The sequence below is a fragment of the Pseudomonas viridiflava genome, from assembly GCF_900184295.1.
Taxonomy (GTDB): domain Bacteria; phylum Pseudomonadota; class Gammaproteobacteria; order Pseudomonadales; family Pseudomonadaceae; genus Aquipseudomonas; species Aquipseudomonas viridiflava.
The window spans coordinates 850,107-1,772,852 of sequence record NZ_LT855380.1 but is presented as its reverse complement, the minus strand read 5'-3'; the positions used below and the strand labels follow the sequence as shown (position 1 = coordinate 1,772,852).

Here is a 922,746-nt window from a genome sequence, read left to right as displayed (position 1 = left end):
CCCCGGCCAGCAAGGCGGTCAGGCACTGGCTGAAATCCTGTTCGGCAAGGTCAACCCGTCCGGCAAGCTGCCGATCACCCTGGACAAGAAGGCCGAGGACAACCCGAGCTACGCCTCGTACAAGGATCCTGTGCCGTACTATTTCAGCAGTGCCAACCCGCCCACTGAAATGACCTACAGCGAGGGCTTGTATCTGGGCTATCGCGGTTACGACAAGAAGCACACCAAACCGCTGTATCCGTTTGGTTTCGGTCTGTCTTACACGACGTATGAGTACAGCGACCTGAAACTGTCGAGCAACGTGCTGGCGCCCGGTTCGACCATCAACGCGACGTTCACGATCACCAACACCGGTGACAAGGCCGGGTTCGAAGTCGCTCAGTTGTACGTGCAACCATCGAAGCCACAGGTTGATCGTCCGGAGAAGGAACTCAAAGGTTTCTCCAAGATTTACCTGAAGCCGGGCGAAAGCAAGACCGTCACCATTGCGCTGGACTCGCGTTCGTTCGCTTACTACTCGCCGGATTCGGTGAGCTGGAATGTGGACCCTGGCAAGTTCAAGGTGCTGGTCGGCAAGGACTCGGAAAACCTGGCTCTGAATCGCACCGTCGTCGCGCTCTACCCGGAGCAACTGACCACGCGTGATTCCAACCCTCTCCCCGTTCCGCTGCGCAAGGCCGTACAGGTCAAGCCGGAACAGGCTTACTGACAGGCAGCAATCGGTGGTCTTCGCGACCACCGATTGCCAACCTGCTGCACAGCATCTTCTCTACTGGCGTACCCGCAGGTCCGACACCATTCGGTCGAGGAACCGGTTGAATGCGCCTTCGATGTCCACGTCGGCACGTGAACGAAGCCATTGGATCTGCATCCCGTCCATCATCGACGCCAGCTCGATGCTGACCTGTTTCACGTCGATATCCTCACGCACTTCGCCCGCCTGCACCAGCAGCTTCAACTGCGCCTGCAGATGGCTGTGGACGATATGAGAACGCTCGCAGAACCATCGATGCGCCGGATGAGTAACTGACAGGCTTTCGGTGTTGATGATCATCAGCGCCTGACTGACAGACGCATCTTCAATGCTGAATCGCATGATGAACCGCAGAAACGCGACAAAGCCTTCCAGCGTTGCCACCTGTTCGGCGTCCTGCAACCGTGTCGAGATGTACTGATCCCGATGGTCGAGCACCGCTTGCAGCAACGCCAGTTTGTTGGGGAAATGGTGAAGCAATCCGACCTGGGAAATACCCGCCACCTTGGCGATGTTCGACAGCGACGCACCGGCAAAGCCATCGCGGGCAAAGATCACCAGCGCTGCCTTGATGATATCGACCTTACGCAAATCCCCTTTCGGGATGCGACGACGTTTGGCGGCTGGCGCTGCGGCGGGATCGGGCACGTTTTCGGACATGATGAATTCGTTTACTTCACGTTTGAGTCGGCAGAAGCATACAGGCACAGCAACCCGTGCGCATGTGCACGAGAGTGTGCGGCTTAAGGCTCGCCATCCCAATAGTCCACATTCAGATCGACCCGCTGTCTGGCCACGAAAGCAGCGCCTTCACCGGACGCCATGGCCTGGTACTTGCCGGAGTCGGGGTACTCGCAGATCTCGGGTTTTTCACGGGTGCTGATCGACAGGTATTTCAGAGGTGCTGACGAGGTATTGATGATCTGGTGAGGGTACTGCGGCCCTGGCGGGATGAAGATCACATCGCCAGTCCTGATGGGCAGCATCTGGTCTGCAACCCGCAGGCTGCCTTCACCTTCAATGACGACGAACATTTCCTCCTGCGCATGATGAAAATGATAAGGGCAGGAGCGCTTGCCCGGCGCAACGATATCGATGGAGGCGCCCAACTTGCTGGCGGCCGTTCCCGTTGCCAACTGCCCTGCCAGACTTTCATACAACGGGTCGCGAACCTGCTTTTCAAGCGAGACCTCATTGATGTTGCGGATCAGGCGGGAAGCCAGTTCAAGCGAGGTGTCATGTGTCATTGCTGCACAGCCCGAGACAGTCGAGAAGTAGTCATCTTAGACCATCAAGTTACCGAGCATCTGTCAACTTTATGCCGTCAAAATATCAACTTTCGTCTTTTAAAGCGTTATAAATTACGACCAAAATCCAAATAAAAAATATTTAAAAACAGAGAGTTAATAAAATTATTTCACAATATTTCGAATAGTTAACGCTCGCCCCTCAAGTTCACCAAGGCACAGTCGAAACCATGATATCTAAATGGCATCACTTAAAAATTTTGAACACTGCCGCTCTTCTCACAAAAAAATCATCGGACTGCCAGGGAGGCAAGTTTCAGGACTGACACCATGCTCAACAAGCTCAGCATTTCGCAGAAGCTTTACTTCAGCTTTATCGCTATCGTCGTGCTTATCGCCGTTCTGGTGGCCAGTGCCTACAGGGGATTCGAGGAGGTTGAGGACGCTACCAACAGTAACGTGCACACCTACAAAGTCCTCAGCGAAGCGCAACTGGCTCTGGAACAACTGATCAATATCGAGACCGGCATGCGCGGCTTTGTCATTGCCTCGAAAGATGCGTTTCTCGAGCCGCTTGTCATGGGTGAAAAACGCTTCACCGAAGAGCTGGATATGCTCAAACAGCTGACGGCCGATAATCCTGAACAACAGCGACGCCTCGCTTCTCTGGGAGACACCTACAAGCGCTGGCTTGAAGATGACGTCAACGCCATCGTTGCCATGCGCAGGGATCTGACCGCGCGCAATCTGCCTGATGATGAACTGGACAAGCGCATCACCTCCGGTGCCGACAAAGCCAAGATGGACAGCATGCGTGCAACCCTGGCCGAAATCAGCGCCGCGGAAAACGTGCTGCTGGTCGTCAGAACCCAGAACATGGTCGACGCCAAGCACTTCGCACTGCTGGTTCTGATATGCGGCGGCATTGCGGCCGCGCTCCTTTCCGCGATTTTGGCAACGGTACTGGGCCGCAGCACCACAGCACGCCTGCAATTGGCCATCGACGCCGCCACAGCGATTGCCGATGGCAGGCTGGACACGGTCATCGACACCAGCAGCCATGACGAATTGCCCAAAGCCTTCGACCGGATGCAGAAGCGCCTGCGCGAGATGATTCAACAGATCAGCCAGGCATCGAATCAATTGGTGGTGTCCGTACAGCAGATTTCCGGTGCTTCCGAACAACTGTCCGGCGCCATCCAGGAGCAGTCCACCTCGGCTTCGATGATGGCCGCCACCATCGAAGAGCTGACCGTCAGCATTCACCATGTTTCCGAAAACGCCGACGAAGCCCATCAGATCGCCAGCCGTTCGGGTGAGCAATCCAAAGAGGGTGCGCAGGTCATCGAAAATACGCTGTCGAGCATGAACGGCATTGCCAGGACCGTGCAGCATTCATCGACGCAGGTTTCAGGCCTGGGCCAGCACTCCGAGCATATTTCATCGATCATCAGCGTGATTCAGGGCATCGCCGATCAGACCAACCTGCTGGCGCTCAATGCCGCCATCGAAGCTGCACGGGCTGGCGAACAGGGACGCGGGTTTGCCGTCGTGGCCGACGAGGTGCGCCTGCTGGCACAGAACACAGGCAAATCGACCAAAGAGATTGCCGGCATGATCGAGAAAATCCAGGCCGGCGTCAGAGAGACCGTCGAGAGCATGCGCAGCGGCGTGCTGGAAGTTAACAACGGCGTGGAAATGGCAGGCAATGCAGGTCAGGCGATCATCGAAATCCGCGACAGCTCCAGCAAGGTTTTGCATGTGGTGGACCAGATATCCTTTGCCTTGCGCGAGCAAACCGTCGCCAGCCAGGATGTCGCTCGCAGCGTGGAGCGTTCCGCACAAATGGCAGAACAGAACAACATGTCCGTTCAGGAATTGCTCAAGACCAGCGGTGGATTGAAAAATCTCGCGACCAGTCTGCAGCAGGAAGTGGGCAGGTTCAGGCTGTAAGACTGATTGCCGAAAAAGTGCTGAACTCTGCTTCTGCCCGGAGGGGGTAGGAGCTCTCGCAGGTTACGACGACAGCGATGGGCTGCGCAGCGGGCCCAGGTTACATCTGACATACCGTGTGTGCAGGTCTTGCTGCCGGTTCCCGGCAGATCGCCGGCAAGCCGCCTCCCATAGTCCGGGGTTTGCTGCGCGACAGCGCTGAGTCGGAAATGGGCGAGGTCTCTTCCCAAAACTTCGCCGAGCCAGTCAGCGGTTTTTGCCCGATCAGGACATCACGTGTCTTCAGCTGGATTTCGTGCCTGACTCCCGCGCAACACGACCACGCCCAGCGGACCTGACCGGCACGCTGGCACCATGTTCCTGCCACCAGATCGTCAGCGCTTCCATGGTCGGTCCCAGCCCGCGGGCCTTTTCGGTGATTTCATATTCCACGCGCGGCGGCACTTCGGCGAACACGGTGCGCGTCAACAGCCCGTCTGCCTCAAGCTCGCGCAGTTGCGCGGTCAGCATGTGTTGGGTGATGCCGGGAATGGCCTTGCGCAGTTCGCCAAAACGATAGACGCGCTGATTGATCAGCCACATGATTTCCAGCTTCCATTTGCCTGACAGCAATGAGAATGCGCGGCGCATTTCTTCATGCATGTTCAAATGGGCGCTGGTATTAGTCAGGTTTTCCATACTAATCCACCTTATTTCATCCTACTTGTCAGTTTTCATACGAGTCTACATTCTCGCCGTCTGTCGAATACAAACAATAGCGAGAACCTTATGACTCTCTACGTTTACTGGACCAGCACCGCCCTGCTGTCGCTGCTGTATTTCGCGTCGGCGCTCATGTACGTCACAAAACAAACCTATGTACGTGAAGCCCAGGCTGAACTGGGCTATTCAGCCACGGGACTTATCCCCTTCATGATCGCGGTAAAAGTGCTCGGCCCTGCGGTAATTCTGTCGCGCTTCAACGTGGCACTCAGTGACCTTGCCTACGCAGGCATCCTTTATCACTTGATCCTGTCCGCCATGGCTCACTTGAACGTGCGCAAACCCAAGGGCGCCATTCCGGCGGCGATGGGCCTGGTGTTTCTGGCGATATCGTTCATGACACAAAATGACGCTCGCCAACTTGCATCGCCTTACGCATCCGCTTCAACCTTCTTTCAAACAACATTCAGCCATTGAGCTGAACACTCGGCAAGGCCCACAACTGCGACGATTCGCCACACGCGACCGATGCTTGCAAAGCAGCGGCGGTGATAGAGTTGCGCCCCATGAAAATAACCCGTGATGAAAGGTCGCTTATTGCATGGACGCTCTACGCCAGCGTCCTGCTGAGCCTTTTCTTCTGCGGTTTGCATCACGGACAAATGAGCGGTCTGGCACTCAGCGGCCTGAACGGGGGTTACTGTTCGCTGGATGGCTCAGACAGCGCGGGCCTGGACGCCAGCGAGTCTGATCAGAAGCAGCACGCACTCCCCCAACTGTCCTGCCCGGTGTGTTCCTCCTTCACTGTGCTGACGGCCAGCCACGCCTGCGACTGGATGCTGAATCTGGCTCCGGCAAAAAGCATTTCACCGATCACCGTCCGCTCCTGGGCGCAGCCGCCTCCGCGCTACCTGTGGCCCGCCGTCAGCCCCCGCTCGCCTCCTCTTCCGTTCCTCGCTGTGTGACTTGACCCAACCTGAACCCTCGGGCGCGCTTATGCGTGCACGTCGGGACAGCGTCACTTTTTTGCGTGGAATACGCCGCTCATGAAAACACCCCGTGCCTCATACCCTGCATCGCCCGTCATGCTGTCCTGCCTTTTTGCCTTCACGCCACTCAGCGAGGCGATCGCCGAAACCCGTGGCAGCGCAGATTCGGTCGTTACGCTCGGTGCCGTAGACGTTTCAGCAGGCCAGAACGGCCCGCTGGCCAGCCGCAATATCCTCAGCTCAGTCGATGTACTGGGTGCCGACATCCTGGAAAAACAGCCCGTGCATTACAGCTGGGAACTGTTCGGTCGGGTTCCGGGAGTGATGCTGACGCAGTTCAACCAGGGCACCACCTCGGGCAAGCTCTCGTTTCGCGGCTTCAATGGCGAAGGCGAAGTCAACGCGGTCAAGTTGTTGATCGATGGCATTCCGAGTAACACCAATGACGGCAACATGCCGTTCATTGACATGATCTTTCCGCTGGAAATCGACAGCATCGAAGTGGTGCGCGGCACCAATGACCCGCGATACGGCCTGCACAACATCGCCGGTAACGCGAGCATCAACACCCGCCAGGGCGGTAACGACGGCAAACTTCGATTGCGCTACGGCAGTTTCGATACTCGCGAACTGCAACTGGTCAAAGGCGTCGAGCAAGGCAACTGGAGCCAGAACTATTCGTTCAGCTATCAGGGCAGCGAGGGTTATCGCCATCACGCCGACGCCGAACGCATGAGCTTTTCCGGTAAGTGGTTTTACACCGCCGACGATGAAAGCTGGCGCGCAGGACTCACTGCCCGCCACTACACGGTGGATGCCGACGAGGCCGGTTACTTGAGCCGGCTCGACGCGCGCGACCATGCTCGCCAGTCCTACGCCAACAACGCCACTGACACCGGCGAGCGTGAAATGAACCAGCTCAGCCTGCATCTGGACGCGACGCTGTCAGAGACGTTGAGCTGGTCCAGCAAAGCCTATGTGAACACCTTCGAAGACCGACGCTGGACGCAATACTGGCGCACCTCGTCGCAACAGGAACGCTACAGCGACGAGACGCAATATGGCGCGCTGAGCAGCCTGACCTGGCGTCCCGAGGTCGAGCATCTGTACGCCTTCGCGCTGGAAGGTGGCGCAGAAGTGCAGCGTCAGCAGAACCAGAGCCTCAGGTATCGAACCCTGCAACGTTCGCGGCTGGCGCAGACGCGCGACCAGCAATTCGACCTGGACGTTTACGGCGCATACGTACAGGCGGTGATCGAGCCGTTCAAATCGCTGAAGATCATTCCGGCGTACCGCGTCGACAAAGTCTATGGCGACTACACCAACGAGCTGACCGGCGAGCGAGCCGACGTCAACGACTACGGCCAGATTCGGCAGCCCAAACTCAGCGTGGTCTATTCCCCCTGGGAACAGACGAGCGTGTACGCCAACTGGGGGCGCAGTTATCAGATTGGCGTCGGCTCGGCGGCGTATCGCCTGGCGACGCAGGCTGATGACTTGAAGCCCTCGATCAACGACGGCTGGGAAACCGGGATCAAATTCCAGCCTGTCGATTGGGTCAACGGACGCATCGCGTACTGGGAGCAGAAAGCTTCGGATGAAGTGCAGCGCAAGCTCAACGACGCCGTGGGTGATGCCGAAAACGTCGGGCAAACCCTGCGCAAGGGTTGGGATGTGCAACTCAATGTCTACCCCACCGACGCCAGCAGCCTGTGGCTGTCCTATTCCAGGCAGTTCTCCGAAATCCTCAAACCCAACCCCAATCTTCCGGCCAGCAAAGGCAAGGAGATGGATCACGTCCCCCACCATCTCTACAGCGCAGGCTCGGCGTATAGGCTGACGCCCAAACTCGAAGTCTCGACCTGGATCAACGGACAGAGCGACTACTATTTGGAACGAACCAACAGCACCGGCAAATACGGCAGTTATGTATTGATCAACCTCGGGGCAACGTACCAGCTTTCACCTGAGCTGAGCCTGGATGTTCAGGCGAAGAACATCGCGAACAAATACTACGAATACGTGTGGTACGACTCCAGCAGCGGTGTGGAGCAGTCGCTGCATGCGCCTGGCGATGGTCGCGCGATCTATGCGGGTTTGACGCTGGACTTCTAAAGGACCTGTCAGACGTTCAATAAAAAGCGCTCGTTGCAGCCGTGTGCAACGAGCGCTTCAAGAAACGGCTGTTCTGTCTGGAGACCCGACAGTGATTGACGCTTCGCAATCTGTTCAGCAAGGGATATCGAATACGATCCTGCTCGATCGGGACACCAACAGCTGGATCAGCGCCTGCAATTGCGGCGATGAAAAATGGTCGTGCATGGAGCCTGAATCACGCCAGACACATTCGACGATCCATCCGTGCGGACCTCGGGTTTTTCTCAGTTCACAACCTGCGCACTGTTCCGACTGTTGCGCGATAGCCGACAACATGGCCGATATCTCGTGGTTGAGATCAGCGTCCATTCTTGCCTCGAATTCCATGATGCTACTGACCAGACGTGACATGGCGTCAGTTCTCCGAACCTTGCAAAAAGATCAACGTGTACGGGGCAGTGCCCGAAGCTGCCGAAGAAAGCAGAATCAGGATAAATCGACCTTTGATTCAATAAATGACAAAGCGTTGATCATTCCCGCCAAACTGATGAAGACCCCGCCGCCGCTGGCACTGGAGCACGTATAAATGCCTGCCAAGTCGATACAGTTCGTTGCCTACCCTCACGTCAGTCTTCTGGATCTCGCCGGGCCACTGGACGTGTTCGTCGCTGCAAACCATCTCGCCAAAAGTGCCGACCTGCCTTACGCGCTCTCTGTTCTCGTCCTCGACTCCCCGACCGACATCTTCTGCAACTTCTCGTTAAGCGCCGAACACCTGTGCGCCGACACCGCACCAGCGCACACGCTGATCGTTCCCGGCGGGCCAGGCATCCATGACTTCTGCAAGGACGCCAGATTCTTCAGCCACTTCGTCACGCATGCCGATAAGGCCCAGCGCCTGGTGTCAGTCTGTACGGGCGTGTTTGCTCTGGCGACTGCGGGCAAACTGGACGCACGGGAAGCCACCACTCACTGGTCCGCGTACGACGAACTGGAACATCGCTTCCCTGCCATCAAGGTCAGGCGCGGGCCGATCTTCATCAACGATGGAGATATCTGGACCTCTGCCGGGGTGACGTCAGGCATCGACCTGGCACTGGCCATCGTCGAGCAGGACCTCGGGCACTCCGCAGCCCTTGAAGTGGCCCGGCATCTGATCATGTTTCTCAAGCGTCCCGGCGATCAGGACCAGTTCAGTTCCTCGCTGGCCCTGCAATCGAAGAGCAGCCAGTTTTCCGACCTTCATGCCTGGATGAATGTGCATCTGTGTGATGATTTATCCGTCACCGCGCTCGCCGACTTCATGAACATGAGCGAGCGGACCTTCATCCGCAAATACCGTGAAAGCACCGGCCGCACGCCGAGCAGGATGGTCGAGTCGATTCGCCTGGAAGCGGCGCGTCATCTGCTGGATACGTCGAGCAAACCACTCAAGGAAATCGCACAACGCTGCGGCATGGGCAGCGAGGCAACGCTGATCCGCCGGTTCATCAAAGCCTTCGGCATCACGCCCAGTGAACACCGCGCGCGCTTCAAGGCGCAGCTGTAATCGAGCTGAATCATACGTTTACCCTCGGGCTGTCATGAGTACAATGCGCGCCCCTGAACCTGAAATATGCTGACTCATGAAATTTCTGTTTTACGTATTGACGCTGTCGTTCCTCGCTATCAACCCCGCTTTCGCAGAGCCGCCTTCGACCTTCTCCGAGGCCAAGGTAGTTGCCAAACAAAAGATCTATCTCGATCAGGCCAGCAGTGCTCAGGGCGACCTTTATTGCGGCTGCAAATGGACCTGGGTCGGAAAGTCAGGTGGCCGCATCGATGCCGGCTCCTGTGGCCTGCAGGCCCGCAAACAGGAGAACCGCGCAGAGCGTACCGAGTGGGAGCACATCGTACCGGCCTGGACCTTCGGCCATCAGCGTCAGTGCTGGCAGAAAGGCGGGCGCGAATTTTGCGAAAACGATGACCCGGTGTTCAAGGCCATGGAAGCCGACCTGTTCAACCTTTACCCGGCAGTGGGCGAAGTGAACGGCGACCGCAACAATTACAACTACGGCATGGCCTCAGGCGTGGCGCCGCAGTATGGACAGTGCAAGACCAAGGTCGATTTCCAGCAGAACGTTGCCGAACCGCGTGACGAAGTGAAAGGCATGGTTGCCCGCACCACTTTTTACATGTTCGATCGGTACAACCTGAACATGTCGCGTCAGCAGCAACAGTTGTTGATGGCCTGGGACAAGCAATACCCGGTGACGGCGTGGGAAAAGGAACGTGATCGTCGCATCGCAACGGTCATGGGCCATGCCAATCCGTTCGTCAGCCGTGCCCGTACCTGGACGCAAGGCTACAAGCCGGTCGGCGACGGCGTAGTCAGCGCCATCCCGCAGAAAACCGCCCAGGCCACAACGCAGCCTGACGCGAAGAAACCTGCACCTCGCGCATCCTCGGCAGGCGTGATTATCGGCAACCTCAACAGCCACATCTATCACCTGCCGCAGGGCTGCCCGAGCTACGATAAAGTCTCGTCGAAAAATCGGATATCCTTCGACTCTGAATCCAAAGCCAGGGCGGCGGGCTATCGCAAAGCAGGCAACTGCACCTGAGTGCACACGATGCTAGCGCCTGTGCCGTTCCCTATCAGCCGTCGGTGAGAATCCCATGATCGAAGTCACAGAAGTCTCCATTGCCGAGCTGCGCGCGGCGCTTGAATCCGGCAAGACCACTGCCGTCGAGCTGGTTCAGGCGTACCTTGCACGCATCGACGCCTATGACGGACCGAACACTGCCACGGCACTGAACGCTCTGGTGGTGCCTAACCCTGAGGCGCTTGCCGAGGCGCAAGCGTCTGACGCCCGTCGGGCGAAAGGCGAAACGCTGAGCCCCCTCGACGGTATCCCCTACACCGCCAAGGACAGTTATCTGGTCAAGGGCCTGACGGCTGCATCGGGCAGCCCGGCGTTTGTCGATCTGGTCGCCCAGAAAGATGCCTTCACCATCGGCCGTCTGCGTGCTGCCGGCGCCATCTGTCTGGGCAAAACCAACATGCCGCCGATGGCCAATGGCGGCATGCAGCGCGGCGTGTATGGACGCGCCGAAAGCCCCTACAACGCGAACTACCTGACCGCGCCCTTCGCTTCCGGCTCGTCCAACGGCGCAGGCACGGCCACCGCCGCCAGCTTCGCGGCGTTCGGCATGGCCGAGGAAACCTGGTCGAGCGGACGCGGCCCGGCCTCCAACAACGGCCTGTGCGCCTACACCCCTTCACGCGGGGTGATATCGGTGCGCGGCAACTGGCCGCTGACGCCGACCATGGACGTGGTCGTGCCCTACGCCAGAACCATGGCCGACCTGCTGGAAGTGCTGGATGTCATCGTCGCCGAAGACCCGGAAACACGCGGCGATCTGTGGCGCCTGCAGCCCTGGGTGCCGATTCCGTCCGTCGCCTCGGTACGCCCTGCCGCCTACACGCAGTTGAGTGCTGGCGCAGAAAGCCTGGCTGGCAAGCGCTTCGGTGTGCCGCGCATGTACATCAATGCCGACCCTGATGCAGGCACCGCTGAAAAACCCGGTATCGGTGGTCCGACCGGCCAGCGCATCATCACCCGGCCTTCTGTGATCGACCTCTGGGAAGACGCACGCCAGGCCTTGGTTGCAGCAGGCGCCGAAGTGATCGACGTCGACTTCCCGCTGGTTTCCAACTGCGAAGGTGATCGTCCCGGCGCGCCAACGGTGTTCACCCGCGGGCTGGTCTCGAAAGAGTTTCTGCACCACGAGTTGTGGGATCTTTCCGGCTGGGCATTCGATGACTTCCTGCGCGCCAACGGTGACCCGGCGTTGAATCGCCTCGTCGATGTCGACGGGTCGAAAATCTTCCCGCACGATCCGGGCACCCTGCCCAATCGTGAAGACGATCTGGCGGCAGGCATGGATGAATACGTGCGCATGGCCGAGCGCGGCATCACGCCCTGGAACGAAATCCCGACGCTGCCGGACGGCCTGCGCGGGCTGGAACAGACCCGCCGCGTCGACCTTGAAGACTGGATGGAAAAACTCGGGCTCGATGCCGTGGTGTTCCCAACGGTGGCCGACGTTGGACCTGCCGATGCGGACATCAACATCCAATCCGCCGACATCGCCTGGAGCAACGGCGTCTGGGTCGCCAACGGCAACCTCGCCATCCGTCATCTGGGCGTACCGACCGTTACCGTGCCGATGGGTCTGATGGCCGATATCGGCATGCCTGTCGGGCTGACCTTCGCCGGTCGTGCGTATGACGACTCCAACCTGCTGCGTTTTGCCTCGGCCTTTGAATCGATGGGCAGCAAGCGCGTGATCCCGCCCCGCACGCCACCGCTGGGTAACTGACGCAGTCGTAAGGGAGTGTTCGCCCGCCGCAGGTGCGGGCGAGCAAAAGTGTCTGACTGAACACTGTCGCGCAGTAAACACCGAACTGTGGGAGGCGGCTTGCCGGCGATCTACCGGAAACCGGCAGCAATACCTGCCTACGCGGTGTGTCAGATGCAACCTGGGGCCGCTGCGCAGCCCATCGCTGCCGTCGTAGCCTCCGAGAGCTCCCACGCCCTTCGGGCAGAAGCAGGCGTGCGTGCATTTCAGTAAATGACAGAGTTTTGAGAAGAGGCAGCTTGCCCTCCTCCACAATCCGGTGCTTGCAAGTGCAACCCCTGCTCCTGCAGCAGGTCTGCTACTGACTGACTTTACACAGCTTCACTTTTACTCTTGAGCGCGGCACCTTGTCCCGGAAGCTCAACGTACAGCGCAACGACAGGATCGCTTTAACTGATTCCCATGGAGACTGCTGATGCTTCAGGCATTTGAAAAACGGCTTGACCCTTTCCCGCCCGACGAAACACCACCACCGCCTGAAGGCTTGGTGAAATTTCTATGGGCCTGCACACGGGGTGCCCGCGGTTACATCCTCGCTCTGGCATTACTGGGCGCCAGTGTGTCGATTTACGAAGCCTGGCTGTTTTCCTTCCTGGGGCAGGTCGTGGATCTGCTCTCGACGTGGAAGGCGGGCGGTGAGGTCAGCGGGCAGGAAAGCCAAGTGCTGTGGGGCATCGGTATCATTCTGGTGGTCAGCATCGGGCTGGTGGCGTTGAGAACCATGGTCCAGCATCAGGTATTGGCGATCAACCTGCCGCTGCGGCTGCGCTGGGATTTCCACCGGCTGATGCTGCGGCAAAGCCTTTCGTTCTTTTCCGACGAGTTCTCCGGCCGTGTCACGACCAAGGTGATGCAGACAGCGCTCTCCGTTCGCGAAGTGCTGTTCACCCTTATCGAGATCGCGCCCGGCATCGGCGTGTATTTCATTGCGATCATCGCGCTGGCGGGCGGCTTCGACCTGAAACTGATGCTGCCTTTCCTCGCGTGGATTGCGCTGTTCGGGCTGGCTATGATGTATTTCGTGCCCCGCCTAGGAAAGGTTGGCCAGGAACAGGCCAATGCACGTTCATCGATGACCGGACGTGTCTCGGACGCCTACACCAACATTACGACGGTCAAGCTGTTCTCTCACTCCAAACGTGAAGCGCACTTCGCACGCGCCGCGATGGAAGATTTCAAGCAGACCGGCTTTCGCCAGATGCGTCTGGTCAGCCAGTTCGAGATCGTCAATCAGGCCCTGGTCGTCGCATTGATCATGGCCGCTGGCGGCTATGCCCTGTATCTGTGGCACCAAGGTGAAGTCGGCACTGGCGCAGTGGCGGCCATTACTGCGATGGCGCTGCGCGTCAACGGCATGTCGCACTGGATCATGTGGCAAATGACCTCGCTGTTCGAAAACATCGGCACGGTGCAGGACGGCATGGAAACACTGACCCGCGGTCCAAAGGTTCAGGATGCGCCTGACGCAGGCGTGCTGGTCACCTCTGGCGGCGCGGTGACGTTCGACAACGTGAGCTTCAACTACAACGGCGAGCGTCAGGTGCTCGATGGCCTGAATCTGAGCATTCGTCCGGGCGAGAAAATCGGTCTGGTAGGCCGTTCCGGTGCGGGCAAATCCACCCTCATCAACCTGCTGCTGCGCTTCTACGACGTGGACAGTGGCGAGATCCGCATCGACGGGCAGAACATCGCGCACGTCACCCAGGACAGCCTGCGCAGCGCGATCGGTATGGTCACGCAGGACACGTCGCTGCTGCACCGCTCGATTCGCGACAACATCGCTTATGGCCGACCGGATGCGACCGACGAGGATATCCGCAGGGCGGCGATCAACGCTCAGGCTGACGGTTTCATCAATCAGTTGACCGACAAGCAAGGCCACAGCGGCTATGACACGCTGGTGGGTGAGCGCGGCATCAAGCTGTCGGGCGGCCAGCGCCAGCGCATCGCGATTGCCCGGGTGATGCTCAAGAATGCTCCGATTCTGCTGCTTGACGAAGCGACCAGCGCACTGGATTCGGAAGTCGAAGTGGCGATTCAGGAAAGCCTTGATGAGATGATGCAAGGCAAGACCGTCATCGCCATCGCCCATCGGCTGTCCACCATTGCAGCCATGGACCGACTCATCGTGATGGACAACGGACGCATCATCGAGCAGGGCACCCACAGCGAACTGCTCGAAAGGAATGGCACCTACGCGCGGTTGTGGCAGCACCAGAGCGGTGGTTTTCTGGGAGAAGATCAGGGTGTGGCAGAGGTGATGGACTAGGTTGAAAGCCAATCGCCCGCCGCAACGGCGGGCGAATGCTGTCCGATGGGCCTCAGCCCAGTTTCACGTTCATCGTGATGCGTGCGGTAAACACCTTCACGCCGCCCTCGTCGAATATATCGACCGGCACCACCTTGTCACCCGACGACGTCCAGTCGATCTCGCTGCCATCTGCAACCGCATGAATCGACGTCTTGGCCTTGGCCAGATACTCGACGGTCATGCCTTTCGGAATCCAGCGAGCGCCTGCCGGTATCGAGACCTCGGTCATCATTCCACCCGCCAACTCGGCCGCGTTGCACAGCGCAATGGCATGAACCGATGCCAGATGGTTGGTGATCTCCTTGCGAAACGGCACATTGACCTCTGCACGGCCCGGCGCCAGAACCGAGATTTCAGGCGTGATGGTGCTGAAATACGGGGCCATCTGACAGGCCATATTGCTGAACGCTGACGCGCCAACGCTTTGGTACATGCTGAGAGTCTGACTCATGGGATGCCTCTGGTTTTTATCGTAATGGGGCTTACAGAATATTATTCTGTTACGGAACACTATTCTGTATTCTGACTTCCTGTCAATCGCTCGTGTCAGACCGCCACATCCATTACCATCCCCTCTTTTGCCTGGACCGAAGAATGGAACCTGCCGACCTCCTTGATCGCTGCTACCCCGGCCGTCGCTCCGAGTCCAAGAAACACATCCTTCGCTGCGCCCTCGCCCTGTTCAACGAGCACGGCGTGGAAGCCACCACCATCGACACCATTCGCGCCGAAAGCGAAATGAGCGTCGGCGCCATTTATCACCATTTCGAAAACAAGGAAGGCCTCGTCGCCGCCCTTTACATGGCCGCCCTCGAAGACCAGGCCAGACTTCGCGACCACTACCTGAGCGACATCAGCACCACCAGGGAATGGGTTTACGCCATGGTCAACAGCTACGTGGACTGGGTCGTCAGCCAACCGGACTGGGCGCGCTTTCAGTACCAGGCACGCTTTGCCGTGGCCAAAAGCGGGTTCAGTGAGCAGCTTGAAGAAGCGAACCGCGCGAGGAATGCGAAGTTGAGAGAGTGGTTTGCCGAACCGGGGCGTCGGGAGGCATTGCTGGATCTGCCGTTTGAGCTGATGCCGTCACTGGTGATTGGGGCGGCGGAGAGTTACTGCAGGGCCTGGCTTTCCGGGCGGGTGAAGCGCGGGCCGGAGTTTTACAAGGGGGAGCTGGCGGAGGCGGCCTGGCGGGGGGTGGGGCGGAATGGTTGCGATTAACTTTAGGACTCGCTTTAATATTAGAAACACTATATCCGCAACAGCTTGAGTACATCAACAACATCATCCGCTGTTAACAGGGGTACATGTATCCGGCTCACCATCACTAATGAAAGAGACGACGTCATGAAAAATATCGCGAACGTTTTTCGATCACGGGTTGAGTTTTTTCTATTCCGTCATTAGGCTTGATCTGTAAAGAATGAAAGCTGTCACTCTCAACAAAAAAATGGGTAACGCAACCACACTGCAGCCTCCCATTCACATTATTCAAGACTCTGACATGACAGAAAAACCCAAACGTTTGAATCCTCTTCCGGAAATATTAAGAGCCTTGCAGTTCCGATCAGGTAATCAGTGCGCATTTCCCGGCTGCGACGAGTCCATGCTTTCCGCCGAAGGCGTTTACATAGGGCAACTCTGTCATATTGAAGCAGCTGAGCCTGGAGGAGAAAGATTCAACATACATCAGAACAACGAAGACCGTAGGGCATACGATAATCTTTTATATATGTGCTACCCACACCACAATCTCACCAACGATACAGCAACGTATAAAGTCAGTGACCTGCGGAACATCAAGGAAAACCACGAGAAGAAATTTTCTGGCAGACCTCTTATAATGTCGGCCGAGCCTCAGCAGGGCTTCAAACCGGGTACGCCTATACTCTTGTTGAAGAACCTCGATACCGGGACGCAAAAATGGACGAGAGACTACAGCATTGAGATAAGGCAAGCCCATCCAGCTTTAGCCACCTTTACATTTGAATGCACCTACGGCGGCAGTGTCCGCTCACGCCTGCTCAACTATCAGGGCATTTTCACATCCATAAAGCCAAGCCATTTCCAAAAAGGCGACACAGTCACAATAACCGCAGAACTGTCTCCATACGACAGAACGTTTCTCAATGACAACATTAATGAACCGCTATCAGTTGAATGCATCACTCAAGAAGGAACAAACGTAATCATTGAGCTACTTTTCAAGCACTACACGTGCGAGCAAAGAATACAGTAGAGTCTCGACTCGTTCAAAACTGACAATTTCGTTTTCAGCGCAGCATAACATTGAAAGGTAGCGTACTGCTTTGAGCGAGAGTGATTTAATTCCAGTAACATTATCGGGTGGCCGCGCTATATTTGCATGGAAGCTGCCGCGCATCGAACTCCTAATCAGGTAAACCTACTGTATCAATCCCGCCCTTCTTCCCAAGGAGCACAAGGCGACCACGCCTCCACCAGCCGGTCGATAAACAACCGTATCTTGGGCGAAAGGTGCCGCTTGCTGGGGTAAATGATCCGGATAGGCTCTGCGGCCTCAGCGTAATCTGCGAGCACTCGAACCAGCTTGCCGCTGCGCAGGTCATGACTCACGACATAAGACGGAAGCGTCGTGATGCCCAAACCAGCCAACGCAGACTGATGCAGCGCTTCAGCGCTGTCCATCTGTAGCCGTCCGCCTTGCGTGAAACCGACCGTCCGGCCGTTCACCCGGAAATGCCACGGCAGCAATCTTCCCCCGCTGACGAAATGCAGGCATTCGTGCGCAGACAGCTCCTCGGGCGTCTGGGGTTGTGGATGGTCGGCGAGGTAGTGCGGTGAAACGCAGGTGATCATCTGCTGGTACGCAACGGTGCGCGTCAGCAGCCGGGAATCCTCTTTGGGCGGGCCGATCCGCATCGCCAGATCAAACCCCTCGTCAATCAGATCTACCAATCGATCAGAAAACGTCGCGTCCACGCTTAGCGAAGGCCAGTCCTTCAGACAGCGTTCAATGTGAGGGAGAACGTGGAGCCTGCCCAAGGCGACCGGCAGACTCATGCGCAATCGGCCGCTGGGGGTCGAACGACGAAATGCCAGTGCGTCCTCGACATCGTCCAGATCCTGAAGGATGCCAACACAGCGTTCGTAGAGGACCTGACCGTCGTCCGTCAGGCTCAGGCTGCGGGTTGTCCGGTTGAGCAGACGCACCTGCAATCGAGCTTCCAGCCTCACAATCGATTTGCCGACTGCCGAACGCGTGAGCCCCAGTTGCCTGGCCGCAGCGGTGAAGCTACCCGCGTTCACCGAACTCACAAAAGCGGCGATGTCGTTCAGGTTGTGAATTTCCATACGTGTCCAATGCTCCAGGCTCGGGCTCTGCTGCACCCTTTATGATGATCGTTCCCACGCTCTGCGTGGGAATGCCTCCCAGGACGCTCCGCGTCCGCTCTCGAATGAGGCGCAGAGCGTCGTAGGCTTAACGCCCAAGCATCGCTATGCAAGCCATGCGCTCGGCTCACTGAGTTCGCAATCTGTGCCATTTGTGACGCGGAGCGTCACGGGCGGCATACCCACGCAGAGCGTGGGCAGGATCAGTGTCGAGACAGACTTGTGCCTAACGACGAGCGCTCAGGCTCGGGCTCTGCTGCACTCTTTATGGGGAACCCTATTCCCGAATCATAAGAATAATATCTCAATTAGCTAATTCACTACCCATTGAGATCGTTATGAACACGAAAGTCGAATCCGCCGTACACACTTGGGCCAACAGCCTGAGCGATCTGGTCCCCGTCCTGAAGGGACTGGATACCACCACGAAAATGAGCGACATCCGCGACGCCTACGCAAAAATGCTCGCGCAGAATCCAGCGCCTGCCGGCGTCAGGTTCGAGGCGGTCGACATGGGCGGCGTGCCAGGCACACTGGTCACCCCGGACGAGATCAAAACCGACGCAGTCGTGATGTACATCCACGGCGGCGCTTATATTGTGGGGCGTCCGGACGGCTACCACGGCATCGGCGGCAACTACGCGAAAATGCTCGGCGCCCGCGTGTACATGCCGGACTACCGCCTTGCACCGGAACACAAATTTCCGGCATCCATCGACGACACGCTGCGCGCCTACGAGTGGCTGCTTGAGCAGAAAATACCGGCCAACCGAATCGCCTTTTCAGGCGAGTCGGCAGGCGGAGCGATGGTGGTCAGCGTGATGGTGGCGGCCAAGTCCAAAGGGCTGCCGTTACCGGCAGTGGGTTCTTCCATCTCGCCTTGGGCTAACCTAGAACACACTGGCGCCTCCATGAGCAATCGGGAAGGTCTGGACCCGCTGAATTCCAAGTCGGTGCTGGACATACTGGCCAGAACGTTTTTAGGCGACACGCTCGCCAACCACCCTCTGGCCTCGCCGGTTTTCGCCGACGTCACCGGACTTCCACCCATCCTGGTGCAGATCGGCGAGAACGAGCTGATGCTGAGCGACGCAATGCGCCTTGCCACTCACCTGGCTGACAACCGCGTTCGTATGAACCTGGAAGTGTGGCCTGCGATGTTCCACGCCTGGCATTTCTACGCGGCCATGCTGCCGGAAGGTCAGCAGGCGATGGAAAGTTCTGTGCGCTTTATCGAGACAGGTTTGGCTGACGCCAGTCGCTGAGTCGTTTCAACCTGCGGCGGCTTATTGGTTACCGCAGCGCTGACACTGTCCGCTCGGCTATTCACTCAACCCGGCCTTTGATGATTTTTCCGGCTTGATGAAGTTCATCACCTCATTGATAACGGAAGGATGGTCGAGCAAGCGATTGTGCCCCAGCCCTTCAGTCGAGAAGAGACGCGCGCCCGGCCATAGCTTTGCAAACCGGGCGCCCTTCTCCCATGGCGTCTCGCGGTCCTGCCGGTCGTGGATGATCAGCGCAGGGCCTTTCATCAAGGGCAAACGCAATGCGCCTTCATACTCAGCGAACCGGCGGCCTGTCACCGAGTACAGGTACGCTTCAAATGAAGGGAACGCTTTGGGCGAGATCCCTGCGGTCTCGAACTGCCGACTGGCATTCTCTGAAATCGCCACGAATGGCGCGATGAGTACGAAGCGCTCCGGAGACCACTCCTCATCCTGAGCAAAAATCACCGAAGAGGCGCCCATGGAATGTCCGATAAAGACTGCCGGTTTTCCGAAGTGGCGTCCCACCTGCCGAATCATCTCGACGAACAGCGGCAAATGGTTGATCTTCCCGCTGCTTGCTCCATGAGCAGGTTGATCGAAGCTGACCACGGCATAGCCCATCGAACGCAGCATCGGAATCCATTCGACGAAACGCAACGCGTAACTTGACCAGCCGTGCGCGAGCAGCACATAAGGCTCACGCAAAGGATCACCCCATTGGTAGGTCGTTATATCGGTGCCGCCCAACGTCAGAGTCTCGGTATGTACGCCTGATGATGCACTTACCGCTGATGCGGCCTTCGAGCGCTCACCAGGCTGCGGCGTAATGAATCGCCGGGCGAGGTATCTTCCAGTAGGGCCTGGCAAAACCCGACTGGCTATCCTCAGGAGAAACAGCTGGGTCAACATACGGATTTTTCTGTTGAGCTTTTTCACGGCAACTCCTCGTGCAGATCGGGTGATCTGACGGCATTAAAACAGCGCATCTTGTCAGTGACAAGATAGGTGGAGGAGAATGCCGGGTAACTTTTATTTTAATAATTGGCGGAAATGCTCTATGCCGAAATCAGAAACGACCCGCTCCTACCATCACGGAAATCTGGCTGCCGTCATACGTCAGGCGGCGTGGGACATCGTCGGAGAATCCGGAGTGCGGGGGCTTTCGCTGCGTGAGTGCGCACGACGAGCCAATGTTTCCCACTCGGCACCCGCCCACCATTTTGGCTCGATGGATAACCTGCTTTCCGAAGTGGCGGCCGACGGCTATGAACGCCTGATAGACATCATCAGCGCCGTTCAGACCGAGGTAAAAGACCCCATGATGGGCGCCGGACTCGGGTACGTGAAGTTTGCGACCACCTATCCGCACCACTTCCGTCTGATGTTGGGCGGCGATGGTGTCACCCGCTCGCTGCCCCGACTTCTGAAAGCCGGAGAAGCTGCTCTTCAACAGCTTCGACAGTCGATTCGTACGGCATGGATTGCGCAAAACGGTGCGGAGCCTGACCCGGCGCTGCTTGAACAACGCACCCTGCTCGCCTGGAGCACGGCTCATGGCTACGCCTCGTTGGCGATAGACAGAAAGCCGGACGAGATGTCCAGCATCCCGCCTGAAGTCGTATTCAAACCGATGACCTCGATTTTGCTTGCACCGTGATTCATGGATGCCTAAAAACGAACGGCTATGGATTGCAACACAGCGCCAGCGCGCGACTTGGCGCTTACGGGTCCTAACGGAACCGAGTTGCCTGAATCTGTTCTGAAGCTGAGAACGCCACCTAAGCCGCTATGGGACACTTATCGATGTACGAGAACACAAAGTGGCCTCTGACGCTCTACTTTGACGGTGAATGCCCGCTCTGCGCCCGAGAAATCAAACTCCTGCGCGCACACGCTGCCCCCGATCGCCTCCACTTCGTCGATATCAGTGATGAAGCCTTTGATCCCGTTGCTGTGGGATACACGCTCGAACAAATGGAATCGGCACTCCACGCGAAGTTTGACGACGGGACGTGGGTCACAGGTCTGGACGCAACACTCTGGAGCTGGCGAGCAGCGGGCCTCGGCGCTTGGGCTGCACCGTTGTCATGGCCTGCATTCAGACCGCTGCTTAATGTCGCCTATCGCCTCTTCTGCCGCTGGCGCCCGCAGTTGGCATGGCTGCCTCATCCTGATGGCAGCGCTCGATGCCGGACCAACAACTGTGCCCTTCCCGAAACAGACAGTGTTTCGCACGATCAGCAACCGCCTGATAAAAACTAACGTATCGGTTCTGAATTAGTCCTTCGCCCGCTTCAATTGTCTCCCTCAGGTTGACAGAAAAACCTTTTTCAAGCGCTTTTTCAACGTTCAGATGGACATTAATCTAGCCATACGTTGAAACGACAGCCACTCACCACTTCGAAAAAGGATTCCGCCATGACCAACGCCACTTACAACCGCCTGAACAAAGACGACGCCATCGTTCTGCTGGTTGATCACCAGACAGGTTTGATTTCGCTGGTACAGGACTTCACGCCGAACGAGTTCAAGAACAACGTCCTGGCGCTGGCCGACGTGGCGAAGTTTTTCGAACTGCCGACCATCCTGACCACCAGCTTCGAACAAGGCCCGAACGGCCCATTGGTACCGGAACTCAAAGAGATGTTCCCGGACGCGCCCTACATCGCCCGCCCCGGCCAGATCAACGCCTGGGATAACGAAGACTTTGTCAAAGCGATCAAGGCCACCGGTCGTAAGCAACTGATCATTGCCGGTGTGGTGACGGATGTCTGCGTAGCGTTCCCGACCTTGTCGGCACTGGCTGAAGGCTTCGATGTGTTCGTGGTGACTGACTCGTCCGGCACCTTCAATACAGCTGTGCAGCAGGCCGCCTGGAACCGCATGACTCAGGCTGGTGCCCAGATGATGAACTGGTTCTCGGTGGCATGTGAGCTGCAGCGCGACTGGCGCAACGATATCGAAGGTTTGGGCAATCTGCTGTCGCAGCGGATTCCGAACTATCGGAATTTGATGAACAGTTACTCGGCGTTGACTGCTCGCTGAGCGGTCAGAAAATGATGTTCAAAGGCCCGTTTTGCGGGCCTTTTTTTGTGGAGCCGGATCTTCTGACTGGCCGCTTTTTTCTGGGATACTAAAGGCATTCTTACAAAGTTCGGATAAGGCCAGAAACTCTTATATCTTTTTCGAAACGTCATGCTGGAGTGGATTCATTCTGAGCCCAACCTATTGCAAATCTTGATAGGGGAGGATGTGCTCAGGACTGAGCACATCTCTGCTTGGCGGACGGTGAATTAGAGCGCTCCGGCTAGCTTGGTCTCCAACACACCCTCTTTACCCTCAGCCTCAGGCACGAGGTGAAGCTGGCTGCGAGCGTAGCCAAACCCCATCTTCACCTCTTGCCACACGTAGACGTTTTTCCCTGCCTGGGTGTTGATCTTGAGCATCGTCAGGTTCTCAGCGTCGGAGCCGATAGTGTGGCTGCCTGCTGGCACCTCTGTGACAAGGTAGGTGTTGGCTGCGGTAGCTCCAATCACACGCCCGTCGATCGTCACAGTCATTTTGATAGCCGCGCCCATGGTCTCGTTCCGGTAAATATAGACGCGGGACATATTCGGTACGGTGCCGAAACGCTTCATTTCAATGTCGGCCGCTGGATCGCCCATGGGAACGGACGCGCAGCCGTGGAGTGCGCCAGCGAGAGCGATTGCGCCTAAAACCTTTTTCATCTGATTTCCTTATCTCTCGAGTCATTGGCTAATTGCCACAATACGAAGTTTTATACCTTCGTTGTTCGTTGTTCGCTGATTGCCATCCTTACCAATAAAGCGACGTAGCTGCGGCGATTTATGCCGAACTTGAGCGCGGTATCTGCAATGGATAGGGCTTACCACAGACCTGCGGGAATACTGGATGATTTGGTGCTGGAATACGAGAATCGCATCATCGGTTACCAATCAGTAAGCGTCCGGCGAACTCACCTTCCGAACTTCAGCATTAAGGGCGATGGTGTCCACCGACCACCCATAAGAGTAAGGAACTGCTGGAGAGCTTGATTTATATGGTGTCCCAGGCGGGGTTCGAACCTGCAACCTTCCCCTTAGGAGGGGGATGCTCTATCCAATTGAGCTACTGAGACACTGATGCCAGCACACCGATTGGTGCCAGCGAGGACGGCGAGCATCTTAACGATCTGAAGCGGTTTTGTCATGTCGTCATTGCCTGCCAGCGACGTAGTCCCTATCCGCAGGACACGCCCTACTCAGGGCAATCATGCATTTTGCACTACTCCAAAAAGCCATCATTGCAAAACGCAAGAGAAGGGTATTTTCTTTCGCATTCAAGCCATTGTTTTTAAAGGATTTTTTTCTTAATTTCAGTTGGCATGCAGACTGCATTATCAGTAGCAGCGAACCACCCCTCCCTTATGATGTCCGGGCACAGGTACTGAACAATGAACATGACTCTCTCAGCGTTGAATGCAGCAGCTCTGGTAGCCCTCATTGCTTTTCATTTTCAGGACACGGGCATCAAGAACGATCAGATGAGTGTGCAGCACACCCCGATTCATCATCAACTGAGCCAGGCGCCTCAGCTGGCTGTCATGACTGACAGAAGCGCCAGTGCAGCTATGCTGACCAATGACGCTCAGGAAAACCTGCAGGCTCCACGCGCCGACCAGCGCTGGGTTTTCTGAAACCGTCACACATAGCCCACCTTCACGAGAGAGTAGCCATGTCGAAATCCGCTTTGTCCTTCATGATCCTGGCACTTATGGCGGTTGCCGTTGATCTTCTGCTTCCCCTTCAGGCTCAGGCCTTGAGTACCGCGGCAAAAATAGGTGCTGGCGTGTTCGCGAGCCTTTTTGTTGTTGCACTGGTCGTCGGCCGTCGCTTCAAGTTCGATCCGGTCTTGCGCTAAGCGCTGGCCTGTCATCTGCAACCTGCTGATGGTTGTGCTGGTCGGTAAGGCTCACAGAGCTCTCTGACCGGATCATCGGCTCTGCCGGACGCCGCTTCCGGTATCGGGCACCTCCGCTCTCTCCTCTTGCTCTCTCTGTCTGCCAGACATCACGTCTGTCGGCATGCGCTCGTATTCCCGGCCTTTACCTTCTACGCTGAAGACAGATAGCCATCATGGCAAAAAGTAGTCAGGCGGGGATTCTGCTATCGGTTGAGCGGTTTTGATTGTTTTTACAAATCCGTCCGCAATTCTGATAATTGGTGCTGGCTAATCGCCTTTATCTGAGTCAATATTTGTCACAGAATTGACGCCAAGGATTCGACGGAATGGGGGATGATGCAGCCCCTTTCGATAATGCGGTGGAACATTTGGCCAAAATGACTGTCAGAAGCTCACAATCTTGCGGCCACTTGCTAGAACCGCTTCCCCTGAACTAACCGGTTAAATATATGAGCCCTATGAAACAGGCTACTTATTCCAGCCGCACGGCTGACAAGTTCGTTGTTCGCCTACCAGACGGCATGCGTAATCGCGTGCAAGAGGTAGCCAAGAATCATCACCGCAGCATGAACTCGGAAATCATTGCTCGCCTCGAACAAAGCCTGATTCAGGAAGGCGCCCTTGGTGATGAGCCAAGCATGCGTCTGGACAGTCCTGAGCTGTCTTTGCACGAACGTGAGCTGCTGCAACGCTTCCGCCAGCTTTCGCACCGGCAGCAGAATGCTCTGGTGTCGCTGATTGCCCACGACACGGAACTTGCTTCAGAAGAGTCGTGACAGTTAGCACAAAAAAGGCCAGCGTAAGCTGGCCTTTTTTTGTTTTGGGATACAACCTTAGTTGCTGTAGGAAACTTCACTACATCATGTAAGCCATACCCCAAAAAAGAAACCGCCATTCAGGCGGTTTTTTTATTGGGTGCTGTTTAAAGCAGGAAGATGGTCGCAAGCCCGAGAAAGATGAAGAACCCTCCACTGTCGGTCATCGCCGTAATCATGACGCTGGCACCCATGGCCGGATCCCGGCCCAGCTTTGCGAGCGCCATCGGAATGGAAACACCCATCAGCGCAGCCAGCAGCAGGTTGAGCGTCATCGCCGCCGTCATCACCACGCCAAGCGACCAACTGCCGTACAGCATGTAGGCCACCACACCGATCACCCCACCCCACAACAGACCGTTGATAAGGCCGACGGCGAGTTCCTTGCGCAACAGCCGCGAGGTGTTACCGACGTTGACCTGGTCCAGCGCCATGGCGCGAACGATCATGGTGATGGTCTGGTTACCGGAGTTACCACCAATACCAGCAACGATAGGCATCAAGGCGGCCAGGGCCACCAGCTTCTCGATGGAGCCCTCGAACAGCCCGATCACGCGGGATGCCAGAAAAGCGGTAATCAGGTTGACCGCCAGCCAGGCCCAGCGGTTACGCAGCGAACGCCACACGGAGGCGAAGATATCTTCCTCTTCGCGCAGACCCGCCATGTTGAGGACTTCGTTTTCGCTCTCCTCACGAATCAGGTCGACCATTTCATCGATGGTCAGACGGCCGATCAGCTTGCCGTTCTTGTCGACGACAGGCGTGGAGATCAGGTCATAACGCTCGAACGCCTGCGCGGCCTCGTAAGCGTCGTCTTCCGGATGAAAGCTGACCGGATCGTTGGCCATCACTTCACCGACCTGCTTTTCCGGGTCATTGACCAGCAGACGCTTGATCGGCAGAACACCCTTGAGCACGCCGTCGATGTCCACAACGAACAGCTTGTCGGTATGACCGGGCAGCTCCTTGAGCCTGCGCAGATAGCGCAGTACGACTTCCAGGCTGACATCCTCACGGATGGTCACCATTTCAAAGTCCATCAGTGCGCCAACTTGATCCTCGTCGTAGGACAACGCAGAGCGGACGCGTTCACGCTGCTGCGAATCCAGGGCTTCCATGAGCTCATGAACGACGTCACGCGGCAGCTCGGGGGCAAGGTCGGCGAGTTCGTCGGCGTCCATGTCCCGCGCGGCTGCGAGCAGCTCGTGATCGTCCATGTCGGCGATCAGGGTTTCACGAACGGAATCCGACACTTCCAGAAGGATGTCGCCGTCGCGCTCGGCCTTGACCAATTGCCAGACGGAGAGACGGTCTTCCAGAGGAAGTGCTTCGAGAATGTAGGCGACGTCGGCAGAGTGAAGGTCGTCGAGCTTGCGCTGCAGCTCGACAAGGTTCTGCCGGTGAACCAGGTTTTCTACCCGGTCCTGATGTTGACCTTCCTGACGGTGAGTCAGGTCTTCAACGATACGCTGGCGCTGCAGTAGCTCGATGACTTGAGCAAGACGATCCTGCAAGCTTTCCTGCGTTTTTTTGACTTCTCTTTCGGTCATAGGCGAACTCCACTCCCAGCAGCGGAGCACGCCGGGGAGATCAATCAGTTAATTCATGATTGGTGAAACAAACTATTGAGTAACTACTGGGTAAGTCCATGGAGGTATTCCACAAGCCCCGGCGGGGCTGACGGGCGCAATGATACACCGCTTTGAGCGAAGCGCACGCGGGAAATTCAGCCTGAAACAGGTGCTTGCGACGCAAACCTCAAACGTTATGCAGATCGACAGGGGTTCGACGTCACATTCAGCCAACAAAACACGTTCGCTCAACCGCAAGAGCGCCATTAGGCTGTCACGACCGCTGTCATCCAGGATAGAAACATGCGTATCACCCGCCATCTTTCATTGTGGAGCACCCTGCTCTGCCTGCCACTGATCACCCAGGCCAACACCGTGCAGCGTTGTGAAGACGCTTCCGGCAATGTGATGTTCACGACACTGGGCTGCCCTGAGGGGCATGCCAGCCGCTCACAGCGCGCCTTCAACGCACCGCCTGGAAGCGTGCAGGACATGATGCTGCCATTCGCAGATGACAAAGAGACTCGGCGGGATCGATCCATAAACAGGGAAATCGTGGTGGTCGGTCAGCGGGATGATGGTTGCGGCAATCGATTGAGTGCTGATCAGCGTCGACAAGCCATCATCAACCAGCGCACGCCACCGGGCATGACGCAGCGCGACGTCGAGAGCCTGCTCGGGCGACCGGATAAAGTGACCCATAACAATGGCGAGCTGCGTTACGTGTACAACCAGAAGAAAGGTCGCAGTAACACCGTGACGTTCGATGAGAATGGATGCGTGAAAGGAAAACGCTAAAAAGCAAAAAGCCCGTATCTTTCGATACGGGCTTTTTGGTGTTTGGTGCACTCGACAGGATTCGAACCTGTGACCGCTCGGTTCGTAGCCGAGTACTCTATCCAGCTGAGCTACGAGTGCATTGGTGTTTTTAGACCAGATCACCTCTGGTTGAAGCCAGTCAACTTCAATGCTGTAATAACTTACAACTTTGAAGCCAACCTTAAATGGTGCACTCGACAGGATTCGAACCTGTGACCGCTCGGTTCGTAGCCGAGTACTCTATCCAGCTGAGCTACGAGTGCATGTGTTGGTGCCGCGCATTATAGGTCGTCAGATTGTTTAGTCAAGCACTTTTTCTAGTAAATTCAACAACTTACAGATCAAGCCAAATCCAACGCACTACATAAATAATGGCGGAGAACGGGGGATTCGAACCCCCGACACCCTTTTGAGGTGTACTCCCTTAGCAGGGGAGCGCCTTCGGCCACTCGGCCAGCTCTCCGCAACACGGGGCGTATAATAACCACCCTTTTCCCCGTTTGCAAACCAAAAATTCAATAAAAATTAATGGCTTGGTTCTTCGTCCTTCTCTTTCTTGATCCGCAGGTAAATCTCTTCACGATGAACCGCGACTTCCTTGGGCGCATTGACACCAATACGCACCTGGTTACCCTTGACGCCCAGCACGGTCACAGTGATTTCACCATCACCAATGATCAGGCTTTCTGCGCACCGACGAGTCAGAATCAGCATAACTTTCTCCTTACGCATTCATTCAGGAACAACAGTCTGCACAACCGGTAGGCACAGCCCGCAACCGTAACGGCCACAGGCGTGACCTGAGTATCAACTAACGCAAAGAAAAGAACAGCCTTTCTGCGTAGCCCGCAAACGACGCAGCCAGGCCGCGCCACTTGCAGACCGATCACTCACCCTGTCGAGCAGCATCCAGTTCAAAAGCCGTGTGCAGTGCACGTACCGCCAGCTCCAGATACTTTTCTTCAATCACCACGGACACCTTGATTTCCGAGGTCGAGATCATCTGGATATTGATGCTCTCCTTGGCCAGCGCTTCGAACATGCGGCTGGCGACGCCTGCGTGGGAACGCATGCCCACGCCGACGATGGAGACCTTGGCGATCTTGGTGTCACCGGACACTTCACGTGCGCCGATTTCACGCGCCGTCGTCTCAAGCACCTGAAGCGCTGCCTGATAGTCGTTGCGATGAATCGTGAAGGTGAAATCGGTGGTGTTATCGTGCGCAACATTCTGCACGATCATGTCCACTTCAATGTTTGCCGCGCTGATCGGGCCGAGAATCTTGAACGCCACACCCGGGGTGTCTGGCACGCCACGGATCGTCAGCTTGGCTTCATCGCGATTGAACGCGATGCCGGAAATGATCGGCTGTTCCATGGATTCCTCTTCATCAATGGTAATGAGGGTGCCCGGACCCTCCTTGAAGCTGTGCAGAACGCGCAGCGGGACATTGTATTTGCCGGCAAACTCGACTGCCCGGATCTGCAGCACCTTGGAGCCGAGGCTGGCCATTTCCAGCATCTCTTCGAAGGTGATCTTGTCCAGACGCTGAGCTTGCGACACAACCCGCGGATCGGTGGTGTAAACGCCATCGACATCGGTGTAGATCTGGCACTCATCAGCTTTCAGGGCTGCCGCCAGCGCGACACCCGTGGTATCCGAACCGCCTCGGCCCAACGTAGTGATGTTGCCGTCCTCGTCGACACCCTGGAAACCGGCGACCACCACCACACGACCTTCTTTCAGGTCATTGCGGATCTTCTGGTCGTCGATTTGCAGGATGCGCGCCTTGTTGTGCGCGCTGTCGGTGAGAATGCGCACCTGATTGCCGGTATAGGACACCGCAGGCACACCGCGCTTGATCAACGCCATGGCCAGCAGTGCAATCGTGACCTGCTCGCCCGTGGACACGATCACGTCCAGCTCACGTGGAACCGGCTGATCGCTGATCTGCCTGGCCAGTTCGATAAGGCGATTGGTTTCGCCGCTCATGGCCGACAGCACCACGACCAGATCAACGCCCGCTTCACGGAATTTCTTGACCTTGTCGGCCACCTGCTCGATGCGCTCGACAGAGCCCACGGAGGTGCCGCCAAATTTCTGTACGATTAAAGCCATCTCAAAGCCGCCTCAGAACCCGTTAAGAGCACCCATTGATCGTCGAATTCGCGTTACAGGCCCGCCTTGCGCGGGCGGGCCTGCGGATTCGATTCAGATACCCTGCTCTACAAAAGGAACGGTCAGTGCCAGCGCAGCATCCAGCGCACCTGCATCGACACCGCCACCTTGAGCCATGTCAGGACGACCGCCGCCCTTGCCGCCTACCGCTGCGGCCGCTTGTTTCATCAAATCACCGGCTTTGAGTTGGCCAGTCAGGTCCTTGGTCACGCCTGCAACCAAGACGACCTTGTCTTCATGAACACTGCCGAGCAGGATCACTGCGCGGCCGAGCTTGTTCTTCAACTGGTCGACAAGCGCCAGCAGCGCCTTGCCGTCCTGACCATCCAGGCGTGTGGCCAGAACCTTGACGCCTTTGACATCCAGCGCAGCCGACGACAGATCGTCGCCCGCAGCACTGGCGGCCTTGGCCTGCAGTTGCTCCAGTTGTTTTTCCAGCAGACGGTTGCGCTCGAGCACAGCCGTCAGCTTGTCCAGCAGGTTGTCGCGATTGCCTTTGACCAGCGTCGCGGCTTCCTTCAACTGGTCTTCGGCCGAGTTCAGCCAGTCCAGTGCCGCAGCACCGGTGACTGCTTCGATACGACGCACACCGGCAGCGACACCGCCCTCGCTGACAATCTTCAGCAGGGAAATGTCGCCGGTACGGTTGGCGTGGATGCCGCCGCAAAGCTCGACGGAGAAATCACCGCCCATGCTCAGCACGCGAACGCTGTCGCCGTACTTCTCGCCGAACAATGCCATCGCGCCGCGCTTTTTGGCGGTTTCGACGTCGGTTTCTTCGGTAACGACCGGGGTGTTCTTGCGAATCTCGGCGTTGACGATGTCTTCCAGCTCACGCAACTGCTCAGGCTTGATGGCTTCGAAGTGGCTGAAGTCGAAGCGCAGGCGCTGACTGTCGACCAAAGAGCCTTTCTGCTGAACGTGATCGCCCAACACTTTACGCAATGCCGCGTGCAGCAAGTGGGTAGCGGAGTGGTTCAGCGCCGTAGCCTGACGAACCTCGGCCGACACTTCTGTTTCAACCTGGGTGCCTACGGTCAGGCTGCCGCTGGCCACGACGCCGTGGTGCAGGAACGCACCGCCGGTCTTGGTGGTGTCGCGCACGTCGAAACGTACCTCACCCGCCTGCAGGAAACCGCTGTCACCGATCTGACCGCCGGATTCGGCGTAGAACGGCGTGGTGTCGAGGATCACGACGCCCTCTTCGCCTTCACTCAGTTGCGCAACGGACTGGCCGTCCTTGTACAGCGCTACAACATTGGCGCTGCCCGTGGTCGCCGAGTAGCCGGTGAACAGGGTTGCCGCGTCGACCTTGACCAGACTGTTGTAGTCCATCCCGAACGAACTGGCCGAGCGGGCGCGCACGCGCTGGGCGTCCATCTCGCGCTCGAAGCCTGCTTCGTCCAGCGTCAGGTTGCGCTCGCGGGCGATGTCGCCGGTCAGGTCCATCGGGAAGCCGTAGGTGTCGTAAAGCTTGAACACGACTTCGCCCGGCACGACCGAACCCTGGAGTTCGGCCAGGTCCTGTTCGAGAATTTTCAGGCCCTGCTCGAGGGTCTTGGCGAACTGCTCTTCTTCAGCTTTCAGTACGCGCTCGATGTGCGCCTGCTGCTGAACCAGTTCCGGGAACGCAGCGCCCATTTCCGCGACCAGTGCAGCAACGATCTGGTAGAAGAAACTGCCCTTGGCGCCCAGTTTGTTGCCATGACGGCAGGCGCGACGAATGATGCGGCGCAGCACGTAGCCACGGCCTTCATTGGATGGCAGCACGCCGTCGGCAATCAGGAAGCCGCACGAACGGATGTGGTCGGCCACGACTTTCAGGGACGCCTGATTGTCATTGGTGCAACCGATGGCTTTGGCGGAAGCCGCCAGCAGGCTCTGGAACAGGTCGATTTCATAGTTGGAGTGAACGTGCTGCAGCACCGCACTCACGCGCTCAAGGCCCATGCCGGTGTCGACCGAAGGGGCTGGCAGCGGATGCAGCACGCCGTCAGCGGTACGGTTGAACTGCATGAAAACGTTGTTCCAGATCTCGATGTAGCGATCGCCGTCTTCTTCCGGCGAACCTGGAGGGCCGCCCCAGATTTCAGGACCGTGATCGAAGAAGATCTCGCTGCAAGGACCGCACGGGCCGGTATCGCCCATGGTCCAGAAGTTGTCGGACGCGTAAGGCGCACCCTTGTTGTCGCCGATGCGAACCATACGCTCGGCAGGTACGCCGATGTCCTTGGTCCAGATGTCGTACGCCTCATCGTCAGTGGCGTAAACCGTGACCCAGAGTTTTTCCTTGGGCAGGTTCAGCCATTTTTCGGAGGTCAGGAACGTCCAGGCATAGGTGATGGCGTCACGCTTGAAGTAATCGCCAAAACTGAAGTTGCCCAGCATCTCGAAGAATGTGTGGTGACGAGCGGTGTAACCCACGTTCTCCAGGTCGTTGTGCTTGCCACCGGCACGCACGCACTTCTGGCTGGTAACGGCGCGGGTGTAGGCACGCTTCTCCTGGCCGAGGAAGCAATCCTTGAATTGGTTCATGCCTGCGTTGGTGAACAACAGGGTCGGGTCGTTGCCCGGAATCAGGGAGCTGGAGGCGACACGGGTGTGGCCCTGCTCTTCGAAGAAGCCAAGGAAGGCTTCACGGATTTCTGCGCTTTTCATAGGTTCTTCCACGGAGACTGCGGCCAGAGGCAATTGCAAAACGTCAAAGACGTAGCGACGGCAAAGGGCCGCATTATATAGGCGTTGCGCCCTCGGTACAGTCTGTTTGTACGATAGACACAAGTAACTGGACTATTGGCGTGTCATTGGCGTGCAAACCCGGCGAACTCTGCAATGACTCGCTCGGTATCTGCACGTGAAACATTCATATGCGTGACCATTCGCAGACGTGGCGCGGCCACGAGCCGGATGCCACGTTCGGCACTGTATGCCTTGAGCGCGGCGGCCCGGTCACCGATGTCCACATACACCATATTGGTCTGCACAGGTTCAACGCTATAGCCAAGCCCGGCAAGGCCGTCGGCAAGAAACTGCGCATTGGCGTGATCGTCGGCCAGACGCTCGATCTGGTGATCCAGCGCATACAAGCCGGCAGCCGCCAGTGAACCGGCCTGACGCATACCACCGCCGACCATCTTGCGCAGCCTGCGCGCCTTGGCAATCAGTTCATGGGAGCCGCAAAGCACGGAGCCGACCGGAGCGCCTAGCCCTTTGGACAGGCAGATCGAAACGGAGTCGAAATGACGGGTGATCTCGCGCGCATCGACTCCCAGCCTGACCGCTGCGTTATATAGCCGAGCGCCATCCAGATGCAGGCCCAAGCCTTTCTCAATGGTCATGGCGCGTGCATCGGCCAGATAGGACAGCGGCAGCACCCTGCCTTGCATGGTGTTTTCCAGCGCCAGCAGACGGGTGCGGGCGAAGTGGAAGTCATCGGCCTTGATGGCATCGCGGACCTGCTGCAGGTCCAGCGAGCCGTCGGCCTGCACATCCAGCGGCTGCGGCTGAATCGAGCCCAACACCGCAGCGCCGCCGCCCTCGTATTTATAGGTGTGCGCCTGCTGACCGACGATGTATTCGTCGCCGCGTTCGCAGTGGGCCATCAACGCCAGCAGGTTGCTCATGGTGCCCGACGGCACGAACAGCGCAGCGGCAAAGCCCAGGCGTTCGGCCAGTGTGGCTTCCAGACGATTGACCGTCGGGTCTTCCCCGTAGACGTCATCGCCAACAGGCGCCTTGTTCATGGCATCGAGCATGCCAGCCGTCGGTAAAGTCACGGTATCACTGCGCAGATCAATGACTGTCACGAAAAAGCTCCCTGAAATTCGAAGGTCGATAATGCAGCGACCCTGCAGTTGCAACAAGGCATTACTGAGGCCTCGCTACATGATAATCAAGCCTGAACGGGTCGGCACTGCGCTGCTTATATAAGGAAAAGGCAGGTTCACTGTACGAAAGTGTCGATGCATGATCCAAGGATCTGTGATAAAAATCCCGCGCCGGCCACGAAATGTGTCGGCAACGTTCTCAGGGCGGGGCGTAATTCCCCACCGGCGGTAATGACGCGCAATGCGTCTAGCCCGCGAGCGCTTGAGGGTCGACAGCCACGGCTGATGACTCGCAAGGTCAGCAGACCCGGTGTGATTCCGGGGCCGACGGTCATAGTCCGGATGAAGAGAGAGCGGGAGTGGCGTCTAAAAGAACGTCTGCAAAACCCCATCTTGAACGACAACGCTCAAGCGGTTTTCCTACGCGACTAGAATCCCTTTCGATCCAAATGCCCTGTTTTTTCTATAAACAGGAGTCAGAACACGTGCAACCCACTGCAATCGACAGCAAAAGCAAAAGTCACCCGAACGAGCGCGTCGCGTTCATCCAGGCCTGCTGGCACAAGGAAATCGTCGACCAGAGCCGTAAAGGTTTTGTCGCCGAAATGGCCAACCACGGCTACGCCGAAAGCGATATCGACTTCTTTGAAGTAGGCGGCGCTTTCGAGATCCCGCTGCACGCCAAACTGCTCGCCAATTCGGGCCGCTACGCCGGCATCGTCGGCGCCGCTCTGGTCGTGGACGGTGGCATCTATCGCCACGAGTTCGTCGCACAGACCGTGGTCAGCGCATTGATGCAGGTCCAGCTGGAAACCGAGGTCCCGGTCTTCTCCGTGGTACTGACGCCGCATCACTTCCATGCGGGCGAAGAGCATCAGAAGTTCTTCTTCGATCACTTCGTGCACAAGGGCGAAGAAGCTGCCAAGACCTGTGCCGACACCCTGAACAAGGTGCGTGCCCTGCGTCGTCACGAGCTTCAGCAGAAAGCCGCTCGCTAAATCGGTGAGGATGAGGCTGCACTGACTGCCCTGCGCATCAGATGCAGCCTCGTCTGATCAGAAGTCTACCTTCCCCCGCCCTGCCTTGATCGAACCCCGTTTGCTCTTGGACTCCAGCCTGCGAGTCTTGGAACCCAGAGTCGGCCTCGTCGGCCTGCGCTTTTTCTCGACCTTCGCTGCATTGACGATCAACTCGCTCAGCCTCAACAGCGCATCGGCACGGTTCTGCTCTTGCGTGCGGTATTGCTGCGCCTTGATCACGATCACGCCATCGCTGGTAATCCGACTGTCGCTCAGCGCCAGCAGCCTCTCCTTGTAGAAAGGGGGCAGCGAGGACGCGTGAATGTCGAAACGCAAATGCATGGCACTGGACACCTTGTTGACGTTCTGCCCACCCGCGCCCTGGGCACGAATGGCGGTCAACTCGATTTCAGTGTCCGGCAGATGGACGTTGTTGGAAATCACCAGCATGAAAGCATCTACGTTGAATCAAAATGAACGCCAAGGATACGTCGCTCGCAGCCGACGTGCATGGCTGACATAAAAAACCCGGCCTCATGAGCCGGGTTCTTCAAAACGAATCACGCTATTTGGTAGCTGTAGAGGCCACGACCAGGTTGCGCCGATTCTTGATCCGGTAGCAAAGCCACATTGCCGCCAGCCAGACCGGTATCGCGTAGACCGATATCTGAATGCCGGGAATCATCAACATGATGCCCAGAATGAACACCACGAACGCCAGACAGAAGTAGTTGCCGTAGGGGTACCACAGGGCCTTGAACAGCGGGACCTGTTGCGTACGGTCCAAGTGCTGGCGGAATTTTAGGTGCGAGTAGCTGATCATCGCCCAGTTGATGACCAGCGTGGCCACTACCAGCGACATCAGCAGTTCCAGCGCATGCTGCGGAACGAAGTAGTTGAGCAGCACCGCTACAAGCGTCACGGCGGCCGAGGCAAAGATCGCCTTGACCGGTACGCCACGCTTGTCCACCTGCGCCAGTGCCTTGGGCGCATCGCCCTGCTCGGCCATGCCGACCAGCATGCGGCTGTTGCAGTAGGTGCCGCTGTTGTAGACCGACAGCGCTGCGGTCAGGACCACGAAGTTGAGGATGTGCGCAGCGGTGTCACTGCCCAGCATCGAGAACACCTGCACGAACGGGCTGCCGCTGTAGGAATCGCCCGAGGCATTGAGGCTGGTCAGCAGGCTGTCCCATGGCGTGAGCGAGAGCAGCACCACCAATGCGCCGATGTAGAAAATCAGGATGCGGTAGATGACCTGATTGATGGCTTTGGGAATGACCGTTTTCGGCTGTTCTGCCTCGGCAGCGGTAAAGCCGAGCATTTCCAGGCCACCGAACGAGAACATGATGATTGCCAGCGCCATCACCAGACCGCTGACGCCATTGGGGAAGAATCCGCCATGCTCCCAGAGGTTGCTGACCGACGCCTGCGGTCCGCCGCTGCCACTGACCAGCATGTAGCTGCCCAGCGCGATCATGCCGATGATCGCGACGACCTTGATGATCGCGAACCAGAATTCGGTTTCGCCGAACACCTTTACGTTCGCCAGGTTGATGACGTTGATGAGCACGAAGAAGGCTGCCGCCGAGACCCAGCTGGGGATATCGGGCAACCAGTAATGAATGTATTTGCCGACTGCCGTCAGCTCCGACATGCCGACCAGGATGTACAGCAGCCAGCAGTTCCAGCCAGACAGGAAACCGGCAAAGCCGCCCCAGTAGTTGTGCGCGAAATGGCTGAACGATCCGGCCACCGGCTCTTCGACGATCATTTCACCGAGCTGGCGCATGATCATGAAGGCGATGAAGCCGCAAATCGCGTAACCGAGAATCATCGAAGGACCGGCCGACTTCAGCACGCCTGCCGAACCGAGAAACAGACCAGTACCGATGGCGCCGCCGAGGGCGATCAACTGGATGTGTCGATTCTTCAGACCACGCTTCAACTCGCCAGACGCTGAGTTTTGTTCACTCATCAAAAGCCACCTGATTGTTCTTGTTCTGTGACGGAATAGGACCTGTTGCGCTCGTGACGTAACAGAATGCAGCACGCGGGACGGGTAGCCCCGAGCGTTTCAAAACAGCAGTGATTCACAGAAAAAAGCGCGGCATTGTACACCGGCCTCCACATCGAGGTTTAAAAGAGGGCGGGCAGACGTGCCGGGTTGTTTATTCAAATCATTTCGCAGAATGAAAACATCCGGAAACGGAAACGCCAGCCGCTGAGGGCTGGCGTTTCCGTTTATTCACGCACGTTGCTCACAGCGCCACGTTTACTGTGGCTTGCGGCGACCGAAGCCCGGGCGCTGACCCGAACCTGCCGGTGGACCACGACGCTTGCCCGACGGCGCATCATCGTCGACCAGTTTGATACCGGCACGCTTGGGTGCTGGCTTGGCCGGGCGCTTGTTCATTTCGCTCGGACGCTCAGCCACCGGAGTACCGCGGCTGTTATCGGCCGGACGCGGCGAACGCGAACCTGGCTTGCCGGAGTCCTTGCGCGGCGATGGGCGCTGGGTCGAATCGCCACGCGGACGATCACGATCACTGCCGGTGATTTGCGGCTGACGCTGCGCACGCTCGCCGGACGCCGGAGCGCCAGCGGCAGGACGCAGCGTACGAACGCGCTCGCCCTTGCCCAACGGACGGGACGACTGGCGCTGCAGACGCTCGAGCTTTTCCTTGGTCTTGGCGTTCATCTGCGGCTGAGCCACAGGTGTCAGGCCGACTTCGGCAGCCAGAATGTCGACTTCGTACTGACTCATTTCGCGCCAGCGGCCCATCGGCAGGTCGGAGTTCAGGAACACCGGCCCGTAACGCACGCGCTTCAGACGGCTGACCACCAGACCCTGGGATTCCCAGAGACGACGGACTTCGCGGTTACGACCTTCCATCACCACGCAGTGGTACCAGTGGTTGAAGCCTTCGCCGCCCGGAGCCTGCTGGATATCGGTGAAACGCGCAGGCCCGTCTTCGAGAACGACGCCCGTCTTGAGGCGCTCCAGCATCTCGTCATCGACTTCGCCACGTACGCGCACTGCGTATTCACGGTCCATTTCAAACGAGGGGTGCATCAAACGGTTGGCCAGTTCACCATCGGTGGTGAACATCAGCAGACCGGTGGTGTTGATGTCCAGACGACCGATATTGATCCAGCGGCCTTCTTTCGGGCGCGGCAGACGATCAAATACGGTCGGACGGCCTTCTGGGTCGTCACGGGTGCAGATTTCGCCGTCCGGTTTGTTGTACATGATGACGCGGCGAACCGTTTCGGCTGCCTCTTCGCGTTTGATCACGCGGCCGTCGACGCTGATGGCGTCGTGCAGGTCAACACGCTGACCGAGGGTCGCGTCCTTGCCGTTGACCTTGATGCGGCCCTGGGTGATCCAGGCTTCCACGTCGCGGCGCGAACCGACGCCAATGCGTGCCAGAACCTTCTGCAGCTTTTCGCCTGCGGGTCCGATTTCCTGGCTGTCCTGCTTGTCTTTTTCACTCATCTGGGCACCTCCCGGTGTGTCGAATCAGGGCTGACCGAGAACCGGCGAGACCTGTGCCCGGCGCGCGGTGGAGAGCGGCAAGGCGGAATACTTTGAAGCCCTGGCGAAAGGGTTATCGCCGAGGGTCGGCCATCATACGCTCATGCGGTCTTTTACGCATCCAGCCTGCCGTGCAATTCCTCGTATCACTTCTTCTTTTTGCGACCACCGGTCTTGAGCTTCGCCAGACGCTTGGCCGATTCGCTGAGCACCTCGCGTTTTTCATCCTTCTCCAGCTTCTTCCAGGCCTTGATTTCCCGCTTGCTGCGACCGCATCCCAGGCAAATGTCGTCATCGAATTTGCACAGGCTGATGCAGGGGTTCTTGGTTGAACTCATGGACAGCAACTCTCATGGGGAAGATGACTGAACGTGTGACCGCAGGCGGGGGGATGAATTCGAACGGATGAAGATCATCGTCTGTGCCATTTGTGACGCAGAGCGTCACGGGCTGCATGCCCACGCAGAGCGCTCATCGTTATACACAAGTCGTAACGCGCATCTGGAGCGGGCACTATTTCGGCCGTGGGAGCGGACCGGGCGGCGTTCCGTTTGTCCGCGAAAGCTGGTACATCCGACAAAGATCCAGCGTCTGAAATGCAGTATTCGCGGACAAGTCCGCTCCCACTTTCGGGTACCGCGTTCCTCCAAGTCGATTTGTGTATAACGATGAGCGCAGAGCGTTGGCACGATCAGTGTGCTTGAGACCGATGATCGTTCCAACGCTCTGCGTGGGAATGCAGTTCAGGACGCTCCGCGTCCGCTTTCCGGGTCGGGCTCGTCTTCATCAGCCGACTCAGGCTCGGCCCGCAACAGATCATCGAAGTCCGTCTTCAACCCCTGCTCCATCGAGTCCAGTTCGACCAACAGGCTGCGGAAGCTGGTCTCGTCACGCGGCGGCTCGGGCTCTTCATTGACGTCCAGACTGGCGTCGGCCAGCGCCTGAAGGTGCGCGGGCACGGGCGCATCCTCAAAGTCCAGCTCAGGCTCGGTTTCCATCTCGCGCAGGTCAGCCAGCGGCGGCAGTTCGTCCAGGCTCTTGAGGTTGAAGTGATCGAGAAAACCCTTGGTGGTGGCGAACATCGCCGGTTTGCCGGGCACATCGCGGTAACCCACCACCCGAATCCACTCTCGCTCCATCAGCGTCTTGACGATGTGGCTGTTGACCGCCACACCTCGCACATCTTCAATTTCGCCTCGGGTGATCGGCTGGCGGTAGGCGATCAGCGCCAGGGTTTCCAGCATGGCGCGGGAATAGCGTTGCGGCCGCTCTTCCCACAAACGTCCGACCCAAGGCGAGAACTTGTCACGAATCTGCAGACGATAGCCGGACGCGACTTCCTTGAGTTCAAAGGCGCGGCCGTCGCAAGACTTGCGCAGTATGTCCAGAGCCTTCTTGAAGATCGGCGGCTCCGGGCGCTCGCCTTCTTCGAACAGCTCATAAAGCCGGTCGAGCGTTTGCGGCTTTCCGGATGCCAGCAGAAACGCTTCAAGCAAGGGCGCAAGTTCGCGGGGTTCGTTGAGGTTCATGGGTGTGCTCTAGGTCTACTCGGCTCGCGCCCGGACATGGATCGCCGCAAAGGGCTCGTTTTGGACCAGCTCGACCAGTGATTCCTTGACCAATTCCAGCACGGCCATGAATGTCACGACCACACCCAGTCGCCCTTCCTCGGCGGTGAACAGCTCGGCGAACGGCACGAAACCGCCGCCCTTGAGGCGTTCCAGCACATCACTCATGCGCTCGCGAGTGGACAGCGCTTCGCGGCTCACCTGGTGGCTTTCGAACATGTCGCCGCGATGCAGCACTTCGGCCATCGACATCAGCACTTCTTCAAGGCTGACATCCGGCAGCAGCTTGCGCGCTCGGGCTTCGGGGGCGTCCAGTTTCGGCACTATGACATCGCGCCCTACCCGCTTCAGGCCATCGATGCCTTCGGCTGCGGCCTTGAAACGTTCGTACTCCTGCAGCCGACGAATCAGTTCGGCACGCGGATCGCCTTCCTCTTCCTCGATTTCCGCCGAACGCGGCAGCAACATGCGCGACTTGATCTCGGCGAGCATGGCAGCCATCACCAGGTACTCGGCCGCGAGCTCCAGGCGCACGGTTTTCATCAGCTCGACATAACCCATGTACTGCTTGGTGATTTCCGCCACCGGGATGTCGAGGATGTCGATGTTCTGTTTGCGGATCAGGTACAGCAGCAGGTCGAGCGGGCCTTCGAACGCCTCAAGAAAGACTTCCAGCGCGTCCGGCGGAATATAGAGATCCAGCGGCATCTGCGTGAGCGCCTGTCCGTAGACCAGCGCAAACGGCAGCTCCTGCTGGGCGTCGGCCTGACTGTCGACCGTCTCGACCACTGTCATTACGCGTCGTCAGCGAACGGCGTCGGGTCGCCACAGCCGACACGGATCACCTGCGGCTCGCCTTCGGACAGATTGATAACCGTGGAGGCAGAGATACCGCCGATGCCGCCGTCGATGATCAGGTCCACCTGATGCTCGAGAATCTGGCGCATTTCATAGGGGTCGCTCAACGGCACCGTGTCACCGGGCATGATCAGGCTGACGCTCATCAGCGGCTCGCCCAGTTGCTCCAGCAGCGCCTGAGCGATCGGATGGCTGGGCACGCGCAGACCAATGGTACGACGCTTCGGGTGCAGGACCAGACGCGGCACTTCACGGGTGGCGTTGAGAATGAAGGTGTAAGGACCCGGCGTGTGGGCCTTGAGCGCTCGGAAAGCACCGGTGTCGACCTTGGCAAACAGTCCCAGTTGCGAGAGATCGCAGCACATGAGCGTGAAGTTGTGTTTGTCGTCCAGCTGACGCAGACGACGGATACGCTCGATGGCGCTCTTGTCGCCAATCTGGCAACCCAGCGCATAGGACGAATCTGTCGGGTACACCACCAGCCCGCCGGCCTTGATGATTTCCGCAGCCTGTTTGATCAGGCGCGGTTGCGGGTTCTCCGGGTGGACCTGGAAAAATTGACTCACGGTAACTTCCTGTTCAGACGGCGGCAGTAGGTTGATCATGTTTGAATCTGCACCACAGAGGTGGCAAATCCTCGGGCACGGGGCGGTAAATTCCAATCTCGCCCCAGGCACCGGGGCCATGGAAGTCGCTGCCGGCAGTGACCAGCAGACCGAACTCCCGCGCCAGGATCGCCAGGGTTCCGACCTGATCGGCAGGCTGCATGCCATTGACCACTTCGATGGCGTGACCACCTGCCTGGATGAAATCGCCGACCAGTTTACGCCGTTTACTGCGGGTAAAGTCATAATGCGAAGGATGCGCGAGGCTGACCCAGGCGCCGGAGGCCCTCAGGGTTGCCACGGTGTCCTCGAGTGTCGGCCAGTGTTGCTTGACGTCGCCCAGTTTGCCCGCACCCAGCCATTTTCGGAATGCCTCGGCACGATCCTTGACGAAACCTTCACGCACCAGAAAGTCGGCGAAGTGCGGACGAGCCGGCGCATTGCCGCTGTCGCCCAGCTCTTTCTGGATCGCCCGGGCGCCTTCCAGCGCTCCGGGCATACCTTTGATCGCCAATTTGCGACTGATTTCTTCAGCCCGCAACCAGCGCCCTTCGTGCAAACGCGCGATTGCTTCGGTCAGTGCAGGGGCCTTGGTGTCGAACGCGTAACCCAATATATGGATGGTCGCCCCGCCCCAGGTGCAGGACAACTCGACGCCGTTGACCAGCTGCATACCCAGTGAATGCGCCGTCTCGCGGGCTTCTTCGAGGCCTTCGAGGGTGTCATGGTCGGTGAGCGAAAGGACACGCACGCCATTTTCATAAGCACGCGTCACCAGTGCGGTGGGCGACAAGGCCCCGTCCGAAGCGGTGCTGTGGCAATGCAGATCAACATTCATAGTGGTGCTTTCGCAGTCATTGATGTTTGTTATTATGCCGCTACATCCTGCTTCTGGCTGCCATTGTGAAACAATTCATCGACTTCATCCCGCTGCTCCTGTTTTTCATTGTCTACAAAACCGAACCGCGCGCTGTCGAGATCCTCGGCAACAGCTACACGGTAGGCGGCATTTTCAGCGCTACGGCCATGCTGATCATCAGTTCGGTGGTGGTCTATGGCATCCTCTATATAAAGCAGCGCAAACTGGAGAAGAGCCAGTGGCTGACTCTGATTGCCTGCCTAGTGTTCGGCAGCCTGACGCTGGCCTTCCACAGCGAAACCTTCCTCAAGTGGAAAGCACCGGTGGTCAACTGGCTGTTCGCCCTGGCGTTTGCCGGCAGCCATTTCATTGGTGACCGCCCGCTCATCCAGCGCATCATGGGCCACGCTCTCACGCTGCCTGCGGCCATCTGGACCAAACTGAACATCGCCTGGATCTTCTTTTTCCTGTTCTGCGGCGCGGCCAACCTTTACGTGGCCTTCACGTATCAGGAGTTCTGGGTCGACTTCAAAGTCTTCGGCAGTCTGGCCATGACCCTGATTTTCCTGGTCGCACAGGGTATCTACCTGTCCCGCCACATGAACGACACTGCCACCACCACGACCAAATCCGAGGACTGACATGCTCTACGCAATCATCGCCACTGACGTCGAAAACTCGCTGGAAAAACGTTTGAGCGTACGCCCTGCGCACCTTGAGCGCCTTAATGCCCTCAAGGATGCAGGCCGTCTGGAACTGGCCGGTCCGAACCCAGCAGTCGACAGCAATGACCCTGGCGCAGCCGGTTTCAGCGGCAGCCTGATCGTCGCTGAGTTCGACTCCCTGGCAGCAGCAGAAGCCTGGGCCAAGGCTGATCCGTTCGTCGAGGCAGGCGTCTACGCCAACGTTGTGGTCAAGCCGTTCAAAAAGGTTCTGCCCTGATACGCCGTTGACGCCCTCTGGCGGTAGCGGTCCTGTTTGAAACATGACAGGGCCCTGCCGCCTCGACTCCCTGCGCAATATTCATCATTCCTGACGCGCTGCCGATAGCCTGCCGAGATTCAAATAAAAACGGTTCGGGTCAACGGGAGTTCAGATGCGTTCAGGTACATTGTGTCTGCTGATAGCGATATCGAGTACAAGCCTGCAGGTTCAGGCGGAAGGGACGGACGTCGTCGGGGCGTCACCGCCGACGCATTATACAAATTCAGCCAGCCAGATCGCAGACCTTCAGTCGCGGCTCGTCAACAGCGAGCGCCAGCGCGAAGACCTGATGAAGCAGGTGCAGAACACCGAACGCGACAGCGCACTGCTGGGCCGTTTGCGTCAAGAGAACCAAAAGCTCAAGTTGCAGCTCAAAGAGGCACTGTCAGCCACGCCGCCGCGTCTGCTGACCGAGCAACAACAATGGTTCGTCGCAGGGGGTGGCGTTGCGATGATCGCCCTTCTGTGCGGTATATTTGTCAGCGGTTGGCGTAGGCAACGTCGGCAGTGGCTAAATTGAGTGAGTCATGAGCGAGCTGTTACTAATTGATGATGATCAGGAGCTCTGTGAGCTGCTGAGCAGTTGGTTGAGTCAGGAAGGGTTTCAGGTGCGCGCCTGCCACGATGGCAACAGTGCGCGTCAGGCCCTCGCTGACCAGGCCCCTTCCGCCGTGGTACTGGACGTCATGCTGCCCGACGGCAGCGGTCTTGAGCTGCTCAAGCAGCTGCGGTCCGAACACCCCGACCTGCCGGTGGTGATGCTGTCGGCACGCGGCGAGCCACTGGACCGTATTCTGGGCCTGGAGCTTGGCGCTGACGATTACCTGGCCAAGCCCTGCGATCCCCGCGAACTGACCGCCCGCCTGCGCGCCGTCCTGCGTCGCAGTCACCCGGTCGCTTCGTCGACCCAGCTTGAACTTGGCGACCTGACTTTCAGCCCGATGCGCGGCGTGGTCAGTATCGATGAGAAAGAACTGACACTCACGGTCTCGGAAAGCCGCCTGCTGGAAGCCTTGCTGCGTCAGCCCGGCGAGCCGCTGGACAAGCAGGAACTGGCGCAACTGGCGCTGGGCCGCAAGCTCACCCTCTACGACCGCAGCCTGGACATGCACGTCAGCAACCTGCGCAAGAAAATCGGCCCACACCCGGATGGTCGTCCGCGCATCGTGGCGCTGCGCAGCCGTGGCTACTATTACAGCCTCTGAGCGCTTCCCGGCCCTGACGGTCCTTACACAAGCTTTACCAAGCCCTGACCGCGCTTGACCTTGATCTCCCTAAACTGGGCTCAACGGCATAGAGCCGCACTAGAGACAAGGAGATACACCATGCGCAAGACCCTGATCGCTTTGATGTTTGCTGCCGCCCTGCCTACCGTTGCCATGGCTGTTCCACCACCGCCTGCAGGTCCTGAAGCCGGCGCACCTGCCATGCACATGGAGCGCGACGACCGTGGCCCAGGCATGCATCGCGGCCCAGGTCCTGGCCCTTTCCGTGATCTGGACCTGTCACGTGAACAGCGTCAGCAGATCGACCGCCTGATGCGCGACCAGATGCATGAGCGTCGTGACATCACTCAGCGCTACCTGGACAAGATGCCTGCCCCCGAGCAGAAAGCCATGCAGGACGAGATCAACGCCAAGCGTAATGAAACCGACACTCAGATTCGCGCCCTGCTCAAGCCTGATCAGCAGAAGCAGTTCGACGAAATCAAGAAGAAGCAGGACGAGCGTCGTGCCGAGTGGGCCGAGTTCAAGGCCTGGAAAGCAGCCAAGGCTGCGAAGACGCAATAACATCAGTCAAGCCTGACGGCAGACTGATTGCAACCAACCCGGCATGCTCAAGCATGCCGGGCTTGTTCATTTCTTGACCGAGGAAAACCTGTGCGCTCATTGTTCTGGCGAATCCTGGCCAGTTTCTGGCTGGCCATTGCTCTGGTTGCAGGCCTGTCGATTCTGCTCGGGCACATGCTCAATCAGGACGCCTGGATCCTCAGCCGCCATCCGGTACTCAACGAGCTGCCGGAAAACTGGACACAGCGGTTCGAAGAGCAAGGCGCCGACGCGTCTCAGGATTACCTGCAAACCCTCAAACGCCGGAGCCGTATCGACGTTCAAGTGCTGAACGACAGCGGAGAACCGGTCGTGCGCGGCACATTTCCGCCCCGTGCAGCCGCCCTCGAAGCGCGTCAGCAGCAAGGCGATGACGACGATGAAGGCAGAAAACTGCCATGGCGTCGTCTGGCCACCGAATACACCAGCCCCAAGACCGGCGAAACGTACCTGTTCATCTACCGGATTCCGCACCCTGAACTTGATCAATGGCATCGTCAGAGCCTGATGTGGCCGCTGAGTGCGCTGGGCATCGCGCTGGTCGTGCTGACCCTGTTCAGTCTGTTCGTAACGCTGTCGATCACCCGACCGCTGAGCCGTTTGCGCGGCGCCGTGCACGATCTGGGGCAGACCAGTTATCAACAGCACAGCCTGGCGCAACTGGCCAATCGGCGTGACGAGTTCGGCGTGCTGGCCACCGATTTCAACCGGATGGGCGCACGCCTGCAAAGCCTGATCGGCAGTCAGCGTCAGTTGTTGCGTGATGTATCCCATGAATTGCGCTCGCCGCTGGCGCGCCTGCGCATCGCACTGGCGTTGGCCGAGCGCGCCGAACCTGCCGAGCGTGAAAAGCTGTGGCCGCGTCTGGGCCGCGAATGTGATCGGCTGGAAGCACTGATCAGCGAGATTCTGGCCCTGGCGCGTCTGGACGCCGACTTCGGCAGCGCCGAGCCGGTCGATCTTGACGGGTTGTTGCACCGGTTGAAGAACGACACGCAACTCGACGGTGCCGAGCAGACTATTCAGATCCAGGTGCAAAGCGACCTGCAGTTGCAAGGCTGGCCCGACATGATCGAGCGTGCGTTGGACAACCTGCTGCGCAATGCCCTGCGCTTCAACCCGCCGGGCCAGAGCATCGACTTGCAGGCGACTCGGGTGGACAACCGCATACGTCTGAGCGTGCGCGACCATGGTCCGGGCGTTGCCGAGGAACATCTGGCGCAACTGGGTGAGCCCTTCTTTCGCGCGCCCGGCCAGACTGCGCCGGGTCACGGCCTGGGACTGGCCATCGCCCGACGCGCTGCCGAGCGTCATGGCGGCAGCCTGACCCTGGGCAATCATCCCGAGGGCGGTTTTATCGCTACACTGGATTTGCCGCCAGAGCCGGTCAATCCCTCATCGGTCTGACGCCGATCAGCCCTGCCATTCGCTGACAAACCCGCCCACGTCCACTTTCGGTGCTTCGCGGGGCGGGTTCAGCGGCGTGCCCAGGTACAGAAAACCGACCACTTCCTCGTCGGCTTCAAGCCCCAGCCCTTTGGCCACATGCGGCGAATACGACAGCTCGCCTGTGCGCCAGACTGCGCCAACGCCCAGTGCGTAAGCCGCCAGCAATACGCCATGCGCCGCACAACCGGCGGTAATCAGCTGTTCCTTGCGCGGCACTTTGAAGTGATCCTGCAACCGCGCAATCACCACGACCACCAATGGCGCACGCAACGGTCCCAGGCGGGCCTTGTCCAGCGCCTGCGGGGTGATTTCGCCACCGCCCTGCTCCAGCGCCTCGGCCAGCAAGGTGCCCATGCGCTCGCGTGCCGTACCTTCGACGGTCAGGAAACGGTACGGCCGCAACTGGCCGTGATCAGGCGAGCGCAAGGCTGCGCTGAACATGATTTCGCGCTGTGCGGCATCCGGGGCCGGATCGACCAGACGTGGAACCGATACGCGGTTGAGCAAAGCGTCGAGCGCCTGCATGGGCTGTCTCCTTTCAAAGTTGATCAGGCATTCTAGAGCCTGTACAGGTTCAATAACGAGCACGACGGGCAATTACTTACAGGCAATGTCGAACGCAAGGCCCGGCCATGCTGGTTTACATGACCACGCGCGCGGGTAGAATGGCGCCTTTCTTCATTGCAGTCAGAGCCCTTCATGTCGTTGCCGACCCTTCGCATCATCGGTTTCATCATCGGCATCTTCCTGATCACGCTGGCTGTCGCCATGATTGTGCCCATGGCCACGCTGGTCATCTACGACCGCTTCGAAGACCTGCGCTCGTTTCTGTGGGCCAGCGCCATCACCTTCATCGCCGGGCTTGCGATGGTGGTGCCGGGTCGGCCGGAGCACGTTCAGTTGCGTCCACGGGACATGTACATGCTCACGGTCTCCAGCTGGATCGTGGTGTGCATCTTCGCGGCGCTGCCGTTTCTGCTGACCCAGCACATCAGTTACACCGACTCCTTCTTCGAAAGCATGTCCGGAATCACCGCGACCGGCTCTACCGTGCTCAGCAACCTGGACAGCATGTCTCCGGGCATTCTGATCTGGCGCTCGATGTTGCACTGGCTGGGTGGCATCGGCTTCATCGGTATGGCCGTGGCGATTCTTCCGCTGCTGCGGATCGGTGGCATGCGGCTGTTCCAGACCGAGTCGTCCGACCGCTCCGAAAAGGTCATGCCCCGTTCGCACATGGTGGCCAAGTTCATCGTGCTGGCTTATGTGAGCTTCACCGCACTGGGCAGCCTGGCGTTCTGGATGGCGGGCATGAGCCTGTTCGACGCGATCAATCATGCGATGTCGGCGATTTCCACCGGGGGGTTCTCGACGTCTGACATGTCTCTGGCGAAATGGCCACAGCCTGCGGTGCACTGGGTCGCCATCGTGGTGATGATCCTCGGCAGCCTGCCCTTCACCTTGTACGTCGCCACGCTGCGCGGCAACCGGGGTGCGTTGTTCCGGGACGAGCAGGTGCAAGGGCTGATCGGTCTGTTGCTGATCACCTGGCTGGTGATGACCGTGTGGTACGCGAACACCACTGACTTGCCATGGACCGAGGCGTTGCGTCACGTAGCGCTGAACGTCACGTCGGTGGTCACGACCACAGGCTTTGCACTGGGCGACTACAGCCTGTGGGGCAATTTCTCGTTGATGCTGTTCTTTTATCTGGGCTTCATCGGCGGCTGTTCCGGCTCGACGGCGGGCGGCGTGAAGATTTTCCGCTTCCAGGTCGCCTATATCCTGCTCAAGACCAACCTCAACCAGTTGATCCATCCACGTGCTGTGATGAAACAGAAATACAACGGCCACCGGCTGGACGACGAGATTGTGCGTTCGATTCTGACGTTCTCGTTTTTCTTCACCATCACCATCTGCCTGATCGCGCTGATGCTGTCGCTGCTGGGTCTGGACTGGATGACCGCACTCACCGGGGCAGCCAGCACGGTGTCAGGCGTCGGACCTGGGCTGGGCGAAGTCATCGGGCCAGCGGGCAACTTCTCCACCCTGCCGGACGCGGCAAAATGGATTCTGTCCGGCGGGATGCTGCTGGGCCGTCTGGAGATAATCACCGTGCTGGTGCTGTGCGTGCCTGCATTCTGGCGGCATTGATGCGCGCAAAGCCGCCTCTTATCAAACAACACGTAATCTGCTGAATGAACACGCTTTTGTGGGAGGCGGCTTGCCGGCGATGCACTCGACGCGGTACTTCAGGAAGATCGCGTCATCGTTCATCGCCGGCAAGCCGCCTCTTATCAAACTACCTGTAACTTACTGAAGAAACGCGATTTTGTGGGAGCGGACCGGGCGGCGTTCCGTTTGTCCGCGAATACTGTATTTCAGGCGATGAATATTCGTCAGATGTACTGGCCTTTTCGCGGACAAGTCCGCTCCCACTGAGTTTGCTGCGCGACAGCGCTACGTCGAAGACATGGTGGCGCCTGCAACAGTCCGGTATTTGCCACGACACAGCGTACTGCCAAATCGCACCGTGTCAGGCTAGACTCACCCCAAGCCAACCCGAGGGTCTGTCCATGGATACCGCCAAGCCGTTCACCCGCTTTGCCGATTTCTACCCTTACTACCTCGACGAACACCGCAGCAGCACCAGCCGGCGCCTGCATTTCATTGGCACCACGCTGGTGATCTTTCTGCTGGCTTTCGGCATAGGCAGTGGACGCTGGTGGCTGTTGGCGCTGTTACCGGTTGCCGGTTATGGCTTTGCCTGGGCCGGTCATTTCTTCTTCGAGAAGAACCGCCCCGCCACCTTCAAGCACCCTTTCTATAGCCTGCTCGGGGATTTCGTCATGTACCGCGACATGCTGTTGGGCCGGGTGCCTTTCTAGAGAAAATCAGGCAACCGGCTCGCTGACCGGCACGCCCTGCTGCTCGACCTCAGGGCTGGCTTTCAAATGTGCATCGGCCAGCCGGAACAGTTCAATGTGGCCATCCAGGTGCTCGATCAGCGCCGTACAGGATTCGACCCAGTCGCCGCAGTTCATGTATTCCACGCCGCCTACCTGACGGATTTCCGCGTGGTGAATGTGCCCGCACACCACGCCGTCCAGATCGCGCTTCACGCATTCATGGGCGATGGCTTCTTCGAAATCACTGATGAAATTCACCGCGCTTTTGACCTTGTGCTTCAGGTACGCCGACAGCGACCAGTAGCCATAGCCGTATTTCGCCCGCCAGTGGTTCAGCCAGCGATTGAGGGTCAGGGTGAATTCGTAGGCCGAGTCGCCGAGAAAGGCCAGCCAGCGGTGATAACGGGTGATCACATCGAATTGATCGCCATGAATCACCAACAGACGGCGACCATCAGCCGTCACGTGTTCGGCCTCGTCTACCAACTGAATATTGCCCAGAATCAGCTTCGAGTAACGGCGCAGAAACTCGTCATGATTGCCCGTGACGTAGATGACTTCGGTGCCGCGCTTGCTCATGGTCAGCAGACGCCGGATGACGTTGGTATGCGCCTGCGGCCAGTACATGCCGCCACGCAGCTTCCAGCCGTCGATGATATCGCCCACCAGATAGATCCGGTCAGCCTGATAGCGCTTGAGAAACGCCGACAGGTGTTCGGCCTGGCAATCGCGCGTGCCCAGATGCACATCGGAAATCCACAAGGTCCGCACGCGTTGCTTGCGGCTGGGTTTGGCGAGCTGAGCACTGCTCATGGGACGACCTCCGGCGGGTTTTCCAAAAGAGTGCCGCATGCCGGTTAATTGAATGTGACACGCACATGGCGATGTCATGACAATGGCTTGTACGAGGTAGACTTGCCTGTCGCCGCGCCCACAAAGGATTGTCATGACTCCGCGTTCCGCCCTGCTCGCTCTGCACATCGGCGCCCTGCTGTTCGGCCTGTCCGGCGTGCTGGGTAAACTTGCACATGCTTCGCCATCCGTGATCGTTTTCGGCCGCGCGGCCTTCGCAGCCGCAGCACTCGCCGTGTTCGCACGCTTTGTCGGCAGCACGCGCTGGAAACCATTGAGCCGAGCCAGCGGTGCACGTTTGGTCCTCAGTGGCGTACTGCTTAGCCTGCACTGGGTGTCGTTTTTCATCGCGGTGAAAGTAGCAGGCGTGGCTGTGGCGACGCTGGGCTTCGCGAGCTTCCCGGCGTTCACCGTGATACTTGAGGGTCTGGTCTTTCGCGAGCGGATCCGGCGCATCGAGATGCTGCTGGTCGTGCTGGTTACCGTGGGGCTGATACTGGTGACACCAGGGTTCGATCTGGCCAGCGAAGCGACGGGCGGCTTGTTGTGGGCGATTGTTTCGGGCTTCACCTTCGCCCTGCTGTCGCTGGTCAACCGTGCCAGTGCGCTGCATGTGCCAGCGGTGCAGGCCGCCCTGTGTCAGAACCTGATCGTCGCCGTCTGCCTGCTGCCGTGGGCAGCCTATTCATTGCCTGACGTTTCGACCCGTGACTGGCTGTGGATTGCCTTGCTCGGCGTGCTCTGTACCGGACTGGCGCACAGTCTGTTCGTCGCCAGTCTGGCCGTGATCAAGGCGCGGATAGCCGCAGTGGTATTTGCCATGGAGCCGTTGTACGGCATCGCCTTCGCCTGGCTGATCTTCGCCGAAACGCCCACCCTGCGGATGCTGCTGGGCGGGGCGCTGATCATTGTCGCCATTCTGATCTCAGGCCTGATGGGCAACCGAGGTGCAGAGACCGGATCTCATTGAGGGTCCGCTGCGCGATGCCGATCGTTGTGGCCCAGGTCACGCGCCGGATCGATCTGATCCCGCACCCGCTGCTTGAGCACCTTGGCCTCCGGAAATCCACCGTCGGCCTTGCGCTCCCAGATCTGCACGCCGTCACAGGTAATGCGAAAGGTACCACCCGTGGCCGGCTCAAGCGAGACCTTGCCCAGATCGTCGCAGAACGTACTCAGCAGTTCCTGCGCCAGCCAGGCGGCACGCAGCAACCATTGGCACTGGGTGCAGTAGGTGATGATGACTTCGGGTTTTCCGGCAGACATGAACGCGTGCTCCGCATCAAAGAGCGCTCATGATACGCACCGTTTGCCCGCTCAACGAGCGTTGGCGACGCGTCGAAGGTCGCTGAGCGTCGGGTTGTGCGCAACATCGTCCGGTTCGGCGTCCTGCTCATGCCCTTTGACGCCCAGCAGCCCGAGCAGACGACCGCGTATCGCCTGAAACCCGGCCTGTCCGCTGTCGCGCTGGCGCGGCAGTTCGATACGGATCTCGTCGGCAATCCTGCCATCGGCCAGCACGATGACCCGGTCGGCGAGCAAAATCGCTTCGTCCACATCGTGGGTCACCAGCAGCACTGCGGGGGTGTGCTTGCGCCACAGGTCGATGATCAGTTGATGCATGCGAATGCGCGTCAGGGCGTCGAGCGCGGCGAAGGGTTCATCCAGCAGTAACAGCTTGGGTTCACGCACCAGACCACGGGCCAAGGCAACGCGCTGCGCTTCACCGCCCGACAAGGTGGCCGGAAATGCATTGACCCGATGTGACAGGCCGACCTCGCCCAGCGCGGCTTCGGCTCGCGCCTTGGCATTGTCGATGTGCAGACCGAGCACCACGTTTTTCCAGGCGCTTTTCCACGGCATCAGGCGGGGTTCCTGAAACACCGCCGCCCGCGCCACCGGCACGCGCAGCTCGCCGCTGTCGATGCTGTCCAGCCCGGCGAGGGTACGCAGCAAGGTGGTCTTGCCGGAGCCGCTGGCCCCGAGCAGCGCGACGAATTCACCCGGCGCGATGTCCAGATCCAGCCCGTCGATCACCCGCTGCTGGCCGAACTGCCGGACTACATTGCGCAGTTGGACCGGGGCCTGCACGGCTTTTTCCGGAGCACGATGCAGGGTCGTCTGTGGGTTACGCGCGTCGAAAGCGGTCATGTTCAGTTCCTCACAAAAGTCGGGCGCCAGGCCAGGGCGTAGCGTTCCAGCGTGCGAATAATGCCGTCGATCACCAGGCCGAGAACGCTGTAGATCAGCAGGCAGATGACAATCACATCGGTGCGCATGAAGTCGCGGGCGTCACTGGCCAGATAGCCGATGCCTGCCGTGGTGTTGATCTGCTCGACGAACACCAGCGCCAGCCAGGAGATGCCCAGCGAATAGCGCAGGCCCACGAAGAACGAGGGCAGCGAGCCCGGCAGGATCACGTGCCAGATCAGTTCGCGACGGCTCAGACCGAGCGTGTTGGCGGCCTCGATCAGTTTGGGGTCGATGTTGCGGATCCCGGAAAACAGGTTCAGGTACACCGGAAAGGTGGTGCCCATGACGATCAGCGCCACTTTGGTGAACTCACCGATGCCAAACCAGAGGATGAACAGCGGCACCAGCGCCAGTGACGGAATGGTGCGCAGCATTTGCATCGGCGAATCGAGGGCAATTTCACCTCGTTTGGACAGGCCGGTGATCAGCGCAGCCACGACACCGATGCTGACGCCGATACTCAGGCCCAGCAGCGCGCGCTGCAGCGACACCCACAGGTGCCGTCCCAGCTCGCCCGACAGAATCATCGACCAGAGCGTGCCGCCAATCTGCGACGGCGCAGCAATGACCCGCACCGGCAGCAGGCCGGTCTGTGAGGCCAGTTCCCAGAGCAGTAACAACGCGAGCGGGCTGAGCAGACGCAGCACGAACCCCGGCACGCGCCACTGGCGGCCGGACTGCGCAGCGGTCTGTCGCTCGGGCTTGTTGACGACCAGAAATCCGGCATCGATGGAGTTGAGGGTTGTTTCAGACATGAAGGCATCCTTGCTGAACGGATCGGGCAAACGCACCCGACTCACTGGATAGGCATCATGCTAGGTGCATAAGAACCCTGAGTGAAATTCTATTTGGATCTAAGCTAATCGTTAAAATATTTGATTATCGTCAATTAACATAATGCATATTTTTTATAATTAACTTAGACCAAAATCGAATTTCACAGCCTCTGCCTTCGCCCATTAAGGTGCCCGTCGACAAGGTCGAACGGACCTCAACCATTGGCAGGAGTCATTCATGAGCATCGAATTCATTGGCTACATCGCTACGCAGCCCGGTTCGGAAATCCATCCACGCAGTGGCGCGACCATCCAGCCCGACTATGTGCAGAAAGTCGCCAAGGCCCATGAAGACTCGGGTTTCGACCGTGCGCTCATCGCCTATCACTCCAACAGTCCGGACAGCACACTGGTGGCTGCGCACGCTGCCAGCGTGACCCACACCCTGAAATTCCTGATTGCCCATCGTCCCGGTTTTATCTCGCCGACCGTCGCGGCCCGTCAGTTCGCGACGCTGGACGTGTTCAACGGCGGGCGGACAGCGGTGCACATCATCACCGGAGGCGATGACAAGGAATTGCGTGCCGACGGCAGCCATATCGGCAAGGACGAGCGTTACGCGCGCAGCGACGAATACTTGAGCGTGGTGCGCCAGGAATGGACCAGCGACAAACCATTCGATCACCAGGGCACGTATTACCAGTTCGAGGGCGCGCACTCGCTGGTCAAGTCCCCGCAACAGCCGCACATTCCCCTGTATTTCGGCGGCTCGTCAGCTGCTGCGATTGCCGTGGCAGGCAAACACGCCGACGTTTATGCGTTGTGGGGCGAGACGTACGAGCAGGTACGCGACGTGGTCAAACAGGTACGCGCCGAGGCTGCCAAACATGGCCGCACCATTCGTTTCAGTCTGTCGTTGCGACCGATTCTGGCCGACACCGAAGAACAGGCCTGGGCACGCGCCGACAGCATTCTGGAAAAAGCCAGGGCACTGGCCGAACGCAACGGGTTTATCCGTCGAGAGCCGCCGAACGAAGGTTCACGTCGCCTGCTGGCCGCCGCCGCGCAAGGTTCGCGTCTGGACAAGCGCCTGTGGACAGGTATCGCCGAACTGCTGGGTGCGCAAGGCAACTCGACCTCGCTGGTGGGCACGCCAGAACAGGTCGCCGAAGCGCTGCTCGATTACTACGACCTGGGGATTACCACCTTTCTGATTCGCGGTTTCGACCCGCTGGATGACGCCATCGACTACGGCAAAAAGCTTATTCCACTGACCCGCGAACTGGTCGCCCGGCGCGAGCGCGAAGCCCGTGAGCAGGTTGCCTGAACTGCGGGTAGACACTACGGGCATCACCGGCCGGCAGTCATGCCTGCCGGTGATGCCCGTCAGGCAGCAGCCGAAACCTGTTCCAGCGACTGCGCCACCAGCGCGCCGAACGCATCCACCGGCCCTTGCAGGTTACCGAGGAAACGTGGGTAGAACAGCCACAGGTCCATCACCGGTTTGAAGTCTTTCAACGGCACGACGGCCAGTTGATCGCGATGAATGCTGCGCGCAAGCAAAGGACGCGGCACCAGACCCAGCCCCATGCCGTCGGCGACCAGGCCCAGTTGCAACTCGGTGCCGAAGGTTTCCAGATTGACCTTCATGCTCAGGCCCTGATCGGACAGCGTGCGTTGCAGGCCTGCCCTAAATCCGCAGCCGTCGGGATTCAGCACCCAGCCCTGCTGGTAACAGTCAGCCAGCTTGCCGGGCTTTTTCGGCACCGTGTCCCTGGCGGCGACTACGACCAGCTCCATTCGGCCAATGGACTGCGCCACGATGTTTTCCGGGAAAATCTTGCCGGCCGGGAACAGCGCGGCGGCCGCATCCAGTTCGCCGTTCTCGATCTTGCCAATCAGATAGCTGCCCCAGCCGGTGCTCACCTGTGCGCGCAAATCGGGAAACTCGCCCCGCAGTTGCTTCAGCGCATCCAGCAGCACCACGTCACCGATGGTCTGTGGCACACCCAGTCTCAGCAGACCGCTGGGCGGCGTATCGCTGGCCACCAGCTCACGCAGCGCATCCATTTCACGCAGAATCGCCAGGCATTTCTGATAGACCTGAACGCCCATGGCCGTGGGCTTGAGCGGTTTGGTATTGCGATCAAACAACTCAACACCCAGGGCCTGCTCGAAATTCTGCACCCGGCGCGTAATGGCCGGTTGGGTCAGGTCCAGCGATTCAGCTGCATGGCTGATCGACTGGCAGCGAATCACCGCAACGAACGCATCGATATCATCAATTTTCATTCGGACCGCACATAAAAATATAAGAGGAAAATAGGCAAAAAGCATAGTGCCAATGGGCGTTCATGGATAGTCCGCGCTTCCAACATAAGCCTGAACCCTGGCCAGTGAAAGACGTTTTCGTTATATCCTAATCATAAAAAAATAGCATATTAAACAATCGCATTATGCTTATATCGATCCATACCTGACGCTGATCTGGAATGGACATGACTCAGAACCGACACCCCGAACGACTCGGGGCCTTCATCGACGCGCTGACCGAGCTGATTGGCAGCGACACCCACGAAACCGATCTGCTGCATCGCGGCAGCCGATTGCTTGCGCAACTGGTCAGCCATGACGACTGGCTGCCTGACGAGTTCGCTGTTCCCGACCCGACTCGCTACCAGCAATTTCTGCTGCACGCCGATGCACAGCAGCGCTTCTCGGTAGTGAGTTTTGTCTGGGGCCCGGGCCAGCGCACGCCAATTCATGACCATCGTGTGTGGGGGCTGATCGGCATGCTGCGCGGCGCGGAAGACGCTCAGGGTTACGTGCGCGGCCATGACGGGCGCCTTGAGCGGCAGGGTCCGAGCGTGCGTCTGGTGCCGGGCCAGGTTGAAGCGTTGTTGCCGCAGCGCAACGATGTCCATCAGGTCAGCAACGCCTTCAGCGATCAGGTTTCGATCAGCATCCATGTGTACGGCGCCGACATCGGTCAGGTGAAGCGCGCAGTCTACGAGCTGGACGGCACCGAAAAACTTTTCATTTCCGGCTATTCCAATCCCGCCCCACCCCCATCTCAAGCACAACCGACAGGGAGTCACGCCTGATGAGCACACACCCAACCCGATCCTTTGCCGAAATTCGCCAGGCCCTGCTGGACCGTCAGGAACTGGCGCTGGTGGATGTGCGCGAAGAAGCGCCCTTCGCGCAGGCGCATCCGTTGTTCGCAGCCAACATTCCATTGTCGAAGCTGGAGCTGGAGGTGTTCTCACGCATCCCGCGTCGCGACACCGCCGTGACGCTGTATGACGATGGCGAAGGCCTGGCCGATATCGCTCTGCAACGCTTGCAGGCTCTGGGCTACAGCGACGTGAAGCAGCTGGAAGGCGGTTTGCAGGGCTGGCGCCAAGCCGGCGGTGAACTGTTCATCGATGTCAATGTACCGAGCAAGGCGTTTGGCGAACTGGTGGAACATCAGCGTGCCACGCCGTCGCTGGCCGCTGAAGAGGTCAAGGCGCTGCTCGACAGCCAGGCCGATGTGGTGGTGCTCGATGCGCGGCGCTATGACGAATACCAGACCATGAGCATCCCGAGCGGCATCAGCGTGCCGGGCGCGGAACTGGTGCTGCGCGCCCGTGAACTGGCGCCGGACCCGAACACCCGGATCGTCGTCAACTGCGCAGGCCGTACCCGCAGCATCATCGGCACCCAGTCGCTGATCAATGCAGGGTTGCCCAATCAGGTCCATGCGCTGCGCAACGGCACCATCGGCTGGCTGCTCGCCGATCAGACGCTGGATCATGGTCAGAACCGGCGCTTCGCCGACGTGAGCGACAAGACCCGTAACACGGCCAGCGCCGACGCCCGCAACGTGGCCGACCGCGCAGGCGTAAAGCGCGCCAGTCTGTTTGATCTGCAAGGCTGGCAAAGGGAGACGTCGCGCACCACCTACCTGTTCGACGTGCGTACGTCAGAGGAATTTGCCAAGGGGCATCTGCCCGGAGCGCGCTCGACGCCCGGCGGGCAACTGGTGCAGGAAACCGATCATTACGCCAGCGTGCGTGGTGCACGAATCGTATTGGTGGACGACGACGGCGTGCGCGCCAACATGTCGGCTTCCTGGCTGGCACAACTGGGCTGGGAGGTGTCGGTGATCGACGGCCTGCAGGCGCAGGACTTTTCCGAGCTGGGCGACTGGGACGCGCCCTTCCCGGCGCCTGCACAGGTGGAGTTCATCAGTGCCGAAACCCTCGCCGACTGGCAGGCCCACGGCGGTGTGGCGGTGCTGGACTTCACCACCAGCGCCAACTACGTGAAGCAGCACATCCCCGGCGCCTGGTGGTGCCTGCGAGCTGATCTCGAACAGGCACTGGCAAAGGTGCCCGCCGCCGAGCGCTATGTGCTGACCTGTGGCAGCAGCCGTCTGGCGCGCTTCGCGGCCGCCGACGTCGAGGCCCTGACGAACAGGCCAGTGTTCGTGCTGGAAGGCGGCACGGCCAGTTGGGTCAAGGCCGGGTTTGCGCTGGAACACGGCGAAACCCGCCTGGCCTCAGCGCGCATCGACCGTTACCGCCGCCCGTATGAAGGCACCGACGCACCCAAGGCCGCGATGCAGGCGTATCTGGACTGGGAGTTCGGTCTGGTCGAACAACTGGGGCGCGATGGGACGCATGGGTTTCACGTGATCTGAGACGTTAAACACCTGATCGCGCCTGCGCTCATACAAGCCTGCCTCGACACTGATCGTAGATATCCCGTGGGTACGCCTGGACGCAGAGCGTCCCGAGAGGCATTCCCACGCAGAGCGTAGGGAACGATCAGTGTGAAGTCGATTGATGCATCCATCTTACTGATGACGGAGTTCCTTCTTCCATGCTGCCTTTCTTCAAATCAGCCTCTTCCCTTAAAAGCCTGGTGCTTGTCACATTGCTGAGCCTGCTCGCCAGTCAGCAGGCACTGGCGGCAGACCTTGCGCCATTGCGGGTCGCCAACCAGAAGTCATTGCTCAAAATCCTGCTGCAGGTGTCCGGCGAACTCAAGGACGTGCCCTATGACATCCAGTTTTCCGAGTTCCCGTCCGCTGCGCCGCTAGGCGAGGCGCTGAATGCCGGTGCGGTGGACATTGGCGCCTTGGGCGATGCGCCTTACGTGTTTGCACTGGGCGCGGGCGCGCCACTGAAAGTGGTCAGCATCACCCATGCACAGGGCCGCTTCACCACCGCCCTGCTGGTGTCAAAGAATTCGCCGATCAAGACCGTCGCCGACCTCAAGGGCAAGCGCATCGTGACCGGGCGCGGTTCCATCGGCCACTATCTGGCGATCCGCGCCTTGCATGAGGCGGGGCTGAAAACCAGCGACGTCACCTTCATCAACCTGTTGCCCAGCGAGTCGCGGCTGCTGCTTGACAGCGGCGAGGCCGACGCCTGGGCGACCTGGGATCCTTACACCACTATTTCCATCAGCCAGAGCGATGCACGGGTGCTGGTGAGCGGCAGCGAGTTGCTGAGCAATCACCTGTACCTGGCTGCGACCAGCAAGGCCATCGAGGGTAAGCGTCCGCAGCTGGAAGACTTTGTCGCACGGGTCGAACGTGCTTTCAACTGGACCAATGCGCACCCCGAGGAATATGCCGCCGCACAGGCCAGGGTCACCGGTCTGCCGCTTGAGGTGCACCTGTCGGTGGCCAAGGCGACACAAATGCAGCGCACGCTGATTGACGACAGGATCATTCAAGGCCTGCAAGCCACGGCTGACACGTATCTGGCCGAAGGCATTCTCGGCAAGCCGATCGACGTTTCGACAGGCTTCGACAAGAGCTTCAACGCGGCGCGGCCCCAGGTCGCACAGGCGGCCAGCCAATGATCAGCACCTTCAATCCCGTCCCATCGCGAAAGGATCCCGCATGAGCCCTTCTCCCCTCCGTCGGCTACTGCCCGAATCGGTCGCAACGTTTGAAGCTCGACTGAACAGCCTGACCGCGACACTCGCCGAAACGGCTGAGCACTACGACGTAACCGCGCACTTTCCGCACGCCAATTTCAGTCTGCTGCACGAGCATGGCCTGTTGGGTCTCGTCGTACCGACCGAACTGGGCGGTGGCGGCGCGGATCTGGTAAAGGCACAGCAGGTGATCAGTGCGGTCGCAAGAGGCGAGCCTTCCACGGCGCTGATTCTGGTGATGCAGTACCTGCAACACGCCCGCCTGCAGGACAACGTCAATTGGCCCCGGGACCTGCGCGTGCGGGTCGGCGAGGAAGCGGTCCGTGAAGGTGCGCTAATCAATGCCCTGCGGGTGGAGCCGGATCTGGGCACGCCCGCACGTGGCGGTTTGCCGGGCACCATCGCCCGTCGTACCGCCGAAGGCTGGCGCATCAGCGGCACCAAGATCTATTCCACCGGCAGCCATGGCCTGACCTGGTTTGCCGTGTGGGGGCGCAGCGATGACGAAGACCCGTTGGTGGGCACCTGGCTGGTGCACAAGGACACGCCCGGCATTCAGATCATCGAAGACTGGGATCATCTGGGCATGCGCGCCACCAACAGCCACGAGATACGTTTCGACAATGTGCTGGTGCCGCTGGAGCATGCGGTAAGTGTCAGCCCGTGGAGCGCACCGAAGTCGGATCTGGACCCAGCGAGCATGCTGTGGATGTCGGTGCTGCTTTCATCGGTCTACGACGGCATCGCGCAGTCCGCCCGCGACTGGCTGGTGGACTGGCTGGAGCAACGCAAGCCCTCCAACCTTGGCGCAGCGCTTTCGACGCTGCCGCGCTTTCAGGAGACCGTTGGCCACATCGACACCCTGCTGTTCGCCAACCGCAGCCTGCTGGACGCAGCGGCCCAGGGCCTGACGCCGACTCAGCACGCGGGTCAGCTCAAATACCTGGTGACCGGCAATGCGATACGCGCCGTGGAGCTGGCCATCGAAGCATCCGGCAATCCCGGCCTGTCGCGCAGCAACCCGTTGCAGCGCCACTACCGCAACGTACTGTGCGGCCGGGTTCACACGCCGCAGAACGATGCCGTGCTGATCGGCGTCGGCAAGGCCGCTTTCGCAGCACGCAACGCCGGCGTCTGATCACACCATCGGTGGCGGCTCGAACGCCGTGACCGATGGCAGCGGCTGATCCCATTTGACGATTTCAACCGACGCCGTCTGTGCCGAGCAGCCTTGGGACAGGCTCGACGCACCGACGTCTCGCGTGATGACGTTGGGGTTGCCGTGCTTTTCAAGACTGCCCCGCTCGCCCCGCACCAGCGGATCGAACCACGCACCGGTCGCGATCTGTACCACGCCGGGTCGAATACCGTCGGACACGATCACCCCGGCCAGAAACGCGCCGCGTTCATTGAAGACCTTGATCACATCGCCCCCGACGATCCCGCGTGCCTGCGCGTCTTTCGGGTTCATGGTCAGCGGCTCGCGCTCACGGATCTTCGAAGAACGGCTGTAGCTGCCGTGGTCATATTGGCTATGCAGCCGGGTCCTGGGCTGGTTGGAGAGGAGGTGCAAGGGGAAGGCAGGCGCAGGTTTATCCAGCCACACCGGGTGGCCGGGACAGTCTGCATAACCAAACCCGGCTATGCGCTCGGAAAAGATTTCGATGCGTCCGGAAGGCGTCGGCAAAGGATGGGCATCGGGGTCATCGCGAAAGGCCTTGAGCAGCACGTTATCGGCCTCGGGAAAATCGATTTCCAGCAGACCATCACGCCAGAACTGGTCGAACGCAGGCAGCGCAATGCCAAACGATTCGGCACGCTGGCGCGAGTCGTCATAGATGAATCGCAGCCAGGTCTGGGCATCACGGCCTTCGGTGAAGGTTTCGGCGAGGCCCATGCGCTCGGCCACGCCGGAGAAGATTGCATAGTCGTCACGGGATTCGCCGACTGGCTCTATGGCCTGCTGCATGGCAATCATGAACCGGTCGGACGCCGAGCTGCCAATGTCGTTTCGCTCCAGTGCGGTGGTCGCGGGCAGCACGATATCGGCGTACTTGGCCTGCGCAGTCCAGAACTGCTCATGAACGATAATGGTCTGCGGACGCTGCCAGGCTTCCAACAGTCGGTTGAGGTCCTGATGGTGGTGAAAGATGTTTCCGCCAGCCCAGTACACCAGCTTGATGTCGGGATAGGTAGGGCGCTGGCCGTTGTAATCGAACGGGGTGCCGGGGTTGAGCAGCATGTCGGTCACGCGCGCCACCGGGATGAACGCCTTGACCGGGTTGCTGCCCTGGGAAAAGCGCGGCCCGGAGAACGCCTTGCGGCCGCTGCCGGTGTTGTTCATACAGCCATAGCCCAGGCCGAAGCCCGCACCGGGCAGGCCGATCTGCCCCAGTAAGGCGGCGAGCGTTACGGTCATCCAGAATGGCTGCTCGCCATGAACCGAACGCTGCAACGAATAGGCGACGTTGATCATGGTGCGCTTGCTGGCCATCCGGCGCGCCAGTTCGACAATCTGTTGTGCGGGAATATCGGTCAGCGCTGCGGCCCAGTCCGGGCTTTTCGGTTGAGCGTCGGTGTGGCCGAGCAGGTAATCGCGAAAGCGTTCATAGCCGACGGTGTAGCGTTGAACGAACGATTCGTTGTGCAGGTTCTCGGTGATCAGTACGTAAGACAGCGCCATCATCAGGGCCGTGTCACTGCCGGGCCTGACAGGCAACCACTGGATCTGCGCAGGGCCTGCAAGGTCCTCACGCAGCGGGCTGACGTTGACGAATTGCACACCCGCGTCGGACATTTTTTGCAGCGCGTCGGTCAGCAGGTGATCCGTTGCACCGCCGGGGCTGGTCTGGGCATTCTTGGCAGGCAGCCCGCCGAACGCGACGAACAGCTCGCAGTGTTCGGCAAGGTTTTTCCATGAGGTGTGAGCCGCCAGGAGCCAGTCCATGCTGCCGACGATATGCGGCATTAGCACCCGTCCGGCACCCAGGCTGTAACTGTCGGTGCTGGACACATAGCCGCCGATGCAGTTTAGAAAACGGTGCAGCTGGCTTTGCGCATGGTGAAAGCGACCGGCACTGCCCCACCCATAACTGCCGCCGAAAATCGCCTGATTGCCGTGCGCCTGCCTGACCCGTTTCAGCTCACGGGCGACCAGATCCAGTGCAACTTCCCACGACACCTCAACGAAGGGCTCCTGCCCGCGCAGCTCAGCTCGCAACTCGTATTGCCCGCCCGCCTGCTCCAGAAAACTTCGACGCACGGCGGGCCGCATGACTCGCGTCGGCGAGGTAATGGCTGCCGCCACTGAGTCACCTATGGGCGAAGGATCCTTATCCCACTCGGCAGGCTGCAAGGCTTGCAGCTTGCCGTTCACGACCTGCGGACGATAAACGCCCCAGTGCAGCGAGGTCAGACTCATGTCAGGCGGACTCCTTGGGTTTGAGTGATGTTTATCGTGTTCCAGACTCGGATGCAAAATCCGTGGCAGACAGCCGCCTACCACAGTCCGTGGTCGCAGCAAGACTCGGGTATAACGCTGAGCACAAGCATGGGCATGATCGGCGTGCTTGAGATCACACTGATCGTTCCTACGCGATGGGCACGATCAGTGTCGAGGCGGACTTGTGTATAAAGATGAGCGCTGAGCGTGCGGAACGATCAGTATGCTGACTACCCCTGACGGTCATCCAGGTCGATGCCAGAGTCCAGCCGCTCGCGCAGGAACTCGATGAAGGCCTGTACCGGCCGGGAAGCCTGGCGATGCTGTGGATACACCGCTGACAGGGTCAGCGGCTCGGGGCGCAGCTCGTCCAGTACACGCACCAGGCTGCCGTCACGCAGCGCCGCGCCGACAATGAAGGTCGGCAGGTAGGTAACGCCCAGCCCTGCCACCGCCGCATCGCGCAACAACTCGCCATTGTTGACCCGCATCCGCCCGCTGACGCTCAGGCTAAAAGGTTTGCCTGCGCCCTGAAAACGCCATTGCACCTGACGACCATGGCCATACGGCAGGCAGTCGTGAGCATGTAGATCCTCGGGTTTTTCCGGCGTGCCGCGCTCGGCCAGATAAGCAGGACTGGCGCAGTAGACCCGGTCGATGGTCGCGATTCGCCGGGCAATCAGGCTGGAGTCTTCCAGCACGCCGATGCGCAGCACCAGATCGTAGCCTTCGCTGAGCAGGTCCACCGGGCGGTCGCTCAGGTCCACTTCCACCGAAACGTCGCGGTAGCGCTGCAGGAACAGCGGCAGCAGACAGCCCAGATGCGCCACGGCAAACGACAGCGGCGCGCTAAGGCGCAAGGTGCCGCGCGGCTCGCTGTTCTGACCTGTGATGCCCTGCTCCACCTGCTCGACTTCGGCCAGCAGACGCAAGGCCGATTCGTAGTAGCTCTGGCCCAGCGGGGTGACGTCCAGCCGCCGCGTCGAGCGGTTCAGCAGGCGCACGCCCAGCCGTTCTTCCAGTTGCATCAGCCGCCTGCTGACGAACTGCTTGGACAGCCCCAGCTTGTCGGAGGCCGCCGTGAAGCTGCCCGACTCCATCACCTGGCAAAAGATACGCATGTCTTCAAAAGGGTTCATTGTCACGACCTGGTTGACAGTTAAACGCTTTATAACCGCTTTTTCGCATTTCAGCACCTGATTAGTCTGTGTCCACAGGGCCAACAGCCCATTCCCAACGTTCTGTGGAGTCATCCCATGCATCAGTCATTGAGCCATCCCCTGCTCTGGAGCGCCCTGCTGCTGTTGGCCGATGTCCTGATCTGGCACCTGGCCCCGGTGCGTCAGAGGGTGGCGCAGGTGAGCATCCGGCTGGCGCTGTTTCTGGCGTTCAGCACGATCATTATCAATGCCGGGATCAGCCCGTTGCAGGCCCCGTCCTGGCCGGATGACAGCGTGATCCAGTTGGGCGCGACGGCACTGGCGATTCTCTGGTGGGTCTACACCGCGCGGGTGCTGACCGTGTTGATCGGTCTGGCGCTGATGCACCGCATCGGACACAGCGGACGCCTGTTGCAGGACGTGATCGGCGCGCTGGTGTTCCTGATTGCCGTGGTGGCGGCCGCAGGCTATGTGCTGGAACTGCCGGTCAAGGGCCTACTGGCAACGTCCGGCGCGATGGCGATCATCGTCGGTCTGGCGTTGCAAAGCACACTCAGCGACGTGTTTTCCGGGATTGTGCTCAACACCACCAAGCCCTACCAAGTGGACGATCTGGTGTCGATCGACGGCGTCGAAGGCAAGGTGCTCGACATCGACTGGCGCGCCACGCACCTGTTGACCCACGCAGGCAGCACCGCCGTGGTGCCCAACTCGGTGGCGGCCAAGGCCAAGATCGTCAACCTCAGTCGCCCGACCAACATGCACGGCGTTTCGATCAGCATTCAGGTGCCGACCCACATTCGACCACGCCGCGTGCTCGACGCACTGGAGCGCACCCTGCAGGGCAGCAGCAGCCTGTTGCTGAGCCCTGCGCCAAAGGCCGTGCTGCATGCGTCGGGAGACAGCATGTCGGAATACGTGGCCACTGGCTTCATCGCCGACCTGAGCAAAAAAGGCGAAGTGCGCAACCAGTTGTTCGACCTCGCCCACCGCCACTTGGAAGCGGCCGGAATCGTTCGTCAGCCCGACGCGGTCGTCGAGCCAGCCTCGCGGGCCCGTGCGTTGCTGGAAGAAGTGAAAGTGTTCCGTTCGCTCAGCGAGGAAGAGCGGGATCAACTGGCCCAGCACATGACTGCCCAGCAGTACGCCGCAGGTCAGGTGGTGCTGGACCTGAACGAGGTGCCCGACGGCCTGTTCGTGATCGCCACCGGCGTGATCAGTGCGGCCGTGGTCAATGGCGAGCAACGCGTCGAGGCCGGTCGCATGGGACCGAGCGAAGTGTTGGGCGAACAGGGTCTGCTGGACGACACGCCGTCCGAAGCCTGCTTCACCGCGCTGACTTCCAGCATCGTCTATCGCATCGACAAGGACATCGCCCGCGCCTGCATGACGCAATCCAGCCAGGTGAATACTGCTCTGCACAAGCTGCAGGCGGTACGTCAGAAGAACAGCCATTCGATCCTGCTGGCCCGTCCGCCGCAGGTCAGAAAAGGCGGCTTCCTCGGCTGGCTGCAAAGCCGTTGAGATGACCGTGGCAGAGCTGTCGCGCAATCAGTTAGCCACCACTCGGACAGCCCGGAATTAACAACGATTAACTCGTCAGTACGGCTCGCGGAAATCAAGAATAGCGGCCTCTGCGCAAATTCTTGCCCATGGAAAGCTCACCCCACCACGGACATTTGCCATGACCCACTATTCAAGTTATGCCTGCAAGCTTTGCCCTGACGCGCTGAACAGCGAGAAACCGGTCCGCAACAGCGGTGGACTGTCGCCCTGGCGAGAACGTCTGGCCAAGCAGCTGATTCGCGACAACCTGAGTGAGAACATCGAGGTGGCCGAGCTGGCACGGGCCTGCGCCCTGTCGCGCAGTTACTTCTCCCGCGCCTTCAAGTGCAGCACCGGGCTTTCGCCGCAGGAGTGGATCCGCGAGCAGCGTCTGGCGCGTGCCAAATGTCTGATTCAGCACACCGCCATGAGCCTGACCCAGATCAGTCAGGAGTGCGGCTTCTGTGATCAATCGCATTTTTCGCATATCTTCTCCCGCGCCGAGGGCATCAACCCCTTCACGTGGCGCGGACATGCGAGAAATGCAGGCCAGGGTGAAGGGATGTCCGCGTCGTGACCGTCAGCCGTTAAGCTACGCTGCACGCAGACTTCCTCATCCCTCCGAACTGGAAAAGACCGTTGACCGTCCTCACCGAGCAGGCCATGCGTTTCGGCCCTTATCGCATCTATCCGCAACAGCGTCTGGTGCTTGAAGCCGACAGACCGTTGCGGCTGGGTCGGCGCGCCGTGGACATCCTGCTGGTGCTGCTGGAAAACGCCGGAAACGTGGTCAGCAAGCAGCACCTGATAAACCGGGTCTGGCCCAGAACCGTGGTCGAAGACGGCAACCTGCGTGTGCACATGGCTGCCTTGCGCAAAGCGCTGGGCGATGGTCAGGCCGGACAACGCTACATCGTGACAGTCGCGCAACGCGGATACAGCTTTGTCGCACCGTTTACCCTGGAACATAGCGAAAACGCGCCGGATGCCTGGATGAATACCCCGCCCCATCACAATCTGCCCATGCGGCGCGCACGCATGCTGGGCCGGGAAGCACTGGTCGAACGCCTGATCAGTCAGTTGCAGCAGCACCGATTCATTTCCCTGGTCGGCCCCGGCGGCATCGGCAAGACCACCACCGCCCTGCGGGTTGCCGAACAGTTGATCGACCGTTACCGCGATGGCATCCGCCTGCTCGATCTGGCACCGCTGACCGACCCTGCGGTGATCGTCCCGCACCTGGCGTCATTGCTGGAGCTGTCGTTGCCTGACGAGCAGCCCGTCAATCACATGGCCGCGTATTTGCGCGGGCGACACATGCTGCTGGTGATCGACAACTGCGAGCACATGATCGATGCCATCGCGCAGCTCAGTGAGCGCATCCTGCGCAGCGCGCCGCACGTGCATATCCTGACCACCAGCCGCGAGTCTCTAAGGGCTGAAGGCGAGTTCGTGCAACGGGTGGATGCGCTGGATTGCCCGCCCTCGGACAGCGACCGCACGTCCGCCATGGGCTTTGCGGCCCTGCAACTGTTCGTCGAACGGGCCATGGCCAGTCATGAGCAGTTCGAGCTGACCGATGAAAACCTGCCGCTGGCCATCGAGCTGTGTCAGCGGCTGGATGGCATCCCATTGGCCATCGAGCTTGCCGCCGCGCAAGTCGGCAACCTGCGCCTGAGCGGCGTGCTGGAGCATCTGCAGCAGAGTTGTCGGGAACACAGCGACGACCCGTCCGATGCGATGACCCGTCATCAGACGCTGCGCACTACGCTGGACTGGAGCTACCAGATGCTCAGCGCGTGCGAGCAGAACTGTCTGCAACGACTGGGGATCTTCAAGGGCCGCTTCTCGCTGGAGTCGGCCGCTGCGGTGATTACCGATCAGCCGGTGGCGACCTACGAGGTGTTCAACGCCATCACGCAACTGGTGGCCAAATCCCTGCTGAACGTGGAAGTCGGCGATGACGAGGTGTTCTATCACCTGCTCGACACCACGCGTCGTTACGCGCTGGAAAAACTGCGCGTTCACCATGAACTGCCTGCCACCCAGGAACGACATGCGCGACGTTGTCTGGCCATTATGGAACAGGCGCGGCAAGACTGGGAAAAGGTCTCCACCGCGCAGTGGATCGACCGCTACAGCCGTATCCTCGAAGACATCCGCTCGGCGCTGGCCTGGGGGCTGGGCGCCGACGTCCCGCAGATTGTCGCCATTCGCCTCGTGGCGCAGTCGGCGCCGCTCTGGCAGGAGCTGTCGCTGCTCAAGGAGCACGGCCATTACGTGCGCAGGGCGCTGATGCTCCTGGACGCCAATCCCCTGCCCTGCCTGGACCTGAAAATGATCCTGAAGCTGGCGCAGGGCAATTTCTGTTACCACACCGTTGGCAGCACGCCGGAAACCGTGGAAGCGTTCAGCACCGCGCAGGTGCTAGCGGAACAGGCCGGCGATCTGGCGGGGCAGTTGCAGGCGATTTCCGGTCTGGTGGCTGTCAACCTGTGCAGCGGTCATTACCCGCAAACGATCGAGCAGAGCCGCCAGTTCAACCGTCTGGGATTGGACACCAACGAAGCGCTGCGTTTGAGCGCCCAACGTCTGCGCGCACTGGCGCTGCATTACAACGGTGACCAGCGGCAGGCCAGGCGAGACGCCGAGCAGGTCATCCAGCACATGGCACACAACGGTCATTTGAATCGCTTTACGCAAGGCTTCGGCATTCAGTACGACCTGAGCGTTGCGTCCCTGACCTTGCTGGCGCGCATTCTGTGGATGCAGGGTCAGCCTGAGCAGGCCGCACGCACGGCCACTCAAGCATTGGAGATTGCGTTACAGATCAACCACGGCGCGTCCATCTGCTACACCCTGGCGTTGGCCGGTTGCGCCATTGCGCTCTACAACGGTGATATCCAGGTGGCAGGCGAACGAGTGAAACTGCTGCAGGAACAGGCCCAAAAGCACTCGGTGCTGCTGTTTTATCGCTGGGCAGGCTTGTATGAGCAGTTGTTGAGCGAGCCAGCCATGTCAGACGATCAGCCTCAGGGCTCAGGTCTGATTCGGGACATCATGGTCACGCTGCGCCCCGGCCTAGTGGACCTGGCGTTGACGGAGCGGGCTCAGGCAGGTCTGGCAGGCTGGTGCACGTCAGAGATGCTGCGGTGCCGGGCCGAAACGTTGCAGGCGCATGATGAGGACGGTGCGGAGGCGCTGCTGCTCCAAGCCCTGGAGGTGGCGCGCTCCCAGCACGCGCTGGCGTGGGAATTGCGCAGTGCGACATCACTGGCGCGCCTGTGGCAGGGCCAGGGCAAGGAGCAGCAGGCCCGGATCCTGCTGGCACCGGTTCATGCCCGCTTCAGCGAAGGATTTGCCACGCCGGACCTGCTGGCGGCACGCGCGCTACTCGACCAGTTGTACTGACTTTGCCAGCAAACGCTGCAAGTTGACGTGACGGGCGTGGCGCGCCGTGAATGTCTGGAGTTCGCCAGCGTCTTCAAGCTTTTCCAGCGCATACAGCCGCGTGGTGTGCGCAAGCCGGTAACGCAAAACCCCGGCGCCGGGCACATTCCATAGCACCGAATGACGCTCCAGTTGCACGAGCGCCTCCCGAACCGACTGCGCCTCCAGCCCGTCACACCCGATGACATCCACTGCGGATTCGCTCGTGAAAGCCTTATCGAAGGTTGCCAGACGACGCAGTGCCGCCTGTTCGCGCGGACTAAGGCGCTGATGACTCCAGTCAAGCGAAGCCCTGAGCGACTGGTGACGGGCGACAGCCGTGCGTCGTCCCTGCGTCAGCCACTGAATGCATTGATCCAGACGAGCCTGCAGACCCGCCAATGCAAAGGTATTGACCTGCGCTGCCGCCAGCTCCAGTGCCAGAGGGATGCCATCGAGCTTGCGACAAAGGTCACCGATGACGTTCATGTCACGGTCCCGCAGGACCAGACCCTGCTGGCCGGCCTGGGCACGACTGACGAACAACTGCACCGCCGGATAAGCCAGGCCCTGCTCGACACTGATCTGCGCGGACGCAGGCGGAACGGTCAAATGCTCCAGTGGAAACAGCGATTCGTTGCGCAGGTCCAGCGGTCGTCGACTGGTGGCAAGAATGGCCAGTTCATCGGACTGCGCCAACAGCGCGCCTAGCCACTGCCGACAGCCTTCGTCGAGGGCTTCGCAGTTGTCGGCGATCAACAGACGACGCCCCTGTGCCAGTTCGCTGGACAGGCTCGACAGGCAAGGTTCGCCGTCCCGCTTCAAGAGTTCGGCCAGACAACCGGCCAGCATCTGCTCACTGTTCACCGCCGAGAAATCGATGACACACACGCCATCCTGATAGCGCGACACCAGACGTTCGGCTACGCGGCAGGCCACGGTCGATTTGCCGATGCCTCCCGCGCCGGTCAGCGTGATGAAGCGTTTTGCAGGCAGCTGTCGAACCAGCTTGCCCACCACATCATCGCGCCCCATGACATGGGTGAGGCGTACCGGCAGGTTGTTGGGGACATGGACGGGCTCGGTTTTTTCAGACGTCGAAGTCTTATGAACCTGTGCCACGAAACGATACCCGCGCTGTGGCAACGTTTCGATATAACGCTGCCCATCGTCGAGCGCGCGCCGCAAGGCTGCAATCTGCACCCTCAGGTTGATCTCTTCGACGAAGGAATCAGGCCAGACCTGTGCGATCAACGCTTCCTTGTCGATCACTTCACCGGCGTGTCCGATCAGGACCAGCAGGATATCCAGTGCACGCCCACCCAGACGCAACGGTTCACCGTCGCGCAGGATCTGGCGCTGACGCACGTGAAATACGTAGGGGCCGAACCGCAGCACGTCGTTTGCGTGGGCCGTTTGGGCTTGATTAGATGTGTCTGGCTGGCTGAAACGCCTGGGCTGGCAGTCCATTGCATCACCTTCTGAATAGATCCTATTCATCTTGGCAGGCAATGAAGACGGAACAAGTTTTCCGGGGGGAGTCACACGGTCAATGCGATGCTGGATACGGACACCCCGGCGTTTGGGCCGAAACTAACTGAACTGCTCGCGGTATTGGCTGGGTGTCAGCCCCAGCTTTTCACCGAACAGAAAGCGCATGTGCCGCACGCTGCCAAAGCCGCTTCGGTAAGCCACCGTCTTGAGCGGCAGGTCACTGACTTCCAGCAGGCTTCTGGCGCGATCGATACGGGCGTTCTGCAGAAACTCCATGGGCGTCATCTGCACTTCGCGGGAGAACAGCCGGGCGAAATGCCGGGCGCTCATGTTGGCCATATTGGCCATGCGCTCGACGCTGAATGACTCGTCCAAGTGCTCCAGCACGTAATTCTGCACCCGAGTAACGGCCGTCTCGTTGGTCGCGACAGCGCCCATCAACGGACTGAATTGCGCCTGACCACCCTGGCGCTTCATCAGTACCAGCAATACCTTGGCGACGTCCTGCGCGACTTTCTTGCCGTGATCCTTGGCTACGACTGCCAGCGCCAGGTCGATACCTGCGGTGACCCCGCCGGAGGTCAGCAGGTTGCGGTCATTGATATAGATCTGATCGGTCTCGACGATGGCCTTGGGAAAACGCTTGATAAGACGTTCGGTGTAATGCCAGTGAGTCGTCACCCGGTGGCCATCCAGCAGACCTGCCTCGCCGAGAATGAACGCGCCCGTGCAGATCGAGCCGATACAACCTGCCTGCTCCCTGGCACTCAATAACCAGTCCACCAGCGGCTGATGTTTGTCGTCATAGGCTCCCGGCCCGCCGGGTACCAGCAGCAGATCATGACTGCCAGCAACCTGCTCCAGGTGAGCATCGGCCATCACCCGAACACCATTGGATGCCCGGATGGCTCCGTGTTGCGTGCCGACGGTGCTTATCTGGTAGTGCTTTTCCAGCGCCAGATAGCGGTTGGCGATGGAAAACACCTCCATGGGGCCTGCCATGTCGAGCAGAAGAAATTCCGGGAACAGGACCATTGCTACGGTTTTCATGAATGAGACGTCACTTGAAAAGAGTAAAGGTCAGGGGCGCATTATGGCGAAGATCGCAGGCGATGGGGACTATGCGTCGGGATCAGACCCAGGTTATGCAGGCAGGAACGGTCGATTGAGCGACTGTCAACCACAGCGAGACAGTCATTCGTCTTTCAGCTACTTATTGCACCGACAGATAACCAGTAACCTTCATCTCACTTGGTCGATACCTGAATCTGCAGCGTCGACATCTGGATGGAGAAACTATCATGCTGACTCTTCGCAAAGCTTCCAACCGTGGCGCAGCTGATCACGGCTGGCTCAAATCCTTTCATACCTTCTCGTTTGCCAGTTATCGCAACCCGAACGAACAGGGTTTCTCCGACCTGCTGGTGATCAACGACGACCGTGTGACCGCTGGCAAAGGCTTCGGACAGCACCCGCACCGCGACATGGAGATTTTCTCCTATGTGCTTGAAGGCGCGCTGGAACACAAGGATACCCTCGGTACCGGCTCGGTGATTCGTCCCGGTGACGTGCAACTGATGAGTGCCGGCAGCGGCGTGGCGCACAGTGAGTTCAACCACTCGCAAACCGAAGGCGTGCACTTTCTGCAGATCTGGATCGTACCGAATGTCAGCGGTGCCACTCCCAAGTATCAGCAAGAGCATTTCAGCCCCGAGCAGAAACGCGGTCGCCTGCAACTGATCATTTCGCCCGATGGCGAAAACGGCGCGCTGAATGTCCGCCAGGATGCCCGTGTATATGCTGGTCTGTTCGATGGCAGCGAAACCGCCACGCTTGAACTGGCCGCCAATCGCTATGCCTATGTGCACGTTGCACGCGGCAGCGTGGTCCTCAACGGCCAGGCGCTTGGCGAAGGTGACGGTGTGCGTCTGCGTGATGAACAGGTCATTACCCTGACTCAAGGGGTGGATGCCGAGGTGCTGGTGTTCGACCTGCGGCCCAACGAACTGCCGCAGATGCCTTGATGCCTGAACGCCTTGCCGGGCAGAGCGCTACGAAACCTGCAGAACGCCGTCTCATTGGACGGCGTTTCTGTGTACGCCACACTTCAGGCATACAAGTGTCGGACATACTTGTTACTTTGTTTCACTTGATGCCCTTACACGCCTGATTCACGCTCCGAACAATGCGTATAACTGTAAGCGTTCAGCCACCATCAAACTTTCACTCTCACCCAGAGGGACTGACCATGCCCCACGACCGTCAACAGGATTGCGTGCTGTTGAAACCCGCTGCGACCTACCAGGGCAAGCAGGGCCTCGATTATCAGGTCGGGATATCAGCCGAAAGCGCTGGTGCACGACATATTCACATGCAATTGCTGACCATCCCGCCTGGCGGCAAAGGCAAGGCGCACAAACATCAGGAGCATGAGACCGCCATCTATGCCTTGAAAGGCGGAACGGGGTGCTGGTACGGCGAAGCGCTCGAGAAACACGCAACAGTGGAGGAAGGCGACTTTTTCTACATTCCCGCAGGCATGCCGCATGTGCCGTACAACCTGAGCAAGGAACATGAAGCCACCGCCCTCATCGCCCGCACCGATCCCAACGAACAGGAAAGCGTGACCCTGATGCCAGAGCTGGATGCATTGCTGGCTGAACGACAGGCTTGAGACCGGGCTTAAAACGCGCATACAAAAACGCCGCTCTGTTGAGCGGCGTTTTTGTGAATTTGGAGCGGGAAACGAGACTCGAACTCGCGACCCCGACCTTGGCAAGGTCGTGCTCTACCAACTGAGCTATTCCCGCAAATGGCGTCCCCTAGGGGACTCGAACCCCTGTTACCGCCGTGAAAGGGCGGTGTCCTAGGCCACTAGACGAAGGGGACACTGCCTGAAACATCATGGTGTATGTTCCAGTTCCAGAACTCATCCGAAGAAGGTTCTGGTTTCACTCAACCCTGCCGTGAAGCAAGGCTGCTTAAAAATGGAGCGGGAAACGAGACTCGAACTCGCGACCCCGACCTTGGCAAGGTCGTGCTCTACCAACTGAGCTATTCCCGCAATGGCGTCCCCTAGGGGACTCGAACCCCTGTTACCGCCGTGAAAGGGCGGTGTCCTAGGCCACTAGACGAAGGGGACACACGTACAACATTCACTACTTATTGCGCTTCGCTGTGTGCTTTACGCTGTAAGTGGCGCGCATTCTATGGATGGTTTGAGGGGTCGTCAACCCCATTCTGAAAATTTATTGAAATCAACGACTTCGACCCGGTTCAGGGCACCGACCGGCGGTTTGCGATTATGTACCTATAATAGAAGCGATATGACAAAGTCCGACAGGCACATCTATGCGCAGTAGTGCTTAGCCACTACACTCCCTGCAAAATTACTTGAACAATTGAGGTTTGCGCAGTGACTCCACTCATGATCACGCTGATGGTAATAGCCGGTATCGCTGTGCTGATCGCGATCGGTTATCTGAACCACGTCGCTGAAAACAGCAAACTGGACAAGGCACGCACCAAGGTCGAGCTGAATGATCGTCTGCGCCGCTGCGGCGAGATCACCGAAGTGTTTCCGGGCCAACTGATGTCTCCGGCACTCAAGCTGCTGCTGACCCGCCTGGAGCTGAACGTCGTGCAGCGCATGCTGGCGCTGGAAAAGGGCAACGCCCAGCTCAAGAGCCGCATTGCCGAACTTGAAGAGCAGGTTGCCAAGGGCGACCGCATCGAAGTGACCAACCCTGTCACGCCGATCCAGACCGAAGCCAAGGCCAAGGACGTGCGCTTCCTGCTTGAAGCGCTGCATGGTCAGGTGACCCGCGCTGCCCACGACGGTTTCCTGCAGACCAGCGAAGCCAAGCACTGGATCCGTGAAATCCGCACGATTCTGGTGAACCTGCATATCGAGTTCTTCAATAACCTCGGTCAGATGGCCCTGTCCCAGGACCAGCCAGGCCAGGCGCGTCTGGCATTCGAACGCGGCGTGCAGTACCTGCGCAACCAGCCGGACCCGGTCACTTATCAGCAGCAGTTGCTGGCGATGGAAAAGCAACTGGCCCGCGCCAACTCCATGGTCCTGACCAATACTGCCCCGTCTGCCGACGATGACAACGCACTGACCGAAGGCCTGAAGGCTGACGAAACCGAATCGGAATGGAAGAAGAAAGTCATCTACGATTGATGACTTGGCACCTCTGCCCCTGACAAAGCCAGGTGAGACTGCATGCAACTGACTTGCTGAAAATGCACGCACGCCTGCTTCTGCCCGGAGGGCGTGGGAGCTCTCGGAGGTTACGACGGCAGCGATGGGCTGCGCAGCAGCCCCTGATTACATCTGATACACCGTATGCTGCCGGTTCCCGGCATATCGCCGGCAAGCTGCATCTTATCAAACAACCTTTAACTTACTGAAGGAACGCTTTTTTTGTAGGAGCGCGCTTGCCCGCGATGAACGATGACGCGATGGTCCTGACAAACCGCGTCGACCGCATCGCCGGCAAGCCGCCTCCCACGGTCAGTTGTTTGCTGCGCGACAGCGCTACGTCGAAGACGTGGTGGGGCCTCCCACCAGATTATGAGCGTCTACCCCAACACACTCAGCAGTCGGTCGCCGCCAGAAAGATCGCCGCCAGACGCTCGATACCCGCCTGATCCACCTCGCTGAAACGCCCCACGCTCGGGCTGTCCAGGTCCAGCACGCCCACCAGTTTTCCCTCCTTGATCAACGGCACGACCAGTTCGCTGTTCGAGGCGCTGTCGCAGGCGATATGACCCGCGAAACTGTGCACGTCCTCGACCCTCTGAGTCTGCCGGGTCTGCGCCGCTGCGCCGCACACACCACGTCCAAAGGGAATTCGCACGCAGGCGACCTGCCCCTGAAACGGCCCGAGAACCAGCTCTTCATTGCGATTGAGGTAAAAGCCCGCCCAATTCAGGTCATCGATCTGGGTGTACAGAAAAGCGGAAAACTGCGCGGCGTTGGCGATGAAGTCGCGCTCGTCCGCCAGTAAGGCTTCCAGTTGCGCGGTCAGCAGGTTGTAACCGTCCAGGCCTGCGCCCGTGTCTTGCAGATTGATCATGTGTGTTGCTCCAGCAATTGAAGGCCCACCCAGTAACGTGCGAACTGGTAGGCACAGCGACCATTTCGATTACCGCGTCCGGTCGCCCAGCGGACCGCGGCCTTGTCCAGATCCTCATCGCGCTGCCAGCTCAGACCGGATTTCAGCGCCAGTTGAGTGATCCAGTGTTCGACGACATTCAGGTAATGATCCTGCGTGAAGGGGTAGAACGACAACCACAGCCCGAAACGGTCGGACAGGGCAATCTTGTCCTCCACCGCCTCGCTCGGATGAAGCTCTCCGTCCACCTGCTGCCAGTTGGCATTGTCGCTCTCCTTTTCAGGCACGAGGTGGCGACGGTTCGAGGTGGCGTAGAGCAGTACATTATCCGGTGCCTGCTCCAGCGAACCATCGAGCACACTCTTGAGCACCCGATAATCACCCTCGCCCGACTCGAACGACAGATCATCACAGAACAACACGAAGCGTTGTGGCAACTTCTGCAGCTGCTCCACGACACGAGGCAAGTCACCCAGGTGATCGCGCTCGATCTCGATCAGACGCAGGCCCGACGCTGCATATTCGGCCAGCAGCGCGCGAATCAGCGAAGACTTGCCGGTGCCGCGCGAGCCCCACAACAGCGCATGATTGGCCGGCAGCCCGTCGATGAACTGGCGGGTATTGCGGCCCAGTTGGTCACGCTGCAAATCCACGCCGATCAAGTCGGACAGGCGCATGTCGAGGCTGACTTCAAGCGGCATCAGGTAGCCGCTACGCCCTTCACGCACCCAGCGTGCGGCCAGCGCCTGCGTCCAGTCGACCGGCTCGCGCAGCGCTGGCAACAAAGGCTCCAGACGTGCAAGCACCGCGTCTGCGCGCTCAAGAAATGCATTCATCCGCGAATCCACGGTTTCTCCTCATATTTAACTGACTGATCACCTGCCCCGATCAGCTATGCTTGCCCGGCACCGGGCACCCGAAGTGGCAGTTAGTATTCATGGATATAAGGCTCAACAACAGGCTTTCATTCAAGCAGGCGCGTCTTGCCGTACTGATCGGCTTTGCGCTTGGAACCTTGCTCAGCCTGTTTCAGATCGCCATCGATTATGCCAGCGAAGACGCATCCATCGATCGCGAAATCAATTCCTTGCTGGAAATCATCCAGAACCCTGCCTCGCGCATCGCTTACAACATCGATGCCGAACTGGCCCAGGAACTGACCCTGGGCCTGCTGCGTTCGCCCGCCGTGGTCAGCGCCAGACTGACCGACAACAATAATATGGTGCTGTCCAGCGTCGAACGCCCGATGGCGACCGGTCGCTACCGCGTCCTCAGTGACTGGATGTTCGGCGAGAGCCGTCAGTTCGAAGAAAAGCTGAAACTGGATCATCTGCCGAATGAAACCATCGGCACGCTGTACCTGACCGTCGACACCTTCGCCTTCGGCAGCCACTTTATGCAGCGCGCCGAAATCACCCTGCTCAACGGCTTTGTACGCAGCCTGGCGCTGGCCGCCATTCTGACGATTCTGTTCTACGCCACACTCACCAAACCCCTGGTCGGCTTGATCCGCGAGCTGAGCAGTCACGATCCGCGCAGTCCGCAGCGCTCAAGGATCACCTGCCCGCCGAATCATGAGCAGGATGAGATCGGCGTACTGGTCGAAACCTTCAACCGCCAGATCGAGACCGTGACCAGCGAGTTCGCCCGACGCCGCGAAGCCGAGGATCGCCTCACCGATCACCTGAACCAGTTGGAAAGCATCGTCTCGGCCCGCACCAACGAATTGCGCACCAGCAACATCCGACTGCGCCAGTCCAACGAGGAACTGCAGATTGCACGCAGCACCGCGCTCGATATGGCGCATGCGCGCTCGGCGTTTCTGGCGCACATGAGCCATGAAATCCGCACGCCACTCAACGGCCTGCTCGGCATGCTCGCACTGTCGCTGGACGGACCGCTGACGGCCGAGCAGCGTCAGCAGCTGTTGATTGCCCATGACTCGGGCAAGGTGCTGGTGGAACTGCTCAACGATATTCTCGACATGTCCAAATTCAACGCCGGGCATCTGGAGATCGAACGCATCCCGTTCGACCTGGGCCTGCTGGTCGAGGACACCGCCAACCTATTGTCTCAGAACGCAGCGCCCAGCGTCGAACTGACGTGCCTGATTGCGCCGGATTTCCCGGCCATGGTTTCCGGCGACCCGACCAGAGTCAGGCAGATCGTCAGCAACCTGCTGTCCAACGCGCTCAAGTTCACCCGCTTCGGGCGAGTCGATGTGCGACTCAGCCATTCCATCGATCCTCAGACCCGGGAGAACCGGGTAAAGATCGAGGTAAGCGACACCGGGATCGGCATCGCGCAGGAAGCCCAGACTCGAATCTTTCAGCCGTTCACCCAGGCAGAGGCCGCCATCACCCGGCAATATGGCGGCACCGGGCTCGGACTGTCGCTCACCCACAGCCTGTGTCAGGCCATGAATGGCACCCTGACCTTTCAGTCCAGGTCGGGCTTTGGCAGCCAGTTCTGCGCGGAGCTGCCGCTGCCCGTGCACATCGAGGCCATACCCCCCGCCCGGCTCAAGGGCCGGGTGATGGTGATCAGTTCCGCAGGTAGCGGTCTGGTGGAGCTGCTAGGCAATCTGCTGCCGAGCTGGGGGGTGGACGTGGAGCGACGCAGCATTGATGATCGCGCCCAGCCACTGCAACTTGATACCCGCCCCGATCTGGTGATCACCGACTGCCCTGAATGCCTGTTCGCCATTCGACCTGCGACGCCCGCGCCCATTCTGCTGGTGACCGCTTACGGCAATTTCATGCCCGGCGAACAGGTGAGCGCCTTGGCGCCCCTTCAGCAACAGGCCCGGCCACTGGCCAGAAATGCGCTCTATCACACGCTACGCCGTGTGCTGGCTCATGAAGAAAACGGTGCGAAGGCCCAGGCATTACCGGATCCGACCATACGACGTCCGGCGCGGATCCTGCTCGTGGAAGACAATCCGGTGAATCAACTGGTGGCCAAGGGGATACTCGCCAAACTGGGCTGCCACGTGGTGGTCAGCAGTCACGGCGGTGAAGCGCTGGAGGAACTGGAGCGCAACGATTTCGATCTGGTGCTGATGGATTGCAACATGCCGGTCATGAATGGCTATGAGGCCAGTCGGCAGATCCGCAGCAGCGGCCGCTGGCCCAACCTGCCCATCGTCGCGTTGACCGCCAACGCCATGCCGGACGAACGTGAGCGCTGCAAGGCCGCAGGCATGAGCGACTACCTTGCCAAGCCCTTCAGACGAGCCGAGCTGGTGAGCATTCTGGACCAGTGGATTCCGATCACCGAACGGGCTGATCAGAACGTCTAACGCAGCAGCGCTTCGATTTCCCCGGTCAGCTCTTCAGGCTTGGTCAGCGGCGCAAAACGTTTGACCAGCTTGCCGTCCTTGCCAATCAGAAACTTGGTGAAGTTCCACTTGATGCGCTCCGATCCCAGCAGTCCCGGCGCCTGCTTCTTGAGCTGCACGAACAGCGGATGCGCCTGATCGCCATTGACGTCGATCTTCTTGAACAGCGGGAAGCTGACGCCGTAGTTGAGCTCGCAGAACCCGGAAATGGCGCCCTCGTCTCCCGGCTCCTGCTTGCCGAACTGATTGCAGGGAAAACCAAGCACGACCAGGCCCTGATCCTTGTAATCCTGCCAGAGCTTTTCCAGTCCTTTGTACTGCGGCGTGAAACCGCATTTGCTGGCGGTATTGACCACCAGCACGGCCTTGCCGGCAAAATCAGCGAGGGTTTTCTGCTCACCCTTGATGGTGGTGCACGGGATGCTCAGCAGGTTTTCGCTCATGACAGTGCCTCAGGCTAATGGGGATCGCGATATGACCCATGACGTTAGCGTGCAATCGAGCGGCGTGCACTTCAATTTCCGACGCTGATCAAACCCGATAAGCGCAGCGACCGCCCGTCACACCGTCGTTATGCGCGCGGTTTCAGGTTCAGACACACCGAATTGATGCAATAACGCAGACCGGTCGGCGGTGGGCCATCCGGAAACACATGCCCCAGATGCGCGTCACACTTGGCGCAGACCACTTCGGTACGGATCATGCCGTGACTGACGTCACGCACATCCACCACGGCGCTGTCTTCGATAGGCGCGTAGAAGCTCGGCCAGCCGCAGCCTGAATCGAACTTGGTTGCAGAGTCGAACAGCGCTTCGTTGCAGCACACACAACGGTAGACGCCATCGGTCTTGGTATCGTTGTACTTGCCGCTGAAAGGACGTTCGGTCGCTTTCAGGCGACAGACGTTGTACTGCTCGGGGTCAAGCATCGCCCTCCACTCTTCGAGCGTCTTCTCAAACTTTTCCACGGGTACACCTCCAATACTGAAAAAGCCTGATCTGTATCTTTTCCGCAGATCAGGTGGCACGTATGATTGCGCCAGGTCAGGCGTCAGTCTGGCACCCGCGTTTGTCGCGCACAAATCCATTTCATCGTGTTTCGTGCAGCGACCTTCAATTGCAAGTCAGCAACAGCTCGTCCATTTTCGGGATCATCACCATGCAGTTCAGCAAATCGAACAAGCTCGCTAACGTCTGCTACGACATTCGCGGGCCGGTGCTCAAGCACGCCAAACGCCTGGAAGAGGAAGGCCATCGCATCCTCAAGCTGAATATCGGCAACCCGGCACCGTTTGGTTTCGAGGCGCCGGACGAAATTCTGCAGGACGTGATCCGCAACCTGCCGACCGCCCAGGGCTACAGCGACTCCAAAGGCCTGTTCAGCGCCCGCAAGGCCGTGATGCAGTACTACCAGCAGAAGCAGGTCGAAGGTGTCGGCATCGAGGACATCTACCTGGGCAACGGCGTGTCCGAACTGATCGTGATGTCGATGCAGGCGTTGCTCAACAATGGCGATGAAGTGCTGGTCCCGGCGCCTGATTATCCATTGTGGACCGCTGCGGTCGCATTGTCCGGCGGCAACCCGGTGCACTACCTGTGCGACGAGCAGGCCAACTGGTGGCCGGACCTGGCCGACATCAAGGCCAAGATCACGCCAAACACCAAGGCCATGGTGATCATCAACCCGAATAACCCGACGGGTGCGGTGTACTCGAAAGAAGTGCTGCTGGGCATGCTGGAGCTGGCTCGCCAGCACAATCTGGTGGTGTTCTCCGACGAGATCTACGACAAGATTCTCTACGATGATGCCGTTCATGTATGCACCGCATCACTGGCACCGGACCTGCTGTGCCTGACCTTCAACGGCCTGTCCAAGTCGTACCGCGTCGCAGGCTTCCGCTCCGGTTGGATCGCGATTTCCGGTCCCAAGCACAACGCACAGAGCTACATTGAAGGCATCGACATTCTGGCCAACATGCGTCTGTGCGCCAACGTGCCGAGCCAGCACGCCATCCAGACCGCACTGGGCGGCTACCAGAGCATCAACGACCTTATCCTCCCGCCGGGCCGCCTGCTGGAGCAGCGTAACCGTACCTGGGAATTGCTCAATGACATTCCAGGCGTCAGCTGCGTGAAGCCTATGGGAGCGCTGTACGCCTTCCCGCGCATCGACCCGAAGATCTGCCCGATCCACAACGACGAGAAATTCGTGCTGGACCTGCTGCTGTCGGAAAAACTGCTGGTTGTGCAGGGCACCGCCTTCAACTGGCCGTGGCCGGATCACTTCCGCGTGGTAACCCTGCCTCGGGTGGACGAGCTGGAGCAGGCCATTGGCCGCATCGGCAACTTCCTGAAGAGTTATCGCCAATAGGCCATCACTGTATGTGATGCCTTTGCACCGTGCCCCGACCTGTTCGGGGCATTTTATTTATGCATTGAATTGACCCGGTCGTTTTTCAGCGTTCATCCGCTGCGAGGTCGGGGGCTATGGCTCAGGCGCCGTTCAGGTTCCCGGGATTACCATCGAATCAGACCAGAGGACACAGTTTGAAATAGTCCCTCTGTTGAATAGCGGCAGGCATCACCTTATATACCCGGCATCCAGTTACATTTTGTCCTGAGGAGAACGTTTCGACCATGATGCGCATTTTGCTGTTTTTGGCCACTAACCTTGCGGTCGTGCTGATAGCCAGCATTACCCTGAGCCTTTTTGGCTTCAATGGGTTCATGGCGGCCAACGGGGTTGATCTGAACCTCAATCAGCTGCTGGTTTTCTGCGCCGTGTTCGGTTTTGCGGGCTCGCTGTTCTCGCTGTTCATTTCCAAATGGATGGCAAAGATGAGCACCGGCACTCAGATCATCACCCAGCCGCGCACCCGCCATGAGCAATGGTTGCTGCAGACCGTGGAAGAACTGTCCCGCGATGCAGGCATCAAGATGCCGGAAGTCGGTATCTTCCCGGCCTATGAAGCCAACGCATTTGCGACGGGCTGGAACAAGAACGATGCCCTGGTTGCCGTCAGCCAGGGCCTGCTGGAGCGTTTTTCACCCGACGAGGTGAAAGCGGTGCTGGCCCACGAAATCGGTCACGTATCGAACGGCGACATGGTGACGCTGGCGCTGGTGCAGGGCGTGGTGAACACCTTTGTGATGTTCTTCGCCCGCATCATCGGCAACTTCGTCGACAAGGTGATTTTCAAGACCGAAAACGGTCAGGGTATCGCCTACTACATCACGACGATTTTCGCTGAACTGGTCCTGGGTTTCCTGGCCAGCGCGATCGTAATGTGGTTCTCGCGCAAGCGTGAGTTCCGCGCTGACGATGCCGGTGCACGTCTGGCCGGTACTCAGTCGATGATCAGTGCCTTGCAGCGCTTGCGCTCCGAACAGGGCGTGCCGGTGAACATGCCTGACAGCCTGACGGCGTTCGGCATCAACGCCAGCCTGAAACATGGCATCGCTGGCCTGTTCATGAGCCACCCGCCGCTGGAAGTCCGCATCGAGGCACTGCGCCGTCGCGGTTGATTGATCGGGCAGTAACGAAAAGGGCGACGTGAGTCGCCCTTTTTTATCTCTACTCACTGCACAGAGACGCCTCTTATCAAACAACCTGTAACCACTGTGACCACTGAAGGAACGCGATTTTGTGGGAGCGGACCGGGCGGCGTTCCGTTTGTCCGCGAATACTGTATTACAGACGACGAATATTCGTCGGATGTACTGGCCTTTTCGCGGACAAGTCCGCTCCCACGAGTTTGCCGCGCGACAGCGCTACGTCGAAGACGTAGTGGGGCCTCCCACAGTCAGATGAGATACCCATGATGTTCGGGTGTCCGCATGATCATGCGTCGGCCAATACCAGACGCTCCATCCAGTAAACACACTCATCCATACGCCTTACACCTGCGCCAAGCGCTCTGGAACTGCTCTGGAGCGCATCGCGCTCACTGACCCGCGTCACATTCCAGTGTGCAGACATATGAGCCTGCAGCCACTCGTGAGGCACGGAGAACGGCGGGCCGTCCAGCTCGGCCTGATCGTAATCCAGCGTGATCAGCAATCCCCTGCACGCTGGCGGCATCAACTGCTCAAGCTGTCGGACGTAACGCTCCCTAATGTCGGACGGCAGCGCAATCATCGCGGCCCGGTCATAAAATGCTGCGCACACACCGATGTCTTCAGCCGTCAGCGCAAAGAAATCACCACACCAGATGTCGATACCAGGTGCCGAGTACAGAGTGAAGCCTCCACGCTGTGTCACCCGCGGTTCAAGCTGGTGCTCCGCGAAATAGCCCTCCACCGCCGTCTGCGACAGCTCGACGCCGACTACCTGAAAGCCCTGCTCGACCAGCCAGCTCATGTCATGGCTCTTGCCGCACAAGGGCACCAGCACGCGGGCACCCTTCTCCAGTTCCAATTCGGGCCAGAGCTTGCGCAGGTCCTGATTCACTTCGGCCTGATGAAAGCCGATCTGCCCCGCCGTCCAGCGCTGCCGCCAAAATTCTGCGTCCACAAACCCTCCCGATAATCCGATCAAACCGCATCAAAACTTATATTAGATTTGGATCCCAGCCCTGGCGGAAGATGTGTCATCACTATTTTCATGGAGTCCACATGTTCCCCAGCCTGTTTATCTCGCACGGCTCGCCCATGCTGGCGCTGCAGCCCGGCGAGAGCGGTCCTGCGCTGGCACGTCTTGCAGCCGAAATGCCAAGACCACGCGCCATCGTGATGGTATCGGCCCATTGGGAAAGCCACGAACTGCTGGTCAACGGCAATCCACAACCGGAAACCTGGCACGACTTCGGCGGCTTCGCTGCAGAATTGTTCGCTGTGCAGTACCCCGCCCCCGGCCTGCCTGATTTGACCCGCGAAGTGGTCGAGCTACTGGCCGCCAGCGACCTGCCCGCACGTATCGACAGCAGACGTCCGTTCGATCATGGCGTCTGGGTGCCGCTGTCGCTGATGTATCCACAGGCCGATATCCCCGTGGTGCAGATTTCCCTGCCCAGCCGACAAGGCCCCGAGTTGCAGACCCGTGTCGGCAAGGCGCTTGCCGGTTTGCGCGCTGACGGCGTACTGATCATCGGCTCCGGCAGCATCACCCATAATCTGGGCGAATTGAACTGGAACGGTGACTCGGCACGCGTAGAGCCGTGGGCACAGGCATTCAGGGACTGGATGATCGACAAGCTGGCCAGCGATGACGAAAGCGCGCTGCATCAGTACCGCAGCCTCGCGCCGCACGCCGTGCGCGCTCACCCGAGCGACGAGCACCTGCTGCCGCTGTACTTCGCCAGAGGCGCAGGCGATGAATTCAGCATCGCGCATCAGGGTTTCACCATGGGCGCGCTGGGCATGGACATCTATCGGTTTGGCTGACGCCTTGAAAATCCGAGGCAAAAAAATCCCCGAACCAGTCGGGGATTTTTTATTGGACGATCAGCTCAGGAGCGGATCAATCCTCGCGATAGCGACGCAGCTTCAACTGCTTGCCGGCAACGCGGGTGTCCTTGAGCTTGGTCAGCAGACGCTCAAGACCATCTTCCGGCAGCTCGACCAGGCTGAAGCTGTCACGGACCTGGATACGGCCGATGGCTTCGCGGGCCAGGCCGCCTTCGTTGAGGATGGCACCCAGCAGGTTTTTGGCAGCGATACCGTCACGGGCACCCAGCGCGGTACGGCAACGGGCACGACCTTCGGCCAATGGAACCGGCGCACGACGCTCGCGCTCTGGACGATCGCCACGATCACCACGGTCCGGACGATCGCCACGCGGGGCGTTGTTCGGAACCAGTGGGCGCTCGCGCTCGATGGCAGCCAGGGTCAGGGCCTGACCGTTGGTAGCCTTGCGCAGCAGAGCGGCAGCCAGTGCACGTGGCGAGCAACCGATGTCGGCAGTCAGACGATCCAGCAGATCACCGTGGGTCGACTCGGCGTCGGCAACCAGCGGCGACAGGCTGTTGGTCAGCTTCTTGATGCGGGCATCCAGCACAGCCTGGGCATCCGGCAGGCGGACTTCCGCAACCTTCTGGCCAGTCACACGCTCGATAACCTGCAGCATGCGGCGCTCACGCGGCGTCACCAGCAGCAGTGCGCGACCTTCGCGACCGGCACGGCCGGTACGGCCGATACGGTGAACGTAGGACTCAGGATCGTAAGGCATGTCCACGTTGAACACGTGGGTGATACGCGGAACGTCGAGACCACGGGCAGCAACGTCGGTCGCTACAACGATGTCCAGACGGCCATCCTTGAGGGAGTCGATGACGCGCTCACGCTGGTTCTGGGCGATGTCGCCGTTCAGTGCTGCAGCCTTGTAGCCTTTGGCTTCCAGCGCGCTGGCCAGATCCAGGGTCGCCTGCTTGGTGCGGACGAACATGATCAGGGCGTCGAAGTCTTCGACTTCCAGCAGGCTCAGAACAGCCGAGGTCTTCTGGTCAGCGTGAACCAGCAGGTGAGCCTGCTCGATCGCGGTAACGGTCTGGGTCTTGGTCTGGATCTTGACGTGCTTCGGATCGCGCAGATGGCGCTCTGCAATGGCACGGATCGACTGTGGCAGCGTGGCCGAGAACAGAACGGTCTGGCGGGTCTCAGGCATGGCCTTGAAGATCACTTCCAGGTCGTCCATGAAACCCAGCTTCAGCATTTCGTCCGCTTCGTCGAGAACCAGGTGGTTCACGGTCGCCAGGACTTTTTCGTCACGGCGAAGGTGATCGCACAGACGGCCTGGAGTGGCGACGACGATTTGGGCGCCGTTGCGGATGGCCTTGAGCTGAGGGCCCATAGGCGCGCCGCCGTAGACCGCTACAACGGTCACGCCCGGCATTTGTTTTGCGTAGGTCTCGAACGCGGTGGCAACTTGAAGTGCCAGCTCGCGGGTCGGGGCCAGGATCAGTGCTTGCGGCTCGCGCTTGCTCGGGTCGATGCGATGCAGGATAGGCAGTGCGAACGCGGCGGTTTTACCCGTACCGGTTTGCGCCTGACCAATCATGTCGTGACCGGCGAGAATAATCGGGATCGATTGCTGCTGAATGGCCGAAGGCTCTTCGTAGCCAGTGGCGACGACAGCTGCAACGATATTGGGATGAAGTTCGAGAGCGGCGAAGCCGCCGATTTCCTGGGTCATGGGTCTGCCTCTAGTGCATCCGCAAAGACCCATGCTTCAAAGCTGCGCGTGCCGTGTACGACCTTGAGGTCACCCTGGCTGCTTTGTCGGCGGGGATTTGCGAAAACGTTTGATGAATGGATCGTCAATGATAGTTCGCAGTGCGAACGCGCGACCGAAGCGGGCTTCGGAGAACTGCTATATCACGACGAGGGCCTCGTTAAGGCCGGCGCGCACTATACCGGAATTGCGCACGAAAGTGAGTCTTTTTTTTGCGAAACGTTGCCGGCCAGGCGAGAAAAATCAGGTGTTTCAAACCCTGAGCTTCCTGCCCGGCACCGTACGGCCCCGCGATTGCGGGGACGGCAGCTTAAACGTTTCACCGATTTCTGCAAATGATCAGGGTCAGGTCTTTCGACGTGCGGCGAATTGTCCCACATTCAATTCAGGTTTTCTCTGGCTCAGGTTGCAGGCCGCACTGACCTGATCAACGAGTCCAGCGAATAACCCAACCGGGACGTCAGCGCTTCGGCGCGCTGGGCGAGTGATTCGAGGTCCAGCGCCTGATCCAGATCCGACGGCACGATAAGGATGACGTTGCCCTCCTTCACCGGCAGCTCCCAGTAGTGGCGATGATAAAGGCCGCGCAACAGGGCGGCACCCAGAGGTTTGCCATCATCGGTCGCCCACTGGTTGATGATAAGCCAGCCACCGGGATTCAGACGCTGCTGACAGCCGTGCAGAAAATTCCAGGCCAGATGCCCGACACCGGGACCGACATCGGTATACAGGTCGACGAAGATCAGATCGGCAGGTTCGGTAGTGTCGAGCAGATCCAGCGCGTCGCCAATGCGTATATAAAGGCGCGGATCATCGTCAAGGCCCATGTACTCCATCGCCAGCCGCGGAACGTCGGGGCGCAGTTCGATGACTTCCACATCTTCCAGCGGCAGGAACTTCATGCACGCCTGAGTCAGCGTCCCGGCACCCAGCCCCAGGAACAGCGCGCTTTCCGGTGCCTCATGGCACAGCGCACCAATCAGCATGGCGCGGGTGTAGTCGTACTCCAACCAGCTGGGATCGGCCGTGAAGGTGCAGCTCTGCTCGATGGCGTCGCCAAATTCCAGAAAGCGATAATCGTCGACTTCCAGCACGCGGATCATGCCGTAATCGTCGTGGACTTCCGCCAGAATCCGTTCTACGCGTTCACGCTCTTCCGTCATTACCGTTCCCGATTGGCCCGCAAAACGCGAATTGTCGGCCATGCCACGTACTTTGTCACATGTTCAGGAGGACAACGGAAGCCCGGTTATCCGCGCCGCGCTGGCAGCAGCACGGCGAACTGCTAACATGCCGATCCGATTGCACAACCCTAGAGCCAATAATGAGCCAAACCTGGAGCCCCGACAGCTGGCGGGCACTGCCAATTCAACAGCAACCTCACTACCCGGACGCCGAGCATCTATCCAGGGTCGAACAAAGCCTGGCCAGTTACCCGCCGCTGGTGTTTGCCGGCGAGGCCCGAGAGTTGTGTCGCCAGTTTGCCGAAGTGACCCAGGGCCGTGCGTTTCTGCTGCAAGGCGGCGACTGCGCCGAAAGCTTCATGGAGTTTTCCGCAGGCAAGATTCGCGACACCTTCAAGGTGCTGCTGCAGATGGCCGTGGTCATGACCTTTGCCGCAGGCTGTCCGGTGGTCAAGGTCGGACGCATGGCTGGCCAGTTCGCCAAGCCGCGCTCGGCCAACGATGAAACCATCGACGGCGTCACGCTTCCGGCTTACCGGGGCGACATCGTCAACGGCATCGGCTTCGACGAGAAAAGCCGCGTTCCCGACCCTGATCGTCTGGTGCAGGCGTACAACCAGTCCACCGCCACGCTCAACCTGCTGCGCGCCTTTGCCCAGGGCGGCTTCGCCGACCTGCATCAGGTGCATCAGTGGAACCTGGACTTCATCGCCAATTCGGCGCTGGGCGAAAAGTACAGCCAGCTCGCTGACCGCATCGACGAAACGCTCGCCTTCATGCGCGCCTGCGGCATGGACACTTCGCCGCAATTGCGCGAAACCAGCTTCTTCACGGCCCACGAGGCCCTGCTGCTCAACTACGAAGAAGCCTTTGTTCGCCGTGACAGCCTGACCAACGATTACTACGACTGCTCCGCGCACATGCTGTGGATCGGCGACCGTACCCGGCAACTGGACGGCGCGCATGTCGAGTTTCTGCGCGGCGTGAACAACCCCATCGGCGTCAAGGTCGGTCCGAGCATGAACACTGATGACCTGATCCGGCTGATCGATACTCTCAACCCGGACAATGACCCGGGCCGCTTGAACCTGATTGCGCGCATGGGTGCGAACAAGGTCGGCGATCATCTGCCGCAGCTGATTCGCGCCGTCGAGCGTGAAGGCCGCAAGGTGCTGTGGAGTTCGGACCCGATGCATGGCAACACCATCAAGGCCAGCAGCGGTTACAAGACTCGCGATTTCGCGCAGATTTTGGGCGAGGTCAAGCAGTTCTTCCAGGTGCATCAGGCCGAAGGCACCTACGCAGGCGGCATCCACATCGAGATGACCGGGCAGAACGTCACCGAATGCATCGGCGGCGCCCGGCCTATCACCGAGGATGGCTTGTCGGATCGTTACCACACCCATTGCGACCCACGGATGAACGCCGACCAGTCGCTGGAGCTGGCGTTCCTGATTGCCGAGACACTGAAGCAGGTGCGCCGCTAAGTAATCGTCAGATCTCCAACGCTTTTGCCAGACGCACCCCGCTGTCGCGCTGGCAATTGACCTGAATCTGCGCCAACCCCAGCCAACCGGCGAGCTGGCGCAGATTGTCCGCCAGGGCCTGCATGCCCTCCTCGTCCAGACCGTTCGGTTCCTCATGCACGGCGTGCACCGCCAGACGATCGGCTGCACGCTCGGAACGCAGATCGATCCGCGCGGCGATACGTTCGTTGTGCAGAAACGGCAGCACGTAATAGCCGTACACACGCTTGTGCTGCGGCGTATAAATCTCCAGCCGATAGCGAAAATCGAACAGCCGCTCGGTGCGCGCACGCTCCCAGACCAGTGAGTCGAACGGCGACAGCAGCGCGCTGGCGTTGACCTTGCGCGGCACCTTGCTGTCCGGCAGACAGAACGCCCTGTGTGTCCAGCCTTGAACCTGAGCAAACTCGAGCGCCCCGTCTTCAACCAGCTCAGCCAGCAGGGTCCGGCTGGGCTGTGGATCCTGACGAAAATAATCACGCAGGTCTTTCTCGGTGCCGACCCCCAGAGCGCTGACCGCATGCACCAACAGCGCACGCTGGGCATTGGCTTCGGCGATTTCGGGCTGATCGAGAATATCCATCGGCAGGACACGTTCGGGCAGGTCGTACAACCGCTCGAAGCCACGACGCCCGGCCACCGTCACCTCGCCCGCTGCGAATAGCCATTCCAGCGCCTGCTTTTCCACGCTCCAGTCCCACCAGGGTCCGGCTTTTTCCTGACGTGTACTCAAACTGCCCGCACCCAACGCACCCCGCTCGCGGACGGCTTGCAGCACGCGCTCGATAGCAGGTTGCTGTTCGCGACCGAACCTGGCCAGTCCCTGATAAATGCCTTCGCCCTGAGCTGCACGGCGCATCCGCCAGCGCATCAACGGGTAGAGTTCGACAGGCAGCAGCGACGCCTCATGCCCCCAGTATTCGAACAGGCGCCGACGCCGGCCCTGGCTCCACGCGGCCTGATCCAGCAATGTCGGCGAGTACCGGCCCAACCGCGAAAACAGCGGCAGGTAGTGAGAACGCACCAGCGCATTGACCGAGTCGATCTGTAACACGCCGAGTCGGCTTATCAACTGCGTGACGTGGCTGGCCTTGATCGTCGCTGGCGGCTGGCGCCCGTTGAAACCCTGAGCAGCCAGTGCCAGACGACGTGCTTGTTTGAGGGACAACTCCATAGGCTTAAGCGCTCCCGGTTGGAACCTTCACGCTAGCCGATTCGAGCCTGTCTTGTCAGCGACTCATGGGATCATCCCAGAACGGACGTTCGGTCTCCTGTTGAATATCGGCCCGGCTAAGACCCAGATCTTTCAACGCGCCATCACTCAGTTGTGCCAGAAGACGGCGCTGGCGATGCAGTTCCTGCCAACGTAAGACGTGATTTTTCATCGACTGCAGCACCTTGCCAAGCGGCGACAGCAGCGACGATCTGGCGACCAGTACATAACCCTTTTGACCTTTCATCATCTTGCCCTCCATGTGGGGATGACTGAAGTCTCGCGCCGGGCCTGAGATCAATCCAACGAATGTTTCTTATGTGAGGCATTCGCAGGGTTGATGCATCGTTACTGACAAGCTCTCTATTGTGAACACTCGCCCCTTACCGCACTTTTATAACTGCCAGACCTGTCCTTTAAACTCATTAAACCCTTCGCCATAGCAACAAACATCCTTTAAACCTCATCCCGGCCCGATCATCGCAAAACCGAATAAAGCCTCCGTTGACAGTCACTTCTCGACTTCTACTATTAAAGAGGCTTATTCATGAAAACTTAACGCCCCTGCGCACGTCGAAAGGATCGTTTAATTCCACACACACCGACCTGTCGAAATCACGTTAAACCACCTCTATCACGCGGACCTGTTCAATGGAGGATTCTATAAGCACCCCGTAACACGGAGCCTTTCAGGAGAAACACATGGGCATTGACGCCACTAGAATTCTGTTCAACGCAGAACCGTTCGGGTTCGGTCCTTCCGCAGCAATCGCAGCGATAGCACCGTACTTCCTGGGAAGCGGCAGCCACGCCTACGCAGGTGAACAGCACTCGCTGGATTTGCAGAAGCACCTTCCCTATCGGACCATTTTCAATATGACCGGTCACGGCCTCGAAGACTGGGACGACACGATATCCGGTTTCGATATTGTTATAACCGCCATGGACCTTGATATCGCAAACCGATCTTTATCGATGGGCAAGCGAGTCGTCTTTTACGACGCACTGACCTGGCATTGGCATGCCGAAACACAATGGCCCGGCATTGAAGCGCTGATCCACCATCCCCGCGCACTCTATATTGCCCAAGACTTCATAGGTGTACGCGAACGCCTGGAAGACATAGAGCCGAGCCACTATTCAATCGTCCCTCCCATTACCCACCCGGTGAATGACTGCCCGAGAAAAAGCAGCTCAAATTTTATTCTGCTCAATCTCGGCGGACTGAAGAACCCTTATACAGATGACGCGCTGCTTATCGACTTTGCGCGCGCGATCACCTTCGCCCTGCGTCAGGCTATTGGGCGTGGGATGAAACTTCACATTGCCACCAGCGAAACGATTGCAAACGCACTCGAATCAAAGGACGCCGCCCCTTGCTCTCCCGAAGACGCGTCCCGGATGTTGCGAGACTGCACGTTCGCAGTCTGCACACCGGGGCTGGGCAATATCTATGAATCGGCAGCCGCGCAGACACCGGTCATATGGCTCCCACCGGTCAACGACACACAAGGCCGGCAGTTGGCCCACCTGCGCAACGCGGGCCTGGTTGACGCGGAGCTGAGCTGGGAAATGCTGGGCATCCCCATCGACTACACAGCCCCTCTGCAAACCTGCCTGGATAGCATTGGTGATGCGATTTCAACGCTGGGAAGCCCGGAGCGGCGTGCCGCACTGGATAAAGAAATGGCAGACGCAGTGACCTATATCGGCAAGTGCAAAAAGGGCAGGACTTTTCCACTGATCGAGCGCTTCGGCAGCGGCGGTGACGCAGTCGCCGCCCAAAAAATCAAGGAATGGATAGAGACCTCCGGCCAAGGAGATTGCCAGTGAAAATCGCCCAGATCGCCCCCTTGTTCGAGGCCGTCCCTCCCCAATATTACGGGGGTACGGAGCGTGTAGTGTCCTACCTCAGTGAGGCACTTGTTGCATCAGGTCATGAGGTGACGCTGTTTGCCAGCGGTGACTCGATAACATCTGCCGAGCTGGACGCGGTCTGGCCCTCCGCGCTACGGCTCGACTATGGAAACCATGACGCTCTTGGCCCGCATCTGGTCATGCTGGAGCGGGTAAGACGTCGTGCCCATCAGTTCGATATCCTTCACTTCCATCTGGATTTTTACCCTTTCTCCCTGTTCAGCCGCCAACCCACGCCTTACGTGACCACCCTGCATGGCCGCGTGGATACACCGGAACTGCAACCTGTCTTCGGCGCATTTGCTGCCATGCCCTTCATTGCGATCTCTGACGCTCAACGTAATGATCTGCCATCCGCCAACTGGGTGGGCACGGTCCACCACGGCCTGCCTGAACAACTCCATGTCCCCCTGCAAATGGAAAGGAAGTACCTGGCTTTTCTGGGGCGCATTACGCCCGTGAAGAGAGTGGACGCAGCGATTCGTATTGCTCAACAGTGCAACATTCCCATCAAAATCGCCGCCAAGATTGATGCCATCGACAGGGCCTACTTTGAACACCACATACGTCCCTTGTTTGATTCACCTCTTGTGGACTACGTCGGTGAAATCGACGAACACGAAAAGACTGCCTTCCTCTCAGGCGCCCTGGCACTGCTGTTTCCCATTGACTGGCCGGAACCTTTCGGGCTCGTGATGATAGAAGCCATGGCGTGCGGCACACCGGTGATCGCCTTCCCCTTCGGTTCAGTCCGTGAAGTGGTAGAAGACGGAGTAACCGGTTTCATTGTGGAGAATGAAGCGCAGGCTGTAGCAGCCGTGCATAAGGTTGACCAGTTGTCTGCCCTGCGGATCAGAGAGCAGTTCGACAAGCGCTTCACTGCACGGCGCATGGCCGAAAAATATGTGCTTGCTTACCAGTCGCTGATTGAGCGGTCTCGGTGAGATGAGGGGTAATGGCGGAATACAGCGTTCAGGCTTAAGATCAGCCTGAAGAATGTTTCCTCATCGACCCATCCGGGAGATTGATGCATTGGCCAATTACCCAAGCATCGACACAGAGCTGCTGCGCACCTTTGTCGCCATCGCCGATCACGGCGGTTTCACCAAGGCAGGCGACGCAGTCAACCGCACCCAGTCAGCGGTCAGCATGCAGATGAAGCGACTCGAGGAGGACATCGTCCAGCGCTCGCTGTTTCGCAAGGACGGCCGCACCTTGAGCCTGACAGCCGAGGGCCAGGTGCTACTCGGCTACGCGCGCCGCATCCTCAAGCTGCACAGCGAAGTGTTCAACACGTTGCGCGAGCCGCACATGGTGGGCGTGGTGAAGATCGGCTCGCCCGATGATTACGTGATGCGCTTTCTGCCCGGCATCCTGTCGCAGTTCGCGCAGGCTTATCCACTGGTCCAGGTCGAAGTGCACTGCGAGCCATCGGACATGCTGCTGCAACGCCATGACCTGGACCTGACCATCGTGACGCGTCAGCCCGGAAACGAGATCGGCCAGTTGCTGCGTCGCGAGCATCTGGTGTGGGTAGAGGCCGAAGGGCATGCACCCCACGACCAGACGCCCATGCCGTTGGCGATGTTCAACACGCATTGCTTTTGCCGGGAATGGGCCTGCAATGCACTGGACACCCTCGAGCGTGAATACCGGATCGCCTACAGCAGTGCCAGCATGTCGGCGATCATGGCGGTGGTCGGTGCCGGTCTGGCCGTCACGGCACAGTTGCAGAGCCTGATCACGCCGGATCTGCGGGTCCTTGGCGAAGCGGAAAACCTGCCGCAACTGCCGGTCGCCAGCGTGGTGCTGTTGCGCAACACAAAAAACCCCTCGCCCATCACCGAATGCATGGCCGATTACATTGCCGAGGGCTTCAGACTTTGAGCGCGAGGATCACCGCGCACAGCACCAGAAACACGCAGAACATCAGGCGCAGGGTCCGCTCCGGCAGCGAATGCGCCAGCTTCACGCCCCAACTGATACTGGCCAGTCCGCCGATAGCCAGCGGCAGGCCTATCGACCAGTTAACATGGTCATGCAACGCGTAGGTCACCAGCGTGATGCCCGTGCTGGGCGCCGCCAAAGAGAGCGCCAGACCTTGCGCCACGACCTGAGTGGCACCGAAGGCGCTGGTCAGGATCGGCGTCGCGATGACCCCGCCCCCCACACCGAACAGGCCGCCGGTGACGCCGGAACCGACGCCCAGCATCCACAGTCTGTTCTCGTGACGCAGCTGCGTGCTCGCCTGCTCCTTGCGCCAGAACATCTGTGCAACGTTGAATCCGGTCAGGACGACCAGAAAGCCGATGAACCCCAGCCGCATGCCTTGAGGATCAAGGCGAACCGCCAACAGCGAGGTCAGCCAGGCAAAAATGAAACTGGGAATGATCAGCATCAGGGCGTTGCGCAGCAGAATCCGGTTGCGCTGGTTGTAGCGCCACAATGCGAGCAACACATTGGGCAAGACCATCAACAACGCGGTGCCCTGCGCCAGTTGCTGATCCAGTCCGAACAGCACGCCCAGCGCAGGAATCGCCACCAGACCACCGCCGATTCCAAAGAGCCCGCCCAGCGTGCCCATTGCCGCGCCCAACAACACAAACATTACAACGTCGATCACGCCACATCCCCAACCAGTCAATGGCCAAATGCTACGCAGTCTTGAACGTGACGCAAACAACGAATACGGGTAACGCTACTTTTTTCCGGTTCCTGCCAGCCATTGCGTGCGCAGGTCTCAAGACCACATCAGTGAAATTATCTGGCGCATTAAAGATCGCAACACTAAATTAAGCGCTCCTTCACAACGCATGAGGAATTCCCATGGACGCCGATGCCAGTACTACTCCCGACGCCTCCGCCGATTGCGACTCGCTGCTGCTCGATAACCAGTTGTGTTTCGCCCTGTATTCCACCTCGCTGATGATGACCAAGGTGTACAAGCCCTTGCTTCAGGCGCTGGGGCTGACCTATCCGCAATACCTGGCGATGATGGTGCTGTGGGAGCAGGACGGCCTGACTGTCGGCGATGTGAGCACGCGTCTGCTGACAGATCCGGGGTCGCTGACGCCACTGCTCAAGCGTCTCGAAGGTGAAGGCTTTATCAGCCGCACGCGCAGCAAGGAAGATGAGCGCGTAGTGCTGCTGCACCTCACCGAGCAGGGCCGTGCCTTGCAGCAAAAAGCGACGACCGTGCCGGGATGCATTCTGTCTGCCAGTGGCCTGAACATGGATCAGCTGCGCGAGTTGCAAGGCAAGCTGCTGGGCTTGCGCGGGCATTTGCACGACAGCCTGTGAAGGGCATCCGCCCGAAACATGACAACATTTGAACCCGCCGAATCATCGACCCGATGAACCCGACCGTCATCCTGCGGGAGCGTCGGCATTTCATCCCGGTCGAACCCGTCGCACCGCGCTCAGCGTTATACACAAGCCTGCCTCGACACTGATCGTGCCCATCGCTTCACGTGGGCATGCCGCCCGTGACGCTCCGCGTCACAAATGGTACAGACTGCGGATTAAGTGAGCCGAGCGCATGAGGTGGATAACGCTGGAGCTTGGGCGCGCATCTGCGCCACATTCAAGAGCGGACGCAGAGCGTCCTGAGCGGCATTCCCACGCGGAGCGCTCATCGTTATACACAAATCCGCCTCGACACTGATCGTGCCCATCGCTCCGCGTGGGCATGCCTCCCGTGACGCTCCGCGTCACAAATGGCACAGACTGCGGATTCAGTGAGCCGAGCGCATGGCTCAGGTCACCTTTTCGCCCCTCGGCGACTCACTTTGACGGAGCAAAGTGAGCAAACTCCTTCGCTCCGGTTCCGGCCCCGGCTTCGCCGCGGTTCCTTCGTCCTGACACTGATTCGGGGGTCGCTGCAAGTGGGCCATCCATGGCCCAGTGCAGCTCAATCGGCATCCATGCCGATTGCCCCCCGAATCAGCGCCAGGACTCAGCCTTCACCCACGTCGCAATCGGCGGTGTCCGCACTATCGCGCAAAAAAGCACGGCAGTGCCGCTGTCTCACTGGATGGCCAGATGACTTGTGTATAACGATGAGTGCGGAGCGTAGGAACGATCAGCATGATCTCAAGCACGCCGATCATGCCCATGCTTGCGCTCAGCGTTATACCCAAATCCTGCTGCAACCACGGTCCCTGTGGGAGACGATCGTTCATCCATAAAAAGTGCTTCAAGCCCCATCTGTACGCATACCTCCTCTCGCCCTTTCTGCTCACATCCTCATTCTTTTCAAAAATTAACTTGCGCGCAAAGTATCGGCGGGATACATTCAATTCGCGATTAGTTAGCGCGCAAGTATTTAGCGCGTAATTTCAACCTTTTGAGGACCAACACCCATGAACACTCTCTACACCGCAGTTGCAACCGCCACCGGTGGCCGTGATGGCCGTGCTGTTTCCAGTGACAAAATTCTCGACGTCAAGCTCGCGACCCCGAAAGAACTCGGCGGCGCGGGCGGCGAAGCGACCAATCCTGAGCAGCTGTTTGCCGCCGGTTACTCGGCCTGCTTCATCGGCGCACTGAAGTTCGTCGCCGGTCAGAGCAAGCGCAGCATCCCGACCGATGCCTCGATCACAGCCCATGTCGGCATCGGCCAGATCCCCGGCGGTTTCGGTCTGGACATCGACCTGCACATCAGCCTGCCAGGCTTGGAACAGGCCGACGCTCAGCAACTGGTCGATGCCGCACACCAGGTCTGCCCTTACTCCAACGCCACCCGTGGCAACGTCGATGTGCGTCTGCACGTAACCGTCTAAACCCTTACTGCCACAGGAATCGAACATGAAAACCTTCAGCAAAGTCTTGACCGGTACCCTGCTCGCCCTGTCTGTCAGCAGTGCATTTGCCGCAGGCGATTCGGGTGTGGAACACAACACCCAGGCCTTCCTGGATGCCCTGAACTCGGGCACTGGCAAGCCTATCGAGCAGCTGTCGCCCAAGGACGCCCGTGCGGTACTGGTCGGTGCTCAGTCCGGCGTGAAACTGACCCTGCCAAAGGCCGACGTCAGCGAGAAGACCATCAAGGTCGACGGGCAGTCCATCAGCCTGAATATCGTGCGCCCTGCAGGTGTCAAAGGGACCTTGCCGGTCTTCATGTTCTTCCACGGTGGCGGCTGGGTGCTGGGCGACTTCCAGACTCACGAACGACTGGTTCGGGATCTGGTAGCAGGCTCCGGTGCGGTGGCGGTGTTCGTCAATTACACGCCTTCGCCTGAAGCGCACTACCCGACCGCAATCAATCAGGCCTACGCCGCCACTCGCTGGGTGGCCGAGCACGGCAAGGAAATCAATGTCGACGGCAAGCGTCTGGCGGTGGCCGGTAACAGTGTCGGCGGCAACATGGCGGCAGTCGTGGCGTTGATGGCCAAAGAGAAAGGTACGCCTGCTCTGCGTTACCAGGTGCTGCTGTGGCCGGTCACCGACGCCAACTTCAACACTGCGTCCTACGACCAGTATGCTGAAGGCCACTTCCTGACCCGCAACATGATGAAGTGGTTCTGGGACAACTACACGACCGACGCTGCGCAGCGTAACGAGATCTACGCATCGCCGTTGCGTGCCACGACTGAACAGCTGAAAGGCCTGCCACCTGCGCTGGTTCAGACAGCCAGTGCCGATGTACTGCGCGACGAAGGCGAAGCCTATGCCCGCAAACTGGATCAGGCTGGTGTGCCGGTGACTGCAGTTCGCTACAACGGCATGATCCACGACTACGGTCTGCTCAACGTTGTCAGTCAGGTTCCGGCTGTTCGCTCTGCGATGCTGCAGGCGTCCGAAGAACTGAAAACACACTTGAAGTAACCGCCGCGGTCAAATCGCAGGCAAAAAGAAACCCGCATCGCTGCGGGTTTCTTGCGTAACGGGGTTACAAAACCATGCTTACTTTGCACGGCCTTTGTAGGAACCACCTTCACGGGTATCGATCTCGATCATGTCGCCGATTTCGATGAAGTCAGCAACGCTCAGCTCGGTGCCGTTCTTCAGTTTGGCAGGCTTCATGACCTTGCCGGAAGTGTCGCCACGCGCCGAACCTTCGGTGTAGTCAACCTGACGCACGATGGTGGTCGGCAGCTCTACGGAAACCAGGCGCTCGTCGAAGAACACGGCTTCGCAAACGTCGGTCATGCCTTCTTCAACGAAAGGCAGAACGCTTTCGATGTCTTCGGCGTTCAGTTCGTACATGGTGTAGTCAGTGGTGTCCATGAACGTGTAAGTGTCGCCGCTGATGAAGGACAGGGTCGCTTCCTTGCGGTCGAGGATCACGTCGTCCAGTTTGTCGTCAGCGCTGTAAACGATCTCGGTCTTGTAACCGGTCAGCAGGTTTTTCAGCTTGGTCTTCATGATCGCGCTGTTACGACCGGACTTGGTGAATTCAGCTTTCTGAACCAGCCAAGGATCGTTTTCCAGACGGATCACAGTACCGGGTTTCAGCTCTTTACCAGTTTTCATTGCATATATCCGAATTTGGATTGAATTAACCAAAGGCTCTGTACGAGAAATGGCCTGCGCAGGCACTTTTCGTACAGAGCCTTACATCAAGGCCGCGTATCATAGCGAATTTACATAAAACTGCACCAGCGCTGCCGCAAGATCAGTCCGGGATGCCTGTTCGTCACACCATTGCTCGGCATGCCCTTGGACTTCAGGCCAGTGTTTTGAGAGCAACTTCCAGCTTTCGCTCAGTGCCTGATTGGCATTCCAGGCCTGCCAGAATGCATCGAGCGCCTGACCGGCCGCAGGCGAAAGGCCCGCCAGATAAAGCTCGAGGAAGGCGTCAAGCTTGGGCAGATGAGCATCGCCTTCCTGCTGATAGATGTGCCACAGCATCGGCCGGCCTGCCCACTGCGCTCGCACGAATGAATCTTCGCCGCGCACCACATTGAAATCGCAGCACCACAGCACTCGGTCGTAATCTTCCTGCCTGACGAACGGCAGCACCTGGACAGTGAGCGAGCCTCGCTGCAGCACCTCACCGATCTGAAAATGATCAACGCCCAGCCACTGGCGCAGGTCGCCCAGAATGCGTCCTTCAGGCACCAGCAGGTGCGTGGCATGCGAATCGCTGGAAAGTGCATCCAGCCAACTGCCCAGCGCCGGGTTCTCGTAGGCAAACACCGAGATCAGGCGCGCATCGGTCCGCGGCTCAACGCCCAAACGGGAGAGAAAGTCCAGTCGCGCTTTGCGGTCGTGCTGAAAGACTCGACGCTGTTCGATCAGACCGCGCTCACGCAGCAAGCCACCCGTGGCGTCGCGAAAACCGGGGAAGAAAAAGAATTTCTTCAAACCGCTGGACTGCAGGGATGGCAGGCCATGGCAACCGGTGACCCACTCTTCGGCGCTGAGGTAGTCGAGATTCAGCCATACCGGACGTGACGAGCGTTGCAGCATCGCGTCGGTATAAGCCGCTGGGAGACGACACGCAAAAGCCTCGATCACGCCTTCCGGAATCTCGGTACTCACCCACTCTTTCGGCCAGAGGCAGACCTCCACACCTTCATGCCATTGTTGCGCGACCTGAGCATCTGCCTGCGGACACAGGCGAGCGAATGCCGACAAATCATCGATCCACAAACGTATCTTCAGCCCATGCTCGGCGACCAGTTGGCGAGCCAGTCGCCATGTCACGCCGACGTCGCCGTAGTTGTCGACGACGCTGCAAAAAATGTCCCAAGAGGCTTTCATCCTGGCTCCCTGAGGCAGAGTAAGAAAAAGTGCGATTGTCCTTCAGAACACCCCGCCTGCACCAGACTGAAGCCTTCGCGACGGCTCGCCGGATGTACGATTGTCATCCACACTCTTCAGGCATGGCACAATCACACTGTGCCCTCTCGCCAGGAATTCAGCCATGCCGTCCCACATCCGCCGTCGCGAACTGTCTGTCTCCGTGAAGTTGATCATCTGTATCGCTCTGGGCATCTGGCTCGGCGCGATGGCGGTGGGCCTGACCGGCTGGCTGGTCTATAAAAGCCTGCCCCCGGCGCAGACAATGGTTCTGGAAAAGGCTGCTGCGCAACTGACCGCCCCGCCCGCACCACAGGTAGAACCGGAAACGGCCATGTTCCGCAAGTACGAGCAGAGCCTGCGTGAAAGCGAAGCACGCCAGGCGCGCGAGCAGGTTCAGGAACAGCAGCAACGCAACTTCAGCCGCTCCAAATGCGATTTCTGGATGCAGCAGGACCGTACCGCGCCGAGCGAAAAAAGCCGCGCCAGCATCAATGAATACTGCGGATAACCCATGGACAAGCAGGACGTTTTGCAACGCATCACCGAAAAACTGAAAGTCGATCTGGACATTGCACAACGGGCGGCCCAGACCGCCTATGAAGCTGCGACACACGAAGAAAACATCGCCGAAAACAAGTACGACACGCTGGGGCTGGAAGCGTCTTACCTGGCTGCCGGACAGGCCAGGCGAGTGGAGGAAATCCGTCAATCCCTCAAGCGCTACGAGGACTGGTCGCTTAAACGCTTTGATGAATCATGTGGTATTCAGGTTGGTGATCTGATGACGATCGAGAATGGTGCAGGTCAGGTGCAACACCTGTTTCTGGGGCCTGATGCTGCGGGTCTGAAGGTTCAGGTGGATGACCAACCGATCACCGTCATCACCCCCCACGCGCCGCTTGGCCAGCAGTTATTGGGCAAGTTCGAGGATGACACCGTGCAGATTGTCATCAACGGCAGCCAGCATTGCTTCGAGATTACTCGAACCTTGTAACCCGGCCGGTTTGATCAGGGTTGATCACGCCAAGTTTTTATGGGTAAGGTGGCACTGTCGCAGTACTCGGGGCTACATCAAAGCAAGCAAGGACTCACACCCAAGGAGATTTTTCATGACGAACGTCATTGCATTCCCTGACGCCCATGAACGTGATCGCCTGAAGTCCAGTCAAGATCCGGCGTTGAGGTACCTGAACAAAAAAGAGCGACTGCTGATCGACCAGTTGCGTTCGACCAGCCACGCGGGACGTCAGTATGTGTACGACTACGCGAGCATCATGCACCTGTCCAGACCGTTACATCCGGAGCCTGTCGACTGAGCGCATGACCTGCGACTGAAGAAAAAAGCATTTATTTGAAGCGCTCGGGGCATCCGCAATGGAGCTCCGAGTATCTCTGCGAGCCCCGAAAACCGGGCACTACGCATATTGCACGTCCGGCCTGAGCGCACACCGGACCGTTCCTTATCGAATTATTTAATTGCGACCGTCATCAATACGTTATTACGCTCATCATCAGACGAAGGGCGCAGATGACTGCGCCCACCCTGTCCGGGCCGATGACTATTGAACCAGCGAATAGACCAATGCGGTGATGGCGACTACGCCTGCAGCTACAACGAAAACGTTGGACAGCTTGCCCGCGTATTGACGCATGGCGGGAACCTTGTGGATGGCATACATCGGCATCAGGAACAGCAGCGCCGAGATGATCGGACCGCCAAGCGTCTCGATCATGCCCAGAATGCTTGGGTTCAGCGTGGCCACAATCCAGCACACCACCAGCATGAACGCTGCGGTGACGCGATCCAGCACCTTGGGCGCAGGACGACGACCCGTTTTGACTATCAGACCTTTCAAGCCCTCACTCGCACCAATGTAGTGGCCCAGGAACGACTTCGAGATGGCCACGAAGGCAATCAGTGGCGCGACGAATGCGATAGTCGGGTTGCTGAAGTGATTGGCCAGGTAAGACAGAATCGAAATGTTCTGGGCCTTGGCTTCGGCCAGCTGAATCGGCGACAGGGTCAGGACGCAGCTGAACACGAAGAACAGCACCATCACCACCATCAAACCGTGAGCACGCGCCAGAATCTGCGAACTGCGGACTTCCGCGTTCTCGCCGTACTGGCGTTTCTGGTCAACGGCGAAGGCCGAAATGATCGGGGTGTGGTTGAAGGAGAACACCATCACCGGAATGGCCAGCCACAGCGTGGGCCAGAATGCCGAAGCTTCGGGCAATGTGGTGGCGGTGCTCAGAATGCCGCCGGTCCAATGCGGAATCAGGAACACGGCGAGGAACAGCAGCGCAACGATGAAGGGGTAGACCATCAGGCTCATGGCCTTGACGATGAATCGCTCCCCGCAACGCACTACAGCCAGCAGGCCGACGATCAGCAGCAACGCCAGAATGGCACGCGGTGGCGGTTCCAGATGAAGCTGATGCTCAAGAAAGCTGCCTACCGTGTTGGTGAGCGCCACGCTGTAGATCAGCAGGATCGGAAAGATCGCAAAGAAATACAGCAGAGTGATCAGCGCACCGGCAGCCTTGCCGAAATGCTGCTCGACCACTTCAGTGATGTCGGCGCCTTCACGTCCAGACAGTACAAACCGCGTCAGGCCTCTGTGCGCGTAGAACGTCATCGGGAACGCCAGCACCGCCAGAACCATCAAGGGCCAGAACCCGCCAATGCCCGCGTTGATCGGCAGGAACAGCGTACCTGCGCCAATGGCAGTCCCGAACAGGCCAAGCATCCAGGTGGTGTCGTTGCGATTCCACGCAGTGACGCTCGCAGGTTTTACATCCAGACGTTCTACGACGCCATTTGCCTGATCATTCATCCGGTGGACTCTCCGTGGCCGGTTAATCAAAAAGGGAAACGCATCGAAAAAACCTGGCAGTCAGCGCTTCCCTCGAAAACAGGGGCCGGATTGTCCGGGATTACAGCGAGAAATCAACGTTTTTTGTCCGACAGTTTTGTAAGCACGACGCTGCAGCAGGTACGCCAACATGACTCGAGACTCTGCCAAAACTTCTTTGGAAGCCATGGCGATGCCCCTGAAATGCTGGCCAAAGCGACTCAAAACCTTTGCTGCATCGTTTCATCTATGTATAAAGGCTCTGTAACATTCCGGCCACTTCCTGGAGACTCGGCGCATGCGTTACGCGCTTGATCGTAAAGCTCAAACCCACCAGCGGATTGTCAAGGAAGCATCCGTACGTTTTCGCCGGGATGGCATAGGCGCGACTGGCCTTCAACCTTTGATGAAATCGCTAGGGCTGACACACGGTGGCTTCTACGCGCATTTCAAATCCAAGGATGACCTCGTCGAGCAGGCCTTGAGGCTGGCTGTCGATGAAGCGAAGGCGTTCACTCGCGAGACATTCACCGGACCGGACTCGCTGAGCGAGTTCATTGATGTCTATCTGTCCAGCCCCCACCGCGACGAATCCGGCACCGGCTGCCCGTTGCCGAACATGTGCGCCGAACTGGGTCAGCTGAATCAGCCCAGTCCGCTGACTGACGAAATCATCATTCATTTGCTGGATGCGTTCGACGAAGCTCAGCAAATCGAAAATCCCGAACCCAAAAGCATGCTGGTTCTGTCGAGTCTGGTGGGCGCCCTGATGCTGTCTCGCAGCGTGCATGACAAACAGCTGTCGGAACATATTTTGAAAGTTACCCGAGAGCATGTGAAACTTCATATCAGCAAACAGGACACCGCTGAAGTTCCTCTTCAGTCTACAGTGACTGACGAAATACCACTGAATACGTGATATAAAACAGGCCGATGCAATATCGGCCTGTTTTCAGTTAGCGAAACGCGGTTTACTCAACCGTCAGTTTATCCCTGTTCTTTTCGAGAATAGACTTTCCGATACCTTTGACTTCGATCAATTCGTCGACGGATGTGAACTCGCCATTACTTTCACGATAGGCCACGATCGCATCTGCCTTGTTCTTGCCAATACCAGCCAGTTCCTTTTGGAAGGTTTCCGCATCGGCCTTGTTGAGGTTGACGAGGTCAGTGCGTTGCTCCTGCACCGCTACTGAAACCGGGGCTTCGGCAATGACCGGAGTGGGTGAAGGTGCTGCGCTGACAGCGACCGAGGCGCTGGTGAGCAAGGCAAACATCAGGGAAGAGAAAAAGGCGGTTCGCATAGTTAACGCTCCATAACAGTTTAAGGCAGCTTTCCGAAGCTGCGCTCGAAACTTAGGGCGAGCGTTATTCCCTGTCAACGAGGCCTGGCATTGCCAGTTATTTCAAACAACCGATGCCCAGCAAATACAGTGACTGCCCTGACTGTTCATCAAGTAACATCACGTTTCGCTGCGACGCTCCTGATGCATCCAGTCGACAATCTCACCTTCCGGCGTATAACCACTGACTGTTTCACGAAGTAACTGACGCACAGTGGCATAGTCGTCACTATCAACCGCATCCAGCAACCGGGTCAGGCGGCCTTTCAAGGCATCCCAGGGCAGGTAGTCTTCCGTGGCACTCATGATCATCGGGTGCTCGGTGGCGACCACGTTATCGCCGATCAACAGCTCTTCATAAAGCTTTTCGCCAGGACGCAGCCCCGTGAACTCAATGGAAATATCTCCCTGAGGATTTTTCTCGGAACGGATACTGAGGCCTGATAGATGAATCATCTTTTCGGCCAGCTCGATGATCTTCACGGGCTCACCCATGTCGAGGACGAACACGTCACCGCCGTGCCCCATGGAACCTGCCTGGATCACCAGTTGCGCCGCTTCCGGAATGGTCATGAAGTAACGCGTGATCTTGGGGTGGGTGACGGTCAGGGGGCCGCCTGTCTGTATCTGCTTGTGGAACAGCGGTATCACCGACCCGGACGACCCCAGCACGTTGCCGAAACGCACCATGGTGAAACGCGTCTTGTTGACCTGATAAACGTTGGCCTTGTCGCCGAAGATGACCGGGGCGGTTTCACGACTGAGCGCCTGCAGTATCAGTTCGGCCAGACGCTTGGTACTGCCCATGACGTTGGTCGGCCTGACAGCCTTGTCGGTCGAGATCAGTACAAAGTTGGAGACACCCGCCTGCAACGCCGCCTGTGCGGTATTGAGAGTGCCTACGACGTTGTTGATCACCCCTTCGGCAATGTTGTGCTCGACCATGGGCACATGCTTGTAGGCGGCCGCGTGGTAGACCGTGTCGACCTTCCAGGCTTTCATGATCGCCAGCAGTTTGGGATGGTTTCGTACCGACCCCAGAATGGGCAACAACTTGACGCTCAACGACTCGCGGGAGGAACGCTGCTCCAGCTCCGACACGATGCTGTAGAGGTTGAACTCACTGTGGTCGAGCAATAGCAGTTTGGTGGGGCCGAGCAGCAGGATCTGCCTGCACAGCTCCGAGCCGATGGAGCCGCCGGCCCCGGTGACCAGAACGGTCTGGCCCTTGATGCAATGCTCAAGCAGGTTCTCTCGGGCCGGCACAGCGTCGCGTCCCAGCAGGTCGGCGATGTCGACTTCCTGAAGGTCGTCCACTTTGACACGCCCTGCCGCCAGATCCATGAAACCCGGAACGCTTCGTACGTGCAGAGGAAAGCCCTCGAGATAGCCCAATATCTCGCGGCGACGGCCTCGTGATGAAGAGGGAATGGCCAGCAGGATTTCCTGAGCACCTGTAGCGTCTATCATTCGTTGAATATGCTTGGGCTTGTAGACCTGAAGCCCGGAAATGACCCGGTTCGAGATGGATTCGTCATCGTCGATGAACGCGACCGGGTGCATCACCCTTCCCATCCGCAAGGCCGCAACCAACTGGTTGCCTGCGGCTCCGGCGCCATAAATGGCGACTTTCTGAAGACCGTTGTCGCTTCTGGCAAAGGGTACATGCTGTGCGGCCGTAAACCAGTCGCCCAGAAAATACTGCCTCATCGCCAGACGCAGTCCGCCGATCATCACCAGGCTTAACCACCAATAATTGAAGATGACCGAACGCGGTACCAGCTGCTGATGGTTGCTGTAGACATAGACCATGCAGCCCAGGATCAGAGAGGAAAGCGTGACCGCCTTGATGATCGCGATCAGGGCATCGTTTCCGAAATAACGCATCACGGCCCGATACATGCCAAACCGGATGAACAGGGGAATGGCAGCCACCGGCGCACTGATGAAAAGCCAGGTGTGTTTTTCAAGCGGATTGATCAGCTCATCAATCCCGAGACGGACGACGAACGACGAACGACATCCACAGGGCGATCCAGACCAGAATAATGTCAGCAGCAACCTGAATTATCCGCTTTTTCCGGCGTGGCAGTGCCAGCAGAATAGATCGCAACTTGCTCATCAATTCGTCAGTACTCCTTCGCTTTGGTCTCGGTTCACTGCGCAAAACCCTTTTCGATGCAACGCTGCACGTGATAGGACACTCAATATCACGTTTAGTTAACTCGTCTCTGCCTGACCGGCGTCGAACCGCAATGCAAGTATCACCAGAGGGACGTAGGCGACAATGACCCCCACGATCCCTTCTGCATTCGTCAACACGACCCACAGGGCCACAGGAAGCAGCCAGCAGACGTTGATCAGGCCCACGGCCAGCGTGACGGGAAGATGCCCGCCAAGCCGACGTGACGCAAACTGGTAGGCGTGGCTGCGATGTGCTTCATACACCTTTTCCCGGCGTATCAGGCGGCGCAGAAGCGTAACCGTCGCATCCACGACAAACACTCCCAACAGAATCAGCCATGCCCAGAATAGCTGAGGTGAGGACCAGGCTGCCTGAACAGAAAGTATTCCCAGAGCAATGCCCAGAAAACCGCTGCCGGCATCGCCCATGAATATGCGCGCTGGCGGGAAATTCCAATAGAGAAATCCGACAACCGAGGCCGCGAGAAACAGCGGCCCCCAGAGCAGTTCATCAAAACCGCTCAGCGCATATACAAGGCTGATGCCACCGCACACCGTCACTGCTTCGACGCTGGCAATCCCGTCGATACCGTCCATGAAGTTATAGAGGTTCAGCATCCACACCAGATAGAACGCTGCACAAATCTGACCCACCACACCCAGATCGACCGTCGTGCCCATGACACTGAGCGGAGCCAACCCTCCGGACCAGACCAGTGCCCACACAGCTGCCGCGAAATGGCCCAACAGACGCCAGCGGGCAGCGATGTGCCCATGATCATCCATGAAGCCGATCATCGCGACCAGACCGCCTGCACCGACGACGGCCATCGAAGTTTCCACAGAAATCTGTCCGACGCCCGCCAATACGATAGTCGCGAGCAGGAAGGCGATAACGATGGCCACGCCTCCACCCCTGGGAGTTGGAATGGAATGCGAACTGCGGGCGTTGGGAACGTCCAGCAGGCTTCTGGACAGCGCATATCTGCGAAGTAGCGCCGTCAACAGGAGGGAAAGCAGCGCAATGGTCGTGATCGCAAGCCACTCAAGCATGTTTATTGTCCAGAAAATGTCGAGCGGTCTCTTTCATCGCGTTTTCAAATCGTATGGGCGGCACCCAATCGAGCACTTCGCACGTTCTGGCAATATCGACCTGCAGTGAGCCGCAAAGTCGCTGGGAAAACTCCTTCTTTCCAAGCAGCGCTGCAGCACGGTGCAGCATCCAGCCCGGAACAGGGATCAGCCGGGCAGGCTTGCCCAGCGCCCTGCCCATCTCATTCAACAAGTCAGTTGTGGACAGGTCGTGACCGTCACTGACCAGCAATGTCTGTCCTGCAGCTGCCGGATGCGCAACGCAGGTCGCCACAAGGTCCACAAGATTACCCAGAGCCACCAGACTGCGACGATTATCGATCGCACCCAGCGGCAAGGGTACACGCCTGTCCAGCCAGCGCATCATATTGAGGAAGTTGGCCTTGACCCCCGGCCCGTAGACCAGCACCGGACGAATGATCACCACTTCCATCCCCGTGCGAGAGGACACCTCACGAAGCCCTTGCTCGGCCTTGTACTTGGACACGCCGTAAGGGTCGGCAGGGTCGCATTTATCTGTAGCTTTGAATGGCTGACCCGGCGGCGTGCTTTCGCCATTGACCTTGATCGAACTGAGAAAGATGAACCGCCGCACGCCCGCAGCAGCGGCCTGCTCTGCCAGGTTGAGTGTCGCCTCGACATTGGCGCGAAAATATTCCGCCTCAGGGTGCGCGACCGAATCATTCAACACATGAACACGCGCCGCGCAATGAATCACTGTACTTGCGCCTTCAACGAAGGAAGCCCATTGATTGTCCGGCGAAAGGGAGCCAACGGTAACCGGATGGATACGCTCGCAGGAATGAACATAAGGCGCTCGTACCGCAACACGCAGTCGGTAACGGGTCTTTTCGATCAACTGACGAACGAGGGCACTGCCAACGAAGCCTGTTGCACCTGTTATCGCAACCCATGCAGCCTCATCGCTCATAGCGCAACGCCTTTTCAAAGCGTGGAAATATTACTGACGTGAGATATTTTAGCAACCTTAATCACTTGTAAATGCCATTTTCCAAGAACCTGCCGATGGCCTTGTCGCCAATCAGGAATCATTGCTTTCAACAACCCGAGATTCGAACAATTGACATCGGCCGGACTTCCGAACTTCAACTGACACACTAAGAGCGCGATGAATTTTTCTTTAATCAGGGAATAATCAATTCAACGACCCGCTTTTGCAGCGAATACTTGCGTTCCAGTACCTGCCCCAGGGACTTCTTCGCAGTCGGCTCGCCGTGAACCAGTCGTATTTGCGCCGGCCATTCATCCATACCCGTCACGAACGCGACCAGCCCTGCCTGATCGGCGTGTGCCGAATACCCGTTGACCGTCGAAACACCCGCAAGAATATCGAAGCGCTCCCGATCAAGCTCGACATACCCGCCACGTGGACCATGCATCTGGATGGCAGCACCCGGCGTGCCCCGGGCCTGATAACCGACAAAGAGTACGTTGTGGCGGCTGTCGCCCAGCATGGCCTTGAGGTAATTGACGATGCGTCCGCCCGCACACATTCCGTTGCCCGCGATGACGATGGCCGGGCGAGCGGTGCTGGTCAGGTAGTTGACGACCTGCAAGTGGCTGGCGTGGCTGTCCACGGTGATCAACTGGGAGAAGCCCAGAGGCGCCCTGCCCTGTTGCAGACGCTCGCGGGCGTCTTCGCTCCAGTAGTCGGAGAAGGATTGATAGACCCTGGTAAAGCGGCTGGCCAGCGGCGAATCAAGGATGATGGGCAACTGCGGCCAGTCGACCATGGACGCCCCAACACCTGCAGTATCAACCGCCTGCGCACCAGAGAGCCCTTTCCTGTGGAGTATGTCCTCCAGCTCGTACAGAAGCTCCTGAGTGCGTCCCAGACTGAAGGCCGGGATCAGCACGGTGCCCTTATCCTCCAGCGCCTTGTCGATCAGTTGCTCGAGGCGTTCCTGACGAGTGTTTCGATCTTCGTGAAGACGGTCGCCATAGGTTGCTTCCAGCACCAGCACATCGGCGCGCTCGGGCGGCCGGGGCGCAGGCAGGAAAGGTGTATTCGATGCTCCCAGGTCACCGGAGAACACCACACGCTGCGAACGGTTTTCCAGCGGATAGGTGAGATCGCATTCGATGCAGGCCGATCCCAGGATATGACCCGCACGCTGCAGTCTGACCCTGCAATGCAGCGATTCGGTGGCAATCAGCTCGAACCAGCTGTCGAAAGGTAGCGCAATGATTCGCTTGTCGATGGCGTCGAGATGGCGGTTCACCTGCGCAGAATCCCGGCCAAAGTGGATGCCGAGAATATCTTCCATGACCAGCGGCAACAGGCTAGCACTGGGCTCACTGCAGATAATCGGCCCCTTGTAACCGCTCGCCAGCAACTCTGGAATACGCCCTACATGGTCGTTGTGCACGTGGGTCAAAAGAAGTGCCCTGATACTTGCAGGGGGAAAACCGAACCCTGTCACGTCAGAGTTCTCGGCAGCCTGCACCGAACCACAATCAATCAACAGATTGTTTACAGCATCCATGCACAACTGATGGCACGAGCCCGTCACGGTCTCTATTGCACCGTGATGCACAAGTTTGGGATAAGACATTCAACTACCTTTGTGTAAAGGCCAGAACGGATAGCGGGTAAATTCTGGCAAGCGACTCGTGTTGTAAGCCCGCTCTATTCTGCACCCGAAAATCCGGCATTCAAGCCTTGACACAAGATGGCCCATCGACAACAAACAGACGTCTAATTGAACAGGCAACCGGCAGGCCCAGTAAAATAGACCTGCAGTAGAACAATCGGAAAACGTCTTACGAAAATGATGAGTATTCCATTACAAAACAGGAAAACTCTTACAAGACCAAAAGCACAATTACCAACTGAAGGCACTCAACTCCGACAACCGATAATGCTTAAGGTCAGAATAAGTAGCTGCCGAAAAAAAAATTTGAAGGTAGCGAAAAATCCAGACTGCCGGACATGGGTCCGGCGATGCCTGATTTATTCGGCCTTGATTGATCGAGGATAGGACGAGCGCTTGCTGCGCAGACTCGCGATCCAGGCGAAAAGCGGACCTATCAGCATGCCGATCAACAGGGCACATACGACCGGCACAGCAAAAGGGAGCTGCGGTGCCGACCAACCGAAAAGAACCAGACCGACAGGCTGCCGATTTTCCAGCACAAAAACCGTCGTGGCCAACACGATGAACAGCACAACGGCGATCAGAATGACTCGTTTGAAAAGACGCATCGGGTGATCCTTCGATTTACGATTCAGAGGCCTTCTTCTTCGTCCTCGTTGACCCGGTCACGCAGCTCCTTGCCCGGCTTGAAATGGGGGACGAACTTGCCGTCAAGGCTGACCGACTGGCCCGTTTTGGGATTGCGCCCTACGCGGGGTGCACGGTAATGCAGGGAAAAGCTGCCAAACCCACGGATCTCGATACGGTCGCCCGTTGCGAGGCACTGGGACATTTGTTCAAGCATGGTCTTGATGGCCAACTCGACATCCTTGGATGAGAGCAGCCCTTGATGGGTGACAATTCGTTCGATCAACTCCGACTTCGTCATATTTTTCCCTTCTTTTTCAAGCAGCTAGGTCAGCGCTCCGAAGGTTTTAGCATGGTCGGATGAATTTGAACAGCCCGTCTCTTGACTTATGTGAAGCGTTGTCAATGACTTACTGCAGCAAGACGGATATGTGGCCGTATGATGACCACAACGAAGGCTTGGCGGGAACGTAGGAAAGACGTGGCCTGGAAGGCCGAAGGTATCATCTGCGAAGCGTAATCGAGGGGCGAAACGACTCAAAAGACGGGCATGAAAAAGGGCGACCGAAGTCGCCCTTTTTAATGGTCAAACAGAACTCAGTTCTGTTTTTCCATCTGCGCACGCAGCAGGTCACCAATAGTGGTAGGACCAGTGCTTTCAGCTGTTTCAGGCTTGCTACGCAGGCTCTGAATGGCTTCTTTCTCGTCTTCAACGTCTTTCGACTTGATGGACAAGCTGATTACGCGGCTCTTGCGGTCAACGCTGATGATCTTGGCTTCGATCTCTTCGCCTTCTTTCAGAACGTTACGTGCGTCTTCAACGCGGTCACGGCTGATTTCGGAGGCTTTGAGGGTCGCTTCGATGTCGTCGGCCAAAGTGATGATGGCGCCTTTGGCGTCAACTTCTTTAACGATACCGCGAACGATAGCGCCTTTGTCATTGACAGTGACGTACTCGGAGAACGGATCGCTTTCCAGCTGCTTGATACCCAGCGAGATGCGCTCACGCTCTGGATCAACAGACAGGATCACGGTGTCGAGCTCGTCGCCCTTCTTGAAGCGACGTACGGCTTCTTCGCCCACTTCGTTCCAGGAGATGTCGGACAGGTGAACCAGACCGTCGATGCCGCCGTCCAGACCAATGAAGATACCGAAATCGGTGATCGACTTGATGGTGCCGGAGATCTTGTCGCCCTTGTTGAACTGGCCAGAGAAATCTTCCCACGGGTTAGATTTGCACTGCTTGATGCCCAGGGAGATACGACGACGCTCTTCGTCGATGTCCAGAACCATGACTTCCACTTCGTCGCCAACCTGAACGACTTTGGATGGGTGGATGTTCTTGTTGGTCCAGTCCATTTCGGAAACGTGTACCAGGCCTTCCACGCCTTCTTCCAGCTCTGCGAAGCAGCCGTAGTCGGTCAGGTTGGTTACACGCGCGGTAACGCGGGTGCTTTCCGGGTAACGAGCCTTGATAGCAACCCATGGGTCTTCGCCCAGTTGCTTCAGACCCAGGGAAACACGATTGCGCTCGCGATCGTACTTCAGGACCTTCACATCGATCTCGTCGCCAACGTTGACGATTTCGGATGGATGCTTGATACGCTTCCAGGCCATGTCGGTAATGTGCAGCAAGCCATCGACGCCACCCAGATCGACGAATGCGCCGTAATCGGTGAGGTTCTTGACGATACCTTTGACTTGTTGACCTTCCTGCAGGGACTCGAGCAGAGCTTCGCGCTCGGCACTGTTCTCGGCTTCCAGGACGCTGCGACGGGAAACGACAACGTTGTTGCGCTTCTGGTCCAGCTTGATGACCTTGAACTCGAGCTCTTTGCCTTCCAGGTGGGTCGTGTCGCGCACAGGGCGAACGTCAACCAGAGAACCAGGCAGGAACGCACGGATGCCGTTAACGTCGACAGTGAAGCCGCCTTTAACCTTACCGTTGATAACGCCCTTGACCACTTCTTCAGCTGCGAAAGCTGCTTCCAGAACAATCCAGCACTCGGCGCGCTTGGCTTTTTCGCGGGACAGCTTGGTTTCGCCAAAGCCGTCTTCGACCGCGTCCAGCGCAACGTGCACTTCGTCACCGACCTTGATGGTCAGCTCGCCAGCGTCGTTGTAGAACTGCTCGAGCGGGATGACGCCCTCGGACTTCAGGCCAGCGTGTACAGTTACCCAATCGCCGTCGATGTCGACAACGATACCGGTAATGATTGCGCCCGGCTGAAGGTTCAGGGTCTTTAGGCTTTCTTCAAAAAGTTCTGCAAAGCTTTCGCTCATTTTAATTCCTGTTGATCAAGGGCGAAGAATACGCCCATCTGCCACGCTCCAGACAACGTGGGTTTCGTTCATATGAAAGGAAGCCTGCAGGACGGGGTCTGGTCTCCTGCATGGCTCCTTGATCATCCGGCGATATCGCGCAGGGCGACTTCACTCAGGATGCGTTCCAGCACCTGCTCGATGGACAATTCGGTTGAATCCAGCTGTATGGCGTCATGCGCCGGCTTGAGCGGGGCTACCGCTCGCTGGGTGTCACGCTCGTCGCGTGCACTTATCTCATCTAGCAGACTCGACAGACTAACATCATCGCCCTTGGCCTTCAACTGCAAGTAACGACGGCGCGCACGCTCCTCGGCACTGGCCGTGAGGAATATCTTCAACGGTGCATCCGGAAACACCACCGTGCCCATGTCGCGGCCGTCTGCCACGAGACCCGGCTCTTCCTGAAAGGCACGCTGACGCTGCAGCAGCGCATCACGCACCGCAGGCAGCGAAGCCACCTGCGAGGCACCACTGCCGATCTGCTCATTGCGAATGGCGTGCGTGACGTCCTCGCCTTCGAGAACGATGCGCTGCCCCTGGCCATTGGCCGAGGTTTCGAACTGCACATCCAGGTGGGCAGCCAGCAGCTTGAGGGCTTCTTCGTTGGTCAGATCGACGCCGTGATTGCGCGCCGCGAAGGCCAGCAGACGATACAGGGCGCCCGAATCGAGCAGGCACCAGCCAAGCTTTCTGGCCAGTAACCCGGCCACCGTACCTTTGCCGGAGCCGCTGGGTCCGTCGATGGTTATAACAGGTGCTTTGATTTTCACTTTGTGTCCTCTTGCGCTACATGCATGCCGACTTGAGCGCACAGCGCCAGAAAATTGGGAAACGATGGAGCGACATTTGCGCAGTCATGAATATGTACAGGCCCCGAGGCCCGCAGTGCAGCCACACTGAAAGCCATGGCGATACGCTGATCGTCGCGCACGTCGATCTCGCCACCGCCGATGGCGCCGCCTTCGATAATCAGGCCGTCAGGTGCAGGCTCAACCTCGATACCCAGCACGCTCAACCCTTCTGAAATCAGCCGTACCGTCTCTAGCTCGTCGCCCTGCAGCTCTTGCGCGCTGCGCAGAATGGTACGCCCTTCTGCGCAGGCTGCGGCAATGCACAGCACAGGAAAGTCGTCGAGCGCCAGTGGAACGAGTGTTTCAGGGATGTCCGCACCCCGGAGCCGCGCAGAGCGCACATGCACATCCGCAATGGTTTCACCGGTCTGTTCACGGACATCGTGCAGCACAATATCGGCACCCAGCAGGCGCAGGATATCGATCACTCCGATGCATGCATCGTTCATGCTGACACCCACGAGCAACAGATCAGCGGATTCATATATGGAGGCTGCCACCATGAACAGCGCGGCCGACGCGGTATCCACAGGCCCGTCGACACGATGACTGGCTTTGCCCAGCGCCGCGCCATGTACCCCGGCCACTCCAGACGAACGGGCCTCCCCGCGGGCGCGAAGCGTCAGAATCCGGCCGAAATGTTCACGGGCCGCACGGGCGCGCGTGAACACGTTCAGCAATTGATGACCATCGCCGGCGTCCACGGCATCGCGCAGAACGTCCAGGTCAGCGCGAAAGGTGTCCAGCGTGCGCAAGACTGCGTCACGGTTGGCCAGAAAAATGTCGTGCCACATGACCGGATCGCTACCCGCGATGCGCGTGAAATCCCGGAAACCACCGGCGGCATACCTGAATATTTCGAGATTTTCATTACGCTTGGCCAGCGAATCCACCAGCCCGAACGCCAGCAGGTGTGGCAAATGACTGGTCGCCGCCAGCACTTCGTCGTGGCGCTCCACCTGCATGTGTTCGACATCGGCGCCCAATGCCGACCACAGGCGATCCACCAGCGTCACAGCGTCAGGATCAGTCTCGGCCAACGGCGTCAGAATGACCTTGTGCCTGCGAAACAACCCGGCATTGGACGCTTCCACTCCGCTCTGCTCGGAACCGGCAATCGGGTGTCCCGGCACGAAGCGCGACGGCATGCGACCAAACGCCTGACGCGCCGCTCGCACGACATTGCCCTTGGCGCTGCCGACATCGGTCAACACAGCGTTGCCCAGATCCAGAGGCGCCAGCAACGCCAGCAGTTTTTCCATCGCCAGAATAGGGACTGCGAGCTGAATGACATCGGCACCGCAGCAAGCGGCCGCAAGATCCTCTTCACAGCGGTCTACAACACCCAACTCTACAGCCAGCTTGCGCGACTGCGGGTCCAGATCGACGCCGACCACTTCCCGGCAAAGACCGCTTTCACGAACACCCTTGGCGAACGAACCACCGATCAGCCCCAGACCGACGACGACCAGACGACCGATAACCGGACCGGTCGCTTGTTCTGACATGACTTCAACCACGTGCAACTGCCTGAAAGCCCGGACGGCTTTCATGACGCTCGAGGGCGATAAACAGATGACTCATGTAACGCCCCCTCAAAGAACCGCTTTCGGGTAGGAACCCAGCACCTTCAAGGCAACGGCTTCATGACTGATCTGCTCCAGCACCGCCTTGACCAGCGGATCCTGGTGATGCCCTACGAAATCAATGAAAAACACGTAGGTCCACTTGCCGCTGCGTGATGGACGAGTCTCGATACGCGTGAGGTCCAGGCCGTTCTCATGGAACGGCACCAGCAGTTCATGCAACGCACCCGGCTTGTTGCTCATCGACACGATGATCGAGGTCTTGTCGTCGCCGGTCGGCGGCACTTCCTGATTGCCGATGATCAGAAAACGCGTTGAGTTGTCCGGCCGGTCTTCGATTTTCTCGGCCAGTCGCGTCAAACCATAAAGGCCTGCCGCCATGTCACCGGCAATGGCTGCGGAATTCCACTCGCCCTTCACCCGCTTGGCCGCTTCGGCGTTGCTGGCCACAGCGACGCGCTCCACGTTCGGGTAGTGGGCATCCAGCCATTTGCGGCACTGGGCCAGCGACTGGGCGTGAGAGTAGATGCGCGAGATACTTTCGGTTTTGGTGCTTTCGCCGACCAGCAAGTGGTGGTGAATGCGCAACTCGACTTCGCCACAAATGACCATGTCATGTTCGAGGAAGCTGTCGAGGGTGTGGTTGACCGCACCTTCGGTGGAGTTTTCCACCGGAACGACGCCGAAGTTCACGGCACCGGCAACCACTTCACGGAACACTTCATCAATGGCCGCCATCGGCAGACTGATGACAGCATGACCGAAGTGTTTCATGGCTGCGGCCTGGGTGAACGTGCCTTCCGGGCCGAGGTAGGCAACCTTCAACGGCTGCTCGAGCGCCAGGCACGAAGACATGATTTCGCGGAACAGACGCGCCATCTCTTCGTTGCTCAACGGGCCGCGGTTTCGCTCCATGACACGTTTGAGCACTGCCGCTTCACGCTCAGGACGATAGAACACAGGCGCTTCGCCTTCCGCCAGGGAAGACATCTTGACCCGCGCAACTTCCTGCGCACAGCGGGCACGCTCGCTGATCAGTTCCAGAACCTTTTCGTCGAGGCTGTCGATACGGACGCGCAGCGCCTTGAGTTCCTGTTCGGACATCAGCCGTGCTCCTTCTCGAAGTCTTTCATGTAGGTCACCAGTGCGTTGATCGCATTGATGTCCACTGCGTTATAGATGGACGCGCGCATGCCACCGACCGAACGGTGGCCCTTGAGGTTAAGCAGACCCGCAGCGTCGGCACCGGCCAGGAACGGCTTGTCCAGACGATCGTCCGCCAGACGGAACGGCACGTTCATCCACGAGCGGTCCGGCTTGTTGATCGGGTTGCTGTACAACTCACTGGCATCAATGAAGTCGTACAGCGTGCGCTGCTTGATGTCGTTGAGCTTGCCGATGGCCTCGACGCCACCCTGCTCCTTGAGCCACTCGAAGACCAGACCCGAGAGGTACCAGGCCAGCGTCGGCGGGGTGTTGTACATCGAGCCGTTATCGGCCGCGACCTTGTAGTTGAGCATGGTCGGGCACAGCGAGCGCGCGCGCCCCAGCAGGTCTTCGCGGATGATCACCACCACGATGCCGCTCGGACCGATGTTCTTCTGCGCACCGGCGTAGATCATGCCGAAACGGGAGATATCCACAGGGCGAGACAGAATGTCCGAAGACATGTCCGCGACCAGCGGCACGTCACCGGTTTCCGGAATCCAGTTGAATTCCAGACCGCCGATGGTCTCGTTCGGCGCGTAGTGAACGTAGGCAGCGTCCCTGGACAGCTTCCACTCGTTCTGGCCTGGAATGGCAAAATAGTCATAGGGCTTGGCGCTGGCGGCGACATTGACCGTGCCGTACCGCGAGGCTTCCTCGATCGCCTTTTGCGACCAGATACCGGTGTCGATGTAGTCGGCCTTGCCATTCTCGGGTAGCAGGTTCAACGCGATCTGCGCAAATTGCTGACTGGCGCCGCCCTGCAGGAACAGCACTTTGTAATTGGAGGGAATGGACAGCAGGTCACGCAGATCCTGCTCGGCCTTGGTGGCGATTGAGACGAACTCATCGCTGCGATGGCTCATTTCCATGACCGACAGGCCTTTGCCGTGCCAGTCCAGGAGCTCGGCCTGGGCACGCAGCAGAACAGCTTCAGGGAGCGCAGCAGGACCTGCGCAGAAGTTAAAGGCTCGCTTGCTCATATCCACTCTCGTCAAATACGTTTGGGTCTGTACGCACTTTCCCTGCACACGCCTGACGGAGACGAAACCGCAGCTTCGGTCTCCGCCCGCTTCGGCAGGCATTCCGATTCGCCCGTAGAGCAGGCCGAATGGCGCAAGGGCTGGACTTGCCTGAAATGCACATGCATTTACAGACGAGCCAGCCCTCGACGGTATTACTTACTTCACTGCTCAGCCTTGCGAGTCATCGTCATCCGATGCGGCGTCCACCTGCAGGTCTTCACCGGCATCGTCCGACTCAGAAACGTCAGCGACCAGCGCATCAACGCCCTCTTCGCCCTCAAGCAGCTCTTCGCCTTCGACTTCCGATGGCTCCTGAACACGCTCCAGACCGACCAGTTTCTCGTCGCTGGCCAGCTTGATCAGGGTGACGCCCTGAGTGTTACGGCCCAGGCTCGACACTTCGCCGACGCGGGTACGAACCAGTGTGCCCTGGTCGGAAATCAGCATGATTTCCTCACCGTCGAGCACCTGAACCGCACCGACCAGACGGCCGTTACGCTCGTTGCTGACCATGGCGATAACACCCTGACCGCCACGCTTGTACTCAGGGAACTCGGAGATCGCCGTGCGCTTGCCGTAACCGCGCTCGGAGGCCGTCAGGATCTGGCTGCCTTCTTCCGGGATCAGCATGGAGATCAGTTTCTGACCTTCCGGCAGACGCATGCCGCGCACACCGCGAGCCGTACGGCCCATGGCACGAACGTCGGATTCCTTGAAGCGCGTGACCTTGCCGCCATCGGAGAACAGCATGATTTCCTGCTCGCCGTCGGTGATGGCGGCGGATATCAGGATGTCGCCTTCGTCCAGCTCGAGTGCGATCAGGCCGGAGCTGCGCTGACGGCTGAAGGCCACCAGCGGAGTTTTCTTGACCGTACCGTTGGCGGTAGACATGAAGATGAACGGGGCCTTCTTCTTGTCAGCAGCCTTGACGCGCGCCTTGCGCTCTTCTTCGGTCTCGTTGCTGTTTTCCGCGTCATCAACCAGCTCGCCTTCGAGGGCTTCGCCTTCTTCGTCAGCCCGCTTGCGCATGGCTTCCAGATCGACCGGCAGCATGGTGGTGATGTATTCGCCATCGCTCAACGGCAGCAGGTTGACCAGCGGACGACCACGGGCGGCGCGGGACGCTTCCGGAATCTCGTAGGTCTTGAGCCAGTACACCTTGCCCTTGCTGGAGAACATCAGCAGCGTGGTGTGGCTGTTGGCAACCAGCAGGTGAGCGATGTAATCCTCATCCTTGATGCCGGTGGCCGACTTGCCCTTGCCGCCACGGCGCTGCGCCTGGTAGACCGCCAGAGGCTGGGTCTTGGCATAGCCGCCATGGGAGATGGTCACGACACGCTCTTCTTCGGTGATCAGATCACCCAGAGTCAGGTCCAGACGCGCATCGAGAATCTCGGTGCGACGGGCATCGCCGTATTCGGAGCGAATCAGTTCCAGCTCTTCGCGGATCACTTCCATCAGGCGCGTGGCGCTGTTGAGGATGCGGATCAGCTCGCCGATCTGGTTCAGGATTTCCTGATACTCACTCAGCAGCTTTTCATGTTCCAGACCGGTCAGACGGTGCAGACGCAGTTCCAGAATGGCCTGTGCCTGCTCCGGCGACAGGAAATACTTGCCTTCGCGCAGACCGTATTGAGGATCGAGGTTTTCCGGACGGCACGAATCGGCACCGGCACGCTCGACCATCTCGACCACGGCGCTCGATTCCCAAGGCGTATTGATCAGCGCTTCCTTGGCTTCGGCAGGAGTCGGCGAGGCCTTGATCAGGGCGATGACCGGATCGATGTTGGACAGCGCAACCGCCTGACCTTCAAGGATGTGGCCTCGCTCACGGGCTTTACGCAGTTCGAATACGGTACGGCGGGTGACGACTTCGCGGCGGTGGCGAACGAAAGCTTCCAGCAGGTCCTTGAGGTTCAGGATCCGCGGACGGCCGTCGATCAGCGCAACGATGTTGATGCCGAATACGCTTTGCAGCTGGGTCTGGGCGTAGAGGTTGTTGAGGATGACCTCAGGCACTTCGCCACGACGCAGCTCGATGACCACGCGCATGCCGTCCTTGTCGGACTCGTCGCGCAGCTCGGTGATGCCTTCAAGCTTCTTCTCTTTGACCAGCTCGGCGATCTTCTCGATCAGACGCGCCTTGTTCAGCTGGTACGGCAGCTCGGTGATGACGATCTGCTGACGTCCGCCGACCTTGTCGATGTCTTCGACGATCGAGCGGGCACGCATATAAATGCGGCCACGGCCGGTGCGATAGGCTTCGATGATGCCGGCGCGACCATTGATGATCGCGGCCGTCGGAAAGTCGGGGCCCGGGATGTACTGCATCAATTCGTCGACCGTCAACTCGGGGTTGTCGATCAGCGCCAGGCAACCGTCGATGACTTCACCGAGGTTGTGCGGCGGAATGTTGGTCGCCATGCCCACGGCGATACCGCTGGAGCCGTTGACCAGCAGGTTGGGAATACGGGTCGGCATGACCGCGGGGATCATTTCGGTGCCGTCGTAGTTCGGCACCCAGTCCACGGTTTCCTTGTGCAGGTCGGCCAGCAGCTCGTGAGCCAGCTTGGTCATGCGCACTTCGGTGTATCGCATCGCTGCAGCGTTGTCGCCGTCGACCGAACCGAAGTTGCCCTGACCGTCGACCAGGAGGTAACGCAGCGAGAACGGCTGAGCCATACGGACGATGGTGTCGTAGACAGCCGTGTCGCCGTGCGGGTGGTACTTACCGATCACGTCACCAACCACACGGGCGGATTTCTTGTACGGCTTGTTCCAGTCGTTGCCCAGTTCGCTCATTGCGAACAGCACGCGCCGGTGCACGGGCTTCAAGCCATCGCGCGCATCCGGCAGAGCTCGACCGACGATAACGCTCATTGCGTAGTCGAGGTAGGACTGCTTCAGCTCGTCTTCGATATTGACCGGGAGGATTTCTTTGGCCAGTTCGCCCATGAGAAGCCTGATTCCTTTTTCTGGTGAAACCTCGCAAACCCATTCGGGGTAAACGAAGCTCGCCGCTGCCAGCATGTGCCGGGCAACGACTTACGACAAATCAATGAGTTAAGACTTGGTTCTGCACAGTGCGGGAGGCTACGAATAGCGTCCCCGGAAACCGCCGGATGTTACCACAATCGCCGAGGTGCTCACATCCTTTGCAAGCGCTGAAAACGAGCCACATCCACTCGGGACGGCTGAGAGACGCTTACAGGCCCGTTCAGCCGCCCTGCTCCCGAAGCGGTCATGGAGAGATGAAACTTCAATGAAGATGTTTGCGGCTCATCAACTGGGCCATTCTGGCGGTATCGGGACGCTCGACAATGCCCTTTTCGGTCACTATCGCATCGATCAGGTCCGCAGGCGTCACGTCGAAGACCGGGTTGAAGGCATCGACGTCGGCACCCACCCGCTGACCGCCCACTTCAAGCAGCTCGCGCCCGTCGCGCTCTTCGATGACGATGTCTTCGCCGCTGGCCATGTCCATGTCGATGGTCGAGCTAGGCGCGACCACCATGAAGCGCACGCCATGGTGCATGGCAGCGACCGCCAGTTGATAGGTGCCGATCTTGTTCGCCACGTCGCCGTTGGCCGTGATGCGATCGGCACCGACGATGACCCAGGTGATGCCTTTGGTGCGCATCAGGTGCGCGGCGGCGGAGTCGGCGTTCAGGGTCACCGGAATGCCTTCGTTGGCCAGTTCCCACGCGGTCAACCGGGATCCCTGCAGCCAGGGACGGGTTTCATCGGCGTAGACGCGCTCGATCATGCCTTCCAGATGCGCAGCACGGATCACACCCAGTGCCGTACCGAACCCGCCGGTGGCCAGCGCCCCGGTGTTGCAGTGGGTCAGCACGGTCTGCAGATTGCCCTGATGCTTGCGAATCAGGTCGGCGCCGAGCTGGGCCATGGTCAGGTTGGCTTCGCGGTCGCTCAGGTGAATGGCCACGGCTTCAGCTTCCAGAAACACCAACGGATCATCCGTCGCCTTCAGACGCTGCAAGCGATCACGCATGCGATTCAGTGCCCAGAACAGGTTGACCGCCGTAGGACGTGAGTCTGCAAGCAGCGCGAAATCATCCTCCAGCGCTGATCGCCAGTCGCCACCGGCCGCGATCCTGGCCCGCGCACCGAGCACCACGCCGTAGGCAGCACTGATGCCGATGGCAGGCGCACCGCGCACGACCATCGAGCGAATGGCCTCCGCCACACCCGCAGCACTGGTGTAGGCGTGCCAGGTTTCCTCGAACGGCAGTACCCGCTGATCCAGCAGGTACAGAGCGTCGTCCCGCCAATCGATGGCCTTTACTTTCTCCGCAGCCAACAGTCGATCGCGCATCGCCCACTCCATCTTGAAATCCAAAGCCAGAATCAAAAGCGGCTGATTATAGCGAGCCGCCCGCCAAGACGCTCGGGTATACTTCGCCATCACCGTAATAAGCTCTGGAAGCCCTGTCATGCCGAACGCCACAGCACCGCTCGACCTTCTGCTCCTGCCCACCTGGCTGGTACCGGTCGAGCCCGCAGGCGTGGTCCTCAAGGAACACGGCATCGGCATCCGTGACGGCCTCATCGTTTACATAGGCCCGAAAGCCGAGGCGCTGAAGCAGAACGCTGCGCAGGTTAGGGAGCTGCCCGGCATGCTCCTGAGCCCCGGCCTGATCAACGCCCACGGTCACGCGGCGATGACCCTGTTCCGGGGGCTGGCCGACGATCTGCCGCTGATGACCTGGTTGCAGGACCATATCTGGCCGGCCGAGGGCAAATGGGTCGATGAGGATTTCGTGCGTGACGGCACGGACCTGGCCATTGCCGAACAGCTCAAGGGCGGCATTACCTGCTTCTCGGACATGTATTTCTACCCCAAGGTGGCCGCCGACCGTGTTCATGTCAGCGGCATGCGCGCCCAGATCACGGTGCCGGTGCTGGACTTTCCTATTCCGGGTGCCCGCAACACCGACGAAGCCCTGCACGCCGGGATCGAGCTGTTCAACGATCTGGCGCATCACCCGCGCATCCGCATCGCCTTCGGTCCGCATGCACCCTACACCGTGGGTGATGAAAATCTGGAGAAGGTCCGGGTCATTGCCGACGAGCTCGACGCCACTATCCAGATGCATGTCCACGAGACGGCGTTCGAAGTCGAGCAGGCCGTTAGCCAGAATCAGGAGCGGCCGCTGGCACGCCTCAACCGTCTGGGCCTGCTCGGCCCGCGCTTCCAGGCCGTGCACATGACCCAGATCAGCGATGACGACCTGGCCCTGCTGGTCGAGAGCAATACCCATATCATTCACTGCCCCGAGTCCAACCTGAAACTGGCCAGCGGCTTCTGCCCGGTCGAGCGTCTGTGGCAGGCGGGTGTCAACGTGGCCGTGGGTACTGACGGCGCTGCCAGCAATAACGATCTGGACCTGCTCGGAGAAACCCGCACCGCCGCCCTGCTCGCCAAGGCCGTTGCCGGTTCGGCGACGGCGCTCGATGCGCACAGGGCACTGCGCATGGCCACGCTCAACGGCGCACGGGCGCTCGGCATCCAGGCCGACACCGGCTCGCTGGAATTGGGCAAGGCTGCCGACATGGTCGCCTTCGATCTATCCGGCCTTGCCCAGCAACCGATCTACGATCCGGTCTCCCAGCTTATATATGCCACCGGCCGCGACTGCGTGAGCCATGTATGGGTGGCCGGCAAGCAGCTGCTCGACGACCGCCGCCTGACCCGGATGGACGAACAGGCGCTGCGCGATACCGCCATGGCCTGGGGTCGACGCATTTCCGGGCAGACATCCGGGCAAGGCGAAGAGACGCGCTGACCGATCAAACCGAACAGAAGACTGTCTGGTTATCTATAGCCAGACAGATGAAACCGAATTTTGAGTTCAAGAGGTATATCCGATGAGCAACGTCGACCGCGCAGAAATCGCCAAATTCGAGGCACTCGCCCATCGCTGGTGGGACCGCGAAAGCGAATTCAAGCCACTGCACGATATCAACCCCCTGCGGGTGAACTGGATCGACGAGCGCGTCAATCTGGCTGGCAAGAAAGTTCTCGACGTCGGCTGCGGCGGCGGCATTCTCAGTGAAGCCATGGCCTTGCGCGGCGCAACCGTGACCGGCATCGACATGGGCGAGGCGCCGTTGGCCGTTGCCCAGTTGCACCAACTGGAATCGGGCGTCAGCGTCGAGTATCGGCAGATCACCGCCGAAGACATGGCCGAGGAAATGCCCGAGCAGTTCGACGTGGTGACCTGCCTGGAAATGCTGGAGCACGTGCCGGATCCTTCGTCGGTGATCCGCGCCTGCTATCGCATGGTCAAGCCGGGCGGCCAGGTATTCTTCTCGACCATCAACCGCAACCCGAAGGCCTACCTGTTCGCTGTGGTCGGTGCCGAGTACATTCTGGGCCTGCTGCCGCGCGGCACCCACGACTTCAAGAAATTCATCCGCCCGTCCGAGCTGGGCGCCTGGAGCCGTGAAGCAGGCCTGCAGGTCAAGGACATCACCGGCCTGACCTATAACCCGCTGACCAAGCATTACAAGCTGGCCTCGGATGTCGACGTCAACTACATGATCCAGACCCTGCGGGAGGCTTGAAGGATGCGTCTGAGAGCGGTTTTATTCGACATGGACGGCACCCTCCTCGATACCGCACCGGACTTCATCGCCATTGCCCAGGCGATGCTGGCTGATCGTGGTTTCCCGGCGGTATCGGACAAGCTGATTCGCGACGAAATATCAGGCGGCGCCAAAGCCATGGTCGCAGCGACCTTCGCAATGTCGCCGAACGAGCCGGAATTCGAAGCCCTGCGCCTGGAGTTTCTCGAGCGCTACCAACGCGACTGCGCCGTGCACAGCAAGCTGTTCGATGGGATGGCTGAACTGTTGACCGACATCGAGAAGGCCGGACTGATCTGGGGCGTTGTCACCAACAAGCCCGTGCGCTTCGCCGAGCCGATCATGCAACAGCTTGGCCTTGCCGAACGCTCGGCACTGCTGATCTGCCCGGATCATGTGACCCACAGCAAGCCTCACCCGGAACCGCTGATCCTGGCGTGCAAGATGCTCGACCTGGACCCGGCCAGCGTCCTGTTCGTCGGCGACGACCTGCGCGACATCGAATCCGGTCGCGATGCAGGCACGCGCACGGCAGCGGTGCGCTACGGTTATATCCACCCCAACGACAATCCTGATCATTGGGGTGCTGACGTTGTGGTCGATCACCCACTGGAACTGCGCAAGGTGCTGGACAACGCCCTGTGCAGTTGCTGAGTCACAGACAATCGTTCGAGGTCTTTCATGTTTGATTATTCCGCTCGCCCGGACCTGCTCAAGAACCGGGTGATTCTGGTGACCGGCGCGGGTCGGGGTATCGGCGCCGCCGCTGCAAAAACCTATGCCGCCCACGGCGCAACCGTCCTGCTGCTGGGCAGGACCGAAGCCAGCCTCACCGCGATCTATGACGAAATCGAAGCCGCTGAACAGCCTCAGCCGGTGGTGATTCCATTTGACCTGGAAACCGCCCTGCCCCAGCAATACGACGAACTGGCCACAATGATCGAAACCGAGTTCGGCCGCCTGGATGGCCTGCTGCACAACGCGTCGATCATCGGGCCACGCACCCCGCTCGAGCAGCTTTCCAGCGAGGAATTTGCCCGGGTCATGCACGTCAACGTCAACTCGACGTTCATGCTGACTCAGGCTCTGCTGCCGCTGCTCAAACGCTCGGAGGATGCGTCGGTGGCATTCACCTCCAGCAGCGTCGGCCGCAAGGGGCGCGCGCACTGGGGCGCCTATGGCGTCTCCAAATTCGCCACCGAGGGCCTGATGCAGACCCTGGCCGACGAACTTGAAGGGGTCACGGCGGTACGCGCCAACAGCATCAACCCTGGCGCAACCCGGACCGGCATGCGCGCCCAGGCCTACCCGGCCGAAAACCCACTGAACAACCCGGCACCGGAAGACATCATGCCGGTGTATCTGTACCTGATGGGGCCAGACAGCCAGGGCATCAACGGTCAGGCTTTAAACGCCCAATAACATTTGGAACGTCATTGATCAACCGAATAAAAATAGTTGGGGATGCGACTTGCCGGCCGCGGTGCCGGCTCAGTCCTCCGATGTAGCGCCTGAAAAATGACATGTCCAAAAAGTTACTTCCCAAGATCAATCACTTGCCGAAAAACAAAGTACCGTCAATAAATCGCCGCACTCATCGACTTGCACCTATGACGCAATCACTTAAGTCATTGATTATTTTAATCTCTTGCTGTTAATGAACCGAATGGCACGACTTTCGCTCTAACCCTGCCAAGCCAGCAACGTGCTGAGGAGCGAACCGATGAGTTCTCCTACCCGGACCCATGCAATCGATTTCGATACCGCCAGGCTTCAGTGCCTCGGTTTTCGCAATCGTCCCAATGCCGAACTGCCGCCTGTAACGCTGGATGAACTGGTCAAACAGTTGGGGCTGCAATTACAGACCAGCCTGGAAGCCGAAAGAATACTCACGCTGTTCTTTCAGGGTGTTCAACGGCTCATTCCATTGGAAGGCCTGATATATCGCCATTCAAAGAGTGATCTGCAACTGCGCCTGGGTGAAAACGCGCTTCACGTTACCGATTTCCATCTGCGTCATGACGGCGAAGACATCGGCCAGCTGGAGCTGCAGACCGCTCAAGTGATCGATGATGCCCGGTTGCATGATCTGGAAACCCTGCTGGCGTGCCTTCTGTACCCGCTGCTCAACGCACTGCTTTATCGCATTGCCACGCAGAGTGCACTGCGTGATGCCCTGACCAATACCGGCAACCGCGTGGCAATGGACCAGAGCCTGGCCCGGGAAGTGGACATCTCACGTCGCCACAAGCAGCCGTTGTCGGTGCTGATGCTGGACATCGATCACTTCAAGAAAGTGAACGATGGCTACGGCCATTACACGGGCGACCTGGTGCTCAAAAGCATTGCGCTGACCCTCAAGGGGCAATTGCGCAACATCGACCGGATATTTCGCTACGGCGGGGAAGAGTTTGTGGTGATTCTGTCCAACACCGAAGGCGCCAGCGCCGGACTGGTGGGCGAGCGCCTGCGACAGGCCGTGCGAGAATTGCGTTTCAAGGAGTTTGCCCCGGCCCTGACAATGACGGTGAGCCTGGGCTGTTCGACGCTGCTGTCAGCGGAAACCGCTGACAGCCTGCTGCGCAGAGCCGACGACGCGCTCTATGCCGCAAAGCGCGAGGGCCGTAACCGGCTGGCCATGGCCTGCTGAAACATCAGGCGCCCCGCCTGCCAGTGCCCTTCAGGCCTGCTCGGCCATGGCACGCTCGCGTGCCGGCTTGACCTTTTCTAGCTGCATGCAGTGTTCCAGAAAGAGATACATGTAGTCGTAGCTCTTGGTGATCGCCTGACGCAATTCGTTCTGCAACGGCACACCGGGATTATTGCCCACCAGCGTGCAGATGATTTCCAGTGCCTCCCAAGGGTGCGCGTCATCGTATTGCGCATGCATCTTGAGCCATTTCATGGCTTTCTTGCGGGTGTCATCAGGGAATGCCTCGGCATAGGCACCGGTGGAACAGACCACGGCCGACCACTCCCCCGTTGCCCCTTCGATAGCGTAATTGGTCGCGGCCATTGCGACTGCCAGTGAATCCGAAGAGCTGGTCTGCCAGCACCAGTGACTCAACGCATGCAACTCGGGCGAGACCTGCTGGTCATGCAGATCATCCAGCGATACGTCATGCGCGGCACACCAGTTCACCCAGTAATCGGCGTGATTGAGTTCCACACGGATGTTGCGCATCAGCCAGCGACGCGCCATGTCCTCACCGGGATGACGGCCAAAGCGGGTCTTGGTCAGGTTCTTGGCCATGTAGACGGCAAACTGCTCGACAACGGGCCAGCCGCCAATCAGGTAGTGGCGCATGATTCGCGGGCTGAGCGTCGCGTCCCGCATCTTTTGATAAAGCTCGTGCTCGACCACGCGGGCCTTGGCAGCGCTGCAATCGTTGATCAACTTCTGCGCCCATGCCGGATAACTGCTGGCTTCCATGAGCGGACCGGTTCTATTGAAAGTGTCGATCACTGTGTAGCTCCTTGTAGTGGCTTATACGGTTTAACTGAACGTTCCCGGCGAGTGGAACATTACAGGGTCGGGTCGTACGGGATGGATATAAAGACTTTCACAGGTCAACAACTCAGGACGCCCGATCAGATATCCCTGAGCAAAATCCACGCCTATTTCCTCAAGTGCGGCTTCGATCTGCGGTGTTTCCACAAACTCTGCAATCGTGCGCTTGCCCATGACATGACCGATATTATTGATGACCTCGACCATGGCTCGATTGATCGGGTTATCCAGCATGTCCTTGACGAAACTTCCGTCGATTTTCAGAAAGTCGACCGGCAAGTGCTTGAGGTAGGCAAAAGACGACATGCCTGAACAGAAATCATCTAATGAAAACAGGCAACCGAGAGACTTCAGCTCATTGATGAAACGAATGGCGCTTTCAAGATCGGCAATGGCGCTGGTTTCGGTGATTTCAAAACAGATCATTTCGGGAGCAACACCAAACATTTTGAATTGCGATTTCAAATAGTCGAGAAATGCATCGTCACCAATACTCGATCCGGACAGATTGATCGCACACATGGCCTGCGGCGCCTGATGCCGTTGCTCGTTCTGGCACCTGGCTATGACCTGAAAAACGTTATGGACCACCCACCGGTCAAGTGTAGTCATCAATCCGTAGCGCTCGGCAGCGGGTATGAAGCTGTCGGGCGCAACCATCCGCCCCGATTCATCACGCAGGCGCAACAGAATCTCGATATGCCTGACGCCATCGCCAGGTTGTCTGATCGATGCGATCTCCTGCGCAAACAGACAGAAGCGATCCTCGTCCATCGCAATGTGCAATCTCTGGATCCAGGCCATCTCACCGGACCTTATCGACAGCGCGGCGTCATCGGAGCGGTACACCTGAACGCGGTTGCGCCCCTTCTCCTTGGCCATGTAGCACGCCATGTCCGCGGCACAGAGTGAAGCTTCGAGCGTCGTGGGGGCGTCACCCAGGTGCACCAGGCCGATACTGACCGTGGTCACGAACGGGCGGCCCTTCCACATGAAATGCAGGTTCTGCACGATCTGGCGTAAGTTTTCAGCAATCTCGTGGGCCCTGTTCGCGGAACAATCGGCCAGCAGTACCCCGAACTCGTCTCCGCCCAGCCGCGCCAGCGTGTCGCCATCGCGCAGGCCCTGCGGCAGCGCCTTGCAGATATGACGCAGCAACTCGTCACCCGCTGCATGCCCGCTGGTGTCGTTGACCAGCTTGAACTGATCGAGGTCCAGGAACATCAGGCAATGACTGCCGGGCTCCGACTGGACGACGTTGAGGACCTGCTGCAGGCGGTATTCGAATTCACTGCGGTTGACCAGCCCGGTCAGCGCGTCATGGGCGGCCTGCCACGACAGGTTGGCGATGTACTGGCGCTCCTGCGTCATGTCGTGCAGGACCAACACGGCGCCACTGACCACGCCATCGGTGTAGATCGGCGAGCCGACCAGCGCCACCGAGACTGTGCTGCCATCGAGCCGTTGAATGAGCTTGGTGTTGGCGCTGCCGCCTTTGAGCTTGCCGCCCAGAATATGGTCGATCAGTGTCGAGCTGTCACGCTGATCGTTCTCGTCCAACAGATTGAACAACGCCGCCAGCGGCAAACCGTTGGCCTGCGCGTTTTTCCAGTGGGTCAAGCCTTCGGCCGCCGGGTTCATGTAGACAATAGCGCCCTTGACGTCGGTGGTGATCACGCCGTCGCCAATCGATTCCAGGGTGATTTGTGCCCGCTCGCGCTCCAGCTGCCAGGCATCGGCAAACAGACGGCGCTGGGCGATGAGTTTGCGCACGCGCCAGAACGCCAGCAGGATCAGGACAAACGCCGTCACCAGGTTGATTCCCACCAACAGCTTGAGGATGAAGCGCGAGCCTTCGCCCAGCGCATCACTGAAGGCCTTGGCAGCCGGTGCCACGCCCTCGTTGATGGCCTTGATACGGGTGCGCCATTGCTCGACCTCGGCAGGCGTGACGTTGCCTGCGCGGACTCGGTCGTGAATCTCGCCGGCCAGCGTATCGAGCTGCATCAGATAGCTGTCGCCCACCGTCCAATGCTCGATGGCGGTTTTCATGAAGCTGAAGTCGCGGAAATTGAGGTACATCCAGATGATGCCGGCCGCATCGTCCGGGTGATTGCCGCCTTGGAGAATCCCGGCCCTGGCGTCGGAAAGTGAAGGAACGGGCCTGTTCAACGCTTCGCGCAGGGCATGTCCGCCTTGCGGAATCGCAAAGGCTTCCTGGTACTTCAGATAGTCACTTTCCTCGTGCCAGTTGGCGTAAAGACCGAGGTAATGAATGGCGTCCTTCTGGCCCTTGGACCAGAGGCTCTCGCCTACCACATAGCTGCGCACCGCAGACATCGTATAAAGGCTGACACACCCCAACAGCGCTTGAAACAAAGCTACCGCAATGAAGGGCCAGACAATGGCTGTCAGGCGAGGCTTGGGAAAGGTCCATGTCTGCTTCATGGGTTCGCGTCACCACATGCCTGAAGATCGTTCTGAGCAGAGCCTAGGCTAAAACCGCATATGATGGCAGGTGATTTTATCGAATTTGACACAACGTTCGCGTAAATACGGGACGTAATGACTCAGATTTGTTGCAGGTGACCGTACAGTTTGGCGTAAAGGCCACCATCGGCGATCAATTGTTGATGGTCTCCGTCTTCGGCGATGCGTCCGCCGTCGAAAACCAGAACGCGGTCGGCCTGCTTCACGGCCGAAAGACGATGCGCGATGATCAGTGTGGTGCGGCTGCGCAGAAAACGCGCAAGGGCAAGATGCAGGTTGTATTCGGTCGCGGCATCCAGCGCCGAGGTGGCTTCATCGAGGATGACCACCTTGGGGTCAGACAGGACCATGCGGGCAATGGCCATACGCTGCCGCTGGCCGCCGGAAAGCCGCACCCCGGACCGCCCCACGATGCTGTCCAGGCCATCGGGGAGTTCACGGATGGCAGGTTCCAGCTGCGCGACTTCCAGCGCCCGCCAGCAGGCCTCGTCGCTGCAGTCGCGGCCCATGGTGAGGTTGGCCCGGACGGTATCGTTGAACAGCGCCGGGTGCTGCAGAACCACCGCCACGTTCTCGCGCACCCGCTCCAGACCGATCTCCTGCTGAGTGGCGCCGCCGAAGCGGATCGAGCCGGTCTGCGCGGTGTAGAGGCCGAGCAACAGCTGCACCAGTGTGCTTTTACCGCCGCCACTGGCCCCCACGATTGCCACTTTCTCGCCCGGCGCAATGGTCAGGTTCAGCTGGTCCAGCACCAGATCCTCGCCATAACCGAAACTGACGCCACGCACCTCGATACCGACGGTCTCCTTACCTTCGAACGGATCGACGCTGCCCACGTATTGCGGCTCGTCACCGCGGGCAAGCAGTTCGTTGATACGTGTCAGCGCCCCGCCCGCCGCGTAATAGGCATATTGCAGGTTCAGCAACTGCTCGACAGGCGTCATCATGAACCACAGGTAACTGAACACCGCGAGCATCTGGCCAATGGACAGGTCCGAGAACAGCACCGTGAGCATGGCGGCTGCGCGGAAGATATCGATACCAAACTGAAACAGCAGACCGCTGGCACGCCCGGAAGCATCGCTTTTCCACTGGGAGTTGATGGCGTAATCGCGTACTTCCTGAGCTTTCAGGCCCAGCCGACCGAGGAAAAAGCCCTGGCGATTGCCCGCCCGCACTTCCTGAATGGCGTCCAGGGTTTCGGTCAGGGCCTGGGTGAAACGCGAGGTGCTGTCGTTTTCCAGCTTCTTCAGATGCTTGACCCGCTTGCCCAGCTTTACCGTGACAAAGATCACCAGCGGGTTGAACAGCATGATCAGCAGCGCCAGCTTCCAGTGCATCCACATCAGGATGCCCGCCGTGCCCGCCAGCGTCAGGGTCGCCACCAGAAGGCGACTCAGGGTCTCGCCAACGAACTTGTCCAGCGTGTCGAGATCGGTGACCAGGTGGGTGGTGACCATGCCGCTGCCCAGGCTTTCGTATTCGCGCAGGGAGATGCGTTTGAGCCGTTCGATGAGGCGCAACCGGATGCGGTAGACGATGTCCTTGGCCAGTCGGGCGAACAGCCTTGCCTGCAGGACGTTGAACAACAAGGCCCCGGCGCGCAGGACCAGCGTCAGCAACAGCATAAGACCGATGTAACCGACAGCCTTCTGCAGACTGTCGGGCAACAGATGGTCCATGACCTTGAGCGCCGCATCACCACGCCCCAGCAATACTTCATCCACCAGCAAAGGCAGAAGTAACGGGATCGGCACGCTGCACAACGTCGCCAGTATCGCCACGCCGTTGGCGATCCACAGGGCTTTCTTGTGGCGCAAGGCAAGCCGTCGAATCTCGGCCCAACTCAATACATGGTGGCGCACGCCTTCGGGTTTCAGCGAATTACCCGTGGAGTCATCAAGCACTGGCCGCACGCTCCAGCCATCGGCCGAGCAACGGCGACAGTTCGCTCAAAGGTTGATAACCATTGGTCAGCAGGGCCAGCTGGCCATTGCGCTCGGCCAGCAAGGTCGGGAAACCCGCGATGCCCAGATCCTGCGACCACGTAAAGTCGGCCGCCGTGGCCGCCTGCTGTTCGGGGCTGTCGAACGCGTCAGCAAACTGCTGGCGGGAAAAGCCGGCCTGTTCGGCAAGCTCGGCCAGCACTGAAGGGCGCGTTACATCACGACCCTGGCCGTAAAACGCCTGTTGAATCAGCTTGACCAGTTCCCAGGCGCGTTCCGGCTCCAGGGACCGCGCCGCCGTGACCGCGAGGCAGGCCGGCGTGGTGTCGTAGACAAAGCCTTCCGGCAAGGCACCTTCACGCAGGAATGGCTGACCGGTGGCCTCCTCGACCGCCTGCCAGTGTTCAAGAATGTAGCGTCGTTTGGAGGCTTCCAGTGGCGAAGCCTCGGAACGCAGCCCGCCCATGACCAGATGCAGCGGTACATCCGCCGCCCGAGCCTGCTGCACCAGCGCATCGGCGACTGGAGCAAAGCCCCAGCACCACGAACACATGGGGTCCATGACATAAATCAGGCGGGCGGACATGGCTCAGGCCTCGGGCAGACGGTAATTACGACCGATCGGGTGGGGCTGGTTACGCGCCTTGGCCAGCTCGATCTGCTTCTGTCGATCGATGGCGCTGCGACGGGTTTTCTCGCTCAGCGAGTCCCAGCAATGCGGACAGCTTACACCTGGCGAGTAGTGCTCGCTCGCACGGTCTTCTGCACTGATCGGGGTACGACAGGCATGGCACTGGTCGTAGTCACCTTCAGTCAGGTCGTGTCGGACGGTGACACGGTTGTCGAAGACAAAACAGTCGCCGCGCCACTGGCTTTCGTCCTGCGGTACTTCTTCAAGATACTTCAGGATGCCGCCCTTGAGGTGATAGACCTCTTCGAAGCCCTCTCCCAGCATGTAGCTGGAGGCCTTTTCGCAACGAATCCCACCGGTGCAGAACATCGCGACTTTCTTGTGCACCGCCGGGTCGAAGTGCGCCTTGATGTAGTCAGGAAACTCGCGGAAAGAAGTGGTCCTGGGGTCTATCGCGCCTTCGAAAGTGCCAATGGACACCTCATAGTCGTTGCGCGTGTCGATCAGCAGGACTTCAGGATCGGCGATCAGGTCGTTCCAGTCCTTTGGCTCGACGTAGGTGCCCACGGCCTTGTTGGGATCGACGCCTTCAACGCCCAGGGTCACGATCTCTTTCTTGAGCTTGACCTTGGTGCGATAGAACGGCTGCTCTTCGCAGTACGATTCCTTGTGATCGATGTCGACCAGACGCGGGTCGCTGCGCAACCAGGCCATCAGGCCGTCAATGCCCTCGCGGGTGCCGGACACGGTGCCGTTGATGCCTTCATCGGCGATCAACAACGTGCCCTTGATGCCGTTGTCGACCATGGCCTGCAACAGCGGCTCGCGGAACGCGACGTAATCGCTGAGGGTGACGAATTTGTATAGCGCAGCCACGACGATCGGCTGACTGATCGACTGTTGAGTCATGTATCACTCCAGGTGGCGACCCTCGCAAAGGGCCTACCGGACAAAAATCTGAACGAAAAAAAACGCACCGGCCTTGCGGCGCGGTGCGGATTCTAGCAAAAACCGTAGGTAGACAGGCACATCGGGTCGTTGATTTGAATCAACGACCCGACGGCACGGATCTCTGAGTGCTCAGTGACCGCCGGCGCAGGTCGGCGATGCCGGGGCTGCGCCAGTCTTCGCCCATTCTTCAGGCGTGTAGGTGTGCAAGGCCAGGGCATGAAACTCGCCCATCAGGGCACCCAGAGTGGCATACACCTTCTGGTGGCGCTTGACCGAGTTCAGACCTTCGAACTGATCACTGACCAGAATGGCCTTGTAGTGCGTCTGTTCACCACGACTGTGCATGTGGCTCTCGTCGAGCACTTGCAGATGATGCGGCTGCAGCAGCGCCAGCGCCGACTCGATACGTGTTTGCATGGTCATGACGGGATTCGCTTAAGGCTTCTTGGCTGGCGCTGGAGCGGCTGCCTTGGCAGGTTCCAGTTCGGCGGTCATGTCGGCGAGCAGCTTGTTGACGACCGGCACGGCGCTTTCCAGCTTGCCCTGGGTCAACTGAGCCGATTGCTGAGCCAGCTCAGGCATTTTGGTCATCACTTTCTTGCCCAGTGGGGACTGGTAGAACGCAACCAGGTCCTTGAGCTCGCTTTCAGTGAAGTTGGCGGTGTAGAGCTTGACCATTTCAGGCTTCAGCTTGTTCCAGCCAATGGCCTGGTCCAGCGCGGTGTTGGCTTTTGCCTGATAGGTTTCCAGCAGCGCCTTTTTCGAGGCAGGTGCCTTGGTTTCGGCGAAGCGCTGGGCAAACATCTGCTGTACTTGTGCGTACACCGGAGCGCCCAGGCGATCGGCATTGGCAAGTTTCAGGAACGTTTCGGCGCTCGCGTTGTGACTGGCGGTATCGGCGAGGACCTGGCCACTGGCGCAGACCAGAACTACCGCGGTACAAATGGCACGAAGACGGGTCATCGAGTTTCCTTATCTAGCAAGCGAGGCAATACCTCAGGGCCGACCATTCTGCGCTTATACAGGCTTTTGGCTCAACCCCCGGTTCGCCGAGCGGTTAAAAAGCAATGATCGGGAACCCTGTTCGCATATGGACACCTAACGCTGCAATGCACTTAAAGGAGTAAGCACAGTGAGCCGCACAGAAACCGACAGCATCGGCCCGATCGAAGTCCCTGAAGACGCTTATTGGGGAGCCCAGACCCAACGCTCACTGATCAATTTCGCCATCGGCGATCAGCGTATGCCGCTGCCGGTATTGCATGCGCTCACGCTGATCAAGAAGGCCGCCGCGCGCGTGAACAACCGCAACGGCGACCTGCCTGCCGACATCGCCCGCCTGATCGAACAGGCCGCCGACGAAGTGCTGGACGGCCAGCATGACGCCCAGTTTCCGCTGGTGGTCTGGCAGACCGGCAGCGGCACGCAGAGCAACATGAACGTCAACGAAGTGATCGCCGGACGCGCGAACGAACTGGCGGGCCAGGGTCGTGGCGGCAAGTCGCCGGTCCACCCGAATGACCACGTCAATCGCTCGCAAAGCTCCAACGACTGTTTCCCCACGGCCATGCACATCGCTGCGGCACAGGCGGTGAAAGAGAAACTGCTGCCTGCCATTGCCGAGCTGTCTGCAGGCCTTGCCGAGCAATCCGCGCGGCACATGAAGCTGGTCAAGACCGGCCGCACCCACATGATGGACGCGACACCGATCACTTTCGGCCAGGAGCTGTCCGGCTTCGTGGCGCAGCTGGATTACTCGGAAAAAGCCATTCGCGCAGCGCTGCCAGCGGTGTACGAGCTGGCGCAGGGCGGCACTGCTGTCGGCACGGGTCTCAATTCGCCGAAAGGCTTTGCCGAAGCCGTGGCCGCTGAACTGGCTGCGTTGTCGGGCCTGCCATTTGTCACCGCACCCAATAAATTTGCAGCGCTGGCGGGTCACGAAGCGCTTACGTCACTTTCGGGCGCCCTGAAGACCCTGGCCGGCACCTTGATGAAAATCGCCAATGACCTGCGCCTGCTGGGTTCAGGGCCACGTGCAGGTCTGGCTGAAGTCAGATTGCCAGCCAACGAACCCGGCAGCTCGATCATGCCCGGCAAGGTCAACCCGACTCAGTGCGAAGCGCTATCGATGCTGGCTTGCCAGGTGATGGGCAACGACGTCACGGTGGGCTTTGCCGCCAGCCAGGGTCACTTGCAACTGAACGTGTACAAGCCAGTCATCATTCACAACATTCTGCAATCGATCCGCTTGCTGGCCGATGGCTGCAGCAACTTCAACGAGCATTGCATTGTCGGCATGGAGCCGGATGCAGAGAAGATTGCCGAACACCTGGAGCGCGGCCTGATGCTGGTCACCGCCTTGAACCCGCACATCGGCTACGACAAGGCCGCGCAGATCGCCAAAAAGGCCTACACCGAGGGGTTGACCCTGCGTGAAGCCGCACTGGCGCTGGGTTACCTGACGGATGAAGAGTTCGACGCCTGGGTACGTCCTGAAAAAATGCTCGAGGCAGGCAGCAATGGCTGACGCCAAAAGTGGCGCCACGCCGCTGGAAGGCAGCGGCAAACGCATTCTGATGGTCTATGGCACGCCCAAGACCATCAGCCTGTGCCATGCCCTCGCCGAAGCCTACACACAGGGCGCTCGCAGCGAAGGGCATGTGGTCCGGGTGTTAAAACTTGGAGAGCTGGATTTCGATCCGGTGCTGCACAGCGGCTACGAACAGAGCCAGACACTGGAACACGACCTGCTCGAAGCCCAGCGACAGATTCACTGGGCCGAGCATCTGGTGTTCGTCTATCCGGTCTGGTGGGGCGGCCTGCCTGCGCTGCTGACCGGTTTTTTCGACAGGGTGCTCACGCCGGGTTTCGCCTTCAAGGCGCATGGACGCAGACACCCTTCCAACGAACTGCTCAAGGGCCGGACGGCGGAACTGCTGGTGACCATGGATACTCCGCCCCGCTACTTCCGCTGGATCTACGGCGCTCCGGCGCACCGGCAGATGATTCGCACCATTCTCGGTTTCTGTGGCATCAAAACCAGACGCCTGACCGAGTTCGCCCCAGTGCGCACCTCAACCGAAGAGCAGCGGCAACAATGGCTTCATCAGGCACTGGCGCTGGGCAAGCGCTGAACCTCATCAGGCCTGGGCCAATCTCGCCCTTCTCGCTTTCAACCCTGCAATCAAAGATGGCCCGAGCGCGGTGAGAGCCGACCCCAGCACCACCAGCAGCGCGCCGCCGTAACCCAGCGCGTTGATCTCTTCGGCCTGAACATAGGTCGGCCACAGCCAGGCGGCAATCGCCACCGAAGCCAGTGTGATCAAAGGCGTCAGGGCCAACGTCGCACTGACCCGCGAGGCCTCCCAGTGCGCCAGCGCTTCGGCAAAAGCACCATAGGCCACCAGCGTATTCAGACAGCAGGCCAGCAGCAGCCAGCCCTGCAGCGGGCTCAGTTGCAACGCCTGGGCGGGATGAGCCCATGGCGTAATCAGCAACGCGCAGAACAGATAGATCACCATCATGACCTGCAGCGAGTTCCACACCGTCAGCAGTTGCTTCTGGCTCAGTCCATAGAAGGTCCAGACCACTGACGCCATGATCACGATCAGCACACCCAGAGTGTAGTCGCCCAGCGAGGTGAGCAGCTCGACGAGACGCTGATTGAAGAACAACCCGAAGCCGATCAGCAGGATCGCCAGACCGATACCCTGCCCCAGACTGAAACGCTCCCTGAACAGAAAGATGCTGCTGATCAGCAACAGGATCGGTCCGATCTGAATCAGCAACTGCGTCGTACCGGGGCTGAGCATGCGCAGCCCGACCAGATACAACATGTAGTTGCCCACCAGCCCCAATACCGCCAGCACAACCAGTGCCTTGCCCTTGCGACCCAGCAGCTTGAAGCTGGGCAGACGCTTGACCGAAGCCAGCCAGACAAACAGCAGCGAGCCAGACACCAGCAACCGGAACCAGGTGACGGTCACCGGGTCCATCGCCTGCAACACCTGTTTGAGTTTGACGGGCAGGATGCCCCAGAGCAGCGCGGTCAACAGGGCAAGACAGAGGCCATACACCCAGCGGCCAGAAGAAATATGCATCACAGATTCCGAAACAAGGCAGGACAAGGCCTTCATTCTAGGCGCTGATCCGCAAAGCAACAGTTACAGCTAGGCAGCGTTATCGGCGCAAAGTGTTTTGCTCACGATTGGCGCTCACGATGAGCGCTCGCCATGGTTGCGCTGGTAGGTATCGCTGCCCATGGCCTGAATCTGGCCTTCTATCAAGGCGTCGAACGGCTTGAGCAGCGCCTCGAAGGAAACCGGTGCTTCGAGTGTCTGCAGGGCATGAACAATCGCCTCAAGCGTCGACAGTGCATCCGGTCCAGGCGCCTTGCGCAAACGATAACGTGAGGCCGGTACATTGCCGAGCGTGACACGCGGAAGCGCAGCCAGCAGCGGATTGAGGTGCAATAATTTGCGCGCCTTGCGCCAAGTGCCGTCAGGGACCACCAGCAGGGTCGGCAGCGCTTCGGCCTGCCCGACAGTCAACGGCTGCGCGGCGTCACCAGGAAAAAGCAGCCGTGGCTGATAGCCGGGCGGATTGAGCAGTTCTGCAAGGTCTTCGAACACTTCGCCGACCCTGAGCTGGGCATTGCTCAGCCCGAGTGCTGCAAAGCGTGCAGTGTTCAACGCGTGCTTCGCTTCGTCCGGGTGCTGCAGGATCAGCACCCGGGTTCGACTGTCCAGTTGTGGAATCAAGGCGCAGAGGCAGTGAGCATCGGGACGCAGGCAACGTTCGCATCGGCTTCGGGACATCGTTTTTACAACTCGCTGGTCACACTGGCAGACAGCAAGACAGGACCGGCATGCCGTCTGTCGCTCAACGTGGCAGTTTAAACAACTCGTCACCATTGCGCCGGGCTATCAACGGCTGCGCTTTGGATTTGAGCTAGCCTCAATGCACAGGGCTGGTGACATGAAGTCCCCCTGCTTGGATCATAACGATCAATAACAGGGGTTCTCATGAGTCGCGAGGAGATCAAACAGAGGGTGCTGGATGCGTTGGGCGTGATCCTCGTGGACAAGGCCGAGATTCGCGACGACGCCACATTCAAGGACCTGAGGCTGGATGACGAGGACGTAGACGAACTGTTCGCTCAGCTGGGAGGCGAATTCAATTTCGAGTTTCCCGACTTCATTCGCAAGCGCGCACTCAACAAGCCCGAGCACCTGTCATTGCCAATGGTCGTGGACCTGATTCTGTTGATGCAGCAGGAGTCGTCGCCAGAGGGTGACAGTCAGAAGAAAAAGCGCCGCCGTGCTCCCTCGCGACATTGATTAACAGCATCGATCAGTAACGTGGATTCATGTCGGGACGCGGGCGCGCCCCGATGCGATGGCGTATTTGCACTGTCCTTGCGACAGCACGTGCCGGTACAACCTATCGGCGCGGGCGGCGACGTGTATCGTCGGTGCGAACCGGAATGGGCTGCAGCTTTGGTCGTTCGATCAGACCCAGCGCAACACCCACATCATGGAGCCATTCTTGCAGTTTGCTGTTCATAAAGCCCCCTTCAGGGAAAACACGGCAACCAACCTGTGCTGATCACTCAATAGAGATCATAGAAGCATCCGTTCGGTTCGCCGAGCGTTACGGAAAACAATTTTCCCGATATGGGCAATGTGACACCTGCGGGGAATTCCTTCTAGTCTTTGCGACGGACGGACACCGGCATTTCTTACTCAGGCAAACGAGCCAGACCCTCTTCATCGGTCATGGCCCGTTCAAGCAGATCAGGCGGCAGGCTTTTACTGGCACGCGCGCCGAGCAGCTTCAACTGCTCACTGCGACTGACCAGATTGCCGCGCCCTTCTGTCAGCTTGTTACGTGCGGCCGAATAGGCCTTGTCCAGTTGCTGAAGACGACTGCCCACCTCGTCCAGATCCTGAATGAACAGCACAAACTTGTCGTACAGCCAGCCGGCACGCTCGGCGATCTCGCGGGCATTCTGGCTCTGGCGCTCCTGCTTCCACAGGCTGTCGATCACCCGCAGCGTGGCCAGCAGCGTCGTGGGGCTGACGATCACGATGTTCCGGTCGAAGGCTTCCTGAAACAGATTCGGCTCGGCCTGCAGCGCGGCGGAAAAGGCCGCTTCGATCGGCACGAAGAGCAAGACGAAATCCAGGCTGTGCAGCCCTTCAAGGCGTTTGTAATCCTTGCCCGACAGCCCTTTGACGTGATTGCGCAGCGACAGGACATGCTGTTTGAGTGCGGCCTGCCCGATGACCTCGTCATCCGCCGACACGTACTGCTGATACGCCGTCAGACTGACCTTGGCATCCACCACAACCTGCTTGTCACCCGGCAGCATGATCAGCACGTCAGGCTGAAAGCGCTCGCCATCCGGCCCCTTGAGGCTGACCTGGGTCTGATACTCGCGCCCCTTCTCGAGCCCTGCGTGTTCCAGCACGCGCTCAAGGATCAGCTCACCCCAGTTGCCCTGAGTCTTCTGCCCCTTGAGAGCGCGCGTCAGGTTGGTGGCTTCATCGCTCAGACGCAGATTGAGCTGTTGCAGGCGCTCCAGCTCCTTGGCCAGCGAGAATCGCTCACGGGCTTCATTCTGATAGCTTTCCTCGACGCGCTTTTCGAACGACTGAATACGCTCTTTCAACGGCGTCAGCAGTTGCCCCAACTGCTGCTGGCTGGTTTCGGCGAAGCGCTGCTCGCGCTCATCGAAAATCTTGCCCGCCAGTTCCGCGAACTGTGCACGCAGTTCGTCGCGGGAACCCTGAAGGTCATTCAGCCGCTGCTGGTGACTGTCCTGCTGTTCACGCAGTTCGGCACCGAGCGCCGCGCATTGCGCATCGAGGCGACGCAACTCGGCCTCCTTGATGGCGCGCTCCTGATTCAGCCCCTGCGCGACATCACGGGCGTTATCGGACTCCTGCCGCAACAACTCGACCTCCCTGCGCAAGGCTGCAAGGTCAGCCTGCTTGGCGGCGTTGGCCTGGCTCAGGTCGCTGATCTCGTCACGGCTGGCGTCCAGCTGTGCATTGAGACCGTCCTGAGCCATTTGCGCCATGCTCAGGCGCTCGTCCAGCAACGCAGTCTCGGCATCGCGACGTGTCAGACGGCGCTGCAACTGCCAGACCCACGCCAGCAACGGCAACGCTGCAGCGCCCAGGCCGAACAACAGGCTGTTCAAGTCAAATGCCATAACGACTCCGTGCGTGGCGAATGAGTGCCAGCCGCATTATGCGTAAAGCGTTCAGAAAAATAGAGAGTGCATCAATGACAACGAAAAGTGCAGCCAGGACAGCCATCGAGAAGCAGCGCGCGGGCAAATCGGGGGGCGAGATTCTACTCGCTTTTGATGTCAACGACACCCCCAATTCTGTGTCGTTTCGGATCGGGACAATCCACAGAAGCTGTGGATAACTCAGTGGACAACACCCCTTTAACTCTCTCAAACGCAGGCAGAATGGGGCCTGCGCTCAAACTGACGATTTTTTCACCAGTTTAAAAAAACGATGTTTTTCATTGACTTAATAATTCACCATCAGAAATCAAACCCTTAGCGACGCATGTGACAGTGATGTGGCAGCTTGTGACGCTAATGTGCACAACTCTGAAACGTCCATTTTTTCAGGCGTTTCAAATCCTTTGCAGAAGCCGCCTGATTGCGACGCTTTCTCAATGAATCTGTGGCTCGCAGGGCATATTCCGAACACGCTGGACACCCATTGAATCGGCTCTTGAACGGCCAGGCCGTACCTGTGAATCCTTGCGTGCGACAAAAGGCGTGCGCTGCGGTCCAAACGAGCGCCGAGAAAACCGCATCACGGTTCATGCTTGCGATTATTGAAGGGACACGATGAAAGAAGTAGTGAAGTTCTTCGTGCTGTTGATGGCTGTCTGCATCACGGCAGTCGGCGCCAGCATCGTCCTGCCGCCGCCGGATGGTGGCGTCTTCGCCTACACCATCCTGCTATCGGGCATCGCCGTGGCCCTGATCATCTGCAGTGATCTGAGCAAGGGGCGCATTAACAATGTCGGCGACATCATGCGTGCCATCGAAAGCCGAACGTCCAGGCCCTTGACCCTGGCAGCCTATGCGCTGGGCTGTTCGATGGTGGCCTGCGCCACGGTGCTGATCTATCGAATCTCCGACCACTGGTAGCTGTTGATTTATATACACACTTGCAATTCACTTCAGGCTTGATTAGCATAGCCGCCGTTAGTACCAAGCTGAAAATCAATTCCGGTCGACAAGTCCCCCAGTATCAGCTCTTTCCAAAGGAAGAGAATGCTGGCTACAAGGGATCGACCACCTCGATGGTTTCCAGGCATGACCCTTTCGCATATGTGAGCCACACCTTGGCGGCAATGCAGTTACGGCTATCATGCTCTGCTTCAACCAGCCTGCAATTGATCAGGATCTTCACCCGGAGCGTCGAACCTTTGCTCCTGTTGTGTTGCCTGCCCTCCTAAGTACCTACCAGCCAGCCAGAGCGCCATACGATAAAGCGCGCTTCAATTGACTGTCTTGTTCCAGTCAGGTTCTCCGCCCAGCCAGGCTTTACCAATTACTGCCGGCCCGCGTTTACTGGAATCTTTATTTATGCACGGTATTGTTCCGTGTTGATTCAGGAAACACCTAATATGACTCACCATAACCAGACCCAACATGCCATTCATACGTTGACCAACGCATTCGCGCCAATGAATTGCCTGATCATGGCGGCCCGCAAAGGCTGCTTCAGCTTCACCATCGTCAACGAGCACGGCATCGCCCGCCACAGCGAGCGCCTGTACCCCGATCAATACGCCAGCGCCGAACCGCTGCAGGCCGTGATCGAGCGTACCCGTCAGGCACTCATTGCCTGATAGACGAACGCAGCACCGCAAGCCCGAAACCCCGCCCTCACCTGGCGGGGTTTTTTATTGCCTGCATTTTCTGTTCGGATGAATCCAGCTAATTGCCAACGGATATAGCCGCTTATCGGCAAAGCCGCAAACAATTTAAAAACAGGCCGTTACACCGCAAATCTGACACTACACTTCAACTCGGGCGACCTGAGGCCGCCTCCGGAAGCCCCCGCACCCTCCGCTTCGCCAGGCACCAGAGGGGCACGCAGTCACACATCCGAGCGCCGACAGTATTATGGGTATCGCAGCCATAGAATTATGCCGTCACGTCATCCGCCCGACCCTGATGTATCTGGATCGCCGAAGCCATCGTGCCGAATCCCTGTTGCTGGGCATAGCCGCCAGCCAGTCAGCGTTCGGTGCCGCCCTGGACAGCCGCCGCGGGCATGGCCTCTATCGCATACCAGAGCTCAGGCACAAGCAGCTCTGGGACAACTATCTGGCGCTGGATCCTGACCTTGCCAGCCGGGTCAGAGGCCTTGCCAGCCAGCACGCCTTCCTCAGCGGTCCGCATCTGGAATTGACCGTCAATCTGCGCTACTCGACGGCCATCGCCTTGATGATGATCGAAGCCACGAACACGCTTCTTCCAGCCGAAGACGACCCACTGGCCATGGCCAGAATCTGGAGAACCGTTTTTCAGCCACAGGGACGATTGAGAGACTTTGTCGCATGCTGGAATGCCAGTGTCGCACCCTTGTATCTACCGGCATGAGCCAGACACCGGAATTCGAAGATCGGCAGTGTTCGCTGCAAGATAGATGGATTGTCCTACAAGAATAGCTCTAACTCGGGCTCTTCAGGCTATAGCGCGCCGTCGAAAATGTTGGTAATTTCCGCCCGGTGATCACAAGGAGTTCTAATAATGAAAACAATGACAAAAGTAATGAACAGGACAACACTGGGTCTGGCTATCGGTCTGGCCTCCTCTCAGCTATTCGCTGCAGGTTTTGCACTCAACGAACAAAGCGTCAGCGGCATGGGCACCGGTTTTGCCGGTCGTTCCTCGTCTGCCGATGATGCAAGCACCGTCTTTGGCAACCCTGCCGGCATGTCCCGTCTCAAGCGCGAAGAAATCAGCGTGGGCGCGGCAGCCGTGATCGCCAAGACCAACATCGACAACGGCCGTGGCACCTTCGGTGGCAGCAACGACGGCGACATGGTTCCTGTCGTGGGCGTGCCCATGGGCTACTACGTCAAGCCGATCGATGATCACTGGGCATTCGGCCTGGGCATGTATGCCCCGTTCGGTCTGGTGACCGACTACGAAAGCGGCTTCGCGGGCCGCTACTGGGGCGACAAGAGCCACGTACAGGTTGTCACCCTCCAGCCGACCGTCAGCTATGCCTTCAATGACAAGGTGTCCATCGGTTTCGGTCCCACTATCAACCGTATCGACGGCGAGCTGACCTCCTCCACGCTCAACGCTGCGACGCCAGGCCGTAACGACGGCAAGGTGAAGATCAAAGGTGACGACACCGCGCTGGGCTTCAACGTTGGTGTACTCGTGCAAGCGACTGACACCACACGCCTGGGCCTGACTTACCACTCCAAGGTCGACTACAAGCTCAAGGGCAAGACCAAGATCGAAGGCTCCGGCTTCGGTCCGTTCGGCGGCCAGAAATACGACGCCTCGCTGGACATCTCCACGCCTGAGTCGGTGGACTTCTCCATCACCCAGCAGATCGATGAAAACTGGACTGTCTACGCAGGCAGCACCTGGACCCGCTGGAGCCGCCTGACCGACATCACCGTCAACAACGACGGCGTTCCTCCGCAACTGGGCGGCTCGGCAGGCCCGATCGGCACCATCTCCGAAGAACAGGACTGGCACGACACCTGGGCTCACGCCATCGGCGCTTCGTACAAGGTCAACAAGGAGTGGACACTGCGCACCGGCTTCTCCGTGGACCAGGCGCCGACCAACAACGTCAATCGCTCTCCACGCATCCCGACCGGCGACCGCAAGATCGTCAGCTTCGGTGCCGGCTGGAGCCCGACCGACGACCTGACCATCGACGTAGCGTACTCGTACCTGCGTGAAGATGAAGCCAAGATCCGCAACAGCAGCGCCACCAAAGGCTCGTACAGCGCGGACTTCCGCAACACCGCGCACGGCGTCGGCACTTCGGTCACCTATCGCTTCTGATGGACGACTGAAAACCGGCTGAAAAAAAGCCCGCACATCCTCAGGGAGTGCGGGCTTTTTGTTGCGCTCGGTAAATGCTCAGCGTCCGCTCGGATGTGACGCGCAGCGTCACGGGATGCATGCCCACGCGGAGCACTCATCGTTATACGCAACTCCCCTTGGAGGAATACGACGATGATCGTTCCCACGCTCTGCGTGGTAACGCCGCCCAGGACGCTCCGCGTCCGCTCTCGAATGCAACGCAAAGCGTCACCTCAACCAGCCCGTCTCAAGGCTTCGACGCAATCGCCTTCTCGATCGCCGCAATCAGATCAGGATCATCCGGCTTGGTCATGCTGGAGAAGTTGGCGACCACGTTGCCCTGGCGATCCACCACGTACTTGTAGAAGTTCCAGCGCGGGGCGCTACTCTGTTCCGCCAGCACCTTGAACAGGTGGGTGGCGTCGTCGCCTCGCACGGCCTGCGGCTCGGTCATGGTGAAGGTCACGCCGTAATTGACGTAGCAGACCTTGGCGGTCTCTTCGCCGTCCTTGGCTTCCTGTTTGAAATCATTGGACGGCACACCCAGCACTTCAAGACCCTGCGCCTTGTAGCGCTGGCTCAATTCCTCAAGGCCTTTGAACTGCGGGGCGAAGCCGCAGAAGCTGGCGGTATTGACGACCACCATCGGCTTGCCTGCATAGCGCTGGCACAGGTCGATGTTTTCCTTGGAACGCAGCTTGGGCAGCTCGCCTTGCAGCAGGGCCGGGCATTCGGCGGCCATGGCGGTGCCGCTCATGGCCAGCAGCAGGAAGGGAATCGATATAAAGCGAGTGTTCATCAAGGCGTCCCTGGAGTTGGTGGCTGTCTGCCGACACGCTACCCCAACCGACGCTTTCTGCCTAGCAAGCGCCCATGCCCAGTTGCAATGCGGCCAGCCCGACCTGCTGCCAGGCCCACCAGACCAGCGCCAGCACGGCGCCGCCACCGGTAAGCGCCGCCAGCAACGGCCAGTGGCGGCTCACGCGACACCCGCCTGCGCCTGCAACCGCGCCACAGGACGCTCACGCACGGGCCAGTTGAGGGCCGCCGCCAACAGGCTGAGCAGGATCGACACTTGCCAGATCAAGTCGTAACTCCCGGTATGGTCATACACCAGCCCTCCCAGCCAGCCCCCAAGGAACGCGCCCAACTGGTGGAACAGGAAGACGATACCACCGAGCATCGACAGGTTGCGCACCCCAAACAGAGTTGCGACCGTACCGTTGGTCAGCGGGACCGTGGACAGCCACAACAGCCCCATCGCGACACCGAACAGGTAAGCGGTGGTCTGGCTGAGCGGAATCCACAGGAACAAGACGATCACAACAGCGCGCAGCAGGTACAGCGCCGTCAGCAGACGCGGCTTGGACATGCGTCCGCCCAGCCAGCCCGCCGTGTAGGTGCCGAAGATATTGAACAGGCCAATCAGCGCCAGCACCGTGGTGCCGACCTTGGCGGGCAAGTGCTGGTCGACGAGGTAAGCAGGCAGATGCACACCGATGAACACCACCTGAAAGCCACAGACGAAAAAGCCCAGCGCCAGCAGCCAGAAACCGGAGTGCGAGCAGGCCTCACGCAATGCTTCACCCAGCGTCTGCTGAATGCCCACGGATTCGGTCGGCTTGTCCTTGAGCATGCCCACCAGCGGCAGGATCAGCGCCACCATCACGCCCAGTACCACCAAGGCGCCAGACCAGCCCAGCCAGCCGATCAGCCCCAGCGTACCGGGCAGCATGGCAAACTGGCCGAACGAACCGGCGGCGCTGGCGATACCCATGCCCATACTGCGTTTCTCGGCAGGCAAGGCCCGCCCGACGACGCCGAGGATCACGGAAAACGAAGTGCCGGACAGACCAATGCCGATCAGCAGGCCCGCGCTCAGGGACAGACTCAGCGGTGAATCCGCCATGCTCATGCACAGCAGGCCCACGGCATAGAGCACGCCGCCGACAAACACGACCTTGGCCGCGCCAAACCGATCAGCCAGGGCTCCGGCAAATGGCTGGGCCAACCCCCACATCAGGTTCTGCAGGGCGATGGAGAATGCGAAGACCTCACGGCCCCAGCCAAAATCCGCACTCATGGGCGCGAGAAACAGACCGAAGCCGTGCCGTGTTCCCAGGGAAAGCGCGAGGATCAATGCACTCCCGAGCAGTATCCAGCCACTGGTACGCCACACTGATGTCATTGTTTTGAAGCTCCCTGACCGGAAATGCGTGGATATGCCCGTAAATTAATAACGGCGAAATTACGCCTCAGTGCAAGAGCCTGTCAATCGGATATCAGCGGATGCTCAGAACAGCACCATCGCCAGCAGTACCACCACCTCGAGCAGCTCCAGCAAAGCGCCAGCGGTGTCGCCGGTGGTGCCACCCAGACGACGAATCATTACCTGACGCAACCACAGAAAGCAGGCCATCGAAGCCACCACAGCAGCCAGTCCCGACCAACCTGCGAACAACACACAGGCTACACCACTGACCAGCAGCACTCGACGCGCCGCGCCACGTGGCAAATGGTCCGCCAGCGCCTGCCCCAGACCACCGGCACGCACATAGGGCGTATTCAGAAACAGCCCCAGCATGGCGCTGCGTCCAATCAGCGGTGCCAGCAGCAGCGCGATGCTGTGATGACTTTCAATCAGCGCCAGAATGGCGGTGAATTTGAGCAGCAGCACCAGCACCAGCGTGACCACGGCAATCGGCCCGCTGCGCGGGTCTTTCATGATGGTCAGGGTTCGCTCGCGATCACCGAAACCGCCCAGCCAGGCATCGGCGCTGTCCGCCAGGCCGTCCAGATGCAGCCCCCCACTCAACAGCACCCAGGCGCAGAGCAGCAAGGCAGCGTGCAGCATCAAGGGCGCACCGGCCAGCAATGCATTCAGGCTCATTAATACGATGCCGAACAGCACGCCCACCAGAGGATAGAACAACAGCGAGCGTCCGGTTTCCTCAGGCTTCGGCATGCCGGGCAGGCGGATCGGAAAGCTGCCGAGAAATTGCAGGGCGATCCAGAAGGGCAGCATGTCAGGACTCCGTGAGAACGCCTTCAGCGGCAACATTGATCGATAACAGCGCGCCATGCCCAACGACCACCTGCAGCAGTTGCTCACGCGGCAGGCCACGCGCCTGGGCCAGCAACAGCCGCATCACGCCACCATGACTGACCAGCAGCACCCGCTCACCGGCGTACCTGTCATGCAGACGCTGCACCGCACTCAGAACGCGTGCCGAAAACTCGATCACCGGCTCGCCATTGGGCGGCGTGAAGGCATACGGATCGTTCCAGAACAGCCCCAGGCCTTCGGCATCCGTCTCCATCAGTTGCGCAGGGCTGTGGCCTTCCCAGTCACCGAAATGCAGTTCCTGCAGTCCAGATTCGAGCTCCATGGGCAGGGACAGTCGTGCGGCCAGCTCTTCGGAGAAGCGCGAGCAGCGCTGCAAGGGCGAACTGACGACTCGGTCCCAAGGCCCGGCTTCAGTGACGGCCGAGCGCATCTGCTGCCAACCCAGATCCGTCAGCGCATCGTCGATGCTGCCCCGCAGACCGCCGCCCTGCTCGGTCTCACCGTGACGCAGCAAATCCAGTCGCAGGGTCATGCCGGGCGATCCGATACGCTGGCTTCGGCAAAGGTCGACATGCCGTTGTGCAGCGCACAGGCCATGCGCACCAGTGGGACGGCCAGTGCGGCACCACTGCCCTCGCCCAGCCGCAGGCCGAGATCAAGCAACGGTTCGGCCTGAAGAATCTCCAGCACATGACGATGACCCGTTTCAGCGCCACGATGGCCGAACACCAGCCAGTTGCGACATGACGGGTTCAGGCGCACGGCCACCAGTGCCGCCACGCTGCAGATGAAACCGTCCACCAGCGCGACGATGCCTTCCTGCGCGCAGGCCAGATAAGCGCCCGTCAATGCGGCAATCTCGAAACCGCCGAGGCTGAACAGGCTGTGCAGTGGATCACCTGCGTGTTCAGCGTGCAGCTTCAAGGCACGCTCGATGACCCGAGTCTTGTGTTCGATACCTTCGGCGTTCAGCCCGGTGCCAGGGCCGACCAGCAGTTGCGCCGCGCACTCCAGCATGGAGCAGGCAACCGCACTGGCGGCGGTGGTATTACCGATGCCCATTTCGCCACCGATGAACAACTCGGTCCGTGATGCCTTGGCGCGCAGCACACTGTCACGTCCGGCCTGCAAAGCCGCCAACCCCTGGTCAGCCGTCATGGCCGGCCCCTGGGCGAAGTTGGCGGTGCCTGCGCCGAGGCGCAAATGCCGCACACCCGGCAGGTCCACCGGCAGAACAGTGCCCAGATCCACCACATCCAGCTGCGCCGAAAGCTGCTGCGCCAGCACACTGATTGCCGCGCCGCCATTGACGAAATTGTGCAGCATCTGGCCGGTAACGGCCTGCGGATAGGCCGAAACCCCCTCAGCGACCACGCCATGATCACCGGCAAAAATCGCGATCCACACTTGATCAGCTGCCGGACGCTCACGCCCCTGCAGACCGGCAAGCTGCACCGCCAGACGCTCCAGTTGCGCCAGCGAGCCGGCCGGTTTGGTCAGTTGTTGCTGACGGGCCAGCGCCGCTTCACGCATCGGCGCGTTGATGGCCTGTGCGGGTTCGAGCCACCAGGAGTTACTCATAGCGCAGTTCCTTTCAAAGTCAGGGGCAAGCCCGCCACGGTCAGCACTACGCGCTGGCAACGTTCGGCAAGGGCTTGATGCAGAAGGCCGGCTTCGTCGACATAGCGACGGGTCAGCTCGCCGAGCGGCACTACGCCAAGCCCGGTTTCGTTACTGACGAAAATGATTTCGCCTGGAAGCGCCGCCACGCAGTCGAGCAACGCATCACGCTCCTGCGCCAGACGTTCGGGACTGTCGAGCATCAGCAGGTTGGTCAGCCACAGGGTCAGGCAATCGACCAGCAGACAATGATCGGGCGCGGCGTTTTCTCGCAGCACGCGTGCCAGTTCGACCGGTTCCTCCACCAGTCCCCACTGCTCAGGGCGACGAGCACGATGGCTGGCGACGCGCTGGTTCATCTCGCCGTCCAGTGGCTGGCTGGTGGCGATGTAGGTCACGTTCAGACCGCACTCGGCCGCCAGTTTTTCGGCCAGTCGGCTCTTGCCGGAGCGCGCGCCCCCCAGGATCAGTTGCAGCATTTCAGTTCGTCTCCAGTCCGCACAGCTGACGCAGCAATGTGCCGTCCAGGTGCTTTTCCACCAGATCCGCCAGACGCTCGATGTCCCGCTCGCGCAGGGCGTGATAATCGACCTCCTGCACATCGCGAAGCCCGGCCCAGCGCAACAGAGCGCTGCACGCGGCAGGCGACTCGAACAGGCCGTGCAGGTACGTCCCGAGAATCTGCCCGTCGGCGCTCTGCGCACCATCGCAACGACCGTCGTCCAGCCGGACGGCAGCCTGTTCCAGCGCCGCACCCGTGGTGACACCGGCATGAATCTCGTAACCGCTGACCTCGGCATCTTCCAGCGTCAGACGGCCACGTACGTTACGCAGCTGTTTCTCGGATTCCAGCACCGTGCTCATCGCCAGCAGGCCAAGACCCGGGCTTGAACCCGCCGCGCCTTCCAGCCCCAGTGGGTCGTGCATCTGCTCGCCGAGCATCTGCAGCCCGCCGCAGATCCCCATCACCTTGCCGCCATAGCGCAGGTGTTTCCGGATGGCGTCTTCCCAACCATTGGCACGCAGGTACGCCAAGTCACTGCGCACGCTTTTCGAGCCGGGCAGGATAATCAGGTCGGCAGGCGGTATTGCCTGACCGGGGCCGACGAATTGCAGATTGACCTGCGGATGCAGGCGCAGCGGGTCGAAGTCAGTGTGGTTGCTGATGCGCGGCAAGACCGGCACCACCACATTCAGTACCTGCTCGACCTTGTCGGTCTGGCGCTGATCCAGACCGTCTTCGGCCTCAAGATGCAGGTCCATCACGTAAGGCAGCACGCCGACCACCGGCTTGCCGGTGCGCGCTTCCAGCCAGTCCAGGCCCGGTTGCAGCAAGGCGATGTCGCCGCGAAAACGGTTGATGATGAAGCCTTTGACCCGCGCCTGCTCGCTGGGCGATAGCAGTTCCAGGGTTCCGACCAGATGGGCGAAGACACCACCACGGTTGATGTCGGCGATCAACAGCACCGGGCAATCGACGGCTTCGGCGAAGCCCATGTTGGCAATGTCATTGGCTCGCAGGTTGATCTCCGCAGGCGAACCGGCGCCTTCGACCATGATCACTGGATAGTGGTGTCCCAGCCGCTCGTGAGACTCCAGCACCGCGCGCATGGCGATCTCTTTATAGCCGTGATACGCCACCGCATTCATGGTGGTGACAGCCCGGCCATGGATGATCACCTGCGCGCCGGTGTCGCTGTTGGGCTTGAGCAGCACCGGGTTCATGTCGGTGTGCGGCTGCAGATAACACGCCTGAGCCTGCACCGCCTGGGCGCGACCAATCTCGCCGCCGTCGGCGGTCACGGCACTGTTGAGCGCCATGTTCTGCGGTTTGAACGGGACCACCTTCACACCCTGTCGCGTCAACCAGCGGCACAGCGCGGTTACCAGCGTGCTTTTGCCGGCGTCGGATGTGGTGCCTTGTACCATCAGCGTGGCCATCAGGATTCCTTGCGGTATTCAAACAGAACAGTGTGCAGACGCCGCCAGTCGGCTTCGTCGCAGGGCAGCCCGAAACGCAGGCTGGAGACTTCAGGCGTCGGGCCTTCGAACAGGCGCAGCAACACCCCGCGTCGGGCGCAGAATTCATGGATGGCCCGCGCTTCAGGCGTGACCAGCCATTGAAACAGTGCACAGCCGCCTTGTGGGGCAAGTCCGTACAGCTCGAGCAGAGCCACCAGACGGTCGCGCGCCTGATCGGTGCGCACGCGCTGCTGTGCCTGCCATTCGCGGTCATTCAGACACGCCTGCCCCAGAATCCGCGTCGGACCGCTGACCGACCACGGGCCGATTTCCTGCGCCAGTAACCTGAGCAGCGCGGGTTCGGCCAGCACGAAGCCAAGCCTGACCCCGGCCAATCCGAAAAACTTGCCGAACGAGCGCAGCACGACCAGTCCGATACGCCAGGTTTCAGCTGCCAGGCTCAGCTGAGGCGTGTTATCCATGAAGGCCTCGTCCACCACCAGCCAGCCGCCCCGCTCTGCCAGCCGCGCATGCCATTCCAGCAGGCGCTCGGCGCTCAGATGCAAACCGGTCGGGTTGTTGGGGTTGACCACCACCAGTACATCAAGGCTGTCGAGGAAGTAATCCACTTCGTGCTCGCCGACCTCACGCACCACATAACCCTGCTTGCGCCAGGCATGCGCATGTTCGGCGTAGCACGGCGACAGCACGCCCACCCGACCCGCACTGCGCACTCGCGGCAGCGCCTGGATCGCCGCCTGCGAACCCGCAACAGGCAACACCTGTGACACGCCGTAATAGGCACAGGCGGCAGTCTCCAGACCATCATCGTTCTCGGGCAGGCGCGCCCAGGCACGCAAAGGAATGTCCGGTACCGGCGCGGACCACGGCGCGATGCCGGTGGACAGGTCCAGCCAGTCGGCCTGATTGATGCCATAGTGCTGCGCCGCAGCGCGCAGTCGTCCGCCGTGCTCAAGCATAGAATGCTGTCCCGACGCACAGCACCAGCAACCAGAGCCACACGCCGCGCTGCACCAGTTCCCAGCCACGGTCGATGGAGTCGGCATCAGCGGGTGCGCCTTCGCCCAATTGCGGACGCTGATGCAGCTCGCCGTGATAGATCGCCGCGCCACCCAATTCGACGCCCAGCGCGCCAGCACCGGCCGCCATCACCGGACCTGCATTGGGACTGTCCCAGGTCGGTCCCTGAGTGCGCCAGCATCGAAGTGCCAAACGGGTTTTGCCCAGCAGCGCGTAGGTCAGCGCCACCAGGCGTGCAGGAATATAGTTAAGCAGGTCATCGATCTTCGCCGCCGCCCAGCCGAAACGCTCGAAACGTTCGTTACGATAGCCCCACATGGCATCCAGCGTATTGCTCAGGCGATAGAGCACCACGCCTGGAACACCGGCCACGACAAACCAGAACAGCGCAGCAAATATTGCATCGCTGCCGTTTTCCAGCACCGACTCGGTGGCCGCGCGGGCGACTTCGGTCGCATCCAGTTCGCTGGTCTGGCGGCTGACCAGATAGCCGACGCGACGACGCGCCTCTTCCAGATCATCGCTGCGCAATGCCTGGGCCACCGGCTGCACATGCTCACCGAGGCTGCGCATGCCCAGCGCGCAATACAGCGCCAGAATCTCCACCAGCCAGCCCACGAACGGTGCCCAGCTCAGCAGCGTGGCCAGCAGTGTCAGCGGGATCACCGCCACGAACCAGGCCGTGACGCCATGGCTGCGCCAGCCCCGGCCGCCGCTGTTGAAGCGCTGCTCCAGACGATTGGCAAAGCGCCCGAACGCCACCAGCGGATGAGAGCGTTTCGGCTCGCCGAGCAGCGCATCCAGCGCAACTCCGGCCACGCTCAACAGCGCCACACTCATTGACTCACTCCCCATTGATTCTCATACAGCAGTTCACTCAGCGGACGCGCCTGCGCCCAGCCTTCCAGCACCAGCATGGGTGCGGGATAGAATTCCTTTACCGGGCCCAGGCAGAGAATCGCCAGCGGCTTTGCGCCTTCCGGCATCGCCAACAGATCGGCCAGTGCGTCAGGGTCGAACAGCGACACCCAGCCCATGCCCAGCCCTTCGGCGCGTGCAGCCAGCCACAGGTTCTGAATCGCGCAGGACAACGACGCCATGTCCATTTCCGGCAGGGTGCGACGACCAAAGATGTGCTGCTCGCGACCTTCCATCAGCGCGGCAACCAGCACCTCGGCGCAGTCGTTGATGCCTTCGACCTTAAGCTTCATGAACTCGTCGGTCCGCTCGCCCAGTGCCTCGGCCGTGCGGACCCGCTCTTCTTCGACCTGCGCCTGCATCCTGACGCGCAGCGCCGGGTCGCTGATCCGAATGAACCGCCAGGGCTGCATCAGGCCAACGCTGGGTGCCTGGTGTGCAGCCTCCAGCAAACGGGCGAGCAGTTCGGGCGCCACGCTGCCACCGACGAAGTGCCGCATGTCGCGGCGCTCGGCAATGGCGCGGTACACCGCTGCCCGCTCTTCATCATTGAACGCATGTTCGGTCATGGCTTGAACAGGGCCGCAATCGCCTGGGGACAGGACGGAAAATAGAAATGGATGTAGGAAGCAGTCAGGCGACCCTCGCGATAAACCGCTTCCGCCCCGCGCCCGCCGTTGGGGCTGACGCCTCGGCCAATCGGCTGCAGTTCGGTGGTGGTCAGCGAATGGTGATAGGTGTGACCGCGCAACTCGCCTTCCGGCATCTCGACCGCCTGCAACGCCAGCGCCGCCAGCCGTTTCTGCATGGCCGCTTCGCCCGCCAGCAGGCCAACCAGTTCAGCGCGCACGCCTTCAACATCGGTCAGGGCTTCCAGCAGATACAGCATGCCGCCGCATTCGGCCAGCGTGGGTTTGCCGGCCGCATGGTGCGCGCGGATGTCGGCCAGCATCGTGGTGTTGGCAGACAGTTCGACGTGATGCAACTCGGGATAGCCGCCGGGCAAGTACAGGCTGTCTGCTTCAGGCAGATGGCTGTCGCGGATCGGTGAGAAGAAGCTCAGTTCCGCGCCCATGTTGCGCAGCAGATCGAGACTCGCGCCGTAGGTGAACGCAAACGCTCCATCGCGAGCCACGGCAATCCGCACCCCGTCCAGCCAGCGCTCGACATGAACCGGTTCTGGCGCAGTGAACGTGACCGCAGGCGGCAAGGCCACCTCGCAGGTGGTGGCCAGGGCCGCAGCGGCCATGTCCAGACGCAGGTCCAGGTCGTTGAGTTCGTCGGCCTGCACCAGCCCCAAATGGCGACTGGGCAGTTCGAAGCCGGTTTCACGAGACAGCGCGCCATACCAGCGCAGGCCTTCGGTCAGGCTGTTTTCCAGCAACTGCGCATGACGCACGGTGCCCACGCGGTTGGCCAGCACGCCGGCAAACGGCAGGTCAGGCTGATAGCGCGCCAGCCCCAGCGCCAGAGCACCGAAGGTCTGGGCCATCGCCGTGCCGTCAATCACGCCGAGGACCGGTACGCCGAAGTGGCGCGCCAGATCAGCACTGGACGGCGTGCCGTCGAACAAGCCCATCACGCCTTCGATCAGGATCAGGTCCGCGTCTTCGGCGGCTTCCCACAGAAGGCGACGGCTCTCGTCGGCGCCGACCATCCACAGGTCCAGCTGAAACACCGGCGCCCCGCTCGCCCGCTCGAGAATCATCGGATCGAGAAAGTCCGGGCCACACTTGAAGACCCGTACCTTGCGCCCCTGATTACGGTGCAGGCGTGCCAGTGCTGCGGTGACGGTGGTCTTGCCCTGACCGGAGGCCGGTGCAGCGATCAGTACTGCCGGGCAATCCCTGGGGCTTCTCATGACCGGATGCTCATAACGGAATGGCTCACAGTTCGATACCTTTCTGCGCCCGGATGCCGGACTGGAATGCATGTTTGACCACGCCGATATCCGAGACGGTATCCGCGAGGTCGATCAATTCGGGTTTTGCGCCACGGCCGGTCACCACCACATGCTGCATGGGCGGACGGGCCTGCAGATCGGTCAAAACCTGCTCAAGGTCCAGATAGCCGTGCTTGAGAGCGATGTTCAGTTCGTCGAGCACCACCAGACCGATAGCCGGGTCGCGCAGCATTTCCAGACTCACGGCCCAGGCAGCCTCGGCGGCCGCGATATCGCGCTGACGATCCTGGGTTTCCCAAGTGAAGCCCTCGCCCATCACGTGATAGCGCACCTGCTCGGGGAAGCGGCGGAAAAACATTTCCTCGCCTGTGCTGTTGCGCCCCTTGATGAACTGCACCACGCCGCACTGCATGCCATGGCCCATGGCCCGCGCAAGCATGCCGAACGCCGAGCTGCTCTTGCCCTTGCCATTGCCGGACAACACCAGCAACAGGCCGCATTCATTGGGCGAGCTGGCGATACGTTCGTCCATCACGGCTTTCTTGCGCTGCATGCGCGCCAGATGGCGTTCGTCGCGTTCGGGGGATTCGTTCATCTCGGCTCTCCGCTCGGGGGGTCGCGAAAGCAGACGGAAGGACAGCACTGAACAGCACGGCAACGCCCTGCACAGAGCATCACCCTCCGTGATGCAATTGAGTATTTCAGGCCGGTCTCCGGGCTCATGAGCGGGTCATCCGGGCTGCACGCCTTCCCGCGTCGAAACGCAGTGGCACGATGCACAGCCTTGACTCATTTACCGTTGCGGGGGCAGCGCCGGAATCGGATCGTCAGACCCTCACCGGCTTCCCTGTTTCACCCTGCCAATCGGGAGGATTGCAGAGCACCTGAAACAAACCGCGAAGGGTAGAGGGTTGGGGGTGGAGCGTCAATCGACACCGCAGTACACAGGGCATAAAGGCCATTCACTTGCATGACGCCGCCGGATGGTGGCTCGCAATTGAACCTCGGCGGTCAGGGTGTCTCTATCCCTTACTGGACCAAGCCTTTGTCGATGGAGATTCACGATGTTCAAAATCAGACCACAGTACGCTGTACTGCTTCTGCTCGCAGGCGGCCTCGCGGCGTGCGGCGAGTCTTCGACCTTGCAGGTCTCGGATGGAACAGGGCCTTCTCCAAAACTGCCGGAGCCGAACAAGACGCTGATTCCGACGGTCAACATCGCCCCGGCCATCGGCTGGGAAAAGGACGCAAAACCGGTGGCCGCGCCAGGCATCCAGGTTGGCGCCTTCGCTGAACATCTGGATCACCCGCGCTGGCTGTACGTGCTGCCCAACGGCGACGTACTGGTCGCGGAAACCAACTCACCGGCCAAGCCGGATGACGGCAAAGGCATCCGTGGCTGGGTCATGGAGAAGGTCATGGGCCGCGCCGGTGCGGGCGTACCGAGCGCCAACCGCATTACCCTGCTGCGCGACACGAACAACGACGGCGTGGCCGAAACCCGCAGCGTCTTTCTGCAGAACCTCAATTCGCCGTTCGGCATGACGCTGGTGGGCAACAAGCTGTACGTGGCCGACACCGACCGCCTGATCAGTTTCCCGTATGAAAACGGCCAGACCTCGATCAGCGCCCAGCCGACCAAAGTGGTCGACCTGCCGGGCGGCACGCTGAATCACCACTGGACCAAGAACGTCATCGCCAGCAAGGACGGCAGCAAGCTGTACGTGACGGTCGGCTCCAACAGTAACGTGGCCGAGAACGGCATGGACAAGGAGGAAGGCCGTGCGGCGATCTGGGAAGTGGACGCTGCCACCGGCAATCACCGCATCTTCGCCTCGGGGCTGCGCAACCCCAACGGGATGGATTGGGAGCCAACCACTGGAAAACTGTGGACAGCCGTCAACGAGCGTGACGAGATCGGCAGCGATCTGGTGCCCGATTACGTGACCTCGGTGCAGGACGGCGGCTTCTATGGCTGGCCTTACAGTTACTACGGCCAGCACGTGGACGAGCGCGTCAAACCGCAGAACCCGGCACTGGTCGCCAAGGCCATCGCCCCCGATTATGCGGTCGGCCCGCACACAGCATCACTGGGGCTGGTCTTCGCCGACGGCAAGACGCTGGCAGCGCCGTTCAACGAAGGCCTGTTCATCGGCCAGCATGGTTCGTGGAACCGCAAACCGCACAGTGGTTATAAGGTGGTGTTCGTGCCCTTCAGCGGCGGCAAACCCAACGGCGCGCCTGTCGACGTGCTGACCGGCTTCCTCAACAGCGACGAAAAGGCCATGGGCCGTCCGGTAGGCGTGGTCAATGACCATCGCGGCGGATTGCTGGTGGCGGATGATGTGGGCAACAAGATCTGGCGCGTGACGTCGGCGAAGGCGGCTCAATAATGCAGTGACGCTCAGAGCCGGACGCGGAGCGTCCTGAGAGGCATTCCCACGCAGAGCATGGGAACGATCATGGTCTCAAGCACACTGATCGTGCCCATCGCTCCGCGTGGGCATGCCGCCCGTGACGCTCTGCGTCACAAATGGCACAGACTGCGGACTCAGTGAGCCGAGCGCATGACGTCGAAAACGCTGGAGCTTGGGCACACATCTGCGCCACATTCGAGAGCGGACGCGGAGCGTCCTGGGAGGCATTCCCACGCAGAGCGTAGGAACGATCATGGTCTCAAGCACACTGATCGTGCCCATCGCTCCGCGTGGGCATGCCGCCCGTGACGCTCTGCGTCACAAATGGCACAGACTGCGGACTCAGTGAGTCGAGCGCATGACGTCGAAAACGCTGGAGCTTGGGCACACATCTGCGCCACATTCGAGAGCGGACGCGGAGCGTCCTGGGAGGCATTCCCACGCAGAGCGTAGGAACGATCACCACTTACTGAATGAACGTGGCTTTTCCCACAATCCGCTGTTATCTGCACAACAGCGGCAGAAGCTTGCGGCATCAGCGATCAAGGACGATTCTGTGCCAGGTCCGACGGCTGAATCACGCGCTTGGCGTTGAGGTAGGCTTTCTGCCAATACGGCTTGTCGAGGCTGTCGAGTTTGACCGTGCCGCCGGTCGCTGGGGCATGTACGAAGCGGCCTTCGCCGACGTAGATCCCTGCATGGGAAACCTGCGAGCCGCCCGAGGTGGCGAAGAACACCAGATCCCCTGACTGCAGCTGTTCACGGCGCACATTCGGCGCGCCCATCACCACCATGTCACGCGTGGAGCGCGGCAGGGAAATCCCCGCAGCGTCGCGGTACACATAGCCGATCAGGCCACTGCAATCGAAACCCGAATCCGGCGTGTTGCCACCCCAACGATAGGGCGTGCCGACCAGCCCCAATGCGCGAAACAGCACATCTTCGGCGGCCTGGGAAAGAATCTGGGGGGGAGCAGTTACCACCGGACGCTGAACGATCCGGGGCTGGGGAGGCGGCGGTGCGCTGGCGCAGGCGCCAAGCAACGCGGCAATAGAGATAACCATCAGGCGCAAAGCAATCGACATAACCACAACAACCTGATCCGGATGCGGCTTACGCTGCCGAGAAGCTCAAAAACGAAAACAGGCCATCGGCCTGTCTGCGTTTTCCATATTTCATTTACTTACGGCGTTTTACTGCGGTCTTGACTGTAGTCGATGTCATCGCCGTTGTCTGCGTGGCAACTGCTGGCGTCTTCACGGCTACGGCACCGGGTGCCATTGCCAGAGGACGCTTGGCTTCGATAAAGGTCTTGCTCCAGTAAGCGTCATCGAGGCTGTCGATGCGTACACCACCGCTGCGGCGGCTGCTGGAGTGGATGAACTGATCGTTACCGGCGTAGATCGCTGCGTGGCTGACGCGACCACGGCCGCGTGTGCTGAAGAACAGCAGATCACCCGGCTTGAGGTTGTTGCGCGAGACCAGAGGCGCATCGACGTTGATCATTTCACGCGTCGAGCGCGGCAGGTTCATGCCAGCCTCTTCGCGGAACAGGAAACCGATGAAGCCGCTGCAATCGAAACCCGAACGGGTCGAAGTGCCGCCGAACTGGTAACGCGTACCGATCAGGGCCTTGCCACGTTCAAGGATGCTGTCGGCCAGAACCGGCAGTTTGTAGGATTGGTTGTCAGCAAACTGGGCCAGTTCGTCTTCAGTGGCCATCTCGTCCTGCAGGGCGGCGGCATCGGCGCGGCGGGCAGCGGACTGGGCGGTGACGGTGTTCTGATAACGAGGCGCTTGCTGAGCCTGTTCTTGCTGAGAAACCGGCATATTGGCCGAGCAACCGAACAGGAATGTGACGAGTGCGAGGGGCACGAGGGGTGCGAAGCGAACAACTAGCATGGGCACGACCGTGGCTGAACTGTTAAGAAGGCGAGACTATGCCTTCTATCCAAGTCATTTGCAAATTCAATCGAACTAAATGTGACTTATGAGTTTTTCCATGACATGTGCCGCCCGGCACTTCAAAAACACGTCCATTTGCGCGCTGTGATCGGTCGCCTCAGGATTGATTTCTGCCGTAAAACCCCCGGAAACTCTGGTCCTGATCACCGGCTCATGAATATAGGGGAAGCTTGCGGTGGTGCCGATGGTCAGCACCGCGTCATAGCCTATAGCCAGTTGTTCATACAGTGTTTCCAGGGCCTGTTCCGGGAGCATTTCCTGAAAAAGAACGACGGACGGTCGCAGAACGCCACTACAGATTGAGCACAAAGGTGGCATCGGTCGCTGCAGATGCTCACTCAGCTGGGGATCTTCTGCGCCACAGGACTGACAGAACAGCGGCGCCATCTGACCGTGAATCTCGATCAGGCGCTCAGGCGGACTGCCTGCAGCGCTATGATAACCATCGACATTCTGGGTCAGCACCCAGCACTCGGGCTTGATGCGCTGCAACTGAGCGATCGCGTAATGCGCAGAATTGGGCTGCCCGCCCAGACAGGCCTTGCCCAGTTGAGCGATGTATTTCCAGCACAGTTCGGGATCACGTCGCAGCATCGGACCGGACAACGCGACCTCAATCGGCAGGCCGTCATCGGTTCGGCCGTTATAGAGTCCGCCTATACCTCGGTAAGTCGGCAATCCCGAATCCGCAGACAGTCCGGCACCGGTAATGATCAGAATTCGTCTGGCGTGGCGCAGTGCAGCCGCCGTTTGCAAGATCAGCGCGTCGTCTACCACCCCAGCGTCTCTTTAAGGAAGGGAATGGTCAGCTTGCGCTTCTCCTGCAGGGACGCCTGATCGAGGCGCTCCAGCAATTCGAACAACGCACTCATGCTGCGGGTGCCGCGAGTGAGGATGAAATGCCCGACTTCGTCGGTGAGGTGCAGACCGCGTCGCGAAGCACGCAGTTGCAGGGCGCGCAGTTTGTCCTCATCAGACAGGCCGCGCATCTGGAACACCAGCGCCATGGTCAGACGGGATTTGAGGTCCGGCAGCTTGACCGGCAGTTCGCGGGGCGACTTGGACGCCGCAATCAGCAGCCGCCGTCCGCTGTCACGCAGACGGTTGAACAGATGAAACAGGGCTTCTTCCCACTCCGGCTTGCCAACCACGGCCTGCAGGTCGTCCAGACACACCAGCTCGTACTGTTCGAGATGGTCGAACAGTTCGATACCTTCATCAATGACTTCGGCCAAGGGCAGATAGACCGCAGGTTCACCCATCTGCTCGAAGCGCAGGCAGGCCGCCTGCAACAGATGCGTACGCCCTACCCCGTCCTTGCCCCACAGATAGATGAGGCTTTCCGTCCAACCGGCGTCGGCTTCGCACAGCCGCTCGACATAGCCGAGTGCAGCGGCATTGGCGCCTGGATAGTAATTGACGAAAGTGGCGTCATCACGCAGACGCACACTCAGGGGCAGCTGAATCGGTTTCATGCTGACGAACGGTTCATGCGAACCGCCAAGGGCCTCTGTGTAAAGTGCGCAAAGTTTATACCCGTGACGCTGGTCGCACAATGCGACAGACCCCAAGCAAAATCAAAGGGTTGCGACAGGCTGTGTAAAGCAATGAGGCGTTTGAGGTATCTGCGACCCTTTCACGGACCTGGCCTGCGTCCGTGAAAGGGTCGCTTGATCAGCGGCTGGGAGGGCCTACAGATCAGGGTCTTCGGCCCCGGCGTAGATCTGCGAGTCCTTGTAGACATCATGAACGTGGCGCACCAGCACCATGATCACCGCCGCCACCGGCAAGGCCAGCAGAATGCCGGTGAAACCGAACAACTCGCCGCCGGCAAGGATCGCAAAGATCACCGCCACCGGGTGCAGGCCGATGCGGTCACCCACCAGCAAAGGCGTGAGCACCATGCCTTCCAGCGCCTGACCGATCATGAACACCGCAACGATGCCCATCATCGGGTACAGATCGCCGCCGAACTGGAACAGGCCCGCCACCAGCGCCGAGCCGATGCCGATCACGAAGCCCATATAGGGCACGATGGCAGCCAGACCCGCGATCACGCCGATCAACAGCCCCAGCTCCAGACCGACCAGCATCAGACCGCTCGCATAGATAACGCCGAGGCCGACCATGACCAGCAACTGGCCGCGAATGAACGCACCCAGCACTTCATGACACTCACCCGCCAGCTTAACGATCTGCCCCTCGCGGTGGCGAGGCAGCAGGCCGCGAATCTTGCCCATCATCACGTCCCAGTCACGCAGCAGGTAGAAGCACACCACCGGGATCAGCACCAGATTGGTCAGCCAGCCGATCAGCGCCAGGCTTGATGCCGTGGCCTGCGACAGCACGATGGACACGATGTCGCCCGCCTGCCCCATGTGCTCGGACAACGCAGCCTTGATCTTGTCGAACTTCCAGAAGCCGTCGGACAGTCCGAACTTGGCCTGCACCCACGGCAACGCCGAGTGCTGCAGCCAGTCGAGCATCTGTGGCGCCAGCTCGTACAGGCGGTACAGCTGCTTGGCGAGCATCGGGACCAGCACCAGCAGCAAGGCCATCAGCACCAGCGTGAACAGGCCGAACACCGCCACGACACTCAACGTGCGTGACAGGCCCGCCCGCTCCAGACGATCCACCAGTGGATCGCCCATGTAGGCCAGCAGCAGTGCCACCAGAAACGGGGTGAGGATCGTGTGCAGCAACACCACGAATGCGACCAGCAGGGCCAACCCGCCAATCCAGAACCAACGTCGCGTATCAGTCATCAATGTCTCTCAACCCAGGGGAAAAGTACGCTTGCCGCATTACCAGCGGAAATACAATTGTGGCGCGGACGCCGGAACAATCATTGGAGCTGGCGCAGCGACAGGCGCTGACGCATCGACCGGAGCCGCAGGTGCAGGCGGTACAGCCGCTGCCGCCTCGCTCGCCGGTACTTCCTGAAGTTTAGTCAGTGACATCTGCGAACGAAGCTGATCGGCGCTGCCGTTGACTTCGAAGGTCACGCGATCTCCTTCGACCAGCGTCACACGCACGCCGAAAGGATCGAGCAACTGCAACAGTTGCGCATAACGTTCAAGGTTCATGCCCTGAACCTGCATGAGCAGGCCGGTGGACGCGCCCGGCTTGGCGACGAAGCGCGGTGCCAGGCGCTGGCTCACCGACAGCAATACGGCGTCAGCCAGAGCGTCGGACGTGGCGCCGGTAGCGGTGCCCTGCTCACGCTGCTCGCCCAGCCACAGATTCCATTTGCCTTGCCATTGCCCGGCGTCCTCTTTGGCATGAACCGCCAGGATCGCATCAGCGCCATAACGCTCGGAGGCTTCCTTGAGCGGCGCGGCATCAGTGCCTTCAAGGGTCTTGGCGGTGCCGATGCCCTGCTCGCTCAGGTCAGCCAACGGCAGACGCAACGGCAGGCCACGGTGCTGCGCGGCGCGGCGCAAAGGCTCGGCAGCTGCCTGACCGTCGCCGACCAGATTGGAACCTTCGACCGAGTCATTCAGCCACCAGCCCAGAATCGACGGGCGATTGCTGCCCCAGATGGGCAAGCCGGCCTGACGCAAGGCGCGGTCTGTGGTCGCCGGATCGAAATCAACAAGCAGGGTCTCGGGCGGACCCGCTTCGTAACCGTACTGGCTGATGATCTGCTGTGGATCCTTGCGCAAGGCGGCAAGCGCCGAACCCTGAGCGGCCTTGGTGTCGCCGGTCAGGCGCAGCACCAGGGTTTCGACGGCCGCCTGAGTGGCGCGTGTACGCTCATCGGGCGACTGGCCGTTGACCGGCTCGCGGACCTGATAAAGGTTGTTCACTGTTTCAGCAAGGGTCGGCAGGCTGAACAGGGACAGACAGCCGATGAGAAGAATTCTGGAAAAACGCATGGACAGTTCCCGAACGGAAAAAAGGTAAAGAAAGAGCAGTTTCAGGAGGTGGATTCATTGGACGGACAGGCTTGAGACAGCGCTTTGCCACCAATCATTCACTACCCGCCTAAAGTACACCCTAAACATCTGGAGTCGAAGTCGACCCAGGCAAGGCTGTGAGGTTTATTTAGTAGAACCTCCTCCTACCGTCGGCGCAAGGATGGCCCCACGAGGGCAAGCCTGATAAAATCGCGCGCCTTCGCAGACCGGCAATCGCGATGGCCCAACATAGCACTGCGCGACAGCACTTTGCTGAACGGGTCCCACCGCAGCGGTCGATACCTCCGAATCCCCCCTAAAGGCCTGGATTTTTTATGAGCAAGCAACCCTCCCTGAGCTACAAAGACGCCGGTGTAGACATCGACGCCGGTGAAGCATTGGTCGAACGCATCAAGAGCGTCGCCAAGCGCACCAAGCGTCCGGAAGTCATGGGCGGCCTGGGAGGTTTCGGCGCCCTCTGCGAAATCCCGGCTGGTTACAAGCAACCGGTTCTGGTCTCCGGCACCGATGGCGTGGGCACCAAGCTGCGTCTGGCACTGAACCTGAACAAGCACGACAGCATCGGCATCGATCTGGTGGCCATGTGCGTCAACGATCTGGTGGTCTGTGGCGCAGAGCCGCTGTTCTTCCTGGACTACTACGCCACCGGCAAGCTGAACGTCGAGACCGCAACCCAGGTCGTGACCGGCATCGGCGCAGGCTGCGAACTGGCCGGTTGCTCGCTGGTCGGCGGCGAAACCGCTGAAATGCCAGGCATGTACGAAGGCGAAGATTACGACCTGGCTGGCTTCTGCGTCGGCGTGGTCGAGAAAGCTGAAATCATTGACGGTTCCAAGGTTGCCGCGGGCGATGCCCTGCTGGCACTGCCGTCCTCCGGCCCACACTCCAACGGTTACTCGCTGATCCGCAAGATCATCGAAGTGGCCGGTGCCGACATCGAAAACATCCAGCTGGACGGCAAGCCGCTGACCGAGCTGCTGATGGCGCCGACCCGCATCTACGTCAAGCCGCTGCTCAAGCTCATCAAGGAAACCGGTGCCGTCAAGGCCATGGCCCACATCACCGGTGGCGGTCTGCTGGACAACATCCCGCGCGTTCTGCCACAGGGCGCCCAGGCCGTGGTAGACGTCGCCAGCTGGCAGCGTCCGGCCGTGTTCGACTGGCTGCAGCAGCAAGGCAACGTCGAAGAAAACGAAATGCACCGCGTACTGAACTGCGGTGTGGGCATGGTGATCTGCGTGGCTCAGGAGCACGTCGAGACCGCGCTGAACGTACTGCGTGAAGCGGGCGAACAGCCTTGGGTGATCGGCCAGATCGCCACCGCCGCCGAAGGTGCTGCACAAGTCGAGCTGAAAAACCTCAAGGCGCATTGATGTCAGCCATCTGCAATGTCGTGGTGCTGCTGTCCGGCACCGGCGGCAACCTGCAAGCGATGATCGACAGTTTCAAGGACGGGGCCAGCCCCGTCCGCATCCGCGCTGTCATCTCCAACCGTGACGATGCCTTCGGTCTGCAACGTGCCAGAGACGCAGGCATCGAAGCCTGCGTGCTGGACCACAAGGGGTACGAAGGTCGCGAAGCCTTCGACGCCGCGCTGGTCGAGCTGATCGATACCTTTCAGCCCGATCTGGTGGTACTGGCCGGATTCATGCGCATACTGAGCGCTGACTTCGTCAGGCACTATCAGGGCCGTCTGCTCAACATCCACCCTTCCCTGCTGCCGCGCTACAAAGGTTTGCACACCCATAAACGGGCGCTGGAGGCCGGCGACACCGAGCATGGGTGCAGCGTGCACTTCGTCACCGAGGAACTCGATGGCGGACCGCTGGTCGTACAGGCAGTTATTTCGGTACAGTTACAGGACACACCCGCCACGCTCGCGCAGCGGGTGCATGTTGAAGAACACTGTATCTACCCGCTGGCAATACGCTGGTTCGCCGAGGGCCGATTGAGCCTGGGCGAAGAAGGCGCGTTACTGGATGGCCAGCCACTCCCGGCCACCGGCCATTTGATTCGACACTAGGAGATATTATGCGTCGCGCTCTGCTCTTCGCTTTCGCTCTGCTTGCCATCCCTGCTGTACAGGCCGCAGACCTTCAACCCTTCTCCGCCAGCTACACCGCCGACTGGAAACAGCTGCCCATGAGCGGCACGGCTGAACGCAGCCTGGAAGCCGGGCCGAACGGCACCTGGACCCTGAATTTCAAAGCGTCGATGATGATCGCCAGCCTGTCCGAAGTCAGCACGCTGAAAGTCGACAAGGACACCCTGCTGCCACAGACCTACAGCTTCGAGCGTAGCGGTCTGGGCAAATCCAAGAAGGTCGATCTGGCTTTCGACTGGAACACCAAGTTCGTCACCGGCACCGACCGCGGCGACGCGATCAAGCTGCCGCTCAACCGTGGCATCCTCGACAAGTCCACCTACCAGCTCGCCCTGCAGCATGACGTGGCCGAGGGCAAGAAAAGCATGAGCTATCAGGTGGTCGATGGCGACGAAGTCGATACCTACGACTTCCGCGTGCTGGGTTCGGAGAAGGTCGACACCAAGGCCGGTCAGGTCGACGCCATCAAGGTCGAGCGCGTGCGCGACCCGACTCAAAGCAAACGCATCACCGTACTGTGGTTCGCCAAGGACTGGGACTACCTGCTGGTCCGCCTGCAACAGGTCGAAACCGACGGCAAGGAATACAACATCATGCTGCAGGACGGTACAGTCAACGGCAAGGCTGTCAAAGGCAGCTGATTCACCTGACTGTTAGCAGTACAAAGCCCCGATTGATGCGGGGCTTTTTATTGCCTGTCGTTCAGCACCGATCAGTACTGTCTCACGCTGATCGTTCCTCACGCTCTGCGCTCATCGTTATACACAAGTCCGCAAGACGCGCAAAACGGAGCTAAAACGTAAGTATCCGGCAGAATGCATTCCCTGTGGGAGGCGCCACCACGTCTTCGACGTAGCGCTGTCGCGCAGCAAACTTGGTGGGAGCGGACTTGTCCGCGAATGCAGGGTTTCAGTTACCGCATATGCGTGGGATGTACCGGCCTTTTCGCGGACAAACGGAACGCCGCCCGGTCCGCTCCCACAAATCGCGTTTCTTCAGTGACTTACAGGTTGTTTGATAAGAGGCGGCTTGCCGGCGATGGCGTCACTTCAGTCGCTGATAGATCGCTTCAGAAAAAGCATCGCCGGCAAGCCGCCTCCCACAGTCCGTGGTCGCAGCAAGACTCGGGTATAACGCTGAGCGCAAGCATGGGCATGATCGGCGTGCTTGAGATCACGCTGATCGTTCCTACTCCGCGCTCATCGTTATACATAAGTCCGCCTTAACACTGATCGTGCCCATCGCTCCGCGTGGGCATGCCTCCCGTGACGCTCTGCGTCACAAATGGCACAGATTGCGGACTCAGTGAGCCGAGCGCCCGGCTCAGGTCACCTTTGCGCCCTTACGGCGCGCTACTTTGAGGGACCAAAGTAGCCAAAGTCCTTCGCTCCGGTTCCGGCCCCGGCTACGCCGGGGTTCCTTCGTCCTGACACTGATTCGGGGGTCGCTGCAAATGGGCCATCCATGGCCCAGTGCAGCTCAATCGGCATCCATGCCGATTGCCCCCCGAATCAGCGCCAGGACTCAGCCTTCACCCACGTCGCAATCGGCGGTGTCCGCACTATCGCGCAAAAAAGCACGGCAGTGCTGCTGTCTCACTGGAGAGCCAGGTGACTTGTGTATAACGATGAGCGCTCTGCGTGGGAATGCCTCTCGGGACGCTCCGCGTCCGCACCAGCAGACAACACCGTTTGTGGCAGTTGTACCCGCCACCGGGACACATGAAAAATCCTTCATTTAATCAATACTTGGCCGCAGCCCGCGTGTTTCTAGGGCTGCAGCGCAGCGGTTAATTTCTGACCGACCCGGAACCTGAACGGGCTATTTACTTAGCCTGCTAACGGATCCTATAAAAGAGTCCTGCGACACATCGCCGCAGTATCCAGAGGCCTAACCATCAAGGCTGCCAAAGTCAGGAGCTAACACTATGACTGTCAGAGTTACTGAACGCGACGACGCCCACCTCTCTCACGAAGCCGTTGCCGACGGCATTCAGATCTGGGACGTGCATCAACAGGATCAACTGGTCGGCATGTTTCACATAGAATCCGAAGCCTATCAGTATAAAGAAGAGCTGGAAGCGCTGGAAAGCCAGGGCAACCATTGACCGCAATTTCAGAATCGTAAAATGACAAAACCCGCTCAAGGCGGGTTTTGTCATGCTGGCGAAGAGGCTTACCACATCAGGTCGTCAGGCACCTGATAGGCCGCGTACGGGTCGTCCACATCCGGCGCTTCGGTCGGGGTGTTGAGCAACACAATGCGGCGTGGATCGCGCTCCTGGATCTTCAGCGCTGCTTCACGCGGAATGATCTCGTAACCGCCACCGTGGTGGACGATGGCCAGCGAGCCGCTGCTGAGTTTGTTTCGCACCAGCGCGTTGACCGAGATGCGCTTGACCTTCTTGTCATCGACGAAGTTGTAGTAATCCTCGGTAGTCAGCTTGGGCAGACGCGAGGCCTCGATCAGTTGCTTGACCTGAGCGGCACGGGCCTTCTGCTCGACCTTCTCCTGCTGCTGACGATTGAGTTCCTGATCGCGCTTGACCTTCTCGGCCAGCGCTTCCTGAGCCGCGCGCTTCTGCAAGTCATCGACCTGAGCCTGGCCCTTGTGCACCAGACGCTGCTCTTTCTGCTTTTCCTTGCCGACCTGCTTGGCCTGCTTCTGGTTGACCAGACCTGCCTTGAGCAACTGGTCGCGAAGTGAAATACCCGCCATCTCTTTTCTCTCTCTTAAACAACCACTCAGCCGCAGCGGGGTGCGTTTTTTTCCTGACGTTTGGCTTCGCCCCACAACGCGTCCATGTCTTCGAGGCTGCATTCCTCGATGGGTCGCTGGGCGTGGCGCAACGCCTGTTCAATAAATCGGAAGCGTCTGTCGAACTTGCTGTTGGCCGAGCGTAACGCAGTTTCCGGGTCGACTTTAAGGTGCCGGGCCAGATTCACCACAACAAACAGCAGATCGCCGATTTCTTCGGCAATGCCGTCAGCGTCATTATCGACCATTGCCTCAAGCACTTCATCGAGTTCTTCGCGCACCTTGTCGACCACCGGCAAGGCGGCAGGCCAGTCGAAGCCGACCTGAGCGGCGCGTTTCTGCAGCTTGGTGGCGCGGCTCAGCGCAGGCAGCGCAACAGGCACGTCGTCGAGCAGGGACAACTGCTCGGGCGCGGACGACTTTTCTGCACGCTCCTGGGCCTTGATTTCATCCCAGCGCCGATTAACCTCTTGGTCCGTCAGGCGTGGCGTTTCCATGGGCGCATACAGCTCGCCGGTCGGAAACACATGCGGATGACGGCGCAGCAGTTTGCGGACAATGCCATCGACGACACCCTCGAATTCGAAGCGCCCTTCTTCGCGGGCCAGATGGGCGTAGAACACCACCTGAAACAGCAGATCGCCCAGCTCGCCCTGAAGCTGATCGAAGTCACCCTGCTCGATGGCATCGGCCACTTCGTAGGCTTCTTCCAGCGTGTGCGGGACGATGGTGGCGTAGGTCTGCTTCAGATCCCAGGGGCAGCCGTACTGCGGATCGCGCAGCCGGGCCATGAGGTGCAGGAGGTCTTCAAGTGTGTGCATTGCAAAATCTCTTTTACCGCGATGTCGCCACTGTCCGGAATACCGTCGGACAGTGGCGACTATGGAAGCCTTGAGTCAGGGCGTCCGGTTACGGCGCGTCTCGATGATGTTCGGCAGCTGGGAGATACGCCCCAGCAACCGCCCCAGCGCGTCCAGACCCGGAATCTCGATGGTCAGCGACATTAGCGCGGTGTTGTCTTCCTTGTTCGAGCGGGTATTGACCGCCAGCACGTTGATCCGCTCGTTGAGCAGCACCTGAGTCACGTCACGCAACAGACCGGAGCGGTCGTAGGCGCGGATGATGATGTCCACCGGATAGGTGAGCACCGGCACCGGCCCCCAACTGACCTGGATGATCCGCTCGGGTTCGCGCCCGCCCAGTTGCAGCACCGAGGCGCAATCCTGCCGGTGAATGCTCACCCCGCGCCCCTGCGTGATGTAACCGACGATGGCATCGCCCGGCAGCGGCTGGCAGCAGCCGGCCATCTGGGTCATCAGGTTGCCCACGCCCTGAATCTGAATATCGCCACGCTTGCCCGGCTTGTAGCCCGTGGCCTTGCGCGGAATCAGCTCCAGCTGTTCGTTCATGCGATCCGGTTCGACCTGCTGCTGAGCCAGGTTGACCAGTTGCGCCAGACGCAGATCACCGGCACCGAGCGCGGCGAACATGTCGTCGGCGGTCTTATGATTGGCCTTGTCGGCGAGCTTGTCGAAATCGACCTGCGGCAGTGCCAGACGCGCCAGTTCGCGCTCGAGCAGGGTTCTGCCGGCTGCGACGTTCTGGTCGCGCGCCTGCAGCTTGAACCAGTGAACGATCTTGGCCCGCGCCCGCGATGTGGTGATGTAACCCAGGTTCGAGTTCAGCCAGTCGCGGCTCGGCGTGCCGTGCTTGCTGGTGATGATCTCGACCTGCTCACCGGTCTGCAGGCTGTAGTTGAGCGGCACGATCCGGCCATTGATCTTCGCACCACGGCAGTTGTGGCCGATCTCGGTATGGACCCGATAGGCGAAGTCCAGCGGCGTCGCGCCCTTGGGCAGGTCAATGGCGTGACCGTCAGGCGTGAAGACGTAGACCCGGTCCGGTTCGATATCGACCCGCAACTGATCGGCCAGCCCGCCGATGTCGCCCAGTTCTTCGTGCCATTCCAGCACCTGACGCAGCCAGGAGATTTTCTCTTCGTAATGGTTGGAGCCGGATTTGACGTCCGTGCCCTTGTAGCGCCAGTGCGCGCAGACGCCCAGTTCGGCCTCTTCGTGCATCGAATGCGTACGGATCTGGACTTCCAGCACCTTGCCTTCCGGCCCGATGACCGCAGTGTGTAGCGAGCGGTAGCCGTTTTCCTTGGGGTTGGCGATGTAGTCGTCGAACTCCTTGGGAATGTGCCGCCACAGGGTGTGCACGATGCCCAGCGCGGTGTAGCAGTCGCGCATTTCCGGGACCAGCACGCGAACCGCACGCACGTCGTAGATCTGGCTGAACGCCAGACCCTTGCGCTGCATTTTGCGCCAGATGGAATAGATGTGTTTGGCACGGCCGCTGATATCGGCAGTGACGCCGGTGGCCAGCAGTTCGTTTTCCAATTGGGACATGACGTCGCTGATGAATCGCTCGCGGTCCAGACGACGCTCATGCAACAGCTTGGCGATCTGCTTGTACTGGTCAGGCTCAAGGTAGCGGAAAGACAGGTCTTCCAGCTCCCACTTGATGTGCCCGATACCCAGGCGGTGAGCCAGCGGCGCATAGATGTCGAAGACTTCCCGCGCCACGCGGTTGCGCTTTTCGTCGTCGGCGTTCTTCACCGCCCGAATCGCGCAGGTACGCTCGGCGAGCTTGATCAGCGCGACGCGCACGTCATCGACCATCGCCACCAGCATCTTGCGCAGGTTCTCGACCTGAGCCTGACTGCCCAGCACCAGCGACTGGCGCGGACTGAGACTGGCACTGATCGCCGCCATGCGCAGCACGCCGTCGATCAGTTTGGCCACTGTGGCACCAAACTGCTGCTCGACATCCGGCAGCGGAATCACGCCTTCGCGCACGCCCCGGTAAATGACCGCTGCGACCAGCGAGTCCTGATCCAGCTTGAGGTCAGCCAGGATCTCCGCGATTTCCAGACCGGTCTGGAAACTGGAGGTGCCGTCTGCCCAGTGATTCTTCAGTGCCTTGTCGTTCTGCTCGGCTTGCCGGGCGAACTCACAGGCCTTTTTCATGACTTCCCGGTCCAGGACCAGGTCGACGCTGACAATATGATCAAGCCATGCGTCGAGGTTGATGCTGCCGTCTGTGTTTATCGGCTGGTGCGCTCTCACCTGTACCATGCTGCTTACCTTCCCTACGGCGCGATGAATAGCGCCATCAGTCGCCAGCCTTCTGAGCGAATGCCACTTGCCGGGCAAGCAAGGACCGGCATTCGCGGGCCAGTCGGATTAAATGAGATTCCCTGTCAGCCGCTGATTCGATCCAATGAACCGCTGCTCACTTACTCATTTCAAATAAAGCCATCGCCTCGACATGCGCCGTCTGAGGAAACATATCGAGTATTCCGGCACGTTTTAAACGGTAGCCCTGATTGACCAATTCGACCGTATCACGAGCCAAAGTTGCCGGGTTGCATGACACATAGAGCAACCGCCGGGCGCCTGTTTTTCCGATCTGGCGCACCACTTCGAATGCACCGTCACGCGGTGGGTCCAAGAGTACCGCAGAAAACCCCTCGGCTGCCCAACTCGCGTTCGTCAGCGGCTGCGAAAGATCCGCCTGAAAAAACGCCACATTGTGCAGATCATTACTCACCGCGTTTGCCGCCGCACGTTCGACCATAGTCGCAACGCCCTCGACGGCGACCACTTCCTTCGCCAGCCCTGCCAGCGGCAAGGCAAAATTGCCGAGGCCGCAGAACAGGTCCATTACCCTTTCATCGGCCGCAGGTGCCAACCACTCCAGCGCCTGTTCGATCATCGCGGTATTGACCTGCGCGTTGACCTGAATGAAATCCCCCGGACGCCAGTCCAGTTGCAGGTTCCAGGGCGCCAGGCGATAGCCCAGTTGATCGTCCGGGTTCGCCGGTTGCGGATCGCCCTCACCGTGCAGCCACAACTGCGCGCCGTGCTCTGCGCAGAATGCCTCGAGAATCGCCAGGTCCGCCTCGGCCAGCGGCGCGGTATGGCGCAGCAGGACCGCCGTGGCAGAACCACTGAACAGCTCGACATGCCCCAACGCCTGAGGTTTGCTCAGGCTGCGCAGCATCGTCGGCAGTTGCGTCATGATCGGTTGCAAGGCCTGTACCAGCACCGGACATTCCTCGATACCGACGATGTCCTGACTGGCCGTTGCCCGGAAGCCGACGTCCAGCCGTTTGGCCTTAACGTCCCAGCGCACGGCGACTCGCGCACGTCTGCGGTAGGCCAGTTCGGAACCGGTCAGCGGCGCCGCCCACTCCTGAGGAGCCACGTTGGCTACACGCAGAAGCTGCTCGGCAAGCATGCGCTGTTTCAGGGCAAGCTGTTCGTCATGAGGCACATGTTGCACGCTGCAGCCCCCGCAACGCCCGAAGTGCTTGCACAGGGGCGCACGGCGCATTTCGCTGGCAGTGAACACACGCTCGGTGCGCGCTTCGACGACCTTGCCGCGTGCATTGAGCACCCGCGCTTCAACCTCTTCGCCCGCCAGACTGCCCGCGACGAACCAGGTTCTACCTTCCAGAAATGCGATACCACGCCCGTCATCCGACAGGCGTTCGATGGTCAGGCGCTGCTTTTTACCGACAGGCACCTGCACGGACTTGACGCCTCCAGTCGGCTGGAAGCGCAACCCTCTCTCATGCTTGGCCATCAGTTGGGCGCGTCGTAGATGCCAGTCGACAGGTAACGGTCGCCTCGGTCACAGATGATTGCCACGATCACTGCGTTTTCGACTTCGCGGGAAATACGCAGCATGCCCGCCACCGAGCCACCGGACGACACACCGCAGAAGATGCCTTCTTCGCGGGCCAGTCGGCGCATGGTGTCTTCGGCTTCGGTCTGGCCCATGTCGATGATGCGGTCGACGCGATCAGCCTGATAAATCTTCGGCAGGTACTCGTAGGGCCAGCGACGGATACCAGGAATGGATGCGCCTTCCATCGGCTGCAGACCGACGATCTGCACCTCGGGATTCTGCTCCTTGAGGTAGCGCGACGTGCCCATGATGGTGCCGGTGGTGCCCATGGAACTGACGAAGTGCGTGACCGTACCGCCCGTCTGACGCCAGATTTCCGGACCGGTGGAGGTGTAATGCGCCTCCGGATTGTCACCGTTGGCGAACTGATCCAGCACCTTGCCGCGACCTTCGGCCTGCATGCGCTCGGCTAGATCACGGGCGCCTTCCATGCCTTCTTCCTTGCTGACCAGAATCAGCTCGGCACCGTAGGCTGTCATCGCGGCCTTGCGCTCGGCGCTGGAGTTGTCCGGCATGATCAGAATCATGCGGTAACCCTTGATCGCGGCAGCCATGGCCAGCGCGATACCAGTATTGCCGGAAGTGGCTTCGATCAGGGTGTCACCGGCGTGGATCTGGCCGCGAAGTTCCGCGCGGGTGATCATCGACAGCGCAGGACGGTCTTTCACCGAGCCGGCCGGATTGTTACCTTCAAGCTTCAACAAGAGGGTATTGCTGGTGTGACCCGCCATGCGTTGCAGACGCACGAGCGGGGTGTTGCCGACGCAATCGGCAACGGTTTGATACTGCAGGGTCATGGCGTATTCGCAATCCAGACTGCGGGGGCGCCTATCATAACGGCAAACGCTCAAACCCCATATCACGCAAAGTGCGCGACCTATAACTGAAACGCATAACGAGACCTATAAGATTGCGTGCATCTGGCCCGCAATACTAATGTGCCCACGCTGCCGTTAAATGGCTAAACTCATCCCCTCGTGCCGATAGGGCCAGGCGACTGCTGCCTGAAATCGACGGACTGATACCGGTTGCTGGAGAAAGAGCGTGCTGAACAAGCTGGGCATAAAAGGCCGCGTACTGCTATTGACCATTCTGCCCGCCAGCCTGATGGCGGCGGTGCTGGGTGGCTATTTCACCTGGATGCAGCTGTACGAGTTACAAAGCCAGCTGTTGCAGCGCGGCGAGATGATCGCGCAGGATCTGGCACCGCTGTCGGCCAATGCGCTGGGTCGCAAGGACAGGATCCTGCTGACCCGGATCGCGACCCAGACCCTTGAACAAGCCGACGTGCGCGCTGTGTCGTTCCTGGACACCGACCGCAGCGTACTTGCCCACGCCGGGCCGACCATGATCAGCCCCTCGCCCATCGGCAGCAGCACCCAATTGCTCAACTCGTCCGGCAATGACGCCACGCGCTATCTGCTGCCGGTGTTCGGTCATCAGCGTCACCTGACCAGCCCGATCATTCCCGCCGAAGCCGACACACTGCTGGGCTGGGTCGAACTGGAAATATCCCACAACGGCACGCTGCTGCGAGGCTATCGCAGCCTGTTCGCCAGTCTGCTGCTGATTTTCACCGGACTGGCCTTCACGGCCATTCTGGCGGTGCGCATGAGCCGCACCATCAACGGTCCGCTGAGCCAGATCAAGCAGGCCGTGTCGCAGTTGAAGGATGGCAACCTGGAGACGCGTCTGCCACCGCTGGGCAGCCGCGAACTGGACGAACTCGCTTCCGGTATCAACCGCATGGCGGCGACCCTGCAGAATGCGCAGGAAGAACTGCAGATGAGCATCGATCAGGCGACCGAGGACGTCAGGCAGAATCTTGAAACCATCGAAATCCAGAACATCGAACTGGATCTGGCCCGCAAGGAAGCCCTTGAAGCCAGCCGGATCAAATCCGAGTTCCTGGCCAACATGAGCCACGAAATCCGCACGCCGCTCAACGGTATTCTGGGCTTCACCCACTTGCTGCAGAAAAGCGAACTCACCCCGCGCCAGTACGATTACCTGGGCACCATCGAAAAATCCGCCGACAACCTGCTGAGCATCATCAACGAGATTCTCGACTTCTCGAAGATCGAGGCCGGCAAGCTGGTGCTGGACAACATTCCGTTCAACCTGCGGGACCTGCTGCAGGACACCCTGACCATTCTTGCCCCGGCCGCCCACGCCAAACAGCTGGAGCTGGTCAGTCTGGTCTACCGCGATACGCCTCTGGCGCTGTCGGGCGACCCGCTGCGACTGCGGCAGATCCTGACCAATCTGGTCAGCAACGCGATCAAGTTCACCCGTCAGGGCACGATTGTCGCCCGCGCCATGCTTGAAGATGAAACCGAAGAGCACGCGCAACTGCGCATCAGCGTGCAGGACACTGGCATCGGTCTGTCGAGCCAGGATGTGCGGGCGCTGTTTCAGGCATTCAGCCAGGCCGACAATTCTATTTCCCGGCAGCCGGGTGGCACGGGTCTGGGGCTGGTGATTTCCAAACGCCTGATCGAGCAGATGGGCGGCGAGATCGGCGTCGACAGCACGCCGGGCGAGGGTTCGGAATTCTGGATCAGCCTCAACCTGCCCAAGGCGCGCGAGGACAGGGAAGAAACCGCCAATCAGGCTCTGGAAGGCCTGCGTGCGGCGGTGCTGGAACATCACGATCTGGCGCGGCAGGCGCTGGAACATCAACTGGAAGACTGCGGACTGCAGACCGTGGTCTTCAATAATCTGGAGAACCTGCTCAACGGCGTGACCGCAGCGCATGAAACGCCGCAGGCCATCGACCTGGTGGTGCTGGGCGTGACAGCGCTGGAGATTTCGCCAGAACGGCTGCGCCAACACATCTGGGACCTGGAAAACCTCAACTGCAAGGTGATGGTTTTGTGCCCGACCACCGAGCATGCGTTGTTCCAGATGTCGGTGCACGATGTGTATACCCAGTTGCAGGCCAAACCGGCGTGCAACCGCAAATTGCAGAAGGCGCTATCCGAACTGATCGCACCACGGGCCGTTCGCACCGATGTCGCCCTGCCCCTGTCGAGCCGCGCACCGCGTGTACTGTGCGTCGACGACAACCCGGCCAACCTGTTGCTGGTGCAGACCCTGCTCGAAGACATGGGCGCCGAGGTCGTGGCGGTGGACGGGGGTTACGCGGCGGTCAGCGCGGTGCAGCAGGAAGCGTTCGATCTGGTGTTGATGGACGTCCAGATGCCGGGCATGGACGGCTGTCAGGCCACCGAAGCAATTCGAGCGTGGGAGACCGAGCGCAATCAGACCTCGCTGCCGATTGTCGCCCTCACCGCCCACGCCATGGCCAATGAAAAACGCTCGCTGCTGCAAAGTGGCATGGACGACTACCTGACCAAGCCGATCAGCGAACGGCAACTGGCGCAGGTGGTGCTCAAGTGGACTGGGCTTGCGCTGCGTAATCCGATACCGGAACGCCAGACCGAAAGCTCCAACGCCCACGTCGGCCCCTTGGTGCTCGATCACGAAGAAGGGCTGCGTCTGGCGGCTGGCAAGCCTGATCTGGCGGCGGACATGCTGGCCATGTTGCTGGCCTCGCTGGACGCCGACCGCGAAGCGATTCGGGCGGCGCGTGCCAACGACGACATTCAAGGCCTCATCGAACGCGTCCACCGCCTGCACGGCGCGACGCGCTACTGCGGTGTCCCGCAACTGCGCACCGCCTGCCAGCGCGCCGAAACCCTGCTCAAACAGAACGCACCGCACACCGAAGACGCACTGGACGACCTGGACAAGGCCATCACCCGCCTTGAGGCTGAAGCGCGGGTAACGGCTTGATTATTAAGAAACTTTTATCTTCCCCACGCTCCGCGCTCATTGTTATAAGGATTCAGTGAGCCGAGCGCATGACGCGGATAACGCTGGAGCGTGGGCAGACATCTGCGCCACATTCGAGAGCGGACGAGGAGCGTCCTGGGAGGCATTCCCACGCAGAGCGTGGGAACGATCAGCGTGATCTCAAGCACGCCGATCATGCCCATGCTTGTGCTCAGCGTTACACTCGAGTCTCGCTGCGACCAAGGGGTATGCATTCAGTCAGTTTCGTTTTGGCCCCGTTTTGCGCGTCTTGCGGACTTGTGTATAACGATGAGCGCTCCGCGCGGGAACGCAGCTCAGGACGCTCCGCGTCCCAGGCAAGCACCGCAATATCTGCGTGAACAATCAAGTTTTGATTCCGCAAAAAGGACCTTCCAATGCGTGTACTCATCTACAGCAGCCAGGAATACGACCGCGCCAGCTTCCTCGCCGAGCGCCTGCCGGACGGACTGGAACTGAGCTTCCAGCCCGCTCGCCTGACCATCGAGACCGCCGCACTGGCCGAAGGTCATGAGGTGGTCTGTGCATTCATCAATGATGACCTGAGCGCCCCGATACTGGAACGACTGGCGGCGGGCGGCACACGGCTGATCGCGCTGCGCTCGGCCGGTTTCAATCATGTGGACCTGCCAACTGCCTTGCGCCTGGGCTTGAGCGTGGTGCGGGTTCCGGCGTATTCACCGCATGCCGTGGCCGAACATGCAGTGGCGCTGATTCTGTCGCTCAACCGTCACTTGCACCGTGCCTGCAATCGCACCCGCGACGGCGACTTCAGCCTGCACGGCCTGACCGGCTTCGATCTGGTCGGCAAGACCGTCGGGGTCGTCGGCACCGGACAGATCGGCGCGACCTTCGCGAAAATCATGGCCGGGTTCGGCTGCAAACTGCTCGCCCATGACCCCTTCCCCAATCCCGAGGTTGAAGCCTTGGGCGCGCAATACTTGAGCCTGCCTGACCTGCTGGCCCAGGCGCAGATCATCAGCCTGCATTGCCCGCTGACCGAGCAGACTCGCTACTTGATCAACGAACAGTCGCTGGCGACCCTGCAGCCCGGTGCGATGCTGATCAATACCGGACGTGGCGCACTGGTGGAAACGCCAGCACTGATCAATGCCCTCAAGACCGGTCAACTGGGTTATCTGGGGCTGGATGTGTACGAAGAGGAGGCCCAGCTGTTTTTCGCCGACCGTTCCGACCTGCCGCTGCAGGACGACGTGCTGGCGCGGCTGCTGACCTTCCCCAATGTGATCGTCACCGCGCATCAGGCATTCCTGACCAAGGAAGCGCTGGGTGCCATCGCCCGCACCACGCTGGACAACATAGTCGCCTGGTCGGCAGGCACGCCGCAGAATCGGGTAGAGGGTTAACCTCGCGTCGCTGCGTGTTAGGATGCGCGCAATTTTGGAGGACCCATGGTCGAACACGATTTCCGCTACAGCATGCTCAACCCGCAACACACCCTGACCGAGTGCCGCACACTGGGGCCTGGTCGTTATCAGGTTACCGGCAACGGTGGCTCGATCCACAACAATGACCAGTTGCTGGTGACCATCAAGGGTAGCAAAAGCCTTTATATGCGCCTGACAGTCGAAAAAGTCCGGCACCTGATCAACCCGACCGGCCAATGGGTCGCCGTTGCACACGGCCCGGTATTCGACGAACTGGCGATCCACGAGTGGCAGGTCCATTGCGACAGCTGCAACGCCGAATTGAAGTTCGAATTCATGGTCGAGAGCAAGCTGGGCGTCAAGGCGCAGAAACCTGCTGCCACTGCACGCATTGCAGAGCTGGGCTGGAAAACCGAAGGCGAGAAGCACCTCTGCAGGAAGTGCCAGGGGCAGGCGGCATGAAACAGTTTTTGCTGGCAAGCCTGATCGGTAGCGCAGTGTTGGCGGGTTGCTCGACGCAAGCGCCTGCCATTCGGCAGGATCAGAGTTACGTGATGGAATGGATCGGCGAACGTCCGTTGATCGACAACAGCCGCCTGACCATGACCCTGGGTGCCGACGGCCGCGCCTACGGCAATGCCGGGTGCAACCACTGGTTTGCGCCCTACAGCCTGCGCGACGGCACCATCAGCTTCGGCGCCTTGGGCAGAACCCGCAAGATGTGCGCACCGGCGCTGATGGAACAGGAAGAACGCTTCCTGAAATCCATGTCCAGCGTCCAGCGCTGGGACATCTCGCCGATCCAGCAACTGCGCCTGTGGCCCGCCGAAGGCAAGCCGTTGCGGTTCTGGCTGGAAGAGAGCTGATAAGACTGCGGCGACCCCACCACCGCTGGACGCAGAGCGTCCCAAGAGGCATTCCCACGCAGAGCGTGAGGAACGATCACCGTCAGTACGCTGATCGTGCCCATGCTCTGAGGAACGATCAGTGATATCCCACGCGCTGATCGTGCCCATGCTCCGCGTGGGTATGCAGCCCGGGACGCTCCGCGTCCCATTGGGTCAGGCGCCAGAAGTTTTACTGACTCACCACTGCTGGACGCGGAGCGTCCCAATAGGCATTCCCACGCAGAGCGTGCGGAACGATCAACCGCGGAGAATCACCCTTCCCCGCGCAATGTCTTGAGCTTCTGCATCACGGTGGCGGCGGATTGCTCGCCCAGCAACTGCTCACGCATCTTGCCCTTGTCGTCGATGATGTAGGTCACCGGCAGCGCTTCGGAAGGTGGCAGGTCGTAGTGCTCGGCCGGGTCCTGTGCCAGTACGGTGAATTTGATGCCCAGAGCGTTCGCGGCCTTTTTCAGCTCGTCGCCCTGCAGGTTGTCGAAGTTGACGCCCAGCACCGTGACCTTCTTGTCCTTCAATTGCTCGGACAACTGATTGAATTCCGGGATTTCCACGCGGCACGGACCACACCACTCGGCCCAGTAGTTCACCACCAGCCAATGACCGTCAATCCGGTCGCTGGCGACCTTCTGGCCGTTCTGGTCCGCGCCCAGATCCGCGCCACATCCGCTGAGCAGCATACTGCCGACAAGTGCCACCGCTGCTGCCAATCGCCTAACCATCTGTGCTTCCTTCCTCGACTCTGAAGACCGGTTACTTATGACCCGAATACGACTATTGACCGCCCGATATGTCGAACAGTGCCGTCGCGTGGGTAGAATACGCGTCACTCCCTGCAAGATGCGACCTGCAAATGACCGATCTGACGCTGTATCACAACCCGCGCTGCACCAAATCCCGCGGCGCGCTGGAACTGCTTCAGGCCCGCGGCCTGAGTCCCGACGTCGTCCTTTACCTGGAAACCCCACCGGATGCCGCCCAACTGCGCGAACTTCTCGGCAAGCTGGGCATCAGCGCGCGACAACTGCTGCGCACCGGTGAGGATGACTACAAGCAGTTGAACCTGGCCGACGCGAGCCTGAGCGACGAACAACTGATCGCCGCCATGGCCGCCCATCCGAAACTGATCGAACGGCCGATTCTGGTCGTTGGCGACAAGGCCGTCATTGGCCGCCCACCCGAGAACGTTCTGGAGCTATTGCCGTGAGCACACCCTACATTCTGGTTCTGTATTACAGCCGAAACGGTTCTACCAGCGAGATGGCCCGCCAGATCGCCCGCGGCATCGAGATGGGCGGCATGGAAGCGCGACTGCGCACCGTGCCCGCCATCTCCGCCGACTGCGAAGCGACCGCGCCGAGCATTCCGGAAAACGGCGCGCTGTATGCGACCCTCGATGACCTCAAGCACTGCTCGGGCCTGGCACTCGGCAGCCCGACCCGCTTCGGCAACATGGCCGCGCCGCTCAAGTATTTCCTCGACGGCACCAGCAACCTGTGGCTGACCGGTGCGCTGGTCGGCAAGCCTGCCGGCGTGTTCACGTCCACCGCCAGCCTGCACGGCGGTCAGGAAACCACGCTGATGTCGATGCTCCTGCCACTGCTGCACCACGGCATGCTGGTGATGGGCCTGCCATACAGCGAATCGGCACTGCTGGAAACCACGGGCGGTGGCACGCCTTACGGCGCAAGCCATCACGCCGGTGCTGACGGCAAACGTCCGCTGGACCGCCACGAAACCGATCTGTGTCGCGCACAGGGCCAGCGCCTGGCGAAAATCGCCCTGCAACTGGACACCCCGCGTGGCTAAAACGCCCAAGGCGCTACCGGCCAGGGAATGGCTGGAGCCGCGGGTGCGTTTCAGTCGGGCAGCGAGCCTGATCGGCTTTCTGGGCATGATCGCGCTGCTGTCGGTGTATTACCTGATATTCGCCGATCTGCACGGTGCACGACCGGGCGTGATTCTGGCCATCGAATTGTTGCCCTTGCTGATCCTTGTGCCGGGCATGCTCAGCGGCAGTCCACGCGGCCATTCGTGGACCTGCTTTGTGATCAACCTGTACTTCATCAAGGGCGCACTCGCCGCTTTTGACCCGAATCGCTGGCTGTTCGGTCTGCTGGAAATGGCGCTTAGCATCGCGGTGTTCATCAGCACGCTGCTCTACGTACGCTGGCGCTTTCAGCTAAAACGCAAACTTGCAGCGCCGCCGCAGGTCTGAAGCCTCGACCTGCCTTTTGACTGTCCTTTGGAGAACCGATGCACGATTACAAATGGCTGAACGAGTACTGCCTGAACCGTTTCGGCTCCGCCAAAGCACTGGAAGCCCACCTGCCAACCCCCAAGACACCGAAACAACTCCAAGCCATCGGCGCCGACCGCTACCTGTCGACCCTGGCCCTGCGCGTGTTTCGTGCAGGCCTCAAGCACAGTCTGGTGGACTCAAAGTGGCCCGCGTTCGAAGAGGTGTTCTTTCGCTTCGATCCGGAAAAAGTCGTGCTGATGGGAGCCGATCATCTGGAACGTCTGATGCAGGACGCGCGCATCATTCGCCATCTGGGCAAGCTCAAGAGCGTGCCGCGCAACGCGCAGCTGATTCTGGACATCGAGCAGGAACACGGTAGTTTCGGCCAGTTCATCGCCCAGTGGCCGGTCGATAACATCACCGGCCTCTGGCAATACCTGGCCAAGCACGGCAACCAGATGGGCGGACTGTCCGCGCCACGCTTCCTGCGCATGGTCGGCAAGGACACCTTCATTCCCAGCTACGACGTCGTCGCGGCGCTGAACGCACAGAACCTCGTCGACCGAGTGCCGACCAGCAAGCGTGATCAGGCCATCGTGCAGGACGCGTTCAATCAGTGGCACGCCGAAAGCGGCAGACCGATGTGCCAGCTGTCAGCCATGCTGGCGTTCACGGTCAACCACTGATCACACTCAGATATTGACCACATTGACGAACCGCGAGGCGGCGGTTTCGTCGATGCGCAGGTTGGTGAAGTCGAACAGATTGCGGTCCGCCAGCTGCGAAGGCTGCACGTTCTGCAGGGCGCGGAAGATGCTTTCGGTACGGCCGGGCGTCTTGCGCTCCCAGTCCTGAAGCATCTCCTTGACCACCTGACGCTGCAGGTTTTCCTGGGAGCCGCACAGGTTGCACGGAATGATCGGGAACGCCTTGAGTTCCGAATACGCCTGAATGTCCTTCTCATGGCAGTACGCCAGTGGGCGGATCACCACGTTGCGGCCGTCGTCGGCGCGCAGCTTGGGCGGCATGGCCTTGAGCGAGCCGTTGAAGAACATATTCAGGAAGAACGTCTCGACAATGTCGTCACGATGATGCCCCAGCGCCATCTTGGTCGCGCCGATCTCGTCGGCGAAGGTGTACAGCGTGCCGCGACGCAGACGTGAGCACAGGGAACAGGTGGTCTTGCCTTCCGGCACCAGTTCCTTGACCACCGAGTAGGTGTCCTTCTCGACGATGTGGTATTCGACGCCCAGCTCTTTCAGGTAGGCCGGCAACACATGCTCGGGAAAGCCCGGCTGCTTCTGGTCCATGTTCACGGCGACGATGTCGAACTGCACCGGCGCGACTTTCTGCAGATGCATCAGCACATCTAGCATGGTGTAGCTGTCCTTGCCACCGGACAGGCAGACCATGACCTTGTCACCCTCTTCAATCATGTTGAAGTCGGCAACCGCTTCGCCGGCCAGCCGACGCAGGCGTTTCTGCAGTTTGTTCTGATTGACTGAAAGGGTGCCCATGTACTGGTGGTATCCGCTGACGATGACAGTGAGAAAAGGCGGCCATTTTACGCAAAACTTTGAGCAGGTTAAACAATGGACGCGTGCAGGTGTTCAGCACCTCACGCTATTAACAGAGCCTAGGCAATCGCCAAACGCTCTAAGCCTTGGGTTCTATCGACAGCTCAGGTTTCTATACTGGTTCATGAAGCCGAATCCGAACATCAAGGAGTACGCTCATGATCCATCACGTCTGGGGCCTGTTCACGCACCCCGACCAGGAATGGAAGCAGATCCGCAGCGAGGATGAGTCCATCGGCCACCTGTACCTTTCGCACACGCTGATTCTGGCGGCGATCCCGGTGGTTTCCGCCTACATAGGCACCACGCAGGTAGGCTGGGTGATCGGCGAGCGCCCACCGGTCATGCTCACGCATGGCAGCGCCATCTGGATGGCGATCATGTCTTACGTTTCCATGCTGGCAGGTGTGGCGGTCATGGGCAGTTTCATTCACTGGATGGCACGCACCTACGACGCCACGCCCACCCTCGCGCAGTGCATCGCATTCGCCACCTACACCGCCACGCCGCTGTTCTTCGGCGGACTGGCAGCACTTTACCCGCATCTGTGGCTCGGCATGGTGGCCGGGACTGCAGCGGTCTGTTATACGGTCTATCTGCTTTACGTCGGCCTGCCGACCTTCATGAACATAGCCTCGGAAGAGGGGTTCATGTTCTCCAGTTCCGTGCTGTCGGTCGGTCTGGTGGTGCTGGTCGCAATCATGGCTTTTACCGTCGTGCTGTGGGGCATCGGAATAGGTCCGGAATACACCAATTGAGCAGGAGCTGAGCGGGTCTGTCGCTGTGCAGGCCCGTCTATGTAAATGACCACCGGGCGGCTGGCGTTTTCAGCCGGCCTCCACATTACGGCATACTTGGCGCATTGGAGAGCCACACAGCATGCCCGAGCAACTCAATTCCCGCGTCGAAACCTGTTACCAACAAGCCGAAGCCTTCTTCAAACGTACGTTCAAACGCCCGGTCGTCAGCTTCAAGCTGCGCGGTCAGAAGGCAGGCGTCGCCCATCTGCATGAAAACCTGCTGCGCTTCAATCCGCAGCTGTATCAGGAAAACGCCGAAGACTTTCTGCGCCAGACCGTGCCGCACGAAGTCGCGCACCTGATCGCCCACCAACTGTTCGGCGGCAGCATCCAGCCGCACGGTGAGGAGTGGCAGTTGATCATGCGCGGCGTGTACGAGCTGCCGCCCAACCGTTGCCATACCTACGCCGTCAAACGTCGCAGCGTGACGCGCTATATCTATCGCTGCCCGTGCGCCGACAGCGACTTCCCCTTCACCGCCCAGCGCCACAGCATGGTCAGCAAAGGCAGACGCTACCTGTGCAGACGCTGCCGTCAGACGCTGGTGTTCAGCGGCGAGACCCGAACCGAGTAACTGCTGCTTAAATGCAGGCATAAAAAAACCCATCCGAAGATGGGTTTTTTCATGGCCTGATGATCAGACGGTTTTGCCGGTGTTCACAGCGTTGGCTGGAGTCGGGCCTTCAGCGACGCCCAAGTCGTCTTCAGGACGGGTTTCCAGGATCGCGGAACCACCGGAGGTCAGCTCGGACTGCAGCTTGTCGGTGTCCAGCTCGCCCACCCACTTGGCAACCACAACGGTGGCAACAGCGTTACCGACCAGGTTGGTCAGGGCGCGGGCTTCGGACATGAAGCGGTCGATACCCAGGATCAGCGCCAGACCGGCAACCGGCAGGTGGCCGACAGCCGACAGGGTGGCAGCCAGAACGATGAAGCCGCTACCGGTCACGCCAGCAGCACCCTTGGAGGACAGCAGCAGGACCAGCAGCAGGGTGATCTGGTGCGTGATGTCCATATGGGTGTTGGTCGCCTGAGCGATGAACACGGCCGCCATGGTCAGGTAGATCGAAGTACCGTCCAGGTTGAACGAGTAGCCCGTCGGGATAACCAGACCTACGACCGACTTCTTGGCACCCAGACGCTCCATCTTGATCAGCATGCGTGGCAGAGCCGATTCAGACGAAGACGTACCCAGTACGATCAGCAGTTCTTCACGGATGTAGCGAATCAGTTTGAAGACGCTGAAGCCGTGAGCGCGGCAGATGGCGCCCAGTACCAGCACCACGAACAGCACGCAGGTGATGTAGAAGCAGATCATCAACTGACCCAACTGCACCAGCGAGCTCACGCCGTAGGCACCGATGGTGAAGGCCATGGCACCGAATGCACCGATTGGCGCCAGCTTCATGATCATGTTGATGATGTTGAACATCACGTGAGCGAAGCGATCGATGAAGTCCAGCACGGGCTTGCCGTAGGCACCCAGGCGATGCAGGGCGAAACCGAAGATCACCGAGAACATCAGCACTTGCAGGATATCGCCGTTGGCGAATGCGCCGACGATGGTGTTCGGAATGACGTTGAGGATAAAGCCGACGATGCTCTGGTCCTGACCAGCCGTCACGTAAGCAGCAATCTTGGAGGCGTCGAGGGTGCTGACGTCGATGTTCATGCCGGCGCCCGGCTGAACCACGTTTACAACGATCAGGCCGATCAACAGGGCGATGGTCGAAACGATTTCGAAGTACAGCAGGGCGTAGCCACCGGTCTTGCCGACCGACTTCATGTTCTGCATGCCGGCGATACCGCTGACGACTGTACAGAAGATGATGGGGGCGATGACCATCTTGATCAGCTTGATGAACCCGTCACCCAGCGGCTTGAGGGCCTTGCCGGTGTCAGGGTAGAAGTGGCCGATCAGGATACCGATGACAATCGCTACGATTACCTGGAAATAGAGAGATTTGTAGATGGGCTGACGAGTCGTCATTGCAGTTATCCTCAAGGGCGTCGTCGGCATCTTCACCGGATGCACGCGAGCCTATAAAGCGCTAACCCTCCTGCATTGGAGGGATTTGTTTTGTCGAGCTGCGCGGGGCAGACCTCTACAGGTTAGATAGCAATAGGCGTGCCATGCAGGCAAAAGGACATCAACACCACGTATTACAAGGGCGCTGGGGTAACGATAGCCGGAAACCGGAAAAAGAGATGGCGGTTTTCCGCCGTATTGAGCTGAAAACCGGGCTTCAGTGGCGGGTATCCGCCTGCCGTAGCAGGTACGGGAGCGTCCTGAGCGGCGTTACCACGCAGGAGCGCTCATCGTTATGCACAAATCCGCCTCACCACTGATCGTGCCCTTCACTCCGCGTGGGCATGCATCCCGTGACGCTCTGCGTCACAAATGGCACAGATTGCGGATTCAGTGAGCCGAGCGCATGACATGGATAACGCTGGAGCTTGGTCACGCATCTGCGCCACATTCAAGAGCGGACGCGGAGCGTTCTGGGCGGCATTCCCACGCGGAGCGTAGGAACGATCAGCGTGATCTCAAGCGCCGGCGATGCAGGCGACCCGGTGTTTCAGGAAAATCGCGTCATCGTCATCGCCGGCAAGCCGCCTCCCACAGGTTGGTATTGCGCACCCGCCCGTGACGCTCCGCGTCACATTCAGCCCCACACCTACTCGGCCATGAAGTGAATCCTGAACGCCGCGCCGCCCAGAGGCGAATCGTCCAGCGTGAGTTGTGCGCTGTAGCTTTCGATGATGTCCTTGACCACGGCCAGGCCGATGCCCTGCCCCGGGTTCTGGCGATCGAGACGTTCGCCGCGTTCGAGGATGCGAGCCCGCTGGTACTGAGGGACGCCGGGGCCGTCGTCTTCGATGCACAGCTCGTCGCCTGACGCCGATGCGCTGAAGCTGACGCGCACTTCACTCAGGCACAGTCGGTAGGCGTTTTCCAACAGGTTGCCGAGCATTTCCAGCAGTGCGCCCTCTTCCATGTGCACCTGACAATCCTCGGGCAGGTCCAGCGTGACCTTGACCCGCTTGTCGCGGTACACCTTGTCCAGCGTGTTGCACAGGCTTTCGATCACCGGCCGCAGCATCACGTGATGACGCACCAGCCCGCTCTTGCGCAGGCTGGCGCGCTGCAGTTGATAGCCGATCTGCTGGCTCATGCGCTCGATCTGCGATTGCAGCACGCGGGCCTGCTCGACATCTTCGGGACGTTTGGCAATGTTTTCACTAACCCCCTGCAAGACCGCCAACGGGGTTTTCAGGCTGTGGGCCAGATCGCCCAGGGAATCGCGATAGCGTGCCCGTTGCTCGCGTTCGCTGCGCAACAGGCGGTTGAGGGAATCGGTCAGACGCAGCAGTTCACTGGGGTGTTTTTCGCTCAGGCTGTCGCGCTCGCCGGCTTCCACCTGATCAAGCTCGTGACTCAGTCCCCTCAGGGCACGCAAGCCCCAGGTCAGGCCGCCCCACAACAACCCCAGCAATACCAGCAAGGCAGCGCCGAACCCCAGATAGAGTTTCTGACGCAAATTGTTGACGGTTTCCTGATACCCGCGCAGTGGCTGCACGGCGACGATACTGAACGCGGCATTGCGGCCACCCAGCAGGCGAATCTCGACGTCGTAGACGAAATACTCGTCGCCGTTGATTTCCTTGATCTTGGTGAACTGACTGCCCTGCCCGTCATAGTTGGGGTGGTAATCGATGTCCAGATCTTCGGTGGACAGCGAACGCCAGACCATCTGCCCCTGACGGTTATAGATGTAGCCCATCAGGCGGCTGCCCGGCAGGTTGAACTGCTCGCCCGGCAGCACCGACGGCATCAACAGATGATCATCCTCGACACGCGCCGCAGAAATCATCGTGGTCACGTCCGACGCCAGCCGCTGCTCGATCGCACCGCGCAACGCCAAACTGAAGCCGCTCTGCAACGCAGGCAGCATCAGCAGCATGAAGATGATCGCCAGCGTCACAGCGCCCAGCATCAGGCGCAGACGAAGCGAACGAATCACGTACAGCGCTCAGTGAACAGGTAGCCCATGCCGCGTACGGTTTCGATGGGTTTGAAGGCCATGTTGCTGTCCAGCTTGCGACGCAGACGACCCACCAGCACTTCGATCACATTCGGATCGCGCTCGTCATCGTCGGGGTACAGCTGTTCCATCAATCGCTCCTTGGGCACCACCTGCTGATGATGAAGCATCAGGTACTCAAGAATCCGGTACTCGTAGGCCGTCAGCGCGAGCGGCTGCTCGGACAGCGCCGCCTGCTTGCGGTTGAGGTCCAGCAGTAGCGGCCCGGCAGTGATGGTGGACTGAATGAAACCGCTTGAACGCCGCAGCAAGGCGTTGAGCCGCGCATCCAGCTCTTCGAACTGAAACGGTTTGACCACGTAGTCGTCGGCGCCGGCAGCCAGACCTTCGACCTTGTCCTGCCAATTGCCGCGCGCGGTCAGGATCAGGATCGGAAAAGACTTGCCCAGGGTGCGCAACTGACGAATCAGGTCCAGACCGCCGATGCCGGGCAGACCCAGGTCGATGACGGCCAGATCATGATTGAACTGACCGACCTGATACAGCGCCTCTTCGGCATTGGCCACCGCTTCGACCACATGCCCCGCTTCGGTCAGACGGGTCCGCAGGTGATGCCGCAATAACGCTTCATCCTCAACCACCAACAACTTCATGCAGCCCTCCCAGGCACAGCCCCAGCCTTAATATCAGGAATGAATCGACAGCGTCGCATCGGTACTCAGCAGTTGAGCGCTTACAGGCATATGCCGGGTTACATCATAGCTGCCCAGCAATATGTCGCGGCTGACGGGCATGCCATTGTGGGTGCCCGACACCACGCCGTAAACCGGCGGCGAATAAAGCGTCCCCGCTGCAACATTCCTGCGGTCCTGCTGGCCCAGTTCGTGGCTCCAGCCGTTGGCATCATCAAGGCGTTCGCTGGTCTTGCCGAACTCGATACGCGTCGGCTCGACTCTGCCATCACCGGCTTGCGCCGCCGCACTACCACCCAGAAAAGCCAGGGCCAGGAAAAACTTGTTGATGTTCAACATGCGGACTCCTTTTGCGCTCGGGGACGCTGTCAAGGTATGGCTCAACAGTAAGCGTGCCGCCCTGAACCCCGACTGAACGCTGCATGAACCTGCGCTGAATGGCACCGAATCGGCTATTGTTGCCGTTCAATGCGACACCCCACTCAAGAAGGAGCTGAACATGCGCGTGTGGATGGCAGTGATCATGATGGGCCTTGCGGGACTTGCCCAGGCCGCGATCAAGACCGAACAGGTCGATTATAAAAGTGCCGACGGCACCAAGCTGGTGGGCTACTACGCCTACGACGACGCGATAAAAGGCCCGCGCCCCGGCGTGCTGGTGGTTCATGAATGGTGGGGCTTGAATGAATACGCCAAGCGTCGCGCCCGTGATCTTGCTGCGCTGGGTTACAGCGCCATGGCCATCGACATGTACGGCGACGGCAAGAACACCGAGCACCCGAAAGACGCCATGGCCTTCATGCAGGCCGCCCTCAAGGACAGCGACGCCGCCGACAAGCGTTTCGATGCGGGCCTTGAGCAATTGAAAAAACAGCCGCAGACCGACCCTGCAAAGATAGCCGCGATTGGCTACTGCTTCGGCGGCAAAATCGTGCTCGATGCAGCCCGTCGCGGTGAGCCGCTTGTAGGCGTGGTGAGTTTCCACGGCGCACTGGTCACCAACACGCCCGCCAAACCGGGCATCAAGGTGCCGATGCTGGTCGAACATGGCGCCAAGGACAGCATGGTGACGCCTGAAAACGTGGCAGCTTTCAAGAAGGAAATGGACGACGCCAAGGCTGACTACAAATTCGTCAGCATCGACGGCGCCAAACACGGTTTCACCAACCCCGACGCCGACCGCCTGAGCCATGGCGAACACGGCGGCCCGGACATCGGTTACGACAAGGCGGCTGACCAGAGTTCGTGGTCGGACATGCAGGTGTTCTTCAAGAAAATCTTTGGTTGATCTCTCGCAGGCTGATCGTGCCCATCGCGTGGGCATCCAGCCCGGACGCGGAGCGTCCTGAGAGGCATTCCCACGCGGAGCGTGAGGAACGATCACCGTCAGTGTGCTGATCGTGCCCATGCTCCGCGCTCATCGTTATACACAAATCGGCCTCGACACTGATCGTGCCCATCGCTCCGCGTGGGCATGCCGCCCGTGACGCTCCGCGTCACAAATGGCACAGACTGAGGATTCAGTGAGCCGAGCGCATGACGTGGATAACGCTGGAGCTTGGGCACATATCTGCGCCACATTCGAGAGCGGACGCGGCGGGAAGGATCATCGCAAGCCTTCCCTCAAGCCTGATCCCCCGGCAAAATGCCGTTCATGACTCAATCACCTGCCCTTCCCGCCTGCTGTCCCGAACTTGTCCAGCACTGGCCGTTGCCTTACGCGGTACCCGGTGCGGTGCTGGTCAGTGGCCGTTTCGATCCGCTCAAGCTGGTCGATGGCGACTTTCAGCACACCGCTGTCGACAAACCTGCCAGCATCCAGCGCTCGGTTGCCAAGCGTCAGACCGAGTTTCTCGCCGGTCGTCTGTGTGCCCGCGACGCACTGCGCAGGCTTGACGGACGTCAGTACATCCCCGGCATCGGCGAAGACCGTGCGCCCATCTGGCCAGGCGAAATCTGTGGCTCGATCACCCACAGCACCGGCTGGGCCGCAGCCATCGTGGCGCACCAACAGCAATGGCGCGGACTGGGGCTGGACACCGAACATCTGCTGAGCCACGACCGTGCCTCGCGTCTGGCCGGGGAAATCCTGACGGCCAACGAGCTGGCCGACATGGCCAACGGGCCTGACGATCAGGTCGCCCAGCGCGTGACGCTGACCTTCTCGATCAAGGAAGCGCTGTTCAAGGCCCTCTATCCCATCGTGCAGCAGCGCTTCTACTTCGAGCACGCCGAGCTACTGGAGTGGTCGCAGGATGGCAGCGCCCGCCTGCGCCTGCTGATCGACCTGTCCAGCGAATGGCACCACGGCAAGGAACTGGAAGGCCAGTTCAGTGTGCAGGACGATCATCTGCTGAGCCTGATCGCGATCCCTGCTTGATCAGTGCCATCGGGATCGCTGTATTCGGGGATCAGTCGTGCAGCGGACAATGCTCGCACCGGCCGACCCACTCCACCTGATAACTCAGGCAACAGGCTTTTCGCTGCTTGCGCGATTCGGCATCTTCGGCCTGCTTTATAAAGGTCACCGTCTGATACAGCGGATTGAGGCGGCCATCGGGACGTTTGCGCTCAGCCAGCAAGGCGAACCCTGCCGCCAATGATGCATGGCTGCCTGCCGCGAGTTCGGTCAGACAGGTTTCCAGCGCATCTCCCGCGCTGCTCCACAACACACTGCTCGCCAGCCCGCCGTAACGGCTTAGCGTGGTGATGAAAGGCTGCAGGTTATCGTCGAGCAGACCGGCAAAGCGCTGGAACGGATCAAGCTCCGCCTGCGCCAACGCACTGCCCTCTTCCACGAACCGGATGCCCACCGGAAGTTTTCGTTTATCCAGCACCAGCGAGACCTGATCCAGATGCAGCGCGTAATGACGTCCTTCCAGAAGACTGGCCGACAGGACCGCCGGGATGATCTGCATGAAGTAATACTTGGCCCACTGCGACACCAGCACCGGCAAATGGCTAAGCATCAACTCTGTGCCATAGAGGTCCAATAGCAACGCGTCCAGCCGCTCGGGGTGCAACAGGTCGGGCAGTGCCACGACTTCGCTGGCGGGTGTACGAAGTTCAAGCTGGCTTTCATCAAACATGATTGACTGACTACTTTTGGTGGGAAGCTGAACTGACGCCATCGTCGGCAAACCGCCTCTTATCAAACAACCTGTAACTTACTGAAAAAACGCGATTTTGTGGGAGCGGACTTGTCCGCGAATGCTGTATTTCAGGCGATGAATATTCGTCGGATGTACTGGCCTTGTCGCGGACAAGTCCGCTCCCACTGAGTTTGCCGCGCGACAGCGCTACGTCGAAGACGTGGTGGCGCCCCCACAAAAGCGATCTTTCGATGGATGACCCTTCACCTCGGCGCCTGCGTACGTGGCCAGGACAGACTGAAGCAAGCGCCGCCCAGACTTTCACTTCGCCCGATCAGCGCTCGCCCTTCGTGCCAATTGATGATGCGCCGCACGATCGACAGTCCCAGCCCGTGCCCGCCCGAGGCGCGTGTACGGCTGTCGTCGATGCGCATGAAGGGGGTGAATATCTGCTCCCAGGCGTCTTCCGGAACACCGGGGCCGTCGTCGTCCACGTCGATGCGGCAACGCTGCGCACCCAGGCGATAGCTGATGGACACCTGCGTTTCGGCATGGCGCATGGCGTTGCTGACCAGATTCTGCAAAGCCCGGTGCATATAGCGCGGTTCCGCCTCGACCCACGCCGTTTCACCTTCAGCCGCCGTGATGCACTCACCCCGTGAAACCCGCACATCAGCGCGCAACGGCGCCAGCTCGGCAATTACCTGATCGATCAACGCCTCCAGATCGATACGCTGGAAATTCAACGTCGGCGCGCCCTGTTCAAGCCGGGCGTACGTCAGCATTTCATCCACCAGTTTATCGAGGTCCTGAATATCGCTGTCCATGCCGCGCATGTACTTCAGGCGTGCTTCGGCCGTGGTCGCGTCGCTGACCATTTCCAGCCCGAAGCGCAAACGCGCCACCGGTGTACGCAGCTCATGGGACACCGCACGCACCAGCTCACGCTGGATCATCAGAGAGCGCTGCAAGTGCTCAGCCATGCTGTTGAAGGCCGCCGCCAGGCGCCCGACCGAATCCGAGCCCTCGGTGGGCACGCGCGTCTGCAGACTGCCCTGAGCAATCAAGGTCGCCGCCGCTTCAAGCGCCAGCACCCGACGCTCCAGACGCCGCACCAGCAGATACACCACCAGCCCGATGAAACACAGCCCCAGTAAGGCAATCAGCACCAGCCATTGCAGCGGATAGGGATTCATCTGGTACAGCGGACCGATTTCCAGCACCCAATTGGTATCAACGATCCCGGCCAACACACGGATCGAGTCACCGCCCTTGCCCAGCGCCATGACCGTGTCGCCTTCATAAATGCGGCGGCGCTGGTCGTCATCCAGATCAGCCTGATCCAGCGCGAGCAGGTGCATGTCGAAACCGAACCCTTTGTCGACCCGCAACGCCTGCAGGCGCGCCGGTTGCTCATCGACCGGAGAGCGCACCAATTCATCGATCAACAGGTAAATAGTCGCCCGCGCCAGTTGCTCGGTGATCTGCTGCACCTCGCCCGTCAACAGCAGCGGCTCCTTGTCGCTCAACTGGCGATAGACCTTCGCCGCATGCGGGCCGATCTGCTCGACCACCACCTGCCCACGCGCCAGCCGACTGCGGGCGCTGCTGTCCAGTTGTGCCTGCTCAAAGCTTTGCAGACTCAGCGGAATACCCAGCAAACGCTCCCAGACCGCCAGCGCACGACGACGCTCCACATCGTTGAGGGCGATCAGGTTATCGGCCATGACCGTGAACGTGCCGTGGGCCAGACGCTCGCGGTACTGCTCGCCACGCGCCTGATTGAGGCCATGCAGCGCGAGCATGCCGAGCAGCGCCACCAGCACCAGAACGCCCAGCATGCCGCCATAGATACGCAGAAAGATCGAGTTCATGACAGGTCAGCCGCTGAACACATGGCCGCTCATGTCCTGCGCGGCTTCAGGCACGAACAGATAGCCCTTGCTGCGCACGGTCTTGATCAGACGCGGGTGGATAGGATCGTCGCCAATCTTGGGACGGATGCGCGAGATGCGCACATCAATGGAGCGATCCTGCCCGTCATACCCCACGCCGCGCAGGGCCGTGAAGATTTCTTCACGGGACAGCGTGCGCCCGGCGTTGGCTACCAGCAGCCACAACAGATCGAATTCGGCACCGGTCAGTTCGATGCTTTCTTCGCGCAACCAGGCCTCGCGCAGTGCGTTGTCCACCACCAGCGGCCCGAAAACCAGCCTGCGCAGCTCGGCGGCGGGCACCTGTGGCGCCTCACTACGGCGCAACAAGGCATGAATGCGCGCCAATAGCACGCGCGGGTGAACCGGCTTGCAGACGAAATCGTCAGCGCCGGTGTCCAGCCCCTGAATGTGATCGGTGTCGTCGGTGCGGGCGGTGAGCATCAGGATCGGCCCGTCGTAGCGGTCGCGCACCTTGCGGCAAATACTGAAGCCGTCTTCGCCGGGCAGCATCAGGTCGAGGATGACCAGATCCGGCTGTTCCTGAATGATGCGCGCTGCCGCCAGCGCGCCATTGCCTTCAATCCTTACGCTCAGGCCGTTGTTCTGCAGGTAGTCGCAGGTCAGTTGCGCCAATCGCTGATCGTCCTCGACGATGAGCACCTGCCAGGTATGTGGCTCCACGAAGGGCTTCCTTTTGTTGTTATCGAATAGCGGATTCAGGCACCGCCGCATCGCGCGGATGTCCGGCGATTGTAGCAATCGCGCGGCAAACCACACGACATGCCAGATGCCCCTTGCAGGCTGCTTTTTCTGTGATAGGGTTCGCGCCCGCAAAAATCCGTTGCAGCCCAATGACATCTGTAAAAATCAGTGACAAACGGTCCGACGCAGCAGCCATGCGGCCTACACGCGATGTAGGTGATTCATACACAAAGTACTCACAAGTTTATCCACAGGTCGTACGTTGCAATTGATGTCCGAAACGCATTATCTTGTAGCCCGACCTGCAGTCACACCCTACATGTAGGGTTTTCTGCGAAAACTCCAGCACAACTCAATTGAAAAATTCAAGCATTTTTCTTGCGTTTGAGGGGTTGAACTTTAAGACGTAATCAGTAACCAAACCGCGCGCGCTTACACCCAGGCGACCCGGTACACGTCTTGCAACATAGAACACGCAAGCTTCATCAGATCTGCAAGGGATTGGGCACATGACCCAGTCCCTTTTTGACTTCAAAACCCGGAAGCGGCCAAACCCGCCTCCACCTCCGTTTTGGAGTCATTGAGTCGTCCGGTTGGCGACTCACTGTCACAAAACGGAAAGGTGGGCAGCGATGCCCGAACAAACTTAAAGAACGTGGAGACACCCATGCAAACAGACACAACTCGCGAGAACTCGCCGACCACTGCGCCGTTGTCAGGCCAGGCCCAGCAGGACCTGTCCGCAACCGCTCCTGGTCAACTGCGCGTGATCAAGCGTAACGGCACTGTCGTCGCTTACACCGATGACAAGATCACCGTCGCCATCACCAAGGCGTTTCTTGCAGTTGAGGGCGGCGCTGCTGCCGCCTCGTCGCGCATCCACGACACCGTTGCCCGCCTGACCGAACAGGTCACCGCCACCTTCAAGCGTCGCATGCCTTCGGGCGGCACCATCCACATCGAAGAAATCCAGGACCAGGTCGAACTGGCCCTGATGCGTGCCGGCGAGCAGAAAGTGGCCCGCGACTACGTCATCTACCGTGACTCGCGCGCCAAGGAGCGTGCCGTTCGTGCACCGGAAGACGAAGTCCAGGCTCACCCTTCTATCCGCATCACCCGCGCTGACGGCAGCTTCGCGCCGCTCGACATGGGCCGCCTGAACACCATCGTTACCGAAGCGTGCGAAGGTCTGGCTGAAGTCGACGCCGACCTGATCCAGAACGAAACCCTGAAGAACCTGTACGACGGCGTTGCGCTGAAAGACGTCAACACCGCACTGGTGATGACTGCCCGTACGCTGGTCGAGCGTGAGCCGAACTACTCGTTCGTGACTGCCCGCCTGCTGATGGACACCCTGCGTGCCGAAGGCCTGAGCTTCCTGCAAGTGGCCGAGAGCGCCACGCACCACGAGATGGCCGACCTGTACGCCAAGGCACTGCCTGCCTACGTCGCTGCCGGTATCAAGTACGAGCTGCTCAACCCTGTGCTGGCCGAGTTCGACCTCGAGAAGCTGGGCAAGGCGATCAACCACGAGCGCGATCAGCAGTTCACTTACCTGGGCCTGCAGACCCTGTACGACCGTTACTTCATCCACAAGGATGGCGTGCGTTTCGAACTGCCGCAGATCTTCTTCATGCGTGTGGCCATGGGCCTTGCCATCGAAGAGAAGGCTCGTGAAGACCGCGCCATCGAGTTCTACAACCTGCTGTCGTCCTTCGACTACATGTCGTCGACCCCGACGCTGTTCAACGCCGGTACCCTGCGTCCACAGCTGTCCAGCTGCTACCTGACCACCGTGCCGGATGACCTGTCGGGCATCTACCACGCGATCCACGACAACGCCATGCTGTCCAAATTCGCAGGCGGTCTGGGCAACGACTGGACGCCGGTTCGTGCACTGGGCTCCTACATCAAGGGCACCAACGGCAAATCGCAGGGCGTCGTGCCGTTCCTGAAAGTGGTCAACGACACCGCTGTAGCAGTCAACCAGGGCGGCAAGCGCAAGGGCGCTGTCTGTGCCTACCTGGAAACCTGGCACATGGACATCGAAGAGTTCATCGAGCTGCGCAAGAACACCGGTGATGACCGTCGTCGTACCCACGACATGAACACCGCCAACTGGATCCCTGACCTGTTCATGAAGCGCGTCTTCGATGACGGCCCGTGGACCCTGTTCTCACCATCCGAAGTACCTGACCTGCACGACCTGACCGGTAAGGCCTTCCAGGAACGTTACGAGTACTACGAAGCGCTGACCGAATACCCAGGCAAGATCAAACTGTTCAAGACCATCCAGGCCAAGGATCTGTGGCGCAAGATGCTCTCGATGCTGTTCGAAACCGGCCATCCATGGCTGACCTTCAAGGACCCGTGCAACCTGCGCAGCCCGCAGCAGCACGTGGGCGTGGTTCACAGCTCGAACCTGTGCACCGAGATCACCCTCAACACCAACAAGGACGAGATCGCTGTCTGCAACCTGGGCTCGATCAACCTGCCGAACCACATCGTCAACGGCAAACTGGACACCGACAAGCTCAAGCGCACTGTCGACGTAGCCGTTCGCATGCTCGATAACGTCATCGACATCAACTACTACTCCGTACCGCAGGCCAAGAACTCCAACCTGCGCCACCGTCCGGTCGGCCTGGGCATCATGGGCTTCCAGGATGCGCTGTATCTGCAGCACATCCCGTACGGTTCCGATGCTGCCGTGCAGTTCGCCGACTCCTCGATGGAAGCGGTCAGCTACTACGCCATCCAGGCGTCATGCGACCTGGCCGACGAGCGTGGCGCCTACGAGACGTTCCAGGGTTCGCTGTGGTCCAAAGGCATCCTGCCGCTGGATTCTCAACAGATCCTGATCGAGCAGCGTGGCGAGAAGTACATCGACGTCGACCTGAAGGAATCCCTGGACTGGGCGCCGGTACGTGCCCGTGTGCAGAAAGGTATCCGTAACTCGAACATCATGGCCATCGCACCGACCGCCACCATCGCCAACATCACTGGCGTGTCGCAGTCGATCGAACCGACCTACCAGAACCTGTACGTGAAATCGAACCTGTCGGGCGAATTCACCGTGATCAACCCGTACCTGGTTCGCGACCTCAAGGCTCGCGATCTGTGGGACTCGGTCATGATCAACGACCTGAAGTACTACGACGGTTCGGTGCAGCAGATCGAGCGCATCCCGCAGGAGCTCAAAGAGCTGTACGCGACGGCCTTCGAAGTGGACACCAAGTGGATCGTCGACGCGGCAAGCCGTCGTCAGAAGTGGATCGATCAGGCTCAGTCGCTGAACCTGTACATCGCTGGCGCATCGGGCAAGAAGCTGGACGTGACCTACCGCATGGCCTGGTACCGTGGTCTGAAAACCACTTACTACCTCCGTGCCCTGGCTGCGACCAGCACCGAGAAGTCGACCGTCAACACCGGCAAGCTCAACGCAGTATCGAGCGGCGGCCACGGCCCGGACGACTCGGCCATCACCGCCCCGCGCCCGACCGAAGCCGCACCGGCAGGTCCTGCACCGGTTCCAAAGGCATGCGCCATTGACGAGCCGGATTGCGAGGCTTGCCAATAAGGCTGAGCGTCTGAGCCCCGTACGGCAGTAAACAAAAAGCCCCTTTTCAGGGGCTTTTTGTTGTGCTGGATAAACTCGATTATGTGATCGTGCCAATGCTCCGCGTTGGCATGCCGCCCGGGACGCTCTGCGTCCCATTGGGCCTGAAAAAACAAGGTCTAAAGCTGCGCGCAAATACAGTCTGTGTTGAAGAAACACTGAAAGGCGCCAATACACCGCTCGTCGAATCAAGCATGAAATCGCATTTAAAATCAGCACCAAACCAGACCGCAGATCATCCCCTCAAACATCTCATCACGCCAAGAAGCCCGGCAGCCGCGATGCGCAGGAAATCTATCGATTACGCATCGGTGAAAACCGGGCTTATCTGCGACAAACCACCGCTGTTGCCCAAAACCGACAGGCACTATATGCTGCGTTTCGAAATGTAAAAAACACTAGATAAGGGATTCAGCTGAATTTCCTGCTGCTTTCAGCAATGCATAAACCGATGCTGAAGCCTGCGAGAAAAAAGCGTGAATCACCCACCGAAATCTACTTTCGGTTCAACAAGCGCCGGGCAAAATCTGTATAATCCCGCGCTCGCTTCAGGGTACTCGAATGACAATTTGCATCAGCAAAATTGCATCACCTCAAAGCAATCCAGATCACTCGCTTTGCTCGCCTGTAGGGCGTTGCCACGGCAGCAAACCGAACGGACGACCGACACGCTCATAACCGGTCAATCGCAGCATCAAAGACAGCCTCAATTTCAGTACCTGCGTTTTCGACCCGACGACGTGGGCACTTCACACCTTAAAATCTAACCAAGGTCGCTACGGCGATCCTCAAGCGGGAGCCTCATCACCATGCTGAGCTGGGACGAATTCGATAAAGAAGACGGCGAAGTAGTTGCCAAAGCGGCCAACGCCGGTCACGCCAACGAAGCCAACATGGACCGCCTCGATAGCGCCGGTGGCGCAGCGGCCCAGGAAGCACGTGCCGTCACCGCCAACGACTCCGCAGCCCTGGTCCGCGCCAAGAAAGCGCTGGATGCACTGGACGTCGCTGAAGGTCTGGCCGAACTCGAAGGCGCCAGCGCTCGCGTTGCCGTTGACGAAAAGATGATGATCAACTGCCGCGCCGACCTGAACCAGCTCGTGCCCTTCAAGTACGACTGGGCCTGGCAGAAGTACCTGGACGGTTGCGCAAACCACTGGATGCCGCAAGAAGTCAACATGACCGCCGACATCGCCCTCTGGAAAAACCCGGAAGGCCTGACCGACGACGAACGCCGCATCGTCATGCGCAACCTGGGCTTCTTCTCCACCGCCGACTCGCTGGTTGCCAACAACCTCGTACTGGCCGTGTACCGCCTGATCACCAACCCGGAGTGCCGCCAGTACATCCTGCGCCAGGCCTTCGAGGAAGCGATCCACACCCACGCTTACCAGTACTGCATCGAATCGCTGGCCATGGATGAAGGCGAGATCTTCAACATGTACCACGAGATTCCATCGGTCGCGAAGAAAGCCGCGTGGGGCCTGAAGTACACCCGTTCGATCTCCGATCCGAAGTTCGAAACCGGCACCGTCGAAACCGATAAGGAACTGCTGCGCAACCTGATCGCCTACTACTGCGTTCTGGAAGGCATCTTCTTCTACTGCGGCTTCACCCAGATCCTGTCCATGGGCCGTCGCAATAAAATGACCGGCGTCGCCGAGCAGTTCCAGTACATCCTGCGCGACGAATCCATGCACCTGAACTTCGGCATCGACGTGATCAACCAGATCAAGATCGAAAACCCGCACCTGTGGGATGCCGAGATGAAAGAAGAAGCCACGCAGATGATCCTGCAGGGCACTCAGCTGGAAATCGAATACGCACGTGACACCATGCCACGCGGCGTACTGGGCATGAACGCAGCGATGATGGAGGACTACCTCAAGTTCATCGCCAACCGTCGCCTGAGCCAGATCGGTCTGAAGGAAGAGTACCCAGGTACCACCAACCCGTTCCCATGGATGAGCGAGATCATGGACTTGAAGAAAGAGAAGAACTTCTTCGAGACTCGGGTTATTGAGTATCAGACGGGCGGGGCGCTGAGCTGGGATTGATCAATGCAATTTGGATAACGCAAATAAAAGGTCAAAAAGCAATAGCTTTTTGACCTTTTTAATTTAAACCTCCACTCTATTTTGATAAAAAACTAAGTTTTCGAAAGGTCTTCACCAGACGCTTAGATAAATAGCATTATACTCGCGAGTCTTAAAACGCTAAAACTTCAACGCTCGCCTTTCGAGTCCGCAAGCCCGTGGCAAGCAGAAAGTTATTATCGCTAAGCCTACAAACCACCCTAAAAACCACATCTAACTTAGCCAAATAAATCTGATGACTTTCTGACTACTTAAATGATAATATCAAATAGCCACCCTGAAAATCCGCTTATGTGAAGTAAACAATGAAAATTACAAAATTCCGGATAAAGAATTTTAGGTCAATTATTGATACCGACTGGCGCAATTTTTCGGCTGACGGCGTGACTGTACTTGTTGGTCAAAATGAATCAGGAAAAAGTGCAATCTTAGAGGCATTGAGCCTAACCTTTAGCCGAAGTCACATAACAAATGACGATCTACGTTACGACTGTGAGCTTCCGGAAATTTGGCTTGCTCTAGAGTTTAGTGAATCGCAGTTTGATAAAGCACTCGTCGGAAACGCTACAGAAGAAGATATAAAAACAATCCAAAATCATTTTAAAAGAGTAGGCCATCGTACGCAATGCTTTTTCAAATGGTATGAAGATCCTGAAGCTCAGGACAGAAACTTTAGTTGTGAGATAGACCTGAACGAGCCTGAGCTCTCTAGAGCCGCTATGGAATATATATCCAAAGAAGGTGAAAATCTACAGCCGACTCAAATCTTTCGCACATCGCCGCAATTGCGATATTCAGGATGGCCCCAACCTTCACACTATTCCAATCAAGCTCTGGCTTATTACCAAATACAATAGAAATTGACTCTAGCTTTAATCTTGTAGGCGAAGGAAAATCTGCTGCCGACAACCTCTTAACGATAGCAAACATAAACCTGAAAGACTTAATAAAACAGGACAGTCGAACCCAGGAGTCCAAAATAGCTCGAGCGATAAACGAAATAAACTTAGAACTTAAAGATCTATGGAATCAAAAGATAGGATCCAACAACAAGATAAAGTTAGAATTCAGCTTAAAACATCATGCTAACAACTCATCCAAAAAAGCCGGCGACCCATACCTCACCTTTTGGGTATCTGACGGAATGCATAAGTTGCATCCTAAGCAAAGAAGCACTGGAGTTCGGTGGTTTATTTCCTTCTATCTTCAGCTAAAAGCGTCTCAAAAACACAGTGAAAAGCTGCACTTCTTATTAGACGAACCAGGCGCAAATCTTCACGCCAATGCTCAAAAAGATGTTTTAAAACTAATAAATAGACTCAGCAAAGATATCCCTATAACATACAGCACTCATAGCCCAACACTTATTGAATATGAAAAACTCTACCGAGTTTACGCTGTTCAAAGAGGCAATGATGAGATGGAAACACCCACAGAACTAATCGAAGCTCATCATCTAGGCGCGGCCTCTAGCGATACACTATCACCGATACTTACCGCAATAGGCACAGACTTCTCACAACAAAACGTAATCCAAAAAACTAACAATATAATTTTAGAAGAACCGAGCGCCTTTTATTACCTTTCAGCTTTTTGGCTACTTTTAAGAATACCTAAACGAATAAACTTTATTTCCGCCACGGGCGCGAATAAAATTCCACCACTAGCTTATATGTTTACAGGATGGGGACTGAAGTTTTCTGTAATCGTGGATGATGACAATCAGGGTAGACAAGTTTTCAACCAGTTAAAAAAAGACTTGTGGGGCGATGAAGACAATATTGCAAAAAACAATGCTTATAAATTAAAGGGTTGCAATGGCATCGAGGATATATTTTCTAAGCAGGACTTTGCAACTCACGTCTTGAAAAATGAGCTCCACATTCTTGATTGCGCCCCTTCCGAAATAGTGAAGCTCCCAAAGTATTCAAAGCCGATTTTAGCTTATAGCTTTTATCTATCTGTCAAAAGTAAAGAGATCGAACTAGATCGACTAGAAGAAACAACAACAAAAAAAATCAATGAAGTATTCAACAATATTCTTAACTTGATAGAAATCCAGAACTCCGGAAATTGATATATATGACGGAGCGTGATGCGCTCCGCCTATAACACGCCAATCACCAACGGTCCATATTTTCACCATTACTAGCGCTCACAACTCTGCAAATCAACCTTTCTAAGGTAAGATCGAACAAAGCCACTGTTAACTCCAACTCATCTGAAAACTTGAAGCAAGATGTTTCTATTTGAGAGCAATCAACTTTCGGATAAATCAATACCAAATCACCCTTTCCTAATAAATACTTATGCCCGTACGCAAACATCTGGTAGAAATCCGCATGATCCAACCTATAGTTTTTTTCATCTATTTTGCCATTTATGCGCTTCCATTTGGTATCTAATACCCATCTCTTTGCACCCTGAGCAATCATCAAGTCCGGTTTTAATTGAAATACATTTCTGCCTTGATGCGTACAAAGAAACTTATTACTGAATTGCGTATGCAGCGTCGCGCCAACAGGCAACGAACTCTTCAAACACGCAGCCACATACCGCTCAAACAACTTCTCCATCGGAAACAGCAAGCTCATCCCCCGCCACTCCCCAGATACCGCCAAAGGCGTTTGCTGCTGAATGATTAGCTCACACCAAGGCTTCACAGGCTGGTAGTGAGCCATCAGCCGATCACGACGCCATTGCTTGAAGTCCTGCGCCGTGTCCTTGCTGCTAGGAACTTCCAATAGCATCGAACGCAGTTCATGAGAGAGACGCCAGTTCCCTGGATCTCGTGCGGTCTTGCAGACAATCTCCAATGCTGTTTTGAGCAGGCGATTTTCTGGTCTGTCCGGAAGGAACACGTCATGACGTATCTGAAAATGATGCCGCCTACCGGAAGGCTGACGCATTTGGCGGGCCGTATTCAATTGTCCGCGTAGGTAGCGCTGCTCTTCTTCAACTTGCTGATAATCAAAGCGCATACCGCGCTTGATGAGGTGGTCGAGCGCATCGAGAAAGCTGCTCATTACCCACTCGGTCAGCGGAGCATCAAAGCGTTGAAGTGCCGCCGCTCCGACTTTGCGAGTCGGTAAATCTAAAGACTTCTGAATCATGCGCTTCAGCAAGGCACGGCTTTGCTGGATGCAGTCGCCATCCTCAAAGTGCTTAGGCAGAATTTCGATACGCATGCCGCAGGGTGTTTCTAAGACGCCGACGTAGTTATCGAGTTTCAGCCAACGACGGTCCTCAATCTGTACCAACGCAGCGCCGGCCTTGCTAAAACGCGCGTTGAGTTCGCAGAGCCAATCGAAGGCCGAGGGCGACACCTGAGCGATGTCGAGGGTCGGGCTGTGAATATGGCTTGTGGTAAGCCGGGCATATTCACGAACCGTTATGCTTTTCACCTTTGGGCCTCGTTCAGGGCTTTGATAACCCTGGCTCCGAGATGACGCGTGTTAAGGGCTCGTCCGGTTTCGAACTCGAGTGCAATACCGTATTTCTTAGCCAGCTCCTTCAGCACGGGCATAGCGGTCTTTACCCGTACCCCATCCCGAAAAACCTCAATGGTTCCCGATACCAATCGTCGAATCTTGATGCCATCCTCTTCAACTTCTTTAAAAGCCTCCGTGGGCTTAGCGTGAGCGAGATGGTCAATAATGCCAAGGTACGCTTCTACTCGCTCAAAGGCGTCAGGATTCAGACTCCAAGCACCGTTATGAGAGGTAGGCACAGAATCACCGAATAAACCAATAAGGTCCTGCTCTGGCTGAATGAGAAACTGATTCTCTGCAGATTTACGCTGATCATTCAGTACCCATTGGATACGTTGCCAGTCCTCAAAGAAATATTCTTGAAGCAGCGGCAGGATTTGCCCTCGGAAAATGCTTTCTAGCAAATCTAAATTCGGGGCAGATTTAAGCGGTAAAAAATACGCATGGCCTAGTCGGTGGTCCCGATCAAGCAACGCCTCAATACGCAGGTTCAGCACGCGGAGCAAATCGTCTATCGCGATGCCTTCAACCTGTACGCCTTCAAGCAATTCAGGACTCGGCGGCACTTCGACAAAGGTAAAACGACGTCTAAGAGCAATATCCATCGCTGCCAGTGACCGATCAGCGGTGTTCATAGTACCGATCAAGTAGACGTTATCTGGAATGCGGAAGCGCTCCTTGGAGTAAGGCAGTGTCACCTCTAGCGCTTCATCTGCCCCCGCTCGCTTGGATGGCTCGATCAACGTGATGAGCTCGCCAAAGATGCGTGAGACGTTGCCGCGGTTGATCTCGTCGATGATCAGAACTTTGGCAGTGCATTGCTGAGCATGGCCAGACTCAAACAGACCGTCTACGTTTTTACCGAGCATGTGCTCGACCATCGAGGGTAAAAAATTCTTGTAGCCGTTCACTAGAAACGGGTCGAGGATTGAGCCGGGCACCTTCTTGTCCCACCGACCGTTTCCCAGTTCTTCGATGGTGAACGTTCCTGCGTCTACGTAGGATGCGAGCGTATTGAGCAGGCTCATACCGATCGGCAGATGCTTACCTTGGGGTTTCTCAATCTCAACGACATCACGGGTGGCTCGGGTCACCTTGTAGCCTGTGCCATACCGATCACCTACTTTGAAGCTCCGGTACTTACCGTCCGACTCACCCGCCGCTGCTTCGCAAAGGCTTTTAAAAACCCCCGGCACAACGTCATAGCGCAACTGCCCCTGCTCATCGGTAGTCGCACGCAGCCCTTCGACGAAATCCTCATAGCTAAAGCTTTGGTGAAAGGTGACAAAGCGCACATCGCCCGCGGCCAGAAGCTCATCAAAACGCTTTTTCCAAGCCGTTCGATCGTCCGGATTTCTGGCGAGAAAAGGCTGATCAAGGATCTGCAACGTCGCTTCGACTGTGGCGTAGGTTTTCCCCGTACCGGGCGGACCGAAGAAAATCTGATTAAGCGAAGGCATTGCGGAACGTCCTTGTAGGAAAATTCCGTCAACAGTATCTAGATTGCCAGCATGGGTAAAGCAAAGGGTTGGTCGTTCTGGAGATTGTGCGAGGGCGCGAGAATGTGACGCGGAGCGTCACGGGCTGCATTCCCACGCTGGAGCGTTGGAACGATCAGATTGAGTCGTCTGAACGCTACTCAAACGAACGGAAAAGTCTGACATTAGCGCCGTCCTCTATCCGATAGCAGGGCGTTACGTACGCGTTTATCTTAATCGCCGGTGCCTAAGAAACACCCAACGTAGACACAGTGACTTCAGCATTAGCTCTGAATTTTTCGTTCTATTCGAACGCGAACTCAGAAATGCCGAGCCGCTCCGTTGGGATTTCTTACGCCCGCTCTACGTTGGTCTTAGCGCCATTCCAAGTCCTTTGTAGAGGTTCAGCATGTTCAGCGACAGATTCAAAGCACAGGCTCATCAACTTCAAGCGGAAACATCCGCCTACGTACCCACCCTCTTCCACCGCCACAACCGCCCTCTCCAAGCCCTGCTCTACGAACACCAACCCTGGTTCAGCGCCCGCAATCTCGGTCGTCTCATCGGCTGGCCGTTGAACGAGCGTACGATGCGCAAGCTCGATACGGACCAGTACCGGATGATGACGCTTGAGCAGCACAGCGGCCCTGAGCCGGAGTTGATGGTGAGTGAGTCGGGGGCTTACGCGATGTTGGTGCATCACTATCACGCGGAGAATCGCGGATTGCGGCAGTGGTTGACCCACGAGGTGGTGCCGATGCTGCGGGACGCCGAGGTGCCGTCTGATGATCACGCGCCGCACCTGAGCATGCTGCAATGGCCGGGGTTGTCGGTGAGTGTGTTGCACTGGCAGAGCGAGCCGTGGATCAGGCTGCGGGACATGCCGTTGATGCTGGCTCATCCGCAGATGCAGATTGAGCCGACGCCGCGACACGTGAGCAAGCGGTGGTGGCGTTCGGCATTGCCGGTGTTTCGGCTGGGGTGAGTGTGATGAGGTGGCCGTCCAGATTGGCGGCCACTGGTTTGGATGTTCAGCCGTTGCGCTGAGCCGCGCTGTGGGGAAGTCGATGTTGCGCGTTTGCAGCCCGCATCGAGCTAACCCTTCTTGCGCTCCATCGCCAGTTCCGTCAGGGCGATCATGCGGTCGTCGCGGGTCAGTACGTTCTGGGCGTAGCCACACAGCAGGTACAGGAAGAGATTGACTGCCGCCAGGGCGAACACCCAGTCCAGGTAGAGTGCGAACGAGCCCATGCCGAACAGGGTTTTGTACAAGCTGATCAGCCCGGCCGACAGGGCAAGCAAGCCCGGGGCTATGCCGATGCTCTGCAGTACGCCGGTGACCAGACGCAGGCGTCTCTCAAAGCCGCTGCGCTCGTTTTTCAGTTCAAGCACGCCAAGTGCCAGTGTGTGACTGGAAAGCGATGTCAGGAGCGGTAGGAATTGTTCGTCGATGAGCAGGCGGGTTCTGATGTTGATGCCTGCCAGACCCGCGAAGGGTGCAGCCAGTACATTTCTCACCGAATCTCGGTAACGCCCGATGCACAGGACCGGGTAGACAAAGAGCGTCCCATACGAAACCGCGATCAGTCCCCAACTGGTGTAGTAGATCCAGCGCATGGGTTCGATCAGGCCTGCGAGTGCAACCAGTACGGCGAGGAACAGCGGAGCAGTCACGCAGAACCAGAAGCGTTTGGTGCTCATCTGCAGTCGCCTGCTGGTGCTGTGCTCCTGTCGTAGCGTATCAACGACATGCCTGTCGGCTTGTTCGATCTGGGCTTTGATGTGCAGGTACTGTTCGATTTCGTTGCTCATGGCTTTCCTTGAACGACTGTGAACGCAGTGGGTTGGCGTTCGGGCGTTCATCAAAGCGCAAAGCAATCCGGGCGCTAATGACTGGAGCCTTATGATGATGTCAGGCAAGTCTGATTAGGTTATGGGGTGCTTCTTACAGCGCTGAAGAAGCGTCCTGACCAAAGCATTTCAGGTCTGTTTGGATCACGGCGGTGGCATTGTTCGCCAAAGGTATTTTCAGACGCGTCCTACATTCATTCCGGGATCCCGAAAATACACTGCCCGTTCTCTTTTTCAGGACGATCGCAGCATGGCGAACCACGGCTACATGACCATCAAAGGCAAGGATCAAGGCCTCATTTCTGCAGGATGCTCTAGCCCCGAGTCGATGGGTGCGAAATGTCAGGCGGGTCACCTGGACGAGATCATGGTGCTGTCGCTGACCCATAACATGAGCAACATCGACAACATCAAGCACGCCACTCACCGACCGGTTGTCATCACCAAACACGTCGATAAATCCTCCCCAATGCTCGGTCAGGCGCTCGCCAATCGGGAGCCGGTTGATTGCACAATCGACTTCTATCGCACCTCGTCCACAGGCGTTCAGGAGAAGTTCTACACCGTTGAAATCCGGGAAGGCATCATCGCCGACCTGACACTCGACATGCCCCACGCCATTCTGCAGAACGACGCAGAACCCCAGGAGCACGTCGCCATCCGCTACCGCGACATCATCTGGACCCATCACCAGGGAAACACCAACGGCTACGCCTCGTGGATCGCAGAGGAATGAGCCTGCCGGAGAGGCAACGGTCGTCCGGGCACCACGACCTGTGGCGGGTCAGCGAGGCGGCAGGCCGTCTCGCAGGACAGGCCTGTACGGTGTCTGCCCGGCACATCCGCGACGGGACGCTCAGGCTGCAGTTCAATCGGGACGTGGCCTATTACGCGCAAGGGATCGTTCGGGATGTGGAGGCCGGCAGGAAGAGTGTTGATGAGGGGCTGGAGGCGATTGAGGCGGCGCAGCGTAGCTTCGTAGACCAGTCACTTGAGATCGGTAAAAAAAGCGTCGGCATCCTCGCAGGGACTCTGCAGGTCACTAACGGTGTAGCTGTGTGCTACGGCTCCGCAGGGACGCTCTGCCTAGTGTTTGGAGTCCCTCTGATGGCGCATGGGGCTAACAACATCTATGAGAACGGACGCAATCTTATCGAAGACCGCTCGGATACACAGGGGCCGACACGAAAGGCGTATCACGCGCTTTCGAAACTGGCGGGAGGGACGGAGTTTCACGGCAACATGGCTTATGGGACGGTAGACTTGGGATTATCTTTATATGGCATGGGGAGGCTGGTCGTGAAGCCGGAAGCTTGGAAATTATTCGAATATGTCAGAGCAGATAAGATTAGAGGGTATCAGGACATTTCTGGAAAGGTTTTCACCGCCGAGCGAGGTGGCGACACACTAACACTCGAAAGCTTATATAAAGAATGGGACAAACACCATGATGATTGAAGCGCCCATTTTTTTAATATTTATTGTATCAAGTATCGTTTTCTACCTCCCGGCCCTGTGGACGCGTTACGCGTGGTCAGGCCCTCGATTTACACTAACCAAGTACTGGACCAACATCACATACAATATATTCTTTGTCTATCAGCACATGCGCTTCATAAACAAGAACAGCATACCCTTCTACGGAGAGCAAGACAGCTCAATACTGGGCATATTTTCTTTGATCATGATTATTGCACATGCGTGCGCTCATACTGTCACGTGGGACATCAAATCTTGGCGTTCAAGAAAGGCAAAATATTAGCAATCGCCTTGGGCACGTATGATCTCGGGATGTCGCTGTATGGCGCGATCAGACTAGTTTTAACACCACGACCTGATCACAACTGGGGCAGCTTTGGTTCATGTGAGGTATGCTTTTGAACGCTTTATCGAGTCATATTGCATTTATAGCCGTAACACTATTGCTGCTCACCCCTTCAGTTTGGGCAAGATATGCTTTCTCAGCTAAAAACTTCTCGACACCCAAATTGTTGCTTACATTGGCCTACAACGTATTCTGCGGCCATCTGTATTTGAAATACGCGAAATATGGAACGTTGCCTTTCGATATCCCCCTGAGAAGTATAGCGCTGAGATGGCTCGCGCTATTCATTCCGCTGGCGTTCGCACTTCTATTGCCTAAGCCACGGATAAAAACAAGCACCTGACAGGCTTAACGAAAACTCACAACACACTCTCTTTTAACCGGATATCCATCGATGAATGAAACAGCCATATACGTTATATTTTTGGCTTCCAGCATAGTATTTTATCTGCCTGCACTATGGATGCGTTACGCGTGGTCAGGGCAAAAATTTACGACAACCAAGTTCTGGACCTCCAACCTATACAACATATTTTTTGGCTACGTACACATGCGCTTTATAGAAAAAAACGACATCTTTTTTTACGGTCATCAAGACAGTTCGATTCTTGGATGGTTTTCACTAGTAATGATTTTGGCTCATACCTGCGCCCACACTGTCACGTGGGATATCAAACCTTGGTACTCAAGAAAAAATCGAAACCATTAGACTTTCAAAATGAAATCGCCCACACCGGAGCTTCCTGAATGACGCAACTCATCGAGTATACGGCCTTCATCATATTTTCAACGACGCTTTTCATGATCACGCTCTGGATTCAGCGTGCTTTTTCGGACACTAACTATTCCGACTTAAAGTTCGCCCTGTCTATTTACTACAAGATCATACCTATCTTCATACACACCTATATTCAGGCAACGCAATCAGTGTATTTTTACGGTCAGCTGAAAATTTACGTTCCCGGCTGGCTGACGGTAGTCATTATCAGCGCTCACCTGTTCTGTATACCGGTACCCCACGTACCCTTCCGGTGGTTCCTGAAACGAAAAGTCGACCCCCGAATTCGCGTTTACAAATAGCGATCACCACCTGAAAGGTGGTGAGACACGTCCTTGCCATCAAGCTACCGACTAAACCGCTCCGCCAGACTGTGCAGGTACTCTGCCATGCCTTCAAGCTCGCTGCTGATCTGCGAACCCTGTTGAGCCTGGCCTGCGCTCTGATCGCAGAGTTGGGCGATGCGGGTGATTTGCTGGCTGATGTTTTCTGCTACGTGGCTTTGTTCTTCGGAGGCGGATGCCATTTGTTGACTCATGCCGGTGATGCGGGTGACAGACTGGCTGATGCCGTCGAGCGCTTTTTGCACGGCTTCGACGCTGGCGACGCTTTCCTGTGAGATCTGCTCGCCCTTGCTGGCGGTCTGCACGGCGCGGGAGGCGCCGTCGCGCAGGGTGGTGATGATCTGCTGGATCTGTTCGGTCGAGGACTGGGTGCGTGAGGCCAGCGAACGAACTTCGTCGGCGACCACGGCAAAGCCACGGCCCTGCTCGCCTGCACGCGCTGCCTCGATGGCGGCGTTGAGCGCCAGCAGGTTGGTCTGCTGGGCGATGGAAGTGATGACGTCCACCACACTGCCGATGGACTGTGTCGCATCGGCAAGGTCACCGACAGCCTGACCGATCTCGGTCACAGAGTTGGCCATGTGACGGATCGCCAGCAGGCTTTCGTCCGCCAGTCCACGCCCCTGCTGGGCGAGTTTGTCGGCTTCTTCGGCGGCGTGGGCGGTGTTCTGTACGTTGTGCGTGACTTCCTGAATGGTCGCTGCCATCTGGTTGATGGCCGTGGCGGACTGGTCTGCTTCGCTGCGTTGCTGGTCGAGCGATTCAGCCTGCCGAACCGACAACTGCGCCGATTGCCCGGCGTGCTGCTTGACGCTCTCGCCGGTGTCGACAAGGCGAGTCAAGGCGGCCTGCAATCGAGCCTCTGCGCTGAGCATTGCCAGATCGAGCTGGCCTTGCGGGCCTCGGTTGTCGCTGTAGGTCAGCGCAACCAGCGCACTGGTGAATGCCTTGGGGTGCTCTTCCAGCGTTTTGCGCAGGCTGTTGCGATGGCGGATTTCGAGAAAGCTGCCCAGTGCGAGCAGCACGACGAGAATCATGACGAACGAGGCCTGATCGTCCAGCAGGTACACGCCAGCCATCAACGCCAGCGCACAGAGGATCATCGGCAGTTGGCGGACGAGGTGATAAGCAGCGGCGCTGACTTTGGAGACTGCCGACTTGCCAGCCCGCAGGCGCGCATACAGTGCTTCTGCGCGGCGCACCTGGTCGCGGGTCGGCAGGGAGCGGACAGATTCGTAACCCACGATGCGGCCGTTTTCGTACACCGCAGTGACGTAGGCGCTGACCCAGTAATAGTCGCCCTGCTTGGAGCGGTTCTTGACCACGCCCATCCAGGGTTTGCCCTGTTTGATGGTTTCCCACATGTGGGCAAATACCGACGCAGGCATGTCGGGGTGGCGCACAAGGTTGTGCGGCTGCCCGATCAGTTCTTCACGCGTGAAACCACTGAGCGACACGAACGCATCGTTGCAGTAGGTGATGTGACTGTTGAGGTCTGTAGTGGAAATGAGACGCTCAGACGCTGGAAAGGTCCGTTCTGTCTGGGTAACGGGCAAGTTGACACGCATTGAACATCCACTCCCTGGTAAATGCGAAATATCCTGGGGCACGCCTTGAAGGTGTAGCACACACCCACCAAGTCACAACCGATCGTGCAGCGTCCCTATATCGTCCGGCAGGGCGAGGTCTTGAGTCGATGGGCGGTTTGGCGCGCTTTACTTGGTGGCCTCGTTCTCTGCACCATGCCGCCTTTGAATCGATTACTCGTGTACTGAAGGCTCCCATGGCGCGCAAGACTCAACCTCCCCTGCAGGCTTTCATTGGCGCGATACGCAGGCTGGGCAAGGCCGTAGCGACGATTGTCAGTCGTCGTAAGCCGGACGCTGGCAATGAAAAACGGGACGAGCCTGTTGTGGAGGCTGCGCCACTCGACGTCAGCGAACAGGCTGTCGACACGAAGGCAAGGCCTCGCAAGCGGAAGTCCAAACCGACAACGCCAAAACCCGAAACAAAACCCGCCACGCCCAACTGCCCACACTGCAAAAAGCCCATGGTCATCAAAGTGGCGCGCACCGGAAAGAACGCGGGAGAGTTCTGGGGATGCGTGGCGTACCCGAAATGCCGCGGGATTCGGCCGATTTTTCGGAAGGAATGAGGATTCGCGCGCCTACGATCCTGAATCCGCATCGCGGTCTTGATATGACGCAGAGCTTCACGGGGCTGCATGCCTACGCAGAACACTTATCGTTATGCACAAATCGACCTGAAGGAATGCGGTATCTGAAAGTGGGAGCGGACTTGTCCGCGAATACTGCGTTTCAGACGCGACATCTTCATCGGATGTACCAGCTTTCGCGGACGAGTCCGCTCCCACGGCCGAAATTGTGCTCGCCCCAGATACTCATCGCGACTTTTGTACCGCTCGTTCCCACACTCTGCGTGGTAACGCCTCTCAGGCCGCTCCGCGTCCGGTCTTGAACTCACTTGGGCCCTCCCAGTTTCAGCAACAGCTATTCCCACCTCAGGGCACTTTTTCCTGTCGGCCTGCTCGTATCCCTCAGGCACAATGCTGTCCATCCAATATCAGGCAATCAGGGAGTTCCTATGCCGTCGTTCAGTTTTAAGGCAATTGTGGTGTGCATGGCGTTGGTCGGCACGCTGGGGATGGTCAACGCTCAGGCGGCGTCCAAGACTCAGGCTGCTGCGCCAGCAGCGGCGACGACCCAGAAGGCTTCGCTGCTCGGCGGCAAGCTGGCGTTCACGCTGCCAGCAGGTTTCGTGCAGGGCGACATGCCCGAGATCGACGAAAAAGCCAAGGCTCAAGGCGTGACAGGCTCGCTGTACACCAACGCGGCTGAGAAGCGTGTGGTCATCGCGACAGAGACACCGCTGCCGTCTGGCGTTGAGGTCGGTGACAACGACAGCGTAGTGCTCGACGGTCTGGTCGCTGGCACCATGGCTCAGCAGGGCGCGGGCTACAAAGACTTCAAGAAACTGGGCGAGAAGAAGATCGTCAAGAAGAACGGTCTCGGCATTCGTCAGGTGGACACCTCGGCCACCATGAGCGACACCAAGGTGTTGAGCACAACGATCATGGCGGCCTCGGGCAAACGTGCAGCGGTTCTGAATGTGGTCTCCAACGCCAAAGACCCCAAGCAGCACGCCGCACTGGTGAAAGCCGTCATCGGCCAATAACCCGTAGCCCCGTCAGTCCACCCGCAAGGCGCCTGACAGCAACGCCACCAGACCCTGCACCTTGGGCAGCGATTCACGGCTGCGCGGCCAGGCCAGGTGCAGGGCCAAGCCGTCAGTGGCCAGATGAGGAAGGATTTCCACCAGTTCGCCGCGCTGCAACTGGTCCTTGATCAGCCAGGTCGCCAGTTGCGCGATGCCGCAGGCCGACGTCACGGCAGCGACCTGAGCTTCCCCGTTGCCTACCACGATACGGGCTTCCACCGCCCGTGTTTCAGGCTCACCCTGCGCATCAACGAACAGCCAAGGACTGACAGTGCCATCGCCTCGACCAAACAGGATGCACGCATGGTCGACCAGATCCTCGAAAGTACGCGGCATGCCGTGGCGTTGCAGATAAGCCGGCGCGGCGCAGAAAATCACCCGTTCGGTCCCCAGGCAGCGATGCGCGAGACCTGCTGGCCAGATCGCCGGACCACCGATACGCACCGCAAGGTCGATGCCCTCCTCCAGAATGTCGACGAAGCGGTCGGTGAACGTGACATGCGGGCGCAGTTTGGGATGACTTTCGGCAAACGCCAGAATCTGCGGCAGTACGTGCAGTCGGCCAAAGGTGGCGGGCAGGTCGATACGCAACTGACCGGCCGGTTCAGAGCACTGCGCGGCCAGGGCAGTTTCCGCTTCTTCCAGTTCGGCCAGCATGCGCGTGCAGACAGCATGGTAGGTCGCGCCCTCCTCGGTCAGCGCCAGGCTTCGGGTCGTACGCTCGAACAGACGCATGCCCAGGCGGCTTTCCAGACGCGCCACACTCTTACTGACGGCCGAGTTGGTCAGGCTCAGGCGCTCGGCGGCGGCCGTGAAGCTGCCTGCGTTGGCGACCGCGACAAACGTTTCAATGCCTTTGAGACGATCCGTAGAAAGCATGGATGCTGACCATTAGTGAATTTAATTCGGCAATGTACGGAAAATTCGCCACAGATAGGAAATGGTTTCTGAAATATGCTGGCACGCTATTTTCTATCGGGTTTGTGTCATGTCGTCTCAAGAAACCACATCCGCCGCCGCGAGCGAACGCTCGACCGGGGCCGGTCTGTCCATCGCCATTCTGGCCTTGGCCGGATTTGTGATCGTCACCACTGAATTTCTCATCATCGGTCTGCTGCCCGCACTGGCTCGGGATCTGGGCATTTCGATCTCCAACGCCGGGCTGTTGGTCACCCTGTTCGCCTTCACGGTTATGCTGTTCGGCCCACCGCTGACGGCGATGCTCTCGCACCTGGATCGCAAGCGGACGTTCATCGTGATCCTGCTGATCTTCGCCGCCTCCAATGCACTGGCGGCAGTGTCGAGCAACATCTGGGTGCTGGCGCTGGCGCGCTTCATTCCGGCGTTGGCGTTACCGGTTTTCTGGGGTACGGCCAGTGAGACCGCTGGGCTGATGGCAGGCCCCAAACAGGCGGGCAAGGCCGTTGCTCAGGTGTATCTGGGCATCTCGGCGGCCATGCTGTTCGGCATTCCGCTGGGCACGGTGTTTGCCGACGCAGTGGGCTGGCGTGGCGCGTTCTGGGCACTGACGGCACTGTCTGTCTTGATGGCCGTGCTGCTCGCCTTCTCGATGCCAAAAATGGCACCCACCGAGAAAGTCGGGCTGGCTCAACAGGCCAGAATCCTGCGCGACCCGCATTTCATTGCCAACCTGCTGCTGTCGATTCTGTTGTTCACCGCGATGTTCGGCGCTTACACCTACCTGGCTGACACGCTGGAGCGGATCGCAGGGATCGAGTCGGCGCAGGTGGGCTGGTGGCTGATGGGCTTTGGTGCAGTCGGCCTGATCGGCAACGCACTGGGCGGCCGCTTCGTGGATCGCAGCCCGCTGGGTGCGACCATCGCTTTTGCGCTGTTGCTGGCGCTGGGCATGACGGCAAGTGTGCCGGCCGCAGGATCACTGCCATTGCTGGCCGTGGTGTTGGCGGTATGGGGCATTGCGCACACCGCGCTGTTCCCCATCTGCCAGATCCGGGTCATGAAAGCCGCACCGCAGGCTCAGGCGCTCGCTGGCACATTGAACGTGTCGGCCGCCAATGCAGGCATCGGGCTGGGGTCGATCATCGGTGGCGTCACCATCGAATACCTGGGCCTTGAAGCCGTCGGCTATGTCGCTGCCGTTGTCGCCGTGCTGGCCATCGCGCTTGCCTGGCTGACAATGACGCGCAAAGCCAGAACGTCCGGGTCAGCTGTTCCAGCGTAACCCATGTGCCTTGGGGCCGCTTGTCGAGCACGTCGGCAAGCGGCCCCACTGGCTTGGCCATTCTTTTGAAGACCTGCGCTGCGCCTCTCCATCCAAATCGTCTTCGATGCGACCGCTAATGGCAGCAGCATGAGTTGATGTGCATGAATAATGGCAAAATGCTCTTCCCATGGCATTTGTGACACGCCAAACTCTACCCTTTCGGTCAAGGATGAAGGTTTCTGACCGGTTCAATCAGATTCCGGTAAGCGTTATGAACCGATTTCAAGGCAAAGGACTGGCATTCGCCAAGCGAATCTATGCGCCACGAACGGTCGGCGTCAGCGTGGGCTTTCTCACCGTCGCAGCCTCCCTGTTTCACCTGAATGCCGCGCCATGGCTTTGGGCGTTGGCATTTTTCAACGCGCTGATATGGCCCCACGTTGCCTACTACCTGGCCAGAACATCCAGGCAGCCCTACCAGGCGGAATGGCGCAACCTGCTGACCGACTCGTTCTGCGGCGGCTTCTGGATCGGTGCAATGGGGTTCAGTGTGCTGCCCGCGATCACTGTGGTCGCGATGATGGCCATGCACAACATCGCAGCGGCCGGCCCACGCCTCATGTTAAGGGGCTTCGTCGCCCAAGCGGCAGGCATCATGGTTTCACTGCTGGTGCTGGATCCGGTGATCAATCTCGAAAGCACCCCGATGCAGATGTACGCCTGCCTTCCGGTACTGGTGATCTACCCGATCTTCATCGGCTGGATGAGCCATCAGGTCACGCTCAAGCTGCGTGAACACAGGAACATTCTGCACAGGCTCAGCCGCACCGACAGCCTGACCGGCCTGCTCAACCATGGCGCCTGGAAGGAACTGCTTGATCTCGAGTTCGCAAAAAGCCGAAGCCTGAGTCAGGACTGCGTGGTCGCACTGTTCGATATCGATTTCTTCAAGACGATCAACGACACCTACGGCCATCTGGTGGGCGACACCGTGCTGCAGAGCATCAGCCAGGCGATGGTGGACAACCTGCGCAAGAACGACGTGACGGGACGCTGCGGCGGCGATGAGTTCTGCGTGATCCTGCCGGGTGCCAACACGGCGCAAGCCCGCAAAGTGCTTGAAAAGCTGCGGCTGGCCATCGATGAACTCACCTACTCCCTGCACGAAGATTTGAAGGTCAGCCTCAGCATCGGCGTTGCGGCTTATAACCACGGCCTGAATGACACATCGGCCTGGCTTCACGAAGCCGATAAAGCCCTCTACCTCGCCAAGAGCACAGGCCGCAATCGTGTGGTCATTGCGGATGACATTCGCGCCGACTGTCAGGACATGAGCGTTCAGACGTAACGAGTCAGCGCTTGTCTCCGAACAAAAGCGCAAACAGCGACTTGAAGCTTGTGACGTTCATCGCTTTGAACAATGCCGCCCGCATGTCGTCACGCAGGGATTCGACGGTGACAGGCTTGGGTTTGGTGGTTTTCGTTGCAGTAAATCCGGGCTCATTCTCCCGACCGCTGTTGTGACCGACGGCATACTTCTCTTTTGAACGAGTCACCACAAAATTGTTTTTCAAGTACTCACGCTTTGCAAATCTGGGCATCAGCGCCTGAGGCTCGTCGTTCTTGCTGGAAAAGCGATTGATGACCTGCTCCATGAATTCAAAATCGTTGTGATACATGGAGCTGTAATCCTTATCTGTGATGTAGCGAATAAATCCTTGATCGAGCCTTGTCGTTCGCAAAGCCTCACTCTCTACAATGCGTTTGGCTGTTGCCGTATCCTTTTCGGTAAAACTGAAATAAACCTTATGGCCTTCGCCGTCGTACCTCATGCCTTGATTATCCCGACCACTGATACGACCGTTGTCCTTCTCTCGGTAATGAGCCAACTTGAAACCCAGTTCGTCGACGTATGCAAGGTCAGCACCCTCGCTTGATGCCCAGGCATACGCATCTCCCAGAAGCGCCCTGTCGTTCAGCGTCAAAAAAGAAATATCCGGGTAGGATCTTCCACACTCCGCCTTTCCCAGCACAGGTAAATCACGATTTGGATCGGTTACATGAAACAGCCGTTGGCGCAGAATTGCTTCTCCACTGATGGAGACATCTGAGCTATTGTCCGGCGACTTAACAGAAATAGCTGAATAATCCTTGGACATTGAAGCTTGAAAGGCTTTAACCGTACCCAGCTGGATTAACGAATTCTCTATGCGTTTCAGTTGCATAACTTTTCCTTGAAAAACCCCTGACACTAATTCATCAGGGGTCATTACTCAGTAGGTCAGGTGAAAAGTAACCGTGTCTCGTCCCAGTGGCCTGATAACCGTTGCACCTCCTTCCACGCTATGACGAATTTTTATACTTGTATTGTATTCAAACCCTAGATTATTAAAACGCTCAGTGTAGCCATTGACGCCAGGGGTTATTTTGTCACATTCAATGTCATTAACTCCGGTTGTCTGATAACAGATTTCAGCAGTGTGATTTATAGCATCAGGGAAAGACGTGACATTCCATGACACCCCCTTCAACCGTGACCTCATAACGGCTTTTAAAGGATAATCCGAGAAACGTAATCTATGCATAGAAATAGCAGGCGTATACGGCGCGATTATAATTCTAGGTGCTTTAGTGCTAGTCACCGAAAAATCTGCAGCAATACCATCCATAGAAACCAACAACAAAGTCAAAGACAATACAGCCTTCATGGGACCTTCCTTAATTAAGATTATGACTGTACGAACTCAAGCTATCGCACAATCTTTTCCATTTCAGTCATCAGGGGCCTTGAACCAAAACCCCAAACAAAAGTAACTGGGGAATCCTCATGAAAACCCATAAATAATTACTGCAATCTCAATTTATCGGCCCACAAGCTCTGCACCCATGACTCAAGATGCAAAGTATTACGACCCAAAAAAGCAGCAAACACCGTCGCCTAAAAATAGAAAATATTGAATAATTTTCGGCACCTGAAAACCGATATAAATAATTACCACAGACTCTTATTATCGGAATGTAAAATTAGCCATGCCTAATCCAAATGATTCGCGGCGCAGTTTAAGTGGAGCGCTATCACGCCGGAGTCCAAGCGGTAATCGAGCCATTTTTGCTGATGAAAAACTCATACCCGATGTAAGGATGCGAACGTTCGAACGTAGTGAGTCAGCGCTTGCCCCCAAACAAAAGCGCGAACAGCGACTTGAAGCTTGTGACGTTCATCGCTTTGAACAATGCCGCCCGCATGTCGTCACGCAGGGATTCGACGGTGACTGGCTTGGGTTTGTTGGTTTTCTTCGCGGCCGACTGAGTGCCCTGATCATTTTGGACGTTGTCTTTATCATCGCCGTATTTTTCTTTGGAAAGCGTTTTGACATAGTTGTCTTTAAGGCGCTCGTACTTGGCAAACCTGGGCGTCAAGGGCTGCGGCTCATCTTTTCCATTGGAAAATCGACTGATGACCTGTTCCATGAAATCAAAATCGTTGTGGGACATAGCGCCGTAATCCTTGTCGGTGATAAAGCGAACGAAGCCGTGATCCAGACGCGTCGTTTTCAATGCATCACTTTCCAGGATCCGTTTAGCGGAGGCCGCATCCTTATCGGTAAAGCGGAGATAGAGCTTATGCCCTTCGCCGTCATAGCTGTGCCCCGTATTTTCGCGCATCATTATTCTGCCGTTGTCTGATTCGCGGTAGGACGCGAGTCTAAACCCCAAGTCATCAACATACTTCAGATCAGCGCCCTGTTGCTGCGCCCACTCGTACACGTCCCCCAGCAATTGCCTGTCGTTATCCGTTAGGAAATCGACTCTACAACCCAATGCCCCACGTTCCATCTGTACAAATACAGGCAAAGCACGATTCGGGTCGGTTATATGAAATAATCTTTGCCGTAAAAGCGCTTCGCCGCTGATAGAAACGGTTGGACGTTGGACGGGCGGTTTTTCGTGAGTGCCTGCTGAAATGACTGCGCCTGCCGACTGGCTGTTTTGAGCGTTCCGTTTATCAAGTTGCATGACGCCGATTCGCGATTCGATACTCTGATTGACGACTCTCATAGACGGCTTCCTTGGTCACGTTTCAGTGCGTGCAGACAAATCAAAAAACCCACAACATATTGGATCGACATCAGCTGACAGCGCGCTGAAGTTCAGGCAAATGATCCAGCAGCCACTGCGGTTCACGGGTTTCTAAAATCACGCTGATCGGTTGTTCCAGTTCCAGTTTGCCGTAGAGCGATTCCTCATGATCCAGATGCGCTTGTTGAGCACTGCGGTAGTCCAGCGGGTAAATGCTTTTCTCGATAGGCAGCAGGCGGTCGAAATGCTCCAGCAGGCCGTGAAAGACAATGCGTCGCTCGACCGTGTTTCGCGTGGTGGCGATGAGTTTGGCGAAGTACTCGCTGTCACCCTGCTTGAGTGCTTCGGCTGCGGCGTAGCGTTCAACCAGCGTGTAAAGCCCGGTGTCGTCGAACACGACACAACACAGATATTCCCGAGGCTTGCGGTAGAACGGATTATCGGACGGTGGACGACGGCAGAACTCGCCCAGCGCGAACATCACTGCCTGCTCGGCGAGCGACTTGCGCTTTCTGTCATGCAGGCGCCCCAGGTCCTGGAACACCGGAGCTTGCCGTGCCTGCTCCCGAACCTGCCGGGAGAGTCCGGCAAACTGGCCCGCAGGCCCGAGCAGCGCGGCCTGTTGTTGGGCAAGGGCGGCTCGTGAAAGGAGCGACTGGCGCGCGGCCAGTTGCTGGAAGTCCGTCATCGGGTTGATATAAGTACGGTGCGTATCCGGCCGCAATGACTGATCGCAAAGGGAATCCTGCCGAACAAGACAAACAGTCATGTGTTGCTCCTTTTATTGTTTATTGTGCAGTGACGCCAAGCAGTGATGTTCAGCGTATTGATCGGCCCTTGATAAAACTCGACCCCGGCGTATTCTCTGACGCGGCAGCCAAGACCACAGTGCCAGCAGTAAGACCACAAGCCTGCTCCTGCTACCCCGCAAGAACAGACACGCGTTAAAACACTTATCTCGATAACGCCTATTCTGGCGAAGTCATCTCGATAAACAATCCGACAGATGTAGGGGGCTGCAGGGTTTGCCGGGAGTCAGCAGAAAAGACATACAGCGCGCCATGAGTTCAGCACGCGTTCTAACCTGATTCTTTCGAAGCAGTGAAGACACGTGGTCACGCACGGTATAGCCGCTGATGCAGAGCTGCTGTGCAATTTCCTTGTTGGTACATCCTTGAAGCAAAAGCTCCAGGACTTCCTGTTCTCGAAGAGTCGCCCACATGGTATTCCCTCTTGTTGTCACTATGCCCACGGATGAACGTGTAAGATGTTTCCTACAACTGCCATCCACGACCTCAAGAGCAAATCGGCTTTGATGCCGTTTTGTTTAGCGTTATTTTTTATATTGGAAATTCCAGGAAAGTTCCTACAGAAAACTCGGAAACGCTTTAACAATTAAGCAAATAAATACTACAAGCACTATTGACCACGCACCTGCGAACCTAATATCAGGTTAAAAACAGGTGCCAGATAAACTTGCAAATTAATAATCACGATCAATTCTTACAACTGAGTCAGCCACGTCAGACAATACATTCTTGAAACCCTGTATTGCCTGAAATCATCCGTTCCAGCGGGGGGAGGCAGGTTGTCGATGAACTCGAACCGACCGATGGATACCAGCCGGGCTGCTAACTGGCCCGGCCCATGGCCACGTCATCGACCTGCACGCCCCTGCGCAAGCCAAACACCACGGCTGTAAGCAGACCGGTCATGCCCATCACGACGGCGTAAAGAACGCAGACCCAGACGTTCCAGGGCATCAGCGCGATCAGCAGCAGCGGCGTGGTACTGGCCCAGAAGGCATAGGCGATGTTGTACGTGAAGGAGATACCCGACACGCGGATGTTGGCCGGGAACAGCCCCACCATGACCGAAGGCACCACACCCACGATTCCGCAGGCCAGACCCGCAACGGCGTAGGCCACGCTGAGCGGCAGCCACTGCTCGATCAGGCTGGCGTACAGCACGCCGATGCCCAGCGGCAACAACAGACTGTAAAGCATGACGCCGCGCCAGGCGCCGATCCGGTCGACCAGCATGCCGGCCAGCACGCAGCCGATGTTCAAAAACACGATACCGGCGGCGCTCAGGGCAAACGTCTGGCTGGCCGAGATGCCGAAGCGCTGCTGCATGACTGTTGGTGTGATGACCACCAGTACGACCACGGCCGAGGTGAGCACGAAGGTCAGCAAGGCGGCGGGCAGCAGCGAGGCACGGTGGTCTTTCAGGACCTGTTTCAGCGGCAGGCCTTGCAGCCCCTCGCGCTGGGCATGCAGGGCCATGAACACCGGCGTTTCGCTCAACCAGCGACGCAGCCAGACGCCCACCACGCCGAACACACCGCCGAGCAGAAACGGAATGCGCCAGGCCCAGTCGAGAATCTCTGCCGGGCTGTAGACGCGGGCCAGCCAGGTCGCGGTCAGTGCGCCCAGCAGGTAGCCGAAGGTCAGACCGGCCTGCAGCACGCCCAGGGCGTAACCGCGATGGCCATTCGGGGCGTGCTCTGCGACGAATACCCAGGCGCTCGGTACTTCGCCGCCGACCGCAGCGCCCTGGAGAATGCGCAGGGCCAACAGCACCAACGGCGCCCAATAGCCGATCTGGGCGTAGGTGGGCATGATGCCGATCAACAGACAGGGCAAGGCCATCATCAGGATGCTGAGGCTGAACACGCGTTTGCGCCCCAGACGGTCGGCAAAATGCGCCATCAGAATTCCGCCCAGCGGACGTGCCAGATAGCCGGTCACGAAGATGCCGAAGCTCTGCAACAGACGTAGCCACTCGGGCATTTCAGGCGGGAAGAACAGTTGGCTGAGGGTCAGCGCGAAGAATACGAAGATGATGAAATCGTAGATTTCCAGCGCCCCGCCCAGCGCTGCAAGACCCAGAGTCTTGTAGTCACCACGGCTGAAAGGCGCTTGAGGTGGTCGAACGATGGCCGTCATGAAGCCCCCGATACATGGCTGAAAAGCGCGTCCCGCGCTCGCTGGGCGCGAAGAATAGCAAAGCTTGGATCCGGGTGTGGGGTTTGGAGACGGTGTACTTATCGCGGGCAGACTGGTCCCTGCCTGCTGCGCTGCCCTTCGAATGTGACGCAGAGCGTCACAAATGGCACAGATTGCGGATTCAGTGAGCCGAGCGCATGACGTGGATAACGCTGGAGCTTGTCCACGCATCTGCGCCACATTCGAGAGCGGACGCGGAGCGTCCTGAGCGGTATTCCCACGCGGAGCGTAGGAACGATCAGCATGATCTCAAGCACGCCGATCATGCCCATGCTTGCGCTCAGCGTTATACCCGAGTCTTGCTGCGGCCACGGACGGTGGGAGGCGGCTTGCCGGCGATGCATTCCCTAACGCGACATATCAGCGACTGAACTGACGCCATCGCCGGCAAGCCGCCTCCCACAGGTTTTTCAGATCACTGATCGTTCCCATGCTCCAGCGTGGGAATGCCGCTCAGGACGCTCTGCGTCCGCTTCGGCAGTCAACTCAGAAATTGACTGAAGCCGAGAGTCTGGCGGTTCTGGGGGCGCCCATGAACAGGTAGTCGTCGCCCAGGTATTCGCCAGCGTCGCGCCAGTAGCGTTTGTCGAACAGGTTGTCGACGGTCAGGCGCAGGACCGTGTCGTATCCGCCGATTTTCGTGCTGTAGCGGCTGCCGACGTTGAACAGCGCGTAATCATTGACCTGCACCGAGCCTTCGCGGTCGGCCATTTTGCTGGCGCTGTACTGCACGCCACCGAGCAACGCCAGGCCGCGAATCGGCAGGCTGTAGTCGGCCTGCAGGCTGCCACGGTATTTGGGCACGTTGAGTGCCTGATGGCTTTCATAAGCTTCGGTGCCGCTGCCCTCGACCCGTGCCCGAATCGCTGCGGCGCTGGCGGAAATCTGCAGACGCTCAGTCACCCAGCCGCTGGCACCCAGCTCAAGACCCGTGTTCTTCTGCTCGCCCTGCTGCACGTAGGTAAAGGTGCCGTCATCATTGGGCCTTGAATACTGATAAGCCTGACGCGCCTGGAACAGCGCGGCCGTGAAGCTCATGCGCTGCCAGTCGTACTTGATCCCGGCTTCCAGTTGTCGCGACACGGTCGGGGCGAGAATTTCGCTGGCGTTGGTGGTGAACCACGCCGCCGTCCCACCCAACGAAAGCCCTTTGCTGTAGCTGGTGTAGAGCGACAGGTTGTCCACCGGCTTGTAGATCAGCGCGGCCTGGGGCAGAAACACCCAGCGTTCAGTGTGGCGCGCATCGCTACCGTCCTCGGCGTACGCCTGCTCGTCGAGACGCACCTGACGCCCGCCCAGCACTGTCTGCCACTGCTCGTTGAAGCTGATGCGGTCGGTGGCGAACAACCCGTACTGGCGGCTGTCGAGACGACGCTCGGTGTGCGGCAATGGCAAATCGGAGGGCGAAACCGCTTCGGGCGCCTCATTGATGTTGCCGGAGCCGACAAACTCGTTGAAGGTGCCTCGCGTGTCGACCGTACGACGGTAGGCGCTGGTGCCGAAGGTCAACTCGTGACCGAGCGAGCCGGTAGTGAAAACGCCGGACATGGCCGCTTCGACTTCATCGTTGCGCCGTGTGTCGTCAGGGCTGCGGAAGTCATAGATGTCATACCCACCTTCGGCACTGAAATGATTGGGCACCGCTTCTGCCGCGCAACTGGCCGAACCGTAGCAGCCCCAGGCGAACGCGCTGTAGTCGTCGATCACCACACGACTGCGAGAGGCACTGAGGCTGCCCTTCCAACTGTCATTGAAGCGATACTCGAAGCGGCCGTTCATGTTCAGGGAGTCGATCCCGACGGGATTGGACCAGCTCTGATAACCCAGCAGTTTGCGCGGAGAAGCATCGTGCGGCAGGGTCGTGCCGCCGAGCAATTGGTAGCCGGGCACGGAGCGCTGCTCTTTGGTCTGGTACTCGACGTCCAGTTGCAGCAAGGCGCGATCACTGATGTTCCAGTCGAACGCCAGGGACGCGAAATCCCGCTGGCCGTCGGCATGCTCGACGTAGGAGCGAATGTCTTCATGCGCCAGATTGGCACGCAGGCCGAACTGTTGCTCGCTGCCAAACCAGCCGCCCACATCAGTGGCAATGTAGCGCTCGCCATGCTCGCTGGTGGACACCGTGACCGAACGCACATCCTCGGCGCGCTTGGTCTGGTAATTGATGACACCACCCGGCTCCGACACGCCACTCTGCAGGCCCGACAAGCCCTTGAGCAATTCAACCTGCTGCTTGTTTTCCAGCGCCACATTCTGCTCGCCAGTGATGCTGCGGCCATTGATGCGATAGCTGTTGGCCGCGTTGAGCGAAAAACCGCGCACCACGAAGTTTTCGTAGTAGCCGACCGGGGCATAGCTTTCGCCCACCGAAGCATCGTTGCGCAGCACCTCGCTGAGCAGTCTGGCCTGGCGATCCTCGATCAGCGCAGCAGTGAATACCGATACCGATGCGGGCGTGTCGAGCAACGTCGCCTGGTCGTAACCTGAACTCGAAGCCCGCGCCGCTTTATAGTCGCCGACACTTTCTTCGCGGGTGCCCGAGACATTAACGGCTTCCAGATTGACCGGCTCGACCGCCAGCACCGGCGAAGCGACGGCCATGCCCAAAGGCAACAAGCGAGACGCAAGACGCGCGGCAGGTCGATAGGGCGTACTCATTGTCGGACTCCAGAAGATCAGGCGCCTGGACAGACGCGAAGCACCTTCCGGCAGGGGGCAACCTTTTACGTTCACCGCCGGTTTTTTTCAACCTTTGCGTGCACGTCATTCTGTAGACGAATCGAGTGAGCACACTTTACTCACCTCGCTGATTCGAAATAACCGGACACAACGGTTTATTAAGCGTGAATTAAGTCAGCGTGGATAATCTGAATTCAACAAAGCCGCTGAACGATTCAGCGAGCCAGCAATCCATTACAACAGATCAATCAGAAGGACTATCTTTATGAAACTTATCTCTGCCCTCTTCGCTGCTGCTGCCCTGACTGTTGCTGCCGGTGCCGCCCAAGCTGATGTTCGTCCCGATCAAATTGCCGGCCTGCAGAAATCCGGCGCAATCGGTGATCTGGAACAGTTCAACAAGCAAGCGCAAGCCAAGCACCCAGGCTTTGAGATTCACGACACCGAACTCGATAAGGATGTTGGCGGCAACTACATCTACCAGATCGAACTCAAGGACGCCAAGGGCGTTGAGTGGAACTACGACGTGAACGCCAAGACCGGCGCCGTTGTACGTGACGAACAGGATCGTTAATCCTGCTGTCGGGCGCTGAGCCATTCACCGCCTGATAACCGATCAAAAAAATTCCCACCTTGCGTGGGAATTTTTTTGTGCGTTATATAAGGGACGGCTTATTCGGCCAACCCGACTTTCAACAACTGCCCCTTGCTGTCATCCGTCAGCAGATACAAGTAGCCATCCGGCCCCTGACGCACATCGCGAATGCGTTGTTTCATGTCTTTCAACAGACGTTCTTCCTGAACGATCTTGTCGCCTTCAAACTTCAAGCGAATCAACTCTTCAGTGGCCAGCGCGCCGATGAACAGGTTGTGGTCCCACTTCTTGAAGCGACCATCGTCGTAAAAAGCCATGCCGCTGAGGCCCGGTGAAACTTCCCAGACCTGAAACGGCACTTTGGTGCCTTCGACAAACTTGCCCTGGGCTTCCGGAATCGGCTCACCCGAGTAGTTGATGCCGTGCGTCGCGATCGGCCAGCCGTAGTTCTGGCCACGCTCGATGATGTTCACTTCGTCGCCACCCTTGGGACCGTGTTCGTTGGTCCACAAGGTGCCAGACCATGGGTTCAGCGCAGCACCCTGCTGATTGCGATGGCCGTAGGACCAGATTTCCGGACGCACGTTTTTCTGGCCAACGAACGGGTTGTCCTTGGGCACGTTACCGTCAGGGAAGATACGCACGATCTTGCCCTGCAGCTTGTCCAGGTCCTGCGCCGTTGCGCGTTCGTTGTTCTCGCCCAGCGCGATGAACAGGTAACCGTCGCGGTCAAACACCATGCGCGAACCAAAGTGATTGCCGACCGACAGCTTGGGCTCCTGACGGAAAATCACTTCAAAATCTTCAAGTTTGGTCATGTCCGCCGACAACCGCCCGCGCCCTGCGGCAGTGCCTGCGGTGTCGCCTTCGGCGGCTGTCTTGCCGCTGCCTTCGGAGTACGTCAGGTAGACCATGCGGTCCTTGGCGAAGTCAGGCGAAAGCACCACGTCCAGCAGACCGCCCTGCTTTCTGGCCCAGACTTGCGGCACGCCTGAGATCGGCGCGGACAGCTTGCCGTCCGCAGAAACCAGGCGCAGATTGCCCGAGCGTTCGGTCACCAGAATGCCTTTCCTGTCCGGCAGAAACGCCAGTGCCCACGGGTAGTTCAAGCCCTCGGCGACCGGCGTTACGGTCACGGTGCCGAGGTCACTTTTATAATTCTCGGTGGGAGCAGCACCCGCAGACAGCGGCAGGCTCAACAAGGCAGTGGCACACAGTGTCGCAAACAGGGTTTTTCTGAACATGGGCGATTCCTTATGCATTGATTGGATGTCCTGCCTCAAGGCCTGGACGTGACGTCACTGATTACGCCGTGAATCAGGGTTCTGCGTGGATGGCCGCTGGGGTGTCTGACGGTTTGGATAGCCATTGCCGATGCCGCCGTTTTCCAGCGTGGGCTTGCGCACCGGCGGCGCGATGTTGGGCGCACGTGAAGGTGGGACACTCGATTCGGTGCCCTGGCGGCTGTTCGGATTGGCGCGATGGATCGGGCTGTTGTAAGGGTTGCTGCTGGCGCCGTTGTTCAGCGTGCTGTTGGGCAGGTTCTGTGCCTGTACAGCGCCTACTGTGGATAACACGCACAGCGCGCCCCACATCAGTTTGCGCACGAAACTGTTCATCACTTACCTCTTATGGGTGTGCGTCGAGAACGGTGAAGACTCAGGCCTTTGATGGCAATCGAGGCTTCAGGTTCGGCCCGGCAGTGGCGATGAGCAAGTAAAGCGGCGGATGAGTTTGTAACAAGGATGGTCAGTGCGGCACGAAAACGTATCCGCACATGACCTGGCGGCGCTTATCGGGCGCTCGCGATGGACGACGATGAAGCCGAGACCAGCGGCATGCTGAACGTGAATGTCGTGCCGCGCTCGCGTGTCGAACACACCTCGAGCGTGCCGCCATGCGCGAGGGCAATCTGGCTGGCGATGTACAGCCCCAGACCGAGCCCGGCCTGAGGTTCGTCCGTCACGGGCCGTGAGTAAGGCTGGAACAGCTGATTCAGAACCGCCTCGGGAATGGGCGCGCCCTGATTGGTCACACTGAGCAGGAACGAGCCGCCATCGACCAGCGCCACGACATCGACCGGGCTTTGCGCATCGCCATGGCTGATGGCGTTGGACACCAGATTGGACAGCAGCTGCGCAATCCGCTCGTGGTCGCAGCGGATGTGTTCCAGCAGGCCGATGCGGGAACGAATCAGTCTTTTGGGGTGCACACGTTGAATCTCGGAAACCACATGTTCAAGTGTGGCATCCAGGCCCTGCGCATCATGAATACTCAGCGGAATGCCGTGCCCCAGACGCCCCCTTGCAAAGTCGAGCACATCGTCCACCAGTTGCGAGGCTCGCTTGCCGGAGGTCAGGATGTGATGGACGATCTGCTGCGCCTTGTCGTCCAGCGGACGGCGCAACAGCAATTCGGCACTGGCGTTGATGGCGAACAGCGGATTGCGCAGGTCATGCCCGAGCACGGCGATAAACTGTTCGCGCAACTCCGAGACTTCACGCTCGGCCAGCAGATCGGCCTGCACCTGCTGCATGTTGTCCTCGGCTTCAATCTGCAACGCCAGCAGCCGGGCGAATGACTCCATCATGGCCAGTATTGGTGTGCCGGTCAGAGTGGCGGGCTTGGGGTCCAGCGCGCAGATGGTGCCGAAGAACGAGCCGTCGGCAAGAAAGATCGGGACAGAGATGTAGCTTTCGAAGTTGTACAGGCGCGGTGTGTGGTGGGCGCAGAACTTCGCGTCTTCTGCCACGTGATCAATCACTACAGGCTGGTGTGAAGAACTGATTTCATGGCAGATGGTGCTCGTCAATTCAAGCTCGCCGCCCGCCTCCAGACCGAAGTCAAGGTTGTCCAGAACGGCGCAGGCGGTCCAGGACGTTTGTGTGACGCGCGCAACGGCTGCAAACCCGAGACCGGTCGATTCGGTCACGACTTGCAGAATGGCGGGAACAGCGCTGATCCGACCGATTGTGGCTACATCATTTGCAATGGATTGCCGCATGTCAGACCTGTAACGAAGCTTTGATGTGCTGTGCATGACGAAACATTTTAGACGCGCAGACCGTTTTGTATATCAATGTCTGCGCAACCTTAACGTTTAGTTCCGCGCCTGTACCGTTCTTCCAGACGGGACGCGCTGCACATGAAAATATTCAACTCATATGAATATTGCTATCTATCCATTTGAATGGATTTTGGCGAGGTAGGCAATATTCTCCACACAACAAAAATTCAAGCTGCGGGACGTGGAAGTGTCGCCGTGAAGGTGGTGCCCTCTTCAACCGATGACCGAACACTGATATCACCCAGATGCGCCCGCACAATCTCGCGGACGATGAACAGGCCCAGTCCGACGGTTCGGGTTTCATCGCTGTCGCTGACCAGGCGCACGGCCGGTTCATACAGGCTATCGACCTTCTCCATCGGAATCGGCTCGCCACGGTTGTGCACCGATACCTTGATCACGTTCGCCTCGAATACCGAAGTGATGACGATCTCGCTGTCCGGTGTGCCATAGGTGACCGCGTTGCTGACCAGGTTACCGACCAGTTGCAGCAGGCGGTCCGGGTCAGCGATGCAAGCGCCCTCTCCTTCCATGCGATGAATCAGCGTATTTGCGGTGAAGGTGAGTCGCAATTCCTCGACGCCCCTGGCCACCGTGGCGTGCAGATCGATCGGCTGCATCGAGAGATTGATGCCCTGGCCTACGCGGGCCTGCGTGAAGTCCAGCAGATCGACAATCATGCGCTCGGCGCGGTCGGTGGAATGATGGATCTGGCCGAGGAAACGCTGCTGGCGAGGCTCCAGCAGACTGCGCTCCAGCAAGCCGGCCGCCATCTTGATCGCGGCCAATGGGTTGCGCAGGTCATGGCTGACGATGCCCACCATCTGTTCGGCAAAAATCGCACGGATTTCCGCCTCGGCATGTGCCAGGCGCAGGCGGTTGCGGGCCGAGGTCAACTCACTCTGAACTGACATCTGATGCTGCAGCAGTTCCTCGGCCATCTTGCGCGCCGCCAGCAGTTCGCGTTCGTACTTGTTGCGTTCCTCAGCGAGAAACACCGCCAGTTCATGCAACACACCGGCCGGATACTCGCGGCGTACCGCGTTGAGCATCATGGGAATGGAACGACCGTCGGCGTGAGTGATCTCGACTTTGACTTCGGCAATCGAGCCCTGCGTTTGCAGCAGAGGCGCCCAGTGGGTCTGCAGAAAGACCCTGCCGGCCATATTCAGCAGGTCCTGAAAACGACGCCCCAGCACTGCCTCGCGCTCAAGGCCCAGCCACAGACAGAACGTCTGGTTGACCCGCTCGATCGTGCCGTCGGGCTGCGTGATCAGCAGTCCGCAGGGCGCATGCTCGTAAAGCGCCTCGGTTGAGGGCAGGCCTGCGTCTTCAATGGCCATGCGTGGCACGTCCAAAGGAATCGAGGAACAGGTTCATGGCATCAATACACGCCTGCGGCGCGCTCATATGCGGGTAATGCCCCACGTTGTGGATCATGTGCAAGGTGCTGTCCGCGATCACGCGATGCAGGTATTCGCCGACCTGAACCGGCACGACCAGATCGTCGCTGCTTTGCAGGATGAGCGTTTTGGCGTTGAACAGAGCGACATCGGCGCGATGGTCGGAAAGGAATGTCACGCGGGCAAACTGCTTGGCGATGTCGGCGTTGGTTCGACAGAAACTGTTGGCCAGTTCTTCGCCCAGCTCCGGTCGGTCGGACGCCCCCATCAGCGTGGGTGCCATGGTGCTGGACCAGCCCAGGTAATTGCTCTCAAGCGTTTCCAGCAGCGAATCCACATCCGCCCGTGTGAAGCCGCCGACATAATCCCCATCGTTCAGGTAATGCGGAGACGGCCCTACCATCACGTGCCCCGCAAAGCGCCCCGGCGACTGAAGTTCGGCCAGTACGGCGATCATGCAACTGACTGAATGGCCGACATGAATGATCGGACCCGAACCGCCGAATTCATCGACCAGTTCCAGCAGATCCGTGGCATAACCCTTGAGCGTTGCGTATTTGTGCGCGTAGTAGGAGGAGGTGTCCGACTGTCCGCTGCCGACCAGATCGAAGAGCACAACCCTGTAATGCTCTGCAAAATGAGGCGACATGAAGCGCCACATGTTCTGATCACAACCAAAACCGTGGGCAAAAATCAATGTGGTCGGTCCTTCGCCCATGACTTTGACATTGTTACGCTGTTGGACCGACATAACGGGCTCCAGAAAACGGCCGCGCATCCTTCACGGCGCGCGTACAGCCAATACGATATGGCGAGATTATCATCGTTACAGGCAAACTAGTGGCACAAACCGAATTTATGATGAGCCACTGTATATAACGATGGAAAAGGCAGCACTGAAGAAGTCGGGGCCAGAGCGGAGCAGTTTGCTCACTTTGCTTCATCTGCATGATTCGTCGAGGGGCGAAAAGGTGACGTGAGCCGTGCGCTTGGCTCACAGAGTCCGCAGTCTGTGCCATTTGTGACGCGGAGCGTCACGGGCTGCATGCCCACGCGGAGCATGGGCACGATCGGTGTCGGGTCATGATGAAGATGATCGTTCCCACGCTCTGCGCTCATCGTTATACACAAGTCATCTTGGAGGAATACGATGATGATCGTTCCTACGCTCCGCGTGGGAATGCCTTCCAGGACGCTCCGCGTCCGCTCTCGAATGCGGCGCAGATGTGTGCTCAAGCTCCAGCTTTATCCACGTCATGCGCTCGGCTCACTGAATCCGCAGTCTGTGCCATTTGTGACGCGGAGCGTCACGGGAGGCATGCCCACGCGGAGCGATGGGCACGATCAGTGTTGAGGCGGACATGTGTATAACAATGAGCGCTCCGCGTGGGAATGCCTCCCAGAACGATCCGCGTCCGCTTTCGAATCTGACGCAGAGCTTTGCAGGGACTTCCAGGTTTGGATTACGCGGGCATCAGCTTCTTACTCGCCGATATCCTCGTTCCACAGTTCAGGTCTGTGGCCGATGAAGCGGTGCATCATGTGTTCGCAGGTCTCGTCGTTGAGCACTTCGATTTCCACGCCGCGCGAGCGCAGCAGTTCTTCTTCGCCCATGAACGTGCGGTTTTCGCCGACGATCACCTTGCGAATGCCGTACAGCAGAATCGCGCCGCTGCACATGGCGCAGGGTGAAAGTGTGGTGTACAGCACAGCCTCGCGGTAGACGCTGGCGGGCTGGCGTCCGGCATTTTCCAGAGCATCCATTTCGCCATGCTTGATGGCGCTGCTTTCCTGCACCCTGCGGTTATGGCCGCGACCGATGATCTTGCCGTCGTGAACAATCACCGAGCCGATAGGAATACCGCCCTCTTCGAGACTTTGCATGGCCTCGTCTATTGCAGCCTGCATGAACGGATCCATATCCATGATGTTGCCTCGCTTTCGTTGAGTGTCACTGTTTCAAAATATTCTGGGCATTGCCCAGTGCCCTGCTGACGTAACGCTCCAACAATGCCGATGAGCTGGCTTTCATTTCGGCGCTGACCTGCGTGTTTCTGGCCCTGAATTTGTTCACCACCGAAGACGAGCCGTCGCCCTGACTGAGCGAACGCAATTCTTCGGCCGAAAAAGAATGCGCATACGCCGTCGCCAGATGGCGGTCCCATTCAGCCTGGTAGTCCGGTTGCAGACGTTGCAGCTCGCGCTGCACCAGTTCCTGCGCCTCCGTCTTGCCGACCGTTTCAACGATGCTGGCAAAGGTCGTCGTCCGCGATGCGACCTGATAACCCAGCCACGCCAGACCGTCCCCCAGCTTTCGCTCCTGCACGAAGGTCAGGGCCGTGTCGTCCACTTCATCGGCAGCCACCTGCCTTGAAACGTCAAGCAACAGACAGGCCAGTAATGCCAGACCGGTCCTGAGCGCAACCTGCAATCCCTGCCGGCTCTCAGTCATTCGTCCCTCCCACGCTTGAATCGGTGCAGTGTGGGACGTTAACAGCTCATATCGCCCTTGCCACAACCGACGTCGCATACCGCTCACCTGTGCCGCTCTCAGCAATGTCCGTCACGCCATTGCGCCAGTGTGAGGCGGTAAATGCGCACGCCCAGTCGGTGGTACTGGCTGTGGATGTAGTCGCTGAAACCGGTTTTCTGCAAAACCCTGACCGACGCAGTGTTCTGCGGCTGAACAATGGCAATGACCGAGGGAAGCTGCAGGGTTTCGAATCCGTGTCGCAAGGTCGCAAGCGCTGCCTCGCTGGCCAGCCCGCGCCCCCAATATGACGGCGCGAGTCGATAGCCGATCTCCACCTCCATCACGTCATCGATCTGCTCGGCGTTCAAACCGCAGAACCCGATCAACCGGTTCGTCTCGACCTCGATGACAGCCTGCGGAGCAAAGCCATCGGCACTGTACGCGTGCATACAGTTACGCACGAATTCGCCCGTGGCCCGCTCACTGAGCACACCGCGTACGGAATAGCGCATGACCTGCGGGTCGCCGAGTATCCCTGCCAGCGCAGGCACGTCGGCGACCTCGAAGTCGCGCAACACCAGTCGGTCGGTCTGCGTCGTGTTCATCGCTCAGTTACAGCGCACTGCTGACCTTGGCAGCCACATCATCGGGCAGCCAGGCCTTCCAGACTTCAGGGTGCTGCTTGAGAAATGCCTGAGCGGCGACCTTCGGATCGGTGCGTTTTTCGCTCATGTCTGCCAGGGTCTTGTTGAGCAGATCAATGGGCAGATCCACCTTCTTGAAGAACGTCACCAGCTCCGGGTGTTTCTCGTTGAATGGTGCTGACACGCCGATGGACAGCTTGGCCGCCAGCGATGCGGAGCCCTGGGGATTGGCGTTACTGGCATCGGTCAGGGTTTTCCAGGCGTCGGCGTTGAACGTCGGCTCTTCCAGCTTGATCAGCTTGTACTTGCCCAGCAATGGCGTGGGTGACCAGTAGTAGAACAGCACGGGTTTGCCACGGCGAATGGACGAGCCGATCTCGGCGTCCAGTGCGGCCCCGGAGCCGGTACGGAAGTTGACGAAGCTGTCATCCAGCTTGTACGCCTTGAGCTTCTGAGTGTTGACGATTTCCGAGGTCCAGCCGCTTGGGCTGTTGAGGAAGCGTCCCTTGTCCGGCGACTCAGGGTCCTTGAACACCTCCTTGTAGCGGGCCAGGTCCTGAACGGTTTTCAGCTCGGGAGCCAGCGGTTTGATGCCCTTGGCAGGGTCGCCCTTGATGACGTACTCAGGCACCCACCAGCCTTCGGTCGCGCCTTTGACGATGTCGCCCAGCCCGAACACCTTGCCGTCCGCTTCGGCCTTGACCCACACCGGGCTGCGGCCGGTCCACTCTTCGGCGATGACCTGAATGTCGTTTTTGGCCAGTGCGGTTTCCAGGCTGACGGTACTGCCGGGCAGCGTGTCGGTCGAGTAGCCGTAACCCTTCTCGACCACGGTGCGCAGCACCTCGGTGATCAGGCTGCCACTTTCCCAGGTCAGCGCGCCGAATTTGATCGGCTCTGCCTTGTTGGCCGCCAGCACAGGCTGTCCGAGCAGCCCCAATGCCAGCAGCGAGCCGCCCAGAAGTTTTGTTATGGATTTCATGATCACCTCAAGGTGCGGGTGTGAACTGGATGTCTGAAAGCTATCGACACCGACTGGATACGATTAGTTGTAGCCGTCTGCGCAAGCATGCGGGAAGGTTACCCGCCGAGCTGTATGATTCGCCCCTTTGATTGCGCACCTGTGAGCGGTTACTCATGCCTGAAACCCATTTCATGCCCTTGCCCGATGAGTGTCGGCCGTTGCTGGGCAAGTTCTATCGCCAGCATCAGTCCTCGATGCGCGCCGCCAGCAAGGGTCAGGCCTGGGTGGCGAAACGGCAGGAGATCATCGGCGCACTGTGCCTCACCCCGGTCGAGAACGGACATTGGCTGACAAGCCTGTTCGTGGCACCGGAAGAACGCGGACAAAGCGTGGCGAGGCGATTGATCGAGGCCGCAGTACAACCGCTGACCGGACCGGTCTGGCTGTTCTGTTATCCGGATTTGCAAGGGTTTTATCAGCCAATGGGATTCGAAGAGGCGCAGCGCTTGCCGCAGTCGCTGGGCGAGCGTTTCATGCGTTACAGCCGCAGCAAGGCGCTGATCGCCTTGTGCCGCAACGCATGACGGCAACGGTCAATCGTCGGTGTTGGGGTCCATGTCGGGGAACATCACATCCATGAAGCCGAACTTGCTGAAATCTGTGATGCGCGAAGGGTAAAGACGGCCGATCAGGTGGTCGCATTCATGCTGCACGACGCGTGCATGAAAACCGAAAGCGTCGCGCTGGATCGGTTGTCCGTCCGGGTCGAAGCCTTCGTAGCGGATGCTCTGAAAGCGATTGACCATGCCACGCAGGCCCGGCACCGACAGGCAGCCTTCCCAGCCCTCTTCCACGGCCGGGTACAGCGGCGTGATGACCGGGTTGATCAGGATCGTCTGCGGAACCGCCTCGGCCTGTGGGTAACGCTCGCTGCGCTCGAAGCCGAAGATCACCAGCTGCAGGTCAACGCCGATCTGCGGGGCAGCAAGGCCCACGCCGCCGACGCTTTCCATGGTTTCGAACATGTCGGCGATGAGGGTCTTGAGTTCATCACTGCCGAACATCGTCTGCGGTACGGGCGGAGCGATGCGAAGCAGGCGCTCGTCGCCCATTTTCAGGATCTTGTGAATCACGAAGTCAGTCCTTTCAAGGATTCAGCCCTATCGCTGCGTGGACATGCGATTGTCCGAATCAGGTTCATCAGCCTTGGGCAGCGGCACGGAATGATCGCGACCCAGGCCGGAAACGTGCTGTTTGCCAACACCCTCGCCACCACCGTCGCCCGCTTCCTTCTCGCCCTCTTCCTTGCCTTCGGCAGACATGTGCTCGATGACCGCATTCATTTCCGCACCCAGTAGCAACACTGCAGCGGAGATGTAGAAATACAGCAACAGCACGATGATCGCACCAATGCTGCCGTACATGGCGTTGTAGTCAGCAAAGGTCTTGACGTAGAAACCGAACGCCAGCGACGCGACGATCCATACCACCACCGCCAGCACCGAGCCTGGGGTAATGAAGCGGAATTCCTGTTTGACGTCAGGCATGACGTAATAAATCAGCGCCACGGCGACCATCAGCAGCAGAATGATGGCGGGCCAGCGCAGGATGGTCCACAGCGTCACGATGAACTCTTCCATGCCGATCTGTGCGGCAATCCAGTTCATCACCTGCGGACCCAGCACCATGAACGCAGCCGCGGCGAGCAGCATCCCGGCGATGCCGACGGTGTAGAAGATCGACAGCGGGAAGCGCTTCCAGATCGGGCGTCCCTCGACCACATCGTAGGCAGCGTTCATGGCGCTCATCATCAGACGCACGCCCGCCGAAGCGGTCCAGAGCGCGATAAAGATACCGATGGACAGCAGGCCGCCCTTGGATTGTTGAAGTTGGTCGATCACCGGGTTGACCTGCTCCAGTGCCTGCGGCGGCAAGACCAGCTCCGACTGCAGGCGCAGCCATGAAAAGAAGTCCGGCAAATGCAGGAAGCCGATCAGCGCGATCAGGAAAAGCAGGAACGGGAACAGAGAAAACAGCATCTGGTAGGCCAGTGCCGACGCGTAGGTGGACATCTCGTCGTCGAGAAACTCGTTGACGGTGCGTACCAGCACTTTGCCAACCGACAGTTGGCGCAAATGGGGGAAAATCATGGCGTTTCCTCTCGCTCCCTTACTGGAACACCTTACATCGTCAAGACCGGACATCGCTGCAATTATCTGCCAATTCAATGACAAGCATGCGCAGCGACCGATGTCACATTGACTTGACGGGCCGTAAAAGGTTTCAGTTGCGCAGAGCAGAATGCATAACGGTCATCCTGGGATGACCGTTATCTGCATCGTATTCCTCCCGGACTGCACGCCGGAAGAGATCAGCTTACGCCTTGTCGACGCCCTTCTTGATGGCATCCTTGGCTTCGCCCTTGGCCTGCTGGCCTTCGCCCTTGATTTCCTGCGCCTTGCCTTCAGCCCTCAGCTTGGTGTTGTCAGTCGCCTTGCCAACAGCCTGCTTGACGTTACCAGCTGCTTCATTGGCCATGCCTTTGATTTTATCGCCAGTGCTGCTCATGGGTGTATCTCCTGGGTCTGAAGACCGCATTGGAATCGGATGTCGTACTCGACATAAGGATTGACCGGCGGTTTTCGCCAAGAGTTTCAAGTATTTTTCGTGCTCCGGTGGCCGTTCGTCCGCCGCCCCGTTTACCTTCATTTCTGCTGTTCGCCGCGAGCGCGAGGCAGAGTTTGTGCGAGAATGCGCCGCACAGTTGCCAGGCACGGTCCGGCGCGCTGAACAAACCGATTCACAGGAACGTTATGAAACTCGATAAAAAGCTGGCCATCGCACGCAGGAACCAGGATCTGGGCGGCGCTGTGCTCGGCGTCAACAACACCCATTTCGCCGTGCTCGACCACAAGCGCAATATCTGGTGGTTCGACCTGCCCGTCCCGCGTCTGCAGGTTGGTCAATACGAGTGGCTGCACTTGCTGATGTACACGCCTGAAACGGATCAGCTGCTGCACTTGAAAGTGACCACCGTGTTCATGCGTGACCACATCGAAGGCCTTGAAGTGCGCAATGCCGATAAGCGCAAGCCCACCGTCAGCCTTGAGCTGAGTGCCGACAAGGACTCCTGGCTCAAGGACATGCGCCCCAAGGGCAGCAACCTGAGCTTTGCGGGCTTTTTGCAGGACTGATCACGCCGCGAACGCTGGACTGTGGGAGGCGCAACCACGTCTTCGACGTAGCGCTGTCTCGCAGCAAACATCGGACTGTGGGAGGGGGCTTGCCCGCGATGAACGATTACGCGGTATATCAGGAAAATCGCGTCATCGTTCATCGCCGGCAAGCCGCCTCCCACAAAAAAATTGTTTCTTCAGCGGGTTACAGGTTGTTTGATAAGAGGCAGCTTGCCGGCAATGCAGTCGGCTCGGTCTGTCAGCCAAACCGACGCGCCGCCAGATACCCCGCAGTCCCCGCCAGTGCCGACACCACGGTGCCCCACGCCAGATCCACCAATGCCAGTTGCGCAGGCCAGCCCTGCAGCGTGGCCCAGTTGGTCAGGTCGTAGGTGCCGTAGGCAATCAGCCCCAGCAGACCGCTGTACAGCGTCGCCCGCCCCAAACGTTGTTCCCTGAGCGCAGGCATCACCCCGAATATCACCACACCCGCGCCATACAGCAAATAGAACGCCACCGCAGGCCCGATAACCGGGGTTTGCAGCATCAAGGGTCCCAGCCACTCGCGGTACGTAGGGCCCATCAGCACCCCCAGCCAGATTCCATCCAGCACCAGAAACGCCAACAGCGTGCCGACGTAAGCCGTGACGATCGTTTTCAAAGGCATGTTCATGGGGCGTCCTTGAGGATTTCGACGGCAGAAAGCCCTCGTATGAGGGTATGACCTTTGATAATCGCAAAATGATCCTCCAGACGGCAGGACTTTTAAGGAGTTACGGGAGTCAGTGTTAATTAGCGTTATGGAGTTTGGCGAATGAACACTGCGGGTCCTTTTAAAATCGATGTATGGAGCGACTACGTCTGTCCCTTCTGTTATCTGCAACTGTCGGTGCTTGAACAGCTTCAGCACAGCTTTGGCGAGCGGCTTGAATTCAACTGGCACGCTTTCGAACTGCGCCCCGACCCTATCGCCATGCTTGACCCCGATGCCGATTACTTGCGTGCCACCTGGTCACGCTCCGTGCTGCCCATGGCCGACAAACGTCAGGTCGTGATGAAGATGCCCAAGGTTCAACCCCGCAGCCGCAAAGTGCTTCAGGCAGCCGCTTTCGCCAGAACGGCGGGACGGTTTGCCGACTTTCATAAAGGTGCGTTCAAGGCGTTTTTCGAGGACGGCCTGGACATCGGCGAGACGCCGACGCTGCTGGAGCTGGGCAACAACCTCGGCCTGGACAGGCAGGCACTGGAACAGGCGCTGATCGCCAGCGAATACGAAAAAATCGTGCTCGATGATCAGGCGCTGGCGCAGAAGCTGGGGTTGAGGGCGGTACCGGTCGTGCTGCTGCGGCGCAGTGACGAAACCCTTGACCAAGCCAGAATTTTCAACGGCACGCTGCCGTTCAACCGTTTGAAGCAGGAAATCGACAGGCTGTCCGTCCGGGCCTGATCTGCGCTGTCACTCAGGCAGCGCAGTCAGACTCTGATCACTGTCAGACCAGGTCGATTCGATCGGCATGGATCACGATCTGACCCTGCTTGTACAAGGCACCGATGGCTTTCTTGAAGTTGCCTTTGCTGACGCCGAACAGACCGCTGATGACCTGAGGATCGCTCTTGTCGCTGACCGGCAACGTGCCGTTGTTGTCACGCAGCTTGGCCAGGATCTTCGAGTTCAGACTGCTCGCCGCTTCGGCACCCACCGGTTGCAGACTCAGGCTGATGTTGCCGTCTGCACGGATTTCCTTGATGAAACCCTTTTCCTGCTTGCCGGCGCGCATGAACTTGAACACTTCGTTCTTGTGGATCAGGCCCCAGTGCTTGTTGTTGATGATCGCCTTGAAGCCCATGTCGGTGGCTTCGGCCACCAGCAGGTCGACTTCCTGACCGACGCTGTAGTTGGCAGGCGTCTTGTCCAGATAGCGATCCAGACGTGCCGTGGCGGTGATGCGGCGGGAGTGCTTGTCGAGGTAGACGTGCACCACGCAATAGTCACCGGCCTGCAGCGTGCGCTTCTCTTCCGAATACGGCAGCAGCAGGTCCTTGGGCAGACCCCAGTCCAGGAACACACCGATGCTGTTGACTTCGACCACTTTGAGGCTGGCGAACTCGCCCACTTGCACCTTGGGTTTTTCGGTGGTGGCGATCAGCTTGTCTTCGCTGTCCAGATAAATGAAAACATTGAGCCAGTCTTCATCCTCACTGGGCACATCCTTGGGGATGTAACGATTGGGCAGAAGGATTTCACCATCCTGCGCACCGTCCAGGTACAGACCGAAGTTAGTGTGCTTGACCACTTGCAAGCTGTTGTAGCGCCCGATTAAAGCCATGTGCAGATACCCTCATTACGTGGGGCGCATTCTACCCGACTTTACGCCGACGTTCGCGCCACGAGGCAGGGCGCCGACACTGTGGGCAGACAAATGAGATTCCGGACGGGAACGTGGCTCTCCACTCGTCAGTTGGATGCACCGATCTGGCGCACGTAATATCGGTTGGCCAGCAAGCAACATTATGAACTTCGTCATGCAAAACAATCGCTTGGACGCTCTGAAGACCGAAAAAAGCCGTTTTGACGCAGATATCCCTTCTCGTTGGCTGCCAGATTCGCCAAGCAATAACCAAGGGTTTCCTGTACGATGGCTGGCCGTATTACGTTTATGAAGGTAAATGGCAGCCATGCGTATCAAAGCATCCCACTCGAAAGCCAAGCCCGCACCAGCCGTTGAAACGAGCGACTCGATCAACGCACAGATTGCGGCTTTCCTGAAGTCCGGCGGCGAAATCCAGCAAATCGCCAAAGGCGTGAGTGGCCAGACTTTCACACCGTCCAAGCAGATCAACCTCGGCAAGAAGTAACACCCCCGCCTTGCTCGTCGATCTCTATGCGCCTTGACCTTCAGGGCGCTAGATTGACCATCCTTCGCTGGATATTCCTCCTGTCACGCTGCTACTCTCTTGTCTGATATCACTATGACCACGAGCTGGATCCTGCTCGGGTAGTTGTCTCATTTGCGGAATGCTCGAATGAAGAACTGGATGCTTTTCGGCGCTCTTTTGTACCTGGGTGGCTGCGCATCGCATCACTGCGAGAACGGTCCCAATGACAGTCAGCTCACCGACAGCCCCTGCCGGGCCGGTCACCTGCTGTATCAGAACGACATGCTGCAGGCCAAGCTGCTGATCAGCGAAGACAACCGCGAAAACTACGAACTGGCCGAAGCCATGCTGCGCCGTGCCGCGCTGGATGACGCGTCGGGCGAAGCGGAGTTCTATCAGGCCGTTCTGTTGATACGCCAGCAGGCCGACCACAAACAGATCATCGATCTGCTGCAGACTGCCGCCGCACACAAGCACCCGCTGGCCATCGCCCTGCTCTCCCAGCAACTGAGCATCAGCGATCCGAAACGCTCCGAGCACTACCGCAACGAGTACGCCGAACTGGATGTGGCCAAGAGCGGCTACCCGTCTTTCGAACAGGCACTGGTGGTGATTCGCGGGCTGGTCATTCCCTCTGCACAGGCGACTGCGTCCAACTGACACACGACGAATCGACGAACGGCGCACTGCGCCACGATTTCGACGGTATCCTTGCGAGGCTCTAGCACGCGGCTTGTGTCGGGCTTCCGGGCCATTTCTCGATACGCCATTCCTGACCACACTCCTCGACACACTAAGGAGTGAGCCATGCTCAGCCATCGCTTACATGCGTTGACCTTCAGCGCCCTGTTCATCAGTCAGTCCATATCTGCCCAGGTTCTGGAGCGGGATCTGGGTGATTTCGACCTGAAACTGGCTACGACCCCCACGCGCAGCATGGCGCAGGGCCTGGTCACACCCAGTGGCGGCTCAGGCTCGTTTCATGGCGGCATGGACCTGACTCACGACAGCGGTTTCTATTTCGGTCAGTGGGCACCCAACATGGGCTTCACGCCCGACAGCGCGCTGGAAGTCGATTCCTACATGGGCTTCAAGAAACCTTTCGACAATACGCTGGGCTACGAGCTGGGCATGATTCGCTACAGCTATCCGGACACCAGCCAGATCGACAGCCACGAGTTCTATGCCGGATTGCGGATGCTCGACAGTCGGGTGGGCGCCGCCTTCAGCAACGACGTGGGCTCGCGTGACAGCACAGTGTTCATCGATCTGGGTGCCATCGAGCGGCTCGGCATCGGCGTGCGCATGCAGTACGCCAACCATCAGTTCGACACGCCGCAGACCTCTGACGACGGCGGACAGATCAGCGGCTTCAATGACTGGTCCCTGAATCTCTCGCGTCCCTGGCTGGGCATCGACATGAACCTGATCTACAGCGGGTCGAGCCTCAGCGGCGGCGATTGCAGCGTGTACAGCGGCCACAATGCGCGTTGCGACGGCACCTTCACCCTCAAGGCCGTGCGTTCGTTTTTCTGATACCGCATCCCGGTTGAACCCCTTGGCGCTACACGCCTCTACTGCACAGCATCCATGCAGGTCAGTGCCCCCGAGGAGCGTTCATGCAGTCTCTGTTCAAAGCCTTCATTACGATGTTGATGGCCGTGTCGCTGCTTGCCGGGTGCAATCAGGTAGGTCTGGCGTATCGCAATCTCGATGTGATCATTCCGTGGACGCTCAGCGACTATCTGGACATGAACTCCGCTCAGAAAGACTGGCTCAACGTGCGCCTCAAGCAGCACCTGAGCTGGCATTGCAGCACCCAGCTGCCGGAGTACCTGACCTGGCTGGACAAGCTGGAAGAGATGGTGAAAAAAGATCAGGTCACGTACGAGGGTCTGGAAGCACGTACTCGTGAGGCCAAGGACGCCATCGCCAAGATTTCTCGCGAGATCACACCGTCGGCCGTCGAGCTGCTGAGCCGCTTCGATGACAAGCAGGTCGAGGAAATGCAGAACGCCTTCGCCAAGGACCAGCGCAAGCGCGAGAACAAGTACCTGGATCAGCCTCTGGAACGCCAGATCGCCGAACGTGCCGACCGTATGGAAAAGCGTCTGACACCGTGGATCGGCAAACTCAACCAGCCTCAGAAAGACCGCATTCAGATGTGGTCCGCTTCATTGGGTGAACAGAACAAGGCGTGGATCGAAAACCGCACGCACTGGCAGAACCTGTTTCTGACCACTGTGCAGCAGCGCCAGTCCAGCGACTTCCCGCAGCGCATTGCCGCGTTGTTGCAGGATCGTGAGACGTTCTGGACCCCGGAATACCGCAAGGCATACGACCAGACCGAGAAGGCGGCGATCTCCCTGATTGTCGACATCACCGCACAAAGCACCCAGGAGCAGCGGGACCGCCTGCTGAGCCGGATCGCTGACATGCGCAAGGATTTCACCGATCTGAACTGCCTGAAAGCGGCGGGTGCAGCCCAATAGTCTTCGCGGGCGAGGCACAAAAACGCGCTGCACGCTGGCAGCGCGTACAGTCAACGGGGATCAGGCAACCTGAGCCTTGGACGCCACTTCATCGAACGTGGCCGGATCCAGCCCATCCTCTTGTTTATCCAAGACCTCACGCGGGTGGTCGTTGCCGGGGATACTGCTGTCGATCAGTGCCAGCAGGCTTGAACCACGCGGGGTGAGGATGAGCTTCGAACGCCCACTGTCTTCTTCTGGCGGGCGCGACTGAATAAAGCCACGGTTGGTCAGCAGCTCCTTGAGCTGTGCAGCTTCGGCCTGAAGGCTTCCAGAGTCGGCGACCGCCTCGCCTTCCGAGGCTTTAGCCGTGGTGTATTCCTGCGAGTCAAACGAACCGCCGCTGTTCTGCACGTCATGAAGCAGACGTTCGATAAGGTCCCAGTTGAAATTCATTGTAAAACCCTCCGTCCTGCATGGATGAACGGCTCGTGACATCCGGTCACAAGCGCCTGTCTCAACGTTGTGACCTGCGGGGTGTGCAGCCGTTCAGCCGAGGGTGCCGGGTGGCAGGAGGGAACGCGAAAGAACTGATCAGCTCACGCAGGTCTTACGGGGGTGTACGCCGGGACGCGGAGCGTCCTGAGAGGCATTCCCACGCAGAGCGTGAGGAACGATCAGTGTGAGGCTGTAACCGATAGCTCACGCAGGTCTTACGGAGTGTACGCCGGGACGCGGAGCGTCCTGAGAGGCATTCCCACGCGGAGCGTGAGGAATGATCAGAGTGAGGGCTGAAGCCTTTGGCTGATCGTGCCCACGCTCCGCGTGGACATGCATCCCGGGACGCTCCGCGTCCCATTGGGTCAGCTCACGCAGCTCTTACGGGTGTGCAAGCCGGGACCCGCTTAGGCTTATTCCGCCGCAGGCGCCGGGGTGGTGCGTTTTTTCAGGGGTGCCATGCCGTCCTGGCTGACCAGATCGGACTTGGGACGGTTGGCGGTCTTGCGCTTGGTCGGGCCTTTGGCGGCGACTTTCTTCTTGTCGCCCTTGGCGTCGGTCTTTTTCTTCTTCACGCCAACAGCCTTGCCCGACGCCTTGACCTTCTTCGGTCCGCCGTAGGTGCCTTTGACTTCCTTGATGACGCGGCGCTCGAAGCTCTGCTTGAGGTAGCGCTCAATGCTCGACATCAGGTTCCAGTCACCATGGCAGATCAGCGAGATCGCCAGGCCTTCGCTGCCGGCACGACCGGTGCGGCCCACGCGGTGCACATAGTCGTCGCCGCTGCGTGGCATGTCGAAGTTGATGACCATGTCCAGACCTTCAACGTCCAGACCACGGGCTGCAACGTCGGTTGCGACCATGACCTTGGCACCGCCCTGCTTCAGACGGTCGATCGCCGCCTTGCGGTCCTTCTGATCCTTGTCGCCGTGCAGCACGAACGCCTTGTACTCCAGCGCCACCAGACGGCCGTAAAGACGGTCAGCCATGGCCTTGGTGTTGGTGAAGATGATCGCCTTCTGATAGGTCTCGTTGGTCAGCAACCAGTTCAGGACCTGCTCTTTGTGCACGTTATGGTCAGCCATGACGATCTGGTGACGTGTGCCGGAAGCCAGTTCGCTGACGTTGTTCAGCTGCAGGTGCTGCGGATCCTTCAGAACCTTGCCAATCATCTCGCGCAGGCCCGCACCACCGGTGGTGGCGGAGAACAGCATGGTCTGCTCGCGACCGGCACATTCACCGGCCAGACGCTCGACATCTTCGGAGAAGCCCATGTCCAGCATGCGGTCGGCTTCGTCCAGCACCAGCACTTCGACGTGCTTGAGGTCCAGGTTGCCCGCGTTGAGTTGTTCCAGCAGACGGCCCGGCGTGCCGATCAGAATGTCCGGCACCTTGCGCAGCATCGCGGCCTGAGCCTTGAAGTCTTCACCACCCGTGACCAGACCCGCCTTTACGAAGGTGAACTGCGAAAAGCGTTCAACTTCCTTCAAGGTCTGCTGGGCCAGCTCGCGGGTCGGCAACAGGATCACGGCGCGGATGTCCACGCGAACCTTGGCCGGGCCGATCAGGCGATTGAGGATCGGCAGGACGAAAGCTGCAGTCTTGCCGCTACCGGTTTGCGCAGTCACCCGCAGGTCGCGCCCTTGCAATGCCAGCGGAATGGCCGCTGCCTGCACAGGCGTAGGCTCGACAAATTTAAGCTCGGCCACAGCTTTAAGCAGGCGTTCGTGCAGGGCGAATTCGGAAAACACGGGTGTTACCTCGACGAAAAACAAAAATACAGCTGCATAGCGTAACGGTTTCGAGCGCCGGGGCCGAGTTTCTTTACCACCAACGGCTGATTTTGTTTGGCGACGAGGGCATCAAACGTTGGCGTCGAACCTGAACAAACGCTGGCGGCACAAGGCATTCCGGCGATTTCCGGACGCGGGTCACAGTTTCCCCCGCGACCTTCAGATTCCGTTAAGAAACCGCTCGGATACTCCCCTTCACTCGCTGACTGGGACCTCATCAATGCCTGATATCGATTGGAACATCTGCCTGCCACTGAGCTTCGGCAGTCCTGACGCTGCACCACTGACCCTTTGCCACGCGCCGGTCGACGCCCCTCGGCGCAACGGGTTCGAAGCCTTCATTCAGGCCCGGTTCCAGAAAGCCCACGACGCGAACATCAAGCAGTTCATGCCTGAGCTGTTCGGGCTGAGCGATGGCAGTGGAACGCTCTGTGCGGTCGCAGGTGCCAGACTGGCGACAACCGGGACACTGTTTCTGGAGCGGTATCTGGACGAGCCGATCGAGCATCAGGTGCACAGGGCCGCAGGCCGTCCGGTGGAGCGACAGGCCATTGTCGAAGTCGGCAATCTGGCAGCCAGCAACCTGGGCAGTGCACGGTTGAGCATCATCACCGTTACCTGGTTGCTGGCCATGTGCGGGCTGGAATGGGTGACGTTCACCGGCAACAGCGCGCTGGTCAACAGCTTCAACCGGCTGGGCCTGTGCCCGGTCACACTCGGCCCGGCCGATCCGTTGCGGCTGGGTGAAGAACGGCACGCGTGGGGCAACTACTACCAGACCCAGCCCAGCGTCCACGTCGGCGACATCGGCGCAGGCTTCCGCCATTTGAGCAACACGGGGGTGTTCGAACGATTTGGCTTGCCATTGGCGCTGGAGGAACATTGCCATGTCGCATGAACGTGAACTGTTTTGGCAGCGCCTGGAAAGTTTTGCCCACGAGCAGCCTCACCGGATTGCGCTCAAAGGCGACGCTGTGGAGGTGAGTTACGCGTTACTGATCGTCGAGATCGACCAGCGTCGACAACAGTTGCGACAGGCAGGCACCCGAGTGGTGGCGCTGATGCTGGACAACAGCCCCGACGCATTGCTGTGGGATCTGGCGATTCTGTTCGAAGGTTTGGGCTGCGTAACCCTGCCGCCGTTCTTCAGTGTCAGCCAGCAATTGCACTGTCTGGAGCAAAGCCGGGCGGATCTGGTCGTCGCCGAGCCTGCGTATCACGCACATCTTCAGGCTGCGCACTACGAAGTCAGCGCGGAAAACGGTCCGCTGTTCTGGCGTCGCACATTCACCACGCATTCCCTCATGCCGTCGGGCACCGCCAAGCTCACGTTCACCTCAGGCACCACAGGGACGCCCAAGGGCGTGTGCCTGAGTGCCGACAGCGTGCTGACCGTTGCCCGCGAGCTGTACGAAGCCAGTCGCCCGCTGCAACCGGAGAACTACCTGACCCTGCTGCCGCTGGCGATTCTGCTGGAAAACATTGGCTGCTATGCGGCGCTGTACGCAGGGGGCAGCCTCAGTCTGCCGAGCCAGCAGACCCTAGGCATCCAAGGCGCCAGCGGCGTCGACACCCGGCGTCTGCTGACCTGCCTGAATCAGCAACGCGCCGACAGCATGATTCTGGTCCCGCAACTGCTGCTGTTGCTGGTCACCGCCTGCGAAATGGCTGCGTTCGACGCCTCAATGCTGCGCTTCGTGGCAGTGGGCGGCGCACGCGTCAGTCAGGAACTGCTGGTTCGCGCCCAGGCGGCAGGCATTCCGGTCTACGAAGGTTACGGCTTGTCGGAGTGCGCATCGGTGGTGGCGCTGAATCGGCGCGATGCGCAGCGTGTCGGCAGCGTGGGCAAACCGCTGCCTCATGTTCATGTTCGCCTGGCTGAAGATGGCGAGGTGCTGATCGGCAACGTTCCAATGCTGGGTTATCTGGGTGAAACGCCGCCCTCCGACATCTGGTGGCCGACGGGCGATCTGGGCGAGTTCGATGCCGACGGCTATCTATACCTGAAAGGCCGAAAGAAGCACCAGTTCGTCACCAGCTTCGGGCGCAACGTCAACCCGGAATGGGTCGAAGCCGAACTCACCCAGAGCGGGCACATTGCCCAGGCGTTCGTTTACGGCGAGGCCATGGCGCACAACCATGCACTGCTCTGGCCGCAACGCCCCGAGATGAGCGACCTTCAACTTGCCGAGGCCGTCGCCCTGGCCAATCAACGCTTGCCCGATTACGCCCAAGTGAGCGACTGGACCCGCCTGCCACAACCATTCAGCCCGGCCAACGGGCTGGCTACCGCCAATGGCCGACCACGCCGCGACGCCATTCTCGATCACTACCGCTCCCTGTTCATTTCGTCGAACCCAGCCGAAGGTATTTCATCATGAGTTTCTTCCAGACCCTGCAGGACGCCACGCAGCAGGAGCGCGAAACGCTGTTCAACCTGCCGGTCATCCGCCAGGCATTGAAGGGCCAGGTCAGCCTGGAGAGCTACCGGGCCTTTCTGTCCCAGGCCTACTACCACGTGCGCCACACCGTGCCGCTGATGATGGCCTGCGGCGCCCGGCTGCCCTCCCGATTGGAATGGCTAAGGGCAGCGGTGTGCGAGTACATCGAGGATGAATACGGCCACGAACGCTGGATCCTCGACGACCTGCGCGCCTGCGGTGGCAATGCGGACGCCGTGCGTGACGGATCGCCCGCCACGCCCATCGAGCTGATGGTCGCCTACCTCTACGACCTGATCGCACGCGGCAATCCGGTCGGCCTGTTCGGCATGGTCAACGTACTGGAAGGCACCAGCATCGCGCTGGCCACCCATGCTGCCGACAGCATTCGGGAACATCTGGAACTGCCCGCCGCTGCGTTCAGCTACCTGAGCTCGCATGGCAGTCTGGACGTCGGCCACATGGAGACCTTTCGCACGCTGATGGACCGCCTCGACGATTCACAGGATCAGGCGGCCGTGATTCACACCTCGAAGATCGTCTATCGCCTTTACACCGACATGTTCCGCGAGTTGCCGGGCGTGCTGGCGCACGACCACAAGGAAAGCGCTCATGCGACTGTCTGATACCCGCGTCGTGCTGACCGGTGCCAGTGGCGGAATCGGCCTGGCGATTGCCGAGGCGCTGTGCAGCCATGGCGCGCAGGTGCTGGCGGTATCGCGCAACGGGCAGCCGTTGCGCTCGCTCCTTGCCGCGTACCCCGACAACCTGCACTGGGTCGAAGCCGATCTGTGCAGCGAAGAAGGCCGCAAACAGGTGGTGGCAAGGGCGCAGGCGACGACGGGCGTCAACCTGCTGATCAACGCAGCAGGCGCCAATCACTTTGCGATGCTGGAGCAGCTTTCGACCGACGACATCAACGCTATGCTGATGATCAACCTGCACGCACCGATTCTGCTGACCCGCGCGATGTTGCCGCTTCTAAGGAACACCGAACAGGCCATGGTGGTGAATGTCGGCTCGACCTACGGTTCCATCGGCCACGCGGGTTATGCGACCTATTGCGCGAGCAAGTTCGCCCTGCGCGGGTTCTCAGAAGCGCTGCGCCGCGAGCTCGCAGACACACATGTCGGCGTCCTGTACGTTGCGCCAAGGGCCACCCGCACCACGATGAACAGCCCGGCGGCGCAGGCATTGAACGAGGCGCTGAAATCCGGTGTCGATGATCCGGCGTACGTGGCGCAAGCGGTGGTGCATGCCATTGCCGGTGACCGACGAGACTTGTACCTGGGCTGGCCGGAGCGCTTTTTTGTGCGCCTCAACAGCCTTTTGCCCATGTTGGTCGACCGCGGCCTGCGTAAACACCTACCCTTGATTCGTCGTCTGAGCAGTACTCATCCGGAAGAGAAACAGACCTTATGAAAAGAATCGTGTTGGCCTTCGTCGGCCTGATCAGTCTGCCTGTCTGGGCAGCACTGGATGCACCTGACCAGAAACGCCTGGATACCATTCAGCAGGACTGGCGGCGCATTCAATACGACCTGCCCAAGGATCAACGTGTCGCGGCGTTCGAGAAGCTGGCGACCCAGTCCACAGCCTTCGTCAAGGACCGCCCGACCGCAGCCGAAGCCTGGATCTGGTCCGGGATCGTCAACAGCAGTTGGGCCAGCGCGCAGGGTCCGGGGCTGGGTGCACTGGAAAAAGCCAAGCTGGCCAAGGCCGATCTGGAAAAAGCCCTGAGCATCGACCCCACGGCCCTGCAGGGCTCGGCCTACACCAGCCTCGCCGTGCTTTATGACCGTGTGCCAGGCTGGCCGCTGGCTTTCGGTGATTCGGACAAGGCCGGCGAATTGTTGCAGAAGGCATTGAAAATCAACCCGGACGGCATCGACCCGCTCTACTTCTGGGGCGATCACCAATACCGCCAGGGTAAATACGCCGAAGCCCGCGATGCCTTGAACAAAGCCTTGAAAGCGCCACCCCGTCCTGGCCGCGAGCTGGCAGACGCTTCACGCAAAAAAGACATCCAGACCCTGTTGGTCGATGTAAACAAGAAGCTCGACTGACGGAGCGACCATGCGCCTGCTGCTTATCGAAGACGACGCCGCCCTGGGCGAAGGTATCCATCAGGCATTGAGCCGTGAAGGCTATACCGTCGACTGGATTCGTGACGGCAGCAGCGCGCTGCATGCACTGCTCAGTGAAACGTTCGATCTGGCGATTCTCGACCTCGGCCTGCCGAGGCTGGACGGTTTCGAGGTGTTGCGGCGGCTGCGTCACAGCGGCTCTGCGGTGCCGGTTATGATTCTGACCGCACGCGATTCCACCGAAGACCGCATCACCGGGCTGGACACCGGCGCTGACGATTACCTGGTCAAGCCTTTCGACGTCTCGGAACTCAAGGCCCGTCTACGCGCCCTGCTGCGTCGCAGTGCCGGACGCGCCAAGGTGCTGATCGAGCATGCAGGCATCAGTCTGGACCCCGGTACCCAGCAGGTCAGCTATCACCACGAACCGGTGGCCCTCACGCCCAAGGAATACCAGTTGCTGTACGAACTGCTCTCGCCACCGGGCAGGGTCATGACCCGCGAGCGGTTGATGCAGTTGCTTTACGGCTGGAACGAAGGGGCCGAGAGCAACACTCTTGAAGTGCATATCCATCACTTGCGCAAGAAGTTCTCCAGCGACCTGATCCGCACAATCCGTGGCGTCGGTTATCTGGTGGAGGAACGTTCTTGAAGTCGATCCGCCGCCGTACCCTGACGCTCATCATCGGCCTGCTGCTGGCAGGTCTGCTGGTCCTGACGTTGTTCAACGTGCATGACAGCAATCACGAAATCGCCGAGATCTACGACGCGCAACTGGCGCAGAACGCGCGATTGCTGGAAGGCATCATGCGCATGCCGCTGGAGCGCAAGGAACACGCCCAACTCTACGAAGCCTTCAATCTGGCGCTGGCCCAGGCCGAACCGCGCATCGACGGCCATCCTTACGAAAGCAAGATCGCCTTTCAGGTCTGGGACAAGGACGGCCGCTCACTGGTGCGCACCGCCAGCGCTCCGACCTTTACCCATCCGCCGGACAGGGCCGGTTTCAGCGACTTTCCCGACCTGAACCAACACCACTGGCGAGCCTTCGTGCTCAATGATGCCCATAACGGTCTGCGCATCTGGGTGGGCGAGCGTGACGACGTGCGCTCGGACCTGGTCAACCGGATCGTTCGTCATACCGTGCTGCCCAACCTGATCGGCAGCCTGCTGCTGGTGCTTGCCATCTGGCTGGCCATCGGCTGGGGCCTTCGGCCATTGGCGAACTTTGCCCGTACGCTCAGGGGTCGTCATGCCGGGTCGCTGCAACCCCTTGATCTGGCACCGTTGCCGAGTGAACTGGAACCCATGCAAGCGGCGTTGAACCGGATGCTGGGGCAAATTCAGGAGCTGCTCAAACGCGAGCGCCGCTTCATCGCCGACGCTGCTCACGAGATGCGTACGCCGCTCGCGGTGCTCAGGGTGCATGCGCAGAATGTGCTGGAAGCGCACAACGAAGAACAGCGCAAAGAATCGCTGGGCTATCTGATCATCGGCGTTGATCGCACCACGCGGCTGGTCAATCAGTTGCTGACCATCGCGCGGCTGGAGCCTGAGTCTTCAAGGGCAGGCAGATCTCCCGTTGAACTGGTGAGTGCGGTGCGCGACAGCCTGGTTCAGTTGACCCCGTGGGTGCTGAACAAGGGTCTGGAATTGTCTTTCGACTGCAGCGAAGCCGCGCGCGAGGTGAACGTGGATTTCTCCGCCCTCGACATCGCACTGCACAACCTCATCACCAATGCCGTCAACTTCTCGCCCGCAGGCGGGCAGATTACGGTGGGCCTGTCGTTTACAGCCCATCACTTTGAATTGACGGTCGACGATCAGGGTCCCGGCATTGATGAGCAGGAACGTGAGCGCTTGTTCGAACCCTTCTACAGCCGTGGCAGCGATCAGGGCGTGGGGCTTGGGCTGGCTATCGTGCAGAAGGTTGCGCTGTTGCTGGATGGCGGCGTCAACCTGCAGAACCGGACGAGTGGCGGGCTCAGAGCCAGTCTGAAAGCGCCGTTGGGCTGATGTGAACCTCGCACGACTCCTCGCCTCTGAAAGAGCGTTCACGCCTCGTAAACGCCGGTCTATATTTTAATGGAGCGATGATCAATCGCTTCTTGATCAATACGTTCCATTAACACTTAAGATGATCGTTGTTATGGCCATTCGCTTTTTTTCGTGAAGGTTGCAGGCAGGCCGATACGATGACGGCTTATAGCGAAATCAAGTAAACACATTAGTTATAGATAAGGGACTTTCTATGAACATCATACGTTCAGGCTTGGCAGCCGCAACGCTGCTCATGGGCCTTTCCACCGCATCGCAGGCTATGGAAAGCTGTCCGGCTGCCTCGACAATCACACAGGACTCTGCCGGTATCTACACAGCGAGGGGGGAACAGGGTGAGTGGACCAGCAAGACCCCCGTCAACAAGTTGAATCTTGGACCAAACATTACTTTTCTAAACGCGACGGTCTTGCAGGCCGATGAAAAATCACCTCAGGAACTCCAGAAATGCATCTATAAAACACAGGACGGCATGAGCCTCGACCTGTATTTCATCACGACAAACAAAAAAGAATTCACTGTAAATATCCAAGGCGCATCGTGGAAAGCAGAGCCCGGCTATTTTGGCTCTATCAATAACGTCTGCGAGAACACGACACCCGAAAATTGCAGATTCACGATTGTTCAGTAACTCGCAGGTTCTCAAGGCTCTTTAACCAGCTGACACCGCCTGGATAGAGAGCCTTTCGGTGTTGGTGTCAGTGACCTGCTGCGATATTCAATTCACGCCGCGAACCCAATCGACTGATCCACAGCGACACCAGAATCAGCACACCGCCAATGAGCAACCGGCTCAACGGCTCGTGCTGGTTCCAGATCAGCAGGTTGATCAGCAGACCGACCGGCACGTGCAAGACGTTGAACACCGCCAGCGTCGCACCGGAAACCATGCAGGCGCCCTTGTTCCACCAGTACATGCCCAGCGCAGTCGAACACAGTCCAAGGAACAGCAGCACGCTCCATTGGGTCGGGTCTTCAGGCAAACGTTGCGGGTTGCCGAACGCCAGGAATGCAGGCAGCACCACGGCCAGCGCGCCGAGATAGAAATAGCCGAAGCGGCGATAGTGCGGCAGGTCGCTGGGGTAGCGCACTACTAAACGCCGGTACAGCACCTGCCCGGCGGCGTAGGTGAAGTTGGCCAGTTGCAGCAGCAGGAAGCCGCCGAGGAAGTTGCCGTCCAGACCGTCGTAGCGGATGACGCCAGCCCCCAGCACGGCAACCAGCGCGGCCAGCAAGGCCCATGGATTGAAGCGCCGGTTCAAGGCGTCTTCGATCAGCGTCACGTGCAGGGGCGTGAGGATGGTGAACAGCAACACTTCCGGCACCGTCAGCACCTTGAAGCTCAGGTACAGGCAGACGTACGTGATGCCGAACTGCAGCGCACCGATGAGCAGCATGCCACGCATGAACGCCGGTTCGACCTGACGCCAGCGGGTCAGCGGAATGAATACCAGCCCCGCCAGCACGACGCGGATCAGCACCGCGAAATAACTGTCGACATGGCCTGCCAGATAGACACCGATCAGGCTGAAGGAAAACGCCTGGATCAGCGTCACGAAAAGTAGATAGCCCATGCTCGCCCCTTTTTTGAAGGGCGCGACCATAGCCGGTTGCGGACGGGGCTGTCCACAGCGGAGAACGGCAGGTCGAGGCGCTACCACAGTCCGTTAGTTGCAGTAAGACTTTTATATAACGATGAGGGCCGGGCGTCGGCCGATTACTGAGCAACGCTCACATCCACATGCAAGGCCAGCCGGGTAATGAACGACGACGAGTGACCTATGCTTGGCGCCACCCGTTATTCACGCTTCAGTCGTTACAGGCCTGCACCCCATGCCCCGAAAAATACTGCGTACTCGCTGCTCTGAGAAACTGCTGTCTGCTCTGCTGTGTATCAGCGCGCTACCTGCGCTGATGCCGCATCCGGCCCATGCCCAGACAAGCCAAAACACCACCCGAGAACACCCCATGCGCATTGCAATGCTCGCCAATGGCAAGACCCTGACGTTCCAGCTTGAAGACAATCAGACGTCAAGAGACTTCGTCGCCCTCTTGCCCCTCGACCTGGCGTTGGAGGATTACGCCTCGACCGAGAAGATCAGCACGCTGTCACGCAAGCTGATCATCGAAGGCGCACCGTCCGGCTACACCCCTGCCGCAAAGGACTTCGCCTATTACGCGCCCTGGGGCAACATCGCGATCTTCCACAAGGGCTTCAAGTATTCGCCAGGGCTGATCAAGCTTGGCACGCTCGAATCGGATCTGGGCCTGATCCGCCAGCCGGGGCCGTTGAGCGTCAGGTTCGAACTGATCAAGGACTGAACGCAAAAAGCCCTGCTTCTCGGCAGGGCTTTTTCTGTGCATCGAGCGTGTTACTTCAGATTCTTCTTGAAAAACTCGGTCAGCTTGTCGAACGGGATCAGTTTGACCCGATCGTACAGATCGACATGACCGGCACCCGGCACAATCACTAGTTGCTTGGGTTCACCGGCCAGCTTGTACGCCTCTTCGCTGAACTCGAGCGAGTGCGCCTCGGCGCCTGCGATGAACAGCATCGGACGCGGCGAGATCGAGGCAATGTCATTGAACGGGTAGAAGTTCATGAACTTGACGTTGCTGGTCAGCGTCGGGTGTGTGGTCAGCTTGGGCGACTGGCCTTCAGGCGTGAACTCGCCACGCGGCGTGCGGTAGAAGTCGTAGAACTCACGCTCGATCGGGTGCGATTTTTCAGTGATCTCGTGCACCGTACCGCTGGTGTACCTGGTCTCGCCGCCTGCAAATTCCACGTCGCGCTGAGCCGCCGCTTCGGCAATGATTTTCTTTCTCTGCTCCAGCGTCTGCGAGTGCTTGAGCCCGTTACGGTTGGCAGCGCCCATGTCATACATGCTGACAGTGGCGATGGCTTTCATGCGCGGGTCGATCTTCGCCGCGCTGATCACAAAACTGCCGCTGCCACAGATGCCCAGGACGCCGATACGGTTCTTGTCGACGAAGGTCTGGGTGCCGAGGAAATCCACTGCCGCGCTGAAGTCTTCGGCATAGATGTCCGGTGATACGGCATTGCGTGGCCGACCTTCACTTTCGCCCCAGAAGGACAGGTCCAGAGACAGCGTCACAAAACCCTGTTCGGCCAGTTTCTGTGCATACAGATTGGAACTCTGCTCTTTCACCGCGCCCATCGGATGACCGACGATAATCGCCGGGGCCTTGTTGTCGGGGTTCCAGCCTTTGGGAATAAACAGATTCCCGGCCACTCTCATCTTGTACTGGTTGTTGAACGTGACCTTCTGCTGAATGAGCCTGTCGCTCTTGTAGAAGTTGTCTGCACCGTTGGACATGTCTGCTCCCACTGCCGAATATGAGCCCACTAAAAGCCCAAGCATTAATAGAAATCTCTTCATCGCGGTCTTCCTGAATCGAGTGATCAACAAAGGTTTTTTATTGCTTCATTCACTGAATCGAGCGTGGCGCATCGCGGCATGGGCAAAGACTGCCGAACCGAGCAACACCACGGCGCCAAACACAAAGGGGCTCCACCAGCCCAAATGGTCGAACAACTCACCGCCCAAGCCGGCACCCACAGTGATCGCCATCTGAATGGTCGCGACCATCAGCCCGCCACCGGCTTCAGCGTCGTCGGGCAGCGTGCGGCTGAGCCACAGGCCCCAGGCCACCGGCGCAGGCGTGGCCACCAGCCCCCATACACCGAGCACGACGGCAACGGCCACAGGCGAATGCCCCAGCGCAATCAACACAGCAGCCAGCACGGCCATCGCCAGCGGGATTGCGATCAGGTAGGCATAGATGCGTTTTTGCAGCAGTCCTCCGATCATCCAGGTCCCTGCCAGACCGCAGAGGCCCAGCAGCAACAACATCAGCGACAGCGTGGTCACGCTCACGCCGGTGATGCTTTCGAGAAACGGCCGCAAGTAGGTGAAGACCGCGAACTGGCCCATGAACAGCAACATGATCGCGAGCATGCCGATGGCCACCTGCGAATTGCGCAGCAACTTGAAAGGATTGGTCGCCCGGGTGTTCTGCGGGCTGCTCATCGCCGGGAGGCTCAACCATTGCCAGGCGAAGGCCAGCACTGCGAGCGGGATCACCAGGAAGAACGCGCCACGCCAACCGATGTACTGACCCAGAAAACTGCCCAGCGGCGCGGCGACGGTTGCGGCCAACGCATTACCGCCATTGATCAGCGCCAGCCCCTTGGCGACCGAATCCTTCGGCACCAGACGCATGACTGTGGCCGTCGACATCGACCAGAAGCCACCGATGGAGACACCCAGCAAGGCACGACCGGTCATGAACACCACACCGTTGGGCGCGAACGTCACCGTCATGCCCGATAACAGCAGCAGGAAACTGAAACTCAGCAACACCTTTTTGCGATCAAAGCGCCCGGTCAGCGGCGTATTGAGCAAACTGGTGAGTACCGCGAAGAAACCGGAAATGGAAATCGCCTGGCCCGCCTGCCCCTGACTGATACCCAGGTCCTGCGCAATGGGCGTCAGCAGGCTGACCGGCATGAACTCCGAGGCAATCAGCACGACCACGCACAGCGCCATCGAAAAGACCGCGCCCCACGCGGGCGGATGGGCCGCAGCCGCGTTGTGCTCTATGGTTGATTCAAATGTTTTCATGTACCCCTGACCTGCTTGAACGATGCCGTCACGACGCTGAGCCTGACGACTGTAAAAATGTGAAGCACAGGTTAGGGCAAAGGTATTAGGATGATTAGGCGCCGCAATTTCCATGCGATTGTGAGAGAAACTCAGCAATGAGCACACCCAGACTGAATGACCTGCAAGCCTTCCTCGCCGTCGCGCGGGATCAGAGTTTTACCAAGGCCGCCGTAAAGCTTGGTGTCACGGCGTCAGCCTTGAGCCATACCATTCGTGGGCTTGAAGAAAAAATGGGCGTGCGCCTGCTGGCTCGCACCACGCGTAACGTGGCGCCGACCGAAGCGGGCGAAAAACTGATGAACACCATCGGGCCGCTGCTGGATCAGATCGCAACGGAAGTGGCAGTACTGGGCGAGATGCGCGACAAACCGGCCGGCACGATCCGCGTGACCTGCTCCGATGACGCCGCCGAAAACATCATCCGCCCGATGCTGGCGGGTTTTCTGGCGCAATACCCCGACATTCAGGTCGAGGTCTGCATCGATTACGGCTTCACCAACATCGTCAGCGAGCGTTTCGATGCGGGAATACGTCTGGGCGAATCGATCAGCAAGGACATGATCGCCGTGCGCCTCGGCCCGGACTGGCGTCTGTCCGTTGTCGGCACACCCGAGTACTTCGAAAAGCATACTGCGCCGCTGCTGCCTCAGGACCTGACGCAACACACCTGCATCAACATCCGCCACTCACCGAATGGCAACTGTTATGCGTGGGAATTCGAAAAGGACGGTCGCAAGCTGAACACGCGGGTCAACGGCCAGTTCACCTCCAACAGCATGATCCACGTGATGAACGCGGTGCTCGACGGCGTCGGCCTGGCCTATGTGCCGGACTTTCTCGCCAAGCCGCATCTGGCCAGCGGACGCCTCAAGGAAGTGCTCACCGACTGGAGTCCGTACTTCGAAGGTTTTCACCTGTATTACCCCAATCGCCGCCAGGCATCCCCCGCATTCACGGCGTTTGTGGAGGCGATCAGGTATCGGGGTTGACGCGTTAACCGGCGCTGGCCTTGATGGCTTCAGCGACCTTGTCGAGTGATCCCTTCGCGGGCTCGGCAAGCAGCTTCAGCTCAGTAGTCTTGCCACGCGCCACCACCTGCATGCTCTTGGGCGCACCTTTCGCGTCGCCCAGAATGCGGTAAGTGGTGTCGCCGCGCACAAAGCTCAGGGCATGAGTTGCCGCGTCGTATTCAAAGCGTTCGGTGTCCGCCTGTGGATAAAGCAGCCCGACCTGATTCTTCGCATCTACTGCAGCGTAGAAAACCGACCCGCCAGCCCCTGAGCGGAACAGGACGACGCGCTTGCCGGACGGTGCCAGCTTGAACGACAGCAGAATCTCACGCTGATCATCCTCATCCCATACAAGGCTGGTGGTGCGTACCATCTTGCCATTCTTGTTCACGCCGACCGTCTCCGTCGGCAGACCCGAGCCGCCCGTATGATCGATGACCGTCTCGGTCTCCAGAAACGGCTCTCCGTTACGAATGCTGTACGTCGCCATCTGGTGCCAGCAGCAGCCGCTCTTGGTCATGGTGCTGATTTCGCGTTTTTTCTCGTCTACGCCGAACATTCCGCAGTTGCTTTGCGCAAGCTGGGTGAATGAATCACTGTGCTTGAAACCATTCGCTGTGCCGAGGAACACCTGAAACGACGGCCCGTGATAGCAGCTGTTCTGGCCGTCCATCAAGGCCAGGTCCTTGATGCCGTCGAAGTTGAAATCCTTGTAGATCAGCACGCTCTGCTCGCCATACGGGAGCTCTTGCACGTTGGCTTTGACCTTACCGGTCTTCGCATCGGTGTCCAGCACCAGCTCATCGGACTGCACGCGGATCAGCGGCTTGTCGCTGTCCTTGCCGTAGACGTTGATCACACCGGGCCGAAAGGTCTCGTCCGTCGCTGCAACTTCCACCGTGGCGCGGTACTGGTCGGAAAAGTCCTGCAAGGCGTAGGTCTTGCGGGCAGCCTCGTCGAACGCCGCCGCGTCCATCTCGCCATAAGTCTTCTGCGTCTCGGCAGCGCTGGCCAGTGTCGACAGCATCAGCCCGGACAACATCGCCAACGCCCACAGCGCACGCGATGAACCGGCGAGTTGAGGTTTCGATATCAGCATGAGGTGCATCCTGTTTGATAGTGCCGCGAGTCTACTTCAGATTTTTTTGATGGTTAGCGTCATATCTCGGAGGTGACGTTTCTTCATTTGCCGCCCCTGCCCGCCCGACCTCCGTTAATGCTTTAATCGCGGCCCCTCTTCGTTCACGGGATCTGAAAGTGTATGGACATTGAATCGCTCTGGCTCAGAACCCAGGAACTCTGGGGCATGCTCGATCACCATCCTTGGGTGCGTACCGGTCTGGCGCTGTTCCTGCTGCTGACCACCGCGCTGGTACTCGGCCGCGTGGCGCGCTTTCTGATTCTCTATGCGATGAAGATGCTGGGCCGACAGCCTGCCCTGCACTGGCTCAACGACTTCCGCCACAACAAGGTTTTCCATCGACTGGCGCAGATCGTGCCGTCGGTGGTCATCCAGTTCGGCCTGAACCTTGTCCCCGGCCTGAGCGCAACCGGCAAAGGCGTGATCGCCAACATCGCCCTGGCCTTCACCATCCTGTTCATGACCCTGACCATCGGCACACTGCTCAATGCCCTGCTGGACATCTACGCCCGCACCGAACACGCCCGCACCCGCTCCATCAAGGGCTACGTGCAACTGGCGAAAATGATCCTCTACATCTTCGCCGCCATCATCATTGTCGCCACCCTGATTGACCGCTCGCCACTGTTGCTGCTGTCCGGTCTGGGCGCCATGTCGGCGGTCATTCTGTTGGTCTACAAGGACACCCTGTTGTCCTTCGTGGCCAGCGTGCAACTGACCAGCAACGACATGCTGCGCGTCGGCGACTGGATCGAGATGCCGCAGGTCGGTGCCGATGGCGACGTGGTCGACATCACCCTGCACACGGTCAAGGTGCAGAACTTCGACAAGACCATCGTCTCCATCCCGACCTGGCGCTTGATGTCCGAGTCGTTCCGCAACTGGCGCGGCATGCAGCAGTCCGGAGGCCGACGCATCAAACGCAGCCTGTTCATCGACGCCAGCGCCGTGCGCTTCGTGCGCGACGATGAAGAACAACGCCTGATGCAGGTCCACCTGCTGACCGACTACATCGGCCGCAAACAGGCCGAGCTGCGCGCCTGGAACCAGGCCCAGGGCAATGTTGCCGAACTCTCATCCAACCGCCGCCGCATGACCAACATCGGCACCTTCCGCGCCTACGCCCTCGCCTATCTGAAAAGCCACGCCGAGATAAACCCCGGCATGACCTGCATGGTCCGGCAACTGGAAGCCACATCACAGGGTATTCCGCTGGAGATCTACTGCTTCACGCGCACGACGGTATGGGTGGATTACGAGCGGATTCAGGGAGATATCTTTGATTACCTGATCGCGGTGATGCCGGAGTTTGGCTTGGGGCTTTATCAGCAGCCGAGTGGTGCGGATATGCGGGTGGCGTTGGGTGGGGGTGGAGAATAGGCGGTCGCAGGCAGTTGGGCACACGAGTGGCAGGGTAGCAACGCACTGAACTACCACCCCACCGGCAAGTCAGGATTATCTGTCTCCCCTCTCCCGTGCCGAGGCCTCTGTCATGCCTGCTTACCTTATCGACTACCAATTCAAAGACGAACCCCGCACCCACTCGCTGGAACTCGACCAGCCTGAACTCCAGGCCCACGAAGCGGCGCTCCACCTTCTGGAGCTGCACTTCGGCGACGCCGAAAACAGCCTGATGATGCCCAACGCCGACGCGACGCCGGATGAGGTTCTGGCAAAGGCCGAGCTGCTGGGGCTGAAGCAAATCCGTGTCAGCCGACAACCTGCTCAATGAACGGACCTGGCGCATGAACCCGACCACACCGGACGGACGCTACTTTGTCGTCAAAGGACAACTGTGGCGCTGCTCGAATCCCTCACTTACCGAAGAGGAACGTCAGCGCTTGGTGAACGAACTGATGGATGCGCGTCGGACAGTGAAATCAGCGAAGGTCACTCAGGACTCTGCCCAGCTCAAGCAGGCCAGAGCAAATGTTGATACGGCCAAGGTGGCGCTGGGGGAACGCGGGCCGGTCTGGTGGCAAGATGGCGCACCGGACTACAACCGGCATAAAGTAGATAACACGCCTTATGCAGAATGGTATCGGTCGATCAAATCCTGAGCTTCAGGCCGCTGGGTTAACGCTCTCTCACGTCAAATCATGCAACCCCTTCCCCAGCGCAGGCCCCACTTCAAACCCGGAAAACACCACTTCCAGCCCGCCTCGTTCCGGGCTGCAGCACATTGGCCCTACCAGACACTCGCCCACTGGAAACGGTGCCAGTCGCAGCAATGGCCAGCGCACGCCATCCACGGAGTGCTGGATCCGCATCACGCCTTCGGCCACCGTCACACGCAGCCACAGGCCGGATGCTGATTCTTCGAATGAACCGGTGGCCCAGTCCGACTGGCCACGGGTCAGTACGCTGCCCAGCATGAGCGCGCCGTCGCTGACTTCGACGCCGGTTTTCATCCAGTTGCGCTCGTCGATTCGGACCATCAGCCCGGCCTGGTCGTATAGCGTCTTGAAGTTGCCCTGCACGTGGACTTGAGCGGTGAACGCGCCGGTGACGGGTACGCCAAGGAAATGGCCGCTGTCGCGGCAGAAGCCGTAGTGGGTTTCCCGCCAGAAGTCGGTGGCAGGATCAGTGGTTACGCTCAGTCTTTCATCACGTACCTGCCACTGTGCCGGCTCGTTATACCAATGCCCCTTCTCGAACATGACTGGCTCCTTTCTGATGTGAGATGAGGAATGTGACAGTTCAACAGCAGCCTTGACAGACGGGCATGCCAAAAAAGACGATGCATCACCCTTCAAGAAGCGGAATGCGTTCATGAGCGAGAAGAAGACACTCCTGCTGACTGGCGCCAGCCGCGGTATCGGCCATGCCACGGTCAAGCATTTCAACGCAGCGGGCTGGCAAGTGTTTACGGCCTCCCGACAGAACTGGGTGGCTGAATGCCCGTGGGCGGAAGGTCTGCTCAATCATATCCACCTTGACCTGGAAGACATCGACAGCGTCGTTGCGAACATGGCGGCTATCAAGGAAAAGCTGGGTGGTCGCCTGGATGCATTGGTCAATAATGCGGGGGTTTCGCCAAAAGGTCCCGAGGGCGCGCGCATGGGGGTACTGGAGTCCGATTACAGCACCTGGATAAAGGTCTTCAACGTCAACCTGTTTTCCACGGCGCTACTGGCACGCGGTCTGTTCGACGAACTCAAGGCCGCCAAGGGCAGCATCATCAATGTCACCTCGATCGCGGGTTCCAAAGTGCATCCCTTTGCGGGCGTGGCGTATTCCACCTCCAAAGCCGCGCTCTCGGCCCTGACGAGAGAGATGGCGTATGACTTCGGGCCGCACGGGGTGCGGGTCAACGCGATAGCACCGGGCGAGATCGACACTTCCATCCTGTCGCCGGGCACGGCCGAAATCGTCGAACGCCTGGTGCCCATGCACCGACTGGGCAAACCCGAGGAAGTCGCGTCCCTGATCTACTTCCTCTGCACCAGTGGCGCGTCCTATGTGAACGGCGCGGAAATTCACGTCAATGGCGGGCAGCACGTCTAATCCCGCTTTTCTAACCCTGATGACTGATCACGCCACCTGAGCCAGTTTCGCAAGCGCCTGGTTCATCCCCTTCTCCACAAAATCACCGCCCATGTTCAGGCCTTCGGCATGAATGAAGGTGACGTCATGAATCCCCACGAACGCCAGCACTTGGCGTACGTAGGGTTCCTGGTGATCCAGCGCACTGCCGGTGTAAATGCCGCCGCGAGCGGTGAGGACGAAAGCGCGCTTGCCGGTCAGCAGGCCTTGCGGGCCGGTTTCGGTGTATTTGAAGGTCACACCGGCGCGCAGGACGTGGTCGAACCAGGCCTTGAGCGTGCTGGGGATGGCGAAGTTGTACATCGGCGCACCCAGCACCAGCACGTCGGCGGCAATCAGTTCATCGGTAAGGGTATTGGAGCGTTCCAGCGCGGCCTGTTCGGTCTCGCTGCGCTGATCGGCGGGCTTCATCCAGCCGCCCAGCAGCGTGGCGTCCAGGTGCGGCACGGGATTGACGGCCAGGTCGCGGACCGCGACTTGATCATTCGGGTGCGCAGACTGCCACTGGCTGAGGAACTGCTGCGTCAACTGACGCGAAACCGAATCCTGCTGGCGGGCGCTGCTTTCGATGACAAGTAGGCGGGACATGGCTGAAGCTCCATTGAACAAGATAGGTATTCGACGGAGCCGAGGTTAAAGGTGACCTTATCGATGAAAAAGCGCAAAAAACTGCTTCAACCCATCTATAAATTTGTTTTATGCACGGCGGCGCTCTACTCTCACCCTGCTCACGCGGGCTGGCAATCGAGCTTGATGCGCAGCTTGATAATGCTGCGCGTGAACTTGGCCGTCACCTCCACGCGCTTGCCTGCGCCAACCTGAACGCGTCGCGTACGGGGTGCCTCGGGACCGTTGACGAATACGACTGCGCACTTGGCGTCTACATCGCCGAAGTTGCTCACCGAGATGGAACCGATGTCCTGGTCGACGTCGTGGGTAACGTAATCGATCTTCACGCCCTGGTACTGCTTTTCCACCTCAATTGGATAGGCAAAGGCCGTCAGTGGCAGCAGTGCAAGCAACACACAACACACTCGTTTCATTGGGCAGTCTCCGGAACGGGGTTGTCAGAGTAGAACAACGGATAACAAAGAGAAGAGGAATTAGAGCATGAAAGCGCCCCGCGTGACGCTCGACCAATGGCGCACCCTGCAGGCAGTGGTCGATCACGGCGGTTTTGCCCAGGCCGCCGAAGCCCTGCATCGCTCGCAATCGTCAGTCAGCTACACCGTGGCCCGCATGCAGGATCAACTGGGCGTTCCTCTGCTGCGTATCGATGGCCGCAAGGCCGTGCTGACCGAAGCGGGCGGCGTGCTATTGCGGCGCTCACGTCAGTTGGTCAAACAGGCCAGTCAATTGGAAGACCTCGCCCATCACATGGAACAGGGCTGGGAGGCCGAGGTGCGGCTGGTGATCGATGCCGCCTACCCGTCGGCACGTCTGGTACGCGCGCTGACCGCGTTCATCCCACAGAGCCGAGGCTGCCGGATTCGGTTGCGTGAAGAGGTGCTGTCAGGCGTTGAGGAAGTGCTGCTCGAAGGCGTGGCAGACCTGGCCATCAGTGGCCTGAGCATTCCCGGTTATCTGGGCGCAGAAATGAGCACCGTCGAATTCGTCGCCGTTGCCCATCCCGAGCATGCCCTTCATCAAGCCAACCGCGAGCTGACGTTTCAGGATCTGGAAAGCCAGCTGCAGGTGGTGATCCGTGACTCAGGCCGTCAGCAACCCCGCGATGTCGGCTGGCTCGGTGCGGAGCAGCGCTGGACGGTCAGCAGTCTCGCCACGGCGGCAACCTTTGTCAGCAGCGGACTGGGCTTTGCCTGGCTGCCACGCCACCTGATCGAACGTGAGCTCAAGGACGGCGTGCTGAAGGTATTGCCGCTGGATCGGGGTGGCAGTCGCAACCCGTCGTTCTATCTTTACTCCAGCAAAGACAAACCGCTGGGCCCGGCGACACAGATTCTGATCGACCTGATTCGCACGTTCGACACGGCGCCGCTGACCGCGGCATTTGCGGCACCCTTGCAAGCCTGACACGGAGTAGGCACATGGCGTTCTTCGAGCATGACGACTGTTCACTGCACTACGAAGAGTACGGTCAGGGCGATCCGGTCCTGCTGTTGCACGGCCTGGGCTCGAGTTGTCAGGACTGGGAATACCAGATCCCGACGCTGGCCGCGCAGTACCGCGTCATCGTCATGGACATGCGCGGCCACGGCCGCTCCGACAAGCCCCACGAACGCTACAGCATCCAGGGCATGAGCGACGACGTTGAAGCGTTGATCGAACACTTGCGGCTGGGACCGGTGCATGTGGTCGGCCTGTCGATGGGCGGGATGATCGGTTTCCAGCTGGCGGTCGATCATCCTCATCTGCTCAAGAGTCTGTGTATCGTCAACAGCGCGCCACAGGTCAAGATCAGAAGCCCCGGTGATGTCTGGCAATGGGCGCGGCGCTGGACGCTGTCGCGTCTGGTCAGTATGGAGGCGATGGGCAAGGCGCTTGGCAAGCTGCTGTTCCCCAAAACGGAACAGGCAGAACTGCGACGCAAGATGGCCGAACGCTGGGGCCGTAACGACAAACGCGCCTATCTCGCCAGCTTCGATGCCATTGTCGGCTGGGGCGTGGAGCACAAGCTGGAGCGCATCACCTGCCCGACCCTGATCATTGCCGCCGATCACGACTACACTCCGGTGTCGCTCAAGGAAGCGTACGTCAAACGCATTGCGAATGCCCGGCTGGTGGTCATCAAGGATTCGCGCCACGCCACTCCGCTGGACCAGCCCGGGCAGTTCAATCGCACGCTGCTGGAATTCATCGGTGCCAGCAAGGTCTGAGAAACCGCACGCAGGTCATATCACGCGGGCGATGCTTTCGGTCACTCCGGGTCGATCACGCTGGGCAAAAAAAGCCAAACGTGGTTACCTTGCCAGCCACAGTCGATATCTCCATTGAATGAAGGACCTGTTGCTCTATGTTGAAAAAAATCGCTCTTGCCGCCTGCTCCGTACTGTTCGCCGCCAACCTGATGGCAGCGCCGGACAAGCCGACTCACGTTGTGCTCAACACCAGTTTCGGCGACATCGAGATTGAACTTGCAGACGCCAAGGCACCGATCAGCACCCAGAACTTCCTGGGCTACGTCGACAGCGGCTTCTACAGCAACACCATTTTTCACCGTGTGATTCCGGGCTTCATGGTTCAGGGCGGCGGCTTCACCGCGCAGATGGTCCAGAAGCCGACCAAGGACCCGATCAAAAACGAAGCCCAGAACGGGCTGCATAACGTGCGTGGCACCATTGCCATGGCACGGACCTCGGATGTGAACTCGGCCACCAGTCAGTTCTTCATCAACACCAATGACAATGCCATGCTCGACAACGGCACGCGTGACTACGGCTACGCGGTGTTCGGCAAGGTCGTCAAAGGCATGGACGTGGTCGATCAGATCGTCAACGTCCAGACCGGCAACCAGAAAGGCATGCAGAACGTGCCAAACGACCCGATCCTGATCAAGTCCGCCAAGCGCGTCGACTGACAGGAATCTGCACCGCGTGAAGCCTAGGGCTCCACGCGGTCCGGACGGGAGCGCTTCTATTTATCAAGGGAGAACCCACGCCAAGTGGGTGTGATAGCCAATGCTTTATCGTCGTTTTGAAAAGCTGATCGATATCTTCAAAGACGCCCCCACCGCCGCCCCGCCCAATACCGTTTTCGCGTTTTACATCTACTACCTGCGTCAGGTCTGGCCGACGTTCACGGCCCTGCTGGTGGTGGGTCTGATCGGCGCGTTGATCGAAGTGGCGCTGTTCAGTTACCTCAGCCGCATCATCGACCTGGCTCAGACCACCGAGCCCAGGGACTTCTTCAGTCTTCACGGCCCGGAACTGATCTGGATGGTGGTGGTGACCCTGCTGCTGCGCCCGATCTTCGTCGGCCTGCACGACCTGCTGGTGCACCAGACCATCAGCCCCGGCATGACCAACCTGATTCGCTGGCAGAACCACAGCTACGTGCTCAAGCAGAGCGTTAACTTCTTCCAGAACGATTTCGCCGGGCGTATCGCCCAGCGCATCATGCAGACCGGCAACTCGCTGCGTGACTCGGCGGTGCAATCGGTGGATGCGCTCTGGCATGTGTTGATCTACGCGATCAGCGCGATGGTGCTGTTCGCCGAAGCCGACTGGCGGCTGATGATCCCGCTGGGCAGCTGGATTCTCGCGTTCATTCTGGCGCTGATGTACTTCGTGCCCAGGGTCAAACAGCGCTCGGTGGACTCGTCGGACGCACGCTCCAAACTCATGGGTCGGATCGTCGACGGTTACACCAACATCACCACGCTCAAACTGTTCGCCCACACCAACTTCGAGCAGCAATACGCTCGCGAGGCCATGCGCGATCACACGGTGAAAAGTCAGTTGGCCGGTCGCGTCGTGACCTCGATGGACACCACCATCACCACGATGAACGGCATCCTGATCGTCACCACCACAGGCCTTGCGCTGTGGTTGTGGACCCAGTCGATGATTTCGGTAGGCGCCATCGCACTGGCCACCGGCCTGGTGATTCGTATCGTCAACATGTCCGGCTGGATCATGTGGGTGGTCAACGGCATCTTCGAGAACATTGGCACCGTGCAGGATGGCCTGGAAAGCATCTCGCAACCGGTCTCGATCAACGACAAGCCAACCGCGCAGCCACTGAAGATTGCCAATGGTGGCGTGAAATTCGATGGCGTCGATTTCCACTACGGCAATGGCAACGGGATCATCCATAACCTGAATCTGGACATCAGACCGGGCGAAAAGATTGGTCTGATCGGTCCATCCGGCGCGGGCAAGTCAACGCTGGTGAACCTGCTGCTGCGCATGTACGACGTGCAGGGCGGCAGAATCCTGATCGACGGGCAGGATGTGGCTGAGGTCACTCAGGAGAGCCTGCGTGCACAGATCGGCATGATCACCCAGGACACCTCGTTGCTGCACCGCTCGATCCGCGACAACCTGCTGTATGGCAATCCGGGTGCGACGGATGAGCAATTGTGGGAAGCCATCCGCAAGGCGCGGGCCGACGAGTTCATCCCGCTGCTGTCGGACTCCGAAGGCCGTACCGGTTTTGACGCGCATGTGGGCGAGCGCGGGGTCAAGCTGTCCGGTGGTCAGCGCCAGCGCATCGCGATCACCCGCGTGCTGCTCAAGGACGCGCCGATTCTGATCATGGACGAAGCCACCTCGGCGCTGGATTCGGAAGTCGAGGCGGCGATTCAGGAAAGCCTGGAAACCCTGATGGAAGGCAAGACCGTCATCGCCATCGCCCATCGCCTCTCGACCATCGCCCGCATGGACCGGCTGGTAGTGCTGGAAAAAGGCCAGATCGCAGAAACCGGCACCCACGCCGAACTGCTGGCCCATGGCGGGCTGTATGCACGCCTGTGGCAGCACCAGACGGGTGGGTTCGTGGGTGTGGATTGATTCTGCGCTGAATGTGACGCGGAATGCGCAGACTGAGGACTCAGTGAGCCGAGCGCATGACGTCGATAACGCTGGAGCTTGGCGACGCATCTGCGCCACATTCAAGAGTGGACGCGGAGCGTCCTGAGCGGCATTCCCACGCGGAGCGTAGGAACGATCAGCGTGATCTCAAGCACGCCGATCATGCCCATGCCCATGCCTGTGCTCAGCGTTATACGCTAGTCTTGCTGCGACCACGGACTGTGGGAGGCGGCTTGCCGGCGATGCTTTTTCTGAAGCGACCTGTCAGTGACTGAACTGACGCCATCGCCGGCAAGCCGCCTCCCACGGGGACTCAAACCTGCCGATAAGGCAACGCGGCCCGCGCTTCCTCGGCATACGCCATCACGCCCACCCGCTCCTGCTCAAGGAAATCGCTCACGGCGTCTTTCAGGCCGGGGTGCATCAGGTAGTGCCATGACCGGGTGATCTGCGGTTCGAAGCCGCGGATCAGTTTGTGCTCGCCCTGAGCACCGGCATCGAAGCGTTGCAGTCCGCTGGCAATCGCATAGTCCATCCCTTGATAGAAACAGGTCTCGAAGTGCAGGCGGTCGAACTCGGCCAGACAGCCCCAATAACGCCCATAAAAGCTGTCGCCGCCGATCAGACTGAAGGCCATGGCCACCGGACGTGAGCCCTGCAGCGCTAGCACCACGCGGATCGACTCGGGCATACGCTCGGCCAGCAGACTGAAGAATTCGCGCGTCAGGTACGGCGCCTGCCCACGTATCTCATAGGTATTGGAATAGCAGGCGTACACGAAGTCCCACAGAATCTCGGTCATCTGCGAGCCTTCCAGCCATTCGAAGGCGATGCCCTGACCTGCGACTTGCTCGCGCTCCTTGCGCATCTGCTTACGCTTGCGCGAACTCAGCGCGTCCAGAAAATCCTGAAAATCCCGATAGCCACGGTTGTGCCAATGAAACTGGCAGCCAATGCGCGACAGCCAGCCCGCCTGGGTTTCAAGCACCGCGTCGGCGGCTGGATCGGTAAAGTTGATGTGCGCGCTCGACAGACCTTCGCTCTGCAAATACGCCGGCAGCTCGCTCACCAGCTCCGACGCACCCTGCGGAGTCGCAGACAGAATTCGCGAGCCGCCCACCGGACTGAACGGCACCGCCACCAGCAGCTTGGGGTAGTACGCAATACCGGCGCGACGGCAGGCGTCGGCCCAGGCGTGGTCAAACACGTATTCGCCGTAGGAATGCCATTTCCGATAAGCCGGAAGCGCAGCCACCAGTTGTTCGTTTTCGTAATGCAGCACATGTTCGGGACGCCACCCGGAGCGCGGCCCGAGGCTGCCGCTGTCTTCCAGCGAGGTCAGAAAGGCGTGGCGCAGAAACGGCTGATTGCCCGGTACAAGCGCATCCCATTGGGCAGGCGCGACGGTACTCAGGTTGTCGACGACGTGAACCGGCATGCAGGTTCCCTCGGAGGTAAACGTGCGACGAGTATCACTCATTGAGAGGGAATGTAAACGACCGCGAATCGAAGACCGCTCTACATCAGGCCTTTCAACCGACAGGTCGGCAACCCGCGCATCAGGATGCCGACCGCCGATGCAATCAGCGTTTGCGCAGGATCACGCTGCCAATCGAATAACCCGCACCGAACGAACTCAACACGCCCAGTGCACCTTTCGGCAGGTCGTCCTGGTAGGTGTGGAAGGCGATGACCGAACCGGCCGAACTGGTGTTGGCGTAGGTATCGAGAATCACGGGGGCCTCTTCGACCGTCGCGTCGCGGCCCAGCAGTTTCTTGACGATCAGGTGGTTCATGCTCAGGTTGGCCTGATGCAGCCAGAAGCGCTGTACGTCACTGACGTTCAGGCCGTTGTCGTCCAGATGCGCGCCGACCAGTTCCGCCACCATCGGGCAGACCTCGCGGAACACCTTGCGGCCCTCCTGCACGAACAGCTTGTCCGGCGCACCCTGGCCCTCGTCCGACGTGCGGTTGAGGAAGCCGAAGTTGTTGCGGATGTTGTTGGAGAACTTGGTCAGCAGGCGGGTGCTGACGATATCGAACTGGTACGGCGAGGTCGCCAGATCGGCACGCTCAACCACGACTGCGGTTGCGCCGTCACCAAAGATGAAATGGCTGTCGCGATCACGGAAGTTCAGGTGGGCTGTACAGATTTCCGGGCTGATGACCAGAATGGCGCGGGCCTGACCCAATTGCACGCTGTTGCACGCCGCCTGAATGCCGAAGGTGGCCGACGAGCAGGCCACGTTCATATCGAAACCATAACCTGCGATACCCAGCGCTTCCTGGATCTCGATGGAGACCGCCGGGTAGGCGCGCTGCAGGTTGGAACAGGCAACGATAACGCCGTCGATGTCAGCCGTGGTCTTGCCCGCTCGTTCCAGCGCCTGTTTTGCCGCTGCGACGCCCATTTCGCACAGAATCGACCACTGATCGTTGGAACGCTCAGGCAGGTTCGGTTTCATGCGCTGGGGATCGAGGATGCCTTGCTTGTCCATCACGAAGCGGCTCTTGATGCCCGAGGCTTTTTCGATGAACGCTGCGCTGGATTCGCTCAGTGCTTCCAGCTCGCCACGCTCGATGGCCGCAGCGTTCTCGCTGTTGAACTGGTTGACGTAGGCATTGAAGGACTGCACCAGCTCTTCGTTGGAAATGCTGTTGGCCGGGGTGTACAGGCCTGTGCCGCTGATGACGACGTTGTGCACGGTCGTTCCTCTCTTATTGAAGGTCGCAGGGGTTGGCCTGCCAGGGCACGGTAGGCGGCAATCCAGACTCTTCTGGGACCAGCGTACCAATGCGTAGATAAAACATGCGCATGACTGAAAGCGCGCAAGGCTCAAGCCGCGTCCATGGCATTGTGAAGACAGACGCGGAGTGTGCCACAGCGCCCGGTTTTGGCGCTATCGGGCCAATGAACATCGGCCCTGAGATCCTTCTCGCCTTGCTGCCTGTGCAGTCCGCTCAGACCATTTTTCGACAGGGTGCCGGGCTCAGGATCAGCCTTCGACCATCGCCCACTGCTTGCTCAGCCGCTTGTCAGAAACCGGCATTTTCGTGCCCAACTGCTGGGCGAACAGCGACACACGATATTCCTCCATCCACCAACGATAGACCGCCAGTTCAGGATCGCGCTTGCCTTCCTGGCGGTGTTTGTCGGCTCGCGCCTGATATTGCGCCCACAGGCCTGCCAGCTCGATGCTCCAGACCCGGTCCTTCTGCACCTGACCCGGCAGTTTTTCCAGGCGCATCTCGATGGCTTTCAGGTAGCGCGGCATTTCCTTGAGCCACTGCGCGGGTGTTTCGCGCACGAAGCCCGGATACACCAGCTTGCCCAGTTGCGCCTTGATGTCGTTGAGCGCGACCGCCTGAGCCAGGTCGATCTTGCCTTTGAAACGCTTCTGCAAACCATGCCAAAGCTTGAGGATTTCCAGCGTCAGCTTCGCCAGACGCTCGGCATGCTCGGTCCAGTCGGCGCGTTTGCGTTCAGCCAGTGACAGCAGCCCGGCCCCGTCGCGCGGCAATTCGGCTTCGCCGTCCAGCACACAGCTGTCGAGGCTGGCCAGCAGGATGTCTTCGATCAGTGCATCGATGCGCCCCAGCTCGCGGTACAACAGCGCCAGCTCGGTCTGCCCCGGCAGCTTGCTGCGCAGAAACTTCGCAGGCTCAGCCAGTTGTTGCAGCAACAGGCGCTGCAGCGCACGGCGATGCTGATACTCGGCCTCGGCCTGGGTCGAGAAGCGACCTTCCTTGACCGTGCCGCCCTCCTCCACCAGCGCCGGATACACCGTCATCGACAGACCGGCAATGTTCTGCTGAGTCTTTTGCGCCACCGGCGCGAAGACCTTGGCCTCGACAGGCTGCTGGCTTTTCGCGGTCTGCGGGACGGCGAGCGCGGCCTGGCTCGCTTCGGCAAAACGTGCCGTCAGCGCATCAAGGTCGCGACCTTCGCCCAGAAACTTGCCATCACCATCGACGATTTCCAGATTCATCTTCAGGTGGCTTTCGAGTTGCTGGGTCGCTTCCGCCCATGCTTCGTCGGTCACTCGCGCCCCGGTCATGCGCAGCAGTTCGCGGCCCAGCGCTTCGGTCAGCGAGCCCTCGCCAAACGTGATGCGTTGCAGCGCCGCCTTGATGAAGTCCGGCACCGGTACAAAGTTCTTGCGCACTGCCTTGGGCAGACTGCGGACCAGGGCGATGCACTTGGTTTCAAGCAACCCCGGCACCAGCCATTCCAGACGTTCGGCGGGCAGCGACAGCAGCAACGGTGCAGGCACACGCAGGGTCACGCCATCACGGGGATGATTGGGCTCGAAGTGGTAGGTCAGCGACAGGCTCAGTTCGCCCAGTCGCAGAGTATCCGGGTACTGCGCAGCGGTGACTTCGCTGGCCTCGCGGGCCAGCACGTCTTCTTCGCGCATGATCAGCAATTGCGGATTCTTCTGGCTCTCGGTCTTGTACCAGCTGTCGAAGGTCGCGGTCTGATGAATATCGGCCGGAATGCGCGCTTCGTAGAATGCATACAGCGTGTCTTCGTCAGCCAGAATGTCGCGACGCCGGGCCTTGGCTTCCAGCTCGTCGAGCTGCTCCAGCAGGCGGGTGTTGGCGCTCAGGCATTTGGCGCGGGACTGAATATCACCGCGCACCAATCCCTCGCGGATGAACAGCTCACGCGACACCACAGGATCGACAGGGCCGAAATGCACGGGGCGGCGACCGACCACGATCAGGCCGAACAGCGTGATCTGTTCAAAGGCCACGACCTGTCCGCGCTTCTTCTCCCAATGCGGCTCGAAATGGTTTTTCTTGATCAAGTGCCCGGCCAGTGGCTCGATCCAGTCGGCATCGATCTTGGCGACCATGCGTGCATACAGCTTTGTGGTTTCCACCAGTTCGGCGGTCATCAGCCATTGCGGACGCTTCTTCCCCAGCCCGGAGGACGGATGAATCCAGAACCGCCGCTGACGCGCACCGAGGTAGTCGCCTTCGTCGGCTTTCTGGCCGATCTGGCTCAGCAGGCCGGACAGAATCGCCTTGTGGAATTTCGGGTAATCCGCAGGTTCCTTGTTGACCGTCAATTGCAGGTCACGACAGATCAGGCTCAGTTGTCGATGGGAGTCGCGCCACTCGCGCAGCCGCAGGTAATTGAGGAAATTGCGGCGACACCAGTTACGCAACGGGCTGGCAGTCAGTGCCTGGCGCTGCTCTTCGAAACCGCGCCACAGATTGACCAGCCCGGCGAAGTCCGAGTCGGCGTCCTTCCATTGGGCATGCGCCTGATCGGCCGCCTGCTGTCGCTCGGGCGGGCGCTCGCGTACGTCCTGCACCGACATGGCGCTGGCCACGATCAATACTTCCTGCAGACTGCCTTGTTTGGCCGCCTCCAGCAGCATGCGTCCCATGCGTGGGTCCACCGGCAAGCGCGCCAGCTGACGGCCCAGCGGGGTCAATTGGTTCTCGCGATTGACCGCCGACAGTTCCTGCAACAGGTTGAAGCCGTCACTGATGGCCTTGCCGTCCGGCGGCTCGATGAACGGAAAGTCAGTGATCTCGCCCAGACGCAGGTGCAGCATCTGCAGGATCACCGCCGCCAGGTTGGTGCGCAGGATCTCGGGGTCGGTGAATTCAGGTCGGGCGTTGAAATCCTCTTCGCTGTACAGGCGCACACACAGGCCCGGCTCGACACGACCGCAACGGCCTTTACGCTGATTGGCGCTGGCCTGGGACACGGCTTCGATCGGCAGCCGCTGAACCTTGGCGCGGTAGCTGTAGCGACTGATGCGCGCGGTACCGGTGTCGATCACGTAGCGGATGCCCGGCACGGTCAGCGAGGTTTCGGCCACGTTGGTGGCCAGCACGACACGACGTCCCGAATGAGACTGGAAAATGCGCTGCTGCTCGGCAGGCGACAGACGTGCGTACAACGGCAGGATTTCGGTGTGCCTGAGTTGGGCCTTGCGCAGCATTTCAGCCGCGTCACGAATCTCGCGCTCGCCGGGCAGGAACACCAGGACGTCACCCGGACTCTTGCGCTCGCTGCGCTCAAAGTCCGCCAACTCTTCGAGCGTGGCCAGAATCGCCTGATCGACGGTCAGGTCGTCTTCGACACTATTGCCCTCTTCATCCTGCTCGCTGGTCAGCGGGCGGTACCAGGTGTCGACCGGGAAAGTACGGCCCGACACTTCGATGATCGGCGCGTCGTTGAAGTGCTCGGAAAAGCGCTGCAGGTCGATGGTCGCCGACGTGATGATGACTTTCAGGTCGGGGCGACGCGGCAGCAGGGTTTTCAGGTAACCGAGCAGGAAGTCGATGTTCAGGCTGCGTTCGTGGGCTTCGTCGACGATGATCGTGTCGTAGCGCTCAAGGAAACGGTCGTGCTGGGTTTCGGCCAGCAGGATGCCGTCGGTCATCAGCTTGATCAGGGTGTTGCTGTCGCTCTGGTCTTCGAAACGCACCTGATAACCGACCAGCGCACCCAGCGGTGTGGCCAATTCTTCGGCGACCCGGCTGGCGACGCTGCGCGCTGCAATTCGACGCGGCTGCGTGTGGCCAATCAGGCCATGCTGCCCGCGACCGATTTCCAGGCAGATTTTCGGCAACTGAGTGGTTTTGCCCGAGCCGGTTTCACCCGCGATGATCAGCACCTGATGCTTGAGCAGCGCGTCCTTGATTTCGTCGCGCTTGGCGGCGATGGGCAGGTTGTCGTCATAGCGAACGGTCGGCACGCTCTCGCGTCGCGACGTGACCTGCGCACAGGACGCCTGAACCCGCGCCACCCATTGCGCCAGCTTCGCCTCGTCGGGCTTCTTGCGCAGCTCATGCAACTGCCGACGCAGACGATGGCGGTCGCCGATCATCGCTTGATCGAGGTTTTTCAGGAGTTGGTCGATGGAAGGCGATTCGTCGGTCATCAGGTGCGCAGAGTCTTTTCTTGAAGGATACAGGGGTGCGATTGTCGCAGATTGCGGGAAGCAGGACGACTGTCGAGGGTGGATTGGGCTGAGCTGATACAACAACGCCGTGTCAGAGGACACGGCGTTGTCTGTCACGCAAACTCGCGATTACTTCTTGATGCCCAGCTTCTTCAGCTCTTCATCACGCAGTTCGCGGCGCAGGATCTTGCCGACGTTGGTGGTCGGCAGTGAATCGCGGAACTCCACGCTGCGCGGGACCTTGTAGCCGGTCAGGTTGGCACGCATGTGCTCCATGATCTGATCCTTGGTCAGGGTCACGCCCGGTTTGGCGACCACAAACACCTTGATGGCCTCACCCGATTTCTCGTCCGGGATGCCGATGGCGGCGCATTGCAGGACGCCGGGAAGCGTGACCAGCACGTCTTCCAGTTCGTTGGGGTAGACGTTGAAACCGGAGATCAGAATCATGTCTTTCTTGCGATCGACAATGCGCAGGTAGCCGTCGGGCTGAATGATCGCGATGTCGCCAGTCTTGAGCCAGCCATCAGCGTCGATCATTTCATCCGTGGCTTCCTGGCGCTGCCAGTAGCCTTTCATGACCTGAGGCCCCTTGATGCACAACTCGCCGGTTTCACCGAACGCCAGCTCATTGCCAGCGTCGTCGATGACCCTGCACAGCGTCGACGGCACCGGGATGCCGATGGTGCCCATCTGGATCTTCTGGATCGGGTTCACTGTTGCCACCGGGCTGGTTTCGGTCATGCCGTAACCTTCGCAGATCGGGCAGTTGGTGACCTGTTTCCAGCGCTCGGCGGCAGCCAGTTGCAGGGCCATGCCACCGGACAGCGTGACTTTCAGTGCCGAGAAATCAAGGTTGCGGAACGCCTCGTTGTTGCACAGGGCAACGAACAGGGTGTTGAGACCGACAAAACCGCTGAACTTCCACTTCGACAGTTCCTTGACCATGGCAGGCAGGTCACGCGGGTTGCTGATCAGCACGTTGTGGTTGCCGATCAGCATCATCGCCATGCAGTGAAAGGTGAAGGCATAGATGTGGTAAAGCGGCAACGGCGTGATGAGGATTTCGCTGCCTTCATTGAGGTTGGAAGCCATCAGCGCCCTGCACTGCAGCATGTTGGCGATCAGGTTGCGATGGGTGAGCATCGCGCCCTTGGCCACGCCGGTAGTGCCACCGGTGTACTGCAATACGGCAACGTCGGCTCTGTCGGGCGACACCTCGGCAACCGGCTGACCGTGGCCCTTTTTCAGCACGTCATTGAATCTGACCGCATCAGGCAGGTGGTAGGCCGGAACCATTTTCTTGACGTACTTGATGACACTGTTGACCAGCAGGCGCTTGAGCGGTGACAGCAGGTCGGCCACTTCGGTGACGATGACATGTTTGACCTGGGTCTTGGGCACGACCTTCTCGGCCAGATGCGCCATGTTCGCCAGACAGACCAGCGCCTTTGCGCCCGAGTCGTTGAACTGGTGTTCCATTTCCCGTGCGGTGTACAGCGGGTTGGTGTTGACCACGATCAGCCCGGCGCGGATGGCGCCGAAGACAGCAACCGGATACTGCAACACGTTGGGCAACTGGACCGCGATGCGGTCACCTGGCACAAGATCGGTGTGCTGCTGAATCCAGGCGGCGAATGCGCCCGACAATTCATAGAGCTCGCCGTAGGTAAGTGTCTTGCCCAGATTGCTGAACGCGGGTTTATCGGCGAAACGCTGGCAGGACTGCTTCAGGACCGCCTGGACGTTGGGATACTCATCAGGATCGACATCAGGGGAGATGCCAGACGGGTATTTATCCTTCCAGAAGTTTTCAATCATTCAGCCGGCTCCATAGCGATCGCGAATTCTTCACATCGCTTTGGGCGATGATTTTTTTGTGTTTTGGAATTGTGCAGTAGACGCTCATTCGCTTCATGACAGGTCAAAAAGCGCGCCGAGAGTAGCAGCTTTGCCAAAAGCCGACTAGAGGCAAACCGGGCCTCTACGGTCATAAAAGTGACCAGCCAGAGCTCGCCAGTCACGACCCTGACTTAATTGCGAGAATTACCGAAATCCCTGAAAGCATTGAGCCAGAGCGCTCAGACCAAGCGTAGTGAGCTTAGCCAAAAAAACAGGCCCCGCTTGCACTTCAGCACAAGCGGGGCCAGCGACGTAAAAAGAGACAATTACTCCACTCAGGCAATATCGCGAAGCTCCCTGCGCAGGATCTTGCCGACCGGAGTCATCGGCAGCGATTCACGCAGCACGATCTGTTTCGGGACCTTGTAGCCGGTGAAGTTCTGTTTGCAGAAACTTCTGAGTTCTTCGACCGTAAGACCCGGCTCGCGCGGGACCACAAACAGTTTCACCGCTTCGCCTGAACGCTCGTCCGGCACTCCGATGCAGGCGCAGCTGGCGACTTTCGGGTGCGACATGACCACGTCTTCGATTTCGTTGGGGTAGACGTTGAAGCCGGACACGATGATCAGGTCTTTCTTGCGGTCCACGATGCTGACGAAACCATCGGCGCCGATCACGGCGATATCACCTGTTTTGAACCATCCCTCTGCGTCCAGCGTTTCGGCGGTGGCCTCAGGCAGATTCCAGTAACCTTTCATGACCTGCGGGCCTTTGATGCACAGCTCGCCACGCTCGCCGAACGGCAATTCTGCGCCCTCGTCATCAATCACCTTCATGCCGGTGCCCGGCACCGGAATGCCCACTGTGCCGAGCCGCGCCAGTGTGCCGTAGGGGTTGGCACTGGCCACCGGGGACGTTTCGGTCAGCCCGTAACCCTCAACGATTGTGCACCCTGTCATCTCGGCCCAACGCTCGGCGGTCGCCTTGACCAGCGCGGTGCCGCCAGAGTTGGTGCTCTTCAGTGTGGAGAAATCCAGCTTCCTGAAATCAGGATGATTCATCAGCGCCACGAACAGGGTATTGAGCCCGACCATGGCAGTGAACTTCCACTTGCCAAGCTCCTTGATGAATCCGCCGATATCCCTCGGATTGGTGATCAAAATGTTGTGATTGCCACTAATGACCATGCACATGCAGTGCGCCGTAAATGCGTAGATGTGATAAAGCGGCAGCGGCGCGATCATCACTTCCCGGGCCTCGCCGAACATCACGCCACGCTCGGGACAGTGCTGTCGCATGCAGGCGTACACCTGCTGCATATTGGCGACCAGATTGCCGTGAGTCAGCATCGCGCCCTTGGCCAGTCCGGTGGTGCCGCCGGTGTATTGCAGGACCGCCACGTCATCCAGCCCGGCCGCAACAGGTTTGACAGAACCGTCACGCCCCATCCGCAGCACGTCCTTGAAGCCTGCGGCCTGGGGCAGGTCATAGGCCGGAACCATTTTCTTGACCCTGGCGACGATGGTATTGATCAACCACCCCTTGGCGGCTGACTGCATGTCGCCCATCTTCACTTCAATCAGGTAACGAAGTTCGGTGTCAGGCAGCACTTCCTGCACCAGCTTGCCGAACAGGTTCAGGTAGACCAGCGCCTTGGCACCGGAATCCTTGAACTGATGGCGCATCTCGCGTGCGGTGTACAGCGGATTGGTATTGACCACGATCAGGCCGGCCCGCATCGCACCGAACACTGCGATGGGGTACTGCAACAGGTTGGGCATCTGCACGGCGATGCGGTCGCCGGGCACCAGATCCGTATGGTGTTGCAGGTAACTGGCAAACGCTGCCGAATGACGATCCAGGTCAGCGTAGGTCAGCGTGACCCCCATGTTGCTGAAAGCAGGTTTGTCTGCAAATTTTTTGCAGGCGCTTTCGAAAACTTCGAGGACCGACTGATAGGTGTGCAGATCCAGCTCAGAGATCACCCCGGCAGGGCGTTTGTCATTCCAGAATTCAGGTTGCATTATTTTTATCCTCTTCCCTGCTCATGGCTGGCCCGTTACTCAGAATCGGGACTGGCCCGACGTTAGCAGCTAACGACCGGAAGGCAAATATGCCAGCTGGCGTCATCAACACTGTGAATCTTTCTGCTATTCAGGATGCAATCACCTTCGAGTTATAAACTGAAACACACATCCTCCGGGCAGCCGCTCCAGATCGGGACATCGCCATGAAGCACGAGACATTCTGGCTTGACGCCAGCGACCACTGCCGACTTTACGTCAATGCATGGCTGCCGGACACGACGCCCCTTGCCGTCGTAATGCTTGCCCACGGTATGGCCGAACACAGCGGCCGCTACGGGAGACTCGGCGCAGCGCTGAATGCAGCGGGTATCGCCCTGTATGCGCATGATCAGCGGGGCCATGGCAGAACCGCGCTGCAGGGTCGGCTCGGGCATTTCGCCAATGAAGATGGCTGGAGCAAAGTGGTGGATGATCTGGCGACCCTGAGCCAGTCGATCGGCCAGCGACACGCGGGAGCGGCCCTGTTTCTGCTGGGTCACAGCATGGGCAGCTACATCGCTCAGACTTATCTGATGCACCACGAGGCCAGCTTGCACGGGGCCATTCTCAGCGGCTCGAACTTTCGTCCGGCATCGTTCTACCGAAATGCGGGGCTGGTCGTTCGGTTCGAACGCCTGCGCCAGGGCCGCAAGGGGCGCAGCGCGTTGATCGAGTGGCTGTCGTTCGGCTCGTTCAACAAGGCATTCAAGCCGTCCCGGACCTGTTTCGACTGGCTCAGCCGCGACCCGGACGAGGTGGAAAAGTACATGCAGGACCCGCTCTGTGGCTTCCGCTGCACCAACCAGTTGTGGGCGGATATGCTGGGCGGGCTGCAGAAAATCAGTGAGCCGTCGAACCTGGCGCAGATCGATTCGAACCTTCCTTTGCTCATTATTGGCGGCGAATGTGATCCGGTGAGTGCCGGCAAGCGTCTGAAGGATCTTGCCGATGCATTGGCAGGAGCGGGTCATCAAGTGTTACAACTCAATGTTTACCCGCAGGCGCGGCACGAACTGCTCAATGACATCAATCGCGATGAAGTGACCCAGGACCTGCTCGACTGGCTGAAATACGCCCTCGATCAACCAGGACCGCGTCGCGCGGAGTGATCACGCACCTTTTATCTTTTTCATATTTTGTCCAGGACAGACACATGACTCAAGTCACCAACACGCCTTACGAAGCCCTTGAAGTCGGTCAGAAAGCCAGCTACAGCAAGACAGTCCAGGAACGTGACATCCAGTTGTTCGCGGCCATGTCCGGCGATCACAACCCGGTCCACCTGGACGCCGAATACGCTTCCAAAACCATGTTCAAGGAGCGCATCGCTCACGGCATGTTCAGCGGTGCACTGATCAGCGCGGCAGTGGCGTGTGAGCTGCCAGGCCCGGGCACCATCTACATCGGCCAGCAGATGACCTTTCAGAAGCCGGTAAAACTGGGCGACACCCTGACTGTGCGTCTGGAAATTCTCGAAAAACTGCCGAAATTCCGCGTGCGCATCGCGACCCGCGTGTTCAACCAGAATGATGAGCTGGTCGTGGACGGCGAAGCGGAAATCCTCGCTCCACGCAAACAGCAGACCGTCGAACTGACCGTGCTGCCTGAAATCACTGTTGGCTGAAAGGCGCACGGATTGAGCCAAGGCTCGATAATGCGGGCACAGGCCCGCTCCGGAGCACGCAAAAAAGGGCGACCGAAGTCGCCCGAAGTGCCTTGCGTGCTCATAGTGAAGGGTGCGCCTTACCAGAGCGGCAGCCCTCCCCGTCAGACAGCTCGAACAGGGTGATGAAGACATTGGCCCCACGCCGTCTTCGCCCCGTCCGATACCCATCAGGCTAGCCGTTGCAGCACGCACGGACGTTGACCTGCATCAACACCCGTTTGATCACTCAACGCTTTTTCGGCTTTTTCTTCGGCTTTTTCTTGCCCGTCAGCGGCATGGCCTGCTCGAAAGCATTGCGCACTTCGTTCAGGCGTTTGTCGTTCAGATCATGAACGCGTCTGGCGCGCTCGGCGCCAAGATCGATCAATTTGCCATCGTCGCTCATGGTTGTGCAGTTCCCGGACACATGGAATCAGCACCAATAATGCGCAATAGCATCGGTGATGACCAGTCGGAAACGTGAAGTCAGGTGCGAATCAATCGGCAGCGTGCGCAGGCCGCGTCCTCTTGCGGGACGCTCGACCTCAAATCTGGATATCGACCCACAACCCCTGGCGCGGCTCGTCATCGATCAACGGCACGACCGGGACGGTGTTGTCGGCATTGAGCGAGTCGCCGGGAACGACCAGGCCTTGATACTCACCGCTTTCTTCCTCGGCATGACGCCCCTGTTGCTGACGTTGCTGCTCTTCACGCAACAGCAGGGCGCTGCGCTCGGAGTCTTCGTGACGCAGATCGATCGATGTCTCGCTGGAGCTCGGCTGTACAGGCGCCACCGGCGGGATATCGGGGACACGCTTGGCCGGGTCCATCTGGGAGGTCACCGGCACAACACTTAACGGGAGCATGGGTTGCAGCATGGTTTTTCTCCTCTTACCGGGCTTTCGGCCGTCAGCGACGCAACTTGAACAGCCCTGTAATAGACTGCAATAATTTATAAGGCTTTTTTTGACTGGGTTTAATGAAATAAGTGCCATGAAAGGAAAAATTCGCCGATTCGCAGCGAATCCGCAGGTTTTTCAACGCCACCTTTGGCCTTCAGGGCGCGTTCCGTTAACATAGTCGGCTTTTTCACGTCGGGAGACAGGCAGCATGGCGCAGCAGTATCAACCGGGGCAACGCTGGATTAGCGACAGCGAAGCCGAGCTGGGTTTGGGCACCGTTCTGGCACTGGATGGCCGCTTATTGACCGTGCTCTATCCGGCCACTGGCGAAACGCGCCAGTACTCACTGCGTAATGCACCGCTGACCCGCGTGCGTTTCTCTCCGGGCGATGTGATTACTCACTTCGAAAACTGGAAGATGACCGTCCGCGAAGTGGACGATGTCGACGGGCTACTGGTGTATCACGGTTTGAATGCCCGCAACGAAGTGGTCACGCTGCCTGAAACCCAGCTGTCGAACTTCATCCAGTTCCGCCTGGCGACCGACCGTCTGTTCGCTGGCCAGATCGACCAGTTGTCCTGGTTCTCGCTGCGCTACAACACGCTTGAACACACCAGCCGTCAGTTGCAGTCCTCACTCTGGGGGCTGGGCGGCGTGCGCGCTCAACCGATCGCTCACCAGTTGCACATAGCCCGCGAAGTGGCTGACCGCATTGCGCCACGCGTCCTGCTGGCCGACGAAGTGGGCCTGGGCAAGACCATCGAAGCCGGTCTGGTGATTCATCGCCAGTTGCTGTCCGGTCGCGCCAATCGCGTGCTGATTCTGGTGCCGGAAAACCTGCAGCACCAATGGCTGGTCGAAATGCGCCGCCGTTTCAACCTGCAGGTCGCGCTGTTCGACGCCGAACGCTTCATGGAAAGCGATGCCGGCAACCCGTTCGAAGACACCCAACTGGCGCTGGTCGCGCTGGAGTGGCTGGTCTCCGATGAAAAGGCTCAGGACGCGCTGTTTGCAGCGGGCTGGGACCTGATGGTCGTCGATGAAGCACACCACCTGGTCTGGCATGAAGACAAGGCCAGCCGCGAATACTCGCTGGTCGAGCAACTGGCCGAAGTCATCCCCGGCGTACTGCTGCTGACGGCAACCCCGGAACAGCTGGGTCAGGACAGTCACTTTGCCCGCCTGCGCCTGCTGGACCCGAACCGTTTCCACGACCTGAACGCCTTCCGCGCCGAGAGCGAAAACTATCGCCCGGTCGCTCAGGCGGTACAGGAACTGCTCGACAAGGGCGTACTGTCAGCAGAAGCCCAGAAAACCATTCACGGCTTCCTGGGTGCCGAAGGCGAGACCTTGCTGGCTGCCGTCAATGCGGGCGACGACGAAGCCAAGGCCCGTCTGATTCGCGAATTGCTGGACCGTCATGGCACCGGCCGCGTGCTGTTCCGTAATACCCGTGCCGCCGTACAGGGTTTTCCGGAGCGCAAGCTGCACGAATACCCACTGCCCTGCCCGGCCGAATACCTGGAACTGCCGCTGGGCGAGCACGCCGACCTGTATCCGGAAGTCAGCTTCCAGGCTCACTCCGAGGTCAGCGAAGAAGAACGCTGGTGGCGTTTCGACCCTCGCGTCGACTGGCTGATCGACACGCTCAAGATGCTCAAGCGCGTCAAAGTGCTGGTCATCTGCGCCCACGCCGAGACCGCCATGGATCTCGAAGACGCGCTGCGCGTGCGCTCCGGTATTCCGGCCACGGTCTTCCACGAAGGCATGAACATCCTTGAGCGTGACCGCGCTGCTGCCTATTTTGCCGACGAAGAGTTCGGTGCACAGGTGCTGATCTGCTCGGAAATCGGCAGTGAAGGCCGCAACTTCCAGTTCGCCCACCATCTGGTGCTGTTCGATCTGCCGTCGCACCCGGATCTGCTTGAGCAGCGTATCGGCCGTCTGGACCGTATCGGCCAGAAACACACCATCGAACTGCACGTGCCGTTCCTGGAAACCAGCCCGCAGGCACGACTGTTCCAGTGGTATCACGAAGCGCTGAACGCGTTCCTCAATACCTGCCCGACCGGTAACGCACTGCAGCATCGGTTCGGCCCTCGTCTGCTGCCGCTGCTGGAAAGCGGTGATGATGACGAATGGCAGGCCCTGATCGACGAAGCCCGCGCCGAGCGCGAGCGTCTGGAAAGCGAACTGCACACAGGTCGCGACCGCCTGCTGGAACTCAACTCCGGCGGCGCAGGCGAAGGCGAGGCGCTGGTCGAAGCGATTCTGGAACAGGATGATCAGTTCAGCCTGCCGATCTACATGGAAACCCTGTTCGACGCGTTCGGCATCGACAGCGAAGACCATTCGGAAAACGCACTGATCCTCAAGCCGAGCGAGAAGATGCTCGACGCCAGCTTCCCGCTGGGCGACGACGAAGGCGTGACCATCACCTACGACCGCAACCAGGCGCTGTCTCGCGAAGACATGCAGTTCATCACCTGGGAGCACCCGATGGTGCAGGGCGGCATGGATCTGGTGCTGTCCGGTTCGATGGGCAACACCGCCGTGGCGCTGATCAAGAACAAGGCGCTCAAGCCGGGCACTGTGCTGCTGGAGCTGATCTACGTCAGCGAAGTGGTTGCACCGCGCTCGTTGCAACTGGGCCGCTACCTGCCACCGGCCGCACTGCGCTGCCTGCTTGATCCGAACGGCAATGATCTGTCGAGCCGTGTGTCGTTCAACACCCTTAACGATCAGCTCGAAAGCGTGCCACGTGCCAGCGCCAACAAGTTCATTCAGGCCCAGCGCGACGTGCTGACGCCACGGATCAACGCAGGCGAAGAAAAGATCATGCCGAAACACGCCGAGCGCGTGGCTGAAGCGCAACGTCGTCTGGCTGCTGATACCGAAGAGGAACTGGCGCGCCTGACGGCCCTGCAGGCGGTCAACCCGACCGTGCGCGACAGCGAACTGGTCGCCTTGCGCAGCCAGCGTGAACAGGGTCTGGCCATGTTGGAGAAGGCCGCACTGCGCCTGGAAGCGATTCGGGTGCTGGTGGCGGGCTGATCGGCGTCGCTACTTACGCTGGACGCAGAGCGTCCCGAGAGGCATTCCCACGCGGAGCGTGAGGAACGATCAGGGTTTCATGATCGTTTCTACGCTGCGTGGGAATACAGCCCGTGACGCTCCGCGTCACACCACTGCCGGGTCCGACACACCTTCTGCCGGTTCCTCGGCCACCATCCTTGCCCTCATCCGCTCAGCGTCCTTGCTGAAGCAGCGTGATGCCAGATACAGAAACACCAGCGTCATGAGCAGTGCTGCCGGAATCAGGTACATGGCGTCGTGCAGGCCGATGGCCTTGAAGCTCTCGTTCATTACGTCGGCACCCGCGACCGCCATGGCCGCCTTGGCGAAATGGTCGGACAGCAGACCCACCACCACCGGCCCAGCGCCACCGCCCAACAGGTACAGCCCGGCGAAGAACAACGCCATCGCCGTCGCCCTGAGGCGCGGTTCGACCACGTCCTGAATCGCTGTATAAACGCAGGTATAGAAGTTGTAGGCAAACAACCAGCCCACGCTGAACACCGCGACGAACACCCCGATTTCGATGCGTCCGGCGTGCAAGGCATACCCGGTGGCAATCGTCGCCACCAACATACTGAACGCTGCGAACAACAGCCGTCCGTTGGGCGAGCGCTGATGCAGTTTGTCGGCAATCCAGCCGCCTGCTGTCAGGCCGATCAGCCCGGTAACGCCCACAATCACGCCCGTTGCAACCGCCGCTTCCTGCAAGGGCAACAGGAAATAGCGTTGCAGCATCGGCACCATGAACGAGTTGCAGGCGTAGGTAGCGAAGTTGAAGGTCAGGCCGCCAAGTACCAGCCAGCGAAAGGTCGGGATCGACAACACACGGCGGATCGGCTTCTCGATTTTGACTTCCGACATGCGCACGCTTTCAGCCGCGCCACGCTTGGGTTCCTTGATGAAAAAGATGAACACCGCCAGCAGCAGCCCAGGCACCGCAGCAATGAAGAACGGCGCGCGCCAGCTGTCGAACGCCTTGACCATGGCGCCGATGGTGAAGAACGCCAGCAGCAGGCCCAGCGGCAGGCCCAGCATGAAGATGCCCATCGCACGGGACCGTTTATGGGCCGGAAACAGGTCACCGATCAGCGAGTTGGCCGCAGGCGCGTAGCTGGCTTCGCCGATGCCGACGCCCATGCGCACCAACAGAAAGGTCCAGAAACTGCCGACCATACCATTGACCGCCGTCAGGCCGCTCCACACGGCCAGGCCACAGCCCATGAGCTTCTTGCGCGATCCGTTGTCGGCCATGCGGCCCAGCGGCAGACCGGCGATGGCGTAGACAAGCGTGAATGCGGTTCCCAGAAGGCCGAGTTGAAAATCGCTCAGGTGCCATTCCATGCGAATGGGCTCAACGATAATGGCCGGGATGGTGCGATCGAAGAAGTTGAACAGGTTAGCGAGGAACAACAGGAAGAGGACGCGCCATGCGTTGGCGGCCTGAGTGGGGGTTTCCGTCCGAAGCGTGGTCATGAGCGATCGTCCCTTCTTATTAGTGGTAACAATCTAGAAGGCCAAGGGTGGCGTGTCTGTAAACATTCGTAAACCGCACCCTTGATGAAGAATTCTTATAACTATTCGTTATTGATCGCTTTCAGATTTCTTGGACCTGCGTACTGGCAAACTGACAACAGCTTCTATACTCACTCCGAATCGCCAGGCCTTTAGCCTTGGCGCCCTGGCAGTGAAGATATAGGGCTTGCTATGGAGTGGCTGGGTTTGAACATGTTCGCCGGGGTCCCGGCGGACGGGCAATTGTTGATCGACTGCAGTCATAATCTGTTTCTGGTTGCGCTGGCTTATGGCGTCGCTTGTGCCGCGTGCTTCGCGACACTGGACATCGCCGACCGGGTCATTCAGGTCGAAGCCCTCAAAAACCGACGCATCTGGAAAGCGCTGGGCGCGCTGTGTCTGGCGGGCGGTGTCTGGGCCATGCACTTCATCAGCATGCTGGCTTTTCAGGCACCGCTGACCATCACCTACGATCTGGGCATCACGCTGGCGTCGCTGCTGATCGTGCTGATGACCGCGCTGTTCGCCATCAAGGCGCTGACCATCCAGACATTGACCCTGAGGCGTTGCCTGACGAGCGCGGTGGTCATGGGCATTGGTATCAGTGCCATGCACTACGTGGGCATGGGGGCCATGCGGTCCGACGCCGTGCAGTATTACGAGCCCAAAACCTTTGCACTGTCCGTAGTCGTGGCCATTCTTGCCAGCGTGGCCCTGCTCACCCTGCCCCGCCATTTGCGGCAGTACAGCGGCATGTTTCATCAGATGTTCCGTTACGGGTTGAGCGTTTTTCTGGGTGCCGGCCTGCTGACCATGCACCTGATGGGCATGCGTGCCCTGCAACTGGTCATCCCGCAGGGTGCGGAGCTGCACATTCCCAGCACTGCAAACAGCCAGCAACTGGGCCTGACCATTGCCGTGATCACCCTGCTGATCATTGCCGGCAGCATCAGTGCGGCGATGGCCGACAAGAAACTGCAAGGCAAGGAGCATGACCTTCAGCGCGTCAATGCGCTGCTCAGCCAACTGGATCAGGCGCGGGTCTCGCTTCAGCAGGTGGCGCATTACGACCCCTTGACCAACCTGATCAACCGTCGCGGCTTCAACCAGATATTCGCTGAAAAGCTGCTTGAACATACGATCGGCCAAGGCATGCTGGCGGTGATGTTCTTGGACATCGACCACTTCAAGCGGATCAATGACAGCCTGGGTCACGATGCAGGTGACGAGTTGCTCAAGGTGATCGCCGAGCGAATCCGCAGTGCCACACGCGTGCAGGATGTGGTGGCAAGGTTTGGCGGTGACGAGTTCTGCATTCTGCTGAGCATCCCCAACTATGAGGAGGCCCGCCACCTGGCCCACCGCGTCATGCACAAGATGAAGGAGACCATCGCGCTGGCCGGAAGACGCATGGTCATGACCACCAGCATTGGTATCGCCGTGTTTCCACGGGACGGTTCAACCTGCGATGAATTGCTCAAGCACGCCGACCTCGCCCTCTACCAATCCAAGGGCAACGGCCGTAACCGGGTCAATTTTTTCAGCCCCGCGCTCAAGACCAAAGCCAGTCTGGAATTGCATCTGGAAGAAGAGTTGCGCAACGCCCTGCGCGAAGAGACTGGCCTTGAGGTGTACTACCAGCCGATTGTCGACCTGCGTACCGGGCACATTGCCAAGCTGGAAGCGCTGGTGCGCTGGAATCATCCGCAGCACGGGCTGCTGGTGCCCGACCGTTTCATCAGTATTGCCGAAGCGAACGGGCTGATTGCCGAACTGGACAACTGGGTACTGCGCCGCGCCTGCCGCGACCTGGGCGCGTTGCGCCTCGACGGCCTGGACAAGCTGATCATCGCGGTGAACTGTTCGGCGCTGAACCTGAGTCGGGACGAGTTGGCCGAAGAAGTCGAACAGGCGCTGACCGAAGCCAATGTCGCCCCGGGTCGCCTGGAACTGGAGGTGACCGAGAACGCGCTGATGGGCAACATCAGCAATACGATCCTGATGCTCAAGCACATCCGCAGCCTGGGCGTCTCGCTATCGATCGACGACTTCGGGACCGGTTACTCGTCGCTCGCCTACCTGAAACGGTTGCCGCTGGACACGCTGAAAATCGACCGATCCTTCATCATCGACATTCCAAAGTCGCCCCAGGACATGGAGATCGTCCAAGCGATCATCGTGATGGCGCACACCCTGCACCTCAAGGTGGTGACCGAAGGTGTGGAGACGCCTGCACAACTGGAGTTTCTGAGTGAGTTCGGCAGTGATTATGTGCAGGGCTATCTGTTCAGCAAACCGCAGCCACTGGAACGGATTCTGCCGCTGGTCAGGGAAATGAACGGTCGAGAACCTGCCAGTCTGTGGCCCGCATCGCTCATGCTGGACGTCAAGGATCGCGATGCGGACATCCCACGGTCACTGGATCTGTTTGACGACCTTCCGGGCGCTGAACATGCACTGGCCACCCGCAGTCCTTCTCGCACACAAAGGTCGCGCTGGTCGGATTGAAAAGGCTGCGTCTGGGTGGCCGATTGCACGGCTGCCGGGTGTAGATTTTCGATACGCTGGAAGGGACGAAGTTACCGTGGCACCCACAAAGGTGCCGTCATAAGCACCTCTATAGCGCACAAATCAGTCAGACGCCCTGTTTTGGATCAACACCCAAGGTGCCACCACCACTGCCCAGAGCAGTGGATCGCTTTCCACAAGCTCCATTGCCTTTGATTCAGACACCTTGCCGACCTTTGTCGCGTCCATCCACGCAGCCACTTTGGCAGCGTCGTTTTCAGCTACTGCCTCGGCAACTTCGATCAGATCCAACGGTGGCTCGACCCACAACAGGGCACCCTTGGCAAAGAATGGTTGCAATTCTTTCCAGCGAATTGAAGCGGTCTCCCCGAGCAGTTTGGCATAGAGGGTGCTAGGTTCTTGCGTCATGGGTTTCACCAGAAAGGAAATCGGCGCAATGATACCGCCGCCTTTCTCGTAGAAAAACCCGGAAGCAAGTGATTGATTGCAGGAAAGCCGCGAAATCCACGACGATCCGGCCGGTCTTCATGACATTGGGGCGGTTGGATTCTGTAACTTTCTTTCGATTAAGCGACACACACCGGTTTACCCCATTGCCCCGTGCTATCCAAGCGATTCACCGGCACTCTAAACTGTTCCGGTACAGTTGGCGGAGCAGGGGAAGATCGGTGTCGAAGCCGGTCCTGTAGCCTTGGCCAGCAGGATTATAAAAACTACAACGCAAGAGTGGAGCATCATGACTAAGGGTACCAAGAAGCTTTCCAAGCTGTTCGCCGCACTGGTTATGGCCGGGGTTGCCAGCCATTCGTTCGCAGCCGACACCATCAAGATCGGCATCGCCGGCCCCAAGACTGGCCCGGTCGCCGAATACGGCACCATGCAGTTCAACGGTGCCAAGATGGCCATCGAGCAGATCAACGCCAAGGGCGGCGTCGATGGCAAGAAACTCGAAGCCGTCGAATACGATGATGCCTGCGACCCGAAACAGGCCGTGGCAGTCGCCAACAAGGTCGTCAACGATGGCGTGAAATACGTGATCGGTCACCTGTGCTCCAGCTCCGCTCAACCCGCTTCCGACGTCTATGAAGACGAAGGCATCATCATGGTGACCCCGGCGGCCACCAGCCCCGACATCACCAGCCGTGGCTACAAACTGGTGTTCCGCACCATCGGTCTGGACAGCGCCCAGGGCCCTGCAGCCGGTAACTACATTGCCGACGTCGCCAAGCCAAAAATCGTTGCTGTCATCCATGACAAGCAGCAATACGGCGAAGGCATCGCCTCTGCAGTGAAAAAGACGCTGGAAGACAAAGGCGTCAAGGTGGCCCTGTTCGAAGGCATCAATGCCGGTGACAAGGACTTCTCCTCGCTGATCGCCAAGCTCAAGCAAGCCAACGTCGACTTCGTCTACTACGGCGGCTACCACCCAGAGCTGGGCCAGATCCTGCGCCAGTCCAAGGAAAAAGGCCTGAACGCCAAATTCATGGGCCCTGAAGGCGTGGGCAACGAGTCCATCTCGCAGATCGCTGGCGAAGCCTCCGAAGGCCTGCTGGTCACCCTCCCGAAATCCTTTGATCAGGACCCTGCCAACCAGGCACTGACCAAGGCATTCCAGGACAAGAAACAGGATCCGAGCGGTCCGTTCGTGTACCCGTCCTACTCCGCCGTTCAGGTCATTGCCGACGGTATCGCCGCCGCCAAGTCCGAAGACACCGACAAGGTGGCTGCTGCCATCCACGCCGGTACGTTCAAGACCCCGATGGGCGAACTGAGCTACGACGAGAAGGGCGACCTGAAGAACTTCCAGTTCGTGGTCTACGAATGGCACTTCGGCAAGCCGAAGACCGAAGCCGCCAAATAAGCAGCTTGCGTTGACAACCGAAGCCCACTGCCACCGCAGTGGGCTTTGTTTTACGAATCATGGCCCGCCTGCCGAGATCCGGTAGAGGCCACCTGAAAATCTTAAAACCGTTACCAGCGGTTCGCTGGCAGCGTCACAGGCAACGCATCGACAGAATGCGTACCCGACGCAGGCCGGAGAAATGCAGATCAGGTTTTTAGGAGCGCGGTAAATGCCCGAGTTATTCCACTACATGCAACAGCTGGTCAATGGCCTGACCATTGGCAGCACGTATGCATTGATCGCCATCGGCTACACGATGGTTTACGGCATCATCGGAATGATCAACTTCGCCCACGGCGAGGTGTACATGATCGGTTCCTATGTTGCTTTCATGGCGCTTGCCGGTCTTGCAATGATGGGTATCGACAGCCTGCCGCTGTTGATGATCGCAGGCTTCGCCGCCTCCATCATCGTGACCAGTGCCTACGGCTACAGCATCGAACGGGTCGCCTACCGTCCGCTGCGCAACAGCAACCGTCTGATTCCTCTGATTTCTGCGATCGGCATGTCGATCTTTCTGCAGAACTCGGTCCAGCTTTCGCAGGGTTCCGGCAACTTTGCCATTCCCAACCTGCTGCCCGGCAGCCTGTCCTTCGGCCCCGGCGGCGCGCAGGAAGTGTTGATTTCCTACATGCAGATCGTGGTATTCATGGTCACGCTCCTGGCCATGACCGGCCTGACCCTGTTCATTTCCCGCTCGCGAATGGGCCGCGCCTGCCGCGCCTGCGCCGAGGACATGAAAATGGCCAACCTGCTGGGTATCAACACCAACACCATCATTGCACTGACTTTCGTGGTCGGCGCCGCACTGGCTGCCGTTGCCGCCATGTTGCTGAGCATGCAATACGGCGTGATCAACCCGAGCGCGGGCTTCCTGGTAGGCCTCAAGGCGTTCACTGCCGCGGTCCTGGGCGGCATCGGTTCGATTCCGGGCGCCGTGCTCGGCGGTCTGGTGCTGGGCGTCGCCGAAGCCTTCGGTGCCGACATCTTTGGTGATCAGTACAAGGACGTCGTGGCCTTCGGCCTGTTGGTCCTGGTGCTGCTGTTCCGCCCGACCGGCATTCTGGGTCGTCCGGAGGTTGAAAAAGTATGAGCAAGTCCTTCAAACAGGCGCTGTTCAGCGCTGCGCTGGTGTGGGCCGTTGCCTACCCGGTGTTCGGCCTGAAACTGGCCTTTTCCGGCGTGACCCTGCAAGTGCAGAACGCCAGCTCCATGACCCTGACCATCATCGCGATCTGCTCGGTCCTGCTGTTTCTGCGCGTACTGTTCGCCGAGAAAATCAGCGGCCTGCGCCGCGGTGAACGCGCTCCATTGATCTCGAAGAAAACCAGCGACTTCATGACCCAACCGAGCACCCAGCGCTGGGGCCTTGCCGCCCTGATCGTGCTCGCGTTCGTCTGGCCGTTCTTCGGTTCGCGCGGCGCGGTGGACATCGCGACGCTGATCCTGATCTACGTGATGCTGGGTCTGGGCCTGAACATTGTGGTCGGTCTCGCCGGCCTGCTGGACCTGGGTTATGTCGGCTTCTACGCAGTCGGCGCCTACGGTTATGCGTTGCTGTCGCACTACTTCGGCCTGAGCTTCTGGGAGTGCCTGCCGCTGGCCGGCCTGCTGGCGGCGCTGTTCGGCTTCCTGCTGGGCTTCCCGGTCCTGCGGCTGAGGGGCGACTATCTGGCCATCGTGACGCTCGGGTTCGGTGAGATCATCCGGATCTTCCTGCGTAACCTGACCGACATCACCGGCGGCCCCAACGGCATCAGCAACATCGAGAAGCCGACCCTGTTCGGCCTGAGCTTCGAACGCCGTGCCGCCGAAGGTGCGCAGACGTTCCACCAGTATTTCGGCCTGGACTACAACCCGATCAGCAAGGTGATCTTTCTGTACCTGATCGCCCTGCTGCTGGCGCTGGCGGCACTGTTCGTCATCAACCGTCTGCTGCGCATGCCGATCGGCCGTGCCTGGGAAGCCTTGCGCGAAGACGAAATCGCCTGCCGTGCCCTGGGTCTGAATCCGACCGTAATCAAGCTCTCGGCCTTTACGCTGGGTGCAGCGTTCGCCGGTTTCGCAGGCAGTTTCTTCGCCGCCCGTCAGGGTCTGGTGACGCCGGAGTCCTTCACTTTCATCGAGTCGGCAATCATTCTGGCCATCGTGGTGCTTGGCGGCATGGGTTCCCAGCTGGGCGTTATTCTCGCCGCCATCGTGATGATTCTGCTGCCTGAACTGATGCGTGAGTTCAGCGATTACCGCATGTTGATGTTCGGTGCCCTGATGGTGCTGATGATGATCTGGCGTCCTCAAGGTTTCCTGCCGATGCAACGACCTGTCATGAAGTTGAAAGCGGAGGCAGCCAAATGAAACAGCCTCTTCTGCAAGCCACAAACCTGAGCATGCGCTTCGGCGGTCTGCTGGCGGTCAATGGCGTCGCCCTGACCGTTCATGAAAAGCAGGTCGTATCGATGATCGGCCCCAACGGCGCAGGCAAGACCACCGTCTTCAACTGCTTGACCGGTTTCTACAAACCCAGCGGCGGAACCATCCTGCTGGACGGCGAGCCGATCCAGGGCCTGGCCGGTCACCAGATCGCGCGCAAGGGTGTGGTGCGCACGTTCCAGAACGTGCGTCTGTTCAAGGAAATGACCGCCGTCGAGAACCTGCTGGTCGCCCAGCATCGTCACCTGAACACCAACTTCCTGTCCGGCCTGTTCAAGACCCCGGCCTTCCGCCGCAGTGAACGCGAAGCCATGGAGTACGCCGAGCACTGGCTGGAGGCCGTCAACCTGAAAGAATTCGCCAACCGCCCGGCCGGAACGCTGGCCTACGGTCAGCAACGCCGCCTGGAAATTGCCCGCTGCATGATGACGCGCCCGCGCATCCTCATGCTGGACGAACCGGCAGCCGGTCTGAACCCGCGGGAAACCGAAGACCTGAAAGCGCTGATCGGCGTGTTGCGAAATGACCACAACGCCACAGTGCTGCTGATCGAGCATGACATGAAGCTGGTGATGAGCATTTCCGACCACATCGTGGTGATCAATCAGGGCACGCCACTGGCCGACGGTACGCCGGAACAGATTCGTGACAATCCTGAAGTGATCAAAGCCTACCTGGGGGAAGCGTAAATGCTGCAGTTCGAAAACGTTTCCACCTTCTACGGCAAGATCCAGGCGCTGCACAGCGTCAACGTGGAAGTCCGTCAGGGCGAGATCGTTACCCTGATCGGCGCCAACGGCGCTGGCAAATCCACCCTGCTGATGACCCTGTGCGGCTCACCGCGTGCGCACAGCGGCAGCATCCGTTACATGGGCGAGGAACTGGTCGGCCAGGAGTCGTCGGTGATCATGCGCAAGAGCATCGCGGTGGTGCCTGAAGGCCGCCGCGTGTTCGCACGCCTGACCGTCGAAGAAAACCTGGCCATGGGCGGTTTCTTCACCGAGAAGGATGATTATCAGGAACAGATGGACAAGGTCCTGCACCTGTTCCCGCGCCTCAAGGAACGCTTCACACAGCGCGGCGGCACCATGTCCGGCGGCGAACAGCAAATGCTCGCCATCGGCCGTGCGCTGATGAGCAAGCCCAAGCTGCTGTTGCTGGACGAACCATCGCTGGGTCTGGCACCGATCATCATTCAGCAGATTTTCGAGATCGTCGAACAACTGCGACGTGATGGCGTGACCGTATTTCTGGTCGAGCAGAACGCCAACCAGGCCCTCAAAATCGCCGACCGCGCCTATGTACTGGAGAACGGTCGCGTGGTGATGCAGGGCACCGGTGAAGAACTGCTGGTCGATCCAAAAGTGCGGGACGCTTATCTGGGCGGCTAGCGAGATGCGTCAGGATCGTGCGCTCATCTCGACACTGATCGTGCCCACGCAGAGCGATGGGCACGATCATCAATGTTTGACAGACTTGTGTATAACGATGAGCGCAGAGCGTGGTAACGATCAGACGCGCCTGCGTGGGCATGCCTTCCTTTACTCACGCCAGACGCTCCAGCGCCGAGCCGCTGCGCTCGAACCAGCCCACCAGATAATCTGCCAGCACCTGCACTCGCCTCGGTACTTCGCCTTCGAAGGGGTGAACCAGAAACATCGGCGTCGTTGCCGTCTGGTAATCCTTGAGCAGCCAGTGCAAGCGTCCTTCATTGATTTCCCTATGCACCATATAGGACGGCAGCCGTGCGACACCCGCACCGGCCAACGCCGCCTTTTTCAGCAGGCTGTAGTGATTGCTGGCAAAGGGACCGTCAATCTGCACACGGGTCAACTCGTGATTCTGATGGTAAAGCCACTGGTAACGCTCGCTGTAATGGCTGTTGATCAGGCATTGATGCTTCGCAAGGTCCTCAGGGGTTTGTGGCCAGCCATGCTCGTCCAGATACCGCGTGCTGGCGCAGGTCAGTTCCTGCATGGCCAATAAAGGCCTGGCCACCAGCCGTTCATCACTGGCGACCTTTGAGCGAACCGCCAGATCGAAACCGTCGCGCCGCAAATCGCGCACGCTGTTACTCAGTTCGAGCTCGATCTTGACCTGCGGATAGGTCTCGTAAAACTCCATCAACAAGCCGTCGAAAAAAGTTTCTCCCAACGAAACCGGCGTGGTGATACGCACCTCACCGACCATCTCGTCACGCATCAACGCCACAATGCTGCGCGCCCTTTCCGTGTGCGCAATCAATTGCCGAGCCTGAGGCAACAACGCGGACCCGGCTGAGGTCAGGCTCAAGGTTCGAGTGGTGCGGTGCAACAACTGGACACCGTAGGTCTTTTCCAGTTGGGAAATCCGCTTTGAAAGGCGTCCCTTGCTGCAACCCAGGCGCTCCGCAGCCGCCGTAAAACTGCCCGCGTCGATCAGTACGGCAAAGGCAGCCAGATCTTCCATCTCGTTCATGAATTGTTTCCCTGTGAGAACCAAAGGTTTCCAATTGGCATCTTTTTCGAAGGATATACGGCTTTCTACACTGGCGGCTCCTTTGATGCCTGTGGAGCAACGCAATGAAAATCCTGTTGATTGGCGCAAGCGGAACCGTGGGTTCGGCAATTGAACGCGAACTCGGCTCACGGCATGAGATTGTGCGTATCGGCCGCAACAGCGGCGACGAACGCGTCGATATCAGCGACAGCGCCTCGATCCGCGCGCTGTTTGAACGCGTGGGCAGCTTCGACGCGCTGATCTGCGCGGCGGGCAGTGTGAAGTTCGTGCCGCTGGCGGACATGACCGAAGCCGATTTCGCCCTGGGTCTTCAGGACAAACTCATGGGCCAGGTCAACCTGCTGCTGATCGGCAAGGCATACGCCAACGATGGCGCGTCGTTCACGTTCACCTCTGGCATCCTGAGCCAGGAGCCGATTGTTTCCGGCGTTTCAGCCAGTCTGGTCAATGGTGCCATTGATGCCTTCGTGCGCGCCGCAGCCATCGAATTGCCGCGCGGCATGCGCGTGAACTCGGTCAGCCCCACCGTACTGCTCGAATCGATGGGCAAGTACGGTGCCTACTTCAGAGGCTTCAAACCTGTTCCCGCCGCAGATGTGGCGCTGGCCTATGCCAAAAGCGTGGAAGGCCTGCACACCGGACAGACGTATCAGGTCTTGTGATGCGGCATCAGTCTGCGTAACGTGGCGGCACTTGTCTGGAGACCCGCCCAATGTTCGCTGCTCGTTCCGTCCTTGTATTCGCCCTTCTGCCGTTGTTCGCCGGCTGCCAGATGCTTGGCATCAAGACCGACACACCGAAAGTCTCGACGGCGGGCATGATCCGCATGCAGGGCGACCTGACTGGCGAGAACGGGCAGTTGATGTTCAAGCCGTGCAACGAGCAGCGTCGCTACGTGGTCAAGGACCGCAACAACACGGGCATCCTGCAGGAGGCTGCGAGCCTGGCCGACAGCAAGGGTCGCGTGTTTGCCGACCTGCGCGGCTCGTTCGCCGCCAGCAAGGCAACCAACAGTGACGGCCAGCTGGACCTGCATCAGGTTTATCGGGTCGAACGTCCCGGCCAGTCCTGCGACGACCTCAACTTCAAACGCCTGACCCTGCACGTCAATGGCAACAAGCCTGCATGGAACGTCAATGTCAGCGGCAAGGGCATGGTCCTGGAGCGCGAGGGCCAGCCGCCGCTTGCCGTGCCTTACCTTGAAGAGCAACTGCCGGATGGCAGCTTCAGTGTCAGCAGCGAAGCCAACAATCAGCGCATCGAACTGTGGGTCGCCCCTCAGCGCTGCGTCGACAGCGTCAACGGTTCGGTGCAACACCTCACCGCCGAGCTGCGTCTCAACGGTCAGGCCCAACGTGGCTGCGGCTATTACGGCGGCTCGCGGGACGACTGATCCATCCCGAGGCAGGGTTTTGGCGACCGATGGCACCCATGGTTGCCAGGACTGCACACCTCGACTCGCCGCCAATGGGGTTCAGCGCTTATAATCGCCGGTTCTTGTAGTGCTGTCGGGCTGAACCTGCGGCCCGAAAACTGGACCCCTTAATGTTACGAATCACCGAACTCAAACTTCCGATCGATCACCCGGACGAAGACCTGCGCCCTGCCCTGCTGCAGCGCCTGGGTATCGACAGCAGCGAATTGCTGGACTTCACCCTCTTCAAGCGCAGCTACGATGCGCGCAAGAAGTCCTCCGAACTGTGCTTCATCTACACCATCGACTTTCAGGTCAGTGACGAAGAAGCGCTGCTGCGCAAACTGGCCAACGACCGCCACGTGGGCCCGGCGCCTGACGTCAGCTACAAGGTGGTCGGCCATGCGCCGGAAGGCCTCAGCGAACGCCCGATCGTCGTCGGCTTCGGTCCTTGCGGGATTTTCGCAGGCCTGTTGCTGGCGCAGATGGGCTTCAAGCCGATCATTCTCGAGCGCGGCAAGGAAGTGCGTCAGCGCACCAAGGACACCTGGGGCCTGTGGCGCAAGAACGTCCTGAACCCGGAGTCCAACGTCCAGTTTGGCGAAGGCGGCGCAGGTACGTTCTCCGACGGCAAGCTCTACAGCCAGATCAAGGACCCGTACTTTCATGGCCGCAAGGTGCTGCACGAGTTCGTGAAGGCTGGCGCGCCGGAAGAGATTCTCTACGTCAGCAAACCGCACATCGGCACCTTCCGCCTGACCGGCGTGGTTGAACACATGCGTCATCAGATCGAGGCACTGGGCGGCGAAGTACGCTTCCAGCAGCGCGTCACTGATCTGATGATCGAAGACGGCCAGTTGAATGGCGTGGTCCTTGAGGGCGGCGAGCAGATCGCGTCGCACCACGTGATTCTCGCCCTGGGCCACAGCGCCCGCGACACGTTCCGCATGCTGCATAGCCGTAACGTGTTCATGGAGGCCAAGCCGTTTTCGGTGGGCTTCCGTATCGAACACCCGCAATCGCTGATTGACCGTGCCCGTCTGGGCAAATACGCCGGTCACCCGAAACTGGGTGCTGCCGACTACAAGCTGGTGCATCACGCCAGCAATGGCCGCTCGGTGTACAGCTTCTGCATGTGCCCCGGCGGCACGGTGGTCGCGGCAACGTCCGAACCGAACCGTGTCGTCACCAACGGCATGAGCCAGTACTCGCGCAACGAGCGCAACGCCAACTCGGGCATCGTGGTCGGCATCACGCCGGAACAGGATTTCCCGGGCAGCCCGTTGGCCGGTATCGAACTGCAGGAGCGTCTGGAGTCTCACGCTTATCTGTTGGGCGGCAGCACCTACGAAGCCCCTGCGCAACTGGTCGGCGACTTCATCGCAGGCAAGGCGTCCACAGCGCTGGGCAGCGTCGAGCCTTCGTACAAACCGGGCGTGAAGCTGGTGGATCTGGCCGAGGCGCTGCCCGCCTTTGCCATCGAGGCCATTCGTGAAGCGCTGCCAGCCTTCGACAAGCAGATCAAAGGCTTCTCGCTGCACGACGCGGTACTGACCGGCATCGAAACCCGCACATCGGCACCGCTGCGCATCACGCGTGGTCCGAACATGCAGAGCCTCAACACCAAGGGCCTTTACCCGGCCGGGGAAGGCGCGGGTTACGCAGGTGGCATTCTGTCCGCTGGCGTGGACGGCATCCGCATTGCCGAAGCGCTGGTACGGGACATGTTGGGCATCGAGGGCTGAAACCCTTGGACCGGGGTCACGGACGCCTTGCCATGCAAGCGTCCGTGACCAATCAGTTCCCACAACTTATAAAGTTACAATTTTCCAGCCAAAACATTAGCTTTCAGAAACTTCCTACGCAATAAACCCGCACTTCCGAATCAACTCGTAACATAACTTACGCTTTATTTTTATAGCGTAACGAACTGTATTATTTATAACAAAAACGAATATAACTTTTGTTTTAACTCTCCAATCAACGGGTTAGGGTGTCGGTCCTTTTTACCGTAGACGGAGAATGGTCGCGCCCATGCGGAATACCATTACACGCTTTTTTCAGCTTGAAGCAGCGGGAGGTTTGCTGTTGATTGCAGCTGCTGCCCTTGCGCTCATTATCAATAACTCGCCGCTTTCCTGGCTGTATAACGCCTTTCTGGAAACACCGGTAGAAGCCCGGATCGGCGCCCTGCACATTGCCAAGCCCTTGTTGCTGTGGATCAACGACGGGCTGATGGCCCTGTTCTTTCTGGTCATCGGCCTTGAGGTCAAACGCGAAGTGCTGGAGGGGCATCTTTCCAAACCCTCGCAGATCGTGTTGCCCGGCGCTGCTGCAATCGGCGGCATGGTGGTTCCGGCGCTGATTTATGTCGCACTGAATACAGGCAACGCCGAAGCCCTCAATGGCTGGGCCATTCCGATGGCAACCGATATCGCGTTCGCACTGGGTGTGCTCGCACTGCTCGGCAAGCGTGTACCGGTTTCGCTGAAGCTGTTTCTGATGACGCTGGCGATCATCGATGACCTGGGCGCAATCATCGTTATCGCGCTGGTCTACTCCGGCGAGCTGTCACAACTGTCGCTGATACTGGCGGCTGTATCGATCATTGCGTTGATCGCGATGAACCGATCCGGCGTGAGCAGGCTTGCGCCCTATCTGCTGGTTGGACTGGTGCTCTGGGTCTGTGTCCTGAAGAGCGGTGTTCACGCGACGCTTGCAGGTGTGGTGCTGGCGTTCTGCATTCCACTGCGCACGAGCAGCAAGGCATCTCCCTTGCTGACCCTGGAGCACGGCCTGCATCCGTGGGTTGCGTACGGCATCCTGCCGTTGTTTGCGTTCGCCAACGCCGGTGTGTCGCTGGCCGGTGTGACCATGGACAGCTTTACTCACTCGGTCCCGCTGGGCATCGCCGCAGGCCTGCTGCTGGGCAAGACGCTGGGGGTGTTCGGGCTCACCTGGCTGGCGGTCAAGACACGCATGGCATCGCTGCCCAGGGAAGCCAACTGGGGTCACGTGCTGGGCGTTTCGATCCTGTGCGGTATCGGCTTCACCATGAGTCTGTTCGTCGGCTCACTGGCGTTCGAACCAGGGGTCAGCGCGTATGCGGGAGAAGATCGCATGGGCATTCTGACCGGTTCGATCCTCTCGGCCATCATCGGCTACGGTGTAATGGTCATGGCCTGCAGGACGACAGCGAAGCGCTGAAAAACGATCGTTCTGAAACGAAAAACCCCGAGCATTCCGGCTCGGGGTTTCGGTTGATTCGCAATGCGGATCAGTGTGTCACGCGGCTCGTGCCGTTGACGGTCATGATGCGCACACGCTCACCAACGCGAAAAATTTCGTTTTCCTCGACCTGCTGCACATAGGCACGCATGCTGCCGTCGTCTTCACGAACCGTGATCTCGACACCCTGAGTACGTGTCAGACCTTCCTCGGTAGCGGAACCGAGCAGACCACCGGCAACAGCACCGATCACGGCGGCTACCACGCTGCCGCGACCACCACCGATCGCGCTGCCGCCTACACCACCGACAATCGCACCGGCACCTGCGCCGATGGGGGTCTTGGTGCCTTCGATTTTCACTGGACGCAGGGATTCAACAGTGCCCAGACGAACGTTCTGTACGGTACGCGCCTCGTCACGGGAATAGGAATCACCGGTGAGGTTCGACGTACAGCCGCCCATCGTCAACGCCATGGCAGTGAACGAAGCGACCAGCAGAGCAGACTTGCGCATAAAAGGTATCTCCAGAGGAACTAGTGGCCATTAGACTACCCGACATCGACGCTGTCACGGCCCAGGTTCCGCAATTTATATTCATTCAGGCGCCATACAGCGACAACCTATGTAACGCTCAGACGACCCGACAGGCAAATAATTCAATCAGGGCGCGAGACGCTCACGTGTCCATTGCCCGTCAACTGAACGATAGTTCAAACGATCGTGGAGGCGACTCGAACGTCCCTGCCAAAACTCGATTCGCTCCGGCAGAAGACGATAGCCGCCCCAATGTTCGGGGCAGTGAGGCGCGCTATCGAGAAATCGTTGCTCAGTCTGTTTGATCAGACCTTCAAGCACTTCACGGTCGGCGATCACCCGGCTTTGCGGCGACGCCCAGGCCCCTAGACGGCTGCCCAGAGGCCGGACCTGATAATAGGCGTCCGATTCCTGCGCAGTGACCTTCACCACTCGCCCTTCGATACGCACCTGACGCTCCAGCGTTGGCCAGAAAAAGGTCATTGCCGCGAACGGACGTGCAGCGAGCTGCCGGCCCTTGGCACTGTCGTAGTTAGTGAAGAATGTGAAACCTTGTGTGTCCAGCCCTTTGAGCAGCAGCACCCGGCAATGCGGACGCCCTTCCTCGTCAACCGTCGCCAGGGTCATGGCGTTGGCCTCGACCGGAGGCTGTTCGGTTTTAACGGCCTCGGCGAACCATTGGTGAAACAACGCAAACGGCTCGTCCGGTGACTGCGCTTCGGTCAGACCGTCACGGGTGTAGTCACGGCGCATGTCAGCCAGAGTCTGGATCATGGTGTGATTCCTGTTGTTGCGGCTGGATTATCTGACCACTGAATGGTGAGCGAATGCCCTGAGTCAGATCAGACGCGATGCGTCTGGAGAAGCGTTCCCACGCGAACGTGGGAACGCTCAGGAGTTACCTGCAATCAGTTGCTGGCCTGGGCGTCGGTCTTCTTCGCTGCTGCGTCCTTGGCCGGGGTCTTGGCGGCAGGCTTTTTGGCCGCTGCGGTGGACTTCGCCGGAGCGGCTTTTTTGGCAGTGCTGGCTTTCGCCTTGGCCGGTGCAGCTTTCTTGGCCGTGTCTTTCTTCGCCACCGCCGCTTTCTTAGCCGGAGCTGGAGCAGGCACGACAGGCTTGACGTCCTGGGTTGCGACCATGGTCGGAGCAACCGGCGGCAGTGCGTAACGGCTCATCAGGGCGACCATGGTGTCCTGCGGCGTCATCAGGATTTCGACGCGACGGTTCAGTGCACGACCCTGCGCGCTGTCATTGGCCGCACGCGGCATCACGGCACCCATGCCACGCTGGCTCAGGCGCTGACGCTCAAGACCGCTGAGGCGGAAGATCGCGGCAACCGACTGGGCGCGCTCCTGGCTGATTTTCTGGTTGGCTTCGGTAGGACCCGAAGTGTCAGCGTGACCTAGAATCAGCACGGCCGTTTTCTTGTCGCCTTCAACGGCCTTGGCCAGACGCGTGATCGGACCCAGTGTGACCGGCAGCAGCATGGCCGGACGATCCGGGTTGAACGAGCTGTCTACCGGCGCGGTGATTGCCAGCAGGTCTTCGCGACGCTCCACTTCGAACGGGGTGTCCTTAATGGCTGCACGGACGCGAGGCTCGTATTCGTCCAGCCAAGCCTTGGTCACTTTCGGATCAGGCATCGGAGCGGCTTTCGGCTCGTCCTTTTTGGCATCGCCACTTGGGAAAGGCCACCACCACTTGGTGTCGGTTTCAGTCTTGGCAACCAGAGCAGGGGCCGCTGGCTTGTCTGCAGGCTTGCTGGCGACTGCGTCAGGCTTTGCTGCCGCCTTGTCGTCCGAGCCAAACGGCCAGTACCAAGGGTTGGCGCTCTGCGCAGCGGCAGCCGGGGCTGGCTTTTCAGCAACCTTGGCGACCGGCGCTGCAGGCGCAGGGCCTGGAGCCGGGGCCTTTGCGGAGACATCGTCTGCGGCTGCGCCCGAACCGAACTGCCACCAATGGCCGTCAGTTGCAGCAGAATCGGATTGTGGAGTTTGAGCACAGCCGGTGACAGCGATGCACAGAGCGAGAACGAGGCTTTTATTGGACGACATGGATGACCCACAACAGTTTTTGATCAGACAGAAGGAACGTTGTTACGTCCGTATAACACGCATGAAGTTACAGGTGGAAAGAGAAACCGTCATACGGAGCCGTTATACCCCGTTTAACTGACAGTCGGTATGAAACAAACACTTATAGACGAAACTTACTGCAAACACTCACGTAACGCCCTGACCAGTTTCTGGGCACGCGGATCCATGAGAATGTACGGCCCGAGCGTGTTGGTAACGAAGCCAAACGCCACCTCGTAATCAGGGTCGGCAAAGCCCACCGAACCGCCCGCGCCCGGATGGCCGAATGCTTTAGGGCCCAGTGCGAAGGTGGCGTTTGCCACGGTTGGTTGATCCAGCATGCAACCCAGACCGAATCGGGTCGAGGTCAGCAGGGTCTTGTCCTGGCCGAGGCTGTGTTCACGCGTCAGCTCATTGAGCAGCTCGGCTTCCAGCAGGCTTCCGTCCAGCAGACCGTTATAAAAGCCTGCCAGGCTGCGGGCATTGCCATGGCCGTTGGCGGCAGGTTGCTGCATGCGACGCCATTCAGGTTTGTTGGTGCTGGTCAGGATCGATGGTGGGTTGGTGAAAGCCTTAGCCGTGATCGAGGCAGGCTCACGCATTGTCGCCTGCAGCACACGCTGGGCCGCATCGTCGCCGACATTGCCTTTGCCGCGGGCGATGTGCGCCACACGATGGAACTGGTCATCGGCCAGCCCCACATGAAAATCCAGCCCCAGAGGCCGGGCTACCCGCGCCACAATGGATTCGCCAGGACCGCGACCGTCGGCGCGGCGCAACATCTCGCCGATCAGCCAGCCATAGGTGATGGCGGCGTAGCCGTGGCCCTGACCGGGCGTCCACCAGGGCTCTTGCGCCGCCAGGGCCGAGGTCATGGTGTCCCATTCGTAAAGGGCTTCTGCCGGGAGTTGCCCGCGAATCGCAGGCAGTGCTGCCTGATGACAGAGCAACTGGCGCAAGGTGATCGATCCCTTGCCCGCCGCAGCGAACTCGGGCCAGAGCCGGGACACGGGCTCATCCAGCTTCAGCTTGCCCTCTTCCACGAGCTGCAGCACAGCAACACTGGCAAAGGTCTTGGTGCAAGAGAACAGGTTGGCGATGGTATCGGTGTGCCAGGCTTCGGCGCCATCCTTGTCAGCGGTGCCCGCCCAGAGATCGACGACCGTCTGTCCGCCGACCTGAATGCACAAGGCAGCGCCGCGCTCCTGAGGATCGTCAAAGAGCGCCGCAAAGGCTTCACGCACTGCTTCGAATTCAAGTTCGAAATGACCCTGGATCTGCAAAACCGCTGACTCCTGAATGTCGCTGTGAAGGCCCTGAAGACGGCCGACTTAATGGGCGCATATTGTTCCAGCGATTGGCCGTTTTGGGAACTGCTGCCAGCCGCCGGTCAGCCTGGGTTCAGGAGATTTCCCGATGAAACGGCGGCAACGCATTAAGGATCGCCTTGCCGTAACGCTGAGTCACGACGCGGCGGTCCAGTAGTGTGATGGTGCCGCGGTCTTCTTCGGTGCGCAGCAGACGTCCGCATGCCTGGACCAGACGCAGGGACGCATCCGGCACGGCAATCTCCATGAACGGATTGCCGCCACGCGCCTCGATCCATTCAGCCAGCGCTGCTTCAACCGGATCATCGGGGACCGCGAACGGAATCTTGGCGATGACCACGTGCTCGCAATACGCGCCGGGCAAGTCCACGCCCTCGGCAAAGCTGGCCAGCCCGAACAGCACGCTGGACTCGCCACTGTCGACCCGCGCCTTATGCTTGTTCAGGGTTTCCTGCTTGGACAAATTGCCCTGGATGAACACCTGCTTGCGCCAGTCGCGATCCAGTCCGTCGAACACGTCCTGCATCTGTTTGCGCGAAGAGAACAGCACCAGCGTGCCGCGCGAGCCTTCGACCAGACCCGGCAGGTCTCGGATGATCGCTGCGGTGTGAGCAACCGCATCACGCGGGTCGGCCTTGAGGTCCGGCACGCGCAGCACACCGGCATCGGCGTGGTGGAACGGGCTCGGTACAACAGCTGTGACCGCGCCTTTCGGCAGGCCGGCACGCATACGGTAACGATCGAACTTGCCCAGCGCGGTCAGGGTGGCCGAGGTGACGAGCGCACCGTAGGCGATGTTCCACAGGTTGCGACGCAGCATCTCGGCCGCCAGGATCGGGCTGGCATTGACCTCGATGTCGAACAGCGCACCACTGTCGGCCAGCGTCAGCCAGCGGGCCATCGGCGGGCTGTCTTCCGGGTCTTCGGCGGTAAAGGCTGTCCACAACTCCCAGTTGCCATGGGCGCGGGCCAGCAGGCTTCCGAACAGCGGATACCACTCTTCGGCCTGATGGCTGGCGATGCCGATGTTGACCTCGCCGTCCATGCCTTCCTTGAGCAGATCGGTCAAACGGGTAAACAGATCGTCCAGGCGGGCGAAGCCCTTCTTGAGTTCAATGCCCATCTCGCGGATGTGCTCGGGAATGACGCCGCCGACAAAGCGATGGCGCGGACGCTCGCGGCCCTGCATGTCTTCACCGGCACGAAAATCGGCCAGTTGCTCGCAGGCGCCGAACATGAATTGCTGGTGGCCCTTGATCTCGCGGGCCAGTTCCGGCACCTGCTCGATCAACTTGCCCAGGTCGCCCGGCAACGGATGCTGGGCGAGCAGCTTGGCAAGGTTCTTGGCGGTCTGCTCCAGCCAGTCGGCAGTGGAGCGCAGCCGGGTGTAGTGCGCGAAATGGCCGATGGCCTTGTCAGGCAGGTGATGGCCTTCGTCGAACACGTAGAGCGTGTCACGCGGGTCCGGCAATACCGCGCCGCCGCCCAAGGCAAGGTCGGCCAGCACCATGTCGTGGTTGGTGACGATCACATCGACCTTGCCCATGCCCTCACGCGCCTTATAGAAGGCGCACTGCTGAAAATTGGGGCAATGACGGTTGGTGCACTGGCTGTGATCGGTGGTGAGGCGCGCCCAGTCCTGATCGGCCAGTTCCTGCGGCCAGCTGTCGCGGTCGCCGTCCCATTTGTTGCCCGCCAGCTTCTGCAACATGCTGGTGAACAGTTTCTGGCTGGCTTCATCGACTTCGATCTTGAAGCCTTCTTCCTCGAACAGTTGCGCGGTCGCGTTGGTGGCGTCGCTTTCCTGCAGCAGCATGTCGAGCTTGGACAGGCACATGTAGCGGCCACGCCCCTTGGCCAGCGCGAAGGTGAAATTCAGGCCGCTGTTGCGCATCAGGTCCGGCAGGTCCTTGTAGACGATCTGCTCCTGCAGCGCGACGGTTGCGGTGGCGATCACCAGACGTTTACCCGCCGCCTTGGCCGTCGGGATCGACGCAATGGCGTAGGCCACGGTCTTGCCTGTACCGGTGCCCGCTTCCACGGCGACCACGGCCGGATCGCCCGAGCGCCGTCCTTCCTCATCGGTATCGATATCCCCCAGTACCTTGGCGACTTCGGCGATCATCAATCGCTGGCCATAACGTGGCTTGAGGCTCTTGGCTTCGAGGAAACGCGAGTAAGCGCCCTGGATCTGGGATTTGAGTTCGGTACTGATCATTGGCTTCGGTTCGGGGGCACGGCAAAAAAGGCTGGATAAATTTTCAGTGGTTCTGAGTGGGCGCTATCATAGCGCGCTAAATCCATCCGCGCAGAACGGAGTACCCGATGACCGCATTTTCCACTGTCTATACGTTGCATCTGCTGGCTGCTCTGGTCTGGGTTGGCGGGATGTTTTTCGCCTGGATGGTACTGCGCCCAGCCATCATTGCAGCACTTGAAGGGCCGTCTCGCCTGAAAGTGTGGGTCCAGGTGTTTCCAAGGTTCTTTGTCTGGGTCTGGGCGGCCGTCATTGTGCTGCCGATCACGGGTATCGGGATGATTCAGCTGAACTTCACCAGCTTTGAAACCGCGCCCCGTTACGTGCAGATCATGATGGGGCTGTACGTGGTGATGGTGGCGCTGTTTCTTCGTATCCATTCGTTGCAGTTGCCGGAACTGCAACGTGCAGTGGAAGCCGAGCAGTGGTCGGAAGGCGTCGCGGCGCTGGGCAGAATCCGACGACTGGTCGGCATCAATCTGATTATCGGGCTCGCGGTGGTAGTGATCGCAGCAGCACGTCCAGGTTTCTGACCGGGCGAACCCTCTGGCTGTGCGAAACGAAACATCACGGGGCACTCAGCGTGTCACCGCGCACAGCAGGCGGGCAGAATCCTGCCCGATCAGTCACGTTATTTCCTGAAATTCCTTGGCTTTCAGCCGGTTGAATCCCTTTTGGCACGTCCTGTGCAAACGTTTGCGAATCGTAGTACGTGCCGTTAAAAGGAGTTTCAATACCGATGCAGTCCTCCAAGCAGTCCGCCGCGTCACCCGGATTTCTGATCCCTCTGCTGTTCACAGCCTCGCTGGCACTGCCTTGCGCCATGGCGCAGGCGCAACCTGCCGCAGCCGAGGACTCCGCGCAGGGCGAGACCCTAAGCCCGCCAGCGTCCCCCAAGGAAGGCAAAGGCGCGTATCTGTCCGACTGGTTCAATCAGGACCTCACGCTGATCGGCAGCAAGGACATAAGCTTCGGTCCGCAGCCGGTTGATGACGTGTATCTGGAATACGAATACTTCGGCCGCAAAGGCCCGTTCGAGCTGTACGGCTATATCGACGTGCCGAAGATCCTCGACATCGGCAACCGCAACGACAAGGGCGTCTGGGATCATGGCTCGCCGGTGTTCATGGAGCACGAGCCGCGCATCTCTATTGATTATCTGGCAGGACGCAGCCTGGCCGTGGGGCCTTTCAAGGAGTGGTACGTCGCCTTCGACTGGATCTACGACCACGGCAGCAATTCGGCCAACCGTGCCAATACCCTTTACAGCGGTATCGGCACCGACATCGACACAAAGTCGCGGGTCAATCTGTCGGCCAACTTCTATGGTCGCTACCAGTGGGAAAACTACGGCGCCAGCAACGAATACTCGTGGGACGGCTATCGCGCCCAGCTCAAGTACATCGTGCCGATCACCAAATTCGACAACGGCGCATCGCTGACTTACATCGGCTTCACCAATTTCGATTTCGGCTCGGACCTCAAGGACGATCCGGCGCGTACCGCCAACTCGACGGTCGCCACCAACGTCTTGCTGTACGCCTTCACGCACCTGCGCTTCACGCTCGTCGGTCGTTACTTTCATAACGGCGGCAACTGGCAGGACGGCAGTGAGCTGAATTTCGGCGAAGGCAACTTCCGCGCCCGCTCGGACGGCTGGGGTTACTACGCCGGCGTCGGTTATCAGTTCTGATCATGACTTTGACGACAGGAGTTCTCATGAAAAGCATCACTCGCAACGCCCTCTGCGCCTCGCTGGCCCTGCTCAGCCCGGGCATCTGGGCGTCCACCGCCCCGGTTACGCCCAAGGTCATGCTGATCGCCATGTTCGCCCCCGAGGCGCAGAACTGGATCGACCGCCTGCACCTGACCAAAGAGATCGAGGTGCCGGGCCTGTCCGCCCAATACCCGACCATCCGTTGCAACGATCAGGACACCTGCCTGATGATCACCGGCATGGGCCAGACCAACGCCGCGGCTTCGACGCTGGCACTGGCCCTGTCGCCCCAATTCGACCTGCGCAAGACCTACTTCATCGTCGCGGGCATTGCAGGGATCAACCCGCACCACGGCACGCTCGGCACCACGGCCTGGGCTCATTATCTGGTCGAGTTCGGCACCCAGTGGGAAATCGATTCACGTGATGTGCCCAAGGACTGGCCGACCGGATATCTGGGCATCAACACCAAAGGGCCGAACGAGAAACCGCCGCTGGACTACAAGACCGAAGTCTTCGAACTCAACCCCAAGCTGCAGGCCAAGGCCTTTGCGCTGTCGCAGAAGGTCGCGCTCAGTGAGAGCAAGGAGTCCGCTGCCTGGCGGGTGAAATATCCCTACGCGCCTGCCAACCAGCCACCGCAGGTCACGCAATGCGACACGCTGGCAGGCAACACCTGGTTCTCGGGGACACGTTTGAGCGAGCGGGCGGAAGTCTGGACGCGCCTGTTGACCGACAACAAGGGCGTTTACTGCACGACTCAGCAGGAAGACAACTCCACGTACGAAGCGCTGCTCAGGGCGAGCAAGGCTGGCAAGGTCGACGTCAATCGTCTTGCCGTGGTCCGCGCAGGCTCTGACTTCGACCGCCCTTATCCGGGCTACAGCGAAGTGGACAATCTCTTGAAGTACGCCGATCAGGGTGCCTTCGTACCGGCGCTGGAAAACCTGTACCGCACCGGCAATCCGCTGGTTCAGGCGATCCTCAAGGACTGGAAAAGCTGGGAAAACGGCGTGCCGCAGTAAGCGGTTTTCAGGGCAGGCCACGGATCGTCACAAGCCGATCCGTGGCCGCCAGAGATTCGGTTACAAGCGTTGCAGGATCAGCGCACCGGCCGGTCCCGCGACGCCTGGTTGGCCGGGCTCGCCCGGTCTGCCTGCCTTGCCGCCGTCGGCGCGATAGACGATGCAGCCCTTGGACGCGCCGCCTTTGCCCGCCTTGCCACCCTCACCGCCTTTGCCCGGCGCCCCGCCTTCGACGTTGACCTTGATCCGATCCGCCGCAACGCTGTACGGCACCTCGAGGCGAACCTGTGCGCCCGCTGCGCCGTCATGACCATTGCCGCCGTTGTCACCGTTGTGACCGCGTCCGGCCTGACCCCACGTGCAGCCCGGCTCTTCGCCCGTACCGCCGTCCAGGCCGAAATAGCCTGGACCACCTGCGCCGCCGCGTGCATCGATCGACAGCTGCCCGGCGTTCAGCCTGTTCACCCGCAGCGTCAGATTGCGGCCCGGCGATGCAGGTTTTTCGAACGTACCGGGCGCACCGCGTGCCGTGATCTGGCTGCCGTCGCCGAACTCACCCTGATCCACCACCAGCTTGAACGTCTGCGCGCCGGGCACGATGGCGATGCGCGCTTCGTGACCGAGCACCAGTTGACCGATCTTGACGTCATCGATGCCAGCCGGGATCAGCAGGGTGCCGTAATCGGACACTTCCAGCCGCTCGACCTGCAGCACACTGCTGTTGCCGGGAAGGCGCATCAGGGAGTGCGGTGCAACGATGATGGCCTGGGCCATGGCCAGCGGGCTGAACAGTGCTGCCAGTAGAACGAGATTACGCATGGGTGTGCCCCGAAGCCGAACGGCCGATGGATTGGACATGAAAGATGCCGAACAGAATGATTTTGCCTCTGTCACGCCAAGGGTGCTTGCGACCGCGCAGGCTGCCGTTGAACAGGATTAGCTCCAGCAGATGGGTGAGCAGCACCAGACTGCCCGCCATATCGATCATCACACCGAACGGGCTGGGCGCTTCAACCAGCGCATTGGCCAGCACCACCAGCCAGAAGCCCAGCATCAACAGCTTTCCCAACCCCCAAAACAACTTCATCGCATGCCCCTTGATCATGATCCTGATGACGAAAGCGAATTCTTCGCACGCTTTTCGTCGCCGCACAGTAGACGTCCTGCCCACCGAATATGCCAGCGGTGCGTGAAAAAACATGCGGTCCTGACACATATAGCCTGAAACCTGTTTCAAATCATCACGCTTTTGTCGCACACGGCGCATTTCACACGACAGGAACGGTGCTTTTCAGCACTCTTCGGGCAGGCTAGTCTTGTCAGTCAATCAGAGGATTTTCGATGACCGTCGGTTTTTCCACCCGCACGCCCCAACAGGCGCTGGCCGCCCTGCTCGACCGCTACGCGCCAGCGCGCCTGCTGCTGATCGGCGCGCAGGCGTTTCCTGCCTTGCAAGCCTTTCAGGACGCGCACCCGCAAACCGAAGTGTCGCTGGCCGAGCCCGGCCTTCTGCCTCCGCACCTGGCTGCGCAGCGATTTGACCTGGCGCTGGTGGTCGATTGCCTGGAGCACATGCCCAAACGCACCGGACTGGAACTGCTGGGCGGCATCCGCAACCTCAACGCCAGCCGCATCGCCGTGCTGGCGGACCTGAAAGCCTGTGGCTGGCAGGAAACCGACTTCTTCTCGCTGGCCCTGCAAGCCAGTGAACGCTTCGCCCGCGACGAGCAGGTCCTGAACCTCTTCACCTACGACCTGCGTGAATACAAACAGGTGCCGGACTGGCTGAATGCGAAGTATTGGGCCAACCCTGAAAACTTTGGAAAGTATTGGTGGTGAATCATGAGTAGTGCCATTTGCCCGTGCGGCAGCGGCGATCTGTTGCTGGCCTGCTGCGGGCATTACCACGCCGGGCAGCCTGCACCGTGCGCGGAAAAACTGATGCGTTCGCGTTACAGCGCTTACGTGCTGGGACTAACGGATTATCTGGTGCAGACCACACTGCCTGCACAACAGAGCGGGCTGGACCGCGAAGCGATTGCCCAGTGGAGTGCGCAAAGCACCTGGCTGGGGCTTGAGGTGGAAAGCGCCGAGGTATTCGGCGGCAAGCCCGAACACGCCTTCGTGACCTTCACCGCGCGATGGCACGACGGCAACGGCGAGCACAGCCACAAGGAGCGTTCGTCATTCGTGCAGAACCAGGGCCGCTGGTACTTCATCGACTCCACCGTCCCCCTCAAGGCCGGCCGCAACGACGCCTGTCCTTGCGGCAGCGAGCAGAAGTTCAAGAAATGCTGCTCGGCGTATGTCGGTTAATTGATTGCTTATGTGACATCTGCGAGCGGACGCGGAGCGTCCTGGGCGGTATTGCCGCGCAGAGCTTGGGAACGATCATCATACGCAAGTCCGCCTCGACACTGATCGTGCCCATCGCTCCGCGTGGGCATGCCTCCCGTGACGCTCCGCGTCACAAATGGCACAGACTGTGGATTCAGTTAGCCGGGCGCATGGCTCAGGTCACCTTTGCGCCCTTACGGCGCGCTACTTTGAGGGACCAAAGTAGCCAAAGTCCTTCGCTCCGGTTCCGGCCCCGGCTTCGCCGCGGTTCCTTCGTCCTGACACTGATTCGGGGGTCGCTGCAAATGGGCCATCCATGGCCCAGTGCAGCTCAATCGGCATCCATGCCGATTGCCCCCCGAATCAGCGCCAGGACTCAGCCTTCACCCACGTCGCAATCGGCGGTGTCCGCACTATCGCGCAAAAAAGCACGGCAGTGCCGCTGTCTCACTGGATAGCCAGATGACTTGTGTATAACGATGAGCGCTGGAGCCTGGGGACGATCAGGGATCTCAAGCACACTGATCGTGCCGATGCTCCGCGTCGGCATGCATCCCGGGACGCTCCGCGTCCCTTACGCAGATCTCGCGGGACACAGTTCCCTCAAAACTCCAGCTGCGCCGAGAACGCCACGGTCCGTGGATCGCCCAGGTAGCTGCTGTTCAGCCAGTACTCCTTGTTGGCCAGGTTGCTGACGTTGACCCGCAAGGTCAGGTCGTTTTCCGAAACGCGCATGCGGTAGCGGGCACCGGCGTCGAAGGTGGTGAACGACGGCAGGTCGTTTTCGTTGCTTTGGTCTGTGTACTGCTTGCCGGTGTAGAACGCGCCACCGGTCACGGCCAGGCCCGGCACCCGATTGATGTCGTACTCGGCGTAGACCTTGGCCAGTTGCTTGGCGACGTTGGTCGGCGCATTACCTTCATCCGCCGCGACGCCGGTTTTCTTGATTTTCGGGTCCAGCAGCGTGAAGCCGCCCACCAGCGTCAGTTCCGGCATGACCTTGCCGGTCACGCTGAACTCCAGGCCGTTGTTTTCCTGTCGCCCATCCACCACGTAGATGTTCGAGGCAGTAGTGTAGCCGTTGGGCTTTTCGATGTTGAACAGCGCGAGGGTGAACAGGGTTTCGCCCAGTGTCGCCTTGGCACCGATCTCGTACTGCTCGCTGACTTCCGGCGCAAACGCCTGACCCGCATTGGCCGTGCCGCTCGGCGCGATACCACCCGACTGCAGCCCTTCGATGTACGTTGCGTAGGTGGTCAGCCAGGGCACCGGCTTGTAGACCAGCGAGATGTTGGGCGAGGTCTTGCTCTCGTTGTACGTCGTTTCGGTTTCCGCCGAGCCAAAGGCTCTGGCGTAGACGAACTCGTTGGCATAGGTCTTGATCTGAGTGTGGGTCACGCCGAGGATCGTCGACCACTGCTCGTTGAAGGTGATGACGTCACCGATCAGGAAGTTATTGCTCTCGGTGCTGTTGGCCAGCCGCTGATTGCCATGACCGATGGAATAAGCCGGTTTTCCGACCTGCGGCGTCTGGTCGAACGGGATGGTGCCCACCGGCGAGGTGTACTGCGGGCCAGGCTGGGCGGACGTGTACGGGATGTGGTCTTCATACTGTTTCTGACGGGATGTGTTGCCCTGATAGCCCATCGTGACCTTATGCTCAAGGAAACCGGTATCGAACGCCGCGTCGAGAAACAGCGAGCCGGTCTTCTCTTCGGTGTCGATAGGCGCGAAGGCGTAGAGCGGCTGCGAATACAGCCCCGCGCTGTAGACCGTAGGGCCGGTGTAGGTGTTTTCGCTGGTGTACTGCTGAGCAGCGAAAGCAGCGCGCAGCGTGAAGGTGTCATCCAGACGCCATTTGGCCCGCACGCCCGCCTTGTCCGACTCATAGTCTGAAAACGACCACTTCTGGCTGTACAACGTGTCGTTGTCCAGCGACGCAGCGCTCGGACGAAGAGACTGGTCGCCGAAAAACCAGTAGCTGGTCAGGCCGCGAATCTGGGTCTTCTTGTGCGACGCGTCAAACTGCACCAGCAGATCGTCGGAGACGTTCCAGTCCAGTGCCAGCGAGATCATTTCCCGGCGACGCTTGTTCAGGTCGACGGCGGTCTCGCCATCCTGAGTCAGCACGTTGAGGCGATAGGCGAACTGGCCTTCGCTGTCGATCGGACCACCGAAGTCGCCGTGCAGGTAGTAATTGTCGCCACCGGCATTGCCCAGCGTCACGCTGTTATAGCGCTGATAGGTCGGGCGCTTGATCACATAGTTGACCAGACCACCGGGCGACGCCGGACCATAAAGGAAGCCGGTCAGGCCGGTGATGACTTCCAGTTGGTCCATTTCTTCCAGATAGTTGCTGCCGTCCGCGCCGTTGGTAAAGCGCAGACCGTCGTTGGCTATGTTCAGGCTGCCCGCGCTGCTGAAGCCACGGATATTGACCGCACTGGCGTAACCCGCGCTGGTCGGGGAGTACATCTGGGTGAACGGGTTGTGCTTGATGACATCGTCCAGCGACGTCGCCTGAATGTTCTTCAGCAGGGCCTGCGGCGTCACGCTGATGGAATACGGCGCATCCTGAAGCTTCATGCCGCCCAACGCACCGACGCTGCTGACGTTCTCGCTGCGATAACCGGCCGCTTCTGAACCTTCGGCAGCCGAAGCGCGCGCATTGATGGTCACATCCGACAGGCTCAGCGTGCCCCCTTCCATTGCCATCAGGGTGTAGGTTCCGGCAGCGCTCTGCACCAGTTGCAGGCCGCTGCCGCGCAACGCTTCACGCAAGGCACCGGTTGCATCGAACTGGCCCTTGACCGGAGCGCTGGATTTTCCGGCAGCCAGCGCAGGATCGAGGCTAAGCGCCAGACCGCTCTGACTGGCGATCTGGTTCAAGGTGGTCGCCAGAGGCGCGGCCGGCAGGTCGTAGGACTGAACGCTGGCAGCCTGTTGCGCGGCCATCAGCAAGGGGCTGGCCAACGGTGCACAGACAGCAATGGCCATCGCCAACATGCTGGGGCGCAAAAGGGTGTCTAACGAACGGGACATCGGGCAACTCCTGGCTGGAATATTCTCAATGCCTGTTAGCCGGGCGAAACGCCGAAAGTGACAGGGCTGATTGAAAACAATTCCGTTTCAGGGCATCGACCCGATGGCCGAAGACTGAAGTCGCGTGGCTGCGTCAGTCCAGTTTCAGGTGCGAGGTGTCCGGCGCGACGCGGGTAGCGACGCGTGGGACCTGTCCCATGTCGCTGCCCACTGGCGCAACGCTGAGCCGGGACAGGTCCAGTTGCGGGACGACCGGCGCAGGTTTCGGGTCCTGCATGTCGCTGCCCGCCTCGGCCACGGAATAGTCCGGCGCATCGACATCGGAGAACGCGGCCATGTAGGCGTCTCGCGGCTTGATCTGCAGACGACCGGGGCGCACTGGCGTCTTGCGCAGCCAGGTAGGCTCGTCGGGCGGACGGGCCAGTTCGACCTCTTCCATCTCTTGCGCCTCGGCAGCCGGCACCGTTTCCAACGGCTGCGCAGCTTGCTCCGGTTGCGGCACAGGGGGTTTCATCATGACAACCCTGGCGACAGCGCCCGCGCGCTCCAGCGTTGCGCGGTATTTCTCGGCGGTTTGCTCATCCAGGTTGTTTTTGAGGACCAATCGTCGCCCCGAAAACAATAACTCCAGACGCGACTCATCCGCCTGAAACAGCTTTCCCAGGTTGGCTTTGACCCTCTCAAGCTGGGCACCTTCGACCAATCGGCCGTCGAAGACGATCTCAAAACGACTCATTCGGTATACCCGTCAGCACGTGAACAAAGTATGGCGCAGCCCCGAACATCGGAACAAGCAGGTTACCCCTGCCCGTCAAGTTGCTAAACTCGGGCCACTTACGGAGCAAGCTCATGTTTTCTCAGGCGCACATTACAAGAACGCTAAGCCTTGCGCTGCTCATGCTTGGGCTCACAGGATGCTCGGTCTGGAGTTTTGACAGCTTTCAGGACCCGGAAGTGCATTTGCTGAAAGTTCAGGTCGTCAAGGCCAGGCTGACACAGCAGGATTTCAAGCTGCATTTCGAGATCGATAACCCCAACGACTCGCGTGTCCTGGTTCGGGCAATTCAGTACAAAATAAGTCTCAATGATGTGGTGCTGGTCGACGACAGGTCCAACGACTGGTTTTTTGTCGATGCCCACAGCCGCAGGACCTTTGTGGTGCCTATCCGTACCAACCTCTGGCGGCACGCGAAGTACCTTGCCCAGTTGCTGAAAAAGCCCGACGAGAGCATTCACTATCGGCTCGAAGGCAAGCTCAAGACGGGCCTGCTGTTCAGGAACACCGTTCGAATAGGCCGCTCGGGTGATGTCGCGCCTGAAGCGTTGATCCACAGGCGCTGATACCTCTGGCTAGCCTCCCAGCCGTCCCTTGACCAGTTCCATCAGAAACTTCCAGATGTCTGCCGCCCACAGTGCGCGATTGATGGCCGCGATCAGCGAGCCCCCGAACGAACCCAGCAGAAAGCCCACACCGGTGATGTTGCGAGGCTCATCCACCCCCAGGTAATTGCTGGCGATGCCGGTCAGGAACACTGCGCAGGCAACACCTGTGATCAAAAACACCAGCCAGCCGCGCACGTCGATGAGACTCGCCTTGTGCCACCAGCCGGAAATGATGGCGCCGACAAGGCCAGCCACCAGCCATTCGAATCTGTCTACCAAGCCATTCAAGAGCTCCATGAGCCTGACTCCGTACAAAAGATGATGAGATTCACGCACTGCCGAGTTTCAGGATTGAGACTAAATTTAAGCATACTTAAATAAATCATCAAGCTTGCTGAACATAAAGCGTTTGAAGCGGGACCTGTCTGGTAATTTCCCGAGAACGCTGCGGCAGACGCAGAGTGCTCAGGGCGCAAATGATAGGCGCAGCCTGGGACCGATCGAGCTCAGCCCCGTTCAGATGGGCGCATTAGGCCACCTTCAACCGTCGATATAGCGCTTCCAGCCAATCCACACCGAGCCGTCTTCCCGGCGATCGACTTGAATGCCGTCGGTTTCTTCTATTTCCTGGAGCACGGTGTCCCAGATCTCGGAAGGCTCGCCATCAAGTCGGGTGACGGTGATGAACTGGACCTTCTGCACATCCGGCGACGCCACCATGCGCTGAATGCGTCTTCCGATCTGCTCGTAGGAAAAGGACACGTTTGTTGGTGAATACAGATCGCTAGCCATGACAACCTCCTTGGCATAACTGTATTTATGTACAGTATTCCAGCCGTAGGAAGTCGGCAAGGTGCAAGTAGGAAAAGTATCGACGCGGCGTTGGCTGGAAAACACTCGCCAGCCTTGCCGGACAAGGCTCAGAGCCTGCCGGTCATCCGCACCGCCACGCCGATTATGCGACAGTCGGCACCGCACTCGATCATTCGATAGGCAGGGTTCAACGGTTTGAGATAGCGAACGCCGCCGTCTTCGACCAGTTTCTTGAACGTGGCCTCATTACTGGCCGGCAACTTGGCGATGACCAGCTTGCCTGGCTGCACATCGGCTTCGGTGTCCACGAGGATCATCATCCCCTCAGGCACGCTGACACCGGTTGGCGCAGTCATGGAATCACCTTTGACCTCCAGCCAGAACGCCGGTCCCTTGGAGTCGTAGTCGGAAATCTCATAGCGGTCGGAAAAACCTTCCGGGTACGGCTCGACGGCCTCTTCCCACGAGCCCGCCGAGACCCAGCTGATCACCGGATAGCGGAAGGACATCTTCGGCTGATCGATCAACGCGACGTTGGCGTCATGGGGCGAATCGCGCTCCGGACCTTCACCAATCGCCAGCCATTCGGCGCGAAAGCCTGTGGCCCTGGCCAGCGCGTAGAGATTTTCAGGGCGCAGGCTCTTGCTCTCGCCACTCACCCACTGCGTGACGGCCGAATTGGCCACGCCACACGCGGCGGCAATTTCACCCTTCTTCTTGCCGCTCAGGGCGATGGCTCGGGCGATACGTTCGTGTCTGTTCATAAGCTCTGCCTCACACCGCTTGAGGAAATAAAAGCGAACGTTTGACGCCGCAAATGTAAGCATGCTTAAAAAACACAACTATTTCCAGAAAAAAACACGGCGATACAGCCAGCGACCATTTGCGGGATAATGCGCGTCGATTTAATTGCGGAGTAAACCCGATGAACCAGCAAGCCCATGTTCATGGTCCTGATTGCAACCACGATCATGATCATCACGACCACCAGCACGGCCACGTCCATGGCCCGAACTGCGGTCACGCCCATCAGGAGCCAGTGCGTAACACGTTGAAAGACGTAGGTCGCAACGATCCTTGCCCATGCGGCAGCGACAAGAAATTCAAGAAATGCCACGGCGCATAACACGCCGGTTTTTCTGCCAACGGCCTGCCTTGCAGGCCGTTTTCATATGTACGGGGTGCCAGCGAAAGCGTAAAACGAAGGATCACGATCACCCACAAGGAGCGCTCAATGATCGACCTGCACTACTGGACCACGCCCAACGGCCACAAAATCAGCCTGTTTCTGGAAGAGTCCGGCCTGGCTTATAAAGTGTTTCCGGTGAACATTGGCAAGAACGAGCAGTTCGAGCCCGACTTCCTGAAAATCTCCCCCAACAATCGCATCCCGGCCATTGTCGATCACGACCCGGCTGACGGCGGCGCGCCGCTGAGCCTTTTCGAGTCAGGCGCCATTCTGCTGTACCTGGCCGAAAAGACCGGACGCTTCATTCCGAGCGATCTGCGTGGCCGCCAGGAAGTCTCGCAATGGCTGTTCTGGCAGATGGGCGGACTGGGGCCGATGGCTGGACAGAATCATCACTTCAATCGCTTCGCCAAAGAGAAGATCCCCTACGCCATCGAGCGCTACGTCAACGAAACCGCCCGCCTCTATGGCGTGCTGGACAAGCGTCTGGCTGACCGTGACTTCGTGGCGGGCAGCGACTACAGCATCGCGGACATGGCGATCTACCCGTGGATCGTGCCGCACACCTACCAACAGCAGGACCTGAACGACTTCCCGCACCTCAAGCGCTGGTTTGAAGGCATCGCCAATCGTGATGCGACAAAACGGGCTTACGCGCTGGCCGAACGGATCAATCCTTCCAAGGCCTGATGCCCTGCGAGCGTGCCACCGGCGAGGCTGGCACGCGGTTCTTTGTAAAATCCTGAAATAACTCGCCCCGCCTGCTTGCGTGCCGGCTGACGGCTCACTAACGTAGCGGCTTTTGTACATATCCCCTCCAGGAGCTTGCCCATGGCCTCGCCAGCCTTTCTACATTTTCTGCCTCGTTTTGGCGCTACCGCCGCTGCGGTGAGTTTCCTGAGCCTGGCGGGTTGCCAGTTGGGCGGTGGTGATAACGACACGCTGCTCCCTGCCTCCGGGACTTTCGCGCTCAAAGGCCTGGCGCAGAATGTATCGGTGCGGCGCAACAGCATGGGCATGCCGCTGATTGAAAGCAGCACTTACCACGACGCGCTTTTTACGCTGGGCTATGTGCATGCTGGCGACCGCATCAGCCAGATGCTCGGCATGCGCCTGTTGGCGCAGGGCCGTCTGTCGGAAATGGCGGGGCCTGACGCGCTGGAAGTGGACCGCCTGATGCGGTCGGTCAACCTGAAGCAGAACGCGAGCGATCTTTATAATGCATCGTCGCCACGCCTCAAGCGTTTCTTCGACGTTTATGCACGCGGCGTGAACGCCTATCTGTTCCGCTACCGCGACAAGCTCCCGGCCGACGTCGCCAACTCGGGCTACAAGCCTGAGTACTGGAAACCCGAAGACTCGGCGCTGATTTTCGCCCTGCTCAACTTCAGCCAGTCGGTGAACCTGCAGGAAGAGCTGTCCGGGCTGGTACTGGCGCAGAAAGTCGGGGCTGACAAACTGGCCTGGCTGCTGCCCACCTATCCCGATGAAGAGCTGCCGTTCGCCGAGGCTGACAAGCTCAAGGGCCTGAACCTCAACAATCAGGTCAATGACCTGAGCGACCTGAACAAGGTTGCCCTGCAACTCTCCGACCTGAACATGCTGGGCGTCGCTGCATCGAGCAACTGGGCCATCGCGCCGCAGCGCAGCCGCAGTGGCAAAAGCCTGTTGGCCAGCGACATGCAGTTTCCGGGTGGTTTGAACTCAGCCTGGAGCTTTGTGCAGATCCGTGCGCCGAAATATCAGGTGTCCGGCGTCTCCATCGCAGGCCTGCCGCTGGTGCTCAGCGGCTTCAACGGCAAGTTGGCGTGGAGCATGAGCAACGTCAAAGGCGACAATCAGGACCTGTTCCTGGAAAAGATCAAGCGTGAAGGCAATCGTGTGTCCTACATGGCCGATGGCAAATGGGTGCCCGCCATCGCCCACGATGAGACTTTTCTGGTCAAAGGCAACCGCGCCGTTCGCGAAACGGTTTATGCGACCCGTCACGGCGCATTGCTCAACGCCAGCGCCACACCGCCCGGCAATGGCCTGAGCCTGGCGCTGCAAACGCCGAGCTTCAAGGACGACAAGACGCTGGACGCCTTCTTCGATCTGTCCCGCGCGCCGAACGTAGAGAAAGCGTTCGACACCAGCCGCGAGATTCGGGCGATCACCCTGAACATGGTGTTTGCCGACGCCTCCAACATCGGCTGGCAGGTCACCGGGCGTTTCCCGAACCGTCGTGAAGGCCAGGGACTGCTGCCTTCGCCGGGCTGGGAAGGCAAGTACGACTGGGACGGTTTCGCCGATTCGATGCTGCATCCTTACGACCAAGATCCTCGTCAGGGCTGGATCGCCACAGCCAACCAGCGCACGATCCCGAAAGGCTACGGCATGCAGCTTTCCAATTCGTGGGGCAACCCCGAGCGCGCCGAGCGGATCGCCGAACTGGCCAACGGCGGCAAACAGGACCTGCGTAGCACCGTCGCCATGCAGTACGACCAGACCACGACGTTCGCCGCCAAGCTCAAGACGATGTTCGAAGCGCCGGGCATGAGCAAACCGTTGAAACAGGCCATCGACGCACTCCCCGAGGCCGATCGCAACAAGGCACGCGAGGCGTATACGCGCTTGATGGCGTTCGACGGCAAGCTGAGCGCCACCTCGGCTGATGCTGCGCTGTACGAGCTGTTCCTGCAGGAAAGCGCCAAACAGATTTTCCTGGATGAACTGGGTCCTGAAACCAGCCCGGCGTGGCAGGCACTGGTCGCCAACGCGGGCTCCTCTTACTCGCCGCAGGCCGATCACCTGCTGGGCCGTGACGACAGCCCTTATTGGGACGACGTCAAAACCCCGCAGAAAGAAGACAAGCCCGCGATTCTGGCGCGCAGTCTGGCAGCGGCAGTCACCAGCGGCGACAGCCTGTTGGGCAGCGACCACAAGGCCTGGCAATGGGGCAAACTGCATCGTGACAACTGGACCGCGAGTAATCCGCTGGTCAAGCAGATGGGCGGTGTCGAGTACAACCGCAGCGCCGTTCCGGCAGGCGGCGACCACACGACCATCAACGTGTCCGGCTACGAATGGGGCAAAGGCTTCGATGCGCGCATGGCACCAGGATTGCGCATGATCGTGGACTTCAGCCTGGTAGAACCCATGACGGGCCTGATCAGCACCGGCCAGTCCGGCAACCCGGCCAGCCCGTACTACGCCAACAGCATCGAGCCCTGGCTCAAGGCGCAGTACATGTCGATACCGCTGCAGCAGTCGAACTATGAAAAGGGTTACGGCAAGCAGCGTCTGACACTGACGCCCGGCAAGTAACGCCCTCAAACTGATCGTAAGCCGGGACGCGGAGCGTCCCGGGATTCATTCCCACGCGGAGCGATGGGCACGATTAGTGTTGAGGCGAACTTGTGTATCAGTGCGCCCCAAAACTCCACGAACTTCCCGCCCTGCCCCGGCTCATAGCTAACAAGCCCATCCATACGGTTGTCCCATGGATCTTGTCGTAGCGCGCCCCGAAGGTTTGTATTGTCCACCCGGTGATTTCTATATAGATCCCTGGCGCCCGGTCGAACGGGCGGTCATCACGCATGCGCACGGCGACCATGCCCGTACCGGTAACGAGCGTTACCTGTCGGCCGCCAGTGGCGAGGGGATTCTGCGTTCGCGTCTGGGTCAGGACATCAATCTGCAAACCCTCGAATACGGCGAGCAGATCACCCATCACGGCGTGAAGCTCAGCCTGCATCCGGCCGGTCATGTGCTGGGCTCGGCGCAGGTGCGGCTGGAATACGAGGGCGAAGTCTGGGTTGCCTCCGGCGACTACAAGGTCGAGCCCGATGGCACGTGCGCAGCCTTTGAACCAGTGCGTTGCCACACTTTCATCACGGAATCGACCTTTGGCCTGCCGATCTATCGATGGGCACCTCAATCGCAGATTTTCGAAGGGATCAACGAATGGTGGCGCGCCAATGCCGAGCAGGGCAAGGCGAGCGTGCTGTTCGCCTACTCCTTCGGCAAGGCGCAACGCATCCTGCACGGCATCGACTCCAGCATCGGCCCGATTCTGGTGCACGGCGCGGTCGAACCGTTGAACCGGGTGTACCGCGAGGGCGGCATTCGAATCCCGGAAACCCAATACGCAGGTGATTTCAAGAAGACCGACCCCGCGCTGCGCCAGGCACTGATTCTCGCGCCACCGTCGGCAGGCGGGAGCAGTTGGATGAAGCGCTTCGGCGAGTACAGCGACGCGTTCGCCAGCGGCTGGATGATGCTGCGCGGTACACGACGTCGGCGCGGCGTGGATCGGGGCTTCGTGCTGTCCGATCACGCCGACTGGCCCGGCCTTTTGTGGGCCATCGAACAGACCGGCGCGGAACGGGTGATGGTCACCCACGGTTCGGTCGGCGTACTGGTGCGTTACCTGCGCGAACTGGGGCTTGACGCGCAAGGCTTCACCACCGAATACGGCGATGAGGAAGACTCAAACACCTCTGCGCAAGCAGAGCCGGAGAGCACAGGCGAGGCTCAGTCATGAAAGCCTTTGCCGAGCTATATACACGGCTGGACGCCACCACTTCGAGCAATGCCAAGCTCGCGGCCATGCGCGAGTATTTCGAACAGGCCGAACCACAGGACGCGGCCTGGGCCGTTTACTTCCTGTCCGGCGGACGCCCCCGGCAGCTGGTGCCAACCCGCATCCTGCGCGAACAGGCCATGACGCTGGGCAATCTGCCGGAATGGCTGTTCGAGGAAAGCTATCAGGCCGTAGGTGATCTGGCGGAAACCCTGTCACTGCTGCTGCCACAGGCCGAGCACAGCAACGACGAAGGCCTGGCGCTCTGGATGGAAGAAAAGCTACTGCCCCTGCGCGGCCTGCCGCCTGAAGAACTGGCCGAGCGCTTGCCTGCGTTCTGGTCGCAACTGGATCGCAGCAGCCTGATGGTCTGCATCAAACTGATCACCGGCAGCTTCCGGGTGGGCGTCTCGAAACTGCTGGTCACACGCGCCCTCGCCGCGCTGGCAGACATTGACAGCAAGCGGGTCGCGCAACGTCTGGTGGGTTACACCGACCTGTCACACCGGCCGAGCGCCGAGGGTTATCTGAAACTGATCGCCGCCGAATCGGAAGATGAGCACGCACAGCGTGGCGGTCAGCCCTACCCGTTCTTTCTCGCCCACTCGCTGCAGCAGCCTGCCGACCAGTTCGAAGAACTGCTGGGCCCGGCCGAGCACTGGCAGGTGGAATGGAAGTGGGATGGCATTCGGGCGCAGCTCGTCAAACGCGACGGACGACTGTGGATCTGGTCGCGCGGCGAAGAACTGGTCACCGATCGCTTCCCCGAGCTGCACAGCCTGGTTCAGTGCCTGCCGGACGGCACCGTGATTGACGGCGAAATCGTGGTCTGGAAAGCCCCGCAAGCCGCACCTGACAGCGAAGCGGAATTTGCGCTGGACAGCGATGCGTCGCAGGCCAGCCCCTCGGTTCAACCGTTCGCCTTGCTGCAACAGCGCATTGGCCGCAAGACACTGGGCAAAAAGATTCTCGCCGATGTGCCGGTCGTGATCCTGGCCTACGACCTGCTCGAGTGGGAAGGCCACGACTGGCGCAGCCGTCCGCAACATGAGCGCCGCGCGCAACTGGAAATCCTGATCGGCGAGGCTCGCAGCGATGTGCTCCTGCCCTCTCCGGTACTGACCGGCAAGGACTGGCTGGACCTGGCCGACCAGCGCGAAGCCTCCCGCAGCCTGGGTGTCGAGGGCATGATGCTCAAGGCGCGTGATTCGCTGTATGGCGTCGGGCGCACCAAAGACATGGGCGTGTGGTGGAAATGGAAGGTCGATCCGTTCAGCGTGGATGCGGTGCTGATTTATGCACAACGCGGCCACGGACGGCGTGCCAGTCTGTACAGCGATTACACCTTCGCGGTGTGGGACGGCCCGCCTGAGTCGAGCGAGCGCACGCTGGTGCCGTTCGCCAAAGCCTACTCCGGGCTGACCGATGAAGAGATGCGCAAGGTGGACGCCATCGTGCGCAAGACCACGGTCGAGAAATTCGGCCCGGTCAGCAGCGTGACCCCGACGCTGGTGTTCGAATTGGGCTTTGAGGGCATCGCCCTGTCCAAGCGGCACAAGAGCGGGATTGCCGTGCGTTTCCCGCGAATGCTGCGCTGGCGGCAAGACAAACCGGTTGCTGAGGCAGACAGTCTGGCCACATTGCAGGACCTGTTGAGCTGACGCACCTCAAGGGTGCGCTCGAAATGCAGCGCACCAAATATGATCATTCCTACCCACTCTGTCGCCGCTCGTGCGGCCGGTTCGTTACGAATCTGCTTCACCCGTCCGGCATTCAGCGACTCGCTTCCTATAAAACCGACCTTCCCGCAGACCTCAGCCGCGATGAGCAGGCAGAACGCCATGCATTTATATGAAATAGCGACAACCGCTTACACTTCAAACGCACGTTCGTCTCTCTGGTTCGGAAATTGCTACTTTTAGAACATCTGGCCTACGCCGGTAGCAACAAGCCTCGCGTGTTCCCAACACCCCCATCAGGTTTTAAGGACTGAATAATGAAAAAAGCATGGCTGACCCTTTCCGCACTGGCTTTGTGCCTGGCCGCTGGTAACACAATGGCCAAGGAGTACAAGGAACTGCGCTTTGGCGTCGATCCTTCTTACGCACCGTTCGAATCCAAAGCCGCCGACGGCAGCCTGGTGGGCTTCGATATCGACCTGGGCAACGCCATCTGCAAAGAGCTGAAAGTGACGTGCAAGTGGGTCGAAAGCGATTTCGACGGCATGATCCCTGGCCTCAAGGCTCGCAAGTTCGACGGCGTGATCTCGTCCATGACCGTGACCCCTGCTCGCGAGAAAGTCATCGACTTCTCCAACGAACTGTTCTCCGGCCCGACCTCGCTGGTGTTCAAGAAAGGTGCAGGCCTGACGGCTGATCCAGCCAGTCTGAAAGGCAAGACCGTAGGCTACGAGCAAGGCACCATCCAGGAAGCCTACGCCAAGGCCGTACTCGACAAGGCTGGCGTGAAAACCCAGGCCTACGCCAACCAGGATCAGGTTTACGCTGACCTGACCTCCGGCCGTCTGGACGCCTCCATCCAGGACATGCTGCAGGCGGAACTGGGCTTTCTGAAGTCGCCAGCCGGCGCCGACTATGAAGTCAGCAAGCCAATCGACAGCGAACTGCTGCCAGCCAAGACTGCCGTCGGCATCGCCAAAGGCAACAAAGAGCTGAAAGCACTGCTCGATAAAGGCATCAAAGCCCTGCACGATGACGGCACCTACGCCGAAATCCAGAAGAAGCACTTCGGCGACCTGAATCTGTACAGCGGTAAATAACACCCCGACGCCCATCGATTTCGGCGATGATTCGCCGCCCCTTCGATGGGCGTTTCTGTTCGTGACCGCTCAAGGCTTTATCCATGCTCGACTCACTGATGCACACCCTCGGACTTTCGGCTTTCAGCCTGAAGGGCTTCGGCCCTCTGTTGCTGCAAGGCACATGGATGACCATCAAACTTTCGGTACTGTCCCTGTTTCTGAGCATCGTGCTCGGGCTGATCGGGGCCAGCGCCAAACTGTCGAGCTCAGCGCTGCTGCGCGTGCCGGCACAGGTCTACACCACCTTGATTCGCGGCGTCCCGGATCTGGTGTTGATGCTGCTGATTTTCTACAGCCTGCAAACCTGGCTGACCAGCCTGACCGATGCGATGGAATGGGAATACATCGAGATCAACCCGTTCAGCGCGGGCGTCATCACGCTGGGTTTCATTTATGGTGCGTATTTCACCGAGACCTTCCGGGGCGCGATTCTGTCCGTGCCACGGGGTCAGATCGAAGCGGCCACCGCCTACGGCCTCAAACGCGGCCAGCGGTTTCGCTATGTGGTGTTTCCGCAAATGATGCGTTATGCCCTGCCGGGTATCGGCAACAACTGGCAAGTGCTGCTCAAGGCGACCGCGCTGGTGTCGATCATCGGCCTCGCCGATCTGGTCAAGGCCTCGCAGGACGCAGGCAAGAGCACCTATCAACTGTTCTACTTTCTGGTGTTGGCGGCGCTGATCTACCTGGCAATCACCAGTGCATCGAACTTTGCCTTGCGCTGGGCTGAACGGCATTACGCCGCAGGCAGCCGGGAGGCGCAGCGATGATCGAGTTACTTCAGGAATACTGGAAACCCTTCCTTTATACAGACGGCGTGAACGTGACCGGCCTGGCCATGACCATGTGGCTGCTCAGCGCGTCCATTGCCATCGGTTTCTGCCTGTCGATTCCGCTGTCCATCGCCCGCGTGTCGAAGAACCGCTGGGTCCGCTGGCCGGTGCAGTTCTACACCTACCTGTTTCGCGGCACCCCGCTCTATATACAGTTGCTGATCTGCTACACCGGCATTTACAGCATTGCAGCAGTGCGTGAGCAGCCGTTGCTGGATGCGTTCTTTCGCGACGCGATGAACTGCACCATCCTGGCGTTCACGCTGAACACCTGCGCGTACACCACCGAGATTTTTGCCGGTGCGATCCGCAGCATGGCCCACGGCGAGGTCGAAGCGGCCAAGGCTTATGGTTTGAGCGGCTGGAAGCTGTACGCCTATGTGATCATGCCGTCGGTGCTGCGCCGCTCGCTGCCTTATTACAGCAACGAAGTGATTCTGATGCTGCACTCGACCACCGTGGCCTTCACTGCCACGGTGCCGGACATTCTGAAAGTCGCACGGGATGCCAACTCGGCAACCTTCATGACTTTCCAGTCCTTCGGAATCGCTGCCGTCATGTACCTGACCGTCACCTTCATTCTGGTCGGGTTGTTCCGTCTTGCCGAACGTCGCTGGCTGGCCTTTCTCGGCCCCGCTCATTAATCAGGACAGAACCGATGCAGCATCACACCCATGACTTGCTGTCGCCGGTGCCCGGCACCGGGCGCTGCGTTCACAGTTTTCATTACGGGCCGCAGAACGGCGCGGGCAAGGTCTACATTCAGGCTTCACTGCACGCTGACGAACTGCCCGGCATGCTGGTCGCCTGGTACCTGAAGCAGCGTCTGGCCGAACTGGAAAACGCCGGTCGTCTGCTGGGCGAAATCGTCGTGGTGCCGGTGGCCAACCCCATCGGCCTGGAACAGGTGTTGATGGACACTCCACTGGGCCGCTATGAACTGGAGAGCGGACAGAATTTCAATCGCGGGTTCGTCGACCTCGGGCAGCATGTGGGTGACGAGATCGAAGCGCGGCTGACCCAGGACGCAATTCAGAACCGTACGCTGGCGCGCGACAGCCTGCGTGCAGCCCTCAACGCTCAGACTGCCACGACCCAGTTGCACTCACTGCGCCTGACGCTTCAGCGGCTGGCCTGCGACGCCGACATGGTGCTGGACCTGCACTGTGACTTCGAGTCGGTCGAGCACCTGTACACCACGCCCGAGGCCTGGCCGAAGGTCGAGCCGCTGTCGCGTTATCTCGGCGCGCAGGCCAGTCTGCTGGCCACCGACTCTGGCGGTCAGTCGTTCGACGAATGCTTCACGCTGGTCTGGTGGCAATTGCAGCAGCGCTTCGGCGAACGCTTTCCGATCCCGATGGGCAGCTTCTCGGTGACCCTTGAGTTGCGCGGGCAAGGCGACGTCAATCATTCACTGGCGAGCCGCGATTGCCAGGCGATCATCAATTACCTGATCGACTTCGGCCTGATCGACGGCGAACGGCAGATGCCGCCCGAACTGCTGTACCCCGCCACGCCTCTGGCTGCAGTCGAGCCGGTCGCGACACCGGTCGGCGGCTTGCTGGTGTTCTGTGCGATGCCGGGCGAGCACGTCGATGCAGGGCAACTGATCGCCGAAATCATCGACCCGATCAGCGACGCAGTGACCAGCATTCATGCGCTCAACGCCGGTCTGCTGTATGCGCGCTCGTTGCGCCGAATGGCCACCGCTGGCATGGTCATCGCCCATATCGCGGGCACGCAGGCCTACCGCAGCGGCTACCTACTTTCTCCTTGAGGACCTCTCATGTACAAACTGACCATCGATGGCCTGCACAAGCGCTATGGCGACAACGAGGTGCTCAAAGGCGTATCGCTCAAGGCCAGCAGCGGTGATGTGATCTGCCTGATCGGCGCCAGCGGTTCGGGCAAGAGCACGTTCCTGCGTTGTATCAACTTTCTGGAACAACCCAACGACGGCGCCATGAGTCTGGACGGCCAGCAGGTGCGCATGGTCAGCGACAAGGACGGCATGCGCGTTGCAGACCCGGACGAACTGCAGCGGATCCGCACCCGCCTGGCGATGGTGTTTCAGCACTTCAACCTGTGGGCGCACATGACCGTGCTGGAAAACATCACCATGGCGCCACGCCGGGTGCTGGGCGTGCCCAAGGCCGAAGCCGAAGCCCGCGCACGCAAATACCTGGACAAGGTTGGCCTGCCTGAGCGCGTGGCCGATCAGTATCCGGCGTTCCTGTCCGGCGGCCAGCAACAGCGCGTGGCGATTGCCCGTGCGCTGGCGATGGAACCGGAAATCATGCTGTTCGACGAACCGACCTCGGCGCTCGACCCGGAGCTGGTCGGTGAAGTGCTGAAGGTGATTCAGGGTCTGGCCGATGAAGGACGCACCATGATCCTGGTGACCCACGAAATGGGCTTCGCCCGCAAGGTCGCAAGCCAGGTGGTGTTTCTGCACCAGGGCCAGATCGAAGAGTCCGGTCACCCGGACGAAGTCTTGAACAACCCCAAGAGCGAACGGCTGCAGCAGTTCCTGAGCGGAAACCTGAAGTAAATGCGCAGGTGACGCGCTGCGATGCGATGATCGTTCCCACGCTCTCGTTATACACAAGTCCGCCTCAACACTGATCGTGCCCATCGCTTCGCGTGGGCATGCATCCCGTGACGCTCCGCGTCACAAATGGCACAGATTGCGGATTCAGTGAGCCGAGCGTATGACGTGGATAACGCCGGAGCTTGTCCACGCATCTGCGCCACATTCGAGAGCGGACGCGGAGCGTCCTGAGAGGCATTCCCACGCGGAGCGTAGGAACGATCAGCGTGATATCAAGCACGCCGATCATGCCCATGCCCATGCTTGTGCTCAGCGTTATGCCCGAGTCTTGCCGCCTCCCACGGGGTAGGCATTTAGTCAGACACTTTCGTTTTGGCCCCGTTTTGCGCGTCTTTCGGACTTGTGTATAACGATGAGTGCTCCGGGTGGTAACGCCGCTCAGGACGCTCCGCGTCCAGGTGCGCCACGCCATACATAACCGTTTAAAACTATTACCCTTTTCCCGCTGTCTCTGAACTATCGCCCTTCAGAGCATTTTCAACCGCATGAGCAGACCCAACGATTTCGCTCAGCGATGGTTTCGGGCCCGAGGCTGGAAGGCGTTCGCGTTTCAAAAGGAAGTCTGGGCAGCCGTGAAACAGGGCGAGTCCGGCCTGTTGCATGCCAGCACCGGCTCGGGCAAGACTTATGCGGTGTGGTTCGCAGCCCTTAACCGCTTTGCCACCACCAAAACCCCGCCCGAAGACAAACCCCGCAAGAAAAAGCCACCCGCCGCGCCATTGAGCGTCATGTGGATCACGCCTATGCGCGCCCTCGCCGCAGACACCGCACGCGCACTGGAAGCTCCGTTGGCCGAGCTGGACATCAACTGGTCTGTGGGCCTGCGCACTGGCGATACCAGCAGCAGCGAGCGAGCCCGGCAAGGACGTCGTCTGCCATCGGCACTGATTACCACGCCTGAAAGCCTGACCCTGCTGCTGACCCGCGCCGATGCCCAGCCGACGCTTTCCACGTTGCGCATGGTTGTCGTCGACGAGTGGCATGAACTCATCGGCAACAAGCGCGGCGTTCAGCTGCAACTGGCGCTCGCCCGTTTGCGCCAATGGAATCCGCAACTGATCGTGTGGGGCATTTCGGCCACGCTCGGTAATCAGCAGCACGCACAGGAGGTGTTGCTGGGCGAAGGCGGCGTCACGGTTCAAGGCAAAGTCGTCAAACAGCTGCAGGTCGATACGCTCCTGCCGCGTTCCATTGAACGCTTTCCGTGGGCCGGACACATGGGCCTGCGCATGCTGCCGCAGGTAGTTGCAGAAGTAGAGAAAAGCGCCAGTTGCCTGCTGTTCACCAACACTCGCGCACAGTCAGAAATCTGGTATCAGGCGTTGCTCGAAGCGCGCCCGGACTGGGCAGGACTGATCGCCCTGCATCATGGCTCATTGGCCCGCGAAGTACGCGACTGGGTAGAACGGGCATTGAAGGAAGGCTCGCTCAAGGCCGTGGTCTGCACCTCCAGTCTGGATCTGGGTGTGGATTTCCTGCCCGTGGAGCGCGTGCTGCAGATCGGTTCCCCCAAGGGCGTCGCACGTCTGATGCAACGTGCCGGTCGCTCGGGTCACGCACCTGGCCGCCCTTCACGCGTTACGCTGGTGCCGACCCACAGCCTTGAACTGGTGGAAGCGGCCGCCGCCCACGACGCCGTAGCGGCCCGCATGATCGAGCCAAGAGAGTCGCCTCACCAACCGTTGGATGTGCTGGTGCAGCATCTAGTCAGCGTGGCGCTGGGCGGAGGCTTTGTGCCGGATGAGCTGTTGGCGGAAGTGCGCACAGCCTGGGCGTACCGGGACCTGAGCGACGAACAGTGGCAATGGGCACTGGCCTTCGTTCGCAATGGCGGCCACTCACTCACCGCCTACCCCGACTACCGCCGCGCCGAGCCGGACGAACACGGCATCTGGCGCGTGCCCGATGCGCGACTCGCGCGTCGCCACCGGATGAGCGTCGGCACCATCGTCAGCGATGCCACAATCAACCTCAAATACTGGAAGAAAGGTGGCGGCGGCGGTTCGCTTGGCAGCGTCGAAGAAGGCTTCATCGCCCGCCTCAAGCCCGGCGATGGCTTTCTGTTCGCAGGTCGGCTGCTGGAGCTGGTCAGGGTCGAGAACATGACCGCCTACGTAAAACGCGCCACCGGCAAGAAAGCCGCCGTGCCGCGCTGGAATGGCGGGCGTATGCCGCTGTCCAGCGAGCTGGCGGACGCTGTGGTGGAGAAATTCGACGCTGCCGCGCATGGCCGTTTCGAAAGTCCCGAGATGCAGGCCGTCAAACCACTGCTGGAAGTGCAGCGCCAGTGGTCCGGATTGCCGCAACACGACACGCTGCTGGCCGAGACGCTCAAGTCCCGCGAGGGCTGGCATCTGTTTCTCTATCCGTTCGCCGGGCGCCATGTGCACCTGGGGCTGGCGAGCCTGCTGGCCTGGCGTCTGAGCCGACACCAGCCGCTGACGTTTTCGATAGCCGTCAATGATTACGGGCTGGAACTGCTGAGTGCCAGCGAGCTTGATTGGGCGCAGGTGCTCGATGACGATCTGTTTTCGGAAGTCGATCTGATGGCTGACATCATCGCCAGCCTCAACGCGGGCGAACTGGCGCTGAGACGCTTTCGGGAAATCGCTCGCATCTCGGGCCTGGTGTTTTCAGGCTATCCCGGCGCGGCCAAGAGCAACCGTCAATTGCAGGCCTCCAGCGGGCTGTTTTTCGAGGTCTTCAAACAGTACGACGCCGGCAACATGCTGCTGACTCAAGCGGAGCAGGAAGTGCTGCGCCAGGAGCTGGATCTGGTCCGGCTGGAAGAGACCCTGCGCCAGATCAACAGCCGCAGGCTCGATCTGCATACGATCAAGCGTGCCACCCCGCTGGCGTTTCCGTTGCTGGTGGAGCGCTTTCGCGAAAGCCTCAGCTCGGAAAAACTGGCCGACCGCATTGCTCGCATGGTGCGCGACCTCGAAAAAGCCGCAGGGCCGGAGCCTGAACGATGAAACCCTGCATGGCCATCACGCTGGCAGACGAGGAGTTATGGTTGCTGGCAGACAAGGCCATCTATTACCCGGCCGAACACGCCCTGCTGATCGCCGACGCCCACTTTGGCAAGGCAGCGGCCTACCGCAAACTGGGCCAGCCTGTGCCGCATGGCACGACCCAGGAGAACCTGCGACGTCTGGATCAATTACTGGATGAGTATCGCTGCGAGCACCTGATCTTTCTTGGCGATTTTCTGCACGCTCCCGAATCCCACGCGCTGAGTACGCTCAGTACGCTGCACGAGTGGAGAGAACGCAGGTCAGGACTGAAGATCACCTTGATCCGCGGCAACCACGACAAGCGCGCTGGAGATCCGCCATCCAGCCTGAACATCGATGTAGTACCGGAACCGCTGCTGCTCGGCCCGTTCGCCTTGCAGCATGAACCGGACCCGCATGCGACTCATCACGTTCTGGCCGGGCACGTTCACCCGGTCTACCGGTTGCACGGACGAGGGCGACAGAGCCTGCGGCTGGCGTGTTTCTACTTGGGCGAGCGAATCAGTCTGCTGCCAGCGTTCGGGGAGTTCACGGGCGGATTCAATATTCAGCCAGCCATCGGCACGACCATTTATGTGACCGGCGACGGCGCGATCTGGCGTGTGGCCTGAGACGAGTCAAATGGCTTGAAAATGAAAAACGCCCGCTGCCTGTCGAAAGGCAGCGGGCGTTCAGGAATCAGGCTACAGGGGCGGGTGGCGGCTCATCCGGCAAGGTAGGTTCACCGGGCTCCGCAGGTTGCGGGAACGGAGTATCAGGATCCGGTTGCCCCGGAACACCGCCTCCCACCATGTTCAATTCTGTATGAGCCATCAGAGACCAGGCCAGCAGGCCAATCTCGTTGAGCGGAGGAGATGTTTCCTGTTCAGAGGTTTTGAACGTTGTCTTCATAGGTCACTCCTGATCAATGGCCTTCGCCTACAACTGTAAACGAATGCATGTGAGGGAATAGAGTGCGAAAACGAACATTAATTCCATTCAAGGACAGGAAACAACCGCAAAATCAGGTCCGTGGCAGTGTGACGCCACGCTGGCCCTGATACTTGCCGCCACGGTCCTTGTAGGAAACCTCACACTCTTCGTCCGACTCCAGAAACAGCATCTGTGCCACGCCTTCGTTGGCGTAGATCTTCGCGGGCAACGTCGTGGTGTTGGAGAACTCCAGCGTCACGTGGCCTTCCCACTCAGGCTCGAGCGGCGTCACGTTGACGATAATCCCGCAGCGCGCGTAGGTGCTTTTTCCCAGACAGATGGTCAGGACGTTGCGCGGAATCCGGAAATATTCGACGGTGCGAGCCAGTGCGAACGAGTTGGGCGGAATGATGCAGACGTCACTCTTGATGTCGACAAAACTTTTTTCATCGAAGTTTTTCGGATCGACAGTGGCCGAATTGATGTTGGTGAAGACCTTGAATTCGTCGGCGCAACGCACATCGTAGCCGTAGCTCGACACACCAAAGGAGATCAGCCGGTTGGCACCTTCGCCACGCATCTGACGCTCGACGAAGGGCTCGATCATGCCGTGTTCCTGCGCCATGCGGCGAATCCACTTGTCCGATTTGATGCTCATGGCGATGTCCTGATTTGCGAGGTGAAAAAGATGTTGGGCATCTTACCGGGCCTGCGCCACGTGTTCAAAGGCAACATATGTATAGCTGGCGAGACCTGGGCCGCCGTTTCGAAGCGAATGGAAATAATCATCAATAGACCATTGGCACGTCCGACAAAAAGGGTTAAGGTGGCGTCACTGTGTTGCTTGTGTCACTGAGAATCTCTACACGATGTTGAATTTCGATCCAACCATCTCCATGAATTTTCCAGCTCTTTGCACTCAGTCTCGGCCAGGGCTCTTCCTACGCCGCAGTTAACTTTGTCCAAGGAGATATACTATGTCCAATCGCCAAACTGGTACCGTTAAGTGGTTCAACGATGAAAAAGGCTTCGGCTTCATCACTCCACAATCCGGTGACGACCTGTTCGTGCACTTCAAAGCTATCCAATCCGACGGCTTCAAAAGCCTGAAAGAAGGCCAACAGGTTTCTTTCATCGCTACCCGCGGTCAGAAAGGCATGCAAGCTGAAGAAGTTCAAGTTATCTAACTTGTACTGATTCGCTTAAAAACCCCGCCCTCAAAAGCGGGGTTTTTTATTGCCTGCGATTCGAGCAAAGGCTTGGCTGCCGACTTGAATGGGGCCGAACAGGCCGACCCACACTCGATATTTTCTTACCGATCAGTCGTCACTGACAGAGATCGTCGGCATCGCCGGACTGGCCGCTTCCTGCAGAACGATCCGCGCGCCGACATGGCGAGCCAATTCCTGATACACCATCGCAATCTGACTCTCCGGCTCGGCAATCGCTGTCGGCTTGCCACCATCGGCCTGCTCGCGAATCAACATCGACAGCGGCAATGAGGCCAGCAACTCGACGTCGTACTGCGACGCCAGCTTCTCTCCCCCACCCTCACCGAACAGATGCTCGGCGTGTCCGCAATTCGAGCAGATGTGCACTGCCATGTTTTCCACGACACCCAACACCGGAATATTGACCTTGCGGAACATCTCGACGCCCTTACGCGCATCCAGCAAGGCGAGATCCTGCGGCGTGGTAACGATGACGGCGCCAGCCACCGGGACTTTCTGCGCCAGCGTCAGCTGGATGTCACCGGTACCTGGCGGCATGTCGATAATCAGATAATCCAGGTCATTCCAGGCAGTCTGGGTAACGAGTTGCAGCAAGGCGCCCGAAACCATCGGACCGCGCCACACCATCGGCGTGTTGTCGTCTGTGAGGAACGCCATCGACATGACTTCGATACCGTGCGCCTCGATCGGCACGAACCATTTCTGGTCCTTGATCTTCGGCCGCGTACCTTCGGGGATACCGAACATCACGCCTTGGCTCGGGCCATAGATGTCCGCATCGAGAATGCCCACCCGCGCACCTTCGCGAGACAGCGCCAGCGCCAGGTTGGCTGCCGTGGTGGATTTACCGACACCGCCCTTGCCCGAGGCAACAGCCACAATATTCTTCACATTGGCCAGACCCGGGATCTGACTCTGCGCCTTGTGGGCGCTGATCACGGTATCGATTTCGACTTTCGCTGCCGAAACCCCGTCGATATTCTCGATCGCGGTCTTCAACACATGCGCCCAGCCGTTCTTGAACAGGTCAGCGGCATAGCCCAGCTCAAGCCGCAGGGTGACGTGTGATCCGTCGATGTCGATGGCCCGCACGCAACCAGCGCTGAGCGGGTCCTGATTCAGATAAGGGTCGGTGTACTGGCGAAGAATCGTCTCCACCGTCGCGCGATTGACAGCGCTCATGGGCTCGCTCCGAAAAAAGACTGACTAAAACAGGCGGCTATCCTACCTGTTCTGTCGTGTGCCGACATGGTTTCGCTGCACATCCGGGCGCATTCCCACAGCGGCACGAGGTGAAAAAAATTGCTCAGACCTTTATAGTGGCCGACCTCCGTTCCAATTCAAGTAGCCGAGCCCAATGTCCGAGCCACGCAAGATTCTCGTTACCAGCGCCCTGCCCTATGCCAATGGTTCCATCCACCTTGGCCACATGCTCGAGTACATCCAGACCGACATGTGGGTGCGGTTCCAGAAGCACCGCGGCAACCAGTGCACCTATGTTTGCGCAGACGATGCCCACGGCTCGGCAATCATGCTGCGCGCCGAAAAGGAAGGCATCACGCCTGAACAGCTGATCGCCAACGTCAAGGCCGAGCACAGCGCCGACTTCGCCGACTTCCTGGTGGATTTCGACAACTTCCACTCGACGCACTCGGACGAAAACCGCGAGCTGTCGAGCATGATCTACACCCGTCTGCGCGATGCCGGGCATATCGCAACGCGCTCGATCACGCAGTACTTCGATCCTGAAAAGAAGATGTTCCTGGCCGACCGCTTCATCAAGGGCACCTGTCCGAAATGTGGCACCGAAGACCAGTACGGCGACAATTGCGAAAAGTGCGGCGCCACCTATGCGCCCACCGACCTGAAAGACCCGAAATCGGCGATTTCCGGCGCGACGCCCGTGCTCAAGGATTCCAAGCACTTCTTCTTCGACCTGCCCGCCTTCGACGCCATGCTCAAGGGCTGGACACGCAGCGGAACACTGCAGGACGCCGTCGCCAACAAGATCGCCGAATGGCTGGACAGTGGCCTGCAACAGTGGGACATCTCCCGCGATGCGCCGTACTTCGGTTTCGAGATTCCTGACGAGCCGGGCAAATACTTCTATGTCTGGCTGGACGCACCGATCGGCTACATGGCCAGCTTCAAGAACCTGTGCGCACGCCGTCCGGATCTGGACTTCGATGCCTATTGGGCCAAGGACGCGACTACCGAGTTGTACCATTTCATCGGCAAGGACATCGTCAATTTCCACGCCCTGTTCTGGCCCGCCATGCTGGAAGGCGCAGGGCTGCGCAAGCCGACCGCCATCAATGTCCATGGCTACCTGACCGTCAATGGTCAGAAGATGTCCAAATCCCGTGGCACATTCATCAAGGCACGCACCTACCTTGATCACCTGTCCCCTGAGTACCTGCGCTATTACTACGCCTCGAAACTGGGCCGTGGCGTAGATGACCTGGACCTCAACCTGGAAGACTTCATCCAGAAGGTCAACTCGGACCTGATCGGCAAGGTCGTGAACATCGCCAGCCGTTGCGCCGGCTTCATTCACAAGGGCAATGCCGGTGTCATGGTGTCTGCCAATGCCGCGCCGGAACTGACCGACGCCTTCCTGGCTGCCGCGCCGAGCATCGCTGATGCTTACGAAGCCCGCGATTTCGCCCGCGCCATGCGCGAAACCATGGCCCTGGCCGACCGCGCCAATGCCTACATTGCCGAAAAGGCGCCCTGGGCGCTGGCCAAGCAGGAAGGCAAGCAGGACGAAGTGCAGGCCGTCTGCGCATTGGGCATCAACCTGTTCCGCCAGCTGGTGATCTTCCTAAAACCGGTGCTGCCGAAGCTGGCGGCCGACGCCGAGGCGTTCCTCAACGTCGCACCGCTGACCTGGGATGATCACAAGACACTGCTGGTCGACCATCAGCTCAATCCGTTCTCGGCCCTGATGACCCGGATCGATCCGGTCAAGGTGGAAGCCATGACAGCTGCATCCAAGGAAGATCTGACTGCGAGCGCGACTGATACAGCGCCCCAGGGTAACGGCGAACTGGCCAAGGATCCTCTTTGCGCGGAAATCGATTTCGATGCATTCGCGGCAGTGGACCTTCGCGTCGCATTAATCCTCAAGGCCGAACACGTGGAAGGCGCGAACAAACTGCTGCGTCTGACACTCGATATCGGTGACGAGCAGCGCAATGTGTTCTCCGGCATCAAGAGCGCTTACCCGAACCCGAGCGAGCTGGAAGGTCGCCTGACCATGATGATCGCCAACCTCAAGCCCCGCAAAATGCGCTTCGGCATTTCGGAAGGCATGGTGATGGCGGCAGGTCCCGGCGGCGAAGAAATCTACCTGCTCAGCCCGGACAGCGGCGCCAAGCCCGGCCAGCGCATCAAGTAACACCCCGCAAAGCCCGGTATCCGCTGATCGTTTACGGATGCCGGGCTTTTGCATATCCGCAAGAATGATCTCCTGACCTCTACTCGCTACAGTCTGGTCCTATCGGCAAGCGCATGAACCTGATCCAGCACATTGACGCCCTTCTTCCGCAGACACAGTGCGGCAAGTGCGGGCACCCCGGTTGCAAGCCTTATGCGCAGGGCATCGCCAGTGGCGAAGCAATCAATAAATGCCCACCCGGTGGTGATGAGACCATTGCTCATCTGGCCAGCCTGCTGGCGGTTCCGGTTTTGCCGCTGGACACCGAACGCGGATCGGCACCTGCCCAGGTCGCCTTCATTCGCGAAGCCGAATGCATTGGCTGCACGAAATGCATTCAGGCCTGCCCGGTCGACGCGATTGTCGGAGCCGCCAAACTGATGCACACGGTGATCGTCGACGAGTGCACAGGCTGCGATTTGTGCGTGGCGCCCTGCCCCGTAGACTGCATTGACATGCATCCATTGCCTTTGGCGCAGATCATCCCCATGGATGTCATTCCGATTGTGGGCGACGTGACGCTTGATGCGCAGCAGCAACAGGCTCGTTTGCGCAAGCGTGATCACGCTCGCCAGCGATTTGAATCGCGCAATGCCCGGTTGCAACGCGAACAGGAGCGACGTCATGCAGAGCGGATGGCGAGGTCGCAAAAGTCGGCATCAGGATCAGAGGCATCAGCAGTTGCCCTGCAACGGGTGCAGACCGCCAAAACGGGCACAGGCGATGAAACACTCAAAAGGGCACGAGCCGCCGTTGCTATGAGCCGGGCGCAATTGAACAAATCCCTCAAAGCCTTCGGTCACCCACCTGTCGCCGAACAGGCTGCACGTCTGGTGGTGTTACAGCAGGAGTACGAAGCCGCAGAACGCGTGCTGGAAAAGCTCTTGTCGGCACCGGAAGTGGTGCCGACCCGGCCAGTCGCGAAACCCGATGCAAACGCAGTGAAGCGTGCGAAAATCCAGCAGGCGATGGCCCATGCCGACCTCAAGAAAGCGCAGGCATCCAACGCTCGGCCAGAACAGTTGGCAAGGCTTGAAGAAGCCGTAACGCTTGCCGTGCAGACGCTTGAGGCCGCAGAACAGGCGCTTGCCAGGTCTCAGGACTCATCGCCCTGAAGTAACAGGCATGCTCAGGTTTGGCAACTCGAGCAGTACAGTGGCACATTATCGTGCCGACACCCGTGCCCACCTCATGACCTGCCCCAAGGAAACGCTTCGCCCATGAATGCCGCAAAACGCCTGGAAATTTTCCGCAGGCTTCACGAGGATAATCCGGACCCCAAAACCGAGCTGGCCTACACCACGCCGTTCGAGTTGCTGATATCGGTGATTCTGTCGGCACAGGCAACCGACGTGAGCGTCAACAAGGCGACCGCTCGGCTGTACCCTGTCGCCAACACACCCGAGGCAATTCATGCACTCGGTGTCGATGGGCTGTCCGAATACATCAAGACCATTGGTCTGTATAACAGCAAGGCCAAGAACGTCATCGAAACCTGCCGCCTGCTCATGGAACGGCACAACGGTGAAGTCCCCGAGACCCGCGAAGCCCTTGAAGCGCTGCCCGGTGTAGGACGCAAGACCGCGAACGTAGTGCTCAACACCGCATTCCGTCAGGTGGCGATGGCCGTAGACACCCACATCTTTCGGGTCAGCAACCGCACCGGCATCGCGCCCGGCAAGAACGTCGTCGAGGTCGAAAAGCAACTGATGAAGTTTGTGCCCAGGGATTACCTCCTGGATGCGCATCACTGGCTTATCCTGCACGGCCGTTACGTATGCCAGGCGCGCAAGCCCCGCTGCGGGAGTTGCCGCATTGAAGACCTTTGCGACTACAAATTCAAAACCTCTGACGATTGATACAGATAGATTCCAGCGAGTGAATCGATTGAAAAAATCTTTTTTACCCGCCACAGCTTTGTCGATATAAGGAGCGCCAATAGAGCCGAAGCCTGGAGTCACTTCATGAGTACTGGCAAAGAGCAATTAGACGTCGAGGATGATTTCGTTGCTGTTGATGCGGACGAAGTCGAGCAGGTAGCCGTGGAGCCAGCAAAGACCAATTTGAGCAAACGGCGCACCATCGACAATCTTCTGGAAGAACGTCGCTTGCAAAAACAGTTGGCGGACTACGATTTCGATCTATAGCGCTCTCAGCGGGCAAGGCAGCCCACCGGGTTTAACGTGATGGCGTGAAAGCCCCTCGCGAAGAGAGGCTTTATTTCCGTGAATTCCCGATAGATGTCAACGCTCGATGTCCGCCAGCATTATTGGCTGGATACCCGCCCTGCGCCACCTCATACCAGTCCATTCCGCTGCGCCAGTTCGATCAGATCGACAAGCGAGTGCGCATTGAGCTTGAGCAGCAGTCGAGTCTTGTAGGTACTCACAGTCTTGTTGCTCAGAAACATGCCATCGGCAATTTCCTTGTTGGTCTTGCCTCTCGCCAATTGCTGCAGAACCATCATTTCACGCCCGGACAGGCGATCAACCATTTCCGACTCACTGGCGTTGCCCATGCTGGATCGAACCGTGTGCAGTGCCTGGTTGGGAAAATAGCTGTAGCCCGACAACACCGCCTTGATGGCACTCAATAACTCGGTCAGATCCTGCTGCTTGCAGACATAGCCGGCGGCACCTGCCTGCATGCAACGCATGGAAAAGTGACCGGGAGCCTGTGACGTCAGGATCAGGACCTTGAATGGCAGGGTCATGGCAGACAGCCGAGCGATGACTTCGAGGCCGTCGAGTTTGGGGATACCTATGTCGAGGATGACAATATCAGGCAGATGCTCACGGGCCAGTTGCAGTGCGTCCACTCCATTGTCTGTCTCCGCAATGACCTCATAGCCATGACGCTCCATCAGCATGCGTACAGCAAGGCGAATGACAGGATGATCATCCACGATCAGCACTTTATTCATGGGCAGTCCAATTTTCGCTATTCGAATTTTCAGAGTCAGCACAATAGCTTAGTCGTTTAGTGCTTTGCATGGCGCTCCCCCCCGAGTACCAACACCCAAAGACCGTTCATACATTTACTGCGGAATATTCCTACAAAACTCGAGACGAACGAGCTCTTTCTTATCTTTTTCACAGAGCCTTCCTTATCGGAATTCGATAACAGTATGACTAGCCGGAGCAGCGGAATAGAGCACCTGCGTACCGGACAGGATGTATAGCGAACCCGACCGTTAATCGATTACTGACTGATTTGAGCGTCACTTCAATTAAAACCAATCCGTACGGGTCGCCGTAAGATGCCCCTGAACCAGCGCAGTGCCATCATCCAGGGGCAGATGCATTTCTCCTTAGATTTTTGTCTTCTGAAAACGCTTGCGCTTGCAACGTGCCGAACCCTTTTACGGCCGTCGATTTCAAGCATGACGATAGCATCTGTTCCCGGCTTCCGAGCCAGAGTGTCTTTCGGTTGAAAGCAGTGAGACTGGATGTAACAGAACACTACTCTTCGAACCCTGCTCCGCCAGGCCTACCCTCATCTCCAGGGCAATGTCCTGACTCTGTTGAAAATCACACAAAAAAATGATCTTTTTGTATATATATATGTTTAGAGAGAGAGCCTACATTAAATCCAGAAACGTCCTACACACTCCTACTACCTCTACCCAGGCCTCCCTGACCCGTCTCCTCTAACGTCACATGCCTTTACCGATAGCCGACAGTAAATCACATAAACAGATGCCATCGCCATTTCTTACAAAAACTTTAGTACTTCTCTTGCCTTTCACATCGAAAATGGCTCATTCGACAGAAAGCTAATACTATATTTTTGCTCAACGCCATAGCAAAAGCATCGAAGAGGAAAAATACTACAAAACTCACAGACGGCATCAGAACGCATGTAAGACACTGACTGAATGCCCAATTGGATTCATGTAAAGCGCCGCTTTTTCACTTGCAAATCTTATTACCAGTCGTTACTTTTTTAAGAGCAAACTCATTAAAAGGATGATGAAGCCCCTGCACTACTACTGCAGACGTCACACAATTCCTCATCAATGACACTTCACACTACATATATAAATTCCGTTTATTGAAAGTTGAAGACAACTGAGCGACATGGATAGGGCCTATCCGCAACATCAGCGCCTTGACGACACCCACACGCGTCTTGTAACTCGCTGAGTGCGGTCATGTGTATAACCATGTTCAAAAAGGATTTGCCATGAACAAGAAATTTTCACGAGCCACGTCAAAAGACCCGACCGGTCTCGACTTGATTTCGGCAGTGGAGGCATTCGTCGCCAACGGCGGTGTGATCGCGATAATACCTGACGATGAAACGGCAGACACCACGCGTGGCGTGAAGGCTGACAACAATCCCGTCGTAGAGACTGAAGCAGACGTCGTGTCCAAAGTGGCGCTGTTGAAAAGTCTGGTCGCCAAAGGTGCTGGGTTTTCTTCTCTTCAGTATTCACTCAGGATGAACAGGAAAGACATACGCAAGTTGGCCATTGATCATGGCGTTAAAATAAACTGCAGCCGCCCCGTCGAACACAGGGAACGTGAAAGGCGACATGAGGCAACAGACATTGACGACGTGGTAGCCGGTCATGTCATGCACTATTACAGCCTTGGCTATACCGTGTCCGAGATTGCGCACGTTCTTGATTTGAGTCTGCGCCAGGTCTTGAACATCGGTAAAGCGTATCGACTTGAATTGAGGCAGGAGCGAAACCCGGACATACCCTAGACGCCGCTGGCCACGCGACAGGCGCCCGCCCGCGGTGGATCGAAACGCCTTCATTGTCAGGAGTCCATCCACGCCATCATCCGGGTGATAGCGGACATAGACATTAACAATACATAGGTAACGCACCCGACGGGCCGAACCGAGTAGAAAATACTTAAAGTGCATCAATTTGAATGGCGCAAAAACCGATTGCTCATCCCCGAAAAGAAAGTGATTGCCATGATGCAATTATCCATTTGCGTACACCTCTTTTTACAGGAGACTGTCCATGCCCCACCTTGCCCGAATCATGAACCCTATCAGCATCATCGCATTGTTTGCCGGTCTATCGGAAGCCTCGGCTACTGCCGTACTGCCTTACCTGAATAATGAAGACCGACACGTTTATGTCTGGTTTTTGATTGTCTTTCCGTCGTCACTGGTTGTCATGTTCTTTCTGACCATCAACTTCAACCGCAAGGCGCTTTATCCTCCCTACCGCTCAGTCAATCCCGACTTCCCGATTGTTGGAGTGCTGTTCTGCAGGCGTTGTAACGAACCTGTCGGCACTGCGTGTACACCGTACAACCCCACTGATGACTTTGACAGACCGCACAGCGAATCGCAAAGGAGGCGAAACGGACACCGGACTTCAAACAGGTTTCGCATTGTCGGCAAGCTTGTTCAAGAAAGTCATATCTCGTCTGTCTGGAAACGGCGCCATTAACTGAACGGCTACACGTGACAGTGGGACCCATTCGTCAGGCACTGGAAGCGATTTCGATTTAACACTTATGAGGCATAGACCATGTCGGAATTAAAAGAGTATCGATACATCGAAAAACAGCTCGACCAGCAACTGCAAAAACTTGAGCGTTTCAGAAAAGACGGTCGACTGGCAGACGAATTGGCATTGGAAAGAAAGCTTTCCCTATTGCTTAATCGTTACAGCCTGAAGAAAAAGGAGTTGATCAACTTTTTGAGCTCACCTTATGTGCTTTCGAAAAGCTGCGGAGGCGAACAAAAAGCGGCCAATGGAAACAAAGGTGGGAAATCGCCCAAGACAGGAGAAACCAGGCATTGAACGCCTGCACCGACTGAAGGTTCGGTAGACATATCAGAATGCAGCCCTCGAAAGGGCTGCATTTTCAAGCGAGAGACCGCATCAGAACAGCTTGCGGCCTTTGTTTGCGGCGATACGCATCCGCAGGGCGTTGAGCTTGATGAAGCCTGCAGCGTCAGCCTGATCGTAGGCACCAGCGTCGTCTTCAAACGTCGCGATGTTGGCGTCGAACAGGGAATCGTCGGACTTGCGGCCGGTAACGATCACATTGCCCTTGTACAGCTTCAGGCGCACAACACCGTTCACGTGAGCCTGGGACGCATCGATCATCTGTTGCAGCATCAGACGCTCAGGGCTCCACCAGTAGCCGGTGTAGATCAGACTTGCATACTTGGCCATCAGCTCATCCTTGAGGTGAGCGACTTCGCGGTCCAGGGTGATCGACTCGATCGCACGGTGGGCGCGCAACATGATGGTGCCGCCAGGCGTCTCGTAGCAGCCACGGGACTTCATGCCCACGTAACGGTTTTCCACGATGTCCAGACGACCGATACCGTTTTCGCCGCCGATGCGGTTCAGGGTGGCCAGTACGGTCGCCGGGGTCATTTCAACGCCGTCCAGCGCGACGATGTCGCCGTTGCGGTAGGTCAGTTCCAGATAGGTCGCGACGTTCGGCGCGTCCTCTGGAGACTTGGTCCAACGCCACATGTCTTCTTCGTGCTCGGTCCAGGTGTCCTCCAGCACGCCACCTTCATAGGAGATGTGCAGCAGGTTGGCGTCCATGGAGTACGGGGACTTTTTCTTGCCGTGACGCTCGATTGGAATGCCATGCTTCTCGGCATAGTCCATCAGTTTCTCGCGCGACAGAAGATCCCATTCACGCCATGGAGCGATCACTTTCACGCCTGGCTTGAGTGCATAGGCACCCAGTTCGAAACGCACCTGGTCGTTGCCTTTGCCGGTTGCGCCGTGGGAAATGGCGTCAGCGCCGGTTTCGTTGGCGATCTCGATCAGACGCTTGGCGATCAGCGGACGGGCGATGGAAGTACCCAGCAGGTACTCGCCTTCATAGACGGTGTTGGCACGGAACATCGGGAACACGAAGTCGCGAACGAATTCTTCGCGCAGGTCGTCGATGTAGATTTCCTTGACGCCCATGGCCTGCGCCTTGGCGCGTGCAGGCTCAACTTCCTCGCCCTGACCCAGGTCAGCGGTGAAAGTCACCACTTCGCAGTTGTACGTGTCCTGCAGCCACTTGAGGATTACCGAAGTATCCAGACCACCGGAATACGCGAGAACTACCTTGTTTACGTCCGCCATGCCATCACTCCACCGCGTTGTACGGAAAACCGACGATTCTACCGTTCAAAGCAGGAAATTTACAGGGGCGCGACAGCTTCTGACGACGAGGCGACAGGTTTTGTCAGCCTCGCGACAGAAAGGAGAGGTGTGTCAAGAGGTATGCGCAGCGCTCGCCGACGCCACTGGAACCGGCCGTTCTTCAGGCGCTACGCGTTCAAGGTGCACGTTCACACGACGGTTACGGGCGCGGTTGGCATTGTTGGTGTTGGGGGCGAGTGGATACCGCTCGCCATGAAAGCGCAGAGTGATCTGCTGCTCTGGAATGCCCTGGGCTTTCAGGTAATCCATGACCGCCAGTGCGCGACGACGTGACAGGTCGCGGTTGGTCAGGCGATTGCCGCTGTTGTCAGAATGCCCATCCAGTTCGACGTGGTTGACCGTCGGGTCTGCCTTCAGATAGGCAACCATGTTGTCCAGCCGGGCTTTCGCGGCAGCGTCCAGTTCGATCCCGCCACCGGGAAAGCCGACTTCGGCCTGTTTGACCTGATCGAAGTTCATCGGCAGCAGCTTGGCAGTGCAGGCCTGATATTCAGTGAAGGCCTTGCTGAACTTGACCGGCAACAGACGCACCTCCATCTGTCCGCCGTCACGGGAATAATGACGAATCAGTGGCGTGCGCCCTTCCATCAGGCCGTTGATAAGACGTCCGGCCTGAGCATGAGAGGTGTTGAACGGTATTTCGCCGTTGCTGACGCGCACCGAGCCCAGATTGATATCGCCACGGCCTGGCTGCCACGGTGCCGCAGCGGCCAGCAGCGTGGCGGAACCGTTGCCCAGCATGTTGTAGGAAGCCTTGAGCCGGAATGTGGCCTGCTCACCCGCGCGGCGCACGAACTCCCCCACACCGAAGTCGGTGATGGGCTGAGTCAGACGGCACTCGAACTGATCGCCTTCGACTTTCCATTCGATGCTTTCCAGACGCGTCTGGAAATTGATAGCCATCGCTGGAAGGCTGGCGAACACGCTGAGCAGGGCTAGATATCGCTGGCGCACGGGAGGCTCCACTTGAAATGATCGCGAAACGAAATACGGTTTCTATGTCGGGCTATCGGTAACTTCCTACAAAACTTGATAGCGAGTGCCTGAGAGAGTCTTTTCCGGTAGCATTCCCTGCGAGTTTGACCCGCCTGGAATCCCCAATGTCTGACCGCCTGACCCTTCTGCGTCCCGACGACTGGCACATCCATCTCCGTGACGGAGCTGTTTTGCCCCATACCGTCGCTGACGTAGCGCGCACCTTTGGCCGCGCAATCATCATGCCCAACCTCGTGCCGCCCGTTCGCAATGCGCAGCAGGCCGATGCCTATCGCCAGCGCATTCTCGCTGCACGCCCGGCCGGCAGCCGCTTCGAGCCGTTGATGGTGCTTTATCTCACCGACCAGACAACGCCCGAAGACATTCGCACGGCCAAGGCCAGCGGTTTCGTCCACGCCGCCAAGCTGTATCCGGCTGGTGCCACGACCAACTCCGATTCGGGCGTGACCAGCATCGACAGGATCTTCCCTGCCCTTGAAGCCATGGCCGAAGTCGGCATGCTGCTGCTGGTGCACGGCGAGGTCACACGTGGCGAGATCGACGTATTCGATCGCGAAAAGGTCTTTATCGACGAGCACCTGCGTCGCGTCGTCGAGCGTTTCCCGACACTGAAAGTGGTGTTCGAACACATCACCACCGGCGAGGCCGTGCAGTTCGTCAACGAAGCATCGGCCAATGTTGCGGCGACCATCACCGCGCATCACCTGCTCTATAACCGCAATCACATGCTGGTCGGTGGCATTCGCCCGCACTTCTACTGCCTGCCGATCCTCAAGCGCAACACTCACCAGACGTCCCTGCTGGATGCTGCCACCAGTGGCAACGGCAAGTTCTTTCTGGGTACCGACTCCGCTCCGCATGCGCAACACGCCAAGGAAGCGGCATGCGGCTGCGCCGGTTGCTACACCGCTTACGCCGCTATCGAAATGTACGCAGAAGCCTTCGAGCAACGTAACGCGCTGGACAAACTGGAGGGCTTCGCCAGCCTTCACGGTCCGGCGTTCTACGGCCTGCCTGCCAACCAGGACACCATCACGCTGGTGCGTGAAGAGTGGACCGCCCCTGCCAGCCTGCCGTTTGGCGAGTTGTCCGTAATACCGCTGCGTGCAGGTGAAAAACTGCACTGGCGCCTGGAGGAAAACGCGTGAGTGAAGATCATTTCGACGACGAACCGGAAGGTCATGGTGGCGGCGGTGTTGGATCGCGTCACCCGATGGCGGCCCGCTTTCGCGGCTACCTGCCGGTCGTCATCGACGTAGAAACCGGCGGCTTCAATTCGGCCACCGATGCACTGCTGGAAATTGCGGCCGTCACCATCGGCATGGATGAAAGAGGATTCGTGTTCCCGGAGCACACTCATTTCTTCCGCGTAGAGCCCTTCGAAGGTGCCAACATCGAAGCCGCTGCGCTGGAGTTCACCGGGATCAAGCTCGATCACCCGTTGCGCATGGCAGTCAGCGAAGAAACCGCCCTGAACGATATCTTCCGCGGCGTGCGCAAGGCCCTCAAGGCCAACGGCTGCAAGCGCGCGGTGCTGGTCGGCCACAACGCCAGCTTCGATCTGGGCTTTCTGAACGCAGCCGTCGCGCGCCTGGACATGAAACGCAATCCGTTTCACCCGTTCTCAAGCTTCGATACGGCAACGCTTGCGGGCCTGGCCTACGGTCAGACCGTACTGGCCAAAGCCTGTCAGGCTGCCGGTATCGACTTCGACGGCCGCGAAGCCCACTCGGCCCGCTACGACACGGAAAAGACGGCAGAGCTGTTCTGCGGCATCGTCAACCGCTGGAAGGAAATGGGCGGCTGGGAAGACTTCGACGACTGAGTCACCCCGCTTATGAACAGACCGGCCCAGTGCCGGTTTTTTCATGCCTGTCGCGCAGAAAAACAGGCGATAAGCTTCCGGGGTTACCACTCATCGCCCTACCTGAATCGAACCTAAAACAGTTTTGACAAGCATTCTCATTACCATTAAGCTCCGGATCACCCAGCCATAAACCAGCGATGGTCCATAGCTTATGTACGTTTGTCTCTGCCAAGGTGTTACTGACGGTCAAATCCGGGAAGCAATTCTGGAGGGCTGCTGCAGTTATCGCGAAGTTCGCGAGACGCTGGGTGTTGCAAGTAAATGTGGGAAATGTGCCTGCCTGGCCAAGGAAGTGGTGCGTGACACCCTGACCGAGCTTCAAAGCAGCCACGCTGCACTGGCCTATACGACAGAATTTACTGCGGCCTGATTACCCTATTTCAAAGAACCGGACTCGATGTCCGGTTTTTTTATGCCTGTAATTCAAGCGCTTAGCGTCAAGATGCGGAACTCAAACATTCTTATTCCTATTTAAATTCACTTATTATTCAATAACTTAGGTTTGACAGACATTCGCGTGCAGCTCACACTCGCGCCTTATATACACAAGCCATCGGCAGGACCACGAACATGAAAGGCGACATTACAGTCATCCAGCATCTCAACAAGATCCTCGGTAACGAGCTGGTCGCCATCAACCAGTACTTTCTGCATGCACGCATGTACGAAGACTGGGGTCTGAAAAAGCTCGGTGCGCATGAGTATCACGAGTCTATCGACGCGATGAAGCATGCTGACAAGGTCATCAAGCGCATCCTGTTTCTGGAAGGCCTGCCTAACCTGCAGGACCTGGGCAAGATCCTGATCGGCGAGCACACCAAGGAAATGCTGGAGTGTGACCTTAAGATCGAACAGAAAGGCCTGGCTGATCTGAAAGCCGCCATCGCTCACTTTGAAACCGTTGGCGACTTCGGCAGCCGTGAGCTGCTGGAAGACATCCTCGAGCCCAAGGAAGAGCACATCGACTGGCTGGAAACCCAGCTGGGTCTGATCGACAAAGTAGGTATCGAAAACTACCTGCAATCGCAGATGGGCGACTGATACGTCGATCCGCTGATACGAAAAAAGCCCGCCTCCATTGGAGAGCGGGCTTTTTCTTGTCTGTAGAACGGCTTGATGAACCGGCGTGTATTGCTACCGATCCATCAAATCACCGTCTTACTCGGCCTTGGCGGCCGATGCAGTCTTGACCAGCTCTTGAAGCGAGCCGTCAGCCATCATCTCGGTGATGATGTCGCTGCCGCCAACCAGTTCACCGGCAACCCACAGCTGTGGGAAGGTCGGCCAGTTGGCGTACTTGGGCAGGTTGGCGCGAATTTCAGGGTTCTGCAGGATGTCGACATAAGCGAATTTTTCGCCGCACGCCATCAACGCCTGGGAAGCCTTGGCCGAAAAGCCGCACTGTGGCGCGTTTGGAGCGCCTTTCATGTAAAGCAGAATGGTGTTGTTGGCAATCTGCTCTTTGATCGTTTCGATGATATCCATGAAGCACCTCGGCTGAATTTTCCGACTCAGTTGTCGGCACGGTGGCGCATTGTAACGGAATCCCGACTGAGACGCTCTGTCTTGAACCTCAACACGCGGCGACCTGAACCGGTACGCCATTCAGCGCCGCGTTGCCGGAAAGCACATCCAGCTGACGTTCGTCGGTCAGGTCATTGGCGCTGACACCGGGCTGATTCTGCGCAATTTCCATGCGCACACCGGCACGTGCGTGGCCCCAGCCGTGTGGCAGGCTGACCACGCCGGGCATCATGTCCAGACTGCCCACTACCTCAACCTCGATCATGCCGACCCGCGAGCTGACGCGCACCTGCTGCCCGTCGTTCAGACCTCGACGGCTCAAGTCGTCGGGATGCATCAGTAACTGATGGCGCGGCTTGCCCTTCACCAACCGATGATAATTGTGCATCCAGGAATTGTTGCTGCGCACGTGGCGACGTCCAATCAACAACAATTGGTCCGGCTGCGGCACGGGGGCGGCTCTGAAACGGGCCAGGTCGGCCATGATGACGTCGGGCGCTGCCTGAACATGGCCGTTGGCGGTCTTCAGGCGCTCGCTGAGGTTCGGTTGCAGCGCTCCCAGATCAAGACCGTGGGGATGATTGTCCAGCGTCGCCAGCGAAAGCTTGTGAACCGATGCATCGCCATAACGCCCTCTGCGCAGGCCATGATCGATCATCTGTGCGGGTGGCATGGTCGGCTTCAGGTCTTTCTGCGTCCTGGCAGCAAATGCCCTGGCCAGGCCAACGAAGATTTCCCAGTCATGCAGCGCGCCTTCGGGCTTGTCGAAGATCGCTCGATTGAAGCGGGTGACGTTACGCACCGCGAGAGTATTGAAGGTGGTGTCGTAGTGGTCATTCTCCAGCGCGGAGGTAGACGGCAGAATCAGGTCGGCATAGCGAGTGGTTTCATTGATATACAGGTCGATGCTGACCATGAACTCCAGCCCTTCAAGGGCTCTTTCAAGCTGGCGCCCGTTCGGCGTCGACAACACCGGGTTGCCTGCAACCGTCACCAGCGCACGCACCCGCCCCTCCCCTTCATGCAGCATCTCCTCGGCCAGCGCCGAGACCGGCAGCTCGCCGCCGTATTCAGGCAGACCGGACACGCGGCTCTGCCAGCGATTGAAATGGCCACCCGACGTAGAGCCCACGATGTCCACCGCAGGCTGGGTGCAGAGCACGCCACCGACGCGGTCAAGGTTGCCGGTCACCAGATTGATGAGCTGCACCAGCCAATGGCACAAGGTCCCGAATGCCTGGGTCGAAACACCCATGCGTCCGTAGCAGACAGCTGTCTCGGCGGCTGCGAAATCCCTGGCCAACTGACGGATCTGTTGCGCGTCGATGCCACAGCGCAGACTCATGGCTTCGGCACTGAAATCGGAAATGGCCTCCCGCACCTGATCGAGTCCATCGACAGGCAAATGGCTGTCACGGGTCAGACCTTCTTCGAACAGCGTATGAAGCACCCCGAACAGCAACGCAGCGTCGCCGCCGGGGCGCACGAACAGGTGCTGATCGGCAATGGCGGCGGTCTCGCTGCGTCGCGGGTCGACGACCACAACCTTTCCGCCGCGCTTCTGTATGGCTTTCAAACGTTTTTCAACATCGGGGACGGTCATGATGCTGCCGTTTGACGCCAACGGGTTACCGCCCAGGATCAGCATGAAATCCGTGTGATCGATGTCCGGAATCGGCAGCAGCATGCCGTGGCCGTACATCAGAAAACTGGTCAGGTGATGGGGCAACTGGTCCACAGACGTTGCGGAAAAGCGATTGCGCGTCTTGAGCAATCCGAGAAAATAATTGCTGTGGGTCATCAACCCGTAGTTGTGAACGCTGGGGTTGCCCTGATAGACCGCCACGGCATTCTGACCATCGCGTTGCTGGATGGCCGCCAGTCGCTCGGCTACCAGCTCGAACGCATCCTGCCAGGCAATCGGCTGCCATTGATCGCCTGAACGCAGCATGGGCTGGCGCAGACGATCAGGATCATTCTGGATGTCTTGCAGCGCGACGGCCTTGGGGCAAATGTGGCCGCGGCTGAAACTGTCGAGCGGATCACCCTTGATCGAAGTGATTCTGCGCGTCGCGTCAGGCTCAAGCGTGGTTTCGATAGTCAGGCCGCAAATGGCCTCACACAGATGACAGGCACGGTGGTGTTCGGTCCGGGTCATCGCAGCCTCATAGTGGTGTCGTGGCAATCCGATCGATTGCGGAACAGTCACTATGGTGCGTGGAGACAGCCTTCGCCACCCGGCTTCGCCTCATGAATCAGGGCTCATCAGGCCGACGGATGCACGCCGTCGGTCAACCGCCGATCGGTGTGACAACCTTGCGCTGCAGCTGGATTTCGGTCACGGTTTCGATCTGTTCCTGGGCCAGGTGCACGCCGGTCAGGTCGCCGATCAGACGCCAGTGCTCATCGAGCCCCGAGCTGATGGTCGCCATGCGATCGATCATGCGGCGTCCGGCGGTGCGCGTGACTTCGTCTTCGCTACGCAACAGTTCAAAGGACATGGAGGTCATGGATGCGGTGAGGTGGGTCAAGGTACGGGCAGTCAGCCCGAGCAATTCCGTTAGTTGACGCTCTTTAGAATCCATTCCCGATCTCCCAATCAATGATGATACCAACGAGGCTTTATAACCTACGGCCGTTGTTTAGGAAACGGTCATTATTCAAGGCGCGTGAAGCACGTCGCATTCGCTGCCGGACTGTTGCAGGATTGGTACTAATTGCCAATCCCGCTTTGGGCAGTGTACAAATGCTGCCTTTGGACAGCGAAGCGCTGGCTAAAGGCCTGCTCCAGAGTAGTCCGTTTTCAGCGCGATGCAGGATTTAATATAAAGCCTGAAGCACGGCACCCCGATTCACACCGCTATCCAAAATAAAGCATGCTATTGGTAAGACGCGACATTTTTTTATACTATCGCGCCTCTCTTATTCGTCGCCTCGCGCGGCTTTCGCCGCAGTGTTCGCCCGTTTTCTCGATAAAACCCGGCTTTGAAACACTGCGGTCTGTTGCAAAAAAGGTAGTTAATCATGAACGCCAGGCACTTTCTCTCGATGATGGATTACACCCCAGACGAACTGCTGGGCCTGATCCGTCGTGGCGTAGAGCTCAAAGACCTGCGAAATCGCGGCGTGCTTTTTGAACCCCTGAAGAACCGGGTGCTGGGGATGATTTTTGAAAAATCCTCGACACGTACCCGTCTTTCCTTCGAAGCCGGCATGATCCAGCTAGGCGGCCAGGCCATCTTTTTGTCCCATCGCGACACGCAACTGGGCCGTGGCGAGCCGATTGCCGACAGCGCAAAGGTCATGTCCCGCATGCTCGACGCGGTCATGATCCGTACCTATGCCCACAGCAATCTGGTGGAGTTCGCTGCCAATTCCCGTGTGCCGGTGATCAACGGTCTGTCCGATGACCTGCACCCGTGCCAGTTGCTGGCCGACATGCAGACCTTTCTCGAGCATCGTGGCTCGATCAAGGGCAAGACCGTGGCGTGGATCGGTGACGGCAACAACATGTGCAACAGCTATATAGAAGCGGCGATCCGGTTCGACTTCCATTTGCGCGTTGCCTGCCCGCTGGGTTACGAGCCCAATCCCGAATTCATGGCGCTGGCCGGGGATCGCGTGACGATTGTTCGTGACCCGAAGGCAGCGGTCGAAGGCGCGCATCTGGTGAGCACCGATGTCTGGACCTCGATGGGCCAGGAAGAGGAAACCGCCAAGCGCATGGCCCTGTTCGCACCGTTCCAGGTAACGCGCGCGCTGCTCGACCTCGCTGATAAAGACGTGCTGTTCATGCATTGCCTGCCAGCCCACCGGGGTGAGGAAATCAGCGTCGATCTGCTGGACGATCAGCGTTCTGTGGCGTGGGATCAGGCGGAAAACCGTCTGCATGCGCAGAAGGCGCTGCTGGAATTTCTCGTCGCGCCATCCTGTCAGCCAGCATGACTCAGGCCTTGCTGCTGAACCTGCGCAATCTGGCGTGCGGCTATGACAACCAGCGTGTGGTGCAGGATCTGAATCTGCACCTCAACGCTGGTGACATCGGCTGCCTGCTGGGCTCTTCAGGCTGCGGCAAGACCACGACATTGCGCGCCATTGCCGGTTTCGAACCGATCCATGCGGGCGAAATCACGCTGGCGGGCGAAGTGATCTCCCGCCCAGGCTGGACGCTGGCACCGGAAAAGCGTCGTATCGGCATGGTGTTTCAGGACTACGCCCTGTTCCCGCACCTGAGCGTTGCTGACAATATCGCCTTCGGCATCCGCAAGCATCCGCGCCGTGAAAAGGTGACGGCTGAGCTTCTGGAGCTCGTCAATCTCGCCGGACTGGGTAAACGCTATCCGCACGAACTGTCCGGCGGGCAGCAGCAACGCGTCGCTCTCGCCCGGGCGCTGGCACCGGAGCCGCAGTTGCTGCTGCTCGATGAGCCGTTTTCCAATCTGGACGGCGAATTGCGCAGGCGCCTGAGCCATGAGGTGCGCGATATCCTCAAGGCTCGCGGCACCAGCGCCATTCTGGTGACCCATGATCAGGAAGAAGCCTTCGCGGTCAGCGATCACGTCGGTGTTTTCAAGGAAGGCCGGCTGGAGCAATGGGATACGCCCTATAACCTGTACCACGAGCCGCAGACCCCCTTTGTCGCCAGCTTCATTGGCCAGGGGTATTTCATTCGCGGTCAGATGATCGACCACGAATCGGTGCAGACCGAACTGGGTGTTTTGCGCGGCAACAGGGCTTATCCGGGCGTCAGTGGCAGCGCAGTGGACGTGCTGTTGCGCCCGGACGACATTGTTCATGCACCGCAAAGCGCGCTGAAGGCGCGGGTCATCGGTCGAACCTTTCAGGGCGCATCAACCCTGTATCGCCTGCAATTGCCGACCGGCAGCCAGCTTGAAGCGATTTTCCCCAGCCACGCCGATCACCTGACCGGCGAGCAGGTCGGCATTCAGGTCGCCGCCGATCATCTGGTGCTGTTTGCCGCGCCCGGCAGTGTCGCCACACATGCGGTCAATGGCTGAGTCGTCGACTCACTCACGACCGATGGCGGCGAAGGTCGCGCTGGTGTGAGCCGCCAGCACCTGCGCTGACAGTTCCACTTCCAGCCCTCTCCTGCCCGCACTGACAAAGATGGTCTCGAAGGGTGTGGCTGTTTCGTCGATAAACGTGCGTAGGCGCTTTTTCTGACCCAGCGGACTGATACCGCCCAACAGATAACCGGTCGAGCGTTGCGCTGCGGCCGGGTCGGCCATTTCAGTCTTCTTGGCGCCAGCGGCGTGAGCCAGCGCCTTCAGATCCAGGGTTCCGACGACCGGCACCACCGCGACCAGCAGCTCGCCCTTTTCGGTACTGGCCAGCAGCGTCTTGAATACGCGGGCCGGTTCCAGACCCAGCTTCTCTGCCGCCTCCAGACCATACGATGCCGCCTTGGGATCGTGTTCATAACTGTGGACGCGGTGTTCGGCCCGAACTTTTTTCAATAAATCCAACGCGGGGGTCATTCATCACTCCGGACAGATCAAGGTGGGCGCTACTTTAAGCCAAATTATCGGGAAGCGCCTTGATCCATAAAGGCTGCAACCTTGATGGCTATTTAAAACCATCAAGACTTTTCCTACAAAACATGCAGAAACAAACTAAGACCTGACCGTGATATTTTTCAGTGACCGTTCAGTTCCGACCTTTGACAGGGTTCTTTCTTGTCTATATTTTTTCGTTTACGAATATTAACGAACGCTGTTTTTCGGTATAACTCGCATCAGTGACCAGTATTCTGACGAATCCTGACACGCCGCAATAACGAGCATCCGTGTCTGCATACGGTGCCGCGACAAAAACAAAAATGAGGTATTCATGACCATTGCAACCCGACAACCGACGCTTTCCGCACAATGTACTGCTGAATTCCTGGGCACAGCCCTGATGATTTTTTTCGGGACCGGATGCGTTGCAGCGCTCAAGGTCGCGGGTGCTTCTTTCGGACTTTGGGAAATCTGCATCATCTGGGGGATGGCCGTCAGCATGGGCATCTACCTCAGCGCAGGTATTTCCGGCGCACACCTCAACCCGGCGGTCAGCATCGCGCTGAGTCTGTTTGCCGGTTTCGAAAAACGAAAACTGCCTTTTTACATCGCTTCCCAGATCGCCGGTGCGTTCTGCGGCGCAGGCCTTGTGTACCTTCTGTACGTCAGCCTCTTTTTCGACTTCGAACATGCGCACCACATCATTCGTGGTACCGAGCAGAGTCTTGAACTGGCATCGGTGTTCTCCACCTATCCCAACCCTGCCATTTCCGTTGGCCAGGCCTTTCTGGTCGAGATGGTCATCACCACCATCCTGATGGGCGTGATCATGGCGCTGGGCGACGATAATAACGGTCTGCCACGCGGCGCACTGGCTCCTCTGCTGATCGGTCTGCTGGTAGCCGTGATCGGCAGCGCCATGGGTCCGCTGACCGGGTTTGCGATGAATCCTGCTCGCGACTTCGGCCCGAAAATGATGACGTTCATTGCTGGCTGGGGTGAGATAGCATTCACCGGCGGTCGTGACATACCTTATTTCCTGGTTCCGATTTTTGCGCCCATTCTGGGTGCCTGCCTCGGCGCCGCCGGCTACCGCATGTTGATTGCGCGCCATCTGCCCGGCGCCGATCCTGTTGCAAACGAAAAAGACCTCAAAAAAGACACCAGCGCGGTTCGCGGCAAGGCTCAAGCGTCATCTTGAATTCCACCCCAATAACGCAAGGCAATCGACATGACTGACACACAGAACAAGAACTACATCATTGCCCTTGATCAGGGCACCACCAGCTCGCGGGCCATCATCTTCGACCGCGATGCCAATGTGGTGAGCACTGCCCAAAGCGAATTCGTCCAGCATTATCCGCAGGCTGGCTGGGTCGAGCATGACCCGATGGAAATCTTCGCCACCCAGACCGCGTGCATGACCAAGGCGCTGGCCCAGGCCGATCTGCACCACAACCAGATTGCCGCTATCGGTATCACCAACCAGCGCGAAACCACCGTGATCTGGGAGCGTGACACAGGCCGCCCGATCTACAACGCAATCGTCTGGCAATGCCGCCGCAGCACTGAAATCTGCCAGCAGCTCAAGCGCGACGGCCTTGAGGAATACATCAAAGACACTACTGGTCTGGTCATCGACCCGTACTTCTCCGGTTCCAAGGTCAAGTGGATCCTGGACAACGTCGAAGGCAGCCGCGAGCGCGCCCGCAAGGGTGAGCTGATGTTCGGCACCATCGATACCTGGCTGATCTGGAAATTCACCGGCGGCAAGGTTCACGTCACCGACTACACCAACGCTTCGCGCACCATGCTGTTCAACATTCATACCCTGGAATGGGATCAGCGCATGCTCGACGTGCTGGATATCCCGCGCGAGATCCTGCCCGAGGTCAAAGCCTCGTCCGAGGTCTACGGCCACAGCAAGAGCGGCATCCCGATTGCCGGCATCGCGGGCGACCAGCAGGCGGCGTTGTTCGGCCAGATGTGCGTCGAGCCGGGTCAGGCGAAAAACACCTACGGCACCGGCTGTTTCCTGCTGATGAACACCGGCAAGAAAGCGGTGAAATCGGCTCACGGCATGCTCACCACCATCGGCTGCGGCCCGCGTGGCGAAGTGGCCTATGCGCTGGAAGGTGCCGTGTTCAACGGCGGCTCGACCGTGCAGTGGCTGCGTGACGAACTGAAGATCATCAACGACGCGCTGGACACCGAATACTTCGCGAGCAAGGTCAAGGACAGCAACGGCGTTTACCTGGTGCCAGCCTTTACCGGTCTGGGTGCACCCTACTGGGACCCGTATGCACGTGGCGCGTTGTTCGGCCTGACCCGCGGCGTGAAAGTCGATCACATCATCCGTGCAGCGCTGGAGTCCATCGCCTATCAGACCCGTGACGTGCTGGACGCCATGCAGCAGGACTCCGGCGAACGCCTCAAATCCCTGCGTGTGGACGGCGGCGCCGTAGCCAACAACTTCCTCATGCAGTTCCAGGCAGACATCCTCGGTACTCATGTAGAACGTCCGCAGATGCGCGAAACGACGGCACTGGGCGCGGCGTTCCTGGCGGGTCTGGCCATCGGTTTCTGGAGCAGCCTGGACGAGTTGCGCAACAAGGCAGTGATCGAGCGCGTTTTCGAACCGCTGTGCGAAGAAGCCCATAAAGAGAAGCTGTACGCAGGCTGGCAAAAAGCAGTGGCCCGCACCCGTGACTGGGAACCGCACGAAAACGAGGAGTAAGCCTGCCGGTCTGGCGAGGAGCAGGATTTCCGGCTGACAGAGCCCATGTCCCTGCGGCATGATGGGCGCCATTTGCAGTGGGCGCCCAAGGAAAAACAATGAACCTGCCTCCCCGCCAACAACAGATCCTCGAACTGGTCCGTGATCGCGGCTACGTCAGCATCGATGAAATGGCGACGCTGTTCGTCGTGACCCCGCAAACCATCCGTCGAGACATCAACCAGCTTGCGGAAATGAACCTGCTGCGTCGCTACCACGGCGGCGCGGCCTATGACTCCAGCATCGAAAACACCGCCTACGCCATGCGGGCGGACCAGATGCGCGATGAAAAGCAGCGGATTGCCGAAGCGATCGCAGCACAAATCCCCGACAACGCCTCGCTGTTCATCAATATCGGTACCACCACCGAATCCATCGCTCGCGCCCTGCTCAATCACAACAACCTGAAAATCATCACCAACAACCTGCATGTCGCATCGATCCTGAGCGCCAAGGATGATTTCGAAGTGCTGCTGGCAGGCGGCAATGTGCGCCGTGACGGCGGCGTGGTGGGTCAGGCCAGTGTCGACTTCATCTCGCAGTTCAAGGTCGATTTCGCACTGGTCGGCATCAGCGGTATCGACGAAGACGGCAGTCTGCTGGATTTCGATTACCAAGAAGTCCGCGTGTCGCAGGCGATCATCGCCAATGCACGCAAGGTGTTGCTGGCAGCCGATTCCAGCAAGTTCGGGCGCAATGCAATGGTCAGGCTCGGGCCGATCACCCTGATCGACTGCCTGGTCACTGATGAACCACCTGTGCCAGCGCTGCAGCAGTTGCTGAACCAGCACAAGATCCGGCTTGAGGTGGTTTGATCACGATGACTGATCGTGCCCATCGCGCGTGGGCATGCAGCCCGGGACGCTACGCGTCCCATTGGGTCAGTTCTGACCCACCACCGCTGGACGCGGAGCGTCCTTGGAGGCATTCCCACGCAGAGCGTGCGGAACGATCAGTGTAAGCACTATGACCGATCATGCCCAAGGCGACTGACTCGCGAGCTCTCTACCCCGCCGCTCGCAGCGATGATCGCCGATTCATGAACGCCGCCAATCCCGTCCTACAATGTTCATATTTGTTCTTTTCTACGTTCGTCATCAGTAATTTCAATCAATAGTCGCTGGCGAGGGGATTTTTATTGAGCTATGATTTTCGAAAGTGAACATTAATGTTCAGATTCGCCTTTCGAGCACCGCTCAAGCATCCTTCAGGAGGCCAACAATGCCCCAGACCCACGCGACATCCGCCGCCCCTCTTTCCGAGGTCTACGACATCGCCGTAATCGGTGGTGGCATCAATGGCGTCGGTATTGCGGCAGACGCCTCCGGGCGCGGCCTGTCGGTCTTCCTGTGCGAGAAAGACGACCTTGCCAGCCACACCTCGTCGGCCAGCAGCAAGCTGATCCACGGTGGGCTGCGCTATCTGGAACACTACGAATTCCGTCTGGTACGTGAAGCACTGGCAGAGCGCGAAGTGCTGTTGGCCAAGGCACCGCACATCGTCAAGCCCATGCGTTTCGTCCTGCCGCACCGCCCGCACCTGCGTCCGGCCTGGATGATTCGTGCCGGCATGTTCCTTTACGATCACTTGGGCAAGCGTGAGAAGTTGCCTGCTTCGCGCACGATTCGTTTCGGCGCCGACAGCCCGCTGAATTCCAGTATTACCCGTGGTTTCGAATACTCCGACTGCTGGGTCGACGACGCCCGCCTGGTCGTGCTCAATGCCATGTCAGCCCGTGAAAACGGTGCCCACATTCATACCCAGACACGCTGCGTCAGCGCCCGTCGCGTCAAGGGCCTGTGGCACCTACATCTGGAACGCAGCGACGGCAGCCTGTTTTCAATTCATGCCAAGGCGCTGGTCAACGCGGCCGGTCCGTGGGTGGCCAAGTTCATTCGTGAAGACCTGAAGCTTGAATCGGCCTACGGTATTCGCCTGATTCAGGGCAGCCACCTGATCGTGCCGAAGCTGTACGAAGGCGAGCATGCGTTCATTCTGCAGAACGAAGACAAGCGCATCGTGTTCACCATCCCGTATATGGATCACTTCACCATTGTCGGCACTACCGACCGTGAGTATCAGGGCGATCCGAACAAGGTGGAAATCACCGACGGCGAGATGGACTACGTGCTGAAAGTGGCCAACGATCACTTCAAGAAGCAACTGACCCGCTCAGACGTGCTGCACACCTACTCTGGTGTGCGCCCTTTGTGCAATGACGAATCCGACAACCCGTCTGCGATTACCCGTGACTACACGTTGTCGCTGTCCGGTGGTGCAGACGAAGCGCCAATCCTGTCGGTGTTCGGCGGCAAGCTGACCACCTACCGCAAACTTGCCGAATCGGCCATGGCGCAACTGGCACCGTTCTTCAAGCAGATGAAGCCGAGCTGGACCGCTACATCCGCACTGCCGGGCGGCGAAGACATGACGACGCCGGAAGCGCTGGCCAGTGAACTGACCCGCCGTCACACCTGGTTGCCGACACCGATCGCCAAGCGTTGGGCGATCACCTACGGCAGCCGCAGCTGGCGCCTGCTGGAAGGCGTACAGAGTCTTGAAGACATGGGCCAGCATCTGGGTGGCGGCTTGTATGCCCGAGAGGTTGATTACCTGTGCGATCAGGAATGGGCCACCAGTATCGATGACATCCTGTGGCGCCGTACCAAGCTGGGTCTGTTTACTACGCCTGAAGAACAGGCAGCGGTGAGCAATTATCTGGAAACGGTTGCACGCAACAAGGCGGCAATTGAAGCGGCCTGATCAGTCGCAGCGCTTGGTTCGAACGATACCCGGAAAACCAGATAACTTGTGTAAGGCGGCTGTGGCGTCAAACTAGCCGCCTTTTCTCACACAGCCACGGAAGAAACCCGGTTTTCTGTGGGAGGCGCCACCACGTCTTCGACGTAGCGCTGTCGCGCGGCAAACTCAGTGGGAGCGGACTTGTCCGCGAAAAGGCCAGTACATTCGACGAATATTCATCGTCTGAAATACAGTATTCGCGGACAAGTCCGCTCCCACAAAATCCAGTTTCTTCAGTAGGTTACAGGTTGTTTGATAAGAGGGGGCTTGCCCGCGATGCAGTCGACGCGGTCTATCAGAAAAAACGCGTCATTGTTCATCGTCGGCAAGCCGCCTCCCACGGTTCGATGTTAGTGATGCTGACGGCATCCGCCGCTGCCTATGATGCCCTTCACATCCTCCCGCATTACTTCCACTCTCTGCCCCAGTCCATTCGGTTTTCCGAACATCCATCGCTGCAAAATTCGGCATCCCGGACGAGCCCCTGCCGCCCAACACACCGCTTCCAGATAAAACCCCTTTACTTTCAGCCAGTTGACCATCCTCAAAAGCCTGGCACGACTCATGCTCTACACTTTGCATCGACCGCTTCGACATTAGCGTGTGTCTACCCAGGACGCCGTTGAAGCCATCGTCAAAGAAGTGGATGTCCCTCAAGGCGTCCTATCAATAAAAATGAAATCGAGGATTCATCGATGCGCATCGTTCCCCATCTGCTGGGCGCAGCAATCGCTGCCGCTCTGATCAGCACTCCGGTTTTCGCAGCAGAACTGACTGGCACTCTGAAGAAGATCAAAGAGTCCGGCACCATCACCCTCGGCCACCGTGACGCGTCCATTCCGTTCTCCTACATTGCTGACGCTACCGGCGTGCCAATGGGCTACTCCCACGACATCCAGCTGAAGATCGTCGAAGGCATCAAGAAAGAACTGGACATGCCTGACCTGAAGGTCAAGTACAACCTGGTGACGTCCCAGACCCGAATCCCGCTGGTTCAGAACGGCACCGTCGACGTGGAATGTGGCTCGACCACCAACAACGTCGAGCGTCAGCAGCAGGTTGATTTCTCGGTCGGCATCTTCGAGGTCGGCACCCGCCTGCTGTCCAAGAAAGATTCCAGCTACAAGGACTTCGATGACCTGAAAGGCAAGAACGTCGTGACCACCGCCGGCACCACGTCCGAGCGCATCCTGAAGGCCATGAACGCCGACAAACAGATGGGCATGAACGTCATCTCCGCCAAGGACCACGGCGAGTCCTTCCAGATGCTGGAATCGGGCCGCGCCGTCGCGTTCATGATGGACGACGCCCTGCTGGCAGGCGAAATGGCCAAGGCCAAGAAGCCGGATGACTGGGCCGTCACCGGTACCGCACAGTCCTACGAAATCTACGGCTGCATGGTTCGCAAAGGCGATGCTCCTTTCAAGAAGGCCGTGGACGACGCCATCGTTGCAACCTACAAGTCGGGCGAAATCAACACCATCTACAACAAGTGGTTCCAGTCCCCGGTCCCGCCAAAAGGCCTGAACCTCGAATTCCCGATGAGCGAAAAAATCAAAGAGCTGATCAAGAATCCGACCGACCAGGCAGCCGAAACCGCTAAAGCACTCGAAGAAAAGAAAGCCTGAGCAACCGGTTCAGCCTCGCTGAACTGACTGCACCCCGAGCGGGCTGAATCACCCGCTCGGGAACCGACACTGCGTGCATCTCGATAGCAATAGAACAAGAGGGGGAGACCCTGATGAATTACAACTGGGACTGGGGCGTGTTCTTCAAGTCCACCGGCGTCGGCAGCGAGACCTATCTGGACTGGTTCATATCCGGTCTGGGCTGGACTATCGCCATTGCAGTCGTCGCCTGGATCATCGCCTTGATACTGGGTTCGATACTGGGTGTCATGCGCACCGTACCGAGCCGCCTTGTGTCAGGCATTGCCACGACCTACGTGGAAATCTTCCGTAATGTGCCACTGCTGGTGCAGCTGTTCATCTGGTACTTCCTGGTACCCGACCTGCTGCCTGCAAACCTGCAGGAGTGGTACAAGCAAGACCTCAACCCGACCACCTCGGCATTCCTGAGCGTTGTGGTCTGTCTGGGCCTGTTTACTGCTGCACGGGTCTGCGAACAGGTCCGCACCGGCATCCAGGCGCTGCCAAAGGGCCAGGAATCAGCCGCCCGCGCCATGGGCTTCAAGCTGCCGCAGATCTACTGGAACGTGCTGCTGCCTCAAGCCTATCGCATCATCATTCCGCCACTTACCTCCGAATTCCTGAACGTGTTCAAGAACTCTTCGGTGGCGTCGCTGATCGGCCTGATGGAGTTGCTCGCGCAGACCAAACAGACCGCCGAGTTTTCCGCGAACCTGTTCGAAGCCTTCACGTTGGCCACCCTCATCTACTTCACGCTGAACATGAGCCTGATGCTGTTGATGCGTGTGATCGAGAAGAAAGTCGCCGTGCCCGGCCTGATTTCCGTGGGAGGTAAATAATGGACTTCACTGGAATCGTTCCGGCCCTGCCGGGCCTGTGGAACGGCATGGTCATGACCCTGAAGCTGATGGCGATGGGTGTGGTCGGCGGTCTGTTGCTCGGTACCGTGCTGGCCTTGATGCGACTGTCTTCGAACAAGCTGCTGGCCAACGTGGCCGGCGCTTACGTGAACTACTTTCGCTCCATCCCGCTGCTGCTGGTGATCACCTGGTTCTATCTGGCCGTGCCGTTCGTGCTGCGCTGGATCACCGGCGAGGACACGCCGATCGGTGCGTTCACCTCCTGCGTCGTGGCCTTCATGATGTTCGAGGCGGCCTATTTCTGCGAAATCGTGCGTGCCGGTGTGCAGTCGATTTCCAAAGGCCAGATGGGCGCGGCCCAGGCGCTGGGCATGAACTATAGCCAGATGATGCGCCTGATCATCCTGCCGCAGGCGTTTCGCAAGATGACGCCCCTGCTGCTGCAACAGAGCATCATCCTGTTTCAGGACACCTCTCTGGTTTACACCGTCGGCCTTGTGGACTTCCTCAACGCCTCGCGGGCCAGCGGCGACATCATCGGCCGCGCTAACGAGTTCCTGATCATTGCCGGTCTGGTGTATTTCACGATCAGCTTTGCCGCCTCGTTGCTGGTGAAGCGTTTGCAAAAAAGGTTCGCCGTATGATTTCCATCAAAAACGTCAACAAGTGGTATGGGGACTTCCAGGTACTGACCGATTGCAGCACCGAGGTCAGCAAGGGCGAAGTGGTCGTGGTCTGCGGTCCTTCCGGTTCCGGCAAATCGACCCTGATCAAGTGCGTGAACGCTCTGGAGCCATTCCAGAAAGGCGACATCGTGGTCGATGGCACGTCGATCTCCGACTCCAAGACCAATCTGCCGAAACTGCGCTCGCGCGTCGGCATGGTGTTCCAGCACTTCGAGCTGTTCCCGCACCTGACCATCGTCGAGAACCTGACCATCGCCCAGATCAAGGTGCTGGGTCGCAGCAAGGCCGAAGCCACTGAAAAAGGCCTGAAACTGCTGGATCGTGTCGGCTTGTCCGAGCATGCCCACAAGCACCCGGGCCAGCTTTCCGGTGGCCAGCAGCAGCGTGTGGCGATTGCTCGTGCACTGGCGATGGACCCGGTGGTCATGCTGTTCGATGAACCGACCTCGGCACTCGACCCGGAAATGGTCAACGAGGTGCTCGACGTGATGGTGCAACTGGCTCACGAAGGCATGACCATGATGTGCGTGACCCACGAAATGGGCTTCGCCCGCAAGGTCGCCAATCGCGTGATCTTCATGGACAAGGGACAGATCGTCGAAGACTGCGCCAAGGAAGAGTTCTTCGGTGACGTGTCTGCACGTTCCGAACGCGCCCAGCAATTCCTCGCCAAGATCCTCCAGCACTAAGCATTAGGCTGACAGCGGCCCGTTACACACGGGCAGCTGTTCGGCTCAGGACGACTGTGATGAAATGCGACCCCACTCTTTATCGCGCCGCGCCGCCATCACTCGCCGTGAAACCCCGCCTGATTCGCCAGCTGTTCCTCCCGCCCCTGATCTTCGTGCTGATGATCGGGCTCGGCTACGCTGCGTATCTGGTCAGCGAAAACAACGGTATCAAGAGCCTGAGCGAAAGCGGCGAACGTCAGTTGGAACTGCATGCTCGCACCGTCGAAAGCGAGATCAGCAAATACACCTACCTCCCCAGCGTTCTGGAACTGGAATCCAGCGTTTCGCAGTTGCTTAACGAGCCAAGTCCCGAACTGCAGCAAGAGGTCAATCGCTACCTTGAAGGCCTGAACCGCCGCAGTCGCAGCCGCGCTATCTACGTGCTCGACACCACCGGCCGCGTTCTGGCTACCAGCAACTGGCGCGACAGCGACAGTTATCAGGGCGAAGACCTGTCCTTTCGTGCCTACTTCCAGGATGCAGTGCGCGGCCTGCCCGGACGCTTCTACGGAATCGGCACCACCACCGGCGAATCCGGCTATTACCTGGCCCACGGTCTGGAAGAGAAAGGCCGGATCATCGGTGTCGCGGTGATCAAGGTCCGACTCGAAGCCCTTGAAGAGCGCTGGCAGCGGGCACGCCTGGAAGCCTTCGTCAGCGATGAAAACGGCATCATCATCCTGTCGAGCGATCCGGCCCGCCGATTGAAATCGGTGCGTCCGCTGACACCGGACATCAAGGAACGACTGGCGCGCAGCCTACAATATTACTGGTGGCCGCTGAACGAACTGGTGCCATTGGAACGCGAGTCACTGTCCGAAAGCGTCGAAAAGCTCACCTTTCCTGCCAACGCCACGGTTGACCGCGAGCACACGCAGGTCAGTTATCTGGCGCAGACACGGCCATTGAACGATAGCCCCTGGCACCTGACGCTGCTCACCCCGCTTGAAGACCTGCGCAGGGAAGCCGCCAGCCAGGGCATGCTAGTGGCCGTGGCCTGTGCGCTGGTGACGTTTTTACTGATTGCCTGGAACGAACGCCGCAAGGTAATCGCGACTCGACTGGCCGCACGCGAGGCGCTGGAAGCCGCCAACAATGAGCTGGAGCGCAAGATTGCCGAGCGCACCGAGCACCTGCGCGCCAGCAACGAACGCTTGAAGGCGCAGATTCGTGAGCGACGACAGGCCGAGGACACACTGCGCAAAGCCCAGGATGAACTGGTGCAGGCCGGCAAACTCGCCGCCATCGGCCAGATGTCTACCAGTATCGCCCACGAATTGAACCAGCCGCTGGCGGCGTTGCGTACGCTGTCCGGTAACACGGTGCGCTTTCTGGAGCGCGGCGCGCTGGAAACTGCCAGCGCCAACCTGCGCACCATCAACGATCTGGTGGACCGCATGGGTCGCATCACGGCCAGCCTGCGCGCCTTCGCCCGACGCGGCGACGACAAGGGCCAGGCTCAGTTGTGCAAGGCTCTGGACGCCGCACTGCAGTTGCTTGCCGTACGCATCGAACAATCCACGCTTCAGGTGCATCAGGATTTTGCCGATGCCACGCTGGCCATCGACCAGACCCGTCTGGAACAGATCCTCGTCAACCTGATCGGTAACGCGCTCGACGCCATGCATGCACAGCCCAGACCGGAGCTGTGGATCGAAGGAGCGATTGCCGAGGGTCGCTATCGCCTGCTGGTGCGCGACAACGGTCACGGAATCGACATGGAAGCGCGCAAGCATCTCTTCGAACCCTTCTTCACCACCAAACCCGGCGAGCAAGGCCTCGGGCTTGGCCTGACCCTGTCGGCAAGTCTGGCGGCTGCAGCGGGCGGCAGCCTGAGTGCCGAGCATCCGGACGATGGCGGCACCTGCTTTGTCCTCTGCCTGCCATTTATCGAGAGCGCTCCAACCGAACCTCGCCAGGGCGAGCCGACATGAGGCAACACCCATGAACATCAATAACGACCTGACCGTCCTGATCGTTGAAGACGATCCGCACGTGCTGCTGGGTTGTCAGCAGGCACTGGCGCTGGAAGATATCGTCAGCGAAGGCGTCTCGAGCGCCGAAGAAGCCTTGCTGCGCATTGGCGATAATTTTGCGGGTATCGTCATCAGCGATATCCGCTTGCCAGGTATCGACGGGCTGGAATTGCTGACCCGCCTCAAGGCGCGCGACAGCAGTTTGCCCGTGGTGCTGATTACCGGGCATGGCGACATCTCGATGGCCGTCAATGCCATGCGCGATGGAGCTTATGACTTCATGGAGAAGCCCTTCTCGCCCGAGCGTCTGGTGGACGTCACGCGTCGCGCGCTGGAACAGCGCGGACTGGCACGGGAAGTCTGGTCGCTGCGCAAGCAACTGGCCGAACGCGACTCGCTGGAAGGCAAGATCATCGGCCGCTCACCGGCCATGCAGAACCTGCGTGCCCTGATCGCCAACGTGGCTGATACCTCGGCCAACGTGCTGATCGAAGGTGAAACCGGCACCGGCAAGGAACTGGTCGCCCGCTGCCTGCATGATTTCAGCAGGCGCAAAGCCAGTCAGTTCGTGGCGCTCAATTGCGGAGGACTGGCGGAAAGCCTGTTCGAATCGGAAATCTTCGGCCATGAGGCCAACGCCTTTACCGGCGCAGGCAAGCGCCGGATCGGCAAGATCGAGCACGCCGACAACGGCACGCTGTTTCTCGATGAAGTGGAAAGCATGCCAGTCAACCTGCAGATCAAACTGTTGCGGGTCCTGCAGGAGCGCACGTTGGAACGTCTGGGTTCAAACCAGAGTGTGGCGGTGGATTGCAGGGTCATTGCCGCCACCAAGTCCGATCTGAATGCGCTGGGCCGGACCAACCAGTTTCGCAGCGACCTGTATTACCGCCTGAACGTCGTGACACTTGAGCTTCCGCCGCTGCGCGAGCGCCGCGAGGACATTCTGCAACTGTTCGAGCATTTCCTGCAGTTGTCCTCGCTGCGTTTCGACCGTGAGCCGCCGGAACTGGATCGCCAGACCGTATCGAGCCTGATGAGCCATGACTGGCCGGGCAATGTGCGGGAGTTGCGCAACGTTGCCGAACGCTTTTCGCTGGGTTTGCCGGCCTTCAAACAGACCGGCACCGTGATCGAGAATCAGAGCCTGGGCTTTGCCGAAGCGGTGGAAGCCTTTGAGCGCAACCTGCTCAGCGAGGCACTGCAACGCAGCGGCGGCAATCTCAGCCAGGCCAGTCAGGAACTGGGCATGGCCAAGACCACGCTGTTCGACAAGGTCAAGAAATACGGGCTCTGAGCCGTTAAGTCGCGGCGCAATTGCGCCTTTCAAGCAGGAGAATTCATTGGATCTGGTACTCAAGGCCCTGTTGGGCGGCGCGGTGGTGGTGATCCTCGCGGCACTGGCCAAGACCCGCAATTATTACATTGCAGGCCTGGTGCCGCTGTTTCCGACCTTCGCACTGATCGCCCACTACATCGTCGGCAAGGGCCGCTCGCTGGACGATCTGAAAACCACGATCCTGTTCGGCATGTGGTCGATCATTCCCTACTTCGTCTACCTCGCGGCGCTCTACCTGCTGGTGGACCGCCTGCGTCTTGAAGCCTCACTGGCGCTGGCCGCCGTCGCCTGGCTGATCGCTGCGACGCTGCTGGTGACGGTGTGGGTCAGAGTTCATGGGTGACGGCGTAAGGCTTTACCTCACTTCGCCTCGCTGAGAATCTGCCGGATTGCACTGACGAACACGTCAACCGGCTGACCGCCCGAGACGGCGTACTGGTCGTTGAACACGATGGTCGGCACCGAACTGACGCCGCGAGAAGTCCAGAGCTGTTCGGCCTCGCGTACTTCATGTGTGTATTCGTTGTTGTCCAGAACGGCTTGGGCACGTACGCGGTCAAGGCCCACTTTCTGCGCCACATCTGCCAGGGTTTGGTGATTGGAAGGGTCTTTCAGATCGCTGAAATACGCTTCGAACAGCGCGTCTTTCAACGCATGCTGCTTGCCTTCAAGCTCGGCCCAGTGCAGCAGGCGGTGGGCGTCGAACGTGTTGTAGATACGCCGCTCGCCCTGGGCAAAGACAAAGCCCTGCTCGGCGCCGCGCTCACGGATGGTGTCGTGAATGCCTTCGATCTGTTCCGGTGTCGAACCGTACTTTTCGGCGATGTGTTCCTTGATGTCCTGGCCTTCGGCCGGCATGTTCGGGTTCAGCTCGAATGGCTGGAAATGGATTTGCGCCTGTACTTCATCGCCCAGTTCAGCCAGCGCCTTGTCCAGCGCCCGCAGGCCGATGACGCACCAGGGGCAGGAAACGTCGGAAACAAAATCGATTTTCAGTGCAGTGCTCATGCTGGCCCTCGCTCAATCGGCAAAAGCCACACGATACACCTCTGCCCATCCCTTTCAACCGTGTCCGGTTTTACAACTGCGCCAGGCTGCGACCATCTTCGTGCTGCGCCTTCAGGTAAGGCAGCACTGCACCGAGCAACGGGGCCTTGAACGCTTCCTGAAAACGGTGAGCAAGTCCCGGAATCAAACGTAGCTGACTGCCCTGGATATGCGCCGCGACATGCACACCGTGCATCACCGGCAAAAGCGGGTCGGCCGTGCCATGTACGACCAGCACTGGCAAGCGCAGCCGGTTGAGCAGTTCCACCCGGCTGGGCTCGGCCAGAATCGCCATGATCTGACGCTTGACCCCTTCCGGGTTGAACGCTCGGTCATAGGACACCGCCGCCTGATGCAGCAGTTGCGCACGATCATCCTTGACCTCCGGGCTGCCCAGCGCCGCCAGCAGATCGGCCTGTTGTTCGATAGCCACCTCCCGATTCGGCGCGCCACGGCGGGCCAGAAGCTGCATCAGCGCGGGGCTCGGCATCGGCAGCCCCTGGGCGCCAGAACTGGTCATGATCAGCGTCATACTCTCGACCCGCGAAGGGGCAAGATCTGCCAGATGCTGGGCAATCATCCCACCCATGCTGGCACCGAGCACGTGGAACTGCCGAATCTGCAACGCATCCATCAGACCCAGCGCGTCATCGGCCATGTCGGTCAGCGAATAAGGCGCGGACACCGGCAGGCCCAGCTTGTAGCGCAGCACTTCATACGTGAGGTTGGCATCGGCAGGCTGTTGCACCCAGGTCGACAGACCGACATCACGGTTGTCGTAACGAATCACGCGGTAACCCTGCTGACAGAGCGCAACCACGACTTCATCAGGCCAGTGAATCAGTTGCCCGCCCAAACCCATGACCAGCAGCAAGGCAGGGTCGGATTCACTGCCGATACTCTGGTAGGCAATACGGACGTCTTTAAGGTCGGCCACGTGCACAGGAACATTGACATCGCATCGATCAGCCGCAAAGGACTGCAGGCCGCACAAAAGCGCGGCCAGAAAAATTAAAACCCGCATGAAAAACACCAAAAAACAGATCCCCAGTAGGCAACGAGTCTGATGATGTTTTGCAAAGCGCGCTGCCACAGTTACGTGACAATTTGATGAAGGGTGCTCAACGGTCGTTTACGGACCTGAACCGAACCGGTCAGGCACAGGCCAGCAGCAGGTTGTCGCCAAACCGGGCACGCGCTTCCTGAACCAGTTCGACCTGATCGCTGGCGCTGCCCAGGGACAGGACCTTGTAGGTCGGCAGGCGATCAAACACCGGCCCCAGTTGCTCGGGCACGCTGACGCTGTCGATGTGCAGGCCGGTGACCGGCAACAAGGCGGCTACACCAAGGTTGTCCTTCAAGTCGCCACGGTAGGTCGCGACCAGCTTTTTCAGCGGCGAGTACTGAAGGATGTGGTACGCGCGCTCGAACGCGTTGCGCCACTCCAGCGGCAGGTCCAGGGTCAGGATCGGCTCATCGATCTGCACCCACTCGACGCCTCTGGCAGCCAGTCGACCGAAAATCTCGCCATAGGCCGGCAGCAGTCGTTCCAGCAGGTCGAGCTTGTCGAGGCCCTGTTCTGCCTGAGCAAACCAGAGATACGTCAGCGGACCGATGACAGAGGTTTTGTGACCCTGCGCTTCGGCTTCCTGAGCATCCTTGAGCAGCGGCTCCCAGTCCGGCTGGAAACGCTGATCCTGAATCAAATGAGGAATCAGCGACGAAAACTGCTCGGCCAGCCACTGGTCTGGCGTGTGTGAAAAGGATTCATCACGCTGCCAGCACGCCCGCAGAGCCTGTTGCAATTCACGATCAGCGCCGATGCGCAGCGAGTCAGGGGTGTGTGCCAGAGCCATGAGGCGTCCTCCATAAAAGATGGCGCTATTGTCGACAGCGGAAGCATCATGAGACAAACTCATTTTTTTCGTGTTGATCACAAATACTATTCATGGAGCACTGACCGTGCTTGAGATACGCCACCTCAAAACCCTCCACGCCTTGCGTGAAGCCGACAGCCTCGTAGAGGCGGCGGAACGTCTGCACCTGACCCAGTCGGCGCTCTCACATCAGTTCAAGGAACTGGAAGAGCGCATGGCCATGCCGCTGTTCGTGCGCAAGACCAAACCGGTTCGGTTCACCAGTGCCGGTCTGCGCCTGCTGCAATTGGCCGACTCGCTGCTGCCTCAGCTTCGCGCTGCCGAGCGGGACATCGCGCGGCTGGCGGGCGGCACGGCGGGTCGCCTGCACATGGCCATCGAATGCCACAGCTGTTTTCAGTGGCTGATGCCGACCATCGACCAGTTCCGTGATGCCTGGCCGGAAGTGGAGCTGGATCTGTCCTCGGGTTTCTCGTTCGCCCCGCTGCCCGCGCTGGCCCGTGGCGATCTGGATCTGGTGGTGACTTCGGACCCGCTGGAGTTGCCCGGCATCACTTACGTGCCGCTGTTCACCTACGAAGCAATGCTCGCGGTGGCCAATCAGCACGCACTGGCGAGCCGACCCTACGTGGTTCCTGAAGACCTGCTGACTGAAACGCTGATCACGTATCCGGTGGAGCGCGACCGGCTGGATATCTTCACGCGCTTTCTGGAGCCAGCCGACATTGAGCCCGCGCAAGTGAGGACGTCGGAACTGACCGTGATGATGATGCAACTGGTCGCCAGCGGCCGTGGCGTATGCGGCATGCCGCACTGGGCGCTGCACGAGTACAGCTCCCGCGGCTACGTCAAAGGCAAGCGGCTTGGGGAGAAGGGGTTGTTCGCAACGCTTTATGCCGGTATTCGCGCCGACATGCTGGACGCGCCCTACATGCGCGATTTTCTGCTGACCGCCAAGGACACGTCATTCTCGACGCTGGACGGTGTCAGCGCGGTTCGCTGACACCTTGCCTGCAACTCAGACGACCTGGGCCTGGCGCTGCCTGTAGAGCGGCAGAATCAGGTCGCGGGTCAACGGCGCCAGATGCAGCTCCACGTCAGTCTGCGTGCCGACCCAGATCACTTCCTCGATCTCGGCAGCAGGTATGGCCTGCACATCGGTCATCACCTCGAACAAATGGCAATGAACCTCAAAGCCCGGTTCATTGGCGGCAGGCGCGGTGAACTCGCCGAGGAACGCGGCCTGTTGCGGATCAATGATCAGCCCCAGCTCTTCCTCCAGTTCTCTGGCCAATGCCACGGCTGCGGCTTCGCCTGGCTCGATCTTGCCGCCCGGCTGCATGAACGCCTGGGTGCCGCGCTTGCGCACCAGCAGGGTCTTGCCATCCGGAGCGATCAGCAACGCTGCCGCGATAGTAATGATCTTCATGCAAAGATATCCGTCTTCAGCAGTCGCGACTCGTCGGCGCGTTCCAGGGCCAGCGTGATCAGGCGATCGATCAGCCCGGCGTAGGAAAGACCGCTGGCCTGCCACAACTTCGGGTACATGCTGATGGAGGTGAAACCAGGAATGGTGTTGACCTCGTTGATGATGATGTCGCGCGCCTCGGTGACGAAGAAATCGACCCGAGACAGCCCCGCACAACCGAGCACCTTGTAAGCGGTCAGCGCGACATTGCGCACCTCGTCGCTCAGATCGACGGCCAGCTCTGCCGGAATCGCGATGCGTGCCTGATCACCGTTGAGGTACTTGGTGTCATAGGCGTAGAACTCGTCATTGGCGACCACTTCGCCGCACACGCTGACCTGCGGGTCGCGGTTGCCCAGCACCGCACATTCCACTTCACGACCCACGATGCCCTGCTCGATCAGCAGTTTGTGATCGAACTGGAAACCCAGCGCCAGCGCGGCCTTGAAACCGGCTTCGTCCATGACCTTGCTGACACCGACCGAAGAACCCTGACTGGCCGGTTTGACGAACATCGGCAGGCCCAACTGACCGGCCACCTCAGCAAACAGAATCGTCTGACCGCGGGTCAGCACCACGAACGGCGCAACGGCAATCCCGGCATCGCGCAGCAGACGCTTGGTCACGTCCTTGTCCATGCAGGCAGCCGAGCCGAGCACGTCAGGGCCTACAAACGGAATCGCCAACAGGCGCAGCAAGCCTTGCAGCGAACCATCTTCGCCAAAGGCGCCATGAATCAGCGGAAACACCACGTCGATACGCGACAGTTGCTCACCGGACTCAACCTCGACGAACTGCCCTTCAGTGCTGCCCGGCAGAAGTGCCAGACGCTTGCCCGCAGTGCTCAGGCTGATCTTTGCCGGGTCGCCCGCGTTGAGCAGGTAATCGCTTTCGTCGAATCGTAACCAGTTGCCCAGTTTGTCGACGCCGATCAGGGTCAGCTCATAGCTTTCACGATCAATTGCGTTGATCACGTTGCGCGCAGACTGCAACGAAACTTCGTGTTCGCTGGATTGCCCACCGAAAATGATGGCCACTGACTTTTTCAATGCGGGTACTCCTGTTTTTCAGGCCGCGAAGATAAAAGCAATTCCCGCCAATAGTCCAGAGGACGAGTGGTCGCAACCCGCATTCCCGGCAAAAAAAATCCCGGTCGAGGGCAATCCTGTGCGGATGGCCCCTGACCGGGACGGGTGATGGATCATTGACCTGCCGAAGCGTCTTTCTTACTGCCAGAACCAAAGGTGGCAAAACGCTTGTTGAAGCCTGCGATCCGGCCTTCGCTGGTGGTCTTGCGTTGCTGGCCGGTGTACATCGGGTGCGATGCACTGGACACGTCGAGAGCGACGTAGGGGTACGTATTGCCGTCGGTGTGCTGCTGCGTGCGCTCTGTATCGACGGTGGAACCGATCAGAAAGTAGGCGTCGGCTGCAGTGTCGTGGAACAGCACGGTACGGTATGCGGGATGGATATCGGGTTTCATGGATGCCTCCAGGCAGCAGGTGATTTAAGCGTTATACAGTAACATAACGATATTTCCAGATGATAATGATTCCTGTCGATTGACTGCATCGGCGGGCTTGATCGAGGCCCGTGTTTCACTGCGACTGCTTGCTGGGTACGTCAATAGGACTGGGGTCCTGTGCAACCCTGCGATGCTGGTGGTTACGTCTCGATGCTGCAGAACGCCTTGCAGGAAGTTATCAGGGCCAGAACTCCGCCGGCCCCCACGACCGATTCATGCACAAGACAGACGAGTTCGGTTTCGTAGCGCTCAACACGAAGGAACAGGCCCTCATCCAGCCTCGCTGGACCAGCCTGGAAGGTCGTGAAGAGGTGTATGCCGCAACCGCACGTCTGCGACATCTCAAACCCCGCGTGCTGGAAAGCTGAACGAACGCTGCGGCACAGGCAAAAGCCATCACCGGCACGTCATTTACTGCTCACACCGATAGCGGCAATCCGCTACATTCCAAGGGCGCTCCCTGTCGACCCGCTCGTGCGAGCAGGCCAGGGGCGCAGACACTCCGGCAGCCCCGCAGTCCTGCAAGTCGTCACAGGCAGGCGAAGACGGGGCGCCCAGCGCAGAAAACCGCCATTAGTCCAAGGATGTCGTATGAGCCTCTCGCTACTCAGTCGTTATGCCGTTTTCGTCGGATGCGTACTTTTCACACTGTTCAGCCTGCCGCTCTGGCACCACGAGTGGCTGTGGCCGTTCACGCTGCTGACCGCCGTTCTGAGCGTCGTGGGCATCATCGACCTGCTGCAGTCGCGGCACTCGGTTCGTCGCAATTACCCGATCCTGGGCAACATCCGCTACGCCGTCGAAGCGATACGCCCTGAAATCCGTCAGTACCTGCTCGAGTCCGACAGCGACGCCCTGCCCTTCTCGCGGGCCCAGCGCTCGCTGGTGTACTCGCGCGCCAAGAACGAATCGGCGGACAAGCCCTTCGGCACGCTGATCGATGTGTATCAGACCGGTTTCGAATTCATCGGCCACTCCATGCGCCCTGCTCCGTTGAGCGACCCCAACAGCTTCCGTGTGTCGATCGGCGGTCCTCAGTGCTCGCAGCCCTATTCGGCATCGATCTTCAATATCTCGGCCATGAGCTTCGGCTCGCTCAGCGCCAACGCCATCCGTGCGCTCAACAAGGGTGCCAAACTGGGCAACTTCGCCCACGACACCGGCGAAGGCAGCATCAGCCCTTATCACCGCGAGCACGGCGGCGACCTGACCTGGGAACTGGGCAGCGGCTATTTCGGTTGTCGCACAGCGGATGGCCGCTTCGACCCAGAGAAGTTCGCGGCACAGGCTACCAATCCGCAGGTGCGCATGATCGAAATCAAGATGAGCCAGGGCGCGAAACCCGGTCATGGCGGCATCCTGCCCAAACATAAAGTGACTCAGGAGATTGCAGATACCCGCGGCATACCCATGGGCGAGGACTGCATTTCGCCGTCCCGGCACAGCGCGTTCTCCACACCTTTCGAGCTGATGCAGTTCATTGCACAGTTGCGTGAGTTGTCGGGCGGCAAGCCGGTCGGCTTCAAGTTCTGCCTGGGTCATCCGTGGGAGTTCATGGGCATCGCCAAGGCCATGCTCGACACCGGAATCTACCCGGACTTCATCGTCGTCGACGGGACAGAGGGCGGAACGGGCGCCGCGCCAGTGGAATTCACCGATCACATGGGCACACCGATGCGTGAGGCACTGTTATTCGTGCATAACACGCTGGTTGGCCTGAACCTGCGCAGCCAGATTCGCCTGGGTGCCAGCGGCAAGATCGTCAGTGCTTTCGACATCGCCAGCGTGTTGGCAATTGGCGCCGACTGGGCAAACTCCGCACGAGGCTTCATGTTCGCCATCGGTTGCATCCAGTCACAAAGTTGTCACACCAACAAATGCCCGACCGGCGTTGCGACTCAGGACGCGCTACGTCAGCGGGCGCTGGTGGTGCCGGACAAGGCCGAGCGGGTGTACAACTTCCATCGCAACACCCTCAAGGGGCTGGCTGAAATGCTTGCGGCGGCAGGTCTGGATAACCCTTCGCAACTGGAAGCCAAACACTTGGTACGACGCATGTCAGCTACGGAAATCAAACTGTTCTCGCAAACCCACGTCTTCCTGCAACCGGGGCAGTTGCTGAACGGCGTGCAAGACGACAGCTTCTATTCAAGGATGTGGCGGATGGCCCGCGCCGACAGTTTCGAACCGGCCGATGAAGTGGCGTAGGACTGCATCTGGAGACATTCTGTAATAGCCTGATTTTGCAATTGTCATGATTTGACGCCACCCTGCCGCGCCGCCGAGAGAGACAGACTGGCGGCGCGGAACCTCAGCCCTGTGCGGCTCATCTTATTAGCAACTTTCAAGAGTCCACCGTTATGACTAACGGACGCGATCATCGAATCGACTTCTTTCGAGGTCTGGCCCTGATCTTCATCTTCTGGGATCACGTGCCGGACAACCCTCTGGCCCAACTGACCGTGCGCAACTTCGGCTTCAGTGATGCGGCGGAGATCTTTGTGTTTCTGGCGGGCTATGCGGCCATTCTGGCCTACGGGCGCATTGCACGGCGCGAAGGCCTGCTGGTTGCAGGCGTGCGGATCCTGCGGCGCACTTGGGTGCTGTATGTGGTGCACATCTTTCTGCTGACGCTGCTGATGGGCATCGTGTTCGTCGCCAACAACCACGTCGAAACCCGCGACATGGTGCAGCAGATGGGCCTCGAATATTTCGTCGGCAATCCGCAGCAGGCATTGGCCGACGAACTCCTGCTGCGCTTCAAACCCAACCTGACCGACCCGTTGCCGCTGTACATCGTCCTGCTGCTGACTCTGCCCCTTACTCTGCCGTTGATGCTGCGCAAGCTGGAACTGGCGGTGGGGCTGTCGATTGCGCTGTACATGATGGTGCCGCTGTTTGGCTGGAACCTGCGCGCTTACGAAGGCGGCGGTGTCTGGTACTTCAATCCGGTCGCCTGGCAGTTGCTGTTCGTGCTCGGGGGCGCCTGCGCGCTGCGGGCTGAAACGCACGTCGCCAACGAACGTCGCCCGTTGCATCGGCAACCGTTATTCATCGTATCTGCCGTTTATGTGCTGATCGCAGGCGCACTGACTTTCAGCGAAAAATGGCCGGGCCTGCACACAGCACTGGTGTCGACGCTACAAGTGGAAGCCTTCTACCCCATCAGCAAGACCGACCTCGCACCGGTTCGCCTGCTGCACTTCCTGGCGCTGGTCTACGTGGTTGCCCGCCTGCTGCCCACCACCAGTACCTGGCTCGATAACTGGCCCGCCCGCCAGACCTGCCGCATGGGCCGCTACTCACTGGAAGTCTTCTGCCTGGGCGTACTCTTGGCACCTTTGGCCGACATGGCCAATGCCCTGGCGGGTGACACCTGGCCGATGCAAGTGACCACCGCAGTGATCGGGTTGGGACTGATGATGCTCATGGCCAACGGACTCGAACTCAACAAACGCTTCGACAAAGCGCCCCGCCTGTTGCCCACCTGAGAACAGCATCACACTAGACAGTCCTCTCGGAAGTTTCCTACTGCTTTATCAGGCCAAGTTTTTCTGAACATGGCCGTTATCCGGTATGAATTCAACGGGAGGGTAATGCCTTGAATATCAATACCGTGACAAGCTATGTAAGCACACTAACGTCTGAAAGACCGTTCCAGAATAGGGAGGTAGGAAATATCAGTCGGGATATCGTCGCCCTGTCGATTCCCCCAGAAAATCTGATGCTGCCATTCAAAGCTGTCCGCGATCCGAATGAGGAGTTTTACCATTACGAAAAAGCGCCTTGGCTGACCGAACAAGCCCAAGGCGATATGGACAACTACCTCACGCAAATTTCCAGTGAGTTTTTCGAAGTTAGCCGGCAAGAATTTCTGAAGGAGGAAATCGGGAGGTTTCAAGAATCCGCCTGCAGAATGTTCGACGACTTTCACGACTTCAAGCAGCAGCTTTCCTACCTAAACCCGGAGCTTGCCAAAAAACACTATGGATTCACACTCGGCTTCGATGAGCACATCAAGGTAACCGACCCGGACGGTGTATTGACGCCCGCCGAGCATACTTACCTTACCGAGGAGCTTAACAAGCGTCAGCCGCTCAAGGATGCGCTGGTCAACAATGCCAAGAGCATCATGACGCTGCTGGACCATTACCCGGAAAAATTCGGCACCGAGCACACACTCAATCTTGAAGGCTTCAGCAAGGTTATCGATTACGGCCAGGTATTCAGCCGCAACACCATCGGCAACTTCATGGACACCATCATCTACCAGATCGAACGTAATGCCCCTAAACGCGAGGTCGTGGAGGACGTACAGGTGGATGTTCACGTTTGAATTGAGAAAGGCTTCACAACGAAACATCGTTTCGGAAATGCCCTACAGGGTTATCAGGCCAAGGTTTTAAATTTACTGCCGTTATCAAGAAAGCGTCATCCATTCAGCAAGGAGCGAGACATGAATATCAACAGCGCTATTGCAATACCGTTGAAACCTTACATGCCAGCGCCTGACCGTGTGCCTCAGGCGACCGAACCGGCACCATCCGATGTACTGACGGATCAGCAAAAGAAAGAAGCTTTTGCAAAAGAGTTTTACACGAGGGAGGAAGAGCCATGGAAGGGGAAGTTCTTCAGATATAGCGATGACACCGTAAAAAATGAAATGCGCGAGATGACGAAAGATCGATATTTAATTTTTACAGAGCTGGAGGCTTGTAATGAACTAGGCAACCAATACGCATTTTTTAATCTCTTTAAAGCGCAGGTTTCAGATACACGGCCCGATTTGGCAGAGAAAAGCTTCAGCTTCACTCTTGGCGACGACGCGGAGATCAAAATACTGGACTCCGGAAAAAGTCTGAGCGATGACGACTTGAAGTGGTTGACCAGAGCCATCAACTCCGACGTCGACTTCAAAAGCTCGGTCAGACAAGGTGCGAAGCTTATCATGAGCCTCGTTGACCACGACCCGAAAAATTTTTCGGGGAAAACCAACCTTACCCTCTTAAACTTTCAGGATATTGTCGACCTCGGGAAGGTACTCTCAGGCCCAATCGACATAACGGAAGGATGGATGAAGCAAGTAAAGGAGCATGACGAGAAAAACCGGGACTCCCTGATCGATACCTATGCGTAGGAGTTCCAAAACGCTCTCCGCAAGCGAGAAGCTCGTAGAGCGACCATTGATAGATAGCACGCTTAACTTGAGAAAACGGTCACACCACAGCGCACTCTCGGAAATGCCCTACAGGGTTATCAGGCCAAGGTTTTTAATTCACTGCCGTTATCAAGGAAGCGTCATCCATTCAACAAGGAGCGAGACATGAATATCAACAGCGCCACTTCAATGACCATGAAACCTTACATGCTAGCGCCTGACCGTGCACCTCAGACGACCGAACAGGTGCCATCCGACGTAATGACGGATCAGCAAAAGAAAGAAGCTTTTGCAAAAGAGTTTTACACGAGGGAGGAAGAACCTTGGAAAGGAAGGCTCGTCAGATATAGCGATGACACCGTAAAAAACGAAATGCGCGAGATGACGAAAGAGCAGTATTTAACTTTTGCGAGCATGGAGGCTAGCATTGAACTCAGCAACCAATATTCATTTTTTTGCTACTTCAAAGAACAGATTTTAGATGCGCGGCCTGACCTGGCAGAGAAAAACTTCAGCTTCACTCTTGGCGACGACGCGGAGATCAAAATACTGGACTCCGGAAAAAGTCTGAGCGATGACGACTTGAAATGGTTGACCAGAGCCATCAACTCCGACGTCGACTTCAAAAGCTCGGTCAGACAAGGTGCGAAGCTTATCATGAGCCTTGTTGACCACGACCCCAAAAACTTTTCAGGGAAAACGAACCTCACCCTTTTAAATTTTCAGGATATTATCGACCTTGGGAAGGTGATTTCAGACCCAATCGACATGACTGAAGGATGGATGAAGCAAGTAAAGGAGCATGACGAGAAAAACCGGGACTCCCTGATCGATACCTACGCGTAGGAGTTCCAAAAAAAGACGCTCTGCAGCCAAGCGGAGCGCCCTTTTTAAAATTTACGGCCTTGCATGCAAATTGGTTAGCCAGCGCTTACACAAATGCCCTAGCTTAAACGTGTAAACTTTGTCTTCCAGACGACCCGTTAAAATATTGCTAGCGCTGTAATCCCCCTTCCCGTAAAGCGTACTCCATGTAAATCTGGTCTTGTCGGTGAATTCATAAATATCGTTTGCTGGCCAACCTCCTTCACAACGGTTGAATTCAATCAGCCGTGATATCTTCCCTTCTTTATCGGATGTAAAGATTTCATGAATCTCTTCTTTAGTGCCCGTAGTCAGTGAAAATTTTAGCTGACCACCCTCCAACGGATACGCCTTACTGTCCGTAAAAGTTGCCTCCAGCGTCGCCTCTTTGAACGCCTGAGTCGCAAGAAATCCTTCTAGGTACGGCTGAAAAGCCGAAATCGGCAAAATACCCTTCTCGTCGAGCAGGTCGTAATTCATGTGAGGAAACGACCCGAGCACGATTCGGTATTCCGCGCTTTCAAACTTGACCCCATCAACGGCGAGGACGCGGACGTTGACTTGAGAACCGGAGTTCAAGCCAGATATTTTTTGAGCGCCTGGATAGTGTTTGGGCTTCCACGCACCGCCATCAACTTGATATTCAACCTTCCAAAGCTTGTTGTATTGGCTGCCGGGCGTGGTCAGCAATACATCTTGACCGCGAATCGCAGTAAAGCTGTACTGATGGACCGCCGAAGTACTCTCTAGCGTCTGATTAATCTCGTGAATCTTGTCGGAGAGTACGACCGCGTCTGGAATTTCCGCACGCAGCGTCGATGTTTCCTGTTGAGCATCCGGCACAACACCTGCAACATCGCTTTCGCCCTGTGCAAATGCATGGCAGGACATCGCCAGAAACAGTCCAGACAAGAGCAAGCGGCCTGTAGCGCTTTTATTGTTATCCATCTTAAATCCTCAACTTCAATCCGTTAATTTATGTCAGGCATCATTGCCACTGACTGCCTGGACGTAATCAGTTGAGTCGCTGAAGATCAATACCAAAAACAACTTTACGGAAACATCCTACACATTAATAACTCGCAAATTTTATATATATACCGCAGATCGGCCTTTCCTGGTTTCCACTGGCTCGAATCTGGCTGACTACCCCTTAACGCCTGCAACGCCCTCTAAATTCCTCCTGACAATTTCTCCTGCAATCCCGCCCAGCGTCTAAGCTTGTCTCAGGTGCGTTAACAGGGTGACGGGCCATCGACTATGGGCGTATTCAGGCATTCCGATAGCAGGCAAGATGTGATTTCCGCTGACCGTCAGGATGACCCACGCGCGCCGAAGCATCCCCCTCGTAAACGTTACGGATGGCGGGTGTTCTGGGTGGTCGTGGCATTGGGAGGTGTAGCGCTGGGTGCAGCGGTGGCGGTCGAGAGCCGCAGTTCCAGGCTTCAGGCCCGGGAGTTCAGCCGTTTTGCCGCCAACCTCAGTTACTCGGTGCAGCCTGGACCGAGCACGGATGTTGTGTACCCGGGTGACGGGCCTTTCGACAAACGTCTGGGATATTCCTCGCTGGACGACTTCCTGCCGCGTCTGCTGAAGCGCGATTACGTGATCACCCGACAGGTGCGCTTTTCACCCGAGTTGATGCGTTACAGCCAGCGCGGTTTCTTTGTGCCCTATCAGGAAAAGATTCAGGCGGGGCTGTCGATCACCGACTGTCGGGGCGCGCCACTGTATGAGTTCCGCTATCCACAGCAGTTTTACCCAGCCTTCGCCGACATTCCGCCAGTGGTGGTGCACAGCCTGCTGTTCATCGAAAACCGCGACCTGCTCGACCCGCAGCAGCCGCTGGCCAACCCGGCAGTGGACTGGCCGCGCTTTGCCAAGGCGGCGTGGTCGCAGATCGCGAGAATGCTGTCACTGCCCGGCCAGTCGGCAGGCGGCAGTACGCTGGCCACGCAGTTGGAAAAGTACCGTCACTCGCCGGACGGACTGACGCAATCGGGCTCGGAGAAGATCCGGCAGATGATCTCTGCCAGTGTCCGGGCCTACCAGCCGGGCTCGCAGACGCTGGAGGCGCGCCAGCATGTGGTTCGGGATTACCTCAACAGCGTGCCGTTGTCGGCCGTGCCCGGGCATGGCGAGGTACACGGTCTGGCCGAGGGGCTGCGGGTCTGGTTCGGTGCGGACTTTGCCAGAACCAACGAAATTCTCGCGTCCAGTCCTGCCGACAGCAAAGGCCTGGCCGAGAAGGCGCTGGCCCTGCGCGAGGTGCTGTCACTGGTGATTGCCCAGCGCCGCCCTTCTCACTATCTGGCCAAGGGTCGACTTGAACTGGCAGAGCTTACCGACAGCCACATTCGCTTGCTGGCGCAGGCCAACGTCATCGATCAACCCCTCGCCGACGCAGCGCTGGCGGCGACGGTCACTTATCGCGACTGGGTGCAGCAGCCTACGATTCAAGCGATCGAAACCAACAAGGGCATCAGCGTTGCGCGTACCCGTCTGTCGAACCTGCTGAATCGGCCCCTTTACGACCTGGACCGTCTCGACCTGTCGGCCACCAGCACCCTGCACGGCCAGTTGCAGACTCAGGTCAGCCAGTACCTGCGTGATCTGGCCGACCCGGAGTTCGCCCGCAGCATGGGGCTGATGGGCGAGCGGCTGTTGTCGCCGGCCAGCACCGCGCAGGTGCGCTACAGCTTTACCCTTTTCGAGCGCGGCGCCGATGGCTCGCGGGTCAGGGTGCAGACCGACAGCACCGACCAGCCCTTCGACATCAACGAGGGCAGCAAGCTGGAGCTGGGCTCGACCGCCAAGATGCGGGTGCTGACGACCTATCTGGAAATCATTGCCGAGTTGCATGGGCGCTACGCCGACATGAGCGTTGCGCAGCTGCGAAAAGTCCCGATTGAAGAACCGGATCGCCTCACGCGCTGGTCAGTGGATTATCTGCTGCAGAACAAGGACCGCGACCTGTCGAAGATGCTCGCGGCGGCGCTGGACCGTACGTACTCGGCCAGCCCCGGAGAAGCCTTCTTCACCGGCGGCGGTATGCATCGCTTCAACAACTTCAGACATGAAGACGACGGACGCATCCCGACCTTGCGCGAATCGCTGCGCGAGTCGATCAACCTGCCGTTCATTCGCCTGATGCGCGACGTGGTGCGCTACAGCACCTATCAAGCGCCCAGCAATAGCGCGGCGTTGCTCAAGGACGACGACAACCCGCGTCGTCAGGAATACCTGAGCCAGTTCGCCGACCGTGAAGGCACTGTGTTCCTGCTGCGCTTCTGGAAACGCTACAAGGACAAGACCACGCAGGAACGCCTCGACACCTTTCTGGATGGCATTCATCCCACCGCCATTCGCCTGGCTGCCGTGCATCGTTACCTGCTGCCTGGCGCCGACCGCACGACCTTCAATGCCTTCGTTCGTGCGCACCTTGAAGACACGAGAGCGACGTCGAAACTGACCGAAAAACGTCTGGCGGATCTGTATGACAGTTACGGCCCCGGCGCCTATGACCTGCCCGATCAAGGCTACGTCGCGCGGGTACATCCGCTGGACCTGTGGCTGGTGGGCTATCTGCTCAAGCATCCCGACGCCCAGTTCAAGGACGCCGTGGCCGCCAGCCGTTTCGAGCGCCAGGAAGTCTATGGCTGGTTGTTCAAGAGTCGGCACAAGGGTGCGCGCGACAGCCGCATCCGCACGATGATGGAGGTCGAGGCGTTTCTGGACATCGAGCAGCGGTGGCAGCGTGTGGGTTATCCGTTCGACCATCTGGTGCCTTCGCTGGCAACCGCCATCGGCAGCTCCGGCGATCGTCCGGCCGCACTCGCCGAGTTGATCGGCATCATCCAGAACGATGGCATCCGCCTGCCCGCGGTACGCATCGACAGCCTGCATTTTGCCGCCGACACGCCTTACGAAACCGAACTGACCATCAACCCGGAACTGGGCGAACGGGTGTTGCCATCCGAAGTCGCCGCAGCCATGCGCGAGGCGCTGTCCCAGGTGGTGGACGGCGGTACGGCGAAACGCGTGCAGGGCACGTTCAAAATGCAGGATGGCAGCGTGCTGGCGATGGGTGGCAAGACCGGCACCGGGGATAACCGGATAGAGAGCATCGGCGCAGGCGGACGCATCCTCAGCTCGCGGGCCGTCAACCGCACGGCGACGTTCGTGTTCTACATCGGCGACAACCATTTCGGCACGCTGACGGCTTTCGTTCCAGGCCGTGCTGCCGAAGGCTTTCGCTTCACCTCGGCACTGCCAGTGCAAGTCCTCAAGGGCATGGCGCCGATATTGACGCCCTATCTAGAAGATCACGGAAAGGCGATGTGCAGCTCGCCGTCTACCGGAGAAATCACAGGGACGTGAGTCCGTTACCGTTCGTCATCCACTTTTGCAGAACCATTTAGATATATCTTAAGGTATATCTAACTTGTACAGACAGAGAGATGAAGACCATGCGTGATGACGCTCATCACCCCCACCCTCGCCCCCCACACGCTCGTGAAGACCGAGACGGTTTTGAAAAACGTCCCGGCCGTGAACGCGGTGGACGCGGCCCGCGTGTGTTTGCCCCGGGCGATCTGAAATTACTGCTGCTGGCGCTGATCGCCGAGCAGCCCGCCCACGGCTATGACCTGATCCGCAAGATCGAAGGTCTGTTCGATGGCGCCTACTGCCCAAGCCCCGGCGTGATCTATCCGACCCTGACCTTTCTGGAAGAAAGCGAACTGGTCACCGGCGACGCTCAGGCGGGCAAAAAGCTGTACACCGTGACCGAGGCCGGTCGCACGTCCCTGCTGGAACAGACCGTTGCACTGGACGGCGTACGCACCCGCATCGAGGTCAGCAAGCGCTCGCTGCGGGGCCACGACCGACCGCCGGAAATCCACGAAGCGGTGCACAACCTGCGCCACGCCATGCACATGCACGACGGCCGCTGGAGCCCGGAAGAAATCATTCGGGTCCGCGACCTGCTCAACAACACCGCCAAGGCCATCGTCGATGGGCCGCAATCAGCCTCGGAGCCGTCGCAATGACTTCAGACCACACGACCCAGGAACAATCGATCCACCGCGTCATGCATGAAATCAAACGTCGCAAGCTAAAAGTGCTGCGCGTGACTCAACTGACGCCGCTGATGCGCCGCATCACCTTGCAAGGCCCGGAGCTGAGCGGCTTCATCAGCCTGGGCACCGACGACCACGTCAAACTGTTCTTTCCACGCACGCCCCAGGAGCAGGAGGCGCTGGAAACCCTGACGCCTGGCAGCGACAAGGACGCGCCACGCCCACCGATGCGTGACTACACGCCGCGTCGCTATGACGAAGCCACGGGCGAACTCGATATCGATTTCGTGCTGCATGGCGAAGGCCCGGCCGCCACCTGGGCAGCGCAGGCTGAACCGGGACAGTTCCTGCACATTGCCGGCCCCAAGGGTTCGATGGTGGTGCCGGACATGTTCGACAGTTACCTGTTGATCGGCGATGAAACCGCCATTCCGGCCATCGCCCGTCGTCTGGAGTCGCTGCCGGCCAACCGCGCTGCGCTGGTGGTGGTCGAGGTGGCGAACGAACAGGAACAGCAGGTATTCCGGAGCGCGGCCCAGGTCGATGTGATCTGGATTGTGCGCGGCGAACAGAACCTGATCGATGTGACGCGTCGTCTGGAAATGCCCGAAGGCAGGCTCTACGCCTGGGTGGCCACGGAATCCGGCCTGTCGCGCAAGCTGCGTCGGGTATTGCTGGAGGAGTTCGGGCTCGACGAAGCGTTCGTCAAGGCCGCCGGTTACTGGAAGCTGGACGGCGAAGACACGTAAATCGAAATGGTCTGGCGCGCTTGGCTGCGCCAGACTAAGCAGCGGTCCTCTTCATTTCTGACGACGCGACGCCCAGCGATCCATACCCACCAGTATCAACGCGATCACCACGAACCCCAGCAACACACCCAGCGCGTTGATGAAGGCTTTGGTGAAACCGATCGTGCCGATATCGATGAACGGGTACATGTAATCGCCGATCACATCGCCGCGCAGCAGGATGTAGGCGAAGTACACAATCGGGTACAGCGCCCATAACAACACATGCTTCAGGCGCAACAGCCCCTTGGGCACGCACAGCCACCAGTACGCCAGAAAGGTCAGCGGCATCACGTCATGCAGCAATTCGTCGGCGATGAACTGCCAGCCTTGCGGGTGCCATAAATGGCGCAACAGGATGTTGTAGGCAATGCCGACCACGGCGATGCTCACCGCGATGCCGCTGCACACCACAGGATCGCGAAAGAACCTGTGCCCCGCCGACTGTCGCTGGCTGAGCGCACAGCTCAGCGCGACCGCCACCAGCGTATTGGTGAGCACGGTAAAGAAGCTGAAAAACCGGACCAGTCCTCCCAGCAAGCTGGCGTGATCCATCCAGCGGCCGATCAGAATCAGATACAGCTGAATCGCAAGCCCCGACCAGCCCAGACAGGCGGCCAGCAGGAGGATGTAACGCTGCCGTTGGGAACGAGGCAGGTGGTGACTGTGCATCGGTGTGCTTCCTTGGATATCAGCCTCCCTGCCATGCGTTGATTACCAGCCTTTACTGCGGTGCAGCTTCTTGTACAGCCCTTCCACCTTTTCCCGCGCCCACGGCGTCTTGCGCAGAAACGTCAGGCTGGACTTGATGCTCGGGTCGCTCTTGAAGCAGCGAATGTCGATGCGTTCGGCCAGGCCCGACCACTCGTAGTGCTCGACCAGGGCGGTGAGAATCTGCTCCAGCGTGACGCCATGCAGCGGGTCGGTATTGGGTGTCGTCATGTCAAACCTTGAAGCCCGTGAGTGGGCGCAATACAGGAAGGTGCGCACCTTAGCCGAGCCATCGGACATCGGAAAGGCTCAAGTGTGCGTCAGGGCTGAATCCCCCGTTAAAGATAGTCCTTTAAAGCACTGTTACCAAACCTGCAATGATCCATGTCAAGGAAAGCCCTTTTCGTAAACTCGTTAGCGTCCTATCATTGTCGCCTTCATAGCTGAACCGATTCTCTGCATCCGGAGTTTCACCGATGACCGCCCAGACGGTCACGGAGAGCCTTGTCGTTCCTGAAAAAAACCAAAAAAGAATGCCCCTTTTCATGCCCAATTCATCAAAGCATTACCGCTTCGCCACGGTTCAACGTGCTGTCAGTCTGTGCGGCCTGACACTGCTCGGCCTGGCAGGCACAGTCCATGCCGCGCCCGCCCTGTCTCCCGACTCGCCCTGGATGCTGGGTGACTGGGGCGGCAAGCGCACCGATCTCTCGACGCGTGGGATCGATTTCAAACTCGATTACACCAGCGAGACCGGCGCCAATCTGCACGGCGGTTACAACCACGACAAAGCGACCCGCTACAGCGACCAGATCGCCGTCGGCGCTCATCTGGACCTGCAGAAAATCCTCGGCTGGCATGACGCCGAGTTTCAGCTGACCCTGAACAACCGCAACGGCGACAATATCAGCAACGACCGGATCGGCGACCCCCGCACCGGAACGATCTCTTCCTCGCAGGAAGTCTGGGGACGCGGCAGCGTTACCCGACTGACGCAGATGTGGTATCAGCAGAAATTCTTCGACCAGGCCTTGAGCATCAAGCTCGGCCGCTTCAACGAAGGTGAGGATTTCAACAGCATTCCCTGCGACTTTCAGAACCTGTCGCTGTGCGGCTCGCAGGTCGGCAATTACGTCAACACTTGGTACAACTGGCCGATCAGCCAATGGGCGATGCGCATCAAGTACCAGCTCACGCCTGAAGTCTTCGTGCAGGTCGGAGCGTTCGAACAGAACCCGTCCAACCTGGAAAACGACAACGCCTTCAAACTCAGCGGCAGTGGCACCGAAGGTGCGGTGTTGCCGGTGGAGTTGGTCTGGTCGCCCAGCGTCGATGGCCTGCCGGGTGAATACCGCGCCGGTTATTACTACAGCACCGCTGATAGCGAAGATGTCTACAAGAACACCGACGGTCAGCCCGCCGCCCTCACCGGGACGGCGTATCGTGGTGCCTCGAGCAAACACGGCGTGTGGCTCAATCTGCGCCAGCAGGTCACCGCTCAGGACAGTGATGCCAGTCGCGGTTTGACGCTGTTCGCCAACGGCACGCTGCACGACAAGAAAACCAACATGGTGGATAACTATGTTTCGGTCGGCATGGTCTACAAAGGCCCGTTCGACGCCCGTACCCAAGACGATATCGGCCTGGGTCTGTCACGCATTCACGTCAATCCGGCGTACCGGAAAAACGCTGATGCACGAAATCAGGCAGCAGCGGTCTACGACTACAACGACCCATCCTTCACGCCTTTGCAGGACACGGAATACAACGCCGAGCTGTATTACGGCGTGCATGTGGCCGACTGGTTGACCGTGCGCCCGAACCTGCAATACGTGCGTCATCCGGGTGGGCTGGACGAAGTCGACGACGCGCTGGTGGCTGGATTGAAAGTGCAACTCTCGTTCTGACCAACGGTTGAATTCAACCGCTGGTAAATCGTCTCAACAGTTAGTTCGGTTTCAAGAGTGGTCCAGGGTTTTGCAGAGGTTGCAGCGCCAGGGGTCAATCATTCAATTCTCGCGGAGATTCGCATTATGAGCACTGATGGTGCTTCGGGTAGAAATCGTCTGTTACCGACACTGCTCGGGCTGGTGATTCTGTTGATGGGGCTGGCCTTGGTGGTCGGTGGCATCAGGTTGCTGCAACTGGACGGCTCGCTGTATTACCTGCTGGCCGGTATCGGCTTTGCGGTAACCGGCGTGCTGTTGATGACCGGGCGCAGCGCTGCGCTGGGTCTGTACGCGTTGCTGCTGTTCGCCAGCACGGTCTGGTCTCTGTGGGAAGTCGGTCTGGACTGGTGGCAACTGGTGCCGCGTCTGGCGCTGTGGTTCGCGCTGGGTCTGGTACTGCTGCTGCCATGGTTCCGCCGTCCGCTGCTGCGTAACGGCCCGGCCCGCATGGGCACCGGTGCGTTGAGCATCGCCGTGGTGCTTGCCGGTCTGACCGCGCTGGCCAGCCAGTTCACTAATCCTGGCCGCATCGAAGGTCAGCTGGATCGCGAGACTACGGGCACGACCAACACCGCACCGGCGATGCCTGACGGTGACTGGCAGTCCTATGGCCGTACCGCCTTCGGTGACCGTTACTCGCCGCTGGCGCAGATCACGCCAGAGAACGTGAGCAAGCTGGAGCCGGCGTGGACCTATCGCACCGGCGACATCCCAGGTCCTAACGATCCGGGCGAGACGACCGCCGAGAACACCCCGCTCAAGGTCAACGGCATGCTGTACGTGTGCACGCCGCACAGCCAGGTGATCGCACTTGACCCGGATACGGGCAAGGAAATCTGGCGCTTCGATCCGAAGATCAGCACCCAGAACGCCGAGAACTTCAAAGGCTGGGCGCACATGACCTGCCGTGGCGTCACGTATCACGATGACGCAGCCTATGCCGCAGCTGGCGCTCCGGCTCAAAGCCCGGCAGCCCCTGCTGCGACTGACGCTTCGACTGCAAGTGCTTCCTGCCCGCGCAGGATCTTCCTGCCGACTGCCGACACTCGTCTGATCGCCCTGAATGCCGACACCGGCAAGATGTGCGAAGACTTCGGCAACAAGGGCTCGGTCGATCTGACGGCCAACATGGGCACCTTCGCGCCAGGCGGTTACTACTCCACCTCGCCTCCGGCCGTGACCAGGGACCTGGTGATCATCGGTGGCCACGTCACCGATAACGTCTCGATGGATGAGCCGTCCGGCGTGATCCGTGCGTACGACGTACACACCGGTCGTCTGGTCTGGAACTGGGACAGCGGCAATCCTGAAGCCACAGCGCCTATCGCTGAAGGTCAGGTCTACACTCGCAACTCGCCGAACATGTGGTCCATGTTCAGCGTCGATGAAAAGCTGGGCATGATCTACCTGCCGATGGGCAACCAGACGCCTGACCAGTGGGGCGGCGACCGTACGCCTGAGTCCGAGAAGTACAGCGCGGGCCTGGTTGCACTGGACATCGCCACCGGCAAAGTGCGTTGGGATTACCAGTTCACTCACCACGACCTGTGGGACATGGACGTGGGCGGTCAGCCGACCCTCATGGACATGAAAACCGCTGACGGCGTGAAACCGGCTGTACTGGCTTCGACCAAGCAGGGCAGCATCTACGTGCTTGACCGCAGCACAGGCAAAGAGATCGTACCGATCAAGGAAGTGCCGGTCCCACAAGGCGCGGTCGAAGGCGATCACACCTCGCCGACCCAGCCCAAGTCTGACCTGAACTTCATGCCGCCTCCGTTGAAAGAGCGTGACATGTGGGGCGTGACCCCGTTCGACCAGATGCTGTGCCGGATCGACTTCAAGTCCTTGCGTTACGACGGCCCGTTCACTCCGCCATCGCTGCAGGGCTCGATTGTTTATCCAGGCAACTTCGGTGTGTTCGACTGGGGCGGTATCTCCATCGACCCGGTTCGCCAGATTGCGTTCGTGAACCCGAGCTACATGGCGTTCCGCTCCAAGCTGGTGCCATCGGCTGAAGTGGAAGGCGGTCCGGGTCGCAAGAGCGAAACCGAAGGCGTACAGCCAAACAAGGGCGCCCCGTATGGCGTGATCCTGGAAGCACTGCTGTCGCCAATGGGCCTGCCTTGTCAGGCACCGGCATGGGGCTACGTGGCTGCGGTCGATCTGACCACCCACAAGACCATCTGGATGCACAAGAACGGTACCGTACGTGACAGCTCGCCGGTTCCGATCCCGTTGACCATGGGCGTTCCAAGCCTGGGTGGTACATTCACCACCGCCAGCGGCCTGGCGTTCCTGAGCGGTACGCTCGATCAGTACCTGCGTGCCTACGACGTTCGTAACGGCAAGCAACTGTGGGAAGGCCGCCTGCCTGCAGGCGCTCAGACCACGCCAATGACCTACACCGGCAAGGACGGTCAGCAATACGTGCTGGTCGTGGCTGGCGGTCATGGCTCGCTGGGCACCAAGCAGGGTGACTACGTAATGGCGTTCAAACTGCCGAAGTGATGTTCTGCTGAGGTAAACGAAAGGCGGCTATCGAGAGATAGCCGCCTTTTTTGTGGCCTCGATGATCGTTCCCATGCTCCGCGCTTGGCGTTATACACAAGTCCTCCTGGAGGAATACGATGATGATCGTTCCTACGCTCTGCGTGGGAATGCCTCCCAGGACGCTCCGCGTCCGCTCTGGAATGTGGCGCAGATGTGTGCCCAAGCTCCAGCGTTATCCAAGTCATGCGCTCGGCTTACTGAATCCTCAGTCTGTGCCATTTGTGACGCGGAGCAATGGGCACTGCCCGTGTCTAACGTACTTTCCCACCCGCTTTGCCACCCGCGCGCAGGATGTCGCTCCAGCGCCGAACGAGGTAGTTGTGCTCGTTCATGACCGAATTCCACACGGCGATGTGGCCCATGCGTTCTTCGTACGAGCCGCCGTCGCGCACTTCCCCGGCATCGATCAGCGGCAGACCGTCACTGCCCAGCAGTTGCTCGCGCGCAGGCAGACCAGCGTACCAATAGTCCCATTCCGCAGCGCTCAAGTGATCGCGGCTGCGGGCCGGGTTGCCGATGTAGTAACCCTGACGCGCCATCACCGCGCCCGGCCAGCCGGACAGCCACCAGTTCAGATATGCATAAGCCGCATCTAGCACCGGGCCCTTGGCGTGGCGCGACAGGGACAGCCCGCCGAACCAGCCGCGATAGCCTTCCTTGGGCACCGCAACACGATATTTCACACCTGCTCGATGCAGCCGAACCAGCGTCGGCGACCACAAGCTCTGAATATCGATGGTCGGACTGAGCATCAATTCCGCTGCTTCCTCGTCGTCCGACCAGAACGCACCGAAATGCCCCTGTTGCTGTTTACGCACCAGCACGTCGGCGAGCAGGTCGATTTCCTCGATGCACATGTTGCCGATGTCCTTGAACTGCGCCAGTCCCGCGCCCTGCACCGCCAGCGCGGCGTCGAGGGCACCAATGGCGGCATCGCTCTGCAACGCAATACGTCCACTCCAGACCGGATCAAGCAGCCAACCCCAGCTTTCATCGGACGGGTTCAGGCTGTCCGGCAGGCGTTCCGGGCGATAGGCAAAACTGTCAGCGTTGTGGGTCAGCGGCAGCATGCTGATGCGCTCGGTGACCGCGCTGCCCAGGCTGCCGTCGTGCTGCACGAACAGACGCTCGCTGGGCACACTGCCGCTGCCGGGTTGGTCAGTGGGTCTCAGGCGCCCGCGCTTGGGCAGATCGTTGATCTCGTGCCACAGCGCAATGCGCCGCGTATCGATAGGCTGAATCGCCCGCGCCGGCCAGACAAAATCGACGTTGTGAAACCATTGGTCATAAAGGTCGTAACTGTCCGGCTGCATGACCGCGATGCGTTGCGCGGTCTGCACGTCGTGGATCTGATAGACCAGTTTGATGCCCAGGTCCTGTTCGGCGCGTTCCCGCAGAGACTCAAGCAACGTGACGGAGGTACCCAGCACACGCAACGTGATGGTCATGCAGCGGTCTCGCTTTGAGCCGAGGCCACGGGCGGCGCGAAGCTGGCGGCGAACACGTCGAACGAGCGTCGCAGCAATTCAGGGTCGAGGCCGCGCAGAATGAACACCAGACGCGAGGTGCGATCATCACCCGGCCAGGCTGCAAGGTGGACGGGCGCATGCAGGCAATGCTGCACACCATGGATCACGACAGGGGCCTGATTGGCATTCACGTTGAGCAGTCCTTTGACACGCAGGATTCGTTCGCCGTGGCATCTTAACAGCATCGATAACCACACCCCGAACCCGACCCAGTCCAGCGGCCGCTCGAAGGTCAGGCAACAGACCTGTGCGTCGCCATGCCGGGGCAATGTGGATTGCGGACGATGCAATTGCCAGCGGGTCACTTCCTGAGCGGGTTCCGCACTGCGTACGCCCTGCCCCAGCAGCAACTGATCGCCGCTGTGAACCTCTGCGGTGTCCAGCAAGGGTGCGGAGAAATTGAGCGCCTGCAGATGCAGCCGCAGTGCATCGAGAGCAGGCTCATCGACCAGATCGGTCTTGCTCAGCAGCAGCCTGTCAGCGGCGGCGACCTGAGCCAGCCATTCTGGGTGCAGACGCTCCTGCAGCGCGGCATGGCAGGCATCGACCAGCGTGACGATCAGCCCTACATGAAAGCGCCCGCGCAGTTGCGGGTCATGACTCAGCGTGGCGAGGATAGGCGCAGGGTCGGCAAGACCGGTGGTTTCCAGAATCACCCGACGAAACGCCGGGATTTCACCGCGACTGCGGCGCTCCAGCAGACTGAGCAACGCGTCTTTCAGCTCGCCGCGAATCGAGCAGCAGACACAGCCGCTGGGCAGCAGAACGGTATCTGGCGCCACTTCTTCGACCAGCAGGTGATCGATACCTACGTCACCGAACTCGTTGATCAGCAGCGCGGTGTCCCCCATGTCCTCATCCGCCAGCAGGCGCTTGAGCAATGTGGTTTTGCCGCTGCCCAGAAAGCCGGTGATCACGTTCAGCGCAATGCTCATGACGACCTCTGCAAATGTTCAAGCAAACGGAAATCGAGCGGGTCCAGCGGTCGGCCGATCAGCAGTTCGGCCTTCTGCCACAACTGATCAAGGCCGCTCGCCAGTTCCTGTTTGCCGGTAGCGCCCAGCAGCAGATAGGAAACGCCCTGAAAGTCCTCGACCTTCAAGCGAAACGGCGCCACCACCTTGTTGATGGCCGCAATGCGCCGCAAGCGCTCACGCCGCCTCGGCAGCTCGCCACTCAGCGGATCGCTCCAGTGAACATCTTCGCCCAACAGCCCGCACAGTCCACACATGATCAGTCCTCGCTCAAGTGCATCACGGCATCACATCGCCGGAGTTCGGCCCCAGTGTCTGGCCCACGAACAGATTGCCGCCCGGCTCACTGCCGAGCAGCACAGCGACCGGCGCGACTTCCTCTGCCAACCCGAAACGGCCCAATGGCAGCTCGGCCGCCTTGGCGGTTTTCCAGGCGCTGCTGATGCCTGCAACCAATGGCGTTTCGATGGGGCCAGGCGCGATGGCGTTGACCAGCACGTTGTCCTTGGCCACTTCCAGCGCCAGTGATTTGGTGAAGCCGATCACGCCAGCCTTGGCAGCGGAGTAGTGGGTCAGCTCGGCGCCGCCCTTGATGCCGAGCTGCGAGGCGACGTTGATGATCCGTCCCCAGCTTTGCGCCAGCATATGCGGCAAGGCGCGCTGGCTGGCAACGAACACGCTGGTGAGGTCGACGCGCAGCATGTCGTTCCACATCTCGATGCTCAGATCGACGCAGCGCGCCTGGGTCAGCATGCCTGCGTTATTGACCAGAATGTCGATGCCGCCGAACTGCTCGACGCATGCATCGACACCGGCCTGCGCGCCTTCGACTGTGCCGACGTCAGCCACGCAGGCGTACACCTGCGCGCCGAGCTGGCGGCACTCTTCGGCGACCTTGGTCAGGTTGGTCGGATCACGGTCGCCCAGTACCAGCTGTGCGCCTTCAACGGCGTAGGCCCGCGCGATAGCAGCGCCGATGCCGCTGCCTGCGCCGGTGATCACGGCGCGTTTGTCTTTGAGTTGCTGCATGGTGAATTCCTTGTTACGGGTAGCCGGGAAAATCCATAGCGCCTGATTACGTAAGCTGATCATGCCCATGCTCCGCGCTCAGCGTTATACACAAATCCGCCTCGCCACTGATCGTGCCCATCGCTCCGCGTGGGCATGCCTCCCGTGACGCTCCGCGTCACAAATGGCACAGATTGCGGATTCAGTGAGCCAAGCGCATGACGTGGATAACGCTGGAGCTTGGCCGCGCATCTGCGCCACATTCAAGAGCGGACGCGGAGCGTCCTGGGAGGCATTCCCACGCGGAGCGTAGGAACGATCATTAAAACGCATCGCCGGCAAGCCGCCTCCCACACTTTGATCGTGCCCGTCGCTCCGTTCAGGCACGGTCATGACCTGCGTCATCTCACTCCGGCCAGCGCACGGTCAGGCCGCCGTCGATCACGATGCTCTGCCCGGTCAGGTAGCTGGCTTCGTCACTGCACAGAAAACGCACCAGCGATGCCACTTCATCCGCCCGGCCGACACGCCCCAGCGGGATCGCTTTGGCGGCCTGTTTCAGCCCTTCCGGGCCCAGCGAGTTCTTGCTGTCCAGCGACTGCGGTGTTTCGATCAAGCCCGGAATCACCGCGTTGCAACGAATGCCTTTCGGCGCCAGCTCCACGGCCAGCGAACGACACAGTCCCGGCACACCCGCTTTGGCCGCAGCATAATGCGAGTGGTCCTGCCAGCCATACACACCACCGGCAATCGACGAGATCGCCACCAGCGCACCGCCCTTGCCCATATGCCGGGCAGCGGCGCGAAAGGTGCGCATCACGCCGGTCAGGTCCACGTCGAGCATTTCATTCCAGCGCGCGTCGGTCATTTCCAGCAGCGGTGCGCGACGCAACAGGCCTGCGTTGGCGACTGCATAATCGATTCGGCCAAAGGCTTGCAAAGCCTGACTGGCCAGATTGTCCACCGATTCGGTACTGGCAACATCCAGTGGCAGCATCAGGCATTCGCCGCCCGCCTCTTCCACCAGACGACGGGTTTCATCCGGGTCGTGCGGGTCGGCCGGGTAAAACCCGCCCGCCACCGCCACACCCTGCCGGGCAAACGCTACGGCCAAGGCCTGACCGATGCCGCTGGCGGCACCGGTGACCAGTGCAACTTTACGAGTCATGGGCAATTCCTCACTTAACGGTTTCAGGACGCACGTGACGGGCCGCGAACATCAACGCACCGGACAGGAAGCAAGGCAGCGCGCCGAAGTACAGCGCCGAGGTCTGCCAGTCGCCGCCTGCGCTCAGCACGGACGTCGCGCCGAAACCCGCCACGACGGCGCCGAGAGGTCCCATGGCATGAATGATCGCGCCGCCGGTGGCGCGGATGCTTGTAGGGAAACTTTCACTGATGAAGAACAGTGCCGCCGAGTACGGGCCGATCAGGAAGAACAGGCCCAGGCTGTACAGCCCGACGACCATCGGCATGTTGCTTGGTCCATAGAGCATGCCCGCAAACGCCAGACCACCGAGCATCCAGCCCAGGCCGATCACGTTGCGACGGCCGATCTTGTCACCCATCCAGCCGTGGCTCAGGTAGCCGCAGTAACCGACCAGGTTGGACAGCACCAGAATGATCAGCGAGTTCTCGAACGAGATGTGGTGGACGCTGACGATCACTGTTGTGCCCAGCACGCTGAATACCTGAATCGCCGCCCAGTTGAGCAGAATGGCTGCGCCGATCACCAGCGTTGCGCGCAACGACGTGCCGCGAAACGCAGCACCTAGGCCTGCCTTACTGTGTTCGTCGTAATCGACGCCATAGGTGTGAGCCACGGCCTGTGCCTGGCTGACGTCACCCTTTTTGCGCAGTTGCGTGATGCGCTGGTGGATCTGGAACTGCGGGCTCTCCTTGAGCTTACGCGCCATGATCGCAATGATGATGGCTGGAATCGCCGCAAACACGAAGCAGCCCTGCCATCCGATGATCGGCAGCAGAACCGCCGTCAGGCCCGCTGCGATCAACGCGCCGACCGGCCAGCCGCCCTGCACCAGGCTGTAGATGAAGCCGCGGCGCTTGGCCAGACGCGGGTCATCCGACGCCGCATAGATTTCACTCAGGTAGGTCGCGTTGACCGTCTCTTCCGCATAGCCCAGACCGCCCAGCGAACGGATCAGGATCAGCGGCGACTTGCCCCACGACCCACCAATGGCTGTAAGCGCCGAACAGATGGCCGATCCACTTACGGTAAACATGATGCCAACCCGACGTCCCAGGCGATCCACCAGCGGCCCGATGGCCAGTGCCACCACCGCCGTACCGACCGCAACCCAAGTCGCGATTTCGGCCTGCTCCACTTCACTCCAGGAAAAGTGCCGCCCGATCTCGGGCAGCAGGGTTCCGAACAGAATGAAGTCGTATACCGCAAACACCCACGCAAAAAAGGCTATCCATGTGGCGAAGCGAACTTGCTCCGGCGTCAACTGCTCTGGCTTCCAGCCGGTCAGGTCAAGCTTGTTGTATATGGACATGAGTGATGCCTCGGACAGGGCTATGAATCAACGGTTACGTGGGTTGCGACGCACGAAGTCGTCGGCGATCTCGTCGAAGGTGACGAATTTGACGCCCGCGTGGCTCTGGATGTGCTCGATCAGGCGCTCAAGCATCAGCAGCACCTGGGGGCGTCCGGAAACATCGGGGTGAATGGTCATGGTGAACACCGCGTGTTCGTGCTCGCGGTACACCCAATCGAACTGGTCGCGCCACATTTCTTCCAGGTGGCGCGGGTTGACGAAGCCATGGCTGTTCGGCGCTTTCTTGATGAACATCATCGGCGGCAGGTCATCCAGGTACCAGTTGGCCGGGATCTCCACCAGATCGGTTTCTTCACCGCGCACCAGGGGTTTCATCCAGGTGTCGGGGTGCTGGCTGTAATCGATCTTGGTCCACTTGTCACCCACGCGAACGTAGTACGGGTGGAAGTCGTTGTGCATCAGGCTGTGGTCGTACTTGATGCCTTTCTTGAGCAGCAGCTCGTTGGTGACATTGCTGAATTCCCACCACGGCGCGACATAGCCGGTCGGGCGTTTGCCGGTGACTTGCATGATCAGGTCGATGGACTTGTCGAGGACGATTTCTTCCTGCTCCGGCGTCATCGCAATCGGGTTCTCATGGCTGTAGCCGTGCACGCCGATTTCATGCCCCGCATCGGCCACCGCCTTCATCTGCTCGGGGAAGGTTTCCATGGAGTGACCGGGAATGAACCAGGTCGTGCGCAGCCCGTAACGCTCGAACAGCTTGAGCAGGCGTGGCGCGCCGACTTCGCCTGCGAACAGACCGCGCGAGATATCGTCCGGTGAATCTTCACCGCCATAAGAGCCCAGCCAGCCCGCGACAGCATCCACATCGACACCAAACGCACACAGAATTTCTTTAGCCATTGTTGTTTCTCCTGCTGGTTGATCGGACCGGTTCACCGCATCAGGCAAGGGCGCCGGTCAGTCGTTGATAGGGTGTTCAAGGGGTGTTCATGAGCGTTGCAAGAGCGCTTCCACCGCCAGTGCCGCGCGCAACAGCCGGGCGTCCTCACCGGCTGGCGCGCTGAGCAACAGCCCGGTGGGCAGGCCGCTGGCATCGAAGCCGCTGGGCAGCGAAACGCCGGGCATGTTGAGCAGACTGCCCGGCATGGTCAGGCGCAGCGTCGCAAGGTTGGTCTGGATGAACAGCTCGTCGTCGGCCAGCAAAGGTGCAAGCGGCGGCGCGACGTGGGCGACACTCGGGGTGATGAGCAGCGCGCCGTCCAGCTCGAGGGTCAGCCGCTCCTGCAAGCGCTCGCGGGCGGCGTACAGGTTGATCAGCAGACTGGCAGGCATGTGCCGGGCCGCTTCAAGGCGCTTGCGCACGCGGGGGTCGAGTTCGCTGGCCGCATCGCTGTCGAGCAACGGCTGATGCAGGGCGAACGCTTCGGCCGCGCCCAGCCAGCCGCTGTGCTGAATCAGGTGCAGGGTGGCTTGAAAGGCTTCGCAAGGACGCATCTCGACCAGCGCACCGGCCATACGCAGCGCCTCGACAGCGCGCAACAGATTGTCGCGTACTGCAGCCTCGACACGCGTGTCATCCAATACCGCCCGATCGACGATGAATCGCTGACCAGCCAGGCTGCGCGGCACGTGCGAGGTCGGTTTGCTGCGTGCGCACAGCAGGTCGTCGATCACCAGCGCATCACGAACGCTTCGGGTCAGCGGCCCGACACTGTCCAGCGTGATTGCCAGCGGAAACACGCCATCGCGGCTGTAGCGGCGACTGGTGCTGCGAAAGCCCACCAGACCGTTGAACGCTGCGGGAATGCGAATCGAGCCTGCGGTGTCAGTACCCATCGCGATCGGCACGATGCCCGCTGCGACAGCAACCCCAGAGCCTGAAGACGAGCCACCAGGAATCCGTGGCGAATCATCGCTGAGCGGATTGACCGGCGTACCGAAATGCGGATTGAGGCCGAGCCCGGAATAGGCGAACTCGCTGAGGTTGGTCTTGCCCACACTGACCATGCCGGAGCGGGCCAGCAGCCCGACGCTCGGCGCATCCAGGCAAGCGGCGCTGACCTGCCGGCGGGTCGCGGAACCGGCGGTGGTCACGGAACCCGCCACATCGAACAGATCCTTCCACGCCAGCGGAACACCATCGAACGGACCAAGCGGCTGGCCCTGCCTCCAGCGGGCGGCCGACGCTTCGGCCTCGCGACGGGCGCGCTCTTCGCTCATGGAAATGAAGACGTGATCAACCTGACCGGCTCGATGCAGCGCCTGCTCCAGAGCCTGAACGGGATCGGTACGGCCCTGAGCGAAATCATCAGCCAGTGCGCAGGCATCGAAGGTGATTGCGGAAGCCGCAGTGTCCATCATCGACATAACAGACCTTTAAAAATGTACTTATTAATAAAATGTACATTTAACAAAGGCAGAATCCATGCCAATCTCGTGCTCGTGGCTCTCTGGAGCAATGGCGTCTGATGCCTGAATGCCCCGAGACAGCTGGATTAGAAACCTTTCATGGGCGGGACGAACGTTGAATGGGCGGGACGCAGGACGTTTGGTCGGCTGTCACAATGAAATAATGTATCTTTTATAAAAGATACATTTTAGTGCAGATAGGTAACGGTGGCCCCATGAGTGAGCGTCCGAATGTACCTCAAGGTGACAGTCACGCATCTGTGCGAGAATTGTTCGTCAGCCGTCAGAAGTGTAAGAAAACGATGTCAGATGAGGACCCGCGCACCGCCTCGCGCTACGCCACCATCCGTGAAGTGTTACGCAACGCCATCCTCACGGGTGCGGTCGCCAATGGACTGGTACTGCTTGAAGCACCGTTGGCTGAACTGTTCGGCACCAGCCGCGTGCCAGTGCGCAAGGCGCTTAACCTGCTGCACGACGAAGGACTGATCAGCCGGTTCGATGGACGCGGTTATCTGGTCAACCCCGAGGGCGGTATAGTCGAGCCCTTGCGTCTGAGCCTGAGCCACAAACAGTTCGGGCTGGACAGCAGCGAAGAGCTGGTCGACACCCGGCCGCTGGGCGAGCGCATTCATGACGAGATCGGCGCGGCACTGTCGGCGTGTATCGCTTTTGGTCATTACCGTCTGGATGAACAGAGCGCGGCCGAGCATTTCGGGGTCAGCCGGGCTGTGGTGCGTGAAGCGCTGATGAGGCTGCGTGATCGCGGGCTGGTGGAAAAGGAACCCTACTCCCAATGGCTGGCCGGCCCCCTGACGGCGCGTGAAGTGACCGACGATTATGAGCTGCGCGCTTGCCTGGAACCCGAAGCCTTGCGCCAGACCGGGCCGCACCTGAGTCGCGAACGCCTGGAAAGTATGCTGGCCAGGGTCATCGCGGCGCAAAACACTGAAAGCTGCAGCCTGGAACAGATCGAGCAGCTGGAAGAGGACCTGCATCAGCAGTGTCTGGCGGGACTCCAGAATCGCAAGATTGCCACCCTGATCAGCCAGGCGCAGAGCCCGATGATCATCAACCGGATCTTTTATCGGCTGCTGGATATCGGCGCCGATGAAGCCATGCTCGCCGAACACCGAATGATTCTCGAACTGCTGCTGCACGGCGCCTTTGACGCCGCCGCGCTGAACCTCAAGGACCACCTGCACCGCGCCAGACAACGCATGCTGCAGCGCTTGAAGGTGTTGTCGGTGCTGCCGGAACAGGAAGTGCCGGGGTATCTGACGCGGTTGAGCTGATCAGCGGCCATTCCGAAAGGTGACTTGAGCAACGCGCCTGGCTCACTGAATCCGCAGTCTGTGCCATGTGTGACGCGGAGCGTCACGGGATGCATGCCCACTTCAGAGCGATGGGCACGATCAGTGTGCTTGAGATCCCTGATCGTTCCCACGCGCCAGCGCTCATCGTTATACACAAATCGACCTGAATGAATGCGGTATCCGAAAGTGGGAGCGGACTTGTCCGCGAATACCATGTTTCAGACGCTGCATCTTCGTCGGCTGCACCTGCTTTCGCGGACAAACGGAACGCCGCCCGGTCCGCTCCTACGACCGGAATCGTGCCCGCTCTAGATGCTCATCGCGACTTGTGTATAACAATGAGCGCTCTGCGTGGTAACGCCGCCCAGGACGCTCCGCGTCCGCTCTCGAATATGACGCTACTTGCGGATCACTTCTCCACGTAAGGCAGCAAGACGTGCGATGAAGCGGTTTTGCACGGGCACCGGGACTTTTTCGGTGTCCATGGCGGCGATCAGGTTTTCGACCAGTGCGTTGAAATCGCTCGGGCTGAGGTTCTGACCCTTGTGGGATTCGGCAAGGCTGTCGCCGTTGTAGGTGCATGGGCCATCGACTATCACGCAGAACTTGTCGACCAGCCGGTCGCGCAGCAAGACGATGTTGACCCGTTTGAAGCGCTCGACGATCCGGTCGTCCTTGGCGGCATTGAGCAGCATACCTTCGACAATCCGCTGGATGCCTGCACGCTGCCCGAGGTCCTGATAAAGGCCGTCATCCTTGACCTGCTGTTGAGCACAGCCGACCATCAAGGCCAGCATCAGACACATCACCAAACGCCTCATCAGAAACTCCCCTGAACGGACAGATAGGTGCCGTTCTGGTTGTCCAGCGTGGCGATTTCACCCAAGCGGGCGTAGGCCAGCACAAAGGACAGATGCTTGTTGGGGAAGTAACCGAGGAACACGTCCGCCCAGTCGCTTTCGCCCGCGAACGAAAGATTGTCGGGCTTCTCGCGGTACTCCACGCCCATGGCCCAGCGCGGGTTGAACAGCACCGCCACCGAGCCTTCCTTGAGCAGGCTGCGCGTGTCACGGCGATCACCGCCGAAACCCAGCAGACCGGTTTCGTTGGCGCGGCTATAGCGCACGCCGCCGTTGACCAGCACGTTGTAGCCGAACGCTGCCCCCATGAACAGACGGCTGGCGGTCAGGTAGCCCTCGACATCGGAGTCACGCTGCGCGCCGACCAGGCTCGGGATCAGAAAATCGTTCTGGTGCTTGTACTGCACGCCCAGCGACACCTGCGGCAGGCTGTCATAGATCAGGTCACCGAACAGTCGCACCTTGACGCCGAACACGTCTTGGCTGAGGTTGTCATCCGGCAGGCTCAGCTTGTGCTGCAGCGGGCTGATGTCGAAGCGCTGGTGCGCGTAGGACAGCTCGACGCGGTTGCCGTAGGCGACGGCAAGGCCCGCCACATCCAGATTGTAATCCGGGAGATTGATGTGCGTGGCAAACGCCGTCGCGCCCCACTCCCCCTGCTCGCTGTAGCCGGTGATCACTGCCCACGGCGTAATGCCGCCGCCCGCACTGCCTTCAATGTTACTGGCACCGCCGGTGGCGATTAGACGACCGTTGTCGGCCAGGACAAGCGGCGTGGCCGCGCCCAGCAGGCAACCCAACAACAGCGATGTTTTGTAGGACATGGTTCAGTTCACCATCAGACCTGGTAATTCACGAGTTTTGACGATCCAGGTCTCGAACGCGGCGGCGGTCAGCGGTCTGCTGATCAGGTAACCCTGCGCAGTGTCGCAATGCCAGCGACGCAGCAGGTCGAGGCTGTGCTGGTATTCCACGCCCTCGGCCACCACTTTGAGACCCAGGTTGTGGCTCATCTCGATGGTGGAACGCACGATCACTGCGTCTTCACTGGTCTCGTCCAGATCGCGCACGAATGACTGGTCGATTTTCAGTTCCTGCACCGGCAGACGCTTGAGGTGCGCCAGCGACGAATAACCGGTACCGAAATCATCGATCGACAGGCTGATGCCGCAATCACGCAGCTTATGCAGCACCACCAGTGCTTTTTCCGGCTGGCTCATGATTGCGCTTTCGGTGATTTCAAACACCAGTTGCTCGGCAGGCACGCCGTACTGTTTGAGCAGACCGACCACAAATCCGGCCAGGTCATCGCCCAACAGGTCATCGGCAGAAATGTTCACCGACACTTGCAGCACCATGCCACGCTTGCGCCACTCGGCCAGTTGGCGCATGGCTTCTTCGATGACCCAGTTGGTCAGCAGATGAATGCTGCCGGTCCGCTCGGCCAGCACGATGAATTCAGCGGGCGAGACATTACCGAACTGCGGATGAGACCAGCGCAGCAAGGCTTCGGCCTGACGCACCGTGCCCTGACGAATATCCAGTTTGGGCTGGTAATGCAGCATCAGCTCGCCGTTTTGCGGCGCCTTGCGCAGATCACGAATCAGGCTGATCTGCCGCTGGTGCGCCAGGTCGCGACCGTCCTGATAGATTTGCAGTCGGCCCGGCAGGAACGCGGCGTCCTTGCGGGCAATGGCCGCGCGGTTGACCAGCTCCTGAGCCGAATTGCCGTTTTCCGGGTAGACCGTGATGCCGATGCAGCACTCAAGCGCGATGTCGTGGTTGTCGATCCGCTGCGGCTCGCTGAACAGCCGTTGCAGGGCATCGCCCGTCGCCACCGCGCCGTCGCTGGTGGTCTGGTCGAGCAACAACAGGAATTCGTTGGCGGACAGCCGCGCGACGGTGTCACCAGCGCGCAATGTGCTTTGCAAGCGCTGGCCCACTTGAAGCAATAGTTGCTCGACACCTTCGGTGCCCGAGCTTTCGTTGATCGCGCTGAGGTTTTCAATGCTCAGGTACAAGAGGGCCACCGGCCGTTCGGCGGCAATGGCGCTGCCCAGTCGCTCCATGACCAGCGCCCGGTTGGGCAGGCCCGTCAGGTTATCGTGCAGCGCGTTGTGCGCCAGTTGCCCTTCACGCACCGCGATACCGTGCTGCATCGTGTTGATGGCATTGGCCAGCATGCCGAGCTCATCTGTACGGGCCATGTTGACTGGTGTCTCGTAATCACCATCTCCGATACGCTTGGCGGCGATGGCCAGCTCACGCACCGGGAGCGAAACGCTACGCGCCAGCGCCAGGGTGCCCAATAGCGAGGCCAACAGTGCCGCCATGGATATCCAGAAAATCTTTTCGTCCAGCGGCGCGAAGGCCTGCAGGGCTTTGTCCAGCGGGCTTTGCAGCAGAGCCAGGACCTGTCCATCGCCACTATTGCCTGTGTTGGCAAGCATCAGGGTCTGACTGAGGAAGTTCAGGTTGGACTGTTCGGTGACGCGCATCTGCCCGCCGGAGGAACTGCGCATCAGCTCAATCAGACCGGGGTGCAGCGCTTCGGGCTGAGTACTGATCAGATTGCCAGCCTTGCCGTCCTCAATGGTCAGAAACGACACTTCCAGACCGCTGAGCGAGCGCAGTTCTTCGGCGATGTCGCTGTCGATGGTGAAACCCATGACCACCCGACCGATCGGTAACGGCGCCAGCACGGTGCTCTCGACCAGCAGATGCGGCGTGCCACCTCCCGGCACGATCAGCACCGACTGGCCGCTGCGTTTGGCGGTACGCAATGCCTGGTCGTAGACGAATTTGGAACCCTCGGGCACATCGGGAACGGTACTGGCGATTACCACACCGTCCATGCCCAGCAAGAACATGTCGCTCGCGTTGATGCGCTTGCCGTGGTTGAGCAGTACCGAACGAATGGTCGAGGAGTCGGAACTGGCGACCGCATCGCGGAACCCGAAGTCGGCAGACAGCAGTTGCACCGCATCGCGCAGGCGCTTGCCGCGCAAATCGATCAGGCGTTCGAAGACCCGGCTACCCACTTCCAGTTGGGCCTGAGCCTGAGTGCGCACTGCATCGCCGGTCGCCACCTTGACCGCGAAATACACCGCGCAGACCACGATCAGCAACAGGGCGATCAAGACCCCGGCGATGCGCGCCTGGAAGCTGACTTTAAGATTCATTCATGGGCTGCCTTGTGGAAAGCGTCACCAAAGCCACCTGTCGCCGGTTTGCTGGGCTTGTCGTCGGCAACGGTTGGCACGACGGGCAGCGTAAAGCGCTGGGTGAAGCCTGCGGCGGGAATGTCGAATTCGCCACCTGACACCGGCTGCATGTCTTCGATCTGCGGATGCCAGAGCGTGGCCTGATAGTGACCGGCCGGCATCTGATCGAGTTTGAGCTGACCATTGCTGTCGGTTACCCCGAACCAGGGGTCGTCAGTGACATAGATGTAGCCGACCATCCAGTCATGAATGTTGCAACCCAGCACCACCACACCCGGCTTGTCGAACAGCAGCGGCTCTGATGGCGTGCCTTCGTAAAGACGCAGTTCGAAGCGCTTGGCCGGAGAAAAGGAGTACACCTGATGGCGGATGTTGTCGCTGTTGGGAAACTTCACCTGCGTGCTGGTGTGAACGGCCAGAACGTGGGGCGCGAATTCCTGATCGCGCTGGTCCATGGACGCCTTGAGCACTGCTGGCGTTGCACTCGGCGGCCCCTTGAGCGTCACGACGGCATCGGCCAGAGGCTTGCCCTGCTTGTCGAGCATTTGCGCCGTGAAGGTCGCGGCCGAAGCATTGGCAGCGGACATCATCCACAGGCCCGCCAGCAATGCTGAGATAAATACGTTGGTCATAACCGAGTCAACCCGCAACGGCAGCGCCGTAAAAAATAAACCAGCCCTGGCGACAACTGAAAGGTCCCGGCGATGCCCGAAACCAAAGGTTTTATCGCCACTATTCAGACTATCGACCAAAGCCATTGAAACCTGAGGATGCCCGCCCCATCTAAGAGCCATGTTCAACTTCTCAGGTGCCCCATGAGCGACCAGCAGACAGACTCGCCAGATTTGCCGAATGATGCAGCCGAGCACGACGTGTCGCTGAGTTCCGACAGCACCTCGCTTGCCCTTCCCGGCCAGAACCTGCCGGACAAGGTTTACATCATCCCGATCCATAACCGCCCGTTCTTCCCGGCTCAGGTCCTGCCGGTCATCGTCAATGAAGAGCCGTGGGCCGAGACTCTCGAGCTGGTCAGCAAGTCCGAGCATCACTCCCTGGCGCTGTTTTTCATGGACACGCCGCAGGAAGATCCGCGCCACTTCGATACCAATGCGCTGCCCGAGTATGGCACTTTGGTAAAAGTTCACCACGCCAGCCGTGAAAATGGACGTTTACAGTTTGTGGCGCAGGGCCTCAGCCGCGTGCGGATCCGCACCTGGCTCAAACATCATCGCCCGCCGTATCTGGTGGAAGTCGAGTACCCGCAGCAGCCGAACGAGCCGACCGATGAGGTCAAGGCCTACGGCATGGCCCTGATCAATGCGATCAAGGAACTCCTGCCGCTCAACCCGCTGTACAGCGAAGAGCTGAAAAATTATCTGAACCGCTTTAGTCCGAACGATCCTTCGCCGCTCACCGACTTCGCTGCGGCGCTGACCTCGGCGACAGGCGTTGAGCTGCAACAGGTACTCGACTGCGTTCCGATGCTCAAGCGCATGGAAAAAGTCCTGCCGATGCTGCGCAAGGAAGTTGAAGTCGCGCGATTGCAGAAAGAAATATCCGCCGAGGTCAATCGCAAGATTGGCGAACACCAGCGTCAGTTCTTTCTCAAGGAACAGCTCAAGGTCATCCAGCAGGAGCTCGGCCTGAGCAAGGACGACCGCAGCGCCGATATCGAGCAGTTCGAGCAGCGTCTGGAAGGCAAGACCCTGACGCCTCAGGCACGCAAGAAGATCGACGAGGAAATCGGCAAGCTCAAGGTGCTGGAAACCGGCTCGCCGGAATACGCCGTGACCCGCAACTACCTGGACTGGGCCAGTTCCCTGCCGTGGGGCGTGTATGGCGCAGACAAACTGGACCTCAAGCATGCGCGCAAGGTGCTCGATCAGCACCATGCCGGACTGGATGACATCAAGGCGCGGATTCTCGAATTCCTTGCTGTTGGTGCTTACAAGGGCGAAATCAGTGGTTCGATCGTTCTGCTGGTCGGCCCGCCCGGTGTGGGCAAGACCAGCGTCGGACGCTCGATTGCAGAGTCGCTGGGGCGTCCGTTCTATCGCCTGAGCGTCGGCGGCATGCGCGACGAAGCGGAGATCAAGGGTCATCGTCGCACCTACATCGGTGCCCAGCCCGGCAAGCTGGTGCAGGCGCTCAAGGATGTAGAGGTAATGAACCCGGTCATCATGCTCGATGAAATCGACAAGATGGGTCAGAGCTATCAGGGCGACCCGGCGTCTGCCCTGTTGGAAACCCTGGACCCGGAACAGAACGTCGAATTCCTCGACCATTATCTGGACCTGCGTCTGGACCTGTCCAAGGTGCTGTTCGTCTGCACCGCCAACACTCTGGACTCGATCCCCGGCCCGTTGCTGGACCGGATGGAAGTGATTCGCCTGTCCGGCTACATCACCGAAGAAAAACTCGCCATCGCAAAGCGCCATCTGTGGCCCAAGCAACTGGCCAAGGCAGGCGTTGCCAAGAACAAGCTGACCATCAGCGACAGCGCACTGCGCGCCGTGATCGAAGGCTATGCCCGCGAGGCCGGTGTACGGCATCTGGAGAAGCAGCTCGGCAAGCTGGTGCGCAAGGCGGTCGTCAAACTGCTGGACGCGCCCGATTCGATCATCAAGATCGGGCCGAAGGATCTGGAAGCATCTCTGGGCATGCCGGTGTTCCGCAGCGAGCAGGTCTTGTCAGGCACAGGCGTCATCACCGGCCTGGCCTGGACCAGCATGGGCGGCGCTACGCTGCCGATCGAAGCAACGCGTATCCACACACTGAACCGCGGCTTCAAGCTGACCGGTCAGTTGGGTGACGTGATGAAAGAGTCGGCGGAAATTGCTTACAGCTATGTCAGTTCCAATCTGTCGAAGTTTGGCGGCGACGCGAAGTTCTTCGATGAAGCTTTCGTGCATTTGCACGTGCCGGAAGGTGCCACGCCGAAGGACGGGCCAAGCGCGGGCGTGACCATGGCCAGCGCCCTGCTGTCCCTGGCGCGTAACCAGCCGCCGAAAAAAGGCGTGGCCATGACGGGTGAACTGACCCTGACCGGGCATGTGCTGCCCATTGGTGGTGTTCGGGAGAAGGTCATCGCGGCGCGCCGTCAGAAGATCAACGAACTGATCCTGCCGGAGCCCAACCGTGGCAACTTCGAGGAACTGCCTGACTACCTGAAGGAAGGCCTGACCGTGCACTTCGCCAAACGCTTTGCCGATGTGGCGAAAGTGTTGTTCTGAGGCGTAATGCCTTCGCTCCGCGTTACGCTCAAGGGCGGACGCGGAGCGTCCTGAGCGGTGTTACCACGCGCGCAGGAACAATCGGATTGCATATGATCGTTCCCACGCTCTGCGTGGTAACGCCTCCCAGGACGCTCCGCGTCCGCTCTCGAATGTGGCGCAGATGTGTGCTCAAGCTCCAGCGTTATCCACGTCATGCGCTCGGCTCACTGAATCCGCAGTCTGTGCCATTTGTGACGCGGAGCGTCACGGGAGGCATGCCCACGCGGAGCGATGGGCACGATCAGTGTTGAGGCGGACCTGTGTATAACGATGAGCGCGGAGTGGGAACAATCGGACTGTATATGACATGGCGCATGGCTCTTGCGCGCATCGGCACCTCCGGCTCCCCTCCAAAACCCTGATCGGTTATCCTCCAGCATCGTCTTGCAAAACCGGACCTTGCCATGACCCCTGCCCGTCTCGCTGTGCCCTTGAGCCTCGCCCTGTTAAGTGCCTGCGCACAAACCCCGAAAAACATCGTCTCCATCGACAGCCAGAGTGACTGTCCATTGAGCCTCAAGGCCGGACAAACGCTGATTCTGACCCTGCCCAGCAATCCCACGACAGGCTTTCGCTGGCTGACTCAGAACCCGGCACAGGACATCCTGCGCAGCCTGGGGCCTGAGGTGTATGCCAACGGCGGTAACAAGGAGATGATCGGCAGCGGCGGCGAGTCGGTCTGGCGTTTCAAAGCCACCCAGGCGGGCAGCGGACGCCTGCTGATGGTCTATCAGCAACCCTGGGCACCGGAAGTACCAGCCGAGCAGACCTTCGATTGTTCGATCAAGGTGAACTGAGGCCTTTTCAACAGTCCGCGCGGCGGCTCATCCGGGAAGCTGCGCCAGACCATGCATCACGACGACAACTTGGCTAGAATGCCCGCCTTTCAAAGCCTTCGCCGGAATCGCCGTGAGCAAAGAACCCGACCGCCTATTCGCCCAGCCCCTGGCCCAAGTGCCTGACTTCGCCTTCAACGAAGACGTGGTGCGGGTGTTCCCGGACATGATCAAGCGCTCGGTGCCCGGTTACCCGACCATTGTCGAGAACCTTGGCGTGCTTGCGGCGCAGTTCGCCCAGCCTGATACCGTTCTTTACGACCTGGGCAGTTCGCTGGGAGCCGTCACTCAGGCCCTGCGCCGCCATGTGCGCAACGAAGGGTGCCGGGTCATCGCCATCGACAACTCGGCCGCCATGGTCGAACGCTGCCGCGAATACCTGAATGCCCAGAATTCGATGTTTCAGGAGCTATTGCCGGTTGAGGTCATCGAGGGTGACATTCTGGCCCTGACGTTCCAGCCCGCCTCAGTGGTGGCCCTTAACTTCACGCTGCAATTCATCGCGCCCGAACAGCGTCTGGAGTTGTTGAGCCGTATCCGCCATTCGCTGGTGCCGGGCGGTGCCTTGATCCTCTCGGAAAAGCTGCGCTTCGATGATGATCAGGAGCACGCGCTGCTGACCGATCTGCACATCGCCTTCAAGCGCGCCAATGGCTACAGCGATCTGGAGATTGCCCAGAAGCGCAGCGCCATCGAGAACGTCATGAAACCCGACAGCCTCGAAGAACACCGCCAACGTCTGCTCGCCGCCGGTTTTTCCAAGGTGGTGCCGTGGTTCCAATGCCTTAACTTTGCCTCGTTGATTGCCCTGCCATGATTGATCTCGCTTCACTTGTCCGCCGTCTGGCACGTACTCCACTGGCCGAATGGGCCAACGGCCTGCAGGCCCAGCTCGATACCAAGATGACCAAAGGGCACGGCGACCTGCAGCGCTGGCAAAGTGCGCTGGACGCCCTGCCAGCACTGACGCCGAGCCGTGTCGAACTGACCGACAGCTTCACGCTGGAAACCGAGTGCGATGGCGAAACCCGTACTGTGCTGCGCAAGGCGTTGATGGGGCTTTCGCCGTGGCGCAAGGGGCCATTCAACGTGTTCGGCGTGCACATCGATACCGAATGGCGCTCCGACTGGAAGTGGTCGCGGGTAGCGCCGCATCTGGACCTGAAAGGCAAACGCGTGCTGGATGTCGGCTGCGGCAACGGCTATTACCAGTGGCGCATGCTCGGTGCCGGGGCTGACTGCGTGATCGGCGTCGATCCAAACTGGCTGTTCTTCTGCCAGTTCCAGGCCATGCAACGCTACCTGCCCGACGTGCCCGCCTGGCACCTGCCTTTCGCGCTGGAAGACCTGCCGGCCAATCTGGAAGGGTTCGATACGGTGTTTTCCATGGGCGTGCTGTACCACCGCAAATCGCCCATTGATCACTTGCTGGCGTTGAAAGACTGTCTGGTGAAAGGCGGCGAACTGGTCATGGAGACGCTGGTGATACCGGGCGACGTGCATCAGGTGCTGGTGCCCGAGGATCGCTATGCACAGATGCGCAACGTCTGGTTCCTGCCGTCCGTGCCCGCGCTGGAACTGTGGATGCGCCGCGCAGGTTTTACCGATGTACGCTGTGTGGACGTCAGTCATACAACGGTCGAGGAACAACGCAGCACTGAGTGGATGCGTTTTCAGTCGCTGGGCGACTTCCTCGACCCGAGCGATCCGACCAGAACCGTCGAAGGCCTGCCCGCACCGATGCGGGCCGTGATCGTGGGGCGCAAGCCTTAGGCTTTCAGCACCGGATCACACATCTGTAACCCGCAGTTGCTGAAGAAACACCCTTGTGGGAGGCGCCACCACGTCTTCGACGTAGCGCTGTCGCGCAGCAAACTTCTTGGGAGCGGACCGGGCGGCGTTCCGCTTGTCCGCGAAAAGGCCAGTACATCCGACGAATATTCATCGCCCGAAATACAGTATTCGCGGACAAGTCCGCTCCCACAAGATCCAGTTTCTTCAGTGGCTTACAGGTTGTTTGATAAGAGGCGGCTTGTTGCGCGACAGCGCTACATCGAAGATCTGGTGGGGCCTCCCACAGCCCGTATGGAGATTGGCGCTGCCTATCGCGCAGCCGCGACGATCAGCGCTTTCATCTCTGCCACCGCCGCCTTGAAGCCCACGAACAGTGCATGCGCCACCAGTGCATGGCCGATGTTCAGTTCGTTGATACCCTTGATCGCGGCAATCGGTTCGACGTTGTGATAGTGCAGGCCGTGACCGGCGTTGACGATCAAACCCTGAGCCAGACCAAAGGTCACGCCATCGGCGACCCGTTGCAGCTCTTCAGCCACTTCGACAGGAGTTTGCGCGTCGGCGTAGCGACCGGTGTGCAGTTCGATGGCGGGCGCACCGACACGCGCTGAAGCCGCAATCTGGCGCTCGTCAGCATCAATGAACAACGATACTTCACAGCCGATCTTCGACAGCCGCTCGACCGCTGCCTTGATGCGCGCTTCCTGACCCGCCACGTCCAGACCACCCTCGGTGGTCAATTCCTGACGCGTTTCCGGCACCAGACACACATGCGCCGGACGAATGCGCTCGGCAAACGCGAGCATCTCTTCGGTCACGCCCATTTCAAAGTTCATGCGAGTCTGCAACACGTCCTTGAGCAGCAGCACGTCGCGCTCCTGGATGTGGCGACGGTCTTCGCGCAAGTGAACCGTGATGCCATCGGCACCCGCCTCTTCCGCGTCCAGCGCGGCCTTGACCGGATCCGGGTAACGCGTGCCGCGTGCCTGGCGCAAAGTAGCCACGTGATCGATGTTCACGCCGAGAAGGATGCGGGTGCTTTGAGTCACGGGAGGTCTCCTGAAAGTTGATCGAAGCAGGCCGCAGAGCATAAAGCCTGATTACGGCTTGCGAAACAGTTCACGGCTGACTAATGGACGACCGCCCAGGTGCACGGCCAGTGCCTGACGCATCAGACGCTTGGCGGCAGACAACGCACCCGGCGCGCTCCAGTCGGCTTCGGCCATGGCCAGCAGCTCGACGCCTTGAAACAGACCGGGCTGCAACAGCCAGACCCGTTCCAGCCCGGCGTCGACCTGCAGGCGGTACATGCCGTCTGCGGCCAGAGGTTCACCGTTGATATCGGTATCCAGCGCAAAACCGTAGCCGAGATCGTCCAGCAGACGCCATTCGAATGAGCGAAGCAAGGGCTCGAGCGCCCGTCCTTCGGCAAGGGCGATCAGCGTGGCGGCATAGTGTTCGAACACGGCAGGATGCGGATCTTCGGCAGGCAGCAGACGAATCAGCAATTCATTGAGGTACATGCCACTGAACAGCGCCTCGCCCGTCATCCAGGTCGCGACACCGGCGCTTTCCATACGACCCACGTTCTTCAGCTCGCCGCGCCCGCGAAACTCGACTTCAAGCGGCACGAAGGGGCGTGCCAGCGAACCGGCCTTGCCCTTGGCGCTGCGCAGTACGGCACGCAAGCGGCCCTGAGGCGTGAGGAAATCGACCAACGCGCTGTTTTCACGGTACGCACGGCTGTGCAGCACAAAAGCAGGTTGGCCGGTTGGCGTGCTCATCGGGCGGGCTCGAAAAGGAAAATGTTCACCCGGCCGGTGGCCGGGTGAAAAGACAACCTAGAGGTCGCCGTAGCCCAGCGAGCGCAGTGCGCGCTCGTCGTCGGACCAGCCACCCTTGACCTTGACCCAGAGGTTGAGCATCACCTTGGAGTCGAACAGCAGCTCCATGTCGCGACGGGCATCACTGCCGATGCGTTTGATACGCTCGCCCTTGTCGCCAATGATGATCTTCTTCTGACCGTCGCGTTCGACGAGGATCAGCGCATGGATGTGCAGGGTGCGACCCTGCTGCTTGAACTCTTCGATTTCGACGGTGATCTGGTACGGAAGCTCGGCACCCAGCTGGCGCATGATCTTCTCGCGGACCAGTTCAGCGGCCAGGAAGCGACTGCTGCGGTCGGTGATCTGGTCTTCCGGGAAGAAGTGATCATTTTCCGGCAGGTGGGAGGCGATCAGGCCTTCCAGTGCTTCAAGGTTGTGACCGTGCTGCGCAGAGATAGGCACGATGGACGCATTCGGCAACTGGCCTTGCAGCCATTCCAGATGCGGCATCAGATCGCTCTTGTCTTCGATGCGGTCGGTCTTGTTGATCGCCAGAATGACCGGACCCTGAACGTATTGAACACGCTCCAGCACCATCTGGTCTTCGTCGGTCCAGCGCGTGCGGTCGACAACGAAGATCACCACATCGACGTCTTTCAACGCAGCCGAAGCGGTCTTGTTCATGTAGCGGTTCAGCGCTTTCTCGCCGTTCTTGTGCATGCCCGGGGTATCGACGTAGATCGCCTGCACGGCACCCTCGGTCTTGATGCCCAGCATGTTGTGACGGGTGGTCTGCGGCTTGCGCGAAGTGATCGCCAGCTTCTGACCGAGAATGTGATTGAGCAGCGTGGACTTGCCTACGTTAGGGCGGCCGACGATGGCAACATAGCCACAGCGTGTTGCAGTTGTATCAGTCATGACCATTCTCCACGCCAAGGGCAATGAGTGCTGCAGCTGCGGCTACCTGTTCGGCAATCCGGCGGCTGACACCCTGACCTCGACTCTTTTCATTCAATAAGGTGATTTCGCATTCGACGAAGAACGTCCGGCAATGCGGCTCACCCTGGATGTCCACCACTTCGTAACGTGGCAGATCACAGGCCCGTGACTGCAGAAATTCCTGCAGACGGGTTTTCGGGTCCTTGTTGGTGTCTACCAGCGTCAGGCTGTCGAACTCGGTCGTCAACCACGCCAGTACACGCTCACGCGCAGCGTCCATACCGGCGTCGAGGTAGATCGCACCGATCAGCGCTTCGAGGGCATCGGCCAGAATCGATTCACGACGGAATCCGCCGCTCTTCAATTCACCGGATCCCAATCGCAGGTATTCACCCAGATCAAAACCGCGAGCCAGCAACGCCAGCGTCTCGCCTTTCACCAACCGTGCACGCAGACGCGACAGCTGACCTTCACGGGCCTGAGGAAAGCGCTCGAACAGCGCCTCGCCGGCCACAAAGTTGAGAATGGCATCACCGAGGAATTCCAGACGCTCGTTGTTACGACCGGCAAAACTGCGGTGGGTCAGGGCCAGGACCATCAGTTCCTGATCCTTGAAGGTGTAGCCGAGCTGACGCTCAAGGCGGCTCAAGGATACGCTCACGGTCTGCCCACGCTCAGTTGCTTGTCGAACTTGATGACCACGTCGATGTTCTGGATCAATGGCTCACGCTGTTCATAGTTCAAATGGGCGTTGAACGTATTGTTCTCCACCGTTACTTTTAAAGCCTTGTTCAAATCTATATCCCGGATGCTGTTGAGCTGCATGCTCTTTTCGACATAACTGTAAAATTCGCTGACCGTGGTGATATCCAGGCCTTTGTTGGTCTCGACCGCTTCGATGATTTTCGTCATCGACATGTAGTCGAGATAATGGGGAACGATCTTCATCGCCGTGCTCACCGCAAATGCGACGAGCGCCAGCGTCAGCAACCATCCGACCCACGACATACCTTTTTGAGAAGCAGGGAACGTCATGTTCACTGTTGACCCTCCTGGGTGCGCTGCCAGCGGCAGGCCAAAACGTTCCCAAATGACATACGGCGCTGCTCAGGCAGCGCCGCATGGATTATTTGATCAGACCTACCCGTGAAAAATTGGGGAAGTGACTCAGTTTCGGCTCGGGCCAGCTCATCCAGACAGCAAAGGCCTTGCCGACGATGTTCTTGTCCGGAACCATGCCCAGCTCGTCCTTGGGAATGTTGGGGTCATCCCAGTAACGGCTGTCGTTGGAGTTGTCCCGGTTGTCGCCCATCATGAAGTAGTGCGCGGCAGGCACGGTCCACTCGGTGTCGGGCGGCGCACGGTAGCGGCTCATCTCCTGACGGATCTGGTGCTCGACAGTGCCCAGTTGCTCTTCGTACAGTTCGGCACTGCCCAGTGTTCCGGGCTCGGTGCCGATCAGTTTCTTGGCAACCAGTTCGCCGTTCACGAACAGGCGCTTGTCACTGGTGTAACGAATGCGGTCGCCCGGCAAGCCGATGACACGCTTGATGTAGTTGACGCTCGGGTCGCTCGGGTAGCGAAACACCATAACATCGCCACGCTGCGGATCACCGATCTGAATCACCTTCTGGTCCAGTACGGGCAAACGAATGCCGTAGGAGAACTTGTTGACCAGAATGAAATCACCCACGTCCAGTGTCGGCTTCATGGAGCCCGACGGAATCTGGAAGGGTTCGACCAGAAACGAGCGCAGGACCAGGACGATGAACAGGACCGGAAAGAACGACTTGCCGTATTCAACCAGCAAGGGTTCCTTGTCCAGTCGCTCGACGACAGCAATGTCAGGCTCTGCGACGCTGCCCTGATAATTGGCGATGGCCACCCGGCGACGAGGCGCCAGGAACACCAGGTCAATCAGTGCAAGCACGCCACAGACGAAGACAGCGATGACCAACAACAGCGGGAAATTTAGTGACATAGGACCTGACTATTCCAACCTGAGCACTGCAAGGAAAGCTTCCTGTGGAATCTCCACGTTGCCGACCTGCTTCATGCGTTTCTTACCGGCCTTCTGCTTCTCGAGCAATTTGCGTTTACGGCTCACGTCGCCGCCATAACACTTGGCCAGTACGTTCTTTCTGAGCGCCTTGACGGTTGTCCGGGCCACGATCTGACCGCCAATGGCGGCCTGAATTGCCACGTCGAACATCTGCCGCGGAATCAGTTCTTTCATCTTCTCGGTCAACGCGCGCCCTTTGTAGTGCGCGTTGTCACGGTGAACGATCAGCGCCAGGGCATCGACCTTCTCGCCGTTGATCAGTACATCGAGCTTGACCAGATTGGCCGACTGATAACGGTCAAAATGATAATCCAGCGAAGCATAACCGCGGCTGACTGACTTCAAACGATCGAAGAAGTCCAGAACCACTTCGTTCATCGGCAGATCGTAGCTGACCTGAACCTGCGTTCCGAGGAACAGCATGTCGTGCTGCACGCCACGTTTTTCGATGCACAGCGTGATGACGTTGCCCAGGTGCTCCTGAGGCACAAGAATATTTGCCCGAACGATAGGTTCGCGCATGTCTTCGATGGCTGACAGGTCTGGCAATTTGGACGGGTTGTCGACGTAAATCGTTTCACCGGTCTTCAGCAGCAGTTCGAAGATAACGGTTGGTGCCGTGGTGATCAGGTCCAGGTTGTATTCGCGTTCCAGACGCTCCTGGATGATCTCCATGTGGAGCATGCCCAGGAAGCCGCAACGGAAGCCGAAGCCCAGCGCGTCCGAGCTTTCCGGCAGGTACTGCAGCGAAGAATCGTTGAGCGTCAGTTTCTGCAACGCTTCGCGGAAGTCTTCGAAATCATCGGAGCTGACCGGGAACAGACCGGCGTACACCTGCGGCTGGATACGTTTGAAGCCCGGCAATACGTCCACATCGGGCGTGGTGCTGAGTGTCAGGGTGTCACCGACCGGCGCACCATGAATATCCTTGATGCCGGCGATGATGAAGCCCACTTCGCCCGCTTTCAGATCGACCGTTGCGGTGTGCTTGGGGTTGAATACCCCGACGCTGTCGACCAGGTGCATCTTGCCGGTGGATTTGACGAGAATCTTGTCGCCTTTCCTGACCCGGCCATGGCGTACACGCACCAGGGACACGACGCCCAGGTAGTTGTCGAACCAGGAGTCGATGATCAACGCTTGCAGCGGGTCTTCGATATTGCCGGTCGGTGCCGGAATGGTCGTGACCAGGCGCTCGAGCACTTCATCAACGCCCATGCCGCTCTTGGCACTGCAGGCCACGGCGTCGGTGGCATCGATGCCGATGATCTTCTCGATCTCTTCCTTGACGCGGTCCGGATCGGCCTGCGGCAAGTCCATCTTGTTCAGTACCGGCATGACCTCGAGGCCCTGCTCGATAGCGGTGTAGCAGTTGGCAACCGACTGTGCCTCGACGCCCTGACCCGCATCGACGACCAGCAACGCGCCTTCACAGGCCGCCAGCGAACGGCTGACCTCATAGGTGAAGTCCACGTGACCGGGCGTGTCAATGAAGTTCAGCTGGTAGGTAATACCGTCTTTGGCCTTGTAGTACAGGGTTACGCTGTGGGCCTTGATGGTGATCCCGCGCTCGCGCTCAAGATCCATGGAGTCGAGCACCTGCGCTTCCATTTCGCGCTCGGACAGGCCACCGCACATTTGAATGAAGCGGTCGGCCAGCGTCGACTTGCCATGGTCAATGTGGGCGATGATGGAGAAATTGCGGATATGACTCAAATCACTCACGGATCAACACTCAAAAAGGTTGCAGGCAGATTGCCCGCCGAAAAATAGCCGGGAATTGTACCTGATGGATGCCCGAGGCGTCACGCTTGCAGGTAGACCGATCGGTTTCAGGCCTAATCACAGACATGAAAAAGGGCGACCGTGGCCGCCCTTCCTCATCAGACCTGACTGTTATTCGTCCAGTTTGAACGTAATGAACGTCGCGCGGCCCTGACGCAGAACACGCATCGAGACAGATCGATCCTTCGGCAGGCTTTTCGCCACGTCGGTGAACTGCTTGGCCGAGGTGATCGCCTGATTGTTCAGGTGGGTGATCACATCACCGGCCTGCAGACCGATCAGCGAAGCCGGACCACCGGTCACTTCCTTGATCGCCACGCCGCCTTTCAGGTCCAGGCTTTTCTTCTGCTCGGCGGTCAGTTCGATCACCGAAACACCCAGACGATTGCTGCTGCGCTCGGCACCGGCACCCGGTACGCCGCGCATTTCCTGGCCTTCGTCCGGCAGTGCGCCGACGGTGACCGTGACGTTCTGACGCTTGCCGTCGCGAATCACTTCAAGCTCGGCCTTGCTGCCGTCCTTGAGGTTGCCGATCAGGTGCGGCAGGTCGGCCGACATGATGATCGGCTGGCCGTTGGCGCTCAGAATCACGTCACCCACCTGCAGACCGCCCTTGGCAGCCGGACCGTCTTCAAGCACCTGCGCAACCAGTGCACCGGCAGGCTTGTCCAGACCGAAGGACTCAGCCAGATCCTTGTTCACTTCCTGAATCACGACGCCCAGCCAGCCGCGGCTGACCTTGCCGCTGGCCTTCAGCTGATTGGCGACATCCATGGCGACGTCGATCGGAATCGCGAACGACAGGCCCATGAAGCCACCCGAGCGGGTGAAAATCTGCGAGTTGATACCCACGACTTCACCGGCCATGTTGAACAGCGGACCACCGGAGTTGCCCGGGTTGATCGCCACGTCCGTCTGGATGAACGGCACGTAGGTGTCATTCGGCAGGCTGCGGCCCTTGGCGCTGACAATACCCTTGGTCACCGAATGATCGAAGCCGAACGGCGAACCGATCGCCAGTACCCACTCACCGACCTTGAGCTTGTTGGAGTTACCCAGCTTGGCGGTTGGCAGGTCCTTGCCTTCGATTTTCAGAACAGCCACGTCAGTGCGCGGATCGGTACCGACCAGCTTGGCTTTCAGTTCGCTGCGGTCGGAGAGGCGCACGAGAATTTCGTCCGCGCCGTCGATCACATGGTTGTTGGTCAGCACATAGCCATCGGGCGAGATGATGAAGCCCGAGCCCAGCGACTGGGCCTCGCGCTGGCGATCACCCTTGCCTGGCGGACGGGTTCCCGGCGGCATGCTGCGCTCGAGAAATTCGCGCAGCATCGGTGGCAGACCTTCGAGGTCCGGCACTTGCTGATTGGCGATGGCCCGGTCAGGCAGCTTCTGCCGGGTACTGATATTCACCACCGCCGGCGATGCCTGCTCCACCAGCCCGGTGAAGTCCGGCAGGTTCTCGGCCTGTACGGCAGCGACCTGCCCGAGCATCAGCACGGCGGCAATGAGGGATAGATAAGATTTCATGCGTGGTATCGACATACGGCTCCCATTCACAACGAGCAAAGTTAAGCAGTACAAGGTCAGCTGACTCAGAGACCCGACACCGTGCGGTGCCCTCCCCTGATACTTTTTTACGGCCCACAAACGACAAAGGCCAGAGCTGCGAGGCTGTGACCTATAGAAAAAAACGAGATGTTTTGCAACCTGCAAACCTCACCAAACATTTCAGCGTCTCAGCACAGGGCCAGGTTGACTGCAGTCTGGCAGTTCGTTGGACCCAAGATGAAATAATTTACATCTTGGGCGCTCGCCACAGTATCGAACTACTTTTTCGCCTGGGTTTCGGTACCACGAATGGACAGCGCAACGCGCTCCGCAGTGCCCAACGGTATCTCTCCGACCACTGTAACCATGGTGTCGCCCTGAGGCGTGGTCAGGCGTCGGGATACTGCAACGGTAGGACCCAGCTGAGTACGAATGTCGGACGATGCATTACCGCTCACGGGCTCGATAAACACCGAAAACCGTGCCAGACCATCGCCATACATCAGGCTGGTCACTGGCGAGTGCGAATCGTGCTCCTTGCGTACACCACTGCTGCTGAGCTCAAAGCCCGGCGGCAGCCAGTCCGAACGCCAGGCGACCGGAGTGACCTGCGCCTTGGACTTGGCCTTCGCAGCCACTACCGGCTTGCAATCGGCACTGACCTGAAGCATCTGATCAGTCGGTGCGGTGGCGGTTTCCAGGTCGGTGAACTGGAAACGCTCGAGCAGCTGCCCTTTGTCGCTTAACAACAACGACTTCAGCGCAAGGCCAGTCTCGTTATCGATATGCAACTCCATACCGTAACGATGCTGATCCTTCGGCGTCACTGCCACAATAGTAGTCGCACGCCCAGCCACTCGCGACTTGCCGACGACTTTCATGTCGTACCAGTCGGAGAGTTTCTTGACGTCGAAATTTCGAGAGGAGGAGCCGGCGCTGGTGACGCCTGCTTCCAGAGTGCCACTGACGCACTGGGTAAGCCCGTCGATACGTGACACTTCAAGAGCAGAACCATCAAGCTGCAACAAGCGCTCACTGACCTTGCCGTCCGCTACGCGGTGCCAGATCCGGTGGGTAGAGAAACTACCGTTGCGCTCGTAAACAAAAGTACCTTGATAGCTTTGCTGCTGATCAACCTGCCCAAGACGCTTGAGCATGTCCTGGGCATCATCGGCATGCACTGGGAGGGCAAGCCATCCACCAAGCAACAACGGCAGTAGAGGGACGACTCGCATGTTCCTCCTTAACGGTTTTCCAGGCTGGCGGCACGAGCGTAAGGCAGCGCGCTTTCAGTACCCTTCAGCGCAGCTTCCTGAGCGTGCTGGCGCAGGTAGCCTGGCAGACGCTTGTCGCCTTCACCGGCCTGACCTTGCAACACACCGTTGGCCATCGGGCCTGGTGCCTGTTCGGCGCTCTCGGTATAACCCGCCAGTACCGCCGGGCCCTTGACCTGTGGAACGGTCAGGTTGGCAGGCTGCTGGGTCTGCTGTGCCAGCTGCGTACCGGTGATTTCATCCTGGTTGTACAGGCGAACACCAGCCAGAACAGCGACGGTTACCGAAGCGGCCACGGCCAGACGACCCAGCGAGCGCCACGGACCGCGGGCTGCTTTCAGGGGGCTGACTTCATCGGCAATCGCAGCGGACACAGCCGCCGAGATATCCAGATGAGGCATCAACAGTTCCTTGTGCATCGCTGCACGGGCAATCTGATAACGCGACCATGTGGCACGTGTATCTGCATCGTCAATGGCATTCAATACCCGACGCAATTCCAACTCGTCCGCTTCATTATCCATCACTGCGGACAGCGATTCCTGCAGGGCTTCACGACTCATGGCGGGTTCCTCTCTTGGGCTATCGCCGCTGTCTCAGGATTCCTGCAACAACGGCTGCAGGGCTTTATCGATGGCTTCCCGAGCGCGAAAGATGCGAGAGCGCACGGTACCAACAGGACATTGCATGACGCTCGCAATGTCTTCGTAACTCAGACCATCGAATTCACGTAAAGTTAGTGCCGTACGCAAATCCTCCGGGAGAAGCTGGATGGTCCGATGGACAGTGCCCTCGATCTCATCCCTCAACAATGCACGCTCCGGCGACTCGATGTCCTTGAGGCCATGATCGCCATCGTAGAACTCCGCGTCCTCAGACCTTACATCGCTATCAGGCGGCCGCCGACCTCGCGACACCAGATAGTTTTTCGCCGTGTTGATGGCGATGCGGTACAGCCACGTGTAAAACGCACTGTCACCGCGGAAATTTCCGAGTGCGCGGTAAGCCTTGATAAAAGCTTCCTGCGCAACATCCTGAGCCTCATGGGTGTCGTGCACGAAACGCACGATCAACCCTAGAATCTTGTGCTGATACTTCAGCACCAACAGATCAAATGCCCGCGTGTCACCGCGCTGTACGCGCTCGACAAGCTGCTGATCCTCTTCCTGGGTTAGCATGAACACTCCTCATTGAGCTTAAAGGAGCGTTGCAACTGATATTGTTCAGGCTCGCAAACATAGACTCGGGCTTTTCGCAAAAGTTCTCCCCCTTCAAGCAAGTTTCCTGCAGGTAATCATAAAGCCTGCAAGAAAAACGCAGCTCGACCGGATCGGCTGCGTGAATAGTCTTGTCGTCAGATGCACAGTCGATGATCACTTATCTAAACCTGCACATGCCGACGCTGTTCCTTTATAGGCAACCTGCTATTGAGCCTGGATCCCGGTGAAAAGTTCCATCGACCCAAAGACAGGTGTGAACGCAAACTGCCTCGCTGCTCTTGATCATTGAATGTATTTCAAGGATTGAAGCAGCGCAAAACGGAGTGCATCACGCCGGGGACTGGAGCACAATCGTCACCCGCCGTGGTTTCACATTGCCATGAGGCGCGGCTATTGTGCCGATCCCCCTTTACTTATACTAGTGGCCGCCGAGAGCAGAATTCACAGATGAGCCAACATTTTCAGCACGACGTACTGATCATCGGCAGCGGAGCGGCAGGCTTGAGCCTTGCGCTGACACTTCCGGCCCATCTGCGCATCGCGGTTCTGAGCAAGGGCGACCTGTCAAACGGCTCCACTTTCTGGGCCCAGGGCGGTGTCGCGGCAGTGCTTGATGACACCGATACAGTGCAGTCGCACGTCGAAGACACGCTCAACGCTGGCGGCGGTCTTTGCGCCGAAGAGGCCGTGCGCTTCACGGTCGAACACAGCCGTGAAGCCATTCAATGGCTGATCGATCAGGGCGTGCCGTTTACCCGCGGCGACCATGCGGACGCTGAGGAAAGCGGCTTCCAGTTCCACCTGACCCGTGAAGGCGGTCACAGCCATCGTCGAATCATTCACGCTGCGGATGCCACCGGCGCTGCGATTTTCCGGACATTGCTCGAGCAGGCCAGCAAACGGCCCAACATCGAACTGCTCGAACAGCGCGCCGCCATCGACCTGATCACCGAACGCAGATTGGGTCTGGAAGGCCAGCGCTGCCTGGGCGCCTACGTGCTGAACCGTAAAAGCGGCGAGGTCGACACCTATGGCGCACGCTTCACGATCCTGGCGTCCGGTGGCGCGGCGAAGGTCTATCTCTACACCAGCAACCCTGACGGTGCATGCGGTGACGGCATCGCAATGGCCTGGCGTGCCGGCTGTCGGGTGGCGAATCTGGAGTTTAACCAATTCCATCCAACCTGCCTGTATCACCCGCAAGCCAAGAGCTTTCTGATCACTGAAGCACTGCGTGGCGAAGGCGCTTATCTGAAACTGCCGAACGGCGAGCGTTTCATGCCACGTTTCGACGAACGGGCAGAACTGGCGCCCCGCGACATTGTGGCCCGCGCCATTGACCACGAGATGAAGCGCCTGGGTATCGACTGCGTCTATCTGGACATCAGCCATAAACCCGAGGCGTTCATCAAGACGCACTTTCCTACGGTGTACGAGCGCTGCCTCGAGTTTTCAATCGACATTACCCGTCAGCCGATCCCGGTCGTCCCTGCCGCGCACTACACCTGCGGCGGCGTGATGGTCGACAGCCGGGGACACACAGACGTGCCGGGGCTTTATGCGATTGGCGAAACCAGTTTCACCGGCCTGCACGGCGCCAACCGGATGGCCAGCAATTCGTTGCTGGAATGCTTTGTCTATGCACGCTCTGCGGCGCAGGACATCGAGAAACAACTGGGCGACATTCAGATGCCAGCCGATCTTCCGGCGTGGGACGCCAGTCAGGTGACCGATTCGGACGAAGACGTGATCATTGCGCACAACTGGGATGAATTACGCAGATTCATGTGGGACTACGTCGGCATCGTGCGCACCAACAAGCGACTGCAACGCGCCCAGCACCGTGTGCGACTGTTACTGGATGAGATCGACGAGTTTTACAGTAACTACAAGGTCAGCCGTGACCTGATCGAGTTGCGCAACCTGGCGCAAGTAGCTGAGCTGATGATCCGCTCGGCCATGGAGCGCAAGGAAAGCCGCGGGCTGCATTACACGCTGGATTATCCGGACCTGTTGCCCGAAGCACTGGACACTATTCTGATACCACCCACCTACGTCGGCTGAACTTCAGCCGTACGCGCAAGCGCCGGTGAATATCCGGCGTCTGCGCATCAAAGGGAATGCAGCAGCTGTGGACTTGCCGCGCGGGCCGCCCGCCATTCACCAGACGAAAGCGCAGAATCACGACCAGCGGAAGCGCCAGACTGTCCTTGCATAACTGCACAGGCTGCCAGCCGCCCTGCTCGCTCCAGACACGCCATCCCTGTGAATCACGCTGCAATCCGGTGAACGAGCCCGGGCGTTTCAGCAGTATCGACCCCGGCAAGACCCAGGCCGCGTGAGCGATACACAACGCAGCGCCGACCAACGCCATCTGGGCCGGAACGTCCAGCCAGCACAGCGCAGACAATGCCAGCACCTGAACAAGACCATAAGCCGTCAGCAGCAGGCGCGAAGCCTGCCAGTGACACTCGAAGCGATCATTTGGGCTGAACACGGTCCAGAATCATGCGAACCATGCGCTGCAATTCAGGATCTTCGGACTCGGCACGCTGCATGAACCAGCCGAACATGTCCTGATCCTCGCAGGTCAGCAGGCGGCGATACAGATCGCGGTCCACGTCATTCAAATGCGGATAGACCTCACGGACAAACGGCACCAGCAGCACGTCCAGTTCGAGCATGCCGCGGCGGCTGTGCCAGTAAAGGCGGTTGAGTTCAACGTCTTCGACCATGGAGCGCTCCTCAAAGTAGGCGGCGAGTATACAGCCGTGAGGCGGCAGCGCGAATCGCGCAATGGTCGCAGCAGTTTTCATGTACCCGTATTCAGATTCACGACTGGGCACTATGATGTGCCCCAGACTTTTTCCCATTTGCGATGACCATGGCCCACTCAGCTTTCTTCTGCACGCTATCCCATGAGGGCGTTCTTGCCGTTCGCGGCGTGGATGCCAGCAAGTTTCTGCAGGGACAATTGACCTGCAACTTCAATTACCTGAGCGAAGACCGCTCAAGCCTCGGTGCGCGCTGCACCCAGAAAGGGCGGATGCAGTCCAGCTTCCGCGTGGTGTTCGAAGGTGACGGCTGCCTGCTGGCGATGGCTCGTGAACTGATCGAACCGCAACTGCTGGACCTGCGCAAATATGCCGTGTTTTCCAAGTCCAAACTGACTGACGAAAGCGCAGCCTGGGTGCGCTTCGGCCTTCAGGATGGCGACGGCGCACTGGTCAGCCTGGGCCTCGATCTCGCGCAGGAAACCGATTCGGTATCCCGCGCCAACGATCTGATCGCGATTCGTGTGTCGCCCGCGCGTGCCGAACTCTGGGTGCGTGCCGAACAGGCCGACAGCATTCAGTCGCGACTCGCTTCGCAGCTCGACGAGGCCTCGCTCAATGACTGGCTGCTGGGTCAGATCCAGGCCGGTATCGGTCAGGTGTTCATCGAGACCCGCGAAGAGTTCATTCCGCAGATGATCAACCTGCAGGCAGTGGGTGGCGTCAGCTTCAAGAAAGGCTGCTACACCGGGCAGGAAATCGTGGCGCGCATGCAGTACCTGGGCAAGCTCAAGCGCAGGCTTTATCGGCTGTCGATGCAGGGCGACGAGATACCAGCACCCGGTGCCGCGCTGTTTTCATCTGTGCACACCAGCTCGTCAGGCAACGTTGTGATCGCCGCGCGGTCAGAGCAGGGGATCGAGTTGCTGGCAGTGCTTCAGGCCGATGCCGCAGAAAGTGGCGACGTGCACCTCGGCGCTGCAGACGGTCCTTCCCTGCAACTGTGTGAGCTGCCCTACACGCTGGACAGCAAGCTCGAAACACAGCGATAGCGCGAGCGAACGCTCCCGCTTTTCCATGGTCAGTACAGCACCCGGCAATCCGGCGCCCACAGGGCGCCCGGAACACTCTGGACACCCCTAAAGGCTGCGAGACGCAACATGAGCAAGATGGCTGACGAGGTGCAGAGAAACTTGATCAAGGCCATCGACAGAGATGCCTTGTTTCTCCCTACCCTGCCGGAAGTAGCACTGAAGATTCGCCTTGCCGCCGAAGACACCGAAATCAGCATCGCTGCGCTGAGCAAGGTCATCGGCAGCGATACCGCCCTGTCCGCTCGACTGATCAAGGTGGCGAACAGCCCGTTGCTGCGACCCAATTTCGAGGTCAGCGACGTGAACACGGCGATTCGCCGTCTGGGCGTCAACTACACCTGCAACCTGGCCATTGGTCTCGTCGTGGAGCAAATGTTCCACGCCAAGTCGGAAGTCATCGAGCAGAAGATGCGCGACATCTGGAAGCAGAGCCTGCAGGTGGCCGGAATCAGCTATTACCTGTGTCAGCAGTACACCAGTCTGAAGCCGGATCAGGCCACGCTGGCCGGGCTGATCCACCTGATCGGCATTCTGCCGATCCTGACCTACGCCGAAGACCATTTCGATCTGCTGGCCGATCCGGTCAGTCTCAATCATGTGATCGACAATATTCACCCGGTCATCGGCGAACGCCTGCTGCGCTCGTGGGACTTTCCCGAGCCGCTGGCTTCGGTGCCTGGCAAGTTCCAGGACTTTACCCGCGTCTCGAAAAGCCCGGATTACATCGATGTGGTACAGGTCGCGACGGTGCACATTCACAAGAACACCGACCATCCTTTCAGCCTGATCGAACTCCCAGACCTGCCCGCCTACAGCCAACTGCGCCTGAACCGAGCCAACGACATGCTCGGCGCGGAAATGGACGACGCCAAGGACATGCTCTACTGAGCCTGAGTCGCGTTGAAACTGACCCTGACTTTCAGACCGCGCTCGGCCCCATCGTGTAACGAAATGCGGGCCAGATGGGCACGACAGATTTCCCCGACGATGGCCAGTCCCAGCCCGGCGCCGCTGCCTTGCTGGCTGCGACGATAGAATCGTTCGAACACCCGCTCGCGTTCCGCCTGCGGAATCCCCGGACCATCATCTTCGACCTCCAGAACGCCCGGCGCGTACACCCTCAGCACAACGTTGCCGCCAGACGGTGTATGGGCCAGTGCATTGTCGATCAGATTGCTCAGCAATTCGTTGAGCAGGGTCGGCTCGCCGCGCAGCCAGACAGGCTCTTCGGCTTCCAGTGCCAGCGCCACGCCGTGCGAGTGCGCCAGAGGTGCCATGGCCATGCCCAGCTCACGTGCCAGCTGACTGAGGTCGAGTTGCTGCGCACCGCCCTCGGCAATCGCCCGGGCGCCGTTTTCGATACGCGCCAGCGACAGCAACTGATTGGCCAGATGGGTCAGGCGGTCGGTACCCAGCGCGGCAGACTCAAGCGTGGTGCGCCATTGCTGCGGGTCACGCTCACGCAATCCCAGTTCCACACGCGCCTTGAGCGCAGCCAATGGCGTACGCAATTCGTGGGCGGCATCGGCGATGAATTGCGCCTGACGTTCGAACTGCAGGCGCAAACGCTCGGTGAAGTGGTTCAACGCGCCGACCAGCGGTCGAAGTTCATGCTGCACCTCAACCATGGGCAGCGAGCGCAAATCGTCAGGCTGGCGCTCCTCGACCGCCGTGCGCAGGCGCTCCAATGGACGCAGCGCTGCACTGACGGTGAACCAGACCAGCAACAACGCACCGCCGCCCAGCATGCCCAGGCGCAACAATGTATCGGCCATCAGACTGCGGGCCATGCCCTTGCGCGCCTCCTGGGTTTCAGCCACGCGGATTTCCGCCGTGCCGTTCATGCCCGGATCGGTCACCGGCTTGAGCAGACTGACCACGCGGACATCCTGACCCTGATACATCCCGTTATAGAACTTGGCGAGTGCCGGATAATCATCGGTTCGCAACGTTCCCGGCGGCGGTGACGGCAGGTTTTCGTAACCGGAAATCAGCTTCTGGTTGATGTCGTTGACCTGGTAGTAGATACGACCCTCGCTGTCGTAGGCGAAGGTATCCAGTGCCACATAGGGAATGTCGGCACTCAGCGTTCCGTCGCGCTGGGTCAGACCGGCGGCGATGGTGCGCGCCGAAGCCAGCAGCGTGCGGTCGTAGGCCGTGTCGGCCACCTCGCGTCCGTTCCAGTAGGCGCTCATGCCGCTGGCCAGCATCAGAACGACCAGCAACAACGCCAGATTCCACAGCAGTCGCCAGCGCAGGCTGTCGTTAATCATCGCGGCTTTCCAACAGGTAACCCAGGCCACGGAACGTCACGATGGCCACCGAATGCCCGTCGAGTTTCTTGCGCAGGCGATGCACGTAGATTTCGATGGCGTCGGGACTGGCTTCTTCGTCGAGACCGAACACCTGAGCCGCGAGCTGCTCCTTGCTCATCACCCGGCCGGGCCTCGCGATCAACGCTTCCAGCACCGCCTGCTCGCGAGAGGTCAGGGTCAGGAGTTCGTCGCCCAGTGTAAAGCGACGCGTGTCCAGGTCGTAGGCCAGCACGCCGCACCGCTGCTGACGCTCGCCACCCAGCACGCTGCGCCGCAGCAGTGCCTTGACCCTGGCTTCCAGTTCGGACAGCTCAAATGGCTTGGCGAGGTAGTCATCTGCACCCAGATTGAGGCCATGCACCCGATCCTTCACGTCACTGCGCGCGGTCAGCATCAACACCGGCAGATTCTTGCTGCGCGCCCGCAAACGGGCCAGTACTTCGAAACCATCCATACGCGGCAGGCCCACGTCGAGAATCGCGACGGCGTATTCCTCACTGGTCAGGGCCAGGTCGGCCGCCACGCCATCGTGCAGGACATCGACGGTCAGACCCGCGCTCTTGAGCGCCTGAGCGACACTCTCAGCCAGTTGCAGATGATCTTCAACGAGAAGAACACGCATCGCCCTCTCCTGTTATGGGTGTTGTTATTGGGAATAGTGGTTGCGGAGTTTACAGACGCTTCGCCCCCTGTGAAGCACGGAAACGACTCGAAGGTATACAGCGACGCAATGAAAGGTAACTGAAAGGTTCGTGATTTAGCATCGCGATACGACCCGCCAAAGGGTACGTGAACAAGGCGCCCGGATGCGTCTGAAAATAAAAACAATAAAACGGTAAATGGAGTCACATCATGTCAACGCCTTCCCCGGCTCGACAGTCAGTGCATCGCACTCAATTCCCGACCGCTTCCGGTCAGCCTGCTTCATGCCCGCCTTGTCACGGCACTACGCTGACATTTGGCGCCCTTCCAGCGTTTATCCAGCACGTCGATGCAGTCATCTGCAGCCATAGTCCTGCCCGTCCAAATCCGCCGTTACGGGAATTCTCCGGCAATCGAACGCACTGAACAGCTTTCCACATCCAAAAACAAAAACATCTCAGGAGACTGAACATGAAATTTTCCTTGCGTCAGCTAGCCATGACCGCCAGTTGCATGCTGGTTGCCACCCAACTGCTTGCCGAGCCCAAGCGCCCTGAATGCATCGCACCGGCCTCGCCGGGCGGTGGCTTCGACCTGACCTGCAAGCTGATCCAGAGCGCGCTGATCAACGAGAAGATCCTCAGCACCCCGATGCGCGTGACCTACATGCCCGGCGGTGTCGGCGCGGTGGCCTACAACGCGGTGGTCGCTCAACGTCCAGCCGATGCCGGAACACTGGTGGCCTGGTCCAGCGGCTCGCTGCTCAACCTGGCCCAGGGCAAGTTCGGGCGCTTCGACGAGAACGCCGTGCGCTGGCTGGCCGCAGTCGGCACCAGCTACGGCGCCATCGCGGTGAAGAGCGATTCGCCTTACAAAAACCTCGACGATCTGGTCAAGGCACTCAAGGCCGATCCGAGCAAAGTCGTCATCGGTTCCGGCGGCACTGTGGGCAGCCAGGACTGGATGCAGACCGCACTGATCGCCAAGGCAGCCGGTATCAATCCGCGCGAGCTGCGCTATGTGGCGCTCGAAGGTGGCGGCGAAATTGCTACGGCCTTGCTCGGCGGTCACATTCAGGTCGGCAGTACCGACATCTCCGACTCCATGCCGCACATCCTCAGCGGCAACATGCGCCTGCTGGCGGTGTTTGCCGACAAGCGTATCGATGAGCCGGAAATGAAAGACATCCCGACGGCCAAGGAACAGGGGTACGACATCGTCTGGCCGGTGGTGCGTGGCTTCTACCTCGGGCCAAAGGTGAGCGACGAAGATTACAACTGGTGGAAAGCCTCGTTCGACAAGGTGCTGGCCTCGGAAGACTTCGCCAAACTGCGTGACCAGCGCGAGCTGTTCCCGTTCGCCATGACCGGCCAGGAGCTGGACGCCTACGTTAAGAAACAGGTGGCCGACTACAAGCTGATGGCCAAGGAATTCGGCCTGATTCAGTAATTGCACCCAATTGACTGACTTTCGGTTGCGCCTGCCTGACGGGCGCGACTCAGGAGCTTTTCATGGTCATACAACGCGTTTTTGCAGGTGTCCTGCTACTGGTCTGTATCGGCCTGGCCCTCATGGCCTGGCCGTACCAGGCGCCCTTCTCCTATGAACCGGTCGGGCCTCGGGCCTTTCCGTTGCTGATGCTCGGCCTGATGGGCGCTGCCCTGCTGTACATGCTGATTCGTCCGACGCCCATCGTGCACAGCGAAGACGAACCGCCGCTGGACCGCGAGACGCTGGTCAAGATCGGCATCTGCATCGCCCTGCTGCTGGTGTTCGCCGGCCTGTTCGAACCGCTGGGTTTCATTCTCAGCAGCATCCTGATCGGCATACCGATGGCGCGCCTGTATGGCGGTCGCTGGGTGCCGAGCGTAGTGGTAGTGATTCTGATGAGCGTCGGTCTTTACCTGCTGTTCGATAAAGCCATGGACGTTCCCCTGCCTTTGGGCCTGCTCAGCGTTCTGGAGAATTAAACGTGGATACTTTCAGCTACCTGGGCCAGGGCTTCGGCGTTGCCCTGACGCCTTACAACCTCATCACCGCATTGTCCGGCACCTTGATCGGCACCATCGTCGGCCTGCTGCCGGGGCTGGGTCCGATCAACGGTGTGGCGTTGCTGATTCCCATCGCCTTCGCACTGGGCCTGCCGCCAGAATCGGCCTTGATCCTGCTGGCGGCCGTGTATCTGGGCTGTGAATACGGCGGCCGTATCAGCTCCATCCTGCTGAACATTCCGGGCGAAGCATCCACCGTGATGACCACCCTGGACGGCTACCCTATGGCCCGTAACGGTATGGCCGGTGTTGCACTGTCGCTGTCAGCCTGGAGCTCGTTCATCGGCGCTTTTATCGCCACCTGCGGCATGGTGCTGTTCGCGCCGCTGCTGGCCAAATGGGCGATTGCCTTTGGTCCTGCGGAATACTTCGTGCTGATGGTATTCGCCATCGTCTGCCTGGGCGGGATGGCCGGAGACAAACCGCTCAAGACCTTCATCGCAGCGCTGATCGGCCTGTTCCTGTCTGCCATCGGGATCGACGCCAACAGCGGCGTGTATCGGTTTACCGGCGACAACATCCACCTGGCTGACGGCATCCAGTTTGTCGTGCTGGTGCTGGGCCTGTTTTCCATCAGCGAGATCCTGTTGCTGCTGGAAAAAACCCACCGTGGCCAGGAAGCGGTCAAGGCCACCGGGCGCATGATGTTCAATCTCAAGGAAGCGGCGGCGGTATTCATGGTGAATATTCGTTGCGGCTTCATGGGGTTCATTCTAGGCGTATTGCCGGGCGCGGGCGCCACACTCGCCAGCGCCGTGGCCTACATGACTGAAAAGCGTATTGCCGGACCTACGGGCAATTTCGGCAAAGGTGATATGCGCGGCCTGGCTGCCCCGGAAACCGCCATCGGCGCGACCGCCTGCGGCGCACTGGTGCCGATGCTGACTCTGGGCGTTCCGGGTTCGGGCACCACGGCGGTGATGATCGGCGCGCTGTCGCTGTACAACATCACGCCCGGCCCGATGCTGTTCCAACAGCAACCGGATCTGGTCTGGGGTCTGATTGCGTCGCTGTTCATCGCCAACGTCATGCTGGTGATCCTGAACATCCCGATGATCCGCATTTTCACCCGCGTTCTGTCCGTACCGAACTGGGCGCTGGTGCCGGTCATCGCGATCATCACCGGGATCGGTGTCTACGCCGTACACGCCACCACCTTCGACCTGTTCCTGATGGTCGGCATCGGCATCTTCGGCTACATCCTGCGCAAGCTGGACTTCCCGTTGTCGCCAATCCTGCTCGGGTTCATCCTCGGTGGTCTGATGGAGCAGAACCTGCGTCGTGCGCTGTCGATCTCCAACGGCGAACTGGGGATTCTCTGGGCCAGCCCGATCACCCTCGGTGTCTGGGTACTGACCGTGTTCATGCTGCTGTTCCCGCTGATCCGTATCTGGCGCAAGCGTGCCAGCCAGCGTGCCGCGATGACCAATGTCTGATTCGTCACTGCGTAACTGGTGGCCGACCCCGCTGGTCGGTCTGCTGGGCGGCTACCTCGCCAGCCAGGTCGGCTGGCCTCTACCCTGGATGGTCGGCTCGTTGCTGGCGATCATCCTCGTGCGCTGCCTGACACCCTGGCAGATCACCCAGATTCCCGGCGGCCGCAAATGCGGCCAACTGGTCATCGGCATCGGTATCGGCCTGCACTTCACCCCAGTAGTGATCGAACAGGTGCTGGCGCACTTCGGGTTGATTTTCTTTGGTGCGCTGATCACCAGCCTGTCCTGTCTGGTCGGTGTGTGGCTGATGCTGCGCACCGGCGAGGACCGGCCTACGGCTTTCTTCTCCAGCATGCCGGGCGGTTCGGGTGAAATGGTCAACCTCGGCGCACGCAATGGCGCGACCCTGAGCAGCGTCGCTGCTGCGCAAAGTCTGCGCGTGCTGGCGGTGGTGCTGTGCGTACCGGCGATCTTCAAATACTTGCTGGGCGAGGGTGCGCCCGTGCTGCACGCCACCAGTGTCGACTGGCGCTGGCTGGCGTTTCTGCTGCCATTCGGCGCGCTGCTGGCCTGGCTATGGCAACGCCTCAAACAGCCCAACCCTTGGCTGTTCGGGCCGCTGCTGCTGAGTGCAGTGGTCAGTGTGGTCTGGGATCTGAAAATCGGCCTGCCCAATGGCGCCAGCCAACTGGGCCAGTTGCTAATTGGCAGCGGGCTGGGGTGTCACTTCAATCGGGCGTTCTTTCGTCGTGCACCGTCGTTTCTAGGACGCACGCTATTGGGAACGGCGCTGACCATGCTGATCGCCGCCCTCGCCGCCTTCGGCCTCAGTGCGCTGACGCATCTGGATCTGCGTTCGCTGACGCTGGGCATGATGCCGGGCGGCATTGCCGAGATGAGCCTGACCGCCGAGGTGCTGCAATTGTCCGTGCCGCTGGTCACGGCGATGCAGGTGATGCGTCTGTTGTTCGTGCTGTTTCTGGCCGAGCCGCTGTTCCGGCGCTGGAACAGACGACTCGCTGACTGACGCCTCAGATATTCGGCAAGCGCCAGTCAATCGGCTTAATGCCGTTCTGCTCCAGATACTTGTTGGTCCGTCCGAAATGTCCGTTGCCGAGAAAGCCTTTGTAGGCCGACAGCGGTGACGGGTGGACCGAGGTCAGCACCAGATGTTTGGTCGCGTCGACCAGCTTCTGCTTGCTCTGCGCATGAGCGCCCCACAGCAGAAACACCAGATGTGGCTGATGCTCGCTGACCACCTGAATGATCCTGTCCGTGAAATGCTGCCAACCCTTGCCTGCGTGGGAAGCGGCATTCGCCCGCTCGACCGTAAGGGTGGTATTAAGCAGCAGCACGCCCTGATCCGCCCAGCTTTGCAGGCAGCCATGGTTGGGGATATCAATGTTCAGGTCGCGTTTCAGTTCTTTATAAATATTGACCAGCGACGGCGGTGTCGGCACGCCGGGCTGCACCGAGAAGCACAGGCCGTGAGCCTGATTGGGACCGTGGTAAGGGTCCTGACCGAGGATCACGACTTTCACGTTATCCAGTGGCGTGGAGTTCAGCGCGTTGAAGATCAGCGGCCCCGGCGGATAGATCTCTTTGCCTGCGGCATGCTCCTGACGCAGAAACTCGCGCAACTGTTGCATGTAGGGCTTTTCGAACTCCTCACGCAGCGCTTCTTTCCAGCTGGGTTCAAGCTTGATGCGGTCGTCGCTAGTCATGGTCACATCCGGTAAAAACATTGCGCGGACACTAGGAAAGCTGACTGCCAATGTCAAATGTCGCCCATCGATTCCGTCGGTTTCCTACACTGCAAATTTCCCCCCGCAACTTAATGACGCTGCACGAAGACCAACAATGAGGTCGGCGTCTTTTCAGAGAGGGTCACGATGAACCTGCAATTCGAAGAACTTCACGCCCAGGGCGGCGCACGTATCGGGGTCGCTACGCTGGACGCCGAGAAGTCGCTGAACGCACTGTCGCTGCCAATGATTCTGGCGCTTCAGGATCAGCTCGACGCCTGGGCGGGCAATCCACAGATTGTTTGTGTACTGCTGCGCGGCAATGGCGCGAAAGCCTTTTGTGCCGGGGGCGATGTGCGCACGCTGGTCGAAACCTGCCTCAATAATCCCGGCACCGTACCACCTTTGGCAGCGCACTTCTTTAGCGCTGAATACCGCCTGGATTACAGCCTGCACACATACCCCAAGCCGTTGATCTGCTGGGCGCATGGTTATGTGCTGGGCGGCGGCATGGGTCTGCTTCAGGGCGCGAACATACGAATCGTTACTCAGAGCAGTCGACTGGCCATGCCTGAAATCAGCATCGGGCTTTACCCCGATGTTGGCGCAAGCTGGTTTTTGTCTCGCCTGCCGGGGAAGCTGGGGTTGTTTCTGGGCCTGACCGGTTCACACATCAACGGACGTGACGCGCTGGATCTCGATCTGGCGGATCGCTGCCTGCTCGATGAACAGCAGCCGGATCTGATCGAAGGTCTGCTGCAACTCAACTGGCAGGAACAGACCGATGTGCAGCTGAACAGCCTGCTCAAGGCGCTGCAACACGAGGCCAACAGCCAGTTGCCCGAAGCGCAGTGGCTACCGCGCCGGGCGCAGATTGATACGCTGCTGGACGTGGGCAATCTGGTCTGTGCCTGGCAGGCCATCAGCCATTTGCAGCAGCAGGATGACGCGTTGCTGGCCAAAGGTGCGAAGAATCTGGTGGAGGGTTGCCCGGTCACTGCGCATCTGGTCTGGGAACAGATCAAGCGTGCGCGTCACCTGTCATTGGCGCAGGTGTTTCAGATGGAATACGCCATGAGCTTGAATTGCTGTCGTCATCCGGAATTCAGCGAAGGCGTGCGGGCCAGACTGATCGATAAGGACCACGCGCCGCACTGGCACTGGCCGGATGTCAGCAAAATACCGCCCGCAGTGATCGACGCGCACTTTGAGAAAGCCTGGGAAGGACGGCATCCGCTGGCGGATTTGCCGGAGTATTGAGCCGGCGTGAGTGATCTCTCGACACTGATCGAGAGCGGACGCGGAGCGTCCGCTCTCGAATGTGGCGCAGATGTGTGCCCAAACTCCAGCGTTTTCCACGTCATGCGCTCGGCTCACTGAGTCCGCAATCTGTGCCATCTGTGACGCGGAGCGTCACGGGAGGCATGCCCACGCGGAGCGATGGGCACGATCAGTGGTGGGGGGACTTGAGTATCAGCGATGCCCGCCGCGCCCGTCTCCACGACCACGGCCGTCGCCTCTTCCTCCATGATCGCGGCCACCACCGTGGTCCCAGCCACGATTGCTGCGGTAGTCACCACGATAGCCACCGTTGTCACGGAAGCGGTCATTGCGCCAGCCGTAGCCCGGTGGGCGGCCAGGCTGGTAGTAGCGCGGTCCAGGTGGTGGACCGTAATAACGCGGAGCCGGGGCGTAGTAACGGGGTTGTTCGTAATAGCGCGGTTGAGGCGCCACGTAGATGCGCCGCTCCTGGTAATAGGTGGAGCGGTAGCCATTGTCAAAACCGTACCCGCCAGCGACCACCGTCGTCGGTTGCGTGTACACATCGGATTCGTAGTAACCAGGGCCTCCATAACAACCAGCAAGGAAGAGGGTCAGCAAAACGATTAGCGAGGGTCTTCGATACATGGCGGCCTCCTGGACCGCGATAGGGCACAAACCAGCGACGCTGGTCGGCGTCCGCCAAAGCGGTTGGCGGACGAAGGTTAAGACACTGAAAACACGATCCAGTGCGTAACGGGGCGCTCCGTCCGTCCGCTTGAAATCGTCTCAAAAAGCCTGAAAAGCCCTGAAATAAAGGCTTCCAGACCTGTAGCGCTTTCTTACAAAGATGCTACAAAACATTTCAACCAGCGCCTCATCAAGGTGCAGCCATGCACCAGCACAAGGCAGATTCTTGCACCTCACTGCACCTTGAAATATGGCAACCCTTGCCAACCGGGCCTTTCGGCGAGTTGGCACAACTCTCGCTTAGTCCATCCTGTGCAGGAGTCAACACACGGTTCGCGGCACCACAATTTGCAATAGCTGACTAGGGTTCCGGCTTGCCAGAGGGCAAGTGGCTGGTCCGAGAGTTGGCGACCTCCAGTAGAGGGTTACACGGCGGGACAAAAGCCCGGGAGACAGGACACCAGTGGTGTCACGTTGCTCCTGGCCGCCCTTTTCACTACTGGAGATCTCTCGATGCTCAAGTCAACGTCACGTCTCTCGGGCCTGCTCTGCGCCGGTCTTCTCGCTGCATTGAGCTTCTCGGCGAACGCCGCTCCCAAGGATCACTTCAACGTCTGCTGGACGATCTACGCAGGCTGGATGCCGTGGGAATACGCAGGCACTCAGGGCATCGTCGACAAATGGGCCAAGAAGTACGGCATCAAGATCGATGTCACCCAGCTCAACGACTACGTCGAGTCAATCAACCAGTACACCGCCGGCCAGTTCGATGGCTGCACCATGACCAACATGGACGCCCTGACCATTCCGGCCGCCGGTGGCGTGGAAAGCACGGCGCTGATCGTCAGCGACTTCTCCAACGGTAACGACGGCGTCGTACTCAAGGGCGAAGGCAAGAAGATCGCCGACCTCAAGGGCATGGACGTCAATCTGGTCGAACTGTCGGTTTCCCACTACCTGCTGGCCCGTGCCCTGGACAGCGCCAAGCTGAGCGAGAAAGACCTGAAGGTGGTCAACACCTCGGATGCCGATATCGCCGCCGCCTTCAACACCGATGATGTTCAAGCCGTCACTACCTGGAACCCGATGCTCTCGGAAATCAAGGCCAAACCGGGCGTGACCGAAGTGTTCAACTCCAGCCAGATTCCCGGCGAGATCATGGACATGATGGTGGTCAACACCCAGACCCTGAAAGACAACCCGGCACTGGGCAAGGCCCTGACCGGTGCATGGTTTGAAGTGGTTGCGCTGATGAACGCCAAAAACGCCCAGAGCAAGGCTGCGCTGGAACACATGGCGAAGGCCTCGGGCACCGATCTGGCGGGATTCCAGTCGCAACTGGACACCACCAAACTGTTCGCCACGCCCAAGGAAGCGCTTGAGTTCGCCACCAGCAAACAGCTGCCGGAAACCATGGGCAAGGTCGCCGGTTTCTCGTTCGCGCACGGCTTGCTCGGCGAAGGTGCCAAGGATGACAAGGCCGTGGGCATGACCTTTGCCAACGGTGTGACCACCGGCGACAAGGGCAATCTCAAGCTGAATTTTGACCCCAGCTACGTGCAGATGGCCGCCGACGGCAAGCTGTAATTCACGTTTCGCACAAAGGTCTTTGCCATGCGCTTGATAAACCGCCATCCGGATCGCGCCGGTCGCCTGATTCTGGTGATCCTGCCGTTCGCCCTGCTGCTGTTCGCCTATTTTCTGGGCTCGGCCAGCCGGCTTGCGGAAAACCCCAACGACAAACTGCTGCCCAGCGCGGTGCAGATGGCCGATGCGGTCAATCGCATGGCGTTCAAGGCCGATGTCCGCACCGGCGAATACCTGTTGTGGCAGGACACCGCGTCCAGCCTGCAACGGCTGGCCATCGGTCTGGGCATCAGTGCCTTTCTCGGGCTGTGCCTGGGCATTGCAGCGGGGATTCTGCCGATGTTCGGCGCGCCGCTGTCGCCCTTGCTGACGGTGTTGTCAATGGTGCCGCCGCTGGCGATCCTGCCGATTCTGTTCATTGTGTTCGGTCTGGGCGAGCTGTCGAAAGTGATGCTGATCGTCATCGGCATCACGCCCATTCTGGCGCGGGATCTGGAGCAGCGGGCGCGTGAAATTCCGGTCGAACTGCTGATCAAGGCACAGACCCTCGGTGCCTCGACCTGGACGCTGATCCTGCGGGTGATCCTGCCGCAATTGCTGCCGCGCCTGTTGATTGCCCTGCGGCTGGTGCTGGGGTCGGCGTGGCTGTTCCTGATCGCGGCGGAAGCCATTGCCTCCACCGACGGACTGGGCTACCGAATCTTTCTGGTCCGCCGTTATCTGGCGATGGACGTGATTCTGCCTTATGTGGTCTGGATCACCCTGCTCGCCTGGCTGATGGATTGGGGTCTGAAAGCCCTGACCCGTCGTGCATTTCCCTGGTACGAAGGAGCGCGAGCATGAGCTTTATCTGCGTGCGCAACGTCTGGCAGCAATACGACGATCAGGTGGTGCTGGAAGGTTTGAATCTGGACGTTGCCGAAGGTGAGTTCTGCACGCTGGTCGGCGCGTCGGGCTGCGGCAAATCGACCTTTCTTCGCCTGCTGCTGGGCCAGGAAACCTCAAGCCGTGGCTCGATCACGCTCGACGGTCAGCCGCTTTCCAACGAACCGGACGCCAGCCGTGGCGTGGTCTTCCAACGCTACTCGGTGTTTCCGCACCTGAGCGTGCTGGACAACGTCGCGCTGGGCCTTGAGCTGCCCCGCTCACGCTGGATCGGCCGACTGTTCGGCCAGGCCAAGCGGGACGCTCGGGAGCAGGCGGCGCAGTTGCTGCGCAAGGTCGGCCTGGGGCATGCGCTGGACAAGTATCCCTCGCAATTGTCCGGCGGCATGCAGCAACGACTGGCCATCGCCCAAGCGTTGATCATGAAACCCCGCGTGCTGCTGCTCGACGAGCCGTTCGGCGCCCTGGACCCCGGTATCCGCAAGGACATGCACCACCTGTTGCTTGAGCTGTGGCGCGAGACGCAACTGACCGTGTTCATGGTCACTCACGACCTGTCCGAAGGCTTCAACCTCGGCACCCGGCTGCTGGTGTTCGACAAGGTCCGCCACGACCCGCATTCCCCCAGTGCCTACGGTGCGCGCATCACCTACGACATTCCCCTCAACAGTGAACGCCGCGCCGAGCGTGCGGCACTCGATCTGCTGAAACCTGCTTTAGAGGAACCCACTCCATGACTGACTCGACCACGCTTTACCCCGTCTTCGCCGAAGAAATGCTGCCCGGCGGCGGCCATCGCTCGTTCATCCTCAAGCGCGGCGAACTGCTGCGCCTGACCGACCTGCACGGCAATGCCAATGTCAGCCTGACGCTGCTCAACGCTCACGAAAAGACCGAGCGCCTGAACCTGCCTGACAGCCTCAAATGCCAACACACCGCACGACTGAGCGCCGGTCACTGCCTGTACTCGGACATGGGCCGCGTGCTGGCCGCCATCGTTACCGACACCTGCGGCTGGAGCGATAGCATTGGCGGTGTGCTCAATGCTCAGGAAGTAGCTGAAAAGTACGGCCAGGGCCGTTATCAGGAACTGCGCAACGGCTTCTTTCGCAACGGCGTCGACAACCTGCTGGTCGAGCTGGGCAAGTGGGGGCTGGGGCTGTCAGACCTGCTGATGACCCTCAATCTGTTCAGCCGGGTCAACGTGGACGAAACCGGCGTGCTGCACTTCGTGCCGGACAACTCGAAGGCAGGCGATTACATCGAGCTGTATGCACCGATGGACACGCTGGTGGTACTGACCGCGCTGCAACATCCGATGGACCCGAACCCGGCCTATGCGCCGCAGCCGCTCAAGCTGAGCTGGATGAAAGCCGACGCCAGCATTGCCGAGCACTGCCGCACGTCACGCCCGGAAAACGAGCGCGGCTTCATCAACACCGACCGCCTGTTCGCCTGAGGAGACCCTGTCATGAATCTGCATGCCCACGACCATCAACACTGCGACGCAACCATCCCGGCCGGCGAACCGTTTCTGGCCGAAGTGAAAGCCGGACAAACCGTGCGTATCCTTGACCTGGAAGGCAATCAGGCCGTCGATACGCTGTTCTTCAGCCTTGCCAACCCGCGTGAACGCTACGACGTGCAACGCACCCTGCGCCGCCAGAACAGCGTGTACCTGACCACCGGCAGCGTGCTGTTTTCCAACCTCGGCCAACCGATGCTTACCATCGTCGCGATGACACCTGTGGCCGGCACGACACGCTGGGCGGCGCCTGTGCGCAAGAAAGCAACACCGTGCGCTATGCCCTGGAAAAACGCCACATGCACAGCTGCCGCGACAACTACCTGCGCGCCTGCCTGCACGACGGTCGTCTGAGCAAGAAAGACATCGGGCCGAACATCAACTTCTTCATGAACGTGCCCGTGACAGCGGACGGCGGCCTGACCTTCGAGGACGGCATCTCGGCGCCCGGCAAATACGTCGAACTGCGTGCCGAGATGGACGTGATCGTGCTGATCTCCAACTGCCCGCAGTTGAACAACCCCTGCAACGGCTACAACCCGACGCCTGCGCAGTTGGTCGTTCGCGACTAGTTGATGCTTCAAGCCCCGAATCCGGGCGGCAACGGACGACCGTTGCGTTGAAACGTTTATTAGCGGGACGGCCCGCTTCCCATCACGAAACCGATTCAGTCCGGTTTCCGGGGTCATGCCATGTTCGACAAACTGCTGATCGCCAACCGTGGCGCCATTGCCTGCCGCATTCTGCGAACCCTACGCACCTTGAAGGTCAAGGGCGTGGCTGTGTACTCCGAAGCCGACGTTGCCAGCCTGCACCTGATGCAGGCCGACGAGGCTCACAGCCTGGGTGAAGGCGGCGCGGCCGGCACCTATCTGGCGGTGGACAAGATCCTCGCCATCGCCAAAGCCAGCGGCGCGGGGGCGATTCATCCGGGTTACGGATTTCTCTCCGAAAACGCTGCGTTCGCCCAGGCCTGTGAGGACGCGGGCATTGCTTTCGTCGGCCCGACGCCGGAGCAACTCAGGGTGTTCGGCCTCAAGCACACTGCTCGCGCCCTGGCCAAACAGCATGGCGTGCCAATGCTGGAAGGCACCGAGCTGCTGGACAGCGTCGACGCGGCCCTCACCGCCGCCGAGGTTATTGGCTATCCGGTCATGCTCAAGAGCACGGCGGGCGGCGGCGGTATCGGCATGCGGGTGTGCCGTAGCGCCAATGAGCTGGCCGACTCGTTCGAGGCGGTGAAGCGTCTGGGCCAGAACAACTTCAGCGACGCCGGGGTGTTCATCGAGAAGTACATCCAGCGCGCCCGTCATCTGGAAGTCCAGGTGTTCGGCGACGGTCAGGGTGAAGTGCTGGCACTGGGCGTGCGGGATTGTTCGGTGCAGCGTCGCAACCAGAAAGTCTTGGAAGAAACCCCCGCGCCCAACCTGCCGGAAGGCATGGCGGATGAACTCTGTGCGGCGGCGATCAAGCTGGCCAAGGCCGTCAATTATCGCAGCGCAGGGACCGTGGAATTCGTTTTCGACAGCCAGGATCAGCGCTTCTATTTTCTGGAAGTGAACACCCGACTGCAGGTCGAGCACGGCGTGACCGAACAGGTATGGGGCGTGGATCTGGTCGGCTGGATGGTGCAACTGGCGGCTGGTGATCTGCCACCGCTTGCGGAGCTGCAAGCCACCCTGAAACCGAACGGGCACGCCATTCAGGCGCGTCTGTATGCCGAAGATCCGGGCCGCGACTTCCAGCCCTGCCCCGGCCTGTTGACCGCCGTAAGCTTTCCGCCTGCAGACGGTCAGGCGCTACGCATCGACACCTGGGTGGAAGCCGGCTGTGAGATCCCGCCGTTCTTCGATCCAATGATCGCCAAGCTCATCAGCTGGGCACCGAGCCGCGGTGAAGCCAGTGCTGCACTGGCCGAAGCGTTGGCGGAGAGTCGTCTGTATGGCGTGGAGACCAACCGCGATTACTTGCGTCAAATCATCGCCGATACACCGTTCGCCAGCGGGCAGCCGTGGACACGCTGCCTGGAAGATCTGGTGTATCACGCCGACACCTTCGAAGTGCTCAGCGGCGGCACCCAGACCAGCGTTCAGGATTATCCGGGACGTCTGGGTTACTGGGCTGTCGGCGTTCCGCCGTCCGGGCCGATGGACAGCCGCGCCTTGCGTCAGGGCAATCTGCTGCTGGGCAATGCCGAAGGGTGCGCGGCGCTGGAAATCACCATGAGCGGGCCGCTGCTGCGCTTCAACACGGACGCGGTGGTGGCCGTGACCGGCGCAACGATTCCGCTGACCCTGGATGGCGAATCGTGCCCGATGAACACAACGCTGCTGGTGAATGCCGGTTCGACACTGGCATTGGGCACCACCGCCGGGGCCGGTGCACGCAGTTACCTGTGTGTGCGGGGCGGGCTGGATGTGCCGGACTATCTGGGCAGCAAAAGCACCTTCACACTCGGCCAGTTCGGCGGCCATGGCGGTCGTGCGTTGCGGGCCGGTGATGTGCTGCACCTTGCGCCGCTGGCTGATCGCAGCGTCGGCGCATGCATCGCCGATGACGCGCTCGAGGTCCTCGGCGAGGTTCGCGACATGCGCGTGATCTACGGGCCGCACGCTGCGCCCGAGTACTTCACCGAAGCGTACATCGAGACGTTTTTCGCGACGGATTGGGAAGTGCACTTCAATTCCAGCCGCACCGGCGTGCGTCTGATCGGACCCAAGCCCGAGTGGGTCCGCGCCGACGGCGGCGAGGCAGGACTGCACCCGTCCAACATTCATGACAACCCGTATGCCATCGGCGCGGTGGATTTTACCGGCGACATGCCGGTGATCCTCGGGCCGGACGGGCCGAGCCTGGGTGGCTTCGTCTGCCCGGTGACCATCATCGAGGCGGACCTGTGGCAACTGGGTCAGCTCAAGGCGGGTGACAAGGTCCGGTTTCATCCGGTGACGATCGAAGCGTGTCATGCCTCTTCACAAGCAAGCTCACTTCCACTGGAAACGGTGAGCCCCCTTGGGAGCGGACTTGTCCGCGAAAGCAATCCAGGCCACACCTCGCTGATCACCCAGCTGCAAAGCCCGATCATTCTGGACATCGGCCAGGACGACAAACGTCTCGTTGCGCGGCTGTCCGGCGACACGCACCTGCTGCTGGAAATAGGCGCACCCGAGCTGGACCTGGTGCTGCGCCTTCGCGGCCATGCGCTGATGCTGGCGCTGGAAGCCAAGGCTCTGCCGGGCGTGATCGACCTGACGCCGGGTATCCGTTCGCTGCAAGTGCATTACCACCCTGCCCAGCTCCCGCTCAGACAACTGCTGGAGATCGTCGCTGGCGAATGGGACGCCGTGTGCGCCGCGAAAGACCTGCAAGTGGCCTCGCGCATCGTGCACCTGCCATTGTCCTGGGACGACCCGGCCTGTCAGCTGGCCATCGAGAAATACATGACCACTGTGCGCAAGGACGCTCCGTGGTGCCCGAGCAATCTGGAATTCATCCGGCGCATCAACGACCTGCCCGATCTCGACGAAGTACAGCGCACCGTGTTCGACGCCAGCTATCTGGTGATGGGCCTAGGCGATGTCTACCTCGGCGCGCCGGTTGCAACGCCCCTGGACCCGCGCCATCGACTGGTCACCACCAAGTACAACCCGGCCCGCACCTGGACGGCGGAAAACTCGGTGGGCATCGGTGGCGCCTACATGTGCGTGTACGGCATGGAAGGCCCTGGCGGTTATCAGTTCGTGGGCCGTACGTTGCAGATGTGGAATCGCTATCGAGACGTTGCCGCATTCGAGGGCAAACCCTGGCTGCTGCGCTTCTTCGATCAGATTCGCTTCTATCCGGTCAGCGCCGAGGAACTGCTGCGCATCCGCCGTGATTTCCCGCTGGGCCGATTCGATCTGAACATCGAACACAGCACCCTGAACCTGACCGATTACCAGAGCTTTCTGAGTCACGAAGCCGAAGGCATCGCCGCATTCCGGGCCCAGCAACAGTCAGCGTTCAACGCCGAACGCGAGCGCTGGATTGCCAATGGACAAGCCAACTTCGAGAGCGAGGAAAGCATCGCGCCGACCACTGACGAGACGGTTCTCGAGCCGGGCCAGCAAGGTATCGACAGCCACATTGCCGGCAATCTCTGGCAGGTGCAGGTCAAGCCCGGCGAACGGGTCGAGGCTGGCGACGTGCTGGTGGTGCTGGAGTCCATGAAGATGGAAATCCCGGTACTCGCGCCAGTCGGCGGCATCGTGCGGGACGTGCGGGTGCAACCCGGCTCGGCCGTGCGCGCAGGCCAGCGCGTCGTCGTGCTCGACGCGGACTGAACCGAATCATTCAATTTGAGGGAACATCCCCATGACCGATAACCCATTGTTGACTGATCTGCGTCTGGATTCCGTTCGCGCCGCTTACCAGTCCGGCACCCTGTCACCCCGTCAGTTGATCCTGGCGCTTCAGGAAAAAGCCGCCGAGCTGAATCCCGGCTATCACCTGTTCATCCATCTGCTGAGCCCGGATGAACTGGAACCCTATCTGGTCGCGCTGGAAAACCGCGAACTCAAGGATCTGCCGCTTTACGGCGTGCCGTTCGCGATCAAGGACAACATTGATCTCGCGGGCATTCCCACCACCGCCGCCTGCCCCGACTACGCCTACACGCCGGAACGCTCGGCAACCATTGTCGAGCAACTGGTTGCGCTGGGTGCCGTGCCCATGGGCAAGACCAACCTCGACCAGTTCGCTACCGGACTCAATGGCAGCCGCTCACCTTACGGCCCGTGCCCCAACAGCGTGTTGAAGGAATATCCCTCCGGCGGTTCCAGCTCGGGTTCGTCGCTGGCGGTCGCGCTGGGCGTCAGCAGCTTTTCCCTGGGCACGGATACCGCAGGCTCGGGCCGGGTGCCTGCAGCGCTGAACAATCTGGTTGGCACCAAAGCCAGCAAAGGCCTGATCTCGACCGCAGGCGTCGTGCCGGCCTGTCGCACGCAGGATTGCGTATCGCTGTTCACCGCCACGGCCAGAGAAGCCAGCCAATTGCTGGCACTGGTCGCCAAACTCGACCCGCGCGATGAATACAGCCGCCGTAACCCGGCGTGGAACGACGCCACCGCATTCGGCGCGCCACGCCCGTTTCGCTTCGGCGTTCCGCGTGCCGAAGACCTTGAGTTTTTCGGCTGTATTCAAGGGCCGCTGTTGTTCAGTGACGCCATCGATCACCTGACCGCGCTGGGCGGCGAAGCGGTGACCATTGACCTGTCACCGTTTCTCGAAGCCGCCAGCCTGCTGTACGACGGTCCATGGGTCGCCGAGCGCTACAGCGTCGCCGGGCAACTGATGGAGGAAAACCCTGCCGCGGTGCTGCCGGTGATCCGTGCGGTATTGGCCAAGGCGCCAGCCGTCACAGGCGTCGAGACTTTTCGCGCGCACTACCGTCTACAGGCACTGAAGGCCATTTGCGACAAGGCGCTGGAAGGTCTGGACTGCGTGGTGACGCCGAGCATCGGTCGGCCGGTGACCTCGGCCGAGCTGCTCGCCGAACCGGTGCTGCGCAATTCCGAACTGGGCTACTACACCAACTTCGTCAACCTGTTGGATTACGCCGCCGTCGCCGTGCCCAGCACCTTCATGGATAACGGTTTGCCGTGGGGCGTGACATTGTTCGGGCGCGCCTTCACCGACCAGTATCTGCTCAGTCTTGCCGATGCCTTCCAGCGTCACACGGCCCTGCCATTGATCTCGGGTAACACACCGCCCACACCGACCACTGTCGCGCGCAATGACATGGCGCGGCTGGTGGTCTGCGGCGCGCATCTGGACGGCCTGGCGCTCAACGGACAACTGAAACAACGCGGCGCGCGCCTGTTGGAAGCCACACAAAGCTCACCCGACTATCAGCTCTATGCACTGGCAGGCGGCCCGCCTTTTCGGCCGGGCATGGTGCGTGTGGCCGAAGACGGTGTGGCGATCGAGGTGGAGGTCTGGGAGTTGCCGAGTGCCGAACTGGGTTCGTTTCTGACCGGCATCCCTGCACCGCTGGGCCTGGGCAAGGTGCAACTCGCCGACGGCCGATGGGAAACCGGTTTCATCTGTGAGCCGTACGGCCTTGAAGGTGCGCGCAACATCAGCGAACTGGGCGGCTGGCGCGCCTACCTGCGCCAGCTGTAAATCTGCGACCGTCGTGTCGATCAGATACATAGTTGTGTCTGATCGGCCGGGGCGGTGCGACATAGTGGCTGATCATTCCCTTTGACCAGATGCCATGACCGTCCCTCATACACCCTTCACCCACGACACCCCGCTTCTCGCTTCAGCCCCGTCAGCGGAGCCACCCGCCGCCACCGATCAACCGCCCGCGACAACTGACTCGAACACTGCCATCGAGCAAAGACTCAAGGCCCTGCGCAACAGTCCCGGCTTTGCGCTGATCGCCAATTCGTCCTTGCTGCTCAAGGCCTGCCAGCTGGACATGGACGCACCGCCCTCCAGACGCCAGTACCTGCGTGCGCAACTGGCCCTGTACCTGAAACAGAAAACCGGCCAGAAACTCGACCCCGATCAACTGCACGTCACCTTCACCAACGAAACGCATCCAGCCGTCCATGATGACGGGCACGAGCACGACAGCCTGCGCCTGTCGCTCACCGAGCTTGCACTCGCCAGCTTCGATCCGCCCCGCTACATGGCGCTTTACCGAAGCACGCTCGCAGACACAACGCTGCTGGATGATGCGCCATCACCGAGCGCGTCCGACGTTTTGAAACTGATCGCCAATGTGCCCTGGACCCGAGACTACGGCATTCTGCTGGAGACATTCTGGGCGCGGCACAGGCAAAGCTACCGGACACTGTCCAGACTTGGCTTTCTCGACACGCTGGCGCGGCAATACGCTCGTGGGCAGATCAGTCGCTACGGTTATTTTCTGACGCTGGATGCGCTGGGCCTGAAAGACTTTCCCACAGATCTCTCGCTGCTCGAACAGAGCGGACGTGGCGAAACGGCTGAGGTCCGCATGCTCACCTTCAACGGCGATCCGGTGGCCGGGCTGTTTCAGGTCAGTTCAACGGCGACCTCGCACTGCTTCATTCATGTTCTGGACAATCGCGGCACAGTCATCGAATACATCAGCAGCGACCCGGCGCACATGACTGGAAAACTTCTGGCGGCATTGAATGACGCAGGTATCTACGAGTTCGCCTCGCACCTGCTGGAGCGCAGTGAAAAGACAGCCGCATCCGTGGGTTTGACGCTGATCGAAGGCGATGTGTTTGACGGGCTGACCGACGCCCAGGCATTGCTCGCCGATGAGTTGCTGAGTGATGAGCGCTATGATCGATTCGATCTGTTGAGGCCGGTTGCGCGCAGTCTCACGCTGGCCAGCGGCGTGGACCTCTGGCAGTCGCAGCCGTCCATTCTGAAGCAGTTGCCTGAGCCCTCAAGGCTGGCCAACCGGCTCATGTCAGGCTACCTGAGTGACCGGCAAGGTCTGCAGCACGATCCCGACCACGTATTCCTCCTGTACCGGCGTGGCACCTCGACCACACCGCTGGGTGACGCCCGCACCCCTGCTGTTCACGTCCATACGCCCCACGAAAAACCGATCAGCCTGAGCGAGGCGCTGGTCACCCAATACCGGGTTCAGACGCCGCTCGGCTACATCGATCATGGCGGGAAAACCGTGGTGTTTCTGGACCCCACGGGGCAGGGTCAATGGGCCGTCGACACTGAGTTGGCAGTTGATCCCTACGCCGTGGAAGAACACATAAGGACGATTGATTTCCTCGCGCTGATGACCGAACGCATCGACACGTTCTGGGAGCAGGAAAAGACCGGAATCGAACAGGCTTTCCAGTCCACATTCATCTGTCAGGCGCTGATTGCGGTGAAGCAGGGCCGCGTGACACGTGACGGTTTCGACCTGATCCTGGCGTCGCTGTCCAACCGCGACGACCTGCGCTGGCATGACCTGGGTTTCCATGTGCAAGGCTCGGTCTTTGACGGCATGCACACCCAGTACACCGGACTGCTGATGCTTGAGCATGCAGACAAACAGAAGGTGCTGTATCAGGCGGGACACCCCAAGGCATTCATCGAGTGCGCGGACGAAGACGCGCTCAATGCCTACCTCATTGTGGCCACCGCCGACAGCCAGTGGCGCGAAGCCGTTCTGCGTCACGTGCCGGTACGTCATCATCAGCGACTGGAGTATCTGTTCAAGTTATGGGGCGGCGTCAGGGCACCGACTCCTCCGGTGTCCATCCTGCGTCCGTGGACCGACCAGATCTACAACCCGGACACATACAAGGCGATGCTGCATGTGCTGTGCAAACGGCAGCTAGACGGTTCGCCGTTCGCGTTCCTGCACCGGATGCTGAAGCAGAACGCGCTGATGGATGCCGAAGACCGGATCGTCACGTCCGGGCAGGTGACCTTGAGAGAGTGGACGGACCGGCTTGAACAGCTGCAACTTCTTTTGGCCCCCATGTCCGTGCTGCTTACCCCGGCACTGATCGCCTCGCTGGCAACTGAAATCGGTATCGTCTCGCTGAACATCGCGTCCGCACACCTGCCGGGCGGTCGTGATGCGGAAAAGAGCCAGGCGTTGCTGGCAATCCTGTCGCTGGGCCTGATGCACCTGGGTCCCCGGACACCCAAACTGTTGCGCTCGATGAACAGGCTCATCAGGCCCTCACGCCAGGCGACACGCGTGATTCCCCCACTGCCTGACATCTCACGCGTCATCAGCGCCAAGCGAAGCCCGTGGATGTCGCGGCAGCCGACGCGTCTGGAAACATTCTTCCACACCCAGGCATTGCTCAAGCGCTGGACGCTGGTCGGCAGACCGTACCAGGGTGGTGTGCCGGTTCACGCCTGGAAGCTGGGGCGCCGGTTTCTGCTCTGGACCTCGGACAAGGGTCAGGCCAGGACGCTGGTGGTGAGCACACACGGCCATTACCTGCCGTGGGCGTCCAATGTAAAAATCCCGAACGGCACCGAGCTGCGCACCTACGCCCCTCACGGCTACGAACTCGTCGACCCCTTGCTGCACAATATCGTCAGCAGGCGCACTCTGCCTTTCGCGGCTTCAAGCGCGGCCGGAAACACGCCATTGACGCTCGGACCTTCGCTCGCACCACTGACCATCACCGACAAGCTCATGGCGGGCACATCACTGCCCGGCAGGTTCAAGAACTACACGCTGTCGAAATTTCAGACGCTTCACAACGAACCCTATGGCGACATTGCAAACATCGTGCGCAACGCCAATGCCTCACCTTTGCTCGGCCATCTGCCGCCCACGCCGATGGACGTGTTGACGGTGCGCAACCGCTTTGGCATGCCATCGCCAACGCTTTCGAACCTGTTCGATACGCTGTCGGCTCAAGGCATTCACTACGACAAAATACTGCTGGTGCACTGCCGCTGTGCCGCCATTGCCTCGGTGCTGCAACGGGCTCCGGTCTACAAGGCGCCGACAGTCAAGCCGACGATTGTTAAGATGCCCTGACTTTTTCGCCCTCTTCGCCCGGTCCCGAGATCACCATGACAACCGACGCTGTTACCAACCTGTGCCCGGTGTGCGGCTTCAGCAACAGTTGCACCCTGGCCGACCCGCGCACCGCCAGCCAGCCGTGCTGGTGCTTCTCGGAAACCATCGACCCGGCACGGCTCGAAGCGCTGCCCGACGAGGTCCGCAACAAGGCCTGCCTGTGCCCGCGCTGCGCAGGTGTCGAGCAGGCAGCGCCGGGCCAACCGGTGCGCTAGATCGCGTACCATGTGCACCCTCATAACCTTCCTGTCGCCATCGCCATGCGTCTTGACCGCTTCCTCAGCAACCTGCCCCGCTTCAACCGCAAGGACGTGCGTCTGGCGCTGGTCAGCGGCCGTGTGACAGTGGATGGTCAGATCACACGCGACCCGCATCACGATGTACGGGAATTCAGCTGCGTGGCCTTCGACGGCGAGATCCTTCAAACAGGCAAGGCGCAGCGCTATTTCATGCTGCACAAACCACAAGGCTGCGTGAGCGCCACCGTCGATCCGCAACATCCGACCGTGCTCGATCTGCTGGATGAACCTGACAAACATGAACTTCATATTGCAGGACGTCTGGATTTCAATACCACAGGTCTGATGTTGATAACCAATGACGGTCACTGGTCACGACGATTGACGCAGCCGCAGACAAAGTTGCCCAAAGTGTATTACGTCGAGACAGAACAGTTGATCGACGAACGGTATATAACCAGGTTTGCCGAAGGCTTTTACTTCCCGTTCGAAAACATCACCACACAGCCAGCACAGTTATCCATCCTTGGACCTCGTTGTGCCCGGCTGAGTATTGTTGAAGGTCGCTATCATCAGGTGAAGCGGATGTTCGGTCACTTCGACAACAAGGTGCTGATTCTGCACCGCGAACGCATGGGGGATCTGTCCCTGTCCCCCGAGCTAGAGCCCGGCAGCTACCGTGCCCTGCACGCCGCAGAAATCCAGCTATTCTGAAAAAGTCACAACCGTTCGGCGGAATGCGCAACAAGCCTATGAATGGCACTTGCGGGTTCCAGTATCCACTGCTTGAATCCAAACCGTCAGTCCACATGTGACTGATGAGTCAGGACACCATTCCAAGAAACCTTTTGCCGTACTGAGTCATTGGACTCACGACAAATTGCCCGCCAATAACAACACCTGTCGGACAGATCGTTCGGATCGACATGGGCCTTTAATCGGCTTTTGCCTGCCTGTCACGAAACTCGTGCAACGTTGTTGTACGCATACCTGTTACGCCAGGAGTTACACCTATGTCGCCAGAAAAAGCCGTGCTTGATATACAAGGACAGTTTCGGGTTTACACGGAGTTCTATCGCGCAGATGCCGCGGAAAAAACCATCATCATGGTCAACGGCTCACTGGCCACCACCGCGTCATTTGCACAGACTGTTCGCAACCTCTACCCGACGATGAACGTCGTGCTCTACGATCAGCCGTACGCCGGAAAATCCAAACCGCACAACCGACATGAAAAGCCCCTGACCCGGGAAATGGAAGGCCATATCCTGCTGGAGCTGATCGACCACTTCAATGCCGAGCATGTCATGTCGTTTTCATGGGGTGGCGCTGCGGCGCTGGTCGCGCTGTCGCATCGTCCCAAGCGCCTCGAAAGCGCAGTCATCAGCTCATTTTCGCCCGTGCTCAACGAGCACATGTGTGATTACCTGAACCGGGGCATTATCCACCTGGGCGCGCATGACCGTTACGAAGTCGGCCACCTGATCAACAACACCATCGGCAAACACCTGCCGTCGTTATTCAAGCGCTTCAACTATCGCCACATCAGCAGCCTGGACCTGCACGAATACGACCAGATGCATTACCACATCAGCCAGGTGCTGGAGATCGATCCGGGCAATTACCTGACCGCTGCGAAAAACATCAACGTACCCGTCTTGTTCATGAACGGTGCCTGGGACGAATACACCGCCGCCAACGACGCCGTGCATTTCGGGAAATACGTAAAGGACTGCAGCTTCAGCGTCATCGACGCCGCAGGGCACTTTCTGGACATGGAACACAAGGCCGCCTGCAGCGATTCGAAGCGGGCGCTGCTGAGTTTCCTGCAACCGGAACCTGCCGTGGCAGAGTCGCCCCGTCACGCGCATCAGTTGGTCCAGAGCCACCATGCCCTCGCCTTCTGAGAGCAGCGCTCGAAAAGAGCCAGGGAATCCTCCGCCAGCGCACGGACAGCGGCACTCGGCGGACGGCTTCCAGGGTGAGGGTCCGGATAAATGCAGGTTTTGAGGAATTAACGCTTCAAATGCACGACTGCATCTGGTACAAAGTCAGCCGCTTCGAGCGGGTATAGTTTAGTGGCAAAACGAAAGCTTCCCAAGCTTTAGTTGAGGGTTCGATTCCCTCTACCCGCTCCATATCACCTTTCCACTGAAGCTACCGAGCGTCAGGGAGCGTTGACTGATCCGGCTCTGGTTTACCCTCTCATCACACCCGAAAAATCACTGACACTCTGCCTGTAGCGCAGCGATCATCCATTGTGCATTTTTATTGTAAAAAAATCAGGATTTCCTGACTCTCCATAGCTCTTCGGATTTTTAAAATATATAGCCAGTGACAACCGCAACAGCACCCATTACTTCTGCAACGTAAACTCAGCCTTGTCAAAAGACAGCCAGCACGACGAATTATCCGTCCACTTCGACTCGGTAGTTCCCAGAACGCCCTTCATCAAAACCTTGTCACCCTTTTTGAAACTGCTGATCTTTTTCTTGTTGACCAACAAATCATCGCGGGTCAAACCCTGGCCCTGACATTTGGGATTGGTCGGATCCGTAAAGATGACGGCGATCTGGTTTTGGCCAATGGCGCTGCCTGTCTTGGTAATACGCTGCACAACACCTGGAATGATCAGTGTCTGAGCGTCCCACTTTTCCTTCGCGGTGACTTCGTTTGTTTCCCAATCGCTCCAGATCTGCGTCAATGTCGCCTGTTTGGCTTCGATCAACCCTCTGAAATCGCCGCTCAGCACGTCACCGGTCTGGTCGAATACGCCGTTGGTGACGGACATGGCCTGATCAAGACCCGCGCACCCCGACAAGGCCAGAATCAACGGAAACAACGCTGCACTTTTCATCCACACACTCCGCTGGCGGACTCACCTCTGTTTTGGTCGGCGGTCCGTTATTCAATAACAAGGGACTTATAACTTCGGCAAAAACTCTAACCAGCGTTTTTAACACCTTCAATAGTACAGATGTACTATGTGCGCCATGGCGCGTAGCCACTAGTTCATGTGTGCTATATCCATTACAACTTCGCCTCTCGATACTTCCGCCGTTGGCAATCTGCCTAACGGAACCGCTAATGCCTTCAAGGCTGGCAGCCACGGTCGTGGCTTTTATGGAGTATCTGGAGTCGTTATGAACCCCTTATTCAGAATATCCCCCCTTGCTTTTGCGATTACCCTTGCACTGCTCCCAGAGACCCAGGCAGCGGACTTTGTTCTTAACGATGCTCAGGAAACATTCAACAGCGACCGCATGATCGATGGCGAGATCAGAGTCCGGTCAACGGATGGCAACACGGCCAGTCTCACGATCAACAATGGCGCAACCGTGACCAGTGAAGGCGGCGAGATGATTGGTCGGGCCAGCAGCACGGGCGTCAACATGGCCAAGGCCAGCGTTGTGGTCGAAGGGGCGGGTTCGCGCTGGATCGTGCCGCGTACCTCATTCGTGCTGGGTAACACGATCGTTATCGGTGGTGCCGGTCAGGGTGACCTGACCGTCCGAAACGGGGGCCAGGTGTCGGTGCGGGATCTGGATCTGGGTGACGTTTTCGGAGCCAATTCCAACAGATTTTCGCAAGCGGACCTGCTGGTGAGTGGACAGAACTCGCTGGTCGATGCGGCGAACATCACCGCTGGCGGCGTTTTTGTTTACAAGTCGAGCATCACGGCCAACGATGGCGGCAGAATCAACAGCGAGGCAGTGGACATCGACTCCACCGTCAGATTGTCTGGTGCAGGCACGCGCTGGGACAATAGCGGGACCTTCAGCAACAGAGGCGATCTGACGCTTGAGAACGGTGCAGTCCTGGCGACCAGCTCACTGACACTGGGATCTGCAATCAGCAGCACCAGCAATCAAGTGAGCATTTCCGGCCAGGGCACGCGCCTCTCCGCGCAAGATATGACGCTCGGTGACACCACCACGCGTACTTATCTGACGCTGTCCGACGGTGCCGAACTGAGCGCCACTAATGGCATTCTCATCAGCACCGTAGGCAGCAGCAACTTGGCGACACGTGGCACGCTTGCCATCGGTGGTTCGGTCGCAGTGGATCCCAACCGTACCGATGTCGATTCCACGACGGCTGGAGCGGCACAGGCCGCCGGTCGAGTCGATCCGGCAACCGGCATTCGCTTTGGTACCGGTAACGGATACCTGGCGTTCAACCATACGGACGCCGATCTCCAGTTCGCCAACACCTTGAGCGGGACGGGCCGGGTGTATGCGTTCAACGGAAACACCACCTTGAGCGGTGATACCTCCGGACTGGCCGGCAGCGTCGTCGTTCGCGGCGGACGTCTCGTGCTGTCGGGGAACGTGGACCAGGTCAATCAGCGCGGCAATACGGCCACGACCCAGAGCCTTTCACGGTTTAACGTCGGCAACGGTACTCTGGTGGTCAATGGCACCGCGGGGCGCAACGAGTTCGGGGTCTACACCAACAGCGCTCAGGTGCTGGACGGCGGCGTTCTGGCCGGTGTCGGTCAGGTCGGCAGCACTCAGGTCGCGTCAGGCGGCACGCTGTCTCCAGGTGAAAACGCCATCGGTGCGCTGGCCATACAAGGCGACCTGGACATGGCGGCAGGCTCGCGTTATGCCGCAGACATTGCTGGCAACGGCGCGTCAGACCGGATCAACGTAAGCGGCACAGCGACCCTGCGTGGAACTCAGGTCAACGTCACCGCGCTGGACCCGGCGCAGAGTTATCAGAGCGGCAGGACCTACACCCTGCTTTCCGCCCAGGGTGGGCTGGTCGACGGCGCCACGCCAGGGACAGCCTATGCGCAGGCGGCGACCAACTCGGCGTTTTTGAACGTCGGATTGCAGCGCACGGCCAACGATCTGAACCTCACCATCGAGCAGAAAAACACAACGCCGACCCCGACGCCAGAACCGACGCCTACACCTACACCTGAACCGACACCGACACCGACACCGACACCAACTCCAGAACCAACACCGACTCCGACTCCCACTCCAGAGCCAACGCCAACGCCTACACCAACTCCAGAGCCAACACCAACACCAACGCCAGAGCCCACACCAGCTCCTGCGCCGGGTATCTTCCAGACGGTTATGGTTACCTCCAATCAGTTCAATACCGCTGGCGCGCTCGGCGCACTCCAGCAGAGCGGCGAGTCCCTGCGTCTGTACAACAACCTGCTGATTCTGGACGCAGACAGCGCGCGTGATGCGGCCGATCAACTGTCCGGCGATTCGCTGAGCAGCACGTCGACGGCTCTGATCGCCAACAGCCAGGTGGTATCCGGCGTATTGGGCACTCGTCTGCGGGGCCTTCTGGACAACGGTACCGTGCGCATGCCAGCCATGGCACTCAACCTGATGCCGGCCACGCCAGCCGCCGAAAACGGCGCCTGGGTTCAACCCTTCGGCAACTGGACTCAACTGGACAGCCGTAACGGCGTCAACGGCTTGAGCCAAAGCACCGGCGGTGTGCTGTTCGGGGCAGACGGCAGCTTCAATCCGGATTGGCGCGGCGGTATCTACGCGGGTTATAGCCGTTCGAAGTTCGACGCCGATAATACTGATGCCGAAGGCCACAGCGACAACTACCACCTCGGCCTCTACACCGGTGCCCAGATCGACGCCCTGCGCCTGAGTGCAGACATCGGCTACACCTGGCACAAGCTGGAAAGCGAGCGGAACGTGGCGTTTGCCGGGTTCAGCGATCACCTGACCGGCAAACGCAACGCCCAATCGCTGCAGGCCAGTACTGAAGCGGCTTACCGCATACCGGTCGGCAGCGTGTCTCTGGAACCTTTCGCAGGGCTTTCCTACGTGCGCTACAACGCGGACGACATGCGTGAAAAAGGCGGAGCGGCCGCTCTGGATGTATCCAGCGACAAGCAGAACACCGTGTTCTCGACCGTGGGCATGCGCGCCTCGACCCATACAAACGTGGCGAACCTCAACACCGAGCTTTACGGCTCGCTGGGCTGGAGACGCGCCTACGGTGATCTGGATCCGCGAAACGTCCAGTCCTTTGCCGGTGGTCCGAACTTCGAAGTGCAAGGCGTTTCTCAAACCCGCGACACCGCCTTGACTGAAGTGGGCGCGAAGGTGCGACTGAACAAGCAGACCGATCTTGGACTGTCCTATCAGGGCCAGTTCGGCACCGACACACGCTTCCATTCGGTGAACGCAGGTGTGACGGTTCGCTTCTGACCGGCGCTGCACTCGGGCTGGATGACCATTCGGGCAGTGTCTGCTTGAGTGGCTTCCAGCGCTAGCTTTGACTGACCTCTTGACCATAGCCTCGGGGATCAGAATGGACTTCAGGTCCGCCATTCCCGTGTGAACAACTCCCTCCTTCTGAGCAATCCTCTATGGCATCGCGCCGCTCCCCTTACAGACGTTAATCGCAAAAAATATCGCACCGGTGTGTATGATGTGTATCAATGCATCGCGAGTGTGTATAGTACACACCTTGGGTAATGATAGGCTTGGGTGATGCGAAGCAGGGAAATGATAAGAACGATTGAGGATGATGGATGGTATCTCGTGGCGACCAAAGGTAGTCACCATCAATACAAGCACTCGTCAAAGCCTGGAAGGGTAACGATCAAGCACCCGGATTCCGATATACCGATCAAAACGATGAATAGCATATTGAAGCAAGCGGGATTGAAATAACCGCCAGAAAAGAAGAGGCACCCTTGCATCTCGTCTTCAGTGTGACGGCATTTAGGATCTGTCAGGCTGACAGCCTTGCGATCAAAGAGAAAAGGTAGACAACTCATGAAATTCACCGTCGTTCTGCATAAAGACGCCGATTCAGACTATGGAGTAACTGTTCCGGACGTGCCTGGTTGCTTTTCGGCAGGCAGCTCGGTATCGGAAGCACTGGAAAGTGTGAAGGAGGCGTTATCGCTGCACTTTGAAGGTCTGGTGGCCGATGGCGCACCACTCCCCAATGCGCAAGCCATTGATATTCATATGGCCAATCCCGACTACGAAGACGGTATCTGGGCGGTGGTCGAGTTCGACGTGACGCCTTATTTTGGCAAGTCAGTACGATTCAACGCGACACTTCCGGAACACCTGCTGGCCAAAATTGATGAGCGCGTCAAAACCGATCATCGATACGCCTCACGCTCTGGCTTTTTGGCCGCTGCGGCATTGAACGAGCTGCATACTGAGTACCGCTGATAGAAATCGCCAGTACCGCAGATTGGAGTTCCAGTGATTCTCACAGGCAAGAAAAAGGGCACTTAAGTGCCCTTCTTTGTTTCTGGAGTAATCAAGCTACTCGAGTAATCGCGTAAGACTGTCTCTCAACGATACCGCTCAAGCCAATGCGCGTACGGCGCTGGCAAGGTCCACGACGCGCTCTCCACACCGAGTTCCTTCGCAGCGAAATAGGCCCAATGCGGATCTGCAAGGTGCGCGCGGCCGACGGAAACCAGGTCGAGCTGACCCGATTTGACCGCCTCTTCCGCCAGTTGCGGTGTGCCGAAACCCCATGCCGAAGTCACGGGAATGCCCGCTTCGCGACGCACACGCTCGGCGACCGGTCCCATGAACGCAGGACCCCACGGAATGTTGGTGTCAGGAATGGTGAAGCCGACACTGACGCTCAACAGGTCAAGCCCGCCAGCCTTGAAACGGCGTGCCAGTTCGATGGACTCGGCAAGGGTCTGCTCGTCGCGACCGTCGTATTCAATGACGCCGAAACGGGCGGTCAGTGGCAGGTTTTCCGGCCAGACTTCACGCACGGCCGCCAGGGTTTCCAGCAGGAAACGGCTGCGGTTTTCGAAGCTGCCGCCGTAGGCATCGGTGCGCTGGTTGGAGTGTTCGGAGAAGAAGCTTTGTCCCAGGTAGCCGTGGGCGAAGTGCAGTTCGATCCATTCAAAGCCGGCTTCAAGGGCGCGGCGTGCGGCGTTGACGAAGTCCTGCTTGACGCGGACGATGTCGTCCAGGGTCATTTCACGCGGCACTTTGGGCAGGTTGGCCCCGAAGGCGATGGCGGACGGCGCGATGGTTTCCCAACCACGAGCGTCGGAGTCGGCAATGTGGTCGTCACCTTCCCACGGACGATTGGCGCTTGCCTTGCGGCCTGCGTGGGCAATCTGAATGCCTGGAACAGATCCGGCCGCCTTGATGGCCTTCACGACGGGAACGAACGCCTGCGCCTGCTGGTCATTCCAGATACCGGCGCAGCCCGGAGTGATTCGACCTTCGGGTGCCACGGCGGTTGCTTCAACCACCACCAACCCTGCTCCGCCACGCGCCATGCTGGCCAAGTGAACATGGTGCCAGTCGTTGATCACGCCGTCGTCGGCGCTGTATTGGCACATGGGCGGAATGGCGATGCGGTTGCGCAGGGTCACGTCTTTGAGGGTGTAGGGTTGGAACAGCGCGGACATGAATATCTCCCGGTATGTCGAAATACGATTGTTCGATAGTATTCGAAATATAGCGGCAATTGAAACCCCTCGTTATCATGCCGTCCATGCGAACCCTAAAACACCCCGAACCCGATGCCTTCACCCTCGACCGCGTTTTGTATGCGTTGAGCGACCCTGTGCGTATGGAAATCGTCCGCCATCTGGCAGGCGTACCCGAGGCGACGTGTGGTGAGTTGTGCGGCGAGAGGCCCAAGTCCAGCGCCTCCCACCACTTCCGGGTGCTGCGGGATTCCGGGTTGGTGCAGACGCGCAATGTGGGGACCACGCACATGAACTCGCTGCGCAGTGAAGAGCTTGAAAAGCGCTTTCCGGGGCTGCTGGCAGCGATTCTTCGGCAATTGGGATAGTTGTCGGACGCATCCGCAACGACCCCGTTTCCGGGGCCGAGCATCATTTTTCAGTGTGCGGTATCAGGTTTGACCGGCGCTGTGGACGCAACGTCCTGAGGATGCTTCATCGCCTCGATCTCCCGATCAGCCACCGCCTGATCGAACGCGCCGTCCCACTTGGCAATGGCGATGGTGCCGATGCCGTTACCGATCAGATTGGTAACTGCACGCGCCTCGTTCAGAAAGCGGTCGACGCCCAGCAGCAGTACCAGACCGACCAACGGAATCTCCGGGATCACCGACAGCGTCGCGGCCAGCGTCACGAAGCCTGCCCCGGCGACACCCGCCGATCCTTTCGAGGTCAGTAACAGCACGCCAAGCACGACCAGTTGATCCGCCAGGGTCAGCGGCGTATTGGTGGCCTGAGCCACGAAGATCGCCGCCATGGTGAGGTAAATGCAGGTGCCGTCCGAATTGAACGTGTAACCGGTCGGCAGCACCATTCCGACGACCGAGCGTTTGCAGCCGAGTTTTTCGAGTTTGATCATCATTCTGGGCAGCACAGCTTCGGTGGAACATGTCCCGAGCGTGACCAGAATCTCGTCCTTGAAATAGCGCAGAAACGTGAGCAACGGCACGCCTGACCAGCGGGCAATCGAGCCCAGTACCACGACAATGAAAAACAGCGTGGTCACGTACAACGCCAGCATCAGATGACCGAGCGACACCAGTGTACCGATGCCGTACTTGCCAATCGTGAACGCCATGCCTGCGCCCGCCCCGATCGGCGCGAGACGCATCACCATGGCCACGATGCGAAACAGGCTCTGCAACAACAGGTCGATGATGTTGACCAGCGGCTTACCCGCCTCACCCAACTGCACGAGCGCAATGCCCATCAACACGGAAATAAAGATCACCTGAAGCATGATGCCTTTGGCAAAGGCGTCCACGATGGTGGTCGGAATGATGTTCATGAAGAAGCTGACGGCACCGCCCTGCGACTCGGCGGCCTGGGCATAGCCCTTGATCGCATCGACATTGAGGGTGCTGACGTCAATGTTCATGCCCTCGCCCGGTTTCATCAGGTTGACGACGACCAGACCGATGACCAGCGCCAGTGTCGAAACGATCTCGAAATACAGGAGCGCCTTGCCGCCCGTGCGGCCCACCTCCTTGATGCTGCCCATCTTGGCGATACCGACCACGACCGTGCCGAAAATGATCGGTGCGAGCAGCATCTTGATGAGTTTGATGAACCCGTCGGCCAGTGGCTGGAGCCTGGCGCCGATGTCGGGAATCAGGTAGCCGATAAGACCGCCGATGACGATACCTATCAAAACCTGGACGTACAGAAGCTTGTACCAGCGTGTGGCTGTGTTCATGGCTGTACCTCAGTGTTGTTTTTGTATGAGGACAAGCGCGGCCCTGTTGTGGAGGGCCGCGTCATGATGAAAACCGGTCAGCCTTCGCCGAGCTCCCGCATCACTTTGTAGAGTTCGGACTTGGCCTCGAAGCCGACACCCGGGATATCCGGCAGGCCGACGTATCCATTCTCGACGCGAATCCCGTCGGCGAAGCCGCCGAACGGCTGGAACACATCCGGGTACGACTCGTTGCCGCCCAGGTGCAGGCCCGCAGCGATGTTCAGGGACATCTGGTGACCGCCATGCGGAACGACCCGGCGCGATGACCAGCCCAGTTCCTTCATGACGTCCAGCGTGCGCATGTACTCCACCAGGCCGTAGGACAGCGCGCAGTCGAACTGCACGTAGTCGCGGTCAGGGCGCATACCGCCGTGGCGCAGCAGGTTACGGGCGTCCTGATGAGAGAAGAGGTTTTCACCGGTCGCCATCGGCAGCTCATAGTGATTGGCCAGCTCGGCCTGCAGCGCGTAATCCAGCGGGTCACCGACTTCTTCGTACCAGAACAGGTTGTACTTCTTGATGGCTTCGGCGTACGCGATGGCCGTCTTGATGTCGAAGCGACCGTTGGCATCGACGGCCAGTCGACGACCGTCGCCCACCACTTCCAGCACCGCCTCGATGCGACGAATGTCCTCATCCAGCGGCACTGCACCGATCTTCATTTTTACGACGTCGTAGCCGCGATCCAGGTAGCTCTGCATCTCGGCCTTGAGTTTGGTCTGGTCCTTGCCCGGATAGTAATAACCGCCTGCCGCGTAAACCCAGACCTTGTCGTCAGCCACGCCATCGCGATAGCGGTCAGCCAGCAGGCGATACAGCGGCTTGCCTTCGATCTTGGCAACGGCGTCCCAGACCGCCATATCGATGGTGCCCACGGCCACGGAACGCTCGCCGTGCCCGCCCGGCTTTTCATTCGTCATCAGGGTTTTCCAGATGGCGAAAGGGTCGAGATTGTCGCGCTCCTTGTCGACCAGCGTCTCGGGATCCGCTTCGCTGATGCGGGCCAGGAAACGGTCGCGCATCAACGCACCCTGCCCATAGCGACCGTTGGAGTTGAAGCCATAACCGATCACCGGTTTGCCATCACGAATCACGTCAGTGATGACGGCGACAACCGAGCACGTCATCTTGGAAAAGTCGATGTAGGCATTAGCAATAGGTGATGCGATGGAAACCGTTTTTTCACGAATTTCGACGATGCGCATGGGGGAGCGTCCTCTCTGATTGTTATCCCCGGAACCCCGGGTTGGTACGCACAGACTGTAGGGCTGGACGCGAAATCGGAGCCAATGCTATTAATGCAGCACCCTATGTGTACAAGGCATCACCCATGGAACTCGTGTGGCTGGAGGACTTCAACGCCCTCGCCGAGAGCGGAAATTTCTCACGTGCCGCCGACGCGCGGCATGTCACTCAGCCCGCGTTCAGCCGACGGATCAGGGCGCTGGAGAGCTGGGTGGGCGTCGAGTTGTTCGAGCGCACCGCCCAGGGCGCGACGCTGACCGAAGCGGGCCAGAGCATGCTGGACAATGCTCGCGAGCTGACGCGAAGGCTCTACCAGATGCGCGCCGAAGTGAAGGAAGTCGCAGGTAAAGCCACCCGAACGCTGCATTTTGCCGCCACGCACTCGCTATCGTTCACCTTCTTCCCGGCCTGGATCAGACAGGTGGAAGATGGCGCGCCGATTGAAGGCATCAGGCTTCACTCCGACAACATGGCGGCGTGTGAGCAGTTGCTGCTCAACGGTGAAGTGCAGTTCCTGATCTGCCATCAGTATCCCAACGTACTGCCCCGGTTCGACAGCAAGCAATTCGACAGCAAGGTGATCGGCTCCGACACCCTGCTCGCCTTGCAATCCCCCGAGCTGAAGCCCGGCGAGCCTGTGCCTTTTCTGTCCTACACGGCAGAGTCGGGCCTGGGGCGAATCATCGCGTCGTACCTGCAGAACAACCCCGGTCATCCTGTGCTGGAAACCGTTTTCAGCTCGCACCTGGCGGCGGTGCTGCTGTCGATGGCGCTGCAGGCCAAGGGTATCGCCTGGCTGCCGCAGAGCCTGGCGGCACCTGAACTGACCTCGGGACGTCTGACGCGCAGCTCCGTAGCCCTGCCAGACATCCAGACCGAAATCCGGATATTCAGGGCAATGATTCCGCTGGGGGATTTTGCAGAGAAGTTCTGGGCGGGGCTTGAGCATTGATTGGGAGGCGCCACCACGTCTTCGACATAGCGCTGTCGCGCAGCAAACTCAGTGGGAGCGGACTTGTCCGCGAAGGCCAGTACATCCGACGAATATTCATCGTCTGAAATACAGTATTCGCGGACAAACGGAACGCCGCCCGGTCCGCTTCCAAAAAATTCAGTTTCTTCAGTGGATTACAGGTTGTTTGATAAGAGATGACTCACTGAAGAGTGCTGCATGGGCAACACACCGCTCACCCCCAATCCAGCACCGGCCAGCCATGCTCCTGCGCGTACGCCCGCAGCGTCGGGTCCGGGTTCACGGTAATGGGATTGTCGACCAGCTTCAGCAGCGGCAGGTCGTTTCGGGAGTCCGAGTAGAAGAACGCACCTTCCAGCATTTCGTCCTGCGCCCTGAGCCACTCGCTCAGACGCAGCACCTTGCCTTCGCGGTAGGTCAGGATGCCCTCGGTGAGACCGGTGAACTGACCGTCCTGCACTTCCAGATCGATGGCCAACACTTCGTCGATGCCCAGATGCGCTGCAACGGGCGAGACGATATGGACGCCTGTCGCCGAAATCACCAGCAACCGGTCACCGGCCGCCTTGTGTCTGGCGATGGTCTGACGGGCCTCGCGGTACACGAGCGGATCGATGACGGCCTTGATGAAATGCGCCACGGCCTCGGCCACGTTCCCCACCGTACGGCCGACCATCGGTGTGAGGCTGAACGCCATGTAATCCTCCATGGCCAGTTTGCCCTGGCTGTAGGCGTTCATCAGCTCCTGATCGAGGCTCAGAAAGTCTTCGTCTTCCACCCAGCCCAGCCGCATCATTTCCCGGCTCCAGAGGCTGGCGCTGTCGCCATGAATCAAGGTGTCATCCAGATCAAATATCGCTAAAGCCATCGGGTCCTCTCAACAGTCGAACTGCGCTGAACGAGCGCGCCCGAAAGGGGCGCGCGCCTGTATCACATGGCGGGAACGGCATTGCCGACCCTGGGAGCTGGCGCAGCGATCGCGAACAGATCATCGACCCGCTTCACTTCCGCAGCACTGGGTTTGATGGCGAATGCACACGCGACAAAGATCACCGCATTAAAGATCAGCCCGATGATCCCGCTGGTCAGTGAACCCAGCTGAGGGATGTCGTCCGGGTAGATCGTCGTCAGCACGATAGCCACGAAGATGCCCACGAGCATGCCGGCAATCGCGCCCTGTTTATTGCCTCGGCGGGAGAAGATGCCGAAGAACAACGGCACGGCCAACTGGATGATGCCCTGATAGGAAATCTGCGCCAGCAGCTGTAGCCGGGCATAGTCGAAGGTCAGGTAGGCCAGTACCGACGCAGCACTGATGAACACCACCATGCCCACCTTGGCGAGGATGGTCTTCTGCCGGTCGGTTCGTGGTGTGTTCCAGGTCGCCAGGTCGTTGGCGAACTGCGTGCCGCAGACTTGTACGCAGCCGTCCACGTGGCCGATGCTGGCCGCCAGCACGATCACGATGGCGACCGCCAGCAGCCACGGCCCGCCTATGTCGAACAGCGACAGGAACCAGCCATGCTGTGGATGCGCAGCGACGTTCGGGTCCTGACTGATCGCGGCGGCGAACAGCATCAGAATCCCGTAGAAGCCTGCGACCAGCAGAATGGTGACCAGCGTGCCCTTCTTCACCGAGCGCACGCCGCTGGCGGTGTAGATACGCTGGAAGCTCATCGGCCAGCACATCGAACCGATCACGCCGGTGAAAATCAGGCTGAACATGTACAGCGGGCCGTAAGTACTGCCTGCGCCGCCCGGAATCACCAGCATGCTGGCGGGCAATTGCGCGAGATTGGAAAACGAAGCCTGATCACCGAACAACAGCAGCACGCAAAGCGCGGCACAGAGCACGTAGGCAATCAGCCCCTGATACATGTCGGTCATGATCAGCCCGCGCATGCCCATGCTCACGGTCCAGTACTGCCGAATCAGAATGACCACCACGCCAACCGTCAGGCAGGTAGTCACGCCCCAACGCCCGAAACTGGCGAATTGAAACAACGTGGCCAGGGCCTGAATCCCCATCACCACCCACGGAAACACCGAGATGATGCCGATGATCGAGGCGATGCGTTTTACCGCTGGACTGTCGAAGCGCATGCCCAGCAGGTCGGGTTGTGTGGTGAGATTGAAGCGCTTGCCCCAGGTCCAGGCGCGGTTGGCCATCAGGTACATGGCAGTGACCCCGAGCGTCGCGTACACCATGCCGTAAAAGCCCAGCGCACCGCCGACCGACAGCGCGAAGAACGCTGTGAACGTCGCGCCCGGCCACCATGAGTTGGTGTAGCACATCGCGATGTACCAGGGTCCGTAGGAACGGCCACCCACTGCGTAGTCCGAAAACGAGTCACTCTTGCGATTGGTGGCGTACAGCACGCCGATCATCCCGGCCAGAAACAGGCCGATGAGCCCGAAGGTTATGTACAGATCCGAATTGACGAGTGTGCTGATCATTGTGCGTCACCGTCTTCAGGAATCTCGCCGCTGGCGGACTCGACCATGTAAAGCACCCAAAGGCCGAGGCCCATCAGCGCAGCGTTCAGAATCCAGTAAAAGATCGGCAGCGGAATACCCAGCACGATGACCGTACTGCCACTGACCTGAAGATAGAATGGCGGGAACAGCGCCATCATCAACAACGCAAAAAAGTACACGCCGAACACGAGCGTTTTCACACGCCCGGGCCGCGCAATCGAAACAGTACCCATGGAAGACTCCTTGAATTTTGGATCTTGCGATTAATCGATCAAGTAAAACTCAAGCAGTAAAAGAGTTGCCGCCAATAGCCCGATCTTGTGGTTGCCGGGTCTTGTATTACGCAGGTTCAGACCTGTCTGAGCCAGGTTTCCCAGCGTGGATCGTTGATGGCGTTGCGCGCCCTCATTTGCTTCCATGCACCGTATTTGTAGAAGTCGAAGTCCAGTTGCGACACGGCGTGCTGCACCATCGCCCACGTGGACCATTTGATATCCGCGAGCGCTTTATTGACCTTGATCCGGGCCAGCGTCCGGGTGTCGACGCGACCGAAATAGTCTTCGACCAATTCGAGTTCCACCTCGTCGGTGAAGAACATTTCGCCAAACCAGAGCGCCAGCTCGTAGTGCCGATCGTTATTGGATGCGTATTCGAAATCCACCAGCCTGACTTGCTGTCGATCATTGAGCATGAAGTTGCCGGCCAGCGTGTCATTCATGCACGGCGCCAGATCGATGCCTGAGGCTTGCAGCGCGGCTTTCGCTCTGTCGTATTGCAGCGACAACCATGCGCCATCCTGAGGTTTCAAGGCGTTGAGCTCAGCCACCTGGGTCTGGTGTTCGGCAATCATGTCGAACACGGTCTTGGTCTGACACAGCAGCGCCTGATCATTGAACGCCTTGAGCCCGAGCAGTGCGTTGTGGCGTACGTCGCGCTGCAGAAAATCGAGGTTCGACGATGCCCGCCAGCCTTCCATGAACTCGAACACTTCGACGCCAAACTCTTCCAGAAACGCGAACACCGGCGCGCCGTATCCGGTTGCCGCTGCGGCGACACTGGCGTCATGAGCGGTGCGGCGATCAATGAACATCTCGGTGCCCGCCCCCGGAATCTTGAAGAAATACGCGGTATCGGCACCCTCGACCTCGACGCGCCAGTTGGTGTTGGAAATCCCGCCGCTGACCGGCCTGTACGTGATCCGCTTGCCGCGCCACTGGCTGATGCTGGACACCGCCGCCTCGAGTTGTTGTTCATGAAGACTCATGGCTTCTCCCAAAATGTTCATGCGCGCGCCTCCCCAACCTGACGCAGCCAGCTTTCCAGGCGCGGATCCCGGGTGCTCTGCAGGCAGCGCAAAAAGGTCCATTGCCCGAGCTTGGAAAACTCGAGTGACCGGGCAGACACCGTGCCCGCCCAGAACCCCCACAGCGTCCAGTACCAGTCGTTGATCAGCGCATACAGACGGCAGACGGCGTAATCCACTTCAAGGCATTTGCCTGCCCACGCCTCGATACCTTCGCGCCACTGCGCTTCGAACGAAAACAGCTCATTCAAGGTAATTGCGACGTCATACCAGGCATCCATGCAGCCGCCGTAATCGAAGTCGACCAGCTTCAGATTCCCGTCCCGCGACACCATGACGTTGCTGGTGACGCCATCGCCATGGATCGGCACTGCGTGAAAGGACCGGTTTTGTAGTGCGTCCCAGGCCATGTTGACGCATCGATCAATCCACGCATGTTCTGGCGGCAATACAACCCGATCCCGCGTGCACAGCACCCGCAGGCGTTGCAGATCATCCATCGGCGAGCGGATGAAATCCGGCACCGCTCCGTTATGAACAGTGCGTTTCAGATCCCACAACCGCTCAAGCCGCCCCGGCGCGATGAGTTCGTCCAGCCGTGCACAGCGCCAGTCTGCCGGGCTCAGGGCTTCAAAAATCAGTACGCCGCTGGCCCTGTTTGCATTGAGCAACCGAGGTGCTGCGCCGCTCAGGCCCGCACACTCGCTGGCCTGCGCACTGCGCTCGACATCGATCAAGGGCGCCATGTCCGCCTGCAACACCTTTGCGTACCAGGTGGTCTGGCCGTCAGTGACGTGATAACCCAGCCATTCGGTGGCCAGCCTGGACGGAGAGGCAATGCCGGACGGCCCGTCCTGTACGCTCAGGTTGTCGCCCAACCCTGCTTGCGATAATGCAATGTGAAGACGATCCAGCGGTGCGGTCTCTTTGAACATGGTCTGCCCTCAGCGAAAGGAATCCGGCGCCGTGCAGGCGCGATGAAGCAAGGCAGTCAGCATTTTCAAACCGTTGTGCATGTCCTCGTCGCTGGTGTACTCGGCTTCGTTGTGCGAAAGGCCGTTACGACTGGGGATGAACAACAGGCAGACCGGGTATTTGCTGTTCATGCTGATCGCATCGTGACCGGCCACCGTTGCGCTGTCGGTGATGGGCAGACCCAATTCGGTCGCCACTGCATGCGCCAGTTCGGCGAAGCCGTCGGGAAGTACACCGGGGGCGCGCAGCACGCTGCTCTCGATGTCGAAACGGGTCTGGGTCCGGTCGGCGATCTCATGCAATGTAGCGTTCAGACGCTCGGCGGCTGCACGCAGCAGTTCAGTGTCTCGCGAGCGATGTTCCGCCAGCAGCGACACGCGGGACGGCACCACGTTGGGCGAGTTCGGCCAGATCTCCACGCGCCCTACCGAGCTGTGCATCTGCAACCCGTGCAGGTCGGCTTCCGTACGCACCGCAACGATGGCATGTGCGGCAGCGAGCATTGCATCGCGGCGCGCGGCCATGGGCGTTGGTCCGGTGTGGTTCTGCTCGCCGTCGAAACGAATGCGTTGCTTCAGCGCGGCCCAGGTCTCCCTGACAACGCCAATCGACAGCTTGCGGCTCTCCAGCGCGGTGCTCTGCTCGACATGAATTTCCACGTAACCCGCGATGTCGAGGCTGACCGGGCCGTCGCCCAGATAACCGATATCCTGCAAGGCCTGCCTGAGGCTGATGCCGTCGCCATCGCAACTGTTCCAGGCTTGCTCAAGACTCAGCGAGCCAGTAAACACGCCGCTCCCGATCAGGCTCGGCTGAAAGCGTGCGCCCTCTTCGTTGGTCCAGTTCACGACAGCAAGATTGCAGGCCGGCTTTTCTCCGCGCTCGCGCATCTGGCGCCCTAGGCTGGAAACCGCCACGGCCCCCGCGAGCACGCCGTACACCCCGTCGAACCGACCGGCACTTGGCTGGCTGTCCAGATGCGAGCCGCACACCACATACGGGGCCTGCGGGTCGAAGGTCATCAGGCCGAAAATATTGCCCACTGCGTCAATGCGCACCTCAAAGTCATGCGCTTTGAGCCAGTCGCAAAACAGGTCGCGAACCTGGCCGTCTTCAGCCGATGCAGCGAGCCGGTGCAGACCACCCGCAGGTGTCGCGCCGATGGCCGAGCTCTCGGCGAACAGCGCCTCGAACCGGGCATGGTCGGCGGCGTCTGGCGTCAGCAATTCATGAGTACAGGATGTCGACATCATCTCTCTCCAGGCGAGCCGTAAACTCAGCCGATAGCGGACGGTTCGTGACCAGGGTCGTGATTGCACTGAATGGCAAGGTGTTAACAAAAATCCGGTGACCGAACTTGCCGTCGTCGGCCAGAATCACGCGCAGCCTGGAATGCTTGACCAGCGTGCGCCGCAACATGGCTTCCGGCTCGTGGTAATCCATCAGGCCTTGTTCAAGGTCGATGGCGCCGATGCCCATGAACGCGATGTCGTAATTGAACTGACTGGCGAACGCCAGGGTGTGCGGGCCGATCAACGCGTTGTCGTTGCGGCGCACGTCTCCGGGAGCGACCAGTACCTGGTTGTCGCTTTGATGGGTCACCACCTGAGCGATGTCCAGCGAGTTGGTGATGATCCTCAACCGGCTGAACCGGGAAAGCATCTGCGCCAGTGCGAGGGTCGAGGTGCCGGTGTCGAGAAACAGCACCATGCCGTCGCTGATCAGGCCTGCGGCCTTGCTGGCGATACTCGCCTTGGCTTGCGGCTTCATGCGACTGCGGACCTGCAACGGCGGCTCGTCATTCAACTGCGGCAGAATCGCCCCGCCATGAATGCGCCGCAGCTTGCCCATCTCTTCCAGATACTTGAAGTCGCGGCGAATGGTCTCTTCCGACACATAAAGCGACTGTGCGAGCTCGGACGCCTTGACGCGCTGTTGCTGAGCCAACAGGCGCATGATTTCGTCCAGACGAGGCTGATTGAGCATGGGGCTGACATTCCGTTGTGAAGAAAGGCGTTCAGTGTACCCATCTGTCTTCGGCGGCTGATGGCTGCTCATGTCGGGCGTGCTCATTGCGCAAGCATCGGTGGCAACTGTTGATCCCACGGCGAAATCGCTTCGAAGGCCGCGCAGAATTGCAGGACATCACCGTCCGCGAAACGAGGACCGACCACCTGCAGACCGATGGGCAACCCGTTTGGGGCAAAGCCGCAGGGAATGGTTGCCGCCGGGTTACCCGACACGTTGAAGGGATAGGTAAAGGGCGTCCAGCGTGCCCACGGCACGGCGCCATCCTGATCAGCAAAGCCGTCCGGTGCGACCTCATCGGCATCGAATGGCAGCACGGGAAGTGTCGGCATGACCAGCAGATCGTATTCGTCGAACAGCGCATGCACCCGATTGGCGAAAGCGGCACGCTGTTCGACGGCCTGAAGATAACCGGCAAGATCGTAGCGGGCCGATTGCTCGATCAGGCGGGCGAAACCGGGATCAAGCTCGTCCAGTCTGTCGGCCAGCGCGCGTCCGTAGACGATGCCGCGTCCGGCCACCCAAAGCGTTTCAAAGGTGGCCAACGGGTCCGGCCAATCCAGCGCAAGGGTGCTCACGTCCACTGGCAGGTTTGCAGCGATCCTTTCGACAGCAGCTTCGACTGCGGCCGCAATAACCGGCTCGACAGGCGTGTTGAACAACGTCGGGACGTAAGCGATGCGCAGCTTTCCAAGCGGCTGGTCGCAGCGCGCCAGATAGGATTCTGTCGACGCCGGGAGCGCCTGGTGGTCCAGCGGATGCGGCCCTGAAAGAATGTCGAACAACAGCGCCGAATCGCGCACGGTGCGGGTCATCGGGCCTGCATGGCTGAGCATTTCTGTCGCAGACCATGGCCATGTGGGAATTCGTCCCAGTGAACCCTTGAGCGCGAATATCCCGCAGAACGAACCGGGAATCCTCACCGAACCGCCGCCGTCCGACCCCAGAGACGCTGGAACCATGCGCGCCGCAACCGAAATCGCAGAGCCTGAGCTGGAACCGCCGCTGGTCAGGCTCGGATTCCACGGTGTGCGCCCGTTGCCGAAAAGCCGCGAGGTACTCGCCCCTGTCCAGCCGAACTCAGTGGTTGCGGTCTTGCCGAGAATGATGGCGCCAGCGTTTTTCAGGCGCTGAATGATGGGTGCGTCCTTGAGCGGAACACTGTCCAGACTGGTCAACGACCCTTTGGTGGTCCGCAGACCTGCCGTGGAAAACAGGTCCTTGATGCCGAACGGGATGCCGTGCAGCGGTCCTTGAATGCGACCGTGGCCTGCCTCGTCATCCTGACGACGCGCCTGTTCGAGCGCGGCGTCTGCGTAAACATCGCCGAAGGCATTCAATGTGTGATTGTGGGTTTTGACCGACTCGAGGCTCGCTTCCACCAACGCCACAGACGTGATCGTGCCTGCGTCCAGCTGCTCGCGGGCCTGAATCACGGTGGGCATGGAGAAGCGCTTTGACTCAATCAATGGGGATGCTCCGGCAAGTCATGGGCGTGTCGCCCAGGCCAGCGCATTACTGATCAGGTGGCAAAAACCGTCAAGTGGCAAATGTTGTTTTTGTTGTATTTATGGAGTTTAAATTTGTAACAGCACCGCAGGGGTGCGAAAAAACGCTGTATTTCCTGCCTGCGCCCAACGCTGGGGCAATAAAAAGGGCCTGCCCGTTTGTGGGTTTCAGGCCCAAAATACCTCAGTGCTTCATCAACGCCTCGATACCTCCAGGCTTGTCATGCACGCCGAATCTGTCCACCAGTGTCGCGGTCGCGCTGTTCATGCCGATCACATCCACTGCGATCCCGGCGCTCCTCAGTTTCAACACCACTTTGTCCAGCGCAGCCACAGCGGTGATGTCCCAGAAGTGCGCGTCCCTCAGGTCGATGGTCAGGGTTTCGAGCGATTCTTTCAGGTCGAACGAACGGGCGAACCGGTCTGCGGAACCGAAGAACACCTGGCCGCTGACGTAATAGGTGCGATGGCTGTATTCGGGGTCTTGCTTCGAGCTGACGTCCAGGTAATACGCAATCTTGTTGGCAAAGAACATCGCCGCCAACAGCGTTCCGGCCACGACGCCATACGCCAGGTTGTGCGTGGCGACGACCACGATCACGGTGACGATCATCACCAGATTGGTGGAGAGCGGGTACTGGCGCAGGTTGCGAATCGAGCTCCAGCTGAAGGTGCTGATGGACACCATGATCATCACCGCGACCAGCGCGGCCATGGGAATGCGAGCCAGCCAGTCTCCGAGAAAGATCATCATCGTCAGCAGCGAAACACCGGCGCTCAGCGTCGACAGCCGCGTCCTGCCGCCGGACTTCACGTTGATCATCGACTGACCGATCATCGCGCAACCGGCCATACCGCCAATCAGTCCGCTGGCAATGTTGGCGACGCCCTGCCCTTTGCACTCGCGGTTCTTGTCGCTGGACGTGTCGGTCAGGTCGTCGACGATGGTGGCCGTCATCATCGACTCCAGCAAACCCACGACCGCCAACGCCGCCGAGTACGGCAGTACGATCAACAGCGTCTCGAAGGTCAGCGGCACATCCGGCCACAGGAAAACCGGCAGGCTGTCGGGCAGCGAGCCCATGTCGCCGACCGTGTGAATCTTCAGCCCCATGAACACCGATATCGCGGTGAGCACCAGAATGCACACCAGCGGCGAAGGCAGCAGCGAGCCGATAACCGGAATGCGTGGCAGCAGATAGATGATCGCCAGACCGCCAGCGGTCATGGCGTACACCACCCAGCTGACGTTGGTGAGTTCCGGCAGTTGCGCCAGAAAGATCAGGATGGCCAGTGCATTGACGAAGCCAGTCACCACGGAGCGCGACACGAAGCGCATCAGTTCGCCCAGCCGCAGATAACCCGCCACGATCTGCAAAACCCCGCAAACCAGCGTGGCCGCCAACAGGTATTGCAGCCCGTGATCCTTGACCAGATTCACCATCAGCAGCGCCATCGCTCCGGTGGCAGCGGACACCATCGCAGGGCGCCCGCCCACAAACGCGATGACCGTACAGATACAGAAAGAGGCGTAAAGCCCGACGCGGGGATCCACCCCGGCAATGATGGAAAAAGCGATGGCTTCGGGAATGAGGGCCATCGCGACAACGAGACCCGCCAGTACGTCGGCCCGGACATTCGATAGCCAGGCAGCCTTGATATTTTCAAGCATTGATTCACCCATGCAGGCACGGCATGACGCGCAGCGGCGGGCGCTGGGCGATGCAGGTGCGTCTGTTTTCAGTGGTGTTGAAGATGCGCTGCGACCGACGATCAGGCGCAGCAGAAAGCGACCGCAGCTAGAAGGCGATCAGGGTGTTGCGAGGGGGGCGTAGCGCTAAGGCGGCGTAGGCAGCCAGTTGGAACGGAGCAAGGTATTTTCCTTCGTCAGATCACAGATTGACCGGCGGGATGATAACCCTCACAGGGAGCAGGGACAACCTGGAGATTGAGCCGCGTCTCTGTTCGAGATGAGTATCTGGAGCGAGCGCTGTGTTGCCCGCAGGAGCGAACTTGTCCGCGAAGCCGACATGTCCGATAAGGATCCAGCGCCTGAAATACGACATTTGAAGACAAACGCAACACTGCCCGCCCCTTCAAGTGTGGATAACTCGATCATCCACACTTCCAACTTCGAAAAGCGTCTCTTGCCAGGCAGTGCTCTTTCGTTCCGGACGCTGATAGCTCAGGAACAACCAGCTTTCACACTCATCAGGACTGGTGCTGTTACCAGCGCTTGGTAGCTGCCTGTCGGTGACCCAGCCCGGCGACCGGAGTCTCGTTCATGGACATCAGCATGCGCGCTTCACCGACCAGCTCCGACAGCGCGCGGCTCGATACCATTCGATCAAGTTTGATTCCCGTCACGCAAATGGCGTGATCCGGATTCTCGGGATTGGTCAGGGTCAATGTCAGGGACTCACCCTCTGCAGCATCCCAGGTGCAGCGATGAGGTAACAGCGCCTGTTCGACCATGTGCTTGATTTCAAGCGTTGAAAGTCTGTATGCGTTCATGATTGCCTGCTTCATATAATTTGTAATGGACGGTATTCAGAGAGTGGGTGTCCGCAGGCGTTCCACATAAATATTTATCAGAACATCAGTTACTTAATGCCCTCTCTATTCTTGTACAAACTATTGAAAGCTGTAACGTTTCAGTCCAGCTTTTGACCAAGCAAACATTGAGTTTTAGAGCACTTGCTCAATAAATAAGTTTTCTTTTGTTACAACTTCAACGTCATCTCGACGCTGTCGATACCCACCCCGTGACCGTCACGTTTCAAGCGGGTCAGCGAAAAACCCAGGCCAGCGTAAAAACCTTGAACCAACTGGCTCGTGTTGATGTAAGCGTGGCTTACGTGCGGGAGCTGCCTCATAAGATCCAGCCGGGACAGAACGAGGAACCGGCCCAGGCCATTGCCATGCTGATTTCCGGACACCATGCCCCAGGTGAGTTCGGCCATCGACGGATCGGCGAGCACCAGATACCCGCCGCAAGCGAGGATTTCACCCTCGCGCTCCACAACGAAATAGGACCCCACAGGATCAATCAGAAAGCGGGCAAATTTGTCGCGCTCGGACGGGTCGAAAAAGCGTGGCGTGTTGGAGTCGAAAATGTCCAGACAGGTGTCCGTGTCTGCGGGGAGGTAAGGGCGAAACGTATCCATGTGCAGGCCTTAGTGTTCGATGCTGTAAGACTGATCAGCCGACGGCGTATGAAACAGGATTCGCGCGCAGACCGCAGACGTTGTTACAGACGGCGCAGACCGGATAGAGCGGCGCGCGCCTGCCGCTCAGTGGCAAATCCGCTGAGTCATCAGCCAAGAAAACCGTCCGCCCGAAGCAGGGTTTCCAGGCACTGTTCGGTAATGCCGTAGAACGCTTTCAGTTCCTGGATACGCGCCAGCAGGTGAGCCGGGTCGACAGGCTCGGCGCGTTTGACCGCCAGGATCATCTTGTTCTTGTTGGTGTGCTCCAGCGAAATGAACTCGAACACTTTGGTTTCGTAACCGCAGGCTTCCAGCAGCAAGGCGCGCAGGCTGTCGGTGACCATCTCCGCCTGCTGGCCCATGTGCAGGCCGTATTGCAGCATTGGCTTGAGCAGCGTCGGGCTCTGGATCTGCAGACGAATCTGTTTGTGGCAGCAAGGCGAGCACATGATGATCGACGCGCCGGAGCGGATCCCCATGTGAATGGCGTAGTCGGTAGCGATGTCGCAGGCGTGCAGTGCGATCATCACGTCCAGCTCGCTCGGCGCAACGGTACGCACATCGCCGTGCTTGAAGACCAGCCCCGGATGCTCGAGACGCGCCGCTGCGTTGTTGCACAGGGTCACCATATCCTCGCGCAACTCGACACCGGTCACCTCGCCCTGCGCCTGCAGCGTATTGCGCAGATAGTCATGGATGGCGAACGTCAGGTAGCCCTTGCCCGAACCGAAATCCGCGACCTTGACCGGTTGATCCAGCTTGAGCGGAGAAGACGTCAAGGCGTGGGAAAACACTTCTATGAACTTGTTGATCTGTTTCCACTTGCGCGACATGGCCGGGATCAGCTCATGCTGACGGTTGGTCACGCCAAGATCGGTCAGGAACGGGCGCGTCAATTCCAGGTAGCGCTTCTTCTCACGGTCATGCCCGGCGGCGGGCGCTTCGCGCTCCTGCTGCGCCTTGCTCTTGAACAACGTGCTTTTGCCTTTCTTGCTGAATTCCAGCTGCACCTCATCGGTCAGTGACAGCAGATGCGCGTTCTTGAACGATTCGGGAATCAGCCCCGCAATGACGTCCACGGCTTCGGACAGGGGGAAGTTCTTGGTGATGTCGCGGGTCTTGTAGCGGTACACGAAAGACAGGCACGACTGCTCGCGGACCGTCAGCGGCTTGATGATCACCCGCTGTAACTCGGCTTCGCTGCCCACGTATTTGGCCAGCACCAGCTTGATCAAAGAATTCTGGGACAGGCTGGTGTCCAGCAGGCCGAGAAATTGCGCACGATGATCCGGCGCGGCAGAGGATGAAGCGGTGGGTGTCACGGACATCGAAAGGTGCCTCAAGCGTCCCCACAGGGACTCGTAAAAATCAGGCGTGCATTTTAAGCGTGCTGACGCCTGTCAGGCATGACTATTTTCCACCCTGACGATGAGCGTCCAAGGATCGACGGCTGAGCCATGCACGTAAAACGAAATTATCGCCTGGCACTATACAAATATATTAAATAACCGAAAAACGCCGTTACAGTGAAACTCGCTCACTCAAGGAGTGCCACGACACTGTCGAGTGAGCCTCTACTGAACTTGCACAAGGAACGTGCACCATGCATGACCCGACTACTGAATCTGAAAAACCTGAAAAACCTGAAAAACCTGAAAAACCTGAAAAACCTGAAAAACCTGAAAAACCTGAAAAACCCAAGATCACGATAACGCCCACCGAATTCCTGAGAACCCTGGCGGAAGATGAAAAAAACAATGGCCGGGCGACTGCGCTAATTCTGACCAAGGAAGACATTCTCAGCATCAAGCGTTACGAAAGACACAGCTTGAACCTGCCCAACACCCTTGCCCGGGTAGAACAACAACTTGGTTTTACACACAGTGGCATTTCCGGTCTTGAGCCTCAGGACCTGTTGCTGACCTACAGCGCAATCAACCAACACGCCCAAAGCTGGTCAGCCATCGAGGTTGATATAAAAGCCAAGGGGTTCGACCTTGATCTGTTTGCCGGAGAGTTTTCCAATCAGGGCAAGCAGATTCTGGATTACGTCGACAAAATGGAACTCGCCAGGCAACTCCAGCTGACCGTTGCCGATCTGACCATCGAAACAGTGAAAAGCCTCACGCCTGCTCCGCTGACGAAAACAGATAAAACAGTGTGTCTGTCATTGGCCGAAACGCTGAAAAAAATGGCAGTCCAGATGGAGGCGCATCGAAAAGCGTCAAAGAAACTGGCCGAGGACATCAAGCAGTTTGCTCATACGCTGACCGTCGATCTTGTGCCTGGCATCAACGACAAAGTGCGGTTGGCCAGCCGAGCGGATCTGGACGAGGATCTGATCGCGCTCGAGAAGGAGATTGATCGCCTGACCGTCGACATTGATCAAAAGCATCAGGAATACAAGACCACTAAAACTCACATTACGCTGGGACTGCTGGGCGGAATTGTAGGGCTTATTGTGACGGACAGCATCTTCGGTGCCCAGGCGGAAGCGATCCGCAAGGAGAAAAACCGTCTGGTGACGGAAAAGAAGACCAGGCTGGAAACGTTCGGGCAGAAGCGCCCACTCGCTGCCGCCATACGCAGTCTGGAAGTTCTGTTCGAAGACATGAAGATTCGCATGCTGGATGCTCATCAGAGCGCAGTAAATCTGCAGGATCTCTGGACCATGCTGGCCAAGTATGTCGATAACGCTGCCACGCGACTGGCGGATATCAGCGACGATCAAACGCTATTGGACTTTGTCTTGGAGTTCAAAAGTGTCGTTACGCCATGGGAAGAGATAAAGGGCATTACCACCCATCTTCTGTTGACCTTCGAACAAGCGCTGGACGAATTTTCAAACCAACAAAGCAAATAACCATAAGGACATGGACATGATGAACACTGACGCCTCCCTGGCTGAACCCTTTGCAGCACCCGACAGAGCACTCATGGACGCGGCTCGTCAACAGATTCATACGCAGATTGCATCGTTGACGCTCGACTTCCTGCCTGCCATGAAAGAGAAGTTGATGCCCTTGAAGGCGACCCTCAACGCTGCCGATTCGCAATTTGCGGATAACCTGGCCACCCTCACTGCGCAGTTGAAGACGTTCAGCACTGCGGCCATCGACCAGAAACAACAGCAAATAGACGCGGACCAGAGCCTGAGCAACGAACAGAAGAACCAGGCCCTTACGCTGCTGGATGCCCAGCGGGTTCGGCAGGCATTGGAATTGAACAAGGTTTTGGCTAAAGCCGCTCATGCCATTGCGAGCACCACCGACGATCTTCAGCAGATCAGGTTGCAACTCGTGGACAGCAACCTGACAGAGACGCTGCAAGGGCAGCTCAACGGCTTCAATCAACAGGCTGCCGGACAGAAAGCCAAAATGGATACGGAGGCAGAAGACCGTCGTCTGCTGGATGAAACGGTCAAGACGTACGAACAGCACAATCTGGCAGACGTATTCAAGGACGCGCTGCCGACCACGGAAGAGTTGTCGACAATTGCCATTCCCTCGCCGCACCTCATGGCATTGCAACTCGGCATTGGTCGATTGCAAACGCTCATAGGCAAGCTCAGCGGGGCATTGAAATATTCCGATCTGATCACCGAGCGTGAACAGCTGCGCACTCGCTACAACAACCTGCTGGCAGAATCCCAAACCGCGCAAAAAGAGGCGAAGGAGGTTACCCGGAAACTGGAAGAACTGGCGACATTGGCCGGTCTGGACAATAACAGGATGATCTGGGTTCAGCAGTCCAGAAAGCTCAGTGATTCCCTTTACCGCTTTCTGGAAAACGACGTGTCGAAAGTCAAAGACCCGACCCTCGTCAATCAGCAGATCGAGCAGTTCAGCGCTTACATGAAGTCGATCTACAGCGTTACCCGCAACGCTTGAGTCTTGCTGAGCGCCTACGGGCAGGTAAACGTGTTTATCCTTACCTGCCTGTTTTCAACCCAACACCACCAGCCGATTGGGCAGCTCATTACGGCCATGGGTGACCGGAACATGATCGGCCAACAGCTCGCCGCAGGCATGAATGCAGCCTAAAAACCCCTCAAGGGTCTGACCGTTCCTGACCTGCTGAGTGAAGACATCGACCATCGCTTTCCAGGTATCGTCGTGCAGACGGCTGGCAATGCCATGGTCGACAAGAATTTCAACGTAGCGCTCGGCTTCGCTGACGAAAACCAGAATGCCGGTTCCGTCGTGGGTCTTGTGCAGGTTCTGCTCCAGAAACTGACGCCGCGCCAGATTGCCCGCTCGCCAGCGCCGCACCGAAGCGGGCACCAGATGCGCGGTCACCCGTGGAATACGGCAGATCAGCGCGACCACAATGAACGTGCTCATTTGAGCCAGCATCAACTCATCGGCACTCAACCATTGCAGGCAGTAATTGACGGTGCCGGGCAGCAGCAGACCCAGTAGACCGCCCCAGATCAACGGCATGTAGGCATAGTCGTCAGCCCGGGCGGCCAGTACTGTCACCAGTTCGGCGTCGGTGCGTTGCTCCACACGATCAATCGCCTCTGCCACCTGCCGCTGTTCTTCTCTGTTCAATAAAGCCATGACTCTCTCATTTCCCGAATCGGTCAATTACCAGTTGCCCGAGGCACCACCGCCATCGAATCGGCCGCCACTACGGCCAGCAGGTTCCTCGCCGGGCCAAAGACGGCCGACCGAGCGCCGAATGCTGACGAACACGATCAGCAGCACAACGAGGGTCAGAACAATGGCCGTCAGCCAGACACGGAAATCGCTCAGCGGCTCTTCATAAACAGCAAGACGGGCCGCAGGTTCAGGATAATCCGGGACCTGACCACCCAGCGCGGTGATCATCGCCTGTGCGCCACGCTCGATGCCGATGGCAAACCGGCTGTCATTGAATTCGGGTGTCACCAGCATGTTGATGATGAGCGACGACTGGGCATCGCTCAACCGGTCTTCAAGTCCGGAGCCGACCTCCATGAGCACCTTGCGCTTTTCACGGTCGACCACCAGCAGGGCACTGTTGGCCTTGCCGCCCCGCCCCAGATCCCAGGTATCGCCCAACTGGGCACCGAACTCTTCGATCGTCGCGCCCTGCAGATCCGCCAGGGTGACGACGACAATTCGCTCACCGGTGGTCTGTTCATAGGCACGCAGCAACTTTGCAAGACGCACGGTCGTCTGACTGTCGAGCATCTGTGCCGCATCCACGACACTGCCCGTCATGGGCGGAAAAACCAGTACGGGCTGCTCGGCCTGGGCACGAAATGCCACGCCCAGCGTCATTACCGCGTACAACATCATCTGGAACACACACTTCAAAGCTGACCTCCGGTGCTTTTTGAAACCATTGAAACGACCGCCTTAGCCAAAACACAAGTTCCCCGGCATAATCCATCGCCGATGCCGAGCACGGAACGACTGTTGACCGAGCGAGGATGTGTACAAAAATCAATCAAACCGACGATTTTCGTACACACCCTGGAAAGCCCTCGTGCAACGAAACGGGCAGCAACTATTCTTGCGCCCTGCTCGAACAATAACGCCAAAGGTCTATAACCCAAAAACTGGCTGTCGGATATTAAACGCGAGTTGCCGACAAAAGCCTTGAGAATTTATTGATGAATAAGCTGTGTTTATTAGGTTTGCTGGTCGGTCTGGCCAGTCACTCCATGATCGCTCAAAGTGCCGCGGCTGTTGACGCTCCGGCCTCTTCTGCCGTCTCGGGCAAGTCCACACTTCAGGCAAAGAATGCGTTCATCAGCAAACTGATGAAACAAATGACTCTCGACGAAAAGATCGGTCAGCTGCGCCTCATCAGCATCAGCGGTGAAATGCCGCAGCCCATGATTCTCAAGGAAATCGCTGCCGGACGCATCGGCGGCACGTTCAACTCCATTACACGCTCGGAAAACCGTCCTTTACAGGAGGCGGCTGTCGCCAAGAGCCGTCTGAAAATTCCGATGTTCTTTGCGTATGACGTGGTCCACGGCCATCGCACGATTTTCCCGATCAGCCTCGGCATGGCCGCCAGCTGGGACATGGACGCCGTTGCACTGACGGGCCGTGTGTCGGCGAAAGAAGCCAGCGCCGACGGCCTGGACATGACCTTCGCCCCCATGGTCGATATTTCCCGTGATCCGCGCTGGGGTCGCAGTTCCGAAGGCTTCGGCGAAGACACCTATCTCGTCTCACGCATTTCCGACGTCATGGTCCGGTCGTTCCAGGGCAAGAACGTTGCCGCCAACGACAGCATCATGGCAGCCGTCAAACACTTCGCCCTGTACGGCGCGGTGGAAGGCGGACGCGATTACAACACCGTGGACATGAGCATGACGCGCATGCACAACGACTACCTGCCGCCATATCGCGCCGGTGTCGACGCAGGCGCCGGCGGCATCATGGTCGCGCTGAACTCGATCAACGGCATCCCGGCGACTTCCAATACCTGGCTGATGCAGGATCTGCTGCGCAAGGACTGGGGCTTCAAGGGCGTCACGATCAGTGACCATGGTGCGATCAAGGAGCTGATCGAACACGGTGTGGCAAAGGACTACCGTGAAGCCGCCAAGCTGGCCATCAAGGCCGGTGTCGACCTGAGCATGAACGACGTGGCCTACGGCGAGCAGTTGCCCGGTCTGGTCAAGGACGGCGAGGTTTCCATGAAGGAAATCGACAACGCCGTACGTGAAGTGCTGGGTGCCAAATACGATATGGGCCTGTTCGCAGCGCCTTACGGCCGCATTGGCGTGGCCGCCGATGATCCGGCCGACACCTACTCCGACGATCGCCTGCACCGTGCCGAAGCCCGCGACGTGGCGCGCAAGACACTGGTGCTGCTGAAAAACCAGAACGACACCCTGCCGTTGAAGAAACAAGGCACCATCGCCGTGATCGGCGGCCTGGCGCAGAGCCATCTCGACATGCTGGGCAGTTGGTCGGCAGCCGGTCGTCCCAATCAGTCGGTGACGGTGTATGAAGGTCTGCAGAACGCGGTCGGCGACAAGGCCAAACTGGTCTACGCCCGTGGCGCGAACGTCAGTGACAACGAACACATCCTCAACTACCTGAACTTCATCGAGAAGGAAGTGGAAATCGATCCACGTCCGGCTCAGGAAATGATCGACGAAGCCGTCAAGGTGGCCGAGCAGTCCGACGTGATCGTGGCGGTGGTCGGCGAGTCCCGCGGCATGTCCCATGAATCGGCAAGTCGCAGCAGCCTGACCATTCCGGGCAAGCAGCGCGACCTGATCAAGGCACTCAAGGCCACTGGCAAGCCACTGGTTCTGGTATTGATGAACGGCCGTCCGCTGGTGCTGGTCGATGAGCAGGAACAGGCTGACGCCATGCTCGAAACCTGGTTCCCGGGCACCGAAGGCGGTAACGCCGTGGCTGACGTGCTGTTCGGCGACTACAACCCGTCGGGCAAACTGGCCATGTCGTTCCCGCGTTCGATCGGTCAATTGCCGGTCTACTACGCGCACCTGAACACTGGCCGTCCTTACCATGAAGGCAAGCCGGGCAATTACACCTCGCACTACTTCGAAGAGCCAAACGGCCCGCTGTTCCCCTTCGGCTATGGCCTGAGCTACACGCAGTTCGACGTATCGGACATCAAGCTGTCGGACGCCAACATGGCACGCAAAGGCAAACTGACCGCCAGCGTGACGGTCAAGAACACCGGCAAGGTAGCCGGTGCAACCATCGTTCAGCTGTACCTGCGCGACGTTGCCGCCTCGATCAGCCGTCCGGTGAAAGAGTTGAAAAACTTTGAAAAGGTCAAGCTCGAGCCAGGCGAAGAGAAAGTCGTTACCTTCACGCTCAGCGAGAACGATCTCAAGTTCTACAACGCTCAGCTCAAGTACGCCGCCGAGCCCGGCGAGTTCAAGGTCATGATCGGCCTGGACTCCCAGACCGTGAAAGAGGCGACCTTCAATCTGTTGTAAAAATCGCTGATAGCGCCTTCACGAGCCGAGTGCCCGTGAAGGCGCCCAGGCGGTACGTTCAGGCAGCGCAAGAAACATGACGTTCAAGCATCGCTACTGGCGCCTATCCCTTTATGTGATGCTGATTCTGGCTGGCGCAGCCGTATCGGCCGGATTGGCGATGCGTCAGGCGCAGCGCCATGCCCTGTCGGAAGACGCCGTTCGCGCCAGTGGTCAACTGGCGTTGTACGCCAATACGCTGCACACCCTGATCGAACGTTATCGTGCCCTGCCCTCAGTGCTGGCGCTGGACCCGGAAATCCGTACGGCATTGAGCGGACCGGTTACCGAGGATGTCCAGAATCGGCTCAACCTGAAGCTGGAAAAAATCAACGCTGCCGCCCACTCATCGACCCTGGAACTGCTGGACCGCCATGGTCTGGCGGTCGGTGCCAGCAACTGGCAAACCCCCAACAGCTATGTCGGTCACAACTACGGCTTTCGTCCCTATTTCCTGCAAACCCGCGCGCAAGGCACCGGACGTTTCTACGCAGTCGGCGTGACCACCGGCATCCCCGGTTACTTTCTGTCCAGCGCGGTGCTGGACGATGCCTCCGGGTTCATCGGTGCGATGGTGGTGAAACTGGAATTCCCCACCCTTGAACAGGAATGGGGCCAGGGCGATGACCTGCTGATGGTGAGTGACGATAAAGGCATCGTTTTCATTGCCAACCAGCCAGGCTGGCGTTACCGGGAGCTGGAGCCCATCTCGCTCGAAAACCGCAGCGAACTGCTGCGCACCCGCCAGTACGACAAGAAACCGCTGACACCGCTGCGCAGCCGGATCATCGATCAACTCGGGGAACACAGCCAACTGCGCCGCGTCGATGGACCGGACGGCACGGCAGACTATCTGTGGCAGTCATTGCCGCTGCCGGATGAAAACTGGACACTGCACCTGCTGCGCAAACCACCGTTGGCCAATGAGGACATCCGTAACGCTGGAATCGCCGCCGCCGGAATCTGGCTGGCACTGGTGTTTCTGGGCCTGTTCCTTTACCAGCGCTGGCGTCTGGCCCGTTTGCGGGAGCGCAGCCGTGATGAACTTGAACGTCTGGTTCAGGAACGCACCCGCGATCTGCAGACAGCGCAGGATGGTCTGGTGCAGTCCGCCAAGCTGGCAGCGCTGGGCCAGATGTCGGCGGCACTGGCTCATGAAATCAACCAGCCCCTCACAGCACAGCGCATGCAACTGGCGACCGTGCGTCTGCTGCTGGATCAAGGCCGCATCGAGGAGGCCTGCAAGGCGCTGATACCGGTGGATCAGCAACTGACGCGTATGGCGGCATTGACCGGCCACCTCAAGACCTTCGCGCGAAAAAGCCCCGCCGGCCTGCGCGAACGGCTGGAACTGGCAACGGTGGTCGATCAGGCCTTGCTGCTGCTCGAACCACGCCTGCATGAAGAGCATGTCGATTGTGTGCTGCAACTGTCACGCCCGGCCTGGGTGCGCGGTGATGCGATCCGCCTGGAGCAGGTCCTGATCAACCTGTTGCGCAATGCGCTGGACGCCATGCGCGGCAGGCCCCCGGCGCGCCTGGAAATCCGTATCGAGCCGCTGGACGGTCAATGGCGACTGAGCGTCGTCGACACGGGCGAAGGCATCGCACCTGAAAACCTGAACAGCATTTTCGATCCATTCTTTACCACCAAACCGGTCGGCGACGGGCTGGGGCTCGGTCTGGCAGTGTCCTATGCAATCATTCATGAACTGGGTGGCCAGTTGAGCGCAGAAAATCACGGCAATGGCGCAGTGTTCTGGTTCAGCCTGCCCAACGACTTTCTGGAGACCTGACCCGGCATGTTGAACTCGGTCATCGTGGTAGACGACGAAGCCCCCATCCGACAGGCCGTTGAACAGTGGCTGACCCTGTCGGGTTTCACTGTGCAGGTTTTCGCCAGGGCTGAAGAATGTCTGGCAGAACTGCCGGAGCACTTCCCCGGCGTAGTACTCACTGACGTGCGTATGCCGGGCATCAGCGGGCTTGAGCTGCTGGCACGCCTGCAGGTCATCGACAAGGACTTGCCGGTCATTCTGCTGACCGGTCATGGCGATGTCCCCATGGCCGTCGAAGCCATGCGCGAAGGTGCCTACGACTTTCTGGAAAAACCCTTCAGCCCGGAAACACTGATCAGCAACCTGCGCCGCGCCCTGGAAAAGCGTCAACTGATTCTGGAAAACCGACGCCTGCATGAGCAGGCCGACGCCCGTACGCGGCTGGATGCCACGCTGCTGGGCATGTCGCCGAGCCTGCAGACGTTGCGCCATCACGTGCTGGAACTGTCGCAGCTGTCGGTGAACGTCATCATTCGCGGCGAAACCGGCAGCGGCAAGGAGCTAGTCGCCCGTTGCCTGCACGACTTCGGCCCCCGCGCGAGCAAGCCGTTCGTCGCCCTCAACTGCGCCGCCATTCCCGAACACCTGTTCGAAGCCGAGCTGTTCGGCCATGAAAGCGGCGCGTTCACCGGTGCCCAGGGCAAGCGCATCGGCCGCCTCGAATACGCTGACGGCGGCACGGTATTTCTCGACGAAATCGAAAGCATGCCCATGGCGCAGCAGGTCAAACTGCTGCGGGTACTGCAGGACAAGCGGCTGGAACGGCTGGGCTCCAATCAGAGCATCGACGTTGACCTGCGAATCATTGCAGCCACCAAGCCGGATCTGCTGGAAGAAGCGCGCGCCGGACGCTTTCGCGAAGACCTCGCCTACCGGCTCAACGTGGCCGAACTGCATTTGCCCGCGCTGCGTGAACGACGTGAAGACATTCCGCTGCTGTTCAACCATTTTGCCCGTGCAGCGGCAGAGCGCATGGGCCGTGAAGCCCCGGTGGTCAGCGCGGCCAGGCTGAGCCAGTTGCTGAGCCATGACTGGCCCGGCAATGTGCGCGAACTGGCCAACGCTGCCGAACGCCAAGCTTTGGGCCTGACCCGGCCAGACGTGGAAACACACGCCGAACCGACCGGACAGTCTCTGGCGGCTCAGCAGGAAGCCTTCGAGGCCCAATGCCTGCGCGCCTCGCTTAGCCGACACAAGGGCGATATCAAAGCGGTGCTCCATGAATTGCAGTTGCCGCGCCGGACCCTCAACGAAAAAATGCAGCGTCACGGTCTCATGCGGGAAATGTTCCTGAGCTGAAGGACGACTGGCCGAAAATACTTGTCTGGCCGGAAACGAACATTTCCAGACGCACCGGGTCTGCATACTGTCACGCCACCTTTGGTCGTGATCGCTGGATAGTTGAAAGGCACAATGACATCATGCCGACCTTGATACTCCAGCCAACCTCAGCAGTCCGAAACATGGGGCATTTTCTACCGTGAATACTCCCCTCGACCTCCCTTTGGGTGGCGGCGAAATGGGTCGGCTTATCCGAGAGACAGACTGGTCGACGTCTGCTCTGGGGACCAGGAACAACTGGCCATCGGCACTGTTGTCCTCAATGAATTTAATGCTCAGTTGCCCGGACAGCATGTACGTGCTGTGGGGACCTGAATTCATGCTGTTCTTCAATGACGCCTACTGCGCCGTGCTGCCTGTCGCAGCCAGCCAGGCACAAGGGCAGCCTATCGCTTCGGTCTGGGGCGATGCCTGGGAAGACGTGCGTCATCTGGCCGAACAGGCGATGGCCGGTCATAGCTGCCGATCCGATAACATCCAGCGCAGCTTGACCCGTAACGGAAAGTCCGAGCTGACCTGGTGGTCGTTGTCGTATTCGCCGCTGTACGGCAACACGGGCGTGATCGAAGGTGTGTTTTGCCGGGTCAACGAGACCACGGCGCACGTACTCGCCCAGGCCAGACAGAACGAGAACGAAGCCTTCACTGACCGGGTCCTGTCGAGCATCAACGATTGCATCAAAGTGTTGGACCTGGACTCGCGCCTGACCTTCATGAGCGAAGGCGGTCAGCGCATCATGGAAGTCAGCGACTTCAACGCGATCCGCGGCTGTCCGTGGCCGGACTTCTGGCAGAACCAGGGCAATCTCGAAGCCAAGGCCGCAGTCGAAGCAGCCCGGGCGGGAAAGAGCGCCAGTTTCATGGGCTCGGCGCAGACCATGGCGGGCACCGTCAAATGGTGGCACGTGCAGGTCAGCCCCATATTTGGCACCGACGGCAAGCCGGAGAAAATTCTCTGCGTGTCCCGCGACATGACGCAGTTGCGCGATGCTGAAGAGGCCCTGAAGGCCTTGAATGAATCGCTCGAACAACGCGTGGTGGAGCGCACCCGTGATCGCGACCGGATCTGGCGACTCTCGACCGACCTGATGCTCGTGGCGCAGTTCGACGGCATCATCAACGCCGTCAATCCGGCCTGGACTCAGGCGCTGGGCTGGTCCGAGCAGGCGCTTGTGGGCAGCCAGTTCCTGACGCTGGTGCATCCCGATGATGTGGACAGCACGCTTACCGCCATGAGTGGGCTGGAGAACGGCCAGAACATTCCGCACTTCAAGAATCGCTATCGGCATGCCGACGGCTCGTACCGCACGATTGCCTGGACGGCGGTGCCGGACCAGCAGTTCATCCATGCCGTAGGCCGCGACATCCAGGCTGAGGAAGAAGCCAATGAAGCCCTGCGGCTTTCTCAGGATGCGCTTCATCAGGCACAGAAACTGGAAGCCATCGGCCAGCTCACAGGCGGCGTGGCGCACGACTTCAACAACCTGCTGACCGTGATCCGCTCCTGCAGCGACCTGTTGAAACCTGCTGATCTGGACGAAGCGCGGCGGGTCAAATACGTCGAGGCCATCTCCAGCACCGTGGACCGCGCTGCACGACTGACCGGCCAGCTCCTGGCCTTCGCTCGTCGACAGGCGTTGCAGCCTGAAGTGTTCGACGTGGGCGAAAGCGTCGCCCGTATCGGGGAAATGATGGACACCCTGACCGGGTCGCGGATTCAGGTCGATATCGATGTGCCCGCAGCCCCGTGTTTCATCTTTGCCGACGGCAGCCAGTTCGACACGGCACTGGTCAACATGGTGGTCAACGCCCGCGATGCAATGGCAGGCTCGGGCCGCCTGACCATCAAGGTGGAACGGTCTGCCTGCCCGTCCAGCGAACTTTCCCCTTCACTGAGCGACGGGGACTACGTGACAGTGACCCTGACCGACACGGGCTCGGGCATTCCCAAGGAAAAACTGGGGCTGATCTTCGAACCGTTCTACACCACGAAAAGCGTCGGCCAAGGCACCGGACTGGGCCTTTCGCAGGTGTTTGGCTTTGCCAAGCAGTCGGGCGGTGAAGTGCTGGTCGAAAGCGAGCTGGGCAGCGGCAGCCGCTTCACGCTGTGCCTGCCCAGCGCGCAGAATCATGAGATCGCTCCCGAGCAGAAAGGCCAGACCCTGAGCGCCCTGCCCGGCCTGTGCGTGCTGATGGTGGAAGATAATCAGGACATCGGCACCTACACCCGCCCGATGCTTGAGCAACTGGGATTTCAGGTGGTCTGGGTCTCCAGCGGCAGCGAGGCGTTGCAGGAGCTTTCGGGCAACCCCGAGAGTTTCCAGGTGGTGTTTTCGGACATCGCCATGCCGGGCATGAGCGGTCTTGAGCTGTATGCCGAGATCGAAACGCGCTACCCATGGATGCCAGTCGTGCTGACGACCGGCTACAGCACTGAATTCGCCCAGTTCGCTCAAGACGAATCGCACCGCTTCGACCTGTTGCAGAAACCCTACGCGCTGGAAGACCTCGCCACGCTTCTGCACAAGGCAGCGTCTCGACGTACAGAATCGAAGGACTGAAATACTGCTCGCCGTTTCAGCCCGGACCGGACATTCTTTTACTTTTTGAGCACTTGGACAGCCGTATGCAAGGAGAAGGTTTGACATGATTGTCGGTATTGATTTGGGCACGACCAACAGCCTGGTCGCCGTGTGGCGCGACGGTAAAAGCGAGTTGGTCACCAACGCGCTGGGAGACACCCTGACCCCCAGCGTCGTCGGGCTTGATGACGAGGGCCAGATTCTGGTCGGCAAGGCAGCACGGGAGCGCCTGCAGACCCATCCCGATAAAACCACCGCACTGTTCAAGCGCTACATGGGCAGTGCCCAGCAAGTGCGTCTGGGCGCCGATACCTATCGTCCGGAAGAGCTGTCCTCGCTGGTACTCAAAAGCCTGAAGGCCGATGTCGAGCGTGCCTACGGCGAGCCGGTGACCGAAGCCGTCATCAGCGTGCCGGCCTATTTCAGCGATGCCCAGCGCAAGGCCACGCGCATCGCGGGTGAGCTGGCCGGGCTCAAGGTCGAAAAACTGATCAACGAACCCACGGCGGCGGCGCTGGCCTACGGGCTTCATCAAAAGGAAGGCGAAACGTCCTTTCTGATCTTTGATCTGGGTGGCGGTACGTTCGACATTTCGATCCTGGAGCTTTTTGACGGCGTGATGGAAGTCCGCGCCAGCGCGGGTGACAACTTTCTTGGCGGCGAAGATTTCGACAGAGCCTTGCTCGACCATTTTGTCAGCGCACATCAGGGCGACTCCAACTTTCCCGCAAGAGCGCTGATCGAGCCCTCGCTGCGACGTGAAGCGGAGCGGGTTCGCAAGGCGCTGGGGCAAGATGAATTTGCCGACTTCGTCCTGCGTCACGCAGACCGCGAGTGGCGCAGGACGATTACCCAGGAACAGGTCGCAGAGCTTTATGCCCCGTTACTGGCGCGCCTGCGCGCACCTATCGAGCGGGCACTGCGTGACGCAAAGATTCGTGTCGCAGATCTCGATGAAATCCTGCTGGTGGGCGGCACCACACGCATGCCGCTGATCCGCAAGCTGGCCGCCGGCATGTTCGGGCGCTTCCCGTCGATCACGCTCAACCCCGATGAGGTGGTCGCTCAGGGTGCTGCGATCCAGGCCGCGCTCAAACAGCGCGATGCGGCGCTCGAAGAGATCGTGCTGACGGATGTGTGCCCTTACACACTGGGTATCGAGATTTCCCAACGGGTATTCAACGGGCATCAGGGCGGGCATTACCTGCCGATCATCGAGCGCAACAGTGTGGTGCCTGTCAGCCGGGTACAGACCGTCAACACGGTCTCGGACAATCAGAGCGAGGTCATCCTGAGGATCTTTCAGGGTGAAAGCCGACTGGTCAAAGACAACATTGCGCTGGGCGAGCTGAACATCCCGGTCCCCAAAGCCAAGGCAGGCGAGATCGAACTGGACGTGCGCTTCACCTACGACAACAACGGGCTGCTCGAGGCCGACGTGTCGGTCCAGGCCACTGGCATCAGTCACAGGCTGGTGATCGAAAACAATCCAGGGGTCATGACGCCGGCCGAAATTCAGGATCGACTCAAGGTACTGGAAGCACTCAAGGTTCATCCTCGCGAAAAGCAGGTCAACACCCACCTCATGGCGCGCCTGGAACGTCTGTATCAGGAGTATCTGGGTGAGCAGCGTGAAATGCTCGGCAACTGGGCCGCTCAGTTCCAACGTGTGCTGGAAACCCAGGATGAGCGTCAGATTGGTGAGATGCGCAAACATCTCGAACAGCAGGCAGACCACGTCGAACGAGGTGAGTGGTGACGACAATGGATTGTTGGGGTGTGCTGGAGCTGGATCACGACGCCGACGAGCGCAGTATCAAGCGTCAATATTCCAGGCTGTTGAAAACGACCCGGCCTGACGATGACCCTGTGGCCTTTCAGACTCTGCGCACGGCGTATGAACAGGCGCTGAACCGGGCGCGCAATCGCGTCGAAGACGACGAGCGCGACGAGGAAGACAGTCTGTTCGCCACGCCCGGCGTCCGGGACACAGAGCCTGCGGCTCATCGGCCTGCCCTGGAGATTGTGCCTGTCGCACCGCCTCTTATGCCGACGCTGGCAAAGGTCGAACCTGTGCGCTCGGCCGTCGTCGAGACAAGCTGGTATGAACAGGCCGTGCGGACCACGCCACAGAATCTGGAGTCGCAACACCAACTGGCGCGGGAACAGGGCTGTGATGACGAATTTCAGCAGCACCTGGCCAGGCGCTGCCTGCTTGAACCAGACGAACATCTGGAGCTGATTCAGGCGGCAGTCGTCCGGTTGCATTGGTTGACGCCCCTGCAAAAGCTGCAGTTCAGGGCGCATCAGACGCAACGCCTGACACAAGCCCTTCTGGACAGCTCGTTGCCCGCGTTTCGCGACCTGCTCGCCAGGCATCAGGAGCGTGAATTTCTGGACGCGCTGAAGGCGCTGGAGCAACAACCGTGGTTGTTGTCCCTGGATCAACATGACCAGCTCGAACACTGGACCATGACACTGCTGCTCAACACCGATGAATGGAGCGCTTCCCTTTTCGAGCGCATTTCAGGTCTCTTCGATTGGGATCGGAAACACGACGTACACTCCGGCACACCCTCGCTCTGGATGCACCTGATCGAGCGCTGCGAGAAAAAGGAGTTTGCCCGACGCCAGCAGCAATTGCTGTCAGGTCCTCTGGACAGCGCCGACGCTCATGCTGCGCAACTGTTGCTCGATCCACCCCCGCTGAGAGAGCAGTTGCGTATTGCCAGGGAATGCGATGACGACGTCTGGGTAGCCTGCAATCGATTGAGCTTCGACCTGTCGGAACGTCATCCGGAACTCCTTGAACTGTTTCCGGATGCAGACCTGCATGGCTGGCGAAAACTACGCCGTCAGGTTGGTTTCAACCCTTATGCCAGGGTGTATGCCGCTGGCGTATCTCTCGCCCTGACCGCGCAGTACTTCCAACCGCCGGGCAAGACATCCATCGGGTTTGACCTGTTCTTCTGTTTCGTCGTCACGCCCGTGCTGATGATGACGGCTTTTTATATCGCACAGGCCATCTGGCAACCGTTCAGAGACGCGTTTGAATCGACGGATAAATGGCTGAGTGAACGCGTGTTGCCCGTGTCGCTCAGTTGGCCGGGTTATCAGGCCATGGTACTGGCCCACGGCATTCCGATAGTGCTCGTCGGCGTCCTCTACGCGCATTCGGGCCCGATACCGCTGGCCTCTTATGTCGCCGCCCTGCTGGTCTGGATTTACCTGTCTCCCTACCGACTGTCTTTGATCAAAGACGCTGTCGGTGCCAGGACCGGTGGATGGCGCAGGCTTAAAGAGGTCTGCTCAAGGAACATCGGCAAATGGGCGATGCTCACGCTGGGCTTGATGTTCGCCTTTGTCATTGCCGTGATCATCTTCGGGCCTGGGCCTGCTCGCTAGCCGAGCGAACAACGCCATCGGCAATAATCCGCTCACTCAAACACCCCGGATGAGCGGATTATCGCTCATCCAACGTTTTCAACCCCTCTAGAACAACCCTCTCTGGTGTGGCACAGCTCCTGCTATGGAACTGGTCAGGGCATTGAATGCCTCCTCTAAAAATAATGAAAAAGGATCACCATGGAAATTTCCAACTCCCTACCGAAGGGGTCGGCGGGCGCCGCCGCTGCTCCGAAAACCACTTCGAGTCGCCTCAAATCCATTTTCAGCGGTTCGGTCGGCAACATGGTCGAGTGGTATGACTGGTACGTCTACGCCGCCTTCTCGCTGTACTTCGCCAAAGCCTTCTTCCCCAAGGGCGACACCACTGCCCAGTTGCTCAACACGGCTGCGATTTTTGCCGTCGGCTTTCTGATGCGTCCGATCGGTGGCTGGCTGATGGGCCTGTACGCTGACTACAAGGGTCGCAAGGCGGCGCTGATGGCCTCGGTGCTGCTGATGTGCTTCGGCTCGCTGATCATTGCCCTCACGCCCGGTTACGAAAGTATCGGCGTCGGCGCACCGATCCTGCTGGTGTTCGCCCGTCTGCTGCAGGGCCTGTCGGTCGGTGGCGAATACGGCACCTCGGCCACCTATCTCAGTGAGATGGCAACCAAGGAACGTCGCGGCTTCTTCTCCAGCTTCCAGTACGTCACCCTGATTTCCGGCCAGCTCATCGCGCTGGGCGTGCTGATCGTGCTGCAACAGACGCTGACCACCGAGCAACTGTACGCGTGGGGCTGGCGTATCCCGTTCGTCATCGGCGCGCTGTGTGCGGTGGTTGCGCTGTTCCTGCGTCGTGGCATGGAAGAGACCGAGTCCTTCACCCGCAAGAAAAAGGAAAAGGCCAAGGAAAGTCTGATGCGCACGCTGATGCGTCATCCCAAGGAACTGATGACTGTGGTCGGCCTGACCATGGGCGGTACGCTGGCGTTCTACACGTACACCACCTACATGCAGAAGTATCTGGTGAACACGGTCGGCATGAGCATCACGGACTCGACGACCATTTCGGCGGCAACGCTGTTCCTGTTCATGGTGTTGCAACCGGTGATCGGCGCGCTGTCGGACAAGGTCGGCAGACGCCCGATTCTCATCGCGTTCGGCGTGCTGGGCACCTTGTGCACCGTGCCGATCCTCACCACCCTGCACACCATCCAGACCTGGTGGGGCGCGTTCTTCCTGATCATGGCAGCGCTGATCATCGTCAGTGGCTATACCTCGATCAACGCAGTGGTAAAGGCGGAACTGTTTCCGACCGAGATTCGTGCGCTGGGCGTGGGCCTGCCATACGCACTGACCGTCTCGATCTTCGGCGGCACGGCTGAGTACATTGCGCTGTGGTTCAAGAGCATCGGCATGGAAACCGGCTACTACTGGTACGTTACGGCCTGTATCGCGTGCTCGCTGTTGGTGTATGTCTTCATGAAGGACACCCGCAAACACTCGCGAATCGAAACCGACTGACCTCGCGTCTCAGTGATAAAGGGCAGCCAGCAGCCGGGGCTGCCCTTTTTTGCGGGCGCGAATCAGGCTGTCATTCAGAGGCCGGATGTTTCCAAGTGTTTCACTGCGGTGCACATTACGGCTGAAAAATAGGCCCAAACCACTGAATTAGATATTGTTTTTATTTGTCAAGAGCCTTTATTACAGGATTTTTCAGAAAACGCACCATCATGATGCCATCACCTCTGCAAGGCCCGAAAACAGAGCGCTCGGGCCAAGTATCATTTTCAGCGATGGTCGGTAGCAATCCGATTAACTTCTTAATAATCCGCCAGCGCGTAGCATTGCCTCCATACCGGGATGACAACTCACCCGACCCAAACTGGAGACACCCTCATGAAAACTACCAAACTGATTTTCGGCCTCGCTTTCTCTGTTCTGGCTTCGAGCGCTTTCGCACTGCCAGCCGTGACTGCCAGCGACCTGTCGAACGCCCCTGTCGTTGCCGAAGGCGGCACCAAGCACACCAACGTCGGCTCGATCCGCGTAGCTGCTGACGGTGCTGATCGCGTCGGTGCCAACCGCCAGGCCGCCGATGGTGCTGACCATGTTGGTGCAAACCGCCTCGCTGCCGATGGTGCTGATCGCGTCGGTGCAAACCGCCAGGCTGCCGATGGTGCTGACCATGTCGGTGCAAACCGCCTCGCTGCAGACGGCGCTGATCGTGTCGGTGCAAACCGTCAGGCTGCCGATGGTGCTGACCACGTCGGTGCAAACCGTCTGGCCGCTGATGGTGCAGACCGCGTAGGTGCCAATCGCCGCGCTTAAGCAACACGCTTCACAACCCCTCAAAGCCCGGCACATGCCGGGCTTTTCAGTGTCTGAATGCTGGCATCCGCTGCCAAAGCGCAGCACTATGCTGCCAACCCCGTCATTGAGCTGATCAGGAAACAAGCATGTCAGACGCTATTCACTCCTACGAACCGTCCAAAGGTCATGGTTTGCCTCACGACCCGTTCAACGCGATTGTCGGCCCGCGACCCATTGGCTGGATTTCGTCCCAGGACGCCAACGGCAAGCTGAATCTGGCGCCTTACAGCTTCTTCAACGCGTTCAACTACGTGCCGCCGATCATTGGTTTTTGCAGCGTCGGCCGCAAGGACAGCCTGAATAACATCGAACAGACCGGCGAGTTCGTCTGGAACCTGGCAACACGTTCGCTGGCCGAAGCCATGAACCAGACCTGCGCCCCGGTCGGTGCCGACGTCAGTGAATTCGAACTGGCCAACCTGACGCCGCTGGCGTCGCACATCGTGGCTGTGCCGCGCGTGCTGGAGACGCCGGTGTCGTTCGAATGCAAGGTCACGCAGATCGTCCAGCTACAGCGCGCCGACAAGGAGCTGGTACCCAGCTGGCTAATTCTGGGCGAAGTGGTTGCGGTGCATATCGCCAAATCCCTGCTCAAGGACGGCGTCTACGACACGGCCGCCGCCGAGCCGATTCTGCGCGGCGGCGGGCCTGCGGATTATTTCCAGCTGGGTCCTGAAGCTTTGTTCAAGATGTTCAGACCGGGCGCCTGATCAGGCGTATCACCAGACCAGTTCACCCTCGGCGTCGACGCTGGCCAACCGCTCAAGCTCTGCGGTTGCGGCCAGATCGGCCTCGTGGGCAGTCTTGAACGTCTGCCCCGGCAGAACCGCGTGGAAGCGCGGAGCTCCTCCGGCGCGAGCCTTGACCGCGATTGCCGCACGGTAGCCCTCCTCGCCGGGCATTACCGCGGATACAGCTTCGAATTCTTCGTATTCCTTGCGCGCCATCGGTCTTGAACCTGCCAATCAGTGAAAGCACGAATTTTAGCCTGTAAGGCTGACGGTGTGTTGCTGGCGCATTCTGTACAGCCTCCATTCCTGTCCTACACTCCAATCAGCTCTTTCAAATTGCTTTGCAACTGAAGTGAGGAGTGCAACATGAGACCCATAACAAGAAAATGCATGGTGGTGGCAGGTGTTATCGCTGTACTCGGTGTTTATGCAGCCGGTGCCTGGCGCACCGAGCTGGCGCGACAGGCACCGACGGTCGTGAGCTGCTCGTTCGGCCATTGCGTGCCGACCAACTCAACCTTCAGCGCACTGCGATGACTGACATCGGGTAATGTTTTTCATCGCTGATCATATGAAGGGAGCTATCGATTAGCCCCCTATCGGATTAGACTGGCCAGACATCTCCCGTCACGTTTGCGGCGGGTCAACACTGCCATCAGGTTCTGCCTTGACCAGTCTTCCCCCTACCCCCACTGCTATCCGCAGCATTCTGTTCGCATTGATGATGGCCGTGTTCCTCAGTGCGCTCGACCAGACCATTGTCGCGGTCTCGATGCCTGCCATCTCCGCCCAATTCAAAGACATCGACCTGCTGGCCTGGGTGATCTCCGCCTACATGGTTTCGCTGACCGTTGCCGTGCCCATCTACGGCAAGCTGGGCGATCTGTACGGACGGCGCAAGCTGATGCTGTTCGGCCTCGGCCTGTTCACCCTGGCCTCGCTGTTCTGCGGGCTGGCCCAGAGCATGGAGCAATTGGTACTGGCTCGCGTGCTGCAGGGCATTGGCGCGGGGGGCATGGTGTCGGTCAGCCAGGCGATTATTGCCGACATCGTTCCGCCCCGTGAGCGAGGCCGTTATCAGGGCTATTTCAGCAGCATGTACGCCGTCGCCAGTGTCGCCGGACCTGTTCTCGGTGGTCTGATGACCGAATACCTGTCGTGGCGCTGGGTATTCCTGATCAATCTGCCGCTGGGGATATTCGCGTTGGTGGTGGCCTGGCGCACGCTGAAAGGGCTGCCGATTCCGCAACGCAAACCGATCATCGATTATCTGGGCACGATATTGATGATCATCGGCCTGACTGCCTTGCTGCTGGGCATTACCGAGATTGGCCAGGGCCACGGTCTGGATGATATGCAGGTGCAAGCGCTGCTGGGCGTCGCCCTGCTGACCCTTGCGCTGTTTGTCTGGTATGAAAGGCGCGCCAGAGAGCCGCTGTTGCCCATGCACCTGTTTGCCAACCGCAGCGCGGTGCTTTGCTGGTGCACGGTATTTTTCACCAGCTTCCAGGCCATCTCGCTGATTGTGCTGATGCCGCTGCGCTACCAGACGGTCACCGGTGGCGGCGCAGACAGCGCGGCGCTTCATCTGCTTCCTCTGGCGATGGGCATGCCGATGGGTGCTTATTTCGCTGGGCGGCGTACGGCCCTGACCGGACGTTACAAGCCCCTGATCGCCACCGGCGCGGTGCTGATGCCCATCGCGATTCTGGGCATGGCGTTCACCCCGCCGCAGTCGATCGTGCTGATGAGTCTGTTCATGATCCTGACCGGTATCGCCTCAGGCATGCAGTTCCCGACCTCACTGGTAGGAACACAGAACTCGGTCGACATCAGGGATATGGGCGTTGCCACCAGCACCACCAACCTGTTCCGCTCATTGGGCGGTGCGGTAGGCGTGGCGTTGATGTCTGCCCTGCTGCTGGCCATGCTGCAGCACACCGGCGTCGGTCAGCTGGAGCCTGGGGCCATCGGCCATGAAGGCGCCTCGGGCAACGTGCTGCTCGACAGTCTGAATGCCGCCACCGGCCCGGCGCTGGAGACCTTGCGCGCCGAGCTGGCCCTGACCTTCAGAAATCTGCTGATCACCAGCGCGGCCATCTCGTTGCTGGGTATTGCCGCTGCCTGGGCCATGCCCAACAACCTTCTGCGGGGCCGTGACTAGTCGCGGCCGATGACGAAGCGGCGGTCACTCCGACTGAGCCGCCCAGAACCACTGGGTTCTCTTGCCTTTCAGGTGTTCGAACGCGGGCATGATTTCACTTTCATTGAAAAACCGCCGAGACCGGGCCCGGGCATTGCTGAACCAGTAGCCCGCCTGAGGACATGCCCGACCGGCATCCACCGGCTGAGGAGGCTTTTCGTCAAAACGGGCGAACCACTGCGCAGTTGTCTGCCTGGTAAAGCCAAGCCCCGGTGCCAGATAGGGGTGAAGATTGCCGGTGTCCTGCAAACGGATCGGCTTGATCACCTTGTTGACGGCCCTATAGGAAGCAGGCGGGAGCCGACCGCGCTCGCCCAGTTCAGGGACGCTTCCGGCGCGGATCATCAGCCCGGTGCTGTACGCATGGAAGACGATATCGCTGTGCCCGCTCAACTGAGCCCGGAGCCTGTCGCTGCTGCCCAGGCGTCTCACGAAAGACTCGCCCAGAACCGTATACCAGCCCACACCCTTGATATGGTCCAGCAGGCGAAGGCTTTCTATATGCGGTCCGGGATCGACCATCAGCCCCACATACTGCTGGGCGAGCCGATATTCCCACGAAAGATACTGATGTCCGTCACAGGGAAGGATGCAGGCCAGACCGCCGAACCCATGTTCGGCCTGCACTTCGCTGCTCAGGTACCGGATCCAGCCTTCATAGTTTTTCAGGCCGTCGGGCTCGGTCAGGTACGACCAGGGCAATACCATTTTCAGACAGGAAAGATCATTGTCGGCCTGCCCTTCAGAGGTGTTCATGACAAACAGGCTGTAGCTGGCAACTTCGGCCTGGGTGGCGCTGGCAATCGACCAGACGAACTGGTCCTGTGGCGAACCATGGACCACCTGGCGTCGGCAGGAAGCGAACCCGGAAGGTGTCAAACGACGCATGCGTTTATAGAGCTGCCATTTGAGCACCGGTTTGAAGGCCGTGTAGAAGCGTGAAAAGCAGGCCTCCACCCGCTGCTTCGCATCCTGGGTATGGCCTTTTCTGAAATACAGCGTGGTGATCAGCCCCAGACGAACAACCGGCATTCCCTGTGCCGAGTCCACGGCAATGCGCTCGGCCTGTAACTCCAGTCTTAACAGTGGGCTCATGCAATCCAATACAGCCTGCGGCATCATTCGGCCCTCCCCCGGCTGTCAACCGGGGCGGGGCTTTGTGCAAAGCCATCAACGCCCGGATGATCCATCCGTCGGAATGAAGTTCGGCCAGCGCAGCTCAGGCGGATTGTCGCCTGGCGGGCTTTTGCACAACTGTCCTTGTTTTCAGCGCATATAGGCGCAAGATTTCGCCTGGACATGCAACTTCCCTCTCACCATGTCGATTAGGGAGCGAAGAGTGAAGGGAGTTTCGAAGCGGAGCAATACACGGAATTTAGTTTGGGAAATCAGCTACATGTTTCAGGAAATGTCCTACCGACGTCCTACAAGCTCACGTCATCCTATGCCGTAAAAGCGTATTACACACACATACGCGGACGGACAAATGTCAGCAAACGGTAAACTTTTTGTTTACCGCAATTAATTGAATTCGAAGGGTGCCCATTTGGAACCCGACAGCGTTATATTCTGTCAGCCTTCAATCAGAAGCTTTGGCACACGCAGTGAAGGGCTGAAACGCAGCATGTCCATGCAGACTTCCACCAGTTGCTCGGACTCCGACGGCAGTGAGTAGCTGTCGGGCACCAGCAACCACTGGTAGATGATGCCGTTTACGTATGAAAACAGAGCGACCGCCGCGCGAGCCGTATCCAGATCTTCTGGCAATTGTCCCTGACGCACGGCATTGCTCAGCCCCAGTTGAATACGCTCGTGGCACCCAATGGCGTTCTCTTGACGTTGACGACGGAAATCACACATCTCGTCAGTAAACTCGCATTTATGAAAAAGGATTTCATTGATGCGACGGGTTTTAGGGTCAAGTGCAAGCTCATGAAACAGATGAACCAAGAGATTCTTCATGCAACCCAGCGGGTCTTCTTCGTCTTCGTCCTGACTGGCCTGCGACATTTCGTCGAGCGGTTCCTGCAGGCTGTCCAGCATCGCCTGCACCAGATCGGCCTTGTTGTTGAAATGCCAATAGATGGCACCCCTCGTCACACCGGCAAGCGTCGCGATGTCGGCCAGCGTCGTGCGAGCCACACCGCGCTCATAAAACGCCTGCTCGGCAGCCTCCAGTATCTGGCTGCGAGTGATCTGAGCTTCCTCTTTGGTGCGACGAGCCATGGCAATCAACCTCAAAAAAATCTCTTCAGGCACCTGTGTGGTTCACGGCCTGGAGACAAAACCGGGCGGCAGTTGTTTTGCCTTGTCCCGAACCCGCTGATGGCACCCTTCGCGGCGAATGATTGCACAGGGAAGGTATTTACAAACAGCCATGAATGTAAGTATATTCCTTAGCATGCTACTTATCTAGCCGAAATATTTTTTAACACTTCAACACTCTGTTGAGTAAACAGGCTCCTGCCCCGAGGATCTTCATGCAATTCAAGCCAGCTGTTACCGTTCTGGTCACTGCCGTCGCCCTGGCAACCCTGCTCAGCGGTTGTGGCAAGAAGGAGCAGGAGGCCCCGCCTCCGCAGACCCCTGAGGTCGGTGTCGTCACACTGAAAGCCCAGCCGTATACCCTAACCACCGAACTGCCCGGCCGAACCACTGCGTTCCGCGTGGCTGAAGTCCGGCCGCAGGTCAACGGCATCATTCTCAAGCGCCTGTTCACCGAAGGCGGGGATGTGAAGGCCGGTCAGCAGCTGTATCAGATCGATCCTTCTGTTTATGAAGCCAGCGCCAACAGCGCCAAGGCGACCCTGCAGTCGGCCAAGTCGATGTCCGACCGTTACAAGCAGCTGGTGAATGAGCAGGCCGTCAGCCGTCAGGAGTACGACACTGCGCTCGCGTCGACCCAGGAAGCTCAGGCTGCCCTGCAGTCCGCCCAGATCAACCTGCGTTTCACCAAGGTACTGGCGCCGATTTCCGGCCGCATCGGTCGCTCGGCTGTCACCGAGGGCGCGCTGGTCAGCAATGGCCAGACCAACGCAATGGCGACAATCCAGCAACTGGACCCGATCTACGTGGACGTCAACCAGTCCTCGGCGGACATGCTCAAACTGCGCGCCGACCTGGCCAGCGGCCGGTTGCAGAAGTCGGGTGACAACTCTGCGTCGGTCAAGCTGACTCTCGAAGATGGCAGTGAATACCCGCAGGAAGGCAAGCTCGAGTTCTCCGAAGTGTCGGTCGATCAGGCCACCGGTTCGGTGACGTTGCGCGCTGTGTTCCCCAACCCGGATCACATGCTCCTGCCCGGCATGTTCGTTCACGCTCAGCTGAAGGCTGGCGTCAACAGCAAGGCCATCCTGGCGCCGCAGCAAGGCGTGACCCGCGACCTGAAAGGCACGCCGACCGCTCTGGTGGTCAACAAGGACAACAAGGTCGAGCAGCGTGAACTCGTCACCAGTCGTACCACCGGTGCCTACTGGCTGATCGAGAAAGGTCTGAGCGAGGGTGACCGCGTGATCACCGAAGGCCTGCAATACGTCAAACCAGGCGCTGAAGTGAAGGTCAAGGAAGCAACCAACCTCACCGCTGACCAGTCTGCCAATGCTGCCCCTGCTGCCACTGGCAAAGGTGAGTGATAGATGTCCAGATTCTTTATTGACCGCCCCATCTTCGCCTGGGTATTAGCCCTGGTGATCATGTTGGTGGGTACGCTTTCGATCATGAAGCTGCCGATCAACCAATACCCGGCCATCGCGCCGACAGCCATCGATATCCAGGTCACCTACCCAGGCGCTTCTGCACAGACCGTGCAGGACACCGTGGTACAGATCATCGAGCAACAGCTCAACGGTATCGACAACCTGCGTTATGTTTCCTCGGACAGTAACTCCGATGGCAGCATGACCATCACCGTGACGTTCAACCAGGGCACCAACCCTGACACCGCTCAGGTACAGGTACAGAACAAGCTCAACCTGGCCACCCCGCTGCTGCCGCAAGAAGTGCAGCAACAGGGTCTGCGCGTGACCAAGTCGGTGAAGAACTTCCTGCTGGTGATCGGTCTCGTGGCCGAAGATGGCAGCCTGACTCGCGAAGACTTGTCCAACTACATCGTTTCCAACATTCAGGACCCGATCTCGCGGACTTCCGGTGTGGGTGACTTCCAGGTGTTCGGTTCGCAGTACGCGATGCGCATCTGGCTGGATCCGGCCAAGCTGAACAACTTCCAGTTGACGCCTGTAGACGTGACCACCGCGGTCAGTGCACAGAACGTGCAGATCGCGACCGGTCAGCTGGGCGGCCTGCCAGCGCTTCCCGGCACTCAGCTGAACGCGACCATTATCGGCAAGACCCGCCTGCAGACTGCCGAACAGTTCGGCAACATTTTTCTGAAGGTCAACGCTGACGGTTCGCAGGTTCGTCTCAAGGATGTCGCGCGTATCGAACTGGGCGGTCAGAACTACAGCATCGATGCACAGTTCAACGGCAAACCGGCTTCCGGTATGGCGATCAAACTGGCCTCGGGTGCCAACGCCCTCGACACCGCCAAAGCAATTCGCGCCACCATCAGCGAGCTGGAGCCTTTCTTTCCGCCAGGCATGAAAGTCGTCTACCCGTATGACACCACCCCGACCGTAACGGAATCCATCAGCGGCGTGGTTCACACCCTGATCGAAGCCATCGTGCTGGTGTTCCTGGTGATGTACCTGTTCCTGCAGAACCTGCGCGCGACCATCATCACCACGATGACCGTGCCGGTGGTACTGCTGGGTACGTTCGGCATCCTTGCTGCGTTCGGCTTCACCATCAACACGCTGACCATGTTCGGCATGATTCTCGCCATCGGACTCTTGGTGGACGACGCCATCGTGGTGGTGGAAAACGTCGAACGGGTCATGGCCGAGGAGCATCTGTCTCCGAAGGAGGCCACGCAGAAATCCATGGACCAGATCCAGGGTGCGCTGGTCGGTATCGCCATGGTGCTCTCGGCGGTACTGCTGCCGATGGCGTTCTTCGGCGGCTCCACAGGCGTGATCTACAAGCAGTTCTCGATCACCATTGTTTCGGCGATGGCGCTCTCGGTCCTTGTGGCCCTGATCTTCACCCCGGCGCTGTGCGCCACCATGCTCAAACCTATCGACCCTGAGAAACACGGCCAACCCAAGCGTGGCTTCTTCGGCTGGTTCAACCGGACCTTCGACCGCAGCGTAGTCAGCTACGAAAACGGCGTGAAACGCATGGTGACCCACAAGTTGCCGGCCTTCGTCGTGTACCTGATCATCGTGGCAGGCATGATCTGGCTGTTCACCCGTATTCCGGCGGCGTTCCTGCCCGAAGAAGACCAGGGCGTCATCTTTGCCCAGGTACAGACACCGGCTGGTTCTTCCGCAGAGCGCACGCAGAAGGTCATCGATGACATGCGCGACTTCCTGCTCGACAAGGAGAACGGTGAAGGCAAGGGCGTGAACTCGGTGTTCAGCGTCAACGGCTTCAACTTCGCAGGTCGTGGTCAAAGCTCCGGTCTGGCGTTCGTGATGCTCAAGCCGTGGGACGAGCGTGATGCCGAAACCACCGTGTTCAAGATTGCCGAACGGGCTCAGGCGCACTTCGCCAGCTTCCGTGACGCCATGGTCTTCGCGGTCGTACCGCCATCGGTACTGGAACTGGGTAACGCCACCGGTTTCGACGTTTACCTGCAGGACCAGGGCGGTGTCGGTCACCAGAAACTGCTGGATGCACGCAATCAGTTCCTGGGCATGGCCGCGCAAAGCAAGATTCTGGCGGGCGTACGTCCCAACGGCCTGAACGACGAACCGCAGTATCAACTGACTGTGGACGACGAGAAGGCCAGCGCACTGGGCATTACCCTGTCCAACATCAACCAGACCCTGTCCATCGCGCTGGGTGGCAGTTACGTCAACGACTTCATCGACCGTGGTCGTGTGAAGAAGGTGTATGTGCAGGGCGAAGCCTTCAGCCGCATGACGCCTGAAGACCTGCAGAAGTGGTTCGTGCGTAACGACAGCGGCACCATGGTGCCCTTGTCGGCCATCGCCAGCGGCGAGTGGATCTACGGTTCGCCCAAGCTGTCGCGCTATAACGGCGTAGCGGCCATGGAAGTGCTGGGTACCCCTGCTCCGGGCTACAGCTCCGGTCAGGCCATGGCGGAAGTTGAAGCCATCGCCAAGAAACTGCCTGCCGGGATCGGCTACTCGTTTACCGGCCTGTCGTTCGAAGAACGTCTGTCCGGCTCTCAGGCACCGGCCTTGTACGCACTGTCCATGCTGGTGGTGTTCCTCTGTCTGGCAGCGCTTTACGAGAGCTGGTCGATTCCGATTGCGGTCATGCTGGTGGTGCCGCTCGGCGTCATCGGTGCACTGATGGCGACCAGTCTGCGCGGGCTGTCCAACGACGTGTTCTTCCAGGTGGGCCTGCTGGTGACGGTGGGGCTGGCGGCGAAGAACGCCATTCTGATCGTCGAGTTCGCCAAGGAACTGCATGAGCAGGGCAAATCGCTGGTCGAGTCGGCGATGGAAGCTTGCCGGATGCGCTTGCGTCCGATCATCATGACCTCGATGGCGTTCATCCTCGGCGTGGTTCCGCTGGCAATCTCCAGCGGCGCCGGTTCGGGTAGCCAGCACGCCATCGGTACAGGCGTGATCGGCGGTATGATCACCGCAACGATCCTGGCGATCTTCTGGGTGCCTATGTTCTACGTCGCCGTGTCGTCGGTGTTCAAAGGCAAAGACAAATCAAACAAGCAACACGTCAAAACTACCGAGGCTGGCCAATGAGCAAGTCCCTGATCTCTCTGGCAGTTACCGCGTTCATTCTCGGCGGCTGCTCCCTGATCCCCGAGTACAAGCAGCCGCAAGCTCCGGTCGCCGCTCAATACCCGCAAGGTCCGGCGTACTCGCCGGCCGAAGCGGCCAAGATGGCTGCCGCCGAGCAAGGCTGGCGCGAGTTCTTCCGTGATCCGGCGCTGCAACGCCTGATCCAGACCGCGCTGGTCAACAACCGTGACCTGCGTGTCGCGGCCCTGAACATCGACGCCTACCGTGCGCAGTACCGCATCCAGCGTGCGGACCTGCTGCCTGCGGTTTCCGCCAATGGCAGCGGCAGCCGTCAGCGCGTTCCGGGTGACCAGACGCAGACCGGCCAGTCGGCCATCACCAGCAGCTATTCAGCGACTCTGGGCGTCAGCGCCTATGAGCTGGACCTGTTCGGTCGTGTCCGCAGCCTCAGCCAGCAAGCGTTGGAAACCTACTTCGCCAGCGAAGAGGCACGTCGCAGCACCCAGATCAGTCTGGTGGCCAACGTTGCCAATGCCTACCTGACCTGGCAGGCCGACAAGGAACTGCTCAAGCTGACGCAGGACACCCTCAAGACCTACGAAGAAAGCTTTCGCCTGACCTCGCGCAGCAATGAAGTCGGCGTTTCTTCGGCACTGGACCTGAGCCAGTCGCGGACCGCTGTCGAAAGCGCCCGCGCCCGTCTGGCGCAGTACCAGCGTCTGGTCGCACAGGATCAGAACAACCTGGTGCTGTTGCTGGGCACCGGCCTGCCTGACAACCTGCCAGCCAGCCAGTTGCTCGACTCCGACATGCTGACCGAAATGCCGGCCGGCCTGCCGTCCGATCTGCTGCAACGTCGTCCGGACATTCTGGAAGCCGAGCACACGCTCAAGGCTGCCAACGCCAATATCGGTGCCGCACGTGCCGCGTTCTTCCCGAGCATCAGCCTGACGGCCAGCGCGGGCACCAGCAGCACCGAATTGTCCGGTCTGTTCAAGGGCGGTTCGGGCACCTGGCTGTTCCAGCCGAGTATCAACATTCCGATCTTCAACGCGGGCAGCCTGCGCGCCAGCCTGGATTACTCCAAGATCCAGAAGGAAATCAGCGTCGCCAACTACGAGAAGGCGATTCAGACCGCTTTCCAGGAAGTGTCCGACGGCCTGGCTTCGCGCAAGACCTACGACGAGCAGCTCCAGGCACAGCGTGACTTTGTCACTGCCAACCAGGACTACTACCGTCTGGCCGAGCGTCGCTACCGCATCGGGATCGACAGCAACCTGACCTTCCTCGACGCTCAGCGCTCACTGTTCAGCGCGCAACAGACGCTGATCACCGACCGTCTTGCGCAGCTGACCAGCGAGGTCAATCTGTACAAGGCCCTCGGCGGCGGCTGGTACGAGAAGACCGGTCAGACCGCAACGATCGACAAGGAAAAGCCGTCGATCCAGCTGTTCTGATCCGTTTGTTCTGATCAACGCCCAATAAAAAACCCACCGGATCCGGTGGGTTTTTTATGCCTGCAAAACAGCGCTCATCAATGATCGTGATGCAGGTAAGCGGGCTCCTTGGGCAAGCGCAGGCTGAACAGAAACGCGATTGCCATCATCGCCGTCACGTACCAGTAGAAGCTGTTCTCCATCCCTGCACTCTTGAGTTTCAAGGCGACGAATTCGGCCGAGCCGCCAAAGGCAGCGTTGGCCACGGCGTAGGCCAGACCAACCCCCAGAGCGCGGACCTGAGGCGGGAACATCTCAGCCTTCACCAACCCGCTGATCGAGGTGTAGAAGCTGACGATGGCCAATGCCAGGGTAATCAGCACAAACGCCATGAACGGGTTGGTGTTGGTTTTCAGGGTCATCAGAATCGGCACCGTACACAGCGTACCCAGCGCGCCGAACCACAGCATCGAATTACGACGACCAATGCGGTCAGCCAGCATGCCAAAGAACGGTTGCATGCACATGTATAGGAACAGCGCGCCGGTCATGATGTAACTGGCGGTCTTGGCCTCCATGCCGCCGGTGTTCACCAGATATTTCTGCATGTAGGTCGTAAAGGTGTAGAAAATCAGCGAGCCGCCGGCGGTGTAACCCAGCACAGTGATAAAAGCTGCCTTGTGATGCTTGAACAGCGCCGTGATACTGCCCGCGTCCTTGTCCTTGCGACTTTCGGCGGTGGTGGTTTCGTTCAGTGTGCGACGCAGCAGCAAGGCGATGACTGCCGCCGCCGCGCCGATGACGAACGGGATACGCCAGCCGTAGTCGCGCAGCTCTTCAGTGGTGAGAAACTGCTGAAGGATGACCACGGTCAGCACCGCCAGCAACTGACCGCCAATCAGCGTCACGTACTGGAACGAGGCATAGAAACCACGCTGCCCGCGCAACGCCACTTCACTCATGTAAGTGGCCGTGGTGCCGTACTCGCCGCCTACCGACAGGCCCTGAAGCAGACGCGCCATCAACAGCAGCGCCGGTGCCCAGGCCCCGATCGAGGCGTAGGTCGGCAGACACGCGATGATCAGCGAACCGGCACACATCATGGTTACAGAGATCAGCATGGAATTCTTGCGACCATGCTTGTCCGCGACCCTGCCGAACAGCCAGCCGCCAATCGGTCGCATCAGAAAACCGGCAGCGAACACACCTGCGGTATTGAGCAACTGAACGGTCGGATCATCGGAAGGAAAGAAAGCGGGCGCGAAGTAGATCGCACAGAAGGCGTAAATATAAAAGTCGAACCATTCGACCAGATTTCCGGAAGAGGCGCCGACAATCGCGAAGATTCTTTTGCTTCGCTCCTCGCCGGTGTAATGCGGTGCTTTTGATGTTGTCGTCATTATTGTCCCCAAATGAAACTGTCCATAAGACACAATCTGTAACACCCTGCCGCCTCAAGCACAACAACCCGGGCCATCAGCCTGTCTTTTCGTGGAGACAGACCGATGAACCGGGTTGCTGAACAAAGCGAAAAAAGGAGCGTTATGGACGCTCTATGGCCAACGCCAGACCTTGGCCGACACCGACGCACATGGTCGCCAGACCTTTGCGACCGCCGGTCTTTTCCAGATGGTGCAACGCCGTCAGTACCAGCCGCGCGCCGCTCATGCCCAGCGGGTGACCCAGGGCAATCGCGCCGCCGTTGGGATTGACCTGCGGCGCATCGTCGGCGAGGCCCAGTTCCCGCAACACCGCGATGCCCTGACTGGCAAACGCCTCGTTGAGCTCGATGACATCGAAATCGGAGACCGCCAGACCCAGCCGCTCGACCAGCTTGCGCACCGCAGGTACCGGACCGATGCCCATCACCCGAGGCTCAACGGCCGCACTGGCCATTCCGAGAACGCGCGCCCGAGGCGTCAGGCCGTGCTTCTTGACCGCTTCGGCGGAAGCCAGAATCAGCGCAGCGGCCCCGTCGTTCACACCAGACGCATTGCCTGCCGTGACCGTCTTGTCCGCCCCGTTGACCGGCTTGAGCTTGCTCAGGGTTTCCAGGCTGGTGTCGGCACGCGGGTGCTCATCCTTGTCGACAACGGTTTCGCCTTTCTTGTGCGCCACACGCACCGGCACGATTTCTTCCTCGAAAAAGCCCGCAGCCTGGGCAACGGCAGCGCGTTGCTGGCTGCGCAGGGCGAAAGCGTCCTGATCGGCTCGAGAAATAGAGAAGTCGGTGGCCACGTTGTCGCCGGTCTCCGGCATGGAGTCCACGCCATAGAGGGCTTTCATGGCCGGGTTGATGAAACGCCAGCCGATTGTGGTGTCTTCCAGTTTCATGTTGCGCGAGAACGCGGCATCGGCCTTGCCCATGACGAAAGGCGCACGCGACATCGACTCGACGCCGCCTGCGATGGCCAATTCCATTTCGCCGGTTGCGATGGCGCGGAACGCCGTGCCGATGGCGTCCATGCCCGAAGCGCATAGACGATTGAGCGTCACGCCCGGCACCGTCGTCGGCAGGCCGGCCAGCAGCGCAGCCATACGCGCCACGTTGCGGTTGTCTTCACCGGCCTGATTGGCGCAACCGAGGAACACCTCGTCGACTTCTTGCCAGTTGACGGTGGGGTTGCGCTCCATCAACGCCTTGATCGGAATGGCCGCCAGATCGTCGGCCCGCACCGAGGACAGACCGCCACCAAAGCGGCCGATGGGGGTGCGAATCGCATCGCAGATAAATACGTCACGCATCACGCTTCTCCTGCGACCTGACCGTGGGCGGCAGCGGTCCGGGCTTCCAGATCACGCAAAGCGGTCAGTTCGACGTCGGTGGGTTCTTCGGAATAGACCACGCTGTCGGCAAACCGTACTTCCCAGCCGGTTGCGGCGATGACTTGCTCGCGGGTAACGCCTGGGTGCAGCGTGGTCACCACAAACTCGTTGCTGCCCTCTTCCGGTTCCATGATGCACAGGTCGGTGATGATGCCCACCGGACCGGCACCGGGCAGGCCCAGACGCTTGCGTGAATCGCCGCCTTCGCCGTGGCCGACCGAGGTGATGAAATCGAGCTTGTTGACGAACGAACGTGCCGACTGCTTCAAAATGATCAGCACCGATTTGGCCGACCCGGCAATCTCAGGCGCGCCACCGGCACCCGGCAGGCGCACTTTCGGGTTGTGGTAGTCGCCCACGACTGTGGTGTTGATGTTGCCGAAACGGTCGACCTGCGCGGCGCCCAGAAAGCCGACATCCACACGTCCACCCTGCAGCCAGTAGCGGAAAATCTCGCTGGTGGCGACTACGGTGTCAGCCGTTTCAGCCAGCTCGCCATCGCCGATGGACAGCGGCAATACGGTCGGTTTGGCACCGATCGGGCCGGATTCGTAGATCAGCACCACATCCGGTGCCGACGTCAGGCGTGCCAGATTCGCCGCCTTCGACGGCAAGCCGATCCCGACAAAGCAGACCGCTCCGTTACGCAAACGGCGAGCGGCGGCAACGGTCATCATTTCACTGGTGGTGTACGTCATTATTTTGCCTCCGAAGCGCGAGCCAGCTTGCTCTGGAATTCGCTGAAGTCCGCTGTGCCGTGGATGTATTCGTCGATCCAGGCCTTGAAGGTTTCACGGTCTCGGGCAATCGGGTCCCAGGCCTGATAGAAAGGATTGTCGCGTTCGTAGTAACCATGGGCGTAGGAAGGATGCGCGCCGCCCGGCACCAGACAGACTGCGCTCAGCGCCCAGGTCGGCAGTACGCAGGAGTTCATTGGTGCCTTGAGGTCATCGACGATTTCCTCGACCGTGACGATGCAACGCTTGGCTGCCAGCGCAGCTTCCTTCTGCGCACCCAGGATGCCCCAGAGCAACACGTTGCCCTTGCGGTCGGCTTTCTGGGCGTGGATCACGGTCACGTCGGGGCGCACGGACGGCACGGCCGCCAGCACTTCACCCGTAAAGGGACAGGTCACGGTCTTGATCAGCGGGTTGACCTTCGGCAGATCGGAACCGGCGTAGGCGCGCAGCACCGCAAACGGCAGGCCCGAGGCACCTGCAACGTAAGCGTTGGCAAGATCGGCGTGGCTGTGCTCTTCGATTTCCATCGCTCGCGGCCATTGTTTTTCGACCGCATCCCGCAGGCGGTGCAACGAGCCAACGCCCGGATTGCCGCCCCACGAGAAAATCAGGCGCTTGGCACAACCCGCACCGATCAACTGGTCGTAGATCAGGTCGGGAGTCATGCGCACCAGCGTCAGGTCTTTTTTGCCCTGACGGATGATTTCATGACCGGCGGCCGTGGGGATCAGGTGAGTGAAGCCTTCCAGCGCAACGGTGTCGCCATCGTTGACCAGTTGCTTCACCGCATCGCGTAGAGAAAGAATGTCTGCCATGAGGTGCTCCGAACCCAACATCATGTTCAATGATCAGCGCGAAGACCTGCGCCGGAATGAAAATGAGGTTATGCCTGAGCCCTGCCGCAAACAATCCGATAATCGACTAACTGTTCGGTAATCGAACCCATTCGCTGATTATCAATACGCTGATCTCAGGTGAACAACTGGGTGCTCAGGTCACGGCTGGCGTCCAGCATGATCGGCAGAAAGCGCTGTTCCAGATCGCTGCGGGCCACCCGTCCGGCACTGGTGCTGACATTGAGCGCAGCCAGTACCTGACCCGATGCATCATAGACCGGTACGGCAATCGAGCGAAGTCCCTGCTCCAGTTCCTGATCGACAATGCACCAACCCTGCTGACGGACCTGCTGCAGGCATTCGAGCAAGGCTTCGGGTGTGCGAATGGTGCGGCTGGTCTTGGGCTGCAGGTCAACGTGATCCAGGTATTCCTGCAAGGACACATCGTCCAGCGCAGCCAGCAGGATGCGCCCCATCGACGTGCAATACGCAGGCAGTCGACCGCCCACCGAGAGATCCACCGATATCAGCCGCTGGGTCGTGGCCGACCGGGCTATATAAAGGATGTCGTCACCTTCGAGAGTGGCCATGTTGCACGCCTCGTGCAATTGATCGCTCATCCTGTCCAGATAAGGCTGCGAAGAAATCGCCAGCGGCGTTGACGACAGATAGGCATGGCCCAGCGTCAGAACCTTGGGCAATAAAGAGTAAGTGCGACCATCCGTGGTGGCATAACCAAGTTTGATCAAGGTATGCAAACAACGACGCACTGCCGCCCGGGGAATTTCCGTGCGGTGGCTGATCTGCGCAATGGTCAGATGCCGTTTACGCTCCTGAAAGGCATGAATCACTGCAAGCCCACGGGCCAGCGAGGTCATGAAATCAGGATCGCCGGTCAATGCCTGGATCCGCTTGGCAGGCGATGCCACGATGGGCGGAGCCAGTGAGGAAAAAGAATTACGCAGTTCGTCGTTCATTGCCGCAACCTCTATACACCCTTTCAGGCCTTGTGAACCGGCGGTTTCAGACCCATGCAGCGCATTGATCAACCTTCGGCTTGTGCGATTATCGAACCAATGGCCGATAATCGCAATTGACCCGTCGGAAATATACTTATACCTTTAGGTCTGCCACGAAGTGACTTCTTGGAAATTACTGGTCAGGTACCCACTGAGAAGTCCAAGGCAGCGGCCTTGCCCTTTAAGCAAGGCCGTTTTCATTACAGCTCATTCTGTGCGCCCGATACGGAAGCCGGAATAATTTCCGAGCCCGCCCCCCCTTCTCATACACTCACCCGTCGCACCATCGGACTTGCTGAATTTCGACGCCGTTTTTTTGTCCATGCCTGTCAATTCTTCTTTATGAAAGTTCCGTCATAAACATGACTCACCCAAACTTCGGAACATTCGTACAAAATGAGTAGGCTCTCTCATTATTCAAACCGCTATAGTTGACGCAGCCTAACTTCTTGGCGATAGTACCTTTCCATTGACGGGCTAAATCTTCAGCAGTGACTCGCGTTCTCACGAGCCTTCGAGCTGCAGCCGCGTCAGCGCACCGGACCTGTACAACGCTGTAGCGGGCCCCTTGCAACCGGCGGTCAAACAGAACCTCCGGCGTTTCAACCCTGAACCACATGTCGCTACGACAGTTGTTTTCCTCCGGCGCCCGTAGCCGCGAGGCCCGGCAAGGTGTTCAGATTCTTCCAGTCAATGTGCTGATGCATAATTCCCTGCCCCGCTTTTCGGGCAGCCACTGGAACGAACATGTTTGCCGTGCATTGCGTTTTCGCCGGAACTCATTTGACTCGATCAGGTAATAAAGTGACTAAAGAAGAACTGCGCGCGGAACTCGAGCGGCAGGAGCAACGCTTCAAGGATGTCTACGGTGGCGAAATCACCACTTACGCCGCGCAACCGGAGCCGGAACGCAAACCCTGGCGCAAACGAGCCAGCCTTCGGGATCAGGCTTTCAAAGAGGAATTGCAAAAGATGGAACAGGACCTGAAACAGGAGTCCTGACGGTCAGGCTGGAATAGCCCCGCTGATCTGATCCGCATTACCACGACCTGAAATTGAAGTGTCATTGCCTGTCTGCCTCATCAAAGGGGCGGCGCTCATGCGTCTTTTTTTTGGTTTCAGGCGACACCGGTCGAGGCCGACAAGTCGATACGTATTTTTTCTGTCATAATCGCGCCCCCTTCAGACCGGGTCAGAAAATCTACATGATCGAATTATTCAGCGGGCTAGATGCTTGGGTGCTTGTAAGCCTGTTGCTTGCCCTGGCCTTTGTTCTTGCCTTCGAGTTCATCAATGGCTTTCATGACACCGCGAACGCGGTGGCGACAGTCATTTACACGAAAGCCATGCCGCCGCATCTGGCAGTAATCCTTTCCGGTGTGTTCAATTTTCTCGGCGTGTTGCTGGGCGGCGTGGGCGTTGCGTACGCCATCGTTCACCTGCTGCCGGTCGAATTGCTGATCAACGTCAATACCGGCCACGGCCTGGCCATGGTGTTCTCGCTGCTGGCAGCGGCGATCACCTGGAACCTGGGCACCTGGTATTTCGGTATTCCGGCGTCCAGTTCCCACACGTTGATCGGTTCGATCCTCGGTGTCGGTCTGGCCAACGCCCTGATCAACGACATTCCGCTGGCCGATGGCGTCAACTGGCAGAAGGCAATCGATATCGGTGCCTCGCTGGTGTTCTCGCCGCTGGCAGGTTTTCTGATCGCAGGGCTGGTCCTGATCGCATTGAAATGGTGGCGACCACTGTCCAAGATGCACAAGACCCCGGAACAGCGTCGCAAGCTGGATGACAAGAAGCATCCGCCGTTCTGGAACCGTCTGGTACTGGTGATTTCCGCCATGGCGGTCAGCTTCGTGCACGGCTCAAACGATGGCCAGAAAGGCATCGGCCTGATCATGCTGGTCCTGATCGGTATCGTGCCGAGCCAGTTCGTACTGGACCTCAACAGCACGACCTACCAGATCGAACGTACCCGCGACGCCACCCAGCACCTCAGCCAGTTCTACCAGCGCAACAGCAGCACGCTGGGCGAATACCTGGCGATGGGCAAGGCGGAAAAAGGCGACCTGCCGTCCAGTTCCGCGTGCAACCCGGAACAGACCGAGCCGACTATCGACGCGCTGCTGGACCGTTTGAAAGGTGTCTCCGACTACCATTCGATGCCGTCCGAAAGCCGTATCGAAGTCCGTCGTTATCTGTTGTGCCTGGATGACACCGCGCGCAAGGTCGGCAAGTTGCCGGGCCTGGACGCACGTGAAAAATCCGATCTCGAGAAGCTGCGCAAGGACCTGACCGGTACGACTGAATACGCGCCGTTCTGGGTGATTCTGGCCGTTGCTCTGGCACTGGGTATCGGCACCATGGTTGGCTGGAAGCGTGTGGTACTGACCATCGGCGAGAAGATAGGCAAACAGGGCATGACCTACGCACAGGGCATGTCTGCACAGATCACCACCGCCTGTGCCATCGGCATGGCCAACGTGTTCAGCCTGCCGGTTTCGACCACCCACATCCTGTCTTCGGGCGTGGCCGGCACCATGGTTGCGAACAAGAGCGGCCTGCAGGGCGGCACCGTTCGCACGATCCTTCTGGCCTGGGTCCTGACCCTGCCAGCAACAGTGGCGCTGTCTGCCGCCCTGTTCTGGATTGCGTCCAAGGCGCTGTCCTGATCTGAAGTCACTCGGGCGGTGCAGCGCTTGCACCGCCTGAGCGAATCGGTTTTACCTGCGCTTCTTAGTGCCCAGTAACGACCCCATCAGCCCCCGCACCAACTCTCGCCCCAACTGGCTCGCCGCCTGACGCATGGCGTTTTTCATGGCCTGTCCGGCCAGCCCGCCCAGAAACTCCCCGGCCTTGTCGCTGAAACTCTCTTCAGGCTTTTCATTCGTTTTCGCAGCATCGGTTGCGTCAGGCTCGGCCACCTTGCGCGCGGCCAGCATTTCGTAGGCCGATTCACGATCGACCGGCTTGTTGTAGCGCCTGCCGAGGGCTGAGCCGGCAATCAGACTCGCCCGCTCGTCTGCCGTCAGCGGCCCGATACGCGACTGGGGCGCAGCGATGAGCACGCGCTGCACCATGGCGGGCGTACCCTTGTCCTGCAACGTACCGACCAGCGCCTCGCCGATACCCAGCTCGGTCAACACACTCAGAGCATCGAAATCAGGGTTGGGCCTGAAACCTTCCGCCACGGCCCGCAACGATTTCTGCTCCTTGGCCGTAAAGGCGCGCAGCCCGTGTTGAATCCGCAACCCCAGCTGGGCCAATACTTCATCCGGCAGGTCGCCGGGTGACTGCGTGACGAAATACACACCCACGCCTTTGGAACGAATCAGGCGCACGACCTGCTCAAGCCGTTCCTGAAGGGCCTTGGGTGTGTCGGCAAACAGCAGATGCGCTTCATCGAAGAACAGCGCCAGCAGCGGTTTTTCCGCATCGCCCCGCTCGGGAAGCTGCTCGAACAGCTCGGCCAGCAGCCATAACAGAAAGGTCGCGTAGACCTTGGGCGCTTCGTGCACCAGCCTGCTGGCGTCCAGCAGATGAATGCGCCCTCGCCCGTCGCTGTCAGGCTGCAGGATGTCTTCCAGTTGCAAGGCAGGCTCGCCGAACAGCGCCTCGGCGCCCTGCTGCTCGAGCACGGCCAGCCGTCGCTGCAACGCCTGACTGGAGCCGGTTGTCATCAATGCGCTGTCTTCGCCCAGCAACTGCGGGTTGTCACGCAGGTGATTGAGGAGTGCCTTGAGGTCCTTGATGTCGAGCAACAACAGCCCTTCACGATCAGCGACTTTGAAGGCGGCGTATAACGCCGACTGTTGGCTGTCCGTCAGTTCCAGCAGATTGCCCAGTAGCAGCGGCCCCATTTCGCTCAGCGTGGTGCGCAGTGGATGACCGGATTTCCCGTCGATGTCCCACAACGTGACCGGATAGGCCCGAGGCGTGTGCTCAAGCCAGGGCATACCGGCAATTCGCTCGGCAATCTTGCCCTGGGGATTGCCAGCAGCCCCCAGCCCGCACAGATCGCCCTTGATGTCAGCGGCGAACACCGCGACCCCGGCGTCACTGAACGCTTCTGCCAGGCGTTGCAAGGTCACCGTTTTGCCAGTCCCGGTCGCGCCAGCCACCAGTCCGTGTCTATTGGCCAGACGAAACGCCTGAGAGACGGGCTGCCCATCAGGAGCGGCACCCAGAATCATTTCTTGAGAGTCGTGCATGTTTCACCTTCTCCACACCATGAGACGCGCTGGCCTTGAGCGTAGCCATTGCCACAACAGTTTGTTCAGGCCTGATGACGCATCATGCTCTCAACGACTCTTCGCGTCTGCCGCTTGCCCGCCAGGCGGTGAATCCCGACCGAACAACTATTCTTCAAGGAGGTCAAGAAAAGACGACCTCAGAGCGGAGGAATGTTGCTGTGCACATTGCCGACATGACGATGTTCTACGCCCCGGCCAGCGGCGGCGTACGCACCTATCTCGATGCCAAACACCCACGCCTGGGACGTCGCCCCGGCGTGCGCCACAGCCTGCTGGTGCCCGGTGCGCGTCCGGCCCACGCCGACGGCATCTACAGTGTTCCGGCCCCTGCCCTGCCGTTCAGCAATGGCTACCGCTTTCCGATTCGGGTCGCCCCGTGGCGCAAGATGCTGCACAACCTGCAACCCGACCTGATCGAAGCAGGCGATCCTTACCTGACCGCCTGGGCCGCCCTCGACGCCCGTCGGTATCTGGACGCGCCGGTCATCGGCTTCTACCACTCAGACCTTCCGCTGCTGGTGAGCAACCGCATGGGCAACTGGATGGGCATGAGTGCTCAGGCTTATATCAGCAAGCTCTACAGTAACTTCGACAGGGTGCTTGCGCCCAGCCAGGTCATGGCCGACAAGCTGATCGGCATGGGCGTGGAAAGCGTGCATGTACAACCCCTTGGCGTGGACCTGCAGGTCTTCAACCCGGAGCGCCGGGACGATGGTCTGAAAGCCGAACTGGGTCTGCGCGAAGACACCCATCTGCTGATTTTCGCCGGGCGTGGCTCCAAGGAGAAAAACCTGCCGGTGCTGCTTGCATGCATTAAACAGCTGGGCCCGCGCTATCACCTGCTGCTGGTGGGCTCGCACATGCCCATGAACGTGCCGGACAACGTTACGGTGATCAATCGCTTCTGCAAGGCCACGAATCTGGCCCGCCTGCTGGCAAGCGCCGATGCACTGGTCCACGCGGGCGATCAGGAAACATTCGGGCTGGTCGTGCTTGAGGCCATGGCGTGTGGAACACCGGTCGTCGCCGTCGCGGCCGGAGCATTCACCGAAATCGTTCCCGGACACTGTGGATGGCTGTGCGAAGCGAACGACGCCAGAGCCATGGCAGATGCCGTGAAAGCGTTGTTCTGCCATGACGCCCATGCCATGGGCCTGGCCTCCAGACGCTACGTGGAAGAGCACTACAGCTGGGACGTGGTGGTGACCGGGCTGCTCGACCATTATCAGGCGGTGCTGGGAAACCGGTTCTCGGCTGTCGCCCATGGTTGAGTGCTCTCGCGCCGCATCAGAACGCAGTGTGCTGCTGGTGCTGCACGACGTCGCCCCTCACAGCTGGCTGATGTACGAGCCATTTGTCGCAGCGGTGGACAAGCTGGGCACTGTCAGAATGACCTGGCTGGTGGTGCCGGATTTCCACCGACGCAGCCCGCTGGGCGACGACACGGTTTTTCAGCGGCGGATGGATGAACGCCTGGAACGCGGCGACGAGCTGGCGCTGCACGGTTATTACCATTGCGACGACAGCCCGGCGCCACGAACCCTGCATGACTACTTCATGCGGCGCATCTACACGTGGGAAGGCGAGTTCTATGGTTTGAACACGCAGCAGGCGCTGGCACGCCTGGAAGCGGGCATCGAAGTGTTTCACCGTCAGAACTGGCCACTTCACGGCTTTGTCGCGCCCGCCTGGTTGATGAGCCAGGGCACTCGCGAAGCGTTGCGTCAGTTGCCGCTCAGCTACACCAGCGACCCGCAGCATCTGTTCCGTTTGCCCGACTTCACACCGATCAACGCGCCAGGCATGGTCTGGAGCGCACGCAGTGCATGGCGACGCACGGCGTCGAAGCTTTACAGTGATTTCAAGGAACATCGGTTGCGCGAGGCGTCGACCATCCGACTTGGACTGCACCCTGTCGACATGCTGCACAGGTCTTCACGCGACTATTGGATTGAATTGCTCATGCGCCTGCTGGAAGACGGCAGGCAGCCCATGACCAAAATCCAATGGCTGGAAAGTCTGGACGCGGCAACTAGCGCAGATCGCTAGGGTGGGGTCGGTTTTTCGGCGTCCTGCTGCAGTTCGCGCCACAGCTCGGCCGCGCCTTCGAACTCGGTGCCGTTGTCAGGCGTCAGCGCATCCGGGTCGTAACGACTCAGACAGCCCTCGCCCAGAGTGGCCGGAGCAGTTGATGTGGCTTTGTCGAGAGGGTCGGTCATGAGGATGTCCGCCTGGGAGGTTGGCAGGAGCGCCGCATGGGCGATCCTGCCACAACGGATCAGTCGAAGACGACTGTCTTGTTGTCGTGAACCAGTACACGGTCCTCGAGGTGCGCACGCAGACCACGCGCCAGCACCATTTTTTCCACGTCACGGCCGAAACGCACCATGTTTTCGATGCTGTCGCGATGGCTGACGCGTACCACGTCCTGCTCGATGATAGGCCCTGCGTCCAGCTCTTCGGTCACGTAATGGCACGTTGCGCCGATCAGTTTGACGCCGCGCAGCGATGCCTGGTGATAAGGCTTGGCACCGACGAACGACGGCAGGAAGCTGTGGTGAATGTTGATCACCTGATGGGCATATTCGCGGCACAGCTGAGGCGGCAGGATTTGCATGTAGCGCGCCAGAACCACGACGTCGGCCTGATGCTGGCCGACCAGACGGGAGACTTCGGCGAACGCCGGTTCCTTGTCCTTGGGATCGACCGGCACGTGGTAATAAGGAATGTCGTGCCACTCGACCATGCTGCGCAGGTCCTGGTGATTGGAGATCACACAGGCGATGTCACAGTCGAGTTCATCACTGTGCCAGCGGTGCAACAGGTCCGCCAGGCAGTGTGATTCGCGACTGGCCATGAGTACCACACGCTTCTTCTGAGCCGAGTCGGTGATGCGCCAGTCCATCTCGAACTCTTGCGCAATCGGGGTGAACGCCTCGCGAAACCCATCCAGATCGAACGGCAATGTATCGGCACGAATCTCGTGACGCATGAAGAACCAGCCGCTGAGATTATCCGAATGATGGCTCGCTTCGGTGATCCAGCCGTTATGGGACGCCAGAAAGTTACTGACTTTGGCAACGATGCCGACGCGGTCCGGGCAAGCAATCACCAGACGAAAAGTGCGCATTAGGGGAAACTCCAGAACTTCGCAAAGGCGCTATTCTAGCGACTGCGCAGGAAAACTGCAGTATCTCTGTTGCCTGAATTCAGGTGCCGGGGCGGGCCGTCGATGGAAAAAGATTGCACCGTGCCAGTATCAAGATGGCAGCGGACGCTCCAATAAAAAACCGGTATTTAATGAGGGCTTTATAGCGACCCTATTTAGTCGGGTTCAGCGCACCGATCTAGTTCCCACGTCTGTAGGACCGGTGTATATTTCTAAATAATTCAAATAAAACTTTTATTTAATGTTTACTTGCTCAGTGCCTCTGACTATTATTGCGTCACTGTATCCCTGTCACCCTTCACAACATAAGGTCCCCCTCATGTCCCTGATCAACGAATACCGCGCCACAGAAGAAGCCATCAAAGAACTGCAAGCCCGTTTGAACAACCTGTCGCAAGACGGCAAACTGCAAACCGAGCTGGAATTCGAAGGCAAACTGCGCACCCTGATGGGCGAATATCAAAAATCGCTGCGTGACATCATTGCTCTGCTGGATCCGGACTCCAAAGTCAACAAGGCACCTCGTGGCGGCGCAGTGAAAACTACCGGCACCAAGCGTGCCCGCAAGGTCAAGCAGTACAAGAACCCGCACAACGGCGAAGTCATCGAAACCAAAGGTGGCAACCACAAGACGCTGAAAGAGTGGAAAGCCAAGTGGGGCGGTGACGAGGTTGAAAGCTGGGCCACTCTGCTGGGCTAAGCTTCAAAGGTCGTTTTATCCGCGACTTGAAAAACGCCAGCTTGCTGGCGTTTTTTTATAGTTCACCTTCTACATTTTTCCGATCACATTTTCAGCCTACTGCGCAGCGACTCAATGTGATCCTGCCATTGCCTCAGTATCGCCAACTGCTCTGGCGTGGCACTAAGCGACAACTCCACCAGCGCCTTCGTAAAATCCTGCAAAGTATTCGGAGCCCCGTATTCCGCGTGGATCAGGCGCGCCTGACAGAATTGGTGCCAGCGCAGTTGTTCTTCGGCGGTGAGCGTTTCCGGAAAGTTACGGGCCCGGTAGCGAAATAACAGTTCAGGCAGGCGAGCATCATCAAACGGCCAGGCATCACGTGCCAGTTGCTCAGGCTCGGAAACGCGTACTTGTTCACATAAACGGCGATCACGGTCACCGATAAATCCGTCATACAATTGCTGCTCAGGGTCTTCACTTGCGATGAAATGATCCTTGCCATAAAGAGCACGCAGTTTCTCCTGCCAAACTTCAAGGCCTTCAGTCACTGAAGCCACCCTCGCCTCATAACCGGTCATGTCGAGCTGCAAGCGTTCTTGATCCTGTGTACGCAAAACGCTCATGGGGGCAACCACCGGGCAGCGATTTATATGCAATAGTTTGAGCGGCACCGGCAGCTCGCCTTCGCCCAGCGCGTCGTGGCGGGTATATAAACGCTGCTTGAGTGTTTCAACGTCCATCTCCAGTAACGGTGACGGATCCTGATGCAGATCGTACACAATCAGCGCATTGCGATTATGCGGATGCCAGGCCAGCGGTAATACGACACCCAGATAATGACGGGCCGCAGAGAAGCGTCCTGAAATATGCACCAGCGGTTGCATCAGACGGATCTGATCCTGAACCTTCTGCTTACTGCGCAGTGCAAACAGATAATCGTACAGCCGGGGTTGCTTCTCACGAATCAGGCGCGCAAGTGCAATGGTGGCGCGCACATCGGATAAGGCATCGTGGGCCTGACCATGTTCAATACCGTTGGCGGCGGTCAGACGCTCAAGCTTGAGGGTGACGCGCCCGTCTTCTTCGGGCCATACGATGCCGTCCGGGCGCAGCGCATAGGCCGCGCGCACGACATCGATCAAATCCCAGCGACTGTTGCCGCCCTGCCATTCACGGGCATACGGGTCGAAAAAGTTGCGATACAGGCTGTAACGCGTCACTTCATCGTCAAAACGCAACGTGTTGTAGCCTGCGCCACAGGTCCCGGGAGCGGAGAGCTGGGCATGGACCCGGGTCATGAAGTCCGCTTCGCACAAGCCTTTTTCGGCCAGCGTGGCCGGGGTAATTCCGGTTATCACGCACGCGGCGGGATGCGGCAGGATGTCGTCGCTGGGCTGGCAGTAGAGGTTGACCGGCGGTTCGATTTCATTGAGTTCGGCATCGGTACGAATGCCGGCCATCTGCAGCGCGCGGTCATTGCGCGGGTTGATACCGGTGGTTTCGTAGTCGTACCAGAAGATGCTGGAGGTCACGGGCTGATCCTGAACAAGAGACCCTTGAAGTGTAGGGTGCGAAGCAGACGATTGGCTAATCGGAACACGCCGTGGGCCTGCGACACTTTTTCTTACAGGCACTGTTTAGCAACGCCGGTTGCTTAGCACCGCAGTGGTAGCTAGCATCAGGTCTCGCCTTCAGGTAACGCCTCCCCACCATGCCATCTCCTCCCGCTTCGCAAGGGATTGCAGCGCAGCAGACGCCGCTGGATACCCGCATCGCCATCGAGACCCCGGAAGGCATCGACATGATCCTTCGCCCGGCGGGTCTGGTGGTGCGTTCGCTGGCGTTCGGCATTGACCTCGGCATTCGTGCCGCAGTCATCGGCGTACTGTTTTTAATCCTTCAGCTGTTCGACAAGTTCGGCATGGGGCTGGCCGCTATCGCGCTGTTTCTGGTCAACTGGTGGTACATGGTGCTGTTCGAAGTCCTCGATCAGGGCCGGACACCCGGCAAGCGCGCCATGGGCCTGCGGGTGGTCAATGACGATGGAACACCGATCAGCTGGGCCGCCTCGCTCACCCGCAACCTGCTGCGTTTCGTCGACATGCTGCCTCTGGCCTACAGCGTGGGCGCCATCAGCTGTCTGAATCATCCCCGTTTCAAGCGCCTCGGTGATCTGGCGGCCGGAACGCTGGTGGTTCATACCGATCTGCCCGTGCAGCGGCCCACCCTGCCAGCGGTCGAGCCCTACGTGGTGCCGGTCGCTCTGCAACTGGAGGAACAGCGCGCCGTGCTGAGTCTGGCCGAGCGCCAGGGTGACCTGTCCGAAGCGCGTAAGCAGGAGCTGGCCGCCATTCTGGTCGAGCCGTTGCACTTGTCAGCCGACAAGGCCGTCACTCAGGTCAACGGCATCGCGCGCAGCCTGACGGGGGCGACATGAAACAGACCCAGTTCGAAGCCCGCCATCAAACCGAGTGGAAACACTTCGAGGACTGCCTGAACGCACTGGAGCGTGGCAAGCCCGATCCCAAGACCAGCGACCGCTTCCCTGCCGATTACCGACGCCTCTGCCACCAACTGGCGCTGGCTCAGGAACGCGGCTACAGCAGCCACCTCATCGATCCGCTTCATCAACTGGCGATGCGCGGCCACCAGCAGCTTTACCGGCATCGCAGTGCTTTGGGCGCTCAGTTCCTGACGTTTATTCTTGCGGGTTTCCCGAGAGCCGTTCGTGCCGAATGGCGTTTCGTGCTGGTCGCCAGCCTGCTGTTTTTCGGCAGCCTCGTAGGCATGGGTCTTCTGGTCTACGGCTTCCCCGACCTGATCTACAGCATCGTCAGCCCCGCACAGCTGAGCGACACGCAAAGCATGTACGACCCGCAGGCCAGCCGCATCGGGCAGGCGCTGGAACGCGCTTCCGACGATGACTGGATGATGTTCGGCTACTACATCATGAACAACATAGGGATTGCCTTTCAAACCTATGCCAGCGGCTTGCTGTTCGGGCTGGGCAGCCTGTTCTTTCTGCTCTTCAACGGGCTGATGATCGGAGCGGTCGCAGGCCATCTGACCGACATCGGCTATGGCCAGACCTTCTGGTCGTTCGTGGTCGGCCACGGCGCGTTCGAGCTCACCGCCATTGCCCTGGCCGGGGCTGCCGGACTGAAACTGGGTTGGGCATTGCTAGCGCCCGGCAGGCTGACACGCGGTGAGGCGTTACGGGTCGCCGCGCAAGGCAGCGTGCAATTGATTGGCGGCGTGATGCTGTTTCTGCTGATTGCCGCCTTCATCGAAGCCTACTGGTCATCAATGACCTGGCCGACGCCGCTCATCAAGTATCTGGTAGGCGCAGCGCTCTGGATGCTGGTCGGTGTCTACCTGACATTCGCCGGGCGGACTTCCCATGCGCCTGACTGAATCGAACGTCGCCATTCGCCCTCGTACTTCCTGGGAAGCCATAGACCTGGGCGTCCTCATGGTGCGTGAGCATCGCCTGTTGCTGATGAGCAGTTGGGCGATTGTCACGCTGCCGCTGTTCGCCCTGCTCAGCCTGTTGCTCTGGGACTATCCCTCGATTGCGCTGTTTGTGTTCTGGTGGCTCAAGCCGGCTTTCGACCGCCTGCCGCTGATGATCCTGTCGCAGGCACTGTTCGGGGACACGCCCACACTCAAGCAGGCACTCAGAGCCTGGCCCGCCACGTTGAAAAACCAGCTGCTCCCCAGCTTGCTCTGGCGCCGTCTGAGCCTGACCCGCAGCTTTCAGTTGCCGGTGCAGCAGTTGGAAAACCTCGCCGGAGACGAGCGTGCACGCCGCCTCAACCTGCTCAATCAGAAAGGCCAGGGCGCGGCTCGCCTGCTGACACTGGTGGGCGTGCACCTGGAGTACTCGCTGTGGATCGGCCTGATGATCCTGTTCTACCTGTTCATCCCGCAACAGATCGAAATCGACTGGCAATGGCTGAGTCTGGTCGACACCGAGAACGACTGGAACTGGCTGGAACACTTGACCAACCTGTTCTACGCACTGGCGCTGGTGCTGTGGGAACCCATCTACGTCGCCTGCGGTTTTACGCTCTACCTCAATCGTCGAACCGTGCTTGAAGCGTGGGACATCGAACTGACTTTCCGGCGACTGCGCCAGCGCCTGATGGGCACCGCCTATATGCTGCTGATCGGTGCCGGACTGCTGTTCTCAGCGGCGCCACAGTCTGCCATGGCTGATTCACCGACTTACAGCTGTCCATTGCCCGACGCCACACAGATGGAACCGATCATTGTCAGTGCAGCACCTGATACGCCACGCCTTACGCATCAGGCGCTGACCAGCGAAGCCGCCCGCAAGGAGATCAACAACGTTCTGCAGGCGCCGCCGTTCAAAAACCCCAAAACGGTGGCCGGCTGGCGCTTTCCCGAGCGGGATGAGAAGGCGACGACTTCCGCCGAGAGGAGCGACGGCAGCGCGTTGGCCAAATGGCTCAACCGTCTGCTGTCAGCGGCAAGCGCCCTGGCCAGCCTGCTGGAAGTTCTGCTCTGGGCTGTCGCCTTGACGCTGATCGGCCTGTTGATCTGGCGTTACCGCACCTGGCTCGGCACCTTCGTCGCTCGCACGCCGCGCCCTATATCGCTGCAACGGGAAGCGCCAGAACAGTTGTTCGGCCTGCAGGTGAACGCAGATAGCCTGCCCGACGATGTCGCCACCAGTGCAGAACGGCTTTGGGCCGACTCGCCACGCGAAGCATTGGGTCTGTTGTATCGCGCCCTACTCAATCGCCTGCTGACCGATTATCGCCTGCCATTGAAAAACGCCGACACCGAGGGACAGGTGCTGGAGCGCGTCGCACAACTCGATCAACCCCAACTGGATGAATTCAGCCGGACGCTGACCACCCATTGGCAGAATCTTGCTTATGGTCATCGGCTGCCACCTGCCCGGTCGCAACAGGAATTGTGCGACGGCTGGCGTCGCCTGTTCGGCTCGGGGGCCAGGGCATGAGCCGGCGTAACGTCTGGCTCGCAGGGCTCGCGCTGCTCCTGCTGCTCGTTGTCGGTGTGTACGCGGCCAGTCATCTGGAGCGTTACGAAAAAACCGTCGATCAGGGTCCTTCCCCGGAAGTCCGGGTCAATCCCTATCTGGCCGCCGCCAACTTTCTCCGGCAACGCTCGGTGCCGGTCAACATGACCCGCGCGCTCACCGACCTGCCCGACACGCAACAACGACCACAGACGCTGCTGTTGCTCGATGACCGTGAAAACATGACCCCGGCACAGACCGAGCGCCTGTTGAACTGGGCCGAGTCGGGTGGACACCTGCTGTTCGTGGCCGAGCAGTTGTGGGACGAACAGAAAGGCCGCAGCGGCGACCTGCTGCTCGACAGGATCGGGATTCGCCAATACCTCTCGAAAGACATCAAGGCACAGGATGACTCCGATGAGGCCCGGCCCACAGTACCTATACCGCTGATGGCGTCACCGCCTGCCACCAAGAGAACCAAGTGGCCGGAACTCACGCGGTTGTATCTGGAAAATGAAGACGCACCGGCCTACATGAGTTTCGATCCGGCGTTTCATCTGGAAGACCCGGAGGACCATGCCGATTCATGGGCCAACAGTGCCGACGCCACGCACATGGTGCAACTGAGTCATGGCAAGGGCCTGATCACTGTACTTACCGACGCGGAGCTGTGGAAAAACCGCTCGATCGGCAAATACGACAACGCCTGGCTCCTGTGGTACCTGACCCAGGACAGTGACGTGACCCTGCTGCTGCAAACCGAACATGACAACCTGTTGAGTCTGATACTGCGTCACTTCGCTCTCGCGCTGACCGCACTCGCGATACTGATCGGCCTGACGCTGTGGCATGTGGGTCTGCGTGAAGGCCCCGTTCGCTTGCCTGCTTCCCAGGCCCGGCGGCAACTGACCGAACACCTGCGTGCCAGCGCCGAGTTTCTGCGCAGACGCAGCGGACAGGACGTACTCTTGAAGAGCCTGCAGCAGGACATCCTTCGGCGCGCCCGGCAGCTTCATCCGGGCTTTGAATCACTGGCCGTCGCCGATCAGTGGCAGGTATTGTCCCGCCTGACTCGTCAGCCCACCAGCGCCATCAGCGATGCGTTGCGCCCACGACCGAAGCAACGCCTTTCCCACAGCGATTTCACCCGTCAGGTGGCCCACCTGCAAACCCTCAGGAATGCCTTATGAGCGACCAAACGCCCGAACCGTCAGGCAGCATCGACCCCGTCGTTGCGGCGAGCCCCGAACCCGCCGCCAGCACCGCAGCCAACACGCAGGCCCAGCAACGCCAGCGCGCCAGTCATCTGGCCCAGGTGTTGCGCACCGAACTGCGCAAGGCGGTGATCGGCCAGGACGCCGTCATCGATGATGTGCTGACGGCGCTGATCGGCGGCGGTCATGTGCTGCTTGAAGGCGTACCGGGGCTGGGCAAGACGCTGCTGGTGCGCGCTCTGGCGAGTTGCCTGGGTTGTGAATTCGCCCGCATTCAGTTCACGCCTGACCTGATGCCCAGCGACGTGACCGGTCATGCGGTCTACGACCTGCCGACCGAACAGTTCAAACTGCGCAAAGGCCCGATTTTCACCAACCTGCTGCTGGCCGATGAGATCAACCGCGCCCCGGCCAAGACCCAGGCGGCGCTGCTTGAAGCCATGCAGGAGCGGCAGGTCACGCTGGAGGGCCGCGCCTTGCCCATTGCGCAACCGTTCATGGTGCTGGCGACGCAGAACCCCATCGAACAGGAAGGCACGTATCCGTTGCCCGAGGCCGAGCTGGACCGCTTCATGCTCAAGCTGCGCATGGATTATCCGCAGGCGCAGGAAGAACTGGACATGGTCCGTCAGGTCACGCGCTCGACCCGGGCCGACATGCTCGATGTACGGCCGCTCAAGGTGATCATGCAGGCCCGCGAAGTGCAGGCACTGCAACGCATTGCCAGCGATCTGCCACTGGACGAACAGGTGCTGGATTACGCCGTGAGACTGGCCCGCAGTACCCGTACCTGGCCGGGGCTAAGCCTGGGCGCAGGTCCACGGGCCTCCATCGCGCTGGTGCGTGGCGGTCGGGCCAGGGCGTTGCTGCGCGGCGGCGAGTTCGTCATCCCGGATGACATCAAGGGCTGCGCACTGGCGGTGCTGCGTCACCGTGTGAGGCTGTCGCCAGAGCTGGACATTGAAGGGCTATCGGTGGATCAGGTGCTCAGGCAGATCCTCGATCAGGTTCCGGCGCCCCGCCTTTGAAACAGGTATTGAGGCCGTCGCCCCTGCTACTGAAGTGGCTGGGTGCGCTTGCAGGCGCCGCCGTACTGCTGGGGGTACTCAGTGCGCTGGGCATCGACTATCCAAAGCAGCTCGACACCCTTTATTGGGGCGCATTGCTGGCGCTCGCGAGCGTGAGTGTCTTCGACGGATTTCGCCTGACACGCCAGCCCTCCCCTCGCTTGCATCGTCATCTGCCGGGTAGTTTGGCCCTGAGTCGCTGGAACGAGATACGACTGGACATCGAACACGACGGCGGTGCGGCGCTGGCAGTGCGCGTCATGGATCACCTGCCCTCAGGGCTGGAGTCCGAGAATCTGCCGCAATCCATCGAAGTGCCTCGACGGACAAAGGCCACACTTGGCTATCGGATACGGCCCATCAAGCGAGGCCATTTCACCTTTGAACGTTGCGAACTGGCGCTGCGCAGCGGATTGCGTCTGTGGTCCACCCGACGTCGCCTCGACCTGCCGGGCAGCACCCGCGTTTACCCGGACTTTGCCCGGCTGTACGACGGTCAGTTGCTGGCGGTGGACAACTGGCTGAGCCAGATCGGTGTGCGGCAGTCGCAGCGCCGTGGCCTGGGACTGGAATTCAACCAGCTGCGCGAATTTCGCGAAGGCGACAGCCTGCGGCAGATTGATTGGAAAGCCACTGCCCGCCAGCGCTCACCCATTGCGCGGGAATACCAGGACGAGCGAGACCAGCAGATCGTGTTCATGCTGGACTGCGGACGACGCATGCGCAGCCAGGACGGCGACCTGTCCCATTTCGATCACGCACTCAATGCCTGCCTGCTGCTCGGTTACGTTGCGCTGCGTCAGGGCGATGCCATCGGCCTGATGACCTTTGCCGGTGACAAAGACCGCTATCTGTCGCCGGTCAAGGGGCACGGTCAGTTGAACCTGTTGCTCAATACCGTCTACGACCTGCAGACCACCCAGCGCCCCGCCGACTACAGCGCCGCCGCCCGCCATCTGCTGGCCCGACAGAAGCGGCGCTCGCTGGTGGTTCTGATCACCAACCTGCGCGATGAAGACGACGATGAGCTGCTGTCGGCGGTCAATCAGCTGGGGCGCAGGCATCGTGTGCTGGTTGCAAGCCTGCGCGAGGAAGTGCTCGACAGTCTGCGTCAGGCCCCCGTCGAGACCTATGACGAAGCGCTGAGCTACTGCGGAACGGTGAGTTTTCTGAACGCGCGCACAACGCTGCACGACCGGATGGTCGCGCATGGCATCAACGTGGTGGACGTGCGCCCAGGAGAACTGGGCGCACAATTGGTGACTCGTTATCTTGGCTGGAAGAAAGCGGGAACGCTCTGACCCGCTCTTCCGACTGCTGACCTGTCAGGCCGAAGCCTCGAGGGTCGGGTAGAAACAGAAATACTGCCGCAGAATACGAACCAACTCGAGATAGTCCGTGGACATCTCGGAAAGCTCGAAGCCAGAGTCATAGCAGCCGGGTGTCTCGTCTTCATGACACCACATGCACGTCGCGCTGACGTCGATGGGCTTGAGCCCCTCACTACGGGGCATCTTCACACGCAAATCAAACCTGGCACCGACCAGCAGAGGAATGCTGCTGATCAGCATCAGCCCCTCTTCTGAAACGTTACCCAGACAGCCGAGTGGTCGGTCGGTGTGTCTATTGAAAACCTGAAGATATTCCTGCAATTGGTGTCGTTCGATTTTTCGCTCTTTTAGCATGGCAGGCCGCCTTCAGAGACCAGTGAGCATGGTCACGTAGAACTTTGATCCTGCGGCGTTCAACAATGGCAGTGCCGCAGGAACTCCTTAGGACCAGAGCCTTAGGCTCTTTCATTCCCTTGACAGTCAGCCTAGCGCAAATCTTTGTAACATCCACCCGTATACGACACCAATCACCCGATCGGGTGTAATTATTTTGAGGCAGGAATCGCTCTGGCGGGTTGCGCCGCCGGGTAGTGGCCCAATTGCGCCAGTGTGTCGAGCCGGGCCTTCGCGCGGTACGCATATTCACTGGCTGGATACTGGTTCATCAGAAACTGATAGGTCGATGCCGCATCGACGTAAAGCTTCTGACGCTCCAGGCACTGCCCGCGCAACATCGAGACCTCCGGCTGGACGTAACGCCGCTCGCGACTCTGACGTTCAACCTTGGACAGGTCGAGCATCACGCGATCACAGTCGCCTTCCTGATAAGCACGGTAGGCATGATCCAGATTGGAGTTCATTGCCCAACGGGTGCAACCGCTGACCGCAGCCAGTAATACAACAATCGTTACAATACGCATGGGACTCTCCTGTTCTCTGCCATTTATCGGCTCGACATCCAATTTCTTCAGGCCGATCGAGCACCGGCCGTCAGCCGATTGCCCTGCCTGCCAGCAGCAAGGTAGTGCAAAGGAACAATGACTAAAGAGACAGACAGGAGTAGCCTCTCGCTGCGCTTCAATTAAGGAGTTTGTGCATGACCGTTCGCCGCACCAAAATCGTCGCCACACTTGGCCCTGCCAGCAACTCGCCGGAAGTCATCGAACAACTGATCCTCTCGGGTCTTGACGTTGCTCGTCTGAACTTCTCCCACGGCACCCCGGATGAGCACAAGGCTCGCGCCAAACTGATCCGTGAAATCGCCGCCAGACACGGGCGCTTCGTCGCTCTGCTGGGCGACCTGCAAGGTCCCAAGATCCGTATCGCCAAATTCACCGACAAGCGGATAGAGCTGAAAGTGGGTGACAAGTTCACCTTCTCCACCGCTCACCCGTTGACCAGTGGCAACCAGCAGATCGTGGGTATCGACTACCCGGATCTGGTCAAGGATTGCGGCGTGGGCGACGAGCTGTTGCTCGACGACGGTCGCGTGGTCATGCGCGTCGACACTCAAACCGCTGATGAACTGCACTGCACCGTCCTGATCGGTGGCCCGCTGTCGGACCACAAAGGCATCAACCGTCGCGGCGGTGGCCTGACAGCGCCTGCGCTGACAGAAAAAGACAAGCAGGACATCAAACTCGCTGCGGAAATGGACCTGGACTATCTGGCCGTTTCTTTCCCGCGCGACGCTGCCGACATGGAATACGCTCGCAAGCTGCGTGACGAATCCGGCGGTACTGCCTGGCTGGTCGCCAAGATCGAACGCGCCGAAGCCGTTGCCAACGACGAAGTGCTCGACGAACTGATCCGCGCCAGTGACGCCGTCATGGTTGCCCGTGGCGACCTGGGTGTGGAAATCGGCGACGCCGAACTGGTTGGCGTTCAGAAACGCATCATTCTGCACGCGCGTCGCCACAACAAGGCGGTGATCGTTGCAACGCAGATGATGGAGTCGATGATCTCCAGCCCGATGCCGACCCGCGCTGAAGTGTCCGACGTGGCCAACGCCGTGCTCGACTACACCGACGCCGTCATGCTGTCGGCTGAAAGTGCGGCAGGTTCCTACCCGATCGAAGCGGTCCAGGCCATGGCGCGCATCTGCGTCGGCGCTGAAAAGCACCCGACCGGCAAAACCTCCAGCCACCGCATCGGCCATTCGTTCACCCGTTGTGACGAAAGCATCGCGCTGGCGGCCATGTACACCGCCAACCACTTCCCGGGCGTGAAAGCGATCATTGCACTGACTGAAAGCGGCTACACCCCTCTGATCATGTCGCGCATTCGCTCTTCGGTACCGATCTACGCGTTCTCCCCGCACCGCGGCACTCAGGCTCGCGCAGCGATGTTCCGCGGCGTCTACACCGTACCGTTCGACCCGGCAGCCCTGCCGCCAGGTCAGGTCAGCCAGGCAGCCGTTGACGAGCTGCTCAAGCGCGGTCTGGTCGAGCAAGGCGACTGGGTCATCCTGACCAAGGGCGACAGCTACCACACCATCGGTGGCACCAACGGCATGAAGATCCTGCACGTCGGCGACCCATTGGTCTGACGTCCAGCGCAACACCCAAAAGCCCCGGTTCGCGAGAGCCGGGGCTTTTTTATGGTTTTCAGGACTGGACGATCCATCGTGGGAGGCGGCTTGCCGGCGATGCGGTTTATCAAGCGCCCTATCAGTGGCTGAACTGACGCTATCGCCGGCAAGCCGCCTCCCACAGTCCGGAGTCTGTCAGCGAACCGTGTGTTTACCGCTGGCTGCGCGTCACATCACTCCCGCCGAACGAAAACATCCGCCAGCAACTGATTACGTGGCAAACCGGCCAGGTAAAGCCGCTTGGCAAACACCTCGACACTTTCGGGACTGCCGCACACCAGCGCCATGGCATGTCGCGACAGCATGCGCAGCTCGGCCAGCGCATCCTGAAGCGTTTCCTGAGTGATCAGCTGAACTTGCAGGTTCGGGCAACTGATAGCGAGCGCCTGCAACTCGGCTTTCAGATAATGCCCCTGCTCGTCATGCGCCAGATGAATCAACCGAATCGCGCCCTGATGGTCCTGACGCAGCGCCTCGCGCAGGATTCCCCACAACGGCCCAAGCCCGGTGCCCGCCGCCAACAGCAGCAAAGGCTTGTCCTGCCAGTCCGGGTCGTAACGCAACACCCCGCCGCGCAATTCGCCGAGCCTCACGCCATCGCCCACCTGCAGTTGTCGCGCATGATCGCAAAACGCGCCAGGGCGTCGGCAATCGAGATGAAACTCCAAAAACCCGTCATCACCCGGCAGACTCGCCAGTGAGTAAGGCCGCGCCACGCCCTGCTCCGTCCACAGCACCTGATGCTGCCCCGCGCGATACCGCAGCGGCTTGCCCGGCTCCAGACGCAGCCGCATCACCGTCGGGCTCAGCCAGTCGCAACTCTGCACCGTCGCAGGCAAACCGTCCTGCATCGGGTCGTACACTTCGACGGTCAGGTCCTGAACCACCTTACACTGACACGCCAGCCGCCAACCCTGCTGGCGTTTGTCAGCAGGCAGCGCCAGTGGCAGGGCGTCGAGCGGATCGCCCTTCACGCAGCGCACCAGACACGCATGACAACTGCCCGCCCGGCAACTGTAAGGCACAGACACACCGGCCTGATTCAAGGCGTCGAGCAGATTACTGGCTTCGCTGACCGCCCAACTGCGGTCACCGACGTGCAAATGCGGCATCAAGGCGCCCCGTGCAGAAAATAACGGCGATTGTACAGACTGGCCTGTCGGGCGGGTTATACTGCCGCGCCTTTTTGCGCCCGCTACGGCTACCCTGACAGCTCTGGTTCAAGCCGCAGTCCCCGACTGTCGCCGATAGCGTAATTGAATGTTCCCGTCCTTACAGAGGAGCGCGCCGCATGACCGTGATCAAGCAAGACGACCTGATTCAGAGCGTTGCAGACGCCCTGCAATTCATTTCCTACTACCACCCCGTGGATTTCATCCAGGCCATGCACGAGGCGTATCTGCGTGAAGAGTCGCCTGCCGCCCGCGACTCCATCGCCCAGATCCTGATCAACTCGCGCATGTGCGCGACCGGTCATCGCCCGATCTGCCAGGACACAGGCATCGTCACCGTTTTCGTACGCGTCGGCATGGACGTACGCTGGGACGGCGCCACCATGGGCCTGGACGACATGATCAACGAAGGCGTGCGTCGCGCCTACAACCTGCCTGAAAACGTGCTGCGCGCCTCGATCCTGGCCGACCCGGCCGGTGCTCGCAAGAACACCAAGGACAACACCCCTGCGGTCATTCACTACTCCATCGTCCCGGGCAACACCGTGGAAGTGGACGTGGCGGCCAAGGGCGGCGGTTCGGAAAACAAGTCGAAGATGGCGATGCTCAACCCGTCCGACTCGATCGTAGACTGGGTCCTGAAAACCGTACCGACCATGGGCGCGGGCTGGTGCCCACCGGGCATGCTCGGCATCGGCATCGGTGGCACCGCCGAAAAGGCAGCGGTCATGGCCAAGGAAGTGTTGATGGAATCCATCGACATTCATGAGCTCAAGGCCCGCGGACCGCAGAACCGTCTCGAAGAGATGCGTCTGGAGTTGTTCGAGAAGGTCAACCAACTGGGCATCGGCGCTCAGGGCCTGGGCGGTCTGACCACCGTGCTCGACGTCAAGATCATGGACTACCCGACCCACGCCGCCTCGCTGCCGGTGTGCATGATCCCTAACTGCGCCGCCACCCGTCACGCGCACTTCGTGCTGGACGGCACCGGCCCGGCCTCGCTGGAAGCGCCATCGCTGGACGCCTACCCGGAAATCGTCTGGGAAGCCGGCCCATCGGCCCGCCGCGTCAACCTCGATACCCTGACCCCGGAAGACGTGCAGAGCTGGAAGCCGGGCGAAACCGTCCTGCTCAACGGCAAGATGCTCACCGGCCGCGACGCCGCGCACAAGCGCATGGTCGAGATGCTCAACAAGGGCGAAACCCTGCCGGTCGACCTCAAGGGTCGCTTCATCTACTACGTCGGCCCGGTTGATCCGGTGCGCGAAGAAGTCGTTGGCCCGGCTGGCCCGACCACTGCCACGCGCATGGACAAGTTCACCCGTCAGATCCTCGACCAGACCGGCCTGTTGGGCATGATCGGCAAATCCGAGCGCGGCCCGACCGCCATCGAAGCCATTCGTGACCATAAAGCCGTCTACCTGATGGCCGTCGGCGGCGCCGCCTACCTCGTCGCCCAGGCGATCAAGAAATCCAAAGTCGTTGCCTTTGCCGAACTGGGCATGGAAGCGATCTACGAGTTCGAGGTCAAGGACATGCCGGTGACCGTTGCCGTAGACAGTAATGGCGAGTCCGTCCACATCACCGGCCCCGCGATCTGGCAGAAGAAGATCAGCGACAGTCTGGCGGTGGAAGTGCAGTAAGTCATACGGTGCACAGCAAGACATGAAAAACCCGGCGAAAGCCGGGTTTTTCATTTCATCCTCAAACACTCTGTTGGAACGGTCTATTTCTTTTCACCAAACCGAACCGACCGAATGATTGCATCAACCGTGTCAAAGTCTTGGTAATGGCATACCGTGTCGAAAAGCAACTGAGTGCTCGCGTTATAAATAACAGCCATCAGACAAGTACCGCCTCTGGAGTCGAAACGGTTGTCTTCATCTACAACCCAACAGGTTTGAGTCGCCTGCATTCCACTCCATTCCGGACCTTCAAAGATATCCGCAGGACTTGGCGAGTCCTTGCCACCCGTGCAGTTCCAGGATGTGGGGTGCGGATGGTTCGAAGGCCATCATTGGCCAGTACGCAATAAAACAATGAAGATATGGGCGTCCATAGAGGAAGCCGTTGTAGTCAGTTTTTGATACCTGCAAAACCTCAAAAAGCCTGCACGCTCAATCGCCATAGAAAGTTGAAAAAACACACTGAAAAAATAAGATTTTTGCACACCTTGTAAAGTTAAAAAATCTAGGCAACCAAATGCTTGAATCACCAAAGACATTCAACTCATCTAAACAGCATAACCCGAAAATCAGCTCTGAACTGAAGCCTAACTCATAAAAATATAGGAATCACCTACGCGGGGATAAAACAGCGCATCCACTGCATATAAACCCAAACTCCCTCACACAACAAACCACCGACAAAACTTACAAATTCAATAGCGCAACCTTAGAAGCACTCATAGCACTGACATCAACCTATGCCGCAAACGCGAAGACAATAGGCGCAGCATAAAGGGCAACAGTGACGGCCAGTCGTATAAACAACCAAACTAGCACATGAATTGATTCAAAAACTGTAGGATGTCGGCTAGTTAGCTGAGGCGCAAGAATTCTTGCTATCCTGTCGTCAATCTCTCTGTGATTTTCCGCCTCATCCAAAAGCTCATCATAACGAGCTGACTGCTCTTGGGTTAGCAAAGTATCTTTCGGTATCGATCTATACAACTGGTGAAGACCGAGATAATTTCTGCGCATTTGAATAGCCCGCCCCCTGAAATCGCGATTTGATACAGACAGAGAAACGCCTAGAAGTGCTACAGAAAGAATAGCAGCCATTACATCTGTATCATCACTCAAAGCTTTTGGATTCCTTATCGAAACGACCGCCAAGACCGTACTTAGCATGGCATACCATACTAGAAGAAATTGAGAATGAATATCTAACCATTCAAGACGCTTGTGCGCCTGAATGCGCGCTTTATAGGTAAACCAGACATTATCTTTCACGAAATAAACCTCCTTTTAAAAACCAATAAATCCGAAAAATTACTGAACCTTAAGGCAGCCAACTCTAAAACCACTCATTACTACTATCAAACTTTAAAGTAGTAACATGTTAAAATCAAGAAACAGTTACATATTTGCAACATGCAAATCCAAGTAGAGCAAAGCCACTTATGCTGACATACAAATAGGCCAGGCACAAGTGACTAGAAACTTACAAAGCTAAAACTGAAAAATATTTTTTATATTTTCTGTAATTCCACGCGCCTCAATATGCACTCCTATCTCATCATAGTCATTACCGTACGCCGATGCTGAAAGCCAATTAAGACTGGTAATTACAGCATTATCATCATCCCAAGCTAATATCTTTGAATGGACGTTTGGAAACGCGATTGCTTCAATATTAACATCCGAATCTTTGAACGAGTTAGATATTGAAGAAACATTTCCATCAGTAAACCCTCCACTTGTTCGACCATAAAAAATCCTAGCCTTAACGCCACTAGTTTCATACGCAGATGTAGCTAGAGGCGTGATGATTGGTCTTTGAGCAATATGACTAAACTTATGACTACAGACAAGTATATCAAATTTGGCTTCATCCCTGGCGCGTCGAATCAAATCGTAATGCTCACTCTTGAGTACAAGCTTAACCCGCACTAATCCACCAGAATAAGAATCTTGGTTCGCAATAGGTTTTTTGGCAACTGCATTAGCCAAGGTAGACAACTCCCTGCTGAACAAATTTGAGACTTTTGATATACCTTGAGATAGCGAACTAGAAACACGAAGCATATCAATTGCAAATTTCGTGCTTGATATCTTAACTGACGCTTCAATTAAGTTAAACTTACTATTTAGCCAATTGCATGAACCCAGCAAAACTGTATAGTCGCCCATCGAATCATCGTAAATTATGAATTTTGAATGCGAAGCAGTAGGTTCTAGATGAACATTAATTAGCGTATCCAGCCCTGCTAGCCTAGCTTGCTCCACAAACTCACTGAGGGCATCTCTTGTATCTTGATAGGATTGAAGCTCTTTACCATCATTGGGCTCTACCTGCCCCCAAAGAATATCAACTTTAACAGACCTTTTTGCTAAAGCAAAAAAATCTTCAGCCAATGCTTTCAGATTTAAAGGATTTATGAATGTTGAATGTATTATAAGACGCGTCTTTGCATTTTCGAGTGACGACAAAAAGGCAGCTTTGTGTGCATCAGCGCCAAGAACCATTTCGACTTCACTTTTTTTCAACTCTATAACCGAGAAGCTTTTTTCGATCTTAGATCCGTGAAACGTAAATACTTCTTGTGAAGTATCTGCTTTTTTTCCAAGCAACTCAAGTTCTTCAGACTTTTTATGAGCTGCCATTAATATTTGCTCAGCTAAATCATCAGATAGATTTGGTGGCGCATTTCCAAGTTTATCCGAATCATCCACAGATACTAAACCATACCTCAAGTTATCTCTGCTCATTCGTATATATGTATCATCAATAGCAACAGCCTCTTCTTCTCCATCAGACACACAGTCAAAAATATCCGCATGATGGGCTATTTTATATTGCTTTGAAAATGAAATCTTTGCTGCAAATCCGCCTTTAGTCAGAAGTATTTCGTCTAGCCTCCTGCTATTGTACAACTGAAAAGCCTGTTGCCTGTGTCCAACACGATAGCAACGTGCAGTACAGGGATCAATTATATACTGCCTTATGGATGTAATCGGTTCTTTACCGAGTGGAAGCTGCTCAAGGGTAGCCACAGCCGTTCCGCTTGCAGTAGCGACAAATGAAAAATGCGTGTCGATGTGGGCCAGTTCAAGCCAGCCTGCCTTCATAAGCGGGATAAGCATTTCTATCACTAGACGTTTGGGAAGATTAGAAGCTTTTGAAAGCTGCTGTGCAGATGCTGGTTTTTTCACTATCGCTTGCAATAATAAATGGTCTACCGCACCCCATCTTTGCCCTTTTAAAATTTTAAAGCGTTGTTGCTCATAGTGAAAAGGAACGGCTACAAATATAGTTGACCTACCAGCCATGACATTTACTCCCTTAAAGATTACGCCACAAGATATTAATATATTTTGTGACTTGGAATTAATGTAACCGTTCCAGACTCGATCATGGCATTTAGCTTTGCGACCAACCTAGCAAGAAACGCTGTTTGAGATTTTAAATTAACATCCCCTATATTAACGACTTCATTACTCCCCCAATACTTAAGAAAGGAATAAGAGCCTATTATTATAAGCTTATAGCGCGCCCTACTTAATAATACGTTCATGCGTCGTTCATCCGCAAGAAAACCTAAAGCGCCTCTAATAGTAGGATTACCGTTATTCCTAACCAACGAAACTATAACTACGTCAGCCTCACTTCCTTGAAATGCGTCAACCGTGCTACAGAAATCCGAGTGATCACTTGCAGGCTCAAAAAAGGAAAGATGAGAAAACTCAGGCTTAAGCTTACTTTGCTTATAGATGAAGCGTGAAATCCTACCAACTTGTTCAGAATAAGGAGACAGAATTGCTATTTTACATTTAGAAGATGAGTGTTCGTTAGGCTTTATCTTCTTCAATAAGGCAGTTACGATTTTTCTCTCGTTAAGATTATTCCACCGAGGCAGACTATCTCCAGCTTTCATTTTCTTTGTAGTCTGAACATCGGGTACATCTATCCAAACAATCGAAGAGGAATCACTGAGAGAAGAAGAATCTTCAAAAACAAACGGAAGAATACTATCAGCATGTGTAAAAGATTTTATTTTTTCCTCATCAGTTTTAAGGTCACCTTTATAAAAAACAGTTGAAACAATGTCAGCTATATTAGGATGCATTCGATGCTGAACAGTAAGCATGCTTCCCACCGCACTTCTGCCTTCTTCGGTACCAAACAGCTGCTCATGTAGCCGAGCCTCCCTTACCTCATCCTCAACTAATGTCTGAAACAACATAAAATATTTTGACGCTGCGCGCCCTATATCAGCAATATTTTTTTCTGCACCCTGCAATTCATCAAGAAAAAGTTTGGTTGCCTCGCCTTTGATCTTAGCACTGAAAATACTTTCGCTATCTTGCAGCAATACCTTAAGTCTTTCGGGCGAAGTAAGTATAGATATAATTTCATTAGATCTATAAGGTGGTAACTGCTTATGATCGCCAATCATCAATCTACGATGTGACAGCAGTAACGGACTAGCCAATTCCAAACCTGTAACTTTTCCTGTTTCTTCCATTATCGTCCAATCAAATTGAGCTCTATCTTTTATCATACGCTCAACTTGTTCTGAATTTGTGGTAGAGAACACTATATTCGCAGCACGGAGAAGTTGATTTATCAAAGGATATCTTTTATGTGCTTGTCCGCTTATCAAAAGTCGAGCATCGTTCTTAATAGAATCCGAATTTGAATTCAAGAAAAGTTCGCTATTAACAAATCCCTGTATATATTTTTTTGCTTTTTCGTCAGCATCGATTAGGGAGGTTTCATCATTCTTATCTTGTTTACTGCATCTTATTATCAGTAAATCGTCCAAATTGTCGCATTCTTTTAAGTGATTGCATACCTCATGGAACAGATGCTGGACAGTCGAATGACTTTGCGCAGTTAATAATATTCGACTATCGCTTTCCTGATCAAAAAAATACCTCACAAGGGTTGAAACCAAAAATGTTTTACCTACACCAGGCGGACCTTGAACTAATGATAGCGGATGAGTAGATATTATCCTTTCAAAAGATTTCTTTTTTGAATTATCTAGCCTTGCCGTGTGGTTTTCAATGCCCAATGGTAGCGCAAACGTGTTCGAATATTTCTGTGGTGATATTAAGACATTAAGAAGCTCCGTGTGCGATGTTAGAGTATCTAACGCTTTTGAGCGACGGGTTAACTGCCTTATAGTACCTTGAAGAGAGTTTGGCGCTATAAAATAATTATAATTATTAGGCGGCGGCATTTTGGTGAGAAAGTTATAAGTTAGCTGGCCATCAGCTGTAACATGATAATTTTGATAGTCCAAGATTATTTCTTCATCCTCTTTTCCAAATCCATTGCCACTCACCAAACTCCAAACTAGAGTTTCATACTCTCCTTCATCCTTCTTTAATATCTTTTCTAGTCTTACCGCGGGAGGATCGATACCTAACATCTTAGCTAGCCGCTCGGACTCATCTGAGTTTTTACTAGACATTTGAACCTTATAACTATCACCCTCAACCTCTGAACTTATTACTTCCACAGGAAATATTTCAGACCTAGCATACGCAACTTCTGTTAAGTGACAAGCTATAAAGCTATCGATAAGCCTCTGCTGATCATCTGTCCGAGTCGTGTCACCCGTTTCCAACTTGCTAAACAACGAGACCCATGAATTTTCTTCTGAACTTCCTGATAAACCTTTTTGAATATTGAAGGCGTCTGCTATCGTTATGACAGATACTTTTACAGACGCTATTGAAATAGTTTTTGAATTCTTCATCAAGTGCAGAGGGGGTTCGACATAAGCACGCTCGCAAACAGCAATATCCCAAGTGCTTTCATCTGAGTTTTTATCGGGGCTAAACTTATCGAGTTGATAAATCAACTCATTCCCCTTCAATAGATAAACCGGATCTACTTTATCAGGCAAAATTGTTTTCAATAGCGTCGCCGAATCTGCGATATCTTTTTCAACAAATTTTTTCAGCTCTATTGTGTTTGTTTTATCTAGCATTACCCCATATTTTTGCTTATAGATATCCTGAATTCTTGACGTTACGCTATTAGAAAAAAGCTTCAGCTCGGGATTACTTGAAACCTTAATGGCAAGATTGAATGGTATCGCTGTTTTTGACGTCCCTCTATCTAAAGCATCTACAATCTCCAAAATGGCTTTTTTTGTAAACGCACCATCTATGCTTTCATAACTTGAACTCGACCTGAAAGGTATCGCCCCCACCAACTTCCTTAAAAAAATTACTTCGATAAGCATGAGTCCTGAAACAGCCGAGATATCTTTAATAGATGCGGAGATATCGTCAAGAAATTTTAGATCCAAATTAAGTATTTCAGATATTAAAACGCCTAAATCCTTCCAATCATTGGCAAACGAGTAATTGAAAGGAACGCTCGTGAAAGCCGCCTTACCAGGCATTGAGTTAGTAAGAGTAGTGACTCGCATCGACCACTCAAAACCGGTAAGCTGAAAATCCCTACATCCATCATGCTGATTATTCGTTGCTAATATGGAGTCCGCACTTAATTGTCGATGCAACAATCCTTGATTATGCAACATGTCAATAGCGGATGAAATCCTAATAATATTTTTCCAGAAATGCGCACGCTGACTTGGCTTCTTTAAATTCTTTATCCAAAATGGCTTTCTTGTTAATACTCTTGAACTCATAAGAAAAGATAGTGGCAACCGCTCTTGAGTATCTAATACTAAGTAGAATCCCTCGGCATCTTTACATGACTCAACTAAAGTCGCTATAAGATCATCAGCACCAGGAAAGCCGTTTAGCCTATGCAATTGGCGAAGCTCATGTAACCAAATTGCCTCGACTTCTTCATCGCAGATTTCGGGGGATCTCGGCCAGTGTTTTATAATAAAAAGGTCGCCCTCTTTTTCCGCATTGTAAATAATCGGTCGTCCCGATGAATCACCACACGTAGATGAAGAGACCTCGCTGAGGTTGTAATTTTCCAAAAATTTTTTTTCTACACTGTCCATGTTCAATTCCGTTGAGTGGGGTGCTGACATAACGTACCAGACTCTACGTTTTTTTTGGAGGCGGAGTGCCATCATCAAAAAGAAATTAGAGCCAATCACCATCGTTTTCACATGGAAAATTGCGAGCTACTCGCGAAAGGACTTACGATCTCGGCCTAATTTTTGCGCATGTATCTCGCCCATGGACAGTAGCGATCCCTTTCCGCCGTCCACATTGCCACATAAGGCCCCTCGTCTTTTCTCTAGAACCAAGGTAAAGAGGTCCAGCCCCCAATAGCAGGATGCCTCTCTATCCGTTGAGTGAAATTTCCGAGAGAATCCCAACCCCTTGCGCCTGCTTACTCCGGTCTCTAGGCTTGCCCGGTCGCTGCAAATTCAGCGATCAGGTTTGGTAGACCTGAGCTAGCCCGGCGCAATGCGCCACCTCTGTGAGGCGCTTTTTTACGGCCTGCATTTATGGTGGCCGTGCGCTCGGCGTCTTCGGACGCACCGGTTCGCCTGGCTGCCGGTCTACCAACTTGCGCACGGCCGCCACCCCAATCGTTTGGTAGCGACGGGTGACTGCTCCTTAAACAAGCGAGGATAAAGACAGATGCTACAAAAACTCATCCCCGATCCACCAAACGCGCTCTACACCATCAACCAATCCGTCACCCAGGAAGAAGCGCTCAACTACGCCTCGGACCTGTTGCGCTGCATCATCACCACCGCTTACGAGTCAGGCGATAACGCCGAGGGCACGAGCCGGGATCTGGTGTTTGCTGTGTTGCACATGGCGGAGCTGGCCAAGGCCATGGTGGATCGCTCGCTCGACAGTATTGTCCAGCCAGCTTGATACGCACTCGGGGGCCGTTGCCGGCCCCTTCCCTTCAGTTGCGCTGATCCAACAGGTTGACCACCAGCCGGTCGATCCAGCCCCAAAGACGCTGTTTGACGCGTCGCCACAGTGGCCGGGCTTTCCAGTCGGCCAGGGTGGTTTCGGCGCTCAGGGCGAAGTCTTTTTCGAAGCTGGCGACCACGTCTTTCGTCAGCGTCGGGTCGAGGGCTTCGACGTTGGCTTCGAGGTTGAAGCGCAGGTTCCAGTGGTCGAAGTTGCACGAGCCGATGCTGACCCAGTCATCGATCAGGACCATTTTCAGGTGCAGGAAGCACGGCTGGTATTCGAAGATTTTCACGCCTGCGCGTAACAGGCGCGGGTAATAACGATGGCCTGCGTAGCGCACGGACGGGTGATCGGTGCGTGGTCCGGTGAGCAGCAAACGCACATCGACGCCACGCGCTGCGGCTCTGCGCAGGGAGCGGCGGACTTTCCAGGTGGGCAGGAAGTACGGCGTCGCCAACCAGATGCGTTTCTGGCCGGTGTTCAGGGCGCGCACCAGCGATTGCAGGATGTCGCGGTGTTGACGTGAGTCGGCGTAGGCCACGCGGCCCAGCCCTTCTCCGGAGACCGGAGCGTTGGGCAGGTGCGTAAGGCCAAAGTTCTCTTTCGGTCGCCAGGCGGTGCGGCGCGGGTTGACGTGAAACTGTCGGTTGAACAGCGCTTGCCAGTCCATCACCAGCGGGCCGGTGATTTCCACCATCACCTCGTGCCACTGGCTCACGTCCTTGTCCGGTTCCCAGAATTCATCGGTCACGCCGGTGCCGCCGACCACGGCCAGGGCCTTGTCCACCACCAGTATCTTGCGATGGTCGCGGTAGAAGTTGCGCAGACCGCGGCGCCAATGAATCGCGTTGTAGAAGCGCAGGATCACACCGGCATCGGTCAGTTGTTTGCGCAGGCCAGCGTTGAAGGCTTTGGAGCCAAAGTCGTCGAACAGGCAGCGCACGATGACGCCGCGCCGGGCGGCGTCTACCAGTGCCCGCACCATTGCGTCAGCACAGGCGCCTGCCTCGACCAGATACAGTTCCAGATCGACCTGCTGCTCTGCGCGGTCGATGGCGGCAATCATGCGCGGGAAGAACGCAGGGCCGTCGATGAGCAGTTTGAACTGGTTGTTTTCACGCCACGGAAAGATCGCACTGCTCATGTCAGCGCGCCGTGAAAATCAGGACGGCGCCAACGGGCACCGACAGGCTGATCGCCGACAGACTTGCGTGAGTGCGCAATGCGTTGAAATCCGGCACCAGATCGAAGTCCTGAGCGTGAACCACCAAAGGCTCGAGCGTCACCACCTGAAAGCGTCGATCATCCAGACGCGTGGCCAGCAATTCGGCGTTGTAGGTGTGGGTCTTGCCACGCAGGCTGACCGACAGCGGCAGGCGCAACTCCAGCTGCGCGCCGGGCGCCAGGGCGTTGATGGGGCGCATGTCGAGTCGGGCGTTGATTCTGGCAGCGGGAAACAGGCCTATCTGAAACACTTGATCACGCAGTCGCTCGTCACGCTGGGCGATGCCGGTACTGACCGATTCCAGTTCGACTTCCACCTCGGCCAGCCCCTTGTCATCAACCTTGCCGTGCAGTACCAGAAAGCGATGCACTTCGGCGATGTCGGCGTTTTTGGTGGAGGTGAACGACAGGCGTGATGACTCGTTATCCAGATACCAACTGGCGTGGGCAGGAAGCGCCGCTGTGGCCAGAAGGGCCAACAGCAGGCGAGGCAGGTTGAGCATGCAGACTCCGGGCGGGCAATTGAGAAGCACCTTATCCGCCTGTCAGACCGCTGGCAAACCGCTCCGTTCGTCCAGCGTCTGTTATGGCGATTCCGGCAACAGGCGACAACCTTCCAGCGGCCCTTGCCAGGCGGCGATGCTGACACGTCCAAGACCGCTGGCGATCACGCGTTTCTGCTGGGGTTCATCGATCAGCGTGCTGGGCACGTACTGTTTGACGTACGCGCGGCAGTACTCCTCGGGATTGTTCACCACGTAGCGGCACGAGCAGTATTCCTTGGCGGTGTACGCGCTGATGATGGTCGGAAACGCCTGCAGGGCGACGCGGTACTGGAAGATCAGCACAGCCAGCGCCGCGAGCAGCAACAGCAGCAGACTGGTGAAGGGACGACGCAGGATGAACGCTCGACGATTACTCATTGTCCGTTCTCCTTGCCGAACGCTGCCTGGATGCGTTTGAGCATCTGGTCGTGATCGTAGCTGCTGTCGCGGTCATCGGCGTAGCGCACGATCACCAGTTTCTGGCTGGGGATCACGTAGAGCGCCTGCCCCCAATGGCCGAGCGCGGCGAAGGTATCAGCGGGCGCATCGGGCCAAGGGCCGCTGCCTCCGTCGGCCGTGCGGTTGAGCCACCACTGTCCGCCGGGCACTTCGACCTTGGCCTGAATCTGCTCACCCTTGAAGGGCGTCAGTACAAAGTCCATCCATGCCTTGTTGAGCAATGGTTTGTCCTGCCACTGCCCGCCACGCTGCATCAGCAGGCCGACGCGTGCCAGATCCCGGGCGGTCATGTAGGCGTAGGACGAGCCTACGAAGGTACCGCTGGCGTCGGTTTCCCAGACAGCGCTGCGAATGCCGAGCGGCTCGAACAGTGCGGTCCAGGGATAGCTTGGGTAGGCCTCGGCACCGACCATGCCTTTCAAGGCGGCTGCCAGCACCGTGCTGTCGCCGCTGGAATACAGGTAGCGCGTGCCCGGTGTCGTGGCGGCCTTGTGGCTGGCGGTGAAGCGGGCCATGTCGTCGCGACCGCGGGTGTACAGCATCGCGACGACGGAGGAGTTGAGCGGCGCGTATTCGTAATCTTCCTGCCAGTCCAGACCGGACGCCCAGTGCATCAGGTCTTGAACGGTGATGTCGGGATGAGCGCCGAAGGGCTTGTAGAACTTCGCCACCGGGTCTGCCAGTTGAAAGCGCCCTTCCCCGAATGCCACGCCCAGAACAGTCGCGAGGATGCTTTTGCTGACCGACCAGGTCAGGTGCGGGGTTTCTGCGTTGGTCACACCGACGTAGCGCTCATAGACGATCTCGCCGTCGCGGATCACCAGCAACGCATCGGTGCGCACGCCTGTGCGGTTGGCTTCGTCGCGGGTCGGGAAGGCGTAGGTTTCCAGTGCATCGAGTGCGGCGCTGCGGGGGGCCGGTCGGGAAGACCATTGCTCGCCGGGCCAGGTTTCGGCCTGTGCATTCAATGCGTTTGCACCCAGGACTACCAACAGAAACAAGCGAGCCAACCGAGACAGCATGACGAGTCCTCGCAAAATGATCCGGGCACAGTAGCAGGGGTTTATGACAGGCGTGCGGCTGAATGCCTGATCGTGCCCATGCACCCGAGTCTTGCTGCAACCACGGACTACTGTGGGAGGCGGCTTGCCGGCGATGCTTTTTCTGGAGCGACCGATCAGTGACTGAACTGACGCCATCGCCGGCAAGCCGCCTCCCACGGGGTTTGTGTTTATCCAGGAGATTTGCGTAGAAGGATGAATCCTCCGTATGGCATGCAGCCCGTGACGCTCTGTGTCACTTCAACAGCAGACGCAGAGCGTGAAGGATCACGCGCGCTGCGGCCGTCACACAACCATCACCAAAGCTTCATGGGCATGACACGGCATCTCCCTAGCCTGCAACTACAGCAAAGCGCTTGGACAATTCAGTCGACCGGCCATTTCGTAAGGCTGGCTCATGGAGATTCGTATGACCCAGATCGCACGCATTCGTGAAAACACTTCTGAACGCCGTCTTCAGGCCGAGCGCCTGACGGGAGCGCGAGCCTTGCAGGAAGCACAGGCCTTGCGTTTCAGCGTGTTCAGCGAGGAGTTCAACGCCCGCCTCAACGGTGCCGAACAAGGTCTGGATATCGACGACTACGACGTGCATTGCTCGCACATCGGCGTACGTGATCTGAACACTGGGCGACTGGTGGCGACCACACGATTGCTCGATCACAAGGCGGCCACGACACTGGGCCGCTTCTACAGTGAAGAGGAATTCAGTCTGCACGGGCTGGTTCATCTGCAAGGCCCGATTCTGGAGCTGGGCCGCACCTGCGTGGACCCGGCCTACCGCAACGGCGGCACCATTGCGGTGTTGTGGAGCGAGCTGGCTGAAGTGCTGAATGAAGGCGGCTACAGCTACCTGATGGGTTGCGCAAGTATCCCGATGCAGGACGGCGGCATTCAGGCCCACGCGATCATGCAGCGCCTGCGTGAACGCTACCTGTGCAACGAGCACCTGCGCGCCGAGCCGAAGAACCCGCTGCCCGCGCTCGATATTCCGAGCAACGTGATCTGCGAGATGCCACCGCTGCTCAAGGCTTACATGCGCCTGGGTGCAAAAATCTGCGGCGAGCCGTGCTGGGACGAAGACTTCCAGGTCGCCGACGTGTTCATCCTGCTCAAGCGCGACGACCTGTGCCCACGCTACGCCCGTCACTTCAAGGCGGCGGTGTAATGAGCCGGGTACGCGGCTATGTCCGCGTGGTCAGAGTGCTGTTGGTGGTTGCGCTGGGGCTGACAATTGCTGGCGCTTTTGCCGTACTGGAGCGCTTGAAAGTCGGCAGCTCCATGGAGCGCCGTCAGCGCTGGAGCCGCTGGTTCATGGCACGCCTGACCCATGCCCTGCCGTTTCGCGTGACTGTCACAGGCGAGCTGCCGCGCAAGCCGATGCTGTGGGTCAGCAATCATGTGTCCTGGACTGATATTGCACTGCTGGGCATGCTTGCCCCGTTGTCGTTTCTGTCCAAGGCCGAAGTGCGGACATGGCCGGTTGCAGGTTGGCTGGCGCTGAAAGCCGGCACGCTGTTCATTCGTCGCGGTTCGGGTGACAGTCGCCTGATCCAGAAGCAGATGAGCAGCCACCTGCAGCAGGGTAATGCGCTGCTGATCTTCCCGGAAGGCACGACCACTGACGGCAAGAGCCTGCGCACTTTCCATGGTCGTTTGCTGTCCAGCGCCATCGAAGCGGGCGTGGCGATTCAGCCAGTCGCGATTGCCTATTCCCGTGACGGCAAGCCCGACCCGATTGCGCCGTTCATTGGTGACGATGACCTGCTGTCGCACCTGCGCCGCCTGTTCGCCAACGAACAGAGCGATGTGCATATTCACTTGCTCGCGCCTATCCAGACCGCCGATCAGGAACGCGCCGCTCTGGCCTACAAGGCACAACAGGCGGTTCAGGTCGCGCTGTTCGGCGAAAGTGCTCAGCCGAGCGAAGTGGTCTCGCGCCCTGCCAGGGCTGCCTGAGCGAAGTCCTGCAACTGCGGATAGAACTCAGCGAAGTCCGCACTGAGGGGTTGGTAAAGCGCCTGCAGCTCCTGCATGCCGCCTGCCAGCCCTTCCGGCCTTGAAAGACGCCGGGAAATCCCGCCCAACACCTGCTCCAACACGCCGAACTCCCGATACGATCCCAGCCAGTCCTGCGCCGCCATGCGCGGTGCGATCAACGCCAGCCGCTCCGGCAGTTGCGGCTCGGCAGCCAGTACGCCGTAAACCTTGCGCGTGAAGACCTCCAGCGGCAGATCGGCATAGCGATGCCAGTCACGCGCCAGGCAGTGGTCGAAAAACACGTCGAGCATGATGCCTGCATAGCGACGCCGCTGGGCCGGAAAGCGGGCGATGGACGCCTTGATCAACGGATGGTTGTCAGTGAATGCGTCGATGCTGCGATGCAGCTGGATAGCTGCTTCAAGCTCCGCAGGAAAACGCCCCGGCAGCGGGCCTTTGACAAAGTCGCCGTACAGGCTGCCGAGCAATTGGGCGGGTCGATGACCGCCAAGATGGAGATGCGCCAGATAATTCATGAGGCAAGCGTACGCCGCTTTTCAGGCTCAGGTCTATATATCGATATAACCCGATATACCGATTCTTGATGAGCTAAGTCCAAAATCATATTTGTATATCGCGAAATACAGATATAAGGTTCGCTCCATCGCGATATATCGCTACACCGCCTGTGAGAACGACATGCCCATCGACCTCGACGACATCATCAAAGCGCTGGCCCATCCGGTCCGCCGAGAGATCCTGACCTGGCTCAAGGACCCGCGCGCCACGTTTCCCTCTCAGGAACACTCGATCGAGCACGGCGTCTGCGCCGGGCAGATCGATCAACGTGCCGGGCTTTCCCAGTCCACCGTTTCTGCGCATCTGGCGACCCTGCAGCGGGCCGGTCTGATCAGCAGCAAGAAGGTCGGCCAGTGGCATTTCTTCAGGCGCAATGAAGAGACCATCCAGGCGTTCGTAGAGGCTCTGGTGCAAGAGCTGAACAACCCGGCCTGACCCATCCACTTTTTCAAGGAGACGCCCCCGTGCCTCTTTCGCTATTCATTCTGGCCTTGAGCGCCTTCGCCATCGGCACCACCGAGTTCGTCATCATGGGCCTGCTGCCCGATGTCGCTGCGGATTTGGGTGTGTCGATTCCCGGTGCCGGCTGGCTGGTGACCGGTTACGCGCTGGGCGTCGCCATCGGTGCACCGTTCATGGCGATGGCCACAGCCAGGCTGCCACGCAAGGCCGCACTGGTCACGCTGATGGGCATTTTCATCGTCGGCAATCTGCTTTGCGCGCTGGCCAGCGACTATGACGTGCTGATGTTTGCACGCGTCGTGACGGCGCTGTGTCATGGCGCGTTCTTCGGCATCGGCTCGGTGGTCGCTGCTGGTCTGGTGCCCGCCAACCGTCGCGCCTCTGCCGTGGCCCTGATGTTCACCGGTCTGACGCTGGCCAATGTGCTGGGCGTGCCGCTGGGCACCGCATTGGGTCAATACGCAGGCTGGCGCTCGACCTTCTGGGCTGTGACGGTCATCGGCGTGATTGCCTTGATCGGCCTGATCCGCTTTCTGCCCACCAATCGTGACGAAGAGAAGCTCGACATGCGCGCCGAACTGGCCGCCCTCAAGGGTGCCGGGATCTGGTTGTCGCTGACCATGACCGCCTTGTTTTCGGCGTCGATGTTTGCACTGTTCACCTACGTGGCACCGCTGCTGGGTGATGTGACCGGCGTGTCCCCTCAGGGCGTGACCTGGACGCTGCTGCTGATCGGCCTGGGCCTGACCGTCGGCAACGTGATCGGCGGCAGGATGGCCGACCGCAAGGTGTCGTCAACGCTGATTGCCGTGTTCATTTCCATGGCCGTGATTTCCACCGCGCTGAGCTGGACCAGCGCTGCGTTGATCCCGACTGAAATCACTCTGTTCCTTTGGGCCGTTGCCGCCTTTGCTGCTGTGCCTGCGTTGCAGATCAACGTGGTGACCTTCGGCAAGGCCGCACCCAATCTGGTGTCCACCCTGAACATCGGCGCGTTCAACGTCGGCAACGCACTGGGTGCCTGGATCGGCGGCAGCGTCATTGCCCATGGCCTGGGCCTGACCCGCGTGCCGTTGGCCGCCGCAGCCCTGGCCGTGCTCGCGCTGCTCATCACCCTGATTACTTTCCGTCAGACCGGCAACCCCGATCTGGCCCCGGCAACTCATTGATCAATTAAGAGGATTCGACACATGACGACTATCTTTGACCCGATCACGATTGGCGATCTGCAACTGCCAAACCGCATCATCATGGCGCCGCTGACCCGCTGCCGCGCCGACGAAGGCCGTGTGCCCAACGCGTTGATGGCTGAGTATTACGTGCAGCGCGCATCGGCCGGCCTGATCATCAGCGAAGCCACCTCCGTGACGCCGATGGGCGTCGGCTATCCAGACACCCCCGGTATCTGGTCCAACGATCAGGTGCGCGGCTGGAGCAACATTACCAAGGCCGTGCACGGCGCAGGCGGGCGTATTGTCCTGCAACTCTGGCACGTGGGCCGTATCTCTCACCCGCAGTACCTGAACGGTGAAGCGCCGGTTGCGCCGAGCGCCGTCCAGCCTGAAGGCCATGTGAGTCTGGTGCGCCCTATCACGTCGTACCCGACGCCACGTGCGCTGGAGCTGGCGGAAATCGGTGACATCGTCGACGCCTACCGTGTCGGCGCGGAAAACGCCAAGGCCGCAGGTTTTGACGGTGTGGAAATTCACGGCGCCAACGGTTACCTGCTCGACCAGTTCCTGCAGACCAGCACCAACCAGCGCACCGACCAGTACGGTGGCTCGCTGGAAAACCGTGCCCGCCTGCTGCTGGAAGTGACGGACGCTGCCATCGACGTCTGGGGCGCTGGCCGTGTCGGCGTACACCTTTCGCCTCGCGCCGACCTGCATGACATGGGCGACGATAACCTGGCCGAAACCTTCAGCTATATCGCCAAAGAGCTGGGCAAGCGCGGGATTGCATTCATCTGTGCACGCGAGCGTGATGCCAGTGACAGCCTCGGCCCACAGTTGAAGAAAGACTTCGGCGGCGTGTACATCGCCAACGAGAAGTTCACCAAGGACAGCGCCAATGCCTGGTTGGCAGAAGGCAAGGCCGACGCAGTGGCCTGGGGCGTTCCTTATATTGCCAACCCGGACCTGCCGGAGCGTCTGGCCAGCGATGCGCCGTTGAATGAAGCGCACCCTGAGACCTTCTACGCCAAGGGCCCGGTCGGTTACATCGACTACCCGCGCCTGTAATCAGCGCTTGGCAGCACAGGAACCCTGGCGTGTGAGCGTCAGGGTTTTTTATTGCCCCGGGAAACGGATCCGGTCACTTGGAAGCGGCAGGCTCCGTGACACCAATCACAGTGCCGTCTGCGTCAGTGACGGTGCCATCCACATGTTTCCAGCGACCGTCGGGGTAATTGACCGAGCCATCGGCAAACACCCAGGTGCCGTCCTTGTGCAGAACGCTGCCATCCGGGTGTTCGGTGCTGCCGTCGGCGTGCACCGTCGTACCGTCGATGCTCTGAACGGTGCCGTCGGGACGAGTGACGGTTTGGGTTTTGGTGTCAGCAACGCTGCCGTCAGGGTGAGTAACGGTGCCGTCCGGGTTGAACACGCTGTTGAGCGGATGAACCAGCTGCAGGACGCCGGTCGCGGTGTTGACGATGCTCAGCAGCTTTTCCAGCCGCGAAGGTGGCGCAGGGTCGGCAGGCATCTTCATTTCAACGGGTGGTTTTTCGGTCGGCTTTACGGGTGGCTTGATCGGCGCTTTGACCGGTGGCTTCACTGGCGGTTTGACCGGAGGTTTGACTGGCGGCTTTACAGGCGGCTCGACCGGGGGTTTGACCGGCGGCTTCACGGGTGGCTTGACCGGAGGTTTGACTGGCGGCTTCACAGGTGGCTTGGCCGGCGGCTTGACCATGGGTTCGCCGGGCGTTACTGCCGGTTCGGCGCTGTGTGTTGCGGAAGAGGTGACTACAGGCTCATCGAGCGCCTCATTGGCCGCTATCGTGACGGGGCGTGTCGTATTGATTCCTTTCATTGCGAAAACTCCATGTAATAAATAGAGACGCAAGGGTAAAGGGGCGTCTTGCTGGCGATTCCATATTTATTTAGGGAGCAGGATTTTTTGTACGGAAGAAGAAAAACGCCACCGACCGCCCATACGGCGGCCGGTGGCGCATGGCTTCAACGACGGGCGTTGAGCTGTTGTGACAGGTTCTGGATCTGGCTGGTCAGGGTATTGATGTTGCGCGTCACCTGAGCACGAAACGCATCGAACTCGGCGGTATTGCCAGCAGCCGCAGGGGCCGGACGATTCTCCTGCTCGCTCTTGAGCACGATCAGGTCCTGTTCGAGCCGCTCGACGGCGGCGGAAGGATTGCCCTGTTTCTTCAAGGTCGCGACATCGGCGGCCAGACTCTTGAGCTGAGTGTCCAGCTTGCCCTGATCCGCCTGCGCGGTTTTCAGGTCAGGCAAGGCGGCCTTAAGCGCGGTCAGCTCGGTGACCACGCCCTTGAGCTGTTCCTGCAGCTGAGCGTTTTCGGTCTGCTGCTGGGTGGTTTGCGCAGCCATCTGTTCCAATCGCTTGTCGAGGCTGCTTTGCTGGCCCTCAACGCCTTCGCGCTGCTTGTCCTGATCTTCCAGTTGCGCTTCCAGCAGCTTGATCCGCTGCTTGAGCGCTTCGCCGTCGCTGGAAAGCGATTCTGTCGCCACGACCTTGCCGGAAATATCCTGCAGGCGCCCCGCCGCTTCTTCACTGATGCGCGCAAAACTTTCCTGCGTCGCGACCAGTTGCTGTTCCATCAGCGAAACCTGCTGAAAACTCCACCAGCCCAGGCCGCAGAAGGCAATGAACAACGCGCCGACCAACGCCCAGAGTGGACCGATGCTCGGCCCTTTGACCTTGACCACTGGCGTTGTGCGCGAGTAGACCGTCGTGCGCTCGCGTGCGCCTTTTTCCGGCACGAAATCATCATCGTCGTCCTTGGCGCTGAGGCTTGGGACGTCATCGATGTCGTCATATGGATCGTTACGCATGAGCAACCCTTCAAGAAGCTGTTGAAACCAAAGCTGGCGAGTATACCAAGGGCACTTGATGATATTTCAATGTGCCACTACCGACTCAGCTCGATTGTTGGGCTTTCCACCAGCCGCAGAACTCGTCCAGCGCAGCCCAGAGACTGACACGTGGCTGATAGTCCAGATAATGCATGGCACGGCTGATATCAAGCGTGAAGTCCTTGTTCATGACCTGCATTCCAAGACGCGACAGCGTGGGTTCAGGTCGCCCCGGCCACAGCATGCAGGCCCCTTCATTGATCGCGGCAGCGGTATAAGCCAGTCCGTATGAACGATAACGGGTGACCTGAGGCAACTGCATCTGCCGCATCACGTAATTGATGGCATCCCACAACGGCACCGGCGCGCCGTTGCTGATGTTGTAGGCCTTGCCCAGCGCAGAACCGGTGGCCAGCAGACTGCTTAACATGGCCTCGTTAAGATTCTGCATGCTGGTGAAGTCCACCTTGTTCAAACCGTTGCCGACGATGGACAGGCGCTTCTTCTGTTGCATGCGCAGCAGGCGCGGAAAAATGCTGTTGTCGCCCGCCCCTGTGACAAAGCGGGGCCGCAGCGCGATGACTTCCAGCCCGAACTCCTGCGCGCCGAATACTTTCTGCTCGGCCAGGTACTTGCTCGCGGCGTAATGGTTGTGGAAACGCTTGGAGACCTGCTCTTCCTTGATGCCCTGGCGCGAATGACCGTCGAAATAGATCGAAGGCGACGAAAGATGGACCAGTCTCGGCACCCTTTGTTTCAGGCAGCCTTCGACAATGTTTTCGGTGACTTGCACGTTGCCCAGCATGAAATCCTGACGCCGCCCCCACACACCGACAGAACCTGCGCAGTGCACCACGGCGTCCACGTCATCGCACAACGCCCGGACCAGTTGCGGGTCGGTCAGGTCGCCCTGCACGAACTCGGCACCCCGTCTGACCAGATGTTCGACGCCTTCGGCTCGGCGACCATTGATCCGCACGCTCATGCCCTGCTCCAGGGCGAAACGCGCAAAGCGTCCACCGATGAAGCCGCTTGCGCCGGTAACCAGAATCTTCATTTACCGCTCCATTGACGCGTCTGCGGGACAGGACAAACCCTACCCGCATTGTTTTCATATATGAACGTGTTGACGCTCACTGGCCGCCAGGCGGCACCAGCCAGCGACCCGACTTTTGTGCCAGATGCTCGGTCAGGCGGTTCAGCAACTGGCCGCCGTTGCGCCAGTGATGCCAGTAAAGCGGCACATCGATGTAGCGGGCGGGCAGCAGTTCGCGCAATGCGCCACTGCGTATTTGCTCGCTGACCTGCAATTCAGGTACCAGCCCCCAGCCAAGTCCGGCCTCGATCATGCGCATGAAGCCTTCGGATGAAGGGCACAGATGATGCTTGAAACCGCCCTCGACCCCAAGCAAAGCCAGATAGCGGTGCTGCAGAAAGTCATCGGGGCCGAACACCAGCGCCGCCGAGCGCGCCAGTTTCTCAGGACTTACGCCATCGGCAAAATGCCGGTCGATGAACGAGGGGGACGCCAGGGCACGATAGCGCATGGCCCCCAGCAACTGACTGCGTGCGCCGGCCACTGGCCGTTCGCTGCCACACAGACACGCTGCCACCTCGCCTGCACGCATACGCTTGAGTCCGACGTCCTGATCCTCGACCACCATGTCCAGCAGCAGATGATGCTCGGCGCAGAAATCCCCGACCGCCTGCGCCCACCACGTGGCAAGGCTGTCGGCGTTCAGGGCGATACGCAGTCGCTCCGGCATGCCTTCCTCGTCAAGCGCGGGCACCTGGCTCTGCAGGTCACGCTCCAGAAGCCGAACCTGTTGCACATGATTGAGCAATCGCCGCCCGATGTCGGTCGGGCTCGGCGGTGTGGCCCGGATCAGCACCGGCTGACCAATGCGCGCCTCCAGCAGTTTGATGCGCTGGGACACCGCCGACTGGGACAAACCCAATACCTGGGCGGCGCGTTCAAATCCGGCCTGCTCGATGACGGCAGCGAGCGCCGATAGCAGTTTGTAGTCAAACATCAGTTTTCCTAATGAGTGATCAGGATTATTGGTTTTCCTTATACCGCTTCGGACGCCAGAATCGCCACCTGAACTGACTGCCGGAGCGCATCTGATGTGGCAAAGCTATTTAAACGGTCTGCTGGTGGCTGCGGGCCTGATCATGGCCATCGGCACGCAGAACGCGTTCGTTCTGGCGCAAGGGCTGCGTCGTGAGCACCATGTTCCGGTGGCATTGGTGTGCATTGTCTGCGACGCGCTGCTGATTGCTGCCGGGGTGTTCGGTCTGGCGAACGTTCTGGCGCAGAACCCTACCCTGCTGGCCGTTGCGCGTTGGGGTGGCGTGGCATTCCTGAGCTGGTATGGCCTGCAGGCTCTGCGTCGCGCCTGTTCATCACAGGGCCTGGAAAACAGCGCCGCCACCGGGATGAGATCGCGGCGCGCCGTGTTGCTCAGTGCGCTGGCCGTGACCCTGCTCAATCCGCATGTCTATCTGGACACGGTATTGCTGATCGGATCGCTCGGTGCACAGCAGGCCGTACCCGAAGCCTACGTGGTCGGTGCCGCCAGCGCCTCGCTGCTGTGGTTCTCGAGTCTTGCCATCGGCGCAGCCTGGCTCGCGCCCTGGCTGGCACGGCCAGCAACCTGGCGACTGCTGGACGTGCTGGTGGCGGTGATGATGTTTACCGTTGCTGTGCAGTTGATTCGTAGCGCTTGAGTGATTTTCATGGCCATTGGGTCGACAACGCTGGAACCTCTTTCCCACACAGTTGTTGCGTGGTTATGCCGCAGGGCCGGTGCTATAGTCCGGGGTCTGCGCCGCAAAAGAGTAAAACTCCCGGTGCATGCTGTATCCGGCCGCCCGTGATCGGCCGTGCGATAACCGCAAATGACCTGAAAGGAGATAAACCATGGCTTTTGAATTGCCGCCACTGCCTTATGCCCACGATGCTCTGCAGCCGCACATTTCCAGGGAAACGCTGGAATATCACCACGACAAGCACCACAACACCTACGTCGTGAACCTGAACAACCTGGTGCCAGGCACCGAGTTCGAAGGCAAGACTCTGGAAGAAATCGTCAAGACCTCCTCGGGTGGCATCTTCAACAACGCCGCTCAGGTCTGGAACCACACCTTCTACTGGGAATGCCTCTCGCCTAACGGCGGCGGTGAGCCTACCGGCCCGCTGGCTGACGCGATCAACGCTTCGTTCGGTTCGTTCGAAAAGTTCAAGGAAGAGTTCAGCAAGACTTCCATCGGCACCTTCGGCTCCGGTTGGGGCTGGCTGGTGAAGAAAGCTGACGGCTCCCTGGCGCTGGCCAGCACCATTGGTGCGGGCAACCCGATGACCAGCGGTGACAAGCCTTTGCTGACCTGCGACGTCTGGGAACACGCCTACTACATCGACTACCGCAATGTGCGTCCGAAGTATGTAGAAGCGTTCTGGAACCTGGTGAACTGGGACTTCGTGGCCAAGCAATACGCCGCCTGATTTCCAGTGTCATCAAGAACCCGGCCTTGTGCCGGGTTTTTTATTGCCTGCATTCGGCACGCGTGTGACAGGAAGCAAGCCCCTCAATATCGTGAAGGCACCGCGAATGTGTCACTCAAATGCGTGAATATGGCAGTTTTTCATGTACAACTGTAACGTCGTGTATTGCCAGAAAACGTTAGCTGACTAATATCACGCAACAGTTCTTTTACAGCGTTACGCTCAAGTTACAAGCGCAGCCGCCCGACACATTAGGATTGCACGAGTCCGTGGGTCCCAGGCAGCGGCGCAGAAAAGAGGGATCAACCGGGCACGACCGTCCCGCTCATCTGTTTTTCGAGGGTGACAGGGCGATACGCCTGCGACTTGAATTAAGGAACGGCCATTGAAGCTGGAACTCAAGAACAGCTTGTCGGTGAAGTTGCTGCGCGTGGTGCTGCTATCGGCGTTCTTTGTCGGCGTGGTATTGAGCTGCGCGCAGATCGTCTACGACGCCTACAAAACCCGCCAGGCAGTGGTAAGCGACGCCGAACGCATACTGGACATGTTCAGAGACCCCTCCACGCAGGCGGTCTACAGCCTGGACCGGGAAATGGGCATGCAGGTCATCGAAGGCCTGTTTCAGGACAATGCCGTGCGCATGGCCTCCATCGGGCATCCGAACGAAACCCTGCTGGCCGAAAAAGACCGACCGCTTAAAACCTCTTCAACGCGCTGGCTCACGGATCTCATTCTGGGTCAGGAGCGCAGCTTTACCACGCAATTGGTCGGGCGCAGCCCGTACAGTGAATACTACGGCGATCTGCGCATCACCCTGGACACCGCCAACTACGGCGAAGGTTTCATCATCAATGCCGTGATCATTTTTATCTCCGGCGTGCTGCGGGCGCTGGCGATGGGTCTCGTGTTGTACCTGGTCTATCACTGGCTGTTGACCAAGCCGCTCTCGCGAATCATCGAACACCTGACCGCCATCAACCCTGATCGCCCCAGCGAGCATCAGCTGCCCCTGCTCAAGGGCCATGAAAAGAACGAGCTGGGTATCTGGGTCAACACGGCCAACCAGTTGCTCGCGTCCATCGAACGTAATACCTACCTGCGCCACGAAGCCGAAAACAATCTGCAACGCATGGCGCAATACGATTTCCTGACCGGACTTCCCAACCGGGTGCAGTTGCAGATGAGCCTGGAGAACATTCTGGAGAACGCCGGACGGCAACAGCATCGGGTCGCTGTGCTGTGTGTCGGCCTGGATGACTTCAAGGGCATCAACGAGCAGTTCAGTTATCAGGCCGGCGATCAGCTGCTACTGGCCCTGGCGGACCGGTTGCGCGCCCACAGCGGTCGACTGGGTGCGCTGGCACGTCTGGGCGGCGATCAATTTGCGCTGGTCCAGGCGGACATCGCAGAGCCTTACGAAGCGGCCGAGCTGGCGCAGAACGTACTGGATGAACTCGAAGCCCCCTTCACCGTGGATGGCCAGTCCATTCGGCTGCGCGCAACCATCGGTATCACGCTGTTCCCGGAGGATGGCGACAGCCCCGAGAAGCTTCTGCAAAAGGCCGAGCAGACCATGACCCTGGCCAAGGCCAGATCGCGCAATCGCTATCAGTTCTACATCGCCAGCGTCGACTGCGAGATGCGTCGGCGCCGCGAACTGGAAAAGGACCTGCGCGAAGCCCTGCCGCGTAATCAGCTGTACATGGTCTATCAGCCACAGATCAGCTATCGAGACCATCAGATCGTCGGCGTGGAAGCGCTGATCCGCTGGCAGCACCCCGAGCACGGCCTGGTGCCACCAGACGTGTTCATCCCGCTGGCCGAACAGAACGGCACCATCATTGCACTGGGTGAATGGGTGCTGGACCAGGCCTGTCGGCAGTTGCGCGAATGGCACGACCAGGGCTTCACGGACCTGCGCATGGCCGTCAACCTCTCCACCGTGCAGCTGCACCACGCCGAGCTGCCCCGCGTGGTGAACAACCTGTTGCAGATCTACCGCCTGCCACCCCGCAGCCTCGAGCTGGAAGTGACCGAAACCGGATTGATGGAGGACATCACCACGGCTGCCCAGCATCTGCTCAGCCTGCGTCGCTCGGGGGCATTGATTGCGATTGATGACTTCGGCACGGGTTACTCCTCCCTGAGCTACCTGAAAAGCCTGCCGCTGGACAAGATCAAGATCGACAAGAGTTTCGTCCAGGATTTGATCGACGATGATGACGACGCAACCATCGTGCGTGCGATCATTCAGTTGGGTAAGAGTCTGGGCATGCAGGTCATTGCCGAAGGCGTCGAAACGGTCGAGCAGGAAGCCTATGTGATCTCTGAAGGCTGCCATGAAGGCCAGGGCTATTTCTACAGCAAGCCGCTGCCCGCACGCGAGTTGCTGGCGTTCCTGAAGCTGGACCAGCGCAATAACGCCGCCATTCTCTGAACCGGCCTCACACCGCTGCACGGCCTCACAAAGCTGTCCCCGTAATATCCCGAAACCGACTGTTACAAGCTCTCGGGTAGCTGTTCGCGACTCGACAGGCGTTTTGCCTTTACATCGAATGCAAATCTTTCGCATTATGTCGCAGATTTTCTGGGCGCTCTGCGCCTTCACCCCTATGAACGCAGGATTCCGTCATGATTCGTATGCCTTTGGCAACCGCCAGTCTCTTGGCCATCGCTATCTCTCTCGCCGGTTGTGGCGAAGGCAAGGACAAGGCTGCAACTCCACCGGCCGCAGCTGCGCCTGCTGCTCCGGCCGCCGCGCCAGCACCGGCTGCACCCGCCACACCTGCCGCAGCCCAGACCGATGACGCCGCCGCCAAGGCTGTGGTCGCCAACTACGCGAACATGGTTTCCGCTGTTTTCAGCGATGCCGAAGCCGGTGCCAAAAAACTGAGCACTGCCGTTGATGCATTCCTGGCCAAGCCGAACGACGAAACCCTCAAGGCCGCTCGCGACGCCTGGGTTGCCGCACGTGTTCCTTACATGCAGAGCGAAGTGTTCCGCTTCGGCAACACCATCATCGACGACTGGGAAGGACAGGTTAACGCCTGGCCGCTGGACGAAGGCCTGATCGACTACGTTGCCAAGGATTACCAGCACGCACTGGGCAACCCTGGGGCAACCGCCAATATCATCGCCAACACTGAAATCCAGGTGGGCGAAGACAAGGTCGACGTCAAGCAGATCACTTCAGAGAAACTCGCCAGCCTGAATGAACTGGGCGGCTCCGAAGCCAACGTTGCCACCGGCTACCACGCCATCGAATTTCTGCTGTGGGGCCAGGACCTGAACGGCACCGGCCCTGGCGCCGGCAACCGTCCAGCCAGCGATTACCTGGAAGGCGCTGGCGCAACCGGCGGCCACAACGACCGTCGTCGTGCCTACCTGAAAGCCGTCACCGACCTGCTGGTCAGCGACCTGGAAGAAATGTCCGGCAACTGGAAAGCAGGCGTTGCCGACAACTACCGCGCCACGCTGGAAGCCGAATCCGGCGTCGACGGTCTGCGCAAGATGCTGTTCGGCATGGGCAGCCTGTCGCTGGGCGAACTGGCGGGCGAGCGCATGAAAGTGGCGCTGGAAGCCAACTCCAGCGAAGACGAACACGACTGCTTCAGCGACAACACGCACAACTCGCACTTCTACAACGGCAAGGGCATTCGCAACGTTTACCTGGGCGAATACACCCGCACCGACGGCACCAGGATCAGCGGCCCGAGCCTGTCGTCGCTGGTCGCCAAGGTAGACCCTGCGACCGACGCCACCCTGCGCGCCGACCTGGACGATACCCAGGCCAAGCTGCAGGTCATCGTCGACCATGCCAACAAGGGCGAGCACTTCGATCAACTGATCGCAGCAGGCAACACAGCTGGCAATCAGGTTGTTCGTGACGCCATCGCCGCACTGGTCAAGCAGACCGGCGCTATCGAGCAGGCGGCAGGCAAGCTGGGCATCACCGATCTGAACCCGGACAACGCTGACCACGAGTTCTGATCCACCGTCGCTGTCTGGATGTCCCCAAATGCCGGTCTTGCTGACCGGCATTTTTTTTGTCTGGATGACACGATTTGCATGACCTGCCAGTGACTTTTCAGCGCTGCCTGTAGGGCCTTTCCCAAACCCCTTCCAGCGTATTGATTGCACCTCTTGCACCACCGACTATCCGCGCCTCATGCCCTCTTCAAGGCGCGCTCATGCCCGAGTTTGAAACCGGTCCCCACGACCTGCCGTGGTCGAAAAATGCCTATCTGCTGCTCAACCCCATGAGCGTTCCGAACCTGAACAGGAGGATCGCCGACTGGGAGCTGAGCGGGGCCCGCACGATGCTGTTTTCGCAGACCCGGCTCAGCGAGAGCCTGGGTGTCTCTCCTGCGCTGATTCAACTGGAGGATCCCTATGATCCGATGCTTGCGCGCTTTCTCGACCATGCGCGCGAGGAATGGGGGCTATTGCTGTTTAGCCCGGCAGACCGGAAAACCGTCATCGACCATTTGCGCTGGCTGATGTTTGTCGAGATGCCGACAGGCCAGACCTGCTACATGAACCTTTCGGACACGTCACTGGCCAACGCCCTGTTCGGCATGCATCCGGGGCACTTCGACAATCGTCTGTTCGGCCCTATCGATCATGTCTATGCACCCGACAAGATGACCGAGCAGTGGGGCAGTCACGAACGCATCGGCGAATCGATGCCCCATGATCCGAAAATCCCTTATCGCTTGAGCGCCGAGCAGATCGATGCGTTGGGCGACGTCATGTTTCGCCTGACCGTCGTCAACCTCGATCAGCATCTGCGCCGCTTCTTTCCGGATTACCTGCCCGATGTGTCATTGAAGACGCGCTACGAACAGGTGCACAGGCTGGCCAGCACTGCCTACGAACAAGGCTTCAAGACTGAAGCCGACATCTTCCATTACGCCAACGTCGTCCTCTTTCTCGCCGATCAGCCTGAGGAGGCTCATTCCGAGATCAGGGCACTGCTGCGCGACACCTCTGAGTTGACCCCCTCACAGCGCATCGAGCGGGCCCACTGGCTCGTGGTGCTGGACGCCCGGCAGCAGGAAGGAGCATCGCAATGAACCCGCTAGATAATCCAAAAACACTGCCTGCCAAGGACAAGGCCTACTGGGAATCCAGGGCCAGAGAACATGTCGATTCGCACAGTAGACCGAACACCTGCCCTGCCCCCACCAACAACATCCAGTTGCTTCCACTGCGCTACGGACGGGTCGAACGACTTGGCAGCAAACCGGATTCCAAAGTTTACGCGCGCCTCAAACGCCCGTTGGGTCTGCGTCTGCTTCGGGACGGCTACCTGTATGTGATCGAAGAACGCAGCGGCTACCTGCATGAATACCGAGTTGAAAACGGCGTCCCGAGCAAGCTGCTCTGGAAAGGCGCGGAGGTTGTTCAGGACATTCGGCAGAACAGCACGGGAGAACACGCGCTGGTCTTCCCAAACGACAGCATCCTGCATGTTGCCTACTCGGAACTGCAATGGACCGCAGCCAAATGTGCCCAGGCGCTGGGCAACGCTGCGGATCGTTTCTACTTCATGCAGAAAGTGGATCTGGCCAAGGCTGACTGCCTGAAAGGCGGCGTCCACCTGAAGGTCCAGAAGCAGGTCAGTGAGCAGCTCGCCGAACTGGCCGAGCAGCCTGCGCAGCAATGCGCCACACCCGATATCTCGCAGGCAGAACAGCAGGATTACGTCTGGGAGCATCAGCCTCTGTTTCGCGAAGCCCACATTGGCGAGTTCAAGCACTTGATCAAGCCGCTGCACGAGAAAAGCCATCTGTATCTGGTGCTCGACGACAGCATCGGCATCCTGCGCGATCTGGCCGAAGAGCAGGACACCGTGGTCGGCTGGATAGAAGAATGGCGTGAGCGAAACAACAACGAAACCCGCTTTCTCACTGCCACCTACATCGACACGCTGATGACCGTGGGCGACACCAATGCCCGTCAGGTAAATCCCGATTCAAAGCTGCTCAAGAAGACCACGCCGCAGCAGCGCTCGCGCATCTACGACTTCATCAACGCCCGTAACCAGTGGCGCCGTGAAAAACGTTTGGGGCCAGAGCCCTCCAGGACCCCCGACGGCCACTATGCCTACAGGAGGGGCGCCGATTACAACGAGCGCTTTCAGCAGCGGTTTGCCAGGCTGGACATGGAAAACAAACAGGCGCAGATGAGATCGGCGCTGGGCGAAAAGCTCCATGGGGAGCTCGAACAGGATATCGAAGCGCTGGATGAAAACAGTCAGGGCACGCTGAACGGTGTGGGGCTGGGTTCCCGGGGCATCAACGATCTCGTTCGTCATGACGAGATGCAAAGCTACCTGAATCAGGAGCGTTCGCACCTCAGGCGCTGGACCCAGCGACTGGATGACATCACTCATGACCGGATCAGCCTGTTCACCCAGAGCGAACTCTACCGAAGCGCTTGGTACTTCGACCCGGACCATCCTGACCAGCTGAAAAGCGCACTGGCCATGGAGCTCAACTGCACCCGCGACCTGTGCCGCACGGAAGAAAGCCTGCAAAGGGTCAGCGACTATTTTCACGACAACCCGCATTACATCCTGCCGGTGTTTTATGGACGCCTGAATCTGGAATTCCTGCGCTCCAAATCGAGCGACCTGATCAAACTGCTGGATGGCATCAAAAACTTTGGCGCAGCGCTTGCCGATGCTCAGGACCGTATCACCAAGGTCAGCCATGTCATGGGCCATCACTGGACCCTGAGCCTGAATCTGCCTGAAGCCGCACGCCCGCTGCATCAGGCGGTCATCGCCAGCTACATACCGTCCATCGCCCTGCGTATGGAGCAGTGGCTGCGGGATATGCACAGCAAACTGAACGACACGGAAGTGCGTCAGCACCTGAACACATTTTTGAAGCAGAACAATCGGGCGCAACGCCTGGGCGCGCTGGTGGCCATGCAGCAGGAAGCCGTCACGCTGAACGTTGCCAACGAAACCGATGTGCAGAAATACCGCGACGCGTTCGTGCGCCTGAATCACCTGATCGAGGCCGAGAACGATCTGATCCGCGAGCGAACCCGTCTGAGCAAACTGGGCAATAAACGCTCACTGACGCCGAACCAACGCACTGAGCTGATGTACGACAAACAGTATGTCCAGCAACAGTTGCTGCAGACGCGCAACCAGTTGGCCGCCGTACGCCGCGAACTGGAGACCGCCATCACCCCTACCGGCAGACCCATGAATGGAGCCATCGGGGTGAAGTTGAACATCAGCGATGCGCAGTTGCGGGTTCTGGAAGACGAAATTGCGCGTTATCGGGCTGGCGCGGCAAGGGGGTACGGGACTCAGGGGGCTGTAGGGAGCGCGTTCAAAGGCAGCTTGTTTCCGTTGCTGGCGATGATGTTGCAGATCGGGAACTTGGGGGATGCTTTGGATGTTTGGGATAAGTCGGAGGGGGATAGGTCTGCAAAGGAGACAGTCATATTCGCCGGAGCGCTGGTAGCACCCATAGCAGCAGCGCTTTCCATATACCAATCAGTACATATCGCGATAGTAGACAACGTCCTCCGCAGTCTAGCTACTATTCCTGCCGGGGCCGCAGGTGGGTTATTCGCGGTAAGGTTGGGGAAACTCGGCCTGGGGCTAGGAGCTATCATCGCTCCTCTTGGTTTGATAAGTGCTATTGGCACAATATGGAACAACTGGGAAAAATGGCAAACTGCGTTGAGCTGTGGCACACAAGGTGAGAAATTTGGTGCTTCAATGGCTCTAGCTGGAGATGTTGGATCGTCCGGAGTTAACGCTTTATTAACAGCAAGCGCTGGTAAGGAGCTATATGGACTCATCAGGGAAGTTAGAGCAGCGACCGCAACAGAGCGCCAACTCGTCGCCAGTCTGGCTTGGGCAACCCGAGGTGCACGCTTCCTGCACTTTTGGATGAGCATGACACCTTGGGCTCTTATTTCAGCAGCGCTGCAATTAGGCGGCGAAACGCTTTACAACTATTTCAATCTTGATGACCAACAGAGGTGGTTGCTCGGCTCTCTCTGGGGCAAAGAGCCTCAGGGCTGGGATTGGCCCGCTCATGCGCAAAAGCTCGCTGAGGCTAACTTGCGTCCCACTTTTATCGACAAGGGCATGATTCGTCGCGAGATTGATGGCGAATCTGTGCGCAGCCTGCAGTTGGTATTGCCGGGGCTGACCTGGGCCAGCTTCGATGACACTTCACTACGATGGTCGACCGAGTTGCATAACCTGTCCGACAAACAGGATGTCAGCGAGGTCCTTCGCCAAGGGCTCTCGATAGTCTCGGCATCCCCCTTGATTCTTGCACTGGAAGTTCCGAACAGCTGGCAAAGCCATCACGCGCAGCTGATTGTGCGTGTAGCGGTCAAACCAGCACTGGTAACAACTTACCTGAAAGCCGATGAAGGCTACCTGACTTACCGCATTCCGCTTGGCATGGACATCGTGAGCAAACCTGTCAACGCATCGACCGACGAACCTGTAGAGAACCGCCAACTTCCAGCAACACAGATCACAAGGGAACGTTTGAATGACCTCTGACAAATACGACCGACTTCCACAAGTGGGTGACTCGGAAATAGAGCCCGGCACAGAAGTCTTCTACCTTGCGCCACGCCCGGTTCCAACAGGTGTTTCAGCCTTCAGTTCTCGCAGTCTACACCGGGACGCCAATGATATTTATCTGGACTTCGGATTAGGCGCAGCGACGGTTGAGTTTGCAGTTCGTTGTAGCATTGGCTCCGTTATGTCCATCATAATTTCTTTCATACTGATTGCCATAGGGTTAGGAATTCATGATCACATCGAACGTGGAGCTCCAGTTTTTGAAATCTTTCTGACCCTGTTTCTGCCGAACTATTATCTCTGGGGGTTCGCAGGGGGGTTGGCACTCATGTATTTCTGCTGCTTCGTCCACGCCGTCTATCCCCACTCCGCCATCCCTCCAACCCGCTTCAACCGTCAACGCCGCGAAGTCGCCTACGCCGCCAAGCGCGGAGAACCGCCCCGCTTCATCCCATGGGAAGACGTCATCGCCTGCGTCAGCAGCAGCATGGTCGCCACTGAATACGGCACTCAGCAGAAGTTCGCCCTGATGATCGGCCTGCGGGATGCGTCGGACGGGCAGGTCGTATGGCTCACCGTGCCCAGCTACACACTGGGCATGGCGGTCGGCGAGTGGGAGGCGATTCGCGCTTACATGGAGGAAGGCCCGAGCGCACTGCCGTTGCCGATGATGGGCGAGAACATGGAGGAAGGCACGGTGGAGTTCTTCCACATGTGTCGCAAGGGCTACCGCTACGATCACTGGTACATACGCTACCTGTTCGGCTTTCTGCTCATCCAGTTCTGCAGCGGCTGGACCCTGCCCTGCCGCATCGCCGCCTGGGTAGAACGCCTACCGAAGAAAGCGTTTCCCAAGGCCGTGCTCGACTGGTCAAAGCCCTTGCCGCCCGAGCAATGGCAACACCCCAGCGACGAACTGATTGAACAGAGCAAGGCCGTGCGCAAGACGCTTCGCAAAGGGCTGACGGTGTTCGATCACTTCGACAGGGTTGGAAAAAACAAGGTCAGCGAAAATGCCTGAGAACAAGTACGACCGGTTGCCACAAGCTGGCGATACGGAGAATGAGTCAGGCACTGAAGTGTTCTACCTTGCACCACGGCCCGTACCAACAGGTGTCGCTGCGTTCAGCTCCCGCAGCCTTCATCAAGATGCAACTGACGTTTATCTGGACTTTGGATTGGGCTGCGCAGCTGTGGAGTTCGCAGTTCGTTGTTCTATCGGGTCAGTGCTTTCTGTTGCACTTTTTTTCGCGCTGACATCCATAGGATTGGGTATTAACGACTATGTGAAGTTTGGACGCCCAGTATTTGATATTTTTCTGACGCTATTTCTGACACATCCTTTTGTATGGATATTCATTGGTGGTTTGTCGCTAATGTATCTCTACTTTTTTGTCAAAGCCGTGTACCCCCACTCCACAATCCCACCCACCCGCTTCAACCGCCAACGCCGCGAAGTCGCCTACGTCGCCAAGTGCGGAGAACCGCCCCGCTTCATACCCTGGGAAGACGTCATCGCCTGCGTCAGCAGCAGCATGGTCGCCACTGAATACGGCACTCAGCAGAAGTTCGCCCTGATGATCGGCCTGCGGGATGCGTCGGACGGGCAGGTCGTATGGCTCACCGTGCCCAGCTACACACTGGGCATGGCGGTCGGCGAGTGGGAGGCGATTCGCGCTTACATGGAGGAAGGCCCGAGCGCACTGCCGTTGCCGATGATGGGCGAGAACATGGAGGAAGGCACGGTGGAGTTCTTCCACATGTGCCGCAAGGGCTACCGCTACGATCACTGGTACATCCGTTACCTGTTCGGCTTTCTGCTCATCCAGTTCTGCAGCGGCTGGACCCTGCCCTGCCGCATCGCCGCCTGGGTCGAACGCCTGCCCAAGAAAGCCTTTCCCAAGGCCGTGCTCGACTGGTCAAAACCCTTGCCGCCCGAGCAATGGCAACACCCAAGTGATGAGCTGATTGAACAGAGCGAGGCCGTGCGCAAGACGCTTCGCAAAGGACTGACGGTGTTCGATCATTTCAGTATGCAACCGAAACCTGGCGGGACAGCACGCCCCTTCACTGAACTTGAGAATTCGTAACAACACGTTACCTCAATGACAGCAAACGATAATCCCTCTTATTCAAACCGCACGAGGCTGATAAGCTTGCACGCCCTGATTTTCGCCACTTTTTGGGATGTGTATGGCTACGCGGTTTCGTCTGTCTCTTGCGCTGCTTACGACTCTGGTCGTGAGCGCGTGCGATGACGCCCCGCGTTTCACGCACGCCGAACCGGGCGAAGCACTGTCTGGCGGCAGTGCCACCGTCAAAAAAAGTGACCAGAATGCGTTTTCACTGCCGTCGGCCAATCTGTCGCCGGTACGTCGCCTGGACTTCAGCGTGGGCAACAGCTTCTTTCGCAGCCCTTGGGTCATTGCGCCCTCGACCACCACCGCGCGTGACGGGCTGGGACCATTGTTCAATACCAATGCGTGCCAGAACTGCCACATCAAGGATGGTCGCGGCCATCCGCCCGAAGCCGGAGACACCAATGCCGTGTCGATGCTGGTCAGGCTGTCGATTCCTGACGATCCGGCCTTTGCCGACCTGATACAGCGTAACGGCGTGCTGCCCGAACCGAACTACGGCGGTCAGTTGCAGGACATGGCAAATCCAGGCGTCACGCCAGAAGGCAAGGTTCGCGTGGAGTACGATGCGCTCACAGTCAAGTTCCGGGACGGCACCGCCGTAGAGTTGCGCCAGCCTACCTTGCGTATCACCCAACTGGGCTACGGCCCCATGCATCCCGAGACCCATGTTTCGGCAAGGATTGCGCCGCCCATGATCGGCCTCGGTCTGCTGGAGGCGATTCCTGACGAAGCCGTTCTGGCCAACGCCGACCCTGACGACAAGAATGGCGACGGCATCTCCGGGCGGGCCAACTGGGTCTGGGACGACGCGCAACAAAAAGTCGTCATGGGGCGTTTTGGCTGGAAAGCCGGACAACCCAACCTCAATCAGCAGAACGTTCACGCGTTCTCCGGGGACATGGGACTGACCACCAGCCTGCGCCGTTTCGACGATTGCACACCCGCCCAGACCGATTGTCTGGCGGCACCGAATGGGAACGGTCCGGACGGCGAGCCAGAGGTCAGCGATAACATTTTGCGGCTGGTCGAGTTCTACACGCGTAACCTGGGTGTTCCGGCGCGACGTAACGTCGACGACCCACAGGTGCTGACGGGCAAGAACCTGTTTTTCCAGGCAGGCTGCCAACAGTGCCATGTCCCGTCTTTCAAGACGCGAGCAGACGCCGCCGAGCCTGAGCTCGCCAATCAGGAGATTCGGCCTTATACCGATCTGCTGCTGCATGACATGGGCGACGGACTTGCCGATAATCGCACCGAGTTTCAGGCAACCGGCCGCGAATGGCGCACGCCGCCACTCTGGGGGCTTGGCCTGACCGCTGCGGTCAACGGTCATACGCAGATGCTGCACGACGGTCGCGCGCGTAACGCCCTTGAGGCGATACTCTGGCACGGCGGCGAAGCCCAGGCGGCACAGCGACAGGTATTGGCGTTCAACGCCGAACAGCGCGAGGCGCTGTTGGCCTTTCTGAATTCATTGTGATTTTTTCCTCTTTTTCACGCATAAGGAGCCGGACATGTTCCGACCCAAGTTGTTGCTGACCAGCCTTGCGGCTCTCGCCTTGGGTGCCTGTTCGCCATCCGACCCTCAGGCCGTCACGTCTGCGGCCATCGCCAAACAGGTGATCCTGCCGACTTACAGCCGCTGGGTGGATGCCGACCGTCAACTGGCAAGCAGTGCGCTGGCGTTCTGTCAGGGCAAGACTGATCTGGCAACGGCCCGTGCGGACTTCCTGAAAGCGCAGAAAACCTGGGCTGAACTGCAACCGTTGCTGATCGGTCCGCTGGCCGAGGGCAACCGCGCCTGGCAGGTGCAGTTCTGGCCGGACAAAAAGAACCTGGTCGGACGTCAGGTCGAGCAACTGGTGACTGCCCAGCCGCAGATCAACGCAGAAGAGCTGTCCAAGGCCAGTGTCGTGGTCCAGGGCTTGTCCGCTTACGAATACATTCTGTTCGACGCTGAAATCGACATGGCCAATGCCGAGCAGAAAGCCCGTTACTGCCCATTGCTAATGGCCATCGGTGATCGTCAGAAGACCCTGGCCGAAGAAATCCTCAGCCGCTGGAACAGCAACGACGGCATGCTCGCGCAGCTCAGCAAGTTTCCGAATCAGCGTTACGCCGACTCTCACGAAGCCATTGCCGAGCTGCTGCGGGTCCAGGTGACAGCGCTGGACAGCCTCAAGAAAAAGCTCGGTACGCCATTGGGTCGCCAGAGCAAAGGCCAGCCGCAGCCTTTCCAGGCTGATGCATGGCGCAGTAAAGCGTCGCTCAGCAGCCTGGAAGCCAGTCTGGCAAGCGCCGAAACCGTGTGGACCGGGGTCGATAACAAGGGCTTGCGCGGCCTGCTGCCCGCCGAGCAGAAACCGCTGGCTGACAAAATCGATGCGGCTTACGCTGCCAGCCGCAAACTGCTGGCGGAGCTCAAGCCGCCTTTGTCCGACTTGCTGGCGACCGACGCCGGACGCCAGCAACTCAATGCGTTCTACGACAGCCTGAACGCGGTCCATCGTCTGCACGAAGGCGAACTGGCCAAGGCGTTAGGTATTCAGTTGGGTTTCAACGCCAACGACGGCGATTGATCGAGAGGGTGAAGTGATGTTTCGACGTCAGGTCCTGGCCATTGGCAGTCTGGTGCTCAGCGCTTTTACGCTGGGTGGCTGGACCCTGTTCAAGCAGAAGGATCAGGGGCCGCTGCTGTTGTCTGCCCGTGACGATGCAGAAGGCCGGCATTTCGCGGTCGGTTACCGACTGGACGGCACGCAAGTGTTCGCCACTCAGGTCGGCCAGCGCTGCCACGACATCATCAATCACCCTTCCCTGCCGCTGGCGGTGTTCATTGCGCGGCGTCCGGGCACCGAAAGCTACCTGCTCGACTTGCGCGACGGGAGCCTGCTGCAGACCATCACCTCTCTACCCGATCGACATTTCTACGGCCATGCTGTCATCCACCGCGACGGTGAATGGTTGTACGCCACCGAAAACGATACCCGCGACCCCGGCCGCGGGCTGCTGGGCGTGTATCGATTCGTCGATGAACGACTCGTGCATTCAGCAGAGATTCCAACCCACGGAATCGGCCCGCATCAGGTGTCCTGGATGCCGGACGGCGAAACCCTGGTGGTCGCCAATGGCGGGATTCGTACCGAGGCGGAAAGCCGCGTCGAGATGAATCTCAATGCCATGCAGCCCAGTCTGGTGCTGATGCAGCGCGACGGCACACTGCTGAGCAAGGAAACCCTGGCTCAACAGATGAACAGCGTGCGTCACATGGGCATCGCCAGCGACGGCACCATTGTTTCCGGACAGCAATTCATGGGGGACTCGCACGAGTTGTCCGAGCTGCTGGCCATCAAGCGGCCAGGACAGCCTTTCCAGCCCTTTCCGGTCGCAGAAGACCAACTGCGCGCCATGAATCACTACACCGCCAGTGTCGCGGTACACAGCGACCTGCGCCTGGTCGCGCTCACCGCACCTCGGGGCAACCGCTTCTTTATCTGGGACCTGGACAGCGGTGCCGTAAAACTCGACGCGCCGCTGCCCGACTGTGCCGGCGTCGGTGCCGTGGCTGACGGCTTTGTCGTAACCTCCGGCCAGGGCCGCTGCCGCTTCTACGACTGCCGCAAACCGGAGTTGCTGGCCACGCCGCTGGAGCTTCCGCCCGGTTTATGGGACAACCATTTGCATCTGGTCTAAGCGCGCCGCCCCTGATCGGCAATGGCCCGAATGCCTTCAACAGCATCGCTGAGCTGGGCGACGATTCGGTTGCCCACATCCTTGCCATCACCGCCCATGCGCTGATTGCGAACGAACGCCTTTTTGATCGTCTCCCAGCGAGTGAATTGTTCTTCGGTCAACCGTCCGCACAGCTCGGTCAGCTTGAGCAGGTTTTCTTCTGCACCTTGGGTGAGCAGCTGTGACTCGCCACGGTAGTGATCTGATATCAACTGGTGGACCTCTGCTTCGTTCATGACCGCCGATACTTTCTCCGCCAGCTTGTTCATGTTGCGATAGCTGCCCTGAAGACGAAACGGTGGTTCGGTTCGGTACTCATCCGCCTGGGAGGCACTGTCGATGTAGGCTGCGTTGACGCGCAACAACACCTCCCGAATCGTCATCAGGCGGCGGATTGTTTCAGTCAGTTCGGTGATTTCTGCACCACTGTATTCATGGCTGAGATCGCTGGTGCTGAACGTCTTTCCCTGAGCGTGCCCGGCCAACAGGTAAAAGTCCTGCATATCTCGGTTGGCCAGAGGTGCCAGAACCGGATTGGAGGTCATGCAATTTTCGAGGTAACTCAAGGCAAAAGCACTTTCGTTGCCGCCCGACACTTCGCCAAGGTTGTGGACATCGGCGCGGTTGACCAGCATATCGGGGATCCTGAACAGCTCGCCCGACTCCGTGTAAGGGTTGCCCGCCATTACAATGCAGAACTTCTTGCCACGCAGGTCGCAGGTTCGGGGCTGACCTTTCCAGACGCTTTCGATACGCCGGGAGCCGTCGCACAACGAAATGAATTTCTGAAGAAACTCGGGTGACAGGTGCTGGATATCGTCGATCAGCAAACAGACGTTATTACCCATTTCAAGCGCCAGGTTGAGTTTTTCCAGCTCCATGCGCGCAGGCCCGTCAATCGCTTGCGCAGGATCCAGTGAACTCGTGCGATGGCCCAGGGCAGGCCCGTTGATCTTGACCAGCGCCATACCCAATTGAAACGCTACGTATTCGATCAGTGTGGTCTTGCCGTAGCCGGGCGGAGAAATGAGCATCAGCAGCCCCATCAGATCACTGCGCTTGCCCTCCCCGGCGGTACCTATCTGCTTGGCCAGATTGTCGGCGATCAGCGGCAGGTAGACCTCGTTGATCAGCTGATTGCGAACGAAAGAGGTCAGAGGACGTGCCTGCAGATCGTTGATGCGCAGCACCTCACGCTCACGACGCAGAACCGATTGTCGCCACGACTGATAGCGGTGCATCTGGGGAATGAAAAGCTCACGGTGCGTGCGCAGGCGCGTGAAGAAATCATCCAGTGAGAACGCAAGGGAACCCGAGTCGAGTCTCGGATGCTCTCCCAGAAGACCGTCAATGCGGACGTTCACGGAAAACGTATTGACCCGTAGCGTCGGTTTGCCAGCGAAACGCAGCAACAGCAAGGCTGTCGCTTCCGGCGCAAAGTGAGCAAGCGCGTCCTGTCCGGAGTCGCTGCAGAGGCCCATCACCCAGTGCCCGATGAGCAACCATTGTCCGCGCAGGTCGTTTGCCATCGCCTGTACCGCATCGCTCAGTTCCACTCCACACACGTCGGACTCCAGACGCCGTTCGAGCGCACCGAGAATGTCCCAGCCATGCCCACTGATTTCGAAAACCGGACGGTCTTGCGTCAAGACGTGCGCAAGGTACTCGGCGCTTTCCGACACGACCAGGGGTGAAACCGGCAACCCCGTCGCCACCGAGAAAGACTCGAGCGTCAGCGCAATGTCTCTGCGAATCTCGATCATGCCATCCGGGTGATTGAACAACCTGAGAACCGCAGCACAGGACCGGGCCCGGCTCTGCAAGTCCGTCATCCTGGCCTCGAATGTTCCTGGCAGGTGCCAGGCAATCAATGCGAACGCTCTTGCCGATGGACTGAAGTGCAACAGACCGGCCGCCGTCATGCACGGCATCACCTGCTGGAGTATCAAGGCCGCGTCATGGTCATGGATGCCCCTTTCATAGCCTTGCTTGTAGAGCGGGGTGCAGAACTGCCGGATGTGCTGCTCCAGTTGCTCAAACGTCATCTGCGAAAGGTCGATACCTGACTGCGTCGCAGCCTCGAGCACCTGGCCTGCGAGGTATTCGCTTCGATAGATGCTGTCTGACTCGGACTCCAGGCTGGCTTGAAAGCAGACGCGAAACGACGCGATGGCGTCGTCGTCGAGCCTCTCATAAAAGTCAGTGCCGGTGATATGCACCCAGAGGTGCTCGTCTCGGGGCAAAAGGGTCAGGTCCAGTGCCTGGGTGTTGATACTGAACAGGTGTCTGGGCCCCAGTTTCAAGAGCGTACCGCTGGCATCGAACAGATCGGCCTTGTCCCGCTGCTCCCGCACCGCCTGATCGCGGGCGGCCTTCAGACGTGCTTCGATGTCGTCAGCCTTGACGCTGTCCTCAAGGATTCGCAGGCGATCAGAAAGCTCGCGCAGCTTGAGCACTTGGGGGTCAGTGGCGAAAAAGCTGTTCAGTCGGTCGATGTCCAGACAACCCGAAAGACGACGCGGCAGGCTGTCCAGAATACGACTGGCCGCATCCATGAGCCCCTGCGTCTGGCGCTGGCGGGTATTGATCAGTGTCTGTCTGTGTTGCTCGAACGCCTCCAGTACCTCGTCACGCTTGCCCATGACATCGTTCAGAAACGATTCATGCTCACCAAAGCGGCTTTCCAGTTCGTCCAGCTGAATCAGCAATTTCGCCAGTTGGTCATCACACGCCTGAGGACTGTTCGCCAGCGACAGGGCATGGGTCAGACTTTGGCCTATCAGCTGAAACCGTGCAGCAAACTGCGCAGTGGACTCGGACGAGACCAGCGCCTTGCGACGGGATCGAGCATGCGCCATGGATTGATTCATGCGCGCGTACACGCTGGAGATGGACTCGACAATGCCGGTGCGCTGCGTCGCGTCCTCGATGCCCAGCGAGCTGGCAAGCCCCGACAGCAGGTCCAGAGCGGTCGCCATCGTCGCGAGGCTTTCCAGGGGTGGCTCCAGTTCGAACACCGACGCTGCAGCCTGAACCTGGCGATCCAGCTCGTCGAGTTGCTGGCTGTAGGGCAAGAGTGCTTCGGCCTGGCACATGAAATCGGCAGCATCGCCAGAGGTGCGTTCAAACTCGGCCAGCAGACTCTGCTCCATTTCTTCTATGGCGGGCAGATCGATGTAGCGCTGTTCCTTGAGCGTCACGAGATGGCCGCGCAAGCCGGTGATCGAATCCAGCCGAGCGACAAAACCCTGAATATCCTCGCAACGATTCAGGCGCAGTTGACTGGCGAGCGCAACGTGACGTTGTCTTGCTTCTTGAGTCAATCGGGTGGAATGGCCCCGCAAGTGCTCGACTTTTTCGAATTCATCGGCAATCGAGCTGCCGGTATCAGCAATGCTGCGCAGTATCGATGCCAGCGAAGCCGTGCTGTCGTGGATCAACCAATGGTACTTGTCGAACAGAAGCGCAACCTGCCGTTCCAGTGCGCTGAAACGAGCCGCCGTGGCGCGGGTAGCGACAGATTCTCTGGCAAGGTCATACAGGTCGGAAATGCCGCGGACCAACTCGGCATTGCCGATTCGGCCGAGAAACGAATGGCTCGACGGCTGACCGGTGGCGTAATCCTCGGTGAAGAAAGGGGTCTGCCAGATCTGCACAGGATGGTTACGGGCAGGTTCGGCCTCAGCCGAGAAAATCACCATGCGTCCGTCTTCGAGACGCGCATACCCATGACCGAATACGGGCGGCAGCAACTGCCGTCGGATGGTGTTGTAAGTGAACAGGGCTGAACGTCCCTCGACCGCGTCATGGAAGATGTACAGAAAATCCTCACCGTTGGGCGAGCGCAGCAGACGCTTGAAATGCATGCCCTGCATCGCCGACTCGAACAGCCTGTGCTCACCACTCTGAAGATAGAGACCTCCCGGAAAAACAACACCGTGGTCGTCGGGAAGGCGCTGACACGCCAAGCCAATCGCATCAATCCGGGTCAGCGCAAGCGCCTTCAGATTGCAGACCAGATAGCGGCACTGCTCTTCCTTGTAAGGCCGGACACTCAAGAGGATCAGATTGCCCAGTCTGGCGAAGGCCACCTGTACATCAGGCAGCGACTGGTTCTTTTCAGCGAGCGCCTCACGGTACAACTCAAGCCCAGTTTCTGACGGACCCTCGCCCCTGACAACCAGCTCGCCGTTCTCCAGATGGATATGGACGCTTTCAAGAATGGTAATACGGGGCGTTTGATCGTTGACGATCATCTCCCGACCCGCCTGAATCCATTCAAAATCGTAACGTGGCTCGTTAACGATATCGCGCTCCCCGCGATTATCGAGGTAGCGTACCTCGTTGCCTGATGCGCTCATCGACCAGCGGAAAACCCGGATATCCGTGAGACGTTCGCCGAATTGGAAACTGGCCAGCAAGCGGTTTTCAGAGACTGACAATTCCAGCAACCGTGCATCGCGGTAATAGGTATAAAGCTCCTCGAAATCCCTGCGAAACACAGGATCGGCCAGCCAGGTGCCGTCCACATCAACAGCGTGGGTTTCATAACCCTGCTCGCCCTCGCTCAGGCGAAACAGCGCAAACACATCGTCGATTCGGGCTGCCGCATTGAGCCCGGACGACACGTTGTAGCCGAACAGAAGATCGGGACCAACACGCACGATGCCTCTTGGAATGCAGCTGTTTTCCGTGCGTAACCGAGCACGTCCCAGTACCTCCATCGAGCTGCACCCGAACTCTTCAAGCCTTTGGGCATTGAGCGTGTCGACCTGCCGAGACAGGCTGTCGCCCTGTTCCTGCAGGCGTTTGAGCAATACCTCATAGGCCCCACTTTCAGTGACCGCCGTGTTCAACGCTTCCTGAGTCGGGTTTTCAAACTGATCTTGGGACATGGGTCAATCCGGATGGGCAGGTCAGTGTCGTGAAGAAGCGCCCGGCAAACGAACCGGGCGCGGGCATGGGCATTACTGAGCGTCTGGACGGCGGTCCGACGCTCTTTCGGTGGCCACTCTGGAGAGCATCCCGAGTCCGGTCTGAATGACCTGAGCGGCAAGTGGGCTGCTCTGATTCAGACCTTCGATGGCTTTGCCGACCGAGAGGGACTTCACGAAGGCGTCGAACACGCCGTTATCCCCTCCGCCCACGAACTGGATGCTGGCCTTGCTCATGGCTGCGGACAGCACCTCGGCCTGTTGCTCGGCAATCTTCTCGTTGGCCGCGATGCTCGCCATGGTGATATCGAGCTGATTCTGCAGAGCCAGACGGAATTCTTCGTGCTCGCGGGCACCGCCCGTCAACTTCTGCATCGCCTCGAACTTCTCGGTCAGTCCCGCCGCTTCTGCCTCGAAACGTTTCTGAAGAACTTCGGCTTCGGCAGCGCCAACGTCCTGGATGGTCGCGGCTCTGGACTCGCCGATGGCCCTGTCGCCCTCGGCCTGGGACAACAGGCGCTGCTTCAATACGGCCGCTTCCGCTAGCCCCTCGCGCTCGATGGCTTCAGCGATCTGTATCCGAACCTCGGCATCGGACTCACCAACGGCACGATCACCTTCTGCCTGAGACAACAGCCGCTGCTTCAGCACCAGCGCCTCGGCCTGCCCTTCACGCTCGGAGGCCTCTGCGATCTGCATGCGAACCTCGGCCTCTGCCAGTCCTGATGCAGCCTTCTCGGCACGTACGCCCTCGGCTCGCTTGATCGCAGCCTGCGATTCACGTTCGGCCTTGCGCAAGTCGGCATCGGCCAGCGTCACCAGTTCCTTGGCCCGGTATTCGGACACCACTGTGTCCGCTTCGGCCTGTTTGACCAGACACACCAGATCGCGCTCGGCCTGCGCCTGGGCTTCGGTAACGACCACGGTTTTCTTGCGGTCCGCATCGGCGATCATACGTAATGTGGTGATGGCCTCTTCTTCCTGAGCGACGGTCTTTTCGACGATGACGCGCTCGCGCGTGACGCTGGCAATCTCCCCACGCTTTTCTTCAAGCTGCCGATCACGCTCGATTCGGCTCAGCGACACTTCGCGTTCGCGATCAACCTGCGCCAGGGCCTGGGCGCGAATGACGGTTTCCTTCTCGAGCATGACGACGCGCTCGCTGTTCTGGTTTGCAACATCCACTTCACGCTGATGATTGACCGCTGCGACATCGATGCGCTGCGCGGCGGCGATGCGGGCTTCCTCGGCTCGCAGATGCTCTTCGGACTGAACCTTGAGCGTCTCGGCTTCCTCGCGTGCGATCACCGATGCGATTTCACGCTTCTGCCGCGCCTGCGCATCCGCTTCCTGACGTTCCAGCGCCAGACTTGCTTCGATGGTTTCGACGTTCTTCTTCTGGATCTTCAGCGCCTGATCACGTTCCAGCTCGTTGGTGATGACGTTGTGGACGGAAGTCAGTTCGGTAATCTTGCGAATGCCCTCAGCATCGAGAATATTGTCGCGGTCGAGGTCAACCTTGGGCGTCTGCTCAAGGAAGTCGATGGCCACGTCCTCAAGCACATACCCGGAAAGATCCTGACCTATCACGTTGACGATCTCATCGCGAAAACGGACGCGATCCTCGAACAGCTCAACGAAATCGAATTGTTTGCCGACGGTCTTCAGCGCTTCGGAAAACTTCGCGTTGAACAACTCGTTGACAGCCGACTTGTCCGAGGCGCGCTGAACACCGATGGCCTTGGCGACCTTGAGGACGTCTTCACGGGTTTCGTTGACCCGCAGGAAAAAGGCCACGGTGATATCGGCACGCATGTTGTCCCGGCAGATCAGCCCACCCTTGCCTTTTCGATCGATCTCCAGCGTGATGACGCTGATCTTCATCTTTTCCATGAAGTAGAGATAAGGCAGCACCATGGCACCGGTGAAATAGACCTTGGGGCGACTGGACAGATCGTTGACGATAAGCGCTGTGCCCTGAGGGACCTTGACGTAGAAGGTCTTGATCAATAATGCCAAAGCGACCAAAGCAAGAACTGCGACGCAGAGGATAATGAGAAATGGCATGGCCATGTCCAGCATGCTGTATGACTCCATAATGGGCTCAGCCCTTGAATTCCGACTCGCTGACGACGAGATAGGCATGCTCGTCTGCGAGGTATTGAAGAAGCACCACCCGGTCATTGCGTTTGATTTCGGGGGTGCCGAAGGTACGAACCTGAAGCAGCAGCCCTGCGCCGCCATCGCTCATCAGCGCACGTCCGCTTTTGCAGTTCACGGTCTGGCTTGTGACGACCGCCACCTGCCCACAGATCGGCTTCGGTTCCGGCCCTCTGATCTTTCTGACGAGAGGTTTGAAAAGGCGAAGGGTGACCAGGGTAAAGATGGAAGCGGCCGCGAGGGCCAAAAGCCCACTGACAAACCCAAGGGGGTAGTAGAAAAAGCCGAGTGACAACTGGTCGATGAAAAGCAGCTGGCCGAAGTAGCTGACCAGCCAGCCCGAAAGACTGATCAGTGTCAGGATGATGGAAGCAGGCACGCCGGTGAGACCGAGGCGGGCAACCAGACCCTTACCCGATTCGGCGCTGGCACTGTCGAAGGCGGAAACGGCCTGCATGTCGATATCGACCGGACCGCTGTCAAGGATGCCCAAGCACACCATCAGCCAATAAATCATGGTTATTGCCAGCAACAGGCTGAAAATCACCACAGGGAACGACAACGCTGTTTCGATGAAATGGTACATGTCGACATCCTTTCGAATCAGGCGCACTGCTGCTCGCGATTACTCTTTATTCGCTGCAATACGGTTTGCGCACTGAAGGTGTCGACTGTGATCCCGGCATCCAGTAATCGCTGTTCAAGATCGGCATCGGCGAAGCTCGATTCCTCCTGAACCTGCCGACGGAGCTCTGTTTCCTGTTGACGTTGTCTGAGATCGCTCAAGGCATCCGTAGCACTTCGCAGCCTGCTGGCAGATTCCTCGTGAGATACCGCCCAGCCGCCCTGTGCCTGCTGCACGAATTCGGCGGTCCGCACCATTTCGACCTGTTGCCGGAGTGCCCACAGCTTCTGCTCACTGACGCGCAGACTTGCGCTCAGGCTGCTGACGGCGGTCGCATAGCCCTGCGCGATGCGGGCATCCTCGGCCATCCGTTTTTCCAGCAGACCGATCCTTGATGCAGTCTCCAGAGCAGTCGCTTCGTCGTCCGCTTCAAGTGCCGTTTCAGCGTCGCGAACCAGCAAAGCGACCTGTGCCCGTGCCTGCGTCACCTTTCGTGTTGCATGAAGACTCTTGGCCATCAGGCCCGCGAGACTGGAGCGGCTGGCGTCGAGGTGGTGTTCGGCGTTGCGGATTTCCTGATCGAGGATCTGCAACGTCTGTCGGGCCACGATACTGTTCGACGCCTCGCTTGCCCCGCCCCGCAAGGCAGTCACTATTTTCGTCCATATGCCGGCCATGCCATTTTCCCTTGGGCGTATTGATCGAATTCTGATGACTCGATAAACATCCGACGAAAGATGACATAGGACAAAACGGTGTTATGCCGGAACAGTCGTTTAAAAAAGTAAGAAACTTCCTCAGGAGCTGAAATTCACGACGTTCAGCCCTTATATTTTTTCCAAACAGCGCATTAGCAACTAGATTTGAAAGACTGCCGTTCGGATCGCGTTCGCGATCCTGTGCGTTTCAAATCTTCCAGGGAAGTGAAGCATGTTGCGTCATCGCATGTTGATAATGCTGGGCGTTGTGATGCTCGTCGTTCTTGCGCTCGCGGGTTACAAAGCGTTTTCCATCTATCGGCAGATTCAGCAGTTCAGTGCGCCGAAGCCGCCGGTCAGCGTGGCAGTGGTCAACGCTGTGGAGTTGCCCTGGCAAAGTCGGCTGCCTGCCATCGGTACGTTGAAAGCCGTCCAGGGTGTGGACCTGAGCCTGGAGATTGCGGGCACGGTCAAGGCGCTGCTATTCGAGTCAGGGCAGAAGGTTCGCGTCGGGCAGCCGCTGTTGCAACTGGACAGCGATGTGGAGCGGGCACTGCTGGGAACTGCCGAAGCAGACCTGGGGCTGGCACAGGTCGAACACGGACGCGGCAGCAGGCTGGTCGGCGATCAGGCAATTTCCCGCGGCGACTTCGACAAGCTGGCTGCGCAGCTGAAGAAGGCCGGTGCCACGGTGGCCCAACTCAAGGCCTCGCTGGCGAAGAAACAGATTCTGGCGCCGTTCAGCGGCACCATCGGGATTCGCCAGGTGGATGTCGGCGACTATCTGGCCAGCGGGACCGTGATTGCGACCCTGCAGGACTTGAGCAGCCTTTATGTGGACTTCCACGTGCCCGAACAGGCCCTGCCAAAACTCTCCGTCGGGCAGCGGGTGCAAGTCAGTGTGTCGGCTTATCCCGGCCAGTCGTTCGACGCCACGATCAGTGCGATCAATCCCAGGGTCGACGAAAGCACGCGCAACGTTCTGATTCGCGCCACTCAACCAAACCCGGACGGCAGACTGCTGCCCGGTATGTTTGTCGACCTCCAGGTCATTCTGCCCAGCGCGCCCAGCCAGATCGTGGTCCCGGAAAGCGCGATCACCTACAGCCTTTACGGCAATTCGGTTTACGTGGTGGTGGCCAGGCAAACCGAGGCAGGCAAGTCTGAAAGCAATCCCCGGGACGAACCACAACTGACGGTCGAGCGACGCTTCGTCAAAACCGGCGAACACCGTGAGGGCAAAGTGGTAATTCTGGAAGGGCTCAAAGCGGGAGATCAGGTGGTAAGTGGCGGTCAGTTGAAGCTGGACAATGGCGCTCATGTCGCGATCAGCGCAGATGCCACGCAAACCAATGACAACAATCCTCCGGCCAGACGCGGGCAATGATCAGGGAACCGTGATGACCTTTACCGACCCGTTCATTCGCCGCCCGGTGCTTGCAACCGTCGTCAGCCTGCTGATCGTATTGCTGGGCATTCAGGCCTACAGCAAGCTGGTCATCCGCCAGTATCCGCAGATGGAAAATGCACTGATCACGGTGACGACGGCGTATCCCGGTGCCAACGCCGAAACCATCCAGGGCTATATCACCCAGCCGCTGCAGCAGAGCCTGGCCAGCGCCGAGGGCATCGACTACATGACCTCGGTGAGTCGCCAGAACTTCTCGATCATCTCCATTTATGCACGCATCGGTGCTGACAGCGACCGGCTGTTCACCGAATTGCTGGCCAAGGCCAATGAGGTGAAGAACAAGCTGCCGCAGGACGCTGAGGATCCCGTGCTGAGCAAAGAAGCGGCTGACGCGTCGGCATTGATGTACGTAAGTTTTTACAGCTCACAACTGAATAACCCGCAGATCACCGACTATCTGTCACGCGTCATTCAACCCCGGTTGGCGACACTGCCGGGCATGGCGGAGGCCGAGATTCTGGGCAATCAGGTGTTTGCAATGCGCCTCTGGCTGGACCCAGTGCGTCTTGCCGGTTTTGGCCTCACAGCCGCCGACGTCACCGATGCAGTGCGTCGTTACAACTTTCTGTCGGCGGCTGGCGAGATCAAGGGCGAATACGTGGTGACCAGTATCAACGCCACCACCGAACTGAAATCTGCCGAAGCCTTCGCCGCTATCCCCTTGAAGACTAATGGCGACAGCCGTGTGTTGCTGGGTGATGTGGCGCGGGTAGAAATGGGTGCCGAGAACTACAACACCGTCAGCTCGTTCGATGGCATTCCCTCGGTGTACATCGGCATCAAGGGTACGCCGAGTTCCAACCCGCTGGACGTGATCAAGGAAGTGCGGCGCATCATGCCGGAGCTGGAAAGCCAGCTGCCGCCGAGCCTCAAGGTGTCCATCGCCTACGATGCCACGCTGTTCATTCAGGCATCGATTCATGAGGTGGTGAAAACGCTCATCGAAGCCGTGCTGATTGTGATCGTCGTAGTTTTCCTGTTCCTCGGCGCTCTGCGTTCGGTGCTGATCCCGGTGGTCACCATTCCGCTTTCCATGGTCGGCGTGCTGTTCTTCATGCAGTTGATGGGTTACTCGATCAACCTGCTGACGTTGTTGGCGATGGTGCTGGCCATCGGTCTGGTGGTGGATGACGCCATTGTGGTGGTCGAAAACATCCACCGGCATATCGAGGAAGGCAAGACGCCGTTCGATGCCGCCATCGAAGGTGCACGAGAGATCGCGATGCCGGTGGTTTCAATGACCATCACGCTGGCTGCGGTGTACGCCCCGATCGGTTTTCTGGAAGGACTGACCGGTGCGCTGTTCAGGGAGTTCGCCCTGACACTGGCAGGCGCTGTGGTCATCTCGGGCATCGTTGCCCTGACCCTTTCGCCCATGATGTGCGCCATGCTGTTGCGCCCCGAAGAAAACCCGAGCGGCCTGGCACACAGGCTCGATCAGGCGTTCGAAAGGCTCAAGGTGCGTTACCAGCGCATCCTGCATGCCACATTGAACACCCGCCCGGTGGTCGTGGTATTTGCGATCATCGTGCTGTGCCTGATCCCGGTGCTGCTCATGTTCACCAAATCGGAGCTGGCGCCGGACGAGGACCAAGGCATCATTTTCATGATGGCCACGTCGCCTCAGCCCACCAACCTGAATTACATCAACGCGTATACCGACCGTTTCGTGACGCTGTTCAAAGCGTTTCCCGAGTACTACTCATCGTTCCAGATCAACGGCTTCAATGGCGTGCAGACCGGCGTCGGTGGCTTCCTGCTCAAGCCCTGGAATGAACGGACTCGCACCCAGATGGAGATCCTGCCCGAGGTCCAGGCCAGACTCTCGGAGATTCCCGGACTGCAAATCTTCGGTTTCAATCTGCCTTCACTCCCCGGGACGGGCGAAGGGCTGCCGTTCCAGTTCGTGATCAACACCCCCAATGACTATCCGGCCCTACTGGAGGTCGCCGAACGCATCAAAAAGCGCGCGACGGATTCGGGCAAGTTCGCCTTCATGGACATTGATCTGGCTTTCGATAAACCGGAAGTGGTCGTGGATATCGACCGCGCCAAAGCCGCACAGATGGGCGTGTCCATGCAGGACCTTGGCGGTACGCTGGCAACCTTGCTGGCCGAGGCGGAAATCAACCGTTTCACCCTCGAAGGACGCAGCTACAAGGTGATTGCCCAAGTGGAGCGTGCCTATCGCGACAATCCCGGGTGGCTGAACAACTATTACGTCAGAAACAACGAAGGCCAGCTCCTGGCGCTGTCCACGCTGATCACGGTCAGCGACCGCGCACGACCGCGGCAGTTGAATCAATTTCAGCAGCTCAACTCGGCAATCATTCAGGGTTTCCCCATCGTCAGCATGGGCGAAGCGCTCGAAACGGTCAGACAGATTGCAGCTGAAGAAGCACCTGAAGGGTTCGCGTACGACTACGCCGGGGCATCCAGGCAGTACGTGCAGGAAGGCAGCGCCCTGTGGATCACCTTCGCGCTCGCACTAGCGATCATCTTTCTGGTGCTGGCGGCGCAATTCGAAAGCTTCCGCGACCCTCTGGTGATTCTGGTGACGGTTCCGCTGTCGATCTGCGGCGCCTTGATCCCGCTGTTTCTGGGGGTGTCGAGCATGAACATCTACACCCAGGTCGGGCTCGTAACCCTGATCGGCCTGATTACCAAGCACGGCATTTTGATCGTCGAGTTCGCCAACCAGTTGCGCCGGGATCAGGGAATGTCAGCGCGAGAGGCAGCGCAAGAAGCTGCGGCGATTCGATTGCGTCCGGTGCTGATGACGACGGCGGCCATGGTCTTCGGGATGGTGCCATTGATACTGGCAACCGGTGCCGGGGCTGTCAGCCGTTTCGACATCGGCATGGTGATCGCGACCGGTATGTCAGTCGGCACGCTGTTCACGCTTATCGTCCTGCCTTGCGTGTACACCTTGCTGGCAGCGCCTGACAGAAAGGCCAATCAGGTAAGTTCGGCAGTAAATTGATCCCTGGCCAAACGACAAAGGCCCCGACAAGGGGCCTTTCAGGTCAACGGAGTGTTCAATTTTTCGATCCAGTACCCTGTGCCAGGCTGTACATCAGGAGCAGCAAATCATGATCGGGCTTTACTGCTACCTCACTTTTGATTGCACGGGGCAAGGGGCAGTGCCCTTCGCCGTGCTGGGCACTCAGGATCTTGGTACCCGGCTGTTCAAGCGCTGCCATGGCGACTGTTGCAGTCGCCAACGCCGCGAACACGAACAAACCTCTAGCCATTTCGAGCTTCATGACTCTAAACCTTTGATAGAGCTGCCAAACGCCGCTTGGTAAAAATAGACTAACTTCTGCCAGTCTGCGGCACTGAATGACGAATGGCGTCTCAGTTGCTTCATGTCATGCTGCGCGGCCCCGTAGGCCGTCCAGCGACGACGGCCCTTTTCCAGGTCAAGCAATGCAACTTCGGCTCTGGCCTGATCACCCTCGCCAGTGACACGCACAAAGATATGCTTGATATACAGGCAACTGTGCTGCCAACGCCCCAAGTGCATGCGGGCCAGCGTTTTGCCCATTTCGCTGAGCATCTGCTCGTACAACAGTTCGCCGTACTGCTCGCGGCCACCTGCAGCAAGCCATTTTTCGAACTCTTCGAATCCCTCCAGGGCCTCGGTTACCAGAAGCGCACGCCATTCGTTTTCGGTGCGCTCCGCGCCGCAGAACACAATCTGCGGCACACCGACGCCCAGTCTGTTCAGACCTTCAAGAGCGTCGCGCTCGCGCAGTACCGTCGGACGCCCAAACGGATGCAACCAGCTGCGGTAGATATGACCGGTCTGCCGTTTGCTGTAGAGCGTCTGTCCATCGTCCGTGATCAACCGTTGCACGCCACTCTCACCACCACGCCGCACGTTGGGTTCTTCAACCCACTCGCCACGCTGGCTCCAAAAATGACTGAACCCGTTCTTTCCCGGGTTAACAACCGGTTCTTTCAAGGACTGCAGACCCATCTATTCACCTTTTACGCAATACATAGACTCGCCACATGGCGTACATCGGCAGGAAGTCCATTCGCTTCTGAATGCGAAATCCTGCCTCTTCAAATTCGGTTTCTGCGGTAGTAACCGGTAACACAAAACGGTTCTGGTAACTTTCCTGCCCATTTTCCTTGTGGCGCTGGCTCTCGAGCTTTCTGCGCTTCCAGGCCTTGAAATTGCCATCCACCCACAGAGACACAATCACACTGTCGCGGGTAACGCGCTGAAACTCCCGTAACAGAGCCATCCGGTCACTCGACTGACCGACATGGTGCAACAGACGCATGCAGAAGATGCTGTCCACCGCGTTGTCAGGCAGGTCGATAGCGAAAGCAGATGTCTGCAAGGGTCGTACCCTTTTCACCACATCGGCCGGTTGAGATTCACAGGCGATTCGCAGCATGTCGGCGGAGTTGTCCGCACCGATGATGGAACGATTGGGTTTCTCGGCCAGCAAAGGCCAGAAACGACCTGCCCCGCATGGAAGATCCAGCACCAGACCGGGGTCTCCGACCATGTGCAGTGCCTTTCGTGCCAACTGTTCGTCACGATAATGAGACAACTTGCGCCATAGACCGTCCTGATGTTTTTCCAGGTACTGGCGAGCGTGGTCCTTGTCGTACTTACGGGAAAACTCAAGTTCAATGCGGTCGCTCATGAGAGCATCTCCTGACGTTAATGGCGGCCAAATTAGTCAGGTCGCCGTCATCGTCAGGTCATCTGAATGTGAAAAAAACGTCACACTGACCGGTCAAATGTTTCCAGAGTTTACAGGTACTTGCGTGCCACGTGAGCCGCCTCTGGTCAGAGAGCGGCTTGCACCTAGCGAATCAGGACAGGCATCAGGTTTTGACGATGTCCAGCGTGACCCTGAAGCGGCAGCCATGGGGCTCCATCGGCGTCAGGCTCACACTCCAGCCCTGGTTGGCACAGATACGCTGTACCAGCGACAGACCCAGGCCGAGACCTTCGCCACGCTGCTCGTTGCCGCGCACGAAGGGTTCAAACATGGCTTCACGTTTCTCTTCGGGAATACCGACACCGCTGTCTTCGACGACGAAGCTTTCGGACTGCAGCGTCAGCGTAATGAAACCGTGGTCGGTGTAATGCAGCGCATTGCGCAGCAGGTTGCCCATCACGGCGTGAAGGAAGGTTGCGTTGTAGCGGATGTCAGAGACCTGGCCTTCCGGTGGCGGGTTATACGTCAGCTTCAGCCCTTTGCCCTCTATCGGGTCACGCCATTGTGAGATCAGTTGCTCGGCAACACCGACCAGCGTCGCCTTGGGCGTCATGGCGGGATCTTCGCGCTGGGTACGGGCGAGCATCAGGAAGGTCTGGACCAGATCACGCATCTCTTCACAGGCGCGGCCGATGCGCTCAACCTGCCGGCGAGCACGCTGGTCGAGTGCCGGGTTCTCCAGCAGCAATTCACAGGAGCTGGCGAGCACCATCAGCGGCGTGCGCAGCTCATGGCTCACGTCGCTGGTGAACATCCGCTCGCGGATCAATGCCTGGCGCAGGCGCCCCAGCGTGGCGTCGAAGGCGACGGCCAGCTCACCCACTTCGTCTGCGGCGTAGTCAGGTGCCAGAGGCGGCGCAAGGCCCAACAACTGATCGCGATGACGGACCTGTCGGGCCAGCCGCACAACCGGCGCCATCACGCGTCGGGCAAGCACCCAGCCCAGGAAGACGGCCAGCGCCAGTGCGAGGACAAAGCCCACCAGCACCACCGCGAACAGCACGCGCTCGCGCTCTTCAAAATCGCTCTGGTCCTGCAGCAAGGCGTAGTGACGACCATCGACCACTTCGATCATCGCGTGATAGGACAGCGGCCCGCGGAACACCTCGTGAAAGCCCGGCTCGAGATGACGCAAGTCCTTGGGCAGGTCGAAATCGCCAGGACCGTTGGTGAAATAGAACAACTGGTCAGGCTTGGGCCGATGGCTCCAGTCGCTGACGCTGTCCATCAGCATCAGGCGGTTGAGATCGCCGCCCAGGCCTGCGGAAATCAGTTTTTCTTCGACCAGGTGAACGGTGGAAATAATGCCGATTGCAAAGGATCCGGCGACCAGCGCACTCATCAGGGCAAACGCGATGATGATTCGCTGGGCAAGGCTCTGTTTAAACTCCATCCCGGCCCTCGGCCAAGCGGTAGCCCACACCGTGTACGGTTTGCAGCAGCGGCTTGGAAAACGGTTTATCGATCACCTGACGCAGCTGGTGCACGTGACTGCGCAGGCTGTCGCTGTCAGGGCAGTCATCGCCCCACAGCGCTTCTTCGAGAATTTCGCGACGCAGCACATGCGGGCTCTTCTGCATCAAGACCGCGAGCAGTTTGAGCCCGACCGGGTTGAGCTTGAGCATCCGCCCTTCCCGCGTCACTTCCAGCGTGTCGAGGTCGTAGATCAGGTCGGAGACCTGCAGGGTGCGACGTCCGCCGCCTTGGGCACGACGCAGCACAGCCTCTATACGCGCCGCGAGTTCGGACAGGGCGAATGGCTTGAGCAGATAATCGTCAGCGCCGGAGCGAAAGCCCTGCAGGCGGTCGTCGAGCTGGTCACGCGCGGTCAGCATGATCACCGGTGTGTCGCGACGAGCATCTTCGCGCAGACGCTTGCACAGGGTGTAACCGTCGATACCGGGCAGCATGATGTCCAGTACGATCAGGTCGTAATGTTCGGTGGCGGCCAGATGCAGTCCCGAGAGGCCATCCTGTGCGCAATCGACGGTGTAGCCTTTCATGCCCAGGTAATCGGCCATGTTTGCCAGGATGTCGCGGTTGTCTTCAACCAGAAGAATTCGCATGGAGCACTCTCATATGCAATTTGGGCTGGCGCAGCTTAAGACGAAGTGGACGTCAGGGCCAGCGCCGAAACGGCCTAACGATTTTTTCATCCAGAATTCACAACTCACATGACACACTCCGAAACAAAATTGCCGCAATTCATGACTGCGGTACGTATTCCACCAAAACCGGATTTGCCATATTGAAAGCCGTCTCCCCGCCGCACTCCCGTCCGCTCAACTTCTGGATATGCCTGGGCATACCCGCCGTCACCGCCCTGATACTGGCTCTGCTGGAGCTGACCTCCGTGGACATGGACCTTGCCAGACTGGCTTTCGATCCGGCGGCCGGTGCGTTCATTGGCAGGCACAGCTACTTTCTGGAAGACGTGCTTCATGATCGCGCCAAACAGGTAGTGATGGCGATTGGAGTACTGGCGATGATCAGCTTCGCTGCGTCCTTCAAGGTCGAGCGCCTGATGCCATGGCGTCGCGAACTGGGGTGTCTGGTGCTGTCGATGGCCCTAGCCACCGGTTTCGTGACTCCGCTCAAGGTTGTGACCTCCGTGCAGTGCCCCTGGAGCCTCACCGAGTTCGGCGGCCAGGAAACCTACAGCGAACTGCTCAGCCCGCGTCCCGAGACCGACAAGCCCGGCCGCTGCTGGCCAGGCGGTCATGCTGCCACCGGTTTTACCCTCTTCGCGCTGTTCTTTATGTTTCGCGACCGCAAGCCACGCTTGGCCAAGGCCGGGCTGATACTGGCCTTCACGCTGGGATCGATCTTTTCGGTGGGTCGCATGCTGCAGGGTGCGCACTTTCTGTCGCACAACCTCTGGACGGCGGTGTTCTGCTGGTTGATCTGTCTGGGGGTTTATTACTTTGTCTTGTACAGGCCCGAATATAAGAGATCTTTGACAGAGCATGGAGGAACAACCGAGTCACACTGCGTAAGTGTGCCGCAAGAAGTAGATCAAACTAACAAGACGCACCTCAAGCCTGACAATACTCGATAATCAATAAACCCCGCACCATGCGGGGTTTATTTTAGGCAATCCGCCTTCAGCACTGAAGCCAATCAGTGCTGGCTCTCCCCGTATTGCTCATCCACAAAGCAGCGGGTTGATCACGCACATTGAGATAGGAATACAGATCGTCCCCCCAATACCAGAGATCTCTATTTCACCGGGTGGGCAATTTCCTGCCCAGGCGCCAGAAGAAACCAATGCACTGCTAGCCAGCACCGCTGCAAAACTTATCATCCTTATAAAGCTTTTCATTTCATCCACATCCCCGAAGGGCCTGTCGCTTTCAAAATACCACCAGCGTGGAATACATCCTTACGGTGGTTACACAGCGCCATTGCCTTCTCTGTCGTGAGAGCTCACAACGTTGCCTTACTACCAAGTTTAATGTGCCGTTCCGTTAGCGCCATTGAAGGCTAATCATATTTAGCAGCAACTCCATTTCCTGAGTGCCGTATTCGATATATTCACCAACCCATAAAAAAACCCCGCACAAGGCGGGGTTCTTTATGGGTGTCGCTTGAGGGGTAAAGCTGGCTTACATCATGCCGCCCATACCACCCATGCCGCCCATGTCCGGCATGCCGCCGCCTGCTGGCTTGTCGTCAGGCACGTCAGCGATCATCGCTTCGGTGGTGATCATCAAGCTGGCGATCGAGGACGCTGCCTGCAGAGCAGAGCGAGTGACCTTGGCCGGGTCCAGGATACCCATTTCGATCATGTCGCCGTATTCGCCGGAAGCAGCGTTGTAACCGAAGTTACCCGAACCCTGCTTGACCTTGTCGACTACAACGCTTGGCTCGTCGCCGGAGTTGGCAACGATCTGACGCAGTGGTGCTTCAACAGCACGACGCAGCAGAGCGATACCGACGTCCTGATCGGCGTTGTCGCCTTTCAGACCTTCGATGGCCTGCAGGGAGCGAACCAGCGCCACGCCACCGCCAGGTACCACGCCTTCTTCAACGGCTGCGCGGGTTGCGTGCAGGGCGTCTTCAACGCGGGCTTTCTTCTCTTTCATTTCGACTTCGGAACCGGCGCCGACCTTGATCACCGCAACACCGCCGGACAGCTTGGCCAGACGCTCTTGCAGTTTCTCTTTGTCGTAGTCGGAGCTGGTGTCACCGATTTGCTGGCGGATCTGAGCGATGCGCGAGTCGATGTCGGTTTTAACGCCAGCACCGTCGATGATGGTGGTGTTTTCTTTGTTCAGTACAACGCGTTTGGCATTACCCAGGTGTTCCAGGGTAGTGGTTTCCAGGCTCAGACCGATCTCTTCGGAGATAACGGTACCGCCAGTCAGAACAGCGATGTCCTGCAGCATGGCCTTGCGACGGTCGCCGAAACCTGGAGCCTTCACGGCTGCAACTTTCACGATGCCGCGCATGTTGTTCACTACCAGAGTCGCCAGGGCTTCGCCTTCGACGTCTTCGGCAACGATCAGCAGTGGACGGCCTGCCTTGGCGACAGCTTCCAGAACCGGCAGCATTTCGCGGATGTTGGAGATCTTCTTGTCAACCAGCAGCAGCAGCGGGCTGTCCAGCTCGGCAACCATGGTGTCCGGCTTGTTGATGAAGTACGGGGACAGGTAACCACGGTCGAACTGCATGCCTTCAACGACAGACAGTTCGTTTTCCAGACCCGAACCTTCTTCAACGGTGATAACGCCGTCTTTGGTCACTTTTTCCATCGCTTCGGCAATGATGTCGCCGATGGAGTGATCGGAGTTGGCCGAGATGGTGCCGACCTGGGCGATTGCCTTGGTGTCGGTGCATGGCTTGGACAGCAGCTTGAGCTGAGCAACAATGGCGATGGTCGCCTTGTCGATGCCGCGCTTCAGGTCCATCGGGTTCATGCCGGCAGCGACGGCTTTCAGGCCTTCGTTGACGATAGCCTGAGCCAGAACGGTGGCGGTGGTAGTACCGTCGCCCGCATCATCGTTGGCACGGGAAGCAACGTCTTTGACCAGCTGCGCGCCCATGTTTTCGAAACGGTCTTTGAGTTCGATTTCCTTGGCAACCGACACACCATCTTTGGTGATCAGCGGAGCGCCGAAGCTCTTCTCGATGATGACGTTACGGCCTTTTGGGCCTAGGGTCGCTTTTACTGCGTCAGCCAGGACGTTTACACCGGCGAGCATTTTCTTGCGGCCAGAATCGCCGAATTTAACTTCTTTAGCAGCCATGATCATTATTCCTTGAATACTTTGTAGTAACGGAAATCAGCGCGAGCACTCAGCCTTCGATAACAGCGAGAATCTCGTTCTCGCTCATCACCAGCAGGTCTTCGCCATCTACTTTCACAGTGTTGCTGCCGGAATAAGGGCCAAACACCACCTTGTCACCCACTTTCACGGCCAGCGCACGTACTTCACCGTTGTCCAGCACGCGGCCGGTACCAACAGCGACGATCTCGCCACGGTTTGGCTTTTCGGCAGCCGAACCTGGCAGAACGATACCGCCGGCAGTTTTCGTTTCTTCTTCGCTGCGACGGATTACGACGCGGTCATGCAGAGGACGAAGCTTCATTGTCGATCTCCTGATTATGGTTGTTGAGCGTCCGGTGAATGCACCGGCCTGTTATAAATTCCGGACTTGCCGGTTACGGTTCGACGCGCGAACCGCAGAATACGGTCTGGCAATCAGGCCAGAAACCTTGCGGTGACCCATACATAAGGGCGAGCAAGGTTATTACAAGGCTTGGGCAAGAAAATTTTTGCAGTTTGACAGAGCCCACAAACGAGCGCGGCACCCGAAGGTGCCGCGCAGCGAAGGGGTTGCAGGGATTATTTGTCCCGGTGCTCGAACTCGCCCTCGATCACGTCGGGTTCGCGGGTGGGCTGGTGAATCGCGTGCGTGCGGCTGTTCGCCGTCTGCTCATCGGCACGACTCTGCAGGTCATCGGCGAAGGCGCGCTGGCGCATGGCCTGAGCCTCGGCGCGCTGACGAACCTTGCTGATCAGCAACCGTCGAGTGACAGGCAGCAGACAGATCACGCCCAGGATGTCACTGATGAAGCCTGGCAACAGCAGAAGGCCACCGCCTACCGCAACCATCAGGCCTTCAAGCATCTGCTGGGCAGGCAGCTCGCCACGGGACAGGCTTTCACGGGCACGCAGGGCCGTTGCAAAACCTGCCACACGCATGACGAAAAGTCCCAGCATCGATGTCGCCAGGACCAACAGGAATGTCCAGAGAAAACCAATGGACATGCCGACCCGAACCAGAATGAACAGTTCGAGTACCGGAAAAAGTAAGAACATCAGCAAAAAAACACGCATCAAATCAGTTCCTCAGCGCAAGAGTGCCTTGCAAGTAGACCGTATGTGATGTCAGAAAGTCGTTAATTCAAGCGTGCTTCCCGTCATTTACCGGCCATTTTTCTGCGTGAGCCAGTTGAACCAAGGCCTCGCGGACTTGTGTCGGTGTATTACAAGGCTCGCTGAATGCCAGCCAATAAACGCTGTTCGCGATACGCAGGTGCATACCTTCACTGTCGATACCGACCAGTCGCGCGGGCTCGGTTTGCGGCAGGCCCGACAATTCGACGTAGTGCGCAATGGCTTTGGCGTGGTCCTGATTCATGTGCTCGACCATGCCCGTTTCGATCTTGCCGGCAAACGGATTGTCCAGCGCCACTTCGTCCAGCCAGTGAATGGCGCCGAAACCGCCAATGTACCGGTAGCGAACAGGTGCAAGCATCCAGAAATCGAAATCGTGAGCGGTGTGATAACTCTGCGACTCGGGGAAGAACCGGTAGTACCGTCTTGCTGCAGCCTCGATCGCAACGGGATCACTGAGCTTTTCGGCCTGCGCCAGCACCGTCACCCGGCCAACCGCCTGCACATCCTCGGCGCCCCGATCGCCCACCAGCAGCGAACACTTGGGATCGAGCGTCAGGTTATGGGTGTGCTGAGCGATGCGGCTGATCAGTACCAATGGCCGCCCCCGATCATCCAGGCAGTAAGGCACAACCGAACCGAACGGGTAGCCCGGCATTGACTTGGAATGCGTTGACAGGACAGCCCTGTACTCCTTGAGCAGCAGGTGCCTGGCATCCTTAGAGGCTTTCGCGCTCATCGTGTGACTCCTTGAAACGTTTGCGTCGAGCTGAAGACGAACGCGCGGAAACAGAATATAACGTGCTCTGGCAACGGCATTCGGACTCATCTCGAATGAGCCATGCCGTGAAGACAATCAGCGGATTGGACACGCACATGGAATTGAAAGACAAGCTAATAATAATCACCGGCGGAGGCCAGGGTCTGGGCCGCGCAATGGCCGAATACCTGGCCGGCAAAGGTGCGAATCTGGCGTTGGTGGACCTGAATCAGGAAAAACTCGACCAGGCGGTTGCAGCCTGCCAGACACAAGGCGTGCAGGCACGGGCCTACCTGTGCAACGTCGCGAACGAAGATCAGGTTGTGGAAACCGTGAGCAGGATCGCCGAGGATTTCGGGACCATTCACGGATTGGTCAACAACGCGGGCATCCTGCGCGACGGTCTGTTGGTCAAGGTCAAGGACGGCGTCATGACCAAGCTGAGCCTGGCTCAGTGGCAGTCGGTGATCGACGTCAACCTGACCGGCGTCTTCCTGTGCACACGCGAAGTGGCCGCGAAGATGATCGAGCAGAACAGTCAGGGCGCGATCATCAATATCTCGTCGATTTCACGCGCGGGCAACATCGGCCAGACCAACTATTCGGCCGCCAAGGCCGGTGTCGCGGCAGCGACCGTGACTTGGGCACGGGAACTGGCGCGTTACGGCATCAGGGTCGCAGGCGTGGCACCCGGTTTCATCGAAACCGAGATGACCGGCAGCATGAGGCCAGAGGCGCTGGAGAAGATGACGTCTGCCATCCCGCTCAAACGCATGGGCAAGCCGGACGAAATCGCCCACTCGGTCGCTTACATTCTGGAAAATGATTATTTCAGCGGGCGCATACTGGAGCTGGACGGCGCGATGAGAATCTAGACGGTGATTGACCAGCGACGCGCCCTGTAAGCGCGTCGCTGGCCCACGTGCTTACCAGGCGACGCCGAAACCTGCGGTGTAGCGAGTCTTGTCGACATCGCCGTTGCTGGAGCCGCTGATGACATCTTTCTCGGCCTTGAGGTTAAGCGAGGCCCACTCGGTGACCTTGTAGCGCAGCCCCGCCTCTACATCCAGCGAGTAATCCGCAACGCCACTCAACGGTTTGCCCAGCTCGCCGTTGGTGAAGAACTCGACCTTCTTGCCGATCAGGTAACGGTTGTAGTCCCAGGTGCCGGCAACCGAGTAGAAGTTTTCCTTCTCGTCGTTGGAAAACTCGAAGTCAGTGCGGTTGAGCAGTGCGCCGACCTTGAAGGCACCCAGTTCGTCATCCCAGAACTGATAACCAGGACCGGTACCGACGACACGCTGGCGGGACAGGTCTTCGATCTTGTCGCGCTTGTAGGTGACGCGGGCGTCCCAGAAGAATTTCTCGGTCAGGAAGCGGTCGATGGAGTACTCGGCGCTCCAGTTGTCGGTGCCGACCACATCGTCTGTGGTTTCGCGGTTGTATTCGCCTCTGGCGTTATGACGCCACTGACCGTGACGCGCCGATGTCTTGAAGGCGACGTTGTAATCATTGGTGTCGTTCTCGGCCTGCTGGAAGTCCAGCGCAGCGTCGATGTTGCCCTTCCAGACCAGATCGGTGATGACCGGCTTGGGCTTGATGATCTGCTGAATGCTCGCCAGTTCGACGGTTTTAGGCGCCTCGCCATTGGCGAGAATCACCTTGCCGTCATCGGATGCTTTCAGTGACTTGGCGACTTCACCCGTGTACTGGTCCTGTTTGACGAGTAACGGCTGATCGCTTTCCAGGGTCTTGACCTTTTTCCAGTCAATCGGAATGGCACCGCCGTATTCGGTCTGCAGCAGCAACTTGCCGCCGTCGAAAACCTTGATGGTACCGGTCAGCTTGTCGCCGTTCTTCAACCAGACGGTATCGGCAAGCAAGGGAGTGGAGGCGGCGGTGAGGGCAAGACACAGAAGGGTTCTGGACAACATAAGCGACGACTAGGCTCTGTTTGGCGGAAAATCGGGCATCATCCCGCTGGAAAAACGTCAAGGCAGTCCACGGACCCCCGAACACAGGTATCACTGACCATCAGATCCATCTGTAGTTCCAGGAAACGACAATCAATCTCGTTTTATACAGGATAAACGTGTGAGCGACCCCGTTTCAGAACAAAACGACCCCAGCGGGCTTTCGCCTGCCGACGTACGGCGCACGGCACTTTATTTGACGCTGGCCCAGGTGCCGGAAGGCAAAGTGGTCAGCTACGGACAACTGGCGGAACTGGCCGGACTTGGCAAGGCGGCCCGCTGGGTAGGCCGTACCTTGAGCCAGTTGCCGGACGGTTCGACGCTTCCCTGGCACCGTGTTTTGGGTGCCGGCGGCAGGCTCAGTCTGCCGCCCGGCAGCCCCTCGGGTGACGAACAGCGCGCCCGTTTGCGTACCGAAGGCCTTACCATTCTGAACAATCGGGTTGATATGCAGCGTCATGGCTGGCGCCCCATGTAGTTCAACGGTTAGAGTGCGCCCTTTGTTTTCGTAACCTGAGGCAGATTCCAGCCCATGCCCCGTAAAACCTGGCGCGCCGCGCTCGCCGCATATGCCAGCCCATCGACTTTAGTGTTGCTGCTGCTCGGATTCGCTGCGGGCATGCCTTACATGTTGGTCTTTTCGACGTTATCCGTATGGTTGCGTGAAGCCGGTGTCGCTCGCGAAACCATCGGCTACGCCAGCCTGATCGGTCTTGCCTACGCCTTCAAATGGGTCTGGTCTCCCCTGCTCGACCAGTGGCGCCTGCCACTGCTTGGCAAACTGGGCCGTCGTCGTTCCTGGCTGGTGCTGTCCCAGACCCTTGTGCTGCTGGGCCTGATCGGCATGGGTTTCTGCGATCCGCAGCAACATCTGTCCTGGTTGATCGCCATCGCGGTGATCGTGGCCTTCGCCTCCGCGACCCAGGACATCGCGATCGATGCGTATCGCCTGGAAATCGCCCATGACACCCAGCAGGCCGCGCTGGCCGCCAGCTACATGTCCGGCTACCGCGTTGCCGCCCTGCTGGCGACCGCAGGCGCACTGTATTTTGCCGAAGGCTTCGGCTCGACCGGCTTCGCCTACAAGCATTCGGCCTGGACCGGCACTTACGTGCTGTTCGGCCTGCTGATGCTGCCCGCACTGATCACCACGCTGGTCATGCGCGAGCCGCCCGTACCGCTGCGCACCCAACTGTCGGCCGCGCGCTACGGCTTCACCCACCAACTGGCCTCAGTCTTCGTCCTGATCGTGCTGCTGGTGTCGGTACCGGCGATGTTCACCCAGCTCTACAACACCGATTTTGCCAGCGTGCTCTTCCAGGACACCAGCTGGATGGACCTGTTGCTGGAAGACCGGGCGTTCCTGCGCGCGATCCTTTATACCCTGCTCACCATCGGCTGCCTGTCTTCGATGGGACGCCGCGGCCTGGCACCGGTCCTGACACCGATCAACGATTTCATCATGCGCTATCGCTGGCAAGCCTTGCTGCTGCTGGGTCTGATCGCTACTTATCGTATGTCGGACACGGTGATGGGCGTCATGGCCAACGTGTTCTACATCGACCAGGGCTTCACCAAGGATCAGATCGCCAGCGTGAGCAAGATCTTCGGCCTGATCATGACACTGCTGGGCGCAGGCGTCGGCGGACTGCTGATCGTGCGCTTCGGCATCATGCCGATCCTGTTCATCGGCGGCCTGAGTTCGGCAGCCACCAACATCCTGTTTCTGCTGCTGGCAGACATGGGGCCGAACATCAAAATGCTGATCCTGACCATCTCATTGGACAACCTCAGCTCCGGCCTTGCGACGTCCGCGTTCGTGGCCTACCTGTCGAGCCTGACCAACCTCAAGTTCTCGGCAACCCAATACGCCCTGCTCAGCTCGATCATGCTGTTGCTGCCGCGCCTGATCGGTGGTTATTCGGGGGTGATGGTGGAGAAGTTCGGTTACCACAACTTTTTCCTGATCACCGCCCTGCTCGGCGTGCCGACGCTGGTGATGATCATCCTGCAGTGGAGCAAGGACGCCAAAGGCGTGAAAATCGAAGAACCTGCTCAATCGACGACCATTGACAAGCCTTGAGGCCGACGAGGCTTTTCCGCATACGATGCTAAAGGAACGACATTGAACACCGCAAAAAAACCAAGCTTCAACCAATACCTGATGCTTGCCCTGATCGGGCTGGGTATCTGGTTCCCTGTCGTCTGGACCGTGCTGGCGTATGCCGCTTCAAGCGCCGCCGAGCCGATGACGGTCGGCAGTGCCATCGTGCTGCTGGGTCAGCTCGAAATCTTCGCGATCATTTTCCTGATCATCTATACGTTCTGCTTCAAGCCGTGGAGGTTATCCACTGCACTGCGTTTCGGTTTTTTTCTGAACGTACTGGGGGCTGGGATCGCCATCGTCGGCATTATCGTCGCTCTCGCGAATGTATCGCTGGGCAGCTAATGCAAAAAGCCCTGACTTGAAGGGTCAGGGCTTTTTTATGCCTCAATTTGCGAATCAGGCCTGTGGTAATTCCTGAACCACACGAATCACACGTTGTGGAAACGGGATATCGATGTTTGCCGCCTTCAGACGATCCCGGGCTTCGGCATTAAGCATGAACATGACGTCCCAATAGTCCGCCGTCTTGACCCAGATGCGCAGCGAGACGGTGATCGAACTGTCTCCCAGCGTGGACACCACAGCCGCAGGGGCCGGGTCTTCCAGAACCCTCGGGTCCTTGGCCAACTCCAGCAGCACTTCGCGTGCAGTCTGCAGATCAGCCTCATAGTCGACGCCCACGTCAAACACCACCTTGCGAGTCGGTTGCCGGTTGGTATTGGTGATAATGCCGTTCGAGAGATTGCCGTTGGGCAAAATCACTGTCTTGTTGTCGCCCGTACGCAGGATCGTATGGAAGATCTGAATACTGTCGACCGTACCCGCCACGCCCTGCGCTTCGATCCAGTCACCGATACGGAACGGACGAAACAGCAGAATCAGCACCCCGCCTGCGAAGTTCGCCAGACTGCCCTGCAGCGCCAGACCGATTGCCAGACCGGCAGCACCGATGGCCGCGACGAATGAAGTGGTTTCGACGCCGATCATCGACGCGACACTGACCACCAGCAGTATCTTCAGAATGATGTTCGCCAGACTGCTGACGAAGCCCTGCAATGCCAGATCCGCCTGTCGCCGTCCCAACAGCGCGCCGAGCTTGCCGGTCACTTTGTTGATCAGCCACCAGCCGATGCACAGCGTAACGAGGGCCAGAAGCAGACGGCCGCTGTACTGCATGATCATCGGAATCCAGGCCTGCGACGCTTGCCACAGGTGACCGACTTCTGCGTTTAAATCCATCTTTCTCTCCTTAACCTGACGAACCGGCGTCGATGGACAGCAACGGCTGTCGTTTCAATGCACAGGGCGATTCGGACTTGCCGGGCAACCCTTGGTTCCCCGGTCAGCACTGCAAATCGTCAGTCACGGAAGTTGTTGAACTGCAGCGGCATGCCCGAATCGTAGGCGCGCAGGGCTGCGATGGCTTCCTGCAGGTCGTCACGCTTCTTGCCGGTAACACGCACCTGCTCGCCCTGAATGGCGGCCTGGACCTTGAGCTTGGCTTCCTTGATGTGAGCGACGATCTTCTTCGCCAACTCCTTGTCGATGCCTTCGCGCAGCACAACCTCCTGCTTCATCAGCTTGCCGGACGCATAGGCATCCTTGATTTCCAGGCACTTGGCGTCGATCTTACGCTTGACCAGTGCCAGCTTGAGGATCTCGATCATGGCTTCAAGCTGGAAGTCTGCTTCGGCGGTCAGGCTGACGGTCAGTTCCTTGAACTCGAACGTCCCCTTGCCTTTCAGGTCGTAGCGACGATCCAGCTCTTTGATAGCGTTGTCGACGGCATTCGTGACTTCGTGTTTATCCAATTCGGACACTACGTCGAACGAGGGCATGTATGTTCTCCAATTGAACGGCGCGCACGGCAATCAACGGCGCGCATGACTTGACGGTATGAAAGAACGCTCATTATAACGAGACTTTTCCGGCCTTCACTGTGAGCCTTTCATGTCGAATACTGATTTCACTGCTTCAGGGCCGCTTTGGTCCTTGAAGGCCGATCACTGATGGCGACCACTTGGCATGTATTGGGCGCAGGCAGCCTGGGCAGTCTGTGGGCCGCGCGGCTGGCACGGGCGAATGTGCCGGTGCGTCTGGTGCTGCGAGACGCCACTCGTGTGGCCGCGTATCAGGCCAGCGGCGGCTGCCTGACCTTGATAGAAAACGATGTCGCCCGTTCGTTCCAAGTGCCTGCGCAAGCGCTGGACGATCAGGCGCCGATCGCTCGCCTGCTGGTGGCCTGCAAGGCTTATGACGCCGAACAGGCCGTGGCGCAACTGGCGCACCGCTTGACGGCCGATGCCGAGGTCATCCTGTTGCAGAACGGTCTCGGCAGTCAGGACGCTGTCGCAGCACGAGTGCCGCATGCCCGTTGCATCTTCGCCTCGAGCACCGAAGGTGCGTTTCGCAAGGCCGACTGGCAGGTGGTGTTTGCCGGTCATGGCTTTACCTGGATGGGCGATGTTGCGAATCCTGCTCCACCTTCCCTTTTGAAGGACTTGCACGCCAGCGCAATTCCTCACGAGTGGACGCCGGATATCCTCACCCGCCTGTGGCGCAAGCTGGCGCTCAATTGCGCGATCAATCCACTGACCGTGCTGCACCATTGCCGCAACGGCGAACTGCTGGAGCATCACTGTGAAGTCGCCACGCTCTGCGCCGAGCTGACCGACCTGTTGCATTGCTGCGGTCAGCCGGCGGCCGCTGCTGACCTGCACAGCGAAGTGTTGCGGGTCATCAAGGCCACAGCGGCGAACTACTCGTCGATGTATCAGGACGTGGCGCACCAGCGACGCACCGAAATCAGCTACCTGCTGGGCTACGCCTGTGCCGCTGCCAAGCGCCATCACTGCCCGGTGCCGCATTTGCAGCAGTTGCAGACGAGGCTGGTTACGCATCTGGCAAGCAAGGGTTTGCGTACGGACTAGCCCGCGCTACCCTGCTTGTTCCACCTGCCACTGCGACCTGCCCCATGCCTTTGCGCCAACGCCTGGAAAACCTGCCTGTCGGCCAGAAGCTGCTGGCTGCCCTGCTGGTTCTGATGACCACCGTCCTGCTGGTCGCCAACCTGACCTTCATCAGCGCGGCCTATTACATTTCCCAGGAAGCCATGGCGCCGCAGGCCTTGCAGACCATTGGCCGTCTGATCAGCAGCGCCAACCTCAATGAAAACGCACTGAATTCACCCGACGACGCACGTGCATTGCTGAGGGAGCTGAAAAGCTACGGTCCGTTGCGCGCGGCGGCCATTTACGACAACGATGGCGAACGCCTGGGGCAAGTGCAGCAAGGCGAAGGGCTTGAGTTGCCACATCATTTCAAGGACCTTGAAAGCTGGCGCCTGACCGAGTTCCGTAGCACGCAGGTCATCACCGTACCCAAAGGCGAGCAACCTCCTGGCCATCTATTGCTGGTCGCCAGCAGCGAACTACCGCCTGCGTTTTATACAGGCACCCTGACTGCCAGCCTGGGGATTCTGGTGTTCAGCGTATTGCTGTGGCTGGTCGTGGCGCGGCAGATTCGTCGCCTGATCACCGAGCCCATCTACCAACTGGAAGAGCTTTCCCGTCAGGTGACCCGCGAAGAGAACTACGCGTTGCGCGCCGAGCCCGGCAACGAGGATGAAATCGGCAGCCTGGCTGAAGCCTTCAACACCATGCTGTCGCGTATCGAAGCGCGCGAGCAGCAGCTCAAACGCGCCCGCGACGATTCTCAGGAAGCCTATGATCAGGCGCAGGGTCTGGCCGAGGAAACCCGGCACACCAATCGCAAGCTCGAGCTCGAAGTTCAGGTGCGCAGCAAGATCGAAAAGAAGCTCACGGGCTTTCAGAACTACCTCAACAGCATCATCGACTCGATGCCCTCGGCCATGATCGCGCTCGACGAGCAACTGTACGTGACCCAGTGGAATCAGGAAGCCAGCGCGCTTTCCGGCACAACCCTGGACGAGGCGATGAACCAGCCGATCTTCATCGCTTTCGAGCCGATGCGCTCGTTTCTGCCGCAGATCAAACACACCGTTGAACGACACAGTGTCACCAAGATCGAGCGCGTGACCTGGATCAAGAACGACGAGTCTCGCCATTACGCGCTGACGTTTTACCCGCTGACCGGCGACGCAGGCCGTGGGGTGGTGATCCGGATCGACGACATCACTCAGCGCATCTCGCTGGAAGAAATGATGGTGCAGTCGGAAAAAATGCTTTCGGTTGGCGGCCTCGCAGCAGGCATGGCCCACGAAATCAATAATCCGTTGGGCGCGATCTTGCATAACGTGCAGAACATCCGCCGACGTCTGTCGCCGGACCTGCCGAAGAACATCGAGCAGGCCGAAACCGACGGGATCGACCTGGCCGTAGTGAACAACTACCTGACCAGCCGCGAAGTGCCGCAACTGCTGGATGGCATTCAGCAGGCAGGTGCGCGAGCCGCGAAGATTGTCAGTCACATGCTCAACTTCAGCCGCTTGAGTAACCGTCAGCTCTCGCCCTGCGACTTGCCTGCACTGATCGATCAGGCTGTGGAAATCGCCAGCAACGACTTTGACCTGACCATCGGTTTTGATTTCAAGGGCCAGCACATCATCCGCCAGTTCGATCCGGAGCTGGGGCCGGTGCCGTGCATTGCCAACGAGCTGGAACAAGTGCTGCTGAATCTGCTGAAAAACGCCGCTCAGGCGATTCATCAACGGCCCGATGGAGAGGATGAGGGACGCATCATTCTGCGCACCCGACTCAATCCGCCATGGGCCGAAATTCAGGTGGAAGACAACGGCATCGGCATGTCCGAAAACGTGCGCAAACGCACCTTCGAGCCGTTTTTCACCACCAAGGAGATCGGTCAGGGCACTGGACTGGGCCTGTCGGTGTCGTACTTCATCATCACCAACAACCACAAGGGCCAGATGGAAGTGCAATCTTCCGTCGGCAATGGAACCTGCTTCACGCTGCGCCTGCCGCTGATCGCCAATCAGGTGAATGTGCAGCAACAGGTTATTTCCAAGCTATGACCAGGAGCCACTGAATGGGCTTTCGTTTGTCGAAAATCTACACACGTACCGGCGACGCCGGGGAAACCGGACTGGGCGACGGTCGCCGGGTGTCCAAGGACCACCCACGCGTCGAAGCCATCGGCGAAGTCGATACCCTCAACAGCCAGCTTGGTCTGCTGTTGGCCGGGCTGATCGAACTGGCACCGAGTGTGTCCGGGCTCAACGAAGTGATCGATGTTCTGGCGCCTTGTCAGCACCGTCTGTTCGATCTGGGCGGTGAGCTGGCGATGCCAAGCTACAAGGCGTTGAACAGCGCTGAGGTCGAACGTCTCGAGGCGGCGATTGATGTCTGGAACGAGGAATTGGGGCCGCTGGAAAACTTCATCCTGCCCGGCGGTTCAGCGCTGATTGCACACGCTCATGTGTGCCGCAGCCTGGCCCGCAGTGCCGAGCGTCGCTGCCAGCATCTGAATGCGGTCGAACCACTGGAAGGCTCTGGCCTGGCGTATATCAACAGATTGTCGGACCTGCTGTTCGTCGCCGCCCGGGTCATTGCCCGGCGACAAGGCGTAGCCGAAATCCTGTGGCAGCCTGCGCCGAAGCCGGAGTAAGGCATGATCGTGCCCGCTCTGAGCGCATTCGAGAGCGGACGCGGAGCGTCCTGAGCGGCGTTACCACGCAGAGCGTGGGAACGATCAGTGTGAGGTTGATGATCGTGCCATTACTCCGCGTGCGCATGCATCCCGTGACGCTTTGCGTCACATTCGGGAGCGGACGCAGGAGCGATCAATGATCCAGGGCCATCAGAGCTCTTCAGGCCAGAACGCCCGTATTCCTGCAACGCCCTGAGCGCCGTTTTCCCATGCTTTCTGCCTTTCGGCAGGTCCCACGCCGCCCAGCAGGTAAACAGGCTTGCTGAAGCTTGTGATCAACTGTGCGGCCTGTTCCCAGCCCAATGGCTGAGCATCGGGGTGCGTCAAGGTTGGCTGCACCGGGGACAGGGTCACGAAATCCACGCCCATCTGTTCTGCCAACGCCAATTCCTCTGCGTTGTGACAGGAAGCGGCCAGCCAGCGATCCTCTGGAAACGGCCGTCCACGGCTGGCGTATTTGCGCAGCTGCTCGGCCGTCAGGTGCCAACCGGCGGACGGGAAATCACCCAGCCATTCCAGTGGTCCTTTGAGCATCAGTTGCGCCTTGCCTGCACACAGACCGGCAGCGTCCACCGCCATGTCGCGGTACTTCGGGTCGTAGCCGCCCGGCGCGCGCAGTTGGACCAACTTGATGCCGCCCGCAACGGCTTTCTGAATCCCGCGCAGGACTTCGATGTTGTCCAGTCCTTCCGGGGTGATCAGGTATTCGCCCGGCAGACGCGCCGCCGCGACGATCGGCCGGTTGGCGGCCGGAAAGTCGTAATTGGCCAGTTCACGGGAAGACGCCCAGACCAGCGGCTGACCTTCGGCACCGTGCGGTTCGCCAGTGAACGCCGAGACTTCCCACACATCCAGCAGCACATGCTTGTCCGAGTAGTCATGCTGAATCTTGATCAGTGGACGCGCCGCCGTGACGATGATGCCCAGCTCTTCCTGCAGTTCGCGTCCCAGCGCAGTCTCGACGGCTTCGCCCTCTTCGACCTTGCCGCCGGGAAACTCCCACAGACCGCCCTGATGCTGGCTGTCGGCCCTTTTGGCGATCAGGATTTTGCCGTCGGCGCCACGAATGACGGCAGCGGCCACGTGAATGCGTTTCACGATCAGGACTCCTCTAGACCAGCCTGCTGCCAGCGCTGGAAGGCAGGCCATTGGTAAATGGTTTCGATGTAGGCCAGCGCCTCGTCGGGCAACGCCACGCGATACGTGCGTAGGCGGATCGCGACAGGTGCGAAGAACGCATCGGCAATGCTCGGACGGCCGAACAGGAACGGCCCGTCTTCCCTGGCTGCCTTTCGGCATTCAGCCCACAGCGCGACGATGCGCTCGATGTCGGCCTGGGTATCGACCGGAATGACTTCCAGCGCCTGATCCTGACGCAGGTCCATCGGCATGTTGGAACGCAGGCTCATGAAGCCGCTGTGCATCTGGGCGCAGGCAGAACGCGCCTGGGCTCGTGCAGAGATATCACGCGGCCAAAGGTCGACATCCGGGAAACGCTCGACCAGGTACTCACAGATCGCCAGCGAATCGATGATGGTGCCGTGCTCGCACTGCAGCGCAGGCACTTTGCCGGTAGGCGAATACTTGAGGATGTTCTCGCGGGTGTCAGGCAGGTTAAGACGGATGACCTGATCGGTGAACGGCGCGCCGGTCATCTCCAGCACCAGCCAGGGACGCAGCGACCAGGAGGAATAGCGTTTGTCGCCGATGATTAGGTGCAGGCTCATGTTCAACTCCGTTGAATGGCGCAGGCGAGCGATCGCCCGCGCCGGAATGAATCAGGTGCGGTATTCCGCATTGATCTTCACGTACTCGTGGGACAGGTCGGTGGTCCAGATCGTTTCGCTGCAATCACCGCGGCCCAGCTCGATGCGGATGGTGATCTCCTCTTCAGCCATGACCGCCGAGCCCTGCTCTTCAGTGTAGGTCGTGGCGCGGCAGCCCTTGCTTGCGATGCACACACCGCTCAGGAACACGTCGATCCTGCTCACGTCCAGGTCCGGAACGCCTGCACGGCCGACAGCGGCCAGAATGCGACCCCAGTTCGGATCGGAGGCGAACAGCGCGGTCTTGATCAGTGGCGAGTGAGCAACGGCGTAGCCGACATCAAGACATTCCTGATGATTGCCGCCGCCATTGACTTCAACGGTGACGAACTTGGTCGCACCTTCGCCGTCGCGCACGATGGCCTGGGCGACTTCCATGCAGACGTCGAACACGGCCTTTTTCAGGGCATCGAACAACGGGCCTTTGGCTTCGGTCACTTCAGGCAGACTGGCCTGGCCGGTGGCGATCAGCATGCAGCAGTCGTTGGTCGAGGTGTCGCCATCGATGGTGATACGGTTGAACGACTTGTTCGCGCCGTCGCGGATCAGGTCTTGCAACACGTTCTGGGAAACCTTGGCGTCGGTCGCGATGTAGCCGAGCATGGTCGCCATGTTTGGACGAATCATGCCCGCGCCCTTGCTGATGCCGGTCACGGTGATGGTCACGCCGTCGTGCTGAAACTGACGGCTCGCGCCCTTTGGCAGGGTATCGGTGGTCATGATGCCGGTGGCCGCCGCCGCCCAGTTATCCACAGACAGATCGTCAAGAGCCGCTTGCAGCGCGCCTTCGATCTTTTCCACAGGCAGTGGCTCACCGATCACACCGGTGGAGTAAGGCAGTACGGCAGACGCATCGACACCGGTCAGCTCGGCAAGCTTTTCGCAGGTACGGCGCGCAGCAGCCAGACCGGGCTCGCCGGTACCTGCGTTGGCGTTGCCAGTGTTGGTCAGCAGGTAACGCACGGTGCCCTGCACGCGCTGCTTGGCCAGAATGACCGGAGCGGCACAGAACGCGTTCAGCGTGAACACACCGGCAACGCTCGAGCCTTCGGCACAGCGCATGACCACGACATCCTTGCGACCCGGGCGTTTGATGCCGGCAGAAGAGATGCCAAGTTCAAAACCGGGAACCGGGTGCAGCGTAGGCAACGGACCAAGACCAACAGCCATCGGGGTGCTCCTCGTGGGGTGTATGCGCCGCCCGCATCGGTACGGCGATTCAATGAAAAAACGCCGCGACGGGCAAGCCGGTCGCGGCGCGGGTATTACAGTGTCAGGGCCTTAGTTGATCTGGCCGTGACAGTGCTTGAATTTCTTGCCCGAACCACACCAGCACAGCTCGTTGCGACCCAGTTTCTGGTCGTTGCGAACCGGTGTAGTTGCGACGGCAACGGTCTCGCCCTCTTCCTCGATCAGCGCAGGCTGATCGATACCCGGGGCTTCAGCGTGTTCGAACTGCATGCGCTTGGCCAACTCCTCGGCTTCCTGACGCTGACGCGCCTCTTCTTCCTCGGGGTCTTCGCGGCGAACCTGAACGTGGGACAGGACGCGAATGGTGTCGCGCTTGATCGAGTCCAGCAGTTCCTGGAACAGGGTGAACGACTCGCGCTTGTATTCCTGCTTCGGGTTCTTCTGGGCGTAGCCACGCAGGTGGATACCGTGACGCAGGTGATCCATGGTCGACAGGTGGTCTTTCCACAGGTCGTCCAGAACGCGCAACAGAATCTGCTTCTCGAAGGAGCGCAGCGCTTCGGCACTGGCCTGATCTTCTTTCTCGTTATAGGCGACCAGCAACTGATCCATGATCTTGGTGCGCAGGCTGTCTTCGTGCAGGTGATCGTCTTCGTCGAGCCACTGCTGAATCGGCAGCTTCACGGCGAAGTCGGTGTTCAGTGCAGCTTCCAGACCCGAAACATCCCACTGCTCGGGCAGCGATTGTGGCGGAATGTGCTGGCTGATGAGGTTGTTGAGCACTTCAGCACGGAAGTCAGCGATGGTGTCGCCAATGTTGTCCGCAGCCAGCAGCGTGTTACGCATGTGATAGATCACTTTGCGCTGCTCATTGGCTACGTCATCGAATTCAAGCAGTTGCTTGCGAATGTCGAAGTTGCGACCTTCGACCTTGCGCTGCGCTTTCTCGATGGCGTTGGTCACCATGCGGTGCTCGATGGCTTCGCCGGACTGCATGCCGAGCGCCTTCATGAAGTTCTTCACCCGGTCAGAGGCGAAGATACGCATCAGGCTGTCTTCCAGCGACAGGTAGAAGCGGCTGGAACCGGTATCGCCCTGACGACCGGCGCGACCGCGCAGCTGGTTGTCGATACGGCGCGATTCATGACGCTCGGAGGCAATTACGTGCAGACCGCCCGCTTCGATGACCTGCTGGTGACGCTTCTGCCAGTCGGCCTTGATCTGTGCGATCTGCTCAGGTGTCGGGTCTTCCAGATTGGCGACTTCGACTTCCCAGTTACCGCCCAGCAGGATGTCAGTACCGCGACCGGCCATGTTGGTGGCGATGGTCAACGCACCCGGACGACCGGCCTGAGCGATGATTTCCGCTTCCTTTTCGTGGAACTTGGCGTTCAGAACCTTGTGCTCGATGCCTTCGGCATTCAGCAGGCGAGACATGTGCTCGGAGGTTTCGATGGTCGCCGTACCCACCAGCACCGGACGGTTTTCCGCCAGACAGGCCTTGATGTCGGTCACGATGGCCGCGTACTTCTCTTCCGCCGTCAGGTAGACGAGGTCGTTGAAGTCCTTGCGCGCCAGTGGCTTGTTCGGCGGAATGACCATCACGGCCAGGTTGTAGATCTGGTGGAATTCGAACGCTTCGGTGTCGGCTGTACCGGTCATGCCGGACAGTTTGTTGTACAGACGGAAGTAGTTCTGGAACGTGGTCGACGCCAGGGTCTGGCTTTCGGCCTGAATGTTCAGGTTTTCCTTGGCTTCGATGGCCTGGTGCAGGCCTTCGGACAAGCGACGGCCCGGCATGGTACGACCGGTGTGCTCGTCGACCAGCAGCACCTGACCGTCCTGGACGATGTACTCGACGTTGCGATTGAACAGTTTGTGCGCACGCAGACCGGCATAGACGTGAGTCAGCAGGCCCAGGTTGTGCGCCGAATACAGGCTCTCGCCTTCAGCCAGCAGGCCGACTTCGGTGAGCATTTCTTCGATGAACTGGTGACCGGCTTCGTTCAGCTCGACCTGACGGGTCTTCTCGTCAACGGTGAAGTGACCGGCCTTGGTGACCTGGCCTTCCACTTCCTCGATGTGCTGCTCGAGCTTGGGGATCAGTCGGTTGATTTCGGTGTACAGCTTTGAGCTGTCTTCAGCCTGACCGGAAATGATCAGCGGCGTACGCGCTTCGTCGATCAGAATGGAGTCGACTTCATCGATCACGGCAAAGTTGAGTTCGCGCTGGAACTTGTCGTCCATGCTGAACGCCATGTTGTCGCGAAGATAGTCGAAGCCGTATTCGTTGTTGGTGCCGTAGGTGATGTCAGCGGCATAGGCTGCGCGCTTCTCTTCCGGCGGCTGGAATGGCGTGACGATGCCTACGGTCAGACCGAGGAATTCGTACAGCGGACGCATCCAGTTGGCGTCGCGGCGTGCCAGGTAGTCGTTCACGGTAACCACGTGAACGCCTTTGCCCGACAGCGCGTTGAGGTAGACCGCCAGGGTGCCGACGAGGGTTTTACCTTCACCGGTACGCATCTCGGCGATCTGGCCTTCATGCAGGGTCATGCCACCGATCAGCTGAACATCGAAGTGGCGCATGCCCATGACACGCTTGCCCGCTTCACGCGCAACGGCAAATGCTTCCGGCAGCAGTTGATCGAGGGTCTCGCCTTTGGCTATGCGGGCCTTGAACTCTTCGGTCTTGGCGCGCAATTGCTCGTCCGAAAGGGCCACCATTTGCTCTTCGAAGGCATTGACGAGTTGAACCGTCTTGAGCATGCGTTTGACTTCACGCTCGTTCTTGCTTCCAAAAAGTTTTTTCAACAAAGGCGCAAACATATCGACAGGATCTTCCACACATAGGAATGGAGGGCGGCCCCGTGAGTCGCCCGTGCAGCCCTGATGGCTGCATGCGAACGAGCATTCTACCCGGAAACGATGGTGAGGAAAGTGGCGTTATTCCACGATGCTGGCACAGCGCTGTGACGGGGCAGATTTACAATGGGGCCATTTTCAAGCACTTCAACCCGCAAAACGGGGAAGTTACTCATTGATTTGCATATGAAAGCACGGAAAGGCCTCTGAAAGCAGCCGTTACAATGCTTTCTGTTAAGATGAGCGCCTTGTCACCAAGGCACCTCCCCATGGCTTTTCGTCCTCTGAATGCTCGTGCGCCTGCAGTGCTGCTGCGCGAAGCCAAGCCTTTGAAGGCTATCTTTCGGCACGCCGAACGCCTGAGCCACCTTCAACGCCTGGTCGAGAGCCAGTTGCAACCCGCTGCCCGCGAGCATTGCCATGTGGCGTCGTGGCGGGAAGGCAGCCTGTTGCTGATCGTGACGGACGGTCACTGGGCCACCCGTCTGCGTTATCAGCAAAAGCGCCTGCACCGACAACTGGTCGCGTTCGATGAATTCATCAACCTGACCCGGATCGTGTTCAAGGTTCAGCCACCTGCGTCGCCACGCGGCGCGGCGACGCACACCATCGACCTGTCCACGGTTGCGGCTGAAAACATCCAGGCCACCGCCGACGGCATCACCGACCCCAAGCTGCGCGCCGCACTCGAGCGGTTGGCCAGTCACGCCAGGGATCGCAAATAAGCAAGTGGCCGCCTGAGCGCCCTACCAATCCAATAAAAAAAGGCCGCCCGAGGGCAGCCTTTAAAGAACAAAAGGAAAGAGAGTAAAGCTTGCTTACACGGCCGCGACAGGGCGCATGTAAGAAATAGGTGCCGTACTGGCATCCTCGAAGGTCACCACTTCCCAGGCATCTGTCTGCGCAATAAGCGCACGCAGAAGGCGGTTGTTCAGTGCATGCCCCGACTTGAAGCCCTTGAACTCACCGATCAGGCTATTGCCCAGCAGGTAGAGGTCACCGATGGCATCCAGGATTTTATGTTTGACGAATTCGTCCTCGTACCGCAGGCCGTCTTCGTTCAATACGCCTTCCTTGTCGACCACAATGGCATTTTCCACACTGCCGCCGAGTGCGAGGTTGTGCTTGCGCAGGTACTCGATGTCACTCATAAACCCGAAGGTCCGGGCACGGCTCACTTCCTTCACGAAGGAAGTGCTGGAAAAGTCCACGCTTGCACTCTGGGTGCGGTCACGGAAGACGGGGTGATCGAAATCGATCTCGAAACTGACCTTGAACCCTTCGAAAGGCACGAAAGTAGCGCGTTTACCGCCCTCTTCCACTGTGACTTCCCGCAGGATCCGGATGAATTTCTTCGGCGCGTCCTGTTCTTCCAGGCCAGCCGATTGAATCAGGAATACGAATGGGCCTGCGCTGCCGTCCATGATAGGAACTTCGGAGGCAGAGAGCTCGACGTAGGCGTTATCGATGCCAAGGCCAGCCATGGCCGAGAGCAGGTGTTCCACCGTGTCAACTTTGACATCACCATTGACCAGTGTGGTCGACAGAGTGGTGTCACCGACGTTTTCCGCACGCGCAGGGATCTGCACGACAGGATCAAGGTCGGCTCGGCAAAACACGATGCCGGTATTCACAGGTGCAGGCTTGAGGGTCAGGTAAACCTTCTCCCCGGAGTGCAGGCCTATACCTGTGGCACGGATAATATTTTTCAGGGTGCGTTGTTTAATCATGGCATGGGCCGCTTCAGCGCAAGTTGCGAACTGGTATCAACAAAGGCTGGCGATGATAGCAGACCATGCCTTTGCTGAACACCAATCACCCTAATACCCCTGATACATTTCATCAATCGGCCTGACGACGCAGGAAAGCCGGGATGTCCAGGTAGTCCAGATCGTCGTTAGGGTTCATCTTCGCTGCTGCGGTGGCGCCTGCGTGTGCCTGATTGCGCATCACGGTAGGACGATCCAGATCGCGGTAGTTGACCGAAGGGGCTTCCTGACGGACCGCTGGCTGAGCCGAGGACTGCTGAGTGGTCTGCAGGGTATTGTCGATCACCTTGACAGGCTTCTCGATTTTCGCGCCCAGACCGGTCGCAACCACGGTCACGTGCAACTCGTCACGCATGTCCGGATCGATAACGGTACCGACCTTGACCATCGCGTGCTCGGAAGCGAACGCTTCGATGATGCTGCCCACGTCCGAGTATTCACCCAGAGACAGGTCAGGACCGGCAGTGATGTTGACCAGGATGCCGCGAGCGCCCTGCAGGTTGACGTCTTCGAGCAGCGGGTTGCGGATGGCTGCCTCGGTCGCTTCACGTGCACGGTTAGGACCGCTGGCGCAGCCAGTGCCCATCATTGCCATGCCCATTTCGCTCATCACGGTGCGAACGTCGGCAAAGTCGACGTTGATCATGCCCGGACGCTTGATGATGTCGGAGATACCGCGAACGGCACCGGCCAGTACATCGTCTGCCTTGGCGAAAGCCGACAGCAGGCTGGCGTCCTTACCCAGGATGGTCAGCAGCTTCTCGTTGGGAATGGTGATCAACGAGTCGACGCTTTCGGACAGCATGCGGATGCCTTCATCGGCGATCTGCATACGCTTGCGACCTTCGAACGGGAACGGACGGGTCACGACTGCGACCGTCAGAATGCCCATTTCCTTGGCCACTTCGGCAATGATCGGTGCTGCACCGGTACCGGTACCGCCGCCCATGCCTGTGGTGATGAAGACCATGTTGGTGCCTTGCAGGACTTCTGCAATGCGCTCACGGTCTTCCAGCGCGGCCTGACGACCGACTTCAGGGTTGGCGCCAGCGCCAAGACCTTTGGTCACGCCTGTGCCCAGTTGAAGAATGGTGCGCGCGCCGATGTTTTTCAGCGCTTGAGCATCGGTGTTGGCGCAGATGAATTCCACGCCTTCGATGTTGCTCTTGACCATGTGATTGACAGCGTTACCGCCACCACCGCCTACACCGATGACCTTGATTACCGGGCTTTGCGGGACGTTGTCTACGAGTTCGAACATTTTCTCTCTCCTTCCGCTCTCTAGTTAGTTTGCCTACTGCCTGCCGCTATTGTTTTGAAGCTTGAATCTTTGAAGCTTAAAAATTGCCCTGGACCCAACGCTTGATACGCTCAAGCACAGGAGCCTTGGGTTCGTCGCCGTAACTGCTGTTGCCGACAATCCCCGACAGCGAAATGCCATCGGATTGTTTCTGCAGCCCGTACAGCAACAGGCCTACGCCTGTGGAGTAGATCGGGTTGCGGACGACATCAGCGAGCCCTTTGACGCTATGCGGAACGCCCAGGCGCACCGGCATGTGGAAGATTTCCTCGGCAAGTTCCACCGCACCTTCCATTTTCGAGGTACCACCGGTCAGCACGATGCCGGCCGGGATCAGATCTTCATAACCACTGCGACGCAGTTCGGCCTGGATCAGGGTGAACAGCTCGTCGTAACGAGGCTCAACCACTTCGGCCAGGGCCTGGCGCGACAGCTCGCGAGGTGGACGGTCGCCCACGCTCGGTACCTTGATGGTTTCGCCGGCACCAGCCAGTTTGGCCAGGGCGCAGGCATAACGAATCTTGATTTCTTCGGCGTACTGGGTCGGTGTGCGCAGCGCCATGGCGATGTCATTGGTCACCTGATCGCCCGCAATCGGGATCACCGCGGTGTGCCGGATCGCGCCTTCGGTGAAGATCGCGATGTCGGTGGTGCCGCCGCCGATGTCCACCAGGCAGACGCCCAGCTCTTTCTCGTCATCGGTCAGGACCGAATAGGCCGAAGCCAGTTGTTCCAGAATGATGTCGTCGACTTCCAGACCACAGCGACGCACGCACTTCTCGATGTTCTGGGCAGCGTTCACTGCACAGGTCACGACGTGCACCTTGGCTTCCAGACGTACGCCCGACATGCCCAGCGGCTCACGAACGCCTTCCTGGTTGTCGATGACGTAGTCCTGAGGCAGCGTGTGCAGGACGCGCTGATCGGCAGGGATGGCAACAGCCTGGGCGGCGTCGAGTACACGCTCCAGATCCGCAGAGCTCACTTCACGGTCGCGGATCGCCACGATGCCGTGGGAGTTCAGGCTGCGGATGTGGTTGCCCGCGACGCCGACGAATGCCGAGTGAATACGGCAGCCAGCCATCAGCTGGGCCTCTTCGACAGCGCGCTGGATCGACTGAACGGTCGATTCGATGTTCACCACCACGCCCTTCTTCAGGCCGCGGGAGGGATGGGTACCGATACCCACGATTTCCAGCGAGCCATCGGCCGCGACTTCGCCTACCAGTGCCACCACCTTGGAGGTACCGATATCCAGCCCGACGATCATTTTGCCGCTTTGCACATTTGCCATGGTCCTGCCTCTTATCAATTCTTCGCGACGGCGGGTTTGTCCGACGTCGGCGCTGCCTGTTCACGCCAGCCAACTGCAAGGCCGTTGGCGTAACGCAGGTCGATGCGCGCAATATTCGTGATTTGGTCTTTAAGCGTTTTGTCGTAAATCGCGATGAAGCGGCGCATTTTTTCGACGAGATGGTCGCGTCCCAGCAACAACTCGATACCCGGCCCAGCACTACCGGCACCTGTTGTCAGGAACCAGCTGCCACGCTCGCGCAATTCCAGGCGCACGATGGAGAAGCCCATGGGGCGCAACATCTGACTCAACACCTGGTACTGCTGCATCACCTGCTGCTGGGCCCGCTGCGGGCCGAACAACTGGGGAAGATGTTCATAATTGGACAGTTCACGCGGCGTGAAAGCCTGCCCCTGGTTGTTCAGCAGCGACTCGTCACCCCAACGGGCAACGGGCAGCTGCTCTTCCAGGCGAATCACCACCTGGTCCGGCCACACACGTCTGACTTCGGCGTGTGCAATCCATGGCATCTGTTCAAGCTCAGTGCGCATGGCGGCCAGATCGATCTTGAAAAAGCTCGACGCCACGAACGGTGCAATCCGCTGCTGCACGGCCTGCTGACTGATGTAGCTCAGATCGCCCTGCACATTGATGCGGGTGATCGGGCGGTCGGCATACGGCATGATCCGCAGCGCCGCTTCGTACGTACCAAAACCCAGCACGACCAGCATCACCGGCCAGAACAGACGCTTCAGGAAACTGAAGTTCGGTTTTGGCATACGCGCAGACAGCGGCTCCTTGGCCACCATCCGGCTGGCGCCACGAGGCACCGGCTTGCGGTTCGGTGCTGGAGGCTGATGGCGTGCCGAAGCGTTCATGCCTTAAGCCCTCGCCTGAACGCTGTCGGCCAGAATCGCCAACACCAGTTGCTGAAAATCCAGACCCGCAGCACGCGCCGCCATCGGAACCAGGCTGTGATCGGTCATGCCCGGCACCGTATTGACTTCCAGCAGCCAGAACTTGCCTTGCGCGTCCTGCATGACATCCGTGCGCGCCCAGCCAGCAATGCCAATGGCTTCGCAGGCGCGTGCTGTCAGTTGTTTGAGTTCGTGCTCACGCTCGTCGCTCAACCCGCATGGAATCCGGTACTGGGTATCGGAAGCCAGGTACTTGGCGTCGTAGTCGTAAAAACTGTGGGGAGTGCCCAGGCCGATGACCGGGAGCACTTGGTCACGCAGAGAAGCCACAGTGAACTCCGGCCCCTGAATCCACTGCTCGACCAACACTTGCGAATCGTAGGTACTGGCGGCTTTCCAGGCGGCGATCAATTCGTCGACGCTGGTCACTTTAGCCATACCGATACTTGAGCCTTCATGGGCCGGTTTGACGATCAAAGGGAAGCCCAGTTCCGTCGCGGCAGAAATACAATCCTGCTCACTGACGAGTGCCGCGTGCAAAGGCGTTGCAAGGCCCAGACTCTGCCAAACCTGCTTGGTACGCAGCTTGTCCATCGCCAGAGCAGAAGCGAGTACGCCGCTGCCGGTATAGGGGATTTCCAGGCACTCCAGCAGCCCTTGCATGGTGCCGTCTTCGCCGCCGCGACCGTGCAGCACGATGAACGCCCGGTCGATCTTTTCATTCACCAGTCGTTGCAGGAAATCGTCGCCCACGTCGATGCCGAACGCATCCACACCGGCAGCCTGCAGTGCCTCAAGCACTGCCTGTCCGGATTTCAGGGACACTTCCCGCTCGGCACTCTTGCCGCCAAAAAGCACGGCAACGCGGCCGAAGCTTTTCGGCTCGAGTGTCGAGCGCAGGGAAGACGGGGCGACGGCTGTCATTTCAGCTTACCTTCGGTTGAAGCCACTTTTGCGCCGACGAACAGCGGACTCTTGAGCAATTGCGGAGCCAGACCACCAATGTCGCCCGCGCCTTGGCACAGCAGGATGTCGCCGGCGCGCAGCAGCGGCTTGACCAGCGGTGCGAGCTCTACGCCACGCTCGATGTAGATCGGATCAAGCTGACCACGCTGACGAATGCTGTGGCACAGGTTACGGCTGTCCGCGCCGGGGATCGGTTCTTCACCGGCCGGGTAGACTTCCATCAGCAACAGCACATTGGCATCGGCCAGCACCTGGACGAAATCGTCGTACAGATCACGGGTCCGGCTGAAACGGTGCGGCTGGTAAACCATGACCAGACGACGATCCGGCCAGCCACCGCGCACAGCATTGATCACCGCAGCGACTTCACGCGGGTGGTGACCGTAGTCGTCGACCAGCATCACGTTGCCGCCTTCGACCGGCAGTTCGCCATACACCTGGAAGCGACGGCCCACACCCTGAAAGCCCGACAGGCCCTGAACGATGGCCTCGTCACTCACGCCTTCGTCGGTCGCGATTGCAATGGTCGCCAGCGAATTGAGCACGTTGTGATTGCCCGGCATGTTCACGGACACATCCAGCGGCTCGCGGTCGCGACGCAACACGGTAAAGAACGTCAGCATGCCGTCCTGGCGCACGTTGATTGCGCGCACATCGGCTTCTTCGCTGAAACCGTAGGTCAGGATCGGACGCTTGACCTGCGGCAGGATTTCACGAACCACAGGATCATCGATGCACATCACTGCCAGCCCATAGAACGGCAGGTTGTGCAGGAATTCGACAAAGGTTTTCTTCAGTTTGTTGAAGTCGCCTTCGTAGGTCGCCATGTGATCGGCGTCGATGTTGGTGACCACAGCGACCAGCGGCTGCAGGTGCAGGAAGCTGGCATCGCTTTCGTCGGCTTCGGCGATCAGATAACGGCTGGTGCCCAGCTGGGCATTGGTGCCCGCCGCGTTCAGACGACCACCGATCACGAACGTCGGGTCGAGGCCACCGGCCGCGAACACCGAAGCGATCAGGCTGGTGGTGGTGGTCTTGCCGTGGGTACCAGCCACCGCGATGCCGTGGCGATAGCGCATCAGCTCGGCCAGCATCTCGGCGCGTGGCACAACCGGAATACGACGTTCCAGGGCGGTAGCCACTTCCGGGTTGGAGGTATTGACCGCACTGGACACAACCAGCACATCGGCACCCACGGTGTTCTCGGCACGATGGCCGAGGAAAATCTGCGCGCCGAACGATTCGAGACGTTCGGTCACTGGAGAGCTCTTGAGGTCGGAACCCGACACTTCGTAGCCCAGGTTCAATAGCACCTCGGCAATGCCGCACATGCCGACACCGCCGATACCGACGAAGTGGATGCGACGGATGCGGCGCATTTCGGGTTGCGGCATGGCGCGCTGATTCTCAACCATTGACCACCTCCACACAGACATCGACCACGGTATTGGTTGCATCGGGCTTGGCCAGGCGACGTGCCGTGCGGGCCATGCTGTTCAATTGTTCGGGTTGCATCAAAACCTCTTTCAGGCGTGCAGCCATCTCGGCTACGCCAGTTGTCGCTTGCGGCATGACAAAGGCTGCGCCTTCGCGGGCCAGATAGTCAGCGTTACGGGACTGATGGTCATCGATCGCATGGGGCAACGGGATCAGCAGCGACGGCAGGCCTGCGGCGGCCAGTTCGCTGATGGTCAGTGCGCCTGCGCGGCAGACCACCAGATCGGCCCAGCTGTACGCTTGAGCCATGTTCTGGATGAACGGCGCCACTTGCGCCTCGACGCCCACGTTGCGATAACGCTCGGCGGTAATTTCGTCGTGATTCTTGCCCGCCTGATGGAATATTTCGGGACGGATATCCACAGGCAATTGCGCCAGCGCTTCGGGCAGCAGCTTGTTCAGCGGCTCGGCACCGAGGCTGCCACCCAGCACCAACAGGCGTGCCTTGCGACCGGCCAGGGCCTGACGCGGCGTTTCAAGAAACAGCTCGACACGCACCGGGTTGCCGGTCGTGCGGCGTTTCTTCGAGGCCGCGAAGGTGTCCGGGAACGCCTCGCATACCCGACTGGCGAACGACGCGAGACTGCGGTTGGCAGTGCCGGCAACAGCGTTCTGCTCGTGAATGATCAACGGCACGCCTGCCAGCTTCGCGGCAAGACCACCGGGACCTGTGACATAGCCACCGAAGCCGACCACACACACAGGCTTGAGCTCACGCACCACCTTGCGGGCCTGCATCAATGCCTTGAGCAACATCAGCGGCGCCTTGAGCAGGGACAGACGTCCCTTGCCACGCAAGCCGGTGACATTGATCAGGTGCAGGGTCAGCCCTGCCTGAGGCACCAGTTCGTTCTCGATACCGCGCGGGGTGCCCAGCCAGTGAACCTTGTAGCCGCGCGACTGGAATTCGCGGGCGCAGGCCAGCGCCGGGAACACATGCCCGCCGGTGCCGCCCGCCATGATCAGCACGTTAGCGTCCATGAGGCGTCTCCTCGGCGAAGTCGCTTTCTTTGAACTCGGCTTCTTCACTGCCCATGTTGTTGCGCGATTCCCATTCGATGCGCAGCAGCAGCCCAAGGCTGGCACAGCAGATCACCAACGAACTGCCGCCGTAGCTCAGGAACGGCAAGGTCAGTCCTTTGGTCGGCAACAGACCGACGTTCACGCCGATGTTGATCAGGAACTGACCGATCCACAGGAAAGAAAGACCGTAGGCAACGTAGGCACCGAAGAACTGTTTGGCCCTTTCTGCCCACATACCGATGTACATGCCACGAATACTGACGAACAGGAACAGTGCAACCGTGAGCAACGAACCCACGACACCCAGTTCTTCAGCAAGCACAGAGAACACGAAGTCCGTATGCGCTTCCGGCAGATAGAATTGTTTCTGGACGCTGTTGCCCAGACCGACACCGAACCATTCGCCTCGACCGAAGGCGATGAGCGCCTGGGTCAACTGGTAGCCGGAACCGAACTGGTCGGCCCACGGGTCGGTAAAGTTGGTCAGACGCGCCATCCGGTAAGGCTGGGCCTGAACCAGCACCACCACCGAAACGACGGCCAGCACGACCATCAGCGAGAAGCGGAACAGCCCTACGCCGCCAAGGAACAGCATTGCGGCCGCAGCGCCCATCATCACGACGGTTGCACCGAAGTCAGGCTCCATCAGCAACAGGCCGGCCATGGGCAGCAGCACGATGAACGGCTTGAAGAAGCCCATCCAGCTTTCGCGCACTTCCTGCTGACGGCGGATCAGGTAACCGGCCAGAAAGATCACCACGAAGACCTTGGCGATCTCGGAAGGCTGCACGTTGAACGCGCCAAATCCGATCCAGCGCATGGACCCGTTGACCTCGCGCCCGATACCCGGCACCAGCACCATCAGCAGCAGGCCGAACGCACCGAGCAGCATCAGCCAGCCCAGGCGCTGCCAGGTGGCGACCGGGATCATCATGGTCACGCCGCACGCGCCCAGACCGATCAACAGGTACACCAGGTGACGGGTCATCATGTACAGCGTGTTGCCCGACTGCACGGCGGCGACTTCCGACGACGCGGAGGTGATCATCACCAGACCGAGGCCCAGCAAGGCAAGGCAACCGACCAGCATCGGGAAGTCGAGGTCGATGCCCCGTCCGCTGATCAGGGGCGATGGATACGGCTTGATCACACCGAAGATCATGACAAGCACTCCACTGCCTGCGCGAACACTCGTCCGCGCTCTTCATAATTCTTGAACATGTCCAGACTGGCGCAGGCCGGGGACAGCAGAACGGCATCGCCGTCCTGAGCCAGTCCGGCGCTGCGTTCAACTGCAAGCTGCAGCGTGTCGACATGCACCAGCGGTGCAGCGTCGCCCAGTGCCTGAGCGAGTCGTTCGGCATCACGCCCCAGCAGCACGACGCTGCGGCAATGCGCAGCAACGGCAGCACGCAAGCCGCTGAAATCGGCGCCCTTGCCATCGCCACCGGCGATCAGCACCAGCTTGCCCGGAATGTCTGCGCCCAGGCCTTCGATGGCAGCCAGTGCAGCGCCCACGTTGGTGGCCTTGGAGTCATTGTAATAATGAACGCCGTTCAGCTCCCGGACCCACTGACAGCGGTGCTCGAGACCCGAGAACTCACGCAGCGCCGAAAGCATGGCATCGAATGGCAGGCCGACCGCATGGCCCAGCGCCAGAGCTGCCAGCGTGTTTGCATGGTTGTGCGAGCCGCGCATTTTCAGATCGCGAACCGGCATCAGGTTTTCGAACTGGAAGGCCAGATACTTTTCGCCGTTCTCTTCGCGCAGGCCAAAGCCATGGAAGTCAGGCTTGTTCAGGCCGAAGGTCCAGCACGGCAAACCTTCGCCAATCAACGGACGGGACAACGCATCCTGACGGTTGACCACCACCTGCCTTGCGCCACGGAAGATCCGGTGCTTGGCCAGGTGATACGCAGGCAGACCGCTGTAACGGTCCATATGGTCTTCGCTGATGTTCAGCACGGTCGCCACCTCAGCGTTGAGCTGATCGGTGGTCTCCAGTTGAAAGCTGGACAGCTCCATCACGTACAACTCGATGTCATCACTGAGCAGATCAAGCGCCGGAGTACCCAGGTTGCCGCCCACGGCGACGCGCTTGCCTGCCGCTGCTGCCATCTCGCCTACCAGCGTCGTCACAGTGCTTTTCGCATTGGAGCCCGTGATGGCGACAATCGGGGCCTTGGCGTAACGCGCGAACAGCTCGATATCGCCAGCCATCTTCACGCCACGCGCCTGCGCCTGCTGCAAGGCAGGCGTCGCGAGGGCAAGACCGGGGCTGACATAGACTTCGTCGGCACGGCAGAGGAATTCCACGTCCAGCTCGCCACAACGCACTTCCACCTGCGGGTAATCCCGGCGCAAGGTCGCCAGTTCCGGCGGATTCTCCCGCGTGTCGGCCACGGCAAAGGACACGCCCCGGTTCGCCAGGAAGCGAACCAGGGACATGCCGCTTTTGCCTAGACCCACGACAATGCGGAAGCGGTCGGAAACGATCAGGGACACTCGCTCTACCTCAGTTTCAGCGTGGCAAGGCCGATCAGCACGAGAATCACGGTGATGATCCAGAAACGGACGATCACGCGTGGCTCGGGCCAGCCTTTGAGTTCAAAGTGGTGGTGTATGGGCGCCATGCGGAAAACCCGGCGACCGGTCAGTTTGAAAGACGCAACCTGAATGACCACTGAAAGGGTTTCCATCACGAAGATGCCGCCCATGATGAACAGTACGATTTCCTGACGAACGATCACGGCCATGGTGCCCAGCGCAGCGCCCAGCGCCAGTGCGCCGACGTCGCCCATGAACACTTGGGCCGGATAGGTGTTGAACCAGAGGAACCCCAGTCCCGCCCCGATTAGCGCCCCAGAGAACACGATCAGCTCACCCGCCCCCGGTACGTAGGGGATCAGCAGGTATTCAGCGAATTTCACGTTACCGGACAGGTAGCAGAAGATACCCAGCGCACCACCGACCATCACGGTCGGCATGATTGCCAGACCGTCCAGGCCATCAGTCAGGTTGACCGCGTTGCTGGAGCCGACGATCACGAAATAGGTCAGCACCACGAAGCCGATGCCCAGCGGAATACGGACGTCCTTGAGCATCGGTACGATCAACGTGGTTTCGGTGGCCGACGGCGCGGTCGTATAAAGGAAGATCGCGGCGCAGAGGCCAAATACCGATTGCCAGAAATACTTCCAGCGACTCGGCAGGCCACGGGAGTTTTTCTCGATCACCTTGCGGTAATCGTCGACCCAGCCGATGGCACCGAACAGGAAGGTGACAAGCAGCACGACCCAGACATAGCGATTGGTCAAGTCAGCCCACAACAAGGTGCTGATGCCGATGGAAGAAAGAATCAGTGCACCGCCCATGGTGGGCGTGCCCGATTTGGACAGGTGCGACTGCGGACCGTCGTTGCGCACGGACTGGCCGATCTGACGCATCTGCAAGGTGCGGATCATCCACGGACCCAGGCACAGTGACAGCGTCAGCGCAGTGAGCACGCCAAGGATCCCGCGCAGCGACAGGTACTGAAAGACTGCGAAGCCTTTGTAGAACTGTTGTAAGAACTCGGCCAACAGCAGCAGCATCAATGTTTCTCCAGGCTAGAACCGCACAAAGCAGCCACGACGTTTTCCATCGCGGCACTACGCGAGCCCTTGATCAATAAAGTGGTGTTTTTGTCTTGCTCAGCGCCCAGCGCTTCGATCAGCTCGGCCTGAGTGATGAAATGACGTGCGTGCGGGCCAAAGGCGCTGACCGCATGGGTCATCAGTGGGCCGACGGCATACAGCGCCGAGACCTTGCCAGCAGCGTAAGCGCCCACATCGTGGTGGCCCTGCTCGGCCCATTCGCCCAGCTCGCCAATGTCGCCCAGCACCAGAACGGTCCGTCCTGCAAAGCTGGTCAGCAGATCAACGGCGGCATTCACAGAAGACGGATTGGCGTTGTAGGTGTCATCAATCACGCGCATGCCATTGCTGGCGATGTGCGGTACGGCGCGGCCCTTGACCGGCTGTACGTTGTTCAGACCTTGGACGATGCCTTCCAGGCTGACGTTCAGCGCGCAGGCAGCGGCTGCGGCGGCCAAGGCATTGGTCACGTTGTGCGTGCCCAGAAGATTCAGTTGTACCTGTGCGGAGCCTGACGGACTGTGCAGCGTGAAGCCCGGGCAGCCGCGCTCGTCGCGAGTCAGGTCACTGGCATGCAGATCCGCTGCTCCGTTGTTCAAAGCAAACGTCAGGACCTTGCTTTTACCGGCACGTGCTTGCCAGATCGGGAACGCCTTGTCGTCGAGATTCAGAACTGCCGTGCCGCCGGCATCGAGACCTTCGATGATCTCGCCCTTGGCTTCGACAATGCGATCAGGGCCGCCGAACTCGCCGACATGGGCCGTGCCCGCATTGGTGAGAATGGCGACGTGCGGCTTGGTCAGGCTGACGGTGAAAGCGATTTCCCCGACACGCGACGCGCCCAGTTCGATGACTGCAGACGTATGCTCGGCGCCCAGTTCCAGCAGGGTCAACGGCACGCCCAGCTCATTGTTCAAATTGCCACGGGTCGCGAGAACCGGGCCACCCGTGCGCAGAATACTCGCGAGCATTTCCTTGACCGTGGTCTTGCCGCTGGAACCGGTGACCGCTGCTACCGGGCGATTAACAAACGCATTGCGGTTCATCGCACCCAGTTGCGCCAGTGCCTTGCGGGTGTCCAGCACGACCAGTTGCGGCAGCTTCGAATCCGGCACTTCGCGCTCGACGAGAGCACCAACAGCGCCCTTGGCAGCGACTTGATCAAGGTATTCATGACCGTCGAAACGCGGACCGGTCAGTGCAATGAACAGCTGACCCGGTACGATGGCGCGACTGTCGGTGCTCACACCGTCAAAGCTGCAATCGTTGCCAACCAGACGGGCATCGAGCGGTGCAACCAGTTCGCTGAAGGTTAATGGCTTAAGCATGCGCAGGCTCCCATGCGGCCAACGCTTTGGCAGCTTCTTCCAGATCCGAGAATGCGTGACGCTGACCGTCGATTTCCTGATAGTCCTCGTGCCCCTTGCCGGCCAGCACAACGACATCGTCGGCTTTGGCACAGGCAATGAGTTGCGCGATGGCCTGACCGCGGCCTTCAACGAACTTCACGTTATCCGCCGCGCTGAAACCGCCACGGATGTCATCGAAAATCTGCGACGGTGCTTCTGTACGAGGATTGTCGTCAGTGACCAGAACACCGTCGGCCAGACGCTCGACGACCTCGGCCATCAGCGGGCGCTTGCCGCGATCGCGGTCGCCGCCACAGCCGAACAGGCACAGCAACTGGCCCTTCGCGTGCGGGCGCAAGGCTTCGAGAACTTTTTCCAGCGCATCCGGCGTGTGGGCGTAGTCGACCACCACCAGCGGCTTGTCGGCACCACCCAGACGCTGCATGCGCCCGACCGGACCTTCCAGTTTTGGCAGGACCTTGAGAATTTCGTCCAGTGCGTAATCCAGACCGAGCAAGGCGCCGACCGCAGCCAGAACATTGCTCAGGTTGAAGCGACCCAGCAGGCTGCTGCGCAGGAAATGCTGACCTTGCGGGGTCACCAGCGTGGCGCGCACGCCACCGTCGTCGAACTTCGCGTCGCGGCAGTACAGATAAGCCGAGCTGTCGAGCAGGCTGTAGGTGATCAGCCGCGACTCCTGCTTTTCTGCCGCCAGCGCGCGACCGAATTCGTCATCCAGATTGAGGACCCGGCAACTCAGATCAGGCCAGGCAAACAGCTTCGCCTTGGCCGCGCCATAAGCTTCCATGGTGCCATGGTAGTCAAGGTGGTCACGGGACAGGTTGGTCAGCACCGCCACATCGAAGGCCAGCGCAGTCGCACGACCCTGATCGAGACCGTGGGACGACACTTCCATCGCAACAGCGCGAGCACCGGCCTTTCTCAGGTCAGTAAGTGTGGCCTGAACGGCAATCGGGTCTGGCGTGGTGTGACGTCCGCTTTGCAGCGCGCCATAAAAGCCGGTGCCCAGCGTGCCGACGATGCCGCAGTGCTGACCCAGCAGATCGAGCGCCTGGGCAACCAGCTGAGTAACGCTGGTCTTGCCGTTGGTGCCGGTTACGCCGACCAGATTCAGGCTGCGGCTCGAGTCGCCATAGAAACGTCCGGCGATGGCAGACAGTTGCGCCGCCAGGCCCTTGACCGGAATCAACGGCACATCGGTGATCGGCAATACGGTCGAGCCTTCGGCCTCATAGGCAACGGCGGCTGCGCCACGCTTGAGCGCGTCGGCGATGTGCGCGCGGCCATCGACCTTGAGGCCGGGGATTGCCAGAAACAGATCGCCCGGACGCACGTTGCGGCTGTCCAGCGTCAACTCGCGAATCAATGCATCGCGGTCGGTGTGAGCGAAAAGCTTGCTCAGATTAAAAGCCATCAACCACGCCCTCCTTTGACGACTGCCGGGGCAGTGTTGACCTGCTCAGGTGCGAGGTTGTCGGGAGAAACGTTCATCAAACGCAACGTGCCGGACATGACCTTGCTGAATACCGGGGCTGAAACCAGGCCGCCGTAGTAACCGCCCTTGCTCGGCTCGTCGATCACCACAACGATGGCGTAGCGAGGGTTGCTCATCGGACCGAATCCGGCGAACAGCGAACGGTAGGAATTCTCGGCGTAACCCTTGGTGCCGATGGACGTCTTGCGCGCCGTACCGCTCTTGCCGCCGACGTGATAGGACGGCACACGGGCGCGATACACACCACGGGAGTCTTCGATCACTTGTTGCAACATGCCTTGCACCGTCTTGGCGGTCGCTTCCGGAATCGCTTGAACCGCTGTCGGCGCTGCGTCACTTTTCAAAATGGTCAAAGGCACGATGCGGCCGTTGTTGGCCAGCGCGCCATAGGCGTGTACCAACTGCAACGCGGTGACCGACAGGCCGTAGCCGTAGGACAGCGTGGCGGTTTCAGCCTTGCGCCATTCGCGATAGTTCGGCAGGTTGCCTACACGTTCGCCCGGGAAACCCAGGCCGGTGTACTGACCGAAGCCGACGCGCTGCATCGCACGGAAAATCGATTCGCCGCCCACATCGAACGCGACCTTGCTCATGCCGACGTTACTGGAGTTGATCAAAATACCGGTGAGGTCAAGCACCGGGCCTTCCGTCTTGGTCACGTCGCGGATGGTGTATTTGCCGATCTGCAGCGTGCCCGGATACACCTCGACCTTGTCGGTCGGTTTCCAGCGACCGCTGTCCAGCGCGGCGGTCATCGAAATCGGCTTCATGGTCGAACCCGGCTCGAACACGTCGATGATCGCCCGGTTGCGCATGGCGGCCGGCACCATGGTGCGGCGGTTGTTCGGGTTGTAGGTCGGCTGGTTGACCATCGCCAGCACTTCGCCGGTTTTGACGTCCATGATCACCAGACTGCCTGCCTTGGCCTCGTTTTCGACGATGGCATTGCGCAGCTCACGGGTCGCCAGATATTGCAGACGCAGGTCAATAGACAAAGCCAAGGTCTTGCCGGCCTTGGCGTTCTTGGTCACCTGTACGTCCTTGATCAGTCGGCCTCGCCGGTCCTTGATGACCTGCCGCTTGCCGGGCACTCCGGCAAGCCAGTCGTCATAAGCCAGTTCGACCCCTTCGCGGCCATGATCGTCCAGGTCAGTAAAGCCGACCATGTGGGCGGTCACATCGCCTGCGGGGTAGAAACGACGAAATTCCTCGATGCCATAGACACCGGGAACTTTGAGATCAAGTACCGACTGACCCTGTTCAGGTGTCAGGCCGCGCACCAGATAGATGAATTCCTTGGTGGCCTGGGCATCGAGGCGCTCGGTCAGTGCCTTGAGGTCCTGCCCCATGGCAGCAGCGAGCATCGGCCATTTGGACTTGTCCTGCTGCATTTCGCGCGGGTTGGCCCACAGCGTAGTGACGGGTGTACTGACAGCCAGAGGCTCGCCGTTACGGTCAGTGATCAGACCACGGTGAGCCGGAATGGGGATGTGACGAAGGCTGCGCGCATCTCCCTGTTCCTTCAGGAACGTATGGTCGATGACCTGCAGATCGACGATGCGCCAGCAGATGGCGAGCACCAGGCTGACCAGTAGTCCCACGACAACCCGAAAACGCCACGGGTAAAGTGCGCCGTCAAGCTTCATCATGGCGCCACCATCCGTACTTCGGCCGCATTGGGAATGCGCATTTTCAATTGTTCGGTCGCCAACTGCTCGATACGGCTGTGGGCTGTCCAGGTGCTTTGTTCAAGGATGAGGCGGCCCCACTCGGCCTGTGCCTTGTCGCGCACGCTCATTTCCGAATACAGCGAGTTGAGCAATTGACGGTTCAAATGCGCGCTATAGGAAACGCCAATCGCCGAAACGAGGACGGCGATGAACAGCAGCAGCATAATGAAGCTGCCACCGGGCAAGGGTTTCAGGAAAAGACGGCTCACCTGAGCTTCTCCGCTACGCGCATGACAGCACTGCGCGAGCGTGGATTGGCTTTGGTTTCGGTGTCCGATGCAAATTGAGCCTTGCCGTGAATGCGGATCTTCGGCTCGAACGCCTTGTACTGGATCGGCAGGTTGCGCGGCATGTTATCGGCTTCGCCCTTGGCGAGCTTGCGCATGAAGAGTTTGACGATGCGGTCTTCCAGCGAGTGAAAGCTGATGACCACCAGACGGCCGCCGATTTCCAGTGCGTCCAGCGCAGCGTCGAGGCCCGCTTCAAGATCGCCCAGTTCGTTGTTGACGTGGATACGCAGCCCCTGAAAGGCGCGCGTCGCAGGATTCTTGCCTTTTTCCCAGGCAGGGTTGGCGACCTTGAGGACTTCTGCGAGATCGGCAGTGCGTTCGAAAGGCTGGACTTCGCGGCGTTGTACGACGGCGTTGGCCATACGTTTGGCGAAGCGCTCTTCACCGTATTCCTTGAAGACCCGGGCGATTTCTTCGGCAGGTGCCGTGGCGATGAACTCGGCCGCACTGACACCACGCGTCGGATCCATACGCATGTCCAGCGGACCGTCATTCATGAAACTGAAGCCGCGCTCAGGGTCATCAAGCTGTGGAGAGGACACACCCAGGTCCAGCAGGATGCCGCTCACTTTGCCTGCCAGGCCCCGTTCTTGAGCTTCGGATCCCAATTCGGCAAAGCTGCGTTGCACAATGACAAAGCGGCCGTCTTCGGCCGCTAGCGTTTGCCCCGTGGCAATCGCTTGAGGGTCCTTGTCAAACCCGAGCAGCCGGCCATCAGGGCCGAGGTGGCTGAGAATGAGTCGACTGTGCCCGCCACGACCGAACGTTCCGTCCATATAGCAGCCATCCGCGCGCAACGCGAGAGCCTCCACGGCTTCTTCGAGCAGTACGGTGATGTGGGTAAAGCCGCTATTCATAGTCACAGGATCAGGTCACGTAATTCATCAGGCATCGCGCCAGGTTGTTGAATGGCAGCAAGGTCCGCATCAGCAAGTGCGTTCCAGGCGTCCTCGTCCCACAATTGAAACTTGTTGAGTTGCCCCACGAGCATTACGCGCTTATCCAACTTGGCATAATCGCGAAGACGCGGAGGAACCAGAAAACGTCCGCTGCCATCCAGCTCCAGATCGACTGCATTACCAATCAAAAGCCGTTGCAAACGGCGGTTTTCTTCACGAAACGTCGCGAGCTCACGAAGTTTGGCTTCAATCAGTTCCCACTCGGACAGCGGATAAAGACACAAGCAGGGGTCAACGGCATCTATGGTCACGATCAACTGGCCGGCGCTACGCGAATCCAACTCGTCGCGATACCGGCTCGGCATGGCGAGACGGCCTTTGGCATCGAGATTGATCGCGTTGGCACCACGGAACACAGGCGCATTCTCCAAATATTAGCTTTTTGCGCTCAAAAAACCCACTTCGTGCCACTTTCTGCCACTTGCGCACACTATAGGAATGCGCCTGCCACACCGTCAAGGCACGCTCTCAAGGAAAAGCCTTACATTTCGCAGATTTAGGAGTGGTATTGGAGGGTTTTAGCTAAATTACGGAAGGTTCTGACGGACGAATCCCACTCAACTCAATCCGCTAGGGCTTGAAGTTAAAGTGATTTGTGAGGTTTAAGATTTTTTTGGTCTTACGAAGGGATTTTGCTGCTGAAAAACGAAGGGGAGAAAAAGGTGGAGAGTCGATCTGTAAGCCGGGTTCTGTCGAGGACAGTCATTCCTCTACGACGGCCATCACTGGACGTCTTTAGCAACCTACCCGGTTCCAGCGCGGGCCACGCCTAGGAACCCTATTTGGTCTTGCTCCGAGTGGGGTTTACCTTGCCACGAACTGTTGCCAGACGTGCGGTGCGCTCTTACCGCACCTTTTCACCCTTACCGGCACTGAAGTGCTTAGGCGGTTATTTTCTGTGGCACTTTCCGTAGGCTCGCGCCTCCCAGGCGTTACCTGGCACTCCGCCCTATGGAGCCCGGACTTTCCTCCCCCCCTTGTTGCGGAACAACAAGAGGCAGCGACTGTCCAATCGACTCTCCGCCGACAAGGTTAGCGGCACACGCCATCGAGAACAAGCTTTAAAAGCTTGCATGGCCTGTGTGAGCCATTGAAAAACCGGCATTTCTCACTCTTTCTGCTTGTCCAGCGCAACCTGATAGAGCAGATTCTTACGCACCCCGGTGATCTCTGCAGCCAGCGCCGCAGCGCGCTTGAGCGGCATTTCCTCAAGCAGCAGATCGAGAATCCTGCGTGCCTCGGCGCCGATCACATCCTCGTCTTCAGGCGGCGTCCAGCCTGCAACCAGTACCACACACTCACCACGCTGCTGATTGCTGTCCGCCTCGACGAAAGCGCGCAGCTCACCCAATGGCAGACCCTTGAGGGTTTCGAAAGTTTTGGTTATTTCACGGGCCAGCAAGGCCGGGCGATCCGCACCGAACACCTGCTCCATGTCCTGCAGGCATTCCAGAATACGATGCGGTGCCTCATAAAAGATCAGCGTACGCGGCTCTTCTTTTACCTGCTCGAGCCTGGCCTCGCGTCCGACCGCCTTGGCGGGCAGAAACCCCTCGAAGATAAAGCGATCCGACGGCAGTCCCGCTGCGGACAGCGCGGCAATCAAGGCGCAGGCACCCGGCACCGGCACGACAGTAATACCCGCAGCACGCGCCTGACGCACCAAGTGATAGCCAGGGTCGGAAATCAACGGTGTGCCCGCGTCCGAAATCAGCGCGACATCATCCCCGGCCAGCAATCGGGTGATAAACCGGCTACCCTCATCACGCTCGTTATGCTCATGGCATGCGGCCAGCGGTGTGGATATACCGAAGTGTTGCATCAGACGCGACGAGTGACGCGTATCCTCTGCCGCAATCAACGTAACCTCACGCAGAACCTTCAGCGCTCGCACGCTCATGTCATCCAGATTGCCGATAGGTGTAGCCACCACATAAAGCGAACCAGGGGTGGAATTCGAAGCAACCGGGACAGTCAAAGCGCAGACCTCATGTTTATCAGGCAGGGTGTCGTAAAAGACGCATTGTACAGGCAACGACCTTGATCAGCGGTTTACGCATCAGGGAAGCCTATAAAAAAGGAGTAAGGACGCATGATCTTTGTTAAATGCCGCATTGAAACGCTTGCCGCAATGATCAGGATTGTCGGGTAAAACGCCCCGTCACAATCAATATCACACCTTCGAAGTCGCGCCCCGGCCAGTGCTTGGGTACAATTCGCCGTTAATTCGCTCGAGTATCAGGAACACATCAATGATCGCCTGCCTGCGGCTGTTCTCTGCCCTCTGCCTCGCTGCCCTTCTCGCAGCCTGTGCCAGCTCGCCCTCGTCCAGCCTTGGCGAGCTTCCTCGCACTCCTGATGCCAGCATTGAGCAATTGCTCGATCAGGCCTCGGCTGCCAAAACACCTGAACAGGCCGCCACATTGCGCCTGAGCGCCGCCGACCTGGCCAACCGCCAGAACGATGCGGGTCGCGCTGCGCAGATTCTTGCCCAGGTGCAGATGGATCAACTCAAGCCCGGCCTGCAGGTCTTCGCCAGCACGCTGTCCGCCGAACTGGCGATGGGCCGCAACCAGCCCAAGGCCGCCCTGACCGCCCTGAACCACCCAAGCATGCAACGCCTGGGCGAGCTCTCGGTCGAGCAGCAGGTGCGCACCCACATGGTCAAGGCCCGCGCCCTGGAAGCTGACGGTCAGATCCTGCCCGCTGCCAACGAGCGCGTCTTTGCAGGCCCGCTGCTGAAAGATGCCGACGCCACTGCCAACAACGATGCCATCTGGAAACTGGTTTCCTCGCTGCCCGCCGAACAACTGCAGGCCAACGCGAGCGGCGACATGGGTGGCTGGCTGAGCCTTGCGCGCTCGGTGAAAGGTGCAGGCACGCTGGAACAGCAGCAGGCTGCCATCGACACCTGGAAAGCCCAGAACCCGCAGCACCCTGCCGCGCTGCAACTCCCAACGACGCTTGCCCAACTGCGCGCCCTGACCAGCGAACCGCTGACCAAGATTGCCTTGCTGCTGCCGCAGGATGGTCAACTGGCTTCCGTTGCAAAAGCGCTGCGTGAAGGCTTCATGGCCGCCCACTATCAGGCTCAGCAGGCAGGTCAGAACCCTCCAGCCATTCAGGTCTTCGACAGTTCGCGCCTGACCTCGATGGATGAGTTCTACCGTCAGGCCCAGGCTGCCGGCGTTCAACTGGTCGTCGGCCCGCTGGAAAAGAATCTGGTCAAGCAATTGAACAGCCGTGAGCAACTGCCTATCACCACCCTCGCGCTCAATTACAGCGATGCAGGCAACGAAGGCCCTCCCCAGCTGTTCCAGTTCGGCCTGGCCGCAGAAGACGAAGCCCGTGAAGTGGCACGTCGCGCCTGGGCAGACGGCAAGCGCAGCGCGGTTGCCATGGTGCCGAAAGGCGAATGGGGCGACCGCGTACTCGATGCTTTCCGCAAGAGCTGGCAAGCCAAGGGCGGCACTCTGATCGCTGCCGAGCACGTTGATCAGCCGGTCGAACTGGCCCAGCAGGTTGCCGATCTGTTCCAGCTGCGCAAGAGCGAAGGCCGTGCCCAGCGCCTGCAAAGCACGGTAGGTACTGATGTAGCCGCACAGCCGAGCCGTCGTCAGGACATCGACTTCATGTTCCTGGCCGCCACGCCACAACAGGCCCAGCAGATCAAGCCGACCATGGTGTTCCAGTACGCAGGTGATGTTCCGGTCTACGCCACCTCTCACCTGTTCACCAACAGCAACGATCACGCCCAGTACATGGACCTTAACGGCGTTCGCTTCTGCGAAACGCCGTGGCTGCTCGACGCCAATGATCCTCTGCGCCAGCAAGTGACCGCCCAATGGCCACAGGCTTCCGGCAGCCTGGGTCGCCTGTACGCGATGGGCATCGACGCCTATCGCCTGGCTCCACGCCTGGGTCAGCTCAAGACCATGCCTGACAGCCGCATCGACGGCCTGTCCGGCAGCCTGAGCATGAACCCTGGCCGCCGGGTCGAGCGTCAACTGCCTTGGGCAGAGTTCGTGGACGGCAAGATTCAGCGCCTTCCGGATACCGCACCTTGATTGCAGGCAACACCCGCCAAAAAGCAGGGCGCGAGGCCGAAGCCTACGCCCTGCAGCATTTGCAACAGCAGGGTTTACGCCTGATTGTCCAAAACTGGTTATGCAAACGTGGCGAGCTTGATCTAGTCATGCTCGACGGCGATACAGTAGTATTCGTCGAAGTTCGCTACCGCCGCCATTCCGGCTGGGGTGGCGCGGTGGAAAGTGTCGATTTTCGCAAACAGGCGAAGCTCGTTACCGCTGCACAGCTCTTCCTGCAACAAGAGTCAGGCTGGGCCCGCTATCCTTGTCGTTTCGACGTGGTCGCGGTTGAAGGAACAGCAGGCGACTCTGCCCCTTTGAACTGGATCAAGAACGCTTTCGACAGCTGACAGGCACGCAGCGCAGTCATGACCGGCAAGAAGCCATTACCACTACCGATTTCGCTATTGCTTTGCGGGCTGCACTCCGGCAAGCCGGGCAGCCGCCGTACGCTCTAATTAAGGTCACATTGATGGACATGCAATCCCGGATTCGCCGGCTGTTTCAAGCCAGCATCGATACCAAGCAACAGGCGATGGAAGTCCTTGCACCCTTTATCGAGCAAGCCAGCCAGGTCATGGTCAATGCCCTGCTCAACGAAGGCAAAATGCTATCGTGCGGCAATGGTGGTTCGGCAGGTGATGCGCAGCATTTTTCTTCCGAACTGCTCAACCGGTTCGAACGTGAACGCCCCAGCCTGCCGGCCATTGCGCTGACGACCGACAGCTCGACCATCACCTCGATCGCCAACGATTACAGCTACAACGAGATCTTCTCCAAGCAGATCCGCGCACTGGGTCAGCCGGGGGATGTGCTGCTGGCGATTTCCACCAGCGGCAATTCCGCAAATATTATTCAGGCCATCCAGGCCGCACATGATCGCGAAATGATTGTCGTAGCATTGACGGGACGCGACGGTGGCGGAATGGCTTCGCTGCTGCTGCCGGAAGATGTGGAAATTCGTGTGCCGGCGACCGTTACGGCACGCATACAAGAAGTCCATCTGCTGGCGATCCATTGCTTATGCGATCTGATCGACAGCCAACTGTTCGGGAGTGAAGAATGACCCCTAATCGTCTTAGCCTACTGGTTCTGACACTGTGCCTGAGCGTGACCGGATGCAGCTCGGTTATTACCGCAAGTCGCGACAAGCCGATCGAGGATGATCGAGGCACACGCACTTTTGGCAGCAAGATCGACGACTCACTGATCGAAACCAAGGCGGCGGTGAACATCTCCAAGGCCAACCCTGACCTTGCCGAAGGCTCGCATATCGTCGTTACCAGCTTCAACGGTATCGTCCTGCTGGCAGGCCAGGTTCCACGCGCAGACCTCAAGGCCATTGCCGAACAGGCTGCAAGCTCCGTACAGCGCGTCAAGAAGGTCAACAACGAGCTGCAGGTCATGGCGCCCTCCTCGCTGCTGGCCCGCAACAACGACGCCTGGCTGACCACTAAAGTCAAAAGCCAGATGATCGCTGATGCGTCCATTCCCGGCTCGCGCATCAAGGTCGTGACCGAGAACGGCATTGTGTTCCTGCTGGGTCTGGTGACTCAGGACGAAGCCAATCGCGCCACCAATCTGGTGCAGGGCGTGTCCGGCGTGCAGAAAATCGTCAAGTTGTTCGAGTACATCGACTGACAGCTGAATGGCAGACATGAAAAAGGCGATCCTTGCGGATCGCCTTTTTTATTTCACCACTTTAAGGCTCGGCCTGCCCGTAGGACGAGGCGGATCGCTGTCTGGCGGCGTGTCGTCGCCGTCGTCCAGCTCGATCTCTTCATCCTCCTCAAGGGAAGGCTCCAGATCGAAAACCATCCCCTGGCCATTCTCGCGGGCATAAATGCCCAGAATCGCACCGACAGGGACGTAAAGGGTATGCGGCACACCGCCGAAGCGGCCTTCGAAACTGACTGCTTCGTTATCCATGTGCAGATGACGCACTGCACTCGGCGAAACATTCAGGACAATCTGTCCGTCATTGGCAAACCCTTGTGGGACCTGCACGGACGGGTACTCCGCATTGACCAGCATATGCGGGGTGCAATCGTTATCAACGATCCACTCATAAAGAGCGCGAACCAGATAAGGGCGACTGGAGTTCATCAACGGCTCCTTAAGCCTTAGCGCATTTCACGTTCGGCGGCAGACAGACTTGCCTGAAAAGCCTCACGCGCAAATTGGCGCTCCATGTAATCAAGCAGCGGCTTGGCAGGCCGCGGCAATTCGATACCCAGAATCGGCAGACGCCAGAGTATGGGCAGTAGACAGCAATCGACAAGACTTTGCTCGTCACTCAGGAAAAAAGCCTTTTCCGCGAACAACGGGGAAACCCCGGTCAGGCTCTCACGCAATTCCTTGCGCGCCTGCACACGTGCCGGCTCCTTGCTGCGCGGATCAAGAATCAGATCCACCAGCCCGCACCAGTCACGCTGGATGCGATGGATCAGCAGACGACTGTTGGCACGCGCCACCGGGTAGACCGGCAACAGCGGAGGATGCGGATAGCGCTCATCCAGGTATTCCATCACCACCGTAGACTCGTACAACGCCAGATCGCGATCGACCAGGGTTGGCACACTGCCGTAGGGGTTCACTTCAATCAGCTGCGGCGGATGACGCCCGGCCACAACATCAATGATTTCAGCGCTGACACTTTTCTCGGCGAGCACAATGCGCACACGATGTGAATAGTGATCGGCGGGGTCGGAGTAACAGGCCAACCGGTTGGTCACGCCCATGGCGATCCTCCTCGCTTGTTGAAATTTATCGGACAGATTGAAAACCTGCCCACAGAAAGCCTTTTATAAAGCGCGCGACAGGGCAGGTGCTCACTGCGGGCGACACGATAGCTCATTTATGCCCGCTAAATTCTGTAATCTTGCCCCGCTATGCTGTTCACCGCGTATTTGATCCACATTGCGACCGCGATGACGCATTTATGTAAGGCAGACATGACACCCGCTCAATGAACATCTTTCCAGTATTCGCGTTTGAGCAGGTAAACGAAGACCAGTAGAAAGGCCAGGTACAGCAGCACATACGTGCCGATACGCTGATGCCGCAATTTGACGGGGTTGGCCGAGTAATCGAGAAAGGTCACCAGATTCCTGATTTTTTCATCGAACTGCGCAGGCGTCAGACTTCCCGAACCGGGCACGATGGTCAGCTGATCACACGCCTCATAAGTCAGAGGCGCGCCACTCAAGGGGTCATAGCGTTTTTTGCCGTCCTCCTCGATTTGCACCTGCTTGCAGCCGACCACTTGACGCCCTTGTAGCCCCACCAGCACATTCGGCATTCCCACATCAGGGAAAACCTTATTGTTGACGCCCCATGGCCGTGCCGGGTCCTCATAGAACGAACGCAGGTAGCCATAAAGCCAATCGGTACCTCGCACACGCGCCACCAGCGTCAGATCAGGCGGTGCAGTGCCGAACCACGCTTTCGCATCCGCCGGCTGCATGCCGGTCTGCATGTGATCGCCGATTTTGGCTCCGGTGAAGACCAGTTTTTCCAGCATCACCTCATGAGGAATACCCAGATCGTCGGCCACACGCTCATACCGCTGGTATTTGGCGCCATGGCAGCCCATGCAGTAATTGACGAAGGTACGCGCCCCGTCCTGCAGGGCCGCCTTGTCGGACACATCAATGTCGACATGCTCAAGCGGCGCTCCACTTTCCGCCGCGAACACGAGCGCTGGCAGCGCCGCGAGGATCAACACAGCCAGAAATTTTCTCATGGCCCCGTTACCCTCTCCGGAACCGGCCGCGTGCGTTCCAGCCGGGTGTAGAACGGCATCAACAGGAAGTAGGCAAAGTACAGGCAGGCGCATATGCGCGCCACGACCGTACCCTCAGGCGTCGGCGGCTGAACTCCCAGGTAGCCGAGCGTCACGAATGACACGCAGAACAGGACGAGCGCCAGGCGGCTGATCCAGCCCTTGTAACGCATGGACCTGACCGGACTGCGGTCAAGCCACGGCAGCACGAACAGCACCGCAATGGCCGACCCCATGGCCATTACACCCATCAGTTTGTCTGGCACGGCGCGCAGGATGGCGTAGAACGGCGTGAAGTACCACACGGGCGCGATGTGCTCCGGGGTCTTGAACGCGTTGGCCGGCTCGAAATTCGGCTTCTCCAGAAAGTAGCCACCCATTTCCGGAAAAAAGAACACCACTGTACAAAAAACAAACAGAAACACCACCACCCCCACCAGATCCTTCAGGGTGAAATACGGATGAAAGGCGATGCCATCCAGAGGCTTGCCGTGTTCATCCTTGTGCTTCTTGATGTCGATGCCATCCGGGTTGTTGGACCCCACCTCGTGCAGCGCAAGAATGTGCAAAACGACCAGCCCCAGGATCACGATGGGCAGCGCCACGACATGCAGCGCGAAGAAACGGTTCAGGGTGATGCCTGACACCAGATAGTCGCCCCGAATCCATTGGGTCAGGTCTTCACCTATCACCGGTATTGCACCAAACAGCGAAATGATCACCTGCGCACCCCAGTAGGACATCTGCCCCCAAGGCAGCAGATACCCCATGAAGGCCTCCGCCATCAGACTCAGGTAGATCAGCATGCCGAAGATCCAGACCAGCTCACGAGGCTTCCGATAGGAGCCGTACAGCAATCCACGAAACATGTGCATGTACACGACGATGAAGAACGCCGAAGCGCCTGTGGAGTGCAGCAGCCGCAAGATGGGACCGTACTCCACGTCACGCATGATGTATTCGATCGAGGCAAACGCGCCCTCCGCCGTGGGTGTGTAACTCATCGTCAGCCAGATACCGGTCAGTATCTGATTGACCAGCACCAGCAATGCCAGCGAGCCGAAGAAATACAGAAAATTGAAGTTGCGCGGTACGTAGTATTTGCTGAGATGGTCTTCCCACATCCGCGTGGCGGGGAAGCGCGCATCGATCCAGTCCACCAGCCTGCCCATTACACGTCCTCCTGATCGACGCCAATGACGATGACCGTGTCCGACTCGTAGGAATACGGGGGAACTGGCAGATTCAGAGGCGCGGGTTGAGACTTGTATACCCGACCAGCCAGGTCGTAGTGAGAGCCGTGACATGGACAGAAATAGCCGCCCACCCAGTCCTTGCCCAGGTCGGCAGGGGCGACTTCAGGACGGAAGGTCGGCGAGCATCCCAGGTGAGTGCAGATGCCGACCAGCAACACGATATCCGGCCTGATCGAGCGCAGCGCCGGATCGACATAGCCTGGCTGGACTGAAGCCCTGGATTCGGGGTCGGACAACTGCCCGGTAAGCTTGCCAAGGTTGTCCAGTATCTCGGGGCCGCGCCGCAGAATGAACACAGGCTGACCACGCCATTCAGCGACCATCTGCTGGCCCGGCTCTATCTTGCTGATGTTGACCTTGACCGGCGCGCCTGCCGCACGAGCCTTGGCGCTCGGAGACCACGAGCCCACGAACGGAATCGCAGCGCCCACAGCCCCGGCGGCACCCACCACGGACGTGGCAGCTACGAGAAAGCGACGCCGGCCCGTATTCACGCCGTCATTGCTCATTCAACCTTCTCCCATCAGCGATCCGGCCTGTCGAACGCAGGCGTCTGTCTGATAACAATTTAGCTGTTATAAACGCTGCCGGAGGGTAAAAACACCCTTCAGCAGACGACCGCCTCAAAAGCTCGACTGGCTGTAAGTGAGACGTTACAGCCATGCCCTCGCCTGCACAAAATCGACTGGACAAAAAAACCGGCCCATAAAAAAACGCCCAACTCGATAAACGAGGTGGGCGTTCTTTTTGAACGAAGAACGAATTAACGCTTCGAGTACTGCGGACGCTTACGCGCTTTACGCAGACCGACTTTCTTACGTTCAACTTCACGAGCATCGCGAGTCACGAAGCCTGCTTTACGCAGCGCGCCACGCAGGGTTTCGTCGTACTGCATCAGAGCGCGAGTGATACCGTGGCGGATTGCGCCAGCCTGACCACTTACACCGCCACCGATAACGGTGACGTAGATGTCGAACTTTTCAACGGTCTCGGTCAGTTCCAGCGGCTGACGAACTACCATGCGGGCAGTTTCGCGACCGAAGAACGATTCCAGAGTGCGGTTGTTGATCGAGATGTTACCAGTACCCGGACGCAGGAAAACGCGTGCGGTTGCGGTCTTGCGACGGCCAGTGCCGTAATTTTGAGTCGCCGACATAATGAACTATTCCGTTAAAACTTCAGTTCTTGGGGCTGCTGAGCAGTATGAGGGTGTACAGCGCCCGCATAGACTTTCAGCTTACGATACATGTCGCGACCCAGCGGGTTCTTAGGCAGCATGCCTTTGACCGCGGTCTCGATCACGCGCTCAGGAGCTTTGTCGATCAGCTTTTCGAAGTTGATCGACTTGATCCCGCCCGGAAAACCGGAGTGTGAGTAGTAGATCTTGTCGGTAGTCTTGGCACCGGTAACGCGGATCTGCTCGGCATTGATCACGACGATGTAGTCGCCGGTATCAACGTGCGGAGTGTATTCCGGTTTGTGCTTGCCACGCAGACGGCTCGCGATTTCGGTGGCCAGACGACCCAGGGTCTGACCAGCAGCGTCGACGACGAACCAGTCGCGCTTAACTGTTTCCGGTTTAGCAGTAAAAGTTTTCATTCTTTATAGCCTCAGGGGCCGCCCTGAAAATGAGACGGCGGATCTTACTGAATAGTGCGTACTTTGACAAGTCAAAGGCAGCCGGAAACAGACGCTATCGGGGGCTCGGGTCAGCGCGTCCGTTCTACGGCAAGATTCTTCGGCAGACGGCGCATCACTTCCACTGCAAAGAGCTGGCGGATTATACAGGCTGAAAAAATAACCTCAACCGGTTTTTCGTTCACGTTCTGTTTATTGCTCCGGACCGCTGCAATGAAGGATATTTGCCGCCTGCCATGCAACCTTCGGAAGGTCCGCGCACCTCGGGCTGCCGAGAACCTGACTGGACACGCCCGAGAAAAAATAAGACGATCCAGCCGTTGATTGACCATTTACCCATATAAGAATAAAGACTATGCCAACCCAACACTCCACGCCGCTGAGGCGCGTCAGCATTCTGGCCACCGACAAGGTGTTCGCCTCGACCCTGATGCAGGCCAAGGACTTCTTTCACCTGGCAAGCCTCAGGTACAGCAGACAACTGGGTCACGGCCTGGTCCCCGCTTTCGAAATACGCCTTGTCAGCCCGGACGGTCAGCCCGTCGGCAGCTTCAGCGACGTCACGCTGCCGGTGGATGGCGACCTTTGCCAGAGCGACATCATCGTGATTCCGGCCTTCTGGGACGATTTCGACGCGCTCTGCCAGCGTTACCCCCAGGTCCTGCCGTGGCTGCGCGAGCAGCATGCCCGGGGCGCAGTCCTGTGCGCGGAAGCCACCGGGGTGTTCTGGCTCGCCGAGGCCGGACTGCTCGACGGCAAGGAGGCGACCACCTACTGGCGCTTTTTCAACCAGTTCGCCGAGCGCTACCCGAACGTGCTGCTCAATCAGGAGAAACACCTGACCGACGCCGACAACCTGTATTGCGCGGGCGGCACCACGTCTGCCTGCGACCTGTACATCTATCTGATCGAGCGGTTCTGCGGTGCAAACGTCGCACAGGCCGTGGCCCGCGACATTCTTTATGAAGTGCGGCGCACCTATTCACCGGGCAGAATCGGCTTCGGCGGTCAGAAGCTGCATCAGGACGTGATCATTCTGCAGATCCAGCACTGGCTCGAGGAACACTTCGCGGACAAGTTTCGCTTCGAAGATGTGGCAAGGGAACACGGCATGAGCATTCGCAACTTCATGCGCCGCTTCCAGACCGCCACCGGTGACAAGCCGTTGCATTACCTGCAACGCCTGCGCATCGAAACCGCGAAGGGCCTGCTGTCCGGCTCGCGCAAAAGCATCAAGACCATCAGCTACGAGGTCGGCTACGACGACGCCAGCTTCTTCGCGCGCCTGTTCCGCCAACACACCGAACTGTCACCGAATCAGTATCGCCAGCAATTTCAGCAGGCCGCCTGACCGGCTGAAATCTGCGGGACGCAAAAACGAAAAAGGCCTGCAATGCAGGCCTTTCCGTATCTAACTTTCAAACCATCAAGGCTTGTGCGCCCGCGACAGAAACTCGTGGGACTGCATTTCCAGCAGGCGGCTCAGCGTGCGCTGAAATTCGAACATCAGTCGACCGCCGGTGTACAAATCCTTCAGCTCGACTTCTGCCGAGATGATCAGCTTGACGTTGCGATCGTAGAACTCATCGACCATGTTGATGAAGCGACGGGCGATGTCATCCTTGGAGACGTCCATCTGCTCGACACCACTGAGCAGCACGGCGTGGAAAATCTTGCCCAGCTCGATGTAGTCGTTCTGGCTGCGCGGGCCGTCACAAAGTTCGCGGAAATCGAACCAGGCCACGTCATCACAGGTACGCAGGGCGCGAATCTCGCGATTCTCGATCACCAGCACATCGTTCTCGATGGTTTCTGCGCATTCCGGCGTCAGCGCCTTGAAGCTTTTGCGCATGCTGTCCTGCGCCGCTTCATTGAGCGGGAAGTGGAACAGTTCAGCCTGTTCCAGATGACGCAGACGATAATCGACGCCACTGTCGACGTTGACGATGTCGGTGTTCTGCTTGATCAGCGCGATGGCTGGCAGGAAGCGTGCACGCTGCAGGCCGTCCTTGTACAAGCCGTCCGGCACGATGTTGGACGTCGCGACCAGCGTCACACCATTCTTGAACAGTTCTTCCATCAGGGTGCCGAGGATCATCGCGTCAGTGATATCGGACACGAAGAACTCGTCGAAGCAGATCACGCGTGCCTCATCGGAAAAACGCCTGGCGATGATCGTCAGCGGGTTTTTCTCGCCCTTGAGGGTCTTCATCTCTTCGTGCACGCGCTTCATGAAGCGGTGGAAGTGAGTACGGACCTTGTCCTTGAACGGCAGTGCGTCGAAGAAGGTATCGACCAGATAGGTTTTGCCGCGCCCTACTCCGCCCCAGAAATAAAGGCCTTTGACCAGGGTCGGCTCTTTCTTGCCGAACAGCTTGCCGAACAGGCCGGGCTTGCTGTCATGGGAAGCGATCAGATCGTCGTACAGGCGCTGCAAATGACGCACAGCATTCTCCTGCGCGGCATCATGGAAAAAGTCCGGGCGCTTGAGATCAGCTTGATATCGTTCTAGGGGCGTCATATTCGTTAGCAAGGCAACAAAAACGGGCCGTCACTGTAACGACGACCCCAGGGAATGGCAATCAGTCCTGTTGAGGAGCGAGTGCCGACTTGAGGGTCTGGATGGCGCTGTCGCGTGCGGCAGCATCGGCAAACACCGGACTGTCGGCCACGCACGCGTCATCCAGCCAGAGCGTGAAACGATCAGCTTCAGTACGCAGATCGAGCTCACCGCCCTGCTGCAACTGTTTGCTCACCGCACCCGCCGCCTTGCCGTCGGCAAAATTGCGCGACAACAGCAACTGTTCGCCATCGGCCGCCAGCAGACGGAAACGGAAGCTGCCGTCATCCTCACGGAAGCTGACGAAGCGTGCGCCCTTGGCGGCTTTCTTCTTGCCGGTGTCCGCGCCCTGCACCACGGTACGGAATGAGCGAAGGCCAACAGCCTCACGCAGTTCGCCGAGGAACGGCGTGGCGACACGACGGGCCTTCTCGGCACCCGCCAACAAAATGTCTTCCAGATCGGCGGGACGCTCGATCAGACCCAGATACTTTTCACGCTTCTCGGCCAACTCGGCGTCCAGCAACGTGAACAGACGATTTTTCGCCTCACCCCAGCCAAGACCTTCCAGCAACTCGGCACGGAACGCTGCGCATTGCTCGGGCGTGGAGAAGGCCTGATACAGCGTGAACAGATGGGAATTGTCCGGATCCTTCGCTTCGCCCGGCGCACGCGAGTCAGTCACGATGCGCGAAATCGCATCCTTCATCTCTTTGGCGCTGCTGAACAACGGGATGGTGTTGTCGTAGCTCTTGGACATCTTGCGGCCGTCCAGACCGGGCAGCGTCGCGACACTCTCCTCGATCAGCGCTTCGGGCATGACAAAGAATTCCTTGCCCTTGCCGAACAGGTGGTTGAAGCGCTGGCCGATATCACGCGCCATTTCGACGTGTTGAATCTGATCGCGACCCACCGGGACCTGATGTGCGTTGAACATCAGGATGTCTGCCGCCATCAGCACCGGATAGCTGTACAGCCCCATGGTGATGCCGGAGTCCGGGTCTTCGCCACCTTCGACGTTCTTGTCCACCGACGCCTTGTAGGCATGCGCACGGTTGAGCAGGCCCTTGGCGGCCACGCAGGTCAGCAGCCAGGTCAGTTCAGGAATTTCCGGGATGTCGGACTGACGGTAGAACGTCACGCGATCAACGTCCAGACCCGCAGCCAGCCAGGTCGCTGCGATTTCCAGACGCGAGCGCTGAATGCGCAGCGGGTCATCGCATTTGATCAGCGCGTGGTAATCGGCCAGAAAATAGAACGAGTCGAAGCCGCTCTGACGGCTGGCGACGATGGCCGGGCGAATCGCGCCCGCGTAGTTACCCAGATGGGGGGTGCCGGTGGTCGTGATACCGGTCAGGATACGAGTGGTCATGGCAGGTCGCTTATCTATGGGCTGCAATCAATTGGAGAGACGCGGCAGGATCAATTCTTTGAGATCGGTCAGCTTGCCGTGAAAAAAGTGTCCGCATTCTGCCACTTTCAGCAGCTCATGGGGACGCTGCAGCGCAGCCGACCAGGCGTAGACCGTTTCCGGGTCGATGACTTCGTCGGTTTCGGGCTGAATCACCGTCAGCGGGCAGTTCTGCGGCAGCACTCTGTGGTCCTGCAGGCGAGAAGCGGCGGCGGCGACCAGAAACAGGTGCTTGAGTTTTTCGCCCTGCGCTTCGAGCCGGCCGCCAAGATTCGCCGCGACGTAACCGCCGAAGGAAAAACCGAACAGGGTCATTGGAAGATCCGGGTGTTTTTCGCGCAGCCATTTGGCGGCAGCCTGTGCGTCATCGATCTCGCCAGGCCCTGCCACTGACGTTCCGGCACTGGCGCCGACGCCGCGATAATTGAAGCGCAGGGTGATCAGGCCTTCGTCCCGCGCAGTGCGCTGTAACGTGGAGACGACTTTATTGAGCATCGTTCCACCCTGGATCGGGTTAGGATGGCAGATCAGTGCGACGCCTCTGGCATCGGGTACGTCCTGATACAGTGCCTCGATCTGGCCCTCGGGGCCATCGATGAATAGTGGGGTTTCGCGCATGAGCAAAAAGAACTCCGTGACCTCGAAATGGGTCAACTCGTCTAGCTGATTGTCTGTGGCTTGCATATCAACGACACGTCGCGGGTATACAGCGCAGGTTCGAGCCGTTAACGTAAAGCAAAGCCGTTTATAGAGGAAGGACTCGTGGAACACTCGCTCTTAGTCTGGTTGCTGCCGACTCTCGCCCTGGTTGCCGGTGTCGTCATTGGTTTCCTGGTCGCACGTCTGCTGCCCAACACCGTTCCGAACAGCACCCAGCGCCAGCTGGATGACATTCAGGAGCGTTTCGATACCTATCAGAACGAGGTGGTCACTCACTTCAACAGTACGGCTAACCTGGTCCAGAAGCTTTCGCAAAGCTACCACGACGTTCAGGAGCATCTCGCCGAGGGCGCCAACCGTCTGGCCCTTGACGAACTGACCCGCCAACGTCTGCTGGCCGCTCTGCACCCGGAGGCCAACCAGGCTCCTCGCGACCGCCTGACACCGCCACGCGACACCGAAGCCCCGAAGGATTACGCGCCAAAATCGCCTGACACCCCGGGCATGCTGGATGAGCATTACGGTTTGAAGAAGTAACGAAACCGCCAGTCCTACCGAAAGCCGCCATTCGAAATGAACGGCGGCTTTTTTATGTCTGCCATAGCTACTACGTAAGATTTCAAAGACTCTCAGACAACGCAGAAAATTCCTACGACCGTCAGGGACTACACGCTCTACCTGCCATCGCCCCGCCTCCGTATCTTCCTGCCTACTCAAGGAGGAATCGATGAATAGAATTTTCTTGGGAATGCGTGCTCACAGCCAGCTGCGTTCTTGGCGATTGCGTCAAGGACTGCTACATCTTTCAGCTCAAGCCAGAGACCCGACTGACACTCAAATGCGAGACAGCCCCATTTCATCGTCATCGCGAAAATGCATGAATGGCGATTGAAAGTGGTTTGTTACCTTCGTATCCAGAGAATAAAAGCGCCGAGAGGGAGACTCCATGCGAAAAATCATCTGTTTGCTTATGCTCGCCATACTGTCTGGCTGCGTGTCAGGAGACTGCGAGAAAGACTGCTATCTGATCAAACACAGCATCCCGGACCTTGAACATGCATGCACAATGGATCCGCACCGGGGAGGTTGTCCGATCAATCCTTGATTGCACGCTCGGGCTTTTCAAGGTCATGCGACTCAATCCCTGGCGCCACGATCAAACAAAAAACCCGCCATCATCGGCGGGTTTTCTGTAACAGGCTGAGACTCAGATCGCGCCACGGCTGCGCAACACGTCCAGCACCCGCTTCACGCCTTCATCCACTGTCAGCGTCTGGGTGTCGATCACCAGATCGGCATCCAGCGGCACGTCGTACGGGAAGGATTCGCCCGGGATGTTATCGCCATCGGCAGCGTACAGGCCCTGAGGATCACGCTCACGGCAGATGGCAGGCGATGCCTGGACGTAGACCGTCACGAGGCGATCCTTGCCGATCAGCGCTTTCACGCGTTCACGGCCTTCGGCATCCGGCGCCACGAACGCGGCCAGGGTCAACAGACCGGCTTCGTTGAACTGACGCGCCACGTGAGCGGCACGGCTCCAGTTCTCGGTCCGACCGGCACGGTTCTGCGGCAGACCTTTGTTCAGGTCGTGACGCAGGTTCTGGCCATCCAGCACGTATACGGCGCGGCCCATGTCGAACAGCTTGCGCTCGACCGCGTAGGCCAGCGTACTTTTACCCGCGCCCGACAGGCCGCTGAACAGCACGGTGGCCGGTTGCTGACCGAAGCGTTGTGCGCGCTCCTGGGTGGTCACGTGCGCCGACTCACCATGATGCGTCGAGCCACCGGCACTGACCGGCTTGGCGATGATCATGCCCGCTGCTACCGTGCCGTTGGTCAAACGGTCGACGACGATAAACGCACCGGTGGTGCGGTTGCTGTCGTAGCCGTCCAGCGCGATAGGCGCGTCGAGGCTGATCTTGACGCGACCGATCTCGTTCAACTGCAGCGAACTGGCAGGGCCTTCGACCAGCGTGTTCACGTCAACGCGATGAGTGATGCTGGCAATCGAACCCGGCACGTAGCTGGTGGCGCGCTTGATGTCGTATTTCTTGCCCGGCAGCATCGGCTCTTCAGCCATCCAGACCAGCATGGCGTCGAACGCGTCGCTGACCTGCGGGACGTTGTCGGCATGCACCAACAGGTCGCCACGGGAGATGTCGATCTCGTCTTCCATGGTCAGCGTCACGGCCTGACCGGGACCGGCCTGCTCCAGCTCGCCTTCGAAGGTGACGATGGATTTCACGCGGCTACTCTTGCCCGACGGCAGCACGACGATTTCATCGCCCTTGTGCACGATGCCGCTCGCCAGCGTACCGGCAAAGCCACGGAAGTTTAGGTTCGGACGGTTGACGTACTGCACCGGGAAACGCAGGTCGGTGTAGTTGCGGTCACTGGCGATTTCGACAGTTTCCAGAATTTCCATCAGCGACTGGCCGGTGTACCACGGCGAACGCTCGCTGCGGTTGACCACGTTGTCGCCCTTGAGCGCCGACATCGGCACGAAAGCCATGGTGGTCGGCTTGAAGGCAATGCCTTCGGCAAACTTCAGGTAATCGGCCTTGATCGACTCGAACACGCCTTCATCGAAGCCGTTGAGGTCCATCTTGTTGATGGCGACCACGATGTGTTTGATGCCCAGCAGGGACGCGATATAGCTGTGGCGACGGGTCTGGGTCTGCACGCCGTAACGCGCGTCCACCAGAATGATCGCCAGGTCGCAGGTTGATGCACCGGTGGCCATGTTGCGGGTGTACTGCTCGTGGCCCGGGGTATCGGCAATGATGAATTTGCGCTTTGCCGTGGAGAAGTAGCGGTAGGCGACATCGATGGTGATGCCCTGCTCGCGCTCGGCCTGCAGACCGTCCACCAGCAACGCCAGATCGACGTCGTCGCCTGTGGTGCCGGACTTCTTGGAGTCACGGGTAATGGCTTCCAGATGATCTTCGTAGATCATCTTGGAATCGTGCAGCAGGCGTCCGATCAACGTGCTCTTGCCGTCGTCGACGTTGCCACAGGTAAGAAAGCGCAGCATTTCCTTGCGTTCGTGCTGGCCCAGATAAGCGAGGATGTCCTCACTGATCAAATCAGATTGATGCGACATGTGACACCCCCTTAGAAATAACCCTGACGTTTCTTTTCTTCCATCGAGCCTGCGCCATCGTGGTCGATGACCCGGCCCTGGCGTTCGGAAGTTCGCGTCAGCAGCATTTCCTGAATGATGTCAGTCAGGCTGGTGGCTTCGGACTCGACGGCACCGGTCAACGGGTAGCAGCCGAGCGTGCGGAAACGCACCTTCTTCTTGACGATGCGCGCCTTTTCCTCATCCGTCAGGTGTTCGAGGATACGATCGTCGTCGATCATGATCAGCGTGCCGTTCTTCTCGATCACGTCACGCTCGGCCGCGAAGTACAGCGGCACAATCGGGATACCTTCAAGGTAGATGTACTGCCAGATGTCCAGCTCGGTCCAGTTCGACAGCGGGAATACGCGGATCGACTCGCCCTTGTTGACGTTGCCGTTGTACACGTTCCACAGCTCGGGACGCTGGTTCTTCGGGTCCCAGCGGTGCTTGCTGTCGCGGAAGGAATACACGCGCTCCTTGGCGCGGGACTTCTCTTCGTCGCGGCGTGCGCCACCGAAAGCTGCGTCGAAACCATGCTTGTCCAGTGCCTGCTTGAGGCCCTCGGTTTTCATGATATCGGTGTGCTTGGCACTGCCGTGGGTGAATGGATTGATGCCCTGCGCCACGCCATCGGGGTTGATGTGGGTGATCAGGTCCAGGCCCATTTCCTCGACCATCTGGTCGCGGAAGCGATACATTTCCTGGAATTTCCAGCGGGTATCGACATGCATGACCGGAAACGGCAGCTTGCCCGGAAAGAAAGCCTTGCGCGCCAGATGCAGCATCACGGCCGAATCCTTGCCGATCGAGTACAGCATCACCGGGTTATCGAACTCGGCGGCGACCTCGCGGATGATGTGGATGCTTTCCGCCTCCAGCTGTTTCAGATGCGTCAGTTTATCAACCATGGTTACTCACGTTCGTTGGACCGGGAAAACCCGGGGCGGCCTGCGGGCCGTATTCGAGCCGTGCACTTTATCATGCACGATATCGCTAATCAGCGCGGCGGCTAGATCGAAACGATCTATGCATATGCTCCGCCGTTTGATGGATCAGATCGGGTTCGGGCAGTCGATGAAAATGTGCTCGACGGCAAAGCGCCGCGCCAGATAATCACCCAGCGCCTGAACACCATAACGTTCGGTGGCGTGGTGTCCGGCGGCAATGAAACTGATGTCGTTTTCCCGGGCACTGTGAAAGGTCTGCTCTGACGCTTCGCCGCTCAGGAACAGATCGACGCCTTCCAGCACCGCCTGATCGATGTAACCCTGACCACCTCCCGTGCACCAGCCGACGCGACGAATCATCTGGCTGCCCTCGATCAGCAACGGCTCGCGACCCAGCGCCTCCTGGACACGACGGGCGAAATCGCGCGGGGTCACGGCCTCGGACAAGGAACCGATCAGACCGATCACTTTGGGGTTTTCCGGATCGAGAGGACCTTCGACGGTGATATCCAGTTGACGCGCCAACTGCACGTTGTTGCCCACGTCGGGATGCACATCGAGCGGCAGGTGATAGGCCAGCAGGCTGATGTCGTGCTTGAGCAAGGTTTTCAGGCGACGCTGCTTCATGCCGACGACACAGGGGTTTTCGCCCTTCCAGAAATAGCCGTGGTGCACAAGAATCAGATCAGCCTGCGCCTCGACCGCCGCGTCCAGCAGCGCCTGGCTCGCCGTGACGCCGCTGACGATCCGCATCACCTGCGGACGGCCTTCGACCTGCAGGCCATTGGGGCAGTAATCCTGAATACGGGCGCTATTGAGATAGCGGTCGGCTTCTTCTACCAGGATGCTCAGGGCAACAGCCATAAAAGACTCCTAAATATGCAGTTCAGAGCTGCTTTGTGCTCGTATAATGCCCGCCATTATGGCGCACCCGTGGCAAAAATTTCTGCGCCGAAACCATCAGGACTTGTTCAATGCTCAAGGCTCTGCGCTTTTTCGGCTGGCCACTGCTGGCCGGTGTGCTTATCGCCATGCTGATCATTCAGCGTTATCCACAATGGGTAGGATTGCCCAGCCTGGATGTCAATCTGCAACAGGCGCCGCAGACCACCAATATCATGCAGGGTCCTTCTTCCTACGCCGACGCGGTGAGCGCGGCCGCGCCCGCCGTGGTGAACCTGTATACCACCAAGATGGTGAACAAGGGCGCCAACCCACTGTTCGAAGACCCCCAGTTCCGTCGCTTTTTCGGCGACAACACCCCCAAACAGAAGCGCATGGAATCCAGCCTGGGCTCCGGCGTGATCATGAGCCCGGAAGGCTACCTGCTGACCAACAACCACGTGACCATCGGCGCAGACCAGATTGTCGTGGCGCTCAAGGACGGTCGCGAAACCATCGCTCGCGTGATCGGCAACGACCCTGAAACCGATCTGGCAGTCCTGAAAATCGACCTGAAAAACCTGCCGTCGATCACCATTGCCCGCTCTGACGGCATTCGCATCGGCGATGTGGCACTGGCCATCGGCAACCCGTTCGGCGTCGGCCAGACAGTGACCATGGGCATCATCAGCGCCACGGGCCGCAACCAGTTGGGGCTCAACACCTACGAAGACTTCATTCAGACCGACGCAGCGATCAACCCCGGCAACTCGGGCGGCGCGCTGGTGGATGCCAGCGGCAACCTGACCGGCATCAACACGGCGATCTTTTCCAAGTCCGGTGGCTCGCAAGGCATCGGTTTTGCCATCCCGACCAAACTGGCGATGGACGTCATGAAGTCGATCATCGAACACGGTCAGGTGATTCGTGGCTGGCTGGGTATCGAGGTTCAGCCGCTGACTCAGGAACTGGCCGAGTCGTTCGGCTTGAAAGATCGTCCGGGCATCGTGGTCGCCGGTATCTTCCGCGACGGACCGGCGCAGAAAGCCGGCCTGCAGTTGGGTGACGTCATTCTGAGTATCAACGGCGAACCGGCCGGCGATGGCCGTCGCTCGATGAACCAGGTGGCGCGCACCAAACCCAAGGACAAGATTGCCATCGACGTGATGCGTAACGGCAAGGAATTGCGCCTCAGCGCTGAAGTAGGCCTGCGCCCGCCTCCCGCGCCAACGCCTGCTGCGAATCCTGAGTAATTTGAAACGGACGGGATGACTGATCCCGTTGCGTGATCAGACCCGATGGGACGCGGAGCGTCACGGGAGGCATGCCCACGCGGAGCGATGGGCACGATCATCGCTGTTCTTGATGATCGCGCCACTCTGCGTAGTAACGCAGCCCAGGACGCTCCGCGTCCGCTGTCGAATGTGACGCCGGGCGTCACATCCCTCAGATGTCGCTCAACCCTTCCAGCAGCGCCTGATGCTGCTCCGGCGTACCAATACTGATGCGCAGGAACTGTGCGATGCGCTGCTGCTTGAAGTGGCGCACGATCACCCCTTGCTCGCGCAGTTTCGCAGCCAGTCCGGCAGCATCGTGCTGTGGGTGGCGAGCGAAGATGAAGTTGGCGGCTGAAGGCAGGACCTCGAAACCCTTGGCCTGCAGCTGTCCAACCAGCACTTCACGGCTTTCAATGACCTTGTTGCGCGTCATTTCGAAGTGCTCGATATCATCGAATGCCGCAGCAGCGCCCACGTTGGCCATTCGGTCCAGCGGGTAGGAGTTGAAGCTGTTCTTGACCCGCTCCAGCGCTTCGATCAGATCAGGATGACCCACCGCAAGACCGACGCGCAGGCCTGCCAGCGAGCGCGACTTGGACAGGGTCTGGGTCACCAGCAGGTTCGGATAACGATTGACCAGCGAAATCGCGGTCTCGCCGCCGAAGTCGATGTACGCCTCGTCCACGACCACGACCGAATCCGGGCTGGATTTGATGATCTGCTCGACTGTATCCAGCGCCATCAGGCAGCCGGTAGGCGCATTCGGGTTGGGGAAGATGATCCCGGCATTCGGGCGCGCATAATCCTCGACACGGATCTGGAACTGCTCGTCCAGCGCCACGGCTTCATAATCAATGCCATACAGGCCGCAATAGACCGGGTAGAAGCTGTAACTGATGTCCGGGAACAGCAGCGGTGCATCGTGTTTGAACAACCCGTAGAAAATATGGGCCAGCACTTCATCGGAGCCGTTGCCCAGAAACACCTGGTTCGGCTGGACGCTGTAATAACGGGCCACCGCCTGCTTGAGCAGATCGCTGTTGGGATCAGGGTAAAGACGCAGGTCGTCGGTCAGCGCAGCGCGCATGGCGTCAAGCGCCTTGGGCGACGGGCCGTAGGGATTTTCATTGGTATTGAGTTTGACCAGCTTGCTCAGCTTCGGCTGCTCGCCCGGCACATAAGGCACCAGATCGCGAACGAAGGGACTCCAGAACTTGCTCATCAGTTGCCTTCCTCTGTGCTGCCGGCTTTCCAGCTCGGGTCGGTAATTCGGTATTCGGCGCTGCGGGCATGGCCGCTCAGCGATTCGCCACGGGCCAGTACGGATGCCGTCTTGCCCAGTTCCGATGCGCCCTCCGGCGAGCAATAAATGATCGAGGAGCGCTTCTGGAAATCGTAGACACCCAGCGGCGACGAGAAACGCGCCGTGCCGGAGGTCGGCAACACGTGGTTGGGGCCCGCGCAGTAATCGCCCAGCGCCTCGGAGGTGTGACGGCCCATGAAGATCGCTCCTGCGTGACGAATATGCGGCAGCCAGGCTTCAGGGTCGGCCACCGACAACTCCAGGTGCTCGGGGGCAATGCGGTTGGCCACTTCAATGGCCTGCGCCATGTCAGCCACCTTGATCAGCGCGCCGCGACCATTGATGGATGTCTCGACGATGGCCGCACGCTCCATCGTTGGCAGCAGACGAGTGATGCTGGCCGCGACCTTGTCCAGGAACTCAGCGTCCGGACTGACCAGAATCGCCTGCGCGTCTTCGTCATGCTCGGCCTGGGAGAACAGGTCCATCGCGATCCAGTCAGGATCGGTCTGACCGTCACACACCACTAGAATCTCGGAAGGACCTGCGATCATGTCGATGCCCACCTGGCCAAACACGTGGCGCTTGGCCGTGGCGACATAAATGTTGCCCGGGCCGACCACCTTGTCGACCTTCGGCACGCTCTCGGTGCCGTAGGCCAGTGCGGCAACAGCCTGCGCGCCACCAATGGTGAATACACGGTCAACGCCAGCAATGCAGGCCGCAGCCAACACCAGTTCGTTGATCTCGCCACGCGGCGTCGGCACGACCATGACCACCTCGGTCACACCCGCCACCTTGGCGGGAATGGCGTTCATCAACACTGACGAAGGGTAGGACGCCTTGCCGCCCGGTACGTACAGACCGGCACGATCCAGCGGCGTCACCTTCTGGCCAAGCACGGTGCCGTCGGCCTCGGTGTAGCTCCAGGAATCCTGCTTTTGCTTTTCGTGGTAGCTGCGAACCCGCTCGGCGGCTTTCTCGAGCGCCTGACGCTGGACTGGCGTGATGCGTGTCAGCGCGAGTTCCAGACGTTCGCGGGGCAGGATCAGATCGGCCATCGAGGCGACCTGCAGACCATCGAAGCGCTGGGTGAACTCGACCAGTGCAGCGTCGCCTCGCTCACGCACGGCCTTGATGATGTCGAGCACGCGCTGATTGACCGAGTCGTCAGACACACTTTCCCAGCTCAGCAGATGATCCAGATGTCGGGCGAAATCCGGGTCGGCAGCATCGAGTCGGCGAATAGCGGTGGAAGTGGTCATGGCGAGGGCCTCAATAATTGGCGGATGCTCAGGAGCCTAAAGCTACCAAGCTATCCGCGCAGGCACCTGAGAAATTTGGCTATGACACGGATAGCTGGACGCAACTCAACGTTGCGTGATCGGGTCAGCCGCGGTGTCGCGACTCCACTGCCTTGCGCAGGGTGTCGATGAGCGCCTGAATGCGCGCGTGCTGCATTTTCATGGAAGCCTTGTTGACCACCAGACGCGAGCTGATGGTCGCGATCAGTTCCTGCGGTTCAAGACCATTGGCACGCAGGGTGTTGCCGGTGTCGACCACATCGATGATCTTGTCGGCCAGACCGATCAGCGGAGCCAGTTCCATCGAGCCGTACAGCTTGATGATGTCGACCTGACGACCCTGCTCGGCGTAATAACGCTTGGCGACGTTGACGAATTTGGTAGCGACGCGCAGACGGCCCTTGGGCTCTACAGCGCCGATGGCACCGGCGGTCATCAGCTTGCACTTGGCAATCTGCAGATCCAGAGGCTCGTAAAGGCCCTGACCGGTGTATTCCATCAGCACATCCTTGCCCGCCACACCCAGATCGGCGGCGCCATGCTCGACATACGTAGGTACGTCAGTGGCACGCACAATCAGCAGACGCACGTCAGGCTGGGTCGTGGGAATGATGAGCTTGCGGCTCTTGTCCGGATTCTCGGTCGGCACGATGCCTGCTTCAGCGAGAAGCGGCAGGGTGTCGTCAAGAATGCGGCCCTTGGACAGTGCGATGGTCAACATGGGAAACGTAAGTCCTTATCAGGAAACTTTTGGCATGACGCAAACGGCGCATGACAACCCTCCGGCACAGGATGCCCGAGGTGAAACGAATCAGAAATCACACCTGCTATCGAACGACGACCCCGGCGCACGTGAAGCGCCGGGGACGTTCACCACTAGCCCGGAACGCGACGGATCTTGGCGCCCAGCATCTGCAGCTTCTCTTCGATGCACTCGTAACCACGGTCTATGTGGTAGATGCGGTCGATCAGGGTATCGCCTTCAGCGACCAGAGCCGAAATCACCAGACTGGCCGAAGCACGCAGGTCGGTCGCCATCACTGGCGCGCCCTTGAGGCTTGGCATGCCGGTCACGATGGCCGTGTTGCCTTCCACCTGAATGTGCGCGCCCATGCGGTGCATTTCGTACACGTGCATGAAACGGTTTTCGAAGATGGTTTCGATCACTGCGCCAGTGCCTTCAGCGATGGCGTTGAGCGAAATGAACTGCGCCTGCATGTCGGTCGGGAACGCCGGGTAAGGGGCGGTCCGCACGTTCACAGCCTTGGGCCGTTTGCCGTGCATGTTCAGTTCGATCCAGTCGTTGCCGGTGGTGATCTCGGCGCCGGCTTCCTGGAGCTTGAGCAGCACAGCTTCCAGGATGGTCGGATCGGTGTCCTTGACCTTGACGCGACCGCCAGTGACGGCAGCGGCAACCAGATAGGTACCGGTTTCGATACGGTCAGGCATGACCTTGTAGGTCGCCGAACCCAGACGCTTCACGCCATCGATGGTGATGGTGTCGGTGCCTGCGCCGTGGATTTTTGCACCCATGGCGATCAGGAAGTTGGCCAGATCGACCACTTCAGGCTCACGCGCAGCGTTCTGCAGCACGCTGCGACCGTTCGCCAGGCTCGCGGCCATCATGATGTTCTCGGTACCGGTCACGCTCACGGTATCGAAGAAGAAATTGGCACCACGCAGGCCGCCTTCCGGCGCCTTGGCCTTGATGTAGCCGCCTTCGACGTCGATGACCGCGCCCATGGCTTCAAGACCACGGATGTGCAGGTCGACCGGACGCGAACCGATGGCGCAACCGCCAGGCAATGCGACTTCCGCTTCGCCGAAGCGGGCGACCATCGGTCCGAGTACCAGGATCGACGCACGCATGGTCTTGACCAGTTCGTACGGTGCGATGAGGGTCTTGATGGTGCGAGGATCGATTTCCACGCTCAGCTTTTCGTCGATCACAGGCTCGATGCCCATGCGGCCGAACAGCTCGATCATGGTGGTGATGTCGTGCAGGTGCGGCAGGTTCTGAACGGTAACCGGCCCATCGGCCAGCAGGGTCGCAGCCAGGATCGGCAGCGCAGCGTTCTTTGCCCCGGAGATGCGAATTTCGCCATCAAGGCGAGCGCCACCGGTAATAATCAATTTATCCATTAGAATCTCGACACCAATTGGCTCAGGTACGCTCGGCCCAGGCAGCGCGGCTGAAAAATTTCATAGTCACCGCGTGGATACTGCCATCGGCAATCCAAGGGTTCAGATGGGCATAAATCTGTTGCTGACGCTTGACGGGGCTCAATGTGGCCATCTCGTCACTGATCACGTTCAGCTGGAAGTTGCAGCCTTCGCCTTCGACTTCCACGTTGATTTCGGGCAGCTTTCCTTCAAGGAAGGCTTTCACTTCTAGGGCCTGCATGCTTAACCTCGATCGGCGCTGAACGCGCGCGGGTCGGCCATGATACAAAAAAGCCCATGCTATGCGAACCCCGATGACAGGGTGCCGGACAGAGGGCTTTTCCGATTGACCTGTTAATGGATGTCCAGAAGCTCGTTCAGTCCGGAAACCTGGGCAATTTTACGCATGTCTTCGGGCAGCGACTGCACCTTGATCGACTTGCCGGCTTCGCTGGCATCCCGCATGAACGCCAGCAGCAGGGCAAGGCCCACGCTGCTGGATTTCTCGACGCCCGAGCAGTCCAGCGTCAGGGTGTCGAGGTCGCCGGACCTGATCAGCGCCGCGCCCTGCTTGCGCAGTTGCGGCCCGCTGCGGTAATCCAGAACCCCGACCAGCTTCAGCTCGCCAGGCCCGACCAGACGGACAGCTGTCTCAGTCATTGCGCAGGCTTCTGTGCAGCTTCGTCGGTGGTTTCCTTGGCCTTGGCGACTTCGCCAGCCCAGCCATTGATTGTCTTGTCCAGATCGTTGCCGTTGCGCTGCATGGCGTCGGCGAACTGATCGCGGAACAATTTACCAATGTTGATACCGTTGATGATGACGTTACGCACTTTCCATTCACCGTTGACCTTCTCAAGGGTGTAGGAAACCGGGTAGACAGCGCCATTATTACCCTTGACCTGCATGTCTACGCTGGTCCGGTCGGCACCCTCTTCCTTGGCAGGCGAGACGGTAATGCCCTGGTTGTTGTACTCCAGCAAGGCGTTACCGTAGAACTGCATCAGGCTGCGCTTGAAGTTTTCCTGAAAGCGCTGCATCTGCTCAGGCGTGGCCTTGCGCGAATACTTGACCGTCATGATACTGCGGGAAATGCCATCGGCATCCACCACAGGGCCGACGATGCGGTTCAGGGCATCATAGAAGGCGCCTGGATTGGCTTTGTACTGCTCTCTGTTGGTCGCCAGATCGCTCAGCAATTCCTTGGTGGTGCGATCCACAAGGTCGTGGGCCGACGTTGCTGGTGCTGCATTGGCCAGCATCGGCAGTGCGGCCAGCAATACCAAAAGGCCACGGCGCAGAATCGAGATCATTTATAGCTCCTCATTTGGCGTCTTTGCTTACAGTATTGAGCAGGAACTTCCCGATCAGGTCCTCAAGAACGAGGGATGACTGCGTGTCATGGATGGTCGAGCCATCCTTGAGCAGCGCTTGATCGCCACCTACGCTCAAACCAATGTATTTCTCACCCAGCAGACCCGCCGTCAGGATCGACGCCGTGGAGTCTGCCGGAAGGTTGTCTACCTTCTTCTGGATCTCCAGCGTGACACGGCCGGTATAGGTGTCGCGATCCAGATCGATCGCGGTGACCCGGCCGATCGTGACACCGGCCATGCTTACCTTGGCTCTGACAGTCAAACCGGCAATATTGTCGAAGTAGGCATAAAGTTTATAACTGTCGTTGGTCGCACTGGTGCTCAGACCACTGACTCGCAGGGCCAGCAAGAGCAGAGCCAGTATCCCGGCCAGCAGGAACAGGCCGACACCGGTTTCGATGGCGCGGTTTTGCATCAGAAATCTCCAAACATCAAGGCGGTCAAAATAAAGTCCAGGCCCAACACTGCAAGCGAGGCATACACCACGGTCTTGGTCGTCGCACGGCTGATCCCCTCGGAAGTGGGATCGCAGTCATAACCCTGGAAAACGGCAATCCATGTCACCACAAAAGCAAATACGACGCTCTTGATGACCCCATTGAGCACATCGTTCGTGAAGGAAACACTGTTCTGCATGTTCGACCAGAAGGAGCCCTGATAGACGCCCAGCCAGTCGATCGCTACCCAGGATCCACCCCAGATGCCGACCACGCTGAAAATCATCGCCAGAATCGGCAACGAAATGAACCCTGCCCACAGACGCGGCGCAACGATGTACTTGAGCGGATCGACACCGATCATCTCGAGGCTCGACAACTGCTCCGTAGACTTCATGTTGCCGATCTCGGCGGTCAGCGCGGAACCCGCACGACCAGCGAACAGTAGAGCGGTCACGACCGGCCCCAGTTCACGCAACAGCGTCAGCGCAACCATCTGCCCGACCGCCTGCTCGGAACCGTACTTGGTCAGGATGCTGAAACCCTGAAGCGCCAGCACCATGCCGATGAATGCACCGGAGACGACAATAATGACCAGCGACATGACGCCGACCGAATACAGCTGCTTGACCAGCAATTGAAAACTGCTGCCGGTCCCGCCGCGCCCCAGCAGGGCATTGCCGAGAAATATTCCCGAACGCCCCAGAACGGTAACGATATCTATGGCCGCACGCCCGAGCAGGCGGATACGGTCCATCAATGACTTCTTGCGCATCAGCGCTTCCCCAACAGGTCTTCGCGGAAATCCGGCGCAGGATAATGAAATGGCACAGGGCCGTCTGGTTCGCCGGTCATGAATTGACGAATGCGCGGATTGTCCGAGGACATCAGTTCCTGCGGCGTGCCCTGCCCCAGCACCTGTCCGTCACCGACGACGTACAGGTAATCGGCAATGCTCGCGGTTTCGCTCAGGTCATGGGACACCACGATGCTGGTAATGCCCAGTGCATCGTTGAGCAGCCTGATCAGACGCACCAGAACGCCCATTGCAATGGGGTCCTGCCCGACAAAGGGTTCGTCGTACATGAGAATCTGTGGATCAAGGGCAATGGCACGCGCCAGCGCAACACGGCGCTTCATGCCACCTGACAGCTCGTCAGGCATCAGCTCGACCGCTCCGCGCAGCCCGACAGCCTGCAGCTTGAGCAGTACGATATCGCGGATCATCTCTTCCGGCAGTTCGGTGTGAACGCGCAACGGGAACGCCACGTTTTCGAACACGTCCAGATCAGTGAACAGCGCGCCGCTCTGAAACAGCACGCCCATCTGCTTGCGGGCGTCGAACAGGTCACTGCGCGACAGATCCGGCAGGTTCTGGCCGTTGACCCACACCTGACCTTCGCTCGGACGCAGCTGTGCGCCCATCAGGCGCAGCAACGTAGTCTTGCCGCAGCCGGAAGGCCCCATGATCCCGGTGACTTTGCCCCGAGGAATACGAATATCGACATTATTGAAAATGCTGCGCGTGCCGCGTTTGAAGGAAACCCCTTTCAACTCGACCGCGTAAGCGTTATCAGGACTCATCTAAACTCCTTGCGATACAGCCTCCCTCCTCAGCCGCCAACCCCCAAAGGGAGACAAGCCGTCCAGGCGGGCCGAACGAGCGGCGGACTATACCATCGCAGCGACACGCCACCCAAGAAGAGAACCAGTAGGTTCAGATATTCACCGGATAACCATTAAGCGCCCCATCAGCAGCGCCGTTTGCAGTGCAACCTGCACCGCCCAGCTACAGACCCTCCAAAGCGTAGGAAATTCGTTTATAAAAAACACAACGACGATCAGACGTGAGGGAATCGTACATTACCGCTATAATCGCCGCCTTTCAGCAGGCCGACCATTTCAAGTTATGAACCAATCCAGTGACCTGATTCAATCCGCGCAGCGCACCATCCGCCTCGAGATCGAAGCCGTAGAAGGCTTGCTGGGCCGTCTTGATGCCGATTTCGTGCGTGCGTGCGAGATGATCCTGGCCAGCAAGGGACGTGTCGTCGTGGTCGGAATGGGCAAGTCCGGACACATCGGCAACAAGATCGCCGCGACGCTGGCGAGCACCGGCACCACGTCCTTTTTCGTTCATCCGGCCGAAGCGAGCCATGGCGACATGGGCATGATCACCCGTGACGACATCATTCTTGCGCTGTCCAACTCTGGCACTACCAACGAAATCGTCACCCTGCTGCCTCTGATCAAACGACTGGGCATCAGGATGATCAGCCTGACCGGCAACCCCGAGTCGACCCTGGCCAAGGCCGCAGACGTCAATCTGAACGTGCAGGTCGAGCATGAAGCCTGCCCGTTGAATCTGGCGCCAACCTCATCGACTACCGCTACGCTGGTGATGGGTGATGCGCTGGCCGTTGCACTGCTTGAAGCCCGGGGCTTCACAGCCGAAGACTTTGCCTTCTCCCATCCGGGAGGTGCGCTGGGACGACGCCTGCTGCTCAAGGTCGAACACGTCATGCATTCCGGCGACGCCCTGCCGGTGGTTCAACGCGGCACGTTGTTACGCGATGCGCTGCTGGAAATGACGCGCAAGGGCCTGGGCATGACTGCAATTCTGGAAGCCGATGGCACACTGGCCGGAATATTCACCGACGGCGATCTGCGTCGCACACTGGATCGCCCGGTCGACATCCGTGAAACAACCATCGATGAAGTCATGACGGTTCATGGCAAGACGGCCCATGCAGACATGCTGGCCGCCGAAGCCCTGAAAATCATGGAAGACTACAAGATCGGCGCGCTGATCGTGGTTGATGCGAACGACCGACCGACGGGTGCGTTCAACCTGCAGGATCTACTGCGCGCGGGAGTGATGTAAATGCAGACTCAGGCAGCGAACAGCGAACTGATGCAACGCGGCAAAACCATCAAACTGGCGATTTTCGACGTCGATGGCGTACTGACCGATGGCCGGCTGTACTTCCTGGAAGACGGCAGCGAATTCAAGACATTCAACACACTCGACGGCCAAGGCATCAAAATGCTGATAGCCTCAGGAGTGACCACTGCCATTATCAGCGGCAGAAAGACACCTGTGGTCGAGCGCCGGGCAAAAAACCTCGGCATCGAACACCTTTATCAGGGTCGTGAAGACAAGCTGGTGGTGCTGGACCAACTGCTGGCCGAATTGAACCTGAGTTACGAACAGGTCGCCTATCTGGGCGATGATCTGCCAGACTTGCCGGTCATACGACGCGTCGGTCTGGGCATGGCGGTTGCCAATGCGGCCGGCTTTGTCCGCCAACACGCTCATGGCGTTACGCAGGCGCGCGGTGGCGAAGGTGCTGCACGCGAATTCTGCGAACTGATCCTGAGCGCGCAGGGCAACCTTGAAGCGGCCCACTCCGCCTATCTATAGAAGCCATTTATGTTCAGCAAGAAAATTCGAAAGCTGGTGTTTTTCGGGGTGCTGGTACTGCTGTTCGGTGCCGTAGGCTACTGGAACATCAACCCGGAAAGCTTCATGGACCAGCCGGTGAGCTCGGTCGACGAGAACGTCATTGACTACTATGCGGTCAATACGCACACCCATCAGTACCTGCCCGACGGTGGCCTTCAGTACGAAATGACGGCTGACAAGGTCGAGCACATCAAGGCCACTGACGTGACCCTGCTGACCACCCCCGACCTGCAGATGTACCGCGGCACCGAGTTCCCCTGGCATGTGCAGAGCAAACAGGGCGAGGTCTCCCCGGGAGGCGAACAGGTAGAATTGATCGACTCGGTTCGCGTTGCGCGCACTGACGAAAAACAACGTACGACTATCATCACCAGTAGTCGCATGACCGTATTCCCACAGAAGCAATATGCGCAGACCGACCAAGACGTTAGAATCGACGCCGCGGGCGGTGTCACTACGGCCAAGGGAATGAAAGCATATTTGAAAGACAGCAGGATGGACCTGCTGTCCAACGTCAGAGGACAGTATGAGGCTCGTTAAAACTCTTCCTTTTTTGCTCGGCCTGGGCGCAGCACTGGGAAGCGCGAGCGCCTGGTCCCTGCCAACCGACCGTGATCAGCCAATCCACATCCAGTCCGACGATGCGCAGCTTGATGACAAGAAAGGCGTGGCCACCTACAAGGGCAACGTCATCATCACGCAGGGTTCGATGAAGATCACAGGCAACACCGTGACCATCACACGCAACGCTCAGGGCGAAGTGGATATCTTCACGTCTGTCGGCAACCTGGCCTACTACGAGCAGAAGCCGTCGGTGGACAAGCCGATCGTGCAGGCATACGCCGTCACCATTCAGTATTACGCCGCTCAGGACCGTATCGTCCTGATCGACAAGGCCAAGGTCGTCAACGACGGCAACACGTCCGAAGGCGAGAAGATCGTCTATGACACGGTCAGGCAGGTCGTCAGTGCGGGCCGTGCCAATGGTGGCGCGAAAGTGACCACGCCACGTCCACGGATCGACATGGTCATTCAGCCTAAAAAGAAAACCGATCAACCGCAGAAGGCCCAGTAATGGCGACGCTTAAAGCCCAGCATCTGGCTAAAAGCTACAAAAGCCGTCAGGTCGTGCGCGATGTGAGCATTTCCATCGACAGCGGCCAGATTGTCGGTCTGCTGGGCCCCAACGGCGCCGGCAAGACCACCTGCTTCTACATGATTGTCGGGCTGGTACAGGCCGATCAGGGCCGCGTGCTGATCGATGATCTGGACGTCAGCCATCAGCCCATGCACGGCCGCGCCCGTGCAGGTATCGGCTACCTGCCGCAGGAAGCCTCGATCTTCCGCAAGCTGTCGGTCTCCGACAACATCATGGCGATCCTCGAGACCCGCAAGGAACTCGATGCCGCTGCGCGACGCAAGGAACTGGAAAGCCTCCTGCAGGAGTTCCACATCACGCACATTCGCGACAACCTCGGGATGAGCCTCTCGGGTGGCGAACGTCGCCGTGTCGAGATCGCACGCGCGCTGGCGACAGCCCCAAAGTTCATCCTTCTGGACGAACCCTTCGCGGGCGTAGACCCTATTTCAGTCGGCGACATCAAGCAGATCATTCACCACCTCAAGGCCAAGGGCATTGGCGTGCTGATCACGGACCACAACGTTCGCGAGACGCTGGATATCTGTGAAACAGCCTATATCGTCAACGACGGGCAATTGATCGCAGAAGGCGACTCGCAAACCATTCTGGCCAACCAGCTGGTTAAAGAAGTCTATCTGGGTCACGAATTCCGCCTGTAAAAGCCGCATTCGAAAAAGCCGCATCCGGCCTGTCAAGGCCTCCAATACCGGTGCGGCTTGTTGACAACGTATTATTTCTAGTAACGCTCTAGGCAAACGCTCTGCTTTCAGGCATATAATTTGCTTAAGTTGGCGTTTCGGCGCCTGTAGTGGATGGCGCGAGAGCGCCGGCGAATAAGGTGTTTAGCCCCTGCCATGAAACCATCGCTAGTCTTGAGAATGGGCCAGCAGCTGACGATGACACCGCAGCTGCAACAGGCGATCCGCTTACTTCAGCTATCCACACTGGACCTCCAGCAGGAGATCCAGGAGGCGCTGGAATCAAACCCTATGCTGGAACGCCAGGAGGAAGGCGACGACTTCGACAACTCCGACCCGATGGCGGACAACATCGAACAAAAGCCCAACCCCGATGTTCAGGAACCGACCTATCAGGAATCTGCACCTACCGTAGACAACCTTGAAGAAGGTGAATGGAACGAACGCATTCCCAATGAGCTGCCCGTCGACACGGCCTGGGAAGACATCTACCAGACCAGCGCCAGCAGCCTGCCCAGCAATGACGATGATGAATGGGATTTCACCACCCGCACATCCGTTGGCGAAAGCCTGCAAAGCCATCTGCTCTGGCAGCTCAACGTCGCCCCGATGTCCGACAAGGACCGCCTGGTCGCCGTCACGCTGATCGACTGCATCAACAATCAGGGTTATCTCGACGAGACCCTTGAAGAGATTCTCGAATCCTTCGATCCCGAGCTGGATATCGAACTCGATGAGATCGAAGCCGTTCTGCACCGCATACAGCAATTCGAACCGGCCGGTATCGGCGCTCGCACCCTGAGCGAATGCCTGCTGCTGCAACTGCGTCAGCTGCCGGCAAAAACGCCCTGGCTGAGCGAAGCGCAGCGTCTGGTCACCGATTACATCGACCTGCTGGGCAGCCGTGACTACGCCCAGCTCATGCGCCGCATGAAGATCAAGGAAGACGAACTTCGTCAGGTCATCGAACTGGTGCAGAGTCTGAATCCGCGCCCTGGTTCACAGATCGAGTCCACCGAAGCCGAGTACGTCATTCCCGATGTCATCGTGCGCAAGGACAACGAACGCTGGCTGGTGGAGCTGAACCAGGAATCGGTGCCGCGCCTGCGGGTCAATCCGCAATATGCAGGCTTCGTGCGCCGCGCAGACACCAGCGCCGACAACACCTTCATGCGCAATCAGTTGCAGGAAGCCCGCTGGTTCATCAAGAGCCTGCAGAGCCGCAACGAGACGCTGATGAAGGTCGCCACCCAGATCGTCGAGCATCAGCGCGGCTTTCTGGAGTACGGCGATGAGGCCATGAAGCCGCTGGTACTGCACGACATCGCCGAAGCGGTGGGCATGCATGAATCAACGATTTCCCGGGTGACCACGCAGAAGTTCATGCACACGCCACGCGGCATTTACGAGCTGAAATACTTCTTCTCCAGCCATGTCAGCACCTCGGAAGGCGGCGAGTGCTCATCCACGGCAATTCGCGCGATCATCAAAAAACTGGTCGCGGCGGAAAATCAGAAAAAGCCGTTGAGTGATAGCAAGATCGCTGGTTTACTGGAGGCACAAGGCATTCAAGTAGCCCGTCGCACAGTTGCCAAATACCGCGAATCTCTTGGGATTGCACCCTCCAGCGAGCGCAAGCGACTGATGTGATGCAGGCCGAGCCACAGCGTTCCAGTGGCAGGCACCACGCCTGCCTCTTTATGCACTGGCAAAGGAGAAGCTGTATGCAAGTCAACATCAGTGGACACCAACTGGAAGTGACCAAGCCACTTCGTGAATACGTTGAGCTCAAGCTCAAGAAACTCGAAGGGCATTTTGACAAGATTACAAACGTGCAGGTCACGATGGCGGTCGAGAAGCTGAAACAGAAGATCGAAGCCACGCTGCATATCCACGGTGGAGAGGTAGTTGCCAATGCTGAACATGACGACATGTACGCGGCCATCGACCTGCTCACTGACAAGCTCGACAGACAATTGCTCAAGCATAAGGAAAAGCAGCAAAGCATCCTCAAGGGTGCAAACGCTCGCTGACGCTCACCACACATGATCCGACTTGAAGAAATCCTGACCCCCGGCCGTTCCGAAGTGAACGTGCCGGGCGGCAGCAAGAAAAGCGTACTCGAACATATTGCCCGACTGATCGGCCGCGAAGTACCGGGGCTTGATTGGGAAACAGTATTCAAAGCGCTCGTTGCCCGTGAAAAACTGGGATCTACCGGTTTCGGCAATGGCATTGCCATCCCTCACTGCCGTCTTGCCACCTGTGGCGAACCTGTCAGTGCCGTCATTCATCTCAACGATTCCGTGGACTTCGATGCCATCGACGGCGCGCCTGTCGACCTGCTGTTCGTGCTGCTGGTGCCAGAGGCCGCCACAGACAAACACCTGGAGTTGCTGCGCCAGATCGCAAGCATGCTCGACTCCAAGGATGTCCGGACACGACTGCGCAGCGCCAAGACCAATGAAGCGCTCTATCAAGTGGTGCTAGACGTGCAGAACGGCAACTGAACATGCGCATGATCATCGTGAGTGGCCGCTCCGGCTCGGGCAAAAGCACGGCGCTCGATGTACTGGAAGACAGCGGCTTCTACTGCGTCGACAACCTGCCTGCCGGATTGCTTCCGGAGCTCGCCGAACGCGCCTTGATCAATACCGAACTGGCCGAACCGCTGTTGGCCGTTTCCATCGATGCCCGCAACCTGCCCAGTCACCTGACCCGCTTCCCGGCCATGCTCGACGAGGTCCGTGGGCGCAATATCCAGTGCGATGTGCTGTATCTGGATGCCGACGAAGCCACCCTGCTCAAGCGCTTTTCCGAGACCCGCCGCCGCCATCCGCTGAGTACATCGGACCGTTCGCTGGCCGAGGCAATACGTGACGAGAGTACGCTGCTCGGGCCGATCATCGATCTGGCCGATCTCAAGATCAACACGACCCACCTTAATCTCTACCAGCTGCGCGATACGCTCAAGCTGCGCCTGCTGAACAAGCCGGAGCCAGGCACCGCTTTCCTGATCGAGTCGTTCGGCTTCAAGCGCGGCATGCCGGTCGATGCAGATCTGGTCTTTGATGTGCGCTGTCTGCCCAATCCGTACTGGAAACCCGAGCTGCGCGATCATTCGGGACTTGAGCAACCTGTTATCGATTATCTGGCGGTGCAGCCCGACGTTGAAGAAATGTTCCAGGACATCTCTTCCTACCTCGCCAAATGGCTGCCCCGCTTCGCCGCAAGCAATCGCTCCTATGTGACCATTGCCATTGGCTGCACAGGCGGGCATCACCGGTCTGTCTATCTGACGGAGCGACTGGGTCAGGTCCTGCAACCATTACTCAAGAACGTTCAGGTTCGCCACCGCGACCTCAGCTGAAAGGAACACCTTCGCGATGCCCGCTCGTCAAATCACCATCATCAACAAACTGGGCCTGCATGCCCGCGCAGCCGCCAAGTTCGTAGGCGTCGCCGGCAAACACCCTTGCCAGATACGGGTTGGCCGCTCGCCCGAGAGCATGGTCGACGGAAAAAGCATCATGGCCGTGATGATGCTGGCGGCTGGCAAGGGCACCGAGATCCATCTGTCGACTGAAGGCGAAGGCGAGCAGGAAGCACTGGATGGCCTGGTCGAGTTGATCAACAACAAGTTCGACGAAGGCGAGTAAACGAACGCTCTGCACGGCGCTGATCGTTCATCGTTATACGCAAGTTCGCCTCAACACTGATCGTGCCCATCGCTCCGCGTGGGCATGCCTCCCGTGACGCTCCGCGTCACAAATGGCACAGATTGCGGACTCAGTGAGCCGAGCGCATGGCTCAGGTCACCTTTGCGCCCTTACGGCGCGCTACTTTGAGGGACCAAAGTAGCCAAAGTCCTTCGCTCCGGTTCCGGCCCCGGCTTCGCCGCGGTTCCTTCGTCCTGACACTGATTCGGGGGTCGCTGCAAATGGGCCATCCATGGCCCAGTGCAGCTCAATCGGCATCCATGCCGATTGCCCCCCGAATCAGCGCCAGGACTCAGCCTTCACCCACGTCGCAATCGGCGGTGTCCGCACTATCGCGTAAAAAAGCACGGCAGTGCTGCTGTATCGCTGGATAGCCAGATGACTTGTGTATAACGATGAGCGCTGATCGTCAGACCAGCGCTGTATCCAGCACCATCATCAGACAGAACCCTGCAATCAAGCCCAGGCTGGCGATTTTGTTGTGTCCGTTCAGACGCGATTCCGGGATGATTTCGTGGGTCACCACCAGCAGCATGGCTCCCGCTGCCAGTGCCAGACCAAACGGCAACAAGGGTTCGGCAATCGCCACCAGCCAAGCGCCCAGCAGCGCGAACAGCGGCTCGACCAGCCCGGACGCCGCACCGATCAGAAACGCCCTTATCCGAGACATCCCCGCCCCCGCCAGCACCATGGCAATCACCAGCCCCTCGGGCACATCCTGCAAGGCAATGCCGATGGCCAGACTGTCGGCTTCCGACAACCCCCCGCCTGCGGACACACCAATTGCCATGCCCTCTGGAATGTTATGCGCCACGATGGCGATCACGAACAGCCAGATGCGCGGTGCAATTGCCGGGTGATCCTGAATGCCTCCCGACTGCGCACCCTGGGATACGCTGTAATCCACCGCGAACAGGCCAAGGGCACCCAGAACGAGTCCAAGGCTGATCAGGCCGCCAGCGCCCCACGGTGTAAACCCAAGGCCTTCGGCAGCGGCAAGGCCCGGCACGATCAGCGAGAACGCCGTCGCAGCCAGCATCACCCCGGCACCGAAACCCAGCAGACCGTCCGACACCATGATCGGCATCTTGCGGATCACCAACACCGGCACGGCGCCCAGTGCCGTGCCCAGAGCGCAGATAGCGCCACCTTCCAGAGCACGTAACAGGCGCGGCTCAAGGTTCAGCCAGGCCAGCCCTTGAGCCACCAGTAACGCCATACCCGCCAAAAGCAGCACGGTGCCTACTGCAAAACGAAACAACCGGACACTGCTGACAGCGAGTATTTCAGAACGCATAAACGGCCCTGGTTCGTGTTGAGAGAAATCAGGCCAGTGCGGCCTGATAACGTCGGGACACCTCGTCCCAGTTGACGACGTTGTAGAACGCATTGATGTATTCGGGACGACGGTTCTGGTAGCGCAGGTAATAGGCGTGCTCCCACACATCGAGACCGAGAATCGGCGTATTGCCGTTCATCAACGGGCTGTCCTGATTACCACTGCTCTCCACCACGAGTTTCTTGTCTGGCGTCACGCTCAGCCAGGCCCAGCCGCTGCCGAAACGGGTCAGCGCCGCTTTGGTAAAAGCTTCCTTGAAGCTGTCGAAGCCGCCCAACTGGGCGTCGATCGCTTGAGCCACCTCCCCTTTTGGCAGACCGCCACCGTCAGGCACCATGACTTCCCAGAACAACGAATGGTTGGCATGACCGCCGCCCTGATTGATCACCGCTGGACGCAGGTTTTCAGGCAGCTGCTTGACGCTGGCGACCAGCTTTTCGATGGGCCACTCGGCGTATTCGGTGCCCTCGACCGCAGCATTGAGGTTGTTGATGTACGTCTGATGGTGCTTGGTGTAATGGATCTCCATGGTTTGCGCATCAATGTGCGGCTCCAGGGCATCGTAGGCGTAAGGCAGTTCGGGAAGGGTGTAAGGCATTTCAATGTGCTCCGTAGAAAAGACCGGGGTTGGCCGCTGAATCGTGCTGCAACGAGGAGCGAGTGTGTTCACTGCTGCTGTTGAGAAGTCGATGCGTGCGCGGGTATTCGCCGTGTTCACTGATGAAACCCAACAGTTCGACGTAGGTTTTACTGCTGTGCCGCAACGCAGCCTGGCGCAGCGCAGGCTGCAGGCGCTGGTCCTGCATGGTTCGCAGCAGATGCTGGTGGATCGCGCAGAGGTATTCGGCGCTCTCCTCCGGCTGGCCCAGACTCAAATGCAGATCGGCCAGGTTGTGATGGGAAATGACACAGGCCGCGACGGCCTCGTCGGCATCCGGCCAGCGCTCGAACAGCACCTGTGCCAGCGCCAGCGCCTGGAGGTACAGCTCACGGGCCTCGACCCATTCGCCGAGATTGAAACAGCGATTGGCCAGTTCAATGGTGCGTTTCCAATACTGCATGACCTACCTCCAGGTGCGTTGGCCGGACCGAATCAGATGCCGCCGGCGGTGAGTTTTTCGGGGTTGAGCAACACTTCCAGCTGGTCGCGTTGCAGATCGGTGTGTTCCAGCGCAACGTCGATCACCGGACGACCTTCCTGATAGGCTTTTTTGGCGATTTCAGCGGCCTTCTGGTATCCGATGATCGGATTGAGCGCCGTGACCAGAATCGGATTGCGCGACAGCGCTTCCTTGAGCTTGGTCTCGTTGACCTTGAAGCTGGCAATCGCCTTGTCCGCCAGCAACCTGCTGGAATTGGCCAGCAATTCAATGCTGCTGAGCAGGTTCTGGGCGATGATCGGCAGCATCACATTGAGTTCGAAGTTGCCGGACTGACCCGCCACCGTGATGGTGGCGTCGTTGCCGATGACCTGCGCGGCCACCATCGCCGTGGCTTCCGGGATCACCGGATTGACCTTGCCCGGCATGATCGAGGAGCCCGGTTGCAGCGCTTCAAGCTCGATTTCACCCAGACCTGCCAAGGGGCCGGAATTCATCCAGCGCAGATCGTTGGCAATCTTCATCAGCGAAACGGCCGTTGCCTTGAGCTGGCCCGAGACGGCAACAGCGGTGTCCTGTGAGCCGATCAACGCGAACAGGTCCTTGCCCTGCGTGAACGTGACGCCACTCAGTGTGCTGAGATGTGCGCTGAAACGGGCCGCAAACTCGGGATGCGCATTGATCCCGGTGCCGACTGCCGTACCGCCCTGCGCCAGAGAATGCAGGCTGGGTTGCAGGCCTTGAAGATGTTCGATGTTGGCGCGGATCTGCTGCGACCAGCCGTTGAGTACCTGACTCATGCGCACCGGCATGGCGTCCATCAGGTGCGTGCGGCCGGTCTTGACGAAGGCGTGAACCTGCACGGCCTTGTGCTCGGTGACCTGCACCAGATGATTCAGGGCAGGCAGCAATTGCTCATGCAGCGCCAGCGCGGCGCTGACGTGAATCGTCGTCGGGATGATGTCGTTACTGCTTTGTCCGCAGTTGACGTGATCGTTGGGGTTGACCGGCTCACCCAGAATGCGGGTAGCCAGCGTGGCGATCACCTCGTTGGCGTTCATGTTGGTGCTGGTCCCCGACCCGGTCTGGAAGATGTCCACCGGGAAATGGGTCATGAAATCGCCGCTCAGCAATTCCTCGACTGCGCCGACAATTGCCTTGCTCTGGCCTTCGCTGATCTGCTGCAGCTCAAGATTGGCGTGAGCCGCCGCTGCCTTGGCCAGCAACAGCGCGCGAACGAACTGCCGGGGCATGCGCTGATGGCTGATCGGGAAGTTATCCACCGCACGCTGAGTCTGTGCGCCATACAGAGCCTCGGCCGGCACCTGCAACGGGCCCATGCTGTCGCGTTCGATACGGGTATTACTCATCGCAATGTCCTTGCACCAGTTCAGAGGGAGAAATCGAGGGTTGCAGCACGCAGGACGCCAGTTGATGAACACAGGCTTCCCAGCGCTGACGGCGGGCAGGCGTAGAGGCAAGCGCCTCGACATCGCGCAACGGTCGCCAGGCCTGATCCAGACACAGGCAGCGCCAATGCCAGGGCAGCATCGTGTCGCGGGCGGTGTCCATCAGCAGACGAAAGGAGGTTTCGGCGATCAGGGCGTGAGGCGTGGCGGTGAAACGCGCCAGATACCGCCCTTCGGCCAGGTAATGCTCGATAAGTCGCGGCTCGTCAGGCTCAAGGGCGCAGCGAATCCGCAGGCTCAAACCACGCCAGTTTTCCAGATAAGGCAGCTCGTGAAGCACAGATCCCATGACCGCATCTCAATGTGAAATGAGATTCATTATTGAATGAGATCAAGAATCAAAACAAGAGTTGAGTTGGATCGGAGTGACAGGAGGGGCAAGGAACCCCGGCAAAGCCGGGGCTGCAACCGGAACGAAGGAGTTGCTTACTTCGCTCCGTCAAATTGAGTCGCCGAGGGGCGAAAAGGTGACGTGAGTCTTGCGCCCGGCTGACTGAAACGACCATCCGTGCCATTTGTGACGCGGAGCGTCACGGGAGGCATGCCCACGCGGAGCGATGGGACGATCAGTGTCGAGACAGGCGCTTAACCATCGGATCAGCTGCCAGCAACCGTCATGCGCTCGATCAGCACGGAGCCGGTGCGAATGTTGCTGCGCAGCTCGACATCGCTGCCAACGGCGACGATCTGCTTGAACATGTCGCGCATGTTGCCGGCAATGGTCACTTCCTGAACCGGGAACTGAATCTCGCCGTTTTCGACCCAAAAACCTGCTGCACCGCGTGAGTAATCGCCGGTAACCATGTTCAGGCCGCTGCCCATCAGTTCGGTGACCAGCAGGCCACGGCCCATGCGCCGGATCAGCGCGTCCTGGTCTTCCGTGCCATGGGTGACAAACAGGTTGTGCACACCGCCCGCGTTTGCGGTGCTCGGCATGCCCAGTTTGCGGCCCGAATAGGTACTGAGGATGTAGGAAACCAGATCGCCCTTCTCCACGAATGGCTTGGCGTAGGTCGCCAGGCCGTCGCTGTCGAACGCCGAGCTGCCCATGGCGCGCATCAGGTGTGGGCGTTCGTCGATGGTCATCCACTCGGGAAACAGCCGCTGGCCCAGCGAATCCTGCAGAAATGAGGATTTGCGGTACAGCGTGCCGCCGGAAATCGCGCCCAGCAGGCTGCCAAACAGACCGCCCGCCAATTCGGCGGAAAACAGCACCGGCACTTCGCAGGTCGGCACCGGACGTGCGCCCAGACGGCTCGCTGCCCGCTGTGCAGCCTTGCGACCGATGCTCTCGGCATCTGCCAGCAACTGGCCCTGACGATTGACGTCGTACCAATAATCGCGCTGCATCTGGCCTTCGCCTTCGGCAATCATCACGCAACTGAGGCTGTGTCGGGTCGACGCATAGCCACCGATAAAGCCGTTGCTGTTGCCGTACACGCGGCAGCCCTGGTGGGTATTGAGCGTGGTGCCGTCGGCGTTCTTGATGCGAGGGTCTGCGTCAAACGCCGCAGCCTCACACAGCAGCGCCTTCTCGATCGACTGCTCGGGCGTGATGTCCCAGGCGTGATAGAGATCGAAATCCTGGATGTCCCTGGCCATCAACGCGGCGTCAGCCAGGCCCGAGCTTTCATCCTCGGACGTATGCTCGGCAATAGCCAGTGCGGCGGCAACGGTTTCACGGATCGCGTCAGCGCCGGTGGCCGAGGTGCTGGCCGAGCCTTTGCGCTGGCCGACGTACAAGGTGATGCCAAACCCCTGATCGCGGTTGAATTCGACCGTTTCGACTTCGCGCTGTCGCACCGAAGTCGACAGTCCCTGCTCCAGCGACACCGCGACTTCACAGGCGCTGGCGCCCTGACGCCTGGCTTCGGCAATGATTTGCTCGACCTGCTCCTGCAGTTCAGGCAAGGCCTGTGGGCCGACGCTTTGGGTTGCACTCATGATTTTCTCCATCAAATTCTGCTTTCGGCACAGGCCGAATACCGACCGGGCCGGACAAGCGGCCCCCGACTGGTTATCATGGCGGCGTTTCTTTGCGGACTGCCCCCATGGTTGATTCTTACGACGACTCCCTCGACGGGGAGAAAAGCAAAACCCAGGTCAAACGAGAGCTGCATGCTCTGGTTGATCTCGGCGAGCGGCTGACGACACTCAAAGCCGATGTGCTGGCCAAGCTGCCGTTGACCGATGCGCTGCGCAAGGCTCTGGCCGAAGCGCCGAAGCACACGGCCAACATTGCGCGCAAGCGGCACATCCTGTTCATCGGCAAGCTGATGCGCGATCAGGATCAGGAAGCCATTCTGGTTTTGCTGGACCAACTCGATGCCTCCACTCGCCAGTACAACGAACGTTTCCACGGTCTGGAGCGCTGGCGTGATCGTCTGATTGCGGGTGATGACAGCGACTTGGAAAAATTCGTGGTCGAGTACCCGGATGCCGACCGCCAGCAACTGCGTTCCTTGATCCGTCAGGCTCAACACGAAGTTGCACGCAACAAACCGCCGGCCACCAGCCGCAAAATCTTCAAATACATCCGTGAGCTGGACGAAATCCAACGCGGCTTGCGTTGATCTTGACCTCGGGACTGGCCAGCATCAGCCAGTCCCGGCTCATCTTCAGTTACCCGTACCGCCAACCGTGATTGCGTCGATCTTCAGCGTAGGCTGACCCACGCCGACCGGTACCGATTGCCCGTCCTTGCCGCACGTACCGACACCGCTGTCCAGCGACAGGTCGTTACCCACCATCGAAACCCTGCTCATCGCCTCCGGCCCATTGCCGATCAAGGTCGCACCTTTGACAGGCGCGGTGATCTTGCCGTCTTCGATCAGGTAAGCCTCACTGGTAGAGAACACGAACTTGCCGCTGGTGATATCCACCTGACCGCCGCCCAGATTGGCGCAGTAGATACCGCGCTTCACCGACGCAATGATTTCCTGTGGATCGCTCTGACCGCCCAGCATGTAGGTGTTGGTCATGCGTGGCATCGGCAGATGCGCGTAGGATTCGCGACGGCCGTTGCCGGTCCGCGCCACGCCCATCAGCCGTGCGTTCAATTTGTCCTGCATGTAGCCCTTGAGCACGCCGTTCTCGATCAGGGTCGTGCATTCGGTCGGGGTGCCCTCGTCATCGACGCTCAACGAGCCGCGACGCCCGGCCAGCGTGCCGTCATCGACGATGGTGCACAGCTTGGAGGCCACCATCTCGCCCATCCGACCGCTGTAGGCCGAGCTGCCCTTGCGGTTGAAGTCGCCTTCCAGACCATGGCCTACCGCTTCATGCAGCAGAACGCCTGACCAGCCGGAACCCAGCACAACCGGCAAGGTGCCTGCCGGTGCAGGAATGGCTTCCAGATTGACCAGCGCCTGACGCAGCGCTTCGCGGGCATAGCCCATGGCGCGGTCGTCGGTCAGGAAATAACGGTAGTCGGTACGCCCACCGCCACCATGCCCGCCCCGCTCGCGACGGCCGTTCTGCTCGACGATCACGCTGACGTTGAAACGCACCAGCGGCCGCACATCAGCGGCCAGGCTTCCGTCCGCCGCTGCCACCAGAATCCGCTCCCAGACGCCAGCCATGTTGACCGAAACCTGCTGAATGCGCGGATCCAGCGCACGAGTTGCTACGTCGATACGCTTGAGCAACTCGACCTTTTCGGCACGGGTCAGCACTTCCAGCGGATTATCCGGCGCATAAAGCTGAGCCACGTCCTGCGACGTGAATGCCTGCACGCGACCATTCTGGCCTGCGCGGGAGATGGAACGGGCGGCACGCGCGGCGGTGAGCAGCGCTTCCTCGGTGATCGCGTTGCTGTAGGCGAAACCGGTTTTCTCACCGGACTGGGCACGCACGCCCACACCCTGGTCGAGGTTGAAGCTGCCTTCCTTGACGATCCCGTCTTCGAGCGCCCAGGACTCGGAAATCATGCCTTGAAAATACAGATCAGCCGCGTCGATACCCGGACCGGCCAGCTCGCCCAGCACCGATTGCAGGCTGTCGAGGCTCAGGCCGCCCGGGGCCAGAAGGTGTTCACTGACTGAGGACACGTCACTCATATTCACTCCGAAGCAGGCCGCAAGGCGTCCTGCGAAAAAAAGCGCCGGTGACTGGACACCGGCATCCGCGCCCGTATGGACGCCTGTTCTTCACTGTCTCGTGTGGCCAGCAGCACGGTTTCACCCTGCGCCTGCTGAGCCAGGACCCGCCCCCATGGGTCGATGATGGCCGCGTGTCCGTATGTTTCCCGTGGTCCTGGATGCACCCCGCCTTGTGCGGCTGCCAGCAGATAGCACTGGGTTTCGATGGCCCGCGCCCGGATCAGAATGTCCCAGTGCGCAGCGCCTGTGACAGCCGTGAACGCCGATGGCGCAGTGATCAGCTCGGCACCGGCCTCACGCAGCGCGGTGTACAGCTCTGGGAAGCGCAGGTCATAACAGACGCTCAGCCCGAGCCGTCCAACCGGCGTGTCGACCACCACCACGTTGTTTCCATGAGCATAGTCATCCGATTCCCGGTAGCGACCTCGATTGTCTGCAACGTCCACATCGAACAGGTGCAACTTGTCGTAACGCGCAACCTGCTGGCCATGCTCATCGATCAGCAACGAGCAGGCCGTGACCTTGCCATCAGGCTGATCATCGGGCGGGAGGGGAATCGTTCCGGCAACTATCCATAACTTGAGGTCGCGAGCGGCCTGTTTCAACCACGGCAGGATCAATCCCTGACCTGCGGCTTCGGCACGACCGATAGCGGCAGCGTCGCGACGGCCCATGGCGGCGAAATTCTCGGGCAGCACCGCAAGCCGGGCGCCGCCCTTGGCGGCCTGCTCAAGCAATGCGCGTGCACGGGCAAGGTTACCGGCCACGTCGCTCTGGCTGACCATCTGAATCACTGCAAAAGACATGGCGACCCTTTTTTGAATGACATGGGCACCACTGTACTCCATGCCGCGCTATTGAGGCTTTTCAAAAGGCTTGTCGAAGGTAATCTTCGGTTCTTTCCACGGGCCTTCGACTTTGTACTGCACGCTGGCGAACCGGGCCACCTTGTCACCCAGCAGCTTGTCCACCAGGAACAAAGCGCCACCGATGGCTGGCGCGCCAACGATCAGCGCTGCAATCGGCAGATTGTTGGTGACCGGCAATGTCACCAGCAACTTGGCATCGACCCGGTCCTTGACCATGTCCAGCGTACCGTTGAGCTCAAGGTTGCTGGACGGCCCCGTCAACGTGATCGGGTTGCGGGTGACATACACACCCTCACTTGCTACCAACAGGCCCTTGACTCGGTCGTAGCTGAGCCCCTTGCCCAGCAGGTCAGAGAAGTCCAGACGCAGACGGCGGCCGATGGAGTTGAAGTTCAGCAACCCGAACACCCGAAGCGCCTGTGCACCGCCTTCGACCTCGACGAACTGACCGCTGCGCAAAGTGGCATCAAGGCTGCCGGAATAGCGCTTGAGCCCTACCCACGCCGGGGAGCCAGGCCAGCGTCCGTCGAAATTCATCTCGAACGTCTCACTGGTGACGGTAGGCGCGAAATTCCAGGCTTTCAGCACATCGGCGAGGTTCTTGCCGCCCAGCCGCCCTTTGAACCAACTGCTGCTCGATCCGGGGGCGCCCTCCCAGACACCCTCGCCTTCCAGCAGAATGCCTTTGAGCCCCAGGCTCAGATCAGTCATGCGAATGCCGGTCGCCGTAGGCCGGATTTTCAATGCCCACGCCCCCAACAATTGATCGCCTTGAAATAGTTGGGAAATCTTCACATCCAACGCAGGGATCTTGCTGGGATCTACATCTGCCAGCGGATCTGGCGCATTCTCGACCACCACCGCCTTGGGGTCGGCAGCGGGCAGCTTTACGTAAAGCAGATTGATGCCGATTGGCGCGGACTTGGCGTCAGGCAGCGAAGCGCTGCCCTTGACCAGCGCACTGTCCAACGACAACTGCCATGCCGCAGCGCTGCGTTGCAGTTGAACGCGCACATCGTCCAGCGTCGTGCCCATTGCCGTGAGTTTGCCGAGCTGCAGATCCACGCTGCTGAGCAACTGTCGGGCGTTACCGCCCGGGTCACCGCCGGAATAACGATCGGCAATCGCCTGCCAGGGCGCAACATCCAGCTCGTTCAGACTACCGCTGAGGCGCAGCCCTTTGGCGTCCGGCACGATTGCACCGCCCTGTCCCAGGAACAGTTCACCACGTCCATCCGCAAACTTTCCGGCGGGCGCAGCGAATGCCAGGTTGGCGATGTCACCGTAAGCTGCGCCAAAACGGCGTTCCGCACCCTGCAAGGTCATGCGGAATTCGCTGTCGCGCTCCTGCTCGGCAGTCTTGCCGAACGGCGCGGGCAGGTCGATTGCAACACCTTTCAGGGGAGAAGTGATCAACAGCGGGCTGTCCTTGCCGTCCAGTGTCAGTTGCAGCTGGAACGGAAGGTCGCCAGAGACGGGCAACGCCTGTTTCACGTCAAGCCAGTCGGTCAGTTTCTTGATCGTGATCTGCCCGTTGGCCATGATCCGGGTCACGTTGGCTCCCGGCTTGCCTTCGGCAGCGATCTCCGCCGTGACCGGTCGGTCGAATGCCTGGGCGCGAATGCCTTTGCCGCTGAGCCCCTTGTCACTGTCGAAGCGGAAGTCGCCCCTGAGTTTTGTCAGGTCCAGTATCGGATCGGCCAGTTTCAGACGCGCATCACGGGTGCTGAAGTCCACCACCACCTTCGGCTCGACGCCCTTGGCCAGCGGAATATCCAGTTTCAGCTTGCCCTCCAGCGGCCCCTCGCCCTGCCACCCGGCAAAGGTACTGCCGGTGCCGATCGGTGCTTCCTGAAGAATCTTCATGCCATCGGCCACGGTGCCGGAAACGTTGCCGTCCACCAGCAGGTGGCTGTCCTTGCCGGACTCGACATGAGGAATATTGACCAGCACGTTACTGACCTGAGTGTTCAGAATCTGCCCTTTGCTGGCCTTGACGCGCACACCGCTGTTCTCGACATACACCTTGCCATCAACGCCAGTCAGCGAAGGCCAGCCCGGCTGGAAAGCCAGCGTCGCGTTGCTCACATCGAAGAACAGGCTGATGACTCGCGCTGTGTCGGGAGAGCTTTTGTTCAACGAACCCTGATACTGGAAGAAGCCCTGATTGACGGCACCACTGACAATGGCGGTGCGCAGCCAGCGGTCCAGTTCCGGGCTCAGGACGGCAGGCAGGTATTTGCTGGTGTAACGACCATCGCCATCGACCATACCGACCCGCAGGTCCATGTAGTCTTCCTGGTCATGCTTGAGGTGGATGCGGATCAGGAAGTCCGCTGCGATCTTGCCTTCATCGCCCTGAACCTTGATGTAGGGCGCAATCAGGGTGAATGCCTGATCGTCCAGCTTCCAGGTCAGGCGTGCGTTGGCTTTCTGATAGCGCCAGGGTTTGGCGAAGATCGGGTCCAGATGCAGCATGAAGTCGCTGGTGTCCAGACGCAGCTCGCCCTGCCCGAGGTCGCCACTGATCGCACCGCTGACATTCGCGGCAGCCGGCGCGTCGTGGTAGGCATTGAAACTTACCTTGTCGAGGTTGGCGGCAAAGCCCAGACGCTTGTCGCCTGTGGCCTGCGGGCGGTAATCGAGCAACACGTTACGCAACCCGCCCTTTACCTTCAGACCGTCGACAACGGCCATCACCTTGTCCGGCAGCGGTGCCAGCGAGTCAATCAGCGGGGTCAGCGGCGTCAGGTCCAGACGGTCGGCCTGCACATGCCACAGTTCTTCACTGTCGGGCGTTGCGGCTGTCTGCGTGGCCAGCAAACGGCTTTCCCAGCGGTTGCTGCCCAGACTCATGGCCAGCGAATCCAGTTTAAGGTCCATGCCCTTGTCGGTGCGCTCGAACCAGGCATTCAGCGCAAGATCATCGATGGTCGACGGCTTGCGTCCCGCATAGACACCCTTGAGTTGCGGGGCATGCACCCGGGCAGCCGCGCTCTTAACGCCGCCCTGGCTCCAGCTCAGCCAGAATTCGCCACCCGCCTTCAATGTGGTAACCGTCCAATCTCGGGTCAGGCTCCTGGGCAGCCACTTGGCCCAATCGCTCTGGGGCAGGCTGGCATAGAGATCAGCTTCGCCTTCTTTCCAGCGACTGGCCTCGATACGCGTATTCAGGTTCAACGCCAGCGGCTGACCGTCAGGCAGCGTCAGCCGCGCATCCAGCCGCTGGTGATAACTGCCCGTGGCCAGACTCAGATTGACGTACGTCAGGGTCAGCGGGGACTCGCCAAACGGGTGAACAGTGACCTGACTGTTGAGCAACGACAGGCGCGAGACCATCTGCAGTTGAGTGAGGATCTTCTGCGGATCGACAGGGCTGTCATCCTTGACCGGCAAGCCTTGCACCGACCACTTGCCGTCCTGATCCTGCCGGACGATGACCTGCAAGCCATCGACTTCAAGGTGGGCAAGCCGCACATCACGCGCCAGCAGACTCTCCCACAGGTCGGGAACCACCCTGACACTGTCCAGACGCAACGCACTGCTGCCTTCACCGACCATGACGTCGTTGGCCTGCACCACCGGCGCGAAACCGCTCCAGTTGCCTTCCAGGCTGCCAATGCTGACGGGCATGCCCAAGGCCGTGCTGACGCGGGTTTCGACATCGACACGGTATTCGGCAACCATTGGCGCCAACTGACGACCCAGGCTCACATAGAGCGCAGCCAGCACCAGCAACAGTGCGCAGAGACCCAGGCTCCAGCGGGTGATGCCTGCAACGACACGTGGAAGACGCTGCATATCAGCACGCCCTCCGCAGCACGCATGGCCAGCGACGATGCACGACACAAACCCGACTCAAACAGCCTGGGAGGATCAGGTACAGGTTTTGCTCATTCGCCACGCATCATTCTCGATATAAGGGTAGGCCTGCCAGAACCCCGCCGGGCGCTTGTTGCAAACGGTTGAACGGTGACAATCTCAGAGCAGTACGACGTCGTATTGTTCCTGTGAGTACATGGTTTCTACCTGAAAACGGATCGTGCGACCGATAAAACTCTCAAGTTCGGCCACATTGCCGGATTCTTCATCAAGCAGACGGTCAACCACGCGCTGATTGGCCAGCACTCGATAGCCAACAGCCTGATAGGCGCGGGCCTCGCGCAGAATCTCACGGAATATCTCGTAGCACACGGTTTCAGGCGTCTTCAGCTTGCCGCGCCCCTGACAACAGTGGCAAGGCTCGCACAGCACTTGCTCCAGGCTTTCGCGGGTGCGCTTGCGCGTCATCTGCACCAGACCCAGCTCGGTGATGCCGATGATGTTGGTCTTGGCGTGGTCGCGCTCCAGCTGTTTTTCCAGCGTCCGCAGCACTTGGCGCTGATGTTCGGCGTCTTCCATGTCGATGAAATCGATGATGATGATGCCGCCCAGGTTACGCAGGCGCAGCTGCCTGGCGATGGCTGTCGCCGCCTCCAGGTTGGTCTTGAAAATGGTTTCTTCCAGATTGCGATGGCCGACGAACGCGCCGGTGTTGACGTCAATGGTGCTCATCGCCTCGGCAGGATCGACCACCAGATAACCGCCCGACTTGAGCGGCACCTTGCGCTCCAGTGCTTTCTGGATTTCGTCCTCGACACCATAGAGGTCGAAGATCGGTCGCTCGCCCGGATAGTGCTCGAGTCGGTCGGCGATTTCCGGCATCAGCTCGGCCACGAACTGCGTGGTCTTCTGGAAGGTTTCCCGCGAGTCGATGCGGATCTTCTCGATGCGCGGGCTGACCAGATCGCGCAAGGTACGCAGGGCCAGCCCCAGGTCTTCGTAAATGACGGTGGGCGGACTGACCGTCTTGATCTGCTCGCCGATCTGATCCCACAGCCTGCGCAGGTAGCGAATGTCCATCAGGATTTCGTCAGCGCCGGCGCCTTCGGCAGCCGTACGCAAAATGAAACCGCCCGCCTCCTTGATGCCTTCCAGCGCCACGCAATCACTGACGACCTTCTTCAGACGCTCGCGCTCGGCCTCGTCTTCGATCTTCAGGGAAATGCCCACATGCGCCGTACGCGGCATGTAGACCAGATAGCGGGACGGGATCGACAACTGCGTGGTCAGCCGCGCGCCCTTGCTGCCGATGGGGTCTTTGGTGACTTGCACCACCAGACTCTGACCGTCGTGCACCAGCGAAGCGATGCTTTCGACGGCAGGCCCTTCACGCATGGAAATTTCCGAAGCATGAATGAACGCTGCGCGGTCCAGACCGATGTCAATGAACGCGGCCTGCATGCCGGGCAATACCCGCACGACCTTGCCCTTGTAGATGTTGCCCACAATGCCACGGCGCTGGGTCCGCTCGACGTGGACCTCCTGCAGCACACCGTTCTCCACTACCGCCACCCGTGATTCCATCGGGGTGATGTTGATCAGAATCTCTTCACTCATGGCTCGTTACCTTCCAGGTATTGCCAACAGGGTATGCCGAAACCAGCGAGCAATTCTGCGGTTTCGCACAGAGGCAGACCAACCACTCCAGAATAGCTGCCTTGCAGATCGGCAACGAAGATGGCCGCCAGGCCCTGAATGGCGTAGCCGCCAGCCTTGTCCTGTGGCTCGCCGCTGGCCCAGTAGGCCTGGGCTTCGTGTGGCTGAATGGGGCGAAAACGCACGCGACTGGTGACCACACGGGTTTCGCTGCGCTGATGATCGACCAGCGCGATGGCGGTCAGTACTTCATGTTCGGTGCCCGACAGCGCTGCCAGCATGCCCAGCGCGTCGGCTTCATCCACCGGCTTGCCAAGAATCCGACCGCCTTGCACCACAGCGGTATCGGCGCCCATCACGCACACCGACTGACCGGACGACAGCACCGCAAGGCCGGCCCGTGCCTTGCCCAGTGCGAGGCGTTCGACGTATGCGGCAGGAGATTCGGAATCGAAGGGGGTTTCGTCGATCTGCGCACTCAGTACCGTGAAAGGAACACCGATCTGAGTGAGCAGTTCGCGACGGCGCGGCGAGCCAGAGGCCAGATAGAGCGAGGGCATAAGGACATCTCCGTGTCGGTGGCGGTGAACGCGTACGCTTCAGGCGCCGCCCTCACGCTGCGCTTAATTGATTTTCAAACGTATGCGCAATCCACGCAGGCCATAACTGACCCAAGGCCACAACAGGGCACTGACCAGCGCGGGCAGAACCAGCGCCAGCGTTGGCTGACGGTTGCCGGTCAGGGCGCTGAGCCACAGCTGTGCAAGCTGCGCCAGACCGAACACCACCAGCAACACCAGGCATTGCTGCCACATCGGGAACATGCGCAAACGCTGCTGCAAAGACATGACGAGGAACGTAATCAGGGTCAGGATCAGCGCGTTCTGGCCCAGAAGAGTGCCATACAGCACATCCTCCATGAGGCCCAGAATCCACGCCGTGGCCATGCCATATTTATGAGGCAGCGCCAGTACCCAGAACGTCAGCAGCAAGGCGAGCCAGAGTGGACGGAAGATTTCCATGAACTGCGGCAGCGGCGAAATGCTCAACAACAAGCCGATGGCAAAGGTCAGCCAGACGACCCAGCCGTTGCGTCCGGAAACATGACTAACCATCGATACGCTCCCGAGTGCTGGAAGGTGAAGAAGCCGGGGGCTGTGAAGATGCAGGACGCGAGGCAGGTCGTGCAGCAGGCGTTGCCGGTGCGGCGGCAGGCGTTGGCGTGGCGCTCTGGGCAGCCGGTTTGTGCGTCGTCGTGCTGCCCGGGAATACCGGCGCAACAGGCTGCGGCCACATCGGAAACGCTGGCGTGGGCGGCGGCAGGGTCGGGATCGCGGCAGGCTCGAGGCCCTTGTCGAACGATTCCTGCGCCTGTGCAGCATCGGCGGCACGCTCTTCCGGCGTACGGCTGTCGGAGAACACCAGCAGCAGGTTGCGGCTGCGATTCAGCGCAGCGGTCGGCACGGCACGCACGATCGCGAACGGCTGGCCGGAGTCATGAATGACTTCCTTGACCGTTGCCACCGGATAACCCGCAGGGAAACGCTGCCCTAGACCGGAACTGACCAGCAGGTCGCCTTCCTTGATGTCTGCAGTATCGGCGACATGCCGCAACTCCAGACGCTCCGGGTTGCCGGTGCCGCTGGCAATGGCGCGCAGCCCGTTGCGGTTGACCTGAACAGGGATGCTGTGGGTGGTGTCGGTGAGCAGCAGGACACGCGAGGTGTAAGGCATCAGCTCGACCACCTGCCCCATCAGGCCCCGTGCATCGAGCACTGGCTGACCCAGCACGACGCCATCACGCTCACCCTTGTTGATGATGATGCGATGGGTGAACGGATTCGGGTCCATGCCGATCAGCTCGGCGACCTCGACCTTCTCGTTCACCAACGCAGAAGAATTCAGCAACTCGCGCAGACGCACGTTCTGCTCGGTCAATGCCGCCAGCTTTTGCAGGCGACCTTGCAGGAGCAGGGCTTCGGTCTTGAGTTTTTCGTTTTCGGCGATCAGCTCGGTGCGGCTGCCGAACTGGCTGGCGACACCCTGATAGAGACGCTGTGGCAGATCGACGATCCAGTAGGACTGCATCAACACCAGCGACATCTGACTGCGCACGGGCTTGAGGACCGTGAAGCGAGCGTCAACCACCATCAACGCCACAGACAACACAGCCAGCACCAACAGGCGTACGCCCAGCGACGGGCCTTTTGCGAAAAGCGGTTTAATAGGCCGCTCCTCCCGGGCATGCAATCGACGGATCTAGCTTCAATTGGCTGTTATTCATGCGGTATGGAACCGGCCTGGACAGATGAAAGAAATAGGCACCATGTTACTCAGCCTGACGCATACAGGTAGCACAAGTGCTACCCGTATACAAAAAGCCAATGAGCGGCACCCCGGCGAATTACTCGCTGGAGAGCAGATCCATGGTGTGCTTATCCATCATTTCCAGCGCACGGCCACCGCCACGCGCCACACAGGTCAACGGGTCTTCGGCAACGATCACCGGCAGACCGGTTTCCTGCGCCAGCAGCTTGTCCAGATCGCGCAGCAACGCACCACCACCGGTCAGTACCAGACCACGCTCGGCGATATCCGAAGCCAGTTCCGGCGGCGATTGTTCCAGGGCGCTTTTCACGGCCTGAACGATGGTCGCCAGCGACTCCTGCAGTGCTTCAAGCACTTCGTTGGAGTTCAGCGTGAAGGCACGAGGAACGCCTTCAGCCAGGTTACGGCCACGTACGTCGACTTCACGCACTTCACCACCCGGGTAGGCAGTACCGATTTCCTGCTTGATGCGCTCGGCAGTGGATTCGCCGATCAGGCTGCCGTAGTTGCGACGTACGTAAGTGATGATCGCTTCGTCGAAACGGTCGCCGCCCACACGTACGGATTCGGCATAGACCACGCCGTTCAGGGAGATCAGGGCGATTTCAGTGGTGCCGCCGCCGATGTCGACAACCATCGAACCGCGTGCTTCTTCAACCGGCAGACCGGCACCGATGGCAGCGGCCATGGGCTCTTCGATCAGGAATACTTCACGTGCGCCTGCACCCAGGGCCGACTCGCGAATGGCGCGGCGCTCAACCTGGGTGGATTTGCACGGAACGCAGATCAGCACACGAGGGCTGGGCTGCAGAAAGCTGTTTTCATGGACCTTGTTGATGAAGTACTGAAGCATCTTCTCGCAGACGCTGAAGTCGGCGATGACGCCATCCTTCATGGGGCGGATGGCTGCAATGTTGCCTGGAGTACGGCCCAGCATGCGCTTGGCTTCCGTACCGACGGCCACGACACTCTTCTGGTTGCCGTGAGTACGGATGGCAACGACAGAGGGCTCATTCAGAACAATACCGCGCTCACGCACGTAAATAAGGGTGTTGGCAGTGCCCAGGTCGATGGATAGATCACTGGAAAACATGCCACGCAGTTTCTTGAACATGGGAAAGGGACCCTAGGGAACGCGTGGGTAAAAAAGTGCGGCAAACTCTAACAACGACAGGGATTTTGGGCAAGGAGCCAATATGTTAAATTGGCGCTTTTATAAACAAGACCCTCGACGTTAGCGGCTTGAGACCGCAGAAACACGATAGTGTTCCGCAACTGGTCACAAAGCAAATTCGCTCGTATTCCACTGGAGATCCCCCATGGCGCTTGAACGCTCCGACGTGGAAAAGATCGCTCATCTGGCCCGACTGGGCCTCAATGACGCCGATATCCCACGTACCACCGAAGCCCTCAACAGTATTCTCGGGCTGGTCGATCAGATGCAGGCGGTTGATACCACCGGCATCGAACCCCTGGCCCACCCGCTGGAAGCCTCTCAGCGCCTGCGCGATGACGCCGTTACCGAACGAAATCGTCGCGACACTTACCAAGCCATCGCACCAGCCGTCCAGGACGGGCTTTATCTGGTTCCGAAAGTCATCGAGTAAGGGAAAGAGCCTGCATGCATCAAATGACTCTGGCCGAGATCGCCCGCGGACTCGCCGAAAAGAAGTTTTCCTCTGAAGAACTGACCCGTGTCCTGCTGTCGCGCATCGCGCAGCTCGACCCTCAGCTCAACAGTTTCATCAGCCTGACCGAAGACCTGGCCATCACCCAGGCCCAGGCTGCGGACGCACGCCGTGCCGCCGGTGAGAATGGCGCCCTGCTCGGCGCCCCGCTGGCGCACAAGGACCTGTTCTGCACCCAGGGCATCCGCACCAGCTGCGGCTCGCTGATGCTCGACAATTTCAAGGCTCCGTACGACGCCACCGTGGTTTCCCGACTGGCCTCGGCCGGTACGGTGACGCTGGGCAAGACCAACATGGACGAATTCGCCATGGGTTCTGCCAACGAGTCGAGCCACTACGGCGCGGTAAAGAACCCCTGGAACCTTGAATGCGTTCCAGGCGGCTCGTCCGGTGGTTCCGCTGCGGCCGTTGCGGCGCGCCTGCTGCCTGCCGCGACCGGCACCGACACGGGCGGCTCGATTCGCCAGCCTGCCGCACTGACCAACCTGACCGGTCTGAAGCCGACTTATGGCCGCGTGTCGCGCTGGGGCATGATCGCCTACGCGTCAAGCCTCGATCAGGCGGGCCCCATGGCCCGCACAGCAGAAGACTGCGCGCTGCTGCTGCAAGGCATGGCCGGTTTCGATCCGCAGGATTCCACCAGCATCGACGAGCCTGTCCCGGATTACTCGGCAACCCTCAATACCTCGCTCAAAGGCCTGCGTATCGGTTTGCCCAAAGAGTATTTCAGCGCAGGTCTGGACCCGCGGATTGCGCAACTGGTCCACGAAAGCGTCAAGGAGCTGGAAAAGCTCGGCGCCATCGTCAAGGAAATCAGTCTGCCTAACCTGCAGCACGGTATCCCGGCCTATTACGTCATCGCACCGGCAGAGGCATCGTCCAACCTGTCGCGCTTCGACGGCGTGCGTTTCGGCTATCGCTGCGAAAACCCGAAAGACCTGACCGACCTGTACAAGCGTTCGCGCGCCGAAGGTTTCGGCCCGGAAGTGCAACGCCGCATCATGGTCGGCGCCTACGCCCTGTCGGCAGGCTATTACGATGCCTACTACCTGCAGGCCCAGAAGATCCGTCGCCTGATCAAAAACGATTTCATGAACGCCTTCGCCGAAGTCGACGTGATCCTCGGCCCGACCACGCCGAACCCGGCCTGGAAAATCGGCGCCAAGACCAACGATCCGATTGCCGAATACCTGGAAGACTTCTACACCATCACCGCCAACCTCGCGGGCCTGCCGGGCCTGTCGATGCCTGCGGGCTTCGTCGAAGGTCTGCCGGTGGGCGTGCAACTGCTCGCCCCGTATTTCCAGGAAGGCCGTCTGCTCAACGTCGCGCACCAGTATCAGCAGGTCACCGACTGGCACACTCGCGCACCTGAAGGCTTCTGAGGAGAAACACATGCAATGGGAAGTCGTCATCGGGCTGGAGATTCACACCCAGCTTTCGACCCAATCGAAGATTTTTTCCGGCAGCTCCACGACGTTCGGTTCCGAGCCTAATACCCAGGCCAGCCTCGTCGATCTGGGCATGCCGGGCGTATTGCCGGTCCTGAACAAGGAAGCCGTGCGCATGGCCGTCAAGTTCGGCTTGGCAGTGGATGCAGAGATCGGCCAGCACAACGTGTTCGCCCGCAAGAACTACTTCTACCCTGACCTGCCCAAGGGCTACCAGATCAGCCAGATGGAACTGCCGATTGTCGGCAAGGGCCACCTGGACATCACGCTGGAAGACGGCACGGTCAAGCGCATCGGCATCACGCGCGCGCACCTTGAAGAAGACGCGGGCAAAAGCCTGCACGAAGACTTCCAGGGCATGACCGGTATCGACCTTAACCGCGCAGGCACGCCGCTGCTGGAAATCGTTTCCGAGCCGGACATGCGCAGCGCCAAGGAAGCCGTCGCTTACGTCAAGGCGATCCACGCGATGGTTCGTTACCTGGGCATATGCGATGGCAACATGGCCGAAGGCTCGCTGCGCTGCGACTGCAACGTGTCGATCCGTCCAAAAGGTCAGGTCGAGTTCGGTACCCGCTGCGAGATCAAGAACGTCAACTCGTTCCGCTTCATCGAGAAGGCGATCAACAGCGAGATCCAGCGCCAGATCGACCTGATCGAAGACGGTGGCAAGGTCATCCAGCAGACTCGCCTGTATGACCCGAACACCAACGAAACCCGCGCCATGCGCAGCAAGGAAGAAGCCAACGACTACCGTTACTTCCCCGACCCTGACCTGCTGCCGGTGATCATCGAGGATTCGTTCCTGGAAGAAACCCGCGCCACGCTGCCGGAATTGCCGCCGCAGAAACGCGAACGCTTCCAGAGCCAGTTCGGTCTCTCGACCTACGATGCCAGCGTGCTGGCCTCCAGTCGCGAGCAGGCGGACTATTTCGAGCAGGTAGTCAGCATCAGCGGCGACGCCAAGCTGGCCGCCAACTGGGTCATGGTCGAACTGGGCAGCCTGCTGAACAAGCAAGGTGTCGAGATTGAACATTCGCCAGTCAGCGCCGAACAGCTGGGCGGCATGCTCAAGCGCATCACCGACAACACCATCTCCGGCAAGATTGCCAAGATGGTGTTCGAGGCGATGGCCAATGGCGAAGGCAGTGCCGATGAAGTCATCGAGAAGCGCGGTCTGAAGCAGGTGACTGACAGCGGTGCCATCGAGTCGATGCTCGACGAGATGCTCGCGGCCAACGCCGAACAGGTCGAACAGTACCGCGCCGCAGACGAAGCGAAACGCGGCAAGATGTTCGGTTTCTTCGTCGGCCAGGCGATGAAAGCGTCCAAAGGCAAGGCCAACCCGCAGCAGGTAAACGAACTGCTCAAGGCCAAGCTGGAAGGTTGATACCTGAAAGAGATTGATCGTGCCAATGCTCCGCGTTGGCACGCATCCCGGGACGCTCTGCGTCCCATTTGGCACGAAACAGGTCCATGCGCCCGGACGCGGAGCGTCCCCAGAGGCATTCCCACGCAGAGCGTGAGGAACGATCAGCGTATGAACTTCCACAGGCACTCAGGACCCGACCCATGCGCCGACTTCTTTCTGCCTGCAGCCTGCTGACGTTACTGGCCGGCTGTTCCAGCAACAGCCTCATCGATCCCCACGGTTACGATGAGACCGGACGCGCCTCGTATTACGGCTCACAGCATCACGGCAACCGCACCGCCAGTGGTGAACCTTTCAACCAGAACGCCTTGACCGCCGCTCACCGGCGATTGCCCTTCGGCACGCGCGTCAAAGTGACCAATCTGAACAATGACGAATCCGTCATCGTGCGCATCAATGATCGCGGCCCTCACACCCGAGGCCGACTGATCGATGTCTCTCGCAAGGCAGCCGAACAACTGGGTATGCTGCGCAGCGGCACCGCCCCCGTACGCATTCAGGCCCTCGACTAAGGACGCCCGCAATTCTCCAGCTATCGACACTGCCCGCCCCTGCCCTGATCCAGATGGTCGTCGGCCTTCTTTTACTGCTGATCGGCGCCGAGCTGTCGGTTCGATCGGCCGTCCACCTTGCAGCCCTGTTCAAGATCAGACCTCTGATCATCGGCCTGACGGTCGTGGCGATGGGCACCAGCGCACCGCAAATGGCTGTCAGCCTCCAGGCCGCGTTCTCGGACAACACCGACATCGCCGTGGGCAGCGTGATCGGCGGCAATATCTTCAGCGTGCTGGTGATTCTGGGCCTGTGCGCCCTGGTCACCCCGCTGCGAGTTGCGCGCCAGGTACTGCGGGTCGACATCCCCCTCATGATCGGCGCCTGCCTGCTGGTGATCGCCCTGTCATTGACCGGTGAGTTCAGCAAGTTCGACGGTGTTTTGTTGCTGGCGGCTCTGCTGGCCTGCCTGTTCATTGTGGTCCGCCAGGGCGGCCATGCACCTCGCCACGGCCATGCAGACACGACAGAAAAGCCTCGAGCCCTGATGCGCATCGCCATGCTTGCAGGCGGCTTGCTGCTGTTGACGTCGGGCGGGCATCTGCTGGTTGATGCGTCAGTCGTGATCGCGATCAACCTGGGGCTGTCCGAGCGCATCATCGGCCTGACCGTCATCGCCATCGGTACTTCGCTGCCCGCCCTGATGACCTCGCTGATCGCAGCAATGCGCGGCGAGCGTGACATTGCCGTGGGTAACGTGATTGGCAGCAATCTGTTCAACCTGCTGGGTGTGCTGGGGCTGACTGCACTGGTCGCGCCGGTGCCACTGACCATCTCGCCCAACGCGCTGGTTTTCGACCTGCCGATCATGCTCGGCGTCGCTGTGCTGTGCGTGCCGTTGTTCTATTCCGGTTACCGGATAGATCGCATCGAAGGCCTGTTTCTGCTGTCGCTGTATCTGACCTATGGGCTGCATATCGTCTCAATCAGCACCGGCATGCTGCTGGCCGAACGGCTTGAAGGCATGATGCTCAGGTTCGTTGTGCCGCTGCTCGGGGTTATCGTTGCCTTTGGCGTCGTCCGCGCCTGGCGACGGCAGCACTGATTCACAGACGTCCGCCTCTAACGCCACAGGAGAAATGCCATGACAGACAAGACTATCAGCGATGGCGAGCAGATTCGTCGCCAGGTGATGGGCGATGCCTACGTCGACCGAGCGCTGGGCAACGCTACTGACTTCAGCCAGCCGCTGCAGGACTTCGTCAACGAGCACGCGTGGGGCAGCGTCTGGAGTCGCGAAGGCCTGCCGCTGAAAACCCGAAGCCTGATCACCCTGGCAACCCTGACCGCACTCAAATGCTCACAGGAACTGAAGGGCCATGTACGCGGCGCGCTGAATAACGGCTGCACGGTTGACGAGATTCGCGAAGCGCTGCTGCATTGCGCCGTGTATGCAGGCGTACCGGCTGCCATCGAAGCGTTTCGCGCCGCGCAGGAAGTGATCGACAGCTACGTGAAAGCCGACTAGTCCCGACGAATACGTCACCCGAACCCGGAACAATACGCTTCAGGGCGCAAATTGAAGTCTATGTCCGGGTTGAAACGGGAACAGCCCGACTGTCCAGTCGGGCCGAGCACGTGTCTGCGTTGCTACTTCGCACTTGCAGAGGCGTTCGACCATCCTAAAAGCTGATGCTTGAAGCCGTGGCTCGCAGCTTGATAATAGGTAATGGCACGAGCAACCAACGGATCGGTTTCCTGCGCCGCTGTTTCAAGACTTACGCCTAACGCATCATCATGACGCCTCAGCCCGTTGCGCGGGCTGAGAATGGCAAGACTCTGTCCATCGAAGAGCCCCAGATGCTAGTAATTACCCAGCACCACACGGGGTGGCAGCGTAGGCGCAAGTTGCAGATCCCGGCCAAAAAAAGTCGATTCATAGCTCATATCAAGCAGTCCCAGCACCGTCGGCGCCAAGTCAATCTGACTGGCCAACTGATTATCATCCTTTGGCTGCACGACTTTGGGCGCATAGATGAAAAGCGGGATCTGATAGTTCACCACGGGCAAGTCCTCCTTGCCTGCACTGCCAGCGGTGTGGTCCGCGACGAAAATAAAGATCGTATCGTCAAACCAGGGCTTCTGCCTGGCAGCAAGCAGGAATTGCCCGATGGCATAATCCGTATACTTCACGGCCCCCTCGCGGCCTTTACCGGATTTGATGTCAATTCGGTTGTCAGGGTACGTGTAAGGACGGTGGTTTGAGGTGGTCATCAGTTGAAGCAGAAAGGGCTTGCCCGTCGCAAAGTCTGCATCTGCCAGCTTGATCGCCTGCGTGTAGAGGTCCTCATCAGCCATACCCCAGGCGTTCTTGAAGTGAATGTCCGACTCGGCAACGCTGCTCTGATCGACCACTCGATAGCCGTTGCCACTAAAGAATGCATTCATGTTGTCGAAGTAACCGCGGCCGCCATACACAAATACGCTGTCATATCCCACTGCAGAAAGCTGCTGTCCGAGGCTCGCAAAGCCACCCTCGCGACCTATCCGCTTTACGATCGAGCGACCAGGTGTAGGCGGTATGGAAAGCGTGATGGCTTCAAGACCTCGATCTGTCCGAGTCCCGGTTGCATAGAAATTGCTGAAGTAGAGGCTGTGCTTGCGCAATTCATCGAGATTGGGCGTCAGGTTGCGAACATCTCCATTGCTGCCCATGTATTTCGCGCTGAAGCTCTCAATCGTGACCAGCACGACATTCAGTTTTTTTGCCGTGCCCTGGCGCATGATTCTGCGACGGATGTCCATAGGGTCGGTGCCCGTGAATACGGCTCCGGACTCATTCAATTCAGCGCGAACATGGGCTCCAACCTGATCAGGCGGGAGGCTGGCGAAAAACTGTCCGTAATCCAGTTCGTTATTACGAAAAGCGGCAAAGAACTGGTAAGGCCCGTTGCTTGCCAACTCATTGTGGTAAGTGTTTCCACCACGCCCCCTTGGGGTGTCCTGATCGATCAGCATCAGGCTTGCTGACATCAACACACAGAGCGAAGCAAGTGCAACGACGCGGGTACGCCAGTCAGGCAAGGGCGCATCGAGAATTCGCCAAAGTGTTTTATGCAGCGCCCAACTGAGCGTCAGTGCCGAGACACCCAGTGCCGTCAGCAACGTGCCCATGGGGTATGACTCCAACAGGTTGTTCAATACCTCATCCGAACTACCGCGCAACACCGCTTGGTGGCCTGCAATCCCGACTTGGGCCTAGGCGATCCACAAACACAGCGTTTGTTGATTGAAGCATTGCGGCGAATGACTTCACGCTGAGATCAGCTACCTTTTTTTCATCTTCACTATACAAATATTCAACATGCATATCCTGATCATGAGCTTCAGTAGGCACCTACCTTCAGCCTGCACCATCGGTTAATCGGCCAGGTTTTAACATGAATAAACTACCTAAAATTACGCTCGCGTTTTGGATAATGAAAATTTGCGCGACCACGCTTGGTGAGACTGCAGGCGACTTGTTGTCCATGACCTTGGACGTCGGTTATGCTATCAGCTCGCTAATTCTTGTAAGTGTTTTTGTCGTAACTCTTCTCATGCAGCTTGCCAGCAAACGCTACAACCCGGCCCTTTACTGGGTTGTAATCCTGTCCACCAGCACTGCTGGCACCACTATCTCCGACTTTATGGATCGTACATTGGGCCTTGGTTATGCAACTGGCTCGGCGATTTTGATCGCAGTGTTATTGGCAGTTTTTTCAGTGTGGTACTGGAGCGAAAAATCACTATCGGTTAACCGTATAACCTCGCTCAAAGCGGAGCTTTTCTACTGGATTGCAATTCTGTTTTCTAACACGCTTGGCACCGCTCTAGGCGATTTCCTCGCTGATGACTCAGGTCTAGGTTTCATGGGGGGCGCGCTTCTTGTAGGCAGCGGCATCGCCATAGTCGCGGCGCTACATTACACAACAAAACTATCTTCTGTGGCTTTGTTCTGGATAGCCTTTGTGCTGACACGTCCCTTTGGTGCAACACTCGGAGACGTGCTTACCAAGCCCTATTCAAAAGGAGGCCTGGACTTCGGCACCGTGGGTTCCTCAGCGGTACTACTGGGGATTCTCCTGACTATGATTGTAGCTGCGACTATGTATAACCGCAGAAGAACACATAGGTATGATCAGATTTCTGATCGCTGATGAGAAGATTAGGCTGAACGGCGGCTTCTCCGACAGAGGGATGGCTCACATCGACAGTATGAAGATGACTTTCGCCGTCCACTGGAAGCGTTCCAAAGCTTATCCTACCGGAGCCATCTTGGGCCGTGGACAAGGCAACCGGGGCTCTAGTAGGACTCTCTGATCATTCTTGCCTGACGTGCGCTACCGTCCTGCTCCAGTTTGTCCGCATGCAAACCCGCATAGTTGGACGCCATGCCGCCAATGGCCTTGAGCGCACCGTCAAGAATTTTTAAAATTTCTGAGAGATGGCCCACTCAGATGAACCGTGATTTCCGCATGCTGTTTCAGAATTTGGCTGGAATGTAGCGAAAAAATCAATTTCCGGATCGATTACCGTGATTTTGTCTCATTCTCAGCTCAGGCGAAATGTAGCGATTCAGACGCCAGCCCTTTTTTGAGGCCCCCTGCAGCTTCGCTGCTCGATAGATTTCCATCCAGGGCATCTGGCTTCTTGAATACCATCAATTTGATACCTGAATTCGTGATGACCTCGAAAGCCTTCGCGCGCCATGTCGCCGATATGCATCCGAAGCGCCACAAGCCAAGAGGCCTCATCATGCTATATCTCATCCTGTTGCTACGCTTGACCTATACCGCCGTTTTCAAAAAAACCACACACTGGTCACAAAATTTTCATCGGCTTTGTCGAAAGCTGTCATGACTGGCATAGCGCCATCTTTTGATAAATTGTTACCTGCTGTCCTGCCTCGCTGGAGCCATCCATGAATCTCAGATCTCTGAAAATCGCACATAGAGCTTTCCTATGCTTCGGCGTCATTACTCTGCTTTTGATCGGCTTGGGTGGTTTCTCCTACGTTCAAATTGGTCATTTGCGCGCAGCGGAACAAAACATCGAGCAAAACTCGCTACCCAGCATTCAGGTCATTGATGACATTCAGATCGCGCTTCTTCATGCACGTCTTGAAAGTATAAGAATGCTAGCAAGTACAGATCCTGACGTTAAAAAGGCATCGGAGGCCAAGGTGCGACAAGCAATGGACACCCTTCAATCACGCAGCGATTTCTATCAAAAAAATCTCATATCAGGTGAACAAGATCGCTCTCAATTTGACGATGCCCGTAACAAAATGAGCAATTACCTTGGCGGCTTGAAGCAGGTGATTGCAATGGATGTTGCCGACCATGAACAAGCCGTATCTTTTGCCAATTCGGAACAGGCCGACAGGGCGAGCGCTTATCAGGAAACCTTGACGACAATCCGCGATGAGAATGCAAAGGAAGCACAGCAGTCGGGGGCAGATGCAACATCGGTTTACAACCATAGCGTCAACGTTCTGATAGCTGTTGTCGTACTCGCCTCCATTCTGACCGTCATTCTCGCAATCACCATGACACGCAGCATTGTAGGGCCTATGAGCGTATCTCTGAAACTTGCTGAAGATATTGCCGAAGGTGACTTGACCCGACATCTTGAGGTTACCGGCAGGGATGAGGCCTCAAGGTTGATGCAGGCGCTTAACCAGATGTCTGGGAAATTGAGGAGCACCATTCAAGATATCTCCGGTGCCTCTACGCAACTGAGCACCGCTGCCGTAGAAATGACATCCATCACCGAAAGCGCAGACCGTACGCTGCAGCAACAAAATAGCGAAATTGAACAGGCTGCGACCGCCGTCAACGAGATGAGCGCTGCCGTAGAGGAGGTTGCACGTAATGCTACGTCGACATCTCAAGCAGCCCAGCAATCCAGTGCATCAGCAGATCTGGGCAATAGCCGTGTCGCTGAGACCCTAACCGCCATGCAAGCGTTGACGGGCTTGGTCGAAGGTTCATCAGCACAAGTATTAGCACTCGCAGGCCAGGCCCAAGACATCAGTAAGGTACTGAGTGTAATTAGAGGAATCGCTGAGCAGACCAATCTATTGGCACTGAACGCCGCAATCGAAGCTGCCCGAGCAGGTGAGCAAGGCAGAGGCTTTGCAGTTGTTGCAGACGAGGTGCGCGCCTTGGCGCATCGCACACAGACTTCTACTCAGGAAATCGAGCAGATGATCTCGGCCATACAGGCAGGCTCGTCTGCTACTGTGGAGTCGATGCAAAAAAGCACTCAGGAAGTGCATAGCACTCGCAAAACCGCAGAAGACGCAGGACAGTCTTTGCGACAGATCGCAAATTCTGTGCTGGAGATAAACGAACGCAACCTGCAGATCGCAACGGCGTCCGAACAACAAGCGCACGTAGCGCGCGATGTCGATCGCAGCCTGGTCAGTATTCGCGATCTCGCAATGCAAAGCAGTGAGGGAACTCGCCAGACGCTCATCGCCAGTAACGAGCTATCGCAGCTGGCAGTCAACCTGAATGATCTGGTACTTCGATTCCGGACTTGATTATGCTCTGCAGCAAGGCGGTGCAATTAGGGGACGGCCCGGCACTAAATTCAGGTCTGTTGCTTACAAAGGTTTTGGCTTGGGCGTAGAAGCTGCTCGCAGCGACGCCAGGACATTCCTCGGACTGGCATGCATCGTGAGGTCGCCATGCGCGTTTTCCTGACGGATTGAGACCTTGGAAGCCGTGATCACTGATGGTCACTTGCGAATGGAAGATATCTTCTCTAACCCACCCCAATTTCAGCCTCAAGACGGGCAAAAAATTCAATGAGCGCCAGCGCTGTTTCGGCCTCACAACTGCCCAGAGGGCTATCTCAAAGTTGCCACCGATTAAGTGGCAACCGCTTTCATCAGATACCCGAAACGTGCCAATCAAAGCTCCGTTATTTTACCGGCATCGCTGCGTGGTGCTTGCAAACTGCCTGCCCACATCAAAAGCTGATGCTTGAAGCCATGACTCGCCGACTGGTAATAAGCTATAGCGCGAGCAATCAGCGGATCGGAACTCTGTGAAGACTCTTCAACACTTGCACCTAACGCATCGTTGTGACGACGTAGCCCATTGCGCGGGCTGAGGATGGCAAGATTCTGTCCGTCAAAGAGTCCCAAATGCTGGTAGTTACCCAATACCACGCGAGGGGGCAGCGTCGGCGCAAGTCGCAGATCTCGGCCGAAAAACGTTGATTCATAGCTCATATTGAGTAGCCCGAGCAGAGTCGGTGCCAAATCGATCTGGCTCGCCAACTGACCATCGTCCTTTGGCGGCACGATCTTGGGCGCATAAATGAAAAGCGGGATCTGATAGTTCACCACGGGCAAGTCTTCCTTGCCTGCACTCCCAGCGGTGTGATCCGCGACGAAGACAAAAATCGTTTCGTCAAACCACGGCTTTTGCCTAGCGGCGAGCAAGAATTGACCGATGGCATAATCTGTATATTTCACGGCCCCGTCACGGCCCTTGCCAGATTTGATGTCAATTCTGTTGTCAGGATAGGTGTACGGACGGTGGTTTGACGTTGTCATCAACTGCAGCAGAAAGGGCTTACCCGCAGCGAAGTTTGCGTCCGCTAACTTGAGTGTTTGGGTGTAAAGATCTTCGTCAGCCATGCCCCAGGCATTTTTGAAATGAATATCCGATTCGGCAACGCTGCTTTGGTCGACCACTCGATAACCGTTTCCACTGAAAAAAGCATTCATGTTGTCAAAGTAACCACGACCTCCATAGACAAATACACTGTCGTACCCCACGGCAGAGAGCTGCTGCCCCAGGCTCGCAAAACCGCCCTCGCGACCTACGCGCTTTACGATGGAACGGCCGGGAGTCGGCGGTATAGAGAGCGTAATGGCTTCCAGACCTCGATCTGTCCGGGTGCCCGTCGCATAAAAATTACTGAAGTACAGGCTGTGTCTTCGCAGCTCATCAAGGTTGGGCGTCAGGTTGCGACCATCCCCATTGCTACCCATGTATTTGGCGCTAAAGCTCTCGATCGTGACTAGCACGACATTCAGTTTTTTAACCTTGCCTTGGCGTGTGATCTTGCGACGGATGTCCATAGGATCGGTGCCCGTAAATACGGCTCCAGGCTCACCCAACTCAGCCCGAACAAGCGCTCCAGCCTGATCAGGCGGAAGGCTGGCAAAAAACTGTCCGTAATCCAGTTCATTATTACGAAAAGCCGCAAAGAATTGGTAAGGTCCATTGCTTGCCAACTCGTTGTGGTAGGTATTTCCACCGCGCCCCTTTGGCGTGTCCTGGTCGACAAACATCAGGCTTGCCACCATCAACACACAGAGCGAAGCCAGTACAGCGGCGCGGGTACGCCAGCTAGGCAACGGTGCATCGAGAATACGCCATAACGTTTTATGCAACGCCCAACTGAGCGTTACTGCCGAAACACCAAGTGCCGTCAGCAAGGTGCCCATGGGATACGATTCGAACAGGTTGTTCAATACCTCATCCGAATAAACGAGGTAGTCGACCGCAATGAAATTGAAGCGAACCCCAAACTCATCCCAGAACAACAATTCGGCCACAGCGGTGAACAACATCACGAAAAAGCTAACGGATACGAGTCCTTGCAGCCACCACCTATGCCACCTAGAACGCCATAACACGGGTGGACACAGCAGTACATAAAGCCCAAAGGGAAGCATGGCATAGGCAAGGAAGCTCAGATCGTACAGTAGCCCTTTTCCAAAGACGGACGCATATCCATCAACAGACTCGTCGGGGTGGCTAATGACCAACGCAAAACGAGTGACAAGAAAGATCACGAACCAGGTGCCGCATATCATGGCTAATAAACGCAGGGGGGAGTAACGCAGTTGAAGCATAAGAGAATCCTTTCTTTGTTTTTATCCCGGCGCCCAATGGCGCTGGAGTTCTACAAGACTGCGGATCGAGAGGGTGTTACCGAGGTGGACTTGAAACCGCCGTTGGCAAATCTCGTGAACGAATCGTTCAAAAATGAGCATGAGTCAGACGGTGGCTTGGCCACACCACCCCTTTCAGGCAAGGCAGCGTTGCGAAGCAACGACATGAGGACAGGAAAAACTGAGGGTGCTCTCATAAGGTTTGACGCAGCCATCCGTGCTGACAGCCCGATCATACTGAACTCATCAACAAAAGCCTAAACCTGGTACTTCTTAGAAATTCGCTGGACAGGTGTGCTGGCCCTACCGAGTGCTCTCCACAAAAGCGTGACGACTTTCCGGGTCAATGAATTTTTTACCGAACGGACAGAGGAGAAGGCAAAAGCTTTACCGACTTGAGGTCGCGACCAACACGATTGCAGGTTTCGTCCTTCTGATGCGCTATATTTATCAGGAACCGCTCTGACACCATCGGAAGGTGTCGCGAGCTGGGTCCGCGCCATAGTGGCGGCCTTGAGCAACGATACGGAGCGATATGGACTTCACACACAGCATCAAGAAAAGAATCATCATTGTGTTTGCGTTGATGATTGCTTTTGTAGCCATTGTTTTTGCTGCAGGGATCGTTGCGACCTTCCACGTGGTCGAGCGCAGACTCACCGACACAAGCCTGGCGGGTAGCCTGCACCGCATACTTGCCATGGATACAGTCGACGACTGGCGTCATGAGCCTGAAAAAGATGAGTTCTTTTATGTCCAGGACGGACCTGGCGACCTGCTGATGCCCAGAAATTTGCTCTCGTTGCCTTCAGGCTTTCAAGAGATCGAGCTCCAAGGTGCTCCATTTTACGCGATGGTGCGAGAGGTGGACGGCAAGAAATATGTTTTGCTACGCAACCATAAGGCCCTACAGCGACGTGAAAACCTGCTGTTCATGACTGTAGGCGGAGGCGTTTTGTTAAGCGTTCTCCTGGCACTGGGCTTAGGTTGGCTGCTCGCCCGCCGCGTCATGTCACCTGTCATTCGTCTTGCGCGACAAGTTCGACATCGCGACCAATTGCTGTCTTTCGCTCCCCCCCTTGGGCCCGATTACGCTGCTGACGAAGTAGGTGACCTTGCCCGCTCATTCGACGATACGTTGCTGAAGCTTCGCCCAGCCCTGGCGCGCGAGCAATTATTTACGAGTGACGTGAGCAACGAACTGCGCTCGCCACTGATAGTACTTGCAAGCGCTTCAGAAACACTGCTCCAGACTGCTTCGCTGGATATTCGCTGCCAAAAACAGGTGACTCGTATCGCTAGAGCAACCGACACCATGCTTCATTTGGTCGACACATTCCTGTTGTTGGCCCGCGATGAAGACCGTCATCCGACTGAAGCAAATCCCGTCTCGCTGAGGCAAGTAGCGGACGAACAGGCAGATATTTGGGGAAAGCAGATCCGCTCAAAAGGTCTCGAGTTTATCTATAACCCTACAGAACATTCTCAAGCTCGCTACAGCGATACATTGCTGTCTTCAGTCATGGGCAATCTGCTGCGCAACGCTTGGCATTACACCGACAAAGGACGCATCACTCTGGCCCTGACCGAATATGGTTTTGTGGTCGAAGACACAGGGATTGGCATACCTGAAGAGAAACAGCGGGCCATGTTTGAACCCTTCGTAAGGGGTGATGAAAAACGAGGTGAGGGTCTAGGCTTGGGGCTTTCTCTGGTTCAAAGGATCTGCACAAACCAGAAATGGGAGGTCCAGCTTTACAGTCAGGAGCCCAATGGATGCCGATTCTCAGTAAATTTGATGGACAATAATAAGGCGCAGTGATGGAAATTCTGATTATTGAGGATCATCAAGACATCCACGACAACCTGGTGGAATATTTCGAACTGAGAGGGCACAACGTGCAGAGCGCGCTCGACGGCCTGAGCGGGCTGCACTTGGCGGCCACCCAGAAATTCGATGCCATCATTCTCGACATCATGTTGCCAGGAATCGATGGCAACCAGATCTGTCGAAGCTTACGCCAGTATTCCAAAACGGAAGTTGCGATCGTAATGCTCAGCGCCCGAGACGAGCTTGAAGATCGACTTGTAGGATTCAGTGTGGGCACTGACGACTACATTACGAAACCCTTCGCCATGTCGGAAGTCCTTGCCAGAGTCGAAGCGGTGGTCGCTCGCAGTCAACGACGGAATAACCGAGTCATGGTCGTTGCTGATCTAAAATTTGACCTGGACACATGGGAGGTTTCCAGAAACGGCAAGCTCCTTAAACTGAATCCTACTAGTATGAAATTGCTGGAGTTGTTGATGCGCAAAAGTCCCCACATCGTAAAGCGCGCAGAGCTTGAAGATGTCGTTTGGGGGCGCGACGCACCCAACAGCGACAGTTTGCGCAGCAATATTCACATCCTGAGACGTACATTACACAGCGGCTTTGACGCCCCTCTGCTTCACACCGCACATGGCCTTGGTTACAAGCTCAGTAAGGCGGAATAGCTTGTTACGGAGCAACACAGTTTTCACAATAACTTGACCCAGCAACAACGCGAATCGCTCTATTTTTTGCTCATGAACACCCGGAGAGCATCATGAGCGGCCCAGTCAAACTCAAGTTTTCTGAAAAATACGATCAGGATCATGCAGAGCAGTATTTCCTGAAGCACCATGCCACTCTGGCCCGTCGCCTGTCCCACTTGCGGGATGAGCAAATGGTGCGTAAAGCGCTCAAGCTAGCTGGAGACCCAGGCCTGGTATTGGATTTACCCTGTGGCGCAGGCAGGTTCTGGCCTCTCCTGTCAGAAAAGAAAAGTCGAATAATCATAGGTGCAGACAACTCAGCAGACATGCTAAGCACTGCCTGTACGCTACAGGATCCGGACATCGTCAAACGGGTAAAACCATTACAGACGTCAGCATTCAATATTTCGCTGCCCAACAATTCGGTTGATACCATTTTCAGCATGCGCTTGCTCCACCACATTGGTGAGGCAGAAAACCGTATGACGATGCTCAGAGAGTTTCACCGCGTTACCCGTGAGACTGTCATCCTTTCGCTGTGGGTGGATGGCAACTACAAATCCTGGAGGCGCACACGCCAGGAGGCTGCTCGCAGGGCATCGGGTAGGCAAGGTGATTATCAAAATCGGTTTGTCCTGCATCGCGCAACCGCAGAGGCGGAATTTCTTTCGGCTGGGTTCGCTATCGAAGAACGTATTGACTTCATACCGCTCTACGCCATGTGGCGGGTCTATCTTTTGAGAAAGCTGTAGCGTCTTCCATGGCATACGCTTCCAAGCAACCCTAAAGACAACCGTCAGCATTGCCATCAGATATTACGCTGGCAGGCTGTACCCCTTGAAGCTCGGCTACGGACAAGTCGAGCCGAAAGCCGTAGTTTTGAATCCGTTCGTCCACCAGCATCGTGAGTTTTCCGGAATAGCTCGTACACTTTTCCTGTCAGCAATGGAGGAGCACGGTGAATGGACGACGTAGATAGAAAAATCATCTGCCTGAAGGAACGACTTAGAACCCGCGAGATCGCTATGAAGCGCAAACAGACCCTTACGGAAAGAAAACTCAGACAAGCCCACTCGGTGGCGTTGATGTGTCTGGAAACCCAAGATCTTCCCCTGAAGCAGTCGCAGAGGCGCTGAAGATTTCTGACCGGTACGTGGAGACGTTGAGAGGGTGTATCCAGATTCGTGGAGGCATTAATCTGGAAACCACCGTAACCTTTCCCGAGGGGAAGGTGGCAATGGACAAGCTCTCCCAGTGCCCCATTAAACATCAGAAACCTCTCAAGAACCCCACGTAAGTGGGGCTTCTTGTATTAGGGGCGGAAGAACTATTTCAGTGGTCACCGTATATTAGATTTCAGTTAGAAGAATCTCTTTGCAGCGCTCAGCACTTCAGCCGCTTGAAGGGACAGGGCTATCAGCAACGCTCTCGTTGAGATAGAGCTGTTACGCAACGCGGAGTGGCAGAGTCGCTTGCCAGGCGCCAATGATCCGTAGCGCGACCTTTAAGCCGGTCATGGATTGCTGCTCAGAAAGAAGTTTGCTGGCCATCATGATTGCATCTCCTCAACTGTGGAGCGGTTTACCTTCAGATGGGGACTATTTTGTTACCTTGGAGGCGTTTCAATTTGTCCCGATCAAGGAGAGCTTGGTTTCCGCCCAGTGTCGGATCCGTCCTCAATGCCTTGACCCCTACGGTGGGACCGTAAGCCCTCCGATCAAACCCAGGTCCGTTCTCGGAAGTCAGAGCGCAAATGCCGACTTGATGAAGGCATTTTGCCAAAATGCCAGTGTAGAATTACGTTATCAGCACGCTATCTAGGGAAGGGAAGTGAAATGACCGTACGGATCGATAAAATAATCGTTAGTGATTTCAAACGTATAGAGTCACTAGAAATTGATTTGCAGCCTGTGACCGCATTAGTTGGCGGGAACACGAGCGGTAAAAGCAGCGCGTTGCAGGCTGCACAACTCGGCGTGTCCATCTTGCAGGCCGCATTTCGCGGTTTCCGGCCAAACGGCTCACCAGACTTTGCCGGAACCGTTGCCAACGATGCCGTGCTTTTTCGTCCCACCGAACTGCTGTTGGACTTGAGGCGTGGGGGAAGTGCAACGCAGAACCTTGGCTACTCGGTCACCTACTGCGGTTTTGACCCTGCCACTGAGGCGAATAAGCAAATAAAGATAATAATCCGCCGCGGCAAGAACGCGAATATTGCCATCACCCGTGAAGGGGATGATGATTTTGCTGCTGTCCTTGCGAACAGTGATCGCCCGTTCTCGATCTTCACACCTGGATTATCAGGAATTCCAATCCGTGAGGAGTGGCGAACAAAAGGAGCGATGGATGCCGCAGTCATGCATGGCGACGCTAACCTGTATCTACGCACTGTACTTGATCATCTCTACACTCGTGATATGGACGGGATGGCCAAAGCCGCTTGGTCAAGGAACCGTGATATAGATTTTTTACCAGACAGCGGATGGAAAACCTTTTCTCAACTCCTTGACCGCTGCTATCCAGGCACACGAGTGGTCGTCAGCCATGATGATCAACGAGACCGGTATGTGAATGTTGAAGTCGAAACGACGGACGCGCAGATTACGCTGGATATGGCATCGACGGGTATGCTCCAAGTCATTCAGATCATCGCGTACGCATGCTTCTATTCACCGCCTTTGATCCTTTTGGATGAGCCCGATGCTCACCTGCATGCCGACAGTCAGGCCCGGCTCTACGAAGCGCTTAGAAGCGTCGCCGATACGGGAACACGGATTCTATTCGCCAGCCATTCACCCCAACTGATCCAGAGACTGATGTACGATCCAAAGGCTGCTTTGGTCTGGATGCGCGCAGGTGAGAAGGTTCCAGTCGACGACGCACAACGTCCTGCAATTCCAATTCTTATGACGCTCGGGGCGCTTTCGGCCGGTGCAGATGCCTTCGACCCTGCCCGTCCTGTAATTCTGATGACAGAGGACAAGCTATCTATACCTGTCACCGCACTGGCGAAAGCAAACGGCGCTCCTGATAATTTGGCAGTGCTCTCTTACAATGGATGCGGAAATCTTCGATCAGCGAGGCTTCTGGCGCGTATGATCACAGACATGCGTCCTGACGTTCGGATTGTATTGCACCGGGATCGAGACTTCCGTACGGAACAGGAAATGCGCTATGAACTGTCGTCAGCTATCGCCGAACATCTCCGAAAAGGCGCGACACGTGTCACAGAGATTTTCACTCCGTTGAATGACGTCGAGCACTCATTTGCAAACGCGGACCATCTGAAGCAAGTTTTCAACGAGATCCCACCTGAACTAATCGACGCTGCGATTACAGACGTGATCACTCTTAAACGCGACGATCTTACGAATGCAGCTCGTGTAGCTCGCGACCAGATTGTTTCGTCGCTCTACGACGTGCCTCGTAAGCGCGCTAAGCCGGAGTGGGCAGCGTCAGAGATGCCCAACAATTCTCCAGCTATCCAGCTTTTCCTACCTGCGAACGGCGCGGTTCCCGTTCCGTTTCAACATGCTCACGGCAAAATGCTCATGGACAGTCTGCGCCCCAAAATCCATCAGCTTGTTGGAGGTCCGACGCAAGTATCGAATAGTAGGATTTTCACTGTTACAGACCACCTCCGAGCGCAGAATTGGCAGGACGCATTTGCGGCTGACTGATACAAGGCAGCTTCGCTCCGCCAAGACTCGCTTACCTCTCAACGCATGGGCTAACTCGACACTGCATCAGGGTCAGCTCACGAACGATCGGTACGTGTAGAACGACGGAGCCGGTCAACTTTTCACTTGGCTGTCCAACGCGGTCTCGATAAGCGTCGCGCAAACTGCGGCACGTTCAACCTGCAGTTCACTTTCATAATGAAATATGAGGGCTTAATTTCCGAGCAGACGGCTGATGACGGTGGGTATTTTCATTACTTAAGCTGGTCGTTGGCCAAGCTCTTCCACTGCACCGCATTCAATGAGCCAAGAACTCTGGGGATCGACTTGCCGTCCATCTTTACAAAGAATGCCTCAGCGTATTCGCTAGACCGCTCCCCTGCAGGCAGCCCCATGGTTCGCTCGAAATGATCGATACAACCGCTGTGCGTGATGAGTATCAGGTTCTCGCCTTTGGTTTTGTGTCCAACGACTTCATTCTTGAAGTGAGTGTCGCAGTTTCCCACCCAGTCCTGGGATATCACCGTTTGACCCGCAATGTAAGTCGCTGTCTGTTGCGTACGGGTCAAAGGGCTGGCGATCAGGTGAGCCCGTTCAAGCCCCAGTCGTTGAAGTCCCGCGCCGACATCGGACGCCGCTTGGCTGCCGTTCACCGTAATACCATCAGCGCTGCCAAGACAGCGGTTCGGCGATCGGTCACAGCGTTCCGCGTGCCGGATCATCACCACCACATCGCCATGTTTCCATAGCTCGATCAGCCCCGAACTGGCCAGATTACTGCCGCTGCCCAGGTCGGCCACACGGGCCATGCTCAAAAACCAGATCAATGCTGTAGCGAGTATTAATGAGAAGACAACTATTAATGCGCGGCCACTGAAAAGGCGAAAGGGGAAAAAGCCTGCCTTGAACTCGCCAGTACCCTGAATATAAGTATGTGTCACGTGAGTACTCCTGAAGGTCACCACCGTGCGGCTTTTGCGCGAAGCACCGCACCATGAGGTTTAATCTAAGAGCACTGCCGTGGCCGAGCAGTGAAGAAGATGTCAAAAATACGTTGGCGAGAATAATAGCCCATCGGAGAGCTGTAACGATTCTTTTTTAGCACCCTGAAAGACTAAGCAGTTGCAGACTTTTTATTGGCGAGGTTTTCACATAAATTTTATAACATCCGACCTAAAGTCCGCTTCCTTGTAGCGCCCACCCTGGCGCAGCCGGGTATTGCTCACCGACGTCAGGAAGACCGACATGTGGAAGTTTAAAGCAGCTCGTCCCGAGCTCGCGATTGTGATCGCCAGCACCTTCTTGTTGCTGGCGTTCAATGCAACATTGTGGCAACACCTTTCTTCGATCACCGATAATCATGACGGAAATACCGTACTGCGTGTCGCGTTCGGCCTGATGGTACTGTTTATTTTCAACAGTGTGCTGACGTTGCTTGCTTTCAGGCCCGTACTCAAGCCATTGCTGAGTGCCCTCTTCATCATGAGCGCTGCGGTCTCATACTTCATGGGCCAATATGGCGTGCTGATTGACGTCGGCATGTTCAGAAACGTGGCCGAAACCAATATCACCGAAGCCCAGGGATTGCTTTCTCTCAAACTGCTTGTCTACCTTTTACTACTGGGCATCGTGCCCTCCATCGTACTGTGGAAAACCCCGATCAGTTATCGACGCTGGCACAGGGAGTTGCTCAGTAAATTTATCGTCATCGCCGCCTGTCTTTTCGGTGTAGGTTCAATCGCACTGTTCAACTACCAGGGCCTGTCATCGCTTTTTCGCAATCATCACGAGCTTCGGCTTATGGTCGTTCCCAGCAACTATATAGGCGCCTCCATCAGTTACCTTCGTGAGAAGGTGGTCTCCGCTCAGAAACCTTTTTCAACCATTGCCGAAGACGCGAAGCTGAACAGCGCCTGGACGCAGCATCCGCGTAAATCACTGACGGTTCTTGTCGTGGGCGAAAGTGCAAGGGCCGACAATTTTGGACTGCTTGGCTATAACCGGGATACTACTCCCGAACTGCGCCGCCAGCCGGGAGTCATTGCGTTCAGCGATGTGCAATCCTGCGGTACAGAGACGGCCGTGTCGGTGCCATGCATGTTCTCGAACATGGGCCGGCAAAACTACAATCCAGCCACGGCCAAGAATCAGGAAGGGTTGCTGGATGTACTGAAACGCGCCGGAGTGGATGTGATTTGGCGGGACAACCAGTCCGGCTGCAAAGGCACCTGCGACCGAGTGACCTTTGAAGATGTGAGCAATCTCGACGACCCTGCGTTATGCCTTGATAACGAATGCCGCGACGAAATTCTGCTGCAGGGTCTGCAGGCGCGCATCGATAACCTCGAAAAGGACACCGTGCTGGTGCTTCATCAAATGGGTAGCCACGGCCCGGAATACTTCAAACGTTACCCAAAAAAATTCGAGAAATTCACGCCTGTTTGCGAAAGCAACGCGCTCAACAATTGCTCGCGAGAAAGCATCGTCAACAGTTACGACAATACGTTGACCTATACCGATCATGTCTTGTCCAGCCTGATCAATATCCTGCGCAGCAATCAGGAAAAAGTCGATACGGCCATGTTGTATCTTTCAGACCATGGCGAATCACTGGGGGAATACAACCTGTTCCTGCATGGCACTCCCTACATGCTGGCGCCTATCCAGCAAAAGCATGTCCCTATGATCACCTGGTTCTCTGAAAACTATAAGAAGTCGTTCGCCATCAACTCAGACTGTCTGGAAAAGAAGCGCGACTCGGCACTGAGCCAGGACAACCTGTTTCACTCAATGCTGGGGTTAATGCGAGTAAATACCAAGGCTTACGACCCCGCTCTGGACATGTTTGCAGGCTGTCGAAGCCCCCGCGAACAGGACGCATTGGCGGAGCAATAAACAGGGCCTGATCTGCGCCTCTCATTTCGGGAGGTGTGAGACGACGCGCTCAAACTTCACACCACCAACCCTTATATGACAAACACGGTCATCTTTTCTTAACACATTTATGACATTCATCTTGCGCTACGTATACAGCACCCGATGCTGGCATCTGAAAGCAAACCACGCTCATCGCTTCATGAGCAGAGGGAGCAGCGCATGAAAGTGACAGTGTTTGGAACCGGCTACGTGGGGCTTACCCAAGCCGCGTGTCTGGCGAAAGTAGGCCACACCGTTTGCTGTGTGGATGTGGACGAAAAACGTATCCAAGCACTGCGTGAAGGCGCATGCCCGATATTCGAGCCCGGTCTTGCGGACCTTCTGCAAAGCGGTCTGGCCTGCCAACGGTTGCAGTTCACCACGAACGCTACCCATGCCAGCCGCTTTGCCGAGTTGATATTCATCGCTGTCGGAACGCCGCCGCAAGCGGACGGCAGGGCCGATCTGAGCCAGGTGCTTGCCGTAATGCACACCGTGCTCCAGTACGCCGACGGTGCCCGGATCATCGTCAACAAGTCCACCTCACCCGTCGGGACGGTGGACCGTTTGCTCGCCGAAATCGCTGCCAGCCCGCGATGCGATGATGGCTTCGAAGTCATCAGCAACCCGGAATTTTTCAAGGAAGGCTCTGCGGTCGGCGATTGCCTGCGTCCGGATCGCATTATCGTCGGCGGTGCCAGTCAATCGGCACTGGAGCTCCTGCGTGAGCTGTACCAGCCTTTCAGCCGCAACCGTGAAAAGTTTGTAGTCATGGATGCCCGAAGTGCTGAACTGACCAAATACGCAGCCAACTGCCTGCTCGCGACCAAGATATCGTTCATCAATGAAATGGCCAATCTGGCCGAACAGGTTGATGCCGATATCGAACAGGTTCGTCTGGGCATAGGGTCCGATCCGCGCATAGGTTACGACTTCATCTACCCTGGCTGCGGTTTCGGCGGGTCATGCTTTCCCAAGGACCTTCAGGCGTTGATCGGCACCGCCGCAGAACACGGTGTCGAGACCTCGCTGCTCAGTGCCGTAGAACAGGTCAACCGTCGCCAGAAGCACCGATTGTTCGAGAAGATCCGTACCCATTATCAGGGCGAACTTGCAGGTAAAGTCTTTGCCGTCTGGGGGCTGGCTTTCAAACCCAACACTGACGATATCCGCGAAGCCTCCAGCCACGCTTTGCTGGCAGCGCTCTGGGCCTCTGGCGCCAGGATTCAGGCCCATGACCCGCAAGCGATGCAAGCCATACGGCTTCATTATGGCGAGCGGGATGACTTGAAGCTTGTCGACTGCAAGGAACATGCGCTTGAAGGCGCGGACGCGCTGGTGGTGGTGACTGAGTGGCAGGACTACCGCGTTTTGAATCTGGACCGGCTCGGCACGACACTGCGCGACCGGGTCATCTTCGATGGCCGTAACCTGTTCGATCCGGCACAGCTACGGGACGCAGGGTTTGTGTACCACGGCATTGGGCGCGGCCAGAGGATCAACGTATGACGGTGCTCGTGACAGGCGCCGCCGGATTCATTGGCTTCCACGTTGCCAAACATCTGTGTGAGCAGGGTATTGAAGTTGTCGGCATCGATAACCTGAACGATTACTACAGCGTCGAACTGAAACATTCACGACTGGCCATCCTTGAGCGCATGCCAGGTTTCGTCTTCAAAAGGCTGGACATTACGGATGCAACGGGTCTGTCCACTCTGTTCGAACACCATACCTTCGAACAGGTCATTCACCTCGCCGCCCAGGCGGGTGTGCGCTATTCGATGGAGCAACCCGATGCCTACATCCAATCAAATCTGGTCGGTTTCAGCAACGTGCTCGAGGCCTGCCGCCAGCACCGCCCCTCGCACTTGATTTATGCCTCCAGCAGTTCGGTCTACGGCGCCAATACGCGCCTGCCGTTTCGGGTGGAGGATGCCGTCGACAGGCCGCTCTCCCTGTATGCGGCCACAAAGCGCGCCAATGAGCTGGCGGCTTACAGCTACTGCCACCTGTACGGCTTGCGAGCTACCGGGCTGCGCTTTTTCACGGTTTACGGCCCCTGGGGTCGACCGGACATGGCGCTGTTCAAGTTCACCCAGGCCATGCTCCGCGAAGAGCCTGTGGACATTTACAACCATGGTGAGATGGCGCGGGATTTCACCTACATCGACGACATCGTGGAAAGCATCTTACGCCTGCGTTTGCGCCCGCCTGAGCCAACGAACGGCGAGCCTGCACATCAGCTCTTCAACATAGGACGCGGCCAGCCCGTCAAGCTGCTGGAGTTCGTCGATTGCCTGGAAAAGGCGCTGGGCCTCAAGGCCCAGCGTCGCTATCTCCCTCTGCAGGCAGGCGATGTACTGCAGACCTGGGCTGACGTTACCGCCTTGACCCGATGGATCGATTTCCAGCCGCACGTCTCGGTCGACAGCGGCGTGAGCGCGTTCGTTGAGTGGTACCGAGAGCATTATCAATCCGGGCCGTCTCCGCTATCTCTCCAATAAGGACCTCCATGACCACGCCCATTTTTCTTTCTGTCGTGATTCCAGCCAAGAACGAAGCGCAGAACCTGCCCGTCCTGATAAGGGAAATCTGTACAGCCCTCACTGAAGAGCATTACGAGATCGTGGTGGTTGACGACGGCAGCACGGATGAAACCCTGCACGTGCTGACAACGCTCAAGGAAAGCGGCCTTAAGGAGCTGCGTATCCTGCGCCATGAGCAATCACTCGGTCAGAGCACCTCGATCTATCACGCCGCGTTGGCAGCCGAGGGTAACTGGCTGGCTACGCTGGACGGTGACGGCCAAAACGACCCTGCTGATATTCCGGGAATGCTGTCGCTGGTACGAGCCCGCCAGGAGCGTTCGGACTCCATCCAACTGGTCGCGGGGCACCGGGTCAATCGCCGCGATACGGCCAGCAAACGCTGGGCTTCTCGATTCGCCAATGGCTTGCGTCGTCGCCTTCTCAAGGACGCAACGCCGGACACCGGCTGTGGCTTGAAGCTGATCGAGCGAGCCGCGTTCTTGCGCCTGCCCTATTTCGACCACATGCATCGATTCATTCCTGCGCTCATTCAGCGGCACAACGGCCGGATGATCGTCCACCCGGTCAATCATCGCCATCGCCAGGCCGGAGTCTCCAAATACGGCAATCTGGACCGCGCACTGGTCGGCATTCTCGATCTGTTTGGCGTCTGGTGGCTGATCCGCCGAACACGTCTGAATGTTCCGGCACAGGAGCATCGCCCATGAAACCGGACAGCGAAACGCTTTGGCTGATCGTGGGCTTTGTAGGGCAGGCGGTCTTCACCGGCCGTTTTGTTCTGCAATGGCTGTACAGCGAGTTCAAGAAACGCAGCGTCATTCCAGTAGGGTTCTGGTACCTCAGCATGCTGGGCAGCTCCATCCTGTTGGTCTACGCCATCTATCGACAGGACCCTGTATTCATCGCAGGTCAGTCCTTCGGTCTGCTCGTGTACCTGCGAAATCTTCAATTGATCAGCCGCCAGGCCAGCACGCCCAAGGAGCAGTGATGTTGCGAACTCCCTTTTCGCCACGCCTCGAAGGATGGTTGCTGGTCGCGTTGGCCGTCCTGCTGATCGGCGCAGGTCTGGGTATGCGCCAGCCGCAGAATGTTGACGAAGAGCGCTTTCTGGGTGTTGCTCTGGAAATGCTGCAAAACGGTTCGTGGTTCGTTCCGCACCGGGCGGCCGAGATCTATGCCGATAAGCCACCGCTGTTCATGTGGACGGTCGCCTTCTTCATCTGGCTGACCGGTAGCCCGAACATCGCACTTTATCTGCCCGGTCTCCTTTCCGCAGGCACGATCACCGCTGTCCTCTATGACCTGGGGAATCGGCTTTGGGAACGACGCATCGGTCGATACGCCGCCTTGCTGTTCCTGGCCACGTATCAAACCTACAGCATCCTGCGAACAGGACAAATCGACAGTTTCCTTTGCCTATGGGTCGCGCTGGGCTTCTACGGATTGGTTCGCCATCTGTTGCTCGGACCTGCCTGGGGCTGGTTTTACTTCAGTTGCGCAGCGATGGGCCTGGGCATCATCAGCAAAGGCGTAGGTTTCGTACCGGCCCTCATGCTGATTCCGTATGCCTACGCCGTGCGTAAAAACTGGCACGGTGTGGTGCGAATGCCTGGGCAGGCCGCACGTTGGGCGCTCGGCCTGCTGGTTACACTGCTTGCATGCTGCCTCTGGCTGGTGCCTATGGTGATCTCGGTCGTCCGTGACGGTTCGCCCGAAGGCTTTGCGTACCTTCATGAAATACTCTTGCACCAGACGGCCAACCGCTACGCCAGCGCATGGGACCACCGCGAGCCCTTCTGGTATTTCCTTGTCAACGTCATCCCTCAGTACTGGCTGCCACTGGTGTTCGCACTGCCTTGGCTCATCCCGGCCTGGCGCAGGCAATTGAGCAAGCAGGATGGTCGCGTACTGGTGCTGTTGGGCTGGGTCTTGCTGGTACTGCTGTTCTTCAGTCTTTCCAGTGGCAAACGCAAGCTCTACATCTTTCCGGCGCTCCCTGGCCTGGTCCTGGTCGCTGCACCACTGGTGCCCTGGCTCCTGCGCCGCTGGTTTCGGGAACGCGTGTTGGCCCGGCGAATCGTCCCCACGGTCGTCGTTGTCTGGCTCGCTCTTTGGTTCGCCAGAGGCTTTATCGAGCCTGTCGTTGAAGGCGAAAACCCGCACAAGGAACTCATGGAGCAGGCAGCTGAAGTCACCCACGGGGCCGACCTGGTCCTTGTCAATTGGCGTGAAGGACACTGGCTCTATGCGCGCCAGCCCATTGTGCATTTCGGCTTTGCCCACGCGCTGGCGAACGAGCGGGCGGCCAGTTGGCTTAGAGAGCACCCTGGCACCTTCGCGCTGGTGCCAGGCGAACTATTGGCCAACTGCTTCCTTCCAGAAAAAGCCCACCCGCTGGGCAAGACGTCCAGAGCTGACTGGTTCGTAGTCGATGCCCAGGCCGACAACGGCATGTGCCGACCTGAACGCCCTCCGGAAGTGTATCGATTCGCCTGGAAACAGAATGCCCAATGACCGCAAGCCCCACTCGCCACAACAGCAGGGAGCGCCTGAAGCCATGCTTCTGGAAAAGATTGAAACAAAACGGGCGGGCTGGTCGGGTCTCTCTCGACGACGAGTATCGTTCCTGCAGATGCTGTTCTTTGCAGCTGCACTCGCGCTGTTGCTGCTGGCGTACGCTGTGTCGGCCCACTTTCAGCTTCATCAACAGCTCTACTATTACGGCCTGACCTGGCTGAAAGGCAATGAGGCTCCCGAAAAAAACATCTGGTTGCCGGCCTATCAGGTGGTCGTCGACGCAAAGCCCATCGATCCGGAGGTGGCCAATATCTCGGGAATCACTTACGACTACGACAACCATCGCCTGCTGGCCGTGACCAACAAAGGCCCGATGCAGTTGCTGGCGCTGGACATGAACGGAGACATACTCGAACGCTATCCGTTGATCGGCTTTGAGGACACCGAAGGGGTGGCCTACCTGGGTAACGGACGTGTGGCGCTTTGCGACGAACAGCTTCAACAACTGGATATCATCAAGATGCCCGGGCAAGCGCGCCCGATTCAGGTCGAAGAGGCCGAATATATTGCGTTGGTGATCAATCCGAGCCTTCATAACAAGGGCTTCGAGGGGGTGACTTACGATCCGGCCAACGACCGTTTATTCGCAATCAAGGAGCGCGATCCACGCCAGCTGTTCGAAGTCTCAGGCGTCTTGCGGTCCATCGATCAACATCGTTTGCAGATCAAGGTCGTGGATCGGCTGGACTGGATTACAGAGAGTGTTGCGACACGCGACCTTTCGGACGGCCACTACGATCAGCGCACCGGACACTTGCTGCTGCTCAGTGACCAGTCACGCTCAATTACCGAGTTGGACGGCAATGGCCGGTTCGTCAGCATACGTTCACTCACGAATGCATTTTCCGATCTTCGAAACAGCGCGCCTCAACCCGAAGGACTGACGATGGATCAGGATGGCAACTTGTACGTGGTCAGCGAGCCGAATCTGTTTTACAAGTTCTCGAAAGCACCGACACCACCTGCGAACTAAGACGGATCCCTGACTACGCAGCTGCCTGCTTTCTCAAATCCAGCCGCCCCACTGCAGAATGAATATCCCGATGTTGGTCGTCACCGCGGCGGCCAGGGTCGTGAGCACAATGATCGCTGCAGCCAGCTCATAGTTGCCATTGGCGGTGCGCGCCATGATGTAGCTGGCAGCGGCCGTCGGGCTGCCGAAGTACAGAAACAGAATCCCCAGCTCCGCACCGCGAAAACCCAACAGCCAGGCCGCGAAGGTGCACAGCACCGGTAGCCAGACCATCTTCACCAGACTGGCACTGATGGCCAACTTGCCGCTCTTGCGCAACGAGGCCAGCGACAGCGTGCCGCCGATGCAGATCAGCGCCAGCGGCAATGTCATCTGCGCCAGAAGACCACCGGACGTCTCTAGCCATTTGGGCAGACCAATACTGAAATAGGCGAAGGGCGAGGCGACGAGCACGCTGATGATCAGCGGGTTGGCAAGCACGCTTTTGAACACACTCCAAGGGTCGGATTTGATCACCGGGCTGTAGACCGCAAGCACCACGGTTGAAAGCGTGTTGTAGAAAACGATGACCAGCGCCGCGAGAATCGCGCCCAGGGAAATGCCGTAGGAGCCATACATGCTGGCGGCCAGCGCCAGACCGATCACCCCGTTGTTGCCACGGAATGCACCCTGGACATAGACCCCGCGGTCTTCATGCGGGCAGCGCCATATGGCCCAGCCCCAGGTTGCCGCGAAACTCAGGAGTGTGGCGACGCCAAAGAAGATCAGCAGTTTGGGTTGCAGCGCTGCGCGCAGATCGGCATGGATGATGCCCAGAAACAACAGCGCAGGCATGGTGACGTTGAACACCAGCCCCGACGCGGCAACGATGAACGCATCATTGATTGCGCGGATGCGCTTGAGGAACACGCCAAGAAACAGCATGGCGAACACCGGTGCGGTGATGTTCAGTGTTTCAAGAAAGATAGCCAGCATGCAACGCACCCGGTCCCGTCGATAGGTAGCTAATGATAAGCCACCCATGCCGGGTGTGTTGCAAGGATTTTCGGAAAACCGCCCACGCGAGGCGTCAGACGATGCGACTGGCCTCCACTACCGGCTGCAATTTACGCTCGAACACCGACACGCCATCCAGATCGCGCAGGGTCACAGTCATTTCGCCACTCTGGCCATCGATGTTCACTTCGCCGAAAAACTGGAAACCGGCAAACGGTGAGGTGTTCTGCGCGGGCGGGGCCTTCTGGAACACCAGTTCGGGACCGAAGGTCTTGTCGAGCGTGTTTGGCCCGAAGCTGCCTGCGTTCAAGGGACCTGCGACAAACTCCCAAAATGGATCGAAGTCCTGAAACACTGCTCGATCCGGCTGGTAGTGATGCGCGGCGCAGTAATGCACATCGGCCGTCAGCCACACGCAGTCACGAATCTTCTGCGCACGCAGATACGCCAGCAGTTCGGCGACCTCCAGCTCACGTCCCAGCGCAGGGCCGTCATTGCCGTTGGCAATTGCTTCCCAGCGTGCAACGCCGGGGCTCACTTCGCCGTCCGGCACACCGAGACCGACCGGCATGTCAGCGGCGATGATTTTCCACTGGGCTCTTGAGCCCTTGAGTTCGCGTTTGAGCCAGTCCAGTTGTTCGCGCCCGAGGAAGGCGGTGGTCGGACCCGGCTTGTCGGCCAGATTGGCATCGTTGCCATCCCGATAGCTGCGCATGTCCAGGACGAACACATCCAGCATCGGACCGTAGGGAATCTTGCGGTAGATCCGCCCGCCGTTGTCGGCTTCCTGCAGGCGCAGCGGTGCGTATTCCAGATAGGCCTGGCGTGCGCGGGAGGACAGCAACTGAATGTCCTTGACCTTGTAACGGTCATCCAGCTGCTTGCTGGGCGACCAGTTGTTGGTCACCTCGTGGTCGTCCCATTGCCAGATCTGCGGCACCTCGGCGTTGAACCGGCGCAGGTTTTCATCCATCAGGTTGTAGCGGTAGTTGCCGCGGTATTCGTCCAGCGTTTCAGCAACTTTGCTTTTCGCTTCGGTGGTGAGGTTGCGCCAGATGCGTCCATCTTCGACCGTAATCTGCGCCGGGACCGGGCCGTCAGCGTAAATAGTGTCACCGCTGTGGATAAAAAAGTCCGGCAGGCGCAGGCGCATGGCTTCGTAGATGCGCATGCCGCCTACATCAGGGTTGATGCCGAAGCCTTGACCGACGGTGTCGCCGCTCCACACAAAGCGGATATTGCGTCGCTGTTGCGGCATGCTGCGCAGATGGCCGAACCACGGCTCGCTGGCAACGCCGCTTTGCGCATCTTCGAACGACACGCGATAGAAAATCGTTTGATCGACCGGTAAACCGGTCAGCTCGACACGCGCGGTGAAGTCAGTGCGCTGATCGGCCAGCGCCGACACCACACGCCGGGGTTGCGTGAACATGCTGCGCGTGTCCCACTCGACGATCATGCGCGAAGGACGGTCGCTGCGACTCCAGACCATTGCGCGGTCGCCCAACACGTCGCCCGACTGCACGCCGTCGGTCATCTTCGGCCGGTCCTGCACCGACGCAATGACCGCCGGCGCAAGCCCCGGCAACAACAACCCGGCCCCGACGGCCTGAATGACACGGCGACGCTTGAGATCGAACTGGCTCACGGTTATCCCCTCGCAGACAGGCAAAAGAGCAACCTAGCAGGGGAATGTTGGGGGAGTGTGACAGCGATGCATCACTCGACACCGATCGTGCCCATCGCTCCGCGTGGGCATGCCTCCCGTGACGCTCCGCGTCACAAATGGCACAGATTGCGGACTCAGTGAGCCGAGCGCATGACGTGGGTAACGCTGGAGCTTGGGCACACATCTGCGCCACATTCGAGAGCGGACGCGAAGCGTCCTGGGAGGCATTCCCACGCAGAGCGTAGGAACGATCAGCGTGATCTCAAGCACGCCGATCATGCCCATGCTTGTGCTCCGAGTTATACCCGAGTCTTGCTGCGACCACGGACTGTGGGAGGCGACTTGCCGGCGATGCTTTTTCTGAAGCGACCTGTCAGTGACTGAACTGACGCCATCGCCGGCAAGCCGCCTCCCACGGGGTATGCATTCAGTCAGTCACTTTCGTTTTTGGCCCGGTTTTGCGCCTCCTCCGGACTTGTGTATAACGATGAGTGCTCCGCATGGGCATACAGCCCGTGACGCTCTACGTCACATCAGCAGCGGACGCAGAGCTTCCTGGGCAGGGGTTTCAGGCGCTGGCCGGGGCAACTTCCAGTTCGGCCACTTCTGGCCGCTTCAGCACCGCATACACCACGCCCGTCACCACGCTGCCTACCGCGATAGCCAACAGATAAAGCAGCGCATGGTTGATGGCGTTGGGGATGAGCATGACGAACAGGCCGCCGTGCGGGGCCATGAGTTTGCAGCCGAAGTACATCGACAGCGCACCGGTCAGCGCTCCGCCAACGACACTTGCCGGGATCACGCGCAACGGGTCCTTGGCCGCGAACGGAATCGCACCCTCGGAGATGAAGCACAGCCCCAGTACGAACGCCGCCTTGCCTGCCTCGCGCTCGCTCTGGGCGAACTTGCGACGCGCCAGAAGCGTGGCGATGCCCATGCCGATTGGCGGGACCATGCCCGCCGCCATCGCGGTGGCCATCGGCGCGTAGCTCTGCGAAGCCAGCAGGCCGACCGAGAACGCGTAAGACGCCTTGTTGATCGGTCCACCCAGGTCGACACACATCATCGCGCCCAGCACCACACCCAACAGGATGGCGTTGGTGGTGCCCATGCTGTCGAGAAACTGAGTCAGGGCTTCGAGCATGCCTGCAACCGGCTTACCGACCACGTAGATCATCACCAGACCGGTGAACAGGCTCGACAGCAACGGGATGATCAGGATCGGCTTGAGCGCTTCGACACTCGCGGGCAGACGTGCGTAACGATTGATCGCTGCGGCGCTGTAACCGGCCAGAAAGCCTGCCACGATACCGCCAATGAAACCGGCACCCAGTGTGCTCGCCAGCAAACCACCGATCATGCCCGGCGCAAGGCCCGGACGGTCAGCGATGGAGTACGCGATGTAACCGGCCAGCAGCGGCACCATCAGTTTAAATGCTGCCTCACCACCGATCTGCATCAACGCAGCCGCCAGCGTGCCCTGCTCCTTGAACGCGGTGATGCCGAACACGAACGACAGCGCAATCAGCAAACCACCGGCCACGACCATCGGCAGCATGAACGACACACCAGTCAACAGATGCTTGTAGACGCCGGTCTTCTCTTGCCTGGCAGGCGACTTGGCCGCCGTTGCATCGGATTCGACCTGACCTTCTGCCAGCGCTTTCTTAAGCGTGGCGTCGGACTGTTTGAGGGCAATGCCGGTGCCGCAACGATAGATTTTCTTGCCGACAAAACGATCGGTGTTGACCTCGATATCCGCAGCCAGCAACACCACATCGGCGTCGGCGATGGCCTGCGGGCTCAATGGATTGCGTGCGCCAACAGAGCCCTGCGTCTCGACCTGCAGGTCATAGTTCAGACGCTTGGCGGCCTGCTGGATGGCTTCGGCGGCCATGAACGTATGCGCCACCCCGGTCGGGCATGCGGTAATCGCGACGATACGCGGCTGACCACCCGCGCTGCCGGCTGCTTCAGGGGCGGCAGCTTCTTGTGCAACATGGACCTGCGCGTCCTTGTTGGCGCGTTGCAGGAAGCCATCGACATCCTGCAAGGCGTGAGACGGAGAATCCTGAAACAGACGCTTGCCGACAAAACGGCTCAGGTCCACAGGTCCGGTGTTGACGACCAGCACCAGATCGGCGGCCTCGATGTCCTGGGCCGACAGTTGGCGATCCGGCTTGTTGGGGTCGATGATCTCGACGCTGGTTTCCCAGCCCTGACGCATCGCCGCCGCTTCGAGCAATCGTGCACTGAGTACGCTGCTGACCTTGCCGTTCGGGCAGGCCGTTACTATGGCTAACTTCATGACGATCCTCTCTTATTGTTCTGTCAGGTTGCGCACGGAGACGCCGCCTTCGAGCCGCTTGAGTTGTGCGGTGTCGGTGATGCCGAAACCGATCTGGGTAACGGCCATGGCAGCGATCGCCGTGGCGGTGCGCAGTGTCGTGTGAGGCCCATCGCCACTGATCAGGCCATGAACCATGCCCGCCAGCAGTGAATCGCCCGCACCGACCGTACTGGCGACAGTGACCTTGGGCGGCAGCGAGTGCAGCGCCAGATTCGGGCTGAACCAGTGCACACCTTCGGAGCCCTGGGAAATCACCACGTGCTCGATGCCTTGAGTGTGCAGACGCGCTGCCACTTCGGCCTGAGCGGCGATGGAAATGATCGGCGCGTCCAGCGCGTCGGCCAGTTCTTCCGTGTTGGGTTTGATCAGCCAAGGGCCCGCCGCCAGACCTGCGCGCAGAGCAAGACCGCTGCTGTCCAGCGCGACTTTAAGGCCGAGGTCCTTGAGCATCACCAACAGTTTTTGCAGCCACTCAGGCGTCACGCCACGCGGCAGACTGCCTGCAACGACCACCACATCAAAGTCCGAAGCAATCTGCTGCACGCGAGCGAACAGTGCCTGCTGCGCTTCTTCGCTGACCTGAGGGCCGGGGCCGTTGAGGTCGGTGATACGACCGCTGCCTTCGGCAAGCTTGATATTGCTGCGGGTTTCGCCGGGCACGCGCACGAACTCGTCGACGAAGCCACGACGCTCGAACAGCGCCTCGAACGCCTGCTGGTTATCGACGCCCAGAAAACCGGCGACGGTCAGGTCATGCCCGAGGTCCGCCAGTACCTGCGCCACGTTCAGGCCCTTGCCTGCGGCGTGGGTCAGCATCGCATTGCTGCGATTGACCTGGCCCAGTTCGATCTGCCCCAGTTGCACCGTCAAATCGAGCGCCGGGTTCATGGTCAGGGTAAGAATCTTCGCCATTACAAGGCCTCCACGAGCGCACGGACTTCAGCGGCGCTGCCCACTGTGAGCGCATTTTGCGCCAGTTGCCGAGCGCTGCTCAGCGTCAGTTCACGAACACAGGCTTTGACCTCACCAATACTGCGCGCTGAAACGCTCAACTCGTCAACGCCAAGGCCGACCAGTACCGGCACTGCCAGCGGATCTGCCGCGAGCTCACCGCAGACGCCCACCCACTTGCCGTTGGCATGCGCGGCGCGCACGGTCATGTCGATCAGTTGCAGCACCGAGGGGTGCAGACCGTCAGCCTGGGCCAACAGGGTCGGATGACCACGGTCGATGGCCATGGTGTATTGAGTCAGGTCGTTGGTGCCGATACTGAAGAAATCGACTTCTCTGGCCAGTACCGGCGCGATCAGCGCGGCGGACGGCACTTCGATCATGATCCCCAGTTGCAGGTCGCTGACCGGAATTTCTTCGCGCAGACGCTGGGTCATGTCCCGCGCCTGACGCCATTCTTCAACGGTGCCGACCATCGGAAACATGATGCGTAGCGGCCCGCTGTTGGCGGCTCGCAGCAAGGCACGAAGCTGGCTTTCCATGACGTCCGGACGCTGCAGGGTCAGACGGATGCCTCGCACGCCGAGGAACGGGTTTTCTTCCTTGTCGATGGGCCAGTACGGCAACGGCTTGTCACCGCCGACATCCAGCGTGCGCACCACCAGCGGACGTCCGCCCAGGTCTTCGAGCACGCGGCGGTATTCGGCTTCCTGTGTGGCTTCGTCCGGCGCTTGCGAGTGCGCCATGAACAGCAATTCGGTGCGCAGCAGGCCGACGCCTTCCGCGCCCTGCTCCACCGCAGCCGGTGTGCCGGTGCTGTCGCCGATGTTGGCGAACACTTCAACCGCGTGACCATCGCGAGTCACCGCAGGCTCCATGCGCAGCGCAGCGGCTTCCTTGAGGCGCTGCTCGCGGGCATCACGGTCCTGAATCGCACGCTGCATGGTGGCTTCGTCCGGCGCGACCGTCAGACGGCCGCGCTGGCAGTCCAGCAGCAATGCCGTACCCGGCTTGAGCAGCAGCACCTCTTCGCCCGCACCGACCAGCGCGGGAATACCCAGCGCACGGGCAACGATGGCACTGTGCGCAGTCGCGCCGCCGCGTGCGGTCAGAATGCCCGCGACTTGCGCCGGGTCCAGACGCGCCACGTCAGACGGGCCGACTTCGTCCATCACCAGAATGTAAGGTTCGTCCGGCGCGGCAATGGTTTCGACGCCACAGATCTGTGCCAGCACGCGACGACCGACATCGCGCAGGTCCGCCGCACGTTCGGCCAACAACGCATCCTGCAATTGTTCCTGCTGAACGGCAGCCGCTTCGATCACGCTCGCCCAAGCAGCAGCGGCGCTTTCGTCCTTGTTCAGACGCAGTTCGACTTCGCTGGTCAGCTCCGGATCATCCAGCATCTCCTGGTGGGTGATGAAGATTTCGCGGATAGCCTTGGATTTGCTGCGCTGGATCAGGTTTTCGATGTCGCGGCGTACTTCGGCCAGCGCTTTATGCAAGCGCTCGCGCTCAGCGGCGACTGATTCGCCTTGCTGCGGGTATTCGAAAGCCCGCAACACTTGAACGTGCGCCGGGCCCATTGCGATGCCGGGCGAGGCAGGAACAGCCTGCAGCACGCTGCCTGCGGCCGGTGCATTGACGGGCTTGGCAACGACGGCGGCGGCTACGGGCGCCGCCTGGGTTTCGGATACGACCGGAAGCGGCTCGACCTCTTCACCCAGGCCCTGCTCCACGGCAGCGAGCAGCGCAGGCAGCGCGTCGGAAGCGATGGTCGGCTCAGCGATGAATTCCAGCGTCTGACCACGGCGTGCGCCCAGGCTGAGCAACTTGCTCAAGCTCTTGGCCGACACGGCGGTGTCGCCGGTTTCCACGATGCGCACACGAATCTCGCCGTCGAACTCCTTGGCCAGTTGCGCGAGGATCTTCGCCGGACGCGCATGCAAACCATGGGCGTTGGCCAGCTTGATCTGTTCGGTTGGCCACTCGGCAGGCAATTCGCCGCCCAGGGCTTGCAACACCACACGACTGTTGGTGGCATGGCCCAATTCGTGGCCGCGACCTTCGATCAACAAAAGGCACAAGCGCTCAAGCAAGGCCTGGTGGGCCTCACCGAGACTCGCCAGACAGAACAGGCCTGTCAGCGGCTGGCCCAGATAGCGAATCGGTTTGTCGGGAGTAACGAATGCAAGTCCAGGACGCTTGACGGTCTGCTCGCTGTGCAGCCACCACAGGCCATCGCCCAGCGACAGGGCTTCGACCTGCTGCAGCACGGCGGCAAAACCGTTACTCACACAATCGGCCTTGCGCAGCAGGCGGGCACCGCGCCAGACCAGTTCTTCGAAATCGTCAGCCGAGACGCCCAGGCTGATCATTTGGGCGTCGAGCGCCAGTTCCTGAGGTGCGCCTTGCAGCAGTTTGAGCAGGTCTTCGGGCGTTTTGGCCTCACGCAGGGCCTGGCCGAGGTCTTCCTCGCCCAATGCGCGGGTCAGCAGTTGCAGCAGGCGCAAATGCTCGTCGGACTTGGCCGCGATACCGATGGCCAGATAGACCATCTGGCCGTCGCCCCAGTCCACCCCTTCGGGGAACTGCATCAGGCGTACGCCAGTGGTCGAGACAAGGTCGCGGGTTTCAGGGGTGCCGTGCGGGATGGCGATGCCCTGACCGAGAAATGTCGAACCTTGCTGTTCGCGGTTCATCAACCCGGTGAGATAGCCTTCTGCAACCAGACCATCAGCGACCAGGTGGTCGGCAATCAATTCAAGTGCGGCATTTTTATCCACAGCCGACTGGGCCATGGATATTTGCTCCAGAGTGAGTTCGAGCATTGCCTTGACTCCTGTGCAGCGCCAAGGCGCCACCTGATTCTTGTTTTAATGACGATCTACGGGATCGACAGCTTGGGGGGATGAAGTGCTATCCATCGGACATCGCTTTCATCTCGATTGCAGCAGACAATGCGACTGCTGAAACGTTTAATCTACAATTGCCCGGCACGTTACTCGATTCTGTGGATTCATTGAAGCCCAGTCGGTCTGATCCTGTAGGAGAAGTCCCAAAATACTTGCAGTAGTTGGGGTTGTGCCACGGTCTCGTGTAAAGATGACCGTCATACAAAAGTTTTTTCGACTGTCGTAAGCCACGCCAATAACAAAAGGAAATTTGCGGTGAAACTGAGCGATATTGCGCGTCTGGCAGGTGTTTCCGTCACCACGGCCAGTTACGTGATCAACGGCAAGGCTGAACAACAGCGCATCAGCCCCGCCACGGTCGAGCGAGTGCGGGCCGTGGTCGAAGAACATGACTTCCGGCCCAACCCTCAGGCGGCAGGCCTGCGCAGTCGGCACAGCAAGACGCTGGGCTTTATCCTGCCGGACCTGGAAAACCCCAGTTACGCACGCATTGCCAAGCTGCTTGAGCAAGGCGCCCGGGCGTTGGGCTATCAGTTGCTGATCGCCAGTTCCGATGATGATCCCGTCAGCGAGCTGCAATTGCTGCAAGTGTTTCGCGCACGCCGCTGCGATGCGTTGCTGGTCGCCAGTTGCCTGCCGCCCAGTGATGACAGCTATCGCGAACTGCAGCTCAAAGGCCTGCCGATCATCGCCATCGACCGGGAGATGAACCCGGAGTTTTTCTGCTCGGTGGTCAGCGACGACCACGACGCCAGTCTGCAACTGACCCATAGCCTGCTGGAAACCAACCCACGGCATATCGCCCTGCTCGGTGCCCGTCCGGAACTGAGCATCAGTCGCGCCCGTGCGGCCGGTTTCGAACATGCCCTCAACGGTTTCGCCGGAACCACTATCGTGGAGCATGGCGAAGCCTTCAGCAGACAGTGCGGCCAACGTCTGATGACGGAACTGCTGCAGCGTCTCGGACATTTCCCTGATGCACTCATCACCACGTCGTATGTGCTGCTGCAGGGTGTGTTCGATGTTCTGCAAAGCCAGACGCTGAATTCGACTTCGCTGCATCTGGGGACCTTTGGTGACACCCAGTTGCTGGACTTCCTGCCGCTGCCGGTCAATGCCATGGCCCAGCAGCATCAGCAAATTGCCGAAACCGCCCTGCAACTTGCGCTGGCGGCCATCCAGAAAAACGAATATCAGCCCGGCGTGCATGCCATCGTGCGCACCTTCAAGCAACGCATTCACAAGGAATGAGTATGGCGCTGATCGACACCCACACCCACCTGGACTTCCCGGACTTCGATGCAGATCGCGCGCAGGTTCTGGACAGGTGTCGGTCGCTGGGCGTTCAGCGCATGGTGGTGCTCGGCGTCTATCAACGCAACTGGCAGCGACTGTGGGACCTGACCCTAAAAAATCCTGCGGTGTACGCAGCGTTCGGTCTGCACCCGGTCTACATCGATGAACACGTGCCCGAGCATCTGACGGAATTGAGTGACTGGCTGACGCGCCTCAAGGGTCATCCGCAACTCTGTGCAGTGGGCGAGATCGGCCTGGACTACTACGTCGAGGGTCTGGACAAGGCGCGACAGCAGCAGGTCTTCGAGGCGCAGCTGGAGCTCGCGGCGGAATTCGATCTACCTGCGTTGCTGCATGTGAGGCGCAGCCACGCCGACGTGATCGCGACACTCAAACGCCACAAGCTCAAACGAAGCGGCATCATTCACGCTTTCGCGGGCAGTCGGGAAGAGGCGCGGGAATACATCAAACAGGGGTTCAAGCTGGGTCTCGGTGGCGCAGCAACCTGGCCGCAGGCGTTACGCATGCACCGGGTCATTGCCGAACTGCCGCTGGACAGCGTGGTGCTGGAAACAGACTCACCGGACATGGCGCCTGCCATGTACCCCAACCAGCGCAACAGTCCCGAGCACTTGCCCGATATCTGCAACGCGCTGGCGGCGTTGATGAACGTCAGCCCGGAGCAGTTGGCACAGACCAGTACGCGCAACGCGCATGACCTGTTCGGCTGGCCGCGTTAAGACAGGATCAGACCAGCAGCGTCCACAGTGCAAAGCCCGCATACCAGACGATGGCTGCACGGATCAGCAACTCCCAGAGCATGTCGAGACTGTTCACCCCTTCGGCACCCAGCACCGGCGACGGCACTTCACTGGCCGCGCATCCGATACGCGTGATCAGTTGCGCTGCGCTGATGTTCCAGTTGAGCAACTCGTGGAGCATCAGGCGGCTGACCGCCACGAAATTACCCACCAGAGCGAAGCTGGCCGCCAGCAGCCTGACCGGCACCCAGTCGAAGGCATGACGCAGTTGCGCGGCTCGCTCGACCAGCGCCGGCGTCGTACCGTGCTCGGCAGCCAGTGCCAGCAAGCGATAAGCCAACGCCGCCACCGGGCCCAACAGGAAATACCAGAAGATGACCGCGAAGAAGCTCTGATGCGCCTGCCAGAGCATGTAGCTCTGCACGCCCTGCAGCAGTTGCTGGCTGTCATCGGCCTGCACGCCCATGTCCCGTTCGGCGACATGCACGGCCGCCTGGGCGTCGCCGCGCCTGCAGGCATCACGAAACGGCCCCAACGCAGCAATCAGATCGCCGCGTCCCAGGCTGTAGATCAGCACCAGCAGGTGAATCGGCAGGGCCAGCCAGCCGTAGGCCACCGAGCCCACAATGGTCAGCACCAGTTGCAGCACGATAACCGGCAACAGCACCAACAGGGCCAGGATCAACCAGGGTCGCGACGCGGTCCGGGGGCCCGATTCAAGTCGCGCCAGCTGCTTCAGAAAAGGACCATCACGCTGCACGCGCTGACGCAGCGCAGAAAACTTCTCTACCAAAACGGCCAGCAGTAACACCAGAAAACTCATTGTTCGTCCCTCACTTCAATCCTGCAAAGCCGCTTGAAATCTGCCCCAGTCAAAACAGGGTCCCGGATCGGTCTTGCGTCCCGGCGCGATATCACTGTGGCCACAAATACGCCCAGGGGTGATGGCGGTATAGGCCCGCCGCAGCTGACGTGTCAGCTCGATCAACGCAGCGTACTGCGCATCGGTGAAGGGCTGATCATCGGTCCCTTCCAGCTCGATCCCGATGGAAAAATCATTGCAGCCTTCACGCCCCTGAAAACTGGACACACCTGCGTGCCAAGCCCGATCAAGGCAAGAGACGAACTGAATCACGTCGCCATCACGTTCAATCAGAAAATGCGCCGAAACCGTCAGATGGGCAATGCCTTCGAAGTAGGGATGCTCGGTGGTGTCCAACTGATTCTGAAAGAAGGCCTGGACCTTACCGGTCTTGAACTCGGCAGGTGGGAGGCTGATGTTGTGGATCACCAGCAACGAGATTTCGCCCTCGGGACGCGAATTGAAGTTGGGCGAGGGGCAGTGCTCAACACCCTGGCACCAGCCACTGGCGCAATCGAGCTGCATGAAAGCTCCTTGAGCAGACACATGAATGACGTCAAGTATGCCCGCGATGGAAATGGATGTGGGGATTGAACAGCAGCCTGTGCCGTAAGAAATGGCTGTTTGGCGTGAAGCGCAAAACCTACGGAGAGACACTGTGCCTGCACGGGGCAGACGCCGTCACAAGAATCAGGCGCCCTTCTTGAGTTTGCGCAGGTTGCTGATCACCGACTCCAGCGCCCGATCGAACAGCAGCGCGTCGTCCAGAACACGGACAGCGCCGCGACGGAACTCGACGGCCAGCCCCACCCGGGTCTTCTCCAGCACCTTCATGCCGGTGCGATTGACGAACACATAACGCCCGCTCGGCTCGACAATCGCGGTCAGTTTGCAGCGCAGCTTGTGCTCTTCGTCTTCCTGGATCTCGACCCAGCAACCGACGCGCAGCGTGTCCACCATGCGCAGGCCGGCATCATCCTCGGCCAATTGGACGGCAGGCTCTGCAAGGCCGGCTTCCTCGGGCGCGATGAGGACAATTTCTTCCATGACCTCCATCATGCTCGGCCCTTCGGAGACCGATCCGGACGGCGAGTCGGTCTGAACGTCAGCGTCCTGCAAGCGGGAAAAATGCTGGAACGCCTGAACATGCAGCGTTTCCAGCTGGCTGAAGAATTCGCTGGTGGCGAATGGATCGAACGCCGCACTGGTCAGCCCGTCACGCAACGCCTTGAGCAGGCCGGGCACCAGATCCAGCAGTTGCTGGCGTGCCTCGGGATCGTCGTGCAACTCGACGCTCCAGATCAGCTCATCCATGGTCGCCAGTCCGGCCTGCCATTCAGCCGAGCCGTCACCGTGCTTGAGGCAGGTCAGCAGCAGCACCTTGCTCCAGGCCTCCTGAAGCAGACGTACCACTGCTTCCGGCAGAGTCTTGCCCAGCAGGCGCTGATTCAGCTCCTGCTGCACACGCTGACGCGCCAGCTCCGCTCGTGCCCTCCCTTCCTCGGCATCGCGGGTGCGCTGCTCGAGCAGCTCGCTGCGGCGACGCTCATCGCTGGTAAACGCGAGAAAGTCAGCCAGCAATTCGGAGAAGATCGCCGTGTCATCGACGAAGTCGTTGAGCAGGCGCTGAACAATCTGTTCAACCCGCAGGTAGAGCGAATCGCGCTGATAATCGTCACGTCCACCCCAGCCGAGCGCCGCAGTGGCAATCTCGTTGAGCAGACGACGGGCAGGATGGCTGCCACGACTGAAGAAACTCTTGTCGAGCACTGCCACCTTGAGCATCGGAATCTGCAGACGTCCGATCAGCGCACGCAGGGACGGCGGCAGGTTGCGATCATCGAGGATGAATTCGAACAGCATGGCGATCAGGTTGATCACATCCTCATCGCCCGAGCCCACGCTGCGGGATTTGCCGCTTCTGACACTGACACGCGTCAGTAACTGCTCCAACTGGTTACGCAGATCGAACTCATCGGTGGTTTCCTGGGACGGCACGTACTGCTGCAAATGAGAAAGCAGGCGCAGCAGGTCCTTGCTGGAGATCGGCCTTACCTCGTCATCGTCGAGCTTGTGACGTGGCGCCAGGCTGCCGCGAACCTGCAGCAGCAATTCTTGCAAGGCCGAAAAGACTTCCTGCACGCCCTTGTCGAGCTTGTCGGCGGCCTGTGCCAGAGCGGGATCGGACAACTCCGAGGCTACCGACCTTGCTGCCGGGCGATCCGAAGAGCGACGCGCAGGCAGGGCTTTCATGTCCGGCAGGATACCCGTGGCGATCAGCAACTGGTTGGCCTCGCCGTACAGGTGGTCCGTGTTGCTCAGCACGTAGCGCTCGAACAGCTTGAGGATGATCAGCTTGACCTTGATCTCGACCCCCAGATTGCGCGCAGCCTCAAGAAAGAGACGGCACAGAACCGCCGGGCCAAGCGGATTGGTTTCATCGGTAACCGGCTGAGTCAACAACGCATTGAGACGTGCCGTGAGCTGACCGAGGGCGAGACTGTCGCGACTCATGACCTTGGCGACCATGGCATCCACCGCTACGGTCTTTTCCAGGTCGTCGTTCTGAACCAGCGCCAGCTTGTCGAAAGAAACTGCAGCAGGAAGAACGGGCTCGGTGATCCGATATTGACCAAGAGACAGGAAGGACTCGTAAAACTTGTCGAGAAAGCCGCGTTCTATGCTTTTGCGCTTGAGACGGAGGTCGCGCATCGCTTCGAAAAAGATGCTCTGTTCGGTGTTGCTCCTGGCGCGGTCGGCCATCTCGAAAAGTGTGTCGTCAGCATTGTCGAACAGCGCCTGCAACGCTTCCTTGAGCTGCTGTGCGGCCTTGTCACGCACTTGCAGCAACACCACAGGCAACCGAGCCAGAGGTGCATTCGCCCCCAGCGCAGATGACATTTTGCTCAACGGCACTACTTTCTCGTCGTTCGGCATTACACCCTCTACAGGAAACGACCTGAACCTCGAACAGACCTTGATCTGGAAAAAGATTCCGATGGTCAAGCGCCACGTCAAAGCTCTGACGTCAAATACTGGTCGGATTATGTTTCAAACCTGTATCCAACGCCAGCAGTCTCTTTTGCCCACGAAAGGGCGAAGCACCTGAACCGCTATGCGTGGGTAGACCGCGTGTTTTGCGTTACATCGCAAAGCTTTTTACAAAACCGACCAACAGCATGTCTCGACAGGCAGACATCGCGCCTGGCACGGGTGGGTTACACGAGAGCCGTGGCTTATACTCGTTCGACTTTGTGAGTGGAGCCCGCTATGCCGAATTTACGCCTTGCCGCCCTGACCGCTGAAATCGAAGCCAATGTGCGTCGCGCATTGCTTGAGGACGTCGGCAGCGGCGACATCACCGCCCAACTGATCCCGGCAGAGCGACTGGCCAAGGCCACGATCATCTCGCGCGATGCTGCCGTGATTGCCGGGACTGCCTGGGTCGATGCCGTTTTCCGTCAACTGGACCCTCGCGTGGCCGTGCATTGGCAGGTGAGCGACGGCGACCGCGTCAGCCCCGATCAGGCGCTGTTTCATCTGGAAGGCCCGGCCCGCTCGCTGCTGACCGGCGAGCGCAGTGCGCTCAACTTTCTGCAACTGCTGTCAGGCGTCGCCACCCGGGCGCAGTACTTTGCCGACATGGTGTCGGGCACTCAGGTCAAGCTGCTCGATACACGCAAGACCCTGCCCGGCCTGCGTCTGGCGCAGAAATATGCAGTCACCTGTGGCGGCTGCCACAACCACCGCATCGGTCTGTACGATGCGTTCCTGATCAAAGAAAACCACATCGCAGCCTGTGGCGGCATCGCCCAGTCCATTGAAGCGGCCCACAAAATTGCCCCCGGCAAGCCGGTGGAAGTCGAGGTGGAAAGCCTGGCAGAACTCAGGCAGGCACTGGATGCCGGAGCGGACATCATCATGCTCGACGAACTGAGTCTGGAGGACATGCGCGAAGCAGTCCGGCTGAACGCTGGCCGCGCCAAACTCGAAGCCAGCGGCGGTATCAACGACGACACCCTGCGGGTCATTGCCGAGACTGGCGTGGACTACATTTCCATCGGTGCGATGACCAAGGATGTAAAAGCCGTAGACCTGTCCATGCGCCTGAGCATCTGACAGCCTGCGCTGACGACTTCTCATCACTCATCAGGCCGGAAGGAGCAAACGCCTTGGAAGACTGGTATGTCATGAACGCGGGCAAGCAACTCGGCCCGCTGGATTCAGCGGCCGCACGACTCATCGCTCGCGAATCGCCCGGCGCCTGGTGCTGGAAACCAGGCATGGCGGACTGGAAGCCCATCTATCAGGTCGCCGAAGTACGCGCCATGAAGAAGGATGGTGTCACGCCGTTCCCCGCCCCGACACCGGACATGATCCAGCCAAAGCCTTCGGCGCTGCCTGCACAGGCAACGCCCTCCAGCGTCTCGGCACCGTCACAGGGTGGAGCGCCGCTGAAGCGTCCGTCCTTCACCCCCGATCCGAATGCCTCGGGCGGTTACGGCTCGGGGAGCGCAACCGATGGCGTGGACTTCAAGCTGTACGGCACGGAAACCCAGTTCGTCGAACTGGAACTCGATCGCGGGGAAAGCGCTGTCGCCGAGGCCGGAGCACTGATGTACAAGACCTGCGACGTGCAGATGGAAACCATCTTTGGCGACGGCAGCAACCAGTCATCGGGACTGCTGGGGTCGCTGTTTGGCGCAGGCAAACGCATGCTGACCGGCGAAAGCCTGTTCACCACGGTCTTCTCGCAACAAGGCTCCGGCAAGGGCCGCGTCGCGTTCGCCGCGCCCTACCCCGGCACCATTCTGCCGCTGAACCTAGGCGACTTCGGAGGCAAGCTGATTTGCCAGAAAGACAGCTTTCTGGCCGGTGCCAAGGGCGTCTCCATCGGCATCCAGTTCCAGAAGAAAATCCTCACCGGCCTGTTTGGCGGCGAAGGTTTTGTGCTGCAAAAGCTTGAAGGCGACGGCTGGGTTTTCGTGCACATGGGTGGCACCGTGCGCAAGATCGAACTGGCGGCCGGCGAAGGACTGGATGTGGACACCGGCTGCCTGGCGGCCATGACCAAGACGGTCGATTACGACATCCGCATGGTGGGCGGCGGCATCAAGTCGATGCTGTTCGGCGGCGAAGGCATGTTCTTCGCCAGACTCACCGGACCCGGCACCGTGTGGCTGCAAAGCCTGCCATTCTCGCGTCTGGCCGGGCGCATGCTGGCAGCCGGCCCTGCAGGCGTGGGCAGAAGCGAACGATAACCTCGAACATGTCACCCGGGGCGCATAGGCGCCCTCATCGCCAAGGAAGAAACATGCTTATCTCTCAAGGTCAACGCATCCCTCTTTCCACACTGATTCAAGGCACCGACCTCACGCTGTCCATCGCGATCAAGTCGGCGCATGTCATCGACTACGTGTGTTTCGGGGTCGATACCAACGGCAAGCTGTCGGATGACCGCTACATGATTTTCTTCAATCAACCCGCCAGCCCCTGCAACAGCGTCAGGCAGGTGAATGGCGGCGACTTCCAGCTCGCACTGTCCAGCCTGCCCGCTTCCATCGACCGTCTGGTGTTTACCGCCTCCATCGATGGCGCTGGTGCCATGAGCGACATTCAGGCCAGTCAGTTCAGCATCAGGGAAAACGGCACCGAGGTCGCCCGCTGCGAATTCTCCGGTGCGACCTTTGCTGCCGAGAAGGCGATCATGGTTGCGGACATCTACCGCAAGAACGGCGAATGGCGCATCGCCTCGAACCTGCAGGGATACAACGCCGGGCTCGACGCGCTGGTGGTGCATTTCGGAGGCGAGGTTGCTGAAGCACCAGCACCAGCACCTGCACCGGCCCCCGCAGCACCCGCGAAAATTTCTCTGGAGAAGAAGATCGCCGCCGCGGCACCTCAACTGGTGAGCCTTGCCAAGAAAGCGCAGGTCAGCCTGGAAAAAGCCAACCTGACCGACACCAGGGCGCGAGTCGGCCTGGTGCTGGATGTATCGGGCTCCATGAACCCTCAATACACCCGTGGCCACGTTCAGGAAGTGGTAGACCGGTTGATCCCGCTCGCCGTGCACTTCGATGACGACGGCGCGCTGGACTGCTGGGCGTTCGGTGCCAAACCCCAGCAGCTGTCGGCCGTCACGCTGGCCAACTTCAAGGACTTCATCAAGACCGATCACGGCGGTTGGAAGAATTGGGAACTGGGCGCTCGCGTCAACGATGAGCCCAAGGCAATGCGCAAGGTCATCGACTACTACAAGCAGTCGGGTGACAAGACACCTATCTATATTCTGTTCATCAGTGACGGTGGCGTGCATCAGGATCGCGAGATCAGCAAACTGATGGTCGAAGCCGCCAGACTGCCGATCTTCTGGCAGTTCGTGGGCCTTGGCGGACGCGGCTACGGGATTCTGGAGAAGCTGGACGACATGGACGGTCGAGTGGTCGACAACTGCAACTTCTTCGCCCTGGACCGACTGGACGAAGTGCCGGAAGAAAAGCTGTACGACTTGCTGATGGAAGAATTCCCGGACTGGCTCAAGGCAGCCAAGGGCGCGGGGATTCTGTAACACCTGACAGCGCGCCAATAAAAAACCCCCGCCATCGCTGGCGGGGGTTTTTATTGGGCGCGATGTTCGGGTTTAGCCGATCGACACACCGTGTGCTTCTGCGAGCGACTTGAGACCGCCTGCGAAGCCTTGGCCGATGGCCTTGAACTTGAACTCATCACCATTGCGATACAGCTCGCCGAAGATCATCGCCGTTTCGGTCGATGCGTCCTCCGACAGGTCGTAACGAGCGATTTCCTTACCGTCGGCCTTGTTCAGAACGCGGATGTAAGCGTTCTGGACCTGACCGAAATTCTGCTTGCGCTCGTCAGCCGAGTGGATGGTCACGGCGAACACCAGCTTCTTCACAGTGGCAGCCAGGCCAGTCAGTTTGACTACAGCAGACTCGTCGTCGCCTTCGCCAGCGCCGGAGCGGTTGTCGCCCAGGTGCTCGACAGAACCGTCGGCCGACTTCTTGTTGTTGTAGAAAATGAAGCCGCTTTCGTCCAGAACCTTACCGTTTTCACCGACGATGAAAATGGAAGCGTCCAGGTCAAACTCGGTACCGTCGGTAACACGCGGATCCCAGCCCAGGCCCACGGTCACTTCTGTCAGACCAGGAGCTTCCTTGGACAGGGAAACGTTACCGCCTTTACTCAGACTTACAGCCATGTTCTTGATCCTTTTCTAAAAGAATGGAGGGACGAATCAGAAGTTCATGCCATACGAGTTGGCGACGGCCTTGAGGCCACCTGCGTAGCCTTGGCCAATCGCACGGAATTTCCATTCGCCAGCGTTGCGGTAGAGTTCGGCGAAAACCATTGCCGTCTCGGTCGACGCATCTTCAGCCAGGTCGTAGCGAACGACTTCGGCAGAGCTCTTTTCATTCACAACGCGGATGAACGAACCGCCTACCTGACCGAAGTTCTGCTTGCGAGCATCGGCTTCATGAATGGTCACGACAAACACGATTTTGTCGACATCGGCAGGTACACGTGACAGATCGACCTTGACCACTTCGTCATCGCCGTCGCCAGCGCCAGTGCGGTTGTCACCGGTATGCTCGACCGAACCGTCGGCGCTTTTGAGCTGGTTGTAGAAAATGAAGTCAGCTTCACTGCGGACCTTGCCATTGGCGCCCAACAGGAATGCGCTGGCGTCCAGGTCAAAGTCCTGGCCGTCAGTGGCACGCGGATCCCAGCCCAGACCGATGAGGACATTGGTCAGCGTAGGGTCGGTTTTCGACAGCGAAAGGTTGCCACCTTTTTGCAGAGTCAAAGCCATGATTCGGTTATCTCCTATATCCAGTGTTTTTACGCTTTTTCTTCAGCCGGCTCTTCTTTACCCGGGAACAGCAGGCTGGCGACAATACCGATGACCAGAACAACCACGACAACCAACAGGCTGGCGTTGGCACTGATCTCGTAACCGTGATGGAAAATGTGGTTGGTTGCGTTCAGACCCAGCTTCAGGGCGATGAAGAACAACAGTGCGATAACTGCTTTCTCCAGGTGCACCAGGTAGCGCTTGAGGGCTTCCAGTACGAAGTACAGGGTACGCAGACCCAGGATCGCGAACAGCATCGCCGAGAACACGATCAGAGGCTCACGGCTGACGGCGATGATGGCCGGCACGGAGTCGAACGCGAACAGTACGTCGGAGATTTCAGCCACGACCAGACACAGGAACAGCGGCGTTGCGAACAGGGCACCCTTGGCAGCCAGGGTAATACCAGCGTTCTCAGGCTTCTTGACCTCTTCCTCCAGCACCGAGCGGCGAACGAAGAAGTTACTGCCGTGCAGCTTTGGCCATACCGGGAACAGCTTCTTGGCGAAGCGGTAAGCCATGTGCTGGGAGTAGTCGATTTCTTCGTCATCGTCATCACCGGCACGCAGCATCATGATGGCGGTCCAGGCAACGATAATCGCGAACACCACTTCGACCCAAGGACCCAGCGCCAGCAGGCCGGTACCGATGGCGACGAAGATGCCGCGGAAGACGATGGCACCGATGATGCCCCAGTACAGAACACGGTGGCGCAGGCCGTCCGGAATCTTGAACCAGGTGAACAGGGCCATGAACACGAACAGGTTGTCGACGCTCAGTACTTTTTCCAGCGCGTAACCGGTGACGAACAGCGTGGCGACTTCAGAGCCGTGCTGAACATATAGAAAACCGGCAAACGCCAGCGAAATGGCAACCCAGAAAACCGACCAGGCAGAGGCCTGAGCAAGTGTGATCGGCTTGTTCCCGCGGTGGGAAAACATGTCGATGGCCATGGCCGTAATGGCCAGACCAATGAACACGGCCATCGTGAGTGGAGGGAAGCCTAGAGAGGTGCTTTCCATTTAACTGCGTTCCTTAGGGTAAAAAATTACAGGTCGAAATCGGACGGGTTCAGGCCAAGCTCACGACAGATCGTGCGGCAGACTTCCCGCTCTTTCTCGTCGAAGCTGCCATCTGCACCACCGATGGCACAGCAGACACGCACCAGCAGACGGGCGGCATCTTCTTTCTTCTTGATCTTGCCGATGGTTTTCAACGCTTCGGCGCGACCGATTTCAAAGTCGAATTCGAACTTGGAGCACGCTTCCTGAAAACCCTGGATAACGTCCTTCATGTCGAAAACTTTCAGTTCCTGAGAGTTCTGAATGAAACCCGCCATCTTCTGCTTTTCGCTGGAACTGATATCGCCATCGGCGGCAGATACCAGAGCGCAACCGGAAACCACGGCATCCATGAATTCACGGTTCTTGAATTTCGAGACTTCGGTGGCCAGTTTGTCACGAGCCGCTGTTGCGTTTGTTTTCAACCAGTCCAGCATGTCCATCTCCTGTGAAGCGGCACGGCCAGCTTCAGAAATATCAGAATGTTGTTTACTTGGAACCGGCAGCCCAGCGCATGCCCCAGCCGTAGGCCTTGTCCATGTTGCTGTGACCGTTGTGGAAATCCACACGACGCGTCACCTTGACGGCACCGTTGTCATTTTCCAGCAAGGCGATCGCACACATGCCCTGACGACCACCTTCTTCATTGAGGCGGACCTCGATGGGCGGCTGGCCCGGGGCGTGGATAGTGACAACTCCGTCGGTCTCTTTCCAGTTTGGCGCGCCTTCATAGATGAACGCGTAAACCAGAATCCGGCGAATCTTGCTCCAGTGAGCGCCGTTGATGTGCAACCACTCGCCATCGCTGACAGAGCCGGTGCGGTCGTCACCCATCAACTTGATGAAGGGCTCGGTGTTGAGCGAACCAAATGAATTGCCCAGCGCCTGAACGGCACCTTTGAGGCCGTCCTGCAATTCGAACAGGCAGCCTACATCAAGGTCGATGGCATTGCTCTTCTTCATCGAGAAGAAGCCGCTGCTCTTGGCCTCGCTGCGACGGTTCCAGTTCAGGTTGACGCGGATCTCGCCAAACCCGGCACTGGTCTTTTCCAGACTGACCGAGGCGCGCGTCTTGTCCAGCGTGATCTTGCTCAGGCTCACCGTCGACTTGACCGGCGGCGGCGCTGCAGGTGCAGGTGCAGGTGCAGGTGCAGGTGCAGGTGCAGGCTGATCCTGAGGGGCTGCGACTTCAACACCAAAGTTTTTTGCCAGCGGCTCAAGACCGCCTGCAAAACCCTGCGCCACACAGCGGAATTTCCAGGCCCCCTGCCGCAGGTAGAACTCGCCCAGAATCAGCGCGGTTTCTTTCATGCCACTGGTGGGAATGTCGGCTTCGATACCGCCGGTGATGGTCAACGCCAGACGCGAAACGCTGTCGAAGCTGGCCTTGTTTTCATAAATGGTCGCGGTCAGAGCGACTTTCTCGATGACCGCGTCCAGACGGCTGGGGTCAAGGGTGAAAACGGCGCGACCCGCCGACGTTTCCGTCAACTGGACCGCGCCACCGTTCACGCTTTTCTGGCCGTAGAAGCACATGTCCTGATCGCCACGGACCTTGCCTGAGCTGGTCAGCAGGAACGCAGACACATCAATGTCCGCGCCCGCCAGAGGGGAGTAGCTGACATCCACCGTCAGGGGGCCGGCAGCTACCGGCGCATTGGCGCCTGGGACAAGTTGGGTCATGCGCGTACGGCTCCGATGGCCAAGTCGACCAGGTCATCAGCGGTACGGCCGTTGGTGGCCTGACCCACGGCAGTGAAGTCCCAGCCGCTCGGCGTACGCGACAGGTAAGACATCACGACGCCTGTGTGCTGACCCTTTTCGGACAGGTCGAAGCGGCCCAGCTCGTTGCGAGTGCCCAGATCGACAATACGGCAGTAAGCGTTGGCGACTTTCTCGAAGTTCTGTCCAGTGAAGGAGTTGACCGTGAAGACCAGATATTTCACGGTGGCGGGCAGCTTCTCCAGATCGACACTGATGGTTTCGTCATCGCCCGCGCCTTCACCGGTGCGGTTGTCGCCGGAGTGCTGAATGGCACCATCACGTGATTGCAACTGACGGAACCAGACCAGATCCAGTGGCTTCTTGTCAGCGTCGAGCATGATGCAGGAAGCGTCCAGATCGATGTCGCCACCGCCGCCGCCCAATAGCTTGCCGAAGAATCCACTGGCCTTTTCCGGGTCCCATCCCAGGCCCATGCTGACTTTCTTGAGGCCTGTACCAGCGGTTTTCTCAAGTGAGATCGTCTGGTTTTTCGCCAAAGTGAGTGCCATTTTTCGCTCCATGTGAACTACGGAAGTCGGATAAAAGTGTTACAGCCTTACCGTGTTGGCCCATCTTTGCCATCGGGATTGTGTAACTTGGCGTTAATGGGACCTTTGTAACGCCCTTTTCGCCAGGTCGGATGGAAGTGACGCCAGTGTGCATCCTGCGCTGCGGCGAGCAATTCGTGATCACCTCGCGTATCGCCCCAGGCACGCAGGCGGAATTTGTTGAGCGGTCCGTAAACACTTTCAAGTCGCGCAACCTTGGAGTCGCAACGGCAATTGCTGCCTTCGATCAAACCGGTCAGTTTGCCGTCGATCACTTCAAGATTGGTTCCGATCAGCTCGACTTTCAGCCGATCGGCGAACGGCTGCAGGACCATAGCAGGCGAAGCTGAACAAAGCGTGACAATGGCGCCCTTCTCCAGCTCGGCCGCAATAGACTCCAACGCGGCCGGACGCATCAGGCGTTTCCAGTAGAGTTCGCAGAACGCCTCGGCTTTCTGCTGGAGCCACTGCGCTTCGACGCCGGTCAGGAACGCCTTGATCAGACGGCCCTTGAGCTCGTCGCGCGTCACGCGTTTGGTCAGGTAACCGATGCTGGGCAATACCAGTCTGGCCATGCGCACGGAAAAGGCGCGCTGTCCAAAGGCGAATTTGAGAAAAGGAACGAAGCTGTCGTGTCGGGTAATGGTCCCGTCAAAGTCGAACACCGCCAGCAGGCGCTGTTCCACTTCGATTTCAAGGTCAGGTTCTATCATCTAGCTAACTGCCTCAGCGAGTCGAATGCTGGCATCCATGATCGAAGCGGGTGCGGGTAACACTCCATGCCATTTGGCGCGCTCCATGATGTGGGTTGCCCATTTGTAATGGGTCGCCGGTTCACACATCGCGTCGTTGTACTTGAACACAGCCGGCGCGACAGAGTTCAAAATCATCCGGGCCGAATTCATGTCTTCCAGGCTGACGCGAAGTGCATTCTGAATGATATTGACCTGCGATGGGTGAATTGCGGTCTTGCCGACCAGACCATTGGCAATATCCAGGGTCAATTCCTGCTGCAGGATGTCGGGCGTGGCCAGTTGTTCGAACACGGGAGCGGTAAGCGCGAACCCTTGCGACCCCATCACACCGGCCAACATTGGAATGACATACCCCATCGGCGTTCCGTACAGGGTCATCGCGGGGTTGCGGCGCAGCCCCAGGCAACCCATCAGGTCGTTACCACCAATGCGCAAGGCAATGATCCGCTCGTCCAGATTGGCTTTCAAGGCCTGCCCCAGTTCGACCATTGCCGTCGGATTGAACACGTCCGGCGTCTCCAGGGTCGGCATCAGCGCCAGCGCCGGATTGGTCACGGCCTGCTCCCAACTGCTCAGGGTTTTCAGCGAAAGCTTGGGCACGACGAAGCCGTCCACATGAGCCATCAGCGGCCAGTCATTGAGGATGCGCGCCATCGCTGCGTCGCGCGGACGGACGAACAGCAACGGACCGTTGGCCGGACGGCCGCCGCGATCCTGGATGCGGGTCAGTACCTGACGAAGGTTGAGCAGCGCCGTCTCGATGTCGATCAGTGCAACGGCGTCCTCCAGGCAAACGACCAGCGAGCGCAGCTCGGGCAGCTTTTCAGCGAACACCACATCCAGAATATCGTCGCGGGTGGCGGGCATGTACAACGTGGCCCCCAGTGCATAAGGCGAGAATAAGGCCATTAGCTCAGACTCCGGATGATGGTTACCGCCCTGTAGGGCCCAAGGGCACTGCCGACCTGCTCGACAGGGATGCCCGCTTTCTCGGTCAGGTGCATGAGCAACTGCACGTCGCTGTCGGAGGTGTCGCGGACCAGCACGTGGTCCGGCACACGGCGCATGACCGCACGCGTTGCTTCGGCAATGCCCGGTTTCACGCGGTTCAGGTTGCTGATTTCGAAACGCTCGGCCAGACGCTGGACGACCTCGGACGCAGCCGATTTGAGCTCAAGCTGCTGCTCGGGCGTCCATGGTGTCACCGTGACAGTAGAACCCTGGCCCCGCCGATGGTTCTCGATATGTTCGATGAACGACCGGGTGACGTCATGAGCCTGCAACTGATCGTAGACCACGCAGCCATGCAGCCCACCTTTGGCAGGCCAGATCGAGCGCGACACCAGCCCGGAAACGGTCGCGCCCAGAATGCCGGACGGGATCACCCAGTCCTCACTGGACGCCGCCAGCCAGGCGCTGCCGCAAGGATCGGCCAGCACGACAAGGCGCGGCTGCTCAGGAAACCGGGCATCACCTGCCAGACTGCGTTTGATCTCGCCGGAAATCGCACCCTTGCCGGTCCAGCCGTCAACAAAGAAGATATTCTGAGCGCCATGGGCCTTGATGATGGCTTCGAGCGCCACGGTGTCGATACCGCGGTCGCGAATAATACTGATGCCGTAGTGGTGCGCTTCACGCCCCAAATCAATCAAGGCACGACGCAACAGCACGCCGAGCGGCAGACCAGCGCGCACGAACGACACCAGAACAATCTCGCCCCCCCGGCATTCAAGGTCCAGCGCCTGCGCCAGAGACTGAACGTCTGCGGCCATACGAGCGCCATTCTGCGCCAGCGTGCGCTCGAACAAGGCCTTGTGCGCTTCGCTCGGGGCGGCTTCTTCGCTGATCATTTCCGAGTAGTGTTTTTGCTGCGTCTGAATCAGACGCTCCTTTTCCTGCACATCCGTCGTCTGCATCTCGACGCGACGCAGCAGGAAATGCACATCGTTTTCCAGGTAACTGCCGCTCCCCACGGTATCCAGCCCGTGAACCGGATTACTCATGCGCAGCCCCGACAAACATCCTGGCCAACTGACTGCGGGCGGGCGTGGCCCACCAATGGCACTCATCCATGAAACCCAGGTCGGTAATGCTGTCGCCAAAACCCAGCACCGGGCGTTCGCCATTCACCGCCTTGTCGCGAAGCAGCCATTCCTGGACGGCGTAGCGCTTGGCAAGACCGTTGGGCAGAAACGCAAGATTGTTGCCGTTGCCATGCACGTGCATGTCGTCGAGCAAGCCGCGGGCCTGCACCTCAGCCAGCACTCGGGTCAGAATGCTGTCATCGTTTTCATTGTGCTTGGTGACCACGTAATGAAACAGCCGGGCCTCTTCCACGACCCAACCGCGCAGTGACACCCCCATGTCCTGACCGATGGCCAGTGTGGCGGCCGACAACTCATGTAGACGCGTCTGGTAGGCAGCGAGCGTCTGCTTCATTTGCTCGTGCCAGTCCTTGTCGACGCGCCCCATCACGTCGAGCATGACGCCACCGTGCGAGCAGATTGCTCCTGCGGTAAACGGCAGTTTGACCCGGCTGTACGCCTCGACGCTGCGCGCCGTCACCGGCACCACATCGGAGTGCGCCAGCAACCAGTGGGCAAACGACTTCTGCACGTTGGTCATGTAGCCGTTGGCATTACCGCTGATGTCGAGCGTGGCGACATGCTTTTCGATATCGGCAGGGGTTTTGCGAGCGGTCTGGAACAAGGTGTCGTCCAGATCGACGAAGATCAGCGGGCGGACATCATTCATCGCAGACAACCTCGGCATTCAACGCGTCAATCAACTCGGCAGGCACGGCCTGGCTCGGCGTTTCGGTGCAGATCAGTACCCGGTCGAACTGTCCGGGACGCACGTTGTAGAGAAAGTTGGGGATGCCCAGCCCGTAATTGTCGGAGAACGACAGCGCGTGATCGATGGCATGTCCCAGCGCAATCGGCGAACGGCTGGTCGAGCTGAAATGCACGTCGGCTCCGGCTTTTTCCAGACGCTCGGCCAACAGAAACGGTCGCCAGACGAACTCGCTGGTGCCCACCACCAGAACCCGTTCGCCCTTGGCAACCTGAATGTTCGGGGCCAGCGTGTCGTCCACCGACAGCACGCCCAATCGGCCCCAGTCATTGGCTGTTACCAGCGGCCAGTCGCCCATGGCGACGGTGCCGACTTCAGGCATCTCAGGCATGGGCGCGCTCAGGTCTTCATCGAACGAGTAGGAACCCTGCAACAGCGAGACCTGCTCAGCCACTGCGCCCATCGAGGTGCTGACCGCGCCTGCCGACCAATCGGTCAATACACAGGTCACGACGCGTTCGAGCTTGTCGAGCCCGGCATCGACCAGCGCACGGTGAAGGTTGATAAACGTCTTGCCGGTGGACGCCTCGTCATCGACCAGCACCAGCGAACGGGCATTGAGCATCATGTCGCGCAGCGCAGGGTCGGTCGGCAAATGGATCAGATGAGCACTGGCGTGGCTGTGCTCTTCCTCGAAGCGTGCAAACAGGTCGGTGCCTGTCGGGTGACGCGTGCTGACCAGATACAACGCATCCGCACGCGTGGCGCTGTAGGCACGATGCACACCGGCACCCAGACCGACAGCGGTTTCGGCCATGCCAATCACCAGCACCGGGCCGGGCAGATCGGCGGGGATCTTGTGCGCGAGGTCCTGAAAGCTTTTGAGCATCAGACTCGGGCGAACCGGTATGTGCCGCCCAAGCACTCGCGAAACGAACAGGAAGGCACGTTTGGGATTGCGGCGTTCAGCAAAGCCGAACAATGAGTCCGGGGCAATTGTGGACGCATTGACGCTCACGTTGAGGGAGCCCCGGAGCAGATCAGCACGAAGCCTGACGGGTGTGGAAGAAGCTGCGCTGCTGTCCATCGATAATTCCTGATTAGCGGGGTCGCAACCCCTGGCGCCTGCATGTCGAAAACGGCTTCTGAAGAGACCTTCCGACGTCACTCGCGTGAGGCTTCGACAAGCCACAGCGATGACTGGGCAGCACGCGTAATTTCTGTAGTGGTGTAGGTCCTTTCCGATCTGGCGTGCGGCGCATCGATGCGGCACGCCTGCAGAAAGGACAGAAGCAGTGCGGACTTGACCGCGAAGTTCATGTTTTGCCCGTCCGGCACCGTGGACGTCACCATCCCGATGACCGCCCCGCCGCTGTCGAACAGCGGGCTGCCACTGGAGCCGGGTTGAATGGGCGCCGTGAACTGGAACAGGCTGGCGTCGCTGTGCAGACCGAAGAGCCCGGATATGCCACCTTGCGTCACCTGCAGACCGCCGCCGGAAATGGAGGCCAGTGGATAACCCAGCACCACGACGTTATCACCTGGCTCGCAGCCAGGACCGTCGCGAAACGTAACAGCAGATAACGGCGAGGCTCCCTGCACGCGCAGCAGAGCGATGTCATTACGCCGATCGATCACCACCGGTTCGGCCTTGTAACGGCCTTCCAGCGAGTTGATATAGAAGACGCTCATGTCTTCGATGACGTGCGCACAGGTCATCACATGCGCAGGCCCTACGACGAAGGCTGTTCCGGTCGCCGATTGATGATGCGAGCCGCCGCCGTTCGGAGCGCCCGCCGGACGCCGGGGATGACGATCATCGACCTCCAGCCCGATTTTGCGCCCGAAAGCAGACAACCCATACGCCGAGCCTTCGCTCAACGCACGAAACTTCCATTGTTCGTTACGCTTGTAGAACTCGCCGATAATGATCGCCGCTTCGCCGTTGTCGCGCAGGTCGATGCGATGCTCGATTTCGCCGTCCACCTGCAGATGCAGGCTGCCGATCTCGCGAACCGGCCCGGTGGCCGAGAACACGTACACCATCAACAGCACCCGATCACTGCCGGCCGGAAGGCGGTCCAGCTTCAGCGTACAGCCCACGTTCTGCGGGCCGCCGCTCCACTCCATCCAGTTCTGTTCCTGATGCAGCAGCGCCGGATCGCCCTTGGGCTGCCGCTTGTCATCGACAGCGAGTAGCGCGACTGCCGCATATTCGCCAAAAATCGAAGACCGGCCACTGTCCAGATTCCAGGTGCAGAGGGGATTTGCTAAAGCAGTATTTGCACCTGGCGCCAGAACCTTCATGCCCGATCCTCCCTGATAAGAGCGATTAGTAATAGCAAAAATCTATTGTGCGGATCATACAGTGGCCCGCACGGCAACGGTGATGGCCTTTACTTGAATATCGTCGAGCCAATGTGTTTCCGGTTCTTTCAAGCCCAGACGCCGCGTCGCGAAAATGCCCGGCAGATTGATGCCGGTTTCCCGCGTATATCCAATTCCGCCCGAATAGCGCGGGTTGATTTCGAGCAAGCGCGGCTTGCCGTCGGCATCGTCGCGGGTCTGCACATTGATCAGGCCGTCACAGGCAAAATGCTCTGCGGCACTGACCGCCAGACGGACCGCTTCGCTTTCGCGCTCGAAGGTCTGGTTCAAGCCCAGCTTGCGCCGCCCGACGAACGCCACGACCTTGCCTTGCTCGCAGACCATGTCCACCGAACACTCGTTGCCGGGCATATAAGGCATCAGCAACATAGGCGGACGGTCTTCGGACTGACGATAGGCGTTCAGGTACGCGCTGAAGGTCGTCTCACGCGAATCGGGGTTGGCGAAACAACGAAAGTCGTCGACGCCCTCCTTGAAGCGCCAGAAGCCCTGACCATAAATCCCGACCGTAGGCTTGATACACACTTCGCCAGAGCTGGACAGCGCGTCATAGGCGGCCTGTAATTCCTGGGCATTGCTCGCCAGGATGCCCGGGATGCAGGCCAGACCTGCCGCTTCGGCCGCAGCTGTGAAACGGTTCTTGTCGTCGACATCCTGAAAGGTCTTCAGCGACGTTCCCCCGGTGACGAGGTCCAAGCCTTCAGCGACAAAGCGCTCACGCTGTTCTTCGTAACGGCTGCCGACGCGCCCGGCGACGATCACCTTCACGCCGAGTGAGCAGGCGGTCTCGATGACCCAGTCGATGCGCTCGTCGTTGTCAGTCGGTTCCTGCAGGGCCACATCGGCCTGCCCAGTAATCTCCGACCGCAACTGGCGATGGGATGCGACAATCTGCACCGAAGCAGGCAAGGCATCGCGAGCGCCCATGATCACTTCACGCTGGCTGGACTGCCCTTCAAGGAACCAAATCATGTAAATCTCCAAAGGACAGGTCCGCCTCAAACGGCCTTGTCGAATTTTGTAATAACTGTTTTGCTTCGAAATGTTCGGATTAAGGCAAAGTCACGCAATTTTAAACAGAGGACGCTGGTATGAAGTGGCTTAAAAGGTCGATTTGGCTTGTGGTATTCGTAGCATTCGGGATCGGCGCATTAAGCCTCTATTACGTCCTGCCGCGCCATGATGTCGTGATGATCACCGGTGTGGAAGTCAAAAGAATGGACGCCGACGGCGTCATCAACGCCGAAAACCCGGCCGACGGCCCGACCCGCGACGTGTACTTCATCAACACCGAGCACCCGGACAACAAAAACGTCGTGGTCTACCGTAACGAAGACACCGGCTGGAGCTTCCCGTGGTACTTCAAGTTCGACTCCGCCGACATCCAGGCCAAAGCCCAGGGCTACTCCCGCGACTCCCAGCAACTGGCGCTCATCCGCTACTACGGCTGGCGCATCCAGATCCTTTCGATGTTCCCCAACGTGACCCAGGTCGAAGCCGTCACCACCCGTGACGAACCGTTCCCGGTGTTCAACGCGATCTTCTTTGGCGTGCTGATTGTGCTGCTGGTGCTGATCGTCGTCGTGATCCGCCGCCGCTTTCGCAGGCCGACGCAGCCGCGGGTGGATCAGGTGGTGAGGTAAGCTACCAGTGCAACACCAAAATCCCGACCTTTTCAGGTCGGGATTTTTGTTTCTGGTGCAAAAATATAAATCGAATCGGCCATATAAAAGCGCTGACTTCGGCCCCATATGAAGTTTGAAAACAATCATTTGGGCAAATTGAGATGATTAAGGACTCGCTACAGCTATCTTGCAGCGAGTTAGAAAAACTTCTCAAACAAACTGAACCTGCGCAGAGCCCCCCCCAAAATGTCAAACTAATAGCGCCAAAATATTGTACAGTCACTGAGCGCGATGTCCCACAGCGACAGCCTGGCGTTATGATGGCTAGTCGGCAAAAATCATGTAACCTGCGTATTCAGCGTACTGGAGGGATCAACGGTGCAAAGCAGCTCATCAAGGACCAAATGGGGGCAACATATGGATTTGAGCTTGGATAAAGAGACGACTGGCGCGTGGATTATCCACCACTCTAGGAAGATTGCTTCGGATACTGCAGCGCCGGCAGAGTACTCCGTCATCGACGAAGCTGGAAAGGCTGCACAACTCTTGATGAGATTCGGAGAAACTCAAGAGTCCAATCTCGGGATGCAGGAAGTGGCCGCAATTGCTATGGCTACGGGCCTAAACCCTCGGGTGGAGCTTCCCCACTATCTTGAACTACTCAAAGCAAGACGACTAATTGACATTGGAGGGAATGAGATACAAGTTATCGGAGTGACAACGCGAGCAGTTTTGTCACATGCAGCCGATATTTTCAAAGACGCTCAACCGGGTACGCATGAACAGGCGGCGATTGCGATAGGGGAAATCTCATCTCAAGCCCCAGTCTCGCTTACGAATGCTAAAGAGTTCGTTGGCGACACTTACAAAATGAAGTCATCTGACGTTGACGACTTCATTCGACGCTCTGCGGAAATTGGTTTTATCGACCAAGAAGGCGACGACCCATCAAACACCTTAATTTTTAATGGAAACCTTTTTAAAAAAGACTCGGTAGCCAAATCAGCTCGAGTACTTTCCTCGCTATCGACATCAGAGCAAAGTAGTTTACTCTCTATAACAGAGAAACTAAAAAATGCAGGCTGTATTTACGCAGACAATTGCGAAAATGAGCTCGGAGTACCACTTTTTGAGAAACTCAAGGCGGCAGGCGTTTTAGAAGTAAACACAGTCTCGAACGAGCGAGGCGATCATGCTTTTGTGACGCTACCTGGGGCGTTCCACAAATATGTGAACCCTTTGATCGATGATACTTTTGACATGGCAAAAGCTCTAGTGTCAGCTTTGTCATATGGAATGCAGCTCCGCCCCTCTTCACAAGGGCGAATTCTAAGCTTCGACTGGATTCTAGACGCCCTAATCGCAGGCCGAACTATTGGCCCCGCCTCTGCAATTGGCGCAGACTATCGGGTCTTGGAGCAGAATCGCGTCATTCAATTGCTTCCGGCAAATTCCAACATGTTCCGTATGAAGCTCTTGAAAAAAGAGGTTGGTGAGCTTGCCCTTCAAGTTCTTAAACGCGGAAATGCAAATGCGGAGGCAATAAACACGCCCCCAAGCGCCCCTATGACTAGTTATAAAGGGCCCGAGTATGCACGCGAGCAAACGAGAAAAAGACAGTCACAACCGAGCAAGCGCCATACGCATGATATCCTGAGTACACTTCGGGGCAAGAGAGGAATCTGAGAAATGGCCAAAACTGGAGATAAGGGCTACGTACTAGAGGAGCTTCTTCGAGCTTACTTTCTTCGAGCAGGGATGTACGCAGTGCGTGGCGTTCCGTTACAACTCAATGGTGACGACCTGACCGATGTCGATATATGGATATACGAGCAATCAAATGGCTCCTCTCGCAGACGTCAGATAGTGGACGCGAAATCTAAATTAAAGCCCAAGGCCATCGAACGTGTATTGTGGACTAAGGGATTGCTTGAACTCCTCCAAGTAGATGGTGCGCACGTTGCGACGACTGATTGTAGGCCTGTGATTAAAGATATTGCAACGCGTCTTGGGGTAACAGTCCTTGATGGGGCGGATATCAAACGAATGTCGGAAAGCGAAAAAATCATATTTCCAGAAAGGCTGAGTGAGGAAGATCTTGACAAGCTAATAAAGTCGATAGACAAGGGCCGCAGAAACAGAGAGTTTCAAATTGGCTATCAAGATCTTAAGGCCGGGCTAATCGACGAGTTCGGTCCAGGAACGGTTAATAGATCGCTAGATCACTTCGTTGCATTTGCACGCTCACTAGTTTCAAGTCATCCCAGCAGTCCTGCGGCCGAGACGGCAATGCGACTTACATATATTGCTGCATCGATAGTTGCGCTTACTTTAGATTTCTGTCTTGCAAAAGTTTTTTTCAAGTCAGCAGAAGACAGACGCAAAACCATCTCCAACATTATTAGATATGGTGACGAAGAGGAAGCCCCCGGGCTTGAGAAGGTTCGAGTTGCTGCGGCTCTAATTGAGCGTTATGCACCTAATGGCCGCGCAGTTTCACAATCCATGCTTAACTCGATACGTGCAGATCTTCAAAATATTCCTGCTGAAATAATCACGGATCATGTGTTGACCCAAATGAAAGGCGTTCCGCTATTTCAAGTAGCACGCTCGCTAGAGTCCGAGGGGTTCAGGACAAAGCCACGAGGGTTTGACCAACTAAAATTGGAAGAGAAATCATTCCTCGGGATTCTGCTGGATTTTGCAGGGCTAGATCGCTCGGCATTTGCGGACTCTTGGAGTGGAGGATCTGCGCAGCCATACGAAGCTTCGAAAATCACTGAGTCTAACCCGACAGGCTCACTTTTTGAAAATCTTTATTAAATTAAAGCTGGAGCATTGCATGTTCACACTAACAACAGTGCTCCTCAAGCATAAATTTTATATTTAGCCTGCCTAGTAAGGGCAGACAGAAAAACCGACTCGTGTGCGTGCATGTGAAACCGCATCATCAGTTGCTTACGCTAAACAAGCGTAGTTGCAGTTTTCGAGACTCATAATAGGCCCTTGCTGATGTGAACAGCGTTAACATATCTGACAGGCTATCAATGCGATATCCTAGCAACTAACCGCATTAACATAAATATATTTTTGTCGATACTTAATCACAGACATCTGTGTAGCAAACTCATCAACCCACTTTTTTTCAAGCTATTAAGAGATTCGCTCGTGAATAAAAATTCAGAATTGGCGCGTAGAATTGCATTTAAAAATCTCAAACATGGCTTTGAGACAGGAGATACAATTGCGCTGCTATCTTTTATACATTCCGTACTAGGAACTATATCATTTGCATTTCTTCTAGCACTATTTAGTCTCGGGGGAAATATCGACAAATACACCATCATATTAAAAATGTCTATACTTTTATTTAGTATTGGTCTAGCTGGCAATGTCATTGTTTTTGGATTCATATCCTTTACGAAAAACAATCGGGAAGTAGTATGGATTGCGCAGCAATCATACATTTACACATCTCTCACATGGGTAGCGTATCTGTCACCATTCGCCGGGACCTTTATGCTGGTTAATTTTCACTCACAGGTTTCGGCAATAGCTTTCATTTTTACTACTATGATTTTTTTAGCAGGCATGGTTTACCAATTTAGACACTTAAAAAACTTTGATCACAAAATTCACAGAAAAATAATCAGTGCAATTGAAAGCGATGATCTTCCCACCTTACAAGCCTTGCGCGCTTGGGATTTTAAGGATGAAATCTCCGCCGGTCGCGACACGCCAAATAAACACGCTTATACGATAAGATTTAAAGAAACCGAAAAAGAAGTTATGACCACCAAAGCTATAAGTTTCAAAAACACTGTATTTGTCGGCGATAACATATACATAAACGACAACAGTAAAAAAGCCTTGACGATTTCAAAAATCATTCATACCCCAAGCAAAACGATCCTTGAATGCGTCTTTGAAGAAAGCGGTCACTGAGATAACTTCCGTTGACAATAGCTTACTAGTGCAAGTTATTTTGAATTAAATTTATGACACTCTCAAGCAATTAAATTAATAGAGATCAAGCCTAAACTCAGCATGCGGGCTTACTTAAAGGATACCCGCATACCTGACAAACTTGTACTGTAAATATCTTTACACAACGCGTAACGAGACTCTATCAAACGAAACTTTACGCGCACAAACGACAAGCATAGGTCGCGGTAGGAATGGCAGTCACCTGCCACCCCCCGTACAGATCCGTACGTGCGGAATTACCGCGTACGGCTCCTGCCTTGGGTTTTAACGCCGAACCGGGTTATGAGATAAGGATGCATTGTTAGCTCACGCGGATACGGGATGAACAGTCTTGCCAGCGCAGTCATGCGCTCCCAATTCAGTCGATGTCGCTGACTCCTTCGTTTAAGGGCCTGCCTCCATGCTCCGATAACTTCACGGCGGAAAGCATCCAGCCGTTTTGTATTACCGAGCACATGGTAGTAATTGCAGTAACCCGTGAACAGTCGATTCAGCCACTTTCCGATCACGAGAACCGGTTCGTGCCTACGCTTATGCAGTTGTCTGCGTATCTCTTTGAGTGTTGCTCTCATACGCTTGGCGATGGTCACCCGCCCGACCTCGAACATCCCATTCTTGGCTTGACTACAGAAATGACGAAAACCAAGCAGCCAGTCCTGGATGTGGGTGCAAACCGGCGGCCCACCGAATGTAAGCGCTCCATAAACCCCACATTCAAAGCACTAAGCTAACGCGGGATGCTGGGCTCCCGATACTCTCAGGAGCCCGTGCGCCATGATGCGACCCGACGCCAAAGTCGAAAAAGTGTACCTCTACCCCAAACCTGTAGACTTTCGAAAATCCATCGACGGACTGGCTGCGCTGGTCGAACTGGATATCAAGGTTGCCGTGTTCGACCCGGTACTTTTCGTTTTCCTCAACAAGCCGCGCAACCGAGTGAAAATCTTGTACTGGGAGCGCAACGGCTTCTGCCTTTGGCTCAAACGCCTGGAATCAGAGCGATTCAAAACATCGCCCGATGCCACCGACGAGGCGATTGTCCTCACCGTCCAGGAACTGAACTGGCTGCTCGACGGTTTTGACCTCTGGCGTAACCGTCCCCATCAGGTTTTGACGCCGCGATTCGTGGCCTGATTCGGTATAATCCAGGGCATGAAATCCATGCCTGACAACCTTCCCGACGATCTCCAACTGCTAAAGCAAATGCTTGCGAAGATGCAGTCGCGGGTCGGTTTTCTAGAAGAAGAGAACGCATTGCTGCGCCAGCGCTTGTTCGGACGCAAGTCCGAGCAAACAGCCGATCCGGCCACACCGCAGTTGGCGCTCTTCAACGAAGCCGAAAGCGTCGTCGAAGCTATCGACGAAAACGCTGAAGAAGAGGTTGTCGCCCCCTCCAAGCGCCGTGGCAAGCGCAAGCCGCTGCCTGCCGATCTGCCGCGCATCGAAGTCATCCACGAACTGCCCGAGCACGAACTGACCTGCGCCTGCGGTTGCCGTAAACACAGCATTGGTGAGGAAATCAGCGAGCAGCTTGAGATCGTGCCAATGCAGATCCGCGTGATCAAGCATGTGCGCAAGATCTACGGTTGCCGTGAATGCGAAGCCGCCCCAGTCACTGCGGACAAGCCTGCTCAACTGATTGAAAAAAGCATGGCCAGCCCCAGCGTTTTGGCGATGTTGCTGACTACCAAATACGTTGACGGTTTACCGCTTCATCGATTTGAAAAAGTGTTGGGTCGCCACGGTATTGATATCCCGCGCCAGACTTTGGCTCGCTGGGTGATCCAGTGCGGCGAACACTTTCAGCCGCTGCTGAATTTGATGCGCGACCGGCTACTGGAAAGCCGCGTCATCCGCTGCGACGAAACGCGCGTGCAAGTGCTGAAAGAACCAGATCGAGAACCGAGCAGCCAATCCTGGATGTGGGTGCAAACCGGCGGCCCACCGGATAGGCCGGTCATCCTTTTTGACTACTCCACCAGCCGGGCGCAGGAGGTGCCAACGCGCCTGCTCGAAGGTTATCGCGGTTACGTGATGACCGATGACTACGCCGGTTACAATGCCTTGGGCGCGCAGGACGGAGTTGAGCGTCTAGGCTGCTGGGCGCATGCGCGACGCAAGTTTGTTGAAGCACAGAAAGTGCAGCCCAAAGGTAAAACGGGGCGTGCCGATATCGCGCTGAACCTGATCAACAAGCTTTACGGCATCGAGCGCGACTTGAAGGCCAGTAGCGATGCTGACCGTAAAATCGGCCGTCACGAACATAGCCTGCCGATACTGGCTCAGTTGAAAAGCTGGATCGAAAAGACGCAGCCCCAGGTCACCGCTCAGAATGCCTTGGGCAAAGCCATCAGTTACCTCGCAAGTAACTGGAGCAAGCTGGAGCGATACGTCGAGGAAGGGTATTTGCCGATGGACAACAACGCGGCAGAACGCGCGATCCGCCCCTTCGTGATCGGAAGAAAGAACTGGCTGTTTAGCGACACGCCCAAGGGCGCGACGGCCAGTGCTCAACTTTACAGCTTGGTCGAGACTGCCAAAGCCAACGGCCAAGAGCCTTATGCGTGGCTGCGCCACGCACTGGAACGCCTGCCAACGGCGACTTCGGTTGAGGATTACGAAGCCTTGCTGCCGTGGAACTGCGAACCTCGACTTCACAGCTAAGCGCTTTACCTATCTTTAGCCAAGTGGGGTTTATGGAGCGCTTACCACCGAATCAGCCGGTGATCCTTTTCGACTACTCGACCAGCCGAGCGCAGGAGGTGCCTACGCGCCTGCTCGAAGGTTATCGCGGTTACGTGATGACCGATGACTACGCCGGTTACAACGCCTTGGGCGCGCAGGACGGAGTCGAGCGTTTAGGCTGTTGGGCACATGCTCGACGCAAGTTTGTTGAAGCACAGAAAGTGCAACCCAAAGGTAAAACGGGGCGTGCCGATATCGCGCTTAATCTAATCAACAAGCTTTACGGCATCGAGCGCGACTTGAAGGCCAGTAGCGATGCTGACCGTAAAAACGGCCGTCACGAACATAGCCTGCCGATACTGGCTCAGTTGAAAAGCTGGATCGAAAAGACGCAGCCCCAGGTCACCGCTCAGAATGCCTTGGGCAAAGCAATCAGTTGCCTCGCAAGTAACTGGAGCAAGCTGGAGCGATACGTCGAGGAAGGGTATTTGCCGATGGACAACAACGCGGCAGAACGCGCGATCCGCCCCTTCGTGATCGGAAGAAAGAACTGGCTGTTTAGCGACACGCCCAAGGGCGCGACGGCCAGTGCTCAACTGTACAGCTTGGTCGAGACTGCCAAAGCCAACGGCCAGGAACCTTATGCGTGGCTGCGCAACGCACTTGAACGTTTGCCAACGGCGACATCGGTAGAGGATTACGAAGCCTTGCTGCCGTGGAACTGCGAACCTCGACTTCACAGCTAAACGCTTTACCCATCTTTAGCCAAGTGGGGTTTATGGAGCGCTTACCAAGCATAGGCCTGAGAGCTATTTGACGCCGAGATATATGTGAAGGGCTTTAAGCTCCACCAATATCTGCAATGTAGACGCCCCTGAGCCTGTGCTTGAAAAGCGATACCCATCCTTCCGTAGGCATCATCTGCGCAGGTTTTGAGCGCTTCGTTTGCACGCTTGGCTAGCAGCGTATGCCGGGGGAGGCACTGAGGTTGCTGCGCAGGCTGAACAGCAGGAATTTCTTCTCCCGCTAGAAATGGCCGCCGAAGCATACGAGGTATGCTGGATATGAATGCAAGAAAGCCGATGGAAATTAGAAAAATCATTAATATCTGCAATCTAGCTTTAGAGCGGTGTTTCGCGTAGCAGGCACTCTATTTTTACGAAGGTTGCACGAAGCTCACGTATTGCTCGTACGGGTCAGCGTCAATAAAAAAATCCCAACCATTACTGATCGGGATTTTTTATGCAATCAGAACGTCTTAAACATACTTAGCGGCAGTTGGCTGGACGATATTGAGCGACGATTGTACCTGCAGTACATGTCCAGCCAAGAGAGTTGTTTGTTCCTAGAACCGGAGTCAGTACAAAAGTCTGGTTACGAATGGCATTATTCACGGGTGCTCCGTTAATTGTAGTTGCGGTGATAACTCCGCCAGCTCCAATTGCAACGGAGGTAGTGTAAGTACCAGACGCACCACCGTAGTTTGCAGTAGCGTTGCTTGTAGGAAAAGCGCCGGTAGTCTGGTAAGTCTCGCTAACCGCGACCTTGGCACCATCCGCAAGCGTCGCCAGCTCTGCTACCTGAGCGCGGATTGTGTAGTCCTGATATGCAGGAATGGCCACCGCTGCGAGAATGCCCACGATCGCTACGACGATCATCAGTTCGATCAGCGTAAAACCTTTTTGTAGCGTTTTTTGTACTTTCATTGCGTACTCTCCGAGGCGTCAATTTTTAGGTGCCTTGACCGAGTAGAAGCACACGCCATGCCAATTGGGGCCACATAGTAAATGTGCCTCTGAGCCTTATAAAACCTGGCAAAGGTTTTCAGAAATCAGCAGAAACTGACAATTTTCGTCACATTCCTCCATCCCATTTGGCAGCACCCTCTGACTGCGCTATAAACCTCACATTGTCTGCGTCTGGTGGTTTTATGAGTGATGTCGTTGTTCTTACCGGCCTGGCCAAGCAATTGGTCGTCGCCGAGCTTCTTTCCGAAAAAGCCGCTCAACAGGCTTTCCAGCAGGCGCGACGCGACAAGATTTCGCTGATCAGCTATTTGGTTCAGAACAAACTGGTCAAGAGTCTCACGTTGGCCGAAATGGCGTCCGAGCAGTTCGGCGTGCCATTCATGGACATATCAAGCCTCGATAAAGAAAGCCAGCCCAAGGGGCTGGTAAGCGAAAAGCTCGCACGCCAACACCACGCCCTTCCCCTGTGGCGTCGGGGCAACAGACTGTTTATTGGCATCTCGGACCCGACCAATCATCAGGCGGTGACCGACATCCAGTTCAGTACTGGTTTGAATACTGAAGCGATTCTGGTCGAAGACGACAAACTCACTGCAGCCATTGACAAGTTTTTTGACAGCGATAGCGGGCTCGGGTCCATGGCCGATATCGACCTGGAACTCGATATCGAGCCGGGCGAAGGCGTCAAGGAAACATCTATTACCAGCCGCGACGACGCCGATGACGCTCCGGTAGTGCGTTTCGTCAACAAAATGCTGCTGGATGCCATTCGCCTGGGCTCGTCCGATCTGCACTTCGAACCTTATGAAAAGGTGTTTCGCGTGCGCTTTCGTACGGACGGGATTCTGCACGAGGCGGCAAAACCTCCTATCAATCTGGCCAGTCGTATCGCGGCGCGCCTGAAGGTCATGGCCAGCCTGGACATCTCGGAACGGCGCAAGCCTCAGGACGGCCGGGTCAAGTTGCGTGTTTCCAAAACCAAATCCATCGACTTCCGGATGAACACGCTGCCGACGCTGTGGGGCGAGAAGATCGTGATGCGGATCCTCGATCCGACCAGTGCACAGATGGGTATTGATGCGCTGGGCTACGAGCCGGATCAGAAAGAGCTGTATCTGGAAGCGCTCAAGCAGCCGCAGGGCATGATTCTGGTGACAGGCCCGACCGGCTCGGGCAAAACCGTTTCGTTGTACACAGGCCTTAATATTCTCAACACCGTGAATATCAATATTTCAACCGCCGAGGATCCGGTGGAGATCAACCTGGAAGGCGTCAATCAGGTCAACGTCAACCCGCGCCAGGGCATGGACTTCTCCCAGGCGTTGCGCGCGTTTCTGCGTCAGGACCCGGATGTGATCATGGTCGGTGAGATTCGCGACCTGGAAACCGCCGAGATTGCGATCAAGGCCTCTCAGACCGGCCACATGGTGTTATCGACGCTGCACACCAACAGCGCAGCAGAAACCCTGACACGCCTGCACCACATGGGTGTTGCGGCATTCAACATCGCCACGGCGATCAATCTGATCATTGCTCAGCGACTGGCGCGCAAGCTGTGCAGCCACTGCAAGAAGGAAGTCGACGTCCCACACGAGACGCTGATCAAGGAAGGCTTCCCGGAGTCGAAAGTCGGCACCTTCACACTGTACGGCCCGGTCGGATGCGAACACTGCAACGGCGGCTATCGAGGCCGAGTCGGGATTTACGAGGTCGTGAAAAAAACGCCGGAACTGGAACGCATCATCATGGAAGAAGGCAACTCGCTGGAGATTTCCAGGCAGATGCGCAAGGATGGTTTCAATGACCTGCGAACATCCGGCTTGTCGAAAGCCATGCAGGGCATTACCAGCCTGGAAGAAGTCAATCGCGTGACCAAGGATTAAGCATGGCCAGTAAAGCAGTCAAAGTCAGTGTTTTCACCTGGGAAGGCGTAGACAAGAAAGGCAGCAAGATCAGCGGCGAGTTGAGTGGCCACAATCCGGCGCTGATCAAGGCTCAACTTCGTAAGCAGGGCGTCAACCCGACCAAAGTGCGGAAGAAGACAGTCTCGATTTTCGGCAAGGGTAAAAAGATCAAGCCGCTGGACATCGCGTTTTTTGCCCGGCAGATGGCGACCATGATGAAAGCGGGCGTTCCGCTGTTGCAGTCTTTCGACATTATCAGCGAGGGCGCGGAGAACCCGAACATGCGCTCGCTTGTGGACTCTCTTAAACAGGAAGTATCCGCTGGTAATAGTTTTGCAACGGCGTTGAGGCAAAAGCCCGACCAATTCGACAATTTATTCTGCAATCTGGTGGACGCAGGCGAACAGGCAGGTGCTCTTGAAAGCTTGTTGGACCGGGTAGCGACTTATAAGGAAAAAACCGAAAAGCTCAAAGCCAAGATCAAGAAGGCCATGACTTATCCCGCCGCAGTTCTGGTTGTGGCGTTTATCGTCTCCGGGATTCTGCTCATCAAAGTGGTGCCACAATTTCAGGCGGTTTTTGCCGGTTTTGGGGCCGAGTTACCTGCTTTTACACGATTGGTCATCGGTCTTTCCGAAGTGGTCCAAACCTGGTGGCTGGCCATTATCGGGATATTCGTCGGCAGCTTTTTCATATTCAAGCGAAGCTACAAACAGTCACAGAAATTTCGCGACAGTGTTGACAGGTTTCTGTTGAAGATTCCGCTGATTGGTCCTTTGATCTTCAAGTCGTCAGTCGCTCGCTACGCTCGCACGCTGGCTACGACCTTTGCGGCGGGTGTTCCCTTGGTCGAAGCACTGGATTCCGTGGCAGGGGCTACAGGTAATGTCGTGTTCAGAAATGCAGTGATGAAAATCAAGCAAGATGTGTCCACGGGGATGCAGCTGAATTTCTCAATGCGCTCCACAGGGGTATTTCCAAGCCTTGCTATCCAGATGACCGCCATCGGTGAAGAGTCTGGTGCCCTGGATAGCATGCTCGATAAGGTCGCGACCTATTACGAAGATGAAGTCGACAACATGGTCGACAGCCTGACCAGCTTGATGGAGCCGATGATCATGGCCCTGCTCGGCGTTATCGTCGGAGGGCTGGTCATTGCCATGTACCTGCCGATTTTCCAGTTGGGAGGTGCGGTCTGACATGCCCCTCCTCGACTTCCTGGCCAGCTCAACGCTGGCCTTCGTTATTTTCATCGGCGTACTCGGCCTCCTGATCGGAAGCTTCCTCAACGTCGTGGTCTACCGCTTACCCAAAATGATGGAGAACGACTGGAAAGCCCAGTCTCGTGAAATGCTCGGCCTGCCCGCCGAGCCTGAACAGCCCACCTTCAACCTGATCCTCCCCCACTCCCGCTGCCCCCACTGCGCGCATCAGATCCGTCCTTGGGAAAACCTGCCGGTAGTCAGCTACCTGATGCTTGGCGGCAAGTGTTCGCAATGCAAGGCTCCGATCAGCAAGCGCTATCCGCTGGTCGAGCTGGTCTGTGCGTTGTTGTCGGCCTATGTGGCCTGGCATTTCGGCTTTGGTTGGCAGACGGCGGCAATGCTGGTGCTGAGCTGGGGCTTGCTGGCGATGAGCCTTATAGACGCCGACACCCAGCTGCTGCCGGACTCACTCGTATTGCCGTTGATGTGGCTGGGCCTGATCGTTAACGCATTTGGTCTGTTCACTTCGTTAAACGACGCTTTGTGGGGGGCCGTGGCGGGGTATCTGTCGTTGTGGTCGGTGTTCTGGCTGTTCAAGCTGATCACGGGCAAGGAAGGCATGGGCTACGGCGACTTCAAACTGCTGGCCATGCTCGGGGCGTGGGGCGGCTGGCAGATCCTCCCGCTGACGATCCTGCTGTCATCGCTGGTGGGGGCCATTCTTGGCGTGATCATGATGCGATTGCGCAATGTCGAATCCGGTACTCCGATCCCCTTCGGTCCTTATCTGGCCATCGCGGGGTGGATCGCTTTGCTCTGGGGTGGTCAAATAACCGACTCCTATTTGCAGTTTGCCGGTTTCAAATGACCCACCCTGATCAAAAACCCTGGATTCTCGGCCTGACTGGCGGCATCGGCAGCGGTAAAAGTGCGGCAGCGCAGTGCTTCATCGACCTGGGCATCCATACCGTGGATGCCGATCATGCTGCGCGCTGGGTGGTGGAACCTGGACGACCGGCGCTGGAACAGATCGTCGAGCACTTTGGCGCTGGCGTTTTGCAGGCCAGCGGTGAACTGGACCGGGGTGCGCTGCGTAAGCTGATCTTCGAACAGCCCGAAGAACGGCGCTGGCTGGAGTCACTGCTGCACCCGCTGATCAATCAGGAAATCAGCCGGTATCTGGCGCGTGCCACGTCACCCTACGCCATCCTGGTGTCACCGCTGCTGATCGAATCCGGTCAGTACCGCACAGTCCAGCGATTGCTGGTGATCGATGCACCCCAGGCACTGCAGATAGAGCGCACCATGCTGCGCGACAGCTCAAGCCAGGAGCAGGTCCAGGCCATCCTCAAGGCTCAGGTGCAGCGCGAAGAACGCTTGCGCCATGCCGACGATGTGCTGGTCAACGATCAGGATACTGCCTGGCTGAAAAGCGAAGTCGAGCGGCTGCACCACTTTTACCTTACTTTGCGTGGAGGCCAATCATGAGCCAACCAATGACCGTTCAATGCCCGACCTGCGGCGCGCCCTTGGAATGGAGCGCGGCCAGCCCCAACCGTCCGTTCTGCTCGGACCGCTGCAAACTGATCGACCTCGGTGCCTGGGCATCGGAGGAACACGCCATTCCGGTGAGTCCGGATGCAGAAGACGATTTGTTCTCGGGCGATCTGGAAGCGCCGCACAGAGGGCACTGAGGCTTAAGCGGGTTCTTTTCTCAAGCAACTCCATCGCCTGATGATCGTTACCACGCACTGCGTCCGCTCAAAAATGTGACGCAGAGCGTCCCGGGAGGCATGCCCACGCGGAGCGCTCATCGTTATACACAAAATCGACCTGAATGAATGCGGTATCCCGAAAGTGGGAGCGGACTTGTCCGCGAAAGGGCCGGTACATCCGACGCATATGCGGTGGCTGAAAAACTGCATTCGCGGACAAGTCCACTCCCACGACGCCCAGTGTTTGCTGCGCGACAGCGCTACGTCGAAGACGTGGTGGCGCCTCCCACAGGGTATGCATTCAGTCAGATACTTTCGTTTTGCCCCGGCACGATGACACCCCTCCGTTACGGCCTTTCCAGCGCCGCACGCAGCGTCTCGGCACTCCCGAACTGTTGCTGACTCACCAACTGCCCATCGCGCAATTGCAACCACAGGACTTTATCCTCGTCACCCGCGTACTGCGGCACGATGCGGGCTTCGCGGTCGAGCATGACGCGGTAGGTGTAGTCGCGCATTTTGGGGATGGCGAACATTTTGGCGATGATGGTCGGCATTTTCTGGATGTCGGCCACGAAGACGGTGTTGCGCGCTTCGAGAAAGCCCTTGGGTTTTTCCGCCAGCGCGGCGTTGACCAGTTTGGCGGCGTCCATGCTTCTGGCGACCAGCAGGGTTTGCGTCTGGTTGTTCAGGGTATAAGGCTGATCGTACTGATCAAGCAGTGTCCACGGCGCCAGGCGCTCGCCGGTTTGCAGGGCATTGGCCGTCAGCGGCAGCAGGGCCAGGAACAGCATGGGCAGAAATTTCAACGGGGCACTCCTCGAAAAGGTACTGTTTGCCAAAGGGCGGTTACGGCCGGTCAAAATGAAAGCCAGTTTACACCCAGACATTCTCTCTTCCAGTGACAGCGATTAGAACGCTAAGCTTGGGCCTATGGATGACTCAGACTACTTACGCCTGTTGACGATCCAGGCCGAACAAGCCAACGCCTTTCTTTCCAATGCGCGAAAGTGGGAGCGTGAGCGGTGGGTTTGTCAGCGCCTGCTGCAGGGCCTGAACATCCCGCATCGCAACGAAGACTTCACGCCTGCTGGCCAGGAGCCGCCGGACGTGCTGTTTCGTGATGCGTGCTTCGAGGTGTTTTTCGTGCTCGACGAGGGTCGCCGTCTCAATGACGAGTGGCGCGAGGAGCTGGAGCGACGACGCAGTGCCTTCTCCCTGAGCCAGCTGGTGCGCCGTGAGGCCAAGCCCAAGCGCATCCCGGCCTCCGAACTGCTGCGACGCCTCGCCCCTACCCTGCGCAAGAAATCCCACAACTACCGCGAACGGGGCCTGGACCTCGGCGAGCTGGACATCATTGCCTTCGCCAGCCTCAAGCGCGAAGTGCTGGACCTCAACAGCCATTTCCCGCCGCCCACCGAGTACCTGCGTCAAGGCTGGCGCTCGCTGTCACTGGTGGGGCCGACCTTTGCCCGTGTATTGTTCGCGCACCCGGATGCTCCGGACTTTCTGCGTACCAATCTGGGCCGCAGTGTCGTTTTCGATGTTGGAATCAGTTTATGAGCCCGTTACAGGAACTGCTGGCCGACGTCCCGCAGCACGGTCGTGTGCGCTGGATTGGCGTGCGCCCCGAATCACGTGTCGACATGTTAGAACTGGATGCCGTAGAAGCGCGCCGCGAAGCCGGCCTGACCGGTGACCACTCGCGCCCTGGGCCGCGTAACGCCCGGCAGGTCACGCTGATTCAGTGGGAACATCTGGCTGTGGTCAGCTCTCTTCTGGACAGGTCGGCGGAAAATCCCATCGTGCCTCAGGACCTGCGCCGTAACCTGGCGATCAGCGGCATCAATCTGTTCAGCCTGAAGGGACGGCGTTTCAGGATCGGCCAGGCGATTTTCGAGACCACGGGCTGGTGTCAGCCTTGCGCACGCCTTGAGCAACGGCTCGGCCATGGGACCTTTCAGGCGGTGCGCGGGCATGGCGGAATTACCGCCCGAGTGATACAAAGCGGAATCATCCGGCTGGACGACACGCTTCAGGTCGAACCGCTGGAAAGCACCGATTCATGGCCTCCTGCCAGGCAGTACGCGCGAAACGAAACGTAAGACGAGACATAAAATGAGCAGCCGTCTGAACCCGGACGACCAACGGCGTGTCGAAGAATACCTTCAGACGCCCCAGCACCAAGTCGAGCGCAGGCCTTTCCGGCCTTGGCTGCTCCTGATCATGCTGGTGGTCGTGGTCATCGGACTGGGCCTGCTGAGCCGTTTTCTGAGCCATCTGACGCTATGAGCTGCCTTGCGCTCGCGAAGATCGAGCTCCTCCCGAATTCCTTAAACCTTCTGAGTAATCCTTATGACTCATCGTATTGTCATCGTTGGTGGAGGCGCTGGCGGTCTGGAGCTGGCTACCCGTCTGGGTAAAACCCTGGGCAAGAAAGGCACGGCCAGCGTCACGCTGGTGGACGCCAACCTCACCCACATCTGGAAGCCGCTGCTGCACGAAGTGGCGGCCGGCTCATTGAACTCGTACGAAGACGAGCTCAACTACGTGGCGCAAGCCAAATGGAACAACTTTCAGTTCCAGCTGGGGCGCATGACCGGTCTTGACCGCACCGTTAAACAGGTGCATCTGGCCGCTACACTGGATGAAAACGGTGCCGAACTGGTCCCGGCACGCAGCCTGGATTACGACTCACTGGTCCTGGCAGTGGGCAGCACCACCAACGATTTCGGCACCAAGGGCGCGGCGGAACACTGTCTGTTTCTCGACACACGCAAGCAGGCCGAGCGTTTCCACCAACAACTGCTCAACCACTACCTGCGTGCGCATGCCGGTCAGGCGGACGCTGCCCAGGAAATCACGGTTGCCATAGTCGGAGCCGGTGCGACAGGCGTTGAGTTGGCGGCCGAGTTGCACAACGCAGCCCACGAACTGGCCGCTTACGGGCTGGGTCAGATCAAGCCGGAAAACCTGCGCATCACCGTGATCGAAGCAGGCCCGCGTGTTCTGCCGGCGCTGCCCGAGCGCATCGGTAGTCCGGTCCACAAGACCCTGAACAAGCTCGGCGTGACGGTGCTGACCAGCGCTGCCGTGAGCGAAGTCACGGCCGACAGCCTGATCACGGCAACCGGTGAAGTCATTCCTGCAACCCTGAAAGTCTGGGCGGCGGGCATTCGTGCCCCGGCGTTCCTCCACGAACTGGATGGGCTGGAAAGCAACCGCATCAACCAGCTGCAGGTGTTGCCGACCCTGCAAACCACTCGCGACGAAAACATCTTTGCCTTCGGCGACTGCGCCGCCTGCCCGCAAAAAGGCACCGACCGCAATGTCCCGCCTCGCGCCCAGGCTGCACACCAGCAGGCGTCATTGCTGGTCAAATCCCTGCGTCTGCGGATCGAAGGCAAGACGCTGCCGGAATACACCTACAAGGACTACGGCTCGCTGATCTCCCTGTCCAGCTTCTCGGCCGTGGGCAATTTGATGGGCAACCTGACAGGCAGTGTCATGCTCGAAGGCTGGCTGGCGCGGATGTTTTACGTGTCGCTGTACCGCATGCACCAAATGGCGCTTTACGGCATGTTCCGCACGCTGATGCTGATGCTGGGCAGCCGGATCGGCAAAGGCACCGAGCCACGGATGAAGCTGCACTAACGGGTCGTGATCGGGCATGCCGATGTTCTGCATCGGCATGCCCTCCCAGAAGTCCCCCCGTGTCCAGCAGCGCCTCCTGAACAGAACTTCCGGGCCTGAATCACCGATTCAAGGCTGACCTTACCCGCCTCTTCTTCTCCCCTCACCTTCACCACACCGTTCAAGCTGCGTACAGCCAGTGCTTGCCATATTTGCCTGGCCAGCATGTTCTGTTGCCATCGAAGCGGTCCGGCCAAAATGTATCAAATCTGACACACGCCGGACGCTTGGCCCTACACGACGCACCTCACATTCTGGTTGATCCGCCTCTGTGCTCATAACGACAAGCCCCTCACGGGCATCTTTTCAGACGAGCGAACGACCTGCTGCCATGAACAACATGAACCCGTTGAAGACTTTCCAGAACGAGCCCTTGCTGGATGTGATGTACGGCCCGATGCAACCGGAGTTGCTGCGCGAGGAAGTGCTGGCCGATATACTCGAAGCCACGTCGCAGCAACACCCCGAGCAGATAGCGCTCATTTTTGGCGAGCGTCGGCTCACCTACCGTGAACTGAACCGGCAGGCCGATCAGGTGGCGTCGGCTTTGATTCAGGCAGGCGTAAAGCCTGGCCATATCGTCGGACTCTGGTTGCCGCGAGGCATTGAGCTGCTGGTGATGCAGGCCGGCATTGCCAAGACCGGTGCCGCCTGGCTGCCGCTCGACCTGGACACCCCAGTGGATCGCCTGCAAATCTGCATCGAGGACGCTGGCGCGACAGGTGTGGTCTGCAATCAATCCCTTGGCATCCTGTTGCGTGATACCGGGCTGACCGCATGGACTGCAGAAGCGTTGCTGATGCCAACCGATTCAGCCCCGATGCGCCGCAGCGGCGCTTTGCCGGATCATCCGGCCTACATCATCTACACCTCAGGCTCTACAGGCAAGCCCAAGGGCATCGTGATTTCCCAGCGCAGCATCTGCCACTTCCTGCGCAGCGAAAACGCGGTACTCGGCATCCGTGCGAGCGACCGCATCTACCAGGGCTTCTCGGTCGCGTTCGACATGTCGTTCGAGGAAATCTGGATTGGCTATCTGGTAGGCGCAACCCTATGGATTGGTCCCAAGGAAACCAGTGGCGATCCCGAGACCCTGCCGCGCCTGCTGAATGAACAGCAGATCACCGTTTTGCATGCGGTGCCGACGTTACTGGCCCTGTTCAGCGAAGACGTACCGAGTCTGCGGCTGATCAATCTGGGCGGCGAAATGTGCCCCGAGTCGCTGGTGGATCGCTGGTCAAAACCGGACCGGCAGATGTTCAACACCTACGGCCCCACCGAAGCCACGGTGTCCGCCAGTCTGGCGCGAATGTCGCCCGGCCGCCCGGTCAATATAGGCCAGCCGCTGCCCAACTACGGCCTGCTGATCATCGCCCATGATTCACAGGTTGGCAGCGAACACCCGCCCACGCTGTTGCCACGCGGACAGACCGGCGAGCTGTGCATCATCGGTCCCGGTGTTGCCGAAGGTTATCTCGGGCGCCCGGACCTGACCCGGGACAGGTTCCTCCCCAACCCGTGGTCCATCGGCCATCATGACGCCCGCCTGTATCGCACCGGGGATCTGGCGCGTATTGACCATGAAGGGCAGGTGCATTGCCTGGGTCGTGCGGATGATCAGGTCAAGATTCGCGGTTTTCGTGTCGAACTCGGTGAGATAGAAGCCTTGATGGCGCAGGAACCCGGCGTTGGCACTGTAGCCGTGCTGTTGCGCAACGATAACGGGCTCGATCAACTGGTCGCTTATGTGGTGTGTGACGATGCGCCGCCAGCCGCATTCACGAGCCGTCTGCGCAAGGCGCTGCAGGCACAGCTTCCGCCCTACATGGTGCCGAATCAGTTCGAGCTGCTCGAGTCCATGCCGCGCCTGATGTCCGGCAAGATCGATCGCAAGGCGCTCAAGGCGCGTCCGTTGAAAGTCGATGATGCCGGAGCCGAATCCGATGTCGCTGAAACGCCCGGCGAAGTTGCGCTTTTCGCAGCGTTGGCCGCGTTGTTTCCAGGCGTGCCGATCCGTCGGCATGCCGACTTTTTTACCGATCTGGGCGGGCATTCCTTTTTTGCCGCCCGACTGGCCTCCGCACTGCGCGCCGACCCGCGCTTCGCGCACATTACCGTGCGCGACATCTATCAACAGCGGCGGGTCGACGCCATCGCTGCCGTTCTCGAACAGACGCCTCAAGCCAGCGTTGAATACGCGCCATGGACGCCACCTTCAGCCTGGCGACGCTGGCGCTGCGGCGTAGCGCAGGCACTGGCGCTACCGGTGATGGTCAGCCTGCGCATGTCACAGTGGCTCGCGCCATTCTTCACGTATCACTACCTGACCGGTTCACCGGACGACTCCGTCGCCTTGGCCACGCTCGCGTCGGTCGTGGTATTCCTGATCGCCACCGTTCTGCAGTTCATGATCGCGCTGTCAGGCAAATGGCTGATCGCCGGCCGCCTCAAACCCGGCGTCTACCCGCTGTGGGGCATGACCTACTTTCGCTGGTGGGCCGCCGATCGCATGGTCGAGTCGGCACCGACCTACCTGTTGAGCGGGTCGTCACTCTACCCGGCATGGCTGCGTGCGCTGGGTGCAAGGATCGGGCGTGACGTGATCATTGGCGGCGCGGTAGTACGCAGCCCCGACCTGTTGCAGCTCGATGACGGTGTCAGCGTCGGCAACGGCGTCAGCTTTGAAAATGCACGCGTCGAACGCGGCCAGTTGCATCTGGGCCAGATCACGTTGCAGGCCAACGCCTGCGTCGGGTCCTACGTGATCATGGAAGGCAATACCGGCGTGGGCCCACTGGGTCATCTGGAGTCACAGTCTGCACTGGCAGAAGGCCGCGAAGTGTCCGCAGGTCGTATTTGGCAGGGCTCACCGGCGCGCGATGTCGGCTCGTTCGACACCCGGCACCAACCTCAGCGGCCTGCCGTGAGTAAAAACCGTCTGCGCGCAGAAACGCTGTTCTTCACAGCAGGCATTCTGTTGATCGCTACGCTGTTTTTCATTCCGGTTTTCCCCACCTTTTTCTTGATGGACTGGTTTGACGCACAGCACGTATTGCCCTGGCTGGCAGGCACCAGCGTAGGCAGCCAACTCGCCCGGTACTTCATGCTGGCCTTTCCGGCGAGCGCAGTGCTGATTGTCGCGACGGCACTCGCATCGGCTGCCTTGCGCTGGATTGCCCTGCCCCGACTCAAGCCGGGACGCTACGCCGTACACAGCAACACCTATTGCGCCAAATGGCTGATCAGCCACATTCAGGAGGCGAGCCTTAACGTGCTTTCCGGCATCTACGCAACGGTGTACGCGCCTTTCTGGTACAGGCTGTTGGGCGCAAAGGTCGGGCGTAACGCTGAAATCTCCAGCGCTCAGGGTGTGATCCCCGACATGCTGACCCTGGGTGATGAAACCTTCATCGCCGATGCCGTGATGCTGGGTGACGAACGCATCGACGGCGGCTGGATGACCCTGCAGCCGACCGTGATCTCCAACCGCAGTTTTGTCGGCAATGGCAGTTACATCGCGGACGGCACCGTGCTGCCCGAGAACGTGCTGATCGGCGTTCACTCAAGCACGCCGCCCAACAATGAACTGGCAGATGGCGACACCTGGCTCGGCTCGCCACCGATCAACCTGCCCGCGCGCGAGCAGGCCAGTGGTTATCCCGAGTCGCTGACGTTCAAGCCCTCGGTACTTCGACGTCTGGCGCGAGGTTTGATCGAGGGTATTCGTATCGTTACGCCAAATGCCGTGATGATTGCCGTCGGCTACACCGTCATGCTGGACCTGATGCCCCTCACCGAACAAGGCCGATGGGGCGCCGTTATGGTCTATCTGGCGCTGATCGGTCTGGCTTACAGCGTGGGCAACTTTTTACTGGTAGCTGGTTTGAAGTGGCTGCTCATCGGCAGGTACCAAAAGCGTGCCACGCCAATGTGGACTCCGTTTGTCTGGCTGTCCGAAGGGATCACCAGTCTTTACGAGGGCATGGCAGCGCCGCACTTCATGCGGTACCTGCGAGGCACGCCATGGCTGCCGCTGGCCTTTAACCTGCTCGGCTGCAGGATTGGCCGAGGCGTTTACATGGACACGACCGACATTACTGAATTCGACTGCGTGAACATTGGCGCGGACAGTGAACTGAATGCCGGTGCCTGCCCGCAGACCCACCTGTTCGAAGACCGGGTGATGAAAATCGACCAGGTGAACATCGGCGAGCGGGTGTACATGGGACCACGCAGCGCCGTGCTTTACAGCGCAGACGTAGGCAACGACGCCCACCTGGGCTCGCTGACGCTGGTCATGAAAGGCGAAAACATCCCCGCGCTCAGCCGTTGGGCGGGGTGTCCGGCGGCGCCTGCCAAGGCATGAGTCACTTGCCGGCCGGCGCTTTCAAGAGCAAAGGCTGGTTCGCTCACCCGCAGCCCGACCATCTGCCCCGTCGAAGACACTGCGAACAGGTGCTGTTGGTCAGCACTCTGGTCGAGCCCAGCGCTTCAAGAGCAGACGCAAGAGCCCGTATTCGCGGCCACTTGCGTCAATGCCTCGCCCAATGGCTGGGATTGCCGCACGATGCAATTACGCTGGCCAGCACTCCCGGCCACCCTCCTCGATTATGGATCGAAGGCCTGAAGGAGCCGGGCCTGTCGTTCAGCCATGAGACCGGGCTTTCAGTCGCCGCAGTGAACCTGAGTGGTCTGGTGGGGGTCGATGTGATGACTGTACAGAACGTGCCGGACTGGCAGACCGTAGCAAGGGATTACCTCGGCCCGACGGTGACGCACCGATTGCAGGAAACGCCTGAAGGGGCACGCAACCTCGCGTTGGCCAACGCCTGGTGCCAGCACGAAGCACTCTTAAAGCTGCACGGCAGACACCTCATCGAATGGACCGAGCACTCCAGGTCAGAGGGATCTCTGGTTGAGCTCGAGCTGCTGCCAGGGTTGGCGGGGGCATTGGCCATGCTCTGATCCTGACCACTCAAACGCTCTGACTGGCGATTCACTGCCTGTCCAGAATAACCTTCCTCTTTGTTATCGAGACGAATAAGAGATGAAATTGCTCCCTACACGTCACCTCACGATGCTTTTCGCTGCATGTGCTGCTTTCAGTGCAACCGCTCAGGCCGAAGCACTCAACGTGATGACCTCTGGCGGCTTTACCGCCGCATACACGTTGCTGGGTCCTCAATACACGGCCTCAAGCGGCGACACGCTGACAACGATCCTCGGCCCTTCGATGGGCAAGGCACCCGAAGCCATTCCCAACCGACTGGCGCGTGGCGAGCACGCCGACGTGGTCATCATGGTGGGCTATGCGCTGGATGAGCTGATCAAGCAGGGCAAAGTCGACCCTGCCTCACGCGTGGAGCTGGCTGATTCGCGCATCGGGATGTCAGTCAAGGCAGGTGCGCCAAAGCCGTCCATCAGCACTGATGCCGAACTGAAACAAGTGCTTCTGAATGCCAAATCTGTCGCGTACTCGGACAGCGCGAGCGGGGTTTATATCGAGAAAGAGCTGTTCAAGAAACTGGGTATCCAGGAGCAGCTCGTGCCAAAAAGCAAAATGATCGAGCGCATTCCCGTCGCGTCAGTGGTTGCCAAGGGCGACTACGAAATTGGCTTCCAGCAGGTCGCCGAATTGATGCCTGTACCGGGCGCAGCCTTCGTCGCCAAAATTCCAGAGGATGTGCAATCGGTGACTCGCTACGCCGCGGGCATTCCGGTCAATGCAGATCATCCGAAGCAGGCAAAAGCACTGCTCGCTTACCTGTCGTCACCCAAGGCGCAACCGGCTGTGCAGTCGACCGGGCTGGATTCCGTGCCGCACTAACACGACAGGATTTTTCTGAGAGGACGACGGCCTCACCAAAGCGCTGGCGCTTGTGGGGGCGTCGCCTGGGAGAGTTGGCCAGCGGCTGAGGCAACCAGACCATTTTTACTGAGAAACAAAAAAGGCGTCCCGAAGGACGCCTTTTTTGTTGGACTCAAGACCACTGTTCTTGAGTCCTGATCTTCAACCCTGATACAGCCGGGCGAAAATGGTCGGGGTAAGGGGATTCGAACTCCTGACATCCTGCTCCCAAAGCAGGCGCGCTACCGGACTGCGCTATACCCCGATGATGCTAAAAAGCACCTCGTAAGAGGCGCTTTTTATTTGGATGATGCTTGTGGCATCACTCCCTAAGATCCAGCCAGATACAAACTAGCCAAAAATGGTGGGTCGTGTGGGATTCGAACCTACGACCAATTGGTTAAAAGCCAACTGCTCTACCAACTGAGCTAACGACCCAAATATGGTCGGGGTAAGGGGATTCGAACTCCTGACATCCTGCTCCCAAAGCAGGCGCGCTACCGGACTGCGCTATACCCCGACTGAAACATCATTGAACCTTGCGAAATCTGGCTCCACGACCTGGACTCGAACCAGGGACCCAGTGATTAACAGTCACTTGCTCTACCAACTGAGCTATCGCGGAACTATCGATTTCAGATTCAACGTTACCACTTGCCGCATTGAAATCACATCGCTGTTAACTCTTTGATTTCAATCTCAATGACGTTTGCGCTTCGTTTGTATCGTTGCGTTCACGTCTCTGAGGCGCGCTATTCTACAATTTTAAAAACACCTGTCAACCCTCTAAATTGCTTTTTAAGACAATGATTTGCGATTTTTTTTCAGATCGCCTTTCAGGGCTGATTTTGCTGCGCACATCACCCTCAACAAAAAGGCTCCCACTCGGGCAGCCCTCCTTTATAAGGCAACAGGCCTGATCAGGCAAACACGATCTCGTCGTCGACTACCCGACCAGTGATGCCGGTGCCGGGTACGAAGCTGCCCGACAGGATGAGCTGCGCCAGCGGGTTTTCGATCCAGCGCTGAATCGCACGCTTCAGTGGGCGTGCGCCATAGACAGGGTCGTAGCCAACGGCAATCAGCTTGTCCAGCGCCTCAGGGCTCAGCGTCAGAGAAAGCTCGCGCTCGGTCAGACGCTTGCGCAGGCGATCCAGCTGGATGTCGGTGATACCGGCAATCTGATCACGCGCCAACGGCTCGAAGATCACCACTTCGTCGATACGGTTGATGAACTCCGGCCGGAAGTGCGTACTGACAGCATCCATCACCGCTGCACGCTGCGCCTCGCGATCCCCCACCAGCTCCTGAATCTGCGCCGAACCCAGGTTGGAGGTCATGACGATCACGGTATTGCGGAAATCCACCGTACGGCCATGGCTGTCGGTCAGACGGCCGTCTTCCAGCACCTGCAACAGAATGTTGAACACATCTGAGTGCGCCTTCTCGACCTCGTCGAGCAGGATCACCGAATACGGTTTGCGACGTACGGCCTCGGTCAGGTAACCGCCTTCCTCGTAACCGACATAACCCGGTGGCGCACCGATGAGCCGCGCCACAGAATGCTTCTCCATGAACTCGGACATGTCGATCCGCACCATGGCCTCTTCGGTGTCGAACAGGAACTCGGCCAGCGCCTTGCACAGTTCGGTCTTGCCCACGCCGGTCGGGCCGAGGAACATAAACGAACCGCTTGGACGGTTCGGGTCGGACAAGCCCGCACGCGAACGGCGCACGGCGTTCGACACAGCGACCACGGCCTCTTCCTGACCGATCACCCGGTTGTGCAACAGGGTTTCCATCTTCAACAGTTTTTCGCGCTCGCCTTCCAGCATCTTGGAAACCGGGATACCGGTCCACTTGGACACGACTTCGGCGATTTCTTCCTCGGTCACTTTGCTGCGCAGCAACTGGTTCTCCGGTTTACCGTGCTGATCGACCATCTGCAGGCTGCGTTCCAGGTCCGGGATGATCCCGTACTGCAATTCAGCCATGCGGTTCAGGTCGCCACGACGGCGTGCCGCTTCAAGCTCCTGACGCGACTGCTCGATTTTCTGCTGGATCTGCGCCGAGCCGGTCACTTCGGCTTTTTCAGACGTCCAGATTTCCTCCAGATCCGCATATTCCAGCTCCAGGCGCTGGATATCGTCCTGAAGCTTGTCCAGACGCTTGATGGCCGCCTCGTCCTTCTCTTTCTTGAGCGCCTGGGCTTCCACTTTCAGCTGGATCAGGCGACGCTCAAGACGGTCGAGCACTTCCGGCTTGGAGTCGATTTCCATCCGAATGCGGCTGGCGGCTTCGTCGATCAGGTCAATCGCCTTGTCGGGCAGCTGACGATCCGTGATGTAGCGATGGCTCAGCTTCGCCGCCGCGATGATCGCACCATCGGTGATAGCGACCTTGTGGTGGACTTCGTAGCGCTCTTTCAGGCCACGCAGAATCGCGATGGTGTCTTCTTCGCTCGGCTCGTCCACCAGCACTTTCTGGAAGCGTCGCTCAAGCGCTGCATCCTTCTCTATATATTGGCGATACTCGTTGAGCGTGGTCGCACCCACGCAATGCAGCTCGCCGCGCGCCAACGCCGGTTTGAGCATGTTGCCCGCGTCCATCGAACCTTCGCCCTTGCCGGCGCCGACCATGGTGTGCAGTTCGTCGATGAACAGGATGATCTGGCCTTCCTGCTTGGACAGCTCGTTGAGCAGCGACTTCAGGCGCTCTTCGAACTCACCACGGTACTTGGCACCCGCAATCAGCGCGCCCATGTCCAGCGACAGCAGACGCTTGCCGCGCAGGCCATCAGGCACTTCGCCGTTGATGATGCGTTGCGCCAGACCTTCGGCAATGGCGGTCTTGCCCACGCCGGGTTCGCCGATCAACACGGGGTTGTTCTTGGTGCGGCGTTGCAGAACCTGAATCGTGCGGCGGATCTCGTCGTCACGGCCAATCACTGGGTCGAGCTTGCCTTCTTCGGCGCGCTTGGTCAGGTCAACGGTGTACTTGTCCAGCGCCTGACGTGACTCTTCGACGTTGGGGTCGTTGACCGCCCCGCCGCCACGCAGGTTGTTGATGGCATTTTCCAGCGCCTTCTTGCTGACGCCCTGCCCCAGCAGCAACTTGCCGAGCTTGCTGTTCTCGTCCATGGCGGCGAGCAGCACCAGTTCACTGGAAATGAACTGGTCACCCTTCTGCTGAGCCAGGCGATCAGCCTGATTGAGCAGGCGCGCCAGTTCCTGCGACATGTTGACGTCGCCGGTCGGGTTCTGGATTTTTGGCAGTTGATCGAGCTCTTTGCTCAATTCCTTGCGCAGGCTGTTCACGTCGAAACCTACCTGCAGCAGCAGAGGCTTGATCGAGCCGCCCTGTTGTTCAAGCAATGCCTGCATCAAATGCGCAGGCTCAATGGCTGGGTGGTCGAGGCCCACTGCCAGCGATTGTGAATCTGATAACGCTAACTGTAATTTGCTGGTCAATCTGTCGATACGCATAGTCACCTTCCTTTAGAGCAGGCCGGAGCAATGAACACACCTGTGACGAAAACCTGCTGAAACACTTATGGATGCGCAATAGATGCGGGCAATTCTGCGTGTTTCAAGACTGACTCGATTGATGTGGATCAGCCTCACGCTCAGGCAAGCCTAGCTGGCTTGCGCAAAAGAGCAGTGTCAGGCGTGATCGATCCAGATCAGCGAGGCAAATCGGCCGGTACGGGCTGCACGGCGATAGGAGAAGAAGCGCGAATCGGTGAAGGTATCGAACCCGCCACCATAAACAGAAGAGATGCCATGCGCCGCCAGCCGCAGGCGCGCCAGCGTATAAATGTCGGCCATGAATCGACCGGCGTTGGCACTGGCGATGAACGCTTCGGCGGTTTCAGCATGCTGACTGACGAAGGCTTCGCGAACCTCTGGCCCAACTTCGAACGAAGGCTGACCGATTGCAGGGCCAAGCCAGACCATCACGTCCTCAGGCGCAACCTGCAGGCTGTCGGCTGTCGCCTCCAGAACACCTGCTGCCAGACCACGCCAACCCGCATGCGCGGCAGCGACCCGAGTGCCGTCACGGCGACAGAACAGCGCGGGCAGGCAATCGGCGGTCATGATGGTGCAGGCGACGCCGGGCGTGTCCGTCCAGCTGGCATCGGCTTCCATGACGCACGAAGGATCCGCATGCGCAACGACCACACCATGCACCTGGCGTAACCAGGCGGGCTGGACGTTGAGGGTAGAGGTCAGAGCAGAACGATTGCTGGCAACGGCCTGTGGGCTGTCGTCAACGTGATCGCCGAGATTGAAGGTATCGAACGGAGCCTGACTGGCCCCGCCCGAGCGGGTGGTGACGCAAGACTTGATCTGGGCTGGCGCGGGCCAGTCAGGTATCAGCCAGTCATTCACCCGATGAACGCCTCGCGGTCCTGTTTGAGCAGCGACAGCAGCCAGACGAAGTCGTCAGGCAGTGGCGATTCCCAGCTCATGCGCTTGCCAGTGATCGGGTGATCCAGCTCCAGGAAGCGCGCATGCAATGCCTGACGCGGGAAGGTCTTGAGCGAATCGACCATGGTCAGGCTGGCAGCAGGCGGAATGCGGAAACGACCACCATAGGCAGGGTCGCCGACCAGCGGGTAGTTGATGTGCGCCATGTGCACGCGAATCTGGTGCGTACGGCCGGTCTCCAGCTTGACCCGCACATGGGTGTGCGAACGGAAGCGCTCCAGCACACGGTAATGACTCACCGCCTGCTTGCCGCCTTCCATCACCGCCATGCGTTGACGCTGCTGGCCGTGACGGCCGATCGGCGCGTCGATCTTGCCGCCTGCGGTCACAACACCGATCACGATGCATTCATAAATACGGCTCACGCTGCGACTCTGCAACTGGGTGACCAGTTGGGTCTGCGCCTGAATCGTCTTGGCGACCACCATCAGACCGGTGGTGTCCTTGTCCAGACGGTGCACGATGCCGGCGCGCGGAACATTGATGATGTCCGGCACGTGGTGCAGCAGGGCATTGAGCAGCGTGCCGTCGGCGTGACCGGCAGCCGGGTGCACCACCAGGCCCGCAGGCTTGTTGATGACCAGAATCTGGTCGTCTTCGTAGACGATATCCAGCTCGATGTCCTGAGCGACCCATTCACCCTGGGCCTCCTGCTCGGCAATCAGTTCAAGAATGGCACCACCATGCACGATGTCACGCGGGCGCAGAACGCCACCGTCCACAGTCAGGCGGCCGTCCTTGATCCAGGCGGAAAGGCGCGAGCGCGAGTGCTCAGCGAATAATTGTGCGGCGACTTGATCGAGGCGTTGACCGCCCAATTCGGACGGCACCTCTGCGCGGAGTTCTATATTTTCGGACATGACCAGACTAGGTGGCGGCTAGCCTTTGGTTTCGGCAGCGCGCTTGTGGTTAAATACGGCGTCTTTTGTCCCGCCGGTATCGCGGGGCGCTCATCATAACAGGACGGCCCCGCCCAAGACAGCAGGCCGTTATAGGGACGCAAGCCGCCATGCAAGTGAAACACCTGCTGCTGATCGCCATCCTCGCATTGACTGCGGCCTGTTCGTCGAAGGAAGTCATCGACGAAAACCTCAGCGAAGTCGAGCTGTACCAGCAGGCGCAGGCCGACCTGGGCAATAACAGCTATAACAGTGCCACTGAGAAGCTCAAGGCGCTGGAATCTCGCTATCCGTTCGGTCGCTACGCCGACCAGGCCCAGCTTGAGCTGATCTACTCCAACTACAAGAACGGAGAACCGGAAGCAGCGAAATCTGCCGCCGAGCGCTTCATTCGTCTGCATCCTCAGCATCCGAACGTCGATTACGCCTACTACATGAAGGGCCTGACCTCGTTCGACCAGGACGTCGGCCTGCTGGCGCGCTTCCTGCCGCTGGACCAGACCAAGCGTGACCCGGGGGCTGCCCGCGACTCGTTCAACGAGTTCGCGCAACTGACCAGCCGCTTCCCGAACAGCCGTTATTCGCCCGACGCCAAGCAGCGCATGATCTACCTGCGCAACCTGCTGGCTTCGTACGAAATTCACGTGGCTGACTATTACCTGACCCGTCAGGCCTACGTCGCCGCCGCCAACCGCGGTCGTTATGTGGTCGAAAACTTCCAGGAAACGCCGTCCGTCGGTGATGGCCTGGCCGTCATGGTCGAGTCGTACCAGCGTCTGCACCTCGATGATCTGGCAGCGACCAGCCTCGAAGTCCTGAAAACCAACTACCCGAACCATCCGCAGCTGGACAACGGCGAGTTCACCCCTCGTCAGGCCGAAGCGGACAACCGTTCGTGGCTGTCCAAGGCGACGCTGGGCCTGATCAGCGGCAGTGCGCCGCTGCCACCGGGTGAAACCCGTGCCGATCAGGACATCAAGAAGCAGTATCAGGAAGCCAAGGACGCCATCCCGAAAGAGCTGCTGCCGGAAAACCAGGCAGAGCTGGACGAACAGGCCGAGAAAGAAGCCGAAGAGAAAGGCACCAAGAGCCGTTCCTGGTTCAGCTACATGACACTGGGTCTGTTCGACTGATTCGAACCCGGCTCACGAAAAAAGAGGCCTTCGCAAGGCCTCTTTTTTTATGCGCATTCGCCTCTGTCCGCCCGCCTGCTCCTTGGCTACACTGCGCAGACTCAACTCACTAAGCTGGTAGTCATGCTTCGGTTATTAATGTGGGCCGCGTTGATCGCGGTGGTGGTCTGGTTCATCAAGCGGCTGCTCAATCCCCCGAAACCAAAATCACGTCCGGCACCGCCCGACACCACCGCAGCGCCCATGGTGCGTTGCGCCCAGTGCGGCGTTCATCTTCCTCGTGACCGAGCATTGAGCCAGGAACAACAATGGTATTGCAGCGAGGCGCACAGGCTAGAAGGCCCGGCGGCACGTGACCGCTGAGCCCCTTTCGCTCGGCAGTGCCCAAGCGCAACGGATCCTGCGGCTTTATCACCTTTATCGCCTCGTCATCGGCGTCCTGCTGGTATCGCTGATTTCCAGCAGCCTGGACACCGAACTGTTGCAGATGGCCAACCCGAACCTGTTTCGCGCAGGCTGCTGGCTGTATCTGGTGTCCAACATTCTGGTAGTGGTGCTGCTGGAGCGGCCGAGTCGTCAGTCTCACCTCTTCAGTCTGGCGCTGGCAGACGCGATCATGCTGTCTGGCCTTTTCTACGCAGCAGGCGGTCCTTCGAGTGGTATCGGCAACCTGCTGATCGCCTCGGTCGCGATCAGCAATGTGCTGTTGCGTGGCCGCATCGGGCTGCTGATCGCGGCAGTCTCGGCCATCGGCATCATCTACCTGACCTTCTACATCAGCCTCGGGACGCCATCGGTTTCCAGCGACTACGTGCAGGCTGGCCTACTGGGTGCCATGTGCTTCGCGGCCGCCATGCTGGTGCAGGCACTCACGGCGCGCATGCTGAACAGCGAAGTGCTGGCCAAGCAGCGGGCTGCCGATGTCGATAACCTCGAAGAACTCAACGCCCTGATTCTGCAACGCATGCGCACCGGCATTCTGGTACTGGATGCGCGCCGTCAGGTGCTGATGGCCAATCAGGGCGCGCTGAACCTGCTCGGGCATGAGCAACTGGTCGGCGAAGTGATCGACCATTACTGCCCGCAATTGGTGGATCGCCTGCGCCACTGGCTGATCAACCCGGTCATGGTGCCACGCAGTCTCTCGACTTCTGCCATCGGGCCAGAGCTGCAACCCAGCTTTGCGGCGGTCAACCGAGGCGATCAGTTGCAGACCCTGATTTTCCTGGAGGACCTGTCGCAGGTCGCCCATCAGGCACAGCAGCTCAAGCTTGCCGCACTGGGCCGCCTGACCGCCGGCATCGCTCATGAAATCCGCAACCCGCTCGGCGCGGTCAGCCATGCAGCGCAATTGCTGAACGAGTCGGAAGAATTGACAGCACCGGACCGTCGTCTGGGGCAGATCATTCATGACCAGTCACGGCGGATCAATCTGGTTATCGAGAACGTGCTGCAACTGTCCAGACGACGCGAAGCCCAGCGCGAACTGCTTGACCTGAAAAACTGGCTGGAGAACTTCGTGGCGGAGTTTCGCAGCACCGCCCTGCCTGACCAGCGGGTCGAGACCGAAATCGGTGTCGGCATGCTGACCACGCGCATGGACCCCGAGCAGTTGAATCAGGTGGTCACCAACCTGCTGCAGAACGGCCTGCGCTACAGTCGTCAGCACCACTCCACCGCGCAGGTGCTGCTGAGGCTGTATCACGACCGCAAAAGCGATCTGCCGACGCTAGAGGTTCTGGATGACGGCCCCGGCGTCAGCGAGAAGCACCTGAGCAGATTGTTCGAACCGTTCTTCACCACCGAAAGCAAAGGGACGGGCCTTGGCCTCTACCTGTCGCGCGAGTTATGCGAAAGCAATCAGGCCCACCTGGACTACGCCCCTCGGGAAGGCGGCGGCAGTTGCATGCGGATTACCTTCGCCCACCCGTTCAAACCGAGCTGAACATGACCCCACGGCAAAAGATCCTGATCGTCGATGATGAGCCGGACATTCGCGAACTCCTGGAGATCACTCTGGGCCGGATGAAGCTCGACACCCGCAGCGCCTGCAATGTCGCCGAGGCACGCCAGTGTCTGGCTCGAGAAGCATTCGACCTGTGCCTGACGGACATGCGCCTGCCGGATGGCAACGGCCTGGAGCTGGTGCAGCATATCCAGCAGAACTTCGCTCACGTCCCGGTGGCGATGATCACCGCGCATGGCAGTCTGGACACCGCTATCCACGCGCTCAAGGCCGGTGCGTTCGACTTCCTGACCAAGCCGGTGGACCTCGGTCGCCTGCGTGAGCTGGTCAACAGCGCGCTGCGCCTTACGCCCGTCGTGCAGCCTATACGCGCTCTGGACAACCGCCTGCTGGGCGACTCGCCGCCCATGCGCATACTGCGCGGCCAGATCGCCAAACTGGCGCGCAGTCAGGCCCCCGTTTACATCAGCGGCGAGTCCGGCAGCGGCAAGGAGCTGGTGGCCAGGTTGATTCACGAACAAGGCCCACGTGGAGAAAAACCCTTCGTGCCGGTCAACTGCGGCGCCATTCCTTCCGACCTGATGGAAAGCGAATTCTTCGGGCATCGCAAAGGCAGCTTCACCGGTGCCCATGAAGACAAGCCGGGGCTGTTCCAGGCGGCGCAGAACGGCACGCTGTTTCTGGACGAGGTGGCCGATCTGCCGCTGGCCATGCAGGTCAAACTGCTGCGCGCGATACAGGAGAAGTCCATCCGCAGCGTCGGCGGCCAGCAGGAACAGGTGGTGGATGTACGGATTCTCTGTGCAACCCATAAGGACCTGAACGTAGAGGTGGCCGCAGGACGCTTCCGGCAGGATTTGTATTACCGATTGAACGTCATCGAGTTGCGCGTACCGTCGCTGCGTGAGCGTCGTGAAGACATCGACCAACTGGCCGCCATCGTCCTGCAGCGTCTGGCGACCAACAGCGGGCTGCCCGCCGCCAGACTCGACGCCCAGGCACTGGATACGCTGAAAAACTATCGTTTTCCCGGCAACGTTCGTGAGCTGGAGAACATGCTGGAGCGCGCCTACACGCTGTGCGAGAACGACGAAATCCATGCGTCCGACCTGCGCCTGACCGAGTCTGCAAGACCACAGGAAAGCGACGGCCCGAACCTGGCCGACATCGACAATCTGGAAGACTATCTGGAAGGCATCGAGCGCAAACTGATTCTTCAGGCCCTGGAAGAAACCCGCTGGAACCGCACAGCGGCGGCCCAGCGACTGAGCCTGTCATTCAGGTCGATGCGTTATCGGTTGAAGAAGCTGGGACTGGATTGAGCGGGAAGGCGCGGGTGTTCATTGGCCTCTGACACAGTGCTGTGTCGCTGCGAATACCGATTGTGGGAGCGGACTTGTCCGCGAAAGCAGTATTTCAGCCACTGCATATGCTTCGGATGTACCGGCCTTTTCGCGGACAAGTCCGCTCCCACAAAACCGCGTTTCTTCAGTGGCTTACAGGTTGTTTGATAAGAGGCGGCTTGTCGGCGATGGCGTCAGTTCAGTCACCCATATGGCGTCTGGAAACCCGCTTCGCCGGCAAGCCGCCTCCCACAAAAACCGCGTCTATCCAGCAAGTTATATTTTATCGACGAAAGCGCAGCTCATATCCGGGCGGGCGTCATACGCCCTTGCGGTGCATACGGCGCCGGATCAATGATCGGCTCATGCTCCAGTAATAAATCAGCGAGCAACTGGCACGACGCAGGCGCCAGCACCAGGCCGTTGCGGTAATGACCGCAGTTGAGCCACAGCCCTTCGAAGCCGGACACGGGGCCAATGAATGGAATGCCTTCCGGCGAACCCGGACGCAATCCCGCCCACTGAGCAACTGGCTCGGCGTCCGCCAATGCTGGAATCAGCTCGACAGCCGAGGCCTTGAGGCTTTCAAGCGCCACATCAGTCGTGGTCTTGTCAAAACCCGCGTGCTCCAGCGTGCTGCCAATCAGGATATGCCCGTCACGCCGAGGAATCGCGTATCGCCCTTTCGCCAACACCATACTGGGCAGGAAATCCGGCGCGCACTTGTAGAGGATCATCTGGCCTTTGACGGGCTCGACCGGCAGCTCCAGGCCAAGGTGTTTCAGCAGGTCACCACTCCAGGCGCCCGCAGCAAGAATCACCCGGTCAGCGAGCACATCGCCCGACGTCGTCTTCACGCCCTCGATTCTGTCATGACGACGCACGAAGCCAGTGACCTCGCACTGCTCGCGAATCTCGACATTCGGCATCGCCAGCAAGGCGGCCTTGAGGGATTTGACCAGTCTGGGGTTACGCACATTGGCCACGTCAGCCATATGGATGGCCCGGGAATACCCCTGCCCGAGCACCGGCACCGCATCATGCACCGCTGAAATATCAACACTGCTCAGCGGCCGGTTTTCCCGTACCGCCCAGTCGAGCGCCTGCTGTTCGTCATCCAGGTCCAGCCAGTACAAACCGGTGGTATGAACTTCCGGATCAAGACCCGTCTGCTTGAAAAGCCGTTCCCCCAGATGCGGATAGAAATCCTGAGACCAGTGCGCCAGCGCGGTCACTGCCGGGCTGTAGCGCCAGGGGTACAACGGAGAGACGATCCCCCCGCCCGCCCACGAGGACTCGAGCCCCACGCCTGACCTGTCCAGCAGCACAACGCTCATATGCGACGATGCCAGATTGAAGGCCGTCAACAAACCGATCACACCACCGCCGACGATCACTACGTGTTGCTTGGGCATTTTGCTCTCTGGGCAAGTTGAAAAGGGTTATCGGCCCCAGCAGTCTTTCTTCGTCACACCGCTGGATGCGCCGGTGTTGCTGTACTCGCCCGTGTTCTTGATGACGAAACTGCCGCACTTGTCGCCATTCATCATCGCGTTGCCGTTGGGCGTCGCCGTCAGAGTGAAATCGGAGGCGTTCAGCGTAGAGACAATACCGTAATACGTGTTTCCCGTGCTCAGGCCCGTAGCCCCTACGTAAGTACCGCTGCGGGAATAAAAGCGCTCCAGGGCCTGGGTCTGCTCGGACAGCAGGCTGGCAATTTCGGCGCGATGGGTGCGTCTCACGTACTCGGTGTAACTGGGGTAAGCCACCGCCGCAAGGATACCGACAATCGCCACGACGATCATGAGTTCGATCAGCGTAAAGCCCCTGGATGTTGCTCTCATGCTCAGCTTCCCTATTGGATTTGTCGCCACATGATGCGTTGGAAGGCGGTTGGAACTAGATTACCTAGTTCATCAAGCCTTAAAATTTGGCCGCTGGAGTCGATCACAATTTTTATGTCATTCGGCACCTTGGGATTGCCGTTGGAGTCGGTTCCCGGACTCACGGTTCCTGTCAAAATGGATGCAAGGACCGGTATGCCGCTGCCTACCGCACGGCCTGAAACGCGCGTATCGAGTTCGTTTATGTCCAGATCGCCGTTGGTGTCCAGCACTTGATAGTTGAGCATACTGCCGGTCGCTGCATCCAGTTCGAACAAACGCCCTGTACCCGTGCTCTCGCAAGGGTCCGACGAGTTGACGGCAGCGGTAGTGAAAATGATCCGGCCTCTGCTGGTTTGGGCAGGATAAATGATGCGCTCGCCGATGTAGGGCTCGACGGTGGACAATGGCAGGAACCATCCCTTTTTCGACGCCCAGTCAACATCGTTGGCGGTCGAGGTGAAATAGGTCGCATCTCTTCCGGAGACCGAACCTGTGACGGCCTGAGCCTGCAGGTTGCTTTCGACGTAGTTGCCGGACGCAGTGTCAGCGTCCCAGATCGCATAGAAGTCCTGTAGCGCAGTCGTTTGTTTGTCCGCCGTCTCGAGAAACTTGCCGGTGCCGAAGTAGATGATCTTGCCGTTCAGCGGGTGATCCAGAATCAAAGGCTGAACCGTGATGGGTTGATTGGCACCGCGTGGCGCAGTGAAAAGAGGCTGGCCGTTGAACGCTACCTTCCAGCTGTTCGCAGATGCGCCGCTCAGATCAAACTTCCACAAACGACCTTTCAAATCACCCGCATAGGCAGCCTGAACGACATTCTGTGCATTGACCCGCAGCCTGACCGAAGACAGCCCATTGTCCGTTTCACTGCCTGTCACAGGTGTGGGGATCTCAGCGATGAGTGCTCCGGTGTTGGCGTTCAGCACAAAGAGCGAGGCACGCCCCGTGAAGCTGCCGTAGCCGTTTCCAACGACAACAATACCCGTTCCATCTGCCATCCGCGCCGCTTCGGGCTTGGAATAGCTGAAGCCAAGATTGTTGAAACCATTTGCCGGAGTGGACACAGCCGGCGCCCTCACCTCCCACAATGCGCTGATGTTGTTGGCGGTGCCTTCAAACAATTTGATGGCGAAGAACGCCTTGCCGCCCGCTCCCAACCCGCTTACAGCCACAGTGCGCCATGATGCGCTGCTGCCAGCCTGGGTATCGAATACGGAAATCTGTCCATCAGCAGTGAACCTGTGCGCACCCAGGCCATAGTTGATCGCCGCAACGGTGGCCAGCGACGTCAAGGCGGTCGAAGGCATGTAGGCATAGGTTCGCCTGCCGTTATCGGCACCGATGACATTTAGGAAGCCGTCGTTGGCATTTGCCAGCAGGCTGTACGTCATGTTGCTGGCCTTGGTGGTCAGATAAGTGCTGTAAGACGTGCTGCCCGTCATATCGGTTGAAGTCTTTTCCGTTGGAAGTGCGACAGCCAGATTCGTATTGATCAAATCGCCCAGCAGTCGGGTACGGGTTCGCAACGCCGAGTTGGCGGTGCCTTTCGCCCAGTTGATCAGCTGGATACCCGTCACGCCGGTCGGCAATGTGGCCGTGACAGCGTCCTTCTGGGGTTGAGACAGCGCGTTGAAATCAAGAGCAATCCTTGCAGCGGTGGTCGTAGCTGCAGCGGTGTTCCAGGTTTCGAAAGTTGGAGCGGTCGAAGCTGACGTTATCGTTGTGTCAGTGGTCCACACCGCTGTGCTCAGGTCACCCGTACGGGCATCGAGATCAAACGCATTGATTGTCCCGTGCCAGTCGGCAGGGTCATAAAGCGTCTGGAAAAAACGCGTGCCCGTTTGCAAGGCCGCGGAGTTCGCCGCACCGCCACCGCCAGAACCTGCCTTCGCGTAGATATCGCTCAGCGCAAGGTTCAAGGCCGTGTTCAATCCCGAACTGTCATTGGCCTGGAAGTACTTGCCACGACCGTGAGTATCGTTCGCGGCATCGATCAGCATCTGGTTGTTGGCTGTGAAGCCGATGGTGTAGGTGCTCAGGTTTTGTTTGGGGAAACCTGCGGTGTCCCAGCTTTTCCCGGTCAGATCGCCCCCCGGCGCGGAGACATCACGGCGCAGATCGATGTCGTAGGCAAACTTGGCCAGGTCATCCAGATAAAGCGTGTCCCCTTCTCCATCACCCGACAGATTATTTCCGTCGTTGGCCGCATTCAGGTCCCAGTTGGGCAATGAACGTGTGGTATCGGCGACGTCTTCCGGGTCATTGGTGGGGAACGTCCGGTCATAGGTCGGCAAACCATCGGTAACCACCACGCCGTAGTTCTTCTGACAGCGATATTGAATGGGGCTCACGTAGTTGGCGGCATTCTGATAAAAGGGCGCCATACCACGGAAATAACGGGTGATTTCGTAATAGGTTTCCGCCAGCGGCGTGTTGGCGGAAGGTGTCAGGTTGGCGATGGCCTGCTTGAGCGCGTTGACGTTGGCAGTGGCTTGCGCCTGAGTGACTGCTGGCTGAAAAGTTGAAGCCGTGACCGGAGACAGATCGGTGACCAGTCTGGAAATCCTGCCACCCGGACCGAGATCGAAATTGTTCGGTTCGTTGAAGGTCGCCAGCCCGATCCTGAGCGTGAGGTTGTTGGATACCAGATTGGTAGCCACGGTCTTCGCGACGTTCATGCGGAAATCATTGGGAATTATGCCATTGGTGTAGTCTCGCACACCGAAATCGAACAGCCCGGGCGTGACCAGATCAATCAAATACGACAGATAGTCTGCGGTATAACGGGTCAGGCCATTCCCGGCAGGATCGGGCAGCACGACGCAGTATCGAACGCCGTTGCGAAAAATCGTGCGCCCACCGAACAGGCATGACAGTGAAATCCCGGCCACTCCCGTCGCGTTGATGTCTCCTACTGCCAGCGTCTCCCCGCCCGAGATGGTGCTTATGAACGGGCAAGGAACCGTTATCAGGCCACTCACACACTGAGTGGAGTAAAACTGGATATCAGGACGATTGACATTGGGATCAAACCCGGATGCCCAGATAATGTTGTACATGCTCCCTGAGTTGTCCACGAGCAGCATCAGGTTGGGCGGCACCGCCGATGAGCTCAGCAGTGGCACCTGTGAAGGAGTGAATGCATAGACCGGCGCCGCGAGGTAAAGCGTCAACAGCACGCCATACACATATTTCAGAGCATGACGAAGCGCCTTAACAGTTGGCATAAATGCTCTCCAGCACGGTTCGTGAGGTGCCATTCTGGATGGCCACTGCGGTTACCCGGTAAAGCGTCGCGACGGTGGAACTGCAATTTGACGGCCATTTTATCGGCGTCAACGTGTTCCCCAGATTTTGAACGGCATAAAACCCTCCTCCGGCCGCTGCAGTCCAGGTCACACCGGAAGCCCCCACTCCGGCAGCGGTTACCGTGGTGGACTCGGCAGGCGGTGCACACGCGGCTCCCGAACAGACTGCCGGTGAAACAGTCCCTGCCTTGATGGCAGACTCACCGAGGCGTAGCGCGCTTTCTGCCAACTGGAAAGACTGATTGCGGACCACCACGCTGCCGGCCATTTTTTCCTGCAGGGTTGCGTTCTGCATCGAAGAAATCCCCAGTAGCGTCAGCAGCAGCAGAAATACCAGGCTCACCAGCAGCACCATGCCGCCCTGACGACGAGGGAAGGCAATGATCGAATTGAATCGCACGGTCTTGTTCATGCTGGGCCTGTTCAAAAGCGGTTACGCAAGTAGGCGACAACGCTGTATTGCTGATCTTCGACCCGGTTGTCTGGGTCACGCAATGTGAGGCTGATGCGCACACTGCGGATGTCACCAGCGTTGCCAGGGGTTATCGCTGTTCTGTAGGACATGGGATTACCGATCATCCCAAAGGAAACAGAGAAATTGGCAACATTCTGCAAGAGCGGTTGCTGATCGGCCGTCGAGCCGAATCTGATCCTTAAATCGGTCCCGACAAGGCTGTAAACCAGTTGCCGCAACGGAAAGGCCGTCTCCCCGGCCGCGGGTGCTCTTGCGCCGTTGTAAAGCTGCGTCGTGCTTCTGCAGTCTGAGATGATGGTCCAGGTTGGCGTGCTACCCGTGGTACCCACGTCAGCGGTCACTAGCGTGAGCGTGGTGTTTGCATTGTCCCAGAGAATGGGATTATCGAGCGCAGCAGGTCGGGCAATCGCAGGTGCCACAGGCGTCACGTTGGAGAGACTCAGGCATCCATACATGCCGGTCATGCGAATTTCCTGAATCATCTTGCTCAACACAAAACGCGCATCTTCCTGCATGCGGGCCGACGCATTCTGACTCTGGTACGTGGCTCTGGATGCGGTAAATATCTGGACGATCCCCAGGCTGACCACCAGCCCGAGCACCAGAGCGACCATGATTTCGACCAGACCGAAGCCTCTGGACACCCTTCTCATGGATTCACCCCGATACGTGAAGTCAGTGTAAACGTCCGGGTCGTAGGACTGACGGGGGCAGTCCCCGTATTCGCCACGGTATTGGCGCTCGCGGCACGCGTGTCGTCCCAGGTGATGGTGATCGTCACTTCCGGCGCATTGGCAACGTTGATCACCCCTGTCCCGGTAGCGCCTGCAAAATTGTTGATGTTGGTTTTGAAATCGAACAGATCCTGATCCCGCGCGACATTGATATTGGCAGCCGGTGCAGCCGACAAACCGTTGAGGCCATAGGTTGCCAGGACGTTTTGTCCGCCAGTACTGGCTGAATTGCCATCCACATTCGCCCGAATCCGATCCATCATGTCGTAAGCGATAAAGCTGGCCTGACTGGTCATCGCCGCGCTGTCCGTGTATTTCAGGGCGTTCAGCTGGATTGCCGCCGCGCCAAGCAGACCTATGGCAAGGATCAACACCGAAACCAGCACTTCGATCAGGGTCATGCCGCTCTGGCGGTGTCGGGGTTTATTGGGCATCAGCAGCTTCCACCGAGGACGATCCGGCCGGTCAGACAAATATTCAGGGTTTTGGTGACGGAGCCTCGGGTGTAAGTCATTGCCACCGCCGTAGCAGGCGCGATGAGCCCGCCCAGGTTATTGAAGTCGATTGCATTCACGTTGGCCGCCACCAGCGTACCGCCGCTGCTCATGGCCGCCACCTTGCGCAAGACCCTGGTCGAGTCGGACGCGACCGTGCCCGCATCGGCGACTCGATACACCTGCAACTCGGCATTCCACGCAGTGCCGGTGGTTGGAGCGATTCGCACACTCACTCCTCTGTTTATCGCCTCGAGCCGCGCATAGTTGAGGGCTCGCTGCAAATCATTGAGTTCAGTATCGGCCTTGTTGCTCTGGAGGGTGCTGGTGAAATTCGGGATCGCGATAGCTGCCAGGATGCCCACCAGGGACACAGTGACTAACAATTCGATGAGGCTGAATCCCTTGGCTATATGACGCATTGAGTGTCTCCTAGACGTTACGACTATAAGGCAGCAATGCCGTCGGAAAATCTATAGCGGGACGTACGGTTGTTTTGCGATGACGAGCGCCCGGACGCGTTTGAAACGGTCTTTCCAGGGAAGGAAAACAGATGAAGCAGACAGGATTCACGCTGATCGAACTGCTGGTGGTCGTGGCACTGGTTGCCATTCTTGCCAACGTCGCGATGCCTTCTCTTACAGGCGTGATCGACAGCAACCGCAGACTCGCCGCAGCCCAGGAGCTGGCCAGCGGAATTCGATCGGCACGAGTGGCTGCCATCACGCGCAATCAGTGGACGACGATCCATGCAATAGACGGGGACTGGAGCAACGGCTGGCGGATCATTCTCGATACGGATGGCAAAGGCCCCGACGATCAGGACGTGTTGCTCATCGAGCGCGCGAGGTCGCCCGACACCCGAATCGTCGGCAACAGGAAAGTGGCTGAACATCTGACATTCACCGGGCTGGGCGGCCTGCGTAACTCGGCCAACGGGACGATACATGTGTGCGTCAAAAACCAGCCGGTGAGCCACTATCGCGTGATAGTGGCCAGGACCGGGCGGGTCAGGATCGACGATAAGAAGGCTGATGCGCCACTGTGCAGTTGAGCGAGTTCAGAGCAGCGACTTGACCCGCAATTCCTTGGGCATCGAGAACGTAATGTTCTCTTCGCGACCGGCCAGTTCATCGGCACCGGTTGCCCCCCAGGCCTGCAGTTGCTGAATCACGCCGCGCACCAGCACTTCCGGCGCCGAAGCGCCTGCGGTGATACCGATGCGCTCGACGCCATCGAACCAGCTGCGCTGCATGTCTTCGGCACCGTCGATGAGGTACGCAGGTGTCGACATCCGCTCGGCCAGCTCACGCAGGCGGTTTGAATTGGAGCTGTTCGGGCTGCCCACCACCAATACCACGTCGCACTCGTCGGCCAGTTGCTTGACCGCGTCCTGACGGTTTTGCGTGGCGTAGCAGATATCGTCCTTGCGCGGGCCGCCGATAGCCGGGAATTTCTGGCGCAATGCATCGATGACGCGACTGGTGTCATCCATCGACAATGTGGTCTGGGTCACGAACGCCAGTGAGTCCGGGTTGCGTACCTGCAGGCTTGCAACGTCGGCTTCATCCTCGACCAGATAGATTGCACCGCCATTGGCGGCATCGTACTGGCCCATGGTGCCTTCGACTTCCGGATGGCCTTCGTGACCGATCAGGATGCATTCGCGACCATCACGGCTGTAACGGGCGACTTCGATGTGAACCTTGGTGACCAGCGGGCAGGTAGCGTCGAACACTTTCAAGCCACGCCCTGCCGCCTCGGTGCGCACGGCCTGGGAAACGCCGTGGGCACTGAAGATGACGATGACGTCGTCCGGCACCTGCTCCAGCTCTTCGACGAAGATCGCACCACGGGAGCGCAGGTCTTCGACGACGAATTTGTTATGAACCACTTCATGGCGCACATAGATCGGCGGACCAAACACTTCCAGGGCGCGATTGACGATTTCGATCGCGCGGTCCACACCGGCACAAAAGCCGCGGGGGTTGGCGAGTTTGATTTGCATGCTGTGCCTCATGGTTACGTGCGAAGCAGCCCGGCCGAAGCCGGGCTCGATATCGGGATCAGGACGCCAGAATCGCTTTCACTTCGAAGATCTGCACTTCAAAGCTCAGCGTCTTGCCTGCCAGCGGGTGATTGAAGTCGATAGTGACCTGTTCGTCATCGAATACCTTCACCACGCCGGGCAACTCGGTGTTGGCCGCATCATTGAAGATCACCAGCAACCCTTCGGACAGTTCCATACCCGCGAACTGCGAGCGTGGCATGATCTGCACGTTTTGTGGGTTGGGCTGACCAAAGGCGTTTTCCGGCAGGATCTGCACGGTCTTCCGATCGCCTGCCTTGAAGCCGAAAATGGCGGCTTCAAAGCCCGGCAGCAGGTTGCCGTCACCGACCTTGAACGTGGCCGGAGCCTTTTCGAAGGTGCTGTCGACGGTGTCGCCGTTTTCCAGACGCAGGGCAAAATGCAGCGTGACCTGCGTGTTCTGACCAATGCGCAGCTCGTCGGACGAGCCTTGGGTCGAAGACTGTTCAGTCATGGGCAGGCTCTCCGGTTTTCTTGCTCTTGAACATATCCAGCGCCAGCATGATCGCGCCAACGGTGATACCGCTGTCGGCCACGTTGAAGGCCGGGAAGTGCCAACGGTTCTGCCAGTGGACCAGAATGAAGTCGATCACGTGGCCCAGCACGATGCGGTCATACAGGTTGCCCAGTGCGCCGCCCAGCACCAGTGCCAGCGCGATGGCCAGCCAGGTGTCGTCGCGCCCCAGACGCTTGAGCCAGACCACCAGCACCGCGCTGACCACAACGGCGATCAGAGCGAACAACCAGCGCTGCCAACCGGCACCGTCAGCCAGAAAGCTGAAGGCTGCACCTGTGTTGTACGCCAGCATCCAGCTGAAGTAGTCGGGAATCACCACGATCTGTTCGTACAGGTCCAGACGGTTTTCGAAGTAGAACTTGCTGGCCTGGTCAATGACCAGCACCAGCACGCTCAACCACAACCAGCTCAGACGGCCGAAACGGCCCGGAGCGGAATCACGCATAGTGACGCACCTCGCCTGCACCACTGATGTTGTCCACGCAGCGACCGCAGATTTCCGGATGCTCAGGGTTCACACCCACATCCTCACGGTGATGCCAGCAACGGGCACACTTGGCGTGACCGGACTTGACGACCTTGAGCTTCAGACCGGCGACTTCGGTCACCACTGCATCAGCCGGAGCCGCCGCCAGAGGCGCGACGCTGGCGGTGGAGGTGATCAGCACGAAGCGCAGTTCGTTGCTCAGCTTCGACAGATCCGCGACCAGCGAGTCTTCGGCATACAGGGTCACTTCAGCCTGCAGGTTGCCGCCAATGGCTTTGGCCGCGCGCAGGTTTTCCATTTCCTTGTTGACCGAGGTCTTCACCGCCATGATCCGCTCCCAGTAGACGCGGTCCATTTCGAAGTCGGCTGGCATTTCGGTCAGGCCTTCGTACCAGGTGTTGAGCATCACGGATTCGTTGCGCTCGCCCGGCAGGAACTGCCACAACTCGTCGGCGGTAAACGCCAGGATCGGCGCGATCCAGCGAACCAGCGCTTCGGAGATGTGAAACAGCGCGGTCTGGCACGAGCGACGTGCCGTGCTGTTGGCAGCCGTGGTGTACTGGCGATCCTTGATGATGTCCAGGTAGAACCCGCCCAGCTCCTGCACGCAGAAGTTGTGGACCTTGGAGTACACGTTCCAGAAACGGTATTCGCTGTAGTTCTCCTGCAGCTCACGCTGCAGCAGCAAGGTGCGATCCACCGCCCAACGGTCCAGCGCAAGCATTTCATCGGCTGGCAGCAGGTCGGTCGCCGGGTTGAAGCCGGACAGGTTGGAAAGCAGGAAGCGCGCCGTGTTGCGAATACGACGATAGGCATCGGCGCTGCGCTGCAGGATCTGGTCGGACACCGCCATTTCGCCGGAATAGTCAGTTGCCGAGACCCACAGACGCATGATGTCGGCGCCCAGCGAATCGTTGACCTTCTGCGGCGCAACCACGTTGTTCAGCGACTTGGACATCTTGCGGCCGTTCTCGTCGACCACGAACCCGTGGGTCAGCAGTTCGCGATACGGCGCATGGTTGTCGATGGCGCAACCGGTCAGCAGCGAAGAGTGGAACCAGCCGCGATGCTGGTCGGAGCCTTCCAGATACAGGTCGGCACGCGGACCGCTTTCGTGGCCCATCGGGTGCGAGCCACGCAGGACGTGCCAGTGCGTGGTGCCGGAGTCGAACCAGACGTCCAGTGTGTCGGAGATCTTGTCGTACTTGGCCGCCTCGTTACCCAGCAGTTCACTGGCGTCGAGCTTGAACCAGGCCTCGATGCCTTCTTTCTCGACGCGCTGCGCCACTTCTTCCATCAGTTCGACGGTGCGTGGGTGCAGTTCGCCGCTTTCCTTGTGCAGGAAGAACGGAATCGGCACGCCCCAGTTGCGCTGACGCGAGATGCACCAGTCGGGACGGTTGGCGATCATCGAGTGCAGACGCGCCTGACCCCAGGCCGGAACGAACTGAGTGTCTTCGATGGCCTTGACCGCACGCTCACGCAGCGTGTCGCCAGTAGCAGGCTGCTTGTCCATGCCCACAAACCACTGCGCAGTAGCGCGGTAGATCAGCGGCGACTTATGACGCCAGCAGTGCATGTAGCTGTGGCTGATGGTTTCGGTGTTCATCAGGCTGTCGACTTCGGCCAGCTTGTCGATGATGTTCTGGTTGGCCTTGAAGATGAACTGGCCGCCAAAGAACTCCAGCGATTCGACATACACCCCGTTGCTCTGCACCGGGCTGATGATGTCGTCGTTGCTGACGCCGTAGGTCTTGCAGATGTTGAAGTCGTCCACGCCATAGGCTGGCGAGCAGTGAACGATACCGGTACCGGCACCCAGCTCGACGTAGTCGGCCAGATAGACCGGCGACAGGCGGTCGTAGAACGGATGACGGAAGTTGATCAGTTCCAGCGACTGGCCAGTGGTGGTCGCGATGACCGAGCCTTCCAGCTTGTAGCGGGACAGGCAGGACTCGACCAGCTCTTCAGCCAGCACCAGCAGTCTGTCGCCGACGTCGACCAGCGCGTAATTGAACTCGGGATGGACGTTCAGCGCCTGGTTGGCCGGGATGGTCCACGGGGTGGTGGTCCAGATGACGATCGAAGCCGGCTTGTCCAGCGAAGCAAGGCCGAATGCAGCGGCCAGTTTTGCTTCTTCGGCAATCGGGAACGCGACGTCGATGGTCGAGGACTTCTTGTCCTGATATTCGACTTCAGCTTCAGCCAGCGCCGAACCACAATCGAAACACCAGTTGACCGGTTTCAGGCCCTTGAAGACGAAACCGCCCTTGACCATCTCGGCCAGCGCGCGGATTTCCCCGGCTTCGTTGGCGAAGTTCATGGTCAGGTACGGATTGCTCCAGTCACCCAGCACACCCAGACGGATGAACTCGGATTTCTGGCCTTCGATCTGCTCGGCAGCGTAGGCACGGCACAGCTCGCGGGTCTTGTCCGCGGACAGGTTCTTGCCGTGGGTCACTTCGACCTTGTGCTCGATCGGCAGGCCATGACAGTCCCAACCCGGCACATACGGGGCATCGAAGCCCGCCAGGGTCTTGGAACGCAGGATCATGTCCTTGAGAATCTTGTTGACGGCATGACCGATGTGAATATTGCCGTTGGCGTACGGAGGGCCGTCGTGCAGGACGAACTTCGGACGATCCTTGCCAATTTCGCGCAGCTTCTGGTACAGGCCAATGCTGTCCCAGCGCTGCAGAGTTTGCGGCTCGCGCTGGGGCAGGCCGGCCTTCATAGGGAAGGCGGTGTCCGGAAGGTTTAGCGTGGCTTTATAGTCGGTCATTTCAGGCTCTTGGTTAGCGGTTGACCATGCCAATGGGCACGGGCGGCGGCGACGTCCGCATTGATCGCCGTCTTGAGCGCCTCCAGAGAGGCAAAACGCTGCTCATCACGCAGCTTGTGGTGGAAAGCCACCGTCAAACGCCGGTCGTAAAGGTCGCCGGCAAAATCCAGAAGATGCACTTCAAGGTGGGCACTGCCATCACCCGCCACGGTAGGACGCACGCCGATGTTGGCGACACCGGCCCAGGCCTTGCCATCGATGTCCACGCTGACCAGGTAAACCCCGCTCAACGGCACACGACGACGCTTGAGTTGCACGTTGGCGGTGGGCGTACCCAACTGACGCGCCAGCTTCTGGCCATGCAAGACCCGTCCGGTGATCTGGAACGGGCGACCGAGCATACGCTCGGCCAGGGCAAAATCCGCGGCAGCCAGGGCTTTACGCACCTTGGTACTGCTGACGCGAAGGCCATCGATTTCAACGGTCTGCGCCGCTTCCACCGTAAATCCGTAAGTCGTTCCGGCCTGCTGCAGGAAGTCGAAATCCCCGAGCCGGTCGCAGCCAAAACGAAAATCATCGCCCACTTCAAGGTGCTGAATGCCCAGCCCGTCGATCAACACGGTTTCGACGAAGCTGGCCGCACTGAGTTTCCTCAGGCGCTGATTGAAGGACAGGCACAGCACCCGGTCCACACCTTCGGCGCTCAACAGTTCGAGCTTGTCGCGCAGACGTGCCAGTCGTGCCGGAGCAGTCTCTGGCGCAAAAAACTCGCGAGGCTGGGGTTCAAAGATGACCACGCATCTGGGCACACCCAACTCGACAGCCCGCTCACGCAGACGCGCCAGAATAGCCTGGTGGCCCCGGTGAACACCGTCGAAATTGCCAATCGTGGCGACGCAGCCCCGATGCTGGGGACGCAGGTTGTGAAGACCTCTAACCAGCTGCATAACGCACTTCTTGCTCATAAAGTGGCCGATTATAACCACACACGGCCCCGGACGACAGGCAACACGCCGGGACCCGATCAAAGCGATCGGCGCATGACACGCAAACACGACCGCTCACCTTTGAAATATTGCTTACATGATGGCTTTGCGGGCGAAATCCCGAAGCCGGAAACCCAGCAACAGAAGCATTGCAAAGTACGTCACCACACCGGCTGCCACCAGGGCACCCAGGCGCAGGAAACGCTCCAGCATGTGTCCTTCATCCCACGCGGGCATGAAATGCATCATCCCCAATAGAACGCCCGACATGGCCGCCACCGCGATCACCAGCTTGAACAGAAACTTCGTCCAGCCCGGCTGCGGCTGAAACAGCGCCTGTTTGCGCAGTTGCCAGAACAACAGGCCGGCATTGATACACGCCCCGACACTGATCGCCAGCGCCAGCCCCGCATGCTGCAACGGCACAATGAAGGCCAGGTTGAGCAACTGAGTCACTATTAGGGTGAAGATCGCGATTTTCACCGGGGTGCGAATATTCTGCTGCGCGTAAAAGCCGGGGGCCAGCACCTTGATCAGGATAATCCCCAGCAGGCCGACCGAATAAGCGACCAGCGCCCGCTGGGTCATCGCGGCGTCCAGCGCATCGAACTTGCCGTATTGAAACAGAGAAACGGTCAGCGGTTCAGCCAGCAGCCCCAGAGCCAGGGTGCACGGCAACACCAGTACGAAGCACAGACGCAAGCCCCAGTCGAGAATGCGCGAATACTCCTGACGATCCCGCTGGGCGTAGGTTTTCGACAGGATCGGCAGCAGAATCGTACCCAGCGCAACACCCAGCACTCCGGACGGCAGTTCCATGAGGCGGTCGGCATAGTACATCCACGACACCGACCCGGCGACGAGGAACGAGGCAAATATCGTGTTGATGATCAGAGAAATCTGACTGACCGAGACGCCAAGGATGGCAGGAAGCATCTGCTTCATCACACGCCAGACGCCTGAGTCACGCAGATTCAGGCGCGGCAGCACCAGCATGCCGATTTTTTTCAGGTGCGGCAGCTGATAAAGCAGCTGCAGAAGACCGCCCGCCAGCACCGCCCATCCCAGCGCCATGACCGGCGGATCGAAATACGGGGTCAGGAACAGCGCAAAAAAGATCATGCTGACATTGAGCAGGGTCGGCACGAAGGCCGGTACGGAAAAGCGGTTCCAGGTATTGAGGATCGCGCCCGCCAGCGAGGACAGCGAGATCAGCAATATATAAGGAAATGTCACCCGCAGCAGATCCGAGGTCAGCGCGAACTTTTCAGGTGTATCGACAAAGCCCGGCGCCGTGGCCCAGATCACCCAGGGCGCGAAGATCACGCCCAGAAGAGTCACCAGTGCCAGAGCGAGTGTCAGCAGCCCCGTGACGTAAGCCACGAACGTGCGGGTCGCCTCTTCGCCCTGCTGGCTCTTGTATTCGGCAAGAATCGGCACGAATGCCTGGGAAAACGCTCCCTCGGCGAAAATCCGCCGCAGCAGATTGGGCAATTTGAAGGCGATAAAGAAGGCGTCGGTCGCCATTCCGGCCCCGAAAGTGCGCGCAATGATGGTGTCCCGGATGAAGCCCAGAACCCGGGAAACCATTGTGATAGAGCTGACGGCGGCGAGTGACTTGAGTAGATTCATTGAAAGACTTGTATGCCTTTGGCAAAGGATGGGCGATTAAGCCGTCCATTTATGCGATACTTCGCGCCGCTAAATAGCCCGAAGCCAAAGGCCGCGAGTTTACAGGTCGCACGCCGGAAATAAATCATCCGGATAAAAGCAGCGACCACTCAGCGGAACACCTTAACTGCCCTTGACAAGACTTCAACTCATCGGCATGATTCGCGGCCTATTTTGTTTGCTATTTCACAAAGTCTTTCGAGGAGCTCGACGGTGGCCAACACACCTTCCGCCAAAAAACGTGCAAAACAGGCTGAGAAGCGTCGCAGCCACAACGCCAGCCTGCGTTCCATGGTTCGTACCTACATCAAGAATGTAGTTAAAGCCATCGACGCAAAAGACGCTGAAAAAGCGCAAGCTGCTTATGTTCTGGCTGTACCTGTTATCGACCGTATGGCCGATAAAGGCATCATCCACAAGAACAAAGCTGCTCGCCATAAAGGTCGCCTGAATGGTCACATCAAGGCTCTGAGCCTTGCTGCTGCAGCCTAAGCGATCCGCTTGTTGAAAAACCGACCTCAGGGTCGGTTTTTTATTGCCTGCGGGAAAGCGGGACCAGATCACTGAGAGTGGGCATGATCGTTCCCACGCTCCTGTGTGGGAACACCGCTCAGGACGCTCCGCGTCCGACCTTGAATGTGACGCAGAGCGTCACGAGATGCATGCCCACGCAGAGCGATGGGCACGATCAGCTTGAGCTATCCGCAATCATGGCGCGGGCGCGGGCGACCATGGCAAGATCGGAATGGCCGTCACCGCATTCTGCGGGCTGCCTTCGATGATGCGGTCGCTGTAGACCAGATACACCAGCGAATTACGCTTCTTGTCGAAAAACCGCACCACCTGCATGGTCTTGAACACCAGTGAGGTGCGCTCCTTGAAGACCTCATCACCATCCTTGAGGTCTTCCTTGAAGTGGATCGGGCCGACCTGACGACAGGCAATCGACGCCTCCGCCCGATCCTCAGCCAACCCTAGACCACCCTTGATGCCGCCCGTCTTGGCACGCGACAGGTAGCAGGTCACGCCATCCACCTTAGGATCATCGAAGGCTTCCACCACGATCCGGTCGTTCGGCCCAACCATCTTGAACACCGTCGACACCTGGCCGATCTCTTCTGCCGAGACCAGCACAGGCACGAACAGCAAAGCAGTCAACAAACCCTTCATGACGCGCATCGAGCCTTCCTTCCAGTTAATGACCCGACTCAGACGAGAATCAGGTTGTCGCGGTGAATCAGTTCAGGCTCAGCCATGTAGCCCAACTCGCGCACGATGGCCTCTGACGACTGCCCAATGATCTTCTGCGCCTCAACAGCACTGTAGTTGCTCAGACCCCGAGCGACCTCACGCCCATCCGGCGCCACGCAAACCACCATCTCGCCGCGCCGGAAGCTGCCCTGCACCAGCTTGACGCCGACCGGCAGCAGACTCTTGTGGTCTCTGGCCAAGGCAGATACCGCACCATCGTCCAGCACCAGCGTGCCGCGCGTCTGCAAATGCCCCGCCAGCCACTGCTTGCGCGCCGCCAGCATGCCACGCTCCGGCGACAGCAGCGTACCCAGTCGCTCACCACCCTTGAGCCGCGCCAGAACGCGCTCGATGCGACCGCCGACAATCACGGTGTGCGCGCCCGAGCGGGCCGCCAGACGCGCAGCCCGCAGCTTGGTCTGCATGCCGCCACGACCCAACGCCCCGCCCGTGCCGCCCGCTACCGCATCCAAGGCAGGATCATCAGCGCGGGCCTCGAAAATCAGCTGTGCATCGGGGTTGTTGCGCGGATCGGCATCGAACATGCCGTCGCGATCCGTGAGAATGACCAGTAGATCAGCCTCGACCAGATTGGCCACCAGCGCCGCGAGCGTGTCGTTGTCGCCGAAACGGATTTCATCAGTGACCACGGTGTCGTTTTCGTTGATGACCGGCACCACACCCAGCTCAACCAGAGTACGCAGCGTGCTACGGGCGTTCAGGTAGCGCTTGCGATCAGACAGGTCGTCGTGGGTCAGCAGGATCTGCGCAGTGTGCCGATCATGCTCGGCAAAGCTGGATTCCCATGCCTGCACCAAGCCCATCTGACCGATGGCGGCAGCCGCCTGCAGCTCATGCATCGCACTGGGTCGAACAGTCCAGCCCAGGCGACTCATTCCGGCAGCTACCGCCCCGGAGGAAACCAGCACCAGCTCGACGCCTGCTTCATGCAGCGCCACCATCTGCTCGACCCACACACCCATGGCCGTTCGATCCAGACCCTTGCCATCCGCTGTCAGCAGGGCACTGCCGATCTTCACGACCCAGCGCTGGGCACCCGTCACTTTGCTGCGCATCATCTTCCAACCTTAGCCAGAGAGTTTTCAAATTCGGGATACAAAAACGCCGCTAACAAAAGTAGCGGCGTTCAAGTTTACTTCAAGCGATCAGTCACGGACGTAAATGATTTCCGGACCGTCTTCATCGTCCACATCTTCTTCATCCCAGTCATCGTCGCCGATGTCATGCACGCTCTTCACGCCACTGCGACGCAATGCACGCTGATCGTCCAGCGCCTGCAACTGAGCACGCGCCTCGTCTTCGATGCGCTGATCCAGCTCGGCCAGCTCTTCGGCATAACCAGGCTCTTCGGCGATGCGCAGGCTGCGCTCTTCGAGATAACGCATGATGTCGCGCGTCAGCTGCTCGGTGCCTTCTTTGGCGATGGCAGAAATCACGTAGACCGGACCGGTCCATTCCAGGCGATCAACGATCTCCTGCTTGCGGGCCTCATGCTCTTCTTCAAGCAACTGGTCGCACTTGTTCAGCACCAGCCAGCGATCACGATCGGCCAGAGACGGGCTGAACTTGACCAGCTCGTTGACGATGATTTCAGCCGAATCCGCAGCACTGGTTTCATCCAGCGGCGCCATGTCGACGAGGTGCAGCAACAGACGGGTACGCGCCAAATGCTTGAGGAAGCGAATCCCCAGACCCGCGCCATCGGATGCACCTTCGATCAGACCTGGAATGTCGGCAACCACGAAGCTTTTCCAGCGATCGACACTGACCACGCCCAGGTTCGGCACCAGGGTCGTGAACGGATAGTCGGCCACTTTCGGCTTGGCGGCAGACACCGAGCGAATGAAGGTACTTTTGCCCGCGTTCGGCAGCCCCAGCAGACCGACGTCCGCCAGCACTTTCAATTCCAGCTTGAGATCACGCTGATCGCCAGGCTTGCCCGGCGTGGTCTGGCGTGGAGCACGGTTGGTACTGGATTTGAAACGCGTGTTGCCCAGACCGTGCCAGCCGCCCTGGGCAACCATGATGCGCTGACCGTCCTTGGTCAGGTCGCCGATGATTTCCTGAGTGGTGGCATCAATGATCGTGGTGCCAACCGGTACGCGAAGCACCAGCTCTTCACCTTTACGACCGGTGCAGTCAGTGCTGCCACCATTGGAGCCGCGCTCGGCATCGAAGTGACGCGTGTAACGGTAGTCAACCAGGGTGTTCAGGTTGACGTCGGCCATCATGTAGACCGAACCGCCATCACCGCCGTCGCCGCCGTTGGGGCCACCGTTTTCGATGAATTTTTCACGACGGAAGCTCATGCAACCGTTGCCGCCGTCACCGGCCTTTACTCGAATGGATACTTCATCTACAAATTTCATAACGCACGCCTCCCGCCACAGGGACGAGCAGAACCACATAAATTACATAAGACTCTTGCAAAAATGAGCGTTGCGATACCGATCAGAAACCAGCGACCCTAGGGGTCAACATCACAACAGCCCGCACAAACAGTTTTGCAAGAGACTCACCTGACTCTCTACCTCTACAAACGAAAAAGCCCCGTCGCAAGACAGGGCTTTTAAGCTACTGCGTGATTACGCTGCGGAGACTTCAGTCTTCGGAACGATGCTCACGTAGCGGCGACCGAAGGCGCCCTTGACTTGAAACTTGATCACGCCTTCCACTTTCGCGAACAGGGTGTGATCTTTACCCATGCCAACGCCGTAGCCAGCGTGGAATTGGGTGCCGCGCTGACGCACGATGATGTTGCCCGGAATGATAGCCTGGCCGCCATACATCTTCACGCCAAGGCGTTTGGCTTCTGAGTCGCGCCCGTTACGGGTACTACCACCAGCTTTTTTGTGTGCCATGAGTCAATTCTCCAAATGAGGATTAGGCTGAAATTAAGCCTGAATACCTGTGATTTTGATCTCGGTGTACCACTGGCGGTGGCCCATGCGCTTCATGTGGTGCTTACGACGACGGAACTTGATGATACGAACCTTATCGTGACGACCTTGCGAAACCACTTCTGCCACGACAGTAGCGCCAGCAACAACTGGAGCACCGATATTGACGTCGTCGCCATTGCCAACCAGCAGAACGCGGTCGAAAGTGACGGATTCGCCAGTAGCGATTTCCAGCTTTTCAATTTTCAGGTATTCACCTGGGGCGACTTTGTACTGCTTGCCACCGGTAACAATTACTGCGTACATGGTATTTCTCCGAAAATCCTGCTCACCCAGCTCTTTATAAGAAGAGTATCGGCTGGCATGGCTGCATGGGGCTGGAACGGCCCGTTTGCAATTGCGTAAGGCAGGTGCTGCCCAGGAAAGTTAGGGTGCGCGATTGTACGCAAGCCTATGATGGGTTGCAAGGGGCCGCTCGTCATACCTTGACACGCTCTACCCCGCGACCTAGCATGCGGCGCAACCTTTCCGGAGCACGTGTCGCTGATGCAACCCCAAGCCTTCTACCGCGCGGTGGCGGACGACTTTAGTGCCGTTGACGTTATCATCAAAAAGCAACTGACGTCACGCGTACCGCTGGTCTCGAAAATCGGCGACTACATCACGTCCGCTGGCGGCAAACGCCTGCGTCCCCTGCTGGTATTGCTGTGTGGCAAGGCGCTGGGCCGCGAAGGCGACGATGTGCGCCTGCTGGCCGCCACCATCGAATTCCTGCACACCGCCACCCTGCTGCATGACGACGTCGTCGACATGTCCGGCATGCGTCGTGGGCGCTCGACGGCCAACGCTTTGTGGGGCAATGCGCCAAGCGTGCTGGTCGGCGACTTCCTTTATTCGCGCTCCTTCGAAATGATGGTCGAACTCGGCTCGATGGATGTGATGAGAATCCTGTCCAAGGCCACGCGCGTCATCGCCGAAGGCGAAGTGCTGCAATTGTCCAAGGTTCGCGACGCCAGCACCACTGAAGAAACTTACATGGAAGTGATTCGCGGCAAGACAGCCATGCTGTTCGAAGCCTCGACCCACAGCGCTGCGGCACTGTGCAGCGCCTCTGCCGAACAGACCGAAGCATTGCGTACCTTTGGCGATCATCTGGGTGTTGCCTTCCAACTGGTGGATGACCTGCTGGACTACCGTGGCGACGCCGAGACATTGGGCAAGAACGTCGGCGATGATCTGGCCGAAGGCAAACCTACCCTGCCGCTGATCTACACCATGCGCGAAGGCACGCCCGAGCAGGCTGCCCTGGTTCGTCAGGCCATTCAGAAAGGCGGCCTGGAAGATCTGGAAAGCATCCGCAACGCCGTCGAAAGCGCCGGAGCCCTGGATTACACCGCACAACTGGCCCGTGACTACGCCGCCAAGGCCATCGCCTGCCTGGACGCCCTGCCGCCCAGCGAGTACCGCGATGCGCTGGTCGAACTGAGCGAGTTTGCAGTCGCACGTACGCATTGATTGCATCAGCAATACAAAGAAGCCCGTCCTTGTGACGGGCTTTTTGTTGCACTGATCGCTGCTCAGAGCGCGAGCGCAATCATCCCCCCCCCTGATCGTCCATCACGCTCCGCGCTCGTCGTTATACACAAGTCTGCCTCGACACTGATCGTGCCCATCGCGTGAGGAACGATCAGAGTGATCTCAGGCACGCCGATCATGCCAATGCCTGTGCTCAGCGTTATACCCGAGTCTTGATGCGACCACGGACTGTGGGAGGCGGCTTGCCAGCGATGGCGTCAGTTCAGTCACTGATAGGTCGCTTCAGAAAAGCATCGCCGGCAAGCCGCCTCCCACGGGGTATGCATTCATTCAGTCACTTTCGTTTTGACCTCCGTTTTGCGCGTCTTGCGGACTTGTGTATCACGACGAGCGCAGAGCATAAGCACGATCGCCATCGTTCACTGACCTACATCAACCGCCCGGCAAAAAATGAGAATTAATCTCAATAGAGTCTTGCTATTATCCCAATAAGAATTATTCTCATCAAACCGATACAGGAGATGGAACATGACTTATTTGATCGATGCATGGCTGGACCGCCCACACCCGTATCTGCGAATTCTTCATCGGGAAACCGGGGAAGTGTGTGCCGTACTGGAAGAGGAAGCGCTTGAGGAGTTGCGTGATCAGGGTGATCTGGATGTCTACAGCCTCAGTTCCAGCGAGCCGGTGGTGCTCAAGGAGCTGGTGCGCAATCTGTTTCTGTTCTGTTATGCGCGGGCATTGCGCCCGATAGGCGAGTTGCACTGAGCATGAAGCATCAGCACAACCCCGTTGCTGAACGGATCAAGACGACTCGTTCAGCAACCTTGCGTACCGCCTGAAGCCGTTACAGAACGGCCAGCAGTTCCACGTCGAACACCAGCACGCTGTGCGGTGCGATGCTGCCAACGCCCTGAGCGCCGTAAGCCAGCTCGCTCGGCACGTACAGACGCCATTTGCTGCCGGTGTTCATCAGTTGCAGCGCCTCGGTCCAGCCAGCGATCACGCCGCCGACCGGAAATTCGGCAGGCTCGCCACGATCGTACGAGCTGTCGAACACGGTGCCATCGATCAGCGTGCCGTGGTAGTGAGTGCGAACCTGATCTTCACGCGTCGGCTTTGGACCCGTGCCAGCGGTCAGGACTTCAAACTGCAGACCCGAGGCCAATGTGGTTACGCCTTCACGCTTGGCGTTTTCAGCCAGGTAAGCCAGACCGGCACCTGCGGCTTTCTCGGCCTTGGCAGCTGCCTCAGCCTGCATGATTTCGCGGATGACCTTGAAACTGGCGGACATTTCTTCCTGACCTACGCGGCTCGGCAGACCGTTGAACGCATCGGTCAGGCCCGCCAGGATGGCGTCCAGGTTGACGCCCGGCGGCGGGTTGTCGCGCAGTTGGTCGCCCAACTGACGGCCAATGCCGTAGCTGACGCGTGTTTCGTCGGTGGACAGATTGACTTCGGACATGACGCTGCTCCGCAGAGGGGCGCGCTGTCGACGGACATGAAAACCAGCCTGGCAATCATGACCCGTTCGGTGGCACCCCGAACCAAAAGGGCAGCCAGCCTAGCACAATTGACCTGACAGGCCCTACCGCCGCGGCGAAGCGCTACGTTGCGTCAGGACCAGGATGAGTGAAAGGAGATCGGCATGCGCATCTCGGAACGGTCATTGACCGGCATACCGCACAGCTCGTCATGCACCACGCAGTGGACCAGATAGAACGGCACCACTGGCAGGTTCTTGAGCAGGTCGCGTGCGTGTTCGACCGAGCGCAGGTGCAGGATCTTGCCCGCCTGATCCTTGAGCAACCCTGAGCTGCCGTTCATCAGCACCTCCAGTAGGTAAATGCCGCCCTCGATCGAGATCAGATTCAGCTCATTGACCCGGCCAGCCTGGGCATGGTCGGTAAATTCCTGATAATTCATGATCGAACCTCTTTCGTCGTTTGCTGAAAGCATCGCAACGGACTTTTTACAGCACGTCGAAACAACAATCCAGAAACGAAACCGCCCGCCCCTCGCTCGGATTCAAGCGCGGGGCAGGCGGATATGAGCCTGAAGCAGTCGTGGGGTTACTGCTTGGTCATCTTGTCCAGTTTGGTCAGCTTGTCCAGATAACCCATCGCAAACGCCGAGATAACGAAGGTCATGTGGATGATCACGTACCACATCAGGTATTCGGTCTTGATGTTGGTGGCGTCCATGAATACGCGCAGCAGGTGGATGGACGAAATCGCCACGATGGACGCTGCGACTTTCATCTTCAGCGACGAGGAATCCATGGTGCCCAGCCAGTTGAGCTTTTCCTTGTCCTCATCGATATCCAGCTGCGAAACGAAGTTCTCGTAGCCGGAAATCATCACCATGACCAACAGACCGCCCACCAGCGCCATATCGATCAGCGACAGCAGCACCAGGATCAGATCGGCTTCGGCCAGACTGAAGATGTTGGGAAGGACATGAAAGATTTCCTGAAAGAACTTCAGGCAGAGCGCCAGCAACCCAAGGGACAAACCGAAATAGATCGGCGCCAGCAACCAGCGCGATGCATACATGGCATTTTCGAAGAAACGTTCCATTGAGACTCGCAAGTGTTGTGGAAAAAGACGCGCGAGTATATCAGCGGGAACGGACGGCTCTAGGTGTGCGACAAAATAACGCAGAAATCACGGGCTAGAACTTGAACGGAGAAGAACGCTGATAGCGGGACAGGTCGCCGTTGAGCCGACGCAACTCAGCCTGCATGTGCAGCGTCCAGATGGGCACATCATCAGCCGGACGATAACCGCCCAGCAGCAGGTTTTCGGCAATACTCTCGAGAATGGACTGGGCAGCAGCCAGACTGGTGAACGGTCCCTGGGAGCGGAGCGCGGAAGGTTGCTCGCCGGACATTCCTGCGGCGAACAGCAGCATCCACAGGCCATCCTCGCCGGACATCGGCCGGATGACGCATTCGATTCGGGTGATAAGCCCGAGGCATTCACGGTTGAGGCAGAGGCTGCGCGGCATGGCGAGCTCCTTGTCAGCAGCGGTATCACCCTCCTCCACAGCAGGAAAATGTGCCAGTCCATTTGGCCACCACGATCAACTGACAGGATAGAAGAAAAGTGAGGCTGCGAAAACGGGCCTGATGAACGGGCACCGGATGCTCGGAAGAACACCCGGCGCCGCTCAAGATGACATCAGACCTTGAGTTCAGGTTGCAACTGGGCAGGCTCCTTTTCCAGCTCTTCTTTCAGGTCTTCATCGCTGAGCATTTCGGCGATGTCGCGCAGCCGCTCGACCACGCGGGCATTGACGCTGCCTTCGGGGAATTCGCCCTGCTCGTCCGGCGCACCGGCCGGCTCGCCGACCAGCAGGCTCAAGGCTTCATCGGCCTGACGCACCGCATAGATATGGAACTGACCGTCACGTACGGCCTGCACCACGCGCTCATCAAGCATCAGCGTGGTCACGTTGGCGTGCGGGATGATTGCGCCCTGCTCGCCCGTCAGACCGCGTGCCTCGCAAAGCCGGAAGAAGCCTTCGATCTTCTCGTTGACCCCGCCGACCGCCTGCACTTCACCAAACTGGTTGATGGAACCGGTGATCGCGAAACACTGCTTGAGCGGCGTGCGCGACAGAGCGGAAATCAGCGTACACACCTCGCCCAGCGAGGCACTGTCGCCATCGACGTAACCGTACGATTGCTCCAGAGCGATGCTGGCCGAGATCGCCAGCGGGAATTCCTGTGCATAACGGCTGCCCAGATAACCGGTCAGAATCATCACGCCCTTGGAGTGAATCGGCTGACCGAGGTTGACCTCACGCTCGATATCGACGATGCCGCTGCCACCCGGATAAACGGTCGCGGAAATACGCGCCGGCACGCCGAACGCCGAATCACCGACTTCCAGAACTGTCAGTCCATTGCACTTGCCAACGGCTGCTCCGTCGGTGTCGATCAGAATGACACCGGCCATCATGTCGTCGAGAATCCGTGCCGAAACGCGTCCGGTGCGCGTGGCCTTGGCCTTCAGCGCACGTTCGATGTGACCTGCGTCGGTTTTGTCGTCGCTCGCCAGCTGGCGAATGAAGTCTGCTTCGCTGACCAGTTGGAAGAGATCGCCAATGCGCGCCGACAAACGCCCCTGGTGCTCGGCGAGCCGCGCACTGTAGGTCGCAAGCCGCGCAACGGCGTCAGCGGTCAAGGGCGCCATGCCTTCTTCCGAGGTGCGGGTTTTCAGCAATTGGGCGAATTGCTCGAGGGTTTCGTCGACCATCGGAATTTCTTCGTCGAAGTCGACCAGCACCCGGAACATCTCCTGGAAGTCCGGGTCCAGGTCCTGCAGCGTGTAGTACAGCGAACGCGAACCGATGATGACGATCTTGACGTTCCACGGAATGACCTGCGGCGTCAGGGTCACGGTTGCGACACGGCCCAACTCGCCCAGCGGCGATTCCATTTTCAGCTTGCGCGACTGCAGGGTGCGCTTGAGCGCGTCCCATACGAACGGCTCGCTGAGCATCTTTTCCGCTTCCAGAATCAGGAAGCCGCCATTGGCACGGTGCAGTGCGCCCGGACGCAACTGCCGATAGGTCGTATAGAGCGCGCCCTGATCGGTGCTGTATTCGATACGACCAAACAGGTTGTCGTAGGTCGGATGCGGCTCGAACACCACCGGTGCGCCGCCATCGTGAGTGTGGCCGACCACCAGGCTCGGACTGTATTGCTCTTCAAGCAGCTTGCGGGCCTGAGCGTCGGTCTTGCTGTCATCGACCAGTTGCTCGACCAGCGTCTTGAGCAGGTAAACCTGCATCGCCTGCAGATAAGCGCAGACGGCGGCGTTCTCGGCGTACTTTTCCGACAGCGGTGCCAGCAAAGGCTGCAGGGTCAGGGTGATGGTTTCTTCGTTGAGCTGACGCAGTTGGTTGTTCGACTCGCGCTTCCACTGCGGCAGGCTTGCAAGTTCTTCGTTCAGACGCTCTTCAAGCGCAGAAATATCTTCATGAAAACGCTCGCGATCCGCTTCCGGCAGTTGCGAGAACTCGGCTTCGTCCAGCGCCTTGCCATCGGCCATTGGCGTGAAGGCGATGTTGCTGCTGTCGCGGTACAGCGCGATGTCCTTTTCCAGCGACAGGCGCTCGATCACGTCCAGGGCACGGTCGTAGCGCTGATTGAAGGCACGATCGATCGAACTCTTCTTCTGCTGATACGAGGGGTGCTCGAACACCGCCGGGAAGGTGACCAGCAGGTTATCGATCAGGCCGCCGATGTCGGCAATGAAGGATTGCGCGCTGCCCGGCGGCAGCTCCAGCGCACGCGGCTCGCGAGGCTCGTCGAAATTGTTCACGTAAACCCAGTCCGACGGCGTCTGCATACGCTTGCCTTCGGCCTTGAGGTAGCGCTTCACGAACGAGAACCGGCCGGTGCCGGGTTCGCCCATGACAAATACGTTGTAACCGGGACGCGGCATCGCGACCCCGAACTGCAAGGCTTCTACCGCTCGCTCCTGGCCGAGCACACCGCGAAAGGGTTCCAGATCGTTGGTGGTCGAAAAGCTGAACTGCTCAGCGGAAAACGGACGGGTCAGCGCGTGGGGCGCCAGGCGTAGGTTGGCTGCGACAGAATCGGGCATCAGTGTTCCTTACATCAGGCGGGGCAGATGCAGGCATTCTGGCGCTCGCTGCACACGACTTGCAAGACAGGCTTTCAAGGCCAGAGACGTCTTGAAGATTTTCACTTCCATGAAAGACGCTTCATGTGCAATAAAAAAAGCGGTTTTACGCAATATTCTGCAATAGCTCACGGAACCCTTGGAACCTGCCTAAACTCAAAACTGCGCGGATGGCTCAAAATGGCCGTCCGGCTTGGTGTGACACGAAAGAAACTCGACCCTTGGCTGACCATAAAGAGAAAAAAGCTATGAAACGGATTCTTCTAGGAACGCTCTTCGCCGCTGTATCCATCAACGCCATGGCCCAAGCGCCAGGCGGTCCGGACTGCGGTTGGGGCAACATGCTGTTTGAAGGTCAACGCGGCACTCCCGCTCACTTCCTGGCTTCCACTACCAACGGTACTTCGGGCAACGCCACCTTCGGCATGACGTCCGGCACCAACGGCTGCTCTACCAACAGTGCTCTGACTTATGGCGGCAAATCCTGGCTGGCCATGAACGGCATGATGGATGAGCTCTCCAAAGACATGGCCATGGGCCAGGGCGAAGCACTGACCACCTACGCGGTCGTGCTGGGCGTCGCACCGGAAGATCGTGCGCGTTTCGCCTCTGTCACTCACGAGCACTTCTCGCAAATCTTCAGCAAGGCTGACGCCACTGCCGAAGACGTTCACGCCAACACCGTCAACGTTCTGAAAAACGATCCAACCCTGGCCAAGTACGCTACCCAGGCTTAAAGTCGTTCGCCCGCCCCTCTTCATGAGGGGCGGGACTCTTCTCCCTGACTAGTTGCCCTCTATGCTCAAACGTCTTGTCTTGCTGGCGCTGTTTGTCTGTGCCCCCTTGTCTGCCGCCCCGCGTGTGGCTGCCGACCGTTTGCAGCAACTGGCCAACGAGCCATTCTGGATTTCACTGGGCCACTACGAGGCTGGCAAGCTCGGCGGCTGGCGCAGTTACGTTGACGACCCCAAATTCTTTCTCGCGGCTGATGGCGCGCATGACCCCAAGGCTGAACTGAGCGCGACGCTCGACGCCATTTATGCGCCCATCACCAACGAACAGACCCACGCACAGTGCGTTTACCCTGCAAGGACCCGCTGGCTGCGCGATCAGTTGAAACTGACCGACCTGCCGGTGCTGGACTGCAAGGAATTCAAGACCTGGTACAAGGATGTGGCCCCGGACAGCACCGTGCTGATCTTTCCGGCGGCCTACCTAAACAGTCCGTCTTCCATGTTCGGCCACACGCTGCTGCGCATCGATCCGGCCAGCGCCAAGGCAAACAACACCACGCTGCTGAGTTACGCGATCAACTTCGGTGCCTACATCGAAGGCATGGACAACAGCATCCTGTATGCCTGGAAAGGTCTGATGGGCGGCTATCCCGGCCTGTTCGCGCTGGTGCCGTATCAGGAAAAACTGTCGGAATACCGCAGCCTGGAAAACCGCGATCTGTGGGAATACCGACTCAACCTGACGCCCGAGGAAACCGGGCGCATGGTCGAGCATGTCTGGGAACTGAAGCAGATTCGCTTCAGCTACTTCTTCTTCGACGAAAACTGCTCGTATCGCCTGCTGGAGCTGTTGCAGGTCGCGCGCCCCGGCCTGCACCTGACCGAACAGTTCGGATTGACGGCCATTCCGACCGACACGGTCAAAGCCATCAAGGCCGCGGGACTGGTTGAAAGCATTGATTACCGCCCCTCTCGCGAACGCGAACTGCTGAGCCGTGCCGAACCGCTGAACGCTGACGAACAACAGTGGGTGCTGAAAGTCAGCGCTGACCAGAAGCAACTGCAGGACCCGCAGTATCTGGCACAGCCCAAAGAGCGTCGCGCGTTGATTCAGGACGCTGCCTATCGCCTCGAACGCTATCGTGCCAACGGCCTGGAGCGTGACGCAGCGCGCTCCCAGCGCAGTTTCGAACTGTTGCAGGCCATCAACCAGAACCCGCCGCCGCAGCTGGACATCCAGCGCCCCGGTTTGCCGGAAGACGGACATGAGTCACGCACCTGGCAGCTGGGCGTGGGCACACGCGGCGACCGGGCGTTCGGTGAGTACGGCCTGCGCATGGCGTATCACGACCTGAACGACAACGCCTACGGCTTCCCGCTCGGCGCTCAGATCGAGATCCTGCAGCTCAAGGTGCGTCAGTACGAAGGCAACGACTGGCAGGTCCAGCAACTTGATCTGGCCACGATTCGTTCACTGACACCCCGTACCGAACTGCTCAAGCCGTGGTCATGGCAAGTCACAGGCGGCCTTGAACGTGTGCTGGGCAAGCATGGCGATGAAAATCTGGTCAGCCACGTCAACGGCGGCGCGGGCGGCACCTGGCAACTGGGCGAAGAGGTATTGGGCTTTGCGCTAGGCACAGTGCGTGTCGAGCACAACAATGACTTTTCGGAATTCATCTCGCCAGCCGCGGGTTTCAACACCGGCCTGCTGTGGCGCAACCCGCTGGGCAACCTGAGCCTGGAAGCCAAGGGCGATTACTTCACCAACGGCGAAGTACGCCGCAGCGTCAGCCTCAACCAGCAGTGGGAACTCTCCCGCAACGTAGGCCTGCGCCTGAGCGCCCAACGCGAATTCAGCCAGATGAGCTCGCCACAGAACGAATTGATGCTTGAGGTGAAGTGGTATCACTATTGATATCACTGGCGAAAACGATATGAGCGTCTGTGGGAGCCGTGAAAAACTGCAGCGCAACCGTCAGACCAGCGATCCGGCCTGAGTCATTCAGCAGATAGCGAAGCGACACTACACATTCCCCACGTCGTTTTTACAAATAACTCACACATTCGCTTCTAGACTCTCCTCATACGTAGAGGAAACCATCATGAAGCTGCATTGGGTGTTGTTGTCGCTGGCCATCGGGCTGGCGGGTTGTCAGTCCGCCCGTGATCAAATGCTGGCTGAAGGTTATCCGCCCGGCTTCGCCGACGGGTATCAGGACGGATGTGGCAGCGGCAAGGCGGCGGCAGGTGCGTTCACCGGGGAGTTCAAGAAAAACGTACCGCGCTACCTCAAGGACAAGCTCTACGCAGAAGGCTGGGGCGATGGTTTTCGCCAGTGTCAGGCCTCTCAGGAAAATCGCAGCCGCTTCGATCCGGGGCAGATCTTCAATGATCGCGACCGCGACTGGGAGCGGGAAAAGACCCGCAGCGCCGCAAAAGCCTACCGCCCGAACTGATTGGCACGTCGCAGCCGGCATTTCAACGAAACCAATCACGCCTCACCGTGGCCCAAACCCAATTGAGGGAGGACACTTCATGAGTCGCGCATTTGTAAACGAAGACAACGCCGCCGCCGATGCCAACCAGCCGGTGGAGCGAACGGTCAGCGAACAGCCCAATTACGTGACTGCTCACGGCCTGGTATTGCTGCAACAGCACGTAAGCGATCTTCAGGCGCAGCACAGCGCCCAGACGGCGCTGGGCGACAATGCCGACAAGCAGCGTCTGGCAGACCTGGAGCGAGACCTGCGTTACTTCAACCAGCGCCTGCAAAGCGCACAGGTGGTCACGCCCGCCCTTTCAACCGAGAAGGTGCAGATTGGCAGTTGGGTGACATTTGCCGATGAAGACGACCGCCAGCAACGTGTGCAACTGGTGGGTGAAGATCAGGCCGATGCGGCCAATGGGTTGATCAACTGGGGTTCGCCACTGGGCCGCGCGTTGCTGGGTGCGCAGTTGGGCGACGAGGTGTTGTGGAAACGACCGGCGGGCGATCAGGTGATCGAGGTCGTACTGATCGAAACGGACAAAGGCTGAGACAGCAGGAGCGCCAAAGACGACGCTCCTGCTGTATCCGGGTTACGCCAGCTTCTTGTGACGTACACGGTGCGGCTGGGCAGCGGCATCGCCAAGACGCTTTTTACGGTCAGCTTCGTATTCGGTGTAGTTGCCTTCGAAGAATACGGCTTGCGAGTCGTCTTCGTACGCCAGAATGTGGGTCGCCACACGGTCAAGGAACCACCGATCGTGGGAGATCACAATGGCCGCGCCCGGGAAGTCCAGCAGTGCTTCTTCCAGCGAACGCAGGGTTTCAACGTCGAGGTCGTTGGACGGTTCGTCGAGCAGCAGCACGTTGCCGCCCTCTTTCAGGGTCAACGCCAGGTGCAGACGACCGCGTTCACCACCGGACAGGTCCTTGACGAACTTCTGTTGGTCGCCGCCCTTGAAGTTGAAACGGCCGACATAGGTGCGCGACGGGATTTCATAGTTGCCGATACGGATCACGTCCGAACCATCCGAAACCGCCTGGAACACCGACTTGCTGCCGTCCAGATCGTCACGGCTCTGGTCAACGCAGGCCAGTTGCACGGTTTCACCGATTTCGATGCTGCCCGAATCCGGCTGTTCCTTACCCATCAGCATGCGGAACAGGGTCGATTTACCGGCACCGTTACCACCGATCACGCCAACGATGGCGCCTTTGGGCATGGCGAATGACAGGTTGTCGATCAGGACGCGATCGCCATAGCCTTTGGTGACGTTCTTGAACTCGATGACCTTGTCGCCGAGGCGCGGACCAGCCGGGATGTAGATCTCGTTGGTTTCGCTGCGCTTCTGGAATTCCTGCGACTGCATTTCTTCGAAGCGTTGCAGACGGGCCTTGGATTTTGACTGACGCGCCTTGGCACCTTTGCGAACCCATTCCAGCTCGTCTTTCATGGCCTTTTCATGGGCCGACTGCTGCTTGGATTCCTGGGCCAGACGATCGGACTTGGCTTCAAGCCAGCCCGAATAGTTGCCTTCGTAAGGAATACCGGCGCCGCGGTCGAGTTCCAGAATCCAGCCCGCGACGTTGTCCAGGAAGTAACGGTCGTGCGTAATCGCAACCACGGTGCCCGGGAAGTCGTGCAGGAAGTGCTCCAGCCAGGCGACGGAATCGGCGTCCAGGTGGTTGGTCGGTTCGTCGAGCAGCAGCATGTCGGGAGCGGACAGCAGCAGACGGCACAGGGCGACACGACGCTTCTCACCGCCGGACAATACGGAAATCTTTGCATCCCACGCAGGCAGACGCAGCGCATCGGCGGCGACTTCCAGCTGACGCTCCAGGTTGTGACCGTCGCTGGCCTGCAGGATGGCTTCGAGCTTGGCCTGTTCAGCGGCCAGCTTGTCGAAGTCGGCATCCGGGTCGGCGTATTCGGCGTAGACCTGGTCCAGACGCGCCTGGGCGTCCTTGATGACGCTGACCGCCTCTTCGACCACTTCACGCACAGTCTTGGTGGGATCGAGTTGCGGTTCCTGCGGCAGATAACCTACGTTCAGATCAGGCATCGGGCGCGCTTCGCCGTCGAACTCGGTGTCGACACCCGCCATGATTTTCAACAGCGTGGACTTGCCCGAACCGTTGAGGCCCAGCACGCCGATCTTGGCGCCCGGGAAGAAAGAGAGGGAGATGTTCTTGAGGATTTCCCGCTTCGGCGGCACAACTTTGCTCAGCCGATGCATGGTGAAGACGTATTGAGCCATGGAATGAAAACCTGGTGTCTGTGATAAGGACCGATCTGGGACGCGAGCTTAAAGCCCCGACCGAAAAAAAGCTTTTATTTGTCTTTCAGACTTGCCGCATGAGCGTTCCACGCCTTGAATCAGAACAGGCAATGAGCAGACTCGTGTGCCTGGGCAGCTATGAAGCTGGGTCTTGTTTGCACACAGTGGAGTCACTCATGCAGGAGTCGGGCTGTAATCGCGCGTTGCGCAAAGCTACCCGAATGCGGCCTGCAGGGCAAACCATCCGGCCCGGCGGGACTGGCACTCTGCCACAACTCAAGGCATGCTAGCCGCCCTTTTGGGTGGCCAGCTTATATTGCATAGTGCATCGCTGCTTCAGTCCAGTAGTCAGGAACAACGACTTGCCCACATCAACGACCTCTTCGCCATCGAGTACCGCCAAAAACAGTACGGTCAGGCCTGTGCGCGGCTCACTGAAGGGTGTGCTGGCGGCGTTGGTGTTGCTGATGATCGCGCTGCTGCTCTGGCAACTCATCGAACAGTTTCATCAGACCCAGGAACGCCAGCGCCAGCGCAGCCTCGACTACGCGACACAGCTTTGCGACCGGATCAGTCTGAACATGGCGCTCAACGCCCAGATTGCGATGAATCTGCTGGAGGAAATCAAGGCAGGCGAAGACAACCCCGATCAGGCCACGCCACTGAGCGCATTGCGCTCAGCCTTGCCGGCATTACGCAGCGTCGTCAGCCTCGCCCCCAATGGAGACGTGATCAGAGACAGCGCCGACATGAGCAGCGACGCCACGCTGTTGAGAAGTGCGCTCAAACAAGCCATCGGGCGTCCGTTCTACTACACCAGCAATGACGACGGCTCACAGATCTATCTGCTATTGCGCCAGAGCGCAGGCTCGAACGGCAACTACTGGGCCGTGCGCATGGTGCCCGATGCACTCAAAGGCTTCATTCAGCAGCCGACGCAGGATTTCCAGCATCTGTGGCGGTTGGAAAAACGTGGCACCCAGCAGGTGATTCTGCGCGAGGTGATGCCTGACAACGTGACAGACACCGGCCATGCAGAGACCGTTCTGCTCCAGCCCTTGGGCAACAGCGACTGGCAGCTGCGAGGGCTTTTCGACGCGCACAAGGCACGCCAGGATTTGCTCGCGCCACTCGTGGGCAAATGCATCATTGGCCTGCTGTTTTCAATCCTGCCGCTCATCGCGCTCATGAGCCTGCGCGGCAGGCAGCGTCAGCTGCTGGAAAGCCGCCGCCGCTATCGCGATATTTTCGAAGGGGCTGGCGTTGCGATCTGTGTGCTGGACATGTCCAGCCTGCCAGGGCGCCTGGAAACCCTGCAGATCAATACCTGCGAAGACCTCGACCTGCTGTTGAAAAACCAGCCCGGTCTGCTTGATCGCCTGTTGCAACAGCTGCGCATCAACGAGGTGAACGACGTTGCTCTGGGCCTGCTGAACGTCGAATGCGGTGAGCAGGCATGGCAGCAATTGATCGAAGGCGAGTCGCGCACGCGGCCCGGCATCGGCATTCAAGTGATCCGCGCAGTGCTCGACAAACAGCCACGCCTGGAACTGGAAATCCGCCGCACCCGGGAGGACGGCCAGGATCAGCACCTGTGGCTGGTGCTCAGGCTGCCGGAAAGCCCCGCCGACTTCGACGCGGTCATTCTCAGCATTGGCGATATCACCAGCCGCAAACAGATCGAACTGTCGTTGCTGGACCGTGAAAGCTTCTGGTCCGACGTGGTCCGCACCGTGCCGGATCACCTCTATGTGCAAGATGTGCTCAGCCAGCGGATGATCTACAGCAACCACCATCTGGGGCAGACGCTGGGTTACAGCAAATCGGAACTGCACGGGATGGGTGAGTTCTTCTGGGAAATCCTGCTCCATCCGGAAGACGCGAAACCCTATCAGGACATGCGTCTGCGCCAGCGTCATCACGGGCACAACGAACTGCTGCAATGTGTCCTGCGCTTCCGTGACCGCGACAACCAGTGGCGCTGCTTCGACATTCGCGAACAGGCGCTGGCGCGGGATAACCAGGATCTGGTGACACGCATCATCGGCGTCGCCAAGGACATCACCGATCAGGTCACGTCCAGCCAGTCCTTGCGTGACAGTGAACAGCGTTATCGGATGCTCGCCGAGAGCATCAGTGATGTGATCTTCTCCACGGACAATCAGCTCGAGCCCAATTACGTGAGCCCCTCGGTTCAGAGCGTGCTGGGCTACACCGCCGACTGGATTCTCGCTCACGGCTGGGGCGTGACGGTTGCCAACCCGCAACAACTGACAGGGTTCGACGCGCTGATCCGGAATATCCGCAAGGTGCTCAACAAACCGGAAGAACTGGCGAAGCTGCGCAACGACACAACGCCGCGTCTGTTTGTGTTCGATTGTCTGCGGGCCGACGGCCGCAAGGTACCGGTCGAACTGCGCATGGTGCTGGTCTGGGACGAGCACGACAATTTCGAGGGGCTTCTCGGGGTTGGCCGCGACATCAGCCAGCAGCGCCGCGCGGAAAAAGACCTGCGCATGGCTGCCACCGTATTCGAACACTCCACGTCGGCCATTCTAATCACCGATCCTGCGGGCTACATCGTGCAGGCCAACGAAGCCTTCACGCGAGTCAGCGGCTACGAAGTCGCTCAGGTGCTCGATCAACTGCCCGGCATGCTGACAGTGGAAGCGGAACAGGAAGCGCACCTGCGCTACGTCATCAGGCAACTCAACCAGAGCGGCACCTGGGAGGGCGAGGTCAGGCTCAAGCGTCGCAACGGCGAGCATTACCCGGCGTGGGTCGGCATCACTGCGGTGGTGGACGATGAAGGCGATCTGGCAAGCTACGTGTGCTTCTTCAGTGATATCAGTGAGCGCAAGGCCAGCGAAGAACGCATCCATCGCCTGGCCTACTACGATGCCCTGACCCACCTGCCCAACCGCACGCTGTTCCAGGACCGCCTGCATTCGGCGCTGCAGCAGGCCGAGCGGCAACAGGCTTGGGTTGTGCTGATGTTCCTCGATCTGGACCGTTTCAAACCGATCAACGACTCCCTGGGCCATGCTGCGGGGGATCGCATGCTCCAGGAGATGGCCACGCGTCTGCTGGCTTGCGTCACAGACGATGACACGGTGGCACGCATGGGCGGCGATGAGTTCACCCTGTTGCTGCAACCGGGTCCGACGCGGGAAAGCGCCCTGAACCGCGCCATTCACGTCGCCGAGAAGATCCTCAACAGTCTGGTAACCCCCTTCGTGCTGGAGGGACGTGAGTTCTTCGTGACCGCCAGTATCGGTATCGCCCTGAGCCCGCAGGACGGCGATGAGCTGAGCCAGTTGATGAAGAACGCCGACACGGCGATGTATCACGCCAAGGAACGCGGCAAGAACAATTTCCAGTTCTATCAGGCCGACATGAACGCCTCGGCGCTGGAGCGTCTGGAGCTGGAAAGCGACCTGCGTCACGCGCTGGAGCAGCAGGAATTCACGCTGTATTACCAGCCGCAGTTCAGCGGCGATGGCAAACGCCTGACCGGGACCGAGGCCTTGCTGCGCTGGCGCCATCCCCGCCGTGGTCTGGTGCCGCCGAACGACTTCATTCCGGTGCTTGAAGAACTGGGGCTGGTGGTGGAGGTCGGTGACTGGGTACTGACCGAAGCCTGCAGCCAGTTGAAGAAATGGCATCAGGCGAAAGTCCGCGTGCCGAAAGTGTCCGTGAACATCTCGGCCCGGCAGTTCTCTGACGGTCAGCTTGGCAAACGCATCGCCAGCATTCTGCACACCATCGGCTTGCCTCCGGCGTGCCTGGAACTGGAACTGACCGAAAGCATCCTGATGCGCGAGGTCAACGAAGCCATGCAGATACTCGACGGGCTGAAGAATCTGGGGCTGAGCATTGCGGTGGATGACTTCGGTACGGGGTACTCGTCGCTGAACTACCTCAAGCAGTTCCCCATCGATGTATTGAAGATCGACCGCACCTTCGTCGACGGCCTGCCTTCCGGCGAACAGGACGCACAGATCGCTCGTGCGATCATCGCCATGGCCCACAGCCTGAACCTGGCGGTCATCGCCGAAGGCGTGGAAACCCAGGAGCAACTGGACTTCCTGCGCGAACACGGCTGCGACGAAGTACAAGGCTACCTCTTCGGCCGCCCGATGCCCGCCAGCCAGTTCGAAGCGCAATTCAGCAACGATGCGTTGTTCATGCTGGATTGAGAGGGACTGCAGACCCTGCGCGACAGCGCTACGTCGAAGACGTGGTGGCGCCTCCCACAGTCCTGTGTCTGCTTCACGACAGCGCTATGTCCACGGGCACGTGGTCAGCCAGCCAGACCTGTTTCAGTTCGGTGTAGTGCCAGAGCATGGCAACCCTCAGCCCGACCCAAGCTGCACCCCATTCATCCGGCACATGACTGCCTTTCATATGCCAGATAAAACCCGATGGGTTAGAATGCCCCCCTTTTCCGCCATGCCCCCTTGAGGACTGCCATGTTCAGCCGTGATTTGACTCTCGCGAAGTACGACGCCGATCTGTTTGCCGCCATGGAGCAAGAAGCTCTGCGTCAGGAAGAACACATCGAGCTGATTGCCTCGGAAAACTACACCAGTCCGGCCGTCATGGAAGCTCAGGGCTCGGTCCTGACCAACAAGTACGCCGAAGGCTACCCAGGCAAGCGCTACTACGGCGGCTGTGAATACGTCGACGTGATCGAGCAACTGGCCATCGACCGTGCCAAGGAACTGTTCGGCGCCGATTACGCCAACGTTCAGCCACACGCCGGTTCGCAAGCCAACTCCGCTGTGTACCTGGCATTGCTGCAGGGCGGCGACACCATTCTGGGCATGAGCCTGGCCCACGGTGGTCACCTGACCCACGGCGCCAGCGTTTCGTCCTCCGGCAAGCTGTACAACGCTGTGCAGTACGGCATCGACGCCAACGGCATGATCGACTACGACGAAGTCGAGCGTCTGGCCGTCGAGCACAAGCCGAAAATGATCGTGGCCGGTTTCTCTGCCTACTCGCAGATCCTGGATTTCCCACGCTTCCGCGCCATCGCTGACAAGGTCGGTGCCTACCTGTTCGTCGACATGGCCCACGTGGCCGGTCTGGTCGCCGCTGGTGTCTACCCGAACCCGGTGCCGTTCGCCGACGTCGTGACCACCACCACTCACAAGACCCTGCGCGGTCCACGTGGCGGCCTGATCCTGGCTCGCGCCAACGCCGACATCGAGAAGAAGCTGAATTCGGCCGTATTCCCGGGTTCGCAGGGCGGCCCGCTGGAGCACGTCATCGCGGCCAAGGCCGTGTGCTTCAAGGAAGCGCTGCAGCCTGAGTTCAAGGCTTACCAGCAGCAAGTGGTCAAGAACGCCAAGGCCATGGCCGGTGTGTTCATCGAGCGCGGTTTCGACGTGGTTTCCGGCGGTACTGAAAACCACCTGTTCCTGCTGTCGCTGATCAAGCAGGACATCTCCGGTAAAGATGCCGACGCTGCCCTGGGCCGCGCCTTCATCACCGTCAACAAGAACTCCGTACCGAACGACCCACGCTCACCGTTCGTCACCTCCGGCCTGCGCTTCGGCACCCCGGCTGTGACCACTCGCGGCTTCAAGGAAGCAGAGTGCAAGGAACTGGCTGGCTGGATCTGCGACATCCTGGCTGACCTGAACAACGAAGCCGTGATCGACGCGGTTCGCGAGAAGGTCAAGGCCATCTGCGCCAAGCTGCCAGTCTACGGCGCTTGATCCGCATCGTCTGACGCAGTAACTCAAAGCCCCGACTCGAAAGAGCCGGGGCTTTTTTGTGACACCGTTGCACAGAGCCCACCGACTGATCGGGAGACGATCCATGAAGCTGTTGCGCACCCTTTCGATAAGCCTGCCGATGCTGCTCATGCTGTTTGCGGGGGCCATCGTGATCGACGGGCTGTCCGACACCGCCAAAACCAGCGACGCCGCCATCGTCCTCGGCTCGCAAGTGCTCCCGGACGGGACGCCGTCCGATCGACTGCGAGCCAGGCTCGACAGGGCTGAAGAGCTCTACCGACAGGGATTGGTTCGCCACATCATCGTCAGCGGCGGCACAGGCAAGGAAGGCTTCAGCGAAGCGGCCGTCATGGCAGACTATCTTGTTGACCACGGCAAGATTGCGCGGGAAGCGATCCTGCTGGACGAACAGGGAAACACCACCCGAGACACCGCCATCAACAGCGCCGGGATCATGAAAGGCAAAGGCTTCACCAGCGCAGTCGTGGTCACTCAATACTTTCACGTCACCCGCAGCCAGTACGCCCTGAAGCAGGCCGGGGTCATGCAGGTCTCGACTGCTCACGCGCGTTATTTCGAATGGCGCGACCTGTACTCCATCGCCCGTGAAGTGGTGGCGCTGCCCGCCTACTGGTGGGCAGCCAGCACCTGATCAGGCCAGTAGGCCTGGAGAGCGATCTCAGCCCACCATCGCCTCGAACCCGGCCCGAATCTTCTCCTCCGGCAATTCGTCGGCGATGAACACGATGACGCTTTCGCGCGTCTCGCCCCTCCTTGAAACATCACAAAATCGGCAGAGTGATATGCGCCCGCCGCAGGTGTCAGCAGAACATAGAGTTGCTTATCGGGAAGCCGAGTAAAACAAGATATTTCTTACAGAGGAAATACACCACTATCCGCTGGACACGGATCTGTCTGACATACATGAAAATTTTCCAGTGAAAGAATGGCTGTCTTGGCGGTTATTTTTTCCTCTTGGTGAGATCAACCGCTGCTCAAACCGAAAAATTCCAATTAGCGGATGCAGCATGAACTCGACAGCCAATCGCCATAGCAATTATCAAACCTTGATACGTCTGGCAGAAACCAACTGGGATGAGGCAGACAAGCTAAAGCTATCCAGTCTCCACGTAACTGTAAAAGACGACAACTATCTGCACGATCAATTCGGAAGGTCGTTTTATCATTTTTGCACAACGTCCTATTTAGGTTTGGACTATCACCCGGCACTGCTCGACGGCGCGATTCAAGCACTCCAGAAAACCGGTACGTTGCGCATAGCCAATTCACGAAACCGCTGTCAACTATCTAACTTGGCTGAGTATGAAACCGAGCTGTCAGAATGGCTCAACGCACATTGCCATGTCACTTTATCCTGCAGTGCAGCCAGCGCAGGCATATTGCCTCTACTTTCGTCAGGCGCCTTTACCGACGGCCGGGTTCCCACCATGGTTTTTGACAGGCATGCGCACTATTCAATGAACCACATGAAGGCGGCGTGCGCAGGTGAAGCGACGGTTTTGACAGTAAGCCATAACAACATGGAGCAACTTGAGACGTTATGCAAAGCACATGACAGGGTTGCTTATGTTGCCGATGGCGTCTATAGCATGGGTGGCATGGCAGACATAGAAAGCCTGATTTATTTGAAAGAGAAATACGGGCTATTTCTGTACCTTGACGATTCGCATGCCATTTCCGCGTTAGGAGTAGGAGGAACAGGCTACGCACGGTCTAAGCTCGACGAGCTTGATGAGAACACCATCATCGTGGCGTCACTCGGTAAGGCATTTGGCGCAAGTGGTGGCGTAGCGATGTTAGGCAACGACCGCCAGAAAAAACTGATTCATCGATACGGAGGACCCAGCAATTGGTCTCAAAGTCTTAACATTGCAGCCATCGGCGCAGGGAGGGCTTCAATAGCGTTGCACCGCAATGGCGAAGTTGAAAAACTGCAGCGGAAGCTACAGCACAACATTCAATATTTTGATTCCATCATTAACACAGAACAGAAAGGCAGCAGATCGGCCATTCGCCTCATCCAGTGTTCCAGTGCAGAGGTTGCAAATCGGATTGCAGCCGAACTGGCCAACAAAGGTTTTTTTACGTCAGCGGTATTCTTCCCAGTTGTAGCGCAAGATAAACCTGCAATACGTATTACGCTCAGATCAGACATGACACACATCTTGATCAGTGACTTTTGCAAAGGCCTGACCGAAGCGCTTGGCACAGCAGAGTTCAATCAGCCTGCAACCCAATAAAAACATCATCCCCATGAAAATCGAAAGTCGCCTGCTGGTACCCTGCCTGGCCGTACTGGTTGCACAGTCAGGAATAACGCTGCATCTGCCGTCCCTGCCGTCGATAGCAAAGACTTTCAATGCACCCGATTATTTTTCGGCTCTGACGCTGTCAAGTTTTCTGATTGGCATGGGTTTGCCGATGTTGTTATGGGGCAAGCTGGCTGCATGTCTGGGCAGTCGGAGGACGCTGGTTTGGGCGTTGATGGTTTTTTCAGTTGGCAGTGCAGGTACCGCGCTGTCGATAGACATGACAACGTTCCTGATGTGCCGTGTGGTTCAAGGCATTGCAGCAGGTGGGATTTCAGTCATGGCCCGCGTGTTATTGCGCGATAGCCACAGCGCTGAACAACTGCCGCGCGCATTCAGCTGGCTCTCTATCTGCTTTGTCTTGTCACTGGGTATGGCGCAGTTCGCGGGCGCTGTACTGGACGCGATCTGGGACTGGAGAGCGATATTTATCGCTAGTGCCGTAGCGGGTGCGCTCTCGATAATTCCAGTCAGGTTATTCGTAAAAGTCATTTCGTCCAGAAGGACAGACTTTCGACCGGACGACTCGTACAGGGTACTGATTCGGGACTTGCGATTCATGAGTCCGGTGCTTGCAGGCGGACTGGGGTATGGAGTGGTTGTCCTTTTTGGTGCGAGCGCGCCCGCCATATTTCAGCTGCACTTCAACTGGACGGTACTTGAATACGGCTGGATCGGCTGGCCCATCAGTGGTGCCTATTTGCTGGGCGCACTTTCGGTCCGTTGGCTGATCGCGACACACAGCCAGCAAGAGGGTTTGCTGACTGGATTGAAATGTTTGATGGCGGGTGCCTTAGTGATGGGTGCCGGACAGCTGATTTACCCTGCGTCGGGCGTTGCGCTCTGGCTGCCTTACTGCCTGCTGCTGGCGGGTCAGGGGGCTGTATATCCTCTTTCCCAGTCTCTTGCCAGCCAGAACGCCCCTGTAAAAGGCCCCCACGCCATGGCGTTGATCGGTTTCATTCACCAGGCGATGGCCGCCTGCTGTGCACTGATCGCCAGCTTACTGCCGAAGGGCGATCCCGCACCTTTCACACTGGCATGCATTGCGCTTTCGGCAATGGCTTTGACGGTGTACTGGCTGAGTGAGCGCAGGAGCCGATCTTGAGAGAGACTCAAGACCGGCTGAGCCTAAAAGTACCTCAGCCCACCATCGCCTCGAACCCGGCCCGAATCTTCTCCTCCGGCAATTCGTCAGCGATGAACACGATGACGCTTTCACGCGGCTCGCCTTCGGCCCATTCGGTATCCCAGTCGAAGCCGTAGAGCTTGAGCACGCCCTGAAACACCATGCGCCGGTCTTCGCCTGCGATGTTGAGCACGCCTTTGTAGCGCAGCAGTTGTTTACCGTGGTCTTCCAGCAGCGCGTTCATGAACTCGCTGAGGCGGTCCAGATCCAGTGGCTTGTCGCTGCGCAGCACAAGGCTGGTGATGCGGTCACCGGAGTTGCCGACCGGCGCCAGCGGACGCAGGACCATGCCGCCGCCCAGATCGGCGTTGAGGTTGAAGCCACGCACGTCGAGCAGTTCAGCCAGGTCGATCTTGCCATGCTCGACGATATTGATCGGCGCACGGCGGTTGATGCGGGTCAGGCGCGCGCTGAGTGCGTCAAACGCTGCGTCGTCCACCAGATCACGTTTGCTCACCAGCAGGCGGTCGGCAAAACCGATCTGTGCCTGGGCGATGGTCTGGGTCAGGTGGGTATCGGCATGAGCCGCATCAACGAGGGTGATGATGCCGTCGAGGATGTAGCGCTCGCGCAGCTCTTCATCGATGAAAAAAGTCTGGGCAACCGGTGCGGGATCGGCCAGGCCGGTGCACTCGATCACCAGCCGGTCGAAGGCGATTTCGCCACTGTCCAGCCGTTCGAGCAGCAGGTACAGCGCTTTGGTCAGGTCGGTGTGGATGGTGCAGCAGACGCAGCCGTTGGACAGGGTCATGACTTGCACAGGGTCGGTGCCCAGCAACTGGCTGTCGATGCCGGCATCGCTGAACTCGTTCTCGATCACTGCGATTTTCAGGCCGTGCTCGGCCTTGAGCAGGTGGCGCAGCAGCGTGGTTTTGCCTGCGCCCAGAAAGCCGGTCAGTACGGTAACGGGGATAGGTTGCAACTCGCTCATAAGGCTCCAGACAGGTGCAAATCGGGCTGAAATGAAAACGCGCCACAGGTAGCAGCCTGTGGCGCGTCGGGTTACACGATAACGCAGATCAGAGGATCAGCAGCACTTCGGACCGCCCTTGCCGCCGTAACGCGCCTCTTGCCGCTCCCGAAAGAACTGCTCGTAGGTCATCATCGGCTTGTCCGGGTGTGTGGTCTGCATGTGCTCGACATAGGTGTCGTAGTCCGGCATGCCCACCATCAGACGCGCGGCCTGACCAAGGTATTTCCCGAGGCGACTCAGGTCATTGAACATGGGCAAATCCTCTGTGGTTGACCATCATCACACCTGCGACGCTGGCGGCATGGCCTGAAACGGAGATTCCTTGTCGGTGCGCTCCTTCTTGCCCCAGGCGGCAATGCCGACTTTCAGGGCGTAGAACAGGATGCTGAACACCACGAACAGGAACAGGATGGTCAGGCCCGCGTTGGTGTATGCGTTGAAGATTACGTGCTGCATCTGGTCCATGGTCTTGGCCGGGGCCAGAATCTGACCGGCGTCCGCCGCTGCGCTGTACTTCTTGGCCAGCGCCAGGAAGCCCACTGCAGGGTTGGAGTCGAACAGTTTGATCAGGCCAGCCGTCACGGTGCAGATCAACAGCCACGTGGCAGGCAGCATGGTGACCCAGACATAGCGCTGACGCTTCATCTTGATCAGCACAACGCTTGCGAGCATCAGCGCGATACCGGCCAGCATCTGGTTGGAGATACCGAACAGCGGCCACAGGGTGTTGATGCCGCCCAGCGGATCGATCACGCCCTGATACAACAGATAACCCCACAACGCCACGCAGCCACCGGTGCCGATGGCGTTGGCGGTCCAGGACTCGGTACGTTTCAGAGCCGGGACGAAGCTGCCCAGCAAGTCCTGCAGCATGAAACGACCGGCACGCGTACCGGCGTCTACCGCTGTCAGGATAAACAGCGCTTCGAACAGGATCGCGAAGTGGTACCAGAACGCCATGGTGTTTTCACCCGGCAGCACCTGGTGGAGGATCTGCGCGATACCGACCGCAAGCGTCGGTGCACCACCGGCACGGGCCAGCACGGTGTTCTCGCCGATGTCCTTGGCGACCGCCGTCAGTTGCTCAGGCGTAATGGTGAAGCCCCAGCTGGTAACAGTCTGCGCGACCGTCACCACGTCGCTGCCAACCACAGCCGCAGGGCTGTTCATCGCGAAGTACACGCCCGGCTCGATCACCGAAGCGGCAACCATAGCCATGATGGCCACGAAGGACTCCATCAGCATGCCGCCGTAACCGATGTAACGGGCGTTCTTCTCGTTATCCAGCAGCTTGGGCGTGGTGCCCGAGGAAATCAGCGCGTGGAAACCGGACACCGCACCGCAGGCGATGGTGATGAACAGGAACGGGAACAGTGCGCCTTTCCAGACCGGACCGGTGCCGTTGGTGAACTGGGTCAGGGCCGGCATTTTCAGCTCCGGCGCCAGGATCAGGATACCGATCGCCAGGGCCAGGATGGTGCCGATCTTCAGGAAGGTCGACAGGTAGTCACGCGGGGCCAGCAGCAGCCAGACCGGCAGCATGGCTGCCACAAAACCGTAGCCCACCAGCATCCAGGTGATCTGCACGCCGGTAAAGGTGAACGCCGGACCCCAGGTCGGATCGGCTGCAACCAGGCCGCCGATCCAGATCGAGGCCAGCAGCAGAATCACACCGACGATGGAAATCTCACCAATGCGGCCCGGACGGATGTAGCGCATATAGACGCCCATGAACATCGCAATCGGGATGGTCGCCATGACGGTGAACATGCCCCACGGGCTCTCGGCCAGGGCCTTGACCACAATCAGCGCCAGCACCGCGAGGATGATGATCATGATCAGGAAGCAGCCGAACAAGGCGATGGTGCCGGGAATACGGCCCATTTCCTCACGGACCATGTCGCCCAGCGAGCGACCGTTACGGCGTGTGGAGAGGAACAGGATCATGAAGTCCTGCACCGCACCGGCGAGCACCACACCGGCAATCAGCCACAGCGTACCGGGCAGATACCCCATCTGCGCCGCCAGCACCGGACCGACCAGCGGGCCTGCGCCTGCGATGGCCGCAAAGTGGTGACCGAAAAGAATGTGTTTGTTGGTCGGCACATAGTCCAGACCGTCGTTGTTGACCACCGCAGGCGTTGCACGCAGCGGGTCGAGTTGCATAACGTGATTGGCGATGAAAAGACTGTAGTAACGATAAGCAACCAGATAGATGGCAACCGCTGCAACCACTATCCACAAGGCGTTGATCGCCTCTCCGCGGCGCAAGGCCACGACCCCCAGAGCACATGCTCCAACAATTGCGACGATGAGCCAGGGAACATGGCGCATCAGACTATTATTATTTTTCATTTTTTTTATTCCAGCAGAGTTGACTAGAAGGCAAGCAGTCCGAGTTTAGCGCCGTCACAGCGAAAGGCCACCCCCCACGATGGTCTAGACCGGAATTTGATCAATTAAGGCAGATACCCGGCATGGAGCGGCGCAGGCGGGCTTGTTGGCAGGTCGGAAAGAAATCTGGGGGCACCATCTGTCCGGCAACCTCTTTCAGGTCTATCGTGCAGGAACAGCCTTGATAAAACAGTCCGAAGCCTTGCACCCGGCCCACGGAATACCGCAACAAGAGAGCCCTCTCGATGACCGACTCACATGCAGATCGCCGACGCTTCAAACGCATTGCCTTCGATGCGAAGACCGACCTGACGCAAGGCGACAAAAGCTGGAAAGTGCAGTTGGTCGACCTGTCGCTCAAAGGTTTGCTCATCGAACGGCCCGAGCCCTGGACGGGCGACCCTGCCCAGGACTTTCTGGTGGATATCCACCTGAGCCCGGACGTTTACGTAAAAATGGATGTGCACCTGACCCACGACAACAATCGGCAACTGGGCTTTGTCTGTCGGCACATCGGCCTGCAGTCGATCAGCCACTTGAAACGGCTGATCGAACTGAACCTCGGCGATGAGGAAGAACTGGATCGCGAGCTGGCAGCCCTGATCGAAATCTAGTGCCCGTTACTCGAACAGCGCGTCCAGTGCCTGCTCCAGACGGGTCACGCCAATGATCTGAAAGCCTGGAGGCGCCTCTTTCGGCGCATTGGCCTTGGGCACGATGGCCCGCTTGAAGCCGTGCTTGAACGCTTCCTTGAGACGCTCCTGCCCGCTGGGCACCGGCCTGACCTCACCTGACAGCCCTACTTCGCCGAAGACCAGCAGGTCATGCGGCAGCGGTCGGTTGCGCAGGCTGGACATGACCGCTGCCATCAAGGCCAGGTCGGACGCGGTTTCCAGCACTTTCACGCCGCCGACCACGTTGAGAAACACGTCCTGATCGTGAGTCGGAATCCCACCATGCCGGTGCAGAACCGCCAGCAACATCGCCAGCCGGTTCTGGTCCAGACCCAGCGTCACGCGACGCGGGTTGGACATGTGGCTGTCGTCCACCAGCGCCTGGACTTCGACCAGCATCGGCCGGGTGCCTTCCCATGTGGCCATGACCACGCTACCCGGCACTTCTTCCTGCGCACGAGTGAGGAAGATCGCCGACGGGTTGGAGACCTCTTTCAGGCCCTTGTCGGTCATGCCGAAAACGCCCAGTTCGTTCACAGCGCCAAAGCGATTCTTCACGGCCCGCAACAGACGCAGGCGTCCATCGGACTCGCCTTCGAAATACAGCACGGTATCGACCATGTGTTCCAGTACGCGCGGCCCGGCCAGCGCGCCTTCCTTGGTCACGTGGCCGACCAGAAAGATCGCCGTGCCGCTCTGCTTGGCGTAGCGCACCAGCAAAGCAGCGCTTTCGCGCACCTGCGCCACACCGCCGGGAGCCGATTGCAGTTGCTCGGTGAAAATGGTCTGGATGGAGTCGATCACCATCACCTTCGGCTGCTCGACGCGCGCCGTGGCGATGATGGACTCGATGCAGGTCTCGGTCATCACTCGCAGCTTGTCCTGCGGCAGCCCAAGACGGCGGGCACGCATGGCGACCTGCTGCTGGGATTCTTCGCCGGTAACGTACAGCGCGGGCATGCGCTGGGCGATGTTGCACAGGGTCTGCAGCAGAATCGTGGACTTGCCGATACCGGGGTCGCCGCCGATCAACACCACGGAGCCGTCTACCAGACCGCCGCCCAGCACGCGGTCCAGCTCGGCGGAGTTGGTGGAGAAACGCGGGATCTCCTCGACACTGACCTCGGCCAGTGTCTTGATCTGCGCCTGCGCGCCGGTCCAGCTGGCACGACCACTCGGGGGAGCGGCGGCACCACTTTCAATCATGGTTTCGACAAGCGTGTTCCAGGCGCCGCAATCGCTGCACTGGCCCGCCCATTTGGGAAACGTCGCGCCGCACTCGGTGCAGCCGTACAAGCGTTTGGCCTTGGCCATGACAACCCCAGTCGTAAAAGCGCACATGATAACGCAGGTTGCCGCACCAATTGGGCGGTGGGCGACCCATAGCGCTCAAGACGGGATAAAACTTCCAAGGCTCAGTCCGGTCGATTGAACGTGCATCGGGCAGTACCTGCGTGAGTGGATTACACTCATTCGGGTCAATTTATCTGTAACAAGGAATTACTCATGAGCGTACTAAGCGAGTTCAAGGCATTCGCGGTCAAAGGTAACGTGGTCGATATGGCCGTCGGTATCATCATTGGCGCGGCATTCGGCAAGATCGTTTCGTCGTTCGTTGGCGATGTGATCATGCCGCCACTGGGCCTGTTGATCGGTGGCGTGGACTTCAGCGACCTGGCCGTCACCCTGCGGGCTGCCGACGGAGCCACCCCGGCCGTGCTGCTGGCCTACGGCAAGTTCATTCAGACAGTCATTGACTTCATCATCGTTGCATTCGCCATCTTCATGGGTGTGAAGGCCATCAACCGCCTGAAGCGTGAAGAAGCCAAGGCCCCTACCCTGCCGCCAACGCCGAGCAAGGAAGAAGTCCTGCTGGGCGAGATTCGCGACCTGCTCAAGGAGCAGAACAAGCCCGCGACGCCGATTACCGTAGACCCAGCCCGTCCGTTGTGAGCGTAACTCGTCTGCAATCAACGGCAAACTGAGTGGATCGTTCTCACGCTCCTGCGCTCAGCGTTCGATACAAGTCCTGCTGCAACCAACGAGCATGGGCATGATCGGCGTGCTTGAGATCACGCTGATCGTTCCTACGCCCCGCGTGGGAATGCCTCCCAGGACGCTCCGCGTCCGCTCTTGGATGTGGCGCAGATGCTAGACCAAGCTCCAGCGTTATCCACGTCATGCGCTCGGCTCACTGAATCCGCAATCTGTGCCATTTGTGACGCGTAGCGTCACGGGAGGCATGCCCACGCAGAGCGATGGGCACGATCAGTGTCGGGGCAGCCTTGTGTATAACGACGAGCGCCCTACGCGGTGTAGATGAATCGGGCCTTGCTTACCAGTACGTCTCCACCGCCACCTGACCCGGTTTGCGGGACAGGCTCAGGCGCATGTCGCGCTGTTTGAGCACGGCGCGGGTGTCGTCGATCATCTGCGGGTTGCCGCACAGCATGACCCGCGAATGCTCCGGGGTCATGGGGATGCCTGTCGCACGCTCCAGTTCGCCATTTTCAATCAGTTGCGTGATCCTGCCATTCAAGGCCCCGGGGTGCTGCTCGCGGGTAACCACAGGCAGAAACTGGAATTTATCGACGTATTCGGCCAAGTACTCACGCTGCATCAATTCGCCTATCAACTGCTGATAAGCCAGTTCCTTCGACTCGCGCACGCTGTACACCAGAACCACACGCTCGAATTTCTCCCATACCTCGAAGTCCTGCAGGATCGACAGAAACGGCGCAACACCGGTGCCTGTGGATAACAGCCACAGATCGCGACCATCGACGAAACGGTCCAGGGTCAGGTAGCCGAAGGCCTGCTTCTCGACCATCAGGCTGTCACCTTCGCGCAGGCGGCTCAGTTCGCTGGTGAACTCGCCGTCAGGCACGACGATGGAAAAGAACTCCAGAAACTCGTCATGGGGCGAAGACACCATCGAATAGGCTCGCCACACGGTGGTGCCGTCTGCCTTGGTCACGCCCAGACGCGCGAACTGCCCTGCCCTGAAGCGAAAACCGGGATCGCGCGTGGTGCGCAGGGTAAACAGGCTGGGGGTCAACGGTGTGACACGCTGAAGCGTCTGCCGGGTGAACTTGTCTTCGCTGACGGTCATGGTGTGCCTCGGGCTCCCGAATGTGAACGTTAGCGCTAAGTGTCCCGCAAAGTACGTCGGATAAACACCGGCGGTTTGTAGTGGCTTGTACCTGGTGGCGCCTGAAACGTTTAGAGCATTTGGTTCTTGCCTGCCCGGTCATGTTGCCGGCCCCCGACTAACCAGCATGAAGCAAAACGCGCTACGACGGCTGTTCCAGCCGAGATACTCCTTTTTGGGTACATAAAAGCCATCAGCCCATCCGTCTGGATATCTTCCGGCGTGCAAAATTCCCGGTGCATTTTTCCTAGACTGGATAAAAGCACAGCGATATCTCGCCATCAAAGGGTATGGAGGCGATCATGAAGAACATGGAAATCAACTCGACGGATCCGTCGAATCCCAAGGGGCTGACCGAACGGGAAATAGAAGTTCTCAAGTGGTCCGCCAAAGGCAAAACCGCAGGTGATATAGCCCTGATTCTATGCCTGAAGGAACGCACCATTCATTTTCACGTGGCCAGCGCAGTCCAGAAGTTGGGGGTGTGTAACAAGACCGCCGCCGTGGTCCAGGCGGCCTTGAGCGGCATGTTCTGACCAAGCACGCGACCGACACCAAATGGGCAGGTGTCAAAGCGCAAAAAGTACGTAAAATCACCGATCTCAGCGAGCCCGTCAGTGGACGGGCTTACGTGACACACGCACGCCTGCACAGAGTTTTCCTGCCAATGCCCTTGCTCATCAGCCCTTTCGCTCAGCTTGATCTTATTCGCCAGCCCGAACAGCAAGATGAGCCGCTTCAGGCATTCGATGCCGCTGACGAGTACCTGCTCAACCACGTGGCGGAAATCGGGCTGACCCTGCAAAGCCGGGTCCTGGTCCTTAATGACAGCTTTGGCGCTCTGGCGGCCAGCCTTGCCGCTCACGCGACTGTGGTCAGCAGCACCGACTCCTTTCTCGCCGCCCAGGGCCTTGAGAAGAACCTGACCCGCAACGGTATGGCCTACGACAGCGTGCCGCTGATTCCTGCCAGCGAGCCGTTGACCGGCCCTTTCGACTGGGTACTGATCCGGGTGCCCAAGACATTGGCGCTGCTCGAAGAGCAACTCATCCGTCTGCAAGGCCAACTGGCACCCGGCGCACGCGTGATAGCGGCGGCGATGATCAAGCACCTGCCGCGCTCGGCCGGTGACTTGCTTGAAGAATACGTAGGGCCGGTGCAGGCCTCGCTCGCGGTCAAGAAAGCCCGCCTGCTGTTCGCCACCCCAGAGATCAGGGAAATCCGGACGTCGCCCTACCCCACGCGCTACAGGCTCGACGAGCCAGCCATCGAACTGCTCAACCATGCCAACGTGTTTTGCCGGGAAGGTCTGGATATCGGTACGCGCGCATTCCTGCCTTATCTGCCGAAGAACCTCGGTTCGGCGCGCGTTGCCGATCTGGGTTGCGGCAACGGCGTGCTGGCGATTGCCAGTGCACTGGAGAACCCGCAGGCGCATTACACGCTGGTCGACGAGTCATACATGGCCGTGCAGTCAGCTGCCGAAAACTGGCAGGCCAGTCTGGGCGACCGGGAGGTGGTTATCCGAGCGGCCGACGGGCTGGCGGGACAGGAACCGGACTCGCTGGATGTGGTGCTGTGCAACCCGCCCTTCCACCAGCAACAGGTGGTCGGCGACTTTCTGGCCTGGCGCATGTTCCAGCAGGCCCGCGCCGCACTTGTCACAGGCGGCGCGCTGTACATCGTCGGCAATCGCCATCTGGGCTATCACACCAAGCTGTCCCGCCTGTTCCGGGGCGTCGAGCAGGTCGCGGCAACGCCCAAGTTCGTGATTCTGAAAGCCCGCAAGTAACGCCCCACTTTCTCGCAGCCAAAAAAAACCCTCCGAAACCGGAGGGTTTGTAAAACGTGTCCGTGGACACGGTGTGGGAATGCTTTCAGTGACGATCAGTGCGTCGTCAGGCCCGCAGCGCTCATGAACATCCGCATCAGGCTGGCGACGATAAACAGCGCAGTCACACTGCCCGCCCAGATGCCGACCAGCCAGGCCAGTCGTTGCCAGAGCGGCTTGCTCAGCGCCGGATCCGGGTCGTGCATGGAGTTCTTGCCAGACATGATCAATCTCCTCTGTTCGGACTAGTGATAACCGTCTTCAGCAGTGACTTTGCCGCGGAACACGTAGTAGCTCCAGAAGGTGTATCCGAGGATGAACGGGATGATGAACAGCGTGCCGACCAGCATGAAGCCCTGGCTTTGCGGCGGCGCGGCAGCTTCCCAGATCGAAACGGACGGCGGAATGATGTTCGGCCACAGGCTGATGCCCAACCCGCTGTAGCCCAGGAAGATCAGCAGCAGGGTCAGCAGGAACGGCGTGTAATGCGCGTTGCGGGCCACGGCCTTGAACAGCCCGTACATGGTCACCAGCACCAGAATCGGCACCGGCATGAACCAGACCAGATTCGGCATGCTGAACCAGCGATGCGCGATGTCGGCGTGGGCCAGTGGCGTCCACAGGCTGATCACGCCCATCACCACCAGCACAGCCACCGCCAGAGGACGTGCCAGATCATGCATCGCTTTCTGCAACGGCCCTTCGGTCTTCATGATCAGCCAGGTGCAGCCCAGCAGTGCATAAGCCACGATCAGCGCCAGACCGCAGAACATCGGGAACGGTGCCAGCCAGTCGAGTGAGCCGCCTGCGAACTGACGATTCGCTACCGGAATGCCCTCGATGAACGCGCCCAGTGCCACGCCCTGAAAGAACGTCGCGGCCAGAGAACCGCCGATGAAGGCCTTGTCCCACAGATGACGTTTCTCGTCGGTCGCCTTGAAGCGGAACTCGAATGCCACGCCGCGGAAGATCAGGCCCATCAGCATGAAGATCAGTGGCAGATACAGCGCCGACAACACCACCGAATAAGCCAGCGGGAACGCGCCGAACAACGCGGCGCCACCCAGTACCAGCCAGGTTTCGTTACCGTCCCAGACCGGCGCGACGGTATTCATCATCACGTCGCGGTCGGAACTGTCTTTCATGAACGGGAAGAGAATCCCGATACCCAGGTCGAAGCCGTCCATCACGACGTACATCATGATGCCGAAGATGATGATGACGGCCCAGATCAGCGGAAGATCGATACCCATGGCTTAATTCCCCTTGCCGAGCGCGTCAACGTTGTCGCCGTCTTCTGCGCCTTCAACGGCGGCGGAGAGCGGACGGGCCGGTGTACGTTTCTGACCGGGACCACCTTGCGGCACATGCTCGACGTACGCTTTGGGGCCTTTGCGCACCAGACGCATCATGTAGCCCAGACCAGCGCCGAACAGTACAAAGTAGACCACCACGAACAACACCAGGGTGATGCTCATCTGCGCGAAGCTGTGGTTGGACGAAGCATCGGCGGTGCGCATCAGGCCGTAGACGACCCACGGCTGGCGGCCGATTTCGGTGGTGAACCAGCCTGCGAGAATAGCTACCAGACCGGACGGCCCCATCCACAAGGCCAGGTACAGGAACGGACGCGACTGATAGAGCGTGCCCCGCTTGCGCAGCCACAGGCTCCACAGACCGGTCAGGATCATCAGCATGCCCAGCGCAACCATGACCCGGAACGACCAGAACACAATGGTCGAATTCGGCCGGTCTTCAGGTTTGAATTCCTTCAGCGCCGGGACCTGCTTGTCCAGGCTGTGGGTCAGGATGAGGCTGCCAAGGTACGGAATTTCCACTGCGTACTTGGTGCGCTCTTCCTTCATGTCGGGAATGCCGAACAGGATCAGCGGGGTCGGTTCGTCACCGATGTTTTCCCAGTGACCTTCAATGGCGGCAATCTTGGCTGGCTGATGCTTGAGCGTATTCAGACCGTGGAAGTCGCCCACAACCGCCTGGATCGGTGCAACGATCAGCGCCATCCACATCGCCATCGAAAGCATCTTGCGTACCGCTGGCGTATCACGACCACGAAGCAGGTGCCAGGCAGCCGACGAGCCGACAAAGAACGCAGTCGCGACGAAGGCGGCAATCGCCATGTGCGTCAGGCGATAAGGGAATGATGGGTTGAAGACCACCGCGAACCAGTCGGTCGGAATCACGCGACCGTCGATGATTTCGAAGCCCTGCGGGGTCTGCATCCAGCTGTTGGACGACAGAATCCAGAACGTGGAAATCAGGGTGCCGATGGCGACCATCACGGTGGAGAAAAAGTGCAGTTTGCGCCCGACGCGGTTCCAGCCGAACAGCATCACACCGAGAAAGCCTGCTTCAAGGAAGAACGCGGTCAACACTTCGTACGTCAGCAACGGCCCTGTGACCGCGCCTGCGAAGTCCGAGAAGCGGCTCCAGTTGGTGCCGAACTGATAGGACATGACCAGACCGGAAACCACCCCCATGCCGAAGTTGACGGCAAAGATCTTGGACCAGAAGTGGTAAAGGTCTCGATACACATCTTCGCGGGTCTTCAGCCACAGGCCTTCGAGCACAGCCAGGTAACTTGCCAGACCGATGGTGATGGCAGGAAACAGGATGTGGAACGAAATCGTGAATGCGAACTGAATTCGGGCGAGATCGATAGCCTCTAAACCGAACATAAGTGTTCCTCTCTCAGGTGAAACCGGCTGTTGGCAGCGAGCCAACAGTGACTGCCCCCACGTTATGGAGTGCTTATCTTTCTATTTGTTCTGATGACGTACGCAGGGATTGGGGGGTTGGCTCACATCAGCGGTCATTGCGCAATGACACGGGTCAACCGACAGGTAAAGAGTAGTCCCATTCAGCCACTTGAGCCGTGTGGTCTTTTGTCGCGTGGCGGGATGACTCACCCGGCAGGAATGATGCTTCTCTCAAACGAACCGGCCAGCCCGTGACGCTCCGCGTCACCTCAACAACGGACGCGGAGCGTCCCGAGAGGCGTTACCACGCAGAGCGTGGGAACGATCACAGGCATTGAACACACCTATCATGCCCTTGCTCCGCGTCACCTCAACAGTGCACGCGGAGCATCCCGAGAGGCGTTCCTGATGGGTTACAACAGCTTGTCCAGCGTGATCGGGAACTCGCGGATGCGTTTGCCGGTGGCGTGGTAGATGGCATTGGCAATCGCTGCGGGAACACCCACGATGCCGATTTCGCCTACGCCCTTGGAACCCAGCGCATTGACGATTTCGTCGTGTTCTTCGACGAACAGCACGTCGATGTCGCCAATGTCCGCATTCACCGGAATATGGTACTCGGCCAGGCTGTGGTTCATTGGCCGTCCCAGACCGTGATCGACCATAGCCTCTTCCTGCAAGGCCATGCCCATGCCCCAAACCACGCCACCAAGGATCTGACTGCGCGCCATCTTGGGATTGACCACACGTCCCGCCGCAATGGCGCTGACCACACGATTGACCTTGATAGTGCCCAGGTCCTCGTCCACCAGCACTTCGACGAACACCGCCGAATGCGTGGCCGCTGCATAAGCTTCACGTTTCTTGTCCGGTTCCGCGTCAACCTGAACCTCGATTACACCGCTGGCTTGAGCAGCCGCCAGTTCAGCAATCGACACAACCTGATCGCCCAGATGCAGGCTGCCCGACTCAAAGCGCACCTGATCCGGCGTGGTCGAGGCGTGTTGCGGGTACAGGCCCTTGGCGACTTCAAGCAACTGACGCTGCAAGGCCTGACACGCCTGCTGGACCGCTGTGCCGACTGACGACACGGTGAACGAGCCGCCTTGGAGCGGCGCAGTCGGCAGCGAAGAGTCGCCCAGCAGGAAGGTGACGTCTTCCACCGCCAACCCCAGGGTTTCAGCCGCAATCTGGGTCATGACCGTGTAAGTGCCGGTGCCGATGTCAGTGGTTGCGCTGCTGACCACCAGCTTGCCGTCCGAGCCGAGACGCGCCTTGGCGCTGGCTTTCATCTGCATCGCTTCCCACACACCACCGGCCATGCCCCAGCCCACCAGTTGGCGGCCTTGGCGCATGCTGCGGGGTTCAGGGTTGCGACGCTCCCAGCCAAAGCGCTCGGCGCCCTGTGCATAACATTCACGCAGCTCCTTGCTGGAATACGGCTTGTCCTCGTTGCCATTGCGCTCGGCGAAATTGGTCAGACGCAGGCGTACAGGATCGATAGCCAGCGCACACGCCAGTTCATCCATCGCGCATTCCAGGCCGATCAGGCCCAACGCGGCACCCGGCGCACGCATGTCCAAGGGCGTGTAAACGTCCAGCGGCACCAGCTTGTAGGTCAACTGCACGTTGTCGCATTGATAGAGCATGCCGCTCCATTCCACGACGTGCTCGGTGAAGTCCTCGAAGCGTGACGTCTGGCCGATGGCTTCGTGACCGACGGCGAGCAAACGCCCGTTGGCAGCAGCGCCAAGGCGCAGGCGTTGCACGGTGCGTGGACGATAGCCAAAGGTGAACATCTGCTGACGCGTCAGCGTCACTCGCACCGAACGCTTGAGGTGCAGGGCCGCCATCACCGCCAGAGGCAGTTGATACTGCGGACGCAGACCGGAGCCGAAGGCACCGCCTACAAACGCGGCCAGCACGCGGATCTTGTCTTTCTCCAGGCCGAAGACCTTGTGCAGGTAATCCTGACAGTTCTGCGTGCCCTGGGTCTTGTCGTGGATCTGCAGGCTACCGTCGGCCTGATACAGAACGGTGGACGCATGCGGCTCCATCGGGTTGTGGTATTCGTTCGGCGTGTTGTAGGTCACGTCGACACTCAGCGCCGAGCTGGCCAGTTCGCCTTCGAAGTTGCCACGCGGCTTGGGCAGGCTGGACGACACGTCGTGAGCCTGCTCCAGGTCGGCCTGCAGGTCAGTCTGGTGTGCCTGCTGCTCGTATTCGATGCGAATCAGCGAACCTGCGTGCCGGGCCATTTCCAGCGACTCGGCGACGACCAGCGCCAGCGGCTGGCCGCTGTACAGCACGTTGTCGTTATAAAGAGGCCGAAACGGAGAACCGTCTGCAGAGTCCGCGTCCTCGTAGTTCTCGTCATAGCTGGCCAGCGAAGGACGGTTGGTGTGGTCCAGAATCGCAACCACACCCGGCACCTTTAAGGCTTCGGAGGTATCGATGTTCAGCACACGGCCATTGGCGATGGTGCTGGAAACGACGCTGCCGAACAGCAGTCCGTCTTCCGGGTATTCACCGGCATACCGTGCGCCGCCGGTGACTTTCAGTTTGCCGTCGACTCGGTCCACGGGCTTGCCCATCGGGGAAAAAGGAACATTCATTGGGCAGTACCTCCCAGTGCCGCGTCGCTCAGGGCGCGGACGATCGCCCGGCGCGCCAGCTTGACCTTGAACGCGTTGTGCTCGAGCGGCTGCGCGTCAGCCAGCATGGCGTCTGCGGCAGCAGCAAAGGACTCGCGGGTGGCGGGTTTGCCGATCAGCAAACGCTCGATCTGCTTGTCGCGCCACGGTTTGTGGGCTACACCGCCAAGCGCCAGACGTGCATCGCTCACGACGTCGCCATCCAGCTCCAGCGCCGCAGCGACAGATACCAGCGCAAACGCATAGGACGCACGATCACGGACCTTCAGGTAGGTGCTGTGACTCGTGAAGCGCGGAGCAGGCAGCTCGATGGCGGTAATCAGCTCATCATCGGCCAACTGATTGTCACGTGGCGGCGCATCGCCCGGCAGACGATGGAAATCCGCGAACTCGATGGTGCGGCGACCGGCACGGCCTTCTACATGCACCACCGCTTCCAGCGCAGCCATGGCCACGCACATGTCAGACGGATGCGTCGCGACGCAATCATCACTGGCGCCGAAAATTGCGTGAATACGATTGATACCGTCTTTTGCAGGACAACCACTGCCCGGCTCGCGCTTGTTGCACGGCACGCCGGTGTCGTAGAAGTAATAGCAGCGCGTGCGCTGCAACAGGTTGCCACCGGTGCTGGCCATGTTGCGCAGTTGCGGCGATGCACCGGCCAGCAGCGCCTGGCTCAACAGCGGATACCGCTGTTCGACCAGAGCGTGCCAGGCCAGGTCGGCATTGCTGACCAGCGCGCCGATCATCAAGCCGCCTGAAGCGGTTTCAGTGACGTCCTTGAGCGGCAGATCGTTGATGTCGATCAGGTGCTCGGGACGGGCGACGTTCTCTTTCATCAGGTCGAGCAGGTTGGTACCGCCCGCGATGAAGCGTGTGGCCGGGCCGCTCAGGTCGATGGCTGCGCGGATATCGGCAGGCTTGCTGTAGGTGAACGGATTCATGCGCTCACCTTCTGTTCTTGAGTCTGGGTCTGGGTCTGGGTCTGGGTCTGGGTCTGGGTCGCGTCGTGAAACTGCGGCAAGGCTTCTTCCACGGCGGCGAGAATGTTGCTGTAGGCGCCGCAACGGCACAGGTTACCGCTCATCAGTTCCTGAATTTCTGCGCGAGTGCTGGCACGTCCTTCATTGGCAAGGCCTACGGCCGAGCAGATCTGCCCCGGCGTGCAGTAGCCGCACTGGAAAGCATCGTGCTTGATGAATGCCTGCTGCATCGGATGCAGCGTGTCGCCATCCGCCAGGCCTTCGATAGTGGTCAGTTCTGCGCCATCGCACATGATCGCCAGCGTCAGGCAGGCATTGATCCGCTTGCCGTCGCGCAGTACGGTGCAGGCACCGCATTGACCGTGGTCGCAGCCTTTCTTGGTGCCGACCAGATCGAGTCGGTCGCGCAACAGGTCAAGCAAGGTGGTCCAGGGCTGTACATCGAGTTGACGCAGTTGCCCATTGAGGGTCAGCGAGATCGCATGACCTGCGACATCCTTGGGAATCGGGTTCGTAGCATTCATGGAAACCTCACGGTAGGTACTCATTCAGCGCATTTTTATGCGTCTTAGGGGGTACGACTTCGCATGATTTGCAACGTTCAGGGTTTCTCGGCAGCGATAGACAGGCGTGCAGATCATCCAAAAGCCGTCATCCACGCGCACCCATCGTGTTTGGCTGCTGGTATGATGCGCGGCTTTTTCCGACCCGCATCAATTCGCGGGCTGCCCGGGCAGCCTGTGCTTTGCTGTTGGAGTTGAATCATTCACGACGCAGGCCGCGTCACGGGGAGCCAGACATGCTGGAAAGGCTGTTTCAACTCAAGGCACACAACACCAACGTGAGGACTGAAATCCTCGCGGGCGTCACGACGTTCCTGGCGATGGCTTACATCCTGTTCGTCAACCCGAGCATCCTCGGCGCAACCGGCATGGACAAGGGCGCTGTGTTCGTGGCGACCTGTCTGGCCGCCGCCATCGGCTCGGCCGTGATGGGCCTGATCGCCAACTACCCGATTGCCCTGGCACCGGGCATGGGCCTGAACGCCTTCTTCACCTACACCGTGGTTCTGCACATGGGCCACACCTGGCAGGTCGCACTGGGTGCGGTATTCCTGTCGGCGGTGATGTTCTTTCTGTTATCGATCTTCCGCATCCGCGAGTGGATCATCAATAGCATCCCCTTGCCCCTGCGTTCGGCCATTGCGGCCGGTATCGGCCTGTTTCTGGCGCTGATTGCCCTGCAGAACGCCGGTCTCGTGGCCAGCCACCCGGTCACCATGCTCACCATGGGCGATCTCAAGCAGCCCGCACCGATTCTGGCGACGCTGGGCTTCTTTCTGATCGTTGCACTGGACAAGCTCAAGGTCAAAGGCGCAGTGCTGATCGGCATTCTGGCGGTCACCATTGCTTCGATTGCGTTGGGCTTCAGTGAATTTGGCGGAGTCGTATCAATGCCGCCATCGCTGGCGCCGACCTTTATGCAACTGGACATCATGGGCGCACTGGACGTCGGTCTGGTCAGCATCATCTTCGCCTTCCTGTTCGTGGACATCTTCGACAACTCCGGCACCCTGATCGGCGTGGCCAAGCGCGCCGGACTGATGGGCAAGGACGGTCACATGCCGAAAATGGGCCGCGCACTGATCGCTGACAGTACGGCGGCAATGGCCGGTTCGTTGCTCGGCACCTCGACCACCACCAGCTACATCGAATCCGCAGCCGGTGTGAGCGCCGGTGGCCGTACCGGCCTGACGGCCATCGTGGTGGCCGTGCTTTTCCTGCTCGCGTTGTTCTTCGCGCCACTGGCCAGCAGCGTGCCGATCTATGCGACCGCACCTGCCCTGCTGTTCGTTGCGGTGCTGATGGCCTCGGGCATGGCCGAAATCGACTGGGACGACATCACCGTCGCCGCGCCTGTGGTGATTACGACGCTGGCGATGCCCTTCACCTATTCCATCGCCAATGGCATTGCCTTTGGTTTCATTTCCTGGACAGCGATCAAACTGTTGTCGGGTCGCGGGCGTGAGCTGAATGCCGCGCTGGTGATCCTGTCGATCCTGTTCGTGATCAAGCTGGGCTGGTTCAACGCATGAGTGTTCCTTTCGACCCCGCAAGCTATGAAACTCAGCTTGCAGAAAAGACCGTACGCCTGCGCGAACTGCTGGCACCTTTCGACGCGCCTGAACCTCAGGTATTCGATTCGCCACGCGAGCATTACCGCCTGCGCGCCGAGTTCCGCCTGTGGCGCGAAGACCAGAAGCGTTATTACGCGATGTTCGCGCCGGGCGACAACAGGACGCCGATCCTGCTCGACGGTCTGCCGATTGCCAGCGAGCGTATCAATGCGCTGATGCCGGTGCTGCGCGAGCGCTGGGAAGCCAGCCCGAACCTGAACCACAAGCTGTTCCAGGTGGACTTCCTGACCACCCTGGCGGGCGATGCGATGATCACCCTGTGTTATCACCGCCCGCTGGACGAGGTCTGGCAGGCTGAAGCCGAGCAACTGGCAGCCGACCTGAACGTGAGCCTGATTGGTCGCTCCAAGGGTCAGCGTCTGGTCATCGGGCATGACTACGTGACCGAGAAGCTTGACGTTGCCGGTCGCACCTTCAGTTATCGCCAGCCGGAAGGCGCGTTCACCCAGCCCAACGGCACCGTGAACCAGAAGATGCTCGACTGGGCGTATGACGCGCTGGGCGAGCGCAGTGACGATCTGCTGGAGCTGTATTGCGGCAACGGCAACTTCACCCTGCCGCTGGCCACTCGGGTGCGCAAGGTACTGGCGACCGAAATCAGCAAGACCTCGGTCAATGCTGCGCTGAGCAACCTAGAAGACAACGCGGTCGACAACGTCACACTGGTGCGCCTGTCGGCCGAAGAGCTGACCCAGGCATTGAACGAGGTGCGTCCGTTCCGCCGTCTGCAGGGTGTGGACCTCAAGAGCTACGAGTTCGGCAGCGTGTTCGTCGATCCGCCGCGCGCCGGTATGGACGCAGACACCTGCGAGCTGACCCGCCGCTTCGAGCGCATCCTGTACATCTCCTGCAACCCGGAAACCCTGGCCGCCAACATCGCCCAGTTGCACGACACCCACCGGGTCGAGCGCTGTGCATTGTTTGACCAGTTTCCGTATACCCACCACATGGAATCGGGTGTGTTGCTGGTCAGGCGCTGACACTCCGCACCGCCCCAACAGCGGACGCTCCGCGTCCGCTCTCGAATGTGGCGCAGATGTGTGCGCAAGCTCCAGCGTTATCCACGTCATGCGCTCGGCTTACTGAATCCCCAATCTGCGTCACATCGGAAGCAGACGCCGCCCCTCGCGGAGAAAGACCCATCGATTTTTTCGTTAGCATCCTATCTATAAGCTGAGGTATAACCCGTAACGCGATCACACTGCTTCGATGGAAGTCTGTCTTGAGCTCTGAATCCCCCACTGCTTCATCATCCGTAAAACTGTCCAGCCAGCCCGGCTTCATCAGTTTCATCCTGTCGCGCCTGATGGCGGTTTTCGCCATGCAGATTCAGGCCGTTGTGGTTGCCTGGCAGGTCTATGACATGACCCGCGAGCCGATGGCGCTGGCCTATGTCGGCCTGGCTCAGTTCATCCCCATGCTGCTGTTGCTGATGCCTGCGGGCGATCTGATCGATCGTTACAACCGCAAGGTCATCCTGATGATCAGTTGGGGCGTTCAGGCGGTCTGCGGCCTCATTCTGCTGGTCTTCTCGGCCATGAACCTGCAGGACCTGCGGCTGATCTACGGCGCGCTGATGCTTTACGGCTGTGCACGCGCATTCACCGGTCCTGCTCTGCAGAGCCTGTTGCCGCAGATCGTACCCCGTGAACAACTCGCCTCGGCAATTGCCACCAACAGCGTGATCATGCGCTGCTCGACCGTCGGCGGCCCGCTGATTGGCGGCTACCTGTACTGGCTGGGCGGTGCAGAACTGACCTATTCGGTGTGTGTGGCTGCGTTCATCGCCGGGATCCTGCTGCTGGCACGTGTCGCGACGCCGTACGCAGGCAAACTGGTGGACCTGAGCGACAGCGCCTGGGGTCGTTTCACAGCCGGAATCGCCTTCATCCGCTCACGCCCGATCATCCTGGGCACCATTTCGCTGGACCTGTTCGCCGTGCTGCTGGGCGGCGTGGTGGCGCTGCTGCCGATCTATGCCCACGAAGTGCTCAACCTCGGCCCGCAAGGACTGGGCATGCTGCGCGCCTCAATGAGTCTGGGTGAACTGGCGACCGGCATCTACCTGAGCATGCGTCCACTGGATCGCAACGTGGGCATGACCATGTTCATGGCCGTCGGGTTGTTCGGAGTGGCGAATCTGGTGTTTGCCCTCTCCACGTTATTCTGGCTGTCGTGCCTGGCGCTCCTGATCGCCGGAGCCGCGGACATGGTCAGCGTTTATATCCGCTCGGCGCTGGTGCAGTTCTCGACACCGGACAACATGCGTGGCCGGGTCAACGCGGTGAACATGCTGTTTATCGGCTCTTCCAACGAGCTTGGCGAATTCCGCGCAGGCACCAGCGCTTCGCTGATCGGCGCGATTCCAGCCGCGATCATGGGCGGCGTCTGTACGCTGGGCGTCGTTGGCGCCTGGATGACCGGCTTCAAAACGCTGCGGCAGGTGGACCGCTTCGCCGACGCCACCCCTACAGAAGTGTCAGACAGCACGCTCGCAAAAGCACACTGAGCCCCAGAGCAGCGCCGCCCGGATTCAGAAAACCGGTATCGCGGCGCCGCTTCTTAGAACCAATCGGTCTCCCCCACCCTCTATACCTCGCATCACGCATTGCGCCGCCCGTGTTTCACTTGGCATGGGACAGGTTGGCGCGTATTGGTTTGACCAGCGACACTCATTGCACGATAAGAAGAGGGATCCGACATGCTCTGGAAAAAAGGCCGACGCAGCGACAACGTGGTCGATGCACGTGGTGAAAGTAGCGGCGGCGGTGGCGGTGGCATGCGCATCGGTGGCAAGGGACTGAGCCTGGGCGGTATCGTGATCGTGGTCGCCATCGGGTTGCTGACCGGTCAGGACCCGATGCAGATTCTGGGACAACTCACCGGCCAGATGACCGAACAAAGCGCTCCGGCCAACACGCAGACACGTCAGGCACCACCGGCCAATGATCAGCAGGCCGAGTTCGTGCGCAGCATTCTGGGCGACACCGAAGACACCTGGCGCGCAGTCTTCGCCCAGAACGGTCGTCAGTACAAGGACCCGACGCTGGTGCTGTTCAGCGGCCAGGTAAACTCGGCCTGCGGCTTCGCAACCTCCGCGACCGGTCCTTTCTACTGCCCCGCCGACCAGCAGGTGTACCTGGATCTGGACTTCTTCCGCGAGATGTCGCAACGCTTCTCCGCAGCGGGTGACTTCGCCCAGGCTTACGTGATCGCTCACGAAGTCGGCCACCATGTACAGACCCAGCTCGGCATTTCCGCCAAGGTCGACGCCGCCCGCAAGTCTGGACAGCGCATGGAAGGCAGCACCGGTTTATTGGTCCGTCAGGAGCTTCAGGCTGACTGTTTCGCAGGTGTTTGGGCCTATAACGCACAAAATCGTTTGAACTGGCTTGAGCCGGGTGATATTGAAGAAGCGCTGAACGCAGCCAACGCCATCGGCGATGATCGTCTTCAGCAGCAAAGCAGTGGTCGCGTCGTACCGGACTCCTTTACCCACGGAACTTCGGCCCAGCGAGTACGCTGGTTCAAGACCGGCTTTGCGCAAGGCCAAATCACCCAATGCGATACTTTCGCCGCCAAGAGTCTCTAAGCACATGATTAAACCGCTTCTGGTCCTGTTGTTAAGCACTGCCTTCGTGAGCCTCGGGGCTCATGCCGAGGATCAAGCGGTTAAATCCATCAGCCCGGACCGTCTGGCCATCAACGGCGCCGAGGCGACGCTGGGGCTCAGCCAGGAATGGGTGCATCCGAAACCGAAAATCGAGCGTGTGGTGATCGTGCTGCACGGTCGCCTGCGCAACGCCCAGACCTACCTGCGCAGCATCGAGCGCGCGGCCAATCAGTCCAAGGAACGCGGCAAGACGCTGTTGATCGCGCCGCAGTTTCTGGATGAGAAAGACATTGTTGCCCATCACCTGTCCGACAACATCCTGCGCTGGCGCCAGAACAGCTGGATGGAAGGCGCGACGGCCAGCGATCCCAAGCCCGTCAGCTCGTTTCTGGTGCTGGACCACATCCTCAAGCGCCTGAGCGACAGCAAGCTGTTTCCCAACCTCAAGGAAATCGTGATTGCCGGGCACTCGGGTGGCGCACAGGTGGTGCAACGCTACGCCATGATCGGCGGCAAGGAAGACGCCCTGCTGACCCGCGAAGGCGTGAAGCTGCGCTACGTGATCGCCAACCCGTCGTCCTATGCCTATTTCGATGCCGAGCGTCCTGAGCCCGTGACGGCGCAGGCCTGCCCCAACTTCAATGACTGGAAATACGGCCTCAACAAGATGCCGTTCTATTCCGGCAAGGAAAAACCGGCAGACATCGAAAAAGGCTACGTGAAGCGTGACGTCACCTACCTGCTGGGCGAACTGGACACCGATCGCAACCATCCGGCACTGGACAAGACCTGTGCGGCTGAAGCCCAGGGCGCCTATCGCCTGATCCGTGGCCAGAACTATTTCAGCTACCTGCAGAAACGTCATCCTGAAGGCCTGAATCAGCGTCTGGTGGTCGTGCCCAAGGTTGGCCATAACGGCGACGGGATCTTTACTTCACCTGAAGGCCAGGCGGTACTGTTCAAGCCGTTTTGATGGGCAGCACCCAGAAGTGAACTCAACTCAAACTGCGGGAGGCGCCACGACCTCTTCGACGTAGCGCTTTCGCGTAGCACATACCGGACTGTGGGAGGCGGCTTGCCGGCGATGGCGTCAGTTCAGGCACTCAAGGGTCGCCTGAGAAACTGAATCGCCGGCAAGCCGCCTCTTATCAAACAACCTGTAAGCCACTGAAGAAACCGGATTTGTGGGAGCGGACTTGTCCGCGAATGCTGTAGTTCAGCCGACGAATATTCGTAGGATGTACAGGCCTTTTCGCGGACAAGTCCGCTCCCACCTAGTTTGCTGCGCGACAGCGCTACGTCGAAGACGTGGTGGCGCCTACCACGGGCTCTGCATTCGTTCAGATAAACGCATGTGTTTAGCGCGGACGATGAGGCCGCCTGTCAGTTCAACATCCCGCGCAATGCCACGCAGTCCACGGCATGCCAGTCCGCCAGCTCGGGCCATGGATTCTCCGGCAGGTTGACCAGAATGGTCTTCGCGCCTGCTGCCCGGCCACAATCCAGGTCGTGACGGTAATCGCCGATCATCACCATCTTTTTCGGTTCCACGTCCCAGGCACTGGCCAGTTTCAGCAGACCGGCCGGATGGGGCTTGGGCGTCGCTTCGTCGCGTCCCAGTACGTCGTCTACCGCAAAGCAGTCGGCAAGGCCGATGGCTTCCAGTGTGATGTGCGCCAGCTCGCGGGCGTTGCGGGTCAGGATGCCCAGGCGATAGCCACGCGCCGCCAGCTCACGAACCAGATCGACGGCGCCATCGGCCGGTAGCGAACCCAGGGCCAGTTCTCGCTCGTGCTCCAGCAACCAGGCGTGCTTGGCAGCGGATTCAGCCGCAGGCAATGCAGCGAGGTGGCCGAGAATATCGGCGTCCTGCGGAATGCCCAGCTCGCGCTTGATGGCCGGGAAGTCGTGCACAGGGACGGTCAGTGTGCCGTCCATGTCGAACACCCAGTGCCGAATGTCATGCAGTGTCATGCCCAATCCTTTCGATGGCGGATCAGCCCTTCCTGACTGACCGAAGCAACCAGTTGCCCGGCGCGGTTGAAGATACTGCCACGCGAAAAGCCGCGAGAGTTGCCTGCCCACGGGCTGTCCATGGCGTAAAGGAGCCAGTCGTCGGCACGCAGGTCGTTGTGAAACCACAATGAGTGATCGAGGCTGGCCACTTGCATGTCACGCTGCCAGACAGTCTTGGCGTGCGGTTTCAGCGAGGTCGTCAGCAGGTTGAAGTCCGAGGCGTAGGCGAGCATGTACTTGTGCAGCGCAGGCGCGTCATTGAGCGTGCCATCGGCCCTGAACCACACATACTTCACTGGCTCGCCGGGTTGCGGGTTGTAGGGATCCTCGGCAGTCACCGGACGAAACTCGATGGGTTTGGGGCGCAGAAACTTGTCATGAACTGCTTCAGGAATCAGGTGCGCACGCTGTTGCGCCAGTTCAAGTTCAGAGGGCAGGTTTTCCGGCCCGACGATCTGCGGCATCGGAGCCTGATGCTCAAAGCCCTCTTCGTCGTACTGGAACGACGCGCTGCAGGTGAAGATCGGCTTGCCCTTCTGGATCGCCGTAACGCGACGGGTGCTGAAACTGCCGCCGTCACGCACGCGGTCCACTTGATAGACCACCGGCAGCCCGGCATCGCCAGGACGCAGGAAATAGCCGTGCAGTGAATGAACGTGGCGGTCCTCCTCGACCGTCTGGCTGGCGGCAGACAGCGATTGCCCCAGCACCTGACCGCCGAACAGCTGGCGAAAGCCCAGATCCTGGCTACGACCGCGAAACAGGTTTTCTTCAATAGGTTCCAGCGTCAGCAGCTCAACCAGATCATCCAGCACTTGGCTCATGTTCATCCCTCGCACAAAACGTACCCGCACTCGCCTGGCAACGGCGGTCGGTGTGTTCGCGGCAGGCCCGCAAGGCCTGCACCATTAAAGTGAAATGATACAGAAATAAGGCGGCGGGCTCAGTCAGGGTTTCAGGGTATTGAGCCACTGTTCGCGATTGATGCGATAAAGCATGTGCGGCTTGAGCGGGTGTCCGTCCGGCAGGTTGGGATGATCGAAATCGTCGGATGGATCGTGCAGCATCCCGATGGCCTGCATCACCTTTTGCGACGGTTCATTGCTAACGGCCGTAAACGACACGATCTCATCCAGCTTCAGGCGCTCGAAGCCGCAGCCCAGCACCGTCCAGGCCGCTTCGCTGGCAAAACCCAGCCCCCAGTGCTCGCGGGCCAGACGCCAGCCGATCTCGACGGCGGGCGTGAAGTGCGCGTCGAACCCCACCACGCCCAAGCCGGTAAAGCCGATGAATGCGCCGTTGTCCTTACGCTCAAGCGCCCACAGTCCAAAACCCAGCTCGGCAAAATGCCCACGCATCCGCCCGATCATGGCGGCGCTTTCGAGGCGGCTGAGGGGCTCGGGGAAATACCGCATCACCTGCGGATCGGCGCACATGGCGGCAAACGCAGGCAAATCGTCATCGCGCCACTGCCGCATCAGCAATCGGGCGCTGTCCAGCTTGAGTATCGGTTCCATCGATCTCCCCTGTAACCGTCATCTTCGGGCGCAAGTGTAGTCTGTTGAAGTTGCAGCCAACTGTGCGACACGGCGCATAACTGGCACTATCGGGCTTCGACCTTTGACCGGACGCAAAATGTCCCTGCCGCTGATCTATCACGACGACTACAGCCCGGAGTTTCCGGCTGACCATCGGTTTCCCATGGACAAGTTTCGTCTGTTGCGCGATCACTTGATCGACAGCGGCGTGACACGCGACGTTCAATTATTACGCCCAGAGCTGTGCCCGGCCGATATTCTGGCCCTGGCACATGACCCCTCTTACATCAGCCGTTACCTGAGTGGCGACCTGTCACGCGAGGACCAGCGCCGTCTCGGTCTGCCCTGGAGCGAGGCACTGGCGCGGCGCACCATCCGTGCCGTGGGCGGCTCGCTGCTCACGGCCGAACAGGCACTCGACCACGGTCTGGCCTGCCATCTGGCGGGTGGCACCCACCATGCGCACTATGATTATCCGGCCGGTTTCTGCATCTTCAACGACCTGGCGGTGATCAGTCAGTACCTGCTGCAGAGCGGCCGCGTGGACAAGGTGCTGATCTTCGACTGCGATGTGCATCAGGGCGATGGCACGGCGCGCATTCTGGCGGACACCGAAGACGCCATCACGGTCTCGCTGCACTGCGAAAAGAACTTCCCGGCCCGCAAGGCCCAGAGCGACTGGGATATCCCGCTGCCGATGGGCATGGGCGACAGCGATTACCTGAAAGTCGTCGATGACCTGCTCAACTACCTGCTGCCGATCTACAAGCCGGATCTGGTGCTGTATGACGCGGGCGTGGACGTCCACAAGGATGACGCGCTGGGTTATCTGAAGCTTACGGATCAGGGACTGGCGGATCGCGACGAGGCCGTGCTGCGTCATTGTCTGGGTCGTGACATCCCGGTCATGGGCGTGATCGGTGGTGGTTACAGCAAGGACCGTCAGGCGCTGGCCCGGCGGCACGGCATCCTGCATCACAGCGCGCAACGGGTCTGGCAGGATCTGGGCCTGTGACAGGCCGAGCGGCAAATCTCGGGTAGAATGCCGCTCTTTCCCGCTATCGATATTCAGCTGATCATGACCGACTCCACTGCCTCCGAACCTCAATCCGTCGCCATCATCGGAGGCGGACCTGCAGGCCTGATGGCAGCCGAAGTGTTGAGCCAGGCCGGATTTCGGGTCGATCTGTACGACGGTATGCCGTCGGTCGGGCGCAAGTTTTTGCTGGCCGGGGTCGGCGGCATGAATATCACCCACTCCGAACCCTACCCGGATTTTGTGTCCCGCTACTTCGAACGCTCGCCGATGATCGCGCCTTTGCTCAGGCAGTTCGATGCGGATGCCTTGTGCGCGTGGATTCATGATCTGGGTGTCGACACCTTTATCGGCAGCTCGGGGCGGGTATTTCCGACGGACATGAAAGCCGCACCTCTGCTGCGCGCCTGGCTGAAACGCCTGCGGGACGCGGGCGTCATGATCCACACGCGGCATTGCTGGCTGGGCTGGAACGCCGACGGTCGCCTGCGTATCGCCCATCCTGAAGGCGAGTTGACGCTCGAACCTGACGCGACGCTGTTGGCGCTGGGAGGCGCCAGTTGGGCGCGACTGGGCTCCGACGGCGCCTGGGTGCCCTGGCTTGAGGCGCAGCAGGTGAGCGTCGCGCCGCTACAGGCCGCCAATTGCGGCTTTGAGGTCACGGCCTGGAGCGACTTATTGCGCAGCAAGTTCGCCGGTGCGCCATTGAAGAACATCGCCATGGGCCTGCAGGGACAGCCAATGCGTCTGGGCGAATGTGTGCTGACCGAAACGGGCATGGAAGGCAGTCTGGTGTATGCGCTGTCGGCGCAGATCCGGGAGCAGATCAACCTCAGCGGCTCGGCCAGCGTGCAGATCGACTTGCTGCCCGGCAAGTCCCAAGGCGATGTACACAAGGCCCTGAGCAAACCTCGCGGCTCGCGCTCGATGTCCAGACACCTGCACAGCCAGTTGGGTATCGACGGTGCCAAGGCGTCATTGCTGCGAGAACTGGCGCCACGCGAAGCCTTCGACGATCCGGCGCTGCTGAGCCAGATGATCAAGGGCTTGCCATTGCGACTGATCAGGCCACGGCCTATAGACGAAGCCATCAGCACCGCTGGTGGCGTGACGTTTGAGGCCATGGACGAACGCTTGATGCTCAGACAACTGCCCGGCGTGTTCTGCGCGGGCGAAATGATCGACTGGGAAGCACCGACCGGCGGTTACCTGCTGACCGCCTGTTTCGCCAGCGGGCGGGCTGCCGGGCTGGGGATGGTGGAATGGTTGCGCGACAGGCGGTGATTACTTTTGCGTCGCTGCAGGATGCTTATGCTCGTTATACAAGCCGCGATCACTGCGCGTAGTCTTTCAACTTTTCCTGCATGAAATCCAGAAAACACTGAATCCTCAGCGCCAGCTGCGAGTTGCGGTAGTAGACCGCGTTGATCGGCTGGCGATGACCGCTGTTGGCGTCCTGCAGAATGCCGACCAGCCTTCCGTCCCGCAGGTCTTCGTGGGTCATGAAGTCGGACAGACAGGCAATCCCCACCCCTTCCAGCGCCAGGTGACGCAAGGTGTCACCACTGGATGCCACAACCGCAGGTTTGATCGGATAGCGATCGCCCCCGGCATGTCGCAACGGCCAACGGTTGAGCACTTCCACCTGATTGAACCCCACCAGCGTGTGCTGCGACAACGCTTCGACGGTTTGCGGCGTGCCATGGTGCTCAAGATATGCAGGGCTGGCGACGATGTTCAGCAGGCAACTGCCCAGCGCGCGGGCATGCAGGGTCGAATCCGGCAGTGCACCGATGCGGATGGCGATATCGGTGTTCTGCTCCAGCAGGTCGATGAACCAGTCGTCGCTGTCCAGTTCCAGTTGGATATCCGGGTAACGCTGCCGAAACTCCGCCACGTGCGGCACCACCGAATGCAGCATGAACGGCGACGCGGCGTTGACGCGCAGGCGTCCGGCCGGTGTCTGCCGTGAAGACATGAGGTGCTCTTCCAGACTTTCCATCTGCTCGAGAATGAGCCGCGCACGGGCCAGGAAGAACTTGCCCTCTTCGGTCAGGTCCATGCGCCGCGTAGTGCCGTTGATCAGCGTGGTCTCAAGCTTGGCCTCGAGCCGCGACAAGGTGCGGCTGATCCCGGACGGCGTCTGCCCCATCTTTTCGGCCGCGGCGGAAATGGAGCCGCTTTCGATCACCGAAACGAACACCTGCAATTCATCGGACCTGGCTTTCACTGTTGTCCCCTGCTCAAGAGTCTGGGGATATTAGCTGTGTTTCAAGCAAAGGCGTGAGTTGTGCTGATCGTTCCCACGCTCGGAGTGCCTGCGCATCAAGACTTAAACGGCAGGACTGAGTGAATACAAATACCGTGGGAGATGCCCCTGTGTCTCTGACACAGCGCTGTCTTGCAGCAAACACTGGACCGTGGGAGGCGGCTTGCCGGCGATGCAGTCGACGCGGTACGTCAGGAACATCGCGTCATCGTTCATCGCCGGCAAGCCGCCTCCCACAATCCGTTGGTGCCGCAAGACCTGCGTCTAACACAGAATGCAGGGACGATCACCTCAAACGCCAAACACTTTGGCCAGATGCGCTTCATACCGTTTCACATCACCCTCGATGTTCGGCATTTTCATCACATCCACCGCCAGAAAGGTCGGCAGGCCGGTCATGCCCAGGAACTGGTTGGCCTTGTGAAACGGGAAGTAAACGGCATCGACGCCTTTGGCTTCAAAGAAATCCGAAGCATCATCGAACGCTTGCTGCGGTGCATTCCAGGTCGCGGAGATCATGTACTGCTTACCGTGCAGCAAACCGCCGCTGCCGTATTTCTGCGAGGCATCGGAACGGGTGCGGCCGTCGTTGGCGTACAGGCTGCCGTGCCCTTCGGTAAACACTTCGTCGATGTACTTCTTCACGGTCCACGGCGCGCCCATCCACCAACCCGGCATTTGCCAGACGATGACGTCGGCCCACAGAAACTTCTGCACTTCTTCAGCCACGTCATAGCCACCGTCGATGAAGGTTTCCTTCACGTCATAACCGGCGCGGTCCATGAACGCCACTCCGGCTTCGTGCAGCGTCGCGTTGTAGCGACCGTCGGAGTGAGCAAACTGTTTGCCACCGTTGAGAAACAATACTTTCTTCATGCCAGACCTCTGGATGCTCGGCCCTGCCTTATGGTTCGGCTGGGGCCAGTCATTAATTGATGAGGGCAAGAATAAAGACGAAGTGGCTTGAGAATAAGGCGATGACGGACAAATCACTTTTGCTGATAAGTCACAAATCCACATAATATTGTTGACTTAAAATGCGATCACTTTCAGCAGAGGACCACCCAGATGAGCGAGCAATACGGCTTCATCCTTCATGCCCACACCCGCCCTGAAAAGTCAGCGGAGTTCGAAGCGCTATTCAGTTCCTACGTTGCGCAGAGCCGCAGCGAGCCGGGCTGCATCGAATACCACATGCTGCGCGATCAGCAAGACCCGGCGCTGTTCATCTTCTTTGAGGTCTGGGCGTCGAAAGAGGATCTGGACGTTCACTCTGCGCAGCCGCACATGAAAGCGTTCGCTGAAAAGCGTTTTGAATACCTGGTCAGCGACTTCGACATTCGCCTCATCGACCTGCTCAGCCCTTCACCAGCAAGTGCAGTCCCAGCAGCGCCATCCCGATAAAGAAAGTGCGCTTGAACATCACGGCGCTGATCCGCTCCCGCAACCATTGGCCGAGCAGCATGCCCAGCAGCGCCGGGAGCAGCGCCAGCAATGAAGCGCCCAGCTCGCTGCCGCCGAGCGCGCCGGTCGAGGACAGACCGATGGCCAGCGCCAGCGTCGAAACCGTGAACGAGAGCCCCAGCGCCTGCACCAGTTGATGACGCTCCAGGCCCAGAGCCTGCAGATACGGCACGGCAGGAATCACGAACACGCCTGTCATCGAGGTGATGATGCCGGTGAGCAGGCCGCATACCGGGCCCAGCCAGCGCTCGGTGTGCGGGGCTACCTTGAGCGTCGGCATGAACAACCCGCTCAGCGCATACAGCAGCAGCGCCCCGCCCAACGCCCGCGTCATGGAATGATCGCCGTTCATGCCCAGCCAGAACGAACCTGCCAGGGTGCCTGCAAACACCATCGCCAGCATCGGCCAGAGACGACGAATCAACCCGCCGAGGTGCCCGCCTGTCGCCAGTTGCCAGAAGTTGGTCACGATGGATGGGATGATCAGCAAGGCTGCAGCCTGCGCCGGGAGCATAGCCAGCCCCAACAAACCCATGGCCACCGTCGGCAGGCCCAGGCCGATCACGCCTTTGACGGTGCCCGCCAGCAGGAAGGTGCCGAAGACCAACGCAATCAGACCGATGCTGAGCGCTTGATACGTATCGAAGAGTGTATTCATGACGCGATTCTGGACGTTCCAGAGCGTACTGAAAATCTGGCATATACTGAGCCAGCCTCTGGCATGGACAGAGGCTGATCAGCGAGGAATATTCTTTACATGCACTTCGACCTTACCGATCTGCGCCTTTTTCAGCACGTGATCGAGACGGGCAGTATCACTGCCGCCGCAACACGCAGTCATCTGTCACTGCCATCGGCCAGCGCGCGCGTTCGGGCGATGGAAGCGTCGTTGCAGGCGCCACTGCTTGAACGAGGCCGACGGGGCGTGACACCAACGCCTGCGGGCAAGGCGCTGGCCCAGCATGCACGGGTGATCCTGCAACAGGTCGAACGCATGCAGTTCGATCTCGCTGATTACGCCAAGGGTTTCAAAGGTCAGGTCAGGCTGCTCTGCAACACCTCGACGCTGAGCGAGCACCTGCCGGAACGGTTGGCCGACTTTCTGGTGGCGCATCCCAACATCGACGTCGACCTTCAGGAACAGACCAGCCTGCGCATCCTGCATGCGTTGCGTCACGGGACGGCAGACATCGGGATCGTGTCCGACGCTGTGGATGCCAGTGACCTGCAAACCCTGCCCTTTCGTGACGATCCGCTGACACTGGTCATGCCGCTTGATCATCCGTTGAGCGAGCTGACCCGTGTCAGCTTCGCAGAGGCGTTGGACGAGGAGTTTGTCGGCCTGTCGGTCAACAGCGCGCTGGGCATTCATATCGAAGAACAGGCGTTGCACATAGGCAAACGCATGCGCATCAGGGTCCGCGCCGAAGGGTTTGATGGTGTATTGCGCATGGTCGCCCACGGCGCCGGACTGGGCATCGTGCCGCAGGCAGCAGTGGACCGCACGACCCGCCCACGGCGCTTTGCCGCAGTGCGATTGAGCGATCCCTGGGCCGACCGCAAGTTGCTGCTCTGCGCCGCAGACTTCAGCGCCCTGCCTGGTTACGCCAGGGCGCTGCTGGATGCGTTGAGGCATTAACACTGATCAAAAGCGGACGCGGAGCGTCCCGAGAGGCGTTACCACGCAGAGCGTAGGAACGATCAGTGATCTCAAGGACGCCGATCGTGCCCATCGCGTGGGCATGCAGCCCGTGACGCGCCGGGGAAGGGCAACGATCACGACAGCGCTTTTGCCTTGCGCTCACGCAGGTACGCGACCACTTCGTTCTGAGTCCCGGCGAACTCGATACGTGAAGCCTTGTGCTCGCGCTGGTAGGCGTACATCGGGTCGTAGTATTCGCCGAGCAGGCCTTCGATCCAGCCACGGTGCAGATCAACCTTGCCGCTGCGTCGCTGTTCATCGAGTGCGTCTTGCATGATGGCTTGCAGTCGCTGCAAGCGCTCGCCGCCAAGACGCTTGTGGATATTCTTCAGGCTTTGCAGCAGGCGCTCGGCGAACAGGTCGAAACCGGTTTCCTCCCCATGCAGGCTGATGAACTCGGCACACAGGTCGGTCACGTAATCGCGAAGAATACGCTCGACCCGGTTTTCGAAACTGTCCTCCAGCCAGACCATCGAGCAGTCCTGCATGGCCTGGTGCAGTTCCAGCGGCACGTTGCAACTGCCCACCAGACGGCTTTCGTCTTCCAGCACGAACTGCTCGATACCGGCGGCGCGCTTCTTGAGCAGGTCGATGGCCAGACGGTTCTCGAAATCGATCTGCGCCGGCTGGCCGGTGGCCCGTTTGCCGAAGCTGGAACCTCGGTGGTTGGCGATGCCTTCCAGATCAAGGCTATTGGCAAGCTGGGTAACCACCTCGGTCTTGCCCGTACCCGTCATACCGCCGAGCACCACGAAATCACACTCGGTCACCGCATCGTGCAGGGTGTCGAGCAGAAAGGTCCGCATCGCCTTGTAGCCGCCAATGATGCGCGGATAGTCGACGCCCGCCTCTTGCAACCAGCGCTGCACGGTCTGCGAACGCAGACCGCCACGGAAGCAGTACAGGTAGCCATTCGGGTTGGCTTTGGCGAATGCCAGCCAGGCCTCGACGCGCTCATCCTTGACCGGCCCGCAGACCAGTTGGTGGCCCAGCTTGATCGCCGCATCCTGCCCATGTTGCTTGTAGCAGGTGCCGACCTTCTGCCGCTCGATGTCAGTCATCAACGGCAGGTTGATCACGCCCGGAAACGCCCCCTTGGAGAACTCCACCGGCGCCCGGGCATCCATCATCGGCACATCGTTGAGAAACAGAGCGCGGTAATCACTGCTGTTGTCGGCCATCAGAACACCTCGACGGCGTGGGTCTGTCGCTCGAGCAATGTGCCGATAGGGTTCAGTTGCAGCCCCAGCTCGGCAGCCACTGCCAGAAACTCCGCCTCACCTTCCGGGGTGACCGCCACCAGCAAACCACCGCTGGTCTGCGGGTCGCACAGCAGATCGCGCTGGGCGTCGCTGAGCGATGCGATCTTGTCGCCATAACTTTCGAAGTTGCGCAACGTACCGCCCGGCACGCAGCCTTCGGCGATGTAATGCTCGACACCCGGCAGACGCGGCACGGCGGCGTAATCCAGACGCGCCGTCAGCCCTGCGCCATCGGCCATTTCGACCAGATGCCCCAACAGACCGAAACCGGTGACGTCAGTCATCGCCATCACGCCGCCCAGCTTGCCGAAACGGCTGCCGGGCTTGTTCAGGGTGCACATCCAGTCACGCGCCAGACCGACGTCCTGCTCACGCAGTTTCGCCTTCTTCTCGGCGGTGGTCAGAATGCCGATACCCAACGGCTTGGTCAGGTACAGCGTGCAGCCTGCCAGCGCGGTGTCGTTGCGCTTCATGTGTTTCTTCTGCACGACGCCGGTCACCGCCAGGCCGAAGATCGGCTCGGGCGCATCGATCGAATGGCCGCCTGCCAACGGAATACCCGCCGCATCGCAGACCGCGCGGCCGCCACGAATCACTTCGCGGGCCACTTCAGGCGGCAGCACATTGACCGGCCAGCCGAGGATGGCGATGGCCATCAGCGGATCGCCGCCCATCGCATAGATGTCGCTGATTGCATTGGTTGCCGCGATGCGGCCGAAATCGAACGGATCGTCGACGATGGGCATGAAGAAGTCGGTGGTCGAGACCACACCGCGCTCATCGTCCAGCGCATAGACAGCGGCATCGTCACGCGAGGCGTTGCCGACCCACAGGTTCGGGTCAAGGTTCTGCGCGCCGCTGCCGGCCAGGATCACATCCAGCACCTTGGGGGAAATCTTGCAGCCACACCCAGCTCCGTGACTGTACTGGGTCAGGCGGATTGGCTCACTCATCGCGACACTCTCGGTAACGGGGAAACAGGCTGCGGAGTCTAGGGTCTGTTGCGGTTTCAGCGCAAACGGCGTCGCCGTTCGGTCATGCCATCAACACGATGCGCCTGCCGAACTGGCCTTTCTCGCCGCGCCTCTTATAATCCCGCGCTCCAGTACTGAATCCATCGAAGCGTGCCTGCTTGTCCAGAGTCGCTTTGCCTTGTCGTTTTTTCCGCTATTGAACCGGAGAACTTTCATGCTCAAGCGTACCCTGGCGCTCGCCGCCGGCCTTGCACTGTCCTTTACCGCACTGACCAGCCACGCGGCCGATGTGCTGCGCGTGTCGGCCATTCCCGACGAAGCACCGACCGAACTGCTGCGCAAGTTCAAGCCGCTGGGTGCCTACCTGGAGCAGCGACTGGGCATGAAGGTCGAGTTCGTTCCGGTGGCGGACTACCCGGCGGTGGTCGAAGCGCTGGCCACCGACCGTCTGGACATGGCCTGGCTGGGCGGCTTCACCTTCGTGCAGGTCAACCTCAAGACCGGCAACGCCGTGCCCTTGGTACAGCGTGAGCAGGACGCCCAGTTCACCAGCAAATTCATCACCTCCGATCCGAACGTGAAAAGCCTGGCGGACCTGAAAGGCAAGACCTTCGCCTTCGGCTCGGTGTCGTCCACGTCCGGCAGCCTGATGCCGCGCTACTTCATGCTAAAGGAAGACATCAAGCCGGAAACCTTCTTCAGCCGCGTGGCCTACTCCGGCGCGCATGACGCCACGGCCGCCTGGGTTCAGGCGGGCAAGGTCGATGCGGGCGTGCTGAATGCCAGCGTGTGGGACAAACTGGTCGCCAACGGCAAGGTCGACACCAGCAAGGTGCGCGTCTTCGCCACCACGCCGACCTACTTCGATTACAACTGGACCGTGCGCGGATCGCTGGACAAAGGTCTCGCGGCGAAGATCAAACAGGCCTTCCTGGACCTGGACCCGGCCAACCCGGAGCAGAAAGCGATTCTTGATCTGCAGGCGGCCAGCCGCTTCATCGAGACCAGGCCGGAAAACTACAAGGGCATCGAAGAGGCTGCCCGCGCTGCCGACCTGCTGAAATGACGCTGCGCCTGTCCGGGATAGACCTGCGCCACAGCAACGGTACGCTCGCGCTGCGGGGCTTGGAACTGAGCATCGCGCAGGGCGAGCGGGTGGCGATCATCGGTCCGTCCGGGGCGGGCAAGACCACGCTGCTCAACCTGCTGGCCAGCGCCCTGCCGCCCAGCGCGGGGCAACTGGAAATTCTGGGGACCAGTCCCTGGCGGCTTTCCAGTCGGCAGCGCCAGCAACTGCGCCGTCGTATTGCGCTGATCCATCAGGCCCCGCCGCTGCCGCCGCGTCAGCGCGTGGTGACAGCCGTGCTGGCTGGCAAGCTCGGTGAGTGGGGCCTGGGCAAGTCGTTGCTGAACTTGCTGCACCCACTCGACGTGCCGGGCGCGCGCAACGTGCTGGCGCGGCTGGATCTGGCAGACAAGCTGTTCGTGCGCTGTCAGCAACTGTCCGGCGGGCAACTGCAACGTGTCGGCATCGCCCGCGCCCTGTATCAGGCCCCGGAAGTGATGCTGGCGGACGAGCCGGTCTCGGCGATGGACCCACGTCTGGCGGACCACACCCTGGCGTTGCTGTGTCAGCACGCCATCGAACACGGCGTGACACTGGTCGCCAGTCTGCATGCCGTTGAGCTGGCCCTGGCGCATTTTCCGCGCATCATCGGTGTACGGGACGGGCAGATTCATTTCGACCTGAACGCCAGCGACGTCAGCCGGGAACACCTCGATACGCTGTACGCCAACGAACAACTGAGCACTGCGCCCAGCACCGAAACACCTGCCACTGCGCCCTGGACGCCGCGATGCTGAGTCGTGATCGACGCGACCCGGCCGCCATACCGCGTCTGTTACTGGCGCTGCTGGCGGTCGCGCTGCTCTGGCCGGGCATTCGCCTGGCTGAGCTTGATCCCACCGTTTTACTTAAAGCGGAAAATGCCCGAACCATGGGCAGTTTTGTCGCCGGCTTCTGGCCGCCCGCCCATGACCCCGAGTTTCTGACGCTGCTGATCGACGCCACCCTGCAGACGCTGGCGATTGCCACGGCGGGCATGGCTCTGGCGCTGCTGCTGGCCATACCGGCAAGCCTGCTGGCGAGCTCGGCGCTGTCCTTGTCGGCCGCCTCTCGTGCAGGACAGCCCGGCTGGCTCGGTCAGTGCTTGCGCTGGCCTGCGCGCGGTCTGTTGATTTTCCTGCGCAGCGTGCCGGAAATTGTCTGGGCGCTGCTGTTCGTGCGCGCCGTCGGGCTGGGTCCGACAGCGGGTGTGCTGGCCATCGCCATTACCTACGCGGGCATGCTGGGCAAGGTTTACGCCGAGATCTTCGAGTCCGTTGATCAACGCCCGGCCCACGCTCTGATGCAGGCGGGCAGCGGACGATTAGCCGCGCTTGTGTACGGCATCCTGCCCAATGCCGCTGCCGAACTGACGTCGTACACGGTCTATCGCTGGGAATGCGCGGTCCGCGCATCGGTGGTGATGGGCTTCGTCGGCGCAGGCGGACTGGGCCAACAGATCGATCTGTCGATGCGCATGTTCGCCGGTGCCGAAGTGGCGAGCATGCTGCTGACCTTTCTGGTGCTGGTGCTGCTGGCGGATCAGTTGAGCCGCCTGCTGCGCGGGAGGTTCACATGAGGCGGGCTGGCAACTGGCTGTTATTGATTGCGATCGTTGCGGCGGTGATCGGCTCGTTCGTTTATCTGGGCATGGATCTGTTCGGCCTGAGCAGTCCTGAAAGTCTGACGCAAATGGGCCGCTACGCCTTGCGCTTCATGAGCCCGGACCTGAGCGCCGGTCACTTGCAGGCCATCGGCAAGGGCGCCCTGGAAACCCTGGCGATGTCGGCGCTCGGCACACTGCTGTCGGTGATCGGTGGATTATTGCTGGCCCTACCTGCTGCCGGTCGCCTGGGCTGGCCGCTGCGCAGCCTGAGCCGTCTGCTGCTCAATGCGTTGCGGGCCATTCCGGAACTGGTGTGGGCGGTGCTGATGGTGTTGGCCGCAGGGCTTGGACCCAACGCGGGCACCTTGGCACTGGCACTGCATACCACAGGCGTGCTGGGTCGCTTGTTCGCCGAAGCGCTGGAAAACACCGCCCCGGAACCCGCCGCTGCGATTCGTCTGCAGGGCGGCAGCGCATGGCAAGCGTTCTGCTACGGCACGCTGCCCAATCTCTGGCCGCAACTGCTGGCGTACACTCTGTATCGCTGGGAGAACAACATTCGCATGGCAAGCATTCTGGGTTTCGTGGGCGCGGGTGGCCTGGGACAGATGCTCTATGTCAGCCTCAGCCTGTTCCAGGAAGCCCAGGCCAGCACCGTCATCCTCGCGATGCTGGTACTGGTGTTTGCCGTGGATGCGCTGAGCGGCTGGAGCCGTCAGCGGTGGGTGCGTGGTTGATCACCAGAGATACGCGGATCCTGTGGGAGGCGCCACCATATCGACGTAGCGCTGTCGCGCAGCAAACACGGACCGTAGGAGCGCGCTTGCCCGCGATTGCGTTATGTCAGTCGCTGATTTTCTGTCTGTAGGATCCTATCGTCGGATTGCCGCCCAGACCAAGCGCGCTCCTACAAAAAATTGCTTTCCTTCAGTGGTTTACAGGTTGTTTGATAAGAGGCGGTGATTGCGGGAAGCAAGCGGTGTGTCAGGTGTACAGACACAGCCACCAGCTCGCCGCGATACTTCCGGGATCAATACCCCAACGACAACCCCGTATTACGACGCGGGTCATTGGCGCCGTAGAAGCGGTTGTTGCCGACCGGTTTGCCGTCCAGCGACGGAGCGCCCACCAGAATCGCTGCCACGTGGTTCATCGGCTGTGGACCTGCAAACTTGTGGCCCCAGCTTTCGAGGATCTTCAACGTATCCGGGCTGACCGCGAAGGTGTCCAGGTTGGTCGTATCCGGCTGCCATTGCTGGTGGAAACGTGGCGCATCGACCGCTTCCTGAATGTTCATGCCGTAGTCGATCACGTTAAGCATGGTCAGCAGCGTTGCAGTGATGATGCGGCTGCCGCCTGGCGTGCCGACGACCATCACGGTCTTGCCGTCCTTGGTGACAATGGTCGGGCTCATCGACGACAGCGGCGTCTTGCCCGGCGCGATGGCATTGGCTTCGCCCTGCACCAGACCGTACATGTTCGGCACGCCCGGCTTGACGGTGAAGTCGTCCATCTCGTCGTTGAGGATGACACCGGTCTTGCTGGCCATGACGCCTGCACCGAACCAGTTGTTCAGGGTGTAGGTCACCGAGACCGCGTTACCCCACTTGTCGACAATCGAGTAGTGCGTGGTGTTGCTGCCTTCATGCGGCGCGACGCCCGGCTTGATCTTGTTCGAATCACCGGCCTTGTTCGGATCAATGGCGGCACGCAGTTTGTCGGCGTAGGCAGGGTCCAGCAGGTGCTCGATGGGGTTCTTGACGAAGTCCGGGTCGCCCAGATAGCTGTTGCGGTCCACGTAGGCGTGGCGCATGGCTTCGATCTGATAGTGCGTGCCCTGCGCCGAGCGGAAGCCCAGCTCCTTCATCGGGTAGCCTTGCAGAATGTTCAGGATCTGGCAGATGACCACGCCGCCGGAGCTCGGTGGCGGCGCCGACACCACGTGATAGCCGCGGTAGTCGCATTCGATGGGCGCCAGTTCACGGGTCTTGTAATGATCGAGGTCGGCCTGGGTGATGATGCCCTTGCCCGCCTGACTGGAGTCGACCAGCGCCTTGGCGACCCAGCCTTTGTAGAAACCATCGCTGCCCTTCTCGGAGACTTCGCGCAGGGTCTTGGCCAGGTCTTTCTGGACCAGTTTCTGGCCGACCTGCAGCGGCTCGCCCTTGTTGAGGAAGATGGAACCGGAATCGGCCATGTCCGCCTTGAACACGTCGGTCGCAGTGTGCAGCATGTCGATGTCGCCCTGGCGCAGGGTGAATCCGTCTTCAGCCAGCTTGATCGCCGGCGCAATCACGTCTTCGCGCTTGCGTGTGCCGTATTTGCTCAGCGCCAGCTCCATGCCTGACACGGTGCCGGGCACGCCGACGGCCAGATGGCCCTTGGCGCTCAGGTCCGGGATGACATTGCCATCCTTGTCCAGGTACATGTTGGCGGTAGCGGCAAGCGGGGCCTTTTCGCGGAAGTCGATAAAGGTCTTGCGGCCATCGGCCAGCTGGACGGTCATGAAACCGCCGCCGCCCAGGTTACCGGCTGCGGGATACACCACCGCCAGCGCATAACCGACTGCAACCGCAGCATCGACGGCGTTACCGCCATCCTTGAGCACATCGACGCCGACGTGAGTGGCCAGGTGCTGGGCCGTCACGACCATGCCGTTCTCGGCGGCGACCGGTGCCTGTGACGCAGCGAAAGTGGGGGAATACGCAACAATCAGTGCCGTCGCAATCAGCGATCTGGCGAGGGGTTCGAACTTCATGAGCAGTCTCTTCTTCCTGAATCCGGGACGTTTGATACCCACTGCCCACATGGAGGGCGATGGCGCTGCACTACCTCCCCAAGGCATACCTGCATCCTTGCGGTGGTCGAACCCGATCAAGGTAGCGGGTCCTGACGTGTTTACCTAGTGCAAAAGACCAAACGCATGTCAGCCAGCGCCCGCGCTGTGAATGGGATAAGATCGCGCCCACCAATGAGAATCATCCACAAATCCTCTCCAGCCCGTGCCGCAGGAACATCATGATGTGCGCGTCAACTTCATCTCGCCCGGCCCCACGTGTTCTGGTGGTGGATGATCATCGCAAGATCCGCGACCCGCTCGCGGTGTACCTGCGACGTCATCTGTTTGAGGTGCGCACGGCCGAAGACGCGGCGGGCATGTGGCAACTGCTCAAGCAGCAGAGCTTCGACGTGGTGGTGCTGGACGTGATGCTGCCGGACGGCGACGGCTTTGATCTGTGCAACCGCCTGCATCGGCGCGAGAACATTCCGGTGATTCTGCTCACCGCTCGAGACACTCCGGCCGACCGGGTGCGCGGCCTGGACATCGGCGCAGACGATTACATCACCAAGCCTTTCGAGCCTCGCGAGCTGGTCGCGCGGATCAACAGCGTGCTGCGCAGATGCGGACCGGCGCGCCCTGAAACTACAGTCGTTACACCCGACGAAACCGCCACGCTGCATCGGCACTACGCGTTTGCAGGCCTGCGCTTTGCCGCCAGCACCGGGACGCTGGTACGACGTGACGGCTCGACTGTCAGGCTCAGTACCGTGGAGAGCCGCTTGCTGGGCGTGCTGCTCAACCACCCCAACATCATTCTCGGCCGCCAACGCCTGATCGACCTGACGGCGCGGCCCGGCAACGAAGTCTACGACCGCGCCATTGACCGGCAGATCAGCCGCCTGCGTCGCAAGCTCGACGACAATCCGCTCGAACCCGAGCTGCTGCGCACCATCTGGGGCGACGGTTATCTGCTGGCCGCTGACGTGACTGTGCTCGACGCATGAAGTGGGTGAAATGCCTGTGGCCGAAACGCATGACCCAGCAACTGGGCGTGTTGTTGCTGCTTGCGCTGCTGGCGTCCAATGCCATCGCCATGCTGTACCTGCAACGCACCGGCGCCTTGATTCACCCGTTGTCACGCACGCTGGCCATTGAACGGCTGATCACTGCGTACCTCGCCGCCCAGGGTCTGTCCGCCGATGATGCATCGCGCCTGTTGAGCGCCATGCAGACGCCGGACTCGGAGCTGTGGGTGTCCCGATATCCCATCGCCAATACGCTGGACATGCGCGCCGAAGAACATCGGCTGGTCGCAGACCTGAGAAAGCGCCTGACCCTGCCCGACGAAACCACCATCGGCATGCAGCTTGAACGCATCAGCGGCGGTCCCGCCCGTGCGCACGTGTTCGTCGCGGCCGGTTGGGCACCCTTGCGGTTGCGCACCAGCATCGACCTGCTCAACGGCTCGCAGTTGAACGCCATCCAGCATCCGGCCGGGGGTTATGAATGGGGTCGTATGCTCGCCTATACGCTGCCGGTGACCACCATTCCCGTGCTGTTGATCGTGGTGTTCTTCATGCGTCGGATCGTGCAGCCGATCAAAAGTCTGGCCCAGGCGACCGAGCGTGTCAGTCGGGGCGAATGGATACCGCCGCTGCCCATGACCGGCCCGCAGGAAGCCCGCGACCTGACCATCGCATTCAACGTGATGCAGGAGCGCATCGCCCGGCATGTCGAAGGCCGCACGCGCATGCTCGCTGCCATCAGTCATGACCTGAACACGCCGATCACCGAATTGCGCCTGCAGATGGAATTGCTTGAGGAAGGACCCGAGCGCGACGACATGCTGGAAAGCCTCGACGAGCTGCGGGCGATGGTGCGCGAAACCCTGAACTTCGTGCGCGGCGATGCGGTGCAGGAAGCGATGGTCGACATTTCGCTGACCGGCCTTCTGGATGACCTGGCCAAACGTTACACCAGCATGGGCCAGCCGATTCGCTGGGACGGTCAGGATGAGATCCGGTTTCGTTGCAGACCGCTGGCGCTCAAGCGTGCGCTGACCAACCTGATCGACAACGCCCTCAAACATGCGGGCGATGCCAGGGTCAGCGTGTGGACCGAGCCCGATGGGCACATTCGTCTGGAGGTTCTGGACCATGGACCGGGTATCGAACAGGCCTGGCTGACGCACGTGTTCGAACCGTTCGTGCAGCTGAGTCAGAATGGCGCCGACACTGCACAGGGCGGCGGACTGGGCCTGGGACTGGCCATCGCCCGCTCCTGCATTCAGGCCCACGGCGGCGAACTCACCTTGGAAAACCGCCCGCCCGCCGGGCTGTGCGCTGTCGTGAGATTGCCCGAAGGCTGATCACCGTGCAGGGGACGCAGAGCTTAATGCGCTCGGCTCATCGATTCCGCAATCTGTGCCATTTGTGACGCGGAGCGTCACGGGAGGCATGCCCACGCGGAGCGCTCATCGTTATACATAAGTCGCGATGATCATCTGGTGCGGGTACGATTTCGGCAGTGGGAGCGGACTTGTCCGCGAAAACTGGTACATCCGACGAAGATGCAGCGTCTGAAACGCAGTATTCGCGGACAAGTCCGCTCCCACTTTCAGATACCGCATTCCTCCAGGTCGATTTGTGTATAACGATGAGCGCGGAGCGTGGGCATGATCAGTGCTTGATGATGACGCGACACTATTCCCGACATCAGAAACGTACCGTCGTACTCGCCCACAGTGTCCGACCGTAATTCACCGTGCCGTACGTTTCGTCATCCAGACGCTTGTCGGTGATGTTGTACAGCGCAGCATTGAACGACACGTTTTTGGTCAGTTCATACGAGCCGCCCAGATCTGCCGTGGTGTAGGCAGGCGACGGTTCGTCGTTGACGGTGTTGCCGTATTCCTTGCCGTAGTAGTTGGTCGCCGTCCACAGCTGTGTGCGGTCGTTGACGTTCCATTCAGCGCGCAGGTTGGCCTTGCGTTCAGGCGTCAGGGCCAGCGGCGCACCGGCATTGGCACCGCTTTTCTGTTCCGAATCGGTGTAGGTGTAATTGCCCTTGAGCGCCACGTCCGGGGTGATGTCCCAACGACCGTTCAGCTCGATGCCCTTGATCACCGCCTTGTCGACGTTGACGCGGTCCATCACGATGAAGCCGTTCCAGCGCTCTGTCGTGGTGACGGTCGAGAGCTTGTCCTGGAAATCGTTGTAGAACACCGTTGCACCGGCCGACAGGTCATTGCGGTTGGACCACAACGCCGACAGCTCGTAGTTGGTGCTGGTCTCGGGCTTGAGGTCCGGGTTACCGAACATCACGAACGTGTTGCGGCGCAGGTACGAATAACCCGGCACCACGGCGCGCACTTCAGGGGCCTTGAAACCACGGGCCACGCCGCCCTTGAAGGTCCAGTCGTCAGTCGCGCGCCACACGCCATAAATGCGCGGACTGAAATGCACGCCGTATTCTTCGTGATGGTCCATGCGCAGGCCGGTGGTCAGCGCGAACGTGTCAGTCACCGACCACTCGTTCTCGGCAAACAGTGCTTTCTGTACCACTGAGAACTCATAATCCTTGCGGTCACCCAGGCCCTGATTCCAGTCCGTTACGGTGGTGTCGTTCCACTGCAGGCCGGTGGTGGTGATATTGCGTTCGGTCGGCATCACCAGCTTGGCATCCAGCACGGTGTTCTCGACCGTCGGCTTGCGGCCGAGCACGTCGGTCTGGGCTGCGCTGGCCTTGCCTTCACGGCTGGACTTCTCGTGCGCCAGCGATACATCCGACGTCGCCCAGCCCCAGCGACCCTGGTGAGAAATCGACCAGTGATCGCGATTGTTTTCCTGCTCGCGCGTCGCCCAGTTGGCGCTCAGGCCATCGCCGTTCTTCAGGCGCGTCGCACCGGCTTCCAACAGGATGTCGTGGTCAACCGTCGGAGTGATCGACAGCCGCGCGGTCATATCGCGATGGTCAGCCTTGCTGAAGCCGTTGGTCTGCTCAATGTCATCGTCCGCCTGACGATCCAGATAACGTCCCCAGACCTGCAGACCCAGCAGGTCGGCCTTGAGCGGGCCACCGAGGAAGAATTGTGTCTGTCGCGCATTGCCCTGATCGCTGTGCTGTCGCGCCGAATAATCGTAGGTGATCGAACCGCCCCACTCGGGCGTGACCTTACGCGTGATGATGTTGATCACCCCGCCAATCGCGTCCGAGCCATACAGCGATGACATCGGCCCGCGCACAACTTCGATGCGCTCAATGGCTTCGGCGGGCGGGATGAAGCTCTGTTCGTAACCACTGTTGCCGTTGACCCTCGATTCACGGGCGCTCTGGCGTTTGCCGTCGACCAGAATCAGCGTGTAGTCGGCGGGCATGCCGCGAATGGAGATGTCGGTTTCGTTCGCCCCGCCATTGACGGTCACACCCTCGACATCGCGTACGGCATCGGTCAGGTCGCGGAACGAGCGCTTGCGCAGCTCGTCACCGGTAATGACCGTCATCGAGGCCGGTGCATCCTCCAGGTTCTGCTCGAAACCGGCGGCGGTCACCACCACGTCTTCGAGGGACAGCACATTCGCCGACTCGATGACCGGCTCGGCCGCGTAAACCTGACCCGATGCCAGACAGGCCAGAGCGACATTGACCATCACAGCCACAGGCCGCAAACGAAGAGGAGAATGCATGAAGCTTCCTTACGATTCACAAGTAAAAGAGAATCGTATGCATCTGCATTCAGGAAGGTTGGACAAGATGTGACAAGTCCCTCAGCTCTTCCTGCGATACCCCTCAATGATCGCCGAGAAGTCTTTCCCGCCCTCGCCCCGCAAACTCATGGACTGATACAGCTGATGCGCCACCGCACCGAGAACCACCGGCTGCTGCACCGACCTCGCCGCCTCGGTTGCCAGCCCCAGGTCCTTGAGCATAAGTTCGGCCCCGAAGCCGCCGGTGTACCCTCGCGATGCCGGAGCGGTTTCGACCACGCCCGGCCAAGGGTTGTAGGCTTCCGAACTCCAGCAACGGCCAGTCGAGGTGTTGATGATATTGGCCAGCACCTGCGTATCGATGCCCAGCGCATTGCCCAGCGCCATCGATTCCGACACACCGATCATCGAAATCGCCAGCAGCATGTTGTTGCAGATCTTGGCGATCTGACCGGTTCCGACTTCACCGCAATGCACGATGTTTCGGCCCATCTGTTCCAGCACTGGCTTGAGCGTTGCAAAGTGCTCGGGCGAGCCACCCACCATGAACGTCAGCGTGCCCGCCTGCGCGCCACCCGTGCCGCCCGAAACCGGCGCGTCACCGAGCACGACGCCTTGCTGCGCAGCGACAGCGGCAATGTCACGGATGGTCTGCGGATCGATGGTGCTGCAATCAACCGCAGGCGTACCGGGGGCGATGCCTTTCAGCACGCCGTCATCGTTCAGGTACACACTGCGCACATGGGTTGCTGCTGGCAGCATGGTGATGACCAGTGCGCTGCCCTCGGCCGCCTGCCTGGGCGAATCGCTGATCTGCGCGCCCAGTTCGGCAAATTCGGCCAGTACGGCCTTGTTCAGATCAAACAGCTGCAGCGAGTGCCCGGCCTTGATCAGATTGCGGGCCATGGGTGCGCCCATGTTGCCCAGACCGATGAATGCGATGTTCATTGTTATTCTCCTTCGCGGAACTGCCTGGGCTCAGCGCAGATTGATCGTGGTGTTCACGCCGTCATTCACGCTGTCGTCATCGAACCAGCGGCTGGTGACGGTCTTGGTCTGGGTGTAGAACTGCACCACCTGTTTGCCGTACGGCCCCAGATCACCCAGCTTGGAACCCCGTGAACCGGTGAAGCTGAAAAACGGCACCGGGACCGGAATCGGGATGTTGATGCCTACCTGGCCGACGTCGATTTCACTCTGAAACTTGCGCGCCGCCGCACCGCTCTGGGTGAACAGGCCGGTGCCATTACCGAAGGGATTGGCGTTCACCAATGCGATGGCTTCATCCAGGGTATTCACCTCGATCACCACCAGCACTGGGCCGAAGATTTCCTGGGTGTAGATCTGCATGTCGGTGCTGACGCCGGAAAAAAGCGTCGGTCCGACGAAGTTGCCACCCTCATAGCCCGGTACCGAAATGTCCCGGCCGTCCAGCTCCAGCGTCGCGCCCTCACGTACGCCGCTTTCGATCAGATCGACGATGCGCTGCCGGGCACGGCGGGAGATAACGGGACCGATGTCGGTACCCGGCTCATGACCAGCATTGACCTTGAGCTTCTGCGCCAGCGCCTTGAGGTCCGGCAGCCACTGTTTCGAGGCGCCGACCAGCACCACCACCGAGGTCGCCATGCAACGCTGCCCGGCCGCACCAAAACCTGCGCCCACCAGCGCATTGAGGGTCTGCTCGCGGTTGGCGTCGGGCAGCACCACCGCGTGGTTCTTGGCCCCCATCATCGCCTGCACGCGCTTGCCATGCCGACCTGCGAGGTCATACACATGGGTGCCAACGGCCGTCGAGCCGACGAAGGAAATGGCCTTGATGTCCGGATGCGTGCAGATCGCGTCAACGACCTCCTTGCCGCCGTGCACCACGTTGAGCACACCGGCCGGAATGCCCGCCTCGACCGCCAGTTCGACGAGCAGCATGGTCGACAGCGGATCCTGCTCGGAAGGCTTGAGCACGAAGGTGTTGCCGCAGGCGATGGCCATCGGGAACATCCACAACGGGATCATCGCAGGAAAGTTGAACGGCGTGATCCCGGCACAGACGCCAATGGGCTGGCGTAGCGTGTAGGTATCGACACCACTGGCCACGTTTTCGGCAAATTCGCCCATCTGCAGCGTGCCGATCGAACAGGCATGCTCGACGACTTCCAGGCCACGAAAGATATCGCCCTCGGCATCGGCGAGCGTCTTGCCCTGCTCGGCACTGAGCACCGCTGCGATACGTTTGGAGTGCTCGCGGATCAGCGCCTGCAACCTGAGCATGATGCGCATGCGGGCACCGATCGGCGTTTCCCGCCAGGTGCGATACGCCTTGTGCGCGGCAGCAACGGCTGCGTTCACTTCAGTCGCCGTGGCGAACGGCACTTGTGCGAGCACTTCTTGCGTCGCCGGGTTGACGATGTCCTGCCACTCGTTGCTTTGCGAATCGACCCATTCGCCGTCGATCAGCAGTTTCACGCGAGCTACGGCCGTATTGTTCTTGTTCAGTGAGGCGTTCATTTCAACCGTTCTCCCTTCAGGCACACCGGACCTGCCGGGCACTCGATGCCCAGCCGTCACGGTTTCCCTGACAGCGTTGTTGTTGGATGGTCAGAGGGCGTGCTTTGGAGTATAGGTGTGCAAACTTCTAACAAGAACGCACATAAAAGCAGGCTCAACATGCAAAAAAACATCACATCCCTGGGGCTGTTGAACTGGGATGACCTGAAGTTTTTCCTTGAAGTGGCACGCACCCGCAAAGTCAGCAGCGCCGCAAAACGTCTGGCGGTGGACTACACCACCGTGTCGCGACGCATCACCTCGCTGGAAAACTCGCTCGGCACACTGCTGTTCGAAAAGTCCCGCAACAACGGCTTCATCATGACCGCCGAAGGTCAGCGCCTGCTGGGTTACGCCGAGTCCATCGAAAGCACGCTGCACCTGGCCTGCGAACAGGTGTCCGGCTCAAGCGTGGCGCTGTCCGGGCACATCCGCATCGGCTGCACCGAAGGCTTCGGCAGCTTCTTCATCACGCCGCAACTGAGCCACTTCCTCGACGCCTACCCCAGCATCTCGGTCGACATCCTGCCGCTGCCGCACTTCATCAGCCTGTCCAAACGCGAAGCCGACATCGTCATCGCCCTCGAGCGCCCCGAACACGGGCCATACGTGTGCTGCAAACTCTGCGACTACAGCCTGCGCCTGTACGCCACGCAGGACTATCTGGACAACCACCCGCCGATCCAGCGCAAGGAAGACCTGAGCCAGCACCCGTTCATCAGCTACGTCGACGACCTGGCCTTCAGCTCCGAACTGCTCTACCTCAGCAACCTGCTGCCCAACGCCCAGGCGCAACTGCGCAGCACCAGCGTCATCGCCCAATACACCGCCGCCCTGCAAGGCCGCGCCCTGGCAATCCTGCCGTGCTTTCTGGCGTCGCAGGATCCACGGCTGGTGCCGGTGCTGGAGGATGAAGTAGAGATCGTTCGGCAGTTCTGGATGTACTGCCGAGAGGACTTGCGCAAGTTGAAGCGGATTACGGTGTTGTGGGATTACGTACGGGAAGTGACGGAGATGAATCGGGACGTGTTATTGGGCAAAACGCAGGGGCTCCGGTTTGCAGACCAAGCCTCCAAAGGCAGCAACAAATAAGGCAGGACGCAGCGTGTGCAACCGGTTTTAAACTGCCATTCAGATTTGCCGTCAGCCCAATCATGATTAGGACTCGTCCTACTGACTCATCCATTCGCTCGCGGTAGCCTGCCGCGAGTCAGCTGAAGCCTGGCTTTATGTCCCAAGGAACGAAAGACGCAAGGATGATTCATGATTTCTTCTGCCCGGCTGGGTGACAAACACCTCTGCCCCATGCCCGGTCACGGCATAACACCTGTTGCCTCGGCATCAAGTGACGTCAATATCAATTTTATGGGCTCCGCCCGTGTCGGTGATACCTGCGGGTGCGGCGCGGTACTTACTGCTGGGTTTCCTTCCATTCTGGTGAATGGTCGTCCTATGGCTCACCTGGGAAGCCCTACCAGTCACGGCGGGACAATCATCACGGGCTCAATCGACGTCGGTGGTGGATTCGTCACGGTGGACGCTGGCGGTGCAACGATCATTGACTTCATGGCGCTGGGGGCCTTCCGGCCAGATGGCTCTTTGGACGATGAAAAGATGGCGACCTTGTTGGCTGATCCCAAGCTCAAGGAAAAAGCCTTGGCGGCGGATGCTTTGATTGATGACGAGGCAGCCAGTAAGGAGCCGGAGACGAAACCTGAGCCAAAAGTGGAACCTGCCGCCTGCAAAGATCCAGATAGGATGGAAGAGTTGGCGACCTACATTGCTGGCGAGATCAACACCAACATCAACAGCCCGGAAGTTCGGCAGATGAGAGAACTCAATAGCTTCGATGCTGCCGCAAAGATGAAGGAGTATGAGGCGCTTCCATTTTACTTGCGCCTTGGTCCCGGCCCGGATTTCTACAGCATGGCGGCCGGTATGCAAGTAAAGGCGTTTGCCATCTGGACAGAACGAGTGGGTCAAAATCGCCCGTGGGATCACAAGCCGATCATTCGTCGAACAATGGGTGGTGTCTGGCACAAACAAGGTCAGTACGATTATTTTTATGACATCTGGTCCAACGTCCATTACGGATATGTAGGCATGGCCGGGGGGCTTTCCGAAAGCGTCCTCTCGGATGGGGCAGGAGCCGAGCAGATAATTTCAGACGCCGGCCGGAAGGTCGAGGAGGTTTTTACAAAGCCCAAGGCTCAGTGGGAGCTACCCGGTCCGAACCGCTCCGGTGATGTCGAGGGTCTGAGAGCCTGGGATGATGCTCCCGACCGAATATCCATTAGTATTGGGGTGAAGCTCTATCAACAACATCCCAACGGAGGCATCACGGCCAGGATGATCATGGACGAAGTGCTTGCAGTACCGCCCCAGGCATGGGGTAAAGGGGTCCAAATACATGTCTGTCAATAAACCCAGGATCCGGTATGGCCGCTGGATAATTCTTCTGTTCTTCATCCTTCCTGTGGCTTTTTGGTATTTTGCTTCCCCGGTCGTAGCGGTCAACTTCTCTCCGAATAGCAAGGAAGAGTTTCGATACGTTTGGAACACTCAGGACAGAATCCACAGGGGTGATATCAGGCACGGCGGTTCAGCCGTTGAGTTCAGCCACATATTCCCTGATGAGGACTTCTTCATGATGTTCGATTGGTGGACTGACAAGGGTTTCAAGCGGTGCATCGACATCACACCTGAATGGGGAAGTACGATAGACATCTATCTGGATGATAGCGGCAGGATCGACACAGCCGAAACGGCGCCCGACGTAATTGCTCGTCTGAAACAGTGTTCTGGGAGACCAGACCCTTTCCGCCCATAAGACAAAATGGGAACCTCCAGATTGTCGTAATGAGTTATCGAGTTCGTCATCAGGACATAAGGCAACGCCGTTTCAAAGCATAAAGTTGATCCTGAAAACGTTCTGCTCCGGGTCCAGCAGCACGGCCTGATACCAGTTGTAATACGTCAGATACGGTGCCTTTATCAATATGGCGCCCAGATCTACCGCCAGCGGCACCAGCCGGTCCACTTCGGTCTGTTCCGACACATCAATGTTGAGCAGGAACTTGCATCCGGTGCTGCCTGCGAACTCGTTGAGGCCCAGCAGCTCATACGCATCAAGCGCATTGAAGCCAATGCTGGACTTGCCTGTGTCCAGTCCGCGGAAGATCGGCGATCTGATTGCTTCGATTTCGGGGAAGCCGAACAGGTCCGAGTAGAAGGTGCTCAGGCGAATGATGTCCTGGGCGAACACGTTGACGTAAGACAGTGAGTTCATGTCAGGCCACCTTACTGCCGCCAAAGGTGGTCTGTTTGACGAACTTGGACAGCAAGTGATCGCCCGATGTGACCGGCGCATGCCGAGGCGTGGCGCCAGACGGCAGGCAGCCAGGCAGACACTCGATCAAGGTGTCGTAGTTGGGCTGATGGAAGAACACCAGCGACTGACGCCGGTTGTCGTGCTCGCTGGTCATCGGCGGGTTGACCACTCGATGCAGCGTGGAAATCCACTGGTCGTTGGTCCACTGCATCATCAGGTCGCCAATGTTGACGACAAAACCATTCTCGACATACGGCACATCGACCCACTCGCCTTTTTTATTGCGCACTTGCAGACCGCCCAGTGCGTTGTCGGGACGAACGATGGTCAGGCTGCCGTAGTCGGTATGCGCGCTGGCGCGTAATTGCCCTGCCTCGACTTCAGTCTTGATGTCCGGGTAACTGAGGCTGCGGAACATGCTGATATGCCGGTCAATCCTGTCGTCGAAAAAGCGCTCGTCCAGTTCCAGTGCCAGGGCAAACAGGCGCATCAATGATTGAGCCAGTTCACTCATGGCGTCGAAGTAGGCTTGATAAGCCTCTTTGAATCCAGGCAGCAGTTCTTGCGAAGGCCAAACGTTGGGGGCGAAGTGCGAACCCGCTTCGCCGTTGTGGTAGTAATCCTCATCCGGCACGTTGCTCGGCCCGATGGAAAAAGACTCCTTGAGGTCGCCCGGTGCACTTTCTTCCAGCGAATACGACAGGCTCTCCTCGGCAATCGCGCTGTAACCACGCACCATCTCCGGGCTGGGTCGGTCAACCTTGCGCTTTTCGGCCAATGGCAAATCGAAGAACTGCCGGGTCAGACGCGAGACCCTGTCTATCAGCTCGCCGGGAATCTGGTGTTCGGTGATCACCAGAAAACCTATGTCCTTGCACGCCTGATTGACTGCCTGCGCCACGGCTGCCTTGCCGTCCGGTTCTCCTGAAAAATACGGGGCCAGGTTAACGATGGGCACATAGTGCAGAGTCATGTGGCTGATTCCTCTCGCTGACAGGTTTCGGAAAAGGCTCGCCTTCAGGGGTGAAGGTCAACGAGGCGAGAGCAGAAACCATGCCACTGGAGAAATTCATAACGCATACAAAACGTTAGCTTTTCATGCACTCGGACCGGATCAAATGGTCTGAAACGGAGTGCATGGTTTGAAGGCGCAATAACGAAAAACGGGCCAGAATTGAGCACGCTCTTGTCTACGCTCTCTAAGTACTTTCGATACGCTGAATGACGTCGGCAGTCGTGGTGACTTCACCGAACTCATAGGCAATCGTCGTCAGCGATATGCGCTGAACCTCTTCAGCCGAAACAGCTCCGAACCCGACGTCCGGGTAGTCCATCGCAGCATTCGCGTCGCTCAGGGCGATGACCTTGTACTCGCGATGCACGCCGTCCCTGATGGTGGTTTCGCAACACACATTGGTGACCGTGCCGCAGACGATGAGCGTGTCCACATCCCGCGCACGCAGCACGGTGTCCAGGTCGGTGTTGTGGAAACCGCTGTAGAACAGCTTGTCGATAATCACATCACCCGATTGAGGCGCGAGCGCTTCGATAACCTCAACGTCCGGGTCATGCCGCGCAAGGATCTGATCCACGTTGGGGTATAAATCACGCATACGTCCGGTGTCCGAACCATCACCGCGCACGATGTGGCGCAGATAAACCACCATCACCCCACCCGCGCGTGCGGCCTCCAGCAGCCGCTGGATGGGCTGGACAATGTAAGCTGTATTTTTTACGTACAGCGCACCTGTGGGCTCACAAAAGACCTTTTGCATGTCGACGACGATGACCGCCGTTCTGCGTGGGTTGATCGACCACTGAACCAGAGGTTTGCTCATTGGATTCATCTCGGTTGAGCCTGACTGGCTGGAGAGACTTACCTAGCAATAAGCGTGCTGTCGGGCGTGAGTCGTGATGAACGACACGTAGAGACCGCCGTCGCGCTACGTCGAAGACGTGGTGGCGCCTCCTACAAAAAAGCGTGCATCCCGCAGGTTCGGCGCTACACCACGAGCCAGCATCAAAGCCCCAACATCAATCCGCTCAGCCGCTTCACCTTGCGCCGCAGCGCTTCTTCGAACACGCCCTGGCGTGGCTCTATCAGGCTGAACCAGTGTTTGGCGCGGGTGATGCCGGTGTAGATCAGTTCCTTGGTCAGCACCGGGTTCAGGGCTTCCGGGAGAATCAGCGCGGTGTGGGCGAATTCGGAGCCCTGGGATTTGTGGACGGTCATGGCGTAGACGGTTTCGACTTCGTTGAGTCGGCTCGGCAGGACGAAACGCACGCCGCCGCTGCCATCGTTGCGCGGGAACGCCACGCGCAGGACCTGTTTGTCTTCGCCTTCACGTTCCGGCAGGCGAAGGGTGATGCCGATGTCGCCGTTCATCAGGCCAAGGCCGTAGTCATTGTGGGTCATGAGTACGGGGCGACCTTCGTACCACTGCTGCTCGCTTTCGATCAGGTTGGCGTTGAACAGCGCGTGAGTAATGCGCTGGTTCAACCCCTCAACGCCCCACGGACCTTTGCGGACCGCGCAGAGCAGTTGAAACGAATCGAAGGCTTCCAGAACGGAGCGTGCCCACAGCGTCCAGCATGGGTCGTCGAGGGTCGAACCTTGTGCCGGGCGTTCATTGGCCAACACGTTCAGGTAATGCCGATAGCCTTGCGGTCCCTGCTCACCTTTGCCGAGACCGTCGAGCACAAGGCGTTCGAACTTGAGGTCCTGCTCGCCTTTCAGCGCCAGTGCGAAAACGTCACTGTGACTGCCTGCCGCCAGCAGCGCCCGCGCCTGTTGGTCCTGTTGTTGGTTGACCAGTCGCGCCAATTTCCCGATGCCGCTGCCCTGCCCGAAACGGCGCGAGTGACGCAGCATCACCACTTGTTGCGCCAGCGGGTGCTGGTGCGCATCGCCCTGGCGCAGACCGCCCTTGTCCAATTGCTCGCCGCTGACAGCTTCCAGCCAGGCCTGGGTTTCAGGGCTGTAGAAACCTTCTTCAGCGTCGCGACACAGGTCGCCGAGCACAGCGCCCGCTTCAACAGAGGCCAACTGATCCTTGTCGCCCAGCAGGACCATGCGCGCATGTGGCGGCAAGGCGTCAAGCAGGTTGGCCATCATTTCCAGGTCGATCATCGATGCTTCATCGACCACCAGCACGTCCAGCGGCAGCGGGTTGCCTGCGTGATGACGGAAGTGCCGCGTACCGGGACGACTGCCCAGCAAGCGGTGAACCGTGGTGACTTCGGCCGGAATCTTCTGCCGCACCTCGGCGCTGACATCCAGACTCTGCACCTGTTGGCTGATGGATTCGGTGAGTCGCGCAGCGGCCTTGCCGGTCGGTGCCGCGAGACGAATGCGCAGCGGCTGGCCGCTCTGCACCGCAGGCGCTTGCAGTAGCGCGAGCAGGCGCACCACGGTCGTAGTTTTACCGGTGCCGGGTCCGCCGGTGATGATGCTGAACGCCCGACGTGTGGCCAGTGCGCAGGCCAGTTTCTGCCAGTCGATGACTGCATCCGGCGCAGGGTTGGCCGCGCCGAACAAGGTGTCGAGACGCTGCGCCAGATCTGACGGCGGCGCTTCGTCCTGCGCCAGACGCTGACGCAATGCCGCCGCGATCCGACGCTCGTAAGTCCAGTAGCGGCGCAGGTACAGGCGTCGATCCGACAGCACCAAGGGCTTCTGCAGCGCCTCGACGCTGGAGTCTCCTGCCCGAGCCACCAGAGTGCTGTCCGCCAGCGCCTGGCACCACGCAGCACCGTCCAGCGACGCCAGCAACTGCGAAGGCAACAGCATCGGTGCGCTTTGCAGGTCGCCTTCCGGCGGCAGTGACAGGGCGAAATCGGGTTCTTTCAGCGTTTCGTAAAGGTCGAGACACACGTGGCCGTGCCCCAGTTGATGGCTGGTCAGCGCGGCCGCGACCAGCACCAGCGGATCGGCCTGGGGATCGAGGTCACTGAGGAACGCCACGAAGGCGCGGTCCAGTGCGCGCAACCAGCCACGCTCGACCCAGCGTTCCAGCAGGATCAGCAGATCCTGAACACGGGTCAGCGGGCTCAGGTCCGCGAGGCTGACGTCATTCAGCGCCGTGGGCAACAGTTCTTCGAACGAGCGAGTCATGCGAAGGCTCCTGACAGTTCCTGCGGTAACGGTTTGCCCTGAAACAGCAGGTCCAGGCTTTCGATCAGCTCGCGCGGCGGCCGGGTAAAATAAGCGCCCTGAGTGGACGCATGCGCGCCGCGCAGGAACAGGTACAGCGCGCCGCCCATGTGCTGGTCATAGTCGTAATCGACCAGCCGCGCCTTGAGCTGTCGGTGCAAGGCCAGCAGGTAGAGCACGTATTGCAGGTCATAGCGGTTGTCGAGAATCGAGGCTTCCATCGCCAGCTCGGTGTAAGCAGTCTCGTCCGCCCCCAGCCAATTGGACTTGTAGTCAGCCACGTAATAGCGCCCTTCATGCTCGAACGTCAGGTCGATGAAGCCTTTGAACATGCCGTTGAGCGAGACGGTTTCGGTGGCAGCGCGTGGCGCGTTGTCGTGAGTGAAACGGCGCACGAGGGCATCCATCTGCCTGACGTCGACCTGATTGCTGGCGAACCAGAACTCCATCTCGACGCGATATTGATTAGGTTGATCCAGTTCGCCCAACGCCACCGGCATGGCATACGGCGACAGGCGCATCGGCATGTTCAGCACATGCTGCAGCCAGTCACGCAGGGTGTTGATCCAGCCTTCCCAGCCGCGACGGTTACAACGTCGGGCGACGGCATCTTCAAGTCTTTCAGGGTCGTTGGCGGTCTGCGCAAAACCCTCGTTGCCCGCCCATTCCAACAGACCGTGCAGAAAGGTGCCGGGGTTAGGGCCGCGAGGAAAGCGATGGATGTCACCGCCGCTGGCCGGCACGTCGCGAGGCGCTTCGGGGTCCAGACGTTCGTCATCGAACAGTTTCTGCGCCTGTGGGCTGTCCGGAGACTGGTCGGCACCGGCGGTGATCGTGTCGCCGATGCGCAACGCGCTGTACGAGGCGATCCACCAGTTTTCGGCAGCACGCCGTTTGGGCACCAGCGGCTTGAGCAGCGAAGCTTCATTGCGCGGCGCGCTGAAGCTGTCTGTGGTCGGCTCGGGCACCGGCTGCAGCGCAATGGCCTCGCAGCCCGCATGCAGATCCCGCAGCCAGACTTTCAGGTCAGCCGACTCGCCAAGCACCGCACCGCCGCCCAGCAGATAGCCCAGCGCCGAACGGTGCAGCATCGAGCTGTTGGCGTTGCCGCGTTTGAGGTCGGCGACGCCCAGCCAGCAGGCGTGTTCCGAACGGGTCAGGGCGACGTAGAGCAGACGCAGGTCTTCGGCCAGGCGCTCGTCGTCCGACTGCTGAATCAACGCTTCGGTGGGCTGCAGACTGATCTGCGCGTTGCCCTCGGCATCATGAAATTGCAGCGGCAGGCGGCTGCCATCCACTGGCTTGGAAGAACAGATGAACGGCAGGAACACCAGCGGATACTGCAAGCCCTTGGACTTGTGAATGGTCACAACCTTGACCAGTTGCTCGTCGCTTTCCAGCCGCAGTATCTGCTCTTCACCCGCCTGACCGGACAGCGCCAGATGATCGCCAAGGTGACGAATCAGGGCCTGTTCGCCATCGAGTTCGGCTGCGGCCTGTTGCAGCAGTTCGGACAGGTGCAAAATATTGGTCAGCACACGCTCGCCGTCAGTTCGCGTCATGAGGGTCTGTGGCAAGGCGAAGTCATGCAGCAGGCGACGCAGCATCGGCAGCACGCCCTGGGTGCGCCAGATGGCGCGATAGCCACGGAACTGCATGACCCGCCGCTCCCAGGCCAGTTCGTCCTGATTCAGGCGTTCCAGCTCGGCCAGCGGCAGGTCGAGGGTGATGCAGGCCAGCGCAGCCCGCAGCGTGCGCTCCGAATCGGGCTCGGCACAGGCCTTGAGCCACGACAGCAGATCGTGGGCCTCCTGCGCGGCGAACACCGAGTCCTTGTCCGACAGATAAACGCTGCGCACGCCCCGCGCCGAAAGCTCATTGCGCACGGCCTGTGCTTCCTTACCGTCACGCACCAGAATCGCAATGTCGGCGGGACGCAGGCCACGCAGCACCTTGTCTGGCGCGGCGAACCCGGCGCGACCTTGCTGACCGGCATTGAGCAGTCGCACGATTTCACTCGCGCAACTGGCCGCCAGTTGTTGGCGATAAGTGACGCCGGATACCGGTTGATCGCTTTCCAGATGCCAGACCGTCAATGCCGCGAGCGATGCGCCGTCCACCTGCAGCGTCTCCTTGCGGCCTTGGGCCAGTGCTCTGGAGAACGGCACGGGATTATTTTCGCCTTCCCGAAACAGAAACGCCCCGCGTCCTTCCGGACGCAACTCGGCGCGTTCGAACACATGGTTGACCGACGCGACCATCGCATGGCTGGAGCGGTAGTTGGTGTCCAGCGTGTGCCAGCGGCCCGACGTCGCCTGACGCGCACGCAGGTAGGTGTAGATATCGGCTCCCCGGAACGCGTAGATCGCCTGCTTGGGGTCGCCAATCAGAAACAGGCCGGTCTGCTCGTCGTTGTCTTCGAGACGATAGATGCTCTCGAAGATGCGGTACTGCACCGGGTCGGTGTCTTGGAATTCGTCAATCAGTGCGACGGGAAACTGTTCGCGGATCAGGGTCGCCAGCCGCTCGCCGCCTGCGCTGTGCAAGGCGCTGTCGAGCCGGAGCAGCATGTCGTCGAAGCCCATTTCCGCGCGGCGACGCTTCTCTTCTTCAAAACGCGCGCTGACCCACTGCGCAGCGTGTTGCAACACGGCGGCGTCAGGCTTCGGCAGGCCATCGAGCGCCGCCTTGAGTTCGAGCATTGCCTCGAAGGCCGGGTGCGAAGGCGCATCGCTTTTCCATGCCTCGGCGATACCGTCGGGCGTCAGTCGGGTGAAACCGGTGCCCAGGTCCAGCGCCTCCACCGCTTCGTCAGCGGCCCAGTCGGCCAGTTTTTCGAACCAGGGCCTGAAGTAGCGCTCCTGCATCTTGCGGCCGTCGACAATCTTGCGGGCCACGCCGTCCATACAGATCGCCTGCAGTTCAGCGGTCCAGACGGTCCAGGGTGCCTTCAGCGCGGCCAGCGCTTTGCGACGCTCCAAAAGGGACGCGGCAATCAACTCGGCAGGCTCTTGAGTGCCGATGTTGCGCTCACGTCCGAACAGGCCGCGCACGCGGGGCAACAGCGCCGCAGGACCGCTCCAATTCTCGCGCACCCAGGTCAGCGCGTCGCCGCTCATGGGGTAGCAGAACCGACGCCAGTAGTCGCGCAGCACTTCGCCGAGCAGATCGCTGTGATCGGTTTCCAGGGTCTGGGTGAACAGACTGCCACTGTCGAAGGCGTGCTCGCGCAACATGCGCTGACACCAACTGTGGATCGTCGAGACCGCAGCCTCGTCCATCCACTGTGCGGCGATGTCCAGGCGGTTGGCGCAACTCGGCCAGAGCTCGGCGCTGAATTGCTCACGCAGCTCGGCAATCAGATCATCGGGCGCGTCGATTTCGTCACGGAAGAATCGCGCAGCCTCGGCGAGTCGGGTACGAATCCGGTCGCGCAATTCTTTGGTCGCGGCGTCGGTAAAGGTCACCACCAGTATTTGTGGCGGCAGCAGTTCGCGGCCGAAGCCTGAGGATTCGTCACCGTGCCCCAGCACCAGGCGCAGGTACAGCGCCGAGATGGTGAAGGTCTTGCCGGTGCCGGCGCTGGCTTCGATCAGTTGACTGCCGCGCAACGGGAAACGCAGGGCCAGGGGAAGCGTCATGTCGGTCATGCACTGGCCTCCGGGCTGGAGAGCGATTGCCACGAGGCGTCGTAGATCGGCTTGTACAGCGTTTCGCACCAGCCGACGAATTCTTCGCTGTCCATCAAGGCATCGAAGTCCGGGTACTGGCGGGCCAGCGCCGTGCTTTCCCGGCGCTCGCCATCGGTGGTCTGGCCGTCGCCTTCATAGGCTTTACGAGCGACGGCCTCGGCCTTGTCCAAGGGTTGTCCCAGCCAGGCGAATGCAGTTTTCACGGCCACCGGCAACGGTTGCTGCATACCGCGCAGCCAGGCCATCAACAGGTGATTGAGGGTTATGACAGCGGCATCCTTTTCCAGTGGAGCCAGCATCAGGGTTTCATCGCTGGCCACCAGTGCGGTGCTCAATGGCAGCTCACAGGCACACGCCACCAGATGATTGACCCACGGCCGGATCAGCCGATGCCACTTGCGGGTTTTCTTCGAGCCGATGCTGTTGGGAATCGCCGTGACCAGCAACAACTCGCCTCGCGCATTGCGGTGCAGTCCGCCCAGCCAGCCGTCGATGCTCACACCGCCATGGCTGAAGCTGATTGGCAGCGCACTGCTTAGCGGCTCGGGCCATAGCGTCAACAGCTCCTGATAACGCCTGAGTACATCGGGCAGCGGCTCGATCAACTCCTGCTGCATGCAGGTGCCGAAACCTGCCAGTGGCAGCAGACCGCTGGCCTGCAACTTGAGCGCTTGTGCCTGGAGGGCGTTGTCGATGTCGTCAGGCTGCGCCATGGCGGCGTTGAGCAGACTGTCGCTGAGTCCGTAACGCTCTAGCGCGTCGAGCACGAAGGGTTCTTCATCGGCCAGCGGGGCTTCGGCCACTTCGAAGTAGATCTTCAGACGTTGACTGAAAAAGTGCTTCACGGGGTTGCGCAGAAAGTCCTGCAGTTGGGCAATGGTCAACGGCTCTTCCTGCTCATGAGGAGTTAGCCCCGGTGATACAGGCATCTCGAGCCCCGTCTCGTGCAGCAATCGCCATTCGCGGGCGAAGCTGAAGTAGCCGGTGCCTTCATGAAAATAATGGGCGCTGAAAGGTTGCAACGGATGTTCCAGCGTCAACGCTTTCAGCAGCCGTTCTCCCTCATCGAGCTTGCCGGTTGTATCTGGCTCACCGGCCAGCTTCCAGCCGCTGGCCAGATGATCACGCAGTTGACCGATCAGCACCGATGCGGGCCGATCACTGTTGTCACGAATGCTACGGCCGACCCAACTGATGTAAAGCTGATCCCTAGCGGATAGCAGCGCCTCCAGCAGGAGATAGCGGTCGTCTTCACGTCGCGAACGGTCGCCGGGGCGGTAGTCACTGCCCATCAGGTCGAAGTCCAGCGGCGGCTGGGCACGCGGGTAATCACCATCGTTCATGCCCAGCAGGCAGACCACTTTGAACGGAATCGCGCGCATGGGCATCAGCGTGCAGAAGTTGACCGAGCCTGCCAGAAAGCGCTGGGACAGCCGACCCTGGTCGAGCCCGGCCAGCCAGGCTTCGCGAACGACCGTCAAAGGCAGCTCGTCTATGAGGCCGACGGTTTCGCAGGTCTCCAGCCAGTTCTCGCGCAGGGTTTCGAGTTGGGCGAGCAGATAATCGTCGTGCTCGCTGTCGGCGGCAAAGAAGAGTTGCAGGACAGCTTGCAGACGAGCCCCCCATTGCGTCGGGGTGGCCGGTTTCGAGAGTTCGCCATGAGCGGCCTCCAGCGCATCGATCAGGGCCACCAGCGGGCCGATCAACGCGGCGTCCAGCCCTCCGATTTCATCGTAAGGCTCGATACCTTCGTAGGCAGCACCGGCACCGACTGCATAGCCGAGCAACATGCGGCGCAGGCCGAAGTGCCAGCTGTTCTGCTCCAGCGCATCCGGCAAACCCAGCCCTGCACGTTGAGGTGCGTTCAGCCCCCAGCGGATGCCTGCGCCTTCGATCCAGCGATGCAGGGTCGGCAGGTCACGCTCCTGAATCCGGAAGCGCGCGCGCAGCGCCGGGACGTCGAGCAGGTCAAGAATTTCGCTGACCGGAAAGCGGCTGTCGGGCAGTTTCAGCAGGTGTTCAACAGCGATCAGCAAAGGCTCGCGGCCACGTTGCCCCTGGTCTGCCAGCGTGAAAGGAATGAAGCGACGATCATCGCGCTCTATCTGGCCGAAGACAGCGCGAATGTGCGGCGCGTAGCTGTCGATGTCCGGAACCATGACGATCACATCACGCGGACGCAACTCGGGATCACGACTGAAACGGGCCAGGAGCTGATCATGCAGCACTTCGACTTCCCGTTGCGCGCTGTGGGCGACATGAAAGCGGATGGAGCGATCCTTCAAAGCGTCTACGGCGGGCCAGAGCTCCCGCGTTTCATCCAGAGGACGCAGCTCAAGGATGTCATCCTGCAACTGATTGAGTATGTTCCTGGGTTCGCTTTCGCTGAACAGGTCGATGCGCTCGTCCTTGAACGAGGCACGATAGCTACGCGGGTCGTCATGGCTGTCGAGCAGATTGATGTAGTCGCGACCCTGCTTGCCCCATGCTGCGAGCAAGGGATGCGCGTGCTGGTGGAGGGCCTCGGGGTCGAGCACCATCGGCATGCCGGTCTTACGAGCCTGACGCTTGTACTGATGACGCAACAGGTCCTTATCGGCAACGATATCGGCCCAGTGATGGCGGCATGGGTTGTGGACGCAGAGCAGAACCTGACTGAAACGGGCCAGTCCGGCGAGCGCTTCGAGCGCCTGCGCGGGCAGTGACGAAATACCGAATACGATGACACGTGCTGGCAGTCCGGCGGGGGCTTCAGTCAGCGTGCTGATGCGCTCGATGAAACGCTGATGCACGCCTGCACGGCTTTGCGCCATGCCTTCTGCCCCGACGTCATGCAGCAGTGCTCGCCACAACTCCGCCTGCCAGCAGTTGGAAGCGGTCAGCGGCTTGGGCTCACCTCTCACGTTGCGCAACTGATGACGTCCGGCTGCCCAGTCTTCCAGCCAGTCGGCGCGATACACCTGATATTGGTCAAATAAGTCAGACAGACGCTCAGACAATTGATAGCGCTTGCGCAGATCAGTGTCGGTCGTGAGAAAGCGCTGCAAGGGTTCGAAGTGAGGCTGATTGATGAGCTCGGGCAGCAGGCGCATGAGGCGCCAGGTCAGCGGGCCTTTGTCGAGCAGGGAAGTCTCGGGGATTTCATCTCGACCCAAGACTGTCCGGTAGAGCTTCCACATGAAACTGCCGGGTAACTGGACGTCGATGGCAGCGGCGATGCCGCATCCGCCGAGATCTTCGTCCTGAGCATCTTCGGCCAGAGCCAGCTTCAGCCACTGGGCGATGCCGTTGCTCTGTACCAGCGCAATCTCGTTCTCCAGTGGTGCCAGCGGATAACGCCTCATCCAGGAAACAACCAGACTGCGCAGCTCATCCAGGCGGTTGCCATGAACCACCATGAAACCAGCGCTCAGCGAGGTTGTAACGGGCATGCTTGCTTCCTTGACGATAACGAGTGAAACCTGAGGCCAAACCATAAGGGCAAGCGCACTGGATTGCCACACACAAGTTGAACGCAGAGATGGCTGGCGAGCGTCGTGGGACTTTTGCAGACGCCACAAAGACAAAACCCCTCACCGCGTAAGCGATGAGGGGTTCTGGAATTTAATCTTGACGATGACCTACTCTCACATGGGGAAACCCCACACTACCATCGGCGATGCATCGTTTCACTGCTGAGTTCGGGATGGGATCAGGTGGTTCCAATGCTCTATGGTCGTCAAGAAATTCGGGTACCGAAGCGTGCCAAGCGGCGCGATTCAGCAAAATGGGTATGTGATATTGGTGTCGTTCGTGACGCAAACTTTCGGTTCGTGTCGTCTTCACAGTCACCGCAATCTGTGCTCAATCGAGTCGCAGATTGCTTGGGTGTTATATGGTCAAGCCTCACGGGCAATTAGTATTGGTTAGCTCAACGCCTCACAGCGCTTACACACCCAACCTATCAACGTCGTAGTCTTCGACGGCCCTTCAGGGAACTCAAGGTTCCAGTGAGATCTCATCTTGAGGCAAGTTTCCCGCTTAGATGCTTTCAGCGGTTATCTTTTCCGAACATAGCTACCCGGCAATGCCACTGGCGTGACAACCGGAACACCAGAGGTTCGTCCACTCCGGTCCTCTCGTACTAGGAGCAGCCCCTCTCAAATCTCAAACGTCCACGGCAGATAGGGACCGAACTGTCTCACGACGTTCTAAACCCAGCTCGCGTACCACTTTAAATGGCGAACAGCCATACCCTTGGGACCGGCTTCAGCCCCAGGATGTGATGAGCCGACATCGAGGTGCCAAACACCGCCGTCGATATGAACTCTTGGGCGGTATCAGCCTGTTATCCCCGGAGTACCTTTTATCCGTTGAGCGATGGCCCTTCCATACAGAACCACCGGATCACTAAGACCTACTTTCGTACCTGCTCGACGTGTCTGTCTCGCAGTCAAGCGCGCTTTTGCCTTTATACTCTACGACCGATTTCCGACCGGTCTGAGCGCACCTTCGTACTCCTCCGTTACTCTTTAGGAGGAGACCGCCCCAGTCAAACTACCCACCATACACTGTCCTCGATCCGGATAACGGACCTGAGTTAGAACCTCAAAGTTGCCAGGGTGGTATTTCAAGGTTGGCTCCACGCAGACTGGCGTCCACGCTTCAAAGCCTCCCACCTATCCTACACAAGCAAATTCAAAGTCCAGTGCAAAGCTATAGTAAAGGTTCACGGGGTCTTTCCGTCTAGCCGCGGATACACTGCATCTTCACAGCGATTTCAATTTCACTGAGTCTCGGGTGGAGACAGCGCCGCCATCGTTACGCCATTCGTGCAGGTCGGAACTTACCCGACAAGGAATTTCGCTACCTTAGGACCGTTATAGTTACGGCCGCCGTTTACCGGGGCTTCGATCAAGAGCTTCGCTTGCGCTAACCCCATCAATTAACCTTCCGGCACCGGGCAGGCGTCACACCCTATACGTCCACTTTCGTGTTTGCAGAGTGCTGTGTTTTTAATAAACAGTCGCAGCGGCCTGGTATCTTCGACCGGCGTGGGCTTACGCAGTAAATGCTTCACCCTCACCGGCGCACCTTCTCCCGAAGTTACGGTGCCATTTTGCCTAGTTCCTTCACCCGAGTTCTCTCAAGCGCCTTGGTATTCTCTACCCAACCACCTGTGTCGGTTTGGGGTACGGTTCCTGGTTACCTGAAGCTTAGAAGCTTTTCTTGGAAGCATGGCATCAACCACTTCGTGTTCTAAAAGAACACTCGTCATCAGCTCTCGGCCTTGAGATCCCGGATTTACCTAAGATCTCAGCCTACCACCTTAAACCTGGACAACCAACGCCAGGCTGGCCTAGCCTTCTCCGTCCCTCCATCGCAATAACCAGAAGTACAGGAATATTAACCTGTTTTCCATCGACTACGCTTTTCAGCCTCGCCTTAGGGACCGACTAACCCTGCGTCGATTAACGTTGCGCAGGAAACCTTGGTCTTTCGGCGTGGGTGTTTTTCACACCCATTGTCGTTACTCATGTCAGCATTCGCACTTCTGATACCTCCAGCAAGCTTCTCAACTCACCTTCACAGGCTTACAGAACGCTCCTCTACCGCATCATCAAAAGATGATACCCGTAGCTTCGGTGCATGGTTTGAGCCCCGTTACATCTTCCGCGCAGGCCGACTCGACTAGTGAGCTATTACGCTTTCTTTAAAGGGTGGCTGCTTCTAAGCCAACCTCCTAGCTGTCTAAGCCTTCCCACATCGTTTCCCACTTAACCATGACTTTGGGACCTTAGCTGACGGTCTGGGTTGTTTCCCTTTTCACGACGGACGTTAGCACCCGCCGTGTGTCTCCCATGCTCGGCACTTGTAGGTATTCGGAGTTTGCATCGGTTTGGTAAGTCGGGATGACCCCCTAGCCGAAACAGTGCTCTACCCCCTACAGTGATACATGAGGCGCTACCTAAATAGCTTTCGAGGAGAACCAGCTATCTCCGAGCTTGATTAGCCTTTCACTCCGATCCACAGGTCATCCGCTAACTTTTCAACGGTAGTCGGTTCGGTCCTCCAGTCAGTGTTACCTAACCTTCAACCTGCCCATGGATAGATCGCCCGGTTTCGGGTCTATTCCCAGCGACTAGACGCCCTATTAAGACTCGCTTTCGCTACGCCTCCCCTATTCGGTTAAGCTTGCCACTGAAAATAAGTCGCTGACCCATTATACAAAAGGTACGCAGTCACCCAACAAAGTGGGCTCCCACTGCTTGTACGCATACGGTTTCAGGATCTATTTCACTCCGCTCTCCGCGGTTCTTTTCGCCTTTCCCTCACGGTACTGGTTCACTATCGGTCAGTCAGTAGTATTTAGCCTTGGAGGATGGTCCCCCCATATTCAGACAAGGTTTCTCGTGCCCCGTCCTACTCGATTTCATTGCAAAGAGACTTTCGCGTACAGGGCTATCACCCACTATGGCCGCACTTTCCAGAGCGTTCCGCTACTCTCAATCCAACTTAAGGGCTGGTCCCCGTTCGCTCGCCACTACTAAGGGAATCTCGGTTGATTTCTTTTCCTCAGGGTACTTAGATGTTTCAGTTCCCCTGGTTCGCTCCATACACCTATGTATTCAGTGTAAGGTAACCATCTTATGATGGCTGGGTTCCCCCATTCAGACATCTCCGGATCACAGTCTGTTTGCCGACTCCCCGAAGCTTTTCGCAGGCTACCACGTCTTTCATCGCCTCTGACTGCCAAGGCATCCACCGTATGCGCTTCTTCACTTGACCATATAACCCCAAGCAATCTGGTTATACTGTGAAGACGACATTCGCCGAAAGTTTGTTCTCACAAACTTTACCTTAGCCTGTTCACCACCAGTGAAAGTGGTCAACAGTCTATTTCTTTCTATCACATACCCAAATTTTTAAAGAACGATCTAATCAAAGACTAGAAATCAACATTCATCATCCAGCGGATGGAATGCTCATTTCTAAGCTTTCAAACAGAAGCAGTAAATGGTGGAGCCAAGCGGGATCGAACCGCTGACCTCCTGCGTGCAAGGCAGGCGCTCTCCCAGCTGAGCTATGGCCCCGTAACCGGGTGTCGTACGCGCTCTGACCAATTTCACCAGGTAACTGGTGGGTCTGGGCAGATTCGAACTGCCGACCTCACCCTTATCAGGGGTGCGCTCTAACCAACTGAGCTACAGACCCAATATAGGGTGTGCAAAGCAAAAGCTGCTTCTAATCGTCTTCTTCAATGAATCAAGCAATTCGTGTGGGTGCTTATGGCGCAGCTGAGTCGTCGATTAAGGAGGTGATCCAGCCGCAGGTTCCCCTACGGCTACCTTGTTACGACTTCACCCCAGTCATGAATCACACCGTGGTAACCGTCCTCCCGAAGGTTAGACTAGCTACTTCTGGTGCAACCCACTCCCATGGTGTGACGGGCGGTGTGTACAAGGCCCGGGAACGTATTCACCGCGACATTCTGATTCGCGATTACTAGCGATTCCGACTTCACGCAGTCGAGTTGCAGACTGCGATCCGGACTACGATCGGTTTTGTGAGATTAGCTCCACCTCGCGGCTTGGCAACCCTCTGTACCGACCATTGTAGCACGTGTGTAGCCCAGGCCGTAAGGGCCATGATGACTTGACGTCATCCCCACCTTCCTCCGGTTTGTCACCGGCAGTCTCCTTAGAGTGCCCACCATTACGTGCTGGTAACTAAGGACAAGGGTTGCGCTCGTTACGGGACTTAACCCAACATCTCACGACACGAGCTGACGACAGCCATGCAGCACCTGTCTCAATGCTCCCGAAGGCACTCCTCTATCTCTAAAGGATTCATTGGATGTCAAGGCCTGGTAAGGTTCTTCGCGTTGCTTCGAATTAAACCACATGCTCCACCGCTTGTGCGGGCCCCCGTCAATTCATTTGAGTTTTAACCTTGCGGCCGTACTCCCCAGGCGGTCAACTTAATGCGTTAGCTGCGCCACTAAAATCTCAAGGATTCCAACGGCTAGTTGACATCGTTTACGGCGTGGACTACCAGGGTATCTAATCCTGTTTGCTCCCCACGCTTTCGCACCTCAGTGTCAGTATGAGCCCAGGTGGTCGCCTTCGCCACTGGTGTTCCTTCCTATATCTACGCATTTCACCGCTACACAGGAAATTCCACCACCCTCTGCCCTACTCTAGCTTGCCAGTTTTGGATGCAGTTCCCAGGTTGAGCCCGGGGATTTCACATTCAACTTAACAAACCACCTACGCGCGCTTTACGCCCAGTAATTCCGATTAACGCTTGCACCCTCTGTATTACCGCGGCTGCTGGCACAGAGTTAGCCGGTGCTTATTCTGTCGGTAACGTCAAAACAATAACGTATTAGGTTACTGCCCTTCCTCCCAACTTAAAGTGCTTTACAATCCGAAGACCTTCTTCACACACGCGGCATGGCTGGATCAGGCTTTCGCCCATTGTCCAATATTCCCCACTGCTGCCTCCCGTAGGAGTCTGGACCGTGTCTCAGTTCCAGTGTGACTGATCATCCTCTCAGACCAGTTACGGATCGTCGCCTTGGTGAGCCATTACCTCACCAACTAGCTAATCCGACCTAGGCTCATCTGATAGCGCAAGGCCCGAAGGTCCCCTGCTTTCTCCCGTAGGACGTATGCGGTATTAGCGTCCGTTTCCGAGCGTTATCCCCCACTACCAGGCAGATTCCTAGGCATTACTCACCCGTCCGCCGCTCTCAAGAGAAGCAAGCTTCTCTCTACCGCTCGACTTGCATGTGTTAGGCCTGCCGCCAGCGTTCAATCTGAGCCATGATCAAACTCTTCAGTTCAAACATCTAACTGGGTTTTGAGAAAACCCTAAACTTGGCTCAGCAATCGTTGGTTACATCGTTGATTTCTCGCGGAGTAACTTGGGTTGCTGATAATCTGTTGACTTCAGTCTCACACCACAAGCACCCACACGAATTGCTTGATTCAGTTGTTAAAGAGCGGTGGGTTGAGCCTTTCGTCTCAACCGAGGCGCGCATTCTACAGCGTCCTCTGTAACTGTCAAGCGATTATTTTCTGAAGTTTTCCAAGTTTCCTTATCAACTTCAATCACTTGCGCTTCGATCAACTCTGCGTTGCTCGTCAGCGGGAGGCGAATTCTACAGCGTTACAACCGCGTGTCAAACTCTTTTTTCTCACCGCTGTCGATTCAGACAAACTCGACCGACCTCCTCGCTGACCTCATTCGATAAACCCTTGTAACTTATTGAACTACAAGGCTTTTTCGTTTCCGTCTGCGCCGGAAGTGGGGCGAATTATAGACACCTCAACGAGCGCGTCAACCGTTATTTTCAAAAACCTGAGATCTATTTCACTGCTCCCAATAAACACGGGGTCAGATCAATCCAGGTCTCCATGACTTACAGACTGGGAAACGCAAACTGCGACGCCTCATGGCTCGCCCGGTGCGGCCAGCGCTGCGTAATTGCCTTGCGACGGGTATAGAAACGCACCCCGTCCGGCCCATAGGCGTGCAGATCGCCAAACAGCGAACGCTTCCAGCCACCAAAGCTGTGATAAGCAACAGGCACAGGCAAAGGCACATTGACCCCCACCATGCCTACTTCAATCTCGTCGCAGAACAGACGCGCCGCCTCCCCGTCGCGAGTGAAGATGCAGGTACCGTTGCCGTACTCGTGATCGTTGATCAGTTGCATGGCCGCTTCCAGGCTGTCGACACGCACAATGCACAGCACCGGCCCGAAGATCTCTTCCTTATAGATACGCATCTGCGGCGTGACGTTATCGAACAGGCACCCACCCATGAAGAAGCCTTGCTCATGACCGGCAACCTCAAGCCCGCGACCATCAACGACCAATGTCGCCCCGGACTGAACGCCATCCTCTATATAGCCGCTGACTTTTTCGCGATGCTGCCCCGTCACCAACGGCCCCATGTCCAGGCCACAGGTCGTCCCCGCACCAATCTTCAGGCTCTGAATCTGCGGAACCAGTTTCGCCACCAGCGCATCGGCGATCTGATCACCCACACAGACGGCAACCGAGATCGCCATGCAGCGCTCGCCGCACGAACCATAAGCGGCGCCCATCAAGGCACTGACCGCGTTGTCCAGGTCCGCATCCGGCATCAGCACCGCATGATTCTTCGCGCCGCCCAATGCCTGGACTCGCTTGCCTCGTGCTGCGCCTTCCTTATAGATGTATTCGGCGATAGGCGTGGAGCCGACAAAACTCAGCGCCTTGACTTCCGGCGCCTCGATCAGCGCGTCCACCGCCACCTTGTCGCCATGCACCACGTTGAGCACGCCTTTAGGCAGCCCTGCCTCATGCAGCAGCTCGGCAATCAGCAACGTGGAACTGGGATCGCGCTCGGACGGCTTGAGGATGAAGCAGTTGCCACAGACGATCGCCAGCGGGTACATCCACAAAGGCACCATCGCCGGGAAGTTGAAGGGCGTGATGCCCGCAACGATACCCAGCGGCTGGAAGTCAGACCATGCATCGATATTCGGCCCCACATTGCGGCTGTATTCACCCTTGAGGACTTCCGGCGCAGCGCAGGCGTATTCGACGTTCTCGATGCCGCGCTTCAACTCCCCCGCTGCGTCTTCCAAGGTCTTCCCGTGTTCTTCGCTGATCAGTTGAGCGATGCGGCCTTCGTTCTGCTCCAGCAATTGCTTGAAACGAAACATCACTTGAGCGCGTTTTGCAGGCGGCGTGTTACGCCATGCCGGAAAGGCTGCCTTGGCTGAATCGATCGCCCGCTGAACCGTTTCGCGACTGGCGAGCGCCACCTTGTGAATGGCCTGTCCGGTAGACGGATTGAACACATCGGCCGTACGTCCGTCATCGGAAACGAACTCACCGTGGATCAGGTGTTGAATGCTGCTCATGAAAAAAACTCCAAAAGGGTTTCCGGCAGGCGCGAATCACTCCGCGCCCGCTGCTTATATAAGAAGGGTGTCAGCGAGGATGATCAGTCGATGAGGTTCAGCGTTTCGCCCACTGCGTCGAACAGCCGATCCAGGTCCTCAGCCTTGCTGTTGAAGGTCGGCCCGAACTGCAGGGTGTCGCCGCCAAAGCGCACATAGAAGCCCGCTTTCCACAACTTCATCCCGGCCTCGAACGGCCGCACGATGGCATCACCGTCGCGCGGTGCGAGCTGGATAGCTCCGGCCAGCCCATAGTTGCGAATATCCACGACGTTCTTGCTGCCTTTGACGCCATGCAATGCGCTCTCGAAATGGGGGGCCATTTGCGCAGCCTGCTGCACCAGATTTTCGCGCTGCAACAACTCAAGCGCAGCCAGACCGGCAGCACAGGCCACCGGGTGCGCCGAGTAGGTGTAACCATGCGGGAATTCGACCGCGTATTCCGGCGTCGACTGGTTCATGAACGTCTGATAGATCTCACTGCTGGCAATCACGGCGCCCATCGGGATAGCACCGTTGGTGATCTGCTTGGCGATGCACATCAGGTCAGGTGTGACGCCGAAGCTTTCGGCACCGAACATCGAGCCGGTGCGGCCGAAGCCCGTGATGACTTCATCGAAGATCAGCAGGATGTTGTGCTGATCGCAGATTTCACGCAGACGCTTGAGATAACCCTGCGGCGGCACGATCACACCTGCCGAACCCGCCATCGGCTCGACAATCACCGCTGCAATGTTCGACGCGTCATGCAATTCGATCAGCTTGAGCATCTCGTCAGCCAATGCGATACCGCCTGCTTCCGGCATGCCCTTGGAGTACGCGTTACTGGCCAGCAGCGTATGCGGCAGATGATCGACATCCATCAACTGGCCGAACATTTTGCGGTTGCCGTTCACGCCACCCAGGCTGGTGCCTGCCACGTTCACGCCGTGATAACCACGTGCCCGCCCGATCATCTTGGTCTTGGTGGCCTGACCCTTGAGACGCCAATAGGCACGCACCATCTTCACGGCAGTGTCCGCGCACTCGGAGCCGGAGTTGGTATAGAAGACGTGATTGAGATTGCCCGGCGTCAGCTCGGTGATTTTTTCCGCGAGCTGAAACGATAACGGATGGCCAAACTGAAAGCCCGGTGAATAATCCAGCACGCCCAGTTGCTTGTAGACGGCCTCCTGGATTTCCTTGCGGGTATGCCCAGCTCCGCAGGTCCATAGCCCGGAAAGCGCATCGTAAATCTTGCGGCCCTTGTCGTCCGTCAGGTAACTGCCTTGCGCTGCAACGATCAGGCGCGGGTCGCGCTGGAAGTTGCGATTGGCTGTGTAGGGCATCCAGTGGGCATCAAGCTTCAGCTGACTGGCGACAGAAAGATCGGACGACTCGAGCATATTCATTGAAACGAACCTCGTGTGTGCTTGAGCAAGCAGTTATTTCAGTTAAGGTGCCATGGAGCCAAAGTCTGGAAAATCTGACTTTCACGATCTTTAGTTTGGTAGAGACTAAACAATGAGCACCCGTCGCACCGATCCTCTGGCACAAGTCAGCGACTTTGATATCCGACTCTTGCGCCTGTTTAAAAGCGTAGTCGAGGCTGGTGGCTTCTCGGCCGCGGAAAGTGCGCTCGGCATCGGTCGTTCTGCAATCAGTCAGCAGATGAGCGATCTGGAGCAACGCTTGGGTTTGCGTCTCTGCCAGCGTGGACGAGCGGGATTCTCGGTGACCGATGAGGGTAAAGAGGTTTATCAGTCGGCATTGCAGTTGCTGAGCGCGCTGGAAAGTTTTCGAACCGAGGTCAACGGCCTGCATCAGCATCTGCGCGGCGAGCTGAATATCGGGCTGACCGACAATCTGGTCACCATGCCCCATATGCGCATCACCCATGCCATTTCGCAGCTCAAGGAACGCGGCCCGGATGTGCACATCAACATCCGCATGAGCGCCCCGGCCGAAGTAGAACAGGGGGTACTCGAGGGCAAGCTGCATGTCGGTGTGGTGCCTCAGGTCAGCGCGCTGCCAGGTCTCGATTACCAGCCGCTGTATAGCGAGCGCTCGCTGCTGTATTGCGCAGTCGGCCATCCGCTGTTCCGTGCAGCCGATGCTTTGCTCGGCAGCGAGCACCTTGCCGAACAGGACGCCATTGCACCGACGTTCAGACTGCCCGCCGAGATTCAGGCCCATTATCAGGCGCTCAAATGCACCGCCAGCGCGTCGGATCGCGAGGGCATGGCGTTTCTGATCCTGACCGGGCGCTACATCGGTTATCTGCCGGACCATTACGCCAGCGCCTGGGTAAAGGAAGGCAGGCTGCGTGCCTTGAAACCGGACTCCCGGTTTTATGACCTGAGCCTGGTGACCGTGACGCGTAAAGGACGGCGCCCTCATTTGGTGCTGGAAAGCTTCATGGAAGGATTGGCTGCTACCCGATGAAACACTTCATCATGACAGCAGGAGAACGTGTGCCTACAAAAGCGACCCGTAATCACGGCAGACCCTTGATACCACAGGCGGTATCACACATCCCGTGACAATAACCTGAGCAGGTGGACAGCTTTTTGCATTGGATCCGGATAACGAAACGCCAGCTCATGGCGCCTCCCTCTGCCCCAAAGTCCGAGAGCCTGTCATGCAGCCCGAAACTTCCGACAACAGTGACCTGATCTACGGCCTCGACGACCGCCCCAAGCCACTGACGGCTACTCTTGCCGCACTGCAACACGTACTTGCCAGCTTCGTCGGCATCATCACCCCGCCACTGATTATCGGCTCCGCACTGGGTTTGAGCGCCTACCTGCCCTACCTGATCAGCATGGCGTTGATGGTGTCCGGCGTGGGCACTTTCATTCAGGCGCGCCGCCCGTTCGGCATCGGTGCCGGGATGATCTGCCTGCAAGGCACCAGCTTCGCCTTTCTCGGCGCGGTGCTGTCGGCGGGCTTTCTGGTCAAGCAGCGTGGTGGCAGCCCGGAAGACATCATGGCGATGATCTTCGGGGTGTGCTTTTTCGGCGCGCTGGTGCAGATCGTACTGAGCCGCTGCATCGGACAACTGCGCCGCGTCATCACGCCATTGGTAACCGGGATTGTGATCACGCTGATCGGTGTCAGCCTTATCAAGGTCGGCGTGACCGATCTGGGCGGCGGCTTCAATGCGCCCGATTTCGGTTCGCCGCTGAATCTGGCACTCGGGGTGTTCGTGCTGGTGGTGATCATCGCACTGAACCGATCCAACACGCCGTGGGTTCGCCTGTCGGGGATCATCATCGGCCTGGCCGTCGGCAGTCTGGCGGCGTGGTTCAGCGGCAAGCTCATCCCGCAACCGATTCATGACCTGCCGCTGATCAGCATTCCGGTGCCCTTTCGCTTCGGTTTCAGTTTTGACTGGAGCGCTTTCCTGCCCGTCGCGCTGATTTATCTGATCAGCAGCATCGAAACCGTCGGCGACCTGACCGCCAACTGCATGCTGGCCAGGCAACCTATCAGCGGACCGAGCTACGTGGCCAGGCTCAAGGGCGGCGTGCTCGGTGATGGCGTGAGTTGCATGCTCGCAGCCACGTTCAGCGCATTCCCCAACACCACCTTTGCCCAGAACAACGGTGTCATCCAGTTGACCGGCGTTGCCAGCCGTTACGTCGGCCTGTACATCGGTGCCGTGCTATTCATGCTGGGACTGTTTCCGCACATCGGCGCCATCGTTCAGCAGATTCCCAAACCGGTACTGGGCGGCGCAACGCTGGTGATGTTCGGCAGCGTCGCGGCGGCAGGCGTCCGGATTCTGGCTCAGTCGCCACTGGATCGACGCAGCATGCTGATCATTGCGACCTCATTCGGAGTAGGCCTGGGCATCGCCTCACAGCCCGCGCTGCTCCATCAGATGCCCAAGCTCGTGCAGAACCTGTTCGACTCGGCCATCACCAGCGGAGGCATCACGGCCATTCTGATGTGCCTGTTGATCCCTGAAAGCAAAGCCTGCGCCGACGTACAGACAACCGGCCAGGAAGCCGAACCCTTTGAGCCTCAACGATAATTTTCCAGTGCCCGTGCTTGCGGGATGGCCGCAGGTGCGTTATCTGTTCGTCCGTTGCGTCCCTTGACCTGCCCGGAACCGCCCATGACCCTCCAAGTCCCTGCGCACAACGCTCACGTTGCCAAGCCCGCCAGCCGCATTCGTCAGAAAAATGAAGAAGCGATCATCAAGGCCGCCGAAGACGAGTTTGCACGTCACGGTTTCAAGGGCACCAGCATGAACACCATCGCGCTGAAGGCCGGGCTGCCCAAAGCCAACCTGCACTACTACTTCACCAACAAGCTGGGGCTGTACATTGCAGTGTTGAGCAACATCATCGAACTGTGGGACAGCACCTTCAATACCCTCAGCGTTGAGGACGACCCCGCAGAAGCGCTGGCACGGTACATCCGCGCCAAGATGGAGTTTTCGCGCCGCCAGCCTCAGGCGTCGCGCATCTTTGCGATGGAAATCATCAGCGGCGGCGAATGCATGAGCGAATATTTCAGCCAGGATTACCGCTTGTGGTTCCAGGGCCGGGCAGCGGTTTTCAAGGCCTGGATCGACGCCGGCAAGATGGACCCGGTCGACCCGGTGCATCTGATCTTCCTGCTGTGGGGCAGCACCCAGCACTACGCCGACTTCGCGTCCCAGATATGCCGCGTCACCGGGCGTACACGCCTGACCAAACAGGACATGGACGAGGCCAGCGACAACCTGATCAGGATCATCGTCAAAGGCTGTGGGCTCAAGCCGCCAGCCTTGTAGAATTGGCACCTTGTCGCCAGCCGGATGCACGCATGCCTTTTACCCTTGTTGGCCCTTGCGAGTTTCGTGAAGAAATCCGCAAGAGCCGCTTCATCACCCTCGCCGCCCCCATCAGCAGCCCGACCGACGCGCAGGCGTTCATCGACCAGCACAGTGACCTGAACGCCACTCACAACTGCTGGGCCTGGAAACTCGGTGATCAATACCGCAGCAATGACGATGGCGAGCCGGGCGGCACCGCAGGCCGCCCGATTCTTGCGGCGATCGAGGCGCAGGGTTTCGATCAGGTCGTGGTGCTGGTCATTCGCTGGTACGGCGGTATCCAACTGGGAACCGGCGGTCTGGCTCGTGCCTACGGTGGTGGCGCCAACAAATGCCTGCAGCAGGCAGCACGTGTGGAGCTGGTCAACCGGCTGCCTTTCAACCTTGAGTGCAGCTTCAGCGAACTGGCGCTGGTCAAGGTTCGTCTGGCTGAATCGAGCGGCCTGGTTGAAGCCGAAAACTTCACCGCCAATGGCGTGGAAATGTCGATTGCCATCGGCCCTGAGCATGTGGAGAACTTCCAGCGGCAACTGGCTGACCTGAGTCGTGGCAGAATCGTCCTGCATCCGGCATCTACGCTGTAATCAAGGGTTCATCACGATGTGCACAGTTGCCCACATCTACTGTGCATCCGACTGTGGATAAGCTGAGCACATACCGCTGCAAGCCTTGTCGGGCAAGCGATGCAGGCGATTGATCACTTTTTGAACAATACACCGTGATACGTGTGAAACCGTTGATAAAACAGCGATTTAAACGCGCTTAGCACCTTCGGAATCCAAGCGCTTCGGCGTTATGCCCGGTTCGATGCGTTTCACACAAGAACTGTGGAGCAACCTGTGGATAACAGGTGCAAGGGTGTCGCAGCGGCTTGGCAGCTCGCGCTCGCTGACAACTGTACGTTTTTTGATCAAATACAGTGAGCCAATTTGGCCCTCGCCGCCGATACGCACGCCCCGAACTGGTGCTGAAACACCGCAAGTGTCTGCGGGAACCTCCAGACATTCTCCTCACAGGCCTTATTCAGGGCCGCCCGACAAAAGCTGACCCCCTGGCCAGGATTTTGCTTTATCCACGGGCGACCCACTCCTGCCTCAGAGCCTGACATGCCAAACCACGCGAAACCTGCGCGTCTTCAGTTACGCCATATCACCAAACAGTACCCCGGCTGTCTGGCAAACGACGCTGTCGACCTGACCATCCAGCCCGGAGAAATCCACGCGTTGCTGGGCGAGAACGGCGCGGGCAAAAGCACGTTGATGAAGATCATCTACGGCGTGACGCAACCGGACTCCGGCACCATTGTCTGGCAAGGTCAGCCGCAGATCATGCGCAACCCGGCACAGGCCAGAAGCCTGGGCATCGGCATGGTATTCCAGCATTTTTCGCTGTTCGAAACCTTGAGTGTGGCGCAGAACATCGCGCTGGCCATGGGTGCGGCAGCCGGTACACCGAAACAACTGGAACCCCGTATCCGCGAAGTCTCGCAGCGCTATGGCATGGCGCTGGAGCCACAGCGACTGGTGCACAGTCTGTCGATTGGCGAGCGGCAAAAGGTGGAAATCATTCGCTGCCTGATGCAGGACATCCGCCTGTTGATTCTCGATGAACCCACCTCGGTGCTGACGCCGCTGGAAGCCGAAGAGCTGTTCGTCACCTTGCGGCATCTGGCCTCTGAAGGCTGCAGCATCCTGTTCATCAGCCACAAGCTGGGCGAGGTCCGGGCCCTTTGTCACAGCGCCACGGTGTTGCGAAACGGCAAAGTGTCGGGGCACTGCATTCCGGCAGAGTGCTCGGATCTGGAACTGGCGCGTCTGATGGTCGGCGATGCAGAAGGCCTGACGGCACAGTATGAAAAAGTCGCCGGTGCGGCACCATTTCTGCGGGTCGAGCGACTGTCGTGGCACAACCCCGATCCATTTGGCTGCTCCTTGAAAGACCTCAGTCTGGAGGTGCGCAGCGGCGAGATCGTCGGCATCGCAGGCGTGGCGGGCAATGGACAGGACGAGTTGCTGGCCCTGCTCAGCGGTGAACAGGTATTGCCCCGCGCCCAGGCCGCCACGCTGCGTTTCGCTGACACACCGGTGGGCCACCTGCGGCCCGATGCCAGACGCAAGCGCGGTCTGGCCTTTGTGCCCGCCGAACGTCTGGGTCACGGCGCGGTGCCGGAACTGAGCCTGGCGGATAACGCGCTGCTCACAGCATTTCAGCAAGGTCTGGTCAGCAAAGGCCTGATTCAGCGCGGCAAGGTTCGGGCATTGGCCGACGAGATCATCCGCCGCTTTGCAGTAAAGACGCCGGACACCCAGACCGCCGCGCGCAGCCTCTCGGGCGGCAACCTGCAAAAATTCATTCTGGGGCGCGAAATCATGCAGAACCCCAAACTGCTGGTCGCTGCGCACCCGACCTGGGGCGTGGACGTCGGCGCGGCGGCTGCCATCCATCGCGCACTCATTGCCTTGCGCGATGCCGGCGCAGCGATTCTGGTGATCTCCGAAGATCTGGACGAGCTGTTCCAGATCAGCGACCGCCTCGCCGCGCTGAGCGGTGGACAACTTTCCCACCTGATCCCGACCGGACAGACCAGCACCGTGCAGATTGGCGGCTGGATGGCAGGTCAGTTCGATCATTCTCATACCCAGGCCCAATTGCCGGGTTAACGGAGCAAAACATGCTGCTTTCTCTGGAACCGCGCGGCCAGCAATCGCGCGCCATGCTGTGGTGCTCTCCCCTGCTGGCGGCCGTGTTGACGCTGGTCTGCGGGTCGCTGCTGTTCATCGCCCTGGGGCTCGATCCCTGGGTGACCTTGCACACCTTGTTGATCGCACCGGTCAGCGACCTGTACGGCCTGTCGGAACTGATGGTCAAGACGTTGCCGATCCTGCTTTGTGCACTGGGGCTGGCGGTCGCCTATCAGGCGCGCATCTGGAACATCGGCGCTGAAGGCCAACTGCTGCTGGGCGCTCTGGCGGGCAGCGCTGTTGCGGTCAACATCATCGAGATGGAAAGCCGCTGGGCGCTGGTGATGGTCCTGATGGCGGGCACGCTGGCCGGTGCAGCATGGGCAGGCGTAACGGCCTGGTTGCGTACGCATTTCAATGCCAATGAAATCCTCACCAGCATCATGCTCAATTACATCGCCTTGAACCTGCTGCTGTATTTCGTGCACGGGCCGCTCAAGGATCCCGCAGGCATGAACTTCCCGGAATCAGCGACCTTCGGCGATGCCAGCCGCCTGCCGCTATTGATGGAAGACGGCCGCGCTCACGTCGGCGTGTATTTCGCACTGTTGGCGTTGGTGGCGGTGTGGGTCTTGCTGCAACGCAGTTTCATCGGTTTCCAGATCAAGGTACTGGGGCTGGACAAACGCGCTGCCGGGTTCGTCGGCTTTCGTGAGAAGCGTCTGGTGTGGCTGGCCTTGTTGATCAGCGGCGCACTGGCAGGGCTCGCAGGCGTTTCGGAAGTCACCGGTCCCATCGGGCAACTGGTGCCGCAGGTGTCTCCGGGTTATGGCTACGCGGCGATTACCGTGGCATTTCTGGGGCGCCTCAATCCGATCGGCATTCTGTTCTCCAGCCTGTTGATCGCCCTGCTGTATCTGGGTGGCGAAAGCGCGCAGATGACCCTGAACCTGCCGCCCGCCATTACCCAGTTGTTTCAGGGGATGATGCTGTTCTTCCTGCTGGCCTGCGACGTACTGATTCTTTACCGCCCACGCCTGAAGATGCGCTGGGCCAAGCGTCAGATGACGCCTGTTGTAGGAGCCGCGTGATGGATATCGATCTGCTGAGCAATATTTTCTACGCCATGGTGCGATGCGGCACCCCGCTGCTGCTGGTCGCGCTGGGTGAGCTGATCTGTGAAAAGAGCGGCGTGATCAACCTCGGTCAGGAAGGCATGATGCTGTTTGGCGCGGTGATCGGCTTCATCATCGCCCTGAGCACCGGCAACCTGTGGCTGGGCGTGCTGCTGGCGATGCTCGCAGGCATGCTGCTGTCGGCACTGTTCGCGCTGGTTGCGCTGGTGTTCAACGCCAATCAGGTGGCCACGGGTCTGGCGCTGACCATCTTCGGCGTCGGGCTGTCGAGTTTTGTCGGCGCGGCATGGGTCGGCAAGCCGCTCAGCGGTTTCGAGCCGGTTGCGATTCCCTTTCTAAGCGACATCCCGCTGATTGGTCGCATGCTGTTCGCCCAGGATTTGCTGGTCTACCTGTCCTTCGCCCTGTTTGCACTGGTCGCCTGGGCGCTGCTGAAGAGTCGAATCGGACTGATCATTCAGGCGGTCGGCGAAAACCCCGATGCTGCCAGTGCGATGGGCCTGCCCGTGTTGCGGGTTCGCACCCTCGCCGTGCTGTTTGGTGGCGCAATGGCTGGATTGGCAGGTGCCTATCTGTCGCTTGCCTACACGCCGATGTGGGCCGAAAACATGAGCGCCGGACGCGGCTGGATCGCCCTGGCGCTGGTGGTCTTCGCCAGCTGGCGCGTCTGGCGTCTGCTGCTGGGCGCTTACCTGTTCGGCCTGGCCAGCATCCTGCATTTGGTCGCTCAAGGCATCGGCCTGGCAATCCCGTCCAATCTGCTGGCCATGCTGCCCTACCTCGCCACCATCATCGTTCTGGTGCTGCTGTCGCGCGATGCATTGCGCACCCGGTTGTATGCGCCGGTTTCGCTGGGGCAGCCTTGGCGGGCGGGGCATTGATAGAAGAAGAGATGATTCGGCAGGCAGGGCCGCAACGTTCAGGCTTGGCTTACGCACAACCATGAGCCAAGCTTGATCACTGCCCATGGGATGAGCAATTCGTCGCTCAACGGTTGGCTTTCAATCTGAACGAAGTCGGCGACCGCGTTGCCGAAACCGAAACGGCTTTCCGAATCCTCTTTTCAATCTGCCAAGGAGTTTTTTCATGACGACCAAAACCGCGCTGATCATCGGTGCTTCGCGTGGCCTGGGGCTTGGGCTGGTTCAACGCCTGACTGAACAGGGCTGGAAGGTCACGGCAACGGTGCGTGATCCGCAGAATGCCGACAATCTGAAAGCCATCGAAGGCGTACGCATTGAAGCAGTGGACATTGATGACACCGCTTCGCTGGAAGTGCTGGTCCAGAAGCTGAAGGGGGAAGTGTTCGATGTGCTGTTCGTCAATGCCGGGATCATGGGGCCTAAACACCAGAGCGCGGCTCAGGCGACGGCCGCCGAACTGGGTCAGCTGTTTCTGACCAATGCCATTGCGCCGATCCGGCTGGCCGAACGCTTCGTCGACCATATTCGTCCTGAAACCGGCGTACTGGCGTTCATGAGTTCGGTGCTGGGCAGTGTTGCCTGCCCTGAAGGCGAGACCATGACGCTGTATAAAGCCAGCAAGGCCGCGCTCAACTCGATGACCAACAGCTTTGTGGTGCAACTGCCAGAACCACGCCCGACCGTGCTGTCGCTGCATCCGGGCTGGGTCAAGACCGATATGGGTGGCGAGAATGCCGCCATTGACGTGCAGACCAGCACCACCGGGCTGGTGGAACAGCTCAACGCCTATGCGGGCAAGGGCGGGCATCACTTCATCAACTATAAGGGCGAGACGATTGCCTGGTAAGTGATCAAGAGCGGGCGCGGAGCATCCTGGGCGGTATTTCCACGCAGAGCGTGAGTAACGATCAATTGTCCGACTCCACACTGATCGTGCTCATCGCTCCGCGTGGGTATGCATCCCGTGACGCTCCGCGTCACAAATGGCACAGACTGCGGATTCAGTGAGCCGAGCGCATGACGTGGATAACGCTGGAGCTTGGACCCACATCTGCGCCACATTCGAGAGCGGACGCGGAGCGTCCTGAGAGGCATTCCCACGCAGAGCGATGGGAACGATCAGCGTGATCTCAAGCACGCCGATCACGCGCAGAGCGTGAGGAACGATCAATTGTCTGACTCCACACTGATCGTGCCCATCGCTCCGCGTGAGCATGCATCTCGTGACGCTCCGCGTCACACGCACTTTCACGCGCAACTTGATTAAAAACTGATCACTTCAGTAAACTCCACGACCTTGCCGAGGCGCTGTCTGTCTCGCACCCTGGATCAGCAGACAGGGCAACACTGAGCTGGCTAACCCTGAACCCATTTTCAGAGGAGCCGGCCCATGTCCGCGATACGTATCTGGTTGAAAAATCCCCTTGCTGTGTTCACCGCCAATGACCTCGACGCCCGCGGCGGGCTGGTCATCGAAGGCGGTGTCATTACTGAAGTACTCGCAGCCGGGCAACAACCTGCCCTGCCCTGCGATCAGGTATTCGACGCGCGCGAGCATGTGGTGCTGCCGGGCCTGATCAACACTCACCATCACTTCTATCAAACCCTGACCCGTGCCTGGGCGCCGGTGGTCAATCAACCGCTGTTTCCGTGGCTCAAGACGCTCTATCCGGTCTGGGCGCGGCTGACGCCTGAAAAACTCGCCGTCGCCAGCAAAGTCGCATTGACCGAACTGTTGCTGTCGGGCTGTACGACCGCTGCCGATCATCACTACCTGTTTCCGGACGGGCTGGAACAGGCCATCGACGTGCAGGTGCAAAGCGTTCGCGATTTGGGCATGCGCGCCATGCTCACTCGCGGCTCCATGAGTCTGGGCGAAGCGGACGGCGGTCTGCCGCCGCAACAGACCGTGCAGCAGGGTGAGGTGATTCTGGCCGACAGTCAGCGTCTGATCGAGACCTACCATGAGCGCGGCGACGGTGCGCAGATCCAGATCGCCCTTGCGCCCTGCTCACCGTTTTCCGTCACACCGCAGATCATGGCTGAAAGTGCCGCACTGGCTGAAAAGCTCGACGTGCGCTTGCACACCCATCTGGCCGAAACCCTCGACGAAGAAGACTTCTGCCTGCAGCGTTTCGGCCTGCGCACCGTCGACTATCTCGACAGCGTCGGCTGGCTCGGCCCGCGCACCTGGCTGGCCCACGGCATTCATTTCAATCCTGATGAAATCGAGCGACTGGGCTCGGCAGGCACCGGTATTTGCCACTGCCCGAGTTCCAACATGCGCCTGGCGTCCGGCATCTGTCCGACGCTGGATCTGATCGCCGCAGGCGCGCCGCTCGGGCTGGGCGTCGACGGTTCGGCGTCCAACGACGCCTCGAACATGATGCTGGAAGCCCGACAGGCGCTGTACCTGCAACGGTTGCGTTACGGCGCAGAGAAGATCACTCCGGAACTCGTACTGGGCTGGGCCACCAAGGGCTCGGCACAACTGCTGGGGCGCACTGACATTGGTGAACTGGCGGTCGGCAAGCAGGCAGACCTGGCGCTGTTCAAACTCGACGAACTGCGTTTTTCCGGCAGCCACGATCCGTTGTCGGCGCTGCTGCTGTGCGGCGCAGACCGCGCGGATCGGGTCATGATTGCAGGACGCTGGCGGGTGATCGACGGTCAGGTCGAAGGGCTGGATTTGCAACAACTGATTGCCGAGCATCGTCAGGCGGCACGGGAACTGATTCAAGGCTGAGGCCAGACCAGTAAAGCTGTGAACGGATCGACACCTACTGCGGTGTTGATCCGCTAGAGTGTCGCCTCCCCAGCCGCCAGGCGAGACATCATGTCTACCAGCCCTCCCTCTTCAAGCCCTCCCGAAGATGACAAAAGTCTGTCGGTCCTGCTGCTGGGACTGGCCTGGCAGCTTTTGCTGCTGATAGGGCCTGCCGCGCTGCTCACGATGCTGCCGCCCTGGCAGGGATTGCTGATCGTACTCGGCCTGGCCGCCACCACCGGTTTGTGTGTATGGGCCGGCTGGAAAGGTATTACCAGCCCACTCACATCACTGAGTGTCAGCGCCATGATTGGCCTGGGGCTGAGCCTGGGTCGCGTGCTGCCCAATTACTGGAATGTACTGGTCGCTCTGTTCACGATCATAGTGGGCCTGAACCTGCTTCAAAGATGGGAAAGCAAACTGGGCATCGCCGAACCCTCCGAGGGCAAAAAAGAGGGCGAGAACACGCCACCATCGTTTCGTCAGCGCAGCTACGAAACAAGCAATAGCGCCTGGGGCGGCCAGGAACCGGAACGCACCCCCGAAGGCGAGCCAATTCGCGTCTTCAATATGGGTGAGATCGCCATGGGCGGGCCGGTCTATATGGATTACCTGTTTCCCGATGGCGTGCTGCTTCAAGGCATAGGAGCTTCAGCCCGGTTTTCCATCGACGGCCGTTACTTCGCTGCTACCGTGCCTTCCCGTCAGGCTTGGGGCTTGGTCATTCTGGACCGCCAGATGCGCCGGGTGTATCACTGTGATAACGACGTGTTCTGGGAGCTGGACACATTCTCCGCGACCGATCTGAGCGGGCGCATCAGCCCGCTGGTGGATAACCGGGCCTCCACGATCAAGCTGCAGGACGTGCTCAAGTCTGCCCGGGTCGTCGACATGATGCCGATTGTGGATATCTGGATCGAGCCGTCGGCGCGGCCCCAGGACGCTGCCGCCGAACGAATAGAACGCAACGGCCCCCATGACCGGCATCGCATCGAAGGTCATTTGCGCATGCCCGCCAGCCTGCGCGATCTGGAGCAACCGCTGGACGCGTTGCGCTACCCGGCCTATCAACTGAGCCTGGACGGCCGGGAAAGCGATCTGTTTTTCTACGCGGACGATTCGATCATCTGGCGCGAGGACGGCAAGGCGCTGTGTGTCATGGCGCAACGGGCCGACGACGAAGAGAAAAAGTACTGGTGCTGGCAACCTAGAACTGGATGGCAGGCACTGGCCGAGCCGTGGGTGACCAGCAACCGGGAGATATCGCTCAACTGGCACGCACCGCTAGCCCTGGACGAGCATGATCTGCGCGTCGAAGGCTATCTGGCGTTCGAATGCCCGGATCGCGGCCGCTATGGCTACAGCTTGCGATGCATTCACAGCGACACGGAAATTCAGACTGGGCACGATGCCCAAGGCCAACTGCAGGGCGGTGAGCGGAAACTGACCGGAGTTCGTCTGGTCGTCCCGCTGGCTGGCAAGGGCGAGCGCGGCATGAGCAGCATCGAGACCGAGCCGTTGCTGGAAGGGCAGCGCGCCCGGCTGAGTTGGCACATGGACAACGCAGTCGATCTGGGTGGTTACCGCTGTCGCATCGCAGACTGGGAACTGCCGGGGTTGTGGCTGCTTGAGCATCGGGTTTCGGACTGTCAGCGATATCTGGCGTTGATCCCGTTCACCGAGTACCCGGCCAGCCCCGGCAAGGTCGTGGTGATCGACCTACTCAAGCGCCGCCGTCTGGAAGGGCCGCCCATGGAAGTGGTTCATCTCATGGACGTGCGCGAGGGCAAGCTCTCGGTCATCACCGTAGCCGGACGGTTGACGGACGCCTGTGAAAGCACAGCCTTGCAGCGTTACGACCAACCCGCTCCACCTGTCGGGCAGGCGGCAGACTTCTGGGATTACCGCGAGGGTTCTCGTCCGTACTATCAGATCGTCGAGTTGGAAATCGGCGACGATGCCCTGCGTGCGCTGCCGCAATGGCGAACGGTACAAATCCCTCAGGCCGCCAATGCGGATGGAGATTTCGTGCAGCCCGCACCGGGCAACAGCGACTCCGCCTGGCTGTTCGGCTGCGAAACCGAGTACGCCGACAGCTGGATGCGCAGAAGCGTTTGCCGCCTGGGTGGTCATCTGCTGACCGCGTCCGGATGCGCCATCAAGGACCTTGCTCCGTCGATGATCTGGTCGCCCGACGCCCGCTACCTGGCCCTCACCCGCTTGCACGTGGAACCGGAAAGCCGCTGGGAGTTGTTGCTGCTGGATGTGCAGGAACGAACACTGCGCACCTTTCCCTACTCCCCGGGCAACCGGCCGCAATTCGAGAGCTTCGACAATGGAAAGCTCAAGGTGCGGGCATTCGAGCGGGATTGGGCGTCAGACGTTGATCGCGACACAGGCCGCGTCAGCTCGACCAGCCTGGACAGCTTGCTGAAGCTACCGGCGTTGACGCTGATCGAGTGCGAAGGACTGTGGCTCATGCCAGGACAGGAAACGGACGCAGGGCTCTGGCGAGCGCTGGACAGGACGGCATTAACGCAGTTTGCGCTAGCTCGCTGATCGTTCCACACGCTCTGCGTTGGCACGATCAGCGTAAAGCTGCTCAAAGCCCCAGGCACGACAACATGATGAACGTCGCGAACAGCACGAAGTGGGTCATGCCCTCGATGGCGTTCGTTTCGCCGTCGTTGAGGTTGATCGCGCTGACCAGCAGGGTGATCGCGATCATCACGGTCTGCACCGGCGTCATGGCCATCTGGAAAGGCTGGCCGCTGTAGAGCGCCATGGCTTCCATTACCGGAACGGTCAGGATCACCGTGGACAGCGACGCACCCAGCGCGATGTTGACCACCGACTGCATGCGGTTGGCGAGTGCGGCACGCAAGGCTGTGAGGATTTCAGGTGACGCGGAAATGGCGGCGACCAGAATCGCCGTCATGACCGGCGGCGCGCCGGTGCCTTCAAGCCCCAGGTCGACGGTTTTGGACATGACTTCGGCCAGCGCACCAATGACCACCACGCCGACCACCAGGGTGGCGATGGAACGGGTCAGGTTGACAGGCTCGCCATGCTCCTCGGGCTGATCCTTGCGCTTTTTCTTGTCCGGGTAGCTGTAGCTGAAGAAGTAGCTGTGCGGCCCGACCTGCATGCGCAGGAACAAGGCATAGAGCAGAATCATCGCGCCGATGGTGAAGGCCGAATACAGCTTCCAGTTCGCCTCGGGAATGAACTCGGGGACCATCATGGACACGCCCATCGCGGTCATGATCATCACGCTGTAGGTGCGCGCCGAATCGTCGTTGTACGACTGCTCGCCGTGCTTGAGACCACCCATCAGCGCGGCCAGGCCCAGAATGCCGTTGATGTCGAGCATCACAGCGGAATAGATGGTGTCGCGCACCAGCGTCGGTGATGGCTCGTTGCTCATCATGATCGCCAGGATCACCACTTCGACCAGCACTGCCGACAGCGTCAGGATCATCGTGCCGTACGGATCGCCCACTTTCTCGGCGAGCATTTCGGCGTGATGCGCCACCCGCAGCGATGCGCAGACGATGAAGCCGACCAGCGCCAGACCGGCCACCAGAGCAACTGTCTGACCGTTGCCCAGCAACGTGTGCTCCAGCGGATAGGCGACAAAAGTGGCGATGATCGCCAGTAGTAAAAATTTTTCCTGCTTGAGCAAAGCGCCCATGTTTGTTCCCCAAACCCTTGCGACACATCGCCGCGGATGTATATGAAGGTGTCTGTCATTGAAGCCGTTCAGAGTGCGGGGTGTGACAAAAGGTTTCAAAAAATGCCCCGAATGGGAACGCCACCCATGCGTAAATGACTTTTGATCCCGTCGTCACGATGTGAAATAGTGCCCGCCGTTTTCTTCGCGACCTTTCTGGCGTGCCTGTTCGCGGCCAGGTTTGCGTGAATGGGTCTTCGCGGTTCCGTTTCAGTGATTCCGTTTCAGTAACAAAAGGACATTCGTCATGCGTGCTTTTCGACTGACATCTCTGCTGGCCGGCAGTCTGCTGGCGGCCATGGCTTGCGCCACCCAGGCAGCGCCTATCGACATTGATGACGGCCAGCACAAGGTTCACTTGCCCGATGCGCCCAAGCGCGTGGTGGTGCTGGAGTTTTCCTTTCTCGACAGTCTGGCCTCGGTCGGCGTGACGCCCGTAGGCGCCGCCGATGATGGCGATGCCAACCGCGTGCTGCCCAAGGCGCGCAAGGCCGTTGGCGAATGGCAGTCGGTAGGCCTTCGTTCGCAGCCGAATATAGAAGTCATCGCACGCCTGAAGCCGGACCTGATCATTGCCGACCTGGGTCGTCATCAGGCGCTATATAACGATCTGAAAAGCCTGGCCCCCACGCTGATGCTGCCATCGCGTGGCGAAGACTATGAAGGCAGCCTGAAATCCGCCGAGCTGATCGGCACTGCGCTGGGCAAAGGCCCGCAGATGCAGGCGCGTATCGCTGAAAACCGCGAGCATCTGAAAGTGGTCGCTGCGCAAATCCCGGCCGACACCAAAGTGCTGTTCGGCGTCGCCCGTGAAGACAGCTTCTCGGTGCATGGCCCGCACTCTTATGCAGGCAGCGTGTTGAAGGCCATCGGCCTGCAGGTGCCGGAAGTGCGCAAGAACGCCGCGCCGACCGAGTTCGTCAGCCTTGAGCAATTGCTGGCGCTGGATCCGGGCTGGCTGCTGGTCGGGCACTATCGTCGCCCGAGTCTGGTGGACAGCTGGAGCAAGCAGCCGCTGTGGCAGGTACTGAGTGCGGTGCGCAACAAACAGGTCGCCGAAGTGGATGGCGACAGCTGGGCGCGCAATCGCGGCATCATGGCGTCCGAGCAGATTGCCGATGACGCGCTTGCAGTCCTCAAGGGCGGCAAGGCCGTGATCAACCCTTAAATGCGTCGCTGGCTGATGGCGAGCGTGATCGCCGCAGGTTGTCTGGGCCTGTTCTGGATGTCGCTGTTCGCCCTGTCGCCCTTCACCATCCGACAGATCGACGCCTGGAACGGGTTGTTCACGCTGGGCCGCGAGGGCGGCAACATTGCCTACATCGTCGCGCAACTGCGCGTACCGCGAGCCTTGTGTGCGGCGCTGGTCGGCGCCTGTCTCGGCGTGGCCGGAGCCTTGATGCAAGGCATCACCCGCAATCGGCTGGCCTCCCCGTCTCTGTTCGGGGTGACAGCGGGCGCGGCGCTGGGTCTGGCGCTGTTTTCCACAGGGCTGATTGCCCTGCCCTTCCCCGGCGGTGCATTACTGATGACCTGCCTGGGTGGCGCTCTGGCGTGGATCACGGTGTTCAGCCTCGGCGGCGCGTGGTCGCCTGCCACATCGCAAGGCCGACTGGTGCTGGCGGGCGTGGCGGTGGCGGCGTTGTGCGCGGCGCTGACCCGCCTGACCGTGATTCTCGTTGAAGCCCAGGCGCAAAGCGTCCTGAACTGGCTGGCCGGTTCGCTGGCCAACGTCGGCGCAGAACAGCTGCAACTGCTGTGGCCCTGCACACTGATCGGCGTCGTGCTGGCGATTGCCTGCGCGCCACGCCTGAACCTGATCAACCTTGGCGAGGACGCCGCCCGTTCCCTGGGTGTGCGCATCGGCGCGCTGCGCCTGCTGGTGTTCGTGGTCAGTCTGGTGCTGGTCGGCGCCAGTGTCTGCGCCGTCGGCCCCATTGGTTTTGTCGGCCTGATCGCGCCGAACATTGCCCGCCAATGGCTGGGCAACGATTACCGCTGGCTGATCCCGGTCAGCGCCGGGCTGGGCGCCGCCATCGTGCTGGCGTCCGACCTGATCAGCCGCGCCGTGGCGTTCCCGGTCGAAACGCCAGCGGGCGTGGTGACGGCATTGATTGGTGCGCCGTTCTTTCTGTTTCTGGCGAGGCGCGCGCTATGAGCCAGCCTCGCTCAAGACTGCTGATCCTGATCGGCCTGTTGCTGCTGGCACTGTTGCTGAGCCTGAGTGCGGGTACGGTCTGGCTGACACCGGGCGCGGTGCTCGACCATCTGATCGCTCATGACAGCAAAGACTTCGAAGTTTGGAACCACCGATTGCCGCGAGGTCTGATTGCCATTGTCACCGGCTGTGCGTTCGGCCTGGCCGGTGCCATCGTGCAGGGCGTGATCCGCAACCCGCTGGCCTCGCCGGAAATCCTTGGCGTGACACAAGGCGCGGGGCTGGCGCTGACCATCGCGATCATCGGTTTTCCGCATTTGCCGGTCTCCGTGCTGCCGTTCGTGGCGTGTCTGGGCGGTGCGGGCGGCGCGCTGTTGCTGGCGCTGTACAACACCGGCGTGCAGTTTTCCGGTGTGCGTTTCGCACTCTCGGGTGTGGCCATTGCCGTCACGCTGTCGAGCATCACCGAGTTTCTGATTCTGTCCAATCCGCTGGACATCAACACCGCCCTGCTGGCGCTGACCGGCAGCCTGTGGAGCCGCAACTGGCACCACGTGCTGCTGGCCGTGCCGTTGCTGATTCTGATCCCGGTCTCGCTGTTGCTGGCCAAGCCGCTGAACCTGATCGGTCTGGGTGACGAAGCGGCGCAGAGCCTGGGCACCGGTCTTACGCGCACACGCTGGCTGGCGATGGGCAGTGCGGTGCTGCTGACCAGCATGGGCGTCGGGATCATCGGCCCAATCAGCTTTGTCGGGCTGGTCGCGCCGCACATGGCCCGTCGATTGGTCGGCGGTCATCATCAGTTCCTGCTGCCCGCCTCCATGGTGCTGGGCGCGTTGCTGCTGGTACTGGCCGACACGCTCGGTCGCACGCTGATCGCCCCCAGCGAGATCCCGGCAGGGATTCTCACGGCGGTGATCGGCGCTCCGTATTTCCTGTGGCTGCTGGCCCGATTCAAAGGTTGATCCCATGAGCATTCTTCAGGCACAGCAACTCGACATCGGCTACGGCGCAACCCGCATTGTGCAGGACCTGTCGTTCAGCCCGCCGCCCGGAAAGGTCACGGCGCTGATCGGCCCCAACGGTTGTGGCAAGTCCACGCTGCTCAAGGCGTTTGCGAGAATTCTCACGCCGCAGGCCGGCAGTCTGAGCCTGGACGGCAAGGCCTACCGCGATCTGTCGGCACGGGATCTGGCCCGCAAGGTGGCGTTTCTGCCGCAGGTATTGCCCATCCCCGAAGGCGTGAGCGTGCGTCAGTTGGTTGCCTATGGCCGCAGTCCGCACAACAGTCTTTGGGGGCGTCTGAGCGGCGCGGATCAGCACAGTGTCAAGCAGGCCTTGCAGCGCATGGAACTGGAGACCCTCGCCGACCGGCCGTTGTCCGACCTGTCCGGCGGGCAACGCCAGCGCGCATGGCTGGCGATGATTCTGGCCCAGGATGCCGCCATCGTGCTGCTCGACGAGCCGACCACCTATCTGGACATCAGCCATCAGGTCGAACTGCTGGACCTGATGCGTGCCCTCAGCGCCGAAGGCAAGACCGTCATCACTGTGTTGCACGACATCAACCAGGCTTGCCGTTACGCCGACCATCTGGCGGTGATGCAGGCCGGGCGGTTGGTGGCCAGCGGTACACCCGGTGACGTACTGAACGCCGAACTGGTGTGTCGAGTGTTCGATGTTCAGGTGCAGATCATGCGCGAACCCGTGGCGGGCACGCCCATGTGCATCGTCGAACGCAGCACTCGCTGCACCAGTTAGCGGCGAAGGGCCTGTAATCTGCACCGTCGCGCTGCATATAAACGGGAGTAGAAGGGTCAGCAGCGCGTCTGCGTCATAACTTGTCTTTGTGGTCAGCTATTTGCATTGGCGGAGTATCCACTCCAACAAGACTGCAAGGAGCAAGACCCGATGCACCTGACCACCCCACGCCGTCCCCTGAAAAAACTGCTGTGCGCCATGACCGCTGTCGTCGGTCTGGGCGCCAGCCTGCTCGCCTCGGCAGCCGATCCGCTGAAAGTCGGCTTCGTCTACATCGGCCCTATCGGCGACCACGGCTGGACCTATCAGCACGAACAGGGCCGCAAGGCGATGGTCGCGGCGCTGGGTGACAAGGTCAGCAGCAGCTACGTGGAAAACGTGCCGGAAGGCGCCGATGCCGAACGTGTGATCCGCAACATGGCCAAGGGCGGCTATGACCTGATCTTCAGCACCTCCTTCGGCTACATGAACCCGACCCTGAAAGTCGCCAAGCAGTTTCCCAAGGTGAAGTTCGAGCACGCCACCGGCTACAAGCAGGACAAGAACATGGGCACTTACCTGGCCCGCACCTATGAAGGCCGTTACGTGGGTGGTTTCATCGCAGCAAAAATGACCAAGACCAAGAAGATCGGTTACGTCGCCTCGTTCCCGATTCCGGAAGTGTTGCGTGACATCGATGCCATCCAGCTGGCGCTGAACAAGTACAACCCCGGCACCGAGATCAAGGTGGTGTGGGTCAACTCCTGGTTCGATCCGGGCAAGGAAGCCGACGCCGCCAACGCGCTGATCGATCAGGGTGTGGACGTGGTGTTCCAACACACCGACAGCCCGGCACCGATCCAGACCGCCGAACGTCGTGGCGTATACGCCGTCGGCTACGCGTCGGACATGGCGCACTTCGGCCCCAAGGCGGTCCTGACCTCCATCGTCAACAACTGGGGGCCGCATTACATTCAAGCTGCCGAAGGCGTGCTCGCGGGTACCTGGAAACCACAGGATTACTGGGGCGGCCTGAAGGAAGGCACGGTTGAGCTGCCGATCAGCGACATCGTCCCTGCCGACGTGAAAGCTGAAGCCCAGACGCTCATTGCCAGCATCGAAAGCGGCGAATTCCATCCGTTCACCGGCCCGATCAAGGACCAGACCGGCACTGTGAAGATCCCGGCTGGCGTGGTCGCAACCAACGCCGAGCTGGCGTCGATGAACTACTACGTCGAAGGCATCAAGGCCGAACTGCCAAAGTAATCTGTCCCGGGATCGCGTCCAGACTCAAAGGGCGCGATCACGCTGAAGACCACCCGACTTCCAGGACCGCTTCATGGATCAGCTTCCCATCATCGATATCGCCCCGCTCTACGGCACGGACACCGAGGCCTGGCAGAGCGTTGCCAGCCAGATCGACAGTGCCTGTCGCGAATGGGGTTTCTTCTACATCACGGGACACCCGATCACACCGCAGCGGATTGAGCAGGTGCAATCGGCTGCCCGGCGTTTCTTCGCCCAACCGGCGGAGGAAAAGCTCAGGATCGACATTACCCAAAGCACTCATCATCGCGGCTATGGCGCCATTGCCACCGAGCAACTGGACCCCAGCCTGCCGAGCGATCTGAAAGAAACCTTCGACATGGGTCTGCACATGGATGCCGGGCATCCTGACGTGCTGGCGGGCAAACCGCTGCGCGGACCGAATCGACATCCCGATCTGCCGGGCTGGGAAAGCCTGATGGAACAGCATTACCTGGACATGCAGGCACTGGCGCAAACCCTGCTGCGTGCCATGACCCTGGCACTGGGCATCGAGCGGGACTTCTTCGACCAGCGCTTCAAGGACCCGGTCAGCGTGCTGCGCATGATTCATTACCCGCCGCGTCACACCGCGACCTCGAAAGAACAGCAAGGCGCAGGCGCGCACACCGATTACGGCTGCATCACCCTGTTGCATCAGGACGCTGCGGGCGGACTGCAAGTGCGTGATGTGCGGGGCGAATGGATCGACGCGCCGCCTATCGAGGGTACGTTCGTGGTCAACCTCGGCGACATGATGGCGCGCTGGAGCAACGATCGTTACCTGTCCACGCCGCACCGGGTCATCAGCCCGCTGGGTGTCGACCGTTACTCGATGCCGTTTTTCGCCGAACCTCATCCGGACACACGCATCGAATGCCTGCCCGGTTGCCAGAGCGAAAGCCAGCCAGCCCGCTATCCTGTCACCACCTGTGCCGAGTTCCTGTTGTCACGCTTTTCCGACACCTATGCCTATCGTCGAGAGCAGGAGAAAGCGTCTTAGTTGAACGGTCGGTCAGGTTTTACCCAACGCGGCGACGTGCATCTGTAGAATGCCCGCGATCTGCACCTGATGAGAAAAGCACATGTACGACTGGTTGAACGCCCTGCCCAAGGCAGAACTGCACCTGCACCTTGAAGGTTCGCTGGAACCCGAGCTGCTGTTTGCCCTGGCCGAGCGCAACAAAATTGCCCTGCCGTGGAACGATGTGGAAGCCCTGCGCAAGGCGTACGCTTTCAATAATCTGCAGGAATTTCTCGACCTGTATTACCAGGGCGCGGACGTGCTGCGCACCGAGCAGGATTTCTACGACCTGACCTGGGCCTACCTGCAACGCTGCAAGGCGCAGAACGTGATTCATACCGAACCGTTCTTCGATCCGCAGACCCACACCGACCGTGGCATTGCATTCGAAGTGGTACTGGCCGGGATCAGCGGAGCGCTCAAAGACGGCAAATCGCAACTGGGCGTCGACAGCGGCTTGATCCTCAGCTTCCTGCGCCACCTGAGCGAAGAAGAGGCCGAGAAAACCCTGACACAGGCACTGCCTTTCCGCGACGCGTTCGTGGCGGTCGGTCTGGACAGCTCGGAAATGGGTCATCCACCGAGCAAGTTCCAGCGCGTCTTTGATCGCGCCCGCAACGAAGGCTTCCTGACCGTGGCCCACGCTGGCGAAGAAGGCCCACCGGAATACATCTGGGAAGCGCTGGACCTGCTGAAGATCGAACGCATCGACCACGGCGTGCGCGCCATCGAAGACGAACGCTTGATGCAGCGCATCATCGACGAACAGATCCCGCTGACCGTCTGCCCGCTGTCCAACACCAAACTCTGCGTGTTCGACGACATGGCTCAACACAACATCCTCGACATGCTGGAGCGCGGTGTGAAGGTCACGGTGAACTCGGACGACCCGGCCTACTTCGGCGGCTACGTCACCGAAAACTTCCACGCCCTGTACACCCATCTGGGCATGACCGAAGACCAGGCCAAACGCCTTGCGCAGAACAGCCTGGATGCACGGCTGGTGAAGCCGTAAATCCGGATTACTTCCTGCGTCCACACCCTCTGATCGTGCCCATGCTCCGCGCTCATCGTTACACACAAGTCATCTGGCTATCGGGAGAGACCGCCCAACTGATGTGCTTTCGTAGCGCGATGGTATGAACACCGCAGATCGCGACGTGGGTGAAGGCTGAGTTCTGGCGCTGATTCGGGGGGCAATCGGCATGGATGCCGATTGAGCTGCACTGGGCCATGGATGGCCCATTTGCAGCGACCCCCGAATCAGTGTCAGGACGAAGGAACCCCGGCGAAGCCGGGGCCGGAACCGGAGCAAAAGGCTTTGCTTACTTTGGCCTCTCAAAGTAAGTCGCCGAGGGGCGAAAAGGTGACTGGAGCCATGCGCTCGGCTCACTGAATCCATAGTCTGTGCCATTTGTGACGCGGAGCGTCACGGGCGGCATGCCCACGCGGAGCGATGGGCACGATCAGTGTTGAGGCAGACTTGTGTATAACGATGAGCGCAGCCCTGGGGTTCAACGCCTCCCACGGTTCGGTGTTCGCTGCGCAGCTCATGCCGCCGATGCAATCTTGCTGATCTCCCGCTGCCCGCTCGATGACACCTGCAAGGTGCAGGATTCTTCGGTCGTGCGCAGCCAGCCCATCTGAATGAACAGTTGCAGCAGCCCTGCGCCCAGCGCACCCCCCAGGTGCGGGCTGCGTTCGCTCCAGTTGGCGCAGGCGCAAACGGTTTCGCGTTTACGCTGGGCGAGCGCCGGAATATAGATCCCGCGTTCGGCGAATTTGGCGATGCCCTTGCTCGTGACTTCGATGCGCTTTTCCTGCTGCTCTATCCACCCGGCACCCAGCAGACGCTGATAAAGCTCGGCCGCCATTTCGCCACCCAAATGGTCGCAACAGATGCGCGCGCGACGCAATGGCAAGGGAGGCATGGGCTGAGCCACACTTCGGCTGATCTGGTCGGCACTGACCAGCGATGCACTGGCCAGCGCCTCGACCGCCGCACCAACCTCGGGCGCCGCCAGGCGAAAAAAGCGCTTGCGACCCCGCGCCTCCTGCTTCAACAGACCGCCGCTGGCCAGACGCGCCAGATGCGCGCCAGCCGAAGAGGTCGAGAGACCCGCCAACAGTGCCAGCTCATCGGCGGGGCGAGCAGTACCATCCATCAAGGCCCAAATCATTGCGCTGCGCTTGGGGTCGGCCAGCAATGTCGCAATCTGGCTGATGCAAGGTGCATATTCCATGTGTTCACTCCCTGTTGAAACATTCATCTAGTGCGATGACATATTGACAGCAATCACGCCTCAGTAAAGTTGAACGCGCATCCAACTTGAAATGACAAGTATAAACTCTGCACCCCATAAGCCGATTGACTAAAACACTTGTAGTCCCGGCCGCAGTCATGTGCGGGAGAGTTACACTCGACCCTGCCTGCACGATTGCGGGCCTCACACAAAGCCGCACGCTGCCGAAAGACCGCCATATACAAGGGCTTCAGGCATACAGCGAGATCAGGCGAATTTTATGCGAGCAAAGATCCAGACGAAAAAGCGGCAGATGGGGGCGATAGGCATCGAATTGAAAAACGCAGAAAGCAAAAAAACTTTGCATAGTTGGACTGCATTTAAACATTATATTTTCCGAAACTTCCGTAGGCTTATTCTTCTACCTTTGTAGCCCTGTAAACTCTGAACAGTTCTTATTGGCTTACAGCATGTTGCCTGCACCGCGTACGAAGCATTTCCAGAAGCAGATTGACCGGTTTGCTCAGTTGCGCGCGATGCGCGCACAACAGATTCAAGGGTGCGAGTTCGCCCAATAAATGCGGCATGACTACCTGCAGGCGCCCGGCCCTGACGTCGGCGGCGACATCCAGCCAGGACTTGTACGCAACACCCTCCCCGGCCACCGCCCAGCGACGCACCACATCGGCGTCGTCGCTGAACCGATTGCCCTTCACCGTCAGACTTATTTCCCGCTTGCCGTCCTCGAAGGTCCATCGGTCATGAACCCGATCGCCAAGCATGTACAGCAGGCAGTTGTGCTGGGCCAGTTGTTCGATGTGTTGCGGCTGGCCATGACGCTTCAAGTAATCGGGAGCCGCGCACAGAACACGTCGATTACCCGGCAGCACCGGCAACGCAACCAGTGTCGAATCTTCCGGCTCGCCGTAACGCAGGGCGACGTCCACGGGCTGGCGGAACAAATCGGCAATGCGATCTCCCAGCAGCAGCCGTACGGTGAGCTGCGGGTGTTGCTGCTGAAATGCATCCAGCCAGGGCAACAGCACGTTACGCCCGAGGTCTGAAGGCGCCGAGAGCTGCAAAACGCCTTCACAGCGATCCTGACTACTGGCCAGCAAACGCTGCCCTTCCTCAAGGCTGCCCAGCGCAGCACGGGCATATTCGAGGAAGCCCTCACCTTCTGCCGTGAGGCGCAGACTGCGGGTCGAGCGCGCCAGCAAGCGCGCGCCCACCTGATGCTCGACGCGTTTGAGCGCCGCACTGGCAACGGCCGCCGACATGTCCATGACCCGAGCAGCCGCAGACAGACTGCCCAGGTCAGCGGCCCGAACGAATAATTGCAAGTCATCAAAACGCAGCATCCGAACGCCTTATTATCAAAAATATATTGAAAGAGCCTGCCGTTCTAGCGGGTTTTATCTTTCCGGGAAATAGCCAATGATCCATTCATCACTTTCTCAACCGAGGACCCGTCATGAAAGCTGTCGCTTATTACCAGTCGCTGCCTGTCAGCAACCCTGATTCCCTGCAGAACATCGAACTGCCCGAGCCGGTTGCCGGTGCGCGAGACCTGCTGGTCGAGGTCAAGGCAATCTCCGTCAATCCGGTGGACACCAAGATCCGCCAGAACGTCTCGCCCGAGAACGGCGACGCCAAAGTGCTGGGCTGGGACGTCGCCGGTGTGGTCAAGGCCGTCGGAAGCGATGTCACGCTGTTCCAGCCGGGCGACAAGGTTTACTACGCAGGTTCGTTGATCCGTCCAGGCGCCAACAGCGAGCTGCACGTGGTGGATGAGCGCATTGTAGGCCACATGCCAAAATCGCTGAGCTTTGCTCACGCCGCAGCCCTGCCGCTCACGGCCATCACTGCGTGGGAACTGCTGTTCGAGCGCCTGCAAATCGTGCAGGGCAAAGGGGAAAGCGGGCAGAGTCTGCTGATCGTCGGCGCAGCGGGTGGTGTGGGCTCGATCCTGACCCAACTGGCGCGGCAGTTGACCGCGCTGAAAGTCATCGGCACCGCGTCACGCGCCGAGACCGAAAGCTGGGTGCGTGAACTGGGTGCCCATGAGGTGCTGGATCACAGCAAGCCGCTGAGCGAAGAGCTCAAGCGCGTCGGCATCCAGGCTGTCACTCACGTCGCCAGCCTGACCCAGACCGAACAGCACCTTGATCAACTGGTCGAAGCGCTCAAGCCTCAGGGCAAGCTGGGCCTGATCGACGACCCCAAGTCGCTGGATGTCTCCAAGCTCAAGCGCAAGAGCCTGTCACTGCACTGGGAGTTCATGTACACCCGTTCGATGTTCGAGACCGACGACATCATCGAGCAGCACAACCTGCTCAATCGCGTGGCGGAACTGGTGGATGCCGGGACGTTGAAGACCACGTTCGGCGAACACTTCGGCACCATCAATGCTGAAAACCTGCGTCGCGCCCACGAACTGCTGGAAAGCGGCAAGGCCAAGGGCAAGATCGTACTGGAAGGGTTCTGAAGCAACAGCGTTCGGCGTTATGTCAGTCATCGCGACAGACACAACGCCTTACTTGATCAGGCTGACGCGACCTGCGCGTCACGCTTGGCCTGCAAGCGACGCGTGTACACCGAAGCGCCGACCGACAGGACGCCGCACAGGCTGATGACCAGCGCCATCGGCGTCGAAGTGCCGTCATGCAGCACCCCCACCAGACTCGCGGCAGCCGCCGCCACACTGAACTGCAGACAACCCAGCAGGGCCGATGCGCTGCCCGCCCGCGCCCACTGGCCGTTCATGGCACAGGCCGAAGCATTGGGAATGATGCAGCCCAGACTCGCGACACAGATGAACAACGGTACCAGCAGCGGCCAGAGCGCCTCGGTGCGCAACCCGGTAATACCGAGCAGCACAAGACCTGCCGCCAGATAGATCCATACCGTGCGTGTCAGCAGAAACGCCGGGCCGGTCTTGCGCAAAATGCGTGCGTTGATCTGTGCAACCGCAATAAATCCCGCCGCGTTCATCCCGAACAGCCAGCCGTAGTGCTCGGCCGGAACTCCGTACAGCTTGATGAACACGAACGGCGAACCGGCCACATAGGCGAACATGCCCGCCATGGCGATACCGCCCGTGAGCGCATGGCCAATGAAGACCCGGTCGGTCAGCAGCCGTCCGTATTGACGCAAGGCGCCACGCAGCGGCTGGCGGGGCGTGGTGGCAGGCATGCTTTCCGGTAGACCCAGCGCAACGGCCGTCAGGCACAACGCACTGAAGAGCGTCAGGCTGATGAAGATCGACTGCCAGCCAAAGGCATTGACCAGTATCCCGCCGAGCATCGGCGCCAGAATCGGTGCCAGGCCCATGACCAGCATCAACTGCGAAAACACCTTGGCCGATTCGACGGCATTGCATTTGTCGCTGACGATCGCCCGGGACAACACCATCCCCGCGCAGCCGCCCAGTGCCTGCACGAAGCGGGCAGCAATCAGCCATTCAAGGCTTGGCGCGAAGGCACAGGCCACCGAGGCCAGCGTGAACAGGCTGACGCCCACCAGCATGGGAATGCGCCGCCCGAAACGGTCGGCCACCGGCCCGTAGGCCAACTGGCCCAGCGACAGGCCAAGGAAATACGCTGCCAGGGTCAGCTGAACATGTTTTTCATCAGTGGCGAAGTACGACGCCATGGCCGGGAAGCCAGGCAGATAGAAGTCGATGGCCAACGGGCCAAAAGCGCTCAGTGCGCCAAGTATCAGGATTGTGCGTAAATTCATCGGGCTTCCATAGCGATGCAGAGCAGCCCGTCAGTTTAACCGGCTTACCCTGCAGAGGACGGAATGCGAGGAAATTAATTCAAGATTTTTCTGCCCAGTACAGCTGACATCAGGTGGATCGAGCAAACCGTGTTACTGCGTCTTCCACATCGCGCTGTCGCGCAGCAAACACGGACCGTGGGAGGCGGCTGCCAGCGATCTGCCGAGAACCGGCGGCAGAACGGAAACACGCGGTGCGTCAGATGCAATCCGGGGACGCTGCGCAGCCCATCGCTGCCGTCGTAACCTGCGAGAACTCCCACGCCCTCCGGGCAGAAAGCAGATGTATGTAAATTCCAGTAACCAGGGTCAAGCCAGTTGCGCCTGATAACCCTCTTCACCCATCAGCCTGATGATGTGTTCGGCACTCAACGTGCTCTCTACCTTGACCTCTTTGCTGGCCAGTTCGACCTGTACTTCGGCGGCTGGGTCTTCATGCTTGATGGCCTGGGTGACAGCTCGTACACAGTGCCCGCAGGTCATGCCCTGAACAGTGAACAATTGCATGTGATGCTCCTCTGAGAGTGAATGACAGGCATCTTCAACCTTGTCATCGTGGCAAGGTCAAGTTTTTGTATTGTCTGCCGGGCTGGCGTTCGGCGTTGTCGTGAGCCAAGCTCCATCATCGACGTTTCCATCAGGAGTATCAGCAATGCGCTGGTCAGCAGTCAGCCTCTTCAGCATTCTCGGTCTGGTCGCCGTCGCACCCGCCGTTCAGGCCGCCCAGGATTACGGCATCCTGATCATCTCGCGGGAGCGTCTGGAAGTGGCGACCTCCTGTGAGATCGGTATCTACATTCAGGATCAACTGGCCGGGCGACTGTTCCAGGAAGATTCGGTGTCGTTCAACCTGCCGGCCGGCCCGGTGTCTGTGCGCCTGCGTACGCTGCCCGGCAAGATCGTGGGCTGTGAACCGGGACTGGAAGCGCCGACCAATACCACTATCCAGATGCACGCCGGGGACATCCTCAAGTACCGCATCGCGACCAGCCTCAAAGGCATGTACCTCAAGAAAGCCGACCTCAACTATTGATTCGCGCTTGACCTTGCCCATGTGGCAAGGTTGATCCTTGCAGGCACACAGCCTCAGGGAGTGAAAGAGATGCAAGACACCCTCACCTTCGACCTGCCCATCAGCGGCATGACCTGCGCCAGTTGCGCAGGTCGGGTCGAGCGTGCCCTGGCCAAGGTGCCAGGAGTCAATAGCGTGACGGTCAACCTGGCCAACGAACGCGCCCACGTGCAGGTCCAGCCTCAGACCGATCCACAGACCCTCATCAACGCAGTCAGCCACGCCGGCTACAGCGCGACTCTGTTGCAGGACGAGCGCGTCGAAGCCGACCGCAAGGCTGACACGCTGCATCGCGAACGCTGGGCGTTGCTGCTGGCGATTCTGCTCGCAGTGCCATTGGTCGTGCCAATGCTGCTGTCGCCGCTGGGCGTGCACTGGATGCTGCCCGCCTGGGCGCAGGCCGCGCTGGCCACACCGGTGCAGTTCATTCTCGGTGCGCGCTTTTACGTGGCCGCCTGGAAAGCCGTCAGGTCGGGCGCAGGCAACATGGATTTGCTGGTCGCCATTGGCACCAGCGCCGGTTATGGCCTGAGCCTCTATCAATGGCTGACCGCTGCGCCGGGCACCGCGCCGCACCTGTATTTCGAAGCCTCGGCCGTGGTCATCGCGCTGGTGCTGCTCGGCAAGTACCTGGAGAGCCGCGCCAAGCGCCAGACCGCCAGCGCAATTCGCGCCCTTGAAGCTCTACGACCGGACCGGGCCTTGCGGGTAGTGGACGGCATTGAGCAGGAGGTAGCCATCAGCGAACTGCAGCTAGAGGATCGGGTGCTGGTCAAACCGGGAGAGCGTTTCCCGGTGGATGGCGATGTCATCGAAGGCCACAGCCACGCTGACGAAGCCCTGATCACTGGCGAAAGCCTGCCAGTGGCCAAAGAACCCGGCGACCGGGTTACCGGCGGGGCCATCAATGGCGAAGGTCGGTTGCTGGTCAGGACCACGGCGCTGGGCTCGGAAACGGTTCTGGCGCGCATCATTCGTCTGGTCGAAGACGCCCAGACCGGCAAGGCACCGATTCAGCGGCTGGTCGACCGGGTCAGCCAGGTATTCGTACCCGTCGTATTGCTGATCGCCTTTATCACCCTCGCGGGCTGGCTGTTGGCGGGCGCTTCGCTGGAAGTGGCGCTGATCAATGCGGTCACCGTGCTGGTGATCGCCTGCCCCTGTGCGCTGGGTCTGGCCACACCGACCGCGATCATGGCGGGCACCGGTGTCGCGGCGCGCCACGGCATTCTGATCAAGGACGCCGAGGCGCTGGAGCGTGCCCACGAGGTCACGGCCGTGGTCTTCGACAAGACCGGTACGCTGACCTCCGGTACGCCCCGGATCACCAACATGATTGCGCTGGAAGGCAATGAGGAACAGTTGCTGCAACGAGCGGGTGCCTTGCAGCGTGGCAGTGAGCATCCCTTGGCCAAGGCGGTACTGGATGTCTGTCACGAATGGCAGTTGAAGCTGGACGAGATCGAGAACAGTCATGCGCTGAGCGGACGAGGCATCGCCGGCACGGTTCAAGGTCACGAACTGGTGCTGGGCAATCGGCGTCTGCTGGAAGAAAGCGGCCTGCCAATGGGCGATCTGGCGGAATCGGCGCGCATCTGGGAGGCTGAAGGGCGGACGTTGTCCTGGCTGATCGAACGGGCGCCCGATCCGCACGTCATCGGCCTGTTTGCATTCGGGGACTCGCTCAAGCCGGGCACGGACGAGGCCGTGCGTGAGCTCAATGCACGCGGCATCACCAGCCACCTGCTGACGGGCGACAATCGCGGCAGCGCCCAGGCGGTCGCCAAAGCGCTGGGCATTCACGACGTGCACGCTGAAGTCCTGCCTGCCGACAAATCGGCAACCGTCATGCAGTTGAAAAGCCATAACGTGGTGGCGATGGTCGGTGACGGCATCAACGATGCGCCCGCGCTGGCTGCCGCCGACATCGGCATTGCGATGGGCAGCGGCACCGACGTCGCCATGCAGGCCGCCGGTATCACGTTGATGCGCGGCGACCCGCGCCTTGTGCCTGCTGCGCTGGACATCAGCCGCCGCACCTACGCCAAGATCCGTCAGAACCTGTTCTGGGCCTTTGTCTACAACCTGATCGGTATTCCCCTGGCAGCGTTCGGCTATCTCAACCCGGTGCTCGCCGGGGCGGCCATGGCGTTGTCCAGCGTGAGCGTGGTGAGCAATGCCCTGCTGCTCAAGACCTGGAAACCCAAAGACCCGGGAGACACGCAATGAACATCGGCCAAGCGGCAAGCAAAAGCGGCCTCAGCGCCAAGATGATCCGTTATTACGAATCCATCGGCCTGCTGCAGGCGGCGCATCGCAGCGACAGCGGCTATCGGATTTACAGCCCGGAAGACCTGCACACCCTGGCCTTCATCAAGCGCTCGCGGGATCTGGGGTTTTCACTGGAAGAAGTCGGCAAGCTGCTGACCCTGTGGCAGGACCGCCAGCGCGCCAGCGCCGACGTCAAAGCCCTTGCCCGCCAGCACATCGTCGAGCTGAACCGCAAGATCGACGAACTGGCCGGACTGCGCGACACGCTTCAGGATCTGGTGGAACACTGCCAGGGCAACGACCGCCCCGACTGCCCGATCCTCAAGGACCTGGCGTCGGGCGGGTGTTGTTCATGAGGTGACGCGGAGCGTCACGGGCTGCATGCCCACGATGGGCACGATCGGCGTCGGGTGATGATCGTTCCTACGCTCTGCGTGGGAATGCCGCCCAGGACGTTCCGCGTCAGCCTTGAGGCTGACGCGGAGCGCTCTGTCACTGCAACCAGGGCGGTGGCGGTTCTTCGGCGGATTTGCTCGGTGGAGCATCGTCGGCAGCGCGGGCGGCCTGGCGACGGGCTTCGTCCAGACGGGCGGCTTCGATTTCGCGCAGTACGCCGCCCACATCGGCTTCGTCCTCCGGCTCGTCGAATTCACCGGTCAACACGGTCGCAGGCGACAACGTACCGGCCTCGTAATACGACCACATCTCCTTGGCGTACTTGGTGTTTCTGAGTTCCGGCGCAAAGCGACCGAAATACAGCGCCATGTTGCCCACATCACGTTCGAGCATGCTGAACGCATGGTTGTTGCCCGCCGCATCCACCGCCTGCGGCAGGTCGATGATGACCGGACCGCTGGGCGCCAGCAGCACGTTGAACTCGGACAGGTCACCGTGCACCAGACCGGCACATAGCATCAGCACGATCTGCTCGATGAGGAACGCGTGATATTCACGCGCCTGATCCGGCTCCAGCACCACATCATTCAGACGCGGCGCGGCATCGCCGTACTCGTCGGCCACCAGCTCCATGAGCAGCACGCCTTCGAGGAAGTCATACGGCTTGGGCACTCGCACGCCCGCACTGGCCAGACGGAACAGCGCGGCCACTTCGGCGTTCTGCCACGCGTCTTCGGTTTCTTTACGGCCGAACTTCGAACCCTTGGCCATCGCCCGGGCCTGTCGGCTGTTGCGTACCTTGCGGCCTTCCTGATATTCGGCCGCCTGACGGAAACTGCGTTTGTTCGCCTCCTTGTAAACCTTGGCACACCGCAGCTCTTTGCCGCAGCGCACCACATAAACAGCTGCCTCTTTACCACTCATGAGTGGGCGCAGCACCTCGTCGACCAGACCGTCTTCGATCAGGGGTTCAATGCGTTTAGGAGTTTTCATCAGCTTTTATTGTGGGTCCTTTGTGGCCAGATACGCGATTGTTGCCGTTATACGGCAATCCTCCGCCAGCGAGTAGAGGGAAAGTCTTTTGAATTGCGCGGATTATTGCCGAAAATTCACGCAATGCCCCGGTTTCAAGCACCTTTCATGCCGCATGGCCCTGCAAAGATAATACGCAGCAAAACGTGTAATGCCTGAAAATGGCTGGGCTATTTGAAGAGTTCGCCAGGCGTGTGACCGAACAACCCCTTGAAAGCGGCAATGAATGCGGAGGTCGAATCGTAGCCACAGGCCAGTGCAGCGCTGGTCACGCTGCTGCCCCCTTCCAGCGCATTCAGGGATGACAACAGCCGCGCCCGCTGACGCCAGCCCCGAAAACTCAGACCCGTTTCACGCTGAAACAGGCGCATCAGGGTTTTCTCCGAGGTGCCCAGGCGTGCAGCCCAGTCGTGAAGGGAAATCACCTGATCTGGCGCTTCGATCAGCTCGTTGCACAACCCCAGCAGGCGAGCGTGGCGAGGCAGTGGCAAAGAGAAGCCGACCTCCGGCAGATCCGACAACTGGTCGAGCAGCACCTGGACCAGACGCGACTCAGGGCTGTCGTGTTCGGGATAGGTCGCAGGCAACAGGCAGAAGCGCTTGATCAGCTCACGCGCCAGCGGCGTGACCTCCAGCACGCGACACCGCTCGGGTGCCCAGCACGAGTCTTCACGGCGGATATACAGGCTGCGCATTTCGGCACGCATAGAGGTGACCACCTCATGCTCCAGACCTGCCGGAATCCACACACCCCACTGCGGCGGTGCGAAGAAGCTGCCCTCGGCGGTATGCACGCCCAGAACGCCACTGATGGCGTAGGAAAACTGCACCCACTCGTGCTGGTGCGCCGGTGTCCAGGAGCCCGCCCCCAGGCTTTCGGCACGCGCATAAACAGGGCGCGGCAGATCATCCAGCGCCGGTATCTGTCGCTGCCCCTCAAGCGGGCGGCGATCAATCTGTCCGTTGGAAGGCATGTTATGACCTTATGTCGTAAGACGGCTGTTGACCGACAGAGTAGCCTGCGCACATTCCCGTTTACAAAAGTTACCCGAGCGTTCCATGCAATCACTCAAACACTTCAAGCGTGTCGCCACCGACTGGTTCCTCTGGGGCATGGTGCTCGCGACAGTGCTGGCGTACTTCTTCCCACGGTTTGGCGCGACCGGCGGCAGCATGCATGCCGAATACGTCATCAACATCGGCGTCTTCGTGGTGTTCTTCCTGCACGGGGTCAACCTGTCCAGCGAGCAGATCAAAAAGGGCCTGAGCAACTGGCGACTGCACGTGATGATTCAGGCGTTTACCTTCGTGGTATTCCCGCTCATCTGGCTGGCCTGCGACAAGCTGCTGGGCTCGCATGTCCCGGCACTGTTGATGCTGGGTTTCTTCTACCTGTGCGCCCTGCCCTCGACCATTTCTTCGTCCGTGGCCCTGACCGGCAGCGCGGGCGGTAACGTACCGGCAGCCATTCTCAACGCCAGCATGTCCAGCGTGCTGGGGATTTTCATCACGCCATGGCTGGTCAGTCTGGTAATCGGCAGCGGTACGGGCGGGATCGATCTGAGTGACACGCTGTTGAAACTGAGCGCCCTGCTGTTGCTGCCACTGGTGCTGGGCCAGTTGCTGCGGCCGTTGCTGGGCAAATTCTTTGCGCGTCACAAGAAGTACACCAACATCATCGACAAGCTGGTGATTCTGCTGCTGGTCTACGCCGCCTTCTGCAATTCGATGATTTCCGGGATGTGGCAGAGCCAGGGCAACAGCGTAATCCTGACCGCCTTTATCGGCACCGCCGTGCTGCTCGCAGTCATCCTGCTGATGACCACCCGCGCTGCACGCCTGCTGAAGTTCGATCACGCAGACAAGGTCGCGGCGGTGTTCTGCGCGACCAAAAAGTCGCTGGCCGCCGGTGCGCCGATGGCCGCGTTGATTTTCGGCAGCAATCCCGGGCTGGGCCTGATTCTGTTGCCGATCATGATCTACCACCCGATGCAGCTGATCGTCTGTTCGGTCATCGCCGAAAACTACGCCAACCGTCATCGCCAGCAATTGTCGGAAGCGGCGCTGGAGGAAGCGCGAACCGCCTGAGGAAGCGCTACATCAGCGCGTCGTCGTCGAGGGTCACGCGCGCGTAAAACACAATCGCGACAGTCGGGATCAGCGCGGAATAACCCGGCTTGAGTGCCGTGCTGAAGCGCGTAAACACCCGTTGAACCGGCGCCTGACGAATCGCCGCGAGCAACCCTTTCAACGAACCGGGCTGACGCTCGGCCGGTTCAAGGGTGGCAACTGCGCGGCTCGCCGACTCAGTGGGCAGTTCTTTATTGCTCGCAGGCTTGAAGATTGACCCTACCGTAAGACGCTCGGCCAGGGTATCGACATGCCGGGCATACACGTCCCACGGCATGGCCTTGACACTGGCGATCGGCATTTCAGCCAGCGGGTGCGCTTTGGTGAAGGCATGCCGGAAGAAAGTCCTGAGCAACAACTCTTCGACTTCGACCACGGTGGCGCACTGATGTAACGCCTCACCCAGATCGTATTGCCGGGCCAACATGCCGAGCACGCGGGTGTACGAGATGCCGTGACGGCGCGCCGCATTGACCACGCAGTGCCCGGCGACCAGCTGAAATTCGCGGACGAAGGCGTAGGTGCGGTCTTCGTCCGAGTCCTTGAGGTGCGTCCAGCGACTGGTGCGCAGGTGCCTGATCGCCGCGTCCAGCAGATAATCCGGCGAACGGGCCAGCACGCTGTGCAGGTAGATGTCCTGCAGGACCGGGTCCTGATTCGTCAGTTGCAACGCGACGTCGTCCAGATCCATGCCTTCGCAGCCGCTGAAACAGGTGGCGATCAGCACCTCCTGCAGACGGTTCCAATAGTGATGGTGGCGATAGCCCTGCATATAGACGTTTTCAAAGTGCTCGACCGGCCCGCGCCCCAGGCTCTTCTCGCCCAGATTGAGCAGCAGCACATGGTCTTCGCTAGACCAGGCGTTGATCAGCCGCCCGGAGACACGTCGTTTAAGTACCCTGGCGTCGTCCGCCGAGACACGCACCGCCGCCGCCATGAGCAGCACATCGCCGATCACCAAGCCATGCTCGGGTGGCCGGTCCAGCCCCTTGAGCGCACTGATCAGCAGCCGTCCACCCAGCGAATGGCCGATCAGGTTGACCCGTGTCACCTCTGGATGCTGTTCGAACAGGTAACGGTCCAGTTGCGCCAGCAGCACCTTGCCCATGGCTTCGGCGCGGGAGCGGATGCGTGAAAAGTGATACGCGCGATCCCCCGCCAGCGCAGCGGCACCGGCCAGCGGATGCACGCGGGCGGCAGCCACCAGAAGGCCACGAGAGCGATTGTCCATTTGTGTGAAATGGCTCGACGGCCAGAACGCCAGAATATTCACACGCTGACGCAGCGCCGCCGGAATGCTGTTGGCCAGCAGGCGTCGGTCGTTGAGATCATGCCCCGACGAATAGCCATGGATGAAGATATTGGCAACGCTGCCAGAAGGTCTGGGCAGCGTCAGAAACTTGAAATGATTGTCCACGTTGTCCTGTTTCGCCTGACCGTGGCGCTCCCGTTCAATTTCTGACAATGAATCGCTTGGCGATCAGCATGATCAGCCGCAGGCAGAACGCCACACCGGTCAGCGAGATGACGACCTTGGCGACCAGAATGAAATAGCTTTCGACGTCTTCGGAAATCAGACCGATCAACAGCCCCATGCCGCCAATCAAGAGACCGATCAGCACCAGCCCGATGTAAGGACGCAGCCAGCGGGATCTGGAACCCTTGTCGAACAGGTAAAGCAAGGCACCCACCAGGATCAGGAGTACCGCCACGCCAATAATGAGTCCCATCCGTCACCCGTCCGCGCTGCAAAACCGTACGGGACCTGTCAGCCCCGCAGTCGTCGATTATGCCGACGACCCCGGTCTATTGCCATCGGCGTGACGATAGGTCTCTAGCGCTCCAGAATCGCCGTCACGCCCTGCCCGCCCGCTGCGCAGATAGAGATCAGTCCGCGCCCGCTGCCTGCGGCGTCCAGCAGTTTGGCCAGATTGGCGACAATACGCCCGCCGGTCGCCGCGAAGGGGTGACCCGCAGCCAGCGAGCTGCCCTTGACGTTCATCCGGCTGCGATCAATGGAGCCCAGCGGCGCATCCAGTCCCAGGCGCGTTTTGCAGTAATCGGCGTCCTCCCAGGCTTTGAGCGTGCACAGCACCTGAGCGGCAAAGGCTTCGTGGATCTCGTAGTAATCGAAGTCCTGAAGCGTCAGACCGTTGCGTGCCAGCAGGCGCGGCACGGCGTAGACCGGCGCCATCAGCAGGCCTTCCTCGCCTCTGACGAAATCCACGGCTGCCGCTTCTCCATCACGCCAGTAAGCCAGTACCGGCAGGCCGCGCTCCCTGGCCCATTCTTCGCTGGCCAGCAGCACCACCGAGGCGCCGTCGGTCAGTGGCGTGGAGTTGCCCGCTGTCAGGGTGCCTTTGGCGCTGCGCTCGAAGGCTGACTTGAGGCTCGCGAGTTTCTCCAGCGTCAGGTCGGGGCGCAGGTTGTTGTCGCGATTGAGCCCCAGGTACGGCGTCATCAAGTCGTCCTGCCAGCCCTCAGCGTAGGCCGCAGCCATCTTCTGATGGCTTTCCAGCGCCAACTGATCCTGAGGCGCACGCTCGATGCCCCAGTGCTGCGCCATCAGTTCGCAGTGCTGGCCCATCGACAGACCGGTACGCGGCTCGCCATTGCGCGGCAGCTCCGGCTTGAGATTGTGCGGACGCAACTGCATCAGTGCCTTGAGCTTGTCGCCTGTGCTCTTGCTGCGATTGACCTGCAACAGAATGCTGCGCAGGTCCTCGTTGACCCCGATCGGTGCATCGGACGTGGTGTCCACGCCACCCGCGATGCCGCATTCGATCTGCCCCAGGGCGATCTTGTTGGCCACCAGCAACGCCGCTTCGAGCCCCGTGCCGCAGGCCTGTTGAATATCATAGGCCGGGGTTTGCGCCGACAGCCGCGAGCCCAGCACGCATTCGCGGGTCAGGTTGAAGTCGCGGGAATGCTTGAGCACCGCACCGGCCACCACTTCGCCCATGCGCAGCCCGTGCAGATTGAAGCGTTCGATCAGGCCCTCCAGCGCTGCGGTGAGCATGTCCTGATTGCTGGCCGTGACATACGGGCCGTTGGAGCGGGCGAACGGAATGCGATTGCCACCGACGATGGCGACCCGGCGAGTCTGCGTCATGGAAAACTTCCTTTCTTCAAACGGATGGATGAACAGCGTAGATGAGCAAGAACAAACTTCGTTCGACTGTGGTCCATTCCTTTGAACCCCGACCCGAGGAGAGTGTTCCATGCCGTCAGATCGCTATATCGATTTCGCCAACTCCGACGTAGGCCGTCGCCTGGTGAAAGCCGTCGGTCTGCCGACTCCGACACGCCTGGAGCGTTGGCAGGCCGGACGCCTTCGGCCAATCGAAGGCACACTGCTGATCAGCGCAGGCCCGCTGGCCGATCAGGTTCGGGGGTTTGCCCATCGTCTGACCGACTCGCTGTACAGCTTTGGCAGCGACATGCCGGGCGCAACCGCCTGGGTCTCCAACCAGGGGCCTAAGCTCAAGGCCGTGGTGTTTGATGCCAGTACGCTGCTAAGGACCGATCAGCTCAGACAGTTGCGCGATTTCTTCCAACCGCTGCTGCGTTGCCTGGACACCTGCGCTCATGTGGTGATCCTCACCCGGTCCCCGCAAGCGCTTGAAGATCCACTGGCGGCCAGCACCCAACAGGCGATAGAAGGCTTCAGCCGCTCATTGGGTAAGGAGCTGCGCAACGGTTCTACTGTAAAACTACTGCAGGTGGATGAAGGCGCCGAGGATCAACTCGAAGGCGCGCTGCGTTTCTTTCTGACGCCCAAGAGCGCGTTCATCTCTGGCCAGTTTTTGCACCTGACACCTTGCACCTCGCAAGTGCAGGACTGGAGCCGTCCGCTGGCTGGGCGCAAGGCACTGGTGACCGGTGCTGCACGGGGCATTGGCGCATCAATCGCCGAAACCCTGACCCGTGACGGCGCTCAGGTCATCCTGCTGGATGTGCCGCAGTCCCGCTCGGATCTGGAAGCCCTGGCCTCACGCCTCGGTGGGCAGGCACTTGCGCTGGACATCTGCGCTGCGGATGCGCCTGGGCAGTTGCTGGAACACCTTCAGGGCGGCATCGACATTCTGGTGCACAACGCTGGCATCACCCGTGACAAGACCCTGGCCAACATGCCTGAAGACTTCTGGGACTCGGTGCTGGCCGTCAACCTCAATGCGCCGCAGGTGCTGACACAGACCTTGCTGGACCACGGCGCGCTCAACGACGACGCGCGGGTGATCCTCATGGCCTCGATCAACGGCATCGCCGGTACTCGCGGACAGACCAACTACACCACCAGCAAGGCCGGTCTGATTGGCTACGCCCGCGCGATGGCACCCGGACTCAAGGCACGCGGCATCAGCATCAATGCCGTTGCACCGGGCTTCATCGAAACCCGAATGACCGCCCAGATGCCCTTCACCCTGCGTGAAGCCGGGCGACGCATGAGTTCACTCGGTCAGGGCGGTCTGCCACAAGACGTCGCCGAAGCCGTGGCCTGGTTCAGCCAGCCGGGCAGCGGCTCGGTCAGCGGCCAGGTATTGCGCGTCTGTGGTCAAAACGTCATCGGGGCGTAATACCCCACATTGAGTTCAAGGAGAAGGATGATGACTGCTCACTGGCTCTATCTGAATGCGCTGCAGCCGCTGCCGAATCTGTTCTTTCAGGCAGCACTGCGCCGCAAGGTCACGGGCACGCAACTGCCCGACCTGGGCTTGCGCAGCTGGGTCTCGGTGGACGCCGACAAGCTTGAGGCCTATCGCAAGGTCTGCGGGTTTCAGGAAAGCAGTCTGCTGCCACCGACTTATCCCCATGTGCTGACCTTTCCTTTGCAGATGCAGTTAATGACCTCCAAGGACTTTCCGTTCCCCTTGATGGGGCTTGTTCACATCGCCAACCGGATCAGCATTCATCGGCCGCTCGGCGGCATCAGCCAGCTGTACGTCAGCGTGCAGGCTACTGACCTGCGTCCGCACCGCAAAGGCGTGACCTTCACGCTGGTGACGCATATCGAAGACAGCGTCGGTCTGCTCTGGGAAGAAGACAGCACCATGTTGTGCACAGGGGTCAGGCTGGACGGCGAGATGGACGAACACATCGAACCGGCCTGTCTGCCAGTGATCGAGCACGCGAGCTGGCAGGCCTCTTCGCACATTGGACGCGACTATGCGCGGGTGTCCGGCGACTACAACCCGATTCACCTGAGCGCACCGAGCGCCAAACTGTTCGGCTTCCCACGCGCCATCGCCCACGGTATGTGGCTCAAGGCACGCGCGCTAGCCGCGCTGGATGATCATTTGCCTGCGTCCAACGTGGACATCACCGTGCAGTTCCAGAAGCCCGTGCGCCTGCCCGGCGACGTGAAACTGTTCGCCAGCGCGGCAGGGTCTCATGGGCAGCTACGCCTGGAAGGTCAGCCGGACCTGGTTCACATGGTCGGCAGTTGGCAGCCTGCCGTGGAGTGAACAGGCTTCCTGCTGTCCAGGATCAAACTGTGGGAGGCCCCACCACGTCTTCGACGTAGCGCTGTCGCGCAGCAAACACCGGACCGTAGGAGCGCGCTTGGTCTGGGCGGCAATCCGACGATAGGTTCTTACAGGCAGAAAATCAGTGACTGACATGACGCAATCGCGGGCAAGCGCGCTCCTACAAAAAATCGCGTTCCTTCAGTGGTTTACAGGTTGTTTGATAAGAGGTGGCTTGCCGGCGATGAGCGATGACGCGATGTTCCTGAAATACCGCGTCTAGTCTTTCGCGGGCAAGCCCCCTCCCACAGATAGCGTTCCTTCAGTCTATTCCTCACGCAGGCTGAACAAACCCAAAAGCCTACTTGCCTGTCAGCCGGTTCCGCCTGAAGCTATGCGCCTTCAGGAGAGCATGATGAACCTCGACGAATTGACCCAGCGGCTGCACCGCATCCGCGACCAGAACGACTGGAAACAATTTCACAGCCCCAAGAACCTGGCCATGGCCGCGAGCGTGGAAATGTCGGAGCTGGTGGAAATCTTCCAGTGGCTGCGCGAAGACCAGTCCCGCGAGCTGTCGCCTGAGCAACTGGCTCATGCCGGACAGGAAGTGGGCGACATCGTCCTCTATCTGCTGCTTTTGTGCAGCGAACTGGGGCTGGACATGGACGAAGTGGTGCGCAGCAAGCTGGCTGACAGCGAGCGGAGATTCGCCAAGTGAGCGACCGCCATTTCGATCAACTGGCCACCCGTTTTGCGGAAAAGATCTACGGCGGTGCCAAAGGCGCGATTCGTCTGGCGGTGCTGCAGGCGGACCTGGAAGAAGCGTTACCCGAACGACCACTGCGCGTGCTGGACATCGGCGCTGGCCTGGGTCACATGTCGTTGTGGCTGGCCGAGCGCGGTCATGAGGTGACATTGGCCGAACCGGCCGAACCGATGCTCGAAGGCGCTCGTCAGCGCTTCGCCGAGGCCGGACAGACGGCGACCTTCATCCAGGCACCCTGGCAGGCGCTGCCCGAACTGCTGACCGATACTTACGATCTGGTGATTTGTCACGCTGTGCTGGAGTGGCTGGCCGAGCCGCACACCATCCTGCCGGTGCTGCATCAGCTCACCAAAGCGGATGGCTGGCTGTCGCTGGCGTTCTACAACCGCGATGCGCTGATCTATCGCAACCTGCTCAAGGGTCACTTTCGCAAAATGCGCAAGAATGACATGGCCGGTGAAAAACAGAGCCTCACGCCGCAGCAGCCACTCGACCCGCGGGAACTGGCGACGCAACTTGAAGGACAGTGGCGAGTCGAAACCCAGAGCGGCGTGCGTGTGTTTCACGACTACATGCCGGTCGAGTTTCAGGCCAGGGTTGAGCTGACGGGCCTTTTGGAAATGGAGCTGGCACACCGACGCCATCCGGCGTTTGCAGGTCTGGGTCGTTATCTGCACTGGATTTGCCGCCCGATCTGATCTTTTTGCGGAGAACATCATGAAGCACCGTCTCGCCTTGATCGTTCTGTTTCTGGCAACCAGCGCCTGCCAGAGTAACAATCCGTACGTCGCCAGCTCAATGCCGATCCCACCTGCGCCTCCTCAGGCGGCGCAAACGCTGGACCTGAGCGCCTACCCTGCTCCGACCCGCGATTACGGACGCTATCAAAGCTGGGCGTGGCTCAACGGCCAATTGCCCCCCGGCACGGCCTGGATGGACTCGGCGCAGGTCGCTGAAGCCGTCAGTACCGGTCTGGACCAGCGCGGCCTGCGCCCTGCACGCAACAAACCAGCCGATCTGTATGTCAGCGCGGCAACCCGTCAGGAAACACGCCTGCGACAGGTGCGTGAGGATTACGATCCGTATTACGGCGGCGGCCTGGGTTACGACGGCTACCGGCGCGGTTACGGCCCGGGCTATGGCGGTTACGCCAGCGTGCCGGTGGTGCGCACCTATCAGGAGCGCGTGATGGTGGTACAGATCAATCTGTTCGACGCCCGCACCGGGCAACCGGTCTGGAGCACCAGCGCCGACGCGCGCAGTGGCAATGATCTGTCAGACCGCAGCAAAGCGTTACGTCAGGCCGTGCAACAGGCACTGACCGAATATCCCCCACGGTAACCCCTTTTCGGAGCACTGCCATGTTTCGCCGCCTTGTGTTGTTGTCGTGCCTGCTGCTGATCACTGCGTGTCAGAACAATCAGGTCAATCGTGATTTCGACGCCCAGCGGGACTTCGGCGGCTATCGCAGCTGGAGCTGGAAGGAGCCCGGCGTTCAATATCAGCCGGATGATCCACGCCTCAAAAGCGACCTTACCGAGCAGCGCATCCGCCAGTCCATCAGCGATCAGCTGGATCAGCGCGGCCTGCGCATGGCGCCAGCCGGAGGACAGGCTGACCTGAAGGTCCAGGCCTGGCTGATCGTCGAGAACCGTCAGCAACTGGTCAGCACCAATTATGGTGGCGGCTGGGGCCCGTGGGGCGGCTACGGCTACTGGGGCGCACCGATGAACACCGAAACCCGCAGCGTGGACTACAAGGTGTCGACTCTGCAGATCGACCTGTTCGATGGCAAGGACGGCAAGCTGGTCTGGCGCGGCAGCACCGAGCGCATCCTCAGCGACAACGCAGGCAACCCGACCGACCGCGAAACCGCCGTCCGTGCGACCGTTGCGAAAATTCTGGAGCAGTATCCACCGCGCTGACCGCCTCACCACTGATCGTGCCCATCGCTCCGCGTGGGCATGCATCCCGTGACGCTCCGCGTCACAAATGGCCCAGACTGAGGATTCAGTGAGCCGAGCGCATGACGTGGATAACGCTGGAGCTTGGGCACACTTCTGCGCCACATTCGAGAGCGGACGCGGAGCGTCCTGGGAGGCATTCCCACGCGGAGCGTGAGGAACGATCATCAAATCCGGCTCACCACTGATAGTGCCCATCGCGCGAGAGGAACGATCATCACCCGACGCCGATCGTGCCCATCACGTGAGGAACGATCAGTGTGAGGGCTGGCATCTGTATTTGATCAGCGGATGCCGCCTTGATGTGCATACGCCAGCACACCTTCATCGCGTTGACTACACTCCCTGACAACAGGTGAGTGAGCGACGGCGATGCCGAAGGAGTGCTGATGTCTCCCCTGAATCGTTACGTCGCGACGCGGGATCGGCAGCGCGGTGCAATAGGCCTGATGGCGGCGCTGACGCTGGCGTTGGCGCTGTTGTGCACGCTGATGGTCATCGACAGCGGCAGGCTGTACATGGAGAAACGCTCCCTGCAACGGATCGCCGACGTGGCGGCGCTGGAAGCGGCCGGGCGCAAGGGCAACTGCGCGACGGGCGCGAGCGCTGCCAGTTACGCCACTCAGAGTGCCACGCGCAACGGTTTCACGCCGGGCAGCAATGGCCGCACACTGGTTGCCACGTGCGGCACGTTGTCGGTGAATGCCCAGAGCCGCAGGGTGTTTACCGCCGACGCCACGCAGTCACAGGCCATTCAGGTTGTGGTCAGCCATCCCGTGCCTCGCAGCATCGCAGCGGGCATCGCTGCGCTGTTCGACAGTACGCCCGACTCACCCGACCTCCAGCTCAGCGCCACCGCGGTCGCGGCCAGCGCCTCTCCGCTGGCCTCACTGACCATTCGCAGTGCAGCCATGACAATCGATAGCGCCAAGGCAGCGGTGCTCAACCCGATCGTCGGAGGGCTGCTGGGCGGGACACTGAATCTGGGTGTCGCCAACTGGCAGGGCCTGGTCAACACCGACCTAAGCCTGCTCAATTACCTGAACAGACTCAAGCTCGACCTGAACCTGACCGCCGTCGGTTACACCCAAGTGCTCAACACCACGGTTTCCATCAGTCAGTTGATGCAGAGCGCCATCAATGTGCTGGACCCCAGCGGCACCTTGAACGCCACCGCAACCATCGCGGGCCTGCAGGCCATCAAGGCAGCGGCCGGTGCTACAACGGTTCTGCTCGGAGACTTGCTGGCTGTGCAGGGCAGCGCCGATATCGCAGCGCTGAACACCAGTTTGCGGCTGCTGGATCTGGTGCAGGGTCTGGCGCAACTGGCCAATGACAAGAACGGCATTTCAGCCCCCGTGCAGATCAACATACCGGGCCTGGCCCAGGTCACGACGCGCATTCAGGTCATCGAGCCGCCGCAACTTTCCGCCATCGGCGATCCCGGCAAGATCGACCCGCTCAATCCCAAAACCGGTGCCAATCGTATCTACGTAAGGACAGCGCAGATGCGCGCGCTGGTATCGATCAACCTGCCGGTGCTGGGCACGATCACGTCACTGGCCAACACCGCAGGCTCGGTGGTGGGCAGCCTGACGCCACTGCTCAACAGTGCCCTGAATCTGAATCTGGCAGGCGTGGTGACCTCGGCGACCTGCGCGCTGGGCCTGAACAGTTGCATGGTCTCAGATATCAAGTTTCTGGACAGCGGTACGCCAGCAACCGGCCCAAAAATCGACCTGAGCCTCTCGCTGGCCAGCGCCGACAGCTACATCACCGGCTATACCTGCACCAGCAACACCGTCAAGACCTTGAACGTTCACACCGACGCTACGTTGGTCACCGCCAAACTGGGCCAGATCACAAATGCCTCAGCCTTCCCCGCCAGCACCGACCCTTCCGCCGTCACGGCGATACCGCTGCCGGTGATCGATATCGGTACACAGACCTGCCAGAAGATACTGGGGCTGCTGGGCAACTGCACAGCACGCACGCCCTTCGGCGCCGGCGGCATCGGCCTCAGCTTCGACACGGTCAGCCAGTCTCCGCTGGGCACCGCTGCCGCAATCAACACAACATTCAGCTCGCCGAACCTGCCGGAGATCAACAGCCCGCCCTACTTTCTGACCAATACGACGTCGGTCAAACCCAGCACCGTGCTCAATAGCGTGGTTTCAGGGGTCAAGGTCGATGTCTACAAACCCGCGAC

General features: G+C 59.1%; 824 protein-coding genes, 15 tRNA genes, 3 rRNA genes, 1 other RNA gene, 7 pseudogenes and 3 riboswitches (2 of these 853 running past the window's edge). Of the genes and pseudogenes, 409 read left to right on the top strand and 441 right to left on the bottom strand.

Annotated features, from left to right (window positions below):
* Nucleotides 1–709: the 3' end of a beta-glucosidase gene (locus tag CFBP1590_RS08440; protein ID WP_088234829.1), read on the top strand. Its footprint begins 1,982 nt before the window's first position; only the last 709 of its 2,691 coding nucleotides appear in the window; the start codon falls outside the window, past its left edge; it ends in the stop codon at nt 707–709.
* Between the two features lie 60 nt (nt 710–769).
* On the opposite strand, the gene CFBP1590_RS08435 is transcribed toward CFBP1590_RS08440, so the two are convergent.
* Entirely contained in the window at nt 770–1,414 is a 645-nt protein-coding gene (locus tag CFBP1590_RS08435; protein ID WP_088234828.1) for a TetR/AcrR family transcriptional regulator, read from the bottom strand.
* Between the two features lie 83 nt (nt 1,415–1,497).
* Nucleotides 1,498–2,001, bottom strand: coding sequence for a cupin domain-containing protein (locus CFBP1590_RS08430; RefSeq protein ID WP_088234827.1), 504 nt, complete (start codon nt 1,999–2,001; stop codon nt 1,498–1,500).
* 330 nt (nt 2,002–2,331) lie between these two features.
* Here CFBP1590_RS08430 and CFBP1590_RS08425 point away from each other — a divergent pair, with 330 nt between their 5' ends.
* Entirely contained in the window at nt 2,332–3,954 is a 1,623-nt protein-coding gene (locus CFBP1590_RS08425; protein WP_058430954.1) for a methyl-accepting chemotaxis protein, read from the top strand.
* Between the two features lie 282 nt (nt 3,955–4,236).
* Here CFBP1590_RS08425 and CFBP1590_RS08420 read toward each other — a convergent pair whose 3' ends face one another.
* Entirely contained in the window at nt 4,237–4,632 is a 396-nt protein-coding gene (locus CFBP1590_RS08420) for a winged helix-turn-helix transcriptional regulator (RefSeq protein WP_058430953.1), read from the bottom strand.
* 90 nt (nt 4,633–4,722) lie between these two features.
* Here CFBP1590_RS08420 and CFBP1590_RS08415 point away from each other — a divergent pair, with 90 nt between their 5' ends.
* The 3 genes from CFBP1590_RS08415 (at nt 4,723) to CFBP1590_RS08405 (ending at nt 7,760) form a co-directional block, all read left to right on the top strand.
* Entirely contained in the window at nt 4,723–5,133 is a 411-nt protein-coding gene (locus tag CFBP1590_RS08415; RefSeq protein WP_058430952.1) for a DoxX family protein, read from the top strand.
* 89 nt (nt 5,134–5,222) lie between these two features.
* Nucleotides 5,223–5,621 (top strand): DUF2946 family protein, encoded by a 399-nt coding sequence (locus CFBP1590_RS08410; RefSeq protein WP_058430951.1) that lies wholly within the window; start codon nt 5,223–5,225, stop codon nt 5,619–5,621.
* Between the two features lie 81 nt (nt 5,622–5,702).
* Nucleotides 5,703–7,760 (top strand): TonB-dependent receptor, encoded by a 2,058-nt coding sequence (locus tag CFBP1590_RS08405; protein ID WP_374729023.1) that lies wholly within the window; start codon nt 5,703–5,705, stop codon nt 7,758–7,760.
* A gap of 114 nt (nt 7,761–7,874) precedes the next feature.
* On the opposite strand, the gene CFBP1590_RS08400 is transcribed toward CFBP1590_RS08405, so the two are convergent.
* The gene (locus tag CFBP1590_RS08400) at nt 7,875–8,153 is read right to left on the bottom strand and encodes an antibiotic biosynthesis monooxygenase family protein (RefSeq protein WP_032632517.1); all 279 of its coding nucleotides are present in this window, start codon (nt 8,151–8,153) and stop codon (nt 7,875–7,877) included.
* A 175-nt stretch (nt 8,154–8,328) separates the two neighbouring features.
* Between CFBP1590_RS08400 and CFBP1590_RS08395 the strand changes: the two genes are divergently transcribed.
* The 4 genes from CFBP1590_RS08395 (at nt 8,329) to CFBP1590_RS08380 (ending at nt 14,415) form a co-directional block, all read left to right on the top strand.
* On the top strand, nt 8,329–9,291 hold the full coding sequence (locus CFBP1590_RS08395) for a GlxA family transcriptional regulator (RefSeq protein ID WP_088234825.1): 963 nt from the start codon (nt 8,329–8,331) through the stop codon (nt 9,289–9,291).
* Between the two features lie 76 nt (nt 9,292–9,367).
* Nucleotides 9,368–10,345 (top strand): endonuclease, encoded by a 978-nt coding sequence (locus CFBP1590_RS08390; protein WP_058430948.1) that lies wholly within the window; start codon nt 9,368–9,370, stop codon nt 10,343–10,345.
* Between the two features lie 55 nt (nt 10,346–10,400).
* Complete coding sequence (locus tag CFBP1590_RS08385) at nt 10,401–12,107, top strand: amidase (protein ID WP_088234824.1); 1,707 nt, start codon at nt 10,401–10,403, stop codon at nt 12,105–12,107.
* Between the two features lie 454 nt (nt 12,108–12,561).
* Nucleotides 12,562–14,415: an ABC transporter ATP-binding protein gene (locus CFBP1590_RS08380; protein WP_043306530.1), complete on the top strand. Its 1,854-nt coding sequence runs from the start codon at nt 12,562–12,564 to the stop codon at nt 14,413–14,415.
* 52 nt (nt 14,416–14,467) lie between these two features.
* Here the strand turns inward: CFBP1590_RS08380 and CFBP1590_RS08375 are convergent, their stop codons facing one another.
* Nucleotides 14,468–14,908 (bottom strand): hotdog fold domain-containing protein, encoded by a 441-nt coding sequence (locus CFBP1590_RS08375; RefSeq protein ID WP_025993313.1) that lies wholly within the window; start codon nt 14,906–14,908, stop codon nt 14,468–14,470.
* 143 nt (nt 14,909–15,051) lie between these two features.
* Between CFBP1590_RS08375 and CFBP1590_RS08370 the strand changes: the two genes are divergently transcribed.
* Together CFBP1590_RS08370 and CFBP1590_RS08365 are read left to right on the top strand one after the other, a co-directional pair.
* The gene (locus tag CFBP1590_RS08370) at nt 15,052–15,678 is read left to right on the top strand and encodes a TetR/AcrR family transcriptional regulator (RefSeq protein ID WP_029244246.1); all 627 of its coding nucleotides are present in this window, start codon (nt 15,052–15,054) and stop codon (nt 15,676–15,678) included.
* 202 nt (nt 15,679–15,880) lie between these two features.
* Nucleotides 15,881–16,696: a hypothetical protein gene (locus tag CFBP1590_RS08365; RefSeq protein WP_029244247.1), complete on the top strand. Its 816-nt coding sequence runs from the start codon at nt 15,881–15,883 to the stop codon at nt 16,694–16,696.
* A gap of 173 nt (nt 16,697–16,869) precedes the next feature.
* Here the strand turns inward: CFBP1590_RS08365 and CFBP1590_RS08360 are convergent, their stop codons facing one another.
* Nucleotides 16,870–17,790: a LysR family transcriptional regulator gene (locus tag CFBP1590_RS08360; protein ID WP_088234823.1), complete on the bottom strand. Its 921-nt coding sequence runs from the start codon at nt 17,788–17,790 to the stop codon at nt 16,870–16,872.
* Between the two features lie 377 nt (nt 17,791–18,167).
* Between CFBP1590_RS08360 and CFBP1590_RS08355 the strand changes: the two genes are divergently transcribed.
* Nucleotides 18,168–19,094 (top strand): alpha/beta hydrolase, encoded by a 927-nt coding sequence (locus CFBP1590_RS08355; protein WP_162864285.1) that lies wholly within the window; start codon nt 18,168–18,170, stop codon nt 19,092–19,094.
* Nucleotides 19,095–19,151: 57 nt separating this feature from the next.
* Here the strand turns inward: CFBP1590_RS08355 and CFBP1590_RS08350 are convergent, their stop codons facing one another.
* Nucleotides 19,152–20,036, bottom strand: a complete 885-nt coding sequence (locus CFBP1590_RS08350; protein ID WP_029244250.1) for an alpha/beta hydrolase — start codon at nt 20,034–20,036, stop codon at nt 19,152–19,154.
* Between the two features lie 121 nt (nt 20,037–20,157).
* On the opposite strand from CFBP1590_RS08350, the gene CFBP1590_RS08345 reads away from it, so the two are divergent.
* The 3 genes from CFBP1590_RS08345 to ycaC all read left to right on the top strand — a co-directional run bounded on the left by CFBP1590_RS08345 (nt 20,158) and on the right by ycaC (nt 22,145).
* Entirely contained in the window at nt 20,158–20,757 is a 600-nt protein-coding gene (locus CFBP1590_RS08345; RefSeq protein ID WP_088234822.1) for a TetR/AcrR family transcriptional regulator, read from the top strand.
* A 146-nt stretch (nt 20,758–20,903) separates the two neighbouring features.
* Nucleotides 20,904–21,362: a thiol-disulfide oxidoreductase DCC family protein gene (locus CFBP1590_RS08340; protein WP_088234821.1), complete on the top strand. Its 459-nt coding sequence runs from the start codon at nt 20,904–20,906 to the stop codon at nt 21,360–21,362.
* A 156-nt stretch (nt 21,363–21,518) separates the two neighbouring features.
* Entirely contained in the window at nt 21,519–22,145 is a 627-nt protein-coding gene (gene ycaC, locus CFBP1590_RS08335; RefSeq protein WP_088234820.1) for an isochorismate family cysteine hydrolase YcaC, read from the top strand.
* Between the two features lie 248 nt (nt 22,146–22,393).
* On the opposite strand, the gene CFBP1590_RS08330 is transcribed toward ycaC, so the two are convergent.
* Both CFBP1590_RS08330 and CFBP1590_RS08325 read right to left on the bottom strand, forming a co-directional pair.
* Nucleotides 22,394–22,828, bottom strand: a complete 435-nt coding sequence (locus tag CFBP1590_RS08330) for a DUF2846 domain-containing protein (RefSeq protein WP_058430939.1) — start codon at nt 22,826–22,828, stop codon at nt 22,394–22,396.
* Between the two features lie 333 nt (nt 22,829–23,161).
* Nucleotides 23,162–23,238: transfer RNA gene (locus CFBP1590_RS08325), tRNA-Arg, on the bottom strand.
* Between the two features lie 315 nt (nt 23,239–23,553).
* On the opposite strand from CFBP1590_RS08325, the gene CFBP1590_RS08320 reads away from it, so the two are divergent.
* The 3 genes from CFBP1590_RS08320 to CFBP1590_RS08310 all read left to right on the top strand — a co-directional run bounded on the left by CFBP1590_RS08320 (nt 23,554) and on the right by CFBP1590_RS08310 (nt 24,838).
* Nucleotides 23,554–23,796, top strand: coding sequence for a hypothetical protein (locus tag CFBP1590_RS08320; protein WP_069144743.1), 243 nt, complete (start codon nt 23,554–23,556; stop codon nt 23,794–23,796).
* Nucleotides 23,797–23,834: 38 nt separating this feature from the next.
* Nucleotides 23,835–24,020 (top strand): PA3371 family protein, encoded by a 186-nt coding sequence (locus CFBP1590_RS08315; protein WP_029242304.1) that lies wholly within the window; start codon nt 23,835–23,837, stop codon nt 24,018–24,020.
* A 491-nt stretch (nt 24,021–24,511) separates the two neighbouring features.
* Complete coding sequence (locus CFBP1590_RS08310) at nt 24,512–24,838, top strand: Arc family DNA-binding protein (protein ID WP_004884331.1); 327 nt, start codon at nt 24,512–24,514, stop codon at nt 24,836–24,838.
* Between the two features lie 146 nt (nt 24,839–24,984).
* Here the strand turns inward: CFBP1590_RS08310 and mgtE are convergent, their stop codons facing one another.
* Nucleotides 24,985–26,427, bottom strand: coding sequence for a magnesium transporter (gene mgtE, locus CFBP1590_RS08305; RefSeq protein ID WP_004884330.1), 1,443 nt, complete (start codon nt 26,425–26,427; stop codon nt 24,985–24,987).
* Nucleotides 26,428–26,751: 324 nt separating this feature from the next.
* Here mgtE and bamE point away from each other — a divergent pair, with 324 nt between their 5' ends.
* Nucleotides 26,752–27,246 carry an outer membrane protein assembly factor BamE domain-containing protein gene (gene bamE, locus CFBP1590_RS08300; protein WP_004884329.1) on the top strand — a complete coding sequence of 165 codons (495 nt, stop codon included), beginning with the start codon at nt 26,752–26,754 and terminating at the stop codon, nt 27,244–27,246.
* 43 nt (nt 27,247–27,289) lie between these two features.
* Here the strand turns inward: bamE and CFBP1590_RS08295 are convergent.
* The 7 genes from CFBP1590_RS08295 to ltaE all read right to left on the bottom strand — a co-directional run bounded on the left by CFBP1590_RS08295 (nt 27,290) and on the right by ltaE (nt 33,252).
* Nucleotides 27,290–27,366 (bottom strand) — tRNA-Arg (locus CFBP1590_RS08295).
* Between the two features lie 87 nt (nt 27,367–27,453).
* Nucleotides 27,454–27,530: transfer RNA gene (locus CFBP1590_RS08290), tRNA-Arg, on the bottom strand.
* 109 nt (nt 27,531–27,639) lie between these two features.
* Nucleotides 27,640–27,730, bottom strand: a tRNA-Ser gene (locus tag CFBP1590_RS08285).
* A gap of 62 nt (nt 27,731–27,792) precedes the next feature.
* Nucleotides 27,793–27,981, bottom strand: coding sequence for a carbon storage regulator CsrA (gene csrA / locus CFBP1590_RS08280; protein WP_002554426.1), 189 nt, complete (start codon nt 27,979–27,981; stop codon nt 27,793–27,795).
* A 172-nt stretch (nt 27,982–28,153) separates the two neighbouring features.
* A complete protein-coding gene (locus CFBP1590_RS08275) occupies nt 28,154–29,386 on the bottom strand; it encodes an aspartate kinase (RefSeq protein WP_004884328.1) in 1,233 nt (410 codons plus the stop codon).
* Nucleotides 29,387–29,479: 93 nt separating this feature from the next.
* Nucleotides 29,480–32,104, bottom strand: coding sequence for an alanine--tRNA ligase (alaS, locus tag CFBP1590_RS08270; protein ID WP_004884327.1), 2,625 nt, complete (start codon nt 32,102–32,104; stop codon nt 29,480–29,482).
* 143 nt (nt 32,105–32,247) lie between these two features.
* Nucleotides 32,248–33,252, bottom strand: a complete 1,005-nt coding sequence (gene ltaE / locus CFBP1590_RS08265; RefSeq protein ID WP_088234819.1) for a low-specificity L-threonine aldolase — start codon at nt 33,250–33,252, stop codon at nt 32,248–32,250.
* 212 nt (nt 33,253–33,464) lie between these two features.
* Nucleotides 33,465–33,632: riboswitch (FMN riboswitch) on the top strand.
* A gap of 126 nt (nt 33,633–33,758) precedes the next feature.
* On the opposite strand from ltaE, the gene CFBP1590_RS08260 reads away from it, so the two are divergent.
* Nucleotides 33,759–34,271: a 6,7-dimethyl-8-ribityllumazine synthase gene (locus tag CFBP1590_RS08260; protein WP_004884325.1), complete on the top strand. Its 513-nt coding sequence runs from the start codon at nt 33,759–33,761 to the stop codon at nt 34,269–34,271.
* A gap of 57 nt (nt 34,272–34,328) precedes the next feature.
* Here the strand turns inward: CFBP1590_RS08260 and arfB are convergent, their stop codons facing one another.
* From arfB to CFBP1590_RS08220, 8 genes are all read right to left on the bottom strand, one after another.
* Nucleotides 34,329–34,742, bottom strand: coding sequence for an alternative ribosome rescue aminoacyl-tRNA hydrolase ArfB (arfB, locus tag CFBP1590_RS08255; RefSeq protein WP_004884324.1), 414 nt, complete (start codon nt 34,740–34,742; stop codon nt 34,329–34,331).
* Between the two features lie 115 nt (nt 34,743–34,857).
* Nucleotides 34,858–36,267, bottom strand: coding sequence for an amino acid permease (locus tag CFBP1590_RS08250; protein WP_088234818.1), 1,410 nt, complete (start codon nt 36,265–36,267; stop codon nt 34,858–34,860).
* Between the two features lie 297 nt (nt 36,268–36,564).
* Nucleotides 36,565–37,788, bottom strand: a complete 1,224-nt coding sequence (gene rluB, locus CFBP1590_RS08245; protein ID WP_004884321.1) for a 23S rRNA pseudouridine(2605) synthase RluB — start codon at nt 37,786–37,788, stop codon at nt 36,565–36,567.
* A gap of 185 nt (nt 37,789–37,973) precedes the next feature.
* The gene (locus CFBP1590_RS08240) at nt 37,974–38,165 is read right to left on the bottom strand and encodes a DUF1289 domain-containing protein (protein ID WP_024689181.1); all 192 of its coding nucleotides are present in this window, start codon (nt 38,163–38,165) and stop codon (nt 37,974–37,976) included.
* A gap of 405 nt (nt 38,166–38,570) precedes the next feature.
* Nucleotides 38,571–39,356, bottom strand: a complete 786-nt coding sequence (gene scpB, locus CFBP1590_RS08235; RefSeq protein ID WP_025993743.1) for an SMC-Scp complex subunit ScpB — start codon at nt 39,354–39,356, stop codon at nt 38,571–38,573.
* A gap of 15 nt (nt 39,357–39,371) precedes the next feature.
* Nucleotides 39,372–40,190, bottom strand: a complete 819-nt coding sequence (locus tag CFBP1590_RS08230) for a segregation and condensation protein A (RefSeq protein ID WP_004884310.1) — start codon at nt 40,188–40,190, stop codon at nt 39,372–39,374.
* Entirely contained in the window at nt 40,190–40,819 is a 630-nt protein-coding gene (locus tag CFBP1590_RS08225; RefSeq protein ID WP_088236377.1) for an L-threonylcarbamoyladenylate synthase, read from the bottom strand. The genes CFBP1590_RS08230 and CFBP1590_RS08225 overlap by 1 nt, the downstream gene beginning before the upstream one ends.
* A 13-nt stretch (nt 40,820–40,832) precedes the next feature.
* A complete protein-coding gene (locus tag CFBP1590_RS08220) occupies nt 40,833–41,696 on the bottom strand; it encodes a PHP domain-containing protein (RefSeq protein ID WP_004884306.1) in 864 nt (287 codons plus the stop codon).
* A 65-nt stretch (nt 41,697–41,761) separates the two neighbouring features.
* On the opposite strand from CFBP1590_RS08220, the gene CFBP1590_RS08215 reads away from it, so the two are divergent.
* The 6 genes from CFBP1590_RS08215 (at nt 41,762) to CFBP1590_RS08190 (ending at nt 45,937) form a co-directional block, all read left to right on the top strand.
* On the top strand, nt 41,762–42,358 hold the full coding sequence (locus CFBP1590_RS08215; RefSeq protein WP_058430933.1) for a septation protein A: 597 nt from the start codon (nt 41,762–41,764) through the stop codon (nt 42,356–42,358).
* 1 nt (nt 42,359) lies between these two features.
* On the top strand, nt 42,360–42,659 hold the full coding sequence (locus CFBP1590_RS08210) for a YciI family protein (RefSeq protein ID WP_004884303.1): 300 nt from the start codon (nt 42,360–42,362) through the stop codon (nt 42,657–42,659).
* A gap of 154 nt (nt 42,660–42,813) precedes the next feature.
* On the top strand, nt 42,814–43,221 hold the full coding sequence (locus CFBP1590_RS08205) for an SH3 domain-containing protein (protein ID WP_088234817.1): 408 nt from the start codon (nt 42,814–42,816) through the stop codon (nt 43,219–43,221).
* A 7-nt stretch (nt 43,222–43,228) separates the two neighbouring features.
* Entirely contained in the window at nt 43,229–43,906 is a 678-nt protein-coding gene (locus tag CFBP1590_RS08200) for a response regulator transcription factor (protein ID WP_057408412.1), read from the top strand.
* Between the two features lie 120 nt (nt 43,907–44,026).
* Nucleotides 44,027–44,491, top strand: coding sequence for an LTXXQ domain-containing protein (locus CFBP1590_RS08195; RefSeq protein ID WP_088234816.1), 465 nt, complete (start codon nt 44,027–44,029; stop codon nt 44,489–44,491).
* Nucleotides 44,492–44,581: 90 nt separating this feature from the next.
* Nucleotides 44,582–45,937: a sensor histidine kinase gene (locus CFBP1590_RS08190; protein WP_025993746.1), complete on the top strand. Its 1,356-nt coding sequence runs from the start codon at nt 44,582–44,584 to the stop codon at nt 45,935–45,937.
* Nucleotides 45,938–45,943: 6 nt separating this feature from the next.
* Here CFBP1590_RS08190 and CFBP1590_RS08185 read toward each other — a convergent pair whose 3' ends face one another.
* Nucleotides 45,944–46,504, bottom strand: a complete 561-nt coding sequence (locus CFBP1590_RS08185) for a nitroreductase family protein (RefSeq protein ID WP_029242314.1) — start codon at nt 46,502–46,504, stop codon at nt 45,944–45,946.
* Between the two features lie 174 nt (nt 46,505–46,678).
* Here CFBP1590_RS08185 and CFBP1590_RS08180 point away from each other — a divergent pair, with 174 nt between their 5' ends.
* Together CFBP1590_RS08180 and CFBP1590_RS08175 are read left to right on the top strand one after the other, a co-directional pair.
* On the top strand, nt 46,679–48,133 hold the full coding sequence (locus CFBP1590_RS08180; RefSeq protein ID WP_004884289.1) for a TrkH family potassium uptake protein: 1,455 nt from the start codon (nt 46,679–46,681) through the stop codon (nt 48,131–48,133).
* Between the two features lie 422 nt (nt 48,134–48,555).
* The gene (locus tag CFBP1590_RS08175; RefSeq protein ID WP_029242315.1) at nt 48,556–48,867 is read left to right on the top strand and encodes an Mpo1-like protein; all 312 of its coding nucleotides are present in this window, start codon (nt 48,556–48,558) and stop codon (nt 48,865–48,867) included.
* A gap of 6 nt (nt 48,868–48,873) precedes the next feature.
* Here CFBP1590_RS08175 and CFBP1590_RS08170 read toward each other — a convergent pair whose 3' ends face one another.
* Nucleotides 48,874–49,701, bottom strand: a complete 828-nt coding sequence (locus CFBP1590_RS08170; protein ID WP_088234815.1) for a UDP-2,3-diacylglucosamine diphosphatase — start codon at nt 49,699–49,701, stop codon at nt 48,874–48,876.
* Nucleotides 49,702–49,834: 133 nt separating this feature from the next.
* Here CFBP1590_RS08170 and CFBP1590_RS08165 point away from each other — a divergent pair, with 133 nt between their 5' ends.
* On the top strand, nt 49,835–50,710 hold the full coding sequence (locus tag CFBP1590_RS08165; RefSeq protein ID WP_029242317.1) for a DMT family transporter: 876 nt from the start codon (nt 49,835–49,837) through the stop codon (nt 50,708–50,710).
* Here the strand turns inward: CFBP1590_RS08165 and CFBP1590_RS08160 are convergent.
* From CFBP1590_RS08160 to CFBP1590_RS08150, 3 genes are read right to left on the bottom strand one after another with little or no spacing between them, the layout of a single operon-like run.
* Nucleotides 50,704–51,006: an Rdx family protein gene (locus CFBP1590_RS08160; protein ID WP_004884283.1), complete on the bottom strand. Its 303-nt coding sequence runs from the start codon at nt 51,004–51,006 to the stop codon at nt 50,704–50,706. The two genes, CFBP1590_RS08165 and CFBP1590_RS08160, sit on opposite strands and share 7 nt — an antisense overlap.
* Before the next feature lie 51 nt (nt 51,007–51,057).
* Nucleotides 51,058–51,891: an ABC transporter ATP-binding protein gene (locus CFBP1590_RS08155; RefSeq protein ID WP_231991835.1), complete on the bottom strand. Its 834-nt coding sequence runs from the start codon at nt 51,889–51,891 to the stop codon at nt 51,058–51,060.
* A gap of 2 nt (nt 51,892–51,893) precedes the next feature.
* Nucleotides 51,894–52,748 carry an ABC transporter permease gene (locus CFBP1590_RS08150; RefSeq protein WP_004884277.1) on the bottom strand — a complete coding sequence of 285 codons (855 nt, stop codon included), beginning with the start codon at nt 52,746–52,748 and terminating at the stop codon, nt 51,894–51,896.
* Between the two features lie 259 nt (nt 52,749–53,007).
* On the opposite strand from CFBP1590_RS08150, the gene CFBP1590_RS08145 reads away from it, so the two are divergent.
* A complete protein-coding gene (locus CFBP1590_RS08145; protein WP_058430928.1) occupies nt 53,008–54,096 on the top strand; it encodes an LLM class flavin-dependent oxidoreductase in 1,089 nt (362 codons plus the stop codon).
* Between the two features lie 59 nt (nt 54,097–54,155).
* Here the strand turns inward: CFBP1590_RS08145 and CFBP1590_RS08140 are convergent, their stop codons facing one another.
* Nucleotides 54,156–55,061, bottom strand: a complete 906-nt coding sequence (locus tag CFBP1590_RS08140; protein WP_029242321.1) for a LysR family transcriptional regulator — start codon at nt 55,059–55,061, stop codon at nt 54,156–54,158.
* A 206-nt stretch (nt 55,062–55,267) separates the two neighbouring features.
* Between CFBP1590_RS08140 and CFBP1590_RS08135 the strand changes: the two genes are divergently transcribed.
* The 4 genes from CFBP1590_RS08135 to CFBP1590_RS08120 all read left to right on the top strand — a co-directional run bounded on the left by CFBP1590_RS08135 (nt 55,268) and on the right by CFBP1590_RS08120 (nt 59,844).
* The gene (locus tag CFBP1590_RS08135; RefSeq protein ID WP_162876794.1) at nt 55,268–55,873 is read left to right on the top strand and encodes a cysteine dioxygenase family protein; all 606 of its coding nucleotides are present in this window, start codon (nt 55,268–55,270) and stop codon (nt 55,871–55,873) included.
* Entirely contained in the window at nt 55,873–57,456 is a 1,584-nt protein-coding gene (locus tag CFBP1590_RS08130; protein WP_088234813.1) for a rhodanese-related sulfurtransferase, read from the top strand. The genes CFBP1590_RS08135 and CFBP1590_RS08130 overlap by 1 nt, the downstream gene beginning before the upstream one ends.
* Nucleotides 57,457–57,638: 182 nt before the next feature.
* Nucleotides 57,639–58,628, top strand: a complete 990-nt coding sequence (locus CFBP1590_RS08125) for an ABC transporter substrate-binding protein (RefSeq protein WP_088234812.1) — start codon at nt 57,639–57,641, stop codon at nt 58,626–58,628.
* A 40-nt stretch (nt 58,629–58,668) separates the two neighbouring features.
* Nucleotides 58,669–59,844, top strand: coding sequence for an acyl-CoA dehydrogenase family protein (locus CFBP1590_RS08120; RefSeq protein ID WP_088234811.1), 1,176 nt, complete (start codon nt 58,669–58,671; stop codon nt 59,842–59,844).
* Here CFBP1590_RS08120 and CFBP1590_RS08115 read toward each other — a convergent pair whose 3' ends face one another.
* Nucleotides 59,845–62,127: a molybdopterin guanine dinucleotide-containing S/N-oxide reductase gene (locus tag CFBP1590_RS08115; protein WP_088234810.1), complete on the bottom strand. Its 2,283-nt coding sequence runs from the start codon at nt 62,125–62,127 to the stop codon at nt 59,845–59,847.
* Between the two features lie 251 nt (nt 62,128–62,378).
* Entirely contained in the window at nt 62,379–63,287 is a 909-nt protein-coding gene (locus CFBP1590_RS08110; RefSeq protein WP_088234809.1) for a LysR family transcriptional regulator, read from the bottom strand.
* A 117-nt stretch (nt 63,288–63,404) separates the two neighbouring features.
* Between CFBP1590_RS08110 and CFBP1590_RS08105 the strand changes: the two genes are divergently transcribed.
* From CFBP1590_RS08105 to CFBP1590_RS08095, 3 genes are all read left to right on the top strand, one after another.
* Nucleotides 63,405–64,832: a mechanosensitive ion channel family protein gene (locus tag CFBP1590_RS08105; RefSeq protein ID WP_088234808.1), complete on the top strand. Its 1,428-nt coding sequence runs from the start codon at nt 63,405–63,407 to the stop codon at nt 64,830–64,832.
* A 160-nt stretch (nt 64,833–64,992) separates the two neighbouring features.
* Nucleotides 64,993–65,430 (top strand): helix-turn-helix domain-containing protein, encoded by a 438-nt coding sequence (locus CFBP1590_RS08100; RefSeq protein ID WP_032632626.1) that lies wholly within the window; start codon nt 64,993–64,995, stop codon nt 65,428–65,430.
* Nucleotides 65,431–65,492: 62 nt separating this feature from the next.
* Nucleotides 65,493–68,264: an ATP-binding protein gene (locus CFBP1590_RS08095; RefSeq protein ID WP_088234807.1), complete on the top strand. Its 2,772-nt coding sequence runs from the start codon at nt 65,493–65,495 to the stop codon at nt 68,262–68,264.
* On the opposite strand, the gene CFBP1590_RS08090 is transcribed toward CFBP1590_RS08095, so the two are convergent.
* Both CFBP1590_RS08090 and CFBP1590_RS08085 read right to left on the bottom strand, forming a co-directional pair.
* Nucleotides 68,244–69,752, bottom strand: a complete 1,509-nt coding sequence (locus CFBP1590_RS08090; protein WP_050575462.1) for an ATP-binding protein — start codon at nt 69,750–69,752, stop codon at nt 68,244–68,246. The two genes, CFBP1590_RS08095 and CFBP1590_RS08090, sit on opposite strands and share 21 nt — an antisense overlap.
* A gap of 123 nt (nt 69,753–69,875) precedes the next feature.
* Entirely contained in the window at nt 69,876–70,826 is a 951-nt protein-coding gene (locus CFBP1590_RS08085; RefSeq protein WP_029243898.1) for a GlxA family transcriptional regulator, read from the bottom strand.
* A 251-nt stretch (nt 70,827–71,077) separates the two neighbouring features.
* On the opposite strand from CFBP1590_RS08085, the gene CFBP1590_RS08080 reads away from it, so the two are divergent.
* Nucleotides 71,078–71,800 carry a pirin family protein gene (locus CFBP1590_RS08080; RefSeq protein ID WP_029243897.1) on the top strand — a complete coding sequence of 241 codons (723 nt, stop codon included), beginning with the start codon at nt 71,078–71,080 and terminating at the stop codon, nt 71,798–71,800.
* Nucleotides 71,801–72,024: 224 nt separating this feature from the next.
* On the top strand, nt 72,025–72,450 hold the full coding sequence (locus tag CFBP1590_RS08075; RefSeq protein WP_029243896.1) for a cupin domain-containing protein: 426 nt from the start codon (nt 72,025–72,027) through the stop codon (nt 72,448–72,450).
* Between the two features lie 60 nt (nt 72,451–72,510).
* On the opposite strand, the gene CFBP1590_RS08070 is transcribed toward CFBP1590_RS08075, so the two are convergent.
* The 4 genes from CFBP1590_RS08070 to CFBP1590_RS08055 all read right to left on the bottom strand — a co-directional run bounded on the left by CFBP1590_RS08070 (nt 72,511) and on the right by CFBP1590_RS08055 (nt 72,918).
* Nucleotides 72,511–72,586: transfer RNA gene (locus CFBP1590_RS08070), tRNA-Gly, on the bottom strand.
* A gap of 3 nt (nt 72,587–72,589) precedes the next feature.
* A tRNA-Glu gene (locus CFBP1590_RS08065) sits at nt 72,590–72,665 on the bottom strand.
* Between the two features lie 99 nt (nt 72,666–72,764).
* Nucleotides 72,765–72,840: transfer RNA gene (locus tag CFBP1590_RS08060), tRNA-Gly, on the bottom strand.
* 2 nt (nt 72,841–72,842) lie between these two features.
* A tRNA-Glu gene (locus CFBP1590_RS08055) sits at nt 72,843–72,918 on the bottom strand.
* A 285-nt stretch (nt 72,919–73,203) separates the two neighbouring features.
* On the opposite strand from CFBP1590_RS08055, the gene CFBP1590_RS08050 reads away from it, so the two are divergent.
* Nucleotides 73,204–73,962: a hypothetical protein gene (locus CFBP1590_RS08050; RefSeq protein ID WP_080665300.1), complete on the top strand. Its 759-nt coding sequence runs from the start codon at nt 73,204–73,206 to the stop codon at nt 73,960–73,962.
* A 415-nt stretch (nt 73,963–74,377) separates the two neighbouring features.
* On the opposite strand, the gene msrC is transcribed toward CFBP1590_RS08050, so the two are convergent.
* Nucleotides 74,378–74,860 (bottom strand): free L-methionine (R)-S-oxide reductase MsrC, encoded by a 483-nt coding sequence (gene msrC, locus CFBP1590_RS08045; protein WP_043304246.1) that lies wholly within the window; start codon nt 74,858–74,860, stop codon nt 74,378–74,380.
* On the bottom strand, nt 74,857–75,747 hold the full coding sequence (locus tag CFBP1590_RS08040; protein ID WP_088234806.1) for an ATP-binding protein: 891 nt from the start codon (nt 75,745–75,747) through the stop codon (nt 74,857–74,859). The genes msrC and CFBP1590_RS08040 overlap by 4 nt, the downstream gene beginning before the upstream one ends.
* 89 nt (nt 75,748–75,836) lie before the next feature.
* Here CFBP1590_RS08040 and CFBP1590_RS08035 point away from each other — a divergent pair, with 89 nt between their 5' ends.
* Nucleotides 75,837–78,200, top strand: coding sequence for a hybrid sensor histidine kinase/response regulator (locus tag CFBP1590_RS08035; RefSeq protein ID WP_029243892.1), 2,364 nt, complete (start codon nt 75,837–75,839; stop codon nt 78,198–78,200).
* Here CFBP1590_RS08035 and CFBP1590_RS08030 read toward each other — a convergent pair.
* Both CFBP1590_RS08030 and msrB read right to left on the bottom strand, forming a co-directional pair.
* On the bottom strand, nt 78,197–78,682 hold the full coding sequence (locus CFBP1590_RS08030) for a glutathione peroxidase (RefSeq protein ID WP_029243891.1): 486 nt from the start codon (nt 78,680–78,682) through the stop codon (nt 78,197–78,199). The two genes, CFBP1590_RS08035 and CFBP1590_RS08030, sit on opposite strands and share 4 nt — an antisense overlap.
* A 128-nt stretch (nt 78,683–78,810) precedes the next feature.
* Nucleotides 78,811–79,206, bottom strand: coding sequence for a peptide-methionine (R)-S-oxide reductase MsrB (gene msrB, locus CFBP1590_RS08025; protein ID WP_029243890.1), 396 nt, complete (start codon nt 79,204–79,206; stop codon nt 78,811–78,813).
* Nucleotides 79,207–79,397: 191 nt separating this feature from the next.
* Here msrB and CFBP1590_RS08020 point away from each other — a divergent pair, with 191 nt between their 5' ends.
* Together CFBP1590_RS08020 and htpX are read left to right on the top strand one after the other, a co-directional pair.
* Nucleotides 79,398–80,609 carry a pyridoxal phosphate-dependent aminotransferase gene (locus CFBP1590_RS08020; RefSeq protein WP_029243889.1) on the top strand — a complete coding sequence of 404 codons (1,212 nt, stop codon included), beginning with the start codon at nt 79,398–79,400 and terminating at the stop codon, nt 80,607–80,609.
* A gap of 266 nt (nt 80,610–80,875) precedes the next feature.
* Complete coding sequence (htpX, locus tag CFBP1590_RS08015; RefSeq protein WP_025993775.1) at nt 80,876–81,763, top strand: protease HtpX; 888 nt, start codon at nt 80,876–80,878, stop codon at nt 81,761–81,763.
* A gap of 316 nt (nt 81,764–82,079) precedes the next feature.
* Here htpX and CFBP1590_RS08010 read toward each other — a convergent pair whose 3' ends face one another.
* Nucleotides 82,080–82,751, bottom strand: a complete 672-nt coding sequence (locus CFBP1590_RS08010) for a thiopurine S-methyltransferase (protein ID WP_088234805.1) — start codon at nt 82,749–82,751, stop codon at nt 82,080–82,082.
* A gap of 101 nt (nt 82,752–82,852) precedes the next feature.
* On the opposite strand from CFBP1590_RS08010, the gene CFBP1590_RS08005 reads away from it, so the two are divergent.
* Entirely contained in the window at nt 82,853–83,620 is a 768-nt protein-coding gene (locus CFBP1590_RS08005; RefSeq protein ID WP_058430913.1) for a DODA-type extradiol aromatic ring-opening family dioxygenase, read from the top strand.
* 76 nt (nt 83,621–83,696) lie between these two features.
* On the opposite strand, the gene CFBP1590_RS08000 is transcribed toward CFBP1590_RS08005, so the two are convergent.
* Together CFBP1590_RS08000 and CFBP1590_RS07990 are read right to left on the bottom strand one after the other, a co-directional pair.
* On the bottom strand, nt 83,697–85,367 hold the full coding sequence (locus CFBP1590_RS08000) for a DEAD/DEAH box helicase (RefSeq protein ID WP_004884230.1): 1,671 nt from the start codon (nt 85,365–85,367) through the stop codon (nt 83,697–83,699).
* 440 nt (nt 85,368–85,807) lie between these two features.
* Nucleotides 85,808–86,569 carry a spermidine synthase gene (locus CFBP1590_RS07990; protein WP_088234804.1) on the bottom strand — a complete coding sequence of 254 codons (762 nt, stop codon included), beginning with the start codon at nt 86,567–86,569 and terminating at the stop codon, nt 85,808–85,810.
* A gap of 161 nt (nt 86,570–86,730) precedes the next feature.
* On the opposite strand from CFBP1590_RS07990, the gene CFBP1590_RS07985 reads away from it, so the two are divergent.
* Nucleotides 86,731–88,077 (top strand): class II 3-deoxy-7-phosphoheptulonate synthase, encoded by a 1,347-nt coding sequence (locus tag CFBP1590_RS07985; protein ID WP_088234803.1) that lies wholly within the window; start codon nt 86,731–86,733, stop codon nt 88,075–88,077.
* 7 nt (nt 88,078–88,084) lie between these two features.
* On the opposite strand, the gene CFBP1590_RS07980 is transcribed toward CFBP1590_RS07985, so the two are convergent.
* Nucleotides 88,085–89,290, bottom strand: a complete 1,206-nt coding sequence (locus CFBP1590_RS07980; protein ID WP_088234802.1) for a winged helix-turn-helix domain-containing protein — start codon at nt 89,288–89,290, stop codon at nt 88,085–88,087.
* A 55-nt stretch (nt 89,291–89,345) separates the two neighbouring features.
* A complete protein-coding gene (locus tag CFBP1590_RS07975; protein ID WP_025993782.1) occupies nt 89,346–89,579 on the bottom strand; it encodes a DUF1127 domain-containing protein in 234 nt (77 codons plus the stop codon).
* Between the two features lie 452 nt (nt 89,580–90,031).
* On the opposite strand from CFBP1590_RS07975, the gene CFBP1590_RS07970 reads away from it, so the two are divergent.
* From CFBP1590_RS07970 to CFBP1590_RS07960, 3 genes are all read left to right on the top strand, one after another.
* Nucleotides 90,032–91,162, top strand: coding sequence for a hypothetical protein (locus tag CFBP1590_RS07970; protein ID WP_088234801.1), 1,131 nt, complete (start codon nt 90,032–90,034; stop codon nt 91,160–91,162).
* Complete coding sequence (locus CFBP1590_RS07965; RefSeq protein WP_088234800.1) at nt 91,159–92,190, top strand: glycosyltransferase family 4 protein; 1,032 nt, start codon at nt 91,159–91,161, stop codon at nt 92,188–92,190. Before CFBP1590_RS07970 ends, CFBP1590_RS07965 begins: the two co-directional genes overlap by 4 nt.
* 88 nt (nt 92,191–92,278) lie before the next feature.
* The gene (locus tag CFBP1590_RS07960; RefSeq protein ID WP_029243881.1) at nt 92,279–93,133 is read left to right on the top strand and encodes a LysR substrate-binding domain-containing protein; all 855 of its coding nucleotides are present in this window, start codon (nt 92,279–92,281) and stop codon (nt 93,131–93,133) included.
* Here the strand turns inward: CFBP1590_RS07960 and CFBP1590_RS07955 are convergent.
* Nucleotides 93,123–93,869, bottom strand: a complete 747-nt coding sequence (locus CFBP1590_RS07955) for a sulfite exporter TauE/SafE family protein (protein ID WP_162868413.1) — start codon at nt 93,867–93,869, stop codon at nt 93,123–93,125. The genes CFBP1590_RS07960 and CFBP1590_RS07955 overlap by 11 nt on opposite strands.
* A gap of 203 nt (nt 93,870–94,072) precedes the next feature.
* On the opposite strand from CFBP1590_RS07955, the gene CFBP1590_RS07950 reads away from it, so the two are divergent.
* The 3 genes from CFBP1590_RS07950 to CFBP1590_RS07935 all read left to right on the top strand — a co-directional run bounded on the left by CFBP1590_RS07950 (nt 94,073) and on the right by CFBP1590_RS07935 (nt 97,072).
* Nucleotides 94,073–94,546, top strand: coding sequence for a MarR family winged helix-turn-helix transcriptional regulator (locus CFBP1590_RS07950; protein ID WP_025993787.1), 474 nt, complete (start codon nt 94,073–94,075; stop codon nt 94,544–94,546).
* Between the two features lie 1,061 nt (nt 94,547–95,607).
* A complete protein-coding gene (locus tag CFBP1590_RS07940; RefSeq protein ID WP_029241106.1) occupies nt 95,608–96,027 on the top strand; it encodes an organic hydroperoxide resistance protein in 420 nt (139 codons plus the stop codon).
* Nucleotides 96,028–96,052: 25 nt separating this feature from the next.
* On the top strand, nt 96,053–97,072 hold the full coding sequence (locus tag CFBP1590_RS07935) for an alpha/beta hydrolase (protein WP_004884095.1): 1,020 nt from the start codon (nt 96,053–96,055) through the stop codon (nt 97,070–97,072).
* Between the two features lie 78 nt (nt 97,073–97,150).
* Here the strand turns inward: CFBP1590_RS07935 and CFBP1590_RS07930 are convergent, their stop codons facing one another.
* Both CFBP1590_RS07930 and earP read right to left on the bottom strand, forming a co-directional pair.
* Nucleotides 97,151–97,720, bottom strand: a complete 570-nt coding sequence (locus CFBP1590_RS07930) for an elongation factor P (protein ID WP_003373297.1) — start codon at nt 97,718–97,720, stop codon at nt 97,151–97,153.
* A 99-nt stretch (nt 97,721–97,819) separates the two neighbouring features.
* The gene (earP, locus tag CFBP1590_RS07925; RefSeq protein ID WP_088234797.1) at nt 97,820–98,953 is read right to left on the bottom strand and encodes an elongation factor P maturation arginine rhamnosyltransferase EarP; all 1,134 of its coding nucleotides are present in this window, start codon (nt 98,951–98,953) and stop codon (nt 97,820–97,822) included.
* A gap of 163 nt (nt 98,954–99,116) precedes the next feature.
* Between earP and CFBP1590_RS07920 the strand changes: the two genes are divergently transcribed.
* From CFBP1590_RS07920 to CFBP1590_RS07910, 3 genes are all read left to right on the top strand, one after another.
* A complete protein-coding gene (locus CFBP1590_RS07920; RefSeq protein ID WP_029241108.1) occupies nt 99,117–99,503 on the top strand; it encodes a hypothetical protein in 387 nt (128 codons plus the stop codon).
* 3 nt (nt 99,504–99,506) lie between these two features.
* Nucleotides 99,507–99,989, top strand: a complete 483-nt coding sequence (locus CFBP1590_RS07915; protein WP_029241109.1) for a GreA/GreB family elongation factor — start codon at nt 99,507–99,509, stop codon at nt 99,987–99,989.
* Between the two features lie 115 nt (nt 99,990–100,104).
* Nucleotides 100,105–100,311, top strand: coding sequence for a hypothetical protein (locus tag CFBP1590_RS07910; protein ID WP_025993849.1), 207 nt, complete (start codon nt 100,105–100,107; stop codon nt 100,309–100,311).
* A gap of 243 nt (nt 100,312–100,554) precedes the next feature.
* Here the strand turns inward: CFBP1590_RS07910 and CFBP1590_RS07905 are convergent, their stop codons facing one another.
* Complete coding sequence (locus CFBP1590_RS07905; RefSeq protein WP_029241110.1) at nt 100,555–101,832, bottom strand: aromatic amino acid transport family protein; 1,278 nt, start codon at nt 101,830–101,832, stop codon at nt 100,555–100,557.
* A gap of 316 nt (nt 101,833–102,148) precedes the next feature.
* Between CFBP1590_RS07905 and CFBP1590_RS07900 the strand changes: the two genes are divergently transcribed.
* Nucleotides 102,149–102,769, top strand: a complete 621-nt coding sequence (locus CFBP1590_RS07900; protein ID WP_029241111.1) for a TetR/AcrR family transcriptional regulator — start codon at nt 102,149–102,151, stop codon at nt 102,767–102,769.
* A gap of 52 nt (nt 102,770–102,821) precedes the next feature.
* Here the strand turns inward: CFBP1590_RS07900 and CFBP1590_RS07895 are convergent, their stop codons facing one another.
* The 14 genes and pseudogenes from CFBP1590_RS07895 to mtnA all read right to left on the bottom strand — a co-directional run bounded on the left by CFBP1590_RS07895 (nt 102,822) and on the right by mtnA (nt 121,043).
* Nucleotides 102,822–103,154, bottom strand: coding sequence for a ComEA family DNA-binding protein (locus CFBP1590_RS07895; protein ID WP_004884102.1), 333 nt, complete (start codon nt 103,152–103,154; stop codon nt 102,822–102,824).
* A 159-nt stretch (nt 103,155–103,313) separates the two neighbouring features.
* Nucleotides 103,314–105,315 (bottom strand): annotated as a pseudogene (locus CFBP1590_RS07890) (polysaccharide biosynthesis protein).
* 98 nt (nt 105,316–105,413) lie between these two features.
* Entirely contained in the window at nt 105,414–106,430 is a 1,017-nt protein-coding gene (locus CFBP1590_RS07885) for an MraY family glycosyltransferase (protein ID WP_058431705.1), read from the bottom strand.
* Nucleotides 106,423–107,400 (bottom strand): UDP-glucose 4-epimerase family protein, encoded by a 978-nt coding sequence (locus CFBP1590_RS07880; protein ID WP_088234796.1) that lies wholly within the window; start codon nt 107,398–107,400, stop codon nt 106,423–106,425. The genes CFBP1590_RS07885 and CFBP1590_RS07880 overlap by 8 nt, the downstream gene beginning before the upstream one ends.
* 214 nt (nt 107,401–107,614) lie before the next feature.
* A complete protein-coding gene (locus CFBP1590_RS07875; protein ID WP_088234795.1) occupies nt 107,615–109,045 on the bottom strand; it encodes an MBL fold metallo-hydrolase RNA specificity domain-containing protein in 1,431 nt (476 codons plus the stop codon).
* A 398-nt stretch (nt 109,046–109,443) separates the two neighbouring features.
* Complete coding sequence (locus tag CFBP1590_RS07870) at nt 109,444–109,695, bottom strand: lipopolysaccharide assembly protein LapA domain-containing protein (protein ID WP_025993842.1); 252 nt, start codon at nt 109,693–109,695, stop codon at nt 109,444–109,446.
* 23 nt (nt 109,696–109,718) lie between these two features.
* Nucleotides 109,719–110,015 (bottom strand): integration host factor subunit beta, encoded by a 297-nt coding sequence (ihfB, locus tag CFBP1590_RS07865; RefSeq protein WP_003369729.1) that lies wholly within the window; start codon nt 110,013–110,015, stop codon nt 109,719–109,721.
* Nucleotides 110,016–110,311: 296 nt separating this feature from the next.
* Nucleotides 110,312–111,997: a 30S ribosomal protein S1 gene (gene rpsA / locus CFBP1590_RS07860; RefSeq protein WP_024689000.1), complete on the bottom strand. Its 1,686-nt coding sequence runs from the start codon at nt 111,995–111,997 to the stop codon at nt 110,312–110,314.
* A gap of 122 nt (nt 111,998–112,119) precedes the next feature.
* Nucleotides 112,120–112,809 carry a (d)CMP kinase gene (gene cmk / locus CFBP1590_RS07855; protein ID WP_004884109.1) on the bottom strand — a complete coding sequence of 230 codons (690 nt, stop codon included), beginning with the start codon at nt 112,807–112,809 and terminating at the stop codon, nt 112,120–112,122.
* On the bottom strand, nt 112,806–114,410 hold the full coding sequence (locus CFBP1590_RS07850) for a prephenate dehydrogenase/arogenate dehydrogenase family protein (RefSeq protein ID WP_088236375.1): 1,605 nt from the start codon (nt 114,408–114,410) through the stop codon (nt 112,806–112,808). Before CFBP1590_RS07850 ends, cmk begins: the two co-directional genes overlap by 4 nt.
* A 75-nt stretch (nt 114,411–114,485) precedes the next feature.
* Complete coding sequence (pheA, locus tag CFBP1590_RS07845; RefSeq protein ID WP_029241118.1) at nt 114,486–115,580, bottom strand: prephenate dehydratase; 1,095 nt, start codon at nt 115,578–115,580, stop codon at nt 114,486–114,488.
* The gene (gene serC, locus CFBP1590_RS07840; protein ID WP_029241119.1) at nt 115,580–116,665 is read right to left on the bottom strand and encodes a 3-phosphoserine/phosphohydroxythreonine transaminase; all 1,086 of its coding nucleotides are present in this window, start codon (nt 116,663–116,665) and stop codon (nt 115,580–115,582) included. Before serC ends, pheA begins: the two co-directional genes overlap by 1 nt.
* A 210-nt stretch (nt 116,666–116,875) precedes the next feature.
* A complete protein-coding gene (gene gyrA, locus CFBP1590_RS07835) occupies nt 116,876–119,662 on the bottom strand; it encodes a DNA gyrase subunit A (protein ID WP_029241120.1) in 2,787 nt (928 codons plus the stop codon).
* 304 nt (nt 119,663–119,966) lie between these two features.
* Nucleotides 119,967–121,043, bottom strand: a complete 1,077-nt coding sequence (mtnA, locus tag CFBP1590_RS07830) for an S-methyl-5-thioribose-1-phosphate isomerase (RefSeq protein WP_004884114.1) — start codon at nt 121,041–121,043, stop codon at nt 119,967–119,969.
* 118 nt (nt 121,044–121,161) lie between these two features.
* On the opposite strand from mtnA, the gene CFBP1590_RS07825 reads away from it, so the two are divergent.
* From CFBP1590_RS07825 to CFBP1590_RS07805, 5 genes are all read left to right on the top strand, one after another.
* Nucleotides 121,162–122,514 (top strand): TRZ/ATZ family hydrolase, encoded by a 1,353-nt coding sequence (locus CFBP1590_RS07825; RefSeq protein ID WP_043304281.1) that lies wholly within the window; start codon nt 121,162–121,164, stop codon nt 122,512–122,514.
* An 82-nt stretch (nt 122,515–122,596) separates the two neighbouring features.
* A complete protein-coding gene (gene ubiG, locus CFBP1590_RS07820) occupies nt 122,597–123,295 on the top strand; it encodes a bifunctional 2-polyprenyl-6-hydroxyphenol methylase/3-demethylubiquinol 3-O-methyltransferase UbiG (RefSeq protein ID WP_025993835.1) in 699 nt (232 codons plus the stop codon).
* A gap of 3 nt (nt 123,296–123,298) precedes the next feature.
* Nucleotides 123,299–123,970 (top strand): N-acetylmuramic acid 6-phosphate phosphatase MupP, encoded by a 672-nt coding sequence (gene mupP, locus CFBP1590_RS07815; protein ID WP_004884117.1) that lies wholly within the window; start codon nt 123,299–123,301, stop codon nt 123,968–123,970.
* Between the two features lie 27 nt (nt 123,971–123,997).
* Nucleotides 123,998–124,738 (top strand): YciK family oxidoreductase, encoded by a 741-nt coding sequence (locus CFBP1590_RS07810; RefSeq protein ID WP_088234794.1) that lies wholly within the window; start codon nt 123,998–124,000, stop codon nt 124,736–124,738.
* A gap of 301 nt (nt 124,739–125,039) precedes the next feature.
* On the top strand, nt 125,040–125,966 hold the full coding sequence (locus CFBP1590_RS07805) for a GGDEF domain-containing protein (protein WP_088234793.1): 927 nt from the start codon (nt 125,040–125,042) through the stop codon (nt 125,964–125,966).
* 30 nt (nt 125,967–125,996) lie between these two features.
* Here CFBP1590_RS07805 and CFBP1590_RS07800 read toward each other — a convergent pair whose 3' ends face one another.
* The 7 genes from CFBP1590_RS07800 to CFBP1590_RS07770 form a co-directional block, all read right to left on the bottom strand.
* Nucleotides 125,997–126,782 (bottom strand): iron-containing redox enzyme family protein, encoded by a 786-nt coding sequence (locus CFBP1590_RS07800; protein ID WP_088234792.1) that lies wholly within the window; start codon nt 126,780–126,782, stop codon nt 125,997–125,999.
* A gap of 30 nt (nt 126,783–126,812) precedes the next feature.
* Nucleotides 126,813–129,275 (bottom strand): EAL domain-containing protein, encoded by a 2,463-nt coding sequence (locus CFBP1590_RS07795; RefSeq protein ID WP_088234791.1) that lies wholly within the window; start codon nt 129,273–129,275, stop codon nt 126,813–126,815.
* A gap of 122 nt (nt 129,276–129,397) precedes the next feature.
* Nucleotides 129,398–131,182, bottom strand: a complete 1,785-nt coding sequence (locus CFBP1590_RS07790) for an ABC transporter ATP-binding protein (RefSeq protein WP_167383114.1) — start codon at nt 131,180–131,182, stop codon at nt 129,398–129,400.
* A 34-nt stretch (nt 131,183–131,216) separates the two neighbouring features.
* Entirely contained in the window at nt 131,217–131,849 is a 633-nt protein-coding gene (locus CFBP1590_RS07785; protein WP_058431697.1) for a DsbA family protein, read from the bottom strand.
* A gap of 3 nt (nt 131,850–131,852) precedes the next feature.
* A complete protein-coding gene (gene trhO, locus CFBP1590_RS07780; protein ID WP_029241127.1) occupies nt 131,853–132,803 on the bottom strand; it encodes an oxygen-dependent tRNA uridine(34) hydroxylase TrhO in 951 nt (316 codons plus the stop codon).
* Nucleotides 132,804–132,974: 171 nt separating this feature from the next.
* Nucleotides 132,975–133,268, bottom strand: a complete 294-nt coding sequence (locus tag CFBP1590_RS07775; RefSeq protein ID WP_004884126.1) for a BolA family protein — start codon at nt 133,266–133,268, stop codon at nt 132,975–132,977.
* Between the two features lie 12 nt (nt 133,269–133,280).
* Nucleotides 133,281–133,808 (bottom strand): DUF2059 domain-containing protein, encoded by a 528-nt coding sequence (locus tag CFBP1590_RS07770; RefSeq protein WP_004884127.1) that lies wholly within the window; start codon nt 133,806–133,808, stop codon nt 133,281–133,283.
* Between the two features lie 169 nt (nt 133,809–133,977).
* Here CFBP1590_RS07770 and CFBP1590_RS07765 point away from each other — a divergent pair, with 169 nt between their 5' ends.
* Nucleotides 133,978–135,372: a class II fumarate hydratase gene (locus CFBP1590_RS07765; RefSeq protein ID WP_088234789.1), complete on the top strand. Its 1,395-nt coding sequence runs from the start codon at nt 133,978–133,980 to the stop codon at nt 135,370–135,372.
* The gene (locus CFBP1590_RS07760) at nt 135,365–135,979 is read left to right on the top strand and encodes an NAD(P)H-dependent oxidoreductase (protein ID WP_029241129.1); all 615 of its coding nucleotides are present in this window, start codon (nt 135,365–135,367) and stop codon (nt 135,977–135,979) included. Before CFBP1590_RS07765 ends, CFBP1590_RS07760 begins: the two co-directional genes overlap by 8 nt.
* 6 nt (nt 135,980–135,985) lie before the next feature.
* Here the strand turns inward: CFBP1590_RS07760 and CFBP1590_RS07755 are convergent, their stop codons facing one another.
* Together CFBP1590_RS07755 and CFBP1590_RS07750 are read right to left on the bottom strand one after the other, a co-directional pair.
* Nucleotides 135,986–136,945: a DMT family transporter gene (locus tag CFBP1590_RS07755; RefSeq protein WP_088234788.1), complete on the bottom strand. Its 960-nt coding sequence runs from the start codon at nt 136,943–136,945 to the stop codon at nt 135,986–135,988.
* Nucleotides 136,946–137,059: 114 nt separating this feature from the next.
* The gene (locus tag CFBP1590_RS07750; protein ID WP_088234787.1) at nt 137,060–137,662 is read right to left on the bottom strand and encodes a tRNA-uridine aminocarboxypropyltransferase; all 603 of its coding nucleotides are present in this window, start codon (nt 137,660–137,662) and stop codon (nt 137,060–137,062) included.
* 207 nt (nt 137,663–137,869) lie between these two features.
* Here CFBP1590_RS07750 and CFBP1590_RS07745 point away from each other — a divergent pair, with 207 nt between their 5' ends.
* Nucleotides 137,870–138,184 (top strand): acyl carrier protein, encoded by a 315-nt coding sequence (locus CFBP1590_RS07745; protein WP_025993823.1) that lies wholly within the window; start codon nt 137,870–137,872, stop codon nt 138,182–138,184.
* A gap of 103 nt (nt 138,185–138,287) precedes the next feature.
* Here CFBP1590_RS07745 and CFBP1590_RS28260 read toward each other — a convergent pair whose 3' ends face one another.
* Nucleotides 138,288–138,410 carry a PA1414 family protein gene (locus tag CFBP1590_RS28260; protein ID WP_004884133.1) on the bottom strand — a complete coding sequence of 41 codons (123 nt, stop codon included), beginning with the start codon at nt 138,408–138,410 and terminating at the stop codon, nt 138,288–138,290.
* 175 nt (nt 138,411–138,585) lie between these two features.
* Nucleotides 138,586–139,950, bottom strand: coding sequence for a DNA recombination protein RmuC (locus CFBP1590_RS07740; protein WP_162876798.1), 1,365 nt, complete (start codon nt 139,948–139,950; stop codon nt 138,586–138,588).
* A gap of 771 nt (nt 139,951–140,721) precedes the next feature.
* On the opposite strand from CFBP1590_RS07740, the gene CFBP1590_RS07735 reads away from it, so the two are divergent.
* From CFBP1590_RS07735 to CFBP1590_RS07720, 4 genes are all read left to right on the top strand, one after another.
* Complete coding sequence (locus CFBP1590_RS07735; RefSeq protein ID WP_025993821.1) at nt 140,722–141,027, top strand: hypothetical protein; 306 nt, start codon at nt 140,722–140,724, stop codon at nt 141,025–141,027.
* 482 nt (nt 141,028–141,509) lie between these two features.
* Entirely contained in the window at nt 141,510–141,734 is a 225-nt protein-coding gene (locus CFBP1590_RS07730) for a hypothetical protein (RefSeq protein WP_004884137.1), read from the top strand.
* A 277-nt stretch (nt 141,735–142,011) separates the two neighbouring features.
* Nucleotides 142,012–142,491: a hypothetical protein gene (locus CFBP1590_RS07725; protein WP_043304301.1), complete on the top strand. Its 480-nt coding sequence runs from the start codon at nt 142,012–142,014 to the stop codon at nt 142,489–142,491.
* 159 nt (nt 142,492–142,650) lie between these two features.
* Nucleotides 142,651–143,925 carry an OmpP1/FadL family transporter gene (locus CFBP1590_RS07720; protein ID WP_032632636.1) on the top strand — a complete coding sequence of 425 codons (1,275 nt, stop codon included), beginning with the start codon at nt 142,651–142,653 and terminating at the stop codon, nt 143,923–143,925.
* A 268-nt stretch (nt 143,926–144,193) separates the two neighbouring features.
* Here the strand turns inward: CFBP1590_RS07720 and CFBP1590_RS07715 are convergent, their stop codons facing one another.
* From CFBP1590_RS07715 to cobO, 13 genes are all read right to left on the bottom strand, one after another.
* Nucleotides 144,194–144,745 (bottom strand): glutathione peroxidase, encoded by a 552-nt coding sequence (locus tag CFBP1590_RS07715; RefSeq protein ID WP_088234786.1) that lies wholly within the window; start codon nt 144,743–144,745, stop codon nt 144,194–144,196.
* Nucleotides 144,746–144,806: 61 nt separating this feature from the next.
* Complete coding sequence (locus tag CFBP1590_RS28255) at nt 144,807–144,929, bottom strand: hypothetical protein (protein WP_257118998.1); 123 nt, start codon at nt 144,927–144,929, stop codon at nt 144,807–144,809.
* On the bottom strand, nt 144,926–146,134 hold the full coding sequence (locus CFBP1590_RS07710) for an MFS transporter (RefSeq protein ID WP_088234785.1): 1,209 nt from the start codon (nt 146,132–146,134) through the stop codon (nt 144,926–144,928). Before CFBP1590_RS07710 ends, CFBP1590_RS28255 begins: the two co-directional genes overlap by 4 nt.
* A 105-nt stretch (nt 146,135–146,239) precedes the next feature.
* Nucleotides 146,240–146,971, bottom strand: a complete 732-nt coding sequence (locus CFBP1590_RS07705) for an adenosylcobinamide-GDP ribazoletransferase (RefSeq protein WP_088234784.1) — start codon at nt 146,969–146,971, stop codon at nt 146,240–146,242.
* A 1-nt stretch (nt 146,972) separates the two neighbouring features.
* Nucleotides 146,973–147,545: an alpha-ribazole phosphatase family protein gene (cobC, locus tag CFBP1590_RS07700; protein ID WP_088234783.1), complete on the bottom strand. Its 573-nt coding sequence runs from the start codon at nt 147,543–147,545 to the stop codon at nt 146,973–146,975.
* Nucleotides 147,542–148,594 (bottom strand): nicotinate-nucleotide--dimethylbenzimidazole phosphoribosyltransferase, encoded by a 1,053-nt coding sequence (gene cobT, locus CFBP1590_RS07695; protein WP_088234782.1) that lies wholly within the window; start codon nt 148,592–148,594, stop codon nt 147,542–147,544. The genes cobC and cobT overlap by 4 nt, the downstream gene beginning before the upstream one ends.
* Nucleotides 148,591–149,112 (bottom strand): bifunctional adenosylcobinamide kinase/adenosylcobinamide-phosphate guanylyltransferase, encoded by a 522-nt coding sequence (cobU, locus tag CFBP1590_RS07690; RefSeq protein ID WP_058431689.1) that lies wholly within the window; start codon nt 149,110–149,112, stop codon nt 148,591–148,593. Before cobU ends, cobT begins: the two co-directional genes overlap by 4 nt.
* A 1-nt stretch (nt 149,113) precedes the next feature.
* On the bottom strand, nt 149,114–150,574 hold the full coding sequence (locus tag CFBP1590_RS07685; protein ID WP_058431688.1) for a cobyric acid synthase: 1,461 nt from the start codon (nt 150,572–150,574) through the stop codon (nt 149,114–149,116).
* Complete coding sequence (cobD, locus tag CFBP1590_RS07680; RefSeq protein ID WP_088234781.1) at nt 150,574–151,575, bottom strand: threonine-phosphate decarboxylase CobD; 1,002 nt, start codon at nt 151,573–151,575, stop codon at nt 150,574–150,576. Before cobD ends, CFBP1590_RS07685 begins: the two co-directional genes overlap by 1 nt.
* Nucleotides 151,568–152,476 (bottom strand): adenosylcobinamide-phosphate synthase CbiB, encoded by a 909-nt coding sequence (cbiB, locus tag CFBP1590_RS07675; protein ID WP_058431686.1) that lies wholly within the window; start codon nt 152,474–152,476, stop codon nt 151,568–151,570. Before cbiB ends, cobD begins: the two co-directional genes overlap by 8 nt.
* Complete coding sequence (gene bluB, locus CFBP1590_RS07670; protein WP_025993809.1) at nt 152,473–153,123, bottom strand: 5,6-dimethylbenzimidazole synthase; 651 nt, start codon at nt 153,121–153,123, stop codon at nt 152,473–152,475. Before bluB ends, cbiB begins: the two co-directional genes overlap by 4 nt.
* A complete protein-coding gene (locus tag CFBP1590_RS07665; protein ID WP_029241144.1) occupies nt 153,120–154,415 on the bottom strand; it encodes a cobyrinic acid a,c-diamide synthase CobB in 1,296 nt (431 codons plus the stop codon). Before CFBP1590_RS07665 ends, bluB begins: the two co-directional genes overlap by 4 nt.
* Nucleotides 154,416–154,440: 25 nt before the next feature.
* Complete coding sequence (gene cobO / locus CFBP1590_RS07660) at nt 154,441–155,052, bottom strand: cob(I)yrinic acid a,c-diamide adenosyltransferase (RefSeq protein ID WP_004884152.1); 612 nt, start codon at nt 155,050–155,052, stop codon at nt 154,441–154,443.
* A gap of 92 nt (nt 155,053–155,144) precedes the next feature.
* Nucleotides 155,145–155,360: riboswitch (cobalamin riboswitch) on the bottom strand.
* A 161-nt stretch (nt 155,361–155,521) separates the two neighbouring features.
* Here cobO and CFBP1590_RS07655 point away from each other — a divergent pair.
* Nucleotides 155,522–156,850, top strand: a complete 1,329-nt coding sequence (locus CFBP1590_RS07655) for a PQQ-dependent sugar dehydrogenase (protein ID WP_029241145.1) — start codon at nt 155,522–155,524, stop codon at nt 156,848–156,850.
* Between the two features lie 566 nt (nt 156,851–157,416).
* Here CFBP1590_RS07655 and CFBP1590_RS07650 read toward each other — a convergent pair.
* From CFBP1590_RS07650 to CFBP1590_RS07625, 6 genes are all read right to left on the bottom strand, one after another.
* Nucleotides 157,417–157,959, bottom strand: a complete 543-nt coding sequence (locus tag CFBP1590_RS07650) for a C40 family peptidase (RefSeq protein ID WP_004884158.1) — start codon at nt 157,957–157,959, stop codon at nt 157,417–157,419.
* Nucleotides 157,960–158,053: 94 nt separating this feature from the next.
* A complete protein-coding gene (locus tag CFBP1590_RS07645) occupies nt 158,054–158,776 on the bottom strand; it encodes a C40 family peptidase (protein WP_004884159.1) in 723 nt (240 codons plus the stop codon).
* 75 nt (nt 158,777–158,851) lie between these two features.
* Complete coding sequence (locus CFBP1590_RS07640; RefSeq protein ID WP_167383083.1) at nt 158,852–159,616, bottom strand: NAD-dependent deacylase; 765 nt, start codon at nt 159,614–159,616, stop codon at nt 158,852–158,854.
* Entirely contained in the window at nt 159,610–160,314 is a 705-nt protein-coding gene (gene hda, locus CFBP1590_RS07635; protein WP_004884162.1) for a DnaA regulatory inactivator Hda, read from the bottom strand. Before hda ends, CFBP1590_RS07640 begins: the two co-directional genes overlap by 7 nt.
* Nucleotides 160,315–160,530: 216 nt before the next feature.
* Nucleotides 160,531–161,604 (bottom strand): AI-2E family transporter, encoded by a 1,074-nt coding sequence (locus CFBP1590_RS07630; protein ID WP_025993804.1) that lies wholly within the window; start codon nt 161,602–161,604, stop codon nt 160,531–160,533.
* A 39-nt stretch (nt 161,605–161,643) separates the two neighbouring features.
* Nucleotides 161,644–162,717, bottom strand: a complete 1,074-nt coding sequence (locus CFBP1590_RS07625) for a DUF2066 domain-containing protein (RefSeq protein ID WP_088234780.1) — start codon at nt 162,715–162,717, stop codon at nt 161,644–161,646.
* Nucleotides 162,718–163,073: 356 nt separating this feature from the next.
* Here CFBP1590_RS07625 and purM point away from each other — a divergent pair, with 356 nt between their 5' ends.
* The 4 genes from purM to CFBP1590_RS07600 all read left to right on the top strand — a co-directional run bounded on the left by purM (nt 163,074) and on the right by CFBP1590_RS07600 (nt 166,970).
* Nucleotides 163,074–164,132, top strand: a complete 1,059-nt coding sequence (gene purM, locus CFBP1590_RS07615) for a phosphoribosylformylglycinamidine cyclo-ligase (RefSeq protein WP_004884166.1) — start codon at nt 163,074–163,076, stop codon at nt 164,130–164,132.
* Nucleotides 164,132–164,782, top strand: coding sequence for a phosphoribosylglycinamide formyltransferase (purN, locus tag CFBP1590_RS07610; protein WP_029241405.1), 651 nt, complete (start codon nt 164,132–164,134; stop codon nt 164,780–164,782). The genes purM and purN overlap by 1 nt, the downstream gene beginning before the upstream one ends.
* Before the next feature lie 8 nt (nt 164,783–164,790).
* Nucleotides 164,791–165,504 (top strand): DUF3108 domain-containing protein, encoded by a 714-nt coding sequence (locus CFBP1590_RS07605; RefSeq protein WP_004884168.1) that lies wholly within the window; start codon nt 164,791–164,793, stop codon nt 165,502–165,504.
* A gap of 1,286 nt (nt 165,505–166,790) precedes the next feature.
* Complete coding sequence (locus CFBP1590_RS07600; protein ID WP_088234779.1) at nt 166,791–166,970, top strand: hypothetical protein; 180 nt, start codon at nt 166,791–166,793, stop codon at nt 166,968–166,970.
* Nucleotides 166,971–167,038: 68 nt separating this feature from the next.
* Here CFBP1590_RS07600 and CFBP1590_RS07595 read toward each other — a convergent pair whose 3' ends face one another.
* From CFBP1590_RS07595 to cysM, 5 genes are all read right to left on the bottom strand, one after another.
* Nucleotides 167,039–167,581: a DUF2058 domain-containing protein gene (locus CFBP1590_RS07595; protein WP_088234778.1), complete on the bottom strand. Its 543-nt coding sequence runs from the start codon at nt 167,579–167,581 to the stop codon at nt 167,039–167,041.
* A 26-nt stretch (nt 167,582–167,607) separates the two neighbouring features.
* Complete coding sequence (gene mazG, locus CFBP1590_RS07590) at nt 167,608–168,441, bottom strand: nucleoside triphosphate pyrophosphohydrolase (RefSeq protein WP_088234777.1); 834 nt, start codon at nt 168,439–168,441, stop codon at nt 167,608–167,610.
* Between the two features lie 75 nt (nt 168,442–168,516).
* On the bottom strand, nt 168,517–170,760 hold the full coding sequence (gene relA / locus CFBP1590_RS07585; RefSeq protein WP_025993800.1) for a GTP diphosphokinase: 2,244 nt from the start codon (nt 170,758–170,760) through the stop codon (nt 168,517–168,519).
* Between the two features lie 157 nt (nt 170,761–170,917).
* Nucleotides 170,918–172,273 (bottom strand): 23S rRNA (uracil(1939)-C(5))-methyltransferase RlmD, encoded by a 1,356-nt coding sequence (gene rlmD, locus CFBP1590_RS07580; RefSeq protein WP_088234776.1) that lies wholly within the window; start codon nt 172,271–172,273, stop codon nt 170,918–170,920.
* Nucleotides 172,273–173,175 carry a cysteine synthase CysM gene (cysM, locus tag CFBP1590_RS07575; RefSeq protein ID WP_088234775.1) on the bottom strand — a complete coding sequence of 301 codons (903 nt, stop codon included), beginning with the start codon at nt 173,173–173,175 and terminating at the stop codon, nt 172,273–172,275. The genes rlmD and cysM overlap by 1 nt, the downstream gene beginning before the upstream one ends.
* Before the next feature lie 247 nt (nt 173,176–173,422).
* Between cysM and CFBP1590_RS07570 the strand changes: the two genes are divergently transcribed.
* The 4 genes from CFBP1590_RS07570 (at nt 173,423) to CFBP1590_RS07555 (ending at nt 178,469) form a co-directional block, all read left to right on the top strand.
* Entirely contained in the window at nt 173,423–176,176 is a 2,754-nt protein-coding gene (locus CFBP1590_RS07570) for a response regulator (protein ID WP_088234774.1), read from the top strand.
* Between the two features lie 416 nt (nt 176,177–176,592).
* Nucleotides 176,593–177,582: a 2-hydroxyacid dehydrogenase gene (locus CFBP1590_RS07565; RefSeq protein WP_088234773.1), complete on the top strand. Its 990-nt coding sequence runs from the start codon at nt 176,593–176,595 to the stop codon at nt 177,580–177,582.
* Between the two features lie 45 nt (nt 177,583–177,627).
* Complete coding sequence (locus CFBP1590_RS07560; protein WP_043304333.1) at nt 177,628–178,065, top strand: hypothetical protein; 438 nt, start codon at nt 177,628–177,630, stop codon at nt 178,063–178,065.
* On the top strand, nt 178,062–178,469 hold the full coding sequence (locus CFBP1590_RS07555; protein ID WP_057407961.1) for an META domain-containing protein: 408 nt from the start codon (nt 178,062–178,064) through the stop codon (nt 178,467–178,469). The genes CFBP1590_RS07560 and CFBP1590_RS07555 overlap by 4 nt, the downstream gene beginning before the upstream one ends.
* Before the next feature lie 293 nt (nt 178,470–178,762).
* Here the strand turns inward: CFBP1590_RS07555 and CFBP1590_RS07550 are convergent, their stop codons facing one another.
* Nucleotides 178,763–179,230 carry a TlpA family protein disulfide reductase gene (locus CFBP1590_RS07550; RefSeq protein WP_025993794.1) on the bottom strand — a complete coding sequence of 156 codons (468 nt, stop codon included), beginning with the start codon at nt 179,228–179,230 and terminating at the stop codon, nt 178,763–178,765.
* Between the two features lie 131 nt (nt 179,231–179,361).
* Between CFBP1590_RS07550 and arsC the strand changes: the two genes are divergently transcribed.
* Genes arsC through CFBP1590_RS07530 form a run of 4 tightly spaced genes read left to right on the top strand, consistent with a single transcriptional unit; the run spans nt 179,362 to nt 181,436 of the window.
* Nucleotides 179,362–179,715 (top strand): arsenate reductase (glutaredoxin), encoded by a 354-nt coding sequence (gene arsC, locus CFBP1590_RS07545; RefSeq protein ID WP_004884183.1) that lies wholly within the window; start codon nt 179,362–179,364, stop codon nt 179,713–179,715.
* Nucleotides 179,712–180,317: an NAD(P)H:quinone oxidoreductase gene (wrbA, locus tag CFBP1590_RS07540; protein WP_004884184.1), complete on the top strand. Its 606-nt coding sequence runs from the start codon at nt 179,712–179,714 to the stop codon at nt 180,315–180,317. The genes arsC and wrbA overlap by 4 nt, the downstream gene beginning before the upstream one ends.
* Nucleotides 180,310–180,726: a DUF2069 domain-containing protein gene (locus CFBP1590_RS07535; protein ID WP_088234772.1), complete on the top strand. Its 417-nt coding sequence runs from the start codon at nt 180,310–180,312 to the stop codon at nt 180,724–180,726. Before wrbA ends, CFBP1590_RS07535 begins: the two co-directional genes overlap by 8 nt.
* A 38-nt stretch (nt 180,727–180,764) precedes the next feature.
* On the top strand, nt 180,765–181,436 hold the full coding sequence (locus tag CFBP1590_RS07530) for a DNA-3-methyladenine glycosylase I (RefSeq protein ID WP_029242373.1): 672 nt from the start codon (nt 180,765–180,767) through the stop codon (nt 181,434–181,436).
* A 6-nt stretch (nt 181,437–181,442) separates the two neighbouring features.
* Here the strand turns inward: CFBP1590_RS07530 and ttcA are convergent, their stop codons facing one another.
* Complete coding sequence (ttcA, locus tag CFBP1590_RS07525; RefSeq protein WP_088234771.1) at nt 181,443–182,267, bottom strand: tRNA 2-thiocytidine(32) synthetase TtcA; 825 nt, start codon at nt 182,265–182,267, stop codon at nt 181,443–181,445.
* A gap of 218 nt (nt 182,268–182,485) precedes the next feature.
* Between ttcA and CFBP1590_RS07520 the strand changes: the two genes are divergently transcribed.
* Nucleotides 182,486–183,085: a Yip1 family protein gene (locus CFBP1590_RS07520; protein WP_004884193.1), complete on the top strand. Its 600-nt coding sequence runs from the start codon at nt 182,486–182,488 to the stop codon at nt 183,083–183,085.
* 121 nt (nt 183,086–183,206) lie between these two features.
* The gene (locus CFBP1590_RS07515; protein WP_004884196.1) at nt 183,207–183,701 is read left to right on the top strand and encodes a SprT family zinc-dependent metalloprotease; all 495 of its coding nucleotides are present in this window, start codon (nt 183,207–183,209) and stop codon (nt 183,699–183,701) included.
* Nucleotides 183,702–183,764: 63 nt separating this feature from the next.
* Here the strand turns inward: CFBP1590_RS07515 and CFBP1590_RS07510 are convergent, their stop codons facing one another.
* The gene (locus CFBP1590_RS07510) at nt 183,765–185,117 is read right to left on the bottom strand and encodes a dicarboxylate/amino acid:cation symporter (protein WP_004884198.1); all 1,353 of its coding nucleotides are present in this window, start codon (nt 185,115–185,117) and stop codon (nt 183,765–183,767) included.
* A 551-nt stretch (nt 185,118–185,668) separates the two neighbouring features.
* Here CFBP1590_RS07510 and CFBP1590_RS27845 point away from each other — a divergent pair.
* Nucleotides 185,669–185,824 (top strand): hypothetical protein, encoded by a 156-nt coding sequence (locus CFBP1590_RS27845; protein ID WP_162876792.1) that lies wholly within the window; start codon nt 185,669–185,671, stop codon nt 185,822–185,824.
* On the opposite strand, the gene CFBP1590_RS07500 is transcribed toward CFBP1590_RS27845, so the two are convergent.
* Genes CFBP1590_RS07500 through CFBP1590_RS07490 form a run of 3 tightly spaced genes read right to left on the bottom strand, consistent with a single transcriptional unit; the run spans nt 185,806 to nt 188,204 of the window.
* A complete protein-coding gene (locus CFBP1590_RS07500; protein WP_004887298.1) occupies nt 185,806–187,152 on the bottom strand; it encodes an ATP-binding protein in 1,347 nt (448 codons plus the stop codon). The two genes, CFBP1590_RS27845 and CFBP1590_RS07500, sit on opposite strands and share 19 nt — an antisense overlap.
* The gene (locus tag CFBP1590_RS07495) at nt 187,149–187,826 is read right to left on the bottom strand and encodes a response regulator (protein ID WP_004887300.1); all 678 of its coding nucleotides are present in this window, start codon (nt 187,824–187,826) and stop codon (nt 187,149–187,151) included. Before CFBP1590_RS07495 ends, CFBP1590_RS07500 begins: the two co-directional genes overlap by 4 nt.
* Nucleotides 187,827–187,859: 33 nt before the next feature.
* Nucleotides 187,860–188,204 carry a hypothetical protein gene (locus CFBP1590_RS07490; RefSeq protein ID WP_088234769.1) on the bottom strand — a complete coding sequence of 115 codons (345 nt, stop codon included), beginning with the start codon at nt 188,202–188,204 and terminating at the stop codon, nt 187,860–187,862.
* Between the two features lie 160 nt (nt 188,205–188,364).
* Here CFBP1590_RS07490 and CFBP1590_RS07485 point away from each other — a divergent pair, with 160 nt between their 5' ends.
* On the top strand, nt 188,365–189,153 hold the full coding sequence (locus tag CFBP1590_RS07485; RefSeq protein WP_004887304.1) for a dienelactone hydrolase family protein: 789 nt from the start codon (nt 188,365–188,367) through the stop codon (nt 189,151–189,153).
* A 366-nt stretch (nt 189,154–189,519) separates the two neighbouring features.
* Nucleotides 189,520–190,245: a 4'-phosphopantetheinyl transferase family protein gene (locus CFBP1590_RS07480; RefSeq protein ID WP_197044087.1), complete on the top strand. Its 726-nt coding sequence runs from the start codon at nt 189,520–189,522 to the stop codon at nt 190,243–190,245.
* 31 nt (nt 190,246–190,276) lie between these two features.
* Here CFBP1590_RS07480 and fhuF read toward each other — a convergent pair whose 3' ends face one another.
* From fhuF to CFBP1590_RS07465, 3 genes are all read right to left on the bottom strand, one after another.
* Nucleotides 190,277–190,954, bottom strand: coding sequence for a siderophore-iron reductase FhuF (gene fhuF, locus CFBP1590_RS07475; protein WP_231991834.1), 678 nt, complete (start codon nt 190,952–190,954; stop codon nt 190,277–190,279).
* Between the two features lie 266 nt (nt 190,955–191,220).
* A complete protein-coding gene (locus CFBP1590_RS07470) occupies nt 191,221–192,831 on the bottom strand; it encodes an ATP-binding protein (RefSeq protein WP_088234767.1) in 1,611 nt (536 codons plus the stop codon).
* Between the two features lie 6 nt (nt 192,832–192,837).
* Complete coding sequence (locus tag CFBP1590_RS07465; protein WP_167383082.1) at nt 192,838–193,575, bottom strand: response regulator; 738 nt, start codon at nt 193,573–193,575, stop codon at nt 192,838–192,840.
* A 688-nt stretch (nt 193,576–194,263) separates the two neighbouring features.
* Here CFBP1590_RS07465 and CFBP1590_RS07460 point away from each other — a divergent pair.
* The 5 genes from CFBP1590_RS07460 (at nt 194,264) to CFBP1590_RS07445 (ending at nt 201,388) form a co-directional block, all read left to right on the top strand.
* Nucleotides 194,264–197,176, top strand: coding sequence for a ribonucleoside-diphosphate reductase subunit alpha (locus CFBP1590_RS07460; protein ID WP_004887321.1), 2,913 nt, complete (start codon nt 194,264–194,266; stop codon nt 197,174–197,176).
* A 62-nt stretch (nt 197,177–197,238) separates the two neighbouring features.
* Nucleotides 197,239–197,607, top strand: a complete 369-nt coding sequence (locus tag CFBP1590_RS27530; protein ID WP_145958171.1) for a hypothetical protein — start codon at nt 197,239–197,241, stop codon at nt 197,605–197,607.
* A gap of 417 nt (nt 197,608–198,024) precedes the next feature.
* Nucleotides 198,025–199,272: a ribonucleotide-diphosphate reductase subunit beta gene (locus tag CFBP1590_RS07455; RefSeq protein WP_029242457.1), complete on the top strand. Its 1,248-nt coding sequence runs from the start codon at nt 198,025–198,027 to the stop codon at nt 199,270–199,272.
* A 344-nt stretch (nt 199,273–199,616) separates the two neighbouring features.
* Entirely contained in the window at nt 199,617–200,168 is a 552-nt protein-coding gene (locus tag CFBP1590_RS07450) for an ATP-dependent nuclease (protein ID WP_088234765.1), read from the top strand.
* Entirely contained in the window at nt 200,111–201,388 is a 1,278-nt protein-coding gene (locus tag CFBP1590_RS07445) for an ATP-dependent nuclease (RefSeq protein ID WP_088234764.1), read from the top strand. The genes CFBP1590_RS07450 and CFBP1590_RS07445 overlap by 58 nt, the downstream gene beginning before the upstream one ends.
* Before the next feature lie 43 nt (nt 201,389–201,431).
* Here the strand turns inward: CFBP1590_RS07445 and CFBP1590_RS07440 are convergent, their stop codons facing one another.
* Both CFBP1590_RS07440 and CFBP1590_RS07435 read right to left on the bottom strand, forming a co-directional pair.
* Entirely contained in the window at nt 201,432–202,715 is a 1,284-nt protein-coding gene (locus tag CFBP1590_RS07440; protein ID WP_088234763.1) for an McrC family protein, read from the bottom strand.
* Nucleotides 202,712–204,262 (bottom strand): McrB family protein, encoded by a 1,551-nt coding sequence (locus CFBP1590_RS07435; protein ID WP_088234762.1) that lies wholly within the window; start codon nt 204,260–204,262, stop codon nt 202,712–202,714. The genes CFBP1590_RS07440 and CFBP1590_RS07435 overlap by 4 nt, the downstream gene beginning before the upstream one ends.
* A 427-nt stretch (nt 204,263–204,689) precedes the next feature.
* On the opposite strand from CFBP1590_RS07435, the gene CFBP1590_RS07430 reads away from it, so the two are divergent.
* Nucleotides 204,690–205,265, top strand: coding sequence for a BRO-N domain-containing protein (locus tag CFBP1590_RS07430; protein ID WP_088234761.1), 576 nt, complete (start codon nt 204,690–204,692; stop codon nt 205,263–205,265).
* Between the two features lie 110 nt (nt 205,266–205,375).
* Here CFBP1590_RS07430 and CFBP1590_RS07425 read toward each other — a convergent pair whose 3' ends face one another.
* A complete protein-coding gene (locus CFBP1590_RS07425; RefSeq protein ID WP_088234760.1) occupies nt 205,376–206,092 on the bottom strand; it encodes a hypothetical protein in 717 nt (238 codons plus the stop codon).
* A 289-nt stretch (nt 206,093–206,381) separates the two neighbouring features.
* Between CFBP1590_RS07425 and CFBP1590_RS07420 the strand changes: the two genes are divergently transcribed.
* The gene (locus CFBP1590_RS07420) at nt 206,382–206,867 is read left to right on the top strand and encodes an Hcp family type VI secretion system effector (RefSeq protein ID WP_029242450.1); all 486 of its coding nucleotides are present in this window, start codon (nt 206,382–206,384) and stop codon (nt 206,865–206,867) included.
* A complete protein-coding gene (locus CFBP1590_RS07415) occupies nt 206,864–207,589 on the top strand; it encodes a DUF4225 domain-containing protein (RefSeq protein WP_088234759.1) in 726 nt (241 codons plus the stop codon). The genes CFBP1590_RS07420 and CFBP1590_RS07415 overlap by 4 nt, the downstream gene beginning before the upstream one ends.
* Before the next feature lie 1,491 nt (nt 207,590–209,080).
* On the opposite strand, the gene CFBP1590_RS07400 is transcribed toward CFBP1590_RS07415, so the two are convergent.
* Together CFBP1590_RS07400 and CFBP1590_RS28690 are read right to left on the bottom strand one after the other, a co-directional pair.
* Entirely contained in the window at nt 209,081–210,115 is a 1,035-nt protein-coding gene (locus tag CFBP1590_RS07400) for a methyl-accepting chemotaxis protein (RefSeq protein ID WP_407072054.1), read from the bottom strand.
* Between the two features lie 249 nt (nt 210,116–210,364).
* Nucleotides 210,365–210,646, bottom strand: a pseudogene (locus CFBP1590_RS28690) (PAS domain-containing protein); the annotation flags it as partial.
* 215 nt (nt 210,647–210,861) lie between these two features.
* On the opposite strand from CFBP1590_RS28690, the gene CFBP1590_RS28340 reads away from it, so the two are divergent.
* On the top strand, nt 210,862–211,233 hold the full coding sequence (locus CFBP1590_RS28340; protein ID WP_088234756.1) for a topoisomerase DNA-binding C4 zinc finger domain-containing protein: 372 nt from the start codon (nt 210,862–210,864) through the stop codon (nt 211,231–211,233).
* A gap of 449 nt (nt 211,234–211,682) precedes the next feature.
* Nucleotides 211,683–212,273, top strand: coding sequence for a DcrB/PsbP domain-containing protein (locus tag CFBP1590_RS07390; protein ID WP_025994739.1), 591 nt, complete (start codon nt 211,683–211,685; stop codon nt 212,271–212,273).
* A 12-nt stretch (nt 212,274–212,285) separates the two neighbouring features.
* Here CFBP1590_RS07390 and CFBP1590_RS07385 read toward each other — a convergent pair whose 3' ends face one another.
* Nucleotides 212,286–213,194 (bottom strand): LysR family transcriptional regulator, encoded by a 909-nt coding sequence (locus CFBP1590_RS07385; protein WP_029242442.1) that lies wholly within the window; start codon nt 213,192–213,194, stop codon nt 212,286–212,288.
* A 109-nt stretch (nt 213,195–213,303) separates the two neighbouring features.
* Between CFBP1590_RS07385 and CFBP1590_RS07380 the strand changes: the two genes are divergently transcribed.
* Both CFBP1590_RS07380 and CFBP1590_RS07375 read left to right on the top strand, forming a co-directional pair.
* Nucleotides 213,304–214,518, top strand: a complete 1,215-nt coding sequence (locus tag CFBP1590_RS07380; RefSeq protein WP_088234755.1) for an MFS transporter — start codon at nt 213,304–213,306, stop codon at nt 214,516–214,518.
* A gap of 253 nt (nt 214,519–214,771) precedes the next feature.
* Nucleotides 214,772–215,848, top strand: a complete 1,077-nt coding sequence (locus CFBP1590_RS07375; protein WP_029242440.1) for a diguanylate cyclase — start codon at nt 214,772–214,774, stop codon at nt 215,846–215,848.
* 4 nt (nt 215,849–215,852) lie between these two features.
* On the opposite strand, the gene CFBP1590_RS07370 is transcribed toward CFBP1590_RS07375, so the two are convergent.
* From CFBP1590_RS07370 to CFBP1590_RS07340, 7 genes and pseudogenes are all read right to left on the bottom strand, one after another.
* Nucleotides 215,853–216,725, bottom strand: coding sequence for a hypothetical protein (locus tag CFBP1590_RS07370; RefSeq protein ID WP_063625693.1), 873 nt, complete (start codon nt 216,723–216,725; stop codon nt 215,853–215,855).
* A 48-nt stretch (nt 216,726–216,773) separates the two neighbouring features.
* A complete protein-coding gene (locus tag CFBP1590_RS07365; RefSeq protein ID WP_088234754.1) occupies nt 216,774–217,208 on the bottom strand; it encodes a hypothetical protein in 435 nt (144 codons plus the stop codon).
* A 457-nt stretch (nt 217,209–217,665) separates the two neighbouring features.
* A complete protein-coding gene (locus tag CFBP1590_RS07360; protein WP_088234753.1) occupies nt 217,666–218,559 on the bottom strand; it encodes a hypothetical protein in 894 nt (297 codons plus the stop codon).
* Nucleotides 218,560–218,629: 70 nt separating this feature from the next.
* Nucleotides 218,630–219,349: a hypothetical protein gene (locus CFBP1590_RS07355; protein ID WP_088234752.1), complete on the bottom strand. Its 720-nt coding sequence runs from the start codon at nt 219,347–219,349 to the stop codon at nt 218,630–218,632.
* Between the two features lie 199 nt (nt 219,350–219,548).
* A pseudogene (locus CFBP1590_RS07350) lies at nt 219,549–219,802 on the bottom strand (helix-turn-helix domain-containing protein).
* Nucleotides 219,803–220,211: 409 nt separating this feature from the next.
* Nucleotides 220,212–221,528 (bottom strand): MFS transporter, encoded by a 1,317-nt coding sequence (locus CFBP1590_RS07345; protein ID WP_088234751.1) that lies wholly within the window; start codon nt 221,526–221,528, stop codon nt 220,212–220,214.
* Nucleotides 221,529–222,074: 546 nt separating this feature from the next.
* Nucleotides 222,075–224,246 (bottom strand): TonB-dependent siderophore receptor, encoded by a 2,172-nt coding sequence (locus CFBP1590_RS07340; RefSeq protein WP_088234750.1) that lies wholly within the window; start codon nt 224,244–224,246, stop codon nt 222,075–222,077.
* 286 nt (nt 224,247–224,532) lie between these two features.
* On the opposite strand from CFBP1590_RS07340, the gene CFBP1590_RS07335 reads away from it, so the two are divergent.
* A complete protein-coding gene (locus CFBP1590_RS07335) occupies nt 224,533–224,841 on the top strand; it encodes a PepSY domain-containing protein (RefSeq protein ID WP_029242496.1) in 309 nt (102 codons plus the stop codon).
* Between the two features lie 98 nt (nt 224,842–224,939).
* On the opposite strand, the gene CFBP1590_RS07330 is transcribed toward CFBP1590_RS07335, so the two are convergent.
* The 9 genes from CFBP1590_RS07330 to CFBP1590_RS07290 form a co-directional block, all read right to left on the bottom strand.
* On the bottom strand, nt 224,940–226,106 hold the full coding sequence (locus CFBP1590_RS07330; protein WP_088234749.1) for a PQQ-dependent sugar dehydrogenase: 1,167 nt from the start codon (nt 226,104–226,106) through the stop codon (nt 224,940–224,942).
* Nucleotides 226,107–226,160: 54 nt separating this feature from the next.
* Nucleotides 226,161–226,481 carry a hypothetical protein gene (locus tag CFBP1590_RS07325; protein WP_088234748.1) on the bottom strand — a complete coding sequence of 107 codons (321 nt, stop codon included), beginning with the start codon at nt 226,479–226,481 and terminating at the stop codon, nt 226,161–226,163.
* 173 nt (nt 226,482–226,654) lie between these two features.
* The gene (locus CFBP1590_RS07320) at nt 226,655–227,866 is read right to left on the bottom strand and encodes a GAF domain-containing sensor histidine kinase (protein WP_088234747.1); all 1,212 of its coding nucleotides are present in this window, start codon (nt 227,864–227,866) and stop codon (nt 226,655–226,657) included.
* Between the two features lie 230 nt (nt 227,867–228,096).
* Nucleotides 228,097–229,272 (bottom strand): PAS domain-containing sensor histidine kinase, encoded by a 1,176-nt coding sequence (locus CFBP1590_RS07315; RefSeq protein ID WP_029242492.1) that lies wholly within the window; start codon nt 229,270–229,272, stop codon nt 228,097–228,099.
* Nucleotides 229,262–230,083, bottom strand: a complete 822-nt coding sequence (locus CFBP1590_RS07310) for an alpha/beta fold hydrolase (protein ID WP_088234746.1) — start codon at nt 230,081–230,083, stop codon at nt 229,262–229,264. Before CFBP1590_RS07310 ends, CFBP1590_RS07315 begins: the two co-directional genes overlap by 11 nt.
* Before the next feature lie 731 nt (nt 230,084–230,814).
* Complete coding sequence (locus CFBP1590_RS07305; RefSeq protein WP_025994752.1) at nt 230,815–231,252, bottom strand: nucleoside deaminase; 438 nt, start codon at nt 231,250–231,252, stop codon at nt 230,815–230,817.
* A 31-nt stretch (nt 231,253–231,283) separates the two neighbouring features.
* Entirely contained in the window at nt 231,284–231,784 is a 501-nt protein-coding gene (locus tag CFBP1590_RS07300; protein WP_025994753.1) for a hypothetical protein, read from the bottom strand.
* 98 nt (nt 231,785–231,882) lie between these two features.
* Nucleotides 231,883–232,410 (bottom strand): GNAT family N-acetyltransferase, encoded by a 528-nt coding sequence (locus CFBP1590_RS07295; RefSeq protein ID WP_088234745.1) that lies wholly within the window; start codon nt 232,408–232,410, stop codon nt 231,883–231,885.
* A 7-nt stretch (nt 232,411–232,417) separates the two neighbouring features.
* Nucleotides 232,418–233,431 carry an ABC transporter substrate-binding protein gene (locus tag CFBP1590_RS07290; protein ID WP_088234744.1) on the bottom strand — a complete coding sequence of 338 codons (1,014 nt, stop codon included), beginning with the start codon at nt 233,429–233,431 and terminating at the stop codon, nt 232,418–232,420.
* 155 nt (nt 233,432–233,586) lie between these two features.
* On the opposite strand from CFBP1590_RS07290, the gene CFBP1590_RS07285 reads away from it, so the two are divergent.
* A complete protein-coding gene (locus tag CFBP1590_RS07285; RefSeq protein WP_088234743.1) occupies nt 233,587–233,997 on the top strand; it encodes a GNAT family N-acetyltransferase in 411 nt (136 codons plus the stop codon).
* 9 nt (nt 233,998–234,006) lie between these two features.
* Here CFBP1590_RS07285 and def read toward each other — a convergent pair whose 3' ends face one another.
* The 3 genes from def to CFBP1590_RS07270 form a co-directional block, all read right to left on the bottom strand.
* The gene (def, locus tag CFBP1590_RS07280; protein WP_029242486.1) at nt 234,007–234,546 is read right to left on the bottom strand and encodes a peptide deformylase; all 540 of its coding nucleotides are present in this window, start codon (nt 234,544–234,546) and stop codon (nt 234,007–234,009) included.
* 27 nt (nt 234,547–234,573) lie between these two features.
* On the bottom strand, nt 234,574–235,563 hold the full coding sequence (locus CFBP1590_RS07275; protein WP_004888252.1) for a YihY/virulence factor BrkB family protein: 990 nt from the start codon (nt 235,561–235,563) through the stop codon (nt 234,574–234,576).
* A gap of 226 nt (nt 235,564–235,789) precedes the next feature.
* On the bottom strand, nt 235,790–235,981 hold the full coding sequence (locus CFBP1590_RS07270; protein ID WP_004888250.1) for a CsbD family protein: 192 nt from the start codon (nt 235,979–235,981) through the stop codon (nt 235,790–235,792).
* 245 nt (nt 235,982–236,226) lie between these two features.
* Here CFBP1590_RS07270 and CFBP1590_RS07265 point away from each other — a divergent pair, with 245 nt between their 5' ends.
* Nucleotides 236,227–236,607, top strand: a complete 381-nt coding sequence (locus CFBP1590_RS07265; protein WP_004888248.1) for a hypothetical protein — start codon at nt 236,227–236,229, stop codon at nt 236,605–236,607.
* A gap of 241 nt (nt 236,608–236,848) precedes the next feature.
* Here the strand turns inward: CFBP1590_RS07265 and CFBP1590_RS07260 are convergent, their stop codons facing one another.
* Nucleotides 236,849–237,250, bottom strand: a complete 402-nt coding sequence (locus CFBP1590_RS07260; protein ID WP_025994759.1) for a DUF2177 family protein — start codon at nt 237,248–237,250, stop codon at nt 236,849–236,851.
* A 153-nt stretch (nt 237,251–237,403) separates the two neighbouring features.
* On the opposite strand from CFBP1590_RS07260, the gene CFBP1590_RS07255 reads away from it, so the two are divergent.
* Entirely contained in the window at nt 237,404–238,036 is a 633-nt protein-coding gene (locus CFBP1590_RS07255) for a DsbA family protein (protein ID WP_058432466.1), read from the top strand.
* Nucleotides 238,037–238,079: 43 nt separating this feature from the next.
* On the opposite strand, the gene CFBP1590_RS07250 is transcribed toward CFBP1590_RS07255, so the two are convergent.
* Entirely contained in the window at nt 238,080–238,916 is an 837-nt protein-coding gene (locus tag CFBP1590_RS07250) for a CvfB family protein (protein ID WP_088234742.1), read from the bottom strand.
* A gap of 340 nt (nt 238,917–239,256) precedes the next feature.
* Between CFBP1590_RS07250 and CFBP1590_RS07245 the strand changes: the two genes are divergently transcribed.
* The 4 genes from CFBP1590_RS07245 to CFBP1590_RS07230 all read left to right on the top strand — a co-directional run bounded on the left by CFBP1590_RS07245 (nt 239,257) and on the right by CFBP1590_RS07230 (nt 241,958).
* Nucleotides 239,257–239,445, top strand: a complete 189-nt coding sequence (locus tag CFBP1590_RS07245; protein ID WP_025994762.1) for a PFL_1563 family small protein — start codon at nt 239,257–239,259, stop codon at nt 239,443–239,445.
* Nucleotides 239,446–239,613: 168 nt separating this feature from the next.
* Complete coding sequence (locus CFBP1590_RS07240; protein ID WP_004887565.1) at nt 239,614–240,126, top strand: hypothetical protein; 513 nt, start codon at nt 239,614–239,616, stop codon at nt 240,124–240,126.
* 147 nt (nt 240,127–240,273) lie between these two features.
* Nucleotides 240,274–241,002: a TorF family putative porin gene (locus tag CFBP1590_RS07235; RefSeq protein ID WP_029242484.1), complete on the top strand. Its 729-nt coding sequence runs from the start codon at nt 240,274–240,276 to the stop codon at nt 241,000–241,002.
* Nucleotides 241,003–241,085: 83 nt separating this feature from the next.
* Nucleotides 241,086–241,958 (top strand): DUF6279 family lipoprotein, encoded by an 873-nt coding sequence (locus CFBP1590_RS07230; RefSeq protein WP_088234741.1) that lies wholly within the window; start codon nt 241,086–241,088, stop codon nt 241,956–241,958.
* A gap of 60 nt (nt 241,959–242,018) precedes the next feature.
* Here the strand turns inward: CFBP1590_RS07230 and CFBP1590_RS07225 are convergent, their stop codons facing one another.
* A complete protein-coding gene (locus CFBP1590_RS07225) occupies nt 242,019–242,393 on the bottom strand; it encodes a transcriptional regulator (RefSeq protein ID WP_088234740.1) in 375 nt (124 codons plus the stop codon).
* Nucleotides 242,394–242,848: 455 nt separating this feature from the next.
* A complete protein-coding gene (locus CFBP1590_RS07220; RefSeq protein WP_004887560.1) occupies nt 242,849–244,186 on the bottom strand; it encodes a DEAD/DEAH box helicase in 1,338 nt (445 codons plus the stop codon).
* A gap of 262 nt (nt 244,187–244,448) precedes the next feature.
* On the opposite strand from CFBP1590_RS07220, the gene CFBP1590_RS07210 reads away from it, so the two are divergent.
* From CFBP1590_RS07210 to CFBP1590_RS07175, 8 genes are all read left to right on the top strand, one after another.
* On the top strand, nt 244,449–245,126 hold the full coding sequence (locus CFBP1590_RS07210) for a thermostable hemolysin (protein WP_088234739.1): 678 nt from the start codon (nt 244,449–244,451) through the stop codon (nt 245,124–245,126).
* A complete protein-coding gene (locus CFBP1590_RS07205; RefSeq protein WP_088234738.1) occupies nt 245,116–246,609 on the top strand; it encodes an AMP-binding protein in 1,494 nt (497 codons plus the stop codon). Before CFBP1590_RS07210 ends, CFBP1590_RS07205 begins: the two co-directional genes overlap by 11 nt.
* On the top strand, nt 246,606–247,295 hold the full coding sequence (locus CFBP1590_RS07200; protein WP_088234737.1) for an iron-containing redox enzyme family protein: 690 nt from the start codon (nt 246,606–246,608) through the stop codon (nt 247,293–247,295). The genes CFBP1590_RS07205 and CFBP1590_RS07200 overlap by 4 nt, the downstream gene beginning before the upstream one ends.
* Nucleotides 247,282–248,091 (top strand): SDR family oxidoreductase, encoded by an 810-nt coding sequence (locus tag CFBP1590_RS07195; RefSeq protein WP_088234736.1) that lies wholly within the window; start codon nt 247,282–247,284, stop codon nt 248,089–248,091. The genes CFBP1590_RS07200 and CFBP1590_RS07195 overlap by 14 nt, the downstream gene beginning before the upstream one ends.
* Complete coding sequence (locus CFBP1590_RS07190; protein WP_029242478.1) at nt 248,088–248,735, top strand: tetratricopeptide repeat protein; 648 nt, start codon at nt 248,088–248,090, stop codon at nt 248,733–248,735. Before CFBP1590_RS07195 ends, CFBP1590_RS07190 begins: the two co-directional genes overlap by 4 nt.
* Before the next feature lie 10 nt (nt 248,736–248,745).
* The gene (locus CFBP1590_RS07185) at nt 248,746–249,408 is read left to right on the top strand and encodes a response regulator (RefSeq protein ID WP_004887550.1); all 663 of its coding nucleotides are present in this window, start codon (nt 248,746–248,748) and stop codon (nt 249,406–249,408) included.
* Nucleotides 249,405–250,772: an ATP-binding protein gene (locus CFBP1590_RS07180; protein ID WP_088234735.1), complete on the top strand. Its 1,368-nt coding sequence runs from the start codon at nt 249,405–249,407 to the stop codon at nt 250,770–250,772. Before CFBP1590_RS07185 ends, CFBP1590_RS07180 begins: the two co-directional genes overlap by 4 nt.
* Before the next feature lie 235 nt (nt 250,773–251,007).
* The gene (locus CFBP1590_RS07175) at nt 251,008–251,445 is read left to right on the top strand and encodes a DUF3757 domain-containing protein (protein ID WP_231991833.1); all 438 of its coding nucleotides are present in this window, start codon (nt 251,008–251,010) and stop codon (nt 251,443–251,445) included.
* A 67-nt stretch (nt 251,446–251,512) separates the two neighbouring features.
* Here the strand turns inward: CFBP1590_RS07175 and CFBP1590_RS07170 are convergent, their stop codons facing one another.
* A complete protein-coding gene (locus CFBP1590_RS07170; protein WP_088236372.1) occupies nt 251,513–252,388 on the bottom strand; it encodes a carboxylate/amino acid/amine transporter in 876 nt (291 codons plus the stop codon).
* A 394-nt stretch (nt 252,389–252,782) separates the two neighbouring features.
* Here CFBP1590_RS07170 and CFBP1590_RS07165 point away from each other — a divergent pair, with 394 nt between their 5' ends.
* Nucleotides 252,783–253,136, top strand: a complete 354-nt coding sequence (locus CFBP1590_RS07165; protein WP_167383081.1) for a cyclophilin-like fold protein — start codon at nt 252,783–252,785, stop codon at nt 253,134–253,136.
* Nucleotides 253,137–253,186: 50 nt separating this feature from the next.
* On the opposite strand, the gene CFBP1590_RS07160 is transcribed toward CFBP1590_RS07165, so the two are convergent.
* Both CFBP1590_RS07160 and CFBP1590_RS07155 read right to left on the bottom strand, forming a co-directional pair.
* Nucleotides 253,187–254,215 (bottom strand): alpha/beta hydrolase, encoded by a 1,029-nt coding sequence (locus tag CFBP1590_RS07160; RefSeq protein WP_088234733.1) that lies wholly within the window; start codon nt 254,213–254,215, stop codon nt 253,187–253,189.
* Nucleotides 254,216–254,260: 45 nt separating this feature from the next.
* Complete coding sequence (locus CFBP1590_RS07155) at nt 254,261–255,460, bottom strand: MFS transporter (RefSeq protein ID WP_029242473.1); 1,200 nt, start codon at nt 255,458–255,460, stop codon at nt 254,261–254,263.
* A gap of 137 nt (nt 255,461–255,597) precedes the next feature.
* On the opposite strand from CFBP1590_RS07155, the gene CFBP1590_RS07150 reads away from it, so the two are divergent.
* On the top strand, nt 255,598–256,491 hold the full coding sequence (locus CFBP1590_RS07150) for a LysR family transcriptional regulator (protein WP_029242472.1): 894 nt from the start codon (nt 255,598–255,600) through the stop codon (nt 256,489–256,491).
* 4 nt (nt 256,492–256,495) lie between these two features.
* Here CFBP1590_RS07150 and CFBP1590_RS07145 read toward each other — a convergent pair whose 3' ends face one another.
* Entirely contained in the window at nt 256,496–257,611 is a 1,116-nt protein-coding gene (locus CFBP1590_RS07145) for an XAC2610-related protein (protein WP_374729019.1), read from the bottom strand.
* Between the two features lie 162 nt (nt 257,612–257,773).
* On the opposite strand from CFBP1590_RS07145, the gene CFBP1590_RS07140 reads away from it, so the two are divergent.
* The 3 genes from CFBP1590_RS07140 to CFBP1590_RS07130 all read left to right on the top strand — a co-directional run bounded on the left by CFBP1590_RS07140 (nt 257,774) and on the right by CFBP1590_RS07130 (nt 259,713).
* Nucleotides 257,774–259,033, top strand: coding sequence for a mechanosensitive ion channel family protein (locus CFBP1590_RS07140; RefSeq protein ID WP_029242470.1), 1,260 nt, complete (start codon nt 257,774–257,776; stop codon nt 259,031–259,033).
* A gap of 112 nt (nt 259,034–259,145) precedes the next feature.
* Nucleotides 259,146–259,385, top strand: a complete 240-nt coding sequence (locus tag CFBP1590_RS07135; RefSeq protein WP_004887529.1) for a hypothetical protein — start codon at nt 259,146–259,148, stop codon at nt 259,383–259,385.
* A gap of 13 nt (nt 259,386–259,398) precedes the next feature.
* On the top strand, nt 259,399–259,713 hold the full coding sequence (locus CFBP1590_RS07130) for a hypothetical protein (RefSeq protein ID WP_088234732.1): 315 nt from the start codon (nt 259,399–259,401) through the stop codon (nt 259,711–259,713).
* Between the two features lie 27 nt (nt 259,714–259,740).
* On the opposite strand, the gene CFBP1590_RS07125 is transcribed toward CFBP1590_RS07130, so the two are convergent.
* On the bottom strand, nt 259,741–260,313 hold the full coding sequence (locus CFBP1590_RS07125; RefSeq protein ID WP_088234731.1) for a DUF1349 domain-containing protein: 573 nt from the start codon (nt 260,311–260,313) through the stop codon (nt 259,741–259,743).
* A gap of 112 nt (nt 260,314–260,425) precedes the next feature.
* Between CFBP1590_RS07125 and CFBP1590_RS07120 the strand changes: the two genes are divergently transcribed.
* Complete coding sequence (locus CFBP1590_RS07120) at nt 260,426–261,160, top strand: SDR family NAD(P)-dependent oxidoreductase (RefSeq protein ID WP_004887523.1); 735 nt, start codon at nt 260,426–260,428, stop codon at nt 261,158–261,160.
* 27 nt (nt 261,161–261,187) lie between these two features.
* On the opposite strand, the gene CFBP1590_RS07115 is transcribed toward CFBP1590_RS07120, so the two are convergent.
* A complete protein-coding gene (locus tag CFBP1590_RS07115; RefSeq protein ID WP_088234730.1) occupies nt 261,188–261,787 on the bottom strand; it encodes an FMN-dependent NADH-azoreductase in 600 nt (199 codons plus the stop codon).
* Between the two features lie 140 nt (nt 261,788–261,927).
* Nucleotides 261,928–262,242 (bottom strand): hypothetical protein, encoded by a 315-nt coding sequence (locus CFBP1590_RS07110; RefSeq protein WP_025994789.1) that lies wholly within the window; start codon nt 262,240–262,242, stop codon nt 261,928–261,930.
* A gap of 67 nt (nt 262,243–262,309) precedes the next feature.
* Between CFBP1590_RS07110 and CFBP1590_RS07105 the strand changes: the two genes are divergently transcribed.
* From CFBP1590_RS07105 to CFBP1590_RS07090, 4 genes are all read left to right on the top strand, one after another.
* On the top strand, nt 262,310–263,233 hold the full coding sequence (locus CFBP1590_RS07105) for a LysR family transcriptional regulator (protein WP_057409547.1): 924 nt from the start codon (nt 262,310–262,312) through the stop codon (nt 263,231–263,233).
* A 14-nt stretch (nt 263,234–263,247) separates the two neighbouring features.
* Complete coding sequence (locus tag CFBP1590_RS07100) at nt 263,248–264,036, top strand: alpha/beta fold hydrolase (RefSeq protein WP_088234729.1); 789 nt, start codon at nt 263,248–263,250, stop codon at nt 264,034–264,036.
* Nucleotides 264,037–264,173: 137 nt separating this feature from the next.
* Entirely contained in the window at nt 264,174–264,737 is a 564-nt protein-coding gene (locus CFBP1590_RS07095) for a peptidylprolyl isomerase A (RefSeq protein ID WP_004887512.1), read from the top strand.
* 100 nt (nt 264,738–264,837) lie between these two features.
* Nucleotides 264,838–266,670 carry an ABC transporter ATP-binding protein gene (locus tag CFBP1590_RS07090; RefSeq protein ID WP_058430679.1) on the top strand — a complete coding sequence of 611 codons (1,833 nt, stop codon included), beginning with the start codon at nt 264,838–264,840 and terminating at the stop codon, nt 266,668–266,670.
* 334 nt (nt 266,671–267,004) lie between these two features.
* Here CFBP1590_RS07090 and CFBP1590_RS07085 read toward each other — a convergent pair whose 3' ends face one another.
* The 5 genes from CFBP1590_RS07085 to fadD2 all read right to left on the bottom strand — a co-directional run bounded on the left by CFBP1590_RS07085 (nt 267,005) and on the right by fadD2 (nt 277,486).
* Nucleotides 267,005–268,129, bottom strand: coding sequence for a GNAT family N-acetyltransferase (locus tag CFBP1590_RS07085; RefSeq protein ID WP_058430680.1), 1,125 nt, complete (start codon nt 268,127–268,129; stop codon nt 267,005–267,007).
* A gap of 145 nt (nt 268,130–268,274) precedes the next feature.
* Entirely contained in the window at nt 268,275–269,396 is a 1,122-nt protein-coding gene (locus CFBP1590_RS07080; protein ID WP_004888197.1) for a beta-ketoacyl-ACP synthase III, read from the bottom strand.
* Nucleotides 269,397–269,687: 291 nt separating this feature from the next.
* Nucleotides 269,688–273,599, bottom strand: coding sequence for an ATP-dependent RNA helicase HrpA (gene hrpA / locus CFBP1590_RS07075; protein ID WP_088234728.1), 3,912 nt, complete (start codon nt 273,597–273,599; stop codon nt 269,688–269,690).
* A gap of 150 nt (nt 273,600–273,749) precedes the next feature.
* A complete protein-coding gene (gene fadD1, locus CFBP1590_RS07070; RefSeq protein ID WP_029241310.1) occupies nt 273,750–275,441 on the bottom strand; it encodes a long-chain-fatty-acid--CoA ligase FadD1 in 1,692 nt (563 codons plus the stop codon).
* A 356-nt stretch (nt 275,442–275,797) separates the two neighbouring features.
* Nucleotides 275,798–277,486 (bottom strand): long-chain-fatty-acid--CoA ligase FadD2, encoded by a 1,689-nt coding sequence (fadD2, locus tag CFBP1590_RS07065; RefSeq protein ID WP_088234727.1) that lies wholly within the window; start codon nt 277,484–277,486, stop codon nt 275,798–275,800.
* A 206-nt stretch (nt 277,487–277,692) separates the two neighbouring features.
* On the opposite strand from fadD2, the gene CFBP1590_RS07060 reads away from it, so the two are divergent.
* Together CFBP1590_RS07060 and CFBP1590_RS07055 are read left to right on the top strand one after the other, a co-directional pair.
* Complete coding sequence (locus tag CFBP1590_RS07060) at nt 277,693–278,637, top strand: alpha/beta hydrolase (protein ID WP_088234726.1); 945 nt, start codon at nt 277,693–277,695, stop codon at nt 278,635–278,637.
* Nucleotides 278,638–278,681: 44 nt separating this feature from the next.
* Complete coding sequence (locus tag CFBP1590_RS07055; RefSeq protein WP_004888205.1) at nt 278,682–279,152, top strand: MaoC family dehydratase; 471 nt, start codon at nt 278,682–278,684, stop codon at nt 279,150–279,152.
* Nucleotides 279,153–279,420: 268 nt separating this feature from the next.
* Here the strand turns inward: CFBP1590_RS07055 and CFBP1590_RS07050 are convergent, their stop codons facing one another.
* Together CFBP1590_RS07050 and CFBP1590_RS07045 are read right to left on the bottom strand one after the other, a co-directional pair.
* Complete coding sequence (locus CFBP1590_RS07050) at nt 279,421–279,579, bottom strand: hypothetical protein (protein ID WP_004888206.1); 159 nt, start codon at nt 279,577–279,579, stop codon at nt 279,421–279,423.
* Nucleotides 279,580–279,718: 139 nt separating this feature from the next.
* Entirely contained in the window at nt 279,719–280,054 is a 336-nt protein-coding gene (locus tag CFBP1590_RS07045; RefSeq protein ID WP_058430684.1) for a hypothetical protein, read from the bottom strand.
* 232 nt (nt 280,055–280,286) lie between these two features.
* Here CFBP1590_RS07045 and rapA point away from each other — a divergent pair, with 232 nt between their 5' ends.
* Nucleotides 280,287–283,133 carry an RNA polymerase-associated protein RapA gene (gene rapA / locus CFBP1590_RS07040; protein WP_058430685.1) on the top strand — a complete coding sequence of 949 codons (2,847 nt, stop codon included), beginning with the start codon at nt 280,287–280,289 and terminating at the stop codon, nt 283,131–283,133.
* A 126-nt stretch (nt 283,134–283,259) separates the two neighbouring features.
* On the opposite strand, the gene CFBP1590_RS07035 is transcribed toward rapA, so the two are convergent.
* A complete protein-coding gene (locus CFBP1590_RS07035) occupies nt 283,260–284,630 on the bottom strand; it encodes a spinster family MFS transporter (RefSeq protein ID WP_029241306.1) in 1,371 nt (456 codons plus the stop codon).
* Nucleotides 284,631–284,861: 231 nt separating this feature from the next.
* Between CFBP1590_RS07035 and CFBP1590_RS07030 the strand changes: the two genes are divergently transcribed.
* Nucleotides 284,862–287,177 (top strand): putative bifunctional diguanylate cyclase/phosphodiesterase, encoded by a 2,316-nt coding sequence (locus CFBP1590_RS07030; RefSeq protein WP_088234725.1) that lies wholly within the window; start codon nt 284,862–284,864, stop codon nt 287,175–287,177.
* Between the two features lie 123 nt (nt 287,178–287,300).
* On the opposite strand, the gene CFBP1590_RS07025 is transcribed toward CFBP1590_RS07030, so the two are convergent.
* A complete protein-coding gene (locus tag CFBP1590_RS07025) occupies nt 287,301–287,606 on the bottom strand; it encodes a DUF2288 domain-containing protein (protein ID WP_029241304.1) in 306 nt (101 codons plus the stop codon).
* Between the two features lie 328 nt (nt 287,607–287,934).
* Between CFBP1590_RS07025 and CFBP1590_RS07015 the strand changes: the two genes are divergently transcribed.
* The 5 genes from CFBP1590_RS07015 (at nt 287,935) to CFBP1590_RS06995 (ending at nt 292,922) form a co-directional block, all read left to right on the top strand.
* Nucleotides 287,935–289,059 carry a branched-chain amino acid ABC transporter substrate-binding protein gene (locus tag CFBP1590_RS07015; RefSeq protein WP_004887851.1) on the top strand — a complete coding sequence of 375 codons (1,125 nt, stop codon included), beginning with the start codon at nt 287,935–287,937 and terminating at the stop codon, nt 289,057–289,059.
* 211 nt (nt 289,060–289,270) lie between these two features.
* Nucleotides 289,271–290,194 (top strand): high-affinity branched-chain amino acid ABC transporter permease LivH, encoded by a 924-nt coding sequence (gene livH / locus CFBP1590_RS07010; RefSeq protein ID WP_088234724.1) that lies wholly within the window; start codon nt 289,271–289,273, stop codon nt 290,192–290,194.
* Nucleotides 290,191–291,456, top strand: coding sequence for a high-affinity branched-chain amino acid ABC transporter permease LivM (locus CFBP1590_RS07005; protein ID WP_004887848.1), 1,266 nt, complete (start codon nt 290,191–290,193; stop codon nt 291,454–291,456). The genes livH and CFBP1590_RS07005 overlap by 4 nt, the downstream gene beginning before the upstream one ends.
* Entirely contained in the window at nt 291,453–292,220 is a 768-nt protein-coding gene (gene livG, locus CFBP1590_RS07000) for a high-affinity branched-chain amino acid ABC transporter ATP-binding protein LivG (protein WP_029241302.1), read from the top strand. The genes CFBP1590_RS07005 and livG overlap by 4 nt, the downstream gene beginning before the upstream one ends.
* Nucleotides 292,221–292,922 (top strand): ABC transporter ATP-binding protein, encoded by a 702-nt coding sequence (locus CFBP1590_RS06995; protein ID WP_004887844.1) that lies wholly within the window; start codon nt 292,221–292,223, stop codon nt 292,920–292,922.
* Nucleotides 292,923–293,076: 154 nt separating this feature from the next.
* Here CFBP1590_RS06995 and CFBP1590_RS06990 read toward each other — a convergent pair whose 3' ends face one another.
* Entirely contained in the window at nt 293,077–293,988 is a 912-nt protein-coding gene (locus tag CFBP1590_RS06990; protein WP_058430689.1) for a LysR family transcriptional regulator, read from the bottom strand.
* A 104-nt stretch (nt 293,989–294,092) separates the two neighbouring features.
* Here CFBP1590_RS06990 and CFBP1590_RS06985 point away from each other — a divergent pair, with 104 nt between their 5' ends.
* The 4 genes from CFBP1590_RS06985 to nhaA all read left to right on the top strand — a co-directional run bounded on the left by CFBP1590_RS06985 (nt 294,093) and on the right by nhaA (nt 298,651).
* Entirely contained in the window at nt 294,093–294,692 is a 600-nt protein-coding gene (locus tag CFBP1590_RS06985) for a short chain dehydrogenase (protein WP_088234723.1), read from the top strand.
* Nucleotides 294,693–294,742: 50 nt separating this feature from the next.
* On the top strand, nt 294,743–295,423 hold the full coding sequence (locus CFBP1590_RS06980) for a COG3650 family protein (RefSeq protein ID WP_088234722.1): 681 nt from the start codon (nt 294,743–294,745) through the stop codon (nt 295,421–295,423).
* Nucleotides 295,424–295,575: 152 nt separating this feature from the next.
* A complete protein-coding gene (locus CFBP1590_RS06975; protein WP_088234721.1) occupies nt 295,576–297,189 on the top strand; it encodes an NAD(P)/FAD-dependent oxidoreductase in 1,614 nt (537 codons plus the stop codon).
* Between the two features lie 277 nt (nt 297,190–297,466).
* Nucleotides 297,467–298,651, top strand: coding sequence for a Na+/H+ antiporter NhaA (gene nhaA, locus CFBP1590_RS06970; RefSeq protein WP_088234720.1), 1,185 nt, complete (start codon nt 297,467–297,469; stop codon nt 298,649–298,651).
* A gap of 70 nt (nt 298,652–298,721) precedes the next feature.
* Here nhaA and CFBP1590_RS06965 read toward each other — a convergent pair whose 3' ends face one another.
* From CFBP1590_RS06965 to dinG, 5 genes are all read right to left on the bottom strand, one after another.
* The gene (locus CFBP1590_RS06965) at nt 298,722–299,186 is read right to left on the bottom strand and encodes an outer membrane lipoprotein (protein WP_004887833.1); all 465 of its coding nucleotides are present in this window, start codon (nt 299,184–299,186) and stop codon (nt 298,722–298,724) included.
* A 147-nt stretch (nt 299,187–299,333) separates the two neighbouring features.
* Entirely contained in the window at nt 299,334–299,981 is a 648-nt protein-coding gene (gene pdxH / locus CFBP1590_RS06960; RefSeq protein ID WP_088234719.1) for a pyridoxamine 5'-phosphate oxidase, read from the bottom strand.
* 134 nt (nt 299,982–300,115) lie between these two features.
* On the bottom strand, nt 300,116–301,261 hold the full coding sequence (locus CFBP1590_RS06955; protein WP_088234718.1) for an OmpA family protein: 1,146 nt from the start codon (nt 301,259–301,261) through the stop codon (nt 300,116–300,118).
* Nucleotides 301,262–301,416: 155 nt separating this feature from the next.
* Nucleotides 301,417–302,565: a serine hydrolase domain-containing protein gene (locus tag CFBP1590_RS06950; protein WP_088234717.1), complete on the bottom strand. Its 1,149-nt coding sequence runs from the start codon at nt 302,563–302,565 to the stop codon at nt 301,417–301,419.
* Nucleotides 302,566–302,683: 118 nt separating this feature from the next.
* Nucleotides 302,684–304,828: an ATP-dependent DNA helicase DinG gene (gene dinG, locus CFBP1590_RS06945; protein WP_004887825.1), complete on the bottom strand. Its 2,145-nt coding sequence runs from the start codon at nt 304,826–304,828 to the stop codon at nt 302,684–302,686.
* Between the two features lie 107 nt (nt 304,829–304,935).
* On the opposite strand from dinG, the gene CFBP1590_RS06940 reads away from it, so the two are divergent.
* From CFBP1590_RS06940 to CFBP1590_RS06930, 3 genes are all read left to right on the top strand, one after another.
* Entirely contained in the window at nt 304,936–305,400 is a 465-nt protein-coding gene (locus CFBP1590_RS06940; RefSeq protein ID WP_004887824.1) for a CopD family protein, read from the top strand.
* A gap of 206 nt (nt 305,401–305,606) precedes the next feature.
* Nucleotides 305,607–306,560, top strand: a complete 954-nt coding sequence (locus CFBP1590_RS06935; protein WP_004887822.1) for a nucleoside-specific channel-forming protein Tsx — start codon at nt 305,607–305,609, stop codon at nt 306,558–306,560.
* Nucleotides 306,561–306,586: 26 nt separating this feature from the next.
* Nucleotides 306,587–307,609 carry a purine-nucleoside phosphorylase gene (locus CFBP1590_RS06930; protein ID WP_088234716.1) on the top strand — a complete coding sequence of 341 codons (1,023 nt, stop codon included), beginning with the start codon at nt 306,587–306,589 and terminating at the stop codon, nt 307,607–307,609.
* A 60-nt stretch (nt 307,610–307,669) separates the two neighbouring features.
* Here the strand turns inward: CFBP1590_RS06930 and CFBP1590_RS06925 are convergent, their stop codons facing one another.
* Nucleotides 307,670–308,428 carry a hypothetical protein gene (locus CFBP1590_RS06925; RefSeq protein ID WP_004887819.1) on the bottom strand — a complete coding sequence of 253 codons (759 nt, stop codon included), beginning with the start codon at nt 308,426–308,428 and terminating at the stop codon, nt 307,670–307,672.
* Nucleotides 308,421–308,696: a DUF1145 domain-containing protein gene (locus CFBP1590_RS06920; protein ID WP_025996563.1), complete on the bottom strand. Its 276-nt coding sequence runs from the start codon at nt 308,694–308,696 to the stop codon at nt 308,421–308,423. The genes CFBP1590_RS06925 and CFBP1590_RS06920 overlap by 8 nt, the downstream gene beginning before the upstream one ends.
* A gap of 254 nt (nt 308,697–308,950) precedes the next feature.
* On the opposite strand from CFBP1590_RS06920, the gene CFBP1590_RS06915 reads away from it, so the two are divergent.
* Nucleotides 308,951–309,448, top strand: a complete 498-nt coding sequence (locus CFBP1590_RS06915) for a DUF6231 family protein (protein ID WP_057410101.1) — start codon at nt 308,951–308,953, stop codon at nt 309,446–309,448.
* A gap of 3 nt (nt 309,449–309,451) precedes the next feature.
* A complete protein-coding gene (locus CFBP1590_RS06910) occupies nt 309,452–309,925 on the top strand; it encodes a YchJ family protein (protein ID WP_004887814.1) in 474 nt (157 codons plus the stop codon).
* A 624-nt stretch (nt 309,926–310,549) separates the two neighbouring features.
* On the opposite strand, the gene CFBP1590_RS06905 is transcribed toward CFBP1590_RS06910, so the two are convergent.
* Nucleotides 310,550–312,988: a TonB-dependent receptor gene (locus tag CFBP1590_RS06905; protein WP_088234715.1), complete on the bottom strand. Its 2,439-nt coding sequence runs from the start codon at nt 312,986–312,988 to the stop codon at nt 310,550–310,552.
* 133 nt (nt 312,989–313,121) lie between these two features.
* On the bottom strand, nt 313,122–313,724 hold the full coding sequence (locus CFBP1590_RS06900) for a hypothetical protein (RefSeq protein WP_029243728.1): 603 nt from the start codon (nt 313,722–313,724) through the stop codon (nt 313,122–313,124).
* Nucleotides 313,725–313,837: 113 nt separating this feature from the next.
* Between CFBP1590_RS06900 and CFBP1590_RS06895 the strand changes: the two genes are divergently transcribed.
* Nucleotides 313,838–314,329, top strand: coding sequence for an LEA/WHy family protein (locus tag CFBP1590_RS06895; protein WP_058431787.1), 492 nt, complete (start codon nt 313,838–313,840; stop codon nt 314,327–314,329).
* A 9-nt stretch (nt 314,330–314,338) separates the two neighbouring features.
* Here the strand turns inward: CFBP1590_RS06895 and CFBP1590_RS06890 are convergent, their stop codons facing one another.
* From CFBP1590_RS06890 to CFBP1590_RS06880, 3 genes are all read right to left on the bottom strand, one after another.
* On the bottom strand, nt 314,339–314,668 hold the full coding sequence (locus CFBP1590_RS06890; protein ID WP_004888184.1) for a hypothetical protein: 330 nt from the start codon (nt 314,666–314,668) through the stop codon (nt 314,339–314,341).
* A gap of 243 nt (nt 314,669–314,911) precedes the next feature.
* Entirely contained in the window at nt 314,912–315,163 is a 252-nt protein-coding gene (locus CFBP1590_RS06885; protein WP_058431786.1) for a DUF1654 domain-containing protein, read from the bottom strand.
* Nucleotides 315,164–315,291: 128 nt separating this feature from the next.
* Nucleotides 315,292–315,948 carry a LexA family protein gene (locus tag CFBP1590_RS06880; RefSeq protein WP_004888181.1) on the bottom strand — a complete coding sequence of 219 codons (657 nt, stop codon included), beginning with the start codon at nt 315,946–315,948 and terminating at the stop codon, nt 315,292–315,294.
* Nucleotides 315,949–316,109: 161 nt separating this feature from the next.
* Between CFBP1590_RS06880 and CFBP1590_RS06875 the strand changes: the two genes are divergently transcribed.
* The 12 genes from CFBP1590_RS06875 to pdeM all read left to right on the top strand — a co-directional run bounded on the left by CFBP1590_RS06875 (nt 316,110) and on the right by pdeM (nt 330,830).
* Nucleotides 316,110–316,310: an SEC-C metal-binding domain-containing protein gene (locus tag CFBP1590_RS06875; protein ID WP_005764888.1), complete on the top strand. Its 201-nt coding sequence runs from the start codon at nt 316,110–316,112 to the stop codon at nt 316,308–316,310.
* A gap of 108 nt (nt 316,311–316,418) precedes the next feature.
* Nucleotides 316,419–317,063: a glutathione binding-like protein gene (locus CFBP1590_RS06870; RefSeq protein ID WP_088234714.1), complete on the top strand. Its 645-nt coding sequence runs from the start codon at nt 316,419–316,421 to the stop codon at nt 317,061–317,063.
* A 141-nt stretch (nt 317,064–317,204) separates the two neighbouring features.
* The gene (locus tag CFBP1590_RS06865) at nt 317,205–319,679 is read left to right on the top strand and encodes a penicillin acylase family protein (RefSeq protein ID WP_088234713.1); all 2,475 of its coding nucleotides are present in this window, start codon (nt 317,205–317,207) and stop codon (nt 319,677–319,679) included.
* A 175-nt stretch (nt 319,680–319,854) separates the two neighbouring features.
* Entirely contained in the window at nt 319,855–320,898 is a 1,044-nt protein-coding gene (locus CFBP1590_RS06860; protein WP_088234712.1) for a ligase-associated DNA damage response exonuclease, read from the top strand.
* Complete coding sequence (locus CFBP1590_RS06855) at nt 320,895–322,598, top strand: ATP-dependent DNA ligase (RefSeq protein WP_088234711.1); 1,704 nt, start codon at nt 320,895–320,897, stop codon at nt 322,596–322,598. Before CFBP1590_RS06860 ends, CFBP1590_RS06855 begins: the two co-directional genes overlap by 4 nt.
* Before the next feature lie 335 nt (nt 322,599–322,933).
* Nucleotides 322,934–323,716: a transporter substrate-binding domain-containing protein gene (locus CFBP1590_RS06850; RefSeq protein ID WP_004888172.1), complete on the top strand. Its 783-nt coding sequence runs from the start codon at nt 322,934–322,936 to the stop codon at nt 323,714–323,716.
* 83 nt (nt 323,717–323,799) lie between these two features.
* On the top strand, nt 323,800–324,528 hold the full coding sequence (locus CFBP1590_RS06845; RefSeq protein ID WP_004888169.1) for an ABC transporter permease: 729 nt from the start codon (nt 323,800–323,802) through the stop codon (nt 324,526–324,528).
* The gene (locus CFBP1590_RS06840; RefSeq protein ID WP_025996574.1) at nt 324,525–325,235 is read left to right on the top strand and encodes an ABC transporter permease; all 711 of its coding nucleotides are present in this window, start codon (nt 324,525–324,527) and stop codon (nt 325,233–325,235) included. Before CFBP1590_RS06845 ends, CFBP1590_RS06840 begins: the two co-directional genes overlap by 4 nt.
* Nucleotides 325,236–325,249: 14 nt before the next feature.
* A complete protein-coding gene (locus CFBP1590_RS06835; RefSeq protein ID WP_088234710.1) occupies nt 325,250–326,368 on the top strand; it encodes a succinylglutamate desuccinylase/aspartoacylase family protein in 1,119 nt (372 codons plus the stop codon).
* Between the two features lie 9 nt (nt 326,369–326,377).
* Nucleotides 326,378–327,142, top strand: a complete 765-nt coding sequence (locus CFBP1590_RS06830) for an ABC transporter ATP-binding protein (RefSeq protein ID WP_024694872.1) — start codon at nt 326,378–326,380, stop codon at nt 327,140–327,142.
* Nucleotides 327,143–327,687: 545 nt separating this feature from the next.
* On the top strand, nt 327,688–330,177 hold the full coding sequence (locus CFBP1590_RS06825) for a ligase-associated DNA damage response DEXH box helicase (protein WP_088234709.1): 2,490 nt from the start codon (nt 327,688–327,690) through the stop codon (nt 330,175–330,177).
* On the top strand, nt 330,174–330,830 hold the full coding sequence (pdeM, locus tag CFBP1590_RS06820; protein WP_088234708.1) for a ligase-associated DNA damage response endonuclease PdeM: 657 nt from the start codon (nt 330,174–330,176) through the stop codon (nt 330,828–330,830). Before CFBP1590_RS06825 ends, pdeM begins: the two co-directional genes overlap by 4 nt.
* Nucleotides 330,831–330,897: 67 nt before the next feature.
* On the opposite strand, the gene CFBP1590_RS06815 is transcribed toward pdeM, so the two are convergent.
* Nucleotides 330,898–331,110, bottom strand: coding sequence for a hypothetical protein (locus CFBP1590_RS06815; RefSeq protein ID WP_029243717.1), 213 nt, complete (start codon nt 331,108–331,110; stop codon nt 330,898–330,900).
* Nucleotides 331,111–331,222: 112 nt separating this feature from the next.
* Nucleotides 331,223–331,789 (bottom strand): dCTP deaminase, encoded by a 567-nt coding sequence (gene dcd, locus CFBP1590_RS06810; RefSeq protein ID WP_004881882.1) that lies wholly within the window; start codon nt 331,787–331,789, stop codon nt 331,223–331,225.
* Between the two features lie 319 nt (nt 331,790–332,108).
* On the opposite strand from dcd, the gene CFBP1590_RS06805 reads away from it, so the two are divergent.
* Nucleotides 332,109–332,318 carry a cold-shock protein gene (locus CFBP1590_RS06805; protein WP_002554837.1) on the top strand — a complete coding sequence of 70 codons (210 nt, stop codon included), beginning with the start codon at nt 332,109–332,111 and terminating at the stop codon, nt 332,316–332,318.
* Between the two features lie 132 nt (nt 332,319–332,450).
* On the opposite strand, the gene apbC is transcribed toward CFBP1590_RS06805, so the two are convergent.
* Entirely contained in the window at nt 332,451–333,545 is a 1,095-nt protein-coding gene (gene apbC / locus CFBP1590_RS06800; protein ID WP_043306223.1) for an iron-sulfur cluster carrier protein ApbC, read from the bottom strand.
* A 175-nt stretch (nt 333,546–333,720) separates the two neighbouring features.
* On the opposite strand from apbC, the gene metG reads away from it, so the two are divergent.
* From metG to CFBP1590_RS06780, 4 genes are all read left to right on the top strand, one after another.
* Complete coding sequence (gene metG / locus CFBP1590_RS06795) at nt 333,721–335,763, top strand: methionine--tRNA ligase (RefSeq protein ID WP_088234707.1); 2,043 nt, start codon at nt 333,721–333,723, stop codon at nt 335,761–335,763.
* 113 nt (nt 335,764–335,876) lie between these two features.
* The gene (rsxB, locus tag CFBP1590_RS06790) at nt 335,877–336,917 is read left to right on the top strand and encodes an electron transport complex subunit RsxB (RefSeq protein WP_088234706.1); all 1,041 of its coding nucleotides are present in this window, start codon (nt 335,877–335,879) and stop codon (nt 336,915–336,917) included.
* A gap of 105 nt (nt 336,918–337,022) precedes the next feature.
* Nucleotides 337,023–337,661, top strand: coding sequence for an endonuclease III (nth, locus tag CFBP1590_RS06785; RefSeq protein ID WP_088234705.1), 639 nt, complete (start codon nt 337,023–337,025; stop codon nt 337,659–337,661).
* Nucleotides 337,662–337,766: 105 nt separating this feature from the next.
* Nucleotides 337,767–337,949 carry a PA3496 family putative envelope integrity protein gene (locus tag CFBP1590_RS06780; protein WP_004881877.1) on the top strand — a complete coding sequence of 61 codons (183 nt, stop codon included), beginning with the start codon at nt 337,767–337,769 and terminating at the stop codon, nt 337,947–337,949.
* Nucleotides 337,950–338,098: 149 nt separating this feature from the next.
* On the opposite strand, the gene CFBP1590_RS06775 is transcribed toward CFBP1590_RS06780, so the two are convergent.
* A complete protein-coding gene (locus tag CFBP1590_RS06775) occupies nt 338,099–338,725 on the bottom strand; it encodes a response regulator transcription factor (RefSeq protein ID WP_004881876.1) in 627 nt (208 codons plus the stop codon).
* 1,262 nt (nt 338,726–339,987) lie between these two features.
* On the opposite strand from CFBP1590_RS06775, the gene CFBP1590_RS06770 reads away from it, so the two are divergent.
* The 3 genes from CFBP1590_RS06770 (at nt 339,988) to CFBP1590_RS06760 (ending at nt 341,578) form a co-directional block, all read left to right on the top strand.
* The gene (locus CFBP1590_RS06770; RefSeq protein WP_029244607.1) at nt 339,988–340,515 is read left to right on the top strand and encodes a hypothetical protein; all 528 of its coding nucleotides are present in this window, start codon (nt 339,988–339,990) and stop codon (nt 340,513–340,515) included.
* 268 nt (nt 340,516–340,783) lie between these two features.
* Nucleotides 340,784–341,221: a hypothetical protein gene (locus tag CFBP1590_RS06765; protein ID WP_088234704.1), complete on the top strand. Its 438-nt coding sequence runs from the start codon at nt 340,784–340,786 to the stop codon at nt 341,219–341,221.
* Between the two features lie 81 nt (nt 341,222–341,302).
* Nucleotides 341,303–341,578: a hypothetical protein gene (locus CFBP1590_RS06760; RefSeq protein ID WP_057409518.1), complete on the top strand. Its 276-nt coding sequence runs from the start codon at nt 341,303–341,305 to the stop codon at nt 341,576–341,578.
* Nucleotides 341,579–341,659: 81 nt separating this feature from the next.
* Here the strand turns inward: CFBP1590_RS06760 and CFBP1590_RS06755 are convergent, their stop codons facing one another.
* Together CFBP1590_RS06755 and CFBP1590_RS06750 are read right to left on the bottom strand one after the other, a co-directional pair.
* Nucleotides 341,660–342,877 (bottom strand): argininosuccinate synthase, encoded by a 1,218-nt coding sequence (locus CFBP1590_RS06755; RefSeq protein ID WP_004881872.1) that lies wholly within the window; start codon nt 342,875–342,877, stop codon nt 341,660–341,662.
* A 132-nt stretch (nt 342,878–343,009) separates the two neighbouring features.
* Nucleotides 343,010–343,912 (bottom strand): OmpA family protein, encoded by a 903-nt coding sequence (locus CFBP1590_RS06750; protein ID WP_029244610.1) that lies wholly within the window; start codon nt 343,910–343,912, stop codon nt 343,010–343,012.
* A 146-nt stretch (nt 343,913–344,058) separates the two neighbouring features.
* On the opposite strand from CFBP1590_RS06750, the gene pyrC reads away from it, so the two are divergent.
* From pyrC to bfr, 4 genes are all read left to right on the top strand, one after another.
* On the top strand, nt 344,059–345,102 hold the full coding sequence (gene pyrC / locus CFBP1590_RS06745; RefSeq protein ID WP_025993858.1) for a dihydroorotase: 1,044 nt from the start codon (nt 344,059–344,061) through the stop codon (nt 345,100–345,102).
* Nucleotides 345,099–345,779, top strand: coding sequence for a ribonuclease T (rnt, locus tag CFBP1590_RS06740; protein WP_004881869.1), 681 nt, complete (start codon nt 345,099–345,101; stop codon nt 345,777–345,779). Before pyrC ends, rnt begins: the two co-directional genes overlap by 4 nt.
* Before the next feature lie 193 nt (nt 345,780–345,972).
* Nucleotides 345,973–346,191 (top strand): bacterioferritin-associated ferredoxin, encoded by a 219-nt coding sequence (locus CFBP1590_RS06735; RefSeq protein WP_004881868.1) that lies wholly within the window; start codon nt 345,973–345,975, stop codon nt 346,189–346,191.
* 200 nt (nt 346,192–346,391) lie between these two features.
* Nucleotides 346,392–346,862, top strand: a complete 471-nt coding sequence (gene bfr, locus CFBP1590_RS06730) for a bacterioferritin (protein ID WP_004881867.1) — start codon at nt 346,392–346,394, stop codon at nt 346,860–346,862.
* 117 nt (nt 346,863–346,979) lie between these two features.
* Here bfr and grxD read toward each other — a convergent pair whose 3' ends face one another.
* The 3 genes from grxD to plzR form a co-directional block, all read right to left on the bottom strand.
* Nucleotides 346,980–347,306 carry a Grx4 family monothiol glutaredoxin gene (grxD, locus tag CFBP1590_RS06725; RefSeq protein ID WP_004881866.1) on the bottom strand — a complete coding sequence of 109 codons (327 nt, stop codon included), beginning with the start codon at nt 347,304–347,306 and terminating at the stop codon, nt 346,980–346,982.
* Nucleotides 347,307–347,394: 88 nt separating this feature from the next.
* Nucleotides 347,395–349,503, bottom strand: coding sequence for a molybdopterin oxidoreductase family protein (locus tag CFBP1590_RS06720; RefSeq protein ID WP_088234703.1), 2,109 nt, complete (start codon nt 349,501–349,503; stop codon nt 347,395–347,397).
* Nucleotides 349,504–349,636: 133 nt separating this feature from the next.
* Entirely contained in the window at nt 349,637–349,930 is a 294-nt protein-coding gene (gene plzR, locus CFBP1590_RS06715; RefSeq protein ID WP_025993861.1) for a PlzR type 4 pili assembly inhibitor, read from the bottom strand.
* A 439-nt stretch (nt 349,931–350,369) separates the two neighbouring features.
* Between plzR and argF the strand changes: the two genes are divergently transcribed.
* On the top strand, nt 350,370–351,290 hold the full coding sequence (gene argF / locus CFBP1590_RS06710; protein WP_025993862.1) for an ornithine carbamoyltransferase: 921 nt from the start codon (nt 350,370–350,372) through the stop codon (nt 351,288–351,290).
* On the top strand, nt 351,287–352,363 hold the full coding sequence (locus CFBP1590_RS06705) for an ABC transporter ATP-binding protein (RefSeq protein WP_058431773.1): 1,077 nt from the start codon (nt 351,287–351,289) through the stop codon (nt 352,361–352,363). The genes argF and CFBP1590_RS06705 overlap by 4 nt, the downstream gene beginning before the upstream one ends.
* Nucleotides 352,364–352,372: 9 nt before the next feature.
* Here CFBP1590_RS06705 and ybaK read toward each other — a convergent pair whose 3' ends face one another.
* Nucleotides 352,373–352,843 carry a Cys-tRNA(Pro) deacylase gene (gene ybaK / locus CFBP1590_RS06700; RefSeq protein ID WP_025993864.1) on the bottom strand — a complete coding sequence of 157 codons (471 nt, stop codon included), beginning with the start codon at nt 352,841–352,843 and terminating at the stop codon, nt 352,373–352,375.
* A 352-nt stretch (nt 352,844–353,195) separates the two neighbouring features.
* On the opposite strand from ybaK, the gene CFBP1590_RS06695 reads away from it, so the two are divergent.
* The 11 genes from CFBP1590_RS06695 to CFBP1590_RS06645 all read left to right on the top strand — a co-directional run bounded on the left by CFBP1590_RS06695 (nt 353,196) and on the right by CFBP1590_RS06645 (nt 366,026).
* Entirely contained in the window at nt 353,196–354,065 is an 870-nt protein-coding gene (locus CFBP1590_RS06695) for an MIP/aquaporin family protein (protein ID WP_058431772.1), read from the top strand.
* Nucleotides 354,066–354,095: 30 nt separating this feature from the next.
* The gene (glpK, locus tag CFBP1590_RS06690) at nt 354,096–355,601 is read left to right on the top strand and encodes a glycerol kinase GlpK (protein WP_004881859.1); all 1,506 of its coding nucleotides are present in this window, start codon (nt 354,096–354,098) and stop codon (nt 355,599–355,601) included.
* Between the two features lie 98 nt (nt 355,602–355,699).
* The gene (locus CFBP1590_RS06685; protein ID WP_004881858.1) at nt 355,700–356,455 is read left to right on the top strand and encodes a DeoR/GlpR family transcriptional regulator; all 756 of its coding nucleotides are present in this window, start codon (nt 355,700–355,702) and stop codon (nt 356,453–356,455) included.
* A 406-nt stretch (nt 356,456–356,861) separates the two neighbouring features.
* Nucleotides 356,862–358,403 carry a glycerol-3-phosphate dehydrogenase gene (gene glpD / locus CFBP1590_RS06680; protein ID WP_058431771.1) on the top strand — a complete coding sequence of 514 codons (1,542 nt, stop codon included), beginning with the start codon at nt 356,862–356,864 and terminating at the stop codon, nt 358,401–358,403.
* Between the two features lie 734 nt (nt 358,404–359,137).
* A complete protein-coding gene (locus CFBP1590_RS06675) occupies nt 359,138–360,070 on the top strand; it encodes a glutamate/aspartate ABC transporter substrate-binding protein (protein WP_025993868.1) in 933 nt (310 codons plus the stop codon).
* A 113-nt stretch (nt 360,071–360,183) separates the two neighbouring features.
* Nucleotides 360,184–360,930 (top strand): amino acid ABC transporter permease, encoded by a 747-nt coding sequence (locus CFBP1590_RS06670; RefSeq protein ID WP_004881855.1) that lies wholly within the window; start codon nt 360,184–360,186, stop codon nt 360,928–360,930.
* Entirely contained in the window at nt 360,927–361,595 is a 669-nt protein-coding gene (locus CFBP1590_RS06665; protein ID WP_069144716.1) for an amino acid ABC transporter permease, read from the top strand. Before CFBP1590_RS06670 ends, CFBP1590_RS06665 begins: the two co-directional genes overlap by 4 nt.
* On the top strand, nt 361,592–362,326 hold the full coding sequence (locus CFBP1590_RS06660) for an amino acid ABC transporter ATP-binding protein (protein ID WP_088234702.1): 735 nt from the start codon (nt 361,592–361,594) through the stop codon (nt 362,324–362,326). Before CFBP1590_RS06665 ends, CFBP1590_RS06660 begins: the two co-directional genes overlap by 4 nt.
* A 59-nt stretch (nt 362,327–362,385) precedes the next feature.
* Complete coding sequence (gene aauS / locus CFBP1590_RS06655; RefSeq protein WP_088234701.1) at nt 362,386–364,302, top strand: two-component sensor histidine kinase AauS; 1,917 nt, start codon at nt 362,386–362,388, stop codon at nt 364,300–364,302.
* Between the two features lie 10 nt (nt 364,303–364,312).
* Nucleotides 364,313–365,641, top strand: coding sequence for a two-component response regulator AauR (aauR, locus tag CFBP1590_RS06650; RefSeq protein WP_029244618.1), 1,329 nt, complete (start codon nt 364,313–364,315; stop codon nt 365,639–365,641).
* Nucleotides 365,642–365,687: 46 nt separating this feature from the next.
* The gene (locus tag CFBP1590_RS06645) at nt 365,688–366,026 is read left to right on the top strand and encodes a GlpM family protein (protein WP_004881850.1); all 339 of its coding nucleotides are present in this window, start codon (nt 365,688–365,690) and stop codon (nt 366,024–366,026) included.
* A gap of 17 nt (nt 366,027–366,043) precedes the next feature.
* Here the strand turns inward: CFBP1590_RS06645 and CFBP1590_RS06640 are convergent, their stop codons facing one another.
* From CFBP1590_RS06640 to CFBP1590_RS06630, 3 genes are all read right to left on the bottom strand, one after another.
* Nucleotides 366,044–366,691 (bottom strand): DsbA family oxidoreductase, encoded by a 648-nt coding sequence (locus CFBP1590_RS06640; RefSeq protein WP_029244619.1) that lies wholly within the window; start codon nt 366,689–366,691, stop codon nt 366,044–366,046.
* Between the two features lie 70 nt (nt 366,692–366,761).
* On the bottom strand, nt 366,762–367,754 hold the full coding sequence (locus tag CFBP1590_RS06635) for an alpha/beta fold hydrolase (protein WP_080665360.1): 993 nt from the start codon (nt 367,752–367,754) through the stop codon (nt 366,762–366,764).
* A gap of 130 nt (nt 367,755–367,884) precedes the next feature.
* Nucleotides 367,885–368,586, bottom strand: a complete 702-nt coding sequence (locus CFBP1590_RS06630) for a uroporphyrinogen decarboxylase/cobalamine-independent methonine synthase family protein (RefSeq protein ID WP_088234700.1) — start codon at nt 368,584–368,586, stop codon at nt 367,885–367,887.
* Nucleotides 368,587–368,692: 106 nt separating this feature from the next.
* On the opposite strand from CFBP1590_RS06630, the gene metR reads away from it, so the two are divergent.
* Nucleotides 368,693–369,610, top strand: coding sequence for a transcriptional regulator MetR (gene metR / locus CFBP1590_RS06625; RefSeq protein ID WP_029244622.1), 918 nt, complete (start codon nt 368,693–368,695; stop codon nt 369,608–369,610).
* Between the two features lie 15 nt (nt 369,611–369,625).
* Here metR and CFBP1590_RS06620 read toward each other — a convergent pair whose 3' ends face one another.
* The 3 genes from CFBP1590_RS06620 to CFBP1590_RS06610 form a co-directional block, all read right to left on the bottom strand.
* Complete coding sequence (locus CFBP1590_RS06620; protein WP_029244623.1) at nt 369,626–370,036, bottom strand: NUDIX hydrolase; 411 nt, start codon at nt 370,034–370,036, stop codon at nt 369,626–369,628.
* Nucleotides 370,033–371,124 carry a D-alanine--D-alanine ligase gene (gene ddlA / locus CFBP1590_RS06615; RefSeq protein WP_029244624.1) on the bottom strand — a complete coding sequence of 364 codons (1,092 nt, stop codon included), beginning with the start codon at nt 371,122–371,124 and terminating at the stop codon, nt 370,033–370,035. Before ddlA ends, CFBP1590_RS06620 begins: the two co-directional genes overlap by 4 nt.
* Nucleotides 371,125–371,276: 152 nt before the next feature.
* On the bottom strand, nt 371,277–371,558 hold the full coding sequence (locus tag CFBP1590_RS06610; protein ID WP_004881843.1) for a type B 50S ribosomal protein L31: 282 nt from the start codon (nt 371,556–371,558) through the stop codon (nt 371,277–371,279).
* Nucleotides 371,559–371,815: 257 nt separating this feature from the next.
* Between CFBP1590_RS06610 and CFBP1590_RS27840 the strand changes: the two genes are divergently transcribed.
* The 6 genes from CFBP1590_RS27840 (at nt 371,816) to CFBP1590_RS06585 (ending at nt 377,604) form a co-directional block, all read left to right on the top strand.
* Nucleotides 371,816–371,968: a hypothetical protein gene (locus tag CFBP1590_RS27840; RefSeq protein WP_160169234.1), complete on the top strand. Its 153-nt coding sequence runs from the start codon at nt 371,816–371,818 to the stop codon at nt 371,966–371,968.
* A gap of 223 nt (nt 371,969–372,191) precedes the next feature.
* A complete protein-coding gene (locus tag CFBP1590_RS06605; protein ID WP_004881842.1) occupies nt 372,192–373,808 on the top strand; it encodes an FMN-binding glutamate synthase family protein in 1,617 nt (538 codons plus the stop codon).
* 152 nt (nt 373,809–373,960) lie between these two features.
* Nucleotides 373,961–375,091, top strand: coding sequence for an OpgC domain-containing protein (locus CFBP1590_RS06600; RefSeq protein WP_088234699.1), 1,131 nt, complete (start codon nt 373,961–373,963; stop codon nt 375,089–375,091).
* A 233-nt stretch (nt 375,092–375,324) separates the two neighbouring features.
* Nucleotides 375,325–375,936, top strand: coding sequence for a hypothetical protein (locus tag CFBP1590_RS06595; protein ID WP_231991856.1), 612 nt, complete (start codon nt 375,325–375,327; stop codon nt 375,934–375,936).
* A 120-nt stretch (nt 375,937–376,056) separates the two neighbouring features.
* Nucleotides 376,057–376,737, top strand: coding sequence for a hypothetical protein (locus CFBP1590_RS06590; RefSeq protein ID WP_088234698.1), 681 nt, complete (start codon nt 376,057–376,059; stop codon nt 376,735–376,737).
* A gap of 186 nt (nt 376,738–376,923) precedes the next feature.
* A complete protein-coding gene (locus CFBP1590_RS06585; protein WP_054540855.1) occupies nt 376,924–377,604 on the top strand; it encodes a hypothetical protein in 681 nt (226 codons plus the stop codon).
* A 51-nt stretch (nt 377,605–377,655) separates the two neighbouring features.
* On the opposite strand, the gene CFBP1590_RS06580 is transcribed toward CFBP1590_RS06585, so the two are convergent.
* Nucleotides 377,656–378,570, bottom strand: coding sequence for a hypothetical protein (locus CFBP1590_RS06580; protein ID WP_029243793.1), 915 nt, complete (start codon nt 378,568–378,570; stop codon nt 377,656–377,658).
* 312 nt (nt 378,571–378,882) lie between these two features.
* On the opposite strand from CFBP1590_RS06580, the gene CFBP1590_RS06575 reads away from it, so the two are divergent.
* The 3 genes from CFBP1590_RS06575 to CFBP1590_RS06565 all read left to right on the top strand — a co-directional run bounded on the left by CFBP1590_RS06575 (nt 378,883) and on the right by CFBP1590_RS06565 (nt 383,452).
* Nucleotides 378,883–382,002, top strand: a complete 3,120-nt coding sequence (locus CFBP1590_RS06575) for a transglycosylase domain-containing protein (RefSeq protein ID WP_088234697.1) — start codon at nt 378,883–378,885, stop codon at nt 382,000–382,002.
* An 80-nt stretch (nt 382,003–382,082) separates the two neighbouring features.
* Nucleotides 382,083–382,673, top strand: coding sequence for a PadR family transcriptional regulator (locus tag CFBP1590_RS06570; protein ID WP_088234696.1), 591 nt, complete (start codon nt 382,083–382,085; stop codon nt 382,671–382,673).
* Nucleotides 382,670–383,452 (top strand): siderophore-interacting protein, encoded by a 783-nt coding sequence (locus tag CFBP1590_RS06565; RefSeq protein ID WP_088234695.1) that lies wholly within the window; start codon nt 382,670–382,672, stop codon nt 383,450–383,452. The genes CFBP1590_RS06570 and CFBP1590_RS06565 overlap by 4 nt, the downstream gene beginning before the upstream one ends.
* 51 nt (nt 383,453–383,503) lie before the next feature.
* On the opposite strand, the gene CFBP1590_RS06560 is transcribed toward CFBP1590_RS06565, so the two are convergent.
* A complete protein-coding gene (locus CFBP1590_RS06560) occupies nt 383,504–384,163 on the bottom strand; it encodes a Pr6Pr family membrane protein (protein ID WP_043306246.1) in 660 nt (219 codons plus the stop codon).
* A 42-nt stretch (nt 384,164–384,205) separates the two neighbouring features.
* The gene (locus tag CFBP1590_RS06555; protein WP_004881832.1) at nt 384,206–384,433 is read right to left on the bottom strand and encodes a VF530 family protein; all 228 of its coding nucleotides are present in this window, start codon (nt 384,431–384,433) and stop codon (nt 384,206–384,208) included.
* A gap of 314 nt (nt 384,434–384,747) precedes the next feature.
* Here CFBP1590_RS06555 and CFBP1590_RS06550 point away from each other — a divergent pair, with 314 nt between their 5' ends.
* The gene (locus tag CFBP1590_RS06550) at nt 384,748–386,109 is read left to right on the top strand and encodes a carbohydrate porin (RefSeq protein ID WP_162864198.1); all 1,362 of its coding nucleotides are present in this window, start codon (nt 384,748–384,750) and stop codon (nt 386,107–386,109) included.
* 126 nt (nt 386,110–386,235) lie between these two features.
* Entirely contained in the window at nt 386,236–388,662 is a 2,427-nt protein-coding gene (locus CFBP1590_RS06545; protein ID WP_088234694.1) for a glucose/quinate/shikimate family membrane-bound PQQ-dependent dehydrogenase, read from the top strand.
* A gap of 293 nt (nt 388,663–388,955) precedes the next feature.
* On the opposite strand, the gene CFBP1590_RS06540 is transcribed toward CFBP1590_RS06545, so the two are convergent.
* From CFBP1590_RS06540 to CFBP1590_RS06505, 8 genes are all read right to left on the bottom strand, one after another.
* The gene (locus CFBP1590_RS06540; RefSeq protein ID WP_029241566.1) at nt 388,956–390,152 is read right to left on the bottom strand and encodes an ABC transporter substrate-binding protein; all 1,197 of its coding nucleotides are present in this window, start codon (nt 390,150–390,152) and stop codon (nt 388,956–388,958) included.
* Nucleotides 390,149–391,168 carry a CobW family GTP-binding protein gene (locus tag CFBP1590_RS06535; protein ID WP_088234693.1) on the bottom strand — a complete coding sequence of 340 codons (1,020 nt, stop codon included), beginning with the start codon at nt 391,166–391,168 and terminating at the stop codon, nt 390,149–390,151. The genes CFBP1590_RS06540 and CFBP1590_RS06535 overlap by 4 nt, the downstream gene beginning before the upstream one ends.
* Nucleotides 391,165–391,464, bottom strand: coding sequence for a hypothetical protein (locus tag CFBP1590_RS06530; RefSeq protein WP_088234692.1), 300 nt, complete (start codon nt 391,462–391,464; stop codon nt 391,165–391,167). Before CFBP1590_RS06530 ends, CFBP1590_RS06535 begins: the two co-directional genes overlap by 4 nt.
* 22 nt (nt 391,465–391,486) lie before the next feature.
* Nucleotides 391,487–392,236 (bottom strand): SDR family NAD(P)-dependent oxidoreductase, encoded by a 750-nt coding sequence (locus tag CFBP1590_RS06525; RefSeq protein ID WP_088234691.1) that lies wholly within the window; start codon nt 392,234–392,236, stop codon nt 391,487–391,489.
* Nucleotides 392,237–392,621: 385 nt separating this feature from the next.
* Nucleotides 392,622–393,383, bottom strand: coding sequence for an SDR family NAD(P)-dependent oxidoreductase (locus CFBP1590_RS06520; protein ID WP_088234690.1), 762 nt, complete (start codon nt 393,381–393,383; stop codon nt 392,622–392,624).
* A 10-nt stretch (nt 393,384–393,393) separates the two neighbouring features.
* Nucleotides 393,394–394,734 (bottom strand): MFS transporter, encoded by a 1,341-nt coding sequence (locus CFBP1590_RS06515; RefSeq protein ID WP_004881824.1) that lies wholly within the window; start codon nt 394,732–394,734, stop codon nt 393,394–393,396.
* Between the two features lie 27 nt (nt 394,735–394,761).
* The gene (locus tag CFBP1590_RS06510) at nt 394,762–395,643 is read right to left on the bottom strand and encodes a polysaccharide deacetylase family protein (RefSeq protein ID WP_004881821.1); all 882 of its coding nucleotides are present in this window, start codon (nt 395,641–395,643) and stop codon (nt 394,762–394,764) included.
* Between the two features lie 87 nt (nt 395,644–395,730).
* Nucleotides 395,731–397,110 (bottom strand): amidase, encoded by a 1,380-nt coding sequence (locus CFBP1590_RS06505; RefSeq protein ID WP_374729016.1) that lies wholly within the window; start codon nt 397,108–397,110, stop codon nt 395,731–395,733.
* Between the two features lie 344 nt (nt 397,111–397,454).
* On the opposite strand from CFBP1590_RS06505, the gene CFBP1590_RS06500 reads away from it, so the two are divergent.
* Nucleotides 397,455–398,447 (top strand): GntR family transcriptional regulator, encoded by a 993-nt coding sequence (locus CFBP1590_RS06500; protein ID WP_167383079.1) that lies wholly within the window; start codon nt 397,455–397,457, stop codon nt 398,445–398,447.
* 419 nt (nt 398,448–398,866) lie between these two features.
* Here CFBP1590_RS06500 and CFBP1590_RS06495 read toward each other — a convergent pair whose 3' ends face one another.
* The 4 genes from CFBP1590_RS06495 to CFBP1590_RS06480 are packed head-to-tail and all read right to left on the bottom strand — an operon-like array spanning nt 398,867 to nt 403,184.
* Nucleotides 398,867–399,289 (bottom strand): group I truncated hemoglobin, encoded by a 423-nt coding sequence (locus tag CFBP1590_RS06495; RefSeq protein WP_029243173.1) that lies wholly within the window; start codon nt 399,287–399,289, stop codon nt 398,867–398,869.
* On the bottom strand, nt 399,289–400,152 hold the full coding sequence (locus CFBP1590_RS06490; RefSeq protein ID WP_029243174.1) for a DUF3034 family protein: 864 nt from the start codon (nt 400,150–400,152) through the stop codon (nt 399,289–399,291). The genes CFBP1590_RS06495 and CFBP1590_RS06490 overlap by 1 nt, the downstream gene beginning before the upstream one ends.
* A gap of 3 nt (nt 400,153–400,155) precedes the next feature.
* Complete coding sequence (locus tag CFBP1590_RS06485; RefSeq protein ID WP_029243175.1) at nt 400,156–402,510, bottom strand: bifunctional diguanylate cyclase/phosphodiesterase; 2,355 nt, start codon at nt 402,508–402,510, stop codon at nt 400,156–400,158.
* Nucleotides 402,507–403,184: a methylamine utilization protein gene (locus CFBP1590_RS06480; protein WP_029243176.1), complete on the bottom strand. Its 678-nt coding sequence runs from the start codon at nt 403,182–403,184 to the stop codon at nt 402,507–402,509. The genes CFBP1590_RS06485 and CFBP1590_RS06480 overlap by 4 nt, the downstream gene beginning before the upstream one ends.
* A 183-nt stretch (nt 403,185–403,367) precedes the next feature.
* Here CFBP1590_RS06480 and lon point away from each other — a divergent pair, with 183 nt between their 5' ends.
* The 4 genes from lon (at nt 403,368) to cmoB (ending at nt 408,436) form a co-directional block, all read left to right on the top strand.
* Complete coding sequence (gene lon, locus CFBP1590_RS06475) at nt 403,368–405,785, top strand: endopeptidase La (protein ID WP_004881807.1); 2,418 nt, start codon at nt 403,368–403,370, stop codon at nt 405,783–405,785.
* A 446-nt stretch (nt 405,786–406,231) separates the two neighbouring features.
* The gene (locus CFBP1590_RS06470; RefSeq protein WP_004881798.1) at nt 406,232–406,624 is read left to right on the top strand and encodes a protease inhibitor I42 family protein; all 393 of its coding nucleotides are present in this window, start codon (nt 406,232–406,234) and stop codon (nt 406,622–406,624) included.
* A 112-nt stretch (nt 406,625–406,736) separates the two neighbouring features.
* Nucleotides 406,737–407,480: a carboxy-S-adenosyl-L-methionine synthase CmoA gene (cmoA, locus tag CFBP1590_RS06465; protein WP_004881795.1), complete on the top strand. Its 744-nt coding sequence runs from the start codon at nt 406,737–406,739 to the stop codon at nt 407,478–407,480.
* The gene (gene cmoB / locus CFBP1590_RS06460; RefSeq protein ID WP_029243178.1) at nt 407,477–408,436 is read left to right on the top strand and encodes a tRNA 5-methoxyuridine(34)/uridine 5-oxyacetic acid(34) synthase CmoB; all 960 of its coding nucleotides are present in this window, start codon (nt 407,477–407,479) and stop codon (nt 408,434–408,436) included. Before cmoA ends, cmoB begins: the two co-directional genes overlap by 4 nt.
* 329 nt (nt 408,437–408,765) lie before the next feature.
* Here cmoB and pdxJ read toward each other — a convergent pair whose 3' ends face one another.
* From pdxJ to rpoE, 11 genes are all read right to left on the bottom strand, one after another.
* Entirely contained in the window at nt 408,766–409,506 is a 741-nt protein-coding gene (gene pdxJ / locus CFBP1590_RS06455; protein WP_029243179.1) for a pyridoxine 5'-phosphate synthase, read from the bottom strand.
* A 51-nt stretch (nt 409,507–409,557) separates the two neighbouring features.
* Entirely contained in the window at nt 409,558–410,241 is a 684-nt protein-coding gene (gene recO / locus CFBP1590_RS06450; RefSeq protein WP_029243180.1) for a DNA repair protein RecO, read from the bottom strand.
* Between the two features lie 57 nt (nt 410,242–410,298).
* Nucleotides 410,299–411,201 carry a GTPase Era gene (era, locus tag CFBP1590_RS06445; protein WP_004881778.1) on the bottom strand — a complete coding sequence of 301 codons (903 nt, stop codon included), beginning with the start codon at nt 411,199–411,201 and terminating at the stop codon, nt 410,299–410,301.
* Entirely contained in the window at nt 411,194–411,883 is a 690-nt protein-coding gene (gene rnc / locus CFBP1590_RS06440) for a ribonuclease III (protein ID WP_004881776.1), read from the bottom strand. The genes era and rnc overlap by 8 nt, the downstream gene beginning before the upstream one ends.
* Nucleotides 411,880–412,257, bottom strand: coding sequence for a DUF4845 domain-containing protein (locus tag CFBP1590_RS06435; RefSeq protein ID WP_025996855.1), 378 nt, complete (start codon nt 412,255–412,257; stop codon nt 411,880–411,882). Before CFBP1590_RS06435 ends, rnc begins: the two co-directional genes overlap by 4 nt.
* Nucleotides 412,258–412,348: 91 nt before the next feature.
* Nucleotides 412,349–413,203 carry a signal peptidase I gene (gene lepB / locus CFBP1590_RS06430; protein WP_004881773.1) on the bottom strand — a complete coding sequence of 285 codons (855 nt, stop codon included), beginning with the start codon at nt 413,201–413,203 and terminating at the stop codon, nt 412,349–412,351.
* Nucleotides 413,204–413,212: 9 nt separating this feature from the next.
* Entirely contained in the window at nt 413,213–415,009 is a 1,797-nt protein-coding gene (gene lepA, locus CFBP1590_RS06425) for a translation elongation factor 4 (RefSeq protein WP_025996854.1), read from the bottom strand.
* Nucleotides 415,010–415,180: 171 nt separating this feature from the next.
* Nucleotides 415,181–416,563, bottom strand: coding sequence for a DegQ family serine endoprotease (locus tag CFBP1590_RS06420; RefSeq protein ID WP_374729056.1), 1,383 nt, complete (start codon nt 416,561–416,563; stop codon nt 415,181–415,183).
* 335 nt (nt 416,564–416,898) lie between these two features.
* Nucleotides 416,899–417,855 carry a MucB/RseB family sigma factor regulatory protein gene (locus tag CFBP1590_RS06415; RefSeq protein ID WP_088234687.1) on the bottom strand — a complete coding sequence of 319 codons (957 nt, stop codon included), beginning with the start codon at nt 417,853–417,855 and terminating at the stop codon, nt 416,899–416,901.
* 8 nt (nt 417,856–417,863) lie between these two features.
* On the bottom strand, nt 417,864–418,457 hold the full coding sequence (locus tag CFBP1590_RS06410; RefSeq protein WP_004881766.1) for a sigma-E factor negative regulatory protein: 594 nt from the start codon (nt 418,455–418,457) through the stop codon (nt 417,864–417,866).
* Between the two features lie 33 nt (nt 418,458–418,490).
* Nucleotides 418,491–419,072 (bottom strand): RNA polymerase sigma factor RpoE/AlgU, encoded by a 582-nt coding sequence (gene rpoE, locus CFBP1590_RS06405; RefSeq protein ID WP_002554912.1) that lies wholly within the window; start codon nt 419,070–419,072, stop codon nt 418,491–418,493.
* 489 nt (nt 419,073–419,561) lie between these two features.
* Between rpoE and nadB the strand changes: the two genes are divergently transcribed.
* Nucleotides 419,562–421,178, top strand: coding sequence for an L-aspartate oxidase (gene nadB / locus CFBP1590_RS06400; RefSeq protein WP_088234686.1), 1,617 nt, complete (start codon nt 419,562–419,564; stop codon nt 421,176–421,178).
* On the opposite strand, the gene CFBP1590_RS06395 is transcribed toward nadB, so the two are convergent.
* Both CFBP1590_RS06395 and CFBP1590_RS06390 read right to left on the bottom strand, forming a co-directional pair.
* On the bottom strand, nt 421,147–421,611 hold the full coding sequence (locus tag CFBP1590_RS06395; protein ID WP_058432533.1) for a protein YgfX: 465 nt from the start codon (nt 421,609–421,611) through the stop codon (nt 421,147–421,149). The two genes, nadB and CFBP1590_RS06395, sit on opposite strands and share 32 nt — an antisense overlap.
* A complete protein-coding gene (locus CFBP1590_RS06390) occupies nt 421,595–421,849 on the bottom strand; it encodes an FAD assembly factor SdhE (RefSeq protein WP_004881759.1) in 255 nt (84 codons plus the stop codon). Before CFBP1590_RS06390 ends, CFBP1590_RS06395 begins: the two co-directional genes overlap by 17 nt.
* A gap of 149 nt (nt 421,850–421,998) precedes the next feature.
* Between CFBP1590_RS06390 and ygfZ the strand changes: the two genes are divergently transcribed.
* Nucleotides 421,999–422,940, top strand: a complete 942-nt coding sequence (gene ygfZ / locus CFBP1590_RS06385) for a CAF17-like 4Fe-4S cluster assembly/insertion protein YgfZ (protein WP_162864240.1) — start codon at nt 421,999–422,001, stop codon at nt 422,938–422,940.
* A gap of 108 nt (nt 422,941–423,048) precedes the next feature.
* The gene (locus tag CFBP1590_RS06380) at nt 423,049–423,870 is read left to right on the top strand and encodes an HDOD domain-containing protein (protein ID WP_088234684.1); all 822 of its coding nucleotides are present in this window, start codon (nt 423,049–423,051) and stop codon (nt 423,868–423,870) included.
* Here the strand turns inward: CFBP1590_RS06380 and tctE are convergent.
* Both tctE and tctD read right to left on the bottom strand, forming a co-directional pair.
* Nucleotides 423,864–425,255, bottom strand: coding sequence for a two-component system sensor histidine kinase TctE (tctE, locus tag CFBP1590_RS06375; protein ID WP_058432532.1), 1,392 nt, complete (start codon nt 425,253–425,255; stop codon nt 423,864–423,866). The two genes, CFBP1590_RS06380 and tctE, sit on opposite strands and share 7 nt — an antisense overlap.
* A complete protein-coding gene (gene tctD, locus CFBP1590_RS06370) occupies nt 425,248–425,919 on the bottom strand; it encodes a two-component system response regulator TctD (RefSeq protein WP_004881751.1) in 672 nt (223 codons plus the stop codon). Before tctD ends, tctE begins: the two co-directional genes overlap by 8 nt.
* A gap of 485 nt (nt 425,920–426,404) precedes the next feature.
* Here tctD and CFBP1590_RS06365 point away from each other — a divergent pair, with 485 nt between their 5' ends.
* From CFBP1590_RS06365 to CFBP1590_RS06350, 4 genes are all read left to right on the top strand, one after another.
* Nucleotides 426,405–427,388, top strand: coding sequence for a Bug family tripartite tricarboxylate transporter substrate binding protein (locus CFBP1590_RS06365; RefSeq protein ID WP_162999104.1), 984 nt, complete (start codon nt 426,405–426,407; stop codon nt 427,386–427,388).
* A 62-nt stretch (nt 427,389–427,450) separates the two neighbouring features.
* The gene (locus CFBP1590_RS06360; RefSeq protein WP_025996844.1) at nt 427,451–427,909 is read left to right on the top strand and encodes a tripartite tricarboxylate transporter TctB family protein; all 459 of its coding nucleotides are present in this window, start codon (nt 427,451–427,453) and stop codon (nt 427,907–427,909) included.
* 2 nt (nt 427,910–427,911) lie between these two features.
* Complete coding sequence (locus CFBP1590_RS06355; protein ID WP_029243188.1) at nt 427,912–429,426, top strand: tripartite tricarboxylate transporter permease; 1,515 nt, start codon at nt 427,912–427,914, stop codon at nt 429,424–429,426.
* Nucleotides 429,419–430,453: an AbrB family protein gene (locus tag CFBP1590_RS06350; RefSeq protein WP_088234683.1), complete on the top strand. Its 1,035-nt coding sequence runs from the start codon at nt 429,419–429,421 to the stop codon at nt 430,451–430,453. The genes CFBP1590_RS06355 and CFBP1590_RS06350 overlap by 8 nt, the downstream gene beginning before the upstream one ends.
* Nucleotides 430,454–430,457: 4 nt before the next feature.
* Here the strand turns inward: CFBP1590_RS06350 and ung are convergent, their stop codons facing one another.
* Entirely contained in the window at nt 430,458–431,150 is a 693-nt protein-coding gene (gene ung, locus CFBP1590_RS06345) for a uracil-DNA glycosylase (protein WP_088234682.1), read from the bottom strand.
* A gap of 168 nt (nt 431,151–431,318) precedes the next feature.
* Here ung and dspII point away from each other — a divergent pair, with 168 nt between their 5' ends.
* Nucleotides 431,319–432,431 carry an enoyl-CoA hydratase/isomerase DspII gene (gene dspII / locus CFBP1590_RS06340; protein ID WP_088234681.1) on the top strand — a complete coding sequence of 371 codons (1,113 nt, stop codon included), beginning with the start codon at nt 431,319–431,321 and terminating at the stop codon, nt 432,429–432,431.
* Nucleotides 432,432–432,644: 213 nt separating this feature from the next.
* Here the strand turns inward: dspII and CFBP1590_RS06335 are convergent, their stop codons facing one another.
* Complete coding sequence (locus tag CFBP1590_RS06335) at nt 432,645–432,995, bottom strand: hypothetical protein (RefSeq protein ID WP_029243191.1); 351 nt, start codon at nt 432,993–432,995, stop codon at nt 432,645–432,647.
* Nucleotides 432,996–433,471: 476 nt separating this feature from the next.
* Nucleotides 433,472–433,575, top strand: a riboswitch (guanidine-I (ykkC/yxkD leader).
* 59 nt (nt 433,576–433,634) lie between these two features.
* On the opposite strand from CFBP1590_RS06335, the gene CFBP1590_RS06325 reads away from it, so the two are divergent.
* From CFBP1590_RS06325 to CFBP1590_RS06270, 12 genes and pseudogenes are all read left to right on the top strand, one after another.
* A complete protein-coding gene (locus CFBP1590_RS06325; RefSeq protein ID WP_088234680.1) occupies nt 433,635–434,708 on the top strand; it encodes a putative urea ABC transporter substrate-binding protein in 1,074 nt (357 codons plus the stop codon).
* A 27-nt stretch (nt 434,709–434,735) separates the two neighbouring features.
* Nucleotides 434,736–435,551 (top strand): ABC transporter permease, encoded by an 816-nt coding sequence (locus tag CFBP1590_RS06320; RefSeq protein WP_088234679.1) that lies wholly within the window; start codon nt 434,736–434,738, stop codon nt 435,549–435,551.
* Nucleotides 435,548–436,330 (top strand): ABC transporter ATP-binding protein, encoded by a 783-nt coding sequence (locus CFBP1590_RS06315; protein WP_088234678.1) that lies wholly within the window; start codon nt 435,548–435,550, stop codon nt 436,328–436,330. Before CFBP1590_RS06320 ends, CFBP1590_RS06315 begins: the two co-directional genes overlap by 4 nt.
* Nucleotides 436,327–437,052 carry an urea amidolyase associated protein UAAP1 gene (locus CFBP1590_RS06310; protein ID WP_088234677.1) on the top strand — a complete coding sequence of 242 codons (726 nt, stop codon included), beginning with the start codon at nt 436,327–436,329 and terminating at the stop codon, nt 437,050–437,052. Before CFBP1590_RS06315 ends, CFBP1590_RS06310 begins: the two co-directional genes overlap by 4 nt.
* Before the next feature lie 12 nt (nt 437,053–437,064).
* A pseudogene (locus tag CFBP1590_RS06305) lies at nt 437,065–437,690 on the top strand (urea amidolyase associated protein UAAP2).
* Between the two features lie 120 nt (nt 437,691–437,810).
* A complete protein-coding gene (gene uca / locus CFBP1590_RS06300) occupies nt 437,811–441,440 on the top strand; it encodes an urea carboxylase (protein ID WP_088234676.1) in 3,630 nt (1,209 codons plus the stop codon).
* A gap of 31 nt (nt 441,441–441,471) precedes the next feature.
* Nucleotides 441,472–443,280, top strand: a complete 1,809-nt coding sequence (gene atzF / locus CFBP1590_RS06295; protein ID WP_088234675.1) for an allophanate hydrolase — start codon at nt 441,472–441,474, stop codon at nt 443,278–443,280.
* Nucleotides 443,281–443,374: 94 nt separating this feature from the next.
* The gene (locus CFBP1590_RS06290) at nt 443,375–446,620 is read left to right on the top strand and encodes a dermonecrotic toxin domain-containing protein (RefSeq protein ID WP_088234674.1); all 3,246 of its coding nucleotides are present in this window, start codon (nt 443,375–443,377) and stop codon (nt 446,618–446,620) included.
* Nucleotides 446,621–446,655: 35 nt separating this feature from the next.
* Nucleotides 446,656–446,877, top strand: a complete 222-nt coding sequence (locus CFBP1590_RS06285; protein WP_088234673.1) for a cysteine-rich CWC family protein — start codon at nt 446,656–446,658, stop codon at nt 446,875–446,877.
* A gap of 45 nt (nt 446,878–446,922) precedes the next feature.
* Nucleotides 446,923–447,615, top strand: a complete 693-nt coding sequence (locus CFBP1590_RS06280) for a pseudouridine synthase (protein WP_088234672.1) — start codon at nt 446,923–446,925, stop codon at nt 447,613–447,615.
* Between the two features lie 299 nt (nt 447,616–447,914).
* Nucleotides 447,915–448,808, top strand: coding sequence for an alpha/beta fold hydrolase (locus CFBP1590_RS06275; RefSeq protein WP_088234671.1), 894 nt, complete (start codon nt 447,915–447,917; stop codon nt 448,806–448,808).
* A gap of 157 nt (nt 448,809–448,965) precedes the next feature.
* Nucleotides 448,966–449,039 (top strand) — tRNA-Gly (locus CFBP1590_RS06270).
* Between the two features lie 218 nt (nt 449,040–449,257).
* On the opposite strand, the gene CFBP1590_RS06265 is transcribed toward CFBP1590_RS06270, so the two are convergent.
* Entirely contained in the window at nt 449,258–449,758 is a 501-nt protein-coding gene (locus tag CFBP1590_RS06265) for a hypothetical protein (RefSeq protein WP_069144671.1), read from the bottom strand.
* Between the two features lie 286 nt (nt 449,759–450,044).
* On the opposite strand from CFBP1590_RS06265, the gene CFBP1590_RS06260 reads away from it, so the two are divergent.
* From CFBP1590_RS06260 to CFBP1590_RS06250, 3 genes are all read left to right on the top strand, one after another.
* Nucleotides 450,045–453,101 carry an autotransporter domain-containing protein gene (locus tag CFBP1590_RS06260; protein WP_088234670.1) on the top strand — a complete coding sequence of 1,019 codons (3,057 nt, stop codon included), beginning with the start codon at nt 450,045–450,047 and terminating at the stop codon, nt 453,099–453,101.
* 285 nt (nt 453,102–453,386) lie between these two features.
* Nucleotides 453,387–453,569 carry a type II toxin-antitoxin system HicA family toxin gene (locus CFBP1590_RS06255; RefSeq protein WP_004881256.1) on the top strand — a complete coding sequence of 61 codons (183 nt, stop codon included), beginning with the start codon at nt 453,387–453,389 and terminating at the stop codon, nt 453,567–453,569.
* Between the two features lie 105 nt (nt 453,570–453,674).
* Nucleotides 453,675–454,085: a type II toxin-antitoxin system HicB family antitoxin gene (locus tag CFBP1590_RS06250; protein WP_025996829.1), complete on the top strand. Its 411-nt coding sequence runs from the start codon at nt 453,675–453,677 to the stop codon at nt 454,083–454,085.
* A 125-nt stretch (nt 454,086–454,210) separates the two neighbouring features.
* Here CFBP1590_RS06250 and CFBP1590_RS06245 read toward each other — a convergent pair whose 3' ends face one another.
* Nucleotides 454,211–455,302, bottom strand: a complete 1,092-nt coding sequence (locus tag CFBP1590_RS06245; RefSeq protein WP_088234669.1) for an NADH:flavin oxidoreductase/NADH oxidase — start codon at nt 455,300–455,302, stop codon at nt 454,211–454,213.
* A 77-nt stretch (nt 455,303–455,379) separates the two neighbouring features.
* Between CFBP1590_RS06245 and CFBP1590_RS06240 the strand changes: the two genes are divergently transcribed.
* A complete protein-coding gene (locus CFBP1590_RS06240; RefSeq protein ID WP_167383111.1) occupies nt 455,380–455,691 on the top strand; it encodes an ArsR/SmtB family transcription factor in 312 nt (103 codons plus the stop codon).
* A gap of 50 nt (nt 455,692–455,741) precedes the next feature.
* Here CFBP1590_RS06240 and dctA read toward each other — a convergent pair whose 3' ends face one another.
* Together dctA and CFBP1590_RS06230 are read right to left on the bottom strand one after the other, a co-directional pair.
* Complete coding sequence (gene dctA / locus CFBP1590_RS06235) at nt 455,742–457,058, bottom strand: C4-dicarboxylate transporter DctA (RefSeq protein ID WP_088234668.1); 1,317 nt, start codon at nt 457,056–457,058, stop codon at nt 455,742–455,744.
* 77 nt (nt 457,059–457,135) lie between these two features.
* The gene (locus tag CFBP1590_RS06230; RefSeq protein ID WP_004881265.1) at nt 457,136–458,305 is read right to left on the bottom strand and encodes a mandelate racemase/muconate lactonizing enzyme family protein; all 1,170 of its coding nucleotides are present in this window, start codon (nt 458,303–458,305) and stop codon (nt 457,136–457,138) included.
* A gap of 125 nt (nt 458,306–458,430) precedes the next feature.
* Between CFBP1590_RS06230 and CFBP1590_RS06225 the strand changes: the two genes are divergently transcribed.
* Entirely contained in the window at nt 458,431–459,297 is an 867-nt protein-coding gene (locus CFBP1590_RS06225) for a LysR family transcriptional regulator (RefSeq protein ID WP_088234667.1), read from the top strand.
* A 235-nt stretch (nt 459,298–459,532) separates the two neighbouring features.
* Here CFBP1590_RS06225 and CFBP1590_RS06220 read toward each other — a convergent pair whose 3' ends face one another.
* The 12 genes from CFBP1590_RS06220 to CFBP1590_RS06165 all read right to left on the bottom strand — a co-directional run bounded on the left by CFBP1590_RS06220 (nt 459,533) and on the right by CFBP1590_RS06165 (nt 472,147).
* Entirely contained in the window at nt 459,533–460,186 is a 654-nt protein-coding gene (locus CFBP1590_RS06220) for an HAD family hydrolase (protein ID WP_088234666.1), read from the bottom strand.
* Nucleotides 460,187–460,248: 62 nt separating this feature from the next.
* Nucleotides 460,249–461,775 (bottom strand): sodium:solute symporter family protein, encoded by a 1,527-nt coding sequence (locus CFBP1590_RS06215; protein ID WP_088234665.1) that lies wholly within the window; start codon nt 461,773–461,775, stop codon nt 460,249–460,251.
* The gene (locus tag CFBP1590_RS06210; RefSeq protein WP_025996822.1) at nt 461,772–462,029 is read right to left on the bottom strand and encodes a hypothetical protein; all 258 of its coding nucleotides are present in this window, start codon (nt 462,027–462,029) and stop codon (nt 461,772–461,774) included. Before CFBP1590_RS06210 ends, CFBP1590_RS06215 begins: the two co-directional genes overlap by 4 nt.
* A 116-nt stretch (nt 462,030–462,145) precedes the next feature.
* Complete coding sequence (locus CFBP1590_RS06205) at nt 462,146–463,081, bottom strand: choline/ethanolamine kinase--aminoglycoside phosphotransferase (RefSeq protein ID WP_004881274.1); 936 nt, start codon at nt 463,079–463,081, stop codon at nt 462,146–462,148.
* Nucleotides 463,078–464,034 (bottom strand): phosphotransferase family protein, encoded by a 957-nt coding sequence (locus CFBP1590_RS06200; RefSeq protein WP_088234664.1) that lies wholly within the window; start codon nt 464,032–464,034, stop codon nt 463,078–463,080. Before CFBP1590_RS06200 ends, CFBP1590_RS06205 begins: the two co-directional genes overlap by 4 nt.
* Nucleotides 464,035–464,043: 9 nt before the next feature.
* Nucleotides 464,044–465,324 (bottom strand): Zn-dependent hydrolase, encoded by a 1,281-nt coding sequence (locus CFBP1590_RS06195; RefSeq protein WP_088234663.1) that lies wholly within the window; start codon nt 465,322–465,324, stop codon nt 464,044–464,046.
* Nucleotides 465,302–466,060: a DeoR/GlpR family DNA-binding transcription regulator gene (locus tag CFBP1590_RS06190; protein WP_088234662.1), complete on the bottom strand. Its 759-nt coding sequence runs from the start codon at nt 466,058–466,060 to the stop codon at nt 465,302–465,304. Before CFBP1590_RS06190 ends, CFBP1590_RS06195 begins: the two co-directional genes overlap by 23 nt.
* Before the next feature lie 83 nt (nt 466,061–466,143).
* Nucleotides 466,144–467,547 carry an amidase gene (locus tag CFBP1590_RS06185; RefSeq protein WP_088234661.1) on the bottom strand — a complete coding sequence of 468 codons (1,404 nt, stop codon included), beginning with the start codon at nt 467,545–467,547 and terminating at the stop codon, nt 466,144–466,146.
* A gap of 247 nt (nt 467,548–467,794) precedes the next feature.
* On the bottom strand, nt 467,795–469,282 hold the full coding sequence (locus CFBP1590_RS06180; protein ID WP_088234660.1) for a SulP family inorganic anion transporter: 1,488 nt from the start codon (nt 469,280–469,282) through the stop codon (nt 467,795–467,797).
* 554 nt (nt 469,283–469,836) lie between these two features.
* A complete protein-coding gene (locus tag CFBP1590_RS06175) occupies nt 469,837–470,124 on the bottom strand; it encodes a DUF1652 domain-containing protein (RefSeq protein WP_052812509.1) in 288 nt (95 codons plus the stop codon).
* Between the two features lie 209 nt (nt 470,125–470,333).
* Nucleotides 470,334–470,777 (bottom strand): GNAT family N-acetyltransferase, encoded by a 444-nt coding sequence (locus CFBP1590_RS06170; protein ID WP_029243217.1) that lies wholly within the window; start codon nt 470,775–470,777, stop codon nt 470,334–470,336.
* A 149-nt stretch (nt 470,778–470,926) separates the two neighbouring features.
* Nucleotides 470,927–472,147 (bottom strand): class I SAM-dependent methyltransferase, encoded by a 1,221-nt coding sequence (locus CFBP1590_RS06165; protein ID WP_088234659.1) that lies wholly within the window; start codon nt 472,145–472,147, stop codon nt 470,927–470,929.
* Between the two features lie 275 nt (nt 472,148–472,422).
* Here CFBP1590_RS06165 and CFBP1590_RS06160 point away from each other — a divergent pair, with 275 nt between their 5' ends.
* On the top strand, nt 472,423–473,682 hold the full coding sequence (locus tag CFBP1590_RS06160) for an alpha-xenorhabdolysin family binary toxin subunit A (RefSeq protein ID WP_167383078.1): 1,260 nt from the start codon (nt 472,423–472,425) through the stop codon (nt 473,680–473,682).
* Between the two features lie 16 nt (nt 473,683–473,698).
* Nucleotides 473,699–474,709 carry an alpha-xenorhabdolysin family binary toxin subunit B gene (locus CFBP1590_RS06155; RefSeq protein WP_088234658.1) on the top strand — a complete coding sequence of 337 codons (1,011 nt, stop codon included), beginning with the start codon at nt 473,699–473,701 and terminating at the stop codon, nt 474,707–474,709.
* A gap of 54 nt (nt 474,710–474,763) precedes the next feature.
* On the opposite strand, the gene CFBP1590_RS06150 is transcribed toward CFBP1590_RS06155, so the two are convergent.
* Together CFBP1590_RS06150 and CFBP1590_RS06145 are read right to left on the bottom strand one after the other, a co-directional pair.
* Complete coding sequence (locus tag CFBP1590_RS06150) at nt 474,764–475,381, bottom strand: TPM domain-containing protein (protein WP_029243221.1); 618 nt, start codon at nt 475,379–475,381, stop codon at nt 474,764–474,766.
* Between the two features lie 27 nt (nt 475,382–475,408).
* Nucleotides 475,409–476,101 (bottom strand): TPM domain-containing protein, encoded by a 693-nt coding sequence (locus tag CFBP1590_RS06145; RefSeq protein ID WP_167383110.1) that lies wholly within the window; start codon nt 476,099–476,101, stop codon nt 475,409–475,411.
* 320 nt (nt 476,102–476,421) lie between these two features.
* Here CFBP1590_RS06145 and bglX point away from each other — a divergent pair, with 320 nt between their 5' ends.
* The 9 genes from bglX to CFBP1590_RS06100 all read left to right on the top strand — a co-directional run bounded on the left by bglX (nt 476,422) and on the right by CFBP1590_RS06100 (nt 491,014).
* Nucleotides 476,422–478,746, top strand: a complete 2,325-nt coding sequence (gene bglX / locus CFBP1590_RS06140; RefSeq protein WP_088234656.1) for a beta-glucosidase BglX — start codon at nt 476,422–476,424, stop codon at nt 478,744–478,746.
* Nucleotides 478,747–478,822: 76 nt separating this feature from the next.
* Entirely contained in the window at nt 478,823–480,580 is a 1,758-nt protein-coding gene (gene mifS, locus CFBP1590_RS06135; protein ID WP_088234655.1) for a two-component system sensor histidine kinase MifS, read from the top strand.
* 6 nt (nt 480,581–480,586) lie between these two features.
* Nucleotides 480,587–481,921, top strand: coding sequence for a two-component system response regulator MifR (gene mifR / locus CFBP1590_RS06130; protein ID WP_088234654.1), 1,335 nt, complete (start codon nt 480,587–480,589; stop codon nt 481,919–481,921).
* Between the two features lie 220 nt (nt 481,922–482,141).
* Entirely contained in the window at nt 482,142–484,523 is a 2,382-nt protein-coding gene (locus tag CFBP1590_RS06125) for a PAS domain-containing protein (RefSeq protein WP_088234653.1), read from the top strand.
* 85 nt (nt 484,524–484,608) lie between these two features.
* Nucleotides 484,609–486,303 (top strand): molecular chaperone HscC, encoded by a 1,695-nt coding sequence (locus CFBP1590_RS06120; protein ID WP_088234652.1) that lies wholly within the window; start codon nt 484,609–484,611, stop codon nt 486,301–486,303.
* Between the two features lie 5 nt (nt 486,304–486,308).
* On the top strand, nt 486,309–487,949 hold the full coding sequence (locus tag CFBP1590_RS06115) for a J domain-containing protein (RefSeq protein WP_162864226.1): 1,641 nt from the start codon (nt 486,309–486,311) through the stop codon (nt 487,947–487,949).
* A 180-nt stretch (nt 487,950–488,129) separates the two neighbouring features.
* Nucleotides 488,130–489,455, top strand: coding sequence for an MFS transporter (locus CFBP1590_RS06110; RefSeq protein ID WP_058432504.1), 1,326 nt, complete (start codon nt 488,130–488,132; stop codon nt 489,453–489,455).
* Nucleotides 489,456–489,830: 375 nt separating this feature from the next.
* On the top strand, nt 489,831–490,262 hold the full coding sequence (locus CFBP1590_RS06105) for a hypothetical protein (protein WP_025996803.1): 432 nt from the start codon (nt 489,831–489,833) through the stop codon (nt 490,260–490,262).
* 128 nt (nt 490,263–490,390) lie between these two features.
* On the top strand, nt 490,391–491,014 hold the full coding sequence (locus tag CFBP1590_RS06100) for a flavin reductase family protein (RefSeq protein ID WP_004881319.1): 624 nt from the start codon (nt 490,391–490,393) through the stop codon (nt 491,012–491,014).
* Between the two features lie 9 nt (nt 491,015–491,023).
* Here CFBP1590_RS06100 and CFBP1590_RS06095 read toward each other — a convergent pair whose 3' ends face one another.
* Nucleotides 491,024–491,251, bottom strand: coding sequence for a hypothetical protein (locus CFBP1590_RS06095; protein WP_004881321.1), 228 nt, complete (start codon nt 491,249–491,251; stop codon nt 491,024–491,026).
* A 150-nt stretch (nt 491,252–491,401) separates the two neighbouring features.
* Between CFBP1590_RS06095 and CFBP1590_RS27835 the strand changes: the two genes are divergently transcribed.
* Nucleotides 491,402–491,572, top strand: coding sequence for a hypothetical protein (locus tag CFBP1590_RS27835; protein WP_162868421.1), 171 nt, complete (start codon nt 491,402–491,404; stop codon nt 491,570–491,572).
* 130 nt (nt 491,573–491,702) lie between these two features.
* A complete protein-coding gene (locus CFBP1590_RS06090) occupies nt 491,703–493,199 on the top strand; it encodes an MDR family MFS transporter (protein WP_043304051.1) in 1,497 nt (498 codons plus the stop codon).
* Between the two features lie 24 nt (nt 493,200–493,223).
* Here the strand turns inward: CFBP1590_RS06090 and CFBP1590_RS06085 are convergent, their stop codons facing one another.
* Both CFBP1590_RS06085 and pmeR read right to left on the bottom strand, forming a co-directional pair.
* A complete protein-coding gene (locus CFBP1590_RS06085) occupies nt 493,224–494,333 on the bottom strand; it encodes a DUF3396 domain-containing protein (RefSeq protein WP_050575435.1) in 1,110 nt (369 codons plus the stop codon).
* Nucleotides 494,334–494,810: 477 nt separating this feature from the next.
* Nucleotides 494,811–495,464, bottom strand: a complete 654-nt coding sequence (pmeR, locus tag CFBP1590_RS06080; protein ID WP_029243232.1) for an auxin-lysine conjugate-binding transcriptional regulator PmeR — start codon at nt 495,462–495,464, stop codon at nt 494,811–494,813.
* 254 nt (nt 495,465–495,718) lie between these two features.
* Here pmeR and CFBP1590_RS06075 point away from each other — a divergent pair, with 254 nt between their 5' ends.
* From CFBP1590_RS06075 to CFBP1590_RS06065, 3 genes are read left to right on the top strand one after another with little or no spacing between them, the layout of a single operon-like run.
* Complete coding sequence (locus tag CFBP1590_RS06075; protein WP_025996799.1) at nt 495,719–496,870, top strand: efflux RND transporter periplasmic adaptor subunit; 1,152 nt, start codon at nt 495,719–495,721, stop codon at nt 496,868–496,870.
* A gap of 3 nt (nt 496,871–496,873) precedes the next feature.
* A complete protein-coding gene (locus tag CFBP1590_RS06070; RefSeq protein WP_029243233.1) occupies nt 496,874–500,029 on the top strand; it encodes an efflux RND transporter permease subunit in 3,156 nt (1,051 codons plus the stop codon).
* Entirely contained in the window at nt 500,026–501,486 is a 1,461-nt protein-coding gene (locus tag CFBP1590_RS06065; RefSeq protein WP_004881331.1) for an AdeC/AdeK/OprM family multidrug efflux complex outer membrane factor, read from the top strand. The genes CFBP1590_RS06070 and CFBP1590_RS06065 overlap by 4 nt, the downstream gene beginning before the upstream one ends.
* Nucleotides 501,487–501,563: 77 nt before the next feature.
* Here CFBP1590_RS06065 and CFBP1590_RS06060 read toward each other — a convergent pair whose 3' ends face one another.
* From CFBP1590_RS06060 to pcaR, 5 genes are all read right to left on the bottom strand, one after another.
* On the bottom strand, nt 501,564–502,865 hold the full coding sequence (locus tag CFBP1590_RS06060) for an MFS family transporter (protein WP_004881332.1): 1,302 nt from the start codon (nt 502,863–502,865) through the stop codon (nt 501,564–501,566).
* A gap of 142 nt (nt 502,866–503,007) precedes the next feature.
* Nucleotides 503,008–504,210, bottom strand: a complete 1,203-nt coding sequence (pcaF, locus tag CFBP1590_RS06055) for a 3-oxoadipyl-CoA thiolase (protein WP_088234650.1) — start codon at nt 504,208–504,210, stop codon at nt 503,008–503,010.
* Nucleotides 504,210–504,989, bottom strand: a complete 780-nt coding sequence (locus CFBP1590_RS06050) for a CoA-transferase subunit beta (protein ID WP_004881336.1) — start codon at nt 504,987–504,989, stop codon at nt 504,210–504,212. The genes pcaF and CFBP1590_RS06050 overlap by 1 nt, the downstream gene beginning before the upstream one ends.
* Nucleotides 504,989–505,846: a CoA transferase subunit A gene (locus CFBP1590_RS06045; protein WP_024688703.1), complete on the bottom strand. Its 858-nt coding sequence runs from the start codon at nt 505,844–505,846 to the stop codon at nt 504,989–504,991. The genes CFBP1590_RS06050 and CFBP1590_RS06045 overlap by 1 nt, the downstream gene beginning before the upstream one ends.
* A gap of 155 nt (nt 505,847–506,001) precedes the next feature.
* Nucleotides 506,002–506,844, bottom strand: a complete 843-nt coding sequence (gene pcaR, locus CFBP1590_RS06040; protein WP_029243237.1) for a pca regulon transcriptional regulator PcaR — start codon at nt 506,842–506,844, stop codon at nt 506,002–506,004.
* Nucleotides 506,845–507,690: 846 nt separating this feature from the next.
* On the opposite strand from pcaR, the gene CFBP1590_RS06035 reads away from it, so the two are divergent.
* On the top strand, nt 507,691–507,888 hold the full coding sequence (locus CFBP1590_RS06035) for a hypothetical protein (protein WP_004881345.1): 198 nt from the start codon (nt 507,691–507,693) through the stop codon (nt 507,886–507,888).
* Nucleotides 507,889–508,091: 203 nt separating this feature from the next.
* Nucleotides 508,092–509,564, top strand: a complete 1,473-nt coding sequence (locus CFBP1590_RS06030; RefSeq protein ID WP_004881346.1) for an inorganic phosphate transporter — start codon at nt 508,092–508,094, stop codon at nt 509,562–509,564.
* A gap of 51 nt (nt 509,565–509,615) precedes the next feature.
* Here the strand turns inward: CFBP1590_RS06030 and CFBP1590_RS06025 are convergent, their stop codons facing one another.
* Nucleotides 509,616–511,103, bottom strand: a complete 1,488-nt coding sequence (locus CFBP1590_RS06025) for a helicase HerA-like domain-containing protein (RefSeq protein WP_058432500.1) — start codon at nt 511,101–511,103, stop codon at nt 509,616–509,618.
* 200 nt (nt 511,104–511,303) lie between these two features.
* On the opposite strand from CFBP1590_RS06025, the gene gpgS reads away from it, so the two are divergent.
* Both gpgS and gpgD read left to right on the top strand, forming a co-directional pair.
* Nucleotides 511,304–512,416, top strand: coding sequence for an N-acetylglucosaminyl phosphatidylglycerol synthase (gene gpgS / locus CFBP1590_RS06020; protein ID WP_481374221.1), 1,113 nt, complete (start codon nt 511,304–511,306; stop codon nt 512,414–512,416).
* On the top strand, nt 512,409–513,194 hold the full coding sequence (gene gpgD / locus CFBP1590_RS06015; RefSeq protein ID WP_088234649.1) for an N-acetylglucosaminyl phosphatidylglycerol deacetylase: 786 nt from the start codon (nt 512,409–512,411) through the stop codon (nt 513,192–513,194). The genes gpgS and gpgD overlap by 8 nt, the downstream gene beginning before the upstream one ends.
* Here gpgD and CFBP1590_RS27830 read toward each other — a convergent pair.
* Both CFBP1590_RS27830 and purU read right to left on the bottom strand, forming a co-directional pair.
* Nucleotides 513,191–513,364, bottom strand: a complete 174-nt coding sequence (locus CFBP1590_RS27830; RefSeq protein WP_004881352.1) for a hypothetical protein — start codon at nt 513,362–513,364, stop codon at nt 513,191–513,193. The genes gpgD and CFBP1590_RS27830 overlap by 4 nt on opposite strands.
* Before the next feature lie 59 nt (nt 513,365–513,423).
* A complete protein-coding gene (gene purU, locus CFBP1590_RS06010) occupies nt 513,424–514,275 on the bottom strand; it encodes a formyltetrahydrofolate deformylase (protein ID WP_004881355.1) in 852 nt (283 codons plus the stop codon).
* Between the two features lie 358 nt (nt 514,276–514,633).
* On the opposite strand from purU, the gene mvaT reads away from it, so the two are divergent.
* Nucleotides 514,634–515,014, top strand: a complete 381-nt coding sequence (gene mvaT, locus CFBP1590_RS06005) for a histone-like nucleoid-structuring protein MvaT (RefSeq protein ID WP_004881357.1) — start codon at nt 514,634–514,636, stop codon at nt 515,012–515,014.
* Between the two features lie 83 nt (nt 515,015–515,097).
* Here mvaT and sbcB read toward each other — a convergent pair whose 3' ends face one another.
* On the bottom strand, nt 515,098–516,528 hold the full coding sequence (gene sbcB / locus CFBP1590_RS06000) for an exodeoxyribonuclease I (protein ID WP_088234648.1): 1,431 nt from the start codon (nt 516,526–516,528) through the stop codon (nt 515,098–515,100).
* 179 nt (nt 516,529–516,707) lie between these two features.
* Between sbcB and CFBP1590_RS05995 the strand changes: the two genes are divergently transcribed.
* The 6 genes from CFBP1590_RS05995 to CFBP1590_RS05970 are packed head-to-tail and all read left to right on the top strand — an operon-like array spanning nt 516,708 to nt 523,586.
* The gene (locus CFBP1590_RS05995; RefSeq protein WP_088234647.1) at nt 516,708–517,433 is read left to right on the top strand and encodes an RDD family protein; all 726 of its coding nucleotides are present in this window, start codon (nt 516,708–516,710) and stop codon (nt 517,431–517,433) included.
* Nucleotides 517,430–518,410 (top strand): stage II sporulation protein M, encoded by a 981-nt coding sequence (locus CFBP1590_RS05990; RefSeq protein WP_088234646.1) that lies wholly within the window; start codon nt 517,430–517,432, stop codon nt 518,408–518,410. The genes CFBP1590_RS05995 and CFBP1590_RS05990 overlap by 4 nt, the downstream gene beginning before the upstream one ends.
* On the top strand, nt 518,397–519,986 hold the full coding sequence (locus CFBP1590_RS05985) for a DUF4129 domain-containing protein (protein WP_088234645.1): 1,590 nt from the start codon (nt 518,397–518,399) through the stop codon (nt 519,984–519,986). The genes CFBP1590_RS05990 and CFBP1590_RS05985 overlap by 14 nt, the downstream gene beginning before the upstream one ends.
* Entirely contained in the window at nt 519,983–521,194 is a 1,212-nt protein-coding gene (locus CFBP1590_RS05980; protein ID WP_088234644.1) for a DUF4350 domain-containing protein, read from the top strand. The genes CFBP1590_RS05985 and CFBP1590_RS05980 overlap by 4 nt, the downstream gene beginning before the upstream one ends.
* Nucleotides 521,191–522,246: an AAA family ATPase gene (locus CFBP1590_RS05975; protein ID WP_004881370.1), complete on the top strand. Its 1,056-nt coding sequence runs from the start codon at nt 521,191–521,193 to the stop codon at nt 522,244–522,246. The genes CFBP1590_RS05980 and CFBP1590_RS05975 overlap by 4 nt, the downstream gene beginning before the upstream one ends.
* Entirely contained in the window at nt 522,243–523,586 is a 1,344-nt protein-coding gene (locus CFBP1590_RS05970; RefSeq protein WP_088234643.1) for a DUF58 domain-containing protein, read from the top strand. The genes CFBP1590_RS05975 and CFBP1590_RS05970 overlap by 4 nt, the downstream gene beginning before the upstream one ends.
* Before the next feature lie 24 nt (nt 523,587–523,610).
* On the opposite strand, the gene CFBP1590_RS05965 is transcribed toward CFBP1590_RS05970, so the two are convergent.
* Together CFBP1590_RS05965 and CFBP1590_RS05960 are read right to left on the bottom strand one after the other, a co-directional pair.
* A complete protein-coding gene (locus CFBP1590_RS05965; RefSeq protein WP_058432493.1) occupies nt 523,611–523,970 on the bottom strand; it encodes a PilZ domain-containing protein in 360 nt (119 codons plus the stop codon).
* Nucleotides 523,971–524,161: 191 nt separating this feature from the next.
* Nucleotides 524,162–524,536 (bottom strand): tetratricopeptide repeat protein, encoded by a 375-nt coding sequence (locus CFBP1590_RS05960; RefSeq protein ID WP_025994849.1) that lies wholly within the window; start codon nt 524,534–524,536, stop codon nt 524,162–524,164.
* Between the two features lie 176 nt (nt 524,537–524,712).
* Here CFBP1590_RS05960 and pyk point away from each other — a divergent pair, with 176 nt between their 5' ends.
* The gene (pyk, locus tag CFBP1590_RS05955) at nt 524,713–526,164 is read left to right on the top strand and encodes a pyruvate kinase (protein WP_004881379.1); all 1,452 of its coding nucleotides are present in this window, start codon (nt 524,713–524,715) and stop codon (nt 526,162–526,164) included.
* A 215-nt stretch (nt 526,165–526,379) separates the two neighbouring features.
* Here the strand turns inward: pyk and CFBP1590_RS05950 are convergent, their stop codons facing one another.
* Entirely contained in the window at nt 526,380–527,318 is a 939-nt protein-coding gene (locus CFBP1590_RS05950) for an iron-sulfur-binding ferredoxin reductase (RefSeq protein WP_088234642.1), read from the bottom strand.
* A gap of 179 nt (nt 527,319–527,497) precedes the next feature.
* Here CFBP1590_RS05950 and CFBP1590_RS05945 point away from each other — a divergent pair, with 179 nt between their 5' ends.
* Complete coding sequence (locus CFBP1590_RS05945; protein ID WP_004881383.1) at nt 527,498–529,021, top strand: fumarate hydratase; 1,524 nt, start codon at nt 527,498–527,500, stop codon at nt 529,019–529,021.
* Between the two features lie 371 nt (nt 529,022–529,392).
* Here CFBP1590_RS05945 and CFBP1590_RS27510 read toward each other — a convergent pair whose 3' ends face one another.
* The 4 genes from CFBP1590_RS27510 to CFBP1590_RS05925 all read right to left on the bottom strand — a co-directional run bounded on the left by CFBP1590_RS27510 (nt 529,393) and on the right by CFBP1590_RS05925 (nt 536,043).
* A complete protein-coding gene (locus tag CFBP1590_RS27510) occupies nt 529,393–529,602 on the bottom strand; it encodes a hypothetical protein (protein ID WP_145958170.1) in 210 nt (69 codons plus the stop codon).
* 199 nt (nt 529,603–529,801) lie between these two features.
* Nucleotides 529,802–530,332 carry an SLATT domain-containing protein gene (locus CFBP1590_RS05935; protein ID WP_088234640.1) on the bottom strand — a complete coding sequence of 177 codons (531 nt, stop codon included), beginning with the start codon at nt 530,330–530,332 and terminating at the stop codon, nt 529,802–529,804.
* A gap of 219 nt (nt 530,333–530,551) precedes the next feature.
* The gene (locus tag CFBP1590_RS05930; RefSeq protein WP_088234639.1) at nt 530,552–532,372 is read right to left on the bottom strand and encodes a phospholipase D-like domain-containing protein; all 1,821 of its coding nucleotides are present in this window, start codon (nt 532,370–532,372) and stop codon (nt 530,552–530,554) included.
* Between the two features lie 35 nt (nt 532,373–532,407).
* Nucleotides 532,408–536,043 carry an AAA domain-containing protein gene (locus CFBP1590_RS05925; RefSeq protein WP_167383077.1) on the bottom strand — a complete coding sequence of 1,212 codons (3,636 nt, stop codon included), beginning with the start codon at nt 536,041–536,043 and terminating at the stop codon, nt 532,408–532,410.
* A gap of 592 nt (nt 536,044–536,635) precedes the next feature.
* Between CFBP1590_RS05925 and CFBP1590_RS05920 the strand changes: the two genes are divergently transcribed.
* Nucleotides 536,636–536,878: a DUF6124 family protein gene (locus CFBP1590_RS05920; protein ID WP_004881424.1), complete on the top strand. Its 243-nt coding sequence runs from the start codon at nt 536,636–536,638 to the stop codon at nt 536,876–536,878.
* 34 nt (nt 536,879–536,912) lie between these two features.
* Here the strand turns inward: CFBP1590_RS05920 and CFBP1590_RS05915 are convergent, their stop codons facing one another.
* From CFBP1590_RS05915 to CFBP1590_RS05900, 4 genes are all read right to left on the bottom strand, one after another.
* Nucleotides 536,913–538,070: a phospholipase D-like domain-containing protein gene (locus tag CFBP1590_RS05915; protein WP_088234637.1), complete on the bottom strand. Its 1,158-nt coding sequence runs from the start codon at nt 538,068–538,070 to the stop codon at nt 536,913–536,915.
* A 1-nt stretch (nt 538,071) separates the two neighbouring features.
* Complete coding sequence (locus CFBP1590_RS05910) at nt 538,072–538,653, bottom strand: YceI family protein (protein WP_088234636.1); 582 nt, start codon at nt 538,651–538,653, stop codon at nt 538,072–538,074.
* 81 nt (nt 538,654–538,734) lie between these two features.
* Nucleotides 538,735–539,073 carry a hypothetical protein gene (locus CFBP1590_RS05905; protein WP_004881429.1) on the bottom strand — a complete coding sequence of 113 codons (339 nt, stop codon included), beginning with the start codon at nt 539,071–539,073 and terminating at the stop codon, nt 538,735–538,737.
* Nucleotides 539,070–540,176 carry a serine hydrolase domain-containing protein gene (locus CFBP1590_RS05900; protein ID WP_088234635.1) on the bottom strand — a complete coding sequence of 369 codons (1,107 nt, stop codon included), beginning with the start codon at nt 540,174–540,176 and terminating at the stop codon, nt 539,070–539,072. Before CFBP1590_RS05900 ends, CFBP1590_RS05905 begins: the two co-directional genes overlap by 4 nt.
* A gap of 448 nt (nt 540,177–540,624) precedes the next feature.
* Between CFBP1590_RS05900 and olsB the strand changes: the two genes are divergently transcribed.
* Both olsB and CFBP1590_RS05890 read left to right on the top strand, forming a co-directional pair.
* Entirely contained in the window at nt 540,625–541,380 is a 756-nt protein-coding gene (gene olsB / locus CFBP1590_RS05895; protein WP_004881433.1) for an L-ornithine N(alpha)-acyltransferase, read from the top strand.
* A complete protein-coding gene (locus CFBP1590_RS05890; RefSeq protein ID WP_004881435.1) occupies nt 541,380–542,171 on the top strand; it encodes a lysophospholipid acyltransferase family protein in 792 nt (263 codons plus the stop codon). Before olsB ends, CFBP1590_RS05890 begins: the two co-directional genes overlap by 1 nt.
* On the opposite strand, the gene CFBP1590_RS05885 is transcribed toward CFBP1590_RS05890, so the two are convergent.
* The gene (locus CFBP1590_RS05885; RefSeq protein ID WP_004881436.1) at nt 542,129–542,728 is read right to left on the bottom strand and encodes an acyl carrier protein phosphodiesterase; all 600 of its coding nucleotides are present in this window, start codon (nt 542,726–542,728) and stop codon (nt 542,129–542,131) included. The genes CFBP1590_RS05890 and CFBP1590_RS05885 overlap by 43 nt on opposite strands.
* Nucleotides 542,729–542,891: 163 nt before the next feature.
* On the opposite strand from CFBP1590_RS05885, the gene CFBP1590_RS05880 reads away from it, so the two are divergent.
* Genes CFBP1590_RS05880 through CFBP1590_RS05870 form a run of 3 tightly spaced genes read left to right on the top strand, consistent with a single transcriptional unit; the run spans nt 542,892 to nt 545,473 of the window.
* Nucleotides 542,892–543,206 (top strand): ArsR/SmtB family transcription factor, encoded by a 315-nt coding sequence (locus CFBP1590_RS05880; protein ID WP_004881438.1) that lies wholly within the window; start codon nt 542,892–542,894, stop codon nt 543,204–543,206.
* A 29-nt stretch (nt 543,207–543,235) separates the two neighbouring features.
* Nucleotides 543,236–544,402 (top strand): MFS transporter, encoded by a 1,167-nt coding sequence (locus tag CFBP1590_RS05875; RefSeq protein WP_025996358.1) that lies wholly within the window; start codon nt 543,236–543,238, stop codon nt 544,400–544,402.
* A 21-nt stretch (nt 544,403–544,423) separates the two neighbouring features.
* A complete protein-coding gene (locus CFBP1590_RS05870) occupies nt 544,424–545,473 on the top strand; it encodes an alkene reductase (protein WP_088234634.1) in 1,050 nt (349 codons plus the stop codon).
* Nucleotides 545,474–545,546: 73 nt separating this feature from the next.
* On the opposite strand, the gene CFBP1590_RS05865 is transcribed toward CFBP1590_RS05870, so the two are convergent.
* The 4 genes from CFBP1590_RS05865 to CFBP1590_RS05850 all read right to left on the bottom strand — a co-directional run bounded on the left by CFBP1590_RS05865 (nt 545,547) and on the right by CFBP1590_RS05850 (nt 549,315).
* Complete coding sequence (locus CFBP1590_RS05865; protein ID WP_088234633.1) at nt 545,547–546,263, bottom strand: hypothetical protein; 717 nt, start codon at nt 546,261–546,263, stop codon at nt 545,547–545,549.
* Nucleotides 546,264–546,409: 146 nt separating this feature from the next.
* Complete coding sequence (locus CFBP1590_RS05860) at nt 546,410–547,261, bottom strand: ATPase (protein ID WP_088234632.1); 852 nt, start codon at nt 547,259–547,261, stop codon at nt 546,410–546,412.
* An 85-nt stretch (nt 547,262–547,346) separates the two neighbouring features.
* Nucleotides 547,347–548,339, bottom strand: a complete 993-nt coding sequence (locus tag CFBP1590_RS05855) for an NAD-dependent epimerase/dehydratase family protein (RefSeq protein WP_088234631.1) — start codon at nt 548,337–548,339, stop codon at nt 547,347–547,349.
* A 76-nt stretch (nt 548,340–548,415) separates the two neighbouring features.
* Nucleotides 548,416–549,315, bottom strand: a complete 900-nt coding sequence (locus CFBP1590_RS05850) for a LysR family transcriptional regulator ArgP (RefSeq protein ID WP_069144632.1) — start codon at nt 549,313–549,315, stop codon at nt 548,416–548,418.
* A 94-nt stretch (nt 549,316–549,409) separates the two neighbouring features.
* Between CFBP1590_RS05850 and CFBP1590_RS05845 the strand changes: the two genes are divergently transcribed.
* From CFBP1590_RS05845 to CFBP1590_RS05790, 11 genes are all read left to right on the top strand, one after another.
* Complete coding sequence (locus CFBP1590_RS05845) at nt 549,410–550,012, top strand: LysE/ArgO family amino acid transporter (RefSeq protein WP_004881452.1); 603 nt, start codon at nt 549,410–549,412, stop codon at nt 550,010–550,012.
* Nucleotides 550,013–550,205: 193 nt separating this feature from the next.
* Nucleotides 550,206–550,787 carry a superoxide dismutase gene (locus CFBP1590_RS05840; RefSeq protein WP_088234630.1) on the top strand — a complete coding sequence of 194 codons (582 nt, stop codon included), beginning with the start codon at nt 550,206–550,208 and terminating at the stop codon, nt 550,785–550,787.
* A gap of 385 nt (nt 550,788–551,172) precedes the next feature.
* Nucleotides 551,173–553,224, top strand: a complete 2,052-nt coding sequence (locus CFBP1590_RS05835; RefSeq protein ID WP_004881457.1) for a putative bifunctional diguanylate cyclase/phosphodiesterase — start codon at nt 551,173–551,175, stop codon at nt 553,222–553,224.
* A gap of 194 nt (nt 553,225–553,418) precedes the next feature.
* Entirely contained in the window at nt 553,419–554,777 is a 1,359-nt protein-coding gene (locus CFBP1590_RS05830; RefSeq protein ID WP_025996365.1) for an imelysin family protein, read from the top strand.
* Between the two features lie 200 nt (nt 554,778–554,977).
* On the top strand, nt 554,978–555,862 hold the full coding sequence (locus CFBP1590_RS05825; protein ID WP_088234629.1) for a DUF4123 domain-containing protein: 885 nt from the start codon (nt 554,978–554,980) through the stop codon (nt 555,860–555,862).
* A complete protein-coding gene (locus CFBP1590_RS05820) occupies nt 555,859–559,338 on the top strand; it encodes a toxin VasX (RefSeq protein WP_088234628.1) in 3,480 nt (1,159 codons plus the stop codon). Before CFBP1590_RS05825 ends, CFBP1590_RS05820 begins: the two co-directional genes overlap by 4 nt.
* Nucleotides 559,328–560,383 (top strand): hypothetical protein, encoded by a 1,056-nt coding sequence (locus CFBP1590_RS28040; protein ID WP_231991831.1) that lies wholly within the window; start codon nt 559,328–559,330, stop codon nt 560,381–560,383. Before CFBP1590_RS05820 ends, CFBP1590_RS28040 begins: the two co-directional genes overlap by 11 nt.
* Complete coding sequence (locus CFBP1590_RS28035; RefSeq protein ID WP_231991830.1) at nt 560,376–561,452, top strand: hypothetical protein; 1,077 nt, start codon at nt 560,376–560,378, stop codon at nt 561,450–561,452. The genes CFBP1590_RS28040 and CFBP1590_RS28035 overlap by 8 nt, the downstream gene beginning before the upstream one ends.
* A 103-nt stretch (nt 561,453–561,555) precedes the next feature.
* Complete coding sequence (locus CFBP1590_RS05800) at nt 561,556–562,983, top strand: di-heme oxidoreductase family protein (protein WP_088234624.1); 1,428 nt, start codon at nt 561,556–561,558, stop codon at nt 562,981–562,983.
* 34 nt (nt 562,984–563,017) lie between these two features.
* Nucleotides 563,018–564,082 (top strand): imelysin family protein, encoded by a 1,065-nt coding sequence (locus CFBP1590_RS05795; RefSeq protein ID WP_088234623.1) that lies wholly within the window; start codon nt 563,018–563,020, stop codon nt 564,080–564,082.
* A gap of 16 nt (nt 564,083–564,098) precedes the next feature.
* The gene (locus CFBP1590_RS05790; RefSeq protein ID WP_088234622.1) at nt 564,099–565,196 is read left to right on the top strand and encodes a DUF1513 domain-containing protein; all 1,098 of its coding nucleotides are present in this window, start codon (nt 564,099–564,101) and stop codon (nt 565,194–565,196) included.
* Here CFBP1590_RS05790 and CFBP1590_RS05785 read toward each other — a convergent pair.
* The 4 genes from CFBP1590_RS05785 to CFBP1590_RS05770 form a co-directional block, all read right to left on the bottom strand.
* On the bottom strand, nt 565,193–570,130 hold the full coding sequence (locus CFBP1590_RS05785; RefSeq protein WP_088234621.1) for a DNA repair ATPase: 4,938 nt from the start codon (nt 570,128–570,130) through the stop codon (nt 565,193–565,195). The genes CFBP1590_RS05790 and CFBP1590_RS05785 overlap by 4 nt on opposite strands.
* Nucleotides 570,131–570,202: 72 nt before the next feature.
* Nucleotides 570,203–572,236, bottom strand: a complete 2,034-nt coding sequence (locus tag CFBP1590_RS05780) for a flotillin family protein (protein WP_231991829.1) — start codon at nt 572,234–572,236, stop codon at nt 570,203–570,205.
* Nucleotides 572,237–572,273: 37 nt separating this feature from the next.
* Nucleotides 572,274–572,915, bottom strand: a complete 642-nt coding sequence (locus CFBP1590_RS05775; protein ID WP_058431434.1) for a hypothetical protein — start codon at nt 572,913–572,915, stop codon at nt 572,274–572,276.
* A 17-nt stretch (nt 572,916–572,932) separates the two neighbouring features.
* Entirely contained in the window at nt 572,933–573,631 is a 699-nt protein-coding gene (locus tag CFBP1590_RS05770) for a PspA/IM30 family protein (protein ID WP_058431433.1), read from the bottom strand.
* Nucleotides 573,632–573,884: 253 nt separating this feature from the next.
* On the opposite strand from CFBP1590_RS05770, the gene CFBP1590_RS05765 reads away from it, so the two are divergent.
* Both CFBP1590_RS05765 and CFBP1590_RS05760 read left to right on the top strand, forming a co-directional pair.
* Nucleotides 573,885–575,039 (top strand): efflux RND transporter periplasmic adaptor subunit, encoded by a 1,155-nt coding sequence (locus tag CFBP1590_RS05765; RefSeq protein WP_088234620.1) that lies wholly within the window; start codon nt 573,885–573,887, stop codon nt 575,037–575,039.
* A gap of 13 nt (nt 575,040–575,052) precedes the next feature.
* Nucleotides 575,053–578,106, top strand: coding sequence for a multidrug efflux RND transporter permease subunit (locus CFBP1590_RS05760; RefSeq protein ID WP_088234619.1), 3,054 nt, complete (start codon nt 575,053–575,055; stop codon nt 578,104–578,106).
* Nucleotides 578,107–578,161: 55 nt separating this feature from the next.
* On the opposite strand, the gene CFBP1590_RS05755 is transcribed toward CFBP1590_RS05760, so the two are convergent.
* From CFBP1590_RS05755 to colR, 5 genes are all read right to left on the bottom strand, one after another.
* Complete coding sequence (locus CFBP1590_RS05755) at nt 578,162–578,389, bottom strand: hypothetical protein (protein WP_004881471.1); 228 nt, start codon at nt 578,387–578,389, stop codon at nt 578,162–578,164.
* Nucleotides 578,386–579,105, bottom strand: coding sequence for a lipopolysaccharide kinase InaA family protein (locus tag CFBP1590_RS05750; protein WP_058431430.1), 720 nt, complete (start codon nt 579,103–579,105; stop codon nt 578,386–578,388). Before CFBP1590_RS05750 ends, CFBP1590_RS05755 begins: the two co-directional genes overlap by 4 nt.
* Before the next feature lie 4 nt (nt 579,106–579,109).
* Nucleotides 579,110–579,790: a class I SAM-dependent methyltransferase gene (locus CFBP1590_RS05745; protein ID WP_004881473.1), complete on the bottom strand. Its 681-nt coding sequence runs from the start codon at nt 579,788–579,790 to the stop codon at nt 579,110–579,112.
* Between the two features lie 184 nt (nt 579,791–579,974).
* On the bottom strand, nt 579,975–581,264 hold the full coding sequence (locus tag CFBP1590_RS05740; protein WP_058431429.1) for a sensor histidine kinase: 1,290 nt from the start codon (nt 581,262–581,264) through the stop codon (nt 579,975–579,977).
* Nucleotides 581,254–581,937 (bottom strand): two-component system response regulator ColR, encoded by a 684-nt coding sequence (gene colR, locus CFBP1590_RS05735; protein ID WP_004881475.1) that lies wholly within the window; start codon nt 581,935–581,937, stop codon nt 581,254–581,256. Before colR ends, CFBP1590_RS05740 begins: the two co-directional genes overlap by 11 nt.
* Nucleotides 581,938–582,116: 179 nt before the next feature.
* On the opposite strand from colR, the gene CFBP1590_RS05730 reads away from it, so the two are divergent.
* Nucleotides 582,117–582,929: a phosphatase PAP2 family protein gene (locus tag CFBP1590_RS05730; RefSeq protein WP_374729055.1), complete on the top strand. Its 813-nt coding sequence runs from the start codon at nt 582,117–582,119 to the stop codon at nt 582,927–582,929.
* Nucleotides 582,930–583,476: 547 nt separating this feature from the next.
* On the opposite strand, the gene groL is transcribed toward CFBP1590_RS05730, so the two are convergent.
* From groL to CFBP1590_RS05710, 4 genes are all read right to left on the bottom strand, one after another.
* A complete protein-coding gene (groL, locus tag CFBP1590_RS05725) occupies nt 583,477–585,120 on the bottom strand; it encodes a chaperonin GroEL (protein ID WP_029243278.1) in 1,644 nt (547 codons plus the stop codon).
* Nucleotides 585,121–585,169: 49 nt separating this feature from the next.
* Entirely contained in the window at nt 585,170–585,463 is a 294-nt protein-coding gene (locus CFBP1590_RS05720) for a co-chaperone GroES (protein ID WP_004881479.1), read from the bottom strand.
* 257 nt (nt 585,464–585,720) lie between these two features.
* Nucleotides 585,721–586,215, bottom strand: coding sequence for an FxsA family protein (locus tag CFBP1590_RS05715; protein WP_004881480.1), 495 nt, complete (start codon nt 586,213–586,215; stop codon nt 585,721–585,723).
* Nucleotides 586,216–586,282: 67 nt separating this feature from the next.
* Nucleotides 586,283–587,014, bottom strand: coding sequence for a HugZ family pyridoxamine 5'-phosphate oxidase (locus tag CFBP1590_RS05710; protein WP_088234618.1), 732 nt, complete (start codon nt 587,012–587,014; stop codon nt 586,283–586,285).
* 137 nt (nt 587,015–587,151) lie between these two features.
* Here CFBP1590_RS05710 and CFBP1590_RS05705 point away from each other — a divergent pair, with 137 nt between their 5' ends.
* Nucleotides 587,152–587,910 (top strand): SDR family oxidoreductase, encoded by a 759-nt coding sequence (locus CFBP1590_RS05705; protein ID WP_029243280.1) that lies wholly within the window; start codon nt 587,152–587,154, stop codon nt 587,908–587,910.
* Nucleotides 587,911–587,961: 51 nt separating this feature from the next.
* Here the strand turns inward: CFBP1590_RS05705 and CFBP1590_RS05700 are convergent, their stop codons facing one another.
* A complete protein-coding gene (locus CFBP1590_RS05700) occupies nt 587,962–588,969 on the bottom strand; it encodes a DUF481 domain-containing protein (RefSeq protein ID WP_043304909.1) in 1,008 nt (335 codons plus the stop codon).
* A gap of 160 nt (nt 588,970–589,129) precedes the next feature.
* Between CFBP1590_RS05700 and CFBP1590_RS05695 the strand changes: the two genes are divergently transcribed.
* From CFBP1590_RS05695 to CFBP1590_RS05685, 3 genes are read left to right on the top strand one after another with little or no spacing between them, the layout of a single operon-like run.
* Nucleotides 589,130–589,486, top strand: coding sequence for an MGMT family protein (locus CFBP1590_RS05695; protein WP_057407935.1), 357 nt, complete (start codon nt 589,130–589,132; stop codon nt 589,484–589,486).
* Nucleotides 589,487–589,540: 54 nt separating this feature from the next.
* Nucleotides 589,541–591,091, top strand: coding sequence for an AmpG family muropeptide MFS transporter (locus tag CFBP1590_RS05690; protein WP_004881485.1), 1,551 nt, complete (start codon nt 589,541–589,543; stop codon nt 591,089–591,091).
* 42 nt (nt 591,092–591,133) lie between these two features.
* Nucleotides 591,134–591,457, top strand: a complete 324-nt coding sequence (locus CFBP1590_RS05685) for a hypothetical protein (RefSeq protein WP_063625679.1) — start codon at nt 591,134–591,136, stop codon at nt 591,455–591,457.
* A 54-nt stretch (nt 591,458–591,511) separates the two neighbouring features.
* On the opposite strand, the gene CFBP1590_RS05680 is transcribed toward CFBP1590_RS05685, so the two are convergent.
* Together CFBP1590_RS05680 and CFBP1590_RS05675 are read right to left on the bottom strand one after the other, a co-directional pair.
* Nucleotides 591,512–592,354 (bottom strand): mechanosensitive ion channel family protein, encoded by an 843-nt coding sequence (locus CFBP1590_RS05680; RefSeq protein ID WP_058431427.1) that lies wholly within the window; start codon nt 592,352–592,354, stop codon nt 591,512–591,514.
* A 119-nt stretch (nt 592,355–592,473) separates the two neighbouring features.
* Nucleotides 592,474–592,953, bottom strand: a complete 480-nt coding sequence (locus CFBP1590_RS05675; RefSeq protein WP_004881488.1) for a YajQ family cyclic di-GMP-binding protein — start codon at nt 592,951–592,953, stop codon at nt 592,474–592,476.
* A gap of 171 nt (nt 592,954–593,124) precedes the next feature.
* Here CFBP1590_RS05675 and CFBP1590_RS05670 point away from each other — a divergent pair, with 171 nt between their 5' ends.
* The 3 genes from CFBP1590_RS05670 to CFBP1590_RS05660 are packed head-to-tail and all read left to right on the top strand — an operon-like array spanning nt 593,125 to nt 596,719.
* Complete coding sequence (locus tag CFBP1590_RS05670; protein WP_088234617.1) at nt 593,125–594,045, top strand: putative 2-dehydropantoate 2-reductase; 921 nt, start codon at nt 593,125–593,127, stop codon at nt 594,043–594,045.
* A 44-nt stretch (nt 594,046–594,089) separates the two neighbouring features.
* A complete protein-coding gene (locus tag CFBP1590_RS05665) occupies nt 594,090–596,126 on the top strand; it encodes a sensor histidine kinase (protein ID WP_004881490.1) in 2,037 nt (678 codons plus the stop codon).
* Between the two features lie 14 nt (nt 596,127–596,140).
* Nucleotides 596,141–596,719, top strand: a complete 579-nt coding sequence (locus CFBP1590_RS05660) for a cob(I)yrinic acid a,c-diamide adenosyltransferase (protein ID WP_088234616.1) — start codon at nt 596,141–596,143, stop codon at nt 596,717–596,719.
* 192 nt (nt 596,720–596,911) lie between these two features.
* Here CFBP1590_RS05660 and CFBP1590_RS05655 read toward each other — a convergent pair whose 3' ends face one another.
* The 4 genes from CFBP1590_RS05655 to secA form a co-directional block, all read right to left on the bottom strand.
* A complete protein-coding gene (locus tag CFBP1590_RS05655) occupies nt 596,912–597,859 on the bottom strand; it encodes a Nudix family hydrolase (RefSeq protein ID WP_088234615.1) in 948 nt (315 codons plus the stop codon).
* A 2-nt stretch (nt 597,860–597,861) separates the two neighbouring features.
* The gene (locus tag CFBP1590_RS05650) at nt 597,862–598,488 is read right to left on the bottom strand and encodes a glutathione S-transferase family protein (protein ID WP_088234614.1); all 627 of its coding nucleotides are present in this window, start codon (nt 598,486–598,488) and stop codon (nt 597,862–597,864) included.
* Between the two features lie 51 nt (nt 598,489–598,539).
* Nucleotides 598,540–599,757 carry a bifunctional glutamate N-acetyltransferase/amino-acid acetyltransferase ArgJ gene (argJ, locus tag CFBP1590_RS05645; RefSeq protein WP_029243290.1) on the bottom strand — a complete coding sequence of 406 codons (1,218 nt, stop codon included), beginning with the start codon at nt 599,755–599,757 and terminating at the stop codon, nt 598,540–598,542.
* A 111-nt stretch (nt 599,758–599,868) separates the two neighbouring features.
* Entirely contained in the window at nt 599,869–602,607 is a 2,739-nt protein-coding gene (secA, locus tag CFBP1590_RS05640; protein ID WP_088234613.1) for a preprotein translocase subunit SecA, read from the bottom strand.
* Between the two features lie 305 nt (nt 602,608–602,912).
* On the opposite strand from secA, the gene CFBP1590_RS05635 reads away from it, so the two are divergent.
* Nucleotides 602,913–603,368, top strand: coding sequence for a DUF721 domain-containing protein (locus CFBP1590_RS05635; protein ID WP_167383076.1), 456 nt, complete (start codon nt 602,913–602,915; stop codon nt 603,366–603,368).
* A 93-nt stretch (nt 603,369–603,461) separates the two neighbouring features.
* Here the strand turns inward: CFBP1590_RS05635 and lpxC are convergent, their stop codons facing one another.
* The 18 genes from lpxC to rsmI form a co-directional block, all read right to left on the bottom strand.
* Entirely contained in the window at nt 603,462–604,373 is a 912-nt protein-coding gene (lpxC, locus tag CFBP1590_RS05630; protein ID WP_029243292.1) for a UDP-3-O-acyl-N-acetylglucosamine deacetylase, read from the bottom strand.
* 112 nt (nt 604,374–604,485) lie between these two features.
* Nucleotides 604,486–605,673 carry a cell division protein FtsZ gene (ftsZ, locus tag CFBP1590_RS05625; RefSeq protein ID WP_088234611.1) on the bottom strand — a complete coding sequence of 396 codons (1,188 nt, stop codon included), beginning with the start codon at nt 605,671–605,673 and terminating at the stop codon, nt 604,486–604,488.
* Nucleotides 605,674–605,749: 76 nt separating this feature from the next.
* The gene (gene ftsA, locus CFBP1590_RS05620; RefSeq protein WP_004881500.1) at nt 605,750–607,006 is read right to left on the bottom strand and encodes a cell division protein FtsA; all 1,257 of its coding nucleotides are present in this window, start codon (nt 607,004–607,006) and stop codon (nt 605,750–605,752) included.
* Between the two features lie 14 nt (nt 607,007–607,020).
* Entirely contained in the window at nt 607,021–607,884 is an 864-nt protein-coding gene (locus tag CFBP1590_RS05615; RefSeq protein WP_029243293.1) for a cell division protein FtsQ/DivIB, read from the bottom strand.
* Nucleotides 607,885–607,887: 3 nt separating this feature from the next.
* The gene (locus tag CFBP1590_RS05610) at nt 607,888–608,847 is read right to left on the bottom strand and encodes a D-alanine--D-alanine ligase (RefSeq protein ID WP_043304896.1); all 960 of its coding nucleotides are present in this window, start codon (nt 608,845–608,847) and stop codon (nt 607,888–607,890) included.
* Nucleotides 608,844–610,304 (bottom strand): UDP-N-acetylmuramate--L-alanine ligase, encoded by a 1,461-nt coding sequence (gene murC, locus CFBP1590_RS05605; RefSeq protein WP_029243295.1) that lies wholly within the window; start codon nt 610,302–610,304, stop codon nt 608,844–608,846. Before murC ends, CFBP1590_RS05610 begins: the two co-directional genes overlap by 4 nt.
* A complete protein-coding gene (gene murG / locus CFBP1590_RS05600; RefSeq protein ID WP_029243296.1) occupies nt 610,297–611,367 on the bottom strand; it encodes an undecaprenyldiphospho-muramoylpentapeptide beta-N-acetylglucosaminyltransferase in 1,071 nt (356 codons plus the stop codon). The genes murC and murG overlap by 8 nt, the downstream gene beginning before the upstream one ends.
* The gene (gene ftsW / locus CFBP1590_RS05595; protein ID WP_029243297.1) at nt 611,357–612,571 is read right to left on the bottom strand and encodes a putative lipid II flippase FtsW; all 1,215 of its coding nucleotides are present in this window, start codon (nt 612,569–612,571) and stop codon (nt 611,357–611,359) included. Before ftsW ends, murG begins: the two co-directional genes overlap by 11 nt.
* Nucleotides 612,568–613,914, bottom strand: a complete 1,347-nt coding sequence (murD, locus tag CFBP1590_RS05590; protein ID WP_088234610.1) for a UDP-N-acetylmuramoyl-L-alanine--D-glutamate ligase — start codon at nt 613,912–613,914, stop codon at nt 612,568–612,570. Before murD ends, ftsW begins: the two co-directional genes overlap by 4 nt.
* Nucleotides 613,915–613,919: 5 nt before the next feature.
* Complete coding sequence (mraY, locus tag CFBP1590_RS05585) at nt 613,920–615,002, bottom strand: phospho-N-acetylmuramoyl-pentapeptide-transferase (RefSeq protein ID WP_004881507.1); 1,083 nt, start codon at nt 615,000–615,002, stop codon at nt 613,920–613,922.
* The gene (locus CFBP1590_RS05580; protein ID WP_088234609.1) at nt 615,002–616,372 is read right to left on the bottom strand and encodes a UDP-N-acetylmuramoyl-tripeptide--D-alanyl-D-alanine ligase; all 1,371 of its coding nucleotides are present in this window, start codon (nt 616,370–616,372) and stop codon (nt 615,002–615,004) included. The genes mraY and CFBP1590_RS05580 overlap by 1 nt, the downstream gene beginning before the upstream one ends.
* On the bottom strand, nt 616,365–617,828 hold the full coding sequence (locus tag CFBP1590_RS05575; protein ID WP_088234608.1) for a UDP-N-acetylmuramoyl-L-alanyl-D-glutamate--2,6-diaminopimelate ligase: 1,464 nt from the start codon (nt 617,826–617,828) through the stop codon (nt 616,365–616,367). Before CFBP1590_RS05575 ends, CFBP1590_RS05580 begins: the two co-directional genes overlap by 8 nt.
* Nucleotides 617,828–619,555 (bottom strand): peptidoglycan D,D-transpeptidase FtsI family protein, encoded by a 1,728-nt coding sequence (locus tag CFBP1590_RS05570; protein WP_161987312.1) that lies wholly within the window; start codon nt 619,553–619,555, stop codon nt 617,828–617,830. The genes CFBP1590_RS05575 and CFBP1590_RS05570 overlap by 1 nt, the downstream gene beginning before the upstream one ends.
* Entirely contained in the window at nt 619,555–619,848 is a 294-nt protein-coding gene (ftsL, locus tag CFBP1590_RS05565; protein ID WP_004881511.1) for a cell division protein FtsL, read from the bottom strand. The genes CFBP1590_RS05570 and ftsL overlap by 1 nt, the downstream gene beginning before the upstream one ends.
* Nucleotides 619,845–620,786: a 16S rRNA (cytosine(1402)-N(4))-methyltransferase RsmH gene (gene rsmH, locus CFBP1590_RS05560; protein WP_074454600.1), complete on the bottom strand. Its 942-nt coding sequence runs from the start codon at nt 620,784–620,786 to the stop codon at nt 619,845–619,847. Before rsmH ends, ftsL begins: the two co-directional genes overlap by 4 nt.
* A 2-nt stretch (nt 620,787–620,788) precedes the next feature.
* The gene (mraZ, locus tag CFBP1590_RS05555; RefSeq protein ID WP_043304888.1) at nt 620,789–621,244 is read right to left on the bottom strand and encodes a division/cell wall cluster transcriptional repressor MraZ; all 456 of its coding nucleotides are present in this window, start codon (nt 621,242–621,244) and stop codon (nt 620,789–620,791) included.
* Between the two features lie 306 nt (nt 621,245–621,550).
* Nucleotides 621,551–621,908, bottom strand: an RNA gene (gene rnpB, locus CFBP1590_RS05550) — RNase P RNA component class A.
* Between the two features lie 88 nt (nt 621,909–621,996).
* Nucleotides 621,997–622,866 (bottom strand): 16S rRNA (cytidine(1402)-2'-O)-methyltransferase, encoded by an 870-nt coding sequence (rsmI, locus tag CFBP1590_RS05545; protein ID WP_088234607.1) that lies wholly within the window; start codon nt 622,864–622,866, stop codon nt 621,997–621,999.
* Nucleotides 622,867–623,140: 274 nt separating this feature from the next.
* On the opposite strand from rsmI, the gene CFBP1590_RS05540 reads away from it, so the two are divergent.
* The 4 genes from CFBP1590_RS05540 to CFBP1590_RS05525 all read left to right on the top strand — a co-directional run bounded on the left by CFBP1590_RS05540 (nt 623,141) and on the right by CFBP1590_RS05525 (nt 626,617).
* The gene (locus CFBP1590_RS05540; protein ID WP_088234606.1) at nt 623,141–624,955 is read left to right on the top strand and encodes a penicillin-binding protein activator; all 1,815 of its coding nucleotides are present in this window, start codon (nt 623,141–623,143) and stop codon (nt 624,953–624,955) included.
* Entirely contained in the window at nt 624,955–625,326 is a 372-nt protein-coding gene (locus CFBP1590_RS05535; protein WP_163000383.1) for a YraN family protein, read from the top strand. The genes CFBP1590_RS05540 and CFBP1590_RS05535 overlap by 1 nt, the downstream gene beginning before the upstream one ends.
* 122 nt (nt 625,327–625,448) lie before the next feature.
* Complete coding sequence (locus CFBP1590_RS05530) at nt 625,449–626,042, top strand: phosphoheptose isomerase (protein ID WP_025996304.1); 594 nt, start codon at nt 625,449–625,451, stop codon at nt 626,040–626,042.
* Nucleotides 626,039–626,617 (top strand): BON domain-containing protein, encoded by a 579-nt coding sequence (locus tag CFBP1590_RS05525; protein ID WP_004881518.1) that lies wholly within the window; start codon nt 626,039–626,041, stop codon nt 626,615–626,617. The genes CFBP1590_RS05530 and CFBP1590_RS05525 overlap by 4 nt, the downstream gene beginning before the upstream one ends.
* 48 nt (nt 626,618–626,665) lie before the next feature.
* Here CFBP1590_RS05525 and CFBP1590_RS05520 read toward each other — a convergent pair whose 3' ends face one another.
* The 7 genes from CFBP1590_RS05520 to rplM all read right to left on the bottom strand — a co-directional run bounded on the left by CFBP1590_RS05520 (nt 626,666) and on the right by rplM (nt 631,615).
* Nucleotides 626,666–627,082: a ClpXP protease specificity-enhancing factor gene (locus tag CFBP1590_RS05520; protein ID WP_004881519.1), complete on the bottom strand. Its 417-nt coding sequence runs from the start codon at nt 627,080–627,082 to the stop codon at nt 626,666–626,668.
* 17 nt (nt 627,083–627,099) lie between these two features.
* A complete protein-coding gene (locus CFBP1590_RS05515; protein WP_025996306.1) occupies nt 627,100–627,717 on the bottom strand; it encodes a glutathione S-transferase N-terminal domain-containing protein in 618 nt (205 codons plus the stop codon).
* 224 nt (nt 627,718–627,941) lie between these two features.
* Nucleotides 627,942–628,721, bottom strand: a complete 780-nt coding sequence (locus CFBP1590_RS05510) for a cytochrome c1 (protein ID WP_088234605.1) — start codon at nt 628,719–628,721, stop codon at nt 627,942–627,944.
* Complete coding sequence (locus CFBP1590_RS05505; protein WP_088234604.1) at nt 628,718–629,932, bottom strand: cytochrome b; 1,215 nt, start codon at nt 629,930–629,932, stop codon at nt 628,718–628,720. The genes CFBP1590_RS05510 and CFBP1590_RS05505 overlap by 4 nt, the downstream gene beginning before the upstream one ends.
* Entirely contained in the window at nt 629,932–630,525 is a 594-nt protein-coding gene (gene petA, locus CFBP1590_RS05500) for a ubiquinol-cytochrome c reductase iron-sulfur subunit (RefSeq protein ID WP_029243307.1), read from the bottom strand. The genes CFBP1590_RS05505 and petA overlap by 1 nt, the downstream gene beginning before the upstream one ends.
* Before the next feature lie 254 nt (nt 630,526–630,779).
* Nucleotides 630,780–631,172: a 30S ribosomal protein S9 gene (rpsI, locus tag CFBP1590_RS05495; protein WP_004881524.1), complete on the bottom strand. Its 393-nt coding sequence runs from the start codon at nt 631,170–631,172 to the stop codon at nt 630,780–630,782.
* Between the two features lie 14 nt (nt 631,173–631,186).
* Entirely contained in the window at nt 631,187–631,615 is a 429-nt protein-coding gene (gene rplM / locus CFBP1590_RS05490; protein WP_004881525.1) for a 50S ribosomal protein L13, read from the bottom strand.
* A gap of 493 nt (nt 631,616–632,108) precedes the next feature.
* Between rplM and CFBP1590_RS05485 the strand changes: the two genes are divergently transcribed.
* On the top strand, nt 632,109–633,005 hold the full coding sequence (locus CFBP1590_RS05485) for a GlxA family transcriptional regulator (protein ID WP_161627638.1): 897 nt from the start codon (nt 632,109–632,111) through the stop codon (nt 633,003–633,005).
* A gap of 75 nt (nt 633,006–633,080) precedes the next feature.
* Here CFBP1590_RS05485 and zapE read toward each other — a convergent pair whose 3' ends face one another.
* The 3 genes from zapE to CFBP1590_RS05470 form a co-directional block, all read right to left on the bottom strand.
* Nucleotides 633,081–634,175: a cell division protein ZapE gene (zapE, locus tag CFBP1590_RS05480; protein ID WP_004881527.1), complete on the bottom strand. Its 1,095-nt coding sequence runs from the start codon at nt 634,173–634,175 to the stop codon at nt 633,081–633,083.
* Between the two features lie 61 nt (nt 634,176–634,236).
* Nucleotides 634,237–635,586, bottom strand: a complete 1,350-nt coding sequence (locus CFBP1590_RS05475; protein WP_029243308.1) for a tryptophan--tRNA ligase — start codon at nt 635,584–635,586, stop codon at nt 634,237–634,239.
* A 27-nt stretch (nt 635,587–635,613) separates the two neighbouring features.
* Nucleotides 635,614–636,243 (bottom strand): alpha/beta hydrolase, encoded by a 630-nt coding sequence (locus tag CFBP1590_RS05470; protein ID WP_088236366.1) that lies wholly within the window; start codon nt 636,241–636,243, stop codon nt 635,614–635,616.
* Nucleotides 636,244–636,387: 144 nt separating this feature from the next.
* Between CFBP1590_RS05470 and CFBP1590_RS05465 the strand changes: the two genes are divergently transcribed.
* Entirely contained in the window at nt 636,388–636,822 is a 435-nt protein-coding gene (locus CFBP1590_RS05465) for a Z-ring associated ZapG family protein (protein WP_025996312.1), read from the top strand.
* A 670-nt stretch (nt 636,823–637,492) separates the two neighbouring features.
* On the opposite strand, the gene cysN is transcribed toward CFBP1590_RS05465, so the two are convergent.
* The 3 genes from cysN to CFBP1590_RS05450 all read right to left on the bottom strand — a co-directional run bounded on the left by cysN (nt 637,493) and on the right by CFBP1590_RS05450 (nt 641,223).
* Nucleotides 637,493–639,391, bottom strand: a complete 1,899-nt coding sequence (gene cysN / locus CFBP1590_RS05460; RefSeq protein ID WP_088234603.1) for a sulfate adenylyltransferase subunit CysN — start codon at nt 639,389–639,391, stop codon at nt 637,493–637,495.
* 11 nt (nt 639,392–639,402) lie between these two features.
* A complete protein-coding gene (gene cysD, locus CFBP1590_RS05455; protein ID WP_024687156.1) occupies nt 639,403–640,320 on the bottom strand; it encodes a sulfate adenylyltransferase subunit CysD in 918 nt (305 codons plus the stop codon).
* Between the two features lie 144 nt (nt 640,321–640,464).
* Nucleotides 640,465–641,223, bottom strand: coding sequence for a Nif3-like dinuclear metal center hexameric protein (locus CFBP1590_RS05450; protein ID WP_088234602.1), 759 nt, complete (start codon nt 641,221–641,223; stop codon nt 640,465–640,467).
* Between the two features lie 110 nt (nt 641,224–641,333).
* Here CFBP1590_RS05450 and algW point away from each other — a divergent pair, with 110 nt between their 5' ends.
* Nucleotides 641,334–642,494, top strand: coding sequence for a Do family serine endopeptidase AlgW (gene algW, locus CFBP1590_RS05445; RefSeq protein WP_004881534.1), 1,161 nt, complete (start codon nt 641,334–641,336; stop codon nt 642,492–642,494).
* A gap of 193 nt (nt 642,495–642,687) precedes the next feature.
* On the opposite strand, the gene hisC is transcribed toward algW, so the two are convergent.
* The 10 genes from hisC to CFBP1590_RS05395 form a co-directional block, all read right to left on the bottom strand.
* A complete protein-coding gene (gene hisC / locus CFBP1590_RS05440; protein ID WP_088234601.1) occupies nt 642,688–643,740 on the bottom strand; it encodes a histidinol-phosphate transaminase in 1,053 nt (350 codons plus the stop codon).
* Complete coding sequence (gene hisD, locus CFBP1590_RS05435; protein WP_029243312.1) at nt 643,740–645,086, bottom strand: histidinol dehydrogenase; 1,347 nt, start codon at nt 645,084–645,086, stop codon at nt 643,740–643,742. The genes hisC and hisD overlap by 1 nt, the downstream gene beginning before the upstream one ends.
* 124 nt (nt 645,087–645,210) lie before the next feature.
* Complete coding sequence (gene hisG, locus CFBP1590_RS05430) at nt 645,211–645,846, bottom strand: ATP phosphoribosyltransferase (protein WP_004881537.1); 636 nt, start codon at nt 645,844–645,846, stop codon at nt 645,211–645,213.
* A gap of 155 nt (nt 645,847–646,001) precedes the next feature.
* Nucleotides 646,002–647,267 (bottom strand): UDP-N-acetylglucosamine 1-carboxyvinyltransferase, encoded by a 1,266-nt coding sequence (gene murA / locus CFBP1590_RS05425; RefSeq protein ID WP_029243313.1) that lies wholly within the window; start codon nt 647,265–647,267, stop codon nt 646,002–646,004.
* Between the two features lie 22 nt (nt 647,268–647,289).
* On the bottom strand, nt 647,290–647,529 hold the full coding sequence (locus CFBP1590_RS05420; RefSeq protein ID WP_004881539.1) for a BolA family protein: 240 nt from the start codon (nt 647,527–647,529) through the stop codon (nt 647,290–647,292).
* A gap of 113 nt (nt 647,530–647,642) precedes the next feature.
* On the bottom strand, nt 647,643–647,948 hold the full coding sequence (locus CFBP1590_RS05415) for an STAS domain-containing protein (RefSeq protein WP_029243314.1): 306 nt from the start codon (nt 647,946–647,948) through the stop codon (nt 647,643–647,645).
* Complete coding sequence (locus CFBP1590_RS05410) at nt 647,945–648,598, bottom strand: MlaC/ttg2D family ABC transporter substrate-binding protein (RefSeq protein WP_029243315.1); 654 nt, start codon at nt 648,596–648,598, stop codon at nt 647,945–647,947. The genes CFBP1590_RS05415 and CFBP1590_RS05410 overlap by 4 nt, the downstream gene beginning before the upstream one ends.
* A 10-nt stretch (nt 648,599–648,608) precedes the next feature.
* Nucleotides 648,609–649,076, bottom strand: a complete 468-nt coding sequence (gene mlaD, locus CFBP1590_RS05405) for an outer membrane lipid asymmetry maintenance protein MlaD (RefSeq protein WP_004881542.1) — start codon at nt 649,074–649,076, stop codon at nt 648,609–648,611.
* Nucleotides 649,076–649,873 (bottom strand): lipid asymmetry maintenance ABC transporter permease subunit MlaE, encoded by a 798-nt coding sequence (mlaE, locus tag CFBP1590_RS05400; RefSeq protein WP_004881543.1) that lies wholly within the window; start codon nt 649,871–649,873, stop codon nt 649,076–649,078. The genes mlaD and mlaE overlap by 1 nt, the downstream gene beginning before the upstream one ends.
* Nucleotides 649,873–650,682 carry an ATP-binding cassette domain-containing protein gene (locus CFBP1590_RS05395; protein ID WP_004881544.1) on the bottom strand — a complete coding sequence of 270 codons (810 nt, stop codon included), beginning with the start codon at nt 650,680–650,682 and terminating at the stop codon, nt 649,873–649,875. Before CFBP1590_RS05395 ends, mlaE begins: the two co-directional genes overlap by 1 nt.
* A gap of 325 nt (nt 650,683–651,007) precedes the next feature.
* On the opposite strand from CFBP1590_RS05395, the gene CFBP1590_RS05390 reads away from it, so the two are divergent.
* The 10 genes from CFBP1590_RS05390 to CFBP1590_RS05345 all read left to right on the top strand — a co-directional run bounded on the left by CFBP1590_RS05390 (nt 651,008) and on the right by CFBP1590_RS05345 (nt 658,062).
* Nucleotides 651,008–651,982 carry a KpsF/GutQ family sugar-phosphate isomerase gene (locus CFBP1590_RS05390; protein ID WP_043304872.1) on the top strand — a complete coding sequence of 325 codons (975 nt, stop codon included), beginning with the start codon at nt 651,008–651,010 and terminating at the stop codon, nt 651,980–651,982.
* On the top strand, nt 651,983–652,522 hold the full coding sequence (locus CFBP1590_RS05385) for a KdsC family phosphatase (protein WP_163014619.1): 540 nt from the start codon (nt 651,983–651,985) through the stop codon (nt 652,520–652,522).
* 9 nt (nt 652,523–652,531) lie between these two features.
* Nucleotides 652,532–653,104 carry an LPS export ABC transporter periplasmic protein LptC gene (gene lptC, locus CFBP1590_RS05380; RefSeq protein WP_004881547.1) on the top strand — a complete coding sequence of 191 codons (573 nt, stop codon included), beginning with the start codon at nt 652,532–652,534 and terminating at the stop codon, nt 653,102–653,104.
* A complete protein-coding gene (gene lptA / locus CFBP1590_RS05375; protein ID WP_004881548.1) occupies nt 653,091–653,639 on the top strand; it encodes a lipopolysaccharide transport periplasmic protein LptA in 549 nt (182 codons plus the stop codon). The genes lptC and lptA overlap by 14 nt, the downstream gene beginning before the upstream one ends.
* Nucleotides 653,639–654,364 carry an LPS export ABC transporter ATP-binding protein gene (gene lptB / locus CFBP1590_RS05370; protein WP_004881549.1) on the top strand — a complete coding sequence of 242 codons (726 nt, stop codon included), beginning with the start codon at nt 653,639–653,641 and terminating at the stop codon, nt 654,362–654,364. The genes lptA and lptB overlap by 1 nt, the downstream gene beginning before the upstream one ends.
* A 195-nt stretch (nt 654,365–654,559) precedes the next feature.
* Nucleotides 654,560–656,053 carry an RNA polymerase factor sigma-54 gene (locus CFBP1590_RS05365; RefSeq protein WP_004881550.1) on the top strand — a complete coding sequence of 498 codons (1,494 nt, stop codon included), beginning with the start codon at nt 654,560–654,562 and terminating at the stop codon, nt 656,051–656,053.
* A 74-nt stretch (nt 656,054–656,127) separates the two neighbouring features.
* A complete protein-coding gene (gene hpf, locus CFBP1590_RS05360) occupies nt 656,128–656,436 on the top strand; it encodes a ribosome hibernation-promoting factor, HPF/YfiA family (RefSeq protein WP_004881551.1) in 309 nt (102 codons plus the stop codon).
* Nucleotides 656,437–656,448: 12 nt separating this feature from the next.
* Complete coding sequence (gene ptsN, locus CFBP1590_RS05355) at nt 656,449–656,913, top strand: PTS IIA-like nitrogen regulatory protein PtsN (RefSeq protein WP_004881552.1); 465 nt, start codon at nt 656,449–656,451, stop codon at nt 656,911–656,913.
* Between the two features lie 2 nt (nt 656,914–656,915).
* The gene (gene rapZ, locus CFBP1590_RS05350) at nt 656,916–657,773 is read left to right on the top strand and encodes an RNase adapter RapZ (RefSeq protein ID WP_004881553.1); all 858 of its coding nucleotides are present in this window, start codon (nt 656,916–656,918) and stop codon (nt 657,771–657,773) included.
* Between the two features lie 16 nt (nt 657,774–657,789).
* Nucleotides 657,790–658,062 (top strand): HPr family phosphocarrier protein, encoded by a 273-nt coding sequence (locus tag CFBP1590_RS05345; protein ID WP_004881554.1) that lies wholly within the window; start codon nt 657,790–657,792, stop codon nt 658,060–658,062.
* A 469-nt stretch (nt 658,063–658,531) separates the two neighbouring features.
* On the opposite strand, the gene CFBP1590_RS05340 is transcribed toward CFBP1590_RS05345, so the two are convergent.
* The 6 genes from CFBP1590_RS05340 to pmbA all read right to left on the bottom strand — a co-directional run bounded on the left by CFBP1590_RS05340 (nt 658,532) and on the right by pmbA (nt 663,974).
* Complete coding sequence (locus CFBP1590_RS05340) at nt 658,532–659,419, bottom strand: ZIP family metal transporter (protein ID WP_088234600.1); 888 nt, start codon at nt 659,417–659,419, stop codon at nt 658,532–658,534.
* 28 nt (nt 659,420–659,447) lie between these two features.
* Complete coding sequence (locus CFBP1590_RS05335; protein WP_088234599.1) at nt 659,448–660,059, bottom strand: superoxide dismutase; 612 nt, start codon at nt 660,057–660,059, stop codon at nt 659,448–659,450.
* A 1-nt stretch (nt 660,060) separates the two neighbouring features.
* The gene (locus CFBP1590_RS05330; protein ID WP_088234598.1) at nt 660,061–660,522 is read right to left on the bottom strand and encodes a DUF2753 family protein; all 462 of its coding nucleotides are present in this window, start codon (nt 660,520–660,522) and stop codon (nt 660,061–660,063) included.
* A 32-nt stretch (nt 660,523–660,554) separates the two neighbouring features.
* A complete protein-coding gene (locus tag CFBP1590_RS05325) occupies nt 660,555–661,931 on the bottom strand; it encodes a class II fumarate hydratase (protein ID WP_088234597.1) in 1,377 nt (458 codons plus the stop codon).
* A complete protein-coding gene (locus tag CFBP1590_RS05320) occupies nt 661,924–662,319 on the bottom strand; it encodes a hypothetical protein (RefSeq protein ID WP_025995378.1) in 396 nt (131 codons plus the stop codon). The genes CFBP1590_RS05325 and CFBP1590_RS05320 overlap by 8 nt, the downstream gene beginning before the upstream one ends.
* A 308-nt stretch (nt 662,320–662,627) precedes the next feature.
* Nucleotides 662,628–663,974 (bottom strand): metalloprotease PmbA, encoded by a 1,347-nt coding sequence (gene pmbA, locus CFBP1590_RS05315; RefSeq protein ID WP_025995379.1) that lies wholly within the window; start codon nt 663,972–663,974, stop codon nt 662,628–662,630.
* A 107-nt stretch (nt 663,975–664,081) separates the two neighbouring features.
* Between pmbA and yjgA the strand changes: the two genes are divergently transcribed.
* Nucleotides 664,082–664,603 (top strand): ribosome biogenesis factor YjgA, encoded by a 522-nt coding sequence (gene yjgA / locus CFBP1590_RS05310; protein WP_024687484.1) that lies wholly within the window; start codon nt 664,082–664,084, stop codon nt 664,601–664,603.
* A 45-nt stretch (nt 664,604–664,648) separates the two neighbouring features.
* Here the strand turns inward: yjgA and tldD are convergent, their stop codons facing one another.
* From tldD to mreB, 8 genes are all read right to left on the bottom strand, one after another.
* Nucleotides 664,649–666,088: a metalloprotease TldD gene (gene tldD / locus CFBP1590_RS05305; RefSeq protein WP_025995380.1), complete on the bottom strand. Its 1,440-nt coding sequence runs from the start codon at nt 666,086–666,088 to the stop codon at nt 664,649–664,651.
* Between the two features lie 2 nt (nt 666,089–666,090).
* Nucleotides 666,091–666,936 carry a carbon-nitrogen hydrolase family protein gene (locus CFBP1590_RS05300; RefSeq protein ID WP_043304940.1) on the bottom strand — a complete coding sequence of 282 codons (846 nt, stop codon included), beginning with the start codon at nt 666,934–666,936 and terminating at the stop codon, nt 666,091–666,093.
* A 48-nt stretch (nt 666,937–666,984) separates the two neighbouring features.
* A complete protein-coding gene (locus CFBP1590_RS05295) occupies nt 666,985–670,800 on the bottom strand; it encodes a YhdP family protein (protein WP_088234596.1) in 3,816 nt (1,271 codons plus the stop codon).
* Nucleotides 670,801–670,980: 180 nt separating this feature from the next.
* A complete protein-coding gene (gene rng, locus CFBP1590_RS05290; RefSeq protein ID WP_004881565.1) occupies nt 670,981–672,438 on the bottom strand; it encodes a ribonuclease G in 1,458 nt (485 codons plus the stop codon).
* On the bottom strand, nt 672,435–673,037 hold the full coding sequence (locus CFBP1590_RS05285; protein WP_088234595.1) for a Maf family protein: 603 nt from the start codon (nt 673,035–673,037) through the stop codon (nt 672,435–672,437). Before CFBP1590_RS05285 ends, rng begins: the two co-directional genes overlap by 4 nt.
* A 63-nt stretch (nt 673,038–673,100) precedes the next feature.
* A complete protein-coding gene (mreD, locus tag CFBP1590_RS05280) occupies nt 673,101–673,592 on the bottom strand; it encodes a rod shape-determining protein MreD (protein WP_004881567.1) in 492 nt (163 codons plus the stop codon).
* Nucleotides 673,585–674,703: a rod shape-determining protein MreC gene (gene mreC, locus CFBP1590_RS05275; RefSeq protein WP_080663415.1), complete on the bottom strand. Its 1,119-nt coding sequence runs from the start codon at nt 674,701–674,703 to the stop codon at nt 673,585–673,587. The genes mreD and mreC overlap by 8 nt, the downstream gene beginning before the upstream one ends.
* A gap of 178 nt (nt 674,704–674,881) precedes the next feature.
* Complete coding sequence (gene mreB, locus CFBP1590_RS05270; RefSeq protein ID WP_002555108.1) at nt 674,882–675,919, bottom strand: rod shape-determining protein MreB; 1,038 nt, start codon at nt 675,917–675,919, stop codon at nt 674,882–674,884.
* A 205-nt stretch (nt 675,920–676,124) separates the two neighbouring features.
* On the opposite strand from mreB, the gene gatC reads away from it, so the two are divergent.
* The 6 genes from gatC (at nt 676,125) to CFBP1590_RS05240 (ending at nt 681,396) form a co-directional block, all read left to right on the top strand.
* Nucleotides 676,125–676,412 (top strand): Asp-tRNA(Asn)/Glu-tRNA(Gln) amidotransferase subunit GatC, encoded by a 288-nt coding sequence (gene gatC, locus CFBP1590_RS05265; RefSeq protein ID WP_004881569.1) that lies wholly within the window; start codon nt 676,125–676,127, stop codon nt 676,410–676,412.
* A 14-nt stretch (nt 676,413–676,426) separates the two neighbouring features.
* The gene (gene gatA / locus CFBP1590_RS05260; RefSeq protein ID WP_004881570.1) at nt 676,427–677,878 is read left to right on the top strand and encodes an Asp-tRNA(Asn)/Glu-tRNA(Gln) amidotransferase subunit GatA; all 1,452 of its coding nucleotides are present in this window, start codon (nt 676,427–676,429) and stop codon (nt 677,876–677,878) included.
* A gap of 10 nt (nt 677,879–677,888) precedes the next feature.
* Nucleotides 677,889–679,334, top strand: coding sequence for an Asp-tRNA(Asn)/Glu-tRNA(Gln) amidotransferase subunit GatB (gene gatB / locus CFBP1590_RS05255; protein ID WP_058432058.1), 1,446 nt, complete (start codon nt 677,889–677,891; stop codon nt 679,332–679,334).
* 182 nt (nt 679,335–679,516) lie between these two features.
* On the top strand, nt 679,517–679,888 hold the full coding sequence (locus CFBP1590_RS05250) for a septal ring lytic transglycosylase RlpA family protein (RefSeq protein WP_043304859.1): 372 nt from the start codon (nt 679,517–679,519) through the stop codon (nt 679,886–679,888).
* Nucleotides 679,889–679,941: 53 nt separating this feature from the next.
* Nucleotides 679,942–680,973: a calcium/sodium antiporter gene (locus tag CFBP1590_RS05245; RefSeq protein ID WP_043304857.1), complete on the top strand. Its 1,032-nt coding sequence runs from the start codon at nt 679,942–679,944 to the stop codon at nt 680,971–680,973.
* A 39-nt stretch (nt 680,974–681,012) separates the two neighbouring features.
* Nucleotides 681,013–681,396, top strand: a complete 384-nt coding sequence (locus CFBP1590_RS05240; RefSeq protein WP_088234594.1) for a carboxymuconolactone decarboxylase family protein — start codon at nt 681,013–681,015, stop codon at nt 681,394–681,396.
* 122 nt (nt 681,397–681,518) lie between these two features.
* Here the strand turns inward: CFBP1590_RS05240 and CFBP1590_RS05235 are convergent.
* Nucleotides 681,519–683,081 (bottom strand): annotated as a pseudogene (locus tag CFBP1590_RS05235) (LTA synthase family protein); the annotation flags it as partial.
* Nucleotides 683,082–683,308: 227 nt separating this feature from the next.
* Here CFBP1590_RS05235 and CFBP1590_RS05230 point away from each other — a divergent pair.
* The 3 genes and pseudogenes from CFBP1590_RS05230 (at nt 683,309) to CFBP1590_RS28385 (ending at nt 686,457) form a co-directional block, all read left to right on the top strand.
* A complete protein-coding gene (locus CFBP1590_RS05230; RefSeq protein WP_058432056.1) occupies nt 683,309–684,067 on the top strand; it encodes a COG4705 family protein in 759 nt (252 codons plus the stop codon).
* A 764-nt stretch (nt 684,068–684,831) separates the two neighbouring features.
* Nucleotides 684,832–685,599: pseudogene (locus CFBP1590_RS28390) on the top strand (MCP four helix bundle domain-containing protein); the annotation flags it as partial.
* Nucleotides 685,576–686,457: a methyl-accepting chemotaxis protein gene (locus tag CFBP1590_RS28385; RefSeq protein ID WP_371306683.1), complete on the top strand. Its 882-nt coding sequence runs from the start codon at nt 685,576–685,578 to the stop codon at nt 686,455–686,457. The pseudogene CFBP1590_RS28390 and the gene CFBP1590_RS28385, both read left to right, overlap by 24 nt.
* 372 nt (nt 686,458–686,829) lie before the next feature.
* On the opposite strand, the gene CFBP1590_RS05215 is transcribed toward CFBP1590_RS28385, so the two are convergent.
* Nucleotides 686,830–688,791 carry an LTA synthase family protein gene (locus CFBP1590_RS05215; protein ID WP_088234593.1) on the bottom strand — a complete coding sequence of 654 codons (1,962 nt, stop codon included), beginning with the start codon at nt 688,789–688,791 and terminating at the stop codon, nt 686,830–686,832.
* A 574-nt stretch (nt 688,792–689,365) separates the two neighbouring features.
* Between CFBP1590_RS05215 and CFBP1590_RS05205 the strand changes: the two genes are divergently transcribed.
* From CFBP1590_RS05205 to CFBP1590_RS05185, 5 genes are all read left to right on the top strand, one after another.
* Nucleotides 689,366–690,652, top strand: a complete 1,287-nt coding sequence (locus CFBP1590_RS05205; protein WP_058432051.1) for a sensor histidine kinase — start codon at nt 689,366–689,368, stop codon at nt 690,650–690,652.
* Nucleotides 690,652–691,326: a response regulator transcription factor gene (locus CFBP1590_RS05200; RefSeq protein WP_046463710.1), complete on the top strand. Its 675-nt coding sequence runs from the start codon at nt 690,652–690,654 to the stop codon at nt 691,324–691,326. The genes CFBP1590_RS05205 and CFBP1590_RS05200 overlap by 1 nt, the downstream gene beginning before the upstream one ends.
* A 92-nt stretch (nt 691,327–691,418) precedes the next feature.
* The gene (locus tag CFBP1590_RS05195; protein ID WP_058432049.1) at nt 691,419–692,099 is read left to right on the top strand and encodes a class I SAM-dependent methyltransferase; all 681 of its coding nucleotides are present in this window, start codon (nt 691,419–691,421) and stop codon (nt 692,097–692,099) included.
* 210 nt (nt 692,100–692,309) lie between these two features.
* Nucleotides 692,310–692,483 carry a hypothetical protein gene (locus CFBP1590_RS28030; RefSeq protein WP_231991828.1) on the top strand — a complete coding sequence of 58 codons (174 nt, stop codon included), beginning with the start codon at nt 692,310–692,312 and terminating at the stop codon, nt 692,481–692,483.
* 699 nt (nt 692,484–693,182) lie between these two features.
* Nucleotides 693,183–695,027 carry an AAA family ATPase gene (locus CFBP1590_RS05185; RefSeq protein WP_058432048.1) on the top strand — a complete coding sequence of 615 codons (1,845 nt, stop codon included), beginning with the start codon at nt 693,183–693,185 and terminating at the stop codon, nt 695,025–695,027.
* 254 nt (nt 695,028–695,281) lie between these two features.
* Here CFBP1590_RS05185 and pmrG read toward each other — a convergent pair whose 3' ends face one another.
* The gene (gene pmrG, locus CFBP1590_RS05180; RefSeq protein WP_374729013.1) at nt 695,282–695,968 is read right to left on the bottom strand and encodes a lipopolysaccharide core heptose(II)-phosphate phosphatase PmrG; all 687 of its coding nucleotides are present in this window, start codon (nt 695,966–695,968) and stop codon (nt 695,282–695,284) included.
* 304 nt (nt 695,969–696,272) lie between these two features.
* Here pmrG and CFBP1590_RS05175 point away from each other — a divergent pair, with 304 nt between their 5' ends.
* The 7 genes from CFBP1590_RS05175 to CFBP1590_RS05150 all read left to right on the top strand — a co-directional run bounded on the left by CFBP1590_RS05175 (nt 696,273) and on the right by CFBP1590_RS05150 (nt 704,042).
* Nucleotides 696,273–697,922 (top strand): phosphoethanolamine transferase, encoded by a 1,650-nt coding sequence (locus tag CFBP1590_RS05175; RefSeq protein ID WP_058432046.1) that lies wholly within the window; start codon nt 696,273–696,275, stop codon nt 697,920–697,922.
* Nucleotides 697,923–698,123: 201 nt separating this feature from the next.
* The gene (locus CFBP1590_RS05170) at nt 698,124–699,452 is read left to right on the top strand and encodes a UDP-glucose dehydrogenase family protein (protein WP_029243331.1); all 1,329 of its coding nucleotides are present in this window, start codon (nt 698,124–698,126) and stop codon (nt 699,450–699,452) included.
* Nucleotides 699,449–700,447, top strand: a complete 999-nt coding sequence (locus tag CFBP1590_RS05165; RefSeq protein WP_058432044.1) for an SDR family NAD(P)-dependent oxidoreductase — start codon at nt 699,449–699,451, stop codon at nt 700,445–700,447. Before CFBP1590_RS05170 ends, CFBP1590_RS05165 begins: the two co-directional genes overlap by 4 nt.
* A gap of 8 nt (nt 700,448–700,455) precedes the next feature.
* Nucleotides 700,456–701,199: a glycosyltransferase family 2 protein gene (locus CFBP1590_RS05160; protein ID WP_029243333.1), complete on the top strand. Its 744-nt coding sequence runs from the start codon at nt 700,456–700,458 to the stop codon at nt 701,197–701,199.
* Nucleotides 701,196–701,480 carry a lipid-A-disaccharide synthase N-terminal domain-containing protein gene (locus CFBP1590_RS27825; protein WP_025995396.1) on the top strand — a complete coding sequence of 95 codons (285 nt, stop codon included), beginning with the start codon at nt 701,196–701,198 and terminating at the stop codon, nt 701,478–701,480. Before CFBP1590_RS05160 ends, CFBP1590_RS27825 begins: the two co-directional genes overlap by 4 nt.
* On the top strand, nt 701,480–703,006 hold the full coding sequence (locus CFBP1590_RS05155) for an ArnT family glycosyltransferase (protein WP_244997555.1): 1,527 nt from the start codon (nt 701,480–701,482) through the stop codon (nt 703,004–703,006). Before CFBP1590_RS27825 ends, CFBP1590_RS05155 begins: the two co-directional genes overlap by 1 nt.
* Nucleotides 703,007–703,049: 43 nt before the next feature.
* The gene (locus CFBP1590_RS05150; RefSeq protein ID WP_058432064.1) at nt 703,050–704,042 is read left to right on the top strand and encodes an SdiA-regulated domain-containing protein; all 993 of its coding nucleotides are present in this window, start codon (nt 703,050–703,052) and stop codon (nt 704,040–704,042) included.
* 33 nt (nt 704,043–704,075) lie between these two features.
* On the opposite strand, the gene CFBP1590_RS05145 is transcribed toward CFBP1590_RS05150, so the two are convergent.
* The 5 genes from CFBP1590_RS05145 to ptsP all read right to left on the bottom strand — a co-directional run bounded on the left by CFBP1590_RS05145 (nt 704,076) and on the right by ptsP (nt 712,842).
* Entirely contained in the window at nt 704,076–705,017 is a 942-nt protein-coding gene (locus CFBP1590_RS05145) for an AEC family transporter (RefSeq protein ID WP_029243336.1), read from the bottom strand.
* Nucleotides 705,018–705,111: 94 nt separating this feature from the next.
* Nucleotides 705,112–706,686 carry an alkaline phosphatase D family protein gene (locus CFBP1590_RS05140; RefSeq protein WP_043304854.1) on the bottom strand — a complete coding sequence of 525 codons (1,575 nt, stop codon included), beginning with the start codon at nt 706,684–706,686 and terminating at the stop codon, nt 705,112–705,114.
* Nucleotides 706,687–707,275: 589 nt separating this feature from the next.
* The gene (locus CFBP1590_RS05135; protein ID WP_025996023.1) at nt 707,276–709,018 is read right to left on the bottom strand and encodes a PTS fructose-like transporter subunit IIB; all 1,743 of its coding nucleotides are present in this window, start codon (nt 709,016–709,018) and stop codon (nt 707,276–707,278) included.
* 12 nt (nt 709,019–709,030) lie between these two features.
* A complete protein-coding gene (gene pfkB, locus CFBP1590_RS05130; protein WP_004887502.1) occupies nt 709,031–709,972 on the bottom strand; it encodes a 1-phosphofructokinase in 942 nt (313 codons plus the stop codon).
* The gene (gene ptsP / locus CFBP1590_RS05125; RefSeq protein ID WP_088234592.1) at nt 709,972–712,842 is read right to left on the bottom strand and encodes a phosphoenolpyruvate--protein phosphotransferase; all 2,871 of its coding nucleotides are present in this window, start codon (nt 712,840–712,842) and stop codon (nt 709,972–709,974) included. The genes pfkB and ptsP overlap by 1 nt, the downstream gene beginning before the upstream one ends.
* Before the next feature lie 339 nt (nt 712,843–713,181).
* On the opposite strand from ptsP, the gene cra reads away from it, so the two are divergent.
* Both cra and CFBP1590_RS05115 read left to right on the top strand, forming a co-directional pair.
* Nucleotides 713,182–714,177: a catabolite repressor/activator gene (gene cra / locus CFBP1590_RS05120; protein ID WP_029243856.1), complete on the top strand. Its 996-nt coding sequence runs from the start codon at nt 713,182–713,184 to the stop codon at nt 714,175–714,177.
* Nucleotides 714,174–714,962 (top strand): TatD family hydrolase, encoded by a 789-nt coding sequence (locus tag CFBP1590_RS05115; protein ID WP_122509372.1) that lies wholly within the window; start codon nt 714,174–714,176, stop codon nt 714,960–714,962. Before cra ends, CFBP1590_RS05115 begins: the two co-directional genes overlap by 4 nt.
* Before the next feature lie 7 nt (nt 714,963–714,969).
* On the opposite strand, the gene ampE is transcribed toward CFBP1590_RS05115, so the two are convergent.
* The 3 genes from ampE to CFBP1590_RS05100 all read right to left on the bottom strand — a co-directional run bounded on the left by ampE (nt 714,970) and on the right by CFBP1590_RS05100 (nt 718,782).
* Entirely contained in the window at nt 714,970–715,806 is an 837-nt protein-coding gene (gene ampE, locus CFBP1590_RS05110; RefSeq protein WP_029243854.1) for a regulatory signaling modulator protein AmpE, read from the bottom strand.
* Between the two features lie 15 nt (nt 715,807–715,821).
* Nucleotides 715,822–716,370, bottom strand: a complete 549-nt coding sequence (ampD, locus tag CFBP1590_RS05105; protein ID WP_088234590.1) for a 1,6-anhydro-N-acetylmuramyl-L-alanine amidase AmpD — start codon at nt 716,368–716,370, stop codon at nt 715,822–715,824.
* A 165-nt stretch (nt 716,371–716,535) separates the two neighbouring features.
* Nucleotides 716,536–718,782, bottom strand: coding sequence for a DUF1631 domain-containing protein (locus tag CFBP1590_RS05100; protein WP_088234589.1), 2,247 nt, complete (start codon nt 718,780–718,782; stop codon nt 716,536–716,538).
* Between the two features lie 333 nt (nt 718,783–719,115).
* On the opposite strand from CFBP1590_RS05100, the gene nadC reads away from it, so the two are divergent.
* From nadC to CFBP1590_RS05085, 3 genes are read left to right on the top strand one after another with little or no spacing between them, the layout of a single operon-like run.
* Nucleotides 719,116–719,964: a carboxylating nicotinate-nucleotide diphosphorylase gene (gene nadC, locus CFBP1590_RS05095; protein WP_004887488.1), complete on the top strand. Its 849-nt coding sequence runs from the start codon at nt 719,116–719,118 to the stop codon at nt 719,962–719,964.
* Between the two features lie 53 nt (nt 719,965–720,017).
* Entirely contained in the window at nt 720,018–721,106 is a 1,089-nt protein-coding gene (locus CFBP1590_RS05090; protein ID WP_162999694.1) for an AIM24 family protein, read from the top strand.
* A 53-nt stretch (nt 721,107–721,159) separates the two neighbouring features.
* Nucleotides 721,160–722,413 carry a VWA domain-containing protein gene (locus CFBP1590_RS05085; RefSeq protein ID WP_088234588.1) on the top strand — a complete coding sequence of 418 codons (1,254 nt, stop codon included), beginning with the start codon at nt 721,160–721,162 and terminating at the stop codon, nt 722,411–722,413.
* A gap of 72 nt (nt 722,414–722,485) precedes the next feature.
* Here CFBP1590_RS05085 and CFBP1590_RS05080 read toward each other — a convergent pair whose 3' ends face one another.
* From CFBP1590_RS05080 to CFBP1590_RS05020, 13 genes are all read right to left on the bottom strand, one after another.
* Entirely contained in the window at nt 722,486–723,064 is a 579-nt protein-coding gene (locus CFBP1590_RS05080) for a TerD family protein (protein WP_088234587.1), read from the bottom strand.
* Nucleotides 723,065–723,100: 36 nt separating this feature from the next.
* A complete protein-coding gene (locus CFBP1590_RS05075) occupies nt 723,101–723,676 on the bottom strand; it encodes a TerD family protein (protein ID WP_088234586.1) in 576 nt (191 codons plus the stop codon).
* Nucleotides 723,677–723,705: 29 nt separating this feature from the next.
* Entirely contained in the window at nt 723,706–724,740 is a 1,035-nt protein-coding gene (locus CFBP1590_RS05070; RefSeq protein WP_004887478.1) for a TerC/Alx family metal homeostasis membrane protein, read from the bottom strand.
* 26 nt (nt 724,741–724,766) lie between these two features.
* A complete protein-coding gene (locus CFBP1590_RS05065; RefSeq protein WP_004887475.1) occupies nt 724,767–725,216 on the bottom strand; it encodes a tellurite resistance TerB family protein in 450 nt (149 codons plus the stop codon).
* 52 nt (nt 725,217–725,268) lie between these two features.
* A complete protein-coding gene (locus CFBP1590_RS05060) occupies nt 725,269–726,462 on the bottom strand; it encodes a TerD family protein (RefSeq protein WP_058432314.1) in 1,194 nt (397 codons plus the stop codon).
* The gene (locus tag CFBP1590_RS05055; RefSeq protein WP_004887472.1) at nt 726,459–727,052 is read right to left on the bottom strand and encodes a TerD family protein; all 594 of its coding nucleotides are present in this window, start codon (nt 727,050–727,052) and stop codon (nt 726,459–726,461) included. Before CFBP1590_RS05055 ends, CFBP1590_RS05060 begins: the two co-directional genes overlap by 4 nt.
* Before the next feature lie 47 nt (nt 727,053–727,099).
* Nucleotides 727,100–727,804, bottom strand: a complete 705-nt coding sequence (locus tag CFBP1590_RS05050; protein ID WP_004887470.1) for an HAD family hydrolase — start codon at nt 727,802–727,804, stop codon at nt 727,100–727,102.
* A complete protein-coding gene (locus CFBP1590_RS05045; RefSeq protein ID WP_088234585.1) occupies nt 727,805–728,755 on the bottom strand; it encodes an HpcH/HpaI aldolase/citrate lyase family protein in 951 nt (316 codons plus the stop codon).
* Nucleotides 728,755–729,849 carry a cysteine protease StiP family protein gene (locus CFBP1590_RS05040; protein WP_029243846.1) on the bottom strand — a complete coding sequence of 365 codons (1,095 nt, stop codon included), beginning with the start codon at nt 729,847–729,849 and terminating at the stop codon, nt 728,755–728,757. The genes CFBP1590_RS05045 and CFBP1590_RS05040 overlap by 1 nt, the downstream gene beginning before the upstream one ends.
* Nucleotides 729,842–730,600 (bottom strand): HAD family hydrolase, encoded by a 759-nt coding sequence (locus CFBP1590_RS05035; RefSeq protein ID WP_029243845.1) that lies wholly within the window; start codon nt 730,598–730,600, stop codon nt 729,842–729,844. The genes CFBP1590_RS05040 and CFBP1590_RS05035 overlap by 8 nt, the downstream gene beginning before the upstream one ends.
* Complete coding sequence (locus CFBP1590_RS05030) at nt 730,593–731,726, bottom strand: phosphoribosyltransferase domain-containing protein (RefSeq protein WP_088234584.1); 1,134 nt, start codon at nt 731,724–731,726, stop codon at nt 730,593–730,595. Before CFBP1590_RS05030 ends, CFBP1590_RS05035 begins: the two co-directional genes overlap by 8 nt.
* A 77-nt stretch (nt 731,727–731,803) precedes the next feature.
* Nucleotides 731,804–732,946, bottom strand: coding sequence for a trypsin-like peptidase domain-containing protein (locus CFBP1590_RS05025; RefSeq protein WP_088234583.1), 1,143 nt, complete (start codon nt 732,944–732,946; stop codon nt 731,804–731,806).
* Nucleotides 732,947–733,000: 54 nt separating this feature from the next.
* Nucleotides 733,001–733,999 carry an ATP-grasp domain-containing protein gene (locus CFBP1590_RS05020; protein ID WP_088234582.1) on the bottom strand — a complete coding sequence of 333 codons (999 nt, stop codon included), beginning with the start codon at nt 733,997–733,999 and terminating at the stop codon, nt 733,001–733,003.
* A 119-nt stretch (nt 734,000–734,118) separates the two neighbouring features.
* Here CFBP1590_RS05020 and CFBP1590_RS05015 point away from each other — a divergent pair, with 119 nt between their 5' ends.
* The 7 genes and pseudogenes from CFBP1590_RS05015 to tnpC (CFBP1590_RS04980) form a co-directional block, all read left to right on the top strand.
* Complete coding sequence (locus CFBP1590_RS05015; RefSeq protein ID WP_025996007.1) at nt 734,119–734,670, top strand: DUF1523 family protein; 552 nt, start codon at nt 734,119–734,121, stop codon at nt 734,668–734,670.
* Nucleotides 734,671–735,069: 399 nt separating this feature from the next.
* On the top strand, nt 735,070–736,338 hold the full coding sequence (locus CFBP1590_RS05010; RefSeq protein WP_050575671.1) for a hypothetical protein: 1,269 nt from the start codon (nt 735,070–735,072) through the stop codon (nt 736,336–736,338).
* A gap of 3 nt (nt 736,339–736,341) precedes the next feature.
* Nucleotides 736,342–737,475: a hypothetical protein gene (locus CFBP1590_RS05005; RefSeq protein WP_088234581.1), complete on the top strand. Its 1,134-nt coding sequence runs from the start codon at nt 736,342–736,344 to the stop codon at nt 737,473–737,475.
* A gap of 345 nt (nt 737,476–737,820) precedes the next feature.
* Nucleotides 737,821–738,597 (top strand): hypothetical protein, encoded by a 777-nt coding sequence (locus tag CFBP1590_RS05000; RefSeq protein ID WP_145958169.1) that lies wholly within the window; start codon nt 737,821–737,823, stop codon nt 738,595–738,597.
* 816 nt (nt 738,598–739,413) lie between these two features.
* The gene (gene tnpB, locus CFBP1590_RS04990; RefSeq protein WP_004883347.1) at nt 739,414–739,773 is read left to right on the top strand and encodes an IS66 family insertion sequence element accessory protein TnpB; all 360 of its coding nucleotides are present in this window, start codon (nt 739,414–739,416) and stop codon (nt 739,771–739,773) included.
* A gap of 18 nt (nt 739,774–739,791) precedes the next feature.
* Entirely contained in the window at nt 739,792–741,303 is a 1,512-nt protein-coding gene (gene tnpC, locus CFBP1590_RS04985; protein ID WP_088234579.1) for an IS66 family transposase, read from the top strand.
* A 44-nt stretch (nt 741,304–741,347) separates the two neighbouring features.
* Nucleotides 741,348–742,070 (top strand): annotated as a pseudogene (gene tnpC / locus CFBP1590_RS04980) (IS66 family transposase); the annotation flags it as partial.
* A gap of 522 nt (nt 742,071–742,592) precedes the next feature.
* Here tnpC (CFBP1590_RS04980) and CFBP1590_RS04975 read toward each other — a convergent pair.
* Nucleotides 742,593–743,030: a pilin gene (locus CFBP1590_RS04975; protein WP_025993964.1), complete on the bottom strand. Its 438-nt coding sequence runs from the start codon at nt 743,028–743,030 to the stop codon at nt 742,593–742,595.
* A 224-nt stretch (nt 743,031–743,254) separates the two neighbouring features.
* Between CFBP1590_RS04975 and pilB the strand changes: the two genes are divergently transcribed.
* Genes pilB through yacG form a run of 5 tightly spaced genes read left to right on the top strand, consistent with a single transcriptional unit; the run spans nt 743,255 to nt 747,875 of the window.
* On the top strand, nt 743,255–744,955 hold the full coding sequence (gene pilB / locus CFBP1590_RS04970) for a type IV-A pilus assembly ATPase PilB (RefSeq protein WP_029243836.1): 1,701 nt from the start codon (nt 743,255–743,257) through the stop codon (nt 744,953–744,955).
* A 2-nt stretch (nt 744,956–744,957) separates the two neighbouring features.
* The gene (locus tag CFBP1590_RS04965) at nt 744,958–746,175 is read left to right on the top strand and encodes a type II secretion system F family protein (protein WP_088234578.1); all 1,218 of its coding nucleotides are present in this window, start codon (nt 744,958–744,960) and stop codon (nt 746,173–746,175) included.
* A 1-nt stretch (nt 746,176) separates the two neighbouring features.
* The gene (locus CFBP1590_RS04960; RefSeq protein WP_088234577.1) at nt 746,177–747,049 is read left to right on the top strand and encodes a prepilin peptidase; all 873 of its coding nucleotides are present in this window, start codon (nt 746,177–746,179) and stop codon (nt 747,047–747,049) included.
* Nucleotides 747,046–747,669 (top strand): dephospho-CoA kinase, encoded by a 624-nt coding sequence (gene coaE / locus CFBP1590_RS04955; RefSeq protein ID WP_025993968.1) that lies wholly within the window; start codon nt 747,046–747,048, stop codon nt 747,667–747,669. Before CFBP1590_RS04960 ends, coaE begins: the two co-directional genes overlap by 4 nt.
* Nucleotides 747,666–747,875 (top strand): DNA gyrase inhibitor YacG, encoded by a 210-nt coding sequence (gene yacG, locus CFBP1590_RS04950; protein WP_088234576.1) that lies wholly within the window; start codon nt 747,666–747,668, stop codon nt 747,873–747,875. The genes coaE and yacG overlap by 4 nt, the downstream gene beginning before the upstream one ends.
* Nucleotides 747,876–748,243: 368 nt before the next feature.
* Here the strand turns inward: yacG and CFBP1590_RS04945 are convergent, their stop codons facing one another.
* Nucleotides 748,244–748,705, bottom strand: a complete 462-nt coding sequence (locus CFBP1590_RS04945; protein ID WP_057409622.1) for a hypothetical protein — start codon at nt 748,703–748,705, stop codon at nt 748,244–748,246.
* Nucleotides 748,706–748,829: 124 nt separating this feature from the next.
* On the opposite strand from CFBP1590_RS04945, the gene CFBP1590_RS04940 reads away from it, so the two are divergent.
* The 7 genes from CFBP1590_RS04940 to CFBP1590_RS04910 all read left to right on the top strand — a co-directional run bounded on the left by CFBP1590_RS04940 (nt 748,830) and on the right by CFBP1590_RS04910 (nt 757,416).
* Entirely contained in the window at nt 748,830–749,459 is a 630-nt protein-coding gene (locus CFBP1590_RS04940; RefSeq protein ID WP_004884092.1) for a DUF1780 domain-containing protein, read from the top strand.
* The gene (locus CFBP1590_RS04935; RefSeq protein WP_088234575.1) at nt 749,456–750,001 is read left to right on the top strand and encodes an MOSC domain-containing protein; all 546 of its coding nucleotides are present in this window, start codon (nt 749,456–749,458) and stop codon (nt 749,999–750,001) included. The genes CFBP1590_RS04940 and CFBP1590_RS04935 overlap by 4 nt, the downstream gene beginning before the upstream one ends.
* Nucleotides 750,002–750,014: 13 nt before the next feature.
* Entirely contained in the window at nt 750,015–750,188 is a 174-nt protein-coding gene (locus tag CFBP1590_RS04930; protein WP_004884089.1) for a DUF3094 family protein, read from the top strand.
* 63 nt (nt 750,189–750,251) lie between these two features.
* Complete coding sequence (locus CFBP1590_RS04925) at nt 750,252–751,550, top strand: NAD(P)/FAD-dependent oxidoreductase (RefSeq protein ID WP_088234574.1); 1,299 nt, start codon at nt 750,252–750,254, stop codon at nt 751,548–751,550.
* Nucleotides 751,551–751,920: 370 nt separating this feature from the next.
* On the top strand, nt 751,921–755,955 hold the full coding sequence (locus tag CFBP1590_RS04920) for a Pls/PosA family non-ribosomal peptide synthetase (protein WP_088234573.1): 4,035 nt from the start codon (nt 751,921–751,923) through the stop codon (nt 755,953–755,955).
* Nucleotides 755,952–756,554, top strand: coding sequence for a 4'-phosphopantetheinyl transferase family protein (locus CFBP1590_RS04915; protein WP_050575459.1), 603 nt, complete (start codon nt 755,952–755,954; stop codon nt 756,552–756,554). The genes CFBP1590_RS04920 and CFBP1590_RS04915 overlap by 4 nt, the downstream gene beginning before the upstream one ends.
* An 82-nt stretch (nt 756,555–756,636) precedes the next feature.
* Complete coding sequence (locus CFBP1590_RS04910) at nt 756,637–757,416, top strand: substrate-binding domain-containing protein (RefSeq protein ID WP_088234572.1); 780 nt, start codon at nt 756,637–756,639, stop codon at nt 757,414–757,416.
* A gap of 209 nt (nt 757,417–757,625) precedes the next feature.
* Here CFBP1590_RS04910 and CFBP1590_RS04905 read toward each other — a convergent pair.
* The 7 genes from CFBP1590_RS04905 to rluD all read right to left on the bottom strand — a co-directional run bounded on the left by CFBP1590_RS04905 (nt 757,626) and on the right by rluD (nt 762,787).
* Nucleotides 757,626–757,702: transfer RNA gene (locus CFBP1590_RS04905), tRNA-Pro, on the bottom strand.
* Between the two features lie 97 nt (nt 757,703–757,799).
* Nucleotides 757,800–757,875 (bottom strand) — tRNA-Lys (locus CFBP1590_RS04900).
* A 5-nt stretch (nt 757,876–757,880) separates the two neighbouring features.
* Nucleotides 757,881–757,957, bottom strand: a tRNA-Pro gene (locus tag CFBP1590_RS04895).
* 29 nt (nt 757,958–757,986) lie between these two features.
* Nucleotides 757,987–758,062: transfer RNA gene (locus tag CFBP1590_RS04890), tRNA-Asn, on the bottom strand.
* Nucleotides 758,063–758,357: 295 nt separating this feature from the next.
* The gene (gene clpB, locus CFBP1590_RS04885) at nt 758,358–760,922 is read right to left on the bottom strand and encodes an ATP-dependent chaperone ClpB (RefSeq protein ID WP_004884076.1); all 2,565 of its coding nucleotides are present in this window, start codon (nt 760,920–760,922) and stop codon (nt 758,358–758,360) included.
* A 177-nt stretch (nt 760,923–761,099) separates the two neighbouring features.
* On the bottom strand, nt 761,100–761,828 hold the full coding sequence (pgeF, locus tag CFBP1590_RS04880) for a peptidoglycan editing factor PgeF (protein ID WP_088234571.1): 729 nt from the start codon (nt 761,826–761,828) through the stop codon (nt 761,100–761,102).
* The gene (gene rluD / locus CFBP1590_RS04875) at nt 761,825–762,787 is read right to left on the bottom strand and encodes a 23S rRNA pseudouridine(1911/1915/1917) synthase RluD (protein ID WP_004884074.1); all 963 of its coding nucleotides are present in this window, start codon (nt 762,785–762,787) and stop codon (nt 761,825–761,827) included. The genes pgeF and rluD overlap by 4 nt, the downstream gene beginning before the upstream one ends.
* A gap of 149 nt (nt 762,788–762,936) precedes the next feature.
* On the opposite strand from rluD, the gene CFBP1590_RS04870 reads away from it, so the two are divergent.
* From CFBP1590_RS04870 to CFBP1590_RS04855, 4 genes are all read left to right on the top strand, one after another.
* The gene (locus CFBP1590_RS04870; RefSeq protein ID WP_004884073.1) at nt 762,937–763,959 is read left to right on the top strand and encodes an outer membrane protein assembly factor BamD; all 1,023 of its coding nucleotides are present in this window, start codon (nt 762,937–762,939) and stop codon (nt 763,957–763,959) included.
* 123 nt (nt 763,960–764,082) lie between these two features.
* Nucleotides 764,083–764,322 (top strand): PP0621 family protein, encoded by a 240-nt coding sequence (locus CFBP1590_RS04865; protein ID WP_080665289.1) that lies wholly within the window; start codon nt 764,083–764,085, stop codon nt 764,320–764,322.
* Entirely contained in the window at nt 764,312–765,904 is a 1,593-nt protein-coding gene (locus tag CFBP1590_RS04860) for a sensor histidine kinase (RefSeq protein ID WP_088234570.1), read from the top strand. Before CFBP1590_RS04865 ends, CFBP1590_RS04860 begins: the two co-directional genes overlap by 11 nt.
* A gap of 2 nt (nt 765,905–765,906) precedes the next feature.
* Complete coding sequence (locus CFBP1590_RS04855) at nt 765,907–767,247, top strand: sigma-54-dependent transcriptional regulator (RefSeq protein WP_088234569.1); 1,341 nt, start codon at nt 765,907–765,909, stop codon at nt 767,245–767,247.
* Between the two features lie 323 nt (nt 767,248–767,570).
* On the opposite strand, the gene thiO is transcribed toward CFBP1590_RS04855, so the two are convergent.
* The 7 genes from thiO to CFBP1590_RS04820 are packed head-to-tail and all read right to left on the bottom strand — an operon-like array spanning nt 767,571 to nt 774,587.
* Nucleotides 767,571–768,683 (bottom strand): glycine oxidase ThiO, encoded by a 1,113-nt coding sequence (gene thiO, locus CFBP1590_RS04850; protein WP_088234568.1) that lies wholly within the window; start codon nt 768,681–768,683, stop codon nt 767,571–767,573.
* Nucleotides 768,684–768,710: 27 nt separating this feature from the next.
* Entirely contained in the window at nt 768,711–769,112 is a 402-nt protein-coding gene (locus tag CFBP1590_RS04845) for a type IV pilin protein (RefSeq protein ID WP_088234567.1), read from the bottom strand.
* 11 nt (nt 769,113–769,123) lie between these two features.
* Nucleotides 769,124–772,381: a pilus assembly protein gene (locus tag CFBP1590_RS04840; RefSeq protein ID WP_088234566.1), complete on the bottom strand. Its 3,258-nt coding sequence runs from the start codon at nt 772,379–772,381 to the stop codon at nt 769,124–769,126.
* The gene (locus CFBP1590_RS04835; protein ID WP_088234565.1) at nt 772,368–772,874 is read right to left on the bottom strand and encodes a pilus assembly PilX family protein; all 507 of its coding nucleotides are present in this window, start codon (nt 772,872–772,874) and stop codon (nt 772,368–772,370) included. The genes CFBP1590_RS04840 and CFBP1590_RS04835 overlap by 14 nt, the downstream gene beginning before the upstream one ends.
* 11 nt (nt 772,875–772,885) lie before the next feature.
* Entirely contained in the window at nt 772,886–773,590 is a 705-nt protein-coding gene (locus tag CFBP1590_RS04830) for a PilW family protein (protein ID WP_088234564.1), read from the bottom strand.
* Nucleotides 773,587–774,105, bottom strand: coding sequence for a type IV pilus modification protein PilV (gene pilV / locus CFBP1590_RS04825; protein ID WP_088234563.1), 519 nt, complete (start codon nt 774,103–774,105; stop codon nt 773,587–773,589). Before pilV ends, CFBP1590_RS04830 begins: the two co-directional genes overlap by 4 nt.
* Nucleotides 774,105–774,587, bottom strand: coding sequence for a GspH/FimT family pseudopilin (locus CFBP1590_RS04820; RefSeq protein ID WP_088234562.1), 483 nt, complete (start codon nt 774,585–774,587; stop codon nt 774,105–774,107). Before CFBP1590_RS04820 ends, pilV begins: the two co-directional genes overlap by 1 nt.
* A 131-nt stretch (nt 774,588–774,718) precedes the next feature.
* Between CFBP1590_RS04820 and CFBP1590_RS04815 the strand changes: the two genes are divergently transcribed.
* A complete protein-coding gene (locus CFBP1590_RS04815; protein WP_088234561.1) occupies nt 774,719–775,219 on the top strand; it encodes a GspH/FimT family pseudopilin in 501 nt (166 codons plus the stop codon).
* A gap of 6 nt (nt 775,220–775,225) precedes the next feature.
* Here the strand turns inward: CFBP1590_RS04815 and ispH are convergent, their stop codons facing one another.
* The 6 genes from ispH to murJ form a co-directional block, all read right to left on the bottom strand.
* On the bottom strand, nt 775,226–776,173 hold the full coding sequence (gene ispH, locus CFBP1590_RS04810) for a 4-hydroxy-3-methylbut-2-enyl diphosphate reductase (protein ID WP_004884061.1): 948 nt from the start codon (nt 776,171–776,173) through the stop codon (nt 775,226–775,228).
* A gap of 58 nt (nt 776,174–776,231) precedes the next feature.
* Nucleotides 776,232–776,708, bottom strand: coding sequence for an FKBP-type peptidyl-prolyl cis-trans isomerase (locus tag CFBP1590_RS04805; RefSeq protein ID WP_004884060.1), 477 nt, complete (start codon nt 776,706–776,708; stop codon nt 776,232–776,234).
* Nucleotides 776,701–777,216, bottom strand: a complete 516-nt coding sequence (lspA, locus tag CFBP1590_RS04800; protein ID WP_004884059.1) for a signal peptidase II — start codon at nt 777,214–777,216, stop codon at nt 776,701–776,703. Before lspA ends, CFBP1590_RS04805 begins: the two co-directional genes overlap by 8 nt.
* Nucleotides 777,209–780,040, bottom strand: a complete 2,832-nt coding sequence (gene ileS, locus CFBP1590_RS04795) for an isoleucine--tRNA ligase (protein ID WP_088234560.1) — start codon at nt 780,038–780,040, stop codon at nt 777,209–777,211. The genes lspA and ileS overlap by 8 nt, the downstream gene beginning before the upstream one ends.
* Nucleotides 780,037–780,987, bottom strand: coding sequence for a bifunctional riboflavin kinase/FAD synthetase (gene ribF, locus CFBP1590_RS04790; protein ID WP_088234559.1), 951 nt, complete (start codon nt 780,985–780,987; stop codon nt 780,037–780,039). The genes ileS and ribF overlap by 4 nt, the downstream gene beginning before the upstream one ends.
* Before the next feature lie 132 nt (nt 780,988–781,119).
* The gene (gene murJ, locus CFBP1590_RS04785; RefSeq protein ID WP_004884056.1) at nt 781,120–782,658 is read right to left on the bottom strand and encodes a murein biosynthesis integral membrane protein MurJ; all 1,539 of its coding nucleotides are present in this window, start codon (nt 782,656–782,658) and stop codon (nt 781,120–781,122) included.
* A 252-nt stretch (nt 782,659–782,910) separates the two neighbouring features.
* Here murJ and rpsT point away from each other — a divergent pair, with 252 nt between their 5' ends.
* Entirely contained in the window at nt 782,911–783,189 is a 279-nt protein-coding gene (rpsT, locus tag CFBP1590_RS04780; RefSeq protein ID WP_003344603.1) for a 30S ribosomal protein S20, read from the top strand.
* A 216-nt stretch (nt 783,190–783,405) separates the two neighbouring features.
* On the opposite strand, the gene CFBP1590_RS04775 is transcribed toward rpsT, so the two are convergent.
* From CFBP1590_RS04775 to rplU, 5 genes are all read right to left on the bottom strand, one after another.
* Entirely contained in the window at nt 783,406–783,876 is a 471-nt protein-coding gene (locus CFBP1590_RS04775; RefSeq protein ID WP_025995626.1) for a CreA family protein, read from the bottom strand.
* Nucleotides 783,877–783,905: 29 nt separating this feature from the next.
* A complete protein-coding gene (proB, locus tag CFBP1590_RS04770; RefSeq protein ID WP_058432321.1) occupies nt 783,906–785,024 on the bottom strand; it encodes a glutamate 5-kinase in 1,119 nt (372 codons plus the stop codon).
* 90 nt (nt 785,025–785,114) lie between these two features.
* Nucleotides 785,115–786,338, bottom strand: a complete 1,224-nt coding sequence (gene cgtA, locus CFBP1590_RS04765; RefSeq protein WP_004884053.1) for an Obg family GTPase CgtA — start codon at nt 786,336–786,338, stop codon at nt 785,115–785,117.
* A gap of 216 nt (nt 786,339–786,554) precedes the next feature.
* Nucleotides 786,555–786,830, bottom strand: coding sequence for a 50S ribosomal protein L27 (rpmA, locus tag CFBP1590_RS04760; protein ID WP_002551972.1), 276 nt, complete (start codon nt 786,828–786,830; stop codon nt 786,555–786,557).
* Nucleotides 786,831–786,863: 33 nt separating this feature from the next.
* Nucleotides 786,864–787,175 carry a 50S ribosomal protein L21 gene (rplU, locus tag CFBP1590_RS04755; protein WP_002551971.1) on the bottom strand — a complete coding sequence of 104 codons (312 nt, stop codon included), beginning with the start codon at nt 787,173–787,175 and terminating at the stop codon, nt 786,864–786,866.
* A 240-nt stretch (nt 787,176–787,415) separates the two neighbouring features.
* On the opposite strand from rplU, the gene CFBP1590_RS04750 reads away from it, so the two are divergent.
* Both CFBP1590_RS04750 and CFBP1590_RS04745 read left to right on the top strand, forming a co-directional pair.
* Nucleotides 787,416–788,384, top strand: a complete 969-nt coding sequence (locus tag CFBP1590_RS04750) for a polyprenyl synthetase family protein (protein WP_029243818.1) — start codon at nt 787,416–787,418, stop codon at nt 788,382–788,384.
* Between the two features lie 549 nt (nt 788,385–788,933).
* Nucleotides 788,934–789,176 (top strand): PA4570 family protein, encoded by a 243-nt coding sequence (locus tag CFBP1590_RS04745; RefSeq protein ID WP_004884051.1) that lies wholly within the window; start codon nt 788,934–788,936, stop codon nt 789,174–789,176.
* 79 nt (nt 789,177–789,255) lie between these two features.
* Here the strand turns inward: CFBP1590_RS04745 and bamJ are convergent, their stop codons facing one another.
* From bamJ to CFBP1590_RS04720, 5 genes are all read right to left on the bottom strand, one after another.
* Nucleotides 789,256–789,873 carry a BamJ family beta-barrel-assembly machinery protein gene (gene bamJ, locus CFBP1590_RS04740; protein WP_004884050.1) on the bottom strand — a complete coding sequence of 206 codons (618 nt, stop codon included), beginning with the start codon at nt 789,871–789,873 and terminating at the stop codon, nt 789,256–789,258.
* 152 nt (nt 789,874–790,025) lie between these two features.
* Nucleotides 790,026–790,334, bottom strand: coding sequence for a DUF6482 family protein (locus tag CFBP1590_RS04735; protein ID WP_025995630.1), 309 nt, complete (start codon nt 790,332–790,334; stop codon nt 790,026–790,028).
* Nucleotides 790,335–790,480: 146 nt separating this feature from the next.
* Complete coding sequence (locus tag CFBP1590_RS04730; RefSeq protein WP_004884048.1) at nt 790,481–790,987, bottom strand: TIGR00645 family protein; 507 nt, start codon at nt 790,985–790,987, stop codon at nt 790,481–790,483.
* A 94-nt stretch (nt 790,988–791,081) separates the two neighbouring features.
* Complete coding sequence (locus tag CFBP1590_RS04725; protein WP_025995631.1) at nt 791,082–791,417, bottom strand: PA4575 family protein; 336 nt, start codon at nt 791,415–791,417, stop codon at nt 791,082–791,084.
* 173 nt (nt 791,418–791,590) lie between these two features.
* On the bottom strand, nt 791,591–794,026 hold the full coding sequence (locus CFBP1590_RS04720; protein ID WP_029243817.1) for a Lon protease family protein: 2,436 nt from the start codon (nt 794,024–794,026) through the stop codon (nt 791,591–791,593).
* A 287-nt stretch (nt 794,027–794,313) separates the two neighbouring features.
* On the opposite strand from CFBP1590_RS04720, the gene CFBP1590_RS04715 reads away from it, so the two are divergent.
* From CFBP1590_RS04715 to CFBP1590_RS04700, 4 genes are all read left to right on the top strand, one after another.
* Entirely contained in the window at nt 794,314–794,802 is a 489-nt protein-coding gene (locus CFBP1590_RS04715) for a DUF3015 domain-containing protein (RefSeq protein ID WP_004884045.1), read from the top strand.
* Nucleotides 794,803–794,863: 61 nt separating this feature from the next.
* Entirely contained in the window at nt 794,864–796,717 is a 1,854-nt protein-coding gene (locus CFBP1590_RS04710) for an Lnb N-terminal periplasmic domain-containing protein (RefSeq protein ID WP_088234558.1), read from the top strand.
* 187 nt (nt 796,718–796,904) lie between these two features.
* Nucleotides 796,905–797,258: a hypothetical protein gene (locus CFBP1590_RS04705; protein WP_004884043.1), complete on the top strand. Its 354-nt coding sequence runs from the start codon at nt 796,905–796,907 to the stop codon at nt 797,256–797,258.
* Nucleotides 797,259–797,337: 79 nt separating this feature from the next.
* Nucleotides 797,338–797,838 carry a GreA/GreB family elongation factor gene (locus CFBP1590_RS04700; protein ID WP_029243815.1) on the top strand — a complete coding sequence of 167 codons (501 nt, stop codon included), beginning with the start codon at nt 797,338–797,340 and terminating at the stop codon, nt 797,836–797,838.
* Between the two features lie 42 nt (nt 797,839–797,880).
* Here the strand turns inward: CFBP1590_RS04700 and ettA are convergent, their stop codons facing one another.
* Nucleotides 797,881–799,545 carry an energy-dependent translational throttle protein EttA gene (gene ettA / locus CFBP1590_RS04695; protein ID WP_004884041.1) on the bottom strand — a complete coding sequence of 555 codons (1,665 nt, stop codon included), beginning with the start codon at nt 799,543–799,545 and terminating at the stop codon, nt 797,881–797,883.
* A 383-nt stretch (nt 799,546–799,928) separates the two neighbouring features.
* On the opposite strand from ettA, the gene CFBP1590_RS04690 reads away from it, so the two are divergent.
* Nucleotides 799,929–803,765, top strand: a complete 3,837-nt coding sequence (locus CFBP1590_RS04690; RefSeq protein ID WP_032664198.1) for a sensor domain-containing protein — start codon at nt 799,929–799,931, stop codon at nt 803,763–803,765.
* 73 nt (nt 803,766–803,838) lie between these two features.
* Here the strand turns inward: CFBP1590_RS04690 and CFBP1590_RS28250 are convergent, their stop codons facing one another.
* Entirely contained in the window at nt 803,839–803,973 is a 135-nt protein-coding gene (locus CFBP1590_RS28250) for a hypothetical protein (protein WP_257013857.1), read from the bottom strand.
* 65 nt (nt 803,974–804,038) lie between these two features.
* On the opposite strand from CFBP1590_RS28250, the gene glyA reads away from it, so the two are divergent.
* The 4 genes from glyA to CFBP1590_RS04670 all read left to right on the top strand — a co-directional run bounded on the left by glyA (nt 804,039) and on the right by CFBP1590_RS04670 (nt 808,751).
* Nucleotides 804,039–805,292: a serine hydroxymethyltransferase gene (gene glyA, locus CFBP1590_RS04685; RefSeq protein WP_004884032.1), complete on the top strand. Its 1,254-nt coding sequence runs from the start codon at nt 804,039–804,041 to the stop codon at nt 805,290–805,292.
* A 103-nt stretch (nt 805,293–805,395) separates the two neighbouring features.
* Complete coding sequence (locus CFBP1590_RS04680) at nt 805,396–805,965, top strand: YdcF family protein (protein WP_029243812.1); 570 nt, start codon at nt 805,396–805,398, stop codon at nt 805,963–805,965.
* A 376-nt stretch (nt 805,966–806,341) separates the two neighbouring features.
* Nucleotides 806,342–807,574, top strand: coding sequence for an aminotransferase class I/II-fold pyridoxal phosphate-dependent enzyme (locus CFBP1590_RS04675; RefSeq protein WP_032664196.1), 1,233 nt, complete (start codon nt 806,342–806,344; stop codon nt 807,572–807,574).
* Nucleotides 807,575–807,587: 13 nt separating this feature from the next.
* Complete coding sequence (locus tag CFBP1590_RS04670; protein WP_050575457.1) at nt 807,588–808,751, top strand: MFS transporter; 1,164 nt, start codon at nt 807,588–807,590, stop codon at nt 808,749–808,751.
* 34 nt (nt 808,752–808,785) lie between these two features.
* On the opposite strand, the gene yjiA is transcribed toward CFBP1590_RS04670, so the two are convergent.
* The 3 genes from yjiA to CFBP1590_RS04655 form a co-directional block, all read right to left on the bottom strand.
* Entirely contained in the window at nt 808,786–809,763 is a 978-nt protein-coding gene (gene yjiA / locus CFBP1590_RS04665; RefSeq protein ID WP_029243810.1) for a GTPase, read from the bottom strand.
* Between the two features lie 96 nt (nt 809,764–809,859).
* Nucleotides 809,860–810,057 carry a YbdD/YjiX family protein gene (locus CFBP1590_RS04660; RefSeq protein WP_004884022.1) on the bottom strand — a complete coding sequence of 66 codons (198 nt, stop codon included), beginning with the start codon at nt 810,055–810,057 and terminating at the stop codon, nt 809,860–809,862.
* A 27-nt stretch (nt 810,058–810,084) separates the two neighbouring features.
* Nucleotides 810,085–812,160: a carbon starvation CstA family protein gene (locus tag CFBP1590_RS04655; protein ID WP_025995639.1), complete on the bottom strand. Its 2,076-nt coding sequence runs from the start codon at nt 812,158–812,160 to the stop codon at nt 810,085–810,087.
* A 284-nt stretch (nt 812,161–812,444) separates the two neighbouring features.
* On the opposite strand from CFBP1590_RS04655, the gene CFBP1590_RS04650 reads away from it, so the two are divergent.
* Nucleotides 812,445–812,813, top strand: a complete 369-nt coding sequence (locus CFBP1590_RS04650; RefSeq protein WP_004884018.1) for a PilZ domain-containing protein — start codon at nt 812,445–812,447, stop codon at nt 812,811–812,813.
* A 6-nt stretch (nt 812,814–812,819) separates the two neighbouring features.
* Here CFBP1590_RS04650 and radA read toward each other — a convergent pair whose 3' ends face one another.
* Nucleotides 812,820–814,187, bottom strand: coding sequence for a DNA repair protein RadA (radA, locus tag CFBP1590_RS04645; protein WP_029243809.1), 1,368 nt, complete (start codon nt 814,185–814,187; stop codon nt 812,820–812,822).
* Between the two features lie 192 nt (nt 814,188–814,379).
* On the opposite strand from radA, the gene mscL reads away from it, so the two are divergent.
* Nucleotides 814,380–814,826: a large-conductance mechanosensitive channel protein MscL gene (gene mscL / locus CFBP1590_RS04640; protein WP_004884015.1), complete on the top strand. Its 447-nt coding sequence runs from the start codon at nt 814,380–814,382 to the stop codon at nt 814,824–814,826.
* A gap of 382 nt (nt 814,827–815,208) precedes the next feature.
* Here the strand turns inward: mscL and CFBP1590_RS04635 are convergent, their stop codons facing one another.
* Entirely contained in the window at nt 815,209–815,985 is a 777-nt protein-coding gene (locus CFBP1590_RS04635; RefSeq protein ID WP_029243808.1) for a ferredoxin--NADP reductase, read from the bottom strand.
* 341 nt (nt 815,986–816,326) lie between these two features.
* Here CFBP1590_RS04635 and CFBP1590_RS04630 point away from each other — a divergent pair, with 341 nt between their 5' ends.
* The gene (locus CFBP1590_RS04630; protein ID WP_004884008.1) at nt 816,327–816,560 is read left to right on the top strand and encodes a helix-turn-helix domain-containing protein; all 234 of its coding nucleotides are present in this window, start codon (nt 816,327–816,329) and stop codon (nt 816,558–816,560) included.
* 131 nt (nt 816,561–816,691) lie between these two features.
* Nucleotides 816,692–817,816, top strand: a complete 1,125-nt coding sequence (locus CFBP1590_RS04625) for a methyltransferase (RefSeq protein ID WP_029243807.1) — start codon at nt 816,692–816,694, stop codon at nt 817,814–817,816.
* A gap of 95 nt (nt 817,817–817,911) precedes the next feature.
* Here CFBP1590_RS04625 and CFBP1590_RS04620 read toward each other — a convergent pair whose 3' ends face one another.
* From CFBP1590_RS04620 to CFBP1590_RS04595, 6 genes are all read right to left on the bottom strand, one after another.
* Nucleotides 817,912–818,079, bottom strand: coding sequence for a DUF2474 domain-containing protein (locus CFBP1590_RS04620; RefSeq protein WP_004884005.1), 168 nt, complete (start codon nt 818,077–818,079; stop codon nt 817,912–817,914).
* A 21-nt stretch (nt 818,080–818,100) separates the two neighbouring features.
* Nucleotides 818,101–819,108 carry a cytochrome d ubiquinol oxidase subunit II gene (gene cydB / locus CFBP1590_RS04615; protein WP_029243806.1) on the bottom strand — a complete coding sequence of 336 codons (1,008 nt, stop codon included), beginning with the start codon at nt 819,106–819,108 and terminating at the stop codon, nt 818,101–818,103.
* 3 nt (nt 819,109–819,111) lie between these two features.
* On the bottom strand, nt 819,112–820,551 hold the full coding sequence (locus tag CFBP1590_RS04610) for a cytochrome ubiquinol oxidase subunit I (protein ID WP_004884000.1): 1,440 nt from the start codon (nt 820,549–820,551) through the stop codon (nt 819,112–819,114).
* 434 nt (nt 820,552–820,985) lie between these two features.
* On the bottom strand, nt 820,986–823,187 hold the full coding sequence (locus tag CFBP1590_RS04605) for a xanthine dehydrogenase family protein molybdopterin-binding subunit (RefSeq protein ID WP_088234557.1): 2,202 nt from the start codon (nt 823,185–823,187) through the stop codon (nt 820,986–820,988).
* Nucleotides 823,184–824,173 carry an FAD binding domain-containing protein gene (locus CFBP1590_RS04600; RefSeq protein WP_088234556.1) on the bottom strand — a complete coding sequence of 330 codons (990 nt, stop codon included), beginning with the start codon at nt 824,171–824,173 and terminating at the stop codon, nt 823,184–823,186. Before CFBP1590_RS04600 ends, CFBP1590_RS04605 begins: the two co-directional genes overlap by 4 nt.
* On the bottom strand, nt 824,170–824,736 hold the full coding sequence (locus CFBP1590_RS04595) for a (2Fe-2S)-binding protein (RefSeq protein WP_231991825.1): 567 nt from the start codon (nt 824,734–824,736) through the stop codon (nt 824,170–824,172). Before CFBP1590_RS04595 ends, CFBP1590_RS04600 begins: the two co-directional genes overlap by 4 nt.
* Before the next feature lie 275 nt (nt 824,737–825,011).
* Here CFBP1590_RS04595 and CFBP1590_RS04590 point away from each other — a divergent pair, with 275 nt between their 5' ends.
* From CFBP1590_RS04590 to CFBP1590_RS04570, 5 genes are all read left to right on the top strand, one after another.
* Entirely contained in the window at nt 825,012–826,307 is a 1,296-nt protein-coding gene (locus CFBP1590_RS04590) for an NCS2 family permease (protein WP_088234554.1), read from the top strand.
* Entirely contained in the window at nt 826,304–827,389 is a 1,086-nt protein-coding gene (trmA, locus tag CFBP1590_RS04585; RefSeq protein WP_058432666.1) for a tRNA (uridine(54)-C5)-methyltransferase TrmA, read from the top strand. The genes CFBP1590_RS04590 and trmA overlap by 4 nt, the downstream gene beginning before the upstream one ends.
* Before the next feature lie 242 nt (nt 827,390–827,631).
* Nucleotides 827,632–828,918, top strand: a complete 1,287-nt coding sequence (locus tag CFBP1590_RS04580) for an MFS transporter (RefSeq protein ID WP_088234553.1) — start codon at nt 827,632–827,634, stop codon at nt 828,916–828,918.
* A 192-nt stretch (nt 828,919–829,110) separates the two neighbouring features.
* Complete coding sequence (ypfJ, locus tag CFBP1590_RS04575; protein WP_004888329.1) at nt 829,111–830,001, top strand: KPN_02809 family neutral zinc metallopeptidase; 891 nt, start codon at nt 829,111–829,113, stop codon at nt 829,999–830,001.
* Nucleotides 830,002–830,005: 4 nt separating this feature from the next.
* Nucleotides 830,006–830,995 carry a hypothetical protein gene (locus tag CFBP1590_RS04570; protein WP_004888330.1) on the top strand — a complete coding sequence of 330 codons (990 nt, stop codon included), beginning with the start codon at nt 830,006–830,008 and terminating at the stop codon, nt 830,993–830,995.
* 410 nt (nt 830,996–831,405) lie between these two features.
* Here CFBP1590_RS04570 and CFBP1590_RS04565 read toward each other — a convergent pair whose 3' ends face one another.
* The 3 genes from CFBP1590_RS04565 to CFBP1590_RS04555 all read right to left on the bottom strand — a co-directional run bounded on the left by CFBP1590_RS04565 (nt 831,406) and on the right by CFBP1590_RS04555 (nt 833,555).
* Entirely contained in the window at nt 831,406–831,996 is a 591-nt protein-coding gene (locus tag CFBP1590_RS04565) for an HAD family hydrolase (protein WP_029243802.1), read from the bottom strand.
* The gene (tesB, locus tag CFBP1590_RS04560; RefSeq protein ID WP_029243801.1) at nt 831,993–832,862 is read right to left on the bottom strand and encodes an acyl-CoA thioesterase II; all 870 of its coding nucleotides are present in this window, start codon (nt 832,860–832,862) and stop codon (nt 831,993–831,995) included. The genes CFBP1590_RS04565 and tesB overlap by 4 nt, the downstream gene beginning before the upstream one ends.
* A gap of 123 nt (nt 832,863–832,985) precedes the next feature.
* Nucleotides 832,986–833,555, bottom strand: coding sequence for a GNAT family N-acetyltransferase (locus tag CFBP1590_RS04555; protein ID WP_004888334.1), 570 nt, complete (start codon nt 833,553–833,555; stop codon nt 832,986–832,988).
* Nucleotides 833,556–833,673: 118 nt separating this feature from the next.
* On the opposite strand from CFBP1590_RS04555, the gene CFBP1590_RS04550 reads away from it, so the two are divergent.
* Both CFBP1590_RS04550 and CFBP1590_RS04545 read left to right on the top strand, forming a co-directional pair.
* Nucleotides 833,674–834,591: a histone deacetylase family protein gene (locus tag CFBP1590_RS04550; protein WP_058432668.1), complete on the top strand. Its 918-nt coding sequence runs from the start codon at nt 833,674–833,676 to the stop codon at nt 834,589–834,591.
* Between the two features lie 63 nt (nt 834,592–834,654).
* Nucleotides 834,655–835,896, top strand: coding sequence for a TIGR03862 family flavoprotein (locus tag CFBP1590_RS04545; protein WP_088236361.1), 1,242 nt, complete (start codon nt 834,655–834,657; stop codon nt 835,894–835,896).
* Between the two features lie 49 nt (nt 835,897–835,945).
* On the opposite strand, the gene CFBP1590_RS04540 is transcribed toward CFBP1590_RS04545, so the two are convergent.
* A complete protein-coding gene (locus tag CFBP1590_RS04540) occupies nt 835,946–836,842 on the bottom strand; it encodes a LysR family transcriptional regulator (protein WP_088234552.1) in 897 nt (298 codons plus the stop codon).
* A gap of 330 nt (nt 836,843–837,172) precedes the next feature.
* Nucleotides 837,173–837,757 (bottom strand): NADPH:quinone oxidoreductase MdaB, encoded by a 585-nt coding sequence (gene mdaB, locus CFBP1590_RS04535; protein ID WP_025995145.1) that lies wholly within the window; start codon nt 837,755–837,757, stop codon nt 837,173–837,175.
* Nucleotides 837,758–837,949: 192 nt separating this feature from the next.
* Here mdaB and CFBP1590_RS04530 point away from each other — a divergent pair, with 192 nt between their 5' ends.
* A complete protein-coding gene (locus tag CFBP1590_RS04530) occupies nt 837,950–838,285 on the top strand; it encodes a putative quinol monooxygenase (RefSeq protein WP_029241560.1) in 336 nt (111 codons plus the stop codon).
* Here the strand turns inward: CFBP1590_RS04530 and CFBP1590_RS04525 are convergent.
* Nucleotides 838,239–839,003 (bottom strand): sulfite exporter TauE/SafE family protein, encoded by a 765-nt coding sequence (locus CFBP1590_RS04525; protein ID WP_088234551.1) that lies wholly within the window; start codon nt 839,001–839,003, stop codon nt 838,239–838,241. The genes CFBP1590_RS04530 and CFBP1590_RS04525 overlap by 47 nt on opposite strands.
* A 99-nt stretch (nt 839,004–839,102) precedes the next feature.
* Between CFBP1590_RS04525 and CFBP1590_RS04520 the strand changes: the two genes are divergently transcribed.
* The gene (locus tag CFBP1590_RS04520; RefSeq protein WP_088234550.1) at nt 839,103–839,984 is read left to right on the top strand and encodes a LysR family transcriptional regulator; all 882 of its coding nucleotides are present in this window, start codon (nt 839,103–839,105) and stop codon (nt 839,982–839,984) included.
* A 137-nt stretch (nt 839,985–840,121) separates the two neighbouring features.
* Here CFBP1590_RS04520 and mnmH read toward each other — a convergent pair whose 3' ends face one another.
* Together mnmH and selD are read right to left on the bottom strand one after the other, a co-directional pair.
* Nucleotides 840,122–841,228 (bottom strand): tRNA 2-selenouridine(34) synthase MnmH, encoded by a 1,107-nt coding sequence (gene mnmH / locus CFBP1590_RS04515; protein ID WP_029243548.1) that lies wholly within the window; start codon nt 841,226–841,228, stop codon nt 840,122–840,124.
* Nucleotides 841,228–842,262 carry a selenide, water dikinase SelD gene (gene selD, locus CFBP1590_RS04510; protein WP_043305146.1) on the bottom strand — a complete coding sequence of 345 codons (1,035 nt, stop codon included), beginning with the start codon at nt 842,260–842,262 and terminating at the stop codon, nt 841,228–841,230. The genes mnmH and selD overlap by 1 nt, the downstream gene beginning before the upstream one ends.
* A 235-nt stretch (nt 842,263–842,497) precedes the next feature.
* Here selD and CFBP1590_RS04505 point away from each other — a divergent pair, with 235 nt between their 5' ends.
* The 4 genes from CFBP1590_RS04505 to phnE are packed head-to-tail and all read left to right on the top strand — an operon-like array spanning nt 842,498 to nt 845,731.
* Nucleotides 842,498–843,349: a putative selenate ABC transporter substrate-binding protein gene (locus tag CFBP1590_RS04505; RefSeq protein ID WP_088234549.1), complete on the top strand. Its 852-nt coding sequence runs from the start codon at nt 842,498–842,500 to the stop codon at nt 843,347–843,349.
* Entirely contained in the window at nt 843,346–844,146 is an 801-nt protein-coding gene (locus CFBP1590_RS04500) for a phosphonate ABC transporter ATP-binding protein (protein WP_058432988.1), read from the top strand. The genes CFBP1590_RS04505 and CFBP1590_RS04500 overlap by 4 nt, the downstream gene beginning before the upstream one ends.
* On the top strand, nt 844,140–844,967 hold the full coding sequence (locus tag CFBP1590_RS04495; RefSeq protein ID WP_058432989.1) for a PhnE/PtxC family ABC transporter permease: 828 nt from the start codon (nt 844,140–844,142) through the stop codon (nt 844,965–844,967). The genes CFBP1590_RS04500 and CFBP1590_RS04495 overlap by 7 nt, the downstream gene beginning before the upstream one ends.
* Nucleotides 844,964–845,731 carry a phosphonate ABC transporter, permease protein PhnE gene (gene phnE / locus CFBP1590_RS04490; protein ID WP_058432990.1) on the top strand — a complete coding sequence of 256 codons (768 nt, stop codon included), beginning with the start codon at nt 844,964–844,966 and terminating at the stop codon, nt 845,729–845,731. Before CFBP1590_RS04495 ends, phnE begins: the two co-directional genes overlap by 4 nt.
* Before the next feature lie 293 nt (nt 845,732–846,024).
* Here the strand turns inward: phnE and ggt are convergent, their stop codons facing one another.
* Nucleotides 846,025–847,752: a gamma-glutamyltransferase gene (gene ggt / locus CFBP1590_RS04485; RefSeq protein WP_029243554.1), complete on the bottom strand. Its 1,728-nt coding sequence runs from the start codon at nt 847,750–847,752 to the stop codon at nt 846,025–846,027.
* A gap of 263 nt (nt 847,753–848,015) precedes the next feature.
* Between ggt and CFBP1590_RS04480 the strand changes: the two genes are divergently transcribed.
* Entirely contained in the window at nt 848,016–848,780 is a 765-nt protein-coding gene (locus CFBP1590_RS04480; RefSeq protein WP_043305152.1) for a response regulator transcription factor, read from the top strand.
* A 29-nt stretch (nt 848,781–848,809) separates the two neighbouring features.
* Nucleotides 848,810–850,144 carry an ATP-binding protein gene (locus CFBP1590_RS04475; protein WP_088236360.1) on the top strand — a complete coding sequence of 445 codons (1,335 nt, stop codon included), beginning with the start codon at nt 848,810–848,812 and terminating at the stop codon, nt 850,142–850,144.
* A 346-nt stretch (nt 850,145–850,490) separates the two neighbouring features.
* Here CFBP1590_RS04475 and CFBP1590_RS04470 read toward each other — a convergent pair whose 3' ends face one another.
* The 3 genes from CFBP1590_RS04470 to CFBP1590_RS04460 form a co-directional block, all read right to left on the bottom strand.
* Entirely contained in the window at nt 850,491–852,461 is a 1,971-nt protein-coding gene (locus CFBP1590_RS04470; RefSeq protein ID WP_088234548.1) for a TonB-dependent receptor domain-containing protein, read from the bottom strand.
* 81 nt (nt 852,462–852,542) lie between these two features.
* Nucleotides 852,543–853,430 (bottom strand): 3-hydroxyisobutyrate dehydrogenase, encoded by an 888-nt coding sequence (gene mmsB, locus CFBP1590_RS04465; RefSeq protein WP_058432653.1) that lies wholly within the window; start codon nt 853,428–853,430, stop codon nt 852,543–852,545.
* 30 nt (nt 853,431–853,460) lie between these two features.
* Nucleotides 853,461–854,987 carry a CoA-acylating methylmalonate-semialdehyde dehydrogenase gene (locus CFBP1590_RS04460; protein WP_088234547.1) on the bottom strand — a complete coding sequence of 509 codons (1,527 nt, stop codon included), beginning with the start codon at nt 854,985–854,987 and terminating at the stop codon, nt 853,461–853,463.
* Nucleotides 854,988–855,146: 159 nt separating this feature from the next.
* On the opposite strand from CFBP1590_RS04460, the gene CFBP1590_RS04455 reads away from it, so the two are divergent.
* The 3 genes from CFBP1590_RS04455 to CFBP1590_RS04445 all read left to right on the top strand — a co-directional run bounded on the left by CFBP1590_RS04455 (nt 855,147) and on the right by CFBP1590_RS04445 (nt 857,856).
* Nucleotides 855,147–856,118, top strand: coding sequence for a LysR family transcriptional regulator (locus CFBP1590_RS04455; protein WP_058432655.1), 972 nt, complete (start codon nt 855,147–855,149; stop codon nt 856,116–856,118).
* Nucleotides 856,119–856,289: 171 nt separating this feature from the next.
* Nucleotides 856,290–857,450, top strand: a complete 1,161-nt coding sequence (locus CFBP1590_RS04450; protein ID WP_088234546.1) for a polymorphic toxin type 44 domain-containing protein — start codon at nt 856,290–856,292, stop codon at nt 857,448–857,450.
* The gene (locus tag CFBP1590_RS04445) at nt 857,437–857,856 is read left to right on the top strand and encodes a hypothetical protein (RefSeq protein ID WP_088234545.1); all 420 of its coding nucleotides are present in this window, start codon (nt 857,437–857,439) and stop codon (nt 857,854–857,856) included. The genes CFBP1590_RS04450 and CFBP1590_RS04445 overlap by 14 nt, the downstream gene beginning before the upstream one ends.
* A 72-nt stretch (nt 857,857–857,928) precedes the next feature.
* Here the strand turns inward: CFBP1590_RS04445 and CFBP1590_RS04440 are convergent, their stop codons facing one another.
* From CFBP1590_RS04440 to aptA, 13 genes are all read right to left on the bottom strand, one after another.
* On the bottom strand, nt 857,929–858,315 hold the full coding sequence (locus CFBP1590_RS04440) for a VOC family protein (protein ID WP_088234544.1): 387 nt from the start codon (nt 858,313–858,315) through the stop codon (nt 857,929–857,931).
* A 1-nt stretch (nt 858,316) separates the two neighbouring features.
* Nucleotides 858,317–859,330, bottom strand: coding sequence for an isopenicillin N synthase family dioxygenase (locus CFBP1590_RS04435; protein ID WP_088234543.1), 1,014 nt, complete (start codon nt 859,328–859,330; stop codon nt 858,317–858,319).
* A gap of 226 nt (nt 859,331–859,556) precedes the next feature.
* Complete coding sequence (locus tag CFBP1590_RS04430) at nt 859,557–860,195, bottom strand: cysteine hydrolase family protein (protein ID WP_088234542.1); 639 nt, start codon at nt 860,193–860,195, stop codon at nt 859,557–859,559.
* A 182-nt stretch (nt 860,196–860,377) separates the two neighbouring features.
* Nucleotides 860,378–862,471: an exodeoxyribonuclease V subunit alpha gene (recD, locus tag CFBP1590_RS04425; RefSeq protein ID WP_088234541.1), complete on the bottom strand. Its 2,094-nt coding sequence runs from the start codon at nt 862,469–862,471 to the stop codon at nt 860,378–860,380.
* A complete protein-coding gene (gene recB / locus CFBP1590_RS04420; RefSeq protein ID WP_088234540.1) occupies nt 862,468–866,160 on the bottom strand; it encodes an exodeoxyribonuclease V subunit beta in 3,693 nt (1,230 codons plus the stop codon). Before recB ends, recD begins: the two co-directional genes overlap by 4 nt.
* The gene (recC, locus tag CFBP1590_RS04415) at nt 866,157–869,633 is read right to left on the bottom strand and encodes an exodeoxyribonuclease V subunit gamma (protein ID WP_088234539.1); all 3,477 of its coding nucleotides are present in this window, start codon (nt 869,631–869,633) and stop codon (nt 866,157–866,159) included. The genes recB and recC overlap by 4 nt, the downstream gene beginning before the upstream one ends.
* Nucleotides 869,634–869,809: 176 nt before the next feature.
* Nucleotides 869,810–869,925 (bottom strand): 5S ribosomal RNA (rrf, locus tag CFBP1590_RS04410).
* 151 nt (nt 869,926–870,076) lie between these two features.
* Nucleotides 870,077–872,970, bottom strand: a 23S ribosomal RNA gene (locus CFBP1590_RS04405).
* Nucleotides 872,971–873,199: 229 nt separating this feature from the next.
* A tRNA-Ala gene (locus CFBP1590_RS04400) sits at nt 873,200–873,275 on the bottom strand.
* Between the two features lie 44 nt (nt 873,276–873,319).
* Nucleotides 873,320–873,396 (bottom strand) — tRNA-Ile (locus CFBP1590_RS04395).
* Between the two features lie 96 nt (nt 873,397–873,492).
* Nucleotides 873,493–875,029 (bottom strand): 16S ribosomal RNA (locus CFBP1590_RS04390).
* Together the 16S, 23S and 5S rRNA genes with 2 tRNA genes alongside form the textbook arrangement of a ribosomal RNA operon.
* A 579-nt stretch (nt 875,030–875,608) precedes the next feature.
* On the bottom strand, nt 875,609–877,102 hold the full coding sequence (locus tag CFBP1590_RS04380) for a CoA-acylating methylmalonate-semialdehyde dehydrogenase (protein ID WP_088234538.1): 1,494 nt from the start codon (nt 877,100–877,102) through the stop codon (nt 875,609–875,611).
* A gap of 83 nt (nt 877,103–877,185) precedes the next feature.
* Complete coding sequence (gene aptA, locus CFBP1590_RS04375) at nt 877,186–878,532, bottom strand: omega-aminotransferase AptA (RefSeq protein ID WP_029243546.1); 1,347 nt, start codon at nt 878,530–878,532, stop codon at nt 877,186–877,188.
* A gap of 112 nt (nt 878,533–878,644) precedes the next feature.
* On the opposite strand from aptA, the gene CFBP1590_RS04370 reads away from it, so the two are divergent.
* The 10 genes from CFBP1590_RS04370 to CFBP1590_RS04325 all read left to right on the top strand — a co-directional run bounded on the left by CFBP1590_RS04370 (nt 878,645) and on the right by CFBP1590_RS04325 (nt 892,014).
* Nucleotides 878,645–879,565, top strand: a complete 921-nt coding sequence (locus tag CFBP1590_RS04370) for a LysR family transcriptional regulator (RefSeq protein ID WP_054540893.1) — start codon at nt 878,645–878,647, stop codon at nt 879,563–879,565.
* Nucleotides 879,566–879,761: 196 nt separating this feature from the next.
* Nucleotides 879,762–881,159, top strand: a complete 1,398-nt coding sequence (locus CFBP1590_RS04365; RefSeq protein WP_088234537.1) for a uracil-xanthine permease family protein — start codon at nt 879,762–879,764, stop codon at nt 881,157–881,159.
* Between the two features lie 84 nt (nt 881,160–881,243).
* Nucleotides 881,244–881,906 carry a TetR/AcrR family transcriptional regulator gene (locus CFBP1590_RS04360; RefSeq protein WP_088234536.1) on the top strand — a complete coding sequence of 221 codons (663 nt, stop codon included), beginning with the start codon at nt 881,244–881,246 and terminating at the stop codon, nt 881,904–881,906.
* 32 nt (nt 881,907–881,938) lie between these two features.
* Nucleotides 881,939–882,532, top strand: coding sequence for an IMPACT family protein (locus CFBP1590_RS04355; RefSeq protein ID WP_088234535.1), 594 nt, complete (start codon nt 881,939–881,941; stop codon nt 882,530–882,532).
* A 522-nt stretch (nt 882,533–883,054) separates the two neighbouring features.
* Nucleotides 883,055–884,608: an ABC transporter ATP-binding protein gene (locus CFBP1590_RS04350; RefSeq protein WP_088234534.1), complete on the top strand. Its 1,554-nt coding sequence runs from the start codon at nt 883,055–883,057 to the stop codon at nt 884,606–884,608.
* Nucleotides 884,609–884,619: 11 nt separating this feature from the next.
* The gene (locus tag CFBP1590_RS04345; RefSeq protein ID WP_088234533.1) at nt 884,620–885,720 is read left to right on the top strand and encodes an ABC transporter permease; all 1,101 of its coding nucleotides are present in this window, start codon (nt 884,620–884,622) and stop codon (nt 885,718–885,720) included.
* Nucleotides 885,720–886,646 (top strand): ABC transporter permease, encoded by a 927-nt coding sequence (locus tag CFBP1590_RS04340; RefSeq protein WP_054540888.1) that lies wholly within the window; start codon nt 885,720–885,722, stop codon nt 886,644–886,646. The genes CFBP1590_RS04345 and CFBP1590_RS04340 overlap by 1 nt, the downstream gene beginning before the upstream one ends.
* Before the next feature lie 205 nt (nt 886,647–886,851).
* Nucleotides 886,852–887,535, top strand: a complete 684-nt coding sequence (locus CFBP1590_RS04335; RefSeq protein ID WP_029243538.1) for an SDR family oxidoreductase — start codon at nt 886,852–886,854, stop codon at nt 887,533–887,535.
* Nucleotides 887,536–888,078: 543 nt separating this feature from the next.
* A complete protein-coding gene (locus tag CFBP1590_RS04330; protein WP_088234532.1) occupies nt 888,079–889,434 on the top strand; it encodes an 8-oxoguanine deaminase in 1,356 nt (451 codons plus the stop codon).
* Nucleotides 889,435–889,524: 90 nt separating this feature from the next.
* Nucleotides 889,525–892,014 carry a hypothetical protein gene (locus CFBP1590_RS04325; protein WP_088234531.1) on the top strand — a complete coding sequence of 830 codons (2,490 nt, stop codon included), beginning with the start codon at nt 889,525–889,527 and terminating at the stop codon, nt 892,012–892,014.
* Nucleotides 892,015–892,057: 43 nt separating this feature from the next.
* Here the strand turns inward: CFBP1590_RS04325 and CFBP1590_RS04320 are convergent, their stop codons facing one another.
* A complete protein-coding gene (locus tag CFBP1590_RS04320) occupies nt 892,058–893,149 on the bottom strand; it encodes a calcium:cation antiporter (protein WP_054540884.1) in 1,092 nt (363 codons plus the stop codon).
* 286 nt (nt 893,150–893,435) lie between these two features.
* Between CFBP1590_RS04320 and CFBP1590_RS04315 the strand changes: the two genes are divergently transcribed.
* The 7 genes from CFBP1590_RS04315 (at nt 893,436) to CFBP1590_RS04285 (ending at nt 900,430) form a co-directional block, all read left to right on the top strand.
* On the top strand, nt 893,436–894,356 hold the full coding sequence (locus CFBP1590_RS04315) for a Fe(3+) dicitrate ABC transporter substrate-binding protein (protein ID WP_088234530.1): 921 nt from the start codon (nt 893,436–893,438) through the stop codon (nt 894,354–894,356).
* Nucleotides 894,357–895,346: an iron-dicitrate ABC transporter permease FecC gene (fecC, locus tag CFBP1590_RS04310; protein WP_025995910.1), complete on the top strand. Its 990-nt coding sequence runs from the start codon at nt 894,357–894,359 to the stop codon at nt 895,344–895,346.
* Nucleotides 895,343–896,311: an iron chelate uptake ABC transporter family permease subunit gene (locus CFBP1590_RS04305; RefSeq protein ID WP_088234529.1), complete on the top strand. Its 969-nt coding sequence runs from the start codon at nt 895,343–895,345 to the stop codon at nt 896,309–896,311. The genes fecC and CFBP1590_RS04305 overlap by 4 nt, the downstream gene beginning before the upstream one ends.
* Before the next feature lie 4 nt (nt 896,312–896,315).
* Nucleotides 896,316–897,107, top strand: a complete 792-nt coding sequence (fecE, locus tag CFBP1590_RS04300; protein WP_058431544.1) for a Fe(3+) dicitrate ABC transporter ATP-binding protein FecE — start codon at nt 896,316–896,318, stop codon at nt 897,105–897,107.
* 150 nt (nt 897,108–897,257) lie between these two features.
* Nucleotides 897,258–898,352, top strand: a complete 1,095-nt coding sequence (locus tag CFBP1590_RS04295) for a BMP family ABC transporter substrate-binding protein (RefSeq protein WP_029243530.1) — start codon at nt 897,258–897,260, stop codon at nt 898,350–898,352.
* Between the two features lie 73 nt (nt 898,353–898,425).
* Entirely contained in the window at nt 898,426–899,394 is a 969-nt protein-coding gene (locus CFBP1590_RS04290; protein ID WP_025995914.1) for a 2-oxoglutarate and iron-dependent oxygenase domain-containing protein, read from the top strand.
* Nucleotides 899,395–899,476: 82 nt separating this feature from the next.
* On the top strand, nt 899,477–900,430 hold the full coding sequence (locus CFBP1590_RS04285) for an adenosine deaminase (RefSeq protein ID WP_088234528.1): 954 nt from the start codon (nt 899,477–899,479) through the stop codon (nt 900,428–900,430).
* Nucleotides 900,431–900,965: 535 nt separating this feature from the next.
* On the opposite strand, the gene CFBP1590_RS04280 is transcribed toward CFBP1590_RS04285, so the two are convergent.
* Both CFBP1590_RS04280 and vimR read right to left on the bottom strand, forming a co-directional pair.
* Nucleotides 900,966–901,658 carry an ArsR/SmtB family transcription factor gene (locus tag CFBP1590_RS04280; protein WP_025995916.1) on the bottom strand — a complete coding sequence of 231 codons (693 nt, stop codon included), beginning with the start codon at nt 901,656–901,658 and terminating at the stop codon, nt 900,966–900,968.
* 455 nt (nt 901,659–902,113) lie between these two features.
* Nucleotides 902,114–903,019: a transcription regulator VimR gene (gene vimR, locus CFBP1590_RS04275; protein ID WP_088234527.1), complete on the bottom strand. Its 906-nt coding sequence runs from the start codon at nt 903,017–903,019 to the stop codon at nt 902,114–902,116.
* 113 nt (nt 903,020–903,132) lie between these two features.
* On the opposite strand from vimR, the gene CFBP1590_RS04270 reads away from it, so the two are divergent.
* Nucleotides 903,133–904,146 carry a zinc-binding alcohol dehydrogenase family protein gene (locus CFBP1590_RS04270; RefSeq protein WP_025995918.1) on the top strand — a complete coding sequence of 338 codons (1,014 nt, stop codon included), beginning with the start codon at nt 903,133–903,135 and terminating at the stop codon, nt 904,144–904,146.
* 56 nt (nt 904,147–904,202) lie between these two features.
* Here the strand turns inward: CFBP1590_RS04270 and CFBP1590_RS04265 are convergent, their stop codons facing one another.
* Both CFBP1590_RS04265 and CFBP1590_RS04260 read right to left on the bottom strand, forming a co-directional pair.
* Nucleotides 904,203–905,399, bottom strand: coding sequence for a multidrug effflux MFS transporter (locus CFBP1590_RS04265; RefSeq protein WP_088234526.1), 1,197 nt, complete (start codon nt 905,397–905,399; stop codon nt 904,203–904,205).
* A gap of 348 nt (nt 905,400–905,747) precedes the next feature.
* Complete coding sequence (locus CFBP1590_RS04260) at nt 905,748–905,945, bottom strand: heavy-metal-associated domain-containing protein (protein ID WP_043305184.1); 198 nt, start codon at nt 905,943–905,945, stop codon at nt 905,748–905,750.
* Nucleotides 905,946–906,090: 145 nt separating this feature from the next.
* Between CFBP1590_RS04260 and CFBP1590_RS04255 the strand changes: the two genes are divergently transcribed.
* The 3 genes from CFBP1590_RS04255 (at nt 906,091) to cueR (ending at nt 909,137) form a co-directional block, all read left to right on the top strand.
* Entirely contained in the window at nt 906,091–906,471 is a 381-nt protein-coding gene (locus CFBP1590_RS04255) for a hypothetical protein (RefSeq protein WP_088234525.1), read from the top strand.
* A 69-nt stretch (nt 906,472–906,540) separates the two neighbouring features.
* Nucleotides 906,541–908,739, top strand: coding sequence for a heavy metal translocating P-type ATPase (locus tag CFBP1590_RS04250; protein WP_088234524.1), 2,199 nt, complete (start codon nt 906,541–906,543; stop codon nt 908,737–908,739).
* Nucleotides 908,736–909,137 (top strand): Cu(I)-responsive transcriptional regulator, encoded by a 402-nt coding sequence (gene cueR, locus CFBP1590_RS04245; protein WP_029243974.1) that lies wholly within the window; start codon nt 908,736–908,738, stop codon nt 909,135–909,137. Before CFBP1590_RS04250 ends, cueR begins: the two co-directional genes overlap by 4 nt.
* Before the next feature lie 136 nt (nt 909,138–909,273).
* On the opposite strand, the gene CFBP1590_RS04240 is transcribed toward cueR, so the two are convergent.
* Both CFBP1590_RS04240 and CFBP1590_RS04235 read right to left on the bottom strand, forming a co-directional pair.
* On the bottom strand, nt 909,274–910,170 hold the full coding sequence (locus CFBP1590_RS04240) for a PA4780 family RIO1-like protein kinase (RefSeq protein ID WP_004882953.1): 897 nt from the start codon (nt 910,168–910,170) through the stop codon (nt 909,274–909,276).
* A 209-nt stretch (nt 910,171–910,379) separates the two neighbouring features.
* A complete protein-coding gene (locus tag CFBP1590_RS04235; RefSeq protein WP_088234523.1) occupies nt 910,380–911,183 on the bottom strand; it encodes an AraC family transcriptional regulator in 804 nt (267 codons plus the stop codon).
* Nucleotides 911,184–911,268: 85 nt separating this feature from the next.
* Between CFBP1590_RS04235 and CFBP1590_RS04230 the strand changes: the two genes are divergently transcribed.
* Entirely contained in the window at nt 911,269–912,297 is a 1,029-nt protein-coding gene (locus CFBP1590_RS04230; RefSeq protein WP_088234522.1) for a bile acid:sodium symporter family protein, read from the top strand.
* 7 nt (nt 912,298–912,304) lie between these two features.
* Here the strand turns inward: CFBP1590_RS04230 and CFBP1590_RS04225 are convergent, their stop codons facing one another.
* From CFBP1590_RS04225 to CFBP1590_RS04215, 3 genes are all read right to left on the bottom strand, one after another.
* A complete protein-coding gene (locus tag CFBP1590_RS04225) occupies nt 912,305–913,756 on the bottom strand; it encodes a DUF726 domain-containing protein (RefSeq protein WP_088236359.1) in 1,452 nt (483 codons plus the stop codon).
* Nucleotides 913,757–913,790: 34 nt separating this feature from the next.
* The gene (locus CFBP1590_RS04220; RefSeq protein ID WP_004882949.1) at nt 913,791–914,069 is read right to left on the bottom strand and encodes a hypothetical protein; all 279 of its coding nucleotides are present in this window, start codon (nt 914,067–914,069) and stop codon (nt 913,791–913,793) included.
* 104 nt (nt 914,070–914,173) lie between these two features.
* The gene (locus tag CFBP1590_RS04215) at nt 914,174–915,451 is read right to left on the bottom strand and encodes an acetyl-CoA C-acetyltransferase (protein WP_088234521.1); all 1,278 of its coding nucleotides are present in this window, start codon (nt 915,449–915,451) and stop codon (nt 914,174–914,176) included.
* Nucleotides 915,452–915,560: 109 nt separating this feature from the next.
* On the opposite strand from CFBP1590_RS04215, the gene CFBP1590_RS04210 reads away from it, so the two are divergent.
* From CFBP1590_RS04210 to CFBP1590_RS04180, 7 genes are all read left to right on the top strand, one after another.
* Nucleotides 915,561–916,916, top strand: coding sequence for a 3-oxoacyl-ACP reductase (locus CFBP1590_RS04210; protein WP_004882947.1), 1,356 nt, complete (start codon nt 915,561–915,563; stop codon nt 916,914–916,916).
* Between the two features lie 30 nt (nt 916,917–916,946).
* A complete protein-coding gene (locus CFBP1590_RS04205) occupies nt 916,947–917,804 on the top strand; it encodes a MaoC family dehydratase (RefSeq protein ID WP_167383075.1) in 858 nt (285 codons plus the stop codon).
* A 415-nt stretch (nt 917,805–918,219) separates the two neighbouring features.
* Nucleotides 918,220–918,525, top strand: a complete 306-nt coding sequence (locus CFBP1590_RS04200; RefSeq protein ID WP_004882945.1) for a MazG-like family protein — start codon at nt 918,220–918,222, stop codon at nt 918,523–918,525.
* Complete coding sequence (locus CFBP1590_RS04195) at nt 918,522–919,271, top strand: methyltransferase domain-containing protein (protein ID WP_029243980.1); 750 nt, start codon at nt 918,522–918,524, stop codon at nt 919,269–919,271. The genes CFBP1590_RS04200 and CFBP1590_RS04195 overlap by 4 nt, the downstream gene beginning before the upstream one ends.
* A gap of 19 nt (nt 919,272–919,290) precedes the next feature.
* Nucleotides 919,291–919,914: a DUF4136 domain-containing protein gene (locus CFBP1590_RS04190; protein ID WP_029243981.1), complete on the top strand. Its 624-nt coding sequence runs from the start codon at nt 919,291–919,293 to the stop codon at nt 919,912–919,914.
* 20 nt (nt 919,915–919,934) lie between these two features.
* Entirely contained in the window at nt 919,935–920,498 is a 564-nt protein-coding gene (locus CFBP1590_RS04185; protein ID WP_088234519.1) for a DUF4136 domain-containing protein, read from the top strand.
* A gap of 428 nt (nt 920,499–920,926) precedes the next feature.
* Nucleotides 920,927–922,746 carry the 5' portion of a pilus assembly protein TadG-related protein gene (locus tag CFBP1590_RS04180; RefSeq protein WP_088234518.1) on the top strand. The gene runs 211 nt beyond the window's last position, so only the first 1,820 of its 2,031 coding nucleotides appear in the window; it begins with the start codon at nt 920,927–920,929; its stop codon lies off the right edge, out of view.

Bases quoted from the DNA above. Each gene is read 5' to 3' on its own strand.
- CFBP1590_RS05045 (WP_088234585.1), bottom strand. From the start codon at position 728,755: ATGGCCTTATTCTCGCCTTATGCACTGGGGGCCACGTTGTACATGCCC.
- CFBP1590_RS07385 (WP_029242442.1), bottom strand. From the start codon at position 213,194: ATGCTTTCTACGGATCGTCTCAAAGGCATTGAAACGTTTGTCGCGGTC.
- CFBP1590_RS08175 (WP_029242315.1), top strand. From the start codon at position 48,556: ATGGATACCGCCAAGCCGTTCACCCGCTTTGCCGATTTCTACCCTTAC.
- CFBP1590_RS05475 (WP_029243308.1), bottom strand. From the start codon at position 635,586: ATGACCACTCGTATCCTGACCGGTATCACGACCACCGGCACCCCCCAT.
- CFBP1590_RS05240 (WP_088234594.1), top strand. From the start codon at position 681,013: ATGACAGACAAGACTATCAGCGATGGCGAGCAGATTCGTCGCCAGGTG.
- CFBP1590_RS07130 (WP_088234732.1), top strand. From the start codon at position 259,399: ATGAACCCGACCACACCGGACGGACGCTACTTTGTCGTCAAAGGACAA.
- CFBP1590_RS07885 (WP_058431705.1), bottom strand. From the start codon at position 106,430: ATGCTTGAGTGGCTTGCGATCACGACCATTGCGCTGCTTTCCCTCCTG.
- CFBP1590_RS06925 (WP_004887819.1), bottom strand. From the start codon at position 308,428: ATGCGTAATCTCGTTCTACTGGCAGCACTGTTCAGCCCGCTGGCCATG.
- serC (WP_029241119.1), bottom strand. From the start codon at position 116,665: ATGAGCAAGCGAGCCTTTAACTTCTGCGCAGGTCCTGCTGCGCTCCCT.
- CFBP1590_RS28035 (WP_231991830.1), top strand. From the start codon at position 560,376: ATGCCTGAGAACAAGTACGACCGGTTGCCACAAGCTGGCGATACGGAG.
- CFBP1590_RS05390 (WP_043304872.1), top strand. From the start codon at position 651,008: ATGAACCAATCCAGTGACCTGATTCAATCCGCGCAGCGCACCATCCGC.
- CFBP1590_RS05410 (WP_029243315.1), bottom strand. From the start codon at position 648,598: ATGATCTCGATTCTGCGCCGTGGCCTTTTGGTATTGCTGGCCGCACTG.
- CFBP1590_RS07400 (WP_407072054.1), bottom strand. From the start codon at position 210,115: ATGATTCTCGTCGTGCTGCTCGCACTGGGCAGCTTTCTCGAAATCCGC.
- CFBP1590_RS07930 (WP_003373297.1), bottom strand. From the start codon at position 97,720: ATGAAAACTGGTAAAGAGCTGAAACCCGGTACTGTGATCCGTCTGGAA.
- CFBP1590_RS05880 (WP_004881438.1), top strand. From the start codon at position 542,892: ATGCCCATCGACCTCGACGACATCATCAAAGCGCTGGCCCATCCGGTC.
- CFBP1590_RS05840 (WP_088234630.1), top strand. From the start codon at position 550,206: ATGGCTTTTGAATTGCCGCCACTGCCTTATGCCCACGATGCTCTGCAG.
- apbC (WP_043306223.1), bottom strand. From the start codon at position 333,545: ATGAGCGCTGTCAATCGCGCGACGGTGGAGACGATTCTTCGCCAGTAC.
- CFBP1590_RS08110 (WP_088234809.1), bottom strand. From the start codon at position 63,287: ATGAACCCTTTTGAAGACATGCGTATCTTTTGCCAGGTGATGGAGTCG.
- CFBP1590_RS08140 (WP_029242321.1), bottom strand. From the start codon at position 55,061: ATGAAAATTGATGATATCGATGCGTTCGTTGCGGTGATTCGCTGCCAG.
- CFBP1590_RS04550 (WP_058432668.1), top strand. From the start codon at position 833,674: ATGTCCCTGCCGCTGATCTATCACGACGACTACAGCCCGGAGTTTCCG.
- CFBP1590_RS08185 (WP_029242314.1), bottom strand. From the start codon at position 46,504: ATGCAGGCGCTCGACGCTTTGCTCAACCGCGTATCGGTTCCACGTCTG.
- CFBP1590_RS04830 (WP_088234564.1), bottom strand. From the start codon at position 773,590: ATGAGAAGGGTGTCCAGAGGCTTCGGTCTGGTCGAAATCATGGTCGCT.
- CFBP1590_RS05750 (WP_058431430.1), bottom strand. From the start codon at position 579,105: ATGGGTCTGCAGTCCTTGAAAGAACCGGTTGTTAACCCGGGAAAGAAC.
- CFBP1590_RS05025 (WP_088234583.1), bottom strand. From the start codon at position 732,946: ATGAAGGTTCTGGCGCCAGGTGCAAATACTGCTTTAGCAAATCCCCTC.
- groL (WP_029243278.1), bottom strand. From the start codon at position 585,120: ATGGCTGCTAAAGAAGTTAAATTCGGCGATTCTGGCCGCAAGAAAATG.
- CFBP1590_RS06120 (WP_088234652.1), top strand. From the start codon at position 484,609: ATGATTGTCGGTATTGATTTGGGCACGACCAACAGCCTGGTCGCCGTG.
- CFBP1590_RS07935 (WP_004884095.1), top strand. From the start codon at position 96,053: ATGAAAACCTTCAGCAAAGTCTTGACCGGTACCCTGCTCGCCCTGTCT.
- fhuF (WP_231991834.1), bottom strand. From the start codon at position 190,954: ATGTTTGATGAAAGCCAGCTTGAACTTCGTACACCCGCCAGCGAAGTC.
- CFBP1590_RS06905 (WP_088234715.1), bottom strand. From the start codon at position 312,988: ATGTCCCGTTCGTTAGACACCCTTTTGCGCCCCAGCATGTTGGCGATG.
- dctA (WP_088234668.1), bottom strand. From the start codon at position 457,058: ATGAACACAGCCACACGCTGGTACAAGCTTCTGTACGTCCAGGTTTTG.
- CFBP1590_RS04520 (WP_088234550.1), top strand. From the start codon at position 839,103: ATGCACTTCGACCTTACCGATCTGCGCCTTTTTCAGCACGTGATCGAG.
- CFBP1590_RS05710 (WP_088234618.1), bottom strand. From the start codon at position 587,014: ATGAGCGCGAAAGCCTCTAAGGATGCCAGGCACCTGCTGCTCAAGGAG.
- CFBP1590_RS08405 (WP_374729023.1), top strand. From the start codon at position 5,703: ATGAAAACACCCCGTGCCTCATACCCTGCATCGCCCGTCATGCTGTCC.
- CFBP1590_RS04495 (WP_058432989.1), top strand. From the start codon at position 844,140: ATGCTGAGTCGTGATCGACGCGACCCGGCCGCCATACCGCGTCTGTTA.
- CFBP1590_RS07435 (WP_088234762.1), bottom strand. From the start codon at position 204,262: ATGCCTTCGCTTAATCAGATTTTCTTCGGTCCGCCCGGTACGGGGAAA.
- CFBP1590_RS04265 (WP_088234526.1), bottom strand. From the start codon at position 905,399: ATGAATTTACGCACAATCCTGATACTTGGCGCACTGAGCGCTTTTGGC.
- pdeM (WP_088234708.1), top strand. From the start codon at position 330,174: ATGAAACCCTGCATGGCCATCACGCTGGCAGACGAGGAGTTATGGTTG.
- CFBP1590_RS07625 (WP_088234780.1), bottom strand. From the start codon at position 162,717: ATGCGTTTTTCCAGAATTCTTCTCATCGGCTGTCTGTCCCTGTTCAGC.
- ettA (WP_004884041.1), bottom strand. From the start codon at position 799,545: ATGGCTCAATACGTCTTCACCATGCATCGGCTGAGCAAAGTTGTGCCG.
- CFBP1590_RS06155 (WP_088234658.1), top strand. From the start codon at position 473,699: ATGATGAACACTGACGCCTCCCTGGCTGAACCCTTTGCAGCACCCGAC.
- CFBP1590_RS08080 (WP_029243897.1), top strand. From the start codon at position 71,078: ATGCTGACTCTTCGCAAAGCTTCCAACCGTGGCGCAGCTGATCACGGC.
- CFBP1590_RS04835 (WP_088234565.1), bottom strand. From the start codon at position 772,874: ATGAACAAGACCGTGCGATTCAATTCGATCATTGCCTTCCCTCGTCGT.
- CFBP1590_RS04820 (WP_088234562.1), bottom strand. From the start codon at position 774,587: ATGCGTCATATAGCCAAGGGATTCAGCCTCATCGAATTGTTAGTCACT.
- CFBP1590_RS06955 (WP_088234718.1), bottom strand. From the start codon at position 301,261: ATGTCGTCCAATAAAAGCCTCGTTCTCGCTCTGTGCATCGCTGTCACC.
- CFBP1590_RS04705 (WP_004884043.1), top strand. From the start codon at position 796,905: ATGAAGCTGCATTGGGTGTTGTTGTCGCTGGCCATCGGGCTGGCGGGT.
- CFBP1590_RS07120 (WP_004887523.1), top strand. From the start codon at position 260,426: ATGAGCGAGAAGAAGACACTCCTGCTGACTGGCGCCAGCCGCGGTATC.
- CFBP1590_RS06070 (WP_029243233.1), top strand. From the start codon at position 496,874: ATGTCCAGATTCTTTATTGACCGCCCCATCTTCGCCTGGGTATTAGCC.
- CFBP1590_RS07605 (WP_004884168.1), top strand. From the start codon at position 164,791: ATGCGTCGCGCTCTGCTCTTCGCTTTCGCTCTGCTTGCCATCCCTGCT.
- CFBP1590_RS06240 (WP_167383111.1), top strand. From the start codon at position 455,380: ATGCCGTCCATGCGAACCCTAAAACACCCCGAACCCGATGCCTTCACC.
- recC (WP_088234539.1), bottom strand. From the start codon at position 869,633: ATGCCCGTTACAACCTCGCTGAGCGCTGGTTTCATGGTGGTTCATGGC.
- CFBP1590_RS05910 (WP_088234636.1), bottom strand. From the start codon at position 538,653: ATGCTCAACCTGCCTCGCCTGCTGTTGGCCCTTCTGGCCACAGCGGCG.
- CFBP1590_RS05785 (WP_088234621.1), bottom strand. From the start codon at position 570,130: ATGTCCCAAGATCAGTTTGAAAACCCGACTCAGGAAGCGTTGAACACG.
- CFBP1590_RS06290 (WP_088234674.1), top strand. From the start codon at position 443,375: ATGACCGTCCCTCATACACCCTTCACCCACGACACCCCGCTTCTCGCT.
- CFBP1590_RS06530 (WP_088234692.1), bottom strand. From the start codon at position 391,464: ATGTGTGGACTGTGCGGGCTGTTGGGCGAAGATGTTCACTGGAGCGAT.
- CFBP1590_RS04380 (WP_088234538.1), bottom strand. From the start codon at position 877,102: ATGAGCAGCATTCAACACCTGATCCACGGTGAGTTCGTTTCCGATGAC.
- CFBP1590_RS04720 (WP_029243817.1), bottom strand. From the start codon at position 794,026: ATGCCCGATTCTGTCGCAGCCAACCTACGCCTGGCGCCCCACGCGCTG.
- CFBP1590_RS05575 (WP_088234608.1), bottom strand. From the start codon at position 617,828: ATGGCTTTTAATCTGAGCAAGCTTTTCGCTCACACCGACCGCGATGCA.
- CFBP1590_RS08000 (WP_004884230.1), bottom strand. From the start codon at position 85,367: ATGACCCAGGAAATCGGCGGCTTCGCCGCTCTCGAACTTCATCCCAAT.
- mlaE (WP_004881543.1), bottom strand. From the start codon at position 649,873: ATGCGCAAGAAGTCATTGATGGACCGTATCCGCCTGCTCGGGCGTGCG.
- CFBP1590_RS07100 (WP_088234729.1), top strand. From the start codon at position 263,248: ATGGCGTTCTTCGAGCATGACGACTGTTCACTGCACTACGAAGAGTAC.
- CFBP1590_RS05230 (WP_058432056.1), top strand. From the start codon at position 683,309: ATGAATAAACTACCTAAAATTACGCTCGCGTTTTGGATAATGAAAATT.
- ggt (WP_029243554.1), bottom strand. From the start codon at position 847,752: ATGAAGTTCGAACCCCTCGCCAGATCGCTGATTGCGACGGCACTGATT.
- CFBP1590_RS06535 (WP_088234693.1), bottom strand. From the start codon at position 391,168: ATGAGCATTGCGCTGAACGTGATCACCGGCTTTCTGGGCAGCGGCAAA.
- CFBP1590_RS08375 (WP_025993313.1), bottom strand. From the start codon at position 14,908: ATGAGTCAGACTCTCAGCATGTACCAAAGCGTTGGCGCGTCAGCGTTC.
- lepB (WP_004881773.1), bottom strand. From the start codon at position 413,203: ATGTCACTAAATTTCCCGCTGTTGTTGGTCATCGCTGTCTTCGTCTGT.
- cbiB (WP_058431686.1), bottom strand. From the start codon at position 152,476: ATGAGTGTGGCGCTGTTGAGCGTGGCCGGAGTTGCGCTGGATGCGCTG.
- olsB (WP_004881433.1), top strand. From the start codon at position 540,625: ATGACCCAGATCGCACGCATTCGTGAAAACACTTCTGAACGCCGTCTT.
- CFBP1590_RS27825 (WP_025995396.1), top strand. From the start codon at position 701,196: ATGAAACCGGACAGCGAAACGCTTTGGCTGATCGTGGGCTTTGTAGGG.
- CFBP1590_RS05950 (WP_088234642.1), bottom strand. From the start codon at position 527,318: ATGCCGCATTTGCACGTCGGTGACCGCAGTTGGGCGGTCAGCGAAGCC.
- CFBP1590_RS05420 (WP_004881539.1), bottom strand. From the start codon at position 647,529: ATGCAGGCCCTAGAAGTGAAAGCCTTCCTTGAAGGAAAGCTGCCCGAA.
- CFBP1590_RS06570 (WP_088234696.1), top strand. From the start codon at position 382,083: ATGAAGACCATGCGTGATGACGCTCATCACCCCCACCCTCGCCCCCCA.
- CFBP1590_RS07375 (WP_029242440.1), top strand. From the start codon at position 214,772: ATGAACCGATTTCAAGGCAAAGGACTGGCATTCGCCAAGCGAATCTAT.
- CFBP1590_RS07760 (WP_029241129.1), top strand. From the start codon at position 135,365: ATGGCTGACGCCAAAAGTGGCGCCACGCCGCTGGAAGGCAGCGGCAAA.
- CFBP1590_RS05020 (WP_088234582.1), bottom strand. From the start codon at position 733,999: ATGATTTGGTTCCTTGAAGGGCAGTCCAGCCAGCGTGAAGTGATCATG.
- CFBP1590_RS08395 (WP_088234825.1), top strand. From the start codon at position 8,329: ATGCCTGCCAAGTCGATACAGTTCGTTGCCTACCCTCACGTCAGTCTT.
- rsxB (WP_088234706.1), top strand. From the start codon at position 335,877: ATGAACCTGATCCAGCACATTGACGCCCTTCTTCCGCAGACACAGTGC.
- mdaB (WP_025995145.1), bottom strand. From the start codon at position 837,757: ATGAAGAAAGTATTGTTTCTCAACGGTGGCAAACAGTTTGCTCACTCC.
- CFBP1590_RS06550 (WP_162864198.1), top strand. From the start codon at position 384,748: ATGCCCAATTCATCAAAGCATTACCGCTTCGCCACGGTTCAACGTGCT.
- CFBP1590_RS05320 (WP_025995378.1), bottom strand. From the start codon at position 662,319: ATGGGATCTGTGCTTCACGAGCTGCCTTATCTGGAAAACTGGCGTGGT.
- CFBP1590_RS05920 (WP_004881424.1), top strand. From the start codon at position 536,636: ATGCTACAAAAACTCATCCCCGATCCACCAAACGCGCTCTACACCATC.
- CFBP1590_RS05295 (WP_088234596.1), bottom strand. From the start codon at position 670,800: ATGCAGCGTCTTCCACGTGTCGTTGCAGGCATCACCCGCTGGAGCCTG.
- CFBP1590_RS05690 (WP_004881485.1), top strand. From the start codon at position 589,541: ATGCCCCGTAAAACCTGGCGCGCCGCGCTCGCCGCATATGCCAGCCCA.
- CFBP1590_RS05960 (WP_025994849.1), bottom strand. From the start codon at position 524,536: ATGCGTATTGTAACGATTGTTGTATTACTGGCTGCGGTCAGCGGTTGC.
- zapE (WP_004881527.1), bottom strand. From the start codon at position 634,175: ATGACGCCCCTAGAACGATATCAAGCTGATCTCAAGCGCCCGGACTTT.
- CFBP1590_RS07165 (WP_167383081.1), top strand. From the start codon at position 252,783: ATGCGCATTGCAATGCTCGCCAATGGCAAGACCCTGACGTTCCAGCTT.
- hda (WP_004884162.1), bottom strand. From the start codon at position 160,314: ATGAAACCGATTCAGCTGCCCCTGAGTGTGCGTCTGCGTGATGACGCC.
- htpX (WP_025993775.1), top strand. From the start codon at position 80,876: ATGATGCGCATTTTGCTGTTTTTGGCCACTAACCTTGCGGTCGTGCTG.
- CFBP1590_RS06880 (WP_004888181.1), bottom strand. From the start codon at position 315,948: ATGAACAGACACGAACGTATCGCCCGAGCCATCGCCCTGAGCGGCAAG.
- CFBP1590_RS05300 (WP_043304940.1), bottom strand. From the start codon at position 666,936: ATGTCTTTTGCAGTGATTCAGATGGTCAGCCAGAGCGACGTGGCCGGT.
- CFBP1590_RS04545 (WP_088236361.1), top strand. From the start codon at position 834,655: ATGACCGACTCCACTGCCTCCGAACCTCAATCCGTCGCCATCATCGGA.
- hrpA (WP_088234728.1), bottom strand. From the start codon at position 273,599: ATGACCGACGAATCGCCTTCCATCGACCAACTCCTGAAAAACCTCGAT.
- CFBP1590_RS06770 (WP_029244607.1), top strand. From the start codon at position 339,988: ATGAACAAGAAATTTTCACGAGCCACGTCAAAAGACCCGACCGGTCTC.
- CFBP1590_RS07115 (WP_088234730.1), bottom strand. From the start codon at position 261,787: ATGTCCCGCCTACTTGTCATCGAAAGCAGCGCCCGCCAGCAGGATTCG.
- CFBP1590_RS04290 (WP_025995914.1), top strand. From the start codon at position 898,426: ATGGATCAGCTTCCCATCATCGATATCGCCCCGCTCTACGGCACGGAC.
- CFBP1590_RS07495 (WP_004887300.1), bottom strand. From the start codon at position 187,826: ATGAAGTTGTTGGTGGTTGAGGATGAAGCGTTATTGCGGCATCACCTG.
- CFBP1590_RS08210 (WP_004884303.1), top strand. From the start codon at position 42,360: ATGCTCTACGCAATCATCGCCACTGACGTCGAAAACTCGCTGGAAAAA.
- CFBP1590_RS08330 (WP_058430939.1), bottom strand. From the start codon at position 22,828: ATGAAAAAGGTTTTAGGCGCAATCGCTCTCGCTGGCGCACTCCACGGC.
- gyrA (WP_029241120.1), bottom strand. From the start codon at position 119,662: ATGGGCGAACTGGCCAAAGAAATCCTCCCGGTCAATATCGAAGACGAG.
- CFBP1590_RS07370 (WP_063625693.1), bottom strand. From the start codon at position 216,725: ATGCAACTGAAACGCATAGAGAATTCGTTAATCCAGCTGGGTACGGTT.
- CFBP1590_RS06175 (WP_052812509.1), bottom strand. From the start codon at position 470,124: ATGAACGCATACAGACTTTCAACGCTTGAAATCAAGCACATGGTCGAA.
- CFBP1590_RS04450 (WP_088234546.1), top strand. From the start codon at position 856,290: ATGATTTCTTCTGCCCGGCTGGGTGACAAACACCTCTGCCCCATGCCC.
- CFBP1590_RS07985 (WP_088234803.1), top strand. From the start codon at position 86,731: ATGAGCCAAACCTGGAGCCCCGACAGCTGGCGGGCACTGCCAATTCAA.
- CFBP1590_RS05890 (WP_004881435.1), top strand. From the start codon at position 541,380: ATGAGCCGGGTACGCGGCTATGTCCGCGTGGTCAGAGTGCTGTTGGTG.
- CFBP1590_RS05010 (WP_050575671.1), top strand. From the start codon at position 735,070: ATGGATTTGAGCTTGGATAAAGAGACGACTGGCGCGTGGATTATCCAC.
- pyk (WP_004881379.1), top strand. From the start codon at position 524,713: ATGACCGTTCGCCGCACCAAAATCGTCGCCACACTTGGCCCTGCCAGC.
- CFBP1590_RS06605 (WP_004881842.1), top strand. From the start codon at position 372,192: ATGAGCCTCTCGCTACTCAGTCGTTATGCCGTTTTCGTCGGATGCGTA.
- CFBP1590_RS08420 (WP_058430953.1), bottom strand. From the start codon at position 4,632: ATGGAAAACCTGACTAATACCAGCGCCCATTTGAACATGCATGAAGAA.
- CFBP1590_RS28260 (WP_004884133.1), bottom strand. From the start codon at position 138,410: ATGAACAGCAAACTGCAAGAATGGCTCCATGATGTGGGTGTTGCGCTG.
- CFBP1590_RS05250 (WP_043304859.1), top strand. From the start codon at position 679,517: ATGCGCCGACTTCTTTCTGCCTGCAGCCTGCTGACGTTACTGGCCGGC.
- colR (WP_004881475.1), bottom strand. From the start codon at position 581,937: ATGCGAATTCTTCTGGTTGAAGACAACCGCGACATCCTGGCAAACATG.
- CFBP1590_RS06670 (WP_004881855.1), top strand. From the start codon at position 360,184: ATGAATTACAACTGGGACTGGGGCGTGTTCTTCAAGTCCACCGGCGTC.
- CFBP1590_RS06325 (WP_088234680.1), top strand. From the start codon at position 433,635: ATGCTCAAGTCAACGTCACGTCTCTCGGGCCTGCTCTGCGCCGGTCTT.
- gatB (WP_058432058.1), top strand. From the start codon at position 677,889: ATGCAATGGGAAGTCGTCATCGGGCTGGAGATTCACACCCAGCTTTCG.
- CFBP1590_RS04750 (WP_029243818.1), top strand. From the start codon at position 787,416: ATGCAACCCCAAGCCTTCTACCGCGCGGTGGCGGACGACTTTAGTGCC.
- hisD (WP_029243312.1), bottom strand. From the start codon at position 645,086: ATGACCACTTCCACCGCTATTCGCCGACTCGATGCTGCCGACCCGGAT.
- pcaF (WP_088234650.1), bottom strand. From the start codon at position 504,210: ATGCGTGACGTATTTATCTGCGATGCGATTCGCACCCCCATCGGCCGC.
- CFBP1590_RS08205 (WP_088234817.1), top strand. From the start codon at position 42,814: ATGCGTTCAGGTACATTGTGTCTGCTGATAGCGATATCGAGTACAAGC.
- murG (WP_029243296.1), bottom strand. From the start codon at position 611,367: ATGGACGCTAACGTGCTGATCATGGCGGGCGGCACCGGCGGGCATGTG.
- CFBP1590_RS06230 (WP_004881265.1), bottom strand. From the start codon at position 458,305: ATGCGCATCGTCGAAATTCGTGAAAAAACGGTTTCCATCGCATCACCT.
- CFBP1590_RS05505 (WP_088234604.1), bottom strand. From the start codon at position 629,932: ATGGGCAGGCTGGTGGACTGGATCGATGCGCGCTTCCCCGCCACGCGG.
- lspA (WP_004884059.1), bottom strand. From the start codon at position 777,216: ATGCGTGATTCCGCTCCGGGCCGTTTCGGCCGTCTGAGCTGGTTGTGG.
- CFBP1590_RS04625 (WP_029243807.1), top strand. From the start codon at position 816,692: ATGCCCTTGCTCATCAGCCCTTTCGCTCAGCTTGATCTTATTCGCCAG.
- CFBP1590_RS07750 (WP_088234787.1), bottom strand. From the start codon at position 137,662: ATGTCCCGAAGCCGATGCGAACGTTGCCTGCGTCCCGATGCTCACTGC.
- CFBP1590_RS07005 (WP_004887848.1), top strand. From the start codon at position 290,191: ATGAGCAAGTCCTTCAAACAGGCGCTGTTCAGCGCTGCGCTGGTGTGG.
- CFBP1590_RS06850 (WP_004888172.1), top strand. From the start codon at position 322,934: ATGAAAAAAGCATGGCTGACCCTTTCCGCACTGGCTTTGTGCCTGGCC.
- aptA (WP_029243546.1), bottom strand. From the start codon at position 878,532: ATGAATATGCTCGAGTCGTCCGATCTTTCTGTCGCCAGTCAGCTGAAG.
- CFBP1590_RS04530 (WP_029241560.1), top strand. From the start codon at position 837,950: ATGAGCGAGCAATACGGCTTCATCCTTCATGCCCACACCCGCCCTGAA.
- CFBP1590_RS04475 (WP_088236360.1), top strand. From the start codon at position 848,810: ATGACCCAGCAACTGGGCGTGTTGTTGCTGCTTGCGCTGCTGGCGTCC.
- CFBP1590_RS07655 (WP_029241145.1), top strand. From the start codon at position 155,522: ATGTTCAAAATCAGACCACAGTACGCTGTACTGCTTCTGCTCGCAGGC.
- CFBP1590_RS07825 (WP_043304281.1), top strand. From the start codon at position 121,162: ATGCCGAACGCCACAGCACCGCTCGACCTTCTGCTCCTGCCCACCTGG.
- CFBP1590_RS08120 (WP_088234811.1), top strand. From the start codon at position 58,669: ATGAGCCCTTCTCCCCTCCGTCGGCTACTGCCCGAATCGGTCGCAACG.
- CFBP1590_RS07360 (WP_088234753.1), bottom strand. From the start codon at position 218,559: ATGAGAGTCGTCAATCAGAGTATCGAATCGCGAATCGGCGTCATGCAA.
- CFBP1590_RS05005 (WP_088234581.1), top strand. From the start codon at position 736,342: ATGGCCAAAACTGGAGATAAGGGCTACGTACTAGAGGAGCTTCTTCGA.
- CFBP1590_RS07295 (WP_088234745.1), bottom strand. From the start codon at position 232,410: ATGAACACGACGCAGACCGACCGACTGGTGTTGCGCGACTTCGAGGTC.
- CFBP1590_RS05980 (WP_088234644.1), top strand. From the start codon at position 519,983: ATGAGCCGGCGTAACGTCTGGCTCGCAGGGCTCGCGCTGCTCCTGCTG.
- CFBP1590_RS07255 (WP_058432466.1), top strand. From the start codon at position 237,404: ATGAACACTGCGGGTCCTTTTAAAATCGATGTATGGAGCGACTACGTC.
- CFBP1590_RS08170 (WP_088234815.1), bottom strand. From the start codon at position 49,701: ATGAGCAGTGCTCAGCTCGCCAAACCCAGCCGCAAGCAACGCGTGCGG.
- CFBP1590_RS04345 (WP_088234533.1), top strand. From the start codon at position 884,620: ATGCTGCTTTCTCTGGAACCGCGCGGCCAGCAATCGCGCGCCATGCTG.
- CFBP1590_RS07160 (WP_088234733.1), bottom strand. From the start codon at position 254,215: ATGAAGAGATTTCTATTAATGCTTGGGCTTTTAGTGGGCTCATATTCG.
- CFBP1590_RS08415 (WP_058430952.1), top strand. From the start codon at position 4,723: ATGACTCTCTACGTTTACTGGACCAGCACCGCCCTGCTGTCGCTGCTG.
- CFBP1590_RS07210 (WP_088234739.1), top strand. From the start codon at position 244,449: ATGCCTGATATCGATTGGAACATCTGCCTGCCACTGAGCTTCGGCAGT.
- fecE (WP_058431544.1), top strand. From the start codon at position 896,316: ATGAGCATTCTTCAGGCACAGCAACTCGACATCGGCTACGGCGCAACC.
- lpxC (WP_029243292.1), bottom strand. From the start codon at position 604,373: ATGATTAAACAACGCACCCTGAAAAATATTATCCGTGCCACAGGTATA.
- cueR (WP_029243974.1), top strand. From the start codon at position 908,736: ATGAACATCGGCCAAGCGGCAAGCAAAAGCGGCCTCAGCGCCAAGATG.
- CFBP1590_RS04840 (WP_088234566.1), bottom strand. From the start codon at position 772,381: ATGCCAACTGTTAAGGCGCTTCGTCATGCTCTGAAATATGTGTATGGC.
- CFBP1590_RS05775 (WP_058431434.1), bottom strand. From the start codon at position 572,915: ATGTACCATTTCATCGAAACAGCGTTGTCGTTCCCTGTGGTGATTTTC.
- CFBP1590_RS05985 (WP_088234645.1), top strand. From the start codon at position 518,397: ATGCGCCTGACTGAATCGAACGTCGCCATTCGCCCTCGTACTTCCTGG.
- CFBP1590_RS04240 (WP_004882953.1), bottom strand. From the start codon at position 910,170: ATGAAAACTCCTAAACGCATTGAACCCCTGATCGAAGACGGTCTGGTC.
- CFBP1590_RS07245 (WP_025994762.1), top strand. From the start codon at position 239,257: ATGGCAGCCATGCGTATCAAAGCATCCCACTCGAAAGCCAAGCCCGCA.
- CFBP1590_RS06510 (WP_004881821.1), bottom strand. From the start codon at position 395,643: ATGGCTAAAGAAATTCTGTGTGCGTTTGGTGTCGATGTGGATGCTGTC.
- CFBP1590_RS07795 (WP_088234791.1), bottom strand. From the start codon at position 129,275: ATGAAGCAGACATGGACCTTTCCCAAGCCTCGCCTGACAGCCATTGTC.
- CFBP1590_RS07085 (WP_058430680.1), bottom strand. From the start codon at position 268,129: ATGCCGGTTCACGTCGTCGACAACCTGAGTACCGTCGCGCCTGCCCAA.
- CFBP1590_RS06760 (WP_057409518.1), top strand. From the start codon at position 341,303: ATGTCGGAATTAAAAGAGTATCGATACATCGAAAAACAGCTCGACCAG.
- CFBP1590_RS04260 (WP_043305184.1), bottom strand. From the start codon at position 905,945: ATGCAATTGTTCACTGTTCAGGGCATGACCTGCGGGCACTGTGTACGA.
- CFBP1590_RS08230 (WP_004884310.1), bottom strand. From the start codon at position 40,190: ATGACAGTGGTCGAGACGGTCGACAGTCAGGCCGACGCCCAGCAGGAG.
- CFBP1590_RS04680 (WP_029243812.1), top strand. From the start codon at position 805,396: ATGAAGCTGTTGCGCACCCTTTCGATAAGCCTGCCGATGCTGCTCATG.
- CFBP1590_RS04445 (WP_088234545.1), top strand. From the start codon at position 857,437: ATGTCTGTCAATAAACCCAGGATCCGGTATGGCCGCTGGATAATTCTT.
- pyrC (WP_025993858.1), top strand. From the start codon at position 344,059: ATGTCTGACCGCCTGACCCTTCTGCGTCCCGACGACTGGCACATCCAT.
- nadB (WP_088234686.1), top strand. From the start codon at position 419,562: ATGAGCCAACATTTTCAGCACGACGTACTGATCATCGGCAGCGGAGCG.
- CFBP1590_RS07705 (WP_088234784.1), bottom strand. From the start codon at position 146,971: ATGCTGCCCTTCTGGATCGCCCTGCAATTTCTCGGCAGCTTTCCGATC.
- argJ (WP_029243290.1), bottom strand. From the start codon at position 599,757: ATGGCTGTTGGTCTTGGTCCGTTGCCTACGCTGCACCCGGTTCCCGGT.
- CFBP1590_RS05155 (WP_244997555.1), top strand. From the start codon at position 701,480: ATGTTGCGAACTCCCTTTTCGCCACGCCTCGAAGGATGGTTGCTGGTC.
- glpD (WP_058431771.1), top strand. From the start codon at position 356,862: ATGCCCCAGACCCACGCGACATCCGCCGCCCCTCTTTCCGAGGTCTAC.
- CFBP1590_RS04285 (WP_088234528.1), top strand. From the start codon at position 899,477: ATGTACGACTGGTTGAACGCCCTGCCCAAGGCAGAACTGCACCTGCAC.
- CFBP1590_RS06320 (WP_088234679.1), top strand. From the start codon at position 434,736: ATGCGCTTGATAAACCGCCATCCGGATCGCGCCGGTCGCCTGATTCTG.
- CFBP1590_RS08400 (WP_032632517.1), bottom strand. From the start codon at position 8,153: ATGTCACGTCTGGTCAGTAGCATCATGGAATTCGAGGCAAGAATGGAC.
- CFBP1590_RS07140 (WP_029242470.1), top strand. From the start codon at position 257,774: ATGGACATTGAATCGCTCTGGCTCAGAACCCAGGAACTCTGGGGCATG.
- CFBP1590_RS06275 (WP_088234671.1), top strand. From the start codon at position 447,915: ATGTCGCCAGAAAAAGCCGTGCTTGATATACAAGGACAGTTTCGGGTT.
- CFBP1590_RS07155 (WP_029242473.1), bottom strand. From the start codon at position 255,460: ATGAAAACATTTGAATCAACCATAGAGCACAACGCGGCTGCGGCCCAT.
- CFBP1590_RS04870 (WP_004884073.1), top strand. From the start codon at position 762,937: ATGCAAGTGAAACACCTGCTGCTGATCGCCATCCTCGCATTGACTGCG.
- CFBP1590_RS07770 (WP_004884127.1), bottom strand. From the start codon at position 133,808: ATGACCCGTCTTCGTGCCATTTGTACCGCGGTAGTTCTGGTCTGCGCC.
- recB (WP_088234540.1), bottom strand. From the start codon at position 866,160: ATGACCGACATGACGCTTCCCCTGGCCCTGCGTTTCCCGTTGCGCGGC.
- thiO (WP_088234568.1), bottom strand. From the start codon at position 768,683: ATGCCCAAGCAACACGTAGTGATCGTCGGCGGTGGTGTGATCGGTTTG.
- livH (WP_088234724.1), top strand. From the start codon at position 289,271: ATGCCCGAGTTATTCCACTACATGCAACAGCTGGTCAATGGCCTGACC.
- CFBP1590_RS08030 (WP_029243891.1), bottom strand. From the start codon at position 78,682: ATGAGCGAAAACCTGCTGAGCATCCCGTGCACCACCATCAAGGGTGAG.
- algW (WP_004881534.1), top strand. From the start codon at position 641,334: ATGCTCAAGGCTCTGCGCTTTTTCGGCTGGCCACTGCTGGCCGGTGTG.
- CFBP1590_RS04365 (WP_088234537.1), top strand. From the start codon at position 879,762: ATGCAGCCCGAAACTTCCGACAACAGTGACCTGATCTACGGCCTCGAC.
- CFBP1590_RS07225 (WP_088234740.1), bottom strand. From the start codon at position 242,393: ATGAATTTCAACTGGGACCTTATCGAACGTCTGCTTCATGACGTGCAG.
- CFBP1590_RS05115 (WP_122509372.1), top strand. From the start codon at position 714,174: ATGAGTATGGCGCTGATCGACACCCACACCCACCTGGACTTCCCGGAC.
- CFBP1590_RS08135 (WP_162876794.1), top strand. From the start codon at position 55,268: ATGACTCAGAACCGACACCCCGAACGACTCGGGGCCTTCATCGACGCG.
- CFBP1590_RS04610 (WP_004884000.1), bottom strand. From the start codon at position 820,551: ATGTTCGGTTTAGAGGCTATCGATCTCGCCCGAATTCAGTTCGCATTC.
- CFBP1590_RS06855 (WP_088234711.1), top strand. From the start codon at position 320,895: ATGAAAGCCTTTGCCGAGCTATATACACGGCTGGACGCCACCACTTCG.
- CFBP1590_RS05215 (WP_088234593.1), bottom strand. From the start codon at position 688,791: ATGCTTCAACTGCGTTACTCCCCCCTGCGTTTATTAGCCATGATATGC.
- CFBP1590_RS04210 (WP_004882947.1), top strand. From the start codon at position 915,561: ATGCCGTCAGATCGCTATATCGATTTCGCCAACTCCGACGTAGGCCGT.
- CFBP1590_RS04325 (WP_088234531.1), top strand. From the start codon at position 889,525: ATGTCTACCAGCCCTCCCTCTTCAAGCCCTCCCGAAGATGACAAAAGT.
- CFBP1590_RS06995 (WP_004887844.1), top strand. From the start codon at position 292,221: ATGCTGCAGTTCGAAAACGTTTCCACCTTCTACGGCAAGATCCAGGCG.
- CFBP1590_RS07520 (WP_004884193.1), top strand. From the start codon at position 182,486: ATGATCCATCACGTCTGGGGCCTGTTCACGCACCCCGACCAGGAATGG.
- CFBP1590_RS07895 (WP_004884102.1), bottom strand. From the start codon at position 103,154: ATGCGAACCGCCTTTTTCTCTTCCCTGATGTTTGCCTTGCTCACCAGC.
- CFBP1590_RS08145 (WP_058430928.1), top strand. From the start codon at position 53,008: ATGAGCATCGAATTCATTGGCTACATCGCTACGCAGCCCGGTTCGGAA.
- CFBP1590_RS04700 (WP_029243815.1), top strand. From the start codon at position 797,338: ATGAGTCGCGCATTTGTAAACGAAGACAACGCCGCCGCCGATGCCAAC.
- CFBP1590_RS06720 (WP_088234703.1), bottom strand. From the start codon at position 349,503: ATGACCCGGACCGAACACCACCGTGCCTGTCATCTGTGTGAGGCCATT.
- CFBP1590_RS05965 (WP_058432493.1), bottom strand. From the start codon at position 523,970: ATGCTAAAAGAGCGAAAAATCGAACGACACCAATTGCAGGAATATCTT.
- CFBP1590_RS06600 (WP_088234699.1), top strand. From the start codon at position 373,961: ATGACTAACGGACGCGATCATCGAATCGACTTCTTTCGAGGTCTGGCC.
- CFBP1590_RS05780 (WP_231991829.1), bottom strand. From the start codon at position 572,236: ATGCCATTTCTCATTATCCTCTGCGTCGCAGTTCTTGCTTTGGTCGCT.
- CFBP1590_RS06515 (WP_004881824.1), bottom strand. From the start codon at position 394,734: ATGTCCATATACAACAAGCTTGACCTGACCGGCTGGAAGCCAGAGCAG.
- CFBP1590_RS04600 (WP_088234556.1), bottom strand. From the start codon at position 824,173: ATGAATCCGTTCACCTACAGCAAGCCTGCCGATATCCGCGCAGCCATC.
- CFBP1590_RS04565 (WP_029243802.1), bottom strand. From the start codon at position 831,996: ATGACACTGCATGACATTCGGCACTGGGTGTTCGACATGGACGGCACA.
- CFBP1590_RS05205 (WP_058432051.1), top strand. From the start codon at position 689,366: ATGGACTTCACACACAGCATCAAGAAAAGAATCATCATTGTGTTTGCG.
- CFBP1590_RS04735 (WP_025995630.1), bottom strand. From the start codon at position 790,334: ATGAATTATCAGGAATTTACCGACCATGCCCAGGCTGGCCGGGTCAAT.
- CFBP1590_RS07450 (WP_088234765.1), top strand. From the start codon at position 199,617: ATGAAAATTACAAAATTCCGGATAAAGAATTTTAGGTCAATTATTGAT.
- scpB (WP_025993743.1), bottom strand. From the start codon at position 39,356: ATGAACCTCAACGAACCCCGCGAACTTGCGCCCTTGCTTGAAGCGTTT.
- CFBP1590_RS05930 (WP_088234639.1), bottom strand. From the start codon at position 532,372: ATGGCTGGTAGGTCAACTATATTTGTAGCCGTTCCTTTTCACTATGAG.
- CFBP1590_RS06920 (WP_025996563.1), bottom strand. From the start codon at position 308,696: ATGAAGTTGTTTTGGGGGTTGGGAAAGCTGTTGATGCTGGGCTTCTGG.
- mnmH (WP_029243548.1), bottom strand. From the start codon at position 841,228: ATGGCCGACAACAGCAGTGATTACCGCGCTCTGTTTCTCAACGATGTG.
- CFBP1590_RS06835 (WP_088234710.1), top strand. From the start codon at position 325,250: ATGCAGCATCACACCCATGACTTGCTGTCGCCGGTGCCCGGCACCGGG.
- CFBP1590_RS06225 (WP_088234667.1), top strand. From the start codon at position 458,431: ATGGAACTCGTGTGGCTGGAGGACTTCAACGCCCTCGCCGAGAGCGGA.
- pcaR (WP_029243237.1), bottom strand. From the start codon at position 506,844: ATGAACGACGAACTGCGTAATTCTTTTTCCTCACTGGCTCCGCCCATC.
- cobO (WP_004884152.1), bottom strand. From the start codon at position 155,052: ATGAACGAATCCCCCGAACGCGACGAACGCCATCTGGCGCGCATGCAG.
- CFBP1590_RS07735 (WP_025993821.1), top strand. From the start codon at position 140,722: ATGAAAGAAGTAGTGAAGTTCTTCGTGCTGTTGATGGCTGTCTGCATC.
- arsC (WP_004884183.1), top strand. From the start codon at position 179,362: ATGACCGATCTGACGCTGTATCACAACCCGCGCTGCACCAAATCCCGC.
- CFBP1590_RS06555 (WP_004881832.1), bottom strand. From the start codon at position 384,433: ATGACGACACCCAATACCGACCCGCTGCATGGCGTCACGCTGGAGCAG.
- CFBP1590_RS06115 (WP_162864226.1), top strand. From the start codon at position 486,309: ATGGATTGTTGGGGTGTGCTGGAGCTGGATCACGACGCCGACGAGCGC.
- CFBP1590_RS05510 (WP_088234605.1), bottom strand. From the start codon at position 628,721: ATGAGAAAATTTCTGGCTGTGTTGATCCTCGCGGCGCTGCCAGCGCTC.
- CFBP1590_RS05070 (WP_004887478.1), bottom strand. From the start codon at position 724,740: ATGGAAAGCACCTCTCTAGGCTTCCCTCCACTCACGATGGCCGTGTTC.
- CFBP1590_RS06390 (WP_004881759.1), bottom strand. From the start codon at position 421,849: ATGGTCGAAGACGTTGAACTCAACCGCCTTTACTGGCACAGCCGCCGC.
- CFBP1590_RS06180 (WP_088234660.1), bottom strand. From the start codon at position 469,282: ATGCTTGAAAATATCAAGGCTGCCTGGCTATCGAATGTCCGGGCCGAC.
- ihfB (WP_003369729.1), bottom strand. From the start codon at position 110,015: ATGACGAAGTCGGAGTTGATCGAACGAATTGTCACCCATCAAGGGCTG.
- CFBP1590_RS07755 (WP_088234788.1), bottom strand. From the start codon at position 136,945: ATGCATATTTCTTCTGGCCGCTGGGTGTATGGCCTCTGTCTTGCCCTG.
- CFBP1590_RS07510 (WP_004884198.1), bottom strand. From the start codon at position 185,117: ATGACGACTCGTCAGCCCATCTACAAATCTCTCTATTTCCAGGTAATC.
- CFBP1590_RS06890 (WP_004888184.1), bottom strand. From the start codon at position 314,668: ATGGAGCTCTTGAATGGCTTGGTAGACAGATTCGAATGGCTGGTGGCT.
- mreD (WP_004881567.1), bottom strand. From the start codon at position 673,592: ATGGTTAGTCATGTTTCCGGACGCAACGGCTGGGTCGTCTGGCTGACC.
- cobC (WP_088234783.1), bottom strand. From the start codon at position 147,545: ATGACCCTGCGACTGGATTTGCTGCGTCACGGTGAGACCGAGCAGGGC.
- arfB (WP_004884324.1), bottom strand. From the start codon at position 34,742: ATGCTGGTGATTTCCAACAACGTCCATCTGCCGGACACTGAAATCGAG.
- CFBP1590_RS06595 (WP_231991856.1), top strand. From the start codon at position 375,325: ATGCTGCCATTCAAAGCTGTCCGCGATCCGAATGAGGAGTTTTACCAT.
- CFBP1590_RS05650 (WP_088234614.1), bottom strand. From the start codon at position 598,488: ATGAGCCTGCACCTAATCATCGGCGACAAACGCTATTCCTCCTGGTCG.
- CFBP1590_RS06360 (WP_025996844.1), top strand. From the start codon at position 427,451: ATGGTCATACAACGCGTTTTTGCAGGTGTCCTGCTACTGGTCTGTATC.
- CFBP1590_RS04335 (WP_029243538.1), top strand. From the start codon at position 886,852: ATGACGACCAAAACCGCGCTGATCATCGGTGCTTCGCGTGGCCTGGGG.
- CFBP1590_RS05450 (WP_088234602.1), bottom strand. From the start codon at position 641,223: ATGGCTGTTGCCCTGAGCATCCTGGTAGAAGAAGCCGACCGCTATCTC.
- CFBP1590_RS05580 (WP_088234609.1), bottom strand. From the start codon at position 616,372: ATGCTTAAGCCATTAACCTTCAGCGAACTGGTTGCACCGCTCGATGCC.
- lptC (WP_004881547.1), top strand. From the start codon at position 652,532: ATGTTCAGCAAGAAAATTCGAAAGCTGGTGTTTTTCGGGGTGCTGGTA.
- CFBP1590_RS07250 (WP_088234742.1), bottom strand. From the start codon at position 238,916: ATGGCTTTAATCGGGCGCTACAACAGCTTGCAAGTGGTCAAGCACACT.
- ispH (WP_004884061.1), bottom strand. From the start codon at position 776,173: ATGCAAATCAAACTCGCCAACCCCCGCGGCTTTTGTGCCGGTGTGGAC.
- bamJ (WP_004884050.1), bottom strand. From the start codon at position 789,873: ATGTCCGAAGTCAATCTGTCCACCGACGAAACACGCGTCAGCTACGGC.
- CFBP1590_RS05080 (WP_088234587.1), bottom strand. From the start codon at position 723,064: ATGGCTGTAAGTCTGAGTAAAGGCGGTAACGTTTCCCTGTCCAAGGAA.
- purM (WP_004884166.1), top strand. From the start codon at position 163,074: ATGAGCAAGCAACCCTCCCTGAGCTACAAAGACGCCGGTGTAGACATC.
- CFBP1590_RS06490 (WP_029243174.1), bottom strand. From the start codon at position 400,152: ATGTCCTACAAAACATCGCTGTTGTTGGGTTGCCTGCTGGGCGCGGCC.
- CFBP1590_RS07045 (WP_058430684.1), bottom strand. From the start codon at position 280,054: ATGCTGCAACCCATGCTCCCGTTAAGTGTTGTGCCGGTGACCTCCCAG.
- CFBP1590_RS05520 (WP_004881519.1), bottom strand. From the start codon at position 627,082: ATGAACTCCAGTCGCCCTTATCTGGTTCGCGCTCTTTATGAGTGGATC.
- dinG (WP_004887825.1), bottom strand. From the start codon at position 304,828: ATGATCAGTACCGAACTCAAATCCCAGATCCAGGGCGCTTACTCGCGT.
- tnpB (WP_004883347.1), top strand. From the start codon at position 739,414: ATGATGCGACCCGACGCCAAAGTCGAAAAAGTGTACCTCTACCCCAAA.
- CFBP1590_RS07905 (WP_029241110.1), bottom strand. From the start codon at position 101,832: ATGAATGATCAGGCAAATGGCGTCGTAGAACGTCTGGATGTAAAACCT.
- CFBP1590_RS04315 (WP_088234530.1), top strand. From the start codon at position 893,436: ATGCGTGCTTTTCGACTGACATCTCTGCTGGCCGGCAGTCTGCTGGCG.
- cobU (WP_058431689.1), bottom strand. From the start codon at position 149,112: ATGCTGCAACTGATCCTGGGGGGCGCGCGCTCCGGCAAGAGCCGACTG.
- CFBP1590_RS06105 (WP_025996803.1), top strand. From the start codon at position 489,831: ATGAAAACTACCAAACTGATTTTCGGCCTCGCTTTCTCTGTTCTGGCT.
- CFBP1590_RS05610 (WP_043304896.1), bottom strand. From the start codon at position 608,847: ATGACAGCCGTCGCCCCGTCTTCCCTGCGCTCGACACTCGAGCCGAAA.
- mvaT (WP_004881357.1), top strand. From the start codon at position 514,634: ATGTCCCTGATCAACGAATACCGCGCCACAGAAGAAGCCATCAAAGAA.
- CFBP1590_RS07030 (WP_088234725.1), top strand. From the start codon at position 284,862: ATGGAGTGGCTGGGTTTGAACATGTTCGCCGGGGTCCCGGCGGACGGG.
- CFBP1590_RS06415 (WP_088234687.1), bottom strand. From the start codon at position 417,855: ATGCGAGTCGTCCCTCTACTGCCGTTGTTGCTTGGTGGATGGCTTGCC.
- bglX (WP_088234656.1), top strand. From the start codon at position 476,422: ATGAATAAGCTGTGTTTATTAGGTTTGCTGGTCGGTCTGGCCAGTCAC.
- CFBP1590_RS06705 (WP_058431773.1), top strand. From the start codon at position 351,287: ATGACTCAGGCCTTGCTGCTGAACCTGCGCAATCTGGCGTGCGGCTAT.
- CFBP1590_RS07725 (WP_043304301.1), top strand. From the start codon at position 142,012: ATGGGTATCGCAGCCATAGAATTATGCCGTCACGTCATCCGCCCGACC.
- CFBP1590_RS07365 (WP_088234754.1), bottom strand. From the start codon at position 217,208: ATGAAGGCTGTATTGTCTTTGACTTTGTTGTTGGTTTCTATGGATGGT.
- recO (WP_029243180.1), bottom strand. From the start codon at position 410,241: ATGAGCACGCCAACCGGCCAACCTGCTTTTGTGCTGCACAGCCGTGCG.
- CFBP1590_RS08050 (WP_080665300.1), top strand. From the start codon at position 73,204: ATGATCACGCTGATGGTAATAGCCGGTATCGCTGTGCTGATCGCGATC.
- CFBP1590_RS04350 (WP_088234534.1), top strand. From the start codon at position 883,055: ATGCCAAACCACGCGAAACCTGCGCGTCTTCAGTTACGCCATATCACC.
- CFBP1590_RS07290 (WP_088234744.1), bottom strand. From the start codon at position 233,431: ATGAAATCCATAACAAAACTTCTGGGCGGCTCGCTGCTGGCATTGGGG.
- CFBP1590_RS06150 (WP_029243221.1), bottom strand. From the start codon at position 475,381: ATGGCTTTATTGAACAGAGAAGAACAGCGGCAGGTGGCAGAGGCGATT.
- rpsI (WP_004881524.1), bottom strand. From the start codon at position 631,172: ATGTCGGCGACTCAAAATTACGGCACTGGCCGTCGCAAGACCGCAACC.
- CFBP1590_RS05385 (WP_163014619.1), top strand. From the start codon at position 651,983: ATGCAGACTCAGGCAGCGAACAGCGAACTGATGCAACGCGGCAAAACC.
- hisG (WP_004881537.1), bottom strand. From the start codon at position 645,846: ATGTTGACCATCGCACTGTCCAAGGGCCGCATTCTTGACGACACCCTG.
- CFBP1590_RS06840 (WP_025996574.1), top strand. From the start codon at position 324,525: ATGATCGAGTTACTTCAGGAATACTGGAAACCCTTCCTTTATACAGAC.
- CFBP1590_RS08220 (WP_004884306.1), bottom strand. From the start codon at position 41,696: ATGAATGTTGATCTGCATTGCCACAGCACCGCTTCGGACGGGGCCTTG.
- ypfJ (WP_004888329.1), top strand. From the start codon at position 829,111: ATGCTCTGGAAAAAAGGCCGACGCAGCGACAACGTGGTCGATGCACGT.
- CFBP1590_RS05160 (WP_029243333.1), top strand. From the start codon at position 700,456: ATGACCACGCCCATTTTTCTTTCTGTCGTGATTCCAGCCAAGAACGAA.
- CFBP1590_RS28340 (WP_088234756.1), top strand. From the start codon at position 210,862: ATGGCGCGCAAGACTCAACCTCCCCTGCAGGCTTTCATTGGCGCGATA.
- CFBP1590_RS04620 (WP_004884005.1), bottom strand. From the start codon at position 818,079: ATGTCTGGCAAGAACTCCATGCACGACCCGGATCCGGCGCTGAGCAAG.
- CFBP1590_RS06860 (WP_088234712.1), top strand. From the start codon at position 319,855: ATGGATCTTGTCGTAGCGCGCCCCGAAGGTTTGTATTGTCCACCCGGT.
- CFBP1590_RS07325 (WP_088234748.1), bottom strand. From the start codon at position 226,481: ATGAACAGTTTCGTGCGCAAACTGATGTGGGGCGCGCTGTGCGTGTTA.
- CFBP1590_RS04675 (WP_032664196.1), top strand. From the start codon at position 806,342: ATGAACTCGACAGCCAATCGCCATAGCAATTATCAAACCTTGATACGT.
- CFBP1590_RS04250 (WP_088234524.1), top strand. From the start codon at position 906,541: ATGCAAGACACCCTCACCTTCGACCTGCCCATCAGCGGCATGACCTGC.
- CFBP1590_RS06985 (WP_088234723.1), top strand. From the start codon at position 294,093: ATGAAAATCCTGTTGATTGGCGCAAGCGGAACCGTGGGTTCGGCAATT.
- CFBP1590_RS05995 (WP_088234647.1), top strand. From the start codon at position 516,708: ATGCCATCTCCTCCCGCTTCGCAAGGGATTGCAGCGCAGCAGACGCCG.
- CFBP1590_RS06160 (WP_167383078.1), top strand. From the start codon at position 472,423: ATGCATGACCCGACTACTGAATCTGAAAAACCTGAAAAACCTGAAAAA.
- CFBP1590_RS04330 (WP_088234532.1), top strand. From the start codon at position 888,079: ATGTCCGCGATACGTATCTGGTTGAAAAATCCCCTTGCTGTGTTCACC.
- CFBP1590_RS07235 (WP_029242484.1), top strand. From the start codon at position 240,274: ATGCTCAGCCATCGCTTACATGCGTTGACCTTCAGCGCCCTGTTCATC.
- CFBP1590_RS07665 (WP_029241144.1), bottom strand. From the start codon at position 154,415: ATGAGAAGCCCCAGGGATTGCCCGGCAGTACTGATCGCTGCACCGGCC.
- coaE (WP_025993968.1), top strand. From the start codon at position 747,046: ATGACCCACCCTGATCAAAAACCCTGGATTCTCGGCCTGACTGGCGGC.
- rpsA (WP_024689000.1), bottom strand. From the start codon at position 111,997: ATGAGCGAAAGCTTTGCAGAACTTTTTGAAGAAAGCCTAAAGACCCTG.
- CFBP1590_RS07095 (WP_004887512.1), top strand. From the start codon at position 264,174: ATGTTGAAAAAAATCGCTCTTGCCGCCTGCTCCGTACTGTTCGCCGCC.
- relA (WP_025993800.1), bottom strand. From the start codon at position 170,760: ATGGTACAGGTGAGAGCGCACCAGCCGATAAACACAGACGGCAGCATC.
- hisC (WP_088234601.1), bottom strand. From the start codon at position 643,740: ATGAGCAAGTTCTGGAGTCCCTTCGTTCGCGATCTGGTGCCTTATGTG.
- CFBP1590_RS08320 (WP_069144743.1), top strand. From the start codon at position 23,554: ATGAACATGACTCTCTCAGCGTTGAATGCAGCAGCTCTGGTAGCCCTC.
- CFBP1590_RS06565 (WP_088234695.1), top strand. From the start codon at position 382,670: ATGACTTCAGACCACACGACCCAGGAACAATCGATCCACCGCGTCATG.
- CFBP1590_RS05345 (WP_004881554.1), top strand. From the start codon at position 657,790: ATGCCCGCTCGTCAAATCACCATCATCAACAAACTGGGCCTGCATGCC.
- CFBP1590_RS07335 (WP_029242496.1), top strand. From the start codon at position 224,533: ATGAAACTTATCTCTGCCCTCTTCGCTGCTGCTGCCCTGACTGTTGCT.
- CFBP1590_RS07555 (WP_057407961.1), top strand. From the start codon at position 178,062: ATGAAACAGTTTTTGCTGGCAAGCCTGATCGGTAGCGCAGTGTTGGCG.
- CFBP1590_RS07645 (WP_004884159.1), bottom strand. From the start codon at position 158,776: ATGCTAGTTGTTCGCTTCGCACCCCTCGTGCCCCTCGCACTCGTCACA.
- CFBP1590_RS07315 (WP_029242492.1), bottom strand. From the start codon at position 229,272: ATGGCCATTGAAGACGCAGGCCTGCCCTCAACCGAGGCGCTTTACGAG.
- CFBP1590_RS05470 (WP_088236366.1), bottom strand. From the start codon at position 636,243: ATGCGCGAAACCCCACTATTCATCGATGGCCCCGAGGGCCAGATCGAG.
- CFBP1590_RS06420 (WP_374729056.1), bottom strand. From the start codon at position 416,563: ATGCTCGGGCAGGTCGCTGCCGTACAGGCCGAGAACCTGCCGGACTTC.
- CFBP1590_RS06110 (WP_058432504.1), top strand. From the start codon at position 488,130: ATGGAAATTTCCAACTCCCTACCGAAGGGGTCGGCGGGCGCCGCCGCT.
- CFBP1590_RS05050 (WP_004887470.1), bottom strand. From the start codon at position 727,804: ATGATAGAACCTGACCTTGAAATCGAAGTGGAACAGCGCCTGCTGGCG.
- trmA (WP_058432666.1), top strand. From the start codon at position 826,304: ATGAGTGTTCCTTTCGACCCCGCAAGCTATGAAACTCAGCTTGCAGAA.
- CFBP1590_RS06030 (WP_004881346.1), top strand. From the start codon at position 508,092: ATGATCGAATTATTCAGCGGGCTAGATGCTTGGGTGCTTGTAAGCCTG.
- CFBP1590_RS08155 (WP_231991835.1), bottom strand. From the start codon at position 51,891: ATGACCGCTTTCGACGCGCGTAACCCACAGACGACCCTGCATCGTGCT.
- CFBP1590_RS06220 (WP_088234666.1), bottom strand. From the start codon at position 460,186: ATGGCTTTAGCGATATTTGATCTGGATGACACCTTGATTCATGGCGAC.
- hpf (WP_004881551.1), top strand. From the start codon at position 656,128: ATGCAAGTCAACATCAGTGGACACCAACTGGAAGTGACCAAGCCACTT.
- CFBP1590_RS28030 (WP_231991828.1), top strand. From the start codon at position 692,310: ATGGACGACGTAGATAGAAAAATCATCTGCCTGAAGGAACGACTTAGA.
- CFBP1590_RS04280 (WP_025995916.1), bottom strand. From the start codon at position 901,658: ATGGAATATGCACCTTGCATCAGCCAGATTGCGACATTGCTGGCCGAC.
- cysD (WP_024687156.1), bottom strand. From the start codon at position 640,320: ATGGTTGATAAACTGACGCATCTGAAACAGCTGGAGGCGGAAAGCATC.
- CFBP1590_RS07530 (WP_029242373.1), top strand. From the start codon at position 180,765: ATGCACGATTACAAATGGCTGAACGAGTACTGCCTGAACCGTTTCGGC.
- CFBP1590_RS05135 (WP_025996023.1), bottom strand. From the start codon at position 709,018: ATGAAGTTAGCCATAGTAACGGCCTGCCCGAACGGCAAGGTCAGCAGC.
- CFBP1590_RS08090 (WP_050575462.1), bottom strand. From the start codon at position 69,752: ATGGACTGCCAGCCCAGGCGTTTCAGCCAGCCAGACACATCTAATCAA.
- lon (WP_004881807.1), top strand. From the start codon at position 403,368: ATGAGCGACCAGCAGACAGACTCGCCAGATTTGCCGAATGATGCAGCC.
- CFBP1590_RS04470 (WP_088234548.1), bottom strand. From the start codon at position 852,461: ATGCATTCTCCTCTTCGTTTGCGGCCTGTGGCTGTGATGGTCAATGTC.
- fecC (WP_025995910.1), top strand. From the start codon at position 894,357: ATGCGTCGCTGGCTGATGGCGAGCGTGATCGCCGCAGGTTGTCTGGGC.
- tldD (WP_025995380.1), bottom strand. From the start codon at position 666,088: ATGAGTGACGTGTCCTCAGTCAGTGAACACCTTCTGGCCCCGGGCGGC.
- CFBP1590_RS04570 (WP_004888330.1), top strand. From the start codon at position 830,006: ATGATTAAACCGCTTCTGGTCCTGTTGTTAAGCACTGCCTTCGTGAGC.
- CFBP1590_RS05885 (WP_004881436.1), bottom strand. From the start codon at position 542,728: ATGAATTATCTGGCGCATCTCCATCTTGGCGGTCATCGACCCGCCCAA.
- recD (WP_088234541.1), bottom strand. From the start codon at position 862,471: ATGACTCGCTCGTTCGAAGAACTGTTGCCCACGGCGCTGAATGACGTC.
- CFBP1590_RS06630 (WP_088234700.1), bottom strand. From the start codon at position 368,586: ATGGCTCTGGCACACACCCCTGACTCGCTGCGCATCGGCGCTGATCGT.
- CFBP1590_RS04745 (WP_004884051.1), top strand. From the start codon at position 788,934: ATGACTTATTTGATCGATGCATGGCTGGACCGCCCACACCCGTATCTG.
- CFBP1590_RS08340 (WP_088234821.1), top strand. From the start codon at position 20,904: ATGTACGAGAACACAAAGTGGCCTCTGACGCTCTACTTTGACGGTGAA.
- CFBP1590_RS05195 (WP_058432049.1), top strand. From the start codon at position 691,419: ATGAGCGGCCCAGTCAAACTCAAGTTTTCTGAAAAATACGATCAGGAT.
- ampD (WP_088234590.1), bottom strand. From the start codon at position 716,370: ATGCAGCTCGATTGCGCCAGTGGCTGGTGCCAGGGTGTTGAGCACTGC.
- CFBP1590_RS05740 (WP_058431429.1), bottom strand. From the start codon at position 581,264: ATGGAGTTTAAACAGAGCCTTGCCCAGCGAATCATCATCGCGTTTGCC.
- CFBP1590_RS06975 (WP_088234721.1), top strand. From the start codon at position 295,576: ATGTTACGAATCACCGAACTCAAACTTCCGATCGATCACCCGGACGAA.
- rplU (WP_002551971.1), bottom strand. From the start codon at position 787,175: ATGTACGCAGTAATTGTTACCGGTGGCAAGCAGTACAAAGTCGCCCCA.
- CFBP1590_RS04660 (WP_004884022.1), bottom strand. From the start codon at position 810,057: ATGTTCAATGACCTGAGTCGCCTCGGGAAATACCTTGGTCAGGCCGCG.
- grxD (WP_004881866.1), bottom strand. From the start codon at position 347,306: ATGGATATCATCGAAACGATCAAAGAGCAGATTGCCAACAACACCATT.
- CFBP1590_RS04595 (WP_231991825.1), bottom strand. From the start codon at position 824,736: ATGAATGCTACGAACCCGATTCCCAAGGATGTCGCAGGTCATGCGATC.
- CFBP1590_RS07110 (WP_025994789.1), bottom strand. From the start codon at position 262,242: ATGAAACGAGTGTGTTGTGTGTTGCTTGCACTGCTGCCACTGACGGCC.
- CFBP1590_RS04775 (WP_025995626.1), bottom strand. From the start codon at position 783,876: ATGCGCGTCATGAAGGGTTTGTTGACTGCTTTGCTGTTCGTGCCTGTG.
- CFBP1590_RS08380 (WP_043306530.1), top strand. From the start codon at position 12,562: ATGCTTCAGGCATTTGAAAAACGGCTTGACCCTTTCCCGCCCGACGAA.
- CFBP1590_RS04370 (WP_054540893.1), top strand. From the start codon at position 878,645: ATGAGCACCCGTCGCACCGATCCTCTGGCACAAGTCAGCGACTTTGAT.
- CFBP1590_RS07650 (WP_004884158.1), bottom strand. From the start codon at position 157,959: ATGTCGATTGCTTTGCGCCTGATGGTTATCTCTATTGCCGCGTTGCTT.
- ygfZ (WP_162864240.1), top strand. From the start codon at position 421,999: ATGGCCCACTCAGCTTTCTTCTGCACGCTATCCCATGAGGGCGTTCTT.
- atzF (WP_088234675.1), top strand. From the start codon at position 441,472: ATGACCGATAACCCATTGTTGACTGATCTGCGTCTGGATTCCGTTCGC.
- CFBP1590_RS05145 (WP_029243336.1), bottom strand. From the start codon at position 705,017: ATGCTGGCTATCTTTCTTGAAACACTGAACATCACCGCACCGGTGTTC.
- phnE (WP_058432990.1), top strand. From the start codon at position 844,964: ATGAGGCGGGCTGGCAACTGGCTGTTATTGATTGCGATCGTTGCGGCG.
- bamE (WP_004884329.1), top strand. From the start codon at position 26,752: ATGCGTATCACCCGCCATCTTTCATTGTGGAGCACCCTGCTCTGCCTG.
- CFBP1590_RS05515 (WP_025996306.1), bottom strand. From the start codon at position 627,717: ATGGGCGTGACCAACCGGTTGGCCTGTTACTCCGACCCCGCCGATCAC.
- CFBP1590_RS06895 (WP_058431787.1), top strand. From the start codon at position 313,838: ATGTTTTCTCAGGCGCACATTACAAGAACGCTAAGCCTTGCGCTGCTC.
- rluB (WP_004884321.1), bottom strand. From the start codon at position 37,788: ATGAGTGAAAAAGACAAGCAGGACAGCCAGGAAATCGGACCCGCAGGC.
- CFBP1590_RS05855 (WP_088234631.1), bottom strand. From the start codon at position 548,339: ATGAAGATTCTGGTTACCGGCGCAAGCGGCTTCATCGGTGGACGCTTT.
- CFBP1590_RS04355 (WP_088234535.1), top strand. From the start codon at position 881,939: ATGCCTTTTACCCTTGTTGGCCCTTGCGAGTTTCGTGAAGAAATCCGC.
- CFBP1590_RS06780 (WP_004881877.1), top strand. From the start codon at position 337,767: ATGAGTACTGGCAAAGAGCAATTAGACGTCGAGGATGATTTCGTTGCT.
- CFBP1590_RS06145 (WP_167383110.1), bottom strand. From the start codon at position 476,101: ATGTTGTACGCGGTAATGACGCTGGGCGTGGCATTTCGTGCCCAGGCC.
- CFBP1590_RS05635 (WP_167383076.1), top strand. From the start codon at position 602,913: ATGGCTTTTCGTCCTCTGAATGCTCGTGCGCCTGCAGTGCTGCTGCGC.
- CFBP1590_RS04975 (WP_025993964.1), bottom strand. From the start codon at position 743,030: ATGAAAGTACAAAAAACGCTACAAAAAGGTTTTACGCTGATCGAACTG.
- CFBP1590_RS05570 (WP_161987312.1), bottom strand. From the start codon at position 619,555: ATGAAGCTTGACGGCGCACTTTACCCGTGGCGTTTTCGGGTTGTCGTG.
- CFBP1590_RS08115 (WP_088234810.1), bottom strand. From the start codon at position 62,127: ATGAGTCTGACCTCGCTGCACTGGGGCGTTTATCGTCCGCAGGTCGTG.
- rapZ (WP_004881553.1), top strand. From the start codon at position 656,916: ATGCGCATGATCATCGTGAGTGGCCGCTCCGGCTCGGGCAAAAGCACG.
- CFBP1590_RS05820 (WP_088234628.1), top strand. From the start codon at position 555,859: ATGAACCCGCTAGATAATCCAAAAACACTGCCTGCCAAGGACAAGGCC.
- CFBP1590_RS07190 (WP_029242478.1), top strand. From the start codon at position 248,088: ATGAAAAGAATCGTGTTGGCCTTCGTCGGCCTGATCAGTCTGCCTGTC.
- rplM (WP_004881525.1), bottom strand. From the start codon at position 631,615: ATGAAAACTTTTACTGCTAAACCGGAAACAGTTAAGCGCGACTGGTTC.
- livG (WP_029241302.1), top strand. From the start codon at position 291,453: ATGAAACAGCCTCTTCTGCAAGCCACAAACCTGAGCATGCGCTTCGGC.
- CFBP1590_RS07920 (WP_029241108.1), top strand. From the start codon at position 99,117: ATGCCGTCCCACATCCGCCGTCGCGAACTGTCTGTCTCCGTGAAGTTG.
- CFBP1590_RS28385 (WP_371306683.1), top strand. From the start codon at position 685,576: ATGCAGGCGCTTAACCAGATGTCTGGGAAATTGAGGAGCACCATTCAA.
- CFBP1590_RS05335 (WP_088234599.1), bottom strand. From the start codon at position 660,059: ATGCCTTACACCCTTCCCGAACTGCCTTACGCCTACGATGCCCTGGAG.
- CFBP1590_RS07460 (WP_004887321.1), top strand. From the start codon at position 194,264: ATGCAAACAGACACAACTCGCGAGAACTCGCCGACCACTGCGCCGTTG.
- CFBP1590_RS05085 (WP_088234588.1), top strand. From the start codon at position 721,160: ATGCTTATCTCTCAAGGTCAACGCATCCCTCTTTCCACACTGATTCAA.
- CFBP1590_RS04360 (WP_088234536.1), top strand. From the start codon at position 881,244: ATGACCCTCCAAGTCCCTGCGCACAACGCTCACGTTGCCAAGCCCGCC.
- CFBP1590_RS05165 (WP_058432044.1), top strand. From the start codon at position 699,449: ATGACGGTGCTCGTGACAGGCGCCGCCGGATTCATTGGCTTCCACGTT.
- rng (WP_004881565.1), bottom strand. From the start codon at position 672,438: ATGAGTGAAGAGATTCTGATCAACATCACCCCGATGGAATCACGGGTG.
- CFBP1590_RS06910 (WP_004887814.1), top strand. From the start codon at position 309,452: ATGAGTAGTGCCATTTGCCCGTGCGGCAGCGGCGATCTGTTGCTGGCC.
- CFBP1590_RS05825 (WP_088234629.1), top strand. From the start codon at position 554,978: ATGCCCGAGTTTGAAACCGGTCCCCACGACCTGCCGTGGTCGAAAAAT.
- CFBP1590_RS05030 (WP_088234584.1), bottom strand. From the start codon at position 731,726: ATGGACAGCAGCGCAGCTTCTTCCACACCCGTCAGGCTTCGTGCTGAT.
- CFBP1590_RS06580 (WP_029243793.1), bottom strand. From the start codon at position 378,570: ATGGATAACAATAAAAGCGCTACAGGCCGCTTGCTCTTGTCTGGACTG.
- CFBP1590_RS08240 (WP_024689181.1), bottom strand. From the start codon at position 38,165: ATGAGTTCAACCAAGAACCCCTGCATCAGCCTGTGCAAATTCGATGAC.
- CFBP1590_RS04185 (WP_088234519.1), top strand. From the start codon at position 919,935: ATGTTTCGCCGCCTTGTGTTGTTGTCGTGCCTGCTGCTGATCACTGCG.
- pfkB (WP_004887502.1), bottom strand. From the start codon at position 709,972: ATGGCGAAGATTCTTACCCTGACCATGAACCCGGCGCTCGATTTGACG.
- CFBP1590_RS05945 (WP_004881383.1), top strand. From the start codon at position 527,498: ATGACCGTGATCAAGCAAGACGACCTGATTCAGAGCGTTGCAGACGCC.
- CFBP1590_RS07135 (WP_004887529.1), top strand. From the start codon at position 259,146: ATGCCTGCTTACCTTATCGACTACCAATTCAAAGACGAACCCCGCACC.
- CFBP1590_RS08130 (WP_088234813.1), top strand. From the start codon at position 55,873: ATGAGCACACACCCAACCCGATCCTTTGCCGAAATTCGCCAGGCCCTG.
- CFBP1590_RS04845 (WP_088234567.1), bottom strand. From the start codon at position 769,112: ATGAGAGCAACATCCAGGGGCTTTACGCTGATCGAACTCATGATCGTC.
- CFBP1590_RS07285 (WP_088234743.1), top strand. From the start codon at position 233,587: ATGCCTGAAACCCATTTCATGCCCTTGCCCGATGAGTGTCGGCCGTTG.
- CFBP1590_RS07600 (WP_088234779.1), top strand. From the start codon at position 166,791: ATGACTGTCAGAGTTACTGAACGCGACGACGCCCACCTCTCTCACGAA.
- ycaC (WP_088234820.1), top strand. From the start codon at position 21,519: ATGACCAACGCCACTTACAACCGCCTGAACAAAGACGACGCCATCGTT.
- CFBP1590_RS06085 (WP_050575435.1), bottom strand. From the start codon at position 494,333: ATGAGCCCACTGTTAAGACTGGAGTTACAGGCCGAGCGCATTGCCGTG.
- ttcA (WP_088234771.1), bottom strand. From the start codon at position 182,267: ATGGGCACCCTTTCAGTCAATCAGAACAAACTGCAGAAACGCCTGCGT.
- CFBP1590_RS07345 (WP_088234751.1), bottom strand. From the start codon at position 221,528: ATGACGGCCATCGTTCGACCACCTCAAGCGCCTTTCAGCCGTGGTGAC.
- ptsN (WP_004881552.1), top strand. From the start codon at position 656,449: ATGATCCGACTTGAAGAAATCCTGACCCCCGGCCGTTCCGAAGTGAAC.
- CFBP1590_RS05330 (WP_088234598.1), bottom strand. From the start codon at position 660,522: ATGCAGTATTGGAAACGCACCATTGAACTGGCCAATCGCTGTTTCAAT.
- ribF (WP_088234559.1), bottom strand. From the start codon at position 780,987: ATGCAGCTGGTTAGAGGTCTTCACAACCTGCGTCCCCAGCATCGGGGC.
- CFBP1590_RS06500 (WP_167383079.1), top strand. From the start codon at position 397,455: ATGTCAGATGAGGACCCGCGCACCGCCTCGCGCTACGCCACCATCCGT.
- CFBP1590_RS05245 (WP_043304857.1), top strand. From the start codon at position 679,942: ATGGTCGTCGGCCTTCTTTTACTGCTGATCGGCGCCGAGCTGTCGGTT.
- CFBP1590_RS28040 (WP_231991831.1), top strand. From the start codon at position 559,328: ATGACCTCTGACAAATACGACCGACTTCCACAAGTGGGTGACTCGGAA.
- CFBP1590_RS04455 (WP_058432655.1), top strand. From the start codon at position 855,147: ATGCAAAAAAACATCACATCCCTGGGGCTGTTGAACTGGGATGACCTG.
- CFBP1590_RS07810 (WP_088234794.1), top strand. From the start codon at position 123,998: ATGTTTGATTATTCCGCTCGCCCGGACCTGCTCAAGAACCGGGTGATT.
- aauR (WP_029244618.1), top strand. From the start codon at position 364,313: ATGAACATCAATAACGACCTGACCGTCCTGATCGTTGAAGACGATCCG.
- CFBP1590_RS06285 (WP_088234673.1), top strand. From the start codon at position 446,656: ATGACAACCGACGCTGTTACCAACCTGTGCCCGGTGTGCGGCTTCAGC.
- CFBP1590_RS04230 (WP_088234522.1), top strand. From the start codon at position 911,269: ATGCAATCACTCAAACACTTCAAGCGTGTCGCCACCGACTGGTTCCTC.
- CFBP1590_RS07880 (WP_088234796.1), bottom strand. From the start codon at position 107,400: ATGAGCGATGAGGCTGCATGGGTTGCGATAACAGGTGCAACAGGCTTC.
- lptA (WP_004881548.1), top strand. From the start codon at position 653,091: ATGAGGCTCGTTAAAACTCTTCCTTTTTTGCTCGGCCTGGGCGCAGCA.
- CFBP1590_RS07340 (WP_088234750.1), bottom strand. From the start codon at position 224,246: ATGAGTACGCCCTATCGACCTGCCGCGCGTCTTGCGTCTCGCTTGTTG.
- CFBP1590_RS07025 (WP_029241304.1), bottom strand. From the start codon at position 287,606: ATGACGCAAGAACCTAGCACCCTCTATGCCAAACTGCTCGGGGAGACC.
- CFBP1590_RS04235 (WP_088234523.1), bottom strand. From the start codon at position 911,183: ATGCCTTCCAACGGACAGATTGATCGCCGCCCGCTTGAGGGGCAGCGA.
- CFBP1590_RS07900 (WP_029241111.1), top strand. From the start codon at position 102,149: ATGCGTTACGCGCTTGATCGTAAAGCTCAAACCCACCAGCGGATTGTC.
- CFBP1590_RS04655 (WP_025995639.1), bottom strand. From the start codon at position 812,160: ATGAAAAATAATAATAGTCTGATGCGCCATGTTCCCTGGCTCATCGTC.
- CFBP1590_RS06505 (WP_374729016.1), bottom strand. From the start codon at position 397,110: ATGTCGATGATGGACACTGCGGCTTCCGCAATCACCTTCGATGCCTGC.
- murC (WP_029243295.1), bottom strand. From the start codon at position 610,304: ATGGTTGAGAATCAGCGCGCCATGCCGCAACCCGAAATGCGCCGCATC.
- CFBP1590_RS04205 (WP_167383075.1), top strand. From the start codon at position 916,947: ATGACTGCTCACTGGCTCTATCTGAATGCGCTGCAGCCGCTGCCGAAT.
- CFBP1590_RS07300 (WP_025994753.1), bottom strand. From the start codon at position 231,784: ATGACTGAGAGCCGGCAGGGATTGCAGGTTGCGCTCAGGACCGGTCTG.
- CFBP1590_RS06100 (WP_004881319.1), top strand. From the start codon at position 490,391: ATGTCAGACGCTATTCACTCCTACGAACCGTCCAAAGGTCATGGTTTG.
- CFBP1590_RS07485 (WP_004887304.1), top strand. From the start codon at position 188,365: ATGCGCGTGTGGATGGCAGTGATCATGATGGGCCTTGCGGGACTTGCC.
- uca (WP_088234676.1), top strand. From the start codon at position 437,811: ATGTTCGACAAACTGCTGATCGCCAACCGTGGCGCCATTGCCTGCCGC.
- CFBP1590_RS04925 (WP_088234574.1), top strand. From the start codon at position 750,252: ATGACTCATCGTATTGTCATCGTTGGTGGAGGCGCTGGCGGTCTGGAG.
- mreB (WP_002555108.1), bottom strand. From the start codon at position 675,919: ATGTTCAAGAAACTGCGTGGCATGTTTTCCAGTGATCTATCCATCGAC.
- CFBP1590_RS07785 (WP_058431697.1), bottom strand. From the start codon at position 131,849: ATGTCCGCCCGCCTGATTTATGTCATGGACCCCATGTGTTCGTGGTGC.
- cgtA (WP_004884053.1), bottom strand. From the start codon at position 786,338: ATGAAATTTGTAGATGAAGTATCCATTCGAGTAAAGGCCGGTGACGGC.
- CFBP1590_RS07730 (WP_004884137.1), top strand. From the start codon at position 141,510: ATGACTCACCATAACCAGACCCAACATGCCATTCATACGTTGACCAAC.
- CFBP1590_RS07420 (WP_029242450.1), top strand. From the start codon at position 206,382: ATGGCGAACCACGGCTACATGACCATCAAAGGCAAGGATCAAGGCCTC.
- CFBP1590_RS05340 (WP_088234600.1), bottom strand. From the start codon at position 659,419: ATGCGTTCTGAAATACTCGCTGTCAGCAGTGTCCGGTTGTTTCGTTTT.
- CFBP1590_RS06695 (WP_058431772.1), top strand. From the start codon at position 353,196: ATGACCATTGCAACCCGACAACCGACGCTTTCCGCACAATGTACTGCT.
- CFBP1590_RS06635 (WP_080665360.1), bottom strand. From the start codon at position 367,754: ATGCGGGTTTTAATTTTTCTGGCCGCGCTTTTGTGCGGCCTGCAGTCC.
- CFBP1590_RS07515 (WP_004884196.1), top strand. From the start codon at position 183,207: ATGCCCGAGCAACTCAATTCCCGCGTCGAAACCTGTTACCAACAAGCC.
- nhaA (WP_088234720.1), top strand. From the start codon at position 297,467: ATGGTCGCGCCCATGCGGAATACCATTACACGCTTTTTTCAGCTTGAA.
- CFBP1590_RS06025 (WP_058432500.1), bottom strand. From the start codon at position 511,103: ATGCACGACTCTCAAGAAATGATTCTGGGTGCCGCTCCTGATGGGCAG.
- CFBP1590_RS27840 (WP_160169234.1), top strand. From the start codon at position 371,816: ATGCACAAGACAGACGAGTTCGGTTTCGTAGCGCTCAACACGAAGGAA.
- CFBP1590_RS06865 (WP_088234713.1), top strand. From the start codon at position 317,205: ATGGCCTCGCCAGCCTTTCTACATTTTCTGCCTCGTTTTGGCGCTACC.
- CFBP1590_RS04220 (WP_004882949.1), bottom strand. From the start codon at position 914,069: ATGGGACTCATTATTGGCGTGGCGGTACTCCTGATCCTGGTGGGTGCC.
- CFBP1590_RS08075 (WP_029243896.1), top strand. From the start codon at position 72,025: ATGCCCCACGACCGTCAACAGGATTGCGTGCTGTTGAAACCCGCTGCG.
- mmsB (WP_058432653.1), bottom strand. From the start codon at position 853,430: ATGAACATCGCATTCATCGGTCTGGGCAACATGGGCGCACCCATGGCC.
- CFBP1590_RS04910 (WP_088234572.1), top strand. From the start codon at position 756,637: ATGAAATTGCTCCCTACACGTCACCTCACGATGCTTTTCGCTGCATGT.
- CFBP1590_RS04460 (WP_088234547.1), bottom strand. From the start codon at position 854,987: ATGAACGCCTCACTGAACAAGAACAATACGGCCGTAGCTCGCGTGAAA.
- CFBP1590_RS06260 (WP_088234670.1), top strand. From the start codon at position 450,045: ATGAACCCCTTATTCAGAATATCCCCCCTTGCTTTTGCGATTACCCTT.
- CFBP1590_RS05325 (WP_088234597.1), bottom strand. From the start codon at position 661,931: ATGAGTAATACCCGTATCGAACGCGACAGCATGGGCCCGTTGCAGGTG.
- CFBP1590_RS06755 (WP_004881872.1), bottom strand. From the start codon at position 342,877: ATGGCGGACGTAAACAAGGTAGTTCTCGCGTATTCCGGTGGTCTGGAT.
- CFBP1590_RS08250 (WP_088234818.1), bottom strand. From the start codon at position 36,267: ATGAGTGAACAAAACTCAGCGTCTGGCGAGTTGAAGCGTGGTCTGAAG.
- CFBP1590_RS06255 (WP_004881256.1), top strand. From the start codon at position 453,387: ATGCGAAGCAGGGAAATGATAAGAACGATTGAGGATGATGGATGGTAT.
- CFBP1590_RS04295 (WP_029243530.1), top strand. From the start codon at position 897,258: ATGCACCTGACCACCCCACGCCGTCCCCTGAAAAAACTGCTGTGCGCC.
- CFBP1590_RS04855 (WP_088234569.1), top strand. From the start codon at position 765,907: ATGACCCCACGGCAAAAGATCCTGATCGTCGATGATGAGCCGGACATT.
- CFBP1590_RS06875 (WP_005764888.1), top strand. From the start codon at position 316,110: ATGAACCAGCAAGCCCATGTTCATGGTCCTGATTGCAACCACGATCAT.
- CFBP1590_RS05845 (WP_004881452.1), top strand. From the start codon at position 549,410: ATGTGGCAAAGCTATTTAAACGGTCTGCTGGTGGCTGCGGGCCTGATC.
- CFBP1590_RS06265 (WP_069144671.1), bottom strand. From the start codon at position 449,758: ATGAAAAGTGCAGCGTTGTTTCCGTTGATTCTGGCCTTGTCGGGGTGC.
- CFBP1590_RS08410 (WP_058430951.1), top strand. From the start codon at position 5,223: ATGAAAATAACCCGTGATGAAAGGTCGCTTATTGCATGGACGCTCTAC.
- CFBP1590_RS05525 (WP_004881518.1), top strand. From the start codon at position 626,039: ATGACCCCTAATCGTCTTAGCCTACTGGTTCTGACACTGTGCCTGAGC.
- CFBP1590_RS05675 (WP_004881488.1), bottom strand. From the start codon at position 592,953: ATGCCCTCGTTCGACGTAGTGTCCGAATTGGATAAACACGAAGTCACG.
- CFBP1590_RS04200 (WP_004882945.1), top strand. From the start codon at position 918,220: ATGAACCTCGACGAATTGACCCAGCGGCTGCACCGCATCCGCGACCAG.
- CFBP1590_RS06585 (WP_054540855.1), top strand. From the start codon at position 376,924: ATGAATATCAACAGCGCCACTTCAATGACCATGAAACCTTACATGCTA.
- CFBP1590_RS06195 (WP_088234663.1), bottom strand. From the start codon at position 465,324: ATGTCGACATCCTGTACTCATGAATTGCTGACGCCAGACGCCGCCGAC.
- CFBP1590_RS06575 (WP_088234697.1), top strand. From the start codon at position 378,883: ATGGGCGTATTCAGGCATTCCGATAGCAGGCAAGATGTGATTTCCGCT.
- CFBP1590_RS06525 (WP_088234691.1), bottom strand. From the start codon at position 392,236: ATGCAGCAACTCAAAGACAAACGCGCCGTGATCACCGGCGCAGGCAGC.
- CFBP1590_RS07150 (WP_029242472.1), top strand. From the start codon at position 255,598: ATGAGCACACCCAGACTGAATGACCTGCAAGCCTTCCTCGCCGTCGCG.
- CFBP1590_RS07875 (WP_088234795.1), bottom strand. From the start codon at position 109,045: ATGTCTTATCCCAAACTTGTGCATCACGGTGCAATAGAGACCGTGACG.
- CFBP1590_RS04650 (WP_004884018.1), top strand. From the start codon at position 812,445: ATGACCGACTCACATGCAGATCGCCGACGCTTCAAACGCATTGCCTTC.
- CFBP1590_RS05015 (WP_025996007.1), top strand. From the start codon at position 734,119: ATGAAGTGGCTTAAAAGGTCGATTTGGCTTGTGGTATTCGTAGCATTC.
- CFBP1590_RS06470 (WP_004881798.1), top strand. From the start codon at position 406,232: ATGACCCCTGCCCGTCTCGCTGTGCCCTTGAGCCTCGCCCTGTTAAGT.
- CFBP1590_RS04805 (WP_004884060.1), bottom strand. From the start codon at position 776,708: ATGACTGAACAGTCTTCGACCCAAGGCTCGTCCGACGAGCTGCGCATT.
- CFBP1590_RS08195 (WP_088234816.1), top strand. From the start codon at position 44,027: ATGCGCAAGACCCTGATCGCTTTGATGTTTGCTGCCGCCCTGCCTACC.
- CFBP1590_RS05700 (WP_043304909.1), bottom strand. From the start codon at position 588,969: ATGTTGTCCAGAACCCTTCTGTGTCTTGCCCTCACCGCCGCCTCCACT.
- secA (WP_088234613.1), bottom strand. From the start codon at position 602,607: ATGTTTGCGCCTTTGTTGAAAAAACTTTTTGGAAGCAAGAACGAGCGT.
- trhO (WP_029241127.1), bottom strand. From the start codon at position 132,803: ATGACTCAACAGTCGATCAGTCAGCCGATCGTCGTGGCTGCGCTATAC.
- CFBP1590_RS27510 (WP_145958170.1), bottom strand. From the start codon at position 529,602: ATGTCTTTGGTGATTCAAGCATTTGGTTGCCTAGATTTTTTAACTTTA.
- tctE (WP_058432532.1), bottom strand. From the start codon at position 425,255: ATGATTAACGACAGCCTGCGCTGGCGACTGCTGTGGAATCTGGCGTTG.
- cmoB (WP_029243178.1), top strand. From the start codon at position 407,477: ATGATTGATCTCGCTTCACTTGTCCGCCGTCTGGCACGTACTCCACTG.
- CFBP1590_RS06480 (WP_029243176.1), bottom strand. From the start codon at position 403,184: ATGACCAACGTATTTATCTCAGCATTGCTGGCGGGCCTGTGGATGATG.
- ubiG (WP_025993835.1), top strand. From the start codon at position 122,597: ATGAGCAACGTCGACCGCGCAGAAATCGCCAAATTCGAGGCACTCGCC.
- CFBP1590_RS06675 (WP_025993868.1), top strand. From the start codon at position 359,138: ATGCGCATCGTTCCCCATCTGCTGGGCGCAGCAATCGCTGCCGCTCTG.
- CFBP1590_RS06805 (WP_002554837.1), top strand. From the start codon at position 332,109: ATGTCCAATCGCCAAACTGGTACCGTTAAGTGGTTCAACGATGAAAAA.
- CFBP1590_RS07470 (WP_088234767.1), bottom strand. From the start codon at position 192,831: ATGAACTCGATCTTTCTGCGTATCTATGGCGGCATGCTGGGCGTTCTG.
- CFBP1590_RS06990 (WP_058430689.1), bottom strand. From the start codon at position 293,988: ATGAACGAGATGGAAGATCTGGCTGCCTTTGCCGTACTGATCGACGCG.
- cydB (WP_029243806.1), bottom strand. From the start codon at position 819,108: ATGGGTATCGATCTTCCGCTGATCTGGGCCGTCATCATCATCTTCGGC.
- CFBP1590_RS04865 (WP_080665289.1), top strand. From the start codon at position 764,083: ATGCTTCGGTTATTAATGTGGGCCGCGTTGATCGCGGTGGTGGTCTGG.
- CFBP1590_RS05200 (WP_046463710.1), top strand. From the start codon at position 690,652: ATGGAAATTCTGATTATTGAGGATCATCAAGACATCCACGACAACCTG.
- CFBP1590_RS07380 (WP_088234755.1), top strand. From the start codon at position 213,304: ATGTCGTCTCAAGAAACCACATCCGCCGCCGCGAGCGAACGCTCGACC.
- CFBP1590_RS07390 (WP_025994739.1), top strand. From the start codon at position 211,683: ATGCCGTCGTTCAGTTTTAAGGCAATTGTGGTGTGCATGGCGTTGGTC.
- CFBP1590_RS05745 (WP_004881473.1), bottom strand. From the start codon at position 579,790: ATGAGCGACCGCATTGAACTTGAGTTTTCCCGTAAGTACGACAAGGAC.
- CFBP1590_RS05035 (WP_029243845.1), bottom strand. From the start codon at position 730,600: ATGAATGATGTCCGCCCGCTGATCTTCGTCGATCTGGACGACACCTTG.
- gpgD (WP_088234649.1), top strand. From the start codon at position 512,409: ATGGTTGAGTGCTCTCGCGCCGCATCAGAACGCAGTGTGCTGCTGGTG.
- CFBP1590_RS07950 (WP_025993787.1), top strand. From the start codon at position 94,073: ATGGACGCCGATGCCAGTACTACTCCCGACGCCTCCGCCGATTGCGAC.
- mupP (WP_004884117.1), top strand. From the start codon at position 123,299: ATGCGTCTGAGAGCGGTTTTATTCGACATGGACGGCACCCTCCTCGAT.
- ftsW (WP_029243297.1), bottom strand. From the start codon at position 612,571: ATGATCTTCGGTGTGATCAAGCCGTATCCATCGCCCCTGATCAGCGGA.
- glyA (WP_004884032.1), top strand. From the start codon at position 804,039: ATGTTCAGCCGTGATTTGACTCTCGCGAAGTACGACGCCGATCTGTTT.
- earP (WP_088234797.1), bottom strand. From the start codon at position 98,953: ATGAAAGCCTCTTGGGACATTTTTTGCAGCGTCGTCGACAACTACGGC.
- ileS (WP_088234560.1), bottom strand. From the start codon at position 780,040: ATGACCGACTATAAAGCCACGCTAAACCTTCCGGACACCGCCTTCCCT.
- CFBP1590_RS04435 (WP_088234543.1), bottom strand. From the start codon at position 859,330: ATGACTCTGCACTATGTGCCCATCGTTAACCTGGCCCCGTATTTTTCA.
- CFBP1590_RS07105 (WP_057409547.1), top strand. From the start codon at position 262,310: ATGAAAGCGCCCCGCGTGACGCTCGACCAATGGCGCACCCTGCAGGCA.
- CFBP1590_RS04555 (WP_004888334.1), bottom strand. From the start codon at position 833,555: ATGGAACCGATACTCAAGCTGGACAGCGCCCGATTGCTGATGCGGCAG.
- CFBP1590_RS08355 (WP_162864285.1), top strand. From the start codon at position 18,168: ATGAACACGAAAGTCGAATCCGCCGTACACACTTGGGCCAACAGCCTG.
- CFBP1590_RS04960 (WP_088234577.1), top strand. From the start codon at position 746,177: ATGCCCCTCCTCGACTTCCTGGCCAGCTCAACGCTGGCCTTCGTTATT.
- CFBP1590_RS04480 (WP_043305152.1), top strand. From the start codon at position 848,016: ATGTGCGCGTCAACTTCATCTCGCCCGGCCCCACGTGTTCTGGTGGTG.
- CFBP1590_RS06660 (WP_088234702.1), top strand. From the start codon at position 361,592: ATGATTTCCATCAAAAACGTCAACAAGTGGTATGGGGACTTCCAGGTA.
- CFBP1590_RS05365 (WP_004881550.1), top strand. From the start codon at position 654,560: ATGAAACCATCGCTAGTCTTGAGAATGGGCCAGCAGCTGACGATGACA.
- CFBP1590_RS07720 (WP_032632636.1), top strand. From the start codon at position 142,651: ATGACAAAAGTAATGAACAGGACAACACTGGGTCTGGCTATCGGTCTG.
- CFBP1590_RS05660 (WP_088234616.1), top strand. From the start codon at position 596,141: ATGGGCTTTCGTTTGTCGAAAATCTACACACGTACCGGCGACGCCGGG.
- CFBP1590_RS05170 (WP_029243331.1), top strand. From the start codon at position 698,124: ATGAAAGTGACAGTGTTTGGAACCGGCTACGTGGGGCTTACCCAAGCC.
- CFBP1590_RS05285 (WP_088234595.1), bottom strand. From the start codon at position 673,037: ATGCCCTCGCTCTATCTGGCCTCTGGCTCGCCGCGCCGTCGCGAACTG.
- CFBP1590_RS08360 (WP_088234823.1), bottom strand. From the start codon at position 17,790: ATGGAAATTCACAACCTGAACGACATCGCCGCTTTTGTGAGTTCGGTG.
- CFBP1590_RS06870 (WP_088234714.1), top strand. From the start codon at position 316,419: ATGATCGACCTGCACTACTGGACCACGCCCAACGGCCACAAAATCAGC.
- CFBP1590_RS08430 (WP_088234827.1), bottom strand. From the start codon at position 2,001: ATGACACATGACACCTCGCTTGAACTGGCTTCCCGCCTGATCCGCAAC.
- CFBP1590_RS07205 (WP_088234738.1), top strand. From the start codon at position 245,116: ATGTCGCATGAACGTGAACTGTTTTGGCAGCGCCTGGAAAGTTTTGCC.
- CFBP1590_RS04430 (WP_088234542.1), bottom strand. From the start codon at position 860,195: ATGAGCAAACCTCTGGTTCAGTGGTCGATCAACCCACGCAGAACGGCG.
- glpK (WP_004881859.1), top strand. From the start codon at position 354,096: ATGACTGACACACAGAACAAGAACTACATCATTGCCCTTGATCAGGGC.
- CFBP1590_RS06830 (WP_024694872.1), top strand. From the start codon at position 326,378: ATGTACAAACTGACCATCGATGGCCTGCACAAGCGCTATGGCGACAAC.
- yjgA (WP_024687484.1), top strand. From the start codon at position 664,082: ATGGTTGATTCTTACGACGACTCCCTCGACGGGGAGAAAAGCAAAACC.
- murA (WP_029243313.1), bottom strand. From the start codon at position 647,267: ATGGATAAATTGATTATTACCGGTGGCGCTCGCCTTGATGGCGAAATT.
- rapA (WP_058430685.1), top strand. From the start codon at position 280,287: ATGGCGCAGCAGTATCAACCGGGGCAACGCTGGATTAGCGACAGCGAA.
- ftsA (WP_004881500.1), bottom strand. From the start codon at position 607,006: ATGGCAAATGTGCAAAGCGGCAAAATGATCGTCGGGCTGGATATCGGT.
- CFBP1590_RS07015 (WP_004887851.1), top strand. From the start codon at position 287,935: ATGACTAAGGGTACCAAGAAGCTTTCCAAGCTGTTCGCCGCACTGGTT.
- CFBP1590_RS08370 (WP_029244246.1), top strand. From the start codon at position 15,052: ATGGAACCTGCCGACCTCCTTGATCGCTGCTACCCCGGCCGTCGCTCC.
- pilV (WP_088234563.1), bottom strand. From the start codon at position 774,105: ATGCCCAATAAACCCCGACACCGCCAGAGCGGCATGACCCTGATCGAA.
- CFBP1590_RS04935 (WP_088234575.1), top strand. From the start codon at position 749,456: ATGAGCCCGTTACAGGAACTGCTGGCCGACGTCCCGCAGCACGGTCGT.
- cysN (WP_088234603.1), bottom strand. From the start codon at position 639,391: ATGTCGCATCAATCTGATTTGATCAGTGAGGACATCCTCGCTTATCTG.
- CFBP1590_RS04670 (WP_050575457.1), top strand. From the start codon at position 807,588: ATGAAAATCGAAAGTCGCCTGCTGGTACCCTGCCTGGCCGTACTGGTT.
- CFBP1590_RS06310 (WP_088234677.1), top strand. From the start codon at position 436,327: ATGACTGACTCGACCACGCTTTACCCCGTCTTCGCCGAAGAAATGCTG.
- CFBP1590_RS05680 (WP_058431427.1), bottom strand. From the start codon at position 592,354: ATGGATTTAAACGCAGAAGTCGGTCACCTGTGGCAAGCGTCGCAGGCC.
- dspII (WP_088234681.1), top strand. From the start codon at position 431,319: ATGAACCTGCAATTCGAAGAACTTCACGCCCAGGGCGGCGCACGTATC.
- CFBP1590_RS06205 (WP_004881274.1), bottom strand. From the start codon at position 463,081: ATGAACATTTTGGGAGAAGCCATGAGTCTTCATGAACAACAACTCGAG.
- CFBP1590_RS06245 (WP_088234669.1), bottom strand. From the start codon at position 455,302: ATGTCCGCGCTGTTCCAACCCTACACCCTCAAAGACGTGACCCTGCGC.
- CFBP1590_RS05925 (WP_167383077.1), bottom strand. From the start codon at position 536,043: ATGGACAGTGTAGAAAAAAAATTTTTGGAAAATTACAACCTCAGCGAG.
- CFBP1590_RS06380 (WP_088234684.1), top strand. From the start codon at position 423,049: ATGAGCAAGATGGCTGACGAGGTGCAGAGAAACTTGATCAAGGCCATC.
- CFBP1590_RS06940 (WP_004887824.1), top strand. From the start codon at position 304,936: ATGACCGCATTTTCCACTGTCTATACGTTGCATCTGCTGGCTGCTCTG.
- CFBP1590_RS05055 (WP_004887472.1), bottom strand. From the start codon at position 727,052: ATGGCACTCACTTTGGCGAAAAACCAGACGATCTCACTTGAGAAAACC.
- CFBP1590_RS05060 (WP_058432314.1), bottom strand. From the start codon at position 726,462: ATGACCCAACTTGTCCCAGGCGCCAATGCGCCGGTAGCTGCCGGCCCC.
- CFBP1590_RS06045 (WP_024688703.1), bottom strand. From the start codon at position 505,846: ATGGCAGACATTCTTTCTCTACGCGATGCGGTGAAGCAACTGGTCAAC.
- CFBP1590_RS07230 (WP_088234741.1), top strand. From the start codon at position 241,086: ATGCAGTCTCTGTTCAAAGCCTTCATTACGATGTTGATGGCCGTGTCG.
- CFBP1590_RS04715 (WP_004884045.1), top strand. From the start codon at position 794,314: ATGAAACGGATTCTTCTAGGAACGCTCTTCGCCGCTGTATCCATCAAC.
- CFBP1590_RS07550 (WP_025993794.1), bottom strand. From the start codon at position 179,230: ATGGTTAGGCGATTGGCAGCAGCGGTGGCACTTGTCGGCAGTATGCTG.
- CFBP1590_RS05075 (WP_088234586.1), bottom strand. From the start codon at position 723,676: ATGGCTTTGACTCTGCAAAAAGGTGGCAACCTTTCGCTGTCGAAAACC.
- gatA (WP_004881570.1), top strand. From the start codon at position 676,427: ATGCATCAAATGACTCTGGCCGAGATCGCCCGCGGACTCGCCGAAAAG.
- CFBP1590_RS05705 (WP_029243280.1), top strand. From the start codon at position 587,152: ATGGAATTGAAAGACAAGCTAATAATAATCACCGGCGGAGGCCAGGGT.
- CFBP1590_RS08425 (WP_058430954.1), top strand. From the start codon at position 2,332: ATGCTCAACAAGCTCAGCATTTCGCAGAAGCTTTACTTCAGCTTTATC.
- CFBP1590_RS04965 (WP_088234578.1), top strand. From the start codon at position 744,958: ATGGCCAGTAAAGCAGTCAAAGTCAGTGTTTTCACCTGGGAAGGCGTA.
- argF (WP_025993862.1), top strand. From the start codon at position 350,370: ATGAACGCCAGGCACTTTCTCTCGATGATGGATTACACCCCAGACGAA.
- CFBP1590_RS05530 (WP_025996304.1), top strand. From the start codon at position 625,449: ATGGACATGCAATCCCGGATTCGCCGGCTGTTTCAAGCCAGCATCGAT.
- aauS (WP_088234701.1), top strand. From the start codon at position 362,386: ATGAAATGCGACCCCACTCTTTATCGCGCCGCGCCGCCATCACTCGCC.
- CFBP1590_RS07715 (WP_088234786.1), bottom strand. From the start codon at position 144,745: ATGAACACTCGCTTTATATCGATTCCCTTCCTGCTGCTGGCCATGAGC.
- CFBP1590_RS08180 (WP_004884289.1), top strand. From the start codon at position 46,679: ATGTCGTTGCCGACCCTTCGCATCATCGGTTTCATCATCGGCATCTTC.
- proB (WP_058432321.1), bottom strand. From the start codon at position 785,024: ATGCGCAGCAAAGTGACGGGTGCCCAGCGCTGGGTCGTGAAGATCGGC.
- tesB (WP_029243801.1), bottom strand. From the start codon at position 832,862: ATGAGCCAAGTGCTGGATGATCTGGTTGAGCTGCTGACGCTGGAACCT.
- CFBP1590_RS08345 (WP_088234822.1), top strand. From the start codon at position 20,158: ATGCCGAAATCAGAAACGACCCGCTCCTACCATCACGGAAATCTGGCT.
- rpoE (WP_002554912.1), bottom strand. From the start codon at position 419,072: ATGCTAACCCAGGAAGAGGATCAGCAGCTTGTCGAGCGCGTACAGCGC.
- mifS (WP_088234655.1), top strand. From the start codon at position 478,823: ATGACGTTCAAGCATCGCTACTGGCGCCTATCCCTTTATGTGATGCTG.
- CFBP1590_RS06280 (WP_088234672.1), top strand. From the start codon at position 446,923: ATGCGTCTTGACCGCTTCCTCAGCAACCTGCCCCGCTTCAACCGCAAG.
- CFBP1590_RS06900 (WP_029243728.1), bottom strand. From the start codon at position 313,724: ATGAGTCGTTTTGAGATCGTCTTCGACGGCCGATTGGTCGAAGGTGCC.
- CFBP1590_RS06200 (WP_088234664.1), bottom strand. From the start codon at position 464,034: ATGTTCAAAGAGACCGCACCGCTGGATCGTCTTCACATTGCATTATCG.
- CFBP1590_RS04525 (WP_088234551.1), bottom strand. From the start codon at position 839,003: ATGAATACACTCTTCGATACGTATCAAGCGCTCAGCATCGGTCTGATT.
- CFBP1590_RS05185 (WP_058432048.1), top strand. From the start codon at position 693,183: ATGACCGTACGGATCGATAAAATAATCGTTAGTGATTTCAAACGTATA.
- CFBP1590_RS04930 (WP_004884089.1), top strand. From the start codon at position 750,015: ATGAGCAGCCGTCTGAACCCGGACGACCAACGGCGTGTCGAAGAATAC.
- CFBP1590_RS06545 (WP_088234694.1), top strand. From the start codon at position 386,236: ATGAGCACTGATGGTGCTTCGGGTAGAAATCGTCTGTTACCGACACTG.
- CFBP1590_RS08275 (WP_004884328.1), bottom strand. From the start codon at position 29,386: ATGGCTTTAATCGTACAGAAATTTGGCGGCACCTCCGTGGGCTCTGTC.
- CFBP1590_RS07125 (WP_088234731.1), bottom strand. From the start codon at position 260,313: ATGTTCGAGAAGGGGCATTGGTATAACGAGCCGGCACAGTGGCAGGTA.
- CFBP1590_RS06845 (WP_004888169.1), top strand. From the start codon at position 323,800: ATGCTCGACTCACTGATGCACACCCTCGGACTTTCGGCTTTCAGCCTG.
- CFBP1590_RS06590 (WP_088234698.1), top strand. From the start codon at position 376,057: ATGAATATCAACAGCGCTATTGCAATACCGTTGAAACCTTACATGCCA.
- CFBP1590_RS08365 (WP_029244247.1), top strand. From the start codon at position 15,881: ATGAAAGCTGTCACTCTCAACAAAAAAATGGGTAACGCAACCACACTG.
- CFBP1590_RS04730 (WP_004884048.1), bottom strand. From the start codon at position 790,987: ATGGAACGTTTCTTCGAAAATGCCATGTATGCATCGCGCTGGTTGCTG.
- CFBP1590_RS07425 (WP_088234760.1), bottom strand. From the start codon at position 206,092: ATGAGCAACGAAATCGAACAGTACCTGCACATCAAAGCCCAGATCGAA.
- pdxH (WP_088234719.1), bottom strand. From the start codon at position 299,981: ATGATCCAGACTCTGGCTGACATGCGCCGTGACTACACCCGTGACGGT.
- CFBP1590_RS07595 (WP_088234778.1), bottom strand. From the start codon at position 167,581: ATGGCGGGTATTTCACTTCGCGACCAGTTGCTCAAGGCAGGTCTGGTC.
- CFBP1590_RS08125 (WP_088234812.1), top strand. From the start codon at position 57,639: ATGCTGCCTTTCTTCAAATCAGCCTCTTCCCTTAAAAGCCTGGTGCTT.
- CFBP1590_RS04305 (WP_088234529.1), top strand. From the start codon at position 895,343: ATGAGCCAGCCTCGCTCAAGACTGCTGATCCTGATCGGCCTGTTGCTG.
- CFBP1590_RS05765 (WP_088234620.1), top strand. From the start codon at position 573,885: ATGTTGCGTCATCGCATGTTGATAATGCTGGGCGTTGTGATGCTCGTC.
- CFBP1590_RS05850 (WP_069144632.1), bottom strand. From the start codon at position 549,315: ATGTTTGACTACAAACTGCTATCGGCGCTCGCTGCCGTCATCGAGCAG.
- CFBP1590_RS06435 (WP_025996855.1), bottom strand. From the start codon at position 412,257: ATGACGTTCCCTGCTTCTCAAAAAGGTATGTCGTGGGTCGGATGGTTG.
- CFBP1590_RS06060 (WP_004881332.1), bottom strand. From the start codon at position 502,865: ATGACGACAACATCAAAAGCACCGCATTACACCGGCGAGGAGCGAAGC.
- CFBP1590_RS27830 (WP_004881352.1), bottom strand. From the start codon at position 513,364: ATGACCGACCCTCTCGACAAAGCCACATCAACTGCTCCGGCCACTCTG.
- vimR (WP_088234527.1), bottom strand. From the start codon at position 903,019: ATGCTGCGTTTTGATGACTTGCAATTATTCGTTCGGGCCGCTGACCTG.
- mazG (WP_088234777.1), bottom strand. From the start codon at position 168,441: ATGCACACACTTGAAGACCTCCTGCACCTCATGGCCCGGCTGCGCGAT.
- CFBP1590_RS06980 (WP_088234722.1), top strand. From the start codon at position 294,743: ATGTTCGCTGCTCGTTCCGTCCTTGTATTCGCCCTTCTGCCGTTGTTC.
- CFBP1590_RS04440 (WP_088234544.1), bottom strand. From the start codon at position 858,315: ATGAACTCACTGTCTTACGTCAACGTGTTCGCCCAGGACATCATTCGC.
- mraY (WP_004881507.1), bottom strand. From the start codon at position 615,002: ATGCTGCTGCTGTTGGCCGAGTTCTTACAACAGTTCTACAAAGGCTTC.
- CFBP1590_RS05540 (WP_088234606.1), top strand. From the start codon at position 623,141: ATGATCGCCTGCCTGCGGCTGTTCTCTGCCCTCTGCCTCGCTGCCCTT.
- CFBP1590_RS05830 (WP_025996365.1), top strand. From the start codon at position 553,419: ATGATTCGTATGCCTTTGGCAACCGCCAGTCTCTTGGCCATCGCTATC.
- CFBP1590_RS04270 (WP_025995918.1), top strand. From the start codon at position 903,133: ATGAAAGCTGTCGCTTATTACCAGTCGCTGCCTGTCAGCAACCCTGAT.
- CFBP1590_RS06520 (WP_088234690.1), bottom strand. From the start codon at position 393,383: ATGACTCGTAAAGTTGCACTGGTCACCGGTGCCGCCAGCGGCATCGGT.
- CFBP1590_RS05915 (WP_088234637.1), bottom strand. From the start codon at position 538,070: ATGAGCAGTGCGATCTTTCCGTGGCGTGAAAACAACCAGTTCAAACTG.
- CFBP1590_RS06125 (WP_088234653.1), top strand. From the start codon at position 482,142: ATGGGTCGGCTTATCCGAGAGACAGACTGGTCGACGTCTGCTCTGGGG.
- CFBP1590_RS07990 (WP_088234804.1), bottom strand. From the start codon at position 86,569: ATGACGGAAGAGCGTGAACGCGTAGAACGGATTCTGGCGGAAGTCCAC.
- CFBP1590_RS05865 (WP_088234633.1), bottom strand. From the start codon at position 546,263: ATGAAAGGAATCAATACGACACGCCCCGTCACGATAGCGGCCAATGAG.
- tnpC (WP_088234579.1), top strand. From the start codon at position 739,792: ATGAAATCCATGCCTGACAACCTTCCCGACGATCTCCAACTGCTAAAG.
- alaS (WP_004884327.1), bottom strand. From the start codon at position 32,104: ATGAAAAGCGCAGAAATCCGTGAAGCCTTCCTTGGCTTCTTCGAAGAG.
- tctD (WP_004881751.1), bottom strand. From the start codon at position 425,919: ATGCGTGTTCTTCTCGTTGAAGATCATCTGCAACTGGCTGAGAGTGTC.
- CFBP1590_RS07940 (WP_029241106.1), top strand. From the start codon at position 95,608: ATGAACACTCTCTACACCGCAGTTGCAACCGCCACCGGTGGCCGTGAT.
- CFBP1590_RS07685 (WP_058431688.1), bottom strand. From the start codon at position 150,574: ATGGCCACGCTGATGGTACAAGGCACCACATCCGACGCCGGCAAAAGC.
- mlaD (WP_004881542.1), bottom strand. From the start codon at position 649,076: ATGCAAAACCGCGCCATCGAAACCGGTGTCGGCCTGTTCCTGCTGGCC.
- CFBP1590_RS08160 (WP_004884283.1), bottom strand. From the start codon at position 51,006: ATGTCTGCCGGAAAACCCGAAGTCATCATCACCTACTGCACCCAGTGC.
- CFBP1590_RS07455 (WP_029242457.1), top strand. From the start codon at position 198,025: ATGCTGAGCTGGGACGAATTCGATAAAGAAGACGGCGAAGTAGTTGCC.
- CFBP1590_RS07415 (WP_088234759.1), top strand. From the start codon at position 206,864: ATGAGCCTGCCGGAGAGGCAACGGTCGTCCGGGCACCACGACCTGTGG.
- murJ (WP_004884056.1), bottom strand. From the start codon at position 782,658: ATGAATCTACTCAAGTCACTCGCCGCCGTCAGCTCTATCACAATGGTT.
- CFBP1590_RS04710 (WP_088234558.1), top strand. From the start codon at position 794,864: ATGCTCAAACGTCTTGTCTTGCTGGCGCTGTTTGTCTGTGCCCCCTTG.
- CFBP1590_RS08020 (WP_029243889.1), top strand. From the start codon at position 79,398: ATGCAGTTCAGCAAATCGAACAAGCTCGCTAACGTCTGCTACGACATT.
- CFBP1590_RS04815 (WP_088234561.1), top strand. From the start codon at position 774,719: ATGAAGCAGACAGGATTCACGCTGATCGAACTGCTGGTGGTCGTGGCA.
- CFBP1590_RS06185 (WP_088234661.1), bottom strand. From the start codon at position 467,547: ATGCCCACCGTGATTCAGGCCCGCGAGCAGCTGGACGCAGGCACGATC.
- CFBP1590_RS07490 (WP_088234769.1), bottom strand. From the start codon at position 188,204: ATGTTGAACATCAACAAGTTTTTCCTGGCCCTGGCTTTTCTGGGTGGT.
- CFBP1590_RS05150 (WP_058432064.1), top strand. From the start codon at position 703,050: ATGCTTCTGGAAAAGATTGAAACAAAACGGGCGGGCTGGTCGGGTCTC.
- mtnA (WP_004884114.1), bottom strand. From the start codon at position 121,043: ATGCGCGATCGACTGTTGGCTGCGGAGAAAGTAAAGGCCATCGATTGG.
- era (WP_004881778.1), bottom strand. From the start codon at position 411,201: ATGACTGATACAACTGCAACACGCTGTGGCTATGTTGCCATCGTCGGC.
- rluD (WP_004884074.1), bottom strand. From the start codon at position 762,787: ATGTCCGAAAATATAGAACTCCGCGCAGAGGTGCCGTCCGAATTGGGC.
- CFBP1590_RS04320 (WP_054540884.1), bottom strand. From the start codon at position 893,149: ATGGGCGCTTTGCTCAAGCAGGAAAAATTTTTACTACTGGCGATCATC.
- pheA (WP_029241118.1), bottom strand. From the start codon at position 115,580: ATGTCCGAACAGGAACTCAAGGCGCTGCGCGTCCGTATCGACAGCCTC.
- CFBP1590_RS07185 (WP_004887550.1), top strand. From the start codon at position 248,746: ATGCGCCTGCTGCTTATCGAAGACGACGCCGCCCTGGGCGAAGGTATC.
- CFBP1590_RS07805 (WP_088234793.1), top strand. From the start codon at position 125,040: ATGAGTTCTCCTACCCGGACCCATGCAATCGATTTCGATACCGCCAGG.
- CFBP1590_RS07480 (WP_197044087.1), top strand. From the start codon at position 189,520: ATGACTCAATCACCTGCCCTTCCCGCCTGCTGTCCCGAACTTGTCCAG.
- CFBP1590_RS05905 (WP_004881429.1), bottom strand. From the start codon at position 539,073: ATGAGTAATCGTCGAGCGTTCATCCTGCGTCGTCCCTTCACCAGTCTG.
- CFBP1590_RS06915 (WP_057410101.1), top strand. From the start codon at position 308,951: ATGACCGTCGGTTTTTCCACCCGCACGCCCCAACAGGCGCTGGCCGCC.
- CFBP1590_RS06250 (WP_025996829.1), top strand. From the start codon at position 453,675: ATGAAATTCACCGTCGTTCTGCATAAAGACGCCGATTCAGACTATGGA.
- clpB (WP_004884076.1), bottom strand. From the start codon at position 760,922: ATGCGTATCGACAGATTGACCAGCAAATTACAGTTAGCGTTATCAGAT.
- mgtE (WP_004884330.1), bottom strand. From the start codon at position 26,427: ATGACCGAAAGAGAAGTCAAAAAAACGCAGGAAAGCTTGCAGGATCGT.
- CFBP1590_RS07270 (WP_004888250.1), bottom strand. From the start codon at position 235,981: ATGAGCAGCACTGGCGATAAAATCAAAGGCATGGCCAATGAAGCAGCT.
- CFBP1590_RS08085 (WP_029243898.1), bottom strand. From the start codon at position 70,826: ATGAAAACCGTAGCAATGGTCCTGTTCCCGGAATTTCTTCTGCTCGAC.
- CFBP1590_RS06165 (WP_088234659.1), bottom strand. From the start codon at position 472,147: ATGTCCGTGACACCCACCGCTTCATCCTCTGCCGCGCCGGATCATCGT.
- selD (WP_043305146.1), bottom strand. From the start codon at position 842,262: ATGAGTGAGCCAATCCGCCTGACCCAGTACAGTCACGGAGCTGGGTGT.
- CFBP1590_RS04630 (WP_004884008.1), top strand. From the start codon at position 816,327: ATGAAGAACATGGAAATCAACTCGACGGATCCGTCGAATCCCAAGGGG.
- CFBP1590_RS08200 (WP_057408412.1), top strand. From the start codon at position 43,229: ATGAGCGAGCTGTTACTAATTGATGATGATCAGGAGCTCTGTGAGCTG.
- CFBP1590_RS08100 (WP_032632626.1), top strand. From the start codon at position 64,993: ATGACCCACTATTCAAGTTATGCCTGCAAGCTTTGCCCTGACGCGCTG.
- CFBP1590_RS05670 (WP_088234617.1), top strand. From the start codon at position 593,125: ATGGCGACCACTTGGCATGTATTGGGCGCAGGCAGCCTGGGCAGTCTG.
- CFBP1590_RS04605 (WP_088234557.1), bottom strand. From the start codon at position 823,187: ATGAATGTTCCTTTTTCCCCGATGGGCAAGCCCGTGGACCGAGTCGAC.
- fadD2 (WP_088234727.1), bottom strand. From the start codon at position 277,486: ATGCAACCTGAATTCTGGAATGACAAACGCCCTGCCGGGGTGATCTCT.
- CFBP1590_RS05860 (WP_088234632.1), bottom strand. From the start codon at position 547,261: ATGCGTAACGATCCATATGACGACATCGATGACGTCCCAAGCCTCAGC.
- dcd (WP_004881882.1), bottom strand. From the start codon at position 331,789: ATGAGCATCAAATCGGACAAGTGGATTCGCCGCATGGCGCAGGAACAC.
- CFBP1590_RS07170 (WP_088236372.1), bottom strand. From the start codon at position 252,388: ATGGGCTATCTACTTTTCGTGACGCTGATCCAGGCGTTTTCCTTCAGC.
- CFBP1590_RS07560 (WP_043304333.1), top strand. From the start codon at position 177,628: ATGGTCGAACACGATTTCCGCTACAGCATGCTCAACCCGCAACACACC.
- CFBP1590_RS05760 (WP_088234619.1), top strand. From the start codon at position 575,053: ATGACCTTTACCGACCCGTTCATTCGCCGCCCGGTGCTTGCAACCGTC.
- CFBP1590_RS04215 (WP_088234521.1), bottom strand. From the start codon at position 915,451: ATGACGCAGACTCGCCGGGTCGCCATCGTCGGTGGCAATCGCATTCCG.
- CFBP1590_RS04920 (WP_088234573.1), top strand. From the start codon at position 751,921: ATGAACAACATGAACCCGTTGAAGACTTTCCAGAACGAGCCCTTGCTG.
- CFBP1590_RS06075 (WP_025996799.1), top strand. From the start codon at position 495,719: ATGCAATTCAAGCCAGCTGTTACCGTTCTGGTCACTGCCGTCGCCCTG.
- CFBP1590_RS06350 (WP_088234683.1), top strand. From the start codon at position 429,419: ATGTCTGATTCGTCACTGCGTAACTGGTGGCCGACCCCGCTGGTCGGT.
- purU (WP_004881355.1), bottom strand. From the start codon at position 514,275: ATGCGCACTTTTCGTCTGGTGATTGCTTGCCCGGACCGCGTCGGCATC.
- CFBP1590_RS05715 (WP_004881480.1), bottom strand. From the start codon at position 586,215: ATGCGTGTTTTTTTGCTGATGTTCTTACTTTTTCCGGTACTCGAACTG.
- CFBP1590_RS06935 (WP_004887822.1), top strand. From the start codon at position 305,607: ATGCAGTCCTCCAAGCAGTCCGCCGCGTCACCCGGATTTCTGATCCCT.
- CFBP1590_RS06065 (WP_004881331.1), top strand. From the start codon at position 500,026: ATGAGCAAGTCCCTGATCTCTCTGGCAGTTACCGCGTTCATTCTCGGC.
- CFBP1590_RS04915 (WP_050575459.1), top strand. From the start codon at position 755,952: ATGAGTCACTTGCCGGCCGGCGCTTTCAAGAGCAAAGGCTGGTTCGCT.
- CFBP1590_RS07195 (WP_088234736.1), top strand. From the start codon at position 247,282: ATGCGACTGTCTGATACCCGCGTCGTGCTGACCGGTGCCAGTGGCGGA.
- CFBP1590_RS07430 (WP_088234761.1), top strand. From the start codon at position 204,690: ATGTTCAGCGACAGATTCAAAGCACAGGCTCATCAACTTCAAGCGGAA.
- cysM (WP_088234775.1), bottom strand. From the start codon at position 173,175: ATGACCCTGCAGTATCAAACCGTTGCCGATTGCGTCGGCAACACCCCG.
- CFBP1590_RS05615 (WP_029243293.1), bottom strand. From the start codon at position 607,884: ATGAACGCTTCGGCACGCCATCAGCCTCCAGCACCGAACCGCAAGCCG.
- purN (WP_029241405.1), top strand. From the start codon at position 164,132: ATGTCAGCCATCTGCAATGTCGTGGTGCTGCTGTCCGGCACCGGCGGC.
- yjiA (WP_029243810.1), bottom strand. From the start codon at position 809,763: ATGAGCGAGTTGCAACCTATCCCCGTTACCGTACTGACCGGCTTTCTG.
- CFBP1590_RS04505 (WP_088234549.1), top strand. From the start codon at position 842,498: ATGCTCAAGCGTACCCTGGCGCTCGCCGCCGGCCTTGCACTGTCCTTT.
- CFBP1590_RS05175 (WP_058432046.1), top strand. From the start codon at position 696,273: ATGTGGAAGTTTAAAGCAGCTCGTCCCGAGCTCGCGATTGTGATCGCC.
- CFBP1590_RS06735 (WP_004881868.1), top strand. From the start codon at position 345,973: ATGTACGTTTGTCTCTGCCAAGGTGTTACTGACGGTCAAATCCGGGAA.
- CFBP1590_RS05065 (WP_004887475.1), bottom strand. From the start codon at position 725,216: ATGCTGGACTGGTTGAAAACAAACGCAACAGCGGCTCGTGACAAACTG.
- CFBP1590_RS06485 (WP_029243175.1), bottom strand. From the start codon at position 402,510: ATGAATCTTAAAGTCAGCTTCCAGGCGCGCATCGCCGGGGTCTTGATC.
- CFBP1590_RS05770 (WP_058431433.1), bottom strand. From the start codon at position 573,631: ATGGCCGGCATATGGACGAAAATAGTGACTGCCTTGCGGGGCGGGGCA.
- CFBP1590_RS07265 (WP_004888248.1), top strand. From the start codon at position 236,227: ATGAAACTCGATAAAAAGCTGGCCATCGCACGCAGGAACCAGGATCTG.
- mifR (WP_088234654.1), top strand. From the start codon at position 480,587: ATGTTGAACTCGGTCATCGTGGTAGACGACGAAGCCCCCATCCGACAG.
- CFBP1590_RS07050 (WP_004888206.1), bottom strand. From the start codon at position 279,579: ATGAGCGACGATGGCAAATTGATCGATCTTGGCGCCGAGCGCGCCAGA.
- CFBP1590_RS08315 (WP_029242304.1), top strand. From the start codon at position 23,835: ATGTCGAAATCCGCTTTGTCCTTCATGATCCTGGCACTTATGGCGGTT.
- CFBP1590_RS05415 (WP_029243314.1), bottom strand. From the start codon at position 647,948: ATGACTGAGACAGCTGTCCGTCTGGTCGGGCCTGGCGAGCTGAAGCTG.
- CFBP1590_RS07745 (WP_025993823.1), top strand. From the start codon at position 137,870: ATGAGTCGCGAGGAGATCAAACAGAGGGTGCTGGATGCGTTGGGCGTG.
- CFBP1590_RS06620 (WP_029244623.1), bottom strand. From the start codon at position 370,036: ATGAAGATCATTACTATCGCGGCAGCGTTGCTGATCGCTCCGGATGGC.
- CFBP1590_RS05395 (WP_004881544.1), bottom strand. From the start codon at position 650,682: ATGAGTCCTGATAACGCTTACGCGGTCGAGTTGAAAGGGGTTTCCTTC.
- CFBP1590_RS05040 (WP_029243846.1), bottom strand. From the start codon at position 729,849: ATGAGTAATCCGGTTCACGGGCTGGATACCGTGGGGAGCGGCAGTTAC.
- CFBP1590_RS08150 (WP_004884277.1), bottom strand. From the start codon at position 52,748: ATGTCTGAAACAACCCTCAACTCCATCGATGCCGGATTTCTGGTCGTC.
- CFBP1590_RS07240 (WP_004887565.1), top strand. From the start codon at position 239,614: ATGAAGAACTGGATGCTTTTCGGCGCTCTTTTGTACCTGGGTGGCTGC.
- CFBP1590_RS05990 (WP_088234646.1), top strand. From the start codon at position 517,430: ATGAAACAGACCCAGTTCGAAGCCCGCCATCAAACCGAGTGGAAACAC.
- CFBP1590_RS07355 (WP_088234752.1), bottom strand. From the start codon at position 219,349: ATGACTGTTTGTCTTGTTCGGCAGGATTCCCTTTGCGATCAGTCATTG.
- CFBP1590_RS07320 (WP_088234747.1), bottom strand. From the start codon at position 227,866: ATGCGGCAATCCATTGCAAATGATGTAGCCACAATCGGTCGGATCAGC.
- CFBP1590_RS06540 (WP_029241566.1), bottom strand. From the start codon at position 390,152: ATGACCATCACGTTGCGTGTGCTGGGTACCTCCGTCACGTTGCTTGAG.
- CFBP1590_RS08005 (WP_058430913.1), top strand. From the start codon at position 82,853: ATGTTCCCCAGCCTGTTTATCTCGCACGGCTCGCCCATGCTGGCGCTG.
- gatC (WP_004881569.1), top strand. From the start codon at position 676,125: ATGGCGCTTGAACGCTCCGACGTGGAAAAGATCGCTCATCTGGCCCGA.
- CFBP1590_RS06775 (WP_004881876.1), bottom strand. From the start codon at position 338,725: ATGAATAAAGTGCTGATCGTGGATGATCATCCTGTCATTCGCCTTGCT.
- cobD (WP_088234781.1), bottom strand. From the start codon at position 151,575: ATGCTTGAGCACGGCGGACGACTGCGCGCTGCGGCGCAGCACTATGGC.
- radA (WP_029243809.1), bottom strand. From the start codon at position 814,187: ATGGCCAAGGCCAAACGCTTGTACGGCTGCACCGAGTGCGGCGCGACG.
- CFBP1590_RS08435 (WP_088234828.1), bottom strand. From the start codon at position 1,414: ATGTCCGAAAACGTGCCCGATCCCGCCGCAGCGCCAGCCGCCAAACGT.
- CFBP1590_RS07775 (WP_004884126.1), bottom strand. From the start codon at position 133,268: ATGACCATGCAAACACGTATCGAGTCGGCGCTGGCGCTGCTGCAGCCG.
- CFBP1590_RS04500 (WP_058432988.1), top strand. From the start codon at position 843,346: ATGACGCTGCGCCTGTCCGGGATAGACCTGCGCCACAGCAACGGTACG.
- CFBP1590_RS05870 (WP_088234634.1), top strand. From the start codon at position 544,424: ATGACGACTATCTTTGACCCGATCACGATTGGCGATCTGCAACTGCCA.
- CFBP1590_RS04340 (WP_054540888.1), top strand. From the start codon at position 885,720: ATGGATATCGATCTGCTGAGCAATATTTTCTACGCCATGGTGCGATGC.
- CFBP1590_RS08105 (WP_088234808.1), top strand. From the start codon at position 63,405: ATGCATCAGTCATTGAGCCATCCCCTGCTCTGGAGCGCCCTGCTGCTG.
- CFBP1590_RS07055 (WP_004888205.1), top strand. From the start codon at position 278,682: ATGACTCAAGTCACCAACACGCCTTACGAAGCCCTTGAAGTCGGTCAG.
- CFBP1590_RS07200 (WP_088234737.1), top strand. From the start codon at position 246,606: ATGAGTTTCTTCCAGACCCTGCAGGACGCCACGCAGCAGGAGCGCGAA.
- CFBP1590_RS04590 (WP_088234554.1), top strand. From the start codon at position 825,012: ATGCTGGAAAGGCTGTTTCAACTCAAGGCACACAACACCAACGTGAGG.
- CFBP1590_RS06560 (WP_043306246.1), bottom strand. From the start codon at position 384,163: ATGCACAGTCACCACCTGCCTCGTTCCCAACGGCAGCGTTACATCCTC.
- CFBP1590_RS05900 (WP_088234635.1), bottom strand. From the start codon at position 540,176: ATGCTGTCTCGGTTGGCTCGCTTGTTTCTGTTGGTAGTCCTGGGTGCA.
- CFBP1590_RS04190 (WP_029243981.1), top strand. From the start codon at position 919,291: ATGAAGCACCGTCTCGCCTTGATCGTTCTGTTTCTGGCAACCAGCGCC.
- fadD1 (WP_029241310.1), bottom strand. From the start codon at position 275,441: ATGATTGAAAACTTCTGGAAGGATAAATACCCGTCTGGCATCTCCCCT.
- metG (WP_088234707.1), top strand. From the start codon at position 333,721: ATGTCCGAGCCACGCAAGATTCTCGTTACCAGCGCCCTGCCCTATGCC.
- CFBP1590_RS06825 (WP_088234709.1), top strand. From the start codon at position 327,688: ATGAGCAGACCCAACGATTTCGCTCAGCGATGGTTTCGGGCCCGAGGC.
- CFBP1590_RS28250 (WP_257013857.1), bottom strand. From the start codon at position 803,973: ATGAAAGGCAGTCATGTGCCGGATGAATGGGGTGCAGCTTGGGTCGGG.
- CFBP1590_RS04940 (WP_004884092.1), top strand. From the start codon at position 748,830: ATGGATGACTCAGACTACTTACGCCTGTTGACGATCCAGGCCGAACAA.
- CFBP1590_RS06050 (WP_004881336.1), bottom strand. From the start codon at position 504,989: ATGACGTACACCACCAGTGAAATGATGACCGTTGCCGCCGCTCGCCGT.
- CFBP1590_RS07915 (WP_029241109.1), top strand. From the start codon at position 99,507: ATGGACAAGCAGGACGTTTTGCAACGCATCACCGAAAAACTGAAAGTC.
- CFBP1590_RS05665 (WP_004881490.1), top strand. From the start codon at position 594,090: ATGCCTTTGCGCCAACGCCTGGAAAACCTGCCTGTCGGCCAGAAGCTG.
- CFBP1590_RS05755 (WP_004881471.1), bottom strand. From the start codon at position 578,389: ATGAAGCTCGAAATGGCTAGAGGTTTGTTCGTGTTCGCGGCGTTGGCG.
- CFBP1590_RS04725 (WP_025995631.1), bottom strand. From the start codon at position 791,417: ATGCCGCGCAGCCTCTGCCTCAACCGTGAATGCCTCGGGCTTATCACC.
- CFBP1590_RS07910 (WP_025993849.1), top strand. From the start codon at position 100,105: ATGACGAACGTCATTGCATTCCCTGACGCCCATGAACGTGATCGCCTG.
- nadC (WP_004887488.1), top strand. From the start codon at position 719,116: ATGCCGAATTTACGCCTTGCCGCCCTGACCGCTGAAATCGAAGCCAAT.
- CFBP1590_RS07565 (WP_088234773.1), top strand. From the start codon at position 176,593: ATGCGTGTACTCATCTACAGCAGCCAGGAATACGACCGCGCCAGCTTC.
- ftsZ (WP_088234611.1), bottom strand. From the start codon at position 605,673: ATGTTCGAACTCGTAGACAACGTCCCGCAAAGCCCGGTAATCAAGGTC.
- csrA (WP_002554426.1), bottom strand. From the start codon at position 27,981: ATGCTGATTCTGACTCGTCGGTGCGCAGAAAGCCTGATCATTGGTGAT.
- ybaK (WP_025993864.1), bottom strand. From the start codon at position 352,843: ATGACCCCCGCGTTGGATTTATTGAAAAAAGTTCGGGCCGAACACCGC.
- CFBP1590_RS07975 (WP_025993782.1), bottom strand. From the start codon at position 89,579: ATGATGAAAGGTCAAAAGGGTTATGTACTGGTCGCCAGATCGTCGCTG.
- CFBP1590_RS06095 (WP_004881321.1), bottom strand. From the start codon at position 491,251: ATGGCGCGCAAGGAATACGAAGAATTCGAAGCTGTATCCGCGGTAATG.
- nth (WP_088234705.1), top strand. From the start codon at position 337,023: ATGAATGCCGCAAAACGCCTGGAAATTTTCCGCAGGCTTCACGAGGAT.
- CFBP1590_RS06215 (WP_088234665.1), bottom strand. From the start codon at position 461,775: ATGATCAGCACACTCGTCAATTCGGATCTGTACATAACCTTCGGGCTC.
- CFBP1590_RS06685 (WP_004881858.1), top strand. From the start codon at position 355,700: ATGAACCTGCCTCCCCGCCAACAACAGATCCTCGAACTGGTCCGTGAT.
- CFBP1590_RS07980 (WP_088234802.1), bottom strand. From the start codon at position 89,290: ATGGAGTTGTCCCTCAAACAAGCACGTCGTCTGGCACTGGCTGCTCAG.
- CFBP1590_RS07305 (WP_025994752.1), bottom strand. From the start codon at position 231,252: ATGGATCCGTTCATGCAGGCTGCAATAGACGAGGCCATGCAAAGTCTC.
- cobT (WP_088234782.1), bottom strand. From the start codon at position 148,594: ATGAGTAACTCCTGGTGGCTCGAACCCGCACAGGCCATCAACGCGCCG.
- CFBP1590_RS05100 (WP_088234589.1), bottom strand. From the start codon at position 718,782: ATGCCGAACGACGAGAAAGTAGTGCCGTTGAGCAAAATGTCATCTGCG.
- CFBP1590_RS06410 (WP_004881766.1), bottom strand. From the start codon at position 418,457: ATGAGTCGTGAAGCCCTGCAGGAATCGCTGTCCGCAGTGATGGATAAT.
- CFBP1590_RS06815 (WP_029243717.1), bottom strand. From the start codon at position 331,110: ATGAAGACAACGTTCAAAACCTCTGAACAGGAAACATCTCCTCCGCTC.
- CFBP1590_RS08035 (WP_029243892.1), top strand. From the start codon at position 75,837: ATGGATATAAGGCTCAACAACAGGCTTTCATTCAAGCAGGCGCGTCTT.
- pmeR (WP_029243232.1), bottom strand. From the start codon at position 495,464: ATGGCTCGTCGCACCAAAGAGGAAGCTCAGATCACTCGCAGCCAGATA.
- ung (WP_088234682.1), bottom strand. From the start codon at position 431,150: ATGACTAGCGACGACCGCATCAAGCTTGAACCCAGCTGGAAAGAAGCG.
- ampE (WP_029243854.1), bottom strand. From the start codon at position 715,806: ATGAGTTTTCTGGTGTTACTGCTGGCCGTTTTGGTAGAGAAGTTTTCT.
- rsmH (WP_074454600.1), bottom strand. From the start codon at position 620,786: ATGAATAGCGGCTTTACCCACATCACCGTACTGCTCGAAGAAGCCGTG.
- bfr (WP_004881867.1), top strand. From the start codon at position 346,392: ATGAAAGGCGACATTACAGTCATCCAGCATCTCAACAAGATCCTCGGT.
- CFBP1590_RS06190 (WP_088234662.1), bottom strand. From the start codon at position 466,060: ATGCTCAATCAGCCTCGTCTGGACGAAATCATGCGCCTGTTGGCTCAG.
- CFBP1590_RS08390 (WP_058430948.1), top strand. From the start codon at position 9,368: ATGAAATTTCTGTTTTACGTATTGACGCTGTCGTTCCTCGCTATCAAC.
- plzR (WP_025993861.1), bottom strand. From the start codon at position 349,930: ATGGATTCTAAAGAGCGTCAACTAACGGAATTGCTCGGGCTGACTGCC.
- CFBP1590_RS07090 (WP_058430679.1), top strand. From the start codon at position 264,838: ATGCTTTATCGTCGTTTTGAAAAGCTGATCGATATCTTCAAAGACGCC.
- CFBP1590_RS08310 (WP_004884331.1), top strand. From the start codon at position 24,512: ATGAGCCCTATGAAACAGGCTACTTATTCCAGCCGCACGGCTGACAAG.
- CFBP1590_RS07870 (WP_025993842.1), bottom strand. From the start codon at position 109,695: ATGCGTCTTTTCAAACGAGTCATTCTGATCGCCGTTGTGCTGTTCATC.
- CFBP1590_RS27835 (WP_162868421.1), top strand. From the start codon at position 491,402: ATGAGACCCATAACAAGAAAATGCATGGTGGTGGCAGGTGTTATCGCT.
- rlmD (WP_088234776.1), bottom strand. From the start codon at position 172,273: ATGGCCAAGCATGAGAGAGGGTTGCGCTTCCAGCCGACTGGAGGCGTC.
- yacG (WP_088234576.1), top strand. From the start codon at position 747,666: ATGAGCCAACCAATGACCGTTCAATGCCCGACCTGCGGCGCGCCCTTG.
- bluB (WP_025993809.1), bottom strand. From the start codon at position 153,123: ATGACCGAACATGCGTTCAATGATGAAGAGCGGGCAGCGGTGTACCGC.
- CFBP1590_RS05720 (WP_004881479.1), bottom strand. From the start codon at position 585,463: ATGAAGCTTCGTCCTCTGCATGACCGCGTCGTAATCCGTCGCAGCGAA.
- CFBP1590_RS06170 (WP_029243217.1), bottom strand. From the start codon at position 470,777: ATGGATACGTTTCGCCCTTACCTCCCCGCAGACACGGACACCTGTCTG.
- msrC (WP_043304246.1), bottom strand. From the start codon at position 74,860: ATGATCAATCTGCAAGACACGGGCGCAGGCCTGGACGGTTACAACCTG.
- CFBP1590_RS06610 (WP_004881843.1), bottom strand. From the start codon at position 371,558: ATGAAACCCGATATCCATCCCGCATACCGTACCGTGCTGTTCCACGAC.
- CFBP1590_RS05975 (WP_004881370.1), top strand. From the start codon at position 521,191: ATGAGCGACCAAACGCCCGAACCGTCAGGCAGCATCGACCCCGTCGTT.
- CFBP1590_RS04255 (WP_088234525.1), top strand. From the start codon at position 906,091: ATGCGCTGGTCAGCAGTCAGCCTCTTCAGCATTCTCGGTCTGGTCGCC.
- CFBP1590_RS07310 (WP_088234746.1), bottom strand. From the start codon at position 230,083: ATGTCGGTCCAACAGCGTAACAATGTCAAAGTCATGGGCGAAGGACCG.
- mscL (WP_004884015.1), top strand. From the start codon at position 814,380: ATGAGCGTACTAAGCGAGTTCAAGGCATTCGCGGTCAAAGGTAACGTG.
- CFBP1590_RS05795 (WP_088234623.1), top strand. From the start codon at position 563,018: ATGTTCCGACCCAAGTTGTTGCTGACCAGCCTTGCGGCTCTCGCCTTG.
- CFBP1590_RS07035 (WP_029241306.1), bottom strand. From the start codon at position 284,630: ATGACCACGCTTCGGACGGAAACCCCCACTCAGGCCGCCAACGCATGG.
- CFBP1590_RS06640 (WP_029244619.1), bottom strand. From the start codon at position 366,691: ATGAGCACTGCACTGAAAATCGATTTTGTTTCCGACGTTTCCTGCCCC.
- pmbA (WP_025995379.1), bottom strand. From the start codon at position 663,974: ATGAGTGCAACCCAAAGCGTCGGCCCACAGGCCTTGCCTGAACTGCAG.
- CFBP1590_RS07445 (WP_088234764.1), top strand. From the start codon at position 200,111: ATGGCCCCAACCTTCACACTATTCCAATCAAGCTCTGGCTTATTACCA.
- CFBP1590_RS07630 (WP_025993804.1), bottom strand. From the start codon at position 161,604: ATGACTGATACGCGACGTTGGTTCTGGATTGGCGGGTTGGCCCTGCTG.
- CFBP1590_RS04635 (WP_029243808.1), bottom strand. From the start codon at position 815,985: ATGACCGTCAGCGAAGACAAGTTCACCCGGCAGACGCTTCAGCGTGTC.
- CFBP1590_RS05790 (WP_088234622.1), top strand. From the start codon at position 564,099: ATGTTTCGACGTCAGGTCCTGGCCATTGGCAGTCTGGTGCTCAGCGCT.
- CFBP1590_RS07330 (WP_088234749.1), bottom strand. From the start codon at position 226,106: ATGTTCAGAAAAACCCTGTTTGCGACACTGTGTGCCACTGCCTTGTTG.
- CFBP1590_RS07710 (WP_088234785.1), bottom strand. From the start codon at position 146,134: ATGACATCAGTGTGGCGTACCAGTGGCTGGATACTGCTCGGGAGTGCA.
- CFBP1590_RS06210 (WP_025996822.1), bottom strand. From the start codon at position 462,029: ATGGGTACTGTTTCGATTGCGCGGCCCGGGCGTGTGAAAACGCTCGTG.
- ptsP (WP_088234592.1), bottom strand. From the start codon at position 712,842: ATGCTCGAACTCACTCTGGAGCAAATATCCATGGCCCAGTCGGCTGTG.
- CFBP1590_RS07060 (WP_088234726.1), top strand. From the start codon at position 277,693: ATGAAGCACGAGACATTCTGGCTTGACGCCAGCGACCACTGCCGACTT.
- lptB (WP_004881549.1), top strand. From the start codon at position 653,639: ATGGCGACGCTTAAAGCCCAGCATCTGGCTAAAAGCTACAAAAGCCGT.
- CFBP1590_RS08385 (WP_088234824.1), top strand. From the start codon at position 10,401: ATGATCGAAGTCACAGAAGTCTCCATTGCCGAGCTGCGCGCGGCGCTT.
- CFBP1590_RS06315 (WP_088234678.1), top strand. From the start codon at position 435,548: ATGAGCTTTATCTGCGTGCGCAACGTCTGGCAGCAATACGACGATCAG.
- rpmA (WP_002551972.1), bottom strand. From the start codon at position 786,830: ATGGCACACAAAAAAGCTGGTGGTAGTACCCGTAACGGGCGCGACTCA.
- CFBP1590_RS06495 (WP_029243173.1), bottom strand. From the start codon at position 399,289: ATGAGGCGTTTGGTGATGTGTCTGATGCTGGCCTTGATGGTCGGCTGT.
- CFBP1590_RS08165 (WP_029242317.1), top strand. From the start codon at position 49,835: ATGACTCCGCGTTCCGCCCTGCTCGCTCTGCACATCGGCGCCCTGCTG.
- petA (WP_029243307.1), bottom strand. From the start codon at position 630,525: ATGAGCAATGACGGCGTGAATACGGGCCGGCGTCGCTTTCTCGTAGCT.
- CFBP1590_RS07175 (WP_231991833.1), top strand. From the start codon at position 251,008: ATGAACATCATACGTTCAGGCTTGGCAGCCGCAACGCTGCTCATGGGC.
- CFBP1590_RS06885 (WP_058431786.1), bottom strand. From the start codon at position 315,163: ATGGCTAGCGATCTGTATTCACCAACAAACGTGTCCTTTTCCTACGAG.
- CFBP1590_RS07275 (WP_004888252.1), bottom strand. From the start codon at position 235,563: ATGATTTTCCCCCATTTGCGCCAACTGTCGGTTGGCAAAGTGCTGGTA.
- CFBP1590_RS05800 (WP_088234624.1), top strand. From the start codon at position 561,556: ATGGCTACGCGGTTTCGTCTGTCTCTTGCGCTGCTTACGACTCTGGTC.
- CFBP1590_RS06965 (WP_004887833.1), bottom strand. From the start codon at position 299,186: ATGCGCAAGTCTGCTCTGCTGGTCGCTTCGTTCACTGCCATGGCGTTG.
- CFBP1590_RS06930 (WP_088234716.1), top strand. From the start codon at position 306,587: ATGAAAAGCATCACTCGCAACGCCCTCTGCGCCTCGCTGGCCCTGCTC.
- CFBP1590_RS06765 (WP_088234704.1), top strand. From the start codon at position 340,784: ATGCCCCACCTTGCCCGAATCATGAACCCTATCAGCATCATCGCATTG.
- pilB (WP_029243836.1), top strand. From the start codon at position 743,255: ATGAGTGATGTCGTTGTTCTTACCGGCCTGGCCAAGCAATTGGTCGTC.
- CFBP1590_RS07145 (WP_374729019.1), bottom strand. From the start codon at position 257,611: ATGCTGATATCGAAACCTCAACTCGCCGGTTCATCGCGTGCGCTGTGG.
- CFBP1590_RS07970 (WP_088234801.1), top strand. From the start codon at position 90,032: ATGGGCATTGACGCCACTAGAATTCTGTTCAACGCAGAACCGTTCGGG.